This window comes from Bradyrhizobium sp. Pha-3, assembly GCF_042258615.1.
Lineage (GTDB): Bacteria > Pseudomonadota > Alphaproteobacteria > Rhizobiales > Xanthobacteraceae > Bradyrhizobium.
In genome coordinates, this window is record NZ_CP170152.1 from 7,267,338 (window position 1) to 8,190,083 (window position 922,746).

The 922,746-nt window shown below is 61.0% G+C and carries 711 protein-coding genes, 2 tRNA genes, 121 pseudogenes and 2 riboswitches; of the genes and pseudogenes, 327 read left to right on the forward strand and 507 right to left on the reverse strand.

All coding sequences use genetic code 11. The features are described 5' to 3' along the window. Positions 1–71 precede the first annotated feature (71 nt). The 6 genes from ACE10Z_RS34130 to ACE10Z_RS34155 all read left to right on the forward strand — a co-directional run bounded on the left by ACE10Z_RS34130 (position 72) and on the right by ACE10Z_RS34155 (position 6,303). Entirely contained in the window at positions 72–1,586 is a 1,515-nt protein-coding gene (locus ACE10Z_RS34130) for an FAD-dependent oxidoreductase (protein WP_375784715.1), read from the forward strand. 28 nt (positions 1,587–1,614) lie between these two features. After that, on the forward strand, positions 1,615–2,922 hold the full coding sequence (locus tag ACE10Z_RS34135) for an aminotransferase class III-fold pyridoxal phosphate-dependent enzyme (RefSeq protein WP_375784716.1): 1,308 nt from the start codon (positions 1,615–1,617) through the stop codon (positions 2,920–2,922). A gap of 24 nt (positions 2,923–2,946) precedes the next feature. After that, complete coding sequence (locus ACE10Z_RS34140) at positions 2,947–3,894, forward strand: sulfotransferase (protein WP_375784717.1); 948 nt, start codon at positions 2,947–2,949, stop codon at positions 3,892–3,894. A gap of 98 nt (positions 3,895–3,992) precedes the next feature. After that, entirely contained in the window at positions 3,993–5,135 is a 1,143-nt protein-coding gene (locus ACE10Z_RS34145) for an MFS transporter (protein WP_375784718.1), read from the forward strand. Beyond that, positions 5,132–5,521 (forward strand): hypothetical protein, encoded by a 390-nt coding sequence (locus ACE10Z_RS34150; protein WP_375784719.1) that lies wholly within the window; start codon positions 5,132–5,134, stop codon positions 5,519–5,521. Before ACE10Z_RS34145 ends, ACE10Z_RS34150 begins: the two co-directional genes overlap by 4 nt. Continuing rightward, positions 5,518–6,303, forward strand: a complete 786-nt coding sequence (locus ACE10Z_RS34155; protein WP_375784720.1) for a hypothetical protein — start codon at positions 5,518–5,520, stop codon at positions 6,301–6,303. The genes ACE10Z_RS34150 and ACE10Z_RS34155 overlap by 4 nt, the downstream gene beginning before the upstream one ends. A gap of 1,185 nt (positions 6,304–7,488) precedes the next feature. Here the strand turns inward: ACE10Z_RS34155 and ACE10Z_RS34160 are convergent. Then, positions 7,489–8,136 carry an FkbM family methyltransferase gene (locus tag ACE10Z_RS34160; protein ID WP_375789985.1) on the reverse strand — a complete coding sequence of 216 codons (648 nt, stop codon included), beginning with the start codon at positions 8,134–8,136 and terminating at the stop codon, positions 7,489–7,491. 958 nt (positions 8,137–9,094) lie between these two features. On the opposite strand from ACE10Z_RS34160, the gene ACE10Z_RS34165 reads away from it, so the two are divergent. The 5 genes from ACE10Z_RS34165 (at position 9,095) to ACE10Z_RS34185 (ending at position 17,997) form a co-directional block, all read left to right on the forward strand. Then, on the forward strand, positions 9,095–9,910 hold the full coding sequence (locus ACE10Z_RS34165) for a hypothetical protein (protein WP_375784721.1): 816 nt from the start codon (positions 9,095–9,097) through the stop codon (positions 9,908–9,910). A gap of 833 nt (positions 9,911–10,743) precedes the next feature. Then, the gene (locus ACE10Z_RS34170; protein WP_375784722.1) at positions 10,744–13,116 is read left to right on the forward strand and encodes an LPS-assembly protein LptD; all 2,373 of its coding nucleotides are present in this window, start codon (positions 10,744–10,746) and stop codon (positions 13,114–13,116) included. Between the two features lie 492 nt (positions 13,117–13,608). After that, complete coding sequence (locus ACE10Z_RS34175) at positions 13,609–13,923, forward strand: co-chaperone GroES (RefSeq protein ID WP_342710144.1); 315 nt, start codon at positions 13,609–13,611, stop codon at positions 13,921–13,923. Between the two features lie 84 nt (positions 13,924–14,007). Then, positions 14,008–15,648, forward strand: coding sequence for a chaperonin GroEL (groL, locus tag ACE10Z_RS34180; protein WP_375784723.1), 1,641 nt, complete (start codon positions 14,008–14,010; stop codon positions 15,646–15,648). Positions 15,649–16,449: 801 nt separating this feature from the next. Continuing rightward, positions 16,450–17,997, forward strand: a complete 1,548-nt coding sequence (locus tag ACE10Z_RS34185; RefSeq protein ID WP_375789986.1) for an acyl-CoA dehydrogenase family protein — start codon at positions 16,450–16,452, stop codon at positions 17,995–17,997. 320 nt (positions 17,998–18,317) lie between these two features. Here ACE10Z_RS34185 and ACE10Z_RS34190 read toward each other — a convergent pair whose 3' ends face one another. The 7 genes from ACE10Z_RS34190 to ACE10Z_RS34220 are packed head-to-tail and all read right to left on the reverse strand — an operon-like array spanning position 18,318 to position 25,940. After that, positions 18,318–19,037 (reverse strand): hypothetical protein, encoded by a 720-nt coding sequence (locus ACE10Z_RS34190; protein ID WP_375784724.1) that lies wholly within the window; start codon positions 19,035–19,037, stop codon positions 18,318–18,320. A gap of 12 nt (positions 19,038–19,049) precedes the next feature. Continuing rightward, the gene (gene alr / locus ACE10Z_RS34195; protein ID WP_375784725.1) at positions 19,050–20,192 is read right to left on the reverse strand and encodes an alanine racemase; all 1,143 of its coding nucleotides are present in this window, start codon (positions 20,190–20,192) and stop codon (positions 19,050–19,052) included. A gap of 16 nt (positions 20,193–20,208) precedes the next feature. After that, complete coding sequence (locus ACE10Z_RS34200) at positions 20,209–21,273, reverse strand: NAD(P)/FAD-dependent oxidoreductase (RefSeq protein ID WP_375784726.1); 1,065 nt, start codon at positions 21,271–21,273, stop codon at positions 20,209–20,211. Beyond that, positions 21,270–21,611, reverse strand: a complete 342-nt coding sequence (locus tag ACE10Z_RS34205) for a cupin domain-containing protein (RefSeq protein ID WP_375784727.1) — start codon at positions 21,609–21,611, stop codon at positions 21,270–21,272. The genes ACE10Z_RS34200 and ACE10Z_RS34205 overlap by 4 nt, the downstream gene beginning before the upstream one ends. 49 nt (positions 21,612–21,660) lie before the next feature. After that, on the reverse strand, positions 21,661–22,971 hold the full coding sequence (locus ACE10Z_RS34210; protein ID WP_375784728.1) for a lysine N(6)-hydroxylase/L-ornithine N(5)-oxygenase family protein: 1,311 nt from the start codon (positions 22,969–22,971) through the stop codon (positions 21,661–21,663). Positions 22,972–22,995: 24 nt separating this feature from the next. Next, a complete protein-coding gene (locus ACE10Z_RS34215; protein ID WP_375784729.1) occupies positions 22,996–24,213 on the reverse strand; it encodes an MFS transporter in 1,218 nt (405 codons plus the stop codon). Next, on the reverse strand, positions 24,210–25,940 hold the full coding sequence (locus ACE10Z_RS34220) for a class I tRNA ligase family protein (protein ID WP_375784730.1): 1,731 nt from the start codon (positions 25,938–25,940) through the stop codon (positions 24,210–24,212). The genes ACE10Z_RS34215 and ACE10Z_RS34220 overlap by 4 nt, the downstream gene beginning before the upstream one ends. Before the next feature lie 218 nt (positions 25,941–26,158). Between ACE10Z_RS34220 and ACE10Z_RS34225 the strand changes: the two genes are divergently transcribed. Then, entirely contained in the window at positions 26,159–26,500 is a 342-nt protein-coding gene (locus tag ACE10Z_RS34225; protein WP_375784731.1) for a hypothetical protein, read from the forward strand. 226 nt (positions 26,501–26,726) lie between these two features. On the opposite strand, the gene ACE10Z_RS34230 is transcribed toward ACE10Z_RS34225, so the two are convergent. Both ACE10Z_RS34230 and ACE10Z_RS34235 read right to left on the reverse strand, forming a co-directional pair. After that, positions 26,727–26,957, reverse strand: coding sequence for a nucleotidyl transferase AbiEii/AbiGii toxin family protein (locus ACE10Z_RS34230; protein ID WP_375789987.1), 231 nt, complete (start codon positions 26,955–26,957; stop codon positions 26,727–26,729). Positions 26,958–28,172: 1,215 nt separating this feature from the next. Further along, positions 28,173–28,343 carry a hypothetical protein gene (locus ACE10Z_RS34235; protein ID WP_342710133.1) on the reverse strand — a complete coding sequence of 57 codons (171 nt, stop codon included), beginning with the start codon at positions 28,341–28,343 and terminating at the stop codon, positions 28,173–28,175. Between the two features lie 1,451 nt (positions 28,344–29,794). On the opposite strand from ACE10Z_RS34235, the pseudogene ACE10Z_RS34240 reads away from it, so the two are divergent. The 6 genes and pseudogenes from ACE10Z_RS34240 to trpD all read left to right on the forward strand — a co-directional run. Beyond that, positions 29,795–30,081: pseudogene (locus ACE10Z_RS34240) on the forward strand (IS5/IS1182 family transposase); the annotation flags it as partial. Positions 30,082–30,300: 219 nt separating this feature from the next. Further along, positions 30,301–31,083 (forward strand): YopT-type cysteine protease domain-containing protein, encoded by a 783-nt coding sequence (locus tag ACE10Z_RS34245; RefSeq protein WP_375784732.1) that lies wholly within the window; start codon positions 30,301–30,303, stop codon positions 31,081–31,083. Between the two features lie 2,402 nt (positions 31,084–33,485). Next, positions 33,486–34,955 carry an acetyl/propionyl/methylcrotonyl-CoA carboxylase subunit alpha gene (locus ACE10Z_RS34250; RefSeq protein WP_375784733.1) on the forward strand — a complete coding sequence of 490 codons (1,470 nt, stop codon included), beginning with the start codon at positions 33,486–33,488 and terminating at the stop codon, positions 34,953–34,955. A 1-nt stretch (position 34,956) separates the two neighbouring features. After that, positions 34,957–35,460: an acetyl-CoA carboxylase biotin carboxyl carrier protein subunit gene (locus tag ACE10Z_RS34255; protein ID WP_375784734.1), complete on the forward strand. Its 504-nt coding sequence runs from the start codon at positions 34,957–34,959 to the stop codon at positions 35,458–35,460. 1 nt (position 35,461) lies between these two features. After that, positions 35,462–37,069 carry an acyl-CoA carboxylase subunit beta gene (locus ACE10Z_RS34260; protein ID WP_375784735.1) on the forward strand — a complete coding sequence of 536 codons (1,608 nt, stop codon included), beginning with the start codon at positions 35,462–35,464 and terminating at the stop codon, positions 37,067–37,069. Between the two features lie 743 nt (positions 37,070–37,812). Then, the gene (gene trpD, locus ACE10Z_RS34265; RefSeq protein ID WP_375784736.1) at positions 37,813–38,826 is read left to right on the forward strand and encodes an anthranilate phosphoribosyltransferase; all 1,014 of its coding nucleotides are present in this window, start codon (positions 37,813–37,815) and stop codon (positions 38,824–38,826) included. Between the two features lie 42 nt (positions 38,827–38,868). Here trpD and ACE10Z_RS34270 read toward each other — a convergent pair whose 3' ends face one another. After that, the gene (locus ACE10Z_RS34270) at positions 38,869–39,264 is read right to left on the reverse strand and encodes a hypothetical protein (protein ID WP_375784737.1); all 396 of its coding nucleotides are present in this window, start codon (positions 39,262–39,264) and stop codon (positions 38,869–38,871) included. A gap of 405 nt (positions 39,265–39,669) precedes the next feature. Between ACE10Z_RS34270 and ACE10Z_RS34275 the strand changes: the two genes are divergently transcribed. From ACE10Z_RS34275 to ACE10Z_RS34300, 6 genes are all read left to right on the forward strand, one after another. Continuing rightward, the gene (locus ACE10Z_RS34275; protein WP_375784738.1) at positions 39,670–40,197 is read left to right on the forward strand and encodes a flavin reductase family protein; all 528 of its coding nucleotides are present in this window, start codon (positions 39,670–39,672) and stop codon (positions 40,195–40,197) included. 382 nt (positions 40,198–40,579) lie between these two features. Next, complete coding sequence (locus ACE10Z_RS34280; protein WP_375784739.1) at positions 40,580–41,779, forward strand: IS256 family transposase; 1,200 nt, start codon at positions 40,580–40,582, stop codon at positions 41,777–41,779. A gap of 325 nt (positions 41,780–42,104) precedes the next feature. Then, a complete protein-coding gene (locus tag ACE10Z_RS34285) occupies positions 42,105–43,229 on the forward strand; it encodes a M20 family metallopeptidase (protein ID WP_375784740.1) in 1,125 nt (374 codons plus the stop codon). A 779-nt stretch (positions 43,230–44,008) separates the two neighbouring features. Beyond that, positions 44,009–44,272: a hypothetical protein gene (locus tag ACE10Z_RS34290; RefSeq protein WP_375784741.1), complete on the forward strand. Its 264-nt coding sequence runs from the start codon at positions 44,009–44,011 to the stop codon at positions 44,270–44,272. Positions 44,273–44,434: 162 nt separating this feature from the next. Beyond that, complete coding sequence (locus ACE10Z_RS34295; protein WP_375784742.1) at positions 44,435–45,970, forward strand: class I adenylate-forming enzyme family protein; 1,536 nt, start codon at positions 44,435–44,437, stop codon at positions 45,968–45,970. A 184-nt stretch (positions 45,971–46,154) separates the two neighbouring features. Next, positions 46,155–47,453 carry a peptide ligase PGM1-related protein gene (locus tag ACE10Z_RS34300; protein WP_375784743.1) on the forward strand — a complete coding sequence of 433 codons (1,299 nt, stop codon included), beginning with the start codon at positions 46,155–46,157 and terminating at the stop codon, positions 47,451–47,453. Positions 47,454–48,009: 556 nt separating this feature from the next. On the opposite strand, the gene ACE10Z_RS34305 is transcribed toward ACE10Z_RS34300, so the two are convergent. From ACE10Z_RS34305 to ACE10Z_RS34370, 14 genes are all read right to left on the reverse strand, one after another. Then, on the reverse strand, positions 48,010–48,687 hold the full coding sequence (locus ACE10Z_RS34305) for a 2OG-Fe(II) oxygenase (RefSeq protein WP_375784744.1): 678 nt from the start codon (positions 48,685–48,687) through the stop codon (positions 48,010–48,012). A 6-nt stretch (positions 48,688–48,693) separates the two neighbouring features. Continuing rightward, positions 48,694–49,839 carry a GFA family protein gene (locus tag ACE10Z_RS34310; RefSeq protein WP_375784745.1) on the reverse strand — a complete coding sequence of 382 codons (1,146 nt, stop codon included), beginning with the start codon at positions 49,837–49,839 and terminating at the stop codon, positions 48,694–48,696. 210 nt (positions 49,840–50,049) lie between these two features. Beyond that, a complete protein-coding gene (locus tag ACE10Z_RS34315) occupies positions 50,050–50,892 on the reverse strand; it encodes an electron transfer flavoprotein subunit beta/FixA family protein (protein ID WP_375784746.1) in 843 nt (280 codons plus the stop codon). An 868-nt stretch (positions 50,893–51,760) separates the two neighbouring features. Then, a complete protein-coding gene (nifA, locus tag ACE10Z_RS34320; protein WP_375784747.1) occupies positions 51,761–53,584 on the reverse strand; it encodes a nif-specific transcriptional activator NifA in 1,824 nt (607 codons plus the stop codon). A 183-nt stretch (positions 53,585–53,767) separates the two neighbouring features. Continuing rightward, positions 53,768–54,604, reverse strand: coding sequence for an SDR family NAD(P)-dependent oxidoreductase (locus ACE10Z_RS34325; RefSeq protein WP_375784748.1), 837 nt, complete (start codon positions 54,602–54,604; stop codon positions 53,768–53,770). 853 nt (positions 54,605–55,457) lie between these two features. Further along, positions 55,458–56,570 carry a nodulation protein NodZ gene (locus ACE10Z_RS34330; protein WP_375784749.1) on the reverse strand — a complete coding sequence of 371 codons (1,113 nt, stop codon included), beginning with the start codon at positions 56,568–56,570 and terminating at the stop codon, positions 55,458–55,460. A 180-nt stretch (positions 56,571–56,750) separates the two neighbouring features. Next, the gene (locus ACE10Z_RS34335) at positions 56,751–58,766 is read right to left on the reverse strand and encodes a carbamoyltransferase (RefSeq protein ID WP_375789988.1); all 2,016 of its coding nucleotides are present in this window, start codon (positions 58,764–58,766) and stop codon (positions 56,751–56,753) included. 315 nt (positions 58,767–59,081) lie between these two features. Next, positions 59,082–59,870 carry an ABC transporter permease gene (locus tag ACE10Z_RS34340; RefSeq protein WP_375784750.1) on the reverse strand — a complete coding sequence of 263 codons (789 nt, stop codon included), beginning with the start codon at positions 59,868–59,870 and terminating at the stop codon, positions 59,082–59,084. 3 nt (positions 59,871–59,873) lie between these two features. Further along, positions 59,874–60,794 carry a nodulation factor ABC transporter ATP-binding protein NodI gene (gene nodI, locus ACE10Z_RS34345; protein ID WP_375784751.1) on the reverse strand — a complete coding sequence of 307 codons (921 nt, stop codon included), beginning with the start codon at positions 60,792–60,794 and terminating at the stop codon, positions 59,874–59,876. Between the two features lies 1 nt (position 60,795). Further along, positions 60,796–62,505 carry a nodulation protein NodU gene (nodU, locus tag ACE10Z_RS34350; protein ID WP_375784752.1) on the reverse strand — a complete coding sequence of 570 codons (1,710 nt, stop codon included), beginning with the start codon at positions 62,503–62,505 and terminating at the stop codon, positions 60,796–60,798. A 12-nt stretch (positions 62,506–62,517) separates the two neighbouring features. Next, positions 62,518–63,108: an SAM-dependent methyltransferase gene (locus tag ACE10Z_RS34355; RefSeq protein WP_375784753.1), complete on the reverse strand. Its 591-nt coding sequence runs from the start codon at positions 63,106–63,108 to the stop codon at positions 62,518–62,520. A gap of 52 nt (positions 63,109–63,160) precedes the next feature. After that, on the reverse strand, positions 63,161–64,528 hold the full coding sequence (gene nodC, locus ACE10Z_RS34360) for a chitooligosaccharide synthase NodC (protein WP_375784754.1): 1,368 nt from the start codon (positions 64,526–64,528) through the stop codon (positions 63,161–63,163). A gap of 16 nt (positions 64,529–64,544) precedes the next feature. Further along, positions 64,545–65,204: a chitooligosaccharide deacetylase NodB gene (gene nodB, locus ACE10Z_RS34365; RefSeq protein WP_375784755.1), complete on the reverse strand. Its 660-nt coding sequence runs from the start codon at positions 65,202–65,204 to the stop codon at positions 64,545–64,547. Then, positions 65,201–65,833 (reverse strand): NodA family N-acyltransferase, encoded by a 633-nt coding sequence (locus ACE10Z_RS34370; protein WP_375784756.1) that lies wholly within the window; start codon positions 65,831–65,833, stop codon positions 65,201–65,203. The genes nodB and ACE10Z_RS34370 overlap by 4 nt, the downstream gene beginning before the upstream one ends. A 45-nt stretch (positions 65,834–65,878) precedes the next feature. Here ACE10Z_RS34370 and ACE10Z_RS34375 point away from each other — a divergent pair, with 45 nt between their 5' ends. From ACE10Z_RS34375 to ACE10Z_RS34425, 11 genes and pseudogenes are all read left to right on the forward strand, one after another. Continuing rightward, the gene (locus ACE10Z_RS34375) at positions 65,879–66,163 is read left to right on the forward strand and encodes a hypothetical protein (protein ID WP_375784757.1); all 285 of its coding nucleotides are present in this window, start codon (positions 65,879–65,881) and stop codon (positions 66,161–66,163) included. A gap of 527 nt (positions 66,164–66,690) precedes the next feature. Next, the gene (nodD1, locus tag ACE10Z_RS34380) at positions 66,691–67,635 is read left to right on the forward strand and encodes a transcriptional regulator NodD1 (protein WP_375784758.1); all 945 of its coding nucleotides are present in this window, start codon (positions 66,691–66,693) and stop codon (positions 67,633–67,635) included. Between the two features lie 648 nt (positions 67,636–68,283). After that, on the forward strand, positions 68,284–69,267 hold the full coding sequence (gene nodD2 / locus ACE10Z_RS34385; RefSeq protein WP_375784759.1) for a transcriptional regulator NodD2: 984 nt from the start codon (positions 68,284–68,286) through the stop codon (positions 69,265–69,267). Between the two features lie 965 nt (positions 69,268–70,232). Continuing rightward, positions 70,233–70,946 (forward strand): MerR family transcriptional regulator, encoded by a 714-nt coding sequence (locus ACE10Z_RS34390; protein ID WP_375789989.1) that lies wholly within the window; start codon positions 70,233–70,235, stop codon positions 70,944–70,946. Positions 70,947–71,300: 354 nt separating this feature from the next. Beyond that, positions 71,301–71,810 (forward strand): ABC transporter substrate-binding protein, encoded by a 510-nt coding sequence (locus ACE10Z_RS34395; RefSeq protein ID WP_375784760.1) that lies wholly within the window; start codon positions 71,301–71,303, stop codon positions 71,808–71,810. A gap of 954 nt (positions 71,811–72,764) precedes the next feature. Further along, positions 72,765–73,022: pseudogene (locus ACE10Z_RS34400) on the forward strand (transposase); the annotation flags it as partial. A gap of 169 nt (positions 73,023–73,191) precedes the next feature. Next, entirely contained in the window at positions 73,192–74,220 is a 1,029-nt protein-coding gene (locus ACE10Z_RS34405; RefSeq protein WP_375784761.1) for an LLM class flavin-dependent oxidoreductase, read from the forward strand. A gap of 158 nt (positions 74,221–74,378) precedes the next feature. Next, positions 74,379–74,615 carry a hypothetical protein gene (locus ACE10Z_RS34410; RefSeq protein WP_375784762.1) on the forward strand — a complete coding sequence of 79 codons (237 nt, stop codon included), beginning with the start codon at positions 74,379–74,381 and terminating at the stop codon, positions 74,613–74,615. A 726-nt stretch (positions 74,616–75,341) separates the two neighbouring features. Next, positions 75,342–75,716: a NolY gene (locus ACE10Z_RS34415; RefSeq protein WP_375784763.1), complete on the forward strand. Its 375-nt coding sequence runs from the start codon at positions 75,342–75,344 to the stop codon at positions 75,714–75,716. Positions 75,717–76,170: 454 nt separating this feature from the next. Then, on the forward strand, positions 76,171–76,302 hold the full coding sequence (locus ACE10Z_RS34420; RefSeq protein WP_375790120.1) for a hypothetical protein: 132 nt from the start codon (positions 76,171–76,173) through the stop codon (positions 76,300–76,302). Next, a pseudogene (locus tag ACE10Z_RS34425) lies at positions 76,289–76,345 on the forward strand (hypothetical protein); the annotation flags it as partial. The gene ACE10Z_RS34420 and the pseudogene ACE10Z_RS34425, both read left to right, overlap by 14 nt. Before the next feature lie 48 nt (positions 76,346–76,393). Here ACE10Z_RS34425 and ACE10Z_RS34430 read toward each other — a convergent pair. Continuing rightward, on the reverse strand, positions 76,394–76,762 hold the full coding sequence (locus tag ACE10Z_RS34430) for a hypothetical protein (RefSeq protein ID WP_375784764.1): 369 nt from the start codon (positions 76,760–76,762) through the stop codon (positions 76,394–76,396). Positions 76,763–76,773: 11 nt separating this feature from the next. Next, positions 76,774–76,986: an Arm DNA-binding domain-containing protein gene (locus ACE10Z_RS34435; RefSeq protein ID WP_375784765.1), complete on the reverse strand. Its 213-nt coding sequence runs from the start codon at positions 76,984–76,986 to the stop codon at positions 76,774–76,776. Between the two features lie 39 nt (positions 76,987–77,025). Here ACE10Z_RS34435 and ACE10Z_RS34440 point away from each other — a divergent pair, with 39 nt between their 5' ends. From ACE10Z_RS34440 to ACE10Z_RS34450, 3 genes and pseudogenes are all read left to right on the forward strand, one after another. Beyond that, the gene (locus ACE10Z_RS34440; RefSeq protein WP_375784766.1) at positions 77,026–79,755 is read left to right on the forward strand and encodes a DUF5695 domain-containing protein; all 2,730 of its coding nucleotides are present in this window, start codon (positions 77,026–77,028) and stop codon (positions 79,753–79,755) included. A gap of 74 nt (positions 79,756–79,829) precedes the next feature. Next, positions 79,830–79,940 (forward strand): annotated as a pseudogene (locus tag ACE10Z_RS34445) (transposase); the annotation flags it as partial. 1,086 nt (positions 79,941–81,026) lie between these two features. Next, the gene (locus ACE10Z_RS34450) at positions 81,027–81,272 is read left to right on the forward strand and encodes a hypothetical protein (RefSeq protein WP_375784767.1); all 246 of its coding nucleotides are present in this window, start codon (positions 81,027–81,029) and stop codon (positions 81,270–81,272) included. Positions 81,273–81,485: 213 nt separating this feature from the next. Here ACE10Z_RS34450 and ACE10Z_RS34455 read toward each other — a convergent pair whose 3' ends face one another. After that, positions 81,486–81,821, reverse strand: coding sequence for a hypothetical protein (locus ACE10Z_RS34455; protein ID WP_375784768.1), 336 nt, complete (start codon positions 81,819–81,821; stop codon positions 81,486–81,488). 407 nt (positions 81,822–82,228) lie between these two features. Between ACE10Z_RS34455 and ACE10Z_RS34460 the strand changes: the two genes are divergently transcribed. Further along, positions 82,229–82,954 carry an outer membrane protein gene (locus ACE10Z_RS34460; RefSeq protein WP_375784769.1) on the forward strand — a complete coding sequence of 242 codons (726 nt, stop codon included), beginning with the start codon at positions 82,229–82,231 and terminating at the stop codon, positions 82,952–82,954. A 371-nt stretch (positions 82,955–83,325) separates the two neighbouring features. On the opposite strand, the gene ACE10Z_RS34465 is transcribed toward ACE10Z_RS34460, so the two are convergent. The 4 genes from ACE10Z_RS34465 to ACE10Z_RS34480 all read right to left on the reverse strand — a co-directional run bounded on the left by ACE10Z_RS34465 (position 83,326) and on the right by ACE10Z_RS34480 (position 89,004). Continuing rightward, complete coding sequence (locus ACE10Z_RS34465; protein ID WP_375789990.1) at positions 83,326–84,051, reverse strand: LuxR family transcriptional regulator; 726 nt, start codon at positions 84,049–84,051, stop codon at positions 83,326–83,328. Positions 84,052–84,658: 607 nt separating this feature from the next. Further along, positions 84,659–84,874, reverse strand: coding sequence for a hypothetical protein (locus tag ACE10Z_RS34470; RefSeq protein ID WP_375784770.1), 216 nt, complete (start codon positions 84,872–84,874; stop codon positions 84,659–84,661). 1,335 nt (positions 84,875–86,209) lie between these two features. Further along, positions 86,210–86,518 (reverse strand): hypothetical protein, encoded by a 309-nt coding sequence (locus ACE10Z_RS34475; protein WP_375784771.1) that lies wholly within the window; start codon positions 86,516–86,518, stop codon positions 86,210–86,212. Positions 86,519–87,690: 1,172 nt separating this feature from the next. Next, a complete protein-coding gene (locus ACE10Z_RS34480) occupies positions 87,691–89,004 on the reverse strand; it encodes a DUF2130 domain-containing protein (RefSeq protein WP_375784772.1) in 1,314 nt (437 codons plus the stop codon). A 42-nt stretch (positions 89,005–89,046) separates the two neighbouring features. Between ACE10Z_RS34480 and ACE10Z_RS34485 the strand changes: the two genes are divergently transcribed. The 4 genes and pseudogenes from ACE10Z_RS34485 to ACE10Z_RS34500 all read left to right on the forward strand — a co-directional run bounded on the left by ACE10Z_RS34485 (position 89,047) and on the right by ACE10Z_RS34500 (position 96,863). Continuing rightward, positions 89,047–89,325 (forward strand): hypothetical protein, encoded by a 279-nt coding sequence (locus tag ACE10Z_RS34485; RefSeq protein WP_375784773.1) that lies wholly within the window; start codon positions 89,047–89,049, stop codon positions 89,323–89,325. A 202-nt stretch (positions 89,326–89,527) separates the two neighbouring features. Next, positions 89,528–90,862, forward strand: a complete 1,335-nt coding sequence (gene hemN, locus ACE10Z_RS34490) for an oxygen-independent coproporphyrinogen III oxidase (protein WP_375784774.1) — start codon at positions 89,528–89,530, stop codon at positions 90,860–90,862. Between the two features lie 2,059 nt (positions 90,863–92,921). Further along, complete coding sequence (locus ACE10Z_RS34495) at positions 92,922–94,376, forward strand: carbohydrate porin (RefSeq protein WP_375784775.1); 1,455 nt, start codon at positions 92,922–92,924, stop codon at positions 94,374–94,376. 490 nt (positions 94,377–94,866) lie between these two features. Then, a pseudogene (locus ACE10Z_RS34500) lies at positions 94,867–96,863 on the forward strand (prolyl oligopeptidase family protein). A gap of 161 nt (positions 96,864–97,024) precedes the next feature. On the opposite strand, the gene ACE10Z_RS34505 reads toward ACE10Z_RS34500, so the two are convergent. Both ACE10Z_RS34505 and ACE10Z_RS34510 read right to left on the reverse strand, forming a co-directional pair. Continuing rightward, complete coding sequence (locus ACE10Z_RS34505; protein WP_375784776.1) at positions 97,025–98,035, reverse strand: pectinesterase family protein; 1,011 nt, start codon at positions 98,033–98,035, stop codon at positions 97,025–97,027. A 259-nt stretch (positions 98,036–98,294) separates the two neighbouring features. After that, on the reverse strand, positions 98,295–99,590 hold the full coding sequence (locus ACE10Z_RS34510; protein ID WP_375784777.1) for a glycoside hydrolase family 28 protein: 1,296 nt from the start codon (positions 99,588–99,590) through the stop codon (positions 98,295–98,297). A 708-nt stretch (positions 99,591–100,298) separates the two neighbouring features. Here ACE10Z_RS34510 and ACE10Z_RS34515 point away from each other — a divergent pair. Next, positions 100,299–100,865 carry a hypothetical protein gene (locus ACE10Z_RS34515; protein WP_375784778.1) on the forward strand — a complete coding sequence of 189 codons (567 nt, stop codon included), beginning with the start codon at positions 100,299–100,301 and terminating at the stop codon, positions 100,863–100,865. Positions 100,866–102,084: 1,219 nt separating this feature from the next. Here ACE10Z_RS34515 and ACE10Z_RS34520 read toward each other — a convergent pair. Continuing rightward, the gene (locus tag ACE10Z_RS34520; RefSeq protein ID WP_375789991.1) at positions 102,085–102,777 is read right to left on the reverse strand and encodes an aspartate/glutamate racemase family protein; all 693 of its coding nucleotides are present in this window, start codon (positions 102,775–102,777) and stop codon (positions 102,085–102,087) included. A gap of 1,746 nt (positions 102,778–104,523) precedes the next feature. Between ACE10Z_RS34520 and ACE10Z_RS34525 the strand changes: the two genes are divergently transcribed. From ACE10Z_RS34525 to ACE10Z_RS34540, 4 genes and pseudogenes are all read left to right on the forward strand, one after another. Continuing rightward, positions 104,524–105,393, forward strand: a complete 870-nt coding sequence (locus tag ACE10Z_RS34525) for a LysR family transcriptional regulator (RefSeq protein ID WP_375784779.1) — start codon at positions 104,524–104,526, stop codon at positions 105,391–105,393. A gap of 1,022 nt (positions 105,394–106,415) precedes the next feature. Then, complete coding sequence (gene sbmA, locus ACE10Z_RS34530; protein WP_375784780.1) at positions 106,416–107,642, forward strand: peptide antibiotic transporter SbmA; 1,227 nt, start codon at positions 106,416–106,418, stop codon at positions 107,640–107,642. 136 nt (positions 107,643–107,778) lie between these two features. Beyond that, positions 107,779–109,293: pseudogene (locus tag ACE10Z_RS34535) on the forward strand (ISNCY family transposase). 279 nt (positions 109,294–109,572) lie between these two features. Next, positions 109,573–112,050: an outer membrane protein gene (locus ACE10Z_RS34540; RefSeq protein ID WP_375784781.1), complete on the forward strand. Its 2,478-nt coding sequence runs from the start codon at positions 109,573–109,575 to the stop codon at positions 112,048–112,050. 2 nt (positions 112,051–112,052) lie between these two features. On the opposite strand, the gene ACE10Z_RS34545 is transcribed toward ACE10Z_RS34540, so the two are convergent. From ACE10Z_RS34545 to ACE10Z_RS34560, 4 genes and pseudogenes are all read right to left on the reverse strand, one after another. After that, entirely contained in the window at positions 112,053–112,403 is a 351-nt protein-coding gene (locus ACE10Z_RS34545; RefSeq protein ID WP_375784782.1) for an FAD-dependent monooxygenase, read from the reverse strand. A gap of 322 nt (positions 112,404–112,725) precedes the next feature. Beyond that, a pseudogene (locus ACE10Z_RS34550) lies at positions 112,726–112,875 on the reverse strand (FAD-dependent oxidoreductase); the annotation flags it as partial. 136 nt (positions 112,876–113,011) lie between these two features. Then, the gene (locus ACE10Z_RS34555) at positions 113,012–113,248 is read right to left on the reverse strand and encodes a hypothetical protein (RefSeq protein WP_375784783.1); all 237 of its coding nucleotides are present in this window, start codon (positions 113,246–113,248) and stop codon (positions 113,012–113,014) included. A 95-nt stretch (positions 113,249–113,343) separates the two neighbouring features. Continuing rightward, positions 113,344–114,198: pseudogene (locus ACE10Z_RS34560) on the reverse strand (IS5 family transposase); the annotation flags it as partial. A 352-nt stretch (positions 114,199–114,550) separates the two neighbouring features. Here ACE10Z_RS34560 and ACE10Z_RS34565 point away from each other — a divergent pair. Then, positions 114,551–114,765 (forward strand): annotated as a pseudogene (locus ACE10Z_RS34565) (transposase); the annotation flags it as partial. A gap of 222 nt (positions 114,766–114,987) precedes the next feature. Here ACE10Z_RS34565 and ACE10Z_RS34570 read toward each other — a convergent pair. Continuing rightward, positions 114,988–115,884: an IS3 family transposase gene (locus ACE10Z_RS34570; protein ID WP_375784784.1), complete on the reverse strand. Its 897-nt coding sequence runs from the start codon at positions 115,882–115,884 to the stop codon at positions 114,988–114,990. Then, entirely contained in the window at positions 115,881–116,171 is a 291-nt protein-coding gene (locus ACE10Z_RS34575) for a transposase (RefSeq protein WP_375784785.1), read from the reverse strand. The genes ACE10Z_RS34570 and ACE10Z_RS34575 overlap by 4 nt, the downstream gene beginning before the upstream one ends. A 527-nt stretch (positions 116,172–116,698) precedes the next feature. Here ACE10Z_RS34575 and ACE10Z_RS34580 point away from each other — a divergent pair. Further along, positions 116,699–118,420, forward strand: a complete 1,722-nt coding sequence (locus ACE10Z_RS34580) for an outer membrane beta-barrel protein (protein ID WP_375784786.1) — start codon at positions 116,699–116,701, stop codon at positions 118,418–118,420. Between the two features lie 301 nt (positions 118,421–118,721). Continuing rightward, on the forward strand, positions 118,722–118,997 hold the full coding sequence (locus tag ACE10Z_RS34585; RefSeq protein ID WP_375784787.1) for a hypothetical protein: 276 nt from the start codon (positions 118,722–118,724) through the stop codon (positions 118,995–118,997). A gap of 478 nt (positions 118,998–119,475) precedes the next feature. Here the strand turns inward: ACE10Z_RS34585 and ACE10Z_RS34590 are convergent, their stop codons facing one another. After that, the gene (locus ACE10Z_RS34590) at positions 119,476–119,751 is read right to left on the reverse strand and encodes a hypothetical protein (RefSeq protein ID WP_375784788.1); all 276 of its coding nucleotides are present in this window, start codon (positions 119,749–119,751) and stop codon (positions 119,476–119,478) included. 144 nt (positions 119,752–119,895) lie between these two features. Here ACE10Z_RS34590 and ACE10Z_RS34595 point away from each other — a divergent pair, with 144 nt between their 5' ends. The 3 genes from ACE10Z_RS34595 (at position 119,896) to ACE10Z_RS34605 (ending at position 124,365) form a co-directional block, all read left to right on the forward strand. Further along, a complete protein-coding gene (locus ACE10Z_RS34595; RefSeq protein WP_375784789.1) occupies positions 119,896–122,133 on the forward strand; it encodes a tetratricopeptide repeat protein in 2,238 nt (745 codons plus the stop codon). Positions 122,134–122,822: 689 nt separating this feature from the next. Then, positions 122,823–124,001: an MFS transporter gene (locus ACE10Z_RS34600; RefSeq protein ID WP_375784790.1), complete on the forward strand. Its 1,179-nt coding sequence runs from the start codon at positions 122,823–122,825 to the stop codon at positions 123,999–124,001. Positions 124,002–124,017: 16 nt separating this feature from the next. Continuing rightward, entirely contained in the window at positions 124,018–124,365 is a 348-nt protein-coding gene (locus ACE10Z_RS34605; RefSeq protein WP_375784791.1) for a DUF3088 domain-containing protein, read from the forward strand. Between the two features lie 368 nt (positions 124,366–124,733). On the opposite strand, the gene ACE10Z_RS34610 is transcribed toward ACE10Z_RS34605, so the two are convergent. The 5 genes and pseudogenes from ACE10Z_RS34610 to ACE10Z_RS34630 all read right to left on the reverse strand — a co-directional run bounded on the left by ACE10Z_RS34610 (position 124,734) and on the right by ACE10Z_RS34630 (position 130,473). After that, positions 124,734–125,612, reverse strand: coding sequence for a LysR substrate-binding domain-containing protein (locus ACE10Z_RS34610; protein ID WP_375784792.1), 879 nt, complete (start codon positions 125,610–125,612; stop codon positions 124,734–124,736). A 1,064-nt stretch (positions 125,613–126,676) separates the two neighbouring features. Further along, positions 126,677–126,865, reverse strand: a complete 189-nt coding sequence (locus ACE10Z_RS34615; RefSeq protein ID WP_375784793.1) for a hypothetical protein — start codon at positions 126,863–126,865, stop codon at positions 126,677–126,679. A 490-nt stretch (positions 126,866–127,355) separates the two neighbouring features. Beyond that, positions 127,356–127,772 carry a hypothetical protein gene (locus ACE10Z_RS34620; RefSeq protein WP_375784794.1) on the reverse strand — a complete coding sequence of 139 codons (417 nt, stop codon included), beginning with the start codon at positions 127,770–127,772 and terminating at the stop codon, positions 127,356–127,358. 654 nt (positions 127,773–128,426) lie between these two features. After that, positions 128,427–128,623: pseudogene (locus ACE10Z_RS34625) on the reverse strand (cold-shock protein). A 191-nt stretch (positions 128,624–128,814) separates the two neighbouring features. Further along, positions 128,815–130,473 (reverse strand): acyltransferase family protein, encoded by a 1,659-nt coding sequence (locus tag ACE10Z_RS34630; RefSeq protein ID WP_375784795.1) that lies wholly within the window; start codon positions 130,471–130,473, stop codon positions 128,815–128,817. Between the two features lie 790 nt (positions 130,474–131,263). On the opposite strand from ACE10Z_RS34630, the gene ACE10Z_RS34635 reads away from it, so the two are divergent. From ACE10Z_RS34635 to ACE10Z_RS34650, 4 genes and pseudogenes are all read left to right on the forward strand, one after another. Beyond that, a complete protein-coding gene (locus tag ACE10Z_RS34635; RefSeq protein ID WP_375784796.1) occupies positions 131,264–131,725 on the forward strand; it encodes a nucleoid-associated protein in 462 nt (153 codons plus the stop codon). A gap of 482 nt (positions 131,726–132,207) precedes the next feature. Beyond that, positions 132,208–132,462, forward strand: coding sequence for a plasmid stabilization protein (locus tag ACE10Z_RS34640; RefSeq protein ID WP_375784797.1), 255 nt, complete (start codon positions 132,208–132,210; stop codon positions 132,460–132,462). Further along, positions 132,459–132,884 (forward strand): type II toxin-antitoxin system VapC family toxin, encoded by a 426-nt coding sequence (locus ACE10Z_RS34645; protein ID WP_375784798.1) that lies wholly within the window; start codon positions 132,459–132,461, stop codon positions 132,882–132,884. The genes ACE10Z_RS34640 and ACE10Z_RS34645 overlap by 4 nt, the downstream gene beginning before the upstream one ends. Before the next feature lie 23 nt (positions 132,885–132,907). Beyond that, a pseudogene (locus ACE10Z_RS34650) lies at positions 132,908–133,249 on the forward strand (transposase); the annotation flags it as partial. Between the two features lie 455 nt (positions 133,250–133,704). Here ACE10Z_RS34650 and ACE10Z_RS34655 read toward each other — a convergent pair. The 14 genes and pseudogenes from ACE10Z_RS34655 to ACE10Z_RS34720 form a co-directional block, all read right to left on the reverse strand. Beyond that, positions 133,705–134,874 (reverse strand): glycoside hydrolase family 18 protein, encoded by a 1,170-nt coding sequence (locus tag ACE10Z_RS34655; protein ID WP_375784799.1) that lies wholly within the window; start codon positions 134,872–134,874, stop codon positions 133,705–133,707. Positions 134,875–134,979: 105 nt separating this feature from the next. Next, positions 134,980–135,441 (reverse strand): annotated as a pseudogene (locus tag ACE10Z_RS34660) (transposase); the annotation flags it as partial. Between the two features lie 405 nt (positions 135,442–135,846). Continuing rightward, positions 135,847–137,205, reverse strand: a complete 1,359-nt coding sequence (locus ACE10Z_RS34665) for an LLM class flavin-dependent oxidoreductase (protein ID WP_375784800.1) — start codon at positions 137,203–137,205, stop codon at positions 135,847–135,849. A gap of 1,070 nt (positions 137,206–138,275) precedes the next feature. Continuing rightward, positions 138,276–139,276 (reverse strand): annotated as a pseudogene (locus tag ACE10Z_RS34670) (IS110 family transposase). A 440-nt stretch (positions 139,277–139,716) separates the two neighbouring features. Next, complete coding sequence (locus ACE10Z_RS34675) at positions 139,717–140,247, reverse strand: hypothetical protein (protein ID WP_375784801.1); 531 nt, start codon at positions 140,245–140,247, stop codon at positions 139,717–139,719. Between the two features lie 1,714 nt (positions 140,248–141,961). Next, a pseudogene (locus tag ACE10Z_RS34680) lies at positions 141,962–143,400 on the reverse strand (ISNCY family transposase). 59 nt (positions 143,401–143,459) lie between these two features. Beyond that, positions 143,460–144,335, reverse strand: a complete 876-nt coding sequence (gene istB, locus ACE10Z_RS34685; protein ID WP_375784802.1) for an IS21-like element helper ATPase IstB — start codon at positions 144,333–144,335, stop codon at positions 143,460–143,462. Continuing rightward, entirely contained in the window at positions 144,332–145,882 is a 1,551-nt protein-coding gene (istA, locus tag ACE10Z_RS34690) for an IS21 family transposase (RefSeq protein ID WP_375784803.1), read from the reverse strand. Before istA (ACE10Z_RS34690) ends, istB (ACE10Z_RS34685) begins: the two co-directional genes overlap by 4 nt. A 462-nt stretch (positions 145,883–146,344) precedes the next feature. Next, positions 146,345–147,046, reverse strand: a complete 702-nt coding sequence (locus ACE10Z_RS34695) for a UPF0149 family protein (RefSeq protein ID WP_375784804.1) — start codon at positions 147,044–147,046, stop codon at positions 146,345–146,347. A 29-nt stretch (positions 147,047–147,075) separates the two neighbouring features. Further along, positions 147,076–148,638, reverse strand: a complete 1,563-nt coding sequence (locus ACE10Z_RS34700) for an IS66 family transposase (protein ID WP_375784805.1) — start codon at positions 148,636–148,638, stop codon at positions 147,076–147,078. Between the two features lie 50 nt (positions 148,639–148,688). Continuing rightward, positions 148,689–149,036 carry an IS66 family insertion sequence element accessory protein TnpB gene (tnpB, locus tag ACE10Z_RS34705; protein ID WP_375784806.1) on the reverse strand — a complete coding sequence of 116 codons (348 nt, stop codon included), beginning with the start codon at positions 149,034–149,036 and terminating at the stop codon, positions 148,689–148,691. Continuing rightward, positions 149,033–149,494 (reverse strand): transposase, encoded by a 462-nt coding sequence (locus tag ACE10Z_RS34710; protein WP_375784807.1) that lies wholly within the window; start codon positions 149,492–149,494, stop codon positions 149,033–149,035. The genes tnpB (ACE10Z_RS34705) and ACE10Z_RS34710 overlap by 4 nt, the downstream gene beginning before the upstream one ends. 480 nt (positions 149,495–149,974) lie before the next feature. Next, the gene (locus ACE10Z_RS34715) at positions 149,975–150,763 is read right to left on the reverse strand and encodes an SDR family NAD(P)-dependent oxidoreductase (RefSeq protein WP_375789992.1); all 789 of its coding nucleotides are present in this window, start codon (positions 150,761–150,763) and stop codon (positions 149,975–149,977) included. A gap of 556 nt (positions 150,764–151,319) precedes the next feature. Further along, positions 151,320–152,546 (reverse strand): aminotransferase class I/II-fold pyridoxal phosphate-dependent enzyme, encoded by a 1,227-nt coding sequence (locus tag ACE10Z_RS34720; RefSeq protein ID WP_375784808.1) that lies wholly within the window; start codon positions 152,544–152,546, stop codon positions 151,320–151,322. A 338-nt stretch (positions 152,547–152,884) separates the two neighbouring features. Here ACE10Z_RS34720 and ACE10Z_RS34725 point away from each other — a divergent pair. Further along, positions 152,885–153,660: pseudogene (locus ACE10Z_RS34725) on the forward strand (transposase). A 78-nt stretch (positions 153,661–153,738) separates the two neighbouring features. Here ACE10Z_RS34725 and ACE10Z_RS34730 read toward each other — a convergent pair. After that, a pseudogene (locus ACE10Z_RS34730) lies at positions 153,739–154,804 on the reverse strand (IS630 family transposase). A 46-nt stretch (positions 154,805–154,850) separates the two neighbouring features. Here ACE10Z_RS34730 and ACE10Z_RS34735 point away from each other — a divergent pair. Next, positions 154,851–155,112 (forward strand): annotated as a pseudogene (locus tag ACE10Z_RS34735) (hypothetical protein); the annotation flags it as partial. A 101-nt stretch (positions 155,113–155,213) separates the two neighbouring features. On the opposite strand, the gene ACE10Z_RS34740 reads toward ACE10Z_RS34735, so the two are convergent. The 10 genes and pseudogenes from ACE10Z_RS34740 to tesB all read right to left on the reverse strand — a co-directional run bounded on the left by ACE10Z_RS34740 (position 155,214) and on the right by tesB (position 169,740). After that, positions 155,214–155,612, reverse strand: coding sequence for a transposase (locus ACE10Z_RS34740; RefSeq protein ID WP_375784809.1), 399 nt, complete (start codon positions 155,610–155,612; stop codon positions 155,214–155,216). Continuing rightward, positions 155,606–156,129, reverse strand: a pseudogene (locus tag ACE10Z_RS34745) (transposase). The gene ACE10Z_RS34740 and the pseudogene ACE10Z_RS34745 overlap by 7 nt, the downstream one beginning before the upstream one ends. Beyond that, positions 156,083–156,445, reverse strand: a pseudogene (locus tag ACE10Z_RS34750) (transposase). Before ACE10Z_RS34750 ends, ACE10Z_RS34745 begins: the two co-directional pseudogenes overlap by 47 nt. Before the next feature lie 1,077 nt (positions 156,446–157,522). Then, positions 157,523–158,869: an aspartate aminotransferase family protein gene (locus ACE10Z_RS34755; RefSeq protein WP_375789993.1), complete on the reverse strand. Its 1,347-nt coding sequence runs from the start codon at positions 158,867–158,869 to the stop codon at positions 157,523–157,525. A gap of 600 nt (positions 158,870–159,469) precedes the next feature. Further along, positions 159,470–160,201 carry a hypothetical protein gene (locus tag ACE10Z_RS34760; protein WP_375784810.1) on the reverse strand — a complete coding sequence of 244 codons (732 nt, stop codon included), beginning with the start codon at positions 160,199–160,201 and terminating at the stop codon, positions 159,470–159,472. Positions 160,202–160,342: 141 nt separating this feature from the next. Further along, positions 160,343–160,471, reverse strand: coding sequence for a hypothetical protein (locus tag ACE10Z_RS34765; protein ID WP_375784811.1), 129 nt, complete (start codon positions 160,469–160,471; stop codon positions 160,343–160,345). 425 nt (positions 160,472–160,896) lie between these two features. Continuing rightward, positions 160,897–161,787, reverse strand: coding sequence for a crotonase/enoyl-CoA hydratase family protein (locus ACE10Z_RS34770; protein ID WP_375784812.1), 891 nt, complete (start codon positions 161,785–161,787; stop codon positions 160,897–160,899). Positions 161,788–161,798: 11 nt separating this feature from the next. Beyond that, complete coding sequence (ectB, locus tag ACE10Z_RS34775; protein ID WP_375784813.1) at positions 161,799–163,088, reverse strand: diaminobutyrate--2-oxoglutarate transaminase; 1,290 nt, start codon at positions 163,086–163,088, stop codon at positions 161,799–161,801. Between the two features lie 1,652 nt (positions 163,089–164,740). After that, entirely contained in the window at positions 164,741–167,212 is a 2,472-nt protein-coding gene (locus ACE10Z_RS34780; protein WP_375784814.1) for a CaiB/BaiF CoA transferase family protein, read from the reverse strand. 1,670 nt (positions 167,213–168,882) lie between these two features. Continuing rightward, positions 168,883–169,740 (reverse strand): acyl-CoA thioesterase II, encoded by an 858-nt coding sequence (gene tesB, locus ACE10Z_RS34785; RefSeq protein ID WP_375784815.1) that lies wholly within the window; start codon positions 169,738–169,740, stop codon positions 168,883–168,885. 642 nt (positions 169,741–170,382) lie between these two features. Here tesB and ACE10Z_RS34790 point away from each other — a divergent pair. Further along, positions 170,383–171,207: an enoyl-CoA hydratase-related protein gene (locus ACE10Z_RS34790; protein WP_375784816.1), complete on the forward strand. Its 825-nt coding sequence runs from the start codon at positions 170,383–170,385 to the stop codon at positions 171,205–171,207. A gap of 1,271 nt (positions 171,208–172,478) precedes the next feature. Here ACE10Z_RS34790 and ACE10Z_RS34795 read toward each other — a convergent pair. Next, complete coding sequence (locus ACE10Z_RS34795) at positions 172,479–173,915, reverse strand: MATE family efflux transporter (RefSeq protein WP_375784817.1); 1,437 nt, start codon at positions 173,913–173,915, stop codon at positions 172,479–172,481. Positions 173,916–174,587: 672 nt separating this feature from the next. Between ACE10Z_RS34795 and ACE10Z_RS34800 the strand changes: the two are divergent. From ACE10Z_RS34800 to ACE10Z_RS34810, 3 genes and pseudogenes are all read left to right on the forward strand, one after another. Then, a pseudogene (locus ACE10Z_RS34800) lies at positions 174,588–174,963 on the forward strand (IS481 family transposase); the annotation flags it as partial. Positions 174,964–175,868: 905 nt separating this feature from the next. After that, the gene (locus tag ACE10Z_RS34805; RefSeq protein ID WP_375784818.1) at positions 175,869–176,225 is read left to right on the forward strand and encodes a hypothetical protein; all 357 of its coding nucleotides are present in this window, start codon (positions 175,869–175,871) and stop codon (positions 176,223–176,225) included. Positions 176,226–176,378: 153 nt separating this feature from the next. Continuing rightward, positions 176,379–177,140 carry a CmcI family methyltransferase gene (locus ACE10Z_RS34810; protein ID WP_375784819.1) on the forward strand — a complete coding sequence of 254 codons (762 nt, stop codon included), beginning with the start codon at positions 176,379–176,381 and terminating at the stop codon, positions 177,138–177,140. A gap of 245 nt (positions 177,141–177,385) precedes the next feature. Here ACE10Z_RS34810 and ACE10Z_RS34815 read toward each other — a convergent pair whose 3' ends face one another. Then, positions 177,386–177,784 (reverse strand): tyrosine-type recombinase/integrase, encoded by a 399-nt coding sequence (locus ACE10Z_RS34815; RefSeq protein WP_375784820.1) that lies wholly within the window; start codon positions 177,782–177,784, stop codon positions 177,386–177,388. Between ACE10Z_RS34815 and ACE10Z_RS34820 the strand changes: the two are divergent. Further along, positions 177,750–178,081, forward strand: a pseudogene (locus ACE10Z_RS34820) (transposase); the annotation flags it as partial. The gene ACE10Z_RS34815 and the pseudogene ACE10Z_RS34820 overlap by 35 nt on opposite strands. Positions 178,082–178,196: 115 nt before the next feature. Next, positions 178,197–178,370, forward strand: a pseudogene (locus ACE10Z_RS34825) (transposase); the annotation flags it as partial. 297 nt (positions 178,371–178,667) lie between these two features. On the opposite strand, the gene ACE10Z_RS34830 reads toward ACE10Z_RS34825, so the two are convergent. Genes ACE10Z_RS34830 through ACE10Z_RS34840 form a run of 3 tightly spaced genes read right to left on the reverse strand, consistent with a single transcriptional unit; the run spans position 178,668 to position 181,830 of the window. Continuing rightward, on the reverse strand, positions 178,668–179,681 hold the full coding sequence (locus ACE10Z_RS34830; RefSeq protein ID WP_375784821.1) for a tyrosine-type recombinase/integrase: 1,014 nt from the start codon (positions 179,679–179,681) through the stop codon (positions 178,668–178,670). Then, complete coding sequence (locus ACE10Z_RS34835) at positions 179,678–180,592, reverse strand: tyrosine-type recombinase/integrase (RefSeq protein WP_375784822.1); 915 nt, start codon at positions 180,590–180,592, stop codon at positions 179,678–179,680. Before ACE10Z_RS34835 ends, ACE10Z_RS34830 begins: the two co-directional genes overlap by 4 nt. Continuing rightward, on the reverse strand, positions 180,592–181,830 hold the full coding sequence (locus ACE10Z_RS34840) for a tyrosine-type recombinase/integrase (protein ID WP_375784823.1): 1,239 nt from the start codon (positions 181,828–181,830) through the stop codon (positions 180,592–180,594). Before ACE10Z_RS34840 ends, ACE10Z_RS34835 begins: the two co-directional genes overlap by 1 nt. 152 nt (positions 181,831–181,982) lie before the next feature. Here ACE10Z_RS34840 and tnpB (ACE10Z_RS34845) point away from each other — a divergent pair, with 152 nt between their 5' ends. Both tnpB (ACE10Z_RS34845) and ACE10Z_RS34850 read left to right on the forward strand, forming a co-directional pair. Then, positions 181,983–182,303 carry an IS66 family insertion sequence element accessory protein TnpB gene (gene tnpB, locus ACE10Z_RS34845; RefSeq protein ID WP_375784824.1) on the forward strand — a complete coding sequence of 107 codons (321 nt, stop codon included), beginning with the start codon at positions 181,983–181,985 and terminating at the stop codon, positions 182,301–182,303. A 74-nt stretch (positions 182,304–182,377) separates the two neighbouring features. Beyond that, a pseudogene (locus ACE10Z_RS34850) lies at positions 182,378–183,978 on the forward strand (IS66 family transposase). 595 nt (positions 183,979–184,573) lie between these two features. On the opposite strand, the pseudogene ACE10Z_RS34855 reads toward ACE10Z_RS34850, so the two are convergent. The 12 genes and pseudogenes from ACE10Z_RS34855 to ACE10Z_RS34910 form a co-directional block, all read right to left on the reverse strand. Next, positions 184,574–184,831: pseudogene (locus ACE10Z_RS34855) on the reverse strand (ABC transporter permease subunit); the annotation flags it as partial. Positions 184,832–184,952: 121 nt separating this feature from the next. Further along, positions 184,953–185,180, reverse strand: coding sequence for a transporter substrate-binding domain-containing protein (locus ACE10Z_RS34860; protein ID WP_375784825.1), 228 nt, complete (start codon positions 185,178–185,180; stop codon positions 184,953–184,955). Beyond that, complete coding sequence (locus tag ACE10Z_RS34865) at positions 185,141–185,473, reverse strand: transporter substrate-binding domain-containing protein (RefSeq protein WP_375784826.1); 333 nt, start codon at positions 185,471–185,473, stop codon at positions 185,141–185,143. Before ACE10Z_RS34865 ends, ACE10Z_RS34860 begins: the two co-directional genes overlap by 40 nt. Positions 185,474–185,520: 47 nt before the next feature. Beyond that, positions 185,521–186,291, reverse strand: coding sequence for an amino acid ABC transporter ATP-binding protein (locus ACE10Z_RS34870; protein WP_375784827.1), 771 nt, complete (start codon positions 186,289–186,291; stop codon positions 185,521–185,523). Between the two features lie 7 nt (positions 186,292–186,298). Beyond that, on the reverse strand, positions 186,299–187,183 hold the full coding sequence (locus tag ACE10Z_RS34875; RefSeq protein ID WP_375784828.1) for an amino acid ABC transporter permease: 885 nt from the start codon (positions 187,181–187,183) through the stop codon (positions 186,299–186,301). A 1,183-nt stretch (positions 187,184–188,366) separates the two neighbouring features. Continuing rightward, a pseudogene (locus ACE10Z_RS34880) lies at positions 188,367–189,053 on the reverse strand (transposase); the annotation flags it as partial. Between the two features lie 429 nt (positions 189,054–189,482). Then, positions 189,483–189,623, reverse strand: a complete 141-nt coding sequence (locus tag ACE10Z_RS34885) for a hypothetical protein (protein ID WP_375784829.1) — start codon at positions 189,621–189,623, stop codon at positions 189,483–189,485. Between the two features lie 667 nt (positions 189,624–190,290). Beyond that, on the reverse strand, positions 190,291–192,531 hold the full coding sequence (locus ACE10Z_RS34890) for an acetate--CoA ligase family protein (protein ID WP_375784830.1): 2,241 nt from the start codon (positions 192,529–192,531) through the stop codon (positions 190,291–190,293). A gap of 208 nt (positions 192,532–192,739) precedes the next feature. Further along, a pseudogene (locus ACE10Z_RS34895) lies at positions 192,740–192,842 on the reverse strand (nitronate monooxygenase); the annotation flags it as partial. A gap of 26 nt (positions 192,843–192,868) precedes the next feature. Continuing rightward, a pseudogene (locus ACE10Z_RS34900) lies at positions 192,869–193,994 on the reverse strand (IS630 family transposase). A gap of 298 nt (positions 193,995–194,292) precedes the next feature. Further along, positions 194,293–194,832 (reverse strand): carboxymuconolactone decarboxylase family protein, encoded by a 540-nt coding sequence (locus ACE10Z_RS34905; protein ID WP_375784831.1) that lies wholly within the window; start codon positions 194,830–194,832, stop codon positions 194,293–194,295. Positions 194,833–194,838: 6 nt separating this feature from the next. Continuing rightward, positions 194,839–195,393: a peroxiredoxin gene (locus tag ACE10Z_RS34910; protein WP_375784832.1), complete on the reverse strand. Its 555-nt coding sequence runs from the start codon at positions 195,391–195,393 to the stop codon at positions 194,839–194,841. Positions 195,394–196,010: 617 nt separating this feature from the next. Between ACE10Z_RS34910 and ACE10Z_RS34915 the strand changes: the two genes are divergently transcribed. Continuing rightward, positions 196,011–196,484, forward strand: coding sequence for an Lrp/AsnC family transcriptional regulator (locus ACE10Z_RS34915; RefSeq protein WP_375784833.1), 474 nt, complete (start codon positions 196,011–196,013; stop codon positions 196,482–196,484). Between the two features lie 210 nt (positions 196,485–196,694). Here the strand turns inward: ACE10Z_RS34915 and ACE10Z_RS34920 are convergent. Together ACE10Z_RS34920 and ACE10Z_RS34925 are read right to left on the reverse strand one after the other, a co-directional pair. Then, positions 196,695–197,660: pseudogene (locus tag ACE10Z_RS34920) on the reverse strand (IS481 family transposase). A 24-nt stretch (positions 197,661–197,684) separates the two neighbouring features. Then, a pseudogene (locus ACE10Z_RS34925) lies at positions 197,685–197,912 on the reverse strand (IS256 family transposase); the annotation flags it as partial. 246 nt (positions 197,913–198,158) lie between these two features. Between ACE10Z_RS34925 and ACE10Z_RS34930 the strand changes: the two are divergent. Beyond that, positions 198,159–199,183 (forward strand): annotated as a pseudogene (locus ACE10Z_RS34930) (transposase). 299 nt (positions 199,184–199,482) lie between these two features. On the opposite strand, the pseudogene ACE10Z_RS34935 reads toward ACE10Z_RS34930, so the two are convergent. Next, positions 199,483–200,537, reverse strand: a pseudogene (locus ACE10Z_RS34935) (IS256 family transposase); the annotation flags it as partial. A gap of 715 nt (positions 200,538–201,252) precedes the next feature. Between ACE10Z_RS34935 and ACE10Z_RS34940 the strand changes: the two are divergent. Further along, positions 201,253–201,960: a hypothetical protein gene (locus ACE10Z_RS34940; RefSeq protein ID WP_375784834.1), complete on the forward strand. Its 708-nt coding sequence runs from the start codon at positions 201,253–201,255 to the stop codon at positions 201,958–201,960. Here ACE10Z_RS34940 and ACE10Z_RS34945 read toward each other — a convergent pair. After that, on the reverse strand, positions 201,920–202,666 hold the full coding sequence (locus ACE10Z_RS34945) for a transposase (protein ID WP_375784835.1): 747 nt from the start codon (positions 202,664–202,666) through the stop codon (positions 201,920–201,922). The genes ACE10Z_RS34940 and ACE10Z_RS34945 overlap by 41 nt on opposite strands. Before the next feature lie 153 nt (positions 202,667–202,819). Between ACE10Z_RS34945 and ACE10Z_RS34950 the strand changes: the two are divergent. Together ACE10Z_RS34950 and ACE10Z_RS34955 are read left to right on the forward strand one after the other, a co-directional pair. Next, positions 202,820–203,317: pseudogene (locus ACE10Z_RS34950) on the forward strand (chorismate-binding protein); the annotation flags it as partial. Beyond that, on the forward strand, positions 203,314–203,898 hold the full coding sequence (locus ACE10Z_RS34955) for an anthranilate synthase component II (protein ID WP_375784836.1): 585 nt from the start codon (positions 203,314–203,316) through the stop codon (positions 203,896–203,898). The pseudogene ACE10Z_RS34950 and the gene ACE10Z_RS34955, both read left to right, overlap by 4 nt. Before the next feature lie 172 nt (positions 203,899–204,070). On the opposite strand, the gene ACE10Z_RS34960 is transcribed toward ACE10Z_RS34955, so the two are convergent. Together ACE10Z_RS34960 and ACE10Z_RS34965 are read right to left on the reverse strand one after the other, a co-directional pair. Then, complete coding sequence (locus ACE10Z_RS34960; protein WP_375784837.1) at positions 204,071–204,634, reverse strand: hypothetical protein; 564 nt, start codon at positions 204,632–204,634, stop codon at positions 204,071–204,073. Positions 204,635–204,803: 169 nt separating this feature from the next. Then, positions 204,804–205,217: an FAD-dependent oxidoreductase gene (locus ACE10Z_RS34965; RefSeq protein ID WP_375784838.1), complete on the reverse strand. Its 414-nt coding sequence runs from the start codon at positions 205,215–205,217 to the stop codon at positions 204,804–204,806. Positions 205,218–205,294: 77 nt separating this feature from the next. Between ACE10Z_RS34965 and ACE10Z_RS34970 the strand changes: the two are divergent. Then, a pseudogene (locus ACE10Z_RS34970) lies at positions 205,295–205,438 on the forward strand (AsnC family transcriptional regulator); the annotation flags it as partial. Positions 205,439–205,580: 142 nt separating this feature from the next. On the opposite strand, the gene purU reads toward ACE10Z_RS34970, so the two are convergent. From purU to ACE10Z_RS34995, 5 genes are all read right to left on the reverse strand, one after another. Next, positions 205,581–206,444 carry a formyltetrahydrofolate deformylase gene (purU, locus tag ACE10Z_RS34975; protein ID WP_375784839.1) on the reverse strand — a complete coding sequence of 288 codons (864 nt, stop codon included), beginning with the start codon at positions 206,442–206,444 and terminating at the stop codon, positions 205,581–205,583. 66 nt (positions 206,445–206,510) lie between these two features. Beyond that, entirely contained in the window at positions 206,511–209,012 is a 2,502-nt protein-coding gene (locus ACE10Z_RS34980; RefSeq protein ID WP_375784840.1) for an FAD-dependent oxidoreductase, read from the reverse strand. Between the two features lie 884 nt (positions 209,013–209,896). After that, on the reverse strand, positions 209,897–210,850 hold the full coding sequence (folD, locus tag ACE10Z_RS34985) for a bifunctional methylenetetrahydrofolate dehydrogenase/methenyltetrahydrofolate cyclohydrolase FolD (RefSeq protein WP_375784841.1): 954 nt from the start codon (positions 210,848–210,850) through the stop codon (positions 209,897–209,899). Between the two features lie 276 nt (positions 210,851–211,126). Then, positions 211,127–212,527, reverse strand: coding sequence for an aminotransferase (locus ACE10Z_RS34990; protein WP_375784842.1), 1,401 nt, complete (start codon positions 212,525–212,527; stop codon positions 211,127–211,129). 9 nt (positions 212,528–212,536) lie between these two features. Further along, complete coding sequence (locus ACE10Z_RS34995; RefSeq protein ID WP_375789994.1) at positions 212,537–214,015, reverse strand: NAD-dependent succinate-semialdehyde dehydrogenase; 1,479 nt, start codon at positions 214,013–214,015, stop codon at positions 212,537–212,539. A gap of 191 nt (positions 214,016–214,206) precedes the next feature. On the opposite strand from ACE10Z_RS34995, the gene ACE10Z_RS35000 reads away from it, so the two are divergent. The 4 genes and pseudogenes from ACE10Z_RS35000 to ACE10Z_RS35015 all read left to right on the forward strand — a co-directional run bounded on the left by ACE10Z_RS35000 (position 214,207) and on the right by ACE10Z_RS35015 (position 220,138). Continuing rightward, complete coding sequence (locus tag ACE10Z_RS35000) at positions 214,207–214,683, forward strand: Lrp/AsnC family transcriptional regulator (protein ID WP_375789995.1); 477 nt, start codon at positions 214,207–214,209, stop codon at positions 214,681–214,683. A gap of 235 nt (positions 214,684–214,918) precedes the next feature. Then, positions 214,919–216,027 (forward strand): annotated as a pseudogene (locus ACE10Z_RS35005) (IS3 family transposase); the annotation flags it as partial. Between the two features lie 2,278 nt (positions 216,028–218,305). Further along, positions 218,306–219,397 carry a DUF2817 domain-containing protein gene (locus ACE10Z_RS35010; RefSeq protein ID WP_375784843.1) on the forward strand — a complete coding sequence of 364 codons (1,092 nt, stop codon included), beginning with the start codon at positions 218,306–218,308 and terminating at the stop codon, positions 219,395–219,397. A 618-nt stretch (positions 219,398–220,015) separates the two neighbouring features. Next, positions 220,016–220,138: a hypothetical protein gene (locus ACE10Z_RS35015; RefSeq protein WP_375790121.1), complete on the forward strand. Its 123-nt coding sequence runs from the start codon at positions 220,016–220,018 to the stop codon at positions 220,136–220,138. Positions 220,139–220,213: 75 nt separating this feature from the next. Here ACE10Z_RS35015 and ACE10Z_RS35020 read toward each other — a convergent pair. After that, a pseudogene (locus ACE10Z_RS35020) lies at positions 220,214–220,408 on the reverse strand (ATP-binding protein); the annotation flags it as partial. 29 nt (positions 220,409–220,437) lie between these two features. Between ACE10Z_RS35020 and ACE10Z_RS35025 the strand changes: the two are divergent. The 3 genes from ACE10Z_RS35025 (at position 220,438) to ACE10Z_RS35035 (ending at position 222,920) form a co-directional block, all read left to right on the forward strand. Continuing rightward, positions 220,438–220,722, forward strand: a complete 285-nt coding sequence (locus ACE10Z_RS35025) for a hypothetical protein (RefSeq protein ID WP_375784844.1) — start codon at positions 220,438–220,440, stop codon at positions 220,720–220,722. A gap of 198 nt (positions 220,723–220,920) precedes the next feature. Further along, the gene (locus ACE10Z_RS35030) at positions 220,921–221,364 is read left to right on the forward strand and encodes a hypothetical protein (protein WP_375784845.1); all 444 of its coding nucleotides are present in this window, start codon (positions 220,921–220,923) and stop codon (positions 221,362–221,364) included. After that, on the forward strand, positions 221,283–222,920 hold the full coding sequence (locus tag ACE10Z_RS35035) for a recombinase family protein (protein WP_375784846.1): 1,638 nt from the start codon (positions 221,283–221,285) through the stop codon (positions 222,918–222,920). Before ACE10Z_RS35030 ends, ACE10Z_RS35035 begins: the two co-directional genes overlap by 82 nt. Positions 222,921–223,018: 98 nt before the next feature. On the opposite strand, the pseudogene istB (ACE10Z_RS35040) reads toward ACE10Z_RS35035, so the two are convergent. Together istB (ACE10Z_RS35040) and istA (ACE10Z_RS35045) are read right to left on the reverse strand one after the other, a co-directional pair. Continuing rightward, positions 223,019–223,693, reverse strand: a pseudogene (gene istB / locus ACE10Z_RS35040) (IS21-like element helper ATPase IstB); the annotation flags it as partial. Beyond that, positions 223,690–225,187, reverse strand: a pseudogene (gene istA / locus ACE10Z_RS35045) (IS21 family transposase). The pseudogenes istB (ACE10Z_RS35040) and istA (ACE10Z_RS35045), both read right to left, overlap by 4 nt. Positions 225,188–225,270: 83 nt before the next feature. On the opposite strand from istA (ACE10Z_RS35045), the pseudogene ACE10Z_RS35050 reads away from it, so the two are divergent. From ACE10Z_RS35050 to tnpB (ACE10Z_RS35060), 3 genes and pseudogenes are all read left to right on the forward strand, one after another. Next, positions 225,271–225,559, forward strand: a pseudogene (locus ACE10Z_RS35050) (DDE-type integrase/transposase/recombinase); the annotation flags it as partial. 85 nt (positions 225,560–225,644) lie between these two features. After that, positions 225,645–226,106 carry a transposase gene (locus ACE10Z_RS35055; protein ID WP_375784847.1) on the forward strand — a complete coding sequence of 154 codons (462 nt, stop codon included), beginning with the start codon at positions 225,645–225,647 and terminating at the stop codon, positions 226,104–226,106. Then, positions 226,103–226,408 carry an IS66 family insertion sequence element accessory protein TnpB gene (gene tnpB, locus ACE10Z_RS35060; RefSeq protein ID WP_375784848.1) on the forward strand — a complete coding sequence of 102 codons (306 nt, stop codon included), beginning with the start codon at positions 226,103–226,105 and terminating at the stop codon, positions 226,406–226,408. The genes ACE10Z_RS35055 and tnpB (ACE10Z_RS35060) overlap by 4 nt, the downstream gene beginning before the upstream one ends. Here the strand turns inward: tnpB (ACE10Z_RS35060) and ACE10Z_RS35065 are convergent. Next, complete coding sequence (locus tag ACE10Z_RS35065) at positions 226,396–228,483, reverse strand: recombinase family protein (protein WP_375784849.1); 2,088 nt, start codon at positions 228,481–228,483, stop codon at positions 226,396–226,398. The two genes, tnpB (ACE10Z_RS35060) and ACE10Z_RS35065, sit on opposite strands and share 13 nt — an antisense overlap. 504 nt (positions 228,484–228,987) lie before the next feature. Between ACE10Z_RS35065 and ACE10Z_RS35070 the strand changes: the two are divergent. From ACE10Z_RS35070 to ACE10Z_RS35080, 3 pseudogenes are all read left to right on the forward strand, one after another. Continuing rightward, positions 228,988–230,548 (forward strand): annotated as a pseudogene (locus ACE10Z_RS35070) (IS66 family transposase). 110 nt (positions 230,549–230,658) lie between these two features. Beyond that, positions 230,659–231,291: pseudogene (locus ACE10Z_RS35075) on the forward strand (YecA family protein); the annotation flags it as partial. After that, positions 231,222–231,533 (forward strand): annotated as a pseudogene (locus ACE10Z_RS35080) (transposase); the annotation flags it as partial. The pseudogenes ACE10Z_RS35075 and ACE10Z_RS35080, both read left to right, overlap by 70 nt. Positions 231,534–232,245: 712 nt before the next feature. On the opposite strand, the gene ACE10Z_RS35085 reads toward ACE10Z_RS35080, so the two are convergent. From ACE10Z_RS35085 to ACE10Z_RS35105, 5 genes and pseudogenes are all read right to left on the reverse strand, one after another. After that, positions 232,246–233,205 (reverse strand): TauD/TfdA dioxygenase family protein, encoded by a 960-nt coding sequence (locus ACE10Z_RS35085; protein WP_375784850.1) that lies wholly within the window; start codon positions 233,203–233,205, stop codon positions 232,246–232,248. Between the two features lie 1,028 nt (positions 233,206–234,233). Then, positions 234,234–234,621 (reverse strand): annotated as a pseudogene (locus ACE10Z_RS35090) (transposase); the annotation flags it as partial. Further along, a complete protein-coding gene (locus tag ACE10Z_RS35095) occupies positions 234,515–234,823 on the reverse strand; it encodes a transposase (RefSeq protein WP_375784851.1) in 309 nt (102 codons plus the stop codon). The gene ACE10Z_RS35095 and the pseudogene ACE10Z_RS35090, both read right to left, overlap by 107 nt. Before the next feature lie 165 nt (positions 234,824–234,988). Next, positions 234,989–235,342 carry an IS66 family insertion sequence element accessory protein TnpB gene (gene tnpB / locus ACE10Z_RS35100; RefSeq protein WP_375784852.1) on the reverse strand — a complete coding sequence of 118 codons (354 nt, stop codon included), beginning with the start codon at positions 235,340–235,342 and terminating at the stop codon, positions 234,989–234,991. Positions 235,343–235,436: 94 nt separating this feature from the next. Further along, positions 235,437–235,670, reverse strand: a complete 234-nt coding sequence (locus ACE10Z_RS35105; protein ID WP_375784853.1) for a transposase — start codon at positions 235,668–235,670, stop codon at positions 235,437–235,439. Positions 235,671–235,819: 149 nt separating this feature from the next. Between ACE10Z_RS35105 and ACE10Z_RS35110 the strand changes: the two are divergent. Together ACE10Z_RS35110 and ACE10Z_RS35115 are read left to right on the forward strand one after the other, a co-directional pair. Then, a pseudogene (locus ACE10Z_RS35110) lies at positions 235,820–236,009 on the forward strand (porin); the annotation flags it as partial. A gap of 156 nt (positions 236,010–236,165) precedes the next feature. Further along, positions 236,166–236,417, forward strand: a complete 252-nt coding sequence (locus ACE10Z_RS35115; protein ID WP_375784854.1) for an IS3 family transposase — start codon at positions 236,166–236,168, stop codon at positions 236,415–236,417. 3 nt (positions 236,418–236,420) lie between these two features. On the opposite strand, the gene ACE10Z_RS35120 is transcribed toward ACE10Z_RS35115, so the two are convergent. Together ACE10Z_RS35120 and ACE10Z_RS35125 are read right to left on the reverse strand one after the other, a co-directional pair. Beyond that, on the reverse strand, positions 236,421–237,482 hold the full coding sequence (locus ACE10Z_RS35120; protein WP_375784855.1) for an IS630 family transposase: 1,062 nt from the start codon (positions 237,480–237,482) through the stop codon (positions 236,421–236,423). 134 nt (positions 237,483–237,616) lie between these two features. Beyond that, on the reverse strand, positions 237,617–237,898 hold the full coding sequence (locus ACE10Z_RS35125; RefSeq protein WP_375784856.1) for a hypothetical protein: 282 nt from the start codon (positions 237,896–237,898) through the stop codon (positions 237,617–237,619). 296 nt (positions 237,899–238,194) lie between these two features. On the opposite strand from ACE10Z_RS35125, the gene ACE10Z_RS35130 reads away from it, so the two are divergent. Then, complete coding sequence (locus ACE10Z_RS35130) at positions 238,195–238,536, forward strand: hypothetical protein (RefSeq protein ID WP_375784857.1); 342 nt, start codon at positions 238,195–238,197, stop codon at positions 238,534–238,536. A 210-nt stretch (positions 238,537–238,746) separates the two neighbouring features. Here ACE10Z_RS35130 and ACE10Z_RS35135 read toward each other — a convergent pair whose 3' ends face one another. Further along, entirely contained in the window at positions 238,747–238,920 is a 174-nt protein-coding gene (locus ACE10Z_RS35135) for a hypothetical protein (RefSeq protein ID WP_375784858.1), read from the reverse strand. Positions 238,921–238,928: 8 nt separating this feature from the next. Further along, positions 238,929–239,199 (reverse strand): annotated as a pseudogene (locus ACE10Z_RS35140) (site-specific integrase); the annotation flags it as partial. Positions 239,200–239,794: 595 nt separating this feature from the next. On the opposite strand from ACE10Z_RS35140, the gene ACE10Z_RS35145 reads away from it, so the two are divergent. Beyond that, positions 239,795–240,109, forward strand: coding sequence for a hypothetical protein (locus ACE10Z_RS35145; RefSeq protein ID WP_375784859.1), 315 nt, complete (start codon positions 239,795–239,797; stop codon positions 240,107–240,109). A gap of 51 nt (positions 240,110–240,160) precedes the next feature. Beyond that, the gene (locus ACE10Z_RS35150) at positions 240,161–240,292 is read left to right on the forward strand and encodes a hypothetical protein (protein WP_375784860.1); all 132 of its coding nucleotides are present in this window, start codon (positions 240,161–240,163) and stop codon (positions 240,290–240,292) included. Positions 240,293–240,496: 204 nt separating this feature from the next. On the opposite strand, the gene nodU (ACE10Z_RS35155) is transcribed toward ACE10Z_RS35150, so the two are convergent. The 10 genes and pseudogenes from nodU (ACE10Z_RS35155) to ACE10Z_RS35200 form a co-directional block, all read right to left on the reverse strand. Continuing rightward, positions 240,497–242,185 carry a nodulation protein NodU gene (gene nodU / locus ACE10Z_RS35155; protein ID WP_375789996.1) on the reverse strand — a complete coding sequence of 563 codons (1,689 nt, stop codon included), beginning with the start codon at positions 242,183–242,185 and terminating at the stop codon, positions 240,497–240,499. An 18-nt stretch (positions 242,186–242,203) separates the two neighbouring features. Further along, positions 242,204–242,875 (reverse strand): annotated as a pseudogene (locus ACE10Z_RS35160) (SAM-dependent methyltransferase); the annotation flags it as partial. Between the two features lie 333 nt (positions 242,876–243,208). After that, positions 243,209–243,808 (reverse strand): annotated as a pseudogene (locus ACE10Z_RS35165) (IS481 family transposase); the annotation flags it as partial. A 542-nt stretch (positions 243,809–244,350) separates the two neighbouring features. Next, on the reverse strand, positions 244,351–244,767 hold the full coding sequence (locus ACE10Z_RS35170; protein WP_375784861.1) for an SET domain-containing protein-lysine N-methyltransferase: 417 nt from the start codon (positions 244,765–244,767) through the stop codon (positions 244,351–244,353). A gap of 1,012 nt (positions 244,768–245,779) precedes the next feature. After that, entirely contained in the window at positions 245,780–246,034 is a 255-nt protein-coding gene (locus ACE10Z_RS35175; RefSeq protein WP_375784862.1) for a hypothetical protein, read from the reverse strand. Further along, positions 246,031–246,228: a transposase gene (locus tag ACE10Z_RS35180; RefSeq protein ID WP_375789997.1), complete on the reverse strand. Its 198-nt coding sequence runs from the start codon at positions 246,226–246,228 to the stop codon at positions 246,031–246,033. The genes ACE10Z_RS35175 and ACE10Z_RS35180 overlap by 4 nt, the downstream gene beginning before the upstream one ends. Continuing rightward, complete coding sequence (locus ACE10Z_RS35185; protein ID WP_375784863.1) at positions 246,221–246,523, reverse strand: hypothetical protein; 303 nt, start codon at positions 246,521–246,523, stop codon at positions 246,221–246,223. Before ACE10Z_RS35185 ends, ACE10Z_RS35180 begins: the two co-directional genes overlap by 8 nt. Before the next feature lie 40 nt (positions 246,524–246,563). Beyond that, positions 246,564–247,229 carry a transposase family protein gene (locus ACE10Z_RS35190; RefSeq protein ID WP_375784864.1) on the reverse strand — a complete coding sequence of 222 codons (666 nt, stop codon included), beginning with the start codon at positions 247,227–247,229 and terminating at the stop codon, positions 246,564–246,566. Between the two features lie 415 nt (positions 247,230–247,644). Next, positions 247,645–248,331: pseudogene (locus ACE10Z_RS35195) on the reverse strand (ATP-binding protein); the annotation flags it as partial. A 1-nt stretch (position 248,332) separates the two neighbouring features. Next, positions 248,333–249,160: pseudogene (locus ACE10Z_RS35200) on the reverse strand (hypothetical protein); the annotation flags it as partial. 17 nt (positions 249,161–249,177) lie between these two features. Between ACE10Z_RS35200 and ACE10Z_RS35205 the strand changes: the two are divergent. Beyond that, a pseudogene (locus ACE10Z_RS35205) lies at positions 249,178–249,384 on the forward strand (IS21 family transposase); the annotation flags it as partial. Positions 249,385–250,036: 652 nt separating this feature from the next. Next, a complete protein-coding gene (locus ACE10Z_RS35210) occupies positions 250,037–250,588 on the forward strand; it encodes a CmcJ/NvfI family oxidoreductase (protein ID WP_375784865.1) in 552 nt (183 codons plus the stop codon). Positions 250,589–251,391: 803 nt separating this feature from the next. Here the strand turns inward: ACE10Z_RS35210 and ACE10Z_RS35215 are convergent. Beyond that, entirely contained in the window at positions 251,392–252,627 is a 1,236-nt protein-coding gene (locus tag ACE10Z_RS35215; RefSeq protein WP_375784866.1) for an acyl-CoA dehydrogenase family protein, read from the reverse strand. 198 nt (positions 252,628–252,825) lie between these two features. On the opposite strand from ACE10Z_RS35215, the gene ACE10Z_RS35220 reads away from it, so the two are divergent. Then, on the forward strand, positions 252,826–253,164 hold the full coding sequence (locus ACE10Z_RS35220) for a hypothetical protein (protein WP_375784867.1): 339 nt from the start codon (positions 252,826–252,828) through the stop codon (positions 253,162–253,164). A gap of 1,327 nt (positions 253,165–254,491) precedes the next feature. Here the strand turns inward: ACE10Z_RS35220 and ACE10Z_RS35225 are convergent. Further along, positions 254,492–254,719: pseudogene (locus ACE10Z_RS35225) on the reverse strand (IS256 family transposase); the annotation flags it as partial. 246 nt (positions 254,720–254,965) lie between these two features. Here ACE10Z_RS35225 and ACE10Z_RS35230 point away from each other — a divergent pair. Continuing rightward, positions 254,966–255,990: pseudogene (locus ACE10Z_RS35230) on the forward strand (transposase). 305 nt (positions 255,991–256,295) lie between these two features. Here ACE10Z_RS35230 and ACE10Z_RS35235 read toward each other — a convergent pair. The 3 genes and pseudogenes from ACE10Z_RS35235 to ACE10Z_RS35245 form a co-directional block, all read right to left on the reverse strand. Next, a pseudogene (locus tag ACE10Z_RS35235) lies at positions 256,296–256,768 on the reverse strand (transposase); the annotation flags it as partial. A 434-nt stretch (positions 256,769–257,202) separates the two neighbouring features. Beyond that, entirely contained in the window at positions 257,203–257,421 is a 219-nt protein-coding gene (gene tnpB / locus ACE10Z_RS35240; RefSeq protein WP_375784868.1) for an IS66 family insertion sequence element accessory protein TnpB, read from the reverse strand. A gap of 171 nt (positions 257,422–257,592) precedes the next feature. Continuing rightward, positions 257,593–257,811, reverse strand: a complete 219-nt coding sequence (locus ACE10Z_RS35245; protein WP_375784869.1) for a transposase — start codon at positions 257,809–257,811, stop codon at positions 257,593–257,595. A 288-nt stretch (positions 257,812–258,099) separates the two neighbouring features. Here ACE10Z_RS35245 and ACE10Z_RS35250 point away from each other — a divergent pair, with 288 nt between their 5' ends. The 3 genes from ACE10Z_RS35250 to ACE10Z_RS35260 all read left to right on the forward strand — a co-directional run bounded on the left by ACE10Z_RS35250 (position 258,100) and on the right by ACE10Z_RS35260 (position 259,963). Then, a complete protein-coding gene (locus tag ACE10Z_RS35250; RefSeq protein ID WP_375789998.1) occupies positions 258,100–258,753 on the forward strand; it encodes a transposase in 654 nt (217 codons plus the stop codon). Continuing rightward, the gene (locus tag ACE10Z_RS35255) at positions 258,668–259,324 is read left to right on the forward strand and encodes a transposase (RefSeq protein WP_375784870.1); all 657 of its coding nucleotides are present in this window, start codon (positions 258,668–258,670) and stop codon (positions 259,322–259,324) included. Before ACE10Z_RS35250 ends, ACE10Z_RS35255 begins: the two co-directional genes overlap by 86 nt. Before the next feature lie 207 nt (positions 259,325–259,531). Then, positions 259,532–259,963, forward strand: a complete 432-nt coding sequence (locus ACE10Z_RS35260; protein WP_375784871.1) for a transposase — start codon at positions 259,532–259,534, stop codon at positions 259,961–259,963. A 159-nt stretch (positions 259,964–260,122) separates the two neighbouring features. On the opposite strand, the gene ACE10Z_RS35265 is transcribed toward ACE10Z_RS35260, so the two are convergent. The 5 genes and pseudogenes from ACE10Z_RS35265 to ACE10Z_RS35285 form a co-directional block, all read right to left on the reverse strand. After that, positions 260,123–260,506 (reverse strand): transposase, encoded by a 384-nt coding sequence (locus tag ACE10Z_RS35265; RefSeq protein ID WP_375784872.1) that lies wholly within the window; start codon positions 260,504–260,506, stop codon positions 260,123–260,125. A 130-nt stretch (positions 260,507–260,636) separates the two neighbouring features. Beyond that, positions 260,637–260,900, reverse strand: a pseudogene (locus ACE10Z_RS35270) (IS66 family transposase); the annotation flags it as partial. A 344-nt stretch (positions 260,901–261,244) separates the two neighbouring features. Continuing rightward, a complete protein-coding gene (locus ACE10Z_RS35275; RefSeq protein ID WP_375789999.1) occupies positions 261,245–261,436 on the reverse strand; it encodes a cupin domain-containing protein in 192 nt (63 codons plus the stop codon). Further along, positions 261,421–261,603 (reverse strand): annotated as a pseudogene (locus ACE10Z_RS35280) (cupin); the annotation flags it as partial. The pseudogene ACE10Z_RS35280 and the gene ACE10Z_RS35275, both read right to left, overlap by 16 nt. A gap of 27 nt (positions 261,604–261,630) precedes the next feature. Beyond that, positions 261,631–263,022 carry an FAD-dependent oxidoreductase gene (locus tag ACE10Z_RS35285; protein ID WP_375784873.1) on the reverse strand — a complete coding sequence of 464 codons (1,392 nt, stop codon included), beginning with the start codon at positions 263,020–263,022 and terminating at the stop codon, positions 261,631–261,633. A 143-nt stretch (positions 263,023–263,165) separates the two neighbouring features. On the opposite strand from ACE10Z_RS35285, the gene ACE10Z_RS35290 reads away from it, so the two are divergent. The 4 genes from ACE10Z_RS35290 (at position 263,166) to ACE10Z_RS35305 (ending at position 266,693) form a co-directional block, all read left to right on the forward strand. Beyond that, positions 263,166–263,642 carry an Lrp/AsnC family transcriptional regulator gene (locus tag ACE10Z_RS35290; protein WP_375784874.1) on the forward strand — a complete coding sequence of 159 codons (477 nt, stop codon included), beginning with the start codon at positions 263,166–263,168 and terminating at the stop codon, positions 263,640–263,642. Positions 263,643–263,753: 111 nt separating this feature from the next. Continuing rightward, positions 263,754–264,131 carry a hypothetical protein gene (locus ACE10Z_RS35295; RefSeq protein ID WP_375784875.1) on the forward strand — a complete coding sequence of 126 codons (378 nt, stop codon included), beginning with the start codon at positions 263,754–263,756 and terminating at the stop codon, positions 264,129–264,131. 747 nt (positions 264,132–264,878) lie between these two features. Next, positions 264,879–266,306 (forward strand): IS1182 family transposase, encoded by a 1,428-nt coding sequence (locus ACE10Z_RS35300; RefSeq protein ID WP_375784876.1) that lies wholly within the window; start codon positions 264,879–264,881, stop codon positions 266,304–266,306. Positions 266,307–266,474: 168 nt separating this feature from the next. Further along, on the forward strand, positions 266,475–266,693 hold the full coding sequence (locus ACE10Z_RS35305; RefSeq protein ID WP_375784869.1) for a transposase: 219 nt from the start codon (positions 266,475–266,477) through the stop codon (positions 266,691–266,693). A gap of 46 nt (positions 266,694–266,739) precedes the next feature. On the opposite strand, the pseudogene ACE10Z_RS35310 reads toward ACE10Z_RS35305, so the two are convergent. Next, positions 266,740–267,126, reverse strand: a pseudogene (locus tag ACE10Z_RS35310) (lyase family protein); the annotation flags it as partial. Between the two features lie 415 nt (positions 267,127–267,541). On the opposite strand from ACE10Z_RS35310, the gene ACE10Z_RS35315 reads away from it, so the two are divergent. The 4 genes from ACE10Z_RS35315 (at position 267,542) to ACE10Z_RS35330 (ending at position 271,847) form a co-directional block, all read left to right on the forward strand. Continuing rightward, positions 267,542–268,807 carry a CoA transferase gene (locus tag ACE10Z_RS35315; RefSeq protein WP_375784877.1) on the forward strand — a complete coding sequence of 422 codons (1,266 nt, stop codon included), beginning with the start codon at positions 267,542–267,544 and terminating at the stop codon, positions 268,805–268,807. Next, on the forward strand, positions 268,807–270,015 hold the full coding sequence (locus ACE10Z_RS35320) for a CaiB/BaiF CoA transferase family protein (protein WP_375784878.1): 1,209 nt from the start codon (positions 268,807–268,809) through the stop codon (positions 270,013–270,015). The genes ACE10Z_RS35315 and ACE10Z_RS35320 overlap by 1 nt, the downstream gene beginning before the upstream one ends. A 12-nt stretch (positions 270,016–270,027) precedes the next feature. After that, positions 270,028–270,666, forward strand: coding sequence for a maleylpyruvate isomerase N-terminal domain-containing protein (locus ACE10Z_RS35325; RefSeq protein ID WP_375784879.1), 639 nt, complete (start codon positions 270,028–270,030; stop codon positions 270,664–270,666). A gap of 182 nt (positions 270,667–270,848) precedes the next feature. Further along, the gene (locus tag ACE10Z_RS35330; RefSeq protein WP_375784880.1) at positions 270,849–271,847 is read left to right on the forward strand and encodes an NADPH:quinone oxidoreductase family protein; all 999 of its coding nucleotides are present in this window, start codon (positions 270,849–270,851) and stop codon (positions 271,845–271,847) included. Between the two features lie 837 nt (positions 271,848–272,684). Here ACE10Z_RS35330 and ACE10Z_RS35335 read toward each other — a convergent pair. Both ACE10Z_RS35335 and ACE10Z_RS35340 read right to left on the reverse strand, forming a co-directional pair. Beyond that, positions 272,685–273,983: an amidohydrolase family protein gene (locus tag ACE10Z_RS35335; protein ID WP_375784881.1), complete on the reverse strand. Its 1,299-nt coding sequence runs from the start codon at positions 273,981–273,983 to the stop codon at positions 272,685–272,687. Between the two features lie 235 nt (positions 273,984–274,218). Then, a complete protein-coding gene (locus tag ACE10Z_RS35340; protein WP_375784882.1) occupies positions 274,219–274,539 on the reverse strand; it encodes a hypothetical protein in 321 nt (106 codons plus the stop codon). On the opposite strand from ACE10Z_RS35340, the gene ACE10Z_RS35345 reads away from it, so the two are divergent. Next, complete coding sequence (locus tag ACE10Z_RS35345; RefSeq protein WP_375784883.1) at positions 274,474–275,577, forward strand: PotD/PotF family extracellular solute-binding protein; 1,104 nt, start codon at positions 274,474–274,476, stop codon at positions 275,575–275,577. The two genes, ACE10Z_RS35340 and ACE10Z_RS35345, sit on opposite strands and share 66 nt — an antisense overlap. A 19-nt stretch (positions 275,578–275,596) precedes the next feature. Here ACE10Z_RS35345 and ACE10Z_RS35350 read toward each other — a convergent pair whose 3' ends face one another. The 4 genes and pseudogenes from ACE10Z_RS35350 to ACE10Z_RS35365 all read right to left on the reverse strand — a co-directional run bounded on the left by ACE10Z_RS35350 (position 275,597) and on the right by ACE10Z_RS35365 (position 280,036). Then, positions 275,597–276,604, reverse strand: a complete 1,008-nt coding sequence (locus tag ACE10Z_RS35350; RefSeq protein WP_375784884.1) for an ABC transporter ATP-binding protein — start codon at positions 276,602–276,604, stop codon at positions 275,597–275,599. Between the two features lie 60 nt (positions 276,605–276,664). Further along, positions 276,665–277,486: an ABC transporter permease gene (locus ACE10Z_RS35355; RefSeq protein WP_375784885.1), complete on the reverse strand. Its 822-nt coding sequence runs from the start codon at positions 277,484–277,486 to the stop codon at positions 276,665–276,667. Then, a complete protein-coding gene (locus ACE10Z_RS35360; RefSeq protein ID WP_375784886.1) occupies positions 277,483–277,620 on the reverse strand; it encodes a hypothetical protein in 138 nt (45 codons plus the stop codon). Before ACE10Z_RS35360 ends, ACE10Z_RS35355 begins: the two co-directional genes overlap by 4 nt. 761 nt (positions 277,621–278,381) lie before the next feature. Beyond that, positions 278,382–280,036, reverse strand: a pseudogene (locus tag ACE10Z_RS35365) (MFS transporter). Positions 280,037–280,301: 265 nt separating this feature from the next. Between ACE10Z_RS35365 and ACE10Z_RS35370 the strand changes: the two are divergent. Beyond that, positions 280,302–280,409: pseudogene (locus tag ACE10Z_RS35370) on the forward strand (IS481 family transposase); the annotation flags it as partial. Between the two features lie 780 nt (positions 280,410–281,189). Here the strand turns inward: ACE10Z_RS35370 and ACE10Z_RS35375 are convergent. Continuing rightward, positions 281,190–281,983, reverse strand: a pseudogene (locus tag ACE10Z_RS35375) (transposase). An 810-nt stretch (positions 281,984–282,793) separates the two neighbouring features. Then, positions 282,794–283,438, reverse strand: a pseudogene (locus ACE10Z_RS35380) (aldehyde dehydrogenase family protein); the annotation flags it as partial. Positions 283,439–283,495: 57 nt separating this feature from the next. Between ACE10Z_RS35380 and ACE10Z_RS35385 the strand changes: the two are divergent. Next, the gene (locus ACE10Z_RS35385) at positions 283,496–284,461 is read left to right on the forward strand and encodes an IS481 family transposase (RefSeq protein WP_375784887.1); all 966 of its coding nucleotides are present in this window, start codon (positions 283,496–283,498) and stop codon (positions 284,459–284,461) included. Here the strand turns inward: ACE10Z_RS35385 and ACE10Z_RS35390 are convergent. After that, positions 284,459–285,254 (reverse strand): annotated as a pseudogene (locus tag ACE10Z_RS35390) (aldehyde dehydrogenase family protein); the annotation flags it as partial. The gene ACE10Z_RS35385 and the pseudogene ACE10Z_RS35390 sit on opposite strands and share 3 nt — an antisense overlap. Before the next feature lie 1,050 nt (positions 285,255–286,304). Next, a pseudogene (locus ACE10Z_RS35395) lies at positions 286,305–287,417 on the reverse strand (IS110 family transposase). An 85-nt stretch (positions 287,418–287,502) separates the two neighbouring features. Between ACE10Z_RS35395 and ACE10Z_RS35400 the strand changes: the two are divergent. Then, positions 287,503–288,027 (forward strand): hypothetical protein, encoded by a 525-nt coding sequence (locus ACE10Z_RS35400; RefSeq protein ID WP_375784888.1) that lies wholly within the window; start codon positions 287,503–287,505, stop codon positions 288,025–288,027. Between the two features lie 627 nt (positions 288,028–288,654). Beyond that, positions 288,655–290,074 (forward strand): annotated as a pseudogene (locus ACE10Z_RS35405) (M20 family metallopeptidase). A 238-nt stretch (positions 290,075–290,312) separates the two neighbouring features. On the opposite strand, the pseudogene ACE10Z_RS35410 reads toward ACE10Z_RS35405, so the two are convergent. The 6 genes and pseudogenes from ACE10Z_RS35410 to ACE10Z_RS35435 all read right to left on the reverse strand — a co-directional run. Further along, a pseudogene (locus tag ACE10Z_RS35410) lies at positions 290,313–291,443 on the reverse strand (transposase). A gap of 152 nt (positions 291,444–291,595) precedes the next feature. Then, complete coding sequence (locus ACE10Z_RS35415) at positions 291,596–292,054, reverse strand: hypothetical protein (protein WP_375784889.1); 459 nt, start codon at positions 292,052–292,054, stop codon at positions 291,596–291,598. 33 nt (positions 292,055–292,087) lie between these two features. Continuing rightward, entirely contained in the window at positions 292,088–292,948 is an 861-nt protein-coding gene (locus tag ACE10Z_RS35420; RefSeq protein ID WP_375784890.1) for an ATP-binding protein, read from the reverse strand. A gap of 143 nt (positions 292,949–293,091) precedes the next feature. Further along, on the reverse strand, positions 293,092–293,868 hold the full coding sequence (istB, locus tag ACE10Z_RS35425; RefSeq protein WP_375781038.1) for an IS21-like element helper ATPase IstB: 777 nt from the start codon (positions 293,866–293,868) through the stop codon (positions 293,092–293,094). 17 nt (positions 293,869–293,885) lie between these two features. Next, positions 293,886–295,436 (reverse strand): IS21 family transposase, encoded by a 1,551-nt coding sequence (gene istA, locus ACE10Z_RS35430; protein ID WP_375781039.1) that lies wholly within the window; start codon positions 295,434–295,436, stop codon positions 293,886–293,888. A gap of 175 nt (positions 295,437–295,611) precedes the next feature. Next, positions 295,612–295,911, reverse strand: a pseudogene (locus tag ACE10Z_RS35435) (IS21 family transposase); the annotation flags it as partial. Between the two features lie 176 nt (positions 295,912–296,087). On the opposite strand from ACE10Z_RS35435, the pseudogene ACE10Z_RS35440 reads away from it, so the two are divergent. After that, a pseudogene (locus tag ACE10Z_RS35440) lies at positions 296,088–296,576 on the forward strand (IS630 family transposase). A gap of 16 nt (positions 296,577–296,592) precedes the next feature. Next, a pseudogene (locus ACE10Z_RS35445) lies at positions 296,593–296,880 on the forward strand (IS630 family transposase); the annotation flags it as partial. Between the two features lie 154 nt (positions 296,881–297,034). Here the strand turns inward: ACE10Z_RS35445 and ACE10Z_RS35450 are convergent. The 8 genes from ACE10Z_RS35450 to ACE10Z_RS35485 form a co-directional block, all read right to left on the reverse strand. Further along, on the reverse strand, positions 297,035–298,144 hold the full coding sequence (locus tag ACE10Z_RS35450) for an IS630 family transposase (protein WP_375784891.1): 1,110 nt from the start codon (positions 298,142–298,144) through the stop codon (positions 297,035–297,037). Positions 298,145–298,207: 63 nt separating this feature from the next. Beyond that, positions 298,208–299,416 (reverse strand): M24 family metallopeptidase, encoded by a 1,209-nt coding sequence (locus ACE10Z_RS35455; protein ID WP_375784892.1) that lies wholly within the window; start codon positions 299,414–299,416, stop codon positions 298,208–298,210. A gap of 771 nt (positions 299,417–300,187) precedes the next feature. Next, entirely contained in the window at positions 300,188–301,084 is an 897-nt protein-coding gene (locus tag ACE10Z_RS35460; RefSeq protein ID WP_375784893.1) for a phytanoyl-CoA dioxygenase family protein, read from the reverse strand. A gap of 853 nt (positions 301,085–301,937) precedes the next feature. Then, positions 301,938–303,812: an AMP-binding protein gene (locus tag ACE10Z_RS35465; protein ID WP_375784894.1), complete on the reverse strand. Its 1,875-nt coding sequence runs from the start codon at positions 303,810–303,812 to the stop codon at positions 301,938–301,940. A gap of 632 nt (positions 303,813–304,444) precedes the next feature. After that, positions 304,445–304,723 carry a hypothetical protein gene (locus ACE10Z_RS35470; RefSeq protein ID WP_375784895.1) on the reverse strand — a complete coding sequence of 93 codons (279 nt, stop codon included), beginning with the start codon at positions 304,721–304,723 and terminating at the stop codon, positions 304,445–304,447. Positions 304,724–304,895: 172 nt separating this feature from the next. Further along, positions 304,896–306,050, reverse strand: coding sequence for an acyl-CoA dehydrogenase family protein (locus ACE10Z_RS35475; protein WP_375784896.1), 1,155 nt, complete (start codon positions 306,048–306,050; stop codon positions 304,896–304,898). Positions 306,051–306,688: 638 nt separating this feature from the next. Further along, positions 306,689–307,459: an SDR family NAD(P)-dependent oxidoreductase gene (locus ACE10Z_RS35480; protein WP_375784897.1), complete on the reverse strand. Its 771-nt coding sequence runs from the start codon at positions 307,457–307,459 to the stop codon at positions 306,689–306,691. A gap of 524 nt (positions 307,460–307,983) precedes the next feature. Further along, positions 307,984–308,328, reverse strand: coding sequence for a hypothetical protein (locus ACE10Z_RS35485; RefSeq protein ID WP_375784898.1), 345 nt, complete (start codon positions 308,326–308,328; stop codon positions 307,984–307,986). A 183-nt stretch (positions 308,329–308,511) separates the two neighbouring features. On the opposite strand from ACE10Z_RS35485, the pseudogene ACE10Z_RS35490 reads away from it, so the two are divergent. Continuing rightward, positions 308,512–308,616: pseudogene (locus ACE10Z_RS35490) on the forward strand (oxidoreductase); the annotation flags it as partial. Here ACE10Z_RS35490 and ACE10Z_RS35495 read toward each other — a convergent pair. Further along, positions 308,608–309,725 (reverse strand): annotated as a pseudogene (locus tag ACE10Z_RS35495) (IS630 family transposase). The pseudogenes ACE10Z_RS35490 and ACE10Z_RS35495 sit on opposite strands and share 9 nt — an antisense overlap. Before the next feature lie 78 nt (positions 309,726–309,803). Between ACE10Z_RS35495 and ACE10Z_RS35500 the strand changes: the two are divergent. Next, positions 309,804–310,492, forward strand: a pseudogene (locus tag ACE10Z_RS35500) (SDR family NAD(P)-dependent oxidoreductase); the annotation flags it as partial. A gap of 418 nt (positions 310,493–310,910) precedes the next feature. On the opposite strand, the pseudogene ACE10Z_RS35505 reads toward ACE10Z_RS35500, so the two are convergent. The 7 genes and pseudogenes from ACE10Z_RS35505 to ACE10Z_RS35535 all read right to left on the reverse strand — a co-directional run bounded on the left by ACE10Z_RS35505 (position 310,911) and on the right by ACE10Z_RS35535 (position 318,341). Then, a pseudogene (locus tag ACE10Z_RS35505) lies at positions 310,911–311,969 on the reverse strand (phosphotransferase family protein). Between the two features lie 93 nt (positions 311,970–312,062). Further along, entirely contained in the window at positions 312,063–313,298 is a 1,236-nt protein-coding gene (locus ACE10Z_RS35510; protein WP_375784899.1) for an acyl-CoA dehydrogenase family protein, read from the reverse strand. 654 nt (positions 313,299–313,952) lie between these two features. Then, a complete protein-coding gene (locus ACE10Z_RS35515) occupies positions 313,953–314,864 on the reverse strand; it encodes an SDR family NAD(P)-dependent oxidoreductase (RefSeq protein WP_375784900.1) in 912 nt (303 codons plus the stop codon). 23 nt (positions 314,865–314,887) lie between these two features. Continuing rightward, complete coding sequence (locus tag ACE10Z_RS35520) at positions 314,888–316,042, reverse strand: thiolase (protein ID WP_375784901.1); 1,155 nt, start codon at positions 316,040–316,042, stop codon at positions 314,888–314,890. Continuing rightward, a complete protein-coding gene (locus tag ACE10Z_RS35525; RefSeq protein WP_375784902.1) occupies positions 316,039–316,431 on the reverse strand; it encodes a Zn-ribbon domain-containing OB-fold protein in 393 nt (130 codons plus the stop codon). Before ACE10Z_RS35525 ends, ACE10Z_RS35520 begins: the two co-directional genes overlap by 4 nt. Before the next feature lie 18 nt (positions 316,432–316,449). Next, entirely contained in the window at positions 316,450–317,376 is a 927-nt protein-coding gene (locus tag ACE10Z_RS35530) for an SDR family oxidoreductase (RefSeq protein WP_375784903.1), read from the reverse strand. Positions 317,377–317,519: 143 nt separating this feature from the next. After that, positions 317,520–318,341: an enoyl-CoA hydratase gene (locus tag ACE10Z_RS35535; protein ID WP_375784904.1), complete on the reverse strand. Its 822-nt coding sequence runs from the start codon at positions 318,339–318,341 to the stop codon at positions 317,520–317,522. Positions 318,342–319,367: 1,026 nt separating this feature from the next. Between ACE10Z_RS35535 and ACE10Z_RS35540 the strand changes: the two genes are divergently transcribed. After that, on the forward strand, positions 319,368–320,099 hold the full coding sequence (locus ACE10Z_RS35540; RefSeq protein WP_375784905.1) for an SDR family oxidoreductase: 732 nt from the start codon (positions 319,368–319,370) through the stop codon (positions 320,097–320,099). 1 nt (position 320,100) lies between these two features. Here ACE10Z_RS35540 and ACE10Z_RS35545 read toward each other — a convergent pair whose 3' ends face one another. Next, positions 320,101–320,403, reverse strand: coding sequence for an integrase core domain-containing protein (locus ACE10Z_RS35545; protein WP_375784906.1), 303 nt, complete (start codon positions 320,401–320,403; stop codon positions 320,101–320,103). 7 nt (positions 320,404–320,410) lie between these two features. Between ACE10Z_RS35545 and ACE10Z_RS35550 the strand changes: the two are divergent. Continuing rightward, positions 320,411–321,171, forward strand: a pseudogene (locus ACE10Z_RS35550) (IS5 family transposase). A gap of 62 nt (positions 321,172–321,233) precedes the next feature. Continuing rightward, positions 321,234–322,455, forward strand: a pseudogene (locus ACE10Z_RS35555) (IS701 family transposase). A gap of 23 nt (positions 322,456–322,478) precedes the next feature. Here ACE10Z_RS35555 and ACE10Z_RS35560 read toward each other — a convergent pair. Then, positions 322,479–322,585: pseudogene (locus tag ACE10Z_RS35560) on the reverse strand (IS481 family transposase); the annotation flags it as partial. Positions 322,586–323,226: 641 nt separating this feature from the next. Between ACE10Z_RS35560 and eutB the strand changes: the two are divergent. From eutB to ACE10Z_RS35580, 4 genes and pseudogenes are all read left to right on the forward strand, one after another. Continuing rightward, on the forward strand, positions 323,227–324,210 hold the full coding sequence (gene eutB / locus ACE10Z_RS35565) for a hydroxyectoine utilization dehydratase EutB (protein ID WP_375784907.1): 984 nt from the start codon (positions 323,227–323,229) through the stop codon (positions 324,208–324,210). A 4-nt stretch (positions 324,211–324,214) separates the two neighbouring features. After that, complete coding sequence (locus ACE10Z_RS35570) at positions 324,215–325,204, forward strand: cyclodeaminase (protein ID WP_375784908.1); 990 nt, start codon at positions 324,215–324,217, stop codon at positions 325,202–325,204. A gap of 92 nt (positions 325,205–325,296) precedes the next feature. Beyond that, positions 325,297–326,775: pseudogene (gene istA / locus ACE10Z_RS35575) on the forward strand (IS21 family transposase). Next, positions 326,772–327,032, forward strand: coding sequence for a hypothetical protein (locus ACE10Z_RS35580; RefSeq protein WP_375784909.1), 261 nt, complete (start codon positions 326,772–326,774; stop codon positions 327,030–327,032). Before istA (ACE10Z_RS35575) ends, ACE10Z_RS35580 begins: the two are co-directional and overlap by 4 nt. 221 nt (positions 327,033–327,253) lie before the next feature. Here ACE10Z_RS35580 and ACE10Z_RS35585 read toward each other — a convergent pair whose 3' ends face one another. From ACE10Z_RS35585 to ACE10Z_RS35605, 5 genes are all read right to left on the reverse strand, one after another. Then, entirely contained in the window at positions 327,254–327,844 is a 591-nt protein-coding gene (locus ACE10Z_RS35585) for a UPF0149 family protein (RefSeq protein WP_375784910.1), read from the reverse strand. Between the two features lie 29 nt (positions 327,845–327,873). Beyond that, the gene (locus ACE10Z_RS35590; RefSeq protein WP_375784911.1) at positions 327,874–329,436 is read right to left on the reverse strand and encodes an IS66 family transposase; all 1,563 of its coding nucleotides are present in this window, start codon (positions 329,434–329,436) and stop codon (positions 327,874–327,876) included. Between the two features lie 50 nt (positions 329,437–329,486). After that, a complete protein-coding gene (gene tnpB, locus ACE10Z_RS35595) occupies positions 329,487–329,840 on the reverse strand; it encodes an IS66 family insertion sequence element accessory protein TnpB (protein ID WP_375784912.1) in 354 nt (117 codons plus the stop codon). Then, positions 329,837–330,274, reverse strand: coding sequence for a transposase (locus ACE10Z_RS35600; protein WP_038381409.1), 438 nt, complete (start codon positions 330,272–330,274; stop codon positions 329,837–329,839). The genes tnpB (ACE10Z_RS35595) and ACE10Z_RS35600 overlap by 4 nt, the downstream gene beginning before the upstream one ends. A 266-nt stretch (positions 330,275–330,540) precedes the next feature. Beyond that, the gene (locus tag ACE10Z_RS35605) at positions 330,541–330,675 is read right to left on the reverse strand and encodes a group II intron maturase-specific domain-containing protein (protein WP_375784913.1); all 135 of its coding nucleotides are present in this window, start codon (positions 330,673–330,675) and stop codon (positions 330,541–330,543) included. A gap of 131 nt (positions 330,676–330,806) precedes the next feature. On the opposite strand from ACE10Z_RS35605, the pseudogene ACE10Z_RS35610 reads away from it, so the two are divergent. The 4 genes and pseudogenes from ACE10Z_RS35610 to ACE10Z_RS35625 form a co-directional block, all read left to right on the forward strand. Further along, a pseudogene (locus ACE10Z_RS35610) lies at positions 330,807–331,233 on the forward strand (transposase); the annotation flags it as partial. Between the two features lie 753 nt (positions 331,234–331,986). Then, positions 331,987–332,820, forward strand: a complete 834-nt coding sequence (locus tag ACE10Z_RS35615; protein WP_375784914.1) for a transporter substrate-binding domain-containing protein — start codon at positions 331,987–331,989, stop codon at positions 332,818–332,820. Between the two features lie 872 nt (positions 332,821–333,692). Next, positions 333,693–333,866, forward strand: a pseudogene (locus ACE10Z_RS35620) (transposase); the annotation flags it as partial. A gap of 378 nt (positions 333,867–334,244) precedes the next feature. Further along, positions 334,245–334,454 carry a hypothetical protein gene (locus ACE10Z_RS35625; RefSeq protein WP_375784915.1) on the forward strand — a complete coding sequence of 70 codons (210 nt, stop codon included), beginning with the start codon at positions 334,245–334,247 and terminating at the stop codon, positions 334,452–334,454. Between the two features lie 72 nt (positions 334,455–334,526). Here ACE10Z_RS35625 and istB (ACE10Z_RS35630) read toward each other — a convergent pair whose 3' ends face one another. Then, positions 334,527–335,303 carry an IS21-like element helper ATPase IstB gene (gene istB / locus ACE10Z_RS35630; protein ID WP_375781038.1) on the reverse strand — a complete coding sequence of 259 codons (777 nt, stop codon included), beginning with the start codon at positions 335,301–335,303 and terminating at the stop codon, positions 334,527–334,529. 17 nt (positions 335,304–335,320) lie between these two features. After that, positions 335,321–336,871 carry an IS21 family transposase gene (gene istA / locus ACE10Z_RS35635; RefSeq protein ID WP_375781039.1) on the reverse strand — a complete coding sequence of 517 codons (1,551 nt, stop codon included), beginning with the start codon at positions 336,869–336,871 and terminating at the stop codon, positions 335,321–335,323. A gap of 254 nt (positions 336,872–337,125) precedes the next feature. Between istA (ACE10Z_RS35635) and ACE10Z_RS35640 the strand changes: the two genes are divergently transcribed. The 6 genes and pseudogenes from ACE10Z_RS35640 (at position 337,126) to ACE10Z_RS35665 (ending at position 342,604) form a co-directional block, all read left to right on the forward strand. Next, positions 337,126–338,109: a tyrosine-type recombinase/integrase gene (locus ACE10Z_RS35640; protein ID WP_375784916.1), complete on the forward strand. Its 984-nt coding sequence runs from the start codon at positions 337,126–337,128 to the stop codon at positions 338,107–338,109. Further along, positions 338,109–339,023: a tyrosine-type recombinase/integrase gene (locus tag ACE10Z_RS35645; RefSeq protein WP_375784822.1), complete on the forward strand. Its 915-nt coding sequence runs from the start codon at positions 338,109–338,111 to the stop codon at positions 339,021–339,023. Before ACE10Z_RS35640 ends, ACE10Z_RS35645 begins: the two co-directional genes overlap by 1 nt. Then, positions 339,020–340,033: a tyrosine-type recombinase/integrase gene (locus tag ACE10Z_RS35650; RefSeq protein WP_375784821.1), complete on the forward strand. Its 1,014-nt coding sequence runs from the start codon at positions 339,020–339,022 to the stop codon at positions 340,031–340,033. Before ACE10Z_RS35645 ends, ACE10Z_RS35650 begins: the two co-directional genes overlap by 4 nt. Before the next feature lie 71 nt (positions 340,034–340,104). Next, positions 340,105–340,425 carry an IS66 family insertion sequence element accessory protein TnpB gene (gene tnpB, locus ACE10Z_RS35655; RefSeq protein WP_375784824.1) on the forward strand — a complete coding sequence of 107 codons (321 nt, stop codon included), beginning with the start codon at positions 340,105–340,107 and terminating at the stop codon, positions 340,423–340,425. 74 nt (positions 340,426–340,499) lie between these two features. Further along, positions 340,500–342,100: pseudogene (locus tag ACE10Z_RS35660) on the forward strand (IS66 family transposase). 213 nt (positions 342,101–342,313) lie between these two features. After that, positions 342,314–342,604 carry a tyrosine-type recombinase/integrase gene (locus ACE10Z_RS35665; RefSeq protein WP_375784917.1) on the forward strand — a complete coding sequence of 97 codons (291 nt, stop codon included), beginning with the start codon at positions 342,314–342,316 and terminating at the stop codon, positions 342,602–342,604. A gap of 45 nt (positions 342,605–342,649) precedes the next feature. Here ACE10Z_RS35665 and ACE10Z_RS35670 read toward each other — a convergent pair whose 3' ends face one another. The 4 genes and pseudogenes from ACE10Z_RS35670 to ACE10Z_RS35685 form a co-directional block, all read right to left on the reverse strand. Further along, a complete protein-coding gene (locus tag ACE10Z_RS35670; RefSeq protein ID WP_375784918.1) occupies positions 342,650–343,204 on the reverse strand; it encodes a transposase in 555 nt (184 codons plus the stop codon). 96 nt (positions 343,205–343,300) lie between these two features. Next, a pseudogene (locus ACE10Z_RS35675) lies at positions 343,301–343,812 on the reverse strand (IS5/IS1182 family transposase); the annotation flags it as partial. 405 nt (positions 343,813–344,217) lie between these two features. Further along, on the reverse strand, positions 344,218–345,750 hold the full coding sequence (locus tag ACE10Z_RS35680) for a porin (RefSeq protein ID WP_375784919.1): 1,533 nt from the start codon (positions 345,748–345,750) through the stop codon (positions 344,218–344,220). 764 nt (positions 345,751–346,514) lie between these two features. Further along, positions 346,515–346,649 (reverse strand): annotated as a pseudogene (locus ACE10Z_RS35685) (transposase domain-containing protein); the annotation flags it as partial. A 618-nt stretch (positions 346,650–347,267) separates the two neighbouring features. On the opposite strand from ACE10Z_RS35685, the gene ACE10Z_RS35690 reads away from it, so the two are divergent. Further along, positions 347,268–347,432 (forward strand): group II intron maturase-specific domain-containing protein, encoded by a 165-nt coding sequence (locus ACE10Z_RS35690; RefSeq protein ID WP_375790000.1) that lies wholly within the window; start codon positions 347,268–347,270, stop codon positions 347,430–347,432. Between the two features lie 215 nt (positions 347,433–347,647). Then, positions 347,648–347,816 (forward strand): annotated as a pseudogene (locus tag ACE10Z_RS35695) (transposase); the annotation flags it as partial. A gap of 209 nt (positions 347,817–348,025) precedes the next feature. Here ACE10Z_RS35695 and ACE10Z_RS35700 read toward each other — a convergent pair. Beyond that, a pseudogene (locus ACE10Z_RS35700) lies at positions 348,026–349,396 on the reverse strand (transposase). Positions 349,397–349,533: 137 nt separating this feature from the next. Between ACE10Z_RS35700 and ACE10Z_RS35705 the strand changes: the two are divergent. Both ACE10Z_RS35705 and ACE10Z_RS35710 read left to right on the forward strand, forming a co-directional pair. Next, positions 349,534–350,565 (forward strand): annotated as a pseudogene (locus ACE10Z_RS35705) (IS110 family transposase). A gap of 372 nt (positions 350,566–350,937) precedes the next feature. Continuing rightward, positions 350,938–351,961, forward strand: a pseudogene (locus tag ACE10Z_RS35710) (IS110 family transposase). A 730-nt stretch (positions 351,962–352,691) separates the two neighbouring features. Here the strand turns inward: ACE10Z_RS35710 and ACE10Z_RS35715 are convergent. Continuing rightward, the gene (locus ACE10Z_RS35715; protein WP_375784920.1) at positions 352,692–353,426 is read right to left on the reverse strand and encodes a GntR family transcriptional regulator; all 735 of its coding nucleotides are present in this window, start codon (positions 353,424–353,426) and stop codon (positions 352,692–352,694) included. 116 nt (positions 353,427–353,542) lie between these two features. Between ACE10Z_RS35715 and pcaB the strand changes: the two genes are divergently transcribed. Next, positions 353,543–354,916: a 3-carboxy-cis,cis-muconate cycloisomerase gene (gene pcaB, locus ACE10Z_RS35720; RefSeq protein WP_375784921.1), complete on the forward strand. Its 1,374-nt coding sequence runs from the start codon at positions 353,543–353,545 to the stop codon at positions 354,914–354,916. A gap of 189 nt (positions 354,917–355,105) precedes the next feature. Continuing rightward, positions 355,106–355,717, forward strand: coding sequence for a cation:dicarboxylate symporter family transporter (locus ACE10Z_RS35725; RefSeq protein WP_375784922.1), 612 nt, complete (start codon positions 355,106–355,108; stop codon positions 355,715–355,717). A gap of 136 nt (positions 355,718–355,853) precedes the next feature. Here ACE10Z_RS35725 and ACE10Z_RS35730 read toward each other — a convergent pair. After that, a pseudogene (locus tag ACE10Z_RS35730) lies at positions 355,854–356,069 on the reverse strand (transposase); the annotation flags it as partial. A 246-nt stretch (positions 356,070–356,315) separates the two neighbouring features. Between ACE10Z_RS35730 and ACE10Z_RS35735 the strand changes: the two are divergent. Then, positions 356,316–357,340 (forward strand): annotated as a pseudogene (locus tag ACE10Z_RS35735) (transposase). A 299-nt stretch (positions 357,341–357,639) separates the two neighbouring features. Here ACE10Z_RS35735 and ACE10Z_RS35740 read toward each other — a convergent pair. Continuing rightward, positions 357,640–358,694: pseudogene (locus tag ACE10Z_RS35740) on the reverse strand (IS256 family transposase); the annotation flags it as partial. Positions 358,695–359,266: 572 nt separating this feature from the next. Between ACE10Z_RS35740 and ACE10Z_RS35745 the strand changes: the two are divergent. From ACE10Z_RS35745 to ACE10Z_RS35765, 5 genes are all read left to right on the forward strand, one after another. Next, positions 359,267–359,635 (forward strand): DUF2188 domain-containing protein, encoded by a 369-nt coding sequence (locus ACE10Z_RS35745; RefSeq protein WP_375784923.1) that lies wholly within the window; start codon positions 359,267–359,269, stop codon positions 359,633–359,635. Positions 359,636–360,368: 733 nt separating this feature from the next. Next, the gene (locus tag ACE10Z_RS35750) at positions 360,369–360,437 is read left to right on the forward strand and encodes a hypothetical protein (protein WP_375790001.1); all 69 of its coding nucleotides are present in this window, start codon (positions 360,369–360,371) and stop codon (positions 360,435–360,437) included. Between the two features lie 458 nt (positions 360,438–360,895). Beyond that, a complete protein-coding gene (locus ACE10Z_RS35755; protein WP_375784924.1) occupies positions 360,896–361,708 on the forward strand; it encodes a LuxR family transcriptional regulator in 813 nt (270 codons plus the stop codon). A gap of 94 nt (positions 361,709–361,802) precedes the next feature. Further along, positions 361,803–362,435 carry an acyl-homoserine-lactone synthase gene (locus ACE10Z_RS35760; RefSeq protein ID WP_375784925.1) on the forward strand — a complete coding sequence of 211 codons (633 nt, stop codon included), beginning with the start codon at positions 361,803–361,805 and terminating at the stop codon, positions 362,433–362,435. Between the two features lie 70 nt (positions 362,436–362,505). Then, the gene (locus tag ACE10Z_RS35765) at positions 362,506–363,459 is read left to right on the forward strand and encodes a LysR family transcriptional regulator (RefSeq protein ID WP_375784926.1); all 954 of its coding nucleotides are present in this window, start codon (positions 362,506–362,508) and stop codon (positions 363,457–363,459) included. A 1,152-nt stretch (positions 363,460–364,611) separates the two neighbouring features. On the opposite strand, the gene ACE10Z_RS35770 is transcribed toward ACE10Z_RS35765, so the two are convergent. From ACE10Z_RS35770 to ACE10Z_RS35780, 3 genes and pseudogenes are all read right to left on the reverse strand, one after another. Next, positions 364,612–365,133, reverse strand: coding sequence for a DUF2285 domain-containing protein (locus ACE10Z_RS35770; RefSeq protein WP_375784927.1), 522 nt, complete (start codon positions 365,131–365,133; stop codon positions 364,612–364,614). A gap of 124 nt (positions 365,134–365,257) precedes the next feature. Further along, positions 365,258–365,383 (reverse strand): annotated as a pseudogene (locus ACE10Z_RS35775) (transcriptional regulator domain-containing protein); the annotation flags it as partial. Between the two features lie 152 nt (positions 365,384–365,535). Continuing rightward, positions 365,536–365,814 carry a DNA -binding domain-containing protein gene (locus ACE10Z_RS35780; RefSeq protein ID WP_375790002.1) on the reverse strand — a complete coding sequence of 93 codons (279 nt, stop codon included), beginning with the start codon at positions 365,812–365,814 and terminating at the stop codon, positions 365,536–365,538. Positions 365,815–366,035: 221 nt separating this feature from the next. Here ACE10Z_RS35780 and ACE10Z_RS35785 point away from each other — a divergent pair, with 221 nt between their 5' ends. Beyond that, positions 366,036–366,287: a helix-turn-helix domain-containing protein gene (locus ACE10Z_RS35785; RefSeq protein ID WP_375784928.1), complete on the forward strand. Its 252-nt coding sequence runs from the start codon at positions 366,036–366,038 to the stop codon at positions 366,285–366,287. A 1,683-nt stretch (positions 366,288–367,970) separates the two neighbouring features. On the opposite strand, the gene ACE10Z_RS35790 is transcribed toward ACE10Z_RS35785, so the two are convergent. Further along, positions 367,971–368,228 carry a LexA family protein gene (locus ACE10Z_RS35790; protein ID WP_375784929.1) on the reverse strand — a complete coding sequence of 86 codons (258 nt, stop codon included), beginning with the start codon at positions 368,226–368,228 and terminating at the stop codon, positions 367,971–367,973. A gap of 43 nt (positions 368,229–368,271) precedes the next feature. Here ACE10Z_RS35790 and ACE10Z_RS35795 point away from each other — a divergent pair, with 43 nt between their 5' ends. Continuing rightward, the gene (locus ACE10Z_RS35795) at positions 368,272–369,390 is read left to right on the forward strand and encodes an IS630 family transposase (protein ID WP_375784930.1); all 1,119 of its coding nucleotides are present in this window, start codon (positions 368,272–368,274) and stop codon (positions 369,388–369,390) included. 366 nt (positions 369,391–369,756) lie between these two features. Here ACE10Z_RS35795 and ACE10Z_RS35800 read toward each other — a convergent pair whose 3' ends face one another. The 15 genes and pseudogenes from ACE10Z_RS35800 to ACE10Z_RS35870 all read right to left on the reverse strand — a co-directional run. Further along, on the reverse strand, positions 369,757–370,770 hold the full coding sequence (locus ACE10Z_RS35800) for an NAD(P)/FAD-dependent oxidoreductase (protein ID WP_375784931.1): 1,014 nt from the start codon (positions 370,768–370,770) through the stop codon (positions 369,757–369,759). 654 nt (positions 370,771–371,424) lie between these two features. Continuing rightward, positions 371,425–372,336, reverse strand: coding sequence for a TauD/TfdA dioxygenase family protein (locus ACE10Z_RS35805; protein WP_375784932.1), 912 nt, complete (start codon positions 372,334–372,336; stop codon positions 371,425–371,427). Positions 372,337–373,523: 1,187 nt separating this feature from the next. Next, the gene (locus ACE10Z_RS35810) at positions 373,524–373,781 is read right to left on the reverse strand and encodes a DUF2399 domain-containing protein (protein ID WP_375790003.1); all 258 of its coding nucleotides are present in this window, start codon (positions 373,779–373,781) and stop codon (positions 373,524–373,526) included. Positions 373,782–373,819: 38 nt separating this feature from the next. After that, positions 373,820–374,695, reverse strand: a pseudogene (locus ACE10Z_RS35815) (TIGR02679 family protein); the annotation flags it as partial. Further along, the gene (locus tag ACE10Z_RS35820) at positions 374,692–375,147 is read right to left on the reverse strand and encodes an SbcC/MukB-like Walker B domain-containing protein (protein ID WP_375784933.1); all 456 of its coding nucleotides are present in this window, start codon (positions 375,145–375,147) and stop codon (positions 374,692–374,694) included. The gene ACE10Z_RS35820 and the pseudogene ACE10Z_RS35815, both read right to left, overlap by 4 nt. A 93-nt stretch (positions 375,148–375,240) precedes the next feature. Beyond that, positions 375,241–375,998 (reverse strand): annotated as a pseudogene (locus ACE10Z_RS35825) (IS630 family transposase); the annotation flags it as partial. Between the two features lie 67 nt (positions 375,999–376,065). Further along, a pseudogene (locus tag ACE10Z_RS35830) lies at positions 376,066–377,264 on the reverse strand (IS256 family transposase). A gap of 168 nt (positions 377,265–377,432) precedes the next feature. Then, positions 377,433–377,600: pseudogene (locus ACE10Z_RS35835) on the reverse strand (helix-turn-helix domain-containing protein); the annotation flags it as partial. A gap of 742 nt (positions 377,601–378,342) precedes the next feature. Beyond that, positions 378,343–378,870, reverse strand: a pseudogene (locus ACE10Z_RS35840) (DUF2397 family protein). A 301-nt stretch (positions 378,871–379,171) separates the two neighbouring features. Then, positions 379,172–380,772, reverse strand: a pseudogene (locus ACE10Z_RS35845) (IS66 family transposase). Positions 380,773–380,846: 74 nt separating this feature from the next. Continuing rightward, a complete protein-coding gene (gene tnpB / locus ACE10Z_RS35850; RefSeq protein ID WP_375784824.1) occupies positions 380,847–381,167 on the reverse strand; it encodes an IS66 family insertion sequence element accessory protein TnpB in 321 nt (106 codons plus the stop codon). A 71-nt stretch (positions 381,168–381,238) separates the two neighbouring features. Then, positions 381,239–382,252, reverse strand: coding sequence for a tyrosine-type recombinase/integrase (locus tag ACE10Z_RS35855; protein ID WP_375784821.1), 1,014 nt, complete (start codon positions 382,250–382,252; stop codon positions 381,239–381,241). After that, positions 382,249–383,163 carry a tyrosine-type recombinase/integrase gene (locus ACE10Z_RS35860; protein ID WP_375784822.1) on the reverse strand — a complete coding sequence of 305 codons (915 nt, stop codon included), beginning with the start codon at positions 383,161–383,163 and terminating at the stop codon, positions 382,249–382,251. The genes ACE10Z_RS35855 and ACE10Z_RS35860 overlap by 4 nt, the downstream gene beginning before the upstream one ends. After that, entirely contained in the window at positions 383,163–384,401 is a 1,239-nt protein-coding gene (locus ACE10Z_RS35865; protein WP_375784823.1) for a tyrosine-type recombinase/integrase, read from the reverse strand. The genes ACE10Z_RS35860 and ACE10Z_RS35865 overlap by 1 nt, the downstream gene beginning before the upstream one ends. A 378-nt stretch (positions 384,402–384,779) precedes the next feature. Beyond that, a pseudogene (locus tag ACE10Z_RS35870) lies at positions 384,780–384,953 on the reverse strand (transposase); the annotation flags it as partial. Positions 384,954–385,081: 128 nt separating this feature from the next. Here ACE10Z_RS35870 and ACE10Z_RS35875 point away from each other — a divergent pair. Beyond that, a complete protein-coding gene (locus tag ACE10Z_RS35875; protein ID WP_375790004.1) occupies positions 385,082–385,420 on the forward strand; it encodes a transposase in 339 nt (112 codons plus the stop codon). A gap of 528 nt (positions 385,421–385,948) precedes the next feature. Here the strand turns inward: ACE10Z_RS35875 and ACE10Z_RS35880 are convergent. The 5 genes and pseudogenes from ACE10Z_RS35880 to ACE10Z_RS35900 form a co-directional block, all read right to left on the reverse strand. Beyond that, positions 385,949–386,125, reverse strand: coding sequence for a hypothetical protein (locus ACE10Z_RS35880; RefSeq protein WP_375784934.1), 177 nt, complete (start codon positions 386,123–386,125; stop codon positions 385,949–385,951). A gap of 447 nt (positions 386,126–386,572) precedes the next feature. After that, positions 386,573–387,382: a Crp/Fnr family transcriptional regulator gene (locus ACE10Z_RS35885; protein WP_375784935.1), complete on the reverse strand. Its 810-nt coding sequence runs from the start codon at positions 387,380–387,382 to the stop codon at positions 386,573–386,575. 1,870 nt (positions 387,383–389,252) lie between these two features. Next, complete coding sequence (locus ACE10Z_RS35890) at positions 389,253–389,876, reverse strand: UPF0149 family protein (RefSeq protein ID WP_375784936.1); 624 nt, start codon at positions 389,874–389,876, stop codon at positions 389,253–389,255. Further along, positions 389,873–391,430, reverse strand: a pseudogene (locus tag ACE10Z_RS35895) (IS66 family transposase). The gene ACE10Z_RS35890 and the pseudogene ACE10Z_RS35895 overlap by 4 nt, the downstream one beginning before the upstream one ends. Further along, a pseudogene (locus ACE10Z_RS35900) lies at positions 391,372–392,202 on the reverse strand (IS256 family transposase); the annotation flags it as partial. The pseudogenes ACE10Z_RS35895 and ACE10Z_RS35900, both read right to left, overlap by 59 nt. A gap of 1,665 nt (positions 392,203–393,867) precedes the next feature. On the opposite strand from ACE10Z_RS35900, the gene ACE10Z_RS35905 reads away from it, so the two are divergent. Both ACE10Z_RS35905 and ACE10Z_RS35910 read left to right on the forward strand, forming a co-directional pair. After that, positions 393,868–394,161 (forward strand): hypothetical protein, encoded by a 294-nt coding sequence (locus tag ACE10Z_RS35905; RefSeq protein ID WP_375784937.1) that lies wholly within the window; start codon positions 393,868–393,870, stop codon positions 394,159–394,161. A gap of 306 nt (positions 394,162–394,467) precedes the next feature. After that, on the forward strand, positions 394,468–394,659 hold the full coding sequence (locus ACE10Z_RS35910; protein ID WP_375784938.1) for a hypothetical protein: 192 nt from the start codon (positions 394,468–394,470) through the stop codon (positions 394,657–394,659). A gap of 287 nt (positions 394,660–394,946) precedes the next feature. On the opposite strand, the gene ACE10Z_RS35915 is transcribed toward ACE10Z_RS35910, so the two are convergent. From ACE10Z_RS35915 to ACE10Z_RS35925, 3 genes are all read right to left on the reverse strand, one after another. Beyond that, positions 394,947–397,121 carry a di-heme-cytochrome C peroxidase gene (locus ACE10Z_RS35915; protein ID WP_375784939.1) on the reverse strand — a complete coding sequence of 725 codons (2,175 nt, stop codon included), beginning with the start codon at positions 397,119–397,121 and terminating at the stop codon, positions 394,947–394,949. A 141-nt stretch (positions 397,122–397,262) separates the two neighbouring features. Next, positions 397,263–398,633 carry a hypothetical protein gene (locus ACE10Z_RS35920; RefSeq protein ID WP_375784940.1) on the reverse strand — a complete coding sequence of 457 codons (1,371 nt, stop codon included), beginning with the start codon at positions 398,631–398,633 and terminating at the stop codon, positions 397,263–397,265. Positions 398,634–398,745: 112 nt separating this feature from the next. Beyond that, positions 398,746–401,943, reverse strand: a complete 3,198-nt coding sequence (locus ACE10Z_RS35925; protein ID WP_375784941.1) for a hypothetical protein — start codon at positions 401,941–401,943, stop codon at positions 398,746–398,748. A gap of 1,002 nt (positions 401,944–402,945) precedes the next feature. Here ACE10Z_RS35925 and ACE10Z_RS35930 point away from each other — a divergent pair. From ACE10Z_RS35930 to ACE10Z_RS35945, 4 genes are read left to right on the forward strand one after another with little or no spacing between them, the layout of a single operon-like run. After that, entirely contained in the window at positions 402,946–404,733 is a 1,788-nt protein-coding gene (locus ACE10Z_RS35930; protein ID WP_375784942.1) for an AAA family ATPase, read from the forward strand. Continuing rightward, on the forward strand, positions 404,730–405,383 hold the full coding sequence (locus ACE10Z_RS35935; RefSeq protein WP_375784943.1) for a 4Fe-4S single cluster domain-containing protein: 654 nt from the start codon (positions 404,730–404,732) through the stop codon (positions 405,381–405,383). Before ACE10Z_RS35930 ends, ACE10Z_RS35935 begins: the two co-directional genes overlap by 4 nt. An 11-nt stretch (positions 405,384–405,394) precedes the next feature. Beyond that, on the forward strand, positions 405,395–411,661 hold the full coding sequence (locus tag ACE10Z_RS35940) for an AAA domain-containing protein (protein ID WP_375784944.1): 6,267 nt from the start codon (positions 405,395–405,397) through the stop codon (positions 411,659–411,661). Beyond that, the gene (locus ACE10Z_RS35945; RefSeq protein ID WP_375784945.1) at positions 411,658–413,022 is read left to right on the forward strand and encodes a hypothetical protein; all 1,365 of its coding nucleotides are present in this window, start codon (positions 411,658–411,660) and stop codon (positions 413,020–413,022) included. Before ACE10Z_RS35940 ends, ACE10Z_RS35945 begins: the two co-directional genes overlap by 4 nt. Positions 413,023–413,245: 223 nt before the next feature. Here ACE10Z_RS35945 and ACE10Z_RS35950 read toward each other — a convergent pair whose 3' ends face one another. Beyond that, on the reverse strand, positions 413,246–413,551 hold the full coding sequence (locus ACE10Z_RS35950) for a hypothetical protein (RefSeq protein ID WP_375784946.1): 306 nt from the start codon (positions 413,549–413,551) through the stop codon (positions 413,246–413,248). Positions 413,552–414,767: 1,216 nt separating this feature from the next. Between ACE10Z_RS35950 and ACE10Z_RS35955 the strand changes: the two are divergent. The 7 genes and pseudogenes from ACE10Z_RS35955 to ACE10Z_RS35985 form a co-directional block, all read left to right on the forward strand. Beyond that, positions 414,768–414,966: pseudogene (locus ACE10Z_RS35955) on the forward strand (chorismate-binding protein); the annotation flags it as partial. Between the two features lie 1,259 nt (positions 414,967–416,225). Continuing rightward, a pseudogene (locus ACE10Z_RS35960) lies at positions 416,226–417,905 on the forward strand (MFS transporter); the annotation flags it as partial. A 1,047-nt stretch (positions 417,906–418,952) separates the two neighbouring features. Then, positions 418,953–419,171: a hypothetical protein gene (locus ACE10Z_RS35965; RefSeq protein WP_375790005.1), complete on the forward strand. Its 219-nt coding sequence runs from the start codon at positions 418,953–418,955 to the stop codon at positions 419,169–419,171. Between the two features lie 588 nt (positions 419,172–419,759). Next, the gene (locus tag ACE10Z_RS35970) at positions 419,760–420,389 is read left to right on the forward strand and encodes a GNAT family N-acetyltransferase (RefSeq protein WP_375784947.1); all 630 of its coding nucleotides are present in this window, start codon (positions 419,760–419,762) and stop codon (positions 420,387–420,389) included. 361 nt (positions 420,390–420,750) lie between these two features. After that, a complete protein-coding gene (locus ACE10Z_RS35975; RefSeq protein WP_375784948.1) occupies positions 420,751–420,999 on the forward strand; it encodes a hypothetical protein in 249 nt (82 codons plus the stop codon). Positions 421,000–421,169: 170 nt separating this feature from the next. Further along, on the forward strand, positions 421,170–421,415 hold the full coding sequence (locus ACE10Z_RS35980) for a helix-turn-helix domain-containing protein (protein ID WP_375784949.1): 246 nt from the start codon (positions 421,170–421,172) through the stop codon (positions 421,413–421,415). Positions 421,416–421,548: 133 nt separating this feature from the next. Next, entirely contained in the window at positions 421,549–421,878 is a 330-nt protein-coding gene (locus ACE10Z_RS35985) for a group II intron maturase-specific domain-containing protein (protein ID WP_375784950.1), read from the forward strand. 233 nt (positions 421,879–422,111) lie between these two features. Here the strand turns inward: ACE10Z_RS35985 and ACE10Z_RS35990 are convergent, their stop codons facing one another. From ACE10Z_RS35990 to ACE10Z_RS36000, 3 genes and pseudogenes are all read right to left on the reverse strand, one after another. Continuing rightward, positions 422,112–423,329: a hypothetical protein gene (locus tag ACE10Z_RS35990; RefSeq protein ID WP_375784951.1), complete on the reverse strand. Its 1,218-nt coding sequence runs from the start codon at positions 423,327–423,329 to the stop codon at positions 422,112–422,114. A 148-nt stretch (positions 423,330–423,477) separates the two neighbouring features. Continuing rightward, positions 423,478–424,412 (reverse strand): annotated as a pseudogene (locus ACE10Z_RS35995) (IS66 family transposase); the annotation flags it as partial. Between the two features lie 217 nt (positions 424,413–424,629). Further along, positions 424,630–424,818, reverse strand: a complete 189-nt coding sequence (locus tag ACE10Z_RS36000) for a hypothetical protein (protein WP_375784953.1) — start codon at positions 424,816–424,818, stop codon at positions 424,630–424,632. 70 nt (positions 424,819–424,888) lie between these two features. Here ACE10Z_RS36000 and ACE10Z_RS36005 point away from each other — a divergent pair, with 70 nt between their 5' ends. After that, positions 424,889–426,583, forward strand: coding sequence for an outer membrane beta-barrel protein (locus ACE10Z_RS36005; protein ID WP_375784954.1), 1,695 nt, complete (start codon positions 424,889–424,891; stop codon positions 426,581–426,583). Positions 426,584–426,742: 159 nt separating this feature from the next. Here ACE10Z_RS36005 and ACE10Z_RS36010 read toward each other — a convergent pair whose 3' ends face one another. The 12 genes and pseudogenes from ACE10Z_RS36010 to ACE10Z_RS36065 all read right to left on the reverse strand — a co-directional run bounded on the left by ACE10Z_RS36010 (position 426,743) and on the right by ACE10Z_RS36065 (position 443,141). Beyond that, on the reverse strand, positions 426,743–427,003 hold the full coding sequence (locus tag ACE10Z_RS36010) for a hypothetical protein (protein WP_375784955.1): 261 nt from the start codon (positions 427,001–427,003) through the stop codon (positions 426,743–426,745). A gap of 901 nt (positions 427,004–427,904) precedes the next feature. Next, positions 427,905–428,258 (reverse strand): annotated as a pseudogene (locus tag ACE10Z_RS36015) (IS256 family transposase); the annotation flags it as partial. Positions 428,259–428,410: 152 nt separating this feature from the next. Beyond that, a complete protein-coding gene (locus ACE10Z_RS36020) occupies positions 428,411–429,931 on the reverse strand; it encodes a S10 family peptidase (protein ID WP_375790006.1) in 1,521 nt (506 codons plus the stop codon). 169 nt (positions 429,932–430,100) lie between these two features. Further along, positions 430,101–430,289 (reverse strand): annotated as a pseudogene (locus ACE10Z_RS36025) (IS21 family transposase); the annotation flags it as partial. 285 nt (positions 430,290–430,574) lie between these two features. Further along, positions 430,575–432,539 carry a glycoside hydrolase family 127 protein gene (locus tag ACE10Z_RS36030; RefSeq protein WP_375784956.1) on the reverse strand — a complete coding sequence of 655 codons (1,965 nt, stop codon included), beginning with the start codon at positions 432,537–432,539 and terminating at the stop codon, positions 430,575–430,577. Between the two features lie 260 nt (positions 432,540–432,799). After that, positions 432,800–434,917 carry a prolyl oligopeptidase family protein gene (locus ACE10Z_RS36035; protein WP_375784957.1) on the reverse strand — a complete coding sequence of 706 codons (2,118 nt, stop codon included), beginning with the start codon at positions 434,915–434,917 and terminating at the stop codon, positions 432,800–432,802. Positions 434,918–435,925: 1,008 nt separating this feature from the next. After that, complete coding sequence (locus ACE10Z_RS36040) at positions 435,926–437,425, reverse strand: CoA-acylating methylmalonate-semialdehyde dehydrogenase (protein ID WP_375784958.1); 1,500 nt, start codon at positions 437,423–437,425, stop codon at positions 435,926–435,928. Positions 437,426–437,467: 42 nt separating this feature from the next. Continuing rightward, on the reverse strand, positions 437,468–438,982 hold the full coding sequence (locus ACE10Z_RS36045; RefSeq protein WP_375784959.1) for an ABC transporter ATP-binding protein: 1,515 nt from the start codon (positions 438,980–438,982) through the stop codon (positions 437,468–437,470). A gap of 39 nt (positions 438,983–439,021) precedes the next feature. Continuing rightward, positions 439,022–439,948, reverse strand: a complete 927-nt coding sequence (locus ACE10Z_RS36050; protein WP_375784960.1) for an ABC transporter permease — start codon at positions 439,946–439,948, stop codon at positions 439,022–439,024. A gap of 2 nt (positions 439,949–439,950) precedes the next feature. After that, a complete protein-coding gene (locus ACE10Z_RS36055) occupies positions 439,951–441,027 on the reverse strand; it encodes an ABC transporter permease (RefSeq protein WP_375784961.1) in 1,077 nt (358 codons plus the stop codon). Positions 441,028–441,036: 9 nt separating this feature from the next. Further along, positions 441,037–442,149: a BMP family ABC transporter substrate-binding protein gene (locus ACE10Z_RS36060; RefSeq protein WP_375784962.1), complete on the reverse strand. Its 1,113-nt coding sequence runs from the start codon at positions 442,147–442,149 to the stop codon at positions 441,037–441,039. A gap of 26 nt (positions 442,150–442,175) precedes the next feature. Beyond that, positions 442,176–443,141, reverse strand: coding sequence for a dihydrodipicolinate synthase family protein (locus ACE10Z_RS36065; RefSeq protein WP_375784963.1), 966 nt, complete (start codon positions 443,139–443,141; stop codon positions 442,176–442,178). Between the two features lie 174 nt (positions 443,142–443,315). On the opposite strand from ACE10Z_RS36065, the gene ACE10Z_RS36070 reads away from it, so the two are divergent. Next, entirely contained in the window at positions 443,316–444,128 is an 813-nt protein-coding gene (locus ACE10Z_RS36070; RefSeq protein ID WP_375784964.1) for a FadR/GntR family transcriptional regulator, read from the forward strand. A gap of 640 nt (positions 444,129–444,768) precedes the next feature. After that, positions 444,769–445,191: an SMP-30/gluconolactonase/LRE family protein gene (locus tag ACE10Z_RS36075; RefSeq protein ID WP_375784965.1), complete on the forward strand. Its 423-nt coding sequence runs from the start codon at positions 444,769–444,771 to the stop codon at positions 445,189–445,191. A 44-nt stretch (positions 445,192–445,235) separates the two neighbouring features. On the opposite strand, the gene ACE10Z_RS36080 is transcribed toward ACE10Z_RS36075, so the two are convergent. From ACE10Z_RS36080 to ACE10Z_RS36100, 5 genes are all read right to left on the reverse strand, one after another. Then, positions 445,236–447,128 carry a TRAP transporter large permease subunit gene (locus ACE10Z_RS36080; protein WP_375784966.1) on the reverse strand — a complete coding sequence of 631 codons (1,893 nt, stop codon included), beginning with the start codon at positions 447,126–447,128 and terminating at the stop codon, positions 445,236–445,238. Then, positions 447,125–448,150, reverse strand: a complete 1,026-nt coding sequence (locus tag ACE10Z_RS36085) for a TRAP transporter substrate-binding protein (protein WP_375784967.1) — start codon at positions 448,148–448,150, stop codon at positions 447,125–447,127. Before ACE10Z_RS36085 ends, ACE10Z_RS36080 begins: the two co-directional genes overlap by 4 nt. Before the next feature lie 193 nt (positions 448,151–448,343). Then, entirely contained in the window at positions 448,344–449,354 is a 1,011-nt protein-coding gene (locus tag ACE10Z_RS36090; protein WP_375784968.1) for a transketolase family protein, read from the reverse strand. Beyond that, the gene (locus ACE10Z_RS36095) at positions 449,351–450,202 is read right to left on the reverse strand and encodes a transketolase (protein ID WP_375784969.1); all 852 of its coding nucleotides are present in this window, start codon (positions 450,200–450,202) and stop codon (positions 449,351–449,353) included. The genes ACE10Z_RS36090 and ACE10Z_RS36095 overlap by 4 nt, the downstream gene beginning before the upstream one ends. 24 nt (positions 450,203–450,226) lie before the next feature. After that, complete coding sequence (locus tag ACE10Z_RS36100) at positions 450,227–450,976, reverse strand: SDR family NAD(P)-dependent oxidoreductase (RefSeq protein WP_375784970.1); 750 nt, start codon at positions 450,974–450,976, stop codon at positions 450,227–450,229. A gap of 108 nt (positions 450,977–451,084) precedes the next feature. Here ACE10Z_RS36100 and ACE10Z_RS36105 point away from each other — a divergent pair, with 108 nt between their 5' ends. Further along, complete coding sequence (locus ACE10Z_RS36105; RefSeq protein WP_342709782.1) at positions 451,085–451,981, forward strand: LysR substrate-binding domain-containing protein; 897 nt, start codon at positions 451,085–451,087, stop codon at positions 451,979–451,981. A 123-nt stretch (positions 451,982–452,104) separates the two neighbouring features. On the opposite strand, the gene ACE10Z_RS36110 is transcribed toward ACE10Z_RS36105, so the two are convergent. Both ACE10Z_RS36110 and panD read right to left on the reverse strand, forming a co-directional pair. Continuing rightward, complete coding sequence (locus tag ACE10Z_RS36110) at positions 452,105–452,740, reverse strand: dethiobiotin synthase (protein ID WP_375784971.1); 636 nt, start codon at positions 452,738–452,740, stop codon at positions 452,105–452,107. Between the two features lie 536 nt (positions 452,741–453,276). Further along, positions 453,277–453,630, reverse strand: coding sequence for an aspartate 1-decarboxylase (panD, locus tag ACE10Z_RS36115; RefSeq protein ID WP_375784972.1), 354 nt, complete (start codon positions 453,628–453,630; stop codon positions 453,277–453,279). A gap of 602 nt (positions 453,631–454,232) precedes the next feature. On the opposite strand from panD, the gene ACE10Z_RS36120 reads away from it, so the two are divergent. The 5 genes and pseudogenes from ACE10Z_RS36120 to ACE10Z_RS36140 all read left to right on the forward strand — a co-directional run bounded on the left by ACE10Z_RS36120 (position 454,233) and on the right by ACE10Z_RS36140 (position 459,525). After that, positions 454,233–454,592: a Dabb family protein gene (locus ACE10Z_RS36120; protein ID WP_375784973.1), complete on the forward strand. Its 360-nt coding sequence runs from the start codon at positions 454,233–454,235 to the stop codon at positions 454,590–454,592. A 116-nt stretch (positions 454,593–454,708) separates the two neighbouring features. Further along, positions 454,709–456,103: an aminodeoxychorismate synthase component I gene (pabB, locus tag ACE10Z_RS36125; protein WP_375784974.1), complete on the forward strand. Its 1,395-nt coding sequence runs from the start codon at positions 454,709–454,711 to the stop codon at positions 456,101–456,103. Then, positions 456,100–456,675: pseudogene (locus ACE10Z_RS36130) on the forward strand (anthranilate synthase component II); the annotation flags it as partial. The gene pabB and the pseudogene ACE10Z_RS36130, both read left to right, overlap by 4 nt. Before the next feature lie 792 nt (positions 456,676–457,467). After that, positions 457,468–458,184, forward strand: a complete 717-nt coding sequence (locus ACE10Z_RS36135; protein WP_375784975.1) for a toll/interleukin-1 receptor domain-containing protein — start codon at positions 457,468–457,470, stop codon at positions 458,182–458,184. A gap of 378 nt (positions 458,185–458,562) precedes the next feature. Beyond that, positions 458,563–459,525 (forward strand): hypothetical protein, encoded by a 963-nt coding sequence (locus ACE10Z_RS36140; protein WP_375784976.1) that lies wholly within the window; start codon positions 458,563–458,565, stop codon positions 459,523–459,525. A 951-nt stretch (positions 459,526–460,476) separates the two neighbouring features. On the opposite strand, the pseudogene ACE10Z_RS36145 reads toward ACE10Z_RS36140, so the two are convergent. After that, positions 460,477–460,583 (reverse strand): annotated as a pseudogene (locus ACE10Z_RS36145) (ATP-binding protein); the annotation flags it as partial. A 90-nt stretch (positions 460,584–460,673) separates the two neighbouring features. Between ACE10Z_RS36145 and ACE10Z_RS36150 the strand changes: the two are divergent. After that, a pseudogene (locus ACE10Z_RS36150) lies at positions 460,674–460,766 on the forward strand (IS6 family transposase); the annotation flags it as partial. A gap of 84 nt (positions 460,767–460,850) precedes the next feature. Here the strand turns inward: ACE10Z_RS36150 and ACE10Z_RS36155 are convergent. The 5 genes and pseudogenes from ACE10Z_RS36155 to ACE10Z_RS36175 all read right to left on the reverse strand — a co-directional run. Further along, positions 460,851–461,711, reverse strand: a pseudogene (locus tag ACE10Z_RS36155) (IS66 family transposase); the annotation flags it as partial. Positions 461,712–461,791: 80 nt separating this feature from the next. Continuing rightward, complete coding sequence (gene ltrA / locus ACE10Z_RS36160) at positions 461,792–463,045, reverse strand: group II intron reverse transcriptase/maturase (RefSeq protein ID WP_375784977.1); 1,254 nt, start codon at positions 463,043–463,045, stop codon at positions 461,792–461,794. 551 nt (positions 463,046–463,596) lie between these two features. Beyond that, a pseudogene (locus ACE10Z_RS36165) lies at positions 463,597–464,392 on the reverse strand (transposase); the annotation flags it as partial. Between the two features lie 47 nt (positions 464,393–464,439). Continuing rightward, positions 464,440–464,787, reverse strand: a complete 348-nt coding sequence (tnpB, locus tag ACE10Z_RS36170; protein ID WP_375784978.1) for an IS66 family insertion sequence element accessory protein TnpB — start codon at positions 464,785–464,787, stop codon at positions 464,440–464,442. Then, a complete protein-coding gene (locus ACE10Z_RS36175) occupies positions 464,784–465,185 on the reverse strand; it encodes a transposase (RefSeq protein WP_375784979.1) in 402 nt (133 codons plus the stop codon). Before ACE10Z_RS36175 ends, tnpB (ACE10Z_RS36170) begins: the two co-directional genes overlap by 4 nt. A gap of 97 nt (positions 465,186–465,282) precedes the next feature. Here ACE10Z_RS36175 and ACE10Z_RS36180 point away from each other — a divergent pair. From ACE10Z_RS36180 to ACE10Z_RS36190, 3 genes and pseudogenes are all read left to right on the forward strand, one after another. Next, positions 465,283–465,783 (forward strand): annotated as a pseudogene (locus ACE10Z_RS36180) (DDE-type integrase/transposase/recombinase); the annotation flags it as partial. 777 nt (positions 465,784–466,560) lie between these two features. Further along, positions 466,561–468,879, forward strand: a complete 2,319-nt coding sequence (locus ACE10Z_RS36185; protein ID WP_375784980.1) for a DPP IV N-terminal domain-containing protein — start codon at positions 466,561–466,563, stop codon at positions 468,877–468,879. 940 nt (positions 468,880–469,819) lie between these two features. Then, the gene (locus ACE10Z_RS36190; protein WP_375790007.1) at positions 469,820–470,071 is read left to right on the forward strand and encodes a hypothetical protein; all 252 of its coding nucleotides are present in this window, start codon (positions 469,820–469,822) and stop codon (positions 470,069–470,071) included. A 589-nt stretch (positions 470,072–470,660) separates the two neighbouring features. On the opposite strand, the gene ACE10Z_RS36195 is transcribed toward ACE10Z_RS36190, so the two are convergent. Beyond that, the gene (locus ACE10Z_RS36195) at positions 470,661–471,902 is read right to left on the reverse strand and encodes a cytochrome P450 (RefSeq protein ID WP_375784981.1); all 1,242 of its coding nucleotides are present in this window, start codon (positions 471,900–471,902) and stop codon (positions 470,661–470,663) included. A 441-nt stretch (positions 471,903–472,343) separates the two neighbouring features. On the opposite strand from ACE10Z_RS36195, the gene ACE10Z_RS36200 reads away from it, so the two are divergent. Beyond that, entirely contained in the window at positions 472,344–472,751 is a 408-nt protein-coding gene (locus tag ACE10Z_RS36200) for a hypothetical protein (protein ID WP_375784982.1), read from the forward strand. A gap of 524 nt (positions 472,752–473,275) precedes the next feature. Here the strand turns inward: ACE10Z_RS36200 and ACE10Z_RS36205 are convergent. The 4 genes from ACE10Z_RS36205 to ACE10Z_RS36220 form a co-directional block, all read right to left on the reverse strand. Beyond that, positions 473,276–474,034 (reverse strand): SDR family oxidoreductase, encoded by a 759-nt coding sequence (locus ACE10Z_RS36205; RefSeq protein ID WP_375784983.1) that lies wholly within the window; start codon positions 474,032–474,034, stop codon positions 473,276–473,278. Continuing rightward, the gene (locus tag ACE10Z_RS36210) at positions 474,022–474,288 is read right to left on the reverse strand and encodes an oleate hydratase (protein WP_375790008.1); all 267 of its coding nucleotides are present in this window, start codon (positions 474,286–474,288) and stop codon (positions 474,022–474,024) included. Before ACE10Z_RS36210 ends, ACE10Z_RS36205 begins: the two co-directional genes overlap by 13 nt. A gap of 2,299 nt (positions 474,289–476,587) precedes the next feature. Next, complete coding sequence (locus tag ACE10Z_RS36215) at positions 476,588–476,980, reverse strand: TIR domain-containing protein (RefSeq protein WP_375784984.1); 393 nt, start codon at positions 476,978–476,980, stop codon at positions 476,588–476,590. Positions 476,981–477,072: 92 nt separating this feature from the next. After that, positions 477,073–477,396 carry a hypothetical protein gene (locus ACE10Z_RS36220; RefSeq protein WP_375784985.1) on the reverse strand — a complete coding sequence of 108 codons (324 nt, stop codon included), beginning with the start codon at positions 477,394–477,396 and terminating at the stop codon, positions 477,073–477,075. Positions 477,397–477,747: 351 nt separating this feature from the next. Between ACE10Z_RS36220 and ACE10Z_RS36225 the strand changes: the two genes are divergently transcribed. From ACE10Z_RS36225 to ACE10Z_RS36235, 3 genes are all read left to right on the forward strand, one after another. Continuing rightward, positions 477,748–478,206: an Hsp20 family protein gene (locus ACE10Z_RS36225; protein ID WP_375784986.1), complete on the forward strand. Its 459-nt coding sequence runs from the start codon at positions 477,748–477,750 to the stop codon at positions 478,204–478,206. A 76-nt stretch (positions 478,207–478,282) separates the two neighbouring features. Continuing rightward, positions 478,283–478,774: an Hsp20/alpha crystallin family protein gene (locus ACE10Z_RS36230; RefSeq protein WP_375784987.1), complete on the forward strand. Its 492-nt coding sequence runs from the start codon at positions 478,283–478,285 to the stop codon at positions 478,772–478,774. Between the two features lie 84 nt (positions 478,775–478,858). Then, on the forward strand, positions 478,859–479,164 hold the full coding sequence (locus tag ACE10Z_RS36235; protein WP_375784988.1) for a hypothetical protein: 306 nt from the start codon (positions 478,859–478,861) through the stop codon (positions 479,162–479,164). A 727-nt stretch (positions 479,165–479,891) separates the two neighbouring features. Here ACE10Z_RS36235 and ACE10Z_RS36240 read toward each other — a convergent pair. From ACE10Z_RS36240 to ACE10Z_RS36275, 8 genes and pseudogenes are all read right to left on the reverse strand, one after another. Further along, on the reverse strand, positions 479,892–480,146 hold the full coding sequence (locus ACE10Z_RS36240) for a hypothetical protein (RefSeq protein WP_375784989.1): 255 nt from the start codon (positions 480,144–480,146) through the stop codon (positions 479,892–479,894). A gap of 19 nt (positions 480,147–480,165) precedes the next feature. Beyond that, positions 480,166–481,079, reverse strand: a pseudogene (locus ACE10Z_RS36245) (Ku protein). 1,133 nt (positions 481,080–482,212) lie between these two features. Beyond that, on the reverse strand, positions 482,213–482,569 hold the full coding sequence (locus ACE10Z_RS36250) for an autotransporter outer membrane beta-barrel domain-containing protein (RefSeq protein WP_375784990.1): 357 nt from the start codon (positions 482,567–482,569) through the stop codon (positions 482,213–482,215). Positions 482,570–482,579: 10 nt separating this feature from the next. After that, positions 482,580–482,990: pseudogene (locus ACE10Z_RS36255) on the reverse strand (autotransporter outer membrane beta-barrel domain-containing protein); the annotation flags it as partial. Between the two features lie 161 nt (positions 482,991–483,151). Continuing rightward, complete coding sequence (locus tag ACE10Z_RS36260; RefSeq protein WP_375784991.1) at positions 483,152–483,457, reverse strand: hypothetical protein; 306 nt, start codon at positions 483,455–483,457, stop codon at positions 483,152–483,154. Then, positions 483,454–484,704: a hypothetical protein gene (locus ACE10Z_RS36265; protein WP_375784992.1), complete on the reverse strand. Its 1,251-nt coding sequence runs from the start codon at positions 484,702–484,704 to the stop codon at positions 483,454–483,456. Before ACE10Z_RS36265 ends, ACE10Z_RS36260 begins: the two co-directional genes overlap by 4 nt. After that, positions 484,601–485,281, reverse strand: coding sequence for an ATP-binding protein (locus ACE10Z_RS36270; protein ID WP_375784993.1), 681 nt, complete (start codon positions 485,279–485,281; stop codon positions 484,601–484,603). The genes ACE10Z_RS36265 and ACE10Z_RS36270 overlap by 104 nt, the downstream gene beginning before the upstream one ends. Positions 485,282–485,339: 58 nt before the next feature. Continuing rightward, a pseudogene (locus tag ACE10Z_RS36275) lies at positions 485,340–485,969 on the reverse strand (sigma factor-like helix-turn-helix DNA-binding protein); the annotation flags it as partial. A 338-nt stretch (positions 485,970–486,307) separates the two neighbouring features. Here ACE10Z_RS36275 and ACE10Z_RS36280 point away from each other — a divergent pair. Then, a pseudogene (locus ACE10Z_RS36280) lies at positions 486,308–486,367 on the forward strand (hypothetical protein); the annotation flags it as partial. A 227-nt stretch (positions 486,368–486,594) separates the two neighbouring features. Here the strand turns inward: ACE10Z_RS36280 and ACE10Z_RS36285 are convergent. Further along, positions 486,595–490,803 (reverse strand): Ulp1 family isopeptidase, encoded by a 4,209-nt coding sequence (locus ACE10Z_RS36285; RefSeq protein ID WP_375784994.1) that lies wholly within the window; start codon positions 490,801–490,803, stop codon positions 486,595–486,597. Positions 490,804–491,150: 347 nt separating this feature from the next. Continuing rightward, positions 491,151–491,669 carry a hypothetical protein gene (locus ACE10Z_RS36290; protein WP_375784995.1) on the reverse strand — a complete coding sequence of 173 codons (519 nt, stop codon included), beginning with the start codon at positions 491,667–491,669 and terminating at the stop codon, positions 491,151–491,153. Between the two features lie 1,313 nt (positions 491,670–492,982). Between ACE10Z_RS36290 and ACE10Z_RS36295 the strand changes: the two genes are divergently transcribed. Next, complete coding sequence (locus ACE10Z_RS36295; protein WP_375784996.1) at positions 492,983–494,311, forward strand: MFS transporter; 1,329 nt, start codon at positions 492,983–492,985, stop codon at positions 494,309–494,311. A gap of 759 nt (positions 494,312–495,070) precedes the next feature. Here ACE10Z_RS36295 and ACE10Z_RS36300 read toward each other — a convergent pair. Continuing rightward, the gene (locus ACE10Z_RS36300; RefSeq protein WP_375784997.1) at positions 495,071–498,172 is read right to left on the reverse strand and encodes an efflux RND transporter permease subunit; all 3,102 of its coding nucleotides are present in this window, start codon (positions 498,170–498,172) and stop codon (positions 495,071–495,073) included. Between the two features lie 889 nt (positions 498,173–499,061). On the opposite strand from ACE10Z_RS36300, the pseudogene ACE10Z_RS36305 reads away from it, so the two are divergent. Then, positions 499,062–499,382: pseudogene (locus ACE10Z_RS36305) on the forward strand (Dabb family protein). A 628-nt stretch (positions 499,383–500,010) separates the two neighbouring features. On the opposite strand, the gene ACE10Z_RS36310 reads toward ACE10Z_RS36305, so the two are convergent. Continuing rightward, positions 500,011–500,277, reverse strand: coding sequence for a hypothetical protein (locus ACE10Z_RS36310; protein ID WP_375784998.1), 267 nt, complete (start codon positions 500,275–500,277; stop codon positions 500,011–500,013). Between the two features lie 547 nt (positions 500,278–500,824). Continuing rightward, complete coding sequence (locus ACE10Z_RS36315; RefSeq protein WP_375784999.1) at positions 500,825–501,385, reverse strand: calcium-binding protein; 561 nt, start codon at positions 501,383–501,385, stop codon at positions 500,825–500,827. Positions 501,386–502,566: 1,181 nt separating this feature from the next. On the opposite strand from ACE10Z_RS36315, the gene ACE10Z_RS36320 reads away from it, so the two are divergent. Further along, positions 502,567–503,481 carry an SPASM domain-containing protein gene (locus ACE10Z_RS36320; RefSeq protein ID WP_375785000.1) on the forward strand — a complete coding sequence of 305 codons (915 nt, stop codon included), beginning with the start codon at positions 502,567–502,569 and terminating at the stop codon, positions 503,479–503,481. Between the two features lie 101 nt (positions 503,482–503,582). Here ACE10Z_RS36320 and ACE10Z_RS36325 read toward each other — a convergent pair whose 3' ends face one another. The 4 genes from ACE10Z_RS36325 to ACE10Z_RS36340 form a co-directional block, all read right to left on the reverse strand. Beyond that, the gene (locus tag ACE10Z_RS36325; RefSeq protein ID WP_375785001.1) at positions 503,583–504,866 is read right to left on the reverse strand and encodes an NAD(P)/FAD-dependent oxidoreductase; all 1,284 of its coding nucleotides are present in this window, start codon (positions 504,864–504,866) and stop codon (positions 503,583–503,585) included. A gap of 622 nt (positions 504,867–505,488) precedes the next feature. Then, positions 505,489–505,854: a hypothetical protein gene (locus ACE10Z_RS36330; RefSeq protein ID WP_375785002.1), complete on the reverse strand. Its 366-nt coding sequence runs from the start codon at positions 505,852–505,854 to the stop codon at positions 505,489–505,491. Between the two features lie 458 nt (positions 505,855–506,312). Next, entirely contained in the window at positions 506,313–507,113 is an 801-nt protein-coding gene (locus ACE10Z_RS36335; protein ID WP_375785003.1) for a glycosyl hydrolase, read from the reverse strand. A 247-nt stretch (positions 507,114–507,360) separates the two neighbouring features. Then, positions 507,361–507,801, reverse strand: a complete 441-nt coding sequence (locus ACE10Z_RS36340; RefSeq protein ID WP_375785004.1) for a VirK family protein — start codon at positions 507,799–507,801, stop codon at positions 507,361–507,363. A 2,586-nt stretch (positions 507,802–510,387) separates the two neighbouring features. Between ACE10Z_RS36340 and ACE10Z_RS36345 the strand changes: the two genes are divergently transcribed. From ACE10Z_RS36345 to ACE10Z_RS36355, 3 genes are read left to right on the forward strand one after another with little or no spacing between them, the layout of a single operon-like run. Then, complete coding sequence (locus ACE10Z_RS36345) at positions 510,388–511,077, forward strand: response regulator transcription factor (RefSeq protein WP_342724010.1); 690 nt, start codon at positions 510,388–510,390, stop codon at positions 511,075–511,077. A gap of 27 nt (positions 511,078–511,104) precedes the next feature. Next, entirely contained in the window at positions 511,105–512,559 is a 1,455-nt protein-coding gene (locus ACE10Z_RS36350; protein ID WP_375785005.1) for a type II and III secretion system protein family protein, read from the forward strand. A gap of 10 nt (positions 512,560–512,569) precedes the next feature. Continuing rightward, positions 512,570–513,235 carry a CpaD family pilus assembly lipoprotein gene (locus tag ACE10Z_RS36355; RefSeq protein WP_375785006.1) on the forward strand — a complete coding sequence of 222 codons (666 nt, stop codon included), beginning with the start codon at positions 512,570–512,572 and terminating at the stop codon, positions 513,233–513,235. 55 nt (positions 513,236–513,290) lie between these two features. On the opposite strand, the gene ACE10Z_RS36360 is transcribed toward ACE10Z_RS36355, so the two are convergent. Together ACE10Z_RS36360 and ACE10Z_RS36365 are read right to left on the reverse strand one after the other, a co-directional pair. Then, positions 513,291–514,003 (reverse strand): IS5 family transposase gene (locus tag ACE10Z_RS36360; RefSeq protein WP_375790009.1). Its coding sequence is split into 2 segments (ribosomal slippage): positions 513,291–513,730 and positions 513,730–514,003, totalling 714 coding nucleotides; the frame shifts between segments, so codons are not numbered across the junction. A gap of 134 nt (positions 514,004–514,137) precedes the next feature. After that, positions 514,138–514,440: a hypothetical protein gene (locus tag ACE10Z_RS36365; protein WP_375785007.1), complete on the reverse strand. Its 303-nt coding sequence runs from the start codon at positions 514,438–514,440 to the stop codon at positions 514,138–514,140. A gap of 264 nt (positions 514,441–514,704) precedes the next feature. Between ACE10Z_RS36365 and ACE10Z_RS36370 the strand changes: the two are divergent. Continuing rightward, positions 514,705–514,869, forward strand: a pseudogene (locus tag ACE10Z_RS36370) (tyrosine-type recombinase/integrase); the annotation flags it as partial. A 2-nt stretch (positions 514,870–514,871) separates the two neighbouring features. On the opposite strand, the pseudogene ACE10Z_RS36375 reads toward ACE10Z_RS36370, so the two are convergent. The 13 genes and pseudogenes from ACE10Z_RS36375 to ACE10Z_RS36435 all read right to left on the reverse strand — a co-directional run. Continuing rightward, positions 514,872–515,105: pseudogene (locus tag ACE10Z_RS36375) on the reverse strand (phage integrase N-terminal SAM-like domain-containing protein); the annotation flags it as partial. Between the two features lie 658 nt (positions 515,106–515,763). Next, complete coding sequence (locus ACE10Z_RS36380) at positions 515,764–516,567, reverse strand: effector protein NopP (protein WP_375785008.1); 804 nt, start codon at positions 516,565–516,567, stop codon at positions 515,764–515,766. Positions 516,568–516,761: 194 nt separating this feature from the next. Further along, positions 516,762–517,799: an EscU/YscU/HrcU family type III secretion system export apparatus switch protein gene (locus ACE10Z_RS36385; RefSeq protein WP_375785009.1), complete on the reverse strand. Its 1,038-nt coding sequence runs from the start codon at positions 517,797–517,799 to the stop codon at positions 516,762–516,764. Beyond that, a complete protein-coding gene (gene sctT, locus ACE10Z_RS36390; RefSeq protein ID WP_375785010.1) occupies positions 517,796–518,617 on the reverse strand; it encodes a type III secretion system export apparatus subunit SctT in 822 nt (273 codons plus the stop codon). Before sctT ends, ACE10Z_RS36385 begins: the two co-directional genes overlap by 4 nt. Before the next feature lie 10 nt (positions 518,618–518,627). Beyond that, a complete protein-coding gene (locus tag ACE10Z_RS36395; protein ID WP_375785011.1) occupies positions 518,628–518,903 on the reverse strand; it encodes an EscS/YscS/HrcS family type III secretion system export apparatus protein in 276 nt (91 codons plus the stop codon). Positions 518,904–518,905: 2 nt separating this feature from the next. Then, positions 518,906–519,571, reverse strand: a complete 666-nt coding sequence (gene sctR / locus ACE10Z_RS36400) for a type III secretion system export apparatus subunit SctR (protein ID WP_375785012.1) — start codon at positions 519,569–519,571, stop codon at positions 518,906–518,908. Further along, the gene (sctQ, locus tag ACE10Z_RS36405; RefSeq protein ID WP_375785013.1) at positions 519,564–520,679 is read right to left on the reverse strand and encodes a type III secretion system cytoplasmic ring protein SctQ; all 1,116 of its coding nucleotides are present in this window, start codon (positions 520,677–520,679) and stop codon (positions 519,564–519,566) included. The genes sctR and sctQ overlap by 8 nt, the downstream gene beginning before the upstream one ends. Further along, positions 520,679–521,215 (reverse strand): hypothetical protein, encoded by a 537-nt coding sequence (locus tag ACE10Z_RS36410; RefSeq protein WP_375785014.1) that lies wholly within the window; start codon positions 521,213–521,215, stop codon positions 520,679–520,681. The genes sctQ and ACE10Z_RS36410 overlap by 1 nt, the downstream gene beginning before the upstream one ends. Beyond that, positions 521,191–522,546 (reverse strand): type III secretion system ATPase SctN, encoded by a 1,356-nt coding sequence (sctN, locus tag ACE10Z_RS36415; RefSeq protein WP_375785015.1) that lies wholly within the window; start codon positions 522,544–522,546, stop codon positions 521,191–521,193. The genes ACE10Z_RS36410 and sctN overlap by 25 nt, the downstream gene beginning before the upstream one ends. Next, entirely contained in the window at positions 522,543–523,166 is a 624-nt protein-coding gene (gene sctL, locus ACE10Z_RS36420) for a type III secretion system stator protein SctL (RefSeq protein WP_375785016.1), read from the reverse strand. Before sctL ends, sctN begins: the two co-directional genes overlap by 4 nt. Beyond that, the gene (locus tag ACE10Z_RS36425) at positions 523,163–523,783 is read right to left on the reverse strand and encodes a nodulation protein NolU (protein ID WP_375785017.1); all 621 of its coding nucleotides are present in this window, start codon (positions 523,781–523,783) and stop codon (positions 523,163–523,165) included. Before ACE10Z_RS36425 ends, sctL begins: the two co-directional genes overlap by 4 nt. Before the next feature lie 19 nt (positions 523,784–523,802). Next, complete coding sequence (gene sctJ / locus ACE10Z_RS36430; RefSeq protein ID WP_375785018.1) at positions 523,803–524,663, reverse strand: type III secretion system inner membrane ring lipoprotein SctJ; 861 nt, start codon at positions 524,661–524,663, stop codon at positions 523,803–523,805. Positions 524,664–524,672: 9 nt separating this feature from the next. Next, positions 524,673–525,296 carry a nodulation protein NolB gene (locus ACE10Z_RS36435; RefSeq protein WP_375785019.1) on the reverse strand — a complete coding sequence of 208 codons (624 nt, stop codon included), beginning with the start codon at positions 525,294–525,296 and terminating at the stop codon, positions 524,673–524,675. A gap of 90 nt (positions 525,297–525,386) precedes the next feature. Here ACE10Z_RS36435 and ACE10Z_RS36440 point away from each other — a divergent pair, with 90 nt between their 5' ends. Next, positions 525,387–526,070, forward strand: coding sequence for a nodulation protein NolW (locus ACE10Z_RS36440; protein WP_375790010.1), 684 nt, complete (start codon positions 525,387–525,389; stop codon positions 526,068–526,070). A gap of 1,782 nt (positions 526,071–527,852) precedes the next feature. On the opposite strand, the gene ACE10Z_RS36445 is transcribed toward ACE10Z_RS36440, so the two are convergent. Both ACE10Z_RS36445 and ACE10Z_RS36450 read right to left on the reverse strand, forming a co-directional pair. Then, positions 527,853–528,926 carry a ribonucleotide-diphosphate reductase subunit beta gene (locus ACE10Z_RS36445; RefSeq protein WP_375785020.1) on the reverse strand — a complete coding sequence of 358 codons (1,074 nt, stop codon included), beginning with the start codon at positions 528,924–528,926 and terminating at the stop codon, positions 527,853–527,855. Beyond that, positions 528,917–530,854, reverse strand: a complete 1,938-nt coding sequence (locus ACE10Z_RS36450) for a ribonucleoside-diphosphate reductase subunit alpha (RefSeq protein ID WP_375785021.1) — start codon at positions 530,852–530,854, stop codon at positions 528,917–528,919. Before ACE10Z_RS36450 ends, ACE10Z_RS36445 begins: the two co-directional genes overlap by 10 nt. Positions 530,855–530,958: 104 nt before the next feature. Beyond that, a riboswitch (cobalamin riboswitch) is annotated at positions 530,959–531,173 on the reverse strand. 109 nt (positions 531,174–531,282) lie between these two features. Here ACE10Z_RS36450 and ACE10Z_RS36455 point away from each other — a divergent pair. Next, positions 531,283–531,692: pseudogene (locus tag ACE10Z_RS36455) on the forward strand (IS6 family transposase); the annotation flags it as partial. Here ACE10Z_RS36455 and ACE10Z_RS36460 read toward each other — a convergent pair. Further along, entirely contained in the window at positions 531,650–532,588 is a 939-nt protein-coding gene (locus ACE10Z_RS36460) for a class I SAM-dependent methyltransferase (RefSeq protein ID WP_375785022.1), read from the reverse strand. The pseudogene ACE10Z_RS36455 and the gene ACE10Z_RS36460 sit on opposite strands and share 43 nt — an antisense overlap. A gap of 1,867 nt (positions 532,589–534,455) precedes the next feature. Further along, entirely contained in the window at positions 534,456–536,018 is a 1,563-nt protein-coding gene (locus ACE10Z_RS36465) for a DUF1521 domain-containing protein (protein WP_375785023.1), read from the reverse strand. Between the two features lie 1,112 nt (positions 536,019–537,130). Between ACE10Z_RS36465 and ACE10Z_RS36470 the strand changes: the two genes are divergently transcribed. Then, complete coding sequence (locus ACE10Z_RS36470; RefSeq protein WP_375785024.1) at positions 537,131–537,430, forward strand: hypothetical protein; 300 nt, start codon at positions 537,131–537,133, stop codon at positions 537,428–537,430. Between the two features lie 10 nt (positions 537,431–537,440). Here ACE10Z_RS36470 and ACE10Z_RS36475 read toward each other — a convergent pair whose 3' ends face one another. Beyond that, positions 537,441–537,674: a hypothetical protein gene (locus tag ACE10Z_RS36475; protein ID WP_375785025.1), complete on the reverse strand. Its 234-nt coding sequence runs from the start codon at positions 537,672–537,674 to the stop codon at positions 537,441–537,443. Between the two features lie 108 nt (positions 537,675–537,782). On the opposite strand from ACE10Z_RS36475, the gene ACE10Z_RS36480 reads away from it, so the two are divergent. The 10 genes from ACE10Z_RS36480 (at position 537,783) to ACE10Z_RS36525 (ending at position 547,970) form a co-directional block, all read left to right on the forward strand. Then, a complete protein-coding gene (locus tag ACE10Z_RS36480) occupies positions 537,783–538,676 on the forward strand; it encodes a hypothetical protein (protein WP_375785026.1) in 894 nt (297 codons plus the stop codon). 33 nt (positions 538,677–538,709) lie between these two features. Further along, positions 538,710–539,246, forward strand: coding sequence for a hypothetical protein (locus ACE10Z_RS36485; RefSeq protein WP_375785027.1), 537 nt, complete (start codon positions 538,710–538,712; stop codon positions 539,244–539,246). Between the two features lie 2 nt (positions 539,247–539,248). After that, positions 539,249–539,677, forward strand: a complete 429-nt coding sequence (locus tag ACE10Z_RS36490) for a tetratricopeptide repeat protein (protein ID WP_375785028.1) — start codon at positions 539,249–539,251, stop codon at positions 539,675–539,677. 8 nt (positions 539,678–539,685) lie between these two features. Further along, on the forward strand, positions 539,686–541,803 hold the full coding sequence (sctV, locus tag ACE10Z_RS36495; protein ID WP_375785029.1) for a type III secretion system export apparatus subunit SctV: 2,118 nt from the start codon (positions 539,686–539,688) through the stop codon (positions 541,801–541,803). Positions 541,804–542,012: 209 nt separating this feature from the next. Then, positions 542,013–542,417 (forward strand): tetratricopeptide repeat protein, encoded by a 405-nt coding sequence (locus tag ACE10Z_RS36500; RefSeq protein ID WP_375785030.1) that lies wholly within the window; start codon positions 542,013–542,015, stop codon positions 542,415–542,417. Between the two features lie 260 nt (positions 542,418–542,677). Then, the gene (locus tag ACE10Z_RS36505) at positions 542,678–543,109 is read left to right on the forward strand and encodes a hypothetical protein (protein ID WP_375785031.1); all 432 of its coding nucleotides are present in this window, start codon (positions 542,678–542,680) and stop codon (positions 543,107–543,109) included. 130 nt (positions 543,110–543,239) lie between these two features. Then, on the forward strand, positions 543,240–543,431 hold the full coding sequence (locus ACE10Z_RS36510; RefSeq protein WP_375785032.1) for a hypothetical protein: 192 nt from the start codon (positions 543,240–543,242) through the stop codon (positions 543,429–543,431). A 613-nt stretch (positions 543,432–544,044) separates the two neighbouring features. Next, complete coding sequence (locus ACE10Z_RS36515) at positions 544,045–544,755, forward strand: hypothetical protein (RefSeq protein ID WP_375785033.1); 711 nt, start codon at positions 544,045–544,047, stop codon at positions 544,753–544,755. A gap of 135 nt (positions 544,756–544,890) precedes the next feature. Continuing rightward, complete coding sequence (locus ACE10Z_RS36520) at positions 544,891–546,540, forward strand: M16 family metallopeptidase (RefSeq protein ID WP_375785034.1); 1,650 nt, start codon at positions 544,891–544,893, stop codon at positions 546,538–546,540. Between the two features lie 56 nt (positions 546,541–546,596). After that, complete coding sequence (locus tag ACE10Z_RS36525) at positions 546,597–547,970, forward strand: M16 family metallopeptidase (protein ID WP_375790011.1); 1,374 nt, start codon at positions 546,597–546,599, stop codon at positions 547,968–547,970. A 477-nt stretch (positions 547,971–548,447) separates the two neighbouring features. On the opposite strand, the gene ACE10Z_RS36530 is transcribed toward ACE10Z_RS36525, so the two are convergent. Both ACE10Z_RS36530 and tnpB (ACE10Z_RS36535) read right to left on the reverse strand, forming a co-directional pair. Further along, positions 548,448–549,491 (reverse strand): hypothetical protein, encoded by a 1,044-nt coding sequence (locus ACE10Z_RS36530; RefSeq protein ID WP_375785035.1) that lies wholly within the window; start codon positions 549,489–549,491, stop codon positions 548,448–548,450. A gap of 386 nt (positions 549,492–549,877) precedes the next feature. Continuing rightward, positions 549,878–550,204 (reverse strand): IS66 family insertion sequence element accessory protein TnpB, encoded by a 327-nt coding sequence (tnpB, locus tag ACE10Z_RS36535; protein ID WP_375785036.1) that lies wholly within the window; start codon positions 550,202–550,204, stop codon positions 549,878–549,880. Between the two features lie 1,175 nt (positions 550,205–551,379). Between tnpB (ACE10Z_RS36535) and ACE10Z_RS36540 the strand changes: the two genes are divergently transcribed. Beyond that, positions 551,380–552,129 carry a hypothetical protein gene (locus ACE10Z_RS36540; protein WP_375785037.1) on the forward strand — a complete coding sequence of 250 codons (750 nt, stop codon included), beginning with the start codon at positions 551,380–551,382 and terminating at the stop codon, positions 552,127–552,129. 59 nt (positions 552,130–552,188) lie between these two features. Further along, positions 552,189–552,908, forward strand: coding sequence for a hypothetical protein (locus ACE10Z_RS36545; protein WP_375785038.1), 720 nt, complete (start codon positions 552,189–552,191; stop codon positions 552,906–552,908). Between the two features lie 322 nt (positions 552,909–553,230). Here the strand turns inward: ACE10Z_RS36545 and ACE10Z_RS36550 are convergent, their stop codons facing one another. Then, positions 553,231–553,476: a hypothetical protein gene (locus ACE10Z_RS36550; protein ID WP_375785039.1), complete on the reverse strand. Its 246-nt coding sequence runs from the start codon at positions 553,474–553,476 to the stop codon at positions 553,231–553,233. 170 nt (positions 553,477–553,646) lie between these two features. Then, on the reverse strand, positions 553,647–555,263 hold the full coding sequence (locus tag ACE10Z_RS36555; protein ID WP_375785040.1) for a hypothetical protein: 1,617 nt from the start codon (positions 555,261–555,263) through the stop codon (positions 553,647–553,649). 3,551 nt (positions 555,264–558,814) lie between these two features. Here ACE10Z_RS36555 and ACE10Z_RS36560 point away from each other — a divergent pair. The 6 genes from ACE10Z_RS36560 to ACE10Z_RS36585 all read left to right on the forward strand — a co-directional run bounded on the left by ACE10Z_RS36560 (position 558,815) and on the right by ACE10Z_RS36585 (position 564,197). Beyond that, entirely contained in the window at positions 558,815–559,855 is a 1,041-nt protein-coding gene (locus ACE10Z_RS36560) for a cytochrome-c peroxidase (RefSeq protein ID WP_375785041.1), read from the forward strand. A 278-nt stretch (positions 559,856–560,133) separates the two neighbouring features. Further along, a complete protein-coding gene (locus ACE10Z_RS36565; protein ID WP_375785042.1) occupies positions 560,134–560,586 on the forward strand; it encodes a hypothetical protein in 453 nt (150 codons plus the stop codon). Beyond that, the gene (gene modC / locus ACE10Z_RS36570) at positions 560,583–561,722 is read left to right on the forward strand and encodes a molybdenum ABC transporter ATP-binding protein (RefSeq protein ID WP_375785043.1); all 1,140 of its coding nucleotides are present in this window, start codon (positions 560,583–560,585) and stop codon (positions 561,720–561,722) included. The genes ACE10Z_RS36565 and modC overlap by 4 nt, the downstream gene beginning before the upstream one ends. Positions 561,723–561,761: 39 nt before the next feature. After that, positions 561,762–562,439: a DUF2478 domain-containing protein gene (locus ACE10Z_RS36575; protein WP_375785044.1), complete on the forward strand. Its 678-nt coding sequence runs from the start codon at positions 561,762–561,764 to the stop codon at positions 562,437–562,439. 648 nt (positions 562,440–563,087) lie between these two features. Further along, on the forward strand, positions 563,088–563,642 hold the full coding sequence (locus ACE10Z_RS36580; protein ID WP_342713458.1) for a peroxiredoxin: 555 nt from the start codon (positions 563,088–563,090) through the stop codon (positions 563,640–563,642). Positions 563,643–563,648: 6 nt separating this feature from the next. Further along, on the forward strand, positions 563,649–564,197 hold the full coding sequence (locus ACE10Z_RS36585) for a carboxymuconolactone decarboxylase family protein (RefSeq protein ID WP_375785045.1): 549 nt from the start codon (positions 563,649–563,651) through the stop codon (positions 564,195–564,197). A gap of 198 nt (positions 564,198–564,395) precedes the next feature. Here the strand turns inward: ACE10Z_RS36585 and ACE10Z_RS36590 are convergent, their stop codons facing one another. From ACE10Z_RS36590 to nifH, 8 genes are all read right to left on the reverse strand, one after another. Further along, positions 564,396–564,692: a ferredoxin family protein gene (locus ACE10Z_RS36590; RefSeq protein ID WP_342709698.1), complete on the reverse strand. Its 297-nt coding sequence runs from the start codon at positions 564,690–564,692 to the stop codon at positions 564,396–564,398. A gap of 38 nt (positions 564,693–564,730) precedes the next feature. Next, positions 564,731–566,038 carry an FAD-dependent oxidoreductase gene (locus ACE10Z_RS36595; protein WP_375785046.1) on the reverse strand — a complete coding sequence of 436 codons (1,308 nt, stop codon included), beginning with the start codon at positions 566,036–566,038 and terminating at the stop codon, positions 564,731–564,733. 11 nt (positions 566,039–566,049) lie between these two features. Next, positions 566,050–567,159 (reverse strand): electron transfer flavoprotein subunit alpha/FixB family protein, encoded by a 1,110-nt coding sequence (locus ACE10Z_RS36600; protein ID WP_375785047.1) that lies wholly within the window; start codon positions 567,157–567,159, stop codon positions 566,050–566,052. Positions 567,160–567,715: 556 nt separating this feature from the next. After that, entirely contained in the window at positions 567,716–567,847 is a 132-nt protein-coding gene (locus tag ACE10Z_RS36605) for a hypothetical protein (RefSeq protein WP_375785048.1), read from the reverse strand. 305 nt (positions 567,848–568,152) lie between these two features. Next, positions 568,153–568,494: a nitrogenase stabilizing/protective protein NifW gene (gene nifW, locus ACE10Z_RS36610; protein ID WP_375785049.1), complete on the reverse strand. Its 342-nt coding sequence runs from the start codon at positions 568,492–568,494 to the stop codon at positions 568,153–568,155. Between the two features lie 475 nt (positions 568,495–568,969). Next, positions 568,970–570,157, reverse strand: a complete 1,188-nt coding sequence (gene nifV, locus ACE10Z_RS36615; RefSeq protein ID WP_342709692.1) for a homocitrate synthase — start codon at positions 570,155–570,157, stop codon at positions 568,970–568,972. A gap of 363 nt (positions 570,158–570,520) precedes the next feature. After that, the gene (locus ACE10Z_RS36620) at positions 570,521–571,237 is read right to left on the reverse strand and encodes a nitrogen fixation protein NifQ (protein WP_375785050.1); all 717 of its coding nucleotides are present in this window, start codon (positions 571,235–571,237) and stop codon (positions 570,521–570,523) included. A gap of 147 nt (positions 571,238–571,384) precedes the next feature. Beyond that, positions 571,385–572,269 carry a nitrogenase iron protein gene (gene nifH, locus ACE10Z_RS36625; protein WP_375785051.1) on the reverse strand — a complete coding sequence of 295 codons (885 nt, stop codon included), beginning with the start codon at positions 572,267–572,269 and terminating at the stop codon, positions 571,385–571,387. Between the two features lie 852 nt (positions 572,270–573,121). On the opposite strand from nifH, the gene ACE10Z_RS36630 reads away from it, so the two are divergent. Together ACE10Z_RS36630 and ACE10Z_RS36635 are read left to right on the forward strand one after the other, a co-directional pair. Next, a complete protein-coding gene (locus tag ACE10Z_RS36630; RefSeq protein WP_375785052.1) occupies positions 573,122–573,535 on the forward strand; it encodes an ArsC/Spx/MgsR family protein in 414 nt (137 codons plus the stop codon). A gap of 466 nt (positions 573,536–574,001) precedes the next feature. After that, the gene (locus tag ACE10Z_RS36635) at positions 574,002–574,739 is read left to right on the forward strand and encodes an OmpW family protein (RefSeq protein ID WP_375785053.1); all 738 of its coding nucleotides are present in this window, start codon (positions 574,002–574,004) and stop codon (positions 574,737–574,739) included. A gap of 541 nt (positions 574,740–575,280) precedes the next feature. Here ACE10Z_RS36635 and ACE10Z_RS36640 read toward each other — a convergent pair. The 13 genes from ACE10Z_RS36640 to ACE10Z_RS36700 all read right to left on the reverse strand — a co-directional run bounded on the left by ACE10Z_RS36640 (position 575,281) and on the right by ACE10Z_RS36700 (position 585,602). Beyond that, the gene (locus tag ACE10Z_RS36640; protein ID WP_375785054.1) at positions 575,281–575,628 is read right to left on the reverse strand and encodes a ferredoxin; all 348 of its coding nucleotides are present in this window, start codon (positions 575,626–575,628) and stop codon (positions 575,281–575,283) included. Positions 575,629–576,931: 1,303 nt separating this feature from the next. Continuing rightward, the gene (locus ACE10Z_RS36645; protein ID WP_375785055.1) at positions 576,932–577,405 is read right to left on the reverse strand and encodes a Rieske (2Fe-2S) protein; all 474 of its coding nucleotides are present in this window, start codon (positions 577,403–577,405) and stop codon (positions 576,932–576,934) included. 581 nt (positions 577,406–577,986) lie between these two features. Next, the gene (locus tag ACE10Z_RS36650) at positions 577,987–579,180 is read right to left on the reverse strand and encodes a DegT/DnrJ/EryC1/StrS family aminotransferase (RefSeq protein WP_375790012.1); all 1,194 of its coding nucleotides are present in this window, start codon (positions 579,178–579,180) and stop codon (positions 577,987–577,989) included. 5 nt (positions 579,181–579,185) lie between these two features. Continuing rightward, entirely contained in the window at positions 579,186–579,455 is a 270-nt protein-coding gene (locus ACE10Z_RS36655; RefSeq protein WP_375785056.1) for a hypothetical protein, read from the reverse strand. Between the two features lie 34 nt (positions 579,456–579,489). Next, positions 579,490–579,849: a DUF3024 domain-containing protein gene (locus ACE10Z_RS36660; RefSeq protein ID WP_342709684.1), complete on the reverse strand. Its 360-nt coding sequence runs from the start codon at positions 579,847–579,849 to the stop codon at positions 579,490–579,492. Between the two features lie 15 nt (positions 579,850–579,864). Beyond that, positions 579,865–580,104, reverse strand: coding sequence for a nitrogen fixation protein NifZ (locus tag ACE10Z_RS36665; RefSeq protein WP_375785057.1), 240 nt, complete (start codon positions 580,102–580,104; stop codon positions 579,865–579,867). Further along, positions 580,101–580,421, reverse strand: a complete 321-nt coding sequence (locus tag ACE10Z_RS36670) for a nitrogen fixation protein NifZ (RefSeq protein ID WP_375785058.1) — start codon at positions 580,419–580,421, stop codon at positions 580,101–580,103. Before ACE10Z_RS36670 ends, ACE10Z_RS36665 begins: the two co-directional genes overlap by 4 nt. Positions 580,422–580,576: 155 nt before the next feature. Then, positions 580,577–580,801 carry a 4Fe-4S binding protein gene (locus tag ACE10Z_RS36675; protein ID WP_342709681.1) on the reverse strand — a complete coding sequence of 75 codons (225 nt, stop codon included), beginning with the start codon at positions 580,799–580,801 and terminating at the stop codon, positions 580,577–580,579. Between the two features lie 10 nt (positions 580,802–580,811). Further along, positions 580,812–582,371 (reverse strand): nitrogenase cofactor biosynthesis protein NifB, encoded by a 1,560-nt coding sequence (nifB, locus tag ACE10Z_RS36680; protein ID WP_375785059.1) that lies wholly within the window; start codon positions 582,369–582,371, stop codon positions 580,812–580,814. A 319-nt stretch (positions 582,372–582,690) separates the two neighbouring features. Continuing rightward, positions 582,691–583,554 (reverse strand): SIR2 family protein, encoded by an 864-nt coding sequence (locus tag ACE10Z_RS36685; protein WP_375785060.1) that lies wholly within the window; start codon positions 583,552–583,554, stop codon positions 582,691–582,693. Then, entirely contained in the window at positions 583,551–583,775 is a 225-nt protein-coding gene (nifT, locus tag ACE10Z_RS36690; protein WP_342709678.1) for a putative nitrogen fixation protein NifT, read from the reverse strand. Before nifT ends, ACE10Z_RS36685 begins: the two co-directional genes overlap by 4 nt. A 17-nt stretch (positions 583,776–583,792) precedes the next feature. Then, complete coding sequence (nifS, locus tag ACE10Z_RS36695) at positions 583,793–584,980, reverse strand: cysteine desulfurase NifS (protein ID WP_375785061.1); 1,188 nt, start codon at positions 584,978–584,980, stop codon at positions 583,793–583,795. Positions 584,981–585,281: 301 nt separating this feature from the next. Then, the gene (locus ACE10Z_RS36700) at positions 585,282–585,602 is read right to left on the reverse strand and encodes an iron-sulfur cluster assembly accessory protein (RefSeq protein ID WP_342709676.1); all 321 of its coding nucleotides are present in this window, start codon (positions 585,600–585,602) and stop codon (positions 585,282–585,284) included. Positions 585,603–585,878: 276 nt separating this feature from the next. Between ACE10Z_RS36700 and ACE10Z_RS36705 the strand changes: the two genes are divergently transcribed. After that, positions 585,879–586,484, forward strand: a complete 606-nt coding sequence (locus ACE10Z_RS36705; RefSeq protein ID WP_375785062.1) for a hypothetical protein — start codon at positions 585,879–585,881, stop codon at positions 586,482–586,484. An 8-nt stretch (positions 586,485–586,492) separates the two neighbouring features. Here ACE10Z_RS36705 and ACE10Z_RS36710 read toward each other — a convergent pair whose 3' ends face one another. Further along, complete coding sequence (locus ACE10Z_RS36710; protein ID WP_375785063.1) at positions 586,493–586,888, reverse strand: Rieske (2Fe-2S) protein; 396 nt, start codon at positions 586,886–586,888, stop codon at positions 586,493–586,495. A 522-nt stretch (positions 586,889–587,410) separates the two neighbouring features. Continuing rightward, positions 587,411–588,259, reverse strand: coding sequence for a host specificity protein (locus ACE10Z_RS36715; RefSeq protein ID WP_375785064.1), 849 nt, complete (start codon positions 588,257–588,259; stop codon positions 587,411–587,413). 712 nt (positions 588,260–588,971) lie between these two features. Between ACE10Z_RS36715 and ACE10Z_RS36720 the strand changes: the two are divergent. Next, positions 588,972–589,301: pseudogene (locus ACE10Z_RS36720) on the forward strand (IS110 family transposase); the annotation flags it as partial. A 394-nt stretch (positions 589,302–589,695) separates the two neighbouring features. On the opposite strand, the pseudogene ACE10Z_RS36725 reads toward ACE10Z_RS36720, so the two are convergent. The 9 genes and pseudogenes from ACE10Z_RS36725 to ACE10Z_RS36765 all read right to left on the reverse strand — a co-directional run. Then, positions 589,696–590,126: pseudogene (locus ACE10Z_RS36725) on the reverse strand (type 2 isopentenyl-diphosphate Delta-isomerase); the annotation flags it as partial. Between the two features lie 83 nt (positions 590,127–590,209). Then, positions 590,210–591,112: a hypothetical protein gene (locus ACE10Z_RS36730; RefSeq protein ID WP_375785065.1), complete on the reverse strand. Its 903-nt coding sequence runs from the start codon at positions 591,110–591,112 to the stop codon at positions 590,210–590,212. Then, on the reverse strand, positions 591,109–592,659 hold the full coding sequence (locus ACE10Z_RS36735) for a hypothetical protein (protein ID WP_375785066.1): 1,551 nt from the start codon (positions 592,657–592,659) through the stop codon (positions 591,109–591,111). Before ACE10Z_RS36735 ends, ACE10Z_RS36730 begins: the two co-directional genes overlap by 4 nt. 307 nt (positions 592,660–592,966) lie before the next feature. After that, complete coding sequence (locus tag ACE10Z_RS36740; RefSeq protein ID WP_375790013.1) at positions 592,967–593,965, reverse strand: polyprenyl synthetase family protein; 999 nt, start codon at positions 593,963–593,965, stop codon at positions 592,967–592,969. A 154-nt stretch (positions 593,966–594,119) separates the two neighbouring features. Beyond that, on the reverse strand, positions 594,120–595,463 hold the full coding sequence (locus ACE10Z_RS36745) for a cytochrome P450 (protein ID WP_375785067.1): 1,344 nt from the start codon (positions 595,461–595,463) through the stop codon (positions 594,120–594,122). Next, a complete protein-coding gene (locus ACE10Z_RS36750) occupies positions 595,463–596,308 on the reverse strand; it encodes an SDR family oxidoreductase (RefSeq protein ID WP_375785068.1) in 846 nt (281 codons plus the stop codon). The genes ACE10Z_RS36745 and ACE10Z_RS36750 overlap by 1 nt, the downstream gene beginning before the upstream one ends. Next, complete coding sequence (locus ACE10Z_RS36755) at positions 596,295–596,603, reverse strand: ferredoxin (protein ID WP_375785069.1); 309 nt, start codon at positions 596,601–596,603, stop codon at positions 596,295–596,297. The genes ACE10Z_RS36750 and ACE10Z_RS36755 overlap by 14 nt, the downstream gene beginning before the upstream one ends. A gap of 1 nt (position 596,604) precedes the next feature. Beyond that, positions 596,605–597,894, reverse strand: coding sequence for a cytochrome P450 (locus ACE10Z_RS36760; protein ID WP_375785070.1), 1,290 nt, complete (start codon positions 597,892–597,894; stop codon positions 596,605–596,607). A 100-nt stretch (positions 597,895–597,994) separates the two neighbouring features. Further along, positions 597,995–599,197: a cytochrome P450 gene (locus tag ACE10Z_RS36765; protein WP_375785071.1), complete on the reverse strand. Its 1,203-nt coding sequence runs from the start codon at positions 599,195–599,197 to the stop codon at positions 597,995–597,997. 744 nt (positions 599,198–599,941) lie between these two features. Between ACE10Z_RS36765 and ACE10Z_RS36770 the strand changes: the two genes are divergently transcribed. Further along, positions 599,942–600,151: a phospholipase effector Tle1 domain-containing protein gene (locus ACE10Z_RS36770; protein WP_375785072.1), complete on the forward strand. Its 210-nt coding sequence runs from the start codon at positions 599,942–599,944 to the stop codon at positions 600,149–600,151. A gap of 211 nt (positions 600,152–600,362) precedes the next feature. Here ACE10Z_RS36770 and ACE10Z_RS36775 read toward each other — a convergent pair. From ACE10Z_RS36775 to ald, 15 genes and pseudogenes are all read right to left on the reverse strand, one after another. After that, positions 600,363–600,931: pseudogene (locus ACE10Z_RS36775) on the reverse strand (transposase); the annotation flags it as partial. Positions 600,932–601,163: 232 nt separating this feature from the next. Beyond that, positions 601,164–601,463, reverse strand: coding sequence for a ferredoxin III, nif-specific (fdxB, locus tag ACE10Z_RS36780; RefSeq protein WP_342709663.1), 300 nt, complete (start codon positions 601,461–601,463; stop codon positions 601,164–601,166). A gap of 13 nt (positions 601,464–601,476) precedes the next feature. Beyond that, the gene (locus ACE10Z_RS36785; protein WP_375785073.1) at positions 601,477–601,677 is read right to left on the reverse strand and encodes a CCE_0567 family metalloprotein; all 201 of its coding nucleotides are present in this window, start codon (positions 601,675–601,677) and stop codon (positions 601,477–601,479) included. A gap of 8 nt (positions 601,678–601,685) precedes the next feature. After that, complete coding sequence (locus ACE10Z_RS36790) at positions 601,686–602,147, reverse strand: NifX-associated nitrogen fixation protein (RefSeq protein WP_375785074.1); 462 nt, start codon at positions 602,145–602,147, stop codon at positions 601,686–601,688. Between the two features lie 6 nt (positions 602,148–602,153). Next, a complete protein-coding gene (gene nifX / locus ACE10Z_RS36795) occupies positions 602,154–602,549 on the reverse strand; it encodes a nitrogen fixation protein NifX (protein WP_375785075.1) in 396 nt (131 codons plus the stop codon). Beyond that, positions 602,546–603,955: a nitrogenase iron-molybdenum cofactor biosynthesis protein NifN gene (gene nifN / locus ACE10Z_RS36800; RefSeq protein ID WP_375785076.1), complete on the reverse strand. Its 1,410-nt coding sequence runs from the start codon at positions 603,953–603,955 to the stop codon at positions 602,546–602,548. The genes nifX and nifN overlap by 4 nt, the downstream gene beginning before the upstream one ends. Before the next feature lie 9 nt (positions 603,956–603,964). Then, entirely contained in the window at positions 603,965–605,611 is a 1,647-nt protein-coding gene (nifE, locus tag ACE10Z_RS36805; RefSeq protein WP_375785077.1) for a nitrogenase iron-molybdenum cofactor biosynthesis protein NifE, read from the reverse strand. A 98-nt stretch (positions 605,612–605,709) separates the two neighbouring features. Next, positions 605,710–607,266, reverse strand: a complete 1,557-nt coding sequence (nifK, locus tag ACE10Z_RS36810; RefSeq protein WP_375785078.1) for a nitrogenase molybdenum-iron protein subunit beta — start codon at positions 607,264–607,266, stop codon at positions 605,710–605,712. A gap of 67 nt (positions 607,267–607,333) precedes the next feature. After that, positions 607,334–608,836, reverse strand: coding sequence for a nitrogenase molybdenum-iron protein alpha chain (gene nifD, locus ACE10Z_RS36815; RefSeq protein WP_375785079.1), 1,503 nt, complete (start codon positions 608,834–608,836; stop codon positions 607,334–607,336). Between the two features lie 459 nt (positions 608,837–609,295). After that, complete coding sequence (locus tag ACE10Z_RS36820) at positions 609,296–610,543, reverse strand: cysteine desulfurase (protein WP_375785080.1); 1,248 nt, start codon at positions 610,541–610,543, stop codon at positions 609,296–609,298. Then, a complete protein-coding gene (gene sufD / locus ACE10Z_RS36825; RefSeq protein WP_375785081.1) occupies positions 610,540–611,862 on the reverse strand; it encodes a Fe-S cluster assembly protein SufD in 1,323 nt (440 codons plus the stop codon). The genes ACE10Z_RS36820 and sufD overlap by 4 nt, the downstream gene beginning before the upstream one ends. 19 nt (positions 611,863–611,881) lie before the next feature. Then, positions 611,882–612,634, reverse strand: a complete 753-nt coding sequence (gene sufC / locus ACE10Z_RS36830; protein ID WP_375785082.1) for a Fe-S cluster assembly ATPase SufC — start codon at positions 612,632–612,634, stop codon at positions 611,882–611,884. Positions 612,635–612,703: 69 nt separating this feature from the next. Then, the gene (sufB, locus tag ACE10Z_RS36835) at positions 612,704–614,200 is read right to left on the reverse strand and encodes a Fe-S cluster assembly protein SufB (RefSeq protein ID WP_375785083.1); all 1,497 of its coding nucleotides are present in this window, start codon (positions 614,198–614,200) and stop codon (positions 612,704–612,706) included. Between the two features lie 186 nt (positions 614,201–614,386). Further along, positions 614,387–614,581, reverse strand: a complete 195-nt coding sequence (locus ACE10Z_RS36840; RefSeq protein ID WP_342709650.1) for a 4Fe-4S binding protein — start codon at positions 614,579–614,581, stop codon at positions 614,387–614,389. A 698-nt stretch (positions 614,582–615,279) separates the two neighbouring features. Continuing rightward, the gene (gene ald, locus ACE10Z_RS36845; RefSeq protein ID WP_375785084.1) at positions 615,280–616,392 is read right to left on the reverse strand and encodes an alanine dehydrogenase; all 1,113 of its coding nucleotides are present in this window, start codon (positions 616,390–616,392) and stop codon (positions 615,280–615,282) included. 564 nt (positions 616,393–616,956) lie between these two features. On the opposite strand from ald, the gene ACE10Z_RS36850 reads away from it, so the two are divergent. Continuing rightward, the gene (locus ACE10Z_RS36850) at positions 616,957–617,160 is read left to right on the forward strand and encodes a hypothetical protein (RefSeq protein ID WP_375785085.1); all 204 of its coding nucleotides are present in this window, start codon (positions 616,957–616,959) and stop codon (positions 617,158–617,160) included. Between the two features lie 89 nt (positions 617,161–617,249). Here ACE10Z_RS36850 and hypE read toward each other — a convergent pair whose 3' ends face one another. The 19 genes from hypE to ACE10Z_RS36945 form a co-directional block, all read right to left on the reverse strand. After that, positions 617,250–618,296, reverse strand: a complete 1,047-nt coding sequence (hypE, locus tag ACE10Z_RS36855; RefSeq protein WP_375785086.1) for a hydrogenase expression/formation protein HypE — start codon at positions 618,294–618,296, stop codon at positions 617,250–617,252. Then, positions 618,293–619,435: a hydrogenase formation protein HypD gene (gene hypD / locus ACE10Z_RS36860; protein ID WP_375785087.1), complete on the reverse strand. Its 1,143-nt coding sequence runs from the start codon at positions 619,433–619,435 to the stop codon at positions 618,293–618,295. Before hypD ends, hypE begins: the two co-directional genes overlap by 4 nt. Then, positions 619,432–619,668: a HypC/HybG/HupF family hydrogenase formation chaperone gene (locus ACE10Z_RS36865; RefSeq protein WP_375785088.1), complete on the reverse strand. Its 237-nt coding sequence runs from the start codon at positions 619,666–619,668 to the stop codon at positions 619,432–619,434. The genes hypD and ACE10Z_RS36865 overlap by 4 nt, the downstream gene beginning before the upstream one ends. Position 619,669: 1 nt before the next feature. Continuing rightward, the gene (gene hypF, locus ACE10Z_RS36870; protein ID WP_375785089.1) at positions 619,670–621,931 is read right to left on the reverse strand and encodes a carbamoyltransferase HypF; all 2,262 of its coding nucleotides are present in this window, start codon (positions 621,929–621,931) and stop codon (positions 619,670–619,672) included. Next, positions 621,928–622,887: a hydrogenase nickel incorporation protein HypB gene (hypB, locus tag ACE10Z_RS36875; protein ID WP_375785090.1), complete on the reverse strand. Its 960-nt coding sequence runs from the start codon at positions 622,885–622,887 to the stop codon at positions 621,928–621,930. Before hypB ends, hypF begins: the two co-directional genes overlap by 4 nt. Beyond that, complete coding sequence (gene hypA / locus ACE10Z_RS36880; protein WP_375785091.1) at positions 622,887–623,228, reverse strand: hydrogenase maturation nickel metallochaperone HypA; 342 nt, start codon at positions 623,226–623,228, stop codon at positions 622,887–622,889. Before hypA ends, hypB begins: the two co-directional genes overlap by 1 nt. Beyond that, complete coding sequence (locus tag ACE10Z_RS36885) at positions 623,221–624,315, reverse strand: hypothetical protein (protein WP_375785092.1); 1,095 nt, start codon at positions 624,313–624,315, stop codon at positions 623,221–623,223. Before ACE10Z_RS36885 ends, hypA begins: the two co-directional genes overlap by 8 nt. Further along, on the reverse strand, positions 624,312–624,641 hold the full coding sequence (locus ACE10Z_RS36890; protein WP_375785093.1) for a hypothetical protein: 330 nt from the start codon (positions 624,639–624,641) through the stop codon (positions 624,312–624,314). Before ACE10Z_RS36890 ends, ACE10Z_RS36885 begins: the two co-directional genes overlap by 4 nt. Positions 624,642–624,807: 166 nt before the next feature. Beyond that, positions 624,808–625,671 carry a hydrogenase expression/formation protein gene (locus ACE10Z_RS36895; RefSeq protein ID WP_375785094.1) on the reverse strand — a complete coding sequence of 288 codons (864 nt, stop codon included), beginning with the start codon at positions 625,669–625,671 and terminating at the stop codon, positions 624,808–624,810. Next, the gene (locus tag ACE10Z_RS36900; protein WP_375785095.1) at positions 625,668–626,108 is read right to left on the reverse strand and encodes a hypothetical protein; all 441 of its coding nucleotides are present in this window, start codon (positions 626,106–626,108) and stop codon (positions 625,668–625,670) included. Before ACE10Z_RS36900 ends, ACE10Z_RS36895 begins: the two co-directional genes overlap by 4 nt. Before the next feature lie 200 nt (positions 626,109–626,308). After that, entirely contained in the window at positions 626,309–626,599 is a 291-nt protein-coding gene (locus ACE10Z_RS36905) for a HypC/HybG/HupF family hydrogenase formation chaperone (RefSeq protein ID WP_375785096.1), read from the reverse strand. A gap of 15 nt (positions 626,600–626,614) precedes the next feature. Further along, positions 626,615–627,199, reverse strand: a complete 585-nt coding sequence (locus ACE10Z_RS36910) for a HyaD/HybD family hydrogenase maturation endopeptidase (protein WP_375781040.1) — start codon at positions 627,197–627,199, stop codon at positions 626,615–626,617. Between the two features lie 11 nt (positions 627,200–627,210). Further along, a complete protein-coding gene (gene cybH / locus ACE10Z_RS36915) occupies positions 627,211–627,930 on the reverse strand; it encodes a Ni/Fe-hydrogenase, b-type cytochrome subunit (protein WP_375778950.1) in 720 nt (239 codons plus the stop codon). A 4-nt stretch (positions 627,931–627,934) separates the two neighbouring features. Beyond that, positions 627,935–629,725 (reverse strand): nickel-dependent hydrogenase large subunit, encoded by a 1,791-nt coding sequence (locus ACE10Z_RS36920; RefSeq protein ID WP_375785097.1) that lies wholly within the window; start codon positions 629,723–629,725, stop codon positions 627,935–627,937. A 13-nt stretch (positions 629,726–629,738) separates the two neighbouring features. Then, positions 629,739–630,839 carry a hydrogenase small subunit gene (locus ACE10Z_RS36925; RefSeq protein ID WP_375785098.1) on the reverse strand — a complete coding sequence of 367 codons (1,101 nt, stop codon included), beginning with the start codon at positions 630,837–630,839 and terminating at the stop codon, positions 629,739–629,741. A 1,071-nt stretch (positions 630,840–631,910) separates the two neighbouring features. Then, entirely contained in the window at positions 631,911–632,597 is a 687-nt protein-coding gene (locus ACE10Z_RS36930) for a molybdate ABC transporter permease subunit (RefSeq protein WP_375785099.1), read from the reverse strand. A gap of 1,272 nt (positions 632,598–633,869) precedes the next feature. Then, a complete protein-coding gene (locus tag ACE10Z_RS36935) occupies positions 633,870–634,850 on the reverse strand; it encodes a PDR/VanB family oxidoreductase (protein WP_375785100.1) in 981 nt (326 codons plus the stop codon). Positions 634,851–634,861: 11 nt separating this feature from the next. Continuing rightward, a complete protein-coding gene (locus tag ACE10Z_RS36940) occupies positions 634,862–635,614 on the reverse strand; it encodes a GntR family transcriptional regulator (RefSeq protein ID WP_375785101.1) in 753 nt (250 codons plus the stop codon). 3 nt (positions 635,615–635,617) lie between these two features. Then, entirely contained in the window at positions 635,618–636,667 is a 1,050-nt protein-coding gene (locus ACE10Z_RS36945) for a Rieske 2Fe-2S domain-containing protein (protein ID WP_375785102.1), read from the reverse strand. Between the two features lie 1,179 nt (positions 636,668–637,846). On the opposite strand from ACE10Z_RS36945, the gene dctA reads away from it, so the two are divergent. From dctA to ACE10Z_RS36965, 4 genes are all read left to right on the forward strand, one after another. Further along, positions 637,847–639,169, forward strand: coding sequence for a C4-dicarboxylate transporter DctA (gene dctA, locus ACE10Z_RS36950; protein ID WP_375785103.1), 1,323 nt, complete (start codon positions 637,847–637,849; stop codon positions 639,167–639,169). A gap of 875 nt (positions 639,170–640,044) precedes the next feature. Further along, positions 640,045–642,717: a PAS domain S-box protein gene (locus tag ACE10Z_RS36955; RefSeq protein ID WP_375785104.1), complete on the forward strand. Its 2,673-nt coding sequence runs from the start codon at positions 640,045–640,047 to the stop codon at positions 642,715–642,717. Further along, positions 642,714–643,391 carry a response regulator transcription factor gene (locus tag ACE10Z_RS36960; RefSeq protein WP_375785105.1) on the forward strand — a complete coding sequence of 226 codons (678 nt, stop codon included), beginning with the start codon at positions 642,714–642,716 and terminating at the stop codon, positions 643,389–643,391. The genes ACE10Z_RS36955 and ACE10Z_RS36960 overlap by 4 nt, the downstream gene beginning before the upstream one ends. Positions 643,392–643,484: 93 nt before the next feature. Beyond that, positions 643,485–643,847 (forward strand): response regulator transcription factor, encoded by a 363-nt coding sequence (locus ACE10Z_RS36965; protein ID WP_375785106.1) that lies wholly within the window; start codon positions 643,485–643,487, stop codon positions 643,845–643,847. A 2,277-nt stretch (positions 643,848–646,124) separates the two neighbouring features. Here the strand turns inward: ACE10Z_RS36965 and glmS are convergent. Beyond that, positions 646,125–647,951, reverse strand: coding sequence for a glutamine--fructose-6-phosphate transaminase (isomerizing) (glmS, locus tag ACE10Z_RS36970; protein WP_375785107.1), 1,827 nt, complete (start codon positions 647,949–647,951; stop codon positions 646,125–646,127). A 1,344-nt stretch (positions 647,952–649,295) separates the two neighbouring features. Between glmS and gmd the strand changes: the two genes are divergently transcribed. Beyond that, positions 649,296–650,378, forward strand: coding sequence for a GDP-mannose 4,6-dehydratase (gmd, locus tag ACE10Z_RS36975; RefSeq protein ID WP_375785108.1), 1,083 nt, complete (start codon positions 649,296–649,298; stop codon positions 650,376–650,378). Beyond that, positions 650,362–651,417 carry a GDP-L-fucose synthase family protein gene (locus ACE10Z_RS36980; RefSeq protein ID WP_375785109.1) on the forward strand — a complete coding sequence of 352 codons (1,056 nt, stop codon included), beginning with the start codon at positions 650,362–650,364 and terminating at the stop codon, positions 651,415–651,417. The genes gmd and ACE10Z_RS36980 overlap by 17 nt, the downstream gene beginning before the upstream one ends. Positions 651,418–651,647: 230 nt before the next feature. Here ACE10Z_RS36980 and ACE10Z_RS36985 read toward each other — a convergent pair whose 3' ends face one another. The 20 genes from ACE10Z_RS36985 to ACE10Z_RS37080 form a co-directional block, all read right to left on the reverse strand. Beyond that, positions 651,648–652,829, reverse strand: a complete 1,182-nt coding sequence (locus ACE10Z_RS36985; RefSeq protein WP_375790014.1) for an MFS transporter — start codon at positions 652,827–652,829, stop codon at positions 651,648–651,650. A gap of 907 nt (positions 652,830–653,736) precedes the next feature. Then, entirely contained in the window at positions 653,737–653,979 is a 243-nt protein-coding gene (locus ACE10Z_RS36990) for a DUF2274 domain-containing protein (protein ID WP_375778934.1), read from the reverse strand. 4 nt (positions 653,980–653,983) lie between these two features. Beyond that, on the reverse strand, positions 653,984–655,189 hold the full coding sequence (locus tag ACE10Z_RS36995) for a TrbI/VirB10 family protein (protein ID WP_375785110.1): 1,206 nt from the start codon (positions 655,187–655,189) through the stop codon (positions 653,984–653,986). Continuing rightward, positions 655,186–656,160, reverse strand: coding sequence for a P-type conjugative transfer protein TrbG (trbG, locus tag ACE10Z_RS37000; RefSeq protein WP_375785111.1), 975 nt, complete (start codon positions 656,158–656,160; stop codon positions 655,186–655,188). Before trbG ends, ACE10Z_RS36995 begins: the two co-directional genes overlap by 4 nt. 2 nt (positions 656,161–656,162) lie before the next feature. Continuing rightward, positions 656,163–656,843: a conjugal transfer protein TrbF gene (gene trbF, locus ACE10Z_RS37005; protein ID WP_375785112.1), complete on the reverse strand. Its 681-nt coding sequence runs from the start codon at positions 656,841–656,843 to the stop codon at positions 656,163–656,165. Between the two features lie 48 nt (positions 656,844–656,891). Further along, positions 656,892–658,127, reverse strand: a complete 1,236-nt coding sequence (gene trbL, locus ACE10Z_RS37010; RefSeq protein ID WP_375785113.1) for a P-type conjugative transfer protein TrbL — start codon at positions 658,125–658,127, stop codon at positions 656,892–656,894. 3 nt (positions 658,128–658,130) lie between these two features. Further along, positions 658,131–658,502 carry a putative entry exclusion protein TrbK-alt gene (trbK-alt, locus tag ACE10Z_RS37015; RefSeq protein WP_375785114.1) on the reverse strand — a complete coding sequence of 124 codons (372 nt, stop codon included), beginning with the start codon at positions 658,500–658,502 and terminating at the stop codon, positions 658,131–658,133. Next, a complete protein-coding gene (gene trbJ, locus ACE10Z_RS37020) occupies positions 658,502–659,233 on the reverse strand; it encodes a P-type conjugative transfer protein TrbJ (protein WP_375785115.1) in 732 nt (243 codons plus the stop codon). Before trbJ ends, trbK-alt begins: the two co-directional genes overlap by 1 nt. Beyond that, positions 659,230–661,671 (reverse strand): conjugal transfer protein TrbE, encoded by a 2,442-nt coding sequence (trbE, locus tag ACE10Z_RS37025; protein ID WP_375785116.1) that lies wholly within the window; start codon positions 661,669–661,671, stop codon positions 659,230–659,232. The genes trbJ and trbE overlap by 4 nt, the downstream gene beginning before the upstream one ends. 9 nt (positions 661,672–661,680) lie before the next feature. After that, on the reverse strand, positions 661,681–661,944 hold the full coding sequence (locus tag ACE10Z_RS37030) for a VirB3 family type IV secretion system protein (RefSeq protein WP_342709613.1): 264 nt from the start codon (positions 661,942–661,944) through the stop codon (positions 661,681–661,683). Further along, the gene (locus ACE10Z_RS37035) at positions 661,944–662,267 is read right to left on the reverse strand and encodes a TrbC/VirB2 family protein (protein WP_375790015.1); all 324 of its coding nucleotides are present in this window, start codon (positions 662,265–662,267) and stop codon (positions 661,944–661,946) included. Before ACE10Z_RS37035 ends, ACE10Z_RS37030 begins: the two co-directional genes overlap by 1 nt. After that, the gene (gene trbB / locus ACE10Z_RS37040; protein ID WP_375778927.1) at positions 662,267–663,235 is read right to left on the reverse strand and encodes a P-type conjugative transfer ATPase TrbB; all 969 of its coding nucleotides are present in this window, start codon (positions 663,233–663,235) and stop codon (positions 662,267–662,269) included. The genes ACE10Z_RS37035 and trbB overlap by 1 nt, the downstream gene beginning before the upstream one ends. A gap of 200 nt (positions 663,236–663,435) precedes the next feature. Further along, positions 663,436–664,752 (reverse strand): nitrate/nitrite transporter, encoded by a 1,317-nt coding sequence (locus ACE10Z_RS37045; RefSeq protein WP_375785117.1) that lies wholly within the window; start codon positions 664,750–664,752, stop codon positions 663,436–663,438. 82 nt (positions 664,753–664,834) lie between these two features. Continuing rightward, a complete protein-coding gene (locus ACE10Z_RS37050; protein WP_375785118.1) occupies positions 664,835–665,533 on the reverse strand; it encodes a hypothetical protein in 699 nt (232 codons plus the stop codon). 311 nt (positions 665,534–665,844) lie between these two features. After that, positions 665,845–666,267 carry a CopG family transcriptional regulator gene (locus ACE10Z_RS37055; RefSeq protein WP_375785119.1) on the reverse strand — a complete coding sequence of 141 codons (423 nt, stop codon included), beginning with the start codon at positions 666,265–666,267 and terminating at the stop codon, positions 665,845–665,847. Between the two features lie 10 nt (positions 666,268–666,277). Then, entirely contained in the window at positions 666,278–668,254 is a 1,977-nt protein-coding gene (locus ACE10Z_RS37060; protein WP_375785120.1) for a conjugal transfer protein TraG, read from the reverse strand. Positions 668,255–669,633: 1,379 nt separating this feature from the next. Further along, complete coding sequence (locus ACE10Z_RS37065; protein WP_375785121.1) at positions 669,634–671,361, reverse strand: relaxase/mobilization nuclease domain-containing protein; 1,728 nt, start codon at positions 671,359–671,361, stop codon at positions 669,634–669,636. A 243-nt stretch (positions 671,362–671,604) separates the two neighbouring features. Then, positions 671,605–672,501, reverse strand: a complete 897-nt coding sequence (locus tag ACE10Z_RS37070) for a lytic transglycosylase domain-containing protein (RefSeq protein WP_375785122.1) — start codon at positions 672,499–672,501, stop codon at positions 671,605–671,607. 2 nt (positions 672,502–672,503) lie between these two features. Continuing rightward, complete coding sequence (locus ACE10Z_RS37075; protein WP_375785123.1) at positions 672,504–673,010, reverse strand: S26 family signal peptidase; 507 nt, start codon at positions 673,008–673,010, stop codon at positions 672,504–672,506. Then, positions 673,010–673,474: a DUF2840 domain-containing protein gene (locus tag ACE10Z_RS37080; RefSeq protein ID WP_375778919.1), complete on the reverse strand. Its 465-nt coding sequence runs from the start codon at positions 673,472–673,474 to the stop codon at positions 673,010–673,012. The genes ACE10Z_RS37075 and ACE10Z_RS37080 overlap by 1 nt, the downstream gene beginning before the upstream one ends. A 319-nt stretch (positions 673,475–673,793) precedes the next feature. On the opposite strand from ACE10Z_RS37080, the gene ACE10Z_RS37085 reads away from it, so the two are divergent. Then, positions 673,794–674,843 carry an IS110 family transposase gene (locus tag ACE10Z_RS37085; RefSeq protein ID WP_375785124.1) on the forward strand — a complete coding sequence of 350 codons (1,050 nt, stop codon included), beginning with the start codon at positions 673,794–673,796 and terminating at the stop codon, positions 674,841–674,843. A gap of 587 nt (positions 674,844–675,430) precedes the next feature. On the opposite strand, the gene ACE10Z_RS37090 is transcribed toward ACE10Z_RS37085, so the two are convergent. The 4 genes from ACE10Z_RS37090 to ACE10Z_RS37105 all read right to left on the reverse strand — a co-directional run bounded on the left by ACE10Z_RS37090 (position 675,431) and on the right by ACE10Z_RS37105 (position 677,386). After that, complete coding sequence (locus ACE10Z_RS37090; RefSeq protein WP_375785125.1) at positions 675,431–676,333, reverse strand: replication initiator protein A; 903 nt, start codon at positions 676,331–676,333, stop codon at positions 675,431–675,433. Positions 676,334–676,335: 2 nt separating this feature from the next. Next, positions 676,336–676,614 (reverse strand): helix-turn-helix transcriptional regulator, encoded by a 279-nt coding sequence (locus tag ACE10Z_RS37095; RefSeq protein WP_375785126.1) that lies wholly within the window; start codon positions 676,612–676,614, stop codon positions 676,336–676,338. Positions 676,615–676,970: 356 nt separating this feature from the next. Beyond that, positions 676,971–677,255, reverse strand: coding sequence for a hypothetical protein (locus ACE10Z_RS37100; protein ID WP_375785127.1), 285 nt, complete (start codon positions 677,253–677,255; stop codon positions 676,971–676,973). Next, complete coding sequence (locus ACE10Z_RS37105; protein WP_375778914.1) at positions 677,252–677,386, reverse strand: hypothetical protein; 135 nt, start codon at positions 677,384–677,386, stop codon at positions 677,252–677,254. Before ACE10Z_RS37105 ends, ACE10Z_RS37100 begins: the two co-directional genes overlap by 4 nt. 279 nt (positions 677,387–677,665) lie before the next feature. Here ACE10Z_RS37105 and ACE10Z_RS37110 point away from each other — a divergent pair, with 279 nt between their 5' ends. Both ACE10Z_RS37110 and ACE10Z_RS37115 read left to right on the forward strand, forming a co-directional pair. Continuing rightward, entirely contained in the window at positions 677,666–677,992 is a 327-nt protein-coding gene (locus ACE10Z_RS37110) for a helix-turn-helix domain-containing protein (RefSeq protein ID WP_375785128.1), read from the forward strand. Between the two features lies 1 nt (position 677,993). After that, the gene (locus tag ACE10Z_RS37115; protein ID WP_375785129.1) at positions 677,994–679,241 is read left to right on the forward strand and encodes a type II toxin-antitoxin system HipA family toxin; all 1,248 of its coding nucleotides are present in this window, start codon (positions 677,994–677,996) and stop codon (positions 679,239–679,241) included. Positions 679,242–679,756: 515 nt separating this feature from the next. Here ACE10Z_RS37115 and ACE10Z_RS37120 read toward each other — a convergent pair. The 15 genes and pseudogenes from ACE10Z_RS37120 to ACE10Z_RS37190 form a co-directional block, all read right to left on the reverse strand. Further along, positions 679,757–680,077: a DUF736 domain-containing protein gene (locus ACE10Z_RS37120; protein ID WP_342709596.1), complete on the reverse strand. Its 321-nt coding sequence runs from the start codon at positions 680,075–680,077 to the stop codon at positions 679,757–679,759. 515 nt (positions 680,078–680,592) lie between these two features. Continuing rightward, positions 680,593–681,111 carry a hypothetical protein gene (locus tag ACE10Z_RS37125; RefSeq protein ID WP_375785130.1) on the reverse strand — a complete coding sequence of 173 codons (519 nt, stop codon included), beginning with the start codon at positions 681,109–681,111 and terminating at the stop codon, positions 680,593–680,595. Between the two features lie 139 nt (positions 681,112–681,250). Further along, positions 681,251–682,174, reverse strand: coding sequence for a DUF2493 domain-containing protein (locus tag ACE10Z_RS37130; RefSeq protein WP_375785131.1), 924 nt, complete (start codon positions 682,172–682,174; stop codon positions 681,251–681,253). A 330-nt stretch (positions 682,175–682,504) separates the two neighbouring features. Further along, the gene (locus ACE10Z_RS37135; RefSeq protein WP_375785132.1) at positions 682,505–683,566 is read right to left on the reverse strand and encodes a toprim domain-containing protein; all 1,062 of its coding nucleotides are present in this window, start codon (positions 683,564–683,566) and stop codon (positions 682,505–682,507) included. Beyond that, positions 683,566–687,888 (reverse strand): strawberry notch-like NTP hydrolase domain-containing protein, encoded by a 4,323-nt coding sequence (locus ACE10Z_RS37140; protein ID WP_375785133.1) that lies wholly within the window; start codon positions 687,886–687,888, stop codon positions 683,566–683,568. Before ACE10Z_RS37140 ends, ACE10Z_RS37135 begins: the two co-directional genes overlap by 1 nt. A 182-nt stretch (positions 687,889–688,070) precedes the next feature. Beyond that, on the reverse strand, positions 688,071–690,188 hold the full coding sequence (locus ACE10Z_RS37145; protein WP_375785134.1) for a ParB/RepB/Spo0J family partition protein: 2,118 nt from the start codon (positions 690,186–690,188) through the stop codon (positions 688,071–688,073). 108 nt (positions 690,189–690,296) lie between these two features. Beyond that, entirely contained in the window at positions 690,297–691,253 is a 957-nt protein-coding gene (locus ACE10Z_RS37150) for an ArdC family protein (protein WP_375785135.1), read from the reverse strand. A gap of 1,046 nt (positions 691,254–692,299) precedes the next feature. Next, complete coding sequence (locus tag ACE10Z_RS37155) at positions 692,300–693,496, reverse strand: acyl-CoA dehydrogenase family protein (RefSeq protein WP_375785136.1); 1,197 nt, start codon at positions 693,494–693,496, stop codon at positions 692,300–692,302. A 22-nt stretch (positions 693,497–693,518) separates the two neighbouring features. Further along, positions 693,519–694,307 carry an ABC transporter ATP-binding protein gene (locus ACE10Z_RS37160; RefSeq protein WP_375785137.1) on the reverse strand — a complete coding sequence of 263 codons (789 nt, stop codon included), beginning with the start codon at positions 694,305–694,307 and terminating at the stop codon, positions 693,519–693,521. Positions 694,308–694,368: 61 nt separating this feature from the next. Further along, positions 694,369–695,700 (reverse strand): ABC transporter substrate-binding protein, encoded by a 1,332-nt coding sequence (locus ACE10Z_RS37165; protein WP_375785138.1) that lies wholly within the window; start codon positions 695,698–695,700, stop codon positions 694,369–694,371. Between the two features lie 27 nt (positions 695,701–695,727). Further along, entirely contained in the window at positions 695,728–696,768 is a 1,041-nt protein-coding gene (locus tag ACE10Z_RS37170) for a branched-chain amino acid ABC transporter permease (protein ID WP_375785139.1), read from the reverse strand. A gap of 3 nt (positions 696,769–696,771) precedes the next feature. Continuing rightward, positions 696,772–697,662, reverse strand: a complete 891-nt coding sequence (locus tag ACE10Z_RS37175) for a branched-chain amino acid ABC transporter permease (protein WP_375785140.1) — start codon at positions 697,660–697,662, stop codon at positions 696,772–696,774. Then, positions 697,662–698,579 carry an ABC transporter ATP-binding protein gene (locus tag ACE10Z_RS37180; protein WP_375785141.1) on the reverse strand — a complete coding sequence of 306 codons (918 nt, stop codon included), beginning with the start codon at positions 698,577–698,579 and terminating at the stop codon, positions 697,662–697,664. The genes ACE10Z_RS37175 and ACE10Z_RS37180 overlap by 1 nt, the downstream gene beginning before the upstream one ends. 16 nt (positions 698,580–698,595) lie before the next feature. Next, positions 698,596–699,696, reverse strand: a complete 1,101-nt coding sequence (gene sfnG, locus ACE10Z_RS37185) for a dimethylsulfone monooxygenase SfnG (protein ID WP_375785142.1) — start codon at positions 699,694–699,696, stop codon at positions 698,596–698,598. A 539-nt stretch (positions 699,697–700,235) separates the two neighbouring features. Continuing rightward, positions 700,236–701,017: pseudogene (locus tag ACE10Z_RS37190) on the reverse strand (IS630 family transposase); the annotation flags it as partial. 185 nt (positions 701,018–701,202) lie between these two features. Here ACE10Z_RS37190 and ACE10Z_RS37195 point away from each other — a divergent pair. The 4 genes and pseudogenes from ACE10Z_RS37195 (at position 701,203) to ACE10Z_RS37210 (ending at position 705,152) form a co-directional block, all read left to right on the forward strand. Beyond that, positions 701,203–702,280 (forward strand): annotated as a pseudogene (locus tag ACE10Z_RS37195) (IS630 family transposase). A 676-nt stretch (positions 702,281–702,956) separates the two neighbouring features. Beyond that, positions 702,957–703,352 carry a hypothetical protein gene (locus ACE10Z_RS37200; protein ID WP_375785143.1) on the forward strand — a complete coding sequence of 132 codons (396 nt, stop codon included), beginning with the start codon at positions 702,957–702,959 and terminating at the stop codon, positions 703,350–703,352. 274 nt (positions 703,353–703,626) lie between these two features. Next, positions 703,627–704,217 (forward strand): ATP-binding protein, encoded by a 591-nt coding sequence (locus ACE10Z_RS37205; protein WP_375785144.1) that lies wholly within the window; start codon positions 703,627–703,629, stop codon positions 704,215–704,217. Positions 704,218–704,879: 662 nt separating this feature from the next. Beyond that, positions 704,880–705,152 (forward strand): hypothetical protein, encoded by a 273-nt coding sequence (locus ACE10Z_RS37210; RefSeq protein WP_375785145.1) that lies wholly within the window; start codon positions 704,880–704,882, stop codon positions 705,150–705,152. 1,466 nt (positions 705,153–706,618) lie between these two features. On the opposite strand, the gene ACE10Z_RS37215 is transcribed toward ACE10Z_RS37210, so the two are convergent. The 6 genes from ACE10Z_RS37215 to ACE10Z_RS37240 all read right to left on the reverse strand — a co-directional run bounded on the left by ACE10Z_RS37215 (position 706,619) and on the right by ACE10Z_RS37240 (position 714,059). Then, positions 706,619–707,065: a hypothetical protein gene (locus ACE10Z_RS37215; RefSeq protein ID WP_375778892.1), complete on the reverse strand. Its 447-nt coding sequence runs from the start codon at positions 707,063–707,065 to the stop codon at positions 706,619–706,621. A 14-nt stretch (positions 707,066–707,079) separates the two neighbouring features. Next, positions 707,080–708,165 carry a hypothetical protein gene (locus tag ACE10Z_RS37220; protein WP_375785146.1) on the reverse strand — a complete coding sequence of 362 codons (1,086 nt, stop codon included), beginning with the start codon at positions 708,163–708,165 and terminating at the stop codon, positions 707,080–707,082. Between the two features lie 311 nt (positions 708,166–708,476). Continuing rightward, the gene (locus ACE10Z_RS37225; protein WP_375785147.1) at positions 708,477–709,883 is read right to left on the reverse strand and encodes a hypothetical protein; all 1,407 of its coding nucleotides are present in this window, start codon (positions 709,881–709,883) and stop codon (positions 708,477–708,479) included. Continuing rightward, positions 709,880–711,220 (reverse strand): CHAT domain-containing protein, encoded by a 1,341-nt coding sequence (locus ACE10Z_RS37230; RefSeq protein WP_375778889.1) that lies wholly within the window; start codon positions 711,218–711,220, stop codon positions 709,880–709,882. The genes ACE10Z_RS37225 and ACE10Z_RS37230 overlap by 4 nt, the downstream gene beginning before the upstream one ends. Before the next feature lie 22 nt (positions 711,221–711,242). Next, on the reverse strand, positions 711,243–712,715 hold the full coding sequence (locus ACE10Z_RS37235) for a hypothetical protein (RefSeq protein ID WP_375785148.1): 1,473 nt from the start codon (positions 712,713–712,715) through the stop codon (positions 711,243–711,245). A gap of 9 nt (positions 712,716–712,724) precedes the next feature. Beyond that, entirely contained in the window at positions 712,725–714,059 is a 1,335-nt protein-coding gene (locus tag ACE10Z_RS37240; protein WP_375785149.1) for a hypothetical protein, read from the reverse strand. A 181-nt stretch (positions 714,060–714,240) separates the two neighbouring features. On the opposite strand from ACE10Z_RS37240, the gene ACE10Z_RS37245 reads away from it, so the two are divergent. Next, a complete protein-coding gene (locus tag ACE10Z_RS37245) occupies positions 714,241–716,832 on the forward strand; it encodes a P-loop NTPase fold protein (RefSeq protein WP_375785150.1) in 2,592 nt (863 codons plus the stop codon). 279 nt (positions 716,833–717,111) lie between these two features. On the opposite strand, the gene ACE10Z_RS37250 is transcribed toward ACE10Z_RS37245, so the two are convergent. Both ACE10Z_RS37250 and ACE10Z_RS37255 read right to left on the reverse strand, forming a co-directional pair. Continuing rightward, positions 717,112–717,288, reverse strand: coding sequence for an RNA-binding protein (locus ACE10Z_RS37250; RefSeq protein ID WP_375778885.1), 177 nt, complete (start codon positions 717,286–717,288; stop codon positions 717,112–717,114). A gap of 56 nt (positions 717,289–717,344) precedes the next feature. Next, entirely contained in the window at positions 717,345–717,572 is a 228-nt protein-coding gene (locus ACE10Z_RS37255; protein WP_375785151.1) for a hypothetical protein, read from the reverse strand. Positions 717,573–717,650: 78 nt separating this feature from the next. On the opposite strand from ACE10Z_RS37255, the gene ACE10Z_RS37260 reads away from it, so the two are divergent. The 6 genes from ACE10Z_RS37260 (at position 717,651) to ACE10Z_RS37285 (ending at position 721,213) form a co-directional block, all read left to right on the forward strand. Beyond that, the gene (locus ACE10Z_RS37260; protein WP_375785152.1) at positions 717,651–718,073 is read left to right on the forward strand and encodes a hypothetical protein; all 423 of its coding nucleotides are present in this window, start codon (positions 717,651–717,653) and stop codon (positions 718,071–718,073) included. Positions 718,074–718,349: 276 nt separating this feature from the next. After that, complete coding sequence (locus ACE10Z_RS37265) at positions 718,350–718,700, forward strand: hypothetical protein (RefSeq protein ID WP_375778882.1); 351 nt, start codon at positions 718,350–718,352, stop codon at positions 718,698–718,700. A gap of 32 nt (positions 718,701–718,732) precedes the next feature. Continuing rightward, positions 718,733–719,746 carry a hypothetical protein gene (locus tag ACE10Z_RS37270; protein WP_375785153.1) on the forward strand — a complete coding sequence of 338 codons (1,014 nt, stop codon included), beginning with the start codon at positions 718,733–718,735 and terminating at the stop codon, positions 719,744–719,746. Between the two features lie 159 nt (positions 719,747–719,905). Continuing rightward, on the forward strand, positions 719,906–720,187 hold the full coding sequence (locus ACE10Z_RS37275) for a hypothetical protein (RefSeq protein ID WP_375785154.1): 282 nt from the start codon (positions 719,906–719,908) through the stop codon (positions 720,185–720,187). A gap of 434 nt (positions 720,188–720,621) precedes the next feature. Next, positions 720,622–721,020, forward strand: coding sequence for a hypothetical protein (locus tag ACE10Z_RS37280; protein ID WP_375785155.1), 399 nt, complete (start codon positions 720,622–720,624; stop codon positions 721,018–721,020). 34 nt (positions 721,021–721,054) lie between these two features. After that, on the forward strand, positions 721,055–721,213 hold the full coding sequence (locus tag ACE10Z_RS37285; protein ID WP_375785156.1) for a hypothetical protein: 159 nt from the start codon (positions 721,055–721,057) through the stop codon (positions 721,211–721,213). 369 nt (positions 721,214–721,582) lie between these two features. Here ACE10Z_RS37285 and ACE10Z_RS37290 read toward each other — a convergent pair whose 3' ends face one another. From ACE10Z_RS37290 to ACE10Z_RS37330, 9 genes are all read right to left on the reverse strand, one after another. Beyond that, positions 721,583–721,771: a hypothetical protein gene (locus ACE10Z_RS37290; RefSeq protein ID WP_375778876.1), complete on the reverse strand. Its 189-nt coding sequence runs from the start codon at positions 721,769–721,771 to the stop codon at positions 721,583–721,585. A 277-nt stretch (positions 721,772–722,048) separates the two neighbouring features. After that, positions 722,049–722,903, reverse strand: a complete 855-nt coding sequence (locus ACE10Z_RS37295) for a hypothetical protein (protein WP_375785157.1) — start codon at positions 722,901–722,903, stop codon at positions 722,049–722,051. Continuing rightward, entirely contained in the window at positions 722,891–723,487 is a 597-nt protein-coding gene (locus ACE10Z_RS37300) for a hypothetical protein (RefSeq protein WP_375785158.1), read from the reverse strand. Before ACE10Z_RS37300 ends, ACE10Z_RS37295 begins: the two co-directional genes overlap by 13 nt. Continuing rightward, positions 723,474–723,719: a hypothetical protein gene (locus ACE10Z_RS37305; RefSeq protein WP_375785159.1), complete on the reverse strand. Its 246-nt coding sequence runs from the start codon at positions 723,717–723,719 to the stop codon at positions 723,474–723,476. Before ACE10Z_RS37305 ends, ACE10Z_RS37300 begins: the two co-directional genes overlap by 14 nt. Positions 723,720–723,943: 224 nt before the next feature. Beyond that, complete coding sequence (gene queC / locus ACE10Z_RS37310; protein WP_375785160.1) at positions 723,944–724,654, reverse strand: 7-cyano-7-deazaguanine synthase QueC; 711 nt, start codon at positions 724,652–724,654, stop codon at positions 723,944–723,946. Between the two features lie 376 nt (positions 724,655–725,030). Then, positions 725,031–725,429 carry a hypothetical protein gene (locus ACE10Z_RS37315; RefSeq protein WP_375785161.1) on the reverse strand — a complete coding sequence of 133 codons (399 nt, stop codon included), beginning with the start codon at positions 725,427–725,429 and terminating at the stop codon, positions 725,031–725,033. Between the two features lie 138 nt (positions 725,430–725,567). Next, positions 725,568–726,104: a nucleotidyl transferase AbiEii/AbiGii toxin family protein gene (locus tag ACE10Z_RS37320; protein WP_375785162.1), complete on the reverse strand. Its 537-nt coding sequence runs from the start codon at positions 726,102–726,104 to the stop codon at positions 725,568–725,570. 91 nt (positions 726,105–726,195) lie between these two features. Then, complete coding sequence (locus tag ACE10Z_RS37325) at positions 726,196–726,378, reverse strand: helix-turn-helix domain-containing protein (RefSeq protein ID WP_044590027.1); 183 nt, start codon at positions 726,376–726,378, stop codon at positions 726,196–726,198. Positions 726,379–726,765: 387 nt separating this feature from the next. Continuing rightward, positions 726,766–726,840, reverse strand: a tRNA-Glu gene (locus ACE10Z_RS37330). A gap of 509 nt (positions 726,841–727,349) precedes the next feature. On the opposite strand from ACE10Z_RS37330, the gene ACE10Z_RS37335 reads away from it, so the two are divergent. Both ACE10Z_RS37335 and ACE10Z_RS37340 read left to right on the forward strand, forming a co-directional pair. Further along, positions 727,350–727,802, forward strand: coding sequence for a (2Fe-2S)-binding protein (locus ACE10Z_RS37335; protein ID WP_375785163.1), 453 nt, complete (start codon positions 727,350–727,352; stop codon positions 727,800–727,802). 1 nt (position 727,803) lies between these two features. After that, on the forward strand, positions 727,804–730,131 hold the full coding sequence (locus tag ACE10Z_RS37340) for a molybdopterin cofactor-binding domain-containing protein (RefSeq protein ID WP_375785164.1): 2,328 nt from the start codon (positions 727,804–727,806) through the stop codon (positions 730,129–730,131). Positions 730,132–730,415: 284 nt separating this feature from the next. Here the strand turns inward: ACE10Z_RS37340 and ACE10Z_RS37345 are convergent, their stop codons facing one another. From ACE10Z_RS37345 to ACE10Z_RS37355, 3 genes are all read right to left on the reverse strand, one after another. Continuing rightward, positions 730,416–732,146 (reverse strand): methanol/ethanol family PQQ-dependent dehydrogenase, encoded by a 1,731-nt coding sequence (locus ACE10Z_RS37345; RefSeq protein WP_375785165.1) that lies wholly within the window; start codon positions 732,144–732,146, stop codon positions 730,416–730,418. 123 nt (positions 732,147–732,269) lie between these two features. Beyond that, entirely contained in the window at positions 732,270–732,917 is a 648-nt protein-coding gene (locus ACE10Z_RS37350) for a ubiquinol-cytochrome c reductase iron-sulfur subunit (protein ID WP_375790016.1), read from the reverse strand. 126 nt (positions 732,918–733,043) lie between these two features. Further along, entirely contained in the window at positions 733,044–733,379 is a 336-nt protein-coding gene (locus tag ACE10Z_RS37355; RefSeq protein WP_223977202.1) for a hypothetical protein, read from the reverse strand. A 65-nt stretch (positions 733,380–733,444) separates the two neighbouring features. Between ACE10Z_RS37355 and ACE10Z_RS37360 the strand changes: the two genes are divergently transcribed. Both ACE10Z_RS37360 and rpoH read left to right on the forward strand, forming a co-directional pair. Further along, complete coding sequence (locus tag ACE10Z_RS37360; RefSeq protein WP_375790017.1) at positions 733,445–734,425, forward strand: RluA family pseudouridine synthase; 981 nt, start codon at positions 733,445–733,447, stop codon at positions 734,423–734,425. Positions 734,426–734,642: 217 nt separating this feature from the next. Further along, positions 734,643–735,539 (forward strand): RNA polymerase sigma factor RpoH, encoded by an 897-nt coding sequence (rpoH, locus tag ACE10Z_RS37365; RefSeq protein WP_021077401.1) that lies wholly within the window; start codon positions 734,643–734,645, stop codon positions 735,537–735,539. A gap of 184 nt (positions 735,540–735,723) precedes the next feature. Here the strand turns inward: rpoH and ACE10Z_RS37370 are convergent, their stop codons facing one another. From ACE10Z_RS37370 to ACE10Z_RS37415, 10 genes are all read right to left on the reverse strand, one after another. Beyond that, the gene (locus ACE10Z_RS37370) at positions 735,724–735,921 is read right to left on the reverse strand and encodes a hypothetical protein (RefSeq protein ID WP_375785166.1); all 198 of its coding nucleotides are present in this window, start codon (positions 735,919–735,921) and stop codon (positions 735,724–735,726) included. Further along, the gene (locus ACE10Z_RS37375; RefSeq protein WP_375785167.1) at positions 735,905–736,729 is read right to left on the reverse strand and encodes an arylamine N-acetyltransferase; all 825 of its coding nucleotides are present in this window, start codon (positions 736,727–736,729) and stop codon (positions 735,905–735,907) included. Before ACE10Z_RS37375 ends, ACE10Z_RS37370 begins: the two co-directional genes overlap by 17 nt. 90 nt (positions 736,730–736,819) lie before the next feature. Then, complete coding sequence (locus ACE10Z_RS37380; RefSeq protein WP_375785168.1) at positions 736,820–738,139, reverse strand: nucleotide disphospho-sugar-binding domain-containing protein; 1,320 nt, start codon at positions 738,137–738,139, stop codon at positions 736,820–736,822. Beyond that, the gene (locus tag ACE10Z_RS37385) at positions 738,136–738,690 is read right to left on the reverse strand and encodes a TetR/AcrR family transcriptional regulator (protein ID WP_375785169.1); all 555 of its coding nucleotides are present in this window, start codon (positions 738,688–738,690) and stop codon (positions 738,136–738,138) included. Before ACE10Z_RS37385 ends, ACE10Z_RS37380 begins: the two co-directional genes overlap by 4 nt. 266 nt (positions 738,691–738,956) lie before the next feature. Continuing rightward, positions 738,957–739,343 (reverse strand): hypothetical protein, encoded by a 387-nt coding sequence (locus ACE10Z_RS37390; RefSeq protein WP_375785170.1) that lies wholly within the window; start codon positions 739,341–739,343, stop codon positions 738,957–738,959. Between the two features lie 258 nt (positions 739,344–739,601). Next, positions 739,602–740,492 (reverse strand): L,D-transpeptidase, encoded by an 891-nt coding sequence (locus tag ACE10Z_RS37395; RefSeq protein WP_375790018.1) that lies wholly within the window; start codon positions 740,490–740,492, stop codon positions 739,602–739,604. 404 nt (positions 740,493–740,896) lie between these two features. Beyond that, the gene (locus ACE10Z_RS37400; protein WP_375790019.1) at positions 740,897–741,514 is read right to left on the reverse strand and encodes an N-acetylmuramoyl-L-alanine amidase; all 618 of its coding nucleotides are present in this window, start codon (positions 741,512–741,514) and stop codon (positions 740,897–740,899) included. A 36-nt stretch (positions 741,515–741,550) separates the two neighbouring features. Continuing rightward, a complete protein-coding gene (locus tag ACE10Z_RS37405) occupies positions 741,551–742,765 on the reverse strand; it encodes a GGDEF domain-containing protein (RefSeq protein ID WP_375785171.1) in 1,215 nt (404 codons plus the stop codon). Positions 742,766–743,412: 647 nt separating this feature from the next. Further along, the gene (locus ACE10Z_RS37410) at positions 743,413–744,024 is read right to left on the reverse strand and encodes a LysE family translocator (RefSeq protein ID WP_375785172.1); all 612 of its coding nucleotides are present in this window, start codon (positions 744,022–744,024) and stop codon (positions 743,413–743,415) included. Positions 744,025–744,161: 137 nt separating this feature from the next. Further along, complete coding sequence (locus ACE10Z_RS37415; RefSeq protein WP_375785173.1) at positions 744,162–744,563, reverse strand: response regulator; 402 nt, start codon at positions 744,561–744,563, stop codon at positions 744,162–744,164. A 158-nt stretch (positions 744,564–744,721) separates the two neighbouring features. Between ACE10Z_RS37415 and ACE10Z_RS37420 the strand changes: the two genes are divergently transcribed. Continuing rightward, the gene (locus ACE10Z_RS37420; RefSeq protein WP_375785174.1) at positions 744,722–745,564 is read left to right on the forward strand and encodes an SDR family NAD(P)-dependent oxidoreductase; all 843 of its coding nucleotides are present in this window, start codon (positions 744,722–744,724) and stop codon (positions 745,562–745,564) included. A gap of 234 nt (positions 745,565–745,798) precedes the next feature. Here the strand turns inward: ACE10Z_RS37420 and ACE10Z_RS37425 are convergent, their stop codons facing one another. From ACE10Z_RS37425 to ACE10Z_RS37440, 4 genes are all read right to left on the reverse strand, one after another. Further along, positions 745,799–746,647, reverse strand: coding sequence for an FRG domain-containing protein (locus ACE10Z_RS37425; RefSeq protein WP_375785175.1), 849 nt, complete (start codon positions 746,645–746,647; stop codon positions 745,799–745,801). 168 nt (positions 746,648–746,815) lie between these two features. Next, a complete protein-coding gene (locus ACE10Z_RS37430; protein ID WP_375785176.1) occupies positions 746,816–747,622 on the reverse strand; it encodes a lytic transglycosylase domain-containing protein in 807 nt (268 codons plus the stop codon). A gap of 55 nt (positions 747,623–747,677) precedes the next feature. Then, a complete protein-coding gene (locus ACE10Z_RS37435; protein WP_375785177.1) occupies positions 747,678–748,637 on the reverse strand; it encodes a DUF817 domain-containing protein in 960 nt (319 codons plus the stop codon). Between the two features lie 58 nt (positions 748,638–748,695). Next, on the reverse strand, positions 748,696–749,106 hold the full coding sequence (locus ACE10Z_RS37440; protein ID WP_375785178.1) for an ester cyclase: 411 nt from the start codon (positions 749,104–749,106) through the stop codon (positions 748,696–748,698). 513 nt (positions 749,107–749,619) lie between these two features. Here ACE10Z_RS37440 and ACE10Z_RS37445 point away from each other — a divergent pair. Continuing rightward, positions 749,620–752,439 carry a CHAT domain-containing protein gene (locus ACE10Z_RS37445; RefSeq protein WP_375785179.1) on the forward strand — a complete coding sequence of 940 codons (2,820 nt, stop codon included), beginning with the start codon at positions 749,620–749,622 and terminating at the stop codon, positions 752,437–752,439. Between the two features lie 121 nt (positions 752,440–752,560). Further along, positions 752,561–752,797: a hypothetical protein gene (locus tag ACE10Z_RS37450; RefSeq protein ID WP_024581032.1), complete on the forward strand. Its 237-nt coding sequence runs from the start codon at positions 752,561–752,563 to the stop codon at positions 752,795–752,797. A gap of 100 nt (positions 752,798–752,897) precedes the next feature. Here ACE10Z_RS37450 and rpoD read toward each other — a convergent pair whose 3' ends face one another. Continuing rightward, the gene (gene rpoD / locus ACE10Z_RS37455; protein WP_375785180.1) at positions 752,898–755,030 is read right to left on the reverse strand and encodes an RNA polymerase sigma factor RpoD; all 2,133 of its coding nucleotides are present in this window, start codon (positions 755,028–755,030) and stop codon (positions 752,898–752,900) included. Positions 755,031–755,283: 253 nt separating this feature from the next. Then, positions 755,284–757,305, reverse strand: a complete 2,022-nt coding sequence (gene dnaG, locus ACE10Z_RS37460) for a DNA primase (protein WP_375785181.1) — start codon at positions 757,303–757,305, stop codon at positions 755,284–755,286. Positions 757,306–757,514: 209 nt separating this feature from the next. On the opposite strand from dnaG, the gene ACE10Z_RS37465 reads away from it, so the two are divergent. After that, complete coding sequence (locus ACE10Z_RS37465) at positions 757,515–758,069, forward strand: chlorite dismutase family protein (RefSeq protein ID WP_375785182.1); 555 nt, start codon at positions 757,515–757,517, stop codon at positions 758,067–758,069. Between the two features lie 159 nt (positions 758,070–758,228). On the opposite strand, the gene ACE10Z_RS37470 is transcribed toward ACE10Z_RS37465, so the two are convergent. The 3 genes from ACE10Z_RS37470 to ACE10Z_RS37480 all read right to left on the reverse strand — a co-directional run bounded on the left by ACE10Z_RS37470 (position 758,229) and on the right by ACE10Z_RS37480 (position 760,468). After that, positions 758,229–758,627, reverse strand: coding sequence for a gamma-glutamylcyclotransferase (locus tag ACE10Z_RS37470; protein WP_375785183.1), 399 nt, complete (start codon positions 758,625–758,627; stop codon positions 758,229–758,231). Positions 758,628–758,750: 123 nt separating this feature from the next. Then, complete coding sequence (locus ACE10Z_RS37475; RefSeq protein ID WP_375785184.1) at positions 758,751–759,563, reverse strand: transglutaminase family protein; 813 nt, start codon at positions 759,561–759,563, stop codon at positions 758,751–758,753. A gap of 2 nt (positions 759,564–759,565) precedes the next feature. Further along, the gene (locus ACE10Z_RS37480) at positions 759,566–760,468 is read right to left on the reverse strand and encodes a transglutaminase N-terminal domain-containing protein (RefSeq protein ID WP_375785185.1); all 903 of its coding nucleotides are present in this window, start codon (positions 760,466–760,468) and stop codon (positions 759,566–759,568) included. A 102-nt stretch (positions 760,469–760,570) separates the two neighbouring features. Here ACE10Z_RS37480 and ACE10Z_RS37485 point away from each other — a divergent pair, with 102 nt between their 5' ends. Then, positions 760,571–761,368, forward strand: coding sequence for an N-formylglutamate amidohydrolase (locus ACE10Z_RS37485; RefSeq protein ID WP_375785186.1), 798 nt, complete (start codon positions 760,571–760,573; stop codon positions 761,366–761,368). Here ACE10Z_RS37485 and ACE10Z_RS37490 read toward each other — a convergent pair. After that, the gene (locus tag ACE10Z_RS37490) at positions 761,365–762,999 is read right to left on the reverse strand and encodes an MASE4 domain-containing protein (protein ID WP_375785187.1); all 1,635 of its coding nucleotides are present in this window, start codon (positions 762,997–762,999) and stop codon (positions 761,365–761,367) included. The genes ACE10Z_RS37485 and ACE10Z_RS37490 overlap by 4 nt on opposite strands. A 240-nt stretch (positions 763,000–763,239) precedes the next feature. Here ACE10Z_RS37490 and ACE10Z_RS37495 point away from each other — a divergent pair, with 240 nt between their 5' ends. Next, positions 763,240–763,446, forward strand: a complete 207-nt coding sequence (locus tag ACE10Z_RS37495) for a hypothetical protein (RefSeq protein ID WP_375785188.1) — start codon at positions 763,240–763,242, stop codon at positions 763,444–763,446. Positions 763,447–763,500: 54 nt separating this feature from the next. Here the strand turns inward: ACE10Z_RS37495 and ACE10Z_RS37500 are convergent, their stop codons facing one another. From ACE10Z_RS37500 to ACE10Z_RS37515, 4 genes are all read right to left on the reverse strand, one after another. Next, complete coding sequence (locus tag ACE10Z_RS37500) at positions 763,501–763,683, reverse strand: hypothetical protein (RefSeq protein WP_176529339.1); 183 nt, start codon at positions 763,681–763,683, stop codon at positions 763,501–763,503. A 7-nt stretch (positions 763,684–763,690) separates the two neighbouring features. Continuing rightward, complete coding sequence (locus ACE10Z_RS37505) at positions 763,691–764,779, reverse strand: PepSY-associated TM helix domain-containing protein (RefSeq protein ID WP_375790020.1); 1,089 nt, start codon at positions 764,777–764,779, stop codon at positions 763,691–763,693. Positions 764,780–765,063: 284 nt separating this feature from the next. Further along, positions 765,064–765,240, reverse strand: a complete 177-nt coding sequence (locus ACE10Z_RS37510; RefSeq protein ID WP_375785189.1) for a hypothetical protein — start codon at positions 765,238–765,240, stop codon at positions 765,064–765,066. 9 nt (positions 765,241–765,249) lie between these two features. Continuing rightward, a complete protein-coding gene (locus ACE10Z_RS37515) occupies positions 765,250–765,483 on the reverse strand; it encodes a DUF6894 family protein (protein WP_375785190.1) in 234 nt (77 codons plus the stop codon). A gap of 171 nt (positions 765,484–765,654) precedes the next feature. Between ACE10Z_RS37515 and ACE10Z_RS37520 the strand changes: the two genes are divergently transcribed. Genes ACE10Z_RS37520 through ACE10Z_RS37530 form a run of 3 tightly spaced genes read left to right on the forward strand, consistent with a single transcriptional unit; the run spans position 765,655 to position 769,927 of the window. After that, positions 765,655–766,329, forward strand: coding sequence for a TetR/AcrR family transcriptional regulator (locus ACE10Z_RS37520; protein WP_375785191.1), 675 nt, complete (start codon positions 765,655–765,657; stop codon positions 766,327–766,329). Beyond that, positions 766,326–769,007 carry a molybdopterin-dependent oxidoreductase gene (locus ACE10Z_RS37525; RefSeq protein WP_375785192.1) on the forward strand — a complete coding sequence of 894 codons (2,682 nt, stop codon included), beginning with the start codon at positions 766,326–766,328 and terminating at the stop codon, positions 769,005–769,007. The genes ACE10Z_RS37520 and ACE10Z_RS37525 overlap by 4 nt, the downstream gene beginning before the upstream one ends. Next, complete coding sequence (locus ACE10Z_RS37530) at positions 769,004–769,927, forward strand: FAD binding domain-containing protein (protein WP_375785193.1); 924 nt, start codon at positions 769,004–769,006, stop codon at positions 769,925–769,927. Before ACE10Z_RS37525 ends, ACE10Z_RS37530 begins: the two co-directional genes overlap by 4 nt. 1 nt (position 769,928) lies before the next feature. Here ACE10Z_RS37530 and ACE10Z_RS37535 read toward each other — a convergent pair whose 3' ends face one another. From ACE10Z_RS37535 to ACE10Z_RS37545, 3 genes are all read right to left on the reverse strand, one after another. Next, a complete protein-coding gene (locus ACE10Z_RS37535) occupies positions 769,929–770,546 on the reverse strand; it encodes a LysE family translocator (RefSeq protein WP_092126760.1) in 618 nt (205 codons plus the stop codon). 250 nt (positions 770,547–770,796) lie between these two features. Continuing rightward, on the reverse strand, positions 770,797–771,339 hold the full coding sequence (locus tag ACE10Z_RS37540; RefSeq protein WP_375785194.1) for a hypothetical protein: 543 nt from the start codon (positions 771,337–771,339) through the stop codon (positions 770,797–770,799). 7 nt (positions 771,340–771,346) lie between these two features. After that, positions 771,347–772,786, reverse strand: a complete 1,440-nt coding sequence (locus ACE10Z_RS37545) for an LVIVD repeat-containing protein (RefSeq protein WP_375785195.1) — start codon at positions 772,784–772,786, stop codon at positions 771,347–771,349. A gap of 120 nt (positions 772,787–772,906) precedes the next feature. On the opposite strand from ACE10Z_RS37545, the gene ACE10Z_RS37550 reads away from it, so the two are divergent. The 4 genes from ACE10Z_RS37550 to ACE10Z_RS37565 are packed head-to-tail and all read left to right on the forward strand — an operon-like array spanning position 772,907 to position 774,686. Beyond that, positions 772,907–773,221, forward strand: coding sequence for a helix-turn-helix transcriptional regulator (locus ACE10Z_RS37550; RefSeq protein WP_024581051.1), 315 nt, complete (start codon positions 772,907–772,909; stop codon positions 773,219–773,221). Next, the gene (locus ACE10Z_RS37555; protein WP_375785196.1) at positions 773,214–773,678 is read left to right on the forward strand and encodes an SRPBCC family protein; all 465 of its coding nucleotides are present in this window, start codon (positions 773,214–773,216) and stop codon (positions 773,676–773,678) included. Before ACE10Z_RS37550 ends, ACE10Z_RS37555 begins: the two co-directional genes overlap by 8 nt. After that, entirely contained in the window at positions 773,671–774,138 is a 468-nt protein-coding gene (locus tag ACE10Z_RS37560) for an SRPBCC family protein (RefSeq protein ID WP_375785197.1), read from the forward strand. The genes ACE10Z_RS37555 and ACE10Z_RS37560 overlap by 8 nt, the downstream gene beginning before the upstream one ends. A 32-nt stretch (positions 774,139–774,170) precedes the next feature. Then, on the forward strand, positions 774,171–774,686 hold the full coding sequence (locus ACE10Z_RS37565) for an SRPBCC family protein (RefSeq protein ID WP_375785198.1): 516 nt from the start codon (positions 774,171–774,173) through the stop codon (positions 774,684–774,686). 170 nt (positions 774,687–774,856) lie between these two features. Here the strand turns inward: ACE10Z_RS37565 and ACE10Z_RS37570 are convergent, their stop codons facing one another. The 5 genes from ACE10Z_RS37570 to ACE10Z_RS37590 all read right to left on the reverse strand — a co-directional run bounded on the left by ACE10Z_RS37570 (position 774,857) and on the right by ACE10Z_RS37590 (position 780,014). Beyond that, positions 774,857–776,467 (reverse strand): acyl-CoA synthetase, encoded by a 1,611-nt coding sequence (locus ACE10Z_RS37570; protein ID WP_375785199.1) that lies wholly within the window; start codon positions 776,465–776,467, stop codon positions 774,857–774,859. 243 nt (positions 776,468–776,710) lie between these two features. Beyond that, a complete protein-coding gene (locus tag ACE10Z_RS37575) occupies positions 776,711–778,231 on the reverse strand; it encodes an FAD-dependent oxidoreductase (protein WP_375785200.1) in 1,521 nt (506 codons plus the stop codon). Positions 778,232–778,315: 84 nt separating this feature from the next. Beyond that, on the reverse strand, positions 778,316–778,783 hold the full coding sequence (locus ACE10Z_RS37580) for a hypothetical protein (protein ID WP_375785201.1): 468 nt from the start codon (positions 778,781–778,783) through the stop codon (positions 778,316–778,318). A 15-nt stretch (positions 778,784–778,798) separates the two neighbouring features. Beyond that, positions 778,799–779,254: a GatB/YqeY domain-containing protein gene (locus ACE10Z_RS37585; protein ID WP_375785202.1), complete on the reverse strand. Its 456-nt coding sequence runs from the start codon at positions 779,252–779,254 to the stop codon at positions 778,799–778,801. A gap of 58 nt (positions 779,255–779,312) precedes the next feature. Continuing rightward, complete coding sequence (locus ACE10Z_RS37590) at positions 779,313–780,014, reverse strand: alpha/beta fold hydrolase (RefSeq protein WP_375785203.1); 702 nt, start codon at positions 780,012–780,014, stop codon at positions 779,313–779,315. A 161-nt stretch (positions 780,015–780,175) separates the two neighbouring features. On the opposite strand from ACE10Z_RS37590, the gene carA reads away from it, so the two are divergent. From carA to ACE10Z_RS37605, 3 genes are all read left to right on the forward strand, one after another. Then, a complete protein-coding gene (gene carA, locus ACE10Z_RS37595; RefSeq protein ID WP_375785204.1) occupies positions 780,176–781,369 on the forward strand; it encodes a glutamine-hydrolyzing carbamoyl-phosphate synthase small subunit in 1,194 nt (397 codons plus the stop codon). A gap of 217 nt (positions 781,370–781,586) precedes the next feature. Next, positions 781,587–782,084 (forward strand): PaaI family thioesterase, encoded by a 498-nt coding sequence (locus ACE10Z_RS37600; RefSeq protein ID WP_375785205.1) that lies wholly within the window; start codon positions 781,587–781,589, stop codon positions 782,082–782,084. 75 nt (positions 782,085–782,159) lie between these two features. Next, on the forward strand, positions 782,160–782,681 hold the full coding sequence (locus tag ACE10Z_RS37605) for a hypothetical protein (protein WP_375785206.1): 522 nt from the start codon (positions 782,160–782,162) through the stop codon (positions 782,679–782,681). 167 nt (positions 782,682–782,848) lie between these two features. On the opposite strand, the gene ACE10Z_RS37610 is transcribed toward ACE10Z_RS37605, so the two are convergent. Next, the gene (locus tag ACE10Z_RS37610; protein WP_375785207.1) at positions 782,849–783,388 is read right to left on the reverse strand and encodes a Dps family protein; all 540 of its coding nucleotides are present in this window, start codon (positions 783,386–783,388) and stop codon (positions 782,849–782,851) included. 126 nt (positions 783,389–783,514) lie between these two features. Between ACE10Z_RS37610 and ACE10Z_RS37615 the strand changes: the two genes are divergently transcribed. From ACE10Z_RS37615 to ACE10Z_RS37635, 5 genes are all read left to right on the forward strand, one after another. Further along, a complete protein-coding gene (locus tag ACE10Z_RS37615) occupies positions 783,515–784,204 on the forward strand; it encodes a class I SAM-dependent methyltransferase (protein WP_375785208.1) in 690 nt (229 codons plus the stop codon). Between the two features lie 77 nt (positions 784,205–784,281). Next, positions 784,282–784,357, forward strand: a tRNA-OTHER gene (locus ACE10Z_RS37620). A 372-nt stretch (positions 784,358–784,729) separates the two neighbouring features. Next, positions 784,730–788,194, forward strand: coding sequence for a carbamoyl-phosphate synthase large subunit (carB, locus tag ACE10Z_RS37625; protein ID WP_375785209.1), 3,465 nt, complete (start codon positions 784,730–784,732; stop codon positions 788,192–788,194). A 197-nt stretch (positions 788,195–788,391) separates the two neighbouring features. Beyond that, positions 788,392–788,865, forward strand: a complete 474-nt coding sequence (gene greA, locus ACE10Z_RS37630; protein ID WP_157113323.1) for a transcription elongation factor GreA — start codon at positions 788,392–788,394, stop codon at positions 788,863–788,865. Positions 788,866–789,207: 342 nt separating this feature from the next. Further along, positions 789,208–789,612, forward strand: a complete 405-nt coding sequence (locus tag ACE10Z_RS37635; RefSeq protein WP_375785210.1) for a DoxX family protein — start codon at positions 789,208–789,210, stop codon at positions 789,610–789,612. Positions 789,613–790,053: 441 nt separating this feature from the next. On the opposite strand, the gene ACE10Z_RS37640 is transcribed toward ACE10Z_RS37635, so the two are convergent. The 5 genes from ACE10Z_RS37640 to ACE10Z_RS37660 all read right to left on the reverse strand — a co-directional run bounded on the left by ACE10Z_RS37640 (position 790,054) and on the right by ACE10Z_RS37660 (position 793,373). Further along, positions 790,054–790,752, reverse strand: coding sequence for a hypothetical protein (locus ACE10Z_RS37640; RefSeq protein ID WP_375785211.1), 699 nt, complete (start codon positions 790,750–790,752; stop codon positions 790,054–790,056). Between the two features lie 94 nt (positions 790,753–790,846). Beyond that, entirely contained in the window at positions 790,847–791,041 is a 195-nt protein-coding gene (locus ACE10Z_RS37645) for a hypothetical protein (RefSeq protein WP_342724267.1), read from the reverse strand. Between the two features lie 188 nt (positions 791,042–791,229). Further along, positions 791,230–791,814, reverse strand: a complete 585-nt coding sequence (locus ACE10Z_RS37650) for a protein-S-isoprenylcysteine O-methyltransferase (RefSeq protein WP_375785212.1) — start codon at positions 791,812–791,814, stop codon at positions 791,230–791,232. 180 nt (positions 791,815–791,994) lie between these two features. Beyond that, positions 791,995–792,537, reverse strand: a complete 543-nt coding sequence (locus tag ACE10Z_RS37655; protein WP_375785213.1) for an SGNH/GDSL hydrolase family protein — start codon at positions 792,535–792,537, stop codon at positions 791,995–791,997. Positions 792,538–792,659: 122 nt separating this feature from the next. Next, positions 792,660–793,373, reverse strand: a complete 714-nt coding sequence (locus ACE10Z_RS37660; protein WP_375785214.1) for a thioesterase domain-containing protein — start codon at positions 793,371–793,373, stop codon at positions 792,660–792,662. A gap of 403 nt (positions 793,374–793,776) precedes the next feature. Here ACE10Z_RS37660 and ACE10Z_RS37665 point away from each other — a divergent pair, with 403 nt between their 5' ends. Then, on the forward strand, positions 793,777–794,976 hold the full coding sequence (locus tag ACE10Z_RS37665) for a hypothetical protein (protein ID WP_375785215.1): 1,200 nt from the start codon (positions 793,777–793,779) through the stop codon (positions 794,974–794,976). A 71-nt stretch (positions 794,977–795,047) separates the two neighbouring features. Here ACE10Z_RS37665 and ACE10Z_RS37670 read toward each other — a convergent pair whose 3' ends face one another. After that, entirely contained in the window at positions 795,048–795,527 is a 480-nt protein-coding gene (locus tag ACE10Z_RS37670) for an Lrp/AsnC family transcriptional regulator (protein WP_029081984.1), read from the reverse strand. Positions 795,528–795,810: 283 nt separating this feature from the next. On the opposite strand from ACE10Z_RS37670, the gene trxB reads away from it, so the two are divergent. The 3 genes from trxB (at position 795,811) to dapA (ending at position 799,157) form a co-directional block, all read left to right on the forward strand. Then, the gene (gene trxB, locus ACE10Z_RS37675; protein ID WP_375785216.1) at positions 795,811–796,776 is read left to right on the forward strand and encodes a thioredoxin-disulfide reductase; all 966 of its coding nucleotides are present in this window, start codon (positions 795,811–795,813) and stop codon (positions 796,774–796,776) included. Between the two features lie 2 nt (positions 796,777–796,778). Further along, complete coding sequence (locus ACE10Z_RS37680; protein ID WP_029081982.1) at positions 796,779–797,699, forward strand: LysR family transcriptional regulator; 921 nt, start codon at positions 796,779–796,781, stop codon at positions 797,697–797,699. Between the two features lie 543 nt (positions 797,700–798,242). Beyond that, positions 798,243–799,157 (forward strand): 4-hydroxy-tetrahydrodipicolinate synthase, encoded by a 915-nt coding sequence (gene dapA, locus ACE10Z_RS37685; RefSeq protein ID WP_375785217.1) that lies wholly within the window; start codon positions 798,243–798,245, stop codon positions 799,155–799,157. A gap of 80 nt (positions 799,158–799,237) precedes the next feature. Here the strand turns inward: dapA and ACE10Z_RS37690 are convergent, their stop codons facing one another. Further along, on the reverse strand, positions 799,238–801,631 hold the full coding sequence (locus ACE10Z_RS37690) for a heavy metal translocating P-type ATPase (protein ID WP_375785218.1): 2,394 nt from the start codon (positions 801,629–801,631) through the stop codon (positions 799,238–799,240). Positions 801,632–801,696: 65 nt separating this feature from the next. Between ACE10Z_RS37690 and ACE10Z_RS37695 the strand changes: the two genes are divergently transcribed. After that, on the forward strand, positions 801,697–801,972 hold the full coding sequence (locus tag ACE10Z_RS37695) for a metal-sensitive transcriptional regulator (protein ID WP_097671571.1): 276 nt from the start codon (positions 801,697–801,699) through the stop codon (positions 801,970–801,972). Between the two features lie 192 nt (positions 801,973–802,164). Here ACE10Z_RS37695 and ychF read toward each other — a convergent pair whose 3' ends face one another. From ychF to ACE10Z_RS37715, 4 genes are all read right to left on the reverse strand, one after another. Beyond that, entirely contained in the window at positions 802,165–803,262 is a 1,098-nt protein-coding gene (gene ychF / locus ACE10Z_RS37700; RefSeq protein WP_375785219.1) for a redox-regulated ATPase YchF, read from the reverse strand. A gap of 130 nt (positions 803,263–803,392) precedes the next feature. Beyond that, positions 803,393–803,998 (reverse strand): aminoacyl-tRNA hydrolase, encoded by a 606-nt coding sequence (gene pth, locus ACE10Z_RS37705; RefSeq protein WP_375785220.1) that lies wholly within the window; start codon positions 803,996–803,998, stop codon positions 803,393–803,395. Positions 803,999–804,053: 55 nt separating this feature from the next. Continuing rightward, the gene (locus tag ACE10Z_RS37710; protein WP_375785221.1) at positions 804,054–804,776 is read right to left on the reverse strand and encodes a 50S ribosomal protein L25/general stress protein Ctc; all 723 of its coding nucleotides are present in this window, start codon (positions 804,774–804,776) and stop codon (positions 804,054–804,056) included. 265 nt (positions 804,777–805,041) lie between these two features. Beyond that, positions 805,042–805,311, reverse strand: coding sequence for an accessory factor UbiK family protein (locus ACE10Z_RS37715; RefSeq protein WP_375790021.1), 270 nt, complete (start codon positions 805,309–805,311; stop codon positions 805,042–805,044). A gap of 177 nt (positions 805,312–805,488) precedes the next feature. Between ACE10Z_RS37715 and ACE10Z_RS37720 the strand changes: the two genes are divergently transcribed. From ACE10Z_RS37720 to ACE10Z_RS37760, 9 genes are all read left to right on the forward strand, one after another. Then, positions 805,489–806,220 (forward strand): dienelactone hydrolase family protein, encoded by a 732-nt coding sequence (locus ACE10Z_RS37720; protein WP_375785222.1) that lies wholly within the window; start codon positions 805,489–805,491, stop codon positions 806,218–806,220. Between the two features lie 16 nt (positions 806,221–806,236). After that, the gene (locus ACE10Z_RS37725; protein ID WP_375785223.1) at positions 806,237–806,728 is read left to right on the forward strand and encodes a GNAT family N-acetyltransferase; all 492 of its coding nucleotides are present in this window, start codon (positions 806,237–806,239) and stop codon (positions 806,726–806,728) included. A 5-nt stretch (positions 806,729–806,733) separates the two neighbouring features. Further along, positions 806,734–807,576 carry a prolipoprotein diacylglyceryl transferase gene (gene lgt, locus ACE10Z_RS37730; protein ID WP_375785224.1) on the forward strand — a complete coding sequence of 281 codons (843 nt, stop codon included), beginning with the start codon at positions 806,734–806,736 and terminating at the stop codon, positions 807,574–807,576. An 84-nt stretch (positions 807,577–807,660) separates the two neighbouring features. Beyond that, entirely contained in the window at positions 807,661–808,719 is a 1,059-nt protein-coding gene (locus tag ACE10Z_RS37735) for a class I SAM-dependent methyltransferase (RefSeq protein WP_375790022.1), read from the forward strand. Beyond that, positions 808,716–809,483, forward strand: coding sequence for a peptidoglycan editing factor PgeF (gene pgeF / locus ACE10Z_RS37740; protein WP_375785225.1), 768 nt, complete (start codon positions 808,716–808,718; stop codon positions 809,481–809,483). Before ACE10Z_RS37735 ends, pgeF begins: the two co-directional genes overlap by 4 nt. Before the next feature lie 74 nt (positions 809,484–809,557). Continuing rightward, positions 809,558–810,490, forward strand: a complete 933-nt coding sequence (locus tag ACE10Z_RS37745) for a MerR family transcriptional regulator (protein ID WP_375785226.1) — start codon at positions 809,558–809,560, stop codon at positions 810,488–810,490. A gap of 107 nt (positions 810,491–810,597) precedes the next feature. Continuing rightward, positions 810,598–811,206, forward strand: a complete 609-nt coding sequence (locus tag ACE10Z_RS37750) for a hypothetical protein (RefSeq protein ID WP_375785227.1) — start codon at positions 810,598–810,600, stop codon at positions 811,204–811,206. 178 nt (positions 811,207–811,384) lie between these two features. After that, positions 811,385–812,338 (forward strand): ribose-phosphate pyrophosphokinase, encoded by a 954-nt coding sequence (locus tag ACE10Z_RS37755; RefSeq protein ID WP_171948021.1) that lies wholly within the window; start codon positions 811,385–811,387, stop codon positions 812,336–812,338. 178 nt (positions 812,339–812,516) lie between these two features. After that, positions 812,517–813,554 (forward strand): IS110 family transposase, encoded by a 1,038-nt coding sequence (locus ACE10Z_RS37760; protein WP_375784156.1) that lies wholly within the window; start codon positions 812,517–812,519, stop codon positions 813,552–813,554. A 308-nt stretch (positions 813,555–813,862) separates the two neighbouring features. Here ACE10Z_RS37760 and ACE10Z_RS37765 read toward each other — a convergent pair whose 3' ends face one another. The 10 genes from ACE10Z_RS37765 to ACE10Z_RS37810 form a co-directional block, all read right to left on the reverse strand. Beyond that, on the reverse strand, positions 813,863–814,669 hold the full coding sequence (locus ACE10Z_RS37765; protein WP_375785228.1) for an SDR family NAD(P)-dependent oxidoreductase: 807 nt from the start codon (positions 814,667–814,669) through the stop codon (positions 813,863–813,865). Between the two features lie 76 nt (positions 814,670–814,745). Next, positions 814,746–815,207, reverse strand: coding sequence for a carbon monoxide dehydrogenase subunit G (locus ACE10Z_RS37770; RefSeq protein ID WP_375785229.1), 462 nt, complete (start codon positions 815,205–815,207; stop codon positions 814,746–814,748). Between the two features lie 8 nt (positions 815,208–815,215). Next, positions 815,216–816,049, reverse strand: a complete 834-nt coding sequence (locus ACE10Z_RS37775; protein WP_375785230.1) for an XdhC family protein — start codon at positions 816,047–816,049, stop codon at positions 815,216–815,218. Next, entirely contained in the window at positions 816,049–817,260 is a 1,212-nt protein-coding gene (locus tag ACE10Z_RS37780; RefSeq protein ID WP_375785231.1) for a VWA domain-containing protein, read from the reverse strand. The genes ACE10Z_RS37775 and ACE10Z_RS37780 overlap by 1 nt, the downstream gene beginning before the upstream one ends. Next, positions 817,257–818,129 (reverse strand): AAA family ATPase, encoded by an 873-nt coding sequence (locus ACE10Z_RS37785; protein WP_375785232.1) that lies wholly within the window; start codon positions 818,127–818,129, stop codon positions 817,257–817,259. Before ACE10Z_RS37785 ends, ACE10Z_RS37780 begins: the two co-directional genes overlap by 4 nt. Next, the gene (locus tag ACE10Z_RS37790; RefSeq protein ID WP_375785233.1) at positions 818,126–820,552 is read right to left on the reverse strand and encodes an aerobic carbon-monoxide dehydrogenase large subunit; all 2,427 of its coding nucleotides are present in this window, start codon (positions 820,550–820,552) and stop codon (positions 818,126–818,128) included. Before ACE10Z_RS37790 ends, ACE10Z_RS37785 begins: the two co-directional genes overlap by 4 nt. After that, entirely contained in the window at positions 820,549–821,049 is a 501-nt protein-coding gene (locus ACE10Z_RS37795) for a (2Fe-2S)-binding protein (protein WP_375785234.1), read from the reverse strand. The genes ACE10Z_RS37790 and ACE10Z_RS37795 overlap by 4 nt, the downstream gene beginning before the upstream one ends. A gap of 10 nt (positions 821,050–821,059) precedes the next feature. Further along, entirely contained in the window at positions 821,060–821,923 is an 864-nt protein-coding gene (locus ACE10Z_RS37800) for an FAD binding domain-containing protein (RefSeq protein ID WP_375785235.1), read from the reverse strand. A 174-nt stretch (positions 821,924–822,097) separates the two neighbouring features. Next, complete coding sequence (locus ACE10Z_RS37805; RefSeq protein WP_375785236.1) at positions 822,098–823,294, reverse strand: MHYT domain-containing protein; 1,197 nt, start codon at positions 823,292–823,294, stop codon at positions 822,098–822,100. Positions 823,295–823,395: 101 nt separating this feature from the next. After that, a complete protein-coding gene (locus ACE10Z_RS37810; RefSeq protein ID WP_375785237.1) occupies positions 823,396–823,977 on the reverse strand; it encodes a 6,7-dimethyl-8-ribityllumazine synthase in 582 nt (193 codons plus the stop codon). 78 nt (positions 823,978–824,055) lie between these two features. Then, positions 824,056–824,210: riboswitch (FMN riboswitch) on the reverse strand. Positions 824,211–824,647: 437 nt separating this feature from the next. Here ACE10Z_RS37810 and ACE10Z_RS37815 point away from each other — a divergent pair. Both ACE10Z_RS37815 and proC read left to right on the forward strand, forming a co-directional pair. Next, on the forward strand, positions 824,648–825,148 hold the full coding sequence (locus tag ACE10Z_RS37815) for a YbjN domain-containing protein (protein ID WP_029081955.1): 501 nt from the start codon (positions 824,648–824,650) through the stop codon (positions 825,146–825,148). 243 nt (positions 825,149–825,391) lie between these two features. After that, complete coding sequence (gene proC / locus ACE10Z_RS37820) at positions 825,392–826,156, forward strand: pyrroline-5-carboxylate reductase (protein ID WP_375790023.1); 765 nt, start codon at positions 825,392–825,394, stop codon at positions 826,154–826,156. Between the two features lie 149 nt (positions 826,157–826,305). Here proC and ACE10Z_RS37825 read toward each other — a convergent pair whose 3' ends face one another. The 4 genes from ACE10Z_RS37825 to ACE10Z_RS37840 all read right to left on the reverse strand — a co-directional run bounded on the left by ACE10Z_RS37825 (position 826,306) and on the right by ACE10Z_RS37840 (position 830,044). Beyond that, entirely contained in the window at positions 826,306–826,716 is a 411-nt protein-coding gene (locus ACE10Z_RS37825; RefSeq protein WP_375785238.1) for a thioesterase family protein, read from the reverse strand. A 154-nt stretch (positions 826,717–826,870) separates the two neighbouring features. Next, the gene (locus tag ACE10Z_RS37830) at positions 826,871–827,074 is read right to left on the reverse strand and encodes a tautomerase family protein (RefSeq protein WP_044538952.1); all 204 of its coding nucleotides are present in this window, start codon (positions 827,072–827,074) and stop codon (positions 826,871–826,873) included. 114 nt (positions 827,075–827,188) lie between these two features. Beyond that, positions 827,189–828,703 carry a histidine--tRNA ligase gene (gene hisS, locus ACE10Z_RS37835; protein ID WP_375785239.1) on the reverse strand — a complete coding sequence of 505 codons (1,515 nt, stop codon included), beginning with the start codon at positions 828,701–828,703 and terminating at the stop codon, positions 827,189–827,191. 261 nt (positions 828,704–828,964) lie between these two features. Then, positions 828,965–830,044, reverse strand: a complete 1,080-nt coding sequence (locus ACE10Z_RS37840; protein WP_375785240.1) for a branched-chain amino acid aminotransferase — start codon at positions 830,042–830,044, stop codon at positions 828,965–828,967. 330 nt (positions 830,045–830,374) lie between these two features. Between ACE10Z_RS37840 and ACE10Z_RS37845 the strand changes: the two genes are divergently transcribed. Genes ACE10Z_RS37845 through ACE10Z_RS37855 form a run of 3 tightly spaced genes read left to right on the forward strand, consistent with a single transcriptional unit; the run spans position 830,375 to position 833,043 of the window. Then, positions 830,375–830,923 (forward strand): MarR family winged helix-turn-helix transcriptional regulator, encoded by a 549-nt coding sequence (locus tag ACE10Z_RS37845; protein ID WP_375776910.1) that lies wholly within the window; start codon positions 830,375–830,377, stop codon positions 830,921–830,923. 2 nt (positions 830,924–830,925) lie between these two features. Continuing rightward, positions 830,926–831,648 (forward strand): response regulator, encoded by a 723-nt coding sequence (locus tag ACE10Z_RS37850; RefSeq protein WP_171948219.1) that lies wholly within the window; start codon positions 830,926–830,928, stop codon positions 831,646–831,648. A gap of 9 nt (positions 831,649–831,657) precedes the next feature. Beyond that, positions 831,658–833,043: an ATP-binding protein gene (locus tag ACE10Z_RS37855; protein WP_375785241.1), complete on the forward strand. Its 1,386-nt coding sequence runs from the start codon at positions 831,658–831,660 to the stop codon at positions 833,041–833,043. Between the two features lie 522 nt (positions 833,044–833,565). Here ACE10Z_RS37855 and ACE10Z_RS37860 read toward each other — a convergent pair. Together ACE10Z_RS37860 and ACE10Z_RS37865 are read right to left on the reverse strand one after the other, a co-directional pair. Beyond that, complete coding sequence (locus ACE10Z_RS37860; protein WP_353702135.1) at positions 833,566–834,096, reverse strand: DUF3617 family protein; 531 nt, start codon at positions 834,094–834,096, stop codon at positions 833,566–833,568. A gap of 43 nt (positions 834,097–834,139) precedes the next feature. Then, the gene (locus tag ACE10Z_RS37865; protein ID WP_375785242.1) at positions 834,140–834,439 is read right to left on the reverse strand and encodes a hypothetical protein; all 300 of its coding nucleotides are present in this window, start codon (positions 834,437–834,439) and stop codon (positions 834,140–834,142) included. 166 nt (positions 834,440–834,605) lie between these two features. On the opposite strand from ACE10Z_RS37865, the gene ACE10Z_RS37870 reads away from it, so the two are divergent. The 4 genes from ACE10Z_RS37870 (at position 834,606) to ACE10Z_RS37885 (ending at position 837,376) form a co-directional block, all read left to right on the forward strand. Then, the gene (locus ACE10Z_RS37870; RefSeq protein ID WP_375785243.1) at positions 834,606–835,082 is read left to right on the forward strand and encodes a hypothetical protein; all 477 of its coding nucleotides are present in this window, start codon (positions 834,606–834,608) and stop codon (positions 835,080–835,082) included. 114 nt (positions 835,083–835,196) lie between these two features. Beyond that, positions 835,197–835,883, forward strand: coding sequence for a ribonuclease T2 (locus tag ACE10Z_RS37875; protein WP_298367239.1), 687 nt, complete (start codon positions 835,197–835,199; stop codon positions 835,881–835,883). Between the two features lie 159 nt (positions 835,884–836,042). Next, the gene (locus ACE10Z_RS37880; protein ID WP_375785244.1) at positions 836,043–836,903 is read left to right on the forward strand and encodes a 23S rRNA (adenine(2030)-N(6))-methyltransferase RlmJ; all 861 of its coding nucleotides are present in this window, start codon (positions 836,043–836,045) and stop codon (positions 836,901–836,903) included. Positions 836,904–837,163: 260 nt separating this feature from the next. Then, entirely contained in the window at positions 837,164–837,376 is a 213-nt protein-coding gene (locus tag ACE10Z_RS37885) for a cold-shock protein (protein WP_016844477.1), read from the forward strand. A 275-nt stretch (positions 837,377–837,651) separates the two neighbouring features. Here the strand turns inward: ACE10Z_RS37885 and ACE10Z_RS37890 are convergent, their stop codons facing one another. Further along, positions 837,652–838,275, reverse strand: coding sequence for an outer membrane protein (locus ACE10Z_RS37890; protein ID WP_375785245.1), 624 nt, complete (start codon positions 838,273–838,275; stop codon positions 837,652–837,654). A gap of 264 nt (positions 838,276–838,539) precedes the next feature. Between ACE10Z_RS37890 and uvrC the strand changes: the two genes are divergently transcribed. The 8 genes and pseudogenes from uvrC to ACE10Z_RS37930 form a co-directional block, all read left to right on the forward strand. Next, positions 838,540–840,642, forward strand: a complete 2,103-nt coding sequence (gene uvrC / locus ACE10Z_RS37895; protein WP_375785246.1) for an excinuclease ABC subunit UvrC — start codon at positions 838,540–838,542, stop codon at positions 840,640–840,642. A gap of 192 nt (positions 840,643–840,834) precedes the next feature. Beyond that, positions 840,835–841,449 carry a CDP-diacylglycerol--glycerol-3-phosphate 3-phosphatidyltransferase gene (gene pgsA / locus ACE10Z_RS37900; protein ID WP_097671595.1) on the forward strand — a complete coding sequence of 205 codons (615 nt, stop codon included), beginning with the start codon at positions 840,835–840,837 and terminating at the stop codon, positions 841,447–841,449. Continuing rightward, positions 841,446–841,697: a molybdopterin converting factor subunit 1 gene (gene moaD, locus ACE10Z_RS37905; RefSeq protein ID WP_375785247.1), complete on the forward strand. Its 252-nt coding sequence runs from the start codon at positions 841,446–841,448 to the stop codon at positions 841,695–841,697. The genes pgsA and moaD overlap by 4 nt, the downstream gene beginning before the upstream one ends. Before the next feature lie 8 nt (positions 841,698–841,705). After that, a complete protein-coding gene (locus ACE10Z_RS37910; protein ID WP_375785248.1) occupies positions 841,706–842,173 on the forward strand; it encodes a molybdenum cofactor biosynthesis protein MoaE in 468 nt (155 codons plus the stop codon). Beyond that, entirely contained in the window at positions 842,173–843,132 is a 960-nt protein-coding gene (prmB, locus tag ACE10Z_RS37915) for a 50S ribosomal protein L3 N(5)-glutamine methyltransferase (protein WP_375785249.1), read from the forward strand. The genes ACE10Z_RS37910 and prmB overlap by 1 nt, the downstream gene beginning before the upstream one ends. A 177-nt stretch (positions 843,133–843,309) precedes the next feature. Next, positions 843,310–844,722 (forward strand): EAL domain-containing protein, encoded by a 1,413-nt coding sequence (locus tag ACE10Z_RS37920; protein ID WP_375785250.1) that lies wholly within the window; start codon positions 843,310–843,312, stop codon positions 844,720–844,722. A 15-nt stretch (positions 844,723–844,737) separates the two neighbouring features. Beyond that, positions 844,738–845,592 (forward strand): TIGR01459 family HAD-type hydrolase, encoded by an 855-nt coding sequence (locus ACE10Z_RS37925; RefSeq protein ID WP_342709410.1) that lies wholly within the window; start codon positions 844,738–844,740, stop codon positions 845,590–845,592. Positions 845,593–846,087: 495 nt separating this feature from the next. Further along, positions 846,088–846,192 (forward strand): annotated as a pseudogene (locus tag ACE10Z_RS37930) (2-keto-4-pentenoate hydratase); the annotation flags it as partial. Positions 846,193–846,572: 380 nt separating this feature from the next. Here the strand turns inward: ACE10Z_RS37930 and ACE10Z_RS37935 are convergent. Next, the gene (locus ACE10Z_RS37935; protein WP_016844467.1) at positions 846,573–846,968 is read right to left on the reverse strand and encodes a response regulator; all 396 of its coding nucleotides are present in this window, start codon (positions 846,966–846,968) and stop codon (positions 846,573–846,575) included. A gap of 214 nt (positions 846,969–847,182) precedes the next feature. Here ACE10Z_RS37935 and ACE10Z_RS37940 point away from each other — a divergent pair, with 214 nt between their 5' ends. The 8 genes from ACE10Z_RS37940 (at position 847,183) to arfB (ending at position 857,147) form a co-directional block, all read left to right on the forward strand. Continuing rightward, on the forward strand, positions 847,183–848,166 hold the full coding sequence (locus ACE10Z_RS37940; RefSeq protein WP_375785251.1) for a bifunctional riboflavin kinase/FAD synthetase: 984 nt from the start codon (positions 847,183–847,185) through the stop codon (positions 848,164–848,166). A 17-nt stretch (positions 848,167–848,183) separates the two neighbouring features. Continuing rightward, positions 848,184–848,711 carry a sugar O-acetyltransferase gene (locus tag ACE10Z_RS37945; RefSeq protein ID WP_375790024.1) on the forward strand — a complete coding sequence of 176 codons (528 nt, stop codon included), beginning with the start codon at positions 848,184–848,186 and terminating at the stop codon, positions 848,709–848,711. A 409-nt stretch (positions 848,712–849,120) separates the two neighbouring features. After that, a complete protein-coding gene (gene ileS / locus ACE10Z_RS37950; protein ID WP_375785252.1) occupies positions 849,121–852,171 on the forward strand; it encodes an isoleucine--tRNA ligase in 3,051 nt (1,016 codons plus the stop codon). Continuing rightward, positions 852,168–852,665: a signal peptidase II gene (gene lspA / locus ACE10Z_RS37955; RefSeq protein ID WP_375785253.1), complete on the forward strand. Its 498-nt coding sequence runs from the start codon at positions 852,168–852,170 to the stop codon at positions 852,663–852,665. Before ileS ends, lspA begins: the two co-directional genes overlap by 4 nt. A 100-nt stretch (positions 852,666–852,765) precedes the next feature. Next, positions 852,766–853,497 (forward strand): hypothetical protein, encoded by a 732-nt coding sequence (locus ACE10Z_RS37960; protein ID WP_375785254.1) that lies wholly within the window; start codon positions 852,766–852,768, stop codon positions 853,495–853,497. A gap of 155 nt (positions 853,498–853,652) precedes the next feature. Beyond that, positions 853,653–855,041, forward strand: a complete 1,389-nt coding sequence (locus ACE10Z_RS37965; RefSeq protein ID WP_375785255.1) for a M16 family metallopeptidase — start codon at positions 853,653–853,655, stop codon at positions 855,039–855,041. Next, entirely contained in the window at positions 855,038–856,402 is a 1,365-nt protein-coding gene (locus ACE10Z_RS37970; RefSeq protein ID WP_375785256.1) for a M16 family metallopeptidase, read from the forward strand. Before ACE10Z_RS37965 ends, ACE10Z_RS37970 begins: the two co-directional genes overlap by 4 nt. A 325-nt stretch (positions 856,403–856,727) precedes the next feature. Next, positions 856,728–857,147, forward strand: coding sequence for an alternative ribosome rescue aminoacyl-tRNA hydrolase ArfB (arfB, locus tag ACE10Z_RS37975; RefSeq protein WP_375785257.1), 420 nt, complete (start codon positions 856,728–856,730; stop codon positions 857,145–857,147). 345 nt (positions 857,148–857,492) lie between these two features. Here arfB and ACE10Z_RS37980 read toward each other — a convergent pair whose 3' ends face one another. Beyond that, entirely contained in the window at positions 857,493–857,798 is a 306-nt protein-coding gene (locus tag ACE10Z_RS37980; RefSeq protein ID WP_375785258.1) for a hypothetical protein, read from the reverse strand. A 374-nt stretch (positions 857,799–858,172) separates the two neighbouring features. Here ACE10Z_RS37980 and ACE10Z_RS37985 point away from each other — a divergent pair, with 374 nt between their 5' ends. The 4 genes from ACE10Z_RS37985 to ACE10Z_RS38000 are packed head-to-tail and all read left to right on the forward strand — an operon-like array spanning position 858,173 to position 861,077. Beyond that, positions 858,173–858,508, forward strand: coding sequence for a c-type cytochrome (locus tag ACE10Z_RS37985; RefSeq protein ID WP_375790025.1), 336 nt, complete (start codon positions 858,173–858,175; stop codon positions 858,506–858,508). After that, positions 858,509–858,904, forward strand: a complete 396-nt coding sequence (locus tag ACE10Z_RS37990) for a VOC family protein (protein ID WP_194458623.1) — start codon at positions 858,509–858,511, stop codon at positions 858,902–858,904. A 31-nt stretch (positions 858,905–858,935) separates the two neighbouring features. After that, positions 858,936–859,484 (forward strand): gluconate 2-dehydrogenase subunit 3 family protein, encoded by a 549-nt coding sequence (locus ACE10Z_RS37995; RefSeq protein WP_375785259.1) that lies wholly within the window; start codon positions 858,936–858,938, stop codon positions 859,482–859,484. 24 nt (positions 859,485–859,508) lie between these two features. Next, the gene (locus ACE10Z_RS38000) at positions 859,509–861,077 is read left to right on the forward strand and encodes a GMC family oxidoreductase (RefSeq protein ID WP_375785260.1); all 1,569 of its coding nucleotides are present in this window, start codon (positions 859,509–859,511) and stop codon (positions 861,075–861,077) included. A 123-nt stretch (positions 861,078–861,200) separates the two neighbouring features. Here ACE10Z_RS38000 and ACE10Z_RS38005 read toward each other — a convergent pair whose 3' ends face one another. After that, the gene (locus ACE10Z_RS38005; RefSeq protein WP_375785261.1) at positions 861,201–861,512 is read right to left on the reverse strand and encodes a ribbon-helix-helix domain-containing protein; all 312 of its coding nucleotides are present in this window, start codon (positions 861,510–861,512) and stop codon (positions 861,201–861,203) included. A gap of 232 nt (positions 861,513–861,744) precedes the next feature. Between ACE10Z_RS38005 and mutL the strand changes: the two genes are divergently transcribed. Further along, on the forward strand, positions 861,745–863,562 hold the full coding sequence (gene mutL, locus ACE10Z_RS38010; protein WP_375785262.1) for a DNA mismatch repair endonuclease MutL: 1,818 nt from the start codon (positions 861,745–861,747) through the stop codon (positions 863,560–863,562). 743 nt (positions 863,563–864,305) lie between these two features. Here mutL and rsmD read toward each other — a convergent pair. Both rsmD and ACE10Z_RS38020 read right to left on the reverse strand, forming a co-directional pair. Beyond that, positions 864,306–864,860 carry a 16S rRNA (guanine(966)-N(2))-methyltransferase RsmD gene (gene rsmD / locus ACE10Z_RS38015; protein WP_375785263.1) on the reverse strand — a complete coding sequence of 185 codons (555 nt, stop codon included), beginning with the start codon at positions 864,858–864,860 and terminating at the stop codon, positions 864,306–864,308. 6 nt (positions 864,861–864,866) lie between these two features. Next, the gene (locus ACE10Z_RS38020) at positions 864,867–867,020 is read right to left on the reverse strand and encodes a pseudouridine synthase (protein WP_375785264.1); all 2,154 of its coding nucleotides are present in this window, start codon (positions 867,018–867,020) and stop codon (positions 864,867–864,869) included. Between the two features lie 140 nt (positions 867,021–867,160). Here ACE10Z_RS38020 and ACE10Z_RS38025 point away from each other — a divergent pair, with 140 nt between their 5' ends. Then, positions 867,161–867,607, forward strand: coding sequence for a nucleoside deaminase (locus ACE10Z_RS38025; protein WP_375785265.1), 447 nt, complete (start codon positions 867,161–867,163; stop codon positions 867,605–867,607). A gap of 1,838 nt (positions 867,608–869,445) precedes the next feature. On the opposite strand, the gene ACE10Z_RS38030 is transcribed toward ACE10Z_RS38025, so the two are convergent. After that, a complete protein-coding gene (locus tag ACE10Z_RS38030; protein ID WP_375785266.1) occupies positions 869,446–870,351 on the reverse strand; it encodes an alpha/beta fold hydrolase in 906 nt (301 codons plus the stop codon). A gap of 121 nt (positions 870,352–870,472) precedes the next feature. Here ACE10Z_RS38030 and ACE10Z_RS38035 point away from each other — a divergent pair, with 121 nt between their 5' ends. After that, positions 870,473–871,705 carry an acyl-CoA dehydrogenase family protein gene (locus tag ACE10Z_RS38035; RefSeq protein WP_375785267.1) on the forward strand — a complete coding sequence of 411 codons (1,233 nt, stop codon included), beginning with the start codon at positions 870,473–870,475 and terminating at the stop codon, positions 871,703–871,705. A gap of 215 nt (positions 871,706–871,920) precedes the next feature. Here the strand turns inward: ACE10Z_RS38035 and purD are convergent, their stop codons facing one another. Continuing rightward, positions 871,921–873,198: a phosphoribosylamine--glycine ligase gene (gene purD / locus ACE10Z_RS38040; RefSeq protein ID WP_375785268.1), complete on the reverse strand. Its 1,278-nt coding sequence runs from the start codon at positions 873,196–873,198 to the stop codon at positions 871,921–871,923. Between the two features lie 165 nt (positions 873,199–873,363). Here purD and xseA point away from each other — a divergent pair, with 165 nt between their 5' ends. After that, complete coding sequence (gene xseA, locus ACE10Z_RS38045; RefSeq protein ID WP_375785269.1) at positions 873,364–874,986, forward strand: exodeoxyribonuclease VII large subunit; 1,623 nt, start codon at positions 873,364–873,366, stop codon at positions 874,984–874,986. A 209-nt stretch (positions 874,987–875,195) separates the two neighbouring features. Here the strand turns inward: xseA and ACE10Z_RS38050 are convergent, their stop codons facing one another. Beyond that, a complete protein-coding gene (locus ACE10Z_RS38050) occupies positions 875,196–876,026 on the reverse strand; it encodes a dienelactone hydrolase family protein (protein ID WP_375785270.1) in 831 nt (276 codons plus the stop codon). Positions 876,027–876,213: 187 nt separating this feature from the next. On the opposite strand from ACE10Z_RS38050, the gene ACE10Z_RS38055 reads away from it, so the two are divergent. Continuing rightward, positions 876,214–876,441 carry a DUF2093 domain-containing protein gene (locus ACE10Z_RS38055; protein WP_016848019.1) on the forward strand — a complete coding sequence of 76 codons (228 nt, stop codon included), beginning with the start codon at positions 876,214–876,216 and terminating at the stop codon, positions 876,439–876,441. 20 nt (positions 876,442–876,461) lie between these two features. Here the strand turns inward: ACE10Z_RS38055 and lpxK are convergent, their stop codons facing one another. The 6 genes from lpxK to ACE10Z_RS38085 all read right to left on the reverse strand — a co-directional run bounded on the left by lpxK (position 876,462) and on the right by ACE10Z_RS38085 (position 882,060). After that, positions 876,462–877,484: a tetraacyldisaccharide 4'-kinase gene (lpxK, locus tag ACE10Z_RS38060; protein WP_375785271.1), complete on the reverse strand. Its 1,023-nt coding sequence runs from the start codon at positions 877,482–877,484 to the stop codon at positions 876,462–876,464. Continuing rightward, a complete protein-coding gene (locus tag ACE10Z_RS38065; RefSeq protein ID WP_375785272.1) occupies positions 877,477–878,811 on the reverse strand; it encodes a 3-deoxy-D-manno-octulosonic acid transferase in 1,335 nt (444 codons plus the stop codon). Before ACE10Z_RS38065 ends, lpxK begins: the two co-directional genes overlap by 8 nt. Beyond that, positions 878,774–879,487, reverse strand: a complete 714-nt coding sequence (locus ACE10Z_RS38070; RefSeq protein ID WP_375785273.1) for a lysophospholipid acyltransferase family protein — start codon at positions 879,485–879,487, stop codon at positions 878,774–878,776. The genes ACE10Z_RS38065 and ACE10Z_RS38070 overlap by 38 nt, the downstream gene beginning before the upstream one ends. After that, positions 879,484–879,732, reverse strand: a complete 249-nt coding sequence (locus ACE10Z_RS38075) for a DUF4170 domain-containing protein (protein ID WP_050403683.1) — start codon at positions 879,730–879,732, stop codon at positions 879,484–879,486. Before ACE10Z_RS38075 ends, ACE10Z_RS38070 begins: the two co-directional genes overlap by 4 nt. 143 nt (positions 879,733–879,875) lie before the next feature. Further along, a complete protein-coding gene (locus tag ACE10Z_RS38080; protein WP_375785274.1) occupies positions 879,876–880,685 on the reverse strand; it encodes a 3'(2'),5'-bisphosphate nucleotidase CysQ in 810 nt (269 codons plus the stop codon). Beyond that, entirely contained in the window at positions 880,672–882,060 is a 1,389-nt protein-coding gene (locus tag ACE10Z_RS38085) for a TldD/PmbA family protein (RefSeq protein WP_375785275.1), read from the reverse strand. The genes ACE10Z_RS38080 and ACE10Z_RS38085 overlap by 14 nt, the downstream gene beginning before the upstream one ends. Positions 882,061–882,335: 275 nt before the next feature. Here ACE10Z_RS38085 and ACE10Z_RS38090 point away from each other — a divergent pair, with 275 nt between their 5' ends. After that, positions 882,336–882,860, forward strand: a complete 525-nt coding sequence (locus ACE10Z_RS38090) for a DUF6101 family protein (RefSeq protein WP_375785276.1) — start codon at positions 882,336–882,338, stop codon at positions 882,858–882,860. 254 nt (positions 882,861–883,114) lie between these two features. On the opposite strand, the gene ubiA is transcribed toward ACE10Z_RS38090, so the two are convergent. Next, complete coding sequence (gene ubiA, locus ACE10Z_RS38095; RefSeq protein ID WP_375785277.1) at positions 883,115–884,047, reverse strand: 4-hydroxybenzoate octaprenyltransferase; 933 nt, start codon at positions 884,045–884,047, stop codon at positions 883,115–883,117. Between the two features lie 40 nt (positions 884,048–884,087). Beyond that, a complete protein-coding gene (locus ACE10Z_RS38100) occupies positions 884,088–884,822 on the reverse strand; it encodes a hypothetical protein (protein ID WP_375785278.1) in 735 nt (244 codons plus the stop codon). A 560-nt stretch (positions 884,823–885,382) separates the two neighbouring features. On the opposite strand from ACE10Z_RS38100, the gene ACE10Z_RS38105 reads away from it, so the two are divergent. The 6 genes from ACE10Z_RS38105 to ACE10Z_RS38130 all read left to right on the forward strand — a co-directional run bounded on the left by ACE10Z_RS38105 (position 885,383) and on the right by ACE10Z_RS38130 (position 891,707). Further along, on the forward strand, positions 885,383–886,159 hold the full coding sequence (locus tag ACE10Z_RS38105; RefSeq protein WP_375785279.1) for a 16S rRNA (uracil(1498)-N(3))-methyltransferase: 777 nt from the start codon (positions 885,383–885,385) through the stop codon (positions 886,157–886,159). A 326-nt stretch (positions 886,160–886,485) separates the two neighbouring features. Next, positions 886,486–887,652: an ATP phosphoribosyltransferase regulatory subunit gene (locus tag ACE10Z_RS38110; RefSeq protein WP_375785280.1), complete on the forward strand. Its 1,167-nt coding sequence runs from the start codon at positions 886,486–886,488 to the stop codon at positions 887,650–887,652. Further along, positions 887,649–888,626 (forward strand): ATP phosphoribosyltransferase, encoded by a 978-nt coding sequence (gene hisG, locus ACE10Z_RS38115; RefSeq protein WP_092124061.1) that lies wholly within the window; start codon positions 887,649–887,651, stop codon positions 888,624–888,626. The genes ACE10Z_RS38110 and hisG overlap by 4 nt, the downstream gene beginning before the upstream one ends. Before the next feature lie 139 nt (positions 888,627–888,765). Next, positions 888,766–889,812 carry a glycosyltransferase family 2 protein gene (locus ACE10Z_RS38120; protein ID WP_375785281.1) on the forward strand — a complete coding sequence of 349 codons (1,047 nt, stop codon included), beginning with the start codon at positions 888,766–888,768 and terminating at the stop codon, positions 889,810–889,812. Further along, entirely contained in the window at positions 889,809–890,651 is an 843-nt protein-coding gene (locus ACE10Z_RS38125) for a ChbG/HpnK family deacetylase (protein ID WP_375785282.1), read from the forward strand. Before ACE10Z_RS38120 ends, ACE10Z_RS38125 begins: the two co-directional genes overlap by 4 nt. Before the next feature lie 210 nt (positions 890,652–890,861). Then, complete coding sequence (locus ACE10Z_RS38130) at positions 890,862–891,707, forward strand: DUF2076 domain-containing protein (protein WP_375785283.1); 846 nt, start codon at positions 890,862–890,864, stop codon at positions 891,705–891,707. A 207-nt stretch (positions 891,708–891,914) separates the two neighbouring features. Here the strand turns inward: ACE10Z_RS38130 and ACE10Z_RS38135 are convergent, their stop codons facing one another. After that, positions 891,915–892,724 carry a L,D-transpeptidase family protein gene (locus ACE10Z_RS38135; RefSeq protein WP_375785284.1) on the reverse strand — a complete coding sequence of 270 codons (810 nt, stop codon included), beginning with the start codon at positions 892,722–892,724 and terminating at the stop codon, positions 891,915–891,917. 310 nt (positions 892,725–893,034) lie between these two features. On the opposite strand from ACE10Z_RS38135, the gene ACE10Z_RS38140 reads away from it, so the two are divergent. Continuing rightward, the gene (locus tag ACE10Z_RS38140; RefSeq protein WP_375785285.1) at positions 893,035–893,811 is read left to right on the forward strand and encodes a protein phosphatase CheZ; all 777 of its coding nucleotides are present in this window, start codon (positions 893,035–893,037) and stop codon (positions 893,809–893,811) included. 430 nt (positions 893,812–894,241) lie between these two features. Next, on the forward strand, positions 894,242–894,505 hold the full coding sequence (locus tag ACE10Z_RS38145; protein WP_375785286.1) for a hypothetical protein: 264 nt from the start codon (positions 894,242–894,244) through the stop codon (positions 894,503–894,505). A 209-nt stretch (positions 894,506–894,714) separates the two neighbouring features. On the opposite strand, the gene ACE10Z_RS38150 is transcribed toward ACE10Z_RS38145, so the two are convergent. Beyond that, the gene (locus ACE10Z_RS38150) at positions 894,715–895,233 is read right to left on the reverse strand and encodes a hypothetical protein (RefSeq protein ID WP_375785287.1); all 519 of its coding nucleotides are present in this window, start codon (positions 895,231–895,233) and stop codon (positions 894,715–894,717) included. A gap of 319 nt (positions 895,234–895,552) precedes the next feature. Here ACE10Z_RS38150 and ACE10Z_RS38155 point away from each other — a divergent pair, with 319 nt between their 5' ends. From ACE10Z_RS38155 to ACE10Z_RS38165, 3 genes are all read left to right on the forward strand, one after another. Further along, positions 895,553–895,849: a co-chaperone GroES gene (locus tag ACE10Z_RS38155; RefSeq protein WP_018269780.1), complete on the forward strand. Its 297-nt coding sequence runs from the start codon at positions 895,553–895,555 to the stop codon at positions 895,847–895,849. Between the two features lie 175 nt (positions 895,850–896,024). Further along, positions 896,025–897,698 (forward strand): chaperonin GroEL, encoded by a 1,674-nt coding sequence (gene groL, locus ACE10Z_RS38160; RefSeq protein WP_375785288.1) that lies wholly within the window; start codon positions 896,025–896,027, stop codon positions 897,696–897,698. A 92-nt stretch (positions 897,699–897,790) separates the two neighbouring features. After that, positions 897,791–898,081 (forward strand): hypothetical protein, encoded by a 291-nt coding sequence (locus ACE10Z_RS38165; protein WP_375785289.1) that lies wholly within the window; start codon positions 897,791–897,793, stop codon positions 898,079–898,081. Positions 898,082–898,134: 53 nt separating this feature from the next. Here ACE10Z_RS38165 and ACE10Z_RS38170 read toward each other — a convergent pair whose 3' ends face one another. After that, the gene (locus tag ACE10Z_RS38170; RefSeq protein WP_375785290.1) at positions 898,135–898,503 is read right to left on the reverse strand and encodes an antibiotic biosynthesis monooxygenase family protein; all 369 of its coding nucleotides are present in this window, start codon (positions 898,501–898,503) and stop codon (positions 898,135–898,137) included. Between the two features lie 97 nt (positions 898,504–898,600). On the opposite strand from ACE10Z_RS38170, the gene ACE10Z_RS38175 reads away from it, so the two are divergent. Both ACE10Z_RS38175 and ACE10Z_RS38180 read left to right on the forward strand, forming a co-directional pair. Beyond that, on the forward strand, positions 898,601–899,077 hold the full coding sequence (locus tag ACE10Z_RS38175) for a MarR family winged helix-turn-helix transcriptional regulator (RefSeq protein WP_375785291.1): 477 nt from the start codon (positions 898,601–898,603) through the stop codon (positions 899,075–899,077). A gap of 106 nt (positions 899,078–899,183) precedes the next feature. Further along, positions 899,184–900,383: a hypothetical protein gene (locus ACE10Z_RS38180; protein WP_375785292.1), complete on the forward strand. Its 1,200-nt coding sequence runs from the start codon at positions 899,184–899,186 to the stop codon at positions 900,381–900,383. Positions 900,384–900,402: 19 nt separating this feature from the next. On the opposite strand, the gene ACE10Z_RS38185 is transcribed toward ACE10Z_RS38180, so the two are convergent. Further along, positions 900,403–900,600, reverse strand: coding sequence for a hypothetical protein (locus ACE10Z_RS38185; protein WP_375785293.1), 198 nt, complete (start codon positions 900,598–900,600; stop codon positions 900,403–900,405). A gap of 248 nt (positions 900,601–900,848) precedes the next feature. Between ACE10Z_RS38185 and ACE10Z_RS38190 the strand changes: the two genes are divergently transcribed. Beyond that, complete coding sequence (locus ACE10Z_RS38190) at positions 900,849–901,376, forward strand: ester cyclase (RefSeq protein ID WP_375785294.1); 528 nt, start codon at positions 900,849–900,851, stop codon at positions 901,374–901,376. A gap of 205 nt (positions 901,377–901,581) precedes the next feature. On the opposite strand, the gene ACE10Z_RS38195 is transcribed toward ACE10Z_RS38190, so the two are convergent. The 3 genes from ACE10Z_RS38195 to ACE10Z_RS38205 form a co-directional block, all read right to left on the reverse strand. Next, positions 901,582–902,049 carry a PaaI family thioesterase gene (locus ACE10Z_RS38195; RefSeq protein WP_375785295.1) on the reverse strand — a complete coding sequence of 156 codons (468 nt, stop codon included), beginning with the start codon at positions 902,047–902,049 and terminating at the stop codon, positions 901,582–901,584. A gap of 12 nt (positions 902,050–902,061) precedes the next feature. Then, positions 902,062–902,646, reverse strand: coding sequence for a bifunctional transcriptional activator/DNA repair enzyme AdaA (locus tag ACE10Z_RS38200; RefSeq protein ID WP_375785296.1), 585 nt, complete (start codon positions 902,644–902,646; stop codon positions 902,062–902,064). A 76-nt stretch (positions 902,647–902,722) separates the two neighbouring features. Next, entirely contained in the window at positions 902,723–903,187 is a 465-nt protein-coding gene (locus ACE10Z_RS38205; RefSeq protein ID WP_375785297.1) for a GNAT family N-acetyltransferase, read from the reverse strand. 219 nt (positions 903,188–903,406) lie between these two features. Here ACE10Z_RS38205 and ACE10Z_RS38210 point away from each other — a divergent pair, with 219 nt between their 5' ends. Next, complete coding sequence (locus ACE10Z_RS38210) at positions 903,407–904,033, forward strand: hypothetical protein (RefSeq protein WP_375785298.1); 627 nt, start codon at positions 903,407–903,409, stop codon at positions 904,031–904,033. Between the two features lie 74 nt (positions 904,034–904,107). Here ACE10Z_RS38210 and ACE10Z_RS38215 read toward each other — a convergent pair whose 3' ends face one another. Continuing rightward, on the reverse strand, positions 904,108–904,524 hold the full coding sequence (locus ACE10Z_RS38215; RefSeq protein WP_375785299.1) for an META domain-containing protein: 417 nt from the start codon (positions 904,522–904,524) through the stop codon (positions 904,108–904,110). Positions 904,525–904,670: 146 nt separating this feature from the next. Then, complete coding sequence (locus tag ACE10Z_RS38220) at positions 904,671–906,341, reverse strand: L-lactate permease (protein ID WP_375785300.1); 1,671 nt, start codon at positions 906,339–906,341, stop codon at positions 904,671–904,673. 309 nt (positions 906,342–906,650) lie between these two features. On the opposite strand from ACE10Z_RS38220, the gene ACE10Z_RS38225 reads away from it, so the two are divergent. After that, complete coding sequence (locus ACE10Z_RS38225) at positions 906,651–908,393, forward strand: ABC transporter ATP-binding protein/permease (protein ID WP_375785301.1); 1,743 nt, start codon at positions 906,651–906,653, stop codon at positions 908,391–908,393. A gap of 161 nt (positions 908,394–908,554) precedes the next feature. On the opposite strand, the gene ACE10Z_RS38230 is transcribed toward ACE10Z_RS38225, so the two are convergent. The 4 genes from ACE10Z_RS38230 to ACE10Z_RS38245 all read right to left on the reverse strand — a co-directional run bounded on the left by ACE10Z_RS38230 (position 908,555) and on the right by ACE10Z_RS38245 (position 913,099). After that, complete coding sequence (locus ACE10Z_RS38230; protein ID WP_375785302.1) at positions 908,555–909,544, reverse strand: TorF family putative porin; 990 nt, start codon at positions 909,542–909,544, stop codon at positions 908,555–908,557. A gap of 391 nt (positions 909,545–909,935) precedes the next feature. Further along, positions 909,936–910,334, reverse strand: coding sequence for a histone (locus ACE10Z_RS38235; protein ID WP_375785303.1), 399 nt, complete (start codon positions 910,332–910,334; stop codon positions 909,936–909,938). Positions 910,335–910,547: 213 nt separating this feature from the next. After that, entirely contained in the window at positions 910,548–911,864 is a 1,317-nt protein-coding gene (gene glcF / locus ACE10Z_RS38240) for a glycolate oxidase subunit GlcF (RefSeq protein ID WP_375785304.1), read from the reverse strand. After that, a complete protein-coding gene (locus ACE10Z_RS38245; RefSeq protein WP_375785305.1) occupies positions 911,861–913,099 on the reverse strand; it encodes an FAD-binding protein in 1,239 nt (412 codons plus the stop codon). The genes glcF and ACE10Z_RS38245 overlap by 4 nt, the downstream gene beginning before the upstream one ends. A gap of 314 nt (positions 913,100–913,413) precedes the next feature. On the opposite strand from ACE10Z_RS38245, the gene ACE10Z_RS38250 reads away from it, so the two are divergent. Further along, complete coding sequence (locus ACE10Z_RS38250) at positions 913,414–913,899, forward strand: putative quinol monooxygenase (RefSeq protein ID WP_375785306.1); 486 nt, start codon at positions 913,414–913,416, stop codon at positions 913,897–913,899. 46 nt (positions 913,900–913,945) lie between these two features. On the opposite strand, the gene ACE10Z_RS38255 is transcribed toward ACE10Z_RS38250, so the two are convergent. After that, positions 913,946–915,091 (reverse strand): acyltransferase family protein, encoded by a 1,146-nt coding sequence (locus ACE10Z_RS38255; RefSeq protein ID WP_375785307.1) that lies wholly within the window; start codon positions 915,089–915,091, stop codon positions 913,946–913,948. Between the two features lie 357 nt (positions 915,092–915,448). Between ACE10Z_RS38255 and ACE10Z_RS38260 the strand changes: the two genes are divergently transcribed. After that, entirely contained in the window at positions 915,449–915,862 is a 414-nt protein-coding gene (locus ACE10Z_RS38260) for a hypothetical protein (protein ID WP_375785308.1), read from the forward strand. A 157-nt stretch (positions 915,863–916,019) separates the two neighbouring features. Here the strand turns inward: ACE10Z_RS38260 and ACE10Z_RS38265 are convergent, their stop codons facing one another. After that, positions 916,020–917,513 carry an FAD-linked oxidase C-terminal domain-containing protein gene (locus ACE10Z_RS38265; protein ID WP_375785309.1) on the reverse strand — a complete coding sequence of 498 codons (1,494 nt, stop codon included), beginning with the start codon at positions 917,511–917,513 and terminating at the stop codon, positions 916,020–916,022. A 248-nt stretch (positions 917,514–917,761) separates the two neighbouring features. Here ACE10Z_RS38265 and cycA point away from each other — a divergent pair, with 248 nt between their 5' ends. After that, complete coding sequence (cycA, locus tag ACE10Z_RS38270; RefSeq protein WP_076864953.1) at positions 917,762–918,154, forward strand: cytochrome c-550 CycA; 393 nt, start codon at positions 917,762–917,764, stop codon at positions 918,152–918,154. A gap of 117 nt (positions 918,155–918,271) precedes the next feature. Here cycA and poxB read toward each other — a convergent pair whose 3' ends face one another. Continuing rightward, the gene (gene poxB, locus ACE10Z_RS38275) at positions 918,272–920,008 is read right to left on the reverse strand and encodes a ubiquinone-dependent pyruvate dehydrogenase (RefSeq protein ID WP_375785310.1); all 1,737 of its coding nucleotides are present in this window, start codon (positions 920,006–920,008) and stop codon (positions 918,272–918,274) included. 83 nt (positions 920,009–920,091) lie between these two features. Beyond that, the gene (locus ACE10Z_RS38280) at positions 920,092–921,075 is read right to left on the reverse strand and encodes an alpha/beta fold hydrolase (protein ID WP_375785311.1); all 984 of its coding nucleotides are present in this window, start codon (positions 921,073–921,075) and stop codon (positions 920,092–920,094) included. Between the two features lie 365 nt (positions 921,076–921,440). Between ACE10Z_RS38280 and ACE10Z_RS38285 the strand changes: the two genes are divergently transcribed. Then, the gene (locus tag ACE10Z_RS38285; protein ID WP_165126306.1) at positions 921,441–921,617 is read left to right on the forward strand and encodes a hypothetical protein; all 177 of its coding nucleotides are present in this window, start codon (positions 921,441–921,443) and stop codon (positions 921,615–921,617) included. A 97-nt stretch (positions 921,618–921,714) separates the two neighbouring features. Here the strand turns inward: ACE10Z_RS38285 and ACE10Z_RS38290 are convergent, their stop codons facing one another. Both ACE10Z_RS38290 and ykgO read right to left on the reverse strand, forming a co-directional pair. Next, on the reverse strand, positions 921,715–922,386 hold the full coding sequence (locus tag ACE10Z_RS38290; RefSeq protein ID WP_371821749.1) for a tetratricopeptide repeat protein: 672 nt from the start codon (positions 922,384–922,386) through the stop codon (positions 921,715–921,717). Between the two features lie 105 nt (positions 922,387–922,491). Then, positions 922,492–922,617, reverse strand: a complete 126-nt coding sequence (ykgO, locus tag ACE10Z_RS38295; RefSeq protein WP_002718645.1) for a type B 50S ribosomal protein L36 — start codon at positions 922,615–922,617, stop codon at positions 922,492–922,494. Between the last annotated feature and the right edge of the window lie 129 nt (positions 922,618–922,746).

The following is a 922,746-nucleotide window of genomic DNA, read 5'->3' on the forward strand; positions in this document are numbered from 1 at the left end:
TCACGGCAGCTGGTCATTAATGAATAGGACGCGATTGCGCACCATCGATGTTCGTTGCCGGAGGGTGGGATATGACGGCCGATATTGTTGATGTATGCGTAATCGGGAGTGGTGCCAGCGGCTCGACAGTAGCCTACGAGATCGCCCAACACGGATTGCGAGTGCTCCTTCTCGAACAAGGTCGGGCGCTTCCTCCCGACGCCTCGTTGGCGAGCGTCCAGAATGGCATGGATACCGCCTTGGTGCGGACTGCGGCAGGTACGATGACGCCGTTCGGACGTCCGTGGACCGTCTGCGCGCTCGGCGGCGGAATGACCTTGTATGCCGGAATAGCCTTCCGATATCGCACTATTGATTTTGACGCGCGAGCACATGTGGCCGGGGACGCGCTCGACCCGACCTGGCCGATCAGCTACGCCGAACTACGCCCGTTCTATGAGGAGCTGGAACGGCGCATGGGGGTGGCCCGTCTAGCCGGGGCGGACCCGCTCGAGCCGCCAAGCGATCCGCCCGTTCAGCCCCCGCATCAGTACAGCGCGCAGGGCCGGTTGATTGCCGATGCGGGCGGACGCCTAGGCCAGCTACCGTTCCCCACCCCGTTGGCAATCAACTCGGTGCCATATCGCGGCCGGCCAGCCTGTCACTGCGACGGACCGTGCAACGAACATCTGTGTCCAACCGGCGCGAGGGCCGACGCACGCTCGCCGTTTACCGATACCTCCCTGTCACCCGGCGCGCTCACGGTTGCGCTTGGCAGCAAGGCCGTCCGCATCGATCTGGGCAACGTCAGCCGTGCGGACTCGGTGGAATGGCTGGACACTCTCAACCAACAACGCGCTCGGGTCCGCGCCCGCTGCGTGGTACTCGCCGGCAACGCAGTGCAATCTGCCGCCCTACTGCTACGGTCGGCGCAGCGAGCAGCGCCCAACGGCATCGGCAACGCCTCCGGCATGGTCGGCAGTGGCATCTCGTTTAAGATCAGCGGCTACGTGTCCGGTTGCACCACGATCGATCCGCCGGCCGCGCACCCGGCCGGCAGCCCCTTCTCCACCGTCGCGATCTCCGATCACTACCTGGACGACGAGGCTCCTTCGGGGCTCGGCGGAACGATCTACGAAGCAAGTCGGGCTGAGCCCACGGACCAAGACGGAAAGATAAAGCTACGGCTGCATTTCCTGGCGGCCGACCAGCCCATGCGCAGCAATGCGGTCCGACTGGCCAACAGTCGGGACGGGCTGGGTTTGCCGAAGATCATTCTCGACTACTGGACCCACCCGCTGGACAAACGCCGGTTGGGCTATTTGTCCCGATGCGCGTCAAACCTGCTGGCCGAGGCTGGTGTGGAACAAGTCGATTATCAGGATTCCAATTATCAGTTTGGCAGTGGGCATCTGCATGGTGGCTGTCGGGCCGGGATCGATCCGACACAATCCGTGGTCGACCGCTGGGGCCGGGTGCATGACGTTGACAATCTCTATGTCGCGGACGGCGGCTTCTTCCCCTATTCCGGAGGCGTCAATCCGACCTTCACCATCCAGGCGAACGCGCTGCGGATCGCTCGAAGAATAGTCACGCAGCTGACCTAAGGGCATGATCATCAAACGGAGACGGCTCATGTCCATCACCAAGCCTACTGTCACCGCGGGCGCCACCGACGGGCACAGATCCGCACTACGCCGCGCCCTGCGTGTCACCGCCTCGGAGAAATGGGATCTCAACAGGCGTTTTCCGGTCGTGATGACGCGCGCTTCAGGCGCGCATGCATGGGACATCAACGGAAAGCAATACGTCGATTTCACTTCGTGTAGCGGGGCCGCGCCGCTCGGAGCCGGATATGAGCCGGTCATGGCGCATGCAGCCGCCGAGATGCGCCGTACCGGTGGCATCTTGCCCGGGCCGCTGTCGCTGCACCGGGTCGAACTGGCCGAACGGCTGGCGGAGATTTTCCCCGTCGCGGAACGCTCAATGTTCTTCCGCACCGGATCGTGCGCGACCACCGCCGCCGTCCGCCTCGCCCGCGCGTTCACGGGCCTGAACCATGTGCTTACCAGCGGATATCATGGCTGGCACGACTGGCAGTTGCAGGACCGGCCGGAGATGGGGCTGCCCAATCGCGACGGGGACAGCGTGGATTTCCGTTACAACCTGGACTTGCTCGACGAACTGGCAAGTGTCCAGCGCGTCGCCGCGGTGATCGTTACCCCCGAGGTTAACTTCTTCCCGCCCGAGTACCATCAGGAACTGCAGAGGCTGGTGCATCGGCACGGCGCCCTGCTCATTCTTGACGAGGTGATGACCGGATTCCGCTACGCCTTTGGCGGCTACCACATGGCGGTCGGCCTCACTCCAGATCTGATCACACTGAGCAAAGGACTGGCGAACGGAATGGCGCTATCCGCAGTGGCGGGGCGGGCAGACGTACTCGCCGCCGGCGAGAAGACATACATGGGCAACACCTACCAGCGCGAGGTCACCCCGTTCGCAGCCGCACTGAGCACCCTGCACGCGCTGCGCGACGGGACCATGCTGGCCCGGATGCGCGAGGTTGGCGAGCAACTGATCAAGGGGCTCAACGAGGTATTCGCCAGACAGCAGGTCGCGGCATGGGCGTTCGCCTGGCCCACCATGTTCGACGTCGTGTTTGCCGACGCCGAACTTGGTCACGACTTCTTCCAGGAGATGTGGGCGCGGGGCTTCCTCATGCAGTACGGCGGGCGCTTCATGCCATCGGCGGCGGTGTCCGACGCCGACGTGCAGGCGGCTGTCGAAGCTGCTGGAGAGGCGCTGCCGGCGTCGCTGTCCCGCATGGAGAGCTCCGGTGGCGACCCGGATCCAGTGGCGGCCGCCGTACGGTTCGCCAGAGATCGTTTTGTGGCGACCCCGGGGGCGGTTCGGCGCTGGTTCACCGCACCCGTCCACTGATGAGCAGCACCTCGAACAGAGAACATGGCCATGCCGCAGCCCGATCCATTTTCCACATCGCCAGTGCTGCTCGGTGGTGAGAACCGCTCGGGCACTACCTTGCTGAGCATCGTACTGGACTCGCATCTGGATCTGGTAGTCGGGCCGGAGATCGACTTCCTCGAACCGCCCAATCTAGGACCACACATACTGCGCGCGATCGACCTGCTTGCGGCCGGCGATTCCCGAGTCACGGGCACGACCAAAAACACGATTGATCCGTTCTGGTATGACGGGGTGCATTTTGTGGTGCAGTGCCGCCGGTTCGGTCTCGACTTTGATGACACGCGCGAGCTGGTCAGCAAGGTCGTGGTCGAGGCGGGCAATGACATTGTTTCGTTCGCCGACCGATGCCGGCTCATCAACGAGATCGGTGAGTTGCGCAGAGCGCGCAGCGAAGCCCGGCGCTGGGGATTGAAACTGCAACGTAAGATCACCAAGATCGACGACTTCGCCCGGCTGTGGCCGCGTGCACATTTCGTGCATATCGTGCGGGACGGTCGCGACGTTGCCGCCTCGCATCTGAAAACCGTTCCCGATTGGGGGTACCGAACTGTTGCTGACGCCGCGCACGGCTGGCTTGACGTGGTGTCCCAGCCGCATCGGATCGCGCCACCCGGGCGTTATCTCGAGGTGCGTTACGAGGATCTTGTAAACAGCCCCCGCCCCACTCTGACTCGAATCCTCGCCCATCTCGGCTTGCCCTGGGACGAGGCCGTGCTGCGTCACGCCGAATACGAGCACGCATTGTTCGAACAACCGCACGGTCATCCGGCGGCGGAGGCTGCAGGAAAGCCGCTGCACCAAGGTCGGATCGGTCGTCACGTCCAAGATCTGACGCGAACCCAGATTGCCGAGTTCGAGCAGATCGCCGAAAGCGAGCTGGCCCGACTAGGGTATCTTTCGGCCCCAAGCCTGTCTGGCGACGCGTGAGGCACCGGCCCCGTTCCGCCGCGCCTCGCGGACTGCCACGCAGCTACCTTGCACTGCTCGTCGGCCAGACCATTTCGCTGCTGGGCTCCAACGTAACCATGCTGGCGCTGCCGCTGACCGCAATTACCTTGCTGGACGCGGGACCGGCGCAGACGGGGCTGCTGCTGGCCTGCGGTCGAGCGCCGTGCCTGGTTGTGAGCCTGTTCGCCGGAGTCATCGTGGACCGCCTCCCGCACCGGCGCATCCTTTTGACCGCCAACGTGGTGATGGCGGCAATGCTGGCCACGATTCCGTTGTTCGCCAGCCTTGGACATCTTGGAATGGTTCAGCTTTATACGACAAGCATACTGGTTGGGGTTGCCGCGGTGATCGCGGACGTGGCTTATCTGGCGTGCATACCCACGGTCGTAGACCGCTCTCAGCTGGTTCGGGCGCAGAGTTCACTGGAGCTTAGCCAGGCGAGCGCGATGGCTGTGGGTCCGTTCCTCGCCGGTTGGCTCGTCAACGCACTCTCCGCCCCGACCGCGATCCTGGCGGACTCGGTCTCGTTCCTGGTTGCCGCCGCGTTGCTTTCGCTGGTGCCGATGCGTGCCGCCGGCTGCTCGGCAGCCGCGTCCAGCGCGGTGCTCGGCCAAGTGGCCGAGGGGCTGGCGGGCGTGTTTGGCAATCCGGTATTGAGGGCCGTCACGTTGGCCAGCGGCACATTCATCTTTTGGCACAACGCGTATTCTGCGGCTTTTCTGCTGCATCTGACCAAAGACCTCGGGTTCGACAGCCGGATCATCGGCATGGTGCTTGGCATCGGCGCACTTGGCGGTGTGGTCGGCGCCGCCAGCTCACCGTGGGCGGGCCGGGCAATCGGACTCGGCCCGGTCTTGATGATCGGTTTGGCGGTGAGCGCCGCGGGCATGAGCTTGGCGGCCCTGCTCATCCAACCCTTCTGGGCCGCGGTGGCATGCGTGGCGCTCTCCCAATTCATTCTGTGGATCGGCCAAGGGATCTACAACGTGCAGCAGGTTCCCATTCGATATGCGTTGGTCCCGCAGCGCTTGCAGGGCCGGGTCAATGCGAGCATTCGCGGCGTAGTGTGGGGACTGGGTTCATTGGGTGCGCTGGCCGGCGGCGCGGCCGCTGGTGCGACAGGCCTGCGCGCCACGTTGCTCGCGAGCAGCGTGCTTGGTACCGCCTCGATCATTTGGATTTGGCTGTCGCCGTTGCGCCACACGCGCAGCCTGCCGTGACCATCGCGACGGACCTGCGCATGGACATCAAAGAATTTGGCGATATTGATCGGCAGCCGGTTCGGCTGGTGGTGTGGCGAGTCACAGTTCCCGACCCTGTCAGCTGGCGGCGCGACCCGCGCCGTGCGTCCCATGTTCAGGAGGAACATCTTCGCTCTGCGGACGGTGGGCCAGGCTGGCTCGGCGCCGCGTTCGAGTTGCCATTACGCAGCCGCTTGGCCAAGAATGGATCAGCCCTTCATCGCGCCACGATTGATCCCGGCGCGGCCGCGCTAGAGCAAACCGTGGTGGTGACTGCGCAGGTCCCGACGAAATTGCCCAGCTGCTGGAAGACCTGTTCGACGCGGAGACCAACCCGCTGCGCTGGCCGGCTTATGTCTTCTTGACGATCAGCCGGCCAACATCCACGAGCCTCCTGCTCGCCTCCGACCACTCCGTCAGCGATGCCTACTCGATGGCCATGGTTCCATATGAGATCCGCGAGCTGTACACAGCCGCGATCCATGGTGGGGCGCCTCGGTTGGCACCGGTGCACAGCTATCTGGACCACGCTGAGTCCGAACGAGAGCGACTGAGCGACCTGACCGATGCCCATCCTGCAGTTGGCCATTGGGGCGACCTGATTGCAGCGAACGACGATCAATTGCCGGATTTTCCGCTACCACTCGGTGCGCCGGAAGGAACCCTACAGCGCACCGAACGAATGTGGCTGCTCGATGCGGCCGGGGCATCCGAATTCGATCGCGGGTGCAGGTCCCACGGCGGAAACGCGGCGACGGGGATTTTCGCTGGCGCTGGCAGGAAAGACACTGGCGAACCAACGACAATTCCACACCGTGGCGCCTTTTCACACCCGATACGATCTGCGGTCGATGCGTTCGGTTGGATGGTATGTCGGGATGAGCCCGGTCAGCTTCCGGGTGGCCGATACGTTGCCGAAAATCCTGCGCGCTGCCCGGCTCGAACCCAAACGCGCCAAGACGACAGCTCAGGTACCATTTCAAAGGCGATGGAGCTGCTCGGCGCCGCGCTGCGCGACCGCTTCATCGTATCCTATATGGACAACCGAACCGTGCCCGGGCCGGACTGCTGGCCGCAATGGCGGACGAGATTCCTGATTGGTCGTCGTTCTGATCCTTGCAAGATATACCTATGGGTCAGTCGCTAGCAGGACGGACTTTGCGTGAACTTCTGTTATCTCCGCACCGCCATCGCGCAAACCGCGATGGACGACTATCTCGCTGAAGTGGCCGCGCAGGCCGCCTGATCAGCGGCGCTCGTCCGCGCCGCGGCTCTCAATTGACCGCCTGGGCGCCAGTTAGTTGGCCTTTCTTGGCGCCGAACACCGGCTCCCGATACGATCGCAATCACCCGTTCAGAAGCAGGAGCACTCTCAGGAGATCATCCGATCGTCAACATGCCGGGAGCGCGTCGTGTGGGAGGCGCGCGCCATCGAAGCATATGCCCCGTCAACCCGGCAGTAACGTGGTGCCAGCGAAATTGCTTGCGGGCGGCCAGTGAGAGATGAGGGCCATGATCGCAAGGCTAAGCCAAATGAGTGTTGTTCCAGACAGTGACAGGCACGATGCCGACTGGCATGTTGAATTTACAACAACCCAGATATTGCGAGCTAGCATCCTGGCATGCATATTTTTTGCATTGAGCTAGTGTGGCACAGCCGTTGCAAAGTCTTCACTCAATAGGTGGATTCGTCCCTGCCCGGCGGACCGAATGGTTCTGCGGGATCATGAGCTGCTGCAGTCATATTCGCACGCGATGACGCAGATGACCTTCGAATGAGGCTTGCCACCACCGACGTAACGAAGAGATACAGACCCATTTATCAGGGTTTGAAGAAGCCGAAGAAGGAAGCCAAGGCGCGGGCTGCGCATCAACTACGGCAGCGAGGCGTCTATCTTGTCGCAGGCCAATGAGCAACCCCAACGAGAGGACCATGCGACAAGCTCATCCAATGAGGGACCACGCTCTCCATGCACCCCGTCTCACGGGCGATCTCAATCTGGCCGAACGCTAATGCGTCAGTTCGCTTTAACTGAGACAACAATAGAAACGTTAAGCGCGTGACGAAACTGGCGCATCTGAAGGAATTAAGAGAACTGATGCAGTTGCTTTGGCATTTGTTCGAAGCAGTGCACCAGCTTCCCAGAGGGCCAGAGCATTCAGCAGCCGTTCAGAACATTAAACGCTTTGAGCGCCGGCTGGTCGTGTTGGTTCAAGAATCTGAAAGAGCTCGGGCTGCTGACCGCGAAGTCGCCGGTCCTGCCGGCTCGCACAATAATAGACCCCGTGGCCCAGTCCTACGGCAATCAACGAGACGCCGGATAGGCAGCCGTTAGAAGCGCGTATTCTTGAGCAGTACATCACCTTCCACGTCGCGGGGATAATGGGCTGCCACTTCGAATGACGGTAATAGGTCGAGAATGGCCTGCAGGGACAGCTGCCCTTCGTAGAGCTCGCGGTCGCTATATTCCGTGTAGATGAAGCGCGTGTTGCCCACGGTCTGCGTGCCGCCGGCGATGACATCGGCCTCCGCTCCTTGGACATCCATCCAGATGAAATCGACGGTATTCAGATTGGCCTCGCTGCACCAATCGTCCAGCCGTCGGGTTTCTACCGAGAACGGGCGATCGAACCGAACCCAATCATACTCGGTAAGATGATTTTTCGGGCGGCGTATCGAGCCGGAGAGGTCCCATTCCTTCGCATCACCATCTGCATTGCTTGGATGGAAGTCGATCACCCCGTTTCGATCACTGATCGCGATTTCGAGCAGCTTCACCCTATCGAGGGACGGGCCCAGCTTCTTCTTGAAGCGGGCGATCGCTCGAGGGTCTGGCTCAAAGCAGTAGAGCTGAGCTTGTGGGCACAGGGTGAGAAACTGTTGCGTATCGGTTCCGTCATTGCAGCCGATATCCAAGATGACCGGATTCGGCTTCTGAAGAAGTGAGACGATGTGCTGATGTACTTCTACAGATGACACAGGTTCTTGTTCCTTGGGCGCGGCGATCGGTTGAATCTCTTTCTCGAACCCGCAATCACACGCCGGACGCTCCGGCACAATTTATATCAACGTATATAATCCATATGCCGGCCCAGCCCCTTTTATCCGTGATGGCCATCTGGACGGCGTGACACAAATGGGAGCCTGTCGCAGCGGGAGCCGCAGCAATTGCCCTGCAACGACCGTTCTATCGAGGAAGCGGGTACATCGGGACGTGCACGAGAAGCGAATAGCGAATGCCGGTGTGGCGCTCCGGCGGCCGAACGATCGGCTTCGCCGCACTTTATCCGTTGGCCGCTCTTGATGGAGCGGTCGATGACAGAGTAATCGCTCCCGCGCAAAAATGACCAATTACCTCGATCACAGTTGCGACCAGCCAAATTTCATCCTGCCAGCTGACCGTTGCCCTTCCAAATCTGCGCAGTCGCGATCTTTCAGAATCGCAGTCATAGATTGTTCGGCCTAGAGCGGAACGGGTTCACGCGGATCGTTCGTGATGGCGAACTCCAGATCGGCCGATCTCCGCTCAAGGATGACCACCGAAGTCCTCGCACGGATACGCGCCCCCCCAAAAAGCGGGTCAACCGGCAACAGCGAGCTTTCAATGTTGCTGGTGCCCGTATTCCGACTACTAGCATCGAATTTGTCAGGTTCGAGACAGTATCGATGTCTCGAACGCACGCACATACCACGAAGGATTCGCAAATCTGCATTGTGCACGAGGCACGGCACTTGCTTTTGTTCAGGGCATTGTCACCCGACTTTCGGGGCGATGATGTGGTGACGTTTCACGTACGACGTCGTTTTGCTTTTGAGAGAAGCAAAGACCTTGGCAGTTTTTGGGGTAGTGACATCTGAGCCACTGGCGAGGGGAGCGATTAGTCGTCGGCGATCGCCTCGTCACCATCGGCGGTGGCCGATTCCACGATCCAAATGTTTGCCGCACCTGTATCTCGCGGGATTGAAGTTGCTCGCCGCCGCGTCCATGTTGGTGGCCAGCATACCTGGAGCGCCGGCCACCGACTCGAATGACCGTGGTTCGACAAGTTCTCGAGCAAAGTTCCTTGCGCTATACATTTTGGATTTCAAGCACTCGCAACGACGTCCTGTGCTGACCAACCCCGTCGTCGACCTTTTCTGTATCGATCGGGCCAATGCTCCGCTGGCTACCGCCAGCTTTCCAGCACTCTCGTGTCTTCGTCATTGGCCGGAGTCTCTGAGCAGCAATGAGCAACCAAGCTGCACTCGTCACATTCTAAAACACTGCGCGCAAGATCAAGTTGCCGAATTTGCTGGAACGGGAGTTTTCGGGCAGCAGCGTCCGAAACTCTTTGCGGATGGGCTAGGAAATTTTGACCTGATAGCCACTCCCGCTTCCGTCGGAAACCATACATTTACATCCTCGAACGGGACCAAAATCACCTACACCCTGATCATGGCCTTTAATGCCAGCCGCAATGCCTTTGGACCTCAGGTGTATATGGACGCAGACAATAAAGCTGCGGCGTGCGCGATCTCGCCCTCCGACACGGAAACAATCGACGGATTCCGGAATTCGCTGGCTGACGCTTTCGTCCAAGAGGCTGCCGATCCCGGCACAGGACTTCCTCGCGTAAACGTCGAACGATCCATTGCGGATGACTGGGCCGCCAAGGCTACGAATGGTATCATGAGCCGTTGTCTGCTGGCGAACAATGATGGTGGCGCTCCAATAATGATAGCCGCTCATGGATCGGGTCTTGACCTTTATTGAGTTCAGCCTGCCTTGGAACCACCGTTTCCAGAGGAGCTTCTGCAACCGAAGACATGGGTGATGCTTGCTATTGGGCGATGCAAGTTCTGGCGTCCAAAGTGAAACAGCATCGATCCCGTCGCAGGCGCAGCACCGGCAGTTGAAGGCCACTGATTGCTTTCTCGGCCGCTAAGAACGCGCCCATCTAATTGGCCTTTTTCACAGAAGTAAAGCCGGCCAGAAGACGGACGGAAATTCAGGAAGGTTCGCTGAGGGCGAACACGTGCTCAACGAGCGCAAGATCGTCCGGCCCGACCTAGCGGCATGCTGAAGTAGCTTCTGGTATGGCAGACGCGGCGCGACTGCCTTAGCCGGTTGCTTTCACGAGGCGGGTCACTCGCAAAGCAACGCGCATTGTATCCATCTCGCTTACGGGCGTTAACGCCGGCCGAGAGTGCGGTGTGGCAGCGGTGATTTCGCGGACTGGAGCTTCGAGAATCGTCACCATTGACAATTCATGTTGTTGTCGCGGCGATCGGCGTCCGATCTGAGACGTCAATGTCGCAGACCCTACGGTACGACGGCAGGGTTCGCCGACGTCACCAGAGATGCAATGGCACGTCGATTGCTTCAGATGCGAGGCATTTCGTTGTGTCGATGACGGATCGCAGCCCCTTTAACGGTTCAGATGGGACCTCGTCCGATTGATTCAAATTAGTGCTATGATGGGGCTGTCGCGTGGGTCGTACGACGCGCTCGTTAGCTGGGATTGTTGCGGTGCTTCTCCCGGTCGGCAGGTATGCCTTGCTGAGCTCGTGGAGTGGCTATGCGCGATCGCTCGCCGCCGAGGCTTAATGCTTATCATCGCGGTTGCTATTGCGACCGCTTGCGGCGTTATTGCGCCCGCGACCGCATGGGCGCAAGGTTTCATCTACAATCAACATCAACCGCGAGCTACCCGGCCAAACGTGATCGACGACAACCACATACTCGTTCAGGCGATCGAGGTCGATTACGACTACAACAACCAGCATATCTCGGCCGTCGGCAACGTGCAGATGTTCTATAACGGCACCAGCGTGGAGGCCGACAAGGTCATCTACGACCAGAAGACCAAGCGTCTTCATGCCGAAGGCAACGTCCGCATGACCGATGCGGAAGGCAGGATCACCTACGCCAACATCATGGATCTCAGCGACGACTACCGCGACGGTTTCGTCGATTCGCTGCGCGTCGATACTGAAGACCAGACCCGGATGGCGGCGACCCGCGCCGATCGGTCCAGCGGCAATTACACGGTGTTCGACAACGGCGTTTATACCGCCTGCGCGCCCTGTAAGGATGACCCGAAGAAGCCGCCGCTCTGGCAGGTCAAGGGCGCGCGCATCATCCATGACCAGACCGAGAAGATGCTCTATTTCGAGAACGCCCAGATCGAGTTCTTCGGCGTTCCGATGGCGTATCTGCCCTTTTTCTCGACGCCCGATCCGACCGTGAAGCGCAAGAGCGGCTTCCTGATGCCGGGCTTCACCTCGTACACAGCGTTCGGCTACGGCGTCGAAATCCCCTATTATTGGGCGATCGCGCCTGACATGGACGCCACCTTCAATCCGCGCATCACGTCGAAGCAGGGCGTGCTGTTCCAGAGCGAATTCCGCCAGCGCTTGGCGGACGGCTCCTATCAGATCCGGCTCTACGGCATCGACCAGCTCGATCAGGACGCCTTTACCGGCCAGCCCGGCGACCGCCAGTTCCGCGGCGGCATCGAGACCAAGGGTCAGTTCGCGCTGAACGACAAATGGGTGTGGGGCTGGGACGGCGTGCTGCTGTCCGACTACTATTTCATGTCCGACTACCGGCTCGCCCAGTACAAGGACCCGTTCGGATCGTTCCTGTCGCTGCCCACCGAGGCGATCTCGCAGCTTTATCTGACCGAGGTAGGCAACCGCGGCTTCTTCGACGCGCGCGCGATCCATTATAAGAGCTACTCTGGCAAGCAGAACCAGGTTCCTGTGGTCGCGCCCGTCATCGACTACAACAACGTGATCAACAGCCCGATCCTGGGTGGAGAGTTCAGCTACAAGATGAACTTCGTCAACCTGAGGCGCGAGACCGCGGTGTTCGATCCGATCACGACGACCGCCAATACCAGCAGCCTGTGCTTGACCACGTCCGCCGATCCGATGGCGCGAACGCCGTCACAGTGCCTGTTGCGCGGCATGCCGGGCACCTACACCAGGCTGACGGCCGAGGCGCAGTGGCGCAAGTCCTACACCGACCCGTTCGGCCAGATCTGGACGCCGTTCGCCAGCATCCGCGCCGACGCCATCAACACCGACGTCTCGAACCAGCCGGGCGTTTCCAACTTCCTGCCGGTCGGCGACACCCAGACGGTCCGCGTGATGCCGACCGTCGGCTTCGAATACCGTTACCCCTTCATCAATGTGCAGCCGTGGGGCACGACGACCGTCGAGCCGATTGCGCAGGTCATCATCCGGCCGGACGAACCCAAGGCCGGCAAGCTTCCGAACGAGGACGCACAAAGCTTTGTATTCGACACCAGCAACCTGTTCGCGGTCGACAAGTTCTCCGGCTACGACCGCGTCGAGGGCGGCAGCCGCGCCAATGTCGGCGTGCAGGCCACCACGCAGTTCGATCGCGGTGGCAGCGTCAAGACGATGTTCGGACAGTCCTACCAGATGTTCGGGCTGAATTCGTTCGCGGTCACCGACATGACCAACACCGGTGTCGACTCCGGCCTGCAGAACCCGCGCTCGGACTATGTCGCGAGCGTCGCCTATTCGCCGAACCACACCTATACGTTCAGCATGCGCTCGCGGATGGACGAGGCGACCTGGAACATCAACCGGTTCGAGGCCCAGGCCAGCGCGAACTTCGAGCGCTGGTCTGCAAGCGTGATGTATGGCGACTATGCCGCACAGCCGGAACTCGGTTATCTGGCCCGCCGCGAGGGTATCATGACCTCCGGTTCGCTGAAGGTCGCCACGAATTGGGTGGTGACGGGTTCGGCGCGTTGGGATCTCCAGACCAACAAGATCAATCAATATGTTCTCGGCGGCGGCTATGTCGACGATTGCTTCGTGCTGGCGGCGAACTTCGTAAGCTCCTACAACTACTCCGTTGGTTCGGCACCGCCCGTGCTGAACAAGACCTACCTGCTCACTATCGGTCTACGAACGATTGGGGCAAATTCGGTCAGTTTTTGAGCGATGTGTCACTCCTGGAGAGGGACAATGCACATTATGGCTCTCTTAGAGCAGGCAGCTTCCTACACGGAAACATAGCCTGAATTTTCAGGATGGTTGGTGTACTTGTTGTGCAGCGTTAGGGTCACATTCATCGAGCGCAGCTCTTTATGGATCCTTGTGCATGGCTCGCTTCGCCGGCGTCAGCTGCTAATGCTGCCATCAGACGAAACAATCATGTGCAGCCCCCGCCCTGTCAGGCTGCCAGTGCAATGTTGAGTAAACCCTAGGCTCGATGTGTTTTGACGAAACGCAATGTCATTTTCGCAACAGCTTGGCGGGCTGTGTACATGAGGGCGTTTGCTTCCGGACGAACACATACGGAGGCCATGCGTGTGATTCAGCAGAATTGCAGGTAGGGATCGCCCCCTCATCTTTGGCCTGTCTCTTGCTATAACTGGGTTGTTCACAATCTGCCCATCGTCAACTCGTTCAAATGCTCAGGAGGCCTGCATGAATTTCCGTCCGCTTCACGACCGCGTCGTGGTCAAGCGCATCGACGCTGAAGAGAAAAGCGCTGGCGGCATCATCATTCCCGACACCGCCAAGGAAAAGCCCTCGCAGGGCGAAGTCATCGCAGTTGGCCCGGGCGGCCGTGACGAGACCGGCAAGCTGATTCCGATCGACGTCCAGGTCGACGACCGCGTGCTGTTCGGCAAGTGGTCGGGTACCGAGGTCAAGATCGACGGCCAGGAGCTGTTGATCATGAAGGAGAGCGACATCATGGGCGTTCTCACCGACGTGTTTTCCAAGAAGAAAGCCGCCTAATCCAGCGCTCGCACCGCTCACCCTGACGAGCGCCCGCCGGGCGCGCTGAAGGATGAGAAGATAAAAGGACTGAGGGAATTCATTATGTCAGCCAAAGAAGTCAAGTTCGGCGTAGACGCGCGCGACCGCATGCTGCGCGGTGTCGACATCCTCGCCAACGCCGTGCAGGTCACGCTGGGTCCGAAGGGCCGCAACGTGGTGCTCGAGAAGTCGTTCGGCGCTCCGCGGATCACCAAGGACGGCGTCGCCGTCGCCAAGGAGGTCGAGCTGGAGGAGAAGTTCGAGAACATGGGCGCGCAGATGGTGCGCGAGGTCGCTGCCAAGGCGGCGGACGCCGCCGGCGACGGCACCACCACCGCGACCGTGCTCGCGGCTGCCATCGTGCGCGAAGGCGCCAAGTCGGTCGCCGCTGGCATGAACCCGATGGACCTGAAGCGCGGTATCGACCTCGCGGTCGACGCCGTCGTTGCGGACCTCCAGAAGAACTCGAAGAAGGTCACCTCGAACGACGAGATCGCCCAGGTCGGCACCATCTCGGCCAATGGCGATGTCGAGATCGGCAAGTTCCTCGCCGACGCCATGAAGAAGGTCGGCAACGAGGGCGTGATCACGGTCGAAGAAGCCAAGTCGCTCGAGACCGAGCTCGACGTCGTCGAGGGCATGCAGTTCGACCGCGGCTACATCTCGCCCTACTTCGTCACCAACGCCGACAAGATGCGTGTTGAAATGGACGACGCCTACATCCTGATCAACGAGAAGAAGCTCTCCTCGCTGAACGAGCTGCTGCCGCTGCTCGAGGCCGTGGTGCAGACCGGCAAGCCGCTGATCATCGTCGCTGAAGACGTCGAAGGCGAAGCGCTCGCCACCCTCGTCGTCAACCGCCTGCGTGGCGGCCTGAAGGTCGCAGCCGTCAAGGCTCCGGGCTTCGGCGATCGCCGCAAGGCCATGCTGCAGGACATCGCGATCCTGACCGGTGGCCAGGCCATCTCGGAAGACCTCGGCATCAAGCTCGAGAACGTCACGCTGCAGATGCTCGGCCGCGCCAAGAAGGTGATGATCGACAAGGAAAACACCACGATCGTCAACGGCGCCGGCAAGAAGGCCGACATCGACGCCCGCGTCGCCCAGATCAAGGCGCAGATCGAGGAGACCACCTCGGACTACGAGCGTGAGAAGCTGCAGGAGCGTCTCGCCAAGCTCGCAGGCGGCGTCGCGGTGATCCGCGTCGGCGGCGCGACCGAGGTCGAGGTGAAGGAGCGTAAGGATCGCGTTGATGACGCGATGCATGCGACCCGCGCGGCTGTCGAGGAAGGTATCCTGCCGGGCGGCGGCGTCGCCCTGCTCCGTGCTTCCGAGCAGCTCAAGGGCCTGCGCACCAAGAACGACGACCAGAAGACCGGCGTCGAGATCGTGCGCAAGGCGCTGTCCTGGCCGGCCCGCCAGATCGCGATCAACGCCGGTGAGGACGGTTCGGTCATCGTCGGCAAGGTCCTCGAGAACGATCAGTACGCTTACGGCTTCGATGCGCAGACTGGCGAGTACAGCAATCTTGTCTCCAAGGGCATCATCGATCCGACCAAGGTCGTGCGTATCGCGGTCCAGAACGCCTCCTCGGTAGCGGCACTGCTGATCACCACGGAAGCGATGGTTGCCGAGCTGCCGAAGAAGAACGCCGGCGGCCCCGCAATGCCTCCGGGTGGCGGCATGGGCGGCATGGACTTCTGATCAAGCCCTTCAAAGCATCGATGACATGCACGACCCTGGCAGCAATGCCAGGGTCTTTGGAATTCGGGCGGGGTTGCAACGATCCGCAGGCTGACGAGATTGGGCGAATGCGGAATCAAGACTTGGCGACCTCAGAGGTCGATCTGCAGGCCGCCGGTCCGCCCCAGGTGGTCGCAGCACACGTTGACTTCCTGGCGTTGCGGCCCCATCCAGTCTCGCCGCAAACCGGCAAGCTTTCGGCTCGGATCCAGCAAATCATCGGCATTTCCCCGCCACCGGCGAGTGCGGCTGGAGGCAGACGAAAGCGAACGACCGCAAGAAGTTGCGAGCCGGGGCTTCGGCAACCGAAAGCGTATGAGGCTTATAGTCAGACGCCGCTTTGCAGGCGCCATTGAGCATCCCACTTTATCCATCGACGTTGCGCACGGGCACCTCATCTATTTTGCTCCGTAGCTAGGCCGCGAAGCGCCTGCAAAAGCGGAAGTGCTTTCGTTTCGGTGAACTCCTCTCAAGCGAGCATCGTCTCACTCCGCCTGGGGGCATGACGGACCGCTCGCCAGGCTCTCCTTGGGAGAATCACAACTCAATGACTGGTGGTCACCGACCAAACCAGGGTTTCCTCCGAGAGGCCATATCGACAAGACGCATCTCGATGTGAGCTCGCGCAGCGCTCTGCGATGAACCCGATCTTGGGCAACCTCCTTCCACTGCGCTCGCATCCATGCATACCAATGTCTATTCGAGCTAGCCACGGGGATGATTGGCACGAAGCGCAGGTGCACTCATTATGGTCTCATGGACATGTACACTCGAGTTGACTCCCTATTCGAGGAGACGCAGGAACGCACAGCTGAAGGCGGTGCACCTGGCCTATATTCCAGTTTAATCGATGACCTCAGTCAGTTGAATTTCGCAGATGCAGATGAACGTCGAGCATTCCCTCCGACCCTACACAGCATATTGGCAAGGCATGGACTCTTCGGGCTCACTGCACCCGCCGAGCACGGCGGATTAGCTCTTCCCTTGCAAGAGGCAATCGATCTCATCTCCGCCACTGCATCCTTCGATATCTCGGCTGCCTCTACCCTCGTTATCCATAACTTCCTGGCGTTGCCCTGCATCGAAGCGGCACCGCACATCCCTGAACAGAAGCATGTCATGTGGGGTGCCACACGCGGCGACCTTTGCGCTTTCGCTTTGACGGAGCCTGGAGCTGGCTCTGCCCCGCGGCACATAGAGGCTTCGGTTTTCATAGACGAAGATAGAGTTCGCATCTCTGGCCGCAAGATTTGGATTGGCCTCGCTGACTGGGCTCGCTGGATCGTTTGCTTTGCGCGAGCCTCTGGTCCCGGACATGCGAAAGGTCGGCTTGTCGGTGTGCTCGTTGATAGGCAGGCCCCGGGCCTAAAGGTCACGCACGAGCATCGCACACTCGGTCTGCGTGGCATCATTCAAAATACCCTGGAGTTCCAGAATGTCGAGGTGCCGAGCGCTTACGTGCTCTCTCGCGATCAAGACGGCTGGGGGGCAGCGGCATCCAGCATGAACCGCGGGCGTATCGGCGTGGCTGCTATGGGTCTTGGAGCCCTTGAGCGCGCGATCCAGGTCGCAGCCTCATATGCAAGCCATCGTCGACTGGGCAAGCTGCGCTTGATTGAGAACAGCTATATCGAGCAGTTATTTGGGCAGCTGGTGCTCCGGCGGGAAGTAGTGAAGGCAATGCTGGCGGCGTCCTGCCGACTTGTCTCAGCGCAGGGCGGCCCCAACGTCCACCTTGCGTCGGCAACGAAGGTTTTGTCGTCGGAGTGGTGCGGCCTCGTCGCTGATCAATGCGTCCAGCTGTTAGGTGGCCGTGGTTACGATGAGGGAACGCCTGTAGCTAAAATCTATCGAGACGTTCGCATTCTCCGCATCTTCGAAGGTCCGACCGAGACGCTCCTATCACATCTCGGCCGCTGCCTTCTTTCTAGAGCCACACGTGACGAAATAGCCGATCTTTTTCTTTCTCTTGATGCGGCGCCAGTCCATGCTGCTGCGATTGAGGAACTCGCTGGGCTCAATGAGACAGACGGTGCCGTGCTCATTTACGCGGGTTGGCTCACCACACTGGGACTGGCACAAGCCGTCATGTCTGCTGGTTGCTTCTCCGCGTCAGATTGTGCCAATGCCGCGGCTGACCTGGTCAGTTCCGAATTAGCAACTCTCCGTACTCGAGCGCCGGCACGCCTGTCTTTCGAAGGCCGCATTCGCGCTAGTCGAACTCTGAATACCTTCCTTCAAGACGCAGCTTCCTCCATCCGCTCACCTGTCCTCACAAACGATTATCTCAAGTTGGTGCAGTACGTCTGACATCCTAGCTAGTAGGGCGAGCGAGGGCCGCTACACTGCCGGCATTGCAAGCGCGCCGATTGGCGCTCGGCCGTCAGCGAACGCTTGCTCCAAGCCAACAAATCGGCGATCGGGCGGGCTCAAGGCGGACGCGTATCGCGCGAGCCTTGAGCCAGCTCGATCACCGGCCAGCTTGACCTACCGCTCCTCCGTGGAGCGCGGGGACACGCGTGGAAAGCCGGAGCGTGCGGCATGTTCGGCGGCCGATCCTACCGCGCTGGCCGAAGGCGCCGTGCAGCTCGCCGATCAAGCTTCCTGATGCGCGGGTGGCATTATCCTGATCACTGTATTTCAGAATTACTCCTTTTGAAATGGAGGAAGTGACAGACATCATAGCACTCAGCATTGCTTAAGTGGAAGCCACGGGCCGATATGCGCCTCTCCAGAAAGAACGGATCGAAAGCGAACGCCTGGAACCCGTTGGAGCAGTCTAAGCGGACATAGTCATCGGTTCGCACCACACCCTGCACGGAGATGCCACAAAGATCATAGTATTCGAGGCGCGCAACCGTTGCGGTCTCGCTCGTTGAAAAGAGCGACAAAGCAAGATCGAAGGGTGCCCGGCAGACCAGTGTGAGAAATTCCATTGGCGCATCCATCGTACCGAGAAAATTGAACGGCAATATGCAAAGCACCCGTCCGCCATATCGGATCATTATCTCATTGATCAGCCGGGTTCTTTTGAAGAATTTGTTAGCCTCACATCGGATAACCGCTCCGCGCCCATTTTTTAACCGCCGTGCACGAGGTGGGTTTATATCGATGCCAAGGTAATCATTGTAATCGCCTTTGACGCCGATCAGGCGATAGCCGTTACAACCTACCTCAATGATCAAATCGTATCGGCTCGCGCGCAGGAGATCGCGATAGAAGCGTCTCTCATAATCATGGAACCGACGCACCTTGGCGGTGAAGTGGTTCGGACACATGAGACGCATGCCTGCGTCGCCGAGATAGATCGCTCGATTGACTTGCTCCGATTGGTGGGCGGAGGAGTTCACCGTTGCCTCACATCATTTCGCTGAAACATAAAGTCTGCAGCACCGCCGCCCAATTGCTGTGGTCAACTCATCGCTCAGCATTTTTGCGGCTGACGCCATATCTTCCACAGTTTGCTCGGGGCAGATCAGGTCGACCAAAGTGCCCGGCGTCGTCCAACTCTCGGGCAGATCTGTCACGTCAACAGTCATAAGATCCATCGAAACGAAGCCGACGATTGGCACACGCGTCCCACATATAAAGGCATACCCTCGATTGTCCAGAACGCGCGGGAACCCATCTCCGTAACCGATGGAGGCCGTAGCGACCCGCATCCGCCTCTCCGCGCGGTAGGACCCGTGATATCCGATCGCTTCCCCACGCTTTACCTTACGGCATTGAATGATTTGCGTTCGCAGGCCCACGACTTGCGACGGCTTGAAGCAGGGATCATCGGAAGTCGAAAGGCCGAAAATCCCTCCACCGCACCTTATGAGGTCAAAATGAAATTCACGTCCGGCGAGTAGTCCCGCCGAGTTCGACAGCGAAAGAATAGCTTTCGGGAACAAATGGGTGAGTTTGCGGAAGCGCGTCAACTGTTGAAGACTGATCTCGTTTCGCCACTCGGCGCAGGCGAGCTGACTCATGAACAGCGCTACGGGCAATTCTGACAGCCCGGTTTCATTCTCGGCGATTGTCTGCAACTCATCAATGGGAAAACCCAGTCGAGACAGGCCGGTGTCGACATGGATACCCGCTGGCAACGCGCTTTTGCGCAGGCGGCAATGCCGAAGCCAGCCCTCCAGTTGCTCCCTGCTGTTGAGAATCGGCAACAAATCATGCTGCTCGGCCAGCAGCTCCATACCTGACATAACGCCGTGGAGCATGTAGATCTTTGCAGAGGACGGCAGCACATCGCGCAGGGCAATGCCTTCCTCCATATCGGCTACAAAAAAATGCGTACAGCCAAGGTGAGCAAGGAAGGGCGCTATGCGCGCCGCGCCAAGGCCGTAGGCGTCGGCCTTGACAACTGCGCCGCAGGCGCTGTTTGGCGCAAGCGCCTGACACTTCCGATAATTGGATTGAATGGCGCTGAGATCAACAATCATGGTCGATCTCGAGCGATCGCGACAACCGGCATCTGCGAATTTGCGCGAGAGGTTGACTTCGTCCGGCATGACCCCCTCATGGCGACTACGGCGCATACAGGGAACGTATTGCCTCTTCCGCACAGGCCGGCCCAAAGCGAAACCCGTTACCTGCTCCCCCACCAATCACGTACAGGCCGGCGACATTGCTAGCTGGCCGGGAGAACGGGACACCATCGTCAGAATAGCAATCGCAGAACACACGCGCAGACGCCACCGCGGGCACGTCCGGGGAGAACCATTTTGCCAAAATTGCGGTGGCGCGCGCGAGATCATCCGGACTGACATGCAGCCCATCGGTGTCGGGCTTCACATCCCATTCCTGTGAGGTAAAGCTGAACAACCAGTATCCCTCCTCGATCATGGGAATGAGGAAAGCGTAGTCGTCGAGCAAGCCGATCATTGGACACGTCGGGGTGGGGCGCGCCGCCAAGTGAAGCGCGACCACCTTTTTAACTCGCAAACGCGGCTCCTCTGCGAGAAGCTCACGCAGGGGTGAATCGGGTAGCCACGGCCCAATTGCCAGGATGGCCCGCCTCGCCGTGATTTCGCCGCCATCAGAGGTTCGGAGAAGAAGATTGCTTCGTCCCTGCCGTATCCTTTCAATAGACGTCTTTTCGCATATCGAAACACCGACGGCTTTGAGCCTTTGGGCCAGATCCTGAACAATGGAATTCACTGGACTGTAAGAACCCCGATCCAGTGCCACAGCCATACCGCCGGGGATCACAAAACGAGGCAGCGAGGAAAGCCTGTCGGTCAGTGCAAAAGAAGTTGACGGGGTAGCACCGCCCACGCCACTCAGTCGGGCGAGTTCGTCGGGAGCGCGTGTTAACCAATACACGTCACAGTCTCGGCCGTTGCGCCAAAGCCCATGGGGATAAATACCGCGCCAGAACTTGGAACCAGGATTGACGAGGCTTCTTTCCTTTTCATTACGACAGATGTTGACTTGGATTCCGGGAGCAAACCCACTGGCACCTGCCCCAACGGTACCTCGTTCGAAGATGACGATTCTTTCCCGCGGACTATTGCGCGCTGCGATGAAGGCAGCACTCAGGCCCATGACGCCGGCGCCAATGACGGCAAGATCACAAATCCCGTTGGTCATCGGGCTTCTTTCCAGGAGATGGACAAGGCGCTCAAAACGTCACTGCCGCAATTTTCCAAATGATGGGTTCGATCCGGCTGCAGAAACACCAGGTCTCCTGCCGTGACCACCAACTCACCATCGTCAGTTATCACCCGACCGTGGCCGCTCGTGATGCGCCAGATCTCGTGGGACGGATGGGAATGAGGCGTCGACACCGCAAACGGATCCAGCCGGAATTCGATGAGTTCGACCGGACAAGCGGTCTCGGGATCAGCTATTTTTTCGACGTGCTGAACCAATACACCGGGGCTATAGACCGTCATGTCGCCCAGGCTCATCAACTGCGCATTCTTCATAGTGTACTCCGAATGAACATAGCGTGGTGGCGGCATGCTGCCGCGTTTTTCAACAAGAGCCCTCGAAGCCAACGCTACTCCACTTGACGACGCCCGTTGCAGGTCGACAATCGTAAACGACGTGGCCGATGATAGAATTGAGGATCGTTGAAGCGCGCCAAGGAACCAAGCTCAGATTTGTATCAGCGATGCCATGTTGAAAGCGCGCGCCATTCTGGACGTATAAGCGACATTCTTCGGGGCCATCAAAACGAGCCGAAAAGTCCGGCTCGACCACGATCTCCTGGGAGCCGCCGGGGGCACTCACGACCGTGAGCCGGCTTGCGATCGGCTCCAGGAACGCAGGGATTTCGGTGCGGTAGCCCGTGGCTAAGACCACAATATCAGCGATATGCTCTGAACAATCGCCTGTCGTCCGCTGTCGCAAGCCCAAGCGAAACGGAGATAGGCCGCGCAAGTCTTCGACGCTGGTGTCGACGCGTATTTCTACGTGTGTCGGGTAAGCCCGCTTATGAACCTCGCGGTCGTACAGCGCGCTGTAGATAGCGCGAAGCGTCGAACTGTTGACGCCATCGCTGGCCAATGACTGTCGCTCCAGAATTTGAGTTCGCGTGGAGTCACTTTGCCCAAAGAACCAACCGCCATATTGCGGAAAGAACCATTCATTGACGAAAGGGCTGTCTTCGAGCGCGAATATGTTTGCGCGGCGCGTCACCCATGTCAGAGCCTCCAGCGCGCCGCATGCACCACTCAGGAGATGAAGAAATATTTCGGCCCCGCTTTGCCCGCCGCCGACGACCACAACGCGCTTGCGCGACAATTCGCGGCGCTGGAGTAGAAGGGTACTCGCGTGAAACACCTCATTTGGTGGTGCATTGCGGCCCCAATCAGGGATCGACGGCACTCTTCCCACGCCAAGCACAGCCGTCGATGTCTGATATCTGCGGCGACTGGTTATGACCTCAAAGGAGTTGCCGCGGAGTTCGAGAGCAATAACATGTTCGCCAAATCGAATGTTCGTCAGCTTTTTCGCTGCCCATCGCAAATAATCTTCGAACTCACTCCGGCAAACCCGCTCGAGTCCACGGACAATGGCTTGATAAAGTCGTCTTTGATCATGCAAATAGGCGAGAAAGCTGTATGCGCTCGTCGGATCCGCCGGTGTGACCAGGTCCTTTAATGGGCTCGTCTGCATAACGGCGCCTCCTATGAGCAGGCCCGGATGCCACTGAAGCGTCTCTGACCTTTCCAGGATGTGCAGAGACATTTCCGGGATCGGTGCCGCGAGCGCTGCCAAGCTTAGATTCGCCGGCCCGGCACCGATCGCGATTACGTCACAGCAATCGCTGTCCTTCGACATCCCATCATCCCTGAACGGAGCCACTCATTGCTTCCCGCTGGTTGAGAACACTTGAATTGTAAGAAGTACGCCATTAGCGACGATAAGCATGATCGTGCTCATCAGCAGATGATCGAAGCCGCCGGCTTTCACGACCTGCGCGGCGATGTATGGAAATCCGAATAGGCCGATGAAGTAGGAGAGCGTGAAGACCTGTGAAGCAATGGCCAACGATGTCCCATCGATACCTGCAATGTGGACAACCATACTGTTCAATGTCGAATAGCTGAGACCATATCCCAGCGCGAACATCGTTGTGCCGAGGATATAGGTTGCCGTACTACCTGTATTCACGAAAAGGATGACCAGTCCCGCGAGCGTGCACACGATGAGAAACGCCGCCACGCGCTCCAGGCGGCACTTTCCGATTACCGGCGCCACTGCAAACCGCAAGAAGACGGCCGTCAGCGTGAAGACCAGAAAGAATGTATCGGGAGATTGCGCTCGCGAGGCAGCGTAAAGCCCTTGAAACGTTGAAAGGCCTGCGAAAACGCAGGCTCCGACCCCGATCATGATTATCGGATAGCGCGTGTTCGATCTAAGGGTTCCCAACACGCCTGCGAAGGTAAGGCGCACGGTCGACATCCTGATCCGAGGAGCTTGCGCCAGTGCCCCACCGGCGAACTCCAAAAGCGTCGTACCAACGAGGCATGCCGCCGCAAATGAAACGTAAACGGCAATGTAGGATCCAGCCACTTCCGCAATGGTGCGTGCGAGGGGGGGAGCAAGCCCGATGCCCAGCATTTGAGATCCGGAAAGCAAGGTAAGATACTTGAGACGGGCGTCAGCTCGCACGTGACACAGGACTTGAAGAGGCGCCAGTATGTAGAACACTGACCATCCACCCCCGAGAAAAAGCCCGCCGATGTAAGCGAAGAGTGGCAGAATTGATGCTGATGCGAAACAAATCATCGCCATCGCCATCATCGCAGCGGCAAGGGTGATCGTTCGCATCATGCCCAGTATATCGGCAATGCGGCCAGCTACGAGCGAACAAAGTATTGTCGCGATGGTACCGGTCGAAATGACAGCGCCGGCGGTCGTGGCACTTTGTCCAACGGAGCGCAGAGCGTCCACGAGAAAGAAACTTGAGCCATAGGATGCCGCTAAGCTGATGCTACCAAGCATGAAGGGGATTGAGGCTTCCAACGAGACCGCATTGGGCAGTTCTTCGACCGTAACGATGTTCGTGGCCGGTGTCATGCTGCGATCTTCCCGGGAAGGCATCGATCAATATCTGCGGCCGCCAACCTGCTTCCGTTGAGTTTTGGCACAGTTCCGCTTCGTTGGGTTGAAGGCCTCGAAGCACAAGCGGCAAGGGGATGCCCGCTATGACCGAGCCAGTGCCATACGGCTTGCGTTATCTTTGGCATCAGTGGCCAGGCCAGTATGCTAAACCCCATCAACCATGTGTAAGCCATCTGAGGGTCCGGCGCGGCACCGACACAATCGACCCATTCGACAACCGGCCTCGACGCTTGGGATACTCGCAGATGGTCTAGCGAAAGGGCGGCACATTGCTTCTCATAGAGCCGATCCAGCGTGATCATCATCGCAGCATCTACGTAGCACGCGGTGAGAGCCGGCACCCCGCTTATGGACTCCGTGCAGCGGTCGATGGCTGCAGATATCCTATCGAAAATTGCGTTGTAGCGATCGGCTAGCTGCTCTGACACCAAATCGGTCTCGGTTTCTTCCGGGCAGATTTCCGACAGGTACACTCTAAGAGCATCGACAGATATATTTGGAATTCGGGCGATTTCACCCGCCCAGATCACGTGACCGCGACTGGTGGAGAACTTCGATCCGTTCAGCCGAAGGAAATGATTAAAGAAAATTCGATCAAACGGGCGGAACGAGTCCTGCCCCAATGCACATCCTGTAACTCCGACAAGCATCGGAATTGTGTTATCGATACCTGTAGCGCTAATGAGGAACGCATCGGAATCGCGCGAAAAAGGACTGGGCTTACCGGAGCCCTCTGTGTCTTTATGTCCGCAATAGAGAGAATGAGCGTAGAGTAACGAGGAATAGCTAAACAATATCTGCTGTGTATTGAAGTACCGAGAATTCCAAGCCAATCCGTACAGTCCCGGGACGGTCACCCGCATTTGCTGTCCTCTGCGTGCGACATACCGCGTCCCTATGTCCAGGAAGCTAGCTTCGATGGCCGTATCCTCCCACGCCCGTCGGAGTCGGCCGTTTCCCGAAATTGAAAGAAACGCAGAAATGTCGTCCGTCCATTCCACGATCCGCCCTCGCCTCGATACCGGGTTCAACGCTTCCTCGGGCTCGAAATGATGGCCACAGTGTTCGCAGAAGAAGCTACCCGCAGATGCTTCACAAACCGGACAGGTTGCACCAAACCAGCCTCCAATGCAGAAGCGCTCTTCTCGTGGCACGGCCGTGGAAACCGCATCGTCCACTGGTAAGCGTGCTGCACGGAAATGTAGCGAGCCGGCCGCAAGTAAGGCGTCCATGAGCGCGTTGCTGACATTCGAAAATCGTTGCAGATTTCCGCCATACGCCGGATCATCGAAATGATCAAAAACGAGACCTAGTGAGGCAAGATCTTCCAAAATTTTGATATGGAAGCCATGTGCCAGCTCCGATGGGTCAACTTTCTCACGAACCGCTCGGACCAGGACATGGTTTTCGAAGCCGTCCGTCGTCAGCCCAGAGCGGACATGATGCCCTGCCCTCTTCAGGTGCTTCTGTAGGACATCCATTCTGAGGTATGGCCCGGCAGCGTGCCCGAGATGTGCTCTGCCATTGGCCGTCAAGTTGACGGGCGAGATGTACACATCGACAGTATGCGTGTTCGCTACATTTATCCGCGAGATGGTTGGGCTTCTTCCCATAACTGCACAACGACTCCCTTGAACAGAGAAATACCGAAACAGATGCCCAGCACTTTCCTTCGAAAACACCAAAAGCTCGGGCAGCTGACGGAGTTATCGACGCAATCGGGTCGCGGATTTCAAACCGGACTCAAACAATCCGTCGAAGCTTTAGCAGCCTGTTTGAGGTTTTCGAGCAGTCTCTCCTCTTCTGAATTCTGACGAATTGCTCTATCTCAGCGCGCGACACGGCTAATCTCCGCCGTCTGCCCAATGAGACCAACTATCTGTCCCCTTGGAAGCGATCGATGATGACGCCGTCAACAAAGCAAGCGGCGCGCCAGACTGAGGCTCTTACTTTTGCCTGTCCTCTGAACCTGCGGATCGTCGGCTTTCCGACATTGGTCACGAACCTAACAAGCGGCTCAGTAAAGGCGGATGAGAGTTCGTTGCTTCCAGAACGAACCGATCGGCAGCAATGCCGGGCGCTGATGGTTCAGTATGCCGGACCAACCGGCTTCGACATCGCCGCGAGGCGGCTCGAAGTCGGCAAGTTGTGGCAGCTCGATGCCTTTGAACGGCATTTCTCCCACAGCAGCGCGGCAAACTGCTGCGGCACAGGCGAGCATCAGCATTTCGACAGAGGGTGACGACATCATAGCGGTCGCGCGGCCAGGCAGGCTCGGCCAGCGACCCGGATCCTTCAGCGAAGGCCTCGATGCAGTCGTAAGCCAGCACACTTCGATCCCTTCCTTTCCGTCAGAATCGGATGAACGATCTCTACGGTCTCGGGCGGCACGACGTGTCCGCCGGCGGCGTGGCCGAGCTTGATCCGCCGCAAAGGCCGGATCGGCCAAGCCGGCGCCTTGTAGTTGATCACCCCCTGGCACGAGAGATTGCGGCGAGGGGTTGCGGTAAGGTATCGAATTCCTGCTGGTCGACCCGGATCTTCCGGTCTCCTCGTAAACCCGGCGCCGACTTCGGCGAAGACCGGCTTCGGAAGCCTTCGTCGAGCTGCGCCTCATTGCGCACCGTCAAGTCGAGGTCTTCCGAGAACCGGGAGGTCTCGAGGAAGCACTTCTTGAGACTAGTTTCGCCGTCGAATATCCAACTTTCGACGAGCTACTCATCGGCATAGCTGCCCACGAGCATCCAGCCAAGGACACGATCCTTCGATGACATGCGGCTGTCTGCGTGGCGAGGTCGTGGATTTTGCGCTTGTCAATCAACCCGGGTCTCGGGCCCCAAGCTGGTGGAATGAGGCGTCGTCATCCTGAGCTGGTTCGCTTGCATTCCGGGACGGGATCGAGCTTGGCATTGCCTGCTGTCAGCCGCTGGCTGCTATTATCCGCCGACTGACTCCGTTCGTCAGTTTGGTTAGCACGTATGGATCGACCACTAGCTCGATTATCCATGGCGGTGCGCCTGGATCTTCAGCGTACGTTACCTCAGAGTGAGTGCCAACCGCCTACGCCCCGCTGCGAATGATACTGCGGCAAGCTGACAACGAACTGACGAACAAATAGGCTTGGAGATGCCGTCGCCCCCGCGCTAGCCATTTGGCGAGTTGCGGGTGGCCGGCCATCTGCCTCGGTAAGATGCTGTTGTTGCGCCCAAACCCATGTTCAGCACGGTTCCGTAAACACTGGTTTGAACGCCGCCAAGAACCAATTCCAATCCTATCGTTCCGTCCACATTGGAATCGGTCGCACCGGTGCATATGAGACATCTCTTGAACCGGCTCAATGCACTGTCACCGCCTCCGGGTCGGCAGCAGCGATTTCATGCTTCTGAACCCTTGCACGTTGTCAACGGATGGAAGCACATGTCCGCTGGTGGCGCAGCCTTCCGGCGGCGCCGCACCGATGTTTTTGCACCGGCTCGGGCTCATCTTCGGCGCGGATGTCGTTGACCCAACTCGTCATGCTGTCGCGCCCATCCGTGCAAACAACGTTGCCGCTTCGGATGGTCCTAGCCCAACGATGCCTACAAAGCTCGGCGGGGGCATTGGAATGTCCCGGTAAGTGGGTCTCCACAGGTGCAGGCAATACCGGCTGTTGTTAACATACTGCGAATGTGGCGGATGCAGTTGCATTACACACTCCTCCTCATCCCAGAACAGGTTTTTGACAAAGCACATTTCTTCCCAGTTCGGACAACGCCGCGGCGTCGAGACAGCTACATGCTCCCAGCCAGGACGGACTAATCCACTGATCTTCAGCTTACACCCGCAAGGCCCCTGCACAAAGAACAGGCCGCAAGGGCCTGATCCCGGAATGCTGGCGAACTGGCCGTATTGTACGCGGCCGGCCTCCAGCTTCTCTATGATATGCGCTCGCACGCCCCCTCCTTTGCCTCGCGGACCGCTTTGAAGTCGACGTAGATGACGTTGTCTCGCCACTCGTTAACCGGCGTCAGCTCGGTCCTCAGCGCAGCGTTCCCATACCACTCTTCAGCGAACCATCTGCTGAGAAAACCGCAGATGTCCATCATCACTTGCTCTCCTATTATTTTCCGACGCTTCGTGTCTCAAGGTTCCGGCAAAACGCTCTCACGGGTTCCCTGATTGCCTGAATGCGGGCCGTGCGCGATCTGCTCTATGCGACTCGACCCGCAGATTGGACTTCCACGCTGATGATAGCCGGACGGAAACATCCGTCACCAAGCGAGCCTCACGCGGGACATTTTGCTTCATCGATGACAGCAAGCGCTAGCCGCACTTCGCCGAACAGCGTGCGCGTCAGCAATAGGAAACTCTGCCCTTGAGTTTCATACTTGCAAAACAAGTTGTCATTGCCACTATCCATTCAGGTTTCCCGGAGATGTGCTTGAGCATATGGAATGGGCCGATCGCGGCCCGTCAACTCATCGCAATTGGATCTGGCGTCATCCTGGCATGCTCCATATGATGGTCTCCGACATCTACACTCCATTTTGGCTCGCAAACCCACGTGGCGCCCGCACCGGGTGACGCTTCGCAAAGGTGACATTGTCTCGGTGCGATGCTGCTTCGCGATGCGGTACTTGATCAATTCGCGGCCTTCTGCTCGACGAGTCTGAAACATGGCCAATGCGTCATCTATGTGACCATGATGAGTTGTACGAGGGCTAAATCGAACGGGCTCGTATCAAAGCCGCGGACGCGGGGCATACTGCCTCTTGATTGAGCCGAGCCAGCATCTAGCGGATCGCCCGCCATCTCAGCGCCTCCCTATAGGGTAACGACCCGAGAACGTGATTAGTGCCGCATTGAATGCAACTACGCCATCGGCGGATCTATCGCCGCGTCATCACGATGCAACTCCTAACGCATTGTTGCCGACGCAAACATACTGCTCATCCTTCCTGCTACTTCCGGTTCTTCTAGACATCGATATCGCAAATCCGACTACACACAACTATCCATGTCGTCGAACCGACAGACACGTATTGTTCTCGTGTCGACCGGCGCGGGGCTTCTCCGCCCATGGCACGCTGATTGCTGTGGTGAAGAAACGCCAGCCAGCACGACGCCCTATATCCAAGCATCAATCCACAATGGACTATTGTTTGATCCTGGCCGATGCAGCTGCTAAGGAGCGCGGCCAAATCATCAGCTGGATGATTGCCGCGCAACAAACAAGATGACGACATAAAAGAAGACTGCAAACTTATGAGTGATACGAAGCATCAAAACATTAGCCTTTTTCCGTGGACCAGCGCGGGTTGTGATGAATGACGCACTGGCGCACACCAAAGCACTGCGGGATCAAGCATTACGGGGCTGATTGCCGATCTTGGCGGGCGCAAAAGAGGGGAAACCTGTGGCCGCTGGCCGCGCTTCTCCTCGGTGCGCTGCTTTGGGCCGGTGTTTGCTGGATCATCGCAGCCTTCTTATAGGTGCAATAGCCTCGACGAACTAACGAAGCTCACGACAAATGGTGGGCGGGTATCCAAAGGTTTTTCGACGCATCCTGCGTAGCCGGCTCGGCCGGATCATTCGCGACATCCGCCGCAAGGTCGGCCAGTGCTCGAGGAGGCGTTTGCGCTGCTGCTGGGGTGGGTCGCCGAGATCCGTTCGCAACAGCAGCGCCAGCGCGGCTGGAAGCTTTATTTCTTCCCACCCCTACGAGGTCGAATGCATCGGCAAGGGCAGCCGCGCCCTACGAATTCGGCGTCAAGGCACTTCCATCGTTTCCGTTAATCGGCCTGCCACCGCGGCTCGTTCGTGCTGCACGCCAAGCCGTTGCCGGGCATTCGAGCAGCGGCGGCCGTTGTCCCGCTGAGCTTTTCACGGGCGACGCCCTACCAGCCATGAGGCGGTCCCGTTAAGCGGCACCACGGTGACGTCAAGCTGGGGAACATCTGCCCGTCAGCTTGTCGTCAGCTCGTCTGAGTATCATCCGCAGCAGCGCCTAAGCGGCCCGAACTCACTGCGAAAAGACTTACGCCGAGGGAAACAGGAATCGCCATGGATAATCGAATCAGTGACTCATCCACACGCGCTATCCAAAGTGACGCACTGAGCCAGTTAGGCGACAGCGACAGCTTTACGAGAACGCTTGCGGATCTCGCGCTGCTGAGGAGCCCGTCGCCTGGAGTGCCCGACCAAATGGGGTGCTGCGTTAGCACGCCACGCGCCTCGGATCCGGACAACCCCGGTGCATCCTCTGCGGCGAGGCCGAGCACCTCCCTATTCGACTACAGGACGGCCGGATTGGCCGGCGCGAATGTAAACGGCATCTGCGTTGGGCTGGCTGGAGAATGGCTCAGCAATCTCCACAACAGCCCGACATCCCGAATGAATGCGTTAGTACCCGGATCGCAAGGGCACCGCGCTGCGGCTGAGCGGCAAGAGCAGTATGAGGACCTTAGAGCTGGATTGCGACGCGACGGGGTAGAACGTTCTCAGGCCAACATGCAGGCAAAAAACACCGTGCTGACGGAAATGGGCCTGCAACCATCCGGAAGAGAGAAAGTATACAGTTTCGATGAACCTGAGAACCGCGCGCGCATGCTGGACAAAATCACCCGCGACGGATCGACGCATTTGCTGAGCTTACGTTTCGCCGAGGGTGGCCGGCACACAATTGCGACGTCGGCGTCGGAGGGAAGGACCACGCTGTTCGATCCAAACTATGGAGAGTTTACCGTTCGATCAGACCAGGTGAATGGATTATTCGAAGGCCTGGACAATCGTTATAGGAACCCCAACGGGATGATTATATCGACAATCACCACACAAAAGATGTGATGAGCCGTCGCAGACCGCCGTCGATTGGCGCCTTCCACGAGCGCGCCTCTTCGGAACAATAGTTAGGTCGACGTCTGTTGTCTAAGTGGCGCGCGCAAGATGACATAAAGGAGGATCAGCTTTCGAGAAGCTGACAAAACGAATAGGCCTGAAGTGCGGCCGCTGGGCGGGGCGGCCGGCTCCCAACTCGTTGCCAAATGACGTACGTGTCGCGATCAGACATCGCAACAGGAGCACGCCACCGTATCCGCTCATTTGCAATGGAGCCGGACGCCACGCCCAACCTCCCCCGACAATAGCAAGATGAGCGGATCGGCGGCATCAGTCCGGGTGACGCTCGATCGACGCATTCCACACATCGAGTGAATGCGACCTGGACACGACCTCACTGGCTGACTCTAGAGAAGCACCCAGGCATTCCATGCCGGTTGCGATTCGATTGGAAGCCATATAGCGCGACCCAGGAACTGTCGGTCGGCTCGCCATACGGCGTCGCCTCCGTCGCATGCAAGCGGCCGCTGACTTGCCTGCATCGAGCCATTGGAACATTTTTCTTCACCGAAACAGCTGCGTAGCGGTCTATCCGCGGGCGCTTGATCGAGGCGCAGCGACGGCCTACGAGTCCTGATCAGGCCATGTATCGTCCGAGTTTCTGCGCGTCTGCCACTCTTGGGCACGCCGCGCCAGCTTGTCGTATTCCATGGCAATCTTAAGAAGCCGATCTCTGGGTTTGCCGTAAGCGAGCGCTTCCGCTTTCTTTCGCGTTGCTTCCGCACGGCCTCGCCAGTGGTCGGGCTCGCAGAGTTTACTTTTCGGATTCATGCCCTGAGCATGCAATTCGCAGATCAAGGAAATGCGACACCGGCGCTACGTACAATTACGTAGCAGCAACGCTGGAGTCTCCGTTACCTAATGCGATGGTCGCACCAAAAGCAGGCGTTGACCGTTGCTTGCGCTGCCCCGCGCCATACACAGCCGTCGCCGTCCAGAACACACGATGTGCGACCTTGCAGCCGAAACTTATCCGAAATAGCGCATACCTCAGGCGTATTCAGGCGGTTGGACGCACGAAAAGGCTTGAACCGCACGTGGCGTTAGATTGTACGATCCTACACAAGTGGGGACCACCTCCGACAATCTAGACGCTTCCCGACAGGTACTGAGAATTGCGAATGCATCACTCGTCCAGACTCGTTCCGCAAGACTCAATCACGATTCTTGGATCCTCCGAATGCACAGCTGTCTGCATCTCATCGGAGGCCGGTTCAGCCGCGGCTGGACGAACTCACGCGTTTCAAGATCTGCACGGGACGCTCTGCCGTCGCACTATCCGCATGAGAACGGGCGCTCGGCAAAGGGTCCATCTCAGAACTCCCGCCCGTCGTCTTCACATCGAGTGGAATACAGGTTGCAAGACTACACCACACATGACCTAGGCGCGCGCGACCATGGTTCGCTCCCCACCATCGAGTGGATCATTCGCAATTTCTTAAGCGCACCTCGCTTCTGCCTCATCACTCTGCCACGCGACAACTCGGCCTGGGCCACAAGTCTTGTTCGATCCTGCGTCGCGCCGGCTATGGCGTCACAGGGGGCTGGCAGGTTAGTCGGCCGAGCCGGGCACCTTAAAGCATGCCACGCCCACGCAATGCCTCGCGACATCTAGGCATGGCAGACCCGACCACAAAACCACCGGAAGCCAAAAAATGATCACCTGCTCAGCCAGCTCAGCTGCTTCCGTCCGCCTGGGGCTCGGCCCCGACTACGACCGATGCTGATTGCGTCGTGCCGACAGAGGACGAGCGCCGTGGCTAGGTCCGCAGAAGCGAAAGAGCGAGCTCGCGGCTCCGGCACTTAACCAGTTCCGGCCTGTTTTCCGTCTGACAGGCCATGTTGCGCGTCGCGCAGGAAGAACAATACGGCAGACCCACCGACTTGAAGGAATAATCATGCTTCAAAACCAACGATCCCAGTTGCCTTCGCTGCTCAAAGCCTACCACTGCGCCATCGCTCTTGCTGTCGCAGTGTCTGCTGTAATCCCCGAGCGGGTTAGCGCGCGCGATCAAGCGCCTACCGCAGAGGAGAAAGAGGCATGCATGGAGGACGTGTTCCGCCTCTGTAACAGCCACATACCAGATCGCGCCGCTATCACTGCTTGTCTCAGATCCAATCAAGCGAGCCTCAGTCAGCAATGTCGCCACGTAATCTCCGTTCGAGATACAGGAAAGAGAAACAACGACGCGAAGTGAAGGATCGCGGACCAGGCGGCCTGTTCGCGTCCCTCACGCTCAGAAGTCGCCCCAGCCCGACCTGCAGGACGGTCACACGAGAACAGATCAACGAGCAAGGTCGCTCACAACTGACGGACGCTCTGGTTCCAGCGCGCTTGTCCGGATAGGCAAATGCACAAATTCCCCTTCGATACAGTTCTGATCGCCAATAGGGGCGAGATAGCCACGCGAATCATCAAAACGTTACGCACGCTTGGACTTCGTTCCGCAATTGCCTACCACGAGGTCGACGCGCAGACTCCCGCCGTCTCCATGGCCGACTTAGCGATACCGATCACCGGCCGCACGCCGATCGCGAGCTATCTGGACATTGCACAGATCATCGCGGTCGCCCACAGGGCGAACGCCGGCGCGCTGCATCCGGGTTATGGATTGCTTGCTGAGAATGCGGAATTCGCCAGGGCAGTGACAAACGCCGGTATTGCGTTCATCGGACCCGCTCCAGAAACCATCGAGCTCATGGGCGACAAGATTCGCGCCCGCAATTTCGTTCAAAGCAACGGCTTTCCGGTCGCGCCCTGCGCCATCGAAGAAGATGACCCGGCGACATTCGTTTCGAGAGCATGGGCTATTGGAGCTCCTTTGCTCGTGAAACCATCAGGGGGCGGCGGCGGTAAGGGCATGCGGATTGTCCGCGACCTTGATGCATTGGAGGTCGCCATTGAGCAGGCACGCAGTGAAGCGCGCCGCCACTTTGGAGACGGCCGACTTTATGTCGAACGATATATCGAAAGCCCGCGACACATCGAAGTACAGGTGCTGGGTGACTCCTTCGGTAACCTGGTCCATCTCTTCGAGCGCGAGTGTTCGGTCCAGCGTCGTTTCCAGAAGATCATCGAGGAATCGCCCTCGCCGGCGCTATCACCAGAATTGCGGACACGAATTTGCGAGACCGCAGTCGGCATCGCTCGTGCAGCGAACTATCAAAATGCAGGAACGGTCGAGTTCATCTTCAGCGGGAGAGAGTTCTACTTTCTCGAAATGAATACACGCCTACAGGTCGAGCATCCGGTGACTGAGATGATCACCGGCGTCGATCTGATCGCCGAACAGGTCTATGCGGCAGCGGGTCGCGAACTTGCGCTTTCGCAGTCCGATATTGTTTCAAATGGGCATGCAATCGAGCTCCGATTGTACGCGGAAGCTCCGGAACGCGGCTACGTTCCGACCACTGGGAACGTACTTCTTCTCGAGTATCCGGATAACGTACGGATCGACAGCGGCATCACGCAAGGCCAAACCATAACGCCGGCGTTCGATTCCATGCTCGCCAAGATCATTGTGCATTCACCAAACCGCATAGAGGCTGCTCTGAAAGCCCATCGCGCGGTTCGGGAGCTGGTTCTCCTTGGGTGCGAAACAAACGCAAGCTTACTCGCCCGGATCCTTTCCGACGAGGCATTTATCGAAGGTCAGTTCCATACGGGATACCTCGAAGAGAACCCGCATCTCGCAGCGGGCAACTTTGCTGCCGGAATGCCTGCGTTCCTGGCATGCGCTGCTCTCCTGACGGGGCCGGTCCGCGAGTCGGCCGATGCCGTGCCCGCGCTTCACGCGGCACTCGGCAGCTGGAGGAATTGACGTGTATCACTCATTCGAGGTCGACGGCGTAGATCACAGATTGTGGCTTTCAGCCAGCCAGCAGGGCTACCGTCTCCATCTGTGTGATCAAGTGATCGCCCCCGTCGCGTTCACCCGTCACAGCGACAGTAGCGGCATCCTGACCATTGCGGGCGAGAGCGAACCGGTCCGGTTCGCCATCGAGGGCGAGCTGATCCACCTACACATACGCGGCAGAACGCGCGTATTGCGCTACAATGACCCATTGCGAACGCTCGTTTCCGGCAATGACGAGGCACGTCCGCGGGTTGCCCGGGCACCGATGCCTGGTGTGGTTGTTGCGACCACCGTTTCTCCTGGCCAGCAAGTCTCGGCGGGAATGGCGCTGATGATGATTGAAAGCATGAAGCTGGAAACGATCATACGCTCACCACAGGATGGCATCGTCGATCGAATTCACGTCAAGGAAGGCGAGAGCTTCGAGCGCGACGCTGTGCTGGTCACGCTCTGCAAGGAAGGGCGCTGAAATGCAGCGGATCGGTTCCGTGGCGGACGTGAACTCACCGGAGTTTCGTCGCAACGACCTCCACAACAGACAACTTGCGGCCGACTTGAAGGAACGCCAGCGCGTTGCCCGCTTCGACCGACCCGAGCGGGACCTCGAGCGGCTGCGTCGGCAAAATAAACTGTTTGTTCGCGAGCGCCTCGCGGCCTTGCTCGATCCGGAAACCCCATTCCTGGAGCTTTCCACGCTGGCCGCTAACAAGGCATACGACGGCGAGGTGCCAGGCGCTGCGCAGGTCGTCGGCATCGGCATTGTGGCGGGTCGGGAGGTGATTGTTCACGCCGACGATGCCAGCGTGAAGAGCGGCGCATGGTATCCGCTCTCGGTCAAGAAGATCGTGCGGGCCTTAGATATCGCTATCGAAAACCGTCTGCCGGTGGTTCATCTGTGCGACTGCGCGGGCGGATTCCTGCCTTTGCAGGCGGAGTTCTTTGCTGATCGCTACCATGCCGGTCGAATTCTCCGCAATCAATCCATTCTCTCGAAGATGGGAGTGCCGCAGGTCGCCATCGTGATGGGCCAATGCACCGCGGCAGGGGCCTACGTCCCAGCGCTTAGTGAATACAGCATTATGGTCGAAGGTGCAGGAGCGATTTTCCTCGGTGGTCCCCCGGTCGTGAAGGCTGCCACCGGGGAACATGTATCCGCCGAAGAGCTTGGGGGTGCCCTCATGCATACCAGCGTGTCGGGCAGCAGTGATTACTGCGCAAGCTCCGAGATTCATGCGATTGCGATTGCCCGCGATGTCGTCGCTCGCTTCCACCAGCCGGCGAAGACCTGGATCGATCGAGTCGCCCCTGAGCCGCCCGCCTATGGTGCGACGGAACTCTATGGTATCATTCCAATGGATACGCGAGCGCAGTTCGACATGCGAGAGGTCATCGCTCGTCTGATCGATGGCAGCCGATTTCATGAATACCAGCCGCGCTATGGGACATCACTCGTGTGCGGCTTTGCGCGGCTTCATGGATATCAGATCGGGATCCTTGCCAATAATGGCGTGTTGTTCGGCGACAGTGCGCTAAAGGGCACCCATTTCATCCAGTTGTGCGACAAGAACCGAACGCCCCTGCTCTTCCTGCAGAACATCACGGGCTTCATGGTTGGCCGCGAATATGAGCGGCGTGGGATCACCAAGGACGGCGCCAAGCTCATCATGGCCGTGTCCGGGGCGTCCGTGCCGAAGTTTACGATTGTTTGTAACGGCTCGCACGGCGCAGGCACTTACGCTATGTCGGGACGCGCGTTTGATCCCCGGTTTGTGTTCAGCTGGCCGAATTCTCAGATATCTGCGATGGGTGCCGAGCAGGCTGCCGGTGTTCTCACCCACGTCAAGGCGAGACAATTGGCCCGCGCGGGGGGACGCCTCTCAGAGCAAGAATTGGCAGCCATTCGAGAGCCCATCCTTGAAGAGTATCGCGAGCGGTCGAGCGCCTATTATGCGACCTCCGAAATCTGGGACGACGGCATTCTTGATCCGGTCGACACCAGAAGCGCCCTGGCAATCGCATTGAGCGCTTCGCTGAATGCGCCGATCGACGCACCACAGTACGGCGTGTTCCGGCTGTGAAGCGGGCAGAACATGATGGATGCTCAAGACATCCCTCGTTCCGCTAGCTGAGAGGTAGAATTATGATGATAACGGATCCCGCCAGCCTCGAAGGTGGTCGCCCCACAGTATCGATGGCGATGCCGCGATCGTCATCTGCATCTTCAAGGCTCCAAATTTCTCCCTGATCGGTTTAAGCGAGCGCTCGCCTACCGCTGCAACGAGAGGGAGTTCTCGGTGGTATCAATGAGAGAATAGGCAGCCCGTTGTTCGTGGAGGTCTGCACATCTTCATTCACGATCTGGCAGGGCATTGGTTCCGCTTCGATCTAACCGGCATCGAAACACCAGAAGCAGGTAGGAGGCCTGCTTCAAAGCTCCACGACGGCGGCGCCCGCAAGCCGAGAGGCTTCGAAGGATACGGTGAATCGGCATAAACGCTGCGATCGAGGCGGACGCGGCAAGCGGCGGCGTGAGACAGTCCCATCGGTGCTGGCGTCCATGCGCCGACACCGTCCTCATCGGCCGACGATCTTCTCTTGACCGCTTCACGAAATGGAGAGCTTGACCCTCACGTAGCGTCAGGTTGTAGCCTCACCAGGGGGTCCACGCCCAAACCGACCGATACGCAAGCGTCAATGAGGCATCTGCCGCGTGCGGGCGGGGCGGCCACTGCATCAATGCAGCCGATGGCACGTCTCTTCAACGAAAGCCCCCCGTTGAACGGAAGAGCCTCAGGTTTGGACAGGGACCGTGTAAAGTTCGATGGAAGCGCTTAAATCGATCATTGGAAAAGTTGCCACGGGCGCCACTCTGACGCGTGAGGAAACTGCGTTAGCCTTTGACAGCATGATGTCGGGCCACGCGACTCCCTCGCAGATCGGTGGCTTGTTGATGGGAATGCGGGTCCGCGGCGAAACGATCGAAGAAGTCACCGGCGCAGCCTCCGCGATGCGGAATAAGATGCCGCGGCTCGAGGCGGCATACGACCCCATCGATATCGTTAGCACCAGCGACGCCCCGTTGTGTTCGATCAGCGTGTCGACGTGCGCCTCCTTCATCGTCGCCGGGGTCGGCGTTCCTGTCGCCAAGCATGCCAACCGCGCCGCATCGTCAGCTTCGGGCGCCGCAGATGTGTTGGCGCGCCTCGGCGTGAAGATCGATCTCAAGCCCGACGCCGTTGCTCGTTGTGTGCACGAAGCTGGCATCGGCTTCACGTTTGGATCGGCCCATTATCCGGCGATGCAGCGCATTGGTCAGATCCGGACCGCACTTGGGACCCACACGATGTTCGATCTAATCGGGCCTCTGTCCAATCCGGCCAGGGTCAAGCGGCAGATCGTCGGGGTGTTCTCTCGTGAATGGGTCCAGCCTCTGGCGCAGGTAGCAAAGAACCTTGGTGCCGAGTCGGTGTGGGTGGTTCATGGCTCGGACGGGCTCGACGAGATAACCCTCACCGGCCCGACCTTTGTTGCCGCGCTTGAGGCGGGCACCGTCCGGACCTTCGAAGTGACGCCGGAAGAGGCCGGGCTCCCGCGCTGCCGCAACGACGTGCTGGAGAGCGGCGATGCCGATATCAATGCCGTCGCGCTGCAAAGCGTGCTCGATGGCGCACCGAGTCGACAGCGTGACGCCGCGCTTTTGAACGCCGCGGCGGCATTGATCGTGGCCGGCCGGGCCTCGACGCTGCAGGAAGGCGTCGCACTTGGGCAAGAATCGCTTGATCGCGGCGCCGCTGCCGCTCGACTGAAGCGCCTGATCGCGGTTTCCAACGCATGACAGCCGAGTTGACCGATGTCTCAAGATTCAGAAGACCGCCACTCACAAACGCGGCCAGATTGCTTGCGCGAATGCGCGTTGCTTCTGCGAGATTTCGGCGAGGCTGCGCCGCCTGCCCGCGCGCGAAGCAACGCAATTCGCGCCGAGCACGCGGCGCAAAAGCCTACGCTCTTCGTCGGCGAAAGCCTGTTGCGGCACGCCGTTGAGGTCAGGGCCCGAGACGACGTGCGCGCTGCGCTCCAAAGGAGATAATCGATGATGACCCCGCAGACTATGGAAACACTCGGATCTATAAACATGATAGAACACATCATTCGAAAGTTTCGGGAATTGATCGATACAGATAGCTCGATCCCGTCGGAGCTGCGGGGTGCGCTGCACGCGACGCTCGATGAGCATCTTCTCGATGCGAAAAAGCGTCTTCTCGTGAGAGAACATGAGGGTGCCGATGCTGTTACATGCGGATAACATCTGGCCGGCGGTAGCGGAATCGGCATCATTTTGTACGCACGGGCACATAGGAAGGCTCCAGCCCAGCTACTCCGATCGCGCCACGAATCCATGAGCACTGGCCACCTCTTCGCCGTGACAGTTCAGCGCCAGGCGGTTTCTTGAGGAGCGCCCGCTTGAAAAGGGGTGGGCGGCAACTCGCACTCCTGCTGCGGCGCCCCCAGATCCGGCGCGACGCGGCGAGATATTGCACGTCCGTCAGGTCAGCATTGTAGCTGATCTGGAGGAGATCGATGCGGCCCGCGGTACCAATCTGTGCTCGCCAGTCGGGGATCGAGGTCATCACTGCGTGCAGGAGACACTAGAAATGGAGTACAACTCCAGAGACCGGTCATGAGTCACCACCAGCTCCCTCCTACGATTCGGGATATTCCGTCTATTCAATCGGCGGAGTTCCGTCAGGCCATGCGACATCTGGCGAGCGGCGTCGCCATCGTGGCGACCGGAGCCGCCGACGAACGACGTGGAATGACGGTTAGTTCTGTGACGTCGATCTCTATGGAGCCGCCGTGCCTGCTCGTTGGCATCAATGCCGGCTCCGAGACCCATGATCGGATACTGGCCAGCCGCAGTTTTGGAGTGAGCCTTCTCCGCAGCGACCAGGAGGACCTTGCGCTGCGTTTTGGCGGCCAGGAGGGTGCGAAAGGTGTTCACCGCTTCGATACCGCGCCCTGGATTCGAGGCGTCCTCGATGTACCGCTATTGCCGAACGCGTGTTGTTCGCTCGAATGCGTTTTGTACGACCATAAGGTGGTTGGCACACATACTATCTTTATCGGACGAATTGTCGCGACCCGGGCAGGCCAGGGCAATCCATTGATCAACTTCAGGGGCGCGCTTCGAACCTTGCTGCTTGATTGAGCGTGATTTACGAAAATCGCCGTTAGCGGAGAAGAACGGACGATGCGCTGATCGCTGTTGAGTGGCACCTCCGCTTGGTTGCCGAAGGACCGAGGCCCGAGTAGCAGCCTACGAGAAGGTCGCAGCAAGCGCACGCGAGGCGGCTGGATTGATGCCACAGGAATGGAATTTGCGCAGATATCCAACGGAGTTTTGATCGAAACGGCTCCAACTCGCCAGAACGGCCGGTCGTGTCCCCAGTGATGGTGTAGCTTGGTAGAGCAAAGCCGCCCGCACGCGCGCCTCAAATAGCGCCGTAGCGGGCGGGCGGCTTTGCGGTGGTCACCGGCAGTTCTCCGGTAGGATCGGGTTGCGACACGCCAACGCAACCGAGGAACCACCGATGACCGACGATATGATGAACCTGCGGACGCTCGTAGAGAAGACCCCTGATGCCGATCTGTTGCGCGAGATGATCGGCTTTGCCGCCCAGCGGCTGATGGAGCTGGAAGTCGAAGGCCAGACCGGGGCGGCCTATGGCGAGAAGACCCCCGAGCGTCTGGCCCAGCGCAACGGTTACCGCGACCGGATCTGGGAGACCCGTGCCGGCGCGGTCGAACTGCGCATTCCCAAGCTGCGCAAAGGCTCCTACTTCCCGGGCTTCCTGGAGCCGCGCCGCATGGCCGAGAAGGCGCTCACCGCGGTGGTGCAGGAGGCTTATGTGCAGGGTGTCTCGACGCGCTCGGTGGACGATCTGGTGCAGGCCATGGGCATGACCGGCATCTCCAAGAGCCAGGTGAGCCGGCTGTGCGGCGAGATCGACGACAAGGTGAAGGCGTTCCTCGCCCGCCCGATCGAGGGCGACTGGCCGTATTTATGGATCGACGCCACCTACGTGAAGGTGCGCCAGAACGGGCGCATCGTGTCAGTCGCGGTGATTGTCGCGGTCGGCGTCAACAGTGACGGCCGCCGCGAGGTTCTCGGCATGGATATTGGTCCCTCCGAAGCCGAGACGTTCTGGACGGCATTCCTGCGCAAGCTCGCCCGCCGTGGCCTGCGCGGCGTCAAGCTGGTCGTCTCCGACGCCCACGAAGGCATCAAGGCCACTGTGGCCAAGGTGCTCAACGCCACCTGGCAACGCTGCCGCGTCCACTTCATGCGCAACGCGCTGGCGCATGCTGGCAAGAGCGGGCGGCGCGTTGTGTCCGCCTTCATTGCCACCGCCTTTGCCCAGGACGATGCCGAGGCGGCAAGCGCACAGTGGCGGAAGGTCGCCGATCAACTCCGTCCCAAGCTGCCCAAGCTTGCTGGCTTCCTCGACGAGGCCGAGACTGATGTGCTGGCCTATATGACGTTCCCGCCCCAGCATCGAACCAAGCTGCACTCGACCAACCCGATCGAGCGCCTCAACGGCGAGATCAAGCGGCGCACCGAGGTGGTTGGCATCTTCCCCAACGAGGACGCCATCGTCCGCCTCATCGGCGCGATCCTGCTCGAGCAGAACGATGAATGGGCCGTCCAGCGTGCCCGTTACATGACGCTGGAAACCATCGCGCCCTTGAGCGATGATCCAACCGTCAGCCTTCCGGCTATCGCCAGCTGACCTGCCCGGCCCACGCCGGCGAACGCGGTGCCCCGCCGCCAGCTACACCACGCTCGGGGACACGATCGAACGGCCCCAACCAGGACAGACCCGTGAGCTTGAGCAATTGCGTCGATACCTACCAGCCTTGGTAGCTCCTTTACAATCGACAGGCGCGTAGCATCGTTGCCGCGGCCAGGCCAAGCTTCCAAGACCAACCTTCAGAGGCACGCCTGCCCCATAACAGTTGGCGAATCTGAAGATCTTCGCGCCAGATCAAGATGCGATTAAGTGAATCTTATCACGATCTCGTGCGAACAATGCCCTCAAATTCACAGAGACACCCATGTCCGGCAATCCGTTTGGAACAGCTCCGATCCTCGACGGCATTCGCCGCTGGGTCGAGATCGAGTCTCCGACGGAGCGGCCGGATCAGGTCAACAAACTGGCTGATCTCGTCGCGGCGGGCTATCGCGACCTGTCGGCCACCATCGAACGCGTTGCGGGCCGTGACGGCTGCGGCGATCATTTGGTCACGCGCTCGTCCTGGGGGCAGGGCGTACCGGGCATTCTGGTGCTGAGCCATCTCGATACAGTTCATCCGATGGGATTCATCGAGCGCTTGCCGTTCAAGGTCGAGGGCAACAGGGCATTCGGCCCTGGTATTTACGATATGAAGGGCGGCGCCTACCTCGCCTATCACGCGTTCCGGCAGATTTGCGCCGACGATATCCGCCCACCGCTCGGTATCACACATATCTATGTATCGGATGAGGAGATTGGTAGTCCGACCTCGCGGGCGTTGATCGAGGCCGAGGGCCGCAAGGCCAAATATGTGCTGGTGACCGAGCCCGCGCGCGACGGCGGCAGGATCGTCACTGGGCGCAAGGGCGTTGCGCGTTTCGACGTCTTCGTCAGCGGCACGCCGGCGCATGCCGGGGCCCGCCCCGAAGACGGCTGCAGCGCGATCCGCGAACTCGGCAATGTGATCCAGACGTTGGAGGCGATGAACAATCTCAAGCGCGGCGTCACCGTCAATGTTGGCGTGGTCCGTGGCGGCACCAAGCCGAACGTGATCGCCGAAGAGGCCTATGCGGAAGTCGACATGCGGGTGCCGACGATGGCTGACGCCGACGAGCTGGTGCCAAAGGTCCTCGGCATCACATCACGCACCAAGGGCGTCAGAGTGAAGGTCCGCGGCGAATTGAACCGTCCGCCGTATGAGAAGAGCAACGCTGGCGCCGCGCTTTACGAACACGCTAAGGGAATTGCCGCCGAGCTCGGCTTCAAGCTGCTTGACGTCTTCAGCGGCGGCGGCTCGGACGGCAATTTCACCGCCCCGCATACCGCGACGCTTGACGGCCTCGGCGTCGACGGCAAGGGCGCGCATACGTATTATGAGCAACTCTACGTCTCATCGATTGAGCCTCGCGCGCGGCTGCTCTACCGGCTCTATCAGACGCTGCGATGATCTCAGCACCAGGGGACGCCCGCGACCGCGACGTGCGTCCGATGGCGGCCACTCGCACATTCGCGACGGCTCGTTGCTCGAACGGCGCAAGGGTCATAAACTTCCTTCCCATCAGGCCGACATGATCAGCAATGATCGTCGGATCCGGCACTTGGTATTGCCACGTCAGCGGCGGACAGCTGCGACTGAACTATTCCATGACGGCGCTACGGACGTCAGGCGCGAAATCAGCTCCGAGGGCGGCGAGCACCTCAATCGCGGAAGCGCAGGCGTTTGCGACAACGGACTCACCTGCTGGGAAGCTGGTCGCAATGGGATGACGAACTTTCTGACGCAGATCGAGGCGTAGAATGCTGTTGACCCTACCCTGCTCGGCCGCGCTTTTCCCGCTAACCTGAGAGTTTTGGCATGTTCATACCGGCTGCCAAAAGAGCTTGAATCGGACGTAACGTTAAGTTGTACGATCTTGAGATGGGCACGAATCTTCGTCTGCCGTCAGGATTGTGAAGGATTGCGAATGTCTCACCTGATCAGAACAACACCGCAATGGTTGATCGCGCCCCTCATCCCCGACAGCGGTTTGGTCGAAACGGCTATGCAGCGCGTCATGATCGCGGCGCTACGGCTCGCAGGTTGTTGTGAATGGCCCGGCATTCCAGGACCGATGCTATGCGGGACCGTGCGACCGCAGAGGTTTTCAAACGGCTTGAGCCGCAAGTGTCGCCCGGCGTGACCGGCGCGACATCGGAAGAGATGGCTTGGCACTGCGGAGCAGCAAGTTGAAAGAGCCTGAGGGCGTCAAGAAGGTCCTGTTAATCGACCACATTGAAGGCCAATGCCGGGCCATTGTCGGCTTCAAAGATGGAGATGCCAGAGCGGCGTATATGTGCGGCGAGCCTGTATATCAAAAACCAGGCAAGAAGCCGTCGTCGTGGTGCGCCTATCACCACGCGCAGATGCACGCGACTGCTGTTGAGCAGAACAGAGTAAGTACTCAAGTGCCTCAAAGTCCTTCGGCAATATCCATTGCTCGCAACCCATGACAACTATCCAGGACCGCGTTGGTCTGCTTAGGCCTTGTGATCATAGCCTGCGCAAAGGACGACCGAAGCATGTGATCGAGGCTTCCCGAAGCAATTGCGAGCTCAGGCTTAACTGCGGCAATACAACCCTATTGTGCTGAGCCGAGCCACACGGAGAATACATTGGATCTCTGCACACTGATTGAGCGTAACGCGGCGTATGCTCCCGAAAAAGCCGCGATCCACTTCGAGGGACAGACTCTAAGCTACGCCGACTTCAATCGACGGATCGAGCGGGTTTCTCGTGCGCTCGAGGGCCAGCTCGGCGTCGAGAGAGGAGACCGGATCGCGATCCTCAGCCTCAACCGGCCTGATTATCTGGCGCTGCTCTATGCCTGCGCGCGGCTCGGCGCAATCCTCGTACCGTTGAATTGGCGCCTTGCGGCCGCCGAGCAGCTTTTCATCTTGTCCGACTCCGGGGCAAAGGTGCTCGTGCTTGAGCAGTCCTTCGACGCAGTCTTGCCCCTTCTGACGAGGCAACTGCCCGATACCTCCCTCGTCGGGTTGGACTTTGCGCCTCTGGGCGGAAGCAAGTTGGACGATCTGCTAGACGAAGACGGTCGTGACGGGCGCAATCCACGTGCGGACCTGACCTGCCCGCTTCTGATCGTCTATACGTCGGGCACCACAGGGCGACCGAAAGGCGCTGTGTTGCGTCAGGAAGCGTTGCTGTGGAACGGCGTCATGAGTCAGCACATGCATGACCTCACCTCGGCCGATCATGCCCTGACTGTTTTGCCGCTCTTCCACGTCGGCGGTCTGAACATCCAGACGACCCCGAGTTTGCATCACGGCGCCACGGTAACCATCCAAAGCCGCTTTACGCCGGAGGCAACGTTTGATTCGTTCGAGCGTGATCGGCCCACGCTGGCAGCCTTGGTCCCTGCCATGATGCAGGCCCTGACCAACCATCCGCGATGGGAAAGCACGGACCTCTCCGCGCTCAAAGCGATCTGTACCGGATCGACGATGGTGCCGCAGCACCTTGTCGAGCGCTTTGTCATGCGTGGAGTGCCAGTCTTACAGGTTTACGGTTCGACGGAGACCTGCCCCATCGCTGTGTATACGAAGCTCGGCGGAGATCTCGTGCCTGAGGGGTCAAGCGGCCTGCCCGGTCTTTGCTGCGAAGCGGCGATCATCGATGGTTCCGGCAGCAACTTGCCACCCGGTACACCAGGCGAGATCGCAGTACGTGGGCCCAACGTCTTCTACGAATATTGGGGCAATCAACGGGCTACGCGAGAGGCTTTGAGTAATGGTTGGTATCGCACTGGTGACATCGGCCGCCGCGACGCCGATGGATATTTTTGGGTCCACGACCGCAAGAAGAACCTGATCATTTCCGGCGGAGAGAACATCTATCCGGCCGAAGTGGAACGTGTGCTTATGGGCCATCCGGATGTCGCGGAATGCGCCGTCGTCGGCCGCCCCGATCCGCGCTGGGAGGAAGTACCGATCGCTTATGTGATCAGGCGACCGGGGGCCCAGATCGAAGCGGAAGGGCTGATGGCGCATGTGCAATCCCAGCTCGCCCGTTTCAAGGCACCGCGCGAAATCATTTTCACGCAAGAACTACCGAAAACGGCATTGGGCAAGGTCCAGCATTTTATGCTGAAGGAAGTCGGCACGCGATCAGGCCCAAACGGAGACAGCAATTGAGGATGGCCGATTGGCTGGTCGTACTTTTCCGCTACCCCGCGGGTGTTATCGAGACGGCGCACAATCAACTTTCGGGCGGGGACGGTACACGATGCGCCGCGGCAACGTCATCATTGCTGGCATGGCGGCCCCTGTCTGATCGCGCCAAATGCCCGGGAGGTCGTTGTTGCCTCGGATCCTAATCTTGAATGCCGGTACGCCTCAAATGTCGGGCGGCGATCTAACAGTCGCTCAACTTTCCCTTGCCGCCAACTCGGCTTGCCGCTCGGCCTGGTTTGCACAGGAGGGTGACCTTATAGTCTCTCCGGTAGCCATCCCGACGGATCTGCTATCCTTGATTGGCACGACGCTCGATTTTGATGCCTCGAGCCTCCTGCTGCTTGTGCCTGAAGGTACCCGCGAGGCGCGGGTCCTTAATGATTGCACCCTGCTGTCCAATACTGTTGTTGAACGAATCAACAGCCATATTCACCCGAAATCATCCTGGAGAATACATCCTTGCTACTCTAGTGAAGGGGTCGCGCGCCTGGCGGCCCTGCTGGGCATCCCGCAAAGCGGGGACGACTTCGCTCTGCAGCGAGGGCCTGATCTATTGAACCGCAAGAGCCACTTCCGTCAATTGGCGACAAGTGTCGGACTTCCGTTGCCCAATGGATGCGTAACCACGAACTCAAACGAACTATTGAGGGCGGTCACCTCGCTAAGATCTGAGACCGGCAACGTGATTGTCAAGTTGGACAATGGGGCGGGCGGGGTCGGGAATGTCGTCCTGACCAGCGAGGAGAGCGGTCCACTACCCGGGGCAAGAGATACCAGGCAGATTCCTTGGCCGTCGTTTGATCCTGAAGCACTTTGGTCTGAGATGACAACAGCATCGTGCAAGACGTTGGTCGTAGAATCGTACCACTCGGCTCGGTCTTTGTTCTATCTCGAGTATGAGATAGAGCCGGATGGTTCAATCGTTTTCATCAACAGTGGAAACATACGTCTGCGTCGAAGCAACGATCGATTTGAAAGGGCTCTGATCTGGACAGGACTTGAACTTCCAAGCGACCTGAGGAATGAGCAATGGTTGACCGCCCAGGCGCATGCCTACCGATTTGTGCAGCTAGCGCGAACCCTTGGGTATCGTGGAATGATCAACATTGACGCCATTTTCGCGAGCGACGGGCGGCTGCTGTTTAATGAAGCGAACGGCCGGTGGGGCGGAGGCTCGGTGTTACACAGCATCGCCGTCCGCCTGCTGGGCTACGACTATTCCGGTTGCTACGTTATCTTATCCGTGAGAAACGTCCGATCAAGTTCTCTCCAAACCGCGCATGATCGTTTCGTTGAGGACGGATTTCTGTTCGACGGCACACGCAAGGAAGGCGTGATCCCGCTTGCCGCTGATCAAGAGGCTGGCACGGTGGAGTGCCTCGTGATTGCGCGCGATAGGCCCGCAGCCCGCAATCTGCAGCACCGCTTATTGACAATGGTTTGATTGAGATCACAACGACCATATCTTAACTCCCTCCATTCATTCGCCCCCCTGCTTTTGAACGTGTGGCTGAGACCGGTACTTGGGGACGTGACGTGAAGGTGTGATTCGTCTCACTAGAGGCCGATTCCCACCGTGAACCGGTATGCGCTACGAGGGGATACAAAGGCCTCTGTCCGAGGTGAGCGGCGTCTGTCAGCAGCTCACTCTCCAAAGCTCAATCGGCGGATCGGCAGATCCTCAAGGCGGAGTGGGCCAGGCTCCCGCTCGACCAATATCCCAACGCCACTCCGATTCGGTGGAAATTGGAGAGCCCGATGGCAGTGGTTCAGTGCGCGGACTATCGGCATTGATCGTGAAAGGTGCCAACCTCATCTCTTCCGAGCGGCTTTCGCTGACGACGTGTCACCGAGCCTGAGCGAGCAGCCCATATCGCACAGCGACGCAATCACCACAGGATAACTTCTGCAAGGACCGTTGCAAGGACCGCGCCACCGATCACCTCCCGAGAGTTCATCCGTTCCTCAACTCATCCGGAGGCCATTCCAGCTAACCCGCCTCACAGGCTACCGGTAGAGCCTTCGATGATCCGGCGGTTCGCACCGCTGCGTCTTGAACAGAAGTACACCAGCGATCGTCGCTCCCCAGCGCGTACAGGCTTCACTTCATGCCGGACCTTACATGTGGTGACAAGCACGCCCCCAAATGGCGGTCGGAATACCTGCTGTTCGTAAGCGCTTGGATATACCACAAACTCACCTCCCTCAAACTCTCTCGCGAGTTGCACAATCACGGAGTACTCGAAATCAGGGTCGCTCTCCGCATCCAAATGGATACCAACAAAGGAGCCAGGAGGCATACGATGCATTTGGCATCGGCGAATCACGTAATCTGACGATGCTCCCAAGACCTTTTTCAGCGCGAAGCTGCGGTCCTTCTTTTCGAGCAGTTCGATGATCTGCCTCGGAGCAGTACCATTCGTATTGCTGGGAGGCCGGCCGGGCGGATCTACCCTTACGCGTTTCACGAAGACATTGTGCGAGTCGCCGGCATCTCCCTCCTGTACCTGTTCTTCGGGAATCTCAGTCTGCAGCTGATCGATCCTCGCCAAGTCATCTTGGGTAAACAACGTCTGCGGCCCGATCACGACCGTACCCTTCACCAACAACTCTATGCGGTACTTCGTGAGAGCCTCTTCTGAAAGCAGACCGGATTTATCATTCACCGCACGCGCCATTCGGGTTCACTCCAAGGTTTGAGCTTCAAGGGACGCTTTCGTATCCTCGTGCATCGAGCGGAACGCCTGCTCCCAATGCTCGCCATCGAAATCATCTATTCTTATGCTGTCGATAGTTCTTCTATCCAAACACCCAACATTTACGCTGAAACCGGAGGGGTTCGATCGTGGCCTATAGAATGGCTTTACGCCACAATTCCGGCAAAACGTGTGTCGAGCGATGTTCTTGTTGAACTGGTACGAGGTGAGGCACTGCTCGCCGGACTCAATGCTGAGCTTGTCACCTGGCACGAGCAAGTGCAGAAATCCGGACATTTGGCATATCGAGCAATTGCATCGAACGGTTGACAGCTGTCGCGGCGCTCGGACACTGAACTTGACAGCACCGCAATGACAACGGCCTTGGTGTTCGATCTCCGCTCGACCATCTCCCTCAAGTGAGACAATTCGGAGCAAATCGCGGCACCACTGCAAGCTTAGCCGATAGGCTCGATCGAATTCATCGAGAAAGCGACCATTGCTGCCAGCCGGTACAAGTTCGCGAATGAGACGGGTTGTCATTTCTCCGTGATATTTCTCCGCGGGGTCTTCTCCGCCGACATGACAGCGGAAGTACACAAGATCGTCGAAACGCACATCGAAGGCCTTGACCAGGGTAGTCCACAGCGACCGGATCATTTCCGCAGCGTGCAGTTCGAACGCAACCATGTAGGCACAACGCATTACGGGGTCTTTCGATGACAATCCGGCAAAGAGAGAATGCAGGTACCGTTTCGTTGTGGCGCTGTAGTTAGGCTGTATTGTTCTGCCGAGCAGTCGCGATGCATCTTGTCTAAGCAGGTTTGAGTGGAAGTTTTCAGTGGCCAGAATATCGGGCAGCGCCGCCTTGCCGCCCTGGAGAACTCGGCCATAACCACCCGTCTCATCCCAACAGATGAAATTTCCGACCACGCTGGTCAGCTCAATGTCTCTCGGAAGGTCGCGATTGTGATGCATTGCATCGAATATGAGATCCTTTTGCGACCCCGCCTGCAGGTACGGGAACGCCTGTGACATCGCCAAGTATTCAGGCAGCAGGTTGGCAAGTTGGTCTTTAGACAACTCTGCAGCGAGCGGATGCGGGCCGAACAGAGCCCGCGCCTGCTCGGTCAAATACTCGCAGACGATCTGCGAGGGCTGATCCAGTGCAAATTGAGACGCTCGAGAAGACCTCATTTGATTCCTAGCTATGAGGAGAGAACGATCCTTGACGGGGCCACTTCGTGCCTGGGCCCACTATTGGCAGTAGCGAGATCGATAGTTCGCTGGGTCGAGGGGTCGATGGTCGCGTTCACCATTTTATCGTCGCGACGGCTCTTCAGATCACGTATCACGGGCTAGTGCTGCGAGATCGGTTTCGAGCTTCGGTTGATGCTTGAAGATGGCGTCAATCAACGCCTGCGCTGGTTGCTCGGTGGCCTCGACCAGCACCGCTTTCTCGGCCCGCGCGGAGGGCGCAAACACGCGCTTGACGACTGTCGGCGAGCCCCTAAGACCGCATTTGGAGACGTCCTCGACGCCGGCATCGTGCGCGCTCCATTTCACGATCGGCGCGCGCGCGGCACGCAATGCATCCGCCATCGCGCCGCGCCGAATCTGGTTTGTTGCCTCCAGCATGGTGATGAGGCAGGGCAGCCTCGTGTGCAGCACCTGGACGCCACCTTCGGAGCGTCGCTCCGCTTCGATTGTCCGGGCGGTGAGATCCAGGGATCTGACCTTGGCGACGTAGGTAAGCTGCAGCACGCCAAGCCGCTTTGCGATACCAGGTCCAACCTGCGCGGTATCGCCGTCGATAGTCTGCTTGCCGGTAAAGATGAGGTTTGGCGGGCCATACTCCTTACCAATTTTTCGGATGGCTGTTGCCAGGGCATACGTTGTGGCCAGGGTATCGGAGCCCGCAAAGCAGCGATCGGTGAGCAGTACGGCGCGATCAGCGCCAAAGGTCAGCGCTTTTCGCAACGAGTCTTCCGCCGAGGGCGGCCCCATCGTAAGCACGGTTATTTCGCCGCCGAACCGATCCCGGAGCTCGAGCGCGGCCTCAAGCGCGAAGAGGTCATATGGGTTGATGATGGTCGGCACGCCCTGACGCATGATTGTATTGGTCACAGGGTGCACGCGGATCTGCGCAGAGTCGGGAACCTGTTTGATGCAGACGACATTGTGCACGGAGTTGCTCCAAAAGTTGCGATGGCTGCAAACAGAACAGCAAGTGTCGTACCACCGCACCCGATTCGAAATCGCCTAGCCACTACAGAGACTTAGACGAGGCTGACGCGCCCCCCTGGCTTGGTATTCCCGACGAACGAATACCGACACGCGTAGGAGCCGCGACAGCGCTGTTCCGTGGGCACGCGCGCTGAGTGACGCCAAGATAGCTTGCGACAAAATGACCGTCGTTCATCACAAGCGGGCAACGTACCGGTTGATGGTGAACAAAGCGCAGGCGGAATCACCACGGAAACATCTGGCCTCGTAAGCCGAATGGCCGCCGTGTTCGGCGGCATGGTGAAGCGGGCCAGGCGGACACAATTGAGACAGGATCGAGGCTGCATTAACGAGCTCGCGATCGAAATCCCTTAGCAGACGTGTTCAAGGATCTCGTAAAAACGCCAAAGGCGAATGTGACGCTCGGTTGTTCAACGGTAGCGGAGTCTGGTTTCGACGCTGCCAGCGCGCTTGGTGCGCTTCGGGAATTGCCGCTGGCCACTTCGAACTTGATCGGCGGATGCGCTTGACACCTCGCTTGACGTCGACCGGCTGAACCATTCCCCAGGGCTCTTGAACGAATAGGCGCCTGGGTGATGCTCTGCATTTCGTGACGAGCAACTTCTCTCTCGACGAACCAAGCGAACGCGCGTCGCGACAGCGGCGCTCGCAAGCGGATCAGGGTCTTTTCGCTCGTGGCCAAGCCGCCCCCGAGGCGAACCATTCCCTTCAGATTGCGACGGAATCGAACGCCCGAACGACGAAGCCTGTCCTCCTAGCCATTTCCCTCAACTGTGATGGCCGCAGCTCCGGTCTATGGTCCTTGCGTTCAGAACCGCTTGATCTCGATTCCGTATTTCTTCAGCGCGTAGCCAATCTGGCGCGGCGTCAGTCCGAGCACGCGCGCTGCCTTTGCCTGCACCCAACCAGATTTTTCCATGGCCGCAATGACCCGCTCGCGATCGGCCACCTTCGCGCCACTTACGAGGACTGTGCCGGGAGGCGCCACCGAGGCCACGTCGCCGCCGACGGGCGAGACCGGCGCGGCCGCTCCAGATAGTGGGATAATGCACTTCGCAGGCGCCGGCACTGGCGCTGCCGGTTGGACTGTCATCTCGTCCGATCTACTTTTCCACAGCATCGCGGAAAGGCACTGGCCGTGGCAGCATGCAAAGTCATTTCTCACGATCGACGGTCCGGCGGACATGGTCGCTGTGCGCTCGATGCAGTTTTCGAGTTCGCGGACATTGCCTGGAAAGCCGCAATTCATCAGCACATCGATCGCGCTCGCCTCTAAGGTCAGCGTACGGCCGTTCTCGCTGTTGAAATTCCTGAGGAACTCGCCGGCCAGCAGCGGAATATCACTGCGTCTTTCCCGCAACGCTGGCAGCAGCAAGGGAACGACGCTGATACGATAGTACAGGTCTGCGCGGAACTCATTCCTTGCCACAGCCTCTTCAAGGTTCTTGTTGGTCGCAGCGATGACACGGACATCGACCTTAATCGTCTGGTTGCTGCCGACGCGCTCGAACTCCTGCTCTTGCAGGACTCGCAGCAACTTTGCCTGGAACGGGGCCGAAATTTCGCCGATCTCGTCAAGAAATAGCGTCCCCTTGTCAGCAAGCTCGAAGCGCCCTTTGCGCGAGCTAAACGCGCCGGTAAAGGCTCCCTTCTCGTGACCAAATAATTCGGACTCCAGGACTGTCTCGGGGAGCGCCGCGCAATTCAGCTTAACGAAAGGCCGCTTGGCGCGGGACGACGATTCGTGAATGGCCTTGGCTACGAGTTCCTTTCCGGTACCCGATTCGCCGCGCAACAGAACCGTGCTGTTCGATTTGGCTACGACCGCGATCTTCTCGAGCAGTCCGCGCAGCGCCGGGCTGTCGCCAATGATCCCATGGACGTGGACCTTCTTACGCTCCCGTGCAGGCTGCTTGAGCTCGAACAATTGCTTTTGTAGCCGGTCCTTCTCCGCCATCAGTCGCTCGCGGTCGCAGGCGAACAACCGATGCAGCCTCACTGTCTGTCCCACCAGGTTGGCGACCATGGCAAGCAGCCGCGCGTCATAATCGAGCCGGAGACTCGACCTGTCGTCACGGATGCGGTCGACCGTTAGCGTACCCACGACTTTCGGATCAATGCGAATCGGAACCCCGATGAACGACACCGGCACATCATCGGAGGCGCCGAGCGCTTCCAGGTCCGCCGCGCCGAATGCCGGCTCGGCTGCCACGTTCTCGGCGACAAGGGGCCCCTGTGTCGCGACGATCTGGTCGATGGCCTTCCGCGGCAGGTGCATTCGGTAGCGCTCGTCGCTGCCTTCGCTCCAGCCGGCGCCCACGGTAATGTCTGGCATCCCGTCATCGTCGAACAGTGAGACGATGCCGTGTCGCATCTCCACAAACGATTGCAGAAGATCGACGACGTTGGCCAACGTGACTTCGAGCCGGCGAGGAGTTGTGAGTATCTTCGATATTTCGAAGATGCCGGTCAGAGCGCTCTCGCGCAACCGCTCGACCACGAGCTCGCGCTCCGTCTCCGGATGTAAGGTCGGTCTTTCGCGTGCGGAAGCGATATGCAGCATGGGGCGGTCTCCGTTGTTTTGATCATCCTCCCTGGCACCTTGTTCGGATTTGCGAGCTTCGTTTTGCATGTCATTCTCGATCTAGCGCCGCGTGTTGACGAGATGACATAGAAGGGTAGCACCTTTTCATGGCACGACGGTAAACTTACAGTGCGTTGATTTTCATTTTCCGGAAGGGATGCGCGACGTTAGCGTAAAACGCAAGGTCCACCGCTGCAGCTCAAGTCAGCTGCGTTGTTAGGCCCGCTCGTTTCACAGGTGTTGCCCACCATTGATCGGCACCTCGGCCCCCGTGACGTAGCTTGCGGCGTCCGAACATAGGAAAAAAATGACCTTAGCCACCTCATCGGGCGTTCCCACTCTGCGCAGCGGGATGTTTGGCACGAGCCGCGCTTCTGTATCGGGCGACAACATCTCCGTCTTGATTTCGCCGGGCGCGATCGCATTCACGCGAATGCCATGCGGCGCATAGTCGTGGGCCATTTCCCGCGTGAGACTTGCAAGGGCAGCTTTGGACGTCGCATAGGCGCTGCCGGCAAACGGGTGCACCCGCGAACCCGCAATCGAAGTCACGTTGACAATCGATCCTGACGCGGCCCTCAGCTCGTCAAATAGACCCTGCGCCAGCAGGATCGGGGCCACCAAATTCAGATGGAACACCCTCATCCAGGTTTCGGTCGACGTCGTCAGCGACGTCAGCCGGTCACCATCGGGCGTTTTCGGCGAGACGCCAGCATTGTTCACCAGCGCGTGCAAAGGTGCGCCCGCCAAGCGTCTCTTGACCTCGGTGATCACGCGCGGCAGCATTCGATGATTGCTGAGGTCGACCTGGACATGGTCCTCGCTCCCGGACTCCCACGGGCACCGCTCGCCCTCGAACGGTTGGCGCGCGCAAGAAATGATGCGCCAGCCCGCCTCCGAAAACAGTTTGGCAGTGGCGTGACCAATTCCGCGCGATGCGCCGGTCAGCAACATCGCCTTTTGTTCTCCCCGATGGACGCGGACTTTATCGGCGTGAGAGGGACAACCCAAGTGTGCCGCCGACAGCGGACCTCCGACCGGATCGTCATTTGGCAGATCGAGACCCACGCCCGCCTCCTCTCCTCTAGCGCCGCTGGGGAAGCCGTAGCAGGATTTGGGCCACTACGATGCACGCAAACGGGCTCCGGTTTTGCGTCCTAATGTCGCGCACGCGAAACGCTTGGCGGCTTCGAGACACGGCGTGTTTGCTTTGCGACAGCAACGGTGCATCACCGACAAACTGCCCAGAGCAAACTCGCCCCACTGCCAAGACCACGCTACAAGGCTGCGCCCTCCTTCGTGATCGCACAATTGGAGGAGCGAGCGGATCGACAACGCCTCTCATCGGAGCACCGATAGGTCAGGACAGCGCCGCGCCCAGCGGTCGCTGCCCATTTGCGATCGAAACCTGACGTTACCAGCTTCGCACGTTAGGTTTACCCGCAACTGGCGCTGACTTCATGATGCCCTGCCCTGTTGTGTCCAGCGGTGGCACATCGCTCCGCGGATTGATTTCGCGACCACGAGCTGGCGCACTGAATGCCTAGCCTCACATAGTCGATCCCGAATGCGCCAGGCCGCGTGAGAGAGTGTGCCCGACGGGCGCTACGGAAGTCCCCGGCTCACCGGAGACGCTTTCGATGACTTTATCCGCGATCGGCAACCGGGAAGGTTCCGCTTGCGAGTCCGCACGAGGCGAGGACGAAGATGTGCCGTTTAGCGTCCGGCCCAGCCTGTTAGGGCCACTCTTGTCGAGGTCGAGCTTCAGCGGAAGGCATTCCGGCCGCGGCATCGTTCTCTTCTCCAGTGGAAGGTGGGCTCGGAGCGTCAGTTCGGGCAAAAAATTGCCGCGAGGAAACATAGTGACAGTACTGCTGGATGCAAAGAGCGGCCATCAGATCGATGAAACGGGCTACAAATTTCATGAAGCCACGAGCTCTTGCGAGGTGTCTTCAATCAAGATCAATCGGCTCGGATCGTTCAAATCGAATTCTATAACGCGTGGCGCAAAGAGGCGCGCATAACGCGTGAAGGCGCTCGTCGGGGGGAAACGAATCACGGTGTTGCACCGCGCAAGGAGATACATCTCGATGAGGGCGGAAAAGCCTCCATCGGCGCCGAGCTCGGCACTGTGCAACGGGCCGGCCTCGGGCGCCTGGAAACGTTTTGGGATCGTGAAAACCTCGGGACATATCGACGAAACCTTCTCAAGGACGAGCGCGCTGTCCGTGCACAGGAAAGCCCTCACAGGTTTTGCGTGTGGCAATGCCCTGGCCTTATCGATGGCATTACAGACCTGCCGCAAGGCACGCTCCGGATCGGCCCAGTAAGGAGCATGCCCCATAATATCCTCGCCGTTGCCGTGCCGAACATGAATGCCGATCATGCTGTACGGCTCAAAGTGCTCCCGGTAGACGGCATCAATCCGAGCCTGAATTTCAGATCGCGGCTTAATGCTCCGAAAGATCTCTCGTTCAGCGTCCTGATCGCAGCGCCACATCAAGCACGCGTCGCACACAACGGTGCTAGCGTCACTATCTTGCTGGCTTTCGAACAGTTGGTCGAGTTCGTCGCGCTCCCGGAAAATCTGCTCGTCCGGCCGATAGACGCAGTCTATGGACGGCTTGTTCCACCATACCGGGAAGAATGGTCCTGGAAACGAGCGCTGGTTGATCTGGTCGTCGCAGATCACCGGTACGCCGGCAATGTCTTGAATTGGCTCGAAGAAAACTGGAAAGGCATTGGTGAATGGCTGATCGAGATAACAAGACCCCCGCCAGTCGATGGCAAGCGTCCGTCCGGTCCGCTGTGCAAAACGCCAGGCTGCAGCGAGCGACCACAGGCAGTCGCCGAACCCTGTACGTCGCCTGGAAACAACGAACCGATCATTCCTCGAACCGCTAAACGTCTTCATTGCCTCGTTCCAGGCTCCTTGTTGGACATGAGGTGTCATTGGAGACGCCTCGCGTATGATTTCGTCCGATGCCATCGTCGCCATTCGCCGTGGCGGTGAACTGCGTCGATAGAACTTCATAGCAGCGTATCCCTGTTGCGGCGGGTTCTCTCAACGCTTTCGACATGTTCTATTCAACGGTGACGCCTCGACATAACCGATTTCAGCCGGATGCCGATTGCAACCGAACCCGCTGGCCTGCCTCTTCTCCAGATGGATGCGTAGACATAGCCATGCTCATGAGTCAGGTTGGGCGTCGCCTTACGTTTCATTGCAGTCGCAAACAGCGCGTGGCGGATGCAGCCGGACGTGGCGTTGCTCCCACACGAGCCGCAGTTCCTTCACGAGGTCTTCGCGCCTGGCCTGGTCCAGTTCGGTTGTGTCGAGAAGCCAGCCGAGCGACGCCTCGCCCTCGATCCGCATCAGAAGTTCGAAAAGCTCATGTGAGACACGCATGCTGTCGTGGCCCGAACGTCCCGTGCGGATCTCGCAGACCGTTTCCTGACGATCTCCCGCTGTGTGGAAGCGAACGCGATGAAGCGATGCATAGGGCGGCAATGACACGCTCAGTGCAGTCCAATCCTGCCGTGTTGCTACCCGCTTCTTGACGAGGAAGGGTCCAACAACAAGTCCGTCCAGGTCAGTCGTCAAGAACGTCGCGATCGCGTCTGAAACGGAATCCACGATCGGCTCGGCGTTGTTGTTAAAGGACGTATTTAGAAGAACCGGGATGCCGGTTCGCTTCTTGAACGCATTAATCACATCCCAATAGGCGGGGTTTGTCTTGCGCGATACTGTTTGCAGCCGGGCGGTACCATCAACGTGCGTGATCGCCCCGAGCACGCTACGCTGTGCTTCACGCACACGAACCACGAAGTTCATGAAGGGAAACTCCCGCTTGCCGTCCGGGAGCTCAAAGAACTCGCTCGCATCCTCCTCCAGCACCGATGGTGCAAACGGACGATAGCCCTCGCGCTTTTTGACCATCGCGTTGATCCGGCCCTTGTTTTCGGCCGGCCGAGGGTCCGCAAGAATGCTGCGGTTGCCAAGCGCACGCGGCCCGAACTCAGAGCGGCCCTGAACCCAGCCGATCACGGCGCCATTTGCCATCCAGTCGGCTGCACTGCCTGCTATGTCATCACTTCGTTGAATATCGAGATGGCCGGACCATGCATTGAGCTCCTGTTCTATGGATCGCTCGTTTCCGAGACCGGGCCCCCAATAGACGTCCTGCAATCGCTCGCGCGGCACTGGTTTGCCCAGCTCATTAGACATCATCAGCGCGGCGCCTAGTGCGCAACCGGCGTCGTGCGCCGCGGGTTGGACGAAGATGTCGTCGAAAAGTCCGGAATAGAGCAGCTTACCGTTCACGGTGCAGTTGTGCGCTACCCCTCCAGCCAGGCACAAACGCGTCATGCCGGTCGCTTCGCGATAGTGCCGCAGGACGTGAAACACGATCCGCTCCAACGCTTCCTGTAGCGAAGCGCTGACATCCCGATGCTGCTGCGTGAATGGCATTCCCTTTCGCCGGACCTCGATGCTGCGGAGCAGGGCCGGACCGACTCGGTCCAGGTGGACGCGATAGCCACCATTGTCCGACAACTCGTAGAACTGCGCGAAGAGCTCGCGATAGCGAGCGGGGTCACCGTAGGGGGCAAGTCCCATCACTTTGTACTCATCGAACAGCCCGTAGCCGAGATATCGAATCGTCTCGAGATAGAACAGCCCCAGAGAGTTATGTTCTGGGAAGCTAGCGAGGTGCGTCATGTCGGTGCCCGCCCCCACAGCCAAGAGGCCCGAGAGAAAATCGCCACCTCCGTCGACCGTAAAAATGAGACTTTGCTCGAATCCAGACATGGCAAACGCGCTCACGGCATGGGCTTCGTGGTGATTTACGAAGGAAACCCGCGACGCGTCGACCTCGGCACCGAACTCCCGTGCCAGCAGCTGCCTCAGCACCAATTTGGCGTCCAACGGAATGGGCTGGGAAACACACAGGCGCTCGAGCATAGTATTGCAGTAGGCTTCAGTCGCGTAGAACGCGATACGGTCGATCTCGCCAAGCTCGACTCCTGCAGTGGAAAGGCAGTATCGGATCGCGTTGCTGGGGAACTTATTGGAGTGCTTGACCCGATTGAGGCGCTCCTCTTCGACGGCAGCGATAACGCGGCCATCCCGCACAAGAACTGCAGCGCCGTCGTGCAGAAATGTATTCGGTAACTCGGGCGAGCTCTCATAGACTCTGTCTAGACCGCCACTCACTCCCAGACACAACATCACCTTCTCCATTTAATCATGACAGGAATGTCAACTGCCGTTCCACCTACGCAGTCTGGACTCGCACTACGTCGGCTGCGCGGGGCCGGACAGCACAACCAGGATTTCTCGCAAAGTCCGCCCCAACGCGTAGCGATCGGCGAGCAGCATTTGAGCGGCTGGTGCTCGCACCGATCAACTGATCAGCCGGCTAACCAGCTTGTTTTTAAACCCATGCAGCTATTGCCGTGGTGGGTCGGGTCGCCTTGCGCTCATCGCAGAGAGCGTCGTGCGACCGCATCGATTGACTTTTCTCCGTGTTCGCAAGGTTTCATGTCAACGCAGCAGGCGGCGCCGTAACAGTGCCGTCGATACGAAGAAGGGCAATATCGCGTACATGCAAAGCGCACCGACATGCAGGGCAGCGCCGCCAGCTGTGCGCTCAAGCATCGCCGGGCGAATGAGGTCGACCGAATGCGCGAGCGGCAGCAAACCGGCGAAGTGCTGAAATGAGCCGGGCAGTTGGCTCATCGGAAACACCGCACCACACAGAAACACCATAGGGGTCAGGACAAGCGTCTGGTAAAACACGAAGTAATCGTAACTTGGCGCAAGAGATATGACGACCATCGCCAGGCTGGCGAAGACAAGGCCGGTAAGGGCGACGGTTGGCACTGCATAGACAATCGACGGCCAGGATGCATAACCCAGCGTGGCAGCAACAATCCCGATCGCAGTTCCGGCCAGAACGGACTTACTGGCCGCCCACACCAATTCACCTAGAACGATATCGCCAAGCGTGAGCTGTGTGGACAGAATAGCTTCCCAGGTGCGCGCGGAAACCATGCGCGCAAAGGATGCATACAAGGTTTCAAAGGTCGCAGCTGTCATAGCGCTGGTCGCGACCATGCCCGCCGCCAGAAACGCGATGTAAGAAGTTCCCTCGACCCGCCCCACGATCAGCCCGAGGCCAAAGCCAAGGCCAAATAGATTGGTTATGGGATCCGCGAGGTTGCCGAGAACCGATGCAAGTGCGACTTTCCTCCATGCTAGGAAGTTTCGACGCCACACCGCGATCCAGTTGTACGCGTTAGCGGGCATCACCGTCGCATAACCTTCACCCATCGCTCACTTCTCCATCTCGCGCCCGGTCAGCCGCAAAAACACATCTTCGAGATTTGCCGGACGCTGCAGAATACGAAGGCCCGCTCGCCCGCGCAGTTGCACGCGTATCTGCTCCGGATATGGCGCGTAACAGAAGAGTGTCTCTCCACTCGTTTCGATGTGTCGCGCATGAGGCCTGATCAGCTCACGGAGCTCATGCGGATCACCGCCATAGACCTCGATTACGTTGCAGCCGATATGCTCGTCGATCAAGGCGTCGGGTTTGCCTTCAGCGATCTTGCGTCCACCCTCGAGGACACATAGACGATCGCATAGGCGTTCCGCCTCTTCCATGAAGTGTGTGGTCAAGAGGATCGTCTTGCCACGGGAAAGCAGAACTCGCAGGCGTTCCCAGATCAGATGGCGTGCGTGTGGATCCAGACCAGTTGTCGGCTCGTCCATCACCAGCAGATGTGGATCATTGATCAACGCGCGCGCCAGCGTCAACCGCCGTTTCATGCCACCGGACAGGCCGGCGACGCGCATGTCCGCCTTGCCTTCGAGGCGCGCGAACTCAAGCAACGACGGCACGACTGCCTCGATCTTCCGAGCGCTCATGCCGAAGTAGCGGCCAAACACCAGCAGGTTCTCTCGTACCGTGAACTCGAGTTCCAGGTTATCGAACTGCGGCACCACGCCGATGCGCACACGTGCTACACGAGCGCGTGCAGGCACAGGCTCGTTAAGGACCGTAATCTTGCCTGCGTCCGGCGAGATCAAGCCGAGGAGCATACGCGCAATCGTGCTCTTGCCAGCTCCATTGGGCCCGAGCAGGCCGTAGCATTCTCCGCGCGCAACCGAGAACGACAGCTCATTGACGATGATCTTGTCGCCAAAGGTCTTTCTTACGCCGGCAAGGTCGATTGCTGCGGTGGACATGCTCATCTTAGGCAGGCAGGAGTCGTTCAGCCGACGTTGGCTTGCGTACGACCGTTTTGGTCCAAAGCACGCCGTCGCACCAGACATGTTCGATTCGTCCCCATTGGCAGGCTGCGGCGGCATCCGGGAAGAATCCACGTCCGTGGAGGTTGGCACTCGTGTTACAGAGTAGCGGAATGCCCGTGAGTTGCTCAAATTCGACGAGGAGCTCGGCGATCTTGTGCGGAGAGTTGCGTGCGATTGTCTGCAATCGCGCAGAACCGTCCAGATGGACGACAGCGGGGACCTTGTCGCGCCATTCCGCTCGGGTCTGGTGATCGAACAGCATGTAAGGATCTGGCGTACCTGGGCTGAAGATCTCTGGCGCCCGGTCCTCCAGGCAGATCGGCGCGACCGGCCGGAAGTGCTCGCGACGCTTAATGTCGTTGAGATGATCCTTCATCGCCGGCGAGGTCGCGGCTGCAAGAATGCTTCTACCGCCCAACGCCCGCGGACCAAGCTCGGCGCGCCCGGAAAGAAAGATAACCGGCTTGTTGTCGGCGAGAATGGCCGCCAGCTCACGCAGACTACACGGCGCGGCCTCCCATTCTGACGGAATCTCGCTGACCTGCAGGGCCGGACCACTGTAGACCGACCATTCCAGCGGCGCGAACCCATTTTGCGCCGCCATCGCGCTGCAGGCAGCACCGATTGCCGAGCCGCTGTCATTCGGAAATGGCGGCACCCAGACATCATCGAACAGTCCCGTCGCGCGAAGCGCGGTATTCCACTTGATATTGAGACCGCAACCACCGGCGACACATAGATTTCGCGCTCCCGGAAGCGACGAATGCCGCAGCAAGACCGTCGCGATTTCCTGGACAAGAAGTCGTTCCAGGAACACGTGAAACGACGCAAGGACGTCCTCCGCTGGCTTGGTCTTCAGGTGCAGTGCGCTCGCCTCGAAAAACTCGTGCATCGCTGCAAGCGACGCTTCCTCATTGGAGATGCCCGCGCGGTAGCGGCGAGCCTGTTCCGTGTCCGCCGCGAATCGCCTTTCGTAAAGCTCCTGAAACACTGCCACGATGCTTTCGTCGACAGAGCCAAGCGCGATGTAAGCCATCAGCTTGCCGGCGATGCCTAAGTCCCAATTGGCTCGATCCGGCTTCCTGTACGGCCCGAAGTGAAGGCCGGCGGCGGCATAGGCGTGACCGATCATCGGAAACAGGCACGCTATGAGCCGCGCGCCCCGAGGTTCAACATAGTAAAGCCGGGGAAAGATGCTGCCGTCCCATACCAGACAGAACGCGGGCTTTCCCGAGATGGCGAAGGGGCTGGTGCTATATGCTGACGCGACGTGGCCCGCGACGTGCGGGTAACTCTTATAGGGAAACACCTTGCCGCCAAGGATCAAGCCAAAGCCGTCAACGGAATCAAGAAGGCCCTCAGCATGGCGCTCGACATATGGCGCCCCTTTCAGCGCAATCGGCACCGCGCCACTGAGCACCTGGAATTGCGACTGGATCTCCCCATCCCAGCCGTCGATGACGAACTGATCAATATCTTGCGGTTCCAGGCCATGCTCTGCTAACGCGAGCACAACCGCATCGAGATTGTCGATGGATTGATAGCGTGGATTGTTGCCGCGCTTCTCTTGCTCGGTGCAAAAGACAAGCTGCCCGTCCTCGACGACAGCGATTGCTCCGTCATGTGTCAACTTGATACCGCAGATGCGCATATGCCCTCTTGCCTAATGACCGCGATTTGATTGTTCTGACGAGTGACTCGGCTTCCGGAACAGCACGAGCAAGCACTCTTCGTTGACCGACTCCGCATGGCAATGCAGACGCTCGACCTCCGATAGGATCTCATTGAAGAGGAAAATCAGCGTCTCAGCACCAGCAGCATGGCCCCAGCGCCGACACGTGGCATCGCGCGTGGGTTCGACCACCAGAGCGCCATTTGGTGCAAGCATACTCGCCAGGTTGGGGATCGCTGCGTGCATCTCGGCAACGTCATTGACGTCGTAAAGAACATCAGCTTTGGCGATCAGATCGAACTGCTCAGCGGTCGAGAACTGCCGAATGTCGCGGGTTGCCCATTGGATATGTGACCGCCTGTTGGTCCGATGGCGCGCACGCTCAATCGCCTGCGGCATGACATCGAGCACGGTGATTCGTTGGCAGTGGGGTGCCAGCATCTCCGTGAATACGCCGGCTGCACATCCGACGTCCAAGGCATGCCTAACATCCCCGTTGCGACGCGCGATCCGGAGCATTTGCGCGTACCGCTCCTGCTCGAACGAATTGCGGTCGAGGAGCCATGGCTCGCCGACAGCCAACTCGCGCGCTCGTATCTGATGGTTGTTGTCCGCTATCACGAGTTCAATCAACCTATTTGTAGGCAGTCGATCGGTCGCGACCGCAAGCACTCTCGGCCGCCACCAAGCTCGATGAAAACCCCGGCTTACGAATTGCGCCAGAACTTCCCGCAGCACCTGCAGGGCTCGGTCCAGCATTCGCGTGCGGGATGACGGCCTGCGTTTCGCCTTCGGTCGGCAAGTTGACGACCGTACGCGACAGCCAATCGCTATTGCTCAACGTACAAAGCGCATAAGCTTTCAAGGGTAGTAAGAGAAGGATGTTGATCGGTGTGTGAAGTGAAAATCCGAGAAATCGTACTTCGCGCGCACGAAAGGCTGCCACACTACACCGGACCATTGTCATTGCTGCAATCGTCAGTACGGTCCACCAGGGCACCGACCCGCCGATTAACAGTTGTGCGAGCGCAGCCAGTGATGACAGCGCCAGCAGCAAGGGGCCGAGATTCTGTCCGATAACGTCTAGCGTGAGATAGCCATCGAGTTCAGGCAGCAGGCGTAATGCAAGAAACGTGTCCCGGAAGGTACTGCGGGCCCAGCGGAGTTGCTGACGCAGATATGGGCCAAGGCTGTCGGGGACGACTGTTGCCGCGATAGCCGCCGGGACATACTCGGTTCGAAACCCCGCCTTGAGCATGAGAATCGTTAGATGGCGGTCCTCGCCAAAATCGCTCGGCTTTCCACGAAAGAACTGCGCTTCGTATTGATCAAGCAGCAATGCGAGCGCAGAGCGACGATACATCGCGCATGGGCCGCAGCAGCACATGACTGCCCCGAAGCGAGCCTGGGCCGCGCGCTCTTCGTTGCACGCCAGCCAGTATTCCATGTCGATCAGCCTGGTCAGCCAGGTTTCGCCGCGATTGCTCGCTATCAACTGTCCCATGGCCGCTCCGATCTCTGGCTCTCGCATCTTAAATGCGAGCTTCGTGACCACGTCGGCGGCAAGGATCGTATCCGAGTCGACGTTGAGCACCAGGTCCCCAGAAGAGCTGCGTATTGCGGCGATCTGCGCCTTGCGCTTTCCAACATTCTTGGCCAGCAAGGTGATGCTGAACCTCGGATCGTTCGCATAGATGTCGTGTACGGGCCCCACGATGTCGCGATTTGCTGATCCGTCGTCGACCACATAGACCTGCAACTTTCCAGCGTAGTCCTGGCTCGCAATCGACTCGAGGCATTCGAAGAGCGTGTTGGGGTCCTCGTTGAAGCAAGGCACGATGACGTCTACGCTCGGTAGAGCTGTCTCGGATTGTGCCAGATCGTCGTCCAGCGATGACGCATTCGCTGGCTGAGCATAAAGCGCTTGCGCGCTCTTGTAGACAGTCGAGAGCAGCGCATAAGACGAAACGGCGACAGCGCTGGTTGTAGCGAGCAGGTCCATAGGATCTCAGTTTTATTCAGTGAAGTTGCGGAAGCGGACGGATTGCAAACCCGCGCTGTTGTAACGTCGGAATCAGATATGACAGCGCCATCACCGTCTGATCACGTAGAGTGGCATCAGTGCCCAGTCTCTCCTCACCCGGAGGATATCCGTCGTGCAGGAGCACAATTGCACCCGGGCGAACGGCCGCCAGCACTGAATTCACAATCCAATCAACCCCAGGGCGCGACCAATCCCTCGGATCGACCGACCAGTGCACAGCCGCGAGACCAGCACTCGCTGACGTAGCGAGCACCTCTTGGGTCCATATGCCGTAGGGTGCTCGCATGTGCCTGGGCGAAGCCTGCGGGCAGGCCGAACGAATCGCCCTGCTCGCCGTTAGCACTTCATCGTGGACCACTGCTGGCTCACATCTGGACAGATCCGGATGCGTCATCGTGTGGTTTGCGACCTCGTGCCCCTCCGCGATCATTCGTCGAATGAGTTCAGGCTGATCGGCCGCGTGCGTGCCGATCACGAAGAAGGTTGCCGGCACCCGATGTTGCGTCAGCACATCAAGGACGTCTGGCGTGCAAAATGGATTTGGCCCATCATCGAAGGTCAAATAGACGCTGCGACTTCCACTGACGTCAGCGTAATCGCGACGCACCGCGGATAGGGGGGCGAGTTCTTTCACAGTTCAGGCCCGTTGCGGTCGATAATCGTCCCGACCGGCCACTCGCTGATCGAGCGCCCAAGGGGGAAGACCACCACGAGAACATCTTCGATCCGGATGGGTGACATATTGGGATACACATCTGGATGCGTAGACCGGACGCGAATACCCGACATGAGGGTTGCGAGCCCCTGCCTTCCGACCAGTCTGGAGAAATGCTTCTCAAGCGCTGGCCGGACGGTGCCAAAGCCGAACGGAACGCCGAACCCCTGCAATGCAGGATACATCACGCGCATTGAGTGGCTGATTCCAAGCCCCTCAAGATCCGGACGCACCGCATATAGTCCCAGTTCGGCCACGAGCAGTTCGACCTCGCCGATTCTGATGAATCGGCGTAGTACGCCGAGGTGAGCAGCGACACCGCACGCGTCGTAGCCAATCGCGCGGACCTCTGGCCTTGCACCGGCCCAACTTCGATTGCCTTCGAATGACTGCGCATTAAACGCACCGGTCGGCCCGTAGCTGTTACGGAAGAAGTCGGCGAGCTCGGCATGGTCGGCGAGCTGCAGATCGTTTTCCCAGCGAAGGCTCCACTGGACTTGAGAGCGCGCTGAAGGACCTTCCGCAGAGCGGGCTCCGCCACTATTCATGGCGGACTTTCCTGTACCGGTGGAGTTAAGAGCGGAGATTTCCACGTGAGCAACTCGCTATTCGCCGAACCGCTGAACACCACTGATATGCGCTGGCATGCGACATCGAAGCTCGGCCGCCTCGCCAGCACCGCGCCTGAGCAGATTGATCGCAATGACGCCTTCACTAGTGGCGAGATCAACGGACAGGTTGCGCGCGTCGCTCCGACCGACGCCACGCCCGAGATATGGCAGGACATGCCGACGGGGCGATCGGATTGCCCGCAACCTATCGGCACCACGGAGTGGTTCCACCTCGTCCAGGATCGTTATCGACACTGTGCAGTCTGAAGACTGGCCATCGATGTGTGAGACCTCATCAAAGGCGCGTCCGATTGGCAGCAGATCAACTCGGGTCTTATGCATTTTCGACGCGCCCTGAATGCGATGGACAGGCGAGCCGTTTGGCCATTCGCCCGAGATATTTGGCATTCGCAATCCGCGCCTGCCGCTTGATCGCGACACTAAGGCGAGGCTGAGCGTACCCTCTAGTGTACGAGGGTAAACCGCCGATATGGAAAGGGATGGAATACACATACGAAGGTTTGTCGGCGTCCGCCTAGCGTCGTATCGAGCCCTCGTCGTATCGAGAAGAAGCGACGCAGGTCGCATGGCGCGCTGATAGCCACCCCCACTCGGCGGATTCGGAAGGTGCGCGCACGTCCAGGAGTTCTTCTCGGAACCCGCGTAACCACCAGCAGCCATCGTGATATTCCTGACAACTTTCTACAAACTGATGTTTGCTATCCAACATTCCTCAATTTGGTAAAATCGATTGTTTCGATACAACACATCCACACGATGGATAGACTCACAACATGCGGTTCAAGGGACTTGATCTAAACCTTCTCGTTGCACTCGACGCTCTGATGACGGAGCGCAACCTCACAGCGGCGGCGCGCAAAATTAACCTCAGCCAGCCCGCTATGAGCGCTGCGATCGCGCGGTTGCGCACCTATTTCCGCGATGAACTGTTTACGATGAGAGGTCGCGAGCTCGTCCCGACACCTTGCGCGGAGGCGCTCGCGGGTCCGGTTCGCGAGACCCTGCTGCACATCCAACTCTCGATCATTTCACCGGACGTGTTCGACCCGACTCAGTCGAGCCGACGCTTCAGGGTCATTCTCTCCGATTTCATGACAATCGTCTTTTTTCGGAGGATCGTCGATCGTATCGCACAGGAAGCTCCCGCAGTGCGCTTCGAATTGCTGCCATTTTCCGATGAGCCCGATGAACTGCTCCGCCGCGGCGAAGTCGATTTTCTCATTCTGCCGGAACCGTTCATGTCGAGCGTGCATCCGAAGGCGACGCTGTTCGATGAGACTCTCGTATGCGTGGGATGCCGCACAAACAAGCAGCTATCACCACAGCTTACATTCGAGAATTACATTTCGATGGGGCACGTGACGGCCAAGTTCGGACGGGCGCTGAGACCGAACCTCGAAGAATGGTTTTTGCTTGAGCACGGCCTCAAGAGACGCATTGAAGTCGTTGTGCAGGGCTTTAGCCTGATTCCGCCTATATTGTTGGACACGTGCCGTATAGGGACAATGCCCTTGCGACTCGCCAGACACTTCGAAAAGCAGATGCCTCTGCGGATTGTCGAGCCCCCGCTTCCCCTGCCCACTTTCACCGAGGCTGTGCAGTGGCCTGCGCTCCACAATACCGATCCGGCGAGCATTTGGATGCGTCGGATATTGTTGGAGGAAGCATCCAACATGGCATCTGCGCATCAGGAGCCCCCAACTCGCAGGCGCAGCTAAGTTCGCCACAAGCCGCTCTCGGCAAGTTGCAAATATATTACCAACCCCTTTAACGTGCTCGGGCGCTTTTGGCATATTACGTCTCGGACGGCGATGCTGTAACAGGGCCGTGCGAACCCGGCGATGGGACGACGCGATTCGCCATTGGCGAGTGCCGTGATCTCGTAAGATGTGGTTTGGCGCGCTTGTCCTGCAAGCGGCGGCATCCGGCACGATCGCGGGGACTTCTTCGGTTACAATAAGGCCTGGCGAGCCGAATTAAACTGCTTGAATCCCACACTGCGTCAGGTTGTAGATTGGCCGCCGTGACTAACGCTGCGCTACGCGGACGTCGACGGGGCGCATTGGCGAACTCCACGGCTCTGGCCGGATAGGCTCCGGGGCCGCCTGCCAACAATGTTATTGTCCAGTTCGCGCTGCGAGCGTCGCCGGAGCGGCGTGATCGATCATCGCGGCTGCCGACGGCTTCCGGCCGCTGGTGGTCCGCCGATCGCCTTGCTCGCCACTCTAGCGATGATTCCGCGAGCTTCTTTTCGCGATCGCACGGTAGGAACGGAGTCGATTCGGGCGAGCCAATGAGACTGCTTCAAGCGCAGCCGTTGTCGCTCATTGTATGCACCGCAAAACGCTTGCGCTGGATAAGAAGATATGCGTTTCAAAGGCCTGGATCTAAATCTCCTCGTCGCGCTTGATGCTCTCATGACTGAGCGCAATCTCACCGCCGCAGCACGCAAGATTAACCTTAGTCAGCCGGCCATGAGCGCAGCCGTTGGCCGATTGCGGTCCTATTTCCGTGATGAGCTGTTTGCGATGAGAGGTAGGGAACTTGTCCCGACCTCGCGCGCCGAGGGATTGGCGGCTCCTGTTCGCGAGGCCCTGATGCAGATCCAGCTCTCCATTATCGCGCAGGAGGCGTTCGACCCGGCTCAATCGAACCGGCGATTCAGGATCGGCCTTTCTGATTCCATGACAGTCGTGTTCTTCCGAAATGTCGTGGAGCGTGTCGCGCGAGAAGCGCCCGCCGTCAGCTTCGAACTGGTGGCACTGGCCGATGAGCACGACGAGCTTCTCCGGCGCGGCGACGTCGATTTTGTTATCCTGCCCGAATTATTCATGTCCAGCGCGCACCCGCGGGTGGCCCTGTTCGAGGAGAGGCTCGTCTGCGTTGGCTGCTGCACGAACGGCCAGCTACTACGGCCGCTTACATTCGATCGATATATGTCAATGGGCCACGTTGCGGTTAAGCTTGGAGGCGCGCGCAAGGCCGCCATCGAGGAAACCTTTTTACTCGGTCTCGGCCTCAATCGGCGCATCGACATTCTGGTGCAGAGCTTCAGCATGATCCCGCCCTTGCTGACAGGCACAAGCCGCATAGGGACTATGCCATTGAGGCTCGTTAAGCACTTCCAAAGAACGACGCCGCTTCGCATTGCCGACCTTCCGCAGCCTTTCCCCACCTTTACCGAGGCGGTCCAATGGCCTGTCCTTCACAACAGCGATCCGGAAAGCACCTGGATGCGAGAGATATTGTTGCAGGAGGCAGCACGCATGGCGTCCGCGCGCGAAGAGTGCTCGATCATCTGCGCTTCGAAACAAGCGGATACCGTCGGAGACTTCGCTAGATCTGTCTAGCCGTTGTCGCAAGGACGCTCGCAAGGTGCGCGAGCCTTGTATCCGGAAGGATACTTGATGCACGCAATTTGGGCTTGCCCTGCTCTAACTTATTGCTGCCAGATCAAACATCCCGCAATTTTGGCTCCTGGACGGGCCATCATGGCGCCGTTCGGTCGCACATTGGCATTCGGGCCCGATGTGCGAACGCTGGTTCAAGCGAGTGTTGCCTCGTTCTAGAGGACAGAGACGAAGGCCGACACGCTCGTGACCTCGCTGAAGCTGACCTCTGCACGTTGCCGTCCAGCCTCTGGGCGCAGCAGCCTCGATAGTCATACCAGGACCAGCTCACGGCTGCTCGCCGTCAACTCTCAGAATGAGTAGGCTCCCAGCGAGCGGAGCCGATCCAGCTTCGCTGGAGCCGCACCATGACGGACAGCCAGCGCGGCGCCGATCGATTGTACAGATGGCGAGAACCGCCCGTGCGCTTTCGACGCTGAGTGTCGCGCACCTGTGTTGCCCTATCGCATCACCTTCAAGCGCATCGGACCTTCATCGCTCTGCGCCGTTGGTCTGACTTCTTCTGGCCCTATCGCGGCCACACGTCTTGACGACGTGCGCTACCCCGGCGCAATGACAAACAAGGAGCTGAACGTTGGCGGAACACAGCGGTGTATTTGATCCGGAAGAACTATCCGCCTTGGGAAACCTTTTTGATGGCACAGTCACAGCGTTACCGCCATCGATGCGAACTCTGGAAATTCGAACGGCGATCGCCAGGCTCATTTTGGAGCGTACAGCGGTTAGCGAGGCTCAACTGGCGTGCTTAACGAACTTGTTGGACACCATTTCGCGTCAGGGTTGATCGCGCGCCATTCTGAGGATAGTCACCTCTCTTACGCTGGAATCAGAGACGATCCAGCTAGAGCTTTGAAATAGCTTGAATCATACGTGACGTCAGGTTGTAGGCTTTGAAATTGAACAACATGAACAAAGCTACACCACGAAGGCGTCGATGGCGCATTGGCGAACTGGCGGAGGCGACCGGAGTGACGGTACGCACGCTGCATCACTACGAGCACACGGGCCTTTTGGCCGCCTCAGATCGTACGGACGGCGGCCACCGGATGTACGACCGCGAAAGCGCTCAACGGGTTCATCAGATTCGGGCGCTACGTGAGCTTGGCTTCTCTCTTCTCGAGATCCGTAAAGCTATGGAGGGAACGACCTCACTCACAGACCTGCTGCGCAAACATCTGGAGCGGATTGAACTTCAAGTTACTCGTGCGACCCTGTTGCGAGATCGTCTGCGCAACATGACGACGGACGGTGACGTCCAGGTAAGTGTAGATGAGCTGCCTGCCACTTTGGATGCCATGTCGCGGGTCGAGACGCGCAGACCAACGTCCCGATGCACATGCAAGTTGGCAGCAGAACGCGAGGAGCGGTGGCGGCGGATCCGCGATGAGCTGCGTGAGTGTATGGACAGGGGTGAGCATCCTTGCGGCGAGCGGGCAAAGGCTGTCGCGATTGCGGCGCGCTTGCTGATCGGCGAGATAGCCGGAGCCGATTCACGCGTTTCGACGATTTTGAAGGTACTTGCACGGTTAAGCGCCCCCCGCAGCCTGGCTGGTTGGGATCCCTGCCTCATGCAATATCTCGATCTCGCCCTTGCCGGGTTGGAGGATCAGCCGTACTGACGTCCTCACGGCGGATGCGCACAGGATTGTCGGTCGGCCTTTCTTGAGCTGGGCGTGCGATGAAGTGTCGGTTGATCTGGCCGCGACGATGCGCGCCGGCAGCTTTATGGACTCACGGACAGCTCTTCCCGCCCAGGCCTCGTCGATCGGCCCTCGCCTGACAATTCATCGGACGCGAGCTTCAAAGGGGCTTGAACCGCACGTAACGTCAAATTGTAGGGTCTCCCATGGTCGCGGTGTGGCCAAGCTGGCGCGCTCGACTTGGCTTGGCAGAAGCAACCGCATCGATTTCTGCAGCCGCGTCTGACCGCAGAGGCTAGCAGTTCACTTCAGGTGAGCATTGGGAGCTCTACAATGTTAAGTGGGCGTCACGCTTCAGCCGCAAGTGGAGCGCACCTCATCCGCGCACTCGGCTGGACCGCGCGCGGCTGCGACGTCCATATTGCTGCGGTTCGCCCGATGAGCGGAAGCAGCGATGCGTCCGGCGCGCTGATGCGCGATGGTGCGGCTGCGGCGGTCGAGACGTTGAACGGTTCGGGCCTACTTGCCGATACCAAGGTGACATCGAGCATAGCCAACGGCGCCTGCGACCCGAGGCAGGCCGTCGCAGTTGCCAATAAACTCACAACAGACCAGGTCCGGCGGGTCGCCGGTCATTGTTGCTCCGCTTCGTCGGTTCCGGGCTCCGACGTCTTCGACAAAGCGGGCATCATTCAAAGGTTACCAGGCGCGGCAAATCCTCAGCTGACAGAACTTGGCTCTAAGACCGTCTTTCGGATCTGCGGCAACGACGGCCAACAGGGCGTCGTTGCAGCTATCGAGCACTCGGCACGAACACAACGCCTCACCAAATTCAACCAGTGACACAGATGATAAGACCACGCTCTCACGACCTTGGAGCAGCGATACTCGCGTGCGCCCTTGTACTCGCGGCTTTCGGAGCATTTGTAGCCCTCGCTGCAGCGCTCGCGGAGCTTCCCGATGCCGATCCGCTGGAGGAGGAACTACGTCTGATGATAGACAAATAGTACCTGCACCAACTCTCAGCGTTGCAACTCTTCCTTGCCAAGCCTGCTTTGATCAGCTCGATGGTTGGCCGCCGCTGTCGTCGGCTTTCTTCTTCAAATGAGCCCTCCATGCCGGATGGTATCGGCTTTGTTTGGCGATGTTACGAAGTGCTGGCCGTTAGCTTTCTCGCAATAGTAGCCATGAAATTCAATTTGCCGCACAATTCTGTCCTATCGAGCTCGCATGCAGACAACTGCACCGACACTCCGCAAATTCCAAGGAGCACCATGTCGTGTGGGACAGGGTGCACTGGATGCCCTGCTCGCTGTGCGGTGGTGCGCCAGTTGGTCGTTCTGCTATCCAGCCGGATTGCTTCCCACGCGATTTGCGTCGACCTCGACATCAAAGAAAACCGATTTCCGGTGCCCGGACGCCTCATGCAATGGTCACTTGCTGGCGCCATCGAACGGCAGTGCCGATATCGAGAGGACCGTCTCATCCTGGGGCACGCAGCCGCCAAGAGGAGCATGGCGAAGCGCCAATCGGGTCACTTCGCAAGATCCAGAGCGTTTTCAAGATGACTGTGATCAGCCATGCCATCTGCGTCCGCATCCTTTATCGTTCTGCTTTTGAGGACAACCGTCGGACTATCCGGCAAAAGCGGCAAGTCGTGGCGGCCGACTTCACTGAACTCGGACTTTCTGTAACGCCTTCGGACCAAAGCTTCGGGCCAGCGCATGTGGCAGATGACCTCTCATCGCGTATTTCTTCCCGCTGGAGTGCAGGTCCGGTCCCAAGAAGGGCGGACAGATGAAGCGACCAAGATTCACGGAACAGCAGATTGTCGCGATACTGAAGGAGCACGAGGCTGGGGCGAAAGCGGCTGATCTAGCTCGCAGGCATGGTACCTCTGAAGCGGCGATCGTCAATTGGAAGGCCAGGTTCGGCGGCATGGACGTTGCTGCGGCCAAGCGGTTGAAAGCCCTGGAGGAGGAGAACATGAAGCTAAAGATGCTTCTGGTCGAGCACATGCTCGGCGTGGCGGAGCTTCGCGAGCTCCTATCCAAGTAATGGTCGGGACCGCCACTGCAGGTCGTCATGAGCCACTCACATCGTGCGCGCTCAGAGCCACGCCCATCCCAAAGAGACGACGCTCAGCGCCTATGACGAAGGAGACGTATTTGAGCGCGACGGCGTGAAGCCACCCGGACCCTGTTCCACAATCGGAGATGATCGAGTGAAAAGCGACCTTCCTTCAAGACTAACTTGCGGCATTTTCGACCACTTGGACGACGACGGCCGCGATGTCGCACGACAATACGAAGATCGTCTCAAGTTGGCGGAGGCGTGCGATTCTCTCGGCTTTTACGCTTATCACCTGGCCGAGCACCACTGCTCACCACATGGCAGAGGGCCGTCGCCGAATCTGTTTCTTTCAAGCGTCGCGCAGCGTACCCAGAAGCTGCGCTTTGGTCCGCTGGTATTGTTGCTCAACCTTTATCATCCATTGCGCGCATTCGAAGAGATCTGCATGCTCGACCAGTTGAGCGGCGGCAGGCTTGAGCTCGGTATCGGACGGGGCTCGCAGCCGATCGAATGGGGCTATTTCGGCATCAGTGCGGACGCGGCGCCAGGCCGTTATGAGGAAGCCAGCGAAATCCTAAATATTGCGCTGAAGGGCCATACCCTATCCTATCGCGGACACCATTTTGAGATGAGCGAGGTACCTCTAACTTTGAGGCCTCATCAGCGCCCGCATCCGCCGACCTGGATCGCGAGCAATCGGGCCGAATCGGCGGAATGGGCCGCTGCAAGTGGTGCTAATCTGGCGTGTGCAGGCCCTTCCTCTGCTGTCCGAAACATTACGGATGCGTTCCGTTCCCATCGCGCGCACAATACAACCGCGGACGGGCGAGAGCCATTTCTTGGGTTGCTCCGCATGGTCGTGATCGCGCAGTCTGACCAAGACGCCCATGCCGCCGCCGAAGCTGCCTATCGACGATGGCTGGAGAGCTTCAAATTCCTTTACGAGCGAAATGCCATTCCGACACCACCTAACCTGCCGCTGACCTTCGATGCAGCCCTTGAGAGCGAATTGTGCGTCGTCGGAACGCCAGCTTCCGTCCGACAGCTCCTCCTTAATCAGATGGAGCAGGCAGGTGCGAACTACCTACTTTGCCAGCTTGCGTTCGGGAACCTGCCGTTGGAGACTTCCCTATACACCGCGACCACAATTCAATCCGAGATCATCCCTCGGTCTGGGTGACAGGATCTATCCGAGTTTTGCACCTCGGCAGGCCAGCGTCCTGCCGACGGCAAAGGGCATATTAGCCGGAGATATGGACTCCCTGCCTGCACTGCAGGAGGTCGACCGATAATAATGAGGACACTGGAGCGCGCCTCGAGCACCATCATGTCAGCCGCTTGACCGATGTCATCGGCGCTGAAGTGATTGGCTTGGGGAGCGCTGGCATGACAAACCGAAACCATTCGTGTGGGCTTGGTTTTGTTCGTCATCCAAAGCAGGTTGATCCTGCTCGCGCGCGCTATCCGGAAGCTGGATGCATTCCATCAAAACTTTCGATTTTACCGGTTTTCGTCAAATACCCCATAGTCAAGATCGCCGGTTTCCGGAAAGCACCTTTCACGAATGTCGTGTGACAATGGATCCTCTTTGCTTTCAGCATAGTCGCAGGCCACAAATCCCTTGTGCCTGCATCTCCAACGAGACTCCCCACTCTTTCAAATCGACGCACGTGCGGCCCCGCTGCAGTCAGATGGCCCATCGCAACGCCTGGCGCGCAATCTATCGCGTCGTCGCCGACCCAATTGCCACCACCCCAGAGGCGCCCCAGAAGATTGGTTCTCACGCACTCTCATTGGCCGGGGTTGATGCGTGGCGCTGCCCAGAACTCGGACTGGCAAACAGCGGTCTTAGCAAGCGTGGCCTGGACGTGTCGCCTTGAACAGCTTGGGCAGCGCCATCAAACTGGCGCTGTGGCGGCCTGCCGGCGACGCAGTGCTGGCTGCCAACCGACTATCCCGATTGCGAGACACATGTCCTCCGGTCAGGACGAGGCACTGATGTCGACCTGTGCGACCAGACCAGCTTCGCGGTCTCACTGCCCGGCCCCTACGTCGTGTGTTCGAAGATTGTCATTCCGCTCGCGTGCTCGGTCTTGCTCGGCGGCGGTCGCCCACAGCTGCTTCCAACAAACCGGACCGTCGCCATCCCGTCCTGTGCGCCTCCCTCGACTGACCCGCACGCGCACAGCTTGTGCGGCGGCAATTCGTTCCAGCCTCGCGTCCGCCACCTCGCGGATCGGAAAACGAGACACACATTCTTACTCGGCCTACCCTGCTGTTTAATTACTCTGGAGCAACACCGTGGAACTTGACCCTTCCAATTCACGCAAACAGGACCTCGAGGATCGCACCGACCTGCAACTGGACATCGTTGCCGCCCTGGTCGGCGAACAAGGCAACCAGCTCGACACCGTCCGACTACTTAACGTGCTCACAAACGAAATGATCACGGCAGAACTGGAGCTTAGCCAGCTCGGCACTATGAGAACCGGTGGCCACACCGGCGATGGGCGAACGGCGCGAATGTCCCGGGAGCGCGGCGTTTATTATCCAGAAGACCTTCTGGTCTTGGGACGCGTTTTCGATCAAGCGGTGGCGGCCTTACCGGCAGCTCTGCGAACTCCTGCCAACCAGATGAAGATCGCCGCGCTCATTCTGTCGCGTGCAAGGGAGTGAGATGCCACCTGGCACTTTTCTACGGTTGACGGCGCGCTTGCAGAACGTTCACTGCTGAACTGAAAGTCGCATTGCGACCTTGCACTGAGTACCGCAGCGAGGTTCGCGATTGGATGGGCTTACCATTGCGCGAGCGTGCCGATTCCACTGGTTTGTCCATTTCGCTGCCGTCCCCAATCGCCGGCCGGATTCGGAAGGGCAGCGCCGTACTAAACGATCTTGCGCCGGAGATGGTACAGCTACTTTTGCCAACCTCGCGGGGCCGATAGCGGAGTCGCGCGAAGCAACGCATGAGCGTGAAACACGGGTACGGGTTGATCGTCGGTCTAATGCTTGACTTTCCCCGGACGGTTGCACCCTTGTTGCGGCCGCATTGCCCCTTACACGCCCACAACGAACTACACGCCAGACGACAACGAACCCTCCGATCGGCCAGCCGTCCGTGCAGCGCCAGTTGAACATCCAGCCGGCGCTGACCATCCGGCCAGGTTTCCCGGTGCGGTTTATCGTGACGCGCGATTTCGTGCTGGCGCGCCCCACGGAAAGGGAGGACGCCATGACCAAGCTCAGGCTTGAGGCCCCTTGAAGAGGACAAGCCGGTTAAGCTCACGATCGAACTGCTGGCTGCGTTCTTCGGGGATATCAAGAGCTACGTCGAGATTCTGACGCGTAGTCGCTCACCCTGCTCCTGGGGCAGTCGAGAGATCCGGATGGCGCTTCCGAAGCGGGTCGAGGAACGGACGCAGCGATGGATTGCCGTTGGCCTGCTGCCAATAAGCGCGAATCAACCGTGTCGGCCCCTCGGCATCATGCACCTCGCGGAAGATGACACCAGGAAAGGCAGCTCCAGTCGCACTTTCCGGTACCAGCAGGATACCCCAGCCCGCGCCGACCAAGGTGAGAAGCCGGTCGAGCCCGACGTCGTGGCGAAGCAGCCGGCAAGCGTCGGAATATCCCATTTTGTTGATGACGAGCTTGAGCTCCGGTCCGGGGCCGCGCTGTGACGACAACAGCGATTCGCGCCTCAGTTCGCCCCAGTGGACCACATCACGACCTGTCAGCGGATGGTTCGGGGGGAGGCTTTGTCGTCGACCGGGTCTTTGTCATTGGCAACCAGGCCCAATAGCCGCTTGGCCTCCTTGCGTGCAAGGTCTGGTGTCCAAGGGGCACCGTGAGGACCGATGGTGACGAAGCGCTGCCGACCGAACACTCGGTACTTGAGAACGTATGTCGCTTTTGTCGCGTTGACGTTTACGGCGGGAAACAGCACGCCTTGATCATCCGTATGGGGCAATACCGGATGCGGTTGATGACGAAGGCCAAAGGCATGTCCAAAGTCTGGACGTATACGCGTCGCACGATGCTGTTGGGCAGTAGCGTCTTGGGTAGCGCGTTGTTCGGGGGCGTTACGGTGCCTACACCCAATCGGCCGCAGCGCAAGGTTGCCATGGTGTTGAAGGCGGCTGACTCTCCCTTCGTCGTTGGGTGCACACAAGACGGCATTACCTCGTTGCGTTATCGTAACGATACGTATGACACGGATTATGTCCTGCCTGGAGCCGTGCTGGGGACGGCTCACGCTAGAGTTCGGCGTGCCGGATCCGAGTGGCATACGCTTCGAACCGGCGTTGATGCAACGAAGCCGATGCATAGCGCGGCCCTTGAACTAGCAGCCCGCGATGCCGGCATCCTTCTGACGACCCGCCTTGCAGTCGACGAGGCTGGATTGACGTGGGAGATCATGCTGCGGAACGACGGCATGGCGAGCGTGGAGGTTGGCGACCTCTATTTGCCCATGCCGATGAACACCGAATTTCCGGCAGGGCAACCGGTGTCGTTGGCTGTTTTGAAGCACAGCTTCGTCTCGGGGCATGGATCGCACATCTTCTGGATTCGCGGCAACAGCACCGGTCCCTTCCTCATGCTTTTACCGGAAGCGGACACGTCACTGGAATATTGGGATGTCCACAAGGATTCGGCCGAAGCCAGTGGGACGTGGTGCGCCTACATCTTGGGCGGGGCGGCCGCCGGCGAGGCAGTGGCGGGCGGGACTCGCTGGCGACAGCCGACCCATTCCCTGTCCCTGTCGCCGGCCGAGGAACGGCGTTACCGTCTCCGCTTCCAGTGGGTTGCCGATTATGAGGCGGCGCGCAGGGCTATCGCGGACGCCGGTCTGGTGGACGTAGAAGTAATCCCGGGCATGACGGTTCCCAACGACCTGCATGTCGACATCGCGCTCGCGTCCTCCATTCCGGTGGAGCGGATCGAAGCGGAATTTACCGGTGACACGGTGGTGCAACGGTTGCCGGATCGGGCTGGCAGGCGACTGTGGCGGGTCTGGTTTTCGCGATTGGGCGAGAACCGGCTGACCTTGCACCAGCCGGGTGCGCGCCGGACCTTTCTTGAATTCTTCGCTACCGAACCCGTCGAGACGATGATGAAGAAGCGCGCAACCTTCATCGTGAAGCGGCAGCATCGTGACTCGTCCAAATGGTACGACGGTTTGTTCGGCGAGTGGAACATGGAGACGCAGGTTCTGCTTGGCCCGGACAATTACGACCGGATCAAGGGCTGGCGCATCTACGAGGTGACGTGCGACGATCCCGGGCTGAGCAAGCCCGCTTACCTCGCGACCAAGAATGCCGAGCATCCTGATGCGGCGGAAGTGGCGGCGCTGGACCGGTATATCGATACGTTCGTCTGGGGCGGGCTGCAACGTACCACACAGGAGGCATACGCCTACGGCCTCTACGGCATACCCGATTGGAAGCAGAACCGGGAAAGCAGCGATCCCGGCCCAAAGGGCCGCCTGCATATCTGGCGGCCTTATGACTATCCGCACATCTTCGCGATGTATTTGGCCATGTACCGCATCGCGCGTGACCATCCCGCGATACCCACCCGCCAGAGCGCGCGAGATTATTTGGTACGCGCCTACGGTACGGCGCTGGCCATGTTCACGGTGCCGATGCGCGCGGTGATGTGGTCTGCCTATCGCACCGGCTTCTACAACGAATGTGTGATCCCCGAACTGGTTTCGGCGCTCACGACGGCGGGCTTGATGCGCGAGGCGGCGACGCTGGAGGCGCACTGGGCGTGTAAGGTGCGCGCCTTCGTCGATCCGAAGGCGGACCTGTTCGGGTCGGAATATCCGTTCGATTCCACAGGCTTCGAATCAACGCAGGCACTGGCTCGCTCGGCCCTTGACGACCCTGTCGCCATGGGGGTTTCGAAGGCGGCAGCCCGTGCCTTCGCGGAGCGTCAGATCGCTGCAAACCTGTTCTGCCGTGGCTGGCTGGAACCTGCTTATTACTACCTGGGCAGCGATTATCGCGGGACTGCGGGCGACGCCTATACGCTGACCTACATGGCGCAGATGGGCGGCTGGGCGCTGCTTGATCATGCGCTGAACGATGCAGACGACCCGCATCCGCTCCTTCGTCTCGGCTATGCGTCACAACTCAGCGCGTGGGCCTTGCTGAACAGCGGCCCTGCGTCGACCGGTCATGGCTATTGGTATCCGGGCGAGGAGAATGACGGCGCGGCCGGTGGCGGCTTCGAGCCGGCGCCGAGCGGGACCACATGGCTCGGTCAGCCGCATCACCGTGGAACGTGGTATTACTCGTGCGAGATCGACCTGGGATTTTGTGGGGCGGTCCGCGCTGCTGCGACGATCGTTGCCGACGATCCCATCTTTGGGCAGGTTTGTCACGGTGGCATCATGGAGACGTTCGCTCACACCCTGCGTATCTGGCCACGTGATGGCGTGCGGCGACGGCTCAACGTGCGGCTCCAGTCTCTCCGATTGGACCTGGTGCTGCTTGACGCCCGATTCCGGGCGGATAAACCGATCATTCTGAATTTGGGCGAGGGGTCAATCAGCCTTACGCCTGAGCCCTTTGCCCCATCTGCATCGGGAGTGACGTTCGAATTGCGGTACGATGACGGGAGGAAGCGCAAGGAAGTCGTCGACATCACGGACAGCCAGATCGTCGTCCGCTTGCCTGCGGCGCGCTTACCGCGGGTTCAGGTTCGCTAGTGTTGCCGATTATCGGGTACGATCGGCACTTTTGCCTGCTGTTCCACGCGGCTTCCGAGGCGATGACGATCGTCGCCGCAAATCCCGAGCATCTCGGCGCACGTATCCGCATCACCGCGGTGCAGCATACCTCGGGTTCGGCGATGACCCACCATCCGCACATCCACATGATCGTGCCGTGTGGGCATCGGCGGCAAATTCAATAGTCGTTGAAATATGGAAAAAGTGAATGGCGTGGCCGCGCCCTCGCGGGAGAATCGCCTCTAGACTAGTGCTTACGCAGATTTCGCGCATGAGCTAACCCCAACGCGCAACCCTCGCACCATTGCATTACAATAGTCTTTCTTCCTCACTTTTCGCACCAGCCAGCTTGACACGCGCCTTCGGAGGGCAAGGCTCAAGAAGACATGAATTGTTGCGTCGGACGTGGCTTTTCGGCGTCGCTATAGAGCTGGCAGAGCCGGCCGAGGCTCGTTGGGTAGAACGCCCGAATCGGATCACCCGCGCTTTACTGGACCACATGATACCCAGGACGCCGCGGCCGTACGCCATATTCACCATGTGTTGCTTTAAGCTCGTTCTAAATTGGTCGATTAGAACATCCAGGGTCCGAGGCAAGAAGAGTCAGCGTCGAGGCTGCGGAGCAATCCAAAGACCGTTGTCGCGATTGCCCTGCATCTCGTCATCCTCTCCTTTAGCGCGCTTTACTCGAGGCAAAAGCCCCACCAAGGGCACGGGGCCCTATACCCACAGGACGAATAACAGACCGAGGGGCATGCCGCAGACACATGTTACAAAACAAACAAGCAGCGTCCGGAATACGCCACACGATTGGAGGACGACATCATAGAAGACGGACAGTACTGCGGTTAGAATGCTCCTTGGCTTGACGCTGCGAAAGCGTGGCGAATGGCCACTTCGTCATGCACGGCTGTAGCAACGATTGGTACGGATCGATCTTCCGATTGCTTGGAAGAAGGGCGACCAGTGTTGGCCGACACCAAGCAACACGAGCAAATGGAGTAGAGACGCACGCGACAACGCATGTTCGGATCCAAGCGATTCAGAATTATTCGAGTCGTGCTTCCCACCACGACATTCGGTCATCCGAACTTCAACAAGCATCTATATAAACTTCATTGTAGCGCCGAGAGCAGCAGCTCGATACGCGAGCCGGCCGCGAATCTCTTTCTTTCTGGGACAAATCGCAGGCTCTCGGTTTCGCCTTGGACAAGTTATTTCCTTGTCAGGACGTCGAGTGGAGTTTTGAGATGGATCAGGTCTTATCCGAACAAGCGCAAGTACCAGAGGCTGTCGTGAGCGTCGCATTTGACAAAGCGTGGCGCTTTGTCGAGAAGGACCCGATCCTGGCGCACAATCTCAAGACAGTCCTTCATAGCCGATTGCGCGCTTTCCTGGAGTGTTCGATAAGAAACGGCGAACGGAATACCTTGCGTCTGGCAAACGAGGCGATACGTAATTTGCGCGCCGAACTGGCACCGTCGACCAAACAGTAATGTCGTTCGCACCTCCACTGGCAGGAACACTTCGCTTTCGTTATGGCTCTTCGTGATCTTCGGAAGCTAACCCCGCGTAAATCGTGGTCGAGCTAGCCGTCCTGCGCTAGCAGTCTGCTCCGCTGAAGGCGAACCACGACTACTGTTGCCTCGTGGCGCTGGGCGACCAGTCAGCTTAAAGCCCAAGCACCGCGATGACGAGCGAGACATGCGCTATCCTTGCGCACACAATGCATACGATAAATTCTGCCCCTGCCGTTGGCTCAGCGCAAGCTTGCGTACATTCAGGGCCGCGCTTCGCCAAGCGCGGCGAACGCTGCGCTGCAAAACATCCCTAAACACGAGCCCGGCTAAGTCGAACTCTTTGTCGCTCCCGCGAGCGCTCCAGCAACATCGCGCAAGACCTGCGATCGGACCGACTGAGCCGTAAAGTTCGAGGCCTTGGCGGATTTTATCGATGATCTCCGCGCGCGTCACGATCGCAAACGGCAGCATGGTCGTCCTGTTGGACGGATGAGCTTGATCGTCCCTCGAATCGAGTTTTTTCAACCGCCCATCATGACGAAACTCAGCTGGACAGCGAGCGTGCACCGGCTGGTGTTGCACAGCTTGGCTTTGAAGCTGGTCAGTGACGAAACACGCCGCACAACGCCTTGCGCTTCATCGACCATCGTGAGCGGATTACCTTCTAAGAACGAACACACGAATCGATCCAAGACTGTCAGTTCATTCAGCGGGGTTTGATCCGGGTTTACCGTTCGCTCACCATGATCCACTCTCGGTTCGGAAAACCTCGGTCGAGGCTGCGCATGGTGATGGTTGCGCGCTTCACAAGCTGACGCAGCGTGCGTTTCAGCCGATTTCTTCCGGAACAATGTTGTGCCGCAGTTACAGCAATTCGCGATGATGTTGCTAAGACGCACGGCGCCGGGGGGCATCGAAAGGAACGACACTCAATGAAGACTTTACTGATTCTGACTGCAAGCATCGGCGCACTCAGTGCGGCCGCTCCCGCATTTGGTGCGGACTTCGCCGTGCAGCCCGTCAACGTCAAGGCGCCTCCGTTGCCGGTCGCAGCCCCAATCAACGACTGGACCGGCTACTATATCGGTATCAATGGCGGCTGGGGATCGAGCCACAATTGCTGGGACTTCAATGGAGTCACTCCCGAGGGCTGCCATAATTCGACTGGCGGCACCATCGGTGGCCAGCTTGGCTATCGTTGGCAGATCTTCAGGACGGTCTACGGCATCGAAGGTCAGGGCAACTGGGCCGACTTCAGCGGCTCCAATGTCAGCACCGCCTTCCCAGGAAGCACGGTTGGCACCAAGACAGATTCGTTCGGCTTGCTGACCGGCCACCTTGGCTACGCGTTAGATGCCGTGCTGCTTTACGCGAAGGGCGGTGCTGCGGTGATCAGCAACACCTATCACATCAACTCAGTGCCGACTGGGGCCGAGATTGCCAGAAACAACGATGTGCGTTGGGGCGGCGCGCTCGGCGCCGGCATCGAAGTCAGCCTCACGCCGAGCTGGTCAGCTGGCGTCGAGTATGACCACTTGTTCATCCAGGGCAGCAACGTAACCTTCCCAACGGCCGTTGGCGCCGACCGCGTCCACCAGGACGTCGATCTCATCACGGCAAGGCTCAATTACAAGTTCAGCCCGGTGTTTGCCAAATAATGATCACCACGCGCTTGCGACGGTGAATCGAGAGCCCCGACCACCGGCCGGGGTTCTTTCTTCAAGCGCTCCGCTTCCCAACGGCATCCCTGCAGCACTTTCCGAAGCACCAGGCTCGAGCTCGTCAGCGAGATCCCTGGCTGGATGGCACGACGTCGCCGGGCCCCAACGTTCGCGGTCCGCTCAGTTCATCCGACATGTCATCTGAAGGTTACGGAGCTCCACAACCTGACGCGGCGCGAGGTTTCAAATCGCCCGTCTCGACGGAGCGGTGTGTCTGCTGTTTCGGTAAATAGTGCGATGCCGAGACTTGCCAGAAGCTGGGAGTTATAATTTACCCAATTGGCGCTTGCTCCATTCGAGGGAGGAACTCAAAGAACGTTAAGGCGAATCGCCATAACGATCGCCTGGATTCGGCTGGTCGCCCCCAGCTTCCGCATCGCATTCTTGATATGAAAATTGACGGTATTCTCGCTGATTTGCAGGATCTTCCCGATTTCCCATGACGATTTGCCCTCTGCCACCCAGCGCATGCAAGTGATCTCCCGCTGCGATAGCGCCACTTTCCTTTCACAACCGTTATTGCCGGGGCGTGCGATCTCGCCATAGGCGGTGTGAAAGAGCCACGCCAGTGCGTTGAGATGACCGATGCGGTCCTGAGGATCAGCATCGTCGGACGGAGATGCAAACGACACCACAGATACGCGGCCCAACGGTCCAAACAACGGCACGCTCATGCCATGCTTCAGGCCTGCCTCTCTGGCCTCATCCAGTACGCGTCTCTCGTCGGGTTGAAGTTGATAGTGATTGGCGAGTTGATCCCACAAAAACGGCCCCGACAGCATGGGCGTCCGCCGCACCACCGGATCGATGGTATGGTACTTGCGTTTGAAGTATCGGTCGCACCAGTCTGGCGGCCACTTCACAGCCACAGTCGGGGGTGGATACTCCGCCAGCCGAAGTGGCTCGACGAAGTTGAGGGCGCCGTAAGCAACTTCACTGAACCCCTCCTCGGTGGCACAGCTTACAAGAAGCTCGAACAGTGCTCTGAGCGAATGCGTCTGGTTTGCGCATTCAGTAAAGCTGAAAAGATCCATGATGGGCGCCTCAGGACGCCGATCAAGGTCGGTGTCACGGCGTTCGATTGCGCCTGTTTCAGGCGGAGCCAAATTCCATTCCATGACCTGAACTCTTGGGTTTGTTCTTCGTGAAGTCTGGAGCGCTCGTATGCTGCGTCAGGCGCCATCTCCGAATTCGTTGCCTTGCCGCCGGCCACGGCAGCGTGATCGTCGCCGTCAAGCGGCCGAGGTGCCGCCGCTATCCTTCGACCCAGGTCGAACGGCGCGCCGCGACCACAGTGCCGATGCCCGTTCAATTTGATCTGTCCGGCTCGCGGATGACGCACTGGCGAAATCGCTAATCGCCGCAATGTTGTCCGTGGTGATGGTCTGCGCCTTCGATGCCGTTCCGGCGCCCAATTGCCCCGGTAATGCTGGCAGTGACAGAAGCTCTGATCGGTGGTCTGACCGACGCGCACGCGCGATCGATCGGAGGCGATCCGACCGTCGTAAAGACCTCACTGGCGATACGAGCCAAACAGCACCGGCGGTCACGACGTCGGCACCGGTCAGATTAGGTTGTGCGAGACCGGGGTCCGGCCTGAACGATACTTCGTTCGGTCTCAAGGGCGAGCACGAGGGGGCCCTAGGCACTGCACTTCGCGATCTCGGCGAGCCTGAACACGGCGGCTCGCTTGGAGATGCCATGCTCCACCTGCTCGGTATTGGCATCGATGCTCTGCTTCCTGGCGAAGATGACAGGGGCGTCACTTTTCTTCCCAATCTTGCGGATTGCTATCGCTAGCCTTTGACTGGTCCCTGGCCGTTTGACGGCGTCGAGGGCGCGATTGATGAGCAACACGGAACAGTCGACGCAAAAGGTAACCGCCCGGCATGAGTGCCCGGCCTCTGAGGCGCTCCGTCTGGCAAGTCCGACGCGAATGGATCGACGAGGCAAATAATGGTCGCGTCAGAGGCGCAACGGGAGATACGCGGAGTCGCGAGACCTGCTTGATGCAGAGGACACTTAGCATGCGCAACTCCAGAGGGGAGAGGACCTGTGGATCGGATCAGCAAGTGTCGTACCAATTGTTGAGCTCGCTAAAATCGACCGTCCAGACAAGCGCTTGACAGGATAGCGATCGGTTCCCACGGACTAAGCGCATTGAAGCAATCGTGACACCGGGGAGGAAACGCGACAGCGCCATTTGCGCCAGCTGCTGGGAGCGGCCAGGATCGCCAATCCGTTTCTTCGTAGCGACGACCTTCCGACACGCGCGCATGGCTGCCGGCACGTGAGGAAGTGGACGGCCTCGCGCTCACGATCAGCAAGACCTGAAACTTGGTTGTGAATTGGTGAGCTGCTTGGATCTGGGAACGGGACGGGACCGAACTAAGGCGCCCCGACGCACTTTGCCGGGGTGGAAGTGCGCCGGGCCCGCCCCAACATCATCAGTACATCCGTGATGATGCTTGCGGCAATGAGACAAGCAGCGTGGCGGAATTGAGGCTCATCCATTCCTTTGACTCGGAGCGCAAAATGTTTTCATGCGCAACTCCAAGGGACTTGAATCGCACGTAGCGTCAAGTTGTAGGATTCCGCACTCGGCGTTCTCATATAACAAGGGGCTGCTTGTCCGTGACATCACCAGGCTTGGAATTGGGATTTCGATGCATGCTACGCTGGGATTCTTTGCCGGTGACGCGAGATCCACCGAGACCAAGTGCCGTTCCGTTTCAAAGGCGCCGGGTCTGATCCGCGCTTGTTTCCTGATGATCGAGCTGCCTTGAATGACTCTTGGATGAACTCCGCAACATCCGAATGCAAACCTGCATCGCGAACAGCGCAGCGGCCTCTACGCGATCAATGCTTGTTGACACTTTCAGTGTACGGAGAGGCTATTGTTGGACTTGCTCGCGCTTTTGATCTGTACCGGCAGCACCGACGTAGAGAATGCAGCAAAGAAGGGAGTACGACGTAAGACCATCGCATATGCAATTCCTCACCAGTGAATCGGTACTTTGAAAGCGGGTTCCGTGGCCGACAGGTCGTTGATCGCGCGAAACGCGCCCAGGAGCCGACATAGTTGTGCTGCGCTTCTTGCGAGTTCTTCTTTTGTCAGAGATCATCGCTCAAGGGCGATTGGTTCGTCGCGATGCTGTAGACGTCGCGCCAGCGTCGCTTGTTCGTAGATTGTTATGGCATTGCACCTTTCGTGAGCCACTGAAGAAGATAGATCAAGGTTGGGCGGACGGCGGCGGCGCACGCAAAGGAGGCTGCAACAGTGTTATTCTTGGACTGCACGCGGCTGGTGGCAATCATGTCAACGTCATCGATAGCCGCCGAACGCTCGCTAGCGTCTCCTAACATGAAATGAGTGGCCCCAAGTTCTTTGTTTCGAGTTGCCACCTTCGCGACCGCCGCTCGTAGCCAGAAAGTCGCCGCTCCTGCCGTCAACGGAATCAGGATGAAGTTTAAGCACGACACGACGAATGGTGGCTGCATCAAAGCTGCGTCCTTGAATTCAACGATCGGTTCAGCGTTCTCCGGGCCATCACGTTGAGCGCGAGCTGTCGTGCGTTATCTTTGTGGCCGCAGCGCCAGGAGATGGCTTTGCTTGTACGGATAAACCCCAGACCGTTGAACAATTTTTGCAATGCATGCGCCGCTCCAGATCGTTGAATCGGCATTGACTTCGGTCGACGGATGATGCTGAGCGGCATGGTCTGAGGCGTGTCGTACCCGAGGCATTTCACCGTAGCCCTCATTGAGCACGTCGCCGCGCGCAATGGATCGCTGCGCCGGTCTTGGAGGCGAGCATGCGATGGTTCCAGCTCACAGGTCGGTCGGCGCTCTTGCGTCCCTCGGCAGCATGTTCGGCGGCGGCGAGAGCTGCGCGCCGAATAGGGATTGGGCGCGATTTCGATCCCTTGCCGACCATCAAACCGCGGCGATGGGCGGGTGGCAATCGTCGGGGCCCGGCAGTCCCCGCGAGATACCTGTGGTCGGGGCGTGGATATCGGCTGGCACGTCTTGCGACCCGCTTCAGTGAGATGGCTTCAGGGAATTCGACGATAAAGAGCACCAATTTATATGAGCTCTACAGATATTACGTTTGTTTCACTTATTACAGATGGAGGCCGCTCGTGGCTGAAACTCTGACCCGTCTGAAGATTGAAGGTAGCGATCGCGACGAGGCGCGTAAGGGAGCCGACTTTCTGGGCCGCGCCGCTATGCACGAACGGGGCGGAAATAGCCAGCGGTTTAGCACCTCAAGGCAAGTCGATCCTTCAATCCGAGTACTGTCTCGCAGCCCAGGCACAACCAATCAAATTGTCGCAGACCTCGTCCTCGATGAGACGAAACTGAGCGCAGGCGAACGGCAGGCAACGAGAAACGCCAGCCAAACGGCGGATTATTCTAGCTGTGGGTCGTGGCCGCCTATCGCTGCTCCGGTGGCCTTTCTGCCGGACAGCATCGACTGCGCCGGACCATCCGCTACCGCTCCTTCGCGAGCCAGTGCAAGCGCTTGGAAACCGGTTAGTACGGCGAGCGGAACAAGATGCGATGCGCCAGTGTGGCAACCGAGCGCCACGGGCTTGCTGCGCCACTCGACTCGAGCGTCTTGTAAAAAGACGAAACATCCTAAAAGGCGGTCAGCTTCGCATCAACGTCGATCATGAGGCTTTGCGCTCTGGCTCGGCAGAGCTTTCCAGTAGCGGGGCATCAAGACTCGGAATATCGGGCATTGCTTTGCCGGCGATCGCCTGGAGGTCGCCGACCATGCCGACAGTCGATTCGATGACAGATAGGATCTGCGTCTCGCGCTTGGCCCATTGCCGGCCCATGAACTTGCGTTCCTTGTCCAGATCGTCGCGCATATCGTTGAACTTCTCGACGACAGCTTCAACCCGCTGGCGGAACTTGGTACCGGTCAGATACCGGTACACCTGCTCCATCTTGGTTTGCTGGCCTTGTTGCACAAGGCGCGAGCTATTCACGTCGATCACCCCCTGACGGAGCGCGATCGCAACCGGAATGGCGTAGCGGGGATGGGCAACCCATATTCCGTCGATCAGGTCGAAAAACTCGACGTGCCTCGGCAGCGCCTGTGAAATGATGAGCGCCACGTCTGCACCGCAGCGCCGCTGGTCGTCGCGCAGTTTCCCCAGCCAGCCATCGCTCCATGCTTTCGTGCGCTTGGATTCCCAAAGGATGATACCGGCAGGATGACCGATCGAACCGTTGACCTGCTGGACAACGTCCGCACCCAGCTCTCCTTTGCCGATCGGCTCAATAGTGTCCGTGGGAAAACGGCTCCGAAGCAGCTCTTCGAGCTCGAGCTCGAGCACTTCGCCCTGGGATTGCTGCGAGCCCTGCTCGGCCTTGCGCTTCAACTCTTCGATCGTCCGCGCCATCGAGTCGATCGTTTGATCCTTCTCAAGAACGCGCAAGCGGGCGGCTTCGTCGGCTTCTTGCCTGGCTTTGGCCTGGATGTCGGCGATCGAGGCCTGTACGCGCTTTTCGATGGTCAGATCGAGTTCACGCTTCGCTTCATCAAGGGCACGTTGCTTGCGGATCAGCTCGGCTTGAGCCTGCTGCGCCTCGGCAAGTTTGGCATTGTTGGCCTCCAGGCTTTGACGAAGCTCGGCCGCTTCGGCAGTTTTTGCCACGAGCTCCGCCGCCGCGGCCTCCCGAGCCTTCTTCGCTTCCATGGCGATGAGTTGACCGCGCTCCGCAGCCAGCCGCTCGGCCACCTGGTCCTCGATCTGCTCGCGTTGCTTGTCCAGTTGCTCTTGCTCCTGGCGCAAGGCCTCGGTCTTGCGGGCAACCTCGGCGTCCTTGTCCGCCAATCGTTGCTGAAAGTGCCGCCGGGTTTCCTCGATCAGCGGAGCCGCGAGAGATTCGGTGAGATGAATCTCGTGATTGCAGTTTGGGCAGTGGAGAATGGGCTGATGCGCGGCGCCGCCCGCGGGTATTTTCAGGTTCATGAGCCCCTCCTACCGTATTGATCCGAGGCTGGCGGACTGAACGTGATCTTGCCAGCATTCCAGCGTTTACCATGCGGCTTTAGCCTGATTTCCCCATCCTGGTCGAATGCCACGCGCATCCACATCAGCTTTTCCACGGAAAACCAGCTTGAAATGACTCAGAGGCAGCTTGGCTCGGTCTGGGGGGTGCCTATCCCTGTTTTCTTCACAAAAGACTGCCCGTTGGAGGATGCAGAAGCGATGTGCCTTCAGATGAGCGATTGGCATTGCGCGCAGGTTGGTCGCGGGGACGTTTTGGCCGCTTCAGCCGTGCTCATTTGACAAGTTCATTCTTGCAACAGTCATCCAAATGATTGCCAGCGAGTGGTTCTCACTCCCGCTCTCGGGCGCCCAAGCCGCCCTGGCAGTGCCATCGAGAACGGGACCAGATTTCAGGACCAAAGCGGGCGCTTTGACATAACGCAAAGACACAGCAGAGAGCATAGGTCAACTTCATGCTGTATGAGCATGGGAATGTTAAGCCTTGCAGACCTCACTCCTGAACAAGTATTGCGATGCTCGTCTGCCTTGGTACACCATCTACCCAACCGTGCCTGATTTCTCTGCGACCGTCGGCGCCGAGGCTTGCAAGACATGGTTGAGGCGGCTGCCGCCCGACGACCCCGTATCTCTCTATCTCCACGTTCCGTTCTGCCGGTCGATCTGCTGGTATTGCGGCTTCCCCACGAGCCTCACTCGCGACGAGCGGCCAGTTCGTGATTTTCTGGCGGTACTGCGGGAGGAGATTCGATTGGTCGCAGAGCAAACGCCGCGCGGCCTGCCCGTGAGCGACGTGCACTTTGGCGGCGGAACGCCGACCACCATCGCGCCAGCCGATTTCCTGGCCCTTATGGAACTCCTACGCCGCTGCTTCGCGTTTAGCAATTCGGCTACCGTCGCCATCGAGATCGACCCGCGCACGTTCACGGCGGAGATGGCCGAAACCTTAGGCGCAGCCGGCGCCAGCCGCGCGAGCATCGGCGTGCAAAGCTTTGACCCCCTGGTTCAAAGGGCGGTCAACCGGCTCCAGAGCGAGGCGCAGACGGCTTCTGCCGTCGACAATCTTCGCCGGCATGGAATAGGCCGCATCAACTTCGACCTCCTCTTCGGGCTGCCACATCAGACAGTGCAGTCCTGCGTGGACTCCGCGAGGACGGCCCTGGCCATGCGGCCCGACCGGCTTGCGGTTTTCGGCTACGCCCACGTTCCCTCCTATATGAAACGTCAGCGCCAGATCGACGAGGCGGCGCTGCCGGACAATGTTGCCCGCGCCGAGCAGGCTGCGGCCGTGGCCGATACGCTGGTCTCCGCCGGCTACCGCCAAATCGGGCTCGACCATTTCGCCTTGCCGGACGACGAGCTCGCGCTGGCGCAGACAGCCGGCCAGCTGCGCCGCAACTCCTTGGGATATTCGGCCGCTACCTGTAAAACCGTGATCGGCTTCGGTCCCTCAGCCATCGGCCGTCTCCGTGACGGATACGTCCAGAACGAGATCGCAACCGCTTCCTATAACCAACACATCGGAGCTGGCCGTCTGGCAATCTCAAAAGGCTACTGTCTCACCGCGGAAGATCGCCTCCGGGCCGCAATCATCGAGCGTCTGATGTGCGACTTACAGGCCGACGTGCCGGCAATCTGTGCCGCCCACGGATTTGATCCGATTGCTGTTCTCGATTCAGCTGACCGCTTGGGAATGCTCGCGGAAGACGGGATAGTGGACATCGAAGAGGGTTTCATCCGTGTCAGGCAGGAGCACCGTTTTGTCATTCGCGCTGTTGCTGCCGCTTTCGACACTCATTTCGACCGCGCACCCTACTAAAAATAGCCACGCATGTGACCCCCTCCAGAAGCATCAACGCTTCTCGTGAACGAGTGATCGGAAGAAGCGCCCGGGCAGTTGCCCCTACGCGCAGATGGTACGCCTCAAGGGAGCAGTGGACCTGCCCGTCTGGACCAATCTCACAAGCGGCGGCAAATCGCGCTGAAAACTCGCGCCGAATGTCGAAGCAGTTCGTCCGTGCGCGACAGGACGAGCGGACCGGAAATAGTTTCAACCGGTAGGATCTACGCCTGTCGCCGTCCGAGACGTCAGGGCTCGCCTGTCTTCGGGTTTGCGATCACTGGCGCGCCTCCGACGGAAACGGGTCCCTGTGGTTTCGACCGCCCAACGCGTTTCTTGACTGGGCTCGAAATAGCTTGGGCTGGCGACGAGGGAGGGACGGAAGGCGCAGAGGGGGCGGGTATTAAATTCTGCAGAGAATCGATCCGCGAACTCAGCACGGCGATCTGATCCAAATTCGCTTTGAGGTCCTGCCGCTGGGCGTCGAACCGGCGATTGAGTTCTGAGATCTCATCGGCAGCCTTCTGCTGTGCCCACTTTAATTCGGACAAGGATGCCCTGTCCTCCGGTGACAGACCCATCGTTGGAGGAACTTCCCGGGCTACCGGCGTCTCGACAAACTCTCCGAGGTTGGCCCAAAAATAGGCACCAGCGCCACACGAGCCGAGGAGAACGAATGGCAGCACCAAAACCCAGAGAATGCGTCTTGGCGGTCTGTGCAAGAGCGGCCGCAAGTCCTCAGCGGCTGCTTGATCAATCATCTCCATCGTCCCTCATCCAACATCCCTGTTCCGATCGGCTTTTTTCGTTGACGCGAGAGCTTGCGACGCTCACGCATTCCTGTGGCATCGAGCGTCGACAGTACCATTCTTCGCAGCCTCGCCCGATCATGTGACCCACTGGCTTGATGAAGCGGCTCCTGTGAGGCGCCCTTTTTGAGCAACACAAAGCGACACTTTGCGCGGGCTCCAGCACCATAGCGCCACCAGCGAGCGATAGTTCTCGTCTTCGTCGGCGATGGCGCAGCATTTTTCTATCATCAGACCCTTGCAGACCCTTACCTTGCCAACGCTCGAATGCGAACTGGCCACTGCTCCCCGGAGTGTTCTTTGCGATGGAGCCCGCCTTGCGGCTTTGCCGAGACCGGCGACTTCATCGAACCGTTGCACATGGTCAACTACCAATCCCGGCAGATTGATCGAGATGACGGGAACATGGCAAGCGTGACTAATGAAAGCCGCGCACGTCAAGGGAGACCGAATGCAGGACAGATTGGCCGGACCAACCGAGCCGATGGATCTACCAACTGCTGGTCCGCCCCACCAAAGCAGTTGGAAGGCCAATTTCTCTGTTCTCCCGGGCAACCATGATGGACGTTGTGGTGCGATCGCCGGGCGCACAAGCTCCAAGGCTCTCTGGCCTTCGAGCCTATCGAATTGTCTCGTCTTTCCGCGACAACGACACCGAGGAGGCCTCATGAAGCCACGCCTCGTGGCCGGCGACGCTTGCTTTCTGGTAGCTGCCATTTCGTCGAGCAGGACGCCTTCGATCAAGGTACGCGGCACCGAGAGACTCCTCCGACCCACAGTGAAGCAAGGTCGTCGTTCGCAATGTCGTGGTGGCGAGGAACGCCGAGGCTCCTCATGGTCGCCGCCAGCTTCTCGCCGAGCCAGCGCGCGCCGCTCGCATGATGCACAAAGCAAGATGCAACGAGATCAGGCTCGCGCCTGCCAGTGACGAGGTTTGGCAAGGCTAAGCGGATCTCGCTGGATCGAGGGATCTCCTGCTGCAGGGCGTTCCCGTCGCCCTCTGACGCAAAACGTTGGGTGTCCGCTCTGGGCCAATCAGCGCGGAGTGCAGTCCATTCATGGCTGGCAGACACGGACTGAAGTACACTATGCAGGACTGCTTTCTTGCGACGACATCGCCTCGGATCGACTCGGCTGCACCGGCACTTTCTTTCAACTTTCGACCAGCCGGGAAACGACGTGGGCTTGCCATCGCACTTCCGCTAGCGGCTAGTCTGGTCGGCACTTCCATGCTGGCACAAGCCGCTAACGAACCTGATTCCAAGAGCGGTACTGCGGATCGGGCCAACAAACGAAGAATTCAAACAGCTTTCGATCCGGCCACAAAGGTCCGGATCGGCATGATCAGTCAGGCAATCCGCTCTCGTGCCTGGGCGCCAGCAGTAGGTCCCGGCGTGTCTCTCGACAAGCGCGACAATGCGAATGGGGCCGCTCAGGCGAGAACGCAAAAGACGATCGAGCCCTTCGCAAGGTACGAAAATCTGCGTGAAAAAGGGTTGTGGCTCAACATACCTGGCCCTGCCGACACGATTGATCAGGACAGGCACGGCATCAGATCCGCACTGGCAGACGTCGGCGTCGGTTATATCGGCTGGTCACATAACATCTTTGCAAACAACCAGCTGCCGAATGCAGCCAGAAGCAGCATCGCCAACCAGCTCTATATGGGCCAGAATCCGACGTTTGCTACGGCGAACTTCATGATCGTCACCTACGATCTCAGCCGGTTTGGCATCCCCGATGGCCAGATTGTCGTGGGAGCCGAGCAGCAATACTGGACATGGAAGTCCCCGGGGCCAGATCGAGTGGGACTGAATACGCTCGCCTACTATCAAACTTTCTTCGACAGGAAACTCGAACTCAAACTAGGTTATCTCAGGAATCAAAATGAGTTCACCGGCACATTGTTCGGAGGGATCTCAGGATCAAACATGTTTGCCTTGTTCCAAGGAGGCATGAGTACCAACCCTGCGCCCACGCCGGCGGTCAACCTGAAGTACAATCTTGATGATCGCTTGTACAACAAAGTCTCTGTGCAGCGCTCGATCAGTCCAGATGGTCCCTATGCGCAGATGGCCGAAAATCCCTCCGGCTTGAACTGGAGTACAGCCAACGCGGGCATTCTTTTCGTTGATGAACTTGGCTACAAGAGCAAGGCCGCTGCCGGCGTGCCCGACACGTGGCTGCGGGCGGGCGTCGGCTTCAACACCAGTCACTACAAGAACCTCGCGGATCCGGATCAGCAAAGGGAGAGTGGGAATAATTTTCATTACATGGCAGCGGACAGGCAGCTCTCGCAGAGTGACGCTGAGGGGGCGCCATCTCGTGGCATCTACGGCGGATTCTCGGTCATGGGTGCTCCGCCTGACTTGAACAGGATCAGCCGGTATTACGAGCTTCGTCTTTATGCGAAGGGACCGTTTGATAGTCGGCCCAGTGATCTGATGGCACTCGTTGCCACCAACACGGCCTGGAGCAAGTTTGCAGTGGATGCGGCCTTGGCCAAAGGGCAGCTTGTACATCGCGATACCACAGCAATCACGGGAACATATACTGCTCATCTCGCTCCGGGGATATATGCAAGCGTCGGCTTGTCATACATTCATAACCCGACGAGCGTCACACACACGCCCCAAACGGAACATGCCCTCAATCTGCTGGTGTCGACGTTGATATTCTTCTGACTCACCGAGAATGCTCCGCAATTCGGCCCCGTACGCCCGCTTCTGATGAATTGCCTGCCGATCACGACGAAGACTGGCGAGACCGGCCGCGCAGCGATATCCGCAGCGCATGCTGGTACCACCGCGACGGATGTCACAATGCCCGCAGTCACAAGGGACAGGTTCTTTATTCGAGTTTCAGTCGTTTGGACGACCACCGCTGCGCGGCGGCGTAGCAGGCTGAACGCCGGTTCATTGCAATTGTGCGTGCGGCATTCAGCGCGCAGGAATCATCTTGAATTGTCCCGAGCGTCAGGATGTAGACTCGGACGGTCGTTCATCAAAATTGAGGACATGCGAGGCTTTGATGCGGCGATGGGCGTGCGCAACAAGGCCAGAAGTGGAGTGAAGCGTGGTCAAAGCAAGCGCGTCGACAAGATCACCGGCTGGAAAGCCGACCATCCTCGCTCCTGATGATGATCCCTATCTGTGGTTGGAACAGATCGAGGGCGTGCGGGCGCTGAAATTTGTCGAGCGGCAGAATGGCAAGACGCTGCAGGTGTTTGGCGGCGCGGCATTCGAGCGGGATCGGGACGCGCTGGCCTCGATTTACGATCGAGAGGACAACATCCCCTTCGTCAGCCGGCGCGGCGGCCATCTCTACAATCTCTGGAAGGACGCCAATAATCCACGCGGCCTCTTGCGACGAACCACCCTGGAAGAATTTCGCACCCCGAACCCGTCATGGGAAGTTCTGCTCGACGTCGATCAGCTCGCGGTCAGCGAAGGCGAAGACTGGCTTCTGAACGCGACGGTCTCGCTGGCCGGGAATCATAGCAGGACGATTTTGAGCCTATCGCGCGGCGGCGCTGATGCCGCCACCTTGCGTGAGTTCGATTACGATGCGAAGACCTTTGTGCGCGATGGCTTCATCTTGCCGGAAGCGAAGAGCGACGTTGAATGGCTCGATTCGGATACGCTGTTGCTGACGAGCTCTCATGGGCGGGGCATGGCGACCACTTGCGGCTATGCGCGCACGATACGGCTGTGGCGGCGCGGCACACGGACCGATCGAGCTCCGGTGATCTTTGAGGTTCCAGCCGATCATGTCATAGCCCTATGCGGTGTCGACCACACCGTCATGCCCGCACGGATGTGGTTCGTCGATCACCTGGACACCTTCAACTCCTTGTGGTGGGTTGGTGATGAAAAGGGCGCCAAGATGAAGCTCGATCTTCCAAGCGACATTCGCCTGCAAGCCCATGGCGACTGGCTTGCGATCGGGCCGCGCAAATCCTGGTCTGTGGCGGGGCAGACCTATGCCGCGGATCAAGTGATCGTTATTTCGTTGGCAGATTTCCTAGCAGGCAACCGCAAGTTCGAGGTTTTGTTCGAACCGGGCTTGCGCCGCTCCCTGCAGGAGTTCTTCTGGACCGCCGGCAAGCTTGTGCTTTGCATTCTCGACGAGCTACGGCCCTCCTTCGAGATCTGCACGCCCTCTGATCATGGGTGGCGCCACGCGCAACTGCACGGGCTTCCCGATATCGGGGTAGTCGACGTCGGGCCCATCGACAGCGAACCGTCCGAAAGCAATGGCGACCTGCTCGTCATCAGCCAGGATCCGCTCACGCCAGCTTCACTGATGCTGATCGAGAATGGCATCGGCAGTCCGGCCGTGCTCAAGCGGGCGCCAATGACCTTTACCCCGGATGGGCTTGTGGTCACTCAACACGAGGCAATTTCGATCGATGGCGAGCGCATTCCCTATGTCCAAACCGGTCCGGCCGGCGAGAGCGGCGATGCGCCGGTCCATATGAGCGGCTATGGCGGCTTTGGGATTTCGATGAAGCCACACTACGATCCAGCGCTTGGCAAGCTTTGGCTGGAGCGAGGTGGCACCACCGTTCAGGCGAATTTACGGGGCGGCGGTGAGTTCGGCACGCGCTGGCACGATGCCGGCCGGCTCGCCGGCAAGAAACTGTCGCATGACGACTTCGCGGCGGTTGCCGCCGATCTCGTGCGTCGCGGCGTGACGAAGCCGAAGCGGATCGCGGCCCAAGGCGGATCGAACGGCGGCATCCTCATCACCAATATGCTGACGCGATATCCGGAACGCTTCGGCGCGCTGTTTTGTACAATACCGCTGATCGACATGCGCCGCTATAGTAGCTTCTGGCAGGAGCTAGCTGGATCGAGGAATATGGCGATCCCGACAAGCGCGCGGATTGGGAATGGCTCAAGACTTATTCCGCGTATCATGCAGCCAAAAGCGGACAAAAATATCCGCCGATCCTGATCGCTACTACGCGGCGGGATGATCGTGTTCATCCCGGACACGCGCGCAAGATGGCCGCGAAGCTCCAGGCGATGGGTTATGAAGCCTATTTCTACGAGCTGGCTGCGGGCGGACATGGCTATGGCCGAGACAGCAAGGAACACGCCGGCTTCGAGGTCCTGGGCTTTCGATTCTTGAAGAGCAAGATCGGCTGGTCAGATGGCGGGGCTTAGGGGGCGCGTCCCGTGCGATCCCACAAATTCGAGGTGATTGTTGGATGACAGCGATGTCAGGGCGCAGAGGAGCCATCAAGGTAGCGGCTCGCTCGACCAGAAGCAGCTAGACGCCCTTCGAATCCCGGCTTTCCGGCCAGCGGCCCAATGGCGTCAAACCCTCATCTTGAACGTTTTTCCAATCCCTTTCTTGATGGTTCGCTGGACAACCAATCTGTGGCACGACCGAAGAATGCTCTCAGGGACCATTTCGCGGCTTCGCTGTCCGACAGTTGATGAGAGTGAGGCTCGCGACCCTCCGAATTGGCGCCGATGCCCGAGGATTTGTATTCGGCATAGTAGGCCGTTGTCAGCGTATTGGTCTTGCCGGGAGTCCATTCGCGCCACCCTTCGGCGATGACCGGCGCATCCATCTTCGTTGCCAGAAAGATCACTGCGGCATAGGGGCGCCAAGCGCGCCCAAGCGCAACATAACGCGCGGCAGGGTCGGCGGTCAGCCTGCAATGATCGAACACATAGGCGCTGTCCTCGTCCGGCGTGGCTTTGCTCTGTGCGGTATAGACGACCGCCTGGTTCGCGATGCCGTGCAACTCACAGTGCCGGAAATAGGCCTTGGCATTGCCAAATATGAAATCGACATGCCCCTCGATGTAGCAATCCGAGAAGTACTGTCGCGACATACGGCCGTTCGACCCCTTACCGGCGAACAGCGTGTCCTGGGCGCCGAGCAGGCGGACACGGGTGACAACGTCCCTGTCTCCGGTAACGGACAGCGCCACTGCCTGCGAAGCTGGATTGGCCGCGTTGAGGGCGTAGTCGTTTTGAACAGTCAAATTGTCAAGCCGGAAGTCATCTCCAGAAGCGTCGAGCGTCGCAGAATGAGCAGTTCCTCCGACATTGATCGCGCCGTCGCCGTACACAATGACCGTATCATCCGGCTTCTTGCCAGCGCCTTTGAGATGAACACCGGATTTGACGACTTTGACCTTCTCGCGATAGACGCCAGGGGCGATCTGGATATCCCCGCCTTGCGCCGGCAATGCGTCGATGGCTGCCTGCACGGAGTGATAGGCCGTCCCATCAGCGTGCGAGACAAAAAGCAGCTGAGCATCTGCTGCCGAAATGCAGCAACATCCGGCCAGGGCCGCAGGGCAAAGCGTGATAAATCGCATTAGATCTCACTCTTCATCCGGCTCGCTGCACGCTCGATGCGATCGGCCGCACCACAACAGCAGCGAAACCCGTCAACGCAATAACATGCCAACCGGGAACTGGCGCCAGAATCCAGAGTGGTCGTGCGTGATGAGACGGTCGGAAAACCTTGCAAGGAGTCACAGCGCCATGAAACCACGCCGGCGCAACGTCAGTGATCAAAACCGCATCAAGGCGGAGCTGACCCGCCTGACGCTTGCGAGGAGTTGTTGTGGTTACTCATCGCCAATTGCGGAAGGCCTTTGCGCATCCGTTCCATCCGCCTGACACATGTTCTCCAGCCCGCCCGGGCAGCGGCGGCGACACGTCAGAATGATTTGCGGTCACGTTTGCATTTTCCAACTGCCAAGTCGCGGCATCGGAAAATCGAACATCCTCCAGCGTCACGTCAAGGGCATGCCCCTCATCTGCACCCCGCATCAGCAGCGCGCCGTTATCGCCATGCACATGGCGCAGAGCGATCTGGCGATAGACTGGAATTCTCGTGCCTTGTGCGCGCGGATCGTATTTTGTATCAAAGGCGATCGGCCATCGGTTGCCGCGCAGACAAACATTCTCATACGTCACTCGCTCCACGAGGCCACCTCGACTGACATCGCTCTTGATGCGCAGGCCAGACGTCGTGCCGTCCAGGGTCAGGTCGCGAACCAGGATGTCGCTGGCACCCGAGTTCACTTCGCTGCCGATCGACATCCCGTGTCCCCAGCCGAAATAATTATCGACGATGGAGATATGCCGGGTTGAGCCATTGTCGCCGGCTTTGATGGCCACGTTGTCGTCTCCGGTGCGGATAAAGCTGTGGGTGATGGTCACATCCTGGCTGGCGCCAGGGTCGATGCCGTCGGTGTTGCGGGCGTCGGCCGGTGCATCGATCGTGAGGCCCCAGAACGTGGCACCCTCGACCCGGTTCATCGCCACGTGGAAATTAGGCGCATTGCGCAACGTAACCCCATGGAACGTGATGTCCTGCGCATGGTCGATCTGGATCAAACGCGGGGCGTTCTGGTTGCCGCCCTCACCTTGCGCGCGGCGGGCCAGCTGCCACCAAGTCTCGGTGCTGCCGGCGATGGGTGCGCCACCTCGGCCATCGATGATGCCGTCGCCATAGATGCCGCCGCCGCGTGTTTTGGAAAAGCTGATGAACGGCCGGCAACCGTCGCCTTTGCCAGCGATGCGACCACACTGTCCCCGGCCCCTGTCATAAAGAGCTGGTTCAGGCATGGCGAACAGCGTGGTGCCGCGTCCAATCCATAACGTCACGCCTGACTTCATCTCCAGTGGACCCGACCGGAACTCGCCACGCCCTAGATAGACCGCAGCGCCGCCGGGGCAATGGTCGATGGCGCCTTGCAGCCCGGCCGTATCGTTCGTGCCAGACGGCGTGGGGCGGTCGCAGACCGTATGGGGTGCCACAGGTTCGGCGACAACGCGGCGGTCTTGCGCTTTGGCGGCGGGGCAAACAGCCATGGAGGCAACGATGGACAACAAAACCCATTCGCGAAAACGCTTTGTCATCGACCTCCTCGTGCTTTGCCGCGCGCATCCTGCCGCATGCTTTGTCTGGAACTGAGCGTTGGCTGGATCGGCCGCCGCTCGTCTCACTGGCCCGCTCAAGATGACATTTATAAGACGCACAGGCGTGGACCTTGTGAGTTCGCGGCAGCAGCGTGCCTGTGCGCGAATATGGCCCCGACGCGGTGCAGGTGGCTGCCCGCTGACACCTGCTCAACAGTCTAAGTGAGGCCCTGCGCCACGCGGTCGGCCGCCATCGTCACAACGACACCGTCGCCGTGCAAATCATGGCGTCCGCGCAACGAGCGAAGACCGGCGGTTCCACGCCGTCGCCTGGCCTTGCACAGTTGCGGGCGGATCGAGAGGCTGCGGGACTTGAGCGCTAAGATGAAATTTGTCGCCTACGCCAGCATGGTTGCTTGACATCCAGGACCGCCCAATTTGCTCGGCGTCGACAGGCGCACTGTTCGGCGCTGCCCGGCTGCTGGCGGCGAACCGGAGCATTCGCGTCCTCCCAGACCCTCACATCGCGCCCTTCGAGGTATGGCTCGAAGCGCCGTGCGCCTCCGGCGACCAGGTGGGCCAGCAGCCTTGGCGGGACCTTCGTCGCGCGATGGGCCGCTGGAGCTTGTTGTTTTTGACTGGAAGCGGGATTCCCAGAAGTGAGGATTTCTGATCCAAACTCCACACTGCGGTATGGGGCCAGCATGGATGACGCGCCCCTATTCGGAAGATATTCGCGAACGAGCCTTGGCGCGGGCTGACGCGGACGAGACAGTTCGTTCGATTGCAGAGGAGCTACAGATCAGTCCCTCCGGTGTGACGAAGTGGAAAAATCTGGGGCGGGATCCCCGGGGCCTATCGCCCGGCAAGATCGGCGGCCGCAAGAAGCGCGTTCTGCCGGATGCCCATGCCCACCGGCCGCGCAAGCGCATTCGCTCGGGGCTATTCACCTTGCGCAAGCTGACGCAGCAACCAGCCGCACGCGGCATCGAGATAAGCGTTCGGGCGGTGTGGATGTTTTCACACCGAAGAGCTGAGCTCAACAAAGCGATCCATCCCACCGAACAAGAGCGTCCCGACGTCGTCCGTACCCATCCGGTATCCCGGCTTGAGAGGGGTGCAAAGACCAACATCCTATCGGACAGGACACCTCAGTTCAGCAGGCTCCCCACTCCCGCCCGGCGGGTTCGTTCAATCCCGGGCGAGATCATCGAATTCGGCAGCCGCCGTCTACGTCTGCGATGCATCGGCACCAGATTGCAAAAATCTGCTTAAGCTTGGACCTTGGACCCCGAACGCGTGGCTATGCGTCAACGATCTGCCCAGCAACGAGGTCATCATTTCCCTTGATCCGCTCGGCCTCTTTTCAAACGCGCCGTGATCGACCGGTGACCCCCATGGCATCCGCACGCGGACTGATGGGATCCGCGACAATTCGCGATTTACGTGGTCGCGCGTTGCGCACTGCGACGCTTGCTACGGAGGTGCGCTGACGTGTGTCACAAAAGACCGCTGAACCATACTCATGCTGCAGCCTCTGCTCGAGCTCCGCCAACTCTGCTCTATACTTGGCTACATCGGATTGAGCACCAAGGAGCTTGACCTTGAGCTCGTCTCGTCGCCTCAATCCTTCTTCGAGCTCCCAACTGTCCTGCATCAGCTCTTGGGCCTTCTATGAGCGAACTCGGGCCGGTCTTCGGCGGTCAACTTTGAGAACATCGCGCAGCATCCCCCCGGCGGCAGATCGCTGCGCTTGGCCCAGCTCGACGTTCGCCAGACCGATCATGTGGAACTGGCTGCGGCAGGAATGTGGTGCGCAGCATCTCTTCGACTGCCACCATTCGTCCCATACGGCCGATATAACAATCTCGTCCCCGGTGCCCAACTCAAAGTCCTCGAAAGATGAGAAACCTCCCCACGGCGGCATGCCACTCGGAGAGGCGGCCGGATCAAGCCGGGACTGATTTGGGGCGGCCTGGCAAGCTTCATCTGAGTCCTCAGATCGCGTGCCGCGAGACCATCCTGCTCGCACTCGGATTACCCGCAAGCAACCGACGTGCCAATGGCACCTGCGAGTTCTCCTGAAGATGCGCTGCACCTCTCGCTGCGCTGTCTGGACAGATCCATTTACTGTCGCGCTTCCGACAATCAACGTCTTCAAACAGACACAGCCCAACACGGCAACACGGCCGCTCAATCGCGCGATCATTGAAGACGGTGATTTTTCCGATATCACTCTTGCCGCTCGGAATGCTCTTCCCGTGTTCGAGTAGCTCTCGAGTGAAAACATCCCATCGATAGGCTTGATGCTCGATGATGCGCAAAAGTGGCGAGCGGTCGCCTTCAGCAAGACAAAGCTCGGTTTGCTCAACCGTGGCAATCCGGGGTTAGCCTGATTTCATGAGGAAGAGCGGAGGCGCGGCAGTAGCGGGGCCCAGGGCTAGACCCGGTGGCGATCGGCGGGGAGATCATCGGCTGCGGGTCTCTGTAAGCCCTAACCGAGCATAGCATCAGCCGACAGCTTGCCTTCGGCGAAATCAGCTGCCGCCCTGGCGTGCAGCTTGGTTGAATCAAACACCGGCACTTCTGTATGCTCCGGGCCGAGCAAAAGACCAATCTCCGTGCAGCCGAGGATGACTGCATCGGCGCCCCGCGCACGCCCGCGCGCGATGATGTCGACAAAGGCCTGGCGGGACTGGTCCGAAACGGCGCCGCAGCAAAGCTCGTCAAAAATGACATTGTGGATCCGGCTTCTGTCGTCCTCATCTGGTATGATGGGTGAAAGGCCGAACCGCTGCCGGAGGCGATCACAATAGAACGGCTGCTCCATCGTGTAGCGCGTCGCCAGCAACAGCGGCTGCTTGACCCTTGCCGCGATGAGGGCCGCCCCGGTCACATCAATAATGTGGATGAGCGGCACACCTATGTCCGCCGCCACTGTGTCGGCAACCAGATGCATCGTATTGGTGCAAATGACTATACAGCCAGCACCAGCGTCGGCCAGCTGTCGGCCGATGCTCGCCAGATAAGTAGCGGCTTGCTCCCATTGTTCCGCTTTCTGCAGGACGACAATGTCCTCGAAATTCACCGAGCGTAGCAAGATGTCGGCGGAGGCCAGGCCACCGCGACGCTGGCGCACGATTTCATTGATTTCCTTGTAGTAGATGGCCGTGCTCTCCCAGCTCATGCCCCCGATGAGCCCGATCGTCTGCTGCACTTTGAGATCTCCATTTCAATTCCAAGCAACACAAGCTTAACGCGCCCTCTGCGGCAAATCTCCGCGTTGTTCCACGCAATATCCTTGGCTAATGCAAATTAAACTTCGTATCTTTCCGACAGAAAAAATTGTTCTTGCCCGACCGGAAAAGGAAATGCAGCGTTGCTGGATGATCGCGACCGAAAGATTTTAGGCAAGCTGCAACCGGATTGTAACGGCGGACCGGTCGCACTCATGACCGCGAGCCGCATGCACTGGCTCATTTGTGATGACAGGCCCACCTCGTGGTGGTCGGCGAATTTCCTCGCATTCACGGCTGCGCTCAAGAAGCACTGGGAGGGCTAATCAACTTCAGGTCCCTCCCGGAAGGCAGGCGCTTCCGGCCGTTGAGCGGACAACGAGCGGGAACAATTGTAAGCACGGCTCGCGTGCTGCAACTATCCCGGTCGCGCTTCAATCTTCCATGTGAGCACGTGTACGAGCAATTTCCGGAAACCAGACAACATCTACCGCCGTCTCTTCGGCCCTACCCGGCCCGCATCCTTATGCTCGCCTTCCTTTTCCTCGAGTTCCTTGACCGCGTTTTTGGCGTGTTCTTCAGCGACACGTCTCAATCGTGCCGCCAATGTTTCATCCTGAACCTCGACCGAGAACCCAGAAGATGGAGACATCTTTTACCAGCATAACGCGTTCCGGGCGCCGGGTGCCGCATCAGGCGCTGGTGCGCCTCAGGTGGACCGAGCCTACGCGGTCTGAACAGAACGCGAAGCAAGATCAGGCCGATCGATGGCCTGCGGTCATGAGCTGCTATTCCTATCTCGACACCTCCATATTGTCCGAGATCGAATAATATTGTCGGCAAGCCCTCTGACAGCAGAGATTTCCAGCAAGCCCATCGCACGGCGCGTAACACTGGGTAGTCTATCGATCCAATTGTGATCTACATCAATGAAACCTGCGAGCAGGATCAACTAGACCTCGGATGGGCGATAGCGCCAAGCGAGAGCATGCATTTAGATGCGATACACCGAGACGAGAAGAGCTGCTGAGCGCGGCTGAAACGACATGCAGCTGATCGAACCCTCCACCTGGTTACGCATTGGCTCTGGCGCAGCAGGTCTGGCGCGCGGAATCCCATCGCGGCTGGGTTAAAGATCCATCCAGGAATGCCCAAAAGGCGGGACGTTGCTCGTCTACAGCTCTAGGGAGGCTCCGCTCCATCAAGAGCGGCCGGCCCCTGGTCATCGTTGCAGCTTCGAGCGACTGTTGGTTGGTGATCGAATGGCGGAGTTCGCGACGCCGGCGGTTGTGGGCTGCGCCGCGTTAGCATTTGGCAGGTATCTCGGTTTTGAAAGCATCTAATCGAAGGCAGGCAGCAAACCTCGATACTAAAGATGACAGCCCGCCGCCATACGGGCCCGCAGCTGCGCATTAGAGGCCGAACAGAGGGCAAGTGCCCGACTACTTTGCAGCTTTTCTTCAAAACCGCGGGTGCTTGGCGGAGGTCTATAAAGATGACGATGCAAGTTGGTCGTTTCAGGCGAATGAGGCCTGATGATCCAAATGCGAGAACGTTGAGATGCGTACGCAACGTACAGACCTTTTTGACTAATAGCCGCTCTGCCCGACATAGGGGTTAGCGCTTTGCTTGCGGTGTGGTATTGCGACTAAACTGATACAACCGATGCAAATTCATGATTCATTTTGTGCGGAATAATGCTACGAGCACTAAACCTTCCTATTGAGTCAATTCGTACTGTTGTCGCCATAGCAGAGACGGGCAGCTTAACAAGAGCCGCAACCAAGCTCGGGCTTAGTCAACCCGCTGTCACCGCTCAAGTTAAGCGATTGCAGGGACTAATCGGCGGGCAACTGTTCGTCAAGACCCCCAATGGCACGACCGTCACCGGCCTCGGCGAACTGGTCCTCCAGCAGGCACGCATCATACTCGAGGCCAACGATCAAGTGCTCAGGTTTGCCGGTCATGGCAACGTGACCGTTCATCGTGTTGGCCTCAGCAGCCTCTTTGCTCAAAGGCTTTTGGAGCGCGCCGGAAAGGACGACTTTTCGGATCTCTTTATATGCGCCGATCGTTCCAGCAAGATCCGCAAGGGCTTAATTGAGGGCTACATAGACGTAGCCTGCATTTTCGCTCCGGATGTCGATTCCGAACTTTCAAAGACCGTCCTTGAGCAACGGGCATTCTCGGCCACCTGGGTTCGCTCGCGCGAATTTGTTCTCAGTCCGGGCGCCCCTATTCCGATAGTGACCCTTCCGGACGACGATTGGATGATTGGTCAACTAAATCGGATGGGATCGGCTTACAGGGTTGTTCTTCACGCCTCTGACCACTCGGTGAGGTTGTCAGCTGTACGCCTTGGCATAGGTTTGACTGCACTGCCTTCGTTTTGCGTGCCTGATGATTTGATTCAATCCCCCGAGTACTACTTACCGCAACTGTCTGATCTCCGGGCTCTCATCTGTGCGAGGCCGGGACTGCGAAAGGAAGTTGCGACCAGGCTTGTACAAAGGGTCAGGGGAATATTTGACGACAAACACCATCAAGCCGCTGTGCTCGCTCGGTAGAGAGCATGAAAAAACGATGACGCATCGATTGCGGACAGTTGCCCGCTGACCGCCAGGGTCCCGGCCCGGGGATCGACATCAGGTCGGAATTCGGGGTCCGCGAACAGTCTCGGTACGCAACGGACGATCTGTTGGAATCCAGATGATCGGGAGTGGCTTGCTCTGCTGTTAGCGATGCGGCAATTCACTACTCTTGTTGGCGCGGAAGACCAGACGCTCCTGAAGCCGTGAAGCTGACCTGAAAGACTTCGGCGCCAAGGCCGCAATGCTAAGCTGCTCGACAAGAAGGAGCTGTTGCAAAGGATCCGCATAGAGCCCGGCGAGCCGATCATTACTCATCTCGCGGCCGCGACGTCACTACGCGCTGCGCGTCTGATTTCGTTCAGCAAAGTCCGGCTGACGACATTCATGTCGGGAAGTCGCAATCGAGCGCAAGTAGCTATTTGCCGGCTGGATTGAAAAGCGCAGCGTTTTGCCTCTGTTTGAGGGGAGATCCGGTACGATTGCTTGGCACGCCGGTTGCTGAGACATGTATGGCCCAGCTGCTCATATCTTTACGCACCCCCCATGGGACAGCAAAGCCCCATCGTGGCAAACTAGCGCGGGTGGTCCCTCCAGCCGCCCGCGCGCTTTTCCGTAAGTGGTCCGTTGAGATTAAGTCATGACGCATGAACGGGCTTTGGAGAATGCCATAGAGGCGCTCAGGAAATGGTCTCAAGGGAAGATCGCAACCAGCATCGCACTTGCCGCGCTTGCAAAGCTTGAGCGAGTAGGCTGACACGTTGGCCGCCTCCAAAACAGAAGCTCTTTTCCGTAACGCGGGGGGCGCTCGCCAAAGCTACGCCCCAGCTTCGCGCGAGCGAGCCTTGCGACTTGGCGCGAAATCTCCACGACAAGTGCAATCGCCGAATCTCGAACCTTTGAGAAGCGACTCCTTCAGCTCGGCGATCGATTAAATTGACGATGCCCGACGGTCTCCTGTAGTCCAAGAGGCCACAGATGCTCGGACTTCAGTGCTGACCATGTTCGTCTCGTTCTTCCCCCGACCCAAGCTGTTCTTTCTCTCGGCGATCGTTTGGACCGCACTGGCGATGCTGGTCTGGTATGGCTTCGCGAGCAATCTATTCGAAGCGCCGCAAAGGCCGGTCGGGTTGGCGACGTTCGCGTCGGCGCCGGCTCTCTGGTTCGACTTCTATTTCGCCGCGTGCGCCGCGATATTTGCGGCTAGCTGGATGTTGGTTGCGCCGCATCCCTGGGCGACGTGGTCGATTCTTGGCTCCGCGCTGATATTGTTCACCTCCTACTTTCAGGTCCAGGTCAGCGTCGCCATCAACAGCTGGTATGGGCCATTCTATGACCTTGTCCAGGCCGCGCTTTCGAAATCGGCGCCAGTGACGGTCCAGCAATTCTACAGCGAGTTGCGGACTTTTGCCGGCATTGCTCTTGTCGCGGTCGTGGTCGGTGTGATGACGCGTTTCTTCGTCAGTCACTACATCTTCCGCTGGCGGACGGCGATGAACGATTTCTATGTTGCAAGCTGGCCGCGGCTGCGCGCAATCGAAGGCGCCTCGCAGCGCGTTCAGGAAGACACCATGCGCTTTGCGAGCACGACGGAAGGTCTCGGCGTCAACCTCATCAGTGCCGTGCTCACGCTCCTGGCTTTCCTGCCTGTTCTGGTGAGGTTATCCAGCAATGTCACAGAACTACCTCTGATCGGTTCCATTCCCTATCCGCTGGTGTTTGCAGCAGTGATCTGGTCGGTGCTCGGCACCGGCGTTCTCGCGTTGATCGGAATCCGCTTGCCGAGAATCGAGTTTTTCAACCAGCGGGTGGAAGCGGCCTATCGAAAGGAACTCGTGCTCGGCGAGGACGACCCCGCCCGCGCCGACCCGCCGGGATTGAGCGCGCTGTTTGGCGACATTCGCAGGAACTATTTCCGGCTTTATCTGAACTTCATGTACTTCAACGTGGGCCGCATCGTTTACCTGCAGACCGACGTCATTTTCCCCTATGTCTTGCTCGCACCCACGATCATTGCGGGCAAGATTACCCTTGGCGCGATGAACCAGATTTTGAATGCGTTCATGCAGGTCAGAACCTCGTTTCAGTATCTCATCAACTCATGGAGCACCATTGTCGAACTGATTTCGATTTATCAGCGGCTGCGGGGCTTTGAGGCCAAGCTCCATGGCGAGCCGCCGCACTCGATCGAGACGGAGCCAGAGACGGAGCCATTGTCGTTGGGATGATACCTGCATTCCAAGCCCCTGCTCTGGATGTGACGACCCCGGAACAGGTCGCATTGCCTCGCCCTAATTTTCCCGGATGCTGAGCCGTTGCCTCACGTAAATTGCTCCCTTGGATCGGGAACGAGCGGGGGCGAAGATGGGGTGGCTAAGCATGGCAACGCGGAAGGAACTGACGGCAGCAGCAGGCGGGCGCTATCGGCGTTCGGATCGCGCGAAGAAGGCGCGGTTATTGGACGAGTTCGTCGACATCACCGGATACCATCGCAAGCGTGCGATGCGACTACTTCGAGGTCAGGAAGACGCACGCCCAGGCCGGCGGGCGCGACGTCGAGTCTATAATGAGGCAGAACACAACGCGCTCGTGCTCCTTTGGGAGGCGTCAGACCGGATCTGCGGGAAGCGGCTGAAGGCGTTGATGCCTGCGCTGATTGAGGCGATGGAACGGCACGGCCTCCTCGACCTTGCCCCCGAGATCCGCGCCAAACTTTTGGCGATGAGCGCTGCGACGATCGACCGCGCATTGGTGCGGGTCCGAGAAGAATTAGGTCGCAAGCGCCGGCGGCACGCGACGCACTCGTTGCGTCGCAGTGTTCCAATACGGACGTCGGCAGATTGGAATGATCCGGCGCCGGCATTCGTCGAGGCCGACCTTGTAGCGCATAGCGGTCCATCTGCGCGCGGCAGCTTCATCCAGACCTCGTGCTCACCGACATTGCTACCGGCTGGACGGAGTGCGCTCGTCTGATCGTGCGCGAACAGACGCTGTTGAGCACCGTGCTGACGGAATTGCGCAAACAATTGCCTTTTGCGCTGCTCGGCCTCGATACTGACAATGATACCGTGTTCATGAACGAGACGCTGAAAGCCTACTGCGAGGCGGCCAACATCGTCTTCACGCGTTGCCGGCCCTACCGAAAGAATGACCAGGCGTTCGTCGAGCAGAAGAACGGCGCCGTCGTGCGCAGGATGGTCGGCTATCGTCGGTTCGAGGGCCTGGAAGCGGCCAAGCTGCTGGCTGAACTCTATCGATCGGCGTGCCTGTTCGTGAACTTCTTCCAACCCTCGTTCAAATTGATAGCCAAGCAGCGCGACGGGGCGCGTCAGCGCAAGACATACAGCGCGCCGGCAACACCACACCAGCGCTTAGCCCGCCGACGCCCGAACGCCCGACGCCGTTCGCGCCCATCTCCAAGAAATCTATGCCGCTCTCGACCCGGTCGCGTTGTTGCGCGATATCCGCGGCGCGCAGGAACGCCTCGCGGCGCTTGCGGATACCCAGCCAATCGTCAATCCTGCTGCGGCATCGCAATCGATTGATCTCTTTCTGGCAAGTCTACGAACCGCCTGGAAGGACGGAGCTATGCGACCGACGGATCGGCCAATCGTGAAGGCGAAGAGAGGCCGGCGCCGTCCCGATCCGCTCACCAGGGCAACGCCAGATTTGCGAAAATGGTTTGAAGTCGAACCCTGGCGGACTGGCAGCGAACTGCTCTCCCGGTTGCAGGTGGAATATCCTGGAGCCTATCCGAACAAGCTTCTTCGAACGCTTCAACGTCGACTTAAATCCTGGCGCAGTGAGCAAGCGAACGCGCTACTGTTCGTTCCTACGGACGAAACGCTTCCGGGGTATGAGGTCACAACACCCCAATGATGTGCCGGGTGCCAGAGGAGGAGGCCGGGCGCTCCGAAACCCCGGCCATCTCCGCACCCCGCCTCCTCCTCAACCCAAGCCGGGAGCAAAATAAACGAGGCAACCGATCGCACTCGGGAGCATCGATACGTGAGGCAATACGCCTTCCAAACGCGCTGTCGCATCTGCGACAATATCGAAATTGCGTCGATGCGTGTAACACGCTGGAGCTCAGCTGCAATCCTCTCAACCCTTTGGTTCGACGTCCGATTTTCGTGAGTGCCAGGAATGGTACGGCACTTGCTGTTCTATCTGAAGTCCTCGCAACTTCTGGAGCAGCGCATGTACACTGTCCTCTGCCGCAAGCAGGTTCGTGACTCCGGGCAAATCCGCCTGCGGCCCATCAATTTCGGGCGGGCGGGTTCGATCGCGTTTGGGCTCTGCATGCTCGCTGCTCCTGCGATGGCTGCCGATCTCCCGATCAACTTCGGAGGGACCGGATCCTATAATTGGACTGGGTACTATGCCGGCGTTACGGCTGGTGGCGCGTGGGGACAGTACGATCCGACTACCGCAGCGAGTGAGGGTCCGTATTTCAGCCTCACTGATGCAGAGACCGTTACCGCGGCCGGAGTGCAACGCATCAAGCCCCGGGGCTTTGCCGCTGGCATCGAAGGCGGTTACAATTGGCAGATCGGCAATCTGCTGGTCGGCTGGGAAGCCGATTTGCAGGCCGTTCATCTGAACGGTGCGGGGACCAGCCATGCCGGGTACCGCCCGTCGTCAGGGGCGTCGGGGGGCTCTTTCACCATCACGTCCTATGGCAACGCCAACGGGCTGTTCACCGCGCGACCGCGTCTGGGCTTCGTCACGCCGTACCAATGGCTTGTCTACATCACGGGCGGCCTCGCGCTCACCCAGGTGCAAACCGACTTCTCGTTTATCGACGGTGCCGCGAAATCAGGGAGGAGGCTGAACGCCGTCGGGGCTGGCTATGCCGTCGGCGCCGGCGTTGAAGTGCCGCTCACCGATCGGTTGAGCGTCAAGGCTGACTATCTTCATGTCGACTTCCCCAACGCCGGGGGAATGGCGGATGTCGGCGCCGCCGGCCAGGTCGCCACGCATTCCAGTGGTCTTCGGGCCGACCTCGCCCGTGTGGGGTTGAACTACCGGTTCGGCGGCAGCAATACGTCGGCCGGCGGTGCTCCGATTCCGTGGCTCAAAATACCGGCTCGGAACGGTTTAAGCGATTGGAGCATCGAAACTGGCACTCGCGTCTGGATCAGCACAGGTGTTGACGGCGAAGGACCGTTGTTCAACACTCCGCCTTTTCGACTCGCGTCCCGGCTGATCTACAGCGGCCTTGACGCGGTCTCCGGCGAAGCCTTTGCCCGCATTGATCACCGCAGCGGTTTTTTTGCAAAAGGCCATCTGGGAGCTGGCGGAATTGGCAACGGACAGCTCAACGACGAGGATTTTCCCGCTGAGTATGCCTATTCCAACACGAGGCATGATGCCTCGGGACACATCGGCTATGCCACGATCGATCTCGGCTACAATTTCCTGAGAGCGCCCGGTGCCAAGGTCGGCGCGTTGGTCGGTTATAACTATTATGCCCAGGCGATCAACACCTATGGGTGCGCGCAACTTGCGGGCGACGTCATTTGCGCGCCACCATTGTCGTCGACGCTTCTCGGGCTGACCAACAACGATCATTTCGATTCGCTGCGAGTCGGTCTGTCCAGCGAAGTGATGTTGAGTGACCGGCTGCGATTGACCGCAGATGCCGCCGTCGCGCCGTGGGTCACCTATAGCGGACTGGACAACCATCTGCTGCGTCAATTGCTCGGCCCCAACGCGTCGCATAGCGGGACCGGGGTCATGTTCGAGGCTGTGCTGGACTACAAGTTCACCGATGCCTGGAGCATTGGGGTTGGCGGGCGGTACTGGGCCTGGCAGATGAACACCGGCACGGCAGGCTTCGTCGGACTCACCGATGCCGCCAAAGACGTTGCGCCGCAGCGGGCCAGCACGGAGCGTTACGGCATATTCATGCAGTCGAGCTATCGCTGGGGCGACTCGGCCGTTCCTGCTGAAGGCTCCATCTTGCCCACCAAGGCGCCCCGCCCGGCGACAGGCCCAATGGACTGGAGCGGATTCTATGTCGGCGGATACCTGGGCGGCGGCCTCAGTGTTGGTCGTTGGTCTGATCCGTTCGCGTCCACGGATGGCTTGAATGGTTTCGTCAATGACGCCGGTTTCGGCAACCAGACACGCGCCACCGGCCCGCTCGGAGGTGCTCAGATCGGTGCCAACTGGCAATGGGGGACTTGGGTTTTTGGCGTTCAGGGCGAACTCGGCGCCGCTAACATCCGCGGCGAGGACACCTGCTTTTCCGGCATCGGCGGCATCAACTGCAAGCACACGGCCGAGGCTATCGCCACATTCACTGGACGGGTCGGCTATGCGTGGGGTCGCGCACTTGCCTATGCCAAAGCCGGCGGCGCTCTAAGCAGGACCACCTACGATCTATTGGCCGACACGAACGCCCACCTTTGGGGGACCGGCGTCACCACCCTGAATACGTGGGGTTGGGTGATTGGTGGCGGTGTCGAATATGCACTGACCAACCAGTGGACCGCGTTCGCCGAATACAACCACATCGGCGTTCCTTCGACGATCGTTCCGTTCCCGACCGTCGGCGAGATCAATTCGAAGACCATCAAAATGAAGCAGGGCGTCGACGCCCTCAAGCTCGGCGTGAACTACAAGTTTTGATTTCATCTCGATGGAGATCGGTGATTTGATGAATGGTTCTCGCGTTCTGGTCCAGCACGTCCTTCGTGATTGGACGGCCGGCCCAGCGCGCGATGATCCGTCTGTGGCCAATGCCCGGCGGCAAGAACCAGTGCATCCTCGATTGCCATACCGCCGCCGGATGTCATTTGCGGCGTCGACGAATGGGCCGCATCGCCCAACAGCACGACACGGCCACAGTGCGAGGGGGTTGGCATCATCAAGACATCAAATGGGCGGTAGCTTATGTGCTTGTCTTCGCCGATCACCTTGGCAGCCGCGACCAGTTCGGGCGCCGTAAAGGGGGCGAGCAGGCTACGGAGATAATCGCACACCTGATCTTGCGGAAGCGAAGCTTTTCGTCAGTGCTTTCCAGGAAGAACAGATAGCACAATTCCTTTGATAAGGGCAGCGCACCACTACCCGGCCCGTCGGAAGGGCGATATAGGACGAAGCCATTCATCGCCTCGGTGTGGGGAGACAGTATAGCTCCACCGGCAAGTATCAGGGCCAGGTGACGCTGCGCAACGCGCTGCGGCTGTCGCTCAACACGGTGACCGTGCGGCTGGCGCAGGAAATCGGCATGCCGCTGATCGGCGAGTATGCAAAGCGTATGTTTTGGCGGAATTTGGAATAGACACCGTCCGCAGCGATCAGCAGGTCGGCGCGATCTGTCTCGCCGTTCGATAGCTGAACTGTCCCCCCTCCATCGTCCTGATCAATTCGGGTGACCGTTGTGTTGAAATCGATCTTCGCGCCGCCCTTCGTCGCAAAGTCTTCCAGAATCTGTCCTAGACGTGGCCGCATGATTCCCAGTGCGGCTGGACAATCAGCGTCCCAAATTCTTGGTGAGGACTGCTCGCTGAGAATCGTTCCCGCGCCATCGCGCACCGACACGATGTCCCAAGCAAGGCCGCCTTCGACGCTTGTGGCGAACGAGAGATCAGCACGTTATCGGATGGCACGATCGTTCACGCGGTGACCGACCCTTGAGGATTAAGCTCGCTGCCGTCGCGGATTGTAAATAAGCCCCAGATGCGACTGCCCTCGCCGCCATCGCTTCGGCGCAGGTCACGATCCGCCGCGCGGTCAGGTCTGCGCGGAGAAACTCAACCGGATGCCGCCGCAGCGTGAGGCCGATGTGCCGGTAGTCTTCCACGACTTCGCCGCCGGCGGTCATCTCGCTCTCCGCGCTGCATGGCGAGGGGCAGGAAGAGCCGCAAGTCGGCTTGCCTATCTTGGTTGATCCCCGCCGATCGTGGTCCATGCCATTAACTCATATGGCGCTCGGGCCTTGCCTTTGCCGATGCACTCCACCTCGGGGGCGTGCCGCGAGTGGACCTTGGGCCCGCGCTGGCGCTGCTCTTGAAGGCGGACCTGCCGCGCGAGATCGAGCAGCGGGCCGAAGCGGTCATCGAGCGCGGGATTGCCCTCGATCTTGCGGCTGATATCACGGATCACGCGGCCGAGCCGGGTTCGCAGGAATTTGAGTTCGCGCCGGGCGCGCTTGAACTGATGGATATGGGTGTAGCGCCCCACCATGATGGCGGCACGCTTGGCTACGCGCAGATAGCTCTGACGCAGTTCGACACCCTCGCGTTTGGCCAGGTCGACCAGCTTCTCGATCGCGCGGTGGGTGAGCCGTGCATCGGTCGGATGCGCGATCGCTTTCTCCTGCACGGTGGTGTCCACCACGATCCGCTCGAGATCTTTGGTCTCGATGGCCCCGGCCCGATGCGTCACCGAGAGGCTCTCCTGCAACAACGCGGCGATCTGCTCCTCGCCCAATCTCTGGCGCCAGCGGGTCAACGACGAGCGGTAAAACGGCAGCTCGTGCCGGAACACCACTTCGCCGCAGAAATACTGGAAATACGGATTCTCTCCCCACCTGTCGCACAGCGCTTCGTCAGACAGATTGTGCATATGTTTGAGGATGAACAGCCCGGCCACGAGCCTCGTTGGCAGCGGCGGCGGGCCCGGCCCGATGCGACAGACCGAGCTGAAGCGCTTCGCCAAAAAATCCCAATCAATCTCCGCCGCAAGCCGCACCAGCGGATGACGAAGGTTGATGATCGCATCCAGAGAAGCCCGAAATAGGTCGTCCTGGCGATCGTCGCGCGGCTGACTCACGGCCCGTTCTCCAACAGCGAATCTTGCCGTCAAAGGAATCACGATCCACCAAAATCCGGTTTCCCAAAACGCAAGAAAACCGACACCCACCCCCGGCTTTCTTGCAAAATCGAATACTTGCTCAGGTTAAATCATCGCGATGTATCAATCGCTTCCGAATTCTTCGCGGGCGACTACCAAGGCTGTCATAGCGATGCTGCGGCAGACATTCGTTTTGGGGTTTGAGTAGACTTAGGCCGGCGCCGCGTTATCGCGCGTAGGCCTTGCGCCGCGCCTCGATCTTCTCGCGAGTCGCCCCGGCAATTATGTCGTTGTAGTCGGCGGTGATCTCCTCATGCAGGCGCTCAGGTGGCGAAGCCGCTATCGGCTCAGGAGCAAATCGTCGCGCCGATCTTCGGACAGATCAAGCAGGCGCGCAGGTTCAGGCAATTCCTGCTGCGCGTCATGGACAAAGTGAAAGCCGAGTGGGCGCCCATCTGCACCGCCCACAACCTGGCCAAGTACCAGAGCTATCTGGACGGGCTCCTAGCGTCGGGAGTGTCCGTCGGCGTCTACACTCGAGGGTGATGGATGAGCCGAACGTCATTGGGCCCTCCCGGCCCTAGAAGGGCGGTGTAGCGCTCGCCGCGAATGTCGTATTGCATTACCGGCTGCGCCGCGTCCGGCAAGAGGCCCCAGCGGCCGAGCCTCGAGAGCATCGTGTCCGAGGCGGGTTGGGTGCCGTGCGAAAAGTCCTCGGGAACGGCGAATGATGCAGCATAAATCTCGCGGACCGCGGGGGACGTCGTCTCAACCCTGGCGGACCGCCGGAGCGGCTTGCTCCATCGACCGTCCAAGCAGCGCTGGTGAGGCTCGATTCGCTCGCTGCGCGCCGGGCTGCGGAACGTTTTCCGGTCGAAATCGGAGAGGAATGGCAGCGCCTGGCGGATTGAGTGGGGTGCTTCGCCTCATCGCCGCAGCGGGCACGAACAGCGCCGTGTAGCGGTCATTGTGAACGATAAAACTGTTTGGTCGGCTGTCCTGGCTCGGCGGGACGTTGCTAGGGTCAAGCGCAGCGGACGCGTGCTGGTCGCCCTGCGGGAAATTGAAGGGACGAACGACCGATTCTAAATCCAGCGCTTGGTGATGGCGCGCAGTTGGCTCGCGAGACGACGATGGGCCGGCGTCTTCCATCGCCCACAGCAGATCCTGATCGTAACCTTCCGCAGGAAGGACCAACGGCGAACCGACCACCGGCCCGAAAGGCGACGGTGCGCCGGCGTGTTCCATCAGCACGGGAGCGACTGAATTGCCGGACTCGCTCAGCTGGCGCCCAATGGCATCCCCTTCCGTATGGCTTAGTGTTCTTTGCCTCTTCGCAGGCCTCAACTCTCCGGTGTCATCCTCACCCATGAGGACCTCGCCCAGCGCCGCGATGCCCATCTTGCGCATCAACCGCTGCACGCGCTTGCGATTAACCTGAAGCCCCTCAGCCTTCAGCATCGCGGTCATTCGCCGCGAGCCGAGGAATGGCCAGGCGGTGAACAGCTCGTCGATCCGCTGCATCAGGGCAAGGTCGTTGTCGTTGGCCGGCTGTGGCGGCCGGTAGACCCTGGAACGGGCGATGCCAAGCAACATGCATTGCCGGCGGATCGACAGCGCCTGGTCGGCGCGATCGAGCATTCCTCGACGGTCCGGCGTGCTCATCTTCCGGACCTCCGCGCCAAAAACTCGCGCTCAACTGTCAGTTGTCCAATCTTGGCGAGCAGCTTCTCGATCTCGCGTTCGCGCGTTTCCTCGCTCTCGCGCCCGACACCCGCGTCAAAAGCCCGGGCCGCCTGGTCCAGCAGCTGCTTCTTCCAGGCATGGATCTGGTTCGGGTGAACCTCATAGCGCTGGGCCAGATCGGCCACCGTCGCCTGCTCCGGCACCGCTTCCAGCGCGATCTTTGCCTTCAACTCCGCGTCGATCTTCCGTCGTGTCTTCTTCGTCATCATGCCCTCCGTCTATCAAACGGAGCGGCCCTTTTCCAACTTAGCCTCTGGTCCCAAAACCGGGGTCCATTTCAGCCGCGCGGGCTCCTACGCTCGTGCTCACCCGAATAATTCGAACGCGCTGAGCTTTGCAGGGCGATCAGCTCATTGCCACGGACCGCCGCGGCCGCGGCGACAAGGATGTTCTATGTTGAAATCACATCGACAAAGCCGAAAGATCCGTCGCGCGCCCCGCACGAAACAGGAATGCCGCGCATCAAATCGTGTCTCGCACATTTACCGCGCGACGGCGAACTTATCGCACGTTTCGATTGTCAGACTTGAGACCACTGTCAGCAAGTCGACGCTACACTCTCTTGCGAAATGCCTGCAGAAGACGCGAATTCCGTCGGCACGCGGCTTGCTTCGCTGAAGCATCATCACCAATCGCAGTGCGGTGATCTTCGAGGCGGACTCAGCGCGCGTTGTCGTTATGTCTGGTTTGCCCGAACGGTCCGCCGTGCGGCGATCACTCAAGGAGCCGGGTTGTGGACCGGGAACGTGCAGGCAACTTTTTGATGCGATCTAGAGTTCTTTTGTGGGGCGCCACAACAATTGCACTCGTCGCAAGCGGTGCAGCCAAGGCGGCGGATCTTCAGCCAGAAGTGAAACTGCCGCCGGCTGTGTGGAATTGGTCGGGAGGCTATATTGGCGGGCACGTCGGCGGTGGGCACGGCCGCACCTCCTTCAGCAATCCCTACGGTCCGTCAATCTATGGTGGTGTCGTCGATACCCCAGTGTTCCTCGCAGGTGGCCAGATCGGCTACAACTGGCAGAACAACGGCTGGGTGTTTGGTGTCGAACTCGATGCCAGCGGCGCTGTCTCCGACGGCACAAACACTTGCCTCGCCGCCTCCGGCTTTATCGTGAGCGCAAACTGCAAGGCGGGTCCACACGTCTTTGCCACCGGGACCGGTCGCGTTGGTTACGCGTTTGGCGCGCTGGGCCGCACGCTGGCCTATCTCAAGGGAGGCGTGGCCTGGCAAAACAATCGGGGCGACGTCGTCAACAACTACGAAGGCGGCTGGCCACAGGAGAAAACCCATTTCGACTATGGTCGCCTCGGTGGCATCATCGGGCTGGGCGTCGAGCAAGCGCTTACGCCTGCATGGTCGGTCAGAGCTGAGTATGACTATCTCCATTTCAGCGGGCCGAGTGTCGCAACGCCTCCGACGGTGCAGGATCCGCCGTTCGCAATTCTTCCGGCGAACACAACCAGCCTCTCCAGCAACTATCACATCGCAAAGCTTGGTCTGAACTACCATTTTGGCGCCGACCCGCAAGCCGCACAATGGTCCGATACGTCGCTGTACGCGAAAGCACCCGCCGGCGTGCCGCTGATTGCTTACACGGCCGGTTGGTCGTTCGAAGGCGGATCGCGGCTCTGGCTCAGCCGGGGAAGGTTCCAATGGGACCGCAGCGCAGTGCCCTATGGCTGGAGTCAAGACCCCAGCATTCTTGTATCGAAGCTCACTTATGACGGACTTGACGGACTTTCCGGGGAGCTATTTGGCCGTCTCGACAGCCCGTGGGGAGTGTTCCTGAAGAGCAACGTTGGGATCGGTCGCTTCGACAAAGGAAACCGCAACAATGAAGATTGGGGCATCCCGCCCTATCAGAACACGATCTCAGGCCAGGCAAACGGGAGGTTCGCGTACTACACGGCCGATGCCGGTTACGATTTCCTGCGCGCCGCCAACTACAAGGTCGGGGGATTTATCGGCTGGACCTACTACGAACAGAGCTCCGACTCGAGGGGGTGTGTAGAGATCGCTGACCCGATGAATCCCTGCTTGGCGCCAAATGACGACACGGTCGGTGGCAGCCAGAATACTCAGTGGAATGCACCTCGTGTCGGCCTAAGCGCCGAAACCATGCTCACCGAGCGTTGGCGTTTGAACGCTGACGTCGCTTACCTGCCCTGGACTGATTTCAAGGGGCGTGACGATCATCTCTTGCGCGATAAGACGACCTTTGATGAACAACGGGGCAATGGAGGTCGAGGCGTCCAGGTTGAAGGCGTCTTGTCCTACTTCATCACCAGGAACTTCAGCGTCGGCATCGGTGGCCGTTACTGGGCGATGTGGACCAATAGGCGGAGCGACTCTTTGTGCAGCAGCAGCGGCTGCGTCCGTGAGCTGCCCATGCTTGCGAAGTACAGCATGGAGCGCTGGGGAACATTCTTTCAGGCCTCCTACAAGTTCAATTGAAAGGGCTCGCCACAGCCAGGCTCCAGCCTCTTCGACGGCATCTTGAAGCCGGCTTGTGACAATCAACGTCGGCGCCAACGATTGGCGTCGACACCGTTGTTATGGCGCGGCTCGGCCCGCGTGAGTGAAGGCCGGATCTAGATCAACGGCATGGACAAGGCGAGCGCAACTCCAATGCTCGGACCAAAGCTCATCTCGACGGCACAGAATGCTGGCCGACTGTTGATCCAGGACGAAACCCACATCAGCAAGCATTGACCCGCTGCGGTTGCGCAATTGTCGCTGGTTGGACACATCTGTCATGAGCGCACTCAGCGGATCAGCTGTCTTGAACTCTGGGCGCATCTTTCGCCATGACCGAATGAGCGCTATGATGAAGATCAGCCGCCGCCGCAAAGACTTTATCCGCCGTGAGCTGCTGGTCGAGCTAGCCATTAACTTTCTCACTAAGCGCGCGAACATCATGGTTTGGACCGAAGCTGTCCGCGGGAACGGCATCCGTGGCCCGCAGAAATATCCGCTTCAGCGATCTAGAAAGAGAACTCCGCTGCATGTGGCGAACCTCGTCGTGTGTTGACGGCGGCATCAGATTGTAAAGGAGCTGCGGCGGCATCGGTCGGGCCGGCGGCCCAAACGCTTCCCAGGGAGCAGATGCCGCTGGACCTCACTGACATTCGACAGGTCGCAGCCTGTATGGAACCCGGCCAGGATGAGACTTCGGAAGTCCAGGTGGCCCGCGCACGCGAGCGTCGCCAACCCTGGAGCAGCCGGCACGTCAGCCGGGGACCGAGGTTATGGTCGACGTCGATGACAAGACCTGTCCGGGCTGCAGCGCGACCTGCACGGACTCGGCGAGGGTCGGAGCGAGCGGATGGAGCTGGCGTTCAATCCGGCGTTCGAGGTCGTCCGCGACATGGCAACATGGCGCGGCCGGTGCACGCTCTGACCAGAACGAGCCGACGACAGTCGAAAGTCCGAGCACGACGACAAGAGCGGACGCGACAAGCCGCAGGCCCAGTTGACAATCCGCTTGCCCAGAACAGGGCTTGCGGTCCTCAACTCAGCGAGCGGAGCATCCAATCAGCTGCACCCACCGGCATTGCAAGATCGCCGCGTTGTAGATGGCATGCCGCACGCCCCCGGTGAGAGTGGCGCATCACGAAGGCGCAGCGAATTTTTTTAGCCGCTACGGTGAAGAATTTTCGCTCCGGATCATGGCGGCAATTCTCTATCCTCAGCGCCGCATGACTGACCGCGCGTTCGCCGGTTACTCGTGCCCAAAGGAAGGAGATCGCGATGAAAAAGAAGATTGCTGAGAGCAGGACGACCATCCGCACGACCACTCCGTACAAAGGTACGGTCTAAGCCCGTCGGCGGCACGCCTTGAATAAACCGGCCTTGAGGCAGGCACAGCGATGAGCATCGGAGGGTGGTCCTTCGACCACCCTCCTTTGTGATGGCTCCAGGAGGGTCCAATGGTTGATTTGATCCAGCTGCGCATTGCGCCGGCCATCTCGACATCTGTCGACGTCAGCCCGATCACGATCTTGAAGACGGAACCCGGCATGGCGCCGGTGCCGACGATCAAATCGGCACTGAAGAGGTCCGCTCCACTCATATCAATCGCAGATGGTGACTGGCGGACCGGCGGCTATCTCGCGGGTTTACAAGATGTCATCGACGCCGAGTTGAGCTGGGCCACTGACCACAGGCCACAATTGGTCGAAGCGGCACAGCAATCCTTAAAGCGGTTGTTTCCTCTTCTGCACAGCGACGGCTTTACCGTCCCGAAGGATATGACCAACACTTCGAGCAAGGAGGAGCGCACACGGTTTTATCATCACGAATACCAAAACAAACTGTTGGTCGGACTGGCGGAATTTCTGATCCAATGTGCCCGAGAACGCAATGAAAGCCGGATCATCGTCATCGATCGGGCCGCCGCCCTGTCCAATTCGACCAAGAATCTGATCAAGCTTTTTGTCAGGCTGCAAGGCCGCACGAGCCTGTTTCGATTTATCCTCATCGATTATGAACAGCGCCTCTATTTTCCCGATGCGAGCGAATTGCATTTCGGCAGATATAGTCAGGAGGAGATAGCGCCGATCCTCAGTCGGGATCTCGCTCCGGAGAAGCAGCGACAGATCTATGAGGCGAGTGGCGGCAATCCGCTGGTCGCGGAGGCTTTGAATAAATGTGAGGCGGCGGGATTGCCCGTCATTGGCTATCTCGACCCGTTAGCGATTGTGGACCTCTATTTGGCGAGCCTCACCGGCGGTGAGCGGCGTGGCCTCCTTGAATCATACATCGAGTCCAACTGCACGATCCCTGATCTGATCGCGCAGCGCAACTACGCAATTTTCGAGCACGCGACTGCGGATCATCTGCACGAGCAGCACCATCGCAGCTGCACGGATCGCTATCTCGCCGGCGAGGCGCCGCTCGTCATGCTTCATGCGCTCTCTGTGCGGGACAAATGCAAACGGCTGGAATTGCTCGCAGAACCGAGTGAGATTCTGCAGAGCATCGGGCTGTATGATCTATGGTTTAGCTATTTCGGCGAGATTTTTGCTGATCCGGCTCTCCGCGCCTATGGGTCGGGAGATGCTCCGGTGAACGCGGCATTCATCAGCGCGGCATTTGTGCTGTATTCCCTCGGATGTGGCCGGGTGTCGGTTCCCTATCTCGATCAATTCTACAAGACATTCCCCAAGAGCCAATACACACCGACCGTTCTTTATGCCCAATCGATGACTTACGGGCGCTATCAGCAGCCGGTCAACCTGACCGTGGCCGAAGAGTATGCCGTACGTAACCTCCAGACCATTGAACGCGATTTCAAGGATCACGAGAAGTATCATTACATCAAGGTCTTTGCAGAGAACGCTTATGCTTACATCAAGGCCAAACAGGAGAAGTATGAAGAAGCCCTCACCCTTTGCGCAGAAGGCCACGGGAAGATGCTGGAGATCTATGGCGAGAAGCGTTTCAGGCTTCACCAATCGATCCTCATCTACAATACCAGCCAGGTCTATGAACTCGTCCATGATCTGGATCGCGCCGAAAAGCAATTGCGGGAGGCCATCGCTTGCGATCCCTATTATGGCGAGTATCAGAACGACCTGGGGAATCTGCTCTCAAAAGTGCCCGGCCGCGAAGCTGAAGCTCTAGAGGCATACGCCCGCGCAATTGAGCTATGCCCGCCCTATTACGAAGCCCATCTCAACAGGGCAGCACTGCGCGCCAGAACGGGGGACGCGGCTGGCGCGCTGAGCGATCTCGACAGAGCCCTTACAATCAAGCCGAACGAATGGCGCGCCTACTTCGAGCGGGGCAACATCCTGATGAGGCAAAACAAGGCACAAGCCGCTCTACAATCCTACCTCCTGGCCTCCGAGATCAATTTCAGGAACGCCGATTTGCGAAGCAATCTCGGCCTCGCCTATTCCGAACTTGGCAAGTGTAGCGAGGCCATTACGCACTATCTTGGCGCCCTTGGAATCAATCCGAGGCACGCGCTCACGCACAACAATCTGGCGATCGAGTATTTCAATGAGGGTTGGCTGGATCTGTCGCTTAACCACGCCACGGTTGCCGCCGAGATCGGCGGGGACCCGGACTATGTCTCTACCCGCGAACATATCCAGACGAGGATGCAAGCCGATCTTGATTCTCACAGAGGGAGAACGCCTACGTCTTCCCTACACCCATGAGGCAAGCTGCGGGCCGAACGGTGCTGGCTCGTTGCTCCCGGTCAGCGATCATGCAATACGGTGTGCCTGCGAATGAGAGCCGCAACGTCGAATTTCATTGAAGAGGTCTGGCAGACTCCGTCTGCGGCGCTGAAGTCCTGCAATTCCGTTTGCGATTGGGTTGACGACATTGAGGATCACCCCAGCCTGTGCTGCGATTTCTCCGGATCGGCCGTCCTCCACGCAGAGGTTGATATCAGGTGTCGCGAGCAGTCGTTTGCGAGCGACGACGTCGATCACGGCCCGAACAGCGGGGCAATTCCCTCAAGACCGATCGATGTGCGTATCCCGAATGATCGTTGCTGCGATGACGTCATCGACGGCACAGTCTGGCGGCAACTGAGCGGGCCAACAGTCGTAGACGGCGCATCGGTCGGCAGGCCGGCCGGAGCTGATGCTGTTCTACCTGGTCGCTGCGCAATGATTTCCGCGATCGAACAGGCGAGCGACTTCCGCGCTGATCCCTCTTTTTCCGAACGGCGGCCAGTTGGAGCATCTCAATCTCGTCGGCGGCCTGGAGGGGCCGCGACGCCCGGGGCCTCATCAGACCGATATCGCAGGTCATGGCGCGACGGCATTGTCTCGCTTGCGGTCCCGACCGCAGTCGAACTCTTGCAATTCAATGGCGCTTCTGTGGGGATCAGCCGGCAATGAGCATCCCGACCACACGGCGGCTCGTGTATCTGTCGCATCTCATCATTCAGATCGGCGGTTGGGCGTTCAGAATTGGCATCCTGATTGGCCTCCTTCAATCCAGTATGAGCGCTGCGGGCGTTGGCGTTGCAGTCATTTTTGTCCCTATCATGCTGGGCAGCCTCTTCCTGTCCCCCCTGGTCGACAGAAGCGACCCGTTGAACGCCATGATGATCGTCAATGGCATTCGAATTTGCGCGCTCCTTGCCATGGCTTCGACGACGGAGATTGACTCTGTTTCGTCCTACGCCTCCATCGCCGTGTTGAGTTTGGTTCAGCCTGTCTACTTGTCGGCCGAAGTCTCCTTCTTCCGCCGCATTTTATCAGAAGACAGTATGATCGCGGCGTTACGCAACATTGCCAATATCGACTGGCTCACATATTTATTGGGCATGTTCGCGGGTACCATGCTGGTCGGTCAACTGCGCCTGTCCGGAGTTCTCGCGCTCAATATATCGGCGGTATTGCTTTCACTGATGGTGCTCTTTGCCATCAATCAACATTCAGCGAAGCTGCGATCTACACCCGGACCGCCTTCCTCCGGAACTATCTTCGATTTGACGCCGCTCTATCCCGCCTTCTTTGCGGTCTTTCTGCTTAATCTGGGTGCGGGCATCATCAACGTCTATCCTGCAATCCGTGCCACGGCAGATGGGGAGCTTGATAGAGGCGTTCTTTTGATCATCGTCCTGAGCAATGGCGCTTTCGCTCTCCTGGGAGCGCTGTCGGTTAAGCCCATCTTCGATCGGCTGGGCGCCTTGCCAACAATAGCCGGCGCGGCTACGCTGCTTGCGGCATGCTTGGTAGCCATGTCACTCGAGGCCAGCCTGCCGCTGGTGATCGCGTCCAGCAGTGCAATGCTGGGGTTGGGTCAGATATTTGCGGCTGCCGCTCACACGCACATGGTTTCGTCAGTTGCGCCGGATCGGGCCGGCCGCCTTTCGGGCCTGTTTCAATGTTGCACCTACAGCGGCGTTGGAGGCAATGGCCTGCTTTTCTCGATTCTGGGTGATGAGGTTTCTTTCGGGCTGATCGTGCTGATGTGTGCGGGCAGTGCATTTCTCGCCTCCGGTGTCGCCATCTTCGCCATAGTGCGATCCACACATGTCAAAGTGTCACCTACGATCGATCGATAAATCGCAAAAGCAATCCATGCCACGGGATCAGCTATTTCTGTTACAACAACCCTTCGAAGATCCGGCTTTCCCCGGTCAAGAGTTCTACTGCTGGCACTGTGCCCTGATCGAGGGGGTGCTATCCGCGTTCCCGAGCCGGGGCGCCAACCTTGACGTGCGCCGGCTGGCTTGGGCGCGGCCAAGAACCGAGCTTGTCGAGAGGCTCGACGTCGATCATCAGTCGCTGCCCGTTCTCATTCTCGGAATGGCAAGCTCTGCGCCGCAAGTCGCAAGGTTCTTGAAGGGGCGCGCCTATGTCGACGATGCGTTCGCGATCCTTCAGCTTCTGGTTTCGCTCCACGGATTTCCAGCTCCCCACCCGTAAGGGTCTAATTGGTGAAAGCAGCTCCGGAGTCAACATGTGGAGGCACACCATACCGTAACCAGCTACCGAAGAGCTGATTACGACAAATCGGCTATGCCCCGAAACGCCAGGTCCGCCGCTCGAGGAAATCGATTGTGCCCGCACCGTGACTCAAGCTCGATATCTCCTGACATTTGCATCACATGCAGAAACGACTTCGAATGGTCCTTTCCGTACCAAAAACGTGACCCGCCAGTCGGCAATGGTGAGCGAGTTGCACACTGTCATACGGAAGCATGCGCGGACGGCATCGCACCGAATGCAGCAGCAGCCACACTCTCAACAGAATGCGCTTTTTAGTCTCTCGATTCGTCAGAGAAAGTCCCGGGCTATGCTCGGCTAAGTATTTCTGCCATTGCCCAGCGCCGGAACTCCTTAACTGCGCCGATCGTTTGTGCATGCTCGCTGACCAACATGTAGATTGAGCGATTGACAGGCGTGAAGCCGAACGGAGCCACAAGTTCTCCTTTCTCGAGGTTGCTTCTGACCAGCACCTCCGGCGATATGGCCGCTCCAAGTCCGCCTTTCGCCGCCTCAATAGCCAACGAAAACGAATCAAATACAATATCGCGCGATCCACGTAAGCATATCGCAGTAGCCTTTGCCCATTCGTTCCAGGCGTCCAACTTGAGCGATTCATGTAGTAGAGGAATTGACAAAATGTCTGCTGGGCCTTTCATCGTATCGAGTGCAGCCGGCGCGCATACGGGTCCAATCACCTCGTTCGATACGTGCACCTCATCGACGGGCATCGGCTGCTTCAAGACGCCGGAAACAAACAATACGTCCAGGGCACCAACAGCCACCGAATTTAGATCTGCGTCTGTTTTGAAAACAAACTCGATATCGGAGTGCGCTTGCCGGAACCCACCGATCCGGGGCAAGAGACTGTGCGACAGGAATGTCGCGGAGCAGCCCACCACAACAGATCTTCCTGCATCACATCTCCGCAGTTCGTAACACCCTTTCTCAAGCATCGTGAATGCGCTCTCACACCTGCGCTTCAGCTGTTCGCCATCGGACGTAAGCCGCACTCCCGCGCTGTGACGGACGAACAATCTCTTCCCGAACCAATCCTCGAGAGCACGCATCTGGTAGCTTACCGCGCCCGTGGTCATGTTTAGGCCATCAGCGGCTTTCGAGAAGCTTGGGAACTCGCTCACCGCCTCGAAGAGGTGAAGGCTTTTTAGAATCGGCAACTTGCGCATCTCACTTACTTGTTCCCGTGCTCACCAGACCCATTCAACGGGCTCGGCTCTCTCGGCCCTGCCATACTTCACTCCCGATCTACCCCCTTCGTCTCGAGCGCATGGACGTGCAGATGTACAGGTGCCTGCGAATATCTGTGCTCTGCAAATGGAGGCTCGCAGAGATGACATTGTGAATGCGACCGCGCGAGAGCTTTGAACGGAGTTTGAGGTGAGAATAGCAAGTGTTGGGCCAACCTCGGGGTTTGCGAGGCCAGGCCATCGACTGACGTTGCAGGGAATTCACTGCACTTGATTGGGTGGCGACCATTGCGCATCTCGAATTCGAGCACGTGACCAGGTCGTAGGGAATTCTCAACGCCCGGCCGCTTTGAAGTGAGCAACTCCGAAGGCCGCGTCCGCAAGCTGAGCGCGAAAGGGAATGAACAGCGAACCAAAGACCGTCAGCCTGTTCATTTCGGTCCACCGAAGCGACGGCAACTGGATCGCTGCGCCGCCAGGCCACGCAAAGGGACGCTCCCAAAATCAGGCGGTGCACCCCGCCCCCTTTGTCAACCGGATAGCCCAGAGGCCCTTCGGTCCGGAGGCGGCTTTGCGAATTCCTGACGGTGCGCTGCTTTCAGTAGCGAGAAGCGGCAAGGGCCGTGCCAGCACTCCATCTTGCACTTAGCGCTTGATGGAGTTGGCGGTGCAAATCGACGCGCGGCGGCTGAATCTCACAGGTCTTGTGGGCCGTGTTGGCAATCGGACAACAATCAAGAGCCGAGCAGCCGTGTAATATTCACGGATCTAGGCCCCGGTTGAGCTAAGCTCTGGCTCAAGGACTACAGGATGGAGCTATCACCGATTTTCCATGACGGCCATTCAGACGATGGCAATGCTGAGCTACTTGCCAAAGAGGCCACGTTTGGATTGCGATCGGAGCGAGCCGCGAGACTTATCCCACAGCGACGCTTTCAGCTTCGCTGTCGCCCAGCACGTGCACTAGGGCATGAGCGCAGGCCGCTTCACGGAAATCAGGATCGCGGTCCGGTAATCATAGCGGATAGGCGCCATCTCTGAACTCACGACGGCCGGGTCGGCGCTCCCAGTGCCGGCAGATCAGCGCGATCTTGATCGGCCTTTTCCGGCGCTCCGACGCGTCGCTCGTAGTGAGCGGCCAGCTTTAACAGGCGCTTCTTGATGAACGGGTCAGCTTGCTCTGCAAGTGCCCGCACCGTCTGCGCCCTCTCTCTACAAAACTCGTCGTCCATGGCATCTCGCTGAAATCTCAGCGGAATAGTGCCATTATGCGGTTGGGCGGCGTGTGACGTAGGTTACATTGCGTGGTATTTCCCGGCAATTCCGCAGCGTTTTGGAAGCAGGCGTCCGCGTCACTCAGTGACAACGCGGAGCCCGCCCATGCGCCTTTTCGCCGGACGACATTGCACGAGTACGTCTTTTCGGCCGAACGATAAGGGTGAAGCGACCAGGAAGGGATGATGGCGGGCCCGCCTCTGCGCCATCCTCTGCAATGTCTTGCACGACACAGCACAGTGACAGGTGACCAGACCTGATCACGGCACTATCCAGCGAGGGATTGCGCGCGAGCTTTTGCCTGCCGGAAAGGACAGTCATGTCCGAGCCCAGCAATAATTCATGCAAATTTGATCGATGCTGCGCGGGAATAATTGCATTTCAACTCGCGGTTGACGTGCCGCGCGCACCTCGTGCCGAGGCCGAATGAGAATTGGCGACGCTGCTTCATGCTGTACGCTGATTAGATCGGGCCTTCCCGCGGCGACGGCGTGGCCTCTGACGGCGACTTCGCGGAGCATCAAGTGATTTTGTCGCATCCGTTACCGGTTGCGCCGTGGGTTCGCTGGATGGCGGATCGATGGTTGATCGAGGTGGCTCTCTTCGAACGGCCGCGGCCGTTTCGAGCGCAGAGAGGAATTGCCGCCCCTCTTCCGTGATTTCCCAGCCAAGAGCATCCCGAAACACGAACCTGGCCTGGAAGATATTCAGGTCGGGCGCGTGTTCGGCCAGTCGCTTCATGCGATCGGTCCAGTCACGGCCGCTGTTCATCAGTATTTCAACGGCGTGCCGTATGTCGGCAACGGAGGCCCGCCCGGCAGGTTGGCCGGCCAGCACTTTCAGGACGGTCAGCTGGAAGGACACTTCCACCTCTCCGGTGGGCCGGGTGCGCAGTTTCCGGTGCAATGGATCAAGCATAGGGGCGCAACGTCAATAACATAGCGCGGTTAACCTCAACTATATTGGCTAATCGCGAGCGCTGACGTTCCAGATTTACCTCGCCGCGCGGCATCAAGGTCAACGCGCGAGCTCGTTTGCCTCGAGACGTGAAAGGGCTCGGGCATCAGCGTAGCGGATATTGCCCTCCGGCCGCAGCGCCGGGCCAGTCTACCTGGCGGCCCCAAGCTCGGCGCGCCGCTTCATCAGCTACAGCATCACTCTTTGATCGGGAGCACCAGCCGCGGCATCGTTGCCTGCGCCGATCTTTGCGCGGCGTGCACCTTGGCCTACGGGGTACAATGAGCGTCCGATTCGGACCGTTCTTAACCCACTGACAAAGGAGTATCTCGCCATGCCCACAACACACCTCGCCGGAAAAGCCTTGGTTTCCTGGGGCGCGGTTCGAACGGCGGTTTCACGAGACTGTACCAAGCTTTAGTACATCCTGCCACACATCCCAACGCTCAAAAGGAGAGAGTGGTACGCAAATGCGCCGCGCATCCGCGACAGGTAAATCGAATGCACGTGCAACCGCGGACCAGGATATGCAGATGGCCGATATCCGAGAGCCGGATCGGATTAGCCAACCCGAAGATCTTCGGCTGACATCTTGCCCGAGCGACCAGCCTTCAGCTCGTAGCTTACCCGGGCGCCCTCTTCGAGGGTGGTGTAGCCGGCCTTTTCGACGGCGCTGATGTGCACGAAGACGTCGGGACTTCCCTAATGAAGCCATACCCTTTGTTCGAATTGAACCATTTCACAACACCCATTGCCACGGCACCGTCTCCCTAATCGAACGACTGTGATCTAACGAAAAGTCTCGCAGCCATCAAGGTCGGCGGCAAGAGACCCACGGCCTGGCTTCGGATATCTGACGTCCACGACGTCTTTTGCCGCGAGGCTGACGCGAGCGCCGCTGGGTGCGGGCCGCGACGCCTTAGCTTGGAGGATACTTCGCTTTGAGGCCTTAAGGGCCTGGACGGTGTTTTGGCCTGGTGTCATTCGGCGTACTTAACCGGTTGCAGGAAAGTTGCAGAGTAGAGACAATGCCGCGCTCATCGAGAACCGTGCTGGAGCGGATCGCTCGATCACCCCTGCAGACCCAGGCGGCCATGAACTCCTTCGCGCAGCCCGGAGCAGGATCACCAAGCTGCTCCATACTGACTTTGAAAGTGCATTCGTCCTGACCACCACAGGCTGCGGCAAGCGCACGCGTGGCATTGCCGCGGGCTGAGACCCAACGGCAGTTGCCGCCATACGTGCCGGCAACCACTGAAATACCTGGCTGCGTGACGGCATCACGGGTTGCAGCTCGCAGCGCATACGTGGCGGCCGCGACGATCAGGGTGACAAAGCCCACACCACCCCGTCGAACCAGCTGCCCGCGCTGTTTTGGCGAGGCCGCTTGAAAGCATCCACGAATGAGCCTTCGTGCGGGCACCTCGAAACCGAAATGCAGCAGGATAGCGATGCAAGTCGCTAGCGTGAAAGCCAGTGCGAGCGCAGCGAGATGGCCGAACAGTTCGCTACCGGTTTCCCAACGCACCACCGGAAAGCGCTGGTAGATGATGAGGTGCACAAGATAAAGAGCAAAGCTGGCTTCTCCGAGGAAGACAAGCCACCTTGCCGACAACAACCGTCCTGCACTGCTTGCGGGCTGAGCCGCCGCGATAAGAATGAGCGCGACCGGCGCCGCCAGCTCGATATTGTTGCGTGCAGTATCGAACAAGCTCATTGAAGCCCCAAACGGCGGTTTATGGGCGGTAAACCAGAACACCCAGGCCATCGCGACGACACCGATCAATGCGGCGGTATCAAGCAGAGCTCGAGGTGGTCTAAAATCCCGAGCCAGCCACAGTTCATGGAGCTTCGCCAAACAACAGCCGAGGACAAATTCCCATACCCTGCAAAACGGCGCGAAGTAGACGATCCAAAGGATGAGACTGTTTTTCCAGTTCGGCAGCGCCGCCTCCGTCCCATAGGCATGAAGCGCAAACAGATTGATCCAGCTCTGAAGCATTAACACCGCAACGTCGAGACCCAACTCGATTGCGACTGCTCCAATCGCGCACAGGATCGCGACGGGCACAGTTCGGATCCGCGCAAGTAACGGGCAAACGATCGGAAAAGCGAGATAGAAAAACCATTCGGTACTCACCGACCAACTGACGATGCCGATCGGCTCATACTGCCAGACGGGTGCGACACCGGCTACGTCCGTGAAGAACCAGGTTTGAATCATTCCAAGCTGAAAAGGGACAATGTGCGAGGAAAATCCCTCCGCCGCCCTCGGCGTTCCAAGAAGCCACGGCCAGACCATCGGACCGGTCAAGAGTTCAACAAGGAACAGAACAACAAAGAGCGGATAGATTCGCGCTATGCGCGCCACGAGGAATTGCGGGATCGCCTTCCGCGGGCTGTCGGCAATCGAGGTGCCATAGTTGTATTGAATAACAAACCCACTCAGCGTGAAGAACACGGACATTCCGAACAGGCCTAGTGTCCCGATACTGATATCGAGTGTCAGGCTCGTTCCCTCCAAGAACAAGCGACCGCCGTGAGACACTGCCACCGCCGCTGCTGCGATAAACCGGATGCCGGTCAACGCGGGTATCTGGTTCACCATCGATGTCGCTCGTCGGTCGCGGCAGTGGGTATCAATCTTGGCGGTCGATGGGAGCAAGGGGCAGTCTGGCAACAGACCAAAACTCTCAATTGCAGAACCAGAGCAAACGAGAAGAAGCGTCGCGATCGCATCACACGCCATATGCGGCGATCCGCAAACTCCTTTGGTCGGTCAAGCGCGCTCTCGATGCGCCTGCGCAGCTTATCGAGAAGCCGCTTGAGGCTGAACCTCTGCCTTCTGGTAGGGTGGCCTGGAATCGACGGCTAAGTCCGCGCTCGATCACTTTCAGTGCAAGGCGCGACCTTTTAACCGGTGAGCGACATATGTTCGCTGGCTGGGGGACCGTTTGGTAGCGGGGGAGCGTGTTGGTCGGAAAAGCCGACAAGGATTCCCGGGAATTATCGACCTTGGCTGCTGGCGGCAGTCCTTGATTGACTATGGCCGCACTGAGCGGCGGTGGAGGCGATACCAACGCACCTATCCAAATCAGTATCGATGCGAAGGGCAGCCGAGCTTGCCCGCGTGATGGCTCAGCTCGCACGGCTCAATGCTTCGCTGCCCGCTACCGTCATGTCTGAAGTGCGTAAGGCGAAATCAGCTAGGGTGCTGTAGCCGAGAAAGGGCGGCCTGTACGCGGGCCGCCCTGCTCTTGACCAGCAACAGCGCACCACGTATGTTCTATCTTTGTTCTCATGTCAACCCCGACGACAGGCGCAACTTTGCATTGTGCTTTGGACGTGACCAACCCTGCCCTCGAACGCTATGACTGTCGCGAAGGTGGGGGGCACATATGCCAAGTAGGATTTTTCACGTTGCCATTCACGATTTGCGTCGCAAGGGCGACAATGACTTTAAGTTTGTCGTCGGCAAGAACGATTTGAAGCACGGGCCAACTCTTATTCGTGTGGTCGATGAACTTCATCGTCTATACGCGCGACGCGCATCCAAATCCCACGGCAAGTTTTCGACCGATGACGTCAATTTTCCGACGCAAGGATTCTTGCGGGTCTACATCGATGAAGGATCAAAGGACTTCGAGACCCTGACGACGTCGCTAATGACTACGCTTGTTACCCAAGCTCGATGCAAAGCAGGCGCAACAGGTGGTCATGTCTTCTTTGTGCATTTCGAAGATGACGCTAAACAGTTCGTTATGATCGCCATCGTAAACGACCGGCTCATCGCAATGACATGCTGCTCATGCACTACATGGCGCAAGACAACGCGAGGCCGCGCCTGCGCGTGCTGGTAGCCTTCTTCGCCTTGCTTTCTATCCCCACGCTGATGACGTTTGCGCAATTGGCTTGGCACTTAATCGTACGTTGAGGTGGTCAGGCAAGCGTCTTTGTCAGCCCCGCACCCAGAATGCGTCCCGATCCCGCAAGTCGAACGCGGCGCGCACCATATACACCTAGTAGTGTTTGCCGACCGTATAGCTCGTGGCCATAGGCACGTGCTATACGCCGCAAGAGGTTTCTGAATACCGCGCGTAGGCCCTCAGTCACGCGATGTTATGGAAGGAGGGCAAAGCGCCTTTTCTCGTTCGCACGGCAGTGGGCGAACGAATACCACGTGGCTCCTCTATGCGGTGTCTTCAGGGAAAGATGGCGGCTGGCTTCGGAAATAACGTCGCCCCCACGGACCTATCGCCGCCCCGTGAGCGCGTCCTCTTGAAAAATGCTATCAAACATTCTACTTTGATAGCACCGTAGTCAGCCTCCGGAGGACGCCATCATGGCCGCTGTCACCATCCGCAACCTTTCCGAGGAGGCGCATCGCGCCCTGAAAGTCCGCGCGGCGCAGCACAATCGCAGCGCGGAAGCGGAAATGCGCGCCATTCTGGAGGCCGCCGTGCGTCCCGAGGGCCGGCTACAGCTCGGCACGGCCCTTTCGGAGATGAGCCGGAAGATCGGCCTCACCAATGCCGATGTCGAGGCACTTGAACATGGCCGCGACGTGCGCGCCGCTGAGCCGATGCGCTTCGAATGATCCTACTCGATACCAATGTGGTCTCCGAGGCGATGAAGCCCGAACCGCATCCATCGGTCCGTGACTGGCTCGACGCCCAGGCGGCCGAGACGCTGTTTCTCTCCAGCGTCACCATCGCCGAACTATTGTTCGGCATCGGCGCGCTGCCGCGCGGCAAGCGCAAGGACAGGCTGGGAGCTGCGCTCGACGGCGTGCTGGACCTGTTCACGGCCCGCATCCTGCCGTTCGATACCACCGCGGCGCGGCGCTATGCCGAACTCGCCGTCAGAGCGCGCGCGGCCGGAAAGGGCTTCCCCACGCCCGATGGCTATATCGCCGCAATCGCCGCCGCGCACGGATTCGCCGTGGCATCGCGCGACACAAGTGCGTTCAATGCCGCCGGTCTGACGATGATCGATCCCTGGACCGCGGCCAACCGATAGGGTGTCGAGCGTGCGCGTCACCGTGGCGGAGGGTCGCCGACCAACTCCGCCCCAAATTGCCCAAGCTTGCCGGCTTCCTCGACGAGGCCGAGACCGACGTGCTCGCCTACATGACGTTCCCGCCGCAGCATCGCACCAAGCTGCATTCGACCAACCCGATCGAGCGCCTCAACGGCGAGATCAAGCGGCGGACCGAGGTGGTCGGCATCTTCCCCAACGAGGACGCCATCGTTCGCCTCATCGGCGCGATCCTGCTCGAGCAGAACGATGAATGGGCCGTCCAGCGCGCCCGCCACATGACGCTGGAAACCATCGCGCCGTTGAGCGATGATCCAACCGTCAGCCTTCCGGCTATCGCCAGCTGACCTGCCTGGCTCTTGCCGGTGAATGCGGTGCCCCACCGCCAGTTACACCACGTCCGGGGACACGATCTCGCGACTCTTAAGGTTCGTCAACCGCCTTCGTTTTGAGGGTGACGAGCACCAAACAATTCACTGTCCGGCTTCACTGCCGGGGTTTGGTGTGCTTGATAGCCAAGATCACCCTCCCGCTAGAGAAGCCGCAATACAGAAGGGGCTTTGGCAATGTGGTCTAACCTTAAGTCCCTCAAATTGGCGAGCCAGTCCCTCAAACTAGGGGCCGCGTGACGGAAGAAAACAGGCATCGCCGCCGGCATGCCTTTGGAACGATGCTGCCGGTCGCCGGTTTTTCGACAGGAGCCGCTTTCAATCGGACGTGGCTCTGATTCCATAGCACCGCCCAGTTCGCGGTTGGCTTGAGGCGCGCCGATGACGTGCTTTAACGCGGCGCGGTGCCACACCTATTCGGACTTTTGCGAAGGAAGGGTGCCGGTGCGGAGTGCTGCGAGCAGTGAACCGTCGTCAGCAAACAGGTCCCAAATCATGATCCCGGCGAGTGCATGGGCGCGCACGTACATCGCCTTGCGCGCAATGGAAAGCGGATCGTCGTAGCTGATCCATATGCGCCGTTCAGCGTCATAGAGCCACGGCACCTGGGCTTCCTCGCTCCAATACCGGCGAAAGCCCTGCTCTTCCGGTTGCCGGGCAACGAGATCGCGATAATCGACGCCGTCACTCCCTCCCCACTCCTCGCTTGCTGTCGTCCCCTTTTGAAAGAGCCCGCCGTTCTCGGGCGGAACGTCCACGACGGCTCGGCCATAGAAGGCGACCCCCAGCGTCACCTTGGCCGGCGGCACGCCGGCCCGGATCAAGGCCTTCACACTCGCATCGACATTGAGATCGGGATTTGGATCGCCGGCGCAGGCAAACAGCGGGGCATTGAAGGCAGCAAGGGCCGAGCCCGCGTGATAGTCATAGACCATCAGATTGATCCGGTCGACCAGCCGGGCGAGAGCGGCTGCCTGTAGATTGACGATTTTGTCGGGCGCAGCCGACACGGCAATGGTGAGCTCCAGCTGCCTCCGCTCCGATGCGGAAAACTTGTCGAGCTTTCGACGGAGTTCCGCGATCAGGAGCGTGAAATTATGCCGGTCCTCAGGGCGCGCGAGATTACCTTCACGTCCTCCCGAGACGGGATATTCCCAATCGACATCCACACCATCGAACAGACCCGGATACGGCCGAAAGAATGCCGCGATGACGGATTGTGCGAACCGCGCGCGTGAGATCGGCGTGGCAGCGGCCGCCGAGAAGTATTTCGATCCGCCCCAGCCGCCCAACGAAATCAGGATCCGAATCCCTGGACGGCTCCGCTTCAATTCAACGAGTTCGGCGAAATTGCCGCCGATCGGACTCGACGGCGAGGTTCCGTCGCAGGCTCCCGCGTCGAGGCAGCGATCCGCAAGTTCGGCCAGTCCTTCCGCCGAAACGGCGCCGAACGCGTACATCAAGTGAGTCAACTCGCGCGCCGGGATCGTCTTGATGCCTGGACCGCCCGCGCGGGTCTTCCACGGAGCGACATAGCCGGCGACCACAGGGTTCCTGGCCGGCGCGGTCCACCCCTGGCGCATCAGCGCATATCCGAATACGAGCGTAGAAAGCCCGGTTGCAGCGAAGTTTCGGCGATCAACTGCCACGGCTCACGACCTTGGCTCTCTGCCGGATTGTGGCCCCTGGGTCAGCTGATACACGATCACCTCCATGAATGACGTTGTGGATGATAGGTATTCCGTTGACTTCGCCTCCTGGAAATCGCCGGTCGAGATGCCGCGCAGATACAGCACCGGCAACAGCGCATCCAGGCTCCGGGTGCGCCGCGCCCACAGCGGCAGGATCGCCGAGCTGAACCGGATCCGCTCGCTATCGCCGGCCGCCCCGCGGTCCCGAATCTTTGCCCGCGCGACCTCGACCGGTCCGATGCCGGTCGCAATCGTTCGCGCCGGGCCGTAACCATGTCGCACGACACGGGCACGCCGTCGCGTCAGCTTCAAATCCTTCACCGTGGCAAGAAACGTCTCGACTTCGATCTCCACGGCCTGCGCCAGAAGCTGCCGAGCACCAGCTCGCAGAATATTGGTCAGTGGATCGTCGATATCGTCGGGCTGACGAAGGGCAACAATATTGCTGGTCTCGTTCATGGCGTATCGCTCTCCTTGAGAGGTTCTGGCAGGCTCGACACCCGCCTCGATACGCCGCCTATCTCATTCCGTCATCACCCACTTTCCCGCATAGCTCCCTGCGTAGGCCCGTCCCCGGTTACCCAAAGTCGCCACTGCTCAGCGCGCCTCAAGCTGACACCGGCGCGCAATTCCGAACCGTGCCAAAAAACTCGCCTGTCTCGAGCTTGCCGATCCTCGTATTCTCCGTCACTTTGTGCCAATCTATCGGCACAACTTGACTCGGGCCCCCAAGTTCGCGCGTTTCGCGACAGAAACTAGCGTCTGGCGGTTTCGTTCAATCTCAAAAATGCAACTGCAAGCTTGCGATCTAAAAACCTATCGCCGTGCCAAGAGCCGAATTCCGCTCAACGACTGGCAAGTTTATCACGAACTACTGCTTAGATCTGCTTGCGTGAACCGATTGAGTGGCCGCCTCAAACCGAGGTTCTCTCTTAGTGTTTGTCCGGAGTATTTGGATCTGAATTTGCCTCGTCGACGCAATTCCGGAACGACAAGCTCAATAAAGTCTTTGAGTCCCCCAGGAACGATCGCCGGCATTACGTTGAATCCATCAGCCGCATGTTGATCAAACCTGTCAACCATGGCACTGGCAATTTCGTCCGGTGTTCCGATAACCATCAGATGGCCACGGCTGTCCGATATCGAGCGAATCAGTTGTCGCCAAGTGAACCCCTGGTGTAAGGCCAGATCGAGGAGGACCTTTTGACGACTCTGGATGAAATTCGTCTTCGGCAAGGCCTCGGGGACCAATGAGTCGAGATCCGTTGAATGCAAGTCGGTAACAAACCCCAGCCAACGATTGGCGTTCCCAATTAGAACGTCGATATCCGTATACGATTGTAGTGTTTGAAGCTTCTCAGACGCCTCTTGCTTGGTCCTTCCAACGATCGGGACAATGCCCGGCATGACTAGCACTTGATCGTCCTCCCGCCCAAGTGCGCGCGCTTTCTCTTTGACAGTTGCGTAGTATCGTTTACCGTTCTCCAAAGATGGTTCGGCGGTGAACACAACCTCGCCGACTTCTGCTGCAAACTGTACGCCGGCGTCGGATGCGCCGGCCTGAACCAACACGGGATGCCCTTGTGGCGGTCTGGCAATGTTCAGTGGGCCCCTGACTGATAAATAGTCGCCTTGGTGGTTAAGAAAATGCAGTTTCGTGGTGTCAGCGAAAATACCACTTTGCTTGTCGCGAATGAAAGCGTCGTCTTCCCACGTGTCCCAAAGACCTTTGACAACTTCTACAAATTCTCGCGCTCGAGCATAGCGCGTCTCATGATTTGGAAGTTCCTTTTCACCGAAATTTGGGGCTTCGAACTTGAGTCCTGACGTGACAATGTTCCAGGCTGCACGTCCCCGTGACAAGTGGTCAAGTGAGGCGAACATGCGTGCAAGATGATAAGGCTGGTGGTACGTTGTCGTCGCTGTCGCGACAAGGCCGATTTCCTGCGTTCTCGATGAAAGCGCCGACAAGAGCGTGATGGGCTCAAATCCATCGTGTCGACTTACACGGGCTATGGTTGCGTGATCTTCGTCTGCTACGCTTGGGCTATCGGCGAGAAATACGAAGTGAAATGCCGCACCTTCGGCAAGTGCTGCCAAATGAGCATAATGGTTGATATCAACTCCGCCATTTGCTGGCACGCTCGGATCTCGCCATGCACTTTCGTGATATCCTGCCTGAATCAGGTAAAGTCCGAGCTTCATCTCATCATTGCGCCGCATGCTAGTATCTCCCTTTGAGTTAGACTATCGTCGCGCGCCGTGTTCAGTTGATGGGATTCGTATTCATTGAGTGTGCTCTACGGTCTACTATTCGCTCGACCATGTCGGCGAGTTGGCTCCGTTCAGCTTTTTTCGTATCTCGGTAACCGAGAGAAAACACAATTGGCCAGAGCACCGCCGCTCTCGGCGAGCGCGCCAGAGAGCCCATCATGCGATTCCATGAATGGATTGGTCACGATTTGAGCAGACCTAAGGCGCTGAATTTCTACATGCGACGAGCCAGTGTATCGATGGCTGCCGTTTGCGACAACAGATTGTGGTTGATGTTGCATGCCGAACTCCTCGTAGGCGACATTTGACCGGCCCGACGCTCCTCGGTAGGAGGCATGCTTTTGTTATCTAGATCAATTACCAGCGTTGGTAGTTGACTGAGCGTCAAATTGTCAGATCCCGCTGTGGGTTGGCGCGATACGATCCTGTTGACACCAGGAGGGAACGCAGAGCCGCCATAATCCAATGCCGCGTATTCGCGACCGACTCGATGGATACGACCAAGCCGTTCGCATAAAGCTCCGCTTCTTTGTTGTTAGCAATATGCTTCGTGCTCGAAGGGATTGTGTAACGGCGCTCTGGCTTTGATGTGGTGATAGTTCTCCCAGATCAAGCGTTGCCTGGCCCAGCTGCCGCTGTGCAACATCCAATGCGAGTAACGCTCCACGCCACGGTGCACTTTCACGAGACACCGAAGATTCCGTAATCGGCATAGACTCTATCGGCATAGACTCTTATGTCCATAGTCAATGCTATTGAAGCATGAGCAAAGTCCGGACGTCGGGGTGACGCCCGGGTTTGTGTAAGTGAAGCTGCACAGAGCAGGAGATGGGGCGCTCAAGACGACGGTCGATCAGACTCTTATTCGCGGATTGGTTACCGCCTTCCGTGTTTCGTCTCAGGGCTGACCCGGCATCTAGAGGCGGGCGTCGAGCGGAGCTCGGCCACGTAGTCTAGCCAGGGGTTCCCTTCCGTGGCCCCATCCCCGGCGCTGTGCAGTTGGATGATTGCCGGCCGCCTCAGGTAAGCAGATGCACCTTCTGGCCGATGGCCCAAAGAAAGGCGGCAATCTCGCGGGCGATCGCCGCGACGGCCACCGGTGCCTTCTTGCCGGGCTGCAATCAGGCGCCGATAACGAGCGCAGAGTCTAACCTGAGCTCGCCAAGCAATGTCGCGGACGGCCTTTGGCAGCTCTTCAATCCGGGTTCGCAGGGTCTCGCTGACGCGTGCTGGATAGCGATAGGTCCATGCCCCTTCGATGAGGACGCGGCGAGCACGGCGATTGCCAGTGAGAGTAAGACCAGCTCGCCGCACGGTGTCGCCGGTCGAACGCTCTGACGGCACGAGGCCGAGGAATGACATGAGTTGGCGAGGGTTGTCGAACCGACGCACGTCGCCAATCTCCGCCACGAATGTGATGGCCACGAGAAAGGACACGCCACGCATTGCCTGATATGCCGCGACGACAGGCGCCATTGACCAGCTGGGGACGACTGCGGCGAGCTGCTGGTCGAGACCGTGTAATCGCCTGACCGCGTCCTCGATCGCGTTGATGGCATCTTGAAAGACGATTTGCTGCGCCGGATGCTTGAAGCTTTGCTGCGCAAGCCAACGCGAATGTCAGGTCACGAACGGCTTCATGGACCGCATCTGGCACCCATACCGAGGTCAGTTCGCCCGCTCGATGCAACCGCGCCAGCGTGACGGCATCAGGTCGATTAGTCTTAACGCGGTCGCCAGGCTTCTTTGGCGTAAGCGATGGCGCAACGACCGCACAATCGTGTCCGAGGCCTTTGATCTGGCGGTGCAGCCCATATCCCGTGGGGCCGGCTTCGTAGCAGACGTGGAGCTTCATAAAGCGTGCCGCGAATTTGCCGATCACCTTCTCGACTGTCGCCGGCGAACTATCGATCTCGCCGAGGTACCGAACCTCTCCTTCTCGGCCGCCCTCCGCTACCGCCAGGGCATGCCTCTTCTTAGATGTATCAAATCCGACGAATGCTTCGCTATACTTCCGCATGGTCCGTCCTCCGTGCATGAGGCTCGGCTCGGTCCTCCGAGCAACCCTCGTAATCTTTGCACGAAAGGGCGGACCGCCGATCCCAGCGGATGGACATAACGTCTAGTGGCCGGGGAGGACGGCGTTGATTTCGCTGATCTGGTCACTGATCGTGTAATGTCGTATTCGCCGTATGAGCTCCTGCAGGGATAGAAGGTTGCGCTTTAGCCGAGATTTCTCGGTGCGTATCCCACCCTTGAAGTTACCATTCAGGTTTCGCGTGCGATACCAGCATCAGCCAGGAAATAGATGGTGTTCGGGCGTTTTCTGCCGCATTTGCCCGCGTGCTCGCTGCGCGAACCGACCGACGTCAACCAACTTGGTTTGAGCCGGCTCAAGAGTGAGGCAGAATTTTTCCGACCGAAGATCCAAGGCGTCCCCAACACGGATGGTGAAGCGGATCACAAAGTCTTCGATACAGCGCACCAGCCGGGACTGCCCCGAAACCGGCTTTTCGCCACGCGCTCGAACGAGAGGTCGAGCACATAAAGCAGATAAAGGTTGCCCAAAAGTACGCTGATCGATCCCGCTTGCGGTGTTCCTTCCTCGCTCGGCCGGCCCCCTCTTACAACTCCCTTCACCCAGCGCCGGCTCAAACTGATCATGCGTGGATCACCGACTCGGTGGCACCCAGGGACGTCAACGGCGCTCTTCGTTGCGTCGAACTGGAGCCGCAGCCGCTCGGTCAGGAATCGCGTGATCGACGCCATCACCTGCTCAGCGGCCCGTTGCGTCCGAACATAGATGTTGCAGTCTCGGCGTGGTGGCAGAAGGCATGACCTCGTCGCTCGCTCCTTGTCCAGATCATCGAACAGAACGTTCGATAGCAGTGCTGACTGAGGGCCGCCTTGCGGCGTGCCTTTGTTCCGTGCCATCGCAATCCCGCCAGCCACCAATCCAGCATGCAGGTAGCGGCGGATCAGCCGCAACACTTGTTGTTCGCAACCCGGCCCTCCACCCGTGCCATCAGCACGTCATGGGTTCAGCGCTCGAAAAACTTATCCAAGTCGAGGCCGACGACAAAGCGCCGGCCCTCGGCCACATACACTCGCGCGGTAGGCACTGCATCGTGGCGCTGCGTCCCGGATGAAGCAGTTGAAGAAGCCTGGATCGAACAGCGGCGTCAGCACCTGATGCATCGCCTGTTGGATCAGCCAGTCAACCACCGTCGGAATGCTTGGCTGGTGCATCCCTCCGCCGGGCTTACGGATTTCCACCCACACCGGCTGCGATCGGTAGCGACCTTCCAACAGTTCTTCCTTGATGTGCGGCTAATGCTAGATACGTTGCAGCTGCCCCACGGTCATCCCGGCGATGCCCGCATCGTCCCTTGTTCGCCATCACCCGATTGTAAGCCGCCATCATGTTCGCTCGGCTGACGATCTCCTCCATCAGCCGTACTCGGCCTCCGGAGCGGAACGTTGGGTTCTTGCCGTAGCGATTGATGCGCCAAGCCCCTGCTCTGGCGGCATCCGGCAGCTACCTTCGGGTGAGTATGATGCATCTCAGCGACATCGCCTGCATCTTTGCTACCATCGTCAAACCGGCCTCCTGCGGCACTCGATGTTCGATACCCTTCTCCGGCTCGGTGCCGCCGACTGCCACGGCCGCTGCTGAGTTATGCCGCCCCATCCCGACGCCTCGCGACGCCAGTACCACATCTGTCGCCGGGGAAGGACGACAAATCTCCCACGGTAAGCGCGTGACCGTCGTGCCGTACACCTGTTGCAACTACGGCCGCAGCGTCCGAGTGATATTGGGCTTCGGACATGATAGCTCCCTTGCCAGGATGCGGACGCCTCACATGCGCTCTCTGTTCGTAGGCCGACACTCTGCTTACCGCCTCCTTCAGAAACCGCCTTACGGGGCAGCCTTTGCTGTTTGGCCAACGGTTCCCATCACAAGGGCCCATAGAGAACTCTTGTCTCCAAGTCCACCGACCGGACACCACGCCGGTCAAATCGCGCCATGCATAGCGCACCATAAAAGCCGGACGCCGAGCAGATGCCACCGGTTGGCCTATTTGCTCCGGTCCCACTCATCTTCGCCATGTTCACAGCAGCCGCAGCGCATCGACGCGGCCTGGGGGATCAAGTATTGCGCGAGCCCCAGCAAGCTGAGTTTGGTGCCGTCGGCGATCGCATCATCGCGAAATCGCGAAATCGCAATCGATTGTGGTATTCACGATCAAGCTACGCACGCGCAGAACCGCAAACACCGCTTCCACGGCCGCCATTTTTCTTGTTTCTATCTACTACTGTGCCCCGATTGCGAAGTAGCAAGGACCGCGCCAGCGCGGACTTGAGTGAGAAATTAAGCGCGTTCAGAATTAGCCAGGATGAGTTCGGCTCACGTGGAGGTTGTCACAAAACTCAACTCCACAGCAGGCATCTACAGAGGCGGTCGCTTTTGAAAACGAATAATGCCCGCAGGGTGCGCAGCGACCCATTCCCCGATATCTGCGTATAGCGCGACAATCTGGCTGGGAAGCCGTATTGCCTCATGGAGGAATGTTCCCGAAGACGCGATCGTTGCCTCATCTATTTTGCTCCCGAGAAGACGGACGGTCGGTACGGGGGAGGCCGGTCGTGGAGCTGGCCGGGGTTGCGCAACGACCGGCCTCCCCCGTACCGGAAGCGGGCGCTGTCACCGCGCAACCGGTGCGTCGTGGAACCGCTCCGCATGATCTGCCGATCCAAACAGCAGCGCGCTTGCCTGCTCGCTGCGCCAGGATTTGAGGCGGCGCTGAAGCGTTCGCGGCAGGTTATCCGGGTACGCGCCCGGATATTCCGCCTGTAGCCTTGTCAGGAGCTCGGCGCCGGTTCGCCACGGCTCGGCCTTGAACCACTCCTGCAGCTGTGGGGTCGCCTGAACGAGCGGATCAGGGCGACGACGACCTCGCTTCGCTTTGAGGATCGGCCGGTCCGTCGGTCGAGATGCGCCCTCTTTCCAAGCCGTTTGCAAGCTGGCGAGGAACAAGTCGATCGGCGGGGCCGCAGTAATCGAATAGCCCGCCGACTTCACGTCGGCAAGGTCAGACGTTGCTGCGCAGACCGAATGTCACGCAGAAACGCGACCGGGTCCAAGCTGACGCGGATTGCACTTTAAGATTTACGGACGCGTGCGCCATCGCGCTGTTTTCCGATCAGCTTGAACGACGGCTGGAAGAAGTTCACGAACAGGCGCGCTGAGCGATAGAGTTCTGCGAGCAACGCAGCCGCCTCGAGTCCTTCAAACCGCCGATAACCAACCATGCGTCGGACCACGGCTCCGTTCTTCTGTTCAACAAACGCCTGGTCGTTCTTGCGGTAGGGTCGGCAACGCGTGAACACAATGTTCGCCTGCTCACAATACGCTTTCAGCGTTTCGTTTATGAACACGGTATCATTGTCGGTATCGATGCCCTGCAGCGAGAACGGCAGCTGTCGGCGTAGTTCTGTCAACACGGTGCTCAGGAGCGTTTGCTCGCGCACCAGCAACGGCGCACACTCCGTCCAACCGGTCGCAATATCCGTGAGCACCAGCGTCTGGATAAAACTGCCGCGCGCCGAGAGCCCGCTGTGGGCGACCAGATCGGCTTCGACAAAGCCAGGCGCCGGATCCTTCCAGTCGGCGGACGTCCGTACCGGGATGCTCCGTCGCAATGCGCTCGCAACCGGCCGGCGCCGCTGGCGTCCACCCTCCTGTCGGATCTTGCCCAGCGCCCGATCGATCGTCGACGCGCTCACCGCCAGCAGCTTCGCGCGGATTTCAGGCGCCAGGCCCATGTGACCGTTCCGTTCCATCGACTCGATCAGGAGCGGCAGCAGCGCTTTCAGTCTCTTGCCGCAAATCCGGTCCGATGCCTCCCAAAGAACTACCAGCGCATTTCGTTCAGCTTCCTCATAAATCCGGCGACGGGTGCGCCGAACCGAGGATTGCCTCATATCGCCTCGGAGCAGGCGCATCGCATGCTTTCGATGGAAGCCCGTCACAACCACAAACTCGTCCAGAATTCGCGCCTTCTCCGCGCGGCTCGCCTCTCTGTAGCGTTGCCCCACAGCGGCCGTCAGCTCTCTTCGAGTCGCCATGCTCAGTTGCCTCATTATCGCCCCCGCAGTCCCATCCCAGTGGGAGCAAATTACGTGAGGCAACGGCCTAGCATTCAGGAACATTTCAGGCGGCGCAATGCGGCAAGAGTTTTGTTGAACTCTGATTGTCGCGGAGCGTCAATCAGCGGCGGTTTTGGGTGTGCGTGCGATGGCGGCCGTCCGGGACCGCGTTTTCGTTCGAGGGCGGTCCGCCTGCGATAGCTCTCGACGTTCATCTCGACGATGGTGGCGTGGTGAACGAGGCGATCGATGGCGGCGAGCGTCATAGCGGAGTCCGGGAAGACCCTGTTCCATTCGCCGAAGGGCTGATTGGCGGTGATCAGCATTGAGCGCCGTTCGTACCGCGCGCTGATGAGCTCGAACAGCACGCTGGTCTCGGCCTGATCCTTGGTGACGTAGGCGAGGTCATCAAGGATCAGCAGATCGAAGCGATCGAGGCGGTTGATGGCAGCCTCGAGGTTGAGCTCGCGCCGCGCCACCTGGAGCCTCTGCACGAGATCGGTGGTCCGGGTGAAGAGGACGCGCCATCCGTTCTCGATCAGGGCCAGGCCGATGGCTGCCGCCAAATGACTCTTGCCGCCGCCCGGCGGACCGAACAGCAGCAAATTGGCGCCCTTGCCGAGCCAACCATCGCCAGCGGCGAGCGCGGTCACCTGCGCCTTGGAGATCATCGGCACGGCCTCGAAGTCGAAGCTGTCGAAGGTCTTTCGGGCGGGCAACCGCGCCTCGACGAGATGGCGCTCGATGCGGCGACGGCCGCGTTCGGCGATCTCGTGCTCGGCGATGACGGCGAGGAAGCGGGCCGCCGGCCAACCTTCCTTGTCGGACTGTTCGGCGAACTGTGGCCACAGCACCTTGATGGCGGGCAGCCGCAACCCGTTGAGCAACAGATTGAGGCGCGCGGTGTCGACGGTGTTGGCCGTGTTCATGCGGCGTCTCCTATCTGGCTGGCGCCGATGAGGCACTCATAGCTGGCGAGCGGGGCAAGCTGCGCCGTGACCTCCGGCATGCAGGCAGGATCGGGTGCGAAGCGGGCGCGCAGCTGTCCGAGGTCGGGCAATTGGCCGGCGTCCAGGTCGGCGGCGAGCTGACCGGCGAGTTCGGCCTCGCAGCCTCGCTCGTGTGCCAGCGCAAGCAGATCGACCATGAGCCGGCAGGCTTTCCTGTCCGGGAGCCGTTCGCGCAAGCGATCGAAGGTTCGGCGATAGGCATCGCGCAGGAACAGCCGATCACGGTAGACGAGATTGAGCAGCGCCATTGGCTTGCGCCGCAAGGAATGGATCACGTGCCGATAATCGACGACCTGGTCGTGCTTGCCGTTGGGATGCGGCCGCCCACGCGGCAGGGTGACGAGATGGGTGCCGCCGACGAACACGTCGAGACGATCGTCGTAAAGGCGCACCCGCAGCTGGTGGCCGATCAGGCGTGACGGCAGGGTGTAGAACACCTTGCGCAAGGTGAAGCCGCCGCTTGACGTCACACGGACAATCACCTCCTCGTAGTCCGAGGTGCGGCGATCTGGCAACGCCTGCAGGGTGGCGCGCTCGTGGTCGATCCGCTTGGCGTTGCGGGCATTGCGGCGGCTGACGATCTCGTCGATGAAGCCGCGGTAGGCGGCGAGATCATCGAAGTCGGCAGTGCCGCGCAACAGCAGCGCATCGGCGATCGTCCGCTTGAGATGGCCATGCAAGCTCTCGATCGCCCCGTTCTCGTGGGCGATAACGCGATTGTTGCGGGAAGGCCGCATGCCGTAATGGGCGCAGAGGTCCTCGTACCGCCGGGTCAGATCGTCCCTTGCGTCGCGGTCGAGATTGCAGAACGCGGCCGACAGGCTGTCGGTCCGATGCTCCCGCGGTGCCCCACCGAGCGACCACAGGGCATTCTGCAGCCCTTCGGCCAAGGCGACGAAGCTCTCGCCACCGAGCACGACGTGGGCGTGTTCAAACCCGCAATAGGCCAGTCGGAAGTGATAGAGGCGATGATCGAGCGGCACGCCGGCGATAGTGACCCCAAGCTCGCCCATGTCGGTGAAGTCGGACAGGCCGACCTGGCCCACTTCGTGGGTCTGGCGGAAGATGACCTCCTGCTCCTCGCCATGGATCGCCCGCCAGGCGCGGATCCGGCGCTCCAGTGTGCGGCGGATTCCAGCTCCGAGCTCAGGATGGCGCCGTAACATCTCCTCGAAGATCGCAACCGGCCGCACGCCGGCGGCGGCCTTGAGCATCGGCACCACTTCTGTCTCAAACACACTGGCCAACGGGTCCGGCCGGCGACGACTGCGGGCGCCCTTCTTCTGCGATGGCAGGCGGGGATCTTTCTCGATCCGATAAGCGGTTGACGTGCTGAACGACGCCTTGGCGGCCGCCCCTGGCGGGCTATCGGTCTGACGGTACTTCATGTAGAGCCTCATCTGGTGATCGGTGACATGTCGGCCTGGCAAGCGAGTGATTCCTCTTGGCGGAAGAACCACTTGCATAACCAGCCGGCCGCGATTACCAGACGGCGCGGTCCCCTGTGGATCGCGCCGTCGCCGGGCTCGTAACTCCGGTCGGGCTACGCCCTCCCTGCGTCACGAGCCCGGCAAAAGCTCTCTCATCCTGATTGACGCTCCACTGTCATCCTCATTGCCGCACGGCAATCTGCGGCCGACACACTCGGCCATAAAAGGCGCCAGAACCGCGATGGCGAGCTTCTAATCACGGTCTCGCGCTCTACGCACGGGCGGCAAACCCTTTCCGACGCAGCACGACGGGATCGTGTGCGACAAGCAGCATGATGCTGGACGACGCACCGATCCAGAGCGCGTCCGTGCTAAGGACACCACGGGTGCCTGTCATCCTCAGGGCAGATATCGAGCTCGGGACGAGATGCGACCGCAATCGCAGCACCATCTATGCCTGCTAAGACCGCTAATGTTGGCTATCCGACGAAAAGCGGCTCAGGATGAGGAGAACTGACCTGCCTCGAAAGAGGTGCCTCTCGTTCCAGGAGTTGGCGAAGAACCTTGCCCGATTAATTGTAACCGGCACGAGCTCCCACGTCTGCGGAGATCAGCGAGTGCGTGGTAGCGGATCGGCATCCAATATTGGCGCATGGCTTCGACGACCGCTGGAAGATCGGCGTAGGCGTTACGCAGAAACTCGGCGGTCTCGCGGCCGCTTCGGGGGGATCCGAGCACCGGCTGCCCCTGATCGTCGCGACAGTGCAACAGAATGGGCAGAAGCAAGCCGTGATTGACATTGCTGGTGTCCAGCATCGGCGCCCACGCCGACAGCCTGAGCCGCATCGCGGCATGGAAACCCTCGCACCAGGGACGCGGATCGACGTCGCCATTGGGGTTGCGCAGGTGTATCGGCTCGAACCGATCGGGGGCCGTCGAGAGGGTGTTGCTGATGTCGTTGTGGCGCAGCGCGACGGCGGAGATCGCGGCGAACTCCGGCGTGCCGCCATGGTTGAACGCGTCGGCATCGATCGCGAGCAGCGGGCAGATCCAATCGAGCGGGCTCATCGAGACCGGTCCGGCTACGATCGCGGCGGCATAGCCGTCGAGCATGGGAATGCTGGTGGCGGCAGGATGGCGATCGATGCGAGCCTGGAGCCATCGCTCGAGGTCCGCAAGCGGCATCGCGGCCGACGCCATCGACGATGCTGCTTTATGGCGTCGTGGGCTCATGCCGCTGCCTGCGGTGTGCGTCGGCGCGCAGCCTTCCAGTTCCAGGCGAGCAGCTCGTGCAGCTGATGGCTCTTGGTTCGCCCGGAGACGATGCGCTCCAGCACATCGGCCAGGTAGGCCTGCGGGTCGAGCTCATGGAGTTTTGCCGTGTTCACGAGCGACGCCAGGATCGCCCAGCTCTCGGCGCCGCCTTCGCTGCCGCTGAACAATGAGTTGCGTCTTCCCATCGCAATCGGGCGCATGGAATGCTCGACTGTGTTGCTGTCAACCTCGACACGGCCGTCGCGGAGAAACAGCGTCAACCCGTCCCAGTGATTGAGTGCGTAGTTGATGGCCTCCGCCAGCTTCGATTGGGAGAAGAGCTGGCCGACCATTGCGGTCAGGCGCGTCCTGAGCGCCTCCATCAATGGAGCGGACCTGGTGCCGCGGGTGGCCAGCCGCTGCTCGGCACTGCTGCCACGGATCTCTGCTTCGATGGCATAGACCGCCTGCAGGCGCTCGATCACTTCGCGCGCGAACGGCGACTGGGTCGTCTTATACACCTCGACGAATTTGCGGCGGGCGTGGGCGAGACAAAAGGCGAGTTGGATCGCGCCGCCATGATCGCGGGCGAGCGCTTTGTAGGCGGCATAACCGTCGACCTGCAGAATGCCGGAAAAGCCCATCAACTGTCTGGCGATCTCCGCCGTGCCGCGGCCGTCGGCGAACACGTAGGCCACCGCCGGCGGCGAGGGACCGCCCCATGGCCGGTCATCCATGGCATGCGCCCAGAACTGGCAGATGCGCGGGCGATGTCGTCCGGGATCGAGCACCGGCATCGGCGTCTCGTCGCAGAACAGGCGCGGCGCGGTCTGGATCGTGCGCAGCTGAAGCGCATAGAGGCTCCTGAGCCACCAGGCCGCACGCTTCACCCAGCCGGCAAGCGTCGCCCGGTCGAGATGGACACCCTGGCCGGCCAGAATTTGCACCTGTCGGTACAGCGGCAGATACCAGGCGAACTTCGAGACTACCACGTGGCTCACGAGTGCGGTCGAAGCCATGCCGCTCTCGATCAGGCGCGGCAGCACCTTCGCCTGGATCACACCATCGGTGCAGCGGCGGCAGCCGTACTTGGGACGGACCGTCCGCAGCACCCGCAGGATCGCCGGGATGATGTCCAGCACCTCGCTGACGTCCTCGCCGATCTTGTGAAGCTGGCCCTGGCAACACGGGCATGCGGTCGCCTCCGGCTCCAGCACATGCTCACAGCGCGGCAGGTGCTTTGGAAGCGCGCCGATGTTGCGGCGCGCCTTCTTCCGCAGTGGCTTGCCGGGCGGCTTTGCCGCAGCTGCATCGTCGTTGGCAGCTGCAGGCGGCGTGACGTCGGTCTCAAGATCGCCAAGCTCAAGCGCGAGCTGCTCGGCCACGAGCGCGGCAAGCCGCTCCGAGCGCTTCCCGAAGATCATGTCCTTGAACGTTTGCATTGCTACGCGCAGCGTCTCGTTCTCAGCGTCAAGCGCGAGCACCATCTCGGTCAGAGCTGCCGGATCGGTCGGGAGAGTGTCGGGGCGAATCGCCATGACCAGACGATACATCCGTGCGACCCATGCTCCAGTGAAATCCTCACTTCTCAGCCGACAATGGCCGGCTGCTTCACAGGCTTGGGCGACACACGCGTCCACTCGAGCCCGTCGAGTAGCATCGCAAGCTGCGTCGCACTGAGATGCACAACGCCGTCGCGGATCGGCGGCCAGGTAACCTGGTGCAACCACTTCGTTACCAACACCATGCCGCTGCCGTCCCACGCCAGAAGCTTCACTCTGTCCATGCGCTTGCTGCGGAACACGAAGACGTCGCCGCAATATGGGTTCGCGCGCAGTGCTTCGCTCACCAGCGCCGACAGCGTATGCACCGACTTACGAAAGTCGACCGGCTGGGCCGCCAGCACCACCTTGAGGTCTGACCGTAGCGCAATCACCGGATCCCTCGAAGCGCCGATAGCACCACCGAAAGCGTCGCCAGCTCCACGCCCGGCTCGATGCGGATGCGCGCCCCGTTCACCTCGATCTCGACCACTCCACAGACCTTGGCCGGCGGTGCGGCAATCTCCACGGGCTTCATCTGTACCGGCGAAATACACTCGGAACCGCCAGCCCTCCCGCCATCGCTCTCGGCGCCAATTTGGATAGGCACGAAGTTCTGGGCTTTGCCGGCCACCGCCGCCGCTACCTGGCGTCGCCACACCGTGAGCAGTCCGCGGGAGACACCATTGCGTCGCGCCACCTCGGAGATGTTCGTCCCCTCCTCAAAGCTCTCCGCCGCGATCCGGGCCTTCTCCTCGCTCGTCCACCGTCGCCGCCGCCGCTCCCCAGTGATCACCTCAACGCGGCGATAAGAGTCACCTTCCTGCCTGGCATCAAGCATGGCATTTGCCATCGCTTCACCTCCACCCATCAGCTCATCCCAGGCTGTATCCCAAGCGAACCGCGCCATGACGAGGTGGAGGCCTCATGCCGGTTACGATTAATTATCATGAATGCGTTGATGCGGCTCTGTGCTTGACGACGCCAAACTGCAACACGATTGTCTGGTTGCCTCGAACTTCACCGAACGGGCCAGGATATTTCTGCAGCTTTTAGTCGGAAAAATGACCACGAAAGCTCCCTTGTTGTTGCTTCCATTCGGTTGAGGTTAGGTCATTAATTGCAATGCTCGACTGCCAACCGGAAGCATGCACCAAGTCGCATCATGAGTTTTCCGGACGCACTTCACCCGCATTCAGCTTCACGATGGCGTGCTCGATAAGCTTGAGCTGACCAGGCAACGAAAGGATGCTTGTCCGTCTCTTAGGGGCCGAATCTAAACCATATTCAAATGCAAGGCAGACTTTTGCGCCAAGATGCGATATAGATCGACCTAGGCGGCAAACTCGCCGCCTGTGATATCGATGGTTGCGCCGGTGATAAAGCCCGCCATCGGCGAGGCTAAAAAGGCTGCGACGTACGCTACCTCCTCAGCCGTTCCAAAACGGCCCACCGGAATCCGGCTGAGAGCGGAGCGGTTGACCTGGGCATCGGGTGGTCCAGTCAGATCACTGAGAACCCGCCCAGGAGCGACACAATTGACCGTAATACCGTGTGGAGCGAGATCCCGCGCAGCAGCGCGGGTTAATCCGACCAGTCCCGCCTTGGATGCGGCATAATGCGGTCCTGCGATCAATGGCATAGCACGCCCTGCGACTGATCCGACATTAATGATGCGTCCATATCCATTCGCAATCATTGCTGGTGCCAAGAGCCGTATGAGAATGAACGGGCCGTTGAGATTGACGTCGATGACCCGTGCCCATTCCCCGAAGGATGTCTGAGAAAGCCAGGGTGCATCCTGGTCCACGCGCTTGGGAGAGATACCTGCATTATTCACTAAAATCGTAATTTCGCCCCAGCGCGCCCGGATGCGATCAACAAATTCTCCTACCTCGTTTTGACGCGTTACGTCGATCGTCTCAGCATAGAACTGCCCTTCCGGACAGCCAAGGATGTCGAGCGCCCGCTCCACATGCTCTGCCTTTGTCCCCACAAAAGCGACCTGATAGCCATCAGCCAAGAACCGGCGTACGATCTCAAGTCCAATCCCGCGTGTTCCTCCGGTCACAAGCGCAACGCGCCGGTCGCTTTGGTCCTTGAGTTTTCCTGGCTTCAGCATGATCTTCAAACGGCTGTTAGCGGCGTAGCGGTGAGCCCGCAGAGGCACAGCGGCGTACGCCGCAGGAGGAAATACTGTCGTTGTCGTCGCGTCATCTGCTTGGGGAGCTGCGAAACTCAGTTGGAGCCGCTGGTCTTCGTTTCCAACGGCTAGGCGTCGCCGCCTCCCGGCTTCACAATAGGTCGGAGCTTTTCCGGATGAGAACCCGGCAATCGGCGCAAGTATGGTCGCGCGGCTAGTTTGCCGGCAAGAGCATCGGAGACGGGCGCCATCCCCGCAGAGATCTCATCGGACATGCAGTTGCGCGCTTGTTCAAGGTTGCGAGTGTCGGGCCAATCTCCCGACGAAACATTTCTTTGGGTGCCGGTGCTGAGCGCAAATATCAGTGGGGCGTAGGTGCGCTGCTCTCTATGAGTATTAGTTCTCGCGTGTGGAGGCGCCGATGGCGTTGTCCTCGACGATCCGGAAATGCCTGCATGCCCGTTGTGCGGGTAAGGTGACCGCAGGTTTGTGGTACCGAGCAGTTCCATAAGTTCCCTCCATTGAGTTGCCGTCATTATCTCAGGGGGAGGGCCGATACCGCACCTGGCGGGGCGCCAATATCGGGTATCCTTTCCAAGATGCAGTCGCACAGCCGCTCTATATCGCGGGCTTCATGATCGGCCGTAATGCACACCCGAATCCCTGCTCGTCCCTGCGCGACCGTTGGGAAGAAAGTCACCGAAGCGTAGAACCCGGCATCGAGAAGCTCTTTTGCTATTGCAATCGCCTTGGCTTCCGACCCGATAGAGATCATTCTAATCGGAAATGAATTGCCTTGCTGGCTGGTTGCGACACGACGATCGAAGACCTTGATCCGTTGCGCCAATCGCCTCTGCCGTTCGCCGAGCTCTGGCGAATAGTGAATTTTGCACGAGCCAAGCGCTGCGCCAACCGCAGCTAGATTGGGAGCCACCGAAAACGCATAAGGAATGGAGTAGCGTCGAAACAGAGCCTCGTGGTCGGCCGTCCCGAGCATTAACATGCCTCCCGATGCGCCGAAACCCTTGGCCAGCGAGGCTGCTATGATCGTTCGGTCGCCCAGCACTTGCGGAAATTGAGAGCGAGCGAATCCTTCGCCTCGGCGTCCGAACAGCGATATGCCGTGAGCATCGTCGATATAGAGAAAGAGTCCATAACGTTCCTGGAGCTGACGCAGCTCCTTGATAGGCGAATTCCCTCCCATGGAGTAAATACCATCACATACATAGGCGACTACCGGATGTTCGCGGCACAAGCGTTCGAGAGCGTCGATGTCGTTGTGCGCAATCGTTTCCATCCGGGTTTCGTCAGCGACCACCGGCTTGTGATAGGCGAGCGAGATATGCGCAACGCGATCGAACACTACGACCGGCTTCCTTCCGCCCGTCAGTTGGCCCGAAGCAAGGATGGGCATCGCGCCTAGATTGGCGAGCATGACAGTGGAAAACGCGAGCACGCGTGCGCAGAACATCTCCGACAGGGTTGCTTCAAGCTCTGCCATAAGATCGAAATTGAGTCGCGTTCGTGCGCATGACCAGTGCAATGAAGAATGCGTCTCAATCGCCTCGATCGCGCCTGCGACGATTACGGGATGATTGTCTAGACCCAGGTAGGAGCATCGCACGAAATCAATTATCTCCGGTCGCCCCTCAAGTGGACCGGTGCCCAAAACAAAGGTACGTCCGGTCATGGATCGTCCATGGACAGCCATAAGGCCAGCCGCGTGGGCTGCATCGAAATACGCTCTGCTCTTGTTGATCATGTAGGCGGTATTTCGAACATGTCGGGTCGGCCGGCCACCGGTAGAGAGCGCGCTCCGCTGTTCCATTGCATTCTCCATTCGATCTGCCAAGCATTCGCACCCGACCGCATCGATGAGTCTGCACGACACGCGACTTGGCGATATCAGGCCCAACTGGAGGTTCTGTACAACTCTTACGAGCGGCTCGATCGGACCGTGGTTCAAACGCACTAAACCACGGGCTACGTCGTTTAGGCACCTACCACATCAGATAGGGCTATGCAGGCTGTTGAAAAAGGCGCTCGCCGCCGACCGATGATTGCGATTCAATTGGCTCTGACGAGATTCAGAGATGGAGCGTGCGTGGCGGAGCCAATCGAATGGGCGAGCCGTTCAGCTTCGTTGACCTGGGGCGCGGGTGCGGCGTGATCATCCGCTGCGAGCGATCCGCACAATTTTGAACGAGGCGTCGACGCTGGAGCGCGGGTTCACCGGGCCCTATTCGCCGATTGGGCTCCGCGGTGCTGTTGCAGGCGTTTTGCTCGATTCGCTCGGATCGGCTTCTGATGGAACGGCTGCTGTTCCGCTGGTTTGTCGGAATTGGCGTCGGCGATGCGGTCTGGAATCATTCAGTGTCCTCGAAGAACCCGACCGGCTGAAGGCGACATCGCGGCCAAGTTCCTGGCGGCGGTGCTGGCGCAGCCCAAGGTGAAGAAGCTTCCGTCGAGCGATCACTTGATCATTTCTCGGTCGATGGCACGTGGATCGAGGCCTGGGCCTCGATGAAGAGCGTGAAGCCGAAGGATGGCTCTTGCTAGCGGCCGGCGCAAGGCGGCGGGCGCAATGCCGAAGCGGTTTGCCTACGACGCCGAAGACTTCGTTAACGAGTTGCACTCGATGAACGTAACGCCGCTTATTGCGCAAAACACCAGCGGCCGCAGTTCCGCGATCGACGGGCGAACCGGCACGGCGACTATGCCGGTAGCCAGCGCATCCGGGAGGCATTCGGCTGGATCAAGACGGTCGGCGGGCAAAAGAAGACCGCTTCCGTGGCCGTGATCGCGTCGGATGGGCCTTTACATTCGCTACCGCCTACAATCTGGGGCCGCTCAATTTGAACGCGGTCACCAGTTGATGGCTAAAGTGCCTGCCTTTCGTCAAGGCTTTTGTCGGCCGCTGGAGTATCGTCGAAATGGACAACTAGTACCCGGAATCAGAGCTGAGTGATACGGCGGCCTTTGAAACGGCGTTGACGGACCTTTTCTTGGTCCAGACGAAGGGCTCGGCTTTGTCGTGGTACGCGTTGACGTAAGCATCGATGTGTTCCTGAAGCTGCTTGAGGCTTTTGAAAGGGGGTGCCGCTGAGCGACTGCCCCTGCAAGATCGAAAACCATACCTCGACCTGATTGAGCCAGGACGCACTTGTCGGCGTGAAATGAAATTGCACGTTGGGATGAGCCTTGAGCCAATGTCCGTTTTTCTTGTGGGTGTTGAGGTTGTCGAGGATGACGTGAAGCTTTCGACCCGGAAAGGCCGCGGTGACGCTGTTCATGAAGTCGAGAAACTCGACGCGGCGACGTCGTTTTGAATGAGCCGCGATGATCTTTCCGGTGGCGACTTCGAGCGCCGCAAACAATGTTGTGGTGCCGTGCCGCTTGTAATCGTGGCTCTGGCCGGTCAAGGCGCGGCCATTGAGCAACTTCAGATAACCCTGCGCTCGCTCCAAAGCCTGGATCGAGGGCTTCTCGTCCACGCATAGCACAATGGCCTTTGCAGGCGGGACGACGTAGAGGCCAACAACATTGGCTGCTTTGGCCGTAAAGTTCGGGTCGGTGCTCTCGCACCAAGACTTGCGAGCCGCAAGGTCAATCTTGTGGCTGCGCAGGAATCGCCAGACATATTGGACGTCAACATCGCGGAGCGCCTCGGCCAGCAGAGGGCCGGTCCAGCGCGCAAACCCTTGCGAGGGCGGCTTATCCGGCAGCTTCAGGATGCGCTTGTCGGTCGTCTTCGTATAAATCGGCTGCTTGTCAGGCCGCGGCTTGTCTTGCAGCCTTTCAAGACCATGGTCGGCATAGCGATGCCGCCAAAGGCTGACAATCCGCGGCTGGACTCCAACTTCCTTGGCGATCGACCGGGTGCTGCGCGCGTCCGCCGCCAACAGAACTATCCGCGCCCGCTTCAAATCGCGCTGCAACGTCACCGGTGAGCGACAGCACGCCTCAAGCGCCTTGCGATCTTTCCTCGAAAGGGTGGACTTCTCTTGCTCCGGGTATCATCCATATCTTGAATCACGACTCACGATCCAAGAAAAGTGGGTACTAGGACAGTGACTTCCTCGATCTTGTCTTTAGAGGCGCATCGCAGCTCCGGCGGTGAGATCGCCTTCGGTGCGCTGAAGGGCTTTCTCGACGTCCGCTACGGCGCGCGAGACGGCTCGGCCTGCGCTGAATTCTCGTGGGAAGGGCACGACGAGAATGAGCCTATCTCCGGTCGGATGGGTTTGATCGGCATAGTGGCAGTGCTCGTCGGCCACTTCTACATACACAACGAGGACGATACAAGCTTCGTTTGCGAACGCGGCTGAGTTCTTCAACGGTCTGCTAGTCTTACTGTGTCACAAATGTCTCGGATGCGATTGTCGAGCGATGGGAGCTTCGCAGCACGGGCATCGCGGCAGTGTTTTGATTAGGGCGGCGAACAATCGTCTGCGCACCGTTGCAATCGAATTCGGAAAGTGCCGCTCAGGCCGCAAGGGCGGAATCCTCTGGGGCGGTAACCGTCGGATAGGACAAGTTGCGGGAACGACGCGGCGGAACCAGGGTCTGAGGGGGGAATCGCGCCCCGCTCCGAGATCAGGAACCCGTAGGCTGCGATGCACATCGTGGCATGGTGATGAAAGCCTCGCCATCCTCGGCCTTCGTAATGACCGAGCCCAACTTCTTGTTTGAGCTCCTGATAGTCACGCTCGATGCGCCAACGCTGCTTGGCGATATCGACGAGAACAGAAAAAGGGGTATCTTGCGCGAGTGTAGAGAGCCAATATTTTGTTGGCTCCTTCGCGCCCTTGGACCATTCGATCAGCAACCATTTTCGGGCCGGCGGTTGTAAAGCCAGTAATCACGATGCGCGGCACGAACGCGCAAGCGAGCAAAACGAGAAGACAGGTGATCGGCCGTGCCCTCGCGCCAGGTGATGGTTCTCCATGCCCGCGTCGGCAGGCCGAGCGCGAGTTCTTTGACGGAGAGCGGCCGATGCATACCGTCGCGCCGCATCAGGTTCGGCGGCCGGCCGCGACCGGACCATTTCTTCGCCGGCAGCGGCGGGTGCCGGGCACCCACACCGTGGTCGTCGACAGAATTTCGGCCGCGCAGGTCAGCCCGAGCTTGGTAATCTCGGTGCGCAGCTCGCTATTGTTGCCATAGCCAGCATCCAGCAACACGACGCCGCGCGGTAGACCAGCCTCACAGGGCCCAGCGCAGTTGCTCAAGCGCGATGTCTGGTTTGGTCTTGAAGCCCGGAACACCTGCCTTGCGCCGACGTACCCGATCGCTCGCCTAGTCGTTTGGCAGATACAGCCGGTAGGCCACGGGCAGACCCGCATGGTGATTAGCAACCGACAGCGATACCGCGACCTGGCAGTTGGCCTGCTTACCGAGCTGACCGCAATATTGGTGCGCGACACCCACCGATTGCGGGCCTTGCTTGGGGAAGCTCGTGTCGTCAATTATCCAAGCCGAGATTGGCCCGTGCCGTTCCAACGCCGGCAAAACCATCTCACGCACCTTGACCAAAACCCGCTCGTCCTACCAGCGCCCTTCGCCGATGAAATGCAGCAGCGACTGATGCTGCGCTGCCGTCCGCTCCGGCGGCGTCACCGCCGCCATTGGCTCCACGCTCTTGCGTTCACGCGGCAGCACCAGACCCAGGCAATAGTCCCGCAGCGGTTTGGCCCGGTCCGCATGCCCGATGACGCCCCCCGAACAGTTGATTTCCTAACACAATTCGTTCGTTGGCGAGCTACATCGCCTCGTCCATATCGATCGACTTTTCGACCGCCCGCGAAAAGCGAGAGACACAGTAGCGGAAGGCTTTTGTTCTCGTCCGTCGGGATCGAGGCGCTGATCGGCGACCATGGAATGGCGCTCCCATGCTTATACCGATGCGGTCCTCACTCGCTCGCGAAAGAGTATCGCAGCCGAGATCCTTTCGTTCATGAGTGTTCTGGCAACCGTCTGCCGGCAATGATCGCTCTAACGAGCTGTAATCGAACTCCGGTCTCCTTATCCTGATGATCCGGGCCAACCACTCCATGCGAGCTGCAATAGCTGCGCATGCCTGCGGCCCAATCATCGCGCGGCCTTCAGCATCGAGCCCCCATATGGCGAACGCTCGGCGACGCCTCCTAACTGTTGTGGTTCGGCTAACTTGGCCCGTGCCACAGCGCGATATCTCACCGAATAGTGTCTCACCCACGAGATGGTCGCGCCCCGATGGAGCCGCCTCCCAAATCGTACCGACCTCGCTGGCTTCGCTGAAGCTGATAAGCACGATATGGATGCGCCGATAGCACCGCAACAACTTCTTGCGAACCGAATCAGCCAGGTTCGCTGATCGGCCAGCGCAAGATCGAGCGTCCTCCTAAATCGCGGTAAGCTGTGATGACCCGGCCGCTACATCCGCACGCTCGCGCACTCGCAGCATGATCGAGTGGTGAGAAGTCGCAGGCTGATCGCATTCAACCTCCCGCATCAAAGCAACAATGGATACGCTCGATTGCAAACCTCGGTGAGAGAGGGACACCAGCAAGGTTGCGACGCAGCCCATTCCAACCGAACAAGCTACCCATCAAGCCGCCTACGTCCTTCCATGGGACGCGAGTTGCCGAATACCAATCGCTTCGCAACAGAGTCACAGCCGAAGGCGGGTTCCGGCCGAAGATCACCTTGAGATGACGCTGCAAAGGCGGGCGATACACTCCGCAACCGTTTGTTCAGTCATGTGCGTTCCTCTATTGCATCCAGCATGTCTTGGTGGCTATCGAGAAAGCCTGCGAACACATCGACGATGAACTCAGCGTCGACGAGAGTCATCGGTGTCGAGATCGAAGCCGTGGCGCCGTGCGGCAGGATGATACCGTTGTCCGCAAAGAAACGCGTGAGTTGCTTCATTAGAATTGCTGCCCTGGGCGCGGGATAGGCCTCACGATAATCATTCGGGACTTGTGCCATAGGATGGATACGGAACAGTGAGGCGGCTCCGGTCACGCACAGTGACGCGCCCTGGTTTGAGATGGCCCGACGAATCCCGTCCCGGACAATGTTTCCAAGCATCTCGAGGCGTGCAAAAGTCGGATGATCCAGATGCCGCATTGCGGTAAGACCCGCTGTCATGGATAACGGATTGGCGGAAAATGTGCCCCCTTGCGGAAGCAGTGGCCGGCCCGCTGAGGCATCGAATACTTTCATCACGTCCTCGCGACCGCCGATTGCTCCAATCGGCAAACCGCCGCCGATGATCTTGCCCATCGTGACAAGGTCCGGAACAAGGCCATAGCGGGCTGAAGCACCACGGAAACTCTGCCTGAGATTCAGGACTTCATCAGCAATCACCAGAATGCCGTTATCACCCGCAGCTTCCTGGACCGCAGCAATGAATTCAGGCTTCGGTGCAATTAAGCCACCTCGGCTTGGCATCGGATCCAAAACGACCGCGGCAAGATTATGCGCATGCAATGACAACAATCGGCGTACGCCTTCAACATCGTTGAAGCGGAGCACAACAACTTCATCGAGCACGCTTGTAGGCATCCCGCTATAGAAGGCCGTAGACTTGGGAGCGGTGGGACCGCCCCAATTGTCCGGAGCCGCTGCCAAACTCACCTCGCCCCAGTCGTAGGCGCCGTGATAGGCGCCCTCGAGCTTGGCGATTTTCGAACGTCCGGTGAAGGCCCGCGCAGCCTTGATCGCAAACAGCACAGCCTCAGTCCCCGTATTGACGAACCGAACACGATCAATCCGCGGAATCCGGGCACCAAGTAGTTCGGCAAGTTCGATCTCGCTCTCTGTCGGATTGGCGAAGCAGCTGCCGCGCTGGAGTTGATGAGTTAGCGCTTCCACGACAGGCGCGAAGGCATGACCATGGATCAACGTCGTAAAGTTGCAATTGAGGTCAAGAAATCGGCGCCCATCGACATCGAACAGATGGCTACCCACTCCCCGTTCGATATAGATCGGGATCGGATCCCGCTCGATGGTCACTCGCGATGTGCCATCAGGGAAAACCAGCCGCGCGCGGGCAAAGCTGGCTCTCGACCTCTGCCCAACACGCGCGCTTACCGCCATATTCGAACCTGCAAACTGCCTGTCCACGGTATCCTCATCGAGGTATTTGCCGTTCCAGCTGAGTTGAGCCGAGTGCTTTTTCTTCCCGACCCAGCCATTCGGCGGGTTGTGTTCAGAACGCCGGCGTTTCTCTGGAGTGAGATCGAGACGATCTAAGCAGCGCGACACTTACTTGAACCTGACAATGGGGATGATCAGATCACCACCTCTTGCAACAATACCTGATACTCATCTTGCCCAGCCAACTCCCGACATAGCGCTCGGGAAGTCCAAGTATCTAGGTGTACGACGGTAGCGACGCCACTAGCGGGCGCACGGCGTCCGCATGGGCCGCAATAGCTGCTTCGGAGTTTGGGAGAGCTGAGAATGTCATGGTGCCACAGCGGCATCTATGGACAGGCCATTCCGGCAAACCTCCGACGCATAACGATCGTCTGCTTCGACGACTGTGGCCTCATGAGGAACTCGCCTGCATCGTCACGAACTGTTTCAACGAGGAAACCTCCTCCAGAGGATGAGATATGTGCCAAGGCAAAGGCGCCAATGCTGCCGATCAGCGCCAAATTCTTACGGCCAGCACGGCGCAGCTGCGCACCAGGGCTATGTACGCGCCGGCGAAGATGACACAGCTAAAAGCAGCTCGGCTCTATCGTGACGCTCAACCTGGTTCCTCAACTCCTCGCCGGTTAGCCAAATAAGCCAGTCGTCGTCCGCAATATCCTCCTCCATCAGCCTTAATATTGCCCCTCCTGATTCACGATGCAGCATTTCGTATTGCGAAACGAGCCCTTTATCCATGGAAAAGCTTGCCACAAGAGAACATAAGAAGTCAGGAGCCCACATGGCAAAAGACACGCCATGTGCTATTGCCGCTGTGATCTTGGCCAAACCCTTCCCTCTAAAGTCTCTGCGAACCCAAAGATCTCCGTGGTAGGCTACTCTCCCGGTTATCTTCTTCGCGCTTGGCGCTCTGCAGGCACAGCGGTCCTGAGGATGTGCATGCATGGTCGGGTTCGCGTAGAATGCCTCCAGAGATTGAAGGTGTTCTGCAAAGTTGCTCTGCGAAAGATCAAACAATCGGGCAGCGTCTGTAAGCGCAATCTCGTTGTTCTTGTCGACGCCTATGATCCAATACCCATCGCCGGATTTAATTGGTGAGCGATCTGGCCGGAAACTTGGATATGTTCGCTTCTTTGTTGGGGTGGCCCCTGTGATCGCGACGTACTCATCAAAATCAACCCCAATCGAAATCTTGATACCTTTCTGGGCGGCGGCATCGTCATACACTTGAAGGAAACGCGAGACTTGCAACGGATTAATTACGCGTGTCATTGCTGCATCCTGGTCCGTAATGATCTGCGATCCGGCTTATCGACGAACTGCTAACTGAGAGTACAGTATTAACAATGGATCGCTGCACTATCTACTCTGGTGAGTTGTTCGATGATTCATAGGGAGTGCTGTTGGCATACATCAGAATTCAAAGGGCAACGGAATGTTCTTGAGCGGTGGCGTGTGGACCTGCGATAGATGGATGTCGCCCGGCTTGTCCGACCGCTGCTGGTCGTTGACGAACACCCCTTCATTGACCGCTATGAACACGACGCGCCGCCACTCACGATCGAGGAAGTTGACACGACTCCTGACGATTACCAACAATCGCCGATGAGACTATGGGTTAACAACCGCCGGCGCGAGAGGTCCAGCTGAGGTTCAAGGGATTAACGACGGAAGACCTGTACTAATCCCTCAAGCGGAGCAAGCCACTTTCGCTCGGCGAGACCGTCGGTGCCGACATTTGAAAAAAGGTCGCAGACTGACGACCCACGATCCTGTCGAGTCAATGAAGGTTGGGGCGTTTCCGTCCGACGCAGAACTCTGGCTCGTCGATCTGCACAGCCGACACCGTACGCTTCGTCCACATCACCGCTTCCACCCATCGTGCCGTGACCTCACATGATCGGATTCTGCGAACAAAATTACAGGCGCAACGTCCCAGCTCACACTTCGCTTAGCCGTGATAACAATTATTTGTATTCCCGCTCCGTCCACCATGGAAAATAATCCGGCATGTCGGCTGACACCTTATCGTTGAACACCGGCTGCCGCTTCTCCAGGAACGCCATCACGCCTTCCCGGGCATCGGCGGAACGCCCGCGCGTATAAAAGTCGCGGCTATCGATTCTGTGGGCTTCCATGGGATGATCGGCGCCTAGCATGCGCCACATGATCTGCCGGATTAACGCAATCGACACGGGTGCGGTCTTCGCGGCGAATTCCCGAGCGAGCGCATGCGCGGTCGGCAGCAGTTGATCGGGCGGCACCACCTTGCTGACCAGCCGGCCGGCGAGCGCTTCCTGCGCTGGGAATACCCGCCCGCTGTAGCACCACTCCAGCGCCTGCGCGATGCCCACGATGCGCGGCAGAAACCAGCTCGAGGCTGCCTCCGGTACGACGCCACGTTGGGAGAACACAAAGCCAAAGCGCGCGGCTTCAGACGCAATGCGGATATCCATCGCGAGCAGGATGGTGAGGCCCATACCGATCGCCGGCCCGTTCACCGCGGCGATTACAGGCTTCAGGCATCTGAATATCCGCAACGTGAGCCGACCGCCACTGTCGCGGACGTTCGGATCGCTATAATCCACCGAGCCATCGCGAAGTCGCTTCACCGGTCCACGCCAGGCGTCGATGTCAAATGAGTCGGCGCCCCGGGAGAGATCTGCGCCCGCGGAAAAGGCACGGCCTTCGCCGGTCACGATCACGGCGCGGACGTCATCGTCTTTCTCGGCGCAATCGAAGGCATCCATCAATTCCAGCTGCATGGTCGGGCTGAAGGCGTTGAGCTTCTCCGGCCGGTTCAAAGTGATGGTGAGTATCTGCTCGGCGACCTCACATTTGATGGTTTCGTAGGCCACGCGTGCTTCCTTTATTTGGAGTGTGAAAGAACAGCGGAAGTCAGATTACTGCCAGCCTGATCTGCTTCGGCCAAGGATTTCTCGAATATCTCAAGGCCTTGATTTAGTGTCTCAGAGTCGATCGTGAGTGCAGGCAAGAACTTTATGACCCGATCAACGGGTCCGCACCGCTCGACAATTAATCCCTTCTCAAATGCCTTGCGTGTCGTAGCTTCGGCGATTTCGGTCATTTGGCAATCAAAGCCCAATGCCATGCCCCGCCCTCGAACAGCAAAAGCGTTTCCATACTCCGATGCAATGGCCCTAAGTCGACCCTGCATAAGTTCTCCCATGCGCTGCACTCCTTGAGAGAATGTCCGACTCCGCCAATAAATATCGATGGCTGCGGTCGCAGATACAAGCGCTAGGTTGTTTCCTCGGAACGTGCCTGTGTGTTCTCCTGGACGCCAGGCGTCGAATTCCTCTTTGATCAACAACATGGATAATGGCAGACCGTACCCGCTTAGCGACTTCGACAGCACGACAATATCTGGCGACAACGGAGCGAACTCAAAGCTAAAGAAATCGCCCGTGCGACCACAGCCCATCTGGATATCGTCAACTATGAAAAGAGCGCCAACATCTTTTGCTATGGCCTGAACTGATTGCAACCATTGCTTGCTGGCTACATTTATACCACCTTCTCCCTGCACAGCTTCGACGAGAATGGCAGCTGGACAATCGATGCCACTGCTCTCGTCCATCAATACCTTTCGCAAATAGTCAGCCGTATCAACAGCTGGCCCAAAGTAGCCATCATAGGGCACGAAAGTTACGCCAGATAAAGAAACGCTGCTGGCTTTCCGGTAGAAACGATTACCGCTCGCAGCAATCGCTCCTAGACTCATGCCATGATATCCATTCGTGAACGAGATTATATTTTGACGTCCTGTGACTTTACGCGAGAGCTTTAAAGCTGCCTCGATAGCATTAGCGCCTGTTGGTCCCGTAAATTGGAAACGGTATTGCAGACCACGTTCTCGAAGTATGACGGAGCTGAACGTCTTCATGAATTTCAGCTTCGCAGGTGTAGCCATGTCAAGCCCGTGGACTACGGCATCCGACGCTAGATACTCAGTTATAGCAGCTCTGATCTGGTGATTGTTGTGGCCGTAGTTCAGCGCTCCTGCCCCAGAGAGAAAGTCGATGACCTTTCGACCATCATCCGTTAACATAATAGAGCCGCGCGCTCGACTGAAAACGGCCGGAAACGAACGCGGGTATGAGCGGACATTTGATTCTAGGGTTTCGAAAGCCTGCATATTACGTGGCTCGTCAGTCACTCCCCCCATAGTCGCCTCCTCTGCAAGTAAGTGGTTCAATGAACAACCACCCGTTCCTCAATCAGATGCTATCGGCATAGCGACCGGAACGTTGTGAGCCTCGGCAGACAATGTTGACGCCGCATTCGTCCCAGCCCAGCTACTAACTACCTGAGAACCGGGAACAACAAACCTACCAGGTCTGGTAGTGTTCTGTCATTCAGAGCTACGCATGCATACTGCCATGTAGGCGCGAGTTGTCGACTTCAGAGAACTGAAGCGCCTTTGAGCTTCCCGGTAACCAGCTGCGCGCTGGGCGAAACTCGGGAGCGGTTAGCGCTGGGATGCGCGCTGATCTAGGCTCCCTGCCAGTCGTGGAGACTAGGAGGTAATTCGAAGGCTTTTGATAAGGGCGCCGTCGCCATGAAGTCCACTCCGAAGCGTTCCAAACAAGTCTGATCTTCAACGATCTGGTTGCAGCTCGCCCTTCATCCATGACGTCGCTGCCAGACCAAGAACCGTCGGTGCTGCTGGAAATCACTCTGTGCGCATCCGAAGGCGAATTCTGCTCGGATTTGCCAAGCAGGATGTAACCCAGCCCAATTAGGTCGGGAAACTTGGCTTCATAGTCTCAACGATACCCCACTTGTCTATGGGTGCTGCCTTCCAGGAGCTTGGGAGACGGATCAGGTAGCGGTCAATGTCAGAATAACCGCGGCGTTTGGCCTTATCGAGGCACACCGCACCTTGAACTGGTCGAAGTCTCGGTCGATTTTACCCAACGAAGCCTTCTTCGATGTGATTGCGGGTGCATTGCTAATCGCATAGCGCGGATCGCGAGCGGTGTGCCGATCAGTCTCACGTCTGCTCGCCCACCGATGAGAACAGCTCTGCCGGTCTGACCAGCGCTTCCGCCAGCGCATTGAGCTTTCGCGCGTGCTAAGCCCAAAAGGAGACCCGGCAGGCGGCGGCAAGGCAAAACCGTCGATCACCGGTCGTGCAATCGGTGCCGGCGCGAGTCGGGTGCTGGAATGGTCGATCACGGTGACACAGCCGTGTGCGAGCGCATTGAGACGGATGGCAGCTTTGGAAGCAATTGAATGCACACGTGACGCGTATGCGAACAGAGAGGGCCGATAACTTACACCCATCACTGCGACTCCTTGAGCATACGACACTGCTCCGGGACAACAATATCAACTATCTATGTATGTCAAATTTCAACCCGGCATGGAATCTCGGGCATACGGCTCCTATTCAGGCCTAAAAGAAAAGTGGTCAAGTGCTTGATCAAGGATCGCGACGCGCTGCTCGCCATCAGAACTCCCGGCCGAGCACTGACGCGTCTACGCCCTATGATTGTCATCGAGAGCGCGACGGTGGGCCACCCCGCATACACCCCAAGGGATGTCTCTCCAATGAGCTTGCGCACGCCATAATGTTCAAGTTCGCGGAGTACCTGAGACAAGCTGGTCGCCGACAACCATCGCTGAAAGTCAGCCTCGGTGTGAAGTTCCTCAGTGGATTCTAGGTCGTCAGACGGCTAGCTCGGGCAGAAGACGAACCGAGCCTTGTCATCATGAATGTCTGATCAGGAGAGGCCCGAACTGTAAACCTGAGGGTCGTCAATTCTGGGCCGTGGCGTCGACTTGTCAGCCTGACGACACCTTCTTTGCTTTTGCGAGTTCCTCTTCGGAGAGCATCGCCGTACCAATGATGCCCTCCCCTTCCAATTGTGCGATCTCGGTGTCGGAGAGCCCGAGAAGCCCTGATAGTATCTCTCTGTTATGTTGTCCGAGCGTCGGCGCCGCTATGCGGGGCGCATAGGGGCCCCCACCTTCGCGAATCGGCATTGAGGGTTGCGGGTGCCAACCAATGAAAGCACGTTCGAGTTCCTGCAGGAACCCGCGCGACCTCAGATGCCGATCCTTGAGCAGGTCAATTGGCAGGCGGGCCACGCCAGCCGCAACCCTTGCGGCTTGCAACTCGGACATCGCCTGATCCGCATCGCGGGCGAACGTCCAGGCTCCGATGTCTCTCTCGATCTCACACTCGATGCCGCGGCGAGCTTCAGCAGATTTCAGCGATGCGTTCGTGGCCCAGTCTGCTCGGCCAATAAGGATGGCAAGCCTCTGCCACATGTCCTGGTCGGTCACTGCGACGATGATCCAATTGTCCTCACCCGCACATCGGAAGCAGCCATGTGGCACGAACTGAGGATGTCGATTTCCATACCTCTTCGGCGGCATACCGCCGATCGATTGGACGGTGATCCATGGCGCCGCAAATGGCATCATGCATTCGATCTGCGCCAGATCAATGAACTGTCCCTGCCCTGTGTTGCAGGCGTGAATCAGCGCAACCAGAACCGCGGCGCAGCCGTTCAATCCGCCGACGGCATCACCAAAGGCGACATGGCTCATCACGGGAGGCCCGTCGAGATTTCCGATCACGCTTGGCAACGCCGAGCCCTGCTCGAGAGTCGAGCCGTAGGCCCGGCAATTGCGATAGATGCTGTTCGCACCGAAGGCTGACATCGACAGCACGACGAGCCGCGGATTCAGCGTTCTGAGCACGTCGTAGCCAAGCCCGAGGTTCGGCAGCACATCGACCGAGTAATTGTCGACGGCAATATCGGCTTTCGCCAAAAGCCCCTTGGCAAGTGCGCGGCCCTGCGGCCGCGTAAGGTCGAGTGTGATACCGCGTTTGTTCCGGTTCATGATGCAGAAGCGCACTGTCTTTTCGTACAGCTGGGCGTCGACGTAAGCCGGCCGTCGATCAACCCCCCGCCACCAGTCCGGATACTGGATTGCCTCGATCTTGATAACGTCCGCACCAAGATCAGCCAGTGTGCGAGTACACAACGGACCCGCCCACCCCATCGAGAAGTCGATGACACGAATTCCCTGCAACGGCCGCCGGTCAGTATCGATGCAGCCAGGCGATCCCGCCGCGGTGAGGGGCAAGTGCGTTCGGATGTTCGCGAAAGCCTGCTGCTCGCCGAGATCCGGAACCTTTCCGCCCCGGCGGGGCGGCGTCAATGTCAGACGCTGCATCGAGCCAGCCGTCAGGCCCTCTTCTTCGCCAATCAGAACAGGAACGATCGCGCCGCGCGCCTTCTTCTCCGCGTCCTGGAGCAGATCGGATATTTCGGGTACTGGGACGATCGGGATCTTGCGCTTCAGTCCCTCCGCGAACCACTCTTGCGCTGTCCGCGTCTTCAGCCTAGGCACAAACTTTTGTTCGATCTGCTCGATGTATTGCAGACGATCCTCGACGAGGTTCAGAGCTGGATCATCACGCAATTCGCACAAGCCGAGTATGTCGCAGAATGCGCGCCACTGTGCTGGCGTTCCTGTCGTGACGCCGAGCCAACCTTTTTTGGTTTCGTAAATGCCCGTTGGAAAGTTCGGCCAGAACCGGTTAATGCCCATCCGGCGCATCACGTCGCCACGCGCAAATGCCTCGAACGTCTGATACTCGCTAAGAGCGAGACTCGATTCGAAAATGCTGAGCGACCACGACCGACCTGTCCCGCCCTGCATTCGCGCAAATGCCGAAGACGCCGCGGCGATGAAGCCCCACAAGCCGGCTAGGATGCCGGTCTGGAAATCCGGTGCGTGCAACGGCGGCCCATCGACCGGTCCAACCAGCTTGACAAGGCCGGCGAGGGCGCGAACTGTCGAGTCGGTTGCGGCGAAGTCTGCATAGGGACCCTCGCGGCCGAACCAGCTCGTTTCGAGGTAGATCAACCCGGGGCGTCGCTGCCGGATCGCGGCGACATCAATGGACGGGCAATCCGCGGAATCCACATCGCGGCCATCGACCAGAATGTCGCAATTCTCGATCAGTGCCGTCAGCCGTGTGATCGCGTCGGGGTCGGCGGCATCGATGATAGTGCTTGACTTGTCTAAGTTCAGGAATGCGAACCACGCGCTTTCGCCCCCGGACGTGAGTGGCGCGCTGAGGCGAAGTGGGTCGCCTGCTGGCGGCTCGACCTTCTGAACATCGGCGCCGAAATCGGCAAACAACCGCGCACAATAGCTGGTTGCAGCTGAGCTACCGATCTCGACGATCCGCAGATGCGATAGCACTCCGATAGAGGGCGCCACTTTCCCAGCCATGCTGATGCTCCTGTATATCATCGGCCATGCGATGCTAGGGTGTTGACGCCGCGAGCGCGGCCCCGCTTACTCGGCATCGATACGCGGGCGCTTGCGACTGATGCGAGGCGGGGCGACACCGGGAACGGGCGCAGAGCCGCCACGATCCACCGTGTCTCTCCCCGGGGTCGATGGCGTTGCAGCAGGCCATAGCCCTCGCGCAGCACAATACTCAACCGCAGCACGGTTAGTCTCGGACCGTAACGACGACGCCTGGTGTACCGCACAGTTATACCGTCGGCAGGTCGAATGCGGCGCAAGGCTGCAGAAGGTGCGCGACTTTGTCTCCCGAAGCGGAGCCGATCGCACCTTTGAGATGCTAGCGGTTGCTGGCGATCAAGTCGAACGGCTTGCGCTCGGCTACTAATCACTGCCGGGCCCTGAAAATAGGACAGAGATTCTTGTGCGGCGTTCGCTTCCTCCTCATCCTCCACGAGGACGTCAATGACGCCGTTAGGAGGCTGGAAGAGACCGCCCAACTTCCGCACGGTGATAGATAGCAAGGGCCACGGCCGTCGATCATAGTCGACCCAGCCATACCGATCGAGGTGCTCTTCTTCGCAACAACATCGTCGCGGCTGCCAAACATCGCCTCATTGCAACCGAAGCAGTAGCGCGTAGAACCAGCGGCATCCGCCACTGCTCGGCCATCTTCAGCATGTGATCGATCTTCCTGCATGCGCCCGTGAGTGCCGGCGAGCATCGTGTAGTCGTTAAGCGACCACCATGCAGCCGGCAACCCCAGGCCGAAATGGGTGGCATTGACCGTTGCAACGCCCGCAAGGAGCCCCTTCTCTGGCGTTTTCTTGATCAGGTCTGGAGCCCCCGCGGCTGCGCGACCTGTTCGCACGTACACTGGTTGGTGTTGCGCCGCCGCTCCACGCCCACGGCCCGTTCTCGTCGAGCGTATTGGCCTGACTTGCGATATCTTCGCCAGATCCGGACGGTCGTAACGGAGGTCGACCTCAGTACTCCGAAGGTGTGCGGTCGCACGAACACCATCAGAGATGGGTGATCGCTGTTGCATTTCACGCTCCATTGTCATCTGCCACGAACGCGCGCCGGATCTCTCAGATGAATCGATACGACAGCGCGGCTTGGCGACATCTGGCCGAGCTGGTCGCACTATAAAAATGTTGCTGGCTGCTCGATCGGCCGTCGTGGCTCATCCAAACTAAACCACTAACTACATCGCTTGGGCAGCTACCAAATCAGATAGCGTCCTTATGGCAGCGCCAATTCCGACCCGTCGATCCAACGTTCCGCTCCGCTGCTCCGTTGGTCGATGCTGCAGGCCGATCATTGGACGGCGTGGGGCAGACTAGAGGTGGCTTTGCCGGTCACTATCGCATCAGGTGGAGTACGGCCAAACGTCTCGACGGGCCGGGCGCTCACCTTGCGCAGCGCTTTTCGAATCACCTTACGTAGGCATATCCTGAGCGAGATGCCGTGGCTCAGCAAGTCAGGGGCCACTGGTCTGACTCACTATGTATTCGGTGATTCATTCGGGTCGTCGCGAACATCTGACTGCGTGCGCGTTTCTCATCCCAGTTCCTTGGGCCTTTCGCTGGCCATTACGCTGGCAAAAATGTCGTCATGAGTTGGTGGAACGAGGCACGTTCGAGCGCACGTCAAGGCTGAGCGCGCGGCACGCGCACCGAGCCTTCCTGCGCGACGGACGCCACCAGCGTGCCGTCGGGCTTGAAGATTAGCCCGCGCGTGAGGCCGCGTCCGCCTTGCGCGCTTGGAGACCCCTGGGCGTAGAGCAGCCATTCGTCCGCACGGAACGGGCGGTGAAACCACATCGCGTGGTCGAGGCTTGCCGTCATCATGCGATTGTCAAACAGTGTGCGGCCGTAACGAACCATGACCGCGTCGAGCAGCGGATAATCCGAAGCATAGGCGAGCGCGCAAATATGCAGCGCTGGATCCTCGGGCAGCTTTGCCGAGGTCTTGATCCATATATGAAAGCGGCCGTCTTCGATCTTCTGACCCAAATACCGGCCGATTTCGACTGGCCGCAACTCGATCGCATAATTGTGGCGGAGGATTTCCGGCGTTTCGGGAAACATCGGCCGCTCAGCCTCCCCCTCTGCGGAGAGTTCTTCAGGCGATGGCACGTCGGGCATCTTGTCCTGGTGGTCAAAAGCGGCCGCCTCTTCGGCGTGAAACGACACCATTATAGAAAAGATCGCGTTGCGATGCTGGATCGCAGTGACGCGCCGTGTCGAGTAGCTCCTGCCGTCCCGTAGGCGTTCGACTTGATAAACGATCGGCACCTGCACGTCGCCGGTGCTGATGAAATAGCAGTGAAGCGAATGCGGGAGCCTGCCCTCCACCGTGCGGCATGCCGCGACCAGGGCCTGCCCGATCACCTGACCGCCGAACACCCGCTGCCAGCTCGTGTTCGGACTGTTGGCGCGGAACCGGTTCGCATCGATTGGTTCGAGGTCGAGAATGGCGAGTAAATCAGTCAAGCTTTTGGACATGGGTGCTTTCGGTTTGTTCGGCGTCATTCCGGGGCATGGCAGCCACGAACGCGAAATCGAGATTCGAGGCCGGCTCTTTTCGAGCGTCCGGAACGACTGTGTCGGCACTTCGAGCCCTTGTTTCGCCCGTCAGCTTCGCCGCCACGGACGCAGCGAAGCATCAATCGGACGCGTACTATAAGTGCAGGGTCTATGCAATTGATCCAGATAGAGCGGGAAGCTTCATTTGAACTCCTGGGCGGGGACCGCGAGACTGCCTTGTGGCAAAGATCCTTTCTCAGTCCGTTGCAATCGGCGTGCCGCAAAAATCATTGTGCGGCCTTTCTTGATGAAACAGAAATCCACGTGCTTCATGACGCGCCGATAGAATGCTTACATTCTTGGTGTTGGATCCTGGACACAGACGTCTTCAACCGGACACGGTGGCCAACATGCGCGTGAAACGACGACGGTCGCCTAGCGTTGGCAAGTGGGGTCCTTGATAATGAGCTTGTCATCTGTCACTTATGTATGTTGCCATTGCGTATTGGGATGTCGCATACCGATGTGTGCGCGAGATCGTCGTACCCTGGTAGGTTTCACCGCAGTTCGCTTTCATGGTATGATGATTTCATCATCACGAGTGAACATGGAGCATCGAGCATGTCCGAAAGATTGGAAATCGATTCAGGAACAGATGAATTGTTGGCGGAAATTCGTACCCGAGTTGCCATTATCACGCTTAATCGGCCGGAGGCGCGGAACGCCTTATCTAATCGGCTGAGAGCGGCATTGTGCAAGTTGATTAAATTCTACGGTGATGACCCGCAAGTGGGTTCGATCCTAATCACCGGCGCGGGACCTGCTTTCTGCGCAGGTGGCGACATAAAAAGCATGAACCAGAGTTCGGGAACTGCGCATGTGACTTTCGAGCAGCAACGCGCTGATCTTCGCGTCGAACAGCGAACGCTGACCGGTGCGCTGGTCGCGGTGAGAAAGCCGACTGTTGCGGCCATCCCGGGTCCGGCAGCGGGCGCGGGTCTTGCGCTCGCACTTGCCTGCGACATGCGCATTGCCGCATGGTCAGCCATTCTGACCACCGCATATGCTCGCATCGGCTTGTCCGGCGATTACGGAATCGCCTGGCTATTGACGCGACTGGTAGGATTTTCCCGCGCACGTGAACTGATGTTCCTGTCCGAACGCATCGATGCGCACCGGGCGGAAGCGCTCGGCCTCGTCAACCGGGTGGTGCCGGACGCGGATTTACGCGAAACTGGGTTCGCGCTCGCGGCATCGCTCGCAGGGGGGCCTCCGATCGCTTTCGGCCTCATGAAGGACAATTTGGACCACGCCGTGAACTCCACATTCCTTGAGTCGTTGGATTATGAGGCGGAAAACGTCCTGAGAACGATGCAGACTCTCGACCACAGAGAGGGTGTGCGCGCGTTCGCGGAGAAGCGAAAGCCTGTTTTCAAGGGACATTGAAGGTTGATCTCGCCGCCGGACGCGCTGAGCAATGCTGTCCCGGCGACGAATGGTCGATCTTTGCTCTTTGAGCATCGTGACGATCGACGGCTTTCCGTCCCGGTGACGTCATCGTCGAATACTTCGTTATTGGCGTCCCCCCTTCATCTGTGGGCTGGCTCGGCCGCGCGTCGGCTCATTCATCGCCGGGCATTCTCCGATAGCAGCCCCGCCGGAAACTCTGTGATCCTTACCGCAGGCAGGCACACGGAGGTGGCAATACGTCACGGCGTTGATTGATCCGGCGGCGCTCCCTTCCATGCAGTACCTGCACTCCATAGTCCCTCTACCTAACGCGATCCCTCAGCTTTGACGCCTTTTAACGGTGGCAGACTGACTTCGTCACGAGTGTGGTGGTGCCCGTCTCCTCAATTCGTAACGGAATTGTCAGGAATCGCAATGAGAGGCGTCGTGTCACCGCTCTCGGTCGAGTCTCAATTGGTACGATTGATCGCGATGTAGAGGTAGAGCTTACCTTCAGCGGCCTGGAGCCCAGCGATGCGATGTGGAAATGACCGATCGGGTAAGCATCTTGAATTCTTTGCTCTCTCCCGCAATCGACTGATGCCACGGCCTGGAGACAGCGATGAAGGGATGACCGCGCTGACGGTCGGCTGGAGCACATAGAGTAATCGTCGAGCGGCAGCGGTGTATGCCGCCGGAAAGCGACTATGATCGCCTCCCCCTCGATGGAAAGCACGGTCGATTTGGCTTCCTTCCGGCTGTCGGGAGATCGTCGACGGTCTCGCGCTCCTTCCATTTCGCAACAGTCTTCTGGTTGATCCCCTAGCGCCTGGCGCGCTCAGACTTTCTTGAACTATCTTGTAGTGCTCGACGGATTGCATCCGTCGTGGTGGCGCAGCCGTGCAGCACTGTCCATAGCGCATCCTTCGCATCGTGCGATAAGAATGCACCATCAAGCCTGGAACTGAACACCTGGTCGTCCATCATGAGACTGTTTCTCGTGTGCGTTCCGGCTCACGAATCGTCAGTCTCATCAATGGATGGCTCCTCAAAATATCAAAGTTCTGCTCCACCCACAGAGTCAGGACCTCCCACTAGGCCTAGCGAGCTGACGGCAAGACTGAAAACGCCCGGTTAAAGGAGTCGCTGCAAAGTCGGCGGCGCCTGAAGTGCCTTCGGGCAGCCTTGTCGGACACCGCCCCCCCGCGAGAGGGCGATCGACGTCACGACCCTCAAGGTCCAAAGAGTGACCCGTACAGCGCGAGCGTTTACGCCGCCAGACATCGGCTCTGAAGAGCAAGCCTGTTTGCGAGAAGCTGGAAGCGCAGGACGAGGAGCCCCGCGTAGACGGCCGACCCGATCGACAAGCCAATCCAGATACCAATAGCCCCAAGACCGATCTTCAAACCAAGCGCGTAGCTGAGAGAAAAGCCGATCAGCCAATATGCGATGCCGGCAAACAGAAGCGGCATCCGCGTATCCTTCAGTCCGCGCAGGCCGCCCGCTGCAATGATCTCCACCGCGTCACTGATAAAGACGCTCGCGCCAACCGAAAGAAGGTTTGCGGCCAATCCGATCGTCGCGTCGGCATCGCGGGCCGACTTGCCCAGAAACAACTCGGCGATCTCAAAACGTGCAGCGACAACCGCAACCGTTAGCATCGCGACGATCGCGATACCGAGTAGGATCGCGGTTAGACCTGCCCGCTTGATGCCGGGACCGTCGTTGCGGCCGACCGCATGGCCAACGCGCACAGCCGCGGCCATACTGATGCCGGAAGGAGTCATGAACAAGATCGCGGCGACCTGAAGAGCGATCTGATGAGCGGCAAGTGCCCGGGTGCCGATCAGGCCTGCTAGGAGAGATGCGGCCGAGAATAGTCCGGACTCGATCAAGGAACCGATTGCGATGGGCGTCCCGATCACGATCAGCTGCCACATCAAAAACCAATCGAAGCGCCATAGATGGGCAATCACGCGGTAGTCACGGAAAGGGCGGCGCATTATGACGAACCACAAACCGGCCAAAAACGTTGCACAGTTCGCCAGGCTCGTCGCAAGACCCACGCCGAACAGCTCCAGCCGCGGGAGACCGAACTTCCCATAGATCAGGGGATAAACCAGCAGGGCGTGGACGGTGCTGACCGAGAGCATAATCCACCCGACCGGCTCCGGCCGGTTGACCGCGCCCATGAAACTACGGATGACTTGAAACCATAGCGCCGGCGCAACCCCCCAGGCCAGTCCGAGCAGATATTGCTGGGCGAGTCGCGCCGTGTCCGGCGCCTGGCCAAGAGCAAGCAGTATTTGCTCTCCGTGCAGCGCACACGCCATTATCGGGATCGATAGCACCAGCGCCGCCCACAACCCCATGCGCAACGAGCGCCGTATCACACCTAGATTATCAGCCCCAAACGCCTGCGCCGCCAACGGTACGATCGCCGCCAGCAGGCCCATGCCGAAGGCGAAGCTTACGAAATAGACCCTGCTGGCCAGCGCTGCCGCAGCGAGCGCCTCAACGCCGATTCGCCCGACGAAGGCAAGATCGGTCGTCATCATCGCGATTTGCCCAACCTGCGTCAGCACCATCGGCAATGCGAGTTTCGCGGTTTCCCTGAGCTCGATAGCGAGGTGATGGCCAGCCGCTCGTCTCGTTAGTCCGCGCCTTGAAGCCGGCACACGTTGTGTTTCGGTCACCTCGTCCATGGAAATCATGCTACCCGTTTTTGCGCGGCGAACCCAACGATCTCTTTGGTTTGCCGCGGGATCCTCTTCCCGCTTTGCTTCGCGATAGCCTGTGGATCATAGTCACGTGCAGCTATGCGTCACGACTTGGGATTGGACCTGCTGTTGAGACTGGGCCGCTCGCCCACTGATGAGATCAGGTCCTTCCGCTTCTGACACGCGTTGACATATTCGCGCTGTTAAGCGCGAAGGAAACCGGCAAGTGCACTGCATGCCGAAACGATGGTTCATCGGCATCGCCCAGTGAGGCGCGGCGCGAACCATCATCCCGGGCTGGTCGATCACGGCGGCGAAATCGCGCGCGAGCGCGCACTGAGACGGATAGCGGCGTTGGGCCAGTCACATTCACACGCGACGCCTACGTTGAACCGAAAAGCGATAGCCTTTTAATCATTACTGCGACTCCTGACAGGCAATACTGGAAGCCGTTTCCTCTTCAAGGCTTGTGCCAAATGCGAGAGCCTGATTTGCAAAGGATATTTGCTCGAGCTAATGAGGCATCGGCCGACATCATGTCGCAACCGCGACAGCTGGTATCAAGGGCGCTTGATCGATCTCGATGTGAGTTTTCAGGGCGCTTGTGCATACGGCCTGACTGGAACTTGTCGCCCGTGAAAAACTGCCGAAGTCGTTAAGCGTACGCTGGTGCCGCTCGATGATCGCCTCTATGCAATGCAGCCGACTATCTCGCTTCTGACGCGGTCATCCCTGCATCGCCGCCTCCAGCACTATGGCATCAGCCGATTGCCGGAGGCCGAAGGCAGCACGCCTTCGAGCAACAAATTCAAGGCTTATCCGATCGGATATATCCACATCGACATCGCTGAGCTCCAGACCACTGAAGCCAAGCTCTACCTCTACGTCGCCATCGATCGCACCAACAAGTTCGCCTTCGTGCATGATCAGGAAGACGGGAAGGACCTCCCCCTCGGCCTTCCTCGAAGCTCTGATCGCGGCTGTCCCCTACAAGATCTACATGGCTCTCACCGACAATGGGATCCAGTTCACTTTCCCGCCGCGCTATGCGGACGGCCCGACGGCAAGATACGCGACACACACGTTCGATATGCGCTGCCAAGAGAGAAACTCACGCCTTATGAATACATCTGCAAGTGCTGGACTTCTCAGCAGGAACGATTCAAACTCAATCGCTCCACAAAATGCCGGGACTAAACACCTAGAGCGAGAAGGGCCGGGGGTCGAGAGCCGCTTCGTCATCTAGCTGCTGTTGCTCAAGCGTCAACTTGTCCGACAAGGGCGGCTGTGAGCGCTGGGTCTATGGCCGCATTTCCAGCACGAGTTCCCTCACGAACGCTTTCTAACAATTGTCGCAAGCGGCTCGGCAGCAACTGGCGCTCTTGCTAGCCGAGAGCCCGAGGATGGTGCATGAGACCGGCGCGTCGCTGACGCGCGATCTCAAGCGGTAACGATCGATATCACCGTTCAGCCCAAGACCATCACCTTTCCCGACCGGTGCCAAGCTGGTCAATGCGGCTCATAAAAGACCCCAATCGTCCGGCTGCGATCATGGCCTGCGCCTGCGGCTGCGATAATCGTATCTGCGCATCATCGCCCGGGCGGCGATGATGGCAGGAACGCGAATGCTCGCGCCAGACAGTTAAATGTCATGGTTGGCATGGCGCAGTTTAAGGATACGCTCGGCCGCCTGATCCGTGACAAATCCCTTGACGCGTTTCGTATTGAAAGATGTAGAGCGATTTGGCTGTGATCGTCGACAAATACGACTCTTCCGCCTTCGCAAGTTTGGCGAAGAAACATAGACGCCGAAGACGAGGTTAAGATTATGGCGACCTCGTTCAGTTATAATTGAAGAGTCGGTCGATTCTCGCGCAAGCTTGGACTTGCGATCCGAGTCCATCGCCCTATCCGCGCCGCTGCACAAGCGGTGACTGGATGGCGTATCTTAAGCCTTCATCTTTGTCTTACCATCCGTGTCTGGTTGATGACTCCGGTGACGCGGACCCGACAATGCGCCGCGGCCATTCCAGCGAGCATGCTGGCACCGATGGGTACTTCACTCGCGTGGAGCAAGCGGGCGCCATATTCCGCGACTGGCACGCCGATTGCTGGGACGAGGAGCAAAGAGCCTCGACGCGCCAAACCGGTCAGAGCGGCCCCGGCCCAGAAATGAGACTTGCCCGATTGATCGCGGTCGATGCAACGCTGATGCTGTTTATGCTCGGAGATGCAGAAAGCGGTGAACATCAATGTGGCGGTCGCCTCGAAGTTCACCGAGCAAGGAAATTGTAGCGTCGTTCAACAAAGACTGGGCAAGAGGCCGTGTTGAGCATTGGCGCGAGAGGATAGTCTTTACAGACAGATCACCCAGGCCGCACCCATCATGATGCAACTGATCAAACCTAGGCACTTTCGTGATGATAGGCACAGTACGGAGATAGACCTATGAGACTCGCTTCCGGATACAAGGCTTATTGGGAAACCGTTCACAAGAACTACCCTGATCAAATAAGGCCGGGGGGAATTCTTGATATCTCAATCGCAATAGGCAGCGTAGTGAATAGTGACTATTCTGACCGCTTTGCAAAGCCGTCGGCACGAGGATGGATGTCGACTATTTACCCAAAGACTTTTCCGAACCGCTCCACAATAGTTGGAGCCTTGGCGCTGACCTACAAAGGGTTAATACAAATCAAGACCCCTTTTGATCTCGCTCTCTATACGAGGCTTATTTGGGAACTTCAGCCGAGGACAATTATAGAACTCGGTTCATTTCAGGGTGGCAGCGCACTGTGGTTTGCCGACCATATGTCGGTGCTCTGCGAGAGTCCCGGTGAAGTTCACTCCTTTGATTTGCACACCAAGTGCATCCATGAAAGTGCAAAGCATCCACTTCTTACCTTTCATCAAGTTGACCTTTCGGACATTGCCGGGCTCGATGAGAACCTGTTGACGAGGCTACCTCATCCTTGGCTTGTGATTGACGACGCTCACGTGGAAGTATTTTCAGTATTTTCTTACCTGAACCGATTTCTAGCGTCAGGAGATTATTATGTAATAGAAGATAACCCTATGATGGCAGATAAAGAGATTATTGATGGCTTGCAGTTGGTCGAGCAATTAGGATTTTTGATCGATACTTATTACACTGATGCGTTTGGAAGCAATCTTACTTGTGCTCCAAATGCATGGCTTCGAAAGTCATGAGCCTTGAGACGGTAAGGAGGCTGGCCTTGCCCCCAGTTCTCCTTCTGTGCTGCCTCGGTCGCGGACGTTACCGAGTCGGGGGTGGCGCGCCGGGAACTGACGAGGTCTCCTTCGGCATAGCGCCGCGCCAGTTTCCGGCGTGGTTAGCAGGTGATGGCGAATTCGGAGGGCGTTTCTCATCGAAGCAGCGGCGGCGTAGCGGTGAGTTGTGGCGACCTGAGCATGGCCAAGCCAGGCCTGGATCGTCAGGAGATCATGCCTGACCGAAGAAGCTTCATGGCGAGAGAATGCCGGAAGATGTGCGGCGATATGGGCTTGCCTTCCAAGCTTGGCCCAGTGGACCCGGCCTGGGAGGCCGCACGCCGCACGATGTGTGTCGCGCCGAAACGCGTCAGGCGCTCGTTGTGGGCCCCGACGAAGATCGGCCGTGGTTCATGATGGCCGGGGCCGGGTCCGCTCGATAGGTCGGTCAACGATCGCACCAGATCCTGAGGAATGGGAACGACTCGATCTCGGCGCCCCTTGCCGTGAAGCAGTACCTGCTGACCTGAGCCCCGCAATCTCCTCCAAAAATGGGTAGAGTCCATAACCCGAGTTGGGGGATGGACGATGAAGAAGGGCCGGTTCACGGAAGAGCAGATCATCGCGATCCTGCGCGAGCAGGAAGCTGGGGCCGCGACCGCCGACGTCTGCCGTAGGTACGGCGTCAGCAGTGCGACGTTCTACAAGTGGAAGGCGAAGTACGGCGGGCTGGAAGTCTCGGACGCCAAGCGGCTGAAGGCACTGGAGGACGAGAATGCCAGGCTGAAGAAGCTGCTGGCCGAGGCGATGCTCGACAACGCCATGCTCAAGGACGTCGCATCAAAAAAATGGTGACGCCCGCCGCCAGGCGAGAGGCCGTCGTTCATCTGCAAAAGGCGTTCGAGGTGAGCGAGCGTAAGCGGCAAAGAGACCCCGTCTGGCGGAGTGGGTGAGCGATCGGCTATCGGCTGCTGAGTTTGTGAGCCGATGTGAGCTTCTATGTCTGCGCCTAGTTCTGGAACTAGAACCTTCCATATGATCGAAGCGGTTGCCGACCGTCTTGAGGGAGCGCCGCGTCAGCTTCGCCGGCGCTGGTCGGACGAGTTCAAGGCGCAAGTTGTGACGGAGGCGCTGGAGCCTGGCGCGAGCGTATCGGCGATCGCCCGCCGGATCGGCATTCACCCGTCGCAGCTGTTCGCCTGGCGCCGTGATGCTCGGGCCGAGCGGCATTATCGCTCGCGGCCCTCGAGTTGCGAGGGTGTGGTGGCTACTGTGGCAGGCGCGGTGATCGAAATTGCGATTGGCGAGGTGGTCGTGCGCGCCGGCGTGGATGTTGACGAGGCGCACTTGCAACGGGTGATCCGGGCGGTCCGTTCGGCATGATCCCCTCTGGTGTGAAGGTGTTCCTGGCCAGCCATCCAGTCGACTTCCGCAATTATGCGGAGCCTACGATTATGCGGAGTGCGCGGCAGGAAGTTGCTCCCCGCCGCGGTTTTCTCGTATGTCTCACTCCGCATAATTCGGCTTGCGTCCGGCCGCGTTCAGCATGGCCAGGAGCTTGTCGGGCGCCCGGAAGCGACCTGGGGTCAGCATCGGCGGCGACATGGCGGCGAGCGCTTCGAGCTTCTCTGTCGGATCGGCACGAAGGTAGACCTCGGTGCTTTGCAGGCTGGCGTGTCCGAGCCACAGCGAGACTTTCCGGACGTCCCGGGTGGCCTGAAGCGTATGCATGGCGCAGGTATGGCGCAGTACGTGCGGACTGACGCCTTTGTCGGCGATCGAGGGCGCTTTGCGAGCGGCGGTGGCGACATGCTTGGTCAGGATGTATTCAAAGCCTGAGCGGGTCATCGTCTGGGCGCGGGCGTTGAAGAACAGCTCAGGAGCGCCGCTGACTGGACGCACTTTGAGCCAAGCCTTCACAGCTGCGGCCGTCTCCTTCCAGAGAGGCAGGACACGTTCACGACGGCCCTTGCCCATGATGTGCACGCTGGACATGGTCTGGCGATCGATCTGATCGAGCCGGAGACCGACCAGCTCCGACACGCGCATGCCTGCGGCGAGGGCCAGATGCAGCATCGCTCGATCACGGATGCCGGACACGGTGCTGACGTCTGGCGCGTCTAACAGAGCCTGTAGCTCGTCACGGGTGAGATAGCCGACGAGCGCCTGATCGGTCTTCTTCATCGGGATCGCATGGATCCGACGTGATTGGTTGAGGCAGGATGGCACCCTGTATTCCAGGTAACGGAAGAACGAGTTGATCGCAGCGTACCGGGCATTGCGGGTTCGCGCCGAGTTGCCGCGCTGCTTCTCTAGATGCTCCAGGAATGCCAAGATCAGCGGCGCGTCGAGCCGTTCGATCTCGATCTTCGATGGCTTGAGCTTGAGCCGGCCGGCGGCAAAGTGGAGCAACAGCTGGAAGCTCTGCGCATACGCCTCGCAGGTATGCTGGCTCGCTCCGCGTTCTTTGGGCAAGTGCTCGCGTAGGAAGCTGCTCAGGTAGGGGGCGAGCGCGGTCATGCGGCACCTCCAATGAGCAATGCCTCTCCGGCCTCGGCGATCTGGCCCATCAGGACCGGCGTCGCCTGCAAGTACCAATAGGTGTCGGTGACGTGGGCGTGGCCGAGGTAGGTGCTGAGTGCGACGATATGGCGAACGACCGCAGCACGATCGTGGCGGCACTGCTCCAGTGAGCGGACTGCGAAGGTGTGGCGCAGATCGTGGATGCGCGGATCTCGCCCCGAGTGCGCGCCCCTGAGATTGGTGCCATCAAGGAGCTGCAGGAAGATCCGTCGCACGGTGTTGTAGGGCAGCGACTGCCCGGCAACCGATACGAAGAGAGCACGATCTGTGGTGGTTAGCGACCGCCGGGCAACCAGATATCTGTCGAGCGCCAGCCGAGCTGTTGCGTGAAGCGGCAACAGCCGGCTCTTCTGGAACTTGGTCTGCCGGACGACGAGCCCATCGGCAGTCACATCGTCGATCTGCAGCGCCAATGCTTCTGCGATCCGCATGCCAGTAGCGGTGAGCAGGCCGAAGAGCGTTGCATACATGGTCGGTCTGATCGAGCCCGCTGGCCGGAGTGCCGCCGCAGCACGAAGCAGTCGTGCGATCTCCTCCGCACTATAGATATACGGCGCTCGCCGCTTGACGACGGCGTGGCCGAGTGCATCCGCCGCCGGAACCTGATGGCGCGGATCCTCGGCATGCATCGCCAGCGCAAACCGCCGCACGGTAAGCAACCGGTTGCGGCGCTGCTCCGGTGACGGCGCACGTGCGGCCCATGCCAGGACCCGGGCACTTCTGATGTGCCGGTCGCCGCACTCCTCGGCGAAGCCGACGTAGCCCCTCAGCAGGATTTGCTGGACGCGGAACTTGAACCCCAGCGACTGCTGCTGGTCCACATATTTGGCAAGATATTGACTCAGCATCACGCATCTCCCGGCCATGGCTGCGCGATCTGCAGCAGCATCGTCACGTCGACTTTGGCGTAGTGCGCGGTCATGTCCGGTGAGCGGTGGCGCAGTACGGCGCCAACTGTGTCGAGCGTCGCGCCGCCCCGCAACATGGCCGTCGCGGCCGAATGCCGAAGCAGGTTGGCTCCATTCGACGGAGCGGGGATACCGGCCTTTCGTATTGCACCACGCACAACATCAGAGACTGCGCTCGAACCTGTCAGCGGCCGGATTGGTGCATTCGACATGAAGAAGATTCGAACATCGGCGACGTGCGGCCGGGCCTGATCCAGATAAGCGAGCAAGGCATCCCCGGCATCTTGCGGCAGCGGTAATCTCGTCTCCCGCCGCCCCTTGCCACGAACCGACAGCGTCGCCTGTTGCCAATCAATATCGGTGAGACGAAGAGAGAGAATGTCGCCGGCCCGCAAGCCCAGTCGTGCCAACAGCAGCAGGATCGCCCGATCACGAACGCCAGTCGCGGTGGTCTGGTCGCACGTTGCAATCAACGTCTCGACATCTGACGAGCTGATGTATCGCGGCAGCGACGACAGTCGCCACTGCGGAATGATTGGCACAGCATGATCGAGTCCCGCCCGGCACACCCCCCGCGCGGTGAGGAACCGCAAATATCCTCTCAGCGCCATCGTCATAGTCTTCACATAGGCGAGCGAGACCCGTTTCGTCTCTGCAATGATCACGTCGCGAATGAGTTGGGCATTCCAGCTTCGCGGCTTGCTGCCAAGTGCCGGGAGCAGCCGCATGACCATGCGACCATGTCGATCTATTGTCAGCTCTGTGACGCCGCGATGCTGCCGCAGCCAGTCCTGGAACTCGACTACCCACCGGTCGAGCGTCGGTATTGCGAGCTTCGGCTTGCGCTGGACGATCCCGCGCTCGCCGAGAAACTCGACGAACCGGCGCACCCGCCTCACGTACTTCTTGGACACGCCCTTCATGCGACGTATGCCGGGGCATCGACAGCGATGCCGAGCGAACTGATCAGTGACGCCATCATCGATGTCGGTGACTGCGACCTTGGACAGCGTCAGCCATTGCGCGAGGTGACGGGCTGCGGCATCATAGCCGCTCACTGTCAAGCTCGAATGCCCCAACACCGTCAGGTGTCGTGCGAACTCCGTCACCAGCGGGGCGAGATCGCCTGCGACCATGCAGCGCTGCCCGTGGCAGTGATTCTCACTCGACTTGGCCATTCCTTGTCTCCCTTTCGTTGCCATCAAGACAGGAAGGGAGGTCCCAGATTATGCGGAGCGAGGAAGAGGGCACTGGGAACTAAACTGTTGATAACGGAGCGGATCTCGGATCGAACGGCCGCGCACTCCGCATAATCGTAGGCTCCGCATAATTGCGGTTATGTGGTGCACCACATAACCGCAAGGGTATCGATGGCCTTGTTGCGCTTGTGCGCGATGCGGGCTCAGATCCGTTCGACGGTGCACTTTATGTCTTCCGGGCCAAAAGAGCCGACAGAATAAAGATCGTATGGTGGGATGGCTCCGGCGTGTGCCTCTATTTAAAACGTCTTGAAAAGGCGAAGTTCTGCTGGCCGCGGATCGGGCATCATCGGGTGCAGATGAATCCCGCGCAGTTGATGGCACTGGTGGATGGAATGGACTGGAAGCGGGTCCGGACCGTGGCGGTCAAGCCGCCGGAGATTGTTGGGTAAAAGCGCTGCGGCGAAGTGAATCAGTGAGCTGAAAAGGCAAGAGAACCGGGGCAAAATGTGCTCTGGTCGGGCCAATGACGCCGCCCGATCTCAACCTCCCGAATGACGTAGAGACGCAGAGACGCTGAGAGCCATGGTGCATGCCATGGCCGAGAGGGCGGCCCGCGCCGATGCTCTGGAGAGCGAAGTCGCCGATCTCAGGGCGCGCAACGCCGATGCCGATGCGCGCATCGAGCGGCTGACGCAGATCCTGAAGGCCTTCGACCGCGTCCGGTTCGGCCGACGATCGGAAAAGCTCGGCTCTGCGAACGGTGACGATGAACAGCAGACCTTTGTCTTCGAGGAAATCGAGACCGGCATCGCTGCGATCAAGGCCCAGGTCAGCAAGGGCCGTGAGCAGGCGGACGGCAAGCGTGCACCGCGTCGGCGCAAGGGCTTTGCGCCCCATCTGGAACGGATCGAAACGGTCATTGAGCCGGAAGAGCTGGCTGAGCATGCCGGCAAGCAGAAGGTGCTGATCGGCGAGGACGTGTCGGAGCGTCTGGATGTGGTGCCGGCCAAGTTCCGTGTGATCGTTACGCGCCGTCCCAAGTACGCCTTCAAGAACGAGGACGGCGTGATCCAGGCGCCGGCCCCGGTCCATATCATTGAAGGAGGCATTCCGACGGAAGCGCTTCTGGCCCAGATCGCCGTCGCCAAATATGCCGATGGCCAGCCGCTCTACCGGCAGGAGGCTATCTACGCCCGCGACAAGGTCGAACTCGACCGCCAGCTGATGGCGCAATGGATGGGCAAGCTCGGCTTCGAGCTGGAGATCGTGGCCGACTACATCTTCAGCGAGGTCAAGAAGGCCGAACGGGTCTTTGCCGACGAAACCACCTTGCCGACGCTCGCTCCCGGCTCCGGATCGACGAAGACGGCCTACTTATGGGCCTATGCCAGGGATGACCGAACCTTTGGCCGTAGCGGTCCCCCGATGGTGGCTTATCGCTTCGAAGACAGCCGCTCCGGCGAATGCGCGGCCCGCCATCTCAATGGTTATCGGGGCATCCTGCAAGTGGATGGCTATGCCGCCTATAACAAGTTGGCGCGATCCGATCGCGGCAATGATGGCGTCGCATTGGCTGGCTGCTGGTCACACAGCAGACGCAAGTTCTACGAGCTGCATGTTGCAGGGAGCTCGGAAGTGGCAACGGCGACGGTCGAGCGGATGGCAAGGCTCTGGCAGGTCGAAAAAACCGTGCGCGGTCAAAACCCCGACGTTCGCGTTGCCGCGCGCCAGCAAGCCTCCGCGGCGGTCGTCGCTGATCTCTTCGACCTCTGGCAGCAGACTTTGCGGCGGATCTCCGGCAAATCAAAACTGGCTGAGGCGATCCGCTATGCCGTCTCGCGCCGTGCCATCTTCGAACGCTTCCTCACCGACGGCCGCATTGAGCTCGACTCCAACATTGTCGAACGCGCCATCAGGCCGCAAACAATTACGAGAAAGAATAGCCTCTTCGCGGGCAGCGACGGCGGCGGACGAACCTGGGCAACCATCGCAACGCTGCTGCAGACAGCGAAAATGAACAACGTCGATCCATTCGCTTGGCTCAACCTAACACTTCAGCGTATCGCCAACGGCTGGCCGAGCAGCGAAATCAACGCGCTCATGCCATGGAACCACGCCGCCTGACGGCCTCAGCTTGCCGTTTACGCTACAGTGGCTTCAACGCGCTATGGTCGACCGACCAAGCGACTCACAGCGGGGCTTTTTCTCGCTTTGGCGTTGATGGCTCTGGTCCGCCACCCGCCCGCTCGTGCAGACGCGCACTTTGGCAAAGTGAGCAACGCGATCGATGCGGGCGCAGTTGCGCGCGAAATTCGTGGAGCTGGACGAAGTCATTGCCCGACCCGCGGTGGGCGTACGAGCGACGGCACGCTTCGTCTTGACCGAACACAGTTGTCATACGCGTAATCGACGAAGTTCATTCCGACTATAGCGTCGATCCAGTTCATTTTCGCGCCCATAAGAGCTCGTTGTTGAATCCCCGTCAGCTTGTTGGATATCGGACCCTGAATTCGAAAGGCGCGAGGCCGAACGCGATGGCGAGCGCGCTCATCGCTACGCGAACTCGTGTTTTCGAAGGGCATGTCTATTCCCTTACATGTCTTCCTGTAGACAATGAGTTGCGTCGGCCGGTCAACTCCGCACTGCCGAAATGAAGTCGCACGTGCGGGCTGGGGTCGGGCTGCCAAGAACCTGTAAGGGCGATCCGCCTTCGACCAGAGATGTTTTCGACGTTGTGCAACATTTCTGAATACTGGATCACGCTCGCCAGCGACGTCAGCTTGGGACCATGCCGATGAGTTCGTTGCCAATCGACGGGAGGACCAGACGCATGGCCTGTGGCAGGATGATTCGGCGCAGCGCCTGCAGACGGGGCGTGCCGATCGCCTTTGCCGCTTCGTACTGCCCCCTGATCGACAGACAATAAGCCGGCGCGCACTACTTCCGACGGATAGGCCCTCTGATTGATGTCCAATCCCGCCCATTGAAGCTTTCGACGCGAGCGTTGTCGCGGTTTGCGGCTGATGTCCAACTCGGCGCCGCGCTAGTATGCCCACCGGTCCATGCCTTGGAGATGAACTCACTGCCGTTGCTGGTCTTCAGGGCTGCCCATTGATCATAGGCCGTTCGATCGCATTCTCATTCGGCAGGTTCCACTTGCGCGGCAGGGCTTGATAGGTGCCATCGGCCATGAGTTCGGCAAGCGCTTTCTTGAGCGCCTGTCCGAGCTGCGGGTCATCCTTCGCGAAACCGAACCCTACCGTCGCGGGGTAGAACTTTGCCACAGTCACGTACCGGTTGTTTTCAAGCATGTTCTGATAGGCCAACGTACCCGATCGTCGGCGCGCTTCGTCACGATCGAACTGAGCAACTGGTCGAACTTTGACTCGATCAAGTTGACTTTCGCACCCATCTTCGCAGCGATCGCGTCCAAGAGGTCGATATCGAATCCCACCAGCCTGTTGGTCGTTGGATCTTTGAACTCGAACGGCGGATACGTAGTGTTTGCAACTGCATTGATAAGGGACTTTGTGGCTTGCGAGTAGGCAGTACCTGCGGCGAGGCCGAGCACGATAGCGAGCGCGCTCATCGCAAGACGAAGTCCGGTTCTTGAAGGCATATCGATATTTTTTCCTTACCTGTTTTTCTAGAGAAGGGGTTGCATCGTCAACTCAGCACGGCCGAAATGAAGTCCCGCGTGCGGGCCTGGGTTGGGCTGCTGAGCACTTGTGCGGCAGGTCCGCCTTCGACCACCTGCCCCTGGTCCATGAACAGCACCCGGCTCGCCACTTCACGCGCGAAGCCGAGTTCGTGCGTCACGACGACCATGGTCATTCCGGTTCGCGCGAGATCGCGCATGACCGAGAGCACTTCGCCGACCAGTTCGGGATCTAGTGCAGAGGTCGGCTCGTCGAACAGCATCAGCGACGGCTTCATCGCGAGCGCGCGGCCGATCGCCACACGCTGTTGCTGGCCGCCCGAGAGCTCGACTGGGTACGCGTCGCATTTGTACGCGAGACCGACGCGCGCGAGCAGCTCACGAGCGTCGGCCTCGGCTTGCGTACGCTCTTGTTTGAGCACTTGAACCGGTCCTTCGATGATATTCTCCAGCGCCGTTTTGTGCGGAAACAGGTTGAAGCGCTGAAACACCATGCCCGTTGCAAGTCGCTGTCGCGCGATCTCACGTTCGGAGAGTTCGTATAGCTTGTGGCCAGTGCGACGGTAGCCGACCAGTTCGCCGTTTACCCACAAGGCACCCCCATCAATAACTTCTAGCTGGTTGATGCAGCGTAGAAACGTACTCTTTCCCGAGCCCGACGGTCCAATCACGCACAGCACTTCGCCGCGGTCGATCTCCAAATCAATACCCTTGAGCGCTTCGAATGCACCGTACGACTTGCGCAGGCCGACGGCCTTGACGATCGGATTCATGTCCATTCCCCGGTTAGCGTGACTGCACTGGACGCCCCGCGCCGCGCGCGAAGTACCGCTCGAGACGCGCTTGCACCGGGGAGAGCACCGAGACCACGGCCAAGTACCAGATAGCCGCGACAATCAGTAGTTCAATGACGCGATTGTTCACGTAGTAGATGTTTTCGACGTTGTGCAACATTTCTGAATACTGGATCACGCTCGCCAGTGACGTCAGCTTGACCATGCCGATGAGTTCGTTGCCAATCGGCGGGAGGATCACACGCATGGCCTGTGGCAAGATGATTCGGTGCAGCGCCTGCAGACGGGGCATGCCGATCGCCTTTGCTGCTTCGTACTGCCCCTGATCGACAGACAATAGGCCGGCGCGCACCACCTCCGACGTATAGGCACCCTGATTGATGCCCAATCCCAGCAGTGCGGCGACGAACGGCGTGATCACGTCAACGGTGCGCATCTCGAAGAGCCCAGGAATGCCGAAGGTTGGAAATATCAGTGCCAGGTTGTACCAAAGCAACAACTGCAGTAGTAAGGGAGTCCCGCGGAAGAACCACACGTAGCTGGCCGCTGCCCAATTGACCACCGGATTGGCCGAAAGCCGCATTATCGCAACGGTCACTCCAATCGCGATACCGAGCAGCATTGCCGCCGCCGCCATCAGCACCGTGTTGGCGAGGCCGAGGACGATGGTATCCGCCATGAGGAACCGTCCAACGACCGGCCATTCGATCTGTCCATGCACGAACGCCATGACGATCCACGAGACGAGCGCGACGACCACAGCAGCGCTAATGTAGCGGCCTACATGCTTCCGGCGCACGTGCTCGAATCGAGAGATGTCCTCCGTGAGGTCGTCCTGGTCGCTTATCGGTGACATTTCGCTCAACACCCTCAACATGCTCTTGTCTCCTCTGATGCCACTCAGGTGGCCACCGCGCCAATGCCGAGCACCGTTACGCTGTCGCAGCCGACCCGGCATGGAAATAGGTCCGCGGTCGATCGTTCGTCGACACGGTCGCGTCATGGAACGTCATCGGGGCCGATGGCAGGGGGCCTCCGGTGCCCGCAGCCTGGGCGGCGAGTTTTGTCGAGTGGGTCTCGACGCCCCTCCGTCATTCCGGGCACGCGAAGCGTGAACCAGAAATCACGAGGACCGAAACGATAGCCCATCAAGAGTTCGGCACCTTTTTTTCATCTCATGCTCCAAGAAAAACGTCTGGCGCGCGCGATCGAGGATATCACGCGCCTCCCAGCTGGTGTGCGGCGGCCTGCACCGTCGATTTCCCTCAGGCCGACCGCGTTACCGGCCTGATCGCCGGATAGATCGCTGACCATGTACAGCACGCCCCCCCCCCCCCGCAATCTCGTCCGGAATCAAAAGGCCTTCCTCACATCCTTCAGCGGTCACGGTCTCGCCGGGATAGACCGGCGAGAAAATTATTGGCAGCGAAATTGAGGCGCATCACGCGCGGCGCGCCTAGTTTGCGATGTGGGGCCAGAACGAAATTGCGTTCGAAAGCAGCGAATTTCGCAGCCGCGGTCAACCCTCCGCTCACTCGATCCAGCTGCGCAGTACGGCGCCCTCTAGATGGAGGCAACCCTGTCCGAGGTGGAATGCTCGTTGCGCCGATGAAAGCCCCTGCGGAGGGATCGTGCGCACCTCTTCCGGACTCATGAAAACCGTCCTTCTACCAGCTTGGCCCCGCTTTTTTTGCGTTGGCCTGCTCTTCTGCGTTTCCTGGGCACAAACTAAACGGGTGTCCCCGCCTAAAGACCGCGAAAATCGACTTGGATTGCATATATGCCGCAGAATAAATCGACTTTGTACCGATTTCGATATCAAATCGCGCATGGTCGACCGCTCGCCTGAGACCAATCGCGCGCGGCTCCCTCCCTTGGAATGACGCGATAAAGCAGCTGCGAGCTGGCGCGGTCAGTCTCTGGTTGGCTGGTTTAGGTCCCTATCGCTGCCGCAACGTCCTCTTCCGGCGCCGTTACTTTGCCATCTCCTATTGCAATGCAGCGAGCACCGGATCGTTCGCGGCGCCGAGCAGCCCTCGTAATCAAAGCCGACCGCGCTTCGGATGGGCAATGCGCGAGCGGCGGACATCGCGGATAGAGCGGCCGAGCTGCGTCCGCAAGCTGCGTAATTGCCGTCGTTGGCACTTGAGTTACTTGGCATGGGATAGCGTCTGGCCATCGTCGCCGCCCGCTTGGCGATGCGCAGATAGGATAGCCGCAGCCGCACGCCGTGCTTGCGGGCCAGCCGGTTGAAGCCCCGCTCGACGTCGATCAGAAAGGTCACGGGCTTGGGCTGAACGCTGGTGTCCACCGTCACCCGTTTGAGATCGCGCGTCCGTAAACCCGCCGATCTCATGCGCCACCCCCAAGCTTTCGGCCAGCAAGAGCTCCGGCTTGCCGCCGAGCCGGTTGCGCCAATGGCTCAGATGGAAGCGCTCGTGCGGGAACTCGCGCTGGAAAAACTCAAAGCCGGTGAAGTGCTGGAAATGCGGGTTATAGACCCGGCGCTCACAGACGCCCTCGGCGGACAGGCCGTAGATGTGCTTGAGCAGCAACAGCCCAACGACGAAACGGCTCGAGATGGCAGGCCGTCTTCTCGCTATAGAGGGGCGCGACCTCGCGAACGACCAGTCCCAATCGACCTTGGCGCCGAGCAGCATCGGCTCGTGCTTGAGAACGATGATCTGGTCGAGCCTGACGCGAAACAGATCGCCTTCCCCTGTCGTCTCCGGCTTCCTCGGTCGCATCGCTCCCCTCCGCCGCAACCACGGAATTGCTGATTCGAGAAAATTCTTGAAAATGAATTGCAAGCTCTCGAGGCTTGAACTCTCGAAAGCTTGCGATCTCAAACCCGCGGCCGCCAAAAACCGAATCTTGCTCAACGGCTGGGACGCTTCTTCACGGGCGACTATGGAATTGCCGCTGAAGACCAAGCCAACGTCTCGGCACTACTGCTCGAACTGACCCGCGATCATTGCGAGCCTGCCTGAGGGCGAGCCGACGCCTGCCCCCGTGTTTGGGTCGCTCCGATCCGTGGTATCTCAATCAGGCTCGCCCAAAGGCGTTCCCTGTCCAGCGCGCTCGGTCCCGGATCCATGGGTCGACAACTCGCACGTGCGTTCAGGGGCTGACCATCGACCATGGGCCGTTCGATCGCACTATGGTCCGGGGGGGGGTCACTTGCGCAGCAGCTGCCGATAGGTGCCATCTGCAATGAGCGCGGCAAGTGCATTCTTGATCGCCTGCCCTAACTGTGGGTCATCGTTCGAGAAACGATCCCGTCCGCGAACGGGTAGATAGGCCTTTCCAACTGGCATGTAGATGTCGCCCTCGATCTTGTTCAGATATACGACGGCTATAGGGCTGAACGTGAACTTTGCCTATAGAGAATGAGTTGAGTCGGCCCGTCAACTCAGCACTGCCGAAATGAAGTCGCGCGTTCGATCGATCGTGGTGTAGGTGTGTCGAATTGTCGGAAGCTGCGGGTATCGGAAAACAGCGATGGTTGCTTGGTACGTAGCTGATACTTTGGCTGATCAACGAGAGGGCCGGCATCATCAGCCCAACATGACCATTGATGGACTCGGTCATGATCAAGCCTGCGGCGTAAAGGACTTTGCTAGCGACGAAGGGACCTTGGGTGATTGCGAGCACGATCGGCATGCCACTAAATAATCCGGCGCTCACGGACACTGTGACCATAGCCAAATGCTGCACAGTGAAGGACAGAATTAAGCCGAAGTTGCTGACGATAGGCTCGTAAGTAGCCACGCCCCCCCGTTCCTGCCTTAGGCCGGCTCTTTGTGTCACCAAGACACCACCTTCGCGGATCTCCTGACCACGCGCTCGGCCGGGCACTCCTCCGAGCGGGCTCCCTCGAGGAGGAGGCAGTGATCTTAGGCGAAGACCTTCGCCCGATGCCGCGCGAGCGCGATGGCGATCTCCCAGCGCTGGCGAGCGCGCATCGCCCTCCCAAGCGCCCCGTCAAACCGTTCCGGCGGTCTTCTTAATGATGAGGCAATCGACCGCCGTCAGTCCAGCACCATTTGCAAGTATGAGCGGGTTGATGTCGATCTCACCGATCTCATCAGCTAGGTCGGTGCAGAGCGTGCCGAACCTGACGATGCAGTTGGCGAAGGCCTCCAGATCCGCCTTCGCCCCCCCTCGCGCGCCGCGCAGAACATTTACCGCGCGCAGCTGGCCAATCTCCGCCTGGACATCGGCCGCATCGAACGGCGGTAGCATCACACGCACATCCTTCAGCGCCTCGACCCAGATCCCGCCCAGACCGAAAGCGATGACAGGTCCGAACTGCGGGTCGAATGTGGCGCCGAGCATCATCTCGATGCCCGTCTCGGCCATCTCCTGCACGACCACCCCTACGATCTCAGCTTCGGGACGTCGCGATCGGACCGATGCCACGATCCGATCGAACGCCGCCGCAGCGTCCTCGGGCGAGGAGACGTTCAGCACAACGCCGCCGACATCCGTCTTATGCGCGATCTCGGCCGACTCGATCTTCATGACCACGGGGAACCCGAGGTCCCGTGCGATGCAGGCCGCTTCGGTCGGCCCAGTCGAGAGCGTTTCGCGGGTGACGGAGATGCCGTAGAGGGCAAGCAGGCGCTTGCCTTCCCGCTCCGTTAGAATGTCGCCCTTGGCATCGCGAATGATGCGGATTGCGTCCGCATATCGGGCGCTACGCCGGCCCCATTGTTCGGATAGGCGATTGTCCGGCTTGCGGCCGCGCAGGAACTCGGCATACCCAATGAGCGCCGAGAGCGCCTTCAGCCCGGTGCCCATGCCCTGCAGCAAGGGCATGCCGTCGAACTCTACCTTCGGCTCGATCATCGAGCCTTGCGGCTCTGGGGCGGCAAAGAAATGGCCGCCCGCCATGCTCATGACCGAGAAAACGACTCCCGGCGCCGCCTCTACGGCGCGCGTCAGCGCTTGGCCGACGGTCGAGCGCACATCGAGGGGCGACGGGACGGCAGACCCCCAAATCACAACGTCATAAGCGCCGCTCGTTGCCAGCGTCCCCAGGCCCGCGTCTATGATGCCTGTGTCGTAGACGCATTGGCCAGTCAGATCGAGTGGGTTCTCAACGCTCCCGAACTCGGGGACAACCGCGTTCAGCCGTTGTTTGACCACCTCGGGCAATGGCGAGAATTCAATCCCGCACGGCTCGGCGATGTCGGACAGCATGCTGTTCGCGCCTCCGGAGTAGGACACGAACGCGACGCGACGGCCACGGGGCCGCTTGGTAGCGGACAGCGCTGCAGTAGTCTCGATCAGGTCATCGATCGTGTCAACCCGAACCACGCCCAGCCGCTTCAGGACCGCATCTATCGCAACGTTCGAGCCCACCAGCGAGCCGGTATGAGCCAAGGCCGCCTTGCGGGCACCTTCAGAACGGCCGACTTTCATCACGATGATCGGCTTGCCCTTATCGGCCGCGCGCTCGCATGCTTTGATAAAATCGAGCGGCCGCTTGATCTGCTCACAGTAGCAAACGATGACGCTAGTTTCTTCGTCAGTGACGAAATAATCGATGTAATCCGCCGCGTCGAGGCAGGCTTCGTTGCCGCTGGCGACGACGCGTCCAATACCGATCCCGCGGGCAAGAAGCGGAGGGAGAAGGCTGGATGCTGCCATGCCGCTCTGCACTGCGGCGCTAACACGACCAGCCTTCATTGTTTGGAATGGCGTAGTAATCGCGATGAATCGATTGGCCGCGTTCATCAGCCCGTTGCCGTTCGGCCCCGCTGTTGGGATGCCCGTCCGTTTGGCCCACTCCGAGAGCTGGCGCTGTTTTTTAATGCCAAGGCTACCCTGGTCGGCAAAGCCGCTCGAGACAACCTGGATCGCGCCAACGTCAGCGGCCTCGCAATCGTCGAGAACGTCTGGGATCGCGCCACTCGGAATAGCAATCGAAGCGAAGTCCACCACGTGCGGAATCGCGTTCAGACTCGGAAAGCAGGGAATATCCTCAATCTGCTCGTAGCGCGGGTTCACCGCCGCGAGCTTGCCCGAGAAGCCCCATTTCCTGAGCGCATCAAGGACGTCCTTACCCATGCCTCCCCTCGGGGAAGCACCTACGATCGCGACTGATTCCGGCCAGAAAAGCCGGCGGAGCCGGTGGCCTGCCGCCGCCTTGCGCTGAACGATCTCCTTGCCGACGAGATCGAATGCCCCCGGCAGGACATTATTACGTTGCACGTCCATAAGTCCTCCCGTTCCGAGCGAAACTAATCCACTAAGCCTATTGGCTGAAGAGTCGCGTCAGCCCCTGTCTATGATGGATGAGGTGCCATTGGTCTTATACATGAGCGTCGAAGACGAATCTCTCTCGTGTAGAGCGCGGTCCGCCTGAAAATCTGCGCCTAATCAGGACAATACGAAGCTTCTATGCGGCAATCTCAGCCTATCCGTTCGCTTTCAGCGAGTGACTGACCGAGGTGCACCTTATGGATGATCTTAATGCTGTCCGGATAAGGCGGCGCTGCAAAAGTCGGCGAGAAAGTCAGATTCACGCCGACCGACTAGTACCTCGTCACAGTGATTATGACTCTTTGGAAGTGGCGGGATAGGCGCCTACCATTTTGGCGCGAGCCTTGTCTGTTGTGAACATCCATTTGATGCGGGAGCGGGCGGCATTTCGTTGTCGTTCCCAGGCGGTGATTTCGCGGCGCAGTCGCTTGGGGTCGTCGATCCTGCGATCCAGGCACTGGCCCCGCAGGACGCCGATTTCGATCTCGACCATGTTGAGCCAGCTTGCATGTTTTGGGGTGTAGTGGAACTCGAGCCGTCGCAAAATCCGCCTGGCTTCGGCGGGCGGGAACGCCTGATAGAGGGCGCCGGCGGAGTGGGTCGATAAATTGTCGTGGACGACCCGGATGATCTCGGCGTCGGGATAATGGATGTCGATGAGATCACGCATGCATTGGGCGTAATCTCTTGCCGCTCGCCGCTCGCCGCTCGGTGACCTTGACCTTGCGCCAGGGACGATGCACGTCGAGGAGAACGAAGAGATTGACCGTGCCATTCCGACGATACTCATAATCGTAACGTTCGAGCCTGCCGGGCTTGGCCGGGATGGGCTGACGCGTTTCGCCGATGAGTTGCACCGGGCTTTCGTCGAAGCACACCACTGGCTGCCTGGAGTCGGGCGCCTCATAGAGGTCGAGCACATCCTCCATGCGGGCGACGTATTCGCCGTCGACCTGCGGAATGCACCACATGTCCTTACGCCACGGCTTCAGATCGTTCTCGGCCAGGCGCCGCCGAACCGTCTCGTGCGACAGGCTCTTGTGTTCGGTGAGCTTGACCATCTCACCTGCCAGCAGCTTTAGCGTCCAGCGGGCATGGCCCTTTGGCGGACTGGCGCAGGCTGTCGCCACCAGCAAGGCTTCTTTCTTGCCCGTGAGTTTGCGTTCCGTCCCGGGACGCGGCTCTTCGCTCAGCGCCCGCTCCAGATTGCCTTCCACGAAGCGTCGCTTGGTCTGGTACACGGTCGAGCCGCTCACGCCGACGCCCCTTGCGATCTCCTCGTCGCTGGTCTCGGCATCGGCGGCCAGCAAAATCTGCGCTCGCTTGAGCTTCCGGGACGCATGCTTGCCGCCGCTGAGCAGCGTCCTCAGTTCGGTGCGCTCGATTTGGCTGAGGTCGACCCGATAGCGTACATTCATGGCGTGCCTCCTCGTTCGAGGAACGCACGAACAACTGAATCGGATGGCCGGCGTGAGTCCTTCGACCAAACCCTTCACGCCCACGCAGGGGCAGTATCTGGCTTTTATCCACCTCTATACCCGGCTGCATCGCAGGCCCCCGGCCGAAACCGACATGCAGGAATATTTCCGCGTCAGCCTGCCTTCGGTTCACCAGATGGTGCTGACGCTGGAACGCGCCGGCCTCATCAGACGGCAGCCAAGGACGCCTCGCAGCATCGAGGTCCTGATTGATCCGAAACTCCGGCCCGAGCTACTCCTAGGCCACCGACATTGTAGCGTTGCCGGCCTCGATCGCCACCGCAACCGACTGCATGATCGCGGCAAAGCGCACGGCGGTCTGGATCGTCGTCGCTGCGACGCTGGTGTCCTGCAGCACCTTCTCATGCGAATCGATGCAGGCGCCGCAGCCGTTGATGGCGGACACCGCCAACGACCACAATTCGAAATCGGCCTTGTCGACGCCAGGACCGCCGATGACGTTCATGCGCAGCCGCGACGGCATATCGCCGTATTCCTTGTTTGAGGTAAGGTGCACGAAGCGATAGTAGATGTTGTTCATGGCCATTACAGTTGCCACTGCCTTTGCAGCGGCCACCGCGGCCGGCGTCATCTTCTCAACCGCAAGCGCTTCGAATGCTGACATGACGCGCGAATTGCGCGTCGCCACCGCACAGGCGAGGAACAGGCCATAGCGGGTCTGCTCGCCCAAGGATTCGTCCAAGACCATGGACGAGAGGTTGAGCCTCACGTCCTTGGCGAAGTCCGGAATGCGGCCCTTCAGCTCGTCGATCGACATCGCGCCTTACGCCACCTTCAGCGTTTCGCCACCGACCTCGCGGTTGCACGGACAGAGCTCGTCGGTCTGCAGCGCATCGAGCACACGCAGGGTGTCCTTCGGCGCGCGGCCGACATTGAGGTTGGTCGCATAAACGTGCTGTATCGTGTTATCGGGATCAACGATATAGGTGTAGCGATAGGCGACACCGTCCGGCGAGCGTACGCCGAGGCCGTCGACGAGCGAGCCCTTGGTGTCGGCGAACTGCCAGATCGGCAGCTTGTGCAGGTCCTTGTGGTCGCGCCGCCAGGCGAGCTTGCAGAATTCGTTGTCGGTCGAGCCGCCAAGCACCACCGCGTCGCGGTCCTCAAAATCCTTCGAGAGCCGGGCGAATTCGGCGATTTCAGTCGGACAGACGAAGGTGAAGTCCTTCGGATAGAAGAAGATGATCTTCCACTTGCCCGGAAAACTCGTCTCGTTGAGCGCCTCGAACGCACTACGCCCCTTTTCTTCATGAACCTGAAATCCGGGCTTCACGCCGACGACTTCGAACGATGGCAGCTTGCTTCCAATTCCGAGCATAAGTGTGTCGCCCCCTTCAAAAGACTCTGATCGCTATTTCAAGTCGCCGTTTCGTCTGGCGGATGCGCAACAAACACAATGGCGCCAAGTAAGCCATACCTCTAACCTCCCCGACGATCCTACCTAAGCAAACTGCTCCTTGAGGCGCCTATGGGAGCGCAAGCCGACGATTCTCGCCCGGTCGCTCAGTCGCTGCTTCTCAACAATATCGAGGACGGCGTTGGCAGCAGCGGCGGTGATCGGATGGCCTCAGCTGAAGAGATCGCCAGATTCATATCGGCCGCGCCGCAACAAGCAACGTCATTAGCCGGGTCGACCCCAACGTATCTTCGCTCGCTCGGAATCCAGCAGCCGTCAATGAGCGTACCTCCCGTTGCACAATCGCGACGACGCAGATTTTGCAGGTGCTTGCTCGCAAAGCCGACCGAATGCGGACTTTTGTGCCGAATAGTCTGAAATGCCATCTGGGGGTCCCACGCAGGCATCTGTTGAAATTGCCTACGCATTCAGGATACTGAGGTCGTCAACAAATTCGCGTCGCATTTTCCGGTCGTTCGGAGGATTTCCTGCAACGTACAGGCTATCTGCGAGGAAACGCAGCTCAAGTGGGGCCGATTATGCTATACGATCGAATAGATGCCCGTATCCTAGAGATCGTCCAAAAGAACAATCGCCTAACTTCCGAGATCATCGGCGAACTGGCGGGGCTTTCTGCTACTGCGTGTCAACGGCGACTTAAGAGACTCCGTTCGGAAGGCATCATTGAGGCCGATATCTCGATCGTTTCGCCAAAGGCGGTAGCAAGACCTATTCAAATGCTTGTGCTAGTGAGCCTGGAGCGGGAGCGTTCCGATATAATCGATAGGTTCAAGAAGGCTATCAAATCGTCAGCTGAAGTCGTCAATGGATTTTACGTCACCGGTGACGCTGATTTCGTCCTCTACATTACTGCGGGTACCATGGAAGATTACGAGCAGTTCACCAGGCGATTTTTCTATGAGAACCCAGACATTAAGGCGGTTAAGACGATGGTAATAATGGACCGCGTAAAGGCGGGCTTTGCCACTCCAATTCAGGTTCCGCCTGAGTAATTGACCTACTACCTGATGTCGGTGTCTCGTCTCGCGGATCCATGCGTTTCCGCGCTTTTTTCGTCAATCACTCGCGCAAAACCCCCACTGCCGCTCCTCTGCTCTGTGGTGTTGTTAACATTTGAGCTGAGGTGCAGATTCGTGCGCCAAAACAGATTAAGACAACGAATATCGCGTCGGACTCATTGCGAGCTCCCCTCGAGCTGGTCGCTAGGTGTTTAGTCCCGGCATCCGCTGGGGCGGATTGAGGGTGAATCGTTCGGGCTCTTTTGTCCAAGTTTTGCAGATGTATTCGTAGGGCGCAGGCCCTTCAGGGTCTTCAGCCGTCGAGCGTAGTTGTAGGCGTTTACGAAGTCGGCAAGGTGTGCTTCGAGCTGAGTGTGTCGATCGTAATGGTAGCGCTGGACGGTCGCTTCCTTGATCGTGCGGTTCATGCGCTCGACCTGCCCATTGGTCCAGGGATGCTTGATCTTGGTCAGCCGATGTTCGATGCCATTCTCTTGGCAGCGCATATCGAACATATGTGTGACGTATCATGCCGTCGGGCCGTCCGCATAGCGCGGCGGGAAAGTGAACTGGATCCCATTGTCGGTGAGAACCGTGCGGATCTTGTAGGGGAGAGCTGCGATCAGAGCTTCGAGGAAAGCCGAGGCGGACGTCCTTCCCGTCTTCCTGACCAGTTGCACGAAGGCGAACTTGCTGGTGCGATCGATGGCGACGTAGAGGTAGAGCTTGCCTTCAGCGGTCTGGACCTCAGCGATGTCGATGTGGAAATAGCCGATCGGATAAGCCTTGAACTTCTTCTTCAACGGCTTTGTTGCCTTCGACCTCCGGCAATCGGCTGATGCCATGGCGCTGAAGGCAGCGATGCAGGGATGACCGCGTCAGATGCGGGATGGTCGGCTGCAGCGCATAGAGGCAATCGTCGAGCGGAAGCAGCGTATGCCGTTGGAAAGCGACGATGATCGCCTCCTCCTCGATGGAAAGGACAGTCGACTTGGCTTCCTTGGGGCCTGTCGGGAGATCGGCGACGGTCTCGCGCCCTTTCCACTTCGCGACAGTCTTCTGGTTGATCCCGTAGCGCTTGGCGAGCGCTCTCAGGCTCTCTTGACTATTTTGTATTGCTCGACGGACTGCCTCCGTCGTGGTGGCGCAGCCGTGTAAAACTTGAGCTATGCGGGATTTTGGGTGACGAGGCGATCAGGCGGCGTGGTTTGCCGGCATGCGGATGACTTCGATGCCGTCGTTGAATCTGACACCTGCAATCACCTTGGGCAACTGATTTGTGCCTTTGAGCCGCCGCCAGTTTTTTGATGCGGCGATGACCAGCTTGAACACCATCAGCCTGGCGGTCGTTGACGACAGCGATCCTTTCGTGCGCACGGTTCTGTGCCGCACGGTCGCGAACACGCTTTCGATGGGGTTGGTAACCGGTATGAGATGTGTCGGTGCCAACGTTCTGCCGCGGTGTCTAACACCGTGGCGTATGGTGCGACCATCGGGACAGAGGCACCGGGAGCACGAAGGTGCGGGTAGGCCGATACACACGATGAGCCGAGAGCTCGAGTTAGTAGCTGGCCGCCTCTGCAACTCGCCCGGTTGCGCCGAGAGCGCGAATCCGTAGTTGTCGTGTCGCCGGCAGCTCCCGTCATGTGTGTGGCAGAGGAGATGCAAATGCGACGGGTGATTGGCATCGACGTCCACCGAACTTTCGGCGAGGTGGTGTTTTGGGAAGACGGCAGGCTCCGACATGCGGGCCGCATTGATATGACACGGACTGCGCTGAAGGGATTTGGCAAGAGCCTGCTGGCCAGTGATGAGGTGGTGGTCGAAGCGACCGCCAACAGCATGGCGGTGTCGCGGGTTCTGGCGCCGTTCGTGGCGCGGGTGATTATCGCCAATCCGCTGCAGGTGAAGGCGATCGCCCAGGCTCACGTCAAGACCGACAAGATCGATGCCGGCACGCTCGCCAGTCTGCAGGCGGCCGGGTATCTGCCGCAGATCTGGACGCCGGACGCGGAGACCGAACGCAAGCGTCGGCTGGTGGCGCGGCGCTACAGGTCGTGCGGCATCGCACGCGGCTCAAGAACGAGGTGCATTCGATCCTGCACGCGTACCTGATCCCGAAGTGCCCGCATGCCGATCTTTTCAACGCCCGCGGCCGGGCGTGGTTGGCCGCTCAACAGTTGCCGGACGATGAACGCGCAGCGATCGATCGGCACGTCCGTGAGCTTGACCGATTGGCGGAAGACCTGGCCCTGCTCGACCGCGAGATCGCGCAGGACGCAATGGACGATCCCGCGGTCAATAGATTGATGACAATCACCGCGCCCGGTCCACTGCATGCTTTCTTCGTTCGCATCCGCGCCCGGCGCGGCCATCAGATCGCTGCGGTGGCCGTGGCTCGCAAGCTCACGGTGCTCTGCTGGCATTTGCTGACGAAGGGCGAAGATTACCTGTGGGCGCGCCCAGCGCTGGTCGCCAACAAGACCCGCGCAATGCAACTTCAAGCCGGACATCCGCAACAGAAAGGTAACCGGCGTGGACCTGCCTACGCCTACAACATCAAGGCGCTGCGCGACCACGAGATGGTGATTGCCGCCCAGGCGGAGCGAAACTACGAACAATTCGTGTCGCAATGGAAACCGCGGCGGCCAAGAGCGGGCGCGCGGGCGCCTCAATTCGGCAAGACAACATAGGCAGTCTGGTGACGCTTGCAGCCGACGCGTCACGCTTCGCCACGAGGTCGCCCGCGCCCGACAACCATAATCGCAGCTGACGGCAACTTCCAGCCTAGCCAGGCCCGTTCCATGCAGCGTGCCACCGTGCTCGGGCCGGTCAAGGCCAAGCCTTGCGGTGGCCGCAAGTGCGGCCAGCCTTGACCGCCCCTGCGCGCGGCGGCTGCAAGATTGATGGCCGGGACGGAAGAATGACCTGCGGCGCGGCCGAACAAAAGAATGGACGTGCCGCGATTTCCGCAATTGTCGTCTCGGTCAAAAAATCGCTTGTCCATCTCATCCGTCGTGCGCAAGTGATCCCAATGCTCGGCAGGGAAGTCGTAGAAGGCCAGCAGCGCGTCGCGGTCCTTGGCGAGGCATTCGACCGCCCGGCCGTACTTGGCGCGGTATTTCTCGGCGAAGACGTCGATCGCCGCTTCGGCGGCCGCCCGGTTCGGCGCCCAATAGACCTCGCGCAGGTCCTTCTTCATGTTGGCTGGACCGAGAGCGGGACCTTGTCCAGGACGTTGACGGTCTTGTGCACCCAGCAGCGCTGGTGCCGCGTGCCGGGAAAGACCTCGTCAAGAGCCTTCCAGAAGCCGAGCGCGCCGTCACCAACGGCAATTTCCGGGGCGATTTGCAACCCGCGCTGCTTCACGTCGATCAAGAGTTCACGCCAGCTCTGCGCGCTCTCCCGGACGCCGACCTGAAAGCCAATCAGTTCCTTCTTGCCTTCCGGCGTCGCGCCGAATCAGCACCAGCATGCATTCGCCGTGGTCTTCCATGCGCGCCTGCAGGAAGACGCCATCGGCCCACACATACGTAGCGTCGCGCCGACAGATCGCGCTTCTGCCAACGCTCGTACTCGCCCTGCCACTCGGCCGTCAGCCGGGAGATGACCGCCGGCGACAAGTTCGGCGCCCAGCAGGGCCGTCAACGCCTCCTGGAAATCGCCGGTCGAGATGCCGCGCAGATACAGCACCGGCAACAGCGCATCCAGGCTCCGGGTGCGCCGCGCCCACAGCGGCAGGATCGCCGAGCTGAACCGGATCCGCTCGCTATCGCCGGCCGCCCCGCGGTCCCGAATCTTTGCCCGCGCGACCTCGACCGGTCCGATGCCGGTCGCAATCGTTCGCGCCGGGCCGTAACCATGTCGCACGACACGGGCACGCCGTCGCGTCAGCTTCAAATCCTTCACCGTGGCAAGAAACGTCTCGACTTCGATCTCCACGGCCTGCGCCAGAAGCTGCCGAGCACCAGCTCGCAGAATATTGGTCAGTGGATCGTCGATATCGTCGGGCTGACGAAGGGCAACAATATTGCTGGTCTCGTTCATGGCGTATCGCTCTCCTTGAGAGGTTCTGGCAGGCTCGACACCCGCCTCGATACGCCGCCTATCTCATTCCGTCATCACCCACTTTCCCGCATAGCTCGTAAAACTTGTCCCATAGCGCATCCTTCGAATCGTGCGATAAGAACCATCAAAGCCTGGGACTAAACACCTAGGGCATACTGCCTGCTCCGCAGTTCGTGTTCTCCACACGGGCAGATAGTTGACGCCGTCAGCGAGACTATGCTGAACATCGGGATAAACTTGGCTCTAACAATCCGCTCAGGTTCGAGAGGATGGCGACTACCGCTGGTGTTCAGGGAAATTCGTGGCAGTAACTCGGGAAGAGCATGGATCTCTTCGAGCTGATGCTCGCGGTTCTCGGCTCGATTTGCAAACGCTGGCGGTGCGCCCGATTGAACCTGCGACTAACCATGATCTCGCGCATGATTTGAACGGCTGGTCAGACACGGCCGAACACAGCTTCACGATGTGTTATCTGCGTGGGCAGCAATGTCTCGTGCCGGCTCGATCATTCCAAAAGCTCAGATCGCCTCTCGTGTTCTGCTCACGTCGACCTAAAGGTCGGAGACTTTCTTCGGATTCCGCCCCCCTTCGGGAGCAGAATTGCGGCTACACGGGGTCCCATATTGACGAAATTCAGCCTTAGGAACCTAATAGTAATTTGTGTGAAGATGAAGCTTCGAATCAAGGTCGCGCAATGACATCGCAAAACCCACGCTCTCTCGGAGTCCTGCTTCTCGAACGTGGGCTGCCACCCGGCGTGCCGCGCCCAGCGCCGTTTCCCGGCTCGATGCTGAATCCGGCTACGTTCGACTTTCCGATCATCTCGGAAACGGTCGCGGGAGCTTGGGTGGAGAACGTCGTCCGCGGTGATCCAGCGCTGGAACCGGCCTATATCGCAGCCGCCCGGCGCTTGGTTGAGCGAGGAGCTGTCGCAATAAGCTCGGACTGTGGTTTTTCAATTCGGCATCAAGCGGCGGTTGCTGCCTCGGTGAATGTCCCCGTGGCGATGTCGAGCCTGCTCCTGCTACCGGCCCTGCTTCGGCAGTTGCCGAGGCCCGCTAAGATCGCAGTATTGAGCTATGACTCAACTCATTGCGGCGAAGATCTGCTCGGAGTCGATGGCCCGGCTGAGCGGGCGAGGATCGTGATCGGCGGCATCGAAGGCGGCAAGTACTGGCATGATGGTCGTAAGCGCCCGTTGCCACCAGTCGACGTCGCCGCTATTGAGACGGATGTCACCGCCTGCGTCGCGCGACTCCGAGCGGCGCATCAGGCGATCGCGGCGATCCTGTTCGAATGCACGGCGTTCCCGCTGGTAGCGCCGGCGATCCGTCGTGCCGCGAAGCTGCCCGTCTACGATATCACGAGCCTCTGCCGGATGACGATCGCGTCCGTCGCCTGAGGAGATAGTTGCATGTCGCGGAAACCCCACCGTTCTGGCTTCGGATGATGTCCGTAATCTTCAAATAAGCTGCATATTGCGTGCGCTTTTTCTTGAGAGCCTCGATCTTCTCAGCAAGATTCCTAGTGCGCGCCCCCGCCATCGCGTGCTCGATCTTATCGCCTGTGTCGAGTCGCGCTAGATAGTCATCAAGCTTCTTGTCGGCGGCGGCGATGAATTTATCCAGTGATGCCTCCGTAAAGTTCTTATCCTTGTTGTTGACGGCCTTGATGCGCGTGCCATCTATCGCTAGGAGCTCTCGCCCGAAGAGATCGAGACGTCGGCATAAGACCGTGAACTCGCGGAAAACCGATTTAAACGCGGCCCGGTTGTCGCTCCTGAAATCAGCGATGGTCTTAAAATCCGGCTTGAGAGTTCGTAGCAACCAAATTACTTCCATGTTTCGATGGCATTCGGCTTCCAGCCGTCGGCTTGAACGAACACGATTGAGATAGCCGTAAATATAAAGCTTCAGCAGGTCACCCGGATCGTAACCTGGCCGCCCTATGACCTTCCCCTCTACCCGCGCAAAGCCTGAACTCTTGAGATCAAGCTCATCGACAAAGGCATCAATAAAGCGGACCGGATTCTCGACGTCGACGTAATCGTCGATCGCCTCGGGCAAAAGCAGAAGCTGCGAACGATCCGAGCCAGAAATGTGTGCCATGCGCGAATCTAACGCAACGGCCCTGTCATTGGAATCAGCCTCGTGGACTTTTCACACGGTCTGCTAAACTTAAGGTCACACGCTTCCGAATTACCACGCGTCACGCAAGACGGCGCCCGTCGGATGCGTACGGGAAGACGAACGCCGCCCGCAATTCTTCTTGCGTCCGAAAAGGACCGCGCCGAGAACATTATGATCGTTGATCTCCTGCGTAGTGATCTGTCGCGCGTTTGCACTCCGGATTCGGTCAAGGTTCCAGGGTTGTGCGGCCTCGAGTCCTATGCCTCAGTGCACCATCTTGTGTCGATCGTTACGGGTGAGCTTGCCGGAGACCAAGACGCCGTCACCCTACTTCGCGCTTGCTTTCCCGGCGGCTCCATTACCGGGGCGCCAAAGGTGCGATCGATGGAGATCATTGCTGAACTCGAGCGTGTGGCACGAGAGGTCTATTGCGGGGCGATCGGCTTCATCGGACACATGGACACGAACATTGCGATCCGCACGGTAACGATCAGCGACGGCCTGGCCGCATTTCATGCGGGTAGCGGGATCACGGCGATGTCGGATCCAGAGGCCGAGTACGAGGAGACGCTCGCCAAGGCACAGCGAATCCTTGACGCATTTCGTGCTGAAACATCGGGTGCATTTTGATTGTCATCATCGACAACTACGGCTCCTTCGTCTTCAACATCGCCCGGTATTTCCGCAAGCTTGGTGCCCCAACGGAGGTGATCCGGAACGACGCGATAAGTGTCAGTGATCTCGTCGGCCTTAAGCCGCGCGCAGTGGTCATCTCGCCCGGTCCATGCACCCCAACTGAGGCCGGGATATCTGTGGATGCCGTCCGCAAACTTTCAGGTCGCGTCCCAATTCTTGGCATCTGCCTCGGACATCAGTGTATTGGGAGTGTATTCGGCGGGCAGGTGGCGCGTGCACGTCGCCCTATGCGCGGTCGATCCTCGCACGTAACGCATGATGGACGAGGACTGTTCAAGCAACTTCCGTCCCCACTTCGCGTCGGACGCTACCATTCGCTTGTTGTTGAGCTCGATGAGTCATGTGCGCCGCATCTCGAGGTGACAGCGCGATCGGACGAAGGTGAGATCATGGCCCTCGCACATTGCCATCAACCAACGTATGGTCTGCAGTTCCATCCGGAATCGACACTTACCGAACAAGGACATGCGCTGCTTATGAACTTCTTGCGGCTCGCAGAGACTTCCCGAGCTTAGGATGTCGGCTCAATCGGCGATATTCATCCTCTACGAGCTTTGCCCGCACCTGCATGAACGGAGCAGTCGCCAGCATTGCTGATCACCCAAGAGAGCTGACCATCAATGAAGAGCCGAACTTCGGTCGTGATTTGCACGTCTTCAGAGACTCACGACTGGCGTTCGACGCCTGTTACGACGTTGGTAGGAACACTATAGAAGGCGCGTAACGAGCTATTTGAGACGCGCAGCTTCTTGCTCGCAGCGCCCCAGCTCTCGCTGTTGGTCGGTTATGGACGCGCTTTATGACTTCCGTAGAACTTTGTCCCGAGAAGGACTCGAACCAGGTATCGATCTCGAGATGACACTCCATTGTGACGGCTTGAACGATGCGGCCATCAGGCGTATTTCTATAATAGTTCAGAGAAACATGCGGGAATCGCATATCGCAATGCCCTTTATAAAACCGATCTCGTTCAACTTGTCGGGCCTGGCCCTCGTCGCGATCAAGTCGCTCGACAAGATCGCCACCTTGCGCCGGAGATAGGGAAACTGGGCTCCCCAGGCGTTCATGGCCAGAACGACCTTTTTGCTTGAGACCGAGCCTTTTGCGCGTTACGACTTTTGGCGTTCTGGTACGTTCTAGGCGAATCATCGGCGAATGCTCGTAGATCGCCACGCCCAGTTTCTGGGCATGAGCTCGGAGGCCGAGCGCAAGTATGCCCGGCTGGACGGTGGCGGCATCGGGTTCGAACACGCCGGCTAGTTGCGATCAGTACCACCCAGACGCGCCACCTCCGTCTTGTCGAGGACCTCAAATGGCCGCACCTTGTGTTTGGCTAGCTCATCAACCAGGATGTTCCAGCAGCCGATTTGCGAAGCGCAGGTCGCAGTCCACAGCCACCCATCCGCGCAAAATTCTCCGTCTATGGCATTCTCCCGGCAGAATGCGCCGATTTCAGTACTGCTTCTGCCGAGCTTTTTGCAATCCGGGTAGCTTCATCGGTACCACATATCTTGTGCAACGAGAGATATTTGGCCCAGTAGCTGGTGACGAATCCGCCATTGCGCCCGCTCGCGCCCGCTCCGCACAAGTCCCTCTCCACCACCGCGATTTTGAGCGAGGGCGAGCGTTCTTTGATCGGTATTGCGGTCCATAAGCCCAAGTATCCGCCGCCGACGATCGTTACGTCGGCTGTGACGTGCGTCGATAAGGACCGCACCTGAGGTTCCCCAAGACGGGCGTACGCCTGCTTTAACCAGAAATTACCCATCGCGGTCCCGTTGAGAATTGCGCATACGTTCAAAATAGTGATATTCAAAGCATATTTGCGGCGCATTTTTCTGCAGTACGCTTGAATTCTCGCGCCAATTCGGCTTTCCGCGGTGAAATACCTCTCAAGGGCTGGAGCCGACCATGCAATACGATCGAATAGACGCTCGCATCCTGGAGATGGTGCAAAAGAACAACCGTCTAACTTCTGAGGTGATCGGCGAACTGGCGTGGCTTTCTGCTACCGCGTGTCAACGTCGACTGAAGAGGCTACGTTCGGAAGGGATTAGGTCGTGTCCCCAGTGATGGTGTAGCTCGGTAGAGCAAAGCCGCCTGCCCGCTTCGGCCTGCGGCGGGACCTCGACGCTGATCGCGCACCATGTCGCTTCTCCCAAGCAGATCTGCCCTTGCACTTCGAAGCTCCGGTTAGTTAGCCGGTGAAGACAACAGTCTTCTTGCCATTCGGCACCACGCGATCCTCCAGGTGATGGAGCACGGCACGGGCGAGTACACGCCGTTCGATGTCGCGGCCTTTACGGACGAGGTCGTCCGGCGTATCGCGATGCGAGATCCGTTCGACATCTTGTTCAATGATCGGTCCCTCATCGAGGTCGGAGGTGACATAATGCGCTGTCGCGCCGATCAACTTGACGCCTCGCTCATGGGCCTGGTGATAGGGCTTGGCTCCCTTGAAGCCTGGCAAAAACGAATGGTGAATGTTAATGCAGCGCCCGGACAACTTGGCCGAGAAACCGTCCGATAGAATCTGCATGTAACGCGCGAGGACAACGAGATCAGTACTGGTCTCCTGCACGAGTTCCCAGATTCGCGTTTCTTGCTCCATCTTGGTTTGCTTTGTGACGGGCAAATGGTGGAACGGCAGCTCACCGAGAACGGTGGAGGCCAGATGCTCGCGACCGTGGTTGGAAACGACCGCCGTCACCTCCATTGGCAGCTCGCCGATGCGCCAGCGATACAGCAAGTCGGCAAGACAATGATCAAGTTTTGAGACCAGCAGCATCACCCGCTTCTTTGCCGCGCGCTCCCGAAGGGTGAACGTCATACCGAGGCGCGTGGCGAGGTTCTGGACAGAAGCAGCGATCCCTGTCTGCGAATTCGCACCTTCAAGGCGATCGAAGACAACGCGCATGAAGAAATGATCAGTTTCCGTATCGTCGAATTGTTGAGCGTCGAGAATGTTGCAACCAGCCTCAAACAGAAGACTTGAGAGCGCCGATACGATGCCTGGACGGTCTGGGCATGAAAAGGCGAGGACCATCGAACGATCGGACATAGCAGTCACCGCTTGGTGGCGGCCCCTTGTAAACTGGTTCAAGAAAGCTGAAGGTTAAAGTCAGCCCTAAGAGGGCGCTGTGAGCAGCTCCGGGGCAATAATGTCCTCGACCCTGCGCCATTCACCCTTTACTCGTGTACGATTTGAATCGTAGAAGGCGCGAAGGGATGCGATGGCAGCGTGCCTTTCGCCGGCAATCTCAATTTCGAAAGCTCCTTCAGATAGCCATTGGGCACTCACGCCGCTCTCGCAGTGCAGATAACCCATGCCGACGCCACAGCCCAGAGTGTGGCCGAAGCCTGCGGAACGCAGGTAACCCACGAGCGATCCATTGCGCCAAACTGGTTCTGTTCCGAACATGAGAGGCGCCGCCCGGGACGCGGCTAATTGAACAAGGCGTCGGCGTGGAACGTGCCCGCGCTGCGATTCGAGAACCGCCCGCCCTATGAAGTCCACATTCTTATTCCAGGCGATCGTGAATCCTAGTCCCGCTTCGAGCGGCGAATCTTCATCGCTCACGTCCGCGCCCCAGTCGCGGTAGCCTGCCTCAAGGCGCAAGGTGTTGAGTGCCACGTAGCCCGCGTGGCGTAGATCGAGATCGCGTCCAGCAGCGATTAGTGCATCGTAGACACCTAGCGCCTGTTCAATTGGGATGTGCAGCTCCCATCCGAGTTCTCCCACGAAGGTCATGCGGAACGCGAGCGCAATGCTATAGCCAATTTCAATTTCTCGGGCCATCGCGAAGGGGAATGCAGCATCGGAAAAATCTGCAGGGCTCACGCGCATAAGCAGTTCTCGTGAACGCGGCCCCATAACGGACAGGCATGCGTAGCCCGACGACACGTCGGTGACAAACACGTGGCCTGCACCTTTTGCATGCATTCGCAGCCAAGCGAGATCCCTAACGCGCTGCACGGCGGCCGTGACCACCAAGAATTCCTCATCTCCCGTTCGCGCAATCGTGACGTCGGATTCCATACCGCCCCGCTCATTGAGCCAGGGCGTGTAAACGATACGGCCCACTGGAACGTCAACGTCGTTAGTGGAGAGGTGCTGAAGAACGGCAAGCGCATCGCGGCCTTGCACCAGTAGATGTGCGAAAGAGGTCTGATCAAACAGTGTGACCCCGGAACGAGACGCCTCGTGTTCCGTCCCACTCGCCTTGAACCAGTCGTCGCGAGCAAATGTGGCGTGGGCGTTGGTGGGCGCATCTACGGCGCCAAACCATTGCGCCCGTTCCCACCCAGCGGCCTCGCCGAACTTTGCGCCAGCGGCTGCTAACCGATCGTGCAGTGGCGAGACGCGCACGTTACGAGCCGTCGCGGGTGACTTGTGAGGCCAATGTAGGGCATAGAGGAGTCCGACGGCCTCGCCTGTCCGATCGCGCAAATATCGGCGATTGCGCTGGAATGGCATGGCGCGTCGTACGTCCATCTCCCAGTAGTCATTGGCGGGCATGCCCGTCGACATCCACTCGGCCATGACTTTGCCAGCGCCGCCGGAGGACTCGATACCACACGAATTGAAACCCGAAGCCACATACAGGCCCCCAATTTCGGGAGCGGGCCCTAACAGGAATCGATTGTCAGGCGTGAAGCTCTCCGGGCCATTGAAGCTCAGTTGCAGCCCTACGTTTTCCAGCATCGGCATGCGGCGCATGGCATTGGCCAGGTGAGGCTCGATATGCTCGAAATCGTCAGGGAGCGAATCGAAACTGAACTCACGTGGAATCCCATCCATACCCCAAGGCTTGCCTTTGGGCTCGAAGAAACCCACCAGCAATTTGCTCGCGTCTTCTTTCGCGTAGAAGCACGCATCAAGATCGCGCACCGTCGGAGTATCGGGCGACAAACCCGCAATGGATTCTGTCACGACATAAAAATGCTCTGCCGCATGCAGCGGCACCGTCCAATTGAGATCGGCAGCTATCGTTCCGGTCCACATCCCCGCGCAGATGGCGACTCTTTCGGTTCGCACCACGCCCTCCGCGGTCTCGACCCCGGCGACTCGCCCCTTTTCGACCACGATGCGCGCTACCGGAGTGCGTTCAAGAATCTTCGCGCCGCCCTGTCGCGCGCCGGCTGCGAACGCGCGCGCCGTGTCTACCGGACTCGTCTTGCCATCAGAGGCAATCCATGCCGCTCCAAGTACATCGGTCACGTCGAGCAAGGGTACGCGACGCTTGGCTTCGGCCGCATCGATGATCTCGACATCGAGGCCAAAGGAGCGCCCCATCGACGCACCTCGCTTCAACTCCTCGAGCCGCGCGGGCGTTGCCGCGACAGTAATCGACCCGCATTGCCGAAAGCCGGTAGGCTGGCCGGTCAGCTTCTCGAGCTCTTGGAACAGCCCCGCGGTGTACTGGGCGAGCTTCGCCATGTTCTCGCTGGCTCGAAGCTGGGTGACCAGTCCCGCCGCGTGCCAGGTTGTACCGCAGGTGAGCTGGTCGCGCTCGAGCAGCACAACGTCGCAGTGCCCAAGCCGCGTGAGGTGATAGGCGACGGATAGACCGATGATGCCGCCACCGACGATGACGTATTCCGCATGAGAAGGCAGTTTGCTTTGCATTCCACAACTCAGAAAAAATGACTGCAGGCGGGTCTGGGCGCAGCCCAGGAATCAGCACATGGAAATCGTTTGGAGATTAGCGGTTACGCATCACGAGATACTTGATCGGGGTGCGGTTTCCGCCGTGCATGCCATGAACCATTGGCGCGATATCGAGCGCCTTGGCGCAATTGTAGCGACTGATAGTTAGTGCCGCTTACCAATGAGCCATGTGCGAGAGCGTGTGGGCTTTACGGACCTATGGCAAAATTCAAATCGATCTCCTGCGGCGCGATTCGATTTCCGTGACGTTGGTCAACCGGAAAGTTCTTCTTCTCACGAATAGTACCGGACCATTGATCTGAATTTGTTCAATATAGACCGCTTCGGTACAGAAATTCTGCGCCTGATCGCAAAACGTGAAGCTTTTGCGTTCTCAAACCTTGGTACCGACTTGGTGACGGCGTTTTCAGTGCCGTTGCGAGCTCGACTTTCTTGAGCCGGTGCTTGATTGCATGAAGTGGCACGCTCTTGAAAACTGCCCGAACGCGACGCGGTGACTCCGACCAAGTATCCCGATGTGAGGATAGCGGTCGCTACGGCAGTACGCGCGCTGGGTCGGGTCATTGAAGCAGAATCCGTAGCCATGCTACGCGGCCAGATCGAGGCGCACCGCCCTCCTCCGCGCTGCATTGAGAAAGCGTCGCGGCGAAACCCTGACTGTTTGGCATGGAGCCTGCTGAGACCTTGCTGGGACTTGCGCCGAGCGATCCGCAAATGCGCCGATGCGTCCGCTGATCCGGTCAGCGGATCGGCGCATCGTCATTTGCTCGCGGCCTCCCTCCGGTTAAGCGCAGAGCGAGTGCATAACCCCTAGTAAAAGGGCGGTGACGCGCAGGTCCCTTCTAAGTTGCCCGCTGGAGATCAGCCGAACGATCTAGCTGGTGGAGGCAAGAGCAAGGGCGGGATGCCTCGGGATTCTTAACCAGCGATAAACCTCGGCGAGAGACTGCCGCATTGACGGTGTTCGCGAGCAAGTAAGCGACAGTCATGGGCCCGACACCGCCAGGCACCGGCGTGATGTAGCTAGCGCGTTTGCTCGCTTCGACGAAAGCGACATCTCCGATGAGTTTGGCAGCGCCGGTCGAATCGGTCGTACGATTAATGCCGACATCAATGACAATCGCGCCTGGCTTGAGCCAATCGCCCCGGACCAATTCCGCGCAACCAGCGGCAGCAACGACAACGTCCGCCTCTCGACAGAGGCCCGGCAGGTTTCGCGTCTGGAGCTGCGCACCTGTCACGGTGCATCCGGCATCGCCAAGCAGAAGGGCCAGCGGCTTTCCGACGATATTCGAGCGACCAATTACCACAACGTCAAGCCCGCTCAAGTCACTCACGACGCTCTTGATGAGATGGACAACCCCAAGCGGAGTACACGGCGCGAGAGCTGGTCGACCCGCTGCCAGTCTTCCAACGTTGTAGGGATGAAAGCCGTCAACATCCTTTGCTGGATGAATGGCCTCCAGCACGCGCCAACGGTCGATATGCTCCGGCAGCGGAAGCTGAACGAGAATGCCGTCGATCGATTTGTCAGCGTTAAGGTTTCCGATTAATTCTAGCAGCTCGGCTTCACCAACACTGCCCGGCAGCAGGAATTGTTGAGACTTGAACCCTACCGCCTGCGCCTGTCTAGCCTTCGTCTTCACGTAAACCGAGCTGGCCGGATCCTTGCCGACTAGCACCACGGCCAATCCCGGAGTGACATTCCATTCGGCCTGCAGCAACGCCACATCGCGCGCGACGCGAGCCCGAAGATCCTCGGCGATAGCCTTTCCATCAATTCGGATAGCGTTCATAGTCGGTTCCTGGGGGATTTGAGCGCGACATCGAAATTGCGGCAGCTTGCAGACCTGGTTTGCCCATCTCAGCCGGGACATTCGCAAGATCACAGATCGGCCAGACGCTGCTTCGCAGGCGTTGCGCTCAACCGCCGCGCTGATCCACCAAGGGTAGCGTCAGAGGAGACACAAGGCCCATTCTTTCCGCGCCCGAGCTCGAATGCATCGGCAAGGGCACGAGCCTAGCACCGCACACGAGTTTGACGTCTCCGCCTCCGCACATGAGTGTCCACCTCAGGCGATTGCTGATTGTCTCGCAAGCTCGTCCATTACCTGCTTGGTCGCCTGATACGCCAGGTCAACAATCTCATCTATCTGACTTTCGGATACAACGAGAGGCGGAGCAAAACCAAGAATATCTCCATGCGGCATTGCTCGCACAATAAGCCCCCGATCACGAGCAGCCTTCGAAATACGGGCGCCCACCTTCAGCTGCGGATCAAATCGCCGTTTCGTCTGGCGATCGGCAACGAACTCAACAGCGCCCAGTAGCCCCACGCCTCTGACCTCTCCGACAATCTGCAACTGAGCGAACCGCTCCTTGAGTCGCCTATTGAAGTGCGAGCCGACGATTCTCGACCGATCGCTTAGTCGCTCCTTCTCGACAATATCAAGAACCGCATTGGCAGCAGCAGCCGCGATCGGATGGCCGGAATAGGTATATCCATGAGAGAATGCCCCCACTCGATCCGCTGCTTCCTCCATAACCGCGTAAACCTTCTCTCCGACAATCGCTCCGGAGAGCGGCATATAGCCAGATGTCAGACCTTTGGCGACTGTCACCAGGTCGGGCTCGATCCCGTAGAGTGTGCTGCCGAAGTCCGCGCCGGTTCGGCCGAACCCACAAATCACCTCGTCAGCGATCAGAAGAACGTCGTAGCGCCGGAGCACGGCCTGAATTTCCCGCCAGTAGCCGGTAGGCGGAGGTGTAATCCCTCCTGTACCTAACACCGGCTCAGCAATGAAGGCACCAACCGTTTCCGGTCCTTCTCGAACGATCAACTGCTCAAGCTCGGCTGCACGGCGGCGAGAAAAGGATTCTTCAGTTTCGCCTGGCTCCGCTCCCCAATAGTGGTGCGGTGCGCCTGTGTGCAAGATGCCTGGAAACGGGAGGTCCATATGATCGTGGTAGAACGACATACCAGTCATCGAACCAGAGACTACTGAGCAGCCGTGGTAGCCGCGCTCGCGCGAGATGATCTTCTTCTTTTTGGGCTGGCCCCGTAGATTGTTGTAATACCAAACAAGCTTAGCTTGCGTCTCGTTGGCGTCTGATCCGGACAACCCAAAAAATACTTTGCTTGGCTTACCAGGCGCCATCCGGATGAGACGGTCCGACAGGATCGCCAGCTCTTCCGTCGTGTGGGCGGCATATGTATGGTAATATGCCAACTTATAAGCTTGCCGCGCGATAGCCTCGGCCACTTCGGTGCGGCCATATCCGATGTTGACACAGTAGAGGCCAGCAAAGCCGTCGATGTAACTACGCCCCTGCGCGTCCTGGATTCGGATACCCTTACCCCCGCTGACGATCGTGGGATCACCGATCTTGCCACTCGCAAATTCCTTGAGCTGGGTGAAAGGATGCAGAACACTCGCGCGATCAAGCCTAGCGATGGTCTTAATGTCAGTCATACCGGTCTCCTAAGCGGCCAAATCGCCGAAGCAAACATATTTCAATTCCATGTATTCCTCGATGCCGTGTCGCGAACCTTCGCGACCGATACCTGATTGCTTCCATCCTCCGAACGGAATGGGTGGCCCCGTGAAGGATGCCGTATTGACACCAACCATGCCGCACTCGATTTTCTCAGAAAGTCGAAGCGCTCGACGCAGGTTGTCCGTATAGACGTACGCAGCCAACCCCATTTCGCTGGCATTGGCACGCGCAAGGACTTCATCTTCAGAGTCGAATGGAAGTACTGCGGCCACCGGGCCAAACGTCTCCTCCCGGGCAATGAGCATGTCGTCTGTGACGTCACTTAACAGTGTTGGAGGGACGAAGTTGCGCCCTAGGCTCTGATCTTGCTTTGCGGTAGTCACCCGCGCCCCCCTTGCCGCCGCATCATCGATTTGGGCCCTGCACTTGTTGGCGACGGACAACTTCGTCATTGGCCCGATATTCGTCGCAGGTTCCAGACCATGACCGACTTTGAGTTGAGCCATTGCCGCAGCAAACGCTTCAACGAAGGGAGCATAGATGCCCTTCTGTACGTAGATGCGGTTAGCAGCCAAACAGTCTTGACCCGACGTAGCAAATTTTGCGTCCATTGCCCCTTTGACAGCCTTATCAAGATCGACGTCGTCAAAAATGAGAAAAGGGGCATGACCTCCCAGTTCGAGAGAAACTTTCTTCACCGTCACCGCCGCCCCTTCCAGAAGCAGGCGCCCCACTTGCGTAGACCCCGTGAACGAAAGAGCCCGCACTCTCGTATCGCCCAACAACGGCGTCGAGAGTTCGATCGGATCACCGACGAGTACTTGAAGTACGCCGCGCGGGAGCCCGGCCTCCTCGGCCAACCTCGCGACGGCAAGCGCAGAGAGCGGAGTCTCGGGAGCAGGCTTCACAATGATCGGACAACCGGCTGCAAGAGCCGCTCCAGCTTTTCGTGTCATCATGGCAACAGGAAAATTCCACGGCGTGATAGCCGCTGCGACTCCAACTGGCTGCATTCGTACATGAAGCAGACTTCCAGGTTTGTGACTCGGGATCGTCTCTCCATATGCGCGCTCACCCTCTGCAGCGAACCACTCGAGAAATCCAGCACCATACGCAATTTCGTAACGGGCTTCAGCGAGTGGCTTACCCTGCTCGCTCGTCACCAAGACGGCAAGCTCCTCCGAGTGGTCGCGCATCAGTGACGCCCAAGACCTAAGGATCGCGCCACGCCGCTGGGGCAACATTTCTCGCCAATCATGAAACGATCGTTCGGCTGCCGCGATCGCCAGATTCATATCCGCGGCACCACAATGGACGACATCCCCAATCTCCTCCCCAGTAGCCGGATCGAGCACAACGTCTCTTTCTTCGCCCGCAGTCCAGCAGCCGTCGATGAGCGCGGCTCCTGCGACAAAATCGCGACGGCTTAGATTTTGCAGATGCCTGCTCGCAAGACCGACCAAATGCGGAGTTGTGTGCCGAATAGTCTGAATGGCCATTTGGACGTCCCACGCAGTCATCTGTTGAAATTGGCTAGGCAATCAGGATACTGGGATTGACTAAACATTTGCGTCGCATTTTCCTGGCGTTGAGAGGATTTCCTGCAACACACAGGACACTGGCGAGGAAACGCATATCAACCGTGGGGCCGACTATGCAATACGATCGAATAGATGCCCGTATCCTCGAGATCGTTCAAAAGAACAATCGTCTAACTTCCGAGGTCATCGGCGAAATGGCAGGACTTTCGGCTACCGCGTGTCAACGGCGACTGAAGAGACTCCGTTCGGAAGGCATCATCGAGGCAGATGTCTCGATCGTTTCGCCGAAGGCGGTAGGGAGGCCGATACAAATGCTTGTGCTAGTGAGCCTGGAGCGGGAGCGTTCCGATATAATCGATAGGTTCAAGAAGGCCATCAAATCGTCAGCTGAAGTCGTCAATGGATTTTACGTCACCGGGGACGCTGATTTCGTCCTCTACATTACTGCGCGCACCATGGAAGACTACGAGCAGTTCACCAGGCGATTTTTCTATGAGAACTCCGACATTAAGGCGGTCAAGACGATGGTCATAATGGACCGAGTAAAGGCGGGCTTTGCTGTCCCAATTGAGACTCCGTCGGAGGATTGACTTGCATATCTCTCAACCGATTTGCGTTCGTAAATTTTTCCGTCACTGACTCATTTGAACCGAAATCCACATCTGTACTCGATGCGTTACCAAGTTGTGAGCCCAGGAGCTCTTTTCACATTGGCTCCCATATCAGATGCAGTCGACGAATTTCGCGTCTTATTCAGCTTGACCTGAGCCCCGCAATCTCCTCCAAAAATGGGTAGAGTCCATAACCCGAGTTGGGGGATGGACGATGAAGAAGGGCCGGTTCACGGAAGAGCAGATCATCGCGATCCTGCGCGAGCAGGAAGCTGGGGCCGCGACCGCCGACGTCTGCCGTAGGTACGGCGTCAGCAGTGCGACGTTCTACAAGTGGAAGGCGAAGTACGGCGGGCTGGAAGTCTCGGACGCCAAGCGGCTGAAGGCACTGGAGGACGAGAATGCCAGGCTGAAGAAGCTGCTGGCCGAGGCGATGCTCGACAACGCCATGCTCAAGGACGTCGCATCAAAAAAATGGTGACGCCCGCCGCCAGGCGAGAGGCCGTCGTTCATCTGCAAAAGGCGTTCGAGGTGAGCGAGCGGCGGGCGTGTGCAGTGATCGGATTGGATCGCACCTCGTTCCGCTATCGGAGCCGGCGCGCAGATGACGCCGCCGTGCGGGCGCGCTTACGCGAGTTGGCGGCCGTCCGCCGCCGCTTCGGCTACCGCCGTCTGCTCGTCCTGATGCGCCGCGAGGGTCTGACCATGAACCACAAGAAGTTCCGCCGTCTCTATCGCGAGGAACGGCTGCAGGTGCGCCGGCGCGGCGGGCGCAAGCGGGCGCTTGGCACACGGGCACCGCTGACGATCCCGCAGGGGCCGAACCAGCGCTGGAGCCTCGACTTCCTGTCGGATGCTTTCACCGATGGGCGTCGCTTCCGCATCCTTGCGGTAGTCGATGACTTCACCCGGGAATGCCTGGCGCTGATCGCAGACACCTCGTTGCCGGGCCTGCGGGTGGTGCGCGAGCTCGAGGCCATCATGACCCGGCGCGGCCGTCCGGTGATGTGCGTCTCCGACAACGGCACCGAGCTGACCGGCATGGCGGTCCTGCGCTGGTGCCAGGAGGTGCGGATCGAGTGGCATTACATTGCGCCCGGCAAGCCGACCCAGAACGCATTCATCGAGAGCTTCAACGGCCGGCTACGCGACGAGCTCCTCAACGAGACGCTGTTCATGTCGCTTGCGCAGGCTCGCGCCGTGCTGGCCACGTGGATGGACGATTACAATAACGTTCGCCCGCACAGTGCGCTCGGCGATCTCACACCGAGCGAATTTGCCGACCGCAACGGTGCGGCGCGCTGCGCTACGCCGGGGGCTCCGCGCCCCGCCCCGTTGCTCCACCGAGCCCCTTGGGCTCAAATGTCACCGGGACTCTACTTGTCGGCGGATGAAAGTTGGGGCTCAGGTCAATCACCGCGGGCGATCAGGAGCGAGCAGAGAAGTTTATCAAAAGGGTGAGGACCTGAGGCTAGAGGGGCCGTGTGAGGCTAACCGCACTACCCAGCTGTGATCATGGCGGTGCCTTCATAGAGCCGGAAGCTGCGAACATCCTCCGTATAGCCGCGCGATGCCGTGGTCGGCAACGAAACTTGGCGTCCCTCGATGGGACACGCGACATTGCGAATATCAGACACAATTGGCGATTTTCGGCAACGCTTTATTGTAGCTCAGCTTTTGGTACGCCCGCGAGGCGCACGATGACCGGTAACGATGATTTGCGGGCTATTCGTCCAGGCCGCATCCGCTCGGCACGTGCGCCATGGACAAAACACCTTCTAGCGCAGGCAACTCATGGCTGCTCAGAAGGCGGTCGGCGGATGAGGAAAACGACCTCGTCTGACTATATCTCAACGGGCTTACGAGCGCGCGCTGGCGACGTATGATCCGCGAACTCGGCCCGCCTTCAGAGTTCGAAACTCGCCAAAACTTCGAAGCGAAAGCGCCCGCCGATCGCCGGATACGGCTTGATCGGGCACTGGCCCGAGAGGCAGGTGGGACGGACGGGGTGATCGATCTGAGGCCGAATCGGATACCGGGGGCCGACCAGTTGCGGGAGTTTCGGATTTGCGGGATAGGACGCTGGAGTGGCGGGGCCTGGCAGTGCGTTGCCGGGTCCTTGCGCTGGGTGCTGTCCGCGGACGCGGAGTCGCGATTGCGCGCGCTCGGCGAGCGGGAGGCAAGCTGACTCTCGGCCGGAACTTGATCAGTACACTGCGCACTCGCGAAGTCGACACGGTGCGCCGGCGGTTGGCCTTCGAAAGGGGCGGCGCATTTACCCGCCGAGAAGGGAGAACAGTATCGCTTGCCTCCGGCCCACTTCGCCATGATCGACGACGGCGTTGGATTTCAGTTCGTGCAGTGGATACCTACGTTAGAGCGCAAACTGGGCCGGCAGGTGAACGGCATCGCGGGTCCCTGTGCGCGCGTGAATGGAGCTTTGGACTGAAATGTGGGCCATCGATTTAACCGCTGAATCTGCCGGTGCGGAGCGCCGCAACGCACAACCGACGGAAGGTCGTTGCGCCTCGCTCGGAATCGGATCAACATCTTCATCCGTTCTCGCGACCGAAATCCTAAGCTTGGAGAAACCCGCTTGCGGTCGTCGTCACAACTCTTAGTGAAGAAAATGGCGCGTACCGGTGTGCAGCATGGCCCACCTCGTACTCGTGCGTCGCGAAGCTAGCCGCCGGTTGCATGACGTGCGTCCATATTGATTTCAGCGGCACAGTCAATATTGTCTCGGAAGGGAATGAACGCGTCGTCAGGCAAAGCGACAGGACTTTGCTCACCAAATGCACGTTCGGCGTTGTGGAGGTTTCCGCTCAGGCCGACGACCTCCGCAACGAAGATCGGCCAAGTTCAGGCTGACTCATTTGGTCGCTATGCGTAGGGGAGAAGGGGCCGGCTTCCGCCATGGATGGACGAGCTAAATCTGCACGAATCGCTGTCAGTGCGCGGCAATTCTTTGGGTTAGTGAGCTTCTTCGCCGTCTTCCACGATCAGCAGTCATTTACACTCCGATTGTTATTTGGCCCCAGACGGCGTGCGGCATTGCTACGGCAAGTTTGACACAAATCTTCGCCTTGCCGCCGGCGCGTGGTTGCACCAGCGTCAAGCGGATTGGTACGGAACCCAAGGTGCTTGGAAACCTGGCGTGCGGTTCGAGTTTGAGGAGAGATAACGCATGATCGAGGTTAACCCCGCCAGCTAAGCGCCCATTCTAAGCGCGGCTTGGCCGAAGCTTAGGCAGTATGTGCCAGCGATAGGATTAGGCGCCGAACGGAAAAACGAGATCGAACCAGTCATCATTTCTCGCGCCGACCTGTATCTCGCAGACAGTCTGCCGCAAATACGGCGCATTGGTTGGGTGCGCCACGCTATTGTCGGCGGCGTTCTACCGGACGATGTTAATTTCTCATAGCTCGAGGAAATAGCTGCGAGCGGGAGGCGCGAGCGAACGTCAAATTGCGACCGCGGATCTTATCGGCACCAGCGTCCAAGATGCCGCCATCACAAAACTCGCACGTACCAGCTCGGCGCGGCCCAGCATTCAAAGCGTGATCTGCCCAGATCAAAAGACAGGAATAAAGGAGCGTACATGAATCTCGACGTTGCGGCGCAGACTGCGGCAATAGTTTTTTCCGACACGTACGATGACGCGCGACGGAAATTTCTTTCGCGCGCTCCCGGGTCGCGACCTTACAAATGCGGCTCAACGGGACCGGCGGGTGAAGAGCTGTTTACTGATGTAGCATACTTTGGACCTGTAGACGCAAGCCGCCTTGTTGTTTTAGTATCCGCTACACACGGGGTGGAAGGTTACTGCGGATCTGCGGGCCAGCTCCTTTTCCTGGAGGCTGGTTTCCACGAGAAGCTTCCACCATCAACCGGAGTGCTCATTATCCACGCACTGAATTGCTACGGCTTTGCGTGGGACCGTCGGGTTACGGCTGAAGGCGTCGACCTTAATCGAAACTTCGTCGACTTTGCGGCACCGCTTCCGGCGAACCCTGGATACGAGGAGTTGGCCGACCATCTCGTTCCAGCGGACGTTTCGGAGGCGAGCATCGCGCGCGCCGAGGCCGCAATCGCCGCCTATCAGGCGAAGCACGGCGTGCCGAACTTTCGCGTTGCGTACACGAGCGGCCAGTACACACGGCCTGGCGGCATGTTTTACGGTGGCGCCGAACCCACCGAGGCAAGGCGCACGCTCGAGCAGATCGTAGCGGACTATGACGTCGCAAGTAGGGATGAGGTCCTCATCGTCGATTGCCATACAGGTCTAGGCCCCTATGGGTACGGCGAGTTGCAAACCGAACAAACCGCTGGACGTGAAGGCTATGAGAAGGCGATTCGAATCTTTGGCGCATCGGTGACTTCGCCTGAATTGGGGAACTCATCATCGGCCGCGATTGTGGGAACGCAGGACGCATTCTGGAAGCGGGTTCTAGGCGAGCGCCGCATCTATATCGGTCCGGAGTTCGGGACCTATCCGAGTGGACGAACTGTCCTGCGACAAGACCATTGGCTGTTCAATTATCATCCTGACGAAGTTGACTCGGACCTTGGTCGCGAGATCCGTCGAGCCACCAGGGCGCACTACTATCCCCAGGCGTCGGACTGGAAAGAAATGGTGGTTTGGAGGTTGCATCAGGTTCATCGACAGGCCGTGAAGGCCTTTGTACGCTAACTTGATCGGTTTCGGGTGCTCGGCTCTATGCCTGCTGGCCTCGGCGTCAGGCGCGTTCGGCTCGATTACGAAGCGGAGCCGCGTGAAAAGCAAGTTGTCAGAGTGGGCACGGGCGCGGCATCTAAGCGCACTTCTCACAAGGAACGGAAAGCCCGTTGAAACGGGGGCGCAGTGCAGTATTTCGAATTCACTTCGTCGTTGGCTCGTCCCATCGGCCTGCGCTCCCTCGCGCTAATCGTGCTCCGCCATGCAACAATCGCATCTTAGCGCCTTTTCAGGCCTGTAACTCGCGTCGGTTGCTCGTGTTGCTTTCGGAACGACTGCCTGCCTACGTGCTTCGATGTCGGGGACTCCGCACACGCCGCTCGGCTGCGTGACACGGCCGACGCTTTGTACGCGCGCCATGCCGAGAGCATCCTGCTGCGGGCAGTCGGCCGCGTTTGACACTGCGATGCCGACAAGCGGTCGTGTTCCCAGTGATGGTAGCTCGGTAGAGCAAAGCCGTCCGCACGCGCGTCCTCAAATAGCGGCGTAGCGGGCGGGCGGCCTTGCGGTGGTCACCGGCAGTTCTCCGGTAGGATCGGGTTGCGACACGTCAACGCAACCGAGGAACCGCCGATGACCGACGATATGATGAACCTGCGCACGTTCGTGGAGAAGACCCCTGATGCCGATCTGTTGCGCGAGATGATCGGCTTTGTCGCCCAGCGGCTGATGGATATGGCGCGACAATCAACATGAGACGAGGCGGCCGAGTGAGAAGCTAATTGACGCCGGCCGCGGGTTTGGCAAGCTTTGATTGACGCTGGGCGACAATCAAGCGGCAGCGCCAGCGTCGATCACGGTTTTGTCGAGCTCGTTTGGAGTGGCATGAACGGGCGGTCGGCCTGGACCGCGCCTGCGGTCGATGGCAACTTTTCGACGGTAGCTCTCGACGTTCATCTCGAGGATCGTGGCGTGGTGCACCGGGCGATCGATGGCCGCCAGCGTCATCGCTTGATCGCCGAACACGACAGAGTACCCCTATTCTTGAGCGGGTCGTGTCTCACGTCACGATCACTGACCCGCATCATTTCCTATTTGGGCACCGGCTTGAGGTGCTAAAGGAGCGGTCGGGGCGTGGTCCCGCCTACGTCGTCGTCGCGCTGCCGGACGGACGGCGGCGGGCGGTTCGGATCGCGTCGACGGACCTTGCCGAGACGGCGATCACTTCCCGCCCGGACGCGGCCGATCTGCCGCGCGTTAGTGCACGTACGCTGATCCCATTGATGCAACATTTGAGCGCGAGTCTGAGCTTTCTCGACGAGAAGGTGATTCGCGATTGACCCACCGACCGCTTCCAGGTCGCGTTGCGTATCGACCCCTGCCGACGTTAGCAAATCCACCCGGCCATCCGACGGCTGGCATTCCGCGCCTGTGGCCAAATCTATCGACCGCGACGCAAACCCAGATTGCTCAAACGATCGCCGCGCTGATGCGGCGAATGCGAGCGATCCCCGGCACGCCCGGAAGGGGACTGGGTCGTGCTGATCAGCTCGAACATCCCTGACGAGCGGCTCACGACCGCACACCGAGCCAAGTTGGCCTGTGTCTACGTGCGGCAGTCATCCGTGAACCAGGTGCGCCAGCATCAGGAGAGCACCGAGCTACAGTACCGCCTTGTCGATCGTGCCATCGGTCTGGGTTGGCCGCCCGAGCGCGTTCAGGTGATTGACGAGGATCTGGGCAAATCCGGTGCTGGCGGCGTGGATCGTCATGGTTTCCAGAAGCTCATTGCCGAGATCGGCCTTGGCAACGCCGGTCTTGTGGTGAGTCTCGACGCTTCTCGCTGGCCCGCAATAACCGGGACTGGCAACAGCTTCTCGAACTGTGCTCGGTATTCGGCGTGCTCATTGCGGATGGTGAGCGGCTTTATGATCCGCGCGCCTACCACGACCGCCTGCTATTGGGCCTGTCCGGCATCATGAGCGAGGCGGAGTTGCATCAGCTTCGGATGCGCCTGCACCAAGGGGAACGCCAGAAGGCGGCGCGGGGCGAACTGCGGCTGCCGCTACCAGCCGGGCTCGTCTACGATCGAGTGGGCACAATTGTTCTCAATCCCGACGAGGAGGTGCAGGCTCGTCTTCATCTCGTGTTTGCCAAATTCCGGGAACTGCAAAGCGCTCGCCGTGTGATGCGTTACTTGGACCGGAACGGATTGTCCTTGCCGGTTCGACCGCTGCTTGGGCCAGCTCCACACGAGATCGTCTGGCGTGCGCCAGATAGTGCACGCGTCCTTAGTATCCTTCAAAATCCGGCTTATGCTGGGGCGTATGTTTATGGCCGCCGGCAAAAGGATCCGAGCCGATGCCGGCCGGGATCGTTGACGGGAACGGTCAAGGTGGCGATCGCGGATTGGGCGGTTTGCCTGCACACCGCTCACCCAGGCTATATCAGCTGGAAGGAGTTCATGGCCAACCAGGGGCGACTGGCAGATAACGTCTTCCGCTATGAAGCGGGACACGCTGGCGTACCGCGCAAGGGGGCAGCCCTGTTACAAGGAATTGCGATCTGCGGCCGTTGTGGACGGCGCATGAGCATGCGCTACACGGGCCCGAATGCTGACTATCCGGTCTATTGCTGCCGGTCGGATCGGGACCAGCAAGGCAGTGTTCTGTGCCAGGAAGTCCGGGCCTTGGCCGTTGACGCCTTGGTCGAGCGGGTGGTCCTCGACGCCCTGGTGCCGGATCAGATTGAGATCGCACTCGCGGCGGCCGGCCAACTGGAGCAGGCGAGCCGTCAGCTCGAGCGCCAGTGGGCGCTTCGTGTGGAACGCGCCCGCTACGAGGCCGAGCGCGCTCAGCGTCAGTATGACGCCGTAGAGCCTGAGAACCGTCTTGTGGCGCGCTCACTTGAGCGGGCTTGGGAAGAGAAGCTGCGTGTCGTCGAGGCGGTCGAGCAGCAGCATGCGCGCTGGCGCGCGCAAAAGCCGCTTCTGATTGGCCCGGCGGAGCGCGCAGGGCTACAAGCGCTCGGCGAGAACCTACCGCGGATTTGGAACGCAGCCACCACGTCGGCCGCCGATCGCAAGCGCATTCTGCGATTTGTCATCCGCGAAGTCGTTCTTGATCAGAAGCGGACCCGAGGTCAGGTGTGGCTCAAGATCGTCTGGCAGACCGGCGCAACCAGCGAGCATCACGTTCAACGGCGGGTTCACACCTGCCGCAATTACATCGACATTGATCGGTTGCGGCAACGGATCGTCGAGTTGAATGCTGAACACAAAATGGATGCCGAGATCGCGGCAATACTCAATCAGGAAGGCTTCGTCGCGGCCCGAGGCTGCGCCTTCAAAGGCGAGAACGTCTGGGTACTGCGTACCCGCTGGGGCATTCCCACCGTCAAAATCAATGGCGTGGACAAGGATCCGATGCGCTGGCCCGACGGTAGCTTCTCGATTCAGGGCGCGGCGGCTGAGCTTGGAGTAACCCCGCAAACAATCTTCGATTATCTTGCGCGCGATTGCTGGCAGGTCGTCAATTAGCCAAAGGCCGGCCATGGCAGATCGAGCTCTCAGACGAACAAATCAGTCAGCTTCGCAAGCGGGTGCGACGCACCAAGCGTTCGAAGAAGGAGGCATCATGAAATCATCGGCTCGGGGAAGATACGGCCCCACTCGCCGAACGGCTGATTGGCCGTGATCAGCAGCGAGCGTCGCTCGTAGCGGGTGGCGATCAGCTCGAACAGTACGCTGGTCTCCGCCTGATCCTTGCTCTCACATATGTGATGTCGTCGAGGATCAGGAGGTCGTAGCGGTCGAGTTTGGCGACGGCGGACTCCAGCGCCAGCTCGCGCCGCGCCACCTGCAGCCGCTGCACCAGATCGGTGGTGCGTGCGAAGAGAACGCGCCAACCGTTCTCGACGAGAGCGAGGCCGATCGCTGCGCCGAGATGGGTCTTTGCCTCCGCCGGGTGGACCGAACAGCAGCAGATTGGCGCCGGTCTTCAACCAGACGTCGCCGGCGGCGAGCGCCATCGCCTGTGCCTTTGACAGCATAGGCACGCTCTCGAACTCGAAGGTGGCGAGCGTCTTGCCGGCGGGTAAACGCGCTTCCGCCATGTGTCGCTCGATGCGACGGCGGGTGCGATCCGCAGCCTCGTGCTCGGCAAGGGCCGCAAGGAAGCGGGCGGCGGGCCAGCCTTCCTTGTCCGACTGTGCGGCGAGCTTCGGCCAGATCGCCTTGACGCCGGGCAGGCGCAACTCATTGAGCAGCAGCTCGACGCGGGCGGCATCGATGGAGGTCGCTATGCTGGTCATGCTGCTTCTCCCGAGTTCGAGTAGGCCGACACGATGCTGACGGAGGCCAGCTCATCGTAGACCTCGAGCGGTGCCAGCTTGACGGCGACACTGGGATCGAGGTCGCCTCGGGTCGGAAGCGATCACGCAGCGCGGCAAGATCGGGTAACCGTCCGGCATCGAGATCGATCGCGATCGCCTTGGCGAGCTCGGCTTCGCAAGCTCGCTCGTGGACCAGCGCCAGAAGTTCGATCGTCAGCTTGCAGGCGCGTCGGTCGTCACCGTGCTCCTGCAAGGTCTCGAACAGGCGTTTGTAAGCCGCGCGCGGGAAGAGCTGGTCGCGATAGACGAGGCTGACGAGCGCCATCCGCTTGCGCCGCAGGGCATGGTGACGTGCCGGCAATCAACGACATGGCCGCCCTGGCTCTCCGACACAGGCCGACCGCGCCGCAGCGTCCCGACCGGCGTGACGCCGAGGAAGCATTCGAGCCGGTCGTCGAAGATGCGCACACGCAGCCGATGGCCAATCAGTCTTGAAGGAAGGGTGTAGAACACGCGCCGCAGGATGAAGCCGCCTGACGACGTCACCGGGATCACCTTCTCCTCGAAGTCGGTCGTGAGGCCTTTTGGCAGTGGCGCCAGTGCTTCCTTCTCGAGCGCTATCCGCTTAGCGAGGTTGGCGTTGCGCCGGCCGACAATCTCGTCGACAAAAGCCCGGTAGGCATCGAGACTGGCGAAGTCGCGTGTGCCCCGCAGCAATAGCGCATCCTCCAGCGCTCGTTTGAGATGACCGTGCGCGCTCTCGATCGAGCCGTTCTCGTGTGCAATGCCCGCATTGTTGCGCGTTGGCGCCATGCCATAATGGCCCATCAGCGCGGCGTAGCGCTGTGTCAGATCCTCCCGCGCGTCGGCCGCCAGATTGCGGAATGCCGCCGACAGGCTGTCGCTGCGATGCTCCCGCGGAACGCCGCCGAGCGCCCACAGGGCGTTCTGCAAGCCCTCGGCCAGGGCGATGAAGCTTTCCCGTCGAGCACGACATGGCATGCTCGAAGCCCGAGAATGCCAGCCGGAAGTGATAGAGCCGGTGATCGAGTGCCTCACCCACGATGGTAATGCCGAGGGCGCTCACGTCGGTAAAGTCGGACAGACCCAGACGGCCGGGCTCGTGCTCCTGGCGGAAGATCACGTCTTGTTCGGGCCCATTGAGCGCCCGCCAGGCATTGATGCGCCGCTCAGCGTGCGTCGGATGTTGGGGTTGAGGTCGGGATGCCGTCGGCGCAGTTCGTCCAGCACGCCGATCACGCGGATGCTGAGCGCAGCCTTTAGGATCGGGATGATCTCGGCGTCCCAATAGGGCGCGAGCGGATCGGACCGTCGCCGGCCCCTCGGCGCCTTCTTCTGCGATGGCAGGCGCAAATCGCCCTCGATCCGATACGCAGTCGCTTTCGAGAACCCCGCCTAGGCCGCGGCCGCCTCGGGGGACAATGTCAGTCGGTAGTTCATGTACAGCCTCATCTGGTAGTCGGCGATGTGGAGGCCAGGCAAGGCGTCGATTCCCTCTTGTCGAGACGAATCAACAGCTTGCACCAGCCGCACCCGGCCGCAAGCGGGCGATCGGAACCCGGGCACCGATGACGGTTGCCGATGGCGCCGAACGACCGCTGGTCGCTCGGCTTCGTGTCGGATCAGTTCACCGATAGCCGCCGCTTCCGTATCCTGACCGCCATCGATGATTGCACCCGCGAGTGCCTGGCGCTGGTGGCCGACACCTCACTCTCCGGCACCCGGGTGGCGCGGGAGCTGGACCGGCTGGTGATGGAGCGCGGCAAGCCGAAGATAGTGGTCAGCGACAACGGCAGCGAGTTGACCAGCAACGCCATCCTGAGGGTAACCGGCATGAGGCCTCCACCTCGTCATGGCGCGGTTCGCTTGGGATACAGCCTGGGATGAGCTGATGGGTGGAGGTGAAGCGATGGCAAATGCCATGCTTGATGCCAGGCAGGAAGGTGACTCTTATCGCCGCGTTGAGGTGATCACTGGGGAGCGGCGGCGGCGACGGTGGACGAGCGAGGAGAAGGCCCGGATCGCGGCGGAGAGCTTTGAGGAGGGGACGAACATCTCCGAGGTGGCGCGACGCAATGGTGTCTCCCGCGGACTGCTCACGGTGTGGCGACGCCAGGTAGCGGCGGCGGTGGCCGGCAAAGCCCAGAACTTCGTGCCTATCCAAATTGGCGCCGAGAGCGATGGCGGGAGGGCTGGCGGTTCCGAGTGTATTTCGCCGGTACAGACGAAGCCCGTGGAGATTGCCGCACCGCCGGCCAAGGTCTGTGGAGTGGTCGAGATCGAGGTGAACGGGGCGCGCATCCGGGTCGAGCCGGGGGTGGAGCTGGCGACGCTTTCGGTGGTGCTATCGGCGCTTCGAGGGATCCGGTGATTGCGCTACGGTCAGACCTCAAGGTGGTGCTGGCGGCCCAGCCGGTCGACTTTCGTAAGTCGGTGCATACGCTGTCGGCGCTGGTGAGCGAAGCACTGCGCACGAACCCATATTGCGGCGACGTCTTCGTGTTCCGCAGCAAGCGCATGGACAGAGTGAAGCTTCTGGCGTGGGACGGCAGCGGCATGGTGTTGGTAACGAAGTGGTTGCACCAGGGGCGTTTCACCTGGCCACCGATCCGCGACGGCGTTGTGCATCTCGGTGCGACGCAGCTTGCGATGCTACTCGATCACCCATGTTGATGCCCCTCCTTGTCAGGCTGACAGATTCTTAGATCAAGTTGCGTAATGACGTGGTTTCGAAGGTCTCCGATAGCGTCAAGAACGGATGGTTTATTCGGGAAGAGATAGGCGCCGCTGGGCTGGCGATCAATCAGCAAACGCTTAGTTCGGATCTGTACATAGAGCCAGTTCACTGGAATCTCGAGCCGTCGGGCCAGTTCGGGCGGGCTGAGGAGTGCGTTGTCATGCTCCCATCGGCTGCGCTGGGCAGCTACCTTGATGGCAGCAGCACGACGGAGCCGCCCAACGGTGATAGGCAGCACCTTATCGACGCAACGGGGAGAGCGGTGGCCTTCTTGGGTAAGGATTGCGGCGATCTCGTCGTCTGGGACGCCGTCGCGAGCGAGTGTCAGCAGGCGTTCCCGCATCTCTGTGCCTCGCGTCAATCTGGTGACGGAGTTGACGCTCATCTTCACTTCGAGCTCCGTCACGGCGCCTCCCCGCCAGACGATCCTAGCCAGGGCCAAGTCGCGATCACCGCGGTCGAGAACGACCTTTTCGATGAGACATCGCAACAACGCCTTGCGATGCGCATCCGAGATAGTCTCGTCACCCCATATCTGCGGGAGGCGGCCGGTGAGGCTGATGACCTTGTCGTTGAGCTCCTTGCTTATGGACACTTGTGTGATGGCTTTGGGCGACGTCTGTCGGGCAAGCGCCTCTTCGGCGGTGCGCACGTCGTTTAGCGCCACTTCCCATCGGCGCTCGAGTTCCGAGGCGACCAACCGATTATCTGGATCAGCTCGGTTGAACTGCCGTTCGGCGAGCGCCGCCGTGTACCGCTTGCGCTCGAGCTCTCGTTCTGCACTGGAGCGTAACGTATTGTTCATCTGCTGCTGCACCCGGCGTGAGCGCGACAAGGCATCGAGTTCAGCTGGCGCTAGTGCGGTTAGGAATGCATCGCCAACGGCTGCATCGATATGGGCGGCGCGGATGTGTTGGCAGGTTGGCTGACTTTCCTGGGTACGCAGGTGATTGCATACATACTCGCCGCCGCCCTTGTAGCGGACGTACATCTTATGACCGCATCGTGCGCACCAGGCAATGCCGTGGAGCAGGAGTTCGCCATTGCGAGGCGCGCCTCGGGTTTTGATCCGCATGTATTCGGCTCGGTTATCTCTGATGACCGATCGGATTTTTTCATAGATTGGCCAGTCGATATAGGCTGGATATCGATCTTTAACGACGATCCGCCACTCCTCCATTGGCCGCGGAGCCTTCTGTGGCAGGGCGCCCTCCCGCTTCGGCGGATGGAAGCGAGTTCGTCCATAGACAAAGGCGCCTGCGTATGCGGGGTTCTTCAAGATCGCCGCGACAGCAGCCAGCGTCGCGCGCGTCCAGCACAAATCGCCATACCGATCACGACGCGGCAGTTCCAGGTCACGCTCGTTCAACGCTCGCATGACCTTGGCAACGCTGCGCAGCTGCAGGAACAACTGGAAGACGAGACCGAGCCGCCCTTGCACGGCCATGTCGGGATCCTTAACGACCACGCCGCTCGGGTCCCGCATCAGTCCGATTGGCAGCATAACCGCAAGTTCGCCGCGTTCGGCTTTAGCCAGCAGGCCGCCGGTCAGCCGGCTGCGGATCGTATGTAGTTCAAGCTCGGAGATCGAACCCTTCAGCCCGAGAAGCAACCGTCCGTTCGGAGTGCCCGGATCATAGACACCATCGCGGTCGGCGATCAGGCAGCCACGTAGACCACAGATATCCAGGAGCGGATACCAGTCGGTACAATTGCGCGCCAAGCGGGTCACGTCGATCGACAGGATGAGTCCCACTTCACTCAGGCCAACACGGCCAACGAGTTCCTTGAAGCCGTTACGCTGTGCTATAGACGCGCCACTCAACCCGAGATCGGCATCAATCACGTCGATGGCCGCCTCACGCCATCCGAGTTCGCGGGCGCGCTGGCGAAGCGCGTATTGAAGGCGCAGGCTCTCCTGATTGCTCACGACCTGGTGGGGCGTCGACTGCCGGATGTAGACTACGGCTTTGCGCGCCAAGTGGCTTGGTGTGATCAACTCGGACTTCATGAGAGATCTCCGCCAAAGTCGCGGCGACGTCTTCGACGATCTGGCGTCGGAGCGCGGGCGTCAGCGTCGACCAAAGATCGGCTGGATCCATGCTCATGTGCGTCGGGGCAATCCGCTGTCGATAAAAGCTCGAGTAGAGCCTCCATACTCAGCTTAATCTGATTTGCTTCTTCTCCATAATATTCGATTGCAGTTGCTTGAATCAGAAGACTGCTTCCTGCGCGATACTCAACTTCATACGAAGCGGGATTGCCTCGACCTCTCTGGCCGATCTTCCTGATCACTCGATATGAGCGGCCCCACAAAGGATGGTGGGGGTCCCTAACCTCGGCCACCTCCGGAAATGATTCGTCAGACTCATTATCGGGGACATTCCTCAATCCCCTCGCTCGACGGGCTCGAGTGGACGCGTGTGTCGCCCAAGCCTGTGAAGCAGCCGGCCATTGTCGGCTGAGAAGTGAGGATTTCACTGGAGCATGGGTCGCACGGATGTATCGTCTGGTCATGGCGATTCGCCCCGACACTCTCCCGACCGATCCGGCAGCTCTGACCGAGATGGTGCTCGCGCTTGACGCTGAGAACGAGACGCTGCGCGTAGCAATGCAAACGTTCAAGGACATGATCTTCGGGAAGCGCTCGGAGCGGCTTGCCGCGCTCGTGGCCGAGCAGCTCGCGCTTGAGCTTGGCGATCTTGAGACCGACGTCACGCCGCCTGCAGCTGCCAACGACGATGCAGCTGCGGCAAAGCCGCCCGGCAAGCCACTGCGGAAGAAGGCGCGCCGCAACATCGGCGCGCTTCCAAAGCACCTGCCGCGCTGTGAGCATGTGCTGGAGCCGGAGGCGACCGCATGCCCGTGTTGCCAGGGCCAGCTTCACAAGATCGGCGAGGACGTCAGCGAGGTGCTGGACATCATCCCGGCGATCCTGCGGGTGCTGCGGACGGTCCGTCCCAAGTACGGCTGCCGCCGCTGCACCGATGGTGTGATCCAGGCGAAGGTGCTGCCGCGCCTGATCGAGAGCGGCATGGCTTCGACCGCACTCGTGAGCCACGTGGTAGTCTCGAAGTTCGCCTGGTATCTGCCGCTGTACCGACAGGTGCAAATTCTGGCCGGCCAGGGTGTCCATCTCGACCGGGCGACGCTTGCCGGCTGGGTGAAGCGTGCGGCCTGGTGGCTCAGGAGCCTCTATGCGCTTCAGCTGCGCACGATCCAGACCGCGCCGCGCCTGTTCTGCGACGAGACGCCGATGCCGGTGCTCGATCCCGGACGACATCGCCCGCGCATCTGCCAGTTCTGGGCGCATGCCATGGATGACCGGCCATGGGGCGGTCCCTCGCCGCCGGCGGTGGCCTACGTGTTCGCCGACGGCCGCGGCACGGCGGAGATCGCCAGACAGTTGATGGGCTTTTCCGGCATTCTGCAGGTCGACGGTTATGCCGCCTACAAAGCGCTCGCCCGCGATCATGGCGGCGCGATCCAACTCGCCTTTTGTCTCGCCCACGCCCGCCGCAAATTCGTCGAGGTGTATAAGACGACCCAGTCGCCGTTCGCGCGCGAAGTGATCGAGCGCCTGCAGGCGGTCTATGCCATCGAAGCAGAGATCCGTGGCAGCAGTGCCGAGCAGCGGCTGGCCACCCGCGGCACCAGGTCCGCTCCATTGATGGAGGCGCTCAGGACGCGCCTGACCGCAATGGTCGGCCAGCTCTTCTCCCAATCGAAGCTGGCGGAGGCCATCAACTACGCACTCAATCACTGGGACGGGTTGACGCTGTTTCTCCGCGACGGCCGTGTCGAAGTTGACAGCAACACAGTCGAGCGTTCCATGCGCCCGATTGCGATGGGAAGACGCAACTCATTGTTCAGCGGCAGCGAAGGCGGCGCCGAGAGCTGGGCGATCCTGGCGTCGCTCGTGAACACGGCAAAACTCCATGAGCTCGACCCGCAGGCCTACCTGACCGATGTGCTGGAGCGCCGTGTCTGGGCGAACCAAGAGCCATCAGCTGCACGAGCTGCTCGCCTGGAACTGGAAGGCGGCGCGCCGGCACACACCGCAGGCAGCGGCATGAGCCCACGTCGCCATAAGGCAGCATCGTCGATGGCGTCAGCCGCGATGTCGCTTGCGGAGCTCGAGCGATGGCTCCACGATCGCGTCGATCGCCATCCTGCCGCCACCAGCATTCCCATGCTCGACGGCTATACCGCCGCGATCGTGGCCGGACCGGTGTCGATGAGCCCGCTCGATTGGATCTGCCCGCTGCTCGCGATCGATGCCGACGCTTTCAACCATGGCGGCACGCCGGAGTTCGCCGCGATCTCCGCCGTCGCGCTGCGCCACAACGACATCAGCAACACCCTCTCGACTGCCCCCGATCGGTTCGAGCCGATGCACCGGCGCGACCCCAGCGGCAACATCGATGCGCATCCCTGGTGCCAGGGTTTCTATGCTGCGATGCGGCTCAGACTGTCGGCGTGGGCGCCGATGCTGGACACCAGCAATGTCAATCACGGCTTGCTTCTGCCCATTCTGTTGCACTGTCGCGACGATCAGGGGCAGCCGGTGCTCGGATCCCCCCGAAGCGGCCGCGAGACCGCCGAGTTTCTGCGTAACGCCTACGCCGATATTCCAGCGGTCGTCGAAGCCATGCGCCAATATTGGATGCCGATCCGCTACCACGCACTCGCTGATCTCCGCAGACGTGGGAGCTCGTGCCGGTTACTCCTGAGGAGCCGCGTCGCTTTGCGTCGGGCAAGCCCATGCAGAATGCCTTTATCGAGAGCTTCAACGGCCGGCTGCGCGATGAATTGTTGAACGAGACGCTGTTCACGTCGCTGGCCCAGGCCCGCGTCGCGCTCGGATGCTGGCGGGTCGATTACAACGACGTACGCCCACTCCCAGCTCGGGGATGGAGAACGGCGTCCGAGCTCGTCTTCACCTACCATCCGCGCCGGGATTTGGCGCCGCGCTATGCCGAGGGCTCCGCGCCAGCTCCTGTCGCTACCACCGCCCAACCGGGCCAATCCAACAGCCAGAGCGAACTCAGGACTGGATAACTTGGGGGCAAGGTCAGACGCGACTGCGAACTGGACCAGCTCGCTCCGCTCGGTCAATTCGTTCGTCACTTAATTGAGCCCCTGCGCCATCAGGTGACCTTTCCTACTTCAGGCTGCTTATGATGCAGCTCGCATCCAAAGCGTCATTGCCGTTGGCCCAGTGCACATACCGCGTAACGTCCGTCCGTGTGCTTGTTCAATACTCGTCTTGAAGATTATCGGCCGCTCGATAACCCAGTGCGTCGCCACCACGTCACGCATGGCCTCGAACTTCTGGTCACTGAGCACCATCCTGCCGAGCGCTGCCAGGCTTCCGACTCCTTGACGCTTCTTCTGCATCATAATCTCGTAGAATGCGCTTATTTCAATGACGTTCTTCCCGATCCCAAGAGCAATGCGATGATCGTACCCGTACTTGTCCCAAAGATCATTTCGAGCCGCTCGGGGGGGCCGCACCCCAGCGTCCCTTCGATCTGTCGTAAGCCCCCTACCGTGTACCCGCTAGTGCGAGAGCTTCCGCTATTAACCCGCGGCTGTAACGTGGAGGGCCCCCTACGCGGAGGCAACGGGTCCATCAGGACGTGAAGCCGCCACAATATTTTGAGAGCAGTTGGTTGAAGACTGGCGGGAAAACACCGTCTGAAAAACCGTCTTAGTTCGCCCTTATCAAGCGGCTTCTCTTGCTAATGTATTGATTCGTATGGTGAGTGCATCACGCGCACGAACCTAGACTAGGACCCGCTGATTGCAAGCTCATATCGGACTGCTTGGTAACCTTAATGCGTGTTACGCTGCAGCGGCCGTCGACGCTGACGGGCACGTCACCATCAATGGTGGCTCGACGAACGACGCGACGCTGGTCACCGTAATCATTGACTGCATAATGTTGCGTGGCGCGATTGTCCCAGATCGCGACATCGCCCTCCTTCCAGTTCCAGCGCACGGTGTTTTCGGGCGCAGTGATATGCGACTGGAAAAGATCGAACAGCCTTTGGCCGTCATATTTCGGGATTTCAATAAAACGCAGCACCGCATCGCCGAGCACCAACGTTCGTTCGCCGGTCTCGGGGTGAACACGCACCAAGGGATGCTCCGTCTCATAGATCGTTCTGGTGTAGACCTCGTCAAAATGCTTTTTGTCGGCCTCGCTGCCGTGGGCTATTAGGGCGTAGTCGAAGGCGTTGCTGTGAACGGCCCAGAGCTTGTCGGCAAGCCGCTGCAGAGGCGACGGCAGATCGAGATAGGCGGCCGCGGTGTTTGACCACACCGTATCCCCGCCGAATGGTGGGATCACTATAGCCCGCAGCACCGAAATCTTTGGATAAGCGTCGACGAACGTCATATCGGCGTGCCACATGTCGGCCCGGGTAGCAGGGCGGACGGAATCAAGGTCAAGGATCGACACCGTTCCATTGCTGACGTCGCGAGTCGGATGCGGCACAAGCTTTCCGAAACGAAGAGCAAAGCGCTCCTGCTCGGCATCATCGAGATGCCCTTGCTCGCGGAAGAAGATCACCTTGTATTCGAGCAGCACGCTGTTAATCGCAGCGATCGTCTGGTCCGGCAAATCGCCCGACAGCCTTACATTCCGGATTTCAGCGCCGATGCGCGCTGCACGTTTAATGATGCCAGCACGCGGAATGACATCATAGATCAAAGCCGCTTCACTCATGACGGTATTCTCCATTGCGTTACCAAGTGGCCAGCAAGGACCGTGCCAGTCGTGAGAGCCGGACTTCAAGCCGTTCTATAGCGCGGCAATCTCGGTGCGAAGAGCGGGACAATCCTAGTTGATGCTCCACTTCCATCATGATTGCCGCGCGGCACCCAAGGAAATAGTTCATCTTGGCAACGGCAGCGCACTGTCGTGCTCTAACTAACGTGTGTTTGTAACCTAAAATGTCGTGATGTATTGTTGCGGATGCGACAAAACGCAGGTCTAGTTAGACTAGAAGGCCGTTGAAGAACTCTTCCGCGTTCGCGAACTGGGGTAAGCGTCGTTCCGCTCCCTTCTTATCTTGACGTTTGTCTTGACGTTTGTGATGGGCGATGAACCTCCTCCGAATTGATGGACATCTGTAGTAGGCTCGAAGAGCCAGGAGGTGGCGGATGGAAGGACGTCAACGTCGGTCGTCTATGGACTACTACGAGCGGCGAGCGGTTGGTCTCGTAGCGTCGGGCGGGCGCTCGATCGGATCGTAACCGGTATGAGCTCCCACGTCTGCAGTGATCAGCGCGCGCGAGCGTAGCGGGTCGGCATCCAGTACTGGCGTATGGCCTCGACGACGTCCGGAATGTCGATATGGGCGTTGCGCAGGAATTCCTCGGTCTCGCGGCCTCGCCTTGGCGGTCCAAGCAGTGGATGCCTTGATTGTCGACGCAATGCAGCATGATAGGCAGGAGCAAGTCGTGATTTATGTTGCGGATGTCGAGCAGCGAGGCCCAGGCCGATAGTCTCAGCCGCATGGCGGCATAGAATCCCTGGCACCGCGGCCGCGCATCAACGTCGCCATTCGGCTTGCGGCGATGGATCGGCGCGACCCGATGTGGAGCGGTGGAAAGAACGTTACTGATGTCGTTGTGGCGCAGCGCGACGGTCGAAATCGCAGCGAATTCCGGCGTTCCGCCGTGGTTGAATGCGTCGGCGTCGATGGCGAGTAGCGGACAGATCCAGTCGGGCGCACTCATTGACCCCGGCCCGGCCACGATCGCGGCGAGGCGCTCGATCACTTCATGAGCGAACGGGGACTGCATCGTCTTGTACACCTCGACGAATTTGCGTCGGGCATGGGCGAGACAAAAAGCGAGCTGGATCGCGCCGCCATAACCGCGGGCAAGCGCTTTGTAGGCGGCATAGCCATCAGCCATCCACCTGCAGAATGCCAGAGAAGCCGGTCAATTGCCCGGCGATCTCCTCGGTGCCGCGGCCATCGGCAAACACATAGGCGACCGCCGGCGGCGATGGGCCGCCCCATGGGCGATCATCCATGGCATGCGCCCAGAACTGGCAGATACGGGTGCGATGTCGCCCGGGATCGGGCACCGGCATGGGCGTCTCGTCGCAGAACAGCCGCGGCGAAGCCTGGATCGCAACGCGGTAGGTGCTTGGGTAGCCCACCGATGTTGCGGCGCGCCTTCTTGCGCGGCTTGTCGGACGGCTTCGTCGCGGGCGCAGAGTCGTTGGTCGGCGCAGGTAGCTTGGTGGCGTCGGTCTCGAGATCGCCCAGCTTGAGCGCCAGTTGGGCCGCGACAATCACCGCAAGCCGCTCTGAGCGCTTCCCGAAGATCATCCTCTTTGAGCGTCTGCTTCGCCACGCACAGCTTCTCGTTCTCGGCGTCAAGCGCGAGCACCATCTCGGTTAGCGCTACTGGATCGGTCGGGAGAGCGTCGGGGCGAATCGCCATGATCAAACGATACATCCGCGCGCCGCAGGCTCCAGCGAAATCCTCACCTCTCAGCCGACAACGGCCGGCTGCTTCACAGGCTTGGGGGAGACGCGCGTCCACTCAAGTCCGTCGAGCAGCATCGCGAGCTGCGTCGCACTGAGATGCACCGCGCCATCGCGGATCGGCGGCCAGGTGAAGCGCTCCTGGTGCGGCCACTTCGTCACCAGCACCATGCCGCTGCCGTCCCACGCCAGAAGCTTCACTCGGTCCATGCGCTTGCTGCGGAACAGGAAGACGTCGCCGCAATACGGGTTCGCACGCAGCGCTTCGCTCACCAGCACCGATAGCGTGTGCACCGACTTGCGAAAGTCGACCGGCTGTGCGGCCAGCACCACTTTGAGGTCAGACCGTAATGCAATCAACGGATGCCCCGAAACGCCGATAGCACTGTCGAAAGCATCGCCAGCTCCACTTCGGGCTCGCCCCGGATGCGTGCCCGGCCCACCTCAATCTCGATCATCCCGCCACGCTTGCCTGGGGCGATGCCATCTGCGGCAGCACCTTATGCGCGGACGCTAACCGGTCCGGCTCGTCTGCCGTCGCCGGACCGCTCTCGGAAGCGATCCGGACCGGCACGAAGCCTGGCGCCTGAAAGCTCTTGCGCCGCCACACCGTCAGCAGCCCACGGACAACGCCATGTCGCCGAGCGACCTCGGGAATATTGGCCCCTTCCTCGAAGCTGTCCGCCACGATCCGGGCCTTCTCTTCCGCCGTCCAGTGCCGTCGCCGACGCTGCCCGTGATCACCTCGATCCGACGATAGGAGAACAGTTCATACTCGGCTGTATCGCAGCTCATTCGCGCGATGCCCAGGTGCAGGGCTCATACCGGTTACGTTCGATCACGCGCTGGTCACCTGTCACAAACCTGACGTTCTCGGCTGAGCTCGACGCAACTTTTCTCGATCAAAAGTACTCTGGCACAATCAGGGCCCCGGCAGTCGCGGCTGTCGGCAAGCCGGTTGCTGTGTATGAGCTCAAGAACCAGAGCGCGCTGGTCGGGCTTCCTACGCGTTCAGCGCAATTGGTGACGTCCAGTCAGACAACTGGAGACGGGAACTCTTTCGTAAAGCCTGGCAAAGTCCGGCGCAGCGGCCAAGTGCCTGATTCACTATTCCGATCGCGGCGCCCAATATGCCTCGGCGGATTACCGCAAGCTGATGCAGTCCGCCGGCCTCGAGGCGTCGATGAGCCTCAAGGGCGACTGCTATGACAATGCTCCGATGGAGAGCTTCTTTCACACCCTCAAGACGAAGCTCGTCCACCGTAGGCACTGTGCAACACGGGCAGAAGCCACACGGGATATCTTTGTCTATCTCGATGGCCTCTACAAGCCTGCATCACAACACCCATCTGTCTATGTGGTTGAAGAAAAGAGATTTTGCTGCTCGGGATGCGATCCCATGGGATATTTTTGGATTTTGGCGCGCGTTCTGTGATTGCTAGTGTCCTGAACCAGAAGTTCGCAACATCTGGTCGTGTTTTGCCGGGAGATTGTAACGGCAGAAGCGCTCGATGGACGCAAGGATGTCATCGGCGGATTTGGTCCATCGGAACGGTTTGGGATCGGCGTTGTGTCGTTCGATGAACGAGGCGATGTCGGCCCTGGGGGCGGCTACGCTGCGATAGACGCCACGCCTGATCTTCTTATCGGTGAGGAGCGCGAAGAAGCGCTCGACCTGGTTGAGCCATGACGAACTGGTCGGGGTCAGGTGCACGTGCCAACGCGGCCTTTTGGCCAACCACCTCCGGATCATTGGGGTCTTGTGCGTGACGTAATTGTCCATGACGAGATGGACGTCGAGTTCGCGCGGTACGGCAGCCTCGATCTCGTCGAGGAACTTGCGGAACTCGGCGGTGCGGTGGCGCCCGTAGCACTTGCCAATGACCCGTCCGGTCGCAATATCGAGGGCGGCAAACAGCGATGTGGTGCCATGCCTTTTGTAATCATGGCTCCTTCGGGCCGCCTGCCCGGGACGCATCGGCAGCATCGGCTGACTGCGGTCCAGCGCCTGGATTTGGGACTTCTCATCCACACACAGAACGATGGCGTGCTCCGGTGGTGAGACGTAGAGGCCCACGACATCGCGCACCTTGGCCACGAAGTTCGGATCGGTCGAGAGCTTGAAGCTCTCCATCCGGTGCGGCTGGAGCCCGAAAGCCCGCCAGATGCGTTGTACCGTCGATACCGATAGGCCGCTGGTCTTCGCCATGTCGCGGGAGCTCCAATGAGTGGCGTTCTCAGGGCAACTCTCCAACGTCCTCACGATCACGGCTTCGATACGGGCATCGTCAATCGTGCGCGGCGCGCCGGAGCGCGGCTCGTCGTGCAGCCCGGCCACACGCTGCTCCATGAAACGCCGCCGCCACTTGCCTACGGTCTGCCGGCCCAGCGCCAGTTCGGCCGCCACTTCCGTGTTCTGACTACCTTCCGCACAAGTCAGCACGATCCCGGCTCTCAGAGCCAGCGCCTGCGCCGTCTTCCGCCGCATCGTCAGCGACATCAGTTCGGCACGCTCATCATCGATATCAGGGGAGCAAGTCGCTGGACCACCATCACAGACTCCGTCGCTGTTTGCCTCAATCCTCGGCGCAGCAACGCGAAGCTACCGCGAATCTATGATTGCGAACTTGTGACTCAGGACACTAGCGCGGTTGATGCCGAGAGCTCGGCACGGGCAAAGATCCAAGGGCCTTCGGACAAGGGATGGATGGCGGCGATCTCGCCGGCCTCCGCCGCCAGTCTGAAGGTTTTGGGCGCGATCTTGAGAAGCCGCGCGGCCTTGCTGAGATTGATCCCGTCATCAGCAGGTTTGAACACTGGAATGCGGTGATGCGAGCGCAGCGATGTGACGCCCTTCCGCGTCCAGCGGTTGCCGTGACCAGTGACAAGGCCATTTGCCGGCGATGAGATCGTCATTGGCGATCAGCACCAACTGGCGGACAGCCGTGATCACATCCGCTGAGGCGCTGTTGCGTTGGCCGCGCCGACGCTAGGGCAAGCGGTTCTGGCTATGTACGCCGCCGATCCAGTGGACAATCAACACGATCTCGCCGGCCTCCTGATCGATGTCGGCGACCACCTCCTGGATGAGGGTGCGCACGATGCGCTTCTTCAGGCGCGTCCGTCGTTGGAGCCGCCCAGACGGTCTTGAGGTCCGTCGCGAGTGCGGCAAGCGCTGTCGGAGCGATGGCTGGCATCGGCATGGCTGCGCCATGCGTCGCGATCTTGCTCTCGACCTCCGCTACACGCGCGAGCGCCTTGTTCCAGCGAGCCTCCAGTTCGCCAGCAATCAGCCTGTTGGCGGGATCAGCAGCGTCGTACTGACGGAAGGCGCGATCGGTCGCATAGTGCGCTGCTTCAAGGTCGCGCAGAAGTGCGTCGCGTACCTGATCGCGCCGTTGACCGGCTTGCCTCTCGACGGCGACCGCGGCTGTGATGGCGCCGGGCCTCACCACGCCGACAAGCGCTTCCTCGATGGAATCGTCGACGCGCAGGCCGCCGAAGGCGATGCATTGCGGCTCGCCATTGTCCATCCAGGCACGGTCCAGCTATAACGCGGGATGCCATGCTTTGCGCCGGTATATCGAAGCGTCAGCTTGCGCCCGCAGCGCCGGCACCGGATCATGCCGCCCAGCAGCGTATTGCCATGTTTGGCGGCGCCATGATGACGGCTGGTGGGAATGTTGTTGCTGACCATCGTCCTGATCGCCTCGGCCTTCTCCCAACTGACGCCCTCATGGGCATTTGGCATCAGTGCCAGCCAGTCACTGCGTGCTTTTGCGGCGAATCTTCGCGCTGGCACCGTTGGCTCCATAGCCTACCGCAATCGCAGTCTTACCATAGGCATAGGCGCCGCCGTAGATGGGGTTCTCAATCATCCGGTGGGCGGCGGCGTAGTTCGGCCACCGCCAGGCCACATCGCCGTTGTTCTGCTTCACCGGAAGAGTGGCTTCTTGGGCAGCGGAATGTCTTCTCCAAAGGTCCATTCTTTTTTTGAGCGTGACCTGGTAAAGGAACCGAAGCGCCGCGACAGCTATATGTATTGACTTGGGGGCCAACCTTTTCTCGTTCGTGAGGTAGATTTGATAGGACCGAATGTGCTCGGGGGTCAGCGTATCCGGCGACACACGGAAGTGGCGTGCAAACAGCGATACGTGTTGGAGATACGATGCCTGCGTATGCGGCGACCAATTCCGCACCTGCATGTACTCAGTCATCCGTTGTCGAAGCGGTCATGGGAAGCTCCTTTGCGATACGAAAGCGCTGCAAGCAGCGCCTCCAGCGTGTCACAAACCAACTTCGTCAGGAATGCAGAAAGATCGAAAGATCAGATGGTGGCACCGAAGCTGGCCAAGAGTCGCCTACCGCGCGCCGGAGAGGGGGGACTGCCTCGTATTGGCGAGAAAGCGGGGTAATGCCCGTGGAGCGAAGGGGGCAGGTCATCGCCATTGGATCGGGTCAACCAGCAATGGGAGGACCCCGATCATCAACGGAAGGCGGCAGCCTTCATGCGGTGGCACGAGCCGTATAAATCGAGAGGCTCACGTACAGAATCTGTGAGAGGCTCGGGATGAAATTCCTTGGGCCTACTCGGCGCCGGCGCGGCGGCGAAGTTTGCTTTGTCACGGGAGTATTCCTGTCGTTAGAATGCGCGAACGCCCAATCGTCATCAAAATGCACTTCCCCGCCTGATACCCTGATACGTCGCAAAAGGGGGTTGCGCGACGGATCTGGAATGGCTCTGTTGAGCCATATTACCTATCATCGCTGATCGTCGGCCCTCTGATTCGCCTGTTAAGGATGGACGACGCTGTGCTCGACAATCCGGAGAAGACCACCCGGTTGCTCGACGCACTAAAGGCAGCTGCGCCATTTGACGTCGAATTGGCACCATCGTTGATCGAGTATCTGCAAGCCGAGAATGTTGCCGATGCTGATCGGATGCACCACGTCGTTCTGGGAATTGTCATACGACAAGTGACGATCGGCATCATCTGCCATTTGTCTCGCTCGCTTGTCGTCTCCCTCACACATGTGCGCGTACCACGCTCGATGCTACTTGCAGCGGCCGTTCTCGATTATCAGAAGCACCGAGTGAAGAAGCTCAAGAAGCAGGGCCGGAGGTAGCATAGAAATGGCGCACGCGATTATCCGAGGAAAGATGGTCGCCGATATGAAGTGGATTTTGACGACGCGCCGTTACGCGTCGAAGTTCATGCCAGTGAGGAGACCGTCGAGATTTTTGTGGGGGCAGATTTTGAAACGCACCCGGAAGAACGGCGACGCTTTGCGATAATCAACATCCCCTGACACCTGTTCAGCGAGGCCACGGGGCGGACGGCGCGACGCGCAGCGAAGGATCGTTAATGCGGCTGCCGCGCACTCTGTGCCGCTTCCCTCTTCAGGCCGCCGCCATGCGCTCTCTACCGCGGAGCGATTTATGCGAGTTCTTTTAAGTCAGCAAGTTCGATTGTTACGATCTTCGCGGGAAAGATGCCGTAGGCCGGCGATCACTCACTTACGGGGCTTGGTCCACAGCAGGCCGTCGGACCATATGTATCCAACGCGGCCCCACCGGCAGGCTGATGCGACATCCGGAAAAAACCCACGTCCATGGAGGTTGGCACTCGTATTGCAAAGCAGCGGAATGCCTGTGAGTTTTTCATATTCCACGAGAAGCTCGGCTACTTTGTGCTGAGAGGCTCTAGGAATGGTCTGCAAGCGCGCAGAACCGTCGAGATGTACAACGGCGGGGATTTTGTCCCGCCATTCTACCCGTGTCTGGTGATCGAACAGCATGTAAGGATCCGGCGTTCCGGGGTTGAAAATGTCCGGCGCACGATCCTCAAGGCATATCGGGGCCACCGGCCGGAAGTGTTCCCGCAGTTTGATGTCGTTAAGATAATCCTTCATTCCGGCCGATGTCGCGGCTGCGAGAATGCTTCTGCTGCCTAATGCCCGTGGTCCGAGCTCGGCGCGGCCGGCAAGGAATATCACGGGCTTGTTGCTAGCGAGGATGGTCGCAAGTTCACGCATAGTGCACGGCGCAGCCTCCCATTCGGACGGCACATCGCTGTGTAGCAAGGCTGGGCCACTATAGACCGACCATTCCAGCGGCCCGAAGCCTTTGTCCGCCGCTAGTGCGGCGCAAGCGGCACCGATTGCGGAACCGCTGTCATTCGGAAAGGGCGGCACCCAGACGGCATCGAACAGGCCTGTCCCACGTAGTGCACTATTCCATTTGATGTTGAGACCGCAGCCACCGACTATACACAAATTTCGCGATCCCGGAACACACGAATGCCGCTGCAAAGCAATCGCCATTTCGCAGACGAGCAGACGCTCGAGGAAACAATGAAAGGATGCAAGAACATCCTCGGGTGCCTTGGCCTTTAAACGGAGCGCGGTGGCATCGAAGAAGTCATGCACAGCTTCACTTAAGGCGAAGAAGTCATGCACACCCATATGCAAGGCCCACGCCCTGTACCGTCGGGCAAGGCTTGTGTCGGCCGCAAGGAGCTCCGTGTACAGCTTCTGAAACACCGCCACAATATCCTTATCAACCGACCCAAGCGCGATGTAGGCCATCAGCTTGCCGGCAACGCCTAGGTCCAACTTGGTGCGGTTCGACTGCTTATACGGTCCAAAGTGAAGGCCCGCGGAACCATAGGCACGGCCAATCATCGGGAACAGGCATTCGAGGAAGCGGGCACCGCGACGCTCTACATAATAGAGACGCGGAAAGGTGCCGCCGTCCCATACTAGGCAGAACGCGGGCTGTCCGGCTTTGGCAAATGGGCTGGTGCAGTATGCGGAGGCCACATGGCCTGTGACGTGCGGATAGCTTCTATAAGAGAAGACGCTTCCGTCGAGAATTAGGCCAAAGCCCTGGCTAGAAGTGAGAAGCCCCTCTGTATGACGTTCAAGATACGGCGCTCCTTTGAGAGCAATAGACGCTGCACCACTGAGCACCTGGAACTGCGACTCTACCTCCCCCACCCAGCCATCGATAACGAACTGATCAACATCCCGCGGACCCAGACCGTGCTCCGCCAAAGTAGCGACTATTGCATCGAGATTGTCAATGGTTTGATACCTCGGATTGTTGCCCCGCTTCTCCTGCTCGACGCACCAGACAAGCCGTCCATCCTCGACAACGGCGATCGCTCCGTCATGGGTCAGTTTGATACCGCAGATGCGCATAGTGCCTCCATGTCTAACGCTGGCAATTCGATCGCGAAAGCAGGCGAGCAAGCAGTCTGCGTTGACCAACTCGCCCGGGCACCGCAGACGCTGACGTCGATAAACGTTTGTTCAGCATTGCGATGACCGTCTCAGCACCAGCAGCGTGACCCGGCGCCGACAAGGGACATTACCCGCGGATACCAGATGTCCGCCCCGCGCAAGCATCCGTACGAGGTTGCGGATGGTCGTGCACATCTCGGCTATGTCACCTGCGTAACGGAGAGCTTCCGCTACGACGATCAGGTCTAACTCGGAGAACTGTTGAACGTCAGAGACTATCCACGTGACGCGAGACCACCTCTTCGTCCGTTGACTCGCTCGACCAATCGCTCGCGGCACGACATCGTGCACTCTGAGTCGCTTGCATGGGAGTGCCAGCTCTTCGGTGAATGCGTGGGCCGCACACCCGACCTCGAGGGCGTTTGTAACGCCCCATTGAGAAAGCGACAGCCAGAGCATTTGCGTGTGATGCTCCCGCTTAAACGGATTACCGTCGATTCGCCACGGAATGTCGGCCGTCGACTCCCGCTCCAGCAATCGACATCTCTTGTCGAGGCTCACGATTTGTCCATCCAGATAACGTGCACGATCACCCGCAGCTGCAAACGGTGTCAGACGCCCACAAGAACTGCACGAAAGATCCTTCATGCGAATTGCCCAGCAATTCCCGAATTTCCTGCAGCGTTGCTCCAGCGCTCGGGCTTCAGATCACGACCTTTTTCACCCTCATTTGGTACTTTGGCAGTCTTGCGCGACAGCGGACCGCCTCATCGTCGCTGGCGGATCGAGCTCAAACGCCTCATTAGGTCGCCCTCGTCGTAGCGCGGTGCAGGACTTGGGCCAAATGCGGCTCAGAGGAATCGCTCGCGGTTTTGCAACCAAACGTCGCTTCGCAAACACCTTGGCGTGTTCCAGACATGGGGTCGTTTGTTTTCAGACAGGAGCAGGCAGTACGGGGCCGTCCGCGGAGCGCAGTGGGAAAGTGAAGTGCATCCCATTGTCGGTGAGAACTGGTGGGTCTTGTAGGGGACTACCGCGATCGGAACTTCGAGAAAGCTCGCGGCGTAGGCCCGCGCCGTCTTCCTGACTAGTTGGACGAAGACGAGCTTTCTGGTGCGATCGATGGCTATATAGAGGCAGAGCATTGTCTTCGGAGGTCAGCGATGTCGATGTGGAAATGGCCGATCGGATGAGCCGTGGAATATTCCTTTGAAGGTTTGCCGGCTTCGACCTCCGGCAATCGGCTGATCCCACGGCGCTGACGGCGGCGATACAGGGATGACCGCGTCTACAAATGCGGGATAGTCGGCTGCAGTGCATAGAGACAATCATCGAGCGGCATTCCGTACGCCGCCGGAAGGTGACGATGATCGCCTCCTCTTCAATGAAAAAGACAGTCGACTTGGCTTCCTTGGTGCATGTCGGCTGATCGGCGACGGTCCCGCGCCGCTTCCACTTCGCGACGGTCTTCTGGATGATCCCGTAGCGCTTGGCGAGCGGTCTCAGGCTCTCCTGACTATCTTGTATTGCTCGACGGACTGCATCCGTCGTGGTGGTGCCGTCGTGTAAAAGCAGTCCCATAGCGCATCCTTCGAATCGTGCGTCAAGAATGCACGATCAAAGTATCGGGGGTAAACCGCGACAATCAGCGACGAAGCGAGGGACCGCTCGTGACAACGTTGTCTCATCGACGTCTCGACGTCTGGCGACTTTGATGTTCACGGTCTTGGCGCAGCAGGTTTTCTCGACCACGTCTACGCGCTCAACCTTCTGAAGCTCCCGGATGGCCACACTATTGCACTCCCTTCACCGACGAAACAAACGCGATCATCGACGATGGTGTATGTCGCCTGCATGAACGCCCTTCTACGTGACCTTCTACCACGAGCGCCCAGTCCACGCCTAACGAGCTCCCGGACCAGCAATGGCGCTCGATGTCGCTTGCGGAAGGATGGCTCGAAGAGCCATCAAAGCCTATCGACAAGGCGACGACCAGCACTCCCGGCGCATTGAAAAGCATGATCCGATTATGAAGTCGATCGAGGCCAAGCCAAGACATGTGATCAAACATCGCCGAGCATCGTACGCGCTCCCGGATCTACCCAATCAACGATCTTTGCCGTTTAATCAATGAAGTCAATAGCGTGAGGATAAGCCGAGATGTTTGCATAGCGGTGTGTTATTTCCTCACCAACATTTATGTCCTTTATTGCTACAATGCTCGCCCACGCGCCTGACTCTTCATCGGTCCATACTATTCGTGCATTTGGATCTAACGAGTGGTTCACTATCGAGATCAAACCGAAAACAACGTAACCCGTCAGAGAGTTCCCTTGATTCCGGTCGGGCCGTACGAAGTAGTACTCGAACAGTCGTGTGCGATCCAGCAGCTTAGCCGCAGCATCATCAAATCCCCATGTTGGAGCGCGATCAATTACATCTCCAACCTTGAATGGAATGTTTGCAAACACGCCGCGTCCTTTTCGTCGCACGGTTTTGACATACATAGCGTTGCTGCGATCAAAGACCTTGTCGACCATCGTGTGTACCTTCGTGATGCTGAGGAATCGGGCTGGCAGCGCTGTCGCGAGATTTCAATCAACTGTCTGCTCCCGACGGCGGAGCAATTCTTGCGAGCGCTGCTGTTGCAAGCTCTCTCTATAGTGCTCCCGAAGCGGCAGTTGATGGAGCAATTTGAATATAATCTGCTGGCCGTCGCCTACGGTCTCGTCGGCATCCGCAAGCTTATGGCGGCAACTGGAGAAGTCCGTCCCGGGAGTCGAAGTTGACGCAAGAGAACAGCGAGTGTCAGCCTTGCAGCACCGGGCACCCCATATCGATCCTCTCGTCGCGCTCGGCAACATTGACGAATTCGGCCTCGAAACTGACTCTTAGAGACTTACTAATGCTGCCATCCACGAAGTCGACGGCGGGCACCGCTCGCGTACGGAGCTTCCCTCGTCGCCGCATCCCTCCTGGTTCGGCAAAAATCCAGATCGCATGACGCGACGACGCTCCCACCACAAATGGCGATTGCAAACCTAGGCGGACACATCGATGCGATCAGGGATCGGCGCGTCTTCTCCGGGGATAGCGCTTCAAGAAACGTTCTAGCCAGCCAAGCCTTGACCTTCCCAGCCAAAAACTGCACCTTCGCAAGCGAACATAGATTATCCCGAGGCTCGTGCTACCTACCTAGGAATATAGCTACCAATATGCGTGGTCAGCTTAGCTGCGAAGTGCCCACGGCCGAGTGCCGGAGGCGGCCGTAGTGCCCCATTCACCGCAAGAGAGCGAATTGAGCTGTCAATCGGCCCTTTAATTGCGGATTGATGTCAATTCCTCTCTTTGAGACATTCGACAGGACGGTAGCGCTCGGCCCGTCTGAGCGGGTCGGGGTTGCGGAGACGGGACGAACGCGGCTGGTAGATCGATAGCCAGTCGGTAGCGGGTCGATTAGTTATCGCCTAAATCTCAATGCGATCGCGTCGCTGAGGTCATGGTCCTTTCCTAGGTCGCAGGCGCCTCATGATGATGTCCGGATCGGGTGCCTCAACGTGCGTGCGCGGCGGCGTGCGGACGAGCCGCCACAGCCGATTGACCGAGGTCACCACGACCACCGTCCCAGCGGGACATCGCCAGACCGGCGAACCGGACCAGGAACTTGCGAACAAATATCACATTGGGCTTCGGCTGGCCCCAGTCGAACGATGTGCCATCGACCCAGATGCAGTGCAGAATTACAGCGATCTTCTGAGCAATGGCGACCTTTGCCTTCCTCATGCCGATCCGCTTTGCGAGTTTCATGCCCCAGGCCTTGAGGGAGGACCACTTCTTTGTCCGACAAAGAAGGACGGTCGCCGCCTCGGTTCGGAGAAGCCGGTCGCCCCATCGAGATATCTTGCCACTGTGTCAGTTTCGCCGGATTGGTTGCGCCGCGGCGTAAGGCCCAGATAGGCGCCGACTGTCGAGGCCGATCGGAAGCGCGAGGGGTCATCGATCGTATGGCGGAAAGTAGGCCGTCACGACGCCGACACCCGGGACAGTCATCAGGCGACGCGTCGTCTCGTCCAATTTTGCCAACCGGCGGACCTCGTTATCGGACTTACTCTGTTGTTGACAGACGTTCTCATGAATCGACAACAGCGGCGATATCACGCTGAGGAGTGGATGATCATCACCCAAGGGTTCGCTGACCTGGTTGCCGAACTGCAGGCCGATAGCGCGCGGGAACAATAACCCATACTCTTTGATCAGGCTGCGGGCTTGATTCTCGATATCTCGGCGAATGGTCACAAGACGGGATCGCGCAACGAGTATCCCGCGGATTTTCTGGCTATCTTCGCTCTTGAAGCACGCACGTCGCCTCGGCACCATCGAAGCGACCGTATCCCACGAGTCGCCGGACGATCGCACCGTTCTTCTGCTCGACGAAAGCCTGATCATTCTTCTTGTAGGTGCGCGAGCGTGTCGCCTCGCTCTTTTGCGCGCGACACCAGGGCACGTCGACGTCGTTCATGAACGCGCTATCATTGTCGAAATCGGCGCCGCGAATGATCCAGGGAAACAGGCTCTGTGCGCGCTCCATCGCCCGCACGACGAGGCCGCCCTCGCGCGTCACCAGCGGCATGCACTCGGTCCAACCAGTCGCTACGTCGACCATCGTCAACACCTGAATGAACGAGCCAGCTACAGATATGCCGCCATGCGCCACCATGTCGACCTCGCAGAACCCCGGCGGCGGATCGTGCCAGTCATTGAACGTCCGGATCGGCACTTCACGGCGCACCGCCGGATAAAACCCGACCCGCCGGCGCTTACCGCCGGCCGCAGCGAGTTTGGTCTCGACCAGCAGGCGATCAATCGTGGCTGCGCTGACGCCGAGCACCAGCGCTCGATCAGCCTGGTCGAGCTTAAGCCGGCCATGCCGCTCAGCGAAGGCAGCAACGTCGGAATCATCACCTTCAGCCGCTTGCCGCAGATCCGATCCGAGGCCGCCCACACCGCCACGAGCGCATCCCTTATCGTGGCGCCATAGGTCGGCCTTCGCTGCCGCCGGGCCTCCGGCGAAATTGCGCCATGGCTGGCAAGCACCGAACCGTGTGCTTGCGATGTCAGCCGGTCACCGCGCAAAGCTCGTCGAGTATGCGCCCCTTATCCGCTCGCCCTGCTGATCGATCGCGCTCTGCCACCGCCGCCGTGAGCTCGCGCCGCGCACCCATGCTGATTCGTCCTGCCATCCGCGACACCGATCCGATTCGGTATCGCCGCCCCAATCCTGACGGTCAGTTCTCCGGTAACATTCTTGATGAGGCAATCCGTCCCTTTGAGCGGCGGGCTTTGACGGTAGCGCTCGCCTCGTCGGAGCTGACCGGGGTTGCGGAGACGTGGCGAGCGCGGGTTGTTTGATCGTCGTCGCGGCTTTTGAAGTGCCAACTGTCGTTGCCGGTTTCCACGATGTCGCAATGATAGGTCAAGCGGTCGAGAAGCGCGGTCGTCCTCTCGCCGAACGCCAGATTGTGGTGCCGACGATGGACGTGCGCTCATAGCCGGCTGGCGAGGTGGAACAGCAACTGGCCGCCGGATTGGGCGAACGGCAGGTATCCGAGTTCGTCGAGGACGACGAAGTCCATCCGGGTCAGATGCTCGACGATACGACCCCGCCGTCCGTTGCGGGTCTCGATCTCCAGACGGGTGACGAGGTCGACCACATTGTAGAAGCGACCACGGGCGCCAGACCGGATGCAGCTTCTGGCGATTGCGATGGCAATATGTGTTTTGCCGGTGCCGGTACCGCCGACTAGCAGGCATTGCGTTACTGGGCGATAAAGCCGCCGCCGGCGAGATCATTGACCAGCGTCTGGTTGATGAGTGTGCCTTCGAACTGGAAGTCCTCAAGATTCTTGACCAGCGGCAGTTTGGCGATGGTGAGCTGGTACTTGATCGAGCTGGCCTGCTTCTCATTGGTCTCGGCGTTGAGCAGAGATAATGCGTTGAGGTTCGTGCTGGCGTGTGACGGCGGTTGCCATGATCTCGTCGAAGGCGGCCGACATGCCATAGAGTTTGAGCTCGCCTATGAGGTCGAACAGTTGAGTACGTTCCACCAGATGGTCTCCTGAGGTTGTCGTAACGGGCATCGGGGCATGGCGCAATGTCAGTGCAGCCGGCATGAGGATGTTGGCCGGCGGCGCCGGATCACGCTGGCGAGCCAGGATTTTGAGCACGACATCGGCCGAAGGGACGCCATCAGCCGTCGCCTCGGCGCAGGCTGCCTCGACGGCCGGCGGACCGTCGGTCAGAACCGCGTTGAGGATGTCGACCATCTGCCGGTTGCCATCGTCGGCACCGGAAAGCTTGCGCCGTACACGATCGATCGCGGCCGGAAGCACCCAGTCTTTGAAGGGAGCGCCGTTGCATATACCGGCCGGTTCGACGGATTCCACGCGCTGCCTGAACGCGTGGCTGTTGGACAAGTGAATCGTCTACGCCAAGGCGCACCGGCATCCAGCAAGGCCCCGGGTTTGCGAGCGAGTACCGGCACGTAATGCCAGGGATCATAGGTCGTCTCGCCGCGGCCGAACGAGCGAGCATCCTCGGCAATGATGCGTCCGTCCTGGCGGCTCACAATGCGGTCGGCGTAAGCGTGAACCTCGACCGGCCGCCCAACAGTGCTGGCCGTCACCGAGTATTTATTGTTGTCGAACCGCACCGGACAGGTCGTCGAGACCGATGCCAAGAACTGGGCGAACAGACGGTCAGAGAGGTGTTCGAAGCCGAGCGACCGAAGCTCGTTCCCAACTCGTCGAGAGTTTTGAACCGCAGCCGCGGCGTGAAGAAGCGTTCACGGACAAGCCCAATCTGGTCCTCAGCCTGGCCCTTCTCCCAGTCCGATGCTGGCGTGCAGGCAACCGGATCAACCAGGTAGTGACTGCACCATCTGCATGAAGGTGACGGTCATCGTGAAGGCCGACCATGTCCGGCTCTGCCACAGCCGGATACTGTTTGTGCGGTGCTATCCGCGCCAGACGCAGGAGATGGTGTTCGACGCCCACGACCAAGCATTCGCTCTGTTCAAGGGCACTTGCGTGCGCGGCATCTACGACAACATGAAGACCGCGGTGGAGACGATCATCGTCGGCAAGGGTCGTCTCTACAATGTATCCAAACTCGGGCGCTGGATTCGACAAGCCAGCTTTCTTTCCACAAGCGTCAGATAAGGAGGTAGCCGTTGGCCGCATGGTACATTGGCAAGCACTGGAGGCGCTTAGACCTGAAAGCTAGTATTCGAAGAACCATGCCGCACAGGATGTCAGATCTAACCGCATCCCTATTGGGCGCGCCTCGCCGGAAAGCGAGAGTAACGGTCTCCCAGAACAGGTAGGAAGACTCCCTTCCCTCTTGCTGTATTCTTCAGGGACGACCGCTCCGCGACTAAAGCGTCGCGCCAAACCGGCTTTCTCAGCATCCAGATAGGGGGAGAAGCAGCCATGGGAAACGCGAAACAAGCCGCACCGACAGTGGAAGAAAAACGCGATTACTTGGAGTGCGTGCAGGGCCAAATCAACTTTGCTCGACGCACATCCGACGAGAAGGCTCCCGAAGTTGCTTTATCGAAACTGTTTCCCAACATGTTGTTTGTCACATACACAACCCGCCGCCCATGCTCAGCTACGACGTCACTATTCGCAGCGCGCGTCCGATCGTGAACGAATTATCCCTTGACCGAGAAGGCTTCACTCTAATTCAGCACAAGATATCCTGTGCAAACGAGCGTGATCCAGAGATTATGTACGATAGTATCTGGAAGAAATGATTCCATTCATTAAAAACCACTTCAATGCGTCGTGGATCGTGGCCCGCCGACAAAGTATAATTTTTCGTTCTGCCGGCGGGAACTCCGTTCGCACGGTAAAGGAGCCGATTGTATGCGCTCATATTGATTGGGCTCCGATCGCCGGCCCTGTGGTTGCCGCGATGGTGAGTCAATCGCAAGGCATCCCAATTCGATCATATTCTCGATTGATGATCATTCAAGCTTGGCATGCCTTGTCGCCGCCTCCGCAGGATTTCCCCTTGGCGATCTGCGATGGCGACTCGGTTCCCGATACCGATATTGACGTGGTGGACTACACGGTTCTCGGCAACACGATTAAGCTCGGCATCGTGCACTTCAATCCGGCCCAGGACTGGTACTACTTTCCGAAGATGACCGCGGACGAGCTTATCCTGTTTAAGAGCTATGATTCGGAGGTGCGTCGCAATCCGATGACCGCTCACTCTGCGTTCGACAATCGTCGAGCGCATCCTAATGCGAAACCTCGTGAGAGTCTCGAGGCTCGCTTCTTCGTGTACTACGCCTGAGCGGCCGAGAATGGATATTGCTCGTTCCGGGACCGCGAGCCGAGATAACAGCGCGAAGTGTATTTGGCTCATCGAGCGTATCTTCCCCGACCGACCGTGCCTTTCACTGAAGAGAATGAGTTCGCGCTGGAGACGATCGGGATACAGGGTGAACTGCGGCTATAAGGCCAGCGCCTGAGCTGCATACGCATCTCTGACTTTATTTAGAGCAGACCACCGAGCGGGTGATCCGGGGGATTAGCCGCCTCATAAGCGGACGTCATTAAATGCCGCTCCTCTTTCCACCGCTGCAGAACTGAGATCGTGACCCGTTCAACGCACTCGGAAACGTGGCTCATTTCGCAATACGGAGCGGCTTTCCGTCTCGTGCAAGATGGAGCTCTTCTGCTTGGAAGCGTCTTCGGCAACCACTCGACCAGCTTCTGACTTTGAAGATAACATATCTTGTGCATCGCAACGGATCTTGTGCATCGCAAATGTGAAGAAATTCGGATCGTTTCGATCTCGCTCCTGAAGATCACGTAGCCGCAGCTCTGATGGCAATCGGCAAGTTGGGCTCCCGGAGCACCTGGCCACGCTTCTCTCGACATGATGTAGAAGGCGGCGGCAAGTCACCGGCAGAGAGCGCGATCCACCGCATGCGCCGACAGCAAGAGGTTTGCCGAAAGGCTTGCGGCGCATCATGCAACAGCGGTGGGAGTCGGCCGAAAACTGCTCGTCCTTCCTCAATGGTCAGCCAAGGCGCGCTCTAAGTTCCTTTCGCGAGCGCCACGGGCTTGCCCTCCTGAACACGGGCTCTCCATTTAATTCACTGGAGAGTCTGCATACTTCCGAATTTCAAGTCGGGCAATGGCGCGGCAGTGGACTTCATCAGGGCCATCCGCCAGACGCATTGTGCGCACCGACGCATAGTCGCGCGCGAGGCCCGCGTCGTCGGAGACGCCAGCACCGCCAAAGGCCTGGATCGCCTGGTCGATGACATTGAGCGCTGTGCGGGGCGCCCCCACCTTAATCATGGCGATCTCGAGCTGAGCGGCTTTGTTGCCGAGCTTATCCATCATGTCGGCGGCTTTCAGGCACAAGAGCCGGCTCATTTCGATGGCGATGCGTGCCTCCGCGATTCGCTGCTCCCATACCGAGTGCTCAATGATCTTCTTTCCGAAAACGACGCGCGAGTTGAGCCGCTTGACCATCTTCTCCAGTGCCTCTTCGGCCTTGCCGATGGTGCGCATGCAGTGATGGATGCGGCCCGGACCGAGCCGGCTCTGCGCAATCTCAAATCCCCTACCCTCGCCCAGCAACAGATTGCTCGCAGGAACCCGGACGTTCTCGAGGAGCACCTGACCGTGCCCGTAAGGCGCATCGTCATAACCAAACACGTGCAGCATTTTTTCGATTTTAATGCCGGGTGTATCCAGAGGTACCAAGATCTGCGACTGCTGCTGGTGACGCGACGCTTTGAAATCGGTCTTGCCCATTACGATTGCAATTTTGCAGCGCGGATCGCCCACCCCCGACGACCACCACTTGCGGCCATTGATGACGTAATGATCGCCGTCGCGCTCGATCCGCGTCTCGATGTTCGTGGCATCCGATGAAGCGACCGCGGGCTCTGTCATCAGGAAGGCAGAGTGGATCTCGCCGTTCATCAAGGGCTTGAGCCATTTTCGCTTCTGCTCTTTGGTGCCGTAGCGGATCAAGATTTCCATATTGCCGGTATCAGGTGCCGAGCAGTTAAACACTTCCGAAGCCCAGCCGATGCGGCCCATCTCTTCCGCAAGCGGCGCATATTCCAAATTGCTCAAGCCCGCGCCATGGAATTCGTCATCCTCATGCGAGGACGGCGGCAGAAACATGTTCCACAGACCCTCGGCGTGCGCCTTCTGCTTCAGCCCCTCGACTACGGCTATTAGCTTCCAGCGGCCGCCCGCGGCATCCTGCTCCCTGTAGACGGGCACCGCGGGCCGGACATGCTTGGTCATGAATGACTGCACGCGATCAAGCCATTCCTTCTGCTTCGCCGATATCGTGAAATCCATGGGACGCTCCTTCTCTTCCAGACGTGGGCCACACCGTTCTCCCGTCCGAGCATCACAACGACCCGCCTGACGCTCTTCGTGACGGTGAACGTGTGACGGGTCGGGTTTTCCCACCGCCGAATGTCTACATTGACGAGCCACAAACGAAGTTTTTCGCACATACGTTTGATGTGCAACTCCCAGACTTGGGGGGTGTCTATGCCAACCGATCATCCCCGATCCCGCCATTCTCGCTGCGATCCAGCGGCTTTATGTCGATCGAGCTTTGGCGATATGACGCGGCGCGGCTTCGTGATGGACGCCAATGTCAATCTCGCCGCGGCGAATTATCATCTTGGCTCCAACAACGATTGCAGTATTATTCGCCACCCGCAACCTGCACAGCCGCGTGCGGCTGTGCGAATTGGGGCGCGCGTCGCCGTCGAACTGGTGCTGTCCAACTGTCTCGGACGACGCATGTGTCTGCACAGGTTAGTACGCGCCGCGCAGGCAACACCGCAGTTGGCAGTTCGTCTCCAAAGTGAACAGACGAGGTGAAGCAGAATCCTGAGCGACTTTCTTAGTTAGTCGCCCCTTCTGAAATCACGGATTCGGAAGAAGCATAAGCGCCTGAAATAAGCTTGTAACAGCCACATGCCCTTTGCCTCGAGGCTCTTGCGTTCATCAATCTGCAATACGCCGCGCCTCTTGCGAATCAACCTTTGTTCTTCGAAGCGGCTTCGAGTTTCCGTGACCCCGGCCCGGCGCAATCCCAAGACGGACGAAAGGTATTCATGGATAACTGCACGCACATGAGCGTCAACAGCGTCACTCGCGAGCCGCTTTTCGCGACCGTGCCGAACTCAGCATAATCCTGTCTGAGCGCAATGCAAGGCGAGCGCTTCATTGTACCGAGAAAGATGTTCTCGGATTTCAGAACGCTTGTTTATCACACGACGCAAATCCTCGACACGGATCCTGTGCGCGCTTCCGGGAAAGAGCACAACAGATTGGTGCATCGAAAGATGCCCTCCCACTAAGAGCAAAGCGCCAATCGCACCGCGATATCCTATAACCGCCGTTTCAAGGATACTTCCGGCCGCGACAATCCGTAGCGAGACGAGGCCCGGCTCTATGAAATAGACGCGATCAAGATGCCTTTTCGGCTCTAGCAACACCATGCGCTCTCTCAGGACGATCGGCTCAAGGAACTTCTCGCCGCCGCGAGGTCTTGAAGAGAAAGACTCGCCAAAATCGCGTTTTTGACAATGGACCGCGCACTAGCGGCGCACCGCACTACTGGCGCAGCATTTGCTGTGTGCCGGCCACTTGCTTGAGGGCTGCATCTGCGGAACTATCAAGCGCATCCGAGGCGGCTGGCAAGCGGTCGGTCATAATGCGGTCCGTCTCCTGGCACCTGGATTTCTGCGGCCGCCCCCGTACTGTAACGACATTCCAATATTGATTAATACGATGAGCGTCGTGTCGACGCCCGAATTCCGTTTTCGAGCTTCCTTTTCGACGGATTTCCAACCCGGCCGGGCCGGTGATTGCGTGTACCAGCCCTAAGTCGCGATAACTGATCCCGTCGGGCGGGTTCCCAGCCCTGCTTGGGATCTATCAGGTCGACCGTCGCGGCCTAATCGAGCCAATCCGCTGTTCGCGCACGCTGGCAGAGCCCGTTGTGTTGACGACCGCGAAACATTCTTCGTCGACTAAGGCATCCAACGATGATACCTCCCATCATCTGGCCGACGATCCAGCGCGAGGTCCTTGGAAGCACCGCCGAGATCAGACAAAGCGTCCTTACCGCCGAAGATGCCTGCGTAGTGTGGAGCTGACGAAGCGCGCGCCGAGCTATGCGGGATTTTGGGTGACGAGGCGATCAGGCGGCGTGGTTTGCCGGCATGCGGATGACTTCGATGCCGTCGTTGAATCTGACACCTGCAATCACCTTGGGCAACTGATTTGTGCCTTTGAGCCGCCGCCAGTTTTTTGATGCGGCGATGACCAGCTTGAACACCATCAGCCTGGCGGTCGTTGACGACAGCGATCCTTTCGTGCGCACGGTTCTGTGCCGCACGGTCGCGAACACGCTTTCGATGGGGTTGGTAACCGGTATGAGATGTGTCGGTGCCAACGTTCTGCCGCGGTGTCTAACACCGTGGCGTATGGTGCGACCATCGGGACAGAGGCACCGGGAGCACGAAGGTGCGGGTAGGCCGATACACACGATGAGCCGAGAGCTCGAGTTAGTAGCTGGCCGCCTCTGCAACTCGCCCGGTTGCGCCGAGAGCGCGAATCCGTAGTTGTCGTGTCGCCGGCAGCTCCCGTCATGTGTGTGGCAGAGGAGATGCAAATGCGACGGGTGATTGGCATCGACGTCCACCGAACTTTCGGCGAGGTGGTGTTTTGGGAAGACGGCAGGCTCCGACATGCGGGCCGCATTGATATGACACGGACTGCGCTGAAGGGATTTGGCAAGAGCCTGCTGGCCAGTGATGAGGTGGTGGTCGAAGCGACCGCCAACAGCATGGCGGTGTCGCGGGTTCTGGCGCCGTTCGTGGCGCGGGTGATTATCGCCAATCCGCTGCAGGTGAAGGCGATCGCCCAGGCTCACGTCAAGACCGACAAGATCGATGCCGGCACGCTCGCCAGTCTGCAGGCGGCCGGGTATCTGCCGCAGATCTGGACGCCGGACGCGGAGACCGAACGCAAGCGTCGGCTGGTGGCGCGGCGCTACAGGTCGTGCGGCATCGCACGCGGCTCAAGAACGAGGTGCATTCGATCCTGCACGCGTACCTGATCCCGAAGTGCCCGCATGCCGATCTTTTCAACGCCCGCGGCCGGGCGTGGTTGGCCGCTCAACAGTTGCCGGACGATGAACGCGCAGCGATCGATCGGCACGTCCGTGAGCTTGACCGATTGGCGGAAGACCTGGCCCTGCTCGACCGCGAGATCGCGCAGGACGCAATGGACGATCCCGCGGTCAATAGATTGATGACAATCACCGCGCCCGGTCCACTGCATGCTTTCTTCGTTCGCATCCGCGCCCGGCGCGGCCATCAGATCGCTGCGGTGGCCGTGGCTCGCAAGCTCACGGTGCTCTGCTGGCATTTGCTGACGAAGGGCGAAGATTACCTGTGGGCGCGCCCAGCGCTGGTCGCCAACAAGACCCGCGCAATGCAACTTCAAGCCGGACATCCGCAACAGAAAGGTAACCGGCGTGGACCTGCCTACGCCTACAACATCAAGGCGCTGCGCGACCACGAGATGGTGATTGCCGCCCAGGCGGAGCGAAACTACGAACAATTCGTGTCGCAATGGAAACCGCGGCGGCCAAGAGCGGGCGCGCGGGCGCCTCAATTCGGCAAGACAACATAGGCAGTCTGGTGACGCTTGCAGCCGACGCGTCACGCTTCGCCACGAGGTCGCCCGCGCCCGACAACCATAATCGCAGCTGACGGCAACTTCCAGCCTAGCCAGGCCCGTTCCATGCAGCGTGCCACCGTGCTCGGGCCGGTCAAGGCCAAGCCTTGCGGTGGCCGCAAGTGCGGCCAGCCTTGACCGCCCCTGCGCGCGGCGGCTGCAAGATTGATGGCCGGGACGGAAGAATGACCTGCGGCGCGGCCGAACAAAAGAATGGACGTGCCGCGATTTCCGCAATTGTCGTCTCGGTCAAAAAATCGCTTGTCCATCTCATCCGTCGAATGCAGCTTGGCGCGATGCTGCGGCGGGAACGTCATGTAGGCGAGCACGTCGGTCTCGGCCTCGTCGAGGAAGCCGGCAAGCTTGGGCAATTTGGGGCGGAGTTGGTCGGCGACCCTCCGCCACTGCGCTGTTGCGGCCTCGGCATTTCCTGGGCAAACGCGGTGGCGATGAAGGCGGAGACGACGCGCCGCCCGCTCTTGCCGGCATGTGCCAGCGCGTTGCGCATGAAGTGGACGCGGCAGCGCTGCCAACTGGCGTTGAGCACCTTGGCCACGGTGGCCTTGATGCCCTCGTGGGCGTCGGACACGGCCAGCTTGACACCGCGCAGGCCGCGGCGCGCGAGCTTGCGCAGGAATGCCGTCCAGAACGTCTCGGCTTCGGAGGGACCGATATCCATCCCATGAACCTCGCGCCGGCCGTCGCTGTTGACGCCGACGGCGACAATCAGCACCTTCATCACTACTACGAGCCGATCCGCCCCAGTGTTGTGCTTCGGTACTCTCGTCTCGCGGTGTGCGCCGCTTGAACTTCTCCCTTGGCATCACAACGACTGGTTCCTGCAGTTCTCTATAAGAGCCTGTATCCAGATCGCGTCCCCTAAACGCCGGTCGCCATCCGCGCAGTAATCCAAGCGCCTCGCGGATTGATCTCAGGGATGGCACGCGCCCCTGATTTTGGCGACGTCTGAATAATTTTCGACGCGTCATCGGAAGATTCGCTTTCGCTCGCCTTCTGGATACCTACCTGCCCCGTAAATCCGGGACTTTTGCAACACTTGCTGATGACCGCGCCTTTTAAGCGAAGCCACAGTGTCGTGGTTTTGCATCTGCGCCTGGAACGCCGATGCAGGAGGGCCGTCCTCCATCTCTCATAAAGCTGTACGCATTAAATTCGGTTATTCACCTCCTTCATGCTCTGCAGCACACCATGCCAAATAATCTTAATCAGGTCGCCGCGGCGGCCTCTAAAAACGTAGAGATCGCCAGCGTGAGGGTCCCGTTTCAAACCCTCCTGAACCAGACGCGCAAGGCTCGGGAAGCCGCGGCGCATATCGGTGTGGCCGGTCGCAAGCCACACCCGTACATTGCCCGGTATGGCGATCATCGGCGCTCAAGTACCTCGAGGACCCTTGCGAGCGCTTCCGGATCGACGTGCGCATCCACCCGGATGCGTCGCCGGTTGCCAAGATCGATCTCGATCAACCCAATACGCGCGGCCGCCACGGAGCGCACTCGGCCGTCACCCGCAGGCAAGAGCTTCGGAGTTTCCTCCACCTCAGTAGCGACGATCTGCACCGGCGCAAAGGAAGGTACAACCTGCTCTGATGTCCGTGCTTGTCGACGCCAGGTAAAAACTAGGCGCTGCTACCCCGTTGCGACGCGCAACCTCCGTCACCTTCGCGCCCGGCGCCAACGTCTCTTCGACAATCCGCACCTTGTCATCCTGCGACCAGCGCCGCCGCCGCTCCAGCCCGCCCAAAACCTCGACCCGCATCGCCTGATGACCTTAAAGCTAGCAGACCGTGTGAAAAGTCCACGAGGCTGATTCCAATGACAGGGCCGTTGCGTTAGATTCGCGCATGGCACACATTTCTGGCTCGGATCGTTCGCAGCTTCTGCTTTTGCCCGAGGCGATCGACGATTACGTCGACGTCGAGAATCCGGTCCGCTTTATTGATGCCTTTGTCGAGAGCTTGATCTCAAGAGTTCAGGCTTTGCGCGGGTAGAGGGGAAGGTCATAGGGCGGCCAGGTTACGATCCGGGTGACCTGCTGAAGCTTTATATTTACGGCTATCTCAATCGTGTTCGTTCGAGCCGACGGCTGGAAGCCGAATGCCATCGGAACATGGAAGTAATTTGGTTATTACGAACTCTCAAGCCGGATTTTAAGACCATCGCTGATTTCAGGAGCGACAACCGTGCCGCGTTCAAGTCGGTTTTCCGCGAGTTCACGGTCTTATGCCGACGTCTCGATCTCTTCGGGCGAGAGCTCCTAGCGATAGATGGCACGCGCATCAAGGCCGTCAACAACAAGGATAGGAACTTTACGAAGGCATCACTAGATAAATTCATCGCCGCCGCCGACAAGAAGCTTGATGACTATCTAGCACGGCTCGACACAGACGATGAGATCGAGCACGCGATGGCGGGGGCGCGCACTAGGAATCTTGCTGAGAAGATCGAGGCCCTCAAGAGAAAGCGCACGCAATATGCAGCTTATTTGAAGATTCTGGAGAGGAGCGGCGATGATCAAGTATCGATGATCGATCCTGACAGCCCGCGCCATGGCCGCGCATACCAAAGTGGGCGTCGGTTACAATGTTCAGATCGCGGTGGATGCAAAGAACAAGATGATCGTCGAACAGGCGGTATCAAACGATGTCCTGGACATGGGTCTTTTGCAACGAACCGCCGAGCCCGCGCGAGCTATACTTGATGTCGAAAAACTCAACATCGTTGCCGACAAAGGCTATTACAAGATAGAGGACATTGAGGCGTGTGAGCGGGCAGCTCTGACGCCCTACATGCCGCGGCCGCAGCGAGGGGCGGCAGTGAAGAATGGATTCTTTCGCAAGGACGAGTTCCGCTACGATAGTGTGAGCGACGCCTACATCTGTCCGGCCGGGCAAACACTGAAACGGATACGTGAAAGCCGACTGCGCGAACTGAAGAAGATCGAATACGGAAATCCAAAGGCGTGCCGCGCGTGTCCCCTGCGCTCACGCTGTACGAGGGATATTCGCCACATCTCGCGTCTTGACAACGAAGGCGTACTCGACCGCATGGCGGAGCGTGTGTCGGAGAAGCCAGAAATCCTTAACCGGCGCCGCGAGATTGTCGAACACCCTTTCGGCACGATCAAGCAGTGGATGAACCAGGGCGCCTTTCTTATGCGCGGCCTCGAAAACGTGCGCGCCGAGTTCAGCTTAACGGCGCTCGTCTACAATCTCCGAAGAGCGCTCAATATCCTTGGCACGAAAGCACTTCTGGCAGCCGTGCGTGCGTGAAATTCGAGCGGTAGCACGAAAATGCGGCTTCATGCAGTTCTCCTGAACGGTAAGGACTGCGTTCGTCGGTCAGATCATCAAATATTTGCTGAAGCGAGCGCAAGCCAACGCGGGTCGGAAATACCTCGGACTTTTCACACGGTCTGCTAGACTTAAGGTCGCACGCTTCGCGAATTACCACGCGTCACGCAAAACGGCGCTCGTCGGATGCGTACGCTACACACACCGGGTGGCAATCCCAACAACCGGATCGTCGATATCGAGGATGGCAAGGTACGCTTCCGGTGGAAGGACTATCGCAACGAGAACCGGCAAAAGGTGATGACGCTCGACGCCGGGGAGTTCATCCGGCGTTTCCTCGTCCATGTCTTGCCCGAGGGATTTCAGCGCATCCGCTATTACGGTTTCATGGGCAACCACCGCAAGCAAAAGCTCGCCCGCTGCCGCGAACTCCTCGGAATGCAGCACTCCGATACTCCGGTGAATCCGAAGGAAGGGCGCGATTATCGCGACAAGGTCGAGGAGCTGACCGGGGTTTCCCTGCGGGAATGTCCCTTTTGCCGTCAAGGGCAGATGGTGTGCATCGAGGTGCTCGCCCCCGTTGCGCCACAAGACCCGCCTTTTCTGGACACTTCATGACGGTCGGGATTTTCCAATCATTGATCATCGTTCGTTCTATCTGCCAAGGTAAGCGAAGCCGCTTGAAGTGATTTGAGACCTACTGCAAAAAGTCGATCCCGAGGGGCCTACCCTCATCGCTGCCACAGCTTATGCAGATAGATTTTCGAATCATCTCGATCATCCTTTCTGTGTGCTTCTGCAGCACACTGTCATCCGCTTGGATGCGCTCGGCTGCGAAGACATGGCTCCGGGCGGCATCAGGGTTGCCGCGGCCGCACCCACCCAGCAGGCGAACGTCGAGACATCGAGGTCGATACCTTCGCGCTGGTAGACCTCGCTCTGACGATTGAGCGGCAGGAGCAAGCCGTATTTGCCGAACATGACATATGCAAGCAGCTTCGGCCCCGCACGTCCACGCGCAATCGGGTACGAGGGAGCCGGGGGTTGGGTGATCGCTTCGCAGGCCCGGCAGCCGAGCCTCTCGCGCACGTGCTGAATGACGTTCCATTGGCGCGGAACGAGCTCCAGCGTCTCGGTCACGTCCTCGCCGATCTTGCGCAATCGGCTGCCGCCACAGCATGAGCAGGTCGCAGGCACCGGATAAACAATGCGCGCTCCCGAGGCGAATGCTCCGGCGGCGGCTGGCGCGCTGGCTTGCGGCGCTCGAGTGAGGGCACCCCATCTTCTCGGCTGCGGCCATCTGCGCCGCTGTCTCGGCTTCCGAGGCATTCTCCTCGAGATCCGCGAGCTGCAGCTCGAGTTGGTCCAATAATGCTCCGCGCTCTGAGGATTGTCCGAACTGCTCCCATAGCTTCTTGATTGCGAGTGTGAGCTTCTCGATCTGCAATGCCCGCGCCTTCCCCTCCGCTTCCGCGCCCAAGCGGGCCGCTCGCTCGGCGCGCAGCATCGCCTTCAGCGTGGTCACATCGTCGGGGAAAGAATCATCGGCGCCCATCGCCGACCAGAGAATCACAATACGCTAGCTAGCGCGATGAATGGCAGAAGCGCGAACGCGCTGTACCCATCGCTTTACATCGCAACAAATTGTTGGGGCAGGATTCGCTCCATCCCGCTCGCTCGCGCATCCTCCGTCATCGATATTGTAGCGTGGGCTGCTTCGATCGCTACCGCCGCTGATTGTATAATCCAAAAGCGCGCCGCGTTCTGAATGGTGCCTGCGGCGACACTTCCGTCCCTTAGCAAGACTCATTGGAATTTAACGCATAAAAGCGCGAGGCAAACCTGATTGTAGTTTCGGACGACGCAACACTCAAACAGTGTTTGCTTTGATCATAAGGCTCATGTGGTCTTCGGAAGAATCACGTAGGCCTTCCGAACCGTCTTAATGATATTCCATTCCCCCTTCGTCTTCGGAAAAAAATATATCGAGTCACCGGCTTCGAGAACGATTGTCGCACACCATCGGGCGTAAACGTACAGCGCCCTGAAAGGAAAGTTGCGAATTCCGCCTCGGCAACCTGTCGGCGCCATCTTCCGGGAGAGCACTCCCAAACGCCAGCGCTTATCGCGTCCGTCGAAGATTTGAAGGCGACCTTGTTGCGCATGATGGAGATTGGCTCACCAATCAGGCGGGAAACGGGGCTGATGCTGTCGACGTCAAGCAGATTGACGGAAGCTTTGAGGATAACCGGTGTCATGATCTATTCCTGTTCATTTACGAAGTGTCAGTTTCGCCTCGAAGGCACATAACCGACGGGAGCAAGGTTCGCGATCGCGAGAGTAAAGTAGTCGGGGCGCCGGGCATGGTCTTCCAGCCACTCTTTCCGGCGTAACGCTTCGCGCACAACGATGGAGCCGACATAGCGGAAAGGTTCTATCGGAAATTTGTCCACATCGTCACGGATCAACCCGCACTCGGACCACTCGTTCACTTCGTCAAGAGCAAGCGAGGCGAGTATCTTTCCACCCAGAACGGTTGGTCCGACGCCCTGACCAGAAAAGCCGATGCCGTAAAATACGTCTGGGTGATTGTCTAGACGGCCGAAGAAGGGCAGACCGTCAACGGACCTGTCGATCGGGCCGGTCCAAGATGATTCGATGTCCATACCATCAAGCATCGGGTAAAGCTTAAGGAAGCTTTCCTCCACTTCGCCGGCTCTGGGCGACGGCCCTTCATAGTGATCGGCCACCTGTCCGGCGAAGGCGAAGTGCCCTAACGATTTGCCGAAAATGACGCGTCCATCAGGCGTATTTCGATAATAGTTCAGGAACATGCGGGAATCACATATTGCGACACCCTTTACAAACCCGATCTCATTCAGCTTGTCGGGCCGGGCCGTTGTCGCGATCATATCGCTGGACACGATCGCCACCTTGCGCCGCAGAAAGGGGAATTGGGCTCCCCATGCGTTCATGGCCAGAACGACCTTCTTGCTTGAAACCGAGCCTTTTCGCGTTATCACTTTTGGCGTTCTGGTGCGCTCTAGGCCGATCATTGGCGAATGCTCGTAGATCACCACGCCCAGTTTCTGAGCGTGAGTTCGTAGGCCGAGGGCAAGCATGGCCGGCTGGACGGTGGCAGCATCTGGTTCGAACACGCCAGCTAGGTTGCGATCAGTGCCGCCCAAGCGCGCCACTTCCTCATTGTCGAGGATTTCAAACGGCCGCACATTGTGCTTGGCCAGCTCATTAATCAGGATATTCCAGCAGCCGATCTGCGCCGCCGAGGTCGCAGTCCAGAGCCAGCCATCCGCGCGGAACTCCGCATCAATCGCATTCTCTCGGCAGAAAGCGCTGATTTCCAGCACCGCTTCCGCCGAGCTTTTCGCAATTCGGGTAGCTTCATCTGTACCGCATAGCTTGTGCAACGAGAGATATTTGGCCCAGTAACTAGTGACGAATCCGCCATTGCGGCTGCTTGCGCCCGACCCGCACAAGTCCCTCTCTACCACCACGACTTTAAGTGAGGGCGAGCGCTCTTTGACCCGGATTGCTGTCCATAAGCCCAGGTACCCGCCGCCGACGACCGTTACGTCGGCCGTGACGTGCGTCGACAAGGATCGCCCTTGAGGCTCCCCAAGACGGTCGAACGCCTGCTTTAGCCAGAAATTATCCATCGCGGCCCCGGTTGAGAATTGCATACGCATTCAAAATAGTGGTATTGTAAGCACCTTTTCGTCGCACTTTCCGGCCAATCAGATGATTCCCTGCATACTCCGGTTTTTTGCGGACGAAATTCGTCTTAAGCTGGGAGTCGGTTATGCAATACGATCGAATCGACGCTCGCATCCTTGAGATCGTGCAAAAGAACAATCGTCTAACTTCCGAGGTGATCGGCGAACTGGCGGGGCTTTCTGCTACCGCCTGTCAACGACGACTAAAGAGACTCCGTTCGGAGGGAATTATCGAGGCCGATGTATCGATCGTTTCGCCTAAGGCGGTCGGCAACCCTATACAAATGCTTGTGCTAGCAACCTTAGAGCGGGAGCGTTCAGATATAATTGACAGATTCAAGAAGGCCATCAAATCGTCGGTTGAAGTTGTTAATGGATTTTACGTCACCGGCGACGCTGACTTTGTTCTCTACATTACTGCACCGACTATGGAAGATTATGAGCAGTTCACCCGGCGGTTCTTCTATAAAAACGCGGAGGTTAAGGCGGTCAAGACGATGGTCATAATAGATCGCGTAAAGGTTGGCTTTGCCGTTCCAATTGAAACTCCACCGGAGGCGTGACGCACGCCAGTATCTCTCCCCGAGGACCTATGCGTTTCGGGCCGTCTCACCGCTCGTTCTCATTTTGGCGTAGAAGTTGATCGTGGAAACTCGTCATTGATGCGTCCCCCTATGACGGCGCTGCAAGCGGAAAAACGACTGACGTCCGACCGGGCCGATGGGATCGTGAAACTCTCCCGACATCCATCGCGGCGCCACTATTGGCTGCGCTACCGACGTTGTCGAAAGGCATCGCTTCAATCCGTACCCCACCGAAGCTCGACAGCGCGGACGAACGCCTTCTTAGCCGACCCGGTCGCCCTGAAGCTTGCGCATCCCGTTGTCATCGTGTTAGAGATCGCGGCCGGCGAAACGGACAGCGGCGGAAACGATTTCGGCTCTCGCCAGGAAAGAAGTTTGATCCGCAACATCACGAACGCTCTTGCCAGGGCCGCTTTCCTCGATCAACTGAGCGGTTCCCTTGGTTCCTTGGGCAAGGTTCGAAGTTAATGCCGCTGGAGCGCGAATAGTGGTTCACGCACCCAAAAGAATAGTCCCAGGTCCGCCGCCTGTGCAGCGCTTATTTTGCGTAACATCTACCCGATTCATGGCTCTATGCGCCACGCCGATCCGCAATTTTCGATCATGTCGATCGATGCGTCGATTTAGCCGAGATCGAGTTTGCGGTTAGGCCCGGATGCGGCTCATCGGCGCAGTCGACGCGGCGACGCTGAAGGCAAAGGTTGGGGTGCTGGCTGATGGACGGCAGCGATGGTCGCCATTCCGTCGATTCCTTTGGCGGCGGATGATCTAAAGCTCCTTGTTGTAACGAGGGCGCGTTGCTCCTACGGCTCAGTCCTCGGGTAATGGGGAAGGCCATCAACTGATCGAGCTTCAAGCGACCGCCGCGGTAACGAACTGTGTTCGCGGAGCAGACAAAGCCTTCGTGTGCAACTTCCGTTTCAATCGGATTCAGGCAGGAAGCGTCAGCTCTCTTCTTAGCGTACGACTACCACTGCCTTCCGCCGCGCTTGCAATCACCGGGCAGACTTCGTTCGCGGCGCGATCGGGAACGTCTTCCTTCCAACGCACCGATCCGAATGGTCGCTCCAGCATGCGGCGGACGGTACGCATCCGACGGGCGCCGTCTTGCGTGACGCGTGGTAATTCGGAAGCGTGTGACCTTAAGTTTAGCAGACCGTGTGAAAAGTCCCTGAGGCGGATTCCAATGACAGGGCCGTTGCGTTAGAATCGCGCATGGCACACATTTCTGGCTCGGATCGCTCGCAGCTGCTGCTTTTGCCTGAGGCGATCGACGATTACGTCGACGTCGAGAATCCGGTCCGCTTTATTGATGCCTTTGTCGATGGGCTTGATCTCAAGAGTTTAGGCTTTGCGCGGGTGGAGGCGAAGGTCATAGGACGACCGGGTTACGATCCGGGTGACCTGCTGAAGCTTTATATTTACGGCTATCTCAATCGTGTTCGTTCGAGCCGACGGCTGGAAGCCGAATGCCGTCGGAACATGGAAGTAATTTGGTTATTACGAACTCTCAAGCCGGATTTTAAGACCATCGCTGATTTCAGGAGCGACAACCGTGCCGCGTTCAAGTCGGTTTTCCGCGAGTTCACGGTCTTATGCCGACGTCTCGATCTCTTCGGGCGAGAGCTCCTAGCGATAGATGGCACGCGCATCAAGGCCGTCAACAACAAGGATAGGAACTTTACGAAGGCATCACTAGATAAATTCATCGCCGCCGCCGACAAGAAGCTTGATGACTATCTAGCACGGCTCGACACAGACGATGAGATCGAGCACGCGATGGCGGGGGCGCGCACTAGGAATCTTGCTGAGAAGATCGAGGCCCTCAAGAGAAAGCGCGCGGAATATGCAGCTTATTTGAAGATCCTGGAGAGGAGCGGCGATGATCAAGTATCGATGACCGATCCTGACAGCCGCGCCATGGCCGCGCATACCAAAGTGGGCGTCGGTTACAATGTTCAGATCGCGGTGGATGCAAAGAACAAGATGATCGTCGAACAGGCGGTATCAAACGATGTCCTGGACATGGGTCTTTTGCAACGAACCGCCGAGCCCGCGCGAGCTATACTTGATGTCGAAAAACTCAACATCGTTGCCGACAAAGGCTATTACAAGATAGAGGACATTGAGGCGTGTGAGCGGGCAGCTCTGACGCCCTACATGCCGCGGCCGCAGCGAGGGGCGGCAGTGAAGAATGGATTCTTTCGCAAGGACGAGTTCCGCTACGATAGTGTGAGCGACACCTACATCTGTCCGGCCGGGCAGACGCTGAAACGGATACGTGAAAGCCGACTGCGCGAACTGAAGAAGATCGAATACGGAAATCCAAAGGCGTGCCGCGCGTGTCCCCTGCGCTCACGCTGTACAAGGAATATTCGCCACATCTCGCGTCTTGACAACGAAGGCGTACTCGACCGCATGGCGGAGCGTGTGTCGGAGAAGCCAGAAATCCTTAACCGGCGCCGCGAGATTGTCGAACACCCTTTCGGCACGATCAAGCAGTCGATGAACCAGGGCGCCTTTCTTATGCGCGGCCTCGAAAACGTGCGCGCCGAGTTCAGCTTAACGGCGCTCGTCTACAATCTCCGAAGAGCGCTCAATATCCTTGGCACGAAAGCACTTCTGGCAGCCGTGCGTGCGTGAAATTCGAGCGGTAGCACGAAAATGCGGCTTCATGCAGTTCTCCTGAACGGTAAGGACTGCGTTCGTCGGTCAGATCATCAAATATTTGCTGAAGCGAGCGCAAGCCAACGCGGGTCGGAAATACCTCGGACTTTTCACACGGTCTGCTAGACTTAAGGTCATCAGGCGATGCGGGTCGAGGTTTTGGGCGGGCTGGAGCGGCGGCGGCGCTGGTCGCAGGATGACAAGGTGCGGATTGTCGAAGAGACGTTGGCGCCGGGCGCGAAGGTGACGGAGGTTGCGCGTCGCAACGGGGTAGCAGCGCCTAGTTTTTACCTGGCGTCGACAAGCACGGACATCAGAGCAGGTTGTACCTTCCTTTGCGCCGGTGCAGATCGTCGCTACTGAGGTGGAGGAAACTCCGAAGCTCTTGCCTGCGGGTGACGGCCGAGTGCCGCATTGTCGTCGCAAAAGCAGTAAATTCTTGGCCCAGAGTCATTGGAACAGCGTCCTGCAACTGTGTGTGGCCTAACTTTACGACGCTTGCGAACTCCGACCCTTTTCGCTCCAGCTCATCCGCAAGCTCGCGGAGCTCTCAGCCTAAAGACCGATGCGCCAATACAACGGCAAGCCGAATCGCGGTTGGATAGACGTCATTCGTTGACTGAGAAAGATTGACATCATCGTTCGGATGGACAACGTCGTAGCGACCACGAGGAAATCCTAGGTGCTCGAGCCCTCCGTTTGCGATGACCTCGTTAATGTTCATGTTCGTGGATGTTCCGGCGCCACCTTGAAAAACGTCGATGGGAAACTCGGCGGTCAAGGCCCCGGCAACGAGCGCCAAAGGAGTAGCGCTGACATCCCACATGCGGCCGTTGTCCGGCCCGGTAACAGCACGAAGCTCAGCGCGACTGTTGTCAGTCTCGAAGGTTTCGCGGGCTTGGAACGATGGGACAACAAACCATGCCCCGGGGCCGGCCTTGTGGATGGTTCGGCGTCGAAATCAGTACAAACTGCAGCTTACTTGCAGAATTTCTGCAACTCAGGGCCAACTTTCTTGGCGTTTGAGCGTCAATATTCCTTATAATTTTAAACTTGCTATAGCCATAGCCATTAGCACTTGCAACGCACGGCCTTCGCGCTGACATTCCCGCGGGAATGCTGCCGCGTTACCATAGCGCGGTTGGAAATGGCACATCATCCAGACGGCGCCCCCGTCGCGGAATCATAGGACGCTCATGAGGGAAAGGATAATGGAGCAGAAAAGGGCGGGCTTTCTTGCGCCCTATCACGTCCTGGATCTCACCGACGAACGCGGCCTGCTTGCGGGTTGGATGCTGGGTCGGCTCGGCGCAGATGTCATTCAGATTGAACCGCAGGGGGGCTCGTCGGCCCGCAATGTTCCGCCCTTCGCGCAAGATGCGCCGCCGGGTGAGAATTCGCTTTATTGGTCTGCCTATGCGTCTGGAAAGCGCAGCATCACGTGCGCGCTCGATCGCGCCGAGGGGCGCTCGCTCTTGCACCGGCTTGTTGCCAAGGCCGATGTGCTATTCGAAAGCCAGGGGCCCACGCTTCATCCCGAGCTTCGCTTCAAGACTCTGAAAAACATCAATCCGCGCCTCGTGCACGTCACCATCACGCCATTCGGATCGGATGGTCCGAAAGCCCAATACGCCGACAGCGAGCTGATCGTATGGGGGGCGGCCGGACCGCTTTGGCCCAATCGCGATCATTGTGGCACGCCATATAGGATCAGCGCGCCGCAAGCCTATCTGCATGCCGGCGCCGATGCGGCCTCGGGTGCGCTTCTCGCCCTTTTCGCCCGCAACCGGACGGGGAGAGGCCAGCATGTAGACGTCTCCGCACAGCAAAGCGTGGCGCTGACCACGCTTTCATCCAACATGTCGGCGGCCCTCGGGCATAAGAATTTCTCGATCGACTCGCCGTCGCAGACGGACGAGCCCCATTCGGTCGGCAAGCGCAAACTGCGTCTCAAATGGCTGGTGAAAGACGGGTTCGTGCAGATGCATATTGGCATGGGACCGGTTGACGGCCGTTTCACTAACCAACTCTTCGACTGGATGCGCCGCCAGGGCGCGGTGCCTTCAGGCGTGGCCCAATGGGATTGGATCCAACTACCGAAATTGATCGAAAGCGGTCAGGTGAGCGAGGAGCAGGTCGAAGAGGCGCGCGCGGCCGTCGCAGCCAGCCTTGCCCGCTATACCAAACGCGAAATCATAGAGATTGTCCTCGCCGAAAGACTTCCGATGGCTCCGGGTCTTACGGTTGCCGAAGTGCGCGAAAGCAAGCATTTCAGTGTGCGTGGTCTTTTCGAGATGATCGATGAGAACGGTCGGCCGCGCACGCTGCCAGGCCGCTTTGGACTGACTTCCATACCGAGCCACGCCGCTACGAGGCCCGCGCCACGCTTGGGCGAACACAATGACGCGGTCTATGAGGATTTCCTCGGACTCGCGCCGGAGGAGCTTGCGCAGCTGAAACAAGAGGGGATCGTCTGATGCGCGTGCTCGAGGGACTGAAAGTGCTCGATTTCGCCTGGTCGTTTGCAGGGCCCATGGTCGGACGGACGCTCGCCGATTTCGGCGCCACCGTCGTTCGCGTCGAGTCGGCTAAGCGGGCAGATTTCGCGCGCTATTTTGGCCCCTTCCCCAACGGCAAGCGCGACACGGAGCAATCCGCCACGTTTGAGAATTGCAACGCTGGAAAGCTGGGCCTTGCTCTCGATCTTTCACGGGAGGAGGCGCGCCCCGTCGCACGCGAGTTCGCAACCTGGGCCGATGTGGTGATCGAATCCTTTTCTCCTGGGCAGATGGCGCGGTTTGGTCTCGATTACGAGACCCTCCGAGCGCTCAATCCCGGCATAATCATGCTGAGCACGTCGCTCATGGGACAAACCGGTCCCTATGCGAATATTGCCGGTTTCGGCAGCGTCGGCGCAGCCTTTTCGGGTTTTCAAGTATTGGCCGGAAAGCCAGGCGAGCTTCCCATTGGGCCATTCAGTGCGTACACCGATTGTGTGGCGCCGCGCTTTTCGCTCTTCATGCTGCTGGCGGCGCTTGACCATAGGAGGCGTACCGGTCAGGGGACGCTGATCGATATAGCACAAACCGAATCGGGCATCCAATTTCTTGCGCCGCAGATCGCCCATTATTGCGAGAGCGGACAGATTGCCGAGGCGCTTGGCAATCGCGACCTCGCCTTTGCGCCGCATGGCGTGTTCCCGGCGCAAGGCGAGCATCGCTGGGTGGCTATCGTAGCGCGCAATGATGCGGAATGGACCCGGCTGGCTGCGCTCTTGGGCCAACCATACTTGGCACAAGATTCTCGCTTCGCCACGCTCGCCGCGCGCAAAGCAAACGAAGATGCGTTGGAAGCTATCATCGCGGATTGGACACGACGCCAACACGAAGACGACATCGAACGGGACTTGCAGGCACAGGGCATCCCTGCACATGTCGTGGCCTCGCCTGCAGATTTCGTATCTGATCCCCAATTGCTAGCGCGAGGTCAATTCATTCGTCTGCCCCATCCGTCGATGGGCGAAACCGTGGTCGAGTCCGCCCGTTACCGGCTTTCGGATACGCCTGCATGCTACGACCGCAGCGCCCCCGCCATCGGCCGCGACAATGATTACGTTCTGCGCGAGCTACTAGGTTATCCGCCCGAGCGGATCTCGGCATTGAAAGAAGCTGGCGCGCTCACCTGAACGGAGGATGAGTTGCTTGCCGAAGCTTACGATTTTCGCGACAAATGCGACCCGCTCCACGCGCTCCTTGCGCCTCTTCCCGACGACGCGTTCGCCTACAAAACATTATTCAAGAACTGGACGATCGATGACGTCCTCGGTCATCTTCATCAAGGAGACCAGGCGGCAGTGGCCACGCTCGACGGCGACGATGCCTATGCTGCGTTCAATGCGCCCTATCGCGAAGCTGTTGCGCAGGACGTGCCGCTGACCACCCTCACAGCGCAACGGCTGGGCGGCCTTAAGGGCCAAGCCCTGCTTCGGCATTGGCGTGAATTTACGGGCGAAGTCGTGCGGCGCTATGCCGAACTCGATAGCAGCAAGCGCGTGGCTTGGGGCAAAGTGCGTATGAGCGTTCGCTCCTGCGTCAGCGCACGGCTCATGGAAACATGGGCGCACGGCCAGGCCGTGTACGATCGGCTGGGGAAAATCCGCGAAGAACACGACCGCATCAAAGGCATCGCCGTGCTCGGCGTTAACACACTCGGCTTCTGCTTCGCCAATCGCGAGCTCGAACCGCCGGCGGAAAAACCCTTTGTGCGTCTTGTGGCGCCGTCGGGCGCGATTTGGACCTGGAGTGCGTCCGATGCTCATTCCTCCGTCGAAGGTTAGGCCGTCGAATTCTGCCAAGTGGTTGTGCAGAGCCGAAGCTTGGCCGATACGAAGCTTGTGGTCAAAGGCAATGGGGCGACGCGGTGGATGGCGATCGCTCAATGTTTCGCAGGACCGCCGGAAGAGCCGCCCTCCCCCGGCGCCCGCCACCTGCAATTCTGAACAGACCCTGGAGGCGATCAATGAAGGCGCTGCTCAGCAGAGATGCCGGAGGGCCGGAGACCCTGGTGCTGGAAGATCTGCCGAGCCCGAAGGCCAAGCCCGGCTTTGCGGTGATCGAGGTTAACGCGGTGGGCGTCAACTATCCCGACGTGCTGTTCATCGAGGACCGGTACCAAGTCAAGCCGCAGCGCCCTTTCGCCCCGGGCGGCGAAATCTCCGGTGTGGTCAAGGAGATCGGCGAGGGCGTCGTCAATGTGAAGCGGGGTGATCGGGTGCTGGGCATCACCGACTGGGGCGGGATGGCCGAGGAGATAGCCGTGGAGGCCGGACGGCTGATTCGGATCCCCGACGCCATGCCCTTCGACGAGGCGGCGGCCTTCATCTTGGCTTACGGCACCTCCTACTACGCCCTGAAGGACCGTGGCTGCATGGAGCCGGGCGAGAGCCTGCTGGTGCTCGGCGCGGGCGGCGGGGTCGGTCTGGCGGCAGTGGAGCTCAGCAGGGCCATGGGCGGGCGAGTGATCGCAGCGGCCTCGTCGCAGGAGAAGGTCGACCAGGCCCTCGCGCGTGGCGCCGAGTCGGCCGTCGTCTATCCCCCCGGGCCCTTCGACCGCGACGGCCGGAAGGCGCTCGCCAAACTCTTCAAGCAAGCGGTGGGCCCAAATGGCATCGACCTCGTCTACGACGGCGTCGGCGGCGACTACACCGAGGCGGCGCTGCGCTCGATAGCTTGGCAGGGCCGCCTCCTGGTGATCGGCTTTCCGGCCGGCATTCCACGCGTGCCGTTAAACCTACCTCTGCTCAAGGGCAGCGAGATCGTCGGGGTCCGGTCGGGTAGCGCAATGGAGCGCGACCCGGCGGCGCACCAAAAGAACGTCAAAGAGCTGCTGGACTTCTACGCCGCCGGCAAGATCAGGCCGTACGTCTCCGAGCACTTCCCCCTCGACCGCGCCGCCGAGTCCATCGCGCACCTAGCCAGCCGCAAGGCCGTGGGCAAGGTGGTGGTGATGGTGGGCTGACGCGGTGACAGCCGTTCCGGCGCAGGGGCGTTTGTGAGACAATCGCCACCACGGCTATCGCCGTCCACGTCAGTCTGAAGCCCTTTTGTCCCCCGAGGAGTGGGCGCCACTGGCCCGCCCGCGGTCCTGGAAAGGGTTGGCGTGGAGGTCCATGCTGGGGGGTCATCGGCGCGGTCCACTATTTCGGCCCGGCGGAGTTCTTCGCCCATGATCCGCACCGATCATGCTAGAGCGGCCCGGGCAGCCCGCCAAACATCATCGGTTGAGGGCTTGTCTTTCGACTGACAGATTCCTGATTTCCGCCCGCGCCTTTTATGTCAGCAATATCTGCAGGAATGGATATGGATTTCGATGTGTTGCCCGCTCGCCCGACACTGGCGCCTCTTATCCGGTTCTTGTTCATCGGCCAGCATCTTCGATGCTCCACGCTCCTTAAGACCCCGCCTCGCGGCGGCAGCGCTGGAACATGCCCGGCAGACAACGAACCCGCGGCGTCAGTGGAGGACAAGCCTGGTCACCTGAGGTGTCCTGTCTGAGAGGATGTTTGTCGCGCTCCCTCTCAAGACACGAGACCCCGATCGCTAAGACGAGCCCTCCTCGCCGGCGCGTGATTGCGGACATGACGGACTGTCAAGACCGGGCGATCGCGCGAGCCCATTTTCGACGTTATGGAAAGTAAAGAAAGGGTATCGACACGCCGCAGCCGGCAGCGAACCCGTCGACATTTAAGTCAAAAAGCCTCATCTTCCTGCGCTCTTGTCCGTCGCTGGCGCCCTTGCAGGGGTACGCTGGCGTCGCGTCCGTTTCCGCATCTTATCGAAGCACCGCATGTACTCCTCACACATTTGGAAAGAAGCGACGTGCGTTGCCGCGCATGACCCGTTCAATGAGTTCGGGGGATTCCTCGAGGGCGATCCAGCCTTCGGCGACTAGTTCCGAGAGTGCCTGCGCGATGCCACGGCGCGCGATGCAGGCGTGGCCATAGATTGGCTCGACCGCGGCATAATCGCCACCGAAGGTGAAAATGTTATTGGCCGGAACCGCCAGCAGAAACTCCTTCAGGAAGCGGACGCTCGCCGCCGGGTTGAGAATCCATGCCCAGCACATGTCGATCGCCGCGTTCGGATAGTGTTTGGCCAGCGCGATAAACTCTTTCTCGTACGGGTAGCCGATATGCATCAGAACGAACCGTGTGTCGGGGAAGTCCTGCAGGAGGCGACAAAGATCGGCGGCGTTGTCGCGAATACGGGCTAGTTGCATCACGCCACGACCGGACAGATAGCCCGTGTGCAGCTTGACGGGCAGGCCGCACTCACCAGCCTTGTCGACGCAGTAGCGGAACAGAAAATCCTGCAGCGCCTTGAGGTCCTCGGAGCAGAGGGCAGAGGTGCTGCCGATCTTACCGGCATGCCGTAAAAACAGCTGCGACGCATGCGCTTCAGCCACCGGCGAGAAATCGAGCGAGCGCGAATAGGCGATCCAGCATTTCACCGCCACGGCTCTGGGGCCGTACGTGGCGAAATAGAAGTCGATAGCATCGAGCCATGCCTCCAGCGTCGTCGGCTGTTTACCTGTTTCGTTCTCCACGCGGGTGAAGTCAACAGCGCCGCACCGGCTGAAGTTGGTGATGTCGAGATCCTGCGCGAGTAGTTCCGGCTGCTCGGTTTCCATAAAGATGCGCTGCACAGAATTGACTTGGCACCTCTCGATGTTCGCACGACGCAGGATGGTGGCGTAGAAGCCGGGGCGCACGGTCTCGCGGTATTTTTCGGCGATGCGCGGCAGACTCTCTGCAGTCAGGTCGTTTTCACCGTAAAGACCGCGAAACGTATGGCGCAGCGCCTGGGCATAGCCGGTGTGGCGAACGCGGTCCCAGTAGGGTGCGACCAGCCGGTATTTTGCCTCGCTCGAAAGATCCGGCCCGAGGAAGTTTCGCAGCTCGGCATCCGGCATGCCTGCAACCACCAGATCGTGGGCAACATAGGACGCGAACAGATAGGCCCAGTCGTCGCACGGCAGGAGCCGCGCATCGAGCGCGCCGGAGAGGCGCAGGCTTTCCTCGATCAGATGCTCATGGGTGTCCATGAACGGCGTCTGCTCGACCCACTGCGTAATCTGTCGGTCGAAATTCGTCATCGTTTTCCCTCGGTCGCAGATGAAACTGGCAGGCACAGCCCCCGCCCAGCAGCTGGCGCGGTCAGGCGGTTTCGATACGGTGGATGAGGTTCCGGCTTGGCGGCGAAGCGGCCCAGCTCCCGTTCGAGGGCGAGGGCTCCGAAAGAGCGTGGATCGATGATGTCATGGACAAAGCATAGGCCCACCTCAAAGCCGAATTCTCTTTATTAAAGCTCTGTTTTGGCCGAAGTTCTGCTCAGATTTGGTCTATCGCGCCATAAGCGATCGTTGGAGCGGTCTGGGCGCACGCGACGAAGCCGCATTCAAACCTGCCCGCCATGAAGACACGCGCCAATGCATCCGCCTCGACGACCGCGCCGCCGAGTCCACCACCCACCTCGCCAACCGCAAGGTCGTGGGCAAGGGGGTGGTGATGGTCGGCTGACGCGGCGAGTGTGCATATTGACGACGTGGTGCTGCGCTGCTTGGAAGCTACGGGCCGACCGAACTGATGTCGATCCTTCAGATATCCAACAGTTCGGTCGATGACGGTCTGCGCTCCACCCGCCATGTCCATACAATGAAGCGCGGCCGCAGCGTTGGCGTCCAATGCAGATCATCCTGGTTCTCATCTCGGCGGTGGAGTCGGCCGCAGCGCAGCCGGCCTCTTTGGCCTTGGGAAGACGAAACCGTTGATCTCGCCGATCCTCGGTCCGCCGCCATCATCGGCAAGATCAAGGCCACGTGGCCCAACTCGCCTTTTGACCTGATAGACAACTGGTCGCCCGTCTTTCAGTCAATGACCAAGGAGGGGTGGGCAGAGACGGTCGCCTTGGCGGACGTACCGAACTTGGCAGACGTGCCCGAGCAGTTCCTGACCAAGGACGACAAGGGCAACATCAAGAGTATCCCACGCTCGGTGCAAGGCGGCTACTTCGCAGTGCGCACCGATCGCTGCCCCATTGAGATCAGGACCATCGAGGATCTACTGAATCCCAGGCTGAAGGGGCAAATCTGCTGGCCCGTGACGACCATGAACATGAACGTGCACACGGTGACGCTGGCCTTGGCACGCGGCGGAAACGAATTCAATATGGATCCGGGCTGGAAGTTCCTCGAGGAGTTGGCCAAGTCCGGTAATATCGGCCGCCTCTATCAGTCGGGCGTCGAGAATACGAATTCGATGACCACGGGCGAGACCTGCATCACCTATATGTCGCACGGTGCCCTGGTTCCCCTCGCCAAAAGGGTGCCCATCAAGGCGCTGACGAGGGTGGACGCTTCGCTGAAGGCGATCCTTAGTGTCACCGGATGGGTGGTCATGGCGAGCTCGAAGAACAAGAAGGCCGCCATGGAGTTCGCCAATTTCACCGTGAGCAAGGGAAACTCCGAGCTCTTCAACCAGGACATCGACCGCATTCCCGCCAACCAAAAGGTGAAGCCGGGCGCGAACGCCGCCCCCATCCAGTTCACGCCACAGGAGCTCGACAAATTCGCCTATCTGCCGGACTGGGCTTATATGTCCACGCAACTGGACACATGGGTGAAGAAGTTCGAGCGGGGACATCGCGCCGAAACTTTAGCGCGCCTCGCGTCACGCAGGGGCGGGCATTGACGGGGAGCCGCCCCTTTTTTTAGGCCTCCAGCGCAAGCAGGAGGCAGTCCTCCGGACGAATTTCCACCCGGACGCTTTCGCCGTCTCGCGCGAAGCAGTGGCCGTTGTTTTGCACGACGGCATGGAATCTGTGGCCATTGGCGAGACGAACCCAGTGGTGGATGGTCGAGCCAAGATATTCCGACTTCTCGACCACGCCCTCGAGCGCGTTCACGCCGACCGCGGCGGTGGCGCCCTTTGTCCGCACGGCGATGCGCTCGGGCCGGATGCCAAGCTCCACGGCACCGCCGGGGACCTTGCCTGCAATTACGATGGACAGCCCGTCCTGAGTTACGAACCGGCCGCCGTCAAGCCGGCCCGTGAACCAATTCGACTGTCCTATGAAATCGGCAACGAATTTGTTCGCGGGCGTGCTATAGATCTGCTCGGCCGACCCCTGCTGCATGATCCGGCCCTTGCTCATGACAATGATGTGGTCCGCGAGGCTCATGGCCTTCGACTGGTCATGCGTCACGATGATGGTGGTGATGCGCGCTGAGGTAAGGATCTGCCTCAGCTCAACTCTCAGTGATTCTCGCAGCTTAGCGTCTAGGTTGGAGAGCGGCTCGTCCAGAAGGAGGAGGGAGGGCTGGGTTATGAGTGCGCGAGCCAGCGCCACCCGTTGCTGCTGGCCGCCGCTCAGCTGGTGCGGGCTGCGCTTCTCATAGCCGGGCATCTTCACGAGATCGAGGACGGAGCGGATTCGCGCCGGGAACTCGGAGGGAGGAACGCCGCGCTCGCGCAGGCCGAATGCGATGTTTGCTTCCACGCTCATGTGAGGGAAAAGTGCGTAATCCTGAAAGACCAGTCCCACATTGCGCTCGTAGGGGCGTTTCTTGCGCACGCTCTCGCCGCGGATGAGGATGTCTCCGCCATCTGGTACCTCAAAGCCCGCGACGAGGCGCAGCGTCGTGGTCTTACCGCAGCCGCTTGGCCCGAGAACGGAGACGATGCGTCCCTCCTCGACCTGAAAAGAGATGTTGTCCACGGCCAACTCTTGGCCAAAGCATTTCGAAACGGTGCTGAGCTCCAATACGGTCATAGGGCCCTACTTGTGATAAATGCCTTGTCCGATCACTTTGTCCAGGCCCACGATGCGAACTAGGACCCAAATCAGCGCGATGGTGAGAGCGATGAGGCAAACGGCCGCCGCGGCGATGCGCAGGTCGAATTGCGAGCGCATCATGTTTGTCATGGCCACGGGCAGCGTGTAGAAGTTCGGGCCCGTCAGGAATAGGCTGACCGAGACATCATCCATTGAGTAGGCGAAAGCGAAGACGGCGCCTGCAGCAATACCGGTCTTTGTTAAGGGCACCGTTACTTTCCAAAAGGCGCGCCGCTCCGTGGCACCCAAGCTTAGAGCCACCTCTGTGAGCGATTTCCTGATTCCTACCGGACTTGCGAGAGTCGTTCGGATAACATAGGGCACTGTGATGATCAGATGACCACCGACCAGGCGGATCAGCCCATCAAAGACGCCGATCGTGGAAAAGAAGAGCAGAAGTGAGAAGCCGATGATGACATGGGGCACGACAAGGGGCGACAGAAAGAAGGCAGGCAGCGTCTCCTTGCCGGGAAAAGAGTAGCGGTCGAGCATGAACGCCGCCGTGACGCCGACCAAGGTCGACAGCGCGGTTGCCCCCAGCGCCAGGATCAGGCTGACCTGCACGCCTTTCAGGTAATAGGCGTCCGAGAAGAAGCCCACGTACCATTGCAGGGATAGCCCGGGTGGGGGAAACGGCCCAAGGAATTCCCGCGAATCGAAGGACATGACGGCAGCGATGAGCAGCGGCGTAACGAGGAACGCTATGGTGGCGATGGACAGGCACACCACCATGAGGTTCAACACATTGTCGGCGAGGCGCTTCATCGAACGGCGCGCTCCCAGCGGTTGCTGGTCAGCCGCGAAACGGCGTAGATCACCAGCAGGCAAACACCCAACATTACGACCGCGACGGCCGATCCGCTAGGGAAATTGGCCAGCTCGCTGAACCGGTTGTACAAGCGCGGCTCCGCGCGTGAGCTTCATGCTTTCCTCCCAACGCGAAAATAAGTTCACCTCTCTGGCGCCAAAATCGCGTTCCCGGGAGGGTTCGAGAAGAAGGCCCCGAGCAGGGCTCGCTCTTGCAGCGAGAGGGCGTCGGACCCGTGTCATGCGCATCAGCAAGGTGATTAGAGTGGGCCTCGCCGTAATACCTTAAAGCGGTTCGACGCGAAAAGACCGCGTAAATCGGCTCTGGATTGCAGGACTCCTGCAAAGATGAGAGCATTTTCCATTGATTTGAGCGCCTGCTGCATCCAGGCCGCGCGGCAAGCGGGCCAAGGCGAATGGCGGAATCCGCCGCCGAACATACTAATCAGGCTGCAATCATCTCTTCCTTGGTCATAGGCAGCCGGGAGGATACCCGAGGAATTGAACGCGTTCGGAATTCTCCCGCACCGCAAGGTACACCCAGCCGAGCTGGGGTATGCATGAACGCATACAGTACAATCATGCCGCATCAGGCACCGAGCCCGATCAGAAAGTATACTTCGACGTCCGAACTTGAGGTCGAAGAAACAGTGAGACGCGTGGTCCTATCGGTGGTCACGCGTCCCGCCCTCCGAAAAAGCTGCGCGGGATATTCGACTGCTGCCGACGGGCTCGGCGATTCCGACAGTATCACTGCGAAATATTACCACCACCATGGGTGGAGATCAGGCCATAAAGCGCGCCGAAACCGCTTGGGTCTTGTGTGACAGATGCATTGATTATTTGCGCAGAATTACGGATGGGAGATAAGGGGCGTCAATTGATCGGGCTTGCGAGCCGGGCCTGTCGGTCGCTTGATGAAGAGTCTCATTTGCGGAGGCAGCTTTCCAGCGTGCAATTCGAGGAGACGTGTGTCCAGTTCCTTATCTGCTGTCGTGAGGCGATGGTTTAGGCGAAGGTAATCCGTCCAGGTTGGCGTGCTGAATGTCTCTGTCCATTGCGAGGGCTCTTGAAGGTTGCGCAGGAGGGTCCAATGGCGAGCACCGACCCGGCTCTGAAGCTGCCGTCGTTCGCACATGAATCTAAGGAAAGTCTCGACGTTTCTCTCCGGTATTAGATATTCGATCTTAACAACGACAGGTCCGCTTCTCGGGTTCAGATCGAGGGCGAGTGCCGGCGCGTTGAATCCCTCCAAAGGGTCGAGGTCTGATTCTTGACGCTCGCGGACAGGCAACAGGAATCCGGCCGCATCGACCAGCAACAGACCTCCGGCAGAGCCCGCCAGCGCCCAAGTCACAGAGCATGTCTGGGCCACTGTCCCCCAAACCCAACTGCCGGCGGCGACGCCGCCGTACGTCAAGGCATAATAAATCGAGAGCGTGCGACCCACGATCCACCGTGGGCTCGCCAATTGCACACTGACGCCAAGCCCTGACCAGGCCGTCACCCAGCCCCGCTTCCCCAGGCTAGTGCGGTTGTCGCTATTACGAGCGGAGGGTTGAGAGCCAAGCCTACGGAGCAAGCGGCGTAGGCGATGCATGCGAGCTCTATGAGCCGCTGTTGCGATAGGATCTGTCTGAACAGGCTGTTGGAGACGCCGGCCAAAAAGGCGCCGGTCCCGAAGCCAGCCATCAGAATGCCGTATGCGATCGGTCCTCCCTTCAACTGATCGCGAACCACGAGGGGGAGCAGCGCGAGTGTGGAAATGCTAGCCAAGCCAAAGAGGGTTCCACGTGCGATGGCTGCGTTGATTTCCGAAGACATTGCGGTGAAGAGCACCCCGTCATAGATCGCTGTGGTCATCGACTCGGGCGGGAGAAGTGAAGAGCGGACTTTCGATTTGCAGCACCAGGTAGCGCCCAGCGGCGCCAGATAGCTAAACGTGTTCAGGGCGAAAGCTGTCAGAAGTCCAAACGATGCAACCAGGACGCCGCCGAGCGCCGGGCCTACACTCCGGACGGTATTGAACCCGACAGAAAGGAGCGTGACGGCGGCTGGAAGATCGCGTCTGTCTACTATGTCACCCACGGACGCCTGCCAGGCGGGATTGTTGAAAGCGGCGCCGCATCCAACCAAGAAGCTGAAGCCAAGGATGATCCACGGATCGACAAAGCCCAGCGCTATGATAGCAGTCAGCATGGCAGATGCAATCGCCATCAGACACTGAGCGGCGAGCATAACTCTGCGACGGTTGAAATTATCGGCGATGGCTCCCGCAAATACCGATAAAAAGAATGCCGGCAGCGTCGATGACGCCTGAACCAGTGCAACCATCAGATCGGAATTCGAAATCGTCGCCATTAGCCAGCCCATAGCAACCGTCTGGATCAGGGTGCCGAGGCTGGAAACCTGCGCGGCGAGCCAGATCGAACGGAAGGTTGGGTTTCTAAGCGGCGCCCACGGAGTAGGTGATATTGCATTCGCATCTGCGCCCGCCACCCTCTTCATTTTCTTCGAGCCCTCTTCCATTTAGTGATCGCGTTGACTCGCGTCTTGCTCACGCGATTACGCTTGAGTCCTTCGCGCTTATGTCGTTATCGGTACTTGACGCGATGTTCGCGGCGACCTTACGCGCGGCCGCGACCCTATCATTCAAAATCGTGTTAAGTCTCGCCACGCGCTAGTTGGCTCAGCAGTTCGTGATTGCACAGACGATGAGCTGTTGTTGAACAGCGTACGCCTGATGCAAGGTTGGCGTTATTGGCGCGAGCCATGCGATCGCACCAGCAAGTTTGTTTGCCTTCAACTGGTCAGGAAGACCGGAAGGACCTCGGCCTCGGCCTTACTCGAAGCTCTGATCGCGGCGGTCCCCTACAAGATAGGCGGGACCGTAGCGGAGCCAGAAGAGGCCTCATCACCCCGGGGCGACATCATCCCGGAATGGTGGGCGAGATCATCTCGGAATGGCTGGCGGCATCAAATCGGAATCCTGGAGGGTTCAGATAGGTCCCGCGTCACAGATCTCACCGCAAGTTCGGCGCGGGACCTATTTGAAGCCGGGTTGAACGAAGCCGCATCTTATGGGCACGGACCTATGGGCGCTCGATCTAGGCGTCAGTAGGTGCGGTTGATCCGATACTAGGCCCGCGGGCGACCGGGGCCGTAGATTGTCGCTGATGTTGGCAGCAAAGGATGTCGCCGTCGATAGCGGCGGGCCGCCCATTACGCATGGGCGGCCGACTCCGGCACGTTCGCCGGTGTTGTGGGCGTGTTTGACCGGTCCGACGGAAACGGTCGGCATGGCGATGTATGTAACGGGAGCGATCAAGTTAAGTTGGTCGATCATGATGTGGTCGCAGTGAGGTGTTTGCGAGCGCGGCACAAGCCCAATCTCGACCCTGCGGCCCTCCGCAGACGGTGCACAAGTCGAGGCGGTGACCAGTGAGGATGGTGTAGCGCTCGCGATAGTCGATAGCTTCGGCACGCGGAGGCGGCACTGGCGCCTCAAGCGCCGCTCGGGCGCGCGCGAGTTTGGCGACACGGCAGGCGTTCACCAGGAAGCCAAAATGACGGATGCGGCGGAACCCTTCGGCAATAGGGAGCAGAAACCCCTCAGTGTCGAGCGTCCTCACTTTGGATTTGTTGCCAGCGCGATAATCCTTCACCGGAAGTGGACGTGGCCCTGCTCACAGGTAAGAAGCCGCCTATAGGCGATCGCAACGCGATGAGTGTGGTGCCCGAGATAGGCCAGAACCTGCTCTGGCCCGCCGAAGGGACGCTTGGCGTAGACGACCCACTCGATCTTGCCGACGGCGTTCAGATGGCGACGGAATGCCGCTGGTTCGACGAGGTGCGCGAGGTGGCCGAAGAACCGGAGTTTGGTCTCGTCGACCGCCGCCTGCAGGCGCTCCAGGAATAGCCGACGATACATCGTGACAGGATGCGAACGGGAAGGAAGAAGCTGGGGCGACAATGAACCGAGCTTCCATCAGGGGCGCTCCCGCCGCCTGGCGCGAGGCAATGGGCATGCGGGTGATGCGTCAGGGTCTGGCCCCACGTATGAAGAATGGCGATCATCCCGGTCTCGGAACCGAGATGCTTCGGATCGGCGCTGATGAGACGGATTATCTCGGCTGCCCGCTTGAGCAGGATGCCGTAGATCACCGCCTTGTTCTGCAGCGCGACCGCTGCCATGGGCGGCGCCGGCACAGTGAAGACGACATGGAAATGGGGGACCGGCAGCAGGTCGGCCTGGCGATCGCGCACGAGCGCTTGGCACTTTGGATAGTACCGGTCGCGACGCGAACCAGGCCGCAGTCGTCGCGCCGCTGTGCGGCACCCTTGGACGGCCACCATCACACGGCTCTGGTCGGACGAGAGCCGAGAGCCCTGCGCGGCACGGAACACAGCGCCGTGGCGGCGGAAAATGCCCGCCACCTCAAGCACGGGGCGCATATGCGCGGCTCAATCGGGTGGGATCACGGGGTGGGCGAGATCACTTCGAAATCGTGGGCGCATCGAGCGGAATCAGCAGGGGGCCAGCTGGCGCGCCGCGTCGCATACTCTAGGCCAGCGGCCATGTCGGATTAGGCGAGTTTTACGACCACAGGCGAACGCCGGGGATCCACCGCCGAAGCGTCATACTGGAGTATGCGCCGCGCCACCAGACACATCCGCGAGCTGCGGCAGATTGACCAAGGTTCATGAACGGCCCAGCCTACCACAGCTGCGTCAGGCCTCAGCTTAGTCGAAATACACGTAATACCGCGACTCGAGATCTTCGCATTGGCGAAAGTGTTACGATTATCAAACATTGCGTGAGGTGACCGGGGTTTGTAGTGCGAAACCCCAATCTCTGATCTTGTATTCGACGGACGATGCTGATCACGCATTGCGATCTGTCAGCACCGTCAGGGACGGCAAACTATGCTTACCCGCAGTCGAAAGCTGCTCTGAACATGGGGATGCGTGCGCTGTCGCAGGCTGGGCAGACGCCGGTATCTTGCTGGCTCTACTCAATTTCCGGCTGAGCCGGCACGCGGATGAGCGGCGGATACATATTTCCAGAAGAGTCCGCCGAAGGCGAATTGCCGAGCTGTCGCCCGCAACCAGCCGCGTCTTCCAACACCTGGAGGCATGATCTGTTCCTGTTCGTAAATGAAATGTCAGTTGCGCCTCGAAGGCCCATAACTGACGGGCGCAAGATTCGTCGTCGCGAGAGTAAGGATCGTGACAGGCCGAAGTCAGAAGACAGTTCCTCAGTGCTCAGAGATCGATCAGGACGGACTTGGTGCGGCGGTTGGCGAGGTAAGCCTCGCGCCCTAGATCCTTGCCGATGCCCGAGGATTTCCAGCCGCCAGTCGGGAGGATATGGTCGCGAGATCGGCCATAGCGGTTGACCCATACGGTTCCGGCCTCAAGCTTCTTGGCAATTCGCATGGCGCGCGACAAGTCCTTGGTGAAGAGCCCAGCGCACAAGCCGTAGGTCGGATGCTTGGCGAGTTCGGTCGCCTCGTCCTCGCCGTCGAAGCTTTGCAGCGTGAGTACCGGGCCAAAAATCTCTTCTGTGATCGCGGGTGAGGCCTGGTCGACGCCGATCAGCATCGTCGGCTGGTAGAAGCTGCCGACGCAGTTAATGCGTCCGCCGCCGCAGACAACTTCGGCCCCCCGCTCCCGCGCGGCTGAAACGATCAAGTCGATCAGGGCGAGCTGCTTTTCGGAAATGATCGGCGAATAGCTGCTTGCTTCATCCCAGGTCGGGCCAGGGGAGATATTCTGCATCAGCGCTTTAACCCGGGAGACCAATTCATTGGTCACCTGACGCGCGACGATGACCCTCGAACCGGCCACGCATCCCTGCCCCGCATTTGCGAGGATGGTGCGCGTGATGCAGCGCGCGGGAAGCTCTAGCTGTTTAGTCCCAAGCTTTGATGGTGCATTCTTGTCGCACGATTCGAAGGATGCGCTATGGGACAAGTTTTACACGGCTGCGGCACCACGACGGAGGCAGTCCGTCGAGCAATACAAAATAGTCAAGAGAGCCTGAGAGCACTCGCCAAGCGCTACGGGATCAACCAGAAGACTGTCGCGAAGTGGAAGCAGCGCGAGACCGTCGCCGATCGTTCGACAGGCCCCAGGGAAGCTAAGTCGACAATCCTTTCCATCGAGGAGGAGGCGATCGTCGTCGCCTTCCGGCGGCATACTCTACTGCCGCTCGACGATTGCCTCTATGCCCTGCAGCCGACCATCCCGCATCTGACGCGGTCATCCCTGCATCGCTGTCTCCAGCGCCACGGCATCAGCCGATTGCCAGAGGTCGAAGGCAGCAAGCCTTCGAAGAAAAAGTTCAAGGCTTATCCGATCGGCTATTTCCACATTGACATCGCTGAGCTCCAGACCGCTGAAGGCAAGCTCTACCTCTACGTCGCGATCGATCGCACCAGCAAGTTTGCCTTCGTGCAACTGGTCAGGAAGACGGGAAGGACCTCCGCCTCGGCCTTCCTCGAAGCTCTGATCGCGGCTGTCCCCTACAAGATCCACACGGTTCTCACCGACAATGGGATCCAGTTCACGTTCCCGCTGCGCTACGCGGACGGCGCGACGGCAAGATACGTGACACATATGTTCGATATGCGCTACCAAGAGAATGGTATCGAACATCGGCTGACCAAGATCAAGCATCCCTGGACCAATGGCCAGGTCGAGCGCATGAACCGCACGATCAAGGAAGCGACCGTCCAACGCTACCACTATGATCGACACGATCAGCTCGAAGCTCACCTTGCCGACTTCATCACCGCCTACAACTACGCTCGGCGCTTGAAGACCCTGAACGGCCTCACGCCTTACGAACACATCTGCCAATGCTGGACTTCCCAGCCAGAACGATTCAAACTCAACCCGCTCCAGCAAATGCTGGGACTAAACACCTAGATCGGCATCGGCAAAGACCACCTGCGGCGACTTGCCTCCGAGTTCGGGCGTGACCGGCTTGATGCCGTTGCGCGCGGCATTCTCCATGATCGCGACGCCCGCCCGGGTTGAGCCGGTGAACGACACCTTGGCAATGTCGGGATGGGCGACCAGCGCCGCGCCGGTTCCCGGCCCGTCGCCCAGGACAACGTTCACTAGGCCGGCAGGCAGTCCCGCTCGTACGGCGAGTTCTGCCAAATAGAGGGTCGAGAAGGGCGTCATTTCGGAAGGCTTGAGCACTACGGCATTCCCAGCGGCGAGAGCCGGCCCAAGCTTCCATCCGGCTAATGGGCACGTTCCAAGCGGTGACCGCTCCGACGACGCCATAGGGTTCGGAAGCGATGAAGCCCATCTGGTTGTCGGCTGTGGGAACGAGATCACCGCCTTCCTTATCGGCGAATTCAGCGAAGAAGCGAATCTGCTCGGCGGCGATCATCACGTCGCGGGGCAAGGCTTCGGAAATTAGACGGGACGACGAGACTGCCTCGATCTGGGCCAGCGTTTCCGCCTTGGCTTCGATCAGGTGGGCACAGGCATGAAGGGCGCGGAGCCGCTCGCGCGGGCGCTGCAATCCCCATCCAGAGGAAGCGAGCGCTGCCTTCGACGTCTCCACCGCGTGGTTGACCATGCCCGCGTTGGCCAGCGGGATTTCCGCGAGCGTCCGAGTACTTTCGCCTCGTCCGCTTAAGTATTCGCCGCCGATGTGGTGGCCGATAGGCAAGCTAAGTGACTTCGGATCGAAAGAAAGGGACATAGAGACATCTCCTGATCAATGGTGGTTCAATGTAGATTTGCTACGACACTACGGCGCGTTCCACGCCTTCGGTATCGACCGACCTCCAGCTCGGCTCATACCTTGGCAGAGCTAATCTTCAGCGGTCGTTTGGGAAATGCCGGATCACGATCTCGCGTCACTCCAGCGAGATACCAGCAAGTCGGCCGCCGACCACAGGAGCGAGACTACATCCGCAGACAGTTTGAAGCCTGTGTCGAATATTAAGCCCACATAGGTATTCCGCTATCGGAACGACTCGCGATCGGCTCATTGCGTCTACTCCAGTGACATCGGGTTACGTGTTAAGCCTTGCGGTCAAGACTTCCGGCGAGCGCCCCCTCCTTATTATCGCGAAGTATGAGCGGGATTTCTCTAAAGCGTGACGTCGCACTGCAAAAAATAGCATGCAGATGCCATAAACGAAACAAATCAGCCGTGTGGACTGCAAGCCGCACCGAACCTGCTGTTGCCGGAGCAGAGTCACCAATCCACCAGCGTGCCAAGTGGTCCTGCTCGTCAGTGCTCGCCGATCGAATAGGACAGTGTTTTGATCGACTGATGAAACTGTTCTCGGCCCGGCCTGGGTCTCGGCACCAACGGCGTCGTCAGCTTTAACCCGGCCGGAGACCCCTTGCTGCAGTGCGCAGGGCGTCAAAAGCTGACGATGCCGTCACGGTCCGGAATGAAGCACGTTCATCCTCATATGGGGATTTGCGAGTCAAGCCTCTTCGAGAGGTTTGGGTTGGTGTTTGACGGCAAGAGGGCGGCGCGCGGAGCCATGCGTAGCGCAGCGCGACGACCGAGCTCTGGGCAGGGATTGGCTTCCGAAGATTGCTGCAGCTCACTGCATCACCTCATATCCGGTCGGATTGATTGATCCGTACCCAGCTTCCGCATGCTTGCGGCGAGGAAGCCTGGCGAGGATGAGACCCATCTACGAAATGGCGGTTGAAGCCCTAGGATGGCACGGTCATCATCCATCCCGCACGGAGCGCGGCCAAGCCGCGACGCGTGGTGGAGTGGTTGGTTTTACGCCTTGATCATTGCCTGCTCGGGAACGAGGCCGGTGGTGAGGTAGCGCCACAGCGCCACGATCAGCTTGCGCGCCAGCGCGACGATGGCGATGCGTTTGGCGCGCTTGCCGGCGTCGGCGGTGCGGGTGCGGAACCAGCGGCTGAGCGCGCTGTCGCCCTGGTGGCGAAGCCACAGCCAGGCCAGTTCGATCGCCTTGTGGCGGGCGCGCCGATTGCCGGCTTGCTGATGCCTTGCTCGCGATCGATGCCGCCGCTCTTCCAGGGACTGGGCGTCAAGCCGCAATAGCTGGCGACCTCGCGCCGGTTGCGGAAGTCCTTGTAGAACAGCTCGTTCACCAGCGTTGCCGTGAAGGCCGGGCCGAGCGCCTTGAGCCGCAGCAATTGATCCCGCCGCTCAACCATCGGCGTCGGAGCGGCCGGAGAAGCGTCCGCAGCCTGGGTCTGCTCCAGCGCCGCGAGTTGCTCGCGTACCAGCATCAGCCGGGCGTGCTCGCGCTTGATCTCGGCCAGAAGATGCGGCGGCAGCGGCTCGCCTGCCAGTCGCGCTGCCGCGGATTGCCGACCGCCATCCCCCGAAGACGCAGCAACGCTTTGATCCGGTTGGTGTGGGCGGTCTGCTCGGTGACCAGGCGGTCGCGTTCGCGGCTGGCGCGCCGGGCGTCCTCCGCTTCCACGCGTGGCACCCGCACGATCCGGACCACCCGCGGCTCGCCCCGCAAATAGGCCATCAGGGTGCGCAGCAGCAGCTCGCCGTCGATCCGGTCCGTCTTTGCGCTCGCTGCTCCACCGCAATGCTCGCGGGGTCGAACACGAAGCTCAAAATGCCGGCCGCCTCCACCAGCCGATGCAGCCAAAAGCCGTCATAGCCCGCTTCATAGCAGCTCACCACACGTGGCACCGATCCGAGCTTCTCCGCCACCCGCGTGCGGGTTCGTTCGATCAACGCCAGCAGTTCGGCGTGATCGCCCCCTTGCAGCTTGTGGCGCGACATCCGATCCCGGTCCGGGCTGTGCAGCGTCACAAGCCACGTCTTCTGACTGAGTTCGATCGCAACGAAAATTGTGCCACAATGGCCGGTGGTGGGCGTGACTGCGGTCGATGCTTGCATCTGACTTCTCCGATGGTTCGAGTGTGGAAACCCGAACCTATCGGAAAGGCCACGCTCACCGCCCCATGGAATCTACGTAAGCTGGATGAAGGGAGCCTTCCAACAGACGTTCTTGGAGCGCAGTAATGTGGTCGGCTATCCGGAAGATGTGATCGCCAAGCCTGAAAAGGACGGCTACGACGCGGTTATCGAGTTTCTCCATGAACTTGGCGTAGCAAACCGCGGCGTGGGGTTCGAACTGGATGAACTGGTTGTGGGTTCGGTGGAGAAGTTCAAGGCGACTGGAGATAGCCTTCATGAAGGAGGCCGCCGCTATCACCGATGCGGGATCATGCGCGCCGCGGAAATAATGCGCCATGGCGTGCGGGAAGCTGCCGCGATGGCCGAGATCGTGGGGACGCTGGTACGCGGCGCCAATGGCAACGCCGGGAGATGGATCGCAGCGCCGATCTTGTGCTCCTCGCCACGCACGGGAACAGGCCACATCACGTGGAACGAGGATTTCTTTCGCCAAGGGTCGCAGATAAACCTTGAAATTGCTGGTCTGCGCCATACGATCAGCCGCACCTCTTCAATCGGCAAACCCTCCGACCGGTTAGCGCGCGCATGAGGCCCAAGTAGCCGGCTTGGAGGCCGCGTTGGGCACGATCCGAGTAGGACGTACCTGTGGCGAGGTTGCTGAGGCAGCCCGCGCCATGAAGAAGCTAGTCACGTGGAAAGAGGTCGGCGCATCAGATGCTGGCCCCAACTCCCCAGCCAGCATCCAAAAGCGGGAGCTGCTGGGTTGCCCTATTCAGGGATAGGCAAACAAGAACGAGGAGGGGCTCCTAGTGGCTTACCGCTCCGTGTGCCCGTCGCACTTGCGGAGAGCGTCGGCTCTCGGCGCGCTTGAAGTTTGGCGAAAGTGAGCTGCATTTCTGAGGCGCTGTCCGGATGAACTGAAGGCGCTGATTCTGGGGTAGAAATGGTCTCCGCTTAGGCTTGGTGGCATGCCCCCAATCAGCCGCAGAATTCCGGCCATTTGACGCGCTACATTAGCGAAATTCGGCTGTAGGAGTTCGCTAATATCTGCGCAAGGAATGAAAGTTTCCGTCGACTTAGGTGACGAAATCGAATGAAAACAATGAACTTTTTAGTGAGCCGCAGACGCCTCATGCCGGCGAGCTCTTCCGCCTTGGTGATCGGTGCGCTGCAAGCCACAGCCGCTCCGTTTTAACGTCAGAGATCGCACCGAGCCATGGACAACCGCAGTGACATCTGGCGTGGCGTTGACGCAATCAAGGCGCGTTTCATCGACTTGAACGACAAGGTCTGGGGAATGCCGGAGGTTTGCTACACCGAGGCGCGCTCGTGCGCCGAACACCTGGCCGAGTTACGCCATCAGGGTTTTCGCATCACCGAAAATGTCGCCGGCATTCCCACCTCACTGATCGGCGAATGGGGCGACGGCGGACCTGTCATCGCCTTCCTCGGTGAATATGACGCGCTGCCGGGTCTTAGCCAGGAGGCGAACGTGGCGGAGCCCCGTCCGATCGTGTCGGGCGGCCATGGCCATGGCTGCGGCCACAATCTCCTCGGTTCGGCCGCGCTGCTGGCTGCCACGGCCGTGAAGGAGTGGCTTGCCGCTCACAAGATGCCGGGACGTGTGCGCTATTACGGCTGCCCCGCGGAGGAAGGCGGCGCGGCGAAAACTTTCATGGTGCGCGCTGGCGTCTTTGCTGATACGGACATCGCCGTCACCTGGCACCCCCACAGTCTCTGGGAGGTGAAAGTGACGCCATCGCTCGCCAACACGCGTGCCGATTTTATTTTCACCGGCCGCGCCTCGCATGCCGCCGCCCCGCCACATCTCGGCCGCAGCGCGCTCGATGCGGTGGAGTTGATGAATGTCGGCGTCAACTATATGCGCGAGCACATGCCGAGCGATGCCCGCGTCCATTATGCTCTGCTCGATACTGGCGGCATCGCGCCCAACGTGGTGCAGGCCCATGCCCGTGTGCGCTACGCCATCCGCGCGCGTGATCTGCCCGGCATGCACGAACTGGTGGAGCGCGTGCACAAAATCGCGCAAGGGGCGGCGCTCATGACCGAGACCAACGTGGAGATGAAGATCATTTCCGCGGTCTCGAACATCCTGCCCAATGCGCAGCTGGAGCAGGCCCTGCACCGGATCATGGAAGATCTTGGTCCGCCTCATTTCGACGAGTGCGACAAGCAATTCGCCACCCAGATCCGCGCGACGTTGAGTGAGAGGGATATCTCCTCCGTCTATCACGCGATCGGCATGGAGCCGACCGATCGGCCGCTCGCCGATTTCCTGGTGCCGCTCGATGCCAAGCGCAATCCGCTGGTCGGCTCGACCGACGTGGGTGACGTGAGTTGGGTGGTGCCGACCGTCCAGGTCCATGCACCGACGGTTGCAATCGGGACGCCCTTGCACACCTGGCAGGTTGTGGCGCAGGGCAAGAGCCCACACGCCCACAAGGCCATGGTGCAGGCTGCCAAGGCGATGCCCGGGCTCGGAGTCAAGGCTCTGACGGAGCCGGACCTGATTGCGGCTGCAAAGGCTGACCTGAAGAAACGGACCGCCAAAACGCCCTAATGTCAGTCCGCTGCCGGACTATGTTGCGCCGCCACTGGAGATGTCCCAGTCCTAACAGCGGCTCAATATTTCGTCTTATCTGGCGAACAAAATTTTCGAAGTGCAACGCCTATTGCAGCGTTTTTTTCGTGGAATTTTCCAATCCGATAGGCTTGCAAGCGCGGCTCTGCCCATTCGAAAATTAGGCGATCCTTTGCACACAGACTGGCTGCAGTTGAAGTCCACCTATTCGATGTACCTTTTACCACCGGACATGAGGCGGTCGCGACCCGCGACGGATAACGACTCGTCGGTTAAGAAGCAGATTTGAGTGGTGTGCGGCGGCTGGTGACTGAGAAGAAGGCAGCCAGGAAGAGGTACCAAAGAGCCCTTAGCCAGGCGAGGATGCGGCGGAAGTTGTAACCGACGGCGGAGAGGATGACGTTGGCGGCATCGCCGGCGCGGCTTTTGAGGTAGCAGCGGCCGAGGTGTCCTTCAGCCTTCAAATGGCCGATCATGGGCTCGATAGCGGAGCGGCGCCGCAGCTCGCGCTTGATAGTGCCGAAGACGCCGCGCTTCTGGCCGGAGATGAAGACGCGGCGCGGGTTCTGTGCGTCATGGCCGCGGTATCCCTTGTCGACAAAGGCGCGCTCGATCGCGCAGCCGGTGAGTGTCTCGGTCCGGTCGATGACGTCCCGCAGGGTGGCTCAACGGGAGTGCGAACGCCTCTTCGAGCGCATCCTGGCCTTCGATCTTGCGGCGGATGTCGCGGATGATCCGGCCCAGGCGGCTGCGCAGGATGCGCAACTGCCGCTGGTGCCGCTTGAACTGTTGGCATGGGCGTAGCGTCCCGCCATCATCGCGGTGGCCTTGGCGATCCGAGAATAGGATTGCCGCAGCCGCACTCTGTGCTTCCTCGCTAGGCGGTTGAGCTCCTGGATCGCCGCATGCAGCAGCTTGGCATCGGTCGGAAAGGTGATGGGCTTCGGCTGCACCGTGGTGTCGACCGTGATTCGCTCAAGGTCCTTGCCGCGTAACGCGCCGACGTCGTGCGCCACCCGCAGGCTCTCGGCCAATAGCAGTTCCAGTCTGTCGCCGAGCCGCTTGCGCCAATGGCTCAGGTCCGAGCGCTCGTGCGGGAATGCGTGCTGGAAGAACTCTTCGCCAGTGAAGTACTGGAAATACGGGTCGTGGACCCAGCGTTCGCATACCCCCTCATCGAACAGCCCGTAAATGTGCTTGAGCAACAACAGCCCGATCACGAAGCGGGTCTCAATCCCCAGCCGGCCGTTCTCGCTGCAGAGCGGCGCGATCTCGCCGTCGATCCAGTCCCAATCGATCTTGCCGGTGAGCCAGACCAGCTCGTGCTTCAGATTGATGATCTGGTCGAGCCGCGCCCGGAAAAGATCGTTCGCTCCCGTCGTTTTGTGCTTCTTCGGCCGCATCGTGCCCTTCGATGCGGACAGGGAATCATGCTTCGCCCGTCGAGGGAATCTCGAAAACGAAATTGTAAGCTTCCGATGCCCAAAACACCAAAACCTTGCAATCTCAGAACGTCATTCCAGCCAAATTACGATTCCAGTCGCAGGGAAGCTTCTTAACGGGCGACTAACGATGTCGGACACAGAGCTTCGCTCAAGTTCCATCCTCCGCGCGGCGCAAGGGTAGCCTCCTCCGAGCTTTCGGCTCCCCGCTCGCGGCCCCCAAAAAGTTGCTCCGCAGGGTTGTGCAGCTCTCCTGTGAGCCGAATGGTTTTGGGAAGAGCTCGTCGTTCCGCATACTTGCCGCTGGTCGAGCGATCGTCATGTTGGTTCCATTCGACATAGTCTGGCGTCTTACAGCCGTCAAGGAAGGCGAGCAGGCGGCCGCTCGGCTGGAAGCGGGTTCGCTTGCGGTGCTCGTTCGGCTTGAGCTTCGCGCCGGCTGCTCCCTTGAGTGCGTGTTCAAGCAGGATGATGCCGCCGCGCGGTTCCGGATCATTGGCAGCTGGCCGAGCTTTTGAGTTAGATCGGATCGCAGGCATCCATATGCCCGGCCTGCTGAGTGCGATCGGCATAGCGTGGCGATCTGGGTGCGAACAGCGCGGCAATCAGGATGGCGAGTCAGTGTGGCGGCGTGATGATGATTGCCGGATGATTGTCGCGCGCAAGAGCTTCATTCGCTCTGATTGTCGCGGAGCGTCAATCAGAGCCAGCGTTTTTGGTGTCGCGTACTCCGGCGGCCGTCCAGGACCGCGCTTTCGCTCGATTGCGGTGCGGCGGCGATCGCTCTCAACGTTCATCTCGACGATGGTGGCGTCGTGGACGAGACGATCGATGGCGGCGAGGGTCATGGCGGGGTCCGGGAAGACCCTGTTCCATTCGCCGAAGAGCTGATTGGCAGTGATCAGCAGCGAGCGCCACTCGTAGCGTGCGCTGAGGAGCTCGAACAGCACGTTGCTCTCGGCCTGGTCCTTGGTGACACAGGCAAGATCATCGAGGATGACGAGATCGAAGCGATCGAGGCGATTGACGGCGGCCTCGAGGTTGAGTTCGCGGAGCCACCTGGAGCTTTTGAACAAGGTCGGTGGCCCGGGTGAAGAGGACGCGCCATCGTTCTCGATCGGGGCAAAACCGCGCGCTGCTGCCAAGTAACTCTTTCCGCCGCCGGGCGGCCCAAACAGGAGCAGATTGGCGCCCTTGCCGACCAGCCGTCGCCGGCGGCGAGCGCCGTCACCTGCGCCTTTGGAGATCATCGGCACCGCCACGAAGTCGAAGCTGTCGAGCGGTCTTTCCGGGGGCAGCCGCGCCTCGACGAGGTGGCGCTCGATGCGGCGACGGGCGCGTTCGGCGATCTCGTGCTCGGCAATGGTGGCGAGGAAGCGGGCGGCCGGCCAACCTTCCTTGTCGGACTGCTCGGCAAATTGCGGCCACAGCACCTTGATGGCGGGCAGCCGCACCTCGTTGAGCAACAGATTGAGATCAACGGCATTGGCCATGATAATGTGCGTATTTCGCAAAAACGGGACAGCGGTTTCGCTAACTGACGGACAGCAGTTTCGCTAAATCGCGGACAGCGTGGCGGCGCTGGCTTTTGGTTGCCTGGTTGTTGAAGTCAGTTGGTATTCGTTTCGCTGTTTTCGACGTCGGTCAAGGGGCGCGCAGCTTTTTTCCTTCGCATGCTGTCGCCTTCGAGGGCGATACGGTGGGAGTTGTGGATGATCCGGTCCAGGATAGCATCTGCGATGGTTGGCTCGCCGATCATGTCGTGCCATTGGGCAACGGGCAGCTGAGCGGTAATCAAGGTCGATTTGCGCCTGTAGCGCTCTTCGAAGATTTCGAGGAGATCAAGGCGCTGCTGGTCATTGAGGGTGTGGGTGCCCCAATCGTCGAGGATGAGCAACTGGACACGTGCGAGCTTATCGATGAGGCGCGGGAAGCGACCATCGAGACGGGCCATGGCGAGGTCTTCGAACAGGCGCGGCATACGCAAATAGAGGACGGAATGATCGAGCCTGGCCGCCTGGCGTCCGAAGGCGCACGCCAGCCAAGTTTTGCCAGTCCCGGTCAGGCCGGTGATGATGAAGTTCTCATGGGCTTTCAGCCAGGCGCCTTGCGCCAGCTGCAGGGTGTTGCGCCGGTCAAGACCGCGGCGGGACGCGAAGTCGACGTCTTCGATACAGGCGTCGATGAAGCGCAGCTTGGCTGCGGCCAGCCGATTGGTCAGGCGCCGGTCGGCGCGCATGGCGGCTTCGCGATCGAGCATCAGGCCGAGCCACTCGTCGCGGCTGAGATCGGCGGCATTGTCCTGTTCGGCCAATTGCCGGTAGGCGGCCGCCATTCCGGCAAGGCCGAGCGCCTGCATCTGGTCGAGGGTCGGGTGGGTCAGCATCGCGATGTTCCTTTCCTTCATTGATAATAGCCCCCACCACGGATGTTGGCGTGCGAGGGGGTGGCTTTGACGGGGGCGGCAGCAGGGCTCGCGCGGTCGAGCCCGGATTTGAGGATCGCGCTCACCGAGGAGTAGCTGATCGCGTTGATGACGAGTGCCCGCTCGCAGGCCGCTTCGAGCCGATCGCGCTCGTAGCGCCGCGCCAGGGCGATGATCCCCATGGCGGAGCGATAACCCTGCTCGGGATGCGGGCGCTCACGCATCATCCGCTCGACCAGAGTGGCGGCGTTGACGCCGATCCGCGCTGCCATCTTGATCAAGCTCGCCGGCGTCATATTGGCGTAACGCTGATGGGCCTTGGGCATGTGCTCGTTCACGGTGACATGGCCGCTGCGCTGAGAGCGGCGCACATGGCTGGCAACACGCGTGTGATCCTGGAAGATCTCGACGGCTCGATAGGTGAGCCGGACGTCCACCCGACGGCCGATCAGCCGGTGCGGCACCGAGTAAAAGGTCTTGTCGACTTCGACGTGATAATCGGGGTGGACCTTCGCCGTTTTCCATTCGGCGTATTCGAACGGCTCGCCCGGCAACGGCGTCAACGCAGCGCGCTCGATCTCCTCGAACAGCTGCCGGCGGGATTTGCCGATATGGCGCATCGGCCGATGGTTCAGCTCCTCCAGCAAACCGGCGATCGCAGTATTGAGATCGGTCAGGTTGAAGAACCGCCGATGGCGCAGCCGTGCCAGAATCCAGCGCTCAACAATCAGCACCGCGCCTTCAACCTTGCCCTTGTCGCGCGGCTTGCGGCTGCGGGTCGGCAAAATCGTCGTGTCGTAGTGCTCGGCCATGGCGGCAAAGGTTTGGTTGAGCGTCGGCTCGAACCACAACGCCTTGACGACCCCGGCCTTCAGATTGTCGCAGACGATCGCCCTGGGAACTCCGCCGAAGTACGACAAGGCCCGGGTCTGGCCTTCGATCCAATCTGGTAGTCGCTGACCGAAGCTCCCCATAGCGAAGGTCAGCGACGAGGCCCCGAGCACCGCGACAAATATCTGCGCCTGGCGGATCTCGCCGGTTTGCGGATCGATCACCTCCACCGTCGGACCGGCATAGTCGGTCTGCATCACTGCACCCGCCGCGTGGCGATGACGGAAGGTCGGGTTCGCCCGGCGCCGATAGGCGTCAAACTTCTCGCAGAACCACGTGTAACCATAGCCGTCGGGATGCGCCGTCCGGTATTCCTGCCACAGCAGCGTCAGCGTCACGCCCTTGCGCTTGAGCTCCTGCGCCACCCGTGGCCACTCAGGCTCGCTCAAGTCCTGCGGGGGCCGCCCGACCCGCCGGAACAAGGCTCGCTGCAAGGCCGCCTCGCTCTCGTAAATCGGCGGCAGCGGCCAGCTCAAACCCGCTTCACGCGCTCGCAGCAGGTAGGTGGCAACCGAACTCTTGCTGATCTGCAGCCGTTCCGAGATCTCCCGAACCGACAGGTCCTGCTCGTACGTCAGCCTCAGGATCGATCGTAGGTCCTTCACAGTGGTTCGTTTCGCTTGCTTCCGTCTCGGCATTGCCCCTCTCAAACTCAGCTTGAGAGAGAACATTGCCTGAACGGCGCTCCCGAAAACCAACCTCCCGCAACTGTCCGCGATTTAGCGGAATCCCTGTCCCGGAATTACTGAAATCGCTGTCCGCGAATTACCGAAATTGCTGTCCGGAAATTGCCGAAACACGCAATAATGCGGCATAGACCAGATTTAGGAGCGCCATCGGCTTGCGCCGCAAGGAATAGTTCACGTGCTGACAATCGACGACCTGATCGTGCTTGTCATTGGGATGCGGCCGCCCGCGCGGCTGGATGAGGAGATGCGTGCCGCCGACGAACACGTCGAGGTGATCGTCATACAGGCGCACCCGCAGCCGATTGCCGATGAAGCGCGACGGCACCGTGTAGAACACCTTGCGCAAGGTGAAGCCGCCGGACGACGTCACGTGGACGATCACCTCTTCATAATCCGACGTGCGGCGGTCCGGCAGATCCTGAAGATCTATTCAAAGTCCGCGGCGAGCGTTTCCCGCCGAGCGTGGTCTGGCAGTTCTTCGATCGCCGCAATATCACGTTAAAAAAAACATCGCACGCCAGCGCGCAGGATCGGCCGGACGTGGCCGCTGAACGCGCGGCGTGGAAGGCATCTCAGCCTGAGATAGACATCCACCGGTTGGTGTTCATCGACGAGACGGGAGCCTCGACCAAGATGGCGCGGCTCTATGGCCGGTCACCGTACGGCCAGCGCTGCGTTGCAGCGCTCCCGCATGGTCATTGGAAAACGACGACCTTCGTCGGCGCGCTCAGGGCGACTGGCAGGACTGCGCCGACGGTTCTCGATGACCTGGTCCGGCGTTCGAGGCTCACGTGACGCAAGTCCTCGTGCCCCGGCGACATCGTGGTGATGGACAATCTCGCAGAACACAAGCGGGCCGAGGTCGGCACCGCAATCGATGCGGCGGGCGCCCGCCTCCTCTATCTGCCGCCTTATTCGCCCGACCTCAATCCGATCGAAATGGCCTTCGCCAAGCTCAAAGCCGCCCTTGGAAAAGCGGCCGCCAGATCAATTGAGACTTTGGTCAACGCTGTCGCCCTCGCCCTGGCCACCTTCACCGCCCAAGAGTATCTGAACTTCTTCGCCGCAGCCGGTCATGATCACGTCTGATCAGAATCTGCTCTAGATCCAGGCATTCTATCGCGAGCACCCAGTCTTGCCGATTATGCCTGGCATACCGGAACGTCGCGCGCACAGTTATATGTGGCATGGTACGATCAGGCTGTTTCAACACTCGATGTCGCGTCAGGATTCGTCATCGGCAAATGCTACAAGCGCCACCGGGTAAATCGAGTTCTTGAAAATCCTTAAAGAGGTCGCTGGTCGGGTCCCCGAAGGGCTCGATGTCCAAATCGTCATGGACAAATACGCCACCCACACGACACCATGGCTTCACGCTCGACTGGTGCAGCGTGACGTTGGACCTGCACTCGCTTGCAGATGGTTCATCCGCAAGAGCATGCTGCACGCCTTGAAGATCATGGAAGGCGGCATAGAAGCGCCTCCTCCAGTGAAGCGCTTCGCCGAAACCAGGGTGAAGAGTCGAGTTGCACCCTAGTCACATGAATCTAAAGTTCACCACATAAAGTCTGGTGGGCTTTGTGGCAGAAGCGTTTGACGGAAGCCAAAATCTGGTCAGCAGACTTAGTCCATTTGAAGGGCTTCGGGTTTTTGTTGTGCAGGTCGATGAAGGTGCGGATGTCGGCCTCGAGCTGCTTGACGGAGGTGTGAACACCTCGCTGGATTTGCTTTCTGGTGAGTTCAGCGAACCAGCGCTCGACCTGGTTGATCCAGGACGCAGAAGTCGGCGTGAAGTGAACATGATAGTGCGGCCGGCGAGCGAGCCACGCTTTGATCTTGGGCGTCTTGTGGGTGGCGTAGTTGTCCATGACGATATGGACAGCGAGCCCCTCAGGGATTTGAGCGTCGATCTCTTTGAGGAACTTCAAAAACTCGACTGCCCGATGGCGCTTGTAGCATTTGCCGATGACGAACCCCGAGGCGACATCGAGCGCTGCAAAAAGCGTGGTCGTGCCATGCCGCACGTAGCTGTGCGTGCGACGTTCCGGCACGCCGGGCATCATCGGCAAGACCGGCTGCTCGCGATCGAGGGCCTGAATCTGGCTTTTCTCATCGATGCTGAGGACAAGGGCTCGGTTCGGTGGGCAGAGATAAAGGCCGACGATATCGCGTACCTTGTCGACGAACAGCGGATCGCTCGACAACTTGAATGTCTGGCTACGGTGCGGCTGCAAGCCGAACGCCGACCACATTCGGCGGATCGTGGTGTGGGAAAAGCCAGTTTGCGCAGCCATCGAGCGGATCGACCAGTGCGTCGCGTCGGCCGGCGTCGTACGCAACGTTCGCTCGATCACGGCGGCAACCTGATCGTCGTCGATGGTGCGAGGGCGGCCAGGGCGGGCTTCGTCAAGCAGGCCATCACAGCGATCCTTCAAGAATCGACGGCGCCACTTGCCAACGGTGTGTTCATGGATGCCGAGTTCGGCAGCCACAGACTTGCTTGGCAAGCCATCCGCACATCGCAGGATCGCGCGGCATCGCTCAGATAGCGACCGCGCAACACGATGACGACGAACTTGCCTCTCTAGGTACGTGCGCTCCTGCGGACTGAGCACTAACGGCGCGATCGGCCGGCCTCTCACACCTGCATTCCCCACAAGCGCTCTCCTCCACAAAGATTCGAGCAATCAACTAATGTGACGAACTTCCGTTCCAGATGACTAGACGGGAAGTTCGATTACCTTCCGGGGCGCATCGGTCAAGACTTCAGCGCCTCTCTCGGTAATTCTGATAGTATCGCTTACCATCACTCCGAAATCATCGTCGATCCAGTTGCCGAGATGCAGATGGAACGTCATGTTGGGCTTCAGCACCGTCATATCCCCTTCATAGAAACTGGCGGTATTCTCCCCCCAGTCGATGCCAACGGGATAGCCACACCGCGATTCCTTTTTGACGCCCAGCTTGTCGAGGGTGCGGTGTATCGCTTGCGCTACGTCACTACAGGTGCGTCCGGCACGAATGACGTCCATCGCCGCGTCAAACCCAGCGACCTGCGCATCGTGTACACGCTTCAGAAGGTCGGAGGGTTCGCCAATGGAAAGTGTGCGAGCCATCGGAACGGTATAGGCGTAGCGCACTCCGGCAAACTCGATGTTTATATGTGAACCGGGGCGGAAAACGTCCTCGCTCCATCTAATGTGACATGTGCCCGTTCGGGGCGAGGTGTTCAGAAAGAAGTTTGCTAGCTTCGTCCCCACCTTTCCGTCGACGCCGCGCACGAGTGTCCCTATGATCTCGGCGGCCGCGTCCGCCTCTCGCACGCCCGGACGAATGACCTCAAACGCCCGCACCATGGCCGCATTGGTGATAGCAGCGGCCTGCTTCATGACGGAGATTTCGAGGTCAGACTTCTCCATCCGAATCCAGGCGATCGCGGTGCTAAAGTCCGATATGCGCGCATTGGGCAGGCGAGCTTTGAACTTATCAAGAGCTCGGCGCGGTAAATCGTTGAACTCAAGACCCATGCTGCCGCTTCCCGAGCCGATTTCATGGAGGAAATCTATAATCGCGTCGTAGCCATCCTTGTCCGGGGCACCAACATAAGCCTCGGGGTAGCCGACCACCTTGTCTGGCGAAAGGAATGTTAGGAAATGGCCGGCAACAACGTCCATTTGGCGTAGGATCAACGTCGGCTCTTCCTCCGACATCGAGATTACGAGACCCTGTGGGACATATGCAGACAGAGCAGTGTAGCCCGTAAGCCACGCGATGTTCCGATCGAAGTTCACGACGAGTGCATCGATGTTTCGGCGAGCCATTTCAGCTTTGACCGCAGAAATCCTGCGCAGATACTCAGTTCGCGGGAAGGGCTGCGGCGCTTTGTCGATCGTCATCGTTCTGATTCCCTCGCACTTCAGGATAGGCATAGCGACCCTCGGGTCATGGTAACGGCAAACGTATGGCATTTCACGGTTGAGTTTCGGCAAGATTGGGTCGCCGGATGGCGGAATTATGCGCACGAGCCCAAGCCTCTAACCATTTCACGCGCAGTTCGAGTTTTCGTGCGTGGTGACCCGGTGGGGCGGAAGCTGCCTTCGCGCCCTGCCCTGTTGTTCATCACTCGAAAGAACGAGCGCCCAACCCTAACCACTGACGTCCCTCCGGCGGGAGCCCTTAGAGAAGGTGGCTGCGGATGTTCGCCGGATTGGGACGCTAGGTTCGAATACGCTTGACATCCGAATGAAGCGGTCCTCTGAGAGATGCTTCATGTCCCCACAACGACATCCTGGAGAGCCGCGCCAGCTGGGGCTCCTGCTGATCGACGGCTTCGCGGTGATGTCCTAGGTCGCCCTCTTCCTTTCCGGAGCGCGACTCTTACCCAGAGAGCCCTCTAAGTTGGGTTCACCTCGCGGTCGCGGGAACGCGAGCTGCGGAACAGGCCGGATGCCCTCGCGTATGGAATCGGCTCTGTGCTGAGACGAGGAGATAACCGACCGGGCCTTAGCTCGCTCGGTCCCGATTGTCTCTACGCGGCGGGCCGCTGGATGGAAGGGGGCAGGTCGTCTTCGCGAATTAGCGCTCTCCGACGATATCGAGCATCAAGTGGAAGCCGCCGCCGTCTTTGGCGGCGGCCCTCGGGGCTGGGCTTGACCCGACGGCCGCTCCCAGCTTCAGCGCTTGCGCGGTCGTTGTCCGGATCAGCCCTGCCAAGTCCGACCAAACCCTTCCGCCAAGTTAAACAGCTCGTTGTCAATTCCCTCGTCGCCGTAGCCGTACCAGTTATTGAGGCCCAGGAGTTGGGCCATCCGGGAGTTACGCCCCCCATGGCGCTCCACGAACCCAGGCGGCACATTGTGTTTGTAGTCCTCCAACTGCGCGATATAGGGCCGTACGTAGTGCGCCGAGAGATCGACACGCAAGCCAGGCACCGATCTAGGGTAAGAGCCATGCCAAGTCTTGCCCAAGAAGATCACAACCGAGCCGGCCGGCGCCTCGATTGCGATGGCATTCGGGTTCTTGTCATTACCCGAAAGCGAGCTTTCCGCCGGGGTCGGCCGCCGAGCCTCACGATGGCTGCCGGGCACGATGGCCAAGGCGCCCTTTTCCTCGTTGTAGTCAGTTAGCAGGTACTGGCACCCGACGATGACGTCGTAAGGTGAGAAGGGAGCCGGCGTGGCGCCGGTGATGTCGGCGTGAAGGGCTCGGCCCTTGCCGCCCATTCCCTTCATGTGGCTCGTCAATCCCGTTAGGATGCAACCGCGGCCCAGAAAATAGGTCACCAGCGCCAAGCTCTTCTGATTCAGCACCACATCAGCAAACGCCGGGTCCTTAAAGAGCAGGAAGGCAGCGAGCTTCCAATCCTTGAGATTTTCGCCGCGCTCGTTTTCCAGATCCATTTTTATGTTGTAGCGCCTCTCGTAGTCTCTGAGAGTGGCATCGCGCAACTTCAGTACCATCTCGGGCGAAAGCACGTTTTCGATCACCGTGAAGCCGAAGGCTTCAAGCTCCGCTAGATTGCTCTCTAGCCCAAGCTCACGGATTTCGCGGTAGATCTTGTTGAGGCTCTGTGTCGCAGGCCAATTACCAATCTTCATGTTCGCTCCTTCATGTTTCGCTCATCCTAGCGCCACCCGGATTTGGGCGGTGGTTATCGAACTTAATTTCCGCGCGCGCCAACGCCTTGAGCGTCGCGGACGACGTTCGCCATCCCGGCTCCCGCAACGGCTTTCGAGATGACCGGCAAATTAAAGATCGCTGAACTCAGGATCGAGCGGGACACTGGCGTCGACGGCGTGGCGTCGGGCGGCTCGCGTTCGCCGAGAGATCGTGGGGTTTGCGATGTCATAAGGCAAGCATAGCGGCATTAAAGGCCGAATTCCCCTGATCTAGGCCCTGATATGGCCGAAATTCTGCGTTTGATCGACTGAATCCAAAGGCTCCCGCGATCAGTCCCTGTCTCTCGCTGGACAAAAGGCCGCCGATTGAGAGGTCATCTGAGCTCTGGATCGATGGCGCCATAGCCACTCTCAAATCGTTTAAGCCGTCTCGACGCACGCGATCGAAGCTTCCATTGAAGCCGCCCCCACGAGGACACGCGCCAACGCATCAACGTCGACGTGGCGCTAGACACGGACACGACAACCGTCGGCGAGGTCGATTTCGATCAACTTGGCAGAAATACTCACTGCCAGGACGCCCGATGAATCAGGCAGTAGCGCCCCGCCACAACATCTCGAGGTCGACCGACAGCCGCGACGTGAGGCGGAATGATTCCAACCTCGCTTTTCTAGCCGCTTGCACCGGTACGCCTTCTCCTGCTTCGCAAAACAAGCTTGACATCTCGATCACGTGCCCTTGGATGGCTAAACCGGTTCGCACACTAGGCAAACTGAGGATCCGAATCGAGATCCCGGCAGTCAGTGGCGTACGCAAGCGCGAGACATCCGCTTATTTCAAGATAATCAAGTCTTCATCCGGCGGATCGTCATATAGTCGCTCTACCAGAGCGGCGCGGCGCTCCAGCCCAGTGCGCTGGTTGATGTAGCCTTTGTCGGTGAGTTCATTGCCATCGATCGAAGGCGGCTCGACCATGAGCATCGCGCGCGCGATCTTGCGGCTGCTCGCGCCTTCCACAGCGCTGTTATGGGCCTCAAGCCCGCGCTTCACGCAGGCGATTACGGTGGGATGGTTGACTACGTCCTCCGAGGACGCATCGGGCTTGCCGATCATTTGGCGGCACGCGTGCAGATTCGGCCAAGCCAGCAGCCCAACGTAAGCGCGGTCCTGACCCGTTACCAACGCGTCCTGAATCACTGGCGAGGCTGCGGCGATCACGTCCGTACGCAGCGAGCCGACGTGGACGAAGGTGCCGGTGGTGAGCTTGAAATCCTCGAACACGCGGCCGGCAAACACAATCCCCTGTACCGCGTCGTTAGGATCGACGAACACGCCGGCGTCGCCGATACAGTAAAAACCGTCCTCGTCGAACATCTTTTTGGTCAGCTCCGGCTGACCGAAATAGCCGGGCGTGACGTTGACGCCCCGCAGCCGTAATTCGTAATTCGAGCCGCACGGCACCATCTTCAGTTCGACGCCGGGGAGCGGCAGGCCGATCAGGCCAACGCGCTCGGTGTCCCAGTAGGTACCCGTCGAGGTCGGTGCGGTCTCGGTCGAACCCCAGCCGGTGTAGAACACGATGCGCTCGCCGGTAGTCTTCACGGCGAGCGCCTGCATGCGGTCGTAGAGATCATCCGGCAGGCGCGCCCCCCCATAAGCCATGAGAGTTAAGTTCGTGAAGAAGCTGCGGCAGAGTGCGTCGTCCTTCTCCATCGCTGCTGCAAGCGCGGCATAACCGGCTGGCACGTTGGCGTAGAAAGTCGGCGAAATCTCGTACAGGTTCTTGATGGTCTCGTCGAACTGGCCCGGCGTCGGCCGGCCACCGTCGATGTACAGCGTCCCGCCCTCGATCAGTATTGGATGGAACCTCGCGTTGCCGCCCATGGTGTGATTCCAGGGCATCCAGTCGAGAACAGTCGGAAGGGGCCCGTTTGGATCGGGCGTCCGCACTTGCATTATCATTGCCGCATTGGCGCACATCATGCGCTGCGTGTTGATGACAGCCTTGGGCATGCCGGTCGAGCCGGAGGTGAACAGGAGCTTTCCGACTGTCTCCGGCGTGATCTTTGCGATCGACGCTTCGACCGCTTCCGTGACAGGCGCTGCCGCGAGTTCGGAGAACGCAACACTCTTGATGTCCTTGCAGGGGCGCGCAACATGCACCACCGTGATGCCGTCGAGGTCGAGCGCCTTCAGCGCCCTTTCAAAGGCAGGTCCGTCCTGCACCATCACAACAGCGGGTTGGATCAAGCTGAACAGGTATTTCAGATTCTGGTGATCGCGACTCATCAGCGAATAGGCTGGCGACACCGGCGCAGCGGGTAGCCGCGCCTGCATCGCAGCCTGCGTCATGAGCGCATGCTCGATTGAATTGCCGGAGAGGATCGCAACGGGCCGCCCCTCGTCAAGACCAAGGTTGAGCAGCCCTTGGGTCAGCCCGTCGACTGTGCATTTCGCTTCGCCATAGGAAAGCATGCGCCACCCTCGCCTCTTGTCCGTGCGCTGCGCGAGCCAGATACGCTCGGGCGCCTCCCTCGCCCATTTGGCAAGCGAAGCTGGGATATGCTTGTCGTACGGCCTGAGCGGAATACGGGATTTCAGGATGATCACACCATCACCCCGCCGCTCCACTGCGATGTCGCGTTTCAGCCATTCGATCTTGCGAAAGCCGGGCTTTCGAACCACCGCGGTGGTATCTCCATCCATATTGTGTCTCCCTAGCCCGCTATCCGGATCCCATTTTCGTCGAAGTCGGCTTCAGTCGTCGACTATTTCCACGCTGTCGCCGAAACGAAAGTGGGATCCATACCACTGAATTTCTCGGCGCGGCGACGATTGCATGCCAACGTCAGCTGAGAGATCGACGGAGCTCACACCTATCTCCGGCGTTGACGCTGAGGTCGCCCCAAGATTGGTCGGATGGAGAGGCGGACGATTCTCGCTGGCACAACTTAACGGTTCGGCGGCACGTTCCGAGATCCGGCGACCTAAACGCGCTGGCCGGATGTGCGTCCTGCGATCGACGGGTTACGACTTTGAGCAACATCGTGCTGGCACCCAGATGGAGTTAGATGGGTTTAACAGTGTCATTGTCTTTATCGGCTCCCACAACGGTCGGCTCGTGAAACAGGGTTTCGTTGACCCTGTAAGCTAGCGATATTTCGATATTGATTAACGCAATGCGTTCCGCGTTGACGCTTAAATTCCGCGCTCAAATGCTCCTTCTCGACAGATTTCAGCATTCTGATTGTTCAGACTGTTCCGACAATAGCGAAGGGGTCGAACGACCCTATTTGGATCTGCGAAGCCGGTGCGATCGCGTTTCCTGGAATGCACCCTCAAGGGGCTCGCTCCGGGGTCTTGCGCCGGATCTGACGGAGCAGGCTGCCTAGCGGTAAGCGATAGATAGGGCGGCCGCAGCGGCGGGGCGTCCCGCTGTAAGGGCGGTTGAGCACTTGACGACGGTGCACGAGCTTGGCTTCGGTCGGGAAGTTGATGTTCTTGGGCTGCGTGGCGATGCCGATCTTGGCGTGGGCCGGATCGCGCGTGTGCTGCCCCCTGTCGTGCGCGACGCTCGGGCTCTCGGCGAGTAGCAGCTTGAGTTTGTTCCCAGTCACTTACGCCACTGGCCCAGCCCCGAGCGCTCGCGCGGGAAGGCGTGCTGGAAGAACTCATCGCCACTCAGAATTGAGTATGGATTCTCAACTCAACGCTGTCACAGCGTAGATGCGCTTGAGAAGCAGCAGGCTGATGATCAAACGCGTGCGTTTGGATCCGGGGCAGGCATGGCTAGCGGCGCGCTTGCTTGATCATGTTGCGGGCGATGACGATTTGCTGGATCTGGCTGGTCCCTTCGTACAAGCGGAACAGCCGCACGTCGCGGTAGAAGCGCTCGATGCCGTATTCGGCGACGTAGCCCGCTCCGCCGAAAATCTGCAGCGCGCGATCGGCCACGCGGCCGCACATCTCGGTTGCGAACAGTTTGCAGCAAGACGCTTCGGTCGACACGTTCCTTCCGTCATCGCGCTTACGTGCGGCGTCCATCACCATCGACTTCGCGGCGTAGATTTCTGCCTGGCTGTCGGCGAGCATAGCCTGCACGAGTTGGAACTCCGCAATGGGCTGACCGAACTGTTTGCGCTCGATCGAGTAGTTCAGAGCATCGCGCAACATGCGTTCCGCCGCACCGACGGCGAGCGCCGCGAGGTGGATGCGGCCTTTCTCCAGCACCTTCATCGCGGTCTTGAAACCCTGGCCTTCCTTGCCACCAATGACCTGCGAGGCCGGCACACGGCAGTTCTCGAAGATCACATCGGCCGTGTGTGCGCCCTGCTGGCCCATCTTTTTATCGCGTCTGCCGATAGTGATGCCTGGAGTGTTGCGCTCAACGATGAATGCGGTCACGCCGTTAGGGCCCTTATCCTCGGGATTCGTGCGCGCCATCAGGGTAAAGATCCCCGCATGTGGCGCGTTGGTGATGAAGCGCTTTGTGCCATTGACGACGTAGAAATCGCCGTCGCGTATCGCGGTCGTGCGCAGCGACGCTGCGTCCGATCCTGCCTCGGGCTCGGTCAACGCGAACGACGCGAGGATCTCGCCGGTCGCGAGCTTCGGCAAGTATTTCTTTTTCTGCCAGTCCAGGCCATCGAGCAAAATGCCTTGCGAGCCGATGCCTACCGTTGTGCCGAACACCGACCGGAACGCAGGCGAGGTTTGGCCCATCGCTGTGATGACCAGCGACTCTTCCTCCATCGTCAGCCCCAGCCCGCCATACTCCTCAGGAATCGTGAGACCGAACAGGCCAAGTTCCTTCATCCCGGCGACCATGTCTTCGGGGATCTCGTCGGTTTCCGCGACGACGTGCTCGGCCGGCACGAGCCGCTCGCGCACGAAGCGCTCGACAGAATCGAGCAACACGTTCAACGTATCGCGATCGCGGATCATAGTGTCTCCTCTGTTTCAGTTCTAAAATCGCGGTGGACTGGCTCGATAGCGTGCAGACATTGCCGTGACCAGTGTGGTCTTCGCGCCTTTCACTGACGCTCGCCGTCTTCGCCACGCAGCGGCCGTACGGCCTCGATCAGCGTGAAGATGCCGTATATGCCGGGTGCAGGCGCCTCAAGCAGGCCGGTTCCGTCGCCCTCTTGATTGGCGCGCTGGATCTTACCTGCCTCCTAGGCCGAATTTCCCTAATGCCGGGCCTCGCATGGTCGAAATTCTGCGCAAATTGCGATCAAGCGTCGACTTCTGTATCTACGCCAGAAAGGTCACGAAAGATGCTCGTGATCGCCCCAATTCTAGAACTGGACCTTCGGCCCGCTCGCAGGCCGCCCGATTTCGGAGAGAAAAACTAAAATAGACGACTCTTCAAATGCGCCGGTAAATTGTTCTCAATTTTGACTAACGGATCGTCCGAAACGCTCAGCTTGAAGTTTGATTACAATGATACACCCCACTTAGCGAATGTCCGCGGCAGTGGCGACAAGGCCCCCCGCCCGGCTTGGCACGGGAGCGGGCGATCAGCATTGTCTTTCATTGCGAATTGCCGCGCTTCCAGGGGGAGAATGAAGTGGACTGCAAGACTACACCGCTGCCGCGGTCACCCCACCATCCACTACGATCGTCTGCCCGGTCACGAACGTTGATGCATCCGAGGCGAGATAGGCAACCGCGCCGACGACCTCCTGCGACTCGCCGATTCGGCGTAGCGGCATGGTGGCGCAACCTTGCTTCAAACGCTCCTCGTCTTCCCAGAAGGCGCGGGAGAAATCGGTCTTGATCAGGCCGGGAGCCACGCAATTGACGCGCACGCCTCTCCGGCCCCACTCGCCGGCGAGACTCCGGCACAGTGCAAAATCCGCGGCTTTGGAAATGCCGTAGGCGCCAATCACGGTCGAGCCGCGCATTCCCCCGATGGAGGAGATGATGACGACCGAGCCCTTTCCGCGCGCGACCATCTGCGGGATCGCGAGTGCACAGAGCCAGAGATTGCTCTTGACGTTCGACCCCATGATCTTATCGAAGGCTTCATCCGAGATGTCGAGCAAGGGGCCGACATAGGGATTTACCGCGGCATTGCAGACAAGTATGTCGATCTTGCCATAATGTTGGATTGCCCCCGCAATCAAGGCCTCGACCTCGTTGTGGCGGGAGATGTTGCAAGGGATGACATGCGCGTCACCGCCGGCCTTGCTGATGCTCTCGGCCACCTCGTGACAGGGCTCCGCCTTGCGGCTGGAAATCACGACTTTTTCGCCGAGTTGCGCCAGCAGTTCCGCCGATGCGCGCCCGATGCCGCAGTTCGAGCCGGTGATCACGGCGACCTGGCCGGAAAGATCGAGGGTTTTTGTCACGACACGCAATCCCTCCTTGTAATCTACGATTCTGTATGCGCGTCGTCATGGGCGGGCTTGTCCGGCCATATGCGCCTTTGCATCGTTGCGTAAATATTACCGAGCCCCGAAAGCCGAAATTCGCCAATATAGGACCTCGTGCCGGCGAAATTCTGCGCGAGCTTCCGGAGATCGCAATGCTTTTTCATGCGATCAAGCGTCGACCTCTGGGTCTCGCCAGCAAGGCATGACAGGCGATCTGGGTTTTGATCGAGCTGGCTCGTGATTCAGCATTCAGTGATCTTCCGCTCGGCGCTTAAAATCATTGCAGAGAACATGAGCCCTGGAGCAGGCGTATGGAGTCTGGCCCAGGGCTTGCGAGATGGTCGAGCTACGTTATCGAGCAATTGTCGATAGTGAACGCCGGCCCTTTCTCGACAAGCCCGCCGAGCGTGAGCCCGACCACGGCCCCGATCGCGCAGCTAAGTGCGGCAACAATCACGTCGGGCCTGCATGCTCGACATTGATGGGGGCGACTGCCTCCTTCACGGGCAGAGATCAAAAAAATCGCGTCGCCCGGGCGCGGGACTATCTGTGGCCCAGCCGACTTCAATCGGATAGCTTAAGAAGAATGCGGCGCGGTTCAGGCCCTGCCATTCGCCTAGATTTTGTTCAGCAAAGCCAGCTTCCTGGATCAATGTTGTCGGGCCGCAGAAAGCCCTCGGCCGAGATCGCCTCGCCGTCTGACGGTAACACACCGCGCCGCCCGCCGCGATCTTGCCGACCGCCACCATCACCACGCGATCGGAGGTGAAGCCGCCGATGTCCCGCTGCCCGTACATGCAGCCGTGCACGGGCGCATGGCGTATCGACCGCCAGCGCGTCGCCACGATGGGAACAGCTGCTTGGCGACGAAGGATCGATACGGCTTGGACATAGTAAGCCCTTCCATCGGCTTGGTGTCGCTGTACATGAGCGTGCGCATGGTCGCAAGTGACATTGGCGCTTGAAAAACTTGTTTGAAATATCGCGCGGTGTGCGAGATAACATCGGCGAGATAGGGAGAGAAACGCATGGGCCGCCTCGAGGGCAAGTCCGTCATCATCACCGGCGCAGGAAGCGGCATCGGCCGCGCGGCAACGCTGTTGTTCGCGAAAGAGGGCGCAAGGCTAGTGTCCTGAACCAGAAGTTCGCAACATCGCGTCGTGTTCTGCCGGGGCATTGTATCGGCAGAATCGCTCGATGGACGCAAGGATGTCATCGGCGGATTTGGTCCATCGGAACGGTTTGGGATCGGCGTTGTGTCGTTCGATGAACGAGGCGATGTCGGCCCTGAGGGCGGCTACGTTGCGATAGATGCCGCGCCTGATCTTCTTGTCGGTGAGGAGCGCGAAGAAGCGCTCGACCTGGTTGAGCCATGACGAGCTGGTCGGGGTCAGGTGCACGTGCCAACGCGGCCTTTTGGCCAACCATCTCCGGATCATTGGGGTCTTGTGCGTGACGTAATTGTCCATGACGAGATGGACGTCGAGTTCGCGCGGTACGGCAGCCTCGATCTCGTCAAGGAACTTGCGGAAATCGGCGGTGCGGTGGCGCCCGTAGCACTTGCCAATGACCCGTCCGGTCGCAATATCGAGGGCGGCGAACAGCGATGTGGTGCCATGCCTTTGTAGTCATGGCTCCTTCGGGCCGCTTGGCCGGGACGCATCGGCAGCATCGGCTGGCTACGGTCCAGCGCCGGGATTTGGGACTTCTCATCCACACACAGAACGATGGCGTGCTCCGGCGGTGAGACGTAGAGGCCAACGACATCGCGCACCTTGGCCACGAAGTTCGGATCGGTCGAGAGCTTGAAGCTCTCCATCCGGTGCGGCTGGAGCCCGAAGGCCCGCCAGATGCGTTGTACCGTCGATACCGACAGGCCGCTGGCCTTCGCCATGTCCCGGGAGCTCCAATGGGTGGCGTTCTCAGGGCAACTCTCCAACGTCCTCACGATCACGGCTTCGATGCGGGCATCCTCAATCGTGCGAGGCGCGCCGGAGCGCGGCTCGTCGTGCAGCCCGGCCACGCGCTGCTCAATAAAACGCCGCCGCCACTTGCCTACGGTCTGCCGGTCCAGCCCCAGCTTGGCCGCCACTTCCGTGTTCTGCCCGCCTTCCGCACAGGTCAGCACGATCCGGGCTCTCAGAGCCAGCGCCTGCGCCGTCTTCCGCCGCATCGTCAGCGACATCAGTTCGGCACGCTCATCATCGCTCAATGTCAGGGGGGCAAGTTGCCGGACAGCCATTGGAGACTCCGTCGCTGTTTGCCTCCACCCTTGGCACAGCGACGCGAATCTATGATTGCGAACTTGTGACTCGGGACACTAGTTGCGGTCGACCGGGGCGAGGCCGTGCACGATACGGTCGCGGAGGTGAAAGAAGCCGGCGGCATCGCCGAAGCCGTTAAGGCCTATGCGGGCTCTGAGCAGGATGTCATTGGCTTATTGACAAGGCACTGAACAGCCACGGCAAGCTCGATGCAATTTGGGCTAATGCCGGAATTAGCGGTGGGCTGGTGGCGCTCAGCGAGCAGACCGTGGAGCATTGGCGGGAGGTTTTACGCATCAACCTGATCGGCCCGCTCCTCGCCATCAAATACTCCATCCCGCATATGACGAGGCAAGGTTTTGGTTCGATCATCTGCACCGCGTCGGTGGCCGGCCTCAAGGCCGGTGCCAGCGGTCACCCCTATTCCGCGAGCAAGGCCGGCGTCATCAGCCTGGTGCAGACGACAGCCTATTCGCTATTCGGCACCGGCGCGCGCATCAACGCGGTTTGCCCGGGCCTGATCGAAACCGGCATGACCAAGCCGATCTTCGGTCGCGCCAAAGAGCGCGGCACCCAGGACAAGATCGGCCAGCTGAATCCGCTGAAGCGGCCCGGCCAGCCGTACGAGGTCGCGGCGATGGGACTGTTCTTGGCAAGCGATGATTCCCCCTGCGTCAATGGCCAAGCAATTCCGGTGGACGGCGGACTAACCGCGTCAATGCCGTATGCGGTCAAGCCGATTTAGGGCTGGAAGGCGTCCCGGCAAAAGCCAAAGCCAGGACCCGCGGAACGCGTTCGTAGGTCGAGTTGAGAAGTGCTGCGTTCGTCGGCGAGGCCGGCCGTGGCGCTAGCCGTGCGATCTACGGCTCCGCTTCTGTCTCGGGTCTCTTCGAGCAACGCCCTGTCCATCGTCCATCGACGTCAGCACGATGCTTGGCCTGCGTTGAGCAGCCAAGCTCATCACTTGACTGGGCCCCGTCCCGCTCCTGTCACCGATACAACGCGTCAGATCGCTAGGCCTTCAGTTCGAAAATAGTTTTCAAACCTGGCGCGCGATCGTTGCTGCTTGGATGTCTCCGAAATCGGGCAACCCGTAGCGCCAACAGCGATGCGTCAAACCGAGCGGCAGCGGGTCACGCATGCACTGACCCGCCCCACTTTCGCTACACCGCCCCCGCTTTCTGCGCATATGCCCATGAGGCTTTCGCGAGCGGCTCGGTACGTTTGGCGGATTCGAACGCCTTTGCATTGGCCGCGGTGCCGTCGCGGATACGTCCGGCAGTGCCCTGGGTGATGCCGGCTAGCCGGAAGAGATTATAGGAAAAGTACCAGTTCAGGTCCGGCAGCGCGGTGCCGGTCCAATTGCAGTAGATCTGCGCGGCCTCATCCATGCTCGGGATATTGAGCGCCTTCAGATCGGCCCCCTCCAGCCCCGGTTTGATCCACTGCATCAACAGATAGGTGAAATCGGCCATGGGATCGCCGAGCGTTGACAGTTCCCAGTCGAGTACCGCGATCACCCGCGGCTCGGTCGGGTGGAAGATCATGTTGTCGAGCCGGTAGCCGCCGTGGACGATCGAGACGCGCTTCTGTTCAGGCAGCCTCTTCGGCAGCCACTCGATCAGCTTCTCAACTTCCGGAATGTATTCCGTTTCGGAGGCGCGATACTGCCTGGTCCAGCGATCAACCTAGCGTGCGAAATAGTTGCCTGGCTTGCCGAAGTAAGAAAGCCCGATTTTTTCGGGATGATACATATGCAGCTTTGCGAGCATCTTGATCGTGCTCGTGAAGATCTGGCGCCGTGCTTCCGGCTGCTGCGCCGGCAGAGTGGGGTCCCAGAACACGCGGCCGCCCTCCATCGACATGATGTAGAAGGCCGCGCCAACGACGGCATCGTCGGTGCAGAGCGCATAGGCATGCGCGACCGGAAAACCCTGCCTCTCGAGCGCGGCGATGACGCGGAACTCACGATCTACCGCATGCGCCGACGGCAACAATTTGCCGAACGGCTTTCGTCGCATCACGTAAGAGCGTCCAGGCGTATCGAGCCGATAAGTCGGATTGGACTGGCCGCCCTTGAACTGGACCACCGTCAAGGGGCCGGCATAGCCCTCGACATGCTCGCGTATCCAAACATCGAGGTTCGCCTCATTGAAGCGATGCCGCTCCTCGACGGGCCTCGTGCCCGATAACTCCTCGTCCTTCCTAACGCCGTCAGCCACGGTGACGCTCTCTTATTCTCGGAGCACGATCCTTACCGGTATTCGCTCTTCCGGGATCATGCTCTCGGGAGAGCCCGAACCAGTCCTCTCATTTTACTTCTTTGGAAGGTCTGCATACTTCCCAAGTTCAAGTCTAGAAATTGTACGGCAGTGAACCTCGTCGGGGCCATCCGCCAGACGCATGGAGCGCATGGAGGCGTAGTCGCGCGCCAAACCTGCTTCGTCGGAGACACCGGCACCCCCGAATGCCTGGATAGCCTGGTCGATAATCTTCAGCGCCATCCGCGGTGCTGCGACCTTGATCATGGCGATTTCGAGCTGGGCGGTCTTGTTGCCGACCTTGTCCATCATGTCGGCAGCCTTAAGGCAGAGCAGGCGGTTCATCTCGATATCGATGCGGGCCTCCGCAATGCGCTGCTCCCAGATCGAATGCTCGATGATCTTCTTGCCGAAGGCGACACGAGAGTTGAGCCGGTTCACCATCTTCTGCAGCGCCTCCTCGGCCTTGCCAATGGTGCGCATGCAGTGATGGATGCGGCCCGGGCCGAGCCGGCCCTGCGCGATCTCAAAGCCCCGGCCTCCGCCGAGCAAGAGGTTGCGTACGGGCACGCGAACGTTCTCCAAGAGCACCTGGCCGTGCCCGTGCGGCGCATCATCATAACCGAACACCGGCAGCATCCGCTCGATCTTTATGCCGGGCGTATCTAGCGGCACCAGGATCTGAGACTGCTGCTGGTGACGAGCCGCCTTCGGATCGGTCTTGCCCATCACAATTGCGATCTTGCAACGGGGGTCGCCGACACCGGTCGACCACCACTTGCGGCCGTTGAGCACATACTGATCGCCGTCACGCTCGATGCGGGTTTCGATGTTGGTAGCGTCAGACGAGGCAACCGCCGGCTCCGTCATCAGGAAGGCGGAGCGGATCTCGCCATTCATCAAGGGCTTCAGCCACTGTCGCTTCTGCTCTTTGGTGCCGTACTGGATCAAGACTTCCACGTTGCCGGTGTCGGGCGCGGAGCAGTTGAATACTTGTGAGGCCCAACTGATGCGGCCCATTTCTTCCGCAAGCGGCGCATATTCCAGGTTGGTCAATCCTGCGCCGCGGAATTCATCGTCCTCATGCGAGGATGGCGGCAGGAACATGTTCCACAAGCCTTCGCCGCGCGCCTTCTTTTTGAGGTCTTCCAGCACCGGAATCAATTTCCACCGATCGCCCTCGGCGTCCTGCTGCTGGTAGATGGGCACGGCAGGCCGGACATGCTTGGTCATGAACGACCGCACACGATCCAGCCATTCCTTCTGCTTAGCAGACATCATGAAATCCACGGGATGCTCCCTCTGCTCTCAACTTGGCCGCACTGTTGCCCCGCCGCGGCCGCGTCGCAATCTTCTTGGCTCTTTCGTAACAAGGAGAAGTGACGGGCCGGTCTGTCACCGCCTGTGCAAGGCGCATTGACAATCACGGCGTTTGCGCAGCCGTGACTGTATCGATGCTTCAATACTCTTTGAATGCAATGAGCCGCGCACTGACGCCTAAATTCGGCGTTCGATTGCCCTTTTGCGACACATTAAAATGGCCGTTGCTCGCCGAACCCGTCGTAAGCGTCGCTGGTGTACGGTACGCACAAGCCGCCCGCGCCCGCTGGTCCAGAGCGGTTCTCCCCGCTCTCTAGAGTGCTAGCACAGGACGTTCGAGTTTGAATGTCATTTAATGCATCAGACGAATGAATTCGGGATCGACCCCATCGCGGGGTGCGTGACGGCAGTGATTATGCAAGCAGACCGACAAACCCCCGCTCATCGAATTGATGACGCCGATCTTGATCGGCCCGTCTGCGGCACCCGCTTTGTGTCCGGAGAGCAGCGACTGCTCCGAGCATCAGGCTGGCCGTGCCCATACCAAATCAGCGTCGGGTGACGGACAAGGGCATTCCTTGGATCTTGGGTCGCTGGTGGACGGCTCGCTCTTGCATGCGAAGTTCAAATCGGGTCCCAGTTGAAGATATCCGCCGAACGATCGAGCGGATAAAAATGTCCCTTGAGCGCGGGAATCGCGTGCTCCGCTATGCTCCGCGGCGTCCAGCCCTCCGCGCGATGCACCGACCGCAGCGGCCTGTTCTGGCTGAACAAGAACACCTCGTTGGCGCGAATGCCGAAAATCTGGCCGCTGACCTCTTGCGCCGCATGGCTCGCTAGATAGACGGCCAACGGAGCGATCTTCTTGGTTTCCATACGCTTAATCTTCTCGACCCGCACCTGCTCTTCGGGAGTTTCGACTGGGATCGAGCCGATCATGCGGCTCCAAGCAAACGGACAGATCGCATTCGAGGTCACGCCATAGCGCACCATATCGAGGGCTAGCGATTTCGAAAGGCCCGCCAGCGCCAGCTTGGCGGCAGCGTAGTTGGCCTGGCCAAAATTTCCGATGAGGCCAGAGGCCGAGGTCATAAAGATGAAGCGTCCGTTGCCCTGCGCCTTGAAGTATGGCGCCGCTGCGCGGCTCATGTAGAACGAGCCGTTCAGGTGAACATCGATCACCGCCCGCCAGTCGTCCTGGGACATGTTGTGAAAAATGCGGTCGCGCACGATGCCGGCATTGCTGACGAGCACGTCGATCCCTCCGAACGTCGAGACTGCTGTCTCGATAATGGCATGCGCCGAATCCCAGTTCGAGACGCTGAGCGTGCTCGCCGCAGCCTCTCCGCCTGCGGCACGGATTTCCTCGACCACCTGCTGCGCGGGTGCGGCATCCTCACCGTCGCCCTGGAGTCCTGTTCCGAGATCGTTGACAATGATGCGCGCGCCTTCGGCTGCCATTGCCAGCGCGATGTCACGGCCGATGCCGCGGCCAGCGCCCGTAACGATGGCCACCTTCCCACCCAACATATTCATGTTTCGCTCCTTTGAATCAACGGTCACAGCGCCGACGCGGTCCCGAAGATGGCGGTACACTGGCTGGACAGCACGCCGCCATTGCCGTGGGCAAGCGCGATGGTCGCGCCGGCAACTTGGCGTTCGCCCGCCTCGCTGCGAAGCTGGCGGACGCATTCGATCATGCCGAGCAGACCATACATGCCGGGATGGCAGTAAGAGAGACCACCACCATTAGTATTGACTGCGAGCCGCCCGCCGGGCGCGATGGCACCGTTGGCGACGAAAGGCCCACCCTCGCCCTTGTTGCAGAAGCCGAGATCTTCGAGAAATAGGATCGGCGTGATAGTGAAGGCGTCGTAGAGCGACAGCACATCGATATCAGCCGGTCTCAGGCCCGCCATTGCGAAGGCCCGCGGACCGGACTGGGCAGCGGCCGTTGTCGTCAGATTGGGCATATTCGAGATCGAGCCATGACCTATGGCCTCGCCAACGCCGAGCACATGGATCGGAGGCTTGCGCAGATCACGCGACCGTTCCGGAGACGTCAGGATCATCGCCCCACCGCCGTCGAGCACCAAGCAGCAATCGCGGACGGTGAGCGGATTGGATACCATGCGCGCCGCGAGCACCTCCGCGATCGAGAGCGGCTTCTTTTCCCAAGCCGTCGGATTCCTTAGGGCCCAAGCGCGCGCGGCGACCGCAACCTCAGCCAAATGCTCGCGCGTTGTGCCGAACTCGGACATGTGGCGCGAAGCCGCAAGCGCATAGGCGCTGGCCGGCATCATCGGACGATAGGGCGCCTCATAAGGGTTGTAGTCGGGCGGCGATGCAGCGGCCCGCGACACCGAGCGCTGTGTGCTGCCATAGGCGATCAGCGCCACCTTGCAAATGCCGAGCTCGATCGCGGCCATCGCATGCGCGACATGCGACATGAACGACGAGCCGCCGATCTGGGTACCGTCGATATATTTCGGCTGGATGCCGAGATATTCGGCAAGAAGCATCGGCGCGAAACGCGCCTGTGCCGTCGCCGAGAAAACGCCGTCAATATCGCGCAGCGTTAGCCCGCAATCGTCGAGCGCCCGCAGCGTCGCCTGCGCCATCAGATCGATGGGCGTGGTATGCGGTGCGACTTGGCCAAGGTCGGATTCCGCGATGCCGACGACGGTCGCTGCGGCCCGGCGCAGTCCACTCATCGCGTTGCCTCCTGTGCTGCGCCGTCGAGGGGGACGAACACCGGAAATGGCTCCTGCTCGCCTTCCCCCTGCTCAATCTGGACCTGCACGCGCAGCCCGATCCGCACCGAAGCCGAATCGATCTGCTCGACCCGGCTCAACAGCCGGAACCCTTCGTCAAGCTCGATCAGCGCGACATTCAGCGGCGCCTCACCGCGGCGATGCACCGTCGTCGTCGCATATACGGTGCCGCGTCCCTCGGACACCTGCCAATCGAGATCCGGATTTCCCGAGCTTGGCGCGATCACGCGGGGAAAGAACACCGGCGAGCTGTCGGCAGCCGATACCTGGAAGGCCAAACGGCCTTGCTTCAGGTGCGCGAGATACGCCCCGCGCGGCGATTCACTCAAGAGAGAAGTCATACCAATTCAGTCTCTGGCCCTGCCCGCATTATTCGTATTCGGTTTCGGCTGGTCGGCCGAGACTGTGCGCAATTGCTTATCCTTCGCGGTCTGTGCCTTGATGCGATCGCGCGCCTCACTCCACTGCGCGTCGGTCCAGTCCATGTAGTCCGTGAAGTAGGCGCCATCGGCGAGATGATGGCCGCCATCGATCGCGATCGTCTCGCCGCTAAGCCAGGCGCAGCCATCGGCCAAAAGAAAGCCCACGAGGTTGGTAAGTTCCGGCAACTCGCCGATCCGCCCAGTGGGATTGACACTCTTATAGTAACCATGAGGATTGTCGGCGGGGCGCAACGCGGAGGTCGCGCCCTCGGTCGGGAAAACTCCCGGCGCAACGGCGTTCAGGCGGATGCCATAGTGCCCCCATTCGATTGCCAGCGATTTGGTCATGGCATCGATGCCGGCTTTTGACATCGCAGACGGCACCACGAAGGGCGAGCCGGTCCGCGGCCAAGTCGTGACGATCGAGACCACGCTGCCGGGAATCTTGCCCCTGATCCAACGCTTGCCGATTGCTAGCGTCGTATAGAAGGTGCCATGAAAGACCGTATTGGCGATCGCATCGAAGCCGCGCGGCGACAGGTCTTCGGTCCGGCTGATGAAGTTGCCGGCGGCATTGTTGATCAATCCGGTGAGCGGCGCCTCCGCCCAAATCTTTTCGACCATCGCCTCGACGCCATTGGCATCGCGCAAGTCGACCGGCACGGTCCGCACCGTTCCGCCATACCGCGCCGTCATCTCGCGGCCGGCCTCGTCGAGCACACTCCGCCGTCGCCCGCAGATCCAGATTTCCGCGCCGAGCTCGAGCAGCCGCTCGGCCATGCCACGGCCGAGCCCGGTGCCGCCACCGGTCACGAGTATGCAGTGATTCTTAAAAAGCCCCGGTGCAAGCATTCCCATCTCCGTTGGTCGGTTGACGGCTGGTTCAGACAGACGGTGACGCAGGAATGCGAGCTTCGCTGCTGCCCGTCACCAGCTAATCTCTCGCGCCGAAGAACGCCATCTCGTTCAGGGCGTTCGCCGGCGAGCTCAACGCTTCAATGTCCCTTAAACGCGGGCCTTCGCTTTGCCACGAACGCACGCACACCTTCTTTGTGATCGAGAGTCCGAATCGTCCTGGTCACGTTTTCCGCCTCGCAGTCCAACGACTCCAGGAATGTGGAGTGCATCGCGTGATCCAAGGTGTCCTTGATCAGTCGGAAGGCGATCGGAGGACCCTCTGCGAGTGAAGCAGCGACCGTGAAAGCAGTCGCCCGCAGATCTGCGTCCGGCACCACGCGATTAACGAGGCCAAGCGCTTCGGCCCGCTGCGCATCGATGCGCTCGGAAAGCAACAGAAGTTCGCGCGCGCGGGAGAAGCCTACCAGTCGCGTCAGCAGCCATGCCATGCCATAATCGCTGGAAGCAGCGATCCGCGCATAAGCGGTGGTTAGAAACGCGGAACGTGAGGCAATCCGAATGTCGCAGGCAAGCGCGATCGAAAGGCCCGCACCGGCTGCCGGACCGGAGAGGGCCGCAACCGTCGGCTTTCTAAGCGCGACCAGCGCACCGGTCAGCGCTCGCTGTTCGACGCGGAGGTCAGTAACTTCCTTTTCGAAGGTTACGGGCGCATCGCTTGGCTGGCTCAGGACTCCCATATCGCCGCCCGCGCAGAACGCATTTCCCGCGCCTGTGATGAGAACCGAGCCGACCTGCGCATCGTCACCAAAGTGTGGGATCAACTTCGCCAATGCCGCCTTCGCAGGACGAGAAAAAGCGTTTCGCGCTTGCGGCCGATTGAACGTGAGAATGGCGACCCTGTCTCGGATTTCCGCCAACAAATCATTTGTTCCTGTATCGATTTCGATTCTGCGCGACACGCTTTTTGTGCTCCATTCGGACTTCTGCCCCAATCGGAGTGTTGCCGCATCATTTGCGCGCACACGCCCTCCGCGGCACCGCCACAACATCGGCGCCCTGCGTGGACTTCACTCCATCCCTTGCGCGAATATATCGGGCAACCACAGCCGAAATACCTCAATGTGAGGCATTGTTTCGCGGAATTTCTGCGCGCGATCGAAAAATGCAAGGCCTTGTTGCGGTCGAATCGTGACTACGGGATCGACTGTTATCGTCCCCGCCATTTCGCGTCCCTTTAATCATCAGCCGTTCCGCGCGCCGCCAATACCGCCATCACAGGATCGTGCCGCAACTCGTCGAGGTCGTTGATATCCTCGTAGACCTGGTCGAACATCTTCTTGGCGTCCGCTTTAAGCGCAGTATGGCGTCGGGCTACGGTCGACAACCCGGTTATACAAAGAGAACAACTGCATGCGGCCTAAGCTCGCGGCTTGAGCTGCCGCGTATCCTGGCTACCTTAAGGGGGGGAATGACAGCATGATGGAAAACCGGCGGAGCTGGGGATCGAGCAAGCCCGAAGAGCTTTAAGCGCAACAAGCGCGACCCGTTGATGAGGCCTCGATCCGCGATCTCCATCAGGGCAAGCGGTCATGGCATCGGTCGCACGAACGGGCCGTACACATGAACGCACCCGACCGTTATCCAAAATGCTGACGAATTCCCTTGCATCCGCGGGGCTGTCTATACATGAAGCTTTCGACGCGAGCATTGTCGCGGTTTGCGGCTGATGTCCAATTCGGCGCCGCGCTAGAAGAACACAAAGCTTCCGTGCGAAGACGGCATCGGTCGCGCAGGTTTTCCCCACACTTCGTCCAGATGACGCATGCAACGTGCGCCAAACTGGGCCTATGCTGGTTTGTCAAGGTATCTGGCTCTTCCGCCTCGAGCTCTGGCAACCGGACGCGTTGCGCACTGCAAAGTCGGAAGGCGCAAAATTCTACAGTGCGCATGTTGCAAAATGCGCTCGACGAAAGGCGACATCTAAGATGACCAGAGTTCTGATTACGGGTGCAAACCGAGGCGTAGGTCTGGCACTCGTTCATCAATACGCATCTGCGGGCAGCGAAGTCATCGCGTGTTGTCGCGATCCCCAGAATGCGCAAGAACTACAGAACCTCGCGAGGAATTCCGGCGATCGCGTGAAGATCATGCAGCTTGATGTCGCTGACCAGGCTTCGATCTCCGCACTGAAGCAGGCGGTTGGCGTTCAACCCATCGACATCCTCATCAACAATGCTGGGATCAACGGGACACCGAAGCCTCAGTCGGCCAACTGCATCGACGCCGAGAACTGGATGCTGACTATGCGCATCAACGCCTTGGGGCCGATCCTTGTCGCCCAGGCGTTGCGCGACAATATCTTGCATAGTTCAGAGAAGAAGGTCGTCGCGATCAGCAGCGTTTACGGCTCGATCACCAAGGACTACGGGGCCGGCTATGCAAGCAGCCGGGAGAGGTATGCGTACCGGTCATCGAAGGCGGCGCTTAACAATATCATGCATGCACTTGCGCGCGACTGGGCGGCCGATGGCGTGTTGGTCGGCATCCTAGATCCAGGATTTGTACGGACAGACATGACCGGCGAACTTGGACGCACGTCCTCGTCCTCCATCTCGGCTGAAGAAAGCGCAAGTGGGCTCAAAGACCGGATTGCCCAGCTAACAACCGAGACCAGCGGCGAGTTTCAGAGGTTCTGGGGCGAACCCATCCCATGGTGATCTAGCTTAGGTTGTCCGTTCCAAGAAGGTTGTTCGCCCGTTGCGAGGGTGTGAGGTTGCCGATGCCGGCGTGCGGACGGCTGAGGTAGTAGGCGACGGTCCAGAGGCCGATATCGCCATAGCGCTCGACCGATGCGCCGTCGGCGTGGGCGAAGACCCGTTCTCTGAGGCTGGTTTGGATGAAGCATTCCGCCTTGCCGTTGGTGCGCGGGGCGTAGGGTCGAGTTGGACCGAGGGCCGATCGACATTCAGGATTCCCAGGTGATTTGATGACTGATTCATAGAGTTCCGTGATTCGACACACGGAGCAGATGGTGGCGGCGAAGCGATGTGAGCTGACCGAGGCGCAATGGGCGAGGATCGCGCCACTGCTGCCGGGGAAGATTGGCGACCCGGGACGTACGGCTGCGGATAATCGTCTGTTCGTCAACGGATGCTTATGGGTTTTGCGGTCGGGCGCACTCTGGTGCGACCTGCCGGAGCGGTACGGCAAGTGGAAAACGGTGCATCAGCGCTTCAGCCGCTGGTGCCATGCTGACGTCTGGGAGCGCGTGTTCGCGGCTCTGACCGCCGATCGCGACAACCACTATCTAATGATCGACAGCACCATTGTTCGCGCCCACCAGCAGGCGACGAGTGGAAAAGGGGGGCCAAAGATCAGGCGCTGGGGCGTTCCCGAGGCGGACTGACCACCAAGATCCACATGCTGGTCGATGCACTCGGCCGTCCGCTCCGCTTCATCGTCACGGCTGGGCAGGTGAATGACATCACCCAGGCGCCCGCACTGCTCGACGGCCAGAGCGGTGATGCCGTGCTCGCCGACAAAGCCTATGACAGCAACGCCCAGCGTGCGATCATCGCGGAAATCGGCGCAACGGCGGTGATCCCGTCAAACCGCACCCGCAGGATCATCATTCCGCACGACGCCGACGCCTACAAACAGCGCAACCGCATCGAGCGCTGCTTCTGCCAGCTCAAGCACTTCCGACGCTTGGCCACCCGTTATGACAGGCGAACCGACAACTTTACCGGCTTCATCCATCTCGCAGCCGCAATGATCTGGATGCAATGAATGTCGATCGGTCCTAGCATTACAGTTGCATCTTTCTGAAGGTTCTGAATCCATGGGCGATCATGATTCGGGATCTGACGATTGGTGGTGCGTCGGTTGAGGATACGCTGACGCTGTGGGCTTCGTCGTTGCGAGATGCCAAGCAACGGATCCGTCCGCTGTTTACGCAGGAGCGGGTCGCGGCCTCGGCGGGGCGGTTTCTCGACGGACTGTTGGGCAACGAGCCGCGCAAGACCGGTTGAATGCGGGCGGAAGCGGCCGGCGATCCAGGGCCGTGGCGCCAGCAGGCGATCCTGGGCCGGGGGCAGTGGGACGCCGATGCGCTGCGCGACATTGTGCGTGAGTACGCCCTGGAAACGCTCGGCGATGAGGGTGCGGTTCTGGTCATCGATGAGACCGGCTTTTTGAAACAGGGCAAGGCCTCGTGCGGGGTCGCACGCCAGTACACCGGCTCGGCGGGCAAGATCACCAATTGCCAGATCGGAGTGTTCGCCTGCTATGTGTCGCGGCATGGCCATGCCTTCATCGACCGGGCCGCTCTATCTGCCAAAGGAATGGACGGACGACCCCGCTCGCCTGAAGGCAGCGCATGTCCCGAGCGATGTGGGCTTTGCGACGAAGCCCAAGATGGCGCGTCGAGTGATCGCTCGCGCGATCGCCGCAAGGGTGCCGTTCTCGTTCGTGGCGGCGGACAGCGTGTATGGCACGGGTGAGATCGAAATCCTGCTGCGCAAGGCGGGCAAAGGCTATGTTCTCGGTGTTGCTTCCAATCACGTGTTCCGTTCCTGGGGCAAGCCGCAGCCTGTCGCCGGCACCGCCTCCGCGATCGCGCAGAGCCTTCCCAAGGGGGCCTGGCGCCGCCTGCCGTCCGGCGAAGGGACCAAAGGTCCGCGCTGGCACGACTGGGCCTATCTTGAGCTGGCCGATCTTGACGCTGGAGAATACAACGACGCCCTTACCGGGGAATGGACGCGGGGTCTTCTGATCCGCCGCAACAGTGCCGACGGCAGCTTGGCGTTCTTCTCCACATGGTGCCCCAAGGGCACCTCCATGCAGAAGCTAGTGTCGGTGGAAGGCCATCGCTGGGCCATCGAGGACAGCTTCGAACCACCAGACGAGCTCGGCCTTGATCACAACGAAACCCGCTCCTGGCATGGCTGGCATCGCCATGCCTCACTCGTCATGCTTGCCTTCGCCATGATGGCCGTCATCCGCCATCGGGCCAACACTGGGCCATTGCTCAAAAAAACGCGACCGCGGCCTCGACCGAGGCATCGTCCTTGATCCGCTGGTCGATCCAGGAATACCCGCCGGTCACCGGTGACCCGGTGCCGGCGCGCGCAAAGCGGCCGAGCTTCTTGATGTTCAGGCGGATCATCTCGCCCGGCCGGCTGCGCTCGTAGCGCACGATGGGAGTTCCTTCAGCTTGCCTATAGCGCGACAATCTGGCTGGGAAGCGGCTTCCCAGCCGAATCGTCGCGCTACAGAAGCCAGGCAAGATGTCACTTCAACCGCACAGACATGACCGTCGTACCCTGGCGTGGCGAAAGAAAAGATGGCACCCTGATCGGGGCCAAGCCCATCTGCATGTCCAATTCGGGTGGCGAACCTCGATTGACAGCATGGTCCCTGTTCACATTTTTCGGAGCCCTCGAGCGAGCGGTTCGAGCAGGCCATCCAGAGCGCATACCATAACGAGTCGGTTAGAGCGGGCTTCATCCGGCACGCTATTCCGCAGGGTAGGCGCGGTTGGGATGCCAGGCACGCAGCGTCTTAGTCCAGCTTCACTTCGGACCGGAGCATGACATGACCTATGCAGAAGGGAGCCGCCGCATCCCAACTCGAGACACCTGCCCGTTTTCGGCGCAATTCATCGGTTTTGTGCATGAAAGCCGAGCGTTCGCATATTACAACGCGTAAAAGGACACTGTGGGGAGCGGCATATTGTTGAACGTAAAATGACCGCCCATCGGAGACTCAAATCGAGTATCCAAGGAAGTTAAAGTGGAGACAACTCGTTCAACACGGGGCGGCGATCAAGCAACCGCAGTGGACTTGACGACCGCACTCGCCGAAGCGCTTGAGGCACATCGGCGCATCCGCGACTACGTTATCAAAACGCCGACTGTTCACTCAAAAGGACTATCTTCTCTTTGCGGTGTCGAAGTGTTCCTCAAGCTAGAACATCGCCAAACAACCGGTAGTTTCAAGTTGCGCGGAGCGACAAATGCCATAGCGCAGCTTACAGAACAGGAGCTACGCCGGGGGGTAGCTACAGCATCGACCGGCAACCACGGTCGCGCTATTGCCCATGCCGCGAAAGCAGCCGGCTCATCCGCGAAAATCTGTATGTCTAGATTAGTTCCGGAGAACAAAGTTTCCGAGATCAGACGCTTGGGCGCGGACGTGCGCATTGTCGGCAATTCTTACGACGAGGCGGAGAGCGAGCTAGATCGGCTAGTCACCGAAGAGGGTCGCGTGATGGTGCATCCGTCCGACGATGCAGCCATCATAGCCGGGCAGGGTACGGTCGGTCTCGAGATCGTGGAAGCAGTGCCAAACGTTGCTACTGTGCTCGTTCCTTTGGGGAGCGGAGGGCTGTCGGCTGGGATCGCGTCGGCCGTGAAAGGCATGCGGCCAAGCGCGCGGATCATAGGACTCACCATGGAACGGGGGGCGGCTATGAAGGCCAGCCTTGATGCTGGTCATCCCGTGCAGGTCAAAGAGTACGAGAGTCTAGCGGATGCCCTCTGTGGAGGGATAGGCCTAAGCAACAAGCTGACGTTCACGATGTGTCGGGAGCTCCTTGATGATGTCATCTTGCTCAGTGAAAGTGAGATCTCCGGGGGCATACGCTATGCTTACGAGCAAGAACATGAGGTTGTTGAGGGAGCGGGTGCGACAGGCGTTGCGGCACTGCTCGCGCGTAAAGTTCCGGATATACAAGGACCTTTGGTGGTCGTGCTATCCGGTCGTAACGTTGATCCGGAGTTGCATCGCCGTGTTATAGAGGGCGAGCGTGCCCCGTTTGGAGAGTAATGGCATGGTAAAGGTCATAACGGAGCAAGAACTTAGGACCCTTGTGCCGCTCGACCGCGCGGTCGTGCGGTGTATAGAAGGCGCCTTCCATGCTCTCTCTACAAAGCCGGTGGAGATGCCACCTATACTCCGGCTTAACATATTCGACCATCAGGGTGAGGTGGACGTAAAGACCGCTTACGTACCTGGTGATGACTATTTTGCCGTGAAGATTGGGTCTGGCTTCTTCGAGAACCCGAAGATGGGTCTTCCGAGTGCAAGCGGTATGATGGCACTCTTCTCCAGCGAAACTGGCATTCCTCAGGCTATCCTGCTCGACAATGGTTATCTCACTGACATCCGTACGGCCGCAGCAGGTGCCGTAGCAGCGCAGTACCTCGCCCGGGAGAATGCTACCGTGGCTGCGATCATTGGAGCGGGCGTGCAGGCTAGGTTGCAGTTGGAGGCACTGATGCTCGTGCGCCCGGTCATAGAGGCACGAATTTGGGCTCGCGACTTCGCAAAAGCGAAAGGACTTGCCGAAGAGCTCTCAAGGAAGGTCGACATATCGGTAATCCCTTACGAGGAACCCGCTCTCGCCGTGAGTGGCTCGGATATCATTGTGACGACAACACCCGCGAGCAGCCCAATCCTAAGCGCTGCTTGGATCGAGCCAGGACAGCATGTTACAGCGATGGGCTCGGATGCTGAACACAAGAATGAGATTGAGCCAGCCGCGATTGCCCGCGCTGATCTCTATGTGGCGGATAGCTTGCAGCAGACAAAAAGACTGGGTGAATTGCACCACGCATTGGCCTCGGGGGTGATCTCCGAAAGGTCTGCCCTCCTCGAACTTGGGGACATTATCGCCGGAAAAAAAACGGGCCGCTCAAGCAACGCGCAGATTAGTATCGCTGATCTTACCGGTACCGGTATTCAAGACACCGCGATTGCCGCATTTGCCTTTGAGCGAGCAAAAGCTGAAGGTACCTCCATCGGCACCTGTGTTTCCTGACGCGGGTAGCTTTCGTTCGGCGGAAATGTAGCGTGATGCTCAACAACCGCTACATGATCATCTAGGGACGCCGCCATGTCACCGACCGCCAGATGAGGCTCTATATGAAGCTACGATTGACTGAGACTCCGACGATTGCCGCGGCCAAGGCCGGGTTCTCTCCCGCCACCGCCTATCGACTTGAGGCCGACCAGCGCCTTCCCGACGAGCCCAAAGTGCCGCGAGGCCGGCGCCGCCCCGATCCTTTAGCAGTGATCTGGGAGGCTGAGATCGTGCCGACAATTGCCGCAGCGCCCGGGCTGCAGGCGATCGCGGTGTTCGAGGAGATCCGGAGGCGCCATCCGGAACTCGGGCCCAGCATTCGTCGGACGCTGGAATGCCGCATCCGGGCCTGGCGAGCGCTGCATGGCCCGGACCAGGAAGTGATCTTCCGGCAGGTCCACGAACCCGGCCGGCTCGGGCTGTCGGACTTTTCCAAGGCGGATCACCTCGGCGTGGCGATTGCCGATGCGCCGTTCAAACACAGCCTCTATCACTTCCGGCTGGCGTATTCCGGCTTCGAACATGTCCATGGTCGTGCTGGGCGGCGAGAGCTATATCGCTCTGGCCGAGGGCCTGCAGAACACCCTTTGGGCATTGGGCGGCGCACCGGTCGAACATCGCAGCGACAGCCTGTCGGCCGCGCAACTTGGACGCCGACGCCGCCAAGGATCTGACTGTGCGCTATGAGGCGCTGTGCGCCCATTACGGCATGATCCCGAGCCGCAACAATCGTGGGATCGCTCACGAGAACGGCTCCATTGAGAGTGCCCATGGCCATCTCAAACAGGCGCTCGCCGATGCGCTTCTCCTGAGAGGCTCGGCCGCGTTCGAGGAACTTATTTCCTATCGACGTTTTGTCGACGAAGTCGTGAGTCGCCACAATGCCAGGAACGCCAAGCGGATCGATCTTGAACGCGCTGCCCTCAAGTCGCCTCCCGACCGCAGGACCCACGACTTCGAGGAAGTCATCGTTGCCGTGACCTCGTCCAGCGGCTTTCGCCTGCGCAAGGTGTTCTATTCCGTGCCGTCACGGCTGATCGGCCATCGCCTGCGTGTCCGCCTGTTCGATGATCGGCTCGATCTATTCATGGGAGGCACGTATCTGACGAGCCTGGCCCGAGGCCGCGCTTGCCCAGTGAGCGGCAAGCACGACAGCGTCGTCGATTACCGCCACATCATCCACAGCCTGCGCAAAAGCCGATGGCGCTGATGAACCTGGTTTATCGCGACAAGCTCTTTCCCAGGACCGCTTACTCCAGGACCTTTGATCAACTCGTCGCCAAAGCGCCGGCGCGAACGGCCTGCAAGATCATGGTCGAACTCTTAAGCGTTGCCCATGACCGCGCATGCGAGGCGGAACTCGCAGAGCTGCTCGATGCCGATCTTGAGGCCGGCCGTCTGCCCGATCTTGGTGCCTCATCGCACGCTTCGCGCCCCAGCTCACTGCATTGCCGGTCGTGACCGTTCGCTTCCCGGCGCTCAGTACCTACGACGAACTGAGATCCGTCAATCCCGGAGACGCCGCATGAGCGCCCGCGAGATCATCGATGCCGGCCGGCTCCAGATCATGCTGAACGAACTCAGATTACCGACGATCAAGCAAATCTGGCCGGATTTTGCCGCCCGCTCAGACAAGGAAGCCTGGCCGGCCGCCAGATTCCTCTCCACACTCATGGAACATGAACTCGCCGAGCGCACCCCAAGACTCCCGCGCTGGCCTGCCGCTTTTGTCTTCGAAACGCCCGAAGAAGAGCCTCTTCGTCGACATGGTGCAGCAGGGCCGTGAACCGGATTGGGGCAGCCTGCTTGGCCGCCGCGTTCACCCGCTCAAGGTTCGGCAGCAAGGCGACCCGGCTCTGTGTCCGGACCCTTGCCTCCTCGCGCAGGCTCTCCTCGGGCTGGTCCCTTCCCTCCATGCGTCTCGTTACCTTCGACGATTTCACAGGTGTCGGGTCGGAGGAGGCGCCCATTGAAGGTAACCGGTATGAGCTCCCACGTCGGCGGTGATCAGCGTGCGCGTGCGTAGCGGATCGGCATCCAGTATTGGCGCATGGCCTCGACGGCTGCGGGAATATCGAGGTGGGCGTTGCGCAGAGAGTCTCGGGTCTCGCGGCCGGTCCGTGGCGGTCCGAGCAGCGGACCGGCCTGATCTTCGCGACAGTGAAGCAGAATAGGCAGCAGCAGGCGGTGATTGACGTTGCTGGCGTCCAGCAATGGCGCCCACGCCAACAGCCTGAGCCGCATCGCGGCGTAGAATCCCTGGCACCATGGTCGCGGATCGACGACGCCGTTGGGTTGACGCCGGTGCATCGGGGCGAACTGGTTAGGCGTGGTGGAAAGGATCTGGCTGATCTCGTTATGACGCAGCGCGACGGCGGAGATCGCAGCGAACTCCGGGGTGCCGCCGTGGTTGAAGGCATCGGCATCGATGGCAAGCAGTGGGCATATCCAATCGAGCGGGCTCATCGACACCGGTCCGGCCACGATCGCGGCGACGTAGCCGTCGAGCATGGGGAGACCGGTGGCGGCAGGATGCTGATCGACGCGAGCCTGGAGCCATTGCTCGAGCTCCGCAAGCGGCATGGCGGCGGCCGCCATCGACGATGAAGCTTTAGGGCGACGTGGGCTCATGCTGCAGCCTGTGCGATGCGCTCACGGGCCGCCTTCCAGTTCCAGACGAGCAGCTCGTGGAGCTGGTGGCTCTTGGTTCGCCCGGAGACAATCCGCTCCAGCACGTCCGTCAGATAGATCTGAGGATCGAGTTCATGGAGTTTTGCCGTGTTCACGATCGACGACAGGATCGCCCAGCTCTCGGCGCCGCCTTCGCTGCCGCTGAACAATGAGTTGCGTCTTCCCATGGCAATCGGGCGCATGGAACGCTCTACCGTGTTCGAATCGACCTCGACGCGGCCGTCGCGGAGAAACAGCGTCAACCCGTCCCAGTGATTGAGTACATAGTTGATCGCCTCCGCCAGCTTCGACTGCGAGAAGAGCTGGCCAATCATTGTGGTCAATCGTGCCTTGAGCGCCTCCATCAACGGAGCGGTCCTGGCGCGACGGACGGCGAGCCGCTGCTCGGCGCTCGAGCCGCGGATCTCGGCTTCGATCGCATAGACCGCCTGCAGGCGTTCGATCACCTCGCGCGCGAACGGCGACTGCGTCGTCTTGAACACCTCGACGAACTTACGTCGGGCATGAGCAAGACAAAAGGCGAGCTGGATCTCACCGCCATGATCGCGGGCGAGCGCCTTGTAGGCGGCATAGCCGTCCACCTGCAGAATGCCGGAAAAGTCCGTCAATTGTCCGGCGATCTGCTCCGTGCCGCGGCCGGCAGCGAACACGTAGGCAACCGCCGGCGGCGAGGGCCCGCCCCATGGTCGGTCATCCATGGCATGCGCCCAGAACTGGCAGATGCGGGTGCGATGTCGTCCGGGGTCGAGCACCGGCATCGGCGTCTCGTCGCAGAACACGCGCGCCGCGCTCTGGATCGTCCTCAGCTGAAGCTCATAGAGGCTTTTGAGCCACCAGGCGGCACGCCTCACCCAGCCGGCGAGCGTCGCGCGGTCGAGCTGGATGCCCTGGCCGGCCAAGATCTGCACCTGCCGGTACAGCGGCAGATACCAGGCGAACTTCGAGACCACCACGTGGCTCACGAGTGCGGTCGAGGCCATGCCGCTCTCGATCAGGCGCGGCAGCACCTTCGCTTGGACCACACCATCGGTGCAGCTGCGGCAGCCATATTTGGGACGGATCGTGCGCAGCACCCGCAGGATCGCCGGGATGATGTCCAGCACCTCGCTGACGTCCTCGCCGATCTTGTGGAGCTGACCCTGGCAGCACGGGCAAGCCGTCGCCTCCGGCTCCAGCACCTGCTCGCAGCGCGGCAGGTGCTTTGGGAGTGCGCCGATGTTGCGGCGCGCCTTCTTCCGCGGCGGCTTGCCAAGCGGCTTCGCCGCTGCCGCATCGTCGTTGGCAGCGGCAGGTGGCGTGGCGTCGGTCTCGAGATCGCCCAGCTCAAGCGCGAGTTGCTCGTCCACGAGCACCGCAAGTCGCTCCGAGCGCTTCCCGAAGATCATCTCCTTGAGCGTCTGCATCGCCACGCGCAGCTTCTCGTTCTCGGCGTCAAGCGCGAGCACCATCTCGGTCAGAGCTGACGGATCGGTCGGGAGAGCGTCGGGGCGAATCGCCATGACCAGACGATACATCCGCGCGCGACACGCTCCAGCGAAATCCTCGCCTCTCAGCCGACAACGGCCGGCTGCTTCACAGGCTTGGGTGAGACACGCGTCCACTCGAGCCCGTCGACCAGCATCGCGAGCTGCGTCGCACTCAAACGCACCGCGCCGTCGCGGATCGGCGGCCAGGTGAAATGCCCTTCGTGCAACCACTTCGTTACAAGCACCATGCCGCCGCCGTCCCACGCCAGCAGCTTCACTCTGTCGGAACGTTTGGAACGGAAAACGAAGACGGTGCCGTCATAAGGACTCGTGTGTAACGCTTCGCTCACCAGCGCCGACAGCGTGTGCACCGACTTGCGAAAGTCGACCGGCTGGGATGCCAGCATCACCTTGAGGTCGGGCCGCAGCGCTATCATCGATCGCCTCTGAGCACCGACAGCACCGTGCAAAGCGTCGCAGTATCCACTTCTCCCTCGACGCGAATGCGCGCCCCACTCACCTCGATCTCGACCACCCCACAGGCCATGGTCGGCGGCGCGGTCACCTTCAAGGGCCTCGCTTGCGCCGACGCTGCGAGCTGGCCGCTCTCGGCGCCAATCTGGATCGGCACGAAGCTCGGCGCCTTGCCGGCCATTGCCGTAATCTGGCGTCGCCACACCGTGAGCAGCCCGCGGGAAACGCCGTTGCGCCGCGCTACCTCGGAGATGTTCGTGCCTTCCTCAAAACTCTCCGCCACGATCCGGGCCTTCTCCTCGCCCGTCCATCGTCGCCGCCGGCGCTCCCCGGTGATCACCTCGACACGACGATAGGAGTCACCTTCCTGCCTGGCATCAAGCATGGCATTTACCATCGATCCACCTCCTCCGATCAACTCATGCCAGGCTCTATCGCGCGTAAGCCCAGGGTGGGCTAGGTGGGGGCCTCATGCCGGTTACCATTGAAGGGCTCGCCTCCGTCCGCCACTCAAACGGAACGTGCAGTTTTCCCGCATTCCGCTTTCATGAATGGTTTCGCGAGATCCGGAGAGAAGGTATCAGCGAGACAAGGTTGACCAGCTTGAACTCACCCAGCAACCGCTTGGTGGGATAGTCCTTCCAGCAGTTGTTCCGCCATCCCTTAGCGCGATGCGCGCCAAAGCCTTCGGACGATCCAGCCGTCCAGTTGGTGGAAGCGCTTTCGAACTTGGGAGCGGCAGTAGCAGTTGCCCCAACCTCGGATGATCGGGTTGATCATTTTAATCAACTCACCCATGCGCAGAGGTGTTCTCCTCTGCGTCAGGGCCCGGATTTGATCCTTGAATCCGTCCAACAACTTCTGCGTAGGAATGGGGTAGAGAATAGGGTCGCTTACCTGGTTAAAACCAGGACACCGATAGGTCTCCTGCCGGCAAGAGCGGGCGGCGCGTCGTCTCTGCCTTCATCGCCACCGCGTTTGCCCAGGACGATGCCGAGGCCGCCCGCGCCCAGTGGCGGAAGGTCACCGATCAGCTCCGCCCCAAGCTACCCAGGCTGGCTGGCTTCCTCGACGAAGCGGAGACCGATGTGCTCGCTTTACATGACCTTCCCGCCCCGGCATCTGACCAAGCTGCATTCCAGCAACCCGATCGAGCGCCTCAATGGCGAGATCAAGCGGCGGACCGAGGTGGTCGGCATCTTCCCCAATGAGGACGCCATCGTTCGCCTCATCGGCGCGATCCTGCTCGAGCAGAACGATGAATGGGCGGTCCAGCGCGCCCGTTACATGACGCTGGAAACCATCGCGCCGTTGAGCGATGATCCAACCGTCAGCCTTCCGGCGATCGCCAGCTGACCTGCCCGGCCTGGCCGGTGAACACGGTGCCCGCCGCCAGCTACACCACGCCAGGGAACACGATCCGCCGATCTCGACCAGCCGTTCGCCAAAATCGATTTGCAGCTGCTTGCCCGGCGGCGTCTCGAACCGCACCGTGGCGCGCGCTTCCGCCGCAAGCTCCTGGCGATAGCGCTGCAGCGCACGTTCGACTGTGCGCAGGCTGACCATGATGCCTTTCTCGGCTGCCAGTTCCTGGCGGATGACGTCGGCATTGCCGTGGTGCTGCAGACGCTCCTTGAGCCAGGTCTCCTGGCCAGCGAGCGCCTTTTTGCATCGCGGCTGTCGATAGGGCGTCCAGCCGCCGGCCGCAACGTACTCCTTCACGGTGTTGCGGCTATTCCCGAGCTTCCGGGCAATCCGTTTGCTACCCCACCCCAGGTCGTTGAGCCGGAGTATCGCCGAAACCTCGTCCGGCTCCAGCATGGCCTCCCTCCGCGGATCCTTGAACCGCAGAGGAGCTGAACTGAGCCCCCGTTCTGACTGCGTCGCGAGGGGGGGAGCATTTTTCCATGTCGCCCGACAATCATGCGCGACGGCTCGGGTCGAAATCGCTGCAAAGAAAACTCTCAATTGCAGAATTTCTGCAACCTGGACCCGATTTCTGCGATCTTTGGGCGGCGATGCAACCCTATATTTTGGGTTCAAATCGGGTGAGTTGGCCCAACCGACGCAACGCAATCTCTACAGGCAGGGACACAGGGAGGATTTGATATGCTTTCAAAAACCGGACTTCGACTTGCAATGAGCGCGCTCGGTATCGTGTTCGGCCTCGCCGGAGGCGCTACCTACGCGGAGGGCACAAAGACCGTTATCAATGCCGCTACGGAGCCAACCATTCCGCCATTCACATATAAAGATCTAGCGTCCAACAAGCTGATGGGATTCGACATCGACCTCTTCGAGGCGATCGCTGCGAAGATGGGCGCGAAAGTCAACTGGATTGATACGAAGTATCAGGAGTTCATCCCAGCGATCAAGACGAAGCGTGTCGACGTCGCCGTGGCCCAAAAGGAGGATACGCCTGAAGGCCGTACCGCCGGTGTGAGCTTTGTCGATTACGTGAACGACGGTTCGGTGTTCGTCACGCTGCGTGCCAACGCCGAACGCTTTCCGGACATGGATGTACTGTGTGGCAAGCGCGTGGGCGCAACCCGCAGTTCGGATCGGCCAGTCCTAGTTGCGAAATGGAGTGACGAGCATTGCACCAAAGCCGGTAACCCCGCGGTAATCGTAGTCGGCACCGAGCACTCGGCCGATTCGCGGCTGCAGATAAACCAGGGCCGCATAGACGCGTTCACGTTCAGCCCGCTTCGGATAGGATATCAGAACAAGATCGAGAACAACCGCTACATGGCTATTGGAAAGCCTTTCCACTCGTTTCCGAACGGGATCGTTTTCGCGAACGATGACCCGCAGTTCGGGCAGGCGATCAAGAATGCGCTTGGTGCAGTCATGGCCGATGGCACGTATCGAGACCTGCTGCGCAAGTGGGACCTGCCGGATGATGGTGCAATCGAACGGCCCATGATCAATGGTCAGCCCTGAACGCACGTGCGAGTCGTTGACGCGGGCAGCTGATCAAACGTACTGGAAATAACGGTGAGGGTCTTTGGACGAGCCGATCGCGGTAGGGACACTCTCACCGCGGATGGTTGACGGCGAAGCGCACGTCAGACCAAAGATGAAGGATGCTGGCTGGGGTAGGAAGTCCTCGGCTAGCTTCTCGATCCGCTGCCAGCTCTTCCAGTCCCTCTGGCTTCGGTGCTGTGTTCGCCGCCAGAAAGTGACGATGTGGTGGCGGAACACCGCGATGGCCCGACGTTTGGTCGGCACGGCGTGATACGCAACAGAAGTAACAAAACGACCTGTCTCAGCCAGCGTCCCTGTTCAGGGATCGGCCGATGCATGCGCCGTCGCAGTCCCTCCTTTACCTCCTTGAGCTTCCTTGGTCATGCGGTCACACCGAAACTTCCGTTGCAGCAGGAATTTTCCCTGCTGTGATTTGCCACAGATGACACTGAAGCCACGAAGTAGGAGGTCTCCGGTTTGCCAAGCCCACGCTCTCCGCGCCTTCCGCTGCGTAGCGGCCAAACGCGATCAGGCGGGTCTTTTCCGGATGCAGCGCTAGCACACGATGACCTTATCGCCGGTGGCTTCAAACCGTCGCCAGCGCTCGGAGAGCAGGCGTAATCGACCTGAGTTGTCGGCCTAGCTAGGTCCTGCTCCGCCGAATGCCCGCCCGGCCGGTCGCGCGCTTCGAGGGCTTTACCGGCATCCTGCTGGCCGACGGCTACAGTGTAAGCGGCAAAGAGACCCCGTCTGGCGGAGTGGGTGAGCGATCGGCTATTGGCTGCTGAGTTTGTGAGCCGATGTGAGCTTCTATGTCTGCGCCTAGTTCTGGAACTAGAACCTTCCATATGATCGAAGCGGTTGCCGACCGTCTTGAGGGAGCGCCGCGTCAGCTTCGCCGGCGCTGGTCGGACGAGTTCAAGGCGCAAGTTGTGACGGAGGCGCTGGAGCCTGGCGCGAGCGTATCGGCGATCGCCCGCCGGATCGGCATTCACCCGTCGCAGCTGTTCGCCTGGCGCCGTGATGCTCGGGCCGAGCGGCATTATCGCTCGCGGCCCTCGAGTTGCGAGGGTGTGGTGGCTACTGTGGCAGGCGCGGTGATCGAAATTGCGATTGGCGAGGTGGTCGTGCGCGCCGGCGTGGATGTTGACGAGGCGCACTTGCAACGGGTGATCCGGGCGGTCCGTTCGGCATGATCCCCTCTGGTGTGAAGGTGTTCCTGGCCAGCCATCCAGTCGACTTCCGCAATTATGCGGAGCCTACGATTATGCGGAGTGCGCGGCCGTTCGATCCGAGATCCGCTCCGTTATCAACAGTTTAGTTCCCAGTGCCCTCTTCCTCGCTCCGCATAATCTGGGACCTCCCTTCCTGTCTTGATGGCAACGAAAGGGAGACAAGGAATGGCCAAGTCGAGTGAGAATCACTGCCACGGGCAGCGCTGCATGGTCGCAGGCGATCTCGCCCCGCTGGTGACGGAGTTCGCACGACACCTGACGGTGTTGGGGCATTCGAGCTTGACAGTGAGCGGCTATGATGCCGCAGCCCGTCACCTCGCGCAATGGCTGACGCTGTCTGCGTATTTCGCAAAAACGGGACAGCGGTTTCGCTAACTGACGGACAGCAGTTTCGCTAAATCGCGGACAGCGTGGCGGCGCTGGCTTTTGGTTGCCTGGTTGTTGAAGTCAGTTGGTATTCGTTTCGCTGTTTTCGACGTCGGTCAAGGGGCGCGCAGCTTTTTTCCTTCGCATGCTGTCGCCTTCGAGGGCGATACGGTGGGAGTTGTGGATGATCCGGTCCAGGATAGCATCTGCGATGGTTGGCTCGCCGATCATGTCGTGCCATTGGGCAACGGGCAGCTGAGCGGTAATCAAGGTCGATTTGCGCCTGTAGCGCTCTTCGAAGATTTCGAGGAGATCAAGGCGCTGCTGGTCATTGAGGGTGTGGGTGCCCCAATCGTCGAGGATGAGCAACTGGACACGTGCGAGCTTATCGATGAGGCGCGGGAAGCGACCATCGAGACGGGCCATGGCGAGGTCTTCGAACAGGCGCGGCATACGCAAATAGAGGACGGAATGATCGAGCCTGGCCGCCTGGCGTCCGAAGGCGCACGCCAGCCAAGTTTTGCCAGTCCCGGTCAGGCCGGTGATGATGAAGTTCTCATGGGCTTTCAGCCAGGCGCCTTGCGCCAGCTGCAGGGTGTTGCGCCGGTCAAGACCGCGGCGGGACGCGAAGTCGACGTCTTCGATACAGGCGTCGATGAAGCGCAGCTTGGCTGCGGCCAGCCGATTGGTCAGGCGCCGGTCGGCGCGCATGGCGGCTTCGCGATCGAGCATCAGGCCGAGCCACTCGTCGCGGCTGAGATCGGCGGCATTGTCCTGTTCGGCCAATTGCCGGTAGGCGGCCGCCATTCCGGCAAGGCCGAGCGCCTGCATCTGGTCGAGGGTCGGGTGGGTCAGCATCGCGATGTTCCTTTCCTTCATTGATAATAGCCCCCACCACGGATGTTGGCGTGCGAGGGGGTGGCTTTGACGGGGGCGGCAGCAGGGCTCGCGCGGTCGAGCCCGGATTTGAGGATCGCGCTCACCGAGGAGTAGCTGATCGCGTTGATGACGAGTGCCCGCTCGCAGGCCGCTTCGAGCCGATCGCGCTCGTAGCGCCGCGCCAGGGCGATGATCCCCATGGCGGAGCGATAACCCTGCTCGGGATGCGGGCGCTCACGCATCATCCGCTCGACCAGAGTGGCGGCGTTGACGCCGATCCGCGCTGCCATCTTGATCAAGCTCGCCGGCGTCATATTGGCGTAACGCTGATGGGCCTTGGGCATGTGCTCGTTCACGGTGACATGGCCGCTGCGCTGAGAGCGGCGCACATGGCTGGCAACACGCGTGTGATCCTGGAAGATCTCGACGGCTCGATAGGTGAGCCGGACGTCCACCCGACGGCCGATCAGCCGGTGCGGCACCGAGTAAAAGGTCTTGTCGACTTCGACGTGATAATCGGGGTGGACCTTCGCCGTTTTCCATTCGGCGTATTCGAACGGCTCGCCCGGCAACGGCGTCAACGCAGCGCGCTCGATCTCCTCGAACAGCTGCCGGCGGGATTTGCCGATATGGCGCATCGGCCGATGGTTCAGCTCCTCCAGCAAACCGGCGATCGCAGTATTGAGATCGGTCAGGTTGAAGAACCGCCGATGGCGCAGCCGTGCCAGAATCCAGCGCTCAACAATCAGCACCGCGCCTTCAACCTTGCCCTTGTCGCGCGGCTTGCGGCTGCGGGTCGGCAAAATCGTCGTGTCGTAGTGCTCGGCCATGGCGGCAAAGGTTTGGTTGAGCGTCGGCTCGAACCACAACGCCTTGACGACCCCGGCCTTCAGATTGTCGCAGACGATCGCCCTGGGAACTCCGCCGAAGTACGACAAGGCCCGGGTCTGGCCTTCGATCCAATCTGGTAGTCGCTGACCGAAGCTCCCCATAGCGAAGGTCAGCGACGAGGCCCCGAGCACCGCGACAAATATCTGCGCCTGGCGGATCTCGCCGGTTTGCGGATCGATCACCTCCACCGTCGGACCGGCATAGTCGGTCTGCATCACTGCACCCGCCGCGTGGCGATGACGGAAGGTCGGGTTCGCCCGGCGCCGATAGGCGTCAAACTTCTCGCAGAACCACGTGTAACCATAGCCGTCGGGATGCGCCGTCCGGTATTCCTGCCACAGCAGCGTCAGCGTCACGCCCTTGCGCTTGAGCTCCTGCGCCACCCGTGGCCACTCAGGCTCGCTCAAGTCCTGCGGGGGCCGCCCGACCCGCCGGAACAAGGCTCGCTGCAAGGCCGCCTCGCTCTCGTAAATCGGCGGCAGCGGCCAGCTCAAACCCGCTTCACGCGCTCGCAGCAGGTAGGTGGCAACCGAACTCTTGCTGATCTGCAGCCGTTCCGAGATCTCCCGAACCGACAGGTCCTGCTCGTACGTCAGCCTCAGGATCGATCGTAGGTCCTTCACAGTGGTTCGTTTCGCTTGCTTCCGTCTCGGCATTGCCCCTCTCAAACTCAGCTTGAGAGAGAACATTGCCTGAACGGCGCTCCCGAAAACCAACCTCCCGCAACTGTCCGCGATTTAGCGGAATCCCTGTCCCGGAATTACTGAAATCGCTGTCCGCGAATTACCGAAATTGCTGTCCGGAAATTGCCGAAACACGCACGCTGTCCAAGGTCGCAGTCACCGACATCGATGATGGCGTCACTGATCAGTTCGCTCGGCATCGCTGTCGATGCCCCGGCATACGTCGCATGAAGGGCGTGTCCAAGAAGTACGTGAGGCGGGTGCGCCGGTTCGTCGAGTTTCTCGGCGAGCGCGGGATCGTCCAGCGCAAGCCGAAGCTCGCAATACCGACGCTCGACCGGTGGGTAGTCGAGTTCCAGGACTGGCTGCGGCAGCATCGCGGCGTCACAGAGCTGACAATAGATCGACATGGTCGCATGGTCATGCGGCTGCTCCCGGCACTTGGCAGCAAGCCGCGAAGCTGGAATGCCCAACTCATTCGCGACGTGATCATTGCAGAGACGAAACGGGTCTCGCTCGCCTATGTGAAGACTATGACGATGGCGCTGAGAGGATATTTGCGGTTCCTCACCGCGCGGGGGGTGTGCCGGGCGGGACTCGATCATGCTGTGCCAATCATTCCGCAGTGGCGACTGTCGTCGCTGCCGCGATACATCAGCTCGTCAGATGTCGAGACGTTGATTGCAACGTGCGACCAGACCACCGCGACTGGCGTTCGTGATCGGGCGATCCTGCTGCTGTTGGCACGACTGGGCTTGCGGGCCGGCGACATTCTCTCTCTTCGTCTCACCGATATTGATTGGCAACAGGCGACGCTGTCGGTTCGTGGCAAGGGGCGGCGGGAGACGAGATTACCGCTGCCGCAAGATGCCGGGGATGCCTTGCTCGCTTATCTGGATCAGGCCCGGCCGCACGTCGCCGATGTTCGAATCTTCTTCATGTCGAATGCACCAATCCGGCCGCTGACAGGTTCGAGCGCAGTCTCTGATGTTGTGCGTGGTGCAATACGAAAGGCCGGTATCCCCGCTCCGTCGAATGGAGCCAACCTGCTTCGGCATTCGGCCGCGACGGCCATGTTGCGGGGCGGCGCGACGCTCGACACAGTTGGCGCCGTACTGCGCCACCGCTCACCGGACATGACCGCGCACTACGCCAAAGTCGACGTGACGATGCTGCTGCAGATCGCGCAGCCATGGCCGGGAGATGCGTGATGCTGAGTCAATATCTTGCCAAATATGTGGACCAGCAGCAGTCGCTGGGGTTCAAGTTCCGCGTCCAGCAAATCCTGCTGAGGGGCTACGTCGGCTTCGCCGAGGAGTGCGGCGACCGGCACATCAGAAGTGCCCGGGTCCTGGCATGGGCCGCACGTGCGCCGTCACCGGAGCAGCGCCGCAACCGGTTGCTTACCGTGCGGCGGTTTGCGCTGGCGATGCATGCCGAGGATCCGCGCCATCAGGTTCCGGCGGCGGATGCACTCGGCCACGCCGTCGTCAAGCGGCGAGCGCCGTATATCTATAGTGCGGAGGAGATCGCACGACTGCTTCGTGCTGCGGCGGCACTCCGGCCAGCGGGCTCGATCAGACCGACCATGTATGCAACGCTCTTCGGCCTGCTCACCGCTACTGGCATGCGGATCGCAGAAGCATTGGCGCTGCAGATCGACGATGTGACTGCCGATGGGCTCGTCGTCCGGCAGACCAAGTTCCAGAAGAGCCGGCTGTTGCCGCTTCACGCAACAGCTCGGCTGGCGCTCGACAGATATCTGGTTGCCCGGCGGTCGCTAACCACCACAGATCGTGCTCTCTTCGTATCGGTTGCCGGGCAGTCGCTGCCCTACAACACCGTGCGACGGATCTTCCTGCAGCTCCTTGATGGCACCAATCTCAGGGGCGCGCACTCGGGGCGAGATCCGCGCATCCACGATCTGCGCCACACCTTCGCAGTCCGCTCACTGGAGCAGTGCCGCCACGATCGTGCTGCGGTCGTTCGCCATATCGTCGCACTCAGCACCTACCTCGGCCACGCCCACGTCACCGACACCTATTGGTACTTGCAGGCGACGCCGGTCCTGATGGGCCAGATCGCCGAGGCCGGAGAGGCATTGCTCATTGGAGGTGCCGCATGACCGCGCTCGCCCCCTACCTGAGCAGCTTCCTACGCGAGCACTTGCCCAAAGAACGCGGAGCGAGCCAGCATACCTGCGAGGCGTATGCGCAGAGCTTCCAGCTGTTGCTCCACTTTGCCGCCGGCCGGCTCAAGCTCAAGCCATCGAAGATCGAGATCGAACGGCTCGACGCGCCGCTGATCTTGGCATTCCTGGAGCATCTAGAGAAGCAGCGCGGCAACTCGGCGCGAACCCGCAATGCCCGGTACGCTGCGATCAACTCGTTCTTCCGTTACCTGGAATACAGGGTGCCATCCTGCCTCAACCAATCACGTCGGATCCATGCGATCCCGATGAAGAAGACCGATCAGGCGCTCGTCGGCTATCTCACCCGTGACGAGCTACAGGCTCTGTTAGACGCGCCAGACGTCAGCACCGTGTCCGGCATCCGTGATCGAGCGATGCTGCATCTGGCCCTCGCCGCAGGCATGCGCGTGTCGGAGCTGGTCGGTCTCCGGCTCGATCAGATCGATCGCCAGACCATGTCCAGCGTGCACATCATGGGCAAGGGCCGTCGTGAACGTGTCCTGCCTCTCTGGAAGGAGACGGCCGCAGCTGTGAAGGCTTGGCTCAAAGTGCGTCCAGTCAGCGGCGCTCCTGAGCTGTTCTTCAACGCCCGCGCCCAGACGATGACCCGCTCAGGCTTTGAATACATCCTGACCAAGCATGTCGCCACCGCCGCTCGCAAAGCGCCCTCGATCGCCGACAAAGGCGTCAGTCCGCACGTACTGCGCCATACCTGCGCCATGCATACGCTTCAGGCCACCCGGGACGTCCGGAAAGTCTCGCTGTGGCTCGGACACGCCAGCCTGCAAAGCACCGAGGTCTACCTTCGTGCCGATCCGACAGAGAAGCTCGAAGCGCTCGCCGCCATGTCGCCGCCGATGCTGACCCCAGGTCGCTTCCGGGCGCCCGACAAGCTCCTGGCCATGCTGAACGCGGCCGGACGCAAGCCGAATTATGCGGAGTGAGACATACGAGAAAACCGCGGCGGGGAGCAACTTCCTGCCGCGCACTCCGCATAATCGTAGGCTCCGCATAATTGCGGTTATGTGGTGCACCACATAACCGCAAGGGTATCGATGGCCTTGTTGCGCTTGTGCGCGATGCGGGCTCAGATCCGTTCGACGGTGCACTTTATGTCTTCCGGGCCAAAAGAGCCGACAGAATAAAGATCGTATGGTGGGATGGCTCCGGCGTGTGCCTCTATTTAAAACGTCTTGAAAAGGCGAAGTTCTGCTGGCCGCGGATCGGGCATCATCGGGTGCAGATGAATCCCGCGCAGTTGATGGCACTGGTGGATGGAATGGACTGGAAGCGGGTCCGGACCGTGGCGGTCAAGCCGCCGGAGATTGTTGGGTAAAAGCGCTGCGGCGAAGTGAATCAGTGAGCTGAAAAGGCAAGAGAACCGGGGCAAAATGTGCTCTGGTCGGGCCAATGACGCCGCCCGATCTCAACCTCCCGAATGACGTAGAGACGCAGAGACGCTGAGAGCCATGGTGCATGCCATGGCCGAGAGGGCGGCCCGCGCCGATGCTCTGGAGAGCGAAGTCGCCGATCTCAGGGCGCGCAACGCCGATGCCGATGCGCGCATCGAGCGGCTGACGCAGATCCTGAAGGCCTTCGACCGCGTCCGGTTCGGCCGACGATCGGAAAAGCTCGGCTCTGCGAACGGTGACGATGAACAGCAGACCTTTGTCTTCGAGGAAATCGAGACCGGCATCGCTGCGATCAAGGCCCAGGTCAGCAAGGGCCGTGAGCAGGCGGACGGCAAGCGTGCACCGCGTCGGCGCAAGGGCTTTGCGCCCCATCTGGAACGGATCGAAACGGTCATTGAGCCGGAAGAGCTGGCTGAGCATGCCGGCAAGCAGAAGGTGCTGATCGGCGAGGACGTGTCGGAGCGTCTGGATGTGGTGCCGGCCAAGTTCCGTGTGATCGTTACGCGCCGTCCCAAGTACGCCTTCAAGAACGAGGACGGCGTGATCCAGGCGCCGGCCCCGGTCCATATCATTGAAGGAGGCATTCCGACGGAAGCGCTTCTGGCCCAGATCGCCGTCGCCAAATATGCCGATGGCCAGCCGCTCTACCGGCAGGAGGCTATCTACGCCCGCGACAAGGTCGAACTCGACCGCCAGCTGATGGCGCAATGGATGGGCAAGCTCGGCTTCGAGCTGGAGATCGTGGCCGACTACATCTTCAGCGAGGTCAAGAAGGCCGAACGGGTCTTTGCCGACGAAACCACCTTGCCGACGCTCGCTCCCGGCTCCGGATCGACGAAGACGGCCTACTTATGGGCCTATGCCAGGGATGACCGAACCTTTGGCCGTAGCGGTCCCCCGATGGTGGCTTATCGCTTCGAAGACAGCCGCTCCGGCGAATGCGCGGCCCGCCATCTCAATGGTTATCGGGGCATCCTGCAAGTGGATGGCTATGCCGCCTATAACAAGTTGGCGCGATCCGATCGCGGCAATGATGGCGTCGCATTGGCTGGCTGCTGGTCACACAGCAGACGCAAGTTCTACGAGCTGCATGTTGCAGGGAGCTCGGAAGTGGCAACGGCGACGGTCGAGCGGATGGCAAGGCTCTGGCAGGTCGAAAAAACCGTGCGCGGTCAAAACCCCGACGTTCGCGTTGCCGCGCGCCAGCAAGCCTCCGCGGCGGTCGTCGCTGATCTCTTCGACCTCTGGCAGCAGACTTTGCGGCGGATCTCCGGCAAATCAAAACTGGCTGAGGCGATCCGCTATGCCGTCTCGCGCCGTGCCATCTTCGAACGCTTCCTCACCGACGGCCGCATTGAGCTCGACTCCAACATTGTCGAACGCGCCATCAGGCCGCAAACAATTACGAGAAAGAATAGCCTCTTCGCGGGCAGCGACGGCGGCGGACGAACCTGGGCAACCATCGCAACGCTGCTGCAGACAGCGAAAATGAACAACGTCGATCCATTCGCTTGGCTCAACCTAACACTTCAGCGTATCGCCAACGGCTGGCCGAGCAGCGAAATCAACGCGCTCATGCCATGGAACCACGCCGCCTGACGGCCTCAGCTTGCCGTTTACGTTGGAGCGAGGACGCCCGCAGGTGCTCCTTCACGGCAAGGGACGCCGAGATCGCGTCGTTCCCATTCCTAAGGATCTGGTGCGATCGCTGACGGACCTATTGAGCGAACGCGGCCTCGCCAATCATGAACCGCGGCCGATCTTCGTCGGGGTCCACAACAGCGCCTGACGCGTTTCGGCGCGACATACATCGTGCGGCGTGCCGCCTCCCAGGCCGGGTCCACGAGGCCAAGCTTGGAGGGCAAGCCGATATCGCCGCACATCTTCCGGCATTCCCTCGCCATGAAGCTTCTCCGGTCAGGCGTGGACCTCCTGACGATCCAGGCTTGGCTTGGCCATGCTCAGGTCGCCACAACCCACCGATACGCCGCTGCGGATGTCGAGATGATGCGCCGAGGACTCGAGAAGGCGGGCGTCTCAGGCGACCGCAGCGCGCGCTCCCGGCCGAACGACACCATCCTGCAGCTGCTGGCCAACATCTGATTATTATGTGGCGGAGAAACCCTGGGTGGCCGACCCTGGCTGGCGTTAGGGCGCCTCCGCCACATAATCTCGTCCGACACATAAGAGCGGGTCTTTGCGCAGCACCTCCTGCACTTGGAGCGCCAACGACGGAAAGCCTCTGCGCATATCCGTGTAGCCTGTCGCGAGCCATACTCGCGCGCCTGTCGGAACCGGGATCATCGGCGCACCAGAGCATCGACAAACTCGACGCAGCGCGTCTCCATCAACGTCGCCATCGACCCGGATGCGGTGTCCGCTACCAAGATCAATCTCGATGATGCCATGGCTCCTCCGTCGACGCGCCGGCGCCGTCGTCAATGGTGCTTCGGCCACATCCCGCGGCGGCACAGACGGCCCAATCTCGACCGGCACTAACCGCGCTATACTCGTATCACCGTGCTTGCAAAGCTCTTTGCGCCACCTGAACAGCCGGCTCACATGAAGGCCGGCCATGCGAGCCACCTCGGAAACAGTGGCTCCGGGCTCGAGCGATGCTGCAACTAGCGGTTCCTTCTCATCCTGCGACCACCGACGCCGCCGCTCGACCGATGTGATCACCTCTGCCCGCGAAATCGTCATTGCGCTTCTCGTAGGATTACCCCTAGGACCTGCAGCGCTCGCATCCGTCAAACAAGGCGGCCCTCAACGGCCTCAACGGAGGGATACAGCGCGAGCCTGACCTTCGATCTTGCAGCGTATGTCGCGAATGATCCAGCCCAGCCGCCTGCGCAGGATGCGCAACTGGCGCTGATGCCCTTGAGTTGCTTGGCGTGACCGTAGCGTCCCGCCATCATCGCGGCGGTCTTGGCCACGCGAGAACAGGATTGCCGCAGCCTGATGCCATGCCTCCTCGCCAGGGCCGTTCAGTCCACGGATAGCCGCATGCAAAAGCTTATCGGTCGGAAAGTGATGGCCCTCGGCTACACCGTGGTATCGATCGTGACCGGCTTGAGGTCTTGGCTGCGTAGCGGGCCCGGCTTCGTGCACCAACCGCAGGCTCTCGGCCAGCAGCAGTTCCAGCTTGTCGCCGAACTGCTTGCGCCAGTGGCTCAGATCTGAGCGTTCGTGCGGGAACGCGTACTGGAAGAACCCTTCGCCGGTGAAGAACTGAAAGTACGGGGCGCGGACCCAGCGCTTGCACCCCCCTCATCGTTGAGCGACAACAGCCCGATCAAAAAGCCGGTCTGATCCCGTCGTCGCGTGCTTCTTCGGCCGCCTCTCCTCTCCGATATAGATAGGAAAGCATGCTTCGTCACCAAATGAAATCTCGAATGCGAAATTGCAAAAGTTACGAGGCTCAAAGCCTCAAAACCTTGCAATCTCAAAACAGCCTTCCCGCCAAGTTATAATTCCAGATTAGTCACTTGGTGCTTTTGAGGGACGACTCGATACTTACCGAACAAGGCACGTTGCTTATGAACTTCTTGCGACGCGCAGGGACTTCCTAAGACTGTGGAGTATTGATCAATCGGCGATCTTCTCCTGTATCCCAAACGTAAACAGCCTCTGGGGGGCATCCCAGAGGCCGTCTTGGAGGTCAAACTTTAGATCTAGAGATCAGCCTCATGTCGTTCCGGTGGATTGCCAGAGGCTCACCAGTTGCGCTGGGCGTGAAGCAGCATCGTAAGACTTTGTTGGTTCTTCAGCTCATACGCAGCACCTGGCTTTGCGATACTCGACTGCAGCGGCAGCGTTACAGTACTTCCGCTCGCGTATTTCTGGTCCAGCATAGTATAATTGAGTTCCGCCAAGAAGGTGAGGTTTTTGACCGGAGTCCAGGAGGTGTATGTGCCAACACTCGCGTAGTTGAAGTCGGGGTTACAGCCGGCGAACCCGCTCGACAACACGAGTCCTGTGACCACCGCATTGCAGATATAGCCCTTGGCGGTGCTGTTATAGCGCACCGCGCCCAACCCGCCGTAGATGGCGGTGGCCCAGTTCGGATTCCAGTTGTGGGTGTAGCCGGCGTTGACGCCGTAGGTGGTGGTCAATTCCTGGCCGGAGCCAGTCACGAACACGGAGTCGGAAAGCCCAGCAAGTCCGACGCTCTGGTAAGCATTCGCCAACTTCGTACCACCGTACATCGCGAAGGTGCTCGACATAGCGCTGTTGAAGCTATAACGGCTAGCACCGTGCGTGTATACGCCTGACATGTTGATCGTGTCACCCGGACCAGTCGGGATATTCTTGATCGACAACGACAGCTGACCAGCCCAACCCCACTTGTCGTCAGGATGGCCGCTAGTTTCGGTCGCGCCATAATAGGCGGCATGGTTATCGTGCGCGGCAACCGACGCTTGGAACAGGCCCCAGGCCTGGTCAACACGAAGCATGGCGACAAGGTCTGGAGCGCGCGATCCGCCAATGTCATTGGCACCGTACGCACCAACGGCGAGACCTGCGGGTGTCGCACTACTCACGTTCCAGATGTTGCTTGTGTAAAGGGCAACCTGATCCTGGGCTGAGAAGGAGGCCGTGATGCCCGGGCCGAAGTCGGCGGTATAGGTGAACTGGTTCACGGGATCAAAGCCGCCGCTGCCCGCCAGCTCGTACCAGTTCGCCGGATAATCGAACCAGGGCGCGGAGAACTGAGACGCCGCCTTACCGAGCGTGAAACCAGCGAACTGGATGAAGGCGTACTGGAGCCAGAACGTGCCGCCGGCAGGAGCGCCAGGGTTGGCATTGTTGGGCGCCGGAACGCCACCGAGCGATGCGTAAACGGTCGTACCGCCTCCTACTCCGCTGTATCCGCCCGACGTCCATTGGTACGCCCCCTGGAAGAAGGTGCGGACCACGCCATACTCGGTCGCGGTGCGCGTATCGATATTCAGGGCTTCACGAGAACGGGCCGTATAGCTGTTGCTGAGCCGATTTTGCGCGCCACCCACACCGAAATCGGCGGGGTAAGCGATGGCATTCACGCGCAAGCCGGTCCAGACACGCAGATAACCACCCAGTTTGATGCAGGTGTCAGTGCCCGGGATGTAGTAGAATCCAGAACCATACAGCGAGCAAATCTTTACGTACTCGACGGGCTTTGCCTTCAGCGGAAGATCGGCTGCCTGCGCCCCCAGACCCATAAACATGGCTGCAGAGCCAAGAATCAGACTCTTTGCTATTTTCATCGATGCCCCTCTCATTAGCTCAGGACTCCCAAAAACCAGCCCCTTGGTACGGAGACTATGATCAGCCGATCGAGTTTGCCGGCTACACAGCGCAGCCTAGGCCTCGGCTCATCTCGCTCCCCACGGTAAATATTAACGCGCCCTAAAGCCGAAGTTCTCTGATTTCAGCCAAAGGAATTCGAAATTCTGCAAGTGATCGGTGGAATGCGCAGATTTTTGACGCACCTTAGCCTCTAGCTCTTAGTCGCGAACAGGGTACTACCGGCGGGCCTGAGTTTTGGAACAGTTGCGCGGCTCGTCTAAGCGAGGGCCGCTAGGGCAAGAGTGCCAGCTACGACCTCGGTCCGCTCATCCAGCCCGCTACAGGGAGGAGTCATGGATCCCTGCGCCCCGTCCCGGTAAGCGTCCGGCGGCGAGGGTGAAATCAGAGGAGAGAGCTGGACGAGAATTCGGTGCAACAAAAGCTTCAGCTGCATGGAGCGGCAGAAGTTGTAGCCGCGGCGGCGAGTGTGGCATCGTTCTGCCGGCGCCAGAATTCGGAATCCGCAATTTCTACAGCTGCATTGCTGGCGACCCTCGCGGCGGTACGCCAGCTCGGCAACGAAAACCCAACTGTCCGAAGCCACCGCAGCCGATCAAGGCGAAGAAGCCGATGAGTTGGATGTTGAATTGGGTCAACCCTTCACGATACCGGCGCTTGACTTTGACGTACGCGTCCGGCGAATGTACCCGGTTGGGTTGTCTCGTCGGATGACTGACCGCACTTAGGCGGCGTGAGCGATGTTCTGAAGACGCCAATTCCAAGGCAGGAGTTCGGGAATGCGCCTGGCGGGGTGATCCGGAAGGCGCGCCAGCACCTCGGCAAGCCAAGCCTTTGGGTGGATGTCATTGAGCTTGGCGATTTATGCCGACCGTCGAACTATGCCGAATGGTTCTAGGAAGAGCCCGCCGTTTGGGCGGGCTTACCGCCGGTCGAGCGATCGTTGTCCGGATTCCATTGGGCATAGTCTGGCCTCTTACAGCGCCTCGAGAAAGGCGAGCAGGTGGTCGCTTGGCTGAAAGCGAGTTCGTGTGTCTGTACGGCTTGAGCTTTGCGAGGGCTATTTCCTTGAGTGCAAGATGGCCATGCAGATAGGTCTGCGTCGCTTCGATTGACTCATGACCGATCCTCGCCAACCTCTTCATGCACTATGCATTTGATCTTTGGATGGCACGGATGTTCCCCGATCTCAGGTGGTGTCGGTATGCGGATGACGGGTTGGTACATTGTCGGAATGAGATGGAGACGCAAAGCGTTCGCGAAGCTCCAGGCTCGGCTGGCGGAGTGCCGCCTGGAATTGCATCCTACGAAGACGAGGGTCGTCTACTGCAAGGATGATCGACGCCGAGGTAAAAGCGAGACGGTTATGTTTGACTTTCTCGGTTATTGCTCCCGCCCACGATCGGTCCTGGGGCCGCATTCGCAGAAAATGTTCTGTGTGTTCACCCCAGCGGTCAGCAAACCGGCGCTGAACGCCATGCGGGCGACGGTCCGAGGCTTGAAACTTTGCAGGCGAACCGAGGTGACACTGGACGATATTGCTCGCGAGCTAAACCCGATGGTTAGAGGGTGGATCGCTTATTATGGGCAATACATGCGCTCAGCGCCTTATCCTTTGGCACGCTACATCAACCAGACTTAGCGATTTGGCTGAAGCGAAAGTACAAGCGCTCCATCACCGTTTAGGACGCGCGTGTCTCTTCCTGGAGAAGATCGCGCGTGAGGACCGCAGGCTCTTTGTGCATTGGCAACTTGGCGATGGCGGCAAGCTTGCCGGATGGGAGCCGGGTGAGGCGAGAGTCTCACGCCCGGTTCTGCGAGAGGCTGGAGGTGAAATCCCTCCGGCCTACTCACCCCACCGTCCGTATCCTGGCGAAGGGCAAGTGCAGGACCGGCCGGATCTGGACTTGAGCGGGATGATCGACCCTTCGCCGGCCCTGCGCCGCCGGCGGCGGTCTATTACGCCTCGAGCGACCGACGAGGCGAGCATCTCCAGAAGCATCTGGCCGCCTTCGCCGGTACCCTAACGCTTCAGCGCATTGCCAACGGCTGGCCGAGCAGCGAGATCGAGGCGCTTACGCCATGGAACTACGCCGCCTGACGGCCTTAGCTTGCCGCTTACACAGGCGATCCAGTGCGGCGCCGATCACGGCAGGCCAGCCGCCGACTGCGACCTGAGCATGAGTGTCAATCGGCTCCCAACTTTTGCTCTGACGCAATTTTGGTGCAGCTCACTCATTCGGCAACTATCAATCTGGCTCGAAGCAGATCGATTTTTCCGCGGCCGTACATTTGACGTCTGATGAGCTTGAGGCGAGTAATCTGACCTTCAGTCTGTCCGTTGGACCAGGGCGACGTGATTGTCGCTCGAACCGCTGCTTCATCGTTCGTAACGCCGGGGGCGAATGAGGCGACAAGGCTGGCGAGCGCGCTCGATCCAGGATGACAACTCAGCGGCGGCTCTGCGCCGGATCATCCGGTGGAATTCGGCTACGATCTCTCGAGCTTCGACAAGGGTGGGAACGCCAGCTTCGACCGCGGCGACAGTGATTGTTTCCGCCTTGGAGGAGCGTATCCCGTCCGACCGTCATAAGACGAACGATTGTTCTGGCCGATGGGATCCGGTGGAGGTTTTCGATATCGGCCTTTTCGGATCGCCGTCCGTGGGTCGTCCGTTCGCCGACAATGCGAAGGGAGCCTCGGAAGCCGCGTACCTTTAAACGGCGCCAAAGTTCAGCGCCGTTTCGACGACCGGCCGCCTATTGGTCGTCGAGCCATGGCAGATGCTGATCGAGTGAGTTCTGCCGGCTCCGGAAGATATCGTGGCCTTCGCCGCGGATCACTTGTTGGTCTGGCGCACGATTGATCGGCGTTCCGCCTTTCGACAGGCGCAAGATAGTTGCGTTGGTCTCTTCGCGGCGCAGATAGCCCTCATACTGGAGGCGCTCGGCCGCGGTGAGGAGTTTGGGATCGATTGTCGTTGCCCCGATCGCGCTGCGGATCTGGCGCATCGATTTGAGGACGGCTCGAGGAAGGGCCGACTGGCGTTCTCCATCAGATGCCACCGATCCGCGACCTGTACCGCCTGCGGCAGCGCCTTCGCCGCAGCTTCGCCATATCCCTCACCACTCCCCATAACCCTGAGCGGATCGGCCGGCGGGCGCTGCGGCGTCGGACCACGCGCAGAAGAGTGTCTTTGCTCACCGGTAGCATCAGCCGCTTTGCGAAGCCTGCTGCTGGTCGACCGCCAAGCGCCAGGCCGAGGCGGTGGACGATAGAGTCCAGCCTCGCCGTGCGTCGCGTCGATGGAGCCAGTACGCGTTCGGCAAAGCGCTCGGTGAGGATTTGGCGCCCGCACAGGACAGCGTCGCAGCGGAAGGGGCGAGCGATCACCAGGAACTCTACAATCCGGCCCGAGAGCGGAAGATCGGTCACGCGTCGTCGATAGCGGCTATGGACGCGTCGGGAAACCGTTCCGCACGACGGACACAGACCAACACCTCCGGACGCTCGGACCACAACAGCGGCCTTACCGTCTTCGTAGTACGCACTTTCTACAACAAACCCACGTGGCACCAGACTGGAGCGCTGGAGTGCTTGCTGCATGGCGCTGATTCTCCCCCAAAACGGCAGACATCCCCCAAACTGCATCAAAAGTGATGGTGTCGAACGGCCCTTCGAACCGGCATCAAAAGTGCCTAACGTGGTCGCGTAGAGAGGCGCCACAAAGGAAGGACCGTTCCATGGAGAAAATTATCACAGTGGGTTTGGATTTGGCCAAGTCGATCTTTCAAGTTCACGGCACCGCCGAAAACGGGAAAGTCTTGGTTCGTCGCACATTGCGGCGATCGCAGATTCTGCCCTTCTTTCGGAGCCTTCCAGCTTGCTTGGTAGGTATGGAGGCCTGTGCGAGTTCCCATCACTGGGCACGCGAGATAGCGGCGCTGGGCCACTCTGTCCGCATGATGCCGCCAGCCTATTGAAGCCTTACGTCAAACGAAACAAGACCGACGTGGCGGATGCTGAAGCCATTTGTGAGGTGGTCACCCCCCCGACAATGCGGTTCGTACCGGTGAAGACTGCCGAACAACAAGCAGCCAGCATGATTTTGCGAACGCGAGAGATGCTAATGAGGCAGCGCAGCCAGGCTGCAAATGCTCTGCGCGCTCATATGGCCGAATTGGGCACTATCGCCGGCTCAGGCATGGCAAGCATCGCAAAACTCTTGGTGCTTCTCCGGGACGAAAAAGACAACAGGATCCCCGGCGCCGCCCGCTTTGCCCTGATCCTATTCGCTGAACAGATTGAGCTGCTTACAACCCGCATAGAGAAGCTCGACAGAGAGATTTTGGCTGCCGTCAGAAAGGACCCCGATGCAAGGCGTCCGATGAGCATTCCGGGTGTCGGCCCTCTCATCGCCGCTACTGTTCGAACATCGGTCTTGGATGTTCGCGATTTTGCGACTGCACGAGATTTTGCCGCTTGGACGGGGCTAACACCGAGGGCACAATCGAGCGGCGGGAAAGAAAGGCTCGGCGCGATATCAAAGCGTGGAAATCGGCAACTACGAACGCTCTTGATCGTTGGTGCGACCTCTATCATCAAGCTTGCTAAACGAGGCTTGAAAGTCCCGCTCTGGATTCGGACCATGCTGCAAAGACGGCCGGTCAAGGTCGTATCGGTCGCGCTCGCCAATAAGATTGCGCGCACGATCTGGGCCTTTGCTGGTCAGAGGCGGCATCTATCAGGCGCCGGCTACAATGCTGAAATCCTAATCTCAAGGGCTCTCCGGCGGAAGAAGAAAGCTGCCGAGGAGGCAAGGTGCAAATCTGGATGAACCCCGAATGACGTCATTCCGGTAGCAATCAGACCGCCTGACTCACTGCGCTTCGAGCGCGAGAAATTGATTGGGCGATTGCTTCCGCGGATATCATCGTGGCCAGCGGCCAGGCGCCGCGTTCACAGGCCGAACATATGACCGCACCGTCATCCCTTGTTCAACCGGAAAAAGATCTTGCAACCCGGGCCGTTCCACATATGAGTCAGAGCCAATATTGCAAACGATGACGTAATTGCGGTCGGCGCCCGCGGCACAAAGGTCCGCTATCATCACGCACTCACGCAATCATCCTGAGTCGGAGGGGCCTATGAAGCAATATGTTGGGCAGGATGTTTCGCAAAAGGAGACCTCTGTGTGCGTGGTCAATGAAGTGGGTGAGGTCTCGTTCAAGGGAAAACAAGTCCGATCCGGGAGCGCTCACTGCGCTGCTTCGTAAGCGTGCGCCGCATGCGGAGCGCATCGAATTTGAGACCGAGGCGATGGCGAGTTGGCTGTGGCATGAACTTCGTAGGGTTGATCTGCCGATGGTTTGCATCGACGCGCGGCACGCCCACGTGGCTTTGTCCGTACGCATGAACAAAAGCGATCAAAATGATGCTCGAGGTCTGGCCGAACTGGTGCGCATTGGCTGGTATCGAGAAGTCAAGGTCAAGAGCGAGGAAAGTCAGAAGATCCGCGCGATACTCGTCGCGAGGTCCCGGCTCGTGGCCATTCGTCGAGATATCGAGAACCAGGTATCTGCAGTTTGATCAAAGAATACGGCTTGCTATTCCCACGCGCGATCGGACTGCAGTTTCGCAATCAGGTTCGCGAGCTATTGGAAGATCATCAACTCCTCGGTGTGATCATGCCGCTTCTGTCGATCCATGAGCAGATCTGCAAGCAACAACGCAAGTTCGACAACGAGGTCTGCCAGTTGGCGAAGTCGGATGAGACGACGCGTCGCCTGATGACGGTTCCTGGTGTTGGCGTGGTGACGGCGTTGACGTTCCGCCATACAATCGATGACCCGTCGCGCTTCCGATCGGCATCGACTGTTGGCGCCTATCTGGGTCTTACACCTCGGCGCAACCAATCTGGCGAGACGGAAATCAATGGCAAGATATCACGCTGGGGTGACAGGCTCCTCCGCACGTACCTGTTCGAGGCAGCGACTGTTCTGCTTTATCGAACGAAAAATGGTCCTCCCTCAAGGCCTGGGACTGAAGCTTGCCAAGCGGATTGGCATGAGGAAGGCAAAGGTGACCATTGCGCGCAAGATCGCCGTTGTCCTGCACTGCATCTGGGTCGACGGTACGTCGTTCAACTGGGGGCACCCGAAAGAGGTGTGATCCCTTTTCTGGCCCGGTTCTCGATCGGCTGGCGATGTCACGCTGGGACGGTGGTTGTGGCGACCTCGGAAAGGACCATTACCCCAGCGATGGCATCAAAGGTTCAACTATAGGCCGATCCAATGCCTGATTAACCATCACACCTCAGCCGCGCTCGCGCCGTCTCCGTAACCCTGACCAGCTCCGACGGCCCGAGCTCTACCGTCGTGCCGTTGGAGAGCTCAAAAGGGAAGCTTAACAACAAACCGCAATTAAAGGGCCGAATGACACTCTTGAGCGTATGAGAGGTGTAGCCGACCTGCATGTAGGCCCCGTACGCGAGCTTGTCGGCGTTGGACGCTGCTTGGCTAGCGGCCGTGTTGTACGCACGATCGATCGACGCATAGGCGCCAAAGTTCGCGTAGGTTGGCTGCCACCAACAGGTGGGATCCACCAACGAACTGTAGTTGATCGCCGCGGTGCCATCGATTGCCCAAATTCGGTTTCGGGTTGCCATATCGCCCGTGTATGAAATCTGGGCGCCGGCAGCGTCTTTTGGATCGCCCGGTCATTTCAGCAGATCGATATCTTTCCAATCCTGCCGGAGCAGCACCTTGAAACCGGAGCAGGGACTTTCCTCGGCATTGCCGGCGGAAGCTTTAAGCCGATTGCGCAGCCGCGTATTCGAACGATGCGGCACCCGGGACCGGCCAATCGCGTTCGGTTCGCTGCGAGTACTCCGTTCGCCGCGTCATTCCCGTTCGCGCTTGAGCCGCATCGACATCATGAAGCGGCCGGCGGGATGGATGCTGACCGAAGTCTCGAAGCACGCGCCGGCGCTGTCGAGGTAATGCCTGATGATGCGCAGACCCGCCGTACCCCATTCGACGCGAAGCGGTTTAGCGAGTTGATCCGGGATCATCATCGCATCAATGTCTTGTCGGATCTCGGCCGCGCGGCGGCTGAAGCGAGCCTCGATGAGGTCGCTGATCAGCGTATCCGGCGTACTGCATACGGAGTCGCGCAGACTTTCGTGCGCAGCATCAACATAGACGTCGGTCCAGCCGATCGGCGGTGCCCCCTCTTTGCCGTCGAGGCGAAGACTGGAGACGCGCAGCCAGCGCCGTCCCACCGCGCAACTGAGCGTCTTCGCGAGTGCGCGATCGGCGACAACCTCAGCAATCTCTTGCACTACCCGGCTGTGCTCCGCACCAAACTGAACGAGGTCGGCCACCGACGTTAGCGACGGTCGATAGCCGCCCTGCGCCGGCGCGCTGGCCTCCACGCGGGTACCGAATTTTTTCTTGCGCGATACCAAGCCAAGGTCCTGCAATTCCTTGATAGCGGCCCGGACAGTGTGGCGGCTTGCGTCATATTTGTCACACAGCTCGAACTCGGTCGGCAGCACCGCCCCGACGGGATACCGCCCGCTTGCAATCGCTTCCGCAAGGTCGCGCGCGACCTGGGCATAGCGCGTCTCACTCATAAGCCGTCCACCTCAAAAAGATTCCTAGAATTCATCTTAACAGGCCGTTGACTTTATGTCCGGACATAATTTAGGACGATTATGTCCGGACATGAGATCCGTCACGAGGAAAGCCCATGGACTGCTCGACGCCGCCTACGGCGACCACTGTTCTCGATTCCATCCTGTTCCGTGATGCCTTCGGCACGCCACGGATGCGCCAGGTCTTTTCCGACCATGCGTTGATTTCCCGCTATGCCCAGGTCGAGATCGCGCTTGGCAAGGCGGAAGCGCGCTGTGGCGTCATCCCGCAGCAGGCGGCCGACGACATCGCGCGCCTTGTCGATGTTTCCGCGCTCGATTTCGAGTTGCTCCGGCAGGAGACTAACATCGTCGGCTACCCGATCCTCCCCTTGGTGCATCAGTTGGCGAAGCAATGCGGCGAGGCGGGCCGCTACGTTCATTGGGGCGCCACCACCCAGGACATCATGGACACCGCCGTGATCCTGCAAGTACGCGACGGGTTGAAGATCATCGAAGAGGACATCGAAGAGCTCAGGCGCATTCTTGCCGAGCTCTCGCAGAAGTATCGCGACACGCCGATGGCCGGACGCACTCACCTGCAGCAGGCCCTGCCCGTGACTTTTGGCTACAAGGCTGCGATCTGGCTTGCGATGTTCGATCGCCACGCCGAACGCCTCGCGCAGCTCAAGCCACGCGTGCTGGTCGCCGAGTTCGCGGGCGCCGCCGGCACCCTCGCCTCGCTCGGCGACAAGGGTTTTGAGGTGCAGGCCGCGCTGTGCGAGGAACTGGGACTCGGCATTCCGGTCTCGACGTGGCACGTCGCCCGTGACGGTCTTGCGGAGGTCGTGAACTTCTTCGGCCTCGTCACCGGTTCGCTCGGCAAGATCGCGCTCGACATCATGATCATGGCCTCGACCGAGTTCGCAGAGGTTTACGAGCCCTTCGTCAAGGGACGCGGCGCCTCCTCGACCATGCCGCAGAAGCGCAACCCGATCTCCTCTGAATTGATGCTCGCAGCCTCCAAGGGCGTTCGCCAGCATGCTGGTTTGATGCTGGATGCCATGATCCAGGATTTCGAGCGCGCCACTGGCCCCTGGCACGCCGAATGGATGGCGATCCCCGAAAGCTTCGTGCTGACAGCCGGCGCGCTGCATCAGGCGAAATTCGCGCTTGGTGGCCTGATCGTCGACGAGAAGCGGATGGCCGACAATCTCGACATCAGCCGCGGCCTGATCGTGGCAGAGGCGGTCTTGATGGGCCTAGCCCCCCAGATCGGACGGCAGCAGGCGCATGACGTCGTCTACGACGCTTGCCGCGTCGTGAACGAAAAGGGTGGCACGCTCGCTGATGCGCTCTCCGCAAAGCTGGAGGTGTCCGGCCGTATCGATCGCGCCACGATCGATCGCCTGACATCGCCCAGGAACTATCTCGGCCTCGCACCGGTGATGGTTGACCGCGTGTTGAACGCAGCCAAGCGCCGGAGCTGAAACCGAGAAGGAGCGCAGCCAAGCGCTCGCGTCACCGCATCCGAACTTCCTGTCCTGGCCCAAAGGCCGGAACGGGAGAGTCATGACTGAATTCGAAGGGAGGTTGGTAATGTCTATCGCTGTCGCATCGGCTTCGCCACCGGCGAAGAAGTCGCTCTGGAAGAATCTCGCGTCCAGGTCGTGATCGCTATGATCCTTGGCGCGCTGGCCGTCCTTCTGTTTCCATCTTTTGCGACTCAACTCAAAATCCTCGGCGACATCTTCCTGCGGCTTATCAAGACCGCCGTTGCCCCGCTGGTCTTCCTCTGCGTCGTCGTCGGCGTTGTGTCGGCCGGCGACTTCAAGCGGATCGGAAAGGTCGCCCTCATCGCGATGCTCTGTTTCGAGATCGTGTCCTCAATCGCGCTCACCTTCGGTCTCGTAGTAGGCAAGGTGCTGAGTATTGGTTATGGCATGTCGACGACGACGGCGGCGGCCGGCGTCAAGCCGCCCTCGGGTGCAGGCGCGCCGCATTCGACGCTGGAATTCATCCTCAACATCTTTCCCGACAATTTCGTCGGCGCCTTCGCGAGAGGAGAACTCCTGCAGGTGCTGGTGATCGCGCTGATCTTCGGTGCGGCACTCCTGCATCTGAATGAGAGCAAGCGGCTTCCGATCGAACGCGGACTCAACGCCATTTCGGACGTGTTCTTCGAATTCATCCGTCTGATTATATGGGTGGCACCGATCGGCACCTTCGGTGCTGTCGCCTTTGCCGTGGGCTCAAGCGGACTGTCAATCGGCTCCCAAATTTGGCTCTGACGCGATTTTGACCCAGCTCACTCATTCGCGCGATGCCCAGGTGCGGGGCTCATACCGGTTACGGATTAGGATCGTGTCCCCGGACGTGGTGTAACTGGCGGTGGGGCACCGCATTCACCGGCAAGAGCCGGGCAGGTCAGCTGGCGATAGCCGGAAGGCTGACGGTTGGATCATCGCTCAACGGCGCGATGGTTTCCAGCGTCATGTGGCGGGCGCGCTGGACGGCCCATTCATCGTTCTGCTCGAGCAGGATCGCGCCGATGAGGCGAACGATGGCGTCCTCGTTGGGGAAGATGCCGACCACCTCGGTCCGCCGCTTGATCTCGCCGTTGAGGCGCTCGATCGGGTTGGTAACCGGTATGAGATGTGTCGGTGCCAACGTTCTGCCGCGGTGTCTAACACCGTGGCGTATGGTGCGACCATCGGGACAGAGGCACCGGGAGCACGAAGGTGCGGGTAGGCCGATACACACGATGAGCCGAGAGCTCGAGTTAGTAGCTGGCCGCCTCTGCAACTCGCCCGGTTGCGCCGAGAGCGCGAATCCGTAGTTGTCGTGTCGCCGGCAGCTCCCGTCATGTGTGTGGCAGAGGAGATGCAAATGCGACGGGTGATTGGCATCGACGTCCACCGAACTTTCGGCGAGGTGGTGTTTTGGGAAGACGGCAGGCTCCGACATGCGGGCCGCATTGATATGACACGGACTGCGCTGAAGGGATTTGGCAAGAGCCTGCTGGCCAGTGATGAGGTGGTGGTCGAAGCGACCGCCAACAGCATGGCGGTGTCGCGGGTTCTGGCGCCGTTCGTGGCGCGGGTGATTATCGCCAATCCGCTGCAGGTGAAGGCGATCGCCCAGGCTCACGTCAAGACCGACAAGATCGATGCCGGCACGCTCGCCAGTCTGCAGGCGGCCGGGTATCTGCCGCAGATCTGGACGCCGGACGCGGAGACCGAACGCAAGCGTCGGCTGGTGGCGCGGCGCTACAGGTCGTGCGGCATCGCACGCGGCTCAAGAACGAGGTGCATTCGATCCTGCACGCGTACCTGATCCCGAAGTGCCCGCATGCCGATCTTTTCAACGCCCGCGGCCGGGCGTGGTTGGCCGCTCAACAGTTGCCGGACGATGAACGCGCAGCGATCGATCGGCACGTCCGTGAGCTTGACCGATTGGCGGAAGACCTGGCCCTGCTCGACCGCGAGATCGCGCAGGACGCAATGGACGATCCCGCGGTCAATAGATTGATGACAATCACCGCGCCCGGTCCACTGCATGCTTTCTTCGTTCGCATCCGCGCCCGGCGCGGCCATCAGATCGCTGCGGTGGCCGTGGCTCGCAAGCTCACGGTGCTCTGCTGGCATTTGCTGACGAAGGGCGAAGATTACCTGTGGGCGCGCCCAGCGCTGGTCGCCAACAAGACCCGCGCAATGCAACTTCAAGCCGGACATCCGCAACAGAAAGGTAACCGGCGTGGACCTGCCTACGCCTACAACATCAAGGCGCTGCGCGACCACGAGATGGTGATTGCCGCCCAGGCGGAGCGAAACTACGAACAATTCGTGTCGCAATGGAAACCGCGGCGGCCAAGAGCGGGCGCGCGGGCGCCTCAATTCGGCAAGACAACATAGGCAGTCTGGTGACGCTTGCAGCCGACGCGTCACGCTTCGCCACGAGGTCGCCCGCGCCCGACAACCATAATCGCAGCTGACGGCAACTTCCAGCCTAGCCAGGCCCGTTCCATGCAGCGTGCCACCGTGCTCGGGCCGGTCAAGGCCAAGCCTTGCGGTGGCCGCAAGTGCGGCCAGCCTTGACCGCCCCTGCGCGCGGCGGCTGCAAGATTGATGGCCGGGACGGAAGAATGACCTGCGGCGCGGCCGAACAAAAGAATGGACGTGCCGCGATTTCCGCAATTGTCGTCTCGGTCAAAAAATCGCTTGTCCATCTCATCCGTCGTGCGCAAGTGATCCCAATGCTCGGCAGGGAAGTCGTAGAAGGCCAGCAGCGCGTCGCGGTCCTTGGCGAGGCATTCGACCGCCCGGCCGTACTTGGCGCGGTATTTCTCGGCGAAGACGTCGATCGCCGCTTCGGCGGCCGCCCGGTTCGGCGCCCAATAGACCTCGCGCAGGTCCTTCTTCATGTTGGCTGGACCGAGAGCGGGACCTTGTCCAGGACGTTGACGGTCTTGTGCACCCAGCAGCGCTGGTGCCGCGTGCCGGGAAAGACCTCGTCAAGAGCCTTCCAGAAGCCGAGCGCGCCGTCACCAACGGCAATTTCCGGGGCGATTTGCAACCCGCGCTGCTTCACGTCGATCAAGAGTTCACGCCAGCTCTGCGCGCTCTCCCGGACGCCGACCTGAAAGCCAATCAGTTCCTTCTTGCCTTCCGGCGTCGCGCCGAATCAGCACCAGCATGCATTCGCCGTGGTCTTCCATGCGCGCCTGCAGGAAGACGCCATCGGCCCACACATACGTAGCGTCGCGCCGACAGATCGCGCTTCTGCCAACGCTCGTACTCGCCCTGCCACTCGGCCGTCAGCCGGGAGATGACCGCCGGCGACAAGTTCGGCGCCCAGCAGGGCCGTCAACGCCTCCTGGAAATCGCCGGTCGAGATGCCGCGCAGATACAGCACCGGCAACAGCGCATCCAGGCTCCGGGTGCGCCGCGCCCACAGCGGCAGGATCGCCGAGCTGAACCGGATCCGCTCGCTATCGCCGGCCGCCCCGCGGTCCCGAATCTTTGCCCGCGCGACCTCGACCGGTCCGATGCCGGTCGCAATCGTTCGCGCCGGGCCGTAACCATGTCGCACGACACGGGCACGCCGTCGCGTCAGCTTCAAATCCTTCACCGTGGCAAGAAACGTCTCGACTTCGATCTCCACGGCCTGCGCCAGAAGCTGCCGAGCACCAGCTCGCAGAATATTGGTCAGTGGATCGTCGATATCGTCGGGCTGACGAAGGGCAACAATATTGCTGGTCTCGTTCATGGCGTATCGCTCTCCTTGAGAGGTTCTGGCAGGCTCGACACCCGCCTCGATACGCCGCCTATCTCATTCCGTCATCACCCACTTTCCCGCATAGCTCGGCGCCGGCGCCCTGTTCAGGGCGTAATGACGTTTTTTCTCTTGCACATTGTTGTTCTCCCTGTTGGACAGGAGTTCTGCGCCGGTAAACGGCGCCGCATAGTGCCTGGCCTTCGTCGAGAACGGTGGGAGCAAGCGCAGGGCCTAAGCGAAGTTCGGAAGCAATTTTTGGGCAGGACCTTTAGGCCTTGGTGCGCGCGTCTTCTGCGTACGAGAGCGTCTGTTAGCGGCTCAACGCGGCGCGCCCGGGAATAAAGCACGAAGCGATCGACGCCAGATGGCGGGGACGCGAGGCTCGCAGCCCGGCTCATGCGAGGCCGGTCGGCGATCCGCGGACGCGCATCAGTTCAATCCAAATCTTTTCGATCGGCGATCCAGTGCCGCTGGTACGACGGCCAGCGGCCAGATACATAACCGTTCCGAGCGTGCAACCAGGACACTTTATTGGTACCCGTTTCACCCATCCTGGAGGGCCTATGGCCAAGAACGAGTTATTCGTCGAGCAGCGGCCGGATGGCCGTTACAATGTGTTGCGCCCGAATGCGGACCGGGGGAGCGCGACCACAAATACTCAAGCGGAAGCGATCGACAAGGCCAGGGCCATGGATCTCAACGCCACGATTCATGTCGAGCGCGTGCGGGATATTGGCCCCGGAGCGACGCCAACCTTCCGCACCAGCAGCGTAAAAAGAACGAGGGCGGCAGCCACGACTCGTTGCCGCCCAGAAGCTTGTGCCGAGATCAGGACACAGCAGCCCCGGTCCCGTTGCAGAGGCGTGCGAGAAAGGCCGCTATCAAGGATCGGCGCAATCTTCCTCAGATCCGAGGTAATCGGCGCGCGCTGATTTGGGCTTTCAAAGCCATTCGCGAGAAATCGTAGCATCATTCGCGATGAACGCTGCGGAATCACTGTTTCACGAAAAGGTCGACGCCTTTTCAGAGTTTCAGCTTTCCGTTTGCCTGTGGATACGCGGCTTCGAAGTGTGTCCGCAGCTTAGACTCTTGCAAAGCATCTCGCCAACATAGAGTATGATTACTCCTCCCTTAGTTGCCCACTCAGAACGGCCCTCCTATGCATAGGGGGATGTCCCGGGTTCTGTTGAATTTGTGAAGAGGTCCGCGTTGCCCACCTTGAGCCGGTAGGCTCGGGGTGCTGATTCCACAAATGAGAGCAACGCCATGACGAGAGATACCACACCAGCTGGTCCGCCGGCGACTGGAACTGTGGACACCTATCTTGTTGACCTCAAGCCACCCGCAGTCGCGATCTGGCCCGGTCCCTGCACGCCAATGGAGGCGGGACATCCGCTGCCGTTGTCCACAAACTTTCAGGTCGCGTCCCAATTATAGGGATCCGCATCCGGCACCAGTGCATTGGAGGCGCTTTCGGCGGGCGCGTGGCGTGCACGTCGGCCGATGCACGCCGATCTTCGTACGAAACGTACGATGGCCGAGGGCTATTCAAGGGTCCCCCCGTCTCCACTTAGCATCGGGCACTACCATTCTCTGCTCGTCGAGCTCAATAACTGATATGCACCGCATCTCATCGTGACAGCGCGTTCCGAAGAAGGCGAGATCATGGCCCTAGGGCACCCTTATCAGCCGACTTGTGGCGTGCAGCTCCATCCGGAATCGATACTGACCTAACAAGGTCACGCGCTGCTCCGCAACTTCTTGCAACTCGCTAAGCCTTTGAGAGCGCGAGGATCGAAGACCTGGCGCAAAACTGTGGAACCAGACTGTGAGCGCCGACAGTTTTGATCGATGCGAGGTACGAAGCGAGCCACTCGCTGATTGAGGCGGCCAAGGCGAAACTCCAGGCGGGAAACAAGTTCCACCTAAGACCACACCGGCTTCCTTCTTCGGTCCGCGCCAATCCGACAGCTTCCTGACTGATCGCTCGTTCGCGACTCAAGTGGCGATTTTCCACCAAGGCTCCACAATCCTAAATAATCAAGGGCGCGTTGACGGGCAGACATTACGAAGATGCCGTCCTCCTGCTTTCGCCGCATTTGAAGGCGAAGTTTCTGATCCGCAGACCTTCAAGCTTGCATGGTCCTCGCTGATCGAACGGCAACTATGCGGGCTCGACATCCAGACTGTGCATGACCCCGACCAACAAATTAATTACCTCGCGCGGCAGATCGAGGTGTTGGCAAGCGCCGATGAGCAGGGACGCCGCGCGTTCATCACAGACGTATGCCATCATTCAGACGTTCGTCGATCGGCTGGCTGAAAGCGCAGACCAACATGCTGCTCAACAGAGCATGGCGTATATCACGGCGGCGCTGAATTTACCGTGTTTCGCATACCTTGCGCTACCCCATAGGCCGGGCAGTTCGCCTGGTTTGATTTCGACGTATCCATCCTCCTGGACAGTTCTCTATTTGCAGCGCAAGTACGAATCGATCGATCCTGTTGTACGTCGGGCGATCTGCCAGACTGAACCCTTCCGATGGGGGCTCGGATACGAACCGCGAGATCGGCCGGAGTCCGAGCGTGAGCTATTCGAAGAAGCTGCCGAATATGGCATTCGTTGCGGACTCACATTTCCAATCCACGATAATGGAGGTGCGATCGCTGCGCTGAGTTTTGCGACCGACAAGCGCCGGGCCAATTTTGAGCGCTCGATAATTGAGCACGCCCAGAATCTGCGACTGATCGCGATGTTTTTCCATGCACATGCACGGCGCCTTTGGGCAACGGATCGCGTCGTCGGTCGGGTGGTGTTGTCTCCTCGCGAATTCGAATGCCTCGAATGGTCTTCTCGCGGCAAATCTGCCGGAGAGATTGGGATCATTCTCGGCATCTCTCAGCGGACCGCTGGCTTTCACCTGGATAACGCCCGAGCGAAGCTCGGCGTTCGCTCGCTTCGGCAAGCCGTCGCGCTTTTAGCCGAGTCAAAATCTCGAAGATAGGCCACGTCCCGCAGTAAACCACCTGTGCAACCGCACAGGATGCGATTGCCTTGGCTTCCTGCTTGATTTGCCGAATCAAAGCAGGGAAGCAGGAATGATCCAGCTCATTACGCCACAGTACTACGGCGAATTTATCAACGATCTTACCGAGATGCACCGGCTGCGCTATCGCGTTTTCAAACAGCGATTGGATTGGAATGTCGAGGTCAGCGGCGACATAGAGGTCGATGAATTTGACGTCCTTAGGCCAGTTCATCTGCTGCATCGCTCGACTGACGGGAGGATTCACGGCTGCGTCCGCCTTCTGCCGTCGACTGGCCCAACCATGCTTAGAGATACTTTCCCAATCCTTCTGGACGGACAAGCTGCGCCACGAAGCGCTCAGGTGTGGGAAAGTAGCCGCTTCGCTCTCGATGTTCCTCATGATGCGCCGAGAGCGGGCGGTGGACTTGCTGCCGCCACGTACGAGCTTTTTGCTGGTATGGTCGAATTTGGTCTCTCCACTGGACTAACAAAAATAGTCACCGTCACTGATGCTCGCATGGACCGTGTTCTTCGGCGTGCCGGATGGCCCCTTCGTTCGATCGGAAAACCTCGACCGTTCGGAAATACGATCGCGCTAGCGGGCTATCTGGAGGTGTCCACCGATGCTTTGGAACGCATCCGCAAGGCTGGGCGCATCTCAGGTCCGGTGCTCTGGGCCCCAGTCATCCAAGCTGCCGCCTAGGCCTTCGGAAACAGGTACAAGTCCCAATATCGCTACATGCGGCGGCAGCTCCGCTCGCTAAAGCCTTACGATGCACAATTTCCATCGACGACGACCGTCCCCTCAAGCCAGCAAAGCTCTCGAACTGAAACACCTGAGATCGGCCGTTGCCGCGGCCGATTGCGGCAGTTTTCGTAAAGCTGCGGAGTTGCTGAGGTCACAACAATCGAGCCTCAGCCGAAGAATTAGCGAGGTTGAACACCACTTGGGCATTGCTATTTTTGAGCGCTATAGCGGAGGTGTGCGCCCGACGCGGGCCGGCCGCAGCGTTCTTCGACTGGCAAGGACCATTGTAGAAGAATTTGACGCCCTTATCGCAACCGCAAGGTCCGTTCAGAACGGCGAAAGCGGCCGTCTGAGTGTCGGCTTCTGCACCTCGCTTTCAGTAGGCAATCTGCAAGCCTCGCTACTCGAGTTTAAGCAGCGATTCCCGCAGATCGAACTTGCGACGGTCGAACGATCACGAACGCGCCTGGCGGCGTTACTTCGCAACGGCTTGCTTGATATCCTGATCGTCACAGGGATGCTGCCATTGTCGGGCACCAAAACCCTGCCGCTGTGGAGCGAGCGTGTTCTGGTTGCGTTAGCCCAAGACCATCCTCTCAGTTCACGTGAGACTGTCAACTGGACTGACCTGCGCGAGCAGACGGTACTGCTGAGCCATTGCGATCCCGGAAAGGAGTTTGAAGATCTCCTCCTTTCCAAGCTCGTCTCGCCTGAGGATCGCCCTAAAATCGAGCGCCACGACGTCAGCCGCGGCATTATCAAGAGCTTGATCAGCATGCGAGCCGGCATAAGCCTCGTGCTCGAATCTGACATGGGGGCCAATTTCGCTGGCCTGGCCTACCGAGAGCTGCTCGACGGCACCGGCCCCAGCCGGTTTGACTTTTCGGTCTATTGGCGAGCCGACAATGAAAACCCGGCGTTGGCTGCCTTCCTTGAGTTGCTCTCTGAGCGCTTCCCCTCGCCTCCGCTTGGACGCTGACGCGCCCGTCGAGCCTTCCGAAACTTCCTGCCCGCAGCCGTGAACCGCACCACATCGTTGCAAATCAGTTGGGCTGGATCCTGAATCGTCCGCACCTTTTCCTGAGAAAGGGTTTTGGCAGGCTCCGGGATTCCCGAGGACGGCTCGCCGGCAGTTCGTGTGTCACTTTGATCGGCCTATCATCCTCGATCGCTGCGGGTTTAAGCTTGGCCATCTGGAGGGGCAGGCTGGCGCGGTCGATGCGGGCTACTCTGGCCTTGAGGACCAGGTCGACAACCATTGGAAAGAAGTGGGCAGCCGGCCTTTTCGGCGCTGCTCACCGTCGGCACCGCGCCCGAGGCGGACATTGGCAGCGCCAACAGCGACCACATCACTGCGCTATGCCATAGCGCAGGGGATCCAATCGGTCAAACAGGCCAGCAGGTGGTCCGCCGTAATCTCAACATTCAGCCTACGTTGCCTATCGGTCTGGGATTTCCGATGTGACGTGATCGCCGATCGCGATCGGGTGCGTGAGCCATACAGAGGACGAGAATGATCGAACGGCCATTCGGCATGATAAGTCGCGTCCAGACCAGGAGTATGCCCGGCTGGTCAAATGCGATTTGGCTATCGTACGTGCCGATCAGCGGAGACCGGCTTCGAGCGCATTGTGATGGTTTCAACGCGGAAGTTGATCGGTACCAGGTCTTTTGACTTTGCCAACGAAAGAACGGGAGCGCCATCATTGGCCGTCCCGGGACATCAGGCCGCCGGGAAGGGCACGGAACAGATCGAGCTGGTCGCGCTCTGCGTAGCCTTTTCTATGCGAGGAGGAGTCGGTGTCCGACATGGGTCAGCGCAGCTCCTTGCCTGTATACCGAATGGTTGAATCGCTCGTCGACTTGGCTCCGCGGTCAATCCACGCTTTGAGATCCCGGAGCACATAGACGACGCAGTCGTCGCCCAGCTTGTGGTAGGTCGGGCCCGTGCGATAGGTGCGGTGCCTCTTGAGTGTGTGCCCGGACGGGCCGAGATGGCGCACCGCATCGGGCGTTCGTGCGTCACCGTCCGGAGCGCGGTCGCGTGGGGGCCTGCGCCGCCGGTCACGACGGCGGGGTAGTCGCGCTTAGAGCATGCCGAACATGCGGGGATGATCTTCGGCCCCCTTCCCTACCGCTTGCGAGATGATGGGCGCAGCAATGCGCGATAGCCGCCGCACACCAGCACACGGCCGGCCTGCACCAGGCGGATCGTTCGGCTACGAAGGTCGTGCGTCTTCCAACCACGTAGAGGGATGCGTTCTCTGCCAAACAACACTTCCGCGATGACGCGATAAGATGCGCCATCCATGTGCCCGTCCAGCGTTCGCAGCGCCAACGCCAGTCTTTCCCGCTGCTGCGCCGAAAGCCGATGATACGGAGGCCCCACGGCGCGACCGTTAATGGCGCGCCACAGCCGATGTGAGGCATAACCGCGAATTTCGTAATCCGCATCGTACGGCAGTTCGGCGGAATATAAGGCTCCGAACTGCGGCGCCTGTTTTAGCCAAAGGTGATGTTGCACTCCCTGAATGCGCAGTACGGCATGCCAACCATCCGAAGCCCGTTTGATACTGCCTGACGCAAGGTCGGCGAGCAGTAGCGGCGCGCCGATGACCTGCGAGGCAGACCCGCTCCGCACGATTGGCACCACGCTCGGCAAAGCCTCGGGTGCCCAGAAGATAGTTTGCTCGAAGAAGGACCGCTCGGGGGCATGAGCGAAAGCAGATCCCCCACCTCCTTCGGAATTCGGCGCTCACGTCCCCGCCTTTCGCGCGAACCTCCTGATAAGCAAGCCGGTATTTGAGACTCCGCCTGAGCGATTCCCAAGCAAAATCCACCCTCTCCCCTGATTTGATCGCGCGCTGATATGGTTCCGGTGAGCGCCAGTCGAACTCCGACATGCAACTGATCCCAAATTAAATTGCGATGCAATGTCTATGAAGCCATGGGTTGTGAGGCAAGTCACTAATGTCGCATCGCGTGATGCGTAGGAACGATCACTTTGGAATAAAAAACCTATTCTCGATCTCGGATCTCAGATGACAAAGGTTTGCTATTTGGAGGCTCCGCCGCGTAACAAATGGCGGTAACCATAGTCGGCCATCCAATTTGCTCGTGCCAAGTGAGTATCAAATGCATTGCGGGCGCGCGCCGGTTCATGATCTGGATCGATACGCAACACGATGCGAGCTACTTCCTTCCAGTCGGCCCCCTCGGCCGCGGCATCAAGAAGACGCCAATAGGTCGCTAGATGCTGCTCATCGTAACTCGTAAGCACTGGATCATCCGGAGCCGAATCGGCGACGTCAGGATCGAGTGGCGGCGTCTGCATGGTTCCTACCATCCAACTTTGCTGCTCAACATTACTCATTTTCTGCAAGCAGGGCCCCGCGAGCGCCGTAATGCTGCAAGCCTAGCATAAACCTCGCAGAATGACCTTGTCACGGACGTGCGCCTCGAAAGCAGCGTCCCACATCCCAACTCGTCTTCAGCTTGAGAAATACATACTATAGGAGATAAACCTCATAGGATGTAAAGACGCAACTTGCGCAGATGGACATGCGCAAGTTAGTAGGCCGGAATTTCTCAAGGCTGCGGAAGCTGAACGGCTTCACGCAGGAGAAATTCGCCGAGGCCTCTGGCTTTACTCAACAGTATATCAGCGGCCTGGAGAACGGCCGGCGCAATCCGACCGTGGTGACGTTGTTCGAACTCGCAAACACGTTAGGCGTCAGCCACGTCGCCCTCATCCTGCCTGATGAAGAATTTTCCAGGCGCCCCAGAGCCCCAAAGCCAAAATCATAGAGCCGCGCCAGATTCGAACCTTCCGGTTTGGGGCGCCCGCACTTGCGGTCGGCTCAAAAAGGGCCCCCGAGCAGATTAGGTGGGCTTGACCGTTATGCCGGGGATGCCGAAGTACATCTGCGGGATCAGGAAGCTGTACTCGCCGTTGCCCATGAGATAGCCGAGACCGGCTTCGCGACGACCATCTCGAAGGCGACGAGCACCAGCATTGCGGACGCGCCGGCGAGGCGAATACCGACAAAGTGGGTGGGGGCGCAGCCGCAAGGATCAACTTGCGGCAAAGGTGCTGCGGCGTCGCCCCAAGGTCTTCCCAGACTTGATCAAGAGCGTAGTGGGTGGCGCAGTTGCCAACGACGAGATGGATGTCGGGTTGGGCCGGCACATTAGCTTCGATGTGACGTAAAAACGCGAGGAACTCCTGATGGCGATCGCAGGGTTTGCATTGAGCGATGATTTCGCTGTCGAGCACGTTCAGGCCGACAAATGGATGGTCGTGCCATCAAGCTGGTGGTCGTGGTCGTGCGCGACGCCCCCGATGTGGCGGCCCCCATAGGGGGCGTGGGGTTGGGTTCGTTTCGAGGGCTTGGATTTGGATTTGGCTCTTTACATCGACGCAAAGCCCCTCGGTCTTGCCAGGCGGACTTCCAGCGGATCGACTGCTCTGAAAGAGGTGAGCATTGAGTTGCGGCCTGGAAATGCCTGAGCAAGTCAATTGCGGGTCTCGAAGGTAGCCGTGCCCACTTGAATTCTGCACTGAAGCGCGCCGAGTATCTTCCGCTACAACGTGAATCATAGCATTCAAAACAATTGTCGTGGGCGCGCAGTATCGCAAGTCAACGGCTAGATCACTTAAACGTGACGGGCTCATTGCGCGAGCATTCGAAATCTGGAAACGAATTTGGAAGGAGTCCGACTCAAACCCGAGCGACCGCACAACAAGTTGAGACTCCTTACTCTACGAGGCAGACGTCTCTTCAACCTCGAAGATCACCTTACCACCTCAGTTTGATTGTTTAACTGACCCTACCAGATTTCGCGGATGGCGCGACACACCGAACGTGCTAGCGATGAATATCATGCGAGCTGACGACGCAAGCACCATGTCGAAATGTACGCGATGTGCACCGTCTCAAAACACCTGCGAACTGCTGCGACGAGGCCTAAGCTTTACAACACATTTGAGTCACGCTGCGTGCGACTGAAAGGCGTTCTTGTCGGGCATTCCAAAGAGATAGATCAACTGAATTTGCAGCCCGTTCATTGACGCCCAATCCCATGGTTGGCAACAAAGGCAAAGCACCCTCATACCAAGCTCAACCTGATCAGCTCTCGCCTCACGGGCAGAGGGCGTCACCCAAGCAGAGCTGCGCAAGGCAACGGGATGGATGCTTGTCCCGATGCCGCTAATCGCCAAACGGTGCAAGATGCAGCTGATCACCCAACGTGAGAAAGGCAACATCCCCCGCAAACACGGCAAAATCGTCGCCAAGATGGGTCACTTCGCTACCTACTACATGGTGTCACATGATCCGAGGCAGTGGGCCGACGCCACGACTGCCCATGGAGAGGATAAGGCAATCCCAACACGGTTGATGTATCGGCCCAACAATCCGGAAGGTATGCAAAGTGGGCGTGACGGGCTAGCGGCTCTGCACAGTGATTTTGACAGGTTGGGTCCGGCGGTCAGATTAGCTCGGGCCGGAGTTTCGGATCAATCAGGACCTCGATGCTGCGAGGCGTCCTTGGCTGCCGTCTGATGAGGCCGGCGCGTTCCAGCGTCAGCACCATCTGGTGAACCGAAGGCAGGCTGACGCGGAAATATTCCTGCATGTCGGTTTCGGCCGGGGGCCTGCGATGCAGCCGGGTATAGAGGTGGATAAAAGCCAGATACTGCCCCTGCGTGGGCGTGAAGGGTTTGGTCGAAGGACTCACGCCGGCCATCCGATTCAGTTGTTCGTGCGTTCCTCGAACGAGGAGGCACGCCATGAATGTACGCTATCGGGTCGACCTCAGCCAAATCGAGCGCACCGAACTGAGGACGCTGCTCAGCGGCGGCAAGCATGCGTCCCGGAAGCTCAAGCGAGCGCAGATTTTGCTGGCCGCCGATGCCGAGACCAGCGACGAGGAGATCGCAAGGGGCGTCGGCGTGAGCGGCTCGACCGTGTACCAGACCAAGCGACGCTTCGTGGAAGGCAATCTGGAGCGGGCGCTGAGCGAAGAGCCGCGTCCCGGGACGGAACGCAAACTCACGGGCAAGAAAGAAGCCTTGCTGGTGGCGACAGCCTGCGCCAGTCCGCCAAAGGGCCATGCCCGCTGGACGCTAAAGCTGCTGGCAGGTGAGATGGTCAAGCTCACCGAACACAAGAGCCTGTCGCACGAGACGGTTCGGCGGCGCCTGGCCGAGAACGATCTGAAGCCGTGGCGTAAGGACATGTGGTGCATTCCGCAGGTCGACGGCGAATACGTCGCCCGCATGGAGGATGTGCTCGACCTCTATGAGGCGCCCGACTCCAGGCAGCCAGTGGTGTGCTTCGACGAAAGCCCGGTGCAACTCATCGGCGAAACGCGTCAGCCCATCCCGGCCAAGCCCGGCAGGCTCGAACGTTACGATTATGAGTATCGTCGGAATGGCACGGTCAATCTCTTCGTTCTCCTCGACGTGCATCGTCCCTGGCGCAAGGTCAAGGTCACCGAGCGGCGAGCGGCAAGAGATTACGCCCAATGCATGCGTGATCTCATCGACATCCATTATCCCGACGCCGAGATCATCCGGGTCGTCCACGACAATTTATCGACCCACTCCGCCGGCGCCCTCTATCAGGCGTTCCCGCCCGCCGAAGCCAGGCGGATTTTGCGACGGCTCGAGTTCCACTACACCCCAAAACATGCAAGCTGGCTCAACATGGTCGAGATCGAAATCGGCGTCCTGCGGGGCCAGTGCCTGGATCGCAGGATCGACGACCCCAAGCGACTGCGCCGCGAAATCACCGCCTGGGAACGACAACGAAATGCCGCCCGCTCCCGCATCAAATGGATGTTCACAACAGACAAGGCTCGCGCCAAAATGGTAGGCGCCTATCCCGCCACTTCCAAAGAGTCATAATCACTGTGACGAGGTACTAGCAGATTGGTGAGAGCAGCTGTTGCGAATTCCCGCGTATCGACTATCAGATCCCGATGAAAACTGACATGAAGAAGTCGTCGTTGAAAACGAGCCGGAGCCGTTGAGCGAGAGTCGGTTTTTGGCGCCGCTTGCGGATTTTAGATCACAAGCTTAGGCCTGAGGCATCTGCTGCGCCTGATCCTCACCCCTTCGATCGATTGTTCGCCGCCCCGGCCGCGCTCAGATGGGTTCCCTACGGACGATTAGCTAAGCGGCGGATCCGATTAGCGATGCACGCGGACGCAATTCTGCCCCGTTCCAAGCGATACGCGTCGTCACGAGCTTCGGCGACGCTTGGAAGATCGATCAGGCCGCGCGTGGGCACGCCGCCTTGCGATATGACGTCATCACGATGCTGCTGAGGCCGGTGATCTGCTCTAACGGAGCCGGGCCTCGGTCAAATGAACGACTTGAAAGCCGATGCGATAGAGGGCCTCCCACGCGGCACCGAAAGCGGCTCCTCAACTGCAATGATTGGAAGCGGAAAGTCTTCTTCTGCAACGTGGCCAAGCACATAAGATGCGAAAACGCCGCCAAAGACCTACCATTATATCCACTGAAGCAAAGAAATTGCGATCCAGCTTGTGAAAGCGCGGCAAATTGTCCGAGGTCATACCGGGTCAAACCGAACCACCCGGCCTCGAACCCAACTCTTGCGAGTTGCGGAAACAACTTGCGCAGGGACCGGATTGCCCAGGCCCTGTGTACCGCCGCACCGGTCCCCTCGAGAGCACCGATACTCCCAAACACGAGCCGACCTGCGCGGTCAAAGCGAAATGAACTGAGCACCTGCTTCGTATCCCAGGCTTCCTGCCGTTCGGGCAGGATCGACGCTCTGTGGCTATCTGAAAGCGGGTGAGTCGCGAAATTGAAGTAAGGCAGGTGGATCTGCTCTTGTCGGACCCGCGACCACGGTCCTCGCGCATAGGCATCAGTGGTGACAATGACCCAGTCTGCCCACACCGACCCGTTTGTGGAATCGACCTTCCAGCGCGAACCGCCGTCGCTCGCAGTGAGAACAGCGCTCTGGGTGAATATCCTCACACCTGCAGCGAGCGCGGCCTGTGCCAAACCACGCAGATACGACAAGGGCTGAATCGTGCCGGCGCGCCTGTCCAGCAGCGCGCCGGAGTAGTCGCCACCGCCAAGCTTTCGACGGGTTTCCTCGGCATCGAGGACCGTGACGGGAGCACCACGACGCTGCCACTGTTCGGCCCGAGCCTCGATCTCTTCCAATCCTCCGCGTCCGACCGCGCAATGCAGCGTGCCGGCGAGCACTGGCTCGCATTCAATGCCGTGTTTCTCGATCAGATCGAACACCTTTGCGGCCCGTGACCGAGCAGCTCGATCAGGCGCTCGCCAAAAATCCCGGCCCTAGCGTTGTCGTGAGGACGTCGGGCATCACCCACATGCCGGCATTGTTGCGACGCGGTAGATAGCTCCGAATATCTTTGCGGCTTCCAGACTCGGCTCATTGGTGCCCCACTCGCTTGCGACGATTGCGCCGCACACGCTCGATTCGCGGCAGACGCTAGAGGTGGCCGTTCAGGCGTGGCTGCGAGGAGAGACCGTACCCGCTCCAGCAGCCGCGAAACCTCCCGCCAAGATCGCTGGCGCGGGCGATTTCGATCGTGGCGTTCAGCGCGAGGGAACTGATATCCTTACGATGACGTCGATGCCAGGTAGCAGCGATCCGAATATCTGTGGTCCGCTGATGGGGCTGCTGCTCGTTCCTTCAACGGTTCGGGATAGCTGCGATCTCCGGCGAACGCGGAAAACGTCACCTGCTCGGCCAAGCCTCGATCGTGGATTTCAGAGACCTCTCGAGCGATAAGGTCGCAAATGTCGAGAGCGAAAGACCCAACGTCACGCGCCAACCAATCGACATCATGCCACCTGCGCTCTCACCGAGGCTCGGCGACGCAAATCTCGGATGCGGCATCTATCGTAGTAGACCTGATCGGTGGACCCCAATTACGCAGCCCTGGGCGCCCGCGGCTTTGACTTCTTGGTCTGCGCTGGGCTACGATGACCAACGATCCTGAGCGGCACATCGTTGTCCACGGCGAGGCGACTCAACACGCGATATTGATCTACGGTATGTTGCTCGGCCGCGCGATTGTCCCAGATTGCAACGTCGCCGGATTTCCAGCTCCAGCACACGGTATTTTCCGATGCCGTGAGGTAGGATTGAAGCAGGTTGTACAGCCTCTCGCTGGTATATTTCTGCAGGCCCACGAAGTGGTGCACCAAATGTCCGAGCATAAGCATGCGCTCACCCGTCTCGGGATGGACGCGGACGAGCGGATATGCACTTTCGCAGATTGTTCTGGTGAAAACATCGTCGAAGTTCGTTTTTTCGATCTCGCTGGTGCGCCCGGCCATGGTGTAGTCATGGGCGCTGCAGTGCACCGCCCAGAGGTCGTCGGCAAGCATCCGCAGCGGTTCCGGAAGGTCAAGATACGCAGCCGCAGTGCTCGACCAAACCGTGTCACCGCCATAAGGTGGCATCGCGCCCCCGCGCAGCACCGAGATTTTTGGATAGGCGTCGCCGAAGCTGACGTCCATGTGCATCTGGTCGGCACAACTGCTGCCACGATCTGACGTCATTTCCGGGGTCGATGGTATCCCCGTCGCACGAAGTGCGGGACACAGCATCAGCGAGCCTAGTCTCATGGCAAAGCGCTGCTGCTCGGCACCATCAAGATGCCCCTGATCACGGAAGAAGATCACCTTATGCTCGAGGAGCAGCCGGCTAACGGCTCGAACGACCTCGTCGGACAATTCGTCCGATAGCCTGATGTTCTTGATCTCTACACCAAGCCGCGCCGCACGCTTGACGATGTCAGCTTGCGGGATGTTGCTATTAATGGTCGTGTTGCTCATGATCGTGATCTCACTATCGTGATGCTAAACAAAGCTCCGCGGCGCATGGTCGCGAGACTGACAGCGGCCAACGACCTTATTTGGGTGTCGGGGACGGCCCGTACCCGGCCGCGACGTGCTCCGGTGGCCAACGCAAAAAGCCAAATCGGATACTCGGCTACGACCACGATCATCACGTGATCTTCTCCAGCGCGACCTGAACCTTCTCTGGCATCAGCCCCGATCGGACGAAGAAACTCGCGGACAACGCCACCGGAATCGACCTGCAGCAGCAGGTACGCCTCGCTCTCACATCGCAAATCATAAGCGCAATCGATGTCCAGTCCATGAAACGGAACCAGCTTTCTTTTCGGCCGCGAACAACGTTCGCTTTGTCGGCAAGCCCGGCCGTGAAATATTTTTGAGATATTGGTTTGGTCGAAAACCTTACGCGATCGGCAATAGGCACGATCGAGGCGACAAACGGACGAAATGGATTAACACGTGATCTTGGCTCGTCGGAGCAACGGTAAGGGTGCTTCGCTGGGGGCCATTGGAGACACTATCATAGATAGCAATATGCTCACGAGTATATCTTTACGCAAGTAACAAGGTTTTGTTCGGGATATCGATTGTTGGGACGCGTTCTTATTCATCCGACCGTCACATATGGATCAGCGATCGTACTGCTCAGGAGCGAGGAATCGATGCGACATCTGCGCCCATCTAGCCCCCACTGCAGTCAAACTGTCGGCTCTATGACCCGCTTTGCCAAATCTAAAGCATCCCAACCGAGGAACGTCACCGTCCAGCGTGAGAAGGCAGATCAAGAGAGGTGTCGTCGGCTACAAGAGTGGCAGCGGCAAGAGCGCTGGGTGGCGCGATGCGGTTCGATTGGACTGAATCAGACGGCAAACCTCATGCTTCAAAAGCTATTCCTCCGGAGGTCGACAATCGTCGGAAATGACGCTGACCGAAATCTGCGTCTCCACGCTGAGCATCCGTCGCCGAAGATCAACCGCTTCCTTCCAGCGGAGGCGCCCGTAGTAAGCTCAAGTGGGACCGGCATGGGGACGGCGCGCCTATTGACGCGCGCGGCAAGATACGAAAAAACCACCATTGTACCGGGAGTGCGTTACGCCAGATCCTGCAAAACTCAGTCAGACTCTCTTCGGCGATCGATAGCTGGTGTTCCTGCATCGCCACGGTCAGAGCTTCATCCCATAATGCTCTGCCTTCGGGACCCGCCAATGCAAGTCCTGGAGGGGCGCCTGCGCAACCGCGGCGACGTAGTTGGCGGCATCAAAGCGCCACGGTTGGGCTCCGCATTCGCGCATGACATAGTTGCCAATGCGCACACCCGCCCAATCGAAGTCTCCATGATAACGCAACAGAGCACCAGCATCTGCCAGTTGCCGCAGGATAACGCGTTGCGCGGCCGCCGGCATGCCATCGGTGCACACCATCGCAGCACAGTTAGTTCCACCCGGTCAGCCGCAGCGGCAAGCAGCTTTGCGTTCTCGCAGACATAGACGTCCCGTCCGTTCACGTCCCAAGAAGGATTGGACCGCAGCAGGAAGCGAAGTGAGGCGTAGGTTGGCTGACCCGAGGCGACCGACAGTGTCGAGCGGCCCCTTATGTCGAGATTCAGGAACAAAGCTGGCCGCGCCAACTCGTTGACCAGCACGCCAGCCTTGGCCCAAACGTCGCGAATCCGCTCGTCGCCGATGTCGTTCTCGATACCGGGTGCGTCTTCATCAGGTCGCTTTGACGCCGTCTTCTCTCGCCACACGGCCAGAACCAGCGCGGCCACAGGCGGCCCATTGTCGAGCACATGCGCGTCTCCCAGAATGGTCGCAGCCAACTGAGCTCGGGTCATTCCACCAGCGGGCAGAGCATTGAGAACAATACTCGCGCGGCAACACAATTGGCTGGCGATATCCGGACTGCCATTCGACAAACGCTTCAAAAGGCCGAGCCCGGAGGAGGGCGCCTGAAGAAACGCCAAGAGTTCTGCGTGGCAGGCGATGGAAATGGCCTTCGACCATTGCGCGTGCAGTTCGGCGCGAGCTGTGTCGGCATGAACAATAGGGCCGTCGATGAGCTCAAGCGCTTCTCGGAGCGATGTGGCTATGCCGGCTCGGCTCAATGCCGCATCGATCAATGGAACATCAATTTGCATCGAACTTGAGAAACGCACGCTGCGGCCCATGAGCCCTGCGAGCGCAGCGTGCTCATCGACATCAAGCTGAGCAAGACGAAGGCGTTCCAGCTTGCCATCTGCCGGACCGCGCTCGAAACGCTGCCGAAGGCGCTTTCTGAGCGATGAGAGCGCCTCTCCCCCGAGCAGACGCTGCAGACGACCATCATCTTGCATCATGCATCAGCGAACCGTCGGTTGGGATCGCTCTCTCGTTGCTTGGCGCGGCCATCCCACGTCCAGCGAGAGACGTGTATCGCGTCGATATTTTCAAGCCGCTGAAGATGGCAGATGGACACGCCCGGCAGTTCAGCATAACATCCCCATTCGCGCTCGCTGGTTACGACGAAGTCGAGATCGAACTCGCGAATCAGAGGCATACAATGGGCCCGCGCAGCATCGTCTATGCCGGCGAACACTTCGTCCAATAACACCAGACGCGGCGAGTGCGGAGTACCGCTCTGGCTGTAGAAGCTCGCGACCGCCGCGAATAGAGGTACGGTGAGCCCCAGCGCACGCTCGCCGCTCGAAGCCGGCCCCGACAATTTAACCCATTGTTTGTCTTGCCAACGTTGAACCGTAAATCTATGCCAACGACGATAGTCAAGAGCTCGAGTCAATTGGTCGAGCAAGCTTCCTGTCGTTGAAGCATCGGCGTTCGCTCGCTCAATGTTTATTCGTTCCTGCAGCATCGCGCCGACGACGCTGCGATCCTCTAGAGCGTTTCACGTTTTTATTGAAGCGTATCCTGCGTTGGCGAAGTGGTTTTTGCATTCGTCTGGCTGGATAGTTTGGATGAGTTCGCCAAGGTGGCGGCTGATCTCGTCGATGGTGCGTTTTTGGGCGGCGCGCATCCAGTGCTTGATCTTGGCGAAGGTCTGCTCGATCGGATTGAGGTCAGGCGAGTAAGGTGGCAGATACCAAAGCCTTGCTCCGGCGGCCTCGAGGATGCAGCGGAGCGCGGCCGACTTGTGGCTGCCGAGATTGTCCATGATGACGACGTCGCCAGGCTTCAGCGATGGCAGCAGGATCTGCTCGATATAGGCGCGGAAGCATTCTCCGTTGATCGGCCCGTCGAACAGGCAGGGAGCCGCGAGGCGGTCGTAACGCAGCGCGCCGAGGAAGGTCATCGTGCGCCAGTGGCCATGTGGTGCGAAGCCGCGAAGGCGAGTTCCTTTCGGTGCCCATCCGCGCAGCGGAGCCATGTTGGTCCTAATCCAGGTCTCGTCGATGAAGGGACCAGCCTGCCACGATCGCCAGCGTCGCCGTCGGCGGGCCACATCAAAGCGGCCTTGTTCAAGAGCGAACAGCGTTTTTTTTGAACCGCAGCCCCTCGCGGCGCATGAACAGCCACACCGCATTATGCGACACAGCGACCCCGCGCGCCGCCAACTCATCCTTCAGCGCGTGCAGCGTCAAATGCGGGCTGTGCCTGACCCGCTCCTTGATGAAAGTCGCCATGCGGATCCAGCACAGACTTGCGGATCGTGTCCCCGGACGTGGTGTAACTGGCGGTAGGGCACCGCATTCACCGGCAAGAGCCGGGCAGGTCAGCTGGCGATAGCCGGAAGGCTGACGGTTGGATCATCGCTCAACGGCGCGATGGTTTCCAGCGTCATGTAGCGGGCGCGCTGGACGGCCCATTCATCGTTCTGCTCGAGCAGGATCGCGCCGATGAGGCGAACGATGGCGTCCTCGTTGGGGAAGATGCCGACCACCTCGGTCCGCCGCTTGATCTCGCCGTTGAGGCGCTCGATCGGGTTGGTCGAATGCAGCTTGGCGCGATGCTGCGGCGGGAACGTCATGTAGGCGAGCACGTCGGTCTCGGCCTCGTCGAGGAAGCCGGCAAGCTTGGGCAATTTGGGGCGGAGTTGGTCGGCGACCCTCCGCCACTGCGCTGTTGCGGCCTCGGCATTTCCTGGGCAAACGCGGTGGCGATGAAGGCGGAGACGACGCGCCGCCCGCTCTTGCCGGCATGTGCCAGCGCGTTGCGCATGAAGTGGACGCGGCAGCGCTGCCAACTGGCGTTGAGCACCTTGGCCACGGTGGCCTTGATGCCCTCGTGGGCGTCGGACACGACCAGCTTGACACCGCGCAGGCCGCGGCGGGCGAGCTTGCGCAGGAACGCCGTCCAGAACGTCTCGGCTTCGGAGGGACCGATATCCATCCCAAGAACCTCGCGTCGGCCGTCACTGTTGACGCCGACCGCGACAATCACCGCGACCGAGACGATGCGACCATTCTGGCGCACCTTCACGTAGGTGGCGTCGATCCACAGATACGGCCAGTCGCCCTCGATCGGACGGGCGAGAAAGGCCTTCACCTTGGCGTCGATCTCGCCACACAGCCGGCTCACCTGGCTCTTGGAGATGCCGCTCATCCCCATCGCCTGCACCAGATCGTCCACCGAGCGGGTCGAGACGCCCTGCACGTAGGCTTCCTGCACCACGGCGGTGAGCGCCTTCTCGGCCATCCGGCGCGGCTCCAGGAAGCCCGGGAAGTAGGAGCCCTTGCGCAGCTTGGGGATGCGCAGTTCGACTGCGCCGGCGCGGGTCTCCCAGATCCGGTCGCGGTAGCCGTTGCGCTGCGCCAGACGCTCGGGGCTCTTCTCGCCGTAGGCTGCCCCGGTCTGGCCTTCGACTTCCAGTTCCATCAGGCGCTGGGCGGCAAAGCCGATCATCTCGCGCAACAGATCGGCATCGGGGGTCTTCTCCACGAGCGTGCGCAGGTTCATCATATCGTCGGTCATCGGTGGGTCCTCGGTTGCGTTGGCGTGTCGCAACCCGATCCTACCGGCGAATCGCCGGTGACCACCGCAAAGCCGCCGCCCGCTACGGCGCTATTTGTGGGCGCGCGTGCGGGCGGCTTTGCTCTACCGAGCTACACCATCACTGGGGACACGACCGACTTGCTGTCGGCCCATCCTGTCCGGCTTGACAGAGCCGGTCGCCCGATAACGCTGCGACCACTTCACCACCGAGGACACGGCGACGCCGAAACGCAAGGCCGCTGAGCGGCAACTCTCACCCTTCGATACCGCCGCGACTACCCGCTTCCGCAGGTCATTGGAAAGGGGTCTGACCATCGATGCTGGCCTCCAATCCAGCCAGCATCTTGAATCATATTCGCCGCTGAACCGGAATCCCTCTAGATTCAGTAAATTCGTGAACTGCTCTAGGCTCCAAAGATCCGCGTTGGCGTTGAGCAGGCGTTTGCGCGCGGCTGCGAGCCCGACTGGCGCGCCGCCGACGCCCTCGGGAAGTGGCTGCCAATCCAGACGAAAGCGAACACCCGTCGAAGTTGGCCGCTTGTACAATTCGGCGTTGATGGCTTCGACCTTCCGATTGGCGTCCTGCAGCAATCTTTGAATGGCTGCTGCAATTTCCGCCTGAAGATGATTCTCCAAGACTTCGCGTTCACGCGCCGTCAGCAATTCGCGGCGCTGAGCAATTTCCGCCTCGAGCCGTTCGGTCAAACCGTCGGGCCGCTCCGCGCGATTCTGATAGGTAACTGTGACGACCAAACCGTAATCGGCAGTCTGATCCATCTGGGCTTGATGACCCAGGGCGCTCAGAGCACGGCCGAGATCGGTATAGTCTTGTGAAAGCTGGGCCTGGATTCGCTTCCAAGCTTCATCGTCGGAGACGACATCTGAAAGTGACTGTTCGGCGCGGCGCGCAAGCGTTAGCGCGGGCTCGATGGTCCATGTTGTACGCAGATCGGGAAGCTCCATCTCGGGGAGCGCAACGGAAAGCAGATCCGTCGTCGCGAAACCCTGAAGCCGAGCTATGGCCTGCTGCCGTGCGACCGTCCGCTCCTGCAAGGCCTCATCCGCGGAGGTCACCTTCTGTTCGGCACGCGCGCGCTGCTCGCCGCCGATACGTGCGGCCGTTTCCTTTGTTTCTAGGTTGGCTTCGCCAATCCTGACTGCGGTCCGCGCTGCAGCAAGCTTCTCCTGCAATTCCGCGACCTTCGCGCCGACCAATCCTCGCAGCGTTTCGAGCCCTTCGCTTCGCTGGCCTGCCGGGCTCGCTCGGCCGCGTGCGCGACGCTTCTCCACCCTCAGAAAGGCGATAAAGAAAGCGCGCACGATAGAAATCGCTGATGCTCGCAACACGCGCCGTATCGGGCCGCGACTGCAGGTTGCCCCACTCGCTCAGTTGCGCGAGAGCAGCTTGCAGATCTTCTGTCTTCGGCGGCGAGCCTCCTCACTGCGCTTCGGCAAGAACCTCATCTGGCCTTACGTGGAGACGGAACTGACGCTTGGCCGCGGCGAACGCCCCCATGATGTCACGGTAAAGGTCGGATTTCTCGGCACTCACGTACCGAAAGAGCTCGCGCGCATCAATTCGCATGGGATCGTCCCAGGATCGGGAAGACTAGTCGCGGGAAGGCCCGCACTAGGCTAGCGATAGAACAATTAGTGAACAATCGCAAGCCGCCTCAGCATAAGCCCTCCCGTTCCCCGATTTTTTCGGAGAGGCTACTTGTTTTGGAACCGGTTTAGCAACCCGAGGCTGTGGATCGGCCTGATGGTGCTCTCGGACAATCGTGGCATCGATCATTTGGACGCTGCGTGGTAACCGCCTGGCTTGGTTCAGAGCGTCCAACATCGCATCCCATACCCCGAAAAGTGTAAACGGCAAGCTGAGGCCGTCAGGCGGCGTGGTTCCATGGCATGAGCGCGTTGATTTCGCTGCTCGGCCAGCCGTTGGCGATACGCTGAAGTGTTAGGTTGAGCCAAGCGAATGGATCGACGTTGTTCATTTTCGCTGTCTGCAGCAGCGTTGCGATGGTTGCCCAGGTTCGTCCGCCGCCGTCGCTGCCCGCGAAGAGGCTATTCTTTCTCGTAATTGTTTGCGGCCTGATGGCGCGTTCGACAATGTTGGAGTCGAGCTCAATGCGGCCGTCGGTGAGGAAGCGTTCGAAGATGGCACGGCGCGAGACGGCATAGCGGATCGCCTCAGCCAGTTTTGATTTGCCGGAGATCCGCCGCAAAGTCTGCTGCCAGAGGTCGAAGAGATCAGCGACGACCGCCGCGGAGGCTTGCTGGCGCGCGGCAACGCGAACGTCGGGGTTTTGACCGCGCACGGTTTTTTCGACCTGCCAGAGCCTTGCCATCCGCTCGACCGTCGCCGTTGCCACTTCCGAGCTCCCTGCAACATGCAGCTCGTAGAACTTGCGTCTGCTGTGTGACCAGCAGCCAGCCAATGCGACGCCATCATTGCCGCGATCGGATCGCGCCAACTTGTTATAGGCGGCATAGCCATCCACTTGCAGGATGCCCCGATAACCATTGAGATGGCGGGCCGCGCATTCGCCGGAGCGGCTGTCTTCGAAGCGATAAGCCACCATCGGGGGACCGCTACGGCCAAAGGTTCGGTCATCCCTGGCATAGGCCCATAAGTAGGCCGTCTTCGTCGATCCGGAGCCGGGAGCGAGCGTCGGCAAGGTGGTTTCGTCGGCAAAGACCCGTTCGGCCTTCTTGACCTCGCTGAAGATGTAGTCGGCCACGATCTCCAGCTCGAAGCCGAGCTTGCCCATCCATTGCGCCATCAGCTGGCGGTCGAGTTCGACCTTGTCGCGGGCGTAGATAGCCTCCTGCCGGTAGAGCGGCTGGCCATCGGCATATTTGGCGACGGCGATCTGGGCCAGAAGCGCTTCCGTCGGAATGCCTCCTTCAATGATATGGACCGGGGCCGGCGCCTGGATCACGCCGTCCTCGTTCTTGAAGGCGTACTTGGGACGGCGCGTAACGATCACACGGAACTTGGCCGGCACCACATCCAGACGCTCCGACACGTCCTCGCCGATCAGCACCTTCTGCTTGCCGGCATGCTCAGCCAGCTCTTCCGGCTCAATGACCGTTTCGATCCGTTCCAGATGGGGCGCAAAGCCCTTGCGCCGACGCGGTGCACGCTTGCCGTCCGCCTGCTCACGGCCCTTGCTGACCTGGGCCTTGATCGCAGCGATGCCGGTCTCGATTTCCTCGAAGACAAAGGTCTGCTGTTCATCGTCACCGTTCGCAGAGCCGAGCTTTTCCGATCGTCGGCCGAACCGGACGCGGTCGAAGGCCTTCAGGATCTGCGTCAGCCGCTCGATGCGCGCATCGGCATCGGCGTTGCGCGCCCTGAGATCGGCGACTTCGCTCTCCAGAGCATCGGCGCGGGCCGCCCTCTCGGCCATGGCATGCACCATGGCTCTCAGCGTCTCTGCGTCTCTACGTCATTCGGGAGGTTGAGATCGGGCGGCGTCATTGGCCCGACCAGAGCACATTTTGCCCCGGTTCTCTTGCCTTTTCAGCTCACTGATTCACTTCGCCGCAGCGCTTTTACCCAACAATCTCCGGCGGCTTGACCGCCACGGTCCGGACCCGCTTCCAGTCCATTCCATCCACCAGTGCCATCAACTGCGCGGGATTCATCTGCACCCGATGATGCCCGATCCGCGGCCAGCAGAACTTCGCCTTTTCAAGACGTTTTAAATAGAGGCACACGCCGGAGCCATCCCACCATACGATCTTTATTCTGTCGGCTCTTTTGGCCCGGAAGACATAAAGTGCACCGTCGAACGGATCTGAGCCCGCATCGCGCACAAGCGCAACAAGGCCATCGATACCCTTGCGGTTATGTGGTGCACCACATAACCGCAATTATGCGGAGCCTACGATTATGCGGAGTGCGCGGCAGGAAGTTGCTCCCCGCCGCGGTTTTCTCGTATGTCTCACTCCGCATAATTCGGCTTGCGTCCGGCCGCGTTCAGCATGGCCAGGAGCTTGTCGGGCGCCCGGAAGCGACCTGGGGTCAGCATCGGCGGCGACATGGCGGCGAGCGCTTCGAGCTTCTCTGTCGGATCGGCACGAAGGTAGACCTCGGTGCTTTGCAGGCTGGCGTGTCCGAGCCACAGCGAGACTTTCCGGACGTCCCGGGTGGCCTGAAGCGTATGCATGGCGCAGGTATGGCGCAGTACGTGCGGACTGACGCCTTTGTCGGCGATCGAGGGCGCTTTGCGAGCGGCGGTGGCGACATGCTTGGTCAGGATGTATTCAAAGCCTGAGCGGGTCATCGTCTGGGCGCGGGCGTTGAAGAACAGCTCAGGAGCGCCGCTGACTGGACGCACTTTGAGCCAAGCCTTCACAGCTGCGGCCGTCTCCTTCCAGAGAGGCAGGACACGTTCACGACGGCCCTTGCCCATGATGTGCACGCTGGACATGGTCTGGCGATCGATCTGATCGAGCCGGAGACCGACCAGCTCCGACACGCGCATGCCTGCGGCGAGGGCCAGATGCAGCATCGCTCGATCACGGATGCCGGACACGGTGCTGACGTCTGGCGCGTCTAACAGAGCCTGTAGCTCGTCACGGGTGAGATAGCCGACGAGCGCCTGATCGGTCTTCTTCATCGGGATCGCATGGATCCGACGTGATTGGTTGAGGCAGGATGGCACCCTGTATTCCAGGTAACGGAAGAACGAGTTGATCGCAGCGTACCGGGCATTGCGGGTTCGCGCCGAGTTGCCGCGCTGCTTCTCTAGATGCTCCAGGAATGCCAAGATCAGCGGCGCGTCGAGCCGTTCGATCTCGATCTTCGATGGCTTGAGCTTGAGCCGGCCGGCGGCAAAGTGGAGCAACAGCTGGAAGCTCTGCGCATACGCCTCGCAGGTATGCTGGCTCGCTCCGCGTTCTTTGGGCAAGTGCTCGCGTAGGAAGCTGCTCAGGTAGGGGGCGAGCGCGGTCATGCGGCACCTCCAATGAGCAATGCCTCTCCGGCCTCGGCGATCTGGCCCATCAGGACCGGCGTCGCCTGCAAGTACCAATAGGTGTCGGTGACGTGGGCGTGGCCGAGGTAGGTGCTGAGTGCGACGATATGGCGAACGACCGCAGCACGATCGTGGCGGCACTGCTCCAGTGAGCGGACTGCGAAGGTGTGGCGCAGATCGTGGATGCGCGGATCTCGCCCCGAGTGCGCGCCCCTGAGATTGGTGCCATCAAGGAGCTGCAGGAAGATCCGTCGCACGGTGTTGTAGGGCAGCGACTGCCCGGCAACCGATACGAAGAGAGCACGATCTGTGGTGGTTAGCGACCGCCGGGCAACCAGATATCTGTCGAGCGCCAGCCGAGCTGTTGCGTGAAGCGGCAACAGCCGGCTCTTCTGGAACTTGGTCTGCCGGACGACGAGCCCATCGGCAGTCACATCGTCGATCTGCAGCGCCAATGCTTCTGCGATCCGCATGCCAGTAGCGGTGAGCAGGCCGAAGAGCGTTGCATACATGGTCGGTCTGATCGAGCCCGCTGGCCGGAGTGCCGCCGCAGCACGAAGCAGTCGTGCGATCTCCTCCGCACTATAGATATACGGCGCTCGCCGCTTGACGACGGCGTGGCCGAGTGCATCCGCCGCCGGAACCTGATGGCGCGGATCCTCGGCATGCATCGCCAGCGCAAACCGCCGCACGGTAAGCAACCGGTTGCGGCGCTGCTCCGGTGACGGCGCACGTGCGGCCCATGCCAGGACCCGGGCACTTCTGATGTGCCGGTCGCCGCACTCCTCGGCGAAGCCGACGTAGCCCCTCAGCAGGATTTGCTGGACGCGGAACTTGAACCCCAGCGACTGCTGCTGGTCCACATATTTGGCAAGATATTGACTCAGCATCACGCATCTCCCGGCCATGGCTGCGCGATCTGCAGCAGCATCGTCACGTCGACTTTGGCGTAGTGCGCGGTCATGTCCGGTGAGCGGTGGCGCAGTACGGCGCCAACTGTGTCGAGCGTCGCGCCGCCCCGCAACATGGCCGTCGCGGCCGAATGCCGAAGCAGGTTGGCTCCATTCGACGGAGCGGGGATACCGGCCTTTCGTATTGCACCACGCACAACATCAGAGACTGCGCTCGAACCTGTCAGCGGCCGGATTGGTGCATTCGACATGAAGAAGATTCGAACATCGGCGACGTGCGGCCGGGCCTGATCCAGATAAGCGAGCAAGGCATCCCCGGCATCTTGCGGCAGCGGTAATCTCGTCTCCCGCCGCCCCTTGCCACGAACCGACAGCGTCGCCTGTTGCCAATCAATATCGGTGAGACGAAGAGAGAGAATGTCGCCGGCCCGCAAGCCCAGTCGTGCCAACAGCAGCAGGATCGCCCGATCACGAACGCCAGTCGCGGTGGTCTGGTCGCACGTTGCAATCAACGTCTCGACATCTGACGAGCTGATGTATCGCGGCAGCGACGACAGTCGCCACTGCGGAATGATTGGCACAGCATGATCGAGTCCCGCCCGGCACACCCCCCGCGCGGTGAGGAACCGCAAATATCCTCTCAGCGCCATCGTCATAGTCTTCACATAGGCGAGCGAGACCCGTTTCGTCTCTGCAATGATCACGTCGCGAATGAGTTGGGCATTCCAGCTTCGCGGCTTGCTGCCAAGTGCCGGGAGCAGCCGCATGACCATGCGACCATGTCGATCTATTGTCAGCTCTGTGACGCCGCGATGCTGCCGCAGCCAGTCCTGGAACTCGACTACCCACCGGTCGAGCGTCGGTATTGCGAGCTTCGGCTTGCGCTGGACGATCCCGCGCTCGCCGAGAAACTCGACGAACCGGCGCACCCGCCTCACGTACTTCTTGGACACGCCCTTCATGCGACGTATGCCGGGGCATCGACAGCGATGCCGAGCGAACTGATCAGTGACGCCATCATCGATGTCGGTGACTGCGACCTTGGACAGCGTCAGCCATTGCGCGAGGTGACGGGCTGCGGCATCATAGCCGCTCACTGTCAAGCTCGAATGCCCCAACACCGTCAGGTGTCGTGCGAACTCCGTCACCAGCGGGGCGAGATCGCCTGCGACCATGCAGCGCTGCCCGTGGCAGTGATTCTCACTCGACTTGGCCATTCCTTGTCTCCCTTTCGTTGCCATCAAGACAGGAAGGGAGGTCCCAGATTATGCGGAGCGAGGAAGAGGGCACTGGGAACTAAACTGTTGATAACGGAGCGGATCTCGGATCGAACGGCCGCGCACTCCGCATAATCGTAGGCTCCGCATAATTGCGGAAGTCGACTGGATGGCTGGCCAGGAACACCTTCACACCAGAGGGGATCATGCCGAACGGACCGCCCGGATCACCCGTTGCAAGTGCGCCTCGTCAACATCCACGCCGGCGCGCACGACCACCTCGCCAATCGCAATTTCGATCACCGCGCCTGCCACAGTAGCCACCACACCCTCGCAACTCGAGGGCCGCGAGCGATAATGCCGCTCGGCCCGAGCATCACGGCGCCAGGCGAACAGCTGCGACGGGTGAATGCCGATCCGGCGGGCGATCGCCGATACGCTCGCGCCAGGCTCCAGCGCCTCCGTCACAACTTGCGCCTTGAACTCGTCCGACCAGCGCCGGCGAAGCTGACGCGGCGCTCCCTCAAGACGGTCGGCAACCGCTTCGATCATATGGAAGGTTCTAGTTCCAGAACTAGGCGCAGACATAGAAGCTCACATCGGCTCACAAACTCAGCAGCCAATAGCCGATCGCTCACCCACTCCGCCAGACGGGGTCTCTTTGCCGCTTACAGGCGATTCTGGGCCGGGGACAGTGGGATGCCGACGCGCTGCGCGACGTTGCACGTGAGTACGCGCTGGAACGCAAGGTGATGAGGATGCGATCCATCATCGATGAGACCGTCTTTTTGAAACAGGGCAAGGCCTTGTGTGGGGCCGCGCGCCAGTACACTGGCTCGGCAGGCAAGGTCACCAATTGCCAGATCGGAGTGTTTGCTTCCTGCGTCGCGGCATGGCCATGCCTTCATCGATCGGGCGCGCTCCACCTGTCAAAGGAATGGACGGACGAACCCGCTCGCCTGAAGGCAGCGCATGCGATGTGGGCTTTGCGACGAAGCCCAAGATCGCGCGTCGAATGATCCCTCGCGCGATCGCCGCAAAGGTGCCGTTCTCGTTTGTAGCGGCGAACAGCACATATGGCATGGGAGAGATCGAACCCTGCTGCGCAAGGCGGGCAAAGCCGATGTTCTGGGTGTTGCTTCCAATGACGTGTTCTATTCTTGGGGCAAGGGCAGTCTGTTGCCGGCATCGCCTCTAAGATCGCAGAGCCAGCCCAAGAGGGCTTGGCGCCGTCTGCCGTCCGGCGAAGCAACCAAAGGTCCGCGCTGGCACAACTGGCCCCATCTCGATCTGGCCGATCTCGACGCCAGCGAATACAACGACGACCTTGCGGGGAATCGACGCAGGGTCTTCTGATCCGCCGCGGTATTGCCGACGGCAGCTGGGTCTTTTCCTCCACATGGTGCCCGAGAGACACGTCTATCCAGAAGCTGGCGCCGGAAGGCCATCGCTGGGTCATCGAAGACAGCTTCGAAGCCGCCACGAACGAGCTCGGTCTTGATCACAACGAAACTCGCTCCTGGCACGGCTGGCATCGCCATGTCTCACTACTCATGCTTGCCTTCGCCATGATGGCCGTCATCTGTCATCGGACCAACACCGAAGTTGCTTAAAAAAGCGGCTGCGGCCCCGACCGAAGCATCGTTCTTGATCCGCTGGTCGATCCCGGAAATCCGCCGCATCGCCATGAAGCTCACCCAGAGGCCCAGAGGCGCATCCCGCATGCCCACATCCTCGCACGGTATCATCCTGGCGCAGGGCTCATCAGGACAACCCGCACAAAGCGCATCTCAAGCAAAAATTGCAACTGTAATGCTAAGCGCCTAGCGACTTCAAAGGCAGTTAAGGTACAGAGCCTCATCGAAGGCCATCTTCTTGATACTCAGGTCAGGCTGGAGGCACTGAGCATCTCCAAGCTCAGTCCATCTTGCGACTCAGTTATGCCGCTCTATCGAGCCACAGGAGATCTCAGCAGCTAGATCGTCCAAGAACATCGCGGCGCCTCGCCGCATGGACGCAAGATCGCCCTTCACATGAGGCCAGGTAGCGCTCTCCATTTTCACAATGATCATCCAAACCGCTTGCAGCTCACATTGAGCGCGCAAGCGTTACGGAAGGAACTAAGCACCCTGCGCCGAAATCATTAAGCCAGAACAACCTTGGCAAATTTGCTAGCGCATCGGCTCCTGTGTTGAGAACGCAGACTGAGACGCGGCATAAACACTTGAGACAAGCTTGTAACAACAGCATGCCTTTTGCTCGAGGGATTCGCGCTCGTCGATCTGCAGGACACCACGCATCTTGCGAATCACCCCTTGTTCCTCGAATCGGATCAGCGTCTCCGTAACCCCGGCGCGGCGCAATCCCAAGACGGAGGAAAGGTAGTCATGGGTAACTGGCAGCACGCGAGCGTCAACAGCGTCACTCGCTAGACACAACCAGCTCGCTAGTCGCTGCTCGCGATCGTGCCGAACTCCGCACAATCCTGTCTGGACGCACTGAAACGTCAGCGCCTGAAGGAACTCAAAGAGACGCTCTCGGATCGCCGGCCGCTCCTTCATCACCCGACGCAAATCCGCGACCCGGATCCTGCGCGCGCTTCCGGGGAAGAGCACCACAGATTGATGGATCGAAATATGCCCTCCCCATAAGAACGAAATGCCGACGACACCCCCATATCCTATGACCGCCGTTTCAAGCATGCTTCCCGCCGCGACAATCCTTAGCGAGACGAGGCCCGATTCCATGAAATAGACGTGTTCAACAGGCCTTTTCGGCTCTTGCAGAATCATACGTTCCTTCAGGACGATCGGCTCAAGCCATTCCCCTATTGCGGCGAGGTCTTCCAAAGAAATTCTCGCCAGAATCGCATTTTTGACAAGGCCTGCTTCTTGGAACACACCGTAAGAGGTCCGTGAAAGATCCGGCTGTGTGGCGGAGCGGTCAAGCGCCTCTAGGACGGCGGGCACGTTATCGGTCACTGTCGCTCTCCTGGCGTGCGGCTATTAGTGGCTGCCGCTGGCTGACTGTAACGAGAACTTGATTGCGACTCTAACACCCAGCTGCATGTTTATTGATGCAACGAGCGCCGCGCCAACGCTCAAATCCCGCGCTAAGAGGCCCTTCGTCAACGGATTTCAACCAATCCGCAGCGCGAGCCTCAAGCACCGGTTGGAAAGGCAATCTCTGCATTCTTACCTTCTTGCCTTTATGTTTGCCTCCAATAAGCGCGTTTACGACATCGGCAGCCAATACCGGCCTATCATCACAACCATGTCGATAACGACGGATCGATCGACCACAGCCGCAGTCGGTGATCCATTGTTCGCAGAATTGAGAAGCCAGACGGCTGATCCCGTCTTGACGTCTGTCCTCCGGTTCGACGAACTGAGCTACTTCAACGCGAGAAGCAAAGTCGAACCTTCGTGAGAATCGATATAGCCGCGACGATCTCTTACGCTGGAGCGAGCGACTGTTACGCCAAGCCGCCGTCGCCGTTCAAGAAAAGACATAATCGATCCCGACTTGCGGCCTAGCTTGCTATCCTCAGATCGCGCTCGACTGGACGAGGGTTTTGGCCGCTTCGTTTCCGTACTGGACGGGCTGCCCGGCTGCGCTGGACCAGTGCTCAGATCGCCGTAATTCGCACCCGAGCCGCATTAGGCTGCCCTGCAGCCAAATCTTTTCCTGCTTCTCGCGCCGACTCCGCTGAAGCAGCAACTCGGCATAGGTGCGCATACGGAAGCGATATAGGAGTTGAGAGAAAGGGGTGCGCATAATCCTGCTCATGTCCCGCGTCGCCGATGAAATGCAGTTGATCGTATCATATCTTCACCAGCCAACGTTTTAATGCAATTAATCTCTGGGTAACGCCCAAATCAAACCGATTTGGCACTGCTTCTTAAGGATTTCACCACATTGCTTGACGTTCAAGGCTTCTTCCTTGGCTTGTTTCGTATTCCATACCAGGAGGCGATGATGCGAGCTCGCACGGGCCGGCACCTAGCACGGCTTGTCACTGTTCGTGAGTCGCTTAGCTCGTCGAGCGACACGGCGGAGACTTCTCCACCATCGCTCGCCACGCCCTATCGCCAGGATATGCCGGAGCGACCGATAGTGCGCCGCTGGCCGACTGCCGGTCATGAGGATAAATGTTTTCGATCCGCCAGGGATCGACGGCCTCCCAATCGGCAATAACGTCAATTGCTGCGGTGAGGATGGCGTTCGCACTCTTGCTACCTTCTAGAACGCTGCCCCTTCGGTGCATGCCGGCTCACGGGAACGCCCGCCGCACTGAGCCGCGGCGAGTACAAAACGCACATTATTAAGTCGACACTGATTGTCGTGTTGGTTGCGGTGCTAGCCGCCTCGGCTGTCGGAGTTGTTTCCAGCCCCCGACCACTGCGTGAACCCGGTCCCTCGCACTGATAGCTTTCTGACCTCTCCTGATCAGTCGGCTACCGATTCCCTTTTGCTCGAAGGATTAATGGCAGATGCAGGCTTGGTAAGAGAACTTCTTGCTGCTGCCGGTTTTCCGGCCGGTGCCCGGAACTCCATGTGATCCAATTCGAGTCGCCCCTGCCCTGCCCGTACCGATCCCGGGATTGCGATCCGACTCGCGTGACAGTCCGGGACAGAATGATCAATGGTTCTAGTCCTTCGACGCAACATCGTCAGGACCAATGTTCCCGAGTTTGAGCCTCCCGGCGCGCTTTCGTCCGATCTTATACGGCCAGAATAGTCATACTAGAACTCGAGCTGGTCGTAGTCCCTGCTCGCCGAGGCGTCCACGCTCCTCTGCGGGCCTGCTTGGTCAATTGTAACCGGTATGAGCTCCCACGTCCGCGATGATTAGCGGTCGCGGGCGTAGCGGATGGGCATCCAGTGCTGGCGCAGCGCCTCGACGACGGCTGGGATATCGAGGTAGGCGTTACGGAGGAAATCCTCGGTTTTGCGACCGCTTCGTGGCGGTCCGAGCAGCGGACGGGCCTGATCGTCGCGACAATGCAGCAGGATGGGCAGCAGCAGGCCGTGATTGACGTTGTTGACGTCGAGCAACGGCGCCCACGCCGACAGTCTGAGCCGCATCGCAGCATAGAAACCCTGGCACCAGGGATGCGCATCGATGTTGCCGCTGGGGTCGCGCCGGTGCATCGGCTCGAACCGATCGGGGGCAGTCGAGAGGGTGTTGCTGATGTCGTTGTGGCGCAGCGCGACGGCGGAGATCGCGGCGAACTCCGGCGTGCCGCCATGGTTGAAAGCGTCGGCATCGATCGCGAGCAGCGGGCAGATCCAATCGAGCGGGCTCATCGACACCGGTCCGGCCACGATCGCGGCGGTATAGCCGTCGAGCATGGGAATGCTGGTGGCGGCAGGATGGCGATCGACGCGAGCCTGGAGCCATCGCTCGAGGTCCGCAAGCGGCATCGCGGCCGACGCCATCGACGATGCTGCTTTATGGCGTCGTGGGCTCATGCCGCTGCCTGCGGTGTGCGTCGGCGCGCAGCCTTCCAGTTCCAGGCGAGCAGCTCGTGCAGCTGATGGCTCTTGGTTCGCCCAGACACGGCGCTCCAGCACATCGGTCAGGTAGGCCTGCGGGTCGAGCTCATGGAGTTTTGCCGTGTTCACGAGCGACGCCAGGATCGCCCAGCTCTCGGCGCCGCCTTCGCTGCCGCTGAACAATGAGTTGCGTCTTCCCATCGCAATCGGGCGCATGGAACGCTCGACTGTGTTGCTGTCAACTTCGACACGGCCGTCGCGGAGAAACAGCGTCAACCCGTCCCAGTGATTGAGTGCGTAGTTGATGGCCTCCGCCAGCTTCGATTGGGAGAAGAGCTGGCCGACCATTGCGGTCAGGCGCGTCCTGAGCGCCTCCATCAATGGAGCGGACCTGGTGCCGCGGGTGGCCAGCCGCTGCTCGGCACTGCTGCCACGGATCTCTGCTTCGATGGCATAGACCGCCTGCAGGCGCTCGATCACTTCGCGCGCGAACGGCGACTGGGTCGTCTTATACACCTCGACGAATTTGCGGCGGGCGTGGGCGAGACAAAAGGCGAGTTGGATCGCGCCGCCATGATCGCGGGCGAGCGCTTTGTAGGCGGCATAACCGTCGACCTGCAGAATGCCGGAAAAGCCCATCAACTGTCTGGCGATCTCCGCCGTGCCGCGGCCGTCGGCGAACACGTAGGCCACCGCCGGCGGCGAGGGACCGCCCCATGGCCGGTCATCCATGGCATGCGCCCAGAACTGGCAGATGCGCGGGCGATGTCGTCCGGGATCGAGCACCGGCATCGGCGTCTCGTCGCAGAACAGGCGCGGCGCGGTCTGGATCGTGCGCAGCTGAAGCGCATAGAGGCTCCTGAGCCACCAGGCCGCACGCTTCACCCAGCCGGCAAGCGTCGCCCGGTCGAGATGGACACCCTGGCCGGCCAGAATTTGCACCTGTCGGTACAGCGGCAGATACCAGGCGAACTTCGAGACTACCACGTGGCTCACGAGTGCGGTCGAAGCCATGCCGCTCTCGATCAGGCGCGGCAGCACCTTCGCCTGGATCACACCATCGGTGCAGCGGCGGCAGCCGTACTTGGGACGGACCGTCCGCAGCACCCGCAGGATCGCCGGGATGATGTCCAGCACCTCGCTGACGTCCTCGCCGATCTTGTGAAGCTGGCCCTGGCAACACGGGCATGCGGTCGCCTCCGGCTCCAGCACATGCTCACAGCGCGGCAGGTGCTTTGGAAGCGCGCCGATGTTGCGGCGCGCCTTCTTCCGCAGTGGCTTGCCGGGCGGCTTTGCCGCAGCTGCATCGTCGTTGGCAGCTGCAGGCGGCGTGACGTCGGTCTCAAGATCGCCAAGCTCAAGCGCGAGCTGCTCGGCCACGAGCGCGGCAAGCCGCTCCGAGCGCTTCCCGAAGATCATGTCCTTGAACGTTTGCATTGCTACGCGCAGCGTCTCGTTCTCAGCGTCAAGCGCGAGCAAACGCGGTGGCGATGAAGGCGGAGACGACGCGCCGCCCGCTCTTGCCGGCATGTGCCAGCGCGTTGCGCATGAAGTGGACGCGGCAGCGCTGCCAACTGGCGTTGAGCACCTTGGCCACGGTGGCCTTGATGCCCTCGTGGGCGTCGGACACGACCAGCTTGACACCGCGCAGGCCGCGGCGGGCGAGCTTGCGCAGGAACGCCGTCCAGAACGTCTCGGCTTCGGAGGGACCGATATCCATCCCAAGAACCTCGCGTCGGCCGTCACTGTTGACGCCGACCGCGACAATCACCGCGACCGAGACGATGCGACCATTCTGGCGCACCTTCACGTAGGTGGCGTCGATCCACAGATACGGCCAGTCGCCCTCGATCGGACGGGCGAGAAAGGCCTTCACCTTGGCGTCGATCTCGCCACACAGCCGGCTCACCTGGCTCTTGGAGATGCCGCTCATCCCCATCGCCTGCACCAGATCGTCCACCGAGCGGGTCGAGACGCCCTGCACGTAGGCTTCCTGCACCACGGCGGTGAGCGCCTTCTCGGCCATCCGGCGCGGCTCCAGGAAGCCCGGGAAGTAGGAGCCCTTGCGCAGCTTGGGGATGCGCAGTTCGACTGCGCCGGCGCGGGTCTCCCAGATCCGGTCGCGGTAGCCGTTGCGCTGCGCCAGACGCTCGGGGCTCTTCTCGCCGTAGGCTGCCCCGGTCTGGCCTTCGACTTCCAGTTCCATCAGGCGCTGGGCGGCAAAGCCGATCATCTCGCGCAACAGATCGGCATCGGGGGTCTTCTCCACGAGCGTGCGCAGGTTCATCATATCGTCGGTCATCGGTGGGTCCTCGGTTGCGTTGGCGTGTCGCAACCCGATCCTACCGGCGAATCGCCGGTGACCACCGCAAAGCCGCCGCCCGCTACGGCGCTATTTGTGGGCGCGCGTGCGGGCGGCTTTGCTCTACCGAGCTACACCATCACTGGGGACACGACCTTTCAGATCAGCTTCCACGATAGGATGCCCCCCAATGCTTCCACTTCGGCGGGCGCCATTGCTGAAGGATCCAGGTGGCGTGCTTAATCCTGTTTGATTGAGCTGGTGCACTCGCCGGAACCGCCACTCGCGGATGAATAGCGACGAGAACCTTGCTGAGGCCACATCGAGGGAGCACTGGTCAACGCGTTCTGCCCAACTTGCCTGAGAACTTCAACGGACGTCTCGCCTCGCGAGACGGCTTCTAGAATTTTGGAAGCGACGTGCGTTCGGGTGCGAGTCTCGTGAGGCGACAGCCCTTTGCAAACCTCATCCAGAACTCGACGAAGACAGGCGGTGGTTTCGGAGTCGAGCATAGAACGTCTCCTCCAATCGAGCGATGCAATGACTACACTGTAAGCGCGAATTTCACGATATAAATATTACAAATCGCCGACGTCTCCGGCAGTGGAAATGGCTTTGTGAACACCTTAGTTGGGGCTGCGCGATCATACAACGAACGACGTCGCGAGTCATCAACCAGGATGTCTCCAACGAGATTGCCGACGTACTCGGACAACTCGACCGATAGCCCGACTGGTCTTGATCTCGGGCGAAGCAGAGCCCGCGGTTGAGATAGCCGCTCGCGGCAGGTCATCAATGATCATCGAGTTATTCGTTATCGTGAGCATCAATAAAAGCTCCTGCTGTGCCCTTGCGGGACTGGCGGCGGATTGAACTCCGAACGGAAACCTGTCAGGTGCCGAGCGTGTCGCGCGAAAGCGCGTCAACTGCAAACCTCCAACAGCCAGCAGATGCGTCCGAGACCATCGGTTGGCGCCAGTTCAAGTGATTTGGTAACGGGCCCTACTCGGCCGCAGCGTGGCTGCCGAACGCCGCCGACATTGCTAAAGCCACGCATCCACGCGCCCCCCGGAGGGACCTTCTCCAACATCTGCACGTGGAGGGCGATGCCTTTGAAGCGTACACATTTTACGCAGCACATAGAACCGGCGTCGGCGACGCCTCACTGATGAGTGAGCGCCGCTTCCCCTCGTAGGGACGCGCCCCCGATCGTAGGCAATCACATCTGGGCACCTCAGTACAAACGGACAATAGCGTCATCCCGGCGCCACAACGTTTGCGATTTTTCAGAGCTAACCAATTCGCGATTTCCATCTCTGTGGCGCTGATCCGATACGTGGTTGCATTGCAATGCCGGACGTCTACCCGCACTGCGGGTGAGGGCTCGGGCAGGATAATTCGGCTCTCAAATCGTATGGAGGTCATTGTGGTAAAGGACTCGAAATCAGGCAGCCTAAGCTCCCCAAAAACGGGACTGCATCGTGGCACCACAGGATACGCGATCAACTTCTTCCGCTCGGATATCTTGGTTACCTTCAGCTAGATCTAAAGAGGCTCGAGAAATCAGGCATCGATGAAGACGTCTGCAGCAAAATCAGAGAACTGCTCAGTGCGCTTGTGAGTGCGGCATCGGCCGAGCCAAAGGGTTCTTTTTGGGGACGAGCCGTGCACGAAGTATTGCGGGAATACGAGCTCACCTATCGAGAATGGAACAATGTCAAGGGGACGGATACCCAAGCGGCGCGGAAGCGAGATGGATTGCTTTCCAGGCTGCAAGACATAAGGCATGCGATCTCGAACGTCTGTCGCCGTAACGCTCATAGCTTATCGGAGGCACCCGATCTCGAACTGATCACTGCGATCAACGAAGCGCTAAAAGACGCGATCAAGGCCGTCCCCGGGACATTTTCTGCTCTCACCAGGAGCGCCGAGCGGTTTGCAGCTCGCGCTCTTAACTAGCACCCTGCATTAACCAGGTTCGCGCGAACCCAAACAGCTGCATTTGATTCGCTGTTGATCTGTGAGATAATTCTCATGGTTGTGGTTCGAGCCGCCTCGAATACGTTCCCCCGAGGGAAGAATGCGAAAGCAGCCACACCTCCCTGCGCAAGAGAGCCGCCACGGGCGGCCTCTTTTGCTTTTTCATGTACGCTCGACGGCTCGCTTTGACGAACTTCCCAAGATCATCTTGAAGCGAACTCCTAGAACCTTCACAGAGCAACGGGTCTTCTCCACCGCTAGAGAAGACTTGCCGCGCCAGAGACCATGACCACTTCAGTCATTTGCAACCCGATGGCTGACTTTGAAATGATCGGTTGCGCGAACCAGCTCACGTTCCGAGTAGATGCCTGCGCAACCTGCATGCAGACCCAGCGATCCTGCGGCCCCCTGGATCAAACGATCGGCGCGTTCGATCTCGCGCGCCCCGCCGCGCAGCTCAAGCGCGGGAGCACCTGAGGGTTCGCAGGACCGGGACAATTCGCGCTCCTACTCTCAGCGGCCAAAGCTGCAGTCTTGCCTGATTGAACTGATCAGCCAAGCCGGAATCGGCTCGGATGACTGGCAATCGGCTCAAGGACCGGCGCCGTCATCCGATCCGCGGAATGCAGTCTGCAACTCCCTTCCAGGGCACTGACTGACCTGTTCTCAATCCGTGCGCGAGTCTGGCTCGACAGTTCTTCCCAAATATCGGCCTGCTCTTGCAGTCGCTTGATGTGGGCTGAGCTTTCAGGGTGAGCGCTCGCTTACAGCGTCTTCAAATACTCGAGAAGTGCTCGCCGTTCAGCGTCGGTCAATTTTGGTCCGATAACTCCAGGCGGCAACTTCGTTACATCGGTTTCCTTACCCTCAAACGAATGCCCCCGATTGCTGTTCCCAAGCAGCGACACGTTGAAGTCCGTCAGACCGGCCGCACAGGCGTCGTTCGCTCGCGTTTTCGTAACAAGCCCAACGTTAACGGGATCGAATTGGCGGCTGCCAACGCAGAAAGAGGTCGGCCGCTGGCTCTGCGGCAATAACATGTCTTTCAGCGTCGGCACGGACCCGTTGTGCAGATACGGAGCCGTTGCCCAGACACCGTCCAGCGGACGCGCCCGGTAATGAGGTTCAAGAGCAAGAACATCTTCGTCCTTGCCGTTACGGCTTGCTCGCGCTCCAACATAGACGCGCGGGTTTTGACAGTTTTTCCTCGGCCCCCACATCTGCTGCTTGGCTTCTTCGGAAGAGGCGTTCGCAACGTTCCATTGATCGATGGTCTTGCCCACCACGTCCATCAGCGCGAGCACAAATAGCGGATCGGCAGCCCGATCGGCTGGAAGACCGCACCCCCACGCTTTGTTCAGATCGTCGACTGGATTGAGACCGAGCGACTGAGGCAAGTGGACGCGCCGCGTCGTCAGGACACTGGACTGTTGAGGATCAGTGCCGATCGCGTTCACCGGCAGTTGAACGACATTGAAATAGTGACGCCCTCCGATCTCCACCCAATTCTTCTCATTCCTGGCCGAACGATCCGGGTTCCCGGGCTTCCAGAACGAATCTTCCGGCCACTTTGCGTCGAAAGCTCCATCATTGACCGGTCCTCGGTGGCATTCAAAGCAATGCGCGCGATAAAGATCGCGACCTTTCTCGACGAGTTTTTCGTCAATGGCCCAGGCTGGGTCGCCTCGGAACCTTTCTTGCGCGTCCTTCCAGCGCGGCGCCACAAGCCCGTTGAATTTTCTGCCGCTTGCATCAGTTGACGAAAAGGGATCGGTGCCACGCAAAAGCTCCTCGAAACGCGCGATGTCCGACAGACGAATGGATGATCCAAAAAGCGGCCGTCCGGGCGCCGACGCCCTCATATTGATTTTCGCGCTGACGCCGAGCGCCTCGCCGGAATTGCGAACAAGCTCGTTGAGAACAGAGGCGTCATACTGCGCCCAGAGGAAGTACGGCGTATCCCAGATTGGCGGAAAACTCACAGGAGCGTCGTTGCGCGCGAAGTTGCCCTTGAGGAGGGGATCCTTGAGTTCTCCGGTCACAGGGTCGAGAAAATTGACATAGAAGACTTGGTTGCCGATCCGGTTCAACGCGTCAAGTCGACCGAACCCCTCATCGAGATTCGTAACGCCCTGCCCCATCAACAGGCTATCGCTTAGGTCCTTTTGCTTCTTGATCTTTTGAAGTGCGAGCTCCAGGTCACGTCGAAGCTTCTTGCGATCGATGCTGTGACCGTCGATGCTTTCAAGCCGACTGGCAAACCGTTCGAACCGCCACGGCAGGATCAGCGTATAGCCGATCGACAGCCCAATGACCCGTTCGACCTCGCCGAGATTGACCATCGCCGGCCCGCCATCGTAGCGAATGCTGACATTCTTGTACTCCAGATGACCGGTATGACAGGCGGCGCCGGTCAGGCCAATCTGATCTTCGGCCCCGGTCATCGGATCGACGCCACTCTTGAGGATTGCGAAGCCTACGGGCAATCCATTTGGATTGTCAGGCATCGTTGGTGTCCAAGTGGGGTTCACGTCCTTTGCCGCATCCTCGTGATAGCCGAATGCGGGTGCGCTACGGGCAAAGTCCTCTGAGCTGGGACTTGGTATGAAGCCAAGGCGCCGCAGATAGTCGTTGTCAGTCAAGCTCGTGTAACGGATGGACAACTCGGGACGTTCGAGAGCCAAGAACCATCGATATGGGACGGGAATGGTCGCCGTGCCCTGGGATGTGTGATGAAACCAGTAACGCTGCCGTGCACTCCAGTTCTGCGGCAGCCAGTACGCGCTTTCGATCTTCGAGGCCGCGGGCAGTGTAGCGGGCAGCAATTGGGCAACCAGATTTGCGTCACTCCTGATCTTGAGAGCCGCATCGCGAAGCTTATCCGGCACGAAATACGCCAAGCCTATTGATGCCGCCACGGCGAACACGATCGCGAGCAAGAGACTAACGATATGAGGCCACCGCCTCGCCTGGCCACACGCCCAAGAGCGGAACGAACGAGCTCCCATGGCAACACTCCTTCAATTGATCTCAGATAGCGCCTTGGGCCGCGCGAAGGCGCTTGCCCACAATGGCGCTTGTTACTTGTTCAGCAATTGGCTGTTGATGAAGGTGACCACGTCAGCTGTCTCGGCTGCCGCGCGTCGGGTGATGGTCGCGGCTGCCGGGCCACCATGCAGGAATGACGGAAACCAACCGAAATTGCGAACATTCCAGTTTTCCTTCGGCAAAACCGCCCGGTTTACGCCGGGGACCGCGAAGTTCTGCACTTTCCTGGCGAGTGGCTGCGCCGTCTCGGTGTGACAGCTCACGCAGTCCGTATTGAAGAAATGGCTCTTCTTCGGATCCGCAATGACATTGACGATCTCGAGTATGCGGCTGTTGGGGACGTTGCCATCTATGAAATCGGCCGTCGAAACACCCTTTCGATTGGCGACGGGCAAGGGAGGACTCTGCAGCGCCGCGTGACGACACATCACTGGATTTTGGTTATTCGTGACAGGCCGCGGGACGACGTGTGTTCCGCCTACGATGCTGAACATCTGTGCGGCATGCAGGCCATCGAGCGTCGGGCCGGGTACTGGTATCAAGCCGGCCTGCGGGACTCTCAACATCGAGACGAACACCCAGGGCTCGGGCGGCGAAATGCCCATGACAGCCATGGTGTTGAGGCGCTGCGGCGAGAGATGCTTTTCCAGCAAGGCTTTCACCGCATCACGAAAGGGTTTTGCGGATGCCCCTACAAGCCCCGGATGCACATTCATGTCACCGGCAGTCGAGACTTTGACATTGCCGAATTTTCCCGCCGCAAGTTGATCACGCAAAGCCGCGACGTCACGAACGATCGCCTTGAAGGCTTCGTCGTCGGGTTTGAATCGCGGGAATGGTGCACACCCATCAAGCGGTGGATCGCCATCAAGGTTGAAGCTGAAGATAAGGTGGCCGGCAGTGTCATGGACCTTCAATCCTTCGGGGCTATTGGTCACCGGCTGAATGATCAGCCGAATTTGCGGTTGGCGCCCAAACTGGGCGATGACGTCCGCAGATAATCCAGGTGCTCCCGGGTCGATCCGGATCCCGGCAACAAACCAGGTATCGATCTTTTTCACGACATCAGGCAGCTGAATGCGGCGCACGCCCGAGTCCGGGACGCCTGAGTGCTCCGGATTCTCGGCGTTTGCGATAAAGCGTGCGAAGTCCCCGTCGGACAAGAGCCGCTGCGGAGCGGGCGTGGGGCCGGCGAGATCGGACACAGCAATCAGATTGGCGAGATCACCCGGCGATTTGGGTGGTGGAAACAGGATGGACACGTCGTTGGCCGACAGCGGCTTTGATGGCGTCTGGGCCGGGGCCGTTCCCGATCCCAACGCGACAGCGAACATCAGGCCCACTGCACACGGCTTTGCAAACAGTCGACGAAGCGTCGACCGGCATTTTTCAGCTTTTGCCATCCTCGGCAATTCCCCTGTAAGAAACTTCGACGATCGATCGTCAGAATACGAAACGCGTCGTTTCCAACTTTACGTTCTTCGCATCACGGCGCGCGCCGGCGATTCAGGCTTCTCACTCGCTACCGTAGAATTTGCTTTGCCATGTCTTGAACTGAGTAGGATGCAACGCCTCTTCAATGCAGCCGAGGAACATCTGGCTTCTCGCATTGACACGCTCGCTATCAGGTGGGGCATGATCCATGTCCGTTTGCAAGGAGCGCACGGCGATCCAGTCCTTCGAAGGATCCTTGAGCAGCTCGAACAGGGTCCGGTTCTGGTAGGGATGGAATCGGAAGTGAGCAAAAGCAACCTTTGCTGAAATCTTGGCATCCCGTAGCGCGTCGGGAAACGCCAACAGATCAAGGCCCTCCAGGTCTCCTACCTGCTGCATCTGGCTCTGCGCTTCCTGATACTGCTCGCGCCCCACCAATTGATACATTCCGCGTGGACGAAACAGCCAACCGTCATCCGTTCCGGGCCGGTTTCCGAATGGGTTTTCGTCATAGGCTAGAACAAAGTTGGCCAATTCCTTTGGATGATTAAGCAATGCCTCCATGGCGACGGGCGGTTTGTTCGCGGCCGCGAGGTCGGCGTTGTTTTTAGCTATCCGATCGCGCCATTTGCGCGGGAGTTGCGAGGCCGCGCTATAAGAGAAGTCTTCGCTGCTGCGTGTAAAATCGGCGCTGTCATAGGAGATTGCCCCCAGGATGTAGGCCAGGATACGCGGATCGGCTTCTTCGACGCGGTCCCATTCCTGCAATAAGGCTTTGACCTGCTCGGCCTGAAAATAGGCCATATAGCTCTTTCGATGTGGCGGCATGGGTGCAGGAGGCGGCGAATGGTTCTTGATCGATTCAGCCAACTGGTGCTCGTACGCAGCGAGCTTATCCTGGTATTTCTGATAGCCACGCTCCTGCAACCACTTGCTCTCGTAGCAAGCAAGCAACGGCTGCGGTTTGACCTTTGGAGTGGGCCGGTATTCCTTGTCTAACTCATCGGCGTAAGCCGCCTGGGCAAGTTTGGCATCTTTGAGCGTTTCAAATGCCGACGCGACGGATCCGTTCAAGAGATGAAATAGTTTCACTTGCAAGCAATCGGCGTTGCTCTGCTTCGCGCGAGATTGGTCGAAATCATCCTTCGGCACACAATCCCAAAAGCGGCCGCTGCTCAGCGAGATGATATCTTCGGTTTTCTGAGATAGCGTCCAACCAAGCGGCAGGCTGTAAAACAAGCCCGTTACGTCGGTTCGGCCGAAGGTTGGAAAGCGTTGCACGCTGGTAGTTATATCGTTGTCCGGCCGACGATCGATATTGGTCGCGTGATTGAGCGCAACATAGGTTCGAGAGCTTCGCGTGCTCAAGAGCGCGCGCACCGGCTCCATGAGTTCACCGAACATGAAGGAACCGTGATCTCCGAACTGGCCGCTCACCAGCGATAGCAGGTAGATCCGGAATTTCGGCGCGTCAGAGGTGCCCTTGATACTATTGAGCCGCTCAATCAAATCGAGCGCGGTCTCGATTCCGGAATTCTCGACATATCCGCCGTCCACCAGACGCGCTTGCGGATTGGCGGTAACGCAATCATTCCTCAATGCGACCGTCGCAGCCGGTGTCACCCAGGGAAACCGCGCGCTCGTAAAAGCCGCTGTGCTCAGCGGAATGTGCAGTGAGTGGCTCGTGACGGTTTGATCGACGCCGATACCGCCGCGATCGAGCGTTGCGAGAATACACAGGTCTCTGTCTTTCGAGTGTAGCGGATCGATATCGAAGGGAGAGAACACAATCCGTTTGCCACTACCGGCATCCGTCGTATTCAACAACAGCGCCGGCATATTGTTGGCAGGTGTCCAATGTGACTGAAAGTCGGCCTTTAGCAGATTCGATGGACCGCCGGACCCCTTTTGGGTCTTGAGCATTCTGTCTGCAGCATTCTCCAGCGTGTACTCCAGAAAGCGCGCGCGATCAAAACTTGGAATTGCGACCGGAGAGAACAGCTGGGTGAAATCGGTAAATAGAAAGCCGGCAACCAACGGCGAGAGAAAATCGGTCTCCAAGACGCTTGCAACTCGTTGTTCCACCGATCCAGAAGCATCGATATCCTCGGCCCGGCCGACGCCGGCGAGAAAGTCTGCGATTTTCGGGCACGTCTTGGCGTCGGGAGCGATCGTATCAGCTGGCGCATTGTCAGCATGAAGCGCAGCCGCGAAGATCGCCGAACCGACGCTTCCGCCGGAGACGCCACTGATCGCAAACAGATGTCGCCGAAATGCCGGACAGAGATCCTGCATCCTGGCAAGAAAGCGCGCCGCATTGTTGGCTGCGTAGATGCCTCCGCCCTGAGCAGCCACAATGAATACGGGATATTCTCCGAGCTTCTCGGCCTCGGCCACCCGCGATTTTTGCAGAAGCCACGCACGAAAGGCCTCGACTGCAGACATGCGGGCCTGCTCCGGTTGGCCGGTTACTCCGGCCACCGTGCGCAGCCCGTGGTCATCACTTCCAAACAGGGAAGCAACCAGGAACAAGCTGCCGAAGACAACCGGTATGAATGGAAAATTGAACCTGATCGTCAGCAGTGCAAAATGGGTGGTGAGACCAACGACACACATCGTAAAGAGAGCGATCACACCGAACGATCCGACAAATTGCGCAAGCCTGTCCGGAAGCAAGACGAACCCGGCTGTCAACAGGGCGATGACGCCGATCGTAAGCGCAAGAAATCTGTAGCGGATGAAATAGGCGATGTTCGCCCGGTTCGCGAGCGCAGTCGAGCGGCCTCTCGATCCCATCCGCCAGGCGAATACGACAAAGCAGGCGAGCAGGATCAACATGGCGAACGCGAGGATGAGCAGCATGTTCCGCTCAAAGGCGAGCGCCTGGTCCTGAATGCGGAAGATGCTTCCGACTTCTTCGACCCCACCGATCTTTTCAACCGGGCGCGAGGCGAGTTGACCTGCCATCGCGGCGACGATCGGCAGCGCTCCGAGTACAACGGGCGCAGCCCTTATGTAGAAGGCCAGCCGCCCCGTAGCGTGCGGGATTTGGGGTAGGGTTGCGGTGGTAAGCTGAAAAGCGGCCGTCCAGATCGCTAGCGCAATCACGCCAAGAGCGATGAACTCCTTGACGGTTATCCACCCAATGTCATCAGCTGCGATCCGGTAGAGTTCCTGAATCTGATCTGGCAGGTACAGCAATATTGAGATGGCTACCGAGAGAACAACGATCCACCGCAGATTGCGCAACAATGTAAAGAGCTGCTCGCGCACGGTCATCGCGTCATTCCCCCCATACGGTCTAACGGAGATAGTCCTGAGCGAAGTCAAATAGTCTTGGATTGCAGAAACGCGGACCAACTGTGATCGAGAGCATGACGCCTAAGACTTGCGAGCGGCTTGCAGTGAACTGACCAGCCATACCGCTATCGGCCGGCGCGTTGAAAATAAAGCGCTTAAACCTACAGTAGTGGCGCGATTTATCGATGCGTTCCGCTCGACGGTCAAGAGATTTTCGACACGGATGGATCAAAAGCGAGGCGCCGCCGTTTCGCCCCTCCGATCCACTTACTTGCGCATTTTTTCTTCACTCATTCGCTTCAAACGCAATAAACAGGCGCCGTCCGCGCCCCGCTCTATGTTGTTGTTGGAAGATCGTAGATCATCATCACTGGATGTTTGCTTCAATGCGTACAGGCGCTCAGAATCGAGTGGCCATCAGCTGCTTGGTTGAAGCTGTCTGTGAAGCTGTCTTGTGAAGCTGCAAAAGTTGACACCAAGCTCGCGTGGGAACGACAGGCAACACGGTCTTCAGGTCGCCGCGCTCCATGGCGGATATGGTCGCACAACCACGCTGGCATCGACCGCCGCAAAGTCAGATGACGGTCACGGCCCAGGCCGACGTCCTTGATTGACGGACGTACTGTCAACCGTACAGCTCACGGCGCTCGGCGAGCATTGCAAGAACCGGATTCCAATTGGCTTGATGAAGTCGACCGCTGGCGCGTTCGGATCGAGCTTTTGTCGGAAACGGCAGTTCTGATGGACGGCCAGATCGCCGGCGTCCAGTTTGATGGTGCCCCTGCCCCTCCGCACGCATGCTTCCGCTTCCCGCCGATCCGCCCTCTTGGCTTGCCGTCGCCTTATCCCAATTCCCTATGAACTCCTGGGAAATACTCTCGAAATCGGCAAGTGAGATAGCTTATAGTCGCGTAATGCGGGTACAAAGGGGCCTTCTCGGTGCACGATAGTTCGGTGGAAAGAGCCAGATGGCTCCGCGATTTGCTGCGCTTTCTGCCCTTGCGTAGCCAATTCGTGCTCTCGGGCAACACCCGCGACCTTCAGATGCATGAGGTCGTTCCACGCGAGGTGACCGCAGCGCCGCTATCCAGGGTCCTGCCGGACGTCCTAAGGGAAGCAGGTTATGCGCAGATCGTATGGTTCGATCTTCTGAACGGATTTCGGGATGTCGAGCCGGCGGACGGAAGCTCCCTCACGCGATTGGGTCTGATGCCGACGGGCGGCACGGCGGCAGGCGGCATCGACCTCCTGTCGACGACGCTTGAACGTCACGTCGCAGTTGAAGGGCAGCCCTCGGCCCTCATCGTCGACTTTGCCTCCAGACTGGTCGCGCGAAACGAGGCATTGTCACCTGCCGAGCACCAGCTTTTCTCCCGTGCGCTGATCCTCTCGCATGCGGCGCGTGCCCGTCCGGCGGGCGACAAGCGGCTGCCCTTCTTCAATACGGTGGTTTGGATCGTCGACAAGGAGGGTGATCTGCCCGATTGGTTCCTGATCGGAAACCCGAAAGTCAGACACATCCCGATCGGACGACCGGATCATCTTGCCAGAAGAAGCATGATCCGCTCCCTCGTCCGGGGTCTGCCGGGTGCCCAGAACGCTGAACAATCGGCATTGGAGAAGTGTACGCAAGCGTTCGTGGACGAGACGGAAGGCCTTCTGTTGCTGGACGTGAGCGCGGTCGCGCAGCTTGCCCGCAGCGAAGGCGTCCAGTTCGATCGGATTGGCGACGCCGTCCGGCGCTTCAAAGTCGGCGTGACCGAGGATCCCTGGCGCAAGATCAGCCGCGACAAGATCAGCTCCGGTGAAGAATTCGTCAAACGACGCGTCAAGGGACAGTCTCACGCCGTCACGCATATGCTTGATATCGTCAAGCGGGCGGTGACCGGGATCGGACAATCGCCGCGGGGCGGCCGACCAAGAGGCGTGGTTTTCCTTGCAGGCCCGACTGGCGTCGGCAAGACGGAACTCGCCAAGACGATCACGAGCCTGCTGTTCGGCGATGAATCTGCCTATATCCGCTTCGACATGTCGGAGTTCAGTGCCGAACACTCCGACCAGCGGCTGATCGGCGCACCTCCAGGCTATATCGGATACGACGTCGGAGGCGAGCTGACGAACGCTATTCGTGAGAAACCGTTCAGCGTCGTCCTGTTCGATGAGATCGAGAAGGCTCATCCGAGGATTCTTGACAAATTCCTGCAGGTTCTCGACGACGGCGTCCTCACCTCCGGACGAGGCGATCGCGTCTATTTCTCCGAAGCCTTCATTGTCTTCACCTCGAATTTAGGCATCTACGTACCGGGGCCGTCCGGCGAGAGAATTGCCAACGTGACCCCCGAAGAGACTTTCGAAGCGGTACGCCGCAAAGTCCGAAACGAGATCGAAAGGCACTTCAAGCAAGTCCTCAACCGGCCCGAGATATTGAACCGCATCGGAGAGAACGTCATCGTTTTCGACTTCATCCGTCCCGAGGTCGCAAACGAGATATTCGATTCAATGGTCGACAATCTGCTCAAGGAGGTCAACTCGCTGGGCTATGACGTGAGTTTGACCGCAGCTGCGCGCGAGGTGCTACGCGGCCTGTGCCTAAAAGATCTTTCCAACGGCGGCCGAGGCATCCGCAACCAAGTCGAATCTCACCTCATCAACCCGTTATCACGGGGTCTGTTCGATCGCGGAGCGCAAGCCGGACGCAGATACCGGATCGAAGAGGTTCGACCCGGGCCATCGACCACGATCGATCTCGTGAGCGAGCAGCCTTCATGAGCACGACGGTCAATCTATCGCGCATCCATTTCCCGATCACCACCTTGGGACCCGGCCGGAGGATCGGAATTTGGTTTCAAGGCTGCTCGATCCGTTGTCCAGGATGCATCTCCATGGATACATGGGTGCAGGGACACGGAACGACGGCCGTTGACGAAGTCGTCCAGACGGTTGCGCCATGGCTTGCGACGGCGGACGGGATCACGATTTCGGGTGGCGAGCCTTTCGACCAGCGCGAGGCCTTGTTCGATCTTTTGGCACGGCTTCGAGCTCGAACGGATGCGGACATCCTCGTGTTTACCGGCTACCCATGGACCACGATCTGCGAAGCGCTCGCGACCTCGCCATCTCTCGTCGACGCGATCGTCTGCGGGCCGTTCGATATCGATGAGACGCAGACCCTCGCGCTTCGTGGCAGCGACAACCAGGAACTGCACCTCATGACACCTTTGGGCCGCGCTCGGTTCGCGAGCTTCGAGCGGCGGATGGACGAAACAGACCGCGCCTTCGACGTCATGTTCGACGACAACGGAGACGTCTGGCTTGCCGGCATTCCCGCGCGCGGCGACTTCAGACGGCTGCGACATATTCTCGAAGGCGGCGGATCGACGCTTGGAACTTCGGAAGACACCCGTTTCCCATCTTTTTAAGAATTTGACTGATGATCAGACTTTGCCCGAACTGCAATACCGAACGGCCCGTCACCGAGATCTTTTGCGAAGGCGCCTGGAATGGCCAAACCTGCGGCTGGGACCTGTCGACGGTCGATATAACGGCGCTAGGCGCGGCGCGACCGAAGCCGAATCCACCTGTAAATCCTCCTTCAAGCGTCCCGACCTGCCGAAGTGGTCATCGGGGCTCTCCCGGCGATCTGATCTGCGGCATCTGCGGCGAGCCGACGATCGAATGCGGTGAGCCGCCCTCACCGGCCGAACCAACGCCGGAGCCGGAGGCTGCGCCAGAGGCCGAAACGATCGTGGACGGTTGGCATCTGCAGGAACGGATCGCCTCGTCCAGCGCGGTCCGCGAGCGCTTCGCCGCCAGGCGCGCTGCCGACGGACAACGTGGAATACTCACGCTTTACGCTGTTGGCTCGGAGCCGGATCAAGCGATCTACGATTTGCTCTTAAAGCTCCCTCGGGATCACGTCCCCGAATTCTTCGCAACCGGCCGCTGGCAAGACCGCGCCTATGAGGTCGCGGAGGAATTCAAGGGCGGCACCCTGGCGGATTTTACCCTCGATGCTGCCGATCCGGCGGCGATAGCTAACCTGGTCGGCGAGCTCGCCCAGGCCGTTCACGCGCTCACCGAAGCCGGATTGCGACACCGCGATCTGCGCCCTTCGGTCATCTTCGTGCGATCAAGAGAGCCACTTGACCTTGTCATCGGGGGCTTCGGATCGGCACGGCTGTCCGAATTCGACCTCGATATCGTGTCTCCGCTGGAAACCACCCGCTATATGGCGCCCGAGGCGATAGCCGGCGGCGTCGCCCCGGCTTCCGACTGGTGGAGCCTGGGGATGATCCTGCTGGAGAAGCTCACCCAAGGCGCGTGCTTCCAAGGCATCAATGAGCAGGCCTTTCTGATCCACATTCTCACCAATGGCGTACACCTCCCCGAACATCTGGATGGCCGGATCAACGCCTTGCTGCGTGGCCTGCTGGCGCGTGACCGGCGTCAGCGCTGGCAGTGGAAGGAAGTTCAGGCGTGGCTGCGCGGAGAGAGCGTATCAGCTCCAGCAGCCGAGCCAGCCGGCGACACAGAGGGGCGGACCTCGATTTCGCTCGGTGGAAAGCAATTTCGATCCGCGAACATGTTCGCATTGGCGGCGGCTGAAGCTGGGAACTGGGACCAGGCCAAGGCCCTCGTCCTCAGGGGCGCTGTTGCAAGTTGGGCTTCCGAAGCCGGCTTCGAAGCGGCGGTTGCGGCCACTCTTCGGCAAATCCTGCGGACCGAAGATCTTCAGGAGGATTTGAAGCTCTCCATCTCCTTGAAGACGCTCAATCCTTCGATGCCGCTGATCGTCAGGGGCAACATCGTCACACCGGGTTGGCTACTCGACCACCCGAGCGACGGTTACGGTCTGATCACCGGCCCGGCACCCGACCTGCTCCGGAAGATTGATCCGGACGATTGGCTTTGGCGTCTGAAGGTCCGCTCGGACACAGTTCGAAAGCGACTGGCCCAACTCGAAATCGCGGTCGACGAGGACGTTCTGCGCGTCCACCTTCTGTCGACCTCTATGGCCCGCCTGGCTGCACTTTGGCAAGAGCGGCGAAAGCTATTCCCCGATACCGACCATGCCGGCGTCGCCACGCTCACCGAGCGCCGCATTTCGGCCGAAGAAGATCTTCTTATCCTGCTCAGCGCGACGTCGAACCAGTTCCGCTCCGTCGCCGAGGTCATCGAAGAAGCAGAAAAGGAAGCCTCACTGGCAGGGCTCGGCAACTTTTCGGCCGAGAAGGCGACAGAACTCCTTGGCCGACCGCGTCGCGAGATCTATCAGGCGATCGACGAGCGCATTCAAAACTTTGCCAGATGCGGCATCAAGCAAGTTGACGAGTGGGCGGATCAGTTTCGCCTGGACAGGCGGATGCCGCTTGGGCGCGCGCTCGCCCTTCTCTGTGTGCCCACAGAAGCCTGGAGACCACTTCCGAAGCAAGGCTATGTGTCGACGATCCTGGACTTCTTCGCCAAGCGGATTTCGGGCGGAGTATTACGCGGCCCGCTGACGCGGATGCTGATCGGCAAATCGGCCAGGATCGACCTCACCGAGCTCGATACGTCCAGAGTGCCGGCGACTGATATTCTCGATCAACTGCTTGGTCGCACGAACCGGACTGTGAATCTCGATCCGGCCGCGTTCGCCGATGATGACGGCCTTGAGCGAAGGTTGCGCTCGTTGCACTCCCACGCGCTGCTCTACAGGCGCGATACCGGCATCGATGGCCTGTTTATGGGATTTCCGTTTCTGATCATGCGCGATCACCGGCCGAGCGCGAGAGCGCGGATCGCGCCGGTGCTGCTGTGGCCGGTGCGCGTCAATCCCGAGGTCGGAAACCGCGGTCATGTCACTATAAGCTATGGACGCGAGAGAAATCCCGATACCGACATCGAGCACGTGCTCGTCAATCCGGCTCTCGAAGGAATGGTCGGCATCCCCGAGGCGAGGCGTTGGCAAGAAGCTGCCAACGAGCTCCTTACCCATGCAAGCCTGTCCGTCCAGGCGGTAATGGACGCCTTCAGCCGATTAGCCGCGCCGGTCGGCAACGAATTGACGGCCCTTCCCGGAAAGGACGTCAACGTCGGCGCCCAAGAACGTCAGCTGGTGCCAGCCGCCGTGCTGTTCCATCTGGCGTTCATGGGCCAGGCCGTCATGAAGGATCTCGAGACGCTCCGCGGCTTACCGCCGACCGCGACCGCACTCGAGGCCGCCTTGCGTCTGAGCGAACAGCAGGCGGCGCCTTCTGCATCGCCCCTGGTGAAAGAGGCCGAGCGGTACTTTACTGCCGACAGCGACCCTTCGCAGGAGGCCGCCGTCCTCGACGCGCGCCAAGCCCCGGGGCTGGTCATCGAAGGACCGCCCGGAACTGGCAAGAGCCAGACCATCGTCAACATGGTCGCGGACGCGATTGGCACGGGAAAATCGCTCCTCGTGATCTGCCAGAAGCAAGCCGCTCTCGAGGTGGTGCGCAAGCGCCTGGACAAGGAACACCTGACGGATCGCTTCGTCATGATCACCGACGCCAATCGCGACCGCGAACCGATCGTCGGCGCGATCCGTTCGCAGGTGCAGGCCTTGCACAGCTTGTCCCCGGGAAGGTCTCCGGCCTGGAAGCGAGAGCGCGAGCGCCTGGCGGCGCGCATCGAGACGCTCGAGACGGAGCTGGATCGCCGCCAGATCGCGCTTCATTCGGTGGACGATCGGACCGGATTGTCCTATCGAACGCTGCTCGGCGAACTGCTCGAGATCGAAGAAGGCAGCCCAAAACCCGTCGACGCTCCTGAACTGCGCCCTTTGCTGTCAGACCTACATCCCGCGGACGTGGCGACGATCGAGGAGAATTGCGGCCCGCTCGCGAAATTCTGGCTGTCGTCGAAATTCGAAGACAATCCCCTGTCCGCCCTGAAGCCATTCAATCCCGATCGAGGAACCGCGACCGCCATCGCCTCGCATCTGCAAGCATTCCTGCAAGCTGACGCCCGGCGGGAGGAGACCGATGCCGAGACATCGAACTGTCTGAAAATATCAGATGCGGCGGAATTCCAGTCATGGCTCGCCGAGGCAGACGAGTTCCGCTCGATCAGCGATTCGGTGTGCGCAAATCTCGCTCGATTGCGGCCGCTGTTTCGAAACGTCAAGGGTGGGGCATCGGAAGCCGCGCGCATTCTCGGTGGCCTTTTACAGATCAAGGAAATCCTTTCATCGCTTGACGGCCCATCCTACAAGCCGAACTTTTGCTCGAGGCTCATCGCCTTCAACGAGGACGAGCTCTGCTCCGCCGGGGAGCTCGCGGGCCAGGTTCGCTTGCCGGCAAGTGTCCTGCAATGGATCAACCCGCTACATTGGCTCCGAACGCGTCGTGTACGCGAGCTCCTTGCGTCGTTGCAGCTCCCACAAGACGCCAGCGCCATCAGCGCGTTGTATTATGCGGTCGAGCTCGAATTGGCCATGCGCCAGCCAAGGCGCGAACTCGAGCAATATTTCATGATCCTCTTCGGCCGGGCCCCCAATCTGGATCTGTCGCCCGGCAAGCTCGCCGATTTCGCCGAGAGGCTTGGTTCGTTCCTCAATGGTCTAGGCGGCCACAATTCGCTTATCGATCGGTGCCCGACCCGGCCCGAGCTCGATAGAGCGCTCTCGGCCGGAACCAGCGAAGAACTCGGCTTGTTCTTCGAGCGGGCGGATCTGGCGCTCAGAAGGCATGATACGCGAGAGGAGAGCCGCGCCGCCTTGGACCGGCTCAGGACCTACTTCGACGAGCTGTGGCTCGGATCAAGACGCTCGGCGATCGAGAATGGGCGTTCCAACGCCAGCGCCGTCGCCGAGATCGTGCAGGCTCTGCCGATGCTGAGCAACTACCAGGAATTTCGGCTTCGATCTTCCCGCCTGGGGGCCAAGGAGCGAGCCATCTTCGCAACTCTCAGGTCCAGGGAGTCCGAGCTGTCGAAACTGGCTTCTGAAGACCTCGATCCCTGTGTTCGCGCCTCCATAGGGCGCGAGGCCCGTCTTTCATGGAAGGCTGGTATGGAGGGCGCGAATCCTGACGTATTGTTCGATGGCGACGAGCTAGAGGCGAAGGTCAAATCGCTCGCGGAAGCCGACGCGCAGATCCGGCAGTACAACAGGGATCTTCTCGTCCAAGGTATTGACGCTGCAAAAGTGCGTCCGACGACCGAGTGGGACGCGATCACGAAGCTGCGTGGCCCGAGAGCGCTAAGATTGCGCGAATTCGTCGATCGCGCCGCTCCGCTCGGCCTCTTCGCGCTCCGCCCGGTCTGGCTCATGACACCAGATGTCGCCAGCCGCGTGCTGCAACCTCGCGCCGGACTCTTCGATATCGTCATCTTCGACGAGGCATCGCAGATGCCGGTTGAATACGCCTTGCCCTCCCTGTTCCGAAGCTCTCTCGTCGTCGTTAGCGGCGACGAAAAGCAGATGCCGCCGACCTCCTTCTTCGCAAGCAAGGTCGAGAACGATGAAGCGGCGATATTCGACGGTGAAGAACCAGAAGAAGGAGCAAGTGAGGAGGAACGCGAGGCCTTTGCCGAGACGTGGAATCGGAGAGAGATCAAGGACTGTCCCGACCTCCTCCAACTCGCCCGCTCCGTACTTCGTACCCGTACTCTGCAGGTGCACTATCGTTCGAAGTATCGGGAACTGATTTCGTTCTCGAATGCATCGTTCTACGCCAACACTCTTAGCGTCCCCGTTCGTCATCCCGAAGAGACAATCCGCCGGCTCAAGCCCATTGAAGTGGTGCGCTCAGACGGCACGTACAAGGGCCAGACGAACCAAAAGGAAGCCAGCGATGTCGTGGAATACCTATCCGGGCTTTGGGAGGATTCATCGCCGCCGTCGGTCGGTGTCGTCACGTTCAATCGCAAGCAGGCCGACGCCATCGAAGATGCTTTGGAAGACCGCGCCGAAAACGACGCAGTATTCCGCGAGGCATTGATGCGCGAGCGCGAACGTATCGAGCATGGCGAGGACATGGGCTTTTTCGTGAAGAACGTGGAGAACGTGCAAGGCGATGAGCGTGACATCATCGTTTTCTCGACGACCTTCGGCCGCAACGAGCACGGCGTCTTCCGCAAGAGCTTCGGCGCCCTGGGGCACGCCGGGGGCGAGCGCCGCCTGAACGTCGCGGTGACACGCGCGAGAGAGAAGGTGGTCATCGCCACATCCATGCCGATATCGGAGATATCGGACCTGCTGACGAGACGGAGCGGTCCCCGGGTGCCGCGCGACTATCTGCAAGGCTACCTTGAATATGCCAGGACGGTATCCGATGGCCACGCAGGCTCCGGAAAGACTCTGTTGGACCGGATGGTCACCGAACAGCGTCCCCACAACGAAGCTGCAAATCATGAGGAGGACGGCTTCACGAAGTCCGTCGAAGCCTTCCTGGAGACGAATGGCTACAAGCCCAGTCGGGCTCGCGATGGCGGCGCATTCAGCCTCGATTTCGCCGTGACCGATCCCCGGACCGGCCTCTACGCTATCGGCGTGGAATGTGACGCGCCACGACATCGATTGCTGGAAAGAGCGCGCGCTCGTGAGATCTGGCGTCCGAAGGTGTTGGAAAGAGCCGTCCCTTACGTCCACCGAGTTTCGTCGTATGCTTGGACGCATGCCGGAGACGCCGAACGCCTGCGGCTCAAGAACGCTGTAGAACACGCGCTCCGCGGGGAAGGATTGCAATGAGCGGGCCCAAAGCATTCAGGATCGTTACCCGAGCCGAGATCATCGCCATCTGTCATCGCAACCTGGCGCGGCTCGACGCCGCGATCGAAAGCTGGACCACAGCCGGCAGACGCAACGGGACGATTGAGCAGAAGGACATCGAAAAGGTCATAGCCCGGCGAGACGAGCTTCGACGCCTGCTCAACGCCGATCGTTTCGTCGAACTACAAAAGCAGGTAGCAGCCGAGATCGGCTTCCTTCAAGTGGACTCCGAGCGCCGCGTCGAAAGGGCTGCCGAAATAGCGGCACGCTCGAAGCGTGATTTGAGGCGCTCGAAAGCGGCAGCCGAGGCGCTGCTGCAGAGACTGCAAGCGCTGAAAGTCGAGATTCCTGCCGACATTCGAAGCGAGCTCAGTGGCTCGACCGGATCTTCCGAGCGCCTGGAAGCCACTATGGCAAGGGCGCTCCTGCTGGTTCCTTCTCAGGCGCTGGATACCTCGACAGATCGCCAACGCGCGCTTGCCGACCGGCTTGGCGCCGGCGAACGCCGTGAGACGCTGCAAGAATGGCTTTCACGACAACATCAGGAGATTGAGGATCAGGCCTTGGCGCGTGTCGATGCTGTCCTTGGCGAGCTACGCGGGCTTGGCATCGATTCGTCCCCATTCTCTGAACGTGTCGCACTCCTGGAGGCAGAACCCCCGGCTCGAAGATCGCTTGTCGCGGATAGCCTTCTGTTGGACTTGGCAGCGGCCGTGAAGGATGGCCGCGCCCGGGTGCGACTAGCCAACGAGCTTCGGCAACGACGCGCCGAACTGTCTGTGATGAAGTCAATGGAAGCGGCCTCGCTGCGCAGCGAAATTGAGGAGACCCTTTCTTCGCCGTCGGCCAGCAACGGCCAAGAACTCGTCAAGCGCGCAGATTGTCTCATCGAGGAGGAATTCAAGGCGATGGCCGCCGAAGAGCGCAGGCGTGCGGTGCTGGAGGGTCTTGCCAGCCTGGGCTACGAGGTATCCGAAGGAATGGCGACCGCCTGGGTCGATAACGGCCAGATCGTGCTGCGCAAGGCGGCCAATCCTGGCTACGGCGTAGAGCTCTTGGGCGGATCGAGATCAGATCTCCTGCAGGTGCGGGCCGTGGGTATCGGCAGCTCGGCCGAAATTCGCGATGAGAATCGTGACCGCGACATGGAGACGATCTGGTGCGGCGAGTTCGATCGATTGAAGGCGCTGGTAGCTAAAGCAGGCGGAAATGTTGCGATGGAATTCGCAAGGCCGGTCGGTCAATTCCCTCTGAAGATCGTCTCAGATCCGGATGTAAGCCACCAAGCGGAGATTGCCGAAAGATCATATCGAGAACTACCACTCAACCGCCACAATTAGGGATTTGCCAAATCTCCACTCCAGCCTAAGAAAATGATCTCGCAGATGCCGGCGAAGATCACACAGCCCGAAATATCTCTTTTGCGCAGTCGAGAGCTTTTGCGGCGACTGCTTTATAGCCGTCCCTTATGATTGGGCTGTCTATTGCCCCGCGCACAAATTCGGGGATTTAGCTTATCGATCTGAGCGACGGTTTCGATCACGTTCTGTCGATATGCGCGGATCAGATCAGCGGAATGATGACGCTTGCGGCAGCGATGTCGAAGATGTCACGCTGCCAACGGATAATGCTTACCAGCATAGCAGGAAAAGGCTTTTGCAGAAGCAGCGAGCTCCGCATCGCTGATGCTGAACTGATATGCGAACTCTTTCTGCAAGGACGGCTCACTTCGCCGAAGAAAGCTGCCATGTGTCCAGGCACAGTCTTAGCGGCAGCTGGATCCTTTAGACAAAAAACGAGCGCCTGCGCGTCCAGCTGTTTGCTGTGAGGCGCATTGATAGTGGCCAGAACTATAGCCGCGATCATCATAATAATTCTTATACCCCGAGAGCGGGCGTGGGAATTCCGGTGGACGTGGTGCAATGCTGAATCCAACGGAGACCGATATCAAGAAGAGCATTATATTACCCATCAACAATAAGAACATTCATTCAGTCAATTCGAGCCCAACTAACTCCATCGAAGAATCGTTCACCCAATCGTCAGGGTTCGCGCCTGCTTGGCTTCCAGCTCTTGAAGGGCCACCGACACAATGGCGACAGCGAGATTGGCTGCGGTCGCTCAAACCAAACATGGTGTTTCGCAGGCTGACTGAACTTGAGTGACACATGCCATCGACAGAGCGCAAGGGGTCGCCGCGTTAACGCTCAAATTCCTCGGTCGAGCGCGATTTTTGACGGATTTCACCAGTGTCGTTGTGCGAAGTAGAGACCATCTCAAATCGGTGAAGCTGGCGCGTACCTTGGAAGACATTTGGAAGCCATCATCGGGCCCCGGCGGCGCAGTTTGCGGGACGAGCGTGGTATGCGGAGAGCTCCGCTGGCGGGCATCGCGTGCCGGCGCCACACTTAGCGGATCGAGGCTGGTTGCAACAATGCACGCAGACCTGATGTCAAAGAGCAGATCAGCTTTCAGGCGCGCCGCGTGGCTGCCGGCGGCGCGGAGCTGTAGCTTTGCACTTCAACCGCTCCTGCACTTCAACCGCTCCTGCGCGATCCACGCCGCCTACCGTGTCGGCAACCGTCAGAACTCTTTCTGGCAGCGATGGGATCCGTGTTCATCGCCGCGCGCCGCGTGTTTGCACTGCTCTACTTCGAGCGCTACCGCGGCATCGCTGGCGGCGGCGATCCCTTGCGAGCTGCGTTCGCCCGCGCGCCTGAGGGGACTACGCCTGCGTCTACCCGCATACTAATTGCAGAATACTAATTGCGAATACCAATTTCTGGTTGATAAATCAAAAAGTTCAATCACCGACAAACGAGGAAAGTTATGTCAAAGGTTGCTGCCTATCGCACGGATTCGCTCGAATATCCGCCATCTCATCGCAACGTCTATCACGACCACGACAACTGCCCGGCCGGAAAACACATCAAGCAATGGCACCGCAAACCCGGTCAAGATGGTAGGCCGCGTTGCGATGATTGCAAGCAGCTCGGCTAAGTCGCGAATTTTCCACGCAGCACGGACTATGGATCAACGCCGAACCAAGGCTCTGTAGGTTGATGATTCTGCGCGGCGGCGTATGCAATGCTTCAGTACCAGGTTGTCGACCCTGTTCGATCGCCTCACCTTCTATTGCCAGCTCCGGGCATTGAACCGGCACCGTTCGCAGCCGCTCCGACAGGCTGACGATTGCATCGAGCTCTCCTGAGCGATTTCTGAAACTCGACGGACAGCAGGTCGAAACGCGCCCCATCAGGGGAACAATCGCGCGCTCCACGGATTCCATGCTCACCTTCCGGGGCACGGCGCAGCCGTGTCTTGAAGTCGGCGAGGCGCCAATGCGGACTACAATACCTCGCGGTGAAACGCCTCGGTTGCGAGACGCAACAGACCGTGCCGCTCAGCATCATCCGCCACCCGAAATCGACGCGATCCACGAGCCAGGACGAACCCACGTTCAGCGGAGCCAGATGCAGATTGCGGCGAGGCGGACGAAAGCGAGGAAGTAGTCGGTCCGTCGGTCATATCGAGTGGACAAGCGGTGGAAGTAATTTGAGCTTGTTGAAGCAGCGCTCGATGCGATTGCGTAGCTTGTAATCGTCTCATTATTCGGATGGGGGCCTTGCGAGAGCGGATTGAGGGCATCACTGGCTCGGCGTTGATGTTTGCAACGACCTTCCGCAGCTCGTTCATCGGCGAGAGAGCGTACCATCGAATGTCCGGTGCAGGCCAATCGGCCTGCGACTTGCAAGTCACGTTGATCGATGCACAGACTTGCTGACAAATCCACGCCATCTACAAGCGTACTCGACCGCAAAGTCAACTATGCGCTGCTTCAGCGCACTATTCCTGCTCGCTCTCTGGGAAGATTGCACTTTTTTAGCATGATTAATCGGTATGCTGCCTATGGTATGAGAACTCTCACCGAGGAGCCTTCGCCTTCCTGAGAGGAAACGCACCGGGAAGCGAACCGTTTCACAATGAGAGCGGTTTTTGGAGTAGTCGAACGCGTGGACTCCTGTACTCTTTGTGGCCGCTGTTATTGTGTTAGCAGAACGCGGCCAGCACCAATCTGACTTTGTGCCGTGTCGGACCGCGTCGTGCCGGTGGTGAACGTGCCATTACGGCAGGTCAGTTCGAGTAGTAGCTTGCACCTGCAAATGCTTTCAGATTTGCGGCAAGTGCCGCCGTTTCCCGCGAGGGTCAGTTCGCCAGGCTTTGGAGCGCCCCTGCATTGGCAGGATAGTCGAAATCGCAACGGTCAACCGCTGGACCCTCGTCCAGCCGGCCAGTCTTGCAAAATTGGCATGGCATATTCGAGCATCCTATGCCGTAGAAGAAGCGCAGCTATCACGTCGCTGGTCACTTCGCGACGCGACGCTGCCATGAGCTGCATCGGGTCGAAGCAGCATGATCATCGCCTGCATCAAAAGCGATCAACGCATCGCGTTTCGCGACGGCGCCTGGACGCTGTATCGCGCCGGGAACATCCTTGTGATCCGTCCCGGAATCGAATCATGGTAGATTATGCCGCTCCGAGATGACCGATCCAGCTAAAGTCCAGACAAGTAGCGCCGACGGCGTCGCGGCTCCGCTGCGGCACGCGACCTTCCGACGCATCTGGCTTGCGAGCCTCCTCTCCAACCTCGGTATCTTGATTCAAGGTGTTGGTGCGGCCTGGGCGATGACGCAGATGACGTCCTCGGCTGACAAGGTCGCGCTGGTGCAGACGGCGCTGTTGCTGCCGGTGATGCTGATCTCGATGCCAGCCGGCGCGATCGCTGATATGTTTGACCGTCGCATCGTGGCGCTGATATCGCTTGGTATTGCGTTCGCCGGCGCAACCGGACTGACGGTGGTCGCCTGGCTTGGCTTGGTCACACCGAACCTCTTGCTTGCGCTCTGCTTCGTGGTCGGCAGCGGCATGGCGCTGATGGGACCCGCCTGGCAATCGTCGGTCAGCGAACAGGTGCCCTCAGAAGCGCTGCTGCCTGCAGCCGTCGCGCTGAACGGCATCAGCTACAATATCGCGCGCAGCGTGGGTCCGGCGATCGGCGGAGTCGTGGTGGCGACTGCGGGCGCAGTCGCCGCATTCGCGCTCAACACCTTGCTCTATCTGCCGCTGATGGTCGCGTTATTGCTTTGGAAGCGCATCAGCGCACCCTCGCGCCTGCCGCCTGAGAGACTGAGCCGCGCCATGGTGTTGGGCGTGCGTTACATCACCAATTCGCCATCGATCAAAATTGTGCTCATTCGGACCCTGGTGACCGGCCTCATCGGCGGCCCGGTCATTGCACTGATGCCGCTGGTGGCGCGCGATCTTTTGCATGGCGACGCCCAGACCTACGGTATTATGCTCGGCGCCTTTGGCCTGGGTGCGGTGGTCGGCGCGTTGAATATCGCCGAACTGCGCAAGCGGATGAGCGGCGAGGCCGCGATCCGCGCCTGCGCGCTGTCAATGGGCGGGGCGATCGCCGCGGTCGCGCTCAGCCGCCAACCGGTGTTGACGGCGATGGCGCTGGTCCTGGCCGGCGCCGTGTGGATGATGGCGTGGACAGTGTTCAGCATTGGCGTGCAGTTGTCGGCGCCGCGATGGGTGGCCGGGCGTTCGCTTGCGGCCTATCAGGCGGCGGGCTCAGGCGGAGTTGCCGTCGGCAGCTGGGGTTGGGGCCATCTGACCGACGCGGCCGGGGTTGAAACTGCGCTGCTGCTCTCGGCCGCCCTGATGGTCGCCTCACCACTCATCGGCCGTTGGCTGCCCATGCCCCGCGTCGGTGCGCGGGGTGAGGAGGCCGAGCCGCTCGCCGATCCCGAGGTACGGCTCGCCTTGACCGGACGCAGCGGGCCTCTCGTGGTCGAGATCGAATATAGGGTTGCACAGCAAAATGCGCGGGCATTTCATAATGTCATGCAGGAGGTGCAATTGTCGCGCCAGCGTAACGGTGCCTATGGCTGCTCGATCGCGCGCGACATTGCCGATCCGGAATTGTGGACCGAGCGCTACCACTGCCCGACCTGGTTCGACTACCTGCGCCTGCGCAACCGTCCGACCCAGTCCGAGCGCGCACTGGAGCAGCGAGCAATTCACTTCCACATCGGTCCCGCGCCGGTCCGCGTCCGCCGCATGCTGGAGAGGCCATTCGGCTCAGTACGCTGGAAGGACGACACGCCGGACCACGCGACCGCCGAAATGCCGCCGGAGATCCCAAGCGGCAAAGGCCGTACGCGGCCGGCCGCTCCGGTTGATCAGACAACACAGCCTAGCGGGAGGCACCGAAAAGCCGCAAGCGGTTTGAAATGACAGAAGCGCGAGTGATCAGCGGGTTTGGCGCGGATCCATCGTGCGACAAGCTGATCCGACGCCCATCGCGACGGCGACTGCATTCACGCCAGACGCCCGGGCGACGTATATCTTTTTAGGGAATCCTCGAAACTCGCTTCGCTCTTCGCCGCGCTGTACCTCGACGAAGTATGCCCTAATGGCGCGGAAAAGATGTCATTGCCTCCTCCTTAAAGGAGTAGGATTGATGCGACCAAGATCGATTAATAATCTAGCTGCAAGGCGCAAGAAGGCAGCGAGCTGTCGGTCTCTCTTCCCGGCGGCAATTGGGGGGGCATGCGCGATCATGACGTTGTCTCCGGTAGCCTTCACTGACCGTGACGAGCCTCGCGCCATTTTGCTCGAGCCTGCTAGCGAACGGGCTGGTCGCATTGGAACTGCCAGCACGGTTGAGCCTCACTCAGAAGCTCCACGAACTCTAAACGCGGCAAGGGCTGAAGCCGCGAACCTTGCTCTGTAGGTGTCACTCGCGGCCAGAACGCGGACACAGCTCCGAGCGCGGTGCATGCGGGCCGGGGCTGGATAAGGCATGCGGATTGTCCTCGATTTGGTCGCGAACGGCCCGAGCATCGCCTCACCTTCCGTGTCGGACAAGCACTTGACCCCTGGGATGGCAGCGCAAGACATGCAGCTTCCCGCCGGACGTCATGAAGGCCAATCGTAGCTACGTGGTTCTTCGACTGAACACCGCTTCGCATTCTCGCAATCTTGAGCAGAGAAACAAGAAGCGTCTCATCGTGGGTCCTTGTCGTTGGTCTGATTTTTGCCATCGCCATCCCGCTGGCTGCTGTTTGACAACGACGCGTTGTAAGGATTTACCAACCATGCAGGATGACCGATCTGGTCGCTAACCAATCGACAATCGTTCTGGCACAACTTGCAGCCGGAATGGAAAGAGGAGATTCGAACGTGACCGGGCTGGCTGTTATGGAAAACGTGCGTCGCTACCGAGCAATAGCGTCGCTGTGCCGTCAGGCCGCGACATTCCGTCCGGTTCAACGAATCTCGCTGCTGACGCAGGCTGAGGAGTGGGAGCAGCGAGCGGTCGTCGAGCTTGAGGGATATTTTTGCGCTTTGAATGGATGTCGTGGATCTAAAATGGGAGGGCCGAGCCAGCCGTCGTCAGACTTCGCTGGATCAATTTAGCATCGCTCCTTGCAACAATCTCGCCACAGGAGTCGTAAGGCTTGAAGCAAATACCCCCAACCAACAGCACGAGAAGCGCGGGTATTCAAGGATGTCGTCCTATTCTGAGGATCGAACGCGAGAGAGTGACATCCTGACGATGCCGGCAATACTCTCCACTACGCCGTGGTGGTGGAAGATGGCCCGTTTGACCTTCATTTCACGGGAGCGCCATCATGATTGTCCTCGGATCACTTCTCGTCAGCGAGATGCAGCAACATACGTTCAGTCAACTACCAAAATTAGCAGCGTTTTAAACGACGGAAACATGCCACCTGCAGCTTGACGAATGTGGGCTGATCAAACGCGACCGTTCGCAGCAGGGAATGATGGCAGCAAGCGAGACAAGCTTTGAGCAATCGGTGATTTGATCGACAACTTCGGCTCCTTTACGTTTAACATCGCCCAGATGGTTGGCGAGGTAAATGGTAAAGAAGCCATCGTCTTGGATATCGCTGTGCCGCGGAGGAAATTCGCAAAATCCCTCACGACCGCATTGTTCTCTCGCCGGGATCAGGAAACCAGAGCATCAGTTGCGGCGGCGCCATCGTGGTGTTGTCCGACCCCAATGCGGAGTTCGACAAGATCCTCCTCATGGCGCGCGAGCCGATCCGTGCAATTGCCGAGGCCGTAACACGCGACCCGGATCATGCCCTGGTGATCCACGGCGCAGATAATGAAGCGAGCGAGACAATGGTACCCGATTCCGCGCATCGTGTTCGCCTGGCGAGATTCCAGGATCGGGACACTATTGCTAAGTGTGTGCAGGCACTTCTCACCGAGCTCGGAGGACCGGGGCCGCAATTCGAGCTACAGGTCGCGGCCGGCGTTGCTGGGCAAATGGCTACGGACTCGCGCCTCGGCTTCGCCTTGATAATGGAGAATGTGCCGGCTGCTGAAGTGATCGGCATTGCCGTCGTCTCCCAGGTCTCCGCGGTCAGGGCTTCAGGCCATTATGGCGTTCTGCAGGAGCTCTGGGTCGATCCGCGCTATCGCTCGGCTCAACATGGGAGATGGCTTCTGGCCGCCGTGGACCGCGAGGCGCGAGCGCGGGGATGGCCCATGATCGAGGTGTCTCTTCCCTTGGCCGGCCACCCCGGCGCGGAGAGGTTGGTCGCATTCTATGAAAGCATGGGCTTCACACCTGCGGGAGAAAGGCGACGAAGGAGGCTTCTGTGACCTGGCTAACCGTACACCTGGCATCGGCCTCCTCCGGCAATGGGGGCCTCATTGCCGATGCGTCGGGTTCAATTAAGTCTTCAAGGGAAGTGCAGGACTGAATCAACGAGATCCGGACGGGATTGCACAGCTCGCCCGGTGTTCAGTCTATCTCGCCCTCTGAAAAACGAGGCGCTCCGGCTCGGGCCAACATCCACAACAGCCCGAAATCACCGAGCTTGCCAGACGATATGCAGCGGCCGGTGTGCCGCAGAACACATCCGTCGACGCAGAAGCTATCAGCGCGCGCTTTTTTTGCCGCTACCGGCTTCGCAGCCGCGACCACAATCGCCTCTAAGCGAAGTCCGGTGAGCTACGCACTGTGTCGGCCGCCCGGGCATCACGCGGGGCGCGCAGCTTCATGGGCGGGTACTGCCTGCTCAGCAACGCTCCTGTCGCGGCCCTGAGCCTGCGCGCGTCGGGGCTCCACAGGCCGGCCATCATCGACCTCGATTTCCGCCCGGGCAATGGAACAAGCGATGTGCTGAGCGCACACTCGGATATCGGCTTCGCCAGCCTGCACGCGCGGACCGACGTCAATTTCCCCTGGATCCCGCAACTTCAACGTTAGCGGCAAGCTGAGTGCGGCTAAGCGCTTACGCAAATGCTGATTCCGCTCGATGTCGCCCATCATTCCGAGATGATCTCGCCCACCATTCCGGGATGATGTCGCCCGGGATGATGAGGCTTCTTCTGGCTCCGATACGGTCCCGCCTTTCGGCTTTGCGAAGGTGCACCTGGATGCCGACAGAGAGGCTTGCGATGCGCCATGTGCGCGATGCGATCAGATTGAAGTCGGCCGGGATCCCGACCCGCGAGATAGCGCGGCGGGTCGGAACGGCGCCTTCGACGGTGCGGTTGACGATCCGCCGGTTCGAGGCGGCGGGGCTGACCTGGCCGTTGCCCGACGACGTCACCGACAACGATCTCATCATCGATCGGCGGGCACTGCAGAACCGACTATGGGCTAGTGTCGGCTTCAACTGAATAGGGCGCGCGCAGCTGATTGCGGACGACTGTAACATCTACGTTCGCAGCGAACGCGCGGGTCAGCGGGTGACGGAGAGCATCTCGCGCTTCATCTCACAAAAGCTTAAGCTCAACGTAAACGAGCCGAAGAGTGCGGTGGCACGACCGCAGGAGCGGAAGTTTCTCGGGTTCAGCTTCACCGCTGCGCACTATCGCGCCGAAATCTCTGGAACGCTTCAAACAGCGAATCCGGGAGATCACGCGAAAGGCAAAGGGCGTCAGCATCAAGACGACAATGGAAGAACTGGCCACCTATATGCGGGGCTGGCGCGGCTATTTCGGCTGCTGCGAAACGCCCGAGGTGCTGATAGCCCTCACTCGCTGGGTCCGACTGCGCTGCGGGCCGCTCTGTGGCGCCATGGAAAACTTCACGGCGCCGCCGCGCAGCACTCATCGCAAATGGGGTTTCAGAGTGGGCTGAAGGAACACGGCCGGCAGCGGCCGCGGTCCTTGGTATCTCGCCCGCTCTCTACTGGGCTCTCAAATGCATACTTCAAATTGCTCGGCCTGACATCATTGTTCCGATCGTGTTAGCGCAACTTCTCGAACCGCCGTGTACGGACCCGTTCGCACGGTAGTGTGGGAGGGGCGGAGCTGCTAGGCTCCCCCTATCCCGATCAATAACTGCGCGCGATCATTGGAATCCGCACCTGCTCACGGCGTGGCGATACGAGATTGCGGCGGCGGAACATACCGGTTACGGAAGAGGCGAATGTCCCGTGGTCCTCCCGGACCCCGCACAACTGTATAGGGCACGCTATAGATGTCGATGCTCGTCTGCGGCTCGCTCGAACTCGGCAGTAAGCCCTGCTGATCTAACTGAAGAATCAGAAGATCGGGGGCCGGTTGATCACGATGGACCCAGTTCGGGCCGACAACATGCCCGAAATCCAGATGCCCGGAGTTATTGATTGGTCCTGTTGCTGCGCGATCCAGTCGCTGGCGATGGCGTAAAGGCTCGGCGGAAGACGAGGGCCCGGCGGCTTCCTGATTCTGAAAGCCGGGCTCGCGGGCCGGACCCACGACAGACGGCCCAGCTCGCTGGCCGCGCTGAAGCGCGAATGCGTGGGCGAATTCGCGCAGCGTTGAGTCGTCGCTGCGTACTCTGTCACGGGAGGGCTCTAGTCGAGCCAACTCGAGGAGGGTGCGCTGGCGACGCAGGTTCTCCTCTGAAGCAGTGAAACTCAAGCTGTCGCTAGTGTCGTCTTGGCTCTCAATGTAGTTCTCGAAAGTGTCGACGGTGTCGCTTCGACGCCCCAAGGCGTGGGCCTGGTGATGACGCACAGGCGCGATGGAAGGCGATGAAGCGGTTTGCTGACCCGGGGTGGTCGGTTCACGGGCCCCATCATGCGGCACAAGGCGAGCATCGTTAGGCAACGCAAGCGGAGACCGCTCCGCCGAAGCAACGGACAAGGCCAGTGGATTGGCTCCCAGGCTACTGCTGGCCAACCGCTCAGCACACCACTGGCGATAATCGTTAATATCAGCCTCTGAGGCAAAACCGCCCGAGGAGTCTAAAACGGCGTTGCGGTCGAGAATCCCCTCAGAGCTGTCGCTAGCGCGGCCCGGCGAGGGGTTGCGCACAAAGCGAGGACCGTCACGCAACGCGGACTCACGATAGGGGCGATTCATGCGAGAATACGGGAGACGCTCCTGTACCCCGGCCAGCACTGCGCGGAATTCCCCGGACATACTGCCCAGCGAATTGTCCCCCCCGTTGGATGATTCGACCATTCTCAGCGCGCTTGGCTGCTGGCGAGAGTCCGTTGGATCGGCTGGTGGGGAAGCTTCCGTACTCGAACGCCGGATTTCTCCCTCTTCGATGATTGTTGGCACAGTGCGTGCAACCAAAGCTCGATCGATAGAATCCATGCCTCGTCTCCCGTTGAGAACCGCCACAGCCGGTTTTGATTACGGTAGATTGTGGGGCTTAGCTTACAAGATGCTGACAACCTCGATGACAAAAGCGGTGTCGGCCTTGAGGCGGCAGATGTGGGTAATTCAAAGCAAGCTGAGGCCGTCAGGCGGCGTGGTCCCATGGCATAAGCGCGTCGATTTCGCTGCTCGGCCAGCCGCTGGCGATGCGCTGAAGTGTTAGGCGGGGCCAAGCGAATGGATCGACGTTGTTCATTTTCGCTGTCTGCAGCAGCGTTGCGATGGTTGCCCAGGTTCGTCCGCCGCCGTCGCTGCCCGCAAAGAGGCCATTCTTTCTCGTTATTGTTTGTGGCCTGATGGCCGGTTCGACAATGTTGGAGTCGAGCTCAATGCGGCCATCGGTGAGGAAGCGTTCGAAGATGGCACGGCGCGAGACGGCATAGCGGATCGCCTCAGCCGTTTTGATTTGCCGGAGGTCCGCCGCAAAGTCTGCTGCCAGAGGTCGAAGAGATCTGCGACGACCGCCGCGGAGGCTTGCTGACGCGCGGCAACGCGAGCGTCGGGGCTTTGCCCGCGCACGGTCTTCTCGACCTGCCAGAGCCTTGCCATCCGCTCGACCGTCGTCGTTGCCACTTTCGAGCTCCCTGCAACATGCAGCTCGTAGAACTTGCGTCTGCTGTGTGACCAGCAGCCAGCCAATGTGATGCCATCATTGCCGCAATCGGGGCGCGCCAACTTGTTATAGGCAGCATAGCCATCCACTTGCAGGATGCCCCGATAACCATTGAGATGGCGGACCGCGCATTCGCCGGAGCGGCTGTCTTCGAAGCGATAAGCCACCATCGGGGGACCGCTGCGGCCAAAGGTTCGGTCATCTCTGGCATAGGCCCATAAGTAGGCCGTTTTCGTCGATCCGGAGCCGGGAGCGAGCATCGGCAAGGTGGTTTCGTCGGCAAAGACCCGTTCGGCCTTCTTGACCTCGCTGAAGACGTAGTCGGCCACGATCTCCAGCTCGAAGCCGAGCTTGCCCATCCATTGCGCCATCAACTGGCGGTCGAGTTCGACCTTGTCGCGTGGGTAATCATGACAAGCCAGACGAGGCTGATGACGAGCGTCTCCTCTGCGTGCCGCGTTGCCTGAATGATCGCTCGTCAGATGTTTTCCCGCGAGGCGGATTTCAACAGCGCAGCGTGCCGAGTGTCTTCCCTCGGCAGATAGAAGGATCCAGCGTCCAGGCCGGCATGGCTCGTATTGATAATGTCCACTGGATTCGAACGCTTCACGTGAGACTCGACAGCTAACTCGCAATTCTGTTCAGACCAACAGAGTCTCCTTCTCGTGTTGCAGCGAGAATGGCGGCTTCGCGTTTCGCAACATTACTGTCGAACGCTAACAGCGCGATGTCGGGTTTGAGCCCAATGTCGCAAATTTGACGCGTACCTTGCGCCTGGAAAGCCTCTTTTAAGCGGCATGCTGCTTGCTTCATTCGCGGCACCATCACCGATGCCAGCGCGAAGGCGCTCGGTTGTGGATGGGGAAATGCAGCGGAGTATTTGATGCGATCTGGACTTCTTTTTTGGGGAGCCACAACAATTGCGCTCGTCGCATGCGGTGCGGCCAATTCGGCAGACCTTGAGCCAGCAGTGCAACTGCCACCGACTGTGTGGGGCTGGTCCGGAGGATATATTGGAGGGCACCTCGGCGGTGGTTATGGCCGGACGTCCTTCAGTAATTCCTACGGCTCGTCAATCTATGGCGACGTCGTCGATACCCCTGTGTTCCTGGCGGGTGGGCAGATCGGCTACAATTGGCAGAAGAATAGCTGGGTGTTTGGCCTCGAATTGGATGCCAGCGGTGCTGTCTCCGACGGCACGAATACCTGCCTCGCTGCCTCCGGCTTTGTTGTGAGCGCGAACTGCAAGGCAAGTCCCAACGTCTTTGCCAGCGGTACCGGTCGGGTCGGTTACGCTTTTGGCCCGCAGGGCCACACCCTGGCCTACGTCAAGGGAGGCGTCGCTTGGCAGAACAATCAAGGCGACGTCGTCAATAACCATGAGTTTGGCCGGTGGTCGCTACAGGAGAAAACCGATTTTGCTTATGGTCGTGTCGGTGGCATCGTCGGGCTGGGCGTCGAGCAGGCGCTTACGCCTGCATGGTCCGTCAAAGCTGAGTATGACTACCTGCATTTCGGCGGCCCGAGGGTCGAGACCCCTCCGACCGTGCAGTTTCCACCGTTTGCAATTCTGCCAGCGAACACAACCAGCCTGTCTAGCAACTATCACATCGGAAAGATCGGGTTGAACTACCATTTTGGTGCCGACCCCTGGACGGCGCAATGGGGCGACGCGCCGCTGTACGCGAAAGCGCCCGCCGGTGCGCCGCCGATTGCTTACACGCCCGCTTGGTCGTTCGAAGGCGGCTCGCGGCTCTGGCTCAGCCGCGGAAGGTTTCAATGGGACCACAGCGCAGTGCCCTATGGCAGCCTCGAAGACCCCAGCATTCTCATCTCGAGGCTCACTTATCACGGACTTGACGGATTTTCCGGGGAGTTATTTGGCCGTCTTGACAGCCCCTGGGGAGCGTTCTTGAAGAGCAATATTGGCACCGGGCGCTTCAACAAGGGAAAAATAAACGATGAAGATTGGGGCATTGGGGAACAATTCTCCTATGTCAACACCATATCAGGCCAAGCAAACGGAAGGTTCACGTATTACACGGCGGACCTGGGTTACGATTTCCTGCGCGGCGCCACCTACAAGGTCGGAGGATTCATGGGTTGGACCTATTACGCGCAGAGCTCCGACACGATCGGATGCATGCAGATTGCCAACCCCATGTTTCCATGCCCGGCGGCCGCTGATCAAATCGTTGGCAGCCAGGATACTCAATGGAATGCACCTCGTATCGGCCTAAGCGCCGAAACCATGCTCACCGAGCGTTGGCGTTTGAGCGCGGATGTCGCTTACCTGCCTTGGACCGATTTCAGGGGGCGTGACCATCATCTCTTGCGCCCGGAGACCACCTTCACTGAACAACACGGCAATGGTGGCGGCGTTCAGGTTGAAGGTGTCTTGTCCTACTTCATCACCAAGAACATCAGCGTCGGCGTCGGTGGCCGCTATTGGGCCATGTGGACCAAAAGGGGTGGCGAGTCTGACTGCAGCAGCAGCGGCTGCGTACCGACCGGTTTTGCGAAGTACAGCATGGAGCGCTGGGGTACGTTCTTTCAGGCGTCCTACAAGTTCGATTGAGAGGCCTACCACAGCCAAGGGAGCTATCAGGGGAAACTTGGGTGATGACGGATTGGGATAGGCGGCGTATCGAGGCGGGGCTGTCGGGGTTCACTCCTAGTTCAAGGAGCTAGCCTTGTTGTTGCGCGTTCTCGGCATGGTCAGTTGACGATTAGTCCGTCAGGTTCGCGTTGGCTTCCGGGAATGAAATAGTTCGTCGATGGACCGTTTCGGGTCTTTGATCCGGGAGCGATCCTTGCGATCGTTCTTCTGTGCCTCGAGCTTCTGCAGGAAACGGAAACGGGGCGATCGGGTCGCGTGCCCCGATCGGCCGTGCTTGGTCATGCCGAAACCCTTTTGGCCACCATGCGTCATTTGATCACCAACAAATGCTGCGCGCCTAATCTCTGGCGGGAAACCGGCAACGGAGCCAAGCTTCATGCGGTTCGCCGGAACCACGATCAGGTGAGCAAAGAATAGCCCTGATCGTCAAAAGGCGCGAGGTGGAGACGGTCAGTTTGCAAGAACAGAATGCTGCAGCGCGGCGCGCCTGCTCCCCAACGTGTCGGAACCCCTGAGCCGCTGTGAGGTGTCGGGGTTCGAGTCAGGGGTCCGCTACATCGCGAAACCCACTATGTCGCAGGTCCTGTTTTCTTATTGGAGAGCAGCCTAACTCGCAACGTTAGTTCCCGATAGTCCGCTCAAAGCCGCCGTTCGTGCGCTATTTGTCGCCAGCTCGAAAAGGTCCCAACATAGGTTCAAATCCTGGACGCAGGCGCTCCGACAAACTTCCTCCGCTCGCAATTTCCGTGAAGTAGGTATTCGGCGGTTCGAGAAGTGCGCAAGGGCGTTTCAGGCGGGCGAGGACCGCCGGTATGCTTCGGACCCGGCAGGAGCAAGCTCGTGCAGAGCTTCCCAACTAAGACCTAGCGGGGGCCGAACTACGGTGGAAACGCCGACGCCGTCGCAAGCGCAGGGTTTTAAACTCAAACACCTGGGCGTTGTGTGCCGCACGCGAGCCCAAACACACCCGGACGATAAATTCCTGACAGTTGCGATCTCATCCACAAATGATCGGCATGATGTGACGGAGCTTTTGACCATGAAGCGCCCTCCAGCGTCGCGCGCTTGAATGTCGCGGAAATCTGACGTTTCGCGGCAAAGTCGGCGGCGCGGGATATTCAGCAAAAACTCTGCCGCAAGAATCGGATGGTACCGCGCGACCATCCGGCCGTCAAACTCGCAACGTCGTTGCACGATGCGTTATCGTGTGAAGAGTTAGCTTCAGACCCCGAACTACCGATCAATATGCTCCGGCAGGAGTGTCGTTACGATCTGCCCCGGTCTTGTGCACCCAGCAGCGCTGCTCGCGCGTTTTCGGCCAGACCTCACCGGCGGCCTTCCAGAACCCGAGTGCGCCATCGGCGATGGCGAGCCGCGGCGGCATGCCGAGCCCGCGCCGCTTCAGATCGCGATCGCGTACACGCGGCTAGCGGACGGCGACCGGACCGATACCGGTCATCACCTCGCGCTCCGGCAGGTGACCGTGGCGCACGACGCGCTGGTGGCCTACGCGGTCTTCAAATCGGCATGCGCGCCGAGAACGTCTGCGACCTCGGCCTCGACCGCCTGGGCCAACAGAGCACGCGCCCCATTGCGCAAGATTTCGGTGAGGATGATTTTATCTTTGAAGCATATCGCTCGGTGGAGAAGTGGAGGCGTCAAACACCCCAAGATATGCCGCCTTCCCGATTCCCGCCGTCGCCAACTTCAGCGATAGCTCGCGCTTTTCATTGTCGATCGACGACGGCTTTCAATTTTGAGATCGGTACAAGTTCGGCGTTCGCGTTAATTCATCGTCGCTTCGACCTCTGCACGAAAAGCTTGGCGCGAGGCGTCGCGTGAATAGAACATGTGGCCGCCCGGAAAGACTACAAGTTTGACGCGCGGTGCTGAGACAAATGGCGGCAATTGGTCGAGCGCGATCTGGGATCCGAGATAAGGCGTGACGAGGTCAAACAGGCCGTGACCGACTAGCAATTTCATCTTCGCGTCCGTTGCGAGAATATGTCGCAGCTCCGAAAGCGACTCCGGAAGCTCGCGGCCGAAATCCCAAGCCTGCTCGACCGTGTAGTTGATTAGTTCATAGGAGCCGTCCGGCCGCCAGTTTAGCTTGCGCGTAAGGAGATCGACAGTGGCGCTGGTCAGAGGCGCCAGCAGCCTATCGGCCGAGGGATCGCTGGAAAGGTCGAAACCGGAGTCCGGATAGGGATCGAGGCCACGCACCGAGGAGTCATAATTACCGATTAACTTGCCGTTCTTACGGTCGAACTCACGGCGAAACATGGCAAGATCGATGCGGCCCGCGAGCCTGCGACTCACCGCCTGGTCGATGCCGGTCAGCGCCGCGATCTTGTCGGCCAGACGCGTGGTCGCTTCCTTGTCTGCCTGGCCTTTGATGAGGTCGACCAGAAACTCGCCGCGTGCATAAGCTTCCACGTCAGCGAGATCGGATCGCTTTACCGGACCCTCGGCTTCACGCAGGGTCGCGACATAGCTTGGCAGCCTTGCAACGTATTGCAGCAGGCTCGTGCCACCGTGCTGGCTGTAGTCGAACAGCGGCGAGACCATGATCAGGCCCTTGACGCCTATGCCCTGCCGCATCTGCAACTGGTGGACAAGCTTTGGTCCACGAATGCCGCCATAGCTTTCACCCGCGATGTATTTCGGCGACAATAGCCGGTCATGCTTTTCGAGCCAGCGGCGGACCACCAGCGCGAGCGCGTTGACGTCGCCCTCAACGGAATAGAGCCGCTTGCGCACATCATCGCCGGTCCTCACGAAACGGCTATAGCCGGTGCCTACGGGGTCGAGAAACACCAAATCGGTGAAATCGAGCCAAGTCTCCGCGTTTGGCCTCGCCTCCGGAAATGTGGACGGCGTGACCTCGTCAGCATTGATCGGCAGCCGCCACGGCCCGGCATTGCCGAGCTGCAGCCAGGCCGATGATGAGCCCGGTCCGCCGTTGAAGAAGAACGTGACCGGGCGCGTGCCGCGATCGGTGCCGTCAAGCTGATAGGAGGTATAGACGATGTCGGCCTCCGGCTCCCCCTTGTCGTCGAACAGCCGGATGGAGCCGGCCGTCGCGATGAAAGAGAGCGTCCGCCCAGGGAGATCAAGCCTTTGCCTGGTGCTGCAGTCCGGCGGCAGGCGATGCTGCTCGGCCACCGACGGCGTACTCGGCGCTTGGCCGCCGCCCTTCTGGCCGGCCGGCGCCGTGGCCTGGGCGCGCGGCGGCGGATCGTCGGCCCGCGCGCTCCCCATCATCCCACAGGCAAACAGGATCAGCGCAAGAGAGGTGCGGCGCATCGCGGTCAACTGCATCAAGTTTCTCCTGTCCCGGCGCGCACTTTTGGTGCGCGAGGCGTGTCTGAAAACGGCTCTGCTCACTAGCTCATGCCGGGGAACAACAAACCTACTAGATCCAGTAGTCGTCACCATCGCCGGATGCCGATCATATGCCACCATCGCGACAATCGCCCCGATTGGCGGCATTGCGCCGCACAGCGCGGCTGAAGAGATCGCCGCATTCCTCGGAGGTGACGGATCAACGGATGACCCTGGATGAGTTGCGATGTCGGTGGTGGCGTCGTTTCAATCTGCGCGAATGCCTGTTCAAACAGCCGCTCGACGGTCGCGCGCAGGTGCTTGTCCGGTAGATGCGATCGTGGTCGAGTAGCTCGGCCATTCGGCTTTGCGGTAACAGATCCGGGCGGGCGGCTTTCCCGCACCGGCCCTTCCCGAGGGCAACCCGCGTCATATCCGTGCCTGCGCCCATGTGCGAGTGATGCGTGGAGTTGGCAGGCGCAAGCGTGTCGTCAGGGTCTCAACCTCCGGCCAGCCATGCGCCGACTTTTCTGGCTGCGCCGTCTCAATCAGCTGACGATCGCCGGAACGCTGGATGACACGGCATCGTCACGGCCAAACTTGACGCACCACTCAGGCGTTCGCGTCAACGCTCATTAATCCAAATCCGCATTTCGCCTTCGCCGCGGTTGGCCCAGCTGAACCACGGAATGAATGTCAACCGCTGTGGTTGCAGCTGTCCGGGCACTTTGTCGTACTGATAAAGGGCTCCTTCTTCAAAGCGCGTGTGTTGCAACCGGGCCCCATCAGCCTGCAGCAAAATCTTGTCGCTAAAGGGACCAGTACCTTCGATAAGCGAAAACCGGCTTTCTGCAGGAAGCCAAAGGTTGTGTAACTCGGTCCCATTGTCGATTTCTTCCAGACAATATATCAAAGGGCCGCGCTGGATAGCCACCTTCCCGGCCAAATTGCGAAGTTGCGGATGACCGTATACGCGGCGCACTTGCATCGGCAGCGATAGTTTGACCCGATCTCCCTGCCGCCACGTGCGGCGAATATGCAAATAGCCCTTGCGCGACTCGTAATGGACAGGTTCGCCGTTTAGGGTCGCCTCCGGCGCGCTGCACCATTCCGGCAAGCGCAGCGCGAGCGTGTGGGCGACCGGCTGTGCAGATTCCACGGCGATTTCCACCTCGTCCTTCCAAGGATAGTTGCCGCTCATGAGCAACCGCAGCGTATGCCCGCCAACCGATACCGCCGCGCTATTGCCAATGTAGAGATTGATATAGAGCGCGTCGGAGCATGGCGTATAGATGTAATGGCCAATTGATGTGAAAAGGCGTGCAATGTTCGGCGGACAGCACGCGCAGCCAAACCAGGGTTGCCGCACCGGCCTGACATGATCGTAGATGCCATTGGAGCTGAGCGTTTGGGGATGAACTTCGAGCGGGTTAACATAGAAATAGTGACGCCCATCGAAAGCGATACTGCCCAGGACCGTATTGTACAACGCGCGCTCCATCACGTCGGCATAGCGACTGTCCACTTCCATCTCCAGCATACGGCGTGCGAACATCATCAGGCCAATCGACGCGCAACTTTCCGCGTACGCAGTATCGTTCGGCAGATCGTAATCGCTGCTGAACGCTTCGCCGAAGCTTTGCGAGCCGATCCCCCCGGTGATATAGATCTGACGCTGCACCATGTTTTGCCATAGCCGCAGGCAAGCCTGGCGTTGCTGCTCGTTCTGACGAAGACGCGCGAGATGAGCGAGCCCAGTCATGAGGTATACAAACCGAACCGCATGACCGGTTGCGGTCCGCTGTTCCGAGATTGGCAGGTGCGCCTGGCTATAGGCTTTATTCTTCACCGTCCAGGGCGCGCCATTTGAACTGACGTGGCATGATTGCTGGCGTTTCTCGTATTCAATGTCATAGAAGTGCGGCTCTGTCCCGCGTTGCTCCACGAAATAATTGGCTAGCGTCAGATATCGCTGCTCCTGTGTCACTTCGTAGAGGCGCGTCAATGCAAGTTCAATTTCTGGATGGCCATCATAGCCGTGGACCTGATCGCGCTCCGGGCCGAAAACTGTGCCGATGTGGTCAGCAAGTCTGCAAACGACCTCCAGCAGGCGTCGTTTGCCGGTAGCCAGAAAGAAAGCGATGCCGGCCTCAATCAAGTGGCCGGCACAGTAAAGCTCGTGACACTCCGCTAGGTTGCTCCAGCGCTCCTGAGGCGCCTCTAGCATGAAATAAGTGTTGAGATAGCCGTCGCCGCATTGGGATTCCGCAATCAATTCAATCAGCTCATCGGCGGCTTTCTCCATGTCCGGATTGGGTGTCTGGCACAGCGACCAAGCAACCGCCTCCAGCCATTTTGCGACATCACTGTCCTGAAAAACCGTGCCGTAGAACTCCCCCTTCGCACGTCCGGCGGCAATACGGAAGTTTTCTACCGCGTGGCTCGGTGTCGCTTCGGGATTGCGGTCGTTCAGCGCGTCCCATTGATAGGGAATCGCCACGTCCCTCACCAATTGCTGGCATTTCCCAATCAGCGGATCCGATACCTGTAGGTCGTGAAGATTGACTTCGGCCACATCCCGCTGCTTCATCTCGTCTCCTTCGTGTGTGGCGAACGGGCGCCTGGCTCAGACAAGCCAGCGCGCCCTGATCGCGTTGTTGCGATTGCCGCCTCGAAATTGACGGCTGCGCAATCATATTTTCCACGCGAACATTGAAACGTTAGAAATGGAAAGGCTGCCCTCAATGCCACAGGATACCGCGGGGCTCAGAAAGGGCTGGTCAAACCGAGCTTCTTTGCAATCTCCTCCCGCTCAAATCTCATGCAACAATCGCGCTGGAGTTTGTGCGATCACAAGCGCCGGGCCCCGCCTAAGGCCTCGCCGTCAAGCCAGCCGATCTTGCTCTTCAGGAAGCGAAATCCCAGCACCTCGAAGCCGGCCCGCTCCCTGTTGTCCCGACCGTAACCATGGCCGCCCGCCGCCGGCTCGTAGAAATAGGCCTCGTAGCCCATCGCCTGGAGCTTCGCGGCCATCTTGCGCGCGTGTCCGGGATGAACACGATCATCGCGCCGCGTAGTGGCGATCAGGATCGGCGGGTATTTTCGGCCGGGCGTGGCGGTATGATACGCGGAATAGGTCTTGAGCCATTCCCAGTGCTCGAGCTTATCCGGGTCCCCATATTCTGCAATCCAGCTTGCGCCTGCCAGAAGCTTGGTGTAGCGGCGCATGTCGATCAGCGGGATCGTGCAGAACAACGCGCCAAAGCGTTCCGGATAGCGCGTCAGCATATTGGTGATGAGGATACCGCCGTTAGATCCGCCCTGGGCTGCGATCCGCTTCGGCTCCGTGACGCCACGACGCACGAGATCGGCGGCAACGGCAGCGAAGTCGTCATGCGACAATTTCTTGCCCCCCAGCCGGCCGGCATCGTGCCAGCGCGTGCCGAACTCGCCGCCGCCGCGTAGATTGGCCTGGACCGTGGTGCCGCCGCGCTCGAGCCAAAGCTTGCCAAGCGCTGAATTGTAAAACGGCCTCATCGAAATCCCAAAGCCGCCATAGCCGCTCATATGGACCGGCGCATCGCCGCTCTCGCCGGCCGGACCGGTTTGGACATAGGGAATGCGCTCGCCATCGATCGAAATGGCCTCGTGTTGCGTGACCACAAGCCCATCCGGGGTAAAGGTCATTGGCGCCTGCTTGAGCACGGTCGGACTGTCGACGTTATTCTCGATGAGCATAAGCGAAGCTGGCGTGAGCGGATCTTGGCTGTCGACGAGCAGGTCGCCATTGCTTTCGGATGGATCGCTATCAAGGGGCCAGACGTGGACGACCCCTATGTCGGGAAGCCCGCGCAGTTGAGCGCGGCTCCAGCCTTCATTGGATGGCGAGCAGATCTCGAAGAATGGCCGCAGTTCGTCTAGAATGGAAAGCACAAGCTTGCCGGCACTCCAAAACAGCCCCTGCAGCGCGCGGCGTGGGCCTGGTTCGAAAAGAACCTCGAACTGACGGTTGCCTTCAAGGAAAGCGGCCAAAGAGATGACGAGCACCGTATCCGCGGCATAGGTCTGCCCCGCCACAGACCAGGATTCGCGCGGTCTGATGGCAAGCCAGTCGCGATGGGGGTGGATCCGGATGTTGCTTGGCAGATCGATCTTCGTCGTAATGCCGGATGCATCGCCGAGCCAGATGGCAACATTGAAGGTATCCACATGATCGACGAACCACATCCGTGGCGGCACGACGGCCTGGTCGACATTGCAGCCGGCTTCGACATGATCGGCTACGATGTCAAAGATCACTGGCGCTCGATCCGCCTGCGTACCGCGCCGCCATAGCCTCACTGTACGCGCATAGCCGGAGGTCGTCGCCATGCCCTGCCCATAAGAGCTTGAGAGCAAAAGCGTATCGGGATCGAGCCATTCAACCGCGCTCTTGGCCTCCGGCAAGACGAAGCCATCCCGGACAAAGGTCTTCGCGTCGTAATCGAACTCACGCAAGGTGGCGGCATCAGCGCCGCCGCGCGATAGGCTCAAAATCGTCCTGCTATGATTCCCGGCCAGCGAGACCGTCGCTTTCAGAAGCCAGTCTTCGCCTTCGCTGACCGCGAGCTGATCGACGTCGAGCAGAACCTCCCATGATGGCTTCGGCGTGCGAAATTCTTTCAAGGTGGTCCGTCGCAAGAGGCCGCGTGGATTGTTGGCGTCCTTCCAGAGATTGTAGAGATGGCCGCCGCGCCGGCTGATGGAGGGGATATTGTCCGGTCGATCATAAATCGAGGTCAGCGCGTCGCGATCTCGCTCGAATGCCACGCCCCCAAACGCCTGCAGCGTCTTGCCATTCTGCCGTTCGACAAATTTCAGCGCCCGCGCGCCCTCGATCTGTTCCAGCCACAGATAAGGATCATCGTCTGGAGCGGAAAGCGTCGGCTTTCCAGCCCGCGACTTTGTCGTCGCGCTTGCTTTGACCACCCTTCACTCCACCGCTGCCATTGACGTGCACTCCCGACACGGCATCGCACCAAAGCTTTTCAAATATTGCATCCGCAGTTCCTTAATGTGGCGGCCGTTGATGCTGATTGCCATGTGTCCGTCAATTCCATCAATTGCCGAAGCTGGTAGTTGACTTGGGCGCGCTCTGACGCATCTGGCGACGTGCACACCCTCAAGGCTTGGACCCCAAACTGCCCGTGGCAACTTCATCTCGCTGCGAGCTCGGCTTTCCTTGCCCGGGGACGACTACCGAGCATCTGGGCGACACCGCCCGCCCCCAAATGGCCGCGCTCGCAACGTCCATACCTCTGGATCAGGCGAGAACTTGGTTGCTGGGGGCCGAGACCATTCTTGCCGCGCAAAGAGGCGCTTGCGGTACGAGCTACACTGATATCAGCAACGTTTGCTTTCATCACCCTCGCCCGGGCGAATCCGGCTAGGATCTTTCCGGCGCCACGAAGCACCCCTGAAAAGGCAAGGCTCTGACCGAGCGGATCGAGTTTGTCGGTCGCCGGCATCGACGCCGTCATCTCGGTCGCCATGTTCAGCGGTCTCGGCTTGGTGCTGTCTGTCCCGGTGCTCTGCTTGACCAATACATTCCGGGCGAACAGTTTTGAACCCAGGGCTCGGCGGTCACCGAGATCGCCGCGGAGGGCGTGCCGAGACTTGATCCTCGGCTGCCGCTTCCACGGATGTGGCCCCTGAGAAAGCCGACTTCGCATCCGCTCAACGGCCGATTGACGCGGGCTTAAGGGGTCGAGCCCGCATCGGCGACGACGCCGGATCGCTCGATCGTTCCGGAATGGATTTGATGTCAGAAATCTCGAGAAAAATCGAGGTCGGGCCTGCACTGGGCTTGCACAACTGTCTGCGGCATCATCGAGCATTTCTCTTAAGGCTGCGGCCAGTGGAATGGCCTATAAAAAAACGAGGGCCGAGGGCCCTCGCAGTTTGGGAGAACAGACAAACGCCGGTATCCGGGCGCCGTCACGCCATGGTCGGCATGACGAATTCGGCCCCGGCTCGTATCCCGGTTGGCCAGCGGCTGGTGACCGTCTTCATTCGTGTATTGAAGCGAACACCTTCCGGTCCGTGCATGTGGTGGTCGCCGAAGATCGATGCTTTCCATCCACCGAAGGAGTGAAAGGCCATCGGCACCGGAATTGGAACGTTGATGCCGACCATGCCGACCTTGATCTGGTGAGCAAATTCACGCGCGGCATCGCCATCACGGGTGAAGATCGATGTTCCGTTGCCGAATTCGTGCTCATTGATCAGCCGCGCGGCCGTCGCATAATCCGGCGCTCGCACGACCGACAGCACGGGCCCGAAGATCTCCTCCTTGTAGATCTTCATGCTCGGGGTGACGTGATCGAACAGGGTCCCGCCCAGGAAGAAGCCGCCCTCATAGCCCTGCATCCTGAACTTGCGTCCATCCACGAGCAGCTTCGCCCCATCCGCGACGCCCGCATCGATGTAGCTGCGAACCTTCTCCAGATGCTGCTTCGTGACAAGAGGACCCATCTCGGCCTCGGGATCAGTACCCGGCCCGACCTTCAGGCCTCGAACCTTCGGCTCCAGGGCGGCGATCAGCCTATCCGCGGTCTTCTCGCCGACCGGTACGGCAACAGAGATCGCCATGCAACGTTCGCCGGCGGAGCCGTAGGCGGCGCCCATCAGCGCATCGACCGCCTGATCCATGTCGGCATCGGGCATCACGATCATGTGGTTCTTGGCGCCGCCGAGCGCCTGGCAACGCTTCCCGGTGTTCGCGGCGGTCGAATAGATGTACTGCGCGATCGGCGTGGACCCCACGAAGCTGACCGCCGAGACGTCTGCATGATGCAGCAGCGCGTCGACGGCCTCCTTGTCACCCTGCACCACGTTGAAGACGCCATCCGGCAGGCCGGCTTCCTTCAGCCATTCCGCCATGACCAGCGAGGCGGACGGGTCACGTTCTGACGGCTTCAGGATGAAGGTGTTTCCGCAGGCGAGTGCGACCGGAAACATCCACATCGGGACCATGACCGGAAAATTGAAGGGCGTGATTCCGGCGACCACCCCGAGCGGCTGGCGCGTGGAATAGCTGTCGACGCGGGTCCCGACATTCTCGGTGAGCTCGCCCTTGAGCAACTGCGGGGCAGCTGTCGCAAACTCGACCACCTCCATCCCGCGCTGGACTTCCCCGAGGGCGTCGGAATGAACCTTACCGTGCTCGGATACGATCACGTCGGCGAGCTGTCCTGCGCGGTCATCAAGGATCCGCAGAAAGCGATTCAACACGCGCGCCCGTCGCAAGGGCGTCGTATCGGCCCAGCCCTGCGCTGCCCGGCTGGCCGCAGCCACGGCGTCCGCCACATCGGTCGCGTTGGCGGCCGCGACCGAACCCGTCTGCTCGCCCGTTGCCGGGTTGAAGACAGGCAACCTTCGCTCCGTACCGCCTGGCACCCGCTTGCCATTGATGAAATGATTTATCTGCGTGACCACGAGCAGTCTCCCTGTAAGTTCCGATCCGATACGCGCCTTAAGTCAGGCCGCTTTCATTCCCGCCATGTATTTTCCGATCACGCGCTTGTCGGCGCCATCGGCCGCAACCTCATGGACAATGCGCCCCCCGCTCATGACGAGAATCCTGTCGACCAGGCCAAGCAGTTCGTCGAGATCCTCCGAGATGAGCAGCACCGCGGCGCCGCCGTTCCGTGCCTCGACGATCCGGCGGTATGTCTCTTCGCAGGCGACGAAATCGAGGCCGAAGGTTGGATTGGACGCGATCAGCAATCGGACGTTTTGGGTGAGTTCTCGCGCCAGGACCGCCCGTTGCACGTTGCCTCCGGATAGCGCGCTCATGCTCGCCGTCAAGCCCGGGGCTTTGACACGAAATTGCTTCACAAGCTTCTCGGCCTGCTCCGCGAGCGCTCGGTAGTTCATCGCGATACCGCGACAGAGCGGCGCCCGATCGAAGTTGCGCAGGGCAAGGTTCTCCGCCAGCGACATCCGATCAATGCAGGCGTTCTTGAGCGGCTCCTGCGGCAACCCGTAGACGCCGAGGCGGGCAATTTCCTTCCGCGTACCGTTGAAGGCGGCGCCGGATACGGCGATGGTACCGCTGCGATCGCGCTGGCCCATCAAGGTCTCGACCAACTCCAACTGTCCGTTCCCGGACACGCCGGCAATTCCCACAATTTCACCTTCGCGAACCTCGAGTGAGAGATCCTTCACGGCCGGTAGTCCGTTGTCCCCGTTCACGGACACCTGCTTCATGGAAAGGACAATTTTGCTCTTCGGCGGCAATTTCGGCGCGTGCTGCACGGCCTTGCTGACGGGTTCTCCGATCATTGCTTCGGCCAGGGCATCGTCCGACAGATCCGCGACCGCTCCGGTTCGGACTGACGCGCCACGCCGCAGCACCGTGACGTCGTCGGCGTATCGGCGTACTTCGTGAAACTTGTGGCTGATCAGAACGGCGCTAAGCTCGCCCGCCCGCGTCAGGCTGCGAACATAGCCGAGCACCTCATCGGCTTCTGCCGGCGTGAGTACGGACGTCGGCTCGTCCAGGATGAGAAGCTTGCGCCCGAGATAGAGCTGCTTGACGATCTCGGCTTTCTGCTTCTCCCCCGCAGAGAGCTGCGAGACGCGCACGTCGAGCGGGACGTGGAACGGAAGCTTCTTGGTGACTTCGGCCAGCCGCTTCAGCTCGCTTTGCCAGTTGACGTAGGCCGGCAGTCTCGCGCCGCTGACGACGAGATTCTGCGCGACCGTCATGGACGGAACCAGCGTGAAATGCTGATACACCATGCCGATGCCGAGCGCGTCGGCATCCTTCGGCGAGTTCAACCTGTGCTCGCGCCCGTTGACCTGGATATGGCCATTATCCGGATGGTAGAAACCCACGAGGCATTTGACCAACGTGCTCTTTCCGGCGCCATTCTCCCCGAGCAGTGCATGGACAGTGCCCGACCGGATCAGCAGCGACACGTTGTTCAGAGCGAGATTCGCTCCGAAACGCTTCGTCATGTTCTTGAGTTCGACTTGCGGAGCGGTCATCGGATGATCCTCAGGGACGTATTCCGGTCACAGCGTTTCTCATCGGTGCAGCTTGAGTTCGCCGGGCGCATCGGCGAACGGAGCCGCGCGCGACGTCGAGGCCACCATGATCGCCAGCGTCAGGATGTAGGGAGCCGCGTTGAACAGGTAATAATAGCCGGTGACGCCAACACCCTGCAGCGCCGGCCCGAGGGCGCCTGCACCGCCGAACAGAAGTGATGCGCCGAGGGCGTTGATGGAACGCCAACGCGCAAAGATGACGAGCGCCACCGCCATGATGCCCTGCCCGCTGGACAGGCCTTCGCTCCAGCTCCCGGGATATGAAAGCGACAGGAAGCTGCCACCGATGCCTGCAAGGAAGCCGCCGGTCATCGTCGCCAGGATGCGCACCCGCAATACCGGGAAACCAAGCGCGCGCGCCGCATCCTCGCTGTCGCCGACGGTGCGCAGCATCAGTCCCCAGCCGGTCCTGTTCAGGAAGACATAGACCGTGAACGCCAACGCGATTCCGACGAAGAACAGCGCGTTCACGTCCAACCCTGCTCGCACTTGCGGCACGCTCGACCAGAATCCGAGAGATATCGAAGGAAGCGCTGGCGCCTTGGGTTCGATCAAGGGTTTGCCGAAGAAGAACGCCAGGCCGGTGCCGAGCACGATGAGGCTGATGCCGATCGCCGTATCATTGACGCGCTTCACACTGCAGAGCAGACCGTGCAGCAGCCCGAAGGCGGTTCCGGCCAGTCCCGCCGCAAGCACGCCGAGCCAGGGCGAGCCGGAGAGATACGAGATCCCGTATCCCGCCATCGCGCCCAGCATGAGCGTGCCCTCGAGACCCAGATTGATGCGCCCCGATTTTTCGGTGATGAGCTCACCGATGCTGACGAAGATGAAGGGGGTCGAAACACGGATCGCTCCGCCCAAGATCGCGAGTGGCAGTGCGAGCCAGCCGATTGCCGTGGGATCCATGCTTACCTCCGTGCCTTTTCTCGCAATTGTTGTGCAATTGCATCCGCGACGAGGACGCAGACGAAGATCAAGCCCTGAAACACCAGCATCGTCGCGTCGGGAAGTTCGAGGCGCCGTTGCAGCAGGCTGGCGCTTGCCTGCATGCCGCCGATCAAGAATGCGACAGCGACAATCGCGAGCGGCTGGTGGCGCGCCAGGAATGCGACCAGGATTCCGCTGTAGCCATAGCCAACGATGAGTGAGGAGTTGGCCGTCCCCTGCACGGCCGCCACTTCGATCGCGCCGGCAACTCCCGCCATTCCGCCCGCCACAAACGTCGCACCGATGACCCAGCGGTTCACGGCCAGGCCGACCATCCTCGCGACCCTTGCACTGCCGCCGACCACACGCAGCGCAAAGCCCCATCGTGTGTAGCGCAGCACGACGTGGGCGATGATGGCCAGCGCCAGGCTGACCGCAAGCCCGGCATGAACGCCAACGCCCGGCAACATGGGCAACATGTAGGACGGATCGATCGGATGGGTCGACGGCTTGTCGAGGCTCGCCGGATCCCGGAGCAGGCCTTCCGTCAGATGGTGAAAGATCGCGATCCCGATGTAGGACAGGAGCAGGCTCGAGATCGTTTCATTCACACCCCGGTATTGCCGGAGCACACTGGCCAGACCGAACCAGAGTCCTCCGGCCAGAGCGCCGGCGACCAACATGATGACTTGCATCGGAAGTGCGTGCGCTCCCGCAAACGGCAACGTCACGACGGCCCCTGCAAGTCCTCCGAGCACGAGAGCGCCCTCGCCGCCGATGATCACCAGCCCTGCCTGTGCGGGTATGGCAACGGCCAAGCCTACCAAGATCAACGGTGCGGCCCGCGACAAGGTATCCTGCCAGGCGAAGCTGCTGCCGAAGCCGCCTTGAACGATCAGGCCGAACACCGTGAAAGGGTTTTGCCCGTACAAAGCGACGAAGGCCGCGAAGACCGCCGATGCAAGCAGCACCGCCAGGACGGGCAGGACCACGCTGAGCTGGGCTGCGGTTCCCGGCGGGTTCGACGGCGCGGACTCGATTCCCGAGATCGAAGACAAGGTCGCCTCCTAGACTTGGCCGATGATGCCTTCAACGAGGTAGTTGATCCCGTCGAGCGCGCGGTCATTGCTGCTCTGCATGACGCCGGCAGGGATGACGACGTTACCCTTGTTGTCCTTGAGCGGGCCGCTGTAGACCACGAGCGTGCCGCCGATAAGGTCTGCTCTTGCCTTCTCGGCCGCCGCGCGGGCCTCGGGCGTGACGAGCTTTCCGAAAGGACTGTTCTTGACGAAATGGTCGGAGATGCCGGCACGCAGATAGTGCTCGGGCTTTTTGCCGCCCCGGACGCTGCCGGCATACACAAGATACGGCGTGATCCAGTTCCATTCGGCTCCCGTGAGATAGCCGTTGGGAGCGACATCCGCCTGGCTCGAGTGGTAGCCGCACGACATGACGCCGCGCTTCTCGGCCGTCTCGATCACCACTTTCGGGCTGTCCACCTGGGCCGCGATGACGTCGGCGCCCTGGTCGACGAGCGTATTGGTCGCCTCTGCTTCGCGCACCGGAAGCACCCAATCGCCCGTGAAGATGACTTGCACCTGAATGGCCGGATCGACCGAACGGGCGCCGATCGCGAACGCGTTGATGCTTCGCAGAAGATTGGGTGTCGGCTTCGCAGCGACGAGGCCGAGCTTCTTGCTCTTTGTCATGTGGCCCGCGATGATTCCCGAAATGTACTGCGCCTCGAAAATGTAGGCGTAGAACGTGCCGATGTTTTCGGCCATGCCCGCCGTCCAGACGCCGCCGGTGTGAGCGAAGGTGACATCCGGATATTTGGCCGCCATCTCCAGAACGTGGGGCTTGAAGTAGCCGAAGGACGTCGCCAGGATGAGCTGAGCGCCATCCTGGCGGATCATGCCTTCCATGCTGCGCTGGGCGGCGATTGTTTCGGGAACGCGCTCCTCTTCGACCACCTTGATGCCGGGTAGCTTCTTCAGCGCGGCTGCGGCCTGCGCATGAGACTGGTTGAAGCCATAATCCTGTTTTGAACCGGAATAGAGGATCCCGATCGTGAGCGGCGTTTCCGCGTGCGCAGCCGCAATATCGAGAACGAATGGTGCGGAGCCGGCAGCGGCCAGCATCTGAAGGAACGAGCGACGGTCGAAGGGTTTCAATGTCATTTTTCTCTCCCTGGATGATCAGCAGGTTACGACGAGGTTCGTTCGGCGGCAGAGAGCAGGCCTGGCGCCTCACATGCGACGAGGTCTGCTTCCAGTTCTCTCCGCTCGGCGGCGGACAGAGGCGTGACGGGCGAGCGCACGGCGCCACCGGCAATGCCAATCAGATCGCACCAGTGCTTGACCGCCGCGTTCGGCATATGACCGCTCTTCAGCGGGTCCATGATCCACTTGTTGAAGACGACCCGTTGCGATGCGAGTGACGCGCAAATGCGCGCCGCCTCTTCCGTTTGCCCGGACGCCAGCAGCGCCACGTAGTTCGCGATCGGCCGAAAGTCCCCGCGTTGGTACAGGTAGGGCTCAGGGTCAGCATACAGGATCGACTGACCTTCGCCCTGCATGTTGCTGAAGAAGTTTTCTTCCAGAGGATCGGAGACGAGCACGCCATTGCGCGCGGCTTGGCGAAGCGCAGCGTTCTCGGCTGCATTGCCGGTGGTCTTCAGCAGCTTGAGGTTGGGCAGCGAACAAAGCTGCGTGAAAACGGCAGGATCCAATGGGCTGCCTGCAGCGGTTCGGGCGTTGAAGATGACGATCGGCATCTCCAGACGTGTGCAGATGTGGTGCAGATACGCGAACTGCTGCGCGGGGGATCGCGGGCCGGAGGTCGGGACCATCAGCACTGCATGACTGACGCCAAGCCGACGCGCGTGCTCGCCAAGCTCGACGGTCTCTTCAACCGAAGGACCCGAGATCACCACTGAGATCCCGAGACGGCCTCCGGCCTCATCGGCGATCACTTCGATAACGCGCTTCCTCTCCTGCAACGTGAGCGACCAGACCTCGCCGATCAGTCCATTGCAGAACACTCCCGCGAGGCCAGCTGCGATGTAGTGGCGGACATTCCGGCGAACCCCGGCCTCGTCGATGGCCCCGGAGTTGTCGAAAGGCGTGTGAATCGCTGCCCAGATTTCAGGAATATTTGGCCCGATCACCATGCTCGTTTCCCGCTCGCTGGCCGGTTCATTCTATTTATCATGATAAACCGGATTTGCATGAATATGCCCGTTATGGGAGAAGTGTCAATCGACGAGTCGGTTCTTTTTCGCAGGGCCCGCGCTTGACCCGCCGGGAACTGCCAAGGAACCCATTGATCGATCTGGAGAATTCAGATGGCGATAGAACTGGAAAAAATGCCGAAGCCGCCCGGGCGGCTGAAAATTCAAAAGCGGGCCGATCTCGTTACCGAAGAGATCAAGCAGTTGATCACACAGAAAAATCTTCGCCCGGGCGCCAAGCTTCCGATGGAGAAGGAGCTTCAGCGGCTGTTTTCGGTCAGCAAGAGCACCATCCGCGAGGCGCTAAAATCGCTTGAAGTCCAAGGATTAATCACGGTCAGCACCGGCCCTACCGGCGGGGCGACGATCATCGAGGTGCCGCTCGAGCGCACGTTTCAACTGCTGCAGAACTACCTGTTCTTCAAAGAGGTCAGCATGGAGGACATCTATGCGGCGCGGCGATTGCTGGAACCGGAATTGGCCGCCGGCTCGGTTCCGTTTCTCTCCGACGAACAACTCGATGCTCTGGAACACAACATCGAAACCTGCCAACCGACGTCTCACGAACCATCTCGTCTCGTTCGGCAACGTCAGGCAGATCTGGATTTTCACGACATCCTGGCTGCCGCAAACCCCAATCCCTTTCTTCGCTTCGCGTGCGAGTTGATCAACGAGATGCTCCGCCGTCTGGTTGTCTTCAGCACGCAGACCCCGCCGGGAGAACACGCGAAATTCGGCTGCGCCAACGTCAAGTTTCACGGTGAGATCGCGAAAGCCGCTCGCGCGAGAGACAGCGAGCGCGTGCGTGCGCTCATGAAGGCGCATATGGAAGAGGCTTCCGAGTACGTGAAGCGTCTGGACGGCCGACTCGATGGACGACTGATCCTCGACTCGGAAATGGCGCCGCGCCCGCGACCGCTCTCCTAACGAGGTTTGCCGACCCAGCACCACCCGGTGAGGTCGCGCTTTGGCACCTTGTCGAAGCTTTAGGCCGCCTGTCTTGGTAATGGCGACAAATGCGAACGCCCGTACGTCGGCACTGTCTTGATCGCCGGGAGCGGGCGGATCTTTATGCTCGGCGGCGATCTCGCTTCTGCACGCTGGCGCTGCGCGCGAGCAATTGACGAGTCGACTGCGACCGAGGGTCCGGTGTGCCTGCCGGATGGATCGATGTATGTCACGGAGATGTCCGCGTCGACCCTTTGCATTACGCGGCTTGACCCTCGCGGTAATCGCAGGGTGATCCGGACGACGGGCGGTCGTCCGAACGGACTGACGACCGATGGCCACGGGCGGATCTGGGCCGCGGAAGCAGGCCTCCGGGCGCTGATTTGCATCGACGAAGGTGGGAACGAGATCCGGCGCATGCAGGGCGAAGGTGCGGACCGCTTCCTGTTTCCAAACGATCTCTGCTTCGGCCCGAACGGACTGCTCGACATGACCGACTCTGGCATGGCCGCGGAGGACTTCATCAACGGCCAGGCTTTCGTCGACGGCTATATGGACCTTGATTGGGACGGCCGTGTGTATGAGATCGATCCGGCGGCCATGAAGGTCGTACGCGTGCTTGATCGCAATCCGCTTCACCAACGGCATTGCTTTCGGTCCCGACAATCACCTCTATGCCAACGCGCCCTTCACCGGCGAGATCTACCGATACGACGTGCTCGGCGAAGCCGCGACGAAACGGGTGGTCTTCGGCAACGTCCTGCAGCCTGATTCCAATCCCGACTCCAAAGGGCCGGATGGCATGGCCTTTGGCACGGACGGTCGGCTTTATTGTACGGTCTATAACCAGAAGAGCGTGACGGTGCTAGACCGGCAGGGTGAGGTGGCCGATCGTCTGATCCTGGATGGACCACAGCCGACGAATTGTGCCTTTACCCTCGATGGCAAAAAGCTGCGTGTCACCGAAGTCGGCAAGGGCCAGGTCGAGGAGATCGATATGCCCTGCGAAGGACTGCCGCTGCATCTGCCGAAATTCGCCTGACCAGATGCCTCGCGGTCTTGTCCCGCGAGGCACCCCGCCGAGACTCAGAGGAATCCGATCGATAGCCAGGGCACGGCTGCGACGATCAGTGTGCCGATCAAGAGCGCGATCATGTAGCCCACGATCGGCTTCATGCCCTCGTCCGGGTTGATGCGGCTGATGGCGCAGGCCGCGTAATAGCCGACGCCGAACGGCGGCGCGAACAGCCCGATGCCCATGGCGAGAACGACCACCATCGCGTAGTGGACGTCGTGCACTCCGACCTGCCGTGCGATCGGGAACAGGAGCGGGCCGAACAGGACGATGGCCGGGATCCCTTCCAGCACGCTGCCCAGGATAACGAAGGTCACGATCGTCACGGCCAGGAAGACAGGGACTCCGCCGGGAAGGTTGGTCATGAACTTTGCAAGAGAGGCAGAAAATCCCGACTGGGTCAGCGCCCAGGCCATGCCCGTCGCCGCGCCGATGATGAGCAGGATCGCCCCCGACAGCGAGGCCGTCTCGACCAGCATCGGATAGATGCGGCGCCAGTCGAACTGGCGATAGATGAACAAGCCCGCGCAGGCCGAGTACAGGATGCCGATGGTCGAGACCTCCGTTGCCGTCGCGACGCCTTCGACGACGGCGGTCCGGATCACGAATGGCAAGGCGATCGCCGGTATCGCGATGACGAAGGCGCGGCCGATCTCCCGCCCCGTCGCCCGTTTGACGTGGGACAAGTCCTCGCGGCGGTATCGCCACCACACCACGGCTGCGAGCATGACTGCGAGCACGACACCCGGGAGCAACCCGCCGGTGAACAGCGCCGAGATCGACACGCCGGTCACCGAGCCGATCGTGATCAGAACCAGCGACGGGGGAATCGTCTCGGTCTGCGCGCCGGTTGCCGCCAGAAGCGCAACGAGATCGCCGGGCTTGGCCCCCCGCTGCCGCATCTCGGGAAACAGGACCGGAGCCACCGCAGCCATGTCCGCCGCCTTGGAGCCGGAAATACCCGAGACCAGATACATCGCCCCGACCAGCACGTAGTGCAGCCCGCCGCGGACGTGGCCCAGAAGGCTTGCCAGGAAGCTGACCATGGCGCGCGCCATGCCCGTCATCTCGATCAGAAGGCCGAGAAAGACGAAGAGAGGCACGGCAAGCAGGATCAGGTGGCTCATGCCCTCATCCATCCGTCCGATCATCACCACGTCGGGCGTGCTGGTTGTCAGGGCAAGATAGCCGACCGTGGCGAGGCCGAATGCGAACGCGATCGGCACGGCCGCAAAGACCATCGCCCCGACCACGAAAACGAAGAAGATCAGAAGATTCAGATTGCCAAGTGGTTGCAAGACTGGAGCAAGCAGAACGAACGTCGCGATGATGCCGGCGACGATTGCCAGGGAGGCCAGCAAGCTTCGCAGGCTCGAGATGCGAATGAGCCGGAGGACGGCTGCGATCAGCATCAGCCCGATCCCGATCGGTAGCGCTGCCGCCCGCCAGGTGTTGACGATCTCGAGTGCCGGCGTCGTGACGAACGCCTCGTCGGCGGCGAATTCATAGGCCGGCCAAACGACGAGCACGAGAAATGCCAGCGACGCTGCTGCTGCCACGACGTCCAGGAACGCGCGAGCCTCCGCACTGAGAACGCCCACGATGGCGGTCATCCGCATATGCTCGCCGCGCTGGAACGCAATCACGGATCCGAGCATGGCGAGCCAGAGGAAGAGAATGCCGGCGAGCTCGTCGGACCAGACGATCGGCGAGCGGAACACGTATCTGCCCACGATGCCCGCGGACAGGACCGCGATCTCGGCCACCACGAGCAATGCGGCCGGGATCGCAACCACGTAGCCAAGTAAGGTGTTGGCCCTCACCACCCATCTGCGCGAGGTCGCCTGAGACGTGCCGGGTGTCAACCTGCCGTCGACACGCGGTGTATGGATCACGCTGGTCATGATAGTTGGCCCGCGGCTTTTTCAAGGTGAGACCATGCCTCCTCGCCAAACTTGCCCTTCCAGTCGGCGTAAAAGCTGGTCTTGGACAGCGCCTGGCGGAAAGCGGCACGATCGACGTCGATGAACTTGAGCCCTTTGGTCGACAGATCGGCGCGCAGGGACTGGCTGAGCTTTGCGATGTCGGCCCGCTGATCGACCGCGGAGCGATCGAGCTCGCGCGTCACGATCCCCTGCAGGTCCTTGGGCAGGCGCTCAAAGGCGCGCTTGTTGCCCAGGATCCAGTAACCGTCCCAGACGTGCCCGGTCAGGCTGCACGTGCTTTGCACTTCATAGAGACGCGCGGTCGCGATGATCGGCAACGGATTCTCCTGGCCGTCGACGACCTTGGTCTGCAGCGCGGAATAGACCTCGTTGAAGTTGATCGGAGTCGGCCCGGCTCCAAGTGCTTTGAAAAGCGAAGTAAGCAATGGTGCGGGTGGAACGCGGATCTGGAAGTTCTTCAGATCATCCGGCGTTCGCACCTCGCGGCCGGACGAGGTCACCTGACGAAAGCCATTGTCCCAGGCCTTTGACACCGCCATGATCGGAGTCTTGGCGATCTGCGCCCGGATGTAGGTGCCGAGATCGCCATCCATCGCCTTCCAAACGCTGTCATAGTCGGCGAATGCGAAGCCGGTGTTCACGATGCCCGCACTTGGGACCAGGGTGGCAAGAATCGAGGACGATTGGTTGAAGAACTCGACGCCGCCGCTGCGAACCTGGGTCAAAAGCTCGGTGTCGGAGCCGAGCTGGTTGGCCGGAAACAGCCTGATCTCCAGGCGGCCGCTGGTCGCTTCGCGAATGCGGTCGATCGCCTCCTGGGCTCGGATATTCACTGGATGCGTCGGATCCTGTCCGGTCGCAAACTTGTACGCGAACTCGGCCGCGGACGCCGGACGGGTCAGAATCCCGCAGAGAGGTACAGTTGTGGCCGCCATCAACAGCGAACGGCGGCTGATGCTTCCGGGCTTCGATGCAGTCATGCTTTCCTCCTGGTGCTTCATTGACGTTGCTGCCCTCTGCATCAGCGCACGCCGGCGTGCAGCTTTGCGGGTTCTTCGCTTGCCGGCTCTCGATCACCGGCAGTTGGGCAGGGGCAATCGCTCGCCGCCGCAACATGTGACGGGCGTAGCTCCTCGTCCGGGCTTGGCTCGATGGGCGCTTAGCGCCGGTAACCTAAAGCCAGCGCTTGATCTGCCGTGCGACCTCTGCGGTTGAAATCCCGTAGCGGTCGTGCAGGGTCGGAAGTGCGCCGGCGTCAAGAAATTCGTCGGGCAATGCGATCTGGCGGAAAGGCGGATGGACGCCTGACCGCATCAGAAGTGCGGCAACGGCCTCGCCGAGACCACCAATCGTTGTGTGGTTCTCGGCAACGACGACAAGGCGGCCCGACTTGCCGGCTTCACGCAAGATCGTCTCAGTATCGAGCGGCTTGATGGTTGGGACGTGCAGCACCGCAATATCGATGCTGTCGTCCTTCAAGGTTTGTGCGGCCTCGAGCGCACGCATGGTCATGATGCCAGACGAGATGACCATGGCGTCCTTCCCGTCACGGACCAGCTTGGCCTTGCCGAGCTCGAATTTGTAGTCATACTCGTCCAGAACGACCGGCACCTGGCCGCGCAGCAGGCGCATGTAGACCGGCCCCTGATGCGCCGCGATGGCAGGCACCAACTGCTCGATTTCGTGGGCATCGCAGGGATCGATGACCGTCATGTTCGGCATCGCACGAAACAGCGCGAGATCCTCCGCGGCCTGATGGCTAGGACCGTAGCCCGAGGTCAGGCCGGGCAACGCACAAACGATCTTCACGTTGCGGTCTTCCTCCGCGATCGTCTGGTGTATGAAGTCGTAAGCCCGCCGCGATGCGAACACAGCGTAAGTGGTCGCGAATGGCATGAAGCCTTCGGCGGCAAGGCCGGAGGCGGCGCCGAACAGAAGCTGCTCGGCCATGCCCATCTGGTAATAGCGGTCCGGAAATTCCTTCGCAAAGATGTGCAGGTCAGTGTACTTGCCGAGATCGGCCGTCATGCCGACCACATCAGGACGACCGCGTGCGAGCTCGACGAGCGCGTGTCCAAAGGGCGCAGACTTCGTCTTCTGTCCCTCGGCCGCGATCGAGGCGATCATGGCGGAGGTGGTCAGGCGCGGCTTGCCCGGTTGCGGTGCTGATCTGACGGTCTTCATGCCTGCCTCCCGGCTTCCAGCGCGGCGAGCGCGAGCTGCCATTCGTGCTGCTCGACGCGGATGAAATGGCTCTTCTCGCGCTGCTCGAGGAAGGGAACACCCTTCCCCATCAGCGTGTCGGCGACGATCATCCGCGGCTTGGGCTCGGGATGGGACTTGGCGGCGTCGAAGGCGGCAACCACGGCATCAAGATCGTTGCCATTGATGCGCTGCACGAACCAGCCGAAGGCCTGAAGCTTGTCGACCAGCGGCTCAAACGCCATAACCTGCGTGGAAGGACCGTCCGCCTGCTGATTGTTGACGTCGACGATGCCGATCAGATTGTCGAGCTTGTAGTGGCCCGCCGACTGGATCGCCTCCCAGACCGAGCCTTCGTCAAGCTCGCCATCAGAAAACAAGGTATACACCCGCGCCTCGGATTTCTTGCGCTTGAGCCCCAGGCCCATGCCGACGGCGATGCTGAGCCCAAGCCCGAGCGAACCGCCCGACATTTCCATTCCGGGTGTGTAGGAGGCCATGCCCGACATCGGCAGGCGGCTCTCGTCGCTGCCATAGGTTTCGAGTTCTTCTTCGGGGACGATCCCCGCCTCGATCAAGGCCGCGTAGAGCGCGATGGCATAATGCCCGTTTGAGAGAAGGAAGCGGTCGCGTCCCTCCCAGGACGGATCCTCCGGCCGGTAGCGCATCGCATGGAAATAGGCCACGGCGAGAACGTCGGAGATATCGAGCGCCTGCGCGATATAGCCCTGGCCCTGGACTTCACCCATGCGTAGCGCATTGCGGCGAATATTGTAGGCGCGGTCCGCCAGCTTGGGCGTATTCGTAAGCGTCTTGGTCGAGGTTTCCATCGATCTGGCCCTTGTCTTGCTGGCTCAGTGGATGAGCATGCCGCCGTTGACGTCGATCACCGCACCGGTCACGTAGGCGGAGAGATCCGAGGCCAGGAAGGTGTAGATGCCCGCGACGTCTTCCGCCGTGCCGAGACGATTGAGCGGAATGCCTTCCAGGATCTTCGCCCTCATCTCGTCGGTCAGCTTGCCCGCGGTGATATCGGTGCCGATCAGGCCGGGCGTGACGCAATTGACGCGGATGCCGTCCGGGCCGAACTCACGGGCCATGGCCTTGGCGAGACCAAGCACGCCGGCCTTCGCGGCCGAATAGTGCGGGCCGCCAAAAATTCCTCCGCCGCGCTGGGCCGAGACGGACGACATGCATGCAATCGATCCGGACTTCCGTGCGCGCATATGCGGGATCACGGCCTGGGAGAGAAACAGGATGCCCTTGAGATTGACGTCCTGAATGCGATCCCAATCGGCCGCCGAAATCTCCAGGAACTTCACTGGCTGGGTGATGCCGGCATTGTTGATCAAAACATCGATGCCGCCAAAGAATTCGATCACGCGGGCCACCGCCTGCTCGCAGGACGATTTGTCGGCGACGTCGCACCCTAGCCCGATGTGGGAGCTTCCAAGCGATGCCGCAGCATCCGCCGCAGCGCCGGCGTCGATATCCAGAATGGCGACCCGAGCGCCCTCGGCGGCGAACCGCCGGGCGGTGGCAAGCCCAATCCCCCGCGGCGAGGCCGCGCCCGAAATGATGGCCGTCTTACCGCTGAGCAGCATCTATTCCTCCCGCAAATTGTTCTTCCTTGGCGTTTAGAAATGACCCGCCGAGCATCAACGGACAAGCGCGCAGTTGTCACGGATCGATGAATCTGGTTCACTTATGGCATGCTGTCGAATGTCCCTATATCGGCAATTCGTGCGTTTGAAGCGGCCGCCCGCACCGGATCGTTTCGCGATGCGGCGAATGAGCTTCACCTGACGCCAAGCGCCGTCAGTCACGCGATCCGCAAGCTGGAGGGCACGCTTCGGACCGTTTTGTTCGAGCGCAGCGCACGATCCGTGCGGCTCACGCCGGCCGGCGAGAACCTGATGCGTCACACGGGAGCGGCATTCGATCAGCTCCGCCGTGGGCTTGAGGAAGTTGCCGCGCGCGGACCACAATTGGTGCGCGTCCATTCCGCCCCCAGCTTTGCCGCGCAATGGCTGGCGCCCCGTCTCGCACAGTTTCTCGCTGCTTACCCGAAGCTCGAGGTTCGGCTGGCTGCAAGCACGGACTATGCGCGCTTCAGCAACGATGATTTCGATATCGATATCGTCTACGGTCCGCCGCGCGCGGAAGGTGTCGAAATTATTCCTCTGCCGGAGGAGACGGTCACGCCGCTCTGCTCCCCTGCCCTCGCAAAATCGATACGAAAGGCTGCCGATCTCCTCGATCAGACGCTGATCCGCTCCGACGTGAAGCGGGTGCAGTGGCACCAATGGTTCACCGCGAACGGGTTGGAAGCACCTGCGCTTCACGGCATGAGATTCGACCGGAGCTTTCTTGCGATTGCGACGGCTGCGGAGGGATTGGGCGTAGCGCTGGAATCAACCCTCCTGGCCGAGCGGGAACTGGCGAGCGGACGATTGGTCGCTCCGCTGGCAGGACGCGCTAACGATATCCGCTACGTTGGTCACCGCCTGATCTACCCGCGCGCCAGCCGACAGAGATCGGCAGTACGAGCCTTTGCAGATTGGCTCGTGGCGCAACTCGGCGGCGAAGGCGCTCGTTCCTCGGACTGAGACGCAAGCCTGGTCGTGCCTTACCGAAAGCACCTGAGCCCGCTATTCGCTAGGCGCTTGCGCTCTCATCCTTGAAGCGCGTGTTGCGTGAACGGAGCCAAGTCGACGATTTCTTCTTTAGCCTCATGGCTTGAAATCATCGCGGCGGAAGGAGGCCTTGAACGCGGCCTGCAGCGTGTCTGCCGATAAAGGAGCAATCCAGGGCAGTCGCCCCAACCACCGCACCCGGCCGATCTCGCAAATTGCCCTCACAGCATCCGAATTCCTTTCGCCAACGAAGGCGATTCCGAGAATGTCGATCTGACGTCTTCGGAGCGCGTCTATGGAAAGCAGTGAATAATTGACTGTCCCCGGAGCAGAGCTCGCGCACAGCACGACGGGAAGCCGCCATCTCTCGAAGACGTCAATGTAAAGCGTGCCGCAATTCAGCGGCTCCATCAGTCCGCCGGCCCCCTCGATCACGAGCGGCTGTCCTGCGGTGTCCGGCACGTCGAGCGAATCCGTGTTGATGCGAACCTCGGCAATCTCCGCGGAATAGTGGGGCGAAATGGCCGTTTGCAGTCGGTAACGCTCGCGCACGATGCGATCGGATGGCAGACTGCCAAGCCGAGCGACGCGCTCGGTGTCGGTCTCTCCTTCAAGGCCAACCTGGATCGGTTTCCAAAAATTCGCGCCGAGGAGATTGACGAGCCCGGCGCAGAAAACCGTCTTTCCGATGCCGGTGCCCGTACCGGCCACCACAATCCGCTGCTGGCTCATCGCGCTTGACCTCTTGTCTCCTCGATCAGAGTATCCAGCATTGTGCGCACGTCACCCTCCGCGACATTCGTGTCCGTGAAATTCACAAATGGCGTGCCAGTCGAGGAGACCGTCTTACACTTGGGACAATCGGCAGCCTACGATCGGCGCACGGCGATCGAGCAACGCCTGCTCAGCGCCCTTACCACCAATTTTCCACTCGCCTAACGCCAAACAGCGGCAGCACAATTTATGCAAGACACTCATCACGTTCGCAGCCACAGCGCCTGGCCAAAAAAAGGGCCTGCCCCGCATACCGTTGAACCATAGAAGTTTGCCTTGCATGCCATCGCGCCCCTCTGAGTTGCGTCTCATGGGTTTTGACAGGTCAAGATTGTTATCGGCGCGCAAATACTGTCCGGATCGGACGAAGGCATTCATGTCCGGCAGGATGTATCCCAGTAGATACAGAACGGTACGATTCGAACAGCAGCTGCACGTTTCGTGGCTGAGGTCGCTTGGTTTGCTGTCATTGACATAACGAGGCGCTTTCCCTTTCAGGTAGGTGAGATCCGATTTTCCCGATCAACCAGCACAACCCGCGGCTTGAATGCTCTGGCTTCCGCCGCGTCAAAAGAGGCGTATGCAACGATGATGACTTTGTCCCCGGTCATTGCTAGTCGCGCGGCAGCACGATTTAGACCTATGGTGCCCGAGCCTTCCAGGGCCTCAATTACATAGGTGGCGAACCGTACTCCCGTTTCGACGTCGTAGATTTCGACGCGTTCGTTGATCAGGAATCCCGCCGCATCCAGCAGCGTACGATCTATCGATATCGAGCCTTCATAGTGCAGATCGACCTGGGTCACCGAGGCGCGATGGATTTTTCCGTTCATCAGTGTAACTTGCATGGATCGCCCATCCTGAAGTCTGTGCCCAGGGCACCTGCTGCTCCGTTTAGTTCGAGCAAGGTTGCGGCCCGATCCCGTTCCGGCCCAGCATTGCGTGGTGGTCGGCTTAGGGAATTTTGCAGGTCAGAAGCAAGTCGCCGACCAAGATAGCGCGGCACTTTCGTCGATCATGTACTGCCGAGCGGCGGGAGTGCCCGCCACGCGTTCCGGCACCATGATCCGGACGGTCGCGGCCAGCCGTGCGTCGCCTTGCCTTTCAGAACGTCCTTTCGGCGCCCTGTGCGATGACGCGGCTGCTTGCGAACAAAGATCGACGACAGCTTGCGAATTTCACAATGGTATTCGCGATAGCGAATACCAGCGGCTGACGACCGCTTCCGATCACCATTCCTGTTCGTGCGCCACATTCAGGCCATTGGGGCAACGGGCACCTCCGACATCCAACTCAAGTAGAAATTCTGCAAGCTTCTGCTGCAAAGGCCGGGGGCGTCGCACGAAGCGTCGAACACCCCTCCTGCTGCCCACGCCTTACCAGCATTGCGTTGGGCTTGATCCCGATATAAGAACGCAACCCAAGTTGCGGCGTCACGTTTGCGGCCACCATGATCCGTCACATTGTCTTCTTCACAGCCAAGGATAAGGCCGGTATCGACCAAATCATCGAAGGTCTATCGGTTCTCACCTCAATCCCATATGCACGCCGGCTCGAGATTGCGCGCAACCGCAAGAGCGATCAGCTCGGCAATGAGATCGACGTCGTGGTGTACGGTGAGTTCGACAGCGAGACGGAACTCGCTGCGTACAAAACGCACGATTTGTATCGAGAAGCGATCCGGTCCGTCCGGCCACTTCGCGAGCTGCGGTTTGCCGCTGACTACGAGCTATCAACAGATGTACATTTCGCTGGGACGGCAGGGTTAAACCAAGTTGCTCGACGCAGCCGACCAGAGGGCCGCGGCTAGCTTGATGATCAGCCTCGAGGCTTTGTACGTGTCGGACGGAAATAACCCTTGTTCGCGACGGGACCACGATCGGAGCCGGCTTCACAGCCTGCTGGTCGTCGGCAACCGATAGCCCCATGCACGTCCGCGAGTTGCAGTGGATTGAGCCTGTCAAGGCGCTGCGATGCCTTGCGCAGCGGCCGCAGCTTACCTTTCTCGATAGCGCGGCAGGGCATGAGCTGCTTGGGCGTTACTCATATCTGACCTGCGAACCGTTCGGCACCTATTTGGTCGCCGATGGGCAGGCAAGTTGGAATGCAGAGGCGCTTGCGGGCGATCCATGGGCGGTTCTTCGCGACCTCCTCGCCAGATACCGAGAAGCGCATCGTTCCGATCTCCCGCCGTTCCAGGGCGGCGCTGCCGGCTTCCTTGCTTACGATCTGAACCGAACACTGGAGCGGCTGCCGGCTCCGTCAATTCCTGGTCTCCGATTGCCTCAATCGATTCTACATTTCTATGACGTGGTGGTCAGCTTCGATCACCGGGACCACAGGTGCTGGATCGTCTCGACCGGATGGCCGGAGCGGGACCCCGCTCGGCGAACCGAGCGTGCGCGTCGTCGCGCCGACGAGTTTGCAGCATTGCTTGCCAGGCCAAAGTTGCCGCGGATTGTAATCCCGAGCAAGGCAGGCACATGGCATTCCAACTTTAGCCGTGAAGGCTTCATGGCGACGGTCCAGCGCGTCGTGGAGTTGATTCTGGCTGGCGAGATATTCCAGGCGAACATCGCGCAATGCTTCAGTGCCAGGGTGTCGCCCCTGTTCGATCCGCTCACCTTCTATTGCCAGCTCCGGTCACTGAACCCGGCGCCCTTTGCAGCCCTCTTGCGCTACGACAAGCTGACGATCGCATCGAGCTCTCCGGAGCGATTTCTGAAACTTGACGGACGACAGGTCGAAACGCGTCCCATCAAGGGCACAATCGCGCGTTCTGCTGATCCCGCCGAAGATCGGCGCCGCGCCGAAATCCTTCTTGCCTCCGAAAAGGATCGTGCCGAGAACATTATGATCGTCGACCTGCTGCGCAACGACCTGTCACGCGTTTGTACAGACAATTCGATCGAGGTTGCAGCACTATGTAACCTCGAATCCTATGCCTCGGTACACCACCTCGTCTCGATCGTCGAAGGCGCACTTGCTGCAGATCAAGACGCAGTCAGTCTGCTCCGCGCCTGCTTTCCGGGCGGCTCCGTGACCGGTGTTCCAAAGGTGCGATCAATGGAAATCATTGCGGACGTCGAGAAAGTGGCGCGAGAGGTCTATTGCGGAGCGATCGGCTTCATCGGATTCAATGGACACATGGACACGAACATTGCGATCCGCACGGTGACGATCGACGACGATCTTGCTCGGTTTCATGCGGGCGGTGGAATAACGGCGATGTCGAACCCCGAGGCCGAATATGAGGAGACGCTTGCTAAAGCACAGCGGCTCTTTGACGCTTTTGGTTCCGAGGTATCTGGTGCATTTTGATCTTCATCATCGACAATTACGACTCCTTCGTGTTCAACATAGCTCGCTATTTCCGCAAGCTTGGTGCGGAGACGGCAGTGGTGCGGAATGACGCGGTCAGCTTTACCGACCTCGTTGCGCTCAAGCCGCGCGCAATCATCATCTCTCCCGGTCCCTGCACGCCCATGGAAGCCGGGATATCCACTGCCGTCGTACGCGAACTTTCGGGTCGTGTCCCAATTCTTGGCATCTGTCTCGGACACCAGTGTATTGGCAGCGTTTTCGGCGGACGCGTGGCGCGTGCACGTCGTCCCATGCACGGCCGGTCCTCGCACATAACGCATGACGGTCGAGGGTTGTTCAAGGAACTCCCGTCTCCACTTTCTGTTGGACGCTACCATTCTCTCGCGGTCGAACTCGATCAATCAGGCCCGCCGCATCTCATGGTGACAGCCCGTTCGGATGAAGGTGAGATCATGGCTTTGGCACATCGGTATCACCCAACCTATGGCGTACAGTTCCACCCAGAGTCGGTACTGACTCAACAAGGTCACGTGCTACTTATAAATTTCTTGCAATTGGCAGAGAGTTTCCCAGCGTGGGGATCGGAGACTTCGTCGCGCACGTGGCAGCCTAATCCGCACGAGCGTATCGCAAGCTGCAAACTAAATGAATTTGGCTCGGCACAACGTGGCGCTAAACAGCTCTGACCTCTTGAAGAGGTAACGAGAAAGCGAAAGAGGTCAATTGGTACGCTGCGTACCCAACTTTTTCTTTTCGTGCCGTCTCAATTGAATTATCTGAGCCATCAATGTTGTCGCTCACCGCCTCATCTCCATTCGACGAATTGGCGGATCATCCTCTGGCCTTGTCGCAAACTTCTTATTCGAGATCCGCCAAGCGATTGGCGGTGCCTTGCGGTAGTCTCACTACCGCTGCCCTAGCGGGCGTTTCCTCCCTTGACTTGGCCGCCGGTCCATATTGGATCGGCGGTTTTCTTGTTACGTTAAGGTTCTCATAGATCAATCTGCGCTGAACCGATGAGGCGCCGAAAGAGACAACGTGTGTGATCGGGGTAAACCGGCATTTATGCAGCACAGAGGCGTACATTTCAGCATTCAAGAAGCCTTGCCAGGCGTATGGCGCTACAGTTTCAAGATTGGTGGCAAGACTATCAGCGGCAGGACCCGAACCAGATTGCAGCTTCTTACGGTCCGTCGGGTCAAGGATCGCATTAATCGCGAACTGTCCCGCAGCGTGAAGGTGAGAATTGTATTGGAGTGAGCGCCTCTCCCAGGTGCTCAATTCGACGAGACGCGAAGCCCCTCGACGCGCGAGCGTACTGGGTTCGTTTCGCGAGCCCAGATTCTGAGGAAATCGACTAAATGGCTAGATGCACAGCACCAGTAAGAGGCCATCGCACAGCGAGCGCTAGAGCGGAATGCCCCGCATGTGGTGGCCGTGGCGGCTACGGCGGTTACAGCGGCTACCGGTCGTACTCGCCCCCGCCGTACTCGTCCCCGTCCTACTCCTCGTCGGGGAGCAGCGGGGGCGGCCGAGGCAGCGGCGGCAGGTCCAGCCGCAGCACAAAACCACGGTGGTCAGGAGCCGGCTCGTCTCAGTTTTACACGCCCGAGGAAGTACGGGCGCTCACCCCAATCCGCGACACTGTCGAGAAGCGAGCGTCCCTGCCGGACCTTCGGCACATCTTTCTTTGCCACGCGTGGGACGACCGGCAGGGGGTCGCTAAGGAGCTGTGCGATCTGCTCGTGGCACGCAATGTCTCGGTCTGGTTCAGCGAGAATGATATTGGCCTCGGCGAGCCGTTTCTCCGCGCTATCGACAAAGGCTTGGCGAAGTCGCGGATCGGGATCGTGCTCGTGACCCCTGCGCTGCTGAAGCGCCTCCCAGCAGCGGGCGTCGCAGACAAGGAGCTTTCGGTACTCCTAGCGCGAGACCAACTCGTTCCCATCGTGCATAACACAACGTACGAAGCTCTCCGTGAAGTCAGCCCCATGCTCGCCTCGCGAAACGGCTTGGAGACCGCAGAAATGTCGATGGCCGACGTCGCGGCCAAGCTCGCCGAGCTGGTCACCCTCTAGCTCCATTGCCAGGATGGCCGGTGCTGCGTCCGCACAAGCGGTCCGGGCGCGGGCAATGCCGGTGCACGTGGAGACGATTCGGTTAGCGACCCACCGTTGACCCAACACTGTCCACATCTCAGGAATCTACGGCCATGACCTACATCATCCATTGTCGTTGGATGGACTATGACAAGAAGCAGTTCACCACCACACTCCAAGCTTCCGACGACAGGGTATAGCTAAGATCCTGTTTCAGGTCACGGCGCGGCCCTTGCCGAACTAAGTGGTGCGTAGGCGGACGAAAAGACTAGTTGTCGTGCCCGCTTTGCTCGATCTATGGTCGCGCATACTTAGTGGACGATGATGACCGTCAGATCAAGCCCACCCAGCGCGCACATGACCAACTTTTTGAGAACAAATGCCGTTCCATTAGCTTCGATCGTTGTAGCCGTTTGCTCGCTGTTCGTGGCCGTCCTATCGCTCCGATACACTGAAAATTCGCAGCAAGAGGACCGGGCATATAAGGAGCTAATGCTTCGTCCGGTTCTTCAGACTGTATCTGATACGGATACGGCATCGATTGTCGTCGCGAACACGGGCCTCGGTCCAGCGAAGATCAGCCGAGTGCTGTTTCACAGCAAAGAGCACTGCTTTGATACCGATGCCGTCGAATTCGGAAACGATGCCGAATTTCAGAACTACATTTATGACTTCGCCCAAGCAGTCAAGGAATACATGTTTGTTGGCATGCCGGTTGACCCATCTTTGCACGAGGAGTTCTCGCGGCTTTTTCGAGAGAACTGCACCTATCTTGGCATCGGCGCTGGCTTTACTTCAGACGATCGGCGATCGGACGATGGGGCGCCGGGACGCGTCCGGGACGATACCGGTACGGTAGTGCTCGCCGAGCCAACCAACAATAGCGGCTTTAGGTGTTTCGCGATCATGCCGTTTGGTGAGCGAGAAGCGTCCCGATCAAAGGGATTCTTCGACGAGGTTCTGAAGGCATTAATTGCGCCCGCTGGGCGCGACGCAGGATTTGAGGTCATAACAGCTAATCGTGAAGGTAGTAACGTTATCCATGCGACCATCGTAAATCAGTTACTCGACGCCGATCTAGTCGTCGCAGATCTCACTGAAAACAACCCGAATGTCCTATTTGAACTTGGCTTGCGCATCGCTGAGGATAAACCTATTGCACTCATAAGGTCAAAAGGACGCGAGCCATCTTCGATGTCGATAACATGCTCCGCGTTTATGAGTACGACCCAAACTTATGGGTTAGCACGATCGAACATGATCGTCCCCGGCTCACAACACACATTAAGGCCGCTTGGGACAACAGAGATTCAAATATGACTTTTATGAAGATCCTGCGTGAACGGAAGACCATCAAGTGACGACGGAAGGCGGCTGTTGTTACTAGATGCGTCTCGCGCCCCTTACCTTCACCGCTTCCGCGCACCTTTCAGGTCGCGCCGGAATGCTTTCCAGTCCACATTCGTTTCCGGCCGGATCACTTCGCCCACCCTGTCATCAGGCAGCGATAGACAAACCGTCAGAGCGGACCAGACGCTAACAGCGACGCGCGCCGAGTCCGTCCCGAAGACCACCGCCCTGCGATTGCTGATGATGCCGTGAAGAACGCAAATCGCGTGCCGAAGTGAATTCGCAGGCTGTGCAGGCACTTCGTCGCGGCGTGTAGCGTCAAGTTGCTGACATTGATCTCGATACCGACGAGAGCCACATTGCCCGAGAGTGGTCCGCGCGCGCGTTGAATGTGTGCGCGCGGTGACGCGTGCAGACCCGGCCGATGTAATTTCAACAGTAAGCCCGCTGCGCTTCCCCGACGACGGCGCTGTGTCGCCGTTGATTTAATCTCACCGAGTCCTACCGACGGGACGAGCCTGCCGGGATCGCGGGACCGCGCACGATCGGCATATCTCGCGACGGCGTTTTCGGCCTTTGCTGAGCCGTGAACGGCTCAGAGATTGGCGAAACAGCTCGGGTAACTGGCCTTGAAAGGACCCCTCGATCGAAGCCGCTATCGAGAGTTGTGGCCCATCGGGCGCCCGCGGTCTTACCCAGCGCAGTTCGCGCCAGCAGTGTTTTGATCTCAAACAAGAGGGGCGGCACCTAGGGCCGCGCAAGGTACGGACGAAGGGGGTTAAGACGCACTCTCGCAGCCTTCTCGAGGGCCGCCCCCAAGACTGCGGGTGGGGCCCATGTGAGCGCTCCCTAGCGAACCATGAGGCGCCACACAGCCGCACTGAGGGCAAGCCGCGCATACATCCTGCGGTAACCTGCCGCGGGCTGGTTGGCGCTCTGCGTCTGCAGCACGCGCGTCTGCAGCGTGTCTCGGACGCCTGACAGGCGCAGCTGTGCAGGCAACGTTCAATTTTCGGCATGGTCATCATGTGGCTTGGTCTCCATTTTGTGGTGAGAAGCCGCGGGAGGGTAAAGTCAAGTTAACAGATTGGAGCGGCCGATGGGGTAGACGACCGGCCATGCGGACTGCCCGGGTCCCTCTTTATCTCCGCCATCGCTTCTCACCGGAAATGATCAGCTATGCGGTTTGGTTGTATTTCCGGTTTCTCTTAAGGTACGCATACGACGAAGACCGCCAGATTGGCGCATGCGCGTGAGAGCGGCGGCCTCTATGATGGCTGGGCGTTGTGTGAAGGTCAGGCGACCTGCTGATCGACGGGCTTGTCGGCTTGGCGCAGGAGCTTCCATTCCCAGGGCAGCAGTTCGTGCAGACGCGAGGCTGGAAGATCGGCGATACGACCGAGGACGTCAGCGAGCCAGGCTTTCGGGTCGACGTCGTTGAGGCGTGCGGAGGTGATGAGGGTGAGCATGACGGCGGCGCGGTCGGCGCCGCGTTGGGAGCCGGCGAAGGTCCAGTTGCGCCTTCCCAATGCGATGCCACGCAACGCTCTCTCAGCCGCGTTGTTGCTGAGGCAGATCCTGCCGTCGTCAAGGAAGCGGGCGAAGTCGTCCCAGCGCCTGAGCATGTAATTCATTGGCTTCAGGACCTCGGAGGAGCGCGAGAGGGTTTCGCGCTCACACAGCAACCAGGTGTGCATGTCCGCGAGAAGCGGCTTGCTCTTTTCCTGGCGCACGGCGCGCCGCTCGTCGGCACTGCAGCCGTTGATGGCGCGCTCGATCTCGAACAACGCATCGAGGCGTCTGACCGCCTCCAGCGCGATCGGAGAGACCGGTTTGCCCTTCTTACCTTCCCGAGCATTTTTCTCGATGTCAGCCAGTTCGAAGAAGCCCCGCCGCGCATGGGCCAGGCAAAACGCCGGTGTGATCGGCATCGCTTTCTTTTGCGGATCGAACAACGGCTCGAAGCCGCTGTAGCAATCAGCTTGCAGGATGCCGGCGAAGGCGGCCAGATGCCTCTGCGGGTGTTCGCCTCGTCGGTCGCTTGAGGCGTAATAGACCGCCGCCGGCGGCGCAGGCCCGGCGAAGGGCCGGTCATCCCGTACATAAGTCCAGATCCGCCCGGTCGTGCACTTGCCCTTCGCCAGGATACGGATGGTGGGGTGAGTAGGCCGGAGGGATTTCACCTCCGGCCTCTCGCAGAACCAGGGCGTGAGGCTCTCACCTCACCCGGCTCCCATCAGGCAAGCTTGTCGCCAATACCGAGTTGCCAGTGAGCAAAGAGTCTGCGGTTCTCGCGAGCGATCTTCTCCAGGAAGATGCGAGCGCGCCCCAACCGATGGCGGAAGCGCTTGTACTTTCGTTTCAACCAGATAGCTATTGCTTGGTTGATGTAGCGGGCCATCGGATATAGCGCCGAGCGCATGTATTGCCCGTAGTACGCGATCCACCCCCGAACTATCGGGTTTAGTTCGCGGGCAATGTCGTCCAGCGTCAGATTTGGCCGCCTACGAAAGTTCAAGTCTCGGATCGTTGCCCGCATCGCGTTCAGCACTGACTTGCTGACCGCCGGAGTGAACCCGCAGAAAATTTTCTGCGAGTACGGCCCCCGGACTGACCTCGGCCGGAAGCAATATCCGAGAAAGTCGAACATAACCGTCTCGCTCTTGCCTCGGCGTCGGTCGTCCTTGCAGTAGACAATCCTCGTCTTCGTCGGATGCAATTCCAGGCGACACTCGGCCAGTCGAATTTTCAGCGCTTCGCAAACGCTCTGCGCCTCCACCTCACTCTGGCAGTGTATCAACCCGTCGTCAGCATACCGGCACCACCTGAGTTCAGGGAACGTTCGTGCCATCCAGAGATCAAATGTATAGTGCATGAAGAGATTGGCGAGAATCGGGCTCACTACTCCCCCTTGCGGGGTGCCGCAGCTTCGCTCGACGACAGCTCCATCCTCTTGCACAATCGGCGCTGTCAGCCATCGTTCGATGTAGAGCAACGCCCATTCGCACTTTACATGCTTCCGGACAGCCCGCAGCAGAAGCTCGTGGTCAATGTTGTCAAACAGTCCCTTGATATCGAACTCTAGAACCCAGTCGTACTTCCAGCAACGCTTGCGCGTGATGCCTACGGCATCAAGAGCCGATTTACCCGGCCTATAACCATAGGAATCCGCCAGAAAGATTGCGTCCAGAGTCGGTTCAATGAGCTGTTTGGCAACTGTTTGTGCCACGCGATCCGCCACAGTGGGCACCCCGAGGATCCTTTGGCCTCCGCTCTTCTTCGGAATGGAGACGGCGCGAACAGGTGGCGGGAAGTAGGCGCCTGAGCTCATTCGATTCCAAATCTTGTAGAGGTTACTCTTCAAGTCGGATTCAAATTCCTCAATCGTCACTCCGTCGACACCGGCTGCGCCACCATTGGATCGCACCTGCAGATACGCTTCGTACACCTTTCTTTTGTCGATGTTGAACGGCTTACTTGGCTGATTCACCGCCGGCCTCCTGTTGCCAGTTGCAACGATGGCCAGCCCACCTGATCCGATCCCTTCGCTCCAGCCCCATTACGAGCCTTCGTCACTTGTACGGATCGGTCCGCCCCAGTGCTCCGCATTGGTACTCTTGCCTCGCGGTTTTCTCCGCTTGTGCTTCTCCCTTTGCATCGGAACGACTGGTTCCTGCAGTTCCGTGACAACGCCTGCATCCGGTTCACGCCCCCTCAACGCCGGTCGCCGCCCGCCCAGTCATCAGGCTTCCAGCGGACTGATCCCAGAGGGACGACACACCTCTGGTTTTGACGACGATTTCCATGTTACGACGCTTCATCGGCGGGTTCATTTTCATTCGTCTCTCGGATGCTCATCCGCTCGGGTATTTCCCGATCGTTAGCTTCAACGCTCACGACCGCGCCTCTTAAGCGAAGCCGCTTGAAGTGATTTGGGACCTGCTCCTGAAAGCCGATCCCGAGGGGCCTTCCCTCATCGCTGTCACAGCTTGTGCTCACAGATTATCAGATCATCACGATCATCCTTTCTGTGTGCTTCTGCAGCACACTGTCATCGCCATGAAGGCGATCGGCAGCGAGTACATGGCGTTCGATCAAGTGGAAGAGCGGCATGACGGCGAAGGTCCCGTGGCCGACTTGGTCGGCCAGCGTCGACAACGGCAGGTCGATCCCCTCGGCCTTAAAGCGCGCACTCTGGCGATTGAGCGGGATATGCATGCCGAACTTGTCGAACAGGATCGTCGCCAGCAATTGTGGGCCGATAAAGCCGCGCGGCGTGGCATGGAACGGCGCGGGCGGCTGGCTGATCTTCTCGCAATCGCGGCAGGTGAACTTCTCGCGCACCGTCTCGATCAGCTTGAAGCGGCGCGGGATCTCCTCCAGCGTCTTGGTCACATCCTCACCGATCTTCGCCAGCCGCGATCCACCGCAGCAGGCACAGGTCGTTGGAGCCTCAATGACGACGCGCTCGCGTTCGATGTCATCCGGCCATGGCTTGCGCACCGGCCGCTTGCGCATGAAGGGGCGGACGTTCTGCGTCTTCGCCGCTGCGGCCTGCGCGGCAAGCTCATCCTCGCTCGCCGTGGTGACGAGGTCTTCGAGCTCCAACTCCAGCTGCTCGAGCAGCCGTGCCGTGCGCTCGGAGCGCTGCCATACAGTTCGCGTTTGAGCTTCTCGATCCGCAGCTCGAGATGCGCGATCAGCGCCTCGTTGTCCGACAGCTCCGCCCGCGCACTGGCAGCCCCGCCTCGGCTCGCAGCCGCGCCTCACGCTCGGCCTGCAGCGCCGCCAGGGCACTCGCAAGGTCCGATGGAAGATCGTCCGGCTTCGATATCATGAAGCCATTGAATCAGATCAAGCAGCAGATTCAAACCCGTAAAATGGCTATCCGACCCGCGTCGGACGCTGGGTTTCTTGAGGGTTGCGCCAATCGATCCCGGACAACAGATAGCTCAACTGCGCTGGAGAGATCGTTACCGATTCACCGGCAACCGATGGCCAGATAAACCTTCCTCTCTCGAGTCTTTTGGTAAACAGGCATGCTCCCTGGCCATCGTGCCAAATGACCTTCAAAAGATCGCTGCGGCGACCGCGGAAGACGAACAGATGACCGCCGAGCGGGTCTTTGCGCAGCACCTCCTGCACTTGAAGTGCCAACGACGGAAAGCCTCTGCGCATATCCGTGTAGCCTGTCGCAAGCCACACTCGCGCGCCTGTCGGAACCGGGATCATCGGCGCACCAGAGCATCGAGAACTCGACGCAGCGCGTCTCCATCAACGTCGCCATCGACCCGGATGCGGTGTCCGCTACCAAGATCAATCTCGATGATGCCATGGCTCCTCCGGCGACGCGCCGGCGCCGTCGTCAATGGTGCTTCGGCCACATCCCGCGGCGGCACAGACGGCCCAATCTCGACCGGCACGAACGGCGCTATACTCGACTCACCGTGCTTGCAAAGCTCTTTGCGCCACCTGAACAGCTGGCTCACATGAAGGCCGGCCATGCGAGCCACCTCGGAAACAGTGGCTCCGGGCTCGAGCGATGCTGCAACTAGCCGTTCCTTCTCATCCGGCGACCACCGACGCCGCCGCTCGACTGTTGTGATCACCTCTGCCCGCGAAATCGTCATAGCGCTTCTCCTAGGATTACCCCTAGGACCTGCAGCGCTCGCGTCCGTCAAACAAGGCGGCCCTCAACGGAGGGATACCTCTTAAGCTTGCGCATAGGAAATGCTGGCGGCGCGTGGCATTGGCGTGACCTATGAAACCGTGCGCTAGTGGGGGCGGAAATTCGGCAAGGCGTTCCGACCGGACTCGCGCGCCGCGCGGCGGCTCATGTCTTGAAATCCGCCGGCACGCCGCCGCGCGTGATAATCACGGACAAGCTCCGTTCGTACGGCGTTGCGAGGGCGCAGATGGGCTTTCACGTCGAACATCGCCGGCTCAAAACTCTCAACAATCGGGCTGAGAATTCTCATCAGCCGACGCGCCGACGCGAGCGGATCATGAATCGTTTCAAATCATCCCGTCAGGCTCAATGGTTTCTGTCAGTTCGCGATCAGGTCGCGAACCTTTTCCACATTCCCTATCCCGGAGCCGTCACTGCCGACTTCCGTCGCGCTTCGCGCGAGCGAGCCTTTGCGACTTGGCGAGAGATGTCCACGACAAGCGCTATCGCCTAATCTCGAACCTTTGAGAAGCGCCTCCTTCAGCTCGGCGGTCGATTAAGTTGACGATGCCCTCCATGCGTCTCCCACACGTTCTTGCTCGGCGTTGATTGAATCATCAGCCGACGAAGACCGAGACTGCAGCCCGCAAAGCTGACCGGCCGCTACTGCAGGACGTTCTGGTGTGTTCGAAGTCAGACATACGGCTTGCCTCAACAATCGCTAGCCTTGTCGCGTAAGCGACATAGCTATCGGAAGGTCGGGAATGCGCATCGCTTTGCTGGCATGGATTCTGCTCACCACCAGGGGCGTAGAAGCGAGGCTACGACATCGAGCGTCGTTGCGGATGGCGCGCACATGTGTTGTTCGTGAGGTGATATGCGACCTGGAGTTCTTATACGGGGCGCGGCAGCAGTTACGCTTGCCGCTTGCGGTGGCGCTAATTCGGCGGATCTCGATCCAGTGGTGAAGGTTTCATCCGACACTGTGGAGCTGGACCGGGAATTATCTCGGCATGCACGGCGGTGGCGGCTATGGCCGGACATCTTCAGTGACCCCTACGGCCCATCTATCTATGGCGACATCGTCCATACCCTGCATCCATGGCCGGGGGCCAGAGCGGTGATCACAGCTTTAGACCGTGCCGCCCAGTCGCCCGCTCAGATGTCCGGGAGATCGGAGCCTGATTCTGGCGCAAGATTTGCGTGCAACGTTTAGGACGCTTTGGGCGCAAGGGCCAGTGCTGGGCTTTGGAGGCGACACTGAACGCAGCTGCGCCAATTTCGTGAGGTCAACCCAGCCTCCGTTATCCCCACACAACGAGGACAAGTGAACGATCATGTACAAGCTTGGCGCTTTCATGCTTGCGCTGCTGGGTCAACAGGGATTGGCAGCCGCGCAGCCTCCGGCCGACAACATTGCAAAGCCGCTGCTGGTGCAGTCCGATTACGAGCGAGCGCTCACGATCGGCGCTCAATATAACCAGCTCACTGTCAATATGCCCGACGTTCCGTTCTGGCTCGCAGGGGGCGAAGCGTTCGTCTACCGACGGATGACTCAAGGCAAGCACCAGTTCATGCGGGTCGATGCTGCAACTGGCGGAAAGCAGCCGGCTTTTGATCATACCCGCCTCGCGGCGGCGCTGGCCAGGGCAAGCCTCAAGAACTATAAGGCCGACAATCTGCCGTTCGCCCGTTTCGAGCTGGCCGACGATGCTCGCATGATCACCTTCAACATCGACAATACCCGGTGGAGTTGCGACCTCGTAAGCTATGGCTGCACAGCCAATGCCATGCACCCGGACGTCTATCAACAGATGGGCTATGACCCCACGCCACCCGCGGAGAACGATCCGGAGAACACAAGCATATCGCCTGACGGCAAATGGTTGGCCTATACTACCAAATACAATATCTTCCTGCGCAGCGAGGACGGCTTGCAGGACATCCCTTTGACCTGGGACGGATCTGAAGGCAACTACTATGCTTTCTCGACGCTAAGATGGTCTCCAGATTCGCGTCACCTCGTGGCTTACCGCATCCGTCCAGGCCACAAACGTCAGATCCATTACATCGAATCATCTCCGACGGACGAGCTTCAACCTAGATATTCGACGATGACGTATCAGAAGCCGGGTGATGCCTTGCCACTGCTCCAGCCGGTGCTGTTTGACATCATCAGGCAGCGCAAGATTGAAATCGACAATGCTTCCTTTCCAAATCCCTACGACCTTTCGCCGATCGAGTGGTGGAAGGACGGTCGCGGGTTCACCTTCGAGTATAATCAGCGCGGGCACCAACTCTATCGCCTTGTCGAGGTGGAAGCTGATACGGGTAAGGTGCGCTCTCTGATTGATGAGCGCAGCATTACCTTCATCGACTACCAGCGTCTAGTGATGGACCAGCGGAATACTGGAAAGATCTTCCGCTACGACGTTGAGGACGGAAAGGAGATCATCTGGGCGTCCGAGCGCGATGGATACGAGCATCTGTACCTCTTCGATGGCCGAACCGGCGAGCTCAAAAACCAGATCACTAGAGGAGATTGGGTGGTTCGCGCGGTCTACTACGTCGATCCGGTCAAGCGCCAGATTTGGTTTGGTGCGAGCGGGAAGGACAAAGGGGAGGATCCCTATTTTGTCCATGCTTACCGTGTCGACTTCGATGGGAACGGACTGACCGCGCTCACTCCTGAACCGGCCAACCATCACATTGAGTTTTCACCTAACGGCCGCTACTATGTCGACCTGTGGTCACGCATCGATGTCCCGCCGCGCTTGGTGCTGTATCGCGCCAGTGATAATGCCGAGCTGATGCAGGTCGAGAGCGCCGATATCTCCGAACTCATCGCCGCCGGCTGGCAGCCGCCCCTCAGCTTCCATGCCAAGGGCCGGGACGGCGAGACCGATATATGGGGGGTCATTCACAAGCCCCTCAACTTCGACCGAAACAAGAGATACCCGGTGGTGGAAAACATCTATGCCGGCCCAACGGGTTCTTTCGTTCCCAAGTCGTTCTCGGCCTTGGTTGAGCCGCTCACCCAAATGGGGTTTATCGTCGTTCAGATCGATGGAATGGGTACGAACAATCGCTCGCGCGCGTTCCACGACATTGCCTGGAAGAATTTAAAGGACGCCGGCTTTCCCGATCGAATCCTATGGCATAAGGCGGCGAGCGCGAAGTATTCGTGGTACGACATCTCGAACGTCGGCATTTTTGGCGGGTCCGCCGGCGGGCAGAACGCGGTGAGCGCGCTGCTCTTCCATTCTGATTTTTACAAGGTGGCGGTGGCTAACAGCGGCTGTTACGACAACCGGTTGGACAAGATATGGTGGAATGAACAGTGGATGGGTTGGCCGGTTGGCATTGAATATTCGCTGTCCTCCGCCATCGACAACGCCCACAGACTACAGGGTAAGTTGATGCTCATTGTCGGCGAAATGGACCGCAATGTCGATCCGTCCTCTACCTTCCAGATGGCTGATCGGCTCATCAAGGCAGGAAAATACTTCGACATGCTTGTGGTACCCAGCGCAGACCACGGAGTGCCCGGCGATTATAGCGAGCTCAAGCTTCTGGACTTCTTCGTTCGCAATATTCTTGGGCAGATACCACCTAACTGGAACGCCCTATCGATTGAGCTGCTGAAACCTAATTAAGGGCCATGATTGCGCGAAGAGCTATCATCATTTAGGTCCAACGCCGTGGCGACTAGAACGAGCGCCCTCCGATTTCGTCTGTCTCTCAGCATTAGAAAGTAAAAGCACAGTGATCTATGACTCTTTGGGCGTTTGGGACAGGCGCGGCCGATGTTGGCGCGGGCGCTTTTCCTAGTGTGGGCATCCATTTAATGCGGACGCGGACGGCATTTCGGTATCGTTGCCAGATATTGATTTCGCGGCACATTCGCTTGGGATACATCACCTTGATATCCAGGTACTTGGCCCAGCGGACGCCGACCTGATTCTCGACCATGTTGAGCAAGCATCCGTGTTTGGAGGAGCAGTGGAAACTCGGGGTGTCGCAAGATCCGCCTAGCTTCGGCAGGTGGAACGCCTGTTACAGGGCGCCTGCGGAATTGTTCGGTAAGGTGGTCTGACGATGCGGATGATCTCGGCTCGGGATAATGGATGTAGACGCAGTCGTCGCCTTCCGTGGCTTGCTATTCGCCGAGGTTGACCTTGCGCCAGGAGCGACGCACGTCGATGGGAATAAGGAGATTTGACAGTGCCATTGCGATCGTACTTGTAATCGTAACGTTCGAGGCGGCTGGGCTCTTCCGGGATAGGCCGGCGAGACTTGCCGATAGGTTTCACGGGCCTTTTTTAAGTATCCACCGACTGCTTGGGATGAGGGGCGCGTCGTAGAGGTCTTTGCGGTCAACGTGTTCGCCGTGGACTGGCGGAATGCATCAATTCCTTGGCCACGGTTGATCGGCCAACGCCGCCGAGCCGTCTGGTGGGAACGGCTCAGTGTTTGACGAGCTTGACCATGAGCTTGAATGTTCGCACGTTTGGCAGGCCGAACAAAGAATTCCGACAAACGAACGTCCAGCGTTTTGGCGATGCGGTCGAGCAAATCGATCGTCGGCTTTGTCGATTGACCACGCACGTCAATAAGGTTCATCACGTCACCAAAATCACCCAAGTCGCAAAGGACCTCGGCGAAGACGAAGACTGGCTGCGCGACATTGCCATCGAAATGGAGATCGAGGACGGCCTGATCTGGGTCTATGGCGTCGGCGAAGATGGTGTTCAGGCGTTCACCGACTTTGGCATCGAAAACCTGATCGAGCTCGTCAGGTTCTACAAAGAAAACCCCAAGCTGCTCCCGCGCTGGCAACGGGAATGATCCAACCGGCCTGCGGCCTACGCCGGATGCGTACGGAAGGCCCGACTGGCATTCTCCATCAGATGCCAACGGTCGGCGACTTGTACTGCGTGCGGCAGGGCCTTGATGGAGTTAGAGTCCGGCCTGACGAAGAACGGACAGATGAAGCGAGCAAGGTTCACGGAAGAGCAGATAATACGCAGTGGCATGTCAAAGGCCGCCGTCCTTTCCAAATGCTTTGAGGCAATCAACTCCGCGATTATCGAAAGGGATTCTCCAAAGAAGATGCCCCAACCGCGGCAACTTTCAATATTGAGCTCATCGCCTGACGCGCCGAAATCGCAAGATTAAAGATCGCTCCTGATAATGAAATCCATCTGCGGGCTTCCTTTGACAGCTGGAAATCCAAAGGGCCTCGGCGAGGTACCACCGTCCTGGCGTTCCGCGCAGGCGCTTCAACGCCTGCCCGATGGCCCACCGGCCCTCGAGATGCAGCGGGTCATTCGCACCGATCAAAGCCCCTTCGTACTGTGCAAAGGTGAGACTGATCGAAAGAGGACAAAACCGTGCTGCTAGCTTTCGGCTTCCGCCCAAGCCGGAGTATCACAACCTAGGCCGCAATCTGCACGGGAAGCGCGGAATAGCCGTGCGCAAAATTCGACGCAACTCGCTCGGGTTCGCCGACAATCTTGACCTCCAGCCCCGCATTCAACATTTCTTCCCAGAGGATTTTCAACTGCAGTTCCGCAAGATGTCGACCAACGCAGCGATGGATGCCGAAACCGAACGAAAGATGCTGCCGCACGTTCTTGCGGTCGATCACGAAGTTGCTCGCGTTCTCGATGACCTCTTCGTCGCGGTTACCAGAGATGTACCACATGATGACCTTGTCACCTTGCCTGATTTGTTTCCCACCGACGATAGTATCGGTCGCGGCGTTGCGGCGCATATGTGCGATGGGCGTCTGATATCGAATAATCTCGGACACGGCGCTAGACACCAGCTTGGGATTATCGCGTAGTTTTCGCAACTCGGAGGGATACTGGTTCATGAACAGGAGGCCCCCGGTAATCGAATTGCGTGTGGTGTCATTCCCTCCCACGATCAGCAGAATCAGATTCCCGAGAAATTCACTCGGCTCCATATGGCGCGTTGCGGCAGAGTGCGCCATCATGGAAATCAGGTCGACGCGCGGCTCAGCATTGATGCGCTCGTTCCAGAGTCGAGTGAAATAGTCCAGGCATTCGGACAAGATTGCGCTTCGCTTGTCCCAGCTGTCGATCGCATGGCCAATTTTCGGAATTGCAACGGCTACGTCCGACCAATAGGTCAAGAGCCGCCGATCCTCAAATGGAAAGTCGAATAGCGTGGCGAGCATCTGCGTCGTCAACTCAATGGAGACCATGTCCACCCAATTGAAGGCATCGTTGCGCGGCAAGCCGTCCAGAATCGTCCTGACCCGGCTGCGGATTAAGCTTTCGAGCTTCGTCAGGTTTTCCGGTGCGACTATCGGACTCACAGTATCGCGCTGCGGGGCATGTTTAGGAGGACCCATCTTGATGAAACTCTGAGTCCAGTGCTTATCAGGCACGTCGACAATAGTGACACCGCGCTCAGACGAAAACGCCCTATGATTTGTATCAACCGCTACGATATCTCGGTATTTGGTTACGGACCAATATGGACCATAAGGGCTATCTTGGCAGTAGTGAACGGGATCTTCCCTTCGCAGCCGCTCGAAGCAGCCCCAGATGCTATCATCTTGAAAGCGCGTGGCTTCGCTTACATCCAGATTGCTCAGCGGGATACTGCACGCATCATCGGCTCCATAGTTTGCCAATCGAGTTTTCATGATCGCTTCCGCAGATTTTGCTCTCTCAAGAGGTTACGAATCCTCAGATCGCGATCCATGGTTTCGAAATTGCCCTGACGTTTTGGTTGTGAGCGCTCGTCGCTCGAACAGAGTATCCCAAAGTGCAGGCAGCCTCCCCTACGATGTCCGGCAGTAGGGATCGCGTTGACTTTCTAAATCGCTCTGCTCCAGTGAATCGATGAGAACTATCACCGATACACAGGTGTCACCCAATGGCAGCTGCGTCGCCGCTTGAACTATCAAAGAGGGCGCAAGTGAGCATTCGCCGGGGATGGCGCAATCTGCATTGTGATCTGCAGTACCAAAGGAGGTAGGTATGACATGTTGGAGCTTGTGGTACCTTTTGAACGTTGATGATCGAAATTGAGCAGCGAACGACTCAGCGTCATGCAATCTCCGTTTCAGGCTGGGAGACGTCGGATGAACGCAAATATAACCGAAGACGAGAAACGCGAACGGCGGGCACGTCCAGAGCCCGGACTGGGGCAGATATCGGGCGGCGGCGCCGATGACGTTGGAGAACCTGCGGCAGTGGCACCAAGCATTCCATTAGTTCTTCCGGAATGGCAAAAATCGATCGAAGCGACGGGACACCTGTTCGCTACGGCACTAAAGGACGTATTGAGTTTGGCGGCCTCCACCCTGCACGATCAGGCCACCTTTCTGAGAAATCTTGCCCACTCCAAAACTCCCGCAGAGCTACTGAAGTGCCACTTGGACTTCGCCGAGAAATTCTGGTCGAAGTCGTTCAGCGAAGGCTCGAAAATATTGGATCATCTCAAACCACCGCCATCGTCTGCGGTAAGGCAAGCGCCCCACGACGCGTGAACCAGGAACCCGACCTACTCTGCTTCATCTGCGGCCGGGGCTGTACAGCGACGGCCGACGACGTTACGGATACTGCATCTCGGCGCGGTCTGAGAACACGTCCTTGCGCCGCGGTGCGCGCATCCTGTTGCTGGTTCGCCGTCGCCCGCCGCAGCGAGTAGTTCCGATTATCCTTGTTCAGCCAGTAGAACTCTCGAGTGCACGCCAGCTTCCAGTCCCCGCGACGAAATCGATCGGAACAAGTCCCAGAGGCACTCGAAGCGATCCTCCATCTCGCGCCACCCCGGACCACGAAGAGCCCACCGGGTATCTTCAGCCGTTGGAGGATGGTGATCCGGTCACGTATCTGGGCATCGCGGATCAGGAAGCCACGCCGGAAAGCGACGCCAGGCCCAGACCGCCGAACCGCGCAGTCTTGTTGTCTACAGCTTCGGGTTTGCGAGGGCGGGCAAAAGCTTCGTTTTCCGCTACCATGATACTTCGCAGCATTCTATCCGACTAGATTGGGCAATCAGTTGGGCTCATCAAAAGAGGTTCTCGGGCGCCAGGGATTTGCGCGGGACGCCGACCGTCAGACCTCCATCGATAATAATCTCGGAACCGGTAAGATAGCTGGACTCGTCGCTGAGTAGGAACAAGACGACCTGCGACACTTCCTGCGGCTCGGCTGCGCGCCCGAGTGGAATGGGGAAGAGGGAGGATTCGAAGCTCTCGGTGATCGGGCTGGCAATCAAGCCGGGATGGATCGAGTTGATGCGGACTCCCGAGGCCGCAGCTTCCAGAGCAGCGGACTTGGTTATGCCCCGCACGCCGAACTTCGAAGCGACATAGGCGTGGAGTCCGGCACTGCCCCGCAGCCCCTCGACTGACGAGACGTTGACGATCGAACCTCCGCCCGCGCGCCGGATGGCCGGTAGCGCTGCCTGCATTCCGAGGAATACGCCGGTTAGATTGACGGCAAGGGTCTTGTTCCACTGATCGAGCGGGAACTGCTCGATAGGGGCTATGTTGGCGATCGCGGCGTTGTTGACTAACCCGTGGAGCGCGCCGAAGCGCCCCTCGGCGCTTGCGACTGCCTCGGCCCACTGCTTCGGTTCGGTAACGTCCTGAGGCACATAGACGGTGGAATTGCCAAGTTGAGCCGCGAGAGCCTCTCCTTCTGTATGAAGAATATCGGTGATGACGACCCTGGCCCCCTCAGCCACCAGCAGGCGCGCATGAGCGGCCCCCATTCCGCGAGCTCCGCCGGTCACCAGAATGACCTTGTCGTTCACACGTCCCATAGTCGTTGGCCGTTCCGTTGATCAATGGCGGTGCAGCGTCTTCCAGGCGTCGAAGAGGACGCGAGGATCATGCTTGCCCTTGTAAAAGGGGGACCCGTCGAGCCAGCCGAAGATGCAGTCTGCGCTGAGCGCACGGAATACTCGACGGTAAAGACAACGTCGTCGGGAATCTCGCAGAAGAACTGGCCGATGAAGGCGAGGTTGCCCGATCCCGTCGGGACGACTTTCGGTCGATCGGTCATCATGCGCGGCATGAACTGGGCGGTAATGTAGCCACCAAAGCCGTTATGACGCGCGAAGTGTCGAGAATGTGCGGAATACTCTGTGTGAATCGCAGGTGCGAAACCGCATCTCGTATCTGACGTCACTGACCCGTTGCTCACGAACTTCCGATCGATGGCGCGATCTTCGCCTGCCCCGCCGATAGTGCAAACGCGTCGCCGTCTTCTGGCCGCCTTCGATTACAACATCAACATCGGTTACCTCCGTCCCCCGGCCGCACGCCGCGCGCCGCCAACCATGCGATGATCGGACGGACCATACGTTCTTTATCGACACGTCAATGCTAAGCGAACCAACCATTGAATCGGCTGTTGGCGGCGGACAGAAGTTAGCGGCGACGTGACGCAGGTGCCTGCGTGTGTCCTGCACAGGCACTGTCCCTCGTCGATGTCACGCGCCGCTAACCTCAAGTGGCCAGCCACGGCCTCAAGTTGCGATGGTAGCCATGCCCAAGGGAGGGCGCCCCTGGGCATGTCGAGGGTCTGCATTCCTCGTGCCAGAAGATGGTCCACAGTTCGCGTTGTTTTGTGTGGGTTTTGTTCTCTTTCCGACTTGCGAACGTCGTGATGTTTGCACCCAGCCCTATTTTCAGCGACATCATGTCGTTCGTGGCGCCCCACGCAAAGCATCGGCAGCGCCGGCAAACGTCTTGCTGTCAGTTTCGACACGATGAAAGACCTGGATTAACCGTCATCGGCGCTGCGTGGCGCCGTTGCATCCCTGCACGTCTGATTTCGCTCAGCTGTGTCCGGTCGATGACATGCATGTGGGAACTGCAATCAAGGCGCAAACAGCTGTTCGGGGACCGGGTTGAAAGCGCAGCGTTTTGTCTCTGTTCAAGCGGAATGCCGGTACGATGGTTTGGCACGCTGGTTGCTGAGGCACGTATGGCTCGGCTGCCCATATACTCGCGCAACCCCCATGAGACAGCAAAGCCTCTTCGAAGCGCGAACTAGCGCGGGTGGCCCTCCAGCCGCCCGCGCGCTTTTCCGCAGGCCGCCCGTGAAAACTATGCCATGAAAAGGCTTTGGAGAACGCCATAGAGGCGCTGAGGAGATGGTCTGAAGGCTAACTCGCAACCGGCATCGTACTTGCCGCGTTGGCAAAGCTTGAAGCGAGTGGGCCAATACCGAGGCTGCCTCCAGAACGGAAGCGCTCTGCCGTCACACGGATGCGCGCGTCAAAGCTACGCCCCCAGCAATCTCGGTCGACGGTCCCGCTGTCAATTTCCGGAAACCAAACGGGTCGAAGTGTTAGAAGAGTGCGAGATCACTGCATATCACGAGGCGGCGCATGCGGTGATTGCTCGCGCACTCGACACCGCGCCGCTCCCGGCGGACCCCTAGCGATAGATGATCCCGGCAAGGATGGCTTTGACGCGCACGGAGACGGCCATGTAATTTTGTGCGGCTTTGATGGACTTGAGCCTTCCCGGATCATTCTGTGCGATGTTGGGATCAGATAGGAGGCGCTGCAGCCGGACGCGGCGCCATGCCTGCACACGGCGAAGGCGCGGCAGGATCGGCGGCCGTGCGAAAGCGTCGATCCGCTCAAATCTGCTCGCCACTGCCTGTTTCCTCCAAATTGCAGACTAGCGCAATCCGCCGCACGGATGGAAGAGGAGCCCGTGATGATACGGACTGGCCGCTCCGGTCGGCGCCAATTGAAACCTTTCCATTGTTGGGAGGTCGCATTAGGCACGGGACGTGAAGTCCGCCTGTCGTGAATTCGGACAAACTGATGGCGGCAAGACGGATGCTTTGGCGTCGCCAAAGACGACAACGGGCTTCGATATGTGACCTGCGCGATCGCGAGGGCCGATACGGCCGAAGCCGTAAAGGCTCCGTCGGCAGCTGGCGCAGGCGAAGCAGCGATCTCGAATCTTGAACTCCGCGAAGCCGACTGGAAGCGGCCTTGGCCATGGCGAGCTTGTGGCGACAGAACGATGATCGAAATGATCCGCTGGCGCACCGAACAGGCGGGCCCAAAGCAGGTGGTGTCGGGGCCCTCGGCCGCGAACGCGTTCACCTTGAAGCGCGGCTGCCAAGCGTGTTCAGACCGAGATAAAGGCGTATCTGGACTGGTTCAACACCGAGCAAAGCCAGGACCCTGTCACCGCCCTCATCGCCGGCATCGATCACGTCGGGGCATTCTTCAGATTGATGCACGATCGAGGCTTGCCTAAGCTGTAAGAACAGCCTTGGTATCGAAGGGGATTTTCATATGATGCATTTCGCGTGCGTGCTCAGTCTTCCAGGAAGTACCCGGGCCCTAGGGAATATAGGCAATGCCCTCAAGGTCAGATGGCTTCTCCACCGTCGACTTCATAAGCGCAGCCACATTGGCTGCCCCAAACTTTCCGATAACGAAGCCGAGTTCGAACACAACATTCTGCCGCGCCCGCGGTCGAAGGCCTGCATCCGTATCCACAATACCGCTCGCGACCAACGATCCAAGGCCTGTTCGACAGTATACAGTTGCGGCGCACCCATCTGATGCCCTGCTAGAAACGCCAGCAAGGACATATGCAAAAGGAAAACGCCCCGCCCTTTCGGACGGGGCGCTACGGCGGCCCGGACTTGGGGTCAAGGCCAGATCTGGCCGCCGAATCATTGCTTCGGCTATCATACCGTAGCCAAGCTCCGTGCGGGCGCGAGATGTCATTTAGATGCGGATTAGGCGATGCTGAACAGGTTTTCGCGGTGGCACCATCCGGGAGGCCATAGCCCACCCAAGTACATCGGCTCGATCAAGACCTACCTCTTGCACAACGGATCCGGCCCTTGGCACTCGCCGGCAGCAGGCGATGGTGTCAGATGACCTTTTCGCCGCCTCGGATAAGAAGGTCGCGGACGTCGCTCATCGCTCGGCCCTATCGTTGCGGACGCCTGGCCTTTCGGAAGCGTGAATGTGACGGGGAAGGTTGCGGCGGCCAGAGCATCGAGCGCAGTCTGCTCCTCGGCGAGTCGCCTTTCGATGAACTGACGTTCCAGCTCCGACAGCTTCGTCCGAAGCAGCCGTCGATAGCGGTGACTGTTGTTGCGATGCGCACGGATGCGGGCCAGATCTTCGTTGAGCAACGTCGTCTCTCCTGACGGTCGTCACGGTCCTTTTTTGCGGAACCCGGGAAAGAGATCCCCCGGCGCAAAAAATATTCGGACGCGATTGGCTGTCAAGATGCCTCTCGTCGCGTCTGCAAGTCCTTCGGAAAGGCGGCGCAGGGGCGACGCGCCGTGCCCGACGGCTGCGATTTTTTTGCGCTCCCCTCTTGAAACAGCCTCTTGCTTTTCTACGTCATTTTCGCCGCGAGAGCGGTGTGCCGGGGCGCCTTCAACGGGTCCGGCACGGGCGCCGGGTCGGGTCTTCGGATCTGTCCGAAACCCCTGTCCTGCGCTCCTTCGTATCCATCTTGCTCTTTGGAGGACTTGGTTATGAGGACCACGTTTGACTTCGCGCCCCTATGGCGCTCCACCATCGGCTTCGACCACTTGGCCGGCCTCGTCGAAGGCACGCTGCGCCAGGCGACCGAGGACCACTACCCACCCTACAACATCGAACGCTTTGGCGAGGACCATTACCGGATCTCGCTCGCCGTCGCCGGCTTCGGCGCCGGCGACGTCGCCGTAACGGCCGAGCAGAACACGCTCACCATCGAGGGCAGCAAGCCCGAGAAGGCGACCGGCGAATATCTGTATCAGGGCATCGCCGCCCGCCCATTCCGGCGGGTGTTCAATCTGGCCGACCACGTCCAGGTGAAGGAGGCTTCCTTCCGAGACGGTTTGCTGATCGTCAATCTGGTCCGCGAGCTGCCGGAGGCCATGAAGCCGCGCCGGATCCAGATCGGAAGCGGCGGATCTCCGTCGCAGATCGAGCAGAAGAAGGCGGCCTGACGCCCGGTCGAGGGGCGACGGCGGCGCGCGCCAGCGCCGCCGCGCTCCCTTCCCTCATGCAATGAAGGAGAAAACCATGGCAATTCGTGATCTCATTCCCTGGTCGCGGAACCAGGAGCTCGCGCCCACGCGCGGCAACTACGATCCGTTCATGACGCTGCATCGCGAGATGAACCGCCTATTCGACGACGTCTTCCGCGGCTTCGGCGGCACAGGTTTATCACCGCTCATGGAAGGGCAATTCGGCTGGCCGAAGATCGAACTGAGCGAGACCGACAAGGCGCTGACGATCTCGGCCGAGCTTCCCGGCATGACGGAGAAGGACGTCCAGATCGAAATCGCGAACGGCGTGCTGACCATCCGCGGCGAGAAGAAGAGCGAGCGCAAGGACGAAGGCAAATACTTTACCGAGCGCCACTACGGCTCGTTCCAGCGGCAGATCGCGCTCGATGACGTCGACGAGGACAAGGCCGAGGCGTCGTTCAAGAACGGCGTCTTGACCATCTCGCTGCCGAAATCCGAGACCCCGCGGGCGGACGTCAAGCGCATCGCGATCAACGCGCAGTAAAGACCATCGTGGGCGGCGGTCGCCGCCGCCCCGAACCCACTGAAAACCAGTCCCGAGGAAAGGAGCCTATAAGGGAGTCAACCGATGATTAACGCCAACACGAATACCGGCAATCTCAATCCGCTCTTTCATCCAGCCGCGCACTATGCGTTTCCGGGGGATGTCCTGAGCGACAACGGGCTCTCGGTGCCGGAGAAGCGGATCATCCTGTCGTCATGGGCGTCCGACATCTACGCCGTCGAATCCTGCCCCGCCCTGCGCGAGATCCCCGGCATCGGCCACACCATCCGGATCGCAGATATCCTGGCCGCGTTGCGCAAGCTCGACGGCGACGATGACGATCCGCCTCGCCCCGGCGGCCTCGCGATGCGGTTGCGGAGGTCAGCATGATGCTCACGCAGGCTGTCGTGACGATGGTTCTGCTGGGGCATGCTTCGGCGACGTGGGTCGTTCCGTTCATTGCTTACATGAGCGAGTCGAGTGACCAGCCCGCGCAGCGAGCGTAGATGACACTCTGGCGCTATTCCCGCGTCCGACGCAGGCGGCATCGATTTTCTGTTCTGCTTCTCCCAGCGAGCCTCGTCTTCGGCTCGTCTGTCGAGTGCCGCACGCCGCTTTCAATGGCCCTCGCCTTAGCTTCATGCCCGCCGAATGCCGCCCGCACCTTCGCGCCCCCTTGTCCCGCCGCTCAGGTCTCTTGCTCTCGCGGTTTCTTCACGGCGGCGCTCGGCCTGCTGCCTTGCCCGCTCCCTCTCGAATTCCAATGCGGCCTTCCGGGCGGCCTTTTCGCTGATCTTGGGAGACGCTCCCTTCTTCGGTTCCGGACGGCGCTTTGGGCGTCCGCGACCGTCGTGGTCGCCCGGAGCGGGTCGGCAGCCCGGACTGTTTGGCGAGGTGCCCGTTCGATCCCGCGGGCCGCCTGAGGACGACGCCCGGCTTTGCCATGGTCAAGACCACGTCGGGGCGTCCGTTACCGTGGCAACGCCTTGGTGATAGAGGTTGCTGCCCGCTCCCCCAGGCTTCCAGCGCCGCCTTCATCCAGGGCGCTCGCGATCACAAGATCGTAGAAGCCCAGCGAGGTCTGAGACGTCTCGAGCTTCACACGCCCACGGATTCCCTAGCGCCGGCGCGCGACCCAAACGCCGAGCAGGAACGCGACGAGGAGCGACTGCAATGGGGACTTCACGGTCACCTTGCGCAACTGCTCGCCCCCGCGCATCGCCATATCGGACGAGAGCGAATGCAGCGGGCTTCGGTTCGCTCGCGGCTCCGTCTGGCCAATCGGCCTGGCCACAAAACTCTGCTCGATGTCGCCCTCCTCGTCCGTCAGCCCGGAGGCTTCCGTCATTGCCGAGGCTTCCTTCATATCCATGCGCCTCTCCCATACGGCTTCAGGCCGACTTCCGCTGCGGCCTGGCTGCTGGCTTCCTCACCGCGGCCCTCGCCAGCTTCTTCCCGGCTATCGGCATCAGCATTTCCTTTTGCGCAGCCGCCGCCTTCCTGCCTTTCTTGGCCGGGCTCTTCGAGGTGGTCCCGGCGGAGGCACCGCCGACGCTCCGCCGCAGCGCCTCCATCAGGTTGACGACGTTGTCCGCTGCCGGCCGCTGCTTCGGGTGATGGGCTTTCCGGCGCGCTTTCGATTGATGAAGTCGATGAGCGCGGCTTCGTAGCGGTCCTCGAACTCTCGGGCTCGAAGCGGGCGGCTGGTTCACGATGCGCTTGGCCAGATCGAGCATGTCCTTCGTCAGCTTCACCGCCTGGATGTCGTCGAAATACTCCTGCTCCGGTCGCACTTCGTACGGATAGCGCAGCAGCGTGCCGACGAGCCCTTGCCGAGCGGCTCGAGCGCCATGATGTGCTCCCGGCTGGTCAGCACCACGCAACCGATCGCGACCTTGTCCATTCGCGGACGGTCTCGCGGATCACCGCGAAGGCCTCGTGCCCGACCTTGACGTCGGGCTTCAGACAATAGGGGCGGATCCGGTAGCGCGGGCGATGTCGGCCTTGTCGACGAGTTCGTCGATCTCGATGGTCCGGGTCGACTCCAGCGCGATCTCCTCGAGCTCCTCCTTGCTGACCTCGATGTACTGGCGTTGTTGAGTTCGTAGCCTTTGATGATGTCCTCGTTTGGCACCTCCTCGCCGGTCTCCGCATCGACCTTGAGGTATTTGATCGGGTGTCCCGTCGACCGGTCGAGCCGATTGAACGAAATCTTCTCAGACGCGCAGGTGGCCCGATAGAGCGCCACTGGGCAGGTGACGAGGGACAGACGCAGAAAGCCCTTCCAGTTGGCTCTCGGGGCCATGACTTCGATACTCCGGATACGTCGCGTCCTGGATTCAAGACGATCACCTGGGCCCGGTTCCGACACGCCCATACGATTTTTCGACAATTCTCTCGCCGCCGCGCCGAGCTCATTGAGTCGGTGCTGTCCTATGACACCCGCGGAAGGAAACTAGGACACTGTTGCACGCAGGCTATTGCGGGAGGATCAGGGAAGGACGCAAAATCGAAGCTGCCGACCTCCAAGAGATAAATCGGCGGATCAAGTAGCGGCCCCAGCACCGGCCCTCGGCCCCCAGAGGTGCTGGGGCCGTTCTTCATTTGGCCGCTCGCGCGGGGGTACCCCGGGATTTTACGGAATCCCCTCGGCTGCATTTGGAGCTAATTTCTTCATTGCCGGGGCTAGATTTCATCCCGAAGCAATTTTCAAAGTTCCGGCAGGGGCCGTCCGCGTGACAGGCCCCTTTTCATTTGGCTTCGCCGTTCCTTGCGGCGAACTAGCCGTGCGCGACATGCCTTCAATCGGCTGACCAGTCTTTTCTCAACGCTAGCCAAAATCGGTTGGCGCCGTCTGCCCGAGGCGCTTTCGCCCAGGCTCCAATCGGTTGACGTGAGCGAAAACCAGCCAACAAGCCTGCCCGAGGGCCTGTTGACGCAATTGGGCGCCTAATTCTGTCCGAAAATCCGCGGCCCGAACAAGTGCTGAGGAACCTGGACACACCCCTGAGCCCCGAGGGTATGTCGGCCCGACGGTCCTATTTTTTCCTCGACGACGGAAATGAACCGTCCGGGCCGAACGACGGCCAGGCGCAGTCGATGCCTTCGCCGTCTCTCGCTGAAATGGTCGCGGACTGGCTGAGGGCAATCCGACGGAGGACGCTGCGGAGGTGGAAAAGCTTTGCTAAAGAGCCGGGCGCCCAGCTATGCGGCGCTTCCTGCACAGGCTGTTGGTCAACTCTGGCAATGGAGGGTTCCAGGAAGCGGTAGCCAATGATCTACGGCAGGCGGCGAAAACATCCCGACTGCGCGCGCGCCGGCGCTGGCGTTCATGCAGGCTAACCTCGATTCCCGGCACACAAGGACGAGACCTGGATTAGAACCAACATGAGCCTGCTGCGGGTAGCGCGCCGGGCCAAAAATCGATTGACCATGCTATCAGAACTTTACGCTTAAGATGGCGTTGAATCCGTTCTGGGCGATGCCTGAACCGAACTGGCCCTGGTAGGCGATGCCAAGGGTGCTGTTGCTCGAAAGCTGGAAGTCCAGACCGGATTTCACGAGTGCCACGTCGTTGCCAATGGATAAGCCCGAAGCCACAAAAGCGCTGGAACCGGCAGCAAAGGTGGCTGTCGACAGCGGAATGAGGTCACCAATGGCATGACGCCAGCCAATATCAGTTCGCGCGGTCGTGGCGATGTCGCCAAGTTGAAAACGGGTGGTCGCGTAGACGCCGAGGGTGGAGAGCGTCGTTTGCATCGTGTCGTCGTGAATATCGAGCGCCGCCCCGTTCAATCCCCTCTCGCTAAAAGCATCCGTCGCGACCCGAACTTGGGGCAAGATTGGCATAGGGCTCGATCACCGACCAGTTGCCGAGACGGACCTTGTAGCCCAATTCTCCAAAAATCTGGAAAGTGCCCGCATCGTAATTCGAGATCAAGTTGTCGTTGAACCCCGGGAACGCAACGTTGCGGCTCATCTCAAGGTCGTGCCATGTATAGGCAATGCCTGAGCGCAAGGCGATGGCTCCTTCTGGCACGGTCCACTCGGTTCCGGCATAGCTCCCGAAAGTGTAGTTATCGCTGCGGCCTGATGACGAAAAGGCGCCGACGTTGAAAGTGGAGCGGCTATAGCCTGCAAGAACACCGAACCGCCAGTCGTCAAATACCGACGCGTCGATTCCGGTCATGAAGCCGCCAATGCTGGATCTGGCGCTTGCGGCATTGTGATCACCTGATTGGCTCGTCCATCCGCCAAAAGCAGAACTCCAGGCCGCATAGCGCTACAAGTCGTGGGATGGCAGGTCAGAAGAAGTCGGGCCGGCAGCGATGGCAGAGTCAGATTTGCGGCCTGGCACCTGCTGAGGACCATAACCCATCACCGCCATCGGCGAGGATGGCGCGCGCCAAAGGCCTGTTCAAGACGGTCATACACTGCCGAACGCGCATAGAAGCTGTCGTTGACAAGCCTGTCCTTCTCCGACGCATAGACGGACGGCGAGAGCTGACGCAGCGCAGATGTCACCCCCGTGCCGTTGGGCGCGGAGAAGTCGAGTGCCGCGAACAGCGGGTGCAGTCCCACCGCAGCATTGCCAGCGACCCGATCGAGCGCCGCGCCGACCGGGCGGCTATTGGCATCGGCCGCATAACGCGAATAGGCATCGGTCGGGCGAGAGAGTGTCAACGCGTAGGTGTTGTCCCCTGAGCTGTCGCGCTCGCCATTAAAGTCGGCGATTGCAGCGATGTCGTCACCTCCGTGAACGAGCCTCTTAGACTTGTTGCTTTCAGCCACTGGTTGGATGAGACACTGAAGCCGCTGCCATACCAGCCACGCTGCGGCATGATCGTGAGGGTACCGTCGAGCGCCGCACTGCCGTTCACCACGAGGCAGCTGAACGCACCAGTATCGTTCACTGCGACCTGCAAACGCCCGGTGGACGTTTGCAGATAGTCCCCATTCACCGTTATGCTGTTGTCACGACCATCAATGAGCGGCGCGACAGCACCGTGGTTGGTGAAGCTGCCATCGGTATTGAGCAGATAACTGCCGTTGCCGGACAAGGTTGCGGGTTGCGCGACAGTTGCGTCGTACACTTCGTGATTGCCGGTAAACAATGCGACGCCACCGGATAACTGCAGCGACAGGTTGTCGCGTCCAACGATGTTACCTTCATAGCGGGCTGCAAAGCTTGCGTCCGGCTGTCCCGTTGAGTGACCATTCGCGTCAGGCGTCATGCCGAACGTTAATTTGGTCAGGCGTGGAGAACCGTTCTCGTCAAGTTGGGCGTAATCAAACAGGATGTCCCCTGACAGCATTGCGCCACGCATCACATTGATCTCGCCCACATAACCATTTTTCGACATGTACATCGCTGCATGACTGCCAACCAGCCGCCCGGTCAAATCGAACGTGCTGACGAGCGGGCCGTCGATTTCGTTCAGCATCGAGACCGGCTTATTGTTAGCCGTGCGAATATACGAGCCACGATACTCACGGGAATTTCCCGTCGCATTGTTGCCAAAGTCGAAGCTCGCGGCGATGCCATGCTCGCCGAGCGCCTGCACGTCGCCACGCTGAGTAAGCGTGTGATCCTTACCATCGGCGAACATGACGCCGCGCCCATAGGCGCCGTCCGCATAAACGCGGGTCCCGGGCGGGATTGTGATCCGATTGGCTTCGCCATCGACGCGGATGCCAGCGCCCCCTGGTCCTCCCGAAAGCAGGTCGGCGCGCTGGACCACAGTGTTGCCGCTGCCATAGACGTGCAGCCCCAATCCGAGGGTGGCCGTATTGTATGTATTTGGCAGATACGCGGTGCCGTCAGCATTACGAGCGAAGAAGGGATTGTCGTTCACCAGATTTTGGCCGTTTCCGTAAATTGAATAACCGAAGAACTTGCGCCGATCGATGTCGTGGCCGATATCCTGCAAACTGGCGATCTCCGCCTCCATGAAGGTTGTGTAAGCGCTGCTGGTCATTGAGGGTGGGAGTGCCCCAATCATCCACGATGAGCAACTGGACGCGCGCGAGCTTGTCGATCAGACGTGGGACCATGACGAGGTCTTCGAACAGGCGTGGCATCCGCAAGTAGAGGACGGAATGATCGAGCCTGGCGGCCTGACGTCCGAAGGCACAGGCCAGCCGGGTTTTACCGGTACCGGTCTGGCCGGTGACGATGAGGTTCTCATGGGCTTTGAGCCAGGCGCCTTGCGCCAGCTGCAGGGTGTTACGCCGATCAAGCCCGCGGCGGGACGCGAAGTCGATATCTTCGATACAGGCGTCGACGAAGCGCAGCTTTGCTGCGGCCAGGCGATTGGTCAGGCGTTTGTCGGCACGCGTGGCGGCTTCGCGATCGAGCATCAGGCCAAGCCACTCCTCCCGGCTGAGATCGGCGGCATTGTCCTGTTCGGCCAATTGCCGGTAGGCGGCCGCCATTCCGGCCAGGCCAAGTGCCTGCATCTGGTCGAGGGTCGGGTGGATCAGCATCACGATGGTCCTTTCCTTCATTGATAGTAGGCCCCGCCACGGATGTTGGCGTGGGTGGGCGTGGCTTTGACGGGTTGGGAACGCCGCCGAAGTACGACAGGGCCCGGGTCTGGCCTTCGATCCAATCTGGTAGTCGCTGACCGGAGCTCCCCATAGCGAAGGTCAGCGACGAGGCCCCGAGCCGCGACAAAAATCTGAGCCTGACGGATCTCGCCAGTTTGCGGGTTGATCACCTCCACGGTGTGGCCGGCATAATCGGTCTGCATGACCGCCCCTGCCGCATGGCGATGGCGGAAGGTCGGGTTCGTCCGGCGCTGGTGAGCGGCGACCTCTCGCAGAACCAAGTATAGCCATAGCCGTCAGGATGCGCCGTTCGGTATTCCTGCCACAGCAGCGTCAGCGTCACGCCTTTGCGCTTCAGTTCCTGCGCAACGCGCGCCCACTCGGGCTCCCTCAAGTCCTGGGGCGGCGGCCGTCCGAGCCGCCGGAACAGGGCCCGCTGCAACGTCGCCTCGCTCTCGTAAATCGGCGGCAGCGGCCAGCTTAAGCCGGCTTCGCGAGCCCGCAGCAGGTAGGTGGCAACCGAGGTCGTGCTGATCTGCAGACGTTCCGAGATAGCCCGGACCGACAGGCCATGCTCATATGTCAGCCTCAGGATCGATCGAAGGTCCTTCACAGTTGTCCGTTTCGCTTGCTTCCGTCTCGGCATTGCCCCCTCTCAAACTCAGCTTGAGAGAGAACATTGCCGAACGGCGCTCCCGAAAACCAACCTTCACAACTGTCCGCGATTTAGCGGAATCCCTGTCCCGGAATTACTGAAATCGCTGTCCGCGAATTACCGAAATCCGTGTCCGGCAATTGCCGAAACACGCACTGGGGCTCCATGCCCAAGCCGCTCCTGCCCTGCTTATCCATGGAAATGCTAGCTAACTGTAGCCATTTTGGAGCAGCCGCCTACTACGCAGAGATGGCCCCTCGAAGTGGGATGATCGGATTTGTATTCACGATCGGATCCATCAATCACATGCCCCTGGGGGCGCTGAAGCGGTGCTTGGCAACAATCCATTTGCCATCGCCTTTCCTGCGCCAGGAGACTTTCCGATTGTTCTTGACATGGCTTGCAGCGTCGCTGCGCGAGGCAAAATAATCGTCACCGCCAAGGAGGGTGGCATATCGCTCTCCTTGAGAGGTTCTGGCAGGCTCGACACCCGCGCCGATACGCCGCCTATCTCATTCCGTCATCACCCAGTTTCCCGCATAGCTCAGGTCACCACACAGTCCGACTGGTGTCGGGCGAGAGCCGCTCCAGCCAACTCTATCCGCACACGCCGACATCAGCCCCTGAGCCGGCTTTGCAGTGCCTGCCGATCGACGACGAGCTGGTCCAGATGGACTGTCTGCCCTCCTTGCGCCAATCGCCTAACCAGCTCACGCGTACCGTCCACCACGAAGACGCCGCAATCATAACTATTCCGCTGCTGGGCCATGCCGGCTCGCTCCAAGCGGAGGTCCAGCCTACCTGCGAGATGATCTGCATGCTTTTTGTTGAGTCCCCCGTAGGAATCGTAGTGATAGGTGACCGGCCGGTCCCGGTCGCGGCGATCAACGAACAGCAGCGACCAATGGTTGCCGAGGCTATTGGGATCTTCAGGATCGGCATTAATCACGGGCAGGAACAGGAAGTCGGCTGTATCATTACCGTTATCATCATGGACGATGCGCTGGAATTCGGTCAGCACGACGCCATCGTCGTGAGAGCGCAGATAATTTAGGACTATGAGGGGATTCACGAACCGCGTCCGGGCGGCGAGATTCGGATGGTACCTCTGCAAATCCTGCTCCTGGAGCCGGTAATCCCTGTCGATATGCTCGTCGCCCAGCCATTCCGTGTCGTCGAGCACCAGCCCGCGGTTGTGGGACGAGGCTGTCGGATTCAAAGCCCCGATCTGAGCATCGGAGGACGTGCTCGGAAACGCCCGCACAGAACTAACATCGTCGCGCAATGGGGACGGTGTGGGCGCAGTCAGATCAACCAACGGACGACCGCCGTAGGAGCTTGAGCGAGCCCTGGCAGCCTGCGCTGGCGCAAAGTGAGCATCGTCGCGCAACTCGGACGGCGTCGGCGCATTCAGATCAACAAATGGCTCAAGACCAGCGTAGGTGTCTGAGCGAGCCCTGGCAGGATGCGCCGCCGCAAAGTGAGCATCGTCGCGCAACTCGGACGGCGTCGGCGCATTCAAATCAATAAATGGCTCAAGACCAGCGTAGGTGTCTGAGCGAGCCCTGGCAGGATGCGCCGCCGCAAAGTGAGCATCGTCGCGCAACTCGAACGGCGTCGGCGCATTCAGATCAACAAATGGCTCAAGACCAGCGTAGGTGTCTGAGCGAACCCTGGCAGGATGCGCTGGCGCAAAGTGAGCATCGTCGCGCAACTCGAACGGTGTCGGCGCATTCAGATCAACAAATGGCTCAAGACCAGCGTTGGTGTCTGAGCGAGTCCTGGCAGGATGCGCCGGCGCAAAGTGAGCATCGTCGCGCAACTCGGACGGCGTCGGCGCATTCAAATCAACAAATGGCTCAAGACCAGCGTAGGTGTCTGAGCGAGCCCTGGCAGGATGCGCCGCCGCAAAGTGAGCATCGTCGCGCAACTCGAACGGCGTCGGCGCATTCAGATCAACAAATGGCTCAAGCCTGCCCTCAGCATGTGACGGGGGTCTGGACGGTGATGCTGGTTCTTGCAGCTGTTCACCCAACCAAGCTCCCGCGCTCGGTCTGGCTGGCGTTGAGGGAAGATCCTGCGCCGAGCCGGAATGCCGATCGCCCTGCGCGGCCGGCGAGCTCGGCTGCTCATGGCCTGGCAGCCCCGGCTCTCGGTTCGCCTCGATGAGTTTTAAGTAGCTGCGAAGATGCGACAAATCGGGACCGTATATTTTGCCTCCAGTCCGTTGGAACGCTAGCACATCGTTGTCCAGCGCTAATTGCTCCTTGCTAGAGCCGTTAAGTCGCCCAGTTATGGTCCCCCTGCTTTTTTCTTGAAGCCACGCACTCAGCGCACGAAGACGTGTAGCCCGCTTCTGCGCAGTCTGCTTCAGCGCCGCAGTCGGGGTTCTAAGATCCTTCAAGGCTTGGCCGAGCGCTCCCTCGATGAGGGTGGCGTCTTCGGGATGAGGAACCAGGCGACGGGGGCGACCAAGGACTCGGGGTTCGGGGGCTTCGGCTTCTTCACCCCCACGCAAGAGCCGCCGGAGAACATTCAGATTCGATTTGATGCGGTTCTGAGGGTCCCGCCCCAAGCTCCTGTACGCCGCAATTTCCTCGTCCAGCGATGAACCGCCTCGCAGCCGGGAAGCCACAGGCCCCCTATGACTTGCGTTGACCCAGCGAACAAATGTCCCAAGCCCGGAAACACTGTTATTCATGGCCCCTGGGGTGAGCTTGCGCCGCTCGGCGTCTACGCGGAACTTCGCCAAGAGCTCCGCGTCTTCGGCCGGGAGCTGCTCGCCGATCAGCTCGTCCGGCGACGGCAGGCTTCCGGGCGCAGACGTGTTCAGCGTGCTCGGAAAGGTAGCATCATCACCCAACTGGTACGATCTAGACGGAAGCTGAGCTGGGACAGGCAAGGATGGCGCAGTTTCCGAGCTCGGCCACATGCTCCAATCAAAGTCGAGCGGCATCTGCGGTGACCAGGTTGAGGTGGACCCGGCGGGTTCCTGCGGTCCCGCTTGTTCTGCCCCCTGGAGCTGCTCAGGCGGGACCAAGACGGACCATGATGGGCCGCCTTCCACCATCACCGAAAGCTGATTCTGAGCGTGACCCTTCGAGAGGACCAATGGCCAACTGACTGCGTCACGCAATGCGTTCTGCTGCCTAGCAGTGTCTCGGACATGCCTCGCTACTGGATCTGCCGCTGGGGCGTATTCGTGCGCACGCGACGGCATCGGAGCTTGCCTCTGCGATGGTGACGCCCCCAGTTGATGGGATGGGGTCTGTATCAGCTGCCGCTCAACGGCGACGCCTTGGGGGTTGCTTAGCGTCTTCTGCCTCTTCGCTGATCTCAACTCCCCTGTATCATGCTCATCACTGATAAGAACCTGCTCGCCTGGCACGAGGGTGTTCCTGTGACGTTCATCCGTCAGTTCGTGGTCATGGTGGCGCCAGTTCAAGGGACGAAGGGATTCTGCAGGATCCAATGCCAGGCCATGCCGCGGTGGCTGAAGACACGACGATGCACCGGCTTCGTCGACCGTCCCAAAAAATAAATCTTGATCGTCCCCCTCAGAGAGTGCCGCTGGCCAACTGAAAGCTGGCTGCGACGCGCCCTGCTTAGCCGCGGCCTCAATGCTTCCTGCCCGGTCAGTGATTGACGCGACTCCGCCCGCCGACTGGGAGGCCCGGAGACGATCGAGCGCGGTAAGAACGATCCGCCTCCGACTTTTATCGAACAGCGCAGCGTCACTGCCCAGCGACTCGTCGTCAAACCGAGCAGCGATTCCCGGCTTGTTGTTTGCAAAGAGCCACCGGCTGAATCGGCGAAGAGGACGAACATACATCGTCTCAGCGGTGATCTCCTGGTACCCGGCCTTAACGAGTGCGTCTTGAAGTCCGGAAATCAACCGCGCGTCTTCGGAATGCAAAGGGGGACCGTTGAGTTTTCTCGCTCCCTCACGGAGATGATCAAGTGCCGCGCCGATACTTCTGTGACCACCGGCGTCCTTGTAGAGCTTGATCGCTTCATTCAGCGGTTCGTCCTCATTCCATCTCTCGTCGTGAAGCCGGGCAGCAATGCCCGGCTTGTTGTTTGTACGCAGGTAGTGGCTGAAATCCGTGAGAACAGTTGCATAGGTTTTGGCGGTACTTGAAGTTCCGGCCGTCACTGCTTGTTTTCTGTACTCTTTGATGAGAGTCCCATCTTCGGGATAAGGAGTCAGGTCAGGGCGGCCTGCGATCGGTACGATTCCTCCCGTCGACTGAGAGGTCCGCAGATGAGCTAGTGCCCAACGGACGTTCGCCGTCCCACGTTTTGTTATGAACTCCTCGATATCCTTGTCCATCGACTCGTCATGAAGCCGATCAGCAATGCCCGGCTTGTCGTTTGCAAAGAGCCAGCGGCCCAAGCTGAGCAGATAACCGACGTTGCTCGTGGCGGTGCTCTCGGCGGCTCCACCCCTGAGGAGCGCCTTCTTAAGCCCGGAAATAAGGGGCGCATCTTTGGCAAAAAGTGGCTCCTCGCTGCGACCTACCAAGACCCCATTTGACCGAGCGGTCTGCAGCGCTGAGGCGCCCAGCACCGCCTCATCCTCTCCGGCATGCAGCGCTAGGATTCCTTCGTGCCCACTCGCCCGCATGATGGGCCGCGCCTCAGATCGCGATGCATCCGCTTGATGGGCGGGGACCTGCATGAGCACGGGAGCGGACGGGACAGCGACCTCGCGCAGCTGCCGCTGAAAGGCCGCCGCCTCTGCCGACGAGTCGGCCGGAGAGGCATCTTGCGCGTCCACGCTATCCGTTTGTTGACGCACCCGATTCATTGAGACGAAGTTCATCTGTACACACTTTTGAAGATGAAGGGCCAGGAGCGCTGATCGTATGCGCCTGGACTTGAGCCGACATATCGTTGGCATTTGACGGTTCAGCTGCCAAGCGAAAGGAAGTTGGGGTCAGATGCTTGTGATCGAATTCTGGCGCGAGACACTCAGGCAACTACATCCCGAGGCGCGCGAACTGCATCGACGCGTGCTCCGCCTCGGGAGGGGGTGCCACGGGGCGATGCTCAACAACGACTTACAGAACGCAGGCGTGAGCTTGCCACGGTGAATCACAACGTTCTCGTGCCCCGTCGCAGCTCGAGCGCTCTGCCAATGCCGATTGTAGCCACGCTGTTCATTGGACTTCACGTGGCAAGCGGCGAAGTCGGCGTCACCCAGCGACGCCAACTGCCACGCATGTACCGGCCGCTTCGTATGGATGTGCACCCACATCGGACTCGGCATTCCACCATTGCGCAGCGTTCCGAGCGCAATGCCTTCTTTCCCCACCACTCCATGCAGGCCTGGTAGTGCTTCGCCACGCTGAATACCGCTCGACTCAGCTGGCCGGGCGGAGCGTTGGAATCTCGCATCTGGTCGAGCACGGCTGCTGCTTTCCTCCTGCTCGCCTCCAGGTCGTGGACAATCAAGGTGGCCACGGCGTTGCATTGGTTCCCCGCAGCAAGAGTTTCGTCGCGGAGTCGGCGAGCCCGATCGTCGGAAAGAAGCCTGCGCGGCATGTCCGGGGGGAGGGTCGCGTAATAATCCAGAACTTCCGAGCCTGCCTTGACGACTTGATCGATCAGCTCTTGCGCCTCCGACCGATTCCGGGCTTGCGTGGCTGCATTTTGAGAAGCATCAAGGTCCTCAAGCAGGCTACGCATTTTTTGCCTCGCTGCTTTGATTCCGTCGCCACTTGAGGAAATAGGGACTGCCACCGCCGAAGCTGGTGGCAAGCTCACGAGCGGCGCCGTTCTATCTCGAGGCCCGGAGCGCATCCGCTCCACGACGGAGTCGAAAGATTGCCTGCCTTCCCCGGGGGCGGGACCGGGCTCGGGGCTCGAACTGCTCGACCCCCATGTGCTGTCGGCTCCTGCGGGCCCAACGTGCGATTTGCCAAGTCGGCCAATGCCCGTCATATTCCACCTCCAATCAAGTCGAGAGTGCGCAGCCTGTCTGGATAGACTGGCTGGCTGACGACTAGCTGACGAAGGGCGGTTTTCCCGGATTCACAGGAAAACCCGGATCACCGCGGGTTGCAATTCTGGTGGATTGTGGTGAGGCAAAAATACCCGGCGAGTATCGATTGGCGGACTTCGGCTGCCGCCCGTCCTGCTCTCCGGGAAGGAGATGCGAGTTCGAAGAGCTTATCCAGCGGTGATGCACCAATCCTGACCAGACCCAGATCGTGGGTCAAAGCAACATTTTCTTGCTGCACGTCCGAATTCGAGCAGAACCGATGTTGCGCAGCTCCTTTCGAAAGTACGAGCCGAGGATCTCGCGCACAGCGCGGCTTACGTTTTGCCTATCGAAAGCGGGCTGCTAGCTGCCGAGGTGACGATGTCTTCACCTCACGCGAGATTGCTCATGCCGCATGTCTTTCGGCGAGGAATTACGGTTTCCTTCTCGATGAAAGTTGGCACCGTCCGCGCTCGAATGCGAGCTCCCATGCTCCCATTACGTCTGATCGCACGAAGATCTCCTGTATTCTGCAGGGAACAATCCCGACAAAGCATGCGGCTGCACACAACTACCACGCAGTGGAGCAAAAGCCGGGCCAATCGGCTGACACTTCCGCACACGCGGTAACCAGCTGAACGCAGTATACACGCACGGTGGCCCTTCTGCGTGAAAGCGGCTCCTGCTGTTCGGCGCCCATCAACGTTGTCGCAAACTCGCCATTGCAAAGGAGCACACCGACCGTCCGCGCCCGACAACTGCAGCCGTATCCTTTCTTCATCTTTGCTGGCGATCGCCGCGACCAATTCAGTGCTTGAATGAGGCTGCAAGAGGCGGCATTTTTATTGCACACATAGTCATGAGCTTCGTCGCCACATGCTTCAGGCCCACATGTGGAGAACCAGCGCGCGGGCCGGCCGCATCAAGATAGAGGGCGTGTGGCGCAAGCGGAGAGCAACGTGCGCGACCCGGTTGGTCGAAATGTTCAAGCCAGGATCGCGCTAGAGACGGATCGAGGATGGCCAGACAGTTCAAAGAGAGGCCGGCGCCGACCATCGTTGCGAAAGACGGACGCTTGACCGGCCGCGCCGTGATGGGCGCAACGATCGGCAATATCCTCGAATTCTACGATTTCGGGACCTATAGCTTTTTCGCCATCCAGATCGGTCAGGCGTTCTTCCCGGCGAGCGACCCGTTCGCCAACCTCATGCTGTCGCTCGCGACGTTTGGCGCGGGTTTTGTAACCAGACCGATCGGGGCCATCGTGCTCGGCACGTACTCGGATCGGGTCGGGCGCCGGCCCGCGATGACCGCCAGCTTTGCCATGATGAGCGCCGCGATCCTTGCGTTGGCTGTGACGCCCTCGTACGAGACAATAGGAATTGCCGCTCCGTTACTGGCCATTTTCGCACGTTTGGTGCAGGGCTTCGCCCTGGGAGGTGAAGTCGGTCCGACTACCGCCTATCTGATGGAGGCGGCCGCCGCCGACGCGCGCGGTCTTGCTGTCTCGTTTCAGCCTGCCAGTCAACAGATAGCTGCAACCGCCGGAGCGCTGGTTGGAGAAATACTCTCCCTCGCCATGACAAGCGAGGCACTGGACGCGTACGGCTGGCGGATCGCGTTTTTGCTCGGTGCCGGTACGCTGCCGTTCGGACTTTGGCTGCGGAGCGCCCTGCCGGAGACATTACACCGCCCGGAAGCTTCGGCTCCCGTCGTCGAGACTGCGAAGAGATTGCGTGCCGCTCGCCGCATGATGAGCTTGGGACTCGTCATTTTGGCCAGCTGCACAATTTTTACCTACATCACGGAATATATGACAACCTATGCGCTGAACACCTTGCAAGTTTCTGCGCCACTCGCCTTTGCCACCACGCTCGTCAGCAATGCAGTAGGAATTGCTGCCGCACTGCTGGGCGGTTGGCTCGCGGATCGTGCCGGACGCCGGCACATCATGATATGGCCGCAGGTCACCGCGCTGCTGATGATTTATCCGGTGTTCTGGTGGATCGCAGAGAGCCGCAGTGCCATCGCACTTCTTGGAGGCCTCGGCGCGCTCACCTTCATCGGAACGGTCCCGTATAGCGCCTTCTATGTGAGCATGGCCGAAGGTCTGCCCAAGAACATCCGCGGCGGCGCCTTCGCGACGATTTACGCTTTTGCGATAGCGATCTTCGGAGGCACAGCTCAACCCGTCGTCGCCTGGCTGATCCACGTGACCGGGAACGCGCTGGCGCCCGCCTGGTACATGCTTGTCGCTAGCGCGGCCGGACTGTGTGCCATGCTGATGATGCCCGAGACGGCGCCGCCGAGAATTCAGAGCACTGTGCATAAGCAAAGCCCGTCGTAGCGCTGGACAATGTGATCACAGGTCCGTTCCGCTCATATCGCGCTCCCCCTCAAGTCTTTCGGGAAGAAAGTGGATCGGCCCGAGAGATGGGAATTGTCTTGATGAAGCATTCGATTTTTGCAGGAAGGTCGTGTTGGGGCCGCGCCTTCTGTTGGGGTTTGGGTAGGCTTTCAAGCTCTACGCTTTTCCTGATGGATGGTCATCGGCATCGGAAAAAGCGATGGACAAACCGCGGGATGATCGCTGCAACACGGCCGGGTCTCTTGCTGCGCAGCACTACAGGCCTCCTTGCTAGCCAGAGTAGGCTGCCTGGGACCGACCAGTTCGAAACATAGCTATGTTGATGAGATAGGCTTCAGACGCCCAGACAGTTCCCGACCGCTCGCCTACTGGACGCAACTGCAGCAAATCAGCGGTCGTCCATTCTGCGTGCAAGCAAGGCGGAGCAATCCTTCCCTTCAGGAAGCCAATGAAACAAGGCGGCACCACCACTCCACGCCATCGGGAGAGCATGAATTCTCCCAGATAGGTCAAGAATGCGAGTTGCGCTGGATGTCCGCCAATTCACCCTGGCAGAGGCCAATAGCCGCTGCCGCCTTCTGATCGGCCGGGAACAACCCCCGAGCCTGCCGGAGCAGAAAATGGACGCGGACCGGGCCACCAATTGTAGCCAACCAGCACGATCAAGTCACGGCGGTCGGCGATCAGCGCCCCCAATTTGACACCAATTCAGCGAAGCTCAATTGATTGCGAGCGTCATCACTTGACCAAGTGGGCAACCGCCCCGGCGCATTCCAACTCGGCGGTGTTCTTGACGTGGACAGCATTCGCACCGGCGCGGTGATCGGACGCAATCGCGACATAGAGCGCGGGCAGCACGAAGAGCGTGAACAGCGTGCCGATGGACATGCCCGCGACGAGCACGAGCCCAATCGAGAAGCGGCTCGCGGCGCCAGCGCCCGTTGCGGTCAACAAGGGCAAGAGACCGGTGACCATCGCCGCCGTGGTCATCATGATCGGACGAAGTCGAACGCGCGCCGCCATCTCGATAGCCGAGCGGCGGTCGAGCCTCTCCTTGAGCTGCAGCTCATTGGCGAACTCAACCAATAAGATACCGTGCTTGGAAATCAGCCCGACCAGTGTCAACAGCCCGACCTGAGTGTAGATGTTCATCGTCGACAGGCCAAAGAATAGCGGGATCAAGGCCCCGACGATCGCCATCGGAACGCTGATCATGACGATGAGGGGATCGCGCAGGCTTTCGAACTGCGCCGCAAGCACCAGAAAAATGATGATAATTGCAAACGCAAAGGTGATGGCGAGTTGATTACCCTCGCGCACATATTGGCGAGCGTCGGCAAGGAAGTCGTGGCTAAAGCCTGCGGGCAGCTTCTTTGCCTCCTCGTCCAAGTACTCCACAGCTTGACCGATCGTGACGCCAGGCATCGGTACGGCCTGGAAGGTCGCGGAGTTGAGCTGGTTGTAGTGGGTGAGCGTATTCGGGTCGGTCGCAGTCTCGATGGAGACCACGGTCGACAGCGGCAGCATCGAGCCTCTCGCAGTCTTCACATAATAGCTTCCGAGTGAATCCGGCGTCAGGCGTTTTTCGCGCGCCACCTGCGGGATCACCTGGTAGGAGCGCCCCTGCAGGTTGAAGCGGTTCACGGAGTTGCCGCCGAGCAGGGTCGCAAGCGCGCCACCGACGTTCTCCATGGTGATGCCAAGATCGCTGGCCTTGGATCGATCAACCTTGATTTGCACCACCGGCTGATTGAACTCAAGGTCAGAGTCGCTGATCGCGAACAGACCGCTCTTGCGAGCGGTATCCTTCAGCTTCGACATCTGCTCATAGACGGACTGGAAACCCAGCGTCGAACTGATCACCATTTGCACCGGTAGTCCGCCCGAACCGCCCGGAAGAGGCGGCAAGCTAAAGGCAAACGCGTTGATGCCTTCGATTTTGGACAGCTCGGCCTGAACGGACCACTTGAGCGCGATCGATGATTTCTTGCGCTCGTCCCAAGGCTTGAGCAACATGCCGGCCATGCCGCCCTGCGGACCGCTGCTGCCGTTGAGCACGAAGCGCAAATCGGTCTCGGGAAATTTCTGGAACGCTTTGTCGAGCTTGGCGCCGTAATAATCGAGGTAATCGATATTGGCGTATTTCGGCGCTTTGGTCAGCGCGAATATGATGCCCTGATCCTCCTCGGGTGCAAGTTCCTTGGACGTATGCATATAGAGAAAGCCGACAAGGCCCAGCATGGTCAGCACAAACAGCCCGGTAATCGGACCATAGTCGAGCGAGCGGTCGAGGTTGCGACCGTACCAGCGGGTCGTGGCGCCGAACGCGCGGTTCACAACTCTTGCAAACCGCCCCTCCTCAGGGCTGCTCTTCAGAAAGACCGAACACATCATCGGAGACAGCGTCAACGCAATCACGCCCGATACGATGACCGAGCCCGCCAGCGTAAACGCAAATTCGCGGAACAGCGCGCCAGTGAGGCCGCCGAGAAAGCCGATTGGCGCGTACACGGCGGCCAGCGTGATCGTCATGGAGACGACGGGACCAACGATCTCGCGCGCCCCCTGGGTTGCGGCCAGCGCGGGTGGCGCGCCTTGTTCCAGATGGCGATGAATATTCTCCACCACCACGATTGCATCGTCGACCACGAGGCCAATCGCAAGCACCATCGCGAGGAGGGTCAGAAGATTGAATGAAAACCCCAGCGCCAGCATCATGCTGCAGACGCCAATGAGCGACAGCGGAATGGTGACGACGGGAATGATGACCGACCGAAACGAGGCCAGGAACAGGAAGATCACGACCACCACGATCAAGACGGCCTCGATCAGTGTTTTTTCCACCTCATCTATCGATGATTGAATGAACTTCGTGGAATCGTAGGCCACTTTCATCTTCAGCGATGGCGGCAAGTTGCGCTTCATGTCTGGAAATAGCGCCCGAACCCCTCGCACTATGTTCAGTGGATTGCCTTGAGGGCTCGCCTGCACGCCGATGAAGACCGCGTGCTCGCCGTTCATGGAGACGCTGGCGTCTGCGGTCTGCGCGGCAAGCTCGACCGTCGCAATGTCCTCCATGCGTACAAAGCCGCCGTCATTGGCCTTGACGATCATGCGCTTGAAGTCATCGACACCGCGCAGATCAGTGTTGGCCGTGACGTCGGAGATAGTGAGATAGCCCTTGACCTGACCGGCCGCGGCCTGGAAGTTGTTGGCGGCAATTGCAGCCGAAACGTCCGCCGCCGACACGCCATGCCCCGTCATTTTCGCAGGATCGAGCCATAGCCGCATCGCAAAACTCTGGCCGCCCAGGATGTCCGCCGCTGCGACCCCCTCTACAGTCGACATAACCGGCTGCACCACGCGTGAAAGATAGTCGGAGATCGCGCTGGCCGTCAGTTCCTCGCTGGAGAAAGCGATATACATGACAGCCGTGGTCTGGCCGGCTGACTTGGTGACGACCGGATCGTTTGATTCCTTCGGAATTAGATATTTGACCGAGTTGACCTTGGAGAGCACTTCGGTAAGCGCCTCGTTGGGATCAAAATTGAGCTTGATGTAGACCTGGATCGTCGAGCTACCGAGCACCGATGAGGACGTGACGTAGTCGACGCCCTCGGCGGACGCCACTGCCTGCTCCAGGGGGGCCGTGATGAACCCCTGGATCATGTCGGCGGAGGCACCAGGGTAGGAGGTCGTGATATTGACGACCGTGTTTGACAGCTTCGGATACTGCCGGATCGGCAAAACGGCGGCCGCGCGAAGACCGATCAGCAGGATCAGCAGACTGATGACGACGGATAACACCGGACGTTTGATGAAAAGCTCGGCAAATGCCATCGAGGCTCTCGCATTCAGGAGGGTGACGCAAATTCGCTGGCACTGGCAAGTCGCGCTCCAGTTGCGGTCATCAAGCGGCTGACAGTGGCTAGGGCCCATAGCGAGAGGGAAGTGGAATTGGCTGCTCTAACGGCTAGTTCCTAGGCAGAGGGTCCGGTGCTCCACTTCTCCATCGCCATTCCTTGGATGGATCTTGGCCCTGCGGTTTTGATCGCTGATCGCGATCCCGAGTATGGACACACCTCTTCAGGGTAAAGACCCATGTCATTTTGTGCGCAATCGGCCCGAGGTCCGACTCAAAATACGGAAGCGGGCTGACGCATTTCCATTCCGCTTCATCCTCACGCCTCAATGGTACGCAACGCCTTTCAGCAAGCGGATCAGTCGACACTTACGGCGTCCCGCGCCACACCGGTCGAATGATCCAGCGGCGACGTCGAAAGTACAAACAACTCGACGAGTGACTCAACTCTACAAAGGCAAGCGCGCGATATAGAATGGGTTGCCAAACCTATACCAAGGTTTGTCGACGCCTTGCGCCGGCATGAGCCGCGCGAGACTTGCGACGTTACCCCGGCGCCAAGATGGACCGGCGCACAAATGTATTCTAGAGTCCCGTGACGTCGAGCGGCTCCGGGGTGGTGCGAACCTCGTCAATCTCCGGCGAATATGGGGAAACGGCCGCTTGCAGGCGATACCGCTCGGGCACGATGCGACCGGATGGAAGACGGCTGAGCCGAGCGACGCGCTCGGCGTCGGTCCTGCTTCGAGGCCAACCTCGATCGGTTTCCAGAAATTCGCGCCGAGTGCTGCCAGCTTCCGTGCAGCATTGTGTGGGCTCGATCCCGATATAAGAACGCCACGTTGCAGCGTCACGATTGCGGCCACCATGATCCGTCACATCGTCTTCTTCACAGCCAAGGATCAGGCCGGTATCGCCCAGATCGTCGAAGGTCTGTCAGTTCTCACCGCAATACCGTATGCACGCCGGCTCGAAATTGCGCGCAACCGCAAGAGCGATCAGTTCGGCAATGGATCTCGCTGCGTACAAAACGCACGATTTGTATCAAGAAGCGCGATCCGGTGCGTCCGGCCGCTTCGGGAACTGCGGTTTGCCGCTGACTACGAACTGTCAGCAGGTGTCTATTTCGCTGGAACGTCAGGGTTGAGCCAAGTTGCTCGACACCCCCGACGGGCTAGCCGCAGCTAAGCTTGATGATGATCAGCCTCGATGCTTTGTACGTATGGGACGGAAATTGCGCTTGTTCGCGACGCGACAACGATCAGAGCCGGCTTCATAGCCTGCCGATCATCGGCAACCGATAGCCCTACGCACGTCCGCGAGTTGCAGTGGATCGAGCCGGTCAAGGCGCTGCGATGCCTTGACGCAGCGCCCGCAGCTTACCTGTCTCGATAGCGCGGCAGGGCATGAACTTCTCGGGCGGTACTCATATTTTGACCTGCAAACCGTTTGGCACCTAAGTGGTCGCCGATGGACAGGCAAGCTGGAATGCTGAGGCGGTTGCCGGCGATCCATGGGTGGTTCTCCGCAGCCATCTCGCCAGATACCGAGCAGCGCATCGCCCCGATCTCCCGCCGTTCCAGGGCGGCCCCCGGCTTCCTTGCTTTACGACCTGAACCGGATGTGGAATATCCAGGTACCGTCCGGATCGATGTCCGACCAGTGAAAGATCGGCGTCTGTTCGGCGACCAATCCTGCGATTCGTCCGCAGGGCCTGCTGAGTGGCGAGCGACGGATATCCGTCGACGCACATTGTAGCTCCCAATCGGCCGAGGGTCCGCCCCGGCGGGGTGGGCGGTTGAAGCTTGCGAAGTTTTCAATCGTAAGAACGTAGGCCGGCGGCTCCCGGGAGCGGACGATCTGCTTCCTTGAGCGCGATTCCGAGATAAGCGGAGAGATTTCGGATAGGTCGGCTCCATCGCGCATTGAATTTGCCACGAGGATCCAATCCAAAGCGCCGCTTCACCCGAAAGGCGAATGTGCGGTTGCCGAGCCGAAACTCGCCATAGCGCTTGTAATTGTAGATCGCAGTCTTGGCGTAAAGCTGCGAGGTGCCCACGCCCAGACTGTTGTCGGCGTTCACGGCGCGATCTTCACGCCAGCCCCGCATGCGCAGCGCCTGCGATTATCTGCATGGGTCCTCGGCGTCTCCGCAAATTCGCGATGGCGGAGCGTCCAGCTTCGACAGCGGGCTGCGTTGGCGGCAGCGGCGTCATTCCGACAGCGTGTCGGGCCTTGTACGCAAGTGCACGGGAGCTCGATATGATCAAAAGGTTCAGGTTGGAGCACTACTCCTGACGTGCTGCGAGCGGCTTTGCCGGCGAACCTGCCGGCCCGGCGTGTGCCAACATCTGTCAAACCATTCGCATGGACACGATATCGGCTGGTCCAGCGCCACTGCATTCATCCGGTGCCGGAACGCCACCGGAGCCGGGTGTGTATAGTCTACCGGGCTGCATACTACTCTGCGCTACATGGCGATGAGCTCGGATCACCATGTCTCCTCCCATTTGGCAAATGCTTGATCGTCTGGTCGAGGGCAACGGCGGTTCGCTGCCGGCAGAATGGGTGTGCCATCGCGATCGCCGTGCCCGTGCGCCATGCTCGGCCGACAAGTACAACCGAGAGGGTCAGGTGGGCTGATCGGTGATATGCATGATTGAGAAATAGTTGTCCGGGTGATGCAGAACGTCGCCAGCATTCACATTTGAGAGCGTAATTGAATTGCCCGCTCCGAGGTGAACGACCGTGCTATTGGGGCCAGCCGCCTCGATGTGACTGGTAAGATCGGCAAGCGTATGAATACCAGTGTGATTGATCCCATCCTCGATGTGCAGTTTATCCCCCACCGTGAAGTCCATCACCAAATCGTTGCCGTTCCCGCTTGTGAACACGAAGTTGTCGCCGCCGTAACCGCCGACCAGAGTATCGTTACCCTGATCGCCGTACAAAAAATCGTCGCCGGCACCGCCATAAATCGTGTCGGCTCCCTGATTGCCTTCCAGTTCATCGTCGCCCGCACCTCCGAAAATCAAGTCGTTCCCGCCCCGACCCTGGATGAAGTCATTATCCGGTGTCCCAACCACGTGATCGTTGAAGTTCGTGCCGCGCATTACAGCCATTTCTTTCTCCTGTGTTTTGTCTGCCAGACGAGTGATCACGGAAGTGATAGTGCTCTGGCTGAGGATCATACACACTGAATCTGACGAAAACCTGACTTGCACACCCAACCAAAACGGTGTGAAGGGTCATCCAATTGCAGACCGTTGTGCAAATCGTTTCACAAGCCCGGCGGCTCCGCCGAATGGTCAAAGTTGACACGGGTAAAGTCGTCGGGCCGGTTCAAGCCATTGTACGATGAGCAACGGTCGCATCACACCAAGCGGCGAACGCGTGATCACGCAATCCGGCACTCATTGGCAGACAAGCAATGCCAACGAAGCGCAACCTTGACCAAGTTCATGCCCTCCTGCCGTTCAAGCAACAGCTCGCACGGCTTCTCACGCGTTTGTGGTTTACGTTCAGATCGCGCAGCGGGATATTGCAAGCATCGTCGACCCCAACATCTGCCAATCGAGTTTCCATGATCGTCTCCGCAGATCTTGCTCGCTCGAGATCTTACGGATCCATAGTAGCGATTTAAGGCTTCGAGCTGTCGTGGCGTCTTGTTGAGGTTGTCGTTCGCCACAGTATCGCAAGTTTACGCAAGCACCCCCTACCATTTCCGGCAGTCAGGATCGCGTTGACTCTCTAAATCGATCTGTTCCAGTGGATCGATGGGAAACTATCACCGGTGGACAGGCGTCGCGTCATGCAAGCTGCATTACTGCTCGGGCTATCGAACAGGACGAAATGTGATCATTCTTTGAAAACGGCTAACCCGCCATCTTCGGCTGCTCGGGACAGCCCCTCAACTTATTACTCCGTTGGCCGCAGGATCGCGGACGAGAACTGCCAAAGCGATCGTCGTCGACAAAATCATTTACCGTTCCGCCGAGAGAAGCCAATTTGTTCTTCAACACAGCGACTAGCCTGCGAGCATCCATCATCCTGAGGAGCAATTTGCCATTGAGGCAGGCAGGACGTCTTCGCGAACGATCGGCATCGAGTTCGCGAGCGCGATCGCTTGCCGCACCGCATACATATCCCCCAGATCGGCCGCGTTGGTTGCCGCATGCGCGAACGAGAAAAGAGGATCCGGCATCCGACCTGTCGCAGAAAATAGGATGTCCTGCTGGGCTGGTCGAATGCAGGTTCCGCATCGTCCCTTTGCGAAGCATTTCGCATCCGCTGCGGTTTAGTGGCGTCGCCCCGCTGCAGAACGCCGCGCTGCTTGCAATTCCTTGCGCCGGGACCCGAAAGGATCAGACGAATGACAGCACACCTCATGGCGTTAAAAGACCTAAATCCCAGCGGCCGGGAACTGGAGATTACAACGACGACAGGGTGCATCGTCCGATGTTCCTATTGTCCCCAGGATAAGTTCGCTGAACGCCAACGACCCGTGTCCCAAGCGAAGCACCTTGGTCTTCAGGATTTCAAGCGATGTCTGGCACGCGTACCAGCCGCTATCGATATCGGCTTTGCGGGTTACTCGGAGCCTTGGCTCCATCCGGAGTGCACGGCGATGGTTGAGTATGCTTACGCACGCGGCCATGGCATCCGAATTTTCACAACCCTTGTCGGAATGAATGGGAGTGACGTTCGGCGCTTGCAAATGCTGCAGTTCAAGAGCTTCGTCGTGCACGTACTCGATGACGGCACTTTCATGAACAGCCGCCTTGTCGGAAAGACCTATCTCAATGTCATGCGGAGACTGGTCGAGGCGAACATTCCTTCAATTCGATACATCGTGCTTGGTAAAATGCATCCCGATCTCGCCGACATCGTTCCCGCCAAAGCACTGAAGCGCCTGCGGCCCTTGAGTGGCAGGCGAGGACGAATCGATCCGAATATCATTAAACCACGACGGCCGGTTACCGGAACTTTGACATGCATCGGCAAACAGCAATATCGGAATGTCCTACTCCCGAACGGCGACGTTACCCTGTGCTGCATGGATTTTGAGCGGCGTCATGTCCTGGGCAATCTTCTGCGCGACCAATACGAAGATCTGTTCGAAGGCCGAATGTTTAGCGAAATTGTCAATCGCATGGACGGAATCGAGGGCTTTCTGCTTTGCAGGACGTGTGAGTTTGCCAGTCCGCAGACATCGGGATGCTGCACGGATGCCGACCAACAACGTGACGACGGGACCGCGCGAATGCAGATGTTGAGAAGTTTCTGATGAACGATAAGCGACCAAAGCCTATTCGCTCGCTGCTTGCCAGGAATGGCCATACCGACGGGACACTCGCCGGACCGGATATACCCCTGACAGCAGGCGGATCAGAGCCGCGCTCCAGTGAGGTGAACCAGCTGAGACCCTGCTCCGTAGAGGGCCTCACGGGCGGCACGAAGCCGCCGGTGTTCAACCGGCGCGGCTGGAAGCGGTAGATCTATTTCCGCAAGGTGCCCGAGGACATAGGACGCCAGCACACGGCCGAAGACAGTCCCGGTTGCAATACCGCGCCCGTTGTAACCACCGAAGGTGACCACGTTGCGGTCGAGCTTGTGAAAGCGCGGCAGGTGGTCGGAAGTCATCCCGATCATCCCGAACCAGCCGGTTTCGAACTCGAGTTCACCGAGCTGCGGAAACAGCCTGCGTAGCGACCTCACCGCCCAGGCTCGGTGAACCAGGGTGCCGATACCCTCCAGAGCGCCCACGCTGCCGAACACCAGACGCCCCGACCGATCGAAGCGAAACGAGGAAAGGACCTCGTTGGTGTCCCATGCTCCTTGCCGTTCGGGCAAGATTGACGTCCTTGGACGCTCTGATAAGGGCCGCGTGGCCAAATTGAAGTAAGGCAAGCGGATCTGCTCCCGCTGAACCTGCGGCCAAGTGGTTTTGCCGTAGGCGTTGGTGGCGACGATCACCCACTCAGCACATACGGATCCCGTTCCCGTGCCAACCCTCCAGCGCAAACCCATATCGCTGACTGTGAGGACCTCAGTCTGCGTGAATATCCTCGCGCCCGCTGCAAGGGCAACGCGTGCCAGGCCGCGCGCATAGGCCAGTGGCTGTATAGTACCGGCGCGCTTGTCCAGGAGGGCGCCGGTGTAGTTGCCACCGCCAATCTTTCTGCGCGTTTCCTCCGGATCAAGCACCACGACCGGAGCGCCGCGCTTCTGCCACTGTTCGGCACGTATCTGGATTTGCTGGAAGCCCCTGCGGCCGACCGCGCAATGCAGGGTCCCCGCGCGCTCAACTTCGCAGTCGATCCCATGTCTCTCGATCAGTTCAAAAACCTCTTGCGGCCCCCTACCCAGTAACTCGATGAGCCGCTCTCCAAACGGAGGCCCGAGAGTAGCTGTGAGTGTGTCGGGCATGACCCACATGCCGGCGTTGACGAGCCCGACGTTGCGCCCGGAACCACCGAATCCAATTTCGGATGCCTCGAGCAGGATTGCGCGCGCGCCTGCCTTCGCAAGCTGAATAGTCGCACAGAGTCCGGTATATCCACCGCCGATCACAACGACATCGGCCTGCGCGTCGCCCACAAGAGGACCCGTATACGGAGGAGCTGGCGCCGTCAGCTCCCACAAGCCGTGCGATTTGGGGTTGCCGTGCATCCGACGAACTCGTTCGGCCCATGATCATGAACGACATTGACCTACACATCATGACAGCCGCCACAGAAATCAACTCCAGTATTGTGGAGTCGATCTTCCTCTCAAAGGCGTACCTGTGACGCAAGAGTATTGGACAACTGCCCGGTTCTCGTGAGGTCGTGTTTTCCAATATCGACGATCCTGCGATCTCCCTCAAATTTATGGGGTCTGCATTACCGCAATGACCTCATGCGGGTAGTCTTCGGTATCAAAACATCAATCCGAACAGGACCAGTACTGAACTGGCACTTCAAAAACGCCGCCTATTGGTGAATGCGCAGTAAGTCTGGCGGTGTTGACCGGCAGCAGCAGCGGAAGAGGCTTCACCGAACCGTGAGCTCCCAGATGATGCGGATGTGCCCCCCTTCAATCGATGGTCGGAAAAACTTTGCGTCGTCGCGGTCCCGTCCAATCGATGGAATGCCCGATTGGGCGAGTACGGCAGAAGTTGCACGCTCGGTGCTCTGTACAGGGCACACCGGTTTAAAGAAGTTGCGAACATGGTTTGTCCTGTGTGTCTGAATGCGCTCGGCCTTCGCTGACTATCGTTTCCTCTCAATAGCAACGGCCGTGCCATCAGCATTCAAAACGCGCTGGGCTTCTGATTTTTCTTGAAGAACGGCCGCCGGCGGGCCTGGGGTGTTCTGCCGCCCAGCGTGTCGGCACCAGTGTCAGAAACCGAACACGTATAACCGAGTTGGTGTACGAATGGCTTCGTGTCGCGGCCTTTCTCACGGCAGTTGACCAGAAAGCAGAAGTTACGGCCTTCATTCAAGCTCACGTTTCGGCGAAAGCTCGTCAGAAACGGACAAGACTTCGCACAATTCACGGTTTTGATGCCGCCCAAATGACTATCTGGCTGATCAGGGAGCGATACGTCGCCCTGCGCCGGTTTTGCACTGCGACCGATCGGAAACTCGCCCAACAGCATACTGGTCACTGCGATCATAGCGCCATGATCACCGCCATCGAGATCGGGAGGTTAAGACGGTCACGATCATCAGTGCAGCGGTATGCGGCAAATTGGAGCTCAAATCCGCAACTGATCGCTTTCTTTTGTCATCCGACGTTTCCTGGTGGAGAGGCCGATGATGCAGCGTCTTTCGAGAAGGGTTTCGTGCCGGCCATTGTTCCCATTGTTCATTCTACCTCTCACCAGGCCACGTCGGGTTTTGGAGGGCTAACGTTATTGGCCACCGTCAATCGCGCAGGCATCGGGTCATCAGCAACTCCCACAGGCACACGAACCCGACGAGTTGTTTGACGCCGACTGGAGGTGCGGCCTCCAAGAGGCTCGCCTGTGGTGATCGACATGCTCCCAAGCCTAGTCGTAAGCGGCAAGCTGAGGTCGTCGGTCGGAGTGGCTCAACGGCATAAGCGCAAGTCACCTCACTGCCCGCGCGATCTTCACTTCGAGGTCACAGACCAGTTGTTGAAGTTGAAGTTCATCCCCCCCGGGGAAGAGGTAATCTCGACGCCGTATTGAACCGCACCGACGTTTATGTCGCCAAAGTATCCCTTCGACTTGATCCACTGCAGGATGCTCTTGATGTCCACTGTCCCGCTGTTGGTTTTCGAAGTGCGCAGCAATGAGATGACCTTATGACCATTGAAGCCTTCAAATACGTTCCAAGTCGCCCCGCCTACATTGACGTTGCTGTAGACCGGGATCGCCGCACCGGAAGGGGCATAATGATATGAAATGGGCTTAACGTTGCCGCTTCCGTCCGAGTTTCCGGTGTAGTTTGTCCAGAGCATTATCTCATGCTGGTTTGAGCTGTCCCAAATATCGTAGGCGAAGTCCCAGGCGCCGCCGGGAGGAACATCCTGATTAAAGCTCGAGGTCAGAGTGTTGATTGAGCTGAGCCGTTTTCCGATATTGAAAGCCTCGTGCGGATAGCTCTTGATGCCAGCAGTATTAGGCTGGTTCGACCAAACGCCCCACTGGTTGACTGCCCTCACCGAAATCGTTTGAGGCCCAGCGCCCGGCCCCCATACGTCGTTGTTCCAAGAGTAGCCATCGCGTGAAAAGGTCCCGTATGGAGCGCTCGAACTCCAAATCGGCGCCCTTGCCGGTACAGGCGCGCCAGATGGTGACCCGGCTCCATTCAAGGCCTGCCTGAACAGATTATGATCCTCCTGTGTCCGGACGTATCCCGTTGGGGACGCCCCTGGCGAGCGGGCACCGCTGATCCGACTGGAATCCATAAAGCTCTCTTTCTGGTTATGAGAACACCGTCTCTTGCAGATTCGCCGAGCGAGCCGCCGAGGTTCGTGAGTTAGATGGCATCGGTATCTAGAGATCAGGTCCGAATGCTAGGAAGGTTGCCTTTCGAGGAGCTGACGAACTCGAGGAAAACGGTGGACCCGCGCCCGGAAGAGCTGTGATGGGGAAATGCGATCCAGCGGCCGCCCCTCGCTCCACGCTCCAACGCCTCTGTCACAACTTGCGCCTTTACCAGAAGAACTTCGCGCCATCAGGCAGTTCGCATATGAATTCGCCCTGGTTCACGAGTTCGGTCGTCCCGACGACAAGCTTGGACGCCCGCACCGTGAGCTTGCCTTCGCGGCTGAGGCTATGGCGAATGTATTCGGTCACAGCGTGTCCGGAGCTGTCCACCGTTTGGTGCGCATTGGCAAAGCTGATACCGTTCTGGGCGGTCACCCTGAAGGCATTGATGACCAGACCACCCTGCGTCGCCGGCCCAGGCTTGCCACCCTCGACGGTGGTGCAGTGATTCATGTCCAGTATGAGCTTCACATTTTTGCCGGTCTGCAGGGCATTGAGAACTTCGGCGTATTTCGGCGAGGGCTCATCGGCCCTGGCCATCGGGCTCATGCTTGGCGCCGAAAGCAAGGACAATAGGATCGACAGGCCTTTGCCGGTAAATTTCATATGTTCATCTCCCTCGGTAAGAACCACAGATCGCACAGGCGCGACATTGCAAACCGTCGTGCTCGCAAGTTGTTTGGCGAATTCCAGACCCAGACATCAAGCGCGGTCGCGCTTGCGACAAAGAACAGCCTGTCGCGACCAGGCGCAAGTGGTCGTGACGGCTATTCCAACGTCACAACCTCGTAGGTCAGGTTTGCTAAAATAGCCTCACCTCCTGGGAAGACGCTGAAACGATTTGATCGAGAGGCGGCCACTTGGAACCACGGACGGCAACGGTCAGAGCTAATACAACGGAGTCCGGTATGATTGAGAGGATGCGGCTCTCACATATGCGTAAGCGCGGGATTTCCGGAGAACACTTCGACCAGCCCGCATCTTGCGAGCTTGTTCACGTTGATACCTGGGACCGCCCCTCTGCCAGCGAAACAATAGGTCCAAAATGAGGTTGGCGACGAACCTAACGCGGCGGCACGAACAAGTCTTGCTCAGTCAAAGCACCTGATCTGGGCCTCGTCTAAACAAGAATGCCAGATGGCGCAAAGCAGCGTCAGCGACTTTTGATCTAGCGCTTTGCGCGGCATCCGTCCGGCTGACGGCCTACCTCATTGAACCGAATCCATCCGGCACCCCTCAAGCGGGTACGGGCTTCTTTCCTCGTCCGTCAACTTTTCGAAAGCTGTACCTGAAAGAATGTGCACGAACCACCCGTACGAGCGCAGGCCTCACGCACCTTGCTCGAGCAGCCTGCGCATCAAGCTACCAGCAAACGGCTGAAGCGGCGCCGCATCCTAAGAGCGGATCCGACGTCTGGGGCCCGCTAAAACCGCTCCAAGTCGTTCTTTGGCGTTGCTCGTTCGGGCGCTTCAGGCATCCCGGCATAGACCCGATCGCCGCGGCCACTTTCGAAGACCCGGCTCGGTGACGTGATGCGGTGAAAGCCTAGCTTCCACTCATGGCTTTCAGCCTGATACTGGACGCGCGTTCGACGAGAAGACCGTCAGACGCGATCGTACTATTAAGCGCAGAGCCGCGACAGCCATGGCAAGCGGTGTCGCGCTACGACCTATCCGCAGCCTGAATGCGTTCCATCAAAACAATCGATTTTGTCGATCTTGCCTGAAGGCCCCATAGTCGAGGCCGAGCTTGGGGGCAGCATCCAAGAATGTGGTGTGACGATCGATTCTCTACTTCAGTCCCTTGCCGGTCAACTTGACCTGGACAATCGCATGTCTGCATCTAACGCAATGCCACGCGTCCGACGTCGCGCGGCTAGCCATAGTTTGCTTGCTAATTGTCACGTGAACGACGATCGAGCAATCGCACGGTCCCGACGTCAAAGCTTGTTTTAGCGAGTAGCAAGAACGACTGAGACCTTACAACTGCCATCGGCTGCAGCTCAAGCTGCGCCGCCCAGGATTTGGAGAGACGAAATGCTCACAAGCTGGAGAAAGCGAGGCCGACCGCGATCCTCAGGTCGATCGCCGTGTCCATACTGTGTCGTTGTCCCTTCAGGATGCCCGCACCTTTGAGGGTACTTCTGTGACCAACTGTTATAGGCACTTGAATCCCACCTAACGTCAGATTGTAGGATTTCCGACAACATCGCGACATAGAACCCCGCTCGCGCGAACACTTCCTGACAGGTAGCAAGAATTGCGAACGTCTCTAAATCTCAACGCCGCCCCGCCCCGTCCCGTCACGCGGATCGATCACTCCTCTCGAAGGCGTGTTCTCGACACCGCCCATGTTCAAGACGGAGGAACCATCGCCGCCCCTGTCAAAGCCGGAGCAGGATGTAGCCGTCGCGTTGAAAGCGGGCTCTGTTTACCTCGCACTGTCCGTGCACAACTCAATTCAAAGTTCGAGCTTCGATCATTCGGCCGTCGTTCATCTCAAGTGATAAGATGCAACTGGCGCTACGACCTCAACCAGAGGCGTCATGGCCGCGGCGTGCGGTCCTATCCGGGCTTCGTTCACTGCTTTCGATGGGGTGCAGCGTCCGGGACGTCGGACGCGGCCGAGGGTCGGCATCGTTGGCGTCCTTCATGTCTATCACCGGCTAGCGAAAGGTTTTCTCCCTAGCCGCGAGGCGCATCGATCATTTCGTCGCGCGTCGCGGCCTCTGGAGGCATCGGCCAGATGCGGGCGTGAACTGTCTTCACGCGGAACACTTGCTTTGTCATGACCTGGCGTCGCCACAGGCTCCATAGCATAGCAATGCCGACCGCGGGACTGAGGTAAGGTGGCGGGGTATCCAAATGTCGGTTTCGCTAGACTATTCAGCCACAAATCCAGCCGCTCTCCCTGCTGCTACTGCTTTGGGCCTCGTCAATGATCTCGAGGTTCTTCCCGGCACAGAGGGTGCGTTGAGCATCGCCGACAACATATGCAGTTCCCGGCAGGCCGTCGCATCTTTCCATCCGGCGACAAGGGAAACATCGGGATTGATCGCGCGCGATCATGCTCCGCTTCGCCGCTCTCGGGCTTCGGTGTTCACGTCAGAGCGGGCGTCTCTGAGTTTCGTCGAACCTCCTGGTCAACCGTGACGCGCTCAGGTCTTGGCGCGGATGGACGAGAGGCGATGAAATGCGAATTCTCCTGGTTGATCATCATGCGGATTTTGCCCGCGCTGTGAAGGAAGCGCTCCTGAATTGCGGGTTCGCCGTTGACGTGACACGTACCCTGGATGAGGCGGCGGCCGCGCTGGATTGCGCCAGCTACCACATTCTCTTGCTCGACTCGGTTTTGCCGGATGGAGACGGCTTGGACTGGCTGAAGCAATTGCGGCGCGAGGGACGTTCAATGCCTGCCATGATGATGAGCAGTTTCAATGATCTCAGCCGGCGGATTGCGATCTTTAACGCGGGTGCGGATGATTTCCTGGCCAAGCCCGTCTCTATCGACGAACTCATTGCTCGCATGCGGGCCATCTTGCGACGGTCAACACAAATGACGGCGCCGGTCGTGACCTTCGGCAATCTGCATTTCGACCCGATCGGGAGGCAAGTCTCGGTCGGCGGTCGAATACTGAGAATTGCGCGCCGGGAAGTGTGCATCCTTGAACATCTGCTCAACCGCGCCGGCCGCACGGTACCGCGCGCGTCACTGGAGGATAGCCTGTATGCGTTCGACGACGAGGTCTCGACCAATGCGCTGGAAGTCGGGATCTATCGCTTGCGCACGCATTTGAACCAGGCGGGTGCGACGCTAAGGATCAAGACCGCGCGCGGTGTCGGTTACACCCTTGAACTCATTGGCGCAGCATCGGCCGCCTAGCCGATCGAACTTGAAAGCAACAATCCCTTGAAGGTCGCTAACAATGCCGCCGGCGCTGATGAGCCGTCGATGGTCGCCAGCGCGCCGCGCCCGGCCATTTTTCCCCGTTTCTGCCGCACCCTCTGCGCGCTCGCTCTGCTATTTCCACTTGCTGCGGCAGCCCAGACCAAGCGAGATGGCAAAGGAGAGCCGCCGCGCGCGGCGCTTGGCAGCACTACCGGCACGCTGAACCTTACTTCCTCACAGGGCAAGACGATTCATCTGACTGCGCCAGCGGCGAGCATCTTTGTTGCCGACCCGACGATCGCGGATTACCAGGCGCCGTCGAACACGACGATCTTTGTGTTTGGCAAAAAATCCGGACGGACCAGCCTGTTCGCCCTGAACGACAATGGCGAGGCTCTGGCCGAGCTGCGTGTTGTCGTCACGCAGCCGATCGAGGACCTCCGAGCCACGCTGAGAGCAGAGGTCGGCGACTATCCGATCCAGGTCAGCTACACGCCGCGCGGGGCGATCCTTAGCGGTACGGCGCCCAATGCCGATGTCGTCGAGACTGCCAAGAAGGTCGCCGAGCAGTTTCTTGGTGCGGGTGCGCTGGTTGTCAACAAGATCCAGGTGGCCGGCTCATTGCAGGTGAACCTCAGTGTGCGGGTGGCAGAAGTCTCCCGTAGCGCCGTCAAGGATCTCAATATCCACTTCACGGCCTCGGGCCCAAACGGCGCTTTCCTTGTCAGCGGCAAAGATGGCGGGTCCGGCGCGGCTGGCGGCGGCGGCACGATCGGTATCGGGCTTAGCGCCGGCAATACCAATCTGAGCGCCGTTCTCGATGCGCTCGCCAGCGAGCACCTCGCCTCGATCCTGGCCGAGCCGAATCTGACGGCGATGTCCGGCGAGTCCGCGAGCTTCCTGGCCGGCGGCGAATTTCCCATTCCGGTCATGCAGGACAATCGGCAGGTTTCGGTGCAATTCCGGCAGTTCGGTGTGAGCCTCGAGTTCGTCCCGACGGTTCTCAACAACAATCAGATCAACGTCCGCGTGAAGCCCGAAGTCAGCGAACTGTCGACGGAAGGTGAGGTCAAAATCAACGGCATGGCGGTCCCTGCCCTCTCGACGCGGCGGGCCAGCACCGTTGTCGAGCTCGCCAGTGGTCAGAGCTTTGCAATCGGTGGGCTCATCAGGCGCAACTTCAACACTGATGTCGGCGAGTTTCCGTGGCTCGGCGACGTGCCGATCCTCGGTGCGCTTTTTCGCTCCTCATCGTTTCAAAAACGCGAAACCGAGCTGGTTATCATTGTCACGCCTTACATCGTGCGACCGGGATCGAACCCGACCCGAATGAGTGCACCGAGCGACCGCATCGCTCCGCCCTCGGACGCGGGGCGCATTTTGACGAACACGCTGGCACGGCCGCCCCGAGACCGCGATGCGCCCCGCACGAGCGCACCGGGCCTGACGGGCAGTGCCGGCTTTATCATCGAATGAGGATCGTCAAATGATCTTGCGACATTTGTGCCATTTGATCGCTGTTGCGGCAACATTAGGCGGATGTGCAAACAGTGCTTCGATCCATTCCGGGCCGGCTGAACAAGCGATCGAGGTGGAGCAGAAGAGCAGTGTCTTGTTCTTGCAGAACCTTCGTGGCTCCGAAAGGCATCGGCTGCGGAGTTTCATTGCGAGTGCCAGTGGCGGCCGGCGGGATGCGCTACATGTGGATGTCACTGGCTCACCCCGCCTTATTGCACAGGTGGCCCACGAGGCCCGTGCCATGGGCATTGCCCCCTATAACATCCGTCTGTCCGCCTCCCCCCTCGATCTGCCCGCCCGATTCGGGGTGAGGATCGAGGCGATCACCTATGAAGCCCGTCCTCCTGTCTGTCCGTCGATTTCCATCGTCGGGCCCGCAGCAAACGATAATTCGTTCGACCCGACGCTTGGCTGCTCCACCCGAAACAATCTGGCTGTCATGGTCAACGATCCGCTCGACTTGCTGGACAATCGATCTGTCATGACAAGTCGTGGCGATCGTGCCGCCACTCCGGTTGCCAATTACGGGACCTTTGCCCCGCGCAACAAGAGCAACGGAGAAGATGGAACGAGCAACAGGGCAGCGCCGGAAGCCCCCGCGGGGGCAACGAGGGACGTGCAGCCGCGTCAGTGATGGGCGTTCGCAATCGCGGCGCCACGGGCCAAGATGATCTAGGGTCTGTTTGGATTCATCTTGAATTTGTCACGGCGGCGGTGAGATTGATCATTGCTTCGAAGCTGAGGTCAGTTTTGTCGGCTCGCATGGCGATCCGCTTGAATTCCTTGAGCTTGCAGAAGAGGTTTTCGATCAGGTGCCGCCATTTGTACATTTCCTTGTCGATGGCGAGAGGATTTGCGCGCCGCGGGTGCTGGGAGATGACAACCTTGGCGCCGCGTGCGTCGAGGTCGGCGATGATTGCGTTACTGTCGAACGCCTTGTCTGCAATCAGCGCATCGAAGGCCAGCCCTTCGATCAGCGGCGGGACACCGACCGTGTCAGAGCGCTGCCCAGGCAGCAGCACGAAGCGCACGAGATTGCCGAGCGCGTCGGTCAGTGCCAGGATTTTGGTGGTCATGCCACCTTTCGAGCGGCCGATGGCCTGGTTTTGCGTCCCCCTTTTGCACCCTATCCGTGGCGGTGGACTTTGACGATGGTGGCATCGACCATGACATATTCCATGTCCGGCTCGTCTGAAACCGCATCAAACATGCGCTTCCAGACGCCCGCCTTCGCCCAGTCGCGAAAGCGCGTGTACGCAGTTATCCAGTTGCCGAAGGCGCGCGGAAGATCGCGCCACGGACGGCCCGTGCGGGCAATCCACAGCACGGCTTCGACAAACAGCCGGTTGTTATTGCCGCTCCGGCCGGGATCGCCCGGCTTGCCAAGACACAGCGGCTCCATCTTCGCCCATTGGGCGTCAGTCAAAACAATCGGTCCATCCCAAGCTTGAATCACAACCAAGCCAGGATGAGAATCTGGAGGGTTCTGTGAGGTCGCGCTCACGCGAGGGCGCGGCAGGCGCTTATGACGCGACCTCATTGAAGCCGGATTGAACGAAGGCGCGGGAGGCTGTGCGCGGTTTTGCAGCTATGGGGATTGTTCGAGATCGCAATGCCCGATCTGCTGGCTCGGCGCGAGAGGCAGAGAAACGGGATGTGCGCATCGGGGAAGAGTTGGATCAGACGCGCTTCGCCGGAGATCGCGATAGGCTTTTTGCTGCATCGGACGGTTGTTGTGGCGCGGTGTGACAGCACGGATTCGACATCGTCCGCGATGATCGAGACGCTGGGAGCGAAATGACGAATGATGATCGTCGTGCACGGCATGACTTGGCTCACGATGTGTCGCATCGGAACGGTGATGTTCGAGGGCTGGGGCGTCTGAAGCTATGTCGAAAGCGCTCAATGATGCGCATGACGCCACCACAATCGGGACAGGCAGGAGCCTCGGCCCAGGTTTGAGCTTCCGAATCCACAGGCGACGGCTCGCCATCGTTTGGCGCTGTCCGCTCACGATCGAGAAGTTTGCGGCAAAGGGCGAGTTTGGCAGCGCGATGGCCGTTGGCCATGAAGCCGAAGTGGCGGATGCGATGGAAGCCATCGAAGAGCCGCGCCGCGCTCACCACCGCCTATGCGGCCGGGCTCAGGGCCTCGGAGGTTGCGGGACTGCGGATCGAAGACATCGACAGCGCCCGCGGCGTCATCCAGGTGGTGCTGGCCTATCTCGGCCGCTACACCCATCGCGTCGCCATCGCCAACAGCCGGCTCTAGAAAAACCGTAGCGCACAGACGATCTGGTTCAGCGCCGGCCATGATATGCCGGTCGAGACCAGATGCACCTGGAAGGCGCGGACGTCTTCCAACTCTAACCGGTCAGGTGATCGGCCAAAATAGCGGCTGAACTTCGAAACCGCGCTGATGTAGGATCGCTGCGTCGCCGGCGACAGATTGCGGACGGTCATGTCTTCGATCATGCGGCGGCTAAGAGGGCTCAAATCGGCCATCTCGATACTCCTGTCTGAGGGGGTGGGCTCCAACACCCACATCCTTCAGCCAGGAGGCGATCTACGCCACCTTGCCCCTTACGCCGCGGCAGCGGCTTCGTTCAATCCTAATAAAAAGCCCAATTCTAACAATCTGCCAAAGTAGTGTTAGGGCGCGGATTCATTAAGGCGCAGCCATAGCCTGACTGGCGCGAGTTGAACGAAGGCAAGGTAGTTGTCCTGACATCTGCTCCATTTTTTGATCTTCGCATCCAATGCCGGCGAGCCCGGGTGGATGGTCTCGTTGCTCGATGAGTTGGCCCGACACTTCTCGAGATTACCGCCTACGAAGAAAACGGCCAACGAAGCCCTCCTCACCCAGGCAACCCGGAAAGATCCCGAGCCATTCTGATGGCGAGGACACAATGACGCTGGCGCCTGCCATAGGCAATCCGCTCCTCCCGCCCGGGCGGGAGTCGAAAACTCCGGCTGGAAGCCGGGGTTTTCTTTTGTGCTATTATAGGCACCAGCTCTCGTAAACCGCCGCCAGTACAGTGCACCTCACGGCTTGAGCCGAATTGGCTTGGGCTTCGTTCCGTCCAAGGCTCGATCGTAAGCCGCAGGTGTCGGTTGGTCTGCGCTCCTGCTCCACCTCAAATGGATTGGTAGAGATCTCACGTCACATGAAGTCTCCATCCGAGTCGGACTCTGATGAAGGTTCATCATCGCTCGACGCTTTGGAGAGATACATCGAAGAATTGGTTGCGCGCTGCCATTCACCATCCCTATATCTCCACTGTTTGGACTGGGTGGGATCAAGTACCATATCATCGGGATCCACATGAACGAAGCCCAGTTGTTCTGCACGGGCTCTCGCTTCGTCATTGGCAGGACGCCAGTTCACTAGCGGCCGTTCGCCGTCTCGCCGTAGTTGGTGCTCGAGCAGAATATCGCCGGCGTTACCGACGAGCGGATGTGCAACCTGAAAATCCACGATTGATGTGACATCAGTCCGTCCGGGAAACAGTTCTCGCCACCGCTGGCTGGTGAACTCAGTCGCCATAGGAAATCCGGCTTCCGTTCTTTGGAGGCCGACGCTCGTATTTCCTAGTTGGTAGCTGTAATATCGCGCGGCATCGGAATCCCTTCGGATCGCGAAACTTCTGGCGGTATCCGCGGTGCGACTAGCTCTTTCGGATACAAATTCTGAGTATTCCTGCGGATTTTTGGCGATACGATCGATTTCTTCACCATGAAAGCTCCTCACCCGTTCCCGGAATTCGGCCCGGTTGATCTCAATAACGGGAGGTCTTGAGTTGAGGTGATAACTCGGCTGCGAGGATGAGCTGGCGCCCGAGTCCTGCAATCCCATTCTACGGAACGCGTCCGCAAAATCGTCGGCATTCCTGTGCTCCGGGGAGTTAGCGTAATGATACTCATCGTAGGATGGAACATGCGACATATTGTTAACTCGATCGTCCATGACGACCACACTCCTATGGCGGTTGCATTGTGTTTCAGGTCGTTAGACCTGACTCCGCAGATAAGCAGCTTAGCTGTCCGTAAGCTGACGCCGAGAAATTAACGGAAAACTAGGTGTTTGGCCCCGGCATTTCTGCAGCGGATTGAGTTTGAATCGTTCCGGCTGGGAAGTTCAATCCTGAATCCAAACAGACCCTAGACCAGCCCGGCGGCATAGAGCGTTTTTGCAACCGACTCGAAGTACTGCGAAGGAACCGGGTTGCCGAGCCTTGCCTTGCCCAGGAGCTGGCGCGCCAGGACATCATCATCCACAATATTGAGGCGGAGCGCGCGCGCCTCATGAAGCAGCCGTGAAGCAGCGTCGCCTTCGCCACGGCAGACCAAGACCGGCACGCCGGTTTCGCCGCGAACATAGCGCAGCCCAATCAAGGTTGCCGGTCCCCTCAGTATCAATGTGGCGCGATGAACGCCGAGCGGAGCCTCGTTCGCGGACTCCTGCCGCAGACGCCGGTGTTCACGCTTCACCTGCGGACTACCTTGCTGTTCCTTGTTCTCGCGCTTGGCCTCGGTTTCCGTCATGCGCATGTCCTGCATAAACAACCAGCGCTGGATCAGAAGGTCAGCCAATCCGCCGACCAGAAAGGCCCCAGCGGCAATCCCGGTCAGCAGTTTGACCTCGGTGAAGACGAATCCGAGACAGCCCATGCCGCAGACCGGCAAGTACACCAGCGCTTTCCAGCTCGCGGTAACGGTGAGGAAAAAGCACGCCCCGAGGAGCACCACCTTGACCAGCGTCTTGCCAAGCTCGATGAACGAACGTTTCGATGCGATCCGCTTCAAGCCTTCGACGGGATCCAGTTTCTCAAGCTTCGGTTTGAGCGGCTCCAAGGCAAACATGAAGCCACCATTGGCCAGAACATTGGCCAGAAGGGCTGCTGCCACGCTGCACGCGAGCAATGGCCCGACCGATGCAATCGAAAGTTCCAGCAAGCCGTTGAGCGCCTGCGAAACGGCGCTATTGAAGGGCTGCTCCTGCAGTTTGTCGATCAGTCGGATCGTTTCCTGCCACTTGTCTTCGATCGCCCCCGCTCTCCACCACAGACAGCCGAAACCGGCGCATGCGCTGACCCCGCTCACCAAATCGGAGCTGCGCGCGCTCTGCCCTTTCTTGCGCGCATCGCGTAGCTTCTTGGCAGTCGGAGGAAGCTTTTTCTCCTCGCTCGTACCGCTCATTTCAAGAGCTTCTTCAGATACTCGAGCACGTTGTTCGACGTGAGGATTTCAGTTCCCGCGTATTCAAGGAGATAGACGGTGTAGCTGACCATGATGAGCCCGAAGGCGACATTCTTGATCGTCGGGGAGAGATCGTTCAGCTTGAGCTGCGATGCAAAGCGGCCGAGCATCATGACCGAGACGTCGATCAGCAGCAGCAACGCCAGCACCGGCCCGGCGACCAGCAGCGTCGTCCGCATGATATGATCGAGAAGGGTCAGACATTCCATTGCCCCTTGCGCCGTCACCGCAGGCAGGAACTGATACACGGGCCAGATCAGATAGCTGCCATAAAGGCTTCTCACCATGGTCTGGAGGCCGCCGGCCAGAACGAAGATCGTGACAGCAGTAATGCCAAGAAAAAGCCCGGTTCCCGACGCTTGGCTGTGCGTCGCAGGATCCTCCGCCGCGACCTGGCTTGAAATTCCTCGCTGGGTGTCGATGATGTCGCCGACCGCCTGGATACTCCATAGGGGGATACTGAGCAGGATGCCGAGCAGAAGACCGACGAACACCTCCTTCAGACCGAGCATGGTGACGCTGACTAGACGCGTGTTCGGATCCAGCGCCTGCAGGCCGAGCTTGACCTGCGCCAGACACGGCAGGCCGATCACAATCGTCAGGCTTCCCCGGATCAGGCCGCTGATACGCGGCCGGGTAAAGACGGGAAGCACCAGCATGATGCCTAAGGCGCGGGCCGCACTCAGACCGGTTGCGGCGACGAGTTCGATCGCGCTCTTGACGAGAGCTTGCGCATCTGCGGGGGACAGGCCGGCCATCTAAGCTCTGCTAGTATCTCGCCGTGAGCGCGGGAAACTCGCTGAAGATGCGCTCGGCCTGTTCGATGAGCGGGGCACTAAGCACCGGAGAAAACCCAGCGAGCACGGCGACGACGACCAGCAGCTTTACCGTCAGGGGCAGGGTTTGATCCTGCAACTGCGTTGCCGCCTGGATGAGGCCGATGATCAATCCGGAGACCAGAGCTGCGACGAGCGGTGGCAGAACCCAGATCATGAAAAGGACGAGCGATTGGCTCAGGTGCGTGAGGATGCTGGCTTCGTTCATTGTCAACCTCCCGGCGTGGTGTAGCTCAATACTAGCCCGTGCATGAGACGTGACCAGCCGTCGATGGTGACGAACAGAAAGAGCTTGAAGGGGACGGATATCACCGTCGGGGACACCATCGACATGCCCATGGCCATCAAAATCGTCGTTACGATCAGGTCGATGGTGATAAAGGGAAGATAGAGAAGAAAGCCGATTTCGAAGCCACGCTTGAGTTCCGAGATCAGGAAAGACGGCACAAGAATCACAAAATCATCAGCCGTGGCGCTGCCGCGCATCTCCTCCGACCAGACATGTTCGGTCGAGGACAGGAAAAACCGGCGCTGCTCTTCATTGGTGAACTTCTTCAGATGGGCGCGCAGCGGCTCCTGCCCCTCCTTGGCGGCGGTCAACCAGTCATCGAAGGTTTGGTAGCGAAGTTGAGGATCGGTCAGGCGGTTGTAGGTCTGCTCAAAGACCGGAGCGCTGACGAAGACGGTCAGGATCAATGCCGCGCCATACAGGACGATGTTCGGCGGTATCGATTGGGTCCCGAGTGCGTTGCGCACCAGGAACAGAACAACGGAGACCTTTATGAAGGCGGTGGTTGTGACGACGGCGAATGCCAGCAGGCCGAGGCCGACCGTCACGGCCAGGAGCGCGAGGATGCTGGGTTGAACCTCAGTCATTGACCGCTAACCTGCCGCGTAACCTGACGGCCAGTTCCTCGCCAATCCGCACGATGTCACCCCGGCCGATACGTTGGCCGTTGGCAAGGATCTCCACCGGACGGTCGAGCGGCCGGCCAAGTTCGAACACATGGCCTTCGTTGATGCTTCGCAAGGTTCCCAGCGGCATCGGCCAGCGGCCGCATTCGAATACAAGCGTGATCTCGAGACTGTCGATATCGGCCTCAGAGGGGAGCTGCTGCGCTTCGGACTGTGTCGTCATATGTCCACTTTTCAGGGGGTGGGATTGCAAACGGAATGGCCCGCGCAGGACCAGCCTGTCGCCGGCAATCTCTGCAGGGGCCCACAATCGGTCCGCAGTGAGGATGATCTGGCCGCGAGCAAAGGGTATTGCGTCCGGCAGCAGCGCGTCGCCTTGCTGGGCTCGACGAACAAGGCCTATTGTGATGCGCAGCGATCCAAGCTGGCCTGCAACGATGACAGGGAGTTCAGGACGAAGCTTGGGCGCCTGTCGCGGCAATCGGCCAAGCAGCTCGCCAAGGGCGCGGAACGCCGCCGGAACCGGACCGTCAAAAGACGAGAATAGAAGCAGGCGAACCTTGCAGGTGAGCGGGCCATAGGCGACGTCGAATTCAAGATATGGACCTGAGCTCGCCGCTTCATCGGTGCGGATAAGTTGCAAATGCCGTTGGGTCAGCCTCTCCAGTGGAGCGAGCAACGGTTCAAGCGCGAGTTCGAGGATCAGCGAACGAGTTGGCTCGGAAGGTAAGGTCAAACCATTCTGCACGGTCGCAATCAGCGTTTCTGCCAGCGGACCGGGCAAGGACAAGACGACCGTTTCGCCGCCGGCGTCAAAGACGCAGTCGAGCATCGATGTCGCAACCGGCTCCGCCTGCCAGACCAGCCGATTCATACGCAGCGATAGCGCTCTATCGCCGAGACGGTTTTGCAGTGGGACGCGGAAAGCTGCGATCGCATTGAGCCATGAGACTGCAGCCTGAGAGAGGGTCAGCGCCGGCCTGAATGGCGCGGGTCCACCCGGCAACTGTGTCGCAGGCGTCGCTGTCACGTCACCGCACCCTCGCGCTGGCGTAGGAGAAACGGCCATCAGTTTGACTGGCCTCCCACTTGCGCGCCCAAGCCTCTCCGGTACCGAAGCAAGACCTCATCATCGGCTTCGATTTCGGCGGCGGTTTCACAATGAGCGTTGGTGATGCGCTGAACGTCGCGCTCGATCTCTCGCCATTTGTGGCTCGCCGCCGAACGTTTGGCCCAGAGGGTCCGCGCCTCAAGAACCGCAGCCTCGGCATGATCTTGAGCTGAACGTGCCTCATCGAGCGTTCGCTGCGCCGCTGCGATCTCCTCTGTGAGTCGCCCAATGATGAGATGGCAGCGGCGCTCGAGTTCGGTGACCGATATTGCATCGGCCGATAACATTTCCCGATAAAGCTCGGCTTCGACGCTTGCGCGGTATCTTTCGGCATTTGTACAATGCTCGGAAGCTTGTTCGACGGCTTGAACCGCGATGCGGCGCTTGGTTTCCATGTTGGACAGTTCACGAAGGGCGCTCCGCTCCCTCATGTCCTTGACAAGCCGCAGTTTCGACGCATGAACGGGATTCAGGCGGTCAGACGTGACATCCATGCGACCGTCTCCTCAAAACTGCATGCCTCGCCCTGCCCCTGGCGCAAAAATGCCCGCAACTCCTCGATCGAGGCGATCGCCCGGTCCGTCAACGAATCAGAGCCTTGCTTATATTCGCCGACCTTGATCAAAAACTCGGCCTCAGCGTAGCGCGAGAGCAGATCACGGAAGAAGGATGCCGCCTTGCGATGCGGCACAGACACGATTGCATCCATGACGCGGCTTCGGCTCGACAGCACATCGATAGCCGGAAAATGCTCTCGTGAGGCGAGCGCGCGTGAGAGAATGATGTGGCCGTCAAGAATGCCGCGTGATTCTTCCGCGATTGGATCGCCCGTGCCGTCGCCTTCGACAAGCACGGTATAGAATGCCGTGATTGAGCCATGCTCGCCCATGCCAGCACGCTCCAACAGGCCCGGCAACAGTGCAAAGACGGAAGGCGGAAAGCCGCGCCGGGTCGGAGGCTCTCCTGCGGCAAGGCCGATTTCACGCATGGCGCGACTAAAGCGCGTCAATGAATCCATCATCAGAACGACGCGCAGTCCTTGATCACGAAAATATTCGGCCAGCGCCGTCGCCATATGGGCGCATTGCGCCCGCTCCATGGCCGAACGGTCGGAGGTCTCAACGACGACGACCGAACGCCGCAGCGCCGCGCCAAGATGACGTTCGATGAATTCACGCACCTCTCGGCCGCGTTCGCCGATCAGCGCGACGATAGTGACATCGGCGGCCGCACCTTTGACGATCTGCGACATCAGCGTCGACTTGCCACAACCAGCGTCACCATAGATTCCGATCCGCTGGCCTTCCCCACATGTCAAAAGCCCATCCAGGACACGAACGCCGAGCGGAAAAGGCAGTTCGATGCCGCGTCGTTTCATGGGGTTGGGAGCCTTGCCGCGCAGCGGGCGCGCTTCACCAGATTTTATTGGGCCTCTACCATCGAGTGGACGGCCGAAACTGTCGATCACGCGACCGAGCAAATCGGGGCCGACTGGCACTTCCTGCATTCGCCCGGTCGTGACCACTTCCGCACGGTTGGACAAGCCGACCATGTCACCGATCGGCGTGAGCAACACCCCGTCCGGCAATAGACCGATCACTTCGGCCTCGAGCGACCATCCGCTGCGGGGATCTTGCAAGAGGCACAGTTCCCCGATACGGGCCTCCGGCAAGACGGCATGGAGCAGCGTGCCGATCGCCCGCGTGATCCGACCGCGGACGGCGCGCGTGTCGATCTGCTTTGCGGAAGATCTAAAGGATGAGAGTGCAGCGTGGACAGCCCCTTCCCCTGCCGCAGCATCATGAATTGGTCGTTGCGTGGTCACGGCTCACCTTCCTGAGAAGTCAACCCGAGGCCGAGACGAAGCGCGCGGAGCTGCGCGGCAAGTCCGAGGTCGACATTGCCAAACTCGCTCCACAAAACGCACCGGTCCGCCGTCAGCGCAGGGTCCGGCTCAATTCTGACCTTGGGCCGACCGTCCCGTCCATCGTAGGCTGCGAACTGACTGGCCAGCAGATCGGCTTTCAGGGGGGATACGTGAAGGCAAACTTCCGTGTTCTTATACTTTTGCTCGATGGCATGACGGACACCCCGCACCAGCATCTCGCCCGGATCAAAGGCGCCTAGCAGATCGCTCACGATCTCAATAATCAATTGCGGCAATTCCTGCTCCAGAACGGCCTTTCGCTGCGCCAGTTCACAAGCAGCCTGCGCAATCAGCCGCGCCATTTCCTCCGCGCCCGTCTTTACGCCCTCGGCATGGCCACGCGCCCGTTCTCGCTCGTAAGCTTTGCGCCCCCAGCTCCGAACGCGTTGCAGATGCCGCTCGGCAGCGGCCCGCGCGTGTACGGCATCATGCCAGATCTTGAGCTCGGCCGCCGGAATCAGGGGCCCGAGCGGGCGAATCTGCGGGGCCACAGGCAATGCTTGGACATCGGCGGTCATCCCGTGGCGACCTCCGTCCCCAAATGGGCGATGACCAAGGAAAGCAGTTCGCCTGCGGCACTACGGTGTTCGGCCGCCGGATTGTCTGCGGCCGTCCCAACGGGCAAGCGTAGAAGCACGCGGGTACGCTCAAGCGCTGGAGCCTCATCGAGCCAAGCGCCGAGACAGCCATGTCCATCGTGTTCAATCTGTCGCGACAGTTGCTCCGAATCGGCAATCGGCGTCGTTGCGACCGCGCTGGATAAATGCCGGATCCCGAAAGCATGTGCTTCAGCACCGATCATTTCGACCAAGACCGATAGATCGTGCTTTGAAACCAACTTCAGGACCGAACGTGCATGCCAGATACTGCCCGCGAGCAGGGCAGCCCGACGCGGATCATGCCAGCGCAGAAGGTCATCATTCCAGCCAGCTCCGCTCACATCCACGTCGTTGCCAAGCAGCAGCTCGGCCAGTCTTGGCTGCAGTCTGGAGCTCTGCTGCAGCCGCAGCAATGTTGGAGGCGACAGCAGGGGATCAAGGCGCGCAGCGAAGCGGCTCGGATGGATCGAGGCAGCAAGCTCGCGCAGCCGATCGGAAGGCAGCGTAAACGAACTGTTGGGTTTGGTGGATGACATGTCGACATGAGCGTCCTGGCTATGTCGCATCGGAAATCATCTTTTTGCCGGCGGCATGGACAGCCGGCGCGTTCGAACGTCCGCCAAACATGCTCAGTTTACGCGATGATTGTCCGAACTGACGAATACGTGCGCCCAGCAAGACGTAAGATACGATGCCGAATGCGACGCCGGCGCCCCCCACCCCGAGTGCAAACAACGGCGTTGAAGCTGACTTAGCTGGTTGAGCCGAACTGGCTGCCCGCGCCTGCTCAAGTGGAGCACGCTCAACCGGCACGAAGACGACCGCCACCTTGTCGTAGGACAGCCCTTCGATGCTGTTGGCGACGAGCATCTTGATCTGCGGTAACAGTGCCGCGAGCTTTGCGCTGGTGCTATGTCGAATGAAGACCGATGCCGAGGATGGGGTCGCATCTTGCCGCAACAAATCGTTCTTCGGCAGGACAACGTGGACACGCGCTGAAAGGACGCCATCGATATCGCTAATCGTGCGCGACAATTCTTCACTTAACGCATAAACGTAACGGGCGCGCTCCTCGATCGGTGAGGCAACCAGGCCCGATCCTTTGAACACCTCGCCAAGATTCTTGAAAGATTGACGTGGCAGCCCCTCGACATTCAGCAGGTCGATGGAATACGCGAGCTGCTTTTCCTCGACCTGGATTGTGCTGGTTCCGTCCTTGGCAACAACACGGACGGCATCCACACCCTTGCCAAGCAGAAGCGCAAGCATCTCATTGGCCTCACGCTCCTGAATCTTGGTGTAGAGATCAGCCTTGCAGCCGATCAACGGAAGAAGAAGTGGTAGGGCAAGACAAATGCGAAGCCGCCGCCACGATTGACGGCCGCCATTGTTACTCCTCGGCATCACATCAATCATCAGCCTCACTCAGCCCGCCGATAAGAGCTTGTTCAACGATGAGCTGACGGCGCTGGTGCTCTTGGAGACGAGGGAAACCTGAATGACGTCTCTGTAGACATCCCGCAGGTTCACCATCATTGAATCGAACTCCGCTCCTGCCGGTTTAACCGCCGCATGTGCGCCGACGTCGCCCACTTGCAAGAGCAGCTGCGCAGCCGGTCCAGGTTGCGCGCCATTCGGAGCAGATGGCGCGCTGCAGGCAGCCGGAGAAACGGAATGGCTCCGGTACATGGTGGAAAGGGCTTGAAGGACGCGATCGCCCGGCGGACTCGCCGGCGCGTTCGCGCGCTGAATCTCCGATAACGGAGGAACGACCGCCACTCCACCTGCAACTGAGGAGGCCGCGGCCCGATTGGAAGCCGCTTGCGCAAGGGATTGCTCAAAGTGCGCCTGCTCGCCAGGAACCGCCGGCGAGCAGGCATTGGAAAGACAGTCGACTGAGTTGGGAGAGATCGGCGTTGCGCCTACCATCATAGAAGGAGTCATTGTTCTCGTGTGATGAGACCAGGCGTTGTTGGCCGATGAACGGATCAGGATCGTAGATTGGCGAGCTGACGAAAACCTGACGAAAGATGCCGCTGATTTCGTCATCTAAAGATCACGTTTGGCTTCCAAGTTGGAATGAAGATCCCGGTTTTCTTCTCAGGCGGAAGACCTGTGGGAATGCTCGTCCGATCCACGATGGTGCACATTTTGAAGAGAGTTCTCTGTATCGGGGTTTTCATTTGTCTTGGAATGGTGAGGGCGCTTGGCGCATCCCTATCCCTGCCATCGACCCCTTATAGCTATACGGTTCTGGATCAGGACCTTTTCGCCGCACTGCAGGAGTTCGGCAACAATCTCAATATCAAGGTCAATGTCAGTGCCGAAGTGAAGGGTCGGATTCGCGGGCGAATGCCCGACCTGCCACCACGGGAGTTCCTCGAGCGTTTGACTAACCTGTACAATCTTCAATGGTATTACGACGGGCTCGTGCTTTACATATCCGCTGCCCATGAGGCGCAAAGCCGGCTCATTGTGTTGACCCCGATCAGCTTCAACGCGTTCAAGACCGCGCTCGATGCGTTCAACATCTCCGATGAGCGCTATATCGTGCGGCCGGCCCCGGGAGATGGCCTCGTGCTGACTTCGGGCCCGCCACGCTTCATCGCGCTGGTGGACCAAACGCTTAAGGGCCTTGTGGCGGAGGCGCAGGCGCGGCGAAATCCCGCCGCTGCCGAAAAGCCGCCGCGGGAGTCGGTTTTGATGTTGTTTCGCGGCTCCTCGAGCATGGTCATTCGCGACGGACGACCGGAAAATCATTATTCTTCCGAAGTGCCGCATCAGGACGGCATCGTGCGCGAAGCTGGAACAAGCCAGAAGTGACTTAATGATGCGAGACGGCTCTGGCCGAAGTCGATCCGACCAGCATTGGCTTAAATCCATCTGATCGTCAGCTTCTCGAAAGATAACTCTTCCAGCATGAGCGCGCGGATGTCTGGACGGCGTGCCGCCGGGCGTCGCAATGGAGGTGCGCCTCCGTACACCAGGCGGGAGCGTTCGCATCGCGCGATGTCGCTTCATCTTTTTGAAAGGAGTAACAAGATGGACTTCAATCCGATCGGCCCGTCGAATACGAGCCCAGAGCCGGACTCACCGCGACCGGCCACGGACGCAACCGGCTTTGAGCAGCAGCTCGGCGCCGTGCAAGGTGGTGCTTCCCCGCATCGTGCCGCCTCCCCAGGGCACGCCTATTCGCCATATTTGGACGTAGACCATCCCTATTCGCGATACTTGGATGCTGGGCACCCCTATTCGCCTTACCTGGATTTAGCGCATCCCTATGGGCCAGACTTGGGTTGGGAGGGTGATCCACACACGCCGATTGAGGTCCACGCTGAACCGGCACCGGAAAGCTCCGCGCAGCACCTCTCGCAGCACACGATCGCTCAGGCGATCGAGGCATATCCGGGTTTCGATCAGGATGAGATATGGCAAAATGTGGATGCCGGCGTGCCGCACGCAGGGCCCTTGCATGCTGAGCCGCCGCACGTCGGGCCATCACAGGCTGGCCCATCGCATGCTGGCCCATCGCATGCCGGGCCATCGCACGCCGGCCCCTCCCACGCCCGGCCATTTCAGGCCGGACCATCTCAAGCTGGGCCTTCCGAAGCTGCACCGCCAGAACTTTCCGAGTTCCGTATGTCCGATGGACGTCGCGCCAAGGATTACTGGGTTTTCACCGGCCAAACAGCTACAGGCGCTCAGATCGACATGCTGGAGCGCAGCGGAGTGAAGCCGAGTAAGGACCACCCGACAACAATGTTCACGCTCCTCGGAGTGCCTCACACGGCCGAATGGAGGGAAGAAGGCTTCATTCGTCTCACTCCGTCGCTGGACCCGACCCTTTGGCCTGCAGACCCGGATGAAGATCGACCGGCAGACTCGGGGGAAGATCCCCCTACCCGCTAGCGACCACAGCCGGCGCAGGGCCATATCCGAAGGCGATAGATTGACCTTGCCAACGGCAGGAGAACTTGGTGACGGCCGCTCTGGCCGGCGGATATTGCGCCGGCCAAGCTCCTTCTTAAAGGGCCCACTCGATAAGGCAGAGACCTGATCGAGATAGGATAGCTTACGGCTCGAGACGAGCGATCCACAGCTGACCCTCTTCACGCTACGCGCCTCCCGGCCGTCCGGTTTGCTGTACGTGGACACCGCCGCGCAAATCGACCACCTTGATCATCAAGTGCGATCGCCACATGCACCGCCCCTGTAACGAGCTCGCGACTTCAACTCGGGCTTTCGCCGCCCCTTTGGCCAACGGGTACGTAAACCTGTCCATCGGTCCGAATGGGCCAAGTCGCGCTGTCCTTGCCGCAGCAGGTCAGCGCGCTTCAAAGTCGCCCGTCAATGTTCGCGCTTGGCCCGGCGCTCGAAACGATTGTAGATCGTCGTATCGAAGTCCCTTGCACCGAAATAACTCAGTACGAGGGAACCAGCCTCCACTTTGGCACATCGCTCCCGTCGGCAGGCATCCGCCCCATCATAATTTCGAGCGACTTCGATCATGTCACTTGAGGTCCGCTGTGCCTCCGGAAGCAATAGCAGAGCGGACGTCCGCGAACGCCGATACGCACGGGCGCGCTAAAACGCTTTGCCGATTGCCTACATACGGCCGAAAGCCGCCCACACCCCGTCTTCGCCGTCCCAGCTGCCGCGACTCGCCGCCTTGGAATACTCCGTGGCGCGCTGCTCGAAGAAATTGGCGTGCTCGACGCCGTTGAGAATCTCGACGAGCCACGGCAGCGGATGCGCCTTGACTTGGATGAACTCGCCCTCCTTAGCCTTAAAGAAGCCGAAGATCGGGGAAATCCGGAGTTGGGTCAGTCGCCAGTCGGCGACATAGCGGACGTAGGCGTGGATTTGCTCCGGGCGCATGCCCTCGATCTTGCCTAGGCCAAAGGCGAGATCGACGAAGTTCTCTTCCAGCTTCACCATGGTCTTGGCGACGTCGACGATGTCGTCGCGGACGGAGCGCGTCAGCGCGCCGGTTTCGCGGTGCCATTCGTGAAACAGCTTGATGACGCCCTCGCAATGGAGACTCTCGTCGCGCACCGACCAGCTTACGATCTGTCCCATGCCATTCATCTTGTTGTGGCGTGGGAAGTTGAGCAGCATAGCGAAGCTCGCGAACAACGCCATGCCTTCGGTGAAGGCGCCGAACATAGCCAGCGTGCGAGCGACATCGGCCACGGTGTCAACGCCGAACGCGTGCATGTAGTCCGCCTTGGCGCGCATCTCCGCATAGCCGCGGAATGCCTCGAACTCGGTCTTGGGCATGCCGAGCGTCTTGAGCAGCAGCGCATAGGCGTCGATGTGGACCGTCTCCATGTTGGTGAAGGCCGCCATCATCATCTGGACGGTGAGCGGCTGGAAAATCGGGATGTAGCGCTTGAGATAGTTGTCACCGACCTCGATGTCCGACTGAGTGAAAAAACGGAAGATCTGGGTGAGCAGTGCGCGCTCGTTGGCGGTGACGCGGTCCGACGCCCAGTCCTTAAGGTCGCTGCCGAGCGGCACCTCCTCGGCCATCCAGTGGGTCTGCTGCTGGCGCTTCCAGAACTCGTAGGCCCAGGCGTAGCGATCGACGTCATAGCAGCCGGTTGAGTCAAGGAGGCCGACGCGCCCCTTGCCGATCAGCATGCGCGGATCGACGGAAGAGAGATCGATCACTGACATGCGAGGCACTCCTCATAGTCGGTGCGCGGCGGCTGCCGCGGCGCGGCCTTGTGGCCGTCGACGATCTTCCCGGCGAACGCGGCGCGCGAGATCGATTTTGAACGGCAGTAATAAAGGCTCTTCACCCCACGCTTCCACGCCGTCCAGTGCAGCATGTGGAGGTCCCACTTATCGACATCGGCCGGCAGATAGAGGTTGATTGACTGGCTCTGGCAGATGAACGCGGCGCGGTCGCCGGCAAGCTCGACGATCCAGCGCTGGTCGACCTCAAAGGCGGTACGAAAGATCGCTTTCTCGTGTTCCGACAGGATGTCGAGATGGGAGACAGAACCCTCGTGCGCGATGATCGACTGCCAGGTCGCCGAGGTGTCGGCGCCCTTGGCGGTCAGCACCTTGGCGAGATGAGGATTGCGCACCGAGATGGCGCCCGACAACGTCTTGTGGGTGTAGATGTTAGCCGGGATCGGCTCGATGCAGGCGCTGGTGCCGCCGCAGATGATGCTGATCGAGGCGGTCGGCGCGATCGCGATCTTCTGGCTGAAGCGCGCCAGCACGCCGCGTTCCAGGGCATCCGGGCAAGGGCCACGCTCGCGAGCGAGCGCCACGGATGCCGCGTCGGCATCGCGACGGATTTTTCGGAACATCTTCAGATTGAACGACTTGGCCAAGACACTCTCCATCGGAATGCCCTTGGCCTGGAGGAACGAGTGGAAGCCCATGACGCCAAGTCCGACGGAGCGCTCGCGCAGGGCGGCGTAGCGGGCACGCTTCATGCCGTCCGGCGCCACCGTGATGAAGTGGGTGAGCACGTTGTCGAGGAAGCGCATGACGTCCTCGATGAAGCCGGGCTCCTCATTCCACTGGTCCCAGGTCTCGAGGTTGAGCGACGACAGGCAGCACACCGCGGTGCGCTCCTCGCCGCGGTGGTCGATGCCGGTCGGAAGCGTAATCTCGCTGCACAGGTTGGAGGTCGAGACCTTGAGGCCGAGCTCGCGCTGGTGCTTGGGGAGCGCGCGGTTCACGGTGTCGATGAACAAGAGGTAAGGCTCGCCGGTCTGCAGCCGGTTCTCCAGGATGCGTTGCCACAACTGGCGGGCGTCGATCTCGCGGACGACCTCGTTAGTCTTCGGGCTGCGGAGAGCGAACGCGGTACCGGCGCCCACGGCACGCATGAACTCGTCGGTGACGTTGATGCCGTGATGCAAGTTGAGGCTCTTGCGGTTGAAGTCGCCGGACGCCTTGCGGATCTCGAGGAACTCCTCGATCTCGGGATGGTGGATATCGAGATAGGCCGCCGCCGAACCGCGCCGCAACGAGCCCTGGCTGATCGCCAGCGTCAGGCCGTCCATGACGTGGATGAACGGGATGATGCCTGAGGTGACGCCGCCCTTCACTTTCTCGCCGATCGAGCGAACATTGCCCCAGTAGGTGCCGATGCCGCCGCCGTTGGCGGCAAGCCAGACGTTCTCGTTCCAGGTGCCTACGATGCCTTCGAGCGAGTCCGACACCGAGTTAAGGAAGCACGAGATCGGCAGGCCGCGCGTGGCGCCGCCGTTGGAGAGCACCGGTGTGGCCGGCATGAACCATAGCCGAGACATCGCGTCGTAGAGACGTTGGGCATGCGCAACATCGTCCGCGAAGGCGCAAGACACCCGCGCGAACATGTCCTGGAAGCTTTCGCCGGCGAGCAGATAACGGTCGGTCAGCGTCAGCTTGCCGAACGACGTCAGCAGATCGTCGCGTGACCGATCGAGCGTGAGATCGGACGGCTTTGGTGATGGCGCGAGGGGCCACGGCAGCGGGGCCGGCGACGGCGGCGGCACAACACCCAGGTCAGGCGCGGTAGGCTTTGCCTGTGCTGGCCGCGGCCGCAAACTCGGCGACTGAACCAGATGACCATGCTGATCGAAATCGTAAGACGGCGACATCGGCAACCCCGCGATGTTTGGAGCTGAGGCCGCGCGGACGACTTGCGAGGAGACCGGGTAAATGTCCCTGTCTGCAAGCGACCCCACGGGGCACCCCGCCCGAGGACGTTCTGTTCTGTCGCGGCAGGTCTCCTGGCTCGCGGGTCACTGCGGCTGTCGGCCTTCCCGGCGCTATCGCGCCAGTGACCATCATGACAACCGCTCGCCGCTTACAGTTGCGGGGGCAGCCCCGGATTAGCCGTTGCCGGCGCACCGGGTTCCCTCTTAGCTTCCATCCTACGAGATGTGGCGATGGAAGACCGTGGCAGGCCTACATATAGGCGTTGCTTCCCGAGATTCGTCAAGGCATGTGCTGGAGAGATCAAGATTAAGGCAAAAGGGCACCGTCAAGTTAACGAATTGGAGCGGCTGAGGGGTAGACGACCGGCATGCCGACCGCCCGGGCCCCTCTTTATCGCCGCGATCGCTTCCCGCCGGAGGTGATCAGCGACGCCGTTGGCTGTATTTCCGGTTTCCCTGAAGCTTGCGCATGGTCGAGGAAATGCTGGCCGAGCGTGGCATTGATGCGATCTGTGAAACCGCGCGTCAGTGGGGAAGGAAACTCGGCCAGGCGTTCTCCGATCGGATCCGCCAACGCCTCCCGCTCGCCGCGACAAATGGCATCTGGCCGAAGTCGTTATCCATCGCGGGCGAACAACATTGGCTCTGGAGCGCTGTCGACCAGAATGGCTTCGTTCTCGACGTCTTGATCCAGCGCCGGAGAAACTCGCGCGCTGCGCAGCGGTGCCTAACCTGTTACGGCTCCAGCGCGACCTGCAAGCCTTCGTTGCTTTCAACATGAACGTAACGAGGCCCGATCGGCCGCCCCCTGCCGCAGGCGACGGTGACAATGTCTTCCAGAGGCGTGGCCCGCGCATCCGCCTCGGGGCGGGACAAGATCAGATCGGCGTGAAACAGCCCTTCTGATTCGAGGCCGGTAGCATCGACGCCAAGGACCGCCAAGCTGGCCAAACAACGTTCAAACTCTTCAGCATCGCGAAAGCGACGCTGGATAAACGTCGCGCCAGTAAGACGTTCTGTCAAAAAGCCACGCTTCGCGAACGTCGCGGCCAACGAATCAAATGGGAACATTCGTAGCACGAAAGAGATGATCCATGGACGCTTCTCTGTCGCATCGAGAATTTTGCTGAACGTCTTCTCGGTAATGTAGCCGATGCACCCCGTCGACATGATAACATCAGTGGAGCGAATAATACGCGCGTCGATCGTCGATAGCGTCTCCTTTTCAAGATCAGCGACAATGCCCTGCTCAAGAAGACCAACACGTGTTGCATAGCTGATCGCCGGGGCCGATACATCGAGGCCGATAAATCGCGCCAAACCGACATCAGGCCAAGCTGAATAGAAATTGCGATCGAGACGCACCAGGGTCTCAGAACTAATCGCCCTCATCTCGCGCCGGGCGTAGCGATGGCGCAAGCCCCCGAAGGTGAGCGGAAACCGATGCACCGCTGCATTGATGCCATATGAGCAGCCAACATCAAGCACGACCGGCTTAAGACCAGTTGCCGAAGCTTTCGCTGCCAGAATCTGGCGCACAACCGGCTCGGCCACGTCCGGGATCATATAATCCAAGGCTCCCAAGACAGAGAAATATGCCCTCGGATCATCCAAAGCATAAATATCATCGAAGATAGCTTTAGACTGATTGATACGCGAAAATTCTGTTCGCAACTCAATGTCTCCCGTTTCGTTTTGCAAGCCACTCGACGGCTGTTGCCTTCAAGTACTCGATGGCTTATCGCAGAGATAGGCCGACACATAAACCCCATCGCGCGCTTTTTCAGTCTCGCTCGCCTCGTGAAGCAGAGGGCCCACCTCTTATTGCAGAGCACGGAAGATGGGGTTGCTCCAAAAGCGTCTTCGGCATTTGAGTTGTGACGTTGAGGGCTTCTTCAATGTCGATGGCAGCCATTGCAATGACCACAAGAGCGCGCACGGCTTTTGTCGCTCCCGTACTTGAACCCGACATGCTTGCGCAGCCATCCAACATGCGCGCGCGGGTCAAACGGTTCCTTCGCGCCAGGCGCGAACCAGTGCCCCCCGCGTAAAGGAACCCTCATCTCATCCCCGCCGACTAGGACGCTTCCCGTCGTCCACTGAAGGCACGGTGTCGTCGAGTACGTCCGGGAGATCTGCCTCGGGAATGGCGTCGGCAAGATTGGTTCGATTTGTGCCGCGGGAGAATCGTTCCTTCCAGGAATGGAAAAATCAAGCGCGTTGGCCGCACGCGTCTACGCACTGTGGGCGCTCGATATGCTGCGACCACAAAGCCACGCGCGAGGTCGGCTTGGTGCGCGTCTCCTGCATCTGCTGGAAGATAAGCTTGGCGTGAGCGATGCGTCCGTCCGTTTCTTGTTAGGCCGTGTCGAAGCGATGGACCGTAACGGGTTCCATTCGGCCGGCTTTTTCTGATTCAGAGGTCGCTAGTTAGGTACAGAGGGTAGAATTCATTACCTTAAGGAGACTCGATCTTCGTCAGCTTTTCGCAAGCTGACCTTGCTAACATAAAGAGAGTAGGTCATCTCGCGGCGACGCCGCTATCTGAGTGTTACGACATGGACGCAGGTGCAACCGATATCGCGACAACAGGGCCGGAGGCTGGCGCAAACCCCGACACCGCTGGGAACGGCGGCGACGGCTCGCCTGCAGCGCTATTGCAGCGAGCGTTCGAGAAAGCTCTCGTTTCCGTCGCCACGCAAGTCATAAGCGATTCTCAGTCCGATATGGATGACGCCATGAGCGAGCTCGATGATGGATGAGCCGGGATGCTCCGCCCGACATAGGAATACATCGGACGTGGTGATCAAATCGAACCCCGATTGGCTGAGCAAGCGAGACTTGGCACGTATCAGCAGCTAGATCGCGCCTTCAACGATCTTCCGGATCCGTGGAACGAGCGGGTCCGTGAATCCGAGTGCCCCAGATCTTTTCGGCAGCGCGCCGCTGCGACCTTCTTCTGACCTTCCGCAGCAGCAGATTTTGACAGCAATGCCGATGCTCAAGGCCTTGGCACACTGCCGTCGGTACCCTGAAAACCTGCTGGACCTCCCACGACGCAAAGGTTGACGCTCACCCCTCTTCGCAGGCCATAACAAGGGGGCTCAACGCGAGACAGGGCGATAGCTTCCCCTTTTTGAGTTGATGATAGATCGCACTGCTCAGGCCGTCCTCAATCTGATCGCGCCAACCCCGCGAACCTGCCCAGTACAGCGATCTTATAGGGATTTTCCCCCGAACGCCCGCATCGGCGGGAGCGTTGACGGGCAGAGAACCCTGAGGCGCTCGTTCCTATGCAGTGCCTCGCCGGCAACGGGCCGGGCAGCATCGAAGATGCGCGCCGCTGGTCGGGTACCGAAGCCCTGAGGCCATAGCCCGTTTGTTGGAGAGGTTAGCGGCAACGCTGTGACTGCCGAGATCATCTAGATGACAACGGTGATGCTGGATCGATACGCCGCCGCGCCCGCCCTTCACGTGGCCGAAAATGAAAGCGGGCGCTTGCGCCCGCTTCCACGATTTGCCGACACGCCTGGATCGGGCCTCACGCCGGCTGTGCATCGCGACCGAAAATGCGCTGGAACATCATCTCGCGCATCATCGTCTTAAGATCCGGCGGCGCGTCCGGGTTCTCATTGTGGTTGATGACCGACTGCGTCACTCTGCGTCCGGAATTGTCAACCCATCCCTGATCTCGCTCATGGATTGTTTGAGCTCCATCCGACGTCAGCTGATCAAGGGTCCGCCCGGCATTGGACTGCGTCACCTTCAGATTGTTCTTTCCATCCTTGTCGTCGCCGAGCCCCTCGACAACCATGGCATTGTCGCCGTTGGTGATGGTAAGCTTCGAGGAGATGGTTTTTCCCTTACCATAATCGACCGTGTCCACGGTAATCTTCGTGCCGTCGTCGAGCTGGAAAGTCATACCTTTCTTGAAGTCGAAATCATCCCTGCCGTCGCCATTCGCATCGACGTGAGGATCGCCGTGGATCCTCGAGACATGGCCGGTCTGGTTGTTGCGAACGGTCCAGGTACCGTCCTTCTCATCGGCTGTGATCGTATATTTGTCACCAAGGTTGATCGTCGCCTTGCCGTCCTTGACCTCATGCGACCACACTGGGGCCGGCTGAGGCGGGGGCTGATATGATGGCGTTGGCGTCTGAGCGACGGCAATCGGCACCATCGCAAGAGGCGGCGGCGGAGGAGGAACGAAGAAGACGGGGCTTGCACAGGCAGGCGGCGCGCTTGCAGACTGGTAATTGCCCGGCGCGCGTCCCTGTTCACCGGCATCGATACTCGCCTGATTCACCGCGCCTCCGGCCCCATCGACCCAGCTTTGGCCGCTCTCATGGATCGTCTGGGCACCATCGGCTGTCAGCTCATCAAGAGTCATGCCAGCGTTTGACTGGGTCACCCTCAGATTGTTTTTGCCATCCTTGTCGTCGCCGAGCCCCTCGACAACCATCGCGTTGTGGCCATTCGTAATGGTCAGCTTTGAGGAGATGCTCTCGCCATTACCGTAGTCGACATTATTGACGGTAATCTTTGTCCCATCGTCGAGCTGGAAGGTCATATCTTTCTTGAAATCGAAGTCATCCTTGCCGTCCCCGTCTGCATCGACGTGAGGATCGCCATGGATCTTTGTGACATGGCCGGTCTGGTTGTTACGAACGGTCCAGGTGCCATCCTTCTCGTCGGCCGTAATCGTATACTTGTCGCCTAGGTTGATCGTGGCCTTGCCATCCTTGACCTCATGCGTCCACACCGGATCGACCGAAGGCTCCGAGCCCTGGTTCAGCTGGCTCGACAGCATGGGAGGAGGAGGCGGCGCCATCATGTACGCGGGAACGACAACGGCTGGAGTGACGAACGCGGGTGTCACCACAGTGGGCGCGACGACGGCAGGGACGACGGCCGCAGGAACGACCGCCGGAGCGACAACGGCGGCGGTACTTACCGGCAGGTACTGGTAGGTACCAGCCGGGGCATACTGCCCCAACAGTGTATTAAAAGCGGGACTGGCAACCGCGCCTTCCGGCCCCACTCCGTTCATCGTCGAATCAAGTGCGCCGACCACGGGGAGACCGGCCACGGGAAGATACGCCATTTAGTTCACTCCTGTTGCATCGAAGAAAGCGGTAAAACTGCGAGCGTACGCGCACAATCAACCAGGAACTCATTCAGAACGCACCATTAGCCCGATGGCGAGCGAATGGATGCCTCTCGCTGCCAGCGCCGGCAGCCTTGATGAGGCCCCTCCCTCTCTCATTTCAATTTCGCAGCGGCTCGGCACGAGCATATCGTGCGCATCCAACTCGCAGGAACTCTACCCGCAATACCTGTCGAAAAGCTGACGACAACGAACCACCGACTGAGCATCTCAACCGTCGCTAGGATTCGAGGGGATGTGGATCGCATGACTGCTCGCAGCCGCTGGCCGCCGCGACAGACCACCTCTAGGCAACTATCGACACCCGCCGATCACAGGTGATACGTCGCGTCATGAACATCGATTGAATGTCCGATGCAGGCCGCGCCGATAGGTCCTGTTTCTTGCAAAATCTCACTCCGCCTTGCTCTTGAAGCAATAATCTTCGAGGCCGAGTTGGCACGTCCACCCGGTCCTCACGATAGGTGACGCGATCGCCGCGACACCGCCAGTCACTCCATCCGATCAGGGAAGCAGCGTTCCCGCCGCTCCCGGCCACGCGCTATTGCCCCGGCGGCAACCCAATAGACCGCCGGACGCGATCTGGGTTGTACCGGCGATCACACCGTCAGTCTCCGCAGCATCAGCGTGCCGCCCTAACTAGGTTCCCGCCCCACTCCAAGAGTCACCACAGCTGCGGATTAGATGACTCAGCGCTCATCGACATATGCCACAGCCCACCCTATCGGCTTATCGACCCGACTTGCGCACCGGACCGCGCACGCAGGTCAGACTTACCCAGCGAGCTTCACCGAATCCAGCAATTGCGTCTGAACCCACACGCACGTTCGCGGCTCCCCTGTCGCTTCGCCGCCACGCCAACCATAGGACGGCCAGCGAGCCTCGGTGAGCTTGCAGCTACCGGCAGGTGATGGCTGCTGCAAAGGATCGACCCAATTACCTCGAACGTGAGACTCGTCAGCTTCTCGAAAGGTAGCGCCCCTAGCATGAGGCCGCTGAACTCTAGGCGAGGAGTCGCCTATTGAGCGTAACGAGCATAGGAGAAGCCGATGATTGGAGAAATGATCGGAAGTGCTGCCGGCGGATGGCTTGGCGGACCTGCCGGAGCTGCGATTGGTTCCGCAGTGGGCGGGGCCGTCGACCATACCTTTGAAAAGGTACTCCACAAGCTGGAGTCCGATGATAGTCACTCCGACAAAACTGCCGACAACAAGAACGCTGAAACGGGCAACGTACAGCCCAAGACCGACGGTCTCGGCAAGCACGCGGAGCTGAGCCTCAGCACCCTCGGAGGCGAGCAGGTCTTTCTGTCTATTCCTGCCATCGTTTCGCCGGCTCGCCCGACATAGCAGGCCACAACTAACGACATACGACAAAGAAAGGTGAATAGACATGGCGGTTGATAGTGTTGGCGGTAACGGCGCCGCTGCTGGCGCCCAGCAGTCCGCGGATGCTGGTTTCCAGAACCAGATGGCTGAGTTCGAGCGTGTTAGCCAGAACGTTCAGCGTCAGGCCGTGGAAATGCGCAGAATTACGACCGAGCTCTCTTCCGAGAAGAAGGTCGCCGACGAGCGCGTCCAGTAAGTCTGCCAAGACGGCAGCTCACCGCGTCGCTACCGGACCCGCGCAGTGAATGACGAACTGCGGAACAGCCGTACGGCAACTGCCGTACGGCTTCTCTCGTTATTCAGGAGATTATCCGTGAACGAATCGATCTCTCTTGAGTTTGAAGTGCTGTCGGGGCTTTATACTGGGCTTACGGGTAAAGCAGCCGCTGGGCCCAGCCTCATCGGCAGCGGCCTCGATGCCGATCTGATCTTCGTTGAACAAGGGCTGGAACCGCGTCACCTTCGCATCACCCCACATGGCAATTCGATCGAGATCGAGGCCCTTGCTGCCAATATCAGTCTGGACGGCCACGAAAATATCGTCCCAGGCGAGCGCGTCAGTGTTCCTCTTCCTGCCGTCGTTCATGTCGGCGCCATGTCCATTCGCTGGTCGACACAGGATTTGCCGCAGGCTGGTTCGAGCAACCGCTCACTTAGCTCGATCGTGGCACTTGGCCTGGTCTTGCTCAGCTCGGTTGTGATCGGTACCGTCTCAACCATCTTCGCCCCAACCGATAGCGCGGTGGCACTGAGCACCGATGCATCGCCTGCTGTCGACGTCGCCCCCAAACCAACCATCAACCATGTTGATGAGAGGGCCGCTGATGCAACCGCCGAACTGCTGCGGCAGGAGGTAGAACGAGGGGGCCTTCTTAGTATCAAGGTCGGCTCCGGAACGGGTGTTGTGACCGCGGAAGGCACTGTTACGCCTGCCCTGGTCGCAAAATGGCAGGAACTCCAGCAATGGTTTGATCATCGAACCAACGGAACTCCTGCTCTTGTGAACGCGGTCACCGTCAAGGACGAGAAGACGCCGTCCTCGATTGCTGTCCAAGCAGTTTGGCGCGGAAGTGAACCTTATCTGCTCATCGGCGGCCAGAAGTATTTCGTCGGCGCGCTGTTGAGCAATGGATGGACAGTCGATCGAATTGAGGATGGGCGAGTGTTGCTCAGTCGGAACGGCCGGTCTGCTGCTCTCCCCTATTAAAGTTTCTATCCTGCAGGAAAGAAGGAGAAGTCGATGGCTAGGCTGCCCCAGCACCCTGTAGGGCCCGGCACCTCATCGCAGGGGTTCAACGTCGGCGAGAATGCGCCAGTCGTCCGCCCGACCAACCTGCAAACCAATAACATCGAAGTCGATGGCACGCAGGCAGACGGCGACACGAAACAGGCGTCGTGGCGGGACACGCCCGCGCGCGATCTGCCAATTGATGCTGCGACAGAAGCCGCGCTCGAGGTCAACTCTATCGATGCCCTTTCCCGCGTCACTCTCTTCGAGAGGGGTGCGGGATCCAATGAGATCGACCCACGCGCGCTATTGACCTCACTTTATGGCCACAATCTCTCACATGGCCTGCTCTCGTTCGTCATTCCACGCCTACGTCATCCGGACGTGCTGCGCGCGGACAAGCATGGTCCTCTCCTGGAACGCCTTACTCAAACACTGGAGGCGACGCCAAACGACAAGACGGCTTGTGAATGTTTGGCAATCCTGCAGCAGGAGCTGCGGCGGCTTCTTCTGCTTCGGCAGAATCAGAACAGCTTGATCAAGGGCTAACAATGATCGACTCGGATCGGGTGCAGCACGTCGCCCCTGGGTCGGCCCCAGACGTTTCCAAGTCCGGCGATATCTTGCTGATCTCCGGGCCTGAGCGTGACCTGCTCTGCGCCCTCTCCTATGTCCACCTCGCGTGCGGGCAGAGCGCACAGAGTCTGGCTCTGCTGCGAATCGCAGCTCGCGAACATTCCCAAGATGTCGATCTACTCCGCATTCTAGCCTACACTCTCATCTCGGAGGGCCTTGGCGATGAGGCACTTGCTGTGCTGGATCGGCTGGACGCACTTGATGCTCACCCGTCTTCACGCGTGCCCTTAACGCTCTTGCGCAGTCACGCGCTGCGACAGGCAGGCCGCATGACCGAGGCCCGCGACGTCTTCCAACACTATGTGTCATTGCGCTGCAGCACAGCGATCATCAAACAGCAATAGGGACCTACATGGCCAACGTCTTGCGTAGCTTCATCGTGCGCGCGCCGGCCCGCCCGGATTTTATGGTCGCATTGCTGCTGCTTCTGGCGATCGGCATGATGATTATCCCGATCCCGATCATCGTGATTGACATGCTGATCGGCTTCAACCTTGGCTTTGCCATATTGCTGCTGATGGTCGCCCTCTATCTCAGCACGCCGCTTGATTTTTCGTCCTTGCCGGGCGTCATCCTGATTTCGACGGTATTCCGTCTCGCGCTGACCATCGCAACAACACGGCTTATTCTTGCTGAGGGCGACGCGGGCAGTATCATCCACACGTTTGGCGACTTCGTCATTTCGGGGAATATCGCTGTCGGAATAGTCATATTCCTCATCGTGACCATGGTGCAGTTCATGGTTCTTGCCAAAGGCGCCGAACGCGTCGCAGAGGTGTCGGCGCGGTTCACGCTCGACGCGCTGCCGGGCAAGCAGATGGCGATCGATGCGGAGCTGCGCAATAGCCATATCGATCAACACGAAGCCCGTCGCCGGCGCGCCACACTGGAGCAAGAAAGCCAACTTCATGGCGCCATGGATGGTGCCATGAAGTTTGTGAAGGGCGACGCAATTGCCGGGCTGATCGTCATCTGCATCAATATGCTGGGCGGGATCAGCATCGGCCTCCTCTCCAAGGGGATGTCGCTCGATGAGGCGCTGCATCAATATACGCTACTGACGATCGGTGATGCGCTCATCTCTCAGATTCCGGCTCTGCTGCTGTCGATTACGGCCGCGACCATCGTCACGCGTGTCAACGGGCCTTCCAAGCTCAAGCTGGGCGCCGATATCGTCAACCAACTTACGGCGAGCACACAAGCACTTCGGTTAGCCGCCTGCGTCTTATTATTGATGGGACTTATTCCTGGCTTCCCTCTGCCCCCGTTCGTCATCCTGGCTGTGCTCTTCGCTGCAGCGAGCTATGTCAAGGTTGGCGCGAAAGGCGACAAGGCGGCCGCTACGACGGGCGGAACTGTCACCGTCTCGACTCCGGCCCCAGCACAGACTCAGAAGCAAGCCGTTCATGCGGAAGCCCTTCCGATCGCGTTATTCCTTGCGCCGAACCTGACGCATTCGATCGACAAGAAGGAGCTGGAACAGTGCATCGCGCGCGTTTCAACGCTGGTATCGGCGGATCTTGGCATCACAGTTCCGCGTATCCCGGCTCAGATTGATCAGCACTTGTCCAGGTCACAATTCAGGGTGGATGTCGATAGCGTGCCAGTTGAACGGGACGTCATCGATCCGACGCAACTCGCGCTCAACGACGATGTGGCGAACATTGAATTGAGCGGCATCCCGTTTCGGCAAGACCCGGAGACGAATCGGATCTGCATCGAAGAAGGCCATGCAGCTGCTCTCAAGGCCGCCGGAATCGGATATCACCGTCCGAGCGAAATTCTTGGCTTACGTCTCCATTCCACATTGACACGCTATGCACAGCGCCTGGTAGGCATTCAAGAGACCCGCCAATTGCTCGGCCGGATGGAGCAGGAATACGCTGATCTCGTGAAGGAGGTGCTGCGTACGACGACAATCCCTCGAATCGCCGAGGTCCTGCGCCGCCTACTCGATGAGGGCATTCCAATTCGCAACACCCGCCTGCTCCTGGAGGCATTGGCAGAATGGAGTGAACGCGAGCAAAACGCCGTCCTGCTCACTGAATATGTTCGTGCCACTCTGAAACGTCAGATCTGTTTTCGCTATGCCAATGCCCACCGTGTTGTGGCCGCTTTTATCATCGAGCGTGAGACCGAGGATATTGTGCGCAGCGCGGTGCGCGAAACCGCTGTCGGCCCATACCTGGTTTTGGACGATTGGCAGAGCGAGAGGCTGCTTGCACAATTCCGTCAGATCCAGTCCACCATCGCACAAAGTCAGAGCCAACCCGTCATTCTCGGGTCGATGGATATCCGGCGTTTCGTACGCGGTTTCCTCACCCGCAACGGGATCGATCTGCCCGTTCTGTCCTATCAGGATCTTGCCTCGGATTTCACGGTCCAGCCGATTGGATCGGTCAAGCTTCCGGCTGCGAAGGACCAGGCTCCTTCCACGGAGCGTACTGGGCTCCTTACCGCTGCGAGCTAACAGAGCCACGGCATGTCGCCATGAGACAGCCTATGAATTCGTATGAGACAAGCATCGGGCGGCACTTGTGCTCCTTTCGTCCGAACTCGTGCTCAGCCCTCCTCGCCATTGTACTGCTGGCAGGTTGCGCTACCTCGGAGCCGTCGGGTCTCCCAGTCCAGCAAATGTTCAGATCAGACCCAGCCGACGCCAAGGAGATCGATCCTGCTATGCGCGAGCGCATTTCGCACGCTCTCGGTCGGGATTCTGATGAGCAGACTCTGCGCGATACGTTGAAGCAACAACCGGACAACGTCGATGCGGCGATTCCTCTTGCGCGGGCCCTCTTGGCACGCAAATCCCCGGATGAAGCGCTTGACGTGCTTGATACCGTGTTATTGGCAGTCCCCAGCGACCTGCGCGCGCTGAATGCCAAGGGTGTCGTGCTCGATCACCAGGGCCGCCATCACGAGGCGCAAGCGCTCTACCGCCAAGCTCTCCAAACAGAACCCGCAAATCTGATGTTGCGCAACAATCTCAAATTATCGCTCGCACTTGATGGGAAGCCGGCGACCGCGAACGCCAGTCTACAACCGCAAACGGACGGCGGGCACGCGTTGGACCGATCGAGGTAGCGTGGCGAACAAGCACGACCCGCCGATGCTCGATGCCTAGCTGTCAGCTTGCCGACAGCTAGGCTGACTATGAGTAGCACCAAGGCTCAAGGGCCAGTTCCCGCGAAGCAACGTCGTCGATAGGAATGCGAATCGCCATGTAAAACCGCATCAATGACTCATCCATCAGTCACGCCGCAAGCGTTTCCGAAGCCGATGAAACGCGACAGCGCGCCACCAATGACCGGTACGCTGATGAGGATAGCCAAAGGTTCGCGGACATGTTTTCCCCGCTGAATTTAGCATCCGCGGGTTCGCAGGCTGGTTCATCTTCGACAGCAACCCGGCCCTACTCTCTGGTTTCCGAGCCGCCGGTGGTTGAGATCTCAAGGTCTACCTTCGAGGACAAGCTAGCGGAGTTTTATGGCGACGACCTAGAGAATATCGCTGCGCATCCGCAGCGGTATTCCCGTCCCGTTTCCCAGAAGGCCCAGCGCACGGCGGACATCGCGTTTCGCTTCGGTACGAAAGCCGGTTCGGAGAAGGCGCGATATTTCAGCTATCAACTCGGTAACAAAAGCGTTGGACTCCTGAGAACGGAACCCGGCGGCGCCATGAGCAAACTGTTCAAAGGCGACAATACTTGGCGGGAGACGTTCCCTGGGCGAGATGAAATCACGTCAACGATAGATTTCCGCGTTACTCATCGATAACGCGGGCGATATTCTGCTGGAACATCAGCTCCGGCTCGATGGCGACGAACCGCTCGTCCTGTCTCACTCTTCCAACCCCGAAGCAAAAGCTCGCGCACGAGCATTGGGCTTTGTTGAGGTAAGCGATTCGATGATGGTGCTTGACCCTACCAAGCGCGCGGACAAGTGGAAGAAGAACAGCGAGGGCAAATGGCAGCGGGAAGGCAAGCCTCCTTTATATCTTGCCGCAGCTGAAGACAATGGTGGTGACGATGCCAAGCGTAGCGGGAGTGCAACCAATCACGCGCAAGATCCGTACGACGATGGATACGACTTTATGTAAATCGCACAGGCTCACACTGAGACAGCTCACGTGATTAGCCAGATTGGCTTTGGAACGGGTCGGACCCGCATCTGATGCCTAGGCATGTAACGCTTTGATCACCGACGTCAAACTTCCTGCATCGGGGCGGACCGGAGGGATTGCGCTTTACGCAAGCCGGCGTATCCGCTTTCCCTGCGCGAGCCGCGTCGGACTCGCCGGAAGCGCGCGCCATCGATATCCATCGTGCGTTTGTCGAACACGATCAATGCCCCCGGCGGCCCTGCAGGTTTAGTCGCCATGGCTCATCGAGCTCGCAAGCCTGCTATTGCGCTGACCACAAGCATGCGGCGGGCCGGGATCCCCGCAATGAAAAGGGGCCGAGCTCCGCCGAAAGCAGCGGCAGCTCATCATTCAAACCACCAAGAATGGGCATGACCATTTCCACTGTCTAATGACGCACTCAAGGCGTTTCCGAACTGCTCAAGTGCTACGGTGCGCAGAGCCGCAATTGCATCCCACCAACGCAAGGAGGTGACGGCGTGCTTTTGTTCATAGCAAATAGGCTTTGCGAGTGTTCGGGCGATAGTTCGCGCGCTGGAGCGCTCGCGCCGCTCGCGATAGGAGCACTCGGATGATCACGCCGGTTCGGCGGCGCTGGAGTCCAAGAGAGCTATTTCACGCTCTTACGCCAGCGATGTTCACCGCCGAGCCATCGGTTGTACGCGCACGTTGGGACAGATTGTGGCCTGATCTGTACACCGAGTACGACGCCAGGCATTTGAGACAAGAATTGTCAGCCCGAAAGCTGATCGCGACCGATGAAGCCGGGGCGTTTTTCAATGCCTGGGAGGCCGATGAAGAGCGCCACACCGATGGCTTCATCCGCATCATTGAACTCGTCGCTAATGGATCCGAAAAGGATCTTCGGAGGAGATTGGACGCTCGATCGCATGATTTTGGCCCGATCGGCGAACACCTGAAGGACGAATTATCCCTGATGGTTATGATTGCATTTGATGAGATGTGCACTTGCCGCGCCTATGCAGCAGAAAAGCCATTTTATGACGCCCTCGGGAACAACACGTTTCATCATTGGTTGCGGGAGGCAATTGCCGATGAGGCGGTTCACTCGATGAACGCCGCTAACGTTATCCGTGCGCGCTACCGCGACCGCATTGGCCAAGTGGGCCCAATTCTCGATAACCTGATCCGCGCTACCGATCATCTACGCTATTCTGGCACCTTCGTCCTGGACTACTTCGGCGGAGTGTACTCCAAGGAGCTGCTCGCCGGCTCCCGCCTCGCGATCATGAGAAATATTGCCAGGCCACTCACGGTGTAGAGCGAGATGTGTAACAGCGTGCCTGGCGAAAGTTGAGCCGGCGTCACATCGCCGCTCAATCTACCTTCCCCGTAAGTTTCCATTCTGGCATTGCGCCAGGTTGTCGTGCGACGTACGCAATGTCGTGTTCACGACATGCCGACCGTCGACCTTTGGCCAGAACATACGCGCCGGTTCTGTTTTGCGTCCACTTGGCGTGCCGCGCCGCCGTGCGCAGGCCATCGGGCAATTGGCCCGGCCTTTGCTCCGCTGCATGCCATGCCAAACGGGGTGCGGCTCGCCGCTTTGTCGGATTGCCCGCCACAAACGTGGATCACCATGGGAACGAAAGGCGATGCCATGAAGAACCGGAGTTCGGTCACTGCCAAGGCGGGAGGTACCGCCGCTGGTGCCTTCGACCCGACGACGCGCACCGCGCTGGCGGTCGAGCACAGAACAGATGGTAGCACTGACCTAGACTTTCCTGAAGAGGGCATCGTATTTGCCGAGGACTCGGTCAAGTCGGATCGACCAGCCAGCTTCACGCTTCAGAACGGCCTGCAGGTGGTGGTGATTGCGGATCATCGTACGCCCGTTGTGACTCAGATGATCTGGTATAAGGTCGGCTCCGCCGACGAGCCGCCGGGCAAATCAGGGCTTGCGCATTTCCTTGAGCACCTGATGTTCAAGGGCACGTCCAAACACCCGGCGAATGAATTCTCCCAAACCGTGCTGCGCGTCGGGGGCAAGCAGAACGCCTTCACCGGAGTCGACTACACCAGCTATTTCCAGCGCGTGCCACGCGAGCAGCTCGGCAAGATGATGGAATTTGAAGCGGACCGCATGACCGGTCTCATTCTCAAAGATGAGAATGTGCTGTCCGAGCGCGATGTCGTGCTGGAGGAATTCAATAAGCGCGTCGCCAACGATCCCGGTGAGCGGCTCACTGAGCAAATGATGGCGTCGCTTTACCTCAACCACCCCTACGGTCGCCCTATTATCGGGTGGCGGCAGGAGATCGAAAAGCTGGACCGCGAGGACGCGCTTGCCTTCTACAAACGCTTCTATGCACCGAACAACGCGATCCTGATCATCGCTGGTGACGTGGATCCCAAGGAAATCCGCCCCGTGGTGGAGGAGAAGTTTGGTGCCATCCCCCCGCAACCGTCGATCCCCGCGGAACGCCTGCGACCGCTGGAGCCGACGCCGGCTGCGTCGCGCACCGTGACGCTGGCCGATCCCCGCGTCGAGCAGCCAGTCTTGCGCCGCTATTATCTCGTGCCGTCGGCTCGCACTTCGGAGAGTCCAGTGCTTGACGTGCTCGGGCAACTGATGGGCGGTGGCGTCAACTCATATCTCTATCGCACGCTGGTAATCGACAATCAGCTCGCGGTCAGTGCCAAGGCGAGCTACCACGCTGCCGCGCTCGATCCCTCGCAGTTCGTGATTACCGCCATACCAAAACCTGGCGTCAAGTTCGGCCAGATTGAGCGCGGCATCGACGAGGTGATCGCCGACATTGCGCATACCCCCCCGAGCACCGAAGATCTCGAGCGCGTCAAGACGCGGTTGATCGCGCAGGCAATCTACGCCCAGGACGATCAGGAAATGCTCGCGAGCTGGTATGGCAGCGGTCTGACGACGGGACTATGCATCGATGATATTCGGGGCTGGCCGGATGGCATCCGCGCCGTCGGTGCACAGCAGGTGCAGGAGGCAACTCGGAAATGGCTCGACAAGAAACGCTCGGTGACCGGCTATCTCATCAAAGAGTCAGCGCCAAAACACGAGGAGAAGCTACAGTGACCTATTCTTGCACACGACGTGGGGTCCTCCTCGGCGGAGCGTCGCTCTCAATCGCGATGCTCGCCTCGCCCGCTCCGCTTGCCACGGCCAGGACGCTTGCCGCGACCAAGATCAAGCGCCTGGTCTCGTCTTGCGGTATAGAAGCCTGGTTCGTGCAGGATTCCACTGTCCCGTTGATCGCCATGGAATACGCCTTCGCGGGCGGCGCGACCCAGGATCCCACCGACAAACCCGGCGTCGGCCACATGGTTGCTGGCCTGCTCAAGGAAGGTTGTGGCGATCTTGACTTCAAGACCTTTCATGAGCGGCTCGACCGTCGTGCCATAGAGCTGAGCTTTCGCTCGACCCACGATCACTTCCGCGGCGCCCTGCGCACGCTCAACGACAACGCGGACGAGGCCTTCGAGCTGTTACGAATGGCGCTGACCTCGCCGCGTTTCCACCCGGCCGATGTCGAACGGATCCGTGCCAGTAAGCTTGCGCGCCTTCGGTACGGCTCGACTGATCCTTCCTCGCTCGCCAATCGCAAGTTCCTCGAAGTCGCCTTTAACGATCATCCTTATGCTCGCCCAGCTGGGGGCTCGATCGAAAGCCTGCCGAAGATAGAGGTCGCGGATCTCAAGGGCTATCTCCGACGCGTGATCGCAAAAGAGACACTCAAGATCGCGGTCGTCGGCGACGTCAATCCGGAGGTTCTCTGCACATTGCTCGACAGGACCTTTGGCGGCCTGCCGGCCAAGGCGGACTCGACGCCGGTCTCCGACATTGTCGCAGCAAAGCCGCCGCAGCGCGTCTTCATCCCGTTCGATGTGCCGCAGACAGTTGTGACTTTCGGTGGTCCCGGCGTCCGCCGCAGCGAGCCCGATTTCATGGCGGCCTATGTCGTCAACCAGATCCTTGGCGGCACCGGTCTGACGTCGCGGTTGTTCCGCGAAGTCCGCGAGAAGCGCGGGCTTGCCTATTTCGTCCGTGAGAACCTCGTCTGGATGGATCATTCGGCCATGTTTGTCGGCAGTAGCGGCACCTGCACCGATCGCGCCGGCGAGACGGTCGAACAGATTGAGAAGCAAATCCGCCACATCGCCGAGGAAGGCCCGACCCAGCAGGAACTCGATGATGCAAAGTCCTACCTGAAGGGCTCGCAAGTGCTGGCCATCAACACAACATCAAAGCTTGCGCAAACGCTGCTGCAGCATCAGCTTGACAAGCTGCCGATCGACTATTTCGAAGAGCACAACGCCGTGGTCGATGCGGTGACGTTGGAGGACGCCAAGAGGGTCGCGCAACGGCTGTGGGGCCAGGGCCTGCTCACCATTATCGTCGGCCGCTCCCCAATGGACGGAGCTCAGTCGGCCACCGTGCCATCGCCGACCACATCGCCAGCGGAGAAGCTAGACGCCACACCCACAATACCAGGGAAATCCAATTGACTTCTAGGGAACCCAGGCGCGTAGCAATTGCCTCGCTGTCCACTCGCACTGATTGCGGTGGGAACTGGAGCACGGCTACCGGGGCACAGAATCCGGCTCAAAATGTTGGACCAAGGTTGAATCACAGGAAACGGCGGCCCCTGCGCGATATCCTTTCGGAACATGTGCTCGCGATCGTGTCCCTCGGCGTGGTGTAGCTTGCGGCGGGTCACCGCGTTCACCGGCCAAGACCGGGCAGATCAGCTGGCGATCGCCGGAAGGCTGACGGTGGGATCATCGCTCAAGGGCGCGATGGTTTCCCAGCGTCATGTAGCGGGCGCGCTGGACGGAGGCCTCCTCTGTGGCGCGGTGGATATCTTCCCTGTCGGCGGAGGACGCTACAACGCCTTCCGCGAGAACGGCACTTGGAAATGTAGGATAGCCGAAACCTCGACAGCGAGGCTTGCGAGCCACTGCGGGATCGGTCGTCGCATTGCCTTACGGCGAATCAGGGGTGACCCTTGCTTTCTTGATGGGCCGAGCACTTTGCGGTGCGTCAGCCCGGTGCGGATTCAGTTCGCTGGCGATCCGATAGTCAGCCAGATTGCCGCCCAGAAACAAGACCTCGGTCTCCTCGGTCGGTAATCCCCTCACCCAATCTCGCAACTCCCGATCTCCGGGAGCATGCCCGCGCTCTAGAATGTCATTGATTTTTTTAGCCGGCCAAGCGGAAACACGCGGTACCATGTAGGTGTGCAACTCCTTAGCGTTCTCTGCAATTGCCTTCGCGCCATACTCACTGTCGTCCCTTGAAACGAGCAGCTGTGAGGGGTCCTGGGACAACGACACAAACGCACTATCTATGTCGCCTTGCGTGTGCATCGCAGCGAGGCGCGCCTTATCGATTTCGTCCTCTTTCTTTTCGTCCTCCTCATCGTCCTCCCAGCGGAACGCTTCAGAAACATGCGGGTTTTCGTGACAACGCAAATCCGCCAAGGAGCGCACATGCGCGATGGCACTAACATTATCATCTAGGCGCGGATCGCAATCGCTGGCCGCGTCCTGAAAGCGGTGTAGCTGTAGATACGACGATGCCAGCACATTGTTGAAAACACTGCTGCTATCGACGCTGCCAGCGCAAGATCGGTTTGTTCCTGGCCATTGTGCTGATCGCTGTTCAGCCAGTCTGATCTCGTTCCTGAGCGCTTCAACGTTCGCTCCGCTCAGCGATGCGGCAAGTTCGGCGCGCCCCCTAACAAAAGATGGAGCTGGGCACCGTTCGGTCTGCGGGATAGCCCGCGCTCTCAGATTGCCCTTCGTCATAGTCGACCTTGATCCAATTTCAGAATCCGTCGAAGCGGCAGCTGTTGGTTGGATCGGCCGCAGCTCACTTAGCTTCTGGTCAAAGTTCGCTTGATCCGCGGACGGGTGTGCCGGCGAGCTGGCTTGTGAGCTCAAGTCTCCCGGTTGTCGCTGCGCCTGCTGCAGGAGATCGTAAGATTCATTGGAGTCTTCCGCGGTGTTCCGTAGGTCGGTATTCATTCTGCCGCCTCGAGCATTCCGTTTTCTATTTTCGTATATCTTCGAGAAGCCACGAGTCAGGGAAAGCAATGCCACCGATACTCACGCTCTTTCAGACGCCGTCCCGCTCGGCTTTGGGGAAAGAACGCCCGAATCGCCTCCGAACCAGTGGATACTGTAGTCGACTCGGAGAGCCAGAAAAACACAGAACATTTGGGAATGAAGCTGAAGCAAAAGGATTTGCGGGCGATTAGCCGCCTTCTCGGCCATAGTGAGCACCATGGCTCTCAGCGTCTCTACGTCATTCGGGAGGTTGAGATCGGGCGGCATCATTGGCCCGACCAGAGCGCTTTTTGCCCCGGTTCTCTTGCCTTTTCAGCTCACTGATTCACTTGGCCGCAGCGCCTTTACCCAACAATCTCCGGCCGCTTGACCGCCACGGTCCGGACCCGCTTCCAGTCCATTCCATCCACCAGTGCCGTCAACTGCGCAGGATTCATCTGCACCCGATGATGCCCGATCCGCGGCCAGCAGAACTTCGCCTCTTCAAGACGTTTTAAATAGAGGCACACGCCGGAGCCACCCCACCATACGATCTTTATTCCATCGGCTCTTTTTGCCCGGAACACATAAAGCACACCGTCGAACGGATTTGAACCGGCATCGCGCACAAGCGCAACAAGACCATCGATACCCTTGGAAGTCGTTGGATGGCTTGCGAGGAACACCTTCACACCAGAGGGGATCATGCCGAACGGACCGACCGGATCACCCGCTGCAAGTGCGCCTCGTCGACATCCACGCCGGCGCGCACGACCACCTCGCCAATCGCAATTTCGATCACTACACCTGCCACAGAAGCCACCACACCCTCGCAACTCGAGGGCCGCGAACGATAATGCCGCTCGGCCCGAGCATCACGGCGCCAGGCGAACAGCTGCGACGGGTGAATGCCGATCCGGCGGGCGTCGCCGATACGCTCGCGCCGGGCTCCAGCGCCTCTGTCACAACTGCTCCCTGAACTCGTCCGACCAGCGTCGGCGAAGCTGCCGCGGCGCCCCCTCAAGACTGTCGGCGACCGCTTCGATCATATCGAAGGTTCTCGTTCCAGAACTAGGCGCAGACATAGAAGCTCACATCGGCTCACAAACTCAGCAGCCGATAGCCGATCGCTCACCCACTCCGCCAGACGGGGTCTCATTGCCGCTTACGATGCTGCGCCGTCAGGTCGACGACCTGCTCACCGTTCAGTCTTGTCCGCGAGACGATGATCTTGCCTCGGCGCGAACAGATGCGAGATTGCGATGTGCGTCATGACGCAGTCCAACGCTCGCACATCTCGATGTTCTCTCAGCAGACTTGAGAGCTCGATCGTTGCAACGTCATCTCAGGAGTCGACTAGCCACTTCGCGTTCTGGTGAAAAAGACGGCCATCCGTGACTATCGAGGAGATGCTTGACATCGGCCAAGCCGTAGTCGGGCGAACTTGAGTCGCCACTCTTTCTCTGTTCGCCTGCGCAACACCGCCCCGATGGCGCCACCAGCAAGCTTACAATCTGACGCTACGTAAGATTCAAGTGGTTTGATGCCGATCTGAGATCGGCAGGGATAACCGGCTGATAGTGATCGTGACGATGATCACAGGCGTGCAGCTGATTCTTCGAACTCTTCCAGCTGCTCACAAACCTCACATAGATCATGAGTACGAGTGATTAGTTGCCGTTCTCGGCCTGCATCGTCTTTGCAATCAAGCGGCCTCACTGGCTTGATGTTAGGAAATGTCGGCCAGTCGCGCGTCTCGTATCAAAGATTCGATTGCCCCTTCTTTCTGCCATGTTCGCATCCAAAGCAGGTACTCGCCGATAGCGTGCTTCGCGCGCGGCAATAACGAGTGTCTCAGGAGATTTTCATGGTGAAGCCAGTTGTGATTGTGGTGGGTGCGGACAAAGGAGGTGTCGGCAAGACGACCGTATCACGGACGCTCCTGGACTACTTCAGAGTCAATAACGTGCAAACACGCGCATTCGACACGGAGTCGCCGCGGGGGACGCTGAAGCGCTTCTATCCGGAAATCACCGAGATCGTCGATATGACAACGGCCGCGGACCAGATGAAGATCTTCGATACCCTGAACTCAGGGCTATCCGTCACCGTCATCGATGCGCGCGCCGGCTTACTGTCCTCCGCACTAGCCTCCTTGCGCGACATCGGTTTTTTGGAAGCGGCGCGGTCTGGACAGATCACCTTTGCCGTCTTCCATATCTTGGGATCATCCATCGCTTCACTGGACGAGATCGCCGAGACCGCGACCTACATGAGCGGCGCAAAATACTATCTGGTCAAAAACTTCATCAACGACACTCAATTCTTTCAGTGGGACCAGCCGACCTATAATTCCTATTTTCACCGCATCAAGCATGCGACCGAGTTAACAATACCGAAACTTAACGAGATGGCCTATGAGCAGGTCGAAGTCGCTTCCGTCCCATTCGTCGACTTCGTCGCAAACAAGGGACGGAACGATGAGCCGGCGAATAACTCTTTCGTGCTGCGCGGCTATGTCCGGCATTGGCTGGCAAATATCTGGAGCGAATTTGATCGCATCAGCTTGACGGAATTGACCGGAGCCAAGTCAGCCAGCCGGGGCGACGAGAAGTAGTCGCATTATCGGCGAGCGACGGGTTGAGCCCAATACGAAACGAGATTGATCTGCTGGCTATGTTAGCAACCCCCATCTACATCATCTGCTCTCCTAGCCCGCAGGTCGGTAAAACTCTCATCGCTCGCCTCCTGAGCGAGTTCTTGCTGCTAAAAAATGGCAAGGCGCTCTCATTCGATGTCAGCCTGAAGGAGCCGTCATTGCTCGATTATCTCCCCAACATCACGGAGACCGCAGATGTGATCGATACTTACGGCAAGATGCAGCTGATGGACCCGCTGATCATCCACGACGGGGTCGCCAAGGTGATCGATCTCGGTTTCCATGCCTTTGATGAATTCTTCAAGACGTGCGAGGAGATCGGCTTTATGAAGGAGACGATGCGCTGCTATGTCGCGCCTATTATCTTCTTCGTCGCGGGTGCTGACCGCATCTCCTTTCGTAGTTATGAAATGCTTCGGCGGCGGATTCCGCCGGCGGCGCTGGTCACTGTCCACAATGAGTTCGTGCTGCGCGGCGAATTACCCGATGCGATGGATGGCGAGCGGGTACTTCGGATTCCCGCGCTGCCGCTGTTTCTCAAGAGATATATCGATCGACTTAGCTTTTCCTTCACCGGATATCTGCGCAACGAGAAGGACTGGTCCACCGAGCTGCATCAATGGATCCGACGAAACTACACCATGTTTCGCGACCTGGAATCGAGTGTGATGCTGCGGGGACCCCATCGATCTCGAGCGACGAATATCGAAAGCCTACGGGGCACAAGGGCACACTGAAGTTCCGGCTCGCCGTCCATCTCGCAATGGGAGGTGAACGTATGAAATTGCGATAAAGGCATCGAAACGAGCAATCGAGAGTACCTTTTCAAGCGGCGCGCGCTCTCGGCGCAATCAACAAGGGCTAAATAATGTCATCCTGGATGACAAGCTCCCTCCTGTTTTGACATCGGCTGCGAGGAGCGATCCTCCAACATCGGCTCATGCTGTCGCAGATTTCGACGGACAAGCGACGATGACCCGGTCCTTGGTTCGCTCCCATTGTCAGTTGAACAAACGGCTGCATCTGCAGTGATACGACGGATATTTCTCTACGCCCAGCTCACTGCAACCGATCCGCGCCGCGACCGATGAACTCGAGCATTGACTTTGCCTTGTTGATCTCGCGTGAGACACGCTTCAGGATCCGGATCGCCGCCTCATCCGTCGCAATCAGCCCCGCTCTTTCGCAGGCTAGCCCGAAATGATGCATCACCTGTTCGTCGGAAGGCGCGATGCGGTTCTGCAACACGCTGGTCGTCAATGATGAGAGCATGTACTCGACAACATCCTTCTCAGCCTCGATCAAGAACTACGCCCTTTCGACTGTTTGCTCAACTCTGTGAAGTGTGAACGCTGCCGATCGCATCACTAGGCGGCGTTCGCTGCGCGGGATCGTCGTGTCGAGGATCGCCGCATCATGGGCATTGAACACGGCTGCCGAGAGATTTCTTTGGTCGATTACCTCGTCTGCTGGGATCACTTCTCCCCAACACTGAGCTGCACGGCTTCAGTTTGCGTGAGTTGCAACTCCCTGATGATCTCCGCTATTGTTCGGTAGCCGACGGCGTCTTGCGGCCATCTACGAAAGCCATTCAGCAGATTCTCCGATTCCAGCTTGGAAAAGCCAAAGAGCCGGGCACCGCGGCGAATGACCTCGTCGGCGATTGCGATCGTGGCTCGGCGAGCGGCGCTCTCTTGCGGCCATTTGTTGAAACCGATCACCAGGCCCCTGAGGTCTTGGGCAGTGAAACCTGACAGCCCCGCCTTTTCGGCGCGACGAAGGACCTCGCCCGCAAGCACAACGGTCACTTGGCCACAAGGCAGTTCCTCCGGCCAATTGCTGAAGCCGTTCACTAAATTCGCCAGTCCCTGCTGTGAGAAATCGCAGAGCTGAGCGGCGCGGCGCAAGACCTCGCGAGCGAGTGCGACCGCGGCTCGGCGAAAGGCGGCCTCTTCCGGCCACCTGCCAAAGCCGTTCACCAGGTTTGCCAGCCCCTGCTGAGTTAGATCAGGGAGTTGGGCAGCACGGCAGAGTACCTCACCGGCGATCGCGACCGTAGCTTTGCGACAGGTCGCATCTTCAGGCCATTTGCAAAACCCGTTCACAAGGTTCGAAAGTGCTTGCTGGGTATAATGAGGAAGCTGGGCGGCACGGCGCAAGAGCTCATTTGCGATCGCAACTGTCGCTTGGCGCGAGGCTGCCTCATCTGGCCATTTACTGAAGCCATTCACCAGATGCGCCAGATCCTGCTCGCTAAACTCGTAAAACCGGACGGCACGTCCAAGGACTTCGCCCGCAATCGCGACTGTGACTTGACCACAGGGCAGCTCTTCCGGCCACTTGCTGAAGCCGTTCACGAGGATGGCCAACCCCTGCTGAGCAAAATCGCAGAGCCGGCCGGAACGGCGCAGGATTTCGTGCGCAAGCGCGGTCGCGGCTTGGCGCGAGGCCACCTCTTCCGGCCATTTGCTGAAGCCGTTGACCAAGCTCACCAGCCCTTGCTGTGTAAAGTCAGAGAGCTGGTGGTGACGACCCGCACGGCGAATGACCTCACCCGCGATCGCGGCCGCAGCCTGACGAAAGTCAGCCTCTTCCGGCCATTTGCTGAAACCGTTTATCAACCCCGCCAGGCTCAGATTGTTCAATCGTTGAAGCGAGCTGCTTTCCTCGCGACAAAAGTTAGCTATTCTGATCGCTCCGTTGCGACACTCCGCTCTACTGGAGTGCCGACCAAATGACGCCGTAAATATAGAGAGGGCTCTGGTTCCGACTTTCCCAATCAGCGCATGGTCAAGCTGCGACACACGAGAAGCCATTCTCTCGCAAGCGTCCCGGCCAGCCTGGCCTCCGGCCTTTCGGCTCACTGCGTTGCATGTCGTGGCATAGCCCCACGATCTCCCGGCACGGATGCTTTCCTCGAAACTCGGCAGAAATCTGGATTGAAACTCAACGGCAGCTTTTTGCAAAAATGCGGCGTGATCCGCCTTGCGCAGCTGCTTGTCGCGCGTGACCACTGCAGTTGAGAATTCAACGATATCGCGAGCACGATCGATTTCGCTTAACGCCGTCGTCAAGTTAGATTGAGCGGACATAAGACCTTCCGAGCTTTCATCGCAGCGCCCTGTGCGGCCAAGCGCTCAATGCGACCGGTCGTCGCCTCTGGATACCCGCCTATGCAGTTGAGGCATCCGTCTGCTAGCGCTGGGCTGTTTACACGCCGCGCTCTCGTTGCGCGGGGATAAATGCGATCGCAGCTGTTGCCGACCACATTCTGCATCATTCCATGATCTCATGCCATATCGCGAGCCCGCTTGTTGCAGCGCAATTGACAATAGCCCGCACAGCGTCTCCCCGTGCCCACGGTGCAACCGGTTTTCGTGCCCGTCGCCCGCAAGCGACAGGATTGGCAATTAGCATGCCGTCGCTGCCGATCACTCTTTGCCACTGAGGCATAGACGCGTGTCCCGCCTGCTTTTTTCCTCTACGAGACTACAACCTGACGCAACGTGCGATTCAAGCTGTTAAATGGGTGTCTTGACGCTGGATTTGCACAGCCGACGATGACAGCAAATGGTTATCAGCGGAGTGCCTATTGAACTCGACACTGAACCCCGACTGAAATAGTAATAATGATCTGTGATAGGCAGAGGTCTCACGCTTGCCCGTGCGTATTCATGGGCCGAGTCGCATGTGCAGCGTATTGCGGTCATGCTCGCCCTCCAACAAAGGAAGAACGTCGCGACCATGCGGTTTCTCATGGTGTTGGTGGCTCGCGCACCACGCTCATTTATCGATTGATAAGGCGATTGCGATGCCGGTAGCAGCACGAGACTGGCCACTGCTGGGAGAGAGGCGAGCGCAATAAAGTCGCCGCCATTTTACATCACTTGCGCCGTTGGAGGTCAACGTCGCCGCGTTCCGGGTCGTGCTCTGCTGGACTAAGGTGAGGCCAACGCCGAGTGGCTGGGCATCGAACAAAGTCGTCGAACATATGTCACTTTTGGTGCCATCGACCATGGCGGTGTGCATTGTGTCTGACGAACTTCTACTTGACCGTCAGCTTCCTCGGGCGTCGGACCCGGCCCAAACCTGATATACGTCGACCGTGTAGCGCGCAGGAAATATGCGGTATACGACGTCACAACGCCGGGAAACGCAATGATCTGCAGCATATTTTTTTCACACGCGCAGCGTGAGCTGGTACCGGTTGATGAGAGCCTTGCACACCTCAAACCGCTCGCCATATTCCCCGAGGACATGGGCAACTCACAAGTTCTTAGACGCAGCTGTTCGGCATGTATGCGGCGCCATGGAGCGGTTGCTCCCGGATACCCGCATGCTCGATGTTTCCAAATCGCCGGGTAAACCTAAATCTGCAGTCTATGATGACGTCGATCGATGATAGATTGAGTGAGATCAGATGGGTGCGAAACGAGATTTGGCGTTGTCGTAGGTTGCTTCGAGCGGGGCTGCCTGGCGCGGAGCGCGAGGTTGTGGAGAAGCGGCTGCTTGAACAGCTTTCTGCCTTCGAACGGCTCTTGGCGACCGCATTTCCTATGGTCCTGAGCACTGGAGCGAATTCGACGAAAAGCACCGTAGTTGGGCCAAGCGATTCCACTTTGGCGCCGATCGAGAACGCAGCAATCGCGTCAATCGGTTCCTTCGAAAGCCGATTGGCGGCCAACGTGAATGACTTCCCGTGCGTCGATTTACTCCCTCAAGGGCGACGGTCAACGCCAAGCTAATCGCGCGACGAGCGGCTCTGAATTGGAAGGCCGCCATGGAATGAACTCGCAACGCCAGCATTCAAGCGATTTCGCTGCCTGTTATAGCCGATTTGACCGCCTGCCAGGAACATTAGGCTGACGTCGCCATAGATTGACGGACCGTAGGAATTCCTGGACGATGCCTGGCCGTAACCAGCCCTGACGTGAATACCGTATATCCCCCGGGTCAGTTCGGCGAACCGGTGGCAACTTCGCTGCCGCCTCAAGGGTCCGCGGAATTGGCTGCACCGCTGATAACCAACTAGTGCAGCACGAAAATGCGAGCTTCCGATCGCATCACGATCTCGCAACAGGCGTGCGCGCGCTCTCGATCGCCGAACGAGGCTGTCGATGGCTGGAACTTGCATGCCCGCCAGTGGATCAACGGCCCTCCAGCCGGAGGGACGCTTTCAGCCCGATCAATCCGCTTCAAGACAACTAGCCTGACGAAAGCTCCAGCACCCACCCCGTTTGGACCGCTGACTGCCGGTTACATTCTGAGATTGACGCTCGGGCGGCTCACTCCCGATGCAGGACGATCGGAAGCTTGTCGACGCCTCGTTTCGCCCGTCCCTTTCTTTCCGCCGCGGTTGGCATCACCCGGCGACATTCGACAAGCAAGCTTTTGAAATTGTCCCGAAGACAAAACATGGTCGCGTCCACATCTCCACGTCCTGTAAAGCGGTTGCAGAAGCGCATCACGTCTGGTCTGCAAGACCTCAAGACCTCATCCGACCTCCGATCGCGCGCGTGAGCGTATCCCGTGCACAACATGGCCACGATCGCAATCATGGCAAGGGTGGCAGATTGGGATACGCAGGGGAGGTCCAACCCGTCCGTCGCTTTTGGTTCACCAAACCTCTCTTGCGCTGCATATCCTTCATGATCTTTCTTTGCCTCGTGATCATCGTCCAGCTTTCCGGGAAGCAGGCCAGGCATTGGCAGAAGCCGTCGTGCTATTGCAGGGCCGGCGTCATCGTTGCCGTGCTTCCGAATCATCGTTCCACCACGCGCGACAGCCCCGTCGCCAAGACTAACGCACAGCAAAGATCGGCTGCACACGTGGCTCGCGCAGCCCGCTTTATAGCTTGAGACATTCGCGATGTTGGTTCCCAATATGACTCGTCTGCAAGGGCGTCCGATCTTGCTTCGGAAGACCTACAACCTGACGCTACGGTCGATTCAAGCACTTTGAGCGTGGAGCGAGTGTCAATACGTCCTGAGATGGGCAGATCTGCATCTTGACGTGAGCAAGAAGAACGAACTCCTCGACAATTGCACGCTTCTCCGGCTGCACCGCGTGCCAGACGTCATCCGATATCGACCGATGATCGCTCCGCCCACCGTCGGGGCGCAGCGCATTGTTGAAGGCGCCGCAGACCGGCATAGCGAATTCCGTCGAGCCGATCATCCGACAAGTGGCGTCGCCGCTGCTCGCTCTGTGCCACGCCGACCAACGTCTTAGCGCCTGCACGCTCAACGATGGGCGGGACCGACCGCTTTACGGCTTGAATACAAGGTATGAAGCGATGTGCCCAGGATACCTTGGTCTGGGCTGGTGATTGTCGTTCTGTGACGGACAGTTGATTTCGCAGGTTCAGGCCGCCTGCTGCTATTCTTATTCTGCAGTTCCTTGAGACCCAATCAGCGCTTAGACCTCGAGCCCGACTGGCACGGCGGTTGCTACTAACAGCGGCAAGCTGTGAGACCTGGGTGCAGCCTAGCCGCAACACCGAAGATGCCATCGGTCTTTGACTGCTGCCAACCATTCTGCACACCGCAGGCCGCGCGAATCCCGCGCTATGTTCGCGATGTCAGGATCCAGGATAACAGACGGTAAGATCGGTATGAGCAAATCAGCGGCACGAGAGCTTTACATGGCAGGCAAGTTGTGTGTTGCGGCCGCCGGGATTCTGGCCACGTCAACAGCAAGTGCCAACGATGATTTGATGAACGCCGCGAGGCGGATTTTTAAGCCGATCCCCTCAGTCGTTCCTGAGATGAAGGATAACCCTATCACCCACGAAAAGGTCACACTTGGCAAATCCCTGTTCTTCGACCCGAGGCTATCGGCGAGCGAGGTCATTAGCTGCAATACATGTCATAATCTTGGGACCGGCGGAGTAGATGCCGGTCCGTTGTCGGTTGGACATCGCTGGCAGCTGGGTTCGCGTCGCGCGCCAACGGTCTATAACGCAGTCTTCAACGTGGCGCAGTTCTGGGATGGTCGCGCGGCAGACCTCAAGACCCAGGCCGCGGGCCCTGTCCAGTCCAGTAAAGAAATGAATTCGACGCCCGCTCACGTGCTCAACACGTTGAATTCGATGAACGATTATGTCGTTATGTTCAGTAAGGCGTTCCCCAACGACGCGGCGCCGCTTACCTTTGAAAATTTCGCCAAGGCCATCGAGGCTTTCGAGACGACATTGATCACACCCGCCGCCGCCTTCGACCGATACCTCGAGGGCGACGCGCATGCGCTTAGCGATCAACAGAAAGCAGGATTAAAGCTATTCATTGAAAAGGGATGCTCCTCCTGCCACAATGGAATCAACGTCGGTGGGCAGGATTACTTCCCGTTCGGTGTGATGGAAAGGCCAGCCGCAAGCCTGCTTCCTCGGGACGACAAGGGCCGTTTTACCGTCACCGGCGTGCCCGGCGACGAATATGTATTTCGCTCCGCCCCGTTGCGCAACGTCGCATTGCGCGCCCCTTACTTCCATTCGGGCCAGGTTTGGAGCCTCAAACAGGCGGTTGGCGTGATGAGTGAGATTCAACTCGGCGCGAAGCTTAACGATACGGAAAAAGACGACATCGTCGCGTTTCTGAATTCACTCACCGGGCAGCTGCCTAAGATCGATTATCCGATACTGCCCGCGCGTACCGAAAAAACGCCAAAGCCCTCCGCGGACAAATAGAGCCCTGCCGCAACAGAACCAGGCATTCGTCGAACGCTGAGGAATACGGCGCAACCACGCAAGCTTCTCCTCCATCCTGCATGGCCGGTTGGCGACGCGAACGTCTGAAACCCAACAACCCGATGGGGCCATTCCACACGCTGGGCTTGGACCTATGGGCGTTTCACCATGAGCCAAGCGGGCTGTGCACCATATTTTTGAACGGCACACAGATTGCTGGGTGAGGACCAAGGAGCTGCCGCGACGAAAGCGTCGGGCGGACCACCGCCGGAATTCCAATGAAGCTTATCCGATTGATCCTAATCGATCTGGTTTTGATGCTGCCTGCGCCTGAAATTGCAGAAGCCATGAATATGGGCGTTGCCGCAATCGTCACATTGGCTACGAAAGCTGTGGCCCCCTTCAAGCGGACTGCCGGCGCCGAGGCGGTATCGAGGAAGCGACAGCTCTCCAGCCAAACGATGCAAGCCCTGCCCGCGACACTGGAACCCGCTTTGTCGATGTCATCGACAAGCGCGCGCGGCAGCGTTCGACTGCCGGCGCTCAAGATGCCGGCTGCCGTAACACCATCAATCCGCAATCCTGCGACCGCACCTTATGGCCTCCTCGGGACGGAGAAGCCACGCTGGAGCGAGGCGGACCGGATTGTCGGTGGCGTGGTGATCTTCGCCTTTGCAGCCATTCCGCTCGTGATCTTGATGGAAGGATACAGCACAGGAACGGACACGTGAGAGACGCGAAACCTGGCCATATCGAGGTCGCCTTCAACGGCTCTCAGGCCAGCGTCCCGCTGGATGCGCAGTTCAGCGTACCGGCCAAAGGTGTCACGGCCATTTTCGGTCCGCCTGGGTGCGGCAAGACCACACTCGCGCGCTGCATCGCCGGCGTTCAGCGTCTACCGAGCGGGTTTTGCGCAATCGATGGCGAGATTTGGCAGGATGAGACGACGTTTTGGCCGCCTCATCAGCGTCCCGTCGCATATGTATTCCAGCGACCGATTCTGTTTTCTCATCTGTCTGTCAAGCGCACCCTTCTGTACAACGCGCCCAAATCAACACCGACACTGATCGACTTTGATGGTGTGGTCGAATTGCTCGACCTGGCGCCATTGCTTGACCGCCAGCCCTCATTTCTTTCTGGGGCCGAGCGACAGCGACTTGCCCTGGGCAGTGCGCTGTTGTCCCAACCTCGGCTACTTTTGCTGGACGACCCGCTCATTTTGCTCGACAGCCCCGCCAAGCGCGAGATTCTGCCATTTCTCGAGCGCATGCGTGAAGAGCTCACGTTGCCGATGATCTATATCAGCCATGACATGGCTGACATCGAGCGCCTTGCCGATCATCTCGTCATGATGAGAGATGGCATTGTGACTGCGGCTGGGCCGCTGCATGCCGTTCAGAGCGAGCCAGTGCTTGCCGCGCGCGGCGAAGCGGCGGTTTGCGTTGACACCATCGTCGGCGGCTATGACGGACGCTATGGGCTAATCATCCTCCGCCTCAAAGGTGCGCGTCTGTTGATACCGGGACCGCCGCTCAGACCCGGCGCGCAGCTACGGCTGCGCATTGCAGCCGGCGATGTCAGCATCACGTGCGAGGCACCGCGCGCAAGTTCCATCCTCAATATCTTTCCGGCACGCATCAAAGCTTCTCTGCCGTTCGACGAAGCTGAGGTGACATTGGTTCTGGCTCTCGAAACAGGCCGATCGGGCGTGCCACTTTTGGCCCGCATCCCGCGCCGCTCCTTTGATGCGCTAAAGCTCAGCCATGGAACGGACGTATTCGCCGAGGTCGCGCGCGCCTTGCCGGTCGCGGCCCCCGAGCGGTTGCTCGTAACCCCTTCCACACCAGCTAGAGATGCTCGACGGTGAGCACCGACACGAGAAACGCGCAGCAATAGGACCACGGCCTTGATCGACACTCTTGAAGAAATCGATCCGAATGATGTGGCGGCAATTTTGTACCAGCCAAACGACGACGTCGATAAGCTGCTTGCCGATTTTGCCCAGGATCTCGCTCGGCAGGGCGTACGCGTCGGCGGCATCGTCCAGCGACACTTCAAGGGCGCAAACGTAACGCACGCGATGGTTGCAGTCGACGTTGCAACGGGACAAGAGATCTCGATTTCCAAGCCACTCGACAGTGGAGCTATGTCCTGTACGCTCGATACAAATGGACTTGCCGAGGCCGCAGCTGCCGTTTCCCGGGCGCTTCGCGACAAGGTCGATCTCCTCGTGATCAGCAAATTCGCCAAACAAGAAGCGCTTGGCCGCGGCCTGCGCGCCGAATTCGTCGACGCGATCACCCGCGGCGTGCCCCTCCTGACCGCTGTTCCAAGAAAATGCCTTGGCGACTGGCGAACTTTTACCGGGGATGTTGGCACGCTGCTAGTTTGCGATCGTCAAGTCGTGGAGGAATGGTGGCGCGACAGCTCCACGCGCTTGGCGCGCAGCCGGGTGTTCGGTCCCAGGTGCGGCTATCTGGCGACGATGATACCGGACAGCTTGGTGACGGCGGTGAGACTATCGGGCACGCTGGCTCCGAAAGCGCCCGCCGGGCCTCTTAGCCGCCTACGAAAAGCGCCTTAGCTCCGGCATCCACTCCACATTCTGAGCCAGCAGATGCGCTGCGATGGCGCTGATGATACCGTCTAGTCCGCGAGAAGCCACTCCCACAAGCTCGGCGCGCACTATCAATCAAAGCCCTTATCAGGCCCTTAGTCGGTTCTGCAGCCCGGCCGATCGACGACGAGCTGTTGAGGTCTGCCTGGCATCCTCCCCCGCCAATCACCTAACCGCCGCCCGGGTGCCATCCACTACGAAGACGCCCGATGATAATCCTTCTTCTGCCGGCGCATGCTGGCGGCTTGCAGGCTGGCACCCAGCCGTGCTGCAGGCCGATCATCCTCGGGCGGAGTCGTCATGCACGCCTCAGGGCCAGAATTTTTGGCGCACTACAGCGCGCGTCAGTCACCTCATCCCATTAGGTTCCAGAATTGCTTCAGCATCGCAAACCCAGCTGAACAGCGCACTCGATCTAATCGCTTCGCGCGAGCGAGCATCGCGCATGCACGCGGCACGATTGGATATGGATCTGAGATCCAATCGAGCAAAGGTAGATGCTACAGCAGAGCTCCAGGTTGGTGTGGTCACGACAATCGGATTTGAGAACGCATGGCATATAGCTTGCTTCACAGGTGACAGCACGATCTACGCAAACAGACCTGTGAGGACAGCATGCTTGGAATTGGAAGTCAGTTGCCACCGTTCGAGGTCACGGGCGTGAAGCCCGGCTTTCAGGCGCAGGAAGAAAATGGGCAGAGCGCCTTCGAGACGCTGACCGAAACGAGCTTTCCAGAAAGATGGAAGATCATCTTCTTCTATCCTAAGGATTTTACCTTCGTCTGCCCGACCGAGATCGCCGAGTTTGCCCGGCTGTCCAAGGAATTCGCCGACCGCGATGCGGTCGTGCTGGGTGGTTCGACCGACAACGAGTTCTGCAAGCTCGCCTGGCGGCGCTCGCATGTCGACCTGCACAATCTACCGATCTGGCAGTTTGCCGACACAAAGGGAACCCTTGTCGATGGCCTTGGTGTGCGTTCACCCGAGGGCGTCGCCTATCGCTACACCTTTATCGTTGACCCCGACAACACAATCCAACACGTCTATGCCACCAATCTCAATGTCGGGCGCAGCCCCAAGGATACGCTCCGCGTTCTGGACGCGCTGCAAACCGACGAGCTCTGTCCCTGCAACCGCGAAGTCGGCGGCGAAACCCTGAAGGTTGCTTGAGGCAGCATGTCGTCGATCGAACAATTGAATGAAACGATTCCCGATTTCGCCAAGGACGTCAGGCTCAACCTGACCTCCTTGATGGCCGATGAGACGCTCTCGCCGCAGCGACAATACGGACTACTTCTGGCGAGCGCGATTGCCACCCGCAACGCAGCCCTGATTGCCGCGATGGAATCGGCTGCAGCCGCAGTGATGACGCCTGTGGCAATTTCCGCAGCGAAATCCGCAGCCTCTGTGATGGCGATGAACAACGTCTACTATCGCTTCGTTCACCTCGTCTCCAACCCGGATTACAAGACGATGTCGCCCCGGCTGCGCATGAACGTGATCGGCAATCCCGGCGTGGACAAGTCCGACTTCGAGCTGTGGTCGCTGGCGGTCTCAGCCATAAACGGCTGCGGTGCCTGTATCGACGCCCACGAGAAGACGCTGCGAGCCGCGGGCGTCAGTTCCGAGGCCATCCAGACCGCGGTGCGGTTTGCTGCGATCGTACAGTCAGTGGCGGTTGCGATCGAGGCCGCTGGGCCTACCCCTTCCCAGACGACGGGCTGATTCCCCTTGCCACCGGATCGACGCCTGGCGCCACTCAATGGCGCCGCAACCAGTCCTTCGCGTAAACCGAGCTTGCGGGGCGTACCCTTGAGGTGCCAGCCTCGCTCGAATCTTACCCCATGTGCAGGGGAGGCGGAATGCGCCGGTGAGATCCCCCCGTCTATTTTGGCGATCACACCACAGTTCTTCGTTCCATTCTCACCCAAACTTGAACAGCACTCCGTACCCGCCGCGCGGATGGCTCCATTGGATGTCGCCGGTTGGCTCGGCGATCACGCGGCAGGTGCCGCACTCGATGCAGCCGTCGACCGTTATCTCGACCTGGCCATTGTCGTTGAGTTCGTAGCATCGCGCGGGGCAGACTTTCAAAAGCGCAAGTAGCTGTGGTGACGGCGTCGTGTGTGCGCGCACCTTGACGTGGGGATGACCGACATCGACAAGATAGCGGTTGTAGTACAGCTTGTCTTCGACGCGCATTGAGGGTTCGACATTCATGCGTTGACCTTCCATTGGTGAACCTAAGCTGTTGCCGGTCAGCGCCAGGCCCGGGCAAACCGACACGCATCGCCGAACAGACCTGTCCATGACCGCGCCCTGACAAACGATTTCAGGGTCGCCTTCTCCTTCTCAGCCTTCGGCGTACCATCGACGCGCACAAAGTTCTGCATCGCCTTGGAGATAAGCTGCGGATAGGTAAGAAAGAAGTTTTGCGAATGCGTGTGCATCAGCGTCGGCAAATCCTTGTACTTCTTGAGATCCTTGATGACGAAAGAGTCGTCAAGCATCTTCTTGTAGAGTGACAGATTTGTCGCGGTCATCGGCTCGCGGCGCGATTTCACCTGAACGATCGCTTCGGCCGCGATGCGGCCTGAGGTCATCGCAAGATTCGAACCCTCGCGATGAATGGCGTTGTTGAGCTGCGCCGCGTCCCCCACCACCACCCAGCCGTCACCGTGGAGCTGCGGGATCGCCTTGTAACCGCCTTCGGGAATGAGATGCGCCGAATACTCCTTGACTTCGGAACCTGCGATCAGCGGCGCCACGGACGGATGCTGCTTGAAATGATCGAGCATGCCGTAAGGCGTCTGCCCTGTGCGCTGGAAATCGGCGACGAGACAACCGATGCCGAGCGAAATGCACTCCTTGTTGGCATAGATGAAACCCATTCCGGTCATGCCGCGGGAAATGGTACCGGCCGCCTCGATCACGACGCCTTCATCGCCCTTAAGATTGAAACGCGCCTCGATAGTCTCGCGCGGCAAAAAGTGCATTTCCTTCACCGCGAGCGCAACGTTATCGGGTGTCGGCCGCGCGCGCAGCCCCGCGCGGGTCCCGAGCAGGCCGTTAACACCCTCCGCCAGCACGACGACGTCGGCATGTATTTCGCCGTCGCGGCGATCCGTACGGACTCCGACGACCCTCTCACGGTCGTCCCGTGCGAGCTCGGTGACTGTCGTCTCGCACAGCACGGTCGCGCCGGCCTCCCTCACCTTCGACGAGAACCATTTGTCAAATTGCGCGCGTATGATCGTGTAGCGGTTCGGCCGTTCCTCGTTGAAGTCATCCGAGCGGTAATGCATGCCGACATGGGATCGATCATCCATCATCCAGAACCGCTGTTCGACCAGATGCCGTTCGAGCGGTGCATCCTCGCGAAAGTCGGGAATCAGCTTTTCCATCATGTCGGCATAGAGGATTGCGCCCTGCACATTCTTCGATCCGGGATATTCGCCCCGCTCGAGCTGCAGCACCTTCATACCGCGCTTGGCCATGGTCAACGCCGCCGCGTTTCCTGCCATGCCGGCTCCGACCACGATCGCATCGAACCTCTCTTCAATCATCATCATCTCCTCTAGACCGCGATCCGGGCGCGCGAATTCGGCAAAAGCCTGGCGCGAAATGCGGCCGTCAGTGCCGGTAGCAATTGAATGGCGTCATTGACGATCGCGACATGGGCAAAGTCGAGGATCGGCGCGTTCTTGTCAGTGTTGATGGCGACGATCAGATCCGCGCCCTCCACGCCAACCCGGTGCTGGATCGCGCCGGAAATGCCGGCAGCAATATAGAGCTTTGGCCGGATGGTCTTTCCGGTCTGGCCGATCTGCCGGTCAGACGTAACCCACCCTTTTTGTACCAGTGGACGCGAGCAACCGTACTCCGCGCCAAGCAGAGTTGCGAGCTCGCGCACCAACCGAAAATTCTCAGGCGATCCCAGTCCCAAGCCCCCGGCAACCACGACATCGGCATAGGCCAGATTGGACGTTTCTGAATCGCGATCGGGGATGAACGACAGCACTTTCGTGACGATATCGTCTTCAACAAGGCCAAGCGGGTGGATGATGATGCGAGCGGCATCGCGTGCGACGCGCTCTGGCATGGGCATGACGCGCGGGCGGACGGTTGCCATCTGCGGACGATAATTCAAGGTATAGATCGTGCAGAGCAGCGAGCCGCCAAAGGTCGGACGCGTCGCCGCAAGCGAACCATCGGCGTCGACGTCAAGCGCGGTGCAGTCGGCAGTGAGCCCCGTCAACAAGGTCGTCGCCACGGAGCCTGCGAGATCTCGACCGAGTGTCGTCGCACCCAACAGCAGGATCTCCGGCTTGTAGGTGTCGACGAGTTCGGTGAGCGCTTTGGTATAGGATTCGTTGCGATAATCCGACAAAACATTGTCGCTCACGAGATAGGCCAGATCGGCGCCATAGCAGAAGGATTCAAGCGCGGCGTTACGCGTGGGCTGCCCCTCCGGACCGATAACGACAGCGGCGAGGTTCACCTTTAGCCTGTCGGCGAGCCTGCGCCCCGCACCCATGAGCTCCCAGGACACCGGATGCACCTGGCCGCGCTCCTGCTCGACGAAGACCCAGACATGCTTGTAGGCCTTAAAGTGCTCCGGCAGCTCCTTTTTGGCTGCTGCGCGGCCGGCCGCCGCCGGCACGGCGGTTTTGGTGACATTGCTCATGCTTTAAATTCCCCTCAAAAATTACGCGCGCCGGCGCACACAGGATTGCTTTCTACTTCGGTCAACTGAGGATCACTTTTCATCAGCGGGTGGCCGGCGGCTTGCCCGCCCCGTCTGCGCGGTACGGCCCGACCGCGCAACGAGACGCCTCGCCGCGCTAGACGGACCGGACGGGCCTGATCTTGTGAGGTTCTCGACACCGGTCTCTTGAGCGCTCCATTCGGCGAGCGCCACGGCGGCGGCCGGACCGCTGCGGTAAATCTGGCTGGTCGCTTCGATCCTTGGGTCGGCAAGTCCGCTTACTGCGCAATACCTGCACCTTGCTTTCGGCCCAGGGCTCCTCATTGACTGTGACGACCAGAATGATCTTGCCACTGCACTTGCCACGCAATCCGTGCCCAGCCTCCAGCGCCGACAACTCGCATAAGCCGGCGTTAGTGCCTCGTCCTGACGCATGTCGACCATGGGATGGATGCGGGCCTGCGCGGACTCGGGGACCTGCTGGAAGCGGACGACTATCTGCATACCCGCTCCAGGTGTATCGTGGACGAGCGACTTACCCATTGACCACCATCTCGCGGTCGATGCTGGCTTCAATCGCGTCAAAGGCCATTTCGAACGGCACTGGCGCCAGCGTGAGCCACGAGATGATGCCGCAGCGCTCGACGGCCGGCAGAAGCAACGCCATAGGTCTTCCTTCAAATTCATCTCGGACGGCTACCATCTGTCGGCATCCATGACGGGATTGGCACGACAACAGCAAGTGTCGTACCAGTCGCAAGAGCCAAGGAAAATCGGGCGAAAGCAATGACTTGGAATACGCTCAAGATGACTGCTGACACCGCGGACACGACCACTCCAGACATGGGTCGGGAATACGACAGCGCCGCTCGAGTCATCGCTGCAGGGAGTTGATCTGGATGAAGACGAAGTCTGCACAAGGGACCGTCACCACGCCACTTGGGAGAAATCGCGCTGCAGCGGAGCACGAGATCACTTCAGCGCACTCAATGGGACAAAGGCCGCCGGCTTCTTGGGGTCCGCGACGGCATCCTTCAAAACCTTGAACACTCGCTGATCGATCGGTGACGATGCCGCGAAATCGGCATAGGCCTGCTCCAGCATCGCCTTGCACCGAGCTCTGACTTCCGGCTCGGCGGCACCAGCGAACTGCTCCTTTGCGAAATATTGTCCCATGCGCTTTAGGATATGAAGGCGCGCGACATTGACGATCTTGGGGTCGTAATCGACGCCTAGCAGCGAGAAAAACTCTTCCGCCGACGAGGCCTTGCTGAGCCGATCCAGGATACCGGTTGGCGGGCATGAGTTGCTCATCGTAAAATCTCCCTTGGGTTAGCGCGTCGACATTCGGCGAAACGCGGCAGCCGCCTGACGATCCTGTCGCAGCCCCGAGCCTGCACAGCTGCTCCGCGCCGCCGAAGCCGGGCCCTGGAAAGCCGCCCCTCAGCATTGCTGCCCACATCGGCGGATTCGCCGGTGACGCCAGCGCCAATGAAGATGGATCAATGGTCAGACCGCGATCAATGTTGACGCTCGTCAGAACGTAGCCGGACCGGAACAACAGCTGCACGGAAAGACGCCGCCTGGCAGTCCGAGGACGGCTCGCCATCGGATAGCAGATCACAGCATCTATGCCAGAACGGACAGCAAGGTCTGGAGCTGAGATCGCGCTAGGGAATCTGGCATGCGCAGGCAGGCGGTCGTTCCCGCCCATCAGCGACATCGGACACCGTCCTTGCGGCCCATTGGATTTCGAACATTCGGCGAAAACGATGCTGGGCACGGCTCTTCACGCGGGGTCGGTCGCCAAGCATCCGCACACATCGCGCCAGATTGCCGCCACCGTTTCGCGCTCGACCGGCAGTTTGTGCGCGATGGCATGTTTGCGGACTTGCGAGAGGATCTGTCTGGCCTGATCGGCGCTGGCGACGAGCTGCAATTCATTGAGCAACGCGGTGATCGCCGAGAGCCCGGAATGCTTGCCGATCACAAAACGGTTGCGGCGCCCCAGCAAAACGGGATCAAGCGACTGATAGGTGCGTTGATCCTTCAAAAGGCCGTCGACATGAATGCCGGATTCGTGCGTAAATACATGTTCTCCGACAATGGCCTTGTTCAGAGGAATCGCACGTGCAGCCGCGGACGCCACCACCGCGGCGACATTCTCGAGCTCCGGCAGTATGATGCCGGTCTCGCGCCCGTAGAGCTGCCTGAGCGCGACCGCGACTTCCTCGAGCGGAGCATTTCCGGCCCGCTCGCCCAGCCCGATGACGGTCACCGAGGCGTGGCTCGCGCCCGCCTTGATGGCGGAAAGCGTATTGGCGGTTGCGAGGCCGAGATCGTCGTGGCCGTGGAATTCGAGTTCGAGATCGGTGGTCGCGCGCAAATTCCTGACCAGCGCGTAGGTTGTGTCGGGATCGAGCACACTGAGCGTATCAGCAATACGAAAGCGACGCGCGCCCGCCGCTCTTGCCGCTGCCATCAGTCTGATGAGAAAATCGATGTCGGCGCGGGAGGAGTCCTCGCCGCCGACAGCGACCTCAAGTCCCCGCTCACGGGCGTAACCTACCGCCCGCCTCACCTGCTCCAGCGCCAGGTCGCGATGACCGCCAAGCTTGGCCGCGATCTGCACATCGGACGCCGGGATCGACATATTGATCATGGACACCTTCGCTTCGATCGCGGCGTCGACGTCCGCCTCCCGCATCCGGCACCAGCCGATGGTGGTCAGCGGAAGATCCGCTTCGACAATGGCGCGGATAGCGGCGATCTCCTCGTCGCCCATCGCGGGCGTTCCCGCCTCGATCTCCCTGACCCCGGCTCGCGCCAGCGCCTGCGCGATCGCGAGCTTTTCCTCTGTGGTGAACGCAACGCCAGGCGCCTGCTCGCCGTCGCGCAGCGTCGTGTCGTTGAGCACGGTCGGCTCGGTGCGCGCCTGCTCGGACCAAGCGGGTTTGGCGGCAGTGGTGGCGGCCATCACGAAAGGGCTCCTCATTGTTTTGACCAGCATATGCTTCAGCAACCCGCATGCCAGGCCGCCCCCCGACAACCGATTGAAATATCTCCGCTTTCATCCTCCACCGGATTGTCGCAAACGCAACAGGCGCATTAAGCGGACGCCTCACCATGCCGCTTGCCACGCCGAACTGGGAGTTAGCTCGGATTGCGGCGCGCAGGATGAACGAATTGTCGCGGAGCATTTGGGCCCGGTACCGCCTCGGTCACATGGTCGCTCGCTCGCATCGAGACGACGTCGGCTGCGCGTCGACCTCCTGCGACGCAGGCCAACCCCGGCCAAGCGTTCTCGGCCGGCGCGGTGATCGAGAATCCTTGTGACAGCTCAGATGGGCCAGTCGCCGTCGACGGCCGGACGAGCTGCCTGCAACAGAAAGTCACGCCTGCGCTCGGCCATCCGGCTCTCGCCGCTTTCTTCGCCAAAGCAGAGGTTGAAGTCGTTACATTGCGTGCACACCGGCGTTGTGCACATCACGAGGCCTTCATCCTCGCACAGCATGCGGTAGAAGAAGCGCTTCCAGCGCATATTGTTGACATTGCGCAGGGCAAGCGGCGCGAAATGGCGGCTTAGCAGCCGAGACAGTTCGGCACGATTGCGCAATCCGAGATCTTCCCACAGGTGGTCTGGCTCAATGGCGCGGCGCGCGATCATCGCTGCAAGCCAGCGGCCGATATCGCCTTTCGTCGAGCGTTGCTTGAGCAAGAGATCGCGCACCATTGCGATCTCGTCGTTCTCATCGGACTTGAAGGCCAGGAGCTGCTCCGCGAGCTTGATCTCAACCGACGGAAAGTACTGCTTCAGCAAGGCCACCAGTTCGTGGCCGGACAGGCCGGCCTTCTCGGGAAGCGGACCACCGTCCAACGTGGCAGCCGCTAGAATAGACGCCAGGACATGGCAATCGAAATTGCTGTCAGTGACAATGTCGGCATCTGCAGGAGCCACACCGGTGAGCAGGCGGTAGGTTGCAATTCCCCTATGCATCTGGCTGTTCGCATCAACGGCACAGGCAGCCATCAACGAAAGGAAGTGCGCTTCGGGCATGATTTTGTGGCTTCCACGGCGGTCAGGTTTACCCGCACCATCCAGGTCTTGGCCACGGGTCGATCGTCAGAATGCCGGCCTCCCGGGATGGGGGGTAGGGAGACCGGCATCCGTCGCGTGCCTTCACAAGGCCGCGACTCGCGACCTTTACGAGGCCGCGAGTTCGGCAGCGGTCTTGCCGACGATGGATTCGTCGACGGCCTTCATAATGCCATGCTCCATCAACATGTCCTCGAGCTCGTCCATGGAGATCGGGGTCGGAATGATCCCTTTGCCGCCATTGTTGTGAACCTTGGTCGCGAGATTGCGATAGTGATCGGCTTGCTGCGATTCGGGCGCATACTCCAACACCGTCATGCGGCGCAACTCGGCATGCTGCACCACGTTGTCGCGCGGCACGAAGTAGATCAGCTGAGTGCCCAGCTTCTTGGCCAGCGCCTCCGCCAGTTCCAGTTCCTTGTCGGTCTGCCGCTCGTTGCAGATTAGGCCGCCCAGTCGCACACCGCCAGAGTTGGCGTATTTCAGGATACCCTTGGAGATGTTGTTTGCGGCATACATCGCCATCATTTCCCCCGACATCACGATATAGATCTCCTGCGCCTTGTTCTCGCGGATCGGCATCGCAAAGCCACCGCAAACGACGTCGCCAAGCACGTCGTAGGAGACATAGTCGATGTTCTCATAGGCGCCGTTCTCCTCCAGGAAATTGATCGAGGTGATGACGCCGCGGCCGGCGCAGCCGACACCCGGCTCAGGACCACCGGACTCGACGCAGCGGATGTCCTTGTAGCCGACCTTCATCACGTCCTCGAGTTCAAGGTCCTCCACGCTGCCGGCACTCGCTGCGAGGCTCAAAATCGTGTCCTGTGCTTTGGCGTGCAGGATCAGGCGGGTCGAGTCCGCCTTAGGATCGCACCCCACAATCAGGATTTTCTGACCCAATTCGGCCAGCGCCGCTAGCGTGTTCTGCGAAGTCGTGGACTTGCCGATGCCGCCCTTTCCGTAGAACGCGATTTGTCTCAGTGAAGACATGTTGCTCTCCATCAACCGATTTGCCAAAAGTTGCGCACTTCTCACGCGCGAGCTCGTTTCTCTCTCAGAAACGGGGCACACGGGTTCAAGGGAAGGAGCGCATCGCTCGTCTTAGACGTCGGCGTGCACTCAGCCCTCACTCAGTGTTGCTGACGCCTACTAGCAACCGCCATGCCAACGCTCGCGCGCGCCCATTAAGCTTCTGATTACGTTTTGAAAACCAACGCGCCCGTGGATCATCCCAGCTGTATTGGAGCTGACAGCATCTGCGCGGTGTCAGAAAGCGAACAAGGGCGAGAACCATCAACCGGAAGAAGCCAGTTTGGCCTGGTCTGGTCCGGTGCCTACCCTCATCCGTGGAACGGAATTTGCTCCTTTTCTTGCGAAGCCAGCTGTCGGCGATTTGAGGAGAGGGAGGATGCAGGTCGGACTCGGAACCTCGACGGTAGTGGACCGTCGACGGGTGCGTGGTCGACGATGATGAGGTCAGCCCGCGCGCCCCTGGAATTGATCAAGCATGATCAGAGCGGGACGCATGAGTTGAAAACGCCGCAGGATGCTTTTCCGAGGGCGCCTATGGGTTGAAGCCAGATTAGTCCTGCTCGGCGCTCCCTGAGACATAAGGCGCGGACGCTCATTGATGAGTTGGCGGCTCAGTTTCAAGATGCTCGGATCTTGATCGTTTGCGAACACCGAGAAAGCGACGCCCATCGGACGCATGAGGCCGGCGCACGCGGTACGCTGGTCAAGCCGCTGACTTTGGAGATGGCTTGCAAGAAAGTCGAATACGCGTTTGGACGCTGCGGCAACGCCGCCGATCTCTCAGTTCGGCGTACTCGTATAAGGTAGATTATGGCGACAATCATCTTTTATCAAAAGCCCGGCTGCGTTACCAATGCGCGTCAGATGCAGGCGCTGAAGGTCGCTGGCCACGACGTGATAGCGAAAGATATCTTGAAGGAACGATGGGGTGCCGAGGAATTGCGACGCTTCTTCGACAATATGCCGATCGTATCCTGGTTCAACCGAGCCGCGCCCCGTATCAAGTCAGGCGAAGTCAATCCCGGCGCAATCGACGCGCCGAGTGCACTCGCGTTGATGCTGCGCGATCCGCTCCTGATCCGACGACCGCTGATCGACGTCGGCAGTGCAAGATGCGCTGGATTCGATCATGAGCTCGTGCTGTCGCTGCTTGGCCGGAAGACGCAAGATGATCTCGAGCGATGCTCGTACGAAAGGACGGGCACGCGCTGTCCACAGACGTGAGGAAAAGATCGATCGCACGACCATGCCAGCCGATGATGCGAACAACGACGTTTTCGCTTCCGGCTGCCTCAGGGGCAGCCGACAGGTCCTTCGCTGACAAAGCCGGCGTGAGTGGCTCCCCGTAACAAAGTGCTCTCATGCCGCACTCGGGGTGAATACAGCCTCTCCGGCGCTTGCGGTGCGTGAGATGCCGCCGCGGTTCGACCGTCCTGATCCTCATGCCCCCTGCGCCCTGGATTGCATCCAAACACAAAGCCGAAAATAGTTTCTTGAACAGCTCACACCGAAGATTGAATTGAATTGCGATCCGCACATCGACTTTTCGCTGTCGTGATCCATTTGCAACTTTGCTGCATAATTACGCTACGGCGGCTCCATTTTGACCGGCATCAAATCCTTCGCCATCCCCCATGTGTGACAGATGTCTCGCGCGACTCTTCGCGCGAACTTTGGAATGGAGAACTCGATGAGACCAAGAACAACTCTGACGACGGCATCGTTGCTCGCGCTCGCGACCTCGTTCAGTGCCGTTAGCATCTCGGTACAGGCCGCGGATCTGGCCAGGGCGCCGGTCTATTACAAATCACCCCCGATCGAACCCTTCAATCCGTGGATGATCCGCCTGCGCGTGCTTGGCGTTTTGCCGGATACCGCAGGCAGCTCGGTCAACGTCGCCGGGGCGCCGCCGCTGTCCTCGCCAAGGTCTGGGCTGTCGATCAGCGATCAAGCGATACCGGAGCTCGACATCACCTATTTCTTCACAAAAAATGTTGCCGCAGAACTCATTCTCGGCGTGACCAGTCATCACATCAGCGGCAACGGCCCGCTCAATGGGCTAGATATCGGCAAAGCTTGGCTGTTGCCGCCAACGTTGACCCTGCAATATCACTTCACCGATTTCGGGCCGCTCAAGCCCTATATCGGCGCGGGCATCAACTACACCGTGTTTTTCAACCAATCCGCAGCCAATACGTCGCTCGCGGGCCTTGCGGTGACAGATTTGCACATCCAAAACCAGCTTGGCGCCGCGGTCCAATTCGGCTTCGATTACATGCTTGACCGTCACTGGGGCCTCAACTTCGACGTGAAGAAGTTGTGGCTGCGTCCAGATTATTCGGCGACCGTAAACAATGCGATTGCCGTCACCGGGCGCGCCAATATCGACCCATGGCTTGTCAGCGGCGGCATCACTTACAAATTCTGACGCTCAAGTTCTGCCGCCAGAACGGGAGCCAGGGAAAGGATCGGTTTGGTCAGCAGCAAGCGAGATGGCGCGTCAAAGATGCGTCATCTCGCCGGACACTGGAAGCCACCCGCAGCATTTGCTCGCGTTGTGAGCTACGGATTGGTGGCATGAAGTGACGGAACGCCAGCCAATCGAGCAAATAGTGATCGATGAGATCGTGCTCTTGATTCGTTGCCCGTTGCGGGGCCCGACTTGCTTATCAAAGGCAGGAATTCAAGCCGGCGCGCCGTCCTACGGGGCAGACCGCGTCACAAAGGACTTGACGCTCAGGCCACGTCGACCTCGATCAAGCGCAGCACTCTGATCGAGCCCGCTTCTCGCCGAACATCCAGATGAAATCCAAGGCCATAACGACAAGGTCGATGCCTGCTGTTGCCGTCCCGGCGGCGACGGGCGCCCGTTCATCTTCAAATGATCGAACAGCTCCGAGATGCCAATCGTTGGACGGATAAGCCGTACACACTCGATAGCCCGAGCCAAGCGGCGCTAAGCGATGCCTCTAGCTGCGCTTTAGCACCATCACGAGGCGGTCGACACGTTTACCTTGCTTGAGATGAGAGTTTACGATTTCGTCAACGTCCTCAGGCGTGGTCACGCGATACCAGACTCCGTCGGGATAGATGACCATCAGGGGGCCGGAATTACAAAAGCCGAGACAGCCCGCCACCGTGAAACCGACATCGTTGAGGCCTTGCGATTCGATCGCCTTACCCATCCGATCCCACAGAGGTTGCGCGCCCGAGGCGCCGCAGCTGCCGTGCGGATGAGCCGGCGGACGCTGCGTGTTGCAGGCAAAGACATGATGTCTATACAGTTGAGGAAGCTCGAATTCGGTTTCTGCGTTCATGCGCCTATTCCGCAATCAATGGATTTCGTCTGAAAAGAGACAATATCCGAGCGATCGCCCCACATCTTCAGTTAAACGCCGCATCAACCAATTGATGCTACGGAGTTCCACCCGTGCTTGCGAAGGCACGGGAGACGAGCGGGCGCCATAGTGAACGTCATCGGAAGATCGGCGATAGATACTTCCGCGTCTGGGACAGCCTCCTTGATCGGATTCAACGTCTTCTCCCGTCATCGCAAACTTTTTGCTCCCGCATCGCTTAGTCGACCATTCAACTTCTCCAAGCAAGTTCCGCACCAGATGCGTGACGCTCGTTTCTGCAACGATCCCTTGCCCTGCCCCGGCGCGACTGACAATTCTTGCCGAGGTTACGACAAGGTCGTTCCTTTCTGTTTCGGACGCGACAAACGTTGAATCGCGTTTGAGCCGCCCGCTTCAGGCTTCCGCAGTTCGCACGCGGAACGGGCGGAGATTCTCGGTTGGTCTGTCCAGCTCTTGCTCGCGAGCGCTCCGACGAGGCGCAGGTGATCACCGAGCCACGTTTGAGGCTACAGGGCAGGCCCGCCCACAAACTCTCGATTGGCAGCAACGGCAAACCTGCAGCACAACCAGGCCAGATTGCGTCGCGCGATATCTCGAGATGCGCTTGCCGCATCTTGTGGAACGAAGAGCTCGACCACGGGCACGTGCTCGTCAATGCATTCGACCTTAACCGGCGCCGTCGGCTGACCGTGGGCAGCGGAACTCACTAAGGACGTCGCATGAACGGAGGTTTGGCATTGCAATTGCAGCGCGGGCACTAACGCCAGCTTCGGCGGACGCCCAAGAACTTCTGACACAGGATCGTCATTTCTCTGCCCAAACGGTCCTGCCAGTCTGGGTCCTCCCATTCTCCCAGCCCAGACGGTGCCCTCGGCGGACTTGTGGCCGCCGAGGGTATTTCCTTCTCGAGCATATTGTATCCGCCGGCAGCAAGACGCGTGTCTTGGCCTGCCGGGTCCATTTGGTGGGCGTGAACATGTTCGAGCGAAGCGGATGCCGGTTCACGTAAAGGAAACGCGTCAAAACAGGAATCGAGAGACCCGTTCCGATTTCATCGGAACGGAAACGGCTCCAACGCCAGAGCACCTCCTTGGTGCCGCGGAGATCGCCGGGTGCACGACCGGAATCTGGCTGGCAGCGCGTTTGCTCTCACACGTTCAGAAGCGGCAACATCGTCTGCGTCAACGCTCACGAGCATGACGGCTTTATCCGGCAACAAAGCGCCTAAGCATCTTGAAGCAACAGCCAAGCGATACGCCTATTAATCGGGATGGATCGCAATATCCATGGTTTCGTCACTTTCCTCGAACGGGTTGGAAAACCGATCGTCCTCCAGCAGCTTGACGCCGCACAGGCAGACGTCACCTTCGATCACGGCGAGTGCGACCGGCTCAAGCGCTTGCCCATTGCAGGGCCCATCGATGCACACTCCAGTGTCGATCTCGAATCTCGCACCGTGCCGCCCGCATCTGAGAAAGGAGCGGTCTGGGGAGAAGAATTCACCGGAGCCGATGTTGAGCCAGGCGCTGTCATGCGGACAACGATTGACATATCCGAAATACTCGTTGCCGAACGTGCGCACCACAATGATCGGAAACGGCCGGCTGGCGCCGCTATCATCGATCCGCGACAGGCTAAAGCCCCTGGCGCCACTCCGCTCGATGGCATCGGCCGGACAGACGGCGAACACCTCGATCTGATCGCTCTTCAGGTTGCCGATCATCCCTTCGCTCATCCCGGCCTCGCAGTTTCCTGCTTGAAGGCTTCGATCGCGGTCCGGGTCAGCCGAAAAACGCCACGGCCACGAGCGAGCGGCCGATAGGTCGAACTGGCACGGGCGTTGAGAACGTCAAACCATTGGTTCGGCGTGAGCTTCGCCGGGCGCTCGCTGATCTGGACCACCCTCCCGTTCGGAGCGAAGCGGACGTGAATGATGACTTGTTGCGAGTTCATAGCAACCCCTTATTTGGTCCATCCTAAAGGCCAAAGCCAAAACCGAGGATTTCGATTGTGACGTCCTCGGTTTCGAGCACCTGGCGCGTGGGCCTCGAGCGGCGGGTTGGAGACGGCACCTTTCGCTACTTCGAACAGGTTTCTTCGCGCTCGCATCTGGAGCATTCCCGCGGCCTTCCCAGACGAAAATATGACTTCAGCAGCATCCGCCCCGCCCCCGCATCTGCGTGGGACGGCGATCTGCGCGCGAAGCAACGCCACAAACGGCCTGCCCACGGTCGCCTTGCTGGATTTGCGCAATGACAACACCGCGATCATCGCTATTCAATCATTCGTTCGTTCATGAAGTGGATGACGAGCATCTCAGTAGATCGCTGCACCCGCGCCCACGTTGATCGACGCATCTTTCATGGTCTCGACGACAAACTCGATCTTATTGTTGGTGAGATGGGTGTGAAACGGCAGCGCCAGAGCGCGATCGGCGATCTTTTCCGCAACCAGGAAATCGCCACGTCGATAGCCGAGGTCGAAATAGTGGCGTTGCAAATGCAGCGGATGGCTATATGCGGCAGCTTCGACCTGGGCGGCGCGCAGATCATCGACAATGGCATCGCGGCCGGATCGCGTGAAGCGCGTTCCCAGATGGACGAGATAGAGCAACCAGTTCACCTCGGTCACATCGGGGCCAACGTAAGGCGGCTTGATGCCTTCAAATGATTGCATATGCGCGTTGTAAAGCTGCTCGACCAATCGACGACGCTCCAGGATTTCATCGAGGCGCTTGAGCTGAGCCAGCCCCAAGGCAGCCGTGAGATCGCTCATGCCGCACTGGTAGGGTGCCGTGGCGCCGACGACAACGGACGAGCGCTCGTCCAGGCGGTGGGCGCGATGGCGACGAAGGCCAACCGCGATGTCGATATCGTCGGTCACGACCATTGCGCCTTCGCCACAGCTTAGGGCCAGGGGCTGGGCAAAGTCGAACACCGCCAGGTCGCCAAACCGGCCGACGAGCTCGCCCTTGTAGCTCGAACCGATCGCCTCGGTGGAATCCTCCAAAAGCGGCAGCTGATGGCGCTGCGCGATCGCGCGCAGCTCCGACCATGGCGCAGGATGACCGTTGGCATTGCCGGCGACAATCGCCCGCGTGTTGACCGTGATGCGCTCTTCGGCCTTCGCTGGGACCAATGTCCCCGACCAATAGTCGATGTCGGCAAAGACCGCCCGTGCGCCCGCGAGACCGATAGCATGGACCGTCTCGCGAAAGGAATACGGTGAGGCAATGACCTCCTGCCCCGGTCCGACCCCGAGTGTCTTCAGCGCAAGCAGGAGCCCGATGGTGCCGCTCGAGACCGCGACCGCATGTTTGCGGCCAAGATAGGCCGCGAAAGCGTGCTCGAACGCTTGAGTGATCCGCCCATTGGAGATTTGCGGCGAACACAGCAGCGTTTCCACGGCAGAGAGCTCGGCGAAGGTGATATCGGGATCGGACAGTGGAATGAAGGATGTATTTGCCTCCTCATTGTCCGCGCCATCAAGCGGACGCTTTGCGAGTTCAATGCTGCTCACCGCGCAACATTCCTTTTCGCCAATACGATGCCGGTCGCCCGCGTCGGATCGGCCGTAATCTGCACGCAGTGATCCGATCCATCGAGCAAATGCAGGTCGAAACGAGGAAACTGCCGGAACGGCTGATCCGCGACATCCGAGGCATCACAGCGCGCCCAGGCAAGCTGCGGGAAGCGGCGCGACAGCTCGACAAAGCAGCTCGTCTCGGCGCCAGCGTCCGCAAGCAGCCGTTCGATTTCGATCAACTCCTCGGAAGTGAGCGCCATCGTAGCTCCTTTATCGCTCGTCAATGGCGGTTCGTCATCGCCAGAACAGACGCTCCGGATCCGCGTTCAATTCGTCGATTGCTGAAGTCAGGCGGTGGTAAAGGCTGTAAAATTCCCAGATTCCTTGCGCATGGTTCTTGCAAAACAGCTTCCAGATTCCGCTCACGGCATCATAAAGAATCAACGCGACATCGACTAGACCGCCATCTTTGTCGATATTGCGCGAGCAACAGGGACTCTCGACGAGATAGCCTCCCCTCACCGGCGTCACGTTCGGCGAGACATAGAGATAGCGCTTGCGCAAGCTTAAGCCGCGCTCGATCCGCTTGCGATCGAGCTCGTTTGGGTGAGGCACCAGCCCGGTCTTTGCCTTCCTCATCAGCGCGGCATTCATCGCGAAAGCCTCCCTTCAAAGCACTGTGATTTCTTCTTCAAGACAGCCGATGAGCAGCCGTTCACCAAAATCGACCGTATAGATCGGCACGTTCGCTTCGGTATGGATAGCGACCCTGATGATCTCGCCGGTCGCTCCGGCGCCGAGCAAGAGCCCCTCGGGCTCCGTATTGGGAAAAGAGCCGTCGTTGGTGATGTCGACTGCGGTTTTGACGCGCTGGCCCCGCCGATATTTCGGAAAGCAGGACTCAGTCATGACACGGCCTCTTCCGGCAATGGCAGATCATCAGTTTCCTCGCACGCGTCCACCGGCGCGAGTTCTTTGCGCTTCATGCCAACGCGGTAGCCGCTTTCCAAAAACTCGACCCCGTAGATGTAGAATTGCTGCAGGAACGTGCCGATCGAGATGACGTAACCTACGTCTCCCTTTTTGACCAAAATGTCGCCAATCTCCTTGCCGCGATAGGTGCCATCATTGCGGATGGTACGATTGGCTCGCACTTTTTCGCCAAAGTTGAAGACAGGCGGCCCGCCGAGCTCGACGACGTCGCTGTCGCGAACAATGCTGCTCACGCTCCGCTCCCCCGTGGACATGCAAGGCCGCCGCTCCGACCGGCGCAGGCGAGATCCTGCCGAACGTCGGCGCCTGCGGCGCCGCCAACGCGCAGCACGAAGCTTGCGACGTTTTCAGCAACAACTCTTGGCATGTCGATCATGGGATTCATTCTTTAGGCTTGCGCCTGGTAACGCGGCCGGGACGTGTCAATGACGCAGGTACCGTCCACCGGACAGGCCGCGACACATTGCGGTTCCTCGAAATAGCCTATGCATTCGGTGCATTTCGCCGGTTCAATGACGAAGCTCCCCGCCTTCTCCGAGATTGCAACATTCGGGCATAAGGGTTCGCAGGCCGAGCAGCTCGTACATTGCGAGGCAATGATCTTGAATGGCACATAACCCCCCTTACGCCGCCGAGATCAGGGCTCCCTGCCGAATCGTGGCGTCGCCGCGCTTGGCGTGCCGGATCTCGCCGCTCTTCACCCTGTCAAGATAAGACCTGAACCAAGCGATCGCCGACTTCTCGATGTACTCATGCGCATATTGATCGACCGGCTCGATTCCAACCTTGATCAGGTTGCTTTTCGGGCAGCCGCCGATCTTGGCGACGAACACCGCATGGCAGTCAGAGATGCCACGGATGATGGTCGAAAGCCTATCCTCCTCGCCATGACCGCCTTGGCAATAGACATCCACGCGACGGTGGCCGACGAATTTGACGCCGGATGCGGAAAGCTCGTACACCTGAAATTCCTTTGCATGCCCAAAGTGCTCGTTGATCAGCCCGGAGCCTTTGGTTGCGACTGCGACCAGAAGCGTGATCTCGCTCATCTCGCCGGTGAATTTCGCAAGCCCGTCTTGGTTGGCCGTGACTTTGGCGGCACGCTCATCCTCCACCCTGTCTTGATAAGCTTTGCGCATCTCGAGGTCATATTTGACGTCCATTTTCATGACCTGGCCAGTGGTGAACTCTGCGCTACGATCCTCTCCGAGCAGACCCACAGCATCGGCGCGGCACTGACGGCAATGCCGCATCATCGCTATCTCCCCTTCACAAGCATCTTGCAGCACCTTCAATTGCTGAGCCGTCGGGCCCCGCTGACCGTTGAGGCCAAATACTGTGCCGTGCTCGGGCGCGGAGATCAGCGGCATGATATTGTGAAGGAAGGCCCCGCGCGACTTCACCGCCTTGTTGACCGCGACCAGGTGATGGTCGTTGATCTGTGGAATCATTACGGAGTTGACCTTGCACAGGATACCCCGCTCGCTGAGCATCTCGAGACCTCGCAGCTGACGATCGGCGAGTATCCTCGCCGCGTCGATGCCGGTGTAGCGCTTGTGGTTGAAGAAGATCCACGGATAGATCTTTGCGCCGATTTCGGGATCGATCATGTTGATGGTGATGGTGACGTGCTCGATTCTGGACCTGACGATGGTGTCAATATGGTCCGGCAGCGCCAGTCCGTTGGTCGACAGACATAGCTTGATGTCGGGAGCCGCCTTGGCGACCAGGTCGAACGTCTTGAACGTCTTTTCTGGATTGGCCAAGGGATCGCCCGGACCGGCGATGCCAAGCACCGTCATCTGCGGAATGGTGCTCGCGACCGCGAGCACTTTTCTCACCGCCTGCTCAGGGGTGAGCTTCTCGCTCACCACGCCCGGACGCGATTCATTGGCACAGTCGTATTTGCGGTTGCAGTAATTGCACTGGATGTTGCAGGCTGGCGCTACCGCAACATGCATGCGGGCGTAATGATGATGGGCCTCTTCGCTGTAGCAGGGATGGTTCTTCACCTTTTCCCAGATCCCGGTCGGCAGATCGCCTTGGCCTGCCCGTGAGCCGCAGCTCGCCTGGCCGGTGTTGGCTGACGTGCGGCAGCCCTTATGCTCGGAGGCAGGCTTCATCATCTTGCCGCTAGCTGCCGCACCGTTGGCATATGTTCTGCGCCCGACGACCGCATTCATTTTCATTTCTCCCTGCAGGCATCATCGGCTCCCCCGAACAAATCCTGAGCGAGCCTCAAGATGAGGTGTAGCAACTCACATGCCATGACGAAGACGATCGCGTTGCAGCCATACGTCAACGAGTTAGCGCAAATGAACGACGCTGGCGCCTGTTGGCAATGCGACAGGTACGTCGTGATTTTGACACCGAGCTCCAAGGCCGGCGCCTTCATTCTCGCGCTAGCTCGCGGGGACCCAGCTACATCTGCATGGCCTTTTGCGGATTGCGGCCTCTCACAATAGGCCGATATGAGCTGGGCGATCCGGCTTCACAGCGCTGTCAATTGGTGAGCAGTATCTCCACCGCGCGAGGGAGCCCAATCACAAGCGGCGTCAGGCCTTGCTCGAGCAGAAAACAGAGCTCGTTGCGTGAGAGCGCGTCCGGATCAACGATCGCATAGTGCGTGTCGGCCGAACGCTTGATGATCTGCCGCGCATAGCTACGCAACAATTGATCGTTGAAACGACAACCGATGAACAGAAAGCTCTGTCCGCTCCGCCTTTCCTTGATGATGTCAGGTATCGGTGTCTGGATATCGATTTCGGTCAGCACCTCGACATAGTCCGAGTCAGAGATCAGGAAGTTCTTGGCTGGCTGCACGCCGCCATGCGGCTTATACAGCACCGTCGCCCAGCTGCCGGCCACGACACTGTCGACCTCTTGGCCAACCGAGTCATAAAAGCGATACCAACGGCTTTCGCCGATGCCGACGCGGGTGATGCCCTGCACTTCGCCCCATCCATCGCGCTTGTCCAGCGCCGCGCGCATCGCGCCATCGTACCATGCGTCGACTATGACGGGCAGCGACAGAGACGCAAGATGATGGTGCAACCGCGTCGGCTCGACCGTCGGAGCGAAGGCATGCGCCATCAATGCCGTCACGGTAGAACGATGTTTGCTGATCTCGATATGCTGCGCCGACGCCCACGCATTGCCCTTGGCCCGCCGCGGCAGCGCAATCTTGCTGGCGAAGAAGCCGGCTAACGCCTCGGGTGTCGTCGGCACGTCGGGTCTGGAGAGTTCGGCGAGGCCAGGCCCGAGATAGGGAACAACGCTGTTGGCCCTCAGCCCGGCAGCGACATCCGCGAGAATGGCCTCTGCATCGGTCGCATTGACAAAATCGATCTGCGGGGGCGCCTTCACGGATCGTCCCCGTTCTCGCCCCGTTTTTTGGCGTTGATTGTGATCGGCAATGGTGTGTCGCTCGCCATCTCGGGCAAATCGAGCACCCAACCATTAGCTATTTTGATCCAACCGCCCCAGAGCGTCTCGTACTCGGATTCCACGATCGGCTCTTCGAGATCCTTCTTCGGCACGTAGATCGACAGGCCCGCATCCGGAGAGCGGCGGATCATGATTTTCACAAGCTCAACTCCCTCGACTATGACGCATAGCCGGGCAGACCGGCAGACTCCCGCGGGGTGGCGCGCAGGCGAGCCATGATGTCGGACAGTGCGTACACGACCGCATCGACCTCCGCGACGGAGGTTTCACGCGACAGAGAAAAGCGCACGGCGCCGCGCAAGCTCCACGGCGGCACCTGCATGGCGCGCAGAACATGCGATGGCTCCATTGAGCTGGAACTGCAGGCTGATCCGAGCGACACGGCAATGCCAGCACGATCAAGATGATGGACGATTGCTTCGCCATCGAGATGGTCGAAGGCAATATTGGCCGTGTTCGCCAGCCGGTTGCTGACGTCACCAAGCGCAACACACCCGCCATTGTGCAAGATCCCCTGCTCCAGGCGGTCGCGCAACGCACCAATGCGAACACGCTCCGGCTCGAGCCGCTCCACCGCGAGCTCCGCAGCCTTTCCAAGACCGACGATGCCGGGAATATTCTCAGTTCCGCCGCGGCGCCGTCGTTCCTGTGCTCCGCCCGAGATCAGCGGCCGGAACTTGGTCCCTTTGCGCAGATAGAGCGCGCCGATTCCCTTGGGTCCATGCAGTTTGTGCGCGGACAGCGACAGCATATCGATCGCACTGTCCTTTAGGTCGACGCGCACCTTGCCCATGGCCTGGACCGCATCGGTGTGAAACAGCGCACCCGCCTCACGGGTCAAGCCGGCGAGAAACTCCACAGGAAAAATCGTGCCGGTCTCGTTGTTGGCCCACATAATGGAGGCAATCGCCGTGCGTGGCCCGAGCGCGCAGCGAAACGCCTCGATGTCAAGCCGGCCGCGGGAATCTACCGGTACGATATGCGTCTTGACGCCTCTTGTCGCCAGTTGCTCGACCAGCGCAAGGACAGCCGAATGCTCAACCGAGGTGGTAACGATCTCGTCTCGACCATCCTGGGTCGCAAGCGCAGAGAGGATGGCGGCATTAATAGCCTCGGTCCCACCGGAGGTGAAAATGATTTCATGATCGTAGGCAATCCCCAGCAGCCCCCGCAAGCTACGCCGCGCCTGCTTCAGCGCGGCTGCGGCTTCGCCGCCAAACGCATGGGCGGAGGAGGCGTTGCCAAATTTCTCGGTGAAGAACGGCAACATGGCTTGCACGACGGATGGATCGGTCCGCGTCGTCGCATTGTTGTCGAGGTAAATCGGCACACGAACCCCGCTCAATTCCGCGCCTTACCTGCCGCAGCAACCGGGATCGGGCGGACGAATTCGCCGAGCCTGTCGAGCAGCCGCGCTTGAATGCCTTCCAGCGCCCTCTCAAACGCTGACGGAACGCGTAGGCACCGATCAGGCTGACCATGCAGCCATCGACCCCGATCAGCGGACAGTCGCCGCCGTCGCGTTGCAGATTGGGGCGGATCCCCTCGATCACGGTGCCAATGGGGAGCTCTCAGCCGGTCGCCGTGACCGACAACTGCCTCAGTTGGTTCTGGTTCGGCCAGCATGCTTTGATTTCTCCTCTTTATCAGCTGAATGATTTGCCGCACGAGCAGCTTGAGGTGGCGTTCGGATTGTGAAAGGTGAAACCCGGGCTCTCCAGCGCCATCACAAAATCGATGGTTGTGCCGACCAGATGTTCATGGCTCTTGTCATCGACAAACACCTTCACGCCGCCGCACTCGATCACTGTGTCGTCAGGCTTCGCTTCCTCGGCCAGACCGAGCCTATACTTGAACCCGTTGCAGCCGCCTGCCTCGACTATAATGCGCAGGCCGCTTGCCGGGTGCGTCGACGATGAAATTGCGCTCCTGATCGCATTCACTGCGCGATCCGTCAGGTCAATCATGGCTTATCCCTCATCTGCTCCAGGTCTGCCTGCCAATGGGCAAGTCATGTGCCAGCGAGCAGGCGCTTGATGATGTTTACCTTTTCGGATCGCGCCTGTTGGCTTTGGAACTCATGTCGGGCTTCTGACAAGGCCGCTTGAGGCGATCGCAGCCAACTTTCGCTTGTTCTTTTGTCAACTGCGCCGAAAGCTGCCGCGCATGCGACGGCAAGCAATTTGCATTGCATCTCGCACCGGCCAGGCGTCGGTGAGGAGCTTAGATCGAGGACGAGTTTAATGACTGCAATCGAGAACACCGCACTCGGCAGACTTGAGAAGGAGGGCCGCCTGCTCAATGCCGTGATCAAAGGCGGGACCACCAAGCCGGGCCGGTTCGGCTTTCGCGGCGATGTCGCACTGAAATTCCAGACCCAGGTCGCAGATGAGAAACGACCGCCGGACTATTCGATCGAGCAGGTTTTGACGATCGCGCAGGATGGAGAACCCACTATTCCCGTGCTGGCCGGCTATCTGCATTCCTTTGCGTATCTGGCTGACGTCGCAGCCGTCCTTGACGGCGCCTTAAGCCCGAACGGCCGCTATTTCATATTCTGCAACAACATAGATTTGCTGGCGAAATACCGAATCAAGCTCGGTGGTGTTACCTTCCACGTCTTACCGTGTGATGAATCCACGGTTTGGAAGGAGATGATGGACCTGGTCGGAGTCAGCAAGGACGACATCAAGAAGCTTGATACGGGCGGCAAGCTTGATTACGTGCTCGATGCGGCAAACGATATCGAGCTGTCCGATCTTGAGCTGTCCTATGACGAGATCTCGTACGAAGACGGGCTGAAGAAGATGGAACCCGTGAAAAATCGCAACGAAAATCGGCCGGTCTGATCGCAGACTCATTCGTTTGGGGACACATCGTCTTCGACAAGACGCACGCCGACAACACAAATATCTCCATCCTGAACTGTCAACGCGATCGGCGTGAGCGCTCTACCCCTACATGGACCTTCGACGCACTGCCCCGTGCCGAGTTCGAAGGTCGATCCGTGCTTGCCGCACATCAGCCGGACGCCGTATGGATCCAGGAATTCGTTCCGCTCCCAGTCCAGATTGACGCTGTTGTGCGGGCATTTATTGACATAGCCAAACACCTTCTTACCCCATCGCACGACGACGATGGACCACGGCCGGTGGTTGCCCTCGGCATCAACGACTATAAGATGGAATCCCATGGCCCGGCGGCTTGGAATGTCGTTAAAGCCACAAATCGCATAGATTGCGTCTGACTGCATCCATTGCTCGTTTATTGCAGGACGTTCTTCATTTCGCGGGACAATCAAACATGCAAGAACCGTAGAAGTTCCAGAACTTGCGCAGCTGCAGCTTTCGCGCGCCAACTTTTCCGACACCTTACTGAACTAAACGCAGTGGTTGCTCACAGATCGCCACAGCCTTACCACTCGCGCCAAATAGACCAAATGACGCGGCGAATTGTGTCGCGATCGTCCACCTTGGCATATAGTTTGATACAAAACTTCCTTGAGCGCATGCCGCCCCCAACCTGCTCATATCATGACGCGCCGTTGCATTGGCTACACCATTGAGGGCATTCGTACTCGATCTTCGTTGTACCGATTCCAGCTGCACGGCCCCACAAGCGCCAGAAGATCATTACTTTCTGAATAGGATGGGCAGGCGAATGGGGTCGCACGCTGCTAACGTACGCCCCCTCGTTTAACGCCAGGACCTTCGCGGCGCCGCGTCCATTCACGAAACAGCCGTTATTCCCTGCCAGGTCTCTTTATTGCGCTGTTCTACTCCATGTCCAATCGTTCGAGTTCTTCCGCCAAGTAGGCGTACGGATCACCACCTGAAGAGGCCTCACTCGCTTCAGCACTTTCGACACTTGCTTCAGAACCGGTGTCACTATCCTCGATCTTAGTAAGATACTTCGTAGGTTTGTCCACTCGCTGCCACTCGTTGCTCTCGTTCTTCGTCCACACTTCGGGATGCTGGTTAGGATCAAGCGCCCAATAATTACGACCCATGTGGACAAAACCCATTTTTTCCAGACGGGGTTCCATGCCCTCCAAGGCAGGACGTGACAAGACCAAGGGACGGTCGCCGTCCTGTCGCAGTTGATGCTCCAACAGAATATCGCCCGCGTTCTCGACCAACGGATGAGTAACCCGAAGGTCAACCACGGATGTGATATCGTTGCGTCCAAATTGTTGCTGAAACTGTTCCCCCTTGATTCGAGCCGGCCCACCTGCCCTTAAAAGCCCGACAGTTTCGTTACCCAATTGATAGCTGTAGAATTTTGCTGGCTTGCTTGGATCATCGTAAGTGGAGAGGGAGCTTCCAGCAACCGTTGCTGCGCGCCGAGCTTTCTCGGACACGCGGTCCGAGTACTCTTCTGGGTGACTGGCGATGTGCCTGATGTCGCTGCCCAAAAATCTCTCCAGTCCTTCCATGAAGGAAGATCGGTCGATCTCTATAATAGGCGGATCGGACGCGAGAGAATATGGCGCGGGCGACGACCCGCTTGACGCGATGCTTGCAACTGTTTCCGAAAAGCGGGGGCTATCTCCGGCCTCTCCCGATTCATCGGCTTGGCCAGCACCTGTTGACTGGCTGGATGAGCCAACGATTCTGCCATACATCAGATCGCTCTCCTAACGGCAGATTTTCACGCTGTCGAGCTCGTGCCGCGCAAGCTCTGCCGACGAGGATATGCAGCCTAGCTGACCATAACCTGACGCACAGGCGCAAAGCATCTGTCCGCACTCCCACGCGACGACCAGGCTATCCGCGCGCCTCACATCCACGCGCTGTTCATTGAGCTGCAATCTGTAGGCGGATAGTGCGTGATATTGCCGACGGTCGATCCATCAGGGAACCGGCCGCTTAACGGCTCAGGCTCTGTACCACCGCCCTCTCATCAGACCGCTCCCGCTATTGAGACACGCCGCAGGTTCGAACAGACACATTACTTTACGCACCCGTATATCCAGCACCGGCGGCGCGTGCACGACGATCTCGGTCCTCCGCTTGATCTCGCCGTTGAGGCGCTCGATCGGATTGGTAACCGGTATGAGATGTCTCGGTGCCAATGTTCCGCTGCGGTGTTCTACCTCGTGGCGTACGATGCGACCATCGGGACAGAGGCACCGGGAACACGAAGTGCTAGCAGGCCGATGCGCACGACGAGCCGAGAGCTCGAGTTAGAAGCTGGCCGCCTCTGCGACTCGCCCGCTTGCGCCGAGAGCGCGACTCCGTAGTTGTCGTATCGCCCTCGGCTCCCGTCATGTGTCGTAGGAGGTGCGAATGCGACGTGTGATTGGCATCGACGTCCACCGAACCTTCGGGGAGGTGATGTTTTGGGAGGACGGCAGGCCCCGACATGCGGGCCGCATTGACATGACGCGGACTGCGCCGGAGAGGTTTGGCAAGACCCTGCCGGCTAGTGATGAGGTGGTGCTTGAGGCGACCGGCAACAGCATGGCGGTACTGCGAGTTCTGGCGCCATTCGTGGCGCGGGTGATCATCGCAAATTCGTTGCAGGTGAGGGCGATCGCCCAGGCTCATGTCAAGACCGACAAGATCGATGCCGGCACGCTCGCCACTTTGCAGGCGGCGAGGTACCTGCCGCAGATCTGGACGCCTGACGCGGAGACCGAACGCAGGCGCAGGCTGGTGGCGCGGCGCTACCAGGTCGTGCAGCATCGCACGCGGCTCAGGAACGACGTGCATTCGATCCTGCACCCGCACCTGATCCCTAAGTGCCCGCATGCCGATGTTTTCAACGCCCGCGGCCGCGTGGCTGGCCGCTCAACGGTTGCCCGATATGAGCGGGCAGCCGTCGATCGGCACGAGCGTGAGCTTGATCGGCTTGCGGAAGATCTGGCCCTGCTCGACCGAGAGACCCCGCAGGACGCAATCGAGGATTCCGCGGGTCAACAGATTGATGACGATCACCGGCGTGAATCTGGCGGTTGCCGAAGGGATCATGGCGGCGATCGGCGACATCACCCGGTTCTACAGCCCGCAGAAGCTGGTGAGCTATTTCGGGCTGAACCCGCGGGTGCGGCAGTTCCTACAGCGGATTGAGATGGACGATGAGCCCATCGGCCTCCAGCCGCATCCACCGCCCGGCGCGCCAGGTCCATGCCGTCGGCATCGCGAAGTTGTGCGGCGCCGATATCGGCCAGCAAGGGAATGTCTGGAGCCAGGCGGCGCAGCGCGCGCGTCAGCCCTGGGAATTGCGGGATTGCAGGCTCACGCGCTGCGAACCGACGCACATGGCGATCCCCAATGCTTGCGCTGCCTCGCTCAGATGCCGGTTGATGGCTCGGCGCGTGGCATGCCGCCGGTCATCGAGCTGATCAGCAGCGGCGCGCGCAAGGTCTTGCCCAGCAGCGAGGCACGCAGGTCGATCTGCGTCAGGTCCAACTCGGGCCATGCGCAGTGTTCGAACCGGATGTACTCCCAGCCGGCGGCGACCGTGGCCGGCGGGGCGGTGTCGCTCATGCTCGTTCCATCGGTCGCATCGGGCGACGGCGTTGCGTCGGATCGGACCGACGGCAGCGCGCACGCCGCCGCCTCCCGCGCGTTCAGGCCGGCGCACGCTGGCCTCCCCCCGCAGCGTCGCTGTGGTAGCGGCTGGTCGAGGTCTGGTAGTACTGCGCGCGGATGGCCGCCATGGCCTCGATCAACGGTCCCCACGGTGCGGGAAAGCGTTCTTTCGCCATCACCCGGTGCAGCATGCGCGTATGGCCGGCCAGCTCGTCGTTGAGGAACTCCACCACAGGCATAGCCGGATAGCGCTGCAGCAGCAGGATCGCCGCGTTGTCGGCCTCGCCGGCCGACCTGTCCTTGTCGCGTCCATGCAGATCGTTCTGCAGGCGCCCTATCGCAGAGATGAGCCGTAGGACCTGGCGAAACGCCGGACGCGCGCGCAAGGTCGCCATGTCCAGCCCCCACAGCAACGAGAGGCAACAGAACACGTTCGCGTAGGCGATCGAATCGATGCCGTTGTGCAGGTACTCGGCGTAGGACCAGCGTTCCGCCCCTGCCGCCTGCGCGTGTCCTGCGCGCAGCGCCGCGCAGTAGCACCGGGTATCGTCGAGAAGCTGAGCATAGTCGCGACAATCGTAGGCGAGCGCGGCCAACGAAGCGCGCAGCACAGCGCAGCCCTCGAATCCGGGGAGCGCGCACGGCACGCCCTGCCCCAGCGCCTGCTCCACCGCGGCGAGCTGCTCAGGCGCGATCAGGCCAAGGTCGTTGCAATCGTCGAGCCAGAACAGCAGCGCCAGTTCGCGATAGAACGCCACGATCAGCGTTTCGTCCTGCGGATCGCGGCCGGTGCGGGCGCTGGTGTCGCGCAGGCTCGGGTGGATGCGCTGCAGGATGTACTGGCCGCCTCTGACCGCTTCCACGGCATGCTCGTCGGCGAACCCGGTCAGGGAACGCCCCCACTCCAGCACCTGCTGCAGCGCGCGTTCGGTCTGGATCATGGCGCCGCTCCTGCTTCCTTGGCCAGGACGCGCCGCCCCCAACGAAGCGCCAGCCACAACCCGGCAAGTTCGGCCACGCGCACGACCCGGGTGGGGCAATACAGTTCCTTGCCGATCCACAGCGGCGTCTGCGGCAATGCATGCGCCGCATGGCGGGCGAGCATCCACTCCAGCGCACGCGCCACCGCCTGCGCGATGCGCCGGCGCCCTGTCGGCTCTTCGCTCCCGTCCATCACGTGCAACGCGAACAGCGCATAGGCGGTCTCCTCGAATGTGGACGCGCGACCGGCGCCCCAGCCGCCGTCGTCGCGCTGCGCCTGCAGCAGCGCCGCCAGCGCGCGCTCGTCGCGCCAATGGGGCTTGCCTTGCGCCAGCGCAGCGACCGCGTGCGCGGTGGGATACAGCCACGAAACGTGCCATTTTTCGTTGTCCCATAGACCGTGCGGGTTGCGATTGGCCTCGACGTAGGCGCTGGTGCCGGCGGCGGGCTTTCCCAACAGTCGCAACGCATGCAGGGCATGGATGTTGGTCGACACCGAGGCATTGCGTTCGCCGGGGAAGGTGACGAACAGCTCGCCGATTTCGAAATGGCGCAACGCATCGACCGCCGGGTCGCGGCCTGCGAGGCGCAGGACGCACAACGCAACGGCGGTGTCGTCCGCATCGGCCGCGAAGGGCAAGGCCGGGCCCAGACCGCGCACGCCCAAGCGGGCATCGAGCTGCGCGACGATCACGCGTACCGCCTCGGCGAGCGCGGGATGCGCGAACAGCCCGGCCAGATGCAGGGTGTACAGCGACCAGCATGGCTCGAACACATTGATCGGCCAGACGTTGGGAACGACACCTTCGATGCCGCTGCGCGTCGCCCGCGATGCCGCCTCCAGATACGCGTCGGCGCGCCCGACCTGCGGCGTGCTCCCCTGTGTCACGGCGTACGCACGCCACGCGGCGGTGGCCGCCGGACTGATGCCGATGCTGCCGGCGTCATCCGGGCATGCGGTGGTCGGCGACGTCCCCCAAGCTTCCCAGGAGTGCAGCAATGGATGGCCGCTCGGCAACGTCGCCACCGCCCCCAGCTTGACCAGGCACGCTTGCCGCAACGGCAACAGCGCCGGGTGGCGCGGAAACGCCACGCCGCCCAGCAAGGATGCGGCCTCGCCGCAAAACTGCGGCAGGATCAGCTCCGCGCCGATCGGCGCGTCTTCCGGCACCGCATGCACGTACGGATCGGGCTGGCGCTGAAGGAACCGGGTTGCAGCCTGGACTGCGTCGGCAGCGCCGGGAAGAGGATCGGCACGCTGCAATGCCAGCAACGCCGCCCACGTGGGCGCATGGCGGAACAGCGGGAAGTCCGCGCTTCCCCATCCGCCATCGGCCTGTTGCTGCGCGATGAGCCACGCGTATGCGTCCTGCCGACCGGTGACGTTGCCGTGGAATTGCAGTGCTCGCGCCGTGTCGTAGACGGACGGACCGACGCTGCCGCCATCGCTCATCTCGCTCAGCAGGTGGCGTAATTCGGAAAGGATCTGTTCGGACAGCGCGTTCACGCGGGATGTTCTTTCTGCAGACGGTTGACGAGAACCAGGATCGGGCAGACGCCGCGCATGTCGCCGCAGGCCCGTCGCGGCCCGGCGCATGGGCAGCGCCCGACGGCCGCCCTGCTCCGGCGCGGCGACACGCCCCGATGCTGGCGCCGGTCCGCCGCATAGGCTTGCGCGCAGCGCGCCGCGTGCGCCGCGGCCGTGCTGGGCAACCGATGCGATCGGCGCCGCGGACACGGACACAGTGCAGCATGCACCGCTGCCGCCGGCCGATCGCAGCGGCACAGGGGCGCCTCCATGCGAACGGGCGCGCTCATGCGCATGGCGCGTGCTTGAACAGATACGCGTTGGCCCGCTGCAGGATCTGCGCCAACCGTTCCGCACGCGGCCCCAGCGGGGCGATGGCCTCCCCGGCGTCGCGCAACAGATCCAGCACGAACTGGCGCGCTGCCTGCAGCCCCATGATCGACGCGCAGGTCGGCTTCTGCGCCGCCGCGTCCTTGCCGGGGGTCTTGCCCAGCGTCGCGGTATCCGCTGTCGCGTCGAGAATGTCGTCGACCACCTGCAACGCCAGGCCGAAACAGGCGCTGTAGCGATCGAGCGCACAGTACAGCGCAGCGTGCGTGGCATCCTCCGCGATGGCGCATAGCGCACCCATGCGAACGGACGCGCGCACTAGCGCTCCGCTCTTCATCCGGTGCATCGCCACGATCCTGTCCAGCTCGACGTGCTTTCCAACCAGCGACAGATCGATGGCCTGCCCGCCTGCGGCACCCTCGGCTGACACCGCCTGCGCCAGTTCGCGTACGAGCACGATACGGTTGTCGCCCGGCGCATCCAGGCTCGCCAGGGTCAGGAAGGCGTGCGCCTGCAGCGCATCGCCGACCAGGATCGCAGTGGCTTCGCCGAACTTGACGTGCACGGTCGGAAGGCCGCGGCGAAGCACGTCGTCGTCCATCGCGGGCAGGTCGTCGTGGACCAGGGTACAGGCGTGCATCATCTCGATGGCGGCGCCGACGTCGTCGAGCATGTGCGCCGGCGTGTCGGCCAGTGCGCCGGCAGCCAGACAGAGCAAGGCGCGGGTGCGCTTCCCGCCACACAAGGTGGCATAGCGCATCGCCGCCATCAGCTCGGTCTCACCGTCGTCTTCGGCGCAGAGAAGACGCGCCAGCGCCTGCTCGACCCGCTTTGCGGCGTCCTGCATCCAGATCTCCGGCAGCAGCCTGCCGGATGCGCCGCGCGCCTGCGCGCCCAATCCGCCGAGCGCGGAAACGCCAGTTCGGTCGTCGTGTAACGTGGAGCCGGTCTGCATGTTGTTCATGTCCTTGTACCTGACAGGAGACGGCCACGGCGAGCGGCGAGCCGCCGCGGTGTTGCCGGCGTCGCACCGAGCGCGCGCGCCGAGTGCAGCAATGCCGCGCGTCGCCGGCGCCGCTGCCTCGCCACACGGGGCATGCGATGCCAGCTCATGAGAATCCGATGCGAATTGTCATGGACGGATGTGCGGTCGGGTAATAGCGCCGGCCTTTTTCGACGTCGCTCAGCAACCGCGGCCGCACCCCGGCCTTGTGCATGGTCAGCGCCAAGGCGATGCAGAACTGCACCAGTTCCAGCCATACCAGGTGGTAGCCAATGCAGACGTGTGGGCCGGTACCGAACTGCAGCATGTCCACCGGACGGATCGGCTCCGTGCGTTGCAGCCACCGCGCCAGGCGGAACTGATCAGGCGCCTCGTGCAGCAGCGCCGAGGTCGAGAAATGCACCAGCGGGATGCACAGATGGGTGCCCGCGGGAATGCGCCGTTGGCCGAGTTGCAATTCCTGCAGCGCGCGACGCGGCAGGAGCGTGGTCGCCGGATGCATGCGCAGCGTCTCGCGGAACAGCGCCTCGGCGACCGGACACTGCGCCAGGTCCGCGTGCCGGGTCGGCACCGCGCCCACGCGTTGCGCCTCCTCGACCAGGGCGTCCCACAGCACAGGCTGCCGCGCCAGCTCGATCACCATCCAGGCCATCGTCGAGGCGGTGGTGTCGTGACCGCCAAGCAGCAGCAAGCGGATATTGGCGACCAGGACGTCATCGGAGAGCGCATCGTCGCTGCGATCGAAGGCGTTCACCATATCGTTGATCAACCCGGTGCGCGCGGCATGCGCACGCGCGTCGCGGACGAACTGGCGCAACTGCGCGTCGATCCAGTTGCGGGCGGCGCGGCCGCGCCGCAAGGGCAGTCCGGGCAGATCGATCCGGGGTGCGACGATCAACTGCAGCAGTTGCCGGTACTTGCGATGCCATCCCGGCAGGTCCTGCGCGGGGATTCCCATGAGGCTGAAGATGAGCGTGAGCGTCAGGTCGCCGGTTTCGCGCAGGATGGTTACGTCGCCGCGGTCGCGCCACGCCTGCACCCGCGCCCGGATGACGGGCGCGAACAGGTCGCCGATGCCGGCCTCGGTCAGCCCCTTGGGCAGGAACGCCGCCTTGATCGCATCTCGCGCCTGCCGGTGCGCTCGGCCGTCCTGGGCGACCAACGTTCCGCCAAGCAATTCGGGCGCGATCTCTTCGATCAGCGCCGAGGACACGCCCTTGTGCCGGAGCAATGCGAACGCATCCGGATCCATGCAGGTCATCTGGTGTCCGGCAGGACCGAAATTCAGCCAGAAGTAGCTGCCCAGCGTCCGTTCCGCGCGCCGCAGCAGGCGCGGCAGGTCGCAGACGATGGCGGGAAGATGCCCGACCAGGGGGAAAGCGCCGGGCACGACCGGGATATCGTGCCGCAGCCGGTGCCGACGGTCCAGCGGGTTGAGCAGCATGTCCATCAGGAACGCGGCGCCGCGGCCGCTTCGGCGGTGTCGCCGGCAGGCCGCGCGGCGCGGCTGTTGCCACCGTCGGCGTATGTCGGCACATGCGCCAGCATGCCGCCGTCGATGCACACGACCTGGCCGGTGATGAACGCAGCATCGTCGGAGAGCAGGAACGCCACCAGCGCGGCCACGTCCTCGGGGCGGCCGACGCGCGGCAGGAGCTGGTGCCGGCGCAGATGCCGTTGCATGCCCTCGTCCAGCTTGGCGAGGAGACGCTCGGTCATGATGAGACCCGGCGCAACCGCGTTGCAGCGGATCTGCGTATGACCGTACTGGGTGGCGAGCGAGGCCGACAACATGTTCATCGCCGCCTTCGACGCGGCGTAGGACGTGTGCGCGGTGTCAGCGCTAAGCCCCTGGCACGACGACATGTTGACGATCGCGCCACCGCCGCGGGCAATCATCCGTGGGATGGCCTGCCGGCAGCAGAGCAGCGTGCCGCGCAGATTGGTCGCCATGGTCTGATCCCAAACCGCCAGGTCCAGGTCGAGGATCGCGCGGTCGCGCGGGGTCAGGTGCATGGCGCTCGCGTTGTTCACCAGCAGGTCGACCCCACCGAGTTGCCGCTCCGCCGTCTCGAACAGCGCTGTCACCGCCAGCGCATCGGCGATGTCGATGGCCAGGGCCAGCGCGTGGCCCGCTTCGGCCGCGATCTGCGCGGCGCAGGCCATGGCCGCCGAGCCATCAATGTCGGCCACCACCACTCTGCCGCCCTCGCGCGCGATGGCGAGGGCGCATGCCTTGCCGATGCCGGCGCCGGCGCCGGTCACCACCGCCACCTTGCCTTCAAACCGTCCCATCGTGTCCTCCTGGATTGCGCTGGTCTTTCGCGGCATGCCGCTCGGCCTCCGCCGGAGAAGGCGCAGGGACGGCGCTGGCGCGCTCGTCATCGCCAGCGTCGCTTTCGATGACCCGAATGGCGGCGACCGGGCACTGGCTGGCCGCGAGCCGCACGGCGGCGTGCAGCGCCTGCGGGACCGTCGCCACGCACACTTCGGCCACGCCGTCCGGTTCGCGCTGGCGAAAGGTGCCCGGCAGCGTCAGCACGCACTGCCCGGTTGTTCCACACAGATCCTGGTCGACCACGACGCGCATCTCAGCCCCCCTGCGCATGCAGCCGCACCGGCAGCGCGCGGAACGTCCTAAGGAACGCGGAGGGCTCCCGGGTCGGCTGCTCGGCCAATGCCAGCGTGGGGAAGCGCGCCTGGATCCGCGGCAGGCTCTCGGCCAACTGCACCCGGGCCAGTTGCGCACCGAGGCAGAAGTGGATGCCGTGGCCGAAGCTCAGCATGACCTTTCCGCCGGTCGACATGCCAGGACTGGTGCCGTAAAACCGCGCGGGATCGAAGCGGTCGGGATCGGCGAAGGCGTCCGGGTCGCGATTACCAGCCGCGACCAGGACGCGCACGTCCGCGTTCTTCGGGATCACCGCGCCGCGCAGTTCGATGTCGCGCTGGGCGATACGCGGAATGGAGCTGAACATAACGGGCGCGTCGCAGCGCAGGACTTCTTCGACGAATGCCTTCACCCCCACGGCGTCTCCCTGCAGCCAGTGCCGCTGTTCGGGATACGCCAGCATCGCCAGGACCGCATGGTCGATGGCCGCAGCAGTGGTGGCGAAGCCGCCCAGCAGCATGCCCCACAGCATGCCGATCAACTCCGCATCCGACAGCGTGTTGGCATCGTCGTCGTGTGCGCCGACCAGCATCGACACGATGTCGTGGCGGGGATCGGTGCGCTTGCGCGGTATGAGGTCGCCGAAGTAGGCCAGCACCCTGGCGCTGGCCGCGTCCGCCGCGGCGAGTTGGGGATCGCTGGCGTGCGGGCGCAGGCCTTCCAGAATGGCGCCGATGCCGGCGGCGAGCCCGAACACGTCGTCCGGGGGCATGCCGAACAGTTCGGCGACGACCAACGTGGGCAAGGCCAGCGCGAATTCCCGATGCAGGTCCACCGCCTCTCCGCGCTCCAGCGCGGGCGCCATGCCGTCCAAGCGCGCTGCGACGATGCGCGCGATGCTCGGCCGCAGGTTGTCGATCTGGCGCATGGTGAAATCGCGCGAGATCAGCCGGCGCAGACGCGTATGCGTCGGTGGATCCTTCATCGCTAGCGTGGACGCCAGCAGATTGAGCGAAAGGCTGGTCGCCACACGTGGGAAATAGCGCGCCAGTTCGGCCGGCGCCGGCCCCCGAAACGCATCGCCCGTGGCCTGGAGCGCCCAGTAGATGTCGGCGTGGCGGCTCAACAGAAAGAGGCCCGATGCCGCGCGATGCACCGGATCGTGCTCGCGCAACCACCGCATGAACGGATATGGGTCGTGGATGCACGCTGGCGACGCCAGTTCGGCGAAGGCGTCCCGGCATGCTGCCGTGGTTTCCTGCATGTCCATCTTGGTTACCTGTCGGCTGGCTGATCTGACCGGCGCGCGCCAGGCGCATCGGCAAATTGCAAATTGCGGAGAAGATCGCGATCCCGGCGACGTCCGCGCATCACCAGTGCACCGGGAACTCCTCGAACCCGCCAGTGATGATCTCCTTGCGCAACTTCAGTTCTTCGGGCGCCACGGCCAGGCGCAGCGCGGGAAAGCGCTGGAAGATCGAACCGAACACCACCTTGAGTTCGAGCCTGGCCAGCGCCACGCCGGTGCAATGGTGCGGCCCGTAGGAGAACGCCAGGTGCGGCTTTCCATCGCGTCCGATGTCGAAGATTTCCGGGTCGTCGAAATGGCACGGATCGAACGAGGTCGCCGGCAGGCCGACCAGCACCTTGCTCTCCGCGGGAATATGCGCGCCCGCGATGGTCACGTCGGTCCTTGGATAGCGCATGATGCCGTCCCAGCCCGCGCCCGGCGGGTACATGCGCAGAATTTCCTCCACCGCCCTGTCCACCAGGGATGGATCGGCGACCAGGCGTTCGCGCTGTTGCGGATGGCGGAGCATGGCCAGCAGGCCGAATTCGATCTGCGCGACGGTGCTCTCGTGACCTGCCACCAGCATGCCCGCCGCCAGGCCGATCGCCTCTTCCTCGGTCGCCTTGCCCTGGTCGACCGCCGCGAGCAAATCCGTCAGCAGGTTGTCGCCCGGATCCTGGCGCTTGTCCTGCATCTTGCAGCGAATGTAGGCGCGCAGCTCTTCCCAGGCCAGGCGTGACGCGCTGCGCGGGCCGCTTTCATGCTGGTGAGTCATCACCTCGTCGGACAGCCCGGCGAAAAAGGCGTGATCCTCGTAGAGCACGCCCATCAGCGCGCTGATGACCATGGCCGGAAGCGGAAAGCAGAGGTGGCGCCGCAGGTCGGCGGGTTGGGGCTGGGCCGCCAGCGTCTCGAACAACTGCGCGGCGATCGCTTCGACCTGCGGCGCGAGCCCATTCACCCTGTGGTCGCTGAAGGCCGGCGCCACGATCGTGCGCAACCGGGCATGCTCGGCCCCCTCGTGCGAGACCAGCCACCCCGGCGAACCGAGAACCACCGAATCCGGGGTGAATGCCGCCGGCGGCATTCCCGCGGGCCGGAACGCCGCGTCGGACAGCACCGCCTTGGCCTCGTCGTAGCCCGTCACCCACCAGCCTTCGTGCCCGGACGGGAAGCGCACGCGGTGGAGCGGACCGTTGGCGCGCAGCGCCAACATCTCAGGCGAGGGCTCGATGTGATCGACGCGCCACATCGGCAGCGTTGGCAAGGGTTGTTCGGGCATGGTGGCACTTCACTCTCTAAGCGATGGAAGGGCGGCAAGTGACCGGCAGGCGCTGCGGGCAGCGAATGACGCAAGACGGCACGGCGACGACTCCTCCGCGGCGATGGTCAGCGCCAGATCCTCCAGCCGCACGAACAGCGCGGTAAAGGCGCATCGCAATTCCAGGCGCGCCAGCGCAGCGCCCAGGCAGAAATACGGCCCTAGCCGAACGACAGGTGCGGGTTGTGCCGCCGGGTGACATCGAACCTGTCGGCATCGCCATAGATCGACTGACCGTAGGGATTGGTGAAGGAGGTTCGACCGTACCGCCACCGACGTGTCCGCCAATGTAGCCTCCGGACCAGTCCCACACCGCCGGTGGCAGTTTCACTCCTGGCTCAAGGTCTGCCGCTTTGGTTGCACCGCTCGCGACGAGCGCATTTGTTGTGGCTTCCAAAGAAGAACTCTAGATCGCATCCAACGCTTCCCTGCATTTTCTCGGTCCACAACCGAGCGCCAAGTCATTGCCAGAGCAAGCCGTCGGAACGGAGCAGACGTGAACAGCGACGCGCGCCGTGTCCGTCCCGAAGACCATCGCACTGCGATTGGTGATGATGCCGTGAACAGAGCAACTCGCGTGCCAAAGTGAATTCGCAGGCTCAGCAGGCACTTTGTAGCGGCGCGTAGTGTCAGGTTTCTGGCATTGAGTCTCAATGCCGACAACCGGCGCAGCAAGTGCCCGACAAAGGCCTGCTCTCGCGCTGAATGTGCGGGGCAGCCCTTGCGCGATATTTCAAGCATCCGGATCGGCTGCAGCAGGTGTGGTTCGCCGGAAACCACTCCGATGTCGGCGGTAGCTTTCCGGAAAACGAAGCCCGCCTCTCCGACATCTCGCTGTGTTGGATGGCGCATGTGGCCGAGAACTTTCCCGACGGCAAGACGGCCAGACGGCTTCGGCGTCAAGGTAGACGATAGATTCCTGAAGCTGAATCCGGATCCGCTTGGTCCATAGCGCGACGAGCGCGAACCCCATCGCTTGCGGGGGCAAGTCAAGTGGACCGAAGGGTTACGTCAAGTGCAGAGCTAGGCAGTCCCTCATCCGGCGGGCTTGAGCGCTTCGCCGCGAAGCGGGGCGCGCAGCATTACCAGGAACGGGGTGCCTATAGGCCCAGGACGCTGGCTTCGCGACCGTCGAGCTGAAGGAGGCGCTTCTCAAAGGTTCGAGGTTCGGCGATAGCGCTTGTCGTGGAGATGTCGCGCCAAGTCGCAAAGGCTCGCTCGCGCGAAGCGCGACGGAAGTCGGCAGTAACGGCTCCGGGATAGGGGATATGGAAAAGGTTCGCGACCTGATCGTGAACTGACAGAAACCGTTGAGCGTGATGGGACGATTTGAAACGCTTGATGATCCGCTCGCTCTTCGGCGCTGGATCAAGACGTCGAGAACGAAGCCATTCTGGTCGACGCGCGCCAGAGCCAATGTTGTTCGCCCGCGATCGAGATAACGACTTCGTCCAGATGCCATTTGTCACCGCGAGCGGGAGCGCGCTGGCGTATCCAACAGGAGAACGCCTTGCCGAATTTTTTCCGTCCCCACTGGCGCACGGTTTCATAGGTCACGCCAATGCCACGCGCCGCCAGCATTTCCTCGACCATGCGCAAGCTTGAGGGAAACCGGAAATACAACCAAACGGCATCACTGATCACTTCCGGTGGGAAGCGATGGCGGCGATAAAGAGGGTCCGGGGTGGTCGGCATGCCCGTCATCTGCCCCCTCGGCCGCCCTAATTCGTTAACTTGACGGTGCCGTGCTATGTGCTTGCCTTGCCGATTAAGCAGGATTAGCCGCAATGTCTCCGCTCGCTCCGTCTTGACAAACGAGGCCATCACAGCGCGTGGGCAAAATCTCCGTTGCGGGTTCACGTGATCAACAATGGGTCCATCCCCTCCCACATTTCGCGTCTGCCGCGAGAGGGACCCGGCCGGCCGGTCAGGCTGCTTCAGCTGTGGCTGAAACGTGAGTCTGGCAGTTGGCCGGGCAAACCCTGGCGCAGGCGCCGCAGCCGATGCAGGCACCCTGATCACTCAGAACCATGATCTTCTTTTCGATCTCATCGTCCTCGTCATCGCCGAGGTCGACAAGTTCGCCTTCCTCGTTGATTCCTTTCAACGTCATGACATCCCGGCCGCACACCTTGAAACAGCGCCCACAGCCGATGCACTTCTTGGCATCGATTGAGATCAGATAGTCTGGCGTCCAGTCGCGGCCATCGCGCGTTGCAAATGACATGAGTAGGGCCTCTCTAGGTATTTTCCAGCGACTTCAAATCATGGCCCTTGCGCTCGAGTTCGGCAAAGGCATCGTGCGCCTTCTGCGCCACAGCCATGATCGAGGTCCAATTGATGGGCAATTCTTCCGAAAGGTCGTGCAGATCCATTTTGGCTTGCAGCGCTTTGCTCGACAGCTTCTTCAGTTCTGCCTTCAGTGTTTCACGATCGCTCATGAGTGCCCTCAGTAGTTTGCCACATCTGGAAATTTCCGGATCAGGTCGACCCCGTCCCTGACATATTTGTCACCCTCCTGCGCGAGCTTTGCGAGGTTATCGAAGCCGAAGCGATGCACATCGCGCAGTTGCTTGTTCACGGCGATCAACCGGCCTCCGATCAGCACCATGCGGCCAAAGCCTTCATGATGCATCTTCAGGATCGGCTGGATCATCACGCCGGTGACCCGTTCGATCGAGAGTGCGACCGCATTGAAGAACAGCTCCAGCCGCCACAGCGTATCGGGATCAGGATCGCCGACAATCGGCAATGCGCGCCGCTTCTCCTTGTCCAGGATATAGGGTTCGAGCAGGTCGAGATCGCTCTTGGCCTCCCAGGCTCCGTTGGTATCCTCGGCGCGACAAATCTGGACTAGCTCCCTGAGGAACGGCAAATCGACGGCACTGCCCTGCTCTATTTCTGCGGTCATATCATCTCATTCGTCGAACTCGAAAGTGCGCCGTTGGTCCCTCGCCATGACCTTGCGTAGCCAGGGAGGTGGCGTTCCCTTCAGGACACGCTCGAGCTTTTCCAGCAGCACTAGGATGTCTTCTGGCTTGTTCACCTTGATAGGGTGGATCTTGTTGGCGACCACCCGCGCAGCGCCGGCACCGCCAATAGCGGCGACGTAAAGGATTGAGCAATCCTTAATCGCCTCGATCTTCGGCGCCAACTTGTCGTCGTTGCCGTCTTCCTTGAGATCGCCCTCAAACTCAACCGCTTTGAGAAACACGTGCCCGCTTGGCGCGACATCGTAGATAGCGATATTCTTTGCCCAACCAAAATGGGCATCGACGCGTCTTAGGTCTTGAGTGGCGAATGCGACCTTCATGCAATGGACCTCTCGGCTGCACCGATGGAGCTGCGGTGCCCGGATTTCGGTGGCAGTGCGGCCGCAGCCCGCCATCTGTCCGGTGTAGGCTGATGGTTCTCCTCGCGGTCCGCGATCACGAGATTGGCGATGTCAAAGATCAAATCGCGCGTACCACGATAACCGACGGATAATTGGTGTCCTGCGCCCAGTCGATCGAACATCGGAAAACCCACACGATAGAACGGGATTTTCAGCCGAGCCGCCGCTTGCCTGCCGTGCGAATGCGTGATCAGCAAGTCGCAATGCTTGGTTCTGGCAAGCTCTTCCAGATCTCCAAGATCGCCAATTAGCACCTGCTTGGTTTTGATCCGCTCGATCACCTGCGACGGCGTGGTCGTTACGGCCGCGCACACCTGCGCACCCATGTCGTGCAGCATACTGGAGAGATCCAATAAGAGATCCGGCTCAGCGGCGATCGCGAGTCTGCGACCGCCAATATGGAAGTGTGTGTCCAGCATCGCATCGGTGAGCTGGCCGCGCTGGCGCCGATATTTCAATGGTACGGGCCGACCGCTGATTTCGCTTAGAAACGTCATGAATTCGTCGTTCGGACCGAGGCCGCACAGCCGCTCGAAGAGGCGAAATGGCACGCCGCTCTTGGCCTGCATGACCTCTGCCGCGCGCCGCATCTGCGCGCCGATTGCTATCGTCCACCCAGCGCGGCCCATGCTCGCAATTTCGTCGACGCCGATGCCGCCGATGGTCGTTGCCGTAAACTCATCGGGGATATGCCCATCGAGCGATCCCGCCAGATCAGGCAGGAAGGACGGCCGCAACCCAAAATCCTCCAGAATGACACGGAGTTCGTCAAGATCACCCGGCGTGAGGTGACATCCTGGAAGAACATTCACTCGCGAGGGATCGCGAAGGCCATTGACGTGGGGCCGCTCCACCAACAACTCCACGATGCGCGCCACAGCCTTCTCCCAGCCGTCCTGGAACGCACCCTTGAAATCGGGAGTCGAGACATAGACCAGCGCCAATTTAGCGAGTTGCGGATGCTTGTCCCGGATGAGCTTGAGGTAGGCATCCACATCGTCACCATTGGTCTCGGTGACACCGGTCGAGCAGATTCCGATGATCTTTGGCTTGGCGCGGTTGTAGATATTCAGTATCGCCTGCTCGAGATTCTCATGGCCGCCGAGCACGGTCGAGACCTCGCTCATCGCGGTGGTCTGCAGCGGTACGGCCTCCCTGAAATGCCGCACAAAGAGCGTGAGCCCGAAGGAAGTGCACCCTTGCGAGCCGTGCAGAAGCGGCATCGCCTCACGCAGCCCCATGAAGGCGAATGCGCCGCCGATCGGCTGGCTCATCTTCAGCGGGTTGACCGCGCAGGCTTTTGTCGATGCCGTGACGATCACCATGACACCTCCCTATTCTGCGGCGTGTAGCATGGCAGATGGCGAGGACACCAAGATCTCCTCGATACGTTTCTTGCAGCAACCACCGACCGCATTCGTGTGCTCTCTGACTGCCTCGACGCTCCTCAGACCGTGCCAGTAGATCGCATCCTCGATCGTGCCGAGATCGACCGTGTTACAGAAGCAGATTTTCCTCGCGCGGCGCGGCGTTTCGGCGAGCGCCGGATCGCGGGCGATCCCGGCCACCGTCGATTGCATTTGCTTCTTCGCCTTGGCCAAGGCCTCCCACGGCGCCGGTCGACGTAGCTGTTCCCACATCGGATTGGAGAGCGACTTATCGATCTCCTCCACTAGTTTGACCATGCCGACATAGCCCATATAGGCGTGGCAACGCTCCTGGTTGATATCGAGCCAGGGCACCGCCGCTTTCAGCGCGACGAACTGCGATTTGCCGCCCGATAGCATGATGTCCGCTTTTGCGTCCTTCAGCATCTTGTCCATTTCCCGCGGCGTCATATCCTCGATCATGTGGGCATCTTGCCCCACAAGCTCCCTGATGCGTTGCTTGTCCTCCCTTGTCGACTTCTTCACACTGGTTCCGACCAATTCGAGCCCGGCTTCCTGCAGTGCGGCAACGACCGACCACGACTTGACGCCGCCGGTAATCAACAAAGCCTTCTTGCCTTTCAAACGTGGCCGGTACGGCTCGATCGCAGCCCAGGCCCACGCTTCCTCGCGCGCGATCACCGCTTCGGTGCGCCCGAGCAGCTCCTTCGGCGCGCCGCGTTCAACCAACAAGCGGGCAATCTGACGCAGCGAATCGCTTGAATCCTGGATACCGTAGAACGACCCTTCGAAGAACGGGATCCCGTAGCGTTCCTCCATCTTGCGTGCGACGTTGATCATGGCCTTTGAGCACACCAACATCGCCGCCCGCGCGCGATGGGATGAAGCGACTTCGCCATATTTGCCGTCGCCCGAGATGCAGGAGAGAATCCGGATTCCGAGCTCATCTAGCAATGGCTTCACTTGCCAGAGCTCTCCCGAGAGATTGTATTCTCCGATCAGGTTGATGTCGTACGGCGTGGTGCAGTCCGGCTCCCGCGTTCCGATCACATGGTCGAGCAAGGCCTCGCCGGCGAGCTTGTTACCGAGGTTCTTGGAACCAACGAACCCCGGGGAGTTGATCGGGATCACCGGCTTGCCGAACCTTTTGGATGCCGCCTTACAGACGGCGTCGATGTCGTCACCGATCATCGCCGGGATGCAGGTCTGATAGACGAAGATGGCGGGCGGGTCGCACTTGTCCACGATTTCCTTGATCGCTTTACAAAGTCGCTTCTCGCCTCCAAACACGATATCAGTTTCGTTCATGTCGGTTGTGAATGCGGTGCGCCACAGATTCGAGCCGGAAGACGCCGCGCCGCGATTGTCCCAGGAGTTGCCTTCACACGCGATCGGACCATGCACCAGGTGAGCGACGTCGGTAAACGGCTGCAGCGCAATCTTGGCGCCGTCGAAGGCACAGCCGCCCGCAGCACTGCCCGGCTGCAGCTGCTTAGTGCAGCCCTTCTTGCGCTCAGCCTCCGACTTACTGCCATTCTTGGCGCAGCCCGGCTCGTCGAAAATATTCTGGACGGTGGCCGCTAGCGAATTCATCCGTTTTTCCTCTCAGCCGAAGCCAATTGCAAGGTCACCCATCGTGCGCCTGTGCCATCGCCGAGTGTTTTCGGCGATGGCACGCGCACTGTTCGTCATCAACGAATGATGTCGAAGCTGTAGTCAGTTTTGCCAAGAACATTGGTCTTCTTGTCGATTTCGTCGAAGATCTTGTCGAGGATCTTCACCAGCACATTCAGGCCGCCCTGATAGCCCCATACAGGGGAGCGGTGATGGTGATGCCGATCAAAAACCGGAAAGCCGATGCGGATCAGTGGCGTTCCAGTGTCACGCTCGAGATACTTGCCATAGGTGTTGCCAATCAGAAGATCGACCGGTTCGGTGAACAAGAGCGAGCGCATATGCCAGAGGTCCCGGCCCGGATAGGACTGGCAGCTCTGCCCGAACGGTGAGCTTGCAAACAGCGCCCGCATTTTTTCCTGCCACGCCTTATTGCCGTTGGTTGACAGCACATGGGTCGGCTCGGCGCCAAGTTCGAGCAGAAAGGCAGCTAACCCATAGCAGAGATCTGGATCGCCATAGATCGCAAACTTCTTGCCATGGATGTGCGCGCTGGAGTCAGCGATGGCATCAACCAAGCGGCCACGCTCTCGCGCGAGTGTCTCAGGAATCTCCTTGCCGCTGATGCGTGATAATGCCACGAGAACGTCATCCGTTGCGGATACGCCCACCGGGTAATTGAAAGACACGACGTGCTGACCATGCTCAGATACAAACGGCAGCGTTTTTTCCGTACACCACTGCTGCATGGAGATTGTCGCCTTGGCGTGAACCGCGTTTGCCGCGTCTTCCAACGTGGTGCCGCCGTCATACATGCGGAACTCGCCATCTGTCGGGGTATCGAAGACTTCCGAATTATCGGCCAGTATCGTGTGTTGGATGCCCATCAATGCCAAGATGCGCTTAATCTCGCGAAGGTTTCCGACGGTGTAGCCATCGAACCCGCCAATGATGTTGATTGCCTCGTTTGGCCTGCGCTCTAGCTTTGGCGCTGTTCCGGCCTTGCCATCCCAAAAATGCTCCAGAATGCCCTTGAGCGCGTTGTCATAGCCGGTGACGTGGCTGCCGACGAACGCTGGCGTGTGCGCGAACGGCACGTCGAACTCCGCCGGAACAGAGCCTTTCTCCTTAGACGTCTTGATGAAGGCGTTGAGGTCATCACCGATCACCTCTGCCATGCAGGTCGTGGAAACGGCGATCATCTTGGGTTTGTACATGTTGTAGCTGTTGGCGAGCCCATCGATCATGTTGTTCAGGCCGCCAAATACCGCAGCATCTTCCGTCATCGACGAAGAGACGCAGGAGCTCGGTTCCTTGAAGTGCCGCGACAGATGGCTGCGGTAATAGGCCACGCAGCCTTGCGAGCCGTGGACGAATGGCAGCGTGCCCTCAAAGCCAACTGAGGCGAATACGGCGCCAAGCGGTTGGCAGGCCTTGGCCGGATTTACCGCCAACGCCTCCCGCGCAAAATTCTTCTCGCGGTATTCCGGTGTTTTCGTCCATTCCTTGATACGTTCGACCTCAGCGGGATCGCGGGGATTCTCGAATATTTTCTTGGTGGCCAGCATCTGCTGGTATTCTGGACCGCGGAACAGTTCGAGATGATCGAGCACGTGTTCTGCACTCTGCGCCATTGTTAAGATCCTTCACTATCGAATTTGGTATCGCCAGAGCTCTCCGCAGAGAGCGAGATTACTTGCTTTATTCCGCAGCCAAGAGCCTGGCTTTCGGCGCTTCTTTCCAGGGCGCCTTCGTCTTCTTCCAGACCGGCGAGTTGACAGCCATGTCCATGTCGCGTGCGAAGATCGCAAAGCCGTCATAGCCGTGATATGGGCCCGAATAGTCCCAGGAATGCATTTGCCGGAATGGCACCCCCATCTTTTGGAAGACGTATTTTTCCTTGATGCCCGAGCCGACCAGGTCGGGCTGGAGTTTTTCGACGAAGCGCTCGAACTCATAGCCATTGACGTCGTCGTAGATGAGCGTGCTGTCCTTCACGTAGTGCTGGGCGGTGCGCTGATAGTCATCGTTGTGGCCGAACTCGTATCCGGTGCCTACGACTTCCATCCCGAGATCCTCGTATGCGCCAATCACGTGACGCGGACGAAGTCCGCCGACGTACAGCATCACGGTCTTGCCCTCCAGGCGAGGACGATATTTTGCGATCACGGCGTTTACCAGCGGCTGGTACTTTTCAATCACCCGCTCGGCGCCTTCCTTGATCTTATCGTCGAAATAGCCCGCAATCTTGCGCAGCGATTCTGCGATCTTTGAAGGTCCGAAGAAGTTATACTCGCACCAGGGGATACCGAACTTCTCTTCCATGTGGCGGGAGATGTAGTTCATGGAACGGTAGCAATGCAGAATGTTGAGCTTTGCCTTCGGCGTTGCCTCGAGTTCGGCGAGTGAACCGTCACCGGACCACTGCGCAATCACCCTCAGTCCCATTTCCTCCAGCAGAATTCGCGATGACCAGGCGTCGCCGCCGATATTGTAATCTCCGATGATCGCAACATCGTACGGCGTCGGCTCGAACTTTGAATTGCCGTCGGGCTCGAGCTTGTCGAAAATCCAATCGCGCACCGCATCGTTGGCAATGTGGTGGCCGAGCGACTGCGACACGCCGCGAAAGCCCTCACAGCGGACCGGCACGATGGTCTTGCCGTCATATTCCTTGGATTTCGCTCTCGACACGGCCTCGATGTCGTCCCCGATCAGCCCGATCGGGCATTCCGACTGGATGGTGATGCCGTTGTTGAGTGGGAAGAGCTCCTGGATTTCGTCAATGACTTTGACCAGCTTCTTGTCACCACCAAATACGATATCCTTTTCCTGGAAATCGGAGGTGAATTGCAGGGTCACGAAACTATCGATGCCCGTCGTGCCGACGTAGTAATTGCGCCGCGAGCCCCACGAATACTGACCGCAGCCAACCGGGCCATGGCTGATATGGACCATGTCCTTGATCGGTCCCCAGACCACCCCCTTGGACCCTGCATAGGCGCAGCCTCTGATGGTCATCACTCCGGGAATGGATTTGATGTTGGACTTGACCCCGCAGTCGGACTTGCCGGCTTGGTGAACGTTGAGATGCTTGGCGCGACGTTTCGCGGTCTTCTCCGGATAGGCCTTCAGCACCTCCTCAATCAGCTCTTTGTTGCGAGCCCTGATTTCTGCGATGCTCTGGGTCGTGGCGAGACTCATGCTGATGTCCTTCAAGGGTGGGAGAGCGACTTCTTGACCAGGACTTTTGCAACGAGCATGCCAGTGCGGCGTGAGCACAAAAAGCCGAATGATTGAAATCGATTAGCGCATTTCGTTGTCCGGGACTGGGTGTTGTTGCAAACGCGACATCGCGCTTTGCCCGGCGAGCCTTCGTTTGGTCCTGTTGGAAATGGAACAAGTGCTGACTATATGGGAAATTGCACCGCACGATTTACGGCGTGCGGGCTGCCGTTCGCTGTACTTCGCGATCAGGCTGGCGGGGCAGCGGCCCGTAACGAGGAAGCCACCCGCCAGGCCGGCTGGCCGACTGCGGGGCTTGCCAAGACCTCCAGAGACTTACCTCTGCGATGACGATGATGCCCAATGGGCATGACCTCATCATCAGCCCGAGGTCAATACAAACTGGCCTAGCCACTTAGACGTGGCAAGCTCGCCGGCTCACGAGAACAGCTGCCGCGCCCTGATGAGCGCCCGCACGAGCGTATCAATCTCTTCACATGTGTTGTAAAGTCCGAAAGATGCGCGGCATGTCGCCAGCACGCCGAAGCGCTCGAGCAGCGGCATCGCGCAATGGCTCCCCGCACGCACTGCTACTCCGGCACGGTCGATGACGGTGGCAATATCATGGGCATGCGCGCCTTTCATATCAAAGGAGATGACCGGCCCCTTATCGGCCGTCGTCCCGATCATGCGCACGGAGTTGATGTTCCCCAGCTTCTCCTGCGCGTAAGCGAGCAGCGCGTTCTCGTGCTTGCGAATCCGCTCCTTGCCTATCGCATTGATGTAATCCACAGCCGCCCCCAAACCGATCGCCTCGACGATCGGCGGCGTCCCCGCCTCGAACCGATGCGGCGGATCACCATAGATGACGCCGGCACGCGAGACCTGACGGATCATCTCGCCGCCACCGTTGAAGGGCGGCATCGATGCCAGATGTTCAGACTTGCCGTAAAGCACGCCGATCCCGGTCGGACCATAGAGCTTGTGGCCTGTCATCACGTAGAAATCGCAATCGATGTCGCAGACGTCGACGGTCAGATGGACACATCCTTGCGAGCCGTCGACCAGCACCGGGATACCACGTGCATGTGCGATCCCCACGACGTCTTTCATCGGCAGGACGGTACCTAGCACGTTCGACATCTGGGTGATCGCAACCATCTTTGTGCGCGGGGTCAAGAGCCGTTCAAATGCATCGAGCAGGAAGTTGCCGTCATCATCCACTGGCGCCCATTTGATGACTGCGCCGAGCCGTTCCCTTAGAAAATGCCACGGCACGATATTGGAGTGGTGCTCCATAATAGACAGAACGATCTCATCACCCGGGGTGATGCGTTCACGGCCAAAGGTCTGGGCGACCAGATTGATGGCCTCCGTGGCGCTGCGGGTGAAGACGATCTCCTCGTTTAGACGTGCGTTCACAAACCGCGCCACCTTGGTACGGGCACCTTCATACGCCTCGGTCGCCGCGTTAGCGAGGTAGTGCAAGCCACGATGTACGTTGGCATACTCGCTGGAATACACCTGCATCATACGGTCAAGCACCGCCTTCGGCTTTTGCGCGGATGCAGCGTTATCGAGGTAAACGAGCGGCTTGCCGTACACCGTCATGGCCAGCGCAGGAAAGTCCGTACGCAGACGGTTGACCTCGTAGCGACCATTGCTAATCGCGGGATGCACGCTCATCGCCGCGCCTGCAGCCAGTGTTCAACCTGAACGGTCACAAAATCGCGCAGATTCTCGGCGGCGATCTGCTCAATCGACTCTCCGAGGAATGCCTTGATCAGCAGCGTTTGCGCATCCTTCTCGGATAGACCCCGAGCGCGCAGATAGAATACGAGAGTGCCATCCAGCGCACCTGATGTCGATCCGTGGCCGCAGGTCACGTCGTCAGTCAAGATTTCAAGTTCTGGCTTATTGTCCGCCTCGGCCTGGTCGGACAGAAGCAGCGCGCGCGTCGTCAGCGTGGCGTGCGTCTTCTGCGCGGCGGGACGAACGACGATTCGGCCCTGGAACACCGAGCGGCCGCAATCATCGACGACCGCGCGGAACGTCTCCCGACTGCTGCAATGTGGTACGGCGTGGTCGACTACGATTGTTGTATCGGCGTGCTGCTTTTCCCTGAGAAGATTGACCCCGTTCGCCGAGAGCTTGGATCCCTCGCCGGCCAGCGTGACGAATCCCTGATAGCGACTGATGGAACCGCTGCAGGTCATGTTGAAGAGATTGAGCTTCGCCCCGGCGCCGACTGCAATGATCCCCGAAGAGATGTTCACGGCGTCAGCGGCATCGGCTGCCACCCGGACGTGCGAAAGGCTCGCCTCGTCCCCAACCAGGACGATGATCGCATCGTTGGTTTGATAGCCGCTCGCGCCTTCAGCTGAAACGAACGTTTCCACCACAGCCGCATGCGCCCCTTGATCGAGCTGCAGATAGGACCGCGTAAAGTTGGACACCGACAATCCGGTAGCAACGTGAACGATCTGAATCGGACGCTTCACCGCATGGCCCTCAGCGATCGTTATGACCAGGCCATCGGTCGCCATTGCGGCATTGAGCGAGATCACCGCATCAGTCGTCGTCGACAGCACCAGACCTGCTATCGCGTTATTGGCCGAGTTCTCCAGAACCTCTCGCAACGACCGCACATCGACCCCATTCTCCAGCCTGCCGACGTCGGATAGCTCGGGTGCGAATATGCCATCCACCAAAACGAGTTTGACCGCCTGATCGGCAGCTCTTTGCTCGGTCGACGCCTGTGCGCGCAGCAGTGCAGCTGCGTCCGGTCGCGGAGCGAGTGGCAGTACCTCGCCGATCAGGGCGCGTAGATCGGTGTATTTCCAGGCCTCCGTACGCCGATGCGGGAGGCCGACACGCTCATAGGCCTCGAATGCCCTTGTACGGATATGGGCGACAGGGCCTGTGCCAGGCAGCCGTCCATGCGCCGCGGCGAAGACGTTGCCCATTGCGCCTGCGGCGCCGGCTTTGGCTAAAACCTGCTTCATCAGGAAATTCCTTGAGCGGTCAGGCCGCGTCCTCGAACTGGGCGTAGCCACAAGCCTCGAGCTCCAGCGCGAGTTCTTTACCGCCGCTCTTCACCACCCGGCCCTTCGACATCACGTGCACGACATCGGGCACGATGTAGTCGAGCAGCCGCTGATAGTGGGTGATGACGACCATCGCGCGCTCCGGCGAGCGCAGTGCGTTGGCGCCGTCGGCGGCAATCCGCAGCGCGTCAATGTCGAGGCCGGAATCTATCTCGTCCAGGATGCACAGACTCGGCTCGAACAGCGCCATCTGCAAGATCTCGTTGCGCTTCTTCTCGCCGCCGGAAAATCCGACATTGACGCCGCGCTTGAGCATGTCCTGTGGGATGTTGAGCGACTTGGCGACCTCGCGGACCTTTTTCAAAAATTCGGGGGTGGAGAATTCCTGTTGGGCGCGCGCCCTGCGCTGGGTGTTCAGCGCGGTACGCAGGAAGTCCATGGTGGTCACGCCGGGAATCTCGACCGGATACTGGAACGCCAGGAACACGCCCTTGGCGGCGCGCTCATTGGCCTCCATCTCCAGGAGGTTCTCGCCCCTGAACAGGATCTGTCCGCCGGTGATCTCATAGCCCGGCTTGCCGGCGATGACGTGGGAGAGCGTCGATTTGCCGGAGCCGTTCGGCCCCATGATCGCGTACACCTCACCCGCATTGATCTTAAGATCCAAGCCGCGAAGAATTTCGCGGTCCTCGACACCAACATGCAAATCTCGGACTTCGAGTAGCGCCATTCTGATCTGATCCCTGAAATGCGTCATCCGGAACGCGAGCCGTATTCGGGGGGCTTGCGGAACGTTTAGTTATCCGACAGATCCCTCGAGCGAGACCGAGATCAACTTCTGTGCCTCCACCGCGAATTCCATCGGCAGTTTTTGCAGCACGTCCTTCGCGAAACCGTTGACGACGAGGCCGATGGCTTGCTGCTCGCTTAAGCCTCTGTGCACGCAGTAGAACAGCACGTCCTCGGAGATCTTCGACGTGGTCGCTTCATGCTCGAACGTTGCCGAGGAGTTCTTGGCCTCGACATAGGGCACGGTGTGCGCGCCGCATTTGTCGCCGATCAGGAGCGAATCGCAGGCGGTGTAGTTGCGCGCGCCGGTGGCTTTACGATGCGCACTGACGAGGCCGCGATAGGTGTTCCGCGACTTGCCGGCGGCGATGCCCTTGGAGATGATCCGGCTCGACGTGTTCTTGCCGAGGTGGATCATCTTGGTGCCGCTATCGACCTGCTGGAAACCGTTCGAGATCGCGATCGAGTAGAACTCGCCGCTCGAATTGTCGCCGCGCAGGATGCAGCTCGGATATTTCCAGGTGATCGCCGAACCGGTCTCGACCTGGGTCCAGGAGATCTTGGAATTCCTGCCGCGGCAGTCGCCGCGCTTGGTGACGAAATTGTAGATGCCGCCCTTGCCCTCGGAATTGCCGGGGTACCAGTTCTGCACCGTCGAATACTTGATCTCGGCATCGTCGAGTGTGACCAACTCGACCACGGCGGCGTGCAACTGGTTCTCGTCGCGCTGCGGCGCGGTGCAGCCTTCAAGATAGGAGACGTAGGAGCCCTTGTCGGCGATGATCAGCGTGCGCTCGAACTGGCCGGTGTTGCGCTCGTTGATGCGGAAATAGGTCGACAGCTCCATCGGGCAACGCACGCCCGGCGGCACGTAAACGAACGAGCCGTCGGAGAACACCGCCGAGTTCAGCGTCGCGAAGTAATTGTCCGTGGTCGGCACCACGGTGCCGAGATATTTCTGCACCAGCTCGGGATGCTCGCGGATCGCCTCCGAGATCGGCATGAAGATCACGCCGGCCGCCTTCAGCTCCTTCTGGAAGGTGGTCGCCACCGACACCGAATCGAACACGGCGTCGACCGCGATCTTGCGGCTGGGCGACGGCGCGCCACCAGGCGGCGGCTCGACGCCTTCGAGGATCGCAACCTCGCGCAAGGGAATGCCGAGCTTCTCGTAGGTCTTGAGGATTTCCGGATCGATCTCGTCGATAGAGGACAGCGTCTTCTTCGGCTTCGGCGCCGCGTAGTAGTAGATGTCCTGATAGTCGATCTTCGGATAGTTCACGCGCGCCCAGGTCGGCTCGGTCATGGTCAGCCAGCGGCGATACGCCTCCAGGCGCCATTCCAGCATCCAGGCCGGCTCATTCTTCTTTGCAGAGATGAAGCGGACGGTGTCTTCCGACAGCCCCTTCGGGGCCTTGTCGGACTCGATCTGCGTCTCAAACCCATATCGATACTGGTCGACGTCGATGCGCCGGACGCGCTCGACCGTCTCTTGTACAGCTACCATTGCCCACTCCGCGCGCGCAAGGACGACTCCAGCCAGTTCCGGCGCGCCCTCTCCGAGCTGATCGCGCAAGTCACGGCCAACTCGGGGCCGGCGAGCGCGAGAATCAGGCGTCGAATCCAAAAGACGGACGCCGTCGGTAGTGTCGTCATCATGTTTCGCGCCGGAGCCCCACTCATCAGCTACTCCTTATGCCGGCACGCAGGTCTCGGGCACCGGGCAAACGACGGCGCATTGCGGCGCGTCAAAATGCCCCTCACATTGGGTGCACTTGGTCGGATTGATCACATAGATGTCGTTCTTAAGGCTGATCGCGGCGTTGGGACATTCAAACTCACACGCACCGCAGACGGTGCACTGGGACGCGATTATCTTGTAGGCCATCACTGCGATTCCATAAGCAGAAGGTGCGGGACGGTTTCTTGCGTTCAAGTCTTGTGCCAAGAGCCTAGGCTTGATTTGTCTCGGCTATTTTCCATAGCGCTTGTCGCCGCCTCGACGGCGTGTCGCAAATCCTACAATCGGCATCGCGGTGGCTTGATCTCGATGCCGTGGTTTGTGCAGATCGTCGATCTGACGGCGGTCAACCGACCAGGTGGACCGCGTTCGCAACCCCAGGGCGCCATCGTTCCGATGGCTGCGGTGACGCGGCTACAATCAAGCCGCGCCTCGTCCCGAGTGCTCCGCTGCCGCGTCAGATCGCCCTGACCCATCTTATTGGCTCTGCTCACCGGACGGCGGCGGATTCGGCGCGTCTCCACAGCACGGCCGGAAACGGTCGCGGCGATCGCGCCAGATAAAGCCACACTCCAATGATCGCGGGCTCTCAGGGTGAGCCGCTGCACGCAATGTGCAATCCCCGCCGGCAAACCTACATTCAGGCGCCCAGTGTGGGGCGAAAGTACATTGTTTCGCAGCCCGAGGAGGGCAGAAATCCAATTGTGATCGTCTGGTGATCCCGGCTTCGCTCCACGTTCCAAACAACTGCCAGCGGCGCTTTGCGGATTGATAGAGCCGAAAAAAATGCCACCCCGAAGGGTGGCCCAAGTCAGGGAGGAAATGCCCCGTAAGGGCCTCTGGGATCAGGCCGCAGCCTGGTCGATCGGTGAGAAGGGGAGCCCGAGGCTCTCGGCCACGGCCTTGTAAGTTAGCCGGCCCCGATGGACATTGAGGCCGGCGCGCAGGTGCGGATTTTCGAGCACGGCGGAAAAACCCTTGTTGGCCAGAGCCAGGCCAAACGGCAACGTGGCGTTGTTCAGTGCTTGGCTCGAGGTCAGCGGCACGGCGCCGGGCATGTTGGCCACGCAATAATGAATGACGCCATCCACTTCGTAAGTTGGATCAGCGTGAGTCGTTGGGTGCGACGTCTCAAAGCAACCGCCCTGATCGATAGCGACGTCCACGATCACCGCCCTCTTACGCATCGAGCTCAGCATGCCCCGCCGGACTAGCTTCGGCGCGCTCGCACCTGGAACGAGCACCGCACCAATCACCACGTCGGCCGCAAATACCTCCTCCTCCACCGAATCGATGGTCGAGAACCTGGTCCGAACGCGCCCTTCAAATAGCTCATCCAGCTCGCGGAGCCGGGGTATCGAGCGGTCGACGATGGTGACCTCTGCGCCCAAACCGATCGCCATGCGCGCCGCGTGCGTACCAACGACGCCACCTCCAATCACCACGATCCGGGCCGGCTGAACACCGGGCACCCCACCGATCAACAGCCCTCGTCCGCCTGCACTCCGCTTCAGGGCGCTACCCGCCGCTTCGATCGCAAGTCTACCCGCGACCTCGCTCATCGGTGCCAGCAGTGGAAGACCACCATGCGCATCAGTTACGGTCTCATAGGCGATCGCGGTGCACCCGGATTTTAGGAGCCCCTTGGCTTGCTCCGGGTCCGGGGCCAGATGCAGATAAGTGAAGAGGATCTGGCTCTCCCGCAGCTGGCTCCATTCGGACGGCTGAGGCTCCTTGACCTTTACGATCATGTCGCTCGATGCGAATACCTCAACTGCGGAAGTTAGAATCGCTGCGCCGGCGTTGCGGTAATCGTCGTCCGTTGCACCAATGCCCGCGCCGGCATTGGTCTCGATCATCACGCGGTGGCCCGCGGCCACGTATTCGCGAACAGCTCCAGGGGTAAGGCCCACGCGATATTCGTCCGCCTTGATTTCCTTTGGAACGCCGACCTTCATTTGAAAACTCCCTGCCCGAAGAGCTTTTCTAACCGGAAGAGCGCAGCGATATTGCGACGCAGGCGCGCAAATGGTGCAGGAATTCAGCGATCTTTGAGCAGCGGCGCAGGATTTCAAACAAGCAGATATTGGGCGGATTGAATGACCACTCTGAGCTTAAGCATCGTTCCCTCCGCGGCCGAAGCGAACAGGCTCTCGACCGCAATGGCAGCCCGCTGCTGAAAAAGAAGGGGATATAATGGAACGGTGGACGTCTTGATAGCGTCTAGGGAATTGCCTTCCGCCGCTCACAAGGGGGCCTTCCGCTCTGGGCGAACGTATCCTCATCTCATTGCCTGCGAATCACGTGTTGGCTATACGCAAGGTCAATGACTGCATGGAACCTTGGTGGTCAGGCCGTTCTCCTGAGCCGCCTAGATCCAGGAGAGGAGATCGCGACTCTCTGATCTCAAAGCTGCTCTTGTGCAACAGTAGGTCCAAAATCGAGCGCAACGATGCAAGTCGAAGCCTTGTAAAGAGCCTCGTAAGAGCGGCCCGCGCCTCCCTTCAGCCCTGGAGTGGCAAGTGGCAGCAACGACTTTGCCTGGTTTGAGCTACCGCGAACTGCGCGATGGCAATAAATCGTTTCGAATTGGGTTCTCGGGTCGTGGTAAAGCTAACAACGAAAACCAAGCCTTGCCGAATTTCTTGACGAGTGATCATCGCAGCCCGGCAGCTGAGCAGGACTGGCCGCAAATTTTAGGCTCGTTTGTCGGTGCTGATGGCTAATGACCATTGATCTCAAATTTGGTTTCCCAAAACTCGGAAGATGCGTATGCATGACGCCTTCATGCCCGCGGCAAATGGGCGTGACGTGTTCAACAGATTCGGGGCAATTGTTCGCCCGACAACCAATCGACAATTCGTCCGCCGCCGAAACTGGTCGCCATCTGCACAAATTTGTGATCGTCAGCTACCGCCTCGCCAATATCAGCTGCATCACATCCGAGCGGATGCGCCTTCATGGCTGCAAGCACGGCATCGGCCAAATCGGGCGCGACGATCGCAACGAGCTTGCCCTCATTGGCGACATGGATCGGATCAAGCCCAAGGAGTTCGCAAGTGGCCGCAACCGCGGGCTTCACCGGAATGGCCGCTTCCTGCAGACGGAACCCGAGCCCAGATTGATGCGCAATCTCGTTGAGGGAGGCGGCAAGACCGCCGCGCGTGGGGTCACGCATCACCCGGATGCCGCGGCCACCGGCCGCAACCATGACGGCTACAAGGTTATGCAGCGCTGCGGAATCCGAGACGATCTCGATTTGAAAGGCGACGTTGTGGCGCGTTGACATGATCGCCACCCCATGATCGCCGAGGCTACCGGACACCAGGACACGGTCCCCGACCCTTGCTTTGTCGGCGGAGAGATCGAGCCCATCGGCCAGAACCCCGATCCCGGTCGTGGAGATGAACAGACCATCCGCCTTGCCGCGCTCGACGACCTTGGTGTCCCCGGTGATGATGTAAACGCCGGCGCCGCGCGCCGCTGCGCCCATCGAATCCGCAATCGTCTTCAAATCCGAAAACCGGAAACCCTCCTCGATGATGAAGCTGGCCGATAGATAGAGTGGACGCGCGCCGGCCATGACGACATCATTGATCGTGCCGTGCACGGCGAGTGACCCGATATTGCCGCCGGGAAAGAACAGCGGCGAAACCACATAGCTATCGGTCGTCATCACCATCCTGCCTGTCGTAACGTCAAATGCCGACTGATCATTGCAGCGGGCCAGCCATTCATTGCCGAAGGCGTGGTGAAAAACGCCCGAGATCAGCTGTGCCATGGCACGGCCCCCGGATCCGTGGGAAAGATCAACGCGTCCGTTCTCGAGGTCGAGCTTGCGTTGATAGGCCTTTACGCTCATGACATCCGCCTCACCCCATCATGGCGAACTCGGCCATAGGTCCAATACGCGGCACAAGCACCTTCCGATGAGACCATGCAGGACCCTATGGGAGTTTCCGGCGTGCAGTCGGTTCCAAATAGCTTGCAGTCGACCGGCCGCTTGGCGCCGCGCAGGATCGCGCAGCACTCGCACGCCGGATTGTCGGCGACACGCAGCTCGTGCATCGCAAAACGCGCCTCGGCATCAAATCGCGCGTAAGCCCGCTTCAGCTTCAGTCCGCTGTTGGGTACGAGTCCAAGCCCACGCCATTCGAACTGCTCCCGCAGTTCGAGTACCTGCAAGACCTCGTCCTTGGCACGCCGATTGCCTTCGCGCGTCACCGCGCGGCTGTATTGGTTCTCCACCTCATAACGGCCTTCGTTCACCTGCCGCACCAGCATCAGGATCGCCAGCATGACGTCGAGCGGTTCAAATCCCGCGATCACGATCGGCTTACCGAATTGTTCCGCCAGAGGCTCATAAGGCCGCGTACCGATGATGGTGCTGACATGTGCGGGCCCGACGAAGCCGTCAATTGCGACCCCGCCGATATTGCGGATCTTCGGGTTCTCGAGAATGCTGTGCATCGCAGACGGTGTGAGCACGTGGTTGCAGAACACGCTGAGGCCCTTCAGCTTCTTCTTCTCAGCAATCCGGATCATCACCGCTGTCGGGGGCGTCGTGGTCTCAAATCCGATGGCAAAGAAGACCACCTCCCGGCTCGGCACCTGTTCGGCGAGCCGGATAGCGTCGAGAGTCGAATAGACTATCCGAATGTCAGCGCCGAGCGCTTTGGCTCGCAACAGGGACTGTCCTTGCGACCCGGGCGCGCGCATCAGGTCGCCGTAGACGCACAGAGTGACCTCCGGCCGCTCGACAAGCCGGATCGCCATGTCGATCCGGCTGGCGGGCAGAACGCAGACGGGACAACCCGGCCCGTGGATCATGCGGACGTTCGCGGGCAGCAAATCCTCCAGTCCGTAGCGGGAGATCGCATGCGTGTGTCCGCCGCAGAATTCCATGAACCGATAGGTCCTTTGTGGACCGGCCTCGGCGCCAATCGCACGCGCCAGGCCCTGCGCGATGGTCTTGTCGCGAAATTCGTCGGCATATTTCATGATCGGAGCTCCAGCCCTGCGCTGCCTAGCTCTTGCAGGAGCTCCATCGTGCGCTTGGCTTCTATCGGGTCGATCTTGGCCAGCGCATGGCCGACATGGACAAGGACGTAGTCGCCGACGTCGAGTTCGTCGATGAGAGCGATCGATACTTCCAGGCTGACGCCGTCGATGGACACGATCGCCATGTCGTGGGGAAGAATTTTCGCGATCTCTGCCGGGACCGAAAGACACATATCAGGCTGTTCCTTCCAGGGCTGACGACTGTTCAGCAATCTGCAGAGCGGCAATCCAGGCTTGGCCAAGGCTCAAGCCACCATCATTGGGTGGCAGCTGCCGTGGCATCAGAGGGATGAGACCGACGCTGCTGCAACCGCGCTGGATTTCATCCGCCAGCACCACGTTCAGGAAGCAGCCGCCGCTTAGAACGACGGTATTGACCCCGGTCGTTCGCGCAGAGCGCGTGACCCAGTCAATGCAGGCGGCGGCGAAGGTGCCATGAAACAGCCCGGCTCCGTCGACGGCGTCAATCTTGTCTGCAATCAAGCGTGCAAACAGCGGACGAAGCGACAGCACGCCGCCATCGATCGTCCAGCCGGCATCGAAAATCGCAGTCCGCCGCACCAGCGCCTCGAGCTTCATCGCGGCTTCGCCCTCATAGCTCTGCACAATCGCAATCCCCAGCAGCGCCGCCGCTGCATCGAACAATCGGCCCGCGCTGGTCGTGGTGGCCCCGCCCGGCTGATCAAGCAATGCCTGTACGCGCTCAGCCTGCCGTTGCGCTGCAAAGCGGGGCCCAATTTCGTTTCCCCGGCCGAGCGACTGCAATATTGCGCTCGCCATGCGCCACGGCTCGCGGGCTGCCCGATCTCCGCCAGGCATTTGCAGGGGCGCGAAATGCCCGATGCGTCGACACCTCGTCCCTTCGCACAACAATAGCTCACCACCCCAGTTGCCGCCGTCGGAGCCAAAGCCATGGCCGTCGAGCACCAGCGCAAGCGCAGGTCCCGTATGGCCATGCTCAGCGATGACGGCGGCAGCATGTGCGTGGTGATGCTGGACAGCGACCCGCGCGCGGCCGCTTGCTTCCGCAAACCGGGTAGAGGCCATATTGGGATGCAGATCATGCGCGATGACGACAGGCTCCACGCCAAGGGTCGATGTGAGGTGCCGGATCGTCTCCTCGAACACACAGATGCCTTCGGCCGTATCGAGATCGCCAATATGCTGGGACACGAACGCTTCGTTGTCCCGCGTGATGGTGACGGTCGATTTCAGCGCGCCGCCGACGGCGAGCACCGGCAGCACAGACCTCGCGAGCCGGATCGGTTCGGGAACATAGCCACGGGCGCGACGAATGAATTGGGGTCGGCCCGCCACCACCGACACCACGGAGTCATCGGCACGCGTTAGGATCTCGCGATCATGGGTCACGACAAGGTCGGCGATCCCCTCGAGCCGCCGCAGCGCCTGCGCGTTGTCGATCAGGAGCGGTTCGCCGCAAAGATTGGCACTGGTCGCGACGATGACGGGGCCGGGCCCCTCAAGCCATGCTCCTGTCGAGCGAAGCGCATGAAAGATGAGGTGATGCAGCGGGGCCACAGGCAGCATGACACCCACACGCGATAAGCCAGGAGCTATGCCGGGCGCTAGATGATTGCGCGTAGCTAGAAGGACGACGGGGCGAGCTACGGATTCGAGTAGCGCAAGTTCGGGTGCATTGGCGTCCGCGATCTCATTGACCCGCTCTATGGAACCGACCATGACCGCAAACGGCTTCTCAAGGCGCTGCTTTCTGCTGCGCAAGCGCTGCACGGCGCCCTGGTTGCGCGCATCGCAAAGCAGCTGGTACCCGCCCAGCCCCTTTATCGCCACGATTTGGCCGCTGGCGATCGCCGCGACAATGGCGTTGATCCCATGGCTGAGCCGAGGGCCGCATGTCGGACACGCGATCGCCTCCGCATGGAATCTGCGGCTCGCCGGATCAACATATTCGGCCACGCAGGCGGCACAAAGCCTAAAAGCCTCCATGACCGTGTTGCGGCGATCGTACGGCAGCTGTTCGGCGATGGTATAGCGCGGGCCGCAATGCGAGCAACTGATGAAGGGATAAAGGTAATGGCGACTTTCTGGATCGAACAACTCACTGAGGCATTGCTGGCAAGTCGCGGCATCGGCGACGATCCGCGTTGACAACTTGCCACCTTCGCTCGTGCCGATCAAAAAGTCTTTCGCCGCGAGCGCCGCGGTCTCCTGAACGCAGATGTGGTCGATGCATGCCAGTGGAGGTGTCTCGAGCGGCAAAGCGGCGACAAACTCCGATGCACGGTCACCCTCGACCTCGATCGTGACGCCCTCGGGGCCATTGATGACAAATCCCGCCAATCCGTACCGCGTAGCGAGGCCATAGACGTAGGGACGAAAGCCCACTCCTTGCACAGCCCCGCTTACGCGCACGCGCAGCCGTCTTCGGTCTCCGCAAGCGGCGATGACGCTCATCGCCTTGTGTCCTCAAAGGCGCGCCTCTGATGCGCCGCCTGTTTATCGATCCAAGCGTAGAGCGCGCCAAAACCCTCGCCGGTACGCGCCGAAACCGTGAGCACTTCGATCGTTGGATTGACGCGCCTTGCATATTCGATAGTCCTGCCCAACTCGAACTCAAGCACTGACGCCAGATCAATCTTGTTGATCAGCATGAGCGAAGAAGCGGCAAACATATCAGGATATTTGAGCGGCTTGTCTTCACCTTCGGTCGTCGATAACACCACGATCTTGCAGGATTCGCCAAGATCGAAGGCTGCGGGACAGACCAGATTACCGACGTTCTCGATGAAGAGAATACCTCGCGTGAGCCGCGGCAAGCGGCGATAAGCCTCGCCAATCATTGCAGCATCGAGATGGCAACCCTTGCCGGTATTGATTTGAATAGCTGGCACGCCGACCGCCCGAATGCGTTCGGCATCGTTTGAGGTCTGCTGGTCGCCTTCGATGACCCCGATCGGGCGGCTGCGCCTGAGCTCGGACGCGGCACGGACAAGCAGCGACGTTTTGCCTGCACCGGGACTGGACACAAGATTAAACACGAGCAGATCATCGGCCACGAAGCGCGTGCGGTTGTCCGCCGCGATCCCATTATTCTTGCCAAGGATATCGCGCCCGATCTGAATGACCCGCTCGCTGCTCATGCCCGCGACCTTCAAGGCAGCCGGGCCGGCGCCGCAGCTCAGAAACGCCTGCCCACCATGAGCCTGCTGATGGCCGGGACGATCGTGGTGATTATGACCGTGGCGAGCCTGATATGAATGCTGCAGGTTTTGGTCACCATGCGGATGGACATGATTGCGATCGCAATCGTCCTGCACATGAGCATAGTAACGCCCCTGGCCTTGCGCATCATCCGCTTCGGCGTGTCCGGCTAAAGACGCCTGTTCGCTGCAGCCGCATACGGTACACATCAATCGATCTCCAGCTCTTTCACTCGCATCTGTTCGCCCGCGGCGACCAGCAACTGATAGCTGCCGCAGCAAGGACAGCACTCACCTCGCCGTGCAATTTCGACGCTCTTCGAACAGGTCATGCACCAGGCCAGGCCGGGGAGTTCGACGATTTTAAGAACCGCGCCGTCGGCAACGGTCCGCGTTGCAGCGGCTGGAAAGCAAAACATGATCGCTTCGGGCGTGACATGGCTCAGCGCCCCGATTTCCAGGCAGACGCTCCGTACCTGCGAAAACGATCGGCGACGCAACTCCTGCTCGACGATTTCGATGATGCCCAGACAAAGCGCTATTTCATGCATCGCCAATTTCACGAAAATTGAGTGTGAAGCCGACGCAGGGATCGAGCGATGCAATCACCGCACGAACCGCATCCTGATATCGTTGCGCCGTCAGCACCGCACCCTGCAGGCTCCGGACAAGCGGTCCGCGCCGATGGAAATTCCATTCCGTGGGCGCAAGAAATTCGAAGCGGGATATCTGGCCCTGAGGATCAAGCTCAACCGCGTGATAGAGGCGCCCCCTGGCGCATTCGACCGCGGCCGCTGCACGGCCAGGACCTAGTCTGTAGCTTTCGATGATCCCATGCTCCGCCGAATCGGTATGAGCACCGGCCTTGAGCCAAGCGCATAGCCGAACGATTTCCGCAATTCTGGCCTTCAGCCGCTCGACCGCACCCGACCGGCCCAGCGGGAGCCGATCACGCGTCATTTGGCGCGCCCATGGACCCGTCTCGGGCGCATGTCCCGCAAGATCGGGACAGTGGCAAAAAGTCGCGTCATCCACGAGCAGCCGTTCAACGATGTTGCGGTCGTCGGCAACGGACAGGAACGAGTGCTCGATCGGGAATGACTTCAAGTCGACCTCATCAAGCGCCGCAATGCGCAGCGCGAATGGGCTACCTGGCCTCAGCGCGCCGTCTTCATTCGTTATGCCGAGCGCGGCCAGCGCAGTCACAATCTGCGCTATCGCTTCGCGTCGCGCAGAGCCGCAGGCAGGCTGCGCGCTGCCGACAAGCACTGACATTCCCCGCATCAGGGAGCGGATCGCAGCCGCATTGGCGATGTTCGGCGTGAGCTGTCCGACAAAGAGACTACGCAGCAATTCTGCGATGCGCTCGGCAACGACGACGGCAATACGACGCTGCTTTGTCGAGCACATGATCTCTTGGTCGCGCGCGGCCTCGATCGCGGACAGTAATGCAGTTTGTTGCGCAGCGGCACACAACGCGAAGAGCCGCGGCAGAGCCTTGAGCAACGACAAGGCCTGCTTGCCGGCGAACAGCCGCGCCAGCGGCGGCCGGACTCGTGGCAGGATCTCGACTGCAGCGATTACGTCGGCAGCAAGCGATACGGTGACGTCGATCTTGTTGCGGGTGGTGAAGCTCATGCGCACCATTCCACCATCATCTCGCGCAAGAAACGCCTGCGGTCGCTGGAACTGAGATCTGGCGCATGGATCCGAAGTGACGCTGGCCGGGCGTCCCGCCACATCATGGCAGGGACCGCCGCTTCGGCACAGGTGAATCGCATGTCTTCGCGTGCGAAGAACGCCGACAACAGCGAGCAACAGGCAATCAAGCCCAATAGCGCGATCTCGCAGACAATAAGTCCGATTTCGCCGACTCGAACTCGCGATTTTCGCTCAACCCGCGGTCGCCGAGTGCCGCTACGCAGGATGACAACCACTTTCATTACCCAAGGCGCCCCCATCATGCCAACGACCCGCGCTCACGCGTGCGAAGTCCGATCACTTCGACCCCGAACGGTTCATTCGAGCGTCGGGGGAGATGCTTGCGGCAACCTACTGGGATATCGCGCCACCGTGAATGCGCGCGCCTCCCGCGAGAGCCCGCCGGATGCCAAGCATTCTCTAAGCTCTTCATGTGAAGTAAGCCTTGATGATTTCGTGCAAGCGTTCGGCGGAATCCTCGAAATCCTCGTCGGCGGCCAACGCTACGATCGGCACGCCGCCGACCTCCAGCGTATCCAGGATGATGTTGTCCATAGAATTGAAGAACTGCACCGACCAGACGTTCCGGATTCCGGTCGCCTGCACTCGGCATGAGCCGTAGCCGCGGAAGATGAGCTGGACCGGACCATTGCCCACGCTTTGCTGCAGAAACGCCAAGTCGACAGCGCTCATCGGCATCAGCGTGAGATTGACGACATGCGCGCGCATGCCGGGGCGCCAGGCGCGGGCCCGCTCGCGTATTTCGGCGAGCACCGGGAGCACGTTCATCGCGCCGTCCGGCGCCGAGCCTATCACAAGATCGGTGGACGTCAGGTCAGTTGCGGCGCGCCGCACGATCTGCGGGATCGCCCCGATCTCAACATATTCGTGTGCGGGCTCCGACCCGATGCGGACGCGCCAAATGCCCGCCAGCACGGCCTCCCGGATTTGCGCCAAAGAGCCATCTGGCAGCGCAACGACGCCCGCAACCTCGCCCTCCCCAAGCACTTCGGAAATCAGCTTGCGCTCGAGATCGCTGAGATTCGCCAGGCTGTACAGCTGCGTCCGTGCGCCGCTTTTCTGGCCGCCAACGGCAGCAGCGGCGTTCGATAACAGCCCGGTGGCATTCGGACAGATTCTCGCAAGCTCGTCTCCATCGCGCCAAGCGCGCTTGGTGAGCGCCCCCACAGCCGTCGGCCCGCTATGGATTACGCCGAGACTTTCCGCGTCGAGTGGGAAGTCGCTTGCCGCCTGCTCGGCGCCTTCCGATACGACGCTGGCCGCTGTTTTCATGATGCGACGTTCCTTTGGGTGTGCCGGGAGGCAATGCTCTTGGCGTGTGGCCGAACGATCGGTGCCGAGATTCGGTCGATCTTGACCAAACGGACTTGATTCTTGCCGGTCAGGCGGAGTGTATCGCGCTGATGGCACAGGACTGGCGTCGGCGGGCCACGCAGCCCGAGCCGTCCGTCCAGTTCGCCACTAGCGCCGCGCGCAGTCACTGCGCCTCGCATGCGCCGCCGAAGCGCCTTGATCAGTTCAGAAAGGGAGATTGCGACGTGGATGGCCCAGAGCGAATATAGGGGCGAATACAGGGGATCGGCCGCCGACAGCAGCACCACGACTGCCCTCATGGAATCGTGTGTGGCCAGCGGCCCATCGGCGGTGACGCTCCCCACCTCGGACAGACCGGGCCGTGCCAGATCATGCTGCGCCGGCTGGAACTTCATCAGACGCCTTTATGATAATGTTTGGTTCTACTAGCGGGGTATTAGCAAGGCACATGCCAATCATCGTCTCGCCGCAATCGCGTTCCCCCGTTCGGATCAGGGGCTCAAAGCGCTTGATGTTTTTCGTGTAGAGGGTGCCCGCGATTGCAGATTCGATATGCGAGCAAGCGTAGGCAGCGCAACGTCCGCAAGCGGCACCACTAGCGTAGGTGCTCGGGCAATTGCGGCTCATGACCGATCAAGTCCGCAAAGAAGCGATCGCAGTCATGGCCGTTGAGGCCGGCCTCTAGCCCGTCGAGTGCTTGCGAGATCAGCCTTGCTTCATCCTCGTCCAACAGCCGCACCGCGGTATCGATATGGACGAGCACCTTGGCGCCGAGCGACGCGTCGGAGAGCAGCATGACCGAGACACGGCGCTGTTCATTGCCATGCTCGCACAGCGCCGTGATGCCGTCTGTCTCAACAATCGTCATTGGCAAGCCAAGGCACATGGTCAGCCCGGGCCGCTAGATCGGCTGCGCTCTTGTTTCATAGTTTGCACGGTCGATATTGTTCGCCAACAGCTGTTCTGCTGCAGGCAGCGGCGCGGTCCGCAGCTTTGCCGGCGAGCCCCACTGCACCAACAGTTTGCAAGCCAGTTCAATCGCAGGCGCAATCTGAGAACGCACCGGAGCAGTCAGCGGACCGCCCCAATGCTCCAGGTCCAACGGCTGACAGCCGATGAGAGCGAGTTCTCGCGGGCAGCGGCCAAGCAGGTCGGCCGCACTCAAGACCTCCTGAAAGCCGGTCTGATGCAGGCTCACCTTCTTGGCAGCGGTAAATTTTGGCACTTCGTCATCTCGCACGAGCTTCAACTGCCCGGGCGGCAGTCCATAGTCGATGGCATCGAACACAATCAGGCAGTCCGCCCACTCGAGAAAACTGACGAGGTAGAGCCCCTGAGTGCCACCATCGAGGATGGTGACGTTGTCATGGGTGACGTAGCGGCGGTGAAACTCCTCGATCGCTCGCACGCCGAATCCCTCATCGGCCCACAGGATATTGCCAATGCCGAGCACCAGGATCCGCTTCTTGTTCTCCGGACTTAGCATCCGCTTCCCAGTCAATCGCGAAGCTCGCGTTCACCCGAAATCATGGAGGAGATGCTTTGGCGCGACATGACGTCCTCCCGGATCACCGCGTAGATATGGACGAGTGCAAAGCTCACGATTACCCACAGGCCGAGATGATGCCAGGTATGGACGTCCTGACTGTTCGGCCAGATTGCAAACACCCAGCCGAATAGCTCGTACTGCCAGCTGTCACTACCGGCGCCCTGTCCATAAAGTGCGAAGCCTGTGACAACCATGAACGTGATCGTCTGCGTAAACATGAAGAACATTGCGAGTTGAGCTAGGCGATTGTGCCCGACACGCCTCTCGGGCTCAGCTGCAAGGAAAGCATACCAACGAATCTCGTGGCACACCTCGCGCCAAAAGCTCCTGCGCCAGAGCGGCACGCAGAAGATCTGCATGGCATACGGGTTTCCCATCAGGGCCCAGTAGATGCGCAGCAGAAAGCCGACGCCGAGCACATATCCCGCAGAGAAATGCGCAACGCGGATATAGCCAAACAGGAAATTGCCGCTTGCCTCTCCCGGCATCGCCGGTGTCCCAGTTCCAATGAGATAACCGGATATACCCAGCACCAGAATGGCCGCCGCATTGACCCAATGGCACAGTCGCACCGGCGCCTCATAAACGTAGGCGACGCCATGGCCGACACTGCGAGCGTTCGGTGCCGCATCGACGGCCGTAAGGGGGTGCGGAGCCTTGTCCAGCATGTGCCTAACGAACATTGACTGAAGCCATTTCTTGGCCGGCAGGACTGATCACGTGGGTCGAACACGCCAAGCACGGATCGAAGGAATGGATCGTTCGCAAGATCTCGACCGGCCGATGCGGATCCGCCATCGGAGTACCGATCAGGGAGGCCTCAAAAGCGCCAATATTGCCCTTGGAATCGCGAGGCGACCCGTTCCACGTCGTCGGCACGACACATTGGTAATTGCCGATCTTGGTGTCCTTGATCTTGATCCAATGCCCGAGCGCACCGCGCGGCGCCTCAGTGAAACCGTAGCCCTTGGCCTCCTTAGGCCAGCTTTCCGGCTTCCACTTGCTGACATTGGCAGTTGCGGTATTGCCGGCCTTGATGTGGAGCACCAGCTTGTCCTGGAAATAACGCATCTGACGCGCCGCCCACTGACATTCGAGCGCTCGGGCCGCGGTACGGCCAAGCGTCGAAAACAGTGCAGTCAGGGGAAGATCGAGCCCCTTGAGCAGTCTCTCGGCCGGCTCCTTGAACTCGGCTTTGCCTTGCGCACAACCGATGATGTATCGTGCCAACGGCCCGACCTCGACGGCGTGGCCGCGCCAGCGCGGCGCTTTGATCCAGGAATACTTGCCGCCTTCGTCGAGTTCCTTGATATCTGTCCTGCTGCCTTTGACCTTTTCGCCAAGCTGAAAGCTCGGCTCGGTGACGCCATCCCAGGGATGCAGACCGCAGAACTCGCTCGGGTACTTATACCATGAATGGGCGACGAACTCCTGGATCTGCTCGGGATCGCCAAGGTCAATCGGCAAGACCTCCTTGAGATTGCCATCAAGAATGACGCCGCGCGGCAGCTTGAGGCTTTTCTCGGAACAGTCGTTGCCGCTTTCGGGGATGTCGCCATAGGACATCACACTTTTGCCCGAAAGGCCGCCGCCATAGAGCCAGTCCTTGTAGAACGAGCCGATCGCTGCAATGTCGGGCAGATAGACCTGCTCGACAAACTCGATCGAACGGTCGATGATCGAGGACACGAGGTTAAGCCGCTCCATATGGATCGCGCCCACCGCGCCTGTTCCATCGATATTGATCGCGCAGGGCACGCCCCCGACCAGCCAGTTCGGATGCGGGTTCTTGCCCCCATAAATGGCTTGGATCTTGACGATCTCTTTCTGGAAGTCGAGCGCTTCCAGATAATGCGCCATGGCCATCAGGTTCGCTTCCGGTGGTAGCTTGTAGGCCGGATGACCCCAATAGCCATTCTTGAACGGACCAAGTTGCCCTGATCCAAAGAATCTGGTGAGCCTGATCTGCAAATCCTTAAAATAGCCAGGAGACGACAGCGGCCAGGGCGAGATGGACTGCGCCAGCGCGGAGGTCGATTTGGGATCGGCCTTGAGCGCGGAAACCACATCGACCCAATCCAGCGCGTGCAGATGATAGAAATGCACGAGGTGATCATGCACAAGCAGGCACAGCTGCATGATGTTGCGGATCGAGTTGGCATTCTCCGGAATGGAGATCCCTAGCGCATTCTCAACCGCGCGCACAGAGGTGAGCGCATGGGTGCCGGTGCAGACACCGCAAATCCGCTCGGTGAACGCCCATGCGTCGCGCGGATCGCGCCCGCGCAGGATGACTTCGATGCCACGCCACATCGTCCCGCTCGAGACTGCATTGCGGATCACGTTGTCGGAATCGAGATTGGCCTCGACGCGCAGGTGGCCTTCGATCCGGGTCAGCGGATCGATGACAATTCGCTTACCGGAAGAATCGAGATTGAACCCATTCGGTGTCCGGACCCCCACCTTCGCCCTCCCCTCAACTCGGTTTACTTCTGTGAGCTGCGCGATCCGGCTTGTGGGTCAACCGCTTCACGGCCGTGACCGCCGCGTGCGCGGCGACGGTCAGTCCAACTGCGCCGGCAGCGGCCATGCCAATCTGATCGGCGTTCTTTTCGATGCCGAACTGCTTGATGGTCGTGAGCCGGTCGTAAAATGAACCTTTGTCCCAAAAGCCGTCTTCGGAGCAGCCGAAGCAGCCGTGGCCGGATTGAACTGGGAATGAAACGCCGCCGTTCCACCGAACGGCCGAGCAGGCATTGTAGGTGGTCGGCCCCTTGCAACCCATCTTGTACAGGCAGTAGCCCTTGCGTGCGCCCTCATCATCCCACTCCTCGACAAATTGGCCAGCGTCGAAATGGGCACGCCGATAGCACTTGTCGTGGATGCGCTCGGAATAAAACATCCTTGGACGTCCTTGGCGATCGAGCTCCGGAAGCTTTCCGAACGTGGTCATGAAGGTCACCAGGCCGGTCATGACCTCTGCGATGGGCGGGCACCCGGGCACCTTGATAATCGGCTTGTTGGTGATCACCTTATCGATCGGCGCCGCGCCAGTCGGATTTGGCTTGGCCGCTTGCACGCAGCCCCACGACGCACATGTCCCCCAAGCGATGATCGCCATGGCCTCTTCCGCCATCGACCTGAGCTTTTCAATGAACGGCTTGCCGCCGTCAATGCAGAACATGCCACCCTCGTTCAGCGGCGGATTGCCTTCGACGGCAAGCACATACTTGCCTTTGTACCTGGCACGGGTTTCCTCCAGGATGGCTTCGGCCTGATGGCCTGCCGCCGCCATGATCGTATCGTCATAGTCGAGCGAAATCATCGACAACAGCGCATCTTTGATCAAAGGATGGGCCGAGCGGATAAAGCTTTCCGAGCAGCAAGTACACTCGAGCCCGTGCAGCCAGATGACGGGCACACGCGGTTTGGTCTCCAGAGCGGTGGCAATACCACTTGCGGCGAGCGGACCGAGTCCGAAGCTCGCAGCCGTAAAACTGCAGAATCTGTTGAAACTGCGACGCGTGATTCCCTGACGTCTGATCACGCTGTAGAAAGTTTCCGTTGCCCCGCCCATGAACCCTTCCAAGTGTCTCGTCGGACGTAACGAATTACTGACGTCCAGCAGCAAGAAACAGGCCACGGCACAAGAAGCACTTGGCAGATGCCAAGCCGCCGCTTGGCAGTCTGCAATGCGGATTGGCGAGCCCAGCTAGCGAGGTACAAGCTCGCGGCTGATCACCCATCGCGTTAATGGTCCGGTTTTGAACGTCGACGTGGGAACTCCAACAAAGCAGCACACAAGGGTTTGCTGCTGCGCGGCGAATGCGTCATACTCGCTTTGAGCACGGCGCGCGGCACACGCGCGGCACGACGATTGCTCGACAGAGTGGGTGCCGTTGCCGGGCATCACATCGGTCACCGATTTAGTCCCTGGTTGATGCGTCAGCGGCAGCTTGGTAATGCCTTCGTTGAAAACATGCTTGTCGCCTTGACCGGCTGAGCTGCGAAACCCGACAGAGACGCGCGACTTGATCAGAGCTATGCGAGGGCCCGCCACAGCTGAGGCCTGATGTGTGGCGATGAAGATCGTGGCCGTAGATCGGAGAACTCTGCGCTTCGAATTTTATCGAACCGTCAGGCTGCCGCATCCCACCTTCATGTTTTTCGAATTCCGGAATCGCGAAGCTTGACCCGCAGATGCGGGCGACCCTTTTCCATCAGCATAAACCCAACTACCGCCATCATCGGTTTGGTCATAGACGCGGATGCGAATATCGCATCGACGTTCCTCTTTGTGGATCGAGGTCCGTACGCCTTGTAGCGAACCATTGCTGTCTCTGGCGATTGCAACAACCGCGCCCGGTACCCGCTTGCCTGCGATATCGCGAGCGAAGAACTCGTCAAGTCTGGCACGCCGCTGCTTAGAAACTCCGACGTCATTACTCCTCACCTCGAGCAGAGGCGCGGAGTATGCCGAATTGTAGGCTGATTCCGGCAGCCGCCGCGGCCATAACAGGCCGCGTTCACTGTGTCCTCGCCAAGGACGGACGGATCTGGCTTGCAATACTGCTGCTCGCTCATGATCGGACATGTCTGGCCGGCCGTCACGTCGCGGGCGATTCGAACCGGCGAGGTGTGCCTGCCCTCATGTGCCTCTCCTGGCACAGCATTTGTCGATGAGGGTTAGAGTGAAAATGACGACAAAGGCGAACATCACCATACCGCCGGCAACCCAACTTGCCTCGCGCCAGCGCGATGCCTGGACGTAGTCTATGACGTAGGCTGACAACACCTTGGTGCGCCCAGGAATGTTGCCGCCGATCATCATCACGACGCCGAATGTGCCGATCGTATGAGCAAAGCCAACCACGGCAGCCTTGAGAAACTCCAGTCGCGCTAGCGGCAGGCCGATGGTAATGAAAGCATACAACGGAGAAACACGCTGACTGCCGACAACTTCCAGCGGACCGTCGCCTATCGCAACAAAGGCATTACGGATCGGTTGCACCACCAAAGGGAGCGCCGAGAGGACCGATCCGACCACGATTCCTGCAAAAGTAAAGGCGAGCGTGTGCTCGCCCCAGAAAGAGGCGAGAAGGCCCCCTGGACCGTTCGGGCCGAGCAGGACGAGTACGCAGAAACCGAGCGCAGTCGGCGGCAGCACAAGTGGCAGCGCGATGATTGTCGCCACCGCGTCGCTCAAGACCGTCTTTGAGCGTGCTAGCCACCACGCGAGCGGCGCGCCAACAACCAGGAGGATCATCGTCGTCACGCTGGCAAGCTCGATCGTGAGTGCAACGGACTGCCAGATCTCCGCCGAAAAAGCATCCATGTGCGTCAGCCCCCCGGTGAGAGTACGTCGTCATACGGGCTCAGCGATCGCCTGCACGTCCGGATCGCTGAAGGATTTGGCGTGCATCGCCTATTGGTCCGGTCCAACCTCCAAGAACTGGGCGTCTTTCCAGATTGACTCGCAAGACCACTCGCTAACAGCCTGTGCATACCCGCTTCGCTGCCTGTTAGCGGCGACAGTACAGTGGAGCAGAGGTCAGACTCTCCGGTCTCTATCAATCGATCAGCCTGCGGGATGGGCGCACGCTGTATTAAGTTCGGCTGCGCGGCTTCCGACATGGCGAACACATTCGTTGTGTTCGCCCCAGCCGTCCCTTCTGAGGCGACGACGCGACGGCAGCTCGACAGCATTGTGAACGACAACGGCTTGCGCGTATCCGCGCCATTCAGGACGTTCGAAGTCGAATTCGCCTTAGACGTGAAGTGATTTTCCGGAGCCGCAGGGCCGTTCTCAAGCAGCCGCCTTGGGCGAACGCTGTCGCCCAAGCGAGACGCCCGAAATGTCGCCACTTGCGTGGCTCGGCTATTGAGCTCGGTGCTCGCGGTAACGCTCAACACCGTCTCCGACCGCTGCGCCCGTTTCGACAACACGGCAAGCTTATCGTGTGGCATGCGGGATTTGGTGGCGGCCACCACATTGACGCGCGTCGTTTCTGCGAGCAAGAGCGGCATCGCAAGCCTCATCGGAAACTCCTGTGACGGGGCCGCTTCGACCGGTCTGACGGCGCAGCTCCTCGCTTGCTGTCCAGCAATCTCTGTGCCGCTTGCGAATTGTGGCGTGCGTGCGAATAACGCGCATAGGTACCAGCGTCGCTGTGGAGTGAACCTAACGCGCTGTCACGTTTCCGGCATCTCTGTTCTCAAGCAGACAGCGACGGCACAATGAAACGGCGGAGTTTGCCGCCCGAGAGATGCTCTTGTGGTTTTACAACGCTCCGTGTTCACTCGACGCAAATCTTCACATAGCTTCTGCTTCGACGAATTGGCTGGTTTGTTTAGGGTCCCTCAAACCGCGAGCGCGACCAGCGCGAGCAACTCGCCACAGTCCCATTGCGAGAATAACGCGACTGAAAGTAACGCGCTGAACTTTTGTCTTGCCTTTAAGAAAGACAATTGGGCGTCGCCGACCGTCTTTATCCGGCACCCCTGCACGCGCTGTTCTATGATGGCGGGGCACAAACTTGGGACATGCGTTAGTTGTGCCGAGAGCTCGGCCAGGACATGCCGCCGAAACCAACGCGTTGCAGCGAACCTACAGCGCGTCCGGGCGATGCAGTATATCGACGGTAATGGTGCCGCTGGCGCGAGAGACACATGCGCAGATCTTTTCGTTCGCGTGCTTTTGCTGCTCGCTGAAGAAGACGTCGCGGTGGTCGAGCTCACCGTCGATGTTGACGAGGTCGATGGCGCAGACGCCACACTCGCCGCGCCTGCAATCCGCAATCACCTCGTAGCCGGCCTCATTGAGCACGTCCAGCAACGAGCGATCGCGCGGTATCTCGATCTCGACGGCTCGACCTGCAAGGCGCACCCGGAAACCTTCAGTCGGCAGCGAGCCGCTTGAACCGAAGGTCTCGTAGCGTAGGTCGGATAGTGCGCGCCCTGCGCCCGTCCAGGCCCGGCGCGCGGCATCGAGCATCCGCATCGGACCGCACAAGAGCGTCAAGGCGTCGGGCGGCAGCGAGGCGAACAAGTTATCGAAATCGAGCCGGCGCCCTTCGTTGCCCGCATGGACAATAAGCCGCTCGTTCAGCAAGGGGGCGAGAACGTCCAAATAGACGGCTTGCTCACGGGAACGCACAGCATAGTGCAAGGTAAAGTCGGCATCGCGGCGGGCCAGCGCCCTGGCTGCACCAATCAGTGGCGTAAGGCCGATGCCGCCCGCGATTAGGCAGTAGTGCCGGCGCGCCCAGTCGATCGGCAGCAGCGAGGCTGGCAGTGTGATGGCCAGCCGCGCGCCCGGGGCGAGCGACCACATGTACCGCGAGCCGCCGCGCGAGTCCTCCGCGCGCCGCACCGCAATACGATAGCCGGCTCGGTCGGCCTCGCCGACCAAGGAGTAGGACCGCGTCTCCGGGCGACCATCGATCGTGACGGCGATATTGATATGGCTGCCGACCGGATAGGCGGCGCCATCGAAGTTTTCCGGTTTGATCAGCAACTCGCGGATCGCAGGCGTCAGATCGCGCGTCGCAACAAGGGTTGCGGGTGTCCAGCTTTCCATGAACCGCATGCAGGTCTCCTCTAATCGCCTGCCATCCTGATGAGCGCCAGTCCCGGCAGCAGGTCAAAATGCGTCTTGTTCTTGAGCACCAGGCGCAAATTGCGCGCCGCCACTCGCGCGTGCTCGCGCATGATTGCTTCGGCCCGCGCGCCTTCGCGGTTTTCGATTGCGTCGATCACGACGCGGTGTTGATCTTGCGCAATCAAAAGTGTGTCGCGCGCATCCGGTAGTGTCGATTGGGTCACCACAAAGCCGCTGGGCGAGGCGAATGGCAACGCAGACGCGCGATCGACCTGCCGGATCAAGGGCGCACTGCGTGACAATTCGGTCAACAGCGCGTGAAACCGTGCATTGAATGCGATGTAGGAGGAGAAAGCCTCGACGGAGATCGGATCCTGCCGCACCAGGCCGTCAATCTCGTCAAGGCATCCTTTCAGAGGCTCGAGATCGCGCGACGAAACGCCGCGCTCGGCGGCAAAGCGCGCGGCCAGACCTTCCAGCGTGCCACGCAGTTCGATCGAGTCCAGGACATCTCGCTCGGAGAACGCCTTCACCATGAAGCCGCCAGAAGGGATCGCTTCCAGAAGTCCTTCCTCCTCCAGCCGAACCAGCGCCATTCGCACCGGGGTGCGCGAGGCGCCGGTCGTTTCCACCGCCTGCAACTCGGAGATCCGCTCGCCCGGCCGCAAGTCGCCCGACAGGATCAGATCGCGCAAGCTGAGCTGGACGCGCACCGTCTGCGAGACGGAGCGATCAGTGTCGCGCTCGGCCATGTCCTACTCCGCAGCCTGCCGGCTTTGCGACGCGTTCTCGGCGTCGATCATGCGATCTATCAGACGGCGGGCCCACATCGCGCCCGTATCGATATTGAGATTATAGAAGACCCGGTCAGGATTTTCGTCGATCGCGCGCTGCTGCGCTTCAAGAATGACCTCGTCCTCACGGAAGATGCCGGAAACGCCCTGGCGCAGTTCGGTGGTCAGGCGCTGTTCGTTCAGACGGTAATTGCGCACGAATGCCCAGAAATAATGGCAGCTCGTTTCCGTTTCCGGCGTGATGGTGTTGAGGACAATACCATTGACGCCGGCCGAGCGATTGCCTTCGGGCGCGCCGGTTTCAGCCGGCGCCACCCCGACGTCGATATTGATGGTGCACGGCGCCTCGAAACGAATGATTTGCCAGCGGTCCACCGGGCCAGGTTTTTGCAATTGTTTGGCCCAGAACGGCGGCGCGGTAATCCCCTTCATCCAGCGCGTTACGGTGGCGGTTTTTTCGCCATGAGTGACGTCAAACGGCGCTTCCGCGATGGCGTCATTGCCGATGCTGGCGCCATGCACAAAAGTTTCGTGGGTCAGGTCCATGAGGTTGTCGACAACGAGACGGTAATCGCATTTAAGGTGAATGGTGTCACCATCGCCAGCCCAAGCGGAATCATCGTTCCAGTGCATATCGGGCACCAAGCCCGGATCGGCTAGCGCTGGATCACCCATCCACAACCAGACGAACCGATGGCGCTCGACGACAGGATAGGCACGCACACAGGCGGAGGGGTTGATCGTCTGTTGTGAGGGCATGAAGGTGCAGCGGCCCTGTGCGTTGAATTTCAGCCCATGATAGCCGCAGGTGACGCTGTCGCCCTCAAGGCGACCTTTTGAGAGCGGCACCAACCGATGCCAACAGGCATCCTCCAGCGCCGCGACTTCGCCGTTGGTGCGCCGATACATCACAACATGCTTGCCGCAGATCGTGCGGGGCAACAGCGCCTGCTTCACCTCGGCATCCCAAGCGGCCGCGTACCAGGCATTGGTCGGAAAGCAATGGGTCATGTGCCGATTCCTCACTTCTGGACACTGAGTGTATACATAGTCGGCGGATTTCGATCGAAATATGACGAATCTTCGGGCTTTCGATGGTAAGTCTGTATACAGAAATGGTCGTAACGGAGAGATAGGCCCACCGCATTCCGCTCGAAGTCGTCCACCGCCTAACGGTGTTTTCCTGTTTGGCACCGCTCCGGCAGACGACCTTGCTCAATCATCACTCACGGATGCAAAGACGCTCGTTGTGAGCTGGACATGCGCAAGGTGATAAATCGGCTTCGCAAGATTGCAGAAGCGCATTGCGCGGGAGAAATTCGCTCAACCGTCCGGCTTCACCGGGCCATGGACTGCTGGACTGGAGCACGCTCGCCGTCATCCAATTGTCGCCACTCTGTTCGAACTCGCCAGTACAGCCCGAGTCAGTCACGCTGGTCTCGTCCTGCCTGACAAAGAGGTCGAAAACGAACGATCAAAGCTGCCAAGGCGGAATGATCGAGTTGAGAAACCATCGCAGCACTGGCTTGTGCGAGACGACCAAAGGCTCACCCAGTGCCGAAGGCGGATACGCCTTACATCGACCAAACCTGCCTAGCCGCACCATTAGCACGGACCTGGAGACGCCCCCCGTGCACGAACGAGCTTTACCGCGAGTAAACAACGCAGTGCCCCGCGCCAAATCAAAGATTTCCTAACGAAGCCAAATCTAGCCTAGCCTTGATCTCACCACGCTTCCATCGCGTGGATACCTGCGATCCAGACAATCAATTTTACCAATGCAGCGCATTGTTGCATCAAACTCAGGACTCGACGCATACCGATCACACTGAGCTTCCACGCCGAGACACGACTCGGCTAATCGTACCCTGCCAGTGCGAGACAAGATATGCGTCACCCTGAGCAACGCCTTCGCATTCGGACTTGCCAACGCCGTCCGGGTATTCAAATGAACCTCGCTAGGAGGCAGACGTGTTTCCGATGGCCCTTTGATCGGCCGCGGGTTGGACGTCTGGTGCAAATCTTGCTTGACGAAAAAGACAACGTAATTGAACGCCTGCCTTTGGAATGACGCCCCGGCTCTCGGAACTGTCTTCAATCGGACACGGCTAAAACGACAGCCTCGTATGAGGCCGGCGCCTCTCAACGATGCGGCGGCCCGTATTCGAGTGTATTAGGGAAGGAAGCGTCATGACCACCATGGCAACTGCGGCACCCGCGCGCGCGTCGCAAACTTGGTATAAAATTCTCTACGTCCAGGTGTTGATCGCGATCGTGATTGGCGTCATCGTCGGCTGGCTATGGCCATCGGTTGCGACCAACGACTGGGTCAAGGCGCTCGGTGACGGCTTCATCAAGCTGATCAAAATGGTGATCGCGCCGATCATCTTCTGCACCGTCGCATCCGGCATCGCGCATATTCAAGATGCAAGGAAAGTCGGGCGCGTCGGCGTCAAGGCGCTGGTCTATTTCGAGATCGTCTCCAGCTTTGCCTTGGTGTTGGGCCTTGTCATGGGCAATCTGGTCCAAATCGGCCATGGCCTTGCGGTCAAACCCGATGCTGCGGCGGTCGCCAATTACGTCAAGCAGGCGGAAGCCTCCAAGACGGTCGATTTCTTTCTCAATATCATTCCCGAAACTGTGGTCGGCGCCCTCGCTCGCGGCGATGTCCTGCAGGTGCTCCTGTTCGCGATCCTGTTTGGCTTTTCGCTGATGGCGCTGGGAGAGCGTGGAAATGGGCTGCGCGGCTTGATTGACGACGTCGCGCACGCGGTATTCGGCGTGATCGCCATCATCATGAAAGCGGCCCCGATCGGTGCATTCGGCGCGATGGCCTTCACGATAGGCAAGTTCGGGCCGGCGGCGCTGGGTAATCTGATCGGTCTGATCGCGCTATTCTATGCCACGGCCGCGGTCTTTGTGGTGGTCGTGCTCGGTCTGATCGCGCGCATCGTCGGCTTTTCGATCTTCAAGTTCATTGTCTATATCAAGGACGAGCTTTTGATCGTGCTCGGCACCTCGTCCTCGGAAAGCGCGCTGCCGCAATTGATGGAAAAGCTCGAACGACTGGGCTGCTCCAAGCCCGTGGTCGGCCTCGTGGTGCCAACCGGCTACTCCTTCAACCTCGACGGTACCAACATCTATATGACGCTTGCGACATTGTTCATTGCCCAGGCACTCGGGGTCGATCTCACCTTTGGCCAGCAGCTCACGATCTTGTTCGTGGCAATGCTGACCTCGAAGGGGGCAAGCGGCGTCACTGGCGCGGGGTTTATCACGCTCGCAGCGACATTGTCGGTGGTCAACCCGGCGCTGGTGCCGGGCATGGCAATCGTGTTCTCGATCGACAAGTTTATGAGCGAAGTGCGAGCCCTTACCAACATCACCGGCAATGGCATCGCCGCTGTGTTCGTGTCCTGGTGGGAAGGCGAGCTCGAGCACGCGACGCTACACGCCCGGCTCAAGCAGCCCACCGATTCCACCAGTATCGACACCAGAAACACAAGGAGGTAGGCCCCGGCATTTTTGGCCGTGATTTCAAGACGCGTCGAACTCCAATGTAGCCAACTTCGTGATTCCTCGTAGTTCAAATCGGCACAATCGACTTGAACTGCGAGCCGGATCATCTTTTCGCGGATTTTCCGGTTTCTACTACCGCGCCGCGGCTCGCCCCCGGCAACGGGTCTGAAACCCGAAACGAGGTCAAAAGAGACTTTTTCCGTAGTCCTTTTTCGGACGCGCCTTTCGAGGTGACAGCTCCTAGCCATTCCAATGCCGGCGCAAGATTAGCGGCAGGTGGCTGGCATTAAACTGGCCTCGCCACGACGATGTGGTGGCGATCTTGCTGGCGCACCTCGCTCATCCGTTGTTTCCAGTGCGTGTCGCGGCATCAGACTGCAATGGGCGTCATCACCGTGGATCAGATTAGCACCTTCACCACGCCCAGATGGATCGCACAGAGGTAACGTCACCCGCTCCACAGCTTGTTGCTGCTCTTTCCAGATTAGGCGAGGTGTGCCTCATTGTTCAGCGTCAGCGTCTTTGCTGAACCGATGTAGCCTTGTCCCCACGTTGGACGTGCCCTGGCGCCACGCGCCTGAGCTCTGCGGGGGCCTCCCGCGGCCTCGGGCGCCTGCGAGGATTAATCGGCAGCGAAGCAAACCAGACATCTCAGGCTCGATTGTACCCATGTCAGCGCGCAATATTGAAAGGTTTAGGACAACTATACCTACGTTTGTGATGCGCCTTTCCTCGGCGCGTGCTGAGTTCCGCTGCAAGCAATCGATCTCGGAACTGCGCGCGAGCGCCTCTCGGGACAGAAAGGATTGCCCCATTTTTGCCTAAAATGTTATAGCTCTCCCGCCGCGGAAAGGCCGGACGGTCTAAGAATGCTTAACCAGATCAGCAATTTCAAACGTTCAGCCACGCAGTTTGCTTTCGGCAGCATAACGCTGGCGGTGGTGACGCAAGCTTCCTTGTACCTTCACACGCATTTCGCTGCGACGGCGTTCGCCTATCTGCTGGTGATATTGCTGTTTTCTTTGATCGGCAGCTTTATCGCATCATCCGCGCTTTCGGTCTTAGCCATCGCTGCTTTGGCGTACTACTTTGTGCCCCCGGCGTTCAGTCTGCGGATCGATGACCCTCAAGCTCTTCCGGTGGTCGTCGCATTCTTTACTGTCTCGATTGTCGGAACGCACCTGATCGGAAAAGTCCGCCAGGAAAGAGAGGTAGCACGTGAGGCTGCGGCCAAGCTCCGGCGCAGCGCGGCCGATTTGAAGGATCGCGAAAAACGGTGGCGCGCAATCTTTGAACACAACCCAGCCATGTATTTCATGCTCGACGAAGCCGGTGCTGTCCTCAACGTCAATACATACGGCGCGACACAACTCGGCTATGCGCCTGCCGAATTGATCGGTCAATCCATCCTGGGAATCTTTCTTGAGGAGGATCGCGCATTCGTTCGCAAATTCGTTCGAAAGTGCTTTGAAGATATCGGCCAATCGCACACTTGGGACGTCCAGAAAGTCAGAAAAGACGGCTCGGTATTGTGGGTACGTGAAAACGCCAAAGCCATGCTCTGGGCCGATGACCAGCCCATTGTTCTCATAGCCTGCGAAGATGTCACGGAGCGAAAGCAAACCGAACTTGCTCTCCAGCGGAGCGAAGCCCATTTGGCTCAGGCGCAGGAGTTGAGCCAGACAGGCAGCTTCGGCTGGAACGCTGCGACCGGCGAGGCCTTTTGGTCAAAGGAGACTTTTCGAATTTTCCAGGTGGACCCGCCGACGGTTCCCGGGCCGCAACTGGTCATCGAACGCACTCATCCAGACGATAGAGCTTCGGTCCAAGAGACTCTCGATCGAGTGATGCGAGACCCAAAGGATTTCGAACATGAATACCGGCTCTTGCTGCCGGACGGCTCGGTGAAGCACATCCATGCACGGGCGCGAGCCACGACAACCGCCACTGGTGACATCGAGTTTGTTGGGGCTGCGACGGATATCACGGCGGCGCGGCAAACAGAACAGCAGCTGCGCCGTAGCGAGGCCTATCTGGCCGAAGCCCAGCATCTTAGTCATACGGGTAGTTGGTCCTGGGACCTCCACCGTCGCGATTTTGTGTATCGCTCCGCCGAGGTCGATCGCCTGTTTGACTTTGATCCGCAAGAGACGATCTCGCTAGAGGCCATTCGGTCGCGTATCCATCCAGACGACCTACCGCTGCTTCAGGAAGTGCAGCGCCAAGCTATCGAAATTCAGCAAGAGCGCTTTGAATATGATTTTCGAATCCTTCTGGCGGATGGCGGGATAAGGCGTATACACTCGGTCGCGCATTTGGTGGTCGACAGGGATGGAAACGCGAGCGAACTCATCGGGACACATATCGATGTCACCGAGCAATACGCCGCAAGGGAGCGCCTGGAAAACACACTTGCTGCGCTGCGCGAGAGCGAACAGCGCTTTCGCGACTACGCCGAAACAGCCTCAGACTGGCTCTGGGAGACCGGGCCAGATCATCGGGTCACCCACTTGTCCGAACACACCAGCGCTGCGGGAATCTTGGCGACAGGATTAATCGGTCTGCCTCGCTGGGACATTGCGCGCGACGTCGAAGACGAACCTGAGATGTGGCGGCAGCATCGGGCGACGCTGGAGGCGCATCTCCCATTTCGGGATCTGGTCTACCGCACTGTCAACCGGATGGGATCTCCGATCTACGTCCGGACGAGTGGCAAGCCTTTTTTTGATATCGACGGTAATTTTCTGGGCTACCGTGGCGTCAGCACTGACATCACCGCTACCATTCGCGCAGATCAAGCCGAACAAGAACTGCGAAAGGCACAGGCGGAGCTTGCACATGTGACGCGTGTGACGACGTTAGGAGAGCTGACAACCTCCATCGCCCACGAAATCAACCAGCCACTCGCCGCGATTATCAGCAACGCCGACGCGTGCCTCGGCTGGATGGGCCGCCAGACACCAGATCTTACCGCCGCGCGCTCTTCGGTTGAGTGGATCATCGAAGACGCAATCCGGGCCAGCGAAGTGATCCGTCGCATTCGCGTACTTGCGAAGAAAGGCGAGATCGAGATGGTACCGCTCGATATCAACGATGTTGTTAAGGATGTCATTGCTTTGGTGGCACGTGAGCTGGTTAGCCACCGAGTGACGCTAAAGACTAAGTTGATGGCAGCCCTGCCCGCGATCCTCGGTGATCGGATTCAGCTGCAACAGGTGATCATCAATCTGGTAATGAATGGGATCGAAGCCATGGACGCAGTTACGGACCGAGCGCGCGAACTGGTGATTCAGTCATCTAAGGACGATACGGGACATGTGCAGCTTACCGTGACGGATTGCGGCGTCGGGATCGCTAAAGATGATACCGACCGGGTATTAGACCCCTTCTTCACGACAAAATCGAGTGGTCTTGGCATGGGTCTTTCGATCTGTCGCTCGATTGTGGAAGCTCATGGAGGGCGCCTTTCGGTCGTTTGCAAGCAGGGGCCGGGGGCAAGCTTTCGGTTTGACCTGCCGTTGCACAAGGAGCTCGTGCCGTGAGCGAACGCTCTGCCCCCCCGCGCGAAGGCAGCAAGGCTGAAGCTTCGGCAAATGCGATAGTCTTCGTTGTCGAAGATGACGTCTCGATGCGTCGGTCGCTAACGAACCTTTTTCAATCGGTCGGCCTGGACGTCGTTGCATTCGGGTCGGCCCGCGAAATGCTACAGAGCAGGCTTCCCGATGTTGTTAGCTGCCTGGTCCTCGATATCCGGCTGCCAGGTCTGAGTGGACTTGAGTTCCAGGCTGAGCTGGCGCGGTTGAACATTCATGTTCCGATCATTTTCATCACCGGCCACGGCGACATTCCCATGAGCGTCAGGGCCATGAAAGGCGGAGCGGTCGATTTTCTCACCAAACCGTTTCGCGATCAGGAACTGCTTGACGCCGTGGTCGCCGCGACCGAACGTGATCGCAAGAGACGGAAGACTCAGCAGGCCGTCGCGGAGCTGCAGGCTCTATTTGAAACCTTAAGCCCGCGGGAGCAGGCAGTGATGAAGCTGGTCGCTACCGGCCTGATGAACAAGCAGATAGCCGCCGAGCTGGGACTCGCCGAGATTACGGTCAAGATCTACCGGGGACACCTAATGAAAAAGATGCGCGCCCGGTCGCTTGCGGATTTGATCAGAATGACTGAGACGCTGGGCATCCGTGCAAACCGACCCGAACAAACCTAAGTATGATTTTACAATTTCACCACTCAAGCCCACTTTTCGCCCACGGTGGCTAATGCTGCGGCGGCCGCCATTCCTGCGTCCGGAGGGCACGTCTTGTCCACGCATTTAATATCTGTCGTTGACGACGACGCGTCGGTCCGCGCGGCGACAGAGAACCTTTTGAAATCGCGTGGCTACATCGTCCAAACATTTGCGTCGGCCGAGGACTTTCTGAGGTCACCGCAGTTGAACGAAACGTCCTGCGTCATTACGGATGTGCAGATGCCGGTCATGAGCGGGTTGGACCTGTTGGCCGAAATGCGGACCAAAGGGCTCAGTGTGCCGTTCATTTTCATTACTGCTTTCCCGAACGATCGCGTGCGCGCCTCGGTCCTGAACTCGGGAGCGATTGGCTTTCTGGCCAAGCCCTTTGCCGGACACGCGCTGATCGAGTGCCTCAATGCTGCATTGAAGTAGAACCACGGCTGGTGGCACGCCTGCAACTAGCCGGCCGCCAACTTCATGTCCGATCTCAGCACTTCTCACGCGAGACGCTCTCGATCAGCTTCTTGGCGTCAAGCGCGCGGCATCTGCAGTAAGAATTCCTGAGGATCTTCTGGAATCAACTTCCCGAATCAGCTGGCATCGCCAGCGGTCGATTTCCTGCTTTGCTTTACTTGATCCGTGACCTGCTCCGCCCGCTGGCCACGTCGATCCAGAACAGCGCTCACGCGCGAAACTCAGGTACTTGGCATTCTGAGTTCCATTAATCTATGTAGGCTGGCCGCTCAGGGCGATCTTGCCACGGAACGGTCTCGACCGGCTTGAGCGCGTCGTAAGCCGTACGTTGCTACGACGAGACGGAGCTAAGCAAGCGATGAAAGAGCTCCTCTCAGCCCAGCAGCTCTCTGGACTGAATTGTCGAACCATTTTCCGACGTCTTGTTTATGATCGACGTTGGTTGGCAGGCAATGAGCTCTGCGGGACTAACTCCTGCTCACCGCAGGGCCCTGTCCGTCACAGATGTTTCCTTTCGTCTACTGGAGCGTGGTATCGCCCTTTTTTCTCTTGCGCCTCATTAGATCGCCTGGAAGACCTCCACCTCGAAGCTACCCCGTATACTCAACGCGCAAAACGCCCGTTCTCCCTTTCGGTCGCGGGCGCACCTTTGGCCGCGCCTCATGCAGCTTACTACCGACGCAAGCAATTCGATCTATTGCGGTACGCAGTGCCCGCTCTTATGGCCCGTAATCGCTAGAAGTTCGGCGAAGACCAAGCCGGCCGGAGCTCCTCTCATACCGTTTTCCCTCAAAGCGCAGGAGCTCTTCTGATTGCGAGCCGCCGAAGGCCCGCCTAACGTAGCGAAGAGCAGGACGAGACATGTTCCACGCGACTATGTTCCCGGCAACCTATGATCACATGAAATTATCCTCGTATTCGCATGATGAGGGACTTTCTTCCGTTCCAGCATCCCTTCTTTCGCTATCGTCCACTTTAGAAAGATAGCACGCAGCAGTACCTCTTCGCTGCCACTCACCATCACTGTTCCTTATCCAATTGTCTGACTTCTCTGGATCGAGAACCATATTGTCGGCATCAACCTCGACAAACCCCATCCGTACCGCACGTGCTCTTGCTTCTGGATTAGCCGGCCGCAAATTGAGCAACGGCCTTTCGCCGCCCACTCGAAGTTGATGCTCGAGCAGAATATCGCCAGCGTTTTCGACGAGCGGATGAACGACCTGAAGATCTACAGTCGAGGTCGTCCCAGTTCGCCCAGGAAACAGCTCCTGCCATTTTTTGGCGTCGAACTCCGCATGCTGTCACCGCCCTCCATTCTTAGAAGCCCGACACTTCTTTCTCCTAATTGGTAGCTGAAGTATCGCGCATTGCCGGAATCTCGAGTTACTCCATAACGTTCGGCAACTTTTGCAGTTCGCCGTGCTCTTGCCGACACGAACTCCGAGTACTCCTGCGGGTTGTCGGCGATGCGCTTGATTCCCGCGTCGTAATAGGCTCGCGCTGCGTCGATGAATGACGACCTATTGATCTCTATCACAGGAGGCCTTGGAACTAGCGAATATGGTCCTGTTACCAAAGGCGAGCTGCCACTGGAGCCCGGTGCAGCTAAGTTCATATTGGCGAACGCATCCGCGAACCTATCAGCATCCGTTTGCTCGTCAGCTTCGGCAAAGCGCGAGGATTGGAACCGGGACGAACCATTTATCTGATTATGCATGGCGATTGGTGCTCCCAGCGGGCATTTGCTGCCGCATTTGGTTCAGGCTGGTTAGGCCCTTCGGAGCTGATAGGCTGGCAGCCTTACCGAAACCTGACGCAAGACCGTGAATGCCCTCCTATCCTTTCGGCAAGCCTTCCTAGAGCGGCACGAACGTAATGCACGTCGCATTGGCGTTGTCAGGATTGCGGCGAGGCTACGAGCATGGCCGCAATGTCAGCCTATCAGGAGTGGGATCAATCGATAGTTCACCTATTGAACGGCGCCGTCGGACGCTTTCCTTCCGATGCCGCGCGTCACGCTGGACGCATGTCGCGATCGCGGTCTCGATAAGTTCGGGGGAGCGCGCTGCCCTGCCACCGAGAAGTCGCGATAACCAAATCTCCGCCAACTATGACCAACTATGGATAAGCGCGAGACTACAACCTTTCAGGATTTTGACTCCGCGGAGCTGGCGCAGCTACCGCAGCCTAATGGCCAGACAACGGAGAATCACCACGACATGCCGCGGCTGCCTATTCGACGGTGACTGATTTTGCGAGATTGCGCGGCTGATCCACATCCGTCCCCATAACGAGGGCAGTATGATAGGCTAAAAGCTGCACCGGGATGGCATAAACCATCGGCGTAAAGCTTCCACCCATGTCCGGCAACACAATGGTCATGAGCGTGTCCAACGTCGCTTCCGAAGCGCCCTTCGCATCAGTGATCAGGATGATGTTGCCACCGCGAGCCGCAACTTCTTGCATGTTCGAGACGGTTTTTTCGAAAACCGCGTCGTAAGGCGCGATCACCACCACGGGCACGGTCTCATCGATCAACGCAATCGGTCCGTGCTTGAGCTCGCCAGCGGCGTAGCCTTCTGAATGGATATACGAGATTTCCTTCAGCTTGAGCGCCCCCTCCAGTGCAAGGGGAGCCGATGTGCCTCGACCGAGATAGAGCACATCGTTCGACTTAGCGACATGACGCGCGAGTTTCTCGATCTGCGGCTCGATCAACAGCGCCGCAGCAATCAGCCGCGGCACTTCGATAAGCTCGCGGACAAGCTTCGATTCATCGATCTCGTTCAACTTACCCCGCTCTTTGCCTGCTGCCAGAGCAAGCGCCGCCATTACCACCAGCTGGCAGATGAATGCCTTGGTGGAGGCGACGCCGATTTCTGGTCCCGCTAGCGTCGGCAACACGGATTCGCTCTCACGCGCAATCGACGAGGTCGGGACGTTGACCACAGATATCGTGTGCAGACCCTGGCTCTTGGCGTAACGCAGCGCGGCCAGCGTGTCAGCGGTCTCCCCCGACTGCGAAATGACGATCGCGAGATCGCCCTTGCGTAAAGGAGCCTCCCTGTAGCGGAACTCAGATGCCACATCGATCTCGACCGGCAGGCGTGCTAGCCGTTCGAACCAGTATTTGGCGATGTGACCGGCGTAGCTTGCCGTGCCGCAGGCCGTAATCGAGATGCGCTGAATGGAATTGAAGTTGAACGGCAGTTTGAGCGGCAGGGCTACGCGCTCGGCGCTAATATCGACATAATGAGCCAATGTCTGCCCGGCCACTATCGGCTGCTCGTGGATTTCCTTGGCCATGAAGTGGCGATAATTCGCCTTGTCTACCAGGAGCGACGACGCGCCGGACTTTAATGTTTCCCGGTGAACGATAGCGCCGTCCGCGCCGTAGATCACGCAAGTCGTGCGGGTAAGCACGGCCCAGTCGCCGTCTTCAAGATAGGTAATGGAATCGGTCAAGGGCGCGAGCGCGATCGCGTCCGATCCTAGATACATTTCGCCATTACCATGCCCAATCGCAAGGGGTGATCCCTCGCGCGCACCGATCAGAAGATCTTCGTGGCCTTTGAACAGGAATACCAGCGCGAATGCTCCGTGCAGCCGCGGCAGCGATGCCTGTACCGCCTGCTGTGGCGAGTAGCCATTCATGAGATAAGATTCAACGAGATGCGCAACCACCTCGGTGTCCGTCTCAGAGCTGAAATGGGCTCCATTCCGCTCCAATTCGGTTCTCAGCTCGCGGAAATTCTCGATGATCCCATTATGAACGACCGCGACATTTTCCGTCGCGTGCGGATGGGCATTGCTCTCGGTCGGCCTTCCATGAGTCGCCCATCGGGTATGACCAATACCGATATGACCCGACAGCGGATGCCGGTGTAGCCGCTCATCGAGGTTTCTCAATTTACCTTCAGCGCGCCGCCGCTGGATACGGAGACCATCGAGCGTAGCAACTCCTGCGGAGTCGTAGCCACGATACTCCAATCGCTTGAGCGAAGCGATCAACTGCCCAACGACCGGACCACACCCCAAGATGCCGACAATTCCACACATACCGACCAATGCAACCGAAGTTTAAGGAGGTTAACGTTCCTCCTACAGGAAGCTCTTCATGAAAACCGCTTGCCCGATGATAACCAGCGTTCAATTTCGGGATTTGCTGCGGCCATTGCCGCAGCATTCACAAGCGTGAGTTAGTCTCTTTCAACCATCATCGTCTCGCTTAGCCACAGTTCGCTTTGGGTGACAGCCATCAAGTACAAGCCACCATTTGGCTGCGACTGGCGTGTGTCGTGGTTTGGCTCATCATCACCGTGAGCCATTCACGACTCTTCAGTTCAAACTCCCAAGAAACTGTGCGGCGGCGCCCCCAAATCGGATGGCGACTGGTGCAGCGGGCAACCAAGTCCTTGCGTCTCGTTGAAAGACTTCTTCGAGAGGCTCACATCCCGCATCGGCGGCGCCCATTTTGCAGGCGGAAGAATGCAATCTTCCCACGGTTTCCGCATGGAATTTGCGCAGCGCGCGCTAGCGTGAATTGTCATGCGTTACGTGAGTGGTCATGCGTTATTGGAAACATTTTGTCGCGCTGGTTTAAGAGGCTGATCATACTCGAACGGATGCAAGCTATGCTAGCCGGGATGAGACTAACGATCGGCATCGATAGCTCTATTGTACGAACGTAAGATTTCGATATTGAAACGTTTGAAGAACTATACCGACGTTTGCAAGTCTACGCATTTCGTAGTTGCGTCGACCGTCCGCTGCCTACGCGAAGAGGCTGTTGGCGGAGGCGTTTATCATCAATATGGTCGATGACCTTGCCGCTTCCCAGACTGCGTGTCCTGTTAGAAGATGAAGGCACGGGCCGCACGCTTTGCGGGCTACGATATCGATGCGCAGGCTTCACGGTCGCTGAGTGCTGCCTGCATGCCGTCATTCCGGCCGTGCACTGACATCTCCTGACTTGCAACTTGGGGCCTCAACACGTCTCTCTCCGGCCATCACCAGACTACGTCAGAATGCATATAACATGCGTTGAGGATAGGTAAGGAACACGCAGACCGTCGGCTTCTATCTTTGGATCGCCGGAGCGCGGCCGGCTGCGCGTAACGGCGTTTGTCATCCATTTCGACAGCGTAGGGGCATCGCGGGTATCAGGAAGGTTGCGGGGGTTAGTTGATTTCCTTTCTTGAATCTCAACTACACTGCCCCCTCCGAGCCAATACAAATCAATGTATATAGTGTGCATGCCCATCTGATGTGTATGATTGGAGCTAACGATCGCTTTCCTCTATTTGCGGGTGGAGCGCGCTAGCGCATCTAGATCTCCCGATAAACCGCTTCGCAAATGGCGCTTCCTAGGGGGCTTTCTTTCCAACGCAACTAAGAGAGACGATGGCGGCTCAGGACTCAAAGCGGCGCGTGGCGCTGATCACCGGGATCACCGGGCAGGACGGCGCATACCTTGCCGAATATCTGCTTGGCCTCGGCTACACCGTGCACGGGATCAAGCGCCGGTCGTCCTCGTTCAACACCGCGCGGGTTGACCATCTCTACCAGGACCCGCATGCCGGCAACGTGCCGTTCCTGATGCACTACGGCGACATGACGGATTCGACCAATCTGATCCGGCTGATGCAGCAGATCCGGCCGACCGAGATCTACAACCTCGCCGCCCAGAGCCACGTCCAGGTCAGCTTCGAGAGCCCGGAATATACAGCGAACGCGGACGCCATCGGCGTGCTGCGCCTTCTGGAGGCGATCCGCATCCTTGGCATGGAAAAGGAGACGCGGTTCTATCAGGCCTCGACTTCGGAGCTCTACGGGCTCGTGCAGGAGGTGCCGCAGAAGGAGACCACGCCATTCTATCCCCGCTCGCCCTATGGCGTCGCCAAGCTCTACGGCTACTGGATCACGGTGAACTACCGTGAGGCCTATGGCATGTTCGCCAGCAACGGCATCCTGTTCAACCATGAGAGCCCGATCCGCGGCGAGACCTTCGTGACGCGCAAGATCACGCGCGCCGTCGCCCGCATCGAGGTCGGCCTCGAGAGCAAGCTCTATCTCGGCAATCTCGATGCCAAGCGTGACTGGGGCCATGCCCGCGACTATGTCGAAGGCATGCACAAAATCCTGCAAGCCGACGAGCCTGATGATTTCGTGCTCGCGACCGGCGAGACGCGCTCGGTCCGCGAGTTCGTCGAGCTGGCGTTTGCGGAGGTCGGCCGCAGCATCGAATGGCGCGGCAAGGGCGTCGACGAGGTCGGCGTCGACAAGGCGTCGGGCAAGACCCTGGTGCAGATCGACCCGACCTATTTCCGTCCGACCGAGGTCGATCTCCTGATCGGCGACGCCAGCAAGGCACGCGCCAAGCTCGGCTGGGCCCCGAAGACGCCATTCGCGCGGCTGGTGCAGGAGATGGTCGCCAGCGATCTCGCTGAGGCCAGGCAGGACGCGGGCAATGGCAAGCACGTTTGAACTGAAGGGCAAGACGGTTTTCGTCGCCGGCCATCGCGGCATGGTCGGCTCGGCGCTGATGCGCCGGCTGGCGCGCGAACAGGCCGATCTGTTGACGGTGTCGCGCAGCGAGGTCGATTTGCGCGACCAGGCCGCGGTGAGCGCCTGGTTTGCCGCGAAGCGGCCGCAGGCCGTGTTCCTCGCCGCCGCCAAGGTCGGCGGCATCGTCGCCAACAACACGCTGCGGGCCGAATTCCTCTACGACAATCTCGCGATCTCGACCAATGTGATTCAGGCGGCCCATGCCAATGGGTGCGAGAAGCTGATGTTCTTCGGCTCGTCCTGCATCTATCCGCGCCTGGCGCCGCAGCCGCTGCGCGAGGATTCGATGCTGACCGGCCCGCTGGAGCCGACCAACGAGCCCTATGCCATCGCCAAGATCGCCGGCATCAAGATGGCCGAGGCCTATCGCAGCCAGTATGGCTCAGATTTCATCAGCGTGATGCCGACCAACCTCTACGGCCCCGGCGACAATTATCACCCCGAGTACAGCCACGTCGTCGCCGCTCTGATCCGCCGCTTCCACGAGGCCAAGGTCTCGGGCGCAACCAAAGTTGTGGTGTGGGGCACCGGTACGCCGCGCCGCGAATTCCTCTATGTCGACGATCTCGCCGATGCCTGCGTCCATCTGATGAAGACCTATTCGTCGCCGGAATTGGTCAATATCGGCACCGGCGAGGACATCACCATTGCCGAGTTCACACTCCTGGTCGCCGCGGCCGTCGGTTATCGCGGTGAGATCAGCTTCGACACCTCGCGCCCGGACGGCACGCCGCGCAAGCTCCTTGACGTCAGCCGCCTAGCCAAGCTCGGCTGGCGCGCCCGGACCTCACTGGAGGAGGGCATTGAGTTGGCGTACCGGGCGTATCTCGCCCACAGCAATAAAAGCCGCCAGAGCGATCTTGCTCGTCCCCGGCAAGCGGGCTTGAGGGGGGACAGTCGTCCACGACCAGTCAGCGGTGAATCTGCTAGCCATCTGGCGGCCCGAGCCACTCGGTAATAATCTACTTCGCCATGTGATTTTTTGGGTTGTTACCGGCCTTCTTCGTCAACACGGCGACCGGTTGGATACCAACATCTGAGTGGCCGGGTACATCCTGGCCACCGGCCCGACCAACCGACTGGCATGAAGACGTCGAATGATCATGATCGCGGATGTGTTGTTCTACTTCTGATGAAGTCGAGCGTTTCGATAAGCACGATCTGAAGTCGATGCCGAGCCGTGGCCGATCATGGAATCGGAACGCGCCAATGTTCCTCTTCACCCACACCTAGCGATAGTTCCGCCATCACCTTCCGCGCCGACAGCGTGACGAGGCACATGAGCGCACCTAACATTCCGAACGCCAAAGGCAGACCAACCACATGAGCGATAACCCCGACGCTGGCGGGACCCACAAGTATACCCGCGTAGCCTGCCGTCGTGATGACCGCGATCGCAAGGCCCACCGGCATCATTTTCTGTTTGCCAGCGCAGCGGCATAGGACCGGTACAATATTCGAAATGCCTAATCCGATAAGCAGGAAGCCCATCATCGCAATTACCGCAACCGGCGCGGCCACTACAGCCACGAAACCCGTCACAATCGGCAGAGTTCCGAACATTAATAGGGCACGGTCGCCGAATCGTGCCACGGCGGCATCTCCGCCGAGACGGCCCACGGTCATGGCGATGGAGAAGAGCATAAAACCGAGACCCCCGTGCGCCTCCGCGAGGAGACCCCGACCAATGAGAAGCAAGGCGCTCCAGTCGAGCATTGCTCCTTCCACAAGAAAGGTGATAGCCGCGAGTGCAGCAACTAACAACACGCTGCGATGGGGGGAGAAAAACCATGGTCCCCGTTGCGTCCGACCTGTTGCGAGTAACCGCGGCCAGGCCGACACAATTGCAAGCATCATTAGTGCCGAGCAAACCAGCGTCGAAGCAAATGGATCAAGCCGCAGCGAAAGGAACGCGGTCATGGCGGCAGAGCCAGCGAATTCGCCAATGCTGTACCGGGCGTGGAATCCGGACATCAACGGACGGCCCGTGGCGCGCTCCACTTCGATTGCGTGAATGTTCATAGCTACATCGATCGAGCCAACTGAAGCGCCGAACGCAAACAGCACGGTGCCTAGGCCGATAATTGTGTTGGCCATAGTAAGCAATGGCAGGATAAGCGCCAGGCCAAGTCCGCCCGCTAGTATCATGGGCTTGCTGCCGTACCGCCCATTCGAAACGCTGGTCAAAAGCATCGCGACGACTGATCCAGCGCCGAGACAGAGAAGCAGTAGACCAAGCATGCGGTCATCTGCCGCGAGCCGCTCCTTGGCAAGCGGCACCAGCGGCGCCCAGGCCGCGAGGCCGAATCCGGCGACAAAAAATGCGATCCGAGTCGCGAGCAGGCCAGCTGACCCGTCAGAAGATGGTATCACAGGGTACTCCTGAGAGAACGAGCTCGTGAGTGGGGCACCCGTCTTCTGGGTGCGCTCGCCTACGCCCGGTGCGCAGCTCCCCGATAAGGTTCTCGAGCTGATATTTTTCGTTCGTTGCAAGTGCGATGCCATTGCCAAAGGTCGCGCAATCCTACGGGCGCGCCTCACAATAGGAGCGAACGGCGAACGCCTTTCCCTTACGTGCTCCAGCTGTTTCTTTCGATGAGCTAGCCCTACGGCGGCCGTTACCTTGGAAATTCGCGCATAGAGATCGGAGGCACATCCGAGACAGCTTTGTCGCAAACCGGACAAAGCCGACCGTGCAGCTCCTGCATGTACGTCGAGGAGACCTAGCAGAGTACGTTATTCGAAGCTCCTCCAAGAGTCTTGCTACAGGTGACAACGATGCAAAAGCATCTTTCGTAAGGCGAGGTGGAGGAATTTACTCTGAATCTTGACTCCTTACTGTGACCGGTCGGCGCCACTCAATCATATCGACGAAGCCAGCCGTTCAATCCCCTGACGGCGCCAACGTCAACGTAAGCTCTGCGCTTATAAGCCGAGCGCGTTCTGGTCGCCTTGCCGCACGATCATGCCCTCACTGCGCGTGACATTCTTCGCCGGACTGAGCTGCTGGGTGAGACAGTGCTATTGAACCACTGATGCCGGAAAAGAGGTTGGAGATCTTCTGTTTTCCAAGCTAGTTTCGCCTGAGAATCGAAAAACAATCGAGCACCACGACGTCAGCCGCGGAGAGCCTGATAAGCGTGAACGGAGGAATCGTTTTGCAAGCCTCGTCTTGCGCGATTGGCATCGGCGCCAGCCGGTTCGATTTTTCGGCATAGTGGCGAGCGGATGACGAAAACTCCACGTTGTGCCGCGTTCTGAACTTGCTTTCTGAGCGCTACTCCTTGGCTCCGCTCGGACGTTGACGCGCCCGTCGCGCCTTCCGAAAGCTCCTATCCGCCGCCATGAACCGCGCCAGCATGGGTGCGATCAGCTTGGCTGGATCCTGTACGGGTTGTCCCGTTTCCTGGGCCAGGATTTCGGCGTAGGCAGCGAGGTCCCGGTGGACGTTTGCCGGCAGTTCGTGCGTCACTTTGATCGGCTTGTCATCTTCGATCGCTCCAAGCTTGAGCTTTGCCATCGCCTTATCCCCTATAGGGCTCGAGCACGAGGTCGCGGTTGACGATCACTCTCACCGGGAAGCCCTGGCGGATCGTCAACGTTGGCTGGATGTTGAGATTGCGGCGAACCAGCTGCTGCCCCGTCTGATTTGCGGAATCCCCCGCCCCGCGCCGGAGCGCAGCAACGAGGTCGCTGTTGGTGCTGCCTGTGTCCGCGCCCGAATTGACCTCCGTGCCGACAGCGAGCAGCGTCGAAAGCGCAGCGGCGCCCAAGAGCTCTTTCCAGTGATTGTCGACTTGGTCCTCGAGGCCGGAGTATCCAGCTGCATCTGCGCCAGGCTGCCGTTCCAAGACGATCGAACGCCCGTTTGGCATCATCAACCGTGTCCAGACCAGCAGCACGCGCGACTGGCCAAAACCAACCTGGCTGTCGTACGTGCCGATCAGCCTTGCCCCCTGCGGGATAAGGCGAGCTCGCCCGGTTGGACTGTCGTAGACGGCTTCCGTTACTTGCGCGGTGATCTGCCCCGGCAGATCGGACCGAATACCCGTGATGAGAGCAGCCGGAATGACCGTGCCGGCCTGCACCACAAACGGCGACGCTGGCCTCACGAGGCGATCAGGGCTGGTCGTCCGGCGATCGACGGATGCGCCGACGAAGCTAAGCTTCCGGTCCTGGCCATTCTGGGCGAACGCTTCATCAGATGACGTCGTCGCATTCGATGGCGCTTCGCTGGCCGACGTCACAGCAGCCGAGGGACGGACATTCGTGCTGGCAAACACCTTGCTGGTGCGCGCCGCCTCGCTCTCCTGGGTGACGCGCTGCTGTTCGGCATCCACCCCGAGCGGACTTGAGGTCGTCGAGCCTTGGGCGGCGACGATCGGCCGGCCGAGATCGCCTGGCAAGGGCGGCCCGAGACGAGGCACGCCTTTCGGAATCTCGCTGTAATCTTTCGGCAGGGTTGTAAGCTGATCGGCAACATTGTGGTGGTCGGTCGCGTAAAGTTCCTCCACGGCCGGCGTGCTTGCGCGCTTCTGCTGCAGAGCCCAGAACACCGCACCAGAGATGAGCACGAGCACAAGGGCGCTGCCGCCGGCAAGGACTTTGCGCGACAGGCGTACCACTTGCGGCCGCCCTGGCCGGAGCCGCAATGCTTCGGCAATCTCTTCCGGTGGCCTAACCCGGCGCGCATCGTTGGCCGTATCGTTTGACTGGCCCGTATCGGTCACAGCGACCTCCCGTCAGTTCGCACGATCCTGACCTTCTGCTGGTGCTCCTCGCCTAGCCGGAGTTCCGCGGCCGCAAACAAGCGGTCCACGATCAGGACGTTGCCATAGGCGCGGTAGTTGACAAGCTCGGTGTTGCCGTCAGGCCCGATCACGAACAATGGTGGCATCTCACCCTGGCCAATGCCGGGCGAGAACTCGATATAGACCTTGCGACCGTCGTCATAGGCATTGACCGGACGCCAAGGCGGGCTGTCGCCCTCTATAGCGTAACGGTAGCGACGCGCGGGAAGATCCGGAAGGAAGGGTGTCGGCGGCAGCGCCCGATAACGTGCGTCTTTATCTTCCGGGTAGAACCACGCAACCGAAGGCATGTAGGGCTTCTCGCGCGAGCGCAGTTCGACCAGGTAGGTGCGTCGGTCGGTGTTGACGATAAGATTGGTCTCGATCGAGGGCCGCGTCGGCTTGACCATGATGTGGACACGGCGCGTGTCGCCGCTGCCGCTTTCGGTGTCGCCGACCACCCAGCGCACGGTATCGCCGGCGGCAACAGGTCCCGATCCGATCAGCTGCTCACCAGGCTCGAGTGCAATGTCGGTAATCTGCCCTGGTGCGGCGTAAATCTGATAGAGGGCGCCTGGACTGTAGGAAAACACCTGCACGGCATTGTAGTAGCCGGCCTTGCGCGGCTCGACGCGCGCGGCGTCATTTGCGGTCTCAATGCGCTCCGCCGGTTCCTTGGCTTCCGCGCTCTTGCCGCCGCGCGCCGCCTTCCAGGCCGGCGGCACATGCAGCGGCTTCGGGCGATCGTCGGAAAGCGCTGGCAAATCCGGCGTAGGCGGAATGTCGTTGTCATAGCTGATTTGCGGCGGCTTGAACGTGGTGCAGCCGCCAAGAGTGGAAACACAGACCAGAAGAGCCAGAGGCAATCGCGGCCGCACTTTACGCGACGCATGAACAAGATGTAACGGCATGGTTAGCCCAGCTCCTTCGACCAGTTGATTGCGTTGACATAGATGCCCAGTGGATTCTTCCGCAGCCGATCCAGATCACGTGGCATCTCCACGATGACGGTGATGATCGCGCTCCATCGCTCGGTCACGGCAAGCTGGCCGTTGTCGTAACGGCGCTCGATCCAGGCCAGACGAAAGCTCTCTGGCGACGCCCGAATGACGCTCGAGACCTCGATTGCAATTTGCGTCTTGCCAAGTTTGGCGAAGGGGTCGTTGTTGCGGGCGTAGTCATTGAGCGTGGCCGCGCCCCGGTCCGTCGTGAAGTCGTAGGCGCGCAGCCAGTTTTCACGCAGCACGATGGCGTCCATCGGCAGGCCCCGCACGTGCTCGATGAAGCGCGCTAGGTGAAACGCGATCTGAGGGTCGGTCGGCTGATAGCCGGCATTCGCAGGCGCGAGGGCCTTTGATTCGCCCAATTGATCGACCTCGACCACCCAGGGCGTGATCGTGCCGTGCGCTGACTGCCAGACCAGGGCGCCGGCAAATCCTGCGGACAGAAACAGGCAACCAAAAGCCATCAGGCGCCAGTTCTTTGCCTGGACGCGTGCTGCGCCAATGCGGTCATCCCAGACCTGGGCTGCGCGTTGATAAGGAGTGACTGCTTCCGGTGTGCGGCCATAGTGAACGGCCGATCGTTTGAACATCGTTTGCCCCCGAGGTATGACTGAGAACAGGATTAAGGGAGAGAAGCGTCAGCGATCGCCTTCCGAGAGGTCGACTGACCCGCCGCCCCCGCCGTGATCTCCCGATCGGATCGCGTGCGTTGCAGCTGATGCCCCATGCTGGATGGTCTGCGCCCGCTTCATCCGATGAACCCATGCGGGCGCGCTGCCGGAAGCAATCGTAGAACTCCCTTCCCGCTTACCGACATCGCTCGCTCTTGCACCGAGACCAGCTGCGATCGAGCGCAAGGGGCTTGCAGTAGCCGAACCGCTCGCCTCGGAGCCGGCCTGGCTCGCCGACCGAAACACGCTCGTCGCGCCACTCGCAATGACGGTTCCTCCGCGCGCCGCGCCCGCGATGGCGCCGCTGGCAAGACCGGCGGCGCCGGCCGCAAGACCAGCGCCGGCCACAACCACTCCGCCTGCGGCGAGGCCTGTGCCCACGGCACAACCCGCGCCAAGCTGCGGGCCGCCAGAAACGATACCATTGGCGATGCCGGGTCCGAAAATGCCAAGGCCGAGCAAAGAGAGAGCACCGAGCACCAGCGCCATGGCGTTCTCGATCGTGGGCTGGTTGCCACCGAAGCCTGACGTGAATTGCGAGAACAAAGTCGATCCGATACCGACAATGACGGCAAGAACCAAAACCTTCACACCTGACGAGATCACATTGCCGAGGACCCGTTCTGCCGCAAAGGCGGTCTTCCCAAAGAGGCCGAAAGGGATCAGCACGAAGCCGGCTAGCGTCGTCAGTTTGAACTCGATTAGCGTGACGAAGAGCTGGATCGCGAGAATGAAGAAGGCCAGCAGCACCGTCATCCAGGCGAACAGGAGGACAGCGATCTGGACGAAATTCTCGAAGAAGCTGACATAGCCCATCAGCCCGGAAACAGAGTCAAGGATCGGACGGCCAGCATCGAGCCCGACTTGCGCAATTCGGCCCGGCCGCAGGAAATCTGCCGATGAGAGGCCGGTCCCTGAGGCTTTCAGTCCAAGACCGGCAAAGCTCTCGAAGACAATCCGGGCAAGGCTATTCCAATTGCCGATCAGGTAGGCAAACACGCCGACAAACAGAGTCTTCTTGATGAGCCGGGCAATGATCTCCTCGTCGCTCCCAAAGGACCAGAACAGGCCGGCGAGCGTGAGGTCGATCGCAGCCAATGTGGTCGCGAGATAACCGACTTCGCCCCCGACGAGGCCAAATCCGGAATCGATGTAGCGAGTGAAGGTTTCCAGGAATTGGTCGATGACGCCTGTGCCGCCCATGGCTCACTCGCTTTGGCTTGGAACGGGGGGATAACCGGGCGAGACACGGCTTTCGTCCTTACGCGGCACAGGAGATGGCGAAGGTCCGACGCCCGCCCGGCTATCCGAACCGTTCGAAGATCCCCTTCCCCCCAAAAACCGGCTGCGCTGGTCGGCCCAAATGTTCTGGCATTCGAGGAGAGCGTCCTTCTGCTCGTAGGTAACGGTGCGGCATTGGTTGAGCTTTGCGGCGGCCGCATCACCCTTGGGAGCGAGCGTGGAAGATTCGGGTGGACTCTCGTCGCTCCGCAGGCGAATGGCGCAAGCCGCGATGGCGAGAACCATAAGCGCCGCTGCCATCGCCATGGGCAACCGTTCAAATGTGATCTTCATCATCAGTGGAACATCTGCACGGTTGCTGGTTGATAGCCCTGGCCTTGGGCGAGGAATCGCCGCAGCTGCTCTCTGCCCTGATCCTGAGCTGCTGCGCGCTGCGCAGCGTCAAGCGTTTGCGCCCTGCCTTGCGCGACCACGCTTGCCGTAAGATCCGATAGCTGCTGCGCTTGGAGCGCAAGTAGCTGATTGCCTGCCTGGCTTGCCTGAAGGGCGCCCGACGCGCCCTGGCTCGCTGTAACCAGACCCGACATTTGGGTCCGATTGGTATCGAGATTCCCGACGACGGTTGCTTGCACCCGCATCGCGTCCTGCAGGCTGGCGACCGAGTTCTGCCAACGTGCTTGCGCGTTGGCGACCATGCCCCCATCAGACATGCTCGATGATGCCGGCGCGTAGGTCGTGGAGAAGGCGCGATCGATCTGCTGCACGTCGTAGGCGATGCGTTGAGCTTGGCCAAGCAGTTGCTGGGTACGCTGGATCGATTGCTCGAGCTGCTGCAACGACGAATATGGCAGGCTCGCCAGGTTCCTCGCCTGGTTGATCAGCATCTGTGCTTGGTTCTGCAACGATGAGATCTGGTTGTTGATCTGCTGCAGCTCGCGCGCAGCCGTGAGCACGTTCTGCACGTAATTGTTCGGATCGAAGACGATCAACGCCTCGCCGTCCCGGGGGACATGAACGAGGGCGATAGCGATCAAGCTCGCTGCCGACAGCCGACGGAGACGATTCATGGCAAATTTCCTTCCTTCGCAAGCTGCGGAATGAGATTGCAGGCCCAACCGAGATCACGTGTCTTCAGCCAGGCCTCGACAAAATCGTCCTGGCTGTGCTCCTTAAGGACCTGCTCGATGAGAGCCTGGTCGGCCTTGGAAGACGCGGCCGCGAAGGCAAGCGCGATTTCGCCGAGGCCGAGCTCGAACAGTCGGTTGCCCCGGCGCGACTGGCAGTAGTAGTCCCGCTTCGGCGTCGCTCGCGCCAAGATCTCGATTTGCCGATCGTTCAACCCAAAGCGGCGGTAGGTCGCCATGATTTGCGGCTCGATGGCGCGGTCATTCGGCAGCAGGATCCGGGTCGGGCAACTCTCGATGATTGCGGGCGCAATTGCGGATCCGTCAATATCGGCAAGAGATTGGGTGGCAAACACGACGGAAGCGTTCTTCTTGCGCAGCGTCTTTAGCCATTCGCGGAGCTTGCCGGCGAAATCGGCATCGTCCAGTGCAAGCCACCCCTCGTCGATGATGAGCAGCGTGGGACGGCCATCAAACCGGTCTTCGATCCGGTGAAACAGATAGGACAGAACCGCCGGGGCGATACCGGTGCCGATCAATCCGTCGGTCTCGAACACCTGAACGGAGGCCTCTCCCAGCCGCTCACCTTCCGCATCCAAGAGCCGCTCAAAGGGACCACCGAGGCAGTAGGGCTGCAGCGCGCGCTTCAAGGCATTGGATTGGAGAAGGACGGAGAGCCCGGTCAACGTGCGCTCCCCAACTGGCGCCGAGGCGAGCGAGGTCAAAGCCGACCAGATATGTTCCTTCGTCTCGGGGGTGACCTCGATGCGCTCGCGGCTCAAGATGGATGTTATCCAATCGGCCGCCCAGCCGCGTTCCCCAACGTCCTCGATTCGCGCAAGCGGCTGGAGCGCCACAAACTCGGAGGATCCTCCACTGACCGCACCGCCAAGATCGTGCCAGTCGCCCCCCATGGCGATCGCAGCTGCGCGGATCGAACCGCCGAAGTCGAAGGCAAAGATCTGGCCCAACGGATATCGCCGGAACTGCAGAGCCATCAGCGCGAGCAGCACCGACTTGCCAGCGCCGGTCGGTCCGATCACCAGGGTATGTCCGACATCGCCGACATGAAGAGAAAACCGGAATGGCGTCGATCCTTCGGTCTTGCCGAAGAACAGTGGAGGGGCCTTGAAATGATGGTCCCTCGCCTCTCCCGCCCAGATGGCAGACAGCGGAATCATGTGGGCCAGATTCAAGGTCGAGACCGGCGGCTGGCGGACGTTGGCGTAAGTTTGGCCCGGCAGGCTGCCGAGCCAGGCTTCGATCGCGTTCACCGTCTCGGTCATGCAGGTGAAGTCGCGGCCCTGGATCACCTTTTCGACGAGGCGGAGCTTTTCGTCGGCCGCGCGGGGATCCCTGTCCCAGACCGTGACGGTTGCAGTCACAAAGGCCTCGCCGATCTGATCGGAACCCAGCTCCTGGAGCGCGCTGTCGGCGTCCATCGCCTTGTTGTGGGCATCGGTATCAAGAAGCGTGGAGGCCTCGTTCGTCATCACCTCTTTGAGGATCGCGGCGATCGACTTCCGCTTGGCAAACCACTGCCTCCGGATCTTGGTCAGGAGCTTTGTGGCATCTGTTTTGTCGAGCATGATGGCACGGGTCGACCAGCGATACGGGAACGCCAGGCGGTTGAGATCATCGAGAATTCCGGGTGTGGTCGCGCTCGGAAATCCCACGACCGTCAGGATGCGCAGATGTGCGTCGCCCAGCATCGGTTCCAGCCCGCTGGTCAACGGCTGGTCGGCGAGCAGCGCGTCGAGATACATCGGGATTTCCGGCACGCGCACCCGGTGCCGCTTGGTCGATACTGTCGAGTGAAGGTAGGTCAGCGTTTGCTCGTCATCGAGCCAGCCGCAATCCGGCATGAAGCCCTCAACGAGCTGCAGCACGCGGTTGGTCCGATCGACGAAGCCCCTGAGCAGCTCGCGCGCGTCCGCTCCTGCGCTGCGATAGCTGCCCTCATAGAGGAGACGCTCCGCAGCCGCTGCACTCTCTGCCGGGGGCAGATAGAGCAATGTGAGATAGTAGCTCGATTCATAGTGTCTGCCGGCTTCCTCGAATTGCGCTTTCCGCTCCGCATCCACGAGGGCCGATGCGACATCCGGGAACATGTCCGGCGGGTAGCGTCCAGCCGAATGCCGTTGCGCTTCAACAAAGACAGCCCACCCGGAGCCGAGACGACGGAGCGCGTTGTTCAGTCGGCCTGCCACCGCAACGAGCTCAGCCGGCACGGCACTGTCGAGGTCAGGCCCTCTGAACCGTGCCGACCGCTGAAACGAGCCATCCTTGTTTAAGACAATTCCCTCATCGACTAGGGCGGCCCAGGGCAAGAAGTCGGCAAGACGCGTATTTGAACGGCGATATTCGGCGAGATTCATCATGGGACAACTTCATGCGCTGAGATGACCGGGGACGCGAACGTGGCGGCGCACAACCTCCACGAACTCTGGATCGCGCTTGGCAGCCCAGACCGAAGCCATGTGGCCGATGAACGCGAGAAGAAGGCCGGCCAGCCACAAGCGCAGGCCAAGGCCGAGTGCGGCAGCCAATGTTCCGTTGAGGATCGCGACTGAACGCGGCGCACCACCCATCAGGATCGGTTCGGTGAGCGCGCGATGGACGGGGGCGACAAAGCCTGCGACTGGCTCATCCATCAGATCACCACCCCGCCGCCGAAGGAAAAGAACGACAGGAAGAAGCTGGAAGCGGCAAATGCGATCGACAGACCGAACACGATTTGGATCAGCCGCCGGAAACCGCCTGAGGTGTCGCCGAAGGCAAGCGAAAGCCCTGTCACGATGATGATGATGACTGCGACGATCTTGGCGACGGGACCTTCGACCGATTGCAGGATCTGGTTGAGCGGTTGCTCCCAGGGCATGTTCGAGCCGGCAGCAAAGGCCGGCGCGCTCGCCAGGTACAGGCAAGCGAACGCTGTAGCCGAAAGGAAGGCCCGCCCGAGATGTGATCGCGTCATCATGACTGTTCTCCAATTTTCGAAAGGCTGTAGTCGCCCGATGGTCCAAGGTCGGTGACAGAAGCGAGCTCGCTGAGGCGCCGTTGGGCACCCCGGCCGGAAAGCACGGCGATAACGTTGATGGTCTCCGCTATCAGCGCACGCGGAACGGTGACCACGGCCTCCTGGATGAGCTGCTCGAGCCGCCGCAGCGCCCCCAACGCCGTGCCGGCGTGGATCGTGCCGATGCCGCCGGGATGGCCAGTTCCCCAGGCTTTGAGCAGATCGAGCGCTTCGGCTCCGCGGACCTCTCCGATCGGAATACGATCGGGGCGCAAGCGAAGCGAAGAGCGAACCAGGTCAGAGAGGGAGATCACGCCGTCCTTGGTCCGCAACGCTACCAGGTTGGGCGCCCTGCACTGAAGCTCGCGCGTATCTTCGATGAGGACAACGCGATCCGATCCCTTGGCGACCTCGGCGAGAAGCGCATTCGTCAGCGTCGTTTTGCCGGTCGACGTGCCGCCCGCGACCAGGATGTTCTTGCGCGCAGCAACGGCATGACGAAGCACGTTCGCCTGCTCCGCGTTCATGATGCCGGCAGCGATATAGTCGTCCAGGCCGAACACGGCGATCGCGGGTTTACGGATCGCGAACGCCGGTGCGGCAACGACCGGCGGCAACAGGCCTTCGAAACGTTCGCCGGTTTCCGGCAGCTCAGCCGAAATACGGGGCGAGCCGGGGTGAACCTCGGCACCCACATAATGTGCCACCAGCCGGACAATTCGTTCGCCGTCTGCTGCGGACAGGCTCTCGCCCGTATCGGCAAGCCCGCTCGATAGCCGGTCGATCCACAGTCGTCCATCGGGGTTAAGCATCACCTCGACCACGGACGGATCTTCCAAAAAGCCCGCGATCGCAGGTCCAAGCGCGGTGCGGAGCATGCGTGCGCCACGCAATTCGGCTTCCGAATGGAACGAATGGATTGCCACAACTGCCCCCAAGGCTCATCGAGGCAGCCAAGGATCAGCGGCCTCTCATGGAGACAACTAGAAAAGGCAGAACCAGCGGCATCGCAACAATGGGAGAATGCGGTTCGTAGCCTGGCGTAGAAGAAGAAAGATCCGGAAAGAATGCTTCCGACGCGCCACAGAATGAAGGTCCAGGAGATCAGCCCGTCAACAGGCAGGCTTCACCACTCAGCATGTTCATCCCCCTCCAGCAGGACGAGATCGGCCGCTGGAACAACGACCTCAACCGAGCTCCGGCCGCCCGCTGCCAGGCTTATGGCAGGAGCCTCGGCCTTCCGTTTCCGGCCACCAAGCGGCGGGACGGAAAACCAGACGAGCGCTGCAAGCTGCAGCAACATGTTCACTCCGAACGCGACCTGGTAGGCAATCAAGGGATAATGCCCAGCCTCAAGAGGCCAATGCTCCAGAATCAGTCCCGTCCCGTACTGCACAACGAATGCCCAGCCAAATTGCAGAACGTTCAGGGCGCCATTCGCGCGTGCAACGAGGTGGGTCGGGAAATAATCTCCTATGATGGCGTAGGTCAGAGCCGTAGCCGATCCAGCGCCCGACACCACGAACCATGGCAGCAGCGACGGCCAAGGTGGATGCACGATCAGCACAAGCTCGGCTCCAATCAACATCACTGCCACGGCAGCAAGGACGGCTTCCGTCTTCTTACCGCGATGGCGCACCCAGTTTGCAAGCACGCCCAGGCCTAATGCACTGAAGCTCAGAGCGACCGCCATCAGGAACAATTCATTGACGAGACTCGCTCGATTCAGCCGTTCCACATCACAAAGCCAGGGTGCCGCCCACAAGGACTGCAGTGCCCAGGCCGATCCGATGCAAGTCGCCGATAACGGCGCAATTCGCCAGAACCGGGCATCCGAATAGACGGTTCTCAGGCTGACGGGCTTGCTGCTGGGCTGTGGCCTTGTGGGTCGTTCAGGAACCACAACATGAATTAAAACTGCGGCAAGCGCAGTCACGGCTGCGAGCGCTCCGAACAGCCCCCTCCAGCCGACCCGGTCCAGAACCACCTCGGCAGGAGCTGTCGCTGTGACCGCCCCGAACGATCCCAGCATGATCATAAAGCCATTAATCACGGCCATCCGTTCTTTTGGAAACCAGAGGACGATGATTTTGAGGCCAGACATCAGGGACGCGGCGCTCCCAAGTCCGATCATCGCGCGAGCGATGAGAAGCGATAGGAATCCCGTCGATAGTGCAAAGAGCGCGGCCCCCGCTGCGGCGACGGCCAAGAGCGCGCCCTGCACCCGTCGCGGTCCGAAGCGGTCGAGACACATACCGATCGGAATCTGCGCTGCCATAACCACCAGGAAATAGACTGACGTGAGCAAGCCCATCTCGGCAGCGCCAAGCCCAAGATCGAAAGCGAGGCGGCCAGCAATCAGCGTGTTGATCGTTCGGAACAGGTACGCAAGGTAGTATCCGGCCGCAAAAGGAAGAAAAGCACACGCTATGAGCCTCCACATTGGAAGCGGCCCAAATATGTTTTCGGGCAATACCGGCGTCGGACTGTGCCCCAGCGCGCGGGTGACAGCCGGCCCAGCTGGCTCAGCAAAACGAGTTGGGCAGATTCCGAAAGCTCGCCGTGCTGCCGCCCTCCCCGGCGGCAGCATTTGGCTCGGATATCTCCTCAGCGGCGGTCGTGGACAGACCTTTCGAATCCGGTTGTTCTTCCGCCCCAATCTTTGACGTGCCGCTGGGAGCCTCATGGGCAGCTCGACCGGCCCTGCCGAGCCGATCGATCGTCTCCTGTATCAATGGTTGTCGGAGCCGTACCCGCCGCTCGACCTGCTCGACCAGAATCTTGAAGCGCCGCTCGCCAAGCAGGCAAGCCTCGCCCTGATGGGATTGCAGCATGGGCGGCGTCACGGTGAGCTGATAGCGCGCGTGCAGGGCGACAGTTTCGGCAATGATTGCGATCGCGTGTTCAAGCCTGGTCATCTGACCAATCATCCGGTCCAGCGCCTCCTCGACCAGCCTTTCGGCGGGTGGCGCAGGATTAAAGAAGCGCTCCAGCGCTGTCTCGACGACCATGCTTTTACCGAGCCCCGGGCGGTTGGTCGCAGCGTCCAGTCGCTCGAACATGCTCTCTGAGAGCTGAACGGTTATCTTTCTAGTCCGCGGCGCTTCGCTCAGATTCGGCAGAGCATCCGACTCATCACCGTTCAGGCCCGAGCTGGTCTGCGTTTCGAGGTCTCCATTGCCTTGCATATTCCGCTTTCTTGCATTGCAGCCGTACCAGGCCACGCCACGGCGCTTCGGCCGCGACGTAGATCCGATCGAAGCCGCTGAATCGCTCCCAGCCGACGGCTGGAGGAAGAAGAAGCAGGTCGGACGTCACTTCAACGGCACTGAACCGCCTTTCGTGGCCTGGCGTAGCGAAGGAAAGAAATGGCGCCCTGATTGAAGGGGGGTGCGAGAGCGGTCTATTGGTCGGCCGAGATCATGACGCTTGGGCGAGCTGCCGAGTTTGCACAGCCCGTCGTTCCCTTGCGCGATTGCAGGTCAGTCATTTCAATGGGCGGCACTGCAACATCGCCCGTCCGTCGGAACACGCTCTACTCGGCTTTCTCAGAGGCGTGCAAATCGACGCTCACCTCTTTCAGGACGGTCGAGCCGCTTGAAAGACGCCTTCCCAGGGCCTCAACGAAACGATCATAGCGTTCGGCCCCTTTGGCACGTGCGGCCGGGCCCGAATGCTCCGGAAGCGCCGGGGTCGAGGTCAGCCAGAATCGGATGAAGAGCGCAACCGTCTCAAGCGTGATGCCATCATTGCGTTCCAGTCGCTCAAGGACCCGCGTGACCCGGTCTAGGCGTTTTGCGATCACCGCCTCTCGCCGGTCGGAATCATCAGGACCAAGGAACGAAGCGATGGCAGCTTCCGCAACCAGCGACTTGGGCTGCCCACGATGCTTTGCGAACGCATCGAGAGTTTTGAACGTCTCTGGGTCGAGGTAGATGCTGAGCTGGATCTTTTTCATTTTGGTGCGCTCAGAGGTCAATCCCATCATCCGGGTCGAGACTGGCGGTCCTTGCCACGCGCTGCATCGGCTCGGTCATGGCGCGGGCATGGACGTCATCAGCATCGGCCTCGTCGAGGTCGGCATCGAACTCGTGGTCGGCGACAGGTGCCTTGACCTCGATCTCCTCATGCTGAGGCAGTTCCGGTTCGCGGCGAAGACCTCCATTCGGGTCGTCGCCCCCGTGCTTGCGCCTCGACAGGAGATGGGTTGAAGGCGCAATTGGGCTGCGGGCTGACCAATCATCCGCCCGTGCAGGAATGCTACTCAGTTGAGCTCGCGGCGGCTGCAACAGGCGCCGCTGAAACTGCGGATCCTCATAGTAACGGACCTTGGTGGCGCGTACAGGATGCAAGCCGGAGACCATCACAATCGCTTCTTTAGGTGACAGCTGCATGACCTCGCCCGGCGTCAGCAACTGGCGAGAGGTCTCCTGACGGCTCACCATCAGATGTCCAAGCCACGGGCTCAATCTGTGCCCCGCATAGTTTTTCATCGCCCTGAGCTCGGTCGCCGTCCCGAGCGCATCCGACACGCGTTTGGCGGTGCGCTCATCATTGGTCGAGAAGGCGATCCGAACGTGGCAATTGTCGAGGATCGCGTGATTTTGACCATAGGCGCGTTCGAGCTGATTGAGGCTCTGGGTGATCAGGAAGCCGCGGATGCCATACCCGGCCATGAAGGCCAGCTGGCTCTCAAAGAAGTCGAGCCGGCCGAGCGCGGCGAACTCATCCAACATCAGCAGAAGCTTTTGTCGGCGTCGCTCGCCATCCAGGCTCTCGGTCAATCTTCGGCCGATCTGATTGAGGATGAGCCGCATCAACGGCTTGGTCCGAACGATGTCGGAGGGGGGCACGACGAGGTAGAGTGAGACGGGCTGCGTAGGGTCCACCAGATCGCGGATTCGCCAGTCACTGCGCGCGGTGATTTTCGCGACCACGGGATCTCGGTAGAGGCCGAGGAAACTCATGGCGGTTGAGAGTACGCCCGAGCGCTCGTTCTCGCTCTTATTGAGAAGCTCGCGCGCGGCTGAGGCAACGACGGGATGAACGCTGGTTTTAAGATGCGGTGTCGCCAGCATTGCGTTGAGAGTGACGTCGATCGAACGGGATGGATCCGAAAGGAAATTGGCGACACCGGCGAGGGTCTTGTCGGCCTCGGCGTAGAGGACATGCAGGATCGCACCGACAAGGAGAGAGTGGCTGGTCTTTTCCCAATGATTCCGACGTTCGAGTGCCCCTTCCGGATCGACAAGAATATCCGCGATATTCTGAGCGTCTCGCACTTCGCAGTCGCCACGGCGAATTTCGAGAAGGGGGTTGTATGCGGCACTGGCTGGATCGGTCGGATCGAATAACAGCACCGGCCCGATGCGCGAGCGCCAGCCAGAGGTCAACTGGTAGTTTTCACCCTTGATGTCGTGGACAATTGTGGAGGCGGGCCATGTCAAAAGTGTCGGTATGACAAGGCCAACGCCCTTGCCGGAGCGTGTGGGGGCAAAGCAGAGCACGTGCTCGGGCCCGTCATGCCGCAGATAATTGTCCTCGAAGCGGCCGAGTACCACGCCATCAGGCCCCAAAAGTCCGGCCCGCCTCACCTCGCGTGCATCCGCCCAGCGTGCCGAGCCGTACGTGGTGACGTTTCTCGCCTCGTGCGCGCGCAGAACGGAGAGCATCATCGCGAGTGCGATTGCCGCAAGGCCACCACTGGCGGCGATGGCGCCGCCCTCAAGGAATATTATTGGCGCGTAAGCATCGAATTTGAACCACCAAGGGAAGAAGGCGGTCGGCTGGTAGATCGGCCAATGCCCAAGGTTGAACCAGGCAGGTCCAAGCTGTGGCTGAAAGGCAAGTCGCCACGCTGTCCATTCGGTTGCCGCCCAGAGGAACGCGAGCACGACGAGACAGACCAGGATGACTTGATGCCAAATGATCTTGGTTGCGGACATGGAGCGGAGATGTGGATAGCATCCTTGGCCTGCGCACAACTAAGCCCGCCCGCGCATCGCACTCGCGCGCGTCCTGGCGCGTGAATCGGCGGGTCCGCGCACGTATCGCCTGCGGTTCCCGAGGCTCGCCAAGCGGTGGGACGATGATGCGTTGTAGAGCGCGATCGAATTGATCCCAAGCCTCGATGATCTCGCGTCGTGTTGCGCCGGCACGATACTCAAGCGCGCACGGCAGCTCTAAATTGCGCAAGCACCCATCACGCCGAAGCTAAAGCGCTAGGTCATTTTGCAGATCTGTGCGTGGCCGGCATTGATCGCTGGAAGGCAGAACTGATAGATTGCAAATCCGGCGGCTAAAACCAGCCGCCATGCCTTCTTCTCATCTCGTCCATTCGGTCGGATATTGGTTTCGGGTTATCTCGGGCCAACCCGATGTCCTTTCGTATCCGATAGGACGCAGGAGCTCTCTCTATTGCTCGAGCCCGGCTCACAGTTGAGCGGCGTATCCAAGCAACGACCCGGTCGATGAGCTGCCAGCGGTTTCTATTGGCCTCTTGAACCTCCGCCTTTTTTGTATTCACTATGACGTCGCCTACGCTTCAATCCGATTGCGTCTCAAGCAGTGCCTCAAGATCTGTATCTCCTAACGAATATTTCCTCCGGATTGATGCATTTGACGGCACATTGATGCTTAAATCCTGCGTTCAGCTGCCACTTTCGCGCGATCCTGGCGGGCCGGGTTAAGACCCGGCGTGTGGCAGCAATTGCCCTAGGGTCTCGGCCGGTCACGTCTTCAACCTGGCCCCGACGCTGCGAGAGCTTCCTTCGTGCCGAGATGTCCGTCGACCCTGACGTGAGCGGTCGGATACGACAACGAGACCCACATGGCTGGTTCAACGTCGCTAAAGGGCGATCCTCACCCCGATGCCAGTGGCATCCCAGACTTGGGGCAACTGGTCGCGACCCTGCACGCTCCATCCAAACCGCCTTACTGCCAAGGAGCGCGCCGTCAGAAGAGGCTGGGTCTTGCTTAAACGCAGTGTCGGCATGCGGCGGGCAGGCAGAGGTCTTCCTCGTGACGGATGCCGGAACAGCGCGCTTGCGCGAGCTTGGTGGGAGCAGGCCCGGCTTGTTGTGCGGGCCGCCCCGTCATCGATGCACGTCTTCTCTCTCAAAAGCTGTGTCGGCTGTAGTGGCTCAAGGAGAGGCCGCCATGGTCTGCCTTTGGTCGTTGCCCTGGCAGCTCGAACGCCAGCCCAACTTGCGCAACGGAGCACTCGCGGCTCCTTATTGCATAATTCGCTTGTGCATAGAGTATCTTCGGATGCGGGCACAACCGGACGCACATCCGAGATCGCAGTCTGAGGGAGATCGATGGATCAAAGCGAGAGCCCGCGTTTCCGACCGAAGCTCCAATCTACGCCGGCAGGACCGGCGATGCCGTTCACCTGGCGCCCCAGTTCGCGCTCTAGCGTCGGTATCCAGGGCACGAGCTGAAAGCCGAGGCCGTTGTCGATCATGGCAAATCGGCCTGAGGCAAGCGACAGCCTGCGACGATAGATCCCCGAAACGGATTCGCCTGCATCGGCAGGCAAATGCGCCAGTCCGGTTTCGGAGGCTAAGCGCCGGCCTACCGCTTCGAGTTCGCGGTCGCGAAGCGTCTCGATCAAGTTGCGGCCGAGCGTCACCTTGTCTCCCGACCGGCGTGCGAGCCCCTGCCCTGCTAGTATGTCGATGCGCCGATCAAGCGCCTGTCGCACCTCGGCACCAAAGCCGGCGCGCGAAAGCTGGGCAGAGTCGCGCGCCACGAGCTGCCGGTCGAGCCAGGTCGAGCCTTCCGCCGCGACCTGCTGGTCAACAGTGAGCTCGCAGCGCACCGCAAGCGCAATCCGTGCTCGGCCATGCCCGTCTTCGAAGCGCCGGAGTTCCACAATGCCGCCGATCGGCCCATCGCCGGTCGCTTCGATGCTCGAAAGTTTCAGGTGATGCACGCGTCCGTCAATACCGTCGACGACGGCAAACGCTGAGCCCCTAAGCTCGTCGTCGTGTCCCCGAGCGATGAGACGACCGATGACGGGCTCGCCGTGGCGCTCGCCTTCGAGCGCCCAGGATGATGGTGGGCGTGCCGTGCCATCCTTCGCGAGGCTCTTGTGTAACCGCTTGATGATGTCGCCGCGCTCGCCGAGCGCGCGCAATCGAGGCTCGGCGTCGGGAGCGAGCACCCAGCGACCGGGCCCGGCAGGCTCGGCCAGGCCCAGCCGTTCCAGCGTCCGCGTCCGGCCGATCCGAAACTCCCGCAGTGGGTCGCGGCCGGCATCCCGGTTCGGCCTCAAATCGATGACCCCGTCGGCAGCCCCCGCTTCCCGGGCGAGTCCGCGATCGAGCCTGGTGAGACGTTCGGCGGTCAAATCCGCTTCGAGCTGGCGGCGGATCTCGAGCTCCGAGCGCAGACCAAGCTCGCGGGTAACGAGCTCGCCAGCGCGCGCCCGTAATCCCGTTGAGACATACTCACGGCTAATGACGAGGTCCCTTCCGTCATCCGCCCGCCCCCGCACCAAAATGTGGATATGCGGGTGCTCGGTGTTCCAGTGATCGATCGCAACCCAGTCCAGCCGAGTGCCAAGGTCCTGCGAGGCCTGGTCCATGAGCTCGCGGGTAAAGTCGCGCAGATTGGCGAGTTTACCGGCATCGTCGGGCGAGACGATGAACCGGAAATGATGCCGATCACCTTCACATCGGTCGGCGAAAGTACGACCGTCAGCATCATCTCCCGCCGCGTCAAAAAGTTTGCCGCGTGCCCCGTCCCGGGTAACCCCGTCGCGCTGAAGATAGCCAATATGAGCTCGCAGCGCGCCCGGCGAGCGCATCCGGCGGACCACACGCGCCTTTACCATAACCCCGCGGGCCCTGCTGTTGAGCAGACGGTTGGCGGCAAGGCTCGCCGCACGGCCGCGCCCAAACTTGCCGCCACGGCTGCTGGCACCTCGCGAAATACCGCCGGCCTTCTGAGCAGCCTTGAGCGCCTGCGCCAGAAACGGTCTTGTCCGCGGCGCACGCGTGGAGCGGATGCGGCCCGGGCGGATGCGGAAATCGTCGTTACCAGTCATGTAGTGCTCCTCAGGGTGTCGAAAGCTGAGCGAGACCGGCGCGTTATTCGAACAGGAAAACTGCGCGCGATATTCGCAATGTTCGCAGCAGCACTGGAATTTGCTGCTGTTCCATGCCCCGACCGACCGGCCGCACCTTGCGGCTTTTATCCTGCCCTCGCCCGTCGCCTGGTCCTTCCGTTGTGGCCACCGCGCTCAAAGCTGCGAGTACTTTCGACAGCATGCGAGGACATGCGATTACCGTCATCGCGACTGTCGTTCGCCTGAACGACGCGCAAACAGATCCGCCGCGCGAGGTCGAAATGCGGTTGCGTGTGCGCGAACCGTATCTTTGGGCAAGCTCAGTGATTGCTCAATCGATGTGGATGAGCCGTTAACGAACGAACTGTCGGATCGACGAACAAACACGGTCGCCTGTCGCCAGTCGACTATTCGTGTGATAACCGCGCTGCCACGCTCCAGTTGATCTATGCCAAGCAACGGTGCAAGACGCTGGACGTAGGCTTGTGTTTCATCCGGAAGCGGCCGCCCCAGTGCCAGGTGCTCTTCATACCGCTTGGGACCTGCGTTGTAGGCCGCAAGAAAACCTGCTGATCCGAATCGATTGAGCATCTCGCGAAGGTATGCCGTACCGGCAAGGATGTTGTCGTGCGGATCAAACGGATCCAGGCCGAGACCATATCGAACGCTCAGCTCGACCCAAGTCTGCGGCATGATCTGCATCAATCCGAGGGCTCCGCGCGCCGATACGGCATTCGGTTTGCCACCGCTCTCGATCTCGATAACTTCCTCGATCCAATGCTGCGGGATTCCACATCGGTGCGAGGCTTCGACTATCGAGGATGTGTAGGGTGTGATGGAAGCCGGATTCGACAGGCGCCTCGCTTGTGGACGCGAAGCGGGCTCCGCGCCGCCGGCCGAGGGCAGTCCGCCCCTCAGAAGGGCGCCGAGACAGCAAACAATAATTAAAGACGGCAACCGACGCTTTGTTTTCGGGCTGAAAGCGACTTTGGCTCGATCCTGCGGCATGCGAGAGTACCGGTCGGGCCTGTCGATCGTTGTCGATATGGCCGGAACGAAGGATGAGTATTGGCACGAGCAAAACGGCTTGATGACAGACCAATCGCGGAAGTTGGACATGATCACTCCTCACCGGTCCACACCGGAAGCGCCTGCCCAATCACTGCGGATCGCGCGATTGGCCCGAAGTAGCGGCCATCGAGCGAGGCTGTGGACTGCCAGTTCATGAGAAACACTTCGTCTTGGGCGATGATGCGGCAGCCCTGCCAGGCCGGCAGTGGTCGTCCGCGGCCATCACGCTCGCGTGCGCGACCCACCTCGATATTGTCGACAGCAATGGTGAGCCCAGTTCTGCAGACTGTTTGCCCCGGCAGCGCCAACACGCGCTTCAGCATCGGAACCCCGCTCGGCAAATAGCCGTTGAAATCAAGAAAGCTGGCCAAAGGCTCCGGCGGACGAGCAGCCACAAGCTCGGTGATCCGCAGCGAGCGGAGTTCTTGCAAACGATAGAGCCCGATCGGAACGCTTTCGGACACGTTCCAGATGTAGACTGGCGTGGTCTGTTGACCCGCCGACATGACGAGAGCCACAGCCCCGATCGCTGCCAAAATTGTAGCGGGCCGCCGCATCAGAGTGCTATCCTGCGCCGATTAAGCCAAGCTTGGTGCCGCGAGCGGGTGTATGTCCGCGGGTTTTCGTTGACAGACAGGCGGTTGTGCACGTGATGCCAATATTCGGGAGCCGCGTCGGCTGGATTAATGCCGAGCGCTTCCACGGCCTCGATCAAGTGCAGCACGTGCTCGACCTTGGGCCAGCCAGATAGCCGTAGAAGGCTGTCGCCGCCGGGGTTGATGCAAGGAACCGTCGAGTATCGCTGTCCCGGTGCGACCGCGCGCAAAATGTCGATCCGAGACAGCACCGCCCCAAAGTCATTCGACGTCCAACGCACGAATGCGAAGATGCTGCCGGGCGCAAACGAAAGGACGCGCCGATGACCGTCAATGATCTTCTCCGAAGCGGCACGGCCAAACCGGACCCGGTTCTCGATGCGCTTCTCGAGCCACAACAGCTCAACAGTGGTGTGGTTGCTCACCTGGCGGCCTCCGCTTGGTCGAGAGAGGTATGAAAGAAAGAAGTCGATGCTTAGCCGCCGGCGCATCGCAGGTGCCGTTTTGCGAGCGGCGGAGCGATCGTGGTGAAGAATGCGGGCATCGGCGCTGTGGAGCGCCCGGATCAGGTCTCACGGTTAGAGCCAATGGGCACGGATCCGTTAGAAGAAATCCGAAGGATTCCTGGTTAGCCGAGGTACTGACCGGTGCCCCCTTGCCGGCCGTGCCGCTGCGAAAATGCCTCACAACGATTCGCGAACGGTACGCGCGGTGCGTCCCGGCGATTGGCGGTGGAGGCACATGATGGACTTCTTTGCAGGGCTCGACGTGTCGCTGGAGACGACGAACATTTGCGTAGTGGATGGCGACGGCCAGGTCGTCCGGGAAGCGAAACTCGAGACCGATCCCGACGCGATCGAGCTGCTTTTGGCGGAATGGGGAATCCACCTCAAGCGCGTTGGCCTGGAGGCGTTCTCCTACAGCGCCTGGTTGTTCACGGCGCTCGCCGAAAAGGGCCTCCCCGTGACTTGCATCGAGACCCGGCATGCCAAGGCGGCGCTGAATGCGATGCTGAACAAGACCGATCGCAACGACGCCAAGGGCATCGCGCAAATGATGCGAACCGGCTGGTTCCGCGCGGTCCATGTCAAATCGGAGGGCGCGCAAACGCTGCGGGCGCTGCTGGTCGGACGCAAGGCGCTGCTCGGCAAGGTGCTGGATATGGAGAACATGATCCGCGGGCTGTTGCGCCCGTTTGGCCTCAAAGTCGGCGAGATCTCGGTCGGCCGCTTTGACGCACGGGTGCGCGAGATCATGGCCGGGAAGAAGGATCTGGAGCCCATCGTCACGCCGTTGCTGGACGCCCGCAATGCGATGCGGCTGCAGCTGGCAAAGCTGCAGCGCCTGGCGCTGGCGGCGGCGCGCAGCGACAATGCGGTGCGGCGGATGATGACCGTGCCCGGTGTCGGCGCACTCGTGGCGCTGACGTTCCGCGCAACCGTCGACGATCCCACGCGATTCAAGAAGTCGACCAATGTCGGCGCGCATTTCGGCCTGACGCCGCGGCGCTACCAATCCGGGCAAACCGACCGGATCGGCAGCATCTCCAAATGCGGCGATGAGCTGACGCGGGCGATGCTGTACGAGGCAGCTATCGCGATCCTCACACGCATTCCGAGGAATTTTAAGCTGCGGCTGTGGGGCCTGCGGCTGGCCAGGAAGAAGGGTCTGAAGCGCGTCGCGACCGCGGTGGCGCGCGCGCTCGCCGTGCTGCTGCACAAGATTTGGACCAGCGGCACGACCTTCCGGTTTGGAGCTAGCGGCAAGCGCGGCCGGGTCGCTGCGGCGGTTTAAGGGCCTCCGCGACCCGGCCGCTTCCACGAGCGCCTTTTCCTTCCGCCACGGCGGAGCGGCGTCTCCCGAGGAGACGGGGTTTTGGGTGAGATCGCAACTTTTCTTGCCGGCGGCTTCATGCAGACCATTGAAGCCATCAAGCACGGCGCTGGTTAGCCTGACCGCCCATTCTCCAGATTCCGGCATGTGGTGGCCGTCGTGCCAACCATGGACGTTAGCGAGTTCTCCTCGACGAGCGAGCTGCCGCAAGGGAAAGCAACGAGTGTGATGCGGTGACGACGATGCTGGTGATCGCGTCGTGTTGCGCGCGATCGCGTCCACGCGCGTGCATTGGCGACAGGAATCGCATTGCAGGAAGGATCTGCGCGTGAGAGAGTAGATGCATGAGGCATCCTCGTTGCGCGCGCGGCCGACTTGTTCACAACGCACTGATTCACAACAAGAAGTTAGTGTCAGTACGTTAGCAAAGTTACGGCGGCACGAAGTATCCGCGTGGCAATGGTTTAGCCGCGCTTTTAGTCCCCAATAGCACGAGGGTCCGGTCCCCGATGGCACGAGGGTTCTCGTCCCTGATAGCACGAGGAGATTCACAGCCTATCCACCGCTCTGGAGAGGGCGCGGCGCTTGTGCAATCGTCGGGTGAGCGGCTCCCCGGAAGCTAGAGCGAAGTTCAATCGCTCTCCGCCATTCGGGTCGTTGGTGATGAGAAGCTGATACCCCGGCAAGGTTTGGCGACGAACGATCTGACGCAGATCGTAAGCGAAGTGCTTGAGCGGCGAAAGGGTACCCGACTTGGCGTGCAGGTGCGCTAGATCAAAGCTCCAGCCACCACTTTGACGGCCGCCGTGCTTGCGCACGAGACGGTAGAGCCATCGTTCCAATCCCCCAGTCAAATCGAAATATGCGCGGTCGATGGTCAGGACGAGCGCGTCATTAAGAACGCCGGTATAGAACCAGTCCGGCAGTATCAGCTCCAGTCCGCGGGGCTGGCCGTGCACATTGGCTGTCTCTTTCCATTCATTGATCCACGAAAAACGATGCGCTCGTCGTTCCGTTGGCTGACGGATTGAGGTCAATACGGTGGTCGATTGTAGCCGATCGAGTGCAGCTTTGAGGCGGTCGTAGTCGCGCCCGCTGGTGCCGCGACCGACGAATGTCAGGATCTCATATGGCGTAGCGGCCATCAGCCGCGATGTCTTCAGACCGGCGTCGCGGGCTTCGACCACCTGTGACGCAGCCCAGATCAGAACGTCCGCGTCCCAGATGGTCGCCATGCCATGTTCAGGCACTGCCTCGACGCGGATCGCGATGGTTCCTGCGTGGAAGGCGATCGGCACAACGCGTTTTGACTTTGCCAACGAGAAGAACGGGTAAGCCATCAGATCTTGCGCATCGCGGGGCGCCAGGTCGCCGGGAATGGTACGGAACAGATCGAGTTGGTCGCGCTCCGAGTAGCGCTTTCTGTGAGGAGACAAGTTGCCGTCCGACATGGTCAACGTCGCTCCTTGCCTGCATACGGAATGGGTGTGTGGCGTTTGGCCGGCAACACCGATCCTGCGCCTGGATCGCTCGTCGACGTCCTGGCTCCGCGGTCAACCCACGCTTTGAGATCCTCAAGCGCATAGACAACACGGCCGCCGAGCTTGCGGTAGGTCGGGCCCGTGCCGTAGGTGCGGTGTTTTTCAAGCGTCCGGCCGGACAGACCCAGAAAGCGCGCAGCTTCGGGAGTGCGTAGGTATCGTGGCGGCAAGCCGGCGTTCGGATCGGGCATTTTCGAGCCTCAGTGATCGTTTGGAGCGCAAGCGAATGGACTTGCGCAGCGGCGGTCACGATGGCGGAGCAGAAGCCCTTGGGGGGATGCCGAACATGCGGGGACGCTTTTCGGTACCCCTGCCCTATCCCTTGCGAGATATTGGCCGAAACAATGCGCGATAGCCGCCGGGCACCGGCGCACGGCCAGCCTGCCCCAGCTGTCAAACGCCACGCGAAGGCGCGGCAACACCACCTCTTCTGACGCGCCTCACCGAGAATGACGAACCGCGCGAAAGAAAGTTCGGACTACGTGCGAACGGCTTCCCGCACGAACTTGGCGGCGTCTTCGTCATTCTCGGGTAGCCGAATGCCCTATTACGCGCACGGTTCGGTCGGCGGGCTCCGGCCGAAAGTACCGGCCCGGGCCGGATCAACGCGGGCGAGGATGCTCGCCGAGCGGCTCGAGATGAAAGCCTGCTCCCGCTTGGCAACGGTCAGCTGCTCGATTTGGCACACGATGCGCGACAGATAGAAGAGTGCGAGACTGTTCTCGGGCTCTTCGACCGCGATGAGGGTCAGGGCCGGCAACGGGATGATACCGGCCTGGAATGCAGCGCTGGCGGAGCCGTCGGCGATCCGGCCATCGATGTCGAGGGTCACGGGGTCATCGCGAGATGGAACAACGAACGTTGGCCGTCGCTCAGATCCTCCAGCCCGCGGTCGCGCCCTTCCTCGTCGGGATGAAACACGACCTCAACCTTGCGGATGACCTCCTTGGAAACGGAGGTCAACAGGCCGGAACACCGGCTTTGTGTCTGTGTCAGCGGTGTGCACCTGCCGCCAGCGTCGATGCACAGCCTTGGACACGAGATCGACGGCCGCCTCGGCGCCAAAGGTGCATTGAGGCGTCCGCCCGCGTCCAAGAGCCGTCGATTTTTTCCCGGTTTCCCGCCACCGATCAAGGACAGAGGGTCAGATGGGCTAGAATTACGATTCTGTTAACCTCAGACCCTAGGAATTTTGTAGTCTTCGTGCTACATAATCGTCAAATCCGTAGCGCGAAGGTTACAATGCCAACCCCACACAATCCCCCTGCCGCCGTTCGGCGAGCCATGCGCAAGCTCGGCGCGGACATCCACGATGCTCGTCGACGTCGGCGGCTTCCGATGGCAGTGGTGGCCGAGCGCGCCTTCACGTCCCGCTCGACCCTGCAAAGAGTCGAGGCTGGGGACACCAACGTGAGCATTGGCATCTATGCGGGCGTCCTTCAGGCGCTTGGTCTGCTCGATGGTCTGAATAAGATCGCCGACATCAGCAACGACAGCATCGGACAGGCGCTGGCCACCGCCGAACTGCCCAAGCGTGTCCATCTCAAACGCAGGACCGGAGCCTCATGAGATGGCTGACTTCGAGGTGCATATCGATCTTGGCGGCCACACGCGTCCTATCGGACTGGCGAGGAGCAATCGCGTTCGCGGCGCGGAGACCATTCTTTTCGAGTATGACGGCTCATGGCTCGAGGACGCTGACCGGTTCTCGCTGGAGCCAGCCCTCGCCCTGACGCGCGGCACCTTCGCTCCCGCTGCCGGCCTCGCGACTTTCGGCTCCATCGGCGACTCCGCGCCAGATACCTGGGGACGCCGTCTCATGCAGCGAGCCGAACGCCGCCTCGCCGACCGCGAAGGTCGTGCCGTCCGCACGCTTGCTGAAAGCGATTACCTGCTCGGCGTCGCCGACGAGACGCGGCTCGGCGCACTCCGATTCCGCTGGGTCGGCGAAGACGCCTTTCAGGCGCCGATCCACGGTGGCGTACCAGCCCTAATCGAACTCGCCCGGCTTCTCCAGATCACCGAGCGCATTCTCCGGGACGAGGAAACGGACGAAGACCTTCAGGTCATCTTCGCGCCCGGCTCCTCCCTTGGCGGCGCACGGCCAAAGGCATCGGTCATCGACCAGCACGGCAACCTCTCCATCGCCAAGTTTCCAAAGGAGACCGACGACTACAGCATGGAGACCTGGGAGGAGATCGCGCTGCGATTGGCCGGCAAGGCCGGCATCGCCACCCCGCAACACGAACTCATCGAAGTGGCCGGCAAGGCGGTCATGCTATCGCGACGCTTCGATCGCGACGGTACGACCCGCATCCCCTTCCTGTCAGCGATGGCAATGATGGGCGCCAAGGACGGCGAGCGTGGCAGCTATCCGGAGATTGTCGACGCTCTCGCACAGCATGGCGCGCAGGGAAAGACCGACGCCCATGCCCTCTATCGGCGCGTCGTCTTCAACGTGCTGATCTCCAATGTCGACGACCACCTGCGCAACCACGGCTTCCTCTGGCTGGGAAAGGCCGGGTGGTCACTGTCTCCGGCTTATGATCTCAATCCCGTGCCAACCGATGTGAAGGCGCGCGTGCTGACCACAAACATCGATCTGGACGAAGGCACCTGCTCGCTCGACCTGCTTGAGGCCGCGTCAACGTACTTCGGGCTGACACTGGCGCAGGCCCGCACGATCATAAGGGAGGTCGCAACGATCACCGCCACATGGCGCAACATCGCCAAGGCGGTCGGCGCCCGGTCGGCCGAGATCAACCGCATGGCAAGTGCGTTTGAGCACGACGATCTACGGCGAGCGCTGGCGCTATGACCAGAACGTTCCTTCACAGCTTTGATCCACCAGCGGCAAGTCCTGTCGCTTACGACACCGGCGAGTCCCCTACGACCTATTGTCGATCTCAGAATCGAAAGCGTCACCGACATTGCGCGGCAGTTTGCCTGAGATCACGCACATCAGAGTTCGACTGGCGCTCACTGGAGTCGCATGCGCAAGTTGGTAGGCCGAGAATTTCACCTGGCTGCGGAAGCAGAAGCGCTTCACGCAGGACAATTCGCCGAGGCCTCCGGCTTTACTCAGCAGTATATCGGCGGTTTGGAGCGTGACGACGCAATCCGGCAGTGGTGACCTTGTCCGAACTCGCCAGCGCGTTAGACGCTAGCCATGTCGACCTTATCTCGCCTGGTGTAAATTTTGCAGCCGGCCCAAAGCCTAAAGTGAAAACCATAGCCGTCGTGGACTTCAGATTGATCTTCCGGCGCGCCGCCTTGCTGTCGGCTGAAGAAGGAGCCCCGCCCGAGTTGCTCGGGCGGGGCTTTGATGGTGTGTCACTCGCCGCTCTTGCGCGGCCGCGACCAGAGCAGGTTGTAGCCCTCGCCACCTTCATCGTCGAACAGGTTGGCGTAGATCGGTGCGTTGAATGAGGGATCGTCGAGCTTGAGCGAGAGGTAGTCGCGTCCTTCTTCGGAGCGCTTCGCCCAGGCGGCCCCGATTTCCGCGCGGCCCACATAGATGCGGTGACTGGGAGCGTTGTCGTTGGAGCGGTTGGTCTCGGCGACGATGCGGACGCCCTTGGCCTGCAGGCTCAGGGTGATGATCTCGCCCTGGAAATCGTTGCCGACCTTCTTGAAAGAACCGATGTTAGCCATGTCACTTCTCCTGTTGTGTTTCGAGCCCGCGACCACCGCGGCCTCGATGGCGATCTAGAGGCCAAGGACGATCGGCGACGCACCCGCTGTTTGCGGGCCGGAGCGCAGCGGAGGACGCCGTTGTGGCGACTTTCTTGTCTCGCGAGGAATGGGCGCAGCCCAGGGGAAGAAAGTCGCATCAACGGCGTTGCGGCTCAGACGATCGAGGCGAAGCCGGTCTTTGGCCAGATCCAGCCATCAACGAGGCCACGTGCGTCCGCGTGCTCAACCGCAATCTCGGGAGAACGTGGCGTAGCTCGGTTGTGCTGAGCAAGAGGCCCGAACGAAATCCGGCAGAAAAAGAAACAATCTGCAGCAAAGGGCGGTATTGTCTCCGAGGAATCATCAAGACACGCCGCTCCGCCGCAGCTGAGTGGGCTAGCTAGCCGAAATGCTTTGGGGTTGGTGGAAGCGCTTCGAAGAGGACTGCCCCACCCCGCTCAGGTCCCGATCATCCCTCGTCTCAATGCGCCGATTTATGCCAACCTGTTCGACGATGAAGGCGGCGAGCGATCGTGCCCGCACCTGGCGCCCGTAAGAATTGGTTGTGAGGGCCTGCCCACCGGCCCGGCCTGCTCGAACACGCCGGACTCCGTAAATGCGGTCAAGCGCACCCACGACGCGCCGCCGATGTAAAGCGCCCCCAGGCAAGCAAACACCTCCCGCCAGGCCGGCGAAGGCACCCCGATCTGGGACAGGGCCGACACAACATGGTAGCCGGCAACAGCGGCCGGAACTGCGAATGCGCTCGCGATAGCGAAACGCAAGGTCAAGGATCGAGTGCTGGCGACGGCGGCCTGACCGAAGACAAGCGCCACCGCGCCGCCGGCCGTTCCGATAAGCAATGCGCCGGCCACGCCAGCGCCGCCTTGTAATGCCGTCGTCCCGATACTCAGCGCGACGAGAAACGGCAGGGCATGCACCGCGAGCGCGAAGATCGCCCAGCAGAACAAACCGATTCCGAGTGTGTTGAGAACAAGCCCAAAGGCGAGCATGGTGGTGGCTCCATGTGCATGGATTTATCCGTCGCGCCTTCCACCACCACCATGGCGCAAATCCGCGCTTAGAGCCGAAACGAGGCGGAGTTGCGGCGCCTGCAACTCCGCTTTGATGCCAAGAGCGAGCAGGCGACGCTCACGCGCCGCCGAACCTCCAGACAGGGATGCCGAGCCGTTTGGCCTTGTCGGCGAGGTTGTCCTGGATTCCCGTGCCCGGAAAATGCATGACGCCAATCGGCAGGAGTTCGAGCATCGCGTCGTTGCGCTTGAAGGGTGCGGCCTTGGCATGTTTCGTCCAGTCGGGCCTGAAGGCGATTTGAGGCACTTTGCGATTGTTCGCCCATTTGGAGGCGATCAGTTCGGCGCCTTTCGGGGAGCCGCCATGAAGCAGAACCATGTCGGGATGTTTGGCGTGGACCTTGTCGAGGCGATCCCAGATCAGGTTGTGATCGTTGAAATCGAGCCCGCCGGTGAGTGCAATCTTCGGTCCTGGAGGTAACATGACCTCGGTCTCGGTGCGGTGCCTGGCGGCGATGAAATCGCGGGAATCGATCATCGCTGCGGTCATCGTGCGGTGGTTCACCAGCGATCCCGATCGGGGACGCCAGGACGAGCCCGTGTGAGTCTCGAAGCGTTCCAAGGCCTGGTCGCGGAACAGTTCCAGGCAGTTGCGACGCTCGATGAGCGTGAGACCTTCGGCCGTCAGGCGCTCGAGTCCGACCGATTGCACCTCGGAGCCGTTTTGCTCAAGCTGGCTCTTCCGCTGCGCCTGTTCGTTATCGTCGAGCTGGCGACCGATGCGGTCGACAGCGCGATGGAACAGGTTGACGGTCGACCAGAGCAGATCGTCAAGGTCCGGCTCAAGCCGAGTATCGCTCAACGTGGCAACCAGGGCATCGAAGATGTCCGCGACGGCGCCGGCGATGATCCGGCCCTCGGGAAGGGGCCGTGGATCTGGTTGGTCGTCGAAGGGGCGATAGCCGTAGAGTTGTAGCTCGGCGAGAACGTGATCGGTTGGAGATGCGGCATGCGGCGGTTCGATGTCGTCACGGTCGGTCATGGCGGGGAGTCCTTTGCCGGAAGCGGCCGCGCCCATCGCGGCCTTCGTGGCGATCACTCAGACGGCGGGCGGAACGGGCCAGAACCCGAAAGGGCCGAAGCGGCAGCGGAGGATGGCGCAGCCCGGCTATTTTGCTTCGCGATGCAAAGCGCGCGGGCCAGATAGAATGATGTGTCTTCTCATCGCCGGCGCGCGGCGGAAAATAGCCGGGCGCAGCCATTGCCGGCCCGCACCCGCCTGCCGTCCGATCGCCCTCTAGAAGGCCGAGGTTGCGTCCTCTTCCGGCATTGGTGCTCCGCGACCGACAACGACGACGTCGAAATGCCGGAGCTATTCCGCGACCACTATCGACGAATGCAGGAAGCGGAGGACGTCCTCTGGCACGAGTTGAAGCCACAACGCCGCTCGGAGGCCCTCAAGACCGCAGATGTGCAGATCTTCGTTGAAGTCCCCCAGCCGGGGCGACAGTGCGACCGCTTCGATGCCGGCATCTTCCGCACGCCGGGTGAGGGTTGCCTGCACAGCATCTCCGGCGGCGTCGGCATCGCGGGCGATGTAGAGCCGACGCAGGCCCGACGGCAGCAACATGGCTGAAAGGTGATTGGCCGACAGCGCTGCGGCTACGGGCAAGGCCGGCAATGCGTAACGCAGCGATAGCATCGTCTCGATACCCTCGCCGGCCGCGAGCACGTCGTCCGCCGCGCCGAAGCGAACGGCGTTGCCAAGCAGGTCGCCCATGGCGCGTCGTGGCGTGTCGATCGGAGCCTTGCCGAGCCGCACGCGATCAAACCCGCCCGGGTCAAGCCAGGTACGGTGCACGCCGGTGATCCGTCCATCGAGGTCTGTGACGCAGGCGATCATCGCCGGCCAGGTTTCGGCCGGCAGATGCTCGTCCGGCCGATAGTAGCAACGAGGGTGGAAGCGCAGACTTCCGCCATGGCGGATGCGGGCTATTCCGCGACGCTGCAAATACGTTTCCACCACCGTCCCCTCGATCGGGCGCGACATCGCAAAGAGCCGACGGGCGGCTTGCTGCGATCCAGCCGACGCACGCGAACGCATGGCTTTCGGGGCCGATTTCTCCTCGCAACGAGGCAGTCTCAGAAACCGCCGCGCTTCCTCGGCGACCTCGCGGAAATCGCGGAAACCCCGGCATTCGCGGATGATGTCGAGGAGATCGCCATGCTCCCCGGTTGCGGCATCGGTCCACTTGCCGGCGGCGCCCTTTGGCGATTCCAGGAGCCGCACATACAGTGAGCGGCCCGGGGTGTTGTGGACGTCGCCGACCACCCAGTACCGCCCCGACCGCTTGCCGTTGGAGAGATAGTGTCGACACACCGCCTCGGCGTCGCGCGCAAGCCGGCGTGCCAGTTCGGAAGCATCGCGAGACATCACGCGGCCTCCCGATCACTGATGCGCGCAACAGGATAGGTGCCGAGCACGTTCGAAAGGATCTCGACGCCCTTCCCATCCGCGGGCACGAACATCCGCAGCTTCCAGGAAATGATCTCCCCAAAGAGGCCGTAAGCACGGAGGCGATCGCGCATCGTGTCGTTGAATCCCGACAGCTCGATGCGGTACGCGCCCATGACCCGGACGCGGCGAAGCTTAAGTCCCTCCGCGAGATCAATGACGGTCCGTCCCTCCATCAGCGCGGCAAAGGCAGCGTTCGGCGTCAGCGCGGGCGCCTCCGCAGCAAGGACATCTGCGACCCAGCTAGCCGAAACCTTGCGACCGATGATGCGTTCGCCGGCATCAGTCTGAAGCCGATAGACGCGGGTCGATTCGTTCGGCAGCCGCTTCCAGATCGGTAACAGCAGGCCCGCCACGACATGGATCGTGCTTTCCGTGAACTCGGGAATCTCGGCAAGCTCCGCTCGCCAGGCCGCGGCAAAGCATTGATGGTCCGCCTGGGCCCAGTGGCTTTCCGCCATCATGCCCAGGGGGACCGTGTGCTGCTCCATCGGCCGGATCAGGCGAACGCGCTGTTCGATGTCACCGTCGTCGAGCATCACGCTGGCCGCCGGGACCTGCACGGCGGCGCGCCCCGACCGCTCATTGACCAGCAGGACTGCACGGCGATCGGAGAGACGATCGAGAGCGTCATCGAGCCCCACAGGATGGTTCCGCTGACGCTGGATGATCGTTAGCAGCCGAGCCTCGGCGCAGGTAGCCGGATGGATATAGATCGTCCGCCGGTCGGTAACGACAAAGCTCTCGGCGCGGAGCGTTTCCAGCCCGACATCATAGGCGCCGGACGCAACCGCACCATCGATCCGAGCGGTCAGGAGCTGCTCGAAAACGGTGAACAGGATATTCTGAAGCTCAATGGTAAGCGCGAGCAATCTGTTCAGGAAGGTCGTGATCGGCGGCAGATCATCTCTGAGCCCATTGACGTCGGTCAGCTTCAGGCCGGTGGCATGCTCAAACCTTTCAAGCGAACATCCTTCGACCTTGCCCCGCACCAGCAGGGTGTAGAGTTGGCGCAACGCATCGCGCCCGTACTGGCTTTCGAGATTGTCCTCCGGCCGGAACAGGCCCTGCCCCCCGGTCTGGCGCTGACCGCGGGTGATGGCACCTAGCGTATCGAGCCGGCGGGCAATGGTGCTGAGAAAGCGCTTTTCGGCCTTCACGTCGGTTGCAATGGGACGAAACAGCGGCGGCTGCGCCTGGTTGGTCCGGTTGGTCCGGCCGAGCCCCTGGATCGCGGCGTCGGCCTTCCAGCCGGGCTCGAGCAGATAATGGACGCGCAGGCGACGGTTTCGGGCCGACAGTTCGGCGTGATAGCTCCTTCCCGTGCCGCCTGCGTCGGAGAACACGAGAATGCGCTTCACATCATCCATGAAGGCGGAGGTCTCGGCGAGGTTGGCCGAACCGGCGCGGTTTTCGACCACGAGCCGGTCGCCCTTGCGAACGACGCGTCGCGAGCGGCCGGTCACTTCGGCGACCATGTCGGCGCCGAACCGCTGCACGACCTGGTCGAGCGCGCCGGGTACCGGCGGCAGCGAGGCGAGCTTCTCGATCAGGCGGTCACGGCGGGCGACAGCTTCTCGACTCACGACCGGCTGGCCGTCACGGTAGACAGGCCGGGAACAGAGATTGCCCTCCGAGTCGGTGAAAGGCTCGTAGAGCTGAACCGGGAAGGAATGGGCGAGATAGTCGAGCACATACTCGCGAGGGGTAATGTCGACCTGGACGTCGCCCCAGTCTTCGGTCGGGATCTCGGCGAGCCGGCGCTCCATCAGCGCCTCGCCCGTTGAGACGATCTGGATGACGGCGGCATGGCCCGCTGCGAGATCGCCCTCGATCGAGCGGATCAGCGAGGGCGTCTTCATCGAAGTCAGGAGATGACCGAAGAAACGCTGCTTGGCGCTTTCGAAAGCGGATCGCGCCGCCGATTTCGCCTGCCCGTTGAGCGTTCCGGTTTCGCCGGTGATGTTGGCGGCCCGCATCGCCGCGTCGAGGTTGTTGTGGATGATGCCGAACGCATCGGCATAGGCGTCGTAGATGCGAACCTGCTCCGGCGTCAGCTGGTGCTCGACGAGATCGTACACGACGCCCTCGTAAGAAAGCGAGCGGGCCGCGTAGAGCCCAAGCGCCTTGAGGTCGCGCGCCAGCACCTCCATGGCCGCGACACCACCTTCCTCGATCGCCTCGACGAACTCGGCCCGCGTGGCGAACGGAAAATCGGTGCCGCCCCAGAGGCCGAGGCGTTGAGCATAAGCGAGGTTGTGGACCGAGGTGGCGCCCGTGGCCGATACATAAAGAACGCGCGCGTTCGGCAAGGCGTGCTGGAGCCTCAGGCCTGCGCGTCCCTGCTGAGAGGCCGCCTGGTCACCGCGCTCGCCCTTGCCGCCGACCGCATTTTGCATGGCATGGCTCTCGTCGAAGACGACCACTCCGTCGAAGTCGGAGCCCAACCATTCAGCGATCTGCCGGACACGCGAAAGCCTGTCGCCACGCTCGTCGGTTCGCAGCGTAGCGTAGGTGGCAAAAAGGATACCTTCCGAAAGCCGAATCGGGGTGCCCTGGCGAAACCGCGACAAGGGCGTAACAAGCAGGCGTTCCATGCCGAGTGCCGACCAGTCGCGCTGCGCATCTTCGATCAGCTTGTCGGATTTGCTGATCCAGACCGCGCGGCGGCGGCCCTTGAGCCAATTGTCGAGCAGGATGCCGGCGACCTGCCGTCCCTTGCCCGCCCCGGTGCCATCGCCGAGAAACCAGCCGCGGCGAAAGCGGACGGCATTCTCGGCGTCGTCGCGCGCGGCCGCTACAACGTCAAACGTCGGGTCGACTGTCCAGGAGCCCGTGAGAAACTCGGAATGCGCTTCGCCAGCATAGATGATGCTCTCGAGCTGGGCGTCCGACAGAATTCCATCTGCCAGCAGCCCCGGAGATAGGTGCGGACGATAGGACGGTTTCGGCGGCGCAACGGAGGCCATCGCCGCGGACTGCACGAGCTTGGTCGGATGGATGCACGATCCGGAAATACGAATCGACTGCAACCCATATTCCTCATAAAGCGCATCGGTGAGGCGGGCGCCTTCCGGCGGCGACCATTCGATCGTTTCGTACGCAAGTTCTACGCGTTCTGGCGCTCTGCCTCCGGAGATGGACGATGAGCGTGGTGCAAAGGCACCAACCGATCGCGACATCGCAGGGCGCTTAACGACGTCAACCAGGACCGGCGTGGAGACAGGCTCCCGCGGAGGCACATGCTGGGTCACACAATCAAGCAAGGTGGCGACATCGCCTGCCTTACCTTTCGAGGCGGGAAAGACCTTCGGATCTGCGGCGGGCAGCTTGTCGATCACCAGCAGCCTTGTGTCCGTCTGAGTTCCGTGCCTGGCGTAGACGGCGCCGTCGATCGCGGCAGAAAACACCACCCGCCCGCGTTGCTGAAGCCGAACAAAGGCGTCTCGCCATGCCGGATTGTCCGGCGCGAAGGTTGCGCCGGTGATGGCGACGAGACGTCCGCCGTCGCAAAGGCGAGCCAAGGCTGACCCGATGTGCCGGAGAGCCGCGTCCGACATCCGTTGGTCGACATTTGGCATCGCCGAGAACGGCGGATTCATCAGGACGACGCTCGGTACGACACTCGCATCGAGATGATCATCGATCTGGGCCGCGTCGAACCGGGTGACTTTACCGTTGGCGAAGAGATGATCGAGCAGCCCCGCACGGGACTCGGCCAACTCGTTCAACGTCAGAGCGCCGCCCGCGAGCTCGGCAAAGATGGCGAGCAAGCCCGTCCCCGCAGAGGGCTCCAGAACGCGGTCGCCGGACGTAATGCCGGCCGCGGTGCATGCGGCCAGCCCGAGCGGGATCGGCGTTGAGAATTGCTGAAACGCCTGACTATCTTCGGAACGGCGGGTATGCGTCGGCAGGCAGCTCACGATTTTTGTGAGCATTGGCAGCATCGCGGCCGTCGAGCCAGCCTTGGCGCGCATCGCCGGGCCAAACTTGCGAAGGAATAGAACGGTTGCCGCCTCGCAGACGTCATAGGCGGTCTTCCAATTCCAGGCGCCGGCCGCGTCTGAGGCGCCGAAGGCAGCCTCCATTGCGCGGCGCAGGACGGCGGCATCGATGCGCCGGCCGCGTTCCAGGTCGTTCAAGAGCTGTCGGGCGGCCCTGACGGCGCCAGAGGTGAGACTTGCAGCGGCACGCATCGAGAGCGGCGCGGCGGAGACGCCGCCGGCGAGAGATTCGGTCATGGCAGGATTTCTTTCGGAGAGCAGGAATGGGCGAACCATCAGGCACTCTCCTTGATCCCGACGGCTCAAACCCTTCCCGGCCCGGCTCTCCCTCTGAGCCCTCGCCCATAAGAATGGGGACCGGCGCTGCACACCGGTCCCCAAGCCACTGCGGATGGCTGGAGCCATCCCGTTCTCTTATGTCACTCGGCCGCGTCGAGCTGTTCCGGCTCGTCGTCACCGGCATTCTCCCGATTCTCGGCGTCGCCAAGGAATTCGGGCAGCGGGTCCGCTTCACCCTCCTCTTCCGCTAGCGATGCGGTAGCGTCGGTGAGACGCAGCGGCTCCGGCAACCAGCCCGAACCATCGAGAAGACGCTCGGCCTCCTTGGCCATGTCGGCCTTCTTCAGGTGCTCGATCAACTGCGCAGAAGATTCGTCCCTTGCTTCCCGCACCGCCTCCAGAATGCGAGGCTTGGTGACCCGACCGAGATAGTTGTCGACGGTCGGTCTCCAGCCAGCTCGGACCATGTCGAAGTCGACGGCGCGCGCCAGCACATCGGCCTGATCGAGACGGGTCCGAACGCCATGGGCGGAGATGCGGCCCTGATTGGTGCGGTTGGCCGGCTCATGGACGGCATTGACCGCAAATGACGCACAATGAGCGAACAGCGACGCTTGTGCATCACCATCGAGGGCTGTGAGCGCATCCCAGAGATCGTTCTCGCCCTGTGGTAATCGTGCCTTCCAGGACTCGTGCCGTGCCTCGACGGCCTTCGCGGACGCGCTTTCCCTCAGGCCCGGGGCTTGAGCGGGGAAGGTCGGCGTACGAAGTCCGATCTCAAGGCAGCTTCCGGATGACGCGAACCGGTAAAAGGCCGTCAGCACGAAGTTGTGCAACACTGCCTGGAACGCGATCGCTGGATTTTCTGCCAGCGCATCCCGCAACGCCAGTGTACGATGCGCCGTCAGCTCGGTGATCAATCGATCGGGCAATGGCCTTGTCACATCGTCATCGTCCCCGTCGGATTCGACCGGCGCACCTGCAACCGAGACCACGGTGCGCGGACCGGAAGAACCGACCTCGCGTCCCTCGGTTGATGACGTATCGGCGCTCCGGCCGACGTCAGGATCGGTTGCCGGAAGGTCGTCCTCTGGCCGGACGTAACCGCGGTCTACTGAGAGGCGTCCTTCGGAATCGATACTGACGAAGACGCCAGCTCGGACAATCTCCGCCGGATCGTAGAGCACCGACCTATCTTCAAACGCCATCAATGCCGCCTCGATTTCGCCGAGACGCCGATCGACCTCGTCGGGTAACTCATCGGCATGCTGGTAATCGGATTCAAGCTTGGCGCGCTCGGCGTTGAGCGCGTCGATGGTGGCCTGTTCCTCAGGTGAGAGATCGACAGGTTTGCCCTCGATTTCTCGCAGACCATCCGTGTGACCGTAGGGGAAATCGAGCGCCACTGAGATCCACTTCCAGCCTTCCGCGGCAAGCGTCTCGGCTTCGGCCTTGAGTTTTGCTGTCACGAGGCGGTCGAGCAGGGCGACGTCCTGGAGCCAGCCGCCATCATCGTGCTCGAACAGGTCCCGCAAAACGCCGCCGCCAGCCTGCTCATAAGCATCGAGCCCAACGAACTGCGCGCGGCGATCGGACGCGCGCACGGTATTTTCGGTCAGCATTCGTCGGATCTGATAGGGCTCGTCATAGCCGGATCGGCTGACATTGTCCCAGACCTGCTCCTGTCTGGCGTGGTCGGCTGTAACAGAGAAGGCCATGAGCTGTTCCAGGGTCATGCCGTCTTCAGCATAGACGTCGTGCAGCTTTGGCGACACGGACGCCAGTCGGAGGCGTTGCTTCACGACGGCCGGCGTCACGAAGTGCCGAGCAGCGATATCCTCCTCGGACAAGCCGGCGCCGCTCAAGGTCTGGAAGGCTCGGAACTGATCGAGCGGATGAAGCCCTATCCGCTCGTCGTTCTCTGCAAGCGAGTCGTCTTCAGCGATGCCCCCCTCACGCACGACACAAGGAACGGCCTGCGTCTTCGCCATGCGCTTTTGCTTCACAAGAAGTTCCAGCGCGCGATAGCGCCTGCCGCCTGCCGGCACCTCGAACATGCCGGTTTCATTGCCTTCCGTGTCCACAACCGCCCGCACGCTGAGACTTTGCAGGAGCGTACGCTGCGCGATACTTTCGGCGAGTTGCTCGATCGAAACCCCTGCCTTGACGCTCCGAACGTTCGACTGGCTGAGCACCAGCTTGTTGAACGGAATGTCGCGCGAGGGCGACAGGGTGATCTTCTGGACAGACTTCGTCATGTCGATTCTCCACGACGGGCGGCCGGGAGCCTCTCTCTCGGCCTCCAACCCGTCGCGAAAAACTACGGCTCCCCTCTCACTCTCTTTTCGAGACGACCGGCGAGAGCTTCACGCCGCCTCCTGCTCCGCCCCCTCCGTCGTCGTGTCGACAACGCCTTCCGGCAGGAATCCAAGAAGATAATCCGCAACCTTGCTGGCCTGTGATGCGGCACGCACAATCGCGCGATTGTCCTCTCGCAGCACGTCAAGCCAGCAGCCGATATAGTCCGCATGCCGCACCGTCGGCGCAATACCAAGCGAAGCGCAACTGAATGCAGACGCCATCTCCGCGATCAGTTCCTCGAAGGCGTACTTCCTGGTGCCGTAGCTGCCCGACAAGTCGCGGTTGAGACGTGACGGGTGGCCGCTGGCATGCGCCAACTCGTGCAAGGCCGTTCGATGCCAGTTGATCGGCTCGAAATAGGCTTGCGGCGGCGGCACCTGCACATAGTCTTCTGCCGGTACATAGAAAGCGCGGTTGCCGCCGATCCGGAAGTTGATGCCGGTCGCCTTGATGAGCTTATCGACCCGCGGCTCGATCAAGCCTGGCGGCGGGGGCGGCGCCGTCGTCGCGACCTCCGAAGGCAGATTGTCGCACTGATCGGTATTAAAGACCGTGAAGCGCTTCAGGAATGGAATGGCCTGCGCTTCGTCGCCTGTTTCGCTCGCGCGCCGCTTTTCCTCGACCGGCACAAAGCGGTCGGCATAGACGACGGTGGTCCCGCGCTCGCCCTTGCGGACGTGACCACCGAGCGACAGCGCCTGGCGGAAGGTAAGCCAGCTCTGGCCTGTAAATCCGCGTTCGGTGGCAGCGCCCCAAAGAATTAGAACATTGATGCCGCTATATTGGCGGCGAGTTGCGGCGCTCTTCGGCATAGCCAGCGCCGCGTTCGCCGCCGAGGTACCCCAAGGCTGCACCCACGGCACCCGGCCGGCCTCAAGTTCGCGGATGATCTTGCTGGTGATCTCATCATAAAGGCTCGTCCGGTCTTCACCGGTTCGCCGCTGAAGATAGCGTCTCGACATCGCGGGTCTCCGCGACGGGCGCCGCGAGCCTCTCTCGCGGCACGTAACCCGTCACGTCAAAACCCGCGCAGCACTCTTTCTCTCAGCCTCCAAGGGAGAGAATGCGAAATCTGCGACGCAGCCCGCCTACCGTCCGATTCTTCATGGGATTTGACCTTGATAGGTGCCGAGGGCCGCAGGCCCCGGCCAGGCGTGCGCCAACGGCGCATCGCCTCAGGGATATGGCACCCGCAGGAGCGTGAGCATAGCGACGCCGAAGGCGGCACGCGGGACCGAGTGCAGCGACAAGACCGGTTAAGAGGGCACCCGGGAACGGGGCAGTGATAGCGACGCCGTCATACTTGATGACGGCGGGACCCTTTCACGAGTGCCCCCGGCGAGGAGCTCCGCAGTCCTGCGCGAGGGATCGAAGCCGGACGGCCCAGACGCGAAGTGGCTGGGTTCACGAGAGCCCGATGCGGCGGCAGCCGCACGCGCAAAAGCGGACGAATCCTCCAGTCAAAGAATCTAAACTTCCTCGCGCGCGTTGGTCTGCGCGTCATAGATCCTGATCTGAAGCCTGGGAAAACGTCTCTTGAGTTCTTCTCCACCTGCCCTGGCGCCGTCTCTGGTCGCAAATTCGGTTTTGAGTCGGCCGTCAACTTCAAGCGCGTAACCAGAGGTCGGCAGTTTACTGGTAGCTGCAACCATGTCATTCCCATTGTTCAGTGAGGTGGTTGGAAATGATGGGTAGCGTGAGTCGCCCACCCCACGCCAGAGCCGCCTGCGAAACTGTGGTGATCGGCCATTGGACGTTTGTGGATTGGGACCCGACAGTAGCCTCCGTCAAGGATGGGCATTTGCATCGTCCGAACAGGCGGACGGGTTTCCGCTTGCCCGGATCCATGCACGATAGAGCCATGGCTCGACGTAGCCGCCCGTCCAGAGTCCCTGGCCCGGCACGCTCAGCTACGCGCTGAGCTTCGTGATATCTGCCTTTTGAGTATTACGAGGGATCGCCACAATCTTGGGTGCGGCCGATGCCGGCAATGGCACGCAATTTCGACTTATTCTCCGCCCTCGTAGAACAGTTCCAACGGCAGGCCGACCAGCGCCTTGCCGATCCAGTCGCGCGCGATGACATTGGACGGCCCCATCGCGATCGCCGCACGCGCGTCGCGATAGGCGCGCTCGATCGGGCCGCGGTGATAGCCATACCCGCCCGTCACCGTCAGCGCCGTCGCCGCGACCTTGTTGGCGACCTCGGCGGAGTGCACCTTGAACTCGGTCAGCGGGATCAGGATCTCGCTCTGCGGCTTGCCGGCGCGCCAGAGCGCGTCGAGCTTGCCTGCGAGCTCGTTGCGCCACGGCCGCAGCGTCTCGACCAGCACCTTGGCCGCCCCGAGCTCCTGGCGGATCGCCTGATAGTCGGAAAGGCTCTTGTTCCTGTCCTTGTGAACGAAGCTCGTGGTGTGCGCGACCGCAGCGTTCAGCGCGCCGCGCGCGACGCCTTCCCAGACCGCGCCGAGCCCGATCAGATAGACCGGCGAAACGCCGTCATAGATGATTTCCTTGCCCTGCCCTTCGGCGCCGAGCCGGTCGCGTTGCGGCACAAGCACATTGCTGTAGCGGATCGGTCCGGAGTGGTTGGCGCGCACGCCGAGCGCATCCCAGGGACGGGACTCGATGCCCTCGGCCTTGCCGTCGACGATGAAGAAGATGATGTCGGCCTGATCTTTCGCGCCCGGCGTGCGTGTCTGCACCACGTAATAGTCGGCCTGGCCCGAGCTCGTCGTAAACGACTTCTCGGCGTTGACACGGTAGTCGTCGCCGTCGCGCGAGGCTTCCGACAGATTGTACCACCAGTGACCGCCGGTGGCGCGCTCGCTGGTCGAGTAGGTGCCGAGCAGGCTGCCATTACTTGCCTGCAGCCAGCGCTCCTTCTGATCGGTGTTGCCGAACAGGTTGACGGTCTGCGCCGCGCCGACATGCATGACATAGACAAGGCCGGTGGATGCATCGGCCTGCCCGATCCGGTAGGCAGCCTCGGCAAAATCCAGATGGCCGAGGCCGAGCCCGCCGAACTGGGTCTCGTTCAGCACGCCGGTCCAGCCGGCCTCGGCCAGTGCGCGCAGATTCTCGCGCGGAAAGCGGCTCTCGCGGTCATTGCGATCGGCATTCACTTTCACCGTCGCGTCGATGGCGGCATCGAGCCTGGCATATACGTCGTCGTCGATCTTGTGTGCAAGATTGTCTTTGGCCATGGTCATTCTCTCCGGGTTGCAGTCATGCGACAGCCTCTGTCGGCTGCCTCCGGCTCTGATCGCCTTGCGACGATCCGCCGAGATAATGCGTCTTGATGTCGGCGCGCTGGCGCAGCTCGGCTGCCGCGCCGGCCAGCACGCTGCGCCCGTTCTCGAGCACCACCGCGTAATCGGAAAAGCGCAGCGCCACCGTCGAATTCTGCTCGGCGACCAGGATCGACAGCCCCTGCTCGCTGTTGAGCTGCCTGAGCGCGCGAAAAATTCCCTCGACCACCAGCGGCGCCAGACCCATCGACGGCTCGTCCAGCACCAGAAGCCGCGGACGCGACATCAGGGCCCGGCCGATCGCCGTCATCTGCTGTTCGCCGCCCGAAGTCAGACCGGCGAGCGAGCGGCGATGCACCTTCAGGCGCGGAAACAGCGCGTAGACGCGGTCGAGGTCCGCTGATATCTCCGCCCGCCGCGCGTCGCGCCCCATCGCGCCGGTGATGAGATTTTCTTCCACCGTCAGCGAGGCGAAGCAATGCCGCCCCTCGAGCACCGGCACGAGACCGGCGCGCACCAGCGTCGCCGCCGATGTGCCCGCAACGTCGCGGCCGTCGAAGACGATGCGGCCCGCGGTGATCTGGCCGCGCCGGGCGGAAAGCAGCGCCGAGACCGCCTGCAGCGTGGTCGATTTGCCGGCGCCATTGGCGCCGAGCACGGCGACGATCTCACCGCGCCGCACGGCGAGCGATACGTCACTGACCGCCGCGATCGCGTGATTATAGGTTGCGGCCAGTCGCTCGACCGCGAGCAGAGTTTCACTCATCCGTTGATCCCTGACGTTGCAGGCCGCGGGAGCCATAACGGCTCCCGCGCCGGTCGCGGCATCAGTTGCTGACCGGATCGTCACCGGAGGTGCGCACCTTGATGCCGTGCTCCTTGGCATAGGCGGCCGCGGACTTCTCGATGATCGGGCGCAGGAAGGCCCAGTCCGGCGCGATCCAGCCCGAGACCACCTTCCATTTGCCGCCGTCCCACTGCTGGAAGGTGACGCGGCCGTCGCCTTCGTGATTGTCCCAGGTGACGTTGATCGAATGGAACAGATCCTTGGCGCCGAGCGCCTCCACCCGCGCCGGATCGAGCTGGAGGTGCTCAAAACCCCAGCGCACCTCGTCACCGGTCAATGTGCGCTTGCCGAACTTCGCCTGCGCGATCCGGATCGCCTCGACGTTGAGGATGCCGTTCACGATTCCCAGATTGTGGTAGACGCTGCCGATCCGCTTCTTGTCGTCGAGATTGCCCTTGCCGGCGCCGTAGACCGTCTTGATCACCTCCTGCAGCACCGGATATTGCTCGCCGGAGGCCTGCGTGGTGATCGCGATATAGCCCTTGGCGGCGTCGCCGGCCGGGATCACGTCTTCCTCCGAATTGGACCAGACGTTGCCGATGATGTGGTCGGCGGGAAAGCCGACCTTCTGCGCGGTCTTCAGCGCCACCGGGTTCATCACGCCCCAGCCGCGCAGCACCACGTAATCCGGCTTCGCCCGCCGGATCGACAACCATTGCGACTGCTGCTCGTTGCCGGGATGCGGCACCTCGATCTGCTCCAGGCTGAACTGATATTTGTCGGCGAGCAGCTTGTAGATCGGGATGGTTTCCTTGCCATAGGGCGAGCCGTGATAGAGCACGACGAGCTTCTTGCCCTTCAGCTTGTCGATGCCGCCCTCGCGGCTCGCAATGTAGTTCACGATTCCCGAGGTCTCGCTGTAGGGATTGAGCAGCAGCGGGAAGACGTAGGGAAACACCCGGCCGTCGGTCGAGTCAGTTCGGCCGTGGTTGATGGTGATCAGCGGCACCTTGTCCTTGGTGATGCGATCGATCATGGCGTAGGCGATGCCGACCGACAGCGGATTCCAGGCGGCGACGCCGGCCCGTCCCTTCAGCCGCTCATAGACCTCGACGCCGCGCTCGACCTCGTACTGGGTCTCGCCCTCATCCCAGGTCAGCTTGACGCCGTTGATGCCGCCATCGCGGATGTTGATCAGATTGAGATAGTCGATGAACCCGCCGAAGAAGCCGGTGCCGCCGGCCGCATAGGGGCCGACCCGGTAGCTTTGCAGGGGAAAGAACTGCTCGTCGGCCCGGGCGGCAGGTAACCCGGCCAGCACGGCGGCGACTGCCGCGGCGAAAGCAGATTTCAGAACCTTCGACTTAATCATTGTCAACTTCTCCAGTGGTGCGAAATGTCATGTGTTCCGAGCGGCGACTTGCCGCGTGAGGGCGGTCCAAAACCGGTCCCACAGCGCGATCAGGCCGCGCGGTTCGGCAATCAGGAATGCGATGATGAGCGCGCCGACCACGATGCGCTGGCTCATCTCCAGCACGCCGGAATCGAACACGCCGCCGAGCAGGGCCGCACCGGCGCGCGACAGGATCAGCGGAAACACCACGATGAAGGCGGCGCCGAGAAACGCGCCGCGCAGCGAGGCCAATCCGCCGATGATGATGATGAACAGGATCTGGAACGAGCGATCGAGATTGAAGCCGGCCGGCTCGACCGTGCGCAGATAGGCGAAGGCCCACAACACCCCGGCAATGCCGATCAGGAACGAGGAGACGCCGAACGCCAGCAGCTTGGTGCGCAACAGCGGTATGCCGATCACCTTGGCGGCGAGCTCATGGTCGCGCACCGCGACGAAGTTGCGGCCGCTCTGCGCGCGCAGCAACCGCCAGGTCAGGAAGGTCGCTGCCGTCACGACACTCAGCGAGAACACATAGCGTCCGGCCGGGCTGGTGAACGTGAGACCAGCCACGCGGAGGACCGGCGCATCGATGACGCCGGACGGATTGTCGTTGGAGAACCAGCCGAACTTGGTCAGCGCCCATTGCACGAAGAATTGTGCAGCCAGGGTCGAGACCGCGAGGTAGAAGCCGCGCAGCCGCAGGCTCGGCAGTCCGAACACGATGCCGATCGCAGCCGCGATCAGGCCGGCGAGCACCAGATCGACCAGCAGCGGCAGCTCCGGCAGCCGGAGGTGGAGATTGTAGGTGGCATAGGCGCCGACCGCCAGGAACGCGGCAGAGCCCAGCGACACCTGCCCGGCATAGCCGGTCAGAACGTTGAGCCCGACGGCGGCGAGCGCCAGCGCCAGAAACGGCGTCAGCACCGCATCCAGCAGATAGTCGGAGCCAAAGAACGGGATGACGCCAAAGGCGATCACGGCCGCGACGGCGATCGCGATGGTCACTACGCCGGCGTGCCGTGCTGTCAAGGTTGCTGCGCGCATCGCCTAGACCCTCTCGACCAGCTTCTGCCCGAACAGCCCCGACGGCCGCACCAGCAGCAGCACCAGCGCCACGACATAGGCGGCCCAGGCCTCGATGCCGCCGCCGAACAGCGGCCCGACAAAGACTTCGGCAAGCTTCTCGATGGCGCCGATCAGAAGGCCGCCGATGATCGCGCCGGCAATCGAATCGAAGCCGCCGAGCACCAGCACCGGCAGCGCCTTCAGCACCACGAGCGAGAGCGAGAACTGCACGCCGAGACGGGCGCCCCACAACAATCCGGCGACCAGCGCGACGACGCCGGAGGCCGTCCAGACGGTGGCCCAGACCCGCGGCAGGCGCAGGCCGACGGCGAGCGCTGCGAGCGGATCGTCGGCGACGGCGCGGAACGAGAGCCCGGTCCGGGTGTAGCGGAAGAACAGTGCGAACAGCGCCACCAGGCTTCCCGCGACCACTGCTGCGAACAGATCGAACCGGCTGATGAAGACACCGGCGATGTCGAGCGGCACGTCGCTGATCCCGATGTCGAGGCCGTGAACCTGGGTGCCCCACAACAGCTGCGCGGCACCCTCGATCACATAGGACAGCCCGAGGGTTGCCATGAACAGGGTGATCGGCGGCTGGTTGACCAGCGGCCGCAGCACCGTGCGCTCGACGGTCACGCCGAGCACCACCATGACCGCCAGGGTGATCAGGAACGCGAGCGGAAACGAGAGGCCGCGCTCGGCCAGGCTGACGAAGGTCAGCGCGGCGAACAGCAGCATGGCGCCCTGCGCGAAGTTGAGCACGCCCGAGGTCTTGTAGATCAGCACGAAGCCGATCGCGACCAGCGAGTACATCACCCCCGACAGCAGGCCGCCGACCAGTACCTCGAGCAGAAACTGATAATCGAACATCAGACCGCGAGCTCCGTGACGTCCTGATGCGCAACGCCGAGATAGGCGTCGATCACCGCCTGGTCGGATCTCACCTCGTCGGGCGTGCCGTCGGCGATCTTGCGGCCGTTGTCGAGCACCGCGATGCGGTCGGACAATCCCATCACCACGGCGATGTCGTGCTCGATCAGCACGATGGTGGCGCCGTAGCTGTCGCGCGCATTGCGCACATGCCCGGACAGTTCGCGCTTCTCGCTCAAGGTGACGCCCGCGAACGGCTCGTCCAGCAGCAACAGGGTCGGCCGCGCGACCAGCGCCCGCGCCAGCTCGACCCGCTTCTGCAAGCCGTAGGGCAAGCTTCCGGCGGCGCGCTCACGGACGTCGCCAAGGTGCAGGAAGCCAATGACATCCTCGGCGGCGGCGCGGTTCTCCGCCTCGATCCGGCGCGCCAGCGGCGAGCCGATGATCTGGCGCAGGAAACCGGCGCGGACGCGGTGCGCGAGCCCCATCAGGACATTGTCGAACACCGACAGCCCCTTGAAGATCGCAAGATTCTGGAACGTGCGCGCGACGCCGTGCGCGGCGAGATGTGCCGTCGGCACCTGGACGAAGGCGCGCTCGCCGAGCCAGACCCAACCGCGATCGGGACGGTAGAGCCCGCTGATGACGTTGAGCAGCGAGCTCTTGCCGGCTCCATTGGGCCCGATGACCGCGCGGATTTCGCCCGGTGCAACCTCCAGATCGACGTCGCGCAGCGCCGCGACGCCGCCGAATGTGAGCGAGATTTCGCTCAGCGCCAGCACCGGCCGTGCCGCGCGATCGCCGGCCCGCGCGAGCACCCGTGTGGGGGCATCGGCAATCGTCGTTGCACGCGCCTTCCCTTGCGCCGGAGCAGCCTCCAGCGCAAGGACACCGGCATTTGTCGCCACCGCGGTCACGTTGCCAGACTCCCCGTCACTCGGCAGCCTGGGCGTGCGCCGCGGTTTTCGCCTCCAGCGCGCGAACCAGCGGAATGACGCGGCGGCCGAAATATTCGACCTCTTCCTGGAAATGCAGGAAGCCGAGCAGCACGAGGTCGACGCCGACCTCCTTCAGCACGACGATGCGCTCGGCGATCTGCTCCGGTGTACCGATCAGATTGGTCTTGAAGCCGTCATTGTACTGGACGAGGTCCTCGAAGCTGGATTTCGCCCAGTTGCCCTGGCCTTCCGGCGAGGCCTTGCCGGCATTCTTCACCTCATGGCCGAAGGCGTTGACCGCCTCCGGATCGGCCTTGACGATGATCTCGTCGAGCACGGCGCGCGCCTCGGCCTCGCTCTCGCGCGCGATCGCAAAGGCGTTGACGCCGATCTTGACCGAGTGATTGTTAGCGCGCGCCTTGGCCCTGATGTCGTCGACCTGCTTCTTGATCTCCTCGACCGAATTGCCGTTGGTGAAGTACCAGTCCGACACCCGCGCGGCCATATCGCGCGCCGCGCGCGAGCTGCCGCCCTGAAAAATCTCGGGCAAGGGATGAGCCGGCTTCGGCTTCAGCGTGTAATCCGAGAAGCGGTAGAAATCGCCGCGGAAGCTGAAATTGTCCTGCGTCCAGATTCCGCGTAGCGCACGGATGAATTCCTCCGAGCGGCGGTAGCGCTCGTCGTGATCGAGCCAGGGCTCGCCGATCGCGGTGAACTCGCCGCGGAACCAGCCGCTGACAATGTTGACGGCGACGCGCCCCTCGGTGAGCTGGCTGATGGTCGCGATCTGCTTGGCCGCCACCGCCGGATTCCAGGGCCCGGGCAGCAGCGCCGCGATCACCTTCAATTTCGTGGTCGCTGCCAGCAGTGCGTGGCTGAAGGCGACCGGCTCATGCTGGAATTCGGCGCCGTAGCCGGCGGTGAAACGGATCTGGCTCAGCGCATAGTCGAAGCCGCTCGCCTCCGCGATCTGCGCCAGGCGGCGGTTGTAGTCGATGTCCCATCCGGTTCGCTGTTCGATCTTGCTGATGACCAATCCGCCGGAGACGTTGGGCACCCAGTAGGCGAATTTGATCTGATCATGGCTGGCGGTCATTGGATTTACCTCAAATGTTGGACGTGGAGGTGTGACGCAGGCAGCACGAAGCGTTCGCGCGCCGCCGGGCCAGCGGGTTGCGACGCGGCTCATGCGGGCCGCCGGCGGATTCTGAATTATGGGAAGGTTGGCGCGATCAGCGTCCCTGATCCGCGCCGGCACGCGCTCGGAGCGTCAACAATACGCCGTGCGGCACGACGTCAGCGGCGCGACGCGGGTTCGAGATCGGTCAAACAGGTCAGTGCAAGTCATCAGCATTCCCCTCGCAAGCACCATCCGGCGAGCAATCAATATTTTCAGAGAAAGCAGAGACGAGCGAGTCCAAGGCAAACTCTTTTTCGGCGGTTCCGGGAAAGCGGTATTCTTTTGTTGACGCAAAACGCATCGTTTGATGCTGAGCGGCCGAATTTCCATCCGTACCGGCGCGCGTCTATGCGGCAAGATCATGCGGCTTGCAGTAACATACCGGCTCCCCTGAGATGAAGGAGAGGATAGTTCTGATGTTCGAAGCGATTCTTTCCTGCACGCTGGACAGCATAGATGTAAAGATGGACGTCGAGTTCGCGCGGTACAGCAGCCTCGATCTCGTCAAGGAACTTGAGGAAATCGGCGGTGCGGTGGCGCCCGTAGCACTTGCCAATGCCCCTCCGGTCGCAATATCGAGGGCGGCGAACAGCGCGGTGGTGCCATGCCTTTTGTAGTCATGGCTCCTTCGGGCCGCCTGCCCGGGACGCATCGGCAGCATCGGCTGGCTGCGGTCCAGCGCCTGGATTTGGGACTTCTCATCCACACACAGAACGATGGCGTGCTCCGGTGGTGAGACGTAGAGGCCCACGACATCGCGCACCTTGGCCACGAAGTTCGGATCGGTCGAGAGCTTGAACGTCTCCATCCGGTGCGGCTGGAGCCCGAAGGCCCGCCAGATGCGTTGTACCGTCGATACTGATAGGCCGCTGATCTTCGCCATGTCGCGGGAGCTCCAATGAGTGGCGTTCTCAGGGCAACTCTCCAACGTCCTCACGATCACGGCTTCGATACGGGCATCGTCAATCGTGCGCGGCGCGCCGGAGCGCGGCTCGTCGTGCAGCCCCGCCACGCGCTGCTCCATGAAACGCCGCCGCCACTTGCCTACGGTCTGCCGGCCCAGCCCCAGATCGGCCGCCACTTCCGTGTTCTGACTACCTTCCGCACAAGTCAGCACGATCCCGGCTCTCAGAGCCAGCGCCTGCGCCTGCGCCGTCTTCCGCCGCATCGTAAGTGACGTCAGTTCGGCACGCCCATCATCGCTCAATATCAGGGGAGCAAGTCGCTGGACCGCCATCGCAGCCTCCGTCGCTGTTTGCCTCAATCCTTGGCACAGCAACGCGAAGCTACCGCGAATCTATGATTGCGAACTTGTGACTCAGGACACTAGTCATCTGGAACGGAAGTTCGTCACATTAGTTGATAGCTCGAATCTTTGTCGAAGAGAGCGCTTGTGGGGACTGCAGGGCGTGAGGCCGGCCGATCGCGCCGTTAGTGCTCAGTCCGCAGGAGCGCACGTACCCAGAGAGGCAAGTTCGTCGTCATCGTGTTGCGCGGTCGCTATCTGAGCGATGCCGCGCGATCCTGCGATGTGCGGATGGCTTGCCAAGCAAGTCTGTGGCTGCCGAACTCGGCATCCATGAATACACCGTTGGCAAGTGGCGCCGTCGATTTTAAGGATCGCTGTGATGGCCGGCTTGACGAAGCCCGCGCTGGCCGCCCTCGCACCATCGACGACGATCAGGTTGCCGCCATGATCGAGCGAACGTTGCGTACGACGCCGGCCGACGCGACGCACTGGTCGATCCGCTCGATGGCTGCGGAAACTGGCTTTTCCCACACCACGATCCGCCGAATGTGGTCGGCGTTCGGCTTGCAGCCGCACCGTAGCCAGACATTCAAATTGTCGAACGATCCGCTGTTCGTCGACAAGGTACGCGATATCGTCGGCCTTTATCTATCCCCACCGAACCGAGCTCTTGTCCTCAGCATCGATGAGAAAAGCCAGATTCAGGCCCTCGATCGCGAGCAGCCAGTCTTGCCGATGATGCCTGGCGTGCCGGAACGTCGCACGCACAGCTATGTGCGGCATGGCACGGCCATGCTTTTTGCAGCGCTCGATGCCGCCTCGGGGTTCGTCATCGGCAAATGCTACAAGCGCCATCGGGCAGTCGAGTTTTTGAAGTTCCTTAAAGAGATCGACGCTCAAATGCCCGAGGGGTTCGCTGTCCATATCGTCATGGACAACTACGCCACCCACAAGACGCCCAAGATCAAAGCGTGGCTCGCTCGCCGGCCGCACTATCATGTTCACTTCACGCCGACTTCTGCGTCCTGGATCAATCAGGTCGAGCGCTGGTTCGCTGAACTCATCAGAAAGCAAATCCAGCGAGGTGTTCACACCTCCGTCAAGCAGGTCGAGGCCGACATCCGCACCTTCATCGATCTGCACAACAAAAACCCGAAGCTGTTCAAATGGACTAAGTGTGCTGACCAGACTTTGGCTTCCGTCAAACGCTTCCGCCACAAAGCCCACCAGACTTTATGTGGTGAACTTTAGATTCACGTGACTAGATTGGAAATGTCATCCGCCTGCGCCGAAACAAGGGCGCTAGGGTTGTCGGCAAGAAACTTCAGAATATCGCGAGATTCCTTGTAAACACCCTGCTCGGTCGTGAAGACGAGCGTGCGGTTCGCCTCCCGAATTTGGTAACCGGTAAAGAAAAGGGACTAGCAACGGTCAGACCGACACCAGCGATCTAAAGATACGCTTCCATGCCCATAGGCATCGGAAATTTATCCTGGTGAACTTCGTACGCGCCGCCGGCTCATTGACTCAACGCATCTTCCAGGATCGCCCTCAGCCGCGCCGCTCCTTTGAGCAACTGGCTGTCCAAATCCGCCTTTGCCGAGATGGGATAATCGTTATTGATGGTCACGGGGTGGTCTTTGTCATTTTGCACCGGCGTTCCTGGGGTAGCCACTGATATGCCTTAATGCCGATCGCATGCGTATTGTTTGGCCCAGCCGGCGAACTTTGCCTCGTCGTATGGAGGGGCTTCGACGGTTGGCAGCGGTGTGGCGTCCAGGGCGTCGGCGTAACACCACCACTGTTGCCGGATTCAAGACGATCGGGGGGCTTGGTTCCGACATCGCGGCCTTCCCAACAGGGCGATTTTTCTCGGATGCCCGCCCAGGCGGACTCGACTTTTGTTCTCTTTATGTTCTAATTCGGAATGACCGATCGACCCGCGAGCTGGCGCATGCCGACCCCAAAGCAGATGGAAAAACTGACCGCTCAAGCCGCCCGCAGGCCGGGTCCCTCCGCTGCGGCTCCGGATGCGCCGCTCCCGGCCGAATACTGGGAAGCGGTACTCAAAGACCCGCGCGCCGAGGCGACCGGGGCCGAGATGCGGCAGCGACGTCTTTCGGAAATGCAGCGCCACGTACTGTGCGTTTCCTGCCGCCGCTGCGAGCGGACCGTGGAAATCCAGACCGCCGATGCAGTCCGATTATATGGCGGCAACGCGGTCTGGAAGGACGTCGCGCAGCGGCTGCTCGACAACACCTGCCAGCAGCGCACCGGCAGGCATGAAGAAGACGGGTGCTGGCCAGTGTTCGAGACGCCGTAGCCCGCTCCAGATCGCCGATCCGATCTCTTTGCGCCTGGATGTCCGGATGGCCCCGAAGTATCACCCGCCGTCTCACTTGCCGCCGCGTGTCGTCGGGATGAACGGAAGGATTGTCACCACCGCTAGCCCCCGGTCGCACCGTCTGGCTGGGGAAATGTAACGAGGAAAGGTCGGAGAACGCGCGGGAAACGCTGGAAGAAATAGAACTTTGAGGAACACTTGCTATCAGGTTTGCACCGTATCTCGGTACAATCAGACCCGAATCGAGGCACCCATGGCAATTCGAGGCGTAACCGATGAAGATTTGAAGCGGGTTCTCTCTGAGAACCTGACGCCATCGGATTCGATCAAGACGCCAGAGCGTTTGTTCGGTCGGGAAAAAACACTCACAACGATCGACCGCGCTTTCAGCTCTCCCGGACGCCAGATCTTCATCTACGGAGATCGCGGCGTAGGGAAAACCTCGCTGGCGTTGACAACGGCCTACCTTCACACCGGCGTCGAAAATCTACCCATCTACGCGATGTGCGGAAAGACCAACAACTTCGCTCAGACTATCCAGGCAATTGGCAACGCGCTGGTGCCGGTGGAAGAACGGATGGAGAAAGCAGCCTCGGGAGGCCGCTTCAATTTCAGCTTGCCCGGAGGGCTGGGCGGAGTTGGACTATCCGGGGGCACAAAGGGGAGCACCAATATTCCCGCGCCGCAGTCGCTAACGGAAGCGCTCGACATCGTCCGATACGTGGCATCCAAGCGGAAAAGCACGACCATCATCATTGTAGATGAATTGGAGCGCATCGATAGCACCGCAGAGCGCGAGAAGTTCGCGGAGTTCATGCTGGAATATTCCCGAACTGAACGCTGACGTTCGATTCATTTTCTGCGGCATCATGCATGACGTGACGGAGCTGTTGCAGTCGCACGCGTCGGCTGGGCGCATAAGGACAGAGGAGCCGGGTAGATTGACGTATAGGTCGCAGCACCGGTTTTGCGAGACCATCCACTCGGCGCCGCCGCCAACCGTAACTTACCAACACCCTCGCGCGGAGAAGCGATTGCTGCGACGAAGCTCGCGGAGGGAGAGAATCTAGAAAAAGAATTGCTCGAGTGCCGCAGCTCAGGTCCTCTCCCAAGGCGAGGGAACCGTGCTGCAGGATAAAGCCGATGCTCTCCTGTTCGTGAAGATCATGAATTCGAAACGCGTCTAAAGCCGCTGCTGCTTTGCAAGACGAGGCTTATAACCAGCCCGTCGGCAAACGCCAACCCAAGGGCGCTGCGGCAGGACCGACGCGGCGGCTGCCGCAGTAGACGGCCTCGCCAGAGCGTTTGAAGCACATGGTTTTCGAGGATCTGGGCGTCCCTAAATCCGCTCTCAAGAAGCGTTTCGGGCTCCTCAGTAACCTGCAGGAACTAGGTCTGTCTTCCCAAAATTCGAGTCCCTCAGACTCCCGTAAAGGCGTCGCAGTACTTTGCCAGATAGTTTCGGCAAACATACCGAACAGTGTGTCGGATCCTAACGTGGAACCGATGGCCAGGATCGAGGCAGCCGGCAAGTGTCTCTCGCGCGGCACTGTTCCAGCACGCATGAATCACGCGCAATCCAGGAAGATCCAACCAGACCGGCAAACTCTTGAACCAGGCGAGTGCCTGCTGATGAGCAGCAGAACCCTCCCCAATCTGCCCGAGAAATTCTTGATGCTGATGGGCGTTCTTTTCGGTGTGCGGCCGAAGAAATGGGCCGCGTTCCGCGCAATTGGTCTCTGGAGGTTGGTTTGCCGAACTCGAGCAGACGCCGAATAGGCCGTCCGGCGTGCCCGCTACATGCCACTGGAAACCGTCGCTCCATTGAGCGATCATCCGACCGTCAGCCTTCAGGCTATTGCCAGCTGACCAGCCCGGCTCACGCCGGGCGCGGTGACCCGCCGGCAGCTACACCACGATCTTCTTCCTAAGCGTTCTCCCGCCTCGAATAGGAAAGTTTGGGAATACGTCGGCTAAACTGACGCGTGAGGGCGATAGCCCCAATCGCATACTGACAGGGTGTCAACAAATCCTCGCAACCAAATTGGATGCCGTAGCGGACTGCTGCAATCACAAGCTTGCGCCGGCCGCCCACGCTCATAAATTTGTGCTGAAAGGCTTGCTAAGGGGAGAAGGCATCGTCAAGGAGTAGCAACTGCCAGACAGGATTGAACTAATGCGGCAATCCCGTAGACTATTGACTCTATTTCGTTTTTCAGTCCACGATCTTGTTTTGTGTGGCACTCTTGGGTGGCGCTATCCTCGCTAAATCGTATCGCATAAGGACCGAAATTGCATCCGTTTATTGCCGCCGCTTCGCGACGGTCCGGAGCGCCGGTCCGCCGCTTGAGTAGCGGCGTCATCCGAACGGTAGCCGCTTCCACGGGTCGCCGAGGTGTTCCCACGACAACAGTCCTGTCATCGGGCCGGACTGCGGCAGGAGGTCGTAAGGTGCGATCAAGCCGCCGCGCGGCGTCGGCCGCCACTTTAATTCCGAATCATGACGTGCGGCCGCTTCACGTCCACTCCGCGGCGTCGTGTAACAAGTATGTGACAACAAACGGCTGTGGCGTGCCGACCACGTCGAGCATACCCTTCCAGCAAATCGATCCAGCGCACGTCGCAGCGGCGTTCGAACCCGCGGCGAAGCGGAGCGCACCCTTGCCGAGGGCCACGATCTGCAGATCGTCGAAACCGGCGTGCCAGAAGCGGCCATCGAAGCCTCGCGGCGACGCGCCGGCGAGCCCTCTGGACTACAAAATGAAAGAGCAGGCCGATTCACTTGCGGAAAAAGGTCGAAGATCTGCGCAGGCTTCTTGCCGAGGCCGGCGCAGCGCAGCGGTCGAAACCGGAGCTTCCGACCATGCAGTCCGCGATTGGCACGGTTGCTGCGCTTGGGCCAAGCTCGATAGGTCGCCCCGGGGAAAGAACGGCGCCTCGGACGAGTATCATTCAGCAGCTTCGAACGGCTTCCTCCCAGGTCCTATTCCAGGCGCACGCTCGAACGACGGCATCGATCGTCGGAGGAAACGGGGGCTGGAGCGCTCTCCATCGCGGGAATCGAAATAGAGGTGCAAGTGAATAGGGCGACGGATTCGAGTCGAATATCGCCGGCGCCGGGAACGCATCTGCGGAGTTTGCGTAGCAGCGGAGGCGTCAAGCGGGTGCTCAGCGAGCATGGTCCGGCGTGATGGGGGCTGCTCGCCGGACCTCAACCGGCACATCGTGCGCCTGGCGCCTGAACGCTAGAAGTCCCACGGGTCATCACCTGGGAGCGGCTTGACGCCTCCCCACCCGCCGGGTGCGGCGTTGCTCCCGAAGTCTGGGGGCGGCTTGACTTCCCTTTTCGCCAGCCCGGCCGAGGCCGGTGAGGGGAGTTCGGCCAAGACGGGTGCGGGCCGGCGCAGCTTGTTCACGGATTTTTTTACCCGTTCGAAAGCGGCGCTGTCCATCGTCAAGGTCAACTTTTCTGTTTCTGCGGATTGCATGAATGCGTCTATCAGACCCAGATTGTGCAGGGTTCTGATACTTCGTACGAAGTTCTCCGCCGATACCGCTTTGCGCAGGCTGGCGGATGCGGACCGAGCCTTCGCGCTGTTCGCCCGCTTGGTCGCCGGCGATTTTCTGCCTTTGCGAGCCGGCGATTTCTTGGGTTTGGAAGCGGCGACGTGTCGCGATGTTTTTCGGGCCATGAGATTCTCCTTTTTCAAGGCTGGACCTGCAGCCTAAATTCCTTGCTCTTCTGTTGATCGATCGCGATGACAGCGAGAACCTCGGACGGGGTGCCGCCACCCGTCACGCGTTGCCCGGCGTACAGCATGCCGACCGGTTGTCGTCCTGTGGCACGCCGCCCTGCGATCACGGCGCCACTGCCACGGCCTGCCGAGAACAGGAAGCCGCGCAGCGAGTCAACGCCGGCCACGTCCACGGCAAGGCCGATCGTGACCTGATGCTTGTCGCTGCGCCCCACGCTGAGATCGAGCGACGCGTCGGCGACGCGCAAGAGCGTGCCGACCGGCGCGAAGACCACCTTCGGGGTGCCCTCCAGGGTGACCGTCGTCGTGAAGATCAGGTCATCGGTCATGGTCGGCGCAGCGCCGGCTTTGCCGTCCTTGCCGGCCAGGTTTCCGAACAGCAGCAGCCTGCTGAAATCCTTGACGGTGCGGTCCACGCCGACACGGCCTGTGATAGGATAGATGTAGTTCGGTCCGACGATCTGCCCGTCGCAATAGCGGATGCCGCGCGGCGCCGCCGCGTCCAGATTGGCGAGAAGATAGCCGAAGGTGTCGGTCACCGTGAATGTGCGCTCGTTCGACCGCCTGCGGTTGGCGCTGCCGTTGATGCCGGCCGTGAAGTTCGGGTTTATGTCACGGAGCAGGTTCACGGAAGCGCCGATGTTGTTGTCCTCGTAAATGTTGAAGTCGAACGTGTAGGCGGCCCCCGCTTTCAAAAGCAGGTCGATGGCCTCACGCTCATGCACATATTTGGGCCCTGGGAACAGGCTGGAGTTGAACCCATCCAACAATTCCGGCTGTTGCTCGTAGAGCGCTACCAGACGGTCGGCGACGGGGTCGCGAACCCCTTCAGGGAGTCTGGCGAACAAGCCGCTCCCAATGAAGGCCAGGAAATCCATCAATGTCGATTTGACCGCCTCGCGCGTCTCGCACCGGATCTGTCGCACGATATGCGGAGTGTCGACGCCGGCGACCTGTTCCGGCAGCGGGTGGATAGCGCAGCCGCCGAGACCGGCGGAAACAATGGTGGCAGTCAGTATACGACGGATCAGGCTCATGGCGGCCCCCTGCCGGATAACGCATTCTATGATTAATGGCACGTCCAGTTTGCAATCAGAGATTTTGGGCAGCTTACAAAGCGAAAGTCTGTAGTATTCTCGCAACAGTTGTAATTTGTTTCCTCATGCGCCGGTTCGGCAGGGCGCGCTTACTCGCGCCGTTTCGCAGTAGCGCGAACGCGGCGGCGTGCAGCGCCATGGATTGTTTGCTTCCTCAAGGAAATCATACGGACCGCGGACGCGTTCGTGGAGACGCCAGTCGGCGGATCCTTCGGGTGAGTCCGGATTGGCGATCTCTCGCGCGGCGCCGCTCAGCGCAGCAGCGGCATTGCCACGGTGGGGTCACCGAGGATCACAGTGGTCTGGCGATCCATCGCCGCAAGCTTGCGATAAAGAGCCCAGTCACGCATTCCGGCAACATTGTCGTTGATCTGTTTCACGGCGGCCTGCCATCCGCCGTAGAACGCGCCGGCTTCCTTGAAGACGTCCTTCAGCGCGTAGCCGATGGGCGTGCGCATGTCTTGCTGATAGAGATTTTTGTACAGCGCGGCCCTAAGCGCGTGTGTGACGACCTGCTTGTTTTTGGGGTCCCGCAGCGTCCAGTCGAAGGTCGGCTCGACATGACCAACGAAGGCGCGCAGCGGGCTTGTCGCGCCGAGCAACGCCTTGGGCAGCGGCGCCACCGTCGCCCCGGCGGCACGTGCGACGCCGTTGAGCATTTGCTCGATCTCCCCTCCCGCAGGCAGCAGGTCCTTGTAGCGGGACTCGCTATCCGTTCCGGCGGAACAGCAGGCGTGCGCATACCAAATTGCGCCCGACGGCTGCCAGTCGGCGAATCTCGCCGGCCCGAGCGGTGTTTGCTCGACATCGACGAGGAAGCCGAGCTGCGACCGCAATACGGCCTTGTTGTCAAGGGGAGCAGTCATTCCATGGCTGGTCGTTACCACGAGGGAGGGTGTTCTTTCCTGCAGCGCGGTGCTGAGCGCGGCCCCAGTGGCCTCGCGTCCGTTGAAGCGAACTCGCCGCTTCAGGTCCTCATCGGCCAGGAATTCCTGCCAGAGCTTGCCAGCGATCGCTTCGGCCATCAGCCAAGTGATGTCCGAAAGGCCATAATCGACGCTCCACACCACTGGCGCTCGCGGGTCGGAGGTCTCTCCAGCCCAATCGCTGATGAGCGCATCAACGTACCGGCGCAGACCTTCGTCAGGAAGGTCGAGGCGGCCGACGAAAGTCGACATGTTGAGCGCGTATTGAACCGCCCAGGGAATCTGCTGCGGGGATCCGACGATCAGCAGATATTGCGGTATCCTGCCCCTGCCGATTCCGGGATTGGGCGCCTGCACCGAAAGGTCCTGCGGCGGCATGTCCGGATAGTAGCGCCGCAAATATCCCTGCTGCAGCTCGGCGCGATAGCGCAGGACAGGCGCATTTTTGCGCGCCTTGAGCAGGTCGCGGATCGGCGCGGGTGCATCGTCGCCCCTCGCGTTCTCGGCGGCGCTGATCTGATCATTGTCGGAAAGAACGACACCCCAGCCGACGTCCGGGTGACTCCAGTCGCGCTGGTCGGTCGGCGCGGAAGGCGCGAGCCATTGCAGTTGCTCGGCGGCCGTTTCTATCTGCGCCCATCGCGTGCGTGTGGGTAACGCATCCTGCAGCGCCTTCGACCCGTCCCAGGCGTTGATCTGCAAGGCCTCCTGTCGTTCGATTCGATCGATCATGCGGCGTCTATCACCCCAAAAGCGTTGGGCCGGAATTCCAAGGGGACCGCGGGGGCGGCATCGAGCAACATCAGGATATTTTGGCGGATCTCGGCCGGCGTCGTCGGCGGCAGCGTGCGCAATGCCTCGGCGACAGTGTCAACGCGCTGTTTCATTAAGGGATCGATCGGCTGCACCAGCTTGACCACCAGCGGCGCGCCGCGCTCGTAGAGCAACGGTAGCGTCCAGCGACCAAACGCGTCGGGCGGCGCGACCATGTACTTGTTGTGCACGCGACGCCGCGCCTCGATGACCGCCGAGGCGCAGTCGAGCAAAACGAGTGAATTCGGAGTGGCGCGTCCGAGTGCGGCCCACATTACTGCAAACAGTTTCTCATAGAAGGCCGCGGAAAAGGTCGAGGCGTCTGTGTCGGAAATGGGCTCGGCCATGCCGATGGTGACCGGGGAGCCACGCTTGGTGAGGATGCGGGCCATCGAATGCAGCCGCTCCACCACCTTGCCGCCCGAACAGCAGTTCAGCACGGTCAGCCAGGTTGTCTTCGTCAGCATCAGGATCTGGTTGAGGCGCTCCAGCGACACTACGACCGATCCCGACTTCGCGGCGATGTCGGTGTCGTTGATGTTCGCGAACTCTAGGTTCTGGACTCCCACGGTCACGAAGCCGTGGCAAAAGAAATGCAGGATCTCGACCGGCTTCTCCACTAAGAGCCGGTCCATCGCTTGGACATCGCCCGGGATCGGCGCCACCTTGATCCCGGCGGGCCATCCGGCGGCGGGCGGCTCTAGCAGTTCCTGGTCGCCCAGATAGATTGTGCACTCGACTTCGAGGCCCGCCGCGCGGGCCGCCGCAACCTGGGCAGAGATGCTGGCGTACTCGTTCGCGGCGGAGATGCCGGCCGGCGACAGGAACGCGGCCATGCGAATCAGGCCCGCAAATGTCCGTGCGTCCGAAGCATTGTCATTCATCGAGGCAAGCCGGCTGACCGCGCATTGATGCGCGAGAAACTGGCGAGGCGCCAAGGCGCATAGGGTTTCCCAGCGATATCGCTCGCCCGGTATGCTGATGAAGAACTTCAGCAGCGCATTCGCCGGCGCGCCGAATATCTGGGTCAGCTCGGCGTTGATCGCGGGATGATTGGCAAGCTCGGAGTGGATCTTCGTTCCATAGGCCTCAACATTCGCAACGGTGTCCAGCGGTGGCAGCGGATCGAGCGTGAGCGGCTGCCACGTCAGCGCATCTGGATATTCGAAATCCTGGTTGTCTACCCGGCAGCGGAACAGGCGCGCGGCGAGGCCGCCACCTGTCCATTCAGTGATTTCGACAAGCGCGTCGCGCATCAATATCTCCGGCCTGCGACCGTCATTGCGACCGCTTCAGATAGTCTCCGACGATGTTCTGGATATCGGAAAGCGTTTTCTGCACAGTCTGACTCTGCGCGGCCGCCTCGACCTGGTCGAGCGCGGCGGTAGGCTTGCTGAACAGGACGTCGGTCGATACGCGTCGAAGCTGATCGAGCGAAGCGCTTTCGACATAGCGCTGCGCTGCGGAAGCCCAATCTGGCGCCTGTTTGAGATCGAGCCCGATAGCTGGAATGTAGACGCCTGCCTTCGCCCGCGCCCGGTCCACCCAAGACGCCTGCCTCGCGAGCTCTGGAGATTCCGCGGGCAGCACGCTCGAGGCGATTGCGGGATGGAAACCGGCATGAGCGGCGACGCTCTCCGGCTGACAGTACAAAAAGCCATTAGCGAGCTTTGGCGGATGCGCCGGCTCCGGCGAAAACAGAAAGCGAAAGGTTTCGCGCAGGTCGTGCGCGCAGTCCGGCCTCGCGAGATGGAACAATACCGAGCCGGGCCTGCTCTGCGCCAGAGTGTCGGCAACGAAAGCCATAGCCCCGTCATCGATGTCGCCCGCCGGCGGTGAAAACATCGCGGTCCAGGCGCCCACCCTCGCTAGGGCCGCCCCGACGTCGGCGATTTCGATGGCCGCCAGCGTCTGCGCCTCGGTATCGTGCGGCGAGCGGCCGAGCAGTAGCACCGCTGAACTCTCCGTCGCTCTCGTCCTGCACACGAAGTGTACCGCGTCGAGACTTCGTCCTTCGAGCGCCGCGCAGATCCAGTCGAACCAGGGCGAGACAAAGTTGGACCGTTCGGCTGCGGCTCGGGTGCTCTCGTTTGCAGTGTGGACATTGACGCGCTTGTCGAGCTTGACGCTCGGATTTGCCAGCACCTTGGCACAGGGGGCGCTGGCAAAGACGTGGATCCGGGTCTGGACCCGCGGCGAGCCGGCGAGCAGCTCGGAGACAATGAGTTTGAGCTGGTCTACAGCGCTGTCCGGCGCGATCGACGGCGGCGGGTCGAACAGGATCGCTGCTTCCAGAACGTCTGTGTTCTCGCGCGGGCGCGCCAGGAAATCAGGAAGCCTGAACACAGGACGAACAAGCAGCTCGCTCAGCACCCGCTCCCAAGGCAAGATTCCCAGGAAGCCATAGGGGCGCACTAGATCGAGCCAGAGCGGCAGCTGCGCGGCCGGGTCCATCAGCGAGACACCTGCTTTCAGTCCTTCCTGAAGCTGAAGTGGAAGGCTCAGCACGCTCATATCGTGCGCCTGATCTGGACTTAGGTGCTCGGAAACCCCGATTTCGTTGAGTGCGAGCCGCCAGGTTCGCCTGCCCTGCTCACTGATTTTACCGTAGCCGGCGAGGTCGAACATGACGTTCGCCTTGTCCTCCCCGAACGTCAGCATCGTACGCAGGACGATCAGGTCGGGATTGCTCTTCGCGAACGGATTGGGAATCGCTTTCAGGAAATCCGATAGGGTGGTCTGCAAAGGCATCGTCATGTCTCACGGCAAGGCCATCAAGGCACGGAGCGTCCAGGCGGTGAACTCGGTGGCGACGCCACCATGTGAGCCGATCCTATTAGGGACGGAGCCGTCGAGCCCAATGAGGCGCGCGCCCGCCAGATCAAGCGCCTCGCCGGGGCCGGGAATCGTATTGACAAGACGCTGGTCCGCGCCGCGAGGCCCGTAACCACCCAAAGCCGCATAGGCGTTCGGCGGATTGCCGGCCGCGGTCTCTCCGGCCGCGATCTGCAGATCGCCGAGGTCCTCGCGGCGCAAGAGCGCCAGATGATAGATTTCGTGCAGCGGGATGTCGTGGTTGCTGTAGGTGGTGACGATCGGGTTGACGACTCGATCCAGCACGCTGCGATAGCCGCCTGGCCCTTCCCGGCCCGGCACGGTGGCCGCGAAGCTCAAATACGACACCGCCGGCTGCAGTAGCAGCAGTGAGCGTGCCAGGCTGCCGTTCGCCGGCTGCGCAGCGAGCGCCGACAACATTACCTTAGCTCCGAAGGAATGACCGACCATGTGGAGAAGGCCATGCGTCGACTGCTTGATGTCTTGCAGCAGCGCCGCCACGCCGTTGGATCCGACCGTGCCGGCGCGGTCCTTCATGATGTAGAGCGATGCCAGACGGACGGCCCAGCGCGGGTCCAGATAGCTGAGGATGCCGGCAGCTCCGAGGCCGGGTCTGGCCGCCCCGTCCGCCGTACCGAAATCGTCGAGATTGTCTCTGTTCGGTGCCCCGCCGCGCGCGGCCTGCATCGCGTTCATTGCCGCGACAATTTTGTCCTCGGACGCTGTTGCCTCGTCGGGGCCGACGCTGTCCGCCTTGACCGCCGGCACTAACATGCTGGCCAACTCCTTGGCCTCTGCTTGCGTCAACCGGGCCGCATCGATGAGCTGATAGAAGCGGTTCCAGTCGGTTGATGACGGTAGGATGTCGAGTAGCTCCTCAGCGACGCGTTCCGTCTCCGGATCCTGTCCGCGCGGTCCGGCCGCAGCCATCTGCGGCCCGCTGTCGGACGGCAGCCATATGCTCGGCCAGGTGATGCCGACGAAAATTGGCGCCGGCCCCGGCGGAAGGGGATTGGTCTGCAGCACTTCCTGCAAGCGGCTCAAAAAAGTTCGGTACAGGTCGACGGCGTCAGCGAAATCGTTGTTCCAGCCGTGGGAGAAGAACAGAACCGGAGAAGTCGGCGTCGCAGCCAGTGCCGCGAGCAACGCTGCTCGGGTGCCAGGCGAAGTGCATACGCCGTTCTTGTCGAAGCGCACCAGCCAGGTTTCAAGGTCGATGCCGTCGAGCGGATAGGGACCTGCCGGGCGTACTTCTGGCATGGGATTCCCCCAAATGATTTTGACGAAAGGCGCGTAACTTAAAATTGAACTTTAGAACGAAAACACCTGCTTGTCGAGCATGAGACTGCGTAGCCACCGATCTCTGCCTATTGCGCCCCGAAGTGCATTGGCATCCGGTATCGCCTTCAGATAGGCTTTCGTTCGAAAGCTGGAGATATCCATGGTCGATCTGGGCGGTCCCAATTTCGACAGCACATCGCGAGCCATCTTGCGCGAGGCGCGAATTTCGGGCGTGCGCCTGACCGATCTCGCCGCGCGTTTACTCTCGGAGACGGCCCGATGCCTCAAGTACAAAAATTCCCATGCCGACGAACTATCTTCCACATCGTACGTACTCACGGCTTTCATTTACGACCAAAACACCCAGGAGAGGTCCGAGGAGCTGGAGGACCTCAGATACGTCCTAGAATCAGCCGGACTTGAAAAGTCGGACTTGGAACAAATGTCTGACGACTTCTTTTCCGAACCACCGCCAGTGCCTGCAGTTAACATTGAGGAGTACAATCTCAAGGCCGCGATCGGCGCAACGTTGGGGCCCGGGTTGAGGCAAGCGTTGCGAACTTGGAAGGTCGAAGAGCCGTTATCTGTGCCAGCGCTGGTGCAATCGCTCCTTGAGGACCAAGGCAGCGGGATTTCGGAGAGGGTCAAGAAAATTCTTGATATGCGGCGTGCCTCGATCGCATCCGAGGAGGCGGCAGCGCCTGTCGTGCTGGGCGCACGGCCCACCATCACGTCCAGGTCGAATGCGGATCCGACCTCGCAGCGTCGGCACGTTAGAATCGTCCGCGAGGCAACGCTCGACGAACTAGGCCTCAATGCAATCGACTACGCGAAGGCGCTTGCGACTATCCTTCGCGTTTCGGAAGGCGAATTCAGTTTTGCGCTTTTCGGCGCTTGGGGAAGCGGCAAGACCACACTGCTGAGATTGCTGAAGCCGCTATTGGAGAGCCCGGCGGAGTACCGGAACAACGTGAAAGTACCCAAGGCGGAAACCTACGCGGATCTTCGGTACAGGGTCGTCGTTCACAACGCCTGGAAATATCGAGCTCCGCCCGAATCTTGGGTCTACCTGTACAAGAGCCTAGCGACCGCCGTCACGACTTCCGCCGGTCCTCTGGAGCGCTGGGCGCTGGCTCTGCGAGTTGCTACCGATCGGAATGGGTCCATCGCGGTCCTGGCTTCGCTGGTCCTGCTCGCGCTTTCTCTTATTCCGATCCAGGCAAAGCTGCAATTGCTCTCGCTTTTGGCTTCTGCCGTCGGGCTTTCCACCCTCATCTATGCAGCTTCAATCTGGATGGGGGCAAGCAACAAAGTCAGGCAACTATTCCATCGCAATCTCAACCTTGTCGGGCGCGACGAAAATCTTGGAATGCTTGCCCTGATCGGTGACGACGTTCGTTTTCTCATGAAGGGTTGGACGAAGGACCGAGGTGCGTCGTGGTCTTGGCGCGATCCGATCATACCCGTCGCGTGCATCGCGGCCATCTCAATCATTTGGGCGATAGCTCTCTTGCAACGGTCCTCGTTCGACCTTGCGACATTCGCGCGTTGGATCGGCGTGTCCTGGAAAGAGGCTGCTTCGGGTCCATCGGTCGTCGATGCGACGCACTGGCTGATCCTGGTAATTTGGACGGGCCTCGCGCTGCTTTTGGTGATCTTGCCGAAATTCGCTCGAGAACGCAGGCCGGACAAAGTACTCCTCGTTGTAGATGATTTGGACCGATGTTCACCGACCGAAATGCTGAGTGTCATCGAGAATGTTCGTCTCCTTTTGGATGACGATGAAATCAACAGAAGATTGCAGGTGCTTATGCTGGTAGACGAACATGTTCTCAACCACGCTATTGCACTTCGCTACGAGACGATGATCGAAGATCGTGCTAAGAGATTGAATGACGCCGCGAAAAGTGAGGCGATGAACGGCATCGTTCAGGAGCAGATCGAGAAGTTGTTCGCGTGCCATCTTCGAATGTCGCGTCTTTCCGACGACGACGTGGTGGAGCTCGTCACGAAACTAGCCGGGCACGAGAACGAGAAGCTCAAGAAGGAAGAGGCGGTGGCATTGGAAAAGCAGCGAAGGGACGCGGAGGGCGATCTGCACAAAGCAGCGGAATTAGTGGCGTCCCTGCAGGAGCAGTACGAGGAGGTCGCCGCCGGAAAACCGCTTCGCCGCGTAGATGAAGAAGGTCCTTCGCGCCACCAGTGGCCGGCAGCGGATAGAATGCGGATGGGCGACCATACGCCCAAGGGAATCGAAGAGAAGCGGCAGGCGAATGTTCAAAACGAACGCATCGATGCAGCAAATCGCGCAACCGCCTCCATGACCAGGGAGGAACGACTTGCAGGTCGGAAAGATGTCGTCGAAGCTCTCGATGGCGCCCGGTCTAACGAAGCGGCGCGCCGACAAGCCCTCGAAGCCCTCCCGCCGATTCCAACCCAGCTTATTCCTAAACCCACGGAAACTCCCTTCGAGACTGGCGACGTGAGATTCTCGGACGACGAAATCGAAAAGCTTCGTGTCTTCATGCCGCATTATTTCCGAACCGCAAGGCGGCGTCCCAGCCCCCGATCGATTAAGGCGCTCCTGTTCAAATTGCAGCTTGCTCGTTTGCTCATGCAGCTGCGCTATCCGGATCTTGAGAACGAAGAGGCGAGGATGGAGGAGCTGCTGAAGGCATTCCAGAAGGAGGCAACCAACCCTCCGAAGGAGAATGAAAGCCTCCACACGCTGATCGTCCGGCAAGTTCTCTGAGCCAGCCCCTCTGGTCACTCACTGCCCTCGAGCCTGAAGGGCCGAGGCCGGTTTTATGCTCGATGCGTCGAAAACCTCGCTTGCCGAGCCACCCGGGAAAGTCGAACTGGGTCGCGTGTTGGCCGTCCAGATGGATTCGGACCTCCCGGACCGGCTCCGTCCGTAGCAGATGCATGGCTTAGGCCAACATGAGAGCGCCTCCGTAGAAGTGCCGGTCCGGCTCGTCCCCCGGCGCTCCCGCCGTCGGCGGGCGTTCTACGAGAACTTATTGATCTAAGATCAAGGCTTTTCCCAGCGGGTCTTGGCGGCTTTTTGGGCGATTTCTTTCCGTCTTCGGGCGGATAATCCCGCCGCCCTGGCCTTGCCGCCCATGCGACCCAGCGCCACCGCGGCGGCGTTCTTGCCGTCCTCCGTGGTGATATCCTCGATCTCGCCGGTGGCGATCTTGGCGATCATGATGGCGTTGCCGATGGCATCGGCGGGGCGCTTCTCGCCCTTAGGTCCTCGTGGCACTAGCTCTCCAAGCAGTACTTACAGCAGCCCACGTCTTCGAACCGGTAGTGGCGTGCCATGAAGTCTTCCGCCTCTTTCCGGCTGTTGAACGGCCCGTCCCAACCGGTCGCTCCAGAGCCGTTTTTGTCCTGATTTTCCTGCCCCTGACCGTCCCGGCAGTGTTTGCAACTGTGATAGTGGACGCGTGCCCGTTTCATCGGCGTTGCATGAAAAACATAAAAGGTCATCGGCGCGGGGTTCCATTGCCTTCGATTTGCCGTGCTTATCGGTAAGCATAGCGGAATATGTAAGGGAGCGCGAGGACCATGGCAAACGATAAGCCTACGAGTCTGAGGATGGTCTTTGGTTACACCCAAGCCCGCGCTGCTGGCGCGCCGTTCGTGGCTCCTCCGACCACAAATCAAATGAACTGGCACCTAAAGGAAAAAGCCGCAGAGAAGGAATTGCGCGAACTTAGCGATAGCTTCCCGGATATTGGTCTTTCTTTGAAGATCATTATCAAGACCTTCGCGGCAAAGCATTCCGTGCAGGACATATTATACGCGGCAAAATGCGTTGTTGCCGATCAGTCTAGCACTGGGTTTGTGGTTACTGGGGCTGATGGGAAAGTCTACGTATCCAATACGGTACATTCTATTTTTATGGATTCTTTAGTTATCGAGCATGAAGGGCGCCCCTTCACCCTGTACCGGCACTACATCGCAGATATCGCGGTGAAGCCAGCCTAGCAACTACAAGCGTGAGCAAAACGGGATCGAGCCCCGGCACATCAAAGCGCCGGAGAACCCTGATGGAAGGTATCTACGAAGGGTACCAGCAGAACAATCGCCCCAAGTCCCAGAAGAGAGTCGCAATCTGACGCTCAACCCATGGCCGGCGGATTGCCCGGACTGACCGGTGGCCTAACTAGCTGCCGGTCCCCTTCACCCCATCATCATCGATCAGTCAGCCGGCCCTCACAAGCCGAGAGTGTCACCGGCTGGATCGAAACCACAGAGCACGTGATGACATCCCGCCGACGAACCGAATTCGCCGCCTTCGTTCTCGACCTTCTGGATTTCATCGAGGAGAAAATTCAGGAGGCCTTGGACGACGAGACGTCAAGGGCCGCCGCAGTCGGCGAGGCCGCCGGCGCGGTGCCTGTATTGCGCGATCGACTCCGCGAGAACGACGTCGTGAGTACCAACTTTATCCTCGTGCTCGGCAACATCATCGAGCAGCGCTGGGCGCCGGAGTGGTGGGACGGCTTCGCCAAGATGGACCGGCAGGAATTCGAAACCGCCGCCCGGGATCTGGTCGGGCCGCAGGGTCGGTTGGCCATCTTGCGTGGGCTGGTGCCGCAGGAAGAAGTCTAGGCGGCTTCTCGCCGAGAGAGGGCGACTCGGATATGCGTCGCAGCAGCGACCTCTCGGACAACTTGAACAAGTTTACCGGCAAGATCGAGCGCGCGGCGTTCATCAGCAACGGACCCGGAGGTTTGCAGCATGTAGCGATCGGTGGAGCAAGCGGCGGTCCCGGATCATCTGGTGGTCTTGGCGCGGGCAGCTACGTCGGCGGCGTCCCCAACCTGGTGAAGAGCACGCCCGGCGCGGCGCTGCCCGACTTCGGAGTCGGCCGCAGCGGCAGCATCATGCGGACCAGTCGTGAACGTGTTGGCGCTATCACGGGCGCGGATAAGGTCCCGTCGATCGGCGGCTCTCTCGATACGGCCACGGGTCAGGGTCTCAGCGGCAACAGATACCTCGCCGCTCGACGTGCGAGGTTCCAGCGGGAGATAGACAGCGATCCGACCCTCAGGATGCATCTCGCGGCGATACAAGCCACCGAGGGCGCCAGCGGAGGCGGTACTATCGAGAGCCTGATGAACCGCGCCGACATGGAGGGCAAGACGCTCCGCCAGATGATCGGCATGGATGCCAACGGCGTTCCACATCTCGGCACCAAGGGTTATCTGAAGGGCAAACCAGATAGCTTCTATGGGCCCATCCCGCGGGGTGAAATCTACGGAGCGATCCGCAGGCTGCAGAGCAACCCGAAGGAGTTCTCCAAGTACGATGCCTACACCAACCGCGCTCTTGCGGGCAGCCACGTCATCGGTGGCTACACCGACCAGGGCTTGCCTACCGATCCCAACGGGTCTAGCCGAACCGGCATCGCCGGCAGCAGCGCCGCGCCGATTGCAAACGTCCCGGCGCCAACAGAGATGATCCAGAGCGTTCCTTCTCCGACGGCTGTCAATCCTGGAGCAGGTGCGGGCGACGTGCGCTCAGTCCCGGGGAACGTGGCAATTCACATCAACGGCAGCAGTCACGATCCCGAAGCATTAGCAACGCTAGTGCAGCGCCGGATTGACGAGTCGATGAACTGGCGCACTCACGACACCGCGAGCGAGTACGCCTGATCGCTGTCGGATAGATCATCACTGCTGGGACGGATGTACTCCTGGCAGTGATGGTCACATTTGCTGGAATGCAAACCGGTCGGCGAAACTGCAAATGGACTTGCAAACGCGGCTTCATCACAATGTTGCCGATCACTTCACACGCAAGGAGGATTTTACATGAGCCAACCCCGTCGCGGCTACAGCATCACGAACGAGAATGGCCGGCATGTCGCCCGGTCAACCGATGGCGACGACCTCGCAATCCATTCAGTCTACCTTCCCCGCGTGCTGGACGCTGTGGACGCATTCTGGAAGGTGCTTAACAATATCCGATCGCTCAGAGACCTCGATCAATCGACCATCGATAGCATGCCCGCGCCGCGCTGGCTGAGGGACTGGATTGTCCATCCGACCAGCCACGTCGATCTTGATGCCGCCTATGCTCAGGGTGCTTGCTAATGCACCTCACTGAGGAATCTGGACGCTCCTGCCGGCGCTCGAAAAGCTGGGAGGAGACGATGCTGAAGCCGTCACCTTCGCTCGTGCCGCTGCTGACAATCTCCGGCATCTAGTTGCAACCGGTGTGTTCGGTGCCCTGACCGGTCCGGCGCTTGCGCTGATGCAGTCGATTGCGGCCGATCAGACAATGCGGCCAGCCGACCGCCCTTCCGGAATAGCCGCCCGAATTGCTGCACGGGTAGCGAGGGGTTCGCCCTGGAATAACAGACTAGTCACCGCCGCGGCCGGCGCGGGCCGTTTTCCGCTCCACGCGGATCGGCGATCATGACAAACGCCTCGCGATCGAGTAGCGTGGGAGCAATTATTCTGTATCCGCTTCAGACGCCCGTCTGGGGCGGTTTCCTTTATCAGTTTCCGGTTGGTGAGCAGGGGCAATGGTTCAAAATCGATGGGGCGCCCTACGAGAGATCTGCATTGTCGCGCTTGTGCTGGCTGGCGCGGCAACTTTGCCGGATCTCGCTCAGGCCGGTGAAATGGCAAACGACTCGCAGCAAAAGTGCCTTGAGCTGACACGGATAGCTGCTGACTCGATGCGCCTCACACCTGCAGACGAAGAGTTCTGCGAGCGATTTGGACGAGTTGTCGAGAGCTACAACACTGAAAGAGGCATCCCGAAGGACGACTCTCCATCGCGGCCGTCTAAAATGTCTCACACCGAAATCGTCGCACTGATCACCAGGTTTATCAGCCAGAATCCCAAGTATGCGAACGAACCGCTCGCCGCCAAGACGATGTATGCCATTTCGGCGTTGGCCAGCGGGCAAATGAGGTAACGGCGGCGGTTGCCGCTATGGGGGATGGGGGACCATGAAGCGACGCAGGACGACGATTGGCACGCTGATCGACCACGACAAGGCGTGGGCATACGATCGCATCAAGATGCTCTACGTGAACCGCTGGCTCGAACGACGCCCTTTCCTGAAGTGGGCCATCGAGACCTGGATCGACAAGCCCTGGCGCCGGTAGCGAGGGCTTCGCCCTGAAGATCACCGGGACCGCCCGGGTCAGAACCGGGCATGGCCGGCGGGCGCTACGCGCGGATCAACACCATTCTCCAGTTGCGCGCCGTCCGCCGGAATGGCATCCAGATTTGCTTTCGGAGGGGGGACGAGATGCTCAGGGATTCTCTCAAGTGGGGGCTCGCGGGGGGCGTCGTTTTGTACATCATGACGACCATTCTCGCCTTCACGGGGTGGCGATACAGAATACCATCTGACGACAACCTCCTGTTCCTGATGAGGACGGGCAGCCTGGCGTCCAGCATAGCTATTGCTATCTGGCTGGTTCTCACGGGCAAAAGGTCTTCAACCGGATGACCATCGAGCGCTCCGTGCGCTAATGACCCGGTGGCCGCCGGAACGGGATCACTTCGCCGTCTGCTGCCCTGATCACCGCCCGCGCCAGCGCCATCAGGTCGAAGCCGAGATCTGCGATCTGGTCGGCGACGCCCTGGCGGTCCATCTCGTGGACGATCGCCTCAGCAACCTTCATCAGTCGTGCCATCTCCGCCGTCGTGTCGCCCATCGTGCCGTGTCCTCGGTGAGACCGAGATCATATCCACGGCGGGCGTGGGTAGCGAGCGCTCCACGCTGATCTTCCAATCCCCATCTGCGCCAGTCCGCCTCGGGGATCGAGACCTGCAGCTCGTTGCCGGCGAAGTCGAGCACGTGTCAAACAGGTCGATCCGGCGCAGCCCCTTCGCCTCGCGCTCGGCCATGATCCGCTGGCCGGGAATCTGACCAAGGACAGGGTTGAGCCGCAACATGGTGCGGAGTTCACTCAAGCGTCTGGCTGATGCCGGCTATTTCTTGGTGATTGAACCTTCTCCGGCGGAGTTACGGGGAGCACGCGCGTCGATATTGGCCGCAATTCGAGGGATAGCGGCAATTACGCGAGCCATGGCGATCACCGTCACGTCGCCATAGTCTTCGCCGGCCGTTCGCGGCACGTGACCTTGGATGGCGTCAACGACACGGTGATCGAGCCCTAGGTTTCGGGCGATCGTCTTGAGGCGATGCCGCCAGCCATGGTTAGGCTGGACACGATCATCTGTCATCACACCTCTGACGAACGCCACGACACGTTCGTAAGCGCCCTTTGCGAACAGCGGGCCATCGCCAGAGGTCTCAACGAACTTTAAGAACCCCATATCAATCAGGTGCTGATGCACGGGGACCAGCCGGAACAGTCCTGACTTGATGCTGCCCGCAGCCGGGTTGAAATCGAAAATATGGCGTCCAGACTCCCTACGAACATCTTCCTTTCGAAGCTGCAACGCCTCGCCAATCCTACAACCGGAGTAGGCGGCGATAATCGGACCCCATTTCTTGGCCGCAGCGGTCCGTGCGTCCTCTTTCGGCTTCCGGGCGTATGCGAGGCAGGCTTCAAATATCGCCTTGGCCTCGTCTTCCGTGAAGCCTTTTGATCGCGTGCGGATTTTCTTCTCCGCCTTGATCTTGATGACGTCGGCCGGATTCCTTGCCAGCTTCTTGTTGTCAACGGCCCAGCCGAACACTGATCGAATGCCTGGGAGATCACCATCCCGCAAGGATTTGACGGTCACTACCTTGAGTCGAGCATCCTTGAACGCGAGCATGTCCTGGTCGGTTACGCGGCCGGCGTCGTCATGACCAAGATGCTTGATCAGCCTATCCACCGCCCCCGGTAGGTATCATGAGTCTTTCGTGAACGGCCGGTGGCCTTGGCTTCCTGCCACCAGAGGTCAAACAGCCCGCTGATCGTATGCTTCGGTTTAGCTTTTGTTACGCTCTCGATAGCTGGAAAGCGAAGCGCCTTCATATCGGGCTTGTAGTCTCCCTCTGCATTGCGGCGGAGCTGCCAGCCAGCATCTAGCGCAGCGGTGCCAACAAGATGGAGGAACCGGCGACGGTCACCCTGAGCAAGATGGATGCGCTGTCGGATCAGTACCCAATCGGCGATCAACCCAAACCGGTCCTCCAGGCTATCGAACTGTCCGGGCGGTAGGGCATTCACAGCCGCGGTCAGATCGCCCTCACCAAACACCTCCATCGCGGTCGCCGCCTCATTCGGCATGAGCACAGCGGGCGGCGGGGACTGTATGCGGCCTTCAAGTGCCGCGCGATGCAGCGCCTTGTGATAGCTCCACGGTCCAGGCTCACCGGGACTGTCGGAATGGATTTCGTCGTAAATCCGGTACGCCTCGCCAGATAGCGCGACCAGCGCCTTGTGAGAGAAAGAGACGGGCTCAGCTTCTGTCAAGTTCGAACAGCCGCCGAAGATGATCCAATGCGTTTGCCTGCCGCGCCTCCGCAAGGAGCCGATCATCCGTTTCGAGGCTGAAAGAAATATCGTTTCCGATCTTCACCACCTTGATGAAGGGCCGCTCGGTTCCAAGGCTGAGCAGCACGCGCTTGCCGCGTAGCTGCGCGATGACTTTGGCAGGGACGCGAACGCGGAACTGGGGAATGCTGGATCGGGTGCGGGTGGACATTGAGAAGTTCAAGGAAACCATGGTTCTGTGTGGCACTCTTGTGTGGCACTCAGGACCGAATGTCCAATAAAATCAATGCATCCAATAGGATAGGTGGTGCTGCCAGACAGGATTGAACTGTGACCGAGAGCATGTTCCTTACTTGAATATATTGAGGTTTTCGCCTCGCCAATGGTGCGTGAGTGGCGAGAGCAGATGTCTACGGATGAAATCCGCTTAGATTGCTACGCCGAGGCCGCAGTGAATTCCCGCCAGCCCTTCTCTCGCAGTCGGCAGGCGTCGCACTGTGTGCATCCGTATCCCCAAGGTTGCCGCCTCCCTCTCACGCCTTCGTAGCAACTATGCGTCTCTTCCCTGATGAGTTCTAGTAAGGCGCTGCCGCCAAGGGCACTGGACAGCCTCCAGACCCCGGCCTTGTCTAGCTCCATCAAGGGGCATTGTATTGACCATGAAAAGCCTGTCGCTTCGTTCAGCGCTGCTTCTATGGCGTTCATAGCCTTACGCCGACAATCGGGATAACCCGAGTATTCGGTCTCGCTGACGCCACAAGCGAGCGTCTCAATGCCCCTCCGAAACGCTACACTTGCGCTCAAAGACATCATTATGAGGTTTCGCCCGGGAATATATTTCTTCCGAAGGAGCATCTCACTTCGGGAAACGTCAAACGACGCGATATTCCCTGCGATCTGACCGGCAAGGTCAAGTGCAACCACATGGTCTGGCCCGAGCCGAGTGGCTATCTCGGGGAATTCATCAGCTAAGCGAGCTCGAAAAATAGCTCGCTGCTTCATCTCTACAGCGTGCTTTTGGCCATAATCAAAGCCGATCGTTTCGACCCTCTCATAGTTCTCGAGAGCCCATGCGAGAACCGTCGCGGAATCCTGGCCGCCCGAAAAAAGGACCAGTGCCGCTGAGTTGCTCAATGCTGCTCCCATTGTCGACGTCGAATCCAATCACACGCAGAATCGATATCCCTAAATATCTTACGGAGTGCGCAATCGATCATAGGGTTATCGCCGACAGGAAGCAGAGACCGAACGTCCGTTTTTAGGCCAAGGCAAATCTTACCGCGACTGTAAGCGTAGCCTTCAATGAATTCGAGACCATCGAGCCCTCGCCCCATCTGAAGCACACCCTTCAGCATTGTCCTATTGAAATCCGGCAGCACAGCGCTGTTGTGCTCCAATAGGGCAATGAGTTCATTCAGGAACGGCCTACGGCTTTCTAGGGCCAAGCCAGGATAGCCGTAGCGATGGAATAAGCCGATCGTGGCCGGAAGATCACTTCTCAGCACCTCGGCTAGGTCGCTCTTCAGCGCCGCATGAACCCGAACAGCTCGGGATTTTCGAGCAAAATCGAATCAACAACGATCGACCAATAGAGCGGGTCGAGATCATGATAGTGGATCATCAGGCCGTTTTCGGTGATCCAGCGCAAGAACGTGGTCAGCGATCGCAACAGGTCCAGAAAGTCGCCTTTTGCGACATGCTCAAGTTTAATTTCGCTGGCCGTCTTCTGAACGCGCATGACGACCCGCAGCGGCCCGATGTCTATCGGGCGCGGCGCACCTTCATGCACCACGCCGCCCAAGACGAAGACCTTTAACTCGGCGACGTTCAGGGCCTGAGCGGCGATATGCAGCTTGCGGATATTGTTGGTTTCATCGTGATAGAATGTATAGCTCTTGTCGGCCTTGGTGAGCCCATACATTCGTATTTAAGAGTCTCTAAACTCATCGATATCAACCAAAAAGCATCCTCCCTGAGCGTCAGCCACTTCCGAATATATAGAACGACCGGACTTGGGCGAGCGCTCTCGCTACGGACGGCCAAAGGGAGCGAGGAGCGTTCAGTCGACTAGCCACCAGTCCATATTGGCGGCGGCATCAAACTTCCTCAACAGGCGGTCAAGAAGCGACTGTTGTCGCATCGGTAAATCTGGACCTTTCCTCCAACCAGCGAGTGGCTTTCCATAAGGGCTCCCCCTGTAAAAACCTCGGCTGGCGTTCGACACCTCGGTCAGCGATCCGGGTTCGACCGCAACCTGTTTGGTGAATGCCGACCACTGATCCTCCTTGCCGGCATCCTCCGTGAAGGCGGTCGTCAGGCCGTCAGGACGCTTAGTTGGAATCTCGGTCTTGCGGCGCTCGAACGTCGTTAGCGCGTCGCCTTCGAACTTGTAGGAGCGGATCAACAGCCAAACGTCGTAGAAGTCCTTCAGGCGACTATTTGCGAGACCAAGCGAGACCATGGCCTGGAATTTCTCCGCCACAACGGTTTCACGGGCGTAGGAGCGGAGCTTGGGGGCTGGAAAATCCAACGGCACCGGCAGATCGATTTCCTGAACGCCGGGCTCGACGGCGTCGCCGAACACGACATCGATCACTGCGCGTAAGCGAGCACGGTCGTGTCATCAAAATGAGTGCCCGAGGAAATGCGCCTTCAAAGTGGTGTTGCCCCCTTAAATCGCGCGTCCATTAGTTCGACATGTTGGTGTCAAGCAGCGCCAGAAGTGAGCGCACCACTACTAGTCGCCGACGTCCGATCGTTGTCGTGACGATACGTCCAGCCCCTATCAACTCGTAAAGCTTCGTGCGTCCCAAGCCGGTCACTTCGCATGCATCGTCAATCGTGCAGGTGAGCCGCTGGGCGAACGGCATCGTACTCGGTTCTGCGGCTTTCGGAGCGGATAGACTGACTTGTGACTGTTGCCCGCCAGTTTTCTCTCGTCGATTGTATCTCACGTGGCCCTCCTATTCGCACAAAGCTCGACAGAAGGGTTGATTGTGCGACGAGCAACGTCAATGCGAGCATCCGAGGGCGCTCGCGTACGACAGCGCACGTCAGAGGCGGTTTGAATATTTGCGGACACCAAGGGCGACGAGGAAATTTTTCGCGAATGCGCCAGCCACAATGAGGCATCGCGCTGAGGCTATTTGGCGAATATCGGTAGCAAATTCCGCAAGCGTTCGCCGCTGTTCACCAGCGTCTTATTCAACCATTATTCAACGAACTCGGCTGATGGATACCTAAGTGCCTGAGTTTGCTGGCGCTCCCTAGGGGAATCGAACCCCTGTTTCAGCCTTGAGAGGGCCGCGTCCTAACCGCTAGACGAAGGGAGCGTTGAGGGGAAAGGCAATAGCCTTGAAATCGGGCTGCCGCAAGATGGCTTGTGCGTTGCGGTGGGGATTTTGTCATCCATGCTTACCATGCCGTGCCGGCGGTTTCGGCACGGGAGCTGGCCCGGAACGCCCCCTGCGCCCCGCGGGGCCTCAGCGCGCCGCACCCGCATGGACCAGCGATGGGGCGGCACCGATCGCATGATCGCCACCTCCGGATGTCATGTCTTCATCGTACACGGCCCTGCTTTCGCCAAACGGAAATGCAAAACACCTGGCTGTGAAGTCACCCGACGGCCTGCCTCTGCTAACATCGCAGCTCTTCACCATGCTGCGCCGGGGGAGGCGCTCAAGTAGCAAGAGGAGTGCTTGGAACAAGGCGAAGCCCGCCGGCACGGCGACTTGGCTCACGAATATCTTGGCAAAAACAAACATCAGCGCGGCCGCAGGCCATGGAAGACGTTCCGCCCTGCCCGCACCGGTCAATAGCTTAAGCAGAGCGAGGACAGACCATGATCAAACTAAAAATCAACGGCCAGGAACAGAATTGGGACGGCGACCCGGATCTTTCGCTGCTGTGGTATCTGCGTGACGAAGCCGGCCTCACGGGCACCAAGTTCGGCTGCGGCCAGGCCCTGTGCGGCGCCTGCACCGTGATCATCGACAAGGAAGCGGTGCGCGCCTGCATCACCTCGGTCTCCGACGTCGTCGGCCGCGAGGTTACCACCATCGAGGGGCTGCACCCGACCGGCGACCATCCGGTGCAGAAGGCATGGCGCCAGGTCAATGTTCCGCAGTGCGGTTACTGCCAGGCCGGCCAGATCATGCAGGCCGCGGCGCTGCTGGACCAGAATCCGAAGCCCAACCACGACCAGATCCGCGAAGCCATGTCGGGCAATATCTGCCGTTGCGGCTGCTACCAGCGGATCGAGAATGCCGTTCATCTCGCATCGACGGGGGTGTGACATGAACATTCGCACCAACATATCCACCAATTCTGGCAAGCTTCGCGGCTTCGAGAAGCATGTGAAGGTCGAGAACGTCTCGCGCCGCAGCATCCTCAAGGGTCTCGGCATCGCCGGCAGCTTCGTGCTCGCCGCACCCGTGATGACACGGCAGGCGTTCGCCTATGAGACCGGTGCCGGCAAGATGCCGCACGGCGTCGTGGTCGACCCGCGCGTGTTCGTTGCGATCGCCCCCGACGGCGTCGTCACCATCCTGGCGCACCGCTCCGAGATGGGCACCGGCGTCCGCACCAGCCTGCCTTTGATCGTCGCCGAGGAAATGGAGGCCGATTGGTCGCGCGTCCACGTCCAGCAGGCGCATGGCGATGAGGTCAAGTTCGGCAACCAGGACACCGACGGGTCGCGCAGCACGCGACACTATCTGATCCCGATGCGCCAGATCGGCGCCTCCGCGCGTTCGATGCTGGAAGCCGCCGCCGCCAAGAAATGGGGCGTGCCGGTCACCGAGGTGAAGGCGCAGAACCACGAAGTCGTCCACAGCGCAAGCGGACGCAAGATCGGCTTCGGCGATCTCGCGGCCGATGCCGCCAAGGAGTCGGTACCTGATATCAAAGGCCTCAAGCTGAAGGATCCGAAGGACTTCCGCTATCTCGGCAAGGGCCAGGTCTCGATCGTCGACCTGCACGACATCACCACCGGCAAGGCGCATTACGGCGCCGACATCCGGCTGCCCGGCCTGAAATACGCTGTGATCGCCCGTCCGCCGGTCACCGGCGGCAAGGTCAAGTCGTTCGACGGCAGCGCGGCGATGAAGGTGCCCGGTGTCGAGAAGGTCATGGAGGTCAAGGGCTGGCCCTGGCCGTCAAAATTCCAGCCGCTCGGCGGCGTGGCCGTGATCGCGCGCAACACCGGCGCCGCGATCAAGGGCCGCGACCAGTTGAAGATCGTCTGGGATGACGGCGCCAACGCCAAGTACGATTCCGTCACCTATCGCGCCTCGCTGGAAGAGGCCGCGCGCAAGCCTGGCCTCGTGGTGCGCAAGGAAGGCGACGTCGATGCGGCGCTGAAGAGTGCCGACAAGGTGATCGTGGGCGAATACTATCTGCCGCATCTCGCCCATGTCAGCATGGAGCCGCCGGTCGCGGTTGCCGACGTCAAGGGCGACAAGGCCGAGATCTGGGCGCCGGTGCAGAGCCCCGGCGGCACCCGCGAGGACGTCGCCAAGACGCTCGGCATCCCCGAGGACAATGTCACCGTCAATGTGACGCTGCTCGGCGGCGGCTTCGGCCGCAAGTCGAAATGCGATTTCGCGCTCGAGGCGGCGTTGCTGTCGAAGGAACTCGGCGCGCCGGTCAAGGTGCAGTGGACCCGTGAAGACGACGTGCATCACGACTTCCTGCACACCGTCTCGGTGGAACGGATCGAGGCCGGTCTCGACAAGAGCGGCAAGGTGGTTGCCTGGCGGCACCGCAGCGTGGCGCCGACTATCGCCTCGACCTTCGCCGCCGGCGCCAATCACGAAGCGCCGTTCGAACTCGGCATGGGCCTGATCGACAATCCGTTCGAGATCGCCAATTTGCAGTGCGAGAATCCGGAAGCGGCCGCGTTCACGCGGATCGGCTGGTTCCGTTCGGTGTCCAACATCCCGCGCGCCTTCGCGGTGCAATCCATGGTCGGGGAAATCGCGCACGCGACGGGTCGCGACCAGAAGGAGATGCTGCTGGAACTGATCGGCAGCCCGCGGATCGTCAACCTGTCCTCAGTGAAGGATCCCTGGAACTACGGCGAGCCCTATGACAGCTACCCGATCGACACCGCGCGGCTCCGCAAGGTAGTCGAACTGGTCGCCGAAAAGGGCGAGTGGGGTCGATCGTTGCCGAAAGGCCATGGTCTCGGCATCGCCGCGCATCGTTCCTTCGTCAGCTACATCGCGACCATCGTCGAGGTGGCTGTTGACGACAAGGGCAAGCTCACGGTGCCTCGGGTCGACACCGCGATCGATTGCGGCACTTACGTCAACCCGGAGCGGATCGCCTCGCAGATCGAAGGCGCCGCGATCATGGGGCTGAGCCTCGCCAAATACGGCGAGATCAGCTTCAAGGACGGCAAGGTGCAGCAGAGCAATTTCGACGACTTCCCGGTGATCCGGATCGACGAGTCACCCGCGATCACCAACGTCTACATCGTGCCGCCCGGGGCAGACACCCCGCCGAGCGGCGTCGGCGAGCCCGGCGTGCCGCCGTTCGCACCGGCACTGAGCAACGCGATCTTTGCCGCCACCGGAAAGCGCATCCGCGCGCTTCCGATCGGCAAGCAGCTGGAGACGTGAGGCAGGAACGTTAGACGAAAAGACCAAACGCCCGCGATCTTCGCGGGCGTTTTACTTTGAAGGCACCACATCGTCATTGCGAGGAGCGACAGCGACGAAGCAATCCATCTCTCCGGTTGTGGCGCTATGGATTGCTTCGCGGAGCCTGTCATCGGGCGCGCATTCGCGCGACCCGTTGGCTCGCAATGACGTGGAGATAGACCGACCGGAGCGGACCGGGAAACGGCGGGCTCCCCCCTCGCCGCTTCCCGATCGCATCGCCCCCTATCGGAAGGCCGCGCTCTTTACTTCTTGTTGAGCGCGAACACCCAGATCACGCCGCCTTGCGGCACGTTGTTCTCGAAGCCCGCAACCTTGCCGGCGAGCGCGTCCTGGATGCGCTGCGCGTCGACGCCCCAGCCCGACTGGACCGCGATGTATTGCGTGCCATCGACCTCATAGGACATCGGCATCGCCATGATGCCGGAGTTGGTCTTCTGCTCCCACAACAGCTCGCCGGTCTTGGCATTGAAGATGCGGAACATGCGGTCGTTGGTGCCGCCTGCCAGCACCAGATCGCCGGCGGTCGCCGTCACCGAGCCGAACAGCTGCGAGGTCTTGAAGTCGTGCTGCCAGACCTTCTTCCCGGTGGACGGATCCCACGCCTGCAACTCGCCGAAATGATCGGCGTTGGGTGCCGGCGTCAGTCCGATGTCCTCCGGCTTGGTGCCGAGCCAGAGCTGGCCGGGAACCAGCGGCTGCTTCTCGCCGGTGAAGCCGCCGCAGAAATTCTCGTTGGCGGGGACATAGACGAGCTTGGTGTTCTGGCTGTAGGCCGCCGACGGCCAATCCTTGCCGCCCCATAGCGACGGGCAGAACTCGATGCGCTTGCCAAGCACGGGCTTGTGCTCGGGATCGACGATCGGCCGGCCGGTCTCGGCCTCGATACCCTTCCAGACGTTGGTCTTCACGAACGGCCAGCCGGATACATAGTTAATCTTGTCCGGCTTGTTCTCGAGTATCCAGAAGATCGCATCACGCCCCGGATGGATCAGGCTCTTGAACGAACGTCCTTCACGCTGCAGATCGATCAGCATCGGCGCATCGACCTCGTCCCAGTCCCAGGAATCGTTCTGGTGATACTGGAAGTGCTTCTTGATCTTGCCCGTTTCGGGATCGAGGCCGATCACGGAGCTGGTGTAGAGGTTGTCGCCGGCGTGAGCAGAGCCCGGCCACGGCGCGGCGTTGCCGACGCCCCAAAGGATCGTCTTGTTGTCCTTGTCATAGGTGCCGGTCATCCAGGCCGATCCACCGCCCGACTTCCAGTCGTCGCCGCTCCAGGTCTCATGGCCAGGCTCGCCTTCGCCGGGGATGGTGAAGGTGCGCCAGAGCTCCTTGCCGCTGTCGGCATCGTAGGCGACGACATAGCCGCGTACGCCGAACTCGCCGCCGGAGCCGCCGACAATCACCTTGCCGTCGACCACCAGCGGCATCAGCGTCAAATACTGACCCTTCTTGTAGTCCTGCACCTTGGTGTCCCAGACCACTTTGCCGGTCTTGGCGTCGAGCGCGACGACATGGTCGTCGGTAGTGGCAAAGTAGACCTTGTCCTGCCACAGGCCAACGCCGCGGCTGGTCGGGTGCAGCTGGAACAGATCGTCCGGGAGCTGGCGCTTGTAACGCCAATACTCTTCGCCGGTCTTGGCGTTGAGTGCGATCACCTGCCCCATCGGGGTCGCGGCGAACATCACGCCGTTGTTGACGATCGGCGGCGCCTCGTGGCCCTCAAGTACACCGGTGGAGAAAGTCCAGACCGGCTTGAGATCCTTGACGTTGGATGTGTTGATCTGATTGAGCGGACTATAACCCTGTCCGTCATAGGTCCGGCGATAGAGCATCCAGTTGCCGGGTTCGGGATTTTCGAGTCGCGCAGAGGTGACGGAACTGTAGTTTTCGATCGGCCCTGCGACGGCACAGGTCGAAATGAGGCACGTGAATGCGACACAACTCGACAGTAACCACTGCTTGCTTGTCATGAGATGCTACCTCCCTGCTCTGTTTTGTTTTTTCAGTTTTTGCTTTGAGCATGATCTCTTCGGAAAACCGCTTCGCACTTTTCCGGATCATGCTTTAGGTCATGCAGAACTCCCGGTGCGGCCTCATCCTCCCTGCTGAGCACCCACCTTCCCGACGAATGGCGCTGCGACTGTGATCGCGCCGTCGGCAACCGTCAGCGGCAATGCCGCGAGGCGACGTGGCGCCGGCCCGAACACGACCTGCGCATTCTGCCGCGGATCGTATTCGGAGTTGTGACAGAGGCATTTCAGAACGTTCTTGTCGCCCTGATCTTGCTTCACCCAGGCGGTGATCGGACATCCGGCATGCGAGCAGATGATCGAGTAGCAGACGACGCCGTCGGGCGCGCGGGCACGCGTGGCGTCGTCCAGTTCGTTCGGATCGAGCTTGACGAGCACGACCTCGTTGAGCCGCGAACCCTTTCGGACGACGGAAGTTTTCGGGTCCTGCGGCCAGGCACGAATGGGCGGTCCGCCCAAGGTCAGATCATCCGACTTGATGACCTGGCCGGCCTTGTCGCCTTCGGCGCGCACCAGGACGTCGGCTTTTTGTGGTCGCTCACTGGCGCCCGGCTGCTCGTCATCGTCGGCGGCTGCGGGCTCGATCGCGGCGAGACAGGCGCAACCCGCCAATGCCGTCAGCAGCGCGCGACGCGTCGGGTCCGCGCACGAACCCGACGCATCGGATTCAACTCTCTGTTCGACAGAAGCGCTGGGGTTGGACTCCGACATGGCACAAGCTGAGCGTGCAACTCGGCCGAAAAGATGGCGGCACACATTCTCGATGCGCGAACGCATGCGGAAAAAATACGCTGCAGCTTTTGGTTGATCGACTGCGCCGCTTCGCGATTGCTTCGATCAGGGCTCGTTGACGAAGGTCAGCCTGCCGACAGGTTTCAGTGTCTTTGCATCAAATGTGCGGATCTCTGTTGCACCGCCTATATCAAGCGTGAGGACCAGCCGTTCGCCGGCGACGCCGGTTGCGACGATACGGGCGCCCTTCGGCAGCGCAGCAGTGACATCGGATACGGAAACGGGGCTTCCCTCGCTGCGATAAAGGCGGTAGCCGATGGCAATCAACACGACGGCCACGGCCAATGCCGAGGTCAGGCCCGCGATCAGCATCATGCGCCGCACCCGCGCGATCAGCGCGGCCTGGTCGGGGGTCGGTTCGGTCACAGCGGTGTCGGTCATCACAAGGCTCTATATCTTTGCAACAGGTCGATTTGAATCAGGTCTCTTCGAATGGCGGTCGGAAGCTGGAGGTCATCGTCGCAGGCGACGAGGGCTCGGCCCGGCTTGACCGCGTGCTCGCACAGCGCACTCCGGAGCTGTCGCGGTCCAGGCTGAAGGCGCTGATCCTCGCCGGTTCCGTGGCCGTCAAGGACGCCGTCGTGCGCGACCCCGCTTATCATGTCGCCAAGGGCGATACGATCATAATCGACGTGCCGGAGGCCGTGCCCGCCGAGCCGAAGGGCGAGGACATCGCGCTCGATATCGTGTTCGAGGACGACGACATCATCGTCATCAATAAGCCGAGGGGCCTCGTCGTGCATCCCGCGGCCGGCCACGCCACGGGAACGCTGGTCAACGCGCTGATCGCGCATTGCGGCAGCAGCCTGTCGGGTATCGGCGGGGTCAAGCGGCCGGGTATCGTGCACCGCCTCGACAAGGACACCACGGGGCTGATGGTGATTGCCAAGAACGACCACGCCCACCAGTCGCTGACCGCGCAGTTCGCCGACCATGGCCGCACCGGCCCGATGGAGCGCGGCTACATGGCGTTCGCCTGGGGCGTGCCGAACCGGCCCCACGGCACAATCGACGCGCCGATCGACCGCCATCCGCATGCCCGCGAGAAAATGGCGGTCCGCCAGGGCGGCCGCGAGGCGATCACCCATTTCGACGTGCAGCAGAGTTTTGCCGGCCGCGACGGCAAGCCGGTCGCTTCGCTCTTGTCCTGCCGGCTCGAGACCGGGCGGACCCATCAGATCCGGGTCCACCTTGCCCATCTCGGCCATCCCCTGATGGGCGACAGCGTTTACGGCGCCCACTTCAAGACCAAGGCCGGGCAACTCAGCGCGGAAGGTAAGCACGCACTTACCGCGCTCGACCGACAGGCCCTCCACGCCTATCTGCTGGCTTTGGAGCACCCCCGGACCGGGGAACTTTTGCACTGGGAGTCGCCCTTGCCGGAGGATTTGCTTCTCCTGCAGCGGGCGCTGACAGCGGCGGTATGACGCACCCCCTACTGAAAAGCCTTGCCATGACAATAGGTTATAGCTGCCACACGGGGACGTGACGTCAGCAATCCTTCCCTATCACGGACAGTTTGGTGTATGTTGCACCTGCGTTGAATATCCAACGCGGAACATCGCAGCATGGCCGGCTTTAACCCAGCGGCCACCTGCCGGGCCCGCCGCTATCGGGGGTCTGAACCACTGGAGGGCGCAAGTAATGGCCCGTACAGCTACGTTGCCGGTCCTCAATGGAGAATCCGGCCTTTCACGTTACCTCGCCGAGATCCGCAAGTTCCCCATGCTGGAGCCCCAGCAGGAGTACATGCTCGCCAAGCGTTGGCGCGAGCATGACGATCGCGACGCGGCGCATAAGCTTGTCACCAGCCATCTCAGGCTCGTGGCCAAGATTGCCATGGGCTATCGCGGCTACGGCTTGCCGATCTCCGAGGTCGTCTCGGAAGGCAATGTCGGCCTGATGCAGGCGGTGAAGCGATTCGAGCCCGAGAAGGGCTTCCGTCTCGCCACTTACGCCATGTGGTGGATCAAGGCGTCAATACAAGAGTACATTCTGCGTTCCTGGTCGCTCGTGAAGATGGGCACCACCGCGAACCAGAAGAAGCTGTTCTTCAACCTGCGCAAGGCGAAGAGCAAGATCTCCGCGCTGGAAGAGGGTGATCTCCACCCCGACCAGGTGAAGCTGATTGCCAAGCGCCTCGGCGTGACCGATCAGGACGTGGTCGACATGAACCGCCGCCTCGGCGGTGACGCGTCGCTCAACGCCCCGATCCGCGACGACGGCGAAGCCGGCGAATGGCAGGACTGGCTGGTCGACAACTCGCCCAACGCCGAAGCCTTGATGGCCGAGAGTGAGGAGTTCGATCATCGCCGCCAGGCCCTGAATGGTGCGATCGGCGTGCTCAACCCGCGCGAACGCCGCATCTTCGAGGCGCGGCGTCTGGCGGATGAGCCGATGACGCTGGAAGACCTCGCCGCCGAGTTCGGCGTGTCGCGCGAGCGCGTGCGGCAGATCGAGGTCCGCGCGTTCGAAAAGGTGCAGTCGGCCGTGAAGGGCACGATCGCCCGGCAGGAAGCCGCACTCGAAGCCGCGCACTGATCGCGCGGCGGCAAGCCAACAGACACGAAAGCCGGCGGCAACGCCGGCTTTTTTGTTGCCATTGATGGCGCGCGATTTGACTTGGGCGCGCCCGCGAACCGCTCTCAAACGAACAGACTTGTCGCAAGCGTCGCCGCCGGGGTCAGCCTTCCTGCTCGCCGCGGTTCTCGATCTTGCGTAGCGCTCACTTGGTCGGATGGAGTTCCCGCGTTCGGGCTTCCAGTTCAGATTGATCGTGCCGCGTGTGACGTAGCGGCGGTTCTTCCTGTTGCGGCTGGTTTTGTTCGATGACGCTCAGGACGCCGCCATTGACGCACTCGATGGAGGGCGGGTCGTGGGCTTTTTCAGCCCAGTTCTCAAAGGGATCAGATGACTTCTGCATGGTGGCGCGACAGGACCATCTGGATTTTTTCCCAGACGCTTCCAGGCTTCGGAACGTCGAGGCCGAAGATCGTTTCGAACGTGTCGGCAAGATGATCCGCGCTCGTGATGCACTGTTCGCTGACGCTGCCCGCCGTCACACTTCGCAGACAATCGTTGTGCAGGGCGATGTAGCCGTCCGTGGTGTGGCGCAGGACCGCCAGCGCGTTGGTGAACGGCGAGCCGGGATCCTGCGTCAGCCAGCCAAGCGTAGCGGCTATGGCGGCCTCGTCGCTGTGATCAGGCCGGAAATCGAAACTGTGCGCCATGCCGCGCGCATGGTTCCTGAAACGCAGCCAGCCATCGTCTGTCGGCACGATCGAAAACTCGAAACCACGTTGGCTGATCGGTCCGACTCCAAGAGGTACAGGTTCCACGATGGCGTCGGACACACCGACGTCGGCAAGGTACGCGCGGTCGAGATCGACACGCAGGGTCAGATGGTTGCCCATGACGATATCGCCCAGCGTTTCACGATTGACGCCGCCGCACAGGCGGGTCACGCGGAAGCCGAGCGCGGCGAGTGCCGCGCCGAACAGGCCGTTCATCTCGTAGCACCAGCCACCACGCTTGCCCTCCACCATTTTTGCGAAGGCGGCGGCCGGAGCGATCGAGGACGGCCATCCCATGAAAGCATCCAGCGCCTCCCAGGTGAAAGCCATGACATGGGCGCGGTGCAATCTCGACAGGCTGGCGACGTCGAGAGAAACCGGCCGACCGACCTCGATCCTTGCGAGATAGGCATCCAGTTGGCCGGACGTCAGGGTCATTCCACTTTCGCTGGAAGAGACGTGCGTCATCCTTCGGTTTCCTTTCGATGGACCGTTCTCGAGGTTTTCGCCGCGATCGGCGGGTGCCAATCACGCGGCGGACAGGGCTCTTCGCGAAGACCTCCGTGCGAAGTCCTCGATTTCTGCGACGAGCCGTGCAGGCCCCTTACCTTCCTCGGCAATGGCACGCCCAAGCGCCACGGCCCGCTCGGCGAAGCTCGGTTCTGAAAGGACGCGCCGCACGGCCTCGCCGATCATTTGCGGGGGCGCTGAAGAATCGAGGCGCAGGCCCGCACCGTGATAGTCCACGCGCGCGGCGTTATCGTTCTGATCGCGCCCCATCGGCAGAACGATGAGGGGGACGCTGTGGCACAGCGATCGTATGACCGTGCCGTGCCCGCCATGGGTGACGACGGCGCGGGCTTTGGCCAGGATGTCGTCATGCGCTGCATTGGGAAGAATCGTGACATTCGCCGGCGATTGCAGGCGAAGCCCCTCAAGCGCTTTGCCGAGGGTGACGACCGCCTCGACCGGCTCCCCGGCCAAACCGGATATCACTCGCCGGAGCACATCGGCCTGCCCTTGATTGGTGGTGCTGAACGATACGAGCACGAGTGGACGTATCTCGCGCGCTGGTGGGCTCGTCCATGGTTCGCGGGCCCAGCTCGGCATCTCCAGCAGTGGTCCCACATAGCGCACACGGTCTGGCAGGCGCTCGGTGGGAAAGTCGAAGCTGCTGCTGGTGGCAAGGAGATGGCGGCCGGCGCTCAAGGGCTGTTCGTGGACATGGGCCAGTGGCGCAAGGCCGAAATGAGCACGGGCGGCGTTGAGGCGAGGCAGGAAACCGTCCCATAATTGCTCGGCCATTGCCGAAACCTCGGCGTCGCGCGCTCTGTCGGCCGCCGACCGGGCGGGCTGAAAGCCCGGACCGAACGGCGGATGTCCGGGGACCGGCCAGAGCGAGATGTTGCTTGCGAGCAGGGCTGTCGGAACATTCGCAACTTCGCCGGCAAGCATGCTGCCGAACAGCATATCCGAGCCGAGAAGGATATCGGACGGCTCCGTTGCCAGTGCTTCGAGAATATCCTCGGCATAGGATTGCGCTGGTCCGACGAAGACCCGCTCGCACCCTCTTTGGAAGCCAGCCAGGGGATCGGTGGTTTCCCAATCACGCACGAAGCAGCTCTCAGGTGAGCGATCAGGACGGTTCGGGGCGCGCTTCCATGGCAGGAATCGAGCCCCCGCCTCGATCGCCTCCACGCGCATCGTGTCGTCGGCGATCAGACGCACGTCGTGGCCCCGGCCGGCGAGGGCTCGGACGGCCGCGAGCGTCGGCGGCACGTTGCCGCCGCCTTCCCAGCAGGCCGCCAGGATGCGCAGACGCGGCGCCACATCCGTCGTCTTGATCATTGCCTTGGTCCTTTCTCGATAGAGACCGGATCAGTCGTCGGATCCTCACGCAGCAGGCGCTCGATCGCCTGCGTCATGAGCCGGTGTGTCTGCGCCGCTGAATGTCCTTGCGCCCTGCGTAGCAGGTGCCAGATCCACACATCGGTCTGCACCAGCAACTGCGCGAGCCGATCGCCGCGGGCCTGGCCGTCGAGCTTGTCGAGCCAGGCTTTGAACATGTCCTTGATCCACCCGCGATGACCTTTGCGTCCGCGGTCGAGGACAGCGGCGAACTCTGGAATGCGCGCTTCCTGCCCGAGCGTCCGCACGATGATGTCGCCGGTGCGTTCGTAATCGTCGATCAGGAGCGTGACGATCTCCGCCACGCTTTGCGCCGGCGTGCTCCAGCGTTGGGACTGGATCGAGACATCCATCTGGGCCGCCATGGCGCTGAGCACCCCGGTCTTGCTGCCGAACCGCCGTATCACGGTTTGGCGGGTGGTGCCGGCCGCGGCGGCGATGTCGTCGAGAGTGATCTCGTCGAACCAGCGCTCTGCGAGGAGCGCGTTCAAGGCGCCGACGATCTGCTGCTCGGTGTCCTGAACCGCATTGGCGCGTGCCGACTGGCGATAGGCTCGCGGAGACATCGTGTCGCCCTCAATTTCATGTTACACAATGTAACTCTAAATTGAGGGCATGTCAAACGGGAGCTGGCGACGCGCCGGCAGGCCAACGGACACGAAGGCCGGCGGCAACGCCGGCTTTTTTGTTGCCAGCCGAACGCCGCTGGGTGGCTGTTCTTCCATTCACTCGATCTGAAAGCGGACCAGACACCGATCTAGCGGGCGGCCGGGTCACCAAGGTGCTCCGAGCCGGGTTCAGTGTGCGCGAAGGAAAGCCACCACAAGCTCCGCACGACAGGCAACGTGAAAACCACGCAGACCGCGATGATGATCGCGTAAGTCAGAATGCCGCTTGCGTTGATCAGCGTCTTCGCGCCCAAGACCAATGGGACCGCCCAGTACGCCACGAATACGATGGCGTAGATTCTCCAAAACAGTTTCGGAAGAAGATGCGTGTTGAAGGCCAGCAAAAACAGACTCACGAGCGCGGGGAGCAGTAGTGCTGTCGTGATCAGGCGAAATGCCGTCTCGTCATGCGCGGCATCAAAGAAAGCCCACAAGTAACCAAGCGCGTAAACAAACGCGATAACCCTCCACCACATTGCAAGCCCCCCGTTGCGAGCAACGCGGTTGTGGATCAAGCTCTGGTAGCAAGGCAATCATCCATCTGCACGCAGAAGAAACCAGCGATGGCTTGCGGATGTACGGGTAACGACGCCCCCGGTATTGCGAGCGCTGTGCGCTCGCGGCCATGGCGCGGCAGCGGTGCGAGAAGCGCTCATACTCAATAAAGTCCGGGCCGCCTGCTTTCGCTCCACCCATCCTGCGAAACTGGCATTTGGCATGATGCTCGGATTGAATTACTGGGCGTCGGCCATCTTCGGTCGAGGTGACAGCAACTGCACGTTCGTTGCCGAGGGCTGGTTCGACAGCGACGCCGGGTCCTGCGTTGAGGCCGTGTAGGGCGGCGCTCCCTGGGATGGTCGACGGGCAGCTTGTGCCGGAAGCACGATCACCTTCGCTCCGACCTTCACCCGATCATAGAGGTCCACGACATCGTCATTGGTCAGCCGGATACAGCCGGACGAAACCCGCTTGCCGATCGTATCGGGCTTGTTGGTGCCGTGAATTCGATATTCGGTTTCACCCAGATACATCGCCCGGGCGCCGAGCGGATTGCCGGGACCTCCTGCCATGAACCGCGGCAGATAGGGCTGGCGCGAAATCATCTCCGCCGGCGGACGCCAATCCGGCCATTCTGTTTTGCGGGCCACGGTCTGTTCACCGGACCATGTGAAACCTTCGCGGCCGACACCGATGCCGTAGCGCATCGCCTGTCCGTCGTTCAGAACGAGGTAAAGGAATGTGTTTCCGGTATCGATGACGACGGTGCCCGGCGTCTGGTGACTGGCGTAGTCGACCACCTGCCGAACAAATTTTCCGGGAGCGTCAGCGACCTTTGGCGTTTCGATCCGGGCGGGCGCCGGGACCGGGATCGGAACCGGAGCCGGCGCTGGAGCCTGAACCGGTGCCGCTACGCGAACAGGAGCCGATGGTGCAGGACTAGATGGCGAAGGACTGGATGGCGCCGGGACCTGGTGCGCGGCCTGCTTCCGTGTCGGTTGGACGCTCGCCGGCCGCCACAGCAAGCCGTACCCCAATGCGACAGCCGCCACGGCGCCAATTGCAACTCTTCCCGCCACCGGTAGCGCGAGCGCCTCGGTCTTTTTGCGTTTGGCCCGCTTAGCCATGTCTTTCCCCCGGTCCCTGGACTTGGAAGGGGTACCCAGCAAATTTTAACAAGCTTCGAAGCGATCTCGCTCAGGCCGAAAATCGCCAAGTGTCGTTAACGCGAGCGCTTGTTCCGCAAGGGTTGAGAGGGGTACTCGACATCCAGGCAGTCTGCAGGATGGGTGGAGCGCAGCGATACCCATCATCCCACAGCGCGGCACGAAGTTGATCGGTATCGCATCGCTCAACCCATCTACGAAGCTGTCGTCCTCCTGCAAAAGCGGGGACCCCGTACGCCGCGGCGGTCGAGAGAGGACGCGCAGTAACTGCTGCCTCTGGAATACTGGATCGCCCGGTCAAGGCCGGGCGATGACGAGTGTATGCTGGGCCGAGCGTCCTCGTCCAAGCATAACGACTACCCGCCCTACTCGCCCCACTCTCGCGCCATGGTCGCGAGCGCGCAGCCTTCGCAGTAGCGGGCGTCCTTGAAGTCGATCCAGTTGTGCGCATAGACCCGTTCCAGCGGAATGCCGTAACGTGCGCGCAGCAGCTTCACCAGCACGCGCCAGGCGGCGATCTGCGCGTCGGTCGGGCCCTTCGTGACATCGGGAAAATTGCCGGAGAACTCGACGCCGATCGAGGTGTCCTTGTTCACCTGCCGATAGGTTTTGCCGTTATCGATGTACTTGTTGTCGTTGCGGTCGGCGCCGTCGGTGTGGGTTGGGACCAGATTGTCGGCGACCGCCCAATAAACCGTGCCGTCGGTCTCAACCCAAACCATCACGCCGCGGCGGGTCGGGCTCTTGTGCTGCGCCTCGGCGCCGTATCGCGCCGATCCCTGCGGCCCCTCGGTCTGATGAACGATGATGTTGCGCCAGGGATGCGATTTGGCGACGTCGCCCCAGGGCGACAGCCACACCATCTTCAATCCGGGAATCTCGGGCGTGCCCTGCGATCGCGCGATCGCTGCAAGATCGGTTTCGGCTGATACGGCGGAGGACAGTACGAGCGCAAGGAGTGCGGTGAGCAGGCGAGGCATCATCACGGAAATATCCAGTATCGCTCCTCGTCAGCATGCTCAGGCGCGCTTGCGCTGGGTCGCCTCCACGAGGTCGACCATCTCGGGCGGCAGCTTCGGCTCATAGGTGGCATAGCCGTTCTTGCCGCCCTTCTTGGCATCGTAGAGCGCATGGTCGGCGGCGGCGACCAGGCGGTCGGGATGCAGGCCGATCTCGCGGGTCCATTGCGCAACGCCGATCGAGACCGCGATCGGAATGTCATTGCCGGTGCACTGCTCGGCGTCGGCACGGCAGACCTCCAGCACGCGGCGGGCGATCATCGCGCCCTCGCGCAGCGTCGAGGACGGCAGCACGATGCAGAACTCGTCGCCGCCGGTGCGGGCCAGCATGTCGCCCGGGCGGAGCCGGGTCTGCGCCATCAGCGTGAAGTGCTGCAGGCAGGCGTCGCCGGCGGCGTGGCCATGGGTGTCGTTGATGCCCTTGAAGCCGTCGAGATCGATCACCAGCAGCGCGAAGGTCTCGCCGTTGCGCTCGGAGCGCGCGCATTCCTCGGTCAGCCTCTGCAACAGATGGCGGCGGTTGCCGACGCCGGTGAGATCATCGAGCAGCGCGAGGTCGGCGACCTCGTTGCGCAGCCGGTCGATCGCCATCAGCAGGAAGCCGAAATTGAGCGCCATCGACAGGAACACCATCAGCAGGATCACCAGAGACTGCCCCGCATTGAAGCGAACGAAATTGAACTCGCGAGGCTCCAGTACGGCGCCGACGAGGCGCAGCGCATAGATGCCGATCAGCACGGAGGCGACGATGCCGGCAAGCCGCGCGCCCGGGCTGACGCGGCCGTTCTGGGGCGACAGCAGCAGCTTCAGCGTCAGCGCCAGCGGCATGACCTGGGCGACGGTGTAGACCAGGATGCGCATCGGCATGCTGTCGTAGGCAAAGATGAAGACGCCGAGGCCGGCGAAGGCGAGTGCGGTGGACAGCGCGGTGCTGCGCCAGCCGACCGGCTTGCCGAAGAAGCGCTCGATGCCCATCGCGGCAAGGCCGGCGGCGAACACCATCAGCGTCCCCGCCGCGAGCAACGGCAGCAGCGAGTCCGTCATCATCACCCGGAGCATCGCGCAGGCGGCGCCGGCGGACGCGACGAAGGCGGAGGCGGTCCAGAACCGCGCCGCGCCGAAAGCTGGATAGCTGCGCGCGACATAGGCCCAGATCAGGCCGAGCGCGAGAAAATTGATAACGAATACCGTCCAAAGCGTCGGAACGCTCAACATCGCCCCTGTTCGAGACCCGTATCGGCCTCGCCTCTCCTGAAATGACCGTCCGCCCCTTAAGGCGTTTTCTCCCAATGGCAATCCCCGTTGCCTTACGGACAGGATGCGGCCGCGCCGCTTAACGGACTCTCACCCGCCACGCGCTAATCCGTGCTGTGGTTTTGAATTGATGAAGATCGGCGCACCGGCCGTTTGCGCGTCGTTAAGCATGACGGATGCGATGCCGCCGCGATGCGTGACATCGCGCACGCTGGCGAAAAACTGGCGAAAACACGTAACAGCTGTGGATAACACGATGACAGCGCGGTGACAGCACGCGGCAGCAGCCTCCGAATCTGCTGAGTTTGATACTGAGGATGTTGCGAGGCTGGCCCTCCGCCAAGCATGCCTCGGAGTCGCGTTCAATCCATGAAACCTTGAGAGGATACTATGGCTAAGAAAGCGAAGAAGGCGAAGAAGGCGAAGGCGAAAAAGGCCACCAAGAAGAAGGCCGCCAAGAAGTAACCAATTTCTCGCCCGGGTAGCGGCTCTTGCCCTGCCCGGGCACCCGATCCGGGACCACCTACCCGGCAAATGGGACGCAAGAAGGCAGCAGGCGCAAGGCCTGCTTTTTTATTGCCTGCCGCAAGCCGCGAGGGAATGCGAACTCAGCGCTCCGCGAAGGCGAGCTTGGCGCCGAGCAAGGCAAAGCCTGCGGCAAAGCTCCGCCGCAGCCAGGCCATCACCTTCGGGCGGGTGATGACGCGGTCGCGCACCGACGCCGCGAACAGCCCGTAGACCGCAAACACCGCAAAGGTCATCGCCATGAACACGCCGCTGAGTTCGACCATCCGCGCCAGCGGGTGGGGTTCGTCGACGGCGATGAACTGCGGCAGGAAGGCCAGGAAGAAGATCGACAGCTTTGGATTGAGGATGTTGATCAGGATCGCGGTCACGATCACCCGCCCGCTGGAGCGCGGCTCGATCTCGGTGTCGACGGCGAGCGCGCCGCGCTCGCGCAGCGCCTGCCAGGCCATATAGAGCAGGTAGACCACGCCGCCCCATTTCAGCGCCGCGAACGCCATGGCACTGGTGTGCAGGATGGCGGCAAGGCCGAGCATCGCCGCGATCATCTGCGGGACGATCCCGAGCGTGCAGCCGAACGCCGCCGCCAGGCTCGCGCGTGAGCCCCGGGTCAGCGCCACCGCCAGGGTGTAGAGCACGCCGGTGCCGGGCGAGGCGACCACGATCAGGGTGGTCAGCAGGAAGGACCAGGTCATTTCAAAATCCCCAGGGACATCAGCCGCCAATATCACGTCCCGCCCCCAGGGCGGAAGCAGCCAGCGGCTGGCCGGCCCATCACCAGCGCTGACAACTCCGTTATGGAGGACCCTGGTCTTGTCAGGATCTGCTCTCGTCAGGACCTGCGCGGCCCGCCGGCCGACAGCTCCGACGCCTTCATCTCGGCGACCCGGATGACGTCCAGCGGAGCCCAGGGCTTGGACCAGAACAGAGCGCCGTCAGGCAGGCGCTGCCGCAGCGGCTTGCCCGAGGTCACAATCACATCGAGATCGGGATTGTATTTCTTGGCAGCATAAGCGAGCTCGACGCCGGTCATGTTTCCGGCCAGCTCGACATCCGTCAACAGCAGCACGATACTGTCGCCGTTGCTCCGCAGCACTAATTCTGCGGCCTCCGCGCTCTCGCAGGAAATGACGTCGAACTCGCTCTCCGCGAGCAGCAGCTCGATCATCTCGCGCTGCATCGGGTCGTCTTCGACGACCAGGGCCTTCGCACGATAGGGTCGCGATTGTCCCATGGCTGGGCCTCCCTTGGATTGAATGCCTCGGTTTGAAGTGTGACGAGGGTCAAACACCTGGGCGCTGGATAGTTCGGTTCCAATCTGAGAAAAGTGGGGAAACCCGCCGTGTTCCTTACGGCTCCCACCACGCCTCGTTGAGATGGAGCTGACCTGACATGACCGCGATCTCTGGATCTGCCGCCGCCGTGACCGGGGCCGCCAGCGGCATCGGCCGCGCGCTCGCGCATGAACTGGCGCTACGCGGTTGCGATCTGGCGCTCGCCGACCGCGACGAGGCCGGCCTGCAGGCCGCCGCCGCCGAGATCGCCAAGGCGAGCCCGCGCAAGGTCACGGTGCATCGCCTCGATGTCGGCGAGCCCGGTCAGATCGCGGCATTCGCGGAGGCGGCCGGCGCCGCCCATCACGGGCTCAACATCGTCGTCAACAATGCCGGCGTCGCGTTGCTCGGCCAGTTCGACGAGATCGGGCAGGCGCAGATGGAGTGGCTGTTCAACATCAATTTCTGGGGCGTGGTGCACGGCACCCGCGCCTTCCTGCCGCTGCTTTCGCGGCAGCGCGAGGCGCATATCGTCAACGTCTCCTCGATCTTCGGCATCCTCGCGCCGCCCGGCCAGAGCGCCTATTGCGCAGCCAAGTTCGCGGTGCGCGGCTTCTCGGAAAGCCTGCGCCACGAGCTTGCGGTGGCAGGCAGCCCGGTCAGGCTCTCCGTCGTGCATCCCGGCGGCGTCGCCACCAACATCGCGCGCAACTCGCGCACCGGCACCGGCATCACCGATAATGCCCGCCGATCCGAATCGATCGAGCGTTTCGACGCGCTGGCCAGGACCACGCCGACCGCAGCTGCGCAACGCATCATCGTCGGCATCGAGAAAAACCAGCCGCGCATCTTGATCGGCAAGGACGCCCGCTTCATGGACCTGCTGCAACGCTTCCGTCCTGCGACCTACTGGAAGGTGATGCAGCGGATGATGGAGAAGACGGCGGCGCGGCCCAGCTGAATGTGCGACGTGGCGGGTGCCCGTGCATATAACCGGTGTCGTCCCTGCGAAAGCAGGGACCCACACTCCGCGGCAGACGTAGCGAGCGGGACTCGTCGTTCCGACATCGCGCAACAACGAACATTTGTGGTGATGGGTCCCGGGTCAAGCCCGAGACGACACTGAGGATGTTGCACGGCCCGCGGGTCATACACCTGCCTGCGAGTCACACATCCGCGTCCTCGCGACACGAGACTAACCGCCCAACTGCTTCTTCACCCCGAGCGCCAGCCGAAACAGCGGATCGCTCCGCTCCGACGGATAGAGCGCGCTCTTGGTCACCTGCGGAAAATTGTCGCTCTTCCAGAACGACACCGGCGCGAACGAGAATTTTGCGACCAGCCGCCGGCCGAAATCCATCTCGTAGGGGAAATAGTTTTCCTTCTGCTCGGTGCCGGACATTTCAGGATATTCGCCGAGCAGATAGCCCTCCTGGATATGCGGCCGCACCGCCGCGGGCGGGCAGACGCTGGAGAGCCGCACGATCTGCAGGCCGGCCTCGGCGCTCGCGGTGATCGCGCCGCTCAAGTTCGGCACGCCGAGCACATAGAGGAACGCGGTGCCTGTCTCCGCCAGCGAAGCAAAAGACGCCGCGATGCGGATCGAATGGGTGACGTCGAGCAGCGGCGTGGTGCAGACCTCGTAATGCTGCAGGATCGACCAGCGCAGGATGCGATGCCGCTTCAGCCGCTCCAGCCCCAGCAATTTTGCTTTCGCGTATTCCGCAATCAGGATCTGTTCGGCGCGGGCCAGCGCCGCGAACCGCGACGCCAGCGTCTCGCGGTCCGGATTGCCGCGGCCGGCGCGGAACAGCGTCGGCTTCAGCGACGAGTTACGCTTGACGTTCCGGAAGTCGGCGCCCTGGCCGCGAAACAGCAGCACATGGTCGCGGTTGAGGAATTGCAGCTCGGCGATCTTGGTCGCGAGTTCGAGATAGGAGCCGACGCGATGGCCCGGCCCCTCCCGCACCGCCGAGTTCTTCGCGATCTGGCATCCGCGGCGGTCGAAGAACGACCAGATTTTTTGGCTGCCGATCGTTTCCATGGGACGCCCTGCACTCTCAACTCGTCATTCCCCGGTGCGCAATTGCGCACCTGAGGGCAGCCCGCAGGGCTGAACCCGGAATCCATTTGTCCACGCGCGATGCGGCCCGATGGATTCCGGGCTCTCGCTTCGCGAGCCCCGGAATGACGGGCGGGGGTGGCCGCGCCCTCACCGCCCGATGAGCTGATCGGCGAAGTACCCGATGGTCTTGCGATAGATTACCGCCCTGTTCCACTCGCGCATCGCCTCGAAATTCGCGCTGCCTTCGCCGTAGGGCGCACCCATCTTGAAGCCGTTCGAGTGCAACAGGTTCGCGGTCGAGGCCAGCACGTCGGGCACCGAGTGGCGCAGATCGACATGGCCGTCGCCGTCGAAATCGACGCCATACTTGATGTAGGACGACGGCAGGAATTGCGTCTGCCCGATCTCGCCGGCATAGGCGCCGATCATGTCGTTGAGCCTGAGGTCGCCGCGCTGCAGGATCTTGAGCGCGGCGAGCAACTCGCCTTGGAACAGGTCGGTGCGGCGGCAATCATGCGCCAGCGTGGTGAGCACCCGGAACACCGGCAGCTTGCCCATGTCGCCTTTGCCGAAATCGGTCTCCAGTCCCCAGATCGCGACCAGGATCTGGCGCGGCACGCCGTATTGCTGCTCGATCTTCGAGAGCAGCGCGGCGTGACGCTGCAACATGGCGCGGCCGCCATTGATGCGCCCAGAGCCGACGCGGGTTGCGACATACTGCTCAAAGGTCTTGTTGAAGGTGTAGCGCTGCCGCCGATCGAAGGCGAGCACCCCGCCATCCTGCTGCACCCCGCCGAGCGCCGCGGAGATCACGTCCTGCTGGATGCCGGCGTTGGCCGCCTCCTGCGAGAACGACTGGACGAAGGCGGGGAAACTGCCGCCGCAGCGGGCGGCATAAGAGGGGGTGGCAAGCAGCAAGGCGCCGAATACAACCGCCAAACGACACCTGAGCATGCAACAATCCCTCCTGCTTCGAATGTCCGATCATGCCATGGAGCAAACGAGGCAGTCAAAGCATTGGCGCTGACAATTCACCCGCGTCTGCGTCGTCCCGCCGCCGCACACCGACACCCGCATTCTCGTCCCTCCACTTCAATGGCGCATTCACCAGGCTGACCAGCGTGTAGCTGATGATCAGGAGCAGGAACCAGGAGCCGAGCTTGTCGATCGAGACCATCGACCAGCCGAGCCGCTGCGAGGGATAGAGCCAGGTCTTGGTGAAGGTGCCGATGTTCTCGGTGAACCAGATGAACAGCGCCACCAGCACGAGGCCGAGCAGCAGCGGCATCGCGCGATAGCTGGTCCAGACCTTGAAGTGGATGCTTGTGCGGCCGAACAGCCAGATCGCCCAGGCGAACAGCAGCCAGCGAATATCGATGACGTAGTGGTGGCTGAAGAAGTTGACATAGATCGCGATGCTGAGGGCAATCAGGCTGAGGCGGCGCGGATGCTGCGAGAAGTGGAAGTCAAACAGCCGCCAGCAGCGGCAGATGTAGCTGCCGATGCAGGAATACATGAAGCCCGAGAACAGCGGCACGCCGCCGATGTGGAAGATGCTGGGCTCCGGATAAATCCAGGAGCCGACCTGTGTCTTGAACAGTTCCATCGCCGTGCCGACGACATGGTAGATCAGGATGACCCTAGCCTCCTCCCATGTCTCGAGCTTAGCTGCCAGCAAGGCGGCCTGAACGGCGAGCATGCAGAGAAACAGGAAGTCGTAGCGCGCAAGCACAGCGTCCGGCGGATAGAAGCGCCATGTGCAGATCATCAGCGCCACCGCGATGCCGCCGAACAGGCAGGCCCAGGCCTGCTTGACGCCGAAGCGCAGGAATTCGTAAGCCGCCGCGGTCAAGCGGCGCTGCGCCATGAGCAGGCCGAGCCGATGCTCGCCGGCGATGAAGCGGCGCAGCGGCGGCCAGTTGGCCGCGGCGCTCGCGATCGGCTTGGTCGGTGTCAGCCTGTGATGCACGCCGCGGACGATGGCGGCGGATCGCGGTCGCAGCGCGGCGCAGTTGTGCAGATTTTCCTCAATCCCTGAGCTGCCGCTCCAGATCGACGAAGTCGATCTCCGCCCAGCGCTCGGAGATCTTGCCGTCGTGAATCCGCCAGAACGTCATGCCGCGGAATTCGACGTGGCGGCCGGTCGGGGCTATGCCGTGCCACGGACTACGGTGCCGGCCGCGCCAGACGAAGCGGCCGGCGACGATGTCGCGCTCGGCCACCAGGCATTCCGCCACCGCCGACAGATCGGCAAAGGTCTCGTGCATGGCCGCTGAATGCGCGATCACCTCTTCCGCGCTCATCCGCTTGCCGGCGGCATGGTCGAAGAAGTCGGACGCCAGCTGCGCGCGAATCGCATCGGGATCGAGACGATTGGTCACGGCGTCGCAATGCGCGAGCACCAGCGCCTTGTTGGCGTCGAGGGTGGCGTTGGACATCGGCGGGGCGCCTTCGATCAAAGGAAAAGTTGCAGAAAAGGAAGGATGCGCCTCATACGCGAATCGGACCGGACGGTGCAAGTGACGATGGTCAGAAAAAACCTCCGCTTTCGACCGGCGCGCGTTTCCTTTCCGAAGCGAAAGGCGGGCGCCGGGAAAGTGCGACGACTTGGCACGCGGGCTGTCGCTCCTGAAGCCCGCCCAATGCGTACGGCACAATCAGCCGGCATGCCGGCGGTAACATTATCCGATGGCTCGACTAGGCCGGTGGCATGCAAGCGGCGGCGCACGGCATCCGGCGGCGCCTGCGCTGGAGCAATTCGGGGCGCGATGCGTGAACGCCGGAGGCGCTGGCCGCGACCAAGAAGCACGAATTCGGCTCGCCGGTTCCGCGCCACGCTCGACCGGCCGCCGTGTCTTGTTCATGCAAATGCGCGCCGCTAAAGCATCGTGAGCGTGATGCGACGAAGCCGTCATTTGCGGGGAACGCGGTACGATGAGGATGCGCAATCGATGAGGATCACCGGGGGCCTCGCACGCGCGCGCAAGATAGCCGCATCGCTCAGTATCATCCTCGTGTTCGGCGCTGTTCTGATCGGACCGATCGATACCGCCACAGCGCAGAACTCCCCCGCCAAGCGCACGCCGGCGCAAGGCGCCGGCAACGCACAGGCGATCACCGCGCAGATGGAGACCGCCATCGCGCTGACGCGCGGCGGCAAGATCGACGCGGGCTATGCACAGCTGCTTGCAGCACTGGATGCGGCAGACAAGCTCGACGACGCGCAATTCGTCATGGAGCGGTATTTCGACGCGACCGCCGCGCTGCGCGCGGTCAAGCGCGACGATCTGGCCGAGAAACTGTTCGTCCGCGCGTTCCAGAGCAAGGCGGCGGCGCACTCGCCGCCCGGCAATGCCGACGTGCTCCTGATGTACGCCATTCTCCTATCCGACCACGCCAGGATCGCGGAGGCAGTGCCGCTCTACATGAAGGCGATCGCCGCCTTCAACGCCTATTGGGGCGAGGGCTCCGAGGAATCGCTGATCGCCAACGACAAGCTCGCGGTCGCGCTGTCGGCCAACGGCTCGGCGGCGTCGGCGACCAATCTCGGTCGGCACAATTTCGAGCTTTCCGAGAAGGCGCTGGGGCCCGACCATCGCACCACCTGGAAGCTCGCCAACAACTATGCCGACATGCTGCGCGAGATCGGCGCGCCGGCGAAGGCGCTCGAGCTCGATCTGTTCGCGATCGAGAAGCGCGCCAAACATTACGGCGAGAACCATCTCAATACGCTGGTGACGGTCAACAACGCCGGGCAGGATTTTCTCAATCTCGGACGCTTCGACGATGCCCGCCGCTATTTCCGCCGGCATCGCGCGATTGCGACCGTGCTCGCGCCGAAGGACCCGAGCTTCGCCGGCCAGGCCGACGCCTGGCTGTTCTACACCGACATGCTCGCCACCGGCGACGCTGCGATGTCGCAAGCCGATCTGGAGCGGCTGGAGGCGATCGTCGCAAACGAGGAGAATTTCGCGGACTTCCTGCGCATCAAGGCCGCGGTGCTGGCGGCCGGCAAGCGCGAGCAGCGCGGCGAACCCGACAAAGGCATGCGGCTGCGCGAGACCGCGCTGGCGATCTCGACCCGCGCCTTCACTGCGCAGCATCCGCTCAGCTTCGAGATCAAGCTCGGCATCGCGACAGCCCTGATCGCTGATGATCCGAATCGCGCCGTGCGCGCGTTCACCGCCCTCGACCGCGAGATGTTCGACTGGATGAAGCGCGAGGTCGGCACATCAGGTGATCGCGCCGTCGCGGAAGCGATCCGCGCCCATGCCGACCATCTGCTGTTCGCCTTCGGCCGCTTCGCCACCGGAGCTGGGTCATCGGTGGCGCAGCCGGCCTTTGCCGCCGCGGTGCTGCGCTGGAAGACGCTCGGCGGCGGCGACGCCACGGCGCTGCGCCAGCTCGAGACCCAGATGGCGGGCAAGGACGAGGAGACCGCGACGCTGCTGCGCGCGGCGCTGCGGCTCAACGGCGAGAAGCAGGAACTGTTCTCGTCGGGTAATATCGACGACTGGGCGCGATCCGTGTGGCAGCGGCAGGACGCGGCGGAGAAGGCGCTGGGCAAGCGGCTCGATGCGATCGGCGTGAAGCTGCCGCAAGACCCGATCCGTCCCTCGCAGCTGCTCGCGCCGGAGGAAGCTGTCATCAACTATTTCATCACGCGGCAATGGAAGGCGGATCGTCAATCCAAGGAGCCGCTGTCCGCGACCGTGCTCTACGCCATCGTCGAGACCGCAACGAGCGAGCCGCGCGTGATCGATCTCGGCGATCCCGGCCGGATGGTCGACACCGGCGTGCGGACCGAGATTGCGCGGCTGCGCGCGACGCGCGCAAGCGTACCCGATCTCGACGCCAAGGAGCGCGACAACAAGGCGCTCGACGTCAAGGGCCGCTTCCAGACCCTCCGCGCGCGGTTGTTCGCGCCGCTGGAGCCTGTCCTGAAGGACAAGACCACGCTCTATGTGGTGCCGGACGGATTCCTGTTTGCCGTGCCGTTCTCCCTGCTGCCCGGCGCCGACGACGGCCTGCTGGAGGACCGCACCACGATCCGGATGCTGACCAGCCCCGACGCGCTGATCGCCATCCATGCGCGCGAAAAGCTCGACAGGACGGGTGCGATGCTGCTCGCCGGCGGCATCGAATATGGCCAGCCGGGGCCGATGCCCCTGCCCGGCACGAAGACCGAGATCGAGGCAATCGCAAAACTCGCCCGCGCGCGCGGCGCGCCAGTCGAGATGCTGACCGGGCGCGGCGTCAGCGAAGCTGCGCTGCGCGAGGCGATCGGCAAGGCCCGCATCGCGCATCTGGCGACCCACGGCTTCTATCACGACAGCACGGCGTCCGGCCTCGACACGCTCTGGCAGAGCGGCATCGTGCTGTCGGGTGCCGGCGACAGCCGGTGGCCGCTGCGTGACGATCGCGACGGCTATCTCTATGCGTTCGAGGTGATGGACTGGGACCTGTCCGGCCTTGATCTGCTGGTGCTCTCGGCCTGCGAGACCGGCCGCGGCGACGAGAGTTTTGTCAGCGGCCTGCGCGGCCTACCGACCGCGCTCGGCATCGCCGGCGCCCGCCGCGCGCTGCTGACGCTGTGGCCGGTCGCCGACGAGGGCACCGCGAACTTCACCGTGCGCTTTTATGAGCACCTGGCGGAGGGCCTGACCTACTCGGATGCGCTGCGCCAGACCAGGCGCGATGCGCGCGACGGCAAGGTCGCCGGCGCCAGGGACGCGAGCGTATGGGCGGCGTTCGTGCTGTTCGAGGGCTGAGACCGCAGGCGCCATAGGTACGGCGCAAGGGCCCTATGCCGCCGAATCGTGCAGGGCAGATCGGCACGGGGGGCAGGCGATTTGCTTTGACAGCGGCGGCCTGATCGGGGACAAGCCGCCCATGCCGAAAAAACCCGGGACCAATCCCAAAGGCGAATTCGCCTTCTTCAACGTCTTCTATGAAGACGGCTCGCAGCGCTCCAACCGCCGCGTGCCATCGGAGCTGCTGGGCGGGCTGGACGGCGACGAGCCGGTGCGCGCTTTCCTGCGCGAGCAGGACCGCGAGATCGCCGAAAAGGGCGGCCGCCCGCCGCTCGAGATCAAGACCATCGAGCGCGTCGGCGCGAAGAAGAAATAGCGGCGCGGACAGGCTCCTTTATCAGAACGAAAAAACGGCGGGCCTCGGCCCGCCGTTTTTGTTTCGATGGATTGCCGGGTCAAGCCCGGCAATGACGGCATCAGTTGTCGAGGAACGACCGCAGCTTGCGGCTGCGCGACGGGTGCTTCAGCTTGCGCAGCGCCTTGGCTTCGATCTGGCGGATGCGTTCGCGGGTGACCGAGAACTGCTGGCCGACTTCTTCCAGCGTGTGGTCGGTGTTCATGCCGATGCCGAAGCGCATGCGCAGCACGCGCTCCTCGCGCGGGGTGAGCGAGGCCAGCACGCGCGTGGTGGTTTCGCGCAGATTGGACTGGATCGCGGCGTCGATCGGCAGGATCGCGTTCTTGTCCTCGATGAAATCGCCGAGATGCGAATCCTCTTCGTCACCGACCGGGGTTTCGAGCGACAGCGGCTCCTTGGCGATCTTGAGGACCTTGCGGACCTTCTCCAGCGGCATGCCGAGCTTCTCGGCGAGCTCTTCCGGGGTCGGCTCGCGGCCGATCTCGTTCAGCATCTGGCGCGAGGTGCGGACGATCTTGTTGATCGTCTCGATCATGTGCACGGGGATGCGGATGGTGCGGGCCTGGTCGGCGATCGAGCGGGTGATCGCCTGCCGGATCCACCAGGTGGCGTAGGTCGAGAACTTGTAGCCGCGGCGATATTCGAACTTATCGACCGCCTTCATCAGGCCGATATTGCCTTCCTGGATCAGGTCGAGGAACTGCAGGCCGCGGTTGGTGTACTTCTTGGCGATCGAGATCACGAGACGGAGGTTGGCTTCCACCATCTCCTTCTTGGCCTGACGGGCCTCGCGCTCGCCCTTCTGCACGCCGTGCACGATCTTGCGGAATTCGCCGATCTCGAGCCCGGTGAGCGCCGCCAGCGACTGGATCTCGTGGCGCAGGTCCTTGATGCGGTCCTTCTCGTGATGGACGAAGTTCTTCCAGCCCTTGGCCGACAGCTTGGAGACGCGGTTGAGCCAGCGCGGATCGAGCTCCGAGCCCTGGTAGTTGCGCAGGAAATCCTCGCGCGCGACGCCGTGGCTGTCGCCGAGGCGCAGCAGGCGGCCCTCGAACGAGACCAGCTTCTTGTTGATGTCGTAGAGCTGCTCGACCAGTGAATCGATGCGGGCCTGGTTGAGGCGCAGCGACTTCACCTCGACGATGATCTCGTCCTTCAGCTTCTTGTACTTGCGCTCCTGCGAGGGCGACAGCGACTCGCTCTGCAGCTGGTTGGCGATGTCCTGCTCCTGCAGGCGGCGCAGCTTCTTGTACTCGGATGCGATCTTGTCGAAGGTCTCGACCACCTTCGGCTTCAGCTCGGCCTCGATGGCGGCGAGCGACATCTGGTTCTCGAACTCGTCGTCGTCCATGTCGGACTCGGCGGCGGCTTCGGCGGGATCCTTCTCCTCAACGCCGGCTTCGCCACCGGCGGGCGCGGCGCGGAACGGGGTCGGCGACGGCGGCGCTGCGGGCGGCGCGACATGGGCCGGCGCACCGGCCTGCACATCGCCGCCATTGCCTTCAGCGGCGGCGCCCTCGGCGCCGTTGTTGCCGATCAGGTTCGGATTGATGCCGCCCTTCGATTCAGGTCCGGCATAGGTGGCTTCGAGATCGATGATGTCGCGGAGGAAGATCTTTCCTTCGTTGAGCTCGTCGCGCCAGATGATGATGGCCTGGAAGGTCAGCGGGCTTTCGCAGAGGCCCGCGATCATCGCCTCGCGGCCGGCCTCGATGCGCTTGGCGATCGCGATTTCGCCCTCGCGCGACAGCAGCTCGACGGTGCCCATCTCGCGCAGATACATGCGCACGGGATCGTCGGTGCGCTCGCCGGGCTCCGACTTCTTGACCTCGGTGACGGCCTTCTGCGTGACCTCGACGAGTTCGTTGTCGGTCTCGTCGTCGCCGTCGTCCTTCTCGTCCTCGCCTTCCGAGTCATCAGCCTCGGTGACGTTGATGCCCATGTCGGAGAGCATCGACATGATGTCTTCGATCTGTTCGGGCGAGGTCGTGTCGGAGGGCAGCACTTCGTTGAGCTGATCGAAGGTCACGAAGCCGCGCTTCTTGGCCTGCTTGATCATCTTCTTCACCGCGGCATCCGACAGGTCGAGCAACGGCGACGGCGCGTCAGCGGAATCCTTCTCAGGAGCATCCGCTGCCTTGTCGTCTTTTTCCTTGTCCTTAACCTGCAGCGTCTTTGCCTTGGTGGCCATTCACTAAGCTCCCGAAACGCGGTCATGCAGAATGGCGCCACGCACGCGCATTCGCACGAAATCTAGATTTACTCTCTCGACGCACAAAGGGCGGCGCAATACCTCGCCACCCCTGTCATCCGTCTCGACGGTTTCCAATCTTGAATAGCCGTGAGGCTATTAAGTTTCGCTTAACCCTGTTTTTGCAGCCAAACCATGGATTTGGCGAGTCATTTTGCGGGTGCGGCCAGCGCCGTCCGCAGCATTTTTGTTATCAGACATTACGCTGGAACCGGCCCGATAATTCGCCGAACCCTTCAATCAGGGCTTCGGTCCCGTCGGCTTCTGCCATCCGGGCCTGGATATCCTGCAACCATGCCAGATTGGCCTCGCTGGAGTCTTCAGCCAAGGCGGCTTCCGCATCTTTTCTTTCCCTAAGTAAGGCGTGGGTTTTCTGATGCAAGGCAACGAGTTGACGCCAGGTCGATAAAACATCCTCGCGCGCCGCGCCGATCTGAGCCCCCCACACCGCCTGGGTTGTGATCGCCCGCTCAACCCTTTGAAGAATATGCGATAATCCGCCCGCTTCGAGGTCGGAGCGCATCTTCTCGGCCTGCTCCTCGACGTCCGGAGAGTGGTGATGGTCGTGGGCAAAGGCGGCGATAATCGCGGCCCGCAGCTTGTGGGCCTCGGGATGGGCGAGCTCCAGCGCCGCCACCTCCTCAAGATGGTCGTGCAGCAGCCAAGGGTGATTGATCAGGGATTGCAGGATCAGCGCCTCGCGGCTCGAGATCGCGCTGCGCTGGCCGCGCATGATCGGGCTGTTGGCCAGTTGCTGGCTCGCGGCCTGATAGGGGCCCCGTGAAAACCCGGGGGTGGCGCCGCCCTTGGCGCCGAACCGGCCGGCTTGGCGACCTTGGCCCGGGCCGCGGGAGGCAAACTGGCGGGGTGATTCGCCGCCGCGGCCGCCGCCGAAATTGCCCCGGTTGCCGTAGCCGCCGCGGCCGTAACCGCCACGTCCCCCCTCCGGGGCAAAGTTGCGTTGCAGCCGCTCCTGCAGATCCTGGCGATAATAGCGCCGCACCACCTCGTCGCGGATGCCGCCCGTGAGCTCGCCGATCCGCGCCTCGAGCGCTGCGCGGCGCTCGGGGGTGTCGAAATTGCCGCCCTCGATCTCGCGCGACCAGACCATTTCGGCAAGCGGCCTCGCGGCGCCGATCACATCCTCGATCGCGCCACGGCCGCCGGAGCGCGCGAGATCGTCGGGGTCCTGCCCTTCCGGTAGCAGCGCAATACGCAGGCTCTTTCCCGGCTTGAGCTGGGGCAAGGCAAGATCGGCGGCGCGATAGGCGGCCTTCTGGCCGGCGCGGTCGCCATCGAAGCAGAGGATCGGCTCGTCCACCATCTTCCAGAGCATCGCCAGCTGGTTCTCGGTCAGCGCGGTGCCGAGCGGCGCGACGGCGCCGGGAAAGCCCGAGGTGACCATCGCGATGACGTCGACATAACCCTCGACGACGATCAGCTGCGCGCCGTCGTGCGCGGCCTGGCGCGCGGTGAACAGGTTGTAGAGATTGTCACCCTTGTGAAACAGCGGGGTTTCCGGCGAGTTCAGGTACTTCGCCGGAACGTCCTTCTCCAGCGCCCGGCCGCCGAACGCAATGACGCGGCCGCGGGCATCCGTGATCGGGAACATGACGCGGTCGCGGAAGCGGTCGAACGGCACCGGCTTGTCCTCGCCGGACACCAGCAGCCCCGCCTCCACCATGTCCTCGGTCGAGATACCTAACGCGCCCAGATGCTCCTTCAGCGCAAAACGGTCCGGCGGCGCATAGCCCATCCGGAACTGGAGCTGGGTCGCCGGCGAGATGCTGCGGTCGGCGAGATAGCCGCGCGCCTTGGCGCCGCCCCGCGAGGCCAGCGTGTCGGCGAAGAACTTTGTCGCCAGTTCCATCACGTCGTGCAGGGTGCGGCGATGCTGCTCGTGTCGCGCCGCATCGGGCGTTACGGCCGGCAGCGGGACACCCGCCATCGCGGCGAGACGCTCCACCGCCTCGGGGAAAGTCACGCCCTCCGTCTTCATCAGGAAGTCGAAGATGTTGCCGTTCAGCCCGGATGAGAAGTCGAACCAGGCCTGCTTCTGGTCGTTGACGAAGAACGAGGGCGTTTTCTCCTGCTGGAACGGCGACAGCCCCTTCCACTCCCGCCCGGCCTTCTTGAGCTTCACGCGCCTGCCCACGACTTCCGAGACCGGAAGCCGGGCGCGCAGCTCATCGAGGAATTCGGGCGTGAAACGCATCAGGGTGATTCTGGGCTCGGGCGACGAATCGCGGACAACCGGTTAGCCATATAGCGGCACGACCGGGCATGCCGAACAATGTGGGGCTTTTCCGGGCTATTCACAGGCCTGCTTGTCACGGCTCCGTCGAGCGGGCTACCCCCGAATCCACGGTGGAGAGCCTGCACGGCAAGCTTGCCCCCTCCCCGCTTCCGGGATTGGATAGCGCCATGTTCACGACATTCAGAGGCGGGCAGAGCGGCGGCTGGCAGGTCACGTCCATCACGCGGGTGAAGGGCGAGACGCTGCCGAAGGTCGCGGCGCTGTCGATCGTTGCGAGCGAGTCGATTGCGCTGCCGCTGTTGCCGGCGCAGACCTCCTGGCGGCTCGCTGGCGTTGCCAGCTATTTGCGCTATACCGAGAAGGACGAGCGCGAGAAGCTTACCGCCGTGCAGGCCGGGCTCGGCCGCAGCGAGGCGACGCACGCGGCGCTGATCCCGATCAGGAAATCCGCGGCGTGGTGGGAGCTGACACAGCAGGAGCGCCGCGAGATTTTCGAGGACAAGTCGCACCACATCGCCGGCACCTTGAAATTCCTCCCGGCGATCGCCCGCCAGCTGTTTCACGCCCGCGACCTCGGCATGCCCTTCGACTTCCTGACCTGGTTCGAATTCGCGCCCGAACATGTCGCCCTGTTCGACGAGTTGGTCGGCATGCTGCGCGCAACCGAGGAGTGGAGCTATGTCGAGCGCGAGGTGGACATTCGCGTCGAGCGGGAAGTCTGACTTCCCCCTTCGGTCATTGCCGGCTTGACCCTGCAATCCATCAAAAGAAGGACACTTGCGAAGAGAGATGGATGCCCGGGTCATAGGCGAGCGGAAGCGACGCCGTCCTTCGGACGGCTAAGCCCGGGCACGACGAAGTACGCGGATTACGCCGGAGCGCTAATGCTCGAGGAATTTTCCTGACGCGATCCGCGGCAGCTCGGTGACCGGCCAGTTGTAGAGATAGGTCCACGCCTCGCTCACGCTGCCGTCGGCGCGCGTGACTTTGAGCATCTCGCGGACATATTCGGTCGGCGGCGGAAAGCCTTCGCCGCAAGCTTCGTACATGTCGAATTCGCGCAGCATGGCCTCGCGCTCGCGCAGGCGGAACAATTCGCCATGCACGATGTCGGCGGGATCGTCCGACCCGACCAGGCCCGGATAATGCTTCACCAGATAGAGCCGCCCGCGGCACTGGGCCGGCCCGAGGAACTCGGCATTGCCTGCGAGCAGCTTGGCCATCGGATGGTCGAAGCCGCGCATCAGCGTGCCGTAGACGAAGAGAATATCTGATGTCATGGCCCTCTATGTCATTGCGAGCGCAGCGAAGCAATCCATGCCGCCGCAAAGATGGATTGCTTCGCTGAGCCTGTCATCGGGCGCGCATTCGCGCGACCCGTTGGCTCGCAATGACGGACTACCTCAAGCCGCCACCACCTCATCGGTCACCACGACGAACTTCGTCAGCGTCATGCGGCCGAAGCTCGTGGTGAGCGCGACGTCGGCAGCGTCGCGGCCGGTGGCCATCAGGATGCGGCCGATCCGCGGCGTGTTGTGGCGGGCGTCGAAGGTGTACCACTGGCCCGACAGGTAGACCTCGAACCAGCCGGAGAAATCCATCGGCGCGGGATCCGGCGGCACGCCGATGTCGCCGAGATAGCCGGTGCAATAGCGCGCCGGAATACCCATGCAGCGGCAGAAGGTGAGCGCCAGATGCGCGAAGTCGCGGCAGACGCCGGCGCGGCCTTCATAGACATCGTGCGCCGACTTCATGTGATGGGCGTGCTCGTAGCCGAACGTCACATGGTGGTGCACGAAATCGGTGATCGCCTGCACCCGCGCCCACCCCGGCGGCGTGTTGCCGAACAGCGACCAGGCAATGTCGGACAGCTTGTCGGTCTCGCAATAGCGGCTCGGCATCAGATAGAGCAGCATGTCATCAGGCAATTGCTCGATCGGAACCTGCTGTGCCGCCGGATTGACGACATCGGGCAGCCCGGAATCCCGCACCAGCGCGCTGCCGCGGAAGGTGACGCCACCGCCGGGGGCGACCAGACGCCCGCAGACATTGCCAAAACCGTCGCGATAGAAGCCGATCGGGACATCCGGCTCGGCCGCAATGCTCTCGGTGCCGACGATATCGGCGTAGCGTGACGGATGGATCGACAGCATCATCACCATCGGCGTCGGCTGCGCGGCCGTGTAGGTGATCTCGAAGCCGACCTTGATCTGCATCGTCAGGCCGTCTCCCGCTCCGCCGCGCTCTCGCCGACCGAGACGACCTTGATGTCGACGTCCATGGCGAGATAAGCATCCGCGGCGCCGAGATAGACGCCATGCAGCGGCACCGCCTGGCGCGGATCGCGCGCCACAGCGACGCGGATCAGATCGCGCGTGCCGATGATGCCGTTGGTCGGATCGAACTCGATCCAGCCGGCGCTCGGCAGATAGACCTGCACCCAGGCATGGGTCGAGCCGCCGCCGACGTAGCCATGCGCGCTGCCGGCGGGCATCGCGAGATAGCCGGAGACGAAGCGCGCCGCGATGCCAAGCCGCCGCAGCGCCTCGATCATGAACAGCGCATAGTCGCGGCAGGTGCCGGACTTCGTCCGCAACGTATCGAGCGGATGCTGGGTGCCCTGCTCATAACGCTTGCGATAACTGAACGCCTCGCGAATGCCATGCGTCATGTCGCTCAGGATCTTGAACGTCAGTGTCGGCGCCTCGACATCCAGGAAGCGCCGCGCCCAGGCCGACAGCTCGCCGTTCGGGTCGCCATATTGCGGCGTGATGAACTGCTGCAGATCGGGGAATTCCTCATCATCGTAGAGGAATGGATAGAAGTAGGCGGTATCGTCCGGCGTCAGCGCGAACGTATCGGCCGCATTGTGCTCCACCGTCGCGGTCGAGACAAAGGACAGCGCGTCGGCGCGCTCGTCAAAGGTAGCGATCGCGACGCTGTTGCCGAACACGTCGTGAATCCAGCGCAGCGACATCGGCTGCGGATCGATCACGAGCGCGCTGTCGAGCACGCGCAGATCATGGCCGTCGCGGGGGCGCAGCATGATACGGTGTTCGCCGAACGCCACCGGGCGCGCATAGCGATAAACGGTCTTGTGATGGATAGTCAGTAGCGGCATCTTCAAACAATCATCGTGATTTGGGCCGCTAAATCTATAGAGAATGCTGCTCGATTCCAAACCAGCATGCCCCTTGAATAGGCAAAGTTGAGGAAAAAGCCCGTGGATCACGCCGGCGACCCGTTCTTTCTGCTGACAAACACCGATGTTTCACCGGTTCTTGAACATAATCCTGGCGGCCGCTCGCCGTTCCTTCTGACTTGCGATCATTATGGCAGGCTGATTCCTTCGCCGCTCGGCGACCTCGGTCTGCCCGAAAGCGAGCTCGTCCGACATATCGCCTGGGACATCGGCATCGCCGGCGTCGCAACCCAGCTCTCCGACCTGCTCGGCGCGCACCTGATCGCGCAGCGCTACTCGCGGCTCGTGATCGACTGCAATCGTCCGCCGCTTGTCGCAAGCGCGATCCCGCTGATCAGCGAAGCCACCACCGTTCCCGGCAATGAAGGCCTGTCCCGCGAAGCCGCCGGGATGCGCCGCGCGCAGATCTTCGATCCCTATCACAAGCGCATCGACGAGATCATCGACGAGCGTGCACGCCTGGGCATGCCGACGGTGCTGGTGTCGCTGCACAGCTTCACGCCGGTCTACGCCGGCATCGCGCGTCCCTGGCACATCGGCACGCTCTACCACCGCGACAAGGCGCTGCCGCCGCTGCTCCTGAAGCATCTGCGCAGCGAGGGCGATCTCGTGGTCGGCGACAACGAGCCCTATGCGGTCAGCGACGAGACCGACTACACGATCCCCGTGCACGGCGAGAAGCGCGGCCTGATGAATTCCGGCATCGAGATCCGCCAGGACCTGATCGCCGACCAGGCCGGCGAGACGGCATGGGCCGAACGGTTGGCACGCATCCTCGGCGAGATCGAGACGACGCTGCGCGTGGAAGCGCTGATCTAGCGCGTCGAACGGTCAGCCAGAGCGTTGTTTTTGGCCCTGGGGAGCGCAATTTCAAACGTTGATCCTTCCGGACCCGATCTTATCAGTCGCAGCACTCCATCGTGATTTTCAATAATGGTCCGGCTTATCGCAAGCCCCAACCCCATACCGGAACTCTTGGTCGTGAAGAACGCATCGAAGACGCGATCCCGATCGCCGGCCGGAATGCCTTCGCCTGCATCCTGAATGGAAAGCGCCACCGTTGACTTCTCATCCACTCTGGTCGCCAGTCTCAATCGGCGGGCAGCGGGTTCAACCGAACCCATTGCCTCAATCGCATTCCTGATGAGGTTCAGAATGACTTGCTGCAACTGTGTCTGGTCGACGTCGACTTGGACGTGGGTATCTCCGATATCGGTCGCAACGGACACCTCGTTGTTCAGGAAATCCTGCTCCGAAAGCGCCAGAGCTCTTGCAGCAATCATTCCCAGATTCCCTCGTCCTCTGTTGTCGGTCGCCGCCTTGAACAGTGAGCGGACGCCAACAAGGACCTCACTCGCCCGCAGGCTGTCGGTTTCTATATCCTTGAGGATGTCACCCACCTCCTGCAGCGGCGGCGATGCCGACCGGAGTTGAACGATGGCGGTGCTCGCGTTCAGCGCGATTGCCCCCAGCGGGGTGCGAACCTCGTGTGCAATTGCGGCCGTCGCAGCATCTACGCTCATGAGCCGGTTGGTTCGCTCGCGACGCAACAAGGAGAACGCGTTGGCGAGACGGGAGTACAGCACCATCATCTCGGTCAGCAGTACAGTGAGAAGCATGAAGCTCGCAACGAGGGCGAAACCACGCGCTGCGTACCAACCCAGGGAAAATCTTACCGAACTGGCGAGGGCAGCCACCAGGAAATTGGGCATCCACGCAACCAAGGTGACAACCAGCCAGGTATCGAGAATCGTCCGTCTACGTGTCAGAAGTACCCCAAGAGCGACGCCGTACCACAGCAGCAAGCCAACGTTCGCCTGATTTCCCAGATTGGTTTGCCTGATAACGCCGCCGACATAGAAAGCCGGCAGCTTATCGACCCACGCCAGCGCAATCCATGACAACGCGGTCACGACAATCGTCACGCCAAGAACGGTGAGACCGATGATCGCTCTGGTCGACGCGCGCGGTTCAATCGACGGCTCGCGGTCATTCTTCAGAAGCGCGTAGATCAATATTCCCAGTGCGAATGTCACGTGCCAAAGAATGAACAGCCAGGCCGGGCTGTTGAATCCGTCGCCAAGGAGACCTGCCGGCGCATATGCGCCGGGAAAAGTCAGCGTCTGCAGAAACGCGAACCACGCACTACAGAGATACGCGCTCGCGACGGCCAGGAGGGCTCTCTGCGGCAGGATCGTATACTGCGAGAAGAGCAGAACTGCAGTGATGAGGTCAGCGACCGCAAGCACTGTCTGGACCACCGGGACGAAAACATCGATCCGAGGGAGTTGCGTCCCCGCGAACGGCGCGACGATTGCCGCTATGCCGAGCACAGCGACTATGAAAGCGAGCGCCAGCCGACGTTGCTCCAACGAGGCCGGAATAGCCGCGATCGCTATCGGGAAGTCTCTGTCCCGCTCCCGGTCGGTCCCGGCGCTGCTGCTTTCCATCAGCAATCAACCTCTGATCAATGAGCGCAATAAAGCAGCACGGTAGGCCGAAAGCCGGCTTGCCACCAGTGGCCGCAAGTCCGCTTCTGCCCTTCGGAGGCATATCGCACGGCGACGTGACGCCGGCGGCCCAATCGTCAAATTCCCGGATGCACGACCTAGCTGTCCGTCGGGACGGACGTCTTGGGACGCCGTGGATGTAGCCGCCGCTTTTTCGGCGAGCGCGCGGCAGAGGTCGTCTTGAGCTTGCTCTCCGGTGCCGACGCGACCCGGGATTTGCGAACCGCCTCGATCGCCGCTGCCGAGCCGATGCAGCCATGGCAGATGATCGGCGGTGCTCGCGCCGGCGCGATGCCGCACGCGAGGCATTTGCGTGGCGGCGATTGCCTGCTCGATTTCTTGTTCGACTTCCCGTACATCTCCGCGGTTGAGACTCCGCCGGGATGAACATATTCCGGTGCTAGGTTGCGGGCTGTGACCTGGCTACCCGCGCGAGATCGATCAGTTCGGCCGGCGCCGCCAGATGAACAGCAGATAAAGCAGCACAGGCAGCCCGAGCGCCACCCAAGAGACGGCATCCCACCAGCCGTCGCCGACCAGCGCGCTGATCAATCCCACCGTGCTCACGATCGCAATGACGAGCGGAGCGGCGAATATCTGGCTCAATGAACGATGTGCGACCATGCTGATGTCACGACGTGAGCGCGGGGTGATCGATGGAGGCGGCGTTGGCGATGGCGCGTTCCTGGCTCACGCCCGCCTTGCGCCGGCGCGCCCACAGATACACGCCGGTGACGAGGATGAAGATGGTGAGGATGTCGAGCAGCGCCCAGACGATCTTGAGCGGCATGCCGCCGTAATCGCCGAAATGCAGCGGCTGCGAGACGTAGAGCGTCGACACATACCAGGGCATATCGCGGCTGTCGGTCAGTGTCCCGGTTTCCGCATCGATCAGCGCGGGCTTCAGCAGCCGCGAGGTCAGCGGCGTATCGCCGTGCAGGAACACCGCGTAGTGGCTCTTGCTGCTGAACAGGGTTCCCGGGAATGCGACGAAGCTCGGCGTCATTCCAGGCACCGCATGCCTGGCGACCTCAACGGCCCCATTCAGCGAGGTCAGCTGCGACGGCACCGGCCGGTCCTTGTACTGCGCGGTCATTTCGGCGAGCTGGCCGAATTGCCACATCTTGAGCACGAGGTCCGCCCAAGTGTTGATGACCCCGGTGAAGCCGACCACCAGCGTCCAAGCCACCAGCAGGATGCCGGCGAGGTTGTGGACGTCGAGCCAGCGCACGACGCGGGTCCGCTGCGCACGGTAGGCACCGAAACGCAGCTTTCGCATCGACGGCGCGTAGACCACGATGCCGGAGATGATCGCAACGCAGAACAGGATCCCCATCAATCCAAGGAACAGCTTGCCGGGCAGGCCCGCGAACATGTCGGTGTGCAGCTTCAGCATGATGTAGGTGAAGCGGCCGGTCACGTCGGGGGAATCGAGATAGGCGCCGGTATGCGTATCCATCCGGATCAGGAGGTTGTTGATCGGATCGGCGTCGATCGTCGGGCCGACGCTGACCCAGATCGCGCCGGGCTCGTCGCGATCCCAGATCAGGAAATGAGGCACTTTGCCCGGCGCCCGTGCCAGCGCGTTGGCGAGCAGATGATCCAGATTGGCGGGCGGCGTGCCGGCCGGCGCCTCGGCCGGCTTGACCTGGCTGTGCAAGAGATCGTCGATCTCGTCGTGGAAGATCAGCGGCAGGCCGGTGATGCAGAGCAGCAGCATGAACAAGGTGCAGATCAGGCTGGTCCATTTGTGGACGGCGCCCCACCGCCGCAAGGATTTGGTCGTCGCAGTCAACTTCGCTACCTGATTGAAGGAGTCTCCATTCCCGTCGTCACTAACACGATGAAAGGTGCACGCCGTCGCGCGGCGATTAGAACCCATCCAGTGTTGGACTTATCGCCGATCGTGTTGCGATCTCGCAACGAGCGCGTCCGGAAGCTGCGACGATGCGTCCCGGCCTTCAGCGCGATTGCTTGGGATCGTTCTAAAGTGGATCGCGGCGTTCAACCGGCCGACGCGGCGTGGACAGGATGCTTCGCACGCCATTTGGGGCCGGGTCCGCGCATGTAGTGCAGTTCGGGCCGGTAGGGATCGCGCATTCGCGCGATCAAATTCTGCCAACCGGTCGCGATCGCGTTCAGGCCGCGGCGCAGGGGTAGCAATGACTGCAGCGACAGCATGGCGCGCGCTCAGTGCGGTTTGCCGAGAACGAATGCGAAGGGCAGGATGACGATCTCCTCGCCGTCCTCGTCGCTGACATGCACGGCCCAGTCGCGCCAATCTTCCAGACTGACCGTCGCGACCAGCGAGCGCATCATTGAGGTCGCCGCCTCGCAGGCCTCGGCGAGGCTCGTCACCGAGGTGCCGCGGCGATCCATCAACACTCCGCGCGTATTCGAGCAATGGAAATAGACCTGGGTCATCTTCGTATCCTCGCAAGCTCCGGGCGAGCAGGCTCGCCCTTGCATGATGAAGCTTTACGCAGACCGGGCGCGCCCATCCGTGACGCGGCTCACACAGGCGCGGGCGGCGCGGCGCTCCAACCTCACCAAATCGCGATTTGACAGTTCTCCTAAAATTGTCAAAATCGTCAAATGGGATCGAAAACCCGCATTCTCGACGCCACCATGCTGGTTTTCCGCCGGCACGGCTTTCGCCGCTCCTCGATCGAGCAGGTCGCCGAGGCGGCCGGCCTGACGCGGCAGGCGCTCTATCATCACTTCGAATCCAAGGAAGCGCTGTTCCGCGCCGTGATCGAGCGCGTGCATGAATCCGCGATCGCGGCCGAGGAGATTGCCGTTGCCGCGGCGGAGACCGCGGGCGGCAATCTCGGCGACATCCTTGCGACGGGCATGACCGCGCGGATGTCGACCATGATCGCGTCGCTGGACGGCTCGCCGCATCTCGAGGAATTGTATTCCGAGCATCTCGTGCACGCGCGCGACCTCTACCAGACCTACGCCGCACGCTATGCTGAGCGCATGGTCGCGACGATCGCGCGGACCGTGCGCAAGCAGCAGCTTGCGCTGCCGCAGAGCCTCTCGCCGATCGAATTCGCGCGGCTGGTCGAAATGTCCGTGTACGCAGCGAAGTCGCAGTATCCGGCGATGCAGCCGTCCGATGCGTTTTTGAAGGACATGGCGATCATGGTGCGGACGCTCTGCGCGGGCGCCATACCAAAATCCGTGCCGAAATCCGCAAAGCCGCCCGTCAAGAAGGCGGCGATCAAGCAAAAGCCGACACGCAGGACAACTGGAGGACCTCCATGACCACGACGACCGTCAATGGCCGCGTCGAATCCCTGCCCGATGATCCCGATGCGCTCTTGATCGACATCGTGCGCGACCAGCTCAAGCTCACCGGCACCAAGCTCGTGTGCGGCGCCGGCGTCTGCGGCGCCTGCACGGTGCTGGTCGACGGCACGCCGGTCGCAAGCTGCCTGATGCCGGCGCACGCCGCGGCCGGCAAAGCGGTGACGACGGTCGAAGCCATCGGCGCCGCCGGGCTGCATCCTGTGCAGAAGGCGTTCATGGCGCATGATGCCCTGCAATGCGGCTTCTGCACGCCGGGCTTCATCGTGGAAGCGACCGCGTTCTGCGACCGCTGGCGCGCGACCAAGGGAACGGCGGTGCCGTCACGCGAGGAGATCGGCGCGGCACTGTCGGGCCATCTCTGCCGCTGCGGCGCCTATGACGGCATCTTCCGTGCGGTGGCGGATGCCTGCGCCGGCCGCTTTGACGGCGACAATGTCACAGCCCCCCGCATCGAGGCGCGCGACAAGGTGACGGGCGCGGCAAAGTACACCGTCGACATCAACCATGACGGCCAGCTCGAAGGCGTGATCCTGCGCTCGCGCGAGGCGCATGCCCGCATCACCGCGCTCGATCTGGCTCCGGCACGCGCGCTCGTGGGCGTCGCCGCCGTGTCGCTGCTCGGCGACGACCGCATCGTGCGCTATGTCGGCGAGCCGATTGCGGCGGTCGCCGCGCGCGATCGCAAGGCCGCACTGGCCGCACTCGCTGCGATCAGGCTGACCAGCGAGCGGCTGCCCGCGGTGGTCGGGCTCGACGCCGGGCGCAAGGATGGTGCGCCTGTGGTGTTCGACAAGGCGAGCCGCAAACGGGCCGGCAATGTCTCGGAGGCCGCCGGTGGCCCGGCGCCATGGAAGCAGAACATCCGCGGGCCGACCGCGGTGTTCTCGACCCGCGCCAAGAAAGCCCGCAACTGGGTCGACGAAGCACGCCAGGCCAACAACAAGCTGCTCGTCGAAGCAACCTTCCGCACCGCCACGCAGCAGCACGCATGCCTCGAGCCGCATGCCGCGGTGGCGCGCTTCGACGGCGACCGCCTGACCTTGCACGCCTCGACCCAGCAGGTGTTTCATCTGAAGGAGCAGATCGCCAAGCGCTACAAGCTCGATCACGACAAGGTTCGCGTCATTGCCGAGCACGTCGGCGGCGGCTTCGGCTCGAAGGCGAGCCTCGGCGTGGAGACGATCGCCGCGATCGAGCTCGCGCGCGAGGCGAAAGCGCCGGTGCGGGTCGCCTACGATCGACAGGAAGAGCTCTCCGTCGCCGGCTATCGCCCGGCCGCGGAGCTGAAGGTCGCGCTGCTTCCGTCCGAGCAGGGCGGCCTGAAGGCACTTTCTGTCACCGCGCATGCCGATACGGGCGCAGCGACCAACTCGACCATCGCGGGCCTGGCGCGGCTGATCTATCCGGCCGAGGCGAAGGATCTTTCGGATTTCGACGTCATCAGCAATCTGCCGCCGGGCGCGGCTTTCCGTGGCCCCGGCGGTCCGCCGATGGCATTCGCGGTGGAGCAGGCGATCGACGAGGCCGCGCTGCGGCTCAACGTCGACCCGATCGCCTTGCGCAAGCGCTGGGATCCAGATCCCAACCGTCAGCGGCTCTACGATTGGGCATCCGGGCTCGAACTCTGGCGCAACCGCAAGCCGGCACAGAATGGGCGCTATCGCCGCGGCATCGGCATGGCGACCGGCTACTGGCTCTATCTCTGGCAGCCCAACGTGAAGGTCGAGGTGGCGGTCAAGAGCGGCCGTGTCGTCGCCAGCACCGCGACGCAGGACATCGGCACCGGCACCCGCAGCGTCCTTGCCGACACGATCGCGCGCGAGCTCGATCTCGAACCCGGCGACATCGAGGTGCGGATCGGCGATTCATCGCTGCCCGAAGGCCCCGGCTCCGGCGGCAGCCGCGTCACCGCCTCGGTGATGCCGCCGACGCTGCAGGCGGTGCGGAAACTGAAGGCTGCGATCCTCGAACAGGCGACCCGAAAGCCTGCGCCCGGCTCGAATGCGCCCTGGCGCGAACTGATCGCGCGCTCGCCCGACATCGCGGTGACGGAAACGCGCGGCGAAGACGGCAAGAACACCGCGCCCGGCATCCGCTCGCCGCTGCGCGAAGTCGGCCTGATGGGCATGGTGTTCGGCTGGATGATGCGCCGCTTCTCGAACATCGCGGTCGGCGCCGGCGTGCCGAGCTCGGTGCAGGTGATCGAGGTGGAGGTCGACACCTGGCTCGGCCATGTCCGCGTGCTCAACGTGCATACCGGCATCGCGGTCGGAAAGATCGCCGCGCCCGCGCTGGCGCGCAGCCAGGCCTGCGGCGCGGTGATCCAGGGCCTCGGCTACGCGCTCTATGAAGCGCGCGAGCTCGATCCGACCAGCGGCGACGTCCTCACAGCGGGGATGGAGGATTATCGCATCCCTGGTATCGCCGACACGCCCGAGATCGACGTCCATTTCGACGAAGCCGGCTTCGACCATGTGCTCGGCAACAGCGTCGGCATCGGCGAGGCATCGACGGTGCCGACCTCGGCCGCCGTCGCGAACGCGATCCACAACGCGATCGGCGTCCGCCTCACCGAAATTCCGATCCGGCCCGACCGCATCGTCGCCGCGCTGAAAGGGAGGGATGCCGCATGAGCGTCGCAACCGCAGAGGCGCTGTCCGCGCCCGAATTCCGCGCCGCCGGCACCGATCTGTCGGAGCGCCGCCGCAGCGGCCTGTCGTGCGGATCGATCATCGATCTCATCGCCAGCCCCGATACGATCGGGGTGGCGTGGGGTGCGGACGGCGCGGCCCGCATCGGCGCCCTGACCGCGATCGCGGCGATCACATCCGACGCGCGGCTCGCGCAAGCCTATCCCGGCATCGCCGCAGCCGCGCAGGGCCTCGCCACGCCGCAGATCCGGCACATGGCGACGCTCGGCGGCAACCTCGCGCAGCGTTCACGCTGCTGGTATTTTCGCAATCCGCAGATCGCCTGTCTCAAGAAGGGCGGCTCCGATTGTCCGGCCCGAGCGGGCAACCATCTCTATCATGTCGCGTTCGATCTCGGCCCCTGCGTGGCGCCGCATCCGTCGACGATGGCGATGGCGCTGCTGGCCTATGATGCGAAGATCGTCACGGACCGGCGCAGCGGATTGTCGATCACCGACCTGCTCGGCGACGGCAGCAACGGCACGGCCGACAATCTGCTCGCACCGGGCGAACGGATCGAGCGGATCGAGCTCCCTGCCCCGCTGGCCGGCGAGCGCGCGCTCTACAAGCGCGCCATTAGCCGTTCGTATGCGGAATGGCCGCTGGTCGAGATCTGCGTGCGGGCCGTGATATCCGGCGGCACGTTCCAGCAGATCCACATCACCGCCGGCGGCATCGCCCCGGTCCCGCTGCGTCTTGCGGCAAGCGCGGCGGCGCTGCAGGGAAAGCCGGCCAATGCGGCCAGCGCGGCGCAGGCAGCCGAGCTTGCGGCATCGGGAGCCAGGCCGCTGCCGATGACGGGTTACAAGCTCGAGCTGCTGACAGGCCTGGTGCGCGACGTGGTCGAGCGGATCGCGGTGTAGCTCACCGCGCCCGGGTCAGCGCCAGCCAGATGCCGCCGCCGATCATGAAGCCGCCTGAAATGCGCGACATCAGCCGCGTCCGTTCCTTGGAGAAGAACTTTCGGGCGCGGCCGGCCGCCAGCGCGTAGGCGGCGTCGGTCAGCACGGCGGTCGCCATGAAGGTGACGCCGAGCAGCGCCACCTGCGGAATGTGCGGCTTGTCCATGTCCATGAACTGCGGAATGAAGGCGCCGAAGAACACCAAGACCTTCGGGTTCGACAGCAGCACCAGAAAGCCCTGCAGGAAGAAGCCGCCGCGCGGCGGCGGCGGCCGATCGTCGGTGCCGACGCCCTCGACCGGCGAGCGGATCAGCTTGATGCCGAGCCAGACCAGATAGGCGGCACCGGCAAAGCGCACCCAGTCGAACCAGTAGCCCATCGTCGCCATCAGCGAGGTCAGGCCGACGGCGACGATGCCGATCACGATCGCGAGCCCGACCTGCGCACCCAGCACATTGGTGAGCGCGGCGCGCGTGCCGTAGCGCAGCCCATTGGCGATCACCATCGTGACGATCGGACCGGGCAACAGCGCCAGCGCAATGCAGGCGGCGACGAAGGCGAAATAGGCTTGCAGGGACATGGGGAGCTCGTTTGCTTTGTTGTCGTCATTATGCACGTGAGCAGCGGACATGGAAGCGGTCTGCTCCCTCTCCCCGTCCTTCACGGGGTCGAGACGAGCGAAGTTCGCTCTTAGAGGGTTGGGGCGCGGAGCTCCATCCGCGAGGCGGTGCGCGTCGTTAGACCTGTACCCCCGCACCCGGATCGCATCTGGCGATGCGATCCGACCTCTCCCCGCAAGCGGGGCGAGGTAAGGAAGACGCACACGGCGCTCAACGCCCCTCCATGGCCGCAATCATCCACGCTCTGATTTCTCGCGCCTCCAGAAACTGCAACGTTGCGCCCTGCACCCGCGCCGCATCTCCCCCGCCTTGCGCCGCCACCGCCATGAGATCGCAGCGATGCGAGGCCGCGATGCCGATTGCGGTGCGCTTGCCCTCCGGCATCTCGATATCATACGCCCTGATCCGTCCGCGCATGTCGGCGACATCGACGACATCGCCGGCCTTCAGCGGCACGAAGCGCGGGCTGATCATATCGACATCGGAAACGCGATCGACCTCGTCGTCATCGGCGACGCCGCTGTCGCAGTTGCAGAAGCCGAGCTTCGGCCTGAGGTAAACCTCGACGTCGGTGCCGCACTCGGCGGTGCCGCAGTGGAATGCGCGGCCAGCGGGCCAGCCGTCGCGCGGGAACGGCCATGCGATCTCGCGCCATTGCGCCGCCCGCGGCGACGCCATCTCGTAGCCCGCCACGGCCGACAGACCGCCGAGCGCCAGGAACATCGCCGCGATGACCGGCCACGAGCGCGTCATCGCCCGCTCACGGCAGACCGGCGACGGCACGCGCCGCACCGGTCAGTTCGAGAATATGCAGGCCGGTGTTGGCGCGGTCGACCGCGTAGATGTAGCCGCGCTCGTCGGTCTCGACATTGTTGGTCTGGATCGCCACCTTGCAGCGGTCCTTGCCGTCGATCGTGACGCAGCGTTTGTCGGTCGCCACCGTGACGGCGGGAATGTAGTAGCCGACCTCCTTTGGATGATAAGGATCGCGGATATCGAGCGCGCGGACGCCGGCATTGAAGAAGGCGATGAAGGCGAGCTTCCTGTAATAGACCGGCGCCATGCTCTCGTTCGACGAATGGGAGCCGAAGCGGCCGCCGCGCTCACAGAATGCGCCGGAGGCCTCGGGCACGGTGAAGCTCGAGATCAGCATTGGCCGCGTTTCCGTCGTGACGTCGGCGAACCACACCATTTGCCGCGCTTCGCCGCATTCGTTCTGGATCGCCTCGTCGACGATCATCACGATGTCGCGGCTCTTGCCGTCCTTGTCGTGGGCGAATTCCGTGATCGGCATGCCCGGCATCGGGAATACCGTGTGCGCGCCGTTCATCGCCGACAGCGGCATCCGCGCGATCTCGGGGAATTTCAGATTGTCCGGCGTCGGCTCCTTCGGCCCGCTCAGAAGCTTGTCGCGATCGACGATCTGTAGGAAGCCGCCCTTGTCGGTACCGTAGCCGAAATAGACGCGGTTGCCCTTCGGCCCGGTCGAGATCGGCCCGTGCAGTTCAGTCGGCACCGCGCCGGTCGCTCCCGGCTCCTGCCCGGACAAGCCAAAGTCCCTGATCTTCTCTGGATGCGCGGGATCGGAGAGATCATAGACCTGCGTCATGCGCCGGGTGCGCCAGTCCGGCGCGCCCGACACCAGGAAGGCGATGCCGGTGTCGCATTCCCAGAAATTCTTGTGCGTGTCCTTCAATCCGCCGATCCGGGTGACGAGCACGGGATTGGCGGGATCGGCCACGTTCCATATCTCATGTGCTTCGCTGCCGAAGGTGCGCAGCATGTAGACCGCATTGCGATCGCCCTTCGGCAGATCCTTGCCGTCGCAGATCCGCACCATCTGCGCGCCGCCGGATTCATACTTGCCTTCCTGGCCGGGAATGTGCCGCAGATATTTCGGATGCGCGGGATCGGTGACGTCGACGATCGAGGTGCCGTTCGGCTCGGCCTTGCCGGTCATCGGGTTGACGGGATCGGGAATGTCGTCGGTGCCGCCGTGATGGCCGATATAGGCGATCCACCGGTCGCCCTGATGATGGATGGTCGGCTGATACGCGCTGCGCGCCTGCAGGTCGCTGGTTCCAACCAGCCGCATGTTGGAGGCTTCGGGCGGGTCGCCGATCTTCTGCTGGGCGCTCGCAGCATTCGCAAACAGGACAAGAACAAACGTGCAGCAAACCGCCGTAACGCGACCACCCATGCGCACCACCCCAAGTTCCACGCCAATCTGCGTTGGCTGCGCCGAATGCTAGCACGGTGATACCGGCGCCCAAACACACGCTCTTGACATGCAACCATTTGGTTGCCTATTATTCGACCCATGGATGAAGTCTTCAAAGCTCTCGCGGATGCCTCACGGCGGACGCTGCTTGACCGGCTTCACGATCAGAACGGGCAGACGCTCGGCGAGCTCTGCGACGGTCTCGACATGACGCGTCAGGCCGTCACCAAGCACCTTGGGATTCTCGAGGAGGCCAACCTCGTCACCACGATCAAGCATGGCCGCGAGAAGCTGCACTACCTCAACCCGGTTCCGATCCACCAGATCGGCGAGCGGTGGATCAGGAAGTTCGAGCGCGGGAAGCTCGCCGCGCTTAGCGAATTGAAAAGACAATTGGAGAAGCGTGATGAGTAAGCCGGATTACGTCTACGTCACCTATATCGAGACCACGGCCGAGAAGCTGTGGCACGCGCTGACATCGAGCGACTTCACCGAACGCTTCTGGTTCGGCTATCGGGTCAGCTCGGACTGGAAGGTCGGCTCGCCCTACCACTTGTCCAAGGACAGCAGCCGCGCCGTACAGGGCGAAGTGCTGATCGCCGATCCGCCGAGCAAGCTCGCCTACAGCTGGGACGTGGTGAAGGAAGGTCACGCGCGCGAACAGGTCTCGCGCGTGACTTTCGACATCGAACCGCACGGCGGGGTCGTCAAGCTGACCGTGACGCACGACAATCTCGGCCCGAAGACGCTGCGCGACATCTCCGGCGGCTGGCCGATGGTGATCGCAAGCCTGAAGAGCTTCCTGGAGACCGGACGCGAATTGCCGGCCGACCTGCTCACCAGCGGCGCGAGGGAGGCCTACCATGCCTAAGCCCGAATTCGTCTACGTCACCTACATCGAGACCACGCCGGAGAAGCTGTGGGATGCGCTGACCAATAGTAGCTTCACGCGGCAGTACTGGTTCGACACCGAGCTGAAATCGGACTGGAAGGTCGGCTCACTGCTCGCGCTGGTGACGGGCGGCGAGACCACCGACACCGGCGAGATCCTCGAGGCCGATCCACCGCGGCGCCTCGCCTTTACATTCAAGCACGTGCGCGACGAGGAGATGCGCAAGGAGCCGGCGACCAAAGTCGTCTTCACGCTCGAGCCCCATGGCGCGATCGTGAAGCTGACCGTGACGCATGAGGGCTTCGGCGTCGGCAGCAAGCTGCTCGACGGGATTTCCAAGGGCTGGCCGGCGATCCTGTCCGGGCTCAAGAGCCTGCTCGAGACCGGCAAGGCGGTCACGATCCCGCCTGCCGCGCTCGGGATCGACGGCTTCGAGTGACAATGAAAATCTATCGAAGGACTCGTGCGGACATGAACATCGAGAAATTCAAACCGGCGATCGTCTATGCGATCTACATCGCCGCCACGCCTGAGAAAGTGTGGCAGGCACTGACGAATGCCGAGCTCAGCCGGCAATATTTCTCCGGCAACGCGGTCGAGGTCGACCTTCGGGTCGGCGGCGCCTACATCGTGCGCACGCCCGACGGCGCGCTGCACATCTCCGGCGAGGTGATCGCGTGCGATCCGCTGAAGCGGCTGACCGTCACCTTCAACGTCAACTGGCCGCAGCTCGTCGAAAAGCTCGGGCCGACGCTCGTGACCTACGAGATCGAGCCGGCCGGCGACGGCGTGAAACTGACCTTGCTGCAATCGCATGACCGCCCGATCAGCGACGACATCCTGTCCGGCGGACGCGCCGGCTGGCCGGCGATTCTCTCCAGCCTGAAAAGCCTGCTTGAGACCGGCAAGGCCATGGTGATTCCGATGCAGCCGCCGCAGCGCATGCTGGCCGCGCTGAAGGAATTGGGAATCCCGATGCCGTCGTGAGGATCGCGACGCAGTCGTCCCATACTCCGCCGTCGTCCCTGCGAAAGCAGGGACCCATAACCACCGCCCTTCGTGATGGAACGCGCTGGGGCCGCAGCGTCGCGCAACAATAAACGGCTGTGGTTATGGGTCCCGGGTCGCGCTCCGCTTGCCCGGGACGACGGTGAGAGTTACCCCAGCGCCCGCAACTCGCGGCGCAACACCTTGCCGGTCGCCGTCATCGGCAGGCTGTCGGCGAACTGCACGAAGCGCGGATATTCGTGGGCGGCGAGCTGGATCTTGACGAACTCCTGGATCTCGCGCGCCAGTGCGTCGCTCGGCGCGTAGCCCGGACGCAGCACGATCCACGCCTTGATCGATTCGGTACGGATCGGATCGGGAATGCCGACCACCGCCGACATCGCGACCGCCGGATGCTTCATCAGCGTGTGTTCGATCTCGGAGGGGCCGACGCGATAGCCGGCCGTGGTGATGACGTCGTCCTCGCGGCTGACGTACCAGAAATAGCCGTCGTCATCCTGCACGCCGAGATCGCCGGTCAGCAGGAACTGGCCGGCATATTTCTTCTGCGTCGCTTCCGGATTGCGCCAGTACTCGATCATGGTGCAGGGGCACGGCTGGCGCACGCCGATGATGCCGCGCTGTCCGCGCGGCAATTCCTCGCCTCTGTCGTTGACGATGCGGACGTCGAAGCCCGGCGTGGCGCGGCCCATCGCGCCCGGACGGATCGGAAACAGATTGGAATTGCTGCCGATCACCAGATTGCATTCGGTCTGCCCGAATACCTCATGGGCATCGATGCCGAAGGTCTCGCGCACCCAGCCAAGCAATTCGCCGCCGAGCGACTCGCCGCCGGTGAAGATGCTGCGCAGCCTGACGCCGGAATTCGTCACATTGGCCTGCCGCATCAGCTTCAGCGCAGTCGGCGGCAGGAACACGTTGCGGATGCCGAGCTCGGCCATCATCTGCATCGCCGCCTGCGGCTCGAACTTGCGGGCGCGGTGCCCGACCATCGGAATGCCGTGGTACCAGAACGCGAACAGGCCGTTGATCAGCCCGCCGATCCAGGCCCAGTCGGCCGGCGTCCACATCAGGTCGCCCGGCCGCGGCAGGAAGTTGTGGCACATCTCGACATTGGGCAGATGGCCGAGCACGACGCGATGTGCATGCAATGCGCCCTTCGGATTGCCCGTGGTGCCCGACGTGTAGATGATCAATGCGGGATCGTCGGCCGACGTGTCGACGGTCGCGAATTCCGAAGATGCCGATCGGATCGCGCTCCAGAATGGCTTGGTGCCCGCCGGCGTCTTTTCGCCGACGATATAGACGCTCTTCAGATCGGGCAGGCGATCGCGGATCCTTGCGATCTTCTCCCAGCCGGCCTCATCGGTGATGACGGCTTTCGCCGCGGAATTCGACAGGCGGAATTCGAGCGCATCCTCACCGAACAGCGCAAACAGCGGGATCGAGATGAGGGCCGCGCGGAACGCCGCGAGATGCGCGACCGGCAGTTCGAGCGATTGCGACAGGAACACCGCGACGCGGTCGCCGCGCGCCAGGCCGTCGGCGGTCAGGACATTGGCGAAGCGGCGCGAGGCGTCCGCGACCTCGTCGAACGAGGTGCGCGTGGTGCCGCCATCCTCATCGACATAGATCAGCGCGAGCCGGCCCGAGCCGTCGGCATAGCGGTCGCAGCACGCGGTCGCCATGTTGAAGCGCGCCGGAATGTCCCAGCGGAAATTGCGATAGAGTTCGTCGTAGGTTTTGGCTTCCTGAAGCATGGCCGCAGACTAGACCATAGCCGTCCGACCACAAACCCTCCTTGAGGCAGGGCAATCGCATATGGCGGCGAAAGTCTTGGCGCTGCCCTTTTCCACATTCGTCATGGCCGGGCTTGTCCCGGCCATCCACGTCTTTCTCGCGCGGAAGCCAAGACGTGGATGCCCGGCACAAGGCCGGGCATGACGAGTTTGTGGAGGGATCGAGCGCATATGCGATGGCCCTGCTCCTTGAGGGGAAAGCCGTCAGGCTGCCGCCCGCTGCATTGCGATCTCGGCCTCGAGGCTTTCGCGGTCGCGATAGATCGACGCGACCGCGAGCACGCGCCCGCGGCGCCTGTAGCGGAGCATGCAATCCCTGCCGGCGATGCTGCCATCCACCGCGATCTCGTCCCACTGCTCGGCGTGGCCGACATAGTTGATCGGCACGTCGTAATGCTGGCTCCAGAAGAACGGCACCGCATCGAACACCTCGCGCTGTCCAAGCATATTCCGCGCGGCGGTCTGACCCTGGCGCTCAGCCACCACCCAGTGCTCGACCCGGATCATCTCGCCGCTGTGCGGATCGGGCCAGCGCGCGATATCGCCGGCCGCGTAGATGCCGGGAACGCTGGTCTCGAGATGGGCGTCCACTTTCACGCCGCGATCGATCGCGAGCCCGGCCCCTTCCGCCAGCGCCAACCGCGGCTTCACGCCGACACCGAGCACGACGAGGTCGGCATCGAGCACCGGCCCGCTCTTCAGCTGCGCGCGCTTGCCGTCGATTGCGGTCACCGTGTCGCCAAGGTGGAAGACGACGCCATGCTCCTCGTGCAGCGCCCGGACGAAATCGCCCATGTCAGGCCCGAGCACGCGCTCCAGCGGCCGCTGTTCCAGCCCGACCACGTGAACCTCGATCTCCCTCGCGCGCAACGAGGCCGCAACCTCGAGCCCGATGAAGCTTGCGCCGATCACAACCGCGCGGCGCGCTCCACTGGCCGAGGCGATGATCGCGCGGCAATCATCGAGAGTGCGCAGCACGTGAACGTGGGACTGATCCGCGCCCGGGATCGGCAGCCGCACCGGCTCCGCGCCGGTCGCCAGCAGCAGCCGGTCATAGGGAAGCGCGTCGCCGCCGGCGAGCACGACATGGCGGCGTCCGGTGTCGATCGACTTGACCTCGGTCCTGAGCCTGAGATCGATCGCCGCATCGGGATAGAAATTGTCCGGCTTCAGCGGCAGCCAGTCTTCCGGCGCGCTGTCGGCGAGGAAGTCCTTCGACAGGTTCGGTCGATCCACCGGCGGCGCAGCCTCGCCGCTCAGCATGACGATGCTGCCGCGATAGTCCTGCCGTCGCAGCATCTCGGCGGCGGCAAACCCCGCCGCGCCTCCACCGACGATCACGATCCTGCCGGGCGCATCGACCGGTCCCTTGACGCGGGGCTTCGGCTGCTCGCGCTTCTCGCGCACGATGATGCGATCGCCCTCGTGCTCGACCTTCCAGATCGCGAGCGCGTTGAAGGCGGGTGCTTCGGTCGCTTCACCCGTGCGAACATCAAAGCAGGCGTGATGCCAGGGGCAATGGATGGTCCCGCCCTCCACCAGGCCTTCGGCGAGCGGGCCGTGGTAATGGCTGCAATGCGCATCGATGGCGAAGATATCCGCACCCGAACGCACCAGCAGCACGTCCTCGTCGCCAACATGGCCGAGCAACATCGTGCCCGAGAAGTCGGAGAGTGCCACGCCTTGTGTCAGATCCGGACCGGAAGGAGCTTGCTGATCGGCCATGGCCTATCTCCAGTTTTCTCCAGAACTTCACCCCGAGGGCGCCGCCTTCACGGGGCCTTGGTGCCCCTTTGCGGCAAGCCGATCTCAGCTTCCCTGCATGTAGCGGACCGGGTTCTCCTTGTCCGCCTTGAAGATATCGGCGGCCTCGGCGAACAGCGCCGCCACGGCAGGCGCCTTCAGATCAACAAACGCCTCGAAGCTGAAATTGTTGCCGCCCGCCCGCAATTCGCCGAGCTGGCCGGCATAGCAGGACACCAGCGGCTTGCCGCCACGGGTCACCGCGACATAGACGCTGATGTAGTTCTTCTGCAGCGCCAACCCGATCACGGGCCAGACCGCCGTCTTGCCCGACTTGATCGCGTAGCGAAACTGACCGTAGCCGATCATGTTCATGCGCATGCCGGCCTCGCCGGCCGGCGTGGCGGCATGAAAGTGCCGCTTGAGCGAAGGCGCGGCCTTTCGCATCACGGCATGGACTTGCTCGAGATCCGCGGTCCGGCCGGGATCAAAGGCGAGGTAGGCTTCCAGATTTTCCGCCGCGACACGAAACACCGGAAGCCTCCGCCGCTATCCCGCGAGCGCCGCCTTCACCAGGCCACTTGCCTTGCCGAAATCCATCTGGCCGGCGTATTTCGCCTTCAGCGCGCCGATCACCTTGCCCATGTCCTTGATCCCGGCAGCATTGGTCTCGGCGATAACAGCCGCGATCGCGGCCTTCACGTCGTCGTCGGACATCTGCTTCGGCAGGTACGCCGAGATCACGGCGATCTCCTCGCGCTCCTGGGCAGCGAGCTCGGCACGGCCGCCCTTGTCATAGAGCTCGACCGATTCCTGGCGCTGCTTGATCATCTTTTGCAGCAGGCCGAGCAGATCGGCATCGGAGAGTGGCGGCTTGCCCTGCCCGCGCGCGTCGATGTCGGCGTTCTTGATGGTCGAATTGACCATGCGCAGCGTGGAGAGCTTGCGCTCGTCCTTCGCCTTCATCGCTTCCTTGACCGCAGTATTGATATCGTCGCGCAGCATCCTGATGTCCTTAAGCCGGTAATGTCTTCATGTAGGCAGTTTGGGACGACTGGACAACCTAGTTCCTGAGCCATTCGACCAGCGCGTCGGCGCAGGCCTGCGGCTGCTCCAACTGCGGCAGGTGACCGCAATTGGCGAGCACCACGAGCTTGGCTCCGGGGATGCCGTTGGCCATCTCGTCCGACAATAAATTCGGAACGGTGTTGTCGGTATCCGACGTCAGCACCAGGGTCGGACACTTGATCCAGGCCATGCTCGGCCGCGAATCCGGCCGGCTGAGGACGGCGTTCTGCTGGCGGATGAAGGCCTCGGCGCCGACGTCCTCGCTCATGTCCTCGACGATCTTCCGCAGGCCTGCATCGCCCTGCCGCGACGGATGCACGAAGCCCGGAAACAGCTCGTCGACCACGCTCCGGTACTGACCGTTTCTGGCACGCTCGATCATGCCGCGGCGGCGTGCGGTCGCTTCCGGCGTGTCAGCCCGCGCCTGGGTGCTCATCAGCGCCAGTTTTGCGACCCGCTCGGGCGCCTGGCGCATGATCTCGAAGGCGATGTAGCCGCCCATCGAATGCCCGGCGAGCGCAAAGCGCGGCGGCGCCTCGGCCAGGATCCGGCGGGCGATCGCCCCCATATTGTCGTCCCTGACATGGTTGGCGACCGTGACCGGTCCGTACCGCCACAGCGCCGGGATGACCGGGGCAAAAATCCGCGGCGAGCAGATGAGGCCCGGGACGAGCAGGATCGGCATCGTGTTATCCATGCGGGAGCTCCGGACCGGGTCATTTTCGGCAAGCAAACGGCCGCTTCAAGGAACTTTAGATTAAAAGGCCGTTCAGGCCTGTCAAATCGGCGGACATTGCCGTGTGAATCCGTGCCCTTTCGCTTTGACGCCGCAGGGTGCGGCGACTATTTAAAGGGCTCATGACAACCCCCGAAAACGCTCCCGCCTGGCCGGACCACAAACCGACCGCGCTCCTTGTGCTCGCCGATGGTACCGTGCTGGAAGGCTTCGGTCTCGGCGCGGAAGGCCACGCCGTCGGCGAGGTCTGCTTCAACACCGCGATGACCGGCTATGAGGAGATCCTCACCGATCCGTCCTACGCCGGCCAGATCATCACCTTCACCTTCCCGCATATCGGCAATGTCGGTACCAACGAGGAAGACATCGAGACGGTGAACATGGCCGCGACACCAGGCGCGCGCGGCGTGATCCTGCGCTCGGCGATCACGGATCCTTCGAATTACCGCGCCACCCGCCACCTCGACCAGTGGTTGAAGGCGCGCGGCATCATCGGCCTCTCCGGCATCGACACAAGGGCGCTGACCGCGCTGATCCGCTCCAAGGGCATGCCGAATGCCGTGATCGCGCACGCCCGGAACGGCGAGTTCGACCTGCACGGCCTGAAGGAAGAGGCCCGCGAATGGCCCGGCCTCGAGGGCATGGACCTGGTGCCGATGGTCACCTCCGGCCAGCGCTTCACCTGGGATGAGACCCCCTGGGAGTGGGGCAAGGGTTTTGGCCAGCAGACCGCGCCGGAATTCAATGTGGTCGCGATCGACTACGGCATCAAGCGCAACATCCTGCGCCTGCTCGCCGGTGTCGGCGCCAAGGTGACCGTGGTGCCGGCGACGACGGCGGCCGAGGATATCCTGGCGATGAAGCCGGACGGCGTGTTCCTGTCGAACGGCCCCGGCGACCCTGCCGCGACCGGCAAATATGCCGTGCCCGTCATCCAGCAGGTGATCGCCTCGGGAACGCCGACCTTCGGCATCTGCCTCGGCCATCAGATGCTGGGCCTCGCCGTCGGCGCCAAGACCATGAAGATGCATCAGGGCCATCACGGCGCCAACCATCCGGTCAAGGACGAGACCACCGGCAAGGTCGAGATCACCTCGATGAACCACGGCTTTGCGGTGGACCAGGCCACGCTGCCCGCCGGAGCGACCCAGACCCATATTTCGCTGTTCGACGGCTCCAATTGCGGCATCGCGCTCGAGGGCAAGCCGGTGTTCTCGGTGCAGTACCACCCGGAAGCGTCGCCCGGCCCGCGCGACTCGCACTACCTGTTCCAGCGGTTTGCCGATCTGATGCGGCAGAAGAGGCGCGCGGCTTAGGCTTGTACGTGTCATTGCCGGGCTTGCCGCCTTCGCCTAGACTTCGGCGCGCCTCGCACCGTTGGCCTCGTCGAAGCCTTGGCGTAGACGGGACCCGGCAATCCATCCCTTGAAGGACGATGGATGCCCGGATCAAGTCCGGGCATGACAAGGTGTTGTGCGCTGCGAGCGCCGCGGCAACGATGCGCCGTCGCATCACATCACGGGAAAGCTCGACATGACCGACAGCGCCACCCCGAAGCCCGCATACGGTGTCTCCTCGATGGCGGTGATGGCGTCGATGCCGGGGCTCGACTTCGTGCGCGGCATCTTCGCCCGCACCCTGCCGGAGCCGCCGATCATGGAGAATGTCGAGCCGTTCGACTGCACCGCCGAGCCGGGTCATGTGGTGATCCACAGCATCCCCGGCCTGCGCCACTACAACCCGATCGGCTCGGTGCACGGCGGCTATGTCGCGATCCTGCTCGATTCCGCAATGGCGCTCGCGGTGCAAACCACACTGCCGAAAGGTTCGGGCTACACCACGCTGGAGTTCAAGATCTCCTTTGTCCGCGGCATGAGCCAGGACACGGGCAAGATCCGCACCGAGGGCCGGGTGCTCAACGCCGGCCGGCGCGCCGCGACCGCCGAAGGCCGCATCACCGATCAGAACGGCAAGCTGATCGCGCACGCCACCACCACCTGCATGGTGTTCGAGCTGCCGAAGACGAAGTGATCCGACGGAACGCGGAGCGCTGACAGCCGGCTGGTCCGCGGATAGTCTTGAACTCCAGCGTGCCGGAGGATCGTCATGTCCACAGTGAAAGCAGGAGTCGAGCCGCTCGCGATCGTGTTCGAGGACGACGGCCTGATGCCGAACAATCCGATGCCATTCCTGGTCTACAAGGGCGCGGTCGACGTCAGCAGAAATCCCGAGGGCACGATCGAGCAGCTGTTCAGCAGCAATGGCTGGGGCGCGATGTGGCGGAACGGCGTCTACGACTTCGCGCATTACCACGCCACCGTGCACGAGGTGCTGGGCGTCGCCCGCGGCAGCGCGCGCGTGCAGTTCGGCGGCGAGCGCGGGCGGGCGCTTGAGATTGCCGCCGGCGACGTCGCGATCCTGCCGGCCGGCACCGGGCATCAATGCCTGTCGGCGAGCGGCGACTTCAGCGTGGTCGGCGCCTATCCGCCGGGCCCGCCGATGGACCTGCAACGGCCGACGCCGGAGAGCCACGCCCGGGCGCTGAAGACGATCCCGCTGGTGGCCATCCCTGCCACCGATCCGGTGATGGGCAAGAACGGGCCGCTGGTGCGGCTGTGGAGGCGGTGATGCCCCAATGACCGCTGTTCCCCCTTCGCTTCTCTCCTTGTGGGAGAAGGTGGCGCGGATGAAATCCGCGACGGATGAGGGGTCTGCATCCGCGGATAGAACCCCTCACCCGGCTTCATCTCGCTCCGCTCGATTGCGCCACCCTCTCCCACAAGAGAGGGTGAAACTCAGGCCGCGTTGCTGCCTTCCTGGCGGCTTGCCTCGAACAGGAACCAGGTGCGGCGCTCGGTTTCGTCGATGAAGGTTTCGAGCAGGCCGGCGGTGCCGGAATCCTCGTGGTCGTCGGCGAGCTTGTGCGCCTTGCGCATCGCAGCCGCCATGTGCTTGTTGTCCTCCATCAACTCGCGCAGCATTTCGCGCGGTGGGACAAAGTCCTCGTCATTGTCCTTGATGGTCTGATGCTTGGTGATGTCGCCGATCGACCTCAGCGTCGCGCCGCCGAGCTTGCGCACCCGCTCGGCGAGCTGGTCGGTGGTCGCGAAGATCGCGTCCGACTGCTCGTCCAGCAACAAATGGTAATCATGGAAATGCCGGCCGCTGACGTGCCAGTGAAAATTCTTGGTCTTCAGGTAGAGCGCAAAGGCGTCGGCCAGCAGCGTATTGAGCGAGGCCGAGATCGTATCCACCGCAGCTTGCGGGAGATCGTTCGGCGTATCGAGATCGGGCGAGATATTGTCAGTCTTGGCGTCACTCTTGGCTTTGCTCACGTTGGACCTTCCTGTTAGGAACCCCCGTATTTCGGCGCATTGAACATTGGCCGCCGGACCGCTAACGCATCATCAGCCCACCTGTTCCTGGAAGTCAGGAACCCGTTCTGCCGGATACCAAACGCGATGGATGAATGGATCGACTATTACGATTCCACGCATACGATCTATGCGAGCCGACTGCACCGCGACCTGCATTTCCAGGTCATCGCCAACGACATCATCGGCTACATCACCTCGCCCGGCGCCGTGGTGCTGGACTATGCCTGCGGTGAGGCGCTGTCGGCGGCGAAGGTCGCCAATGCCTGCGCGCAGCTCTATCTGGCGGAGCCTGCGCCCGGCGTGCGCGGCCGCCTGGTCGCGCGCTTCGCGCCCGACACCAGGATCCGCGTCCGCTCGCTCGATGAGCTGAAGAACATGGAGGCGGATTCGATCGACCTCGTGGTGATGAACTCGGTGGCGCAATACATGACGCCGCAAGAGCTCGACTCCGCATTCGACGTGATCCACCGCCTGCTGAAACCCTCGGGCCGCTTCGTGCTCGGCGATATCCTGCGGCCCGAAGTCGGCATGATCAGGGACGTCATCGCGCTGCTGCGCTTTGCGGCGACCCACGGCTTCCTGCGCGATGCGTTGATCGGGCTCGCCTCGACCGCACTGTCCGATTACCGGCAGCTGCGCACCAGGATCGGGCTGCAACGCTACCGCGAGGACGAGATGATCGCGAAGCTCGCCGCCGCCGGCTTTGACGCCGCGCGCGCGCCGCGCAACATCGGGCACAATCCGTGGCGGATGACGTTCGTGGCCCACCACTGATCAGAGGTTGCGCAAAATATTAGGGTTAACCAAAGGTAAACGTAGCGGCCGCTGAAATAATCAGCAATGATCCACTCGGCCCGGTGGCGGAAGCGTCGACGCGGCAGTGGTGCAACACTGTTTATCCTGGTTCAACTCCAGGCCGGGCCTCCACGCTTCGCCCTGACGGGCTACGCGTGGCGCAGCCACGCTGGACCGGCGGGGCAAGGCGTGTCCGGCGTAGCTTGAGCGTGGCGAAAGCGTAGACGGACTAGGCAGCGGGCTAGCAGGACACAGCCGGCCCCCGGTAAGCCACACCCCCGCCTGCCGAGCACCCCCGGCCGGGTATGGGTCGAATGAGGAATTTCCCCCAGAATCGCGGTTGATTGGGCGTTTTTGGGGGTTTCGCAGGTGCGGAAACTGGTCTAAAGACCACCCGCGCGCGAGGGATCGCGCTTCCGGCGCTACAAGATGTAGCGCATGGCTCGAGGGACGCGCGGGACGCGCGCCCTTTTTTTGTGCCCAAATTCCAGTCCGCGAGAGCTGATGCCCAAAAGAACCGACATCTCCACCATCCTGATCATCGGCGCCGGTCCCATCGTGATCGGCCAAGCCTGCGAATTCGACTATTCCGGCACGCAGGCGGTGAAGGCTCTGAAGGAAGAGGGTTACCGCGTCGTCCTCGTCAATTCCAATCCGGCCACCATCATGACCGATCCGGAATTGGCGGACGCGACCTATATCGAACCGATCACACCCGAGATCGTCGGCAAGATCATCGAGAAGGAGCGCAACGTCATCCCGGGCGGCTTCGCGCTGTTGCCGACCATGGGCGGCCAGACCGCACTGAACTGCGCGCTTTCGTTGCGCCGTCAGGGCACGCTCGACAAGTTCGACGTCGAGATGATCGGCGCCACCGCCGACGCCATCGACAAGGCCGAGGATCGCCAGCTGTTCCGCGAGGCCATGACCAAGATCGGGCTGGAGACGCCAAAATCTCGGCTCGCCAACGCCTCGGCGCTGAAGAAGTCCTACCGCGACAAATATCTTGCCGAGCGGGAGAAGCTGTCCGGCGCGGCGCTGGAAGAGCTCGAGCGGCAGTGGACGCTTGGCGAGAACGAACGCCGCAAACGCTATCAGGAGCACGCCTTCGGCGAGGCGCTGATGGCGCTGTCGGAGATCGGCTTGCCCGCGATCATCCGGCCCTCCTTCACCATGGGCGGCACCGGCGGCGGCATCGCCTACAACAAGGAAGAATTCCTCGACATCATCGAGCGCGGGCTCGACGCCTCTCCGACCAACGAGGTCCTGATCGAGGAAAGCGTGCTCGGCTGGAAAGAGTACGAGATGGAGGTGGTGCGCGATAAAAAGGACAATTGCATCATCATCTGCTCGATCGAGAATCTCGATCCGATGGGCGTGCATACCGGCGATTCCATCACCATCGCGCCGGCCCTGACGTTGACCGACAAGGAATACCAGGTCATGCGCGACGCCTCGCTGGCGGTGCTGCGCGAGATCGGGGTCGAGACCGGCGGCTCCAACGTCCAGTTCGGCATCAACCCCGTCGACGGCCGCATGGTCGTGATCGAGATGAATCCGCGCGTGTCGCGCTCGTCGGCGCTTGCGTCGAAAGCCACCGGCTTCCCGATTGCGAAGGTCGCAGCCAAGCTCGCGGTCGGCTACACGCTCGACGAGATCGCCAACGACATCACCGGCGGCGCCACCCCCGCCTCGTTCGAGCCGACCATCGATTACGTCGTCACCAAGATTCCGCGCTTTGCGTTCGAGAAATTCCCCGGCGCCTCCTCCACGCTGACCACGTCGATGAAGTCGGTCGGCGAGGTGATGGCGATCGGCCGTACCTTCCAGGAGAGCCTGCAGAAGGCCCTGCGCGGGCTCGAGACCGGCCTGACCGGCCTCGACGAAATCGAGATCGAGGGGCTCGGCCGCGGCGACGACAAGAACGCGATCCGCGCCGCGCTCGGCACGCCGACGCCGAACCGCATCCTGCAGGTCGCGCAAGCGATGCGGCTCGGCTGGACCGACGAGGAGATCTTCAACTCCTGCAAGATCGACCCCTGGTTCCTGGCAGAGATGCGCGCCATCGTCGAGATGGAGGACAAGGTCCGCAGCAACGGCCTGCCGCCGAACGCGTTCGCAATGCGGACGCTGAAGGCGATGGGCTTCTCGGATGCGCGGCTCGCCGTGCTCACGGACACCACCGAAGCCGACGTCACCGCCAAGCGCCACGCGCTCGGGGTGCGCCCCGTGTTCAAGCGCATCGACACCTGCGCGGCGGAATTCGCTTCGCCCACCGCCTACATGTATTCGACCTATGAGCGGCCGTTCGCGGGCGAGCTGGCCGACGAGAGCGCGCCGTCCGACCGCAAGAAGGTGATCATTCTCGGCGGCGGGCCGAACCGCATCGGCCAGGGTATCGAGTTCGACTATTGCTGTTGCCACGCCTGCTTCGCGCTCGAGGACGCCGGCTACGAGACCATCATGGTCAACTGCAATCCGGAGACGGTGTCGACCGACTACGACACCGCGAACCGGCTGTATTTCGAACCGCTCACCGCGGAAGACGTGCTGGAGATCGTCGACACCGAGCGCAAGAACGGCACGCTGCACGGCGTGATCGTACAGTTCGGCGGCCAGACCCCGCTGAAGCTTGCCCGCGCGCTCGAAGCCGCCGAAGTGCCGATCCTCGGCACCTCGCCGGATGCGATCGACCTCGCCGAGGACCGCGACCGCTTCAAGCGCGTGCTCGACAAGCTCCGCCTCAAGCAGCCGAAGAACGGCATCGCCTATTCGGTCGAGCAGGCACGCCTGGTAGCCGCCGATCTCGATCTGCCGCTGGTGGTGCGCCCGTCCTACGTGCTCGGCGGCCGCGCGATGCAGATCATCCGCGAGGAGACCCAGCTCAACGATTACCTTCTCGGCACCCTGCCGGAGCTCGTTCCGGCCGACGTCAAGGCGCGCTACCCGAACGACAAGACCGGGCAGATCAACACCGTGCTCGGCAAGAACCCGCTGCTGTTCGACCGCTATCTGTCCGATGCGACCGAAGTCGACGTCGACTGCCTCTGCGACGGCAAGGACACCTTCATCGTCGGCATCATGGAGCACATCGAGGAAGCCGGCATCCACTCCGGCGACTCCGCCTGCTCGCTGCCGCCGCATTCGCTCGACGCCAAGACCATCGAGGAGCTGGAGCGGCAGACCCGCGAGCTCGCGCTCGGCCTCGACGTGGTCGGCCTGATGAACGTGCAATACGCCATCAAGGACGGCGAGATCTACGTGCTCGAGGTCAACCCGCGCGCATCCCGCACCGTGCCGTTCGTCGCCAAGGTGATCGGCACCCCGGTCGCCAAGATCGCCGCGCGGATCATGGCCGGCGAAAAGCTCGCCGACTTCAAGCTGAAGAAGAAGAAGCTCGACCATGTCGGCGTGAAGGAATCGGTGTTCCCGTTCGCGCGCTTCCCCGGCGTCGACACCGTGCTCGGACCGGAGATGCGTTCGACCGGCGAAGTGATGGGGCTCGACCGCTCCTTCGAAGTCGCATTCGCGAAGAGCCAGCTCGGCGGCGGCACCCGTGTGCCGCGGCAGGGCACAGTGTTCGTCTCGGTGCGCGGCGACGACAAGATGCGCATTGCGGATGCGGTGCGGCTGCTGCACTCGCTCGGCTTCAAGGTGATGGCCACCTCGGGCACGCAGCGCTATCTCAGCGACAACGGCGTGCCGACGGAAAAGGTGAACAAGGTCCTCGAAGGCCGTCCGCACATTGTCGACGCCATCACCAATGGCGACGTCCAGCTGGTCTTCAATACCACCGAAGGACCGCAGGCCCTGGCTGACAGCCGCTCGCTGCGGCGGGCTGCCCTCTTGCATAAAGTGCCATATTACACCACTCTTTCAGGTGCGGTGGCGGCCGCACGGGGGATCCGGGCCTATCGGGACGGGGACCTTGAGGTCCGCACGCTTCAGAGTTACTTTTCCGAAAGCTGACCGCTTCCCGGGCTGAAGGCCCGAAGCGGTCAATTAGCCGAATGGCTGGAACTCACCGCGCGATTGGATGTTGTCACGGCCCTTAGCGGGGCCGAAAATCACTGGGCTTCCGGGCGCATTCGCGTCCTGATTCCTGCGTTAGCTGAACTGGATATTCGTGCACGGCCGCCGGGCGCGCACGATGAAGGACGAAGATGATGGATAAGGTTCCGATGACCGCGGGCGGATACGCCGCGCTGACGGACGAGCTCAAGAAGCGACAGTCGGAGGATCGTCCCCGCATCATCGAACACATTGCGGAGGCGCGTTCGCACGGCGACCTCTCGGAGAACGCCGAGTATCACGCTGCCAAGGAAGAGCAGTCGCACAACGAGGGCCGCATCGCCGAGCTCGAGGACAAGCTCGCGCGCGCCGACATCATCGACATTTCGAAACTGTCCGGCGACACCATCAAGTTCGGCGCGACCGTGACGCTGATCGATGAGGACACCGAGAAGAAGGCGGTGTGGCAGATCGTCGGCGAGGTCGAGGCCGACGCCAAGAAGGGCCGCATCTCCATCACCTCGCCGCTTGCGCGCGCGCTGATCGGCAAGAAGAAGGGCACCACCGTCGAAGTGATGGCGCCGGGCGGCGCCAAGGCCTACGAGATCACCAAGGTCGAGTGGCGGTAGTTACCTTGACGTGACTGATGCAAAAAGGCCGCGTGTTGCACGCGGCTTTTTTTGCGCCCGCGTTTTGCCCCCGCCTGACAGCAATGTGAGTGGAGAGCGGGTACGCGGCATACTAGTGAGGCCGTGACATGCTTATGCAGTATAATCATGTCGGGGACTGGGGCGGAGCCGATGATTGCGTCGCAACCGCATCGCGGCGTGTCACCGTGCCACTGGGGCGTTCTCTCGCAACTTCCATGGAGCGAGGAATGATTCCAGGTGCAAGGTGTTGACATCACACTCGGGTGGCGGACACCGTGTGCTGTGCAATGTTCCAGCGTGTCAAACAGGGGGTTAATGACAATGGACCAGATGTTTTCCAAATGGCAGCCGACGGCGCTGAGCCTGTTCCGGTTCATCACCGGACTGCTGCTGTTTCAGTACGGCGTCGCCAAGATCTTCAAGTTTCCCGTAGTCGCCTACTTCGCCAATATCCCGCCGTTGATCCAGGCTGCGGGCTGGCTTGAGCTGGTGCTCGGCGCGCTGTTGATGATCGGCCTGTTCTCACGGCTGGCCGCGTTCATCCTGTCGGGCGAGATGGCGTTCGCCTATTTCCTCGGCCACATGTTCAAGAACCCGGCCGAGCCGGTGCTGCTGCCGCTGCTCAACAACGGCACCGCGGCGATCCTGTTCTGCTTCGCCTGTCTCTACCTCGCGACCTCGGGCCCCGGTCCGATCAGCGTCGACGCTGCGATGGGCAAGAAGTAACAACACTGAGCCCGTCCCGTTCAACTGGGACGGGTTCTTCACGGCTGCGCTGCAACGACAGCGGCAATCCGTCGAACAATGAAAAATAGCCAGGAGAGCCTGAGGGCGCTGTCCAAGTGCGATGGGACCACCCCGAAGCGCGTTGCAAGATGGAAGAACGCGGGTCCGGTGGACGATCTTCTAGCCGCCCAAAAAAGCGCCTGAGCGCCATTACGTCTTGCGGTTCAGTTGCCGCTCGCCATCTCTGGCCGCTTTGCGGGAAAGTCCAACATCAGCGGCATTTCAAATAAAGTTTTGGGCCACTCGGATTTGCATTCCCCACCGGTTCGCATTGGATGCTTGCTCCAACGCAACCATCTGCCCTTCATCCAGGAAAGCTCAGCAGCGCTTTCCCGATAGCGGCTTTGCCCGGTTGCAGCCGCAAGGCCCTTGGCGAGAAAACTAATGATCCGAAGCGAGTTGCACCGTTTGGCGCCCGCCGTTCATGTCTCGCAACTGGTTTACGTATTCCTCAGGCTTCAGCAAATGGAACGGAGCCTTCAGACCCATAAAGCTGGCTATACGACCGATAAAAGCCGTGCAATTGGTCGTTTCCGCGTTCCAAACAGGCGACGACGCCTGAAGCTCCTTGATGTAGGCAAAGACTTTCTTCGCGTCGGCCTCACTCAAGTACACGCGATAGCTGGCCGTCAAATACTGGACGTCAAGGTCGCCGTAGCTTGCTCCCGTCTCGGAGGGCACCCACATGAGGTGTCCCAGCACGTAAGGCAGGACGTCGCCCGCCGGGTGCAGCCCTGCAACTTCAACCTGCTTCTCGCTTGTCTTGCCGTACCAGATAAACGCATGCCCATAAGAAGCTGCCGTGCGGGCACGAAAGTCCACGTAATACGGCCCTTTGGCCGTAGACCTTCGAACCGGCTTTACGTCTGCTCCGGAAACGGAAGCACTCGGTCCAGCAACGGCTGCCGCCACAACCGACCTTGACGACGGTTTATGCGGCTTGTCCTGCTGCAGCGGGGCTTGATCCGTTTGCGCGGCCAATTGCTGCGCATGACCGATGCCGGCTCCCAAAGTCACGGAAGCCACAACGATACCAACTCCGCCGAGCAGCCGCAGGCCGCTCCGTTTCCGATTCGACACTGGCACCTTCAGACCCTCACAAGGGCAAGATATCACCCCAGAACACCACCTTCAGCAATTGCTGAAGGAGCGCGTTGTCGGGGCGATCCTCGAGTTAACCCTTCGTTACGATCGGAGCTTTTCCAACCGGGGTCTTGCCGACCGGGTACTTGCCAACCGGATATTTGCCAATCGGCATCTTGCCAATCGGAGCCTGTTCGGCGACCGGCTGCGGACGAGGAAGGTCAGCTGCGCTGGCAGCAGCCATAAAACCGAATGCGGCAACTCCAACAACCAGAAATTTCAACATCGTGATCTCCGAGATGGATAGCTTGAGTCTGAACACCATACCCTCTGTCGGCTACGCTGCAATTAACGCTGAGCCGAAGATTGCACTTGCGCGGCATTTCCTTGCCGGATGTGACAAAAACGACACGGCTGGTTTGCTTGCGTGGGTCCCAATGTAGAGGCGGGCGAGACCCACCTCGTACAACCGGCTCAGAACAGCCTCGGTATGATGCGTCCGGTCCGGGCCATATACTCGCGATACTCGTCGCCGAACGTTTCCAGCATCATCTTTTCTTCCCTGGCAACCCGGCCGAAAAACAATGTCCCAAATCCGATCAGGCCAGCAAAGCCGGCGACCAAATTCGGCAAGAGCAACGCCTGAGCGGCAGCCCAAAGCCAGAATGCGGAATACATGGGGTGCCGAATTTTTTGGTAGATCCCGTCTGTGATCAGGTGGTGATTCTCCCGCACGTCGAGACTTACCGACCAATTCCGGCCAAGAGCGCGATGGGTCAGCCGGAACATGACCAGCGCCGCGATCGCGACGAAGACGCCCAGCCAGGCTTGCGCCGGCCGGAAGTCGTACGATGCGAACTGAGGCATCGCCGTTACAATGTAGACGAATGGCACTATGCCGAGACCCGTGAGCGATATCAGCAGCAGAGTGTTTTCGCGAGCACCTCGGGCGCTCCGCAGGACTTTTTCACGGCGAGCACGGCGCGCGAATCTATAGCGGATCAGATACCAGCCGACCGCCATCGCCACAAACACGAACTTGGCAATACCAGGCGTCATCGTGGACCAAGCGCTAACTTCGCTGGCGCGCCAACCTTGCCGACCATCGAAAGGGCGCCGACTTGAGCGAGCGTCTGAGATTTGACCGAAACAGGTCTGCTGACCAACATGTAGCAATCATACAAGGCTTGCGGGTCGATTCCACCAATAAGTTGGCAGCTTGCGACGGCAAAGCTCTTTCTATCTCGCCCGTGGCGGCGTCACGATGGCTTTCCGGTCTATCACCGCCAACACGCGCGGAAGCAACTGCGACGCTATGAAGGCATGACCGTCAGCCGTCAGGTGGATGAAGTCAAAAGCGTAATACTGCGGAGGAATCTCATCGTCGTACACGATCACTTTGATGGCGCGATCACGCAACCGCCGCTCCATCGCCGCGATGTTGGCCGCCCGCTGCTCCTTCGTGACAAGGAAACGCCTGTCATTGCCTCCAGGCTGCAAAATGGCGATGTCGGTTCCCTTTGGCACGTCGCTGTCAAGGCGCTTGAGCATGCCAGCCGTGGTATCGAAGGGAATGCCGGCATTGACGACGCTCGCGCTGATGCCCTTCTGCCTCAGCAGGGCTTCCAGCTTGGCGGGGTAGGCGCCCTGCTTCCCAACGTACCAGCCTTGCGTGTTGCTTGCGCCAACCGCCACGATATGAATCGGCCTTGTGAAGGCCGCGCACACGGTCGCCACGATACACAGGGCCATAGCGACCGAGAATTTTCTGAACGGCGTCACCGACTGCCTCCGGCCTGAAGCGCTAGAGAGAACAATACGATCACCGGTCCCCGACAGAGACGGACCCAAAGCCTATTATGCGGTGTCAAACCCCACACTTCAGCTGTCTTCCGGGCGTCACGCTAGGAATTGGTTGAAGCTCCGGCCGCAGGCAAATCCGGGTTCGAAGGATTCTGGCGTTGTCGTGGGCGCGCGACAGCGGGCCCGATTGCCCTGATCTTTCGTATCACCAGGCTATGCAACGCCGCGCTCTTATCGATGTTGAAGTGGTCGACGTTTACATCGCGAACCTTGAAGTTTGTAAGCTCGCCGCGGAAGCCGGGGCCGCGACTTATACGATCGCTTTCATGCTTGTACAGATTCAGAACCCTTGCGACATTCGCCGTCGCCGCATGAGGCGATGTGCCGTCGAACGGGACAACCAAAGCGACAGGCACGCCCATTTGGCCAAGGTACTCTGCCATCGACATCACGGCATCCGCACCAAGAGAGTGCCCCACGAGTACAATGGGCCCGCGCTGGCCAGCTCTATATTTTGCAATGATTTCGTCGGCAACGCCTCTCCACTGGGCGTGGTTGGCGACGTCCGCGGCGATGCCGGCCGCGCGCAGCTGGGCGGCAAGGTCGTCCATGCCCAAGGAAAAGACGTTCAACAGCCCGCGGAACAGATAGACGTGCGTCGCGGAGGAATGCAATCGAGCCTGCGGACCTGTCGATCTGAGTGCAATCGCAATTCCGGGACGCGCCTGAGCCCCGCTGTTCGAATACAAGCTGCTTGCAAAAAGGACCGTCAGGACGGCGCATACCAGCGCCGCGCTGTAACGTAATCTTTCCATTTCAGGATCCCTCGCCGACTCCAAATCTGGCCGCATTAAAGCAAACTTGGGAATCGTGACAATCAAGAACGATTTTGAAACACGTGTTGAGGTACGCAATTGGTTTGCTGTCGCGGATTTGCCACACCGAAAAGAGCGATCAGGCCGCGCCGCTTCACGACCGTCCGGGTCAATTGGCTCCGATCACGGCTGGTCCCCTGCACTTTTTCGATCAAGGCCGATCTCAACGAGTGCCACCCTCGCGGGTGGAGTGGTAATTTGATAGGGTCGAGTCCCATCATCCATGTCAGGTTCAGCAGGGATTCCGGATCAACGCCGTATGGGTTCGGGAGTAAGGTGCCGATGCGTTTCAATTTTGCGGGATGAGTGGCAACCAATGTCCATGCAGATTTCGAGTTGCTAGATGATTCGGCGACGGCACGTCTTCCACGTTGGCGGTTACGATCCCATCACTCCGGAACAGCAGGTCGAACGCCTGCGCCGCTCGCTCTCGAGCTTCGACAAGATTTGGGGCGCTTCTTCACGGCTGTCGGAAATCTCGAACACATCGGCAATCGATGCGTCATGCAACGTGGAGGCGTGGGGTCCAAACTGGAAAACCTGCATCACCTTCGAGATGCTGCGCTGGGATGATCTCATTCGGTGCGATTCGAAAGTCGGGCTCGTGCCTCGTCTCGTGCAGTCCGTGAAAGCGCTGTTCGACTTCATCATCACGGGAACATTGTTTAGATATGCGATCGCGAGCTGGAAGTACGCCCTCTTCTTCGTCTTTCCCTATTGCAGTTTGCTGCTGATCGCATTGTGCAGCGCTGGGCTATCCTATCTGGTGATCAGGCCCTTGCACGCCACACTTTGGGTAGGGTTGCCGCTTGGCATTCTTCTGTCGCTTGCCATTTTCGTCGGCGCGCTGCTCTGGATTGGACCGAAGCGTCGGATAAACCATATTCTCGATGATGCCATTTTCTCCCACAAGTTCCTTTACGGGCGCAGAAGCGAGCTTGATGCGCGACTCGACGATTTTGCAGGCCTGATCGCAAAGAGAGCTCAGGCCGCAGACGTTGACGAAATTCTGATTGTTGGCCATTCCCTTGGCGCCGCACTCACAATAGCGGCGGTCGCGCGCGCGCTAAAATTGGATCCCCTGCTTGAAACGCGCGGACCGAAGCTGTGCATTCTCACAGTGGGCGCCACTATTCCGAAATTCGCATTGCATCCGATGGGCGGCCAAATACGGGAAGCGGCACAACTTGTGGCCGGATCGTCTGCCATCGACTGGGTTGAATACCAGGCACGAGACGACGCGATCAGCTTCTACCGCTTCGACCCCGTCACGCTGAAACGTACCAGCCGGGACTATTCGGGAGAGCACCCGAAGATCCGGCGCGTCCAAATACATTCGATGATAAGTCCGATCCGCTTCAGACGTCATCGATTCAACTTCATGCAGATCCACTATCAGTTCTTGATGGGAAACGATCAGCGCTCGGTTTACGACTATTGCATGATTACTTGCGGACCGCTCGAGTTCGACGTCGCGACTTCACCATCCGGGGCAGTTGGACTATTCGAGGCAAACGGTTCGGTGATGACTGCCCGAAGTTGACGAGGAGCCTCTTCACCCCAGCTCAAACATCGGATGCCGGCGCATCGCCCGAAACGACGCGCCAGGGCGCGCTACCCCGCCGCCTTCAGCCCCAACGGCACTGCCGCCTCGTATTTCGAATTGTGCAGCACCAGCGACGTCCTCACGTTGCGCACATGCGGCGCGGCCGTCAGGTGGGTGACGAAATCCTGGAAGGTCGCCATGTCGGGGGCGACGCATTTGAGGATGAAATCGACTTCGCCGGACAGCATCCAGCATTCCCGCACCAGCGGCTCGGCGCGCACGAAATTCTCGAAGGCGCGGAGGTCGGCGTCGGCTTGGCTCGACAGATGCACCGAGGCAAACACCGTGACGTCGTAGCCGAGGCGGCGCGGATCGAGCAGGCCGCGGTAGCCCTGGATGTAACCCTCCTCTTCCAGCGCCCGGACCCTGCGCAGGCAGGGCGGTGGCGAGATCCCGACGCGTTTGGCGAGTTCCACATTGGTGATTCGGCCATCGGCCTGGATCTCGGCGAGGATTTTGAGGTCGATCTCGTCAAGGTTCTTCGACACGCGACTTGGGTTCCCTACGGGTTCGGAAGGCTTGGCAGGTCTGCCGGCAACTCTCATAGCGCAGCCAGCCGGCATTGCGCAATTTTATTGCGCGTGCAGCGCATGATTTCGCTAATGTGACTTCAGTTCCGGGGAAAAATCGCTGCCATGGATTGCAAATCTTGCATAGCTTCCCAGATGTCCTAGACTTGGATTTGACACTTTCGGCGCCGCCGTGACGCGTTTCCGGGGCGCTTCCCGCACAAGCCCTTGATCAAAATCCCCAAAACAGAGGGATCCCAAAATGCCCGCGCCTACCCATGCCAAGGTCGTCATCATCGGGTCCGGCCCCGCCGGTTACACCGCAGCGATCTACGCGGCGCGCGCGATGCTCGAACCGATCCTGATCCAGGGCATTCAGCCGGGCGGGCAGCTCACCATCACCACCGACGTCGAGAACTATCCCGGCTTCGCCGACGTGATCCAGGGCCCCTGGCTGATGGAGCAGATGGAGAAGCAGGCGGCCCATGTCGGCACCACGATCGTCACCGATCTCGTCAACAAGCTGGAACTCGGCCAGCGCCCGTTCCGTCTGACCTGCGATTCCGGCGACGTCTATCTCGCCGAGACGGTCATCCTCGCCACCGGCGCGCAAGCGCGCTGGCTCGGACTACCCTCCGAGGAGAAATTCCAGGGCGGCGGCGTGTCGGCCTGCGCGACCTGCGACGGCTTCTTCTACCGCGGCAAGGACGTCGTGGTGGTCGGCGGCGGCAACACCGCGGTCGAGGAAGCGCTGTACCTGACCAATCATGCCTCGCAGGTCACCATCGTGCATCGCCGCGATCACTTCCGCGCCGAGCGCATCCTGCAGGAGCGGCTGTTCAAGCATCCCAAGATCAAGGTGGTGTGGGACTCCGCGATCGACGAGATCTGCGGATCGGAGAACCCGAACAAGGTCACCCATGTGCGGCTGAAGAACGTCAAGACCGGCGCGCTGACCAACCTCAAGACCGACGGCGTCTTCATCGCGATCGGCCATGCACCGGCGACAGAGCTCGTCAAAGGCCAGATCAAGCTGAAACCGTCGGGCTATGTCGAGGTGGCGCCGAACTCCACGGCGACCTCGATGCCCGGCCTGTTCGCCGCCGGTGACGTGGCGGATGAAACCTTTCGGCAGGCGGTCACCGCCGCCGGTCTCGGCTGCATGGCAGCGCTCGAGGCCGAACGCTTCATTGCTCTTCGCGCGAGTGATCGCGCAGCGGCGGAATGATCATGGCACGCTCTCGCGACGGATTTACGGATATGGATTGGGACAAGCTGAAGGTCTTTCACGCGGCGGCGGAAGCTGGCAGCTTCACGCATGCCGGCGAGCAACTCGGCCTGTCGCAATCGGCGGTCTCCCGCCAGGTCAGCGCACTGGAGCAGGAGCTCTCGGTGTCGCTGTTTCACCGCCATGCCCGCGGCCTGATCCTCACCGAACAGGGCGACCTGCTGTTCCGCACCGCGCATGACGTCTTCATGCAGTTGCAGGCGGCCCGCGCAAAGCTCACCGACAGCCGCGAGCGGCCGAGCGGTGACCTCAAGATCACGACGCCGCCGGCGCTCGGCATCAACTGGCTGATCCCGCGGCTCGACGAGTTCGTCGCGCTCTATCCAGACATCCGGATTTCGCTGATCGTCACCGACGAGGATCTCGACCTGTCGATGCGCGAGGCGGACGTTGCGATCCGCACCCGCAAGCCGACCCAGCCGGACCTGATCCAGCGCAAGCTGTTCTCGATCGGCTTCCATGCCTATTGCTCGCCGGAATACATCAAGCGCTTCGGCACGCCGCGGACGCTGGATGATCTCGACTCGCACCGCATCATCATGCTCGGCGACTCGCAGGTGCCGCCGCATCTGCAGAACCGCAGCTGGCTGATCGATGCCGGCCGCAACGGCTCCGGCCCGCGCGAACCCTACTTCAAGGTCAACAACATTCTTGGCCTGGTGCGCGCCTGCCAGCAGGGCCTCGGCATCGCCGCGCTGCCGGACTATCTGGTCGAACAGAACAACCTCGTGCAGCTGTTCGGCGAGTCCGACTCGATCGCGCTCGACACCTACTTCGTCTATCCGGAAGAGTTGAAGACAGTGGCCCGGGTGCAGGTGTTCCGCGACTTCGTGGTCAGCAAGGCGCAGCGTTGGCCGTCCTGATTAAGCCGCCCTTATAGGGCTGGCTTATAGGCTTTCCGCGCTGCCCCAAGAGGCCCCTGAATCTCCATCTCCGCATGACTGACATGCGACCTGGATAGTTGCTGCAGGACGACGATGGGGATCATAGTGTTGACACGCTGAGCGGTCGCGTCGCGCATATGTCCCCCTCCTCCAGTGGCGCGGAAGTTCAGTAATCCCTCTTGGAAGGTGATTGTGTCGGCCTCACGTGGCCAATACCTTAAGCCGGGCTCGCTCGAGCCCGGCTTTTTTTCATCTCAATGTCTTTTCACTTCGATGTCGCGCTCAAACGTGCCGCACGTCACGGTCAGCATGTGCATTGACAACAACCTCGCAGCGCAGCATCATTATCCCATGATCACGACTTCGTGCGCCGTTCTCTCGTCCAAAAAAGCTCCCCTCCAGGGGACACGAGATCGCGCGCGATAAGATCACCTTCGCATTCAACCGATCCCGAAACCCCGCCGCTTGGACGGGGTTTTTTGTTGGTCCCGTCTCCGGCTTTGCCCCCTTAGGAGATGGAACATGACTGAGCTACACCAGCAATTGCAGGGCCTCTGGCTGCCCCTGATCACACCGTTCCGCGACGGCGAACTCGACGTCACCTCGCTACGCCGCCTCGTGCGACACTATGCCAGCGGCCCCGTCGACGGGTTCATCCTCGGTGCAACTTCCGGTGAAGGCATGGCGCTCAGCACCGATGAGCTGGAGGGGCTGGTCAGCGTCGTGCTCGACGAACTCAGTGCCAACTCCCGCCATTTGCCGGTCTGCCTCGGGCTCTCCGGCGCCTCTACGGCCAGGATGAAGGATGCGCTGGATGATACGGCCGACTGGCCGATCAACGGCTACCTGATCGCGAGCCCTTACTACATCAGACCCTCGCAGCGCGGGCTCGTGCAGCACTTCAATGCGCTGGCCGATCACGCGTCGTGGCCGGTCGTGCTCTACAACATTCCCTATCGCACGGCGGTCAACCTGACCAATGAGACGCTGCTGGCGCTTGCGGAACATCCCAACATCGCCGGTATGAAGGATTGCTGCGCCGACCGCGCGCAATCGATCGACTTCCTCAACCGCCGGCCCGCCGACTTCCGCGTGCTGACCGGCGAAGACGCGCAGACCTTCGATGCGCTCTCGGACGGCGCCGACGGCGCGATCCTGCTCTCCGCGCATCTGCAAACAGACACGTTCGCTTCGATCCGCACATTGCTGAAGCAGGGCAAGCGCGACGCGGCACTCGCGGCCTGGCAGAGTGTCGTCGGCCTGACCCGGCTGTTGTTCGCGGAACCGAGCCCCGCGCCGGCCAAGCACTGGCTGTGGCGGCAAGGGCTGATCGACAGCCCAGAGGTGCGGCTGCCGATGGTCGAAGTGAGCGAGGATCTCGCAACCTGGCTCGATGCCGAGATGGAGCGCCGCGCGCAGTTGCTGCTGCCGGCGTGATCTTCGTAGCCCGGATGCAGCCAACGGGGCGCGCGTTCGCGCGACCCGTTGGCTTCATCCGGGCTACCGATCTCGTCGGCTCAATCCAGCTTCACCCTCGAAAGCCTGAGCGCGTTGCCGATCACGCTGACCGAAGACAGCGCCATCGCGGCGGCGCCGACCATCGGCGACAGCAGGATGCCGAACAGCGGATACAGCACGCCGGCCGCGATCGGCACGCCGGCGGCGTTGTAGACGAACGCGAACGCCAGGTTCTGGCGAATATTGCGCATGGTTGCGACCGACAGTCGCCGCGCCCGGACCAGGCCCATCAGGTCACCGGTAAGCAGTGTGATGCCGGCGCTCTCGATCGCGACATCGGTGCCGCCGCCCATCGCAATGCCGACATCGGCCGCGGCGAGCGCCGGCGCATCATTGACGCCATCGCCTGCCATCGCGACGATGCGGCCTTCGCCGCGCAGCCGCTGCACGACCTCGCTCTTGCGCTCCGGCAGCACGCCGGCCTCGACCTCGTCGATGCCGAGCGTCTTCGCCACCGCACGCGCGGTGGTCTCATTGTCGCCGGTCAGCATCACGATGCGCAGGCCCTCAGTGCGCAGCGCCTGCAGCGCGCTGGCCGCCGACGGCTTGACCGGATCGGCAATCGCAATCACGCCGGCGATGCGGCCGTCGACCGCGACATGGATCGCCGTCGCGCCGTCGCGCCGCGCGGCCTCGGCGGCCTGGTCCAGCGCCGACGTGGCGATCTTCAACTCGCCCATCAGCACGGCATTGCCGAGCGCAATCTGCCTGCCTTCGACCGTACCGGTCGCGCCCTTGCCGGAGGGCGAAGCAAAGTTGCTGACGGCGGAAGATGCGAGCTTGCGCTCCCTCGCCGACGCGATGATCGCCTGCGCCAGCGGATGCTCGCTGCCTTGCTCGACACTGGCGGCAAGGCGCAGCAGATCGCTCTCGTCGACCCCCTCGGCGGCGATGATGCGCACGACCTTCGGCTTGCCCTCGGTGAGCGTGCCGGTCTTGTCGATGACAAGCGTGTCGATCGCTTCCATCCGCTCCAGCGCCTGCGCGTCGCGGATCAGGATGCCGGAATGCGCGCCACGGCCGACACCGACCATGATCGACATCGGCGTGGCCAGCCCCAGCGCGCACGGGCAGGCGATGATCAGCACCGTGACCGCGGCGACCAGCGCAAAGGTCAGGCGCGGCTCGGGGCCGAACACCGTCCAGGCGATGAAGGCGAGCGCGGCCGCGGCGATCACTGCCGGCACGAACCAGCCGGCGACGCGGTCGGCGAGCCGCTGGATCGGCGCGCGCGAGCGCTGCGCCTTCGCCACCATGTCGACGATGCGCGACAGCATGGTGTCGCGGCCGACCTTCTCGGCGCGCATCACGAGGCCGCCGCTCCGGTTGACGGTGCCGCCGATCACCCGCTCACCCTCGGCCTTCGTGACCGGCATCGATTCACCCGTCACCATGGATTCATCGATGACCGCGCTGCCCTCGATGACGACACCATCGACCGGCACCTTCTCGCCGGGGCGCACGCGCAAGCGGTCGCCGACCTTGATCGCGTCGATGTCGATGTCCTCGTCACCGTGATCGGTGATGCGCCGCGCGGTCTTCGGCGCGAGACCAAGCAGCGCGCGGATCGCGCCCGAGGTCTGCGCCCGGGCGCGTAGCTCCAGCACCTGGCCGAGCAGCACCAGTACCGTGATCACGGCCGCCGCCTCGAAATACACCGCGACCGAACCATGCATGTCGCGGAAGGCCGGCGGGAACAGCTGCGGCGCCAACGTCGCGACGACGCTGTAGAGATAGGCGACGCCGACGCCCATCGCGATCAGCGTAAACATGTTGAGATTGCGCGTGACGAGCGACTGCCAGCCGCGCACGAAGAACGGCGCGCCGGCCCACAGCACGACGGGCGTCGCCAGCACGAACGAGATCCAGTTCGACCAGGTCGGCGGCACCAGATGCATCAGCCCGAGATGGCTGCCCATCTCCAGCACGAACACCGGCAAGGTCAGCGCGAGCGCGATCCAGAATCGCCTGGTCATGTCGATCAATTCGGGATCCGGCCCATCATCGAGCGAGATCTGCTCCGGCTCCAGCGCCATGCCGCAGATCGGACAGCTGCCGGGACCGACCTGGCGCACCTCAGGATGCATCGGGCAGGTGTAGATCGTGCCGGCCGGCATTGGCGGCTCCGCCTCGCGCGGCTTGAGGTACTTGTCCGGCTCGGCCTCGAAACGCTCGCGGCAGCGGCCGCTGCAGAACAAATACTCCTCCCCGTTGTGGCTGAAGCGGTGCTTGGCGGTCGCCGGATTGACCTTCATGCCGCAGACCGGATCGATCGCGAACGCTGCTTCCGCCGGCGTCGTGTCGCGACCATGCTTGCCGCCGCAGCAGGAATGCGCGGCCGCGCCATGATGGTGGTGATCCGCGTGCGAATGGTCGTGCTCTGCGTGTGCCACGAAACTCTTCCCGGCCGGTATCCCGGCCTCTTGATTTGTATACCCTAGGGGGGTATATGAGACTTATGAGAGACGACGTCAAGACATCCTGTTTAAAACGGCTCAAACGGATCGAGGGTCAGATCCGCGGGTTGGCCGCCATGGTCGAGGAAGACCGCTATTGCATCGACGTGGTGACGCAGATCGCTGCGGCGCGCGCGGCTCTCCGCCGCGTCGAGGAAGAGGTCCTACGCGATCATGTGGCCCATTGCGTCGAGCATGCGATCTCGTCCGGCGACAAGGCCGACCAGCGGCGCAAGATCGCCGAACTGATGGATGTGATCGGCCGCGCGGATAGGTGAGCGCTCTTTGGCTGCACCCCGTCCACACATTCAGTGTCGTCCCTGCGAAAGCAGGGACCCATAAACACAGCAGCCGGCAATAAGAGGACGCTGGGGCTCCAGCCCCATCAATCACTAAGATTGGTGGTTGGGTCCCGGGTCGCGCTTCGCTTGCCCGGGACGACGAATGGAGGAACCGAAGCTGGACCGCGATCAGGTATTGAAGCGGAAATGCATGACGTCGCCGTCGGCGACGACGTAGTCCTTACCTTCAAGCCGCAGCTTGCCGGCATCGCGGGCGCCGGCTTCGCCGTTGCCGGCAATGTAGTCGTCATACGCGATGGTCTCGGCGCGGATGAAGCCCTTTTCGAAATCGGTATGGATCACGCCGGCGGCGGCAGGCGCCTTGGTGCCGCGGTCGATGGTCCAGGCGCGCGCTTCCTTCGGGCCGACGGTGAAATAGGTGATGAGGTCGAGCAGCTGGTAGCCGGCGCGGATCAGTCGGTCGAGCCCGGCCTCTTCGAGGCCCAGCGTCTCCAGGAACTCGGCGCGCTCGGCGCGCGACAGCGTCGCGATCTCGGATTCGATCTTGGCCGAGATCACCACCGCGACCGCGCCTTCCTTCTTGGCTTGCTCGAACACCGCCTTGGAGAAATTGTTGCCGTCCTTGGCCGAGCCTTCCTCGACATTGCAGACGTAGAGCACGGGCTTCGAGGTGAGGAGCCCGAGCATGCGGAACGCGCGCTCCTCCTCCGGCTTGCGCTCGAGCGCACGCGCCGGCTTGCCGTCCCGCAGCAGCACCAGCGCGCGGTTGACGAGTTCGAGCTGCTCCTTGGCTTCCTTGTCGTTGCCCTTGGCCTTCTTCGAGAGGTTGTCGACGCGCTTCTCGAGGCTGTCGAGGTCGGACAGCATCAGCTCGGTCTCAATGGTTTCGATGTCGGCGAGCGGCGCGATCTTGCCTTCGACATGGGTGATGTCGGAATCCTCGAAGCAGCGCACCACATGGGCGATCGCGTCGACCTCGCGGATGTTGGCGAGGAACTGGTTGCCGAGGCCTTCGCCCTGCGAGGCGCCGCGCACCAGGCCCGCGATATCGACGAAGGTCAGCCGGGTCGGGATGATCTGCGCGGACTTCGCGACCGCCGACAGCTTCTCCAGCCGCGGATCGGGCACCGCCACCTCGCCGACATTCGGCTCGATGGTACAGAACGGATAGTTCGCCGCCTGGGCGGCCGCCGTCTCGGTCAGCGCATTGAACAGCGTCGACTTGCCGACGTTAGGCAGCCCGACGATCCCGCATTTGAATCCCATGTTCGTCCCGATCTCTCGCGCTCACACTGCGCGGCTGAACTGAGTGAGGTCGTCATACGCGGGCTTGACCCGCGTATCCATCCCACTTGAAAGAATGGATCGCCGGGTCGAGCCCGGCGATGACGAGGGTCTACTTCGGCCCCTCGTCCTTGGTGTCGAAAAATCCCTTGGCCTGCATCGTCAGATGCACCTTGTTGGCGAACGAGGCGTCGTGCCCCGCAGCCAGCAGGCCGGCATTGTCGGCGACGGCCTGGCACAAGGCCTCCACCCACGCCCGGTCGCTCTTGGCGAAGTCCGACAGCACGTGGCTGTGCACGAGCTCCTTGACGCCGGGATGACCGATCCCGAGCCGCACCCGCCGATATTCGTTGCCGATATGTGCGGAGATCGAGCGCAGCCCGTTATGGCCGGCGATCCCGCCGCCGATCTTGACCCGCACCTTGGCGGGCGACAGTTCGAGCTCGTCCTGGAACACGGTGATGTCGGTGGGGGCGAGCTTGAAGAAGTTCGCCGCTTCCTGCACCGCGCGCCCGGACTCGTTCATGTAGGTGGTCGGCTTCAACAGCACGACCTTCTCACGATCGACCACGCCTTCGGACGTCTCGCCCTGAAAGCGACGGCGCCATGGTGCGAAACCATGACGCCGTGCAATCTCGTCGACCGCCAGAAAACCGATATTGTGCCGGTTACTGGCGTATTTCGCGCCAGGATTACCGAGACCGACAAAAAGGCGCATGGCGCGGCATCCCACGTCGGCGCGCCATCAGACGATCGCGCGCCGACCTGATCGATTACTTCTTCTTGTCGCCACCGCCGGCGGGAGCCTTGGCACCCGCGGCCGGAGCCGCAGCACCCGCAGCCGGAGCCGCCGCGGCCGGAGCTGCAGCACCCGCGGCCGGAGCAGCGCCACCAGCAGCCGCCGCAGCTGCGGCCTTCTGCTCTTCGGCGTAGCCGGACGGCGGCACGATGGTGACCAGCGTCGCGTCCTCGCGGGTCAGCGACTTCACGCCCTTGGGCAGCGTGACCTCGGAGAGATGCAGCGAGTAGCTGATCTCGAGGCTGCCGACGTCGACTTCGATGTATTGCGGAATGTTGTCGACCGCGCACTCGAGGTCGAGCGCGTGGGTGACGATGTTCACGGTGCCGCCGCGCTTGATGCCGGGGGCGGTTTCCGCGTTCACGACGTGCAGCGGCACGCTGACGCGGATGGTCGCGCCTTCGCCGAGCCGCATGAAGTCAACATGGAGCGGGAAGTCCTTCACCGGGTCGAGGTGGAAGTCGCGCGGAATCACGCGGTGCTTCTTGCCCTCGAGGTCGATGTCATAGATCGTGGTCAGGAACCGGCCCGCCAGGATGCGCTGGCGCAGTTCACGATCGTCGACCGAGATGGTGACGGGGGGCTGGTTGTCTCCGTAGATCACTCCGGGAACTCTCCCGGCGCGACGCTCTGCCCGGGCGGCCCCCTTGCCGCTCTTCGGACGCGCGGTCGCCTTCAATTCCTTGACGGTCGCCATAGCGTTAAGTCCTTGTATTTAAAAAGTTAAAGGCCGCAGCGCGGCCCATGCTCAGGTCCACAGCAAGCCTCCAGGGGTGCGGGGGCCGCGGACGTGGCGGGCTTTTAGCCCCAAAGGGCCGAAATGACAAGGAAATGAAGGGATTTTTCTTGCTCGGCCCCAGCCGAGCGTAGCCCGGATGGAGCGAAGCGCAATCCGGGGACCATGACCACCCGTTGCCTCCGGATTTCGCTTGCGCTCCATCCGGGCTACGGGAGTCTATCTCTTAGCCCGTCGTCCCCGGCGCGACCCCGAGCTTGGCTTCCAGCGCGGCGATCCTCGCCTTCAGCGCCTCGTTCTCCTCGCGCGCCAGGCGGGCCATGTCCTTGACCGCGTCAAATTCCTCGCGCTTGACCACATCGAGGTCGCGCAGGATCCGTTCAGCCTGGTTGCGCATGACCGTGTCGACCTCACGCTTGACGCCCTGGGCTGCGCCCGCGGCATCGTTCATCAGACGGCCGATCTCATCGAAAAACCGGTTGCTGGTCTGGGTCATCTCGCAAAACTCTCCGCGTTCACTGGCTAGCCAGAAGACAATGGCGACGTCCGCCATCCGGTTCAAGTCCGCCGCGAATGGCTGACCTTACGGGCACTTGCCTTGTCATGCTCCGGTTTCCTTGCAATCGTATGAACTCACAACAGAAATCGCACACATAACGCGAGCAGAAACGCCATGATCGAGCAGACCGTCGAGATCCCGACCAAGGACGGCAAGACCACTACCTTCATCACCCATCCCGAGCGCGGCGGCCCCTTCCCTATCGTCATCTTCTATATGGATGCGCCTGCCATCCGCGAGGAGCTGCGCGACATGGCGCGCCGGCTCGGCACCTCGGGCTATTATGTGATGCTGCCCAATATGTATTACCGCGCCGGCGTGATGGAGCTCGGCCCGATCAATCCCGATCCGGAATCGCCCGAGCGCAAGCGGATGTTCGAGCTGATGCATTCGCTCAACATCCCGCTGGTCATGGAAGACACCAAGGGCCTGCTCGCCTACGCCGAGACCCAGAAGGCCGCCAACACCAAAATCATCGGCACCGTCGGATATTGCATGAGCGGCCGCTATGCGGTGAACGCGGCGACGCATTTTGGCGATCGCGTCAAGGCCGCCGCCTCGGTTTACGGCACGCATCTGGCGACCGACCAGCCCGACAGCCCGCATCTCGCCGCGCAGAAGACCAAGGCCGAGCTCTATTTCGCCTGCGCCGAGACCGACATCTACGCGCCGGCGGAGATCATCGAGCAGGTGAAGGCGGGCATGAAGGGTTCGAACAACGAGGTCGAGATCTATCCCGGCACCCATCATGGGTTCGCCTTTCCCAAGCGCCCCGTCTACGACCGCGACGCCGCCGAACGCCATTGGGAGCGGCTGCTCGCGCTGTATCGCCGCAACCTGGTCTGAGGCCCGAAGCACGGGGATGGCGGAAGCCGCGCGCATTCGAGACTACCGAAGTTCCGACGCCTATGAGGTGAACCGGCTTGCGGTGACCGCTTTCGAGCAATTCCGCGACGCCTTCGACGACTGGCCGGCGATGCACGCCGGACTTTCAAGAACCTCCGAATTGAGCTCCGGCGGCGAGATCATCGTCGCCGAGCTCGGTAACCGGCTGGCCGGCGCGGTCGGCTATTTTGGGCCCGGCGTCAAAAAGGCCGCATTCTTCGATCAGGCATGGCCGGTCATTCGCATGCTGGTGGTCGACCCCGTCGACAGAGGCAAGGGACTCGGGCATGCGTTGACGTCGGAATGCCTCGCCAGGGCGCGGCGCGACCGGTGCGGGACCATTGCGCTTCACACGAGCCCCATCATGACGGTCGCCTTGCCGATGTATCTCAGGATGGGCTTCAGCAAGGTGCATGACGCTCCGCCCATTCATGGCGTGCCCTACGCCGTCTACACGAAAGCGCTCTGATCCCGATGCCGTTTCTGCTGATCGACTTTCCGGTGTTCAACCCCGTCGCGCTTGCGCTCGGGCCGATCGTGATCCGCTGGTATGCGCTGGCCTATATCGTCGGCATCGTGCTGGGCTGGATCTACGCCCGCTCGCTGATCAAGAAGGAGCGGCTGTGGGGCGGCCCGGCGCCGATCACGCTGCCGCAGCTCGACGATTTCATCCTCTGGGTCACCATCGGCATCATCGTCGGCGGCCGCACCGGCTATGTGCTGTTCTACAACCTGCCCTTCTTCATCGCGCATCCGTCCGAGATCCTGGAACTGTGGAAGGGCGGCATGTCGTTCCACGGCGGCTTCCTCGGCTGCGTCGCCGCGGTGATGCTGTTTGCCCGCCGCAACAACATTCCGATCCTGTCGCTCGGCGACATCACCACTGCGGTGGCGCCGATCGGGCTGTTCCTCGGCCGGCTCGCCAATTTCATCAACAGTGAATTGTGGGGCCGCCACGCCGATCCGGGCCTGCCCTGGGCCATGATCTTCCCCAATGGCGGACCGCTGCCGCGCCATCCGAGCCAGCTCTACGAGGCCGGGCTCGAGGGCATCGTGCTGTTCACGGCATTGGCGATCATGATCCGGATGGGCGCGCTCAAGCGGCCCGGCCTGATCCTCGGCAGCTTCATCACGATCTACGGCATTGCCCGGATCATCGGCGAGCATTTCAGGGAGCCCGATCCGCAGCTCGGATTCCTGTGGGGCGGATTAACCATGGGGATGCTGCTGTCGGTGCCAATGATCATTGTGGGCGCTATCATCATCACGGCCGCCATTCGCCGCAGGGCGAACGGGCCGGCGCCGCGTTCAACGTAAGGCAAGTGCAATCCAAGGAAGGCCGTGAGCGAACCCTCCCCACTGCTGGATGAGATCAGGAAGCTGATCAAGCTGTCCGGGCCGATGCCGGTCTGGCGCTACATGGAATTGTGCCTGATGCATCCGCGCTACGGCTACTATTTGTCGCGCGATCCGCTCGGCCGCGAGGGCGACTTCACCACGGCGCCCGAGGTGAGCCAGATGTTCGGCGAACTGCTCGGGCTGTGGAGCGCCTCGATCTGGCGCGCGATCGGGTCGCCGGACACGCTTCGCCTGATCGAGCTCGGGCCCGGCCGCGGCACCATGATGTCGGATGCGCTGCGTGCGCTGCGCGTGCTGCCGCCGCTGTACCAGTCGCTCAGCATCCACCTCGTCGAGGTCAATCCGGTGCTGCGCGAGAAGCAGCACGCCACGCTGACCGGCGTGCGCAACATCACTTGGCACGACAGCATCGACGACGTGCCGGAGGGACCGGCGGTGATCCTCGCCAACGAATATTTCGACGTGCTGCCGATCCACCAGATGGTGCGCCGCGAGACCGGCTGGCACGAGCGCACGGTCGGGATGGATGCCAACGGCAATCTGTATTTCGCGCCCGCCGCCGAGCCGACACCGCATTTCGAGGTGCTGCTGCCGCCGCTGGTGCGCGCCGCCCCGCTCGGCGCGGTGTTCGAATGGCGGCCCGACAGCGAGATCATGAAGCTCGCAACGCGCCTGCGCGACCAGGACGGCGCCGCGCTGATCATCGACTACGGCCATCTGCGCAGCGACGCCGGCGACACCTTGCAGGCGATCGCGCGCCACAGCTTCGCCGACCCGCTGAAGAATCCGGGACAGGCCGACATCACGGCGCATGTCGATTTCCAGGCCCTGGCGCGGGCGGCCGAGGACGTCGGCGCGCGCGTCCACGGGCCGGCGACGCAGGGCGACTTCCTCAAGCGCCTCGGCGTCGAGGCCCGTGCCGCCGGACTGATGGCGAAAGCCCCACCCGAGGTCTCCGCCGACATTGCCGGCGCGCTGAAGCGCCTGACCGATTCCGGACGCGGCGGGATGGGCTCGATGTTCAAGGTCATGGCCATCTCCGACCCGCGCCTCACCTCGATCGCTGGCCTCAGCGATCAGCCTGACGAGACCGAACAATGACATTGGGATCACCGCTGCTGTCGGCCATTCCGGGCCTGCGCCACGCCTTCTTCTCGCGCGAGGGCGGTGTCTCCGAGGGTATCTATGCCGGCCTCAACGGCGGGCTCGGCTCGCGCGACGATCCGGCCAAGGTCGCGGAGAACCGGCGCAGGATGGCGGAGCAGCTCGGCGTGCCGTCCGATCACCTGATCAGCGTGCATCAGGTGCATTCGCCCGACGTCGTAGCCGTAACCGGCCCATGGAATGGCGCCGCGCGCCCGAAGGCGGACGCGCTGGTCACACGCACCGAAGGGCTTGCGATCTCGGTCACGACGGCCGACTGCGGCCCGATCCTGTTCGTCGACCCCAGTGCACGGGTGATCGGCGCGGCGCATGCCGGCTGGAAGGGCGCGCTGACCGGCGTGCTGGAATCCACTATCGATGCGATGGAGAAACTCGGCGCCGAGCGCGGCGGCATCGTCGCTGCCATCGGCCCGCTGATCCGCAAGGAATCCTACGAGGTCGGACGTGAATTCGTCGAACGCTTCATCGAGGCCGATGCGGAGAACGGCATGTTCTTCATGCCCGCCGAACGCGACGGCCACGCGATGTTCGATCTCGCCGGCTTCATCCGGATGCGGTTGGAAAATGCCGGCGTGCTGATGATCGACGATCTCTGCATCGACACCTATTCCGACGAGCGCTGCTTCAGCTACCGCCGCTCGGTGCACCGCAAGGAAGCCGATTACGGCCGGCTCGTTCACGCCATCGCGCTGGAAGGCTGACGCCGGGCGTCATCTTCATTTTTATGCGACAAGCGTCTTGACTCTCCACCTGCTGGAGACCGGACAAGCGGCGCATGACACAACGCACCTACAGCATCGGCGAGGCGGCGCGGCTCAGCGGAATGTCCGTCCGCAGGCTCCGCTTCTATGCGGACCAGGGGTTGCTGCCGCCGGCCGGCCGCACCGCGAGCGGCTATCGCGTCTTCACCGACGATGAACTGGTTCGCCTCGACCTGATCCGTTGCCTGCGCGATGCGGGGCTAGGTCTCGACGCCATCCGTGAGGTCCTGAGCAAGGAACTCTCGCTGGTCGAGGCGCTGAAGCTCCGTCTCGAGACGCTGGAAGCGGAGATCGCGGCCCAGCGCCGCGTCGCCTCGGCCCTGCGGGCTGCGTTGCGTTCACCGCAGCTCACCGAAGCAGATCTGAGGAGATTCCTGACCATGACGCAGCTATCCCGCACTGAGCGCCGCAACGTCGTCGAACGTTTTTTCGAGAAGGTGTCCGACGGCATCAACATCGACCGGAAATGGGTCCGGCAGATGATCGAGACGACGGTGCCCGAATTGCCCGACGAGCCGACACCCGAGCAATGCGATGCCTGGATCGAGCTGTCGTCGATCCTCAACGATCCCTCCTTCATCGCCAAAATGCGAGCGAACGCCAGCGACGCCTGGGACCGCGACGCCTTCGATATGAAGGCCTGCCAGGCTGCAAGCGACGCCATTGTGCGCGAGGCAAAGCAGGCGATCGACGACGGGCTCGAACCAACGTCTGACACCGGCAACGCGATCGCGCGACAATGGCTGGAAGCCTCGGCCCGATTGATGGGCCGGCAGCCCGACCTGGATTTCCGCAACTGGCTTCGCGCCAAATACGCCCAGCATGACGACCGCGCCGCACGCTATTGGGAGTTGGTCGCTATCATGCGGGGGCAGCGGCCCGACAGCAGCCCGAACCGGGAATGGGCCTGGATCGTCGACGCCATGCGGCATCATCTCGCTGACTGACGAGGAATTCGATCCTGTCCCTGCGCGGCGCTTGACCGGTCGACTGTTAAGCGCTGTGGCCGTCCTGCCCTAGACGTTAAGCCGTTTTAACGATATCGCAGGACGCAATGAGGGAAGCGTCAAACCACCAGTTTCAAACTGGGACAGTCGTGCGTGCCGCGATCGCAGCCACATGGCTGGCGATTGCGTCCGCACTTGGCGGATGCGCGGCCGGCGGCAACGTGGCCGACTCCTACGCAATGGCGACGCCTGCGAGCGGCGGCGCAACCGTCGCGTTCGAATCCATCGACGGTCCGCCGCCCCAGGTGTTCGACCGCATGGTCGGTGTGCTCGACAGCGAATCCAAGCTGCGCAGCCTGTCGATCGTGTCGCGCCAGGGCACCGCGGCCTATCGCGTGCGCAGCTACCTGTCGGCGCAGGTGGTGCGCGGCCGCACCATGATCGCGTGGGTGTGGGACGTCTACGACAGCAGCCAGCAACGGGCGCTCCGGCTGTCCGGCGAAGAGCCCGCCGGCAAGGCCGGCCGCGACGCCTGGGCCGCCGCCGACGATCTGGTGCTGCGCAAGATCGCCCAGGCCGGCCTCAGCGGCCTCTCCAGCATGATCAATGGCGGCCCGGCGCCCGCCCCGGCACCGGAGCTCCGTGGGCCAGCGATGGTGAGCGCCCCGGCCTCCGCCGCGCCCGAAACCGTGGCACTCAGCTATTCCGCCGACTAACCCCCGGAATCTCCCGGGGGAAGGCGTTTTTTGCCCAGGAAAACGTGGGTCGAAGCGCCTAATGGGTTGCCATCGGCGGCGCCTCCCTGATATTCCCTCGCGCACCGAAAACCCGCCGGTTCTGTAAGGACTTGAGATGCTGAACGTCGTATCCAGCAAGGCGCGGGGGGAAGCATCGATGTCGGCAAAGAACGGATCAATCAAGCTCGTCGCCGGCAACTCCAATCCTGCGCTGGCGCAGGACATCGCCAAGGGACTTGGCATCGAACTGACCAAGGCCGTGGTCCGGCGCTTCGCCGACATGGAGATCTTCGTCGAGATCCAGGAGAACGTCCGCGGTTCGGACATGTTCATCATTCAGTCGACGTCGTATCCGGCCAACGACAATCTGATGGAGCTTTTGATCATCACCGACGCGCTGCGCCGTTCGTCGGCGCGCCGCATCACCGCGGTGGTGCCCTATTTCGGCTACGCCAGGCAGGATCGCAGGTCCGGCTCGCGTACGCCGATCTCGGCCAAGCTCGTCGCCAACCTGATCTCGCATTCCGGCGTCGACCGCGTCATGACGCTCGACCTGCACGCCGGCCAGATCCAGGGCTTCTTCGACATCCCGACCGACAATTTGTTCGCTGCGCCCCTGATGGTGCGCGACATCCGGGAGAAGTTCGACCTCGCCAAGGTGATGGTGGTGTCGCCCGACGTCGGCGGCGTGGCGCGTGCCCGCGGCCTCGCCAAGCGCATCAACACCCCGCTTGCGATCGTCGACAAGCGCCGCGAGCGCCCCGGTGAGTCCGAGGTGATGAACGTGATCGGCGACGTCGCCGGCTACAACTGCATCCTGGTCGACGACATCGTGGACTCCGGCGGCACGCTGGTGAACGCGGCCGAGGCGCTGATCGCGCACGGCGCCAAGGAGGTTTCGGCCTACATCACCCACGGCGTGCTGTCCGGCGGCGCTGCCGCGCGAATTGCCTCGTCGCGGCTCAAGGAACTGGTCATCACCGACTCGATCCTGCCGACGGAAGCCGTCAACAAGGCGCCGAACATCCGCCAGATCTCGATCGCCGGCCTGATTGCCGAAGCGATCGGCCGCACTGCGGCGGAAGAGTCGGTCTCCAGCCTGTTCGACTAAGGTCCACTCTCGTCCCTGCGAAAGCAGGGACCCATAACCACAGTCCTTGGTCGTTGCGAAAGCTGTGGCTCCAGCGTTGTAAATCAATTCGCATTTGTGGTTGATGGTGTGGACGGCCCCCTACGGCATCAGTGTGCCAGAATGAGGTTGTTGCAAATCTCAGACAAAGGAGCCGTCCGTGGGAGAGATTATCCGCATTGGAATGGATACGTCGAAGCATATTTTTGTGCTGCATGGGGTTGATGCGGCGGAGCAGGTGGTGCTGCGCAAGAAGCTATCGCGCAAGCAAGTGCTGGAGTTCTTCGCCAAATTGCCGCCGACCGTGATCGGGATGGAGGCCTGCGGAGCTTCGCAGTATTGGGCGCGGGAGCTTGGCAAGCTCGGTCACGAGGTGAGGCTGATGGCCCCGCAATTGGTGAAGCCTTACGTGATGCGGAACAAGAATGACGGGCGCGATGCAGAAGGGCTATGTGAAGCGATGGACCGGCCGAACATGCGCTTTGTGCCGGTCAAGACGGCCGAGCAACAGGCCGCGCTGATGCTGGCGGGGCTGCGCGATGGATTGATCGCCCGGCGCACCCAGCTGAGCAACGCGATCCGCGGCTATGCGGCGGAGCTCGGCCTGATCGCGCCCAAGGGGCTCGACAAGATCGAGCCGCTGCTGGCGCGGATCGCGCAGGACGAGAGCTTGCCCACCATGGCGCGCGAGGTGTTTGCGGTGCAGGGACGCCAATACGCTGCTCTGCAAGCCGAGCTCAAGCAACTCGAGGTTAGGCTGATGGCCTGGCACCGCGCCGATGCGCTGAGCCGGCGTCTGGCGCAGATCCCATCCGTCGGCCCGATCACCGCAACACGGCTGGTGATGAAGACGCCCGATCCGCATGCGTTCCGCTCCGGCCGGCATTTTGCGGCCTGGCTCGGCCTCACACCGAAGGATCATTCCACCGGCGGCAAGACCAGGCTCGGCAAGATCACGCGGGCCGGTGACGAAGACCTGCGCCGCTTGTTCGTGGTTGGGGCGACTGCGGTCATCCAGCAGGTTCGGCGGGGCCGAGGCCATCCGTCGCGCTGGCTGCTGGCGCTGCTCAAGCGCAAGCCGCCGAAGCTGGCCGCCGTGGCGCTCGCCAACAAGGTTGCCCGCATCGCCTGGAAGCTGATGGCGACGGGCGAGAGTTACGATGCCGCGCGGCTCAATGCCATGGCGGCCGCCGCCTAACAGATTGGCCGGCCGGCGGGTTCGCCCACCAGCCGACCCGGAAGCTGCAAGAGCAGATGGAGCAATCGGTCGATCAACGATGCGAGACAGTCCGTGGGACCCATTGGCCGCCAACAGGTCGCGGGGTTGTTTGGAGCTCGCGTCGCGCAACCCATCTTGGCCAGCGACCATTGCGTGTCGCATCAACAGGCCGGACATATGGATGCAGCGATCCGATCTACTCAGAAAGCTCTTGTGCCACGGGGGCCGTCCACATATGGGTCCCGGCTCAAGGCCGGGACGACACTGAGTTTGCGGATGCCGCTTCCTCAAAACCCCGGCCGCGGCACGTGGCTCATCAGCGTCCGCGCATAGCCGCCGTCGACGATGATCTCCTCACCATTGACGTATGACGAGCGGTCGCTTGCCAGGAACAGGGTCGCGTCCGCCATGTCCTGCGGCGCACCGATCCGGCGCATCGGCACCACGGCGGTGCGCCGCTCGGTAACCCCCGGCGTATCGTAGAACGCCTGGCTCATCGGCGTGACGACGAGGCCGGGACTGACCACATTGCTGCGGATGCCGTGCGGCCCCCATTCGGCGGCGAGTTGCTGCGAGAGCATCACGACGGCGGCCTTGCTGACGCTGTAGGCGCCGCTCTGCCCCTGCGCGTTGCTGGCGGCGATCGAGGCAATATGGATGAGGCTGCCGCGCCCGGCCTTGCGCATCTGGCGGCCGAACGCCTGCGCGCAGATGAAATAACCGGTGAGATTGATCGCCAGCACCGCATTCCATTCGGCGAGCGGCAGCGTGTCGAGCCCGCCGGGGCGCAGCACCGCCGCGGTGTTGACGAGGATGTCGCAAGGACCAAGCGTGCGCGCGACGGCGTCGGCCGCCGCCGCGACGTCGTCCTCGCTGGTCGTGTCGCAGCTTGCGACGAGATGGCCGTCGCCGAACTCGCGAAGCTTTTCCTTGGTCTCCGCCAGCCCGCGCTCGTCGCGGTCGAGCGCGGCGACCTTGGCGCCGGCGCGCGCGAAGCTGACGGCGGTGGCGCGGCCGATGCCGCCGCCTCCGCCGGTGACGACGGCAACGCGGTCCGACAGGCCGAGCCAGTCGGAAGAGCCTTCCTTGGTCATGATCCGAGCACTCCCATCCGGTGTTTTTGTCACCGGGCAGCTTAGCCGAAGATGCGGTCAGACCAAGGCCGCCAGCTCAGACGCCGGCTGTCGCCGCTTGGGCTACGACCTCACCGAACGATTTGAAGAACTCGCCGGCAAGCTTCCTCGCAGTGGAATCAATCAACCGGCCGCCGAGCTGCGCCAGCCTGCCGCCGATTTGCGCTTCAACCGCATAGGTCAGAACGGTCACGTCCGATCCTTCCGATGCCAGTGTGACGAAGGCGCCGCCCTTGGCAAAGCCGGCGATGCCGCCGGAACCCTCGCCGGAGATCCGGTAGCTGTTCGGAGGATCAAGCTCGGATAGCGTCACTTTACCGCCGAAGGTCGCCTTCACCGGTCCCACCTTCAAGACGATCGTGGCGGTCATCTCAGTCGGAGAGGCCATTTCGAGCGACTGACAGCCGGGAATGCACCGTCTCAGAATCTCGGGATCGTTGAGCGCGGCCCACACCTTCTCCTTTGAGGACGGGATACGCTGGCTGTCGTTCATCTGCATCTTGCGGCTTACCTCCCTGTATTGGCGGCGGCACGCTGGCCGCGGCGACGCGTGATGGTGATTTCGGCGAGGATCGACATTGCGATCTCCTCCGGCGTGATGGCGCCGAGATCGAGCCCGGCCGGCGCCTTCACGCGATCAATCCTGGCAACCTCGAGACCGGCGGCAATCAGCTTGTCGCGTAGCGCGGCCATCTTGCGCTTGCTGCCGACGAAGGCGTGGTAGGCAGCGTCAATCTCGATCGCCGACTTCAGCGCAGCCTCGTCACCCTTGCCTTGCGTCGACACCACGACGAAGCGAGCGGCTTTGTTGAGATCGCCCGGCCGCAAGCCATCGACGACCACGTCGGCATCGGGTTCGGCGGCAAGATCGGATGCCGGCGCTGCGAGCGTCACGTGATAGCCGAGTTGGCGCGCTTGAGCTGCGAGCGACAGCGCAACGGGACTTGCGCCAAGGATAACCAGCGAGGGATGCGGCAAGACCGGCTCCACGAAGATATCCATCGTCCCCTTGCTAGGACACATATTCGAGGCGAAGCGCACACCGTCCCTGCTCTCGCCAGCGACAACGCCGAGCTCTGCAAGCAAATTCTCCGGCTGCACCGAGACCATGCGCGGCTCGCCGTCGATCAGCGCCTCCCGCGCCGCCTTCAGGACCGCCCCTCTGGCGCAACCTCCGCCGATCCATCCCGCCACGATCGTGCCGTCCGGACGGATGATCGCCTTCGCCCCCGCCTTGGCGGCGGTCACGGAGACCGTGCGGACGACGGTCGCCAGCACGAAGGCCTGCTCAGCGGCCTTCATCTGTGTGACCAGATCCATGATCTCGACATGCACACCCATCACAGCCTCGCCAGATAGGGCTCGAGCGCCATCAAGCTTGCTAGCGTGTTAGCCGGCGCATAGAGATCGACATGCGGCAGTGCCGCCTTGATGCCGCGGGCTTCCGGTGTGTAGCCCTGCCATCCCATCATCGGGTTGAGCCAGGCGATGCGGCGGCAGCGGCGGCCGAGGGCAGCCATCTCGCGACCGAGCAGAGCAGCATCGCCGGTCTCATAACCGTCGGAGACGATCATCACGCAAGTGCGCGAATGGATCACGCGCGCGGCGTGCCAGCGATTGAAGGTCTGCAGGCTCTCGCCGATCCTGGTGCCGCCGCCCGCGCCTTGCGCCATGATCGAGAGCCGATCAAGCGCGCGGCCTGGATCGCGCTCTTTCATCGCGTCCGAGACGTGAGCCAACCGCGTGTGGAACAGGAACGCCTCGGCTTCGCGGAACTCGTCGAGCACGCCGTGAATGAAGCGCAGGAAGACGCCCGTATACATGCTCATCGAGCCCGACGCATCGAGCAGGACCACCAAGCGCAATGGCTTCGGCTTGCGCTGCCGCTTCACCAGGCTGATCGGCACACCGCCGTGGCTGATGTTGCGATGAATCGTACGGCGCAAATCCAGACGATGGCCGCAGCGGCGGGCCAGCTCCCGCCGTGTCAACCGCATCTGCATGGCGCGCGCCAATCGCGCCGCGGCAAGATGAGCCAGCTCCACCTGCTGCGGGTCGGCCAGGTCACGAAAATCCACTTTGGCGAGATTGTCGGCGCCCGAAGCTCCTTCCATGCGCCCCTCACCGGAGCGCTCATTTTCGGCTCCGTCGACCGATGGAACTTGATCCATTGCCGTCTCGGCGCTGGTTCGCGTCTGCGTGGGCTGGTTAAGCAAACTCTTCAGTGAGGGATTATTCGCAGGCTTGGCTGCGCCAGTCGTGATTGAGCGTGATCGCACCCGCTTGCCGAGCCAGAACGCATCAAAAATTCCGTCGAACTTGTCCCAATCGGCCTTGCGGGTCGAAAACAGATGCTTGAGCGCCGGGCGCAACAGGCCCGGCAGTGCCGCGTAGCCCGTCCCCATCAGGGCGGCGGCATCCTGCCCCTCGGCAAGCCCGACGGCGAAGCCGTTGTCGCGCAGGGTCCGCAGGAAGGCCGCGAGCTTGCGCGAGACGAGACGGGACACCTCGCGAACGTCATTGATGTCGGGCGATGCGCCGCAGCAACTCATGCGACCCTCCCGAGCAAACGTTGCGTGACCTCGCGCGAGACCCGCGCCTTGTCTTCCTGCGTCTTGAGCAGGCACATCAGGGTTTCGTGCACCGTCTCGGGCGCATCGTGCAAATCCTTCACATCGAGCCCAATCAGTGCAGCGGCCCAATCCAGCGTCTCGGCGACGCCGGGCACCTTGCGCAGTTCCTCCTTCCGGACGCTCTCGACCATGCGGGCGATCTGCAGCGCCAACGAGGCACTGATGCCCGCGACGCGCGCTGTGATGATGCGCGCCTCGCGGTCGACATCGGGATAGTCGACATAGTGATAGAGACAGCGGCGGCGCAGTGCATCCGAGAGCTCGCGCGTGCCGTTAGACGTCAGCACGACGTGAGGGATCGCGATCGCCTTGATCGTGCCGAGCTCGGGAATCGTCACCTGGAAGTCGGACAACAACTCCAGCAGAAACGCCTCGAACTCGTCGTCCGCGCGATCGATCTCGTCGATCAGCAACACCGGCGACCTTTCGCGGCGGATCGCTGCAAGCAACGGCCGCTCGAGGAGATATTTCTCGGAGAAGATCTGATCCTCGACCGCATCCGCGCCGGCGCCGCGGTGCGCCTGGATCGACAGCAACTGCCGCTGGTAGTTCCACTCGTAGAGTGCCGCCGACTGGTCGAGCCCTTCGTAACACTGCAGGCGAATCAACTCCGTGCCGTGAACGGTGGCGAGAGCCTTGGCCACCTCGGTCTTGCCGACGCCCGCCTCGCCCTCCAGGAGAAGCGGACGCCGCAGCTGTTGCATGAGCGCGATCGCAACCGCGAGCTCGCCGTCGGCGACATAGCCGGCGTCGCCAAGAGCGCGCGCTATCTCGTCACGGGTCTTCATGCCGAAGCGAACACGCCGAGACTCTTCGCCGCCGCCCAGTTCCGCCAGAAATCATGCGGCATCTGGATGTGGGTCGAGCCGAGGAACGAAAACGCATCGTTGACCGCGTTGGAAAACGCCGGCACGCCGCCGACATTCGGGCTCTCACCGACACCCTTGGCACCGATCGGATGATGCGGCGACGGGGTGACCGTGAAATCCGTTTCCCAATGCGGAGTCTCGACCGCGGTCGGCATGAAGAAATCCATGAACGAGCCGGTGACGACATTGCCTTCGGCGTCGTAGCGAATTTCCTGGCCCATCGCGATGGCGAACGCCTCGGTGAGGCCGCCATGCACCTGGCCCTCGATGATCATCGGGTTGATCCGTGTGCCGCAATCATCGAGCGCATAGAAGCGCCTGACCTTATAGACACCTGTATCGACATCGATGTTCATCACGCAGATGTAGGCGCCGAACGGATAGGTCATGTTCGGCGGATCATAGTAGCTGACCGCTTCCAATCCCGGCTCCATTCCGGGCGGCACCGAATTGTACGCCGCCCAGCAGATATCCTTCATCGACATGAACTTCTCGGGCAGACCCTTGATGCGGAAGCCGTCGATGTCCCATTCGAGATCGTCCTCGTGAACCTCGAGCTTGTAGGCCGCGATCATCTGCGCCTTGGCCCTGATCTTTCGCGCGGCCATCGCGATCGCGGCGCCTGCGACCGGCGTCGAACGCGAGCCGTAGGTTCCGAGGCCATAAGGCGCCGTATCCGTGTTGCCTTCCTCGACCATGATGTTGTCGGCGGGAATACCGATCTCGGTAGCGATGATCTGTGCCCAGGTCGTCTCGTGGCCCTGGCCCTGGCTCTTGGTACCCATCCGCGCGATGCCCGCACCGGTCGGATGCATCCGGATTTCGCAGGAGTCGAACATCGCAATACCCAGGATGTCGCAATTCTTCGATGGGCCGGCGCCAACGATCTCGGTGAAGAACGACACGCCGATGCCCATGATCTCGCGGGTCTCGCCCCGCTTGAAGGCGGCACGCATCTGCTCCTGCTCCTTGCGGAGCTCGGCGTATTTCACTGTCTCCATCGCCTTTCGCATGGCGGTGCCGTAGTCGCCGGAATCGTATTCCCAACCGAGCGCGGAGTGGTACGGAAACTGCTCCGGCTTGATGAAGTTCTTCAAGCGCAGTTCGGCCGGATCCATTCCAAGCTTCTGTGCCAGAATATCCATCGCACGCTCGATGCAATAAGCGGCCTCCGTGACGCGGAACGAGCAGCGATAGGCAACGCCGCCCGGCGCCTTGTTGGTGTAGACGCCGTCGACCGCAAGATGCGCGGTCGGGAAGTCGTATGATCCGGTGACGATATTGAAGAAGCCGGCCGGCCATTTCGACGGGTCGGCGCAGGCATCGAAGGCACCGTGATCGGCCAGCACGTGGACGCGCAGGCCGGTGACCTTGCCCTCCCTGGTCGCGGCAATCTCGGTCGTCATGTGGTAGTCGCGGGCGAATGAGGTCGCGGTCAGGTTCTCGATGCGATCCTCGACCCATTTCACCGGCTTGCCGGTGACGATGGACGCAACGGCGGCGCAGATGTAACCGGGATAAGCGCCCACCTTGTTGCCGAAACCGCCGCCGATGTCAGGCGCGATCACGTGGATCTTCTGCTCCGGCAGCTTGGCGATCAGCGCCACGACGGTGCGGATCACATGCGGCGCCTGGAAGGTGCCCCAGATCGTCAGTTCGCCCTTGACCTTGTCGAAGGAGCAGACGCACTGGCAGGTCTCGAGCGGCGACGGATGGGTGCGATGATAGGAGATCATCTCCTTGATCGTCACCTCGGCCTTCTTGAAGGCGGCATCCGTCAATTCCTTGTCGCCGACGGTCCACTCGAAAATATGATTGTGGTGCTTGCGCGGGCCATGGGCACCGCTGGTCTTGCCGGCGAGATCTTCACGCAGCACCGGCGCATCCTGGTCCATCGACTTGAACGGGTCGACCAGCGGGGGCAGCGGTTCGTACTCGACCTTGACCTTGTTGATGCCGTCATCGGCGGCATAGCGGTCCGTCGCGACGACGAACGCCACCTCCTGGTTCTGGAACAGCACCTTGCCGTCAGCCAGCACCATCTGCACGTCGCCCGCCAAGGTCGGCATCCAGGCGAGGTTGACGGTCTTCAGTGTCTCGGCGGTGATGACCGCGAGCACGCCCGGCACCTTCAATGCCTCGGAATCATCGATCGACTTGACGCGCGCATGCGGATGCGGCGAGCGCACGAAGTCGCCATGCAGCATGCCCGGTAGCTTCACGTCGTCGACGTAGTTGCCCTTGCCTTGCGTGAAGCGGACGTCTTCGACGCGCTTGCGCTTGCAGCCCATGCCTTCGAGCGCGGCCGTGCGTTGTTCCCGCGTGGGAGTCATATCGTTCATTCTGCGGCCTCCCGGAATTCCACGCCGTTGATCTTGGCGGCAGCGTATTGAATGGCTTTGACGATGTTCTGGTAGCCCGTGCAGCGGCAGATATTGCCGGAGATGCCCATCCGGATCTCCTGCTCGGTCGGCGACGGATTTTCCTTCAGCAGCCGTTGCGCGCGCATGATCATTCCGGGTGTGCAGAAGCCGCATTGCAGACCGTGCATCATGCGGAAGCCTTCCTGCAGCGCCGACAGCGAGCCGTCGGGATTGGCCATGCCCTCGATCGTGGTGATGTCGGAGCCGTTGGCCTGCACCGCGAACATGGTGCAGGATTTCACCGACATGCCGTCGATATCGACGGTGCAGGCGCCGCAATGCGTGGTCTCGCAGCCGATATGGGTGCCGGTCATCTGCAGGTTCTCGCGGATGAAGTGCACCAGCAGCGTGCGTGGCTCGACGAGGCCTTCGACCTCGGCGCCATTCACGTGCATCGTGATATGCGTCTTTGCCATTCGCCCCTCCTCAGGCCGCGTTTGCGGCGGCGCGTTGCAACGCACGCGTCACCATGATGCCGCCGACATGCTTGCGGTATTCGACCGGCCCCCGCGCGTCCGCAGCCGGGGCCATGATCGCCTCCGCGGCCGCCGCAGCCTTCTTGAGCGTGGCGGCATCAAGGCTAGTACCGATGACCGCCTTGGCCGCAGCGTCGGCCAACAGTGGCGTTTCCGAGAGATTGGTGAGCCCGATCGTGCAGGTCGCGACCTTGCCGCCGGACATCGTGAGCACCGCAGCCGCGGCGGCGGTCGCGTAATCCCCGACCTTCCGCTTCAGCTTCTCATAGGCGTAACCGTGGCCGGCCGGGGGGACCGGGATGGATATCGAGGTCAGCAGTTCACCCGGCTCGATCGCCGTGAAATAGGCGCCCTGATAATATTCGGCGGCCGCAATCTCTCGCCCGCCATCGGGCCCCTCGAGATGGTAGGTCGCGCTGAGCGTCATCATCAGCGCCGGCATATCGTTGCCGGGATCGCCATTGGCGACATTGCCGCCCACGGTGCCGCGATACCGGACCTGGGGATCGGCGATCAGAAGCGCTGCTTCGTGCAGAATGGGGATGGATTTGGCGACCTCATCGGCAGCAAGCAAGTCGTGCTGGGTGGTCATGGCCCCGATCAGCAGCTTGCTGCCGTCGCGCCGAATGCCCCTGAGGTCGGCAATCCCGTGCAGGTCGACCAGATGCTCCGGGGTGGCCAGCCGAAGCTTCATCATCGGGACGAGGCTGTGGCCGCCGGCTAGCGGACGAACTTCGTCGCCAAGCGTCGAAAGCAGTTTCACTGCGTCGGCCAATGTGGCCGGCCGGTGATAGCTGAACGAACCGGGAATCATTGTCTCCTCCATGTCGTCCTGCGGCCTTGCGGTACCCGCGAACGTTGGAGGGAGGCTCGCTGGGCGCGGATTCGCCCGCAATAAGCGCAGCACGGGAGTTGAAAATTCGCACGAAATGCCACCTGACGCGCACGAAATGCGTCAGTTGTTGCTCCCCATCCGTGAGAGAGGCGCTCAGGCCGTGCGGCGAACGAGCCCGAGTCGGGCCTTGACCTCGGCGATTTTGGCCCGACTCACCGGAACCAGGTGTGGAGACGGACCGTCCAGTTCCAGGACCGCCCCGTCACCCTCTTTCCGGACAAGGGCGACATGGGGAATTGCCACGATATGGCTGCGGTGCACCCGCAAAAACAGGCGAGGATCGAGCAGCGCCTCGGCTTCCGAGATCGACCAGGGACACATTCGCTCCCGGGTCCCATCGTGCACCTTTGTGTAATGGGCATCCGCCCTCACGCTGCGAACTTCGGCGGCATCGATGAAATGGGTGCCGTCTGCTCCCTCGACAGGCAGCCGGGACACCGGCGCCGCGCGCGGGGGCTGGCCAATTCCGCCCAACGGCGTCGGCCGAAGCGGCGGGTCGGCCTCGACAATGCCGCCGGCCGCCGTTTCGATCGGCTCGAAGCCTGCCCTGGCGGGGTCCGTGGTCGCCGCCACCCGCTTCCGCGGGTCGGGCACCAACGACAGCAGGAAGCCTGCGGCGATCACAAAGCAGAGCAGGGTCACGACCAGTGACAGCATCTGCGACGACGCCACCAATCCCTCCATGTGGTGGTGGGCTTCGCCCTCAGATGGAGCAATCTGCATGCCGGCCATCGCCGTGTAGTGCATTCCGGAGACGGCAACGCCGAAGGCCACCGCACTCAACATCAACTGCACGCCGCCGTGCCGCGCCAGGAATGCGCGCAACCCGCCATAGGCCGCGGCGATCGCGATCACGACCGAGAGCACGACCATTCCCGGAGCATGCGTCATCGCGAAGTCGCCGGACAGCCCGTGCATGCCGACATAGTGCATGCTGACAATGCCGAGCCCCAACAATATGGCCGACGAAGCAACACGAAGCATCGATGGTTCGCCGATGCTGACGAAGAACAGCGATATGCCGACCACCAGCGCACATATCAGAAAGGAAATGATGGTCGGCAACACCAGGTAGACGGCGCCGACCGGCAAGGGCGCGGCCAGCATGCCGACAAAATGCATCGTCCAGATGCCAATCGCGAGGAAGGATGCTGCACTCGCGAGCAACAAGCGATGACCGGAATCCGGTCTGCCGCGGATGCGCGCAGCCAGGCCGAACCCGGTGTAACCTCCCAGAATCGCGATCACCACCGAGAGCGCGACGAGATAGGGATCGTGTCCTTCGAACATGATCGTCTCGGCCGGGCCGTCGTCACGGCGAGGCCTCCTCCCACCGCCGACTTTATAGATACGGCGGTGGGAATGACAATCAGACGATTGGAAGGCCGCCGCTAGCCGGGAATTCCCGCCGCGACCTGGCCGCGCAGACGTTCCAGGCTGAGCAGCGTGTTGGCGCAGGCCTCCGCGACCTCGATCCCCTTGATCGCGAAATGCTTGCGAAAGAAGTCGTAGTGCACCTCGGTCTCGTGGAATTGCTGCGGCGTCAGCACCGCCGAGAACACCGGCACCTCGGTGCGCAACTGCACGTCCATCAGCGCCTTGATCACGGTGTCGGCGACGAATTCGTGGCGGTAGATGCCGCCATCGACGACGAGACCGGCCGCGACGATCGCGGTGTAGCGGCGGGTCTTCGCCAGCAGCTGCGCATGCAGCGGGATCTCGAACGAGCCCGGCACTTCGAACACATCGACATTGGTGATGTGGCGCGCCTCGATCTCCTTCAGGAAGGAGATGCGGCACTCTTCCACCACATCGCGATGCCAGGACGACTGCACGAAGGCAACGCGCTGCGGCTTGGCGAAGTGCGGATGCTCCGGCGCCGGCGGACTAGCCGGCGTATCGGGAGCGCTTGCTGCTTCGGAGGTTTGGACTTGAGAAGCTTGAACGTCTTGGTCTTGCAACATCTGATTCATGGCTTTCCTCTTTCAGGACCAGAATCAGGGCACACGGACAACGACACAAGCCCACGCGAAAATCGCGTTGGCTGCCGCAACCGTTCTCTTTCATCCGGACTGTAACCGTCGGCTTCGGAATTGCACCGAATCTGCTGACCCTTCTCCCGGCTTCACGGAAGAAGGCGCTCGCGGGCTTGGGCTCATCACCCTTTACCGCCGGTGGGGATTTTCGCCCCGCCCTGAGAACATCGGCACGCCCGGGATGGACCTGCCTGAGGCGAAATATGACCAAACCGCGACAGCTGGGCAAGCACCTTTGGCATGGGGAAACGGCATGTCCCCATGAGCGCGCTGCGGCTCTTGCAGAGGGCGCCCGAAAGGCTGATTCACGCGTGCGGCGAGGCGCCGGAAAATGGTTAATAAACCGTTACGCGAACGCTTCGATTCCGATTTGTTCGCAAAATCACAAGTGTGGCGGAGATCAGCTGTGGACGATGCGCGCTTTGGCTGTGGACGGACTCGGCGTGCGGTTGCGCGGATTCCGCAAATCACATCACTTCATCGGCGTCAGGTCCAGGGGCATCCGGAAGCCCGGTCAAGGAACTGCACTCGGCCACGACGCAGTATGTCGCAAGTGCCGGCTTCCGTGTGCGTATCAAGCGATCATAAGAACAAGGTCCGAGACGGCATGTCCCTCCTCGAAAGCATTATCGATTCCCGGAACAACCCGCTTGCGGTGGTCGAGGATATCGCTACCGACAACAACTGGGCGTTCGAGCGTTCCGGCGAAGACGAGGTGACGATCGTCTCCAAGGGAGACTGGATCGATTATCAGCTCTCCTTCACCTGGATGGGAGAGATCGAGGCGCTGCATCTTGCCTGCGCCTTCGACATGAAGATGCCGCAAGCGCGGCGCGCCGAGGTGCAGCGGCTGGTCGCCGCGATCAACGAGCAATTGTGGGTCGGCCATTTCGATCTGTGGACCCACACCGGCATGGTGATGCATCGTCAGGCGCTGGTGCTGCCCGGCGGCCTCACCGCCTCCACCGCACAATGCGAGAGCATGGTGGTCAACGCGATCCACGCCTGCGAGCGCTATTATCCGGCGTTCCAGTTCGTGGTGTGGGCCGGCAAGTCGACCGCCGAGGCGATGGCTGCGGCGATGTTCGACACCGAGGGCGAGGCGTAAGCGGCTGTAGCGCGACGCCTCCACACGTTCGGTGTCGTCCCTGCGAAAGCAGGGACCCAGACTCCGCGGCCGCGGGGCTTGAGCAAACTGCTTGTGGCTGGCGTCACGCTTCACTAGAACCGCCTGTGGTTATGGGTCCCGGCTCAAGGCCGGGACGACACAGAGTTTGTGGAGCCACCTGTGAACACAAGCAGCGCATTGACTGATACCACCGGCACCATCGCGCTTGCGGGCGCGGGCAAGATGGGCGGCGCAATGCTGACCGGCTGGTTGGCGCAGGGCCTCTCGCCCAAGCATGTCGCGGTGATCGATCCGCATCTTTCGCCCGAGATCTCCGCGCTTGCCACCAAGGGCGTGCGGCTCAATCCGCAGGCGAAGGATCTCGGCACGGTCGACACGCTTGTCGTCGCGGTGAAGCCGCAATCGTTCCGCGACGCCGGCGCCGCGCTGAAGTCGTTGGTCGGCCCGTCGACACTCGTGGTCTCGATCATGGCCGGCACGACGATGTCAGTGCTGGAAGAAGTGGTCGGCGGCGCGGTGGTGCGCGCGATGCCGAACACGCCGGCGGCAATCGGCCGCGGCATCACGGTCGCGGTGCCGTCAAAGCGCGTCACCGCCGCGCAGCGCGCCACGACGGATGCGCTGCTGAAAGCAACCGGGCTGGTCGAATGGGTCGACGATGAGAACCTGATGGACGCGGTGACCGCGGTCTCCGGCTCCGGTCCGGCCTATGTCTTCCTGCTCGCCGAGGAGCTCGCCCGCGCCGGCGTCGCAGCCGGCCTGCCCGAGCAGCTCGCGACCACACTGGCGCGCGCGACCGTGGCCGGCTCCGGCGAGTTGCTGCATCGCTCCGATCTGCCGTCGGCGACGCTGCGGCAGAATGTCACCTCGCCCGGCGGCACCACTGCGGCCGCACTCGAAGTGCTGATGGCTGATAACGGCATGCAGCCGCTGATGACCCGCGCGATCGCCGCCGCGACCCGGCGCTCGAAGGAATTAGCGAAGTAGTTCTCGCCGACCACAAATCGTCCCGTCACCCTGAGGTGCTCGCGGAGCGAGCCTCGAAGGGTGCACGGCCCGCGGCCCATCCTTCGAGGCACGCTCCGCTCGCACCTCAGGATGACGTCTGAGTGCGCGGATCGGCCTCGAGGCTTCATCTACTGCGCTTGGCCCGAGGTCCCGGCGAGCCGCTTGTTGAAGCTCTCGACATTGATCAGGCCGCGGGCGTGGCGGCCTTCGCCGAGCTTGCGCGCCCCCTCAAAGGCCTCGACCTCGAAACGGATCACGCGGCGCTCGACCGCGATCACTTTTGCGGTGGTCCGGACGGTAGCCCCGACAAGCGCAGCCGCGAGATGGCGGATATCGACCTCGGTCCCAACCGTGACCCAGCCGGGCTGCAGCGCACCGCGGATGGCATCACCCGACGCCATCTCCATTTCGAGGATCATCATCGGCGTCGCATAGACCATCGGCATGCCGGGCACAAAATGCCCGACCGTGCGCTCCTGCGGCACCACGAGCATGCGCTCGGCGCTCATGCCGATCTTGATGAAGTCGCGTGCGTCCATTGGCGCCTCAAAACGACTGTCGTCCCGGCCTTGAGCCGGGACCCATAACCACCGACGCTTGTGTTGCGATGGCTGGGGCCCCAGCGGACATACACAACAAGCATCGGTGGTTGGGTCCCTGCTTTCGCAGGGACGACCCGTGGAGAGATAGGGGCTATTTCTTCGCGGCGGCAGCGCGCTCGACGAAGGTCTTGCCACCCTTCATCTTGTGATGCAGCGGCGCTTCGTTGATCTGGATCACGACGGCATCGGCGTCGACGCCGAGGTTCTTCACCAGCGCCTGGGTGATGTCGCGCATCATGCCGGCCTTCTGCTCGTCGGTGCGGCCGGCGGCCATGCTGACAGTGATCTCGGGCATCGGAATAACTCCCTTGTTGTTGTTGACGCGCAAAGCCGAACGTCTGCCGGCTTGGCTGGCGCGCCATCTTTTTGAAGATGGATGCGCGGGTCAAGCCCGCGCATGACAAACCAGCTATCCCCAGTTCACGTCGTGGCGCGCGAGCACCTCGCGAACCTTGGCGACCAGATCAGCCTCGGAGCAAGAGAACTGGGCGGGGCGCGTTTCGCGCCATTCCTGATTGGACGCGATCGCAGCCGCCGCCTTGGCGCCCTCGATCAAATCCTTGATCTGCACCTCGCCGCGGGCCTTCTCATCCAAGCCCTGGATGATCACGCAGGGCGAGTTGCGGCGGTCGGCATATTTGAGCTGGTTGCCCATGTTCTTCGGGTTGCCGAGATAGAGCTCGGCGCGGATGCCGGCCTGGCGCAGCTGCGCGACCATCTTCTGGTAGTCGGCGACGCGGTCGCGGTCGAACACGGTGACGACGACGGGCCCGAATTCGGCTCGCGTGTCGAGCTGGCCGAGCATCGTGAGCGCGGCCTGCAGCCGCGAGACGCCGATCGAGAAACCGGTGGCAGGCACCGGCTCGCCGCGGAAGCGCGAGACGAGACCGTCGTAGCGGCCGCCGCCACCGACCGAGCCGAACCGCACCGGGCGGCCCTTCTCGTCCTTGGTGTCGAGCAACAGCTCAACCTCGTAGACCGGGCCGGTGTAGTATTCGAGACCGCGAACGACGGTGGGATCGATGCGGATGCGATCGGCGCCATAGCCCGACGCCGCGACCAGTTTCGCGATCTCTTCCAGCTCGCTCACGCCGGCCTGACCGACTTCACTCTTCGCGAGGTAGGTCTCGGCTGCAGCGATGGCGTCCTTCCAATCGTCGCGCTTTTGCGTGACGGCCAGCACGATATCGGCATCCGCCGGGCTCAGCTCGGCGCCCTTGGTAAAGTCGCCCTTGCCCTCTTCGCCGCCATCCCATCGCCCGGGACCGAGCAGCTTGCGAACCTCGTCGGCAGGAAACTTGTCGAGCTTGTCGATCGCGCGCAGCACCGTGAGCCTGCGGCCGGCATTGTCGTCGCCGCCGAGACCGATCGCCTCGAGCACGCCGTCGAGCACCTTGCGGTTGTTCACTTTCACGACGTAGGCGCCGCGCGGAATGCCCAGCGCTTCCATCGTATCGGCCGCCATCATGCAAATCTCGGCGTCGGCCGCCGGCGTTGCCGAGCCGACCGTGTCGGCATCGAACTGCATGAACTGGCGGAAGCGGCCGGGACCGGGCTTCTCGTTGCGGAAGACATAACCGAACCGATAGGACCGATAAGGCTTCGGCAGCGCGTCGAAATTTTCCGCGACATAGCGCGCGAGCGGCGCGGTCAGGTCGTAGCGCAGCGAGATCCACTGCTCGTCATCGTCCTGGAACGAGAACACGCCTTCGTTGGGACGGTCCTGGTCGGGCAGGAATTTGCCGAGCGCGTCGGTATATTCCATCGCCGGCGTCTCCACCGGCTCGAAGCCGTAGAGCTCGTAGACGGCGCGGATCTTCTCGACCATCGCCCGCGTGGCATTGATCGCGGCCGGGCCGCGATCTTCCAGCCCGCGCGGCAGGCGCGCCTTCAGTTTCTGGGGTTTTTTGGGTTTCTCGGCCATGTCTGATGTCGGCTGCAAGTCAGTATTGACTTTAAGGCCGGGTTATCAGGCAGGGCTCTGTGCCGCAAGCGCCTGGCGCCTTCTTACCTCGCCCCGCTTGCGGGGAGAGGTCGGAATTCAAGCAAAGCTTGAATTCCGGGTGAGAGGGACTCTCCAAACATCCCGGTGCGGATAAGGCCCCTCACCCCACCCTCCAAGAGCAGCTTCGCTTGTCTCGCCCCCGCAAAGTGCGGGGCGAGGGAGCGATAGAGTGCGCCTACCTTACGCGACGTTCCTGATCCAGTTATGCGGGTCGTTGGTGCGACCGTACTGGATGTCGACCAGCTTCTTGCGCAGGCCCATCGCGACCGGGCCGGCCACGCCGCCGCTGATCTGGAAGTCGCCGCTCGCCGAGCACACCTTGCCGATCGGCGAGATGACGGCCGCGGTGCCGCAGGCGAAGGCTTCCTTCAGCTTGCCGCTGGCGGCATCAGTGCGCCATTGCTGGATCGTGTAAGGCTCCTCGCGCACACGCGTGCCGGTATCCTTGGCAAGCGCGATGATCGAGTCGCGGGTGATGCCGGGCAGGATGGTGCCGAGCGGCGGCGTCAGCAGCGAGCCGTCGTCGAAGGCGAAGAAGATGTTCATGCCGCCGAGTTCCTCGATGTAGCGGCGCTCGACCGCATCGAGGAACACGACCTGGTCGCAGCCGCGCTCGATCGCTTCCGCTTGCGCGCGCAGGCTTGCAGCATAATTGCCGCCGCACTTGACGGCTCCGGTGCCGCCGATCGCGGCGCGCGTGTAATTCTCCGACACCCAGATCGACACCGGAGCGGGACCGCCCTTGAAATAAGAGCCGACCGGCGAAGCGATGACCGAGAAGATGTATTCCGCCGACGGCTTCACGCCGAGGAAGACCTCGCTCGCGATCATGAACGGCCGCAGATAGAGGCTGCCCTCGCCGCCCGGGATCCAGGCGCGATCGATCCGCACCAGTTGCTCGACCGCCTCGATGAACACGTCCTCAGGCAGCGGCGCCATCGCCATGCGCTCGGCCGAATCGTGGAAGCGCCGGGCATTGGCGTCGGGACGGAACAGGTTCACGCCGCCGTCGTCGCGCTTGTAGGCCTTGAGACCTTCGAAAATCTCCTGGGCGTAGTGCAGCACCGCGCCGGCCGGATCGAGCGGAAAATTCGCGCGTGCCTCGACGCGGGCGCTGTGCCAGCCCTTGCCCTGGCTGTAGCGGACGATCGCCATGTGGTCGGTAAAGACGCGGCCGAAGCCCGGGTCCACGAGCTTCGCCGCGCGATCCTTGTCGGATGTGGCATTCGGCGAAGGCTGGATGTCGAATTTCAAAGTCATTTTTCTTGCTTTCCGCTATCGGAACCGGCGCCATACCGGGCACCGGCGTGTTTCCCCCGGAGCCATCAGGCTCGGCTGGTGCGAACTTCACCACCGCCGGCAACCCGGCCGGTTTCCATCGCCAACATGCCGTTTAGACATGCTTTTGCGGAGTGCTGAAGTCCAGTATGTTTGCCGAAATGCCGCTCGACAATCGCACGGTAGTCCAATTTGCGGCCCAAACCGCCTCACAGGCTTTTTCAGGCCGTCTCAAACGCTGTCGGAAACGAAACGATCTAATGTTTCGCCGCGACAGGCAGTTTTGTAACATTGAACCCAAGATACGTCAATATGACTGACATAAATTTCTCAGGCATGGCTGCCAAGCCCGATTCGCAGGGAGATGATCACGCTCCTGCGGCGGGCGGCCGCGACCTGCGCTGGGACATCATCGAGCTGTTGTTCTTCGCCTACCGCGACTTTGTCGGCGACGCCGACCAGGAACTGGAGGCGTTCGGCTTCGGCCGCGCCCACCACCGCGTCATCCACTTCGTCACCCGCTACCCCGGCTTGAAGGTCGCCGACCTGCTCGACGTCCTGCGCATCACCAAGCAATCGCTCGGACGCGTGCTCAAGCAGCTGCTGGACGAAGGCTACATCGTGCAGAAGACCGGCAACAATGACCGCCGGCAGCGCCTGCTCTACGCCACGCCGAAGGGCGAGGCGCTGGTCGCCAAGCTCGCAGGGCTGCAGACCGACCGCATCAACCGCGCCGTCGCCGGCATCGATCCGGCCGGCGTCGAGACGGTTCGCCAATTCCTCCGCGCGATGATCGACCGCGACGATCCCGACAAGGTGCTCGAAGCGATCTTCGGCGGCGGCAGAAAAACAAGGGAGTGAACCTGGTGCAGGCTGCAACCCTGGTGCGCACGCCGGTCGAGCCGGCCGACGATGCGCCGCATCTCCTGCTGGTCGACGACGACCGGCGCATTCGCGACCTGTTGTCGCGCTTTCTCTCCGGCGAGGGCTATCGCGTCACGACGGCCATGAGCGCCACCGACGCACGCGCCAAGCTGCTCGGGCTGCATTTCGACCTGCTCATCCTCGACGTGATGATGCCCGGCGAGAACGGCTTCGACCTCGCCCGCTTCATCCGCACCTCCTCGACGGTGCCGATCATCATGCTGACCGCCCGCCATGAGGCGGAAGCCCGCATCGAGGGCCTGCAGATCGGCGCCGACGACTATGTCGCCAAGCCGTTCGAGCCGCGCGAGCTGGTGCTGCGTATCGGCAATATCCTCAAGCGCACCGCGCCGCCGCAAGTCACGGTGGTCGAGCAGATCGCGTTCGGCCCCTACATCTTCCACATCGAACGCAGCGAGCTGCGTCAGGGCGAGGAGATCATCCATCTCACCGACCGCGAGCGCGAGATGCTGCGTATCCTCGCAAGCGCACCAGGCGAGACCGTGCCGCGCGGCGAGCTGACCAGCGGCGGCACCGTCAACGAGCGCGCGGTCGACGTGCAGATCAACCGCCTGCGCCGCAAGATCGAGCACGATCCCGCCAATCCGCTGTTCCTGCAGGCGGTACGCGGCATCGGCTATCGCCTGGTCGCCTCGCCGTAAGATCCAGCCATGAGCACGCTCGACACCGGCCTGACCCTGATCAAGAACGCCTCGCAGCGCGTCTCGAAGGCGAACGGCTGGATGGGCAATGCGTTCAAGAGCTGGATGCCGACCGGCCTCTATGCGCGCGCGCTGCTGATCATGATCGTGCCGATGGTGATCCTGCAGACCGTGGTCGCGTTCGTGTTCATGGAGCGGCACTGGAACACGGTGACGCGCCGCCTGTCCGCCGCGGTGGTCTCCGACATCGCCGCGCTGATCGACGTCTACAAGATCTATCCGCAGGACAAGGACCGCGCGCAGCTGCGCGGCATCGCCCAGAAGCTGCAGCTGGTGGTCGACTTCCTCCCCGCCGGCGACATGCCGCCGCCGGGACCGAAGCCGTTCTTCTCGCTGCTCGACCAGACCCTGTCGGTGCAGCTCGGCCGCCAGATCAGCCGTCCGTTCTGGATCGACACCGTCGGCAAGTCCAACCTGGTCGAGATCCGCGTCCAGCTCGACGATTCCGTGATGCGGATATTCGCCCAGCGCAGCGCGGCCTACGCCTCCAACTCGGAGATCTTCATCTTCTGGATGGTCGGCACCTCGTCGATCCTGCTGATCGTCGCCGTACTGTTCCTGCGCAACCAGATCAAGCCGATCCTCAGGTTGGCCGATGCCGCCGAAAGCTTCGGCAAGGGACGAGAGGCGCCGAACTTCCGGCCGCGCGGTGCGCGCGAGGTACGACGCGCGGCACAGGCCTTCATCGAGATGAAGGCGCGCGTCGAGCGTTCGATCGAGCAGCGGACCGCGATGCTCGCCGGCGTATCGCACGATCTGCGTACCATCCTGACCCGCTTCAAGCTCGAACTCGCCTTGATCGGCGAAGGCCCCGAGATCGACGCGATGCGCAAGGACGTCGACGAGATGTCGATGATGCTGGAGGACTACCTTGCCTTCGCGCGCGGCGATTCCGGCGAGGTCGCGCAGCCGACCGACATGGCGATGGCGCTGGAGGAATTGCGCAGCGACGCCGAACGCCACGGCCACACCGCGACGGTCGCGTTCCACGGCCTGCCCGTCGTCACGGTGAAACCGGCCTCGTTCAAGCGCTGCCTCGCCAACCTCGTTTCCAACGCGGCGCGCCACGCCAACACGATCTCGATCACCGGCCAGCGCGACCATCGCTATCTCAACATCACGGTCGACGACGACGGCCCCGGCATCCCCGCCGCCATGCGCGAGGAAGTGTTCAAGCCCTTCCTGCGGCTCGACGACGCCCGCAACCAGGACGAAGGCGGCAGCGGCCTCGGACTTGCGATCGCCCGCGACATCGCCCGTTCGCATGGCGGCGACATCATGCTCAGCGAAAGCCCGATGGGCGGCCTGCGGGCGGCGGTGCGGATACCGGTGTAGCTACCAGCGGTAAGACAGGGCGCCGATCACCTGACGCCGCTCGCCGGCATAGCAGTAGCCGGACTGGCGATGCACGACACTGGATCGATTCAAGATGCGCAACACTGGAGCGATTCAAAAAGACATGTCGTCACAGCAAACATTTCCGCACGGCGAATTCGCTGCACGTCGTCTCCCTCAGAGAGTCTCGCGTGCGAGACACGCAGCGATCATTCAATGATGTTGATGTCGCCCAGCAATGCGCGCTTGCGCGTGGCCGCGACCAGCACCCGATGTCTTGTTTGACATCCATTCTATTGAAGGTGAGAGGCCGGTGACCGTTGTGCGGAGTCGGCGCATGATCCAACGGCATCATTGCAAGCTGACGGGGTCGCGCGAACGCACGCCCGATGACAGACAGCGCAAGATCGCATTGCAATCTTGTCGCAAGCTAACCGCAGTGGTGGTGTGCAAAACGTCACGTCCTCTCGACATGAGAGAGGACGCGCTCAGGCGCGCGCCGGCAATCGAATGCGCTGAACCCTACTTCTGCTTGGGCAGAAGGCCCTTCAGCTTTTCCATATCCTTGATGTTCATCTTCATGCCGCCGGGCATGATGATGTCACCGGGCTTCTGGTCGCTCTTGCAGGCGCCGAGCCATTTCGCCTCGATGGTCATCGTGGTGTCGCGGGAGCCGGCCGCGCCGCCTTCCGCGTGCGAGGTGCTCTTGACCGTGTAGGCGGAATTGAAATCGCCGACGATCTCGGCATGGCTCTGCATCGACATGCCGGCGACGCTGCATACGCTGTCGCTGACATAGCCGGTCGCGGTCTTCTGGATGTCCTGCTTGGAGCAGACTTCCTTGGCCATCGGCGAGGCCGCCGCGCTCATCTCCTTGTCGGTGGTCTCGTCGGTGCAGTGCTGCATGGTGATTTCCGGCATCGGCCCGCCGGTACGCACCATCTTCATCTCCCACAGACCCGCCTTGCGGATCGGCAGGTCGACGGCGCTCGCGGCACCGGTGGACAGGACAAGGCAAACAGCAGAACCAAGCAAGGCAAGCTGTCGGGTCATGCGGTGAGCTCCCGGCTGAACGATCGAAGGATTTGGAGTGCGCTCAGTAGAGCGTGCGCACCGGCCTCTGGGCCGAACCATAGGGCACCCAGCGGCAGGAGAACGAGATGTAGCCACCCGGGTAGCGCTGCACCGCAAGGAACTTGACCACCTTGCCGTAGGAAGCGCAGTGATCGACGGCGAGCTGCCGCGCGTCGGTCTGGGCCGCCAGCGAATAGGCGATGATGCCGCCGGTATCATTGCCCTTGAACGGCGGCACCGGCTGCATCCAGTCGGCCCGCGCCGGACCAACGGCCAGCATCCCGCAAACGGCAACCAGGCACGCGGCCAATTTCCTTCGCATCGCAGACTCCATTTCGCTTCAGACCAACATAGAGTGCGCCGGCGATCATGGAAAGAACGAGCCGGCTCGTGGAGGTGGACTTCTCCGCAGGTGTTGCCGCGCTGCACTTGACCTCGCCGGGGCTTCACGGCACCGTCCGCCGCATCTGATCATCGGGTGGATTCCCATGCGCAACCTGTTCAACTCCCCCAATAAGCTCGGCCGCACACTTGGCCTCGGCGCCGCGCTCGTGGTCGGCACGCTGGCTTTCGGGGGTACGGCCCAGGCCGCCAATCCGTTCGAATTGAATTTCTGGCTGTCCGGACCGCGCTACGACGGCAATGTGGCCCCCTGCGAGAGGGCGCTGCCGGTCATCAGCTCGCAATTCCAGGAGAAGGAAGCCACCTTCTGGAATTCGCCGCTCGTGATCACCGGCTACAACCGGGTTCACGAAACCGCATTCCGCCCCTGGCAGTCCGACAATATTCCGCGCCGCTATTGCTCGGGCGATGCGATGCTGAGCGACGGCAAGGTACGCAAGGTGCACTATTCGATCATCGAGGACGGCGGTTTTGCCGGCCTCAGCCAGGGCGTCGACTGGTGCGTCGCCGGGCTCGACCGCAACTGGGCCTATAACCCGTCCTGCAAGGCCGCCCGGCCCTGATTTTCGACCAGTTCGGTCATAACGGAAGCCGCCGCCATCCAGACGGCGGCTTTTGTTCTTGAAGTGTTCTCACGGCCTGCTAGGCTCCGAATGGTCGCGTGAGGGGAGCGTTTGATGCCTCGGTTGGTCACAATTTCCCGATTTCTGATTTCAGCTGCCTTTGTCCTGTGTGGTGCAGTTGGGGCCTCGGCCCAGGATCGCCGGCAGAATGCGCCGGGTGAGTTCGATTTCTACGTGCTGTCGTTGTCGTGGTCGCCCTCGTTCTGCGAGGCGGCGAGCGAGCGCGGCAACAATGGCCGCGGCACGCAGGCGCAGTGCGGCGGACGGCCCTACTCCTTCGTGGTGCACGGGCTGTGGCCGCAATATGAGCGGGGCTTTCCGGAATACTGCCAGCGGCCCTCGCCCCGCCTCGCCCGCAACATCATGACCTCGATGCTCGACCTGATGCCGGCGCCCGGGCTGATCTACAACGAATGGGACAAGCACGGCACCTGCTCCGGCCTCGGCGAACGGGCCTATTTCGAAGCCATCCGCAAGGCCCGCGCCGCGGTGAAGATCCCCGAGGAATTCCTGCAATTGACGGAGCCGAAGACGATCGCGCCCGACGAGTTGGAGACGGCGTTCATCAAGGCCAATCCGGGGCTCAGCAACTCCGCGATCTCGGTGACCTGCGACAGCAAGCGGCTCAGCGAGGTTCGGATCTGCCTCAGCAAGGATCTGCAATTCCGTTCCTGCGAGGAAATCGATCGCCGCGCCTGCCGCCGCGATCAGGTGCTGATGCCGCCGGTTCGCGGCGGCTGAAGTCCCGTCCACGTCACGGCCGGGCAAACGCGCGTCGTCGCGCCGAGTATCCCGGCCATCGACGCCGTCACGAAACTAACGAGATAAGGCATGATGCCCGGGACAGGCCGGGCATGACGCAGTACAACATGCGCACCCTCTGGAGCGCAGCGTCATCGCATGAACTATCGTCACGCCTTTCATGCCGGCAGCTTTGCCGACGTCATCAAGCATATCGTGCTGGTGCGCATGCTCACCTACCTGCAAGAGAAGCAGGCGCCGTTCCGCGTCATCGACACCCATGCCGGCGCCGGCCTCTATGATTTGACGGCGAGCGAAGCGCAGCGCGGCGGCGAATGGCTGACCGGCATCGCGCGACTGATGCAGGCGCGGCTCTCCGACAAGGCGCTGCCGCTGATCGGGCCCTATCTCGACATCGTCAGGGCATTCAATCCGCGAGGCGAACTGAAAGCCTATCCCGGCTCACCGTTGATCGCGCGCGCGCTGCTGCGTCCGCAAGATCGTCTCACGGCCTGCGAGATCGAGCCTGTGGCGCGCAAGCAATTGATCGATGCATTGCGACGCGATGCGCAGGCGCGCGTCGTCGATCTCGACGGCTGGATGGCGTTGCCTGCATTCGTGCCGCCGAACGAACGACGCGGCCTGGTGCTGATCGATCCGCCATTCGAAGCGAAGGACGAGTTCGAGCGACTGGCCAGTGCTTTTACGGAAGCGTTTACGAAGTGGCCGACCGGCACGTATCTTTTGTGGTACCCCGTAAAAACCCGGAGAGCTACCGACGAGCTCGCGCGCAGCGTGGCTGCTGCAGCAGCAAGCAGTCGGCCCGCGGGCAAATGCTTGCGCTTGGAATTCAGCGTGGCGCCGCAAGAAACGGGCGCAGGCCTCGTTTCCACCGGCCTTTTGATAGTGAATCCGCCGTGGACGCTGGCGGGCGAGCTGAAGATCATCCTGCCCGAACTCGAGAGACCGCTTGGTCAAGGCGGTGCCGGACGCTTCAGACTCGAAACGCCTAAACCTTGATCTACAGCTCCCACTGAAAAGTTCAATTTTGAGCATAGGCAACGCGCGCGGAACCGTATTATGCTCATCCTGTTACGACTGGCTTTACGTTCCGCTTCCGCGAATGGTTGCGGCGGAGTGACAAGGCCGAAATAAATCCAGACAGACCGGCGGCGTGACGCCGGCCTGTTCAGGTGGCCAAGCTTCCGACAAGCGAATGTCGGTCAACCGCTACGCGGCGTGCGCGTAGCGGTGGAGCAATACGGGGGAGGAGTTTCCCGATGGCCATGACTGGGACAGTCAAGTTCTTCAACGGAGAGCGTGGCTATGGCTTCATCAAGCCTGACGATGGCGGCCGCGATGTGTTCGTTCACATCACAGCTGTCGAGCGCGCAGGGTTGAAGGACCTGACTGAAGGACAGCGCATTACGTTCGAGGTTGAACCCGACAAGAAGGGCAAGGGCCCGAAGGCGGTCAACCTGGTGGTTTCATGACGAGCGCGCGCGGTGCGTAGCTCGTGATGAACGGCGAATGAAGCGTTGCGTGTGAGTTGATTGCCGGGCGCGTGGCTCGCACCCGCTGCATGATCCTCTGCATGATGCGGACGCGATTGACGGTGCCCGCATATCCGATGCGTGCGGCTGACCGACTGGATTCGCGGACGCTGCCGCGCGCGCGGTCCACGCGTCATGTCCAAGCGATCAGCAAAAAAGAAAAACCCGGCCGCGCGGGGCGCAGCCGGGAGTTGATGTTCGACGTCTTCTTGTTCTCAGAAGTGATAGTTGATGCCGGCGCGAACCAGGCTGAAGCTGTAGCCGTTCGACGCGCCGCCGGTGATCGTGAAGTTGCTGTTGGCGAGATCGACGTAGAGATATTCGATCTTGGCGCTCCAGTTCGGGGCAAAGCCCATTTCGGCGCCGGCGCCGACGGTGAAGCCCGCATTGGTATGCGACTCCGATATGCCGAAGGTCTCGCCGCGCAGTTCGCCGAAGGCGAGACCGCCGGTCGCGTAGAACAGAACGTTGTTGACCGCATAGCCGGCGCGGCCGCGCACCGTGCCGAACCACGGATTGGAGAACTTCCACGGCGCGAACCGATCGTCCGCAGTGGTGCCCTGGATATCGGCCTCGATGCCGAACACCCAGGGGGAGCCGTTCTGGAAATTGTAGCCGGCCTGCACACCACCGACGAAGCCGGACGGCTTGGTCGGGTTGTTCTCGACCGAACCCCAGCCGTAGCCGACGTTGCCGCCGAGATAGGGCCCGGCCCAGCTATAGGCATTGAGCGGCTGATAGACGGTGTAGGGCGAGCCGTAGCTGAGATCGGCCGCCGCCGCCGAGGTCGTCCAGCCTGCGACGATCAGTGCCAGCGCACGCGCAACAAACCGGGTCATAGGTACTCTCCACCACGCAACTGCCGCAGCCCGCAGGCCCAAGGCCGGCGTGGTTACGGAATTCCACTTTTTTCGCTAAGGTTTATCGAGAGTTTTAAGTTAAAGGGTTGTTAAGCCCCGTTACCGGCCCGCTCATCAGTCTTAACAATGCGTTACCGCCCCGCCCGGGCGGCCGTGCAGAGCCGATAACCTGCTGCAATCGGGTTGTTTTTCCTGCGCCGCCAGCGCTGGCGACCGGTCGCCCAAGCGCTTAATTTACGGCCCATGGTTCACGATTCTCCCGAGCGACCGACGCCGGCCCCCAATACTGATGGCAAGGCTGCCCCCAAGCCGCGGCGCGGTTCGAAGTCCGATCTGCCGCAGGACGACCTGACGCTCGACACGAGCGACGTCGATCCCGAAAGCTCCGCCGCCGAGGAGGACGACGAGGCACGTCTGCCCGAGGCATCGGAGGACGCCACCGAGATGGTCGCCGAGGGGACGCTCTCGATCGGGCATGAGGCGATCGAGAACGCGGTCCGCCTCGCCCCGACCTCGCCCGGCGTCTACCGCATGCTCAACGCCGCCAACGACGTGCTCTATGTCGGCAAGGCGAAGAACGTCAAAAAGCGGCTGTCGTCCTATGCGCGGGCCAACGCGCCGCTGCCGGCGCGCATCCTGCGCATGATCGCGGCGACCACCCATGTCGAGATCGTCTCGACCATGACCGAGACCGAGGCGCTGCTGCTCGAAGCCAATCTGATCAAGCAGCTCCGCCCGCGCTTCAACGTGCAGCTGCGCGACGACAAGTCGTTTCCCTATATCCTAATATCGGGCGACCATTGGGCGCCGCAGATCCTCAAGCATCGCGGCGCGCAGTCGCGGCCCGGGCGCTATTTCGGTCCGTTCGCCAATGCGGGCGCGGTCAACCGCACCATCACGGCGCTGCAACGCGCGTTCCTGATCCGCTCCTGCACCGACGGCTTCTTCGAAAGCCGCAGCCGGCCCTGCCTGCTCTATCAGATCAAGCGCTGCGCGGGCCCCTGCACGCGCGAGATCGATTTCCCCGGCTATACCGAGCTGGTGCGCGAGGCGACCGAATTCCTCTCCGGCCGCAGCCACGCCGTGAAGCAATTGCTCGCGGCCGAGATGGAGAAGGCCTCCGGCGAGCTCGAATTCGAGACCGCGGCGCTCTACCGCGACCGCCTCGCGGCGCTGTCGGCGATCCAGTCGCAGCAGGGCATCAACCCGCGCACGGTCGAAGAGGCCGATGTGTTCGCAATCCACCAGGAAGGCGGCTATTCCTGCGTCGAGGTGTTCTTCTTCCGCACCGGCCAGAACTGGGGCAATCGCGCCTATTTCCCGCGCGCGGAGAAGACCTTCACGCCCGAGGAGGTGCTGTCCTCATTCCTCGCGCAGTTCTACGACGACAAGCCGCCGCCGAAGCTGATCCTGCTGTCGCACGAGATCGAGGAAAGCGCGTTGCTCGCCGACGCGCTGTCGGTGAAGGCCGGATCCAAGGTCGAGGTCTCCGTGCCCAAGCGCGGCGAGAAGAAGGAGCTGATCGGCCACGCGCTCACCAACGCGCGCGAAGCGCTCGGCCGCAAGCTCGCCGATACCGCGACGCAAAGCCGGCTGCTGGAGGGCATGGTCACGACGCTCGGCCTGCCGCACACGCCCAAACGCATCGAGGTCTACGACAACAGCCACATCCAGGGCACCAACGCGGTCGGCGCGATGATCGTGGCGGGGCCCGACGGCTTCATGAAGAACCAGTACCGCAAGTTCAACATCAAGTCCGAGGGGCTGACGCCCGGCGACGATTACGGGATGATGCGCGAGGTGCTGGAGCGCCGCTTCAAGCGGCTGCTGAAGCCGCCGGAGGGCGAGGCCGCCAAAGCAAGGGACAAGGCGGACGACGAGTCGTTCCCGCAATGGCCCGATCTCGTCATCATCGACGGCGGCCGCGGCCAGCTCAACGCGGTCCGGGAGATTTTCGAGAACCTCGGGCTGACCCAGGTCTCGCTGATGGCGGTGGCCAAGGGGCCGGAGCGCGATGCGGGGCGCGAAACCCTGTTCATGCCGGACCGCGAGGCCATCAAGCTGGAGCCGCGCGACCCGGTGCTCTATTTCATCCAGCGGCTGCGCGACGAGGCCCACCGCTTCGTGATCGGCTCGCACCGCAAGCTGCGCAAAAAGGACATCCGCGAGGCCGGCTTGCAGGAGATCCCGGGCATCGGCCCGTCGCGCAAACGTGCCTTGCTGCACCACTTCGGAACGCTCAAGGAGATCGAGCGGGCCTCGATCGCCGACCTCGGCAAGGTTCCCGGCGTCAGCGCCGAGAGCGCCCGCAAGATTTTCGAGTTTTTCCACGCCCAGCCGGGTTAAACCAAAGGCGAGTCATCAGGGCGTCGCCTGCGACAGGGCATCTAGGGCATGATGCGGAAAAGTGGCAAGCAACGTTCCGAAAAGAACATGCATAAACAAGGGGCTAAGGCGCCGTGACGATTCAGCCTAATCTCGCCGCGCTCTGGCGCCCGCACGGTTGACCTTCTGGCTTCAGCGGTATTGGTAGAACGGATGAACATCGCGACGACCCGGGGACAGGGCAAGACTATGTCCCTCCCGAATATCCTGACCTACGCCCGGATCGCCGCGATCCCGGTGGTGATCGGTTGCGTTTACTGGCAGTCGATCCTGGACGGCCCGTTGTGGCTGCGCTGGGTGGCGCTGGCCGTGTTCATTGCGGCGGGCATCACCGACTATCTCGATGGTTATTACGCCCGGATGTGGGACCAGCAGTCCGCCTTCGGCCGGATGCTCGACCCGATCGCCGACAAGCTGCTGGTCGCCTCCAGCCTGCTGATGCTGGCCGCCGACAATTCGATCCATGGCTGGACACTGTGGGCGGCGATCGTGATCCTGTGCCGCGAGATCCTGGTCTCGGGCCTGCGCGAATATCTCGCGGGCCTGCGGGTCAGCGTACCCGTCACCAAGCTTGCGAAGTGGAAGACCACGATCCAGCTGGTGGCGATCGGCTTCTTGATCGCCGGCGAAGCGGGCGAGCAGGTCTTTCCGGCGACCACCCTGATCGGCATCGTGCTACTCTGGATGTCGGCGATCTTCACGATCTACACCGGCTGGGACTACTTCCGTGCCGGCATCCATCACCTCATCAAGGAGGATGAGGGATGAAGCTGAAATATTTCGCCTGGGTGCGCGAACGGATCGGCAAGGCCGAGGAGATCGTCGAGCCGCCGGCCGAGGTGCGCACCGTGGGCGAGCTGATCGGCTGGCTTGCCGCGCGCGACGACGGCTACGCCCATGCCTTCGAGAAGCCGACGGTGATCCGCGCCGCGATCGACCACGCCCATGTCAAATCGGACGCGGCAATCTCCGGCGCCCGCGAGATCGCGTTCTTCCCGCCGATGACCGGCGGCTAGATCTTCCAATGGCTATCGCAACGACCATCCGGATCCAGCAAGCCGACTTCGACGTCGCGCAGGAGATCGCAGCCTTAAGCAAGGGCCGTACCGATGTCGGCGCGGTCGTCAGCTTCAGCGGCATCTGCCGCGGCAGCGAACAGGGCGAGCCGATCGCCGCGCTGACGCTCGAACATTACCCTGGCATGGCGGAAGCCGAGATTGCGCGCCACGCCGACGAGGCGCTGGCGCGCTGGCCGTTGCAGGGCCTCACCATCATCCATCGCTTCGGCCGCATCGCGCCGGGCGAGAACATCGTGCTGGTCGTGACCGCCTCGGCGCACCGGCAGGCCGCGTTCGAGGCAGCCGAGTTCCTGATGGACTATCTCAAGACCAACGCCCCGTTCTGGAAGCGGGAAGAAAGCGCGCGCGGCACGAATTGGATCGAGGCGCAGGGCCACGACGACGCGGCCGCCGCGCGCTGGACCAAATCCTGATGGCGAAGCGCAGCAAAGTGCCGGCCAGGCGCAGCCCCGCCGCGCCGAAAGCACCCAAGGTCGGTGCCGGCGAGCTTCACACCCTGTTCGATTTTCTGCGCTATGCGGTGAGCCGCTTCAACGCGGCCAAGCTCGTGTTCGCGCACGGCACCACCGATCCGGTGGCCGAGGCCGCGTTCCTGATCTGCGAGACGCTGCATTTGCATCCCGACCAGTTCGAGAACTTTGCGACCGCACGCGTCATGATTGCCGAGGGCAAGCAGATCCTCGACCTGATCGAGCGGCGGATCGCGACGCGAAAGCCGGCCGCCTATCTCGTCAACAAGGTCTATATGCGCGGCCTGCCGTTCTATGTCGACGAGCGCACCATCGTGCCGCGCTCCTTCATCGGCGAATTGCTGGACTCGCATTTCGGCGGCGACGAGGACGGCACTTCGCTGATCGGCGATCCCGCGGAGGTCGAAAGCGTGCTCGACCTCTGCACCGGCTCCGGCTGCCTTGCCATCCTGGCCGCACGGCATTTCGCCAACGCCGCGGTCGACGCGGTCGATATTTCAAAGGATGCGCTCGAGGTCGCCGCGCGCAACGTCGCCGACCATGGCCTTGATGATCGCCTGACGCTCTTTCGCGGCGACCTGTTCAAGCCACTTGGCGACAAGCGCTACGATCTCATCATCTCGAACCCGCCCTATGTCGATGCCGAAGGCATGGCCGCGCTGCCGCGCGAGTGCCGCGCCGAGCCGAAGATCGCATTCGACGGCGGCGCCGACGGGCTCGATATCGTCCGCCGCCTGCTCGGTGAGGCCAAGCGGCATCTGACCCCGCAAGGCGGCCTGCTCTGCGAGATCGGACGCGGCCGCGACAATCTCGAGGCCGCCTGTCCCAACCTGCCGCTGCTCTGGCTCGACACCGAGGACTCCGAGGGCGAGGTGTTCTGGATCGCTGCCGCCGACCTCTGACAGGCATGCCGCGGCCGGCTCCGGGCGATTACGGGAGCCCGACTCCGAGGCCGACCAAGACGAAGCGAAAATCGTGTGCAGTTCCAGCCGGTTCCGAAGATCGCAGGCCCGTCGAATCAACAATGGTGCTAAGCTTGCGCTCCGGGGACGTTCGGAGAGAGGGCGCGGGCGCGCGACATGATTCGCATTTCGACGATCTTCATCGCCATCTGCATGGTGCTGGTCGCAGCCTCGCTCGGCTTCGTCCTGTATTCGGTGGCGGGCATCAGCGGATCGGAATCGGCGATCGTGGCGCTCACCGCCCTCACCTGCCTGATCCTCTACAACGCGGTCTCGATGCGGTTGCGCGACCGCAGTGATGTCGGCGGCCAGATCGCGGACCTGTCGCGCGGCACCGCCGACCTCGCTCGCCAGGTCGCCGAATTCGGCCGCCGGCTGGCCGCGGTCGAAGGCCGCGTCGCCTCGGCGAACTCCACGGGCGCCGACCGGATCCAGGGCATGGCCGGCGAGATCAACGAGCTTGGCGGCCTGGTGCGGCAGCTTGCGGCGTCCGTCGCCCATCATGAGGATCTGCTGGCGGCCGCTCCGGTGGCGCAGCCGGTCGCCTCGCCGCGAGACGATCTGCTGCAACCGGTCCCGCCGGCTCCGACCGTCGTGTTAGCACCCCCGCCGCCAGTTGCGCCGCCATCGGCGATCTCACGCAGCCAGACCCAGCTCATCGGCGCGATCAGGCAGGCCATCGACGAGAACCGCCTCGACATCTACCTGCAGCCGATGGTGACGCTGCCGCAGCGCAAGGTGCGCTACTACGAGGCGGTGACGCGACTGCGCGACGAGCGCGACCAGGTGCTTGCCGCCGAGGATTTCATCGAGGCGGCCGAGGCCGGCGGCCTGATCGGCCGCATCGACCACATGGTGATGCTTCGCTGCGTCCAGGTACTGCGCCGCCTGATGATCCGCAGCAAGGATGTCGGCGTGTTCTGCAACGTCTCGGCGGCGACGCTGTCCAGCCCGCAGCACTTCACCCAGTGTCTCGACTTCCTCGAGGCCAACCGCGCGCTGGCACCGTCCTTCGTGCTCGAGTTCAAGCAAGCGACCTTCCGCAATCTCGGCCCGGTTGAAAGCGAAAATCTCGCGGCACTGTCGCAGCGCGGCTACCGGTTCTCGATCGACCACGTCAGCGATCTCCGGCTCGAGCCGCGCGAGCTCGCCGATCGCGGCGTCCGCTTCATCAAGGTGCCGGCCGCGCTGCTGCTCGACGCCAGGCAGAGCGCGACCACCGATATCGATCCCTCAGATCTGTCCGACCTGCTCGGTCGCTACGGCATCGACCTGATCGCCGAACGGATCGAGGGCGAGCGCTCGGTGGTCGACCTGCTCGACTACGATGTCCGGTTCGGCCAGGGCTTCCTGTTCGCCCCGCCGCGGCCGTTGCGGCCGGAAGGGGCATCTGCTACCGCCGAGGCTCCGCAGACCAAGCCCCAGGACCTCAATGGCGCCGGCACTTCCGCACCCGTCTCCAGCCCCGCAGCGCCACCGCGCACAACCGGCAGCGCCGCACTGGCGCGCCGCGCGCTCGGGCCGAATTAACTCGCGGTTCGCATCATGACATCGCTGCGTTTCGTGGAGCGGCTGCGCGACCTCACTGGCGACGTCGACGTCGTGCTGTCGGACATCTGGGGCGTCGTGCATAACGGGCTCGAATCCTTTCCGGAGGCCTGCGAGGCGTTGCACACATTCCGCCAGCAAGGTGGCACCGTCATCCTGATCACCAACGCGCCGCGGCCGGCCGATTCCGTGCAGCGCCAGTTGCGCAAGCTCGGCGTCGCCGACGAGACCTATGACGCGATCGTCTCCTCGGGCGACCTGACGCGCCACTTCGTGGCCGATCATCCCGGTCAGAAGATCTTCTGGATCGGCCCGGAGCGCGACAGCTCGATCCATCGCGGCCTCGACGCCACCTTGGTGCCGCTGGAGCAGGCCGACTACATCATCTGCACCGGGCTGTTCGACGACGAGACCGAATCCGCCGAGGATTATCGCGACACGCTGCTAAAAGCGCTCGAGCGCAAGCTGACGCTGGTCTGCGCCAACCCGGACATCGTGGTCGAGCGCGGCGACCGGCTGATCTATTGCGCCGGCGCGGTTGCCGAACTCTATCGCGAGCTCGGCGGCGAGTCGGTCTTCTACGGCAAGCCGCACCGGCCGATCTACGAGCGCGCCATGGCGCTGGCCGCCGAGCGCCGCGGGCGTCCGACCGAACTCAGCCGCGTGCTCGCGATCGGCGATTCCGTGCGCACCGACCTCACCGGCGCCCACGGCTTCGGCATCGATCTCCTGTTCGTCACCCGCGGCATCCATTCCGAGCAGTTCGAGGGCATCGAACAGCTCGACCCCGCCTCGGTGAAGGAGTTGTTCGGCCATCCACCGCGCGCGCTGATGCGCGAGCTGAAGTGGTAGCCAAAAGATCGTCGGACTCCCTCGCCCCGCTCTTGCGGGGAGAGGGTTGGGGGTGAGGGGCTGCTTCCGCGAACTTTGAGTGCCGAGAGACCTGTACCCGCTCACCCGGATCGCATTTCGCTACGCTGCATGCGATCCGACCTCTCCCCGCAAGCGGGGCGAGGTGAAGGGGCGGGCTACCAAAATATCGAAAACAACCCCATGCAAAGTAGCCGGCGGCGGGCCGACGTCTGGCCAGCCAACTGTCCGGCCAGCCACTGTCCGGCCAGCCAACTTGACACGTCGGGCAACTCAGGAATATTCTTCTAATATTCCGAAATTGTGCAATGCTTAGTCCCGTCATCCTGAGGAGCGCGCTCTTGCGCGCGTCTCGAAGGATGCACGGCCACCAGCCGGGCCGTCGACCCTTCGAGACGCCGCTTCGCGGCTCCTCAGGGTGACGGTGATGAAGCCTAAGTAAACGCTTCTCTCCGTTCCTCATCGTGGCGAAAGCAAGGACCCGACGGCGCCTCGCCGGACCTGAAGGACGGAGACCTGGTGGAGATCGACATCACCGGCATCGGGACATTGCGGAACGGGTTCGTGAAGGAGAGGGTGTGAGAGCTGGCACTCCGGGTAGACCCGTCATCCTGAGGAGCGCGCAGCGCGTCTCGAAGGATGCACGGCCACCAGCCGGGCCGTCGACCCTTCGAGACGCGCGTACCGCGCTCCTCAGGGTGACGGGGTGATTGCTCAGCTTGCTCAGTGTCATCACCCGCGCATGCGGGTGATCCAGTATCCCAGAGACCGCGGTGCTTGAGCCGAGAGGTCGCGGCGTACTGGATCGCCCGGTCCATGTGCGCAATTGCGCACAGGCCGGGCGATGACAGCGGTGGACGAGGATATAGCCTCACATCCTCTCAGGGTGACGGTGAGGCGGCGCGAGTCATTCGCTGACGCGCAATGAGATGAGGATGAATTGTGATGCGACGGACGGGCGCTTACGCAGTCGCCATGTCCGGGAAGACCGCCTCGATCTTGGTCTTCAGCGTCGCCGCGTTGAACGGCTTGACGATGTAGTTGTTCACGCCGGCCTTCTTGGCCGCGATCACGTTCTCGGTCTTGGATTCCGCCGTGATCATGATGAAGGGCGTGGTCGCGAGATTGGGATCGGCGCGGACTTCCTTGAGCAGGTCGTAGCCGGTCATCGGCTCCATATTCCAGTCGGAAATCACCAGGCCATACTTCTTGCCGCGCATCTTGTTGAGCGCCGCAGAGCCGTCGGAGGCATCGTCGATATTTTCGAATCCAAGCTGCTTGAGAAGATTCCGGATGATGCGGATCATGGTGCTGTAATCATCAACCACCAGAACCGGCATGGACAAATCAACCGCCATCTTTTCCCCCAAAACGCCTGACGCAACTTGGCTTCTGCACGAACGCAGCTTTCGGCCAACGACTAACAGCAGGCGTTAAACAGCGCGTTAACCGGCTGAATCCGGATTGTTACGGATTTGACGCGATTTTCGTTATCCTTGACTTCCACGCCGCCGCCGCGTCACGGTCCGGCCCGCAACAATCATGCTTAAGAATCCTTGAAGAATCCCTGACATGAGCACCGGCTTTACCGTTATTCGCGACAACACCCCCGAAAGCGCCATTCCGAAGGGCGCCGTGGTCGCGATGGGAAATTTCGACGGCGTCCATCTCGGTCACCGCGCCGTGATCGGCGCGGCGCTGGCGATGGGCAGAGCGCGCGGCGTGCCCGCGCTCGCCGTGACCTTCGAACCGCATCCGCGCAGTTTCTTCAGCCCGAACACCCCGCAATTCCGTCTCACGGACGAGACCAACAAGCTGCGGCTGCTCGCGGCCACCGGCCTCGCCGGCGCCGTCGTCATGACCTTCGACAAGGCGCGCGCCGGCACAACGGCACAGGACTTCATTCACCACGACCTGATCGGCCGGCTCGGCATCAGCGGGATCGCGGTCGGCTACGACTTCCATTTCGGCAAGGGCCGGGTCGGCTCGCCGAGTCTTTTAGTCAGCGAAGCACCGCGGCTCGGCATCGAGGTCGATGTGCAGGCCCATGTCGACATCGAGGAGCGGCCGGTCTCTTCCAGCGCGATCCGCATGGCGCTCGCCGAAGGCCAGGTCAACGACGCCACCACGATGCTGGGCGGGCCGTGGTTTGCGACCGGCAAGGTAATCCACGGCGAGAAGCGCGGCCGCGACCTCGGTTACCCCACGGCCAACATCCGCCTCGACAAGCATTGCGGCCTGAAGCACGGCATCTATGCGGTGCGGGTCGGCAAGGCTCACGGAAACGACAAGGTGCGGTTCGACGGCGTCGCAAGCTTCGGGCGCCGGCCGACCTTCGACAACGGCGCGCCGCTGCTCGAAGTGTTCCTGTTCGACTTCAAGGGCGATCTCTACGAGACAGTCCTCGATGTCGCCTTCATCGGTTTCATTCGCGAAGAGCTGAAATTCGACACCATCGAGGCGTTGATACGCCAGATGGATGACGACAGCGCCAAGGCGCGCGCGGCATTGGCCGCAGCACCGGACGCGTTCCCGCAGCTCGGAGTGATTGGTTGAAGACAGAGAAAGAGAAAATGCTGGCGGGCGAGCTCTATCGCCCGGATGCCGAGCTCGCTGCCGACCATACCGCGGCGGAACATTGGATGGCGCGCTACAACGCCTCAGGCGCATCCTCCGCGGCCGAATTGCACGCCCTGCTCTCCGCGCGCTTCCGCAAGGTCGGCAAGGACGCCGTGATCCGCCCGCCGTTCTTCTGCGATTACGGCAGCAATATCAGCCTCGGCGACGGCGTGTTCCTCAACTTCAATTGCGTCATCCTCGACGTCGTCGAGGTCGTGATCGGCGATCGCACCCAGATCGGACCCGCCGTGCAGATCTATACCGCCGACCACCCGCGCGACGCCGCGACCCGGCGCGCCGGGCTCGAATTCGGCCGCCCGATCCGGATCGGCAGCGACGTCTGGATCGGCGGCGGTGCCATCATCCTGCCCGGCGTCACGATCGGCGACGGCGCCCTGGTCGGGGCCGGCAGCGTCGTGACGCGGGACGTCGCCCCCGGCGCGACCGTGGCGGGAAATCCGGCCCGGCCGCGGGCTGCCTAGAGCGGGATGAGGTTAGGTTGAATCGGTTTGACCGCGGGTTCGGTCCACCTCTCCCCAGCGGGGAGAGGTCGATTTGCGCAGCAAATCGGGTGAGGGGCCGCAGCTCCACCGACAGACCTTAACCCCTCACCCGGCGCTTCGCGCCGACCTCTCCCAAGGGAGAGGTAAACCCGCCTCCAGCTCAACCAGATCCCGCTCTAGGGTCCCACGGAACGGGCCGCCGGCAACCGGGGGCTTTGCGATTTCCCCGTCCGGCTGCTATGGAAACCCCATGTTTTCGCGGCGCATCATACGGATTAGCGGCCCGGCTTCCGCCTGAGCTTGAAGGCTCGGCGCAAGACCGGGACTTCGTCGTTTCACCCGCGATTGATCGCGTTTCCGCGCCCGCACCTGCCAAATCAGAGCTTTTATGTCCGACAAGCCGCAAAAGACCGACGCCCAAAAGACTAACGTTAGGGACTATTCCAAGACCCTTTACCTGCCGCAGACGGAATTCCCGATGCGCGCCGGCCTGCCCCAGCGCGAGCCGGAAATCCTGAAATACTGGAACGACATCGGCCTCTACGACAGGCTCCGCCGGGAAGCCGAGGGCCGCGCCAAATTCGTGCTGCATGACGGCCCGCCCTACGCCAACGGCAACATCCATATCGGCCACGCGCTGAACAAGATCCTCAAGGACGTCGTGACCAAGAGCCAGCAGATGCTCGGCTTCGACTCCAACTACGTGCCGGGCTGGGATTGCCACGGCCTGCCGATCGAATGGAAGATCGAGGAGGAGAACTACCGCTCCAAGGGCAAGCAGAAGCCCGATTTCCGCGACTCCGCCGCGATGGTCGCGTTCCGCAGGGAATGCCGCGCCTATGCGACCCACTGGATCAACGTGCAGCGCGAGGAGTTCAAGCGGCTCGGTATCATCGGCGACTGGGATCATCCCTACGAGACGATGAGCTATCCGGCCGAGGCGCAGATCGCCCGCGAGCTGATGAAGTTCGCCGCCAACGGCACGCTGTATCGCGGCTCCAAGCCGGTGATGTGGAGCGTGGTCGAGAAGACCGCGCTTGCCGAAGCCGAGGTCGAATACGAGGACTACACCTCCGACATGGTGTGGGTGAAATTCCCGGTCACCTCCCCGGCGCATGGCGCGCTGGCCAATGCCTCGGTCGTGATCTGGACCACCACGCCGTGGACGCTGCCCGGCAACCGCGCAATCTCGTTCTCGCCGAAGATCGCCTACGGCCTTTACAAGGTGACGGACGCGCCCGCGGACAATTGGGCGAAGACCGGCGATCTCCTGATCCTGGCCGATGCGCTCGCTGCAGAGGTGTTCAAGCAGGCGCGCGTCACGTCCTATGAGAAGGTCCGCGATATTCCGGGCGACACGCTGGACGCCGTGGAATGCGCCCATCCGCTGCGCGGCTTCGGTGGCGGCTACGAATTCACCGTGCCGCTGCTCGCCGGCGAGCATGTCACCGACGACACCGGCACCGGCTTCGTGCACACCGCGCCGAGCCACGGCCGCGAGGACTTCGACGTCTGGACGGCCAACACCCGCGAGCTCGATGCGCGCGGCATCCCGACTGCGATCCCCTACACGGTCGACGAGAACGGCGCCTACACCGCGCAGGCGCCGGGCTTCACCGGCAAGCGCGTGCTCAACGACAAGGGCGAGAAGGGCGATGCCAACGAGGCCGTGATCAAGGCGCTGATCGAGGCCGGCAAGCTGCTCGCGCGCGGTCGCCTCAAGCATCAGTACCCGCATTCCTGGCGCTCCAAGAAACCGGTGATCTTCCGCAACACGCCGCAATGGTTCATCGCGATGGACAAGCCCATCGTAGACGCCCCGGGCAAGCCCGGGGCTACGGACATCGCGGAGGATGGCCATGCCAAGAAGGGCGACACGCTGCGCGCCCGCGCGCTGCACGCGATCTCGGTCACGCAATGGGTGCCGCCGGCCGGCGAGAACCGCATCAACGGCATGATCGCCAACCGCCCGGACTGGGTGATCTCGCGGCAGCGCGCCTGGGGCGTGCCGATCGCCGTGTTCGTGCGCGAGAACAGCGACGGCTCGGCCGAGATCCTGCAGGACGAGGTCGTCAACCAGCGCATCACCGAGGCGTTCATGGAGGAAGGCGCCGACGCCTGGTACATGGACGGCGCTCGCGAGCGCTTCCTCGGGAGCCGCGCGTCGGAAAACTGGAAGAAGGTCGACGACATCTGCGACGTCTGGTTCGATTCCGGCTCCACCCATGCCTTCGTGCTGGAAGACCGCCAGAACTTCCCGCAGCTCGGCAACATCGTCCGCAAGATCGATGGCGGCAACGACACCGTGATGTATCTCGAAGGAAGCGACCAGCATCGCGGCTGGTTCCATTCGTCGCTGCTGGAGAGCGCCGGCACGCGCGGGCGGGCGCCCTACGACATCGTGCTGACCCACGGCTTCACGCTCGACGAGAACGGCCGCAAGATGTCGAAATCGCTCGGCAACACCGTCGAGCCGCAGAAGGTGATCAAGGATTCCGGCGCCGATATCCTGCGCCTGTGGGTCTGCGCCACCGACTATGCCGACGACCAGCGCATCGGCCCGGAGATCCTGAAGAACACCATCGAGACCTATCGCAAGCTGCGCAACTCGATCCGCTGGATGCTCGGCACGCTGCATCACTTCAAGCCGAGCGAGAAGGTCGCCTTTGCCGAGATGCCCGAGCTCGAGCGGCTGATGCTGCACGAACTGGCCGGCCACACCGAGACCATCCGCAAGGCCTATGCCGCGTTCGACTACAAGACCGTGGTCGCAAGCCTCGCCGCCTTCATGAACTCCGAGCTGTCGGCGTTCTACTTCGACATCCGCAAGGACACGCTGTATTGCGACCCGCCTTCCTCGGTGGCGCGCAAGGCGGCGCTGACCACGATCGACCTGCTCTGCGACGCGATCCTGAAATGGCTGGCGCCGATCCTGAGCTTCACCACCGACGAAGCCTGGCGGATGTACCGGCCGAACGCCGAGCCCTCGGTGCACCTCACGCTGTTCCCCGAAGGTCTCGAGCAATTCCGCGACGATGCCCTCGCCGCGAAGTGGGAGACGATCCGCGACGTTCGCCGCGTCGTCACCGGTGCGCTCGAGCTCGAGCGCGCCGCCAAGCGGATCGGCTCGTCGCTCGAGGCCTCGCCGGTGATCTACATCGCTGACCGACAGATGCTGGCCACGCTGTTCGAAATCGATCTCGCCGAGGTCTGCATCACCTCGAACTACGAGGTGCGCGAGGGCGAGGTGCCGGCCAATGCCTTCCGCCTCGATGCCGTGCCCGGTGTCGCCGTGGTGGTCGAGAAGGCGGTCGGCACCAAATGCGCGCGCTCGTGGAAGATCCTGCCTGATATCGGCGAGGATCCCGAATATCCCGACGTCTCGCCGCGCGACGCGCAAGCGCTGCGCGAGTGGAAGGCGCTGGGGGTCACGGCTTGAGCTCGCCGGTTCGCGCCGGTGTACTGGCGGCGGTCATCACCCTGATCGCCGACCAGGCCTCCAAGCTCTGGCTGCTCTACGTCTTCGGCATTGCCCACCGCGGCGCGGTCGAGGTGACGCCGTTCTTCGACCTGGTGCTGGCCTGGAATCCCGGCATCAGCTTCGGCTGGTTTCAGAGCGAGACCCCGGCGGCCCAGATCCTGCTGATGGCGATCAAGGCCGCCGCCGTGATCGCGCTCGCGATCTGGATGGCGCGGTCGCGCACCTGGCTTGCGACCGTGTCGCTCGGCCTGATTATCGGTGGCGCGATCGGGAACGGGATCGACCGCTTCGCCTACGGCGCCGTGGTCGATTTTGCCCTGTTTCATATCGAGATCGGGGGAAAAACCTTCAATTGGTACGTATTCAACCTCGCCGATGTGGCGATCGTTGCTGGCGTGGCGGCCCTATTGTATGATTCCGTCATGGGGACCCCCGCCGTAAAAGCGCCCTGATCCCGGCCGATACGAGCCGGTCGGCGGTCGACCTGCACCTAGCGGAACTGAGCGCTAAGCCAGTGATCGCTTTGGTGAATTTTGAGATGGGAATAGCGCGATGCGCAACACCAAAGTCCGCGGTTACCTGATCGAGACATCCCGGCTGCCGCTGATGCGCGGCCTGCGTCTGGCGTTCGTTGCGGCCGGGATCGGCCTTGTGATGACGGCCGGCCCGGTGCGGGCCGGCGACGACGAAGATGACGGCGATGACGGCCTGACCTTCGAAGAGCGGATCGTCGACAATCTGATGACCGGGCTCGGCGCCAAGAGCGCCGCCAGCAAGGGCATCGATTATCGCGAGCGCTCGCCGCTGGTGGTGCCGCCGAAGCTCGATCTGCCGCCGCCTGCCACAGCCGCCCAGGTCAACGCGCCGAACTGGCCGAAGGACCCCGATATCGCGGCGCGCAAGGCTGCGATCGCGGCGCGCAAGAAGGAAGTCAAGAAGGAGCCGTGGCAGTCAGCGGTGGCGTTGACGCCGGCCGAGATCGAGGCGGGCCGCAAGCAGCAGACTGCCACCGATGGCCGCAAGGAGCCGCTTGAGCCGGGTACGAACACCAATCCGTCGCTGATGCCGAGCCAGCTCGGTTACAGCGGTGGTCTGCTCGGCATCTTCAAGGGAAACAGCAGCGAGTCCAAGCCGTTCAAGGGCGAGCCGACGCGCGAATCCCTGACCGAGCCCCCTCCGGGCTACCAGACGCCGTCCGCGGGCTTTGACTATGGCACAGGCCCGATGAAGCCGAAGGTGAACGAGGGCCAGTACGACGTCATGACCGGAAAACAGGTGCAGTGACCGCTTGGCCTCCGCGGGCGAAGGCTGACATGTGCAAAGCTTAATGCGGGGTGGCGTGTGTCTCTCCGCTTCGTGACGACGGGCACCGGCATGACCGTGTACGATGGCCTGCTTTCGCGCCCCGGCCGCGGGTCCGGGCTTTCATAAGGACCGTGATGCGCTCTCGCCGATCGATTGCCCTGTTCGCTGCCGCCTTTGTTTCAACTATCCCGCTGTCGGGCACCAGCCTCCGCGCCCAGACCACCGTCACCTCGGAACGCCCTGCGAGCTTCACGCTCGACAACGGCCTGCAGGTCGTGGTGATCCCCGATCACCGCACGCCCGTCGTGACGCAGATGATCTGGTACAAGGTCGGCTCCGCCGACGAGACCCCGGGCAAATCGGGCCTCGCGCATTTCCTCGAGCACCTGATGTTCAAGGGCACCGCCAAGCACCCGGCCGGCGAGTTCTCGCAGACCGTGCTGCGCGTCGGCGGCAACGAGAACGCCTTCACCTCCAACGACTACACCGGCTATTTCCAGCGCGTGCCGCGCGAGCAGCTGCCCACCATGATGGAGTTCGAGGCCGACCGCATGACCGGCCTGATCCTGAAGGATGAGAATGTGCTGCCCGAGCGCGACGTCGTGCTCGAGGAGTTCAACATGCGGGTTGCCAACAACCCGGATGCCCGGCTCACCGAGCAGATCATGGCCGCGCTCTATCTCAACCATCCCTACGGCCGGCCGGTGATCGGCTGGCATCAGGAGATCGAGAAGCTCGACCGCGAGGATGCGCTCGCCTTCTACCGCCGCTTCTATGCGCCGAACAACGCGATCCTGGTCATCGCCGGCGACGTCGACGTCAAGGACATCCGCCCGCTGGTCGAGAAGAATTTCGGCCCGATCCCGGCGCAGCACGCGATCCCCGAGAAGCGTGTCCGGCCGCAGGAGCCGACACCGGCCGCGCCGCGCACCGTGACGCTGTCGGATCCGCGCGTCGAACAGCCGAACCTGCGCCGCTATTATCTGGTGCCCTCGGCGACCACGGCGGCGGCCGGCGAGAGCCAGGCGCTCGATGTGCTCGCACAATTGATGGGCGGCGGCGCCAACTCCTACCTCTATCGCTCGCTGGTGATCGACAAGGGCCTCGCGATCTCGGCCGGCGCCGGTTACCAGGGCACCGCGCTCGATCCCTCGCAATTCTCGATCGCGGTAACGCCCAAGGCAGGCGTCGAGTTCGCGCAGATCGAGGACGCGATCGACAAGGTGATCGCCGATCTCGCGCAGAACCCCGCGCGCGCCGAGGATCTCGAACGGGTCAAGACCCAGCTGATCGCGGAGGCGATCTACGCCCAGGACAACCAGGCGACGCTGGCACGCTGGTATGGCGGCGCGCTGACCACCGGGCTCAGCATCGACGACATCAGGAGCTGGCCGGATCGCATTCGCGCCGTCACCGCCGAGCAGGTGCGCGCAGCAGCCGCCACCTGGCTCGACAAGAAGCGGTCGGTGACCGGCTATCTGATCAAGGATACTGCGCCGAAACGCGAGGAGAAGCGCTCGTGACCTATTCCATCACCCGCCGCGCGGCGCTGATCGGCGGCGCCTGCGCCGCGATGCTGACGCTGACGTCGGCACCCTCGCAGGCCGCGGCCAAGATCCAGCGGCTGGTGTCGCCCGGCGGCATCGAGGCGTGGTTCGTGCAGGACGCCACCGTGCCGCTGATCGCGATGGAATATTCCTTCGGCGGCGGCGCCAGCCAGGATCCGCCCGGCAAACCCGGCGTCGGCAATCTGGTCGCCGACCTGCTCGACGAGGGCTCCGGCGATCTCGATTCGAAGACCTATCACGAGCGGCTCGAACGCCGCGCCATCGAGCTCAGCTTCCAGTCCAACCGCGATCAGTTCCGCGGCTCGCTGCGCATGCTCAAGGACAACAAGGACGAAGCCTACGACCTGTTGCGGATGGCGCTGACCTCGGCGCGGTTCGAGCCGAAGGACGTCGAACGCATCCGCGCCCAGGTGATCTCGAACCTGCGCCGTGAATCGACCAATCCGTCGTCGCTGTCCGGCCGCAAGTTCCTCGAGCTCGCCTTCGGCGATCATCCCTATGGCAGGCCGGCGACCGGCACGCTGGAGAGCGTGCCGACCATCGAGATCTCCGATCTGAAGGACTATGTCCGCCGCATCATCGCCAAGGATACGCTGCGGATCGCCGTGGTCGGTGACGTCGACCCCGATACGCTCGGCAAGCTGCTGGACAAGACCTTTGGCGGCCTGCCCGCCAAGGCCGAATTGACGCCGATTCCCGACGTCGTGGCGACCAAGCCGCCGCAGCGCGCCTTCGTCCCGCTCGACGTGCCGCAGACCGTCGTCACCTTCGGCGGCCCCGGCATCAACAGGCACGACCCGGACTTCATGGCCGGCTATGTGGTGAACCACATTCTCGGCGGCGGCGGGTTGTCGTCGCGGCTGTACAAGGAAGTGCGCGAGAAGCGCGGGCTGGCCTATTCGATCTATGAGGCGCTGGTCTGGATGGATCACTCCGCGCTGTTCATCGGCAACACCGGCACCCGGGCCGACCGCGCCGGCGAGACCGTCGACGCGATCGAGGCCGAGATCCGCCGCATCGCCGAGCAAGGTCCGACGCAGCAGGAGCTCGACCAGGCGAAGTCCTATCTGAAGGGCTCGCAGATGCTGGCGCTCGACACTTCCTCCAAGCTCGCGCAGGCGATGCTGCAATACCAGCTCGACAAGCTGCCGATCGACTACATCGAGAAGCGCAGCGCCATCGTCGATGCGGTGACGCTCGACGACGTCAAGCGGGTCTCCAAGAGGCTGTGGGGCAACGGCCTGCTCACCGTGATCGTCGGCCGCGCCCCGCAAGCCGCAGCGCAGCCGGTCTCGGCGCCACCGAAGGCGAACTGACGCGGTTCGGCGCGCGTCCGATTCTCATACACCACCGTTGTTGCCACCCCTCTCCCCACCCTCCCCCGCAAGGGGGGAGGGAGCCTGAGAGGCGTGCTCACCTTACATCGTGCCAACATGGTGCCGATGGTTCGAATGACCGCTTCGATCGTTAGGGACGCGCAGGCGGATGGGCTCCCTCCCCCCTTGCGGGGGAGGGTTGGGGAGAGGGGTGGCTGCGAACTCCGAACGTTGACGTAACGAATCTGCATCAACACCGCCCGAGCACGCCCACCCCAAACCCGCTATCCTGCAGCCGCCGATTCTTCCCTCCACGGGTGTTGTCATGCTGCGGCTGTCCCGCGACCTTACGATCGACCAGAACGACATTGAGATCGTCTTTGTCCGCGCCTCCGGTCCGGGCGGGCAGAATGTCAACAAGGTCTCGACCGCAGCCCAGCTTCGCTTCGACACCAACAAGATCGCGCTGCCGCTGGACGCAGCCCAGCGGCTGGCGCGGCTCGCCGGCAGCCGCATGACCAAGGACGGCGTGATCGTGATCCAGGCCTTCCGCTTCCGCACCCAGGAGCGCAATCGCGCAGACGCGATCGAGCGGCTGCTCGAGATGCTGAAGGAAGCGATGGTGCGGCCGACGCCGCGGCGGCCGACCAGGCCGACGCTCGGCTCAAAGAAACGCCGGCTCGAAGGCAAGAAACGCCGCAGCGACATCAAGGCCGGCCGCGGCAGTCAACGTTTCGACGATTAGAGCGTTTTCGAGCGAAGTGGATACCCGGTTCGCGAGAAGAAAACGCTAAAGCGTGATGAGATTAGGTTGAGCTGGATCGGCATCGGAGGTTCACCTCTCCCTTTGGGAGAGGTCGATTTGCGCAGCAAATCGGGTGAGGGGTTACGGTCTATCGAGAGAGCAAGAGCCCTCACCCGGATTGCACTGGACGATGCTTCGCATCGCCGAGAGCAATCCGACCTCTCCCCGACGGGGAGAGGTGAACCGAACCCGCGGCAAGCCGATTCAACCAAAAATCAACCCGCTCTAGTGAGCTCCGGACGCAGCGCACGCACGGCGCTGCATCCGGGATCCGATCATCGCGGATCAGTACTTCTTGGTTGCAGGCGCCATCTCGGAACCGCCAGACTTCGGTGTCGCGTGGCCGCTGCCGACCGTTCCCTTGCTGCCCGGCTTGGCGCTGGTGCCGCTCTTTTGCGTCGGCGAAGTCGGTTGCGCCGCCATTTCCTCATCGCCGCTGCCGGACATGCCGCCGCCCTGCTGCAGGGTCCCGCTGCCCGCTGCACCGCCGCGAAGCTGGGTATTCGGCGTAGCCGCCCCCTGTGCCAGCACGGGGCCGGCCATCGCGGCCGAGACGGCAAGGGCGAGCACGCTGGTTTTTGCAAACCTCATCTATTTCTCCAGGACGTTGATTGACGATGGACGGAGCGGCGCGGGTGTGCGCCGTTTGCAACGCCGACCCTGAACCCCATCGCGCGAGACTGAATTTTCCGCAAACGGCGCACGCGCAATGCAAGCGGCGTGGTGTGGTGATCGTGCAGGGATTTCGCGGTCATTTTGCGGATTTGTCGTCCGCATATGCGGCAGCGATCGGTTCCGCGCCAGATCGCCGCCCATCTTTGTTCTGCTGTGAAACAGCCCGCTACTACCAACGGCCGATTTCAGCCTCCTACAGTCAGCGCACAGAGGCGGTGATGTATATGACAAAGCTGCGCGCGAGGTGGACGTTGGCGCTGGGATTTTGCAGCGCGATGTTTGCAGTGCAAATGGCGGCTGCGCAAATGCCGTTGCCTGCCGCCAAGCCGCCCGACGGGGCGACGCTGTTCAAGCAGCAATGCGCAACCTGCCACACGTCAAACATTTCGGATCCGGTCCGGCAAGGACCGTCGCTCTACAAGGTCGTCGGCCGCCATGCCGGCCAGGCCGACGGCTTCAAATATTCCGCGGGCTTCGCCAAGGCCGACTTCGTCTGGGACGACAGCAGGCTCGATGCCTGGCTGACCAATCCGCAAGAAGTGATCCCCGGCGCCGTGATGGCCTATCGGCAGGCCAAGCCGGAAACCCGCGCCATGATCATCGCCTATCTGAAGGAGCTGAACTGAATGGCGAAACCCGTGCATTCGATGATCCGCGTGTTCGACGAGGCCAAGGCGCTCGACTTCTATCACCGCGCGTTCGGCCTCGAGATCGCGGACAATCTGCGATTTGGCGATTTCGCGCTGATCTATCTGCGCCATCCGTCCTCGCCCTTCGAGGTCGAGCTCACCGTCAATTTCGACCGCAAGGAGCCCTACGCGCTCGGCGATGGCTACGGCCATCTCGCTGTCGTCGTCGATGACGTCGATGCCGAGCATGCGCGTTTCGAGAAGGAGAAGCTGTCGCCCGGGCCGCTGCGCGACTTCAAGCACGACGGCAAGACGCTGGCGCGCTTCTTCTTCGTCTCGGATCCCGACGGCTACAAGATCGAGGTGATCCAGCGCGGCGGGCGCTTCGGCTAATCCAATTAGAAAATAAATATGGAGGAAACCCATGAGAGAAATCGATCGACGCAGCAAATATGACCGGCGTGTGTTTCTCAAGGGCGCGGCTGCCACCGCCCCCGCAGTCGCGATTGCGACATCGACCGGGCTTGGCATCACCGATGCGTGGGCCGATGAGGCGGGTACGCTGACGCCGGCCACGATGAAGACGCTCTTGAAGATGGCGCGCGACATCTATCCGCACGATTTTCTCGGCGACAGCTACTACATCACCGCAGTGAAGCCGTGGGATGACAAGGCCGCCAAGGATCCGGCGGTCAAATCGCTGATCAATGACGGCATAGCCCGGCTCGATCAGGCGGCCAACGACCGCCACAAGATGCCTTATGCCCAGGTCGCCTGGGAGAACGATCGCGTCGCGCTGCTGCAACAGATCGAGACAAGCGCGTTCTTCCAGAAGATCCGCGGCGATCTCATCGCATCGCTCTACAACAACAAGGAGGTCTGGCCGCGGTTCGGCTACGAGGGCTCCTCCGCCGAGCACGGCGGCTACATCAAGCGCGGCTTCGCCGACATCGACTGGCTGCCGAAGGTTTGAACGGACAACGCCCAGGAGGAAACAATGGCAAAATTCGATCTGAATGACAGCGGCGTTGTCGTGATCGTCGGCTCCGGTGCCGGCGGCGGAACGCTCGGCAATGAACTGGCGCAGAAGGGCATCAAGGTCGTCATCCTCGAAGCCGGCCCGCGCATCGAGAACCAGGACTTCATCAACGATGAATGGGACAGCTTCGGCCAGCTTGCCTGGTCGGACATGCGCACGACGTCGGGAACCTGGCGTGTCCACAAGGATTTCCCGAATATTCCGGCCTGGATCGTGAAGGCGGTCGGCGGATCCACCGTGCACTGGGCCGGCGCCTCGCTCCGCTTCGACGAGCACGAGTTCAAGATCAAGTCGGCATACGGCAACATCCCCGGCGCCAACCTGCTGGACTGGCCGATCACGCTCGCCGAGATGGAGCCCTATTACGCCAAGGCCGAGAACAAGATGGGCGTCACCCGCACCAACGGCATTCCCGGACTTCCCGGCAACAACAACTTCAAGGTGCTGGAAGCCGGTGCGAAGAAGCTCGGCTACAAGGAGGTGCACACCGGACGGATGGCGATCAACAGCGAGCCGCGCGACGGCCGCGGTTCGTGCCAGCAGATCGGCTTCTGCTTCCAGGGCTGCAAGTCGGGCGCCAAATGGTCGACGCTCTACACCGAGATCCCGAAGGGCGAGGCCACCGGCAATCTCGAGGTGCGCCCCGGCAGCATGGTGATCAAGATCGAGCACGACCAGTCCGGCAAGGTCACCGGCGTGGTCTACGCGGATGAGACCGGCGCGATGCAGCGCCAGAAGGCCCGCGTCGTCGCAGTCGCCGGCAACTCGATCGAAAGTCCGCGACTGCTGCTCAACAGCGCCTCCAGCATGTTCCCGGATGGCCTCGCCAATTCATCCGGCCAGGTCGGCCGCAATTATTTGCGGCACATGACGGGCAGCGTGTATGCGACCTTCGAGAAGTCGGTGCACATGTATCGCGGCACGACGATGGCCGGCATCATCCGTGACGAGGCCAAGAACGATCCGAAGCGCGGCTTCGTCGGCGGTTACGAGATGGAGACGCTGTCGCTCGGCCTGCCCTTTATGGCGGCGTTTCTCAATCCCGGGGCCTGGGGCCGCAGCTTCACCAGCGCCATGGAAGGCTATCCACGGATGGCCGGCATGTGGCTGGTCGGCGAGGACCTGCCGCAGGAGACCAACCGTGTCACACTGGATCCGAGCATCAAGGACAAGTTCGGCATGCCGGTCGCGAGCGTGCATTTCGACGATCATCCGAACGACGTCGCGATGCGCGATCACGCCTACAAGCAGGGCGCCGCGGTCTATGAAGCGGTCGGCGCCACCGTGACCTATCCGACGCCGCCCTATCCCTCGACCCACAACATGGGCACCAACCGGATGAGCGAGAAGCCGCGCGACGGCGTGGTCAACAAGTTCGGCCAAACCCACGACATCAAGAACCTGTTCGTCTCCGACGGCAGCCAGTTCACGAGCGGTGCCGCCTGCAATCCGACGCTGACGATCGTGTCGCTGGCGATCCGGCAGGCCGATACGATCGCCGGCGCGATGCAGCGCAAGGAGATCTAGCATCCGGAAATGGCGAGCTTCGGTTCTGATTTCGATCAGAACCGAAGACTGGTTCCCTCTCGACTCGAACGGCCTTGTCCTGCGAGGACAAGGCCTTTTTCTTCGCACGATGAATCCGAAAGCCTATTCGGCGGCGTCGAGGATGGGCTGGCCCTGGAACTCGGGGACCGAAGCTGCGCTCTGCGAGCGATAAATCAAGCAGCAGCAGCGCAACAGCGATGCGAAATTATTAACCTCGCCATGGTGATCGAGGACTTCGCCATACAGCGTGGTGACGAACTTGGCGACGCTCATCCCCTCCTTGGCGGCGATCTCCTCGAGCGTGTCCCAGAACGACATCTCCAGCCGGATCGAGGTGCAATGACCGCCGATCCGCAGCGACCGGGTCTGCGATTCGTAATTGCGCTGCGGCTGGTGCGAGAACAAATGGCACATGGCTATCCTCCCGATCAGATTATAATTTTTCTAAACGATATACCCGAGCGTGCGGCGTCACAATCGCCACGTAGGGCTTAGCCGGTCGACACGCGAAGGTGAGTGTCTTCAAGGCGATGGGCCGGCTCCATCCCCAGCTAAAGGCAGCCATTCGCAGGCCGGCCCATGCATTTGGCCGACGAGGCGACTAGAATGCCGCCTAACCTCGAATCCCGGTCCAATCGCGCAATCCATGCCCGTCCGCCAGCTTCCCGAACAGCTCGTCAACCGCATCGCCGCCGGCGAAGTGGTCGAACGTCCTGCGAGCGTCGTCAAGGAACTGGTCGAGAACGCGATCGACGCCGGCGCGAGCCGGATCGACGTTTTCACCGACGGCGGCGGCCGGCGCCGGATCGGCATCACCGACGACGGCGGCGGCATGACGCGCACCGATCTCGCGCTTGCGGTCGACCGCCACGCCACCTCCAAGCTCGACGACGAAGACCTCTTGCGCATCCGCACGCTCGGGTTCCGCGGCGAGGCGCTGCCGTCGATCGGCGCGGTGGCAAAACTCGGCATCACCACGCGTCATGCCAGTGAACCGCATGCCTGGTCGCTGTCGGTCGAGGGCGGCGAGAAGTCGGAGGTCATGCCCGCCGCGCTCGGCCAGGGCACCCGCGTCGAGGTCAACGAACTCTTCTACGCAACGCCGGCACGGCTGAAATTCCTCAAGACCGACCGCACCGAGGCGGAGGCGATCCGCGAGGTGGTGCGGCGCCTCGGCATGGCGCGGCCCGACATCGCCTTCACGCTGGCCGGCGAAGAGCGCGCGCCGGTCACCTGGGCCGCCGCGCTGCCCGGCGCGGCCGGCCGGCTGACGCGGCTCGGCGATATCCTTGGCGCGGATTTCCGCGCCAGCGCGATCGAGGTGCGCGCCGAGCGCGAGGGCGTCACGGTCGAGGGCTTTGCCGCCGCGCCGTCGCTGACCCGCGCCAATGCGCTCGGGCAATACCTGTTCGTCAACGGCCGCCCGGTGCGCGACAAGCTGATCCTCGGCGCCGTGCGCGCCGCCTATTCCGACTATCTGCCGCGCGACCGCCATCCGGTCGTGGCGCTGTTCGTGACCTGCGACCCGCAGGAGGTCGACGCCAATGTGCATCCGGCCAAGACCGAGGTGCGCTTCCGCAACGCCGGCCTGGTGCGCGCGCTGATCGTGCATGCCTTGAAGGACGGCCTGGCGCGCGAGGGCAGACGCACCGCAGCCAACACCGCCGACGGCGCGACGTTACAGGCGTTCCGTCCCGCTTTCACGCCACCGCGCCCGGGCAATTGGGACTGGCGCAGCTCGCCGTCATACCCGGTCAATCCGATGCGCGCGTTCGACGGCGCGGCGGCGCCCGCTTTCGCCGAGCCCGGACAGGCCGCCTTCGACGTCGGCGCGCCGACCGCCGATGTCCGCTTCGAGGCCGCGCCCGCACCCGATCTGCTCGACCGGCCGCTCGGCGCCGCGCGCACCCAGATCCACGAGACCTACATCGTCTCGCAGACCCGCGACGGCCTGATCGTGGTGGACCAGCACGCGGCGCATGAGCGCATCGTCTATGAGAAGCTGAAGGCCTCGCTGGCGAAGAACGGTGTGCAGCGGCAGATCCTCTTGATCCCGGAGATCGTCGAGCTCGACGAGGCGACCGTCGAGAAGCTGCTCGATCGCGCCGAGGAGCTGGCGTCGTTCGGGCTCGCGATCGAATCCTTCGGTCCCGGCGCGGTTGCCGTGCGCGAGACGCCCTCGCTGCTCGGCAAGACCAATGCGGCCAGGCTGCTCCGCGACCTCGCAGAACATATGGCCGAATGGGACGAGGCGCTGCCGCTGGAACGCCGCCTGATGCATGTCGCCGCCACCATGGCCTGCCACGGCTCGGTCCGCGCCGGCCGCCGCCTCAAGCCGGAAGAGATGAACGCGCTGCTGCGCGAGATGGAAGACACGCCGAACTCCGGCCAATGCAACCACGGCCGGCCGACCTATGTCGAATTGAAGCTGAGCGATATCGAGAAGCTGTTCGGGCGGAGATAACCGCCCACGCGGAACTGTCATCGCCCGGCTCGACCGGGCGATCCAGTACGCCGCGGCCCTTCGGCTCAAGCACAACCGTCTCTGGAATACTGGATCACCCGCATGCGCGGGTGATGACAGCGTGCGCGAACCATTCACCTGTCGTCCTGGCGAAAGCCAGGACCCATTACCCCATATGAGAATTGTTGTGCGATGCTGGGGCCGCGATCGATATTCATCATCAAGTGCGGTGGTGATGGGTCCGGCTTTCGCCAGGACGACGGCGGTGTGCGTGGAGAAAGTCTCGCGATGAACTCGAACCAGCGTCGTCACTCACATCTGTTGTCGCCCGGCTCGACCGGGCGATCCAGTACGCCGCGGCTGTTGTGATCGAACGAGAGGCCTCGGCGTACTGGATCACCCGCATGCGCGGGTGATGACAGCGTGCGCGAACCATTCACCTGTCGTCCTGGCGAAAGCCAGGACCCATTACCCCATATGAGAATTGTTGTGCGATGCTGGGGCCGCGATCGATATTCATCATCAAGTGCGGTGGTGATGGGTCCGGCTTTCGCCAGGACGACGGCGGTGTGCGTGGAGAAAGTCTCGCGATGAACTCGAACCAGCGTCGTCACTCACATCTGTTGTCGCCCGGCTCGACCGGGCGATCCAGCATGCCGCGGCCCTTCGGCTCAAGCACAACCGTCTCTGGAATACTGGATCACCCGCATGCGCGGGTGATGACAGCATAACAAGCGGCAGCATTACGCCTTGCGTAAGAACACGAATTCCGTGTCGTCATACGCGCGCCGCTCGAGCTCCTCGAACCCCGCGGGCGCCGCGAATGCCGCGGCCTTCGCCTCCTCCACCACGAGCAGCGCGCCCGGCGTCAGCCAGCCACCGTCGCGCAGCGAGGCGAGCGCCTTGTCGGCGAGACCCTTGCCATAGGGCGGATCGAGAAACACCAGCGAGAACGGCTCGACCGGATGCGCAGGTCCGAGATCGGTGGCATCGCGGCGATAGACCTTGGTGGTCCCGCCAAGGCCGAGCGACTCGACATTGTTGCGCAGCAGCGCCCGCGCCTCGGCGCCATTGTCGACGAACAGCGTGAACTTGGCGCCACGCGAGGCCGCCTCGATGCCGAGCGCGCCGGTGCCGGCAAACAGATCGAGTACGCGCGCGTCCTCAATCGGATTGTCGTAGGCGTGGATCAGGATGTTGAACACGGATTCGCGCAGGCGGTCCGCGGTCGGACGGATCTCGCGGCCCGACGGCGACGCGAGATTGCGGCCCCTCAGCCTGCCCCCGACGACGCGCATCGACCGTTACTCGTCCTTCGGCGTGAGATCGCGCTTGCCGTGATAGCCGCGCTTGGGACGGCGCGGCGGGCCGTAGCCGTTGGCCTCGTCCTCGTTGCGGGCGCGGGCTTCCTCGCTGCCGGTGCGCTGCACCAGCACGCGGCGGCCCTTGCGATCGTTGATGGTTTCGCGCTTGCTGGGCTTCGGCTTCCTGGCGGGCGCATCGTCGACTTCGCCGGCGTCACGCTGCTCCGGCCGCGTGAAATCCGCGCCTGCAACCTTGGCGATCTTCTCGCCGAGCTGCTCGCGCAGCACCCGGGTCTTGACCTCCTCGACCTTGCCCTCCTCGAGCTCGCCGAGTTGGAACGGACCGTAGGAGATCCGGATCAGCCGGTTCACCTCGAGCCCGAGATGCGCCATCACGTTGCGCACCTCGCGGTTCTTGCCCTCGCGGATCGCGAACACCACCCAGACGTTGGAGCTCTGGTCGCGCTCCAGCGTCGCATCGATCGGCCCGTATTTGACGCCGTCGACCTCGACGCCGTCCTTGAGCTGGTCGAGCTGACCCTGCGTCACCTCGCCATGCGCGCGCACGCGGTAGCGCCGCAGCCATCCGGTGTCGGGATGCTCCAGCGTCCGCGCCAGCCCGCCGTCATTGGTCAGCAGCAACAGGCCCTCGGTGTTGAAATCGAGCCGGCCGATCGAGATCAGCCGCGGCAGGCCCTCAGGCAGATTGTCGAACACGGTCGGCCGTCCCTCGGGATCGGCATGCGTCGTCATCAGCCCGCGCGGCTTGTGATACATGAACAACCGCGTCCGCTCGCGCGGCGGCAACGGCTTGCCGTCGACCGCCACGACATCGTTCTCGGTGATATCGAGCGCCGGCGAGTTGATCACCCGTCCGTTGACCGTGACGCGGCCCTGGGTGACGATCTCCTCGGCATCACGGCGCGAGGCGAGACCGGCACGCGCCAGCACCTTGGCAATGCGTTCACCCGCCTTCTTCGGCTTCGGCTCGGGACGCTCGCGGCGGTCATCGTAGGAGCGTTCCCGATAGGCACCGCGGCCGCCGAAGGCCGGGCGCTTGGCAAACACCTTGCTGTCGTCTTCATTCTCGCGGCGCGGGCGGTCGCCGAAACGGCCCTCGCTGCGCGGATGCTCCTGCCAGTCGGTACGGCCTTCGGGGCGCTCGCGGCGACGGTTGTCGCCACCATCCTCGTCTCGACCCCAGCGCGGCCGGCTGAACTTCGGCCGCTCATGGCGATCGCCCTGCTCGCGATCGTCGCGGGAGCGCGAGAACCGCGGCCGCTCGCCGCCGCCGCGATCGTCTCGCGGCCTGTCGTAACGCGGCCTGTCGAAATTGCGCGGGCCGTCGCGGAACGGACGCGAACCACGCTCCGGACGATCGGAGCCGCCCTCACGCTTCTGCCACGGCTTGGACTCGCCGCGCGGCGGCCGGTCGCCAAAGTCCTTGCGCGGGCCGCGATCGCCGCGATCACGATCGCCCCCGCGCTTGAACTTGCTGTCGCCGCCGAATTTCCGTGCGGGCCGGTCGCCATCGCGCGAGGGACGGTCGCCGAACGATCGCTCGCCACGCGGCGTATAGGGCCGCTTCTCGCCGTCACGTTCGCGCGGCGCGTAAGGCTTGCGGTCGCCGAATTTCCGATCGGAAGACCGCCCCGCCGGTCGCGCATCATCGCGATCGCGTCGCGGCGCGCGGTCGTCGCGATTGTAGTTCGGGCGGTCGCCACGGGGCGTGTAGGGACGCTTTTCGCCGCCGCGATCTTCGCGCGGCTTGAACGAACGCTTCTCGCCATCGCCGCCGCGATCGAATCTCGGCCGGTCGCCCCGCGGCTTGAACGTGCGCTTCTCGCCATCGCCGTCGCGGGCCGGGCGATCGCGGAACGGCCGATCGCCACGGGCATCATCGCGGTTGAACCTCGGCTTGTCGCCGAACTCGCGGCGCGGCGGACGGTCGTCGCGATCGCCGCGGTAGGGCCGCTTCTCGCCATCGCCCTTGCCGGCAAACGTCTTGTCGCCAAAGCCGCGCTTGGCAAATTTCTTGTCCGGTCCACGGGCGGCGCCGGAGCGGCCCTTGCCGCCGCCGGCGCGGCCCTGTCCACCGCCGGGCCGATCACGCCGGCCGCGGGAATCGTTGTTTTTGTCGCTGTCGCGGGGCATGAATAATCTCGCTGGACGCTCAATTGGGGTGCAAGGGCAGCCGGGCGTACGCGCCTGTTGGCAGCGCATTTGACGCAAAACCGGCATCCACTTTTGCTGAAGGCGAAGCTACTAGCAGGTTTCTTCCAATGATACGAGGCATGTCAGCCCCTTCTTTCATGGATTTGGCGCTGAAAACGGCCGAAAATGCCGGAAAAGCTGGCGAAGTTCCGATCGGATGCGTGATTGTCCGGGGTTACGAGATCATCGCCACCGCCAGCAATCGCACCCTCACCGACCGCGATCCGACCGCCCATGCGGAAGTTTTGGCGATCCGGCAGGCCGCCGAGGCCATCGGCACCGAACGGCTGGTCGATTGCGACCTCTACGTGACGCTGGAGCCCTGCACCATGTGCGCCGGCGCGATTTCCTTCGCCCGGATCCGCCGGCTGTATTACGGCGCCGCCGACCCCAAGGGCGGCGCGGTCGAGTCAGGCGTGCGGTTCTTCGCGCAGCCGACCTGCCACCATGTGCCGGAAGTCTATGGCGCCGTCGGCGAGACCGAGTCCGCGCGCCTCCTGCGCGAGTTCTTCAGGGAGCGGCGTTGACGCATCCGTAGCCCGGATGAAGCGCAGCGAAATCCGGGGAGATTCTCCGCGGAGACAGTCCCGGATTTCGCTGCGCTCCATCCGGGCTACGCAGTTCTCGAGATGCGAAATGTTGGTCCCGTCATCCTGAGGAGCGCGTAGCGCGTCTCGAAGGATCGACGGCCACCAGCCGGGCCGATTCATCCTTCGAGACGCGCGTTCCGCGCTCCTCAGGATGACGGTACGCGTGAACGCACGCCCGATGACAGGCTCCGCGCAATCCGGGGAGCTTCCTCCGCGGAGGCGGTCCCCGGATTTCGCTGCGCTCCATCCGGGCTACAAAGCACTCAGCATGCGACATGTCGATCCCGTCATCCTGAGGAGCCGCGCAGCGGCGTCTCGAAGGATGCACGGCCACCAGCCGGGCCGTGCATCCTTCGAGACGCGCGTTCCGCGCTCCTCAGGATGACGGTACGCGTGAACGCACGCCCGATGACAGGCTCCGCGCAATCCGGGGAGCTTCCTCCGCGGAGGCAGTCCCCGGATTTCGCTGCGCTCCATCCGGGCTACAAAGCTCTCAGCATGCAGCATGTCGATCCCGTCATCCTGAGGAGCGCGTAGCGCGTCTCGAAGGATCGACGGCCACCAGCCGGGCCGATTCATCCTTCGAGACGCGCGTTCCGCGCTCCTCAGGATGACGGTACGCGTGAACGCACGCCCGATGACAGGCTCCGCGCAATCCGGGGAGCCTCCTCCGCGGAGGCGGTCCCCGGATTTCGCTGCGCTCCATCCGGGCTACAAAGCTCTCAGCATGCGACATGTCGGTCCCGTCATCCTGAGGAGCCGCGCAGCGGCGTCTCGAAGGATCGCCGGCCACCAGCCGGGCCGATTCATCCTTCGAGACGCGCGTTCCGCGCTCCTCAGGATGACGGTACGCGTGAACGCACGCCCGATGACAGGCTCAGCGCAATCCGGGGGCTTCCTCCGCGGAGGCGGTCCCCGGATTTCGCTGCGCTCCATCCGGGCTACGCAGTTCTCAGCATGCAGCATGTCGATCCCGTCATCCTGAGGAGCGCGTAGCGCGTCTCGAAGGATCGACGGCCACCAGCCGGGCCGAGCATCCTTCGACGCGCGTTCCGCGCTCCTCAGGATGACGGTACGCGTGAACGCACGCCCGATGACAGGCTCCGCGCAATCCGGGGAGCTTCCTCCGCGGAGGCGGTCCCCGGATTTCGCTTCGCTTCATCCGGGCTACGCAGTTCTCAGCATGCAGCATGTCGATCCCGTCATCCTGAGGAGCGCGTAGCGCGTCTCGAAGGATCGACGGCCACCAGCCGGGCCGATTCATCCTTCGAGACGCGCGTTCCGCGCTCCTCAGGATGACGGTACGCGTGAACGCACGCCCGATGACAGGCTCCGCGCAATCCGGGGAGCTTCCTCCGCGGAGACGGTCCCGGATTTCGCTGCGCTCCATCCGGGCTACGCAGTTCTCAGCATGCAGCATGTCGGTCCCGTCATCCTGAGGAGCCGCGAAGCGGCGTCTCGAAGGATCGACGGCCACCAGCCGGGCCGAGCATCCTTCGAGACGCGCGTTCCGCGCTCCTCAGGATGACGGTACGCGTGAACGCGCGCCCGATGACAGGCTCAGCGAATTCCGGGGAGCCTCCTCCGCGGAGGCGGTCCCCGGATTTCGCTGCGCTCCATCCGGGCTACGCAGTTCTCAGCATGCAGCATGTCGATCCCGTCACCCTGAGGAGCCGCGAAGCGGCGTCTCGAAGGATGCACGGCCACCAGCCGGGCCGTGCATCCTTCGAGACGCGCGTTCCGCGCTCCTCAGGATGACGGTGCTGCGCTTTGCGCTACCCCGCCAGGAAAAACTCCCGCAGCAGCTTCGCCGTCGCGTCCGGAGCCTCCTCGGGCAGGAAATGCCCTGACGCCACCGGCGCGCCGCTGACATTGGTCGCCCAGTTCTTCCAGGTGTCGAGCGGCGTCGTTGCCGCGCTGGCAACCCCGGCATCGCCCCACAACGCCAGCATCGGGATCGTGATCTTCCTGCCGGCGTCGACGTCGGCCTTGTCGATCTCAAAGTCGGCATAGGCGCCGGCGCGATAATCCTCGCACATCGCGTGGATGCGGGCGGGATCGCGGAACGGCGCAAGGTAATGCGCGAGCGCGCGCGGATCGATGGCGTCCAGCGTCTTGGTCCTGGTCTGGCTCGCCATCTTCTCCTTGAGGAAGAATTCGCCATTGTTGGAGATCAACGTCTCCGGCAGCGGATAGGGCTGCGCCAGGAACGCCCAGTGGTAGATCTTAAGCGCCGAGAGACGATTGAGCTTCTGCCAGTAATCATAGGTCGGCGCGATATCGAGCACCGCAAGCTTCGAGAGCCGGCCGGGATGATCGAGCGCGAGCCGGTATGAGACGCGGCCGCCGCGGTCGTGACCGGCGAGCGCGAAATGCACATGGCCGAGCTGCTCCATCGCCTCGACCATGGTCTTGGCCCAGGCCCGCTTGGTGTAGGGCGTATGGTCCTTGTCGCTATCAGGCATGTCGGACCAGCCGTAGCCCGGCAGGTCGGCGATGATCAGCGTGAATGTGTCGTCAAGTTTCGGCGCGACCGTGTGCCACATCACATGGGTCGATGAGAAGCCGTGCAGCAACAGCAGCGGCGGGCCCTTGCCGCCGACGCGGGCGAAGATGCGGCCCTGCGAGGTGTTGATCCATTTCGACTCATAGCCGGGAAAAAGATCAGCGAGATCAGGCATCGGTAGCTCCTCCCGGTCGCGTGCGCCGCGCTTCAAACTTTGTTCGGCGTTGCCGCTGGCCCATGCGAGGTTTATGCCATCCTCAAGCCAAGCCAACAACAACATGAAACGAGGAAGTGCCATGTCGATCGATTTCGAGATTCCCGCTGAGGCCAAGGCGATCCGCGAGAAGGTTCGCAAATTCGTGCATGACGAGTGCATTCCGGCGGAAAAGGAACTCGACACCAAGCCGCTTGCCGAGGTGCTGGCGCCGCTGCGCAAGAAGGCCCGGGCGCAGGGCCTGTGGTGCCCCTTCGTGCCGAAGGAGTATGGCGGTATGGGCCTCGGCCCGCTCGCCAACGCGCTGGTGCAGATGGAGCTCGGCGAAAGCATGCTCGGCGCGCTCTCGATGAACACGCAGGGGCCGGACGATGCCTCGATGATGACGATCCTGGCGCACGGCACCGAGTACCAGAAGGAGAAATTCCTTAAACCCCTGCTGAACGGCGAGAAGCGCATCTGCTTCTCGATGACCGAGAAGGCCGCCGGCGCCGACGCCACCGGCATGCAGACCACCGCGGTCAAGGACGGCAATGAGAACTACATCCTCAACGGCGAGAAATGGTTCTCCTCGTCGGCGAGCGTCGCCGACCTCGCGCTGGTCATGGCGAAGACCGATCCGAATGCACCGCGCCACAAGCAATACTCGACCTTCATCGTCGAGCTGCCCAACCCCGGCTACCGCATCAAGCGCAACATCGCCAACATGGCGATCGAGGGCCCGCATGACGATGTGATCCATGGCGGCCACTCCGAGATCGAGATCAAGGATTTGAAGGTACCGGCCGACAACCTGCTCGGCGGCGAGGGCAATGGCTTCAACATGGGCCAGCACCGCCTCGCCTATGGCCGGCTGCGCCACGGCATGCACAACGTCGCCAAGGCGCAGCGCGCGCTCGACATGGCGGCCGCCCACGTCACCAAGCGCTCGACCTTCGGCCAGTTGCTGGCCGACCGCCAGGCGGTGCAGTTCATGCTCGCCGATTGCGCGAGCGAGCTTTATATCGGCCGGCTGATGCTGCTGCACATCGCCTACAAGGCGGAGAAGGGCCTCGACATCCGCCAGGAGAACTCGATCGCGAAGATCTTCCACGCCCACATGGTGCACAAGGTGATCGACACCGCGATCCAGCTGCACGGCGCGCTCGGCTTCAGCCAGGATACGCCGCTGGCGAAATGGTACACCCAGGTGCGCTCGCAGCGGCTGGTCGACGGCCCCGACGAGGTGCACAAGTGGAAGATCGGCAAGAACGTCATCAAGGCGTTCCGCGAGCACGGCACCACCGCGAGCGCGGCAGGCGGGGATTTGCTCTGATCCGCTTCGTCATTCCGGGGCGGCGTCGCCCCACACCACTCCGTCATTGCCGGGCTTGACCCGGCAATCCATCTCACGAAGAGACTCTCCCGAAGGCGATGGATGCGCGGGTCCCGGCTACGCCAAGGCTTCGCCGAGGCTCTCGCACGTTGGCGCGCCGGAGCTTTAGCGGAGGCGGCAAGCCCGCGCATGACGAGCGACAAGTGCCGCGCGCGCTAGCCCTTTTCCTGCTCCACAGCCTGCCAGGCAATGTCGCGCCGGCAGAATCCCTCCGGCCATCTGATGCGATCGACGGCCTGATAGGCGCGGTCGCGCGCCTCGGTCACCGTCTTGCCCATCGCGCAGACGTTCAGCACCCGACCTCCGTTGGCAAGGATTGCACCATCCTTGGCCACCGTGCCGGCATGGAAAATCTCGACACCCTCGACCTTGGCGGCGTCATCGAGGCCGTCGATCCGCGTACCCTTGATGTAGTCGCCGGGATAGCCCTTGGCCGCCATCACCACCGTCAGCGCCGGGTCCGGGAACCAGCGCAGATCGAAGTTCTTCAATTGCCCGTCGCAGGCGGCGAGCAGCGCGGGCACAATGTCCGACATCATCCGCAGCATCAGCACCTGGCACTCGGGATCGCCGAAGCGGACATTGTATTCGAACAGTTTTGGGCCCTGCGCGGTCAGCATCACGCCGGCATAGAGCACGCCCTTGAACGGCGTGCCACGGCTCTTCATCCCGGCCACCGTCGGCAGGATGATGTGCGCCATGATCTGGTCATGCACCTCAGGCGTCACGAACGGCGTCGGCGAATAGGCGCCCATGCCGCCGGTATTCGGCCCCTTGTCGTGATCGAACACGCGCTTGTGGTCCTGCGCCGAGGCCAGCGGGATCGCGGTCTCGCCATCGCACAGCGCGAAGAAGCTGATCTCGCGGCCCGACAAGAACTCCTCGATCACCACCTCGGCGCCGGCCGATCCGAACGCGCCCTCGAACATCATCGCAACAGCGGCCTCCGCCTCGAGCAAGGTCTGCGCCACCACGACGCCCTTGCCGGCGGCGAGCCCATCGGCCTTGACCACGATCGGCGCGCCCTGGGCGCGGACATAGGCCACTGCGTCCTTCGCATTGTCGAAGCGGCGATAGGCGCCGGTCGGAATGTCGAACTCGCTGCAGAGGTCTTTCGTGAAGCCCTTGGAGCCCTCGAGCTGCGCGGCCTGCTTGCTCGGCCCGAACGCCTTGATGCCGGCAGCGGCGAGATCATCGACAATGCCGGCGGCGAGCGGCGTCTCCGGCCCGACCACCACCAGATCTACCGCATTGCGCCGGCAGAATTCGATCACCGCGGCATGGTCGGCGACATCGAGCGCAACGCACTCGGCCTCGCGCGCGATCCCGGCATTGCCCGGCGCGCACCAGAGTTTGTTCACCAGCGGGGATGCGGCGATCTTCCACGCCAGCGCATGTTCGCGGCCACCGGAACCGAGCAGGAGGATGTTCATCTGTGTCGCCGATTAAAAGGGTTGTAACGCCATTTCGTCCGGTTTAGCACGCTCCCCGACCGCAGCAAGAAGCGGTTCGATCAGATGTGGATATGTGATTCGACGCTTGAAACGAGGCGTCCGGACCTTGCACACGGGGGCGAAAACCCCGATTCTATAGGCCAGATGACCGCCGCTCCGAATCTCGTCAACGCGCCCGAATTCACCGTCTCGGAACTCTCCTCCGCCCTGAAGCGGACGGTGGAGGACCGGTTCGGCCATGTCCGCGTCCGCGGCGAGATCTCCGGCTTTCGCGGCCCGCACTCCTCCGGCCACTGCTATTTCGCCCTGAAGGACGAGAGCGCCAAGATCGAGGCGGTGATCTGGAAGTTTGCCCACGCAAGGATGCGCTTCAAGCCGCAGGAAGGCCTCGAGGTCATCGCCACCGGCAAGCTGACCACCTATCCGAACTCCTCGAAGTACCAGATCGTCATCGACTCGCTGGAGCCGGCCGGCGTCGGCGCGCTGATGGCGCTGATGGAGGAGCGCAAGAAGAAGCTCGCGGCCGAGGGCCTGTTCGACGAGGCCCGCAAGCAGCTGCTGCCCTGGCTGCCCGAGGTGATCGGCGTCGTCACCTCGCCGACCGGCGCCGTGATCCGCGACATCCTGCATCGCCTCGAGGACCGCTTCCCCCGCCGCGTGCTGGTCTGGCCGGTCAAGGTGCAGGGCGACGGCTCGGCCGAGCAGGTCGCAGCCGCGATCCGCGGCTTCAACGCGCTGCCGGAGGGCGGCAGGATTCCGCGGCCCGACCTGTTGATCGTCGCGCGCGGCGGCGGCTCGCTGGAGGATTTGTGGTCGTTCAACGAGGAGATCGTGGTTCGTGCCGCGGCCGAGAGCCACATCCCGCTGATCTCGGCGGTGGGCCACGAGACCGACATCACGCTGATCGACTTCGTCGCCGACAAGCGCGCGCCGACGCCGACCGCGGCCGCCGAGATGGCGGTACCGGTGCGCAGCGAGCTGTTCGTCGAGGTCCAGGGGCTCGCCCGCCGCACCATGGTGTGCTGGCAGCGCGGCCAGGAGGCCCGCCGCAACGAGCTGCGTGCCGCGGCGCGTGCGCTGCCTGCGGCGAACGAACTGCTGGCGATCCCGCGGCAGCGGCTCGATCATCTCGCGGCCGGGCTCCCGCGCGGGCTGAAGGCCAATACGCACGCGCATTTCCGCCGCTTCGCTGCGTCGAGCTCGCGCCTCACCATCGGCGTGCTGCGCGGCCAGGTCGCCCATGCGCGGCAGCGGCTGACCGTCTCGGGCGAACGCATCACGCTGTCGGCGCGCGCGCTGCTGCATCGCAGGCGCGAGCGCTTCAGCGGGCTCGAGATCCGGCTCAAGGCCTCGAAGCTCGCCAACGCCAAGGCCCAGCGCAACGCGATCGCGCGCGATCTCGAGCGCACCCACCGCCTCGCCGAGCGCGCCCGCCGCGCGCTGCTGACGACGATGCAGCGGCTCGAGGCGCGCGTCGCCCATCGCAGCCAACTGCTAGCGGCGCTGTCCTATCGCGGCGTGCTGGCGCGCGGCTTTGCGCTGGTGCGCGACGCGCAGGGACACGCGATCCATTCAGCCGCCGCGGTCGGCCCGAACGCCAACCTATCGATCGAGTTCGCCGACGGCCGCGTCGCCGCCACCACCAATGCCGATCAGCCCGCGGCGACGGTGACGCCCGAGAGCCAGCCGAAGCCGCAGCCGCGCGAGGCGAAACCGGCGGCGCCGAAGCGCGTCACCAAGCCGGTCGATCAGGGCAGTTTGTTTTAGCGCGGGATAGGATTGGGTTTGTCTGGAGCGGCAGCGGAAGTTCACCTCTCCCTTGGGAGAGGTCGGCGCGTAGCGCCGGGTGAGGGATCACGGTCTCTCGTTAGAACTGCGGCCCTTCACCCGATTTGCTACGCAAATCGACCTCTCCCCGCCGGGGAGAGGTGAACCGCATTCGTGGCCAAACCGATTCAACCCAACTTCATCCCGCTCTAGCGCGCCAGCCACTCGGCGACTTGCTTCTGCGCGTCCTTGCGCGCGCTCGCATCGGTGCCGACATGACCGGGCTCCGTGATGTCGACCTCGGACGAGGCCGCGACCGCATGCAGCGGCAGGTTGGCGCGGTCGAAATCGTGATAGGCCTCGGGATAGACCACGATCCGCGCCAGCGCGCTGCGGCCGCGCGCGCCGTCGACCATCTGGTGGCAGGCCGACGACGACGTCACATCGTCGCGCGCGCCGATCAGGACCAGCGTCGGCACCCGCGCGCTCCAGCCGAGGCCTGACGAGGTGCGGCAATCCGGATAGAACGCGACTGCCGACCGGAAGTCCGGCTCGACGTTGCGCGACCACATCTGCGGCCGCACCGCCCACAGCAAAGCGGCCGCGCCATTGCCCCAGCCGATCAGGCTGATGCGGCTCTTCGCGACCCATTTCTGCTGCACCAGCCACTGTCGCGCGGCGTTGATATCGGCGACCCGCGCACGGCGGGTCTGGACCTGATGCTCCTTGATGCGGCACTGGGGCCCGAGTTCGCGCGAGCCATAGCTGTCCGGCAGCAGCACCGCATGGCCTGATGTGAGCAGTTGCTCGGCCCAGTCGCGATAGCGCGGCAGCACCGCCTCGGAACGGCCGGCAAGACCGCCGCAGCCATGCAGCGCGATGACCGTCGGGAACGGGCCATCGCCGTCGGGCCGGTAGAGCTGCGCGTGCAGCGTGATATTGCCTTCGGGAATTTCGACCTGATGCGGGGCCGGGAGCGGCGCCGCCGCGGCCGGCACGGCAAGCATGGCGAGGCACATGAAAACTGACTTGAGGCGCATCCGATCCGGCCGGCTCGTTATGGCGCTGCAAACACAGCGGACCACGCCTGCAACGCTACCATGCGCTTTCGCCGCCAAATCATCACAAGTCGGTGGTTTAACGGGCGGACATGACCCCCTATCTGTGATAGACGGATTCATGAACATTTAAGGCTGCCTCATCGGAGGCAAGGCGGAGAGCTCAAACGTGCTGAACAAGTTCGGTCCCTCGGGCCATGGCGAAGCGCAGGTGCAATATCTCGATGGCGATTTCCGCGTGATCTCGCCCGGCACCTTTGTGCGTTGTGCCATCACCGACGTCCGGATCCCGCTCGACGAGCTGAAGTACTGGAGCGTCGACCTGCAGGAGGCCTACGCCACCCCGACGGCTGTGCTGCAGCGCCACCACCCCGGCGTGCTCAAGCCGCAGGCTTAGGCTTAAGCTCAAGACTGGGCTCATGTGCGCAGCCTCCTGTCCCGCGCCTTGAACAGCTGATCGGTCACCAGGCGCCGCAGCGCGGCAGCATCCTCGAATTGCAGCGTCACCGCGAACGGCACGATCGCCCGTGCCCAGGCCGGCATCCCGGCCGGATCACGCAACCGTGCCAGATCCTTTTCCGTCGTCACCAGCGTCAGGGCCTCCCCACTCGCATCGGCGACGAGCTGCGCGATCTCATCCTTGGTGAAGGCATGATGATCGGGGAAGGCTCTGTTTCGCACGACGTCGACGCCGCTTGCGCGCAGCGAGTTGAAGAAGCGCGCGGGATCGCCGATGCCGGCGAAGGCAAGTACACGCTGACCGCGCAAGGGACTCAATGAGGCCTCATCGGGCCTCAGATGCGCCAACAAGATCGGCTTGCCGCGGGACGTGATCTCGGCCGCGATCTTCTTCGCGCCACTCCCCTCGCCGACCACGATCAGCGCATCGGTGCGTTCCAGTTGCGGCGACAGCGGCGCGCGCAACGGTCCGGCCGGAATGACGCGGCCATTGCCGACGCCGCGCGTGGCGTCGATCACGATCAGGCAGGTGTCCTTGAGCACGCTCGGATTCTGGAAGCCGTCATCCATCAGGATCACGCTTGCGTTCTGTGCGCGCGCCAGCGCCAGGCCTGCGGCACGGTCACGCGAGACCACGACCGGTAAAGTTGCCGCCATCATCAGCGGCTCGTCGCCGACATCGGCCGCGGTGTGGCTATCGCGATCGACCTTGACCGGGCCAGCGAGCCTGCCGCCATAGCCGCGGCTGAGCACCACCGGCCGCTCATCAAGCTCGCGCAACAGTTTTGCCAGCGCCAGCACGGTCGGCGTCTTGCCGGCGCCGCCGACATGGTAGTTGCCGACGCAGATCACGGGAATGCCGGCATCGACGCCGGCGTGCTGCATCCGCCGCGCGGCCACCGCGCCATAGAGCGCGGCAAGCGGTCTCAACAATTGCGATGTCCAAGACGATGGCCGGTGCCAGAAGGCCGGCTCACGCATTGGCGGCTCCCATCTCGAGCTGCAGCTGCAACAGATAGGGCTCGAGAGCGGTCACCGTGCGCTCCAGCGCACCACCGAGCTGTTCGACGACGCGTTCGGAGGCCGCAAGCGAGGCGTCGCGCGCCGCGGGATCGGCGAGGAACTGGCCGAGCTGCTTGACCAGCGCTTTCAGATCGTCGGCGCGCCGCGCGCCGCCGGCATGATCGAGCGTGTCATAGACTTCGGTGAAATTGAAGACGTGCGGGCCGTGCACGATCGCAGCGCCGAGCTTGATCGCCTCGATCGGGTTCTGGCCGCCATGCGCGACCAGCGAGCCGCCCATGAACACGATCGGCGCGAGGCGATAGAACAGGCCGAGCTCACCCATCGTGTCGGCGACATAGATATCTGTTGTGGCGACCGGCAGGTCCTCGTGCGAGCGCAAGCCGGGGCGCAGGCCCGCTTCCGTCACGAGCCGCGCCACCGCCTCGCCGCGCGCGGCATGCCGCGGCACGATCACCGTGAGCAGCCCGGGGAAGAATCCGGCCAGCGATTTATGTGCCTCGATCAGGAGCTCTTCCTCGCCGGGATGGGTCGACGCGGCCACCACGATCGCGCGGCCGCGCGTCACCGACATCAGCCGCTCCAGCTTGGCCGGATCGGCCGGCGGCGCCGCGACGTCGAGCTTGAGATTGCCGGTAACCATGACGTTGGGGCTGCCGAGCGCGGCAAAGCGTTCGGCGTCGGTCTTCGACTGCGCGAGGCAGATGTCGAACCGCCCGAGCAGCGCCCCGATGGTGTTGGAGACCCGGCGCCAGCGCGGGAACGAGCGCTGCGACATCCGCCCGTTGATCAAGACCATCGGCAGCCGCCGCGCGGCGCTCGACAGGATCAGGTTCGGCCACAGATCGGACTCGATGAACAGCGCCAGCGACGGATGCCAGTGATCGAGGAAGCGCGCGACATAGCGCGGCGAGTCATACGGCACGTATTGATGGATCACGTCGGGCGGAAAGCGCTTGGCGACGATCGCGGCCGAGGTCACCGTGCCCGAGGTGAGCAGGATGCGCAGATTGAGCGCGCGCAGCCGCTCGATCAGCCCGACCGCCGCCAGCACCTCGCCGACGCTCGCGCCGTGAATCCACACCAGCGGCCCCTGCGGCCTGGTATCGGCGCTGACGCCGCGCCGCTCGCCGACACGTTCGGGATCTTCCTTGCCGAGCCTGAGCCGCCGCTTGATCAGCGCGGGCGCGAGCGGCACCATCGCGGACGACAGCTTGCGGTAGACACGCAACGTCATCGGTAGCGAGCTAGCCAAGCGTTGCCTCCGGCCGCCCGACGGCCGCATAGGCGCGCCGGGTCGCTTCGTTGAGAAGGTTCTCCACGTGCTGCCGGAGCTTTTCCATCGTCGCGGCATCGGCATCGGGCGGTACATAGACCGGCTCAATACCTACCACTGCGCCGCGCCCGAATGGCAAATTGATGGTCGTGGAATCCCAGTTTTTCAACCGGATGAATCGGCTGGTGACCATTGCAAAGGGGACGATCGGCCGGCCGGTTTCCCGCGCCAGCATGATGGCCCCGAGGCCCGCCACCCGGGCCCGCTTCGGCACATCGGCCGTGGTCGCCATGTTGCAGCCGTCTTCCAGCGTCCGGACCATCTCCAGGAAGGCGCCGACGCCGCCCTTGCGATGGAACGCGCCGGAATGATCGCCGGACCCCCTGATCGTGCCGATGCCGAGCCGCTCGACCGCCAGGGCGTTGAACTCGCCGTCGCGATGCCGGGAGATCAGCACCTTGGCACGGTAGCTGTCCTTGGTCTTGATGAACGGCGTCATGAAGTGCTGGCCGTGCCAAAACACGAAGATCGCCGGCATCAAGGGCTCGACGACCCCGTACACGTCGGACGGCTGGTAGCTGAAGCGGTTGGTGTACCAGACCAGCCGCAGGTACTCGGCCGCAAGCACACCCAGCGCGCGCTGCACGAAGCCGCTGCGCAGCAGATCGCGAAATAGTCGTTTCAATGGGAGTGCTTTGCGTCCTGCTCGGGATCGAGCAACCGGTGGAGGTGAACGACGAAGTAACGCATCTGGGCGTTGTCCACGGTCGCTTGCGCTTTCGCCTTCCAGGCCGCATAGGCGGTCGCATAGTTCGGGTAGACGCCGACGATCTCGACTTCGTCCAGATTCTTGAAGGTGTTGTGCTCGAGATCGGTCAACTCGCCGCCGATCACGAGGTGAAGCAGCTGCGGCTGGGCATTGTCTGACATGATGGTTTTTCCTAACGAGATGCCCGGCAAGCAAATGAAGTCGTAGTCGTCACAGGTCTGGTCGTCACAGGTCTGATCGTCACAGGTCTGTCGTAACAAGTCCGTTCGTCACAATCGGAAACGCGGCGCGGATCGGCGGGGCCTCACGGCAATGGACGGTTGCGAAAATGCTCGACAATGCGTGCATGACGTTCGCGTCCTGCTGCCACCAGCACCCCATGCGTCACCTCCCGGCGATTGTACTCAATCGCATCCCCCGAGAGCACGGTCATCTTACCACCCGCTTCCTGCACGATCAAATTCGCAGCGGCAAGATCCCAGTCGCGGCTTTGCCCGCCCGCAAAGGCGGCGTCAAGCCGACCTTGTGCTACGCGGCACAACCGCAGGGCCAGCGATCCGATCCGCGGAAACAGCGTGATCTCGTCCGATGTCGGGCTGAGCCGCTGCACCAGCGGTTTCGGTCCGGCCATGCGGGGAAAATCGAAATCGGTGCCCGCGGTCGCGTGCACGCCGCTGTCGTTCAGGGTGGCGCCCTGGCCACGGGCGGCGAAGAAGAATTCCTCGGTCACCGGCGCATACACCGCCGCGAGCACCGGCGATGCATTTTCAACCAGCGCCACACTGACGCACCAGTCCTCGCGGCCGGCGAGATAGGCGCGGGTGCCGTCGATCGGATCGACGATCCAGGTGAAGCGCCTGTCGAGTCGGGTCGCGTTGTCGGCGCTCTCCTCCGACAGCCAGCCGTAACCCGGCGTCGCCGAACGCAGCTGCTGCTCCAGGAGGTCGTTGACGGCGATGTCGGCCTCGGAGACCGGCGAGGACGCGCCCTTGATCCAGTTCTTCAATTCGGTGCGGAACAGCGACGATGCGAGCCGGCCCGCCTCCTGCACCGATCTGGTCAGCAAGGCGGCGTCGCGCGCCTTGGTCCAGTCGTCCGTATCAGCGTCCGCCAAGCGTCAGGCCCTCGATGCGCAGCGTCGGCGAATTGACGCCGTAGCGGAATTCCAGATCGCTGGCAGCGACCAGCGACTTGAACATCGGCAGCAGGTGGCCGGCGATGGTCACTTCGCTGACCGGATAGGTGATCTCGCCGTTCTCGATCCAGAAGCCGGACGCGCCGCGGCTGTAATCGCCGGTCACGCCGTTGACGCCGGAGCCGATCAGGTCGGTGACATAGAAGCCCTCCTTGATGTCGGAGATCAGCTCCTTCGGCGTCGCCGCACCCGGCTCGAGATGCAGATTGTATGTTCCGGGCGACGGCGAGGACGACACGCCGCGATGCGCATGCCCCGTGGTCATCAGGCCAAGCTCGCGCGCGGTCGCGGAGTCCAGCACCCAGGTGGTCAGCACGCCCTCATCGATCAGCGCGATCTTCTTCACCTTGACGCCCTCGGCGTCGAAGGTCTGCGAACGCAGGCCGCGCACGCGCAGGGGATCGTCGATGATGCGGATATCCCTTGAGAACAGCTGCTCGCCGAGCTTGTCTTTCAGGAAGCTGGTCTTGCGCGCGATCGAGGCGCCGTTGATGGCCCCGACCAGATGGCCGACGATCGAGCCCGCAACCCGCGGGTCGAACACGACAGGCACCTTGCAGGTCTCGACCTTGCGCGGATTCGACCGCGCCACCGCGCGCTCGCCGGCCTTGCGGCCAACGGTCGTGGGTGAATCGAGATCGGACGCATGCGGCGCGCTGGTGAAATCGTAGTCGCGCTCCATGCCGGTGCCCTCACCGGAAATCGCCGTCGTCGAGATGCCGTGACTGGAGCGCAGATAAGAACCGTGGAAGCCGGTCGACGTCACCAGCACCATGCCGCCGATCCCGGTCGAGGCCGACGCACCGCCGGACTTGGTGACGCCCTTGACCGCGAGCGCTGCGGCCTCCGCTTCGATGGCGCGCTGCTCGAGCTCGGCCGTGGTCGGGACGGTGCGGTCGAGCAGATCGAGATCGGGGAAATCATGCGCATGGAGCGCGGGATCGGCCAGACCGACATATTTGTCGTCCGGCGCCACGCGCGCCATCGCGACCGCACGCTCGGCGAGCTTTGCAATCCCGTCGCCGCTGACGTCATTGGTCGAGACCACCGCCTGGCGCTGGCCGACGAACACCCGAAGTCCGACATCGTCGCCTTCGGAGCGCTCGGTTTCCTCGACACGGCCGTCACGGACTTCGACGCCTTGCGAGACGCCGCGCACCGCGATGGCATCGGCCGCGTCGGCGCCGGCGCGCTTTGCGGCTTCGACCAGACGCTGCGCGAGGTCGCTCAGGCCGGACTGGTCGAACAGATCGGAGGTATCGCCGTGTCGCGATGCAGATGGTGAAGAGTTCACGAACGAATTCCTGCGGATTGAGGGGGCCCGGAATGGCGTCGACAGACCTAACCAGATGTGCCGGATTCACAAGGAATTCAAGCACTTTGCACCGGCGGGCAACAAAGATTTGAGTGATCGGCGCAAGGCTTCGTCAATCATGCGGGCCAACCTCTTGTCAATCATGGCGCCAGGTGAGGAGCGGTTAACCAGGCTTTTTAAGCCGAAACGGCCATCGCTCGGCTAGGCTCTCACACATCGACCGGGAACATAATCCCGGCGGGGAGACTAAGGCTTTGAGGCGTCAAACACCAACAAGCGGAATCAATTCCGCCGGGTCGAGCCGCGCACTGCGGCTCGACCCTCTTTCCCTTCCGCTCAGCTTCCACGCGCAGGATGCGCGCGCAGATGGCGGCATGCGGCAGGTCGAGCTTCACCGCGAACATGTCGTGCTGCGCCGTGCCGTTCTCGGCATGCGGATGGCAGTCAATGTTCGCGTCAGCGATTTCCTCGGCGTCGCGCTGCGCGGCATCGACGACGCGCAGATGCTGGTGCTGGTTCACCGCGATCCCGCGCTCACCATTCCGCTCGGCACCAGTTCGGATGCCGAGGAGATCACCTCCGCCTGGCAGATGTGGAGCGACATCTTCCGTCTCCCGCAACTGACCGAGCCGGCGCCGCGGACGCCTTCCCCGCGCCGGCGCCGCCGCAACGCGATCCGCGCCCGCCGCCCGAAATTCCTGGTCCGCCGCCGCACCGGCGTCAGCCTCAACGGCACCAGCGTGCATCGCGACGAGCGCGAGATCATCGCGCGGGATTGAGTTCGTTTCGGCGCCTCAGCGCGACGGCAACGGAATTGCGTGCACAGCTCTCACCTCTTGGTCGTCCTGGCGAAAGCCAGGACCCATAACCACCGCATTCGGTGATGAACGGGATCGCGGCCCCAGCGTCGCACAACAATCGAGAGTTGGGGTAATGGGTCCTGGCTTTCGCCAGGACGACGATGAGGATGGTTCTCAATTCGAACCGGGCGATGACAGCTGAGAATGAGGACGCAGCTTCGCATTCTCGCGACCTAAGCCGCGCGCAGCACCGCATCGACGACGAGGCTCGCGAACAGGATGAGGCCGGCGTCGCGGTTGGACTTGAAGATGCGCAGACAGAGTGCGGGATCGCTGGTGTCGAGCCGGCGGACCTGCCAGGCGAGATGCAGCGCGAACGCCGCTAGCCCGATCCACGCCGGCCAGCGTGCGCCCGCGAGCGCGAACGCCGCGCCGATCAGCAGCACGGCGAGACCATAGAAAATCACCAGCGCGCGATGGGTGCGTGCGCCGAACAGGCGCGCGGTGGATTTGACGCCGATCAGCGCATCATCCTCGGCGTCCTGATGGGCGTAGATGGTGTCGTAGGCGATCACCCAGGCGATCGAGCCGGCGTAAAGCGCAATCGCGGCCGCATCGATGCGCTCGAGCGTCACGGCGAAGCCCATCAGCGCGCCGTAGGAAAAGGCGAGGCCGAGCACGACCTGCGGCCACCAGGTGATCCGCTTCATGAACGGATAGATCGCAACGATCACCAGCGAGGCGATGCCGGTCATGATCGCAAAGCGGTTGAACTGCAGCAGGACCGCGAGCCCGATCAGCGCCTGCAGCACCATGAAGACCACCGCCTGCGTCACCGTGACCTGCCCCGCCGGGATCGGCCGCGACCGGGTGCGCTCGACCCTGGCGTCGAGATCGCGATCGGTGATGTCGTTCCAGGTGCAGCCTGCGCCGCGCATCACGAAGGCGCCGATGAAGAACAGCAGGACGACGAGCGGGAGTGAGCGAACATCATGCGCGACGCCGGCGGCGAGTGCCGCCGACCACCAGCACGGCATCAACAACAGCCAGGAGCCGATCGGCCGGTCGTAGCGCGCAAGCCGCAGATAGGGCCGCGACCAGACCGGCGCATGGGTATCCACCCAGTTGCCCGTGGAGTCGGCAACGCGGGCGGAGACATCGCTCATGAATGCGTGATCATTGGCTGGTCAATCATCGGGCGCTCGATCACCGGGTGAGAACGTTGCCGTTCAGCGTGTCGAAGGTGCTGCCGCCCTTCTTGGTCGGCGTTGCTTCCGGCAGCGAGGCGGACGAGCCGAGCACGTCGCTCAGCGACGGCCCCGCGGGGCCGCGCGGCTGTGCCGCCGCCTGCTCCGCGACGTTGCAGACCTTCTTCAGCAGCGCCTCGGTATTCTTGTGACCGGTCTTGAGCTGATCGGAGATCTGCGGCGGGATTCCGCACTTCGCCGCGTTGCTGTCGACGTATTTGATCATCTTGACTTCGGCCTGGCTGTAATTGCCGATCAGCTTGCAGGCCTCCTGCGGGCTGGCGTGCCGGTCGCTCGCCGCCTTGATCGCCTTGCCTCGCTTCTCGGTCTCCTCGCGCAGCGGGACGAAATCCTTCATGCAGGCGTCTCCGGCGGCGCCACCACCGGCGCCGGGCGGGGGCGGCGGAGACGACAGACCGCCGCCGGCGATGGGAGCCGCACCACTGCTCGGAAATGGCGACGGCGCGCCGCCGACCCTGGCCGCTGGCGCGCCGTTGACCGGCGGAAATGCAGGATCCGGAGCGGTGCTCGCCCGGCTTGGACGCGCGCCGTTCACCGGCGGGAACGCGGGATCCGACGCGGTGCCGGCCTGGCCTTGATTGGGCAGCGGCGCCGGAAAGGCGCTCTGGGCGGCGGCGTGCCCCGCAGACAGGGCGGTCGCGGCAACGGTCAGCACGATCAGTCGGCGGATCATCGAGGGTGTTTCTCCGGCAAAAGGTCCAGGCAACCCCAGCGCAACAAAACGAAGCAACGAAATTTGGGGGCGTTTTACGATTCCTGTGAGCCCTTAACAACCCGTGGATTTGGGCGACAGCGCGGCGTAGGGCCACACCGGCCACATTAAATTGTTCCCCGATTTGAAGCCTTTAGGCTGCGAGCGGCGGTAAAACCGGGGCATCAAATGCACCTGAACGGGATTTTCGGTCATGCCTCGGTTTGAATCGGCGGCTTCCGCGCGCTGTCCGAACGGCAAAAGGGGCCGCGTGCAAGCGACCCCTCGGACTTGAAAAATGACTTGGTGACAGAAGCAATATGTCGACACCGCTGTAGTAGTTAGCCGGTGCGTTCCTGACGAGCCCGAGGGACTACGGTGTCGCCCGGTTTGGTTAACTTGCCTCGCCGCGTGGAAGCGGCCTTAGCGCCGACGCCCGACGCCGATTACGGAATCTGCCTACCCTCTCCGATCGCAATCAGCAGCAGCGGGCGATACTTGGCAGCACCTTTGGGCTAGAACGCGGCTCAGGAACCCAGGACATGCCTGAACTCGATTTTCGCAGCCCCCGCCTGTTTGTCGATGCCCCGCTCGGGGCCGGCGCGACCGTTTCGCTCGAACGCGACCAGAGCAACTATCTCGGCAACGTGCTGCGGCTTGCCGCCGGCGACGCCGTGCTGGTGTTCAACGGCCGCGACGGCGAATGGCGCGCGGAGATTTCCGGCCGCAAGCGGGCCGACACGCTGACGATCACGGCGCAGACCCGGGCGCAGGATCGCCTGCCCGACGTGACCTATGTGTTTGCGCCGCTGAAACATGCGCGGCTCGACTACATGGTGCAGAAGGCGGTCGAGATGGGCACCGCACGGCTCGTGCCGGTGCTGACCCGCTTCACCCAGGTTTCGCGGGTCAACAGCGAGCGGATGCGCGCCAATGTGGTCGAGGCCGCCGAGCAATGCGGGATCATCTCGCTTGCCGAGGTCGTCGATCCCCTCCCATTTGAACGTTTCCTGGCGGGGCGCGATCCGGCGCGGCTCCTGGTGTTCTGCGACGAGGCGGCTGAAGTGGCGAACCCGGTGCAGGCGTTGCAGGCGGCGACCGCCGCAAACCGCGGGATCGACGTGCTGATCGGCCCCGAGGGCGGCTTTGCCGAGGAGGAGCGCGCGCTGCTGCTGCGCCAGCCCAACGTCCTCCGTCTCGCACTCGGCCCGCGCATCCTGCGCGCCGACACCGCCGCCGTCGCCGCGCTGGCGCTGGTGCAGGCGGCGCTGGGGGATTGGGGAGCAAATGGACCATTCACTCCATCCCCGTCATCCTGAGGTGCGAGCCCCTTCGGCGAGCCTCGAAGGATGCACGGCCCGGCTGGTGGCCGTCGATCCTTCGAGGCTCGCTGCGCTCGCACCTCAGGATGACGGGCCGACTAGTGGGCACCCCAGCAAGATCAGCCGATGCCCCGGGCTACAGCCACCCCTTGTGGGAAACATCTTTCCCTAGCCAAGCCGTCGCAAAATCGTTAACGAACCCAATCATTAAGCCACTTGGCTGATCCCTGTCGAAAGCCTGATACGGCCATGCTAAGGGCTCCGCCAAAACCACCCATGGAACCCGCTCTGAAACGCGATTTCGGAGCGAATTGGACGTCGAGATGAGCGAAGCTGCCGCACCACGATCCGCCGCCGGATCCGCCTTATGGGCGGATGCGCTGCTGGCCTCGTTCGCGCAGGCCGGCTATCTCAGGTCTGAACCCGCCATCCTGCAGCCGGCCGAGCCGTTCCTCGACCTGTCCGGCGAGGACATCCGCAAAAGCCTGTATCTGACGACCGACCCGAGCGGCGAGGAGCTCTGCCTGCGCCCGGATCTCACCATCCCGGTGGCGCGCGACTACCTCACCTCGCCCCGTGCCGGCCAGCCGGCCGGCTTCAGCTATCTCGGCCCGGTGTTCCGCTATCGCGACGGCCAGCCGAGCCAGTTCCTGCAGGCCGGCATCGAATCCTTCGGGCGGCAGGACCGCGCCGCGGCCGACGCCGAGATGCTGGCGCTGGCGCTGGAAGCGACCACGGCCTTTGGATTGAAGGATGTCGAGATCCGCACCGGCGACGTTGCGCTGTTCAACGCGCTGATCGATGCACTCGAACTCTATCCGGTGTGGCGGCGCCGGCTGATCAAGGATTTCAACCGCAAGGTTTCGCTCACCGACGACATCGAGCAGCTGACCTTGGCGACCGCGCCGGGCCGCAACGAATATGAAGGAGTGCTCGCGGCGCTCGCCGGGTCCGACCGCAAGGCGGCGCTGGCGCTGGTCACCGACCTGATGTCGATCGCCGGCACCACCAATGTCGGCGGCCGCACGGTCGCCGAGATCGCCGACCGCTTCCTCGAGCAATCGACGCTGAAGGGCGGCGCGCTGCCGCGCGATGCGCTCGCCACCATCAAGCGCTTCCTCGCCATATCTGGCGATCCCGACGACGCAATCGCGCAACTGCGCGCGCTGGCCGCCGACGCCAGGCTCGATCTTGCCGCGGCGATCGACCAGTTCGAGAGCCGGGTCGGCTTCATGGCCGCGCGCGGCATCGACATAAGGAAGACGCGGTTCTCGACGGCGTTCGGACGCGGCCTCGACTACTACACCGGCTTCGAGTTCGAGCTGCACGCCAGGGGCAACGGCGCAGAGCCGCTGGTCGCGGGCGGCCGCTATGACGGGCTGATGTCACAGCTCGGCTCGGCCAGCCCGATCCCCGCGGTCGGCTTCTCGGTCTGGATCGAGGCGATGACCCGGCATGGCAAGGCCGGCGCCACCGGAGGCGCCCAATGAGCACGCCGTTCGTCGTCGCCGTTCCCTCCAAGGGCCGCCTGCAGGAAAACGCGGAAAGCTTCTTCGCCCGCGCCGGGCTGACCTTGTCGAAGGCCGGCGGCGCACGCGACTATCGCGGCACCATCGCAGGCGTCGACAATGTCGAGATCGCCTATCTGTCGGCGAGCGAGATCGCGGCCAACCTGGCGCGCGGCTCGGTGCATCTCGGCGTCACCGGCGAGGATCTGGTGCGCGAGAGCATTCCCGATGCCGACAAGCGGGTGCTGATGATCGAAGGTCTCGGCTTCGGCTATGCCAATGTCGTGGTCGCGGTGCCGCAGGCCTGGATCGACGTCCGCACCATGGCCGATCTCGACGACGTCGCAAGCGGCTTCCGCGAGCAGCACAATCACCGCATGCGGGTCGCGACCAAATACATCAACCTGACGCGGGGCTTCTTTGCCAAGCACGGCGTCGGCGACTACCGCATCGTCGAAAGCGCCGGCGCCACCGAGGGCGCGCCCGCGGCCGGCACCGCCGAGCTGATCGTCGACATCACGACCACGGGCGCGACGCTCGCCGCGAACGGGCTCAAGGTGCTCGACGACGGCGTGATGCTGCGCAGCCAGGCCAACCTCGTCGCCTCCCGCGATGCCGACTGGTCGACCGGCGCGCGCGAGACCGCGCGCGTCATCCTCGACCACATCGCCGCGCGCGCCCGCGCCAGCAAGTACCGCGAGGTGCGCACCCGGTTCGCCGGCTGCAATGATGCGCTGCTGTCCGAGGCCCATACCCGTTTCGGCGTGGTCGCCCCGTTCGGCAGCCCGACCTCATCGGGCATGCTCACGCTGCACTGCCCACCGGGCAAGCTTTACGCGCTCGGCAGCTTCCTGCGCGAGCACGGCGCCGAAACCGTGTCGGTGGTGTCGCTGGACTATGTGTTCGACCGCGAGAACCCGCTGTTCGCCAAGCTCGAGGCGTTCCTGCGACAATGAGCCGGCGGGGCCGTTCATGTTGGCGACAGCCGGCCGTCGGTACCATATTGTGTTCATGATCTCTCGTTGTGACGCGTTTTCTTCACGCGAAGGCGAACCCGATTTCGCTGGAAAACGCTCTAGTTCTGGAACCTGACCGATGATGCTGGGCTCTGACGTTTCCAGCCTGACCACAACCGCCAAGACCGCCGCCGCGCAGGGTCTGTCCATCGTCGTGCCCGTCTACAACGAGGCCGCCGGGCTTGTGGCGCTGCACCAACGGCTGATCGACCTCGCCAGCTCATTGCGCGGCCGTTACGGGCTCAATTGCGAAGTGGTCTATGTCGACGACGGCAGCGCGGACAACACGCTGGCCATCGCGCGCGGCCTGCCCGCCGACGGGCTCGACCTCCAGGTGGTGTCGCTGTCGCGCAATTTCGGCAAGGAGGCGGCGCTGATGGCCGGCCTCGACCACGCCCGCCGCGGCGCGGTGCTGTTCATGGACGGCGATGGCCAGCATCCGCCGACCCTGGTGGAGCAATTGGTCGCGCACTGGATCGATGACGGCTACGACGTGGTCTACACGGCGAAGGCGCATCGCGACAATGAATCGGCGCTGCGGCGGCTTGCGGTGCGCGGCTTCTACGCGCTGATCAACTGGGGCGCGCGGCAGCAGATTCCCGAGGATGCCGGCGACTTCCGCCTGCTGTCGCCGCGTGCGGCTGCCGCCTTGCGGCAATTGCCGGAACGCAACCGCTTCTTCAAGGGCCTCGCCAGCTGGATCGGCTTCAGGCAGATCCGCGTCGACTACGAGCCGGCACCGCGCGCGCATGGCGTCACCACCTTCAATGCCGGCCGGCTAATCGGCCTATCGATCGAGGGCCTGACCTCGTTCTCGGTGGCGCCGCTGCGCTTCGCCAGCCTGCTCGGCGCGCTGCTCGCGGGCGCGGCCTTCCTGTTCGGCCTCTCGATCCTGTGGGAAGTCTTGACCACCGGCAAGCAGGTCCCCGGCTATCCGTCGCTGATGATCGGCGTCATGACGATCGGCGGCGTGCAGCTGATCATGATCGGCATCGTCGGCGAATATATCGGCAAGATCCTCTCCGAATTGAAGGCGCGGCCGATCTACTTCGTCGCCGAGCATACCGAGAAGCACGCCGACGGCGGCGCGGCGCAAAGCGCCACCGAGCGGACCGCCGCCGAATGAGCGAGACTTCGCCGCGCCGGATCTGGCTGTGTGCTGACGATTATGGCTTGAGCTGCGGCGTCAACCGCGCGATCCGCGACCTGATCGAGCGCGGCCGCCTCAATGCGACGTCGGTGATGATGGTGACGCCGGCGATCGGCCGCGAGGCGGCGGCCGCGCTGCAGGCTTCGGTAGCGAAAAGCCCGCGCTGCGCGATCGGGCTGCATGTGACCCTGACCGCGCCGTTCCGGCCGCTGACGATGCATTTCCGTCCGCTGGACGGCGACATGTTCCTGCCGTTCCCGAGGCTGCTCCGCGCCGGACTGATGCACCGGCTCGATGCCGATCTGGTCCATGCCGAAGTGCTGGCGCAGCTCGACGCCTTCCACGATCTGTTCGGCCGCGCGCCCGATTTCGTCGACGGCCATCAGCACGCGCAGCTGTTCCCCCAGGTGCGCGACGGCTTCCTGCGCGCGGTGAAGGAGCGCGCGCCCAACGCCTGGGTGCGGCAGTGCGGACGCGAAGGCCCGCTGGCGCGCCAGCTGACGGCGCCGAAGGCTTTGGTGCTGAACGTGCTCAGCACCCAGTTCCGAATCAAGGCACAGCGATCGGGCCTGCACTTCAACCCGGCCTTCGCCGGCGCCTACGATTTTACGCGCGGCAGCGAATTCGGAGCGCTGATGCAGGGCTTCCTCGACGGCCTGCCCGAGGATGGGCTCGTGATGTGCCATCCCGGTTTCGTCGATGAAACCCTGAAGAACCTCGACCCGCTGACGACGCAGCGGGAGACCGAACATGCCTATCTCGCTGGCGAGGATTTCCCCGCTCTGCTGGCCCTGAATAAAGTTACACTCGCCTGACCCTTGTTTTGACGCGTTTTCTTCACGCGAACCGGGATCCACCCCGCATCAAGTGCGGGGCAGGCTTCGCTCGAAAACGCTTTGGGTTCACGAAAGGCCGCCGGTCGTATTGTCGCATACATAAATTTAATCCTGGGCCCCACTCCTTGCGCCACAAAGCCGGTCCTACATCAGCCGCGCGCCGATTCGATCGACGCGATGGAGAACGCCATGACACCGCAAGAACGCCAACTGATTGACGATCTCTTCGACCGGCTCGCCAAGCTGGAGAATGCCCCGCGCGACGCCGAGGCCATGTCCGCGATCATGCAGGGCCTGCGCGGCGCGCCGAATGCGGTTTACACGCTGGTGCAGACCGCGCTGGTGCAGGACGAGGCGCTGAAGCGCGCCCATGACCGGATCCAGGAGCTCGAGGCCGCGGTCGGCCAGCAGCAGGGAGCACAGCAGCAGGGCGGCGGCTTCCTCGATTCGATGCGCGACGCGATCTTCGGACAGGGCCAGCAGCAGCCGCACGGCTCGGTGCCGCCGGTGCGCCCGCCGGATGTTGGCGGCAGCCGCCCGGTCTGGAACTCGGGCCAGGCGATCCAGCAGGCAGGCGGCTACGGCCAGCCGCCGCAGCAATACGGACAGCCCCAATATGGCCAACCCCAATACGGTCAACCTTACGGCGGCCCGCAGCCCCCGGCCTTCGGCGGCGGCGCTCCCGGTGGCGGTGGCGGCTCGTTCCTCGGCACTGCGGCTGCGGCCGCGGCCGGCGTGGTCGGTGGCGGGCTGCTGCTCTCCAGCATCCGCGGCATGATGGGTGGCGGCAGCCACCAGTCGCTGGCGGACGCCGGCGGCTTGGGCGGTTCGCGTCCGTGGGGCGGCGACCAGTCGTCGAGCAACCTTGCCCGTGACGCCGGGATCAACGATGTCAGTTCGTCCGGTCGCGACAGTGATTCCGGCTCGCGCGCCGGCGCGTTCGACCAGACGCAGGCCGACCGGGACAGTGACGATGATCAAGACGCCGACGACTTCGACGACAACGGCGGCGACGACAACAGCGATTACGCGTAAACGCGATCGCTGAAACGGCAACGGCCGCTCCATCGAGCGGCCGTTTTGGTTTGATCAATCCGTAGCCCGGATGAAGCCAACGGGTCGCGCGAACGCGCGCCCGATGACAGGCTCCGCGCAATCCGGGGCAACCCTATCCGCGGTGAGGCCCGTCCCGGATTTCGCTTCGCTCCATCCGGGCTACATAGACTCCATCCGGGCTACATCTCACATCACGACGACCTTGGCGCCGACATTGACGCGGCCATAGAGATCGATCACGTCCTCATTGCGCATCCGGATGCAGCCGGACGAGACGTTGGTGCCGATCGTCCAGGGCTCGTTGGAGCCGTGGATGCGATAGAGCGAGGACCCCAGATACATCGCGCGGGCGCCGAGCGGATTCTCCGGGCCGCCTTCCATGTGCCGCGGCAGATCGGGACGGCGCGCCAGCATTTCCGGCGGCGGCGTCCAGGCCGGCCATTCCTTCTTCGCCGAGATCGTCTTGACGCCGGCCCAGGTGAAGCCGGGCCGTCCGACGCCGATGCCGTAGCGCAGCGCGCGGCCGTCACCCTGCACCAGATAGAGGAACTTGTTCGGCGTATCGACGACGATGGTGCCGGCGCCTTCCTTGCCGCTGTAATCGACCAGCTGCTTTTCATATCTGGGATCGAACGGACGCTGCGTCGGATCGCCCGCGGCCTCCTCCTGCTGCCGGATCATCTGCTGCTGCGGATCCATCGGCGGCAATCCCTGGCGGTTGCCGTAATAGGCCGGCTGCTGCTGATACATCGGCTGCGGCGAATAACCCTGCGACGACGGCGCATCGCCGAACAGGAATTCGATGAAGCCGCCGCCCATGTTGGAGCGTTGCGGCTGCACATAGGCGGTACGCATCGGCGGCTGCGGTGCGCCCTGGTTGGCGTAGATCACGCTGGGCTCGGGCTGAGCCGACGCGTCGATCGCCATGGCATGATGGGGAACGGCAATAAGCGAAGAAGCGCCGGCGAGCAGCGCAAGCGTGGTTTTCCTGAACATCGACGTACTCTGTACTGGTTTCGTCGTGACGTGTGACGTGGACGGAGCGCACATGCGCCGTTGCACGTGGTCAATAAGCAATGAAAACCGCATCGGTTTGGTAAACGGAGCGGCCGTTTCGATTCACCATCTCGACAGTGGCGCGCGGTTTTGCCTGACAGCGTTTATTTTGCATGAACGCCGCAGCGACATGGTTAATCGCCCGTATCGCGGCGGTTGCGCGCACTCGGCGCAAACTGTTCCCGCGTGAACCTGACGTTAAATCACCTCTCGCTAGAACGGACTGCAGTAAAGGGGCGGGAATGAAATCATGTCAGTGAAGCGCAAGCGTTTTCGTGTCGAGCAGGCCATGGGCGAAGTCGTGATGCCGGAGCCGGAAGTTGCCGGCGGTGCCGACCTCGGTCCGATGCATCGGGAGATCATGTCAGAGCTTCGCTCGATCCGCGCCCAGATGGCCACAGCGCCGGCGCAGCGCACCGGCGACAGCGTCGATGCCGCCGTCGCTCGCGAAGTCGCCGAGACGCACGCGCTGCTCGAGACCTACCGCGCGCAGGTCGAACAATGCGAGAAGCTCAAGGTCGAGCTCGACCTGATCCACGACGCGATCAGCCGCACCAAGCGCGAGATCGCCGTGCTGCACGGCAAGAGCTTCAACGGCGAGGAGATGGCCAAGGTCAATGGCGAACTCGGCGCCGTGGTCGGCGGCACCGAACAGGCCACCCAGCAGATCCTCGAAGCGGTCGAGGCGATCGACCAGGCCGCGACTGCGCTTGCCAACAACGTCACACCCGACCAGCAGAGGCGGCTCAGCGAAGATATTCAGGAGCGCGTGGTCTCGATCTTCGAGGCCTGCAACTTCCAGGACCTCACCGGCCAGCGCATCAGCAAGGTGATGCAGACGATGAAGTTCATCGAACAGCACATCAACGAGATGATGAACATCTGGGGCGGCGTCGACGCGATCAAGACCCACGTCCCGCCGATCGTGGACACCCGCGAGGGCGATGCCCGCCTGCTCAACGGCCCGAAGCTCGACGGCGATGCCGGCCACGCCTCGCAGGACGACATCGACGCGATGTTCAACTGAGCTCTGTCGGATCAGAACGAAAAGCGCCGGCCTTTCGGGCCGGCGTTTTTGTTTGGGCGATGGTCCAGCCCCGTGAGGGATCAGCAGACAGAGTTGTGAGATCATCGCGATCGCCGCTTCGTGAGTGACCTTACGGGTATGCCGGATGGGCGGACTACAAGGCAGCCAACGGAATCACCTGCGAACCTGGCACGATGACGAAGATGGCCGACGGCCACACTTACGTCTGTCAGTGAGATCCGCGCAACGACACGGCGAGAGGGCGGCTCAATGAGCCGCCCTCTTTCATATGAAGGAGATCGATCTCGCATGGCGGCGGCCCGCGCCCAGCGTTGATCTACGTCAACATCGCCGATCCCTTGCCATTCATATGTTCCGTGCCTGAACCGCCGCCATCATCGTCGGTTCGCTTGCGATGGAGAGGATCACCATGCATCGGACGAACATTCTTTCGACCAAGTCGGTGACGGTTACGGGGATCGTGGCCAGCCTCCTGTTGGGGGCAGCAGGTGTCGCGCTCAATCCGGCACCGGCCAAGGCGGTCATCTACTGCCAGTATGTCGGCTATCCGCACGGTTGCGTGGCGAGGGCAGGCGTGGTGCTAAGGCCTCGTCCGGTGGCGCGGGCTGCTGTCCGTCATAACGCGGGCGGCAACCTGAACGGTGGCGTCAATCGGGTTGGGGTCCGGCGATAGAGCAGGTCTTTGCGAGTCACGCCCCCCGCGCGCACACGGCAAGGTTCGTGTCCTGGGTCCGTTCAGGAACAGACGAAATCGCCGGCCTGCGGGGCCGGCGGTTCTTGTTTTGACTTACGTTGAGGCCATGACATCGGGATTCCCCGGTGCGCAATTGCGCACCCGAGGTTCGATGCTTCGCATCGATCCCGAATGACGTGCCAGCCGCGTCACGCCTTCGGCGCGCAGCGGACGTAGACCATGTTGCCGTAGCGGGTGGCCGCGTCCTTGTCGACGAAGCGGGTGATCAAGACCCGGCCGTCGAACGAGATGATCTCGCGGTCCTGTTCGCCGGGCACAGGTCCGGGCGGGCCGATATAGTTCTTGCCGCTCGGGGAACCCTTCAGCCGCAGTTCCTGCGGGGTGGCCTGGTCGGCCAGATGCATGATGACGCCGCCGTTCTGGCCGGCGCCGATCACGTAAGGCTGCTTGCACTGGCCGCGTGCAGCGGCCTCGGTGCGGGCACGGTCGGCGGGATTCTGGAACGAGGCGAGGCCCCAGCGGCCGACGATCTCGTCGGGGCGGATGCTCGCCGGCATCTCCGGGGCCACTCCCGGTTCGGCCGGCCCCGGCTCGTGGTTCGACGACAACGACGGCAGGCTCATGCTGCCGCACGCCCCCAAAAGTGTCGTCAGCGCCGAGACAGCCGCGAACCGTGCGACCAATCGCGCGTTGAGTGACCTGATCATATGCATCCCCCGAACTATCTCCCGGCCGCACCCGTCATGCAGCCAAGCGTAAAACTTAAGACGGAGCAATGACGTCTGACAAAATTACGTCATCGCTACGATTTGGTTTCCGGTCCACCATCCTATATTGGCCTCACCAATGCCTTAACCCGTTTGCTTGACAGAAACTGCGCCAAGCCATATTTCCCGGCGCACAATTAGCACTCTCGCACCACGATTGCTAAATGCGCCGGGCGTCCTGCCTGGCGCCGACCGGACCGGCATTCAACGCCGGTCTCGATGAACCGGACCTGAAACCGAGCCTCCAAGAGGGAACGTCATGGCTAAATCCACCTTCCGCCCACTGCATGACCGCGTCGTGGTCAAGCGTATCGATGCCGAGGAGAAATCCAAGGGCGGCATCATCATTCCGGACTCGGCCAAGGAGAAGCCGTCCCAGGGCGAGATCGTCGCCGTCGGCCCGGGTGGCCGCGACGAGGCCGGCAAGCTGATCCCGATCGACCTCAAGGTCGGCGACCGCGTGCTGTTCGGCAAGTGGTCCGGCACCGAGGTCAAGCTCGACAACCAGGAGCTCCTGATCATGAAGGAGTCCGACATCATGGGCGTGCTGGCGTAAGCGCCAGGAACTCCAAGGGCCGCCGCGCCCTCAGCTGTCATGCCCGGGCTTGACCCGGGCATCCATCACGCTTCCGAAGAATCTTACCAAAACGATGGATCGCCGGGTCAAGCCCGGCGATGACGAGCATCAACAGACGGCAAGCAATTCACAGACATTCCAGGAGTTCAAATCAATGGCTGCCAAGGACGTAAAATTCGCCGGAGACGCTCGCGACCGCATGCTGCGCGGTGTCGACGTGCTCGCCAATGCCGTGAAGGTGACGCTCGGCCCGAAGGGCCGCAACGTCGTCATCGAGAAGAGCTTCGGCGCTCCCCGCATCACCAAGGACGGCGTCACCGTCGCCAAGGAGATCGAGCTCGACGACAAGTTCGAGAACATGGGCGCGCAGATGCTGCGCGAGGTCGCTTCCAAGACCAACGACACCGCCGGCGACGGCACCACCACCGCGACCGTGCTGGCGCAGGCCATCGTCCGCGAGGGCGCCAAGTCGGTCGCCGCCGGCATGAACCCGATGGACCTCAAGCGCGGCATCGACACCGCGGTCGCCGCCGTGATCAAGGACATCGAGAAGCGCGCCAAGCCGGTCGCCTCCTCCGCCGAAGTCGCCCAGGTCGGCACCATCTCGGCCAATGGCGATGCCGCGATCGGCAAGATGATCGCGCAGGCGATGCAGAAGGTCGGCAACGAGGGCGTCATCACCGTCGAGGAAAACAAGTCGCTCGAGACCGAGGTCGACATCGTCGAGGGCATGAAGTTCGACCGCGGCTATCTCAGCCCCTACTTCATCACCAACGCCGAGAAGATGACCGCCGAGCTCGAGGATGCCTACATCCTGCTGCACGAGAAGAAGCTGACGGGCCTGCAGTCCATGCTGCCGGTGCTGGAAGCCGTGGTGCAGTCGGGCCGCCCGCTCCTGATCCTCGCCGAGGACGTCGAGGGCGAGGCGCTGGCGACGCTGGTGGTCAACCGCCTGCGCGGCGGTCTCAAGGTCGCCGCCGTCAAGGCGCCGGGCTTCGGCGATCGCCGCAAGGCGATGCTGGAGGACATCGCGATCCTGACCGGCGGTCAGCTGATCTCCGACGACCTCGGCATGAAGCTCGAGAACGTCACGGTCAACATGCTGGGCCGCGCCGGCAAGATCGTGATCGACAAGGAGAACACCACGATCGTCAAGGGCGCCGGCAAGAAGAAGGACATCGACGCCCGCGTCGGCCAGATCAAGGCGCAGATCGAGGAAACCACCTCGGACTACGACCGTGAGAAGCTGCAGGAGCGCCTCGCCAAGCTCGCCGGCGGCGTTGCCGTCATCAAGGTCGGCGGTGCGACCGAGGTCGAGGTCAAGGAGAAGAAGGACCGTGTCGAGGACGCGCTGAACGCGACCCGCGCCGCGGTGCAGGAAGGCATCGTGCCCGGCGGCGGCGTGGCGCTGCTGCGCGCCAAGAAGGCGGTCGGCCGTCTCACCAACCCGAATGCCGACGTCCAGGCCGGCATCAACATCGTGCTCAAGGCGCTCGAAGCTCCGGTTCGCCAGATCTCGGAGAACGCCGGTGTCGAGGGCTCGATCGTGGTCGGCAAGATCCTCGAGAACAAGTCGGAGACCTTCGGCTTCGACGCCCAGACCGAGGACTATGTCGACATGGTCGACAAGGGCATCATCGACCCCGCCAAGGTGGTGCGCACTGCGCTGCAGGACGCCTCCTCGGTGGCCGGCCTGCTGGTGACCACCGAAGCCATGGTCGCCGAACTGCCCAAGGACGCAGCGCCGGCGATGCCGGGCGGCGGCGGCATGGGTGGAATGGGCGGCATGGGCGGCATGGGCGGCATGGGCGGCATGGGCGGCTTCTAAGCCCTCGTCACATCCGCATCGAGATCGAAGGCCGCCTCCGGGCGGCCTTCTTTTTTGCGGTTTGATTACGATGGAGCTGTAAGGATCATCTCATGTCCCGCGACGCCAAATCCCTGACGTCAACGCTGGTGCTGTTCTACGCGATCGGCGCGGTACTCGCGCTGGGCGCCTATGCCCTGGACAGCACCGATGATCTTGCGGTCGTCCTGACGTTCTGGATCAAGCAGACGTTGACGTTTGTCGTACTCGGCGCGGGCTATTGCCTCTATTACGTCATGTCCGGTTCGGCCGGCCGTCGTCCAAAAGCGCCGCTGCGGTTTCTGGACATATCGTTTCTGGCTGCCGCTGCCACGCTCGGTGTCGGCATGCTGGTGCACAGCTGAGCGTTTGACGCGACGTCCAATGTTCGCTTTCGCTGCACCGTATCTATCGCGCTTCAAGCCACGCAGATGTCAGCCACCGCCACCTTCTGGAACAGATGCGGCGACGCCACCGCCGAGGCCGGATAGGCCGAAAGCTTGGCCCTGAATTCGGGGTTCGCGAAGGCGGCCCGGAAGGCCGCGGTCGACTCCCACACCGCATAATTCAGATAGGCGGGGCTGTCGCCGAGCGCGCGATGCAGCTGGGTCGAGATGAAGCCGGGCTGCCGCTTCATAATGGCGGCGTCGGCCTGCCAGGCTTTCAGAAAGGTGTCCTCGTCGGCCGCATCAAGCGTGAAGACGTTGACGAGCACGATGTTGGTGGCATCGACCGCGAGCTGGCGGTCGATCGGGAATGCGGGGTCGAGGGGGCGCATCTGCGGCATGGCTGGCTCCATTGATATGGTGCTATGATGTCATTTCGATCAGATGGATACATATGATATTTGACATCATCATGTCAATATCAACATATGGTGACAAATGCCGCAGACCAAGCGAACCCCGGCCGGCGAAGCCCTGAGCGACCTGATTCTCGACCTGTTCAGGCTCAACAGCCTGCTGTTCACCGCCGGCGACCGGATGGTGGCCGGACTTGGCCTGACCAGCGCGCGCTGGCAGATCCTCGGCGCCATCGTCACCACTGAGCGCCCGCAACCGGTCGCGTGGCTGGCGCGCGACCTCGGCGCTGCCAGACAGAACGTGCAGCGGATCGTCAATGACCTGCAACGGGACGGGCTCGTCACATTCGAGACCAACCCGCATCATCGCCGCGCCCAGCTCGTCGTGCTGACCGAGAAGGGGCAGCAAAGCTTCGACGCGGCGATGCGCCTGCAGCTGCCCTGGGTGAACGGCCTTTCCGACGGGCTGTCGATGAAGGACCTCGAATCCACCAGTCGCGTCGTCAGCACGCTGCGCGGCAGGCTGGAGAGCAGCCAGGAACCTGACGACCGCGCATGAGGGCGATTCTGGAAGCGCCGCCGTTAGGCGGCCTTCTTTTTTGGCCAATGAGACGGAGGTTTGCTAGTTACGACGGAACCGATTCTGCCCTTCGAGGACTCATCGTATGCGCGCGCTCCCGCTCCTGCTGCTCGGTCTTGCCGTCGCCTCGGCGCCTGCTCTCGCCCAGATGAAGCTGCAAACGAAGGCTGCGCCGACGGGCGGCCCCGAGACGCGCTATTTCACCGCGATCGACGGCCTGATGGACGGCAATGCCGACGTCGTGCTCAAGGAAACCCGCCAGGGCAAGACCGTGACCGCGGCCGTGCTCGACGTCTGCTATCCCGCCGACAAGGGCTCGGACCGCAAGGACCGCTTCGTCGCCAACCTTACCGTCAGCGGCCAGACGCTGTCCGGTACCACCCAGAGCGTCGCCGACAAGCAGCCGATCACCGTCAAGCTGAACCGCAAGCAGACCGGCGACAGCTTTGAGTTCCGCGGCCAGATCACGATCGGCCAGACCGTGACCGAGGTCGCCTCGACGGACAATTCCGATCTCAGCGAGAAGGAATTCCAGGACAACCAGGCCACCGAGGACGGCATCACGCCGCAGCCGAAGGACTTCACCGACGTCTCGCCGGAATCGATCGGGGTGCGGGTGAAGCTCGATGCGGCGGCGGATTTTCTCAAGAGCCTGAAGGGCGAGGCCGTCGAGATCGGCACCTCCAGCCTCGCGGTGACCTGCGATGCGATGCGCTCCGGCGAGCAGACCCTCAACCTCACCGTCGATCCCGAGCACGCCAGCGCGCTGCTTGCCAAGGCGAAATCAGCGCCCGGCGTGACGGCGGCCGGCTGGACCAGCGGCGTGGTCGAGATGGACCGCACCATCCGCTTCGCCGCCGCGGACTGGCGCGATGGCGACAAGATCAACAAGGACAAGCTCGCAACCGCGATCGCGGGCGTGCTGGCGAGGACGCTTGCGGCAAAGCCCGCCTCGGCGACATGGAACGCGAATACCGGCAAGCTCAAGCTGGTGCTGAAGCGGCCGAGCGCGATCTACCCTGCGCTCGGTCTCACCCAGAATTACGAGGTCACCGCCCTCGTCTCGCCCGACAAGCCCGGCAGCTCCGACAAGCTGATGCTGTGGCTCTCGAGCCCGACCGTCTCGACGTCGGACGACAGCGCCGGCGCCAAGCTCAATCTGTCCGACGATTCCAGCAGCGACGAGGAAGGCAGCGAGGCCAAGGACGACAACGGCGCGATCGACGCGCTGCTCAAGGAGCTCAAAGGCCAGCGCTGGGACGCCGACAAGTCGGTGTGGCGCTGAAGTCGGCGCGCTCGGGAATTCAGGCCGTCCTGCGCTTCAACGGCACGACGTTGTCGTGCGCCGCCTCGGGAGCAGGGTCCGGACCGGACTGAAGCATCCCGTCATCTCTGACGAACAGTTCAGAGCGAGGGTCGATCGCAAGGCGCTCGAACAGCGCTTGCAGCTCGGGCCGAAGTCCGTCGCCGCACAGCGCGGCGATCGAATGAAATTTGCGCATGATGTTCTCCTCCATGCTGCGTGCAACGATTGCGCGTTGGCCTGTTGCGGACCACCCGTTTCCCGATTGATCGACGACGTCAGGGACACTGCGCCAAGCGCCAAATCGGCCAAGCGGAATCCTGTCTGAACTGTGAGCGCATGTCCGATCTGGAATCGGGTGGCTCGCCACGCGTCTTCGACTGCCTACTGCGCGCATCGAGACAACGCCGGCCGCGATACCGGCTCCGCGCGAAGGGAGACAATCCGATGTCAGAGGAAAACAAGACCACCGTAGCCCGGTGGTTCAAGGAGTTCTGGGGCAACCCCTGGAATCCGCGCATCATCAACGAGCTCGCCACATCCGACATTGTCGTGCACTACCCGATGCACGAACCGAAGAAGGGCCGCGCCGCGGTCATGAAGTTCATGACCGAGTTTCGCGAGGCGTTTCCGGATCTCAATTTCCGGGGCGTCGGCGATCTCGTCGCGGAAGGCAACCTCGTGGTCGGCCGCTGGGAAGGCGGCGGCACCCACACCGGACCGGCGTTCGGCGACTTCCGGCTCGGCTCGCTGCCTGCGGCCTCCGGACGCAAGATGACATTCGCCGGCACGACCGTGCTGCGGGTGCAGGACGGACGGATCGCCGAAGAGCTCGGACAGGAAGATGCGATCACCGCCATGCTTCAGCTCGGCCTTATCCGCTTGCCCGAACATGCCGCCACCGCGGCGCGTCCGGGCGGCGAACTGCCCGCCGGCTGGAACAACATGCCGGGATATCCGGAAGGCCCGCGCTGAACGCGGCTCTGCGGCGTGACTGCATCGACGATCGCATCATGACTACCCGAACGCGCTTACTGCGCGTTCGGGTAACGCAATCGACCGGCGCGGTGAACTTGAAGGTCTCCAAGCCATAGGCTCGCTGGAGGCATTCCAATGTTGCTGCGCCGGCTTCGCATCTCCCGATGCGATGCCGGCGCAGCCTCTCCGCAATAATTGTGCATCAAGCCGGAAAGATCAGGCACGTCGTCGTGCCATGTGCGAGCAGCCGCCCCTTCTCGTCGGTGACCCTGCCCTCCGCGGTGCCGATACGGCGACCGCAATTGAGCACCTGGCCCTCGGCGCGGATCGGACCGGTGTCGGGCGTGATCGGCCGCACCAGCGATATCTTGAATTCGAGCGTGGTCTGGCTCGTTCCGGCATCGAGCGTCGACTGCACCGCAAGTCCCATGCAGCTGTCGAGCAGCGTGGCGGTGAGCCCGCCATGCACGGTGCCGGCCGGATTGAGGTGCGCATCCGTCGGCAGCAGCGTGACGACGACGCGGCCATGCTCGGCCTCGGCGACGTCATAGCCGAGCGTCCGCGCGATGGTGTTGAGCGGCAACGCGCCAGAAGCGAGCCCCTGGACGAATTCGAGGCCGGTCATCTTGAGTTTCTGTTCGGCACTGACGGTGCCGTAGCTCCTGGCCATTGCTGATCTCCTTCAGGCGCATTGCATCGTGATGATTGGCGGCCGCTTCCGTCGCAGCGACGCGGGCGAGCGGCCGTAGAGTTTTCCGAATGCGGCGTTCATGCGTCTTGCGCTGGAGAAGCCGGCGCGCTGCGCCACCAGAGAGAGCGGAAGATCGCTCTCGTCGATCAGGCGCTTGGCACGCTGCACGCGCAGCGAGAGCGCGACCTGCAGCGGCGAGGCATCGAGGTGCTCGGCGAACAGCCGCGACAGATGCCGCGCGCCGATGCCGAGCCGATCGGCCAGCGCTTCGACATTGCCGCGGTCGAGTGCGCCCGCTTCGATCAGCGCCAGCGCGCGCTCGACGGTGGTCCTGGTGCCTTTCCATGCCGGGCAGAACGGCGCCGCCTCGGGACGGCAGCGCAGGCAGGGCCGGTAGCCGGCGCGCTCGGCCGACGCCGCGCTGCCGTAGAACCGCACATTGCGGGCGAGCGGCGTGCGCGCCCGGCACACCGGGCGGCAATACACGCCCGTCGTCCGGACCGCGACGAACACGACGCCGTCCCAGGCCGGATCGCGGCGCTGAAAGGCTGCATACTGTGCGGCGAAATCGAGCATGCAACCGCTATAGCCACGCCCGCGCGCCGCGACGACCCGCTTTGCGGAGACGGCGTCCGGAAACGACCGCTGGGAGTTAGAGTTGCTTGGTCATGAACAGGCTGAGCGGATCGGGCGCGTAGTCGGCGAACGGCGGGCAATCCTGGTAGCCGGCGGCGCGATAGAGCCCGATCGCTTCCGGCTGCCGGATTCCGGTCTCCGGGCTGATGCGCGCGATCTGCCGGCTGCGCGCGGCGTCTTCCAGTGCGTCGAGCAGGCGGCGGCCGAGCCCGTGCCCGCGCGCGTCGGCACGCACGAACATCCGCTTCATCTCGGCATGACCGGGCGTGACGAGGCGGAACGCGATCGACCCGAGCACCTCGCCATCGCGCCGCGCGACGAGGAAGACGGTGTCCGGGGCGGCAAGCGTCTCGACAGGAGCGAGATGATTGCTATCAGGCGGATACAGCGCCTGCATGTGGGCGTTCGACAGATCGATCAGCTGCCGCACCGCGGGCTGCCGCGGGTCTTCGGGGGCGATGCTGATGTCAGGCTTGTGCATCTCTGGCCCAATGCATGCTCGTCGGCGCGATTGTCGGCCGCGCTCGCCGCTCCGTCAAATTACGGGGCCTGCGACCAAAAGTCTCCGTGCTGCCGCAGTTCGGTCACCGAAAATTAAGGCTCGATTTAGTTTCGGGGATCATCCTTTGCGTCACCGAACACGGGTCACGCCATGCAAGACCGCGAGCCGATCAGTCCTGGGAGCATCTGGCCAACGGATGTGACGGAGGGTCATTCGCCGGCGCAGACGGCGGACCTCTGGGACGTCTCAGGCGAAAATCACGACGCCGCTTTGCTGCTGCGGGAGCCGTTCGCCGACCGGATCGGCACCGCGCTGCTGGCAGCGACCGCGCTCGCCGCAAGCTTCGTGCTGGGATGGACCGGCGGCGCCAACTGGCATGACTTCGCAGGCCCCGCCGCGGTCCCGGTGGCCCAGAAGGAGGCGCCTGTCCCGCACGTCGCGGAGGCGCCACCGAGCCGAAAGAGCGAGAACCCGCGCCGGACCGCGTCCAACGCCGACCCCGCCGTCACCGGCAGCATTCCCAAATCCGTTGCCAATCCGCGCCCGCAGGTGCTCGGTGCCGCGCCGACGACGCTGAACGCGCAAGCCATGGCGCTGGGGCCGAAGCAGCCCGCGGCAACAGCCCCAGAGACGCGGCCGAGCACGATTCCCGGATGGTCGGTGGTCGAAGTCCGCGACGGCACTGCCGTGCTCGAGGGACCGGAGGGCGTCAAGATGGCCGCACGCGGCGACGTCGTCCCTGGCCTCGGCCGGGTCGATTCCATCGTGCGCTGGGGCAATCGCTGGATCGTTGCCACCGCAAGCGGATTGGTCGCGACGCCCTGAGCGCCCGCCCGATGCGGGTCTTGCTTGGGCATGATCTTTTCGGAAAACCGCTTCACACTTTTCCGGATCATGCCCTAGTTGCTGTTGATCACGAAGCGCAGCTGCTTGCTTCCGACGAACGTGACCTGATCACCCTGCCGGCGCCAGCTCGTCGTGTCGCCGAGCGCGGTGAGCAGATCCTTGTCGGCCTGCGCCCGATCCGGCGTGCAGCTGCGGTTCTCCATCGCGCCGGGAACGAACACGATGGTGTTGCCGGCAACCGAGAACTGGCCCTTGCCGCCGTCGCACCACAGCTCGAGGATCACCTCGCCATTGTCGCCGACCTCGATCGAGGGAATCCGCTTGGAGCCCGGCATGCGCGCGACATCGAGCGTCATCACGAAGCCGAACGGGAATTCTTCCTGGGCCTGCACAGGCGCGGCGCCAAGAGCCGTTGCAACCAGCGCCAACGCGGCCATGCCGCCGTTCAGAATCCGCTTCATCGAGATCATGCCATTCCCAGCAATTGCGACGCCGCCCTTGTATGGGACGAGGCTGCGATTGGCCAGAATGGCGGGGCGAGAAAAGGCGCTTGAAGAGCAAAATCCCCGCGGGCTCGCGCCCGCGGGGATCTCCGTTTGGGCGACGCCTCGCCTCGTTATTTCAGAACCATCGCCGTGAACGGGTAGACATAGGCCTGCAGGGTCACGAACAGACCGACCAGGCACGCCAGCACGATCGAGTGCAGGAACACGTAGCGCAGGATCGAACCCTCGTGGCCGTACCAGTTGGTCGCGGTGGAGGCGACCACGATCGATTGCGCGTCGATCATCTTGCCCATCACGCCGCCCGAGGAGTTCGCCGCCGCCATCAGGATCGGCGGCAGGCCGAGCTGCTCGGAGGTGATCTTCTGCAGATTGCCGAACAGGATGTTGGACGAGGTGTCCGATCCGGTCAGCGCCACGCCGAGCCAGCCAAGCAGGGTGCCGAAGAACGGGTAGAGCACGCCGGTCGCGGCGAAGGCGAGACCGAGGGTGGCGTCGACGCCGGAGAGCCGGGTCAGCGTGCCGATCGCCAGCATCGCCGAGATCGTGATCAGCGAGATCGCGCACAGGCGGATGGTGCGGCCATATTCGGCGATCAGCTTGAGCGGTGAGAAGCCCATCAGGAGACCCGAGATGATCGCGGCGATCAGCAATCCGGTGCCGGTGAACGACAAATAGGTGAAGCCGAACACCGCACCTTCCGGCGTCGGCTTGGCCACCACCGGCGGCACCTTGAAGATCAGCTTGTCGAGCTCGGGGACCGGATAGTTCCAGACGAAGTTGGCATTCGCCCAGGCCTTGAAGGCGCCGTTGCCCCAGATCAGCATCAGGACGCAGACGATGATCCACGGCAGCAGCGCGCTCCACAATTCGCCCTGGGTCAGCGGCGTCTTGTCGAGCGGCTTGGCGGCCGCCATCGTCGCCGCCGATTCATCGCGGCCGCGCAGCGCGGGCGACAGCCAGAGCTGACGCGGCTGCCAGACCTTGAGGAACAGGATCAGCGCGCCCATCGAGATCAGCGAGGCGCCGATATCGACGATCCAGGGATTGATGTAGTTCGAGATCACGAATTGCGGGACCGCAAACGACACACCGGTGACCAGGATCGCCGGCCACACCTCCTTCATGCCGCGCCAGCCCGCGAACGCCCACACCACCCAGAACGGCACGATCAGCGAGAACAGCGGCAGCTGCCGGCCGACCATGGCGCCGAGGAGGTAGGGATCGAGCCCGGTGACCGAGGCGAGGCCCTGGATCGGCGTGCCGAGCGCGCCGAAGGCGACCGGCGCGGTGTTGGCGATCAGCGACAGGCCGGAGGCTGCGAGCGGCGAGAAGCCGAGCCCGATCAGCACCGCACCGGTGATGGCGACCGGCGTGCCGAAGCCCGAGGCGCCCTCGAAGAAGGCGCCGAACGAGAACGCGATCAGGAGCAACTGCAGGCGGCGATCCTCGGTGACGCCGCCGACCGCGCGCTTGAGCAGTTCGAACTTCCCGCACCTCACCGTGACCTGGTAGAGGAAGATGACGTTGAGCACGATCCAGCCGATCGGAAAGAACCCGGTGACGATGCCGAGGATCGACGCGCGGATCGACATGCCGGCCGGCATCGTGAACACGAAGATCGTGATCAGGTTGGTCACGATCACGGCGACGATCGCCGCGATATGCGCCTTCACCCTGCCGCTGGCGATCAGCACCAGCAGCGTGACCACGGGAATGGCGGCCGCGATCGTCGACAGTCCGGCATTGCCCAGCGGATTGTAGATTTGATTCCAGGTGCTCATCTCGGGGTCCTTCCCACATTCTTATGCAGCGCCCCGGCCTCGGTGCAGGCTGGCGCGCTGGCGCGATTGCGGGAGTCCGTCGGAAGAATTGCAGCCCCGGTTCGCGAATGAACGATCGGTAAGGATCGCTCACATCCTCGCGAAAAATCGAAGGTCCCCCGCCCCTCGCCGTTGTCGTCATGCTAGGGTTGACTCGATCGCCGGGACAAGCCAACGCTTGCATGCCAGACCTACGACTTTAGTCGAGGATCACGCCGATTGTCCCGATTCTTCAGGCCGTTGCGGCCGCTTCCCCGGAGACGATAATCTGTGAACAACATTCGCTCGACGCTCGCGACGGTGTGGCGCATCGCCTCGCCCTATTTCAACTCCGACGACAAATGGGCAGGCCGCGGACTTCTGGCCGCGGTGGTGATCATCGAGCTCGCCACCGTCTTTCTGACCGTGCTGTTCAACCGCTGGAACAATGTTTTCTACAACGCGCTGCAGGAGCGTGATCAGGCCGTCTTCACCTATCAGATCGGCTATTTCTGCGTGCTCGCGGCGTTCTGGATCGGCCTGAAGGTCTACCAGCTCTATCTCAATCAGTGGCTGCAGATCCGCTGGCGGCGCTGGATGACCACGCGTTATCTCGGCGGCTGGCTGCAGGATGCCAACCACTATCGCATGCAGTTGCTCGGCGACGCCGCTGATAACCCCGACCAGCGTATCGCCGACGACACCCAGCGCTTCGTCGAACAGACCCTGGCGCTCGGGATTGGATTGCTGAGCGCCGTGGTGACGCTTGCTTCCTTCGTGGTCATCCTGTGGGGCCTTTCCAATCAGGCGCCGCTGCATCTGTTCGGCAAGGATCTCGCGATTCCCGGCTATCTGGTGCTGGGCGCGCTGATCTACGCGATCCTCGGAACGGTCCTGACCCATCTGATCGGCAGGCCGCTGGTCGACCTCAACTTCCGGCAGCAGCGGTTCGAAGCCGATTTCCGCTTCAACCTGGTGCGTACCCGCGAGAACGCCGAGCAGATCGCACTGCTGCACGGTGAACCGGCCGAGCGCACGCGATTGCTCGATCGCTTCGGTTTCGTGGTCGGAAACTGGCTCGACATCATGCAACGAACCAAGAAGCTGACCGCGTTCACCGCGACCTATTCGCAGGCCGCCGTGATCTTCCCCTATGTGTTGATCGCACCGGCCTATTTTGCCAACAAGATCCAGCTCGGCGGTATGATGCAGACCGCTTCCGCCTTCAGCAGCGTCCAGGATTCACTGTCGTTCTTCATCACGGCCTACCGGACGCTGGCCGAATGGCAAGCGGTGGTCGCGCGTCTTGACGGCTTCGAGAACTCGATCCGCGGTGGCGATGCGCTCGCGCAGCGGCAGGACATCATCCACGTCAAGCCCGCAGCCGGCAACACGATCGATCTCGACGATCTCCTGGTCACCCTGCCGGACGGCAAGCCGTTGCTCGCGGCTGACGGCTTCAGCCTTCGCGACAATGAACGCACCCTTGTCACCGGTCCCTCCGGCGCCGGCAAGTCCACGCTGTTCCGCGCGGTGGCCGGCATCTGGCCGTTCGGCCGCGGCGCGGTCCAGGTCCCCGCCAACGCCAGCCTGATGATGCTGCCGCAACGTCCCTATCTGCCGATCGGCTCGCTGCATGACGCGGTGGTCTATCCGGGCCAGGCTGCGAACTACGATGCGGGACGGGTCCGCGAGGTCCTCACCGCCGTCGGACTGCCGCAGCTCGCGGCGCGGCTCCAGGAAGAGGCGCACTGGAACCGGATGCTGTCGCTCGGCGAGCAACAGCGGCTCGGCATCGCCCGCGCGCTGTTGCATGCGCCGCAATTCCTGTTCCTGGACGAGGCGACGGCCTCGCTCGACGAGCCGTCGGAAGCCGCGCTCTATCGACTGATCGCCGAGAAGCTGCCCGACACCACGGTGGTCTCGATCGGCCACCGCGCGACGCTCGACGCCTTCCACCAGCGCAACGTGTCGCTGGTCCGCGACGGCGACCGCTTCACCTTGCGTGACAAGGTCAAGGCCGCCGCGTCTTAGGTGCGTGACGAGATCAGGTCGAACAGCGACAGCGGTGTCGGATCGCATCTTCGATGCGATCCGACCTCTCCCCCCGCACGCGGGGCGGAGGTGGAGCACCGCCCGCAAAGCAAAGGGGCGGCAGATTGCTCTGCCGCCCCCGCGATCCTCCGAAGAGGAAATTACTTCAGGCTGGACATCGCGGTCAGGTCGACCGAGAGCTTGGCGATACCGGCCGCGCCGCACCAGTTGGAGCCCGTGCCGCCCGGATTGATCGGGGTGACATTGGTGGTTCCGCCCGCGGTGAAATCGCTGGTGAAGGCGCTGCAATTGCCCTTCGACAGGTCGGTGTCGGAGTAGCGCAGATCGAGCGTGAACACCTTGTAGGTGAAGCCGATGCCGACGTTCCAGGTGTTGTAGTCGGCGTACTTGATGCCGTTCGGGAACGCCGGAACGCCGTAGAAGCTGTCGGAGGTGCCGAGCCACTGCCGGCCGAACTCACCCGACACATACATGCCGACGCCGCTGGTCCCGAACAAGGTGCTGGGCGCGGTGTACTTGCCGATGATCGAGGAGTAGTTGCCCCAGGCGCCGGTGTTGAGGAAGTTGGGCGAGTAGTACTCGTTGATGGTGAACGCCCAGTTGTCGTTGATGGTCCAGGTCGCCTTGCCGTAGACTTCGAAGAACGAGACGTCCTTCTTCATCACGTTGCCGTTGGCCAGGGCGTTGGCTGCGCACTCCGGGCTGAGCAGCTTGCCGGCGGTGTCGGTCGGCGCGCCGAAGAAGCAGGTTCCACCCGGATACAGGTAACCCCAGACACCGATGTCGAAGGCGAAGGCGCCGAAGGTCGGGCGGATACCGCCGTAGACGTCGACTTCAGCCGCAGCGCGGTTGGCGAAGGAGATGCTTTCGGTCGAGGTGCCGATGTAGAGCTGCAGGTCCTTGTTGACGTTGTAGCGCGGCTCGAAATAGGCGGTGACCGACGGATTGTGGTTGGACTGGGTGACGCCGCGGAAGATGTAGTCGTTCATGATGCCGGCGCCGAAGGCAACGTCCCAAGGATCGAAGGGAGCCGGCGGCGGCGCCTTGACGGCCTTCACCGCCATGTCAGCTGCCATTGCCGAGCTCGAAATCATTGCTAGCGCCGTTGCTAACAAAGCCAGTTTCTTCATGACGATCCCCATCTAGTTTTCCAGACAGCCCAGCTCCGGTGGCCCCCAGGGCGCGCGATAACGGACTGCAACTCAATCGCGCGTGCTCAATCTGAAACGCACCCCGTTTTTGGAGAAGGCGAAAAGACATGCATCTGCCGACTTTTTAGGCGTTCTGGCACTCTCGCCACATGTTGATTGACGGGTGTTGCATTTGCACCACAAGGCTGAGGCTCCCGTTCCGGTTGAACGGCAAGCCCAGCCCGGAATCGCGCAACGGTTTGACGCGCTGCGGGAGGCGGCATTGCGAATCGCGTCTCCGCAAAACTTCCGCAAAACTACGGACCCAGTACGGAAAAAGCCGCAGCGGCGTCCGCTGCGGCTTGGATCAGGTGAACCAAGAAAGGTTCGGTTAGTGGTGCTCGCTGTCCGAAGTGCCCCAGCTCGGCGCCGGCTCGTGGCTCGGCGTGGCCCAGCTCTGGGCCGGCTGCGGCGCAGGCTCGGGCGCCGGGGGCGCTGCAGCCGGGGCGGCCGGCTTCGCAGCGGCGGCCTTCTTCGGAGCGCTCTTCTTGGCAGCCTTCTTCGCAGCCGGCTTCGCGGCCTTCTTGGGCGCGGCCTTCTTCGGAGCAGCCTTCTTCGCGGCCTTCTTCGCAGCCTTCTTGGCTGACTTCTTCGCCGATTTCTTTGCAGACTTTTTCGCGGCCTTCTTGGCCGACTTCTTCGCGGACTTCTTCTTCGCCGCTACCGCCTTCTTGGCCTTCTTGGCCTTTTTGGCCTTCTTGCTTTTCTTCGCCTTCTTCGACTTCGCCATCGTGGTCCTCCTGTTGCCGCTGATTTGAGGCCACCGCGTATTGAAGTGATCGCTTGCCGGTCAGCAGCTGCACCTCTGGGAGAGGCACCCTCCACTTCGCTTGTCGGGCATGATGGCCGCGCGATCGCTTCGCGTCTGTGGCAGGGAAGCGCCGGTCCTTCAGTTTGCGTCAGGGCAAGGCTGGGGTCCGGATCATGCTCGAATGGCAGTCGATCAATTCAATCCTGGCCGGGGACCTCCTGTCGCCCAATCGAGAAGCTCAATCGTGTGCACCACAGGAACTGACGTACCGCCGGCAATCTGAACCATGCAACCAATATTGCCCGCAGCGATCATGTCCGGTTTGACAAGCGCAATATTGGCGACCTTGCGATCGCGCAATCTGCTCGCAATGTCGGGCTGGAGAATGTTGTAGGTCCCCGCCGAACCGCAACACAAATGGCTCTCAGGCACATCTTTCACCACGAATCCATTCTTGGAAAGCAATTCTTTCGGAAGTTGAGTGATTTTCTGTCCATGCTGCAACGAACAAGCCGAGTGATAGGCGACGGTGATGTCGCCTTTCTGGTTTGAAGGCGCGAGCTCAAGAGCTGAGAGATACTCGGTGATATCCTTTGCCAGCGCCGAGATTCGCTCGGCAGGTTCGGCGAATGTTTTGTCCTCGCGCAGCAGGTAGCCGTAGTCCTTGACGACTGTCCCACAGCCAGAGGTCGTCACCAGAATGGCGTCGAGCCCGTTCTGGTCCGCTTCCCTTTGCCACACCGTGACGTTGGCCCGTGCACGCGCCAGCGCGTCGGCATCCTGCCCCATGTGATGGGTCAACGCGCCGCAGCATTGCTCGTCCTTGACCAGCACCACCTCGACGCCGTGCCGGGTCAGCACGTTGATCGCGGCCTGATTGATGCGTGGCGCCAGCACCTGCTGGGCGCAGCCCTGCAACAGCGCGACCCGGCCGCGCCGCCGGCCGGTCGCCGCAAATACGGTTCCTGCAGCCGGACCCGGCGGCGGCAGGCGGCGCGGCGCCAGCGCCAGCATCGCCTTGATCCGCCGCAGCAGGCCCGGGCTCGCCGCGCCGACCGACGGCGTTGGCAGCAGGGCCGTGAACGGACGGGCGAGCCCGGCCAGGATCATGCTGATCCGGAACAGGCCCGGCCGCGGCAGCACGTAGGCGAGCACCGATCGCAGCAGCCGCTCGGTCAGCGGCCGCTCGTAATCCCGCTCGATCCGGACCCGGGCCTGGTCGACGAGGTGCATGTAGTTCACGCCCGACGGACAGGTGGTCATGCAGGCGAGGCACGACAGGCAGCGGTCGATATGCTTGACCACGTCCGCGGTCGGGGGCTTGTCCTTCTCCAGCATCTCCTTGATCAGGTAGATGCGGCCGCGCGGACTATCGAGCTCGTCGCCGAGCAGCACATAGGTCGGACAGGTCGCGGTGCAGAAGCCGCAATGCACGCAGGCGCGCAGGATCTTGTCGGCTTCCTTGATGTCGGGATCGGCGAGCTGCGCCAGGGTAAACTCGGTCTTCATGCACTCGCGCCTCGCATCATCCGGCCGCGGTTGAGGACCGACCTCGGATCGAAACTCGCCCGGACCCGTTCGCCGAGTGCGGCAAGCCCGGCCGGCTGCGGCTGGAACACGTCGACCGCACGGCGCACATCGTCGGTGGCGCGAATCAGGGTGGCGTGCCCGCTGACCGCCTCGACCTGGCCGCGGACCAGCGCGGCCTGCGCATCGGCATTGGGCGGCACCGCGGCCCAGATCAGCCCGCCACCCCAATCGTAGATCACGTCGCCGCCGGTGGCGCGCGACAGCGCCTGACCCAGCACCCCGCCTGAGGCCGGCGGGCAAACGATGCGCCACACCGGCCAGGCCCCGAGCGCGCCGTTCGCCGCGAACGGCACCACGTCGCGCAGCGCGCTCCAGATCGCAGCCGAAGCGTCGTCAGCGAGGCTGTCGACCGTTCCAAAGGACGAGAGTGTCTGGCTGAGCGAAGCCGCCCGGTGCGCCGCCGACGCCGAAATGCCCTCAAGCCGCACCAGCGTGACCGGCTGACCGGAGGCTGCGAGGCCGGCGAGCGCACCGGTCCCGGACCGCAACGCCGAACCGGGCAAATGCGCCGCGCCCGAGACGTCGAAGGGCGAACCCAGCGCTGCCGTCATCGCCTTGTTGGCGGTGACGTCGTCGAGCCCGCGCAGCACCAGCGTCCGCTCGGCTTCCGGCTTCGGCATGACCTTGAGCGTCACTTCGGTCATGACCGCGAGCGTGCCCCAGGAACCGGTGAGCAGCTTGCAGAGATCGTAGCCGGTGACGTTCTTCACCACCCGCCCGCCGGTCTTGAAACTGTCGCCGAATCCGGACACCGCATGCGCCCCGAGCAGGTGATCGCGGGCGCCGCCGGCCTTGATGCGGCGCGGACCGGCAAGGCCGGCGCCGATCATGCCGCCGATCGTGCCGGCTCCCGCCGTGCCGAGCAGCACGGACATGTCGATCGGCTCGAAGGCGAATTGCTGGTTCTTGGCGTCGATCAGCGATTGCACGTCGGCGAGCGGCGCGCCGGCCTGCACGGTGATGATCAACTCGTTCGGCTCATAGGAGGTGACCGCGTTCAGCACCGAGACGTCGAGCACCGCATTGGTCGCCATCGGATGGCCGATGGCGCGTTTCGATCCATGACCAATGACCTCAAGCGGCTGCTCGCTGGCGACAGCAGCGCGCACCACCTCTTCGACGTCCTGGACGTCTCTGACTTTCAGCGTTTCCACACGCTAGTCGGTAACGAAATTTGGCTCCGAGATCAAATGCGGCGAACCCCACCGTCGCAACGCCGACGGAATCGCCCGGGGGTGGGGCTGACCGCCCGGCAGTGGCGGGAACGGCAGTCGGGCCACCCCGCTCGAGGTTTGGCCAGATCGCGCGTCCTGCGAAGGCGGAGACGCAACACTTCGACCAATGTCGAACCATTTTCACGACATCGACATTTCGTCCATCACCTAACCGAGTTCATCGAACGATCCACTATCTGTCGCGGTGCGGTTCGGCCGGCAAGACGGTTGGCGCACTTCATCTGGAGGCGATCATGAAGCGTTCGGAAGTCACGACCACGACGATGATGCTCACCCGACGATCGGCCATCGGCTCGTTCGCCGCGATCATGACGATCGCCGGCGTCTCGCCCTGGGCCGGATCGCAAGCTCGATCGGAGCAAAGCAACGGAGGAATGCAAATGAAGCACTATGCGATGAGCACGAGAACCATCAGCGATGCGATCAACACATCCGGCCTTCTGGTCGTGGCGCAATGGGAAGCCAAGGAAGGCCAGGCCGACAAGGTCGCGGCAATTCTCGACGGCTTCCTGCCCGAGGCGCAGAAGGACCCCGGCACCAAGCTGTTCCTGATCGGCCGCGGCAAGGACAATCCGGCGCAATTCCTGTTCTACGAATTGTTCCAGGACGAGGCGGCGTTCAAGGCCCATTCGGAGAGCGCTTACTTCAAGACCTACATCGCGGAGCAGGCACTGCCGCTGCTCGCCAAGCGCGAACGGACGCAATACGCGTTGCTGTGATCGACGGCGCCGCGGGGAGGATGCCAATCCTCCCCGCGAGCGCGGATCAGATCGATGCGCTGCCGTTGCCGAGCGTTGCGCGCAACGCGACCCGCTCGGGCTGCCTGCGCCAGAAGCCGATGATCGCGATCCGCGACAGCACCGCGGCCTCGAACGTCTCGACAGGCCCGCGGAGCCGAAGCGCATGTTTCTCGACGAGATGCCAGGACGCGACGGCGACGCCGAAGGCGAGCGGCAGGCTGATCAGGATGTTCAGATACCAGTGCTGAACCTGCGGGCCGAACGCGGCAACGCATTGCTGGATGACGAACCCATAGAGGTAGAGCCCGTAGGAGTAATCGCCTGACGATACGATCCAGCTCCGCCGCGGGTTCATCAGGCCGAGATAGCACGCGACATAGGCGGCCGGCACCGGAGCCAGCGCGTCGCCGCGTCCCGTGGCCATGCCGGCGGCGCACAGCAACAACGCGACCAGGCACGCCGTGCGGTTGAACGGCACCTTGTCGCGCCAGAGATAGAAGCCGACGCCGGCGAGGAAGCAGAACACCAGAAGATGCGGGCGAAGCTGGATCGGCACCTCCTCCCAGCGGTAGATGTCGTAGCTCACCACCGCGACCTGAACGGTCACCAGGAACACGAGGTAGGCCACCCGGTTGAAGCAAATCGTGGTCACCGCGAGCAGCGCCAGGATGACGTAGCACCACAATTCATACGGCACCGTCCAGAGCTGGGCATTCACCACGTCCGGCAGCGGATTGTGCAGGAAGACGCCCGGCAGCTCGTAATGGATGTCGCCGACGATATTGAGAAAATAGGCGTGGAATTTCGGGTCGGCGACATATTGCGCCCATGGCAGTTCGGTGAAGACTGCGCCGATGATGACAGCCGACAGTGTCGTCTCGACCGCGAGCGCGGGTCCGATCCGAAGCACGCGCAGGCCGAGGAACGAAATCAGGCTCTTGCACCGCTGCAGGCTCGCCGTCACCAGGAAACCGCTCAACGCGAAGAACAGCGCGAGGATCATCGCGATGCCAATGCGGAACGAACCCAGGATTTCCAGCGCCCGGCCGAGCCCGAGCGTCACGTTCAGGCTGTGCAGGCAGATGATCGACACCGCCAGCGCGATCCGCATGTAGTCGAAACCCGCCGGCCGGTTGCGCGAGAGCGCCAGCTGATCAGCCAGGCTGGGCATCGATGTGGTCCCGAAGACATGCATCTGCGGAAAATACCGAGGAACAGTTGAAGGCCGTGTAAACGGTGGCCGCCGCTCGTGCAGCGACGTGCAACGGGCAGCCCTGACGGCTTGCCACCGCCGCCGCGGCAAGCATCGGTTAAGGTTATCGATTGGCTAGCGCGATCCGTCAAAATGGATCGATCGGCGAGACGCTCGCAAATTCCACGTCCGCCTGCGGCCGACACCGATGCATGTTGCCCTTGGGGCCAATAGCCGGCGCGGCACCTGATGCCCCAAAAGGACTGGCCGGCACTATCGTCATTCGGCGACCGGTGATTTCGATCGCGGCTCAACCGCCGCAGGAGAACCGCCACCATGAACGTCAAACCAACAGCCATCGCGCTGCTCGCGATGATCGTGGCCCAGCAGGCGCGCGCCGCAATGCTCACCGACGCCGAGGCGACGTTCCTCGACCAGCTCGCCACCGCGGCCGCGGTGCTCGAACAGCGATGCATCGGCTATGAGGCCAATGGTGCCGGCGGCGTTCAACTCGGCGCCAGGCTTCTCGGCAGCCCCGACGCCGCCATGGCCATGATCAGCGCCTTTGATGCGGCCATCAAGGCCAACGATGGCAATGACTACGATCCGCGCAAATTCCGCCCCGAGGTGTCCGAAGCTGCCGGCAAGACCTTCAAGCGAGTCCGGGCGGAGTTGATAGCTGACCCCGAACGGGCCTGCGCCGCATATGGCGATGCCAGCTCGGCGCGCGGCCTGGTGAGACGGTACTAGTGTGCTGAATGCGAAGTTCGTGCGATTTCGCGGCAGCCGCTTTCACGAACTTCGGATTCATAAAGCACACTAGAATCATAAGTTTGCTAGTGTCCTTATCGAATCCGAAGTTCGCTCCGAAGGTGCGGCGAATGATACGAACTTCGGATTCAGGACACTAGAACCGCGGGATATCCGGGAAAGCCAGCTTGCCGGCGTGGACATGGACGCGGCCGAGTTCGGCGCAGCGGTGCAGAGTGGGAAACACCTTGCCGGGGTTGAGCAGGCCCTCCGCATCGAAGGCGCATTTCAGCCGCTGCTGCTGGTTGAGATCGATCTCGGTGAACATTTCCGGCATCAGGTCGCGCTTCTCGATACCGACGCCGTGCTCGCCGGTGAGCACGCCGCCGAGCTCGACGCAGCAGCGCAGGATGTCGGCGCCGAACGCTTCCGCCTTCTCGATCTCGCCCGGCTTGTTGGCATCGTAGAGGATCAGGGGGTGCAGATTGCCGTCGCCGGCGTGGAACACATTGGCGACGCCGAGGCCGTATTTCTCGGAGAGCTCGCGGATCCGCGCCAGCGCCTTCGGCAACGCGCCGCGCGGGATGGTGCCGTCCATGCAGAGATAGTCCGGCGAGATCCGGCCGACCGCGGGGAATGCCGCCTTGCGGCCGGCCCAGAACAGATTGCGCTCGGCCTCCGAGGTCGAGATCTGGCAGGAGGTCGAGCCGCAACCTTGCGCGATCGCCTCGACCCGCTTGATCAGCTCGTCGACCTCGACCTGGGGACCGTCGAGCTCGATGATCAAGAGCGCCTCGACATCGAGCGGATAGCCGGCATGGACGAAGGCTTCCGCGGCGTGGATCGCCGGCTTGTCCATCATCTCCATGCCGCCGGGGATGATGCCGGCGCCGATGATGGCGGCCACGCATTCGCCGGCCGCCTCGACCTCGGCGAAGCCGACCATCAGCGCGCGCGCCGTCTCCGGCTTCTGCAGGATGCGCACCGTGATCTCGGTGATGACGCCGAGCAGCCCCTCCGAGCCGGTGATGATGCCCATCAGATCGTAGCCGGCATTCTCGGCCGACTTGCCGCCGATGCGCAGGATCTCGCCACTCATCAGCACGATCTCGCAGCCCAGCACATTGTTGGTGGTCATGCCGTATTTCAGGCAGTGCACGCCGCCGGAATTCTCCGCGACATTGCCGCCGATCGAGCAGGCGATCTGCGACGACGGATCGGGCGCGTAATAGAAGCCGGCATGGGCGACGGCCTGGCTGATCGCAAGGTTCGTGACGCCGGGCTCGGTGACAACGACGCGGTTGTCGAAGTCGATTTCGCGAATGCGCTTGAACTTGCCGAGCCCGAGCAAAACGCCGTCGGCGAGCGGCAGCGCGCCGCCGGACAGCGAGGTGCCGGAGCCGCGCGGCACCACCTTGATGCCCTGCTGCTGGCAATATCTGAGCACCTTCGCGACCTGCTCGGTGGTATCGGGCAACACCACGACCATCGGCGGCTGCCGATAGGCGGTCAGGCCGTCGGATTCATAGGCCAGCATTTCGGCGGCGCTGTCGATCACGCCCTCGCCCGGGACGATGGCGCGCAAGGCGGCCACGATTTCGGCGCGGCGGGCAAGGACGGCCTGGTCGGCCGCCGGCATCATGATGGACATCGGTGTTCCCTCGGAGCGCTCTGCGCTTTGCGGATTTGTTACGACAAATCAATCAGGTCTGCACCTGTTTCAGTCACCCTGTTTCAGTCACCCGGCCGAAGGTCGGATTGCCCCGCTCCGCAAGGACGAGTTCTCTCTCGGACAAGCGGGCGGTCATGAAACCTGTCAAGGTTTCGGGGCTTGTCCTGTCCAAGCCGGACATGCCACAAACCAAACACTACCCCCCGGGACGAAACGAAGAGAACCCCATGAACCTAAAGACCTTGAGCGCGCTGGCGGTCGTCACATCGCTGGCCACCGCATCCTCCGCGCTGGCGCAGGATGCCGCCGCCGGCAAGACCTCGTTCAACAAATGCCTCGCCTGTCACGCCATCGGCGAAGGCGCCAAGAACAAGGTCGGCCCCGAGCTCAACGGCCTCGACGGCCGCCATTCCGGCACCGCGCCGGACTACAACTATTCCGATGCCAACAAGAATTCCGGCATCACCTGGAACAAGGATCAGTTCCTCGAATACATCAAGGATCCGAAGGCCAAGATCCCCGGCACCAAGATGGCATTCGCCGGCATCAAGAACGAGACCGAGGCCAACAATCTGTGGGCCTACGTGTCGTCGTTCGACAAGGACGGCAAGCAGAAGTAATCGGCGGTATCGGACGTCGTCCGCTCTGCGCCCGTGCCAGCGCGTACGTTAGAAGGGGATGGCTTTCCTTCGAATCGCCATCCCCTTCTGGCTTTCTGATTTGCGCTGCCGCCGCAATCAGCGCGGCAACAGATTGGTCTTGGCGAGATCGACCACCTCGTCGCCGCGGCCGCTCATCACGGCGCGCAGCACCCACAGGCTGAAGCCCTTCACCTGCTCCAGCGTAATGGTCGGCGGCATCGACAATTCCTGCGTCGCGGTCACGACGTCGAGCACCGCCGGGCCGTTATGCGCGAGCACGCTGCGGATCGCGCCCTCGAGCTCGCCGGGATCCTCGACCCTGACGCCGTGAATGCCCATGGCGCGGGCCATCGCCGCGAAATCCGGGTTCTTCAGGTCGACCCCGGTCTCGATGAAGCCGGCGGCCTTCATCTCCAGCGCGACGAAACCGAGCACGCTGTTGTTGAAGATCACGACCTTCACCGGCAGCTTCGCCTGCGTCAGCGTGATCAAATCGCCCATCAGCATGGCAAAGCCGCCGTCGCCGGACATCGACACCACCTGACGCCCCGGCTGCGCCGCCTGCGCGCCGATCGCATGCGCCATCGCATTGGCCATCGAGCCGTGCACCCAGGAGCCGACCAGCCGGCGGCGGCCATTCATTTTCAGATAGCGCGCGGCCCAGATCGTCGGCGTGCCGACGTCGGCGGTGAACACCGCATCCTCGCTCGCCTGCTCGCTGAGCAGGCGCGCCAGGTATTGCGGATGGATCGGCTTCTGCCCCGGCTTGCCGCGGGCAAGATCGTCGAGCCCGGCGCGGGCGTCCTTGTAATGCGCAAGGCTGGCGTCGAGAAACTTCCGCTCGGTCTTGACCGTCAGCTTCGGCAACAACGCGGCGATGGTCTCGCCGACGTCGCCGACGATGCCGAGATCGAGCCTGCAGCGGCGGCCGAGATTTTCCGGGCGGAGATCGACCTGGGCAATGCTGATGCCGGTCGGGAAGAACTGCTTGTAGGGAAAGTCGGTGCCCAGCATCAGCAGCACGTCGCAGCCGTGCATCGCGGCATAGCCGGAGGAGAAGCCGATGAAGCCGGTCATGCCGACATCGTAGGGGTTGTCGTACTCGACATATTCCTTGCCGCCGAGCGCATGCACGATCGGGCTCTTCAGCGTCTCGGCGAGCTTGATCAGGCCGTCATGCGCGCCGGCGCAGCCGCGGCCGCAGAACAACGTGATGCGCTTTGCGCCATTGAGCAGCGCTGCCAGCGCGTTCAACTCGGGTTCGGCCGGACGAACAACGGGCGCGGGCGGCAGCAGGCCGGCATTCGGCGCAATGTCGCGCTTCGGCGCCGGCCGCATCGCGACGTCGCCCGGCAGCACCAGGACGGCAACGCCGCGCTTGCCGACCGCGGCGCGAATCGCGTTCTCCAGCATGTAGGGCAGCTGCGACGGATCCGACACCAGTTCGCAATAATGGCTGCATTCGCGGAACAGGTCCTGCGGATGGGTCTCCTGGAAATAGCCGCCGCCGATTTCAGCGGAGGGGATCTGGGCCGCGATCGCCAGCACCGGCGTGCGGCTGCGATGCGCGTCGAACAGGCCGTTGATGAGATGGAGATTGCCCGGGCCGCAGGAGCCCGCGCATACCGCAAGGTCGCCCGTGATCTGGGATTCGGCGGCGGCGGCGAAGGCAGCCACCTCCTCGTGGCGCACATGCAGCCAGTCGATCGTGGCGCGCTTGCGCAACGCCTCGGTCAAGCCGTTGAGACTGTCGCCGACGACACCGTAGATGCGCTTCACGCCGGCCTGGGCAAGGGTTTCAGCGGTGAGGTCGGCGATGTTGTCGATCCGCATGAGGCTTGTCCTTTGGGTGATATCTGTCGAGCCGCGCAGCCGCATGATGTTCGGCAGGATGCGACCGCGCAAGCCTCACCGGATCACAGATTCGCGGGGACAATCTTGTCCGCTGTTGCTGCCGGTTGGACCATCTGGTCAGCCATCGCCTCGATCTCGGATGCCACGAGATCGGGCGCTGCGTATTGTACCATGTGGCCGACACCCGGCAGCACGATGAGCTTGGCGTTTGGCGCCGTGGCTGCAAGCGGCCGCGAATGGATGCCGGTCGAGACCGTCTTGTCGACGTCGCCCGAAATGATCGTGACTGGCGCCCTGATCTTCGCATAGCGTGGGGCCTGCTCGACGACGGCGGCCTTCAGCGTGACAAGGTCGCGCGCATTGGCGATGAATTCGCGCGGGCGCAGCAGGAGCAATATCTCGCTGTCACGGACGAATTCGTCCGGCATCGGCTGCGGCGCGAACACACCGCGCGCGCCCGATGTCGTGACGAGATAACCGAGCGGCAACGTGATCGTGTGCGCCAGCAACGGCCCGATCAGCGGTGTCGAGATCACATCATTGTAGCGGCCGGCGCCACCACGCCAGGGATAGGCGACCGGGGCGAGCAGCACGAGGCCCGCGACGCGGTCCGGATCATCCAGCGCGATGCGCAGGGCGAGCGCCCCGGCCCAGGAATGTGCCACCATGATCGCGCGGTCGACGCCGAGCCTGGTCAGCGCCTCCACGATCATCCGGCCCTGGATCGCGGGCGTCGAATCCGCAACGCGCTTGCGCGTGCTCCAGCCATGGCCCGGCCGGTCGATCAGGATCACCCGGCGCGTTTTGGCAATGCGCTCGCCGAGCGGCTGCATCGCCCGGAGATTGGAGCTTGCGCCATGCAGCATCACGACCGGCGGCCCCGCGGCATCGCGCGGGCCGAGTTCGACGACATGCAGCCGCGCGCCGGCCACATCGACCATGCGACCCCGAGGCGCAAAGGTGCGCTGGATCAGGAAGACGCCGATTTGCGTCGCCAGGGCCAGCGCCAGCCCTGCGGCGGCCAGCGCAACGATCGCGGTCAACATCGAGGGGATCCGAAAGATCTTGAGAAGTTGAAGTGACTTGGGAACCTGAAAATTACGACGAAGCCGAACCCGGGTTTCGCGTGGATTTGCCCCCTGCCCGGGCATGCTCTTGTTCGGAAAGCCAATTGTCGATTTCCGGCCCGCGCCGAGGCGCGGAGTTGTCCACAGTGCGCCCAGCCTGTGGATAGCGGGTTCATCCCACCGTCATTAGTAATTCCATAGATTGCCCGTGGCAATTTCGCCATCAGAGGCGAGGCTTCATCGAAACCGGGACGCGACCCGGGATCCTTCTTGACTTGTACACTGTATCCACAGGAACCCGCGTCCGCACGACGAGTTCAACGGGAAGTAATCGGAGGAGTACCATGATTTCCGACCCTAGCGATGCGGCCATCGATCAGATCGTGGCGAGCTGCAACGGCGACCTGCGCGGCGCCCTGAAGGCACTGTTGCTCGTGAATGAGCACCTGGAGGCGGAGCTTCAGCAATTCTATGCTGCCGTGGCCGAGGATTGCGCGTCCCGCGGCAAGTTCCTGCACTAGTCTCCTGCGCCGGACCGTATCGCGAGCAAGCATCAAGCTCGCGAGCCACGTGCCCCCTCGCGTCCAATCGGATCGCGATCGCATCAATCGCACGTAATCAGATGTCGCGGCCTTCGACCTTCTCGGTCAGCTGCTTGACGATCTGCGGCACCTTCTCGAGGTAGGGATCGACAGCCAGCGCCTTGCGGAAGGCGTCCAGTGCGCGCTTGTCGTCGCCCATGTCCTGCATGATCATGCCGACACCAGCCAGCGCGCCGAAGTGGCGGGGCTCGCGGGTCAGGACCTGCTGCAGGTCTCCCAGCGAACGGACGTAGTCGTTCTTGAGATAGTAGATCGTCGCGCGCCGGTTCCAGGCCTCGACATAGTCGGGCCGGAGCTTGATCACCGCGTCCAGAAGCTTCAGCGCCACGTCGATATTCTGGGCGTCGAGCGCAGCCTTGGCGCGCACCATCAACAGCGCTGCGGTATCGCTCGGGGTTTGCAGCCACAGCGCCCAGATCCGCGCCTCGACGTGACGGGCGCTGTCCTCATCGGGCGCAGCCTTCAGCGCGCCGAACAGGAAATCCAGCCCGCGGGTGCGGTCGGCCGGAACCTTCGGCAGCTTGGTCGGAGCTTCGGGCAGTTTCTTCTGGGCCTTCGGCGGCGGGACCACCCGCGGATCATCCTGCGCGGCGGCCGCGACAGGCATGGCCAAGACCGGCACGGCAAGCAGCGCGGCGATCAGGATCGCCAGCCGGCGGTTGCCAGGTCCAAGGAAGTTGAATCCCATGACCCGAAGTCTAGACGCACAACGCCGCGCTGCAAAGCAGCACGGCGTCAAAGACCTGTGAAAGAGATGTGTTGGGATCGGCGCAATCGGCCGATCCGCGCCGGATCAACCCTGGCGCGCCTTGAAGCGGCGCTGGACCTTGTTGATCACGTAGACGCGGCCCTTGCGGCGGACCAGACGGTTGTTGCGATGGCGGCCGCGCAGCGACTTCAGCGAGTTACGGACCTTCATGGGACAATCCTGTTACTTCGAAAGGCCCGTGTTGGAGGCCGTACCTGATCAATGCCAATCGTCGGCAAAAGCCAATAGCTGGCAAAATGGGATTATCCCGACAAGCGGCCTACCGCGCGGGACGGCGGG

Bases quoted from the DNA above. Each gene is read 5' to 3' on its own strand.
- ACE10Z_RS34665 (WP_375784800.1), bottom strand. From the start codon at position 137,205: ATGCGGCGCAATGATGAGATGAAGCTCGGACTTTACCTGATTCAGGCA.
- ACE10Z_RS37420 (WP_375785174.1), top strand. From the start codon at position 744,722: ATGACCGCGATCTCTGGATCTGCCGCCGCCGTGACCGGGGCCGCCAGC.
- ACE10Z_RS37480 (WP_375785185.1), bottom strand. From the start codon at position 760,468: ATGCCGCTACTGACTATCCATCACAAGACCGTTTATCGCTATGCGCGC.
- ACE10Z_RS35580 (WP_375784909.1), top strand. From the start codon at position 326,772: ATGAGCGCCCGCGAGATCATCGATGCCGGCCGGCTCCAGATCATGCTG.
- ACE10Z_RS36135 (WP_375784975.1), top strand. From the start codon at position 457,468: ATGGCTAGATGCACAGCACCAGTAAGAGGCCATCGCACAGCGAGCGCT.
- ACE10Z_RS34945 (WP_375784835.1), bottom strand. From the start codon at position 202,666: ATGGCACACATTTCTGGCTCGGATCGTTCGCAGCTTCTGCTTTTGCCC.
- ACE10Z_RS36895 (WP_375785094.1), bottom strand. From the start codon at position 625,671: ATGAAAACAGCGGCCAGCGTCGTATCGGAAGGCGCCGAGCAGGCGGCA.
- ACE10Z_RS35320 (WP_375784878.1), top strand. From the start codon at position 268,807: ATGCGCGTGCTCGAGGGACTGAAAGTGCTCGATTTCGCCTGGTCGTTT.
- ACE10Z_RS34215 (WP_375784729.1), bottom strand. From the start codon at position 24,213: ATGACACCGGCCACGAACATCGTTACGGTCGAAGAACTGCCCAATGCG.
- ACE10Z_RS35340 (WP_375784882.1), bottom strand. From the start codon at position 274,539: ATGGACATGGCGGGTGGAGCGCAGACCGTCATCGACCGAACTGTTGGA.
- ACE10Z_RS36635 (WP_375785053.1), top strand. From the start codon at position 574,002: ATGAGACCAAGAACAACTCTGACGACGGCATCGTTGCTCGCGCTCGCG.
- ACE10Z_RS34475 (WP_375784771.1), bottom strand. From the start codon at position 86,518: ATGCAGCCACCATTCGTCGTGTCGTGCTTAAACTTCATCCTGATTCCG.
- ACE10Z_RS37060 (WP_375785120.1), bottom strand. From the start codon at position 668,254: ATGTCCGCAACCAAGATCATTTGGCATCAAGTCATCCTGGTCTGTCTC.
- ACE10Z_RS35330 (WP_375784880.1), top strand. From the start codon at position 270,849: ATGAAGGCGCTGCTCAGCAGAGATGCCGGAGGGCCGGAGACCCTGGTG.
- ACE10Z_RS37235 (WP_375785148.1), bottom strand. From the start codon at position 712,715: ATGCCTTTGCAGACCACCCTATCGGATTTCCTGAAAGCGATTCCCAAT.
- queC (WP_375785160.1), bottom strand. From the start codon at position 724,654: ATGGGAGCAGCATTGAGCAACTCAGCGGCACTGGTCCTTTTTTCGGGC.
- sctV (WP_375785029.1), top strand. From the start codon at position 539,686: ATGGCCAACGTCTTGCGTAGCTTCATCGTGCGCGCGCCGGCCCGCCCG.
- ACE10Z_RS37285 (WP_375785156.1), top strand. From the start codon at position 721,055: ATGAAGCGACGCAGGACGACGATTGGCACGCTGATCGACCACGACAAG.
- istA (WP_375781039.1), bottom strand. From the start codon at position 295,436: ATGCCGAGACGGAAGCAAGCGAAACGAACCACTGTGAAGGACCTACGA.
- ACE10Z_RS34760 (WP_375784810.1), bottom strand. From the start codon at position 160,201: ATGACACGCGTAATTAATCCGTTGCAAGTCTCGCGTTTCCTTCAAGTG.
- ACE10Z_RS36000 (WP_375784953.1), bottom strand. From the start codon at position 424,818: ATGAAGCAAGCAGCATGCCGCTTAAAAGAGGCTTTCCAGGCGCAAGGT.
- ACE10Z_RS37650 (WP_375785212.1), bottom strand. From the start codon at position 791,814: ATGACGCCTGGTATTGCCAAGTTCGTGTTTGTGGCGATGGCGGTCGGC.
- ACE10Z_RS37470 (WP_375785183.1), bottom strand. From the start codon at position 758,627: ATGACATCAGATATTCTCTTCGTCTACGGCACGCTGATGCGCGGCTTC.
- ACE10Z_RS37160 (WP_375785137.1), bottom strand. From the start codon at position 694,307: ATGAGTGAAACTCTGCTCGCGGTCGAGCGACTGGCCGCAACCTATAAT.
- pgeF (WP_375785225.1), top strand. From the start codon at position 808,716: ATGACATTGGGATCACCGCTGCTGTCGGCCATTCCGGGCCTGCGCCAC.
- ACE10Z_RS35305 (WP_375784869.1), top strand. From the start codon at position 266,475: ATGCGGGTCGAGGTTTTGGGCGGGCTGGAGCGGCGGCGGCGCTGGTCG.
- ACE10Z_RS36655 (WP_375785056.1), bottom strand. From the start codon at position 579,455: ATGGCGCTCACTTCCGAGGAGTTGATCGAAATCGAACGGCTGCTTGCG.
- ACE10Z_RS38235 (WP_375785303.1), bottom strand. From the start codon at position 910,334: ATGGCGAAGTCGAAGAAGGCGAAGAAAAGCAAGAAGGCCAAAAAGGCC.
- ACE10Z_RS37505 (WP_375790020.1), bottom strand. From the start codon at position 764,779: ATGCTGCTGCTCTGCATCACCGGCCTGCCGCTGATCTTCCACGACGAG.
- ACE10Z_RS35785 (WP_375784928.1), top strand. From the start codon at position 366,036: ATGGACATGCGCAAGTTAGTAGGCCGGAATTTCTCAAGGCTGCGGAAG.
- ACE10Z_RS35315 (WP_375784877.1), top strand. From the start codon at position 267,542: ATGGAGCAGAAAAGGGCGGGCTTTCTTGCGCCCTATCACGTCCTGGAT.
- ACE10Z_RS37710 (WP_375785221.1), bottom strand. From the start codon at position 804,776: ATGGCGACCGTCAAGGAATTGAAGGCGACCGCGCGTCCGAAGAGCGGC.
- ACE10Z_RS36540 (WP_375785037.1), top strand. From the start codon at position 551,380: ATGGTGAAGCCAGTTGTGATTGTGGTGGGTGCGGACAAAGGAGGTGTC.
- ACE10Z_RS35790 (WP_375784929.1), bottom strand. From the start codon at position 368,228: ATGGCCGGCGTGAGTCCTTCGACCAAACCCTTCACGCCCACGCAGGGG.
- ACE10Z_RS34185 (WP_375789986.1), top strand. From the start codon at position 16,450: ATGTACACTCGAGTTGACTCCCTATTCGAGGAGACGCAGGAACGCACA.
- ACE10Z_RS34525 (WP_375784779.1), top strand. From the start codon at position 104,524: ATGCTACGAGCACTAAACCTTCCTATTGAGTCAATTCGTACTGTTGTC.
- hypE (WP_375785086.1), bottom strand. From the start codon at position 618,296: ATGAGCGTAAAGGCCTATCAACGCAAGCTCGACCTCGAGAACGGACGC.
- ACE10Z_RS37200 (WP_375785143.1), top strand. From the start codon at position 702,957: ATGACCGATCGACCCGCGAGCTGGCGCATGCCGACCCCAAAGCAGATG.
- ACE10Z_RS37210 (WP_375785145.1), top strand. From the start codon at position 704,880: ATGGCCAGGATCGAGGCAGCCGGCAAGTGTCTCTCGCGCGGCACTGTT.
- ACE10Z_RS37315 (WP_375785161.1), bottom strand. From the start codon at position 725,429: ATGTATGGGCTCACCAAGGCCGACAAGAGCTATACATTCTATCACGAT.
- sfnG (WP_375785142.1), bottom strand. From the start codon at position 699,696: ATGACCGCCAGCCATGATCAGATCAAATTCGCCTACTGGGTGCCCAAC.
- istA (WP_375781039.1), bottom strand. From the start codon at position 336,871: ATGCCGAGACGGAAGCAAGCGAAACGAACCACTGTGAAGGACCTACGA.
- ACE10Z_RS37045 (WP_375785117.1), bottom strand. From the start codon at position 664,752: ATGTGGAGGCTCATAGCGTGTGCTTTTCTTCCTTTTGCGGCCGGATAC.
- ACE10Z_RS35015 (WP_375790121.1), top strand. From the start codon at position 220,016: ATGACCGACGATATGATGAACCTGCGCACGTTCGTGGAGAAGACCCCT.
- ACE10Z_RS35755 (WP_375784924.1), top strand. From the start codon at position 360,896: ATGACCCCGACCAACAAATTAATTACCTCGCGCGGCAGATCGAGGTGT.
- folD (WP_375784841.1), bottom strand. From the start codon at position 210,850: ATGAACGCTATCCGAATTGATGGAAAGGCTATCGCCGAGGATCTTCGG.
- ACE10Z_RS36195 (WP_375784981.1), bottom strand. From the start codon at position 471,902: ATGAAAACTCGATTGGCAAACTATGGAGCCGATGATGCGTGCAGTATC.
- ACE10Z_RS36355 (WP_375785006.1), top strand. From the start codon at position 512,570: ATGATCTTGCGACATTTGTGCCATTTGATCGCTGTTGCGGCAACATTA.
- ACE10Z_RS37800 (WP_375785235.1), bottom strand. From the start codon at position 821,923: ATGATTCCCGGTTCGTTCAGCTATCACCGGCCGGCCACATTGGCCGAC.
- ACE10Z_RS34575 (WP_375784785.1), bottom strand. From the start codon at position 116,171: ATGACGAAGAAGACACGACGGAAGATCGACGCGGAGTTGAAGGCAAAG.
- ACE10Z_RS37145 (WP_375785134.1), bottom strand. From the start codon at position 690,188: ATGACGAAGTCTGTCCAGAAGATCACCCTGTCGCCCTCGCGCGACATT.
- ACE10Z_RS37030 (WP_342709613.1), bottom strand. From the start codon at position 661,944: ATGGATGAGCCAGTCGCAGGCTTTGTCGCCCCCGTCCATCGCGCGCTC.
- ACE10Z_RS38065 (WP_375785272.1), bottom strand. From the start codon at position 878,811: ATGCGGCCGTCGGGCGGCCGGAGGCAACGCTTGGCTAGCTCGCTACCG.
- ACE10Z_RS36910 (WP_375781040.1), bottom strand. From the start codon at position 627,199: ATGCTAAGTCCGGAGAACAAGAAGCGGATCCTGGTGCTCGGCATTGGC.
- ACE10Z_RS35275 (WP_375789999.1), bottom strand. From the start codon at position 261,436: ATGGCGCCGACAGGTTGCCGAGGCGGAATTCGCAACTTTCCTTTCAGG.
- ACE10Z_RS34555 (WP_375784783.1), bottom strand. From the start codon at position 113,248: ATGACCGCCGGCGGCGAAGTCGTGGAAGACTACCGGCACATCGGCCTC.
- ACE10Z_RS37560 (WP_375785197.1), top strand. From the start codon at position 773,671: ATGCCTAAGCCCGAATTCGTCTACGTCACCTACATCGAGACCACGCCG.
- ACE10Z_RS37600 (WP_375785205.1), top strand. From the start codon at position 781,587: ATGACCGACAGCGCCACCCCGAAGCCCGCATACGGTGTCTCCTCGATG.
- ACE10Z_RS35345 (WP_375784883.1), top strand. From the start codon at position 274,474: ATGTCGATCCTTCAGATATCCAACAGTTCGGTCGATGACGGTCTGCGC.
- nifB (WP_375785059.1), bottom strand. From the start codon at position 582,371: ATGAATGCGGTCGTCGGGCGCAGAACATATGCCAACGGTGCGGCAGCT.
- ACE10Z_RS37270 (WP_375785153.1), top strand. From the start codon at position 718,733: ATGCGTCGCAGCAGCGACCTCTCGGACAACTTGAACAAGTTTACCGGC.
- ACE10Z_RS37990 (WP_194458623.1), top strand. From the start codon at position 858,509: ATGGCGAAACCCGTGCATTCGATGATCCGCGTGTTCGACGAGGCCAAG.
- ACE10Z_RS36785 (WP_375785073.1), bottom strand. From the start codon at position 601,677: ATGAGCGATCGTGAAACACTGAAGGCAGAACTGAAGAAGCTGTCGAGC.
- ACE10Z_RS36485 (WP_375785027.1), top strand. From the start codon at position 538,710: ATGGCTAGGCTGCCCCAGCACCCTGTAGGGCCCGGCACCTCATCGCAG.
- tesB (WP_375784815.1), bottom strand. From the start codon at position 169,740: ATGTCCAAAAGCTTGACTGATTTACTCGCCATTCTCGACCTCGAACCA.
- ACE10Z_RS36600 (WP_375785047.1), bottom strand. From the start codon at position 567,159: ATGAGCAATGTCACCAAAACCGCCGTGCCGGCGGCGGCCGGCCGCGCA.
- ACE10Z_RS35910 (WP_375784938.1), top strand. From the start codon at position 394,468: ATGACCACTTCAGTCATTTGCAACCCGATGGCTGACTTTGAAATGATC.
- ACE10Z_RS37770 (WP_375785229.1), bottom strand. From the start codon at position 815,207: ATGCAGATGAACGACAGCCAGCGTATCCCGTCCTCAAAGGAGAAGGTG.
- trbL (WP_375785113.1), bottom strand. From the start codon at position 658,127: ATGGGCGGCACAGGCGTCATCGACCAATTCCTGGAAACCTTCACTCGC.
- ACE10Z_RS37570 (WP_375785199.1), bottom strand. From the start codon at position 776,467: ATGCTTCAGGAAGCCAAAACCTACGACGAACTCTATCGCAATTTCCGC.
- ACE10Z_RS38050 (WP_375785270.1), bottom strand. From the start codon at position 876,026: ATGCGCCTCAAGTCAGTTTTCATGTGCCTCGCCATGCTTGCCGTGCCG.
- proC (WP_375790023.1), top strand. From the start codon at position 825,392: ATGGGCGGCGCAATGCTGACCGGCTGGTTGGCGCAGGGCCTCTCGCCC.
- ACE10Z_RS35245 (WP_375784869.1), bottom strand. From the start codon at position 257,811: ATGCGGGTCGAGGTTTTGGGCGGGCTGGAGCGGCGGCGGCGCTGGTCG.
- pabB (WP_375784974.1), top strand. From the start codon at position 454,709: ATGCACGTCCGCGAGTTGCAGTGGATTGAGCCTGTCAAGGCGCTGCGA.
- ACE10Z_RS35990 (WP_375784951.1), bottom strand. From the start codon at position 423,329: ATGGATTCTATCGATCGAGCTTTGGTTGCACGCACTGTGCCAACAATC.
- ACE10Z_RS35085 (WP_375784850.1), bottom strand. From the start codon at position 233,205: ATGAGTGAAGCGGCTTTGATCTATGATGTCATTCCGCGTGCTGGCATC.
- glmS (WP_375785107.1), bottom strand. From the start codon at position 647,951: ATGTGTGGAATTGTCGGCATCTTGGGGTGTGGTCCGGTCGTTGGGCAG.
- ACE10Z_RS34795 (WP_375784817.1), bottom strand. From the start codon at position 173,915: ATGGACGAGGTGACCGAAACACAACGTGTGCCGGCTTCAAGGCGCGGA.
- ACE10Z_RS36980 (WP_375785109.1), top strand. From the start codon at position 650,362: ATGGCAAGCACGTTTGAACTGAAGGGCAAGACGGTTTTCGTCGCCGGC.
- sufC (WP_375785082.1), bottom strand. From the start codon at position 612,634: ATGGCGCTACTCGAAGTCCGAGATTTGCATGTTGGTGTCGAGGACCGC.
- ACE10Z_RS36445 (WP_375785020.1), bottom strand. From the start codon at position 528,926: ATGTCAGTGATCGATCTCTCTTCCGTCGATCCGCGCATGCTGATCGGC.
- ACE10Z_RS35285 (WP_375784873.1), bottom strand. From the start codon at position 263,022: ATGGATAATTTCTGGCTAAAGCAGGCGTTCGACCGTCTTGGGGAGCCT.
- ACE10Z_RS35415 (WP_375784889.1), bottom strand. From the start codon at position 292,054: ATGCCGATCGCACTCAGCAGGCCGGGCATATGGATGCCTGCGATCCGA.
- cybH (WP_375778950.1), bottom strand. From the start codon at position 627,930: ATGCTGGACAAGGCTCCGCACCCCCTTACGGCCGTCGATGCGGCACCG.
- ACE10Z_RS34205 (WP_375784727.1), bottom strand. From the start codon at position 21,611: ATGAAGAATGCGCAGTTGATGAGCCTGGGCGACATGACGGTCTATAGC.
- ACE10Z_RS38180 (WP_375785292.1), top strand. From the start codon at position 899,184: ATGCGCGCGCTCCCGCTCCTGCTGCTCGGTCTTGCCGTCGCCTCGGCG.
- ACE10Z_RS36295 (WP_375784996.1), top strand. From the start codon at position 492,983: ATGGCCAGACAGTTCAAAGAGAGGCCGGCGCCGACCATCGTTGCGAAA.
- ACE10Z_RS34200 (WP_375784726.1), bottom strand. From the start codon at position 21,273: ATGACCAACGGGATTTGTGATCTTGCCGTCATTGGCGCCGGCGTCATG.
- ACE10Z_RS36640 (WP_375785054.1), bottom strand. From the start codon at position 575,628: ATGAACGCAGAAACCGAATTCGAGCTTCCTCAACTGTATAGACATCAT.
- ACE10Z_RS37825 (WP_375785238.1), bottom strand. From the start codon at position 826,716: ATGGACGCACGCGACTTCATCAAGATCGGCATGAGCGCCGAGCGCATG.
- ACE10Z_RS36085 (WP_375784967.1), bottom strand. From the start codon at position 448,150: ATGACTGCATCGAAGCCCGGAAGCATCAGCCGCCGTTCGCTGTTGATG.
- ACE10Z_RS36585 (WP_375785045.1), top strand. From the start codon at position 563,649: ATGTCGTCGATCGAACAATTGAATGAAACGATTCCCGATTTCGCCAAG.
- ACE10Z_RS38150 (WP_375785287.1), bottom strand. From the start codon at position 895,233: ATGATCAGGTCACTCAACGCGCGATTGGTCGCACGGTTCGCGGCTGTC.
- dctA (WP_375785103.1), top strand. From the start codon at position 637,847: ATGACCACCATGGCAACTGCGGCACCCGCGCGCGCGTCGCAAACTTGG.
- ACE10Z_RS34175 (WP_342710144.1), top strand. From the start codon at position 13,609: ATGAATTTCCGTCCGCTTCACGACCGCGTCGTGGTCAAGCGCATCGAC.
- sctJ (WP_375785018.1), bottom strand. From the start codon at position 524,663: ATGATTGATGTGATGCCGAGGAGTAACAATGGCGGCCGTCAATCGTGG.
- trbE (WP_375785116.1), bottom strand. From the start codon at position 661,671: ATGATGAATCTCGCCGAATATCGCCGTTCAAATACGCGTCTTGCCGAC.
- ACE10Z_RS36200 (WP_375784982.1), top strand. From the start codon at position 472,344: ATGAACGCAAATATAACCGAAGACGAGAAACGCGAACGGCGGGCACGT.
- ACE10Z_RS34600 (WP_375784790.1), top strand. From the start codon at position 122,823: ATGAGCATCCCGACCACACGGCGGCTCGTGTATCTGTCGCATCTCATC.
- ACE10Z_RS36705 (WP_375785062.1), top strand. From the start codon at position 585,879: ATGACTGCAATCGAGAACACCGCACTCGGCAGACTTGAGAAGGAGGGC.
- sctQ (WP_375785013.1), bottom strand. From the start codon at position 520,679: ATGGCCGTTTCTCCTACGCCAGCGCGAGGGTGCGGTGACGTGACAGCG.
- ACE10Z_RS34465 (WP_375789990.1), bottom strand. From the start codon at position 84,051: ATGGATCTTTTCAGCTTTACTGAATGCGCAAACCAGACGCATTCGCTC.
- ACE10Z_RS37400 (WP_375790019.1), bottom strand. From the start codon at position 741,514: ATGATGCCTCGCCTGCTCACCGCACTCCTTGCGCTCGTACTGTCCTCC.
- ACE10Z_RS38170 (WP_375785290.1), bottom strand. From the start codon at position 898,503: ATGCCGCAGATGCGCCCCCTCGACCCCGCATTCCCGATCGACCGCCAG.
- lgt (WP_375785224.1), top strand. From the start codon at position 806,734: ATGCCGTTTCTGCTGATCGACTTTCCGGTGTTCAACCCCGTCGCGCTT.
- ACE10Z_RS38165 (WP_375785289.1), top strand. From the start codon at position 897,791: ATGTCCCGCGACGCCAAATCCCTGACGTCAACGCTGGTGCTGTTCTAC.
- ACE10Z_RS38100 (WP_375785278.1), bottom strand. From the start codon at position 884,822: ATGATCCGCCGACTGATCGTGCTGACCGTTGCCGCGACCGCCCTGTCT.
- ACE10Z_RS34390 (WP_375789989.1), top strand. From the start codon at position 70,233: ATGAACAAAGCTACACCACGAAGGCGTCGATGGCGCATTGGCGAACTG.
- nifK (WP_375785078.1), bottom strand. From the start codon at position 607,266: ATGGCGCAGAGTGCAGAACACGTGCTCGATCATCTCGAACTGTTCCGC.
- hisG (WP_092124061.1), top strand. From the start codon at position 887,649: ATGAGCACGCCGTTCGTCGTCGCCGTTCCCTCCAAGGGCCGCCTGCAG.
- ACE10Z_RS35940 (WP_375784944.1), top strand. From the start codon at position 405,395: ATGATCAGACTTTGCCCGAACTGCAATACCGAACGGCCCGTCACCGAG.
- ACE10Z_RS36560 (WP_375785041.1), top strand. From the start codon at position 558,815: ATGGCAGGCAAGTTGTGTGTTGCGGCCGCCGGGATTCTGGCCACGTCA.
- ACE10Z_RS34965 (WP_375784838.1), bottom strand. From the start codon at position 205,217: ATGCGCCGCAAATATGCTTTGAATATCACTATTTTGAACGTATGCGCA.
- nodU (WP_375789996.1), bottom strand. From the start codon at position 242,185: ATGCGCATCTGCGGTATCAAACTGACCCATGACGGAGCGATCGCCGTT.
- ACE10Z_RS37335 (WP_375785163.1), top strand. From the start codon at position 727,350: ATGATCAAACTAAAAATCAACGGCCAGGAACAGAATTGGGACGGCGAC.
- ACE10Z_RS37945 (WP_375790024.1), top strand. From the start codon at position 848,184: ATGCTGGCGGGCGAGCTCTATCGCCCGGATGCCGAGCTCGCTGCCGAC.
- ACE10Z_RS34715 (WP_375789992.1), bottom strand. From the start codon at position 150,763: ATGCTGAAGCCAGGAAAACTCAAGGACCAAAGCGACCGGCGCGTTGCG.
- ACE10Z_RS37205 (WP_375785144.1), top strand. From the start codon at position 703,627: ATGGCAATTCGAGGCGTAACCGATGAAGATTTGAAGCGGGTTCTCTCT.
- nifH (WP_375785051.1), bottom strand. From the start codon at position 572,269: ATGTCTTCACTGAGACAAATCGCGTTCTACGGAAAGGGCGGCATCGGC.
- ACE10Z_RS36100 (WP_375784970.1), bottom strand. From the start codon at position 450,976: ATGCTGCTCAGCGGTAAGACGGCCATCATTTCGGGCGCGGCCTCGCCG.
- ACE10Z_RS37120 (WP_342709596.1), bottom strand. From the start codon at position 680,077: ATGGCTAACATCGGTTCTTTCAAGAAGGTCGGCAACGATTTCCAGGGC.
- ACE10Z_RS35625 (WP_375784915.1), top strand. From the start codon at position 334,245: ATGGCCAAGTCGAGTGAGAATCACTGCCACGGGCAGCGCTGCATGGTC.
- ACE10Z_RS37785 (WP_375785232.1), bottom strand. From the start codon at position 818,129: ATGAAGACCCGTGACGAGATAGCGCGCGCTCTTGGCGACGCCGGCTAT.
- ACE10Z_RS34460 (WP_375784769.1), top strand. From the start codon at position 82,229: ATGAAGACTTTACTGATTCTGACTGCAAGCATCGGCGCACTCAGTGCG.
- ACE10Z_RS37805 (WP_375785236.1), bottom strand. From the start codon at position 823,294: ATGTTCGAAGGACACGATCCCTATCTCGTCGCGCTCTCGGTGGTGATC.
- ACE10Z_RS36765 (WP_375785071.1), bottom strand. From the start codon at position 599,197: ATGCCCGAACAACCCTTGCCAACGCTGCCGATGTGGCGCGTCGATCAC.
- ACE10Z_RS34340 (WP_375784750.1), bottom strand. From the start codon at position 59,870: ATGGGTGAAGGTTATGCGACGGTGATGCCCGCTAACGCGTACAACTGG.
- ACE10Z_RS35455 (WP_375784892.1), bottom strand. From the start codon at position 299,416: ATGCCTATCCTGAAGTGCGAGGGAATCAGAACGATGACGATCGACAAA.
- ACE10Z_RS36755 (WP_375785069.1), bottom strand. From the start codon at position 596,603: ATGCGCGTCGTGGTCGACCAGGATCTGTGTGGAACAACCGGGCAGTGC.
- ACE10Z_RS36380 (WP_375785008.1), bottom strand. From the start codon at position 516,567: ATGGACGATCGAGTTAACAATATGTCGCATGTTCCATCCTACGATGAG.
- ACE10Z_RS36555 (WP_375785040.1), bottom strand. From the start codon at position 555,263: ATGTCCGCTCAATCTAACTTGACGACGGCGTTAAGCGAAATCGATCGT.
- ACE10Z_RS37585 (WP_375785202.1), bottom strand. From the start codon at position 779,254: ATGCTGCGCGACGATATCAATACTGCGGTCAAGGAAGCGATGAAGGCG.
- ACE10Z_RS37980 (WP_375785258.1), bottom strand. From the start codon at position 857,798: ATGAGGTTTGCAAAAACCAGCGTGCTCGCCCTTGCCGTCTCGGCCGCG.
- ACE10Z_RS37350 (WP_375790016.1), bottom strand. From the start codon at position 732,917: ATGTCGGAGTCCAACCCCAGCGCTTCTGTCGAACAGAGAGTTGAATCC.
- ACE10Z_RS35670 (WP_375784918.1), bottom strand. From the start codon at position 343,204: ATGACGATTTCGCGGGCAGAGGTGATCACATCGGTCGAGCGGCGGCGT.
- ACE10Z_RS34640 (WP_375784797.1), top strand. From the start codon at position 132,208: ATGGCCGCTGTCACCATCCGCAACCTTTCCGAGGAGGCGCATCGCGCC.
- ACE10Z_RS37475 (WP_375785184.1), bottom strand. From the start codon at position 759,563: ATGCAGATCAAGGTCGGCTTCGAGATCACCTACACGGCCGCGCAGCCG.
- ACE10Z_RS34815 (WP_375784820.1), bottom strand. From the start codon at position 177,784: ATGATCTGCTCTTCCGTGAACCGGCCCTTCTTCATCGTCCATCCCCCA.
- istA (WP_375784803.1), bottom strand. From the start codon at position 145,882: ATGCAAGTGGTTCTTCCGCCAAGAGGAATCACTCGCTTGCCAGGCCGA.
- ACE10Z_RS34245 (WP_375784732.1), top strand. From the start codon at position 30,301: ATGGATAATCGAATCAGTGACTCATCCACACGCGCTATCCAAAGTGAC.
- ACE10Z_RS38285 (WP_165126306.1), top strand. From the start codon at position 921,441: ATGATTTCCGACCCTAGCGATGCGGCCATCGATCAGATCGTGGCGAGC.
- ACE10Z_RS34755 (WP_375789993.1), bottom strand. From the start codon at position 158,869: ATGGCGGTAAGCGCGCGTGTTGGGCAGAGGTCGAGAGCCAGCTTTGCC.
- ACE10Z_RS35805 (WP_375784932.1), bottom strand. From the start codon at position 372,336: ATGAGCAACACGACCATTAATAGCAACATCCCGCAAGCTGACATCGTC.
- ACE10Z_RS37355 (WP_223977202.1), bottom strand. From the start codon at position 733,379: ATGACCGACACCGCTGTGACCGAACCGACCCCCGACCAGGCCGCGCTG.
- ACE10Z_RS35865 (WP_375784823.1), bottom strand. From the start codon at position 384,401: ATGGCCAAGTCGAGTGAGAATCACTGCCACGGGCAGCGCTGCATGGTC.
- ACE10Z_RS37140 (WP_375785133.1), bottom strand. From the start codon at position 687,888: ATGACCGAATCTCTCGCCGGCGGCGTCTCCGCCGCGCCGCTCTCGATG.
- ACE10Z_RS36930 (WP_375785099.1), bottom strand. From the start codon at position 632,597: ATGGATGCTTTTTCGGCGGAGATCTGGCAGTCCGTTGCACTCACGATC.
- ACE10Z_RS34655 (WP_375784799.1), bottom strand. From the start codon at position 134,874: ATGCGCCAGGGGTGGACCGCGCCGGCCAGGAACCCTGTGGTCGCCGGC.
- ACE10Z_RS36745 (WP_375785067.1), bottom strand. From the start codon at position 595,463: ATGGACATGCTGCTCAACCCGCTGGACCGTCGGCACCGGCTGCGGCAC.
- ACE10Z_RS37415 (WP_375785173.1), bottom strand. From the start codon at position 744,563: ATGGGACAATCGCGACCCTATCGTGCGAAGGCCCTGGTCGTCGAAGAC.
- fdxB (WP_342709663.1), bottom strand. From the start codon at position 601,463: ATGTCATTTGCAACGCGCGATGGCCGCGACTGGACGCCAGACTATCTG.
- ACE10Z_RS37305 (WP_375785159.1), bottom strand. From the start codon at position 723,719: ATGTCCACCCGCACCCGATCCAGCATTCCCCAGTTCCGCGTTCGCGTC.
- ACE10Z_RS37735 (WP_375790022.1), top strand. From the start codon at position 807,661: ATGCCGGTCTGGCGCTACATGGAATTGTGCCTGATGCATCCGCGCTAC.
- ACE10Z_RS34910 (WP_375784832.1), bottom strand. From the start codon at position 195,393: ATGCTCGGAATTGGAAGCAAGCTGCCATCGTTCGAAGTCGTCGGCGTG.
- ACE10Z_RS37250 (WP_375778885.1), bottom strand. From the start codon at position 717,288: ATGATCGCCAAGATCGCCACCGGCGAGATCGAGGATATCACCACGGAG.
- ACE10Z_RS34890 (WP_375784830.1), bottom strand. From the start codon at position 192,531: ATGGACGTGCAACGTAATAATGTCCTGCCGGGGGCATTCGATCTCGTC.
- ACE10Z_RS35170 (WP_375784861.1), bottom strand. From the start codon at position 244,767: ATGGTCGACAAGGTCTTTGATCGCAGCAACGCTATGTATGTCAAAACC.
- ACE10Z_RS38120 (WP_375785281.1), top strand. From the start codon at position 888,766: ATGATGCTGGGCTCTGACGTTTCCAGCCTGACCACAACCGCCAAGACC.
- ACE10Z_RS37795 (WP_375785234.1), bottom strand. From the start codon at position 821,049: ATGGCAAAGACGCATATCACGATGCACGTGAATGGCGCCGAGGTCGAA.
- ACE10Z_RS36235 (WP_375784988.1), top strand. From the start codon at position 478,859: ATGATTAACGCCAACACGAATACCGGCAATCTCAATCCGCTCTTTCAT.
- nodD2 (WP_375784759.1), top strand. From the start codon at position 68,284: ATGCGTTTCAAAGGCCTGGATCTAAATCTCCTCGTCGCGCTTGATGCT.
- ACE10Z_RS36050 (WP_375784960.1), bottom strand. From the start codon at position 439,948: ATGGATCCCACGGCAATCGGCTGGCTCGCACTGCCACTCGCGATCTTG.
- ACE10Z_RS36330 (WP_375785002.1), bottom strand. From the start codon at position 505,854: ATGATCGCAGTGACCAGTATGCTGTTGGGCGAGTTTCCGATCGGTCGC.
- arfB (WP_375785257.1), top strand. From the start codon at position 856,728: ATGCTGCGGCTGTCCCGCGACCTTACGATCGACCAGAACGACATTGAG.
- ACE10Z_RS37845 (WP_375776910.1), top strand. From the start codon at position 830,375: ATGACTGACATAAATTTCTCAGGCATGGCTGCCAAGCCCGATTCGCAG.
- ACE10Z_RS37510 (WP_375785189.1), bottom strand. From the start codon at position 765,240: ATGCTGTCGCTGCAGTCATTGCTACCCCTGCGCCGCGGCCTGAACGCG.
- nifN (WP_375785076.1), bottom strand. From the start codon at position 603,955: ATGGTGATCGTCACGGCATCGACAAAAGCCTGCGCGGTCAACCCGCTG.
- ACE10Z_RS34170 (WP_375784722.1), top strand. From the start codon at position 10,744: ATGCTTATCATCGCGGTTGCTATTGCGACCGCTTGCGGCGTTATTGCG.
- ACE10Z_RS37265 (WP_375778882.1), top strand. From the start codon at position 718,350: ATGACATCCCGCCGACGAACCGAATTCGCCGCCTTCGTTCTCGACCTT.
- ACE10Z_RS36885 (WP_375785092.1), bottom strand. From the start codon at position 624,315: ATGAGCTTCACCACCCGCAACAAGATCGACGTCACCGTATCGCTTGCT.
- ACE10Z_RS36500 (WP_375785030.1), top strand. From the start codon at position 542,013: ATGCGCGAGCGCATTTCGCACGCTCTCGGTCGGGATTCTGATGAGCAG.
- ACE10Z_RS37775 (WP_375785230.1), bottom strand. From the start codon at position 816,049: ATGGGTGTGCATGTCGAGATCATGGATCTGGTCACACAGATGAAGGCC.
- ACE10Z_RS35690 (WP_375790000.1), top strand. From the start codon at position 347,268: ATGCGGGCGACGGTCCGAGGCTTGAAACTTTGCAGGCGAACCGAGGTG.
- ACE10Z_RS38155 (WP_018269780.1), top strand. From the start codon at position 895,553: ATGGCTAAATCCACCTTCCGCCCACTGCATGACCGCGTCGTGGTCAAG.
- ACE10Z_RS36070 (WP_375784964.1), top strand. From the start codon at position 443,316: ATGGCGATAGAACTGGAAAAAATGCCGAAGCCGCCCGGGCGGCTGAAA.
- ACE10Z_RS34695 (WP_375784804.1), bottom strand. From the start codon at position 147,046: ATGGCGTCGGCCGCGATGCCGCTTGCGGACCTCGAGCGATGGCTCCAG.
- ACE10Z_RS37720 (WP_375785222.1), top strand. From the start codon at position 805,489: ATGATCGAGCAGACCGTCGAGATCCCGACCAAGGACGGCAAGACCACT.
- ACE10Z_RS37920 (WP_375785250.1), top strand. From the start codon at position 843,310: ATGATTCGCATTTCGACGATCTTCATCGCCATCTGCATGGTGCTGGTC.
- ACE10Z_RS37065 (WP_375785121.1), bottom strand. From the start codon at position 671,361: ATGACTGGTAACGACGATTTCCGCATCCGCCCGGGCCGCATCCGCTCC.
- ACE10Z_RS37865 (WP_375785242.1), bottom strand. From the start codon at position 834,439: ATGCGAAGGAAATTGGCCGCGTGCCTGGTTGCCGTTTGCGGGATGCTG.
- ACE10Z_RS34710 (WP_375784807.1), bottom strand. From the start codon at position 149,494: ATGGCAAATGCCATGCTTGATGCCAGGCAGGAAGGTGACTCTTATCGC.
- ACE10Z_RS34940 (WP_375784834.1), top strand. From the start codon at position 201,253: ATGACATCGCAAAACCCACGCTCTCTCGGAGTCCTGCTTCTCGAACGT.
- ACE10Z_RS36185 (WP_375784980.1), top strand. From the start codon at position 466,561: ATGTACAAGCTTGGCGCTTTCATGCTTGCGCTGCTGGGTCAACAGGGA.
- ACE10Z_RS38250 (WP_375785306.1), top strand. From the start codon at position 913,414: ATGAAGCGTTCGGAAGTCACGACCACGACGATGATGCTCACCCGACGA.
- ACE10Z_RS37765 (WP_375785228.1), bottom strand. From the start codon at position 814,669: ATGACCAAGGAAGGCTCTTCCGACTGGCTCGGCCTGTCGGACCGCGTT.
- ACE10Z_RS36225 (WP_375784986.1), top strand. From the start codon at position 477,748: ATGAGGACCACGTTTGACTTCGCGCCCCTATGGCGCTCCACCATCGGC.
- ACE10Z_RS35880 (WP_375784934.1), bottom strand. From the start codon at position 386,125: ATGCGGGATGCGCCTCTGGGCCTCTGGGTGAGCTTCATGGCGATGCGG.
- ACE10Z_RS34450 (WP_375784767.1), top strand. From the start codon at position 81,027: ATGGATCAGGTCTTATCCGAACAAGCGCAAGTACCAGAGGCTGTCGTG.
- glcF (WP_375785304.1), bottom strand. From the start codon at position 911,864: ATGAAGACCGAGTTTACCCTGGCGCAGCTCGCCGATCCCGACATCAAG.
- groL (WP_375784723.1), top strand. From the start codon at position 14,008: ATGTCAGCCAAAGAAGTCAAGTTCGGCGTAGACGCGCGCGACCGCATG.
- ACE10Z_RS37525 (WP_375785192.1), top strand. From the start codon at position 766,326: ATGACCACGACGACCGTCAATGGCCGCGTCGAATCCCTGCCCGATGAT.
- ACE10Z_RS36900 (WP_375785095.1), bottom strand. From the start codon at position 626,108: ATGAAGTTCCAGCCGGCGCAGCATGATCTGGCACGGCCCGGTCTGTCC.
- ACE10Z_RS37275 (WP_375785154.1), top strand. From the start codon at position 719,906: ATGAGCCAACCCCGTCGCGGCTACAGCATCACGAACGAGAATGGCCGG.
- ACE10Z_RS34370 (WP_375784756.1), bottom strand. From the start codon at position 65,833: ATGAATAGTGGCGGAGCCCGCTCTGCGGAAGGTCCTTCAGCGCGCTCT.
- ACE10Z_RS38030 (WP_375785266.1), bottom strand. From the start codon at position 870,351: ATGCCTGATCTCGCTGATCTTTTTCCCGGCTATGAGTCGAAATGGATC.
- ACE10Z_RS34495 (WP_375784775.1), top strand. From the start codon at position 92,922: ATGCTGGCACAAGCCGCTAACGAACCTGATTCCAAGAGCGGTACTGCG.
- ACE10Z_RS35000 (WP_375789995.1), top strand. From the start codon at position 214,207: ATGCAATACGATCGAATAGATGCCCGTATCCTCGAGATCGTTCAAAAG.
- istB (WP_375781038.1), bottom strand. From the start codon at position 335,303: ATGCTGACCCACCCGACCCTCGACCAGATGCAGGCGCTCGGCCTTGCC.
- ACE10Z_RS37935 (WP_016844467.1), bottom strand. From the start codon at position 846,968: ATGGCGGTTGATTTGTCCATGCCGGTTCTGGTGGTTGATGATTACAGC.
- ACE10Z_RS35125 (WP_375784856.1), bottom strand. From the start codon at position 237,898: ATGACGATCTCATCGCCGGCAAATGGCCTTGTCACTGGTCACGGCAAC.
- ACE10Z_RS37575 (WP_375785200.1), bottom strand. From the start codon at position 778,231: ATGGCCGATCAGCAAGCTCCTTCCGGTCCGGATCTGACACAAGGCGTG.
- ACE10Z_RS35860 (WP_375784822.1), bottom strand. From the start codon at position 383,163: ATGCTGAGTCAATATCTTGCCAAATATGTGGACCAGCAGCAGTCGCTG.
- nifX (WP_375785075.1), bottom strand. From the start codon at position 602,549: ATGAAGGTCGCATTCGCCACTCAAGACCTAAGACGCGTCGATGCCCAT.
- ACE10Z_RS36140 (WP_375784976.1), top strand. From the start codon at position 458,563: ATGACCAACTTTTTGAGAACAAATGCCGTTCCATTAGCTTCGATCGTT.
- ACE10Z_RS37750 (WP_375785227.1), top strand. From the start codon at position 810,598: ATGAGGGAAGCGTCAAACCACCAGTTTCAAACTGGGACAGTCGTGCGT.
- ACE10Z_RS36605 (WP_375785048.1), bottom strand. From the start codon at position 567,847: ATGGCGTTGCTTCTGCCGGCCGTCGAGCGCTGCGGCATCATCTCGTGG.
- trbJ (WP_375785115.1), bottom strand. From the start codon at position 659,233: ATGAATCGTCTCCGTCGGCTGTCGGCAGCGAGCTTGATCGCTATCGCC.
- ACE10Z_RS36470 (WP_375785024.1), top strand. From the start codon at position 537,131: ATGATTGGAGAAATGATCGGAAGTGCTGCCGGCGGATGGCTTGGCGGA.
- ACE10Z_RS37110 (WP_375785128.1), top strand. From the start codon at position 677,666: ATGCCAACCCCACACAATCCCCCTGCCGCCGTTCGGCGAGCCATGCGC.
- hypD (WP_375785087.1), bottom strand. From the start codon at position 619,435: ATGAAATATGCCGACGAATTTCGCGACAAGACCATCGCGCAGGGCCTG.
- nifD (WP_375785079.1), bottom strand. From the start codon at position 608,836: ATGAGTCTCGCCACGACCCAGAGCATCGCAGAAATCAGGGCTCGCAAC.
- ACE10Z_RS37260 (WP_375785152.1), top strand. From the start codon at position 717,651: ATGGCAAACGATAAGCCTACGAGTCTGAGGATGGTCTTTGGTTACACC.
- ubiA (WP_375785277.1), bottom strand. From the start codon at position 884,047: ATGAGCGATGTCTCCGCCCGCGTTGCCGACTCCACGGGCAACTGGGTG.
- ACE10Z_RS38035 (WP_375785267.1), top strand. From the start codon at position 870,473: ATGTCGATCGATTTCGAGATTCCCGCTGAGGCCAAGGCGATCCGCGAG.
- ACE10Z_RS35920 (WP_375784940.1), bottom strand. From the start codon at position 398,633: ATGGCAAAAGCTGAAAAATGCCGGTCGACGCTTCGTCGACTGTTTGCA.
- ACE10Z_RS37410 (WP_375785172.1), bottom strand. From the start codon at position 744,024: ATGACCTGGTCCTTCCTGCTGACCACCCTGATCGTGGTCGCCTCGCCC.
- ACE10Z_RS37870 (WP_375785243.1), top strand. From the start codon at position 834,606: ATGCGCAACCTGTTCAACTCCCCCAATAAGCTCGGCCGCACACTTGGC.
- ACE10Z_RS36095 (WP_375784969.1), bottom strand. From the start codon at position 450,202: ATGGAAACCTCGACCAAGACGCTTACGAATACGCCCAAGCTGGCGGAC.
- ACE10Z_RS36045 (WP_375784959.1), bottom strand. From the start codon at position 438,982: ATGACCGCTCCGCAAGTCGAACTCAAGAACATGACGAAGCGTTTCGGA.
- ACE10Z_RS37135 (WP_375785132.1), bottom strand. From the start codon at position 683,566: ATGTCTCGCGATGCTTCCGAACTGGCACGCCGGCTTGCGCGCGACGCC.
- ACE10Z_RS36505 (WP_375785031.1), top strand. From the start codon at position 542,678: ATGTTTTCCCCGCTGAATTTAGCATCCGCGGGTTCGCAGGCTGGTTCA.
- ACE10Z_RS37880 (WP_375785244.1), top strand. From the start codon at position 836,043: ATGAACTATCGTCACGCCTTTCATGCCGGCAGCTTTGCCGACGTCATC.
- ACE10Z_RS35220 (WP_375784867.1), top strand. From the start codon at position 252,826: ATGCCAACCGATCATCCCCGATCCCGCCATTCTCGCTGCGATCCAGCG.
- ACE10Z_RS35130 (WP_375784857.1), top strand. From the start codon at position 238,195: ATGCGTCGCGATCTTGCTCTCGACCTCCGCTACACGCGCGAGCGCCTT.
- ACE10Z_RS37910 (WP_375785248.1), top strand. From the start codon at position 841,706: ATGGCTATCGCAACGACCATCCGGATCCAGCAAGCCGACTTCGACGTC.
- pcaB (WP_375784921.1), top strand. From the start codon at position 353,543: ATGGACTGCTCGACGCCGCCTACGGCGACCACTGTTCTCGATTCCATC.
- ACE10Z_RS36335 (WP_375785003.1), bottom strand. From the start codon at position 507,113: ATGGATTCCAGTCGGATCAGCGGTGCCCGCTCGCCAGGGGCGTCCCCA.
- ACE10Z_RS35590 (WP_375784911.1), bottom strand. From the start codon at position 329,436: ATGGCGATTCGCCCCGACGCTCTCCCGACCGATCCGTCAGCTCTGACC.
- ACE10Z_RS37150 (WP_375785135.1), bottom strand. From the start codon at position 691,253: ATGTCGAGACGCTATCTTCAGCGGCGAACCGGTGAAGACCGGACGAGC.
- ACE10Z_RS35335 (WP_375784881.1), bottom strand. From the start codon at position 273,983: ATGACGAATTTCGACCGACAGATTACGCAGTGGGTCGAGCAGACGCCG.
- ACE10Z_RS37165 (WP_375785138.1), bottom strand. From the start codon at position 695,700: ATGATTAAGTCGAAGGTTCTGAAATCTGCTTTCGCCGCGGCAGTCGCC.
- ACE10Z_RS37855 (WP_375785241.1), top strand. From the start codon at position 831,658: ATGAGCACGCTCGACACCGGCCTGACCCTGATCAAGAACGCCTCGCAG.
- ACE10Z_RS36565 (WP_375785042.1), top strand. From the start codon at position 560,134: ATGAAGCTTATCCGATTGATCCTAATCGATCTGGTTTTGATGCTGCCT.
- ACE10Z_RS37240 (WP_375785149.1), bottom strand. From the start codon at position 714,059: ATGCCAGAAGTACGCCCGGCAGGTCCCTATCCGCTCGACGGCATCGAC.
- ACE10Z_RS35600 (WP_038381409.1), bottom strand. From the start codon at position 330,274: ATGGTAAATGCCATGCTTGATGCCAGGCAGGAAGGTGACTCCTATCGT.
- ACE10Z_RS36955 (WP_375785104.1), top strand. From the start codon at position 640,045: ATGCTTAACCAGATCAGCAATTTCAAACGTTCAGCCACGCAGTTTGCT.
- ACE10Z_RS36940 (WP_375785101.1), bottom strand. From the start codon at position 635,614: ATGGCCGAGCGCGACACTGATCGCTCCGTCTCGCAGACGGTGCGCGTC.
- ACE10Z_RS34235 (WP_342710133.1), bottom strand. From the start codon at position 28,343: ATGATGGACATCTGCGGTTTTCTCAGCAGATGGTTCGCTGAAGAGTGG.
- ACE10Z_RS37230 (WP_375778889.1), bottom strand. From the start codon at position 711,220: ATGCGCGACGCGCTTGTCGAAATCACTGAATGGACAGGTGGCGGCCTC.
- ACE10Z_RS37220 (WP_375785146.1), bottom strand. From the start codon at position 708,165: ATGAGCCTGATCCGTCGTATACTGACTGCCACCATTGTTTCCGCCGGT.
- ACE10Z_RS36905 (WP_375785096.1), bottom strand. From the start codon at position 626,599: ATGTGCCTTGGCTTGCCAATGACGATTGTTGAGACAGACGGCATCACG.
- ACE10Z_RS36840 (WP_342709650.1), bottom strand. From the start codon at position 614,581: ATGGCCTACAAGATAATCGCGTCCCAGTGCACCGTCTGCGGTGCGTGT.
- ACE10Z_RS34515 (WP_375784778.1), top strand. From the start codon at position 100,299: ATGACGCGCCCCTATTCGGAAGATATTCGCGAACGAGCCTTGGCGCGG.
- ACE10Z_RS34140 (WP_375784717.1), top strand. From the start codon at position 2,947: ATGGCCATGCCGCAGCCCGATCCATTTTCCACATCGCCAGTGCTGCTC.
- ACE10Z_RS34135 (WP_375784716.1), top strand. From the start codon at position 1,615: ATGTCCATCACCAAGCCTACTGTCACCGCGGGCGCCACCGACGGGCAC.
- ACE10Z_RS37715 (WP_375790021.1), bottom strand. From the start codon at position 805,311: ATGACCCAGACCAGCAACCGGTTTTTCGATGAGATCGGCCGTCTGATG.
- ACE10Z_RS36730 (WP_375785065.1), bottom strand. From the start codon at position 591,112: ATGATCCAGACCGAACGCGCGCTGCAGCAGGTGCTGGAGTGGGGGCGT.
- tnpB (WP_375784912.1), bottom strand. From the start codon at position 329,840: ATGATAGCGCTGCGGCCCGACCTCAAGGTGATGCTGGCATCCCAGCCG.
- ACE10Z_RS34305 (WP_375784744.1), bottom strand. From the start codon at position 48,687: ATGGCGCGTGCGGTGAATGATAAATCCGGTCTGCTTTCAGAAGAGGCT.
- ACE10Z_RS36590 (WP_342709698.1), bottom strand. From the start codon at position 564,692: ATGAATGTCGAACCCTCAATGCGCGTCGAAGACAAGCTGTACTACAAC.
- ACE10Z_RS37380 (WP_375785168.1), bottom strand. From the start codon at position 738,139: ATGATCAAGACGACGGATGTGGCGCCGCGTCTGCGCATCCTGGCGGCC.
- nifW (WP_375785049.1), bottom strand. From the start codon at position 568,494: ATGAGCAACTCATGCCCGCCAACCGGTATCCTGGATCGGCTCAGCAAG.
- trpD (WP_375784736.1), top strand. From the start codon at position 37,813: ATGGAAGCGCTTAAATCGATCATTGGAAAAGTTGCCACGGGCGCCACT.
- ACE10Z_RS35890 (WP_375784936.1), bottom strand. From the start codon at position 389,876: ATGAGCCCACGACGCCATAAAGCAGCATCGTCGATGGCGTCGGCCGCG.
- ACE10Z_RS38175 (WP_375785291.1), top strand. From the start codon at position 898,601: ATGCCGCAGACCAAGCGAACCCCGGCCGGCGAAGCCCTGAGCGACCTG.
- ACE10Z_RS37115 (WP_375785129.1), top strand. From the start codon at position 677,994: ATGGCTGACTTCGAGGTGCATATCGATCTTGGCGGCCACACGCGTCCT.
- ACE10Z_RS34285 (WP_375784740.1), top strand. From the start codon at position 42,105: ATGTCCGGCAATCCGTTTGGAACAGCTCCGATCCTCGACGGCATTCGC.
- ACE10Z_RS37890 (WP_375785245.1), bottom strand. From the start codon at position 838,275: ATGACCCGGTTTGTTGCGCGTGCGCTGGCACTGATCGTCGCAGGCTGG.
- ACE10Z_RS37540 (WP_375785194.1), bottom strand. From the start codon at position 771,339: ATGACGCGCTCGTGGCCGGTCATCGCGGCGATGTTCCTGGCGCTCGGC.
- ACE10Z_RS34780 (WP_375784814.1), bottom strand. From the start codon at position 167,212: ATGGCTGGGAAAGTGGCGCCCTCTATCGGAGTGCTATCGCATCTGCGG.
- ACE10Z_RS37445 (WP_375785179.1), top strand. From the start codon at position 749,620: ATGAGGATCACCGGGGGCCTCGCACGCGCGCGCAAGATAGCCGCATCG.
- ACE10Z_RS35295 (WP_375784875.1), top strand. From the start codon at position 263,754: ATGACGGCGCTGCAAGCGGAAAAACGACTGACGTCCGACCGGGCCGAT.
- ACE10Z_RS36530 (WP_375785035.1), bottom strand. From the start codon at position 549,491: ATGAATACCGACCTACGGAACACCGCGGAAGACTCCAATGAATCTTAC.
- ACE10Z_RS35055 (WP_375784847.1), top strand. From the start codon at position 225,645: ATGGCAAATGCCATGCTTGATGCCAGGCAGGAAGGTGACTCTTATCGC.
- ACE10Z_RS36620 (WP_375785050.1), bottom strand. From the start codon at position 571,237: ATGCCCGAAGCGCACTTCCTTTCGTTGATGGCTGCCTGTGCCGTTGAT.
- ACE10Z_RS37370 (WP_375785166.1), bottom strand. From the start codon at position 735,921: ATGCAGAAGTCATCTGATCCCTTTGAGAACTGGGCTGAAAAAGCCCAC.
- dapA (WP_375785217.1), top strand. From the start codon at position 798,243: ATGACTGAGCTACACCAGCAATTGCAGGGCCTCTGGCTGCCCCTGATC.
- ACE10Z_RS36105 (WP_342709782.1), top strand. From the start codon at position 451,085: ATGCTGTCGAATGTCCCTATATCGGCAATTCGTGCGTTTGAAGCGGCC.
- ACE10Z_RS36820 (WP_375785080.1), bottom strand. From the start codon at position 610,543: ATGAGCGTGCATCCCGCGATTAGCAATGGTCGCTACGAGGTCAACCGT.
- ACE10Z_RS36645 (WP_375785055.1), bottom strand. From the start codon at position 577,405: ATGAGCGAAGGGATGATCGGCAACCTGAAGAGCGATCAGATCGAGGTG.
- ACE10Z_RS34980 (WP_375784840.1), bottom strand. From the start codon at position 209,012: ATGCAAAGCAAACTGCCTTCTCATGCGGAATACGTCATCGTCGGTGGC.
- ACE10Z_RS37465 (WP_375785182.1), top strand. From the start codon at position 757,515: ATGTTCACGACATTCAGAGGCGGGCAGAGCGGCGGCTGGCAGGTCACG.
- ACE10Z_RS36465 (WP_375785023.1), bottom strand. From the start codon at position 536,018: ATGGCGTATCTTCCCGTGGCCGGTCTCCCCGTGGTCGGCGCACTTGAT.
- ACE10Z_RS37130 (WP_375785131.1), bottom strand. From the start codon at position 682,174: ATGACCGACCGTGACGACATCGAACCGCCGCATGCCGCATCTCCAACC.
- ACE10Z_RS34700 (WP_375784805.1), bottom strand. From the start codon at position 148,638: ATGGCGATTCGCCCCGACACTCTCCCGACCGATCCGGCAGCTCTGACC.
- ACE10Z_RS37615 (WP_375785208.1), top strand. From the start codon at position 783,515: ATGGATGAATGGATCGACTATTACGATTCCACGCATACGATCTATGCG.
- ACE10Z_RS37085 (WP_375785124.1), top strand. From the start codon at position 673,794: ATGGACTTCTTTGCAGGGCTCGACGTGTCGCTGGAGACGACGAACATT.
- ACE10Z_RS35260 (WP_375784871.1), top strand. From the start codon at position 259,532: ATGCGTACGCTACACACACCGGGTGGCAATCCCAACAACCGGATCGTC.
- ACE10Z_RS38130 (WP_375785283.1), top strand. From the start codon at position 890,862: ATGACACCGCAAGAACGCCAACTGATTGACGATCTCTTCGACCGGCTC.
- ACE10Z_RS36760 (WP_375785070.1), bottom strand. From the start codon at position 597,894: ATGGACATGCAGGAAACCACGGCAGCATGCCGGGACGCCTTCGCCGAA.
- ACE10Z_RS35095 (WP_375784851.1), bottom strand. From the start codon at position 234,823: ATGATCTTCGGGAAGCGCTCAGAGCGGCTTGCGGTGATTGTCGCGGCC.
- ACE10Z_RS37340 (WP_375785164.1), top strand. From the start codon at position 727,804: ATGAACATTCGCACCAACATATCCACCAATTCTGGCAAGCTTCGCGGC.
- ACE10Z_RS35215 (WP_375784866.1), bottom strand. From the start codon at position 252,627: ATGGATTTCACGATATCGGCGAAGCAGAAGGAATGGCTTGATCGCGTG.
- ACE10Z_RS37215 (WP_375778892.1), bottom strand. From the start codon at position 707,065: ATGGCCCGAAAAACATCGCGACACGTCGCCGCTTCCAAACCCAAGAAA.
- ACE10Z_RS34720 (WP_375784808.1), bottom strand. From the start codon at position 152,546: ATGATCAACAAGAGCAGAGCGTATTTCGATGCAGCCCACGCGGCTGGC.
- trbF (WP_375785112.1), bottom strand. From the start codon at position 656,843: ATGTTCAAACGATCGGCCGTTCACTATGGCCGCACACCGGAAGCAGTC.
- ACE10Z_RS38215 (WP_375785299.1), bottom strand. From the start codon at position 904,524: ATGATCTCGATGAAGCGGATTCTGAACGGCGGCATGGCCGCGTTGGCG.
- ACE10Z_RS35925 (WP_375784941.1), bottom strand. From the start codon at position 401,943: ATGACCGTGCGCGAGCAGCTCTTTACATTGTTGCGCAATCTGCGGTGG.
- cycA (WP_076864953.1), top strand. From the start codon at position 917,762: ATGAACCTAAAGACCTTGAGCGCGCTGGCGGTCGTCACATCGCTGGCC.
- ACE10Z_RS38125 (WP_375785282.1), top strand. From the start codon at position 889,809: ATGAGCGAGACTTCGCCGCGCCGGATCTGGCTGTGTGCTGACGATTAT.
- ald (WP_375785084.1), bottom strand. From the start codon at position 616,392: ATGAAGGTCGGCGTTCCAAAGGAAATCAAGGCGGACGAATATCGCGTG.
- ACE10Z_RS38200 (WP_375785296.1), bottom strand. From the start codon at position 902,646: ATGCTCGATTTCGCCGCACAGTATGCAGCCTTTCAGCGCCGCGATCCG.
- ACE10Z_RS37255 (WP_375785151.1), bottom strand. From the start codon at position 717,572: ATGACCTTTTATGTTTTTCATGCAACGCCGATGAAACGGGCACGCGTC.
- ACE10Z_RS37725 (WP_375785223.1), top strand. From the start codon at position 806,237: ATGGCGGAAGCCGCGCGCATTCGAGACTACCGAAGTTCCGACGCCTAT.
- ACE10Z_RS35460 (WP_375784893.1), bottom strand. From the start codon at position 301,084: ATGAAGATTGGTAATTGGCCTGCGACACAGAGCCTCAACAAGATCTAC.
- ACE10Z_RS34280 (WP_375784739.1), top strand. From the start codon at position 40,580: ATGACCGACGATATGATGAACCTGCGGACGCTCGTAGAGAAGACCCCT.
- ACE10Z_RS36120 (WP_375784973.1), top strand. From the start codon at position 454,233: ATGATCCGTCACATTGTCTTCTTCACAGCCAAGGATAAGGCCGGTATC.
- ACE10Z_RS34480 (WP_375784772.1), bottom strand. From the start codon at position 89,004: ATGAACCTGAAAATACCCGCGGGCGGCGCCGCGCATCAGCCCATTCTC.
- ACE10Z_RS37440 (WP_375785178.1), bottom strand. From the start codon at position 749,106: ATGTCCAACGCCACCCTCGACGCCAACAAGGCGCTGGTGCTCGCGCAT.
- ACE10Z_RS36440 (WP_375790010.1), top strand. From the start codon at position 525,387: ATGGTGCACATTTTGAAGAGAGTTCTCTGTATCGGGGTTTTCATTTGT.
- ACE10Z_RS36425 (WP_375785017.1), bottom strand. From the start codon at position 523,783: ATGTCATCCACCAAACCCAACAGTTCGTTTACGCTGCCTTCCGATCGG.
- ACE10Z_RS35650 (WP_375784821.1), top strand. From the start codon at position 339,020: ATGACCGCGCTCGCCCCCTACCTGAGCAGCTTCCTACGCGAGCACTTG.
- ACE10Z_RS34615 (WP_375784793.1), bottom strand. From the start codon at position 126,865: ATGGACGACGAGTTTTGTAGAGAGAGGGCGCAGACGGTGCGGGCACTT.
- ACE10Z_RS37840 (WP_375785240.1), bottom strand. From the start codon at position 830,044: ATGACTTTGAAATTCGACATCCAGCCTTCGCCGAATGCCACATCCGAC.
- ACE10Z_RS36215 (WP_375784984.1), bottom strand. From the start codon at position 476,980: ATGACATCTCGCGCCCGCACGGAGCTTGGCTACGGTATGATAGCCGAA.
- ACE10Z_RS36340 (WP_375785004.1), bottom strand. From the start codon at position 507,801: ATGAAATTTACCGGCAAAGGCCTGTCGATCCTATTGTCCTTGCTTTCG.
- ACE10Z_RS36490 (WP_375785028.1), top strand. From the start codon at position 539,249: ATGATCGACTCGGATCGGGTGCAGCACGTCGCCCCTGGGTCGGCCCCA.
- xseA (WP_375785269.1), top strand. From the start codon at position 873,364: ATGACCGCCGCTCCGAATCTCGTCAACGCGCCCGAATTCACCGTCTCG.
- ACE10Z_RS35175 (WP_375784862.1), bottom strand. From the start codon at position 246,034: ATGAAACTCGCAAAGCGGATCGGCATGAGGAAGGCAAAGGTCGCCATT.
- ACE10Z_RS35745 (WP_375784923.1), top strand. From the start codon at position 359,267: ATGGCCAAGAACGAGTTATTCGTCGAGCAGCGGCCGGATGGCCGTTAC.
- ACE10Z_RS36410 (WP_375785014.1), bottom strand. From the start codon at position 521,215: ATGGATGTCACGTCTGACCGCCTGAATCCCGTTCATGCGTCGAAACTG.
- ACE10Z_RS34645 (WP_375784798.1), top strand. From the start codon at position 132,459: ATGATCCTACTCGATACCAATGTGGTCTCCGAGGCGATGAAGCCCGAA.
- poxB (WP_375785310.1), bottom strand. From the start codon at position 920,008: ATGCGGATCGACAACATCGCCGACCTCACCGCTGAAACCCTTGCCCAG.
- ACE10Z_RS36925 (WP_375785098.1), bottom strand. From the start codon at position 630,839: ATGGGCGGGGCAACGGAAACTTTCTACAGCGTGATCAGACGTCAGGGA.
- nifE (WP_375785077.1), bottom strand. From the start codon at position 605,611: ATGAATTCGCTAGCGGCCACCGTCCAGAATATTTTCGACGAGCCGGGC.
- ACE10Z_RS38075 (WP_050403683.1), bottom strand. From the start codon at position 879,732: ATGTCAGACAATGCCCAGCCGCAGCTGCTTCACCTCGTGATCGGCGGC.
- ACE10Z_RS34830 (WP_375784821.1), bottom strand. From the start codon at position 179,681: ATGACCGCGCTCGCCCCCTACCTGAGCAGCTTCCTACGCGAGCACTTG.
- ACE10Z_RS34875 (WP_375784828.1), bottom strand. From the start codon at position 187,183: ATGTTGAGGGTGTTGAGCGAAATGTCACCGATAAGCGACCAGGACGAC.
- ACE10Z_RS36740 (WP_375790013.1), bottom strand. From the start codon at position 593,965: ATGCAGACCGGCTCCACGTTACACGACGACCGAACTGGCGTTTCCGCG.
- carB (WP_375785209.1), top strand. From the start codon at position 784,730: ATGCCCAAAAGAACCGACATCTCCACCATCCTGATCATCGGCGCCGGT.
- ACE10Z_RS35515 (WP_375784900.1), bottom strand. From the start codon at position 314,864: ATGAATATGTTGGGTGGGAAGGTGGCCATCGTTACGGGCGCTGGCCGC.
- ACE10Z_RS36290 (WP_375784995.1), bottom strand. From the start codon at position 491,669: ATGCGTAGCCTGCTTGAGGACCTTGATGCTTCTCAAAATGCAGCCACG.
- ACE10Z_RS37075 (WP_375785123.1), bottom strand. From the start codon at position 673,010: ATGCGGCGGCCCGCTACAATTTTGGCAGCGATCGGGGCTGTGGCTCTC.
- ACE10Z_RS38185 (WP_375785293.1), bottom strand. From the start codon at position 900,600: ATGCGCAAATTTCATTCGATCGCCGCGCTGTGCGGCGACGGACTTCGG.
- ACE10Z_RS36715 (WP_375785064.1), bottom strand. From the start codon at position 588,259: ATGTATGGCAGAATCGTTGGCTCATCCAGCCAGTCAACAGGTGCTGGC.
- ychF (WP_375785219.1), bottom strand. From the start codon at position 803,262: ATGGGATTCAAATGCGGGATCGTCGGGCTGCCTAACGTCGGCAAGTCG.
- ACE10Z_RS36580 (WP_342713458.1), top strand. From the start codon at position 563,088: ATGCTTGGAATTGGAAGTCAGTTGCCACCGTTCGAGGTCACGGGCGTG.
- ACE10Z_RS35725 (WP_375784922.1), top strand. From the start codon at position 355,106: ATGATCCTTGGCGCGCTGGCCGTCCTTCTGTTTCCATCTTTTGCGACT.
- hisS (WP_375785239.1), bottom strand. From the start codon at position 828,703: ATGGCCGAGAAACCCAAAAAACCCCAGAAACTGAAGGCGCGCCTGCCG.
- ACE10Z_RS36005 (WP_375784954.1), top strand. From the start codon at position 424,889: ATGCGATCTGGACTTCTTTTTTGGGGAGCCACAACAATTGCGCTCGTC.
- ACE10Z_RS35935 (WP_375784943.1), top strand. From the start codon at position 404,730: ATGAGCACGACGGTCAATCTATCGCGCATCCATTTCCCGATCACCACC.
- alr (WP_375784725.1), bottom strand. From the start codon at position 20,192: ATGCCGGACGAAGTCAACCTCTCGCGCAAATTCGCAGATGCCGGTTGT.
- ACE10Z_RS35615 (WP_375784914.1), top strand. From the start codon at position 331,987: ATGCTTTCAAAAACCGGACTTCGACTTGCAATGAGCGCGCTCGGTATC.
- panD (WP_375784972.1), bottom strand. From the start codon at position 453,630: ATGCAAGTTACACTGATGAACGGAAAAATCCATCGCGCCTCGGTGACC.
- ACE10Z_RS37810 (WP_375785237.1), bottom strand. From the start codon at position 823,977: ATGAATCAGATGTTGCAAGACCAAGACGTTCAAGCTTCTCAAGTCCAA.
- ACE10Z_RS37095 (WP_375785126.1), bottom strand. From the start codon at position 676,614: ATGCCCGATCCGAACGCCGGCTTGCCGCCACGATACCTACGCACTCCC.
- nodD1 (WP_375784758.1), top strand. From the start codon at position 66,691: ATGCGGTTCAAGGGACTTGATCTAAACCTTCTCGTTGCACTCGACGCT.
- ACE10Z_RS36525 (WP_375790011.1), top strand. From the start codon at position 546,597: ATGCTCGCCTCGCCCGCTCCGCTTGCCACGGCCAGGACGCTTGCCGCG.
- ACE10Z_RS38290 (WP_371821749.1), bottom strand. From the start codon at position 922,386: ATGGGATTCAACTTCCTTGGACCTGGCAACCGCCGGCTGGCGATCCTG.
- ACE10Z_RS35605 (WP_375784913.1), bottom strand. From the start codon at position 330,675: ATGGGTGAGTTGATTAAAATGATCAACCCGATCATCCGAGGTTGGGGC.
- ACE10Z_RS34865 (WP_375784826.1), bottom strand. From the start codon at position 185,473: ATGCCTTCAAGAACCGGACTTCGTCTTGCGATGAGCGCGCTCGCTATC.
- ACE10Z_RS37815 (WP_029081955.1), top strand. From the start codon at position 824,648: ATGTCCCTCCTCGAAAGCATTATCGATTCCCGGAACAACCCGCTTGCG.
- ACE10Z_RS37695 (WP_097671571.1), top strand. From the start codon at position 801,697: ATGAGAGACGACGTCAAGACATCCTGTTTAAAACGGCTCAAACGGATC.
- ACE10Z_RS36315 (WP_375784999.1), bottom strand. From the start codon at position 501,385: ATGATCCTCAGCCAGAGCACTATCACTTCCGTGATCACTCGTCTGGCA.
- ACE10Z_RS38140 (WP_375785285.1), top strand. From the start codon at position 893,035: ATGTCAGTGAAGCGCAAGCGTTTTCGTGTCGAGCAGGCCATGGGCGAA.
- ACE10Z_RS36750 (WP_375785068.1), bottom strand. From the start codon at position 596,308: ATGGGACGGTTTGAAGGCAAGGTGGCGGTGGTGACCGGCGCCGGCGCC.
- ACE10Z_RS37225 (WP_375785147.1), bottom strand. From the start codon at position 709,883: ATGATCGATCGAATCGAACGACAGGAGGCCTTGCAGATCAACGCCTGG.
- ACE10Z_RS35760 (WP_375784925.1), top strand. From the start codon at position 361,803: ATGATCCAGCTCATTACGCCACAGTACTACGGCGAATTTATCAACGAT.
- pth (WP_375785220.1), bottom strand. From the start codon at position 803,998: ATGCGCCTTTTTGTCGGTCTCGGTAATCCTGGCGCGAAATACGCCAGT.
- ACE10Z_RS36385 (WP_375785009.1), bottom strand. From the start codon at position 517,799: ATGAGCGGTACGAGCGAGGAGAAAAAGCTTCCTCCGACTGCCAAGAAG.
- sctT (WP_375785010.1), bottom strand. From the start codon at position 518,617: ATGGCCGGCCTGTCCCCCGCAGATGCGCAAGCTCTCGTCAAGAGCGCG.
- ACE10Z_RS37035 (WP_375790015.1), bottom strand. From the start codon at position 662,267: ATGACGCGATCACATCTCGGGCGGGCCTTCCTTTCGGCTACAGCGTTC.
- ACE10Z_RS36520 (WP_375785034.1), top strand. From the start codon at position 544,891: ATGCCGACCGTCGACCTTTGGCCAGAACATACGCGCCGGTTCTGTTTT.
- ACE10Z_RS37545 (WP_375785195.1), bottom strand. From the start codon at position 772,786: ATGGGTGGTCGCGTTACGGCGGTTTGCTGCACGTTTGTTCTTGTCCTG.
- ACE10Z_RS36345 (WP_342724010.1), top strand. From the start codon at position 510,388: ATGCGAATTCTCCTGGTTGATCATCATGCGGATTTTGCCCGCGCTGTG.
- ACE10Z_RS34270 (WP_375784737.1), bottom strand. From the start codon at position 39,264: ATGTTCTCTCACGAGAAGACGCTTTTTCGCATCGAGAAGATGCTCATC.
- ACE10Z_RS34510 (WP_375784777.1), bottom strand. From the start codon at position 99,590: ATGACAAAGCGTTTTCGCGAATGGGTTTTGTTGTCCATCGTTGCCTCC.
- purU (WP_375784839.1), bottom strand. From the start codon at position 206,444: ATGTCCGATCGTTCGATGGTCCTCGCCTTTTCATGCCCAGACCGTCCA.
- ACE10Z_RS34630 (WP_375784795.1), bottom strand. From the start codon at position 130,473: ATGGTGAACCAGATACCCGCGTTGACCGGCATCCGGTTTATCGCAGCA.
- ACE10Z_RS35530 (WP_375784903.1), bottom strand. From the start codon at position 317,376: ATGCTTGCACCGGGGCTTTTTAAGAATCACTGCATACTCGTGACCGGT.
- ACE10Z_RS35950 (WP_375784946.1), bottom strand. From the start codon at position 413,551: ATGATGATCGCGGCTATAGTTCTGGCCACTATCAATGCGCCTCACAGC.
- ACE10Z_RS35585 (WP_375784910.1), bottom strand. From the start codon at position 327,844: ATGGCGGCCGCCGCCATGCCGCTTGCGGAGCTCGAGCAATGGCTCCAG.
- ACE10Z_RS38145 (WP_375785286.1), top strand. From the start codon at position 894,242: ATGCATCGGACGAACATTCTTTCGACCAAGTCGGTGACGGTTACGGGG.
- ACE10Z_RS37405 (WP_375785171.1), bottom strand. From the start codon at position 742,765: ATGTTGAGCGTTCCGACGCTTTGGACGGTATTCGTTATCAATTTTCTC.
- ACE10Z_RS35120 (WP_375784855.1), bottom strand. From the start codon at position 237,482: ATGTCGCTGACGATGCGGCGGAAGACGGCGCAGGCGCTGGCTCTGAGA.
- pgsA (WP_097671595.1), top strand. From the start codon at position 840,835: ATGAACATCGCGACGACCCGGGGACAGGGCAAGACTATGTCCCTCCCG.
- istB (WP_375784802.1), bottom strand. From the start codon at position 144,335: ATGAACACGGCCAACACCGTCGACACCGCGCGCCTCAATCTGTTGCTC.
- ACE10Z_RS34440 (WP_375784766.1), top strand. From the start codon at position 77,026: ATGACGAAGGCCAAAGGCATGTCCAAAGTCTGGACGTATACGCGTCGC.
- rpoH (WP_021077401.1), top strand. From the start codon at position 734,643: ATGGCCCGTACAGCTACGTTGCCGGTCCTCAATGGAGAATCCGGCCTT.
- ACE10Z_RS34840 (WP_375784823.1), bottom strand. From the start codon at position 181,830: ATGGCCAAGTCGAGTGAGAATCACTGCCACGGGCAGCGCTGCATGGTC.
- ACE10Z_RS34260 (WP_375784735.1), top strand. From the start codon at position 35,462: ATGCAGCGGATCGGTTCCGTGGCGGACGTGAACTCACCGGAGTTTCGT.
- ykgO (WP_002718645.1), bottom strand. From the start codon at position 922,617: ATGAAGGTCCGTAACTCGCTGAAGTCGCTGCGCGGCCGCCATCGCAAC.
- groL (WP_375785288.1), top strand. From the start codon at position 896,025: ATGGCTGCCAAGGACGTAAAATTCGCCGGAGACGCTCGCGACCGCATG.
- ACE10Z_RS36300 (WP_375784997.1), bottom strand. From the start codon at position 498,172: ATGGCATTTGCCGAGCTTTTCATCAAACGTCCGGTGTTATCCGTCGTC.
- ACE10Z_RS36990 (WP_375778934.1), bottom strand. From the start codon at position 653,979: ATGGCAAAGCTCAAGCTTGGAGCGATCGAAGATGACAAGCCGATCAAA.
- ACE10Z_RS35810 (WP_375790003.1), bottom strand. From the start codon at position 373,781: ATGGTGTGCACCGATGGCATGCCGGCGGCCGCGCAACGCGTTATCCTG.
- ACE10Z_RS37390 (WP_375785170.1), bottom strand. From the start codon at position 739,343: ATGTGGTGGAGGGTTATCGCGTTTGTTTACGCGCTTGGTTACTTGTGG.
- ACE10Z_RS36770 (WP_375785072.1), top strand. From the start codon at position 599,942: ATGTGCGGGGCAGCCCTTGCGCGATATTTCAAGCATCCGGATCGGCTG.
- ACE10Z_RS34990 (WP_375784842.1), bottom strand. From the start codon at position 212,527: ATGACTGACATTAAGACCATCGCTAGGCTTGATCGCGCGAGTGTTCTG.
- ACE10Z_RS37555 (WP_375785196.1), top strand. From the start codon at position 773,214: ATGAGTAAGCCGGATTACGTCTACGTCACCTATATCGAGACCACGGCC.
- ACE10Z_RS36890 (WP_375785093.1), bottom strand. From the start codon at position 624,641: ATGATGGGGGCGCCTTGGGTAATGAAAGTGGTTGTCATCCTGCGTAGC.
- hypA (WP_375785091.1), bottom strand. From the start codon at position 623,228: ATGCATGAAATAGCGCTTTGTCTGGGCATCATCGAAATCGTCGAGCAG.
- ACE10Z_RS35355 (WP_375784885.1), bottom strand. From the start codon at position 277,486: ATGAAGCGCCTCGCCGACAATGTGTTGAACCTCATGGTGGTGTGCCTG.
- ACE10Z_RS37790 (WP_375785233.1), bottom strand. From the start codon at position 820,552: ATGAACGATATGACTCCCACGCGGGAACAACGCACGGCCGCGCTCGAA.
- ACE10Z_RS37830 (WP_044538952.1), bottom strand. From the start codon at position 827,074: ATGCCCGAGATCACTGTCAGCATGGCCGCCGGCCGCACCGACGAGCAG.
- ACE10Z_RS34210 (WP_375784728.1), bottom strand. From the start codon at position 22,971: ATGTCGAAGGACAGCGATTGCTGTGACGTAATCGCGATCGGTGCCGGG.
- ACE10Z_RS37375 (WP_375785167.1), bottom strand. From the start codon at position 736,729: ATGACCCTGACGTCCGGCCAACTGGATGCCTATCTCGCAAGGATCGAG.
- ACE10Z_RS35680 (WP_375784919.1), bottom strand. From the start codon at position 345,750: ATGAAAATAGCAAAGAGTCTGATTCTTGGCTCTGCAGCCATGTTTATG.
- ACE10Z_RS38025 (WP_375785265.1), top strand. From the start codon at position 867,161: ATGTCAGCCCCTTCTTTCATGGATTTGGCGCTGAAAACGGCCGAAAAT.
- ACE10Z_RS37875 (WP_298367239.1), top strand. From the start codon at position 835,197: ATGCCTCGGTTGGTCACAATTTCCCGATTTCTGATTTCAGCTGCCTTT.
- ACE10Z_RS36510 (WP_375785032.1), top strand. From the start codon at position 543,240: ATGATGGTGCTTGACCCTACCAAGCGCGCGGACAAGTGGAAGAAGAAC.
- ACE10Z_RS34790 (WP_375784816.1), top strand. From the start codon at position 170,383: ATGTCCGAAAGATTGGAAATCGATTCAGGAACAGATGAATTGTTGGCG.
- ACE10Z_RS34395 (WP_375784760.1), top strand. From the start codon at position 71,301: ATGTTAAGTGGGCGTCACGCTTCAGCCGCAAGTGGAGCGCACCTCATC.
- ACE10Z_RS36010 (WP_375784955.1), bottom strand. From the start codon at position 427,003: ATGAAGCTTGGCTCCGTTGCCGGTTTCCCGCCAGAGATTAGGCGCGCA.
- ACE10Z_RS35465 (WP_375784894.1), bottom strand. From the start codon at position 303,812: ATGGATGGAGATACCACCGCGGTGGTTCGAAAGCCCGGCTTTCGCAAG.
- ACE10Z_RS36080 (WP_375784966.1), bottom strand. From the start codon at position 447,128: ATGACCAGCGTGATCCATACACCGCGTGTCGACGGCAGGTTGACACCC.
- sufB (WP_375785083.1), bottom strand. From the start codon at position 614,200: ATGGTAGCTGTACAAGAGACGGTCGAGCGCGTCCGGCGCATCGACGTC.
- ACE10Z_RS35855 (WP_375784821.1), bottom strand. From the start codon at position 382,252: ATGACCGCGCTCGCCCCCTACCTGAGCAGCTTCCTACGCGAGCACTTG.
- ACE10Z_RS37490 (WP_375785187.1), bottom strand. From the start codon at position 762,999: ATGGAAAGCAGCAGCGCCGGGACCGACCGGGAGCGGGACAGAGACTTC.
- ACE10Z_RS35540 (WP_375784905.1), top strand. From the start codon at position 319,368: ATGACCAGAGTTCTGATTACGGGTGCAAACCGAGGCGTAGGTCTGGCA.
- ACE10Z_RS37645 (WP_342724267.1), bottom strand. From the start codon at position 791,041: ATGTTGAAATTTCTGGTTGTTGGAGTTGCCGCATTCGGTTTTATGGCT.
- ACE10Z_RS36435 (WP_375785019.1), bottom strand. From the start codon at position 525,296: ATGACGAAATCAGCGGCATCTTTCGTCAGGTTTTCGTCAGCTCGCCAA.
- ACE10Z_RS35115 (WP_375784854.1), top strand. From the start codon at position 236,166: ATGAGCCTCAAGGGCGACTGCTATGACAATGCTCCGATGGAGAGCTTC.
- ACE10Z_RS34520 (WP_375789991.1), bottom strand. From the start codon at position 102,777: ATGAGCTGGGAGAGCACGGCCATCTACTACAAGGAAATCAATGAAATC.
- purD (WP_375785268.1), bottom strand. From the start codon at position 873,198: ATGAACATCCTCCTGCTCGGTTCCGGTGGCCGCGAACATGCGCTGGCG.
- sbmA (WP_375784780.1), top strand. From the start codon at position 106,416: ATGTTCGTCTCGTTCTTCCCCCGACCCAAGCTGTTCTTTCTCTCGGCG.
- ACE10Z_RS36205 (WP_375784983.1), bottom strand. From the start codon at position 474,034: ATGGGACGTGTGAACGACAAGGTCATTCTGGTGACCGGCGGAGCTCGC.
- ACE10Z_RS36665 (WP_375785057.1), bottom strand. From the start codon at position 580,104: ATGACTGAGTCCTGCTTTCCGAAATATCGGCGGGGCCAGCGCGTCAAA.
- ACE10Z_RS34250 (WP_375784733.1), top strand. From the start codon at position 33,486: ATGCACAAATTCCCCTTCGATACAGTTCTGATCGCCAATAGGGGCGAG.
- ACE10Z_RS34585 (WP_375784787.1), top strand. From the start codon at position 118,722: ATGAGCGCACTCAGCGGATCAGCTGTCTTGAACTCTGGGCGCATCTTT.
- ACE10Z_RS34810 (WP_375784819.1), top strand. From the start codon at position 176,379: ATGAGACTCGCTTCCGGATACAAGGCTTATTGGGAAACCGTTCACAAG.
- ACE10Z_RS34885 (WP_375784829.1), bottom strand. From the start codon at position 189,623: ATGCCAGTTGGAAAGGCCTATCTACCCGTTCGCGGACGGGATCGTTTC.
- ACE10Z_RS34275 (WP_375784738.1), top strand. From the start codon at position 39,670: ATGAGTCACCACCAGCTCCCTCCTACGATTCGGGATATTCCGTCTATT.
- ACE10Z_RS36020 (WP_375790006.1), bottom strand. From the start codon at position 429,931: ATGCGCCGCACCTCTCTTGCGCTGATCCTGTTTGCCTGTGGGATGATG.
- uvrC (WP_375785246.1), top strand. From the start codon at position 838,540: ATGGTTCACGATTCTCCCGAGCGACCGACGCCGGCCCCCAATACTGAT.
- ACE10Z_RS37170 (WP_375785139.1), bottom strand. From the start codon at position 696,768: ATGCGCGCAGCAACCTTGACAGCACGGCACGCCGGCGTAGTGACCATC.
- ACE10Z_RS36320 (WP_375785000.1), top strand. From the start codon at position 502,567: ATGACAGCACACCTCATGGCGTTAAAAGACCTAAATCCCAGCGGCCGG.
- ACE10Z_RS38110 (WP_375785280.1), top strand. From the start codon at position 886,486: ATGAGCGAAGCTGCCGCACCACGATCCGCCGCCGGATCCGCCTTATGG.
- ACE10Z_RS38205 (WP_375785297.1), bottom strand. From the start codon at position 903,187: ATGCACAAGCCTGACATCAGCATCGCCCCCGAAGACCCGCGGCAGCCC.
- carA (WP_375785204.1), top strand. From the start codon at position 780,176: ATGACAACCCCCGAAAACGCTCCCGCCTGGCCGGACCACAAACCGACC.
- ACE10Z_RS35945 (WP_375784945.1), top strand. From the start codon at position 411,658: ATGAGCGGGCCCAAAGCATTCAGGATCGTTACCCGAGCCGAGATCATC.
- rpoD (WP_375785180.1), bottom strand. From the start codon at position 755,030: ATGGCCACCAAGGCAAAGACGCTGCAGGTTAAGGACAAGGAAAAAGAC.
- ileS (WP_375785252.1), top strand. From the start codon at position 849,121: ATGTCCGACAAGCCGCAAAAGACCGACGCCCAAAAGACTAACGTTAGG.
- ACE10Z_RS37550 (WP_024581051.1), top strand. From the start codon at position 772,907: ATGGATGAAGTCTTCAAAGCTCTCGCGGATGCCTCACGGCGGACGCTG.
- ACE10Z_RS38195 (WP_375785295.1), bottom strand. From the start codon at position 902,049: ATGGCCAGGAGCTACGGCACCGTCAGTGCCGAACAGAAACTCAAGATG.
- gmd (WP_375785108.1), top strand. From the start codon at position 649,296: ATGGCGGCTCAGGACTCAAAGCGGCGCGTGGCGCTGATCACCGGGATC.
- ACE10Z_RS38190 (WP_375785294.1), top strand. From the start codon at position 900,849: ATGTCAGAGGAAAACAAGACCACCGTAGCCCGGTGGTTCAAGGAGTTC.
- trxB (WP_375785216.1), top strand. From the start codon at position 795,811: ATGCCCGCGCCTACCCATGCCAAGGTCGTCATCATCGGGTCCGGCCCC.
- hypF (WP_375785089.1), bottom strand. From the start codon at position 621,931: ATGAGCGTCATCGCCGCTTGCGGAGACCGAAGACGGCTGCGCGTGCGC.
- ACE10Z_RS38280 (WP_375785311.1), bottom strand. From the start codon at position 921,075: ATGTTGACCGCGATCGTTGCGCTGGCCGCCGCAGGGCTGGCGCTGGCC.
- ACE10Z_RS36450 (WP_375785021.1), bottom strand. From the start codon at position 530,854: ATGTCGCCGTCTTACGATTTCGATCAGCATGGTCATCTGGTTCAGTCG.
- ACE10Z_RS34505 (WP_375784776.1), bottom strand. From the start codon at position 98,035: ATGCGATTTATCACGCTTTGCCCTGCGGCCCTGGCCGGATGTTGCTGC.
- ACE10Z_RS37245 (WP_375785150.1), top strand. From the start codon at position 714,241: ATGGTCGATCTGGGCGGTCCCAATTTCGACAGCACATCGCGAGCCATC.
- ACE10Z_RS36595 (WP_375785046.1), bottom strand. From the start codon at position 566,038: ATGATTGAAGAGAGGTTCGATGCGATCGTGGTCGGAGCCGGCATGGCA.
- ACE10Z_RS37960 (WP_375785254.1), top strand. From the start codon at position 852,766: ATGCGCAACACCAAAGTCCGCGGTTACCTGATCGAGACATCCCGGCTG.
- ACE10Z_RS37635 (WP_375785210.1), top strand. From the start codon at position 789,208: ATGGACCAGATGTTTTCCAAATGGCAGCCGACGGCGCTGAGCCTGTTC.
- ACE10Z_RS37055 (WP_375785119.1), bottom strand. From the start codon at position 666,267: ATGAAAAAGATCCAGCTCAGCATCTACCTCGACCCAGAGACGTTCAAA.
- ACE10Z_RS35715 (WP_375784920.1), bottom strand. From the start codon at position 353,426: ATGAGTGAGACGCGCTATGCCCAGGTCGCGCGCGACCTTGCGGAAGCG.
- ACE10Z_RS35980 (WP_375784949.1), top strand. From the start codon at position 421,170: ATGCCGACAGAGAGGCTTGCGATGCGCCATGTGCGCGATGCGATCAGA.
- ACE10Z_RS37425 (WP_375785175.1), bottom strand. From the start codon at position 746,647: ATGGAAACGATCGGCAGCCAAAAAATCTGGTCGTTCTTCGACCGCCGC.
- ACE10Z_RS35065 (WP_375784849.1), bottom strand. From the start codon at position 228,483: ATGAAGTCCGAGTTGATCACACCAAGCCACTTGGCGCGCAAAGCCGTA.
- ACE10Z_RS37590 (WP_375785203.1), bottom strand. From the start codon at position 780,014: ATGGATAACACGATGCCGATCCTGCTCGTCCCGGGCCTCATCTGCTCG.
- ACE10Z_RS37940 (WP_375785251.1), top strand. From the start codon at position 847,183: ATGAGCACCGGCTTTACCGTTATTCGCGACAACACCCCCGAAAGCGCC.
- ACE10Z_RS37500 (WP_176529339.1), bottom strand. From the start codon at position 763,683: ATGGTCGCACATCGTTCATTGAGCCAGATATTCGCCGCTCCGCTCGTC.
- ACE10Z_RS37290 (WP_375778876.1), bottom strand. From the start codon at position 721,771: ATGGGCGACACGACGGCGGAGATGGCACGACTGATGAAGGTTGCTGAG.
- ACE10Z_RS34835 (WP_375784822.1), bottom strand. From the start codon at position 180,592: ATGCTGAGTCAATATCTTGCCAAATATGTGGACCAGCAGCAGTCGCTG.
- ACE10Z_RS36210 (WP_375790008.1), bottom strand. From the start codon at position 474,288: ATGCCGCGCATGATGACCGATCGACCGAAAGTCGTCCCGACGGGATCG.
- sctL (WP_375785016.1), bottom strand. From the start codon at position 523,166: ATGACCGCCGATGTCCAAGCATTGCCTGTGGCCCCGCAGATTCGCCCG.
- greA (WP_157113323.1), top strand. From the start codon at position 788,392: ATGGATAAGGTTCCGATGACCGCGGGCGGATACGCCGCGCTGACGGAC.
- ACE10Z_RS34330 (WP_375784749.1), bottom strand. From the start codon at position 56,570: ATGAAGTTCTATCGACGCAGTTCACCGCCACGGCGAATGGCGACGATG.
- ACE10Z_RS38260 (WP_375785308.1), top strand. From the start codon at position 915,449: ATGAACGTCAAACCAACAGCCATCGCGCTGCTCGCGATGATCGTGGCC.
- ACE10Z_RS35765 (WP_375784926.1), top strand. From the start codon at position 362,506: ATGCACAATTTCCATCGACGACGACCGTCCCCTCAAGCCAGCAAAGCT.
- ACE10Z_RS35290 (WP_375784874.1), top strand. From the start codon at position 263,166: ATGCAATACGATCGAATCGACGCTCGCATCCTTGAGATCGTGCAAAAG.
- ACE10Z_RS35475 (WP_375784896.1), bottom strand. From the start codon at position 306,050: ATGATCCGCGATCGCGATACGTTGAACGTGTTGCTCGATTCTGTCGAG.
- ACE10Z_RS36945 (WP_375785102.1), bottom strand. From the start codon at position 636,667: ATGACCCATTGCTTTCCGACCAATGCCTGGTACGCGGCCGCTTGGGAT.
- ACE10Z_RS37605 (WP_375785206.1), top strand. From the start codon at position 782,160: ATGTCCACAGTGAAAGCAGGAGTCGAGCCGCTCGCGATCGTGTTCGAG.
- ACE10Z_RS35520 (WP_375784901.1), bottom strand. From the start codon at position 316,042: ATGAGTGGACTGCGCCGGGCCGCAGCGACCGTCGTCGGCATCGCGGAA.
- ACE10Z_RS37985 (WP_375790025.1), top strand. From the start codon at position 858,173: ATGGCGGCTGCGCAAATGCCGTTGCCTGCCGCCAAGCCGCCCGACGGG.
- ACE10Z_RS35300 (WP_375784876.1), top strand. From the start codon at position 264,879: ATGGCACACATTTCTGGCTCGGATCGCTCGCAGCTGCTGCTTTTGCCT.
- prmB (WP_375785249.1), top strand. From the start codon at position 842,173: ATGGCGAAGCGCAGCAAAGTGCCGGCCAGGCGCAGCCCCGCCGCGCCG.
- sctR (WP_375785012.1), bottom strand. From the start codon at position 519,571: ATGACTGAGGTTCAACCCAGCATCCTCGCGCTCCTGGCCGTGACGGTC.
- ACE10Z_RS35640 (WP_375784916.1), top strand. From the start codon at position 337,126: ATGAAGGGCGTGTCCAAGAAGTACGTGAGGCGGGTGCGCCGGTTCGTC.
- nifA (WP_375784747.1), bottom strand. From the start codon at position 53,584: ATGCAAAACGAAGCTCGCAAATCCGAACAAGGTGCCAGGGAGGATGAT.
- ACE10Z_RS37925 (WP_342709410.1), top strand. From the start codon at position 844,738: ATGACATCGCTGCGTTTCGTGGAGCGGCTGCGCGACCTCACTGGCGAC.
- hypB (WP_375785090.1), bottom strand. From the start codon at position 622,887: ATGTGTACCGTATGCGGCTGCAGCGAACAGGCGTCTTTAGCCGGACAC.
- ACE10Z_RS36060 (WP_375784962.1), bottom strand. From the start codon at position 442,149: ATGACATTGAAACCCTTCGACCGTCGCTCGTTCCTTCAGATGCTGGCC.
- ACE10Z_RS37070 (WP_375785122.1), bottom strand. From the start codon at position 672,501: ATGTCCAACTTCCGCGATTGGTCTGTCATCAAGCCGTTTTGCTCGTGC.
- ACE10Z_RS38020 (WP_375785264.1), bottom strand. From the start codon at position 867,020: ATGCCCCGCGACAGCGACAAAAACAACGATTCCCGCGGCCGGCGTGAT.
- ACE10Z_RS37885 (WP_016844477.1), top strand. From the start codon at position 837,164: ATGGCCATGACTGGGACAGTCAAGTTCTTCAACGGAGAGCGTGGCTAT.
- ACE10Z_RS38105 (WP_375785279.1), top strand. From the start codon at position 885,383: ATGCCTGAACTCGATTTTCGCAGCCCCCGCCTGTTTGTCGATGCCCCG.
- moaD (WP_375785247.1), top strand. From the start codon at position 841,446: ATGAAGCTGAAATATTTCGCCTGGGTGCGCGAACGGATCGGCAAGGCC.
- istB (WP_375781038.1), bottom strand. From the start codon at position 293,868: ATGCTGACCCACCCGACCCTCGACCAGATGCAGGCGCTCGGCCTTGCC.
- ACE10Z_RS37345 (WP_375785165.1), bottom strand. From the start codon at position 732,146: ATGACAAGCAAGCAGTGGTTACTGTCGAGTTGTGTCGCATTCACGTGC.
- ACE10Z_RS37520 (WP_375785191.1), top strand. From the start codon at position 765,655: ATGGGATCGAAAACCCGCATTCTCGACGCCACCATGCTGGTTTTCCGC.
- ACE10Z_RS35010 (WP_375784843.1), top strand. From the start codon at position 218,306: ATGAATCTCGACGTTGCGGCGCAGACTGCGGCAATAGTTTTTTCCGAC.
- ACE10Z_RS38005 (WP_375785261.1), bottom strand. From the start codon at position 861,512: ATGTGCCATTTGTTCTCGCACCAGCCGCAGCGCAATTACGAATCGCAG.
- ACE10Z_RS36545 (WP_375785038.1), top strand. From the start codon at position 552,189: ATGTTAGCAACCCCCATCTACATCATCTGCTCTCCTAGCCCGCAGGTC.
- ACE10Z_RS37780 (WP_375785231.1), bottom strand. From the start codon at position 817,260: ATGAGTTGCTGCGGCGCATCGCCCGACATCAATGACGTTCGCGAGGTG.
- ACE10Z_RS37860 (WP_353702135.1), bottom strand. From the start codon at position 834,096: ATGACCCGACAGCTTGCCTTGCTTGGTTCTGCTGTTTGCCTTGTCCTG.
- ACE10Z_RS37745 (WP_375785226.1), top strand. From the start codon at position 809,558: ATGACACAACGCACCTACAGCATCGGCGAGGCGGCGCGGCTCAGCGGA.
- ACE10Z_RS37395 (WP_375790018.1), bottom strand. From the start codon at position 740,492: ATGGCTAAGCGGGCCAAACGCAAAAAGACCGAGGCGCTCGCGCTACCG.
- ACE10Z_RS37155 (WP_375785136.1), bottom strand. From the start codon at position 693,496: ATGGCCAAAGACAATCTTGCACACAAGATCGACGACGACGTATATGCC.
- tnpB (WP_375784978.1), bottom strand. From the start codon at position 464,787: ATGATCCCGGTTCCGACAGGCGCGCGAGTGTGGCTTGCGACAGGCTAC.
- lpxK (WP_375785271.1), bottom strand. From the start codon at position 877,484: ATGCGTGAGCCGGCCTTCTGGCACCGGCCATCGTCTTGGACATCGCAA.
- ACE10Z_RS38265 (WP_375785309.1), bottom strand. From the start codon at position 917,513: ATGTCCATCATGATGCCGGCGGCCGACCAGGCCGTCCTTGCCCGCCGC.
- nodU (WP_375784752.1), bottom strand. From the start codon at position 62,505: ATGCGCATCTGCGGTATCAAGTTGACACATGACGGAGCAATCGCTGTC.
- ACE10Z_RS34870 (WP_375784827.1), bottom strand. From the start codon at position 186,291: ATGGACATGAATCCGATCGTCAAGGCCGTCGGCCTGCGCAAGTCGTAC.
- ACE10Z_RS34805 (WP_375784818.1), top strand. From the start codon at position 175,869: ATGGCGTATCTTAAGCCTTCATCTTTGTCTTACCATCCGTGTCTGGTT.
- ACE10Z_RS37665 (WP_375785215.1), top strand. From the start codon at position 793,777: ATGATTCGGCGACGGCACGTCTTCCACGTTGGCGGTTACGATCCCATC.
- ACE10Z_RS34570 (WP_375784784.1), bottom strand. From the start codon at position 115,884: ATGAGCACGCCGGACCGTCGAGGAATGCTCGATCGCGCCGACCAGGCG.
- ACE10Z_RS34225 (WP_375784731.1), top strand. From the start codon at position 26,159: ATGATGACGCCGTCAACAAAGCAAGCGGCGCGCCAGACTGAGGCTCTT.
- ACE10Z_RS37535 (WP_092126760.1), bottom strand. From the start codon at position 770,546: ATGTCCCTGCAAGCCTATTTCGCCTTCGTCGCCGCCTGCATTGCGCTG.
- ACE10Z_RS36285 (WP_375784994.1), bottom strand. From the start codon at position 490,803: ATGAACTTCGTCTCAATGAATCGGGTGCGTCAACAAACGGATAGCGTG.
- ACE10Z_RS35965 (WP_375790005.1), top strand. From the start codon at position 418,953: ATGGAAAACGTGCGTCGCTACCGAGCAATAGCGTCGCTGTGCCGTCAG.
- ACE10Z_RS35400 (WP_375784888.1), top strand. From the start codon at position 287,503: ATGAAGGGAGCCTTCCAACAGACGTTCTTGGAGCGCAGTAATGTGGTC.
- nifV (WP_342709692.1), bottom strand. From the start codon at position 570,157: ATGGCCGCCACCACTGCCGCCAAACCCGCTTGGTCCGAGCAGGCGCGC.
- ACE10Z_RS36790 (WP_375785074.1), bottom strand. From the start codon at position 602,147: ATGACCGCAGAAATAGAGCAGGGCAGTGCCGTCGATTTGCCGTTCCTC.
- nodC (WP_375784754.1), bottom strand. From the start codon at position 64,528: ATGGACCTGCTCGCTACAACCAGCGCTGTCGCCGTTTCGTCTTATGCG.
- sufD (WP_375785081.1), bottom strand. From the start codon at position 611,862: ATGAAGCAGGTTTTAGCCAAAGCCGGCGCCGCAGGCGCAATGGGCAAC.
- ACE10Z_RS36230 (WP_375784987.1), top strand. From the start codon at position 478,283: ATGGCAATTCGTGATCTCATTCCCTGGTCGCGGAACCAGGAGCTCGCG.
- ACE10Z_RS37125 (WP_375785130.1), bottom strand. From the start codon at position 681,111: ATGCTCGCCTTTGGGCTTGTTCTCAACACACTCGGAATCGGTTTGTTC.
- ACE10Z_RS34590 (WP_375784788.1), bottom strand. From the start codon at position 119,751: ATGGTCGTCCTGCTCTCAGCAATCTTCTTTTTCATCGCGATCTCCTTC.
- ACE10Z_RS37325 (WP_044590027.1), bottom strand. From the start codon at position 726,378: ATGCCGTTCGCCCAGCGGCTCACCTGCACGATTGACGATGCATGCGAA.
- ACE10Z_RS35795 (WP_375784930.1), top strand. From the start codon at position 368,272: ATGAATGTACGCTATCGGGTCGACCTCAGCCAAATCGAGCGCACCGAA.
- ACE10Z_RS36030 (WP_375784956.1), bottom strand. From the start codon at position 432,539: ATGAAGCAGCGGGATGTGGCCGAAGTCAATCTTCACGACCTACAGGTA.
- rsmD (WP_375785263.1), bottom strand. From the start codon at position 864,860: ATGCGCGTCGTCGGGGGCAGGCTGAGGGGCCGCAATCTCGCGTCGCCG.
- ACE10Z_RS36090 (WP_375784968.1), bottom strand. From the start codon at position 449,354: ATGAAGACCGTCAGATCAGCACCGCAACCGGGCAAGCCGCGCCTGACC.
- ACE10Z_RS36065 (WP_375784963.1), bottom strand. From the start codon at position 443,141: ATGGTGATCGGGCCAAATATTCCTGAAATCTGGGCAGCGATTCACACG.
- ACE10Z_RS34915 (WP_375784833.1), top strand. From the start codon at position 196,011: ATGCTATACGATCGAATAGATGCCCGTATCCTAGAGATCGTCCAAAAG.
- tnpB (WP_375784868.1), bottom strand. From the start codon at position 257,421: ATGATCGCCATACCGGGCAATGTACGGGTGTGGCTTGCGACCGGCCAC.
- ACE10Z_RS37965 (WP_375785255.1), top strand. From the start codon at position 853,653: ATGCGCTCTCGCCGATCGATTGCCCTGTTCGCTGCCGCCTTTGTTTCA.
- ACE10Z_RS36325 (WP_375785001.1), bottom strand. From the start codon at position 504,866: ATGCACGGCAACCCCAAATCGCACGGCTTGTGGGAGCTGACGGCGCCA.
- ACE10Z_RS37995 (WP_375785259.1), top strand. From the start codon at position 858,936: ATGAGAGAAATCGATCGACGCAGCAAATATGACCGGCGTGTGTTTCTC.
- ACE10Z_RS38135 (WP_375785284.1), bottom strand. From the start codon at position 892,724: ATGTTCAGGAAAACCACGCTTGCGCTGCTCGCCGGCGCTTCTTCGCTT.
- ACE10Z_RS35210 (WP_375784865.1), top strand. From the start codon at position 250,037: ATGATTCCATTCATTAAAAACCACTTCAATGCGTCGTGGATCGTGGCC.
- ACE10Z_RS37280 (WP_375785155.1), top strand. From the start codon at position 720,622: ATGGTTCAAAATCGATGGGGCGCCCTACGAGAGATCTGCATTGTCGCG.
- ACE10Z_RS37515 (WP_375785190.1), bottom strand. From the start codon at position 765,483: ATGACCCAGGTCTATTTCCATTGCTCGAATACGCGCGGAGTGTTGATG.
- ACE10Z_RS34610 (WP_375784792.1), bottom strand. From the start codon at position 125,612: ATGCGCAAGTTGCCGATTCTAAAAAGCCTTCACCTCTTCGAGGCGGTG.
- ACE10Z_RS36935 (WP_375785100.1), bottom strand. From the start codon at position 634,850: ATGCGGTTCATGGAAAGCTGGACACCCGCAACCCTTGTTGCGACGCGC.
- ACE10Z_RS38230 (WP_375785302.1), bottom strand. From the start codon at position 909,544: ATGAAGAAACTGGCTTTGTTAGCAACGGCGCTAGCAATGATTTCGAGC.
- ACE10Z_RS34335 (WP_375789988.1), bottom strand. From the start codon at position 58,766: ATGTTGTGTCTGGGAGTGAGTGGCGGTCTAGACAGAGTCTATGAGAGC.
- ACE10Z_RS38220 (WP_375785300.1), bottom strand. From the start codon at position 906,341: ATGAGCACCTGGAATCAAATCTACAATCCGCTGGGCAATGCCGGACTG.
- nodI (WP_375784751.1), bottom strand. From the start codon at position 60,794: ATGAGCATGTCCACCGCAGCAATCGACCTTGCCGGCGTAAGAAAGACC.
- trbK-alt (WP_375785114.1), bottom strand. From the start codon at position 658,502: ATGATGAAGATCACATTTGAACGGTTGCCCATGGCGATGGCAGCGGCG.
- ACE10Z_RS34635 (WP_375784796.1), top strand. From the start codon at position 131,264: ATGCCAAGTAGGATTTTTCACGTTGCCATTCACGATTTGCGTCGCAAG.
- ACE10Z_RS35780 (WP_375790002.1), bottom strand. From the start codon at position 365,814: ATGCAGACGCCGCCACTCGATCCTGACGTCGCCGATTCGGCTCCGGAT.
- ACE10Z_RS37090 (WP_375785125.1), bottom strand. From the start codon at position 676,333: ATGTCGGACGGCAACTTGTCTCCTCACAGAAAGCGCTACTCGGAGCGC.
- ACE10Z_RS34145 (WP_375784718.1), top strand. From the start codon at position 3,993: ATGCTGGCGCTGCCGCTGACCGCAATTACCTTGCTGGACGCGGGACCG.
- ACE10Z_RS35570 (WP_375784908.1), top strand. From the start codon at position 324,215: ATGGTAAAGGTCATAACGGAGCAAGAACTTAGGACCCTTGTGCCGCTC.
- ACE10Z_RS36710 (WP_375785063.1), bottom strand. From the start codon at position 586,888: ATGCAGTCAGACGCAATCTATGCGATTTGTGGCTTTAACGACATTCCA.
- ACE10Z_RS36175 (WP_375784979.1), bottom strand. From the start codon at position 465,185: ATGACGATTTCGCGGGCAGAGGTGATCACAACAGTCGAGCGGCGGCGT.
- ACE10Z_RS34605 (WP_375784791.1), top strand. From the start codon at position 124,018: ATGCCACGGGATCAGCTATTTCTGTTACAACAACCCTTCGAAGATCCG.
- ACE10Z_RS37680 (WP_029081982.1), top strand. From the start codon at position 796,779: ATGGCACGCTCTCGCGACGGATTTACGGATATGGATTGGGACAAGCTG.
- mutL (WP_375785262.1), top strand. From the start codon at position 861,745: ATGCCCGTCCGCCAGCTTCCCGAACAGCTCGTCAACCGCATCGCCGCC.
- ACE10Z_RS37430 (WP_375785176.1), bottom strand. From the start codon at position 747,622: ATGCTCAGGTGTCGTTTGGCGGTTGTATTCGGCGCCTTGCTGCTTGCC.
- ACE10Z_RS36660 (WP_342709684.1), bottom strand. From the start codon at position 579,849: ATGAATGCCGCGCTGATGAGGAAGGCAAAGACCGGGCTGGTGCCTCAC.
- ACE10Z_RS37660 (WP_375785214.1), bottom strand. From the start codon at position 793,373: ATGGAAAGATTACGTTACAGCGCGGCGCTGGTATGCGCCGTCCTGACG.
- ACE10Z_RS36865 (WP_375785088.1), bottom strand. From the start codon at position 619,668: ATGTGTCTTTCGGTCCCGGCAGAGATCGCGAAAATTCTTCCCCACGAC.
- ACE10Z_RS37175 (WP_375785140.1), bottom strand. From the start codon at position 697,662: ATGTTCGATTATCAGTTTCTGCTCGAGGTACTGGTCGGCGGCCTGCTG.
- ACE10Z_RS36630 (WP_375785052.1), top strand. From the start codon at position 573,122: ATGGCGACAATCATCTTTTATCAAAAGCCCGGCTGCGTTACCAATGCG.
- ACE10Z_RS34905 (WP_375784831.1), bottom strand. From the start codon at position 194,832: ATGTCGATCGACGAGCTGAAGGGCCGCATTCCGGACTTCGCCAAGGAC.
- ACE10Z_RS36395 (WP_375785011.1), bottom strand. From the start codon at position 518,903: ATGAACGAAGCCAGCATCCTCACGCACCTGAGCCAATCGCTCGTCCTT.
- ACE10Z_RS37565 (WP_375785198.1), top strand. From the start codon at position 774,171: ATGAACATCGAGAAATTCAAACCGGCGATCGTCTATGCGATCTACATC.
- ACE10Z_RS38000 (WP_375785260.1), top strand. From the start codon at position 859,509: ATGGCAAAATTCGATCTGAATGACAGCGGCGTTGTCGTGATCGTCGGC.
- ACE10Z_RS36110 (WP_375784971.1), bottom strand. From the start codon at position 452,740: ATGAGCCAGCAGCGGATTGTGGTGGCCGGTACGGGCACCGGCATCGGA.
- ACE10Z_RS35255 (WP_375784870.1), top strand. From the start codon at position 258,668: ATGATCGTCGAACAGGCGGTATCAAACGATGTCCTGGACATGGGTCTT.
- ACE10Z_RS36515 (WP_375785033.1), top strand. From the start codon at position 544,045: ATGATCACGCCGGTTCGGCGGCGCTGGAGTCCAAGAGAGCTATTTCAC.
- dnaG (WP_375785181.1), bottom strand. From the start codon at position 757,305: ATGCGTTTCACGCCCGAATTCCTCGATGAGCTGCGCGCCCGGCTTCCG.
- trbG (WP_375785111.1), bottom strand. From the start codon at position 656,160: ATGCCGTTACATCTTGTTCATGCGTCGCGTAAAGTGCGGCCGCGATTG.
- ACE10Z_RS35645 (WP_375784822.1), top strand. From the start codon at position 338,109: ATGCTGAGTCAATATCTTGCCAAATATGTGGACCAGCAGCAGTCGCTG.
- ACE10Z_RS38255 (WP_375785307.1), bottom strand. From the start codon at position 915,091: ATGCCCAGCCTGGCTGATCAGCTGGCGCTCTCGCGCAACCGGCCGGCG.
- ACE10Z_RS34130 (WP_375784715.1), top strand. From the start codon at position 72: ATGACGGCCGATATTGTTGATGTATGCGTAATCGGGAGTGGTGCCAGC.
- ACE10Z_RS37530 (WP_375785193.1), top strand. From the start codon at position 769,004: ATGAGCGTCGCAACCGCAGAGGCGCTGTCCGCGCCCGAATTCCGCGCC.
- ACE10Z_RS37755 (WP_171948021.1), top strand. From the start codon at position 811,385: ATGTCGGCAAAGAACGGATCAATCAAGCTCGTCGCCGGCAACTCCAAT.
- ACE10Z_RS35385 (WP_375784887.1), top strand. From the start codon at position 283,496: ATGGGACAAGTTTTACACGGCTGCGGCACCACGACGGAGGCAGTCCGT.
- ectB (WP_375784813.1), bottom strand. From the start codon at position 163,088: ATGCAGGCTTTCGAAACCCTAGAATCAAATGTCCGCTCATACCCGCGT.
- ACE10Z_RS36700 (WP_342709676.1), bottom strand. From the start codon at position 585,602: ATGATTGACCTGACGGATCGCGCAGTGAATGCGATCAGGAGCGCAATT.
- ACE10Z_RS36270 (WP_375784993.1), bottom strand. From the start codon at position 485,281: ATGAAGGAAAGGACCATCGTGATGCTGATCCACCCGACCCTCGACCAG.
- ACE10Z_RS34595 (WP_375784789.1), top strand. From the start codon at position 119,896: ATGGTTGATTTGATCCAGCTGCGCATTGCGCCGGCCATCTCGACATCT.
- ACE10Z_RS37450 (WP_024581032.1), top strand. From the start codon at position 752,561: ATGCCGAAAAAACCCGGGACCAATCCCAAAGGCGAATTCGCCTTCTTC.
- ACE10Z_RS36240 (WP_375784989.1), bottom strand. From the start codon at position 480,146: ATGGATATGAAGGAAGCCTCGGCAATGACGGAAGCCTCCGGGCTGACG.